Here is a 922,746-nt window from a genome sequence, read left to right on the forward strand (position 1 = left end):
TGCCGGGCCTGGATTAAAAGAAAAACATTAAAGGACCCCAAAGCATTCAAATCATGGATTATTCGAATTCTAATTTATGTCTGTATAGATGAACAAAGACGAAGAAAACGTTCCATGCCGCTGGTAGATGAAAGAATAGGAGAACAGGTCACACATATTGGCCATCATCGGATGGAAATGTTGTGGGCACTTGAGCAGGTTAAGCCCAAGTATCGCCATGTGCTGCTGCTAAAATACTACAACGATATGACCTTGACTGAGATCGCTAACATTATGAATAAACCCGAGGGAACGGTTAAGACTTGGCAGCATAAAGGGCTCAAGCAGTTGCGAACCATCATAAAGAATCGGGGTGAATGGAACAATGAGTAGTCAAGAGGAGCTTGCCATGTTAAGCGATGCCGAACGTATCCCACAAGAACAAAAAATAGAGAATGCAGCCGCTCAAATCTATGCGATCCAAGCAGGCTTGGAATTAGGCAAGAAACGTGGCAGAAGGTTAATGTTCACAAAAAGCGCGATGTCTGTGCTGGCGGCTGCAGTGATGATAGCGGGCCTGCTGTTCTTCAATCCAACCCAGCTGATGCCACAGCAAGGGACTTCGAGTGTTGAAACGTTCGATTGGGGCGTATTGGAGCCTTTTAAAGCATTGGCTGCAGCTGATATTGATGCTCTTACTTTAGAGTCTGCAATCCGGAATGATTATGTACAAATCGTTAATAAGAGTGCTGAATCAAATGGATATAAAATTACTCTGAATGCTGTGCTTGCTGATGAAAACAAAATCATGCTGCTGTATACAGGGACAACAAGTGATGGTCAGGAAGTGTACAGTGTAAATAGTGTGAAGCTGACAGATGCTGAAACTGGACGAGATGTAATGGAGGAGAATGGGAATAGAGGCGGAATGGGAGCACACGCAGAGGGAACCATATATACTTGGCTCGGCAAAACTGTATTTTCACTGGACCGAAATAAACCAAGGCCAACAGACGTAGTGGCGGATTTTCAGATTGCCTCTGTAGACCCGGGAATGTTAAGTAAACCGAAAACAGGAACGGTTTTATCTGACATGCGGTATTCTGATCGTTTAAAAGTAAACTTCTCTATTGATCCTAAGTTTTGGGAGCTGAAGACGGAGACGTTAGTTGTGGACCACCCTTTCAAAATTGACGGACAGGAAGTAAAACTAGCCGAAGTCGAGCTTTCTCCGTTAAGCATAGCGCTCAAATTTACGATAAATGAGGAATTGCAAACGGATTGGATCGTCCGAAATGAACTGTTTCAAAAGCTCCCCTATGAATTAACTGCGCAGGTTGGGAAGCACGACATTAAAATTAATCCGAATTCTGGTAGTGGAGCTGATGATGGATTTATAAGTTACTTCAGCAGCAATGTGTTGGACCACCCGAAGTCACTGCGTTTGAAGCTTAGTGCGGGGGAAGATCGAGAGAAAGAAGAGTATATTGATATTCTGAAAAAATGAGCGGTAAGCGATATTAGTGAATATGCGTTGGAAGTCGTAATATAGAAAAAGGCCGCTGGTTGCGGCCTTTTTGTTATTGTTGGGACAATATACTAACTTTGTGAGTTACCATTAACACCAAACGCATCACTTGTTAATGAGAACAAACTCCTAATGCTCCTATCGGGACTGTATGTGCATAATGCTCCTCACGGGCTACAGGCTCTTAATGTTCCTCAGGCTTCTCACGTTTCACAGGCTCCTCATGTTTCACAGGCTCCTCACGTTTCTCACTTTTCTCATGTTCCTCATGTTTCTCACGCGCGTAACACTCCTAACGGACTGTATTGCAACTATTTTGGCTTTTTTGACCATTTTGCTGAGTTTTCGGACTGCATAGCTCTTATTGGTCTAAATCCACACCAAAATTAAGCATATTGGGTTGAATAGCTGCATCTGAGTCCGATAGCACTGCGAAATGCCCGGATTCTTCGAAATAAGGGCTCCTGAGTCCGAACCATCTGGCCTCGTAAATACTGCACTGTTAACTGTAAAATCGTCGTCTGACCTCGTAAATACTGCACAGTAAACAGTAAATCACCGTCTGAGCGTCTTAGCTATTTCGGCAGAACAAAAGTGGCGTTAGTGCGGCGTTAGTGCGGTACAAAAGTTTGCTAATCTGGTGTTAATATGGCGCTAATTTGGTGCAAAGGTGGCGCTAATGTGGCAACTAAGTTAGTAACTTTTCTCGGTGTAGTTATGGGAGTATGTGTTCAGTGATTAGTTAGTCGCATTTGTCGCATTAGTCGAATTAGTTACTGTAACTTGTTTTCAGCCATTCCTCGTTTGACCAGGACAATTTGCCAGCCCCTGAACCGTCAACAGCGGTAAGTCTAGATTTTAGACTAACTGGGTCATCTGAAGTGTAGCTATAAGGTAGTGTTGTGAATCCGTTCCATGCAAATGCTTTAACGGCAGCGGGTGCAGGGGAGAGAGGGCTGTTCTTAGATGTACTGTCTCCTCTGAATGTTGCTCCATCTAGTGAATAGATCGTATCTAAAGCTGCGATTGCACCCGTATATTTGCTATTACTCGCATCCGCTTGATTGTTGCGAAGTGGATTCACTACATCAATGATTACAGAACTTTCAAGTAATACAGCTCCTCCTTCTGTCGAGATTGCTCCGTTACTTGTAACCCCGAAATGATACCCCTTGCTTGAGATCGCTTTTTCCATAGCGGAGGTTAGACGTTTTTTAGCCAATCTGGTATCTTCGTTGTCCATTACAATGTTATAGGCATGCGCATTACCACTACGAAGGCGGGGCATGCGGTCTTGTATATCTTTATAGTAGTTGTGATGGAGCGTCACAGAAAGAAGCGCATTATCAGCTGCAAATTCTGTTGCGCCTATTAAATGGCCCTTTTTTTGACTAGCGGCAATCGCAATGATGTCGTCTTTACTTAGGCCAACTGAGCTGCTTCTTAAATAAGCGTACATGGGATAAGCAGCCTTGTTGGCTTCCATAGCATTAATTTGCTGAGTAACCCAGCTGTTTGCGTTTCTATCATCCCCTAAGAAGGAAGACCATGAAATGGTGACGCCGTTGCTGCCTTTTTTAACATCGACAACTCCGTCATAAGATTTATTGAAGGTGCAGTGGTCGATCCATACGTTGTTGCTATTCTCAATGGTGATGTAGTCCCAGTCGTTTTTATCGTAATTTCCTTTGGTTGCTTCATCCCATTCCCACAGCTCATCAAATTCAAGGTTGCGGATGATGACGTTAGAGCTTCTTTTAAAAGTAAAAGCGGCATGTTTAATGGTTGCACCCTTAGCAGAGAAAATGGTCAAACCGTCGAAGTTGTCTATAGACACTTTGCTGACACCAGTCTCTATTAATACGGGATGTGTTAAAGCACTGTTATGAGCGCTAAATGGGGAGATCTTTGTCGCATCAGAAATTTCATTCCATCCCAGATCCAAGTCGTTCATAATTTCAATAACCTTTATTTTGGATCCTTTTCTCAGTGCAGTGGCAAGATCTTCTGCGCTATAAACCTTTTTATAGAGTGGACTGGTTTCTTGGATATTTCCACCACCTGTTGTTCCTGTGGCAAACCCAGCCAAATCATATTCACTAACCTGTACCGGTGTAGGCGTTGGTGAAACAGTTGGTATCGGCGTAGCAGTAGGTGTTGGTGTAGCAGTCGGAGTCGGTATTGCAGTCGGTATCGGCGTAGCAGTAGGTGTTGGTGTAGCAGTAGGTGTCGGTGAGGCAGTTGGTGTCTGTGAAGCAGTCGGAGTCGGTATTGCAGTTGGTGTCGTCGTAGCAGTAGGCGTTGGTGTAGCAGTAGGTGTCGGTGAAGCAGTCGGAGTCGGTATTGCAGTTGGTGTCGTCGTAGCAGTAGGCGTTGGTGCAGCAGTCGGTGTCGGTGTAGTGCCATTGGTGTCAGAAACGGTCACGTTGTCGAACATCGTAATTGTCTTAAAGGTAACGAGCCCTGCTGTACCTTTTTTTAATTTGGAATCGGAAGCTGAGAGCTCCAGCGTATCATTTACATACATGTTGATGGTATTTCCGCTCATTTCAAGTTTTACATTATACCAAACTCCTGTTTGCAGAGTGTAGGGTTTGCTGGTCAAAGTTGTAGTAGATCCAGAAACCTTTTTTCTGATTTCCAGCATGCCATCATTATTATTATACAAAGAAGCTGCATAAAAATTATTTCCATCTATGTATCTGCCTGCAACATAAGTTCTGTTTGAGCCATTAAAATCAACTACTTTTACATCCGCTTCCACAGTGTAATCGCTCCAGGCTGAATCACCTGCAGAAGTACGTCCTTCTTTTGTGGCAGACTGGTAATATACGCTGTTGCCTTCGTCCTCAACAATAGTCCAATTCCCACTAGTGGATGTCCATAGATTATCGCCCTCTTCAAAGCGGTCTTGGAAGAAGGTAGAAGCACTTGCCGGATACACAATAAAAAGAGAAAATAGCAGGGTAATGCACATAATAACACTCACATTTTTCTTGAATGATTTTAGCAAACTCATTGTAATCCTCCTTATGTATTTATGTATTTATATTAATATAAATACATATATCGGAAATAAATATAAGTAATAATATGATTATAAAGTCCTTTTTTTAATTAGTGCTATAATAGCTTTTTGGGTATTCAACGATGAATTCTGATCTATACGAACTAGGAGTGATAGACTTGAGCGTAATCCGAATGGAGAACGTAACTAAGAAATATGAGAATACATTGATCTTTCGAGATATTTATTTTCGTGTGAGCAAGGGTGAACGTATTGGCTTAATCGGACGAAATGGAGCAGGTAAATCTACTGTTTTTAAGCTAATAATGGGAAAAGAGGAGCCAACGGCAGGAAAAGTAGAATTAGATCCCAATGTGAAGATCAGCTACTTCTCTCAATTTTCGGAGCTTTCCGGGTCTTTGTCTGTACAACAAGAGTTAGAACTTTGCTTCGAAGAGGTAGCACGCATTGAACAGGAGCTTAACCAAATAGGAGAACAGCTTGGGCAGGTGTCGGATGATGTCCAGATGAATGTACTTTTAGAGCGCCAAGCTGAGCTTTTTGGACAAATGGAGCATTTGGATGGCTGGAATGTATCTGTGGAAATCAATACGGTGCTGACTAAATTAGGATTCGATGAGAGATCGCGGCATCAACCTGTAGAGGAGTTATCCGGAGGCTGGAGGAACCGCGCGGCACTGGCTAAAGTCTTAATTGAAGGACCTGATGTTGTATTGCTCGATGAGCCTACTAACTTTTTGGATATGGAAGGGATCGTATGGTTGGAGCAGTGGCTGCACCGTTTCAATGGGGCGATGCTTCTGGTCTCTCATGATCGGCAATTTATTGACAGAGTGGTCACGCGGACGATAGAAATCGAGAACTATCATTTCCAGGAATATGAAGGGAATTATACCGATTACGTTCGTAAAAAGAAGATGCGCAAAAAAGTGCTCGATCGGCAATTTGAGTGGGAAGAAGAACTTCTCCTTATGGAGTCTGAGGCCATTGAAAACCGCGGTAGTAAGAAGTCCTCTAAGGATCGTCTTTCGCGTAAGCTAACGGATATGAAAAAACGAGTGGAACCTCATCCAGTTAACGTATTAATCACTGATATCTATAGCAATTTACGTTTTCCTGACAAGCTGGGGGAAGTGAAGCGGGTTGGACAAAGTTATGATGGCCGCTCCATCTTCCAGAACATTAGCTTCGATATTCAAAAGGAAGACCGGATAGCAATCGTGGGTCCGAACGGCAGCGGAAAGTCGACACTCATCAAAGTACTGACTGGACAAGAAGCACCGGAATCGGGGGAAGTGACTTGGGAACGCGGGGTCAGCTATGCGTACTTTAATCAGATGTGGGATGAGCTGGATCATAAAGATACTGTCAGCCATGCCGTAAATGTTTATGGACTGGGACTGGACGCACCGCGGAAAAAGGTGAATAAATTTCTATCGATGCTGCAATTCTCGGAAATGGATCTGAGTAAAACGATTGGCAGCCTTTCAGGTGGACAGCAGGCCAGAGTGGCTTTAGCGAAATGCCTTCTCTCCGGAGCTGCTGTCATTATTTTAGATGAGCCCACTAACCATTTGGATTTAACTAGTATTCAGGTGATGGAGCAGGCGTTGATTCATTTTCCTGGCGCTGTAGTAACAGTTAGTCATGATCGGTTTTTTATTGATAAAATAGCGACGAAAATGCTCACCTTTGATCCTGAATTAGGCATTACTGAGCAAAATGTCTAGGATTACGCGGGAAGACGGATGATCACTGTCGTTCCTTCCCCTACGTGACTGGAAATTTCAATTCCATATTTTTCGCCAAAATGAAATTGAATACGATCATGAACATTTTTAATGCCAATATGTTCCTCATCTAAGGTATCTGAGGGTTGAGAGAGACGGAAACGAAGCTGTTTAAGTTTCTCTTCCTCGATGCCAATGCCGTTATCTTTAACGATAATCAGCATATCATCCCCCGATATCACCGAGGATACCTCAAGCAGACCTGGTTCACTGCGACTTTCTAGGCCGTGTACGATAGCATTCTCTACGATGGGCTGCAAGGAGAAGTGCATGACCTTAACGATCTCGCATTGCGGATCTAGCTGTTCCATATACTGTAATTTATCCCCAAAACGTAACTGCTGAATTTTCACATATAGCCGGACATGCTCAAGTTCTTCGCGCAGGGTAACGGTGATTTTCCCAGTCTGAATATGAATCCGAAACAATCTGCCCACGATTCCCACCATCTCGCCAATCTCTCTTTGCCCATTGATGATGGCTTTCATTTGAATTGATTCAAGGACATTTGCCAGAAAATGAGGATTGATTTGGCTTTTTAGCGCACCATACTGGGCTACCTTTTGTTGTGCCTTGGCCATCGATGATCGCTCAATATAGTTTTGCAAATCTTTTACCATTTTACGAATTCCATTATATAGAACCCCAAATTCATCTTGGCGGTTACTGTACAAATCCACATCGAAATTACCCATCCCCACCAGCTTCACCTTCCGGCTTAACAGAATAATAGGTTTGGTTACGCGTTCCGAGAGGATATACATAAATAAGAGTGCAGTGACAAGCGATAAGAGCGCTAAGGTTAAAATGATTTTGCCAAGAAAAGAAGCCTGCTTAGTCATCTCTTTTTCATCAATATATTGAATGACCTTCCAGTTGGAGTAAGGAGAAGTAACAAAATTAATATACGAATCCTTGTCATCAAAAGTACCATATAAGCTTCCGGCGTCGTTTTTCATAAAAGTATTAAGCGCCTGTTTGTCGATGGGGATAGGCTCTAAAGGACTCGTCTCCAATGAATCTGAGCTATAAACGTTGCCTCCTTTATCGTCTAAAATAATGAATTTCCGCTTGCTATTCTCGGACAGCTTTAAGATTTCACGTAATGAATCCAGCCGGATATCAATTAACATGACACCTAAGGGCTGCTTGCTTCCTTTTTTATTAATGACTCTGGCGATGGAGATGACGGATTGTTTAGAATTGGTGCGATAGAATGGGAGATGACTTCCAAATAGGATTACACCACCCTTTTTTTGTTGCGTCTGTAAATACCAATCCTCTTGGGTGTAGTCCTTCACATCATAATCCGCACGATTGAAATTGGCGGAGTAGAATACACGTGACCCCGCGAAAATCTGCACACTGTCGACATTTTTAATCGTCATTTCAATCCCGCTGATGAACTGTTCAATCGTGTTTCCATACTGAATACTTAGATCATTCCCGATATTATCTTTGTTGATAGTCCAATGCTCGAGGGCGGTTTGTAATTGACTATCTACTTGGGCATTAAGGGTCCCTTTTTCAATGCTTTGCAGATACTGGTCGATGTTGAAAGAAAGATTATTAAGGATGAGATTAGAGCTGCTTTGATATTCATTTTTGACGGCTTGATTTGAAGAAATATAGATAATCGCGGATATAATCAGCAAAGGAATGGTAATGGTCAGGATCATCAGCACAAAAATCTGCCGATTGACATGCCGCATCCGATAACGTTTTTTTGGCTGGTTAATTTGCATCATTTTGCTTACCACCCCGATTGTTTTCTATAGTCTGATGGGGTCATGTTGGTAAAAATCCGGAACGTTTTAACGAAATGCTTATAGCTTTTGTAACCACACATTGTGCAGACATCGGTCACCAGAATCTCCGGTTTTTTTAAGCATTCCTGCGCGTATTCCATACGGATTTCGGTTACAAATCGCATATAGTTCTTATCGAGTTTTCTTTTGAACAGACGACTTAAATAAGAAGGGTTATAGAAGAATCGATCCGCTACCATTTGTAGAGTAATATCTTGATCAATATTAGCTCTAATGAAGGATTTAATATGTTCAAAGATAATCACATCCTGCTGATGGTTATCCGTCAGACCTTCGGTATAAATGTTTCCCAAATGAACCATCCAATTCCCCAGCCACTCGAACATGACCTCAAGGGAGTGGAAATCCTCTACAAAAGTGAGGTTTAAGAGTTTATCGCTGTACACACCATCCATATGAATCTGATTTTTATTAGCGAAGCGGATAATGACACTTATAATTTCTTGTAAATACGCAAGCCATAGATCAGTAGAAGAGCCATCTGTTTTATGCAAAATATCTTGTGCCAATCGTTGCGTTAATTGCAATATCTCTTGTTTATTGGCGTTTTCGATGCAGGAGATTATTCGTTTCTTATCGTTGTCATCTAGTTGAATAAGTGTTGGTTTAGTAGCTGTGGCGCCAGCCTTTATGGATGAGATATGGAATATATTGCGCTCTTTCTGATAGAAGCGCTGATATAACAGCTTTTCAGACTCGTGAAGTAATGAAGTGATTTGAGATAGTTCGTTCGTTACTGTGCCTATAGCAAGATAAAGGGCAAAATGATGTTCTAGTGTAAGCTTGTTCAAATGCTGATCGAGTTCAGTAAGTACTTGTGTCTCAAAAGGGATAGTGCTCGTTGCAGTCTGTGATCCCATGACTATTAGCCCGTATAGTTTGGATTTAGCAGAATATGTAAAAATAGATCTTGGCAGATCTGCCGGGAGATAGGCCTCCGTAGCAAGATGTATAAACTTAGTAGCCTGTTCTCTCATCCACAAGGTGGATTGTGAAGGAGTTTCTCTGATAAGGAAACCTGCCAAAACAAAAGGGAGATACAAATAATGTTTACTTTTGAAACTACATAATTCAGCGATTAAATTAGTGTCCATTGCAGGTTGTTCTTCTTCCAGTAGTAGCTTTATAAGTTGTGAGCCTTCCAGAGTAGAACGTTTTCTTTGTTCTTGTTGTTTAAGTTGCAGCTTGTTCATGCATTCTTGAATCACGGTTAGACTTTCTTCATATTCCAAAGGTTTGAGCAAAAAAGCATGTACACTCCCAAGTTTGATGGCTCGTTGAGCGTATTCGAAATCATTAAATCCCGTCAAAATGATAAACAAAGTATCAGGAAGGAATTGGCGAAGCTCTTCGATCATCTGAAGACCATCCATTTCGGGCATGCGAATATCAGTGATCACTAAATCTGGCTGCTCACGCAGTGCGGTAACGAAGCCTTCTTTTCCATTCTCCGCTTCAACAATACTCTGAACACCAAGCTCCTGCCACGAAAAGTAATGTTTTAATCCCGTCCGTATTAACGGTTCATCCTCTACAATCATAAGCTTGTACATGAAATCCCTCCGGAAGACTAGATTTATAGTGGATTATTCAACATCGATACCATCAAATGTAAGTTATAAGCTAAAAATTAAAATAATTATAGGTGAAATATGTAATGTATTATAACATTGAAGAGGGACTGAAAGAAGGTATAGGTCAGAATACGACCCTAAATGTAAAAGGAGTGGGATTCTCCTAAATTTATAATTGATTTATGATTAGCGCAAGGAATGATAAAGCATTTTATTCCACAAAAATAATAGGGGGTAGCACATGAGAGCAATGAAAAAAGGGCTAATGAGCATTGTTGGTGTCGCACTTTTAGGTACACAGTTAGTTGCATGCGGAAATACGAATACAGCGAATTCCGCCAATGAACCAAGTAAAAATACTGATAAGAGTGAGCCCGCGGCCACTGAGACTGCTGCTAAACCAGTAGAAATAACATGGTGGAATTTTCCGAGCTTTCAAGCTTTAGATGGTGAAGTTGGCAAATATGAGAAGGAAATCATTGCAGCTTTTAATGAGAAGAATCCGGAAATTAAAGTCAACCTTGAGATGATCACCTTTGAAGGCGGCCCTGAAAAACTGAATGTGGCGATTGCTTCGAATACCGCACCTGATGTAATTTATGATGCTCCTGGACGGATTATTGACTGGGGTAAAAAGGACTTATTAGCACCTCTTAATGATATGGTGACCGATGAAGTGAAAAATGATATTTCGGAAGCCTTTTGGAAGCAGTCTAGTGTTGGCGATGAGATCTTTATGTACCCGATCAATACAGCTCCTTTTATGATGGCGGTAAACAAGACCGTTTTTGAGAAGATTGGCGCGTTAGATTTGCTTCCTCTGGATAAGGAAGATCGAACTTGGACGTTTGAAGAATATAAGAAAGCGCTGGAAGCTGTTAAAGAAAAAGCACCTGATGTTATCCCTACCGGATTCTTCGCGAAGAGCCAAGCTGGAGATCAAGGAACTCGCGCATATCTTGCTAACTTAGGTGTATCCAGATTTCTAAATGAAGATAATTCCGCAGTCGCGATCAATACTGATAATGCTGCGAAAGCGTTGGATTGGATCGTTCAAGCTACAAAAGATAAACTTAGCGTTTCTGGTGCGGCTTCCCTTGCGGCTGCTGACGTGAACGACTTATTTTTGCAAGGAAAATTAGCCTTTACACTTAACTATTCTGCAGTACTTAAAGCTCAGAACGTATCTAAAAAAATGGTTGAATTCGAAGATGTTCTGCTTCCTTTCCCTACTTTAGATGGATCGGAACCTAAGCTTGAACCTTACCTCGGTGGTATGGCTGTATTCAATAATGGTGATGATGCCAAGATTGCAGCTTCTAAGAAGCTGATTGATTTTATCGCTAATGACCCTGTATGGGGTAAGAAAAACTTGATTCAAACAGGTGGTCTGTCTGTTCGTAATTCGATTACAGGCCTCTATGATGATGCAGAGTACAAATACGCTGAGTATGCTCGTAAATTCACAACAGATGCACCTACCATTGCCGATGGATATGCTGATATTCGTACTTTCTGGTTCCCTGAATTACAACGTGCTTTAACTGGAGGCGCAACCGGTAAAGAAGCTTTGGACAGCTTTGCTGCAAAAGCAAACGAAGCGATTACAAAAGCAAAGGCTGCAATGAAATAAAAAAAGTGAATGGTGTCCAAAAGAATAGAGTGCGGGAAGCACTCTTTTCTTTTTAAATCATCGAAGAAATGGGGAAGGACTGTGGGGACAACGGTTCGCAAAATAAAAGGTTATGTGATTCGCGACTGGATGATGAGTTATCTCTTTTTAGTGCCGGCATTTGGGTTTTTCCTGCTTTTTGTAGCTTATCCGATGGTGAAAGGGGTCTATATTAGTTTCTTCGATTATTCGTTGAGAGATTTCAGCTTTATTGGCCTCGATAATTATATCTCCTTAATAAAAGATGATAATTTCAGGAAGTCGATGGGAAATACATTATTGCTTGTACTCATAACCGTACCTATCGTTATTATTTTCTCGTTATTTATCTCTATGAATATTTATAAGAAAAAAGAGTTTGCCAGATCGTTTTTCCGCGGAGTGTTCTATTTGCCGGCTGTATCCTCGGTCGTAAGTATCACAGTCGTTTGGGGCTGGATCTATCATCCGAACTATGGGATTCTAAATTATTTAACCAGCTTTTTGGGAATGGAGCCTATATCCTGGTTAGGAGATACGAGGACTGCACTGCTTGCAATTATCGTGGTTCTGATAACGACCTCTGTAGGGCAGCCGATCATTTTATATGTGGCATCTATTGGGAACATTCCTACTTCTTACATAGAAGCAGCTGAGATTGATCGAGCGACGCCTTGGCAGATTTTCCGAAAAATATTATGGCCAATGCTAATGCCAACGAACTTATATATTATCGTGATTACCACGATCAACACCTTTCAATGTTTTGCGCTAATTCAGCTGCTCACCTCGGGTGGACCTGTGTATAGCACATCGACTGTAATGTATGGCGTTTACGAACAAGCCTTTATGCTCGGTCATTTTGGATATGCCTCGGCGATGGGTGTCATCCTTGCGATTGTGATCGGGATCATTTCTATCATTCAATTCAAATACTTTGGCAGTGATGTTGAGTATTAAGGAGGGGACATCATGAATTCTACGAATCCGTTAGAACTGAGAGCACCTATTGGCCAATCTAAGAAAGTAAACAGATGGAAAAAAGAATTGACGATTCCAAAAATATTAGCCACCATCCTGTTGATTCTGGCAACGTTGTTTTTTATCTTCCCTTTTTATTGGGTGGTTTCAGGGGCATTTAAGCTTCAGACTGTAGCAACAACGATCCCCCCGGAATGGTTTCCGGCTAAGCCGACTCTGCAGAACTGGACCGAGTTATTTAAGAATCCCGTTGAGCGCTGGATGTTTAACAGTTTCATCATTGCTTTTTGTGAAATGGCAGCGATTTGTATCGTTTCTTCCTGTGCTGGATATGTGCTTGCCAAAAAGTCTTTTCCTGGCCGAGGGATTATTTTTACGATGTTTGTTGCCGCAATGGCATTGCCTAAGCAAGTTATTCTTGTCCCGCTGTTTACGATGCTTGCAGATTTTGGTTGGGTCAATACGTATAAAGGGCTTATTTTACCGGCGATTGGCTGGCCATTTGGAGTCTTCCTAATGAAGCAGTTCGCGCAGACCATTCCAGGAGAATTGATTGAAGCAGCCAAAATAGATGGCAGCTCTGAGATTCGTTTGTTCGGCACCATCATTTTACCTTTGTTAAAACCTGCAATAGGGGCACTGGCAATCTTTACTTTCATCACTTCTTGGAATGATTATTTCAGTCAGCTGATCATGACCAGATCGACTTCAATGATGACATTGCCACTTGGGGTAGCGACTCTTCGGGGTGAATTCACAACAAACTATGGACTGCTTATGGCGGGTGCTGCGTTAGCCTCTATTCCTATGATTGCAATTTTTCTAATGTTCCAAAAAGCCTTTACCCAAGGGATTACTATGGGGGCTGTAAAAGGCTAATTATTCTTATAACAACGAAAATTAATACAATGAATTAAACGACGGAGGCTATAATTTATGAAATCATATGATCTTCAATCCTTTAAAGGCATTATTATTGCTATGTACTCCAGTTATGATGCTGAGGGGGAAATCGATAAAGAAGCAGCCCGGAAATTAGCTCGTTATTATGCTTCTACAGGAGTTAAAGGTCTTTATGTTGGCGGAAGCTCTGGCGAAGGTATGCTGCAATCTGTAGAAGAACGCAAACAAATGCTCGAGGCAGTTATAGCAGAGGTTGGAAAAGAGCTTACAATCATTGCTCACGCGGGTGCTCCATCTACAAGAGACAGTGTTGAACTAGCTATCCATGCTGAGAAAGTTGGCGCACATGCCGTATCGGCTGTTCCTGCGATTTATTATCGTCTGTCTCCGGACAGTGTTGAAAGTCATTGGCAGGCGATTATTGATAGTACGGCGCTTCCATTTATTATCTATCACATCCCGCAAACTACAGGCTTTCAATTATCGAAAAGCTTGCTGATTAAGATGGCAGCTCAGGATAAAGTGATCGGGGTGAAAATTTCGGCGGAGAGCACGTTTGAGCTTCAGCAATTTAAAGCCGTAGGCGGGAAGGATTTTCTAGTCTTAAATGGACCTGATGAGCAGTATTTGGCGGGCCGCAGTATTGGGGCAGATGGCGGGATTGGTGGAACTTATGGGGTGATGCCCGAGTTATTCCTAAAAGTGGAACAATGTTATGTGCAAGGAGAGATGGCTGAGGCACAGAAATGGCAGTTCATCATCAATGAGCTCATTGTTGAATTGCTATCCTTTCCTTCATTATATGGTGCGTGTAAAGCGATCCTTAGTGTGCGCGGATTTGAAACAGGTCAGCCAAGAATGCCACTTTTGCCGATTAAGGATTCCGATCAGGAGCGGGTAGAAGCTCTGAACAATAGAATATTAGACTATATTCTTGAAGCGAAGGGATAGGGTTAATAATGACTCGAATAAGTGATATCTTTCCGGTGAAAGGTCTGATTGTTTCCTGTCAGGCACTTGAGCATGAGCCGCTTCATGGTGGGGATACAATGGCTAAAATGGCAAGAGCAGCGGTTCAATCAGGAGCTATAGGAATCCGGACAAATGGTGTTCCAGATATTGTAGCTATCAAAAAAGAAGTAAATGTACCGGTCATTGGACTTATTAAACGGGAGATTCCCGGATCAGCCATATTTATAACACCAACCTTAGATGAAGTGAAGGCGATTGTTTCTGCAAAAGCAGAGATTATTGCGCTTGATGTAACGAATCGGGAAGAACGCTTAGAGTCAGTAAAGCCATTAATAGAATATGCACATCTGAGAGGTGTGCTTGTTATGGCGGATATTTCTACATTTGAGGAAGGGCTTGCCGCTGAGAAATTAGGTGTGGATTTTATCGGTACCACGCTTTCAGGCTACACCCCATACAGTACACAGCAGGAAGGACCGGACCTTGTCTTAATTCAACAATTAAGCAAATCAGTGAACATTCCTGTTGTTGCGGAAGGACGTATATGGACACCGGAAGACGCAGCAAAAGCTAAGAATGCCGGGGCATCATATGTTGTTGTAGGAAGTGCAATTACTAGGCCACAATTAATCACTTCGAGATATGTTAAGGCCGTGAGCAATGTCAATGACTGACGGAGGTGAGTCCGTGATGGAAGGGTATGATCCTCATATAGAATATGCGATCGGAGTAGATATTGGCGGCACGAAAATTAATGCCGGACTCGTCTCTTCACATGGGGACGTTTTACATACTGTAAGCTTAAGCACATTGGCTGGACAGAGGAAAACAATGGATCGCATTATACTAGCAATTCGGACATTAATGGATGAAATAACAGCACAACAAGCGGGAATTCAGCTCCAAGGAATTGGCGTAGGATCGGCAGGGCAAATGGATTGGGAGGCGGGGCGTGTCCGCTCCGCTTCGGAGCTTATCCCTGGCTATGCTGGCACAGCTTTGAAGGATTTACTTCAGACACAGTTTCAACTTCCGGTAATCGTTGATAATGACGTGAATGTATTAGCATTAACAGAGAAATATTTAGGCTCAGGCAAAGAGGTAAAAGACTTTATCTGTCTTGCCCTTGGTACGGGCGTGGGTGGAGCGATAGTCGTAGACGGCCATCTTGTCCATGGTTCTTGGGGTGGGGCTGGAGAGTTAGGCCATATGTCCGTAGATTTCAAAGGACCAGCATGCGTTTGTGGTGGAACAGGCTGTTTGGAGCAGTATGCTTCAGGCACAAGCATCGCACGTCGCATGCGCGACAAGCTTTTATTACATAACCAGTCCCCAGAGAACGTAGACTCACGGGAAGTGATAGCGAGATGGAGGGCGGGTGACTCTCTGGCTACAGAGTTAATGGTAGACACGATTGCTGCGCTCGGATCTGCGATCGCTTCATTAATCCATATTTTTAACCCTAAAGTCATCGTCATTGGCGGTGGAGTGGCTGAAGCAGGCGAACTTTTATTTGAAGGCATTAGAAGAGAAGTAAGGAGCAGAGTAATGCCATCGATGCTGGAAAATGTTCGTATTGAAGCGGCCTATCATGGTAATTTATGTGGAATGATCGGAGCGGGGCTGCAGGTGTGGGAGTATAGCCCCAATAAAGTAAAGAGAGCAGAGCTATAAGGATCTATGCACAATCTATCTGTATAGAAAGTCATGGGGAGCAATATGTAGAAGCATTTAATTGTAATTCGTACAACTATATTTCTCGAATCCCTCAAGCCGATGGATATAAGTGTATTTTGTACAGCTATTTTCTTGATTTACAGCCTTAGTGGTGGCTTCTCGTGTTTTTAGTTGTATAAAATGCAACTAAAGTCAAAATGATTGCATTTGCCTACGAAATAACTGTATAGAATACATTTATTCTATTCCTCAGATTCCCCTGAGATCCGGTGTAATTGAGCCATTGAAGATTGATTAGTGTTTTGGGATTGATTAATTTTTTAAATAATTAAGTTAGAACCACATGTGAATAATACTCCATGTGGTTTCTTTTATTAGTTAAAGCCCACCCCAGTACCCAATGCCGAATGAACCCTTCGTTCAACCATCAACACAACTAACCTATGTTATAGAGAGCAGTTTTTCGCTTTTTACGTTGAATTTATGATGGTGATTCATTAATGTGAGTATATCACACGATATCGCTACGACGAATTCAATGTGTCCAAAGACTCGGGGAAATTCGACCTTAACTGGTCCGGCTCGGATAAACTTGTTTGACCAAACCAGCCTAGCTAAGATTTTAATTAGGCTTAAGAAATACAAGATATCCAATTTGTATCCCTTAACTTATATAACAAAGGATGGGCAAACTATGGTCGATTATAATAACAACGAAGGAATAGGCGGTTTTCAACAAGGTAGCTATCGTCCATTAGCCATTCATCCCATTGATGCGAATTGGACCAGACAATCCCGATTCAGAGCTCCAACATCGCTTTCAGTTTTGAAGCGAGTTGTTGACTCGGGGCGGCCGGATTTTTCATATGGATTAAGCTCGTTTACAGTGGATGAACAAGGGAGAGCCATTTTAGCTGTGGGGCAGGGTGATTTCGAGCTTAATCATCAATACGGCAAACCATATTTACCTGTGTACATATGAAGATGAGTCACAAATTATTGGGAGACTCTATGCTTTTGACGCGGATGGAACCATAAGATGGGTTTACAAGTGCTCGTCCATATTTTGGTGCGATCCGGTTATTTCCCGTGAAGGAATCATATATGTTGGTCAAAATGTGAATTCCAAACTTTATGCTTTTAGTCCTGATGGAGAGTTGTTGTGGGAGAAACGGATGGGTCAAGGAGAAGGGCACCGTCCCCCTGTCATAGATCAGGATGGGGTTATGTATTGGTGTCTTTCTAGCCAGTTATATGCCATTGCTCCGGATGGCGAAGTGAAATGGATATACCAACCGGAGGAAAGTTACGTTGACACCAGCCCTTCCCTGGGCGCAGACGGTAATTTATACGTAAATTTGACCGGCGGGGAATTCATTTGTTAGGTGGTTGAATAATGGGAACTTCATTTGCTAATCTCCACGTGTTTACAAACGATAAGGAAGCCGTGCTGAAGAGCTTGAAACGGCTAAGACCTAAAGGAAGCTACTACATCGGGCAGTCCCAAGGCTGGACAACAGTACTGGGGGAGAAGTTCAACTGGGAAACGATTGGTGAAAGCGCCAGATCTTTGTCTAACTTGATCTCTTCCCTTGTACTTGCTATAGGATACTTTGATGATGAAGTGTTGGAAATATTCATTTATCAGAATGGGGAAATACTGGACAGATATGCTGGAGGTGATGTTCTAGAAGAATATGAAATGGAGCCGGAGACTTTTGACTACGCTGCAGTTGTCGAACGTTTGAGGTTGACCGTTTCGCCCGATTCTTTGGGTGTCATGTTCCAGAATGATGATGTCCGGGAGATTGTAGAGCAACTGGAGACTGTTGTGCCTGCTCCGCTTATTCTGAAATATGACTGGGTAGAGGACGATGAGTCGCTTGGTGGGGAATTTGTTCACGTCCGCAGAGACCTTCAAACTATCAAAGCCTAAGAGGATTTGCTCCGGCACAGTGAATTATATAGTCCTAATTAGAAAAGTGTTTTTTTATAAAATGCTATAGATATGATAGGGAAAGCCAAATGAAAGGGAGTTTTTCTTTTATAGTTCGTGATGAAAATATAGATTTTGAGGAAATAAGTAAAAGGTTAGATCTATCACCAACTTCAATTATTAAAAAGGGGCAATACATTAGAGATGGTGGGAGAACAAAAGCGCTGTAGCTCAAATCATAATTCAATTTTGATGGAAGGAGCATTAATATTAAGAAAACCACCATGTTATCCATAATTCTTGCTGTAGTAATGTGTGCTGTAACAGCTTGTGAAAACAAGGAGTCGACACTTGAAAACCACATAAACGAAACTAAGCTAATCGAAAATCAACACAGCATTTCTTATGAATTATCTCCGGAGTTATATACTTACAATGAACAAATTAATATTAACTATCCGCAAATATCTATTTTTGGAAAACCGAATGAACAAGAGAAGTTAAATGAAATGATCAAGGAACGTGCTTATAGTTATTTGGATAATTACTCTCCGGAGGAAAAAGAGACCTTTAGTTTAGATATGGATTATTCTGTATCATTAGAAAATGAGGGCTTACTAAGTATTCAGTTTTCAGGATACAGTTATGTTGAAGGTGCTGCTCATCCTGTAGATATTTTTGATACTATAAATATTGATATGAAGAAATTTGAACCCCTACAATTAACTGATATCGTGACCATCGATGCGGAATTTTTGAAGGAGCTGAAGGAAAGTGAACTTCAATCCGATATTATTGAGCAAAAGAATATTCTTACTGAAAGATCAGATGAGGAATGGCTGACTTCACTTCAGCACGCAGATACTAGTGAAGCGGATATAAGATGGTACTTGACGGAGAATACGCTGGGGATAAGTGTGCAGATTTCTCATGCTATCGGAGATCATGCTGAGTTTGAAATCAAGTATGACAAACTGAAGCCTAAGCTGAATACTTTTTTCTTCCAGAAATAATAGAGCCTATTAAATTCCCTTGATTTAATAGAATAATTTACCGATAATGTAAATGGGGAACCCAGAATCAAATCCGTCATGAAGCAGGAGGCACTATCGGACAATGATGACTTTAATGAACATGGTGCGGGGAACGGAGAACGATCTTCCTGCTAAAGAAATGATTAAGTATTGGAATCATGAGCCTGGAACTTTAAAGATGGTAAGGGCCAGTAGCAATTTTATTTATACCTTTCAGTGGAATGGTAAACGCTTTTATTTAAGGTTTACTCATGAAGAGGATAATTCTGCAGACAATATCCAGGCAGAGCTGGATTTTATGATGTATTTATTAGAGCAAGGTTATGAGACCGTCGCTCCTGTGCGTTCTAAGTCTGGCAATTGGATTGAAACGTTGTTAACGAATCACGGGCGATACCACGGGGTAGTTTTTGAACAGGCCCAGGGTGAATATGTTTCACTTGATGAGATGAAGGAACCTCATTTTTATCAATGGGGCCAATCGCTTGCACGTCTGCATAATTTTTCTGAAACCTATGCACCGAGCACGCCTTATCGCAAAAGCTGGGTCGATTCATTGAATTTTATTTATTCCGTATTGAGCAGGCATCCTGAGGAGCATAAGGCGCTTAAGGAATATGAGCGGATTGAAGCTTGGTTATCAGAGCTCCCTTTTGGAGTGGGGCATACTGGGCTCGTACATTATGATTTTGAGATGGATAATATCTTTTATATGCAAGAAGAATCCCGCTACAGTGCCATCGACTTTGATGACTCTATGTATCACTGGTTTGCGATGGATATTACATCGGCGTTAAGAGACCTGACGGAATCGGATGATGATAAAAGTAGAAGAAACATTGACCATTTTATTAGTGGATATAGATCGGTTAAGCAGCTAGATGATGAGTATATTAAGTTGATACCTGAATTTCAAAGATTTGCAGACTTATACAGTTTTGCTAGATTACTTCGGTGTATGGAGAATTCGGATGATTCTATTTTCCCGGATTGGGCGCAACAGCTTAAACTGAAATTAGAAAGAATTTGTGACCGATTACGAACCGGCTTTCAAGCACATATAGTGCTGAAGGATATCACGGAAAAAAATTGGTACGCTTGTACTCAATTAGAAGTATCGGATGCGCAAAAGTCTATTTTCCCCGTACCGGTGGTCTATTGGTTAGCAGAAGCAGCTTATTGTGGTATGACCCCGCTCGCTTTATATGCAGATGAGGAATTGGTAGGTTTCTCTGTGTATAGCGTAGATCCTGAGGATGGAAGTTATTGGATTATGGCTTTTATGATTGACCAGAAGTACCAAAACAGAGGTTTAGGCAGAACGGGTATGGATACCTTAATTCGTTATATTAAAGCAGAACATCATTGCGACAAAATCGTTATTGGCCATCGGATCGAGAACGAACGTGCTTCGAATTTATATACATCACTCGGGTTCGTTGAAGTCAGTAGGGACGAGGTTGAAGTTATACGAGGGTTGGTAGTGTAGAAAGGGAGAAGCCGCCAAAGGTTTGGCGGCTCTTTTTTTATATAAGGAAATAAAATTAATCTACAGAGCCGGTAGTCAGCAGCTGATCAAAAGAGACAGGGAATAGTGGCTCAATTAGCGATAAAATTGCTTTTGCATACTCCTGAATTTCTTTCTGAGCGTCATGCTCCAGTCTTTGATTTAAAAAATGAGCTACAGATTGAACTGAAGCTGTCCAGTACCAACGAACGAATAATCCATAAGCAGGTAGAAACAGTCTTGCTTGTTCAGCACATATGCCATCTGCTAAAGCTGCTTCATACTTAGATAATCCTAACTCGGTGTATTCTTGAAGCTCGCGGGTGTATTTTTCACCAAGCTCCCATGCAATGATGTCGCCACTGCCTTGTTTGGAATTCTCTGGTTTGGATCTCCATTCTCCCGCAGCAGGTTGATAAAAGACGGGTTCTTCTGTAATGTATCTTCTGCTGGATTCGTTCCAGGCTTCCAAGCTATCCCCAGTACCTTCGTAATGAGCAGAACCGACTACGTATTTCCACCACTGTCTCGCAACCATTAATGGGGCATAAACCTCAAATTGAGTGATGGCATGGCGGAAAGGAGAGGTATGTCCTTCACGGGCAAGGAATTTTATTAGTTTAATATCCCGATCACTAAGCTCAAAAGATTGTTTAGCATAAGATACACGCGCAGCGTTAGCAACCGTTAAATCTGAGCCCATATGATCTACTAATCTTACATAACCTTCATTTAAAACTTTGATTGTTGTCAATTTAATGTAGCCTCCTTTTCCAAAGCAGAGTAAATGAACTCGTCACACCATTGTTGATTGCAAAATCTAGTCTCTCTGAGGATTCCATCCCTAATCATTCCTGCTCTAATCATAACTTTTTCAGATTGAAGATTCTCTGCATTGGCATATGCAACGACTCTATGGGCATTAAGAGAGCTAAAGGCGTAACCTATCAGTGTTTTGACGGCATCTGTCGCATAGCCCATTTTCCAGTATTCCGGCAGTAGGACCCAGCCAATCTCCCACTCTCTGATCTCTTCCCAATTTAACTTTATACTTACGTTACCTATGGGTGTTCTATTTTGCTTAGTACATACTGCTAAATCATAATGCTCACGGGGATCGCTGGTAGTATGAGTCAGAATCGAAAGGAAGTTCTCTCTAATTTGTTTTGCATCTGGTGCGGTATTTTCATATTTGTGAGACAAAGGATTAAGTTCCAGTTCTTCATAAAAAGAAAAATCATCGCTTGTATAATCTCTTAATATCAATCTGTCGGCTATTATCTCCACGGGCTAACACCTCCTAATCCATGATTATAATGGAAGACTCTGTAATTATCACGGAGTAAATTCACTAGAAATACAAAAAAATATTTCTGTAAATTTTTCTCTAGTAAAATTGTGGAATTGTGATACAGTAATTAAGGTTTATATATTTAGAGGGGGATGTAAGGAAAATGAAAGCTATTAAATGGAGCATCACTGCAGCGTTAGCAGTATCTATGTTGGGTCCAATACATACAGTGAAGGCGGCAGATACGCGTAACGTCGATTACGATCAAGGTAGTATTTTACGGAGTGCCAGTTCAGTTTCTTCATCATACAATGAAGGCAATCAGCAGGTTGAAGATTTGATATTTCAGATGGATGCTACGGAAATCACTGTTGGGGATAATGTTCCGGTACAAATCTATGCTAAAGATGCCGATGGCATATCCGAACGCGTCCCGTTAGCTCAAGCAAATGTCGTAATTGAAAAACCTTATTTGCTGCAAAAGCAAGCCGATGGCACAATGAAAGCCTTAGCGGTAGGAGAAACGAACGTAACGGTCATTTCAGGATCAGATACCAAAACAATAAAAGTTTCGATCAGTGCGGACCATGATATTGATCAAGGTGCCTTTGTTAATGGAACAATGTATTTGCCGGTTCAATCGGTTTTTCAAACGTTGGGAGCAACAGTCCAAGTTAATACAGCAACTAAAACCTTTAGCATTCGTCTAGGTGATTTGCCAATACAGCTTCAACTCGGAAGCGATATTGCAATGGTGAATGGTGCGAAGGTCAAAATGAGTGGTAAAGTGCAAAAGATCGACGGATCTACAGTTTTTCCTGCCACGCTTTTAAAGACTGCACTGTCAGCAGAGTTAATTTGGGATGGAAATTATCAGACGATGGAGATCTACTTCGGCAAAGCAGAGTTGTTCGCCTATACGAAACAAACCGCGCAGATTTTTAAGAAGGAAGAACAAGGAAACCTCGTTAAGTTCATTGGAAAAACATATTGGCTCAATCAATTCGACTCCGATTATAAGTTCCAAAAAGTCACTATTGTAGATATTCTACCTGATTATGAAGGTGAATTCGCCATTTCATTTAAGGTTTTATCGACGGGGCAAATTCTTAACTCTTATAAAATGTCGGGAGATGAGTTGATCCGTACATTAGGAAATAAAGAATATTTCTTAACAACGGATCCATTTAAGACCTATAAGTGGTCGGATGCGATTTGGACTAAGATTAAAAAGAGCATAGTTGCTACTGGGATGACCAAGCAGCAAGTGGAGTTTAGTTGGGGTAAGCCAATAAGTAAATCTACACTATCAGGTAGTGGCATTCAAGTGGAGACCTGGCAGTATGGTAATTATAACTATGTTACCTTTACGAACGGTGTTGTCTCCATGATCTATACGAATTAATTCTTCCTTATTTCTGCGTTACTTTAGTCATAGAGCCTGTCTTTGCGACATATCATTTTGGAGAAGCACTTTCAGAATTAAAGTGTTGACTATTGTTGTTCGAAATGAGGGGTTTATTCATGGCAAAGTCAAAACGTGGACATGCACTTTGGAATTTACCATCAAGGGGCAGAGGGACTTGTCCAATCTGTCAGAACACCCGTATTAAGCTGCTTTATCCCAAGAAAAAAACGGATGGAGCAGTCGTTAAGGTCTGTAAACGCTGTGATAAGGCTCCGCAGACAAAAGTAGATGCCGTGTTGATTTAAAAAGAGTACACAAAAAAGAGGCTGTCTCAAAAGTGGATTTTTCTACGTATGAGGCAGCCCTTCTCATGAATAAAACAAAGAAGCGCTTCTCTAATAAGAGAGGCGCTTCTTTTAAATTCTACAGAGATTTAGTACGTATATGATTATTTCGTTATCCGATTAATGACCTGTTCGCGTCTAGGACCCACGGAAATCGTAGTAATACGCGTGCCAATAGAGGTTTCAATAAAATCAATGTAAAGCTTAGCTTGTTCTGGCAGATCTTCGAAGTCGGTGATCTGAGAGATATCGCTGTTCCAGCCAGATAAATGCGTGAATATCGGTTTTGCAGAGTTCAGTTTATTCGTAGCCGGGAACTTGTCGGTGATCTCTCCATTTTCAAGCTCATAAGCCACACAAACCGGAATCTCATCCAAATAACCAAGCACGTCAAGATTAGTCAACACGACTTCAGTGGCACCCTGCATTTGGCAACCGTAACGAGTAGCTACAGCATCAAACCAGCCCATACGTCTAGGACGGCCAGTCGTAGCCCCGAATTCCCCGGCATCGCCACCTCTTGTACGAAGTTCATCCGCTACGGGTCCTTCTAATTCCGTAACAAAAGGTCCAGCGCCGACACAACTGGAATAGGCCTTGGTTACAGCGATGACATTCGTGATAGCTGCTGCAGGAAGACCAGCACCGACAGGTGCAAACCCGGCAAGTGTTGAAGAGGAGGTGGAGTAAGGATAAATACCGTGATCAGGATCACGCAGAGCCCCAAGCTGACCTTCAAGTAAAATAGTCTCTCCCTTGGCATAAGCCTCTTGCAGTAAGTCTGTTGTATTGGCTACATAAGGCGCTAGCTGTGCAGCTTCTTCTTGCAGCTGAGCCATTAATTCCGAGATTTGGATAGGCGTTTTCTTATATAAATGCTCAAGTAATATATTTTTGGAAGCGAGTAATTGTTCAAGACGTTTCTCAAGTCGAGCAGGATCAAATAAATCCGCTACCTGTATGCCTAGCTTTGCATATTTATCTGCGTAAAATGGTGCGATTCCTCGTTTTGTTGAACCGAATCCTTGAGATCCCAGACGTTCCTCTTCTAGTTCATCAAACAAACGATGGATTGGAAGCACGATTTGCGCCCGTTCGGATACGAATAATCTAGGTTTTGGCACGCCTCTATCCGTTAAAGCTTTCAGTTCTTTTATTAATACTTCTGTATCAAGTGCTGTTCCTGGTCCGATAATGTTTGTAACGGAAGGATAAAATACCCCAGATGGCAGCATATGCAATGAAAATTTTCCATATTGGTTTATGATGGTATGCCCAGCATTACTACCACCTTGAAAACGAACGACAAAGGAAGATTGTGCAGCTAGCACATCCGTCATTTTTCCTTTTCCTTCGTCGCCCCAGTTTGCTCCTACAATTGCAATTACGGTCACGCGTTTTCGCCTCCCAAGCTTGTTTTTGGCTACAGGACTAAGTATAATGCTAGTTAAATCATTAGAAAAATTGATATAAGTTATATCTATTATAAGGTGGAGTAATGACGTGGGGATGGACATTAATTTGGAGTGGTATCGCTCTTTTTATTGGGTAGCGAATACAGGGAGCTTAACTGCTGCGGCAGAACGACTCAATATTACACAACCGGCAGTAAGTCACACGATTAAACAATTGGAAGAGAAAATGGGCGGCCCGTTATTTTTTCGCACTTCTCGCGGGGTTGATCTAACAACAGAAGGAAAAGTACTGCTTAGCTTTATTGAACAAGCCTTTCATCATGTAGACATGGGCGAAAGAGCGATCGCAGATATGAACAATCTGAACAGCGGCGAGATTCATATCGGAGCAAGTGACACCTTATGCAAATATTATCTGTTGCCTTTTTTGGAGCAATTTCACGAACAATTTCCCAATATCCGCATTCATATTACGAATCGTACGACACCAGAAACACTTACGCTTTTAAAAGAAGGAAAAATTGATTTTGGTATCGTCAGCTTGCCGACATCTGATAAACAGATTGATTTTCGCAAAAGTACTCAGCTTCAAGATTGCCTTGTAGGAGGCAAAGGTTTTCGTCATTTGGCGGACAAGACCATGCCGCTTGCAGACATTCAGCAGTATCCGTTGTTATGCTTAGAAGCGGGTGGGAGCACCAGAAAGTATATGGATCAGTTTTTAGCTTCTAATCATTTGACGATTACACCTGAATTTGAACTGGGCAGTGTGGATTTGCTTGTTCAGTTTGCGAAACGTGGTTTTGGCCTTGCTTTTGTTATTCGTGATTACGTAACCGAAGAATTGAAGAAAGGTGAGCTTGTCGAGATTCCTCTGGACCCACCTTTGCCAGAACGTAACATAGGAATTGCTACCCTGCGTGGAGTTCCTCTTACAGCTGCTTCAAAGTCTTTTCTAACATTATTAGAGTAGAATCAGGATAAAGAGCTATTTGAGCATACATAGTGAAGAGGAGGAAAGGTAATGAATTCTTTACTGGCTCGACTGCGCAAGGGATACGGGAAAAAGCTTCGGGCGCTTCATACCTGGAATGGCTGGCTGATTGTGTTGCTCACACTCACAGGACTTGTACTTGTAGGTGGCTTCTGGCGTGGCTTCTTAGGGGAAGGCAGAGTATGGATCAAAGGGCTTCATATCGTGGTCGGTGTTGTTTCGATTATTCCGGTTATTTATTATTTGCTGCTGGCAGGGAAACATTGGAAACAATTGAAGGAGCGGCCTTGGCAACGTTTTAATGTAATCGTTGTACTTTCATTGCTGCTAGGCTGGTTCGTTTCAGGAGTGCTACTTTGGCAATTCCGCGTGGTGGGTCCACATGTATCGAACGTTGCTCTGGTCGTCCATGACTTATTGACCTGGATAGGCCTTCCTTATATTATTTATCATTCTTTGACTCGGGTAAAATGGCTTAAAGAACCGAATCGGCGGGTAGTGAAAAGCGGCATTGAGACAGGTAGCCCTTCGAATCATCGGGAAACCCCGCAGCCGGTTTATACACGTAGAGCTTTCATACGCGGATCGATTGGTGTTGGGCTTGCGGTAACTATAGGCCCATCGTTTATAAAATGGCTCGGCAGTTCAATTGGAAATATCGGGGGCAGCGAAACGATTGATAAGCTGATCGAAAGTGATCGCAATCAGTTGTTGCCTGCACCCCAGCCACTGGCGGCATCCTCACCCCCTCTCGGAGGAGGGGCGCAAGGACAATTCCGTGTTTACACAGTCACTCCGATTCCGGAGTTTACGAACAACAATTGGTCTTTTACGATAGATGGGCTTGTGGAGCAGAATTTCAAGTGGAACTGGGAACAGTTCGTAAAGCTGAAGCGGACCGTTCAGGTGAGTGATTTTCACTGTGTGACAGGCTGGTCAGTCTATAAGAATACCTGGGAAGGCATCAAGCTAAAAGATCTTTTGAGTCAGGCCGGTGTGAAGCCCACAGCTAAGACTGTGAAATTCTATTCGGGTGATGGTGTATACACGGATACACTCACATTGGAACAAGCTGACATGGATGATGTGCTGGTCGCAGTAATGCATGATGGAAAGCCGATTCCTAGCGATCTCGGCGGTCCTGTACGGTTAATCGTTCCGAAGATGTTCGCATACAAGTCTGTGAAGTGGCTGAACCGGATTGAGCTGATCGAAGGCGATCATACGGGATATTGGGAGCAACGCGGGTATTCAAATGATGCGTGGGTATAAAATAGTGATCGTTAACCTTAATGGGCTTATTGCCTGTTAAGGTTTTTTTTGTTGATTAATTCCTTATTTTTTTAACATATAGCAAATGAAGAGACGTAATAACAGAAATTGCTCCATACAATAGAAGTGACTGGATGCAGGAGGTGGTTGTGATGAACGGGGTTAGAGCCATAAAGCTGTTGGGACTTATTCTCGGTGTGGTACTACTGAACATTATCGTGTTGTCACCAGGTTTATTAGGGGTGGAAATCGGAGGAACCAGTGTATTTGAAACCGCTTTGGGTGTGACATTGTTGTTTGTTAGTCTACTTGTTGTTCTTTATGGAAGTTATATTTTATTGTTTAAACCTTCATCTATCCCTGCTGTGAAAACACTGAAATCTTATGAGGATTATATAGCCGCGCTTACTCAATACAAAAATGTCAAAGTACTGAAAAAAGACATTGCGCTTGCTCTAGATCAGATATCCCGGATGGAAAAGAAGAGAAGTACCTTGTTAGATGTTTTAGGTCAGAGATTCGAATCCACTGAACTTAGCTTCAAAAAATTTAATGCAGTCAGTTATGAAGTAGCGAAGCTTTTTTACCTGAACATTCGAGGGATTCTGAATAAACTCAGTGTATTTGATGCCTCAGAGTTCACCCTTTTCTCCAGCCGGCATAGACCCTCACAGTTCTCAGATAAATTGGTGCAGAAAAAGACAGCTTTGTACAATGAATATTTGGCCTACGTAACAGGGTATCTTGGGGCAAATGAAGAGATTCTGCTGAAGCTGGATAAGCTGCTGCTGGAAATATCGCTACTCGACAGTACAGATTATACAGATGTTGAAGAGATGCCTTGTATGAAGGAAATCGATGAGTTGATCAAGCAGACGAAATTTTATAAGCAATGAAGGGGAGATGTGTATGGCTAATAAAGGAAAAACAGTAGCAGTTTTAGGGACCATTACGGTGGTAGTTTTTGCTCTCGTGTATTTTGGAATCACCTTAACCTCTAATATAGGAAAAACCGAAACCCAGATTTCTTCCGAAGATGCGGGGAAGCAGCTAGAGAAGCTATACAAGAACATAAACGTGACTACGGCTGAGCAAATCAAAGGCCAGATTGACCTGGATCCTGTTGCGATTGGGGATTCATTACCAGATATCTCAAAGTTTCCTGTATCCGTAGACAATACAACAGATAGCTTTGTAGAGATATTCTCTTCTACTGAAAAATCAGGAACAGGTAATGACGGGTGGCTGAATGAAGTTGCTACAGATTTTAACAACTCTAATATTGAGGTGAACGGGAGTCACGTTTCTGTGAAAATCCGTAATATTGCTTCAGGTACAGCGACAGATTACATAAGATCTGGGAAGTATGTGCCAGATGCCTTTACCCCTTCAAATGAGTTGTGGGGCGAAATGGTAAAAGCAAACGGGATGAACACGCAGCTAATCACTAAACGCCTTGTAGGTAATGTAGCTGGTATTGTTACCAGTAAGGCGAAATATGATGAACTAATAGAGAAATACGGTTCTTTAAACGTAAAGACGGTTACAGACGCTATAGCAAATAATGAATTATCAATGGGTTATACCGATCCTTTTGCCAGTTCTACGGGTTTGAATTTTCTGGTAACAGCGCTTGGGACGTTTGGCGGTGCAGATTTACTTGGAGAGCAAGCGGTGCAGGGCTTTGAGAAATTCCAAGCAAATGTACCCTTTATCGCCTCAACCACTTTACAGATGCGAGAGGCTGCAAAAACCGGTAAGCTTGATGCTTTTGTCTTAGAATACCAGATCTTTGTGAATGCAACAGATTTGAAGGGGGGGTATGTATTCACTCCTTTTGGTGTAAGACATGACAGCCCGCTTTACGCTTTGGGTGATCTTCCTCAGGAAAAACTCGATATTATTAAGAAGTTTGCTGAGTTTGTTGAACAGGATAAATACCAGGATCTGGGGGAGAAAAAAGGCTTCAATGGTCTTAATGATTACCAATCAGAGCTTAGTACAGTGGATGGCAGTCTCATATCCTCAGCTCAGAAGCTGTGGAAAGAGAAGAAAAATGGCAATAAACCTATCGCCGCAGTATTTGTAGCAGATGTCTCAGGAAGTATGAACGGGGAACCCTTGAACCGTTTAAAGCAATCTTTATTAACAGGCCAGAAGTACTTGGGCAAGGATAACAGCATTGGTTTTGTCTCTTACTCTGATAACGTTACAATCAATCTTCCGATTGGAAAATATGACACGAACCAGCAGTCCATGTTTGTTGGTGCGATTGACAGCCTCCAAGCAAATGGGGGGACGGCTACTTTTGACGGAATCGCGGTAGCCATTCATATGCTTCAAACGGAATTACAGCTAAATCCGGATCTGAAGCCGTTGATCTTTGTATTAAGTGATGGGGAGACCAATGCAGGGCATTCCTTGAATGATATCAGAGGTCTGATTGAAACCTACAAAATCCCGATTTACACGATTGGCTACAATGCGAATATCAAGGCGCTTGAGAGTATTTCGAGTATAAATGAAGCGGCCAACATCAATGCAGATACAGAGGATGTAGTCTATAAAATCGGCAACCTGCTCAATGTTCAAATGTAAGCTATATTTTATAGGAGGGGTTCTATGTCGTTTACTATGGAAGTCGTAAGTCAGGAAAAGCTGAAATCAGTAATTGAGGAGCAGGTCAAACCTGAGCCCGAGGAAGTATCACAACTCAAAGCACTGGCAGTAAACAATGTCTCCGCCATTCTGGATCTGAATTTAGAGTCACTGGATAAGCGAAAAGGGGTGCTGCAATCCATTGATAGCTTCGGTATGGAAACGATGAGATCCTCTTCGGACAAAAACTCCCTGTTGCAGATTTCTGTGGGGAATTTATCAAAAACAGGAGATGAAGGCGGCCAAGTAGCAAAAGGTTTGACGGAGCTTAATCTCCAGCTGAAGGATTTGGATCCCAGTGCAGTAGATTTTGCCAAGACGGGTTTTCTAGGTAAGTTCTTTAATCCATTACGTAGTTATTTTGCTAAATATCAAAAGGCGGATGCTGTGATTTCAGATATTATAATTTCTTTAGATAAGGGTAAGACCGTTTTGAAGAACGACAATACTACGCTGGAATTCGAGCAACAGGCCCTTCGGGAACTCACAAAAAAGCTACAAAAAGAGATTCAGCTCGGCATGTTGATGGATCAGGAGATAGAGACGCAACTGGAAGCGGCTAAGCTGCGTGATGAGGATGAGGAGAAAGTTCGGTTCATTACAGAAGAAGTGCTGTTTCCGTTGAGGCAGCGTGTTATGGATTTGCAACAGATGCTTGTAGTGAATCAACAAGGAATTATGGCCATAGAAGTAGTTATTCGAAATAATAAAGAGCTGATCAGAGGGGTGGACAGAGCTAGAAATGTTACCGTGTCTGCCTTGAAAATATCGGTTACGGTAGCTAGTGCGCTGTATAATCAAAGAATTGTTTTGAAAAAGATCGAACTTCTAAATCAAACCACCGATAGCCTGATCAGCGGTACCTCAAAAATGTTGAAAAACCAAGGGGCGGAAATCCATAAACAGTCGTTAGAATCAAGTATTTCAGTGGATACATTAAAGCAAGCTTTTACAGATGTGCTATCCGCTCTCGATTCCATCAGTACTTATAAGCAGGAAGCTCTCCCCAAAATGCGTGAAACTATTAATCAGTTCAGAGAGCTGGCAGATAATGGCGAACAGCAGATTGTACGGCTGGAAAAGGGAAATAACTTGGGATTGTAGCCTAGCAAAATCATAAAACCGATCAATTATGCGCCTTGAAGGAATAAATCCTAGCCTTTAGTCTGGTATGACTCCAGCCCCAAGACTGTTTTGAGCCTTCTCTTTCCCACGTATAATGAGATTAATTGAAAAACGTGAGAGGAAGGACAATAGAAATGAATGATAAGTTATACTCTATGCCGATGGGAGCTCTTGATTCCATGCATATTCCAGCAGAATCCCAACCCCAATCTAAAACGCGCAAACGTGGAGCAAGTCCAAAGACATATCGGAGTATTTTATACTTCTTAATCTCTTTGCCGCTTACGATTGTATATTTCGTGTTTATGGTGACAGGGCTGACGTTATCCATTGCGTTAACCCCAATATTCATCGGAATTCCTTTGTTTTTTGCAGTAGCTAAGGGATTGGATTACATCGTACAATTTGAGCAAGAGCTGGTCAGATCATTGTTAGATATTCCTAGACCTAGTGAAGAGGCCAGATCGGAAATGCAGCTGGAGGGAGCGGGCTTTCTGCAACGAATGAAGTTAGGTTTTCATGGAGCGAAGTTTGCCCGTAACGTTATGCTGATTATGGGTCGATTCGTATCCAGCATTATATTCTTTTCAATAACAGTAACTGTAGTAGCGGCTGCACTGGGCCTGATTACACTACCTGTGCTGCACCAGATTTTCTTGCAAACCATGGATTTGAACATTTTAGAGAATAGTGTGTTTGCTTTGTTCCAGATCGACTGGACATTATCTCAACAATATATCTCCTATGTAGTAGCTGGATTTGTTGTTGCCTTGTTAGCAAGTTGGGTGATTCGTATGCTTATGGATGTGCAACGTAGAATGCTGTTTGTATCCTACGAGGAAAGACAACAGTACTAATTGGAAAGAAGAGATTATCTCAAAACAACAACCCTTTCTGAATCTGAATAAAACACCAGACAGTGATCCTTCAGTTCGTGGAGAATCACTGTCTGGTGTTTTTGGTCTGCGGGGAGGTTTGCTTTTGCAAATGATGAGCTAGTGGAGGTTGTCTGATTGCTTCTTTGATTTTTTTGCGTCGGAAGTTGAAGGAATCTGCGAAATAGCTGTACTTTGTGCAGTTATTTCGAGTGCCAAAAGAATAATCCTGACTTTAACTGCACTTTATACAACTAAAAACTAGAGAATCCACTTATAAGGGAGTAATTTCAGAAAATAGCTGCACGAAATACACTTATATCCAGTGATCGAGCGTTCTGTTTGATTATAGTTGTATGAAATACAATTAAACTCGAACGCTTTTACACATTGCCCCCCCGTCAACTCAACTCTCCATGCATCACTTGTCGCTGGAGTGTAATCGCACAAATTATATAGATTTATATGTTCATTCATAGGCGCGTGTATCAGGTTAGAGATCAGTTAGTCTTCAACAATCATCTCTTTGGGAACTCCAAGCAGGCTTTTCCTATTCCTTTATGCCTTTGAATGATGTTATAAAAATATGCCCTATTCCTGCCTGCTATGGCAATGCTACAAATTGTAGCCCTCACGGAGCGATCCGTAAACCGTTCTTCGGGTTGTTTGGACGTTGTCGGAGTTGGTTTGTATGTCCCAGGATGTACTTGGTTTAGAGCTTACTATAATGCTCCTCCAACTTGTGAAAAAATGTTCATAATCCTATATAAATCCTGTATAATAAGAGTTGTGAAAACGTTTGAACAAAAATCAGGAGGGGTTCTATGCATTCAAATGGATTATTTAGATGGAGGTTTTGGGGATTTGCAGTATTAGTTTTGTTAGCGCTTTCGGGATGTTCCAGTAACGGAAATGTAAATGAAAAAGTTGCTACATCACCAACCCCCAATCCAACGATAAGCAATACTTCTAATGCATCGGAGAACCCAACCAATGTGGGGGCGGCAAAAGGTACTGTGCACATAGAGAATCTAGGTGAGCGGAGAATATTTGTTTATTTACCTGCAGGGTATGAAGCTGACAGTGGGCGTTATCCTGTTGTGTATATGCACGATGGGCAGAATGTTTTTAATACAAATACCAGCTCTTTAGGCAAAGAATGGAGAGTTGAGGAGATCATTGATCAGCTTGTTGCTGATGGAACCATGGAGAAGGTTATCGTGATAGGAGTCGCTTCAAGTGATGGATCAGAACGGGGAATGGAGTATGTTCCATTTCCGGAGGAGTCTATTCCAACGGATGGAACGAGTGCAGCCGAATTTACCCAATATTTTATCAATACAGTTATTCCCTATGTGGATGGTGCTTACCGGACCATTCCCGATCGGGATCACCGGATGATCATGGGATCGTCTTTCGGTGCTGTTCAGGCATTATGGATGGGATATCAACATCCGGAGACTTTTTCGTCGATAGGAGCTTTATCCCCTGCTACTTGGGTAGGCAATGGGCGCATGTTGGAGGAGTTGGCGAAAGAGTCGGGGAAGCCTGCATTGAAGATTTGGCTCGACATGGGTGTAACCGAAGGAATGCCAATTGATCCGCTTGTGAATGTGTTAAAGTCGAAGGGATTTGTATCAGGTAAGGACCTATTCTTTCAGATGGACCCTTTGGGTACACATGAAGAGAAGTCATGGAATAGACGTGTACATAGTCCATTGATAATGTTTGCCGGGAAAGAGGCTGGACAAAAGATCAAGCTAGCAGTAAGCGACTATCTGACATTAATCGGACCAGAAGCTATCGATGTGCGTCTTAATTTACTAGTTACTATGGATAATGGGATGGATTTTACAATCCTTGACGGAGTTGAATATCAAGTGTTGAATCCTGAAGTAGGGCAGGTAGACAATGCAGGTAACGTGAGCTTCCTGAAGCCGGAATCCTTGAAAGTAAATGTTTCATTTCAAGGTGTTACTGAAGAACATTTGGTTAACTATGAGCATTATGTAAAGGTATTTAAAGTTTATGTGAAATCTCTTGATGTTGACGAGCATGGGGAGGAGTTCTCCATTAACCTGGAGCCCTCTGCTCGGAAATTAAATTCAACTCCTGAGTATATCTCAGCGCTAGTGAGTGCCGCTGAAAAAATCGGTATATATACAATTAAGGAGACTCAGGAGGATGTAATTCGTATAATCTTTACTACGAAGTAGTCATTGGAGTTCATAATCAAATGAGGTTATGCTCCTTATTTGAATTTACTATGATCTTAACTAAGGGAAACGGATCCCCTGGCTGATAATCAAGGAATTCTTCCCTAATTCTTTAAACTAAAAGAAGCTGACTCAATAAGTAGAAATTCTTACTTATTGAGCCAGCTGTTTTTTATCGCAAAATATATCCCCCATCCGGAAATAAAGTACTTCCTGTTGTATAGCTATTGGTCATCAAATAAATCGTTGTATGTGCTGCTTCGTCGGCATGGCCAACCCTGCCAAGGAGATTGATATTCGTATATTCGTCGTAAGCCTTGTCTCTAGTTTCCTGTTCTGCACCTTCCCAATTAAAGTTGGTATGAATGGTTCCGGGGGAAATAACATTTACCCGAATCGGAGCCAATTCTACTGCTAATGCTTTACCCAGACTTTCAATTGCGCCGTTACAAGCTGCATAGGAGGCACCGTCTGCAAGTGGACGTTGGCTGAATGCGCCGGACATAAGAACAATGGAGCCTGTAGGGTTGATAAAAGGGATAGCATGCTTTACAGCATTATATTGCGGCCAGAACTTTGCATTAAAGCAATTGTGAGCAACCTCTAAGCTCGAAGTAATCGGTCCTCTAACATAGGAGGCGCCCGGAGTGAATAAATGGTCAAATGCGCCGATTTTTTCAAAGAAAGCTTTCAAGTCCTGTTCATTTTGATTATCTAGTGAATATATTTCAACAGAATCGAATCCTAAAAGCTGTTGAGCTTTCTCTAATTTATCATGTGAACGTCCAGCGATTATGACAGCTGCGCCTTGTTCAACCGCTTGTTTGGCAGTCGCAAGCCCTATTCCGGAGCTTCCTCCGATAATGACGATACGCTGGTTTTTTAATGAAATAGTGGACATATTTATCTTCTCCGTTCATAGTTAATTGGACTTATTAAGTTCTGTTTTTTATTATTAGCTATAAAATATAACCTGCACAGTACGCACTTTTTTCGTACTAGGTACGATTTTTCGTACTAGCTGGTTCGAACATATAGTTATATAACTATCGAAAGAGGGGATCACATGGATTTGCTGGAGCCGAGATTGACTGGGGTTCTTACAACACTTGAAAAGATCGGTGGAAAGTGGAAGCCGCTCATTTTATTTATTTTATTGATAGATGGCACAAAAAGATTTGGGGAACTTAGACGGATCATCCCTGATGTTTCCCAAGGTACGTTAGCTAAACAATTACGGGAGCTTGAAGAGGATCAGCTTATCGACCGGGTGAGTTATCATGAGCTTCCTTTGAGGGTAGAATATAGTATTTCAGAACATGGAAAATCGCTAATTACAGTGTTGGATAGCATGTGTGGCTGGGGTAGGATGCATAAAGAATATTTGAATAATACAAATAAGTAGAGGGGGGACATTATTATTCATACTATTTTGCAGGAACCAACGGGTCAGACCTACAAGACGCTGGTACAGGTAGCTATGGAAGTATGTGATGAATTTATTCTAGTAAAACGTGATCAGATGGAGTTGGAGCCAGAAGGATTTGAACTGCTTGAACAGCTGCAACCATTTCTCAAAAAGGTCATAAAAGATGACTATTGGCCGGGGACTCGGCTTATGGGGCATTATGCAGATGTTTATTTTTTTAATTGTTCACCTGAAGCGGTCGATATTCTTTTATCCTATTCCACCAGCTTGTACTCGTGGGTACAGACCAGGCTGCCTGATGATCTTTGTTTTCTAAAACAAGGACAACCGTGGCTAATCAATACAGCCCATGAGAGAGAAAGCAATTTGATCACTGATGTGAATGAGGAACTTAATAGACTAGAGGAGTGCGGATTGTTGTTCCGTGACTTATCTGAGTTTTATAACGTTCATTAAAAATTTAACTCATATTTAGTGCAGAAGAACCCGCATTTGGTGCGGGTTCTTCTGCATGCTCATTAATATTTCTACGCATCTGTTAAACTACAAGATTTCATATATTCAAAGAAAAGTATTGATAATTATTCTCATATGATTTAATATGATAACGATTCTCATTATCATCACTTTGGTTTGAAGAATGATAAATAAAATATAGATGGGGAGATTGAATATGAATCAGAAAAAATATTTATTAGCTGGGGTATCAGCAGTTTTAGCTTTGAGTTTGGCAGCTTGCGGTAACAATGAGAAGGATAAGACAGCTTCAGAAAAAAGCACAAATAATGCTGCAGTAGCAGCAGAAGGAACAGCAAATAACAAAGGAAATGCGGCTCAGGAGGCAGTTGCCACTGAACAAACCGTTACATATTTGGGCAAGGATTATGTCGTGCCTGCAGAGATTAATAATATTGTAGCAGCAAGTCTCGAATCTATGGAAGATGCTGCCATACTGGGAGTGAAACCTGTAGGTGTACTTGCGATAGCTGATGCTATTCCAGGTTATCTGTCAACAGAGCTAGCGGGTGCATCCTTAGTGGGGGATAAATTTGCTCCAAGTAATGAAGCGATCCTGCAGCTGGATCCAGATGTTATCTTAGGGTCTTCCAAGTTTGGAGAAGATGTGGCCGGCGCACTTAATAAAATTCAAACGATGATTCCTTATTCACATATTTCAACGAACTGGAAAGATAACTTGCTCTTATTAGGTCAATTATCCGGTAAGACGGCAGATGCGGAAAAGATTATTAGCGATTATGAATCTAAAGCCGCTGATGCTAAGGCTGAAATCGGAGAAAAGCTGAAAGATCAATCCATTCTAGTCATTCGTATTCGTCAAGGCAGTATGTGTGTATATCCTGCTGGCGTTTATTTGAATCCGGTTATTTATGAAGATCTGGGCGCTGCCATTCCTGAGGTGATCTCCTCTACAGAGGCACAAGCAGAGCTTTCATTAGAAGCTTTGGCGGATATTAATCCGGACTATATTTTCTTGCAGTTTGAGACTAGTGAGAATACTGATAATGCAACAGCACTTGATGATTTGCTCAAGAATCCGATCTTCAAAAGCGTTACTGCTGTCAAAAATAATCATGTGTTTGTAAATGCAATTGATCCGTTGGCACAAGGTGGAACGGCTTGGTCTAAAGTAAGATTCCTGGATTCAGCAATTGAAAACCTGTTGAAGTAAAACCAAAGGTGCGATGAATAAAATGAATACAAAAAATTGGAAAGTTATATTGATCCTATCAACTTCTCCATTATTCATCGTATTAGCAATTGTTGTATCCGTCTTATATGGTGTTAAAGATATTGGAATATTGACAATATGGCAGGCGATTACACACTTCGATGCTAATAATGTGGACCACAACATTATTATGACATCTAGATTTCCGCGTGTAATCGCCGCTTTATTAGTTGGAGCGGCTCTGGCTGTTTCAGGGGCGTTAATGCAGGGGGTTACACGTAACTATCTTGCATCACCATCGATTATGGGAGTAAATGACGGATCGGCATTTGTTATTACGTTGGCTATGGTGTTTTATCCGGGATTATCAAATGTTCAGATGATTATTTTATCCATGGTGGGTTCAGCCATCGGAGCGGGTTTGGTTTTCGGATTTGGTTCATTGGTCAAAAACGGTTTATCACCAGTCAGGTTAGCAATTATTGGGACTGTAATTGGTACTTTTTTAAGTAGTATCGCCTCAGCAGTAGCGATGTTTTTTCAAGTCTCACAAAATGTTAGCGTCTGGTATAGCTCGAAAATACATACCGTTAATCCAGATATGCTAATATTATCAATTCCTTTTATAATCGTTGGACTGCTCTTGGCGGTTAGTATTTCTAAATCAGTAATGGTTGCTTCCCTGGGGGATGAAACGGCGATTAGCTTGGGTCAACGAACAAAATGGGTGAAAATTGTCAGTATTATATCTGTTGTATGTCTGACCGGGACAGCAGTAGCTTTAGTTGGCAAGATAGCCTTTGTGGGCCTAATCATTCCTCATATTACACGTTTTATCGTAGGTATAGACTATCGCTTTATCATTCCTTGCTCAGCGGTGATTGGAGCTGTTTTTTTAGCGTTATGCGATGTCTTAAGCCGTTATATTAACTTTCCGTTTGAGACGCCAATCGGTGTTGTAACAGCCTTTATTGGAATCCCGTTCTTCCTTTATTTAATTCGGGTTAAAGGGGGAGAGCAGCGTGGATAGAAGTAAAATACAGTTTAGCCGCTATATGCTGACACTATTAGTTTTTATCCTGTTAACCCTTGTGGCGGGGTATTTTCATCTTACGAATGGCGTGTTTGATATGTCTGTAATGGATGTGATAAAAACGCTGCTGCGAATAGATCCTAACCCTAAATTTGATCTGGTTATTTTTCAGTTTCGGTTACCACGGATCATTATTGCTTCTTTAGTAGGAATAGGTCTGGGGATGGCGGGAACTGTCATTCAAGGAATTACCCGTAACGGGCTGGCTGATCCAGGGATCCTTGGGATTAATGCAGGCGCTGGAGCTGCCATCGTCGCGTTTATGTTTTTCTTTCAGATGTCGGGAGTTACTTTTTTCAAAGAAAGCTGGTTCTCGATACTAGCCATGCCGCTGTTTGGTTTTGTAGGTGGGCTTGCCGCAGTTGTGATTATCTTTATTTTCTCTTGGCGGAATGGTGCACTCGATATGCAACGCTTGATTTTGACAGGGATCGCGATTAGTAGTGGTTTTGGTGCGTTGTCGTTGTATATTTCTCTGAAAATGAATGCAAGTGATTATGAAATGGCCGCGGTTTGGAGTGTCGGAAGTATTTATAGCGCGAACTGGACTTATATCATTATGATCGCACCTTGGGTGCTTATTTTAGGATTTGTAATGTATCGAAAAAGCTATTTACTCAATTATTTTCAATTGGAGGATTCCAGTACAAAAAGCTTGGGGATCTCGGTAGAAAAAGAAAAGCTGATCTTTCTGTTATGCAGTGTGGGGATTGTAAGTGTTTGTGTATCTGTATCCGGTTCTATAAGTTTTATAGGCTTGATGGCTCCTCATATCGCCAGACGATTAGTAGGAATTAATCACCGCTATATTATGTTATCCAGTGCAGTGGTTGGGATGTTTTTGCTGGTGATCTCAGATTATTTTGCCAAAACAATATTTCAGCCGGCAGAGTTACCCGTGGGTATAGTCGTTTCGATTATTGGTATTCCATATTTCTTATATTTATTAGCCAAGTCAAGAGTGTAGGGGAGAGAGTACAGAAAAAATGACAACACAAGTAGAGCTCGAACACACAGAATCATGGAAACTTGAATCTCAGTATATGGGTTACACGTACGATATAAAGGTTTCTCTTCCCAGAGAAGCAGCACCAGAAAAGGGCTTTCCAGTATATTACATGCTCGATGGTAATTCATATTTTCAATTAGGTCGGGATGTCGTAAAACTGCAGTCAAGAAATGCCCCAAAAACTTTTATTGCACCAGCAATTGTGATTGGAATTGGACATTATGGTACAGATGAAGAGGTCTCTAAAAGAAGATTTTATGATTTCACACCTCCTGCGAGGCAGTATGTATATCCGGATCGATTGAAAAATGCTGACATAGGACCACATGGTGGGGCTGAGAAGTTTTTAGCTTTTTTAGAATTAGAGTTAATGCCAGCAATCAACAAGAAATATAATGTGGATCAGCATAAACAAGCCTTGTTTGGTCACTCTCTCAGCGGTTTATTTGTCCTCTGGACGTTATTCACTCGTGCGAAGCTATTCCAGTATTATTTGGCCTCTAGTCCATCCATTTGGTGGAATGATCATGAAATCCTGACGTATGCGGAGCGGTTTAATAACAATGGTCAAGTGAAGATGACCGATAAACAAAAGTTATTGATTACCGTAGGGAGTGAAGAGTCGTTTATGGTCGATGACGCAGCATTATTATTTTCAAAAATGAATGAATATGCTCTGCCTAATTTAGAGGTTGAGCACTATGTCGCACCCAATGAAAATCACGCTTCTGTAGTGCCAACGATTATGAGTAGAGCGTTTCGAGTGCTGAACTGTTAAGGAGTGGGGATATGACGCAAATTAGGGCAGGCGAGCTTGTGCTTTTTGAACATATAGATCGTCAGATTACCGTGTATTTACCGAAAGAATATCATCTATTTCCGGAGCGGATATTTCCAGCGGTTTTCTTACAGGATGGAGATTTTTTGTTCAAAGAGGCGATTATAGCTATAGAGAAAGATGTGGAAGAGGGAGTAACAGAGCCGGTTATTTTTATCGGGATTGATTCTCAACTGCGGAATGATGAATATACACCTTGGGAAATGCCTGCTCTTTTTAAGGATTGGTCCTTTGGGGGCAAGGGCGATGATTATTTGAATTACGTCTATCAGGATCTTGTACCCTATATCAAAAGCTCCTATCGCATCTCTAACGAGCCGAAGAAATTGGCTTTGGGTGGTGTTTCACTAGGTGGATTAATAAGTCTGTACGCAATGTACAAGACTGAAGCTATTTTTGGAAATTTTATATTCATATCTGCGTCTGTATGGTTTAAAGATTTCATTCATTACATGGAAGCTTCAAGACTAGATAGGGAATGCAGAATTTATATGTATGTTGGTGAACAGGAAGGTATCCACAAGACAAATGTCCAGAAGGACATGGTGCCTAACAGCAAACGTGCTTATGATATTTTAAAAGAGAAGATTGATGAAGCTGATCAGCGTGTGAAGTTTGAGACGGATCCGCTGGGCACGCATAATGACATGTTTTTCCTGCAATATTTTCCGAATAGTATCAGGTTCTTATTTCCTGCAAAATAAACATAATAGGACGAGCGGGAGAGAGTAGCCTTGCTTCGTCCTATTTATCGATGAAAAGGGTCATGGCTAGCACATAGCTGCTCTAGTTATTCTTCTGTAAATTCTCGAGATGGGCATCCAAATTGTCGAAGGTTTGGGAAATCCCCTCTAACATCCCCATATCAATAACTTGTTGCAAGGCTTCCGGAGAAGAGTATTTACCGGTATTCACCAGCTTCGTTTGACCATCCAGGACGATAAAATCTAGTTGGACAAGCGTCTCAGGCAAATCTTTTGAAATATTACCCTCTGCATCTGAGAACCCATCTGTATAAATGACTTGTTCTGGGACTGTAATTTCCTTATACAATGCCTTGCCCCAAGACTCCATACCGTAGAAATCACCTTGATTCTTATCCTCGCACTTCATGCAATAATGCCAAGTACCCCCTGGACGGAAATCGACATTACATACGGGAAGCGTCCAACCTTTTGGACCCCACCAGTGCTTCAAATGCTCAGCCTCAGAAAAAGCTTTGAATACAAGTTCACGTGGAGCTTGGAATACGCGCTCTAATACTAACGTGTTGCCATCAACAATTTTGGATACCACTTGGTTGGACGGGTTAGAATTTGTCATGGGATAGATCCTCCTCAAATTTGTATGCTTCCTGCCAATTTCAGCCTGAGACTATGATTTTTTATTGTTTTCATTGCTCTGTAGCTTTTGCAAATAATCATCCAGTCGATCATATCGTTCTTCCCATATATGGCGGTAGGAGTCTAACCAATCGTCTATTTCCTTAAATGGATCAGGACGTAGCTTGCAAATGCGCTTGTTAGCAACAGCTTGAACTTCAATTAAGCCCGCTTCACTAAGGACGCGCAAATGCTTGGACGCTTGAGGCTGCCGTAGCTGAAGACTTTCTGCAATCTCCCCAACGGTTAAGGGATTAACCCGTAATAGTTCAACGATCTGCATGCGGTGGGGCTCAGCTAAGGCACTCATAACGTTAGTATTCATAAACGAGGATCACTTCGATTCATTAAATTCATTCGCTCTATTATGACGCACCATGGTTAAACGGCTCTATAGCGCCTCCTTTTTGTTATTTCCTGTTTGTAATATTAATTTTAATATACCATGACAGGAATATTCCTGTAAAGGAATGTATAAAATGCATTGAATGACACCTGCAAAAGAAGGGCATGATACAAGCATTAAAAAGAAATATGTTCCATGATAACCATCAAACTTTACAAAAAACATAGGAATAGATATAATTAAGTATAACTTATCGGGTTTTAGTAATACGCAAGGGGCCTAACGCCAGTGGGCTCCTTTTGTATTTCTTGGCCATGTTACAGGAGGGTGAAGGTCATACACAATGAAAAGATTATGGTTTGTGTTCATTATGGTCCGCATGGGGAGCGTTTAATCCGGCGTGGTGTCCAACTATCTGAAATTATAGGGGCGCCATTGTTTGTATTAAATGTCGATAGTTCGGATATTGATGAATATAATCAGAGCAAAGAAATGTATATGACGGTCTGGAAACGTCTTGCCGATGAAGCTGGCGCAGAGTTTATCATTCGGAAACGTGAAGGCCGAAAAACAACAGATATTATTGTAGAAGTTGCTGAAGAGAATGAGGTTACACAGATCGTCATTGGACAATCTGCTCAAACTCGGTGGCAGGAGCTTACCAAACGTAATTTCATCAATGAACTCATTGGTAAAATGAAAATGATGGATCTGCATGTCGTGGCTGTGCAGCGGATGCGCGCCGGGTTGGAAGAAACCCATGAGGAAGGCGTTATCGCCTACCTGGTCAAAAACGGGGCTGAATATCAGCTCAGTGATGAACCTCAGGGAGAGTATTCGCTTAAGGGAAAGTTCTTTCACGAACTACACACAGAATTTGAGAACGGTTTATTCAGAATTGAGCAGGAAGATGGAAAGGCTAGATATCTGCATATTTGTGATGGCACATTGACCGATTCTTTATAATCGGGCTTGCCCTTATCAACATTGGGGCCTTGTATATAAGGCCCTACCAATCATATGATCTTTGGCTTTTGGTAAAAAAGTAAGTACTAAAGTTCACAACTTGATAAGCTCAAGTGGAAAAGGAGGACTGCCTTTGCTGCATGTAATCATACTTGTTCCGTTTCTAATGGCCTTAGTAATCGCACTTTTGTCCAAGAGAGCACCCAACCTTCATAGAGGATGGCTTGTTTTCCCTGGTTCACTCGTTTTGTTTGTTTATTTCTTAACCCGGATTCCCGTTATTAAGGGTGGGGATTTGGGATATGAAACCATTTCATGGATTCCTTCACTAGGAATTGATTTGGTTTTCCATCTGGATGGATTAAGTTTGTTGTTTGCTTTGCTAATCACTGGGATGGGTAGTCTTGTAATTATCTATTCAATTTATTATCTTGACCGGCGAAAAGAAGCGTTAACCCCTTTTTATATTTATCTGATGTTGTTTATGGGGGCGATGCTTGGCGTTGTGCTCTCGGATAACTTGATGGTGTTATACGGCTTTTGGGAATTAACAAGTGTTTCGTCATTTCTGTTAATTGCCTTTTGGCATCGGCGGCAAAAATCGCGGTATGGTGCTCTCAAATCTATGTTGATTACCGTATTTGGTGGTTTAGCGATGTTTGCCGGCTTTTTAATGCTTTATGTAATGACAGGCACCTTTAGTATCCGGGAAATTTGGAGTGAGGTTGGCGATATTAGCGGGCATGCTTTATTTATTCCGGCGATGCTACTAATTCTTTTAGGCGCCTTCACCAAATCAGCACAGTTCCCGTTTCATATCTGGCTGCCAGATGCCATGGAGGCACCTACACCCGTTAGCGCCTATCTTCACTCGGCAACGATGGTTAAAGCTGGATTGTATCTTGTCGCCCGTTTCAGCCCTGTTTTTGCGGGGCAATATGAGTGGTTCTGGGTTGTGTCAGGCGTCGGTTTGATCACCTTGATTTATGGCTCTATCCAGGCGATGAAGCAGACGGACCTGAAGGCTCTATTAGCCTATTCAACGATTAGTCAACTTGGACTGATTATGGGATTGCTGGGAATGGGATCGGCAGCGGCATTTTATGTAGGGGGAGATTCAGTCTTTTACACTGCTGCAACAACAGCGGCTATCTTTCACCTTATTAACCATGCCATCTTTAAAGGCTCTTTGTTTATGATGGTCGGTATAGTTGACCATGAGACGGGTACCCGCGACCTGCGGAAGCTGGGCGGACTGATTTCCATTATGCCGGTTACCTTTACGGTAGCGATGATCGGCAGTTTCTCGATGGCTGGTTTGCCGCCATTTTCCGGGTTTTTAAGTAAAGAAATGTTTTTTACAGCTGTTCTGAATATCCGAAACCTGGATATATTGTCTGTTCCCTCGTTGTTTACGCTCTTCCCGGTTTTGGCCTGGATTGCCAGCGTGTTTACTTTTGCATACAGTATGATTTTGGTTTTTCACACCTTTTTCGGAAAATATCAGCCTGAGAAGCTGGACAAAAAACCGCATGAAGCCCCATTTGGACTTCTGCTTGCCCCGTGCCTGCTAGCAGTGCTGTCTATATTTATCGGTTTTTTCCCGAATATATTATCCAATACACTTATTATCCCTGCAATGAATGCTATTCACCCAATCTTGCAGACCGGAGAACCCTTTGTTGTGAATATTCATTTCTGGCACGGCTTTACACCAGAAATATGGATGACACTTGGTGTTGTGATTCTTGGTATTATTGTATACCGAATCTATGGCCGCTGGAGTCTGGTCGATAAAGAATGGGGCAGTGGCTACACTTTAAATCAAGTCTATGACGGAGTAATCCGGCTGGTCGAGAAATCGTCTAGGGCGTTGACTGGCACCTATATGACAGGTTCCATGCGCCATTACTTGATGTATATCTTCGCTTTCCTGATCGTAGCCATTGGTGGAGCCGTGTGGTATACCGATGGAATTACGCTTGGGACAACTGAATATGCTCCGTTTTCGTTGTTTGAAGTTATTGTTGTTATGGTTATGCTTGTGGGCGCTTTGGCTATCCCATTTGTACGTTCCAGAATCACAGCCATTTTGTTAACAGGAATGGTTGGTTATATGGTTACTTTACTCTTTGTTCTGTTCCGGGCACCTGATCTGGCGCTTACGCAGATGATTGTCGAAGTAGTATCCGTTACATTGTTCCTGCTATGTTTTCGGCATTTGCCTAAGCTGGAGAAAGAACCGTTCAAACTTCGGTCCCGCTTGCCTAAGCTAATTATTTCCATCGGGATGGGAATAACCATGACATTGGTTGCACTTGCTGCTTTAGGCAGTAGTCCGTTCGAATCCATCTCGAAATATTATGTGGAGAATAGCTATACCTTGGGTGGCGGTAAAAATATTGTTAATGTTCTGCTCGTTGATTTCCGCGGCTTTGATACCATGTTTGAAATTACAGTGCTTGGCCTTGCCTCACTTGCTATTTATTCCATGATCAAACTGCAGTTGGATACGGATGGAACTATTGCCCCACTGAAGCGGGCTGTGAAGGATAATAAACCACGTTCTTCTGTAAGTGATGATGTGTTACTACAAGCGGTAGCTAAAGTAGCCTTCGTTATGATACTAATATTTTCACTTTATCTGTTTTTCGCCGGACATAATAATCCGGGAGGCGGATTTATTGGAGCATTGATGGCATCAGCCGCATTGGTACTGCTCGCCATTACTTTTGGGATTGATATGGTTGAGAAGGTATTGCCTATCGACTACCGTAAGTTAATCGCGATAGGGGTATCTGTAGCTTTTCTTACAGGAATAGGTTCGTTTTTATTCGATGTACCTTTTCTGAGCCAAGCGTTTGGCTATTTCCAACTGCCACTTATGGGCAAAACAGAACTGACCACAGCAATGTTCTTTGATCTCGGTGTTTTCTTAGCTGTTATTGGTGTCACTATGAATATCATATTTACGATCGGGAGGGATAGCTAATGGAGCTTATTATTGCCCTGGCGATCGGTGTACTGTTTTCCGTAGGTGTTTATCTAGTTCTTTCCAAAAGCTTGCTGCGTATCCTTCTGGGAACCACTTTAATAACGCACGGCGTTCATTTGTTGTTACTGACAATGTCTGGCCTCAAGACAGGTGCTGCACCATTGCTGGGTGAGGAAGCGGAAGCTTATGTCGATCCTTTGCCGCAGGCGCTCATTTTGACCTCTATTGTAATTAGCTTTGGAGTAACAGCATTTTTTATTGTTTTGGCATACCGGACTTACCGCTCGACGGGTACCGATGATGTGGAAGGAACCAAGGAGGAGAGACGATGAACAACTTGTTAGTGCTGCCTCTGCTGATTCCGGCCATTACGGCAGTTATACTCATTTTTCTGAAAGAACGAGTACGTCTGCAACGAATCATAAGTGCCGCCAGTGTGTTTTTAAATATCTTTGTTGCAGGATTCATTGTGTATCAGGTAAATACAAACGGTATCCAGACCTTATATATGGGGGGATGGCGTCCACCTTATGGCATTGTGTTTGTTGCCGATATGTTTTCGGCATTGCTCGTGTTGACAGCGGCCATTGTTGGTGCGGCTTGTCTGTTTTTTTCCTTCGCTAGCATTGGGGAAGACAGAGAACGGTTTTATTACTACCCGTTTTTCCATTTTTTATTAACCGGGGTTTTTGGCTCTTTCCTCACCGGGGACCTGTTTAACTTGTTTGTCTGCTTTGAGGTGCTGTTAGTTGCTTCTTACGCTTTGATCGTACTTGGTGGGTCCAAGGGTCAACTGCGAGAGACATTAAAGTATGTATTAATTAATGTGATTTCCTCTTCCTTGTTTGTGGCGACGATTGCTTATTTATATGCTGCGACAGGCACACTGAATATGGCGCATTTATCTATGCGTGTAGCAGAGGCGGGACAAGGCGGTGTAATGAACGTCATTGCGGTCCTGCTGCTAATTGTATTTTCGATTAAGGCAGGTTTGCTGCTCTTTTTCTGGCTTCCCGATTCCTATAGTGCACCGCCATTGGCTGTTAGAGCCCTGTTTGGGGCTTTGTTAACCAAGGTAGGATTGTATGCAATTACACGTACCTTTACTTTGATTTTTATTCAAGAACCGGGACTCACCCATACATTGATTGCCTGGATGGCGGGGGCGACAATGATACTTGGGGCAATCGGGGCATTGGCTTACAACGATCTGGGCCGAATATTTAATTATAATATCATCATCAGTGTAGGATTTATTGCTTTTGGGATCTCTGTCGCAACTCAGGATTCGTTAAATGGTGTAGTGTTTTATTTAATGCATGACATGGTTGCCAAAGCATTATTATTTTTCCTAGGTGGGATGATTATCTCAGCTTCGGGCACCGACCGATTAAAAGAAATGGGTGGTTTGATCCGACGTTATCCGTGGACCGGCTGGATGTTTTTTGTACTGACTTTGGCATTGGTTGGTGTTCCACCCCTTAGTGGTTTCGCTGGAAAAGTGATGATGGTGCGTAGTGGGTTTGGAGAGAATCACGTGGCTCTGGCGCTGATTGCACTTGCATCCAGCTTTGTAGTGTTATATTCCTTGATCAAGGTATTCCAGCAAGTATTCTGGGGTGGCGAGAAAAGGGAAGAACAAGTCAAACCGCTTCATTATAAAGCCATGATGGCACCGGCGGCTGTTCTGTTCGTGATTGTAATTCTGATGGGTGTAGGTGCGGAGACGGTAAACGGTTTTGTGAGTCAAGCCGGAGCCGTACTGGCTGATCCAGCACTATACATTAACGCTGTCATGAAGGAGTGATACTATGGCTTTTCAACTATTATTGAATTTCATGATAGCATTCCTGTGGATGTTCCTGCACAATGACTGGACTGGGCCACGTTTCGTCATTGGTTTCTTGATCGGTATCCTCATTCTGCTCGGAATGCGACGTTTTTGGCCCAGATTATATCTAGGAAAAGTGTGGGCAATTATTAAGCTAATCCTTTTGCTGCTGCGGGAACTGGTCGTTTCAAGTTATGTAGTGGTAAAAGCCGTTCTGAGACCGGAGCTTAATATACGTCCAGCAATCTTGAAATATACTACAGAGCTGAAATCGGATTGGGAAGTGGCTACTTTGATCACATTGCTCTGCCTTACTCCCGGATCTGTGGTACTTGAAGTATCGGATGATAACCGGACTTTGTATATTCATGCCATGGATGTTGATGATCCCGCACAGTTCAGAGCGAATATCCGTGACACCTTTGAGCGCGCGATATTGGAGGTGACCCGTTAATGATCCATTTTATTCTTATGCTCTCGCTTACGATTATGGCGCTGGCGATTGGTGTATGTGCCTGGCGTTTGTTGAAGGGACCTTCTTTGCCTGACCGGGTAGCAGCATTGGATACGATTGGAATTAATCTGTTAGCCATGGTAGCCGTTCTTTCTGTTTTACTCCGAACGCAGGCTTTTATCGAAATTATTTTGTTAATAGGCATTCTTTCCTTTATCGGCACGACGGCATTTGCCAGATACATCGAAAGGGGAGTGGTGCTAGAACATGGAAACGATCAAGACAGTCGGTGAATTGCTGTTTGCTTTGTTAATTCTGATGGGGGCATTGCTTAGTGCTGTAAGTGCTTATGGACTGATTCGGCTGCCTGATGTTTATCTGAGATCGCATGCCGCTGCTAAAAGTGCCACCCTTGGTGTTTTATGTGTTCTGAGCGGGGCCTTTCTATATTTTGCATTTTTTCTAGATCATATAAGTGCTAAGCTGCTACTGGGGATTGTCTTTGTATTTATGACCTCACCTTTATCTGCGCATTTGACAGGTAGAGCTGCTTATCGCTCAGGGGTTCCCTTATGGAATCGCAGAATTCAGGATGATTTAAGAGAGGTACTGGAGAAAGAAAAAGCTGTAGCAGCATCCTCTGAACGGGATGTGCCTCAAGAATAAAATTCAGGAAATGTTAGTCTGTAATTTCGGATTACAACAATAAGTTTGGATCGCAATAGCTAAAAAGCAACAACCCTGCATGAAAACGCGGGGTTGTTGCTTTTTTAGATTAAAACTACTCTTTTTTTGTTATCTTAACGAACTAATATTTTGCCTTCTCCAGCAAGTATGCGAAGTACCCTTGGGAGTCGTTCACCGTCATTCTCAGGGATGTCCAACTGAATGCCGTAGTGGAAACTGCCTTGTTGTTCTTTGTTCCATTTCAATATTCCTTCTATGTACATAGATTCATCCGTAAGATTCATTTCCATGCCAATGCGTACTAGGTTATTTTCTGGGTTGATATTGAGGGGTAACGATAAGTGGCAACCCGATCGACTGATGTCGAACAATACAGCCCTTACAGGCTTGGAAGGAACCTGGATGCCGTTAATAGTAAGAATATGAAGATCAAATGTTACAGGTTCTTTAAGGGTATATCGAAAAGGTTCGGTTCTGCGATTAGTGTTCATATGCTCCTCCATACTTTTCCATGTAATATAAATTATCGACATAAAAGTAGGATTAGTGAAGAGTTGATTCTATTTTTGATTTATTTCACTACTTGAGCAGTCTCGTAGGTAAGGCAGCGCAGACTTTGATCAGGATAACGCATTTCTGCCGTGTAGCTGCTGCCATCTTCCAGCATCATCTGAACAGCGACCATGCCGCGTTTATCATTGGTTTCAGTGTTGATTAGTGTTGCTGCAACAATTTTTCGGCTTTCTTTTTGTTTATCTGTAAGGATAGTAATGGCCGTATTGATCCAACTAGCATCTTTATAGATGGCGCTGGCAGCAGAAGCGCTAATTGGTGTTCTTTTCAGAGAATTATTAATCGCGGTCGTATTCACTACCATACCGTTTATGGGATCAATTAGTACATCGTATTCCCAGAATTCCTTACCTTGCCCTTCTAGGGTCTTGGCGTTATATGGACTGAAATGTACAGCCCATGTCCACGGCAGCGAGGTTCGGGTATCACTCAGAATAACCCGCATCTGCAGCTTGGCAATGTCCACATCGAATAATTTGCGAACGCTTGAAGCAGCCAGAGCAACGGTATCGCTTTGACTCAAATGCCCTACAGCAGGCGGTGTAACAGTGTTCCGTTTGGATACAGAAGTCTCATTACCAGCCATGTCTATGAAATTGTTAATTTGTTGTATTTCTTTAGGGCTCGTCTGCTGTTGTAGATCGTCATTCTCTGTGGACACCTGCGTGGGTGCTTCCAACTTCACCCCTGGGGTTTTGATGCTGGTTAAAGCTAAATGGGTGGTGTTTTGAATGACTGCACTGACGATTAGCAGACTCCCTGAGAACAGGAGTACAGCTAAAGCAGTGGGGAATTTTTTGTTATTCACTTGAATAACCTCCATTTGCTTCGGATGATGCTGAATCTTCCTAACCTTAAACTATAGATGTTATAGAGTAGGTAAACAGATGTTATGGAGTTGTAAAAAGATGCGGATACTTGTTCCTTGACCTAAAGTAGAATTCAGTGAAATTCTGGCTTGATGTGCATCTGCGATTTGCTTGCATAAAGATAAACCAAGACCCGCACCCCCGTATTCGCGTGTGCGCGATTTTTCACCTCGATAAAAGGGTTCAAAAACACGCGCGCTCTGTTCCGGGGTCATCCCAAATCCCGAATCACATACTTCCAATATGGCTTCATTTTGCAATGCATAGGCAAGCAAGCGGATGGTGCTCCCTTGCGGAGATGCATGAATGGAATTTTCGACAAGGTTAACCAAGAAGGAAGTTAGCAGATCATGATCACCCCAAACCGCAGGGATCGAATAATCCATTTCTAGTTTGATGCCTGCTTCGTCCAATTTAAGCTGCACAATCTGTTTAACCGATTTGAACAAATCTGATATGTCTACTTGTTTCAGAGTCAGAGGATGATGCCGTAGGACGGACAAATCCAGCAGTTTGAAGGCTAAATTCTTCAGGCGTAAGGTTTCACTAAGGATATATTGACCAGCCATCTGCTGTTCTTCCTGGCCTATATTCGCGGAAGTCAGAAATTCAGCAAATCCCTGCATACTGGTTAAAGGTGTGCGCAGTTCGTGGGCGAGGTTATCTACCATTCTCTGCTTTTCATCGGCCATATTAGACAGTTCGATCACGTGCTGTTCCACTGCGTTTGCCATTCGGTTAAAGTTCAGGGCTAACTCACCAAATTCATCTTTACTGCGCAACTGCACACGCTCGGTATATTTGCCTTCAGCGATCGTTTTTGTAGTCTTTGAAAGCTGTTTAAGTGGTTTGGTCAACTGCCGGATCAGCAAGTAGAGTAATAGGAGCAGAATTGGACCGATAATCCAGTTAATCATTACAAAAAAACGGTTCAGCTCATGCTGCTTAGCATACAGGTCACTGATATCACGTTGATAAACGATCGTCAAAGCTTGATAGGGAGCAGGGAGCTCAGTAGAGAGTTGAATAGAATGTGATTCCGGTGTTGAGACTGATGGGACTCCGGCATTCGGATAAACCAGCTGGTCATTCTCCCAGAGCTGTAGTCCGATTCCCTGCTTATGATAAAATTCACCATAGGATTGAGCCACGCTGGAGATTAAAGTAGAGGTAAGTGTGGCCCCACGGGTCTGAATTGATTCAAGATTTTCATAAATGTTGTTTGCAATTAATAGCTGTTCGCTTGAAGCACGCTGCATTTCGCTGTCCATGTTCAGCTGCCAGCTTTTTTTCATAATCATTATTACACTCACATCTAGGGCGACGATGAAGAAGGCGAGGACTGACAGCAGAATTTTATGCCAGAATCTCATACTAGACCTGAACTTCCAAGCGGTAACCAAGCTTAAATACGGTTTTAATTCGTTCTTCCCAGCCTAGTTTTTTGCGCAGCTGCCTGATGTGTACATCTACGGTACGGGTATCTCCTTCAAAATCATAGCCCCAAGCTAATTCCAGCAACTTTTCCCTTGATAAAGCAATGTTTCTGTTGCGGATAAGGACTTCAAGAAGCTCAAATTCCCTAGCGGTTAAATCTACGGGTAGTTGATCCACCATGACAAGCCTCTCAAGATAACGTACCTCAACGTTTTCACAAAGAAAATTGGAAGTGCCTTTTTCACTCCTGCGTAACACCACATTGATTCTTGCCAACAATTCAAGGATTTCAAAAGGTTTAATAATATAATCATCGGCGCCCAGCTCAAAGCCCTTGATGCGATCAGCCAGTGAATCTTTAGCGGTGATTAGAATCACCGGAATTTGTAAGTGAGCAATCCGCTGCATGATCTCAAAACCATCCAGTTCGGGCAGCATTATATCGAGCAGAATTAAATCGGCCTTTTCACGTTCCAGCAGTTCAATAACCTCCAGCCCGCGATAAGCCTTGCTATAGGTATGTCCTACTAATTTTAGATTCATAGTTATTAAGTCACTGATTGCACGTTCATCTTCTACGACTATGATATGGCCCATAGTTCATTGTTCCCTCCTAAGCTAGCAAATCACTTCCTAATGCTAATAAACTATAAACAACTTATTACAGAATTGTCCAGTGAAGGTATGAAAAAGCATCTAGTTCTTCATAATTTTGATTGTGAATAGAGCTCAAAAAGGACTGAAAGAGAACGAAAGCAGTCTCTTAATCAATCCTAAAACACATCATTATAAGCCTTTGCAACTCTTTATTAATTGGAAATTCCATCCGTTGTTGACTTAGGCAAGGGGGTATCGGGGGCAATAAAATCGTGAACGATTTGACGGAAATATTCGTGATTATCATAGCTGTTGTACATACGCCAGGCCACCGTTTGGGAGTTGCCGAAAAATAACCGCTCGAACTGGGTTTGACGACCTCCGAATGCACCCGCTCCTAGTTCCCACGCCAGCCGGAATAAGGCATTTCGATACCATGCATCCGAGACATTCCCCTTCAAATATTCATAAAGATAAGAACCAGCGCTTGATGTAAAGTCGGCTTCAGAGGGGATCATGATGAGACCGCTTGAACTGAGGTTTTGAACCATTTCAACCATTTCTGGATAAAACTCTGAAAAGTGAATGGTTGAAGCCAATAGTGGTCCCTTGTCTGGAACGAGATATCCAAATTTGTCGAGCGAAGCCCCTATTTCCGCTGCAAGTCTTAAGGCTTTGAATGTTTCTAAATAGGTTAATATTCTGGAAATAGGCAAAATCGTGTAGGACTCAAGGACAGCGTTTTGTTCTTCAGCCAAAGACTCTAGCATACCAAGAAAAAACTCGGTTTTTGCAATATAGCGGGTGACAATTTGGTGGGCCATATGCGTATGAAAGTTACTCTCGCCGAATAATCGGGAACAATATATCTCATCGCCATAATAAAATATACGATCATGAGGGATAAGTACACGGTCAAAGATAACAAGGGTATCCATTTCTTCATATCTTGAACTTAACGGATGGTCGTAAGTAGATGAGGCAGCGTAGCTTTCACGGCAAAAAAAGTCATTCCAGGCAGATCATTAGGCACCGCAAAGGCAAACGCAAAGGGATTATCATCATCCACAAGTGAGGGTGAGGGAGTCGGGAATACAAGCATTTCATCGCAGGTAGCTCCCTGTGTTGCCATCATAAAAGCACCGGTAACAATCATCCCCTCATCATTGATTTCTACGACTTTAGCAGCGATAGAATCCTCTGTAGCATCAATCTGGCCGGATATTTTGCTGGCTTGAGGCTGGATGAAGGCATGGGATAAGGTAATGTCATAATCACGACAGTAGGCATAGTATTTTCTGAGGTTCTCAGCATATTTCGGATTAAGGTCCTCAAGGATATCAGCAGCTGTGAAGAGAGACATAATGGCTGTATTCATATAATCGGGGGAGCGTCCTAAAAATCCATGATGTCTATTGGACCAGAGTTCAATCATTTTTCTCCGGCGTTCTAAATCTTCAGCATTTTTGGGTGGAAGAAAAGATAAACCAACAGGATCTCCAGTATCAGGTGAAGGATAGGTCATCTGCGCCAAATAACGTTCATCACACTGCATGTTATACATTTCAGCTTGTGTTTGTATGAGACCCTGAAAGGCAGGGTGTTTGGATAAAGGACCTTCAATACGTGTTCCTCTGTACCAGATATTGATCTTTTGCCGGTCGATTCGTTCGATGTATTGATTACCTGTTTTTATAGGCATAGGTTCCACCTCATTGAAGTCATCTTTGACTAATAAGCCGTATTATTGCTATTAATGTACGTGACCATGAATCTACGTGTACATTGTCCATATACCGTGTGAACAGGGAGTTTGGGGTTGACATAAACGAAGCTGACTTGTATATTTTGGATATTGGATTACAAATGTAGTCATGCCAGGAAAGAATGGTGGATAGTATTATGTCTAAGGAAACTCCAAGGATTTCGGATGCCGAGTGGGAAGTGATGAAGGTGCTGTGGGCAAGTGCCCCGCGCACTGCAGGTGAGATTGTTGAAGCACTAGAAGGCAGCAGGGACTGGAACCCAAAGACGGTACGGACGTTGATTAAGCGTCTGACAGAGAAGCGGGCTATTGGTTATAACCAGACAGGTAGGTTGTATTCATATTATCCGCTGGTGAGGGAAGAGGAATGTGTCCAATCGGAGACACGATCCTTTCTGAAGCGGATCTACGGTGGAACTCTACGCCCGATGTTGGTCAATTTTTTGCAGGATGAAAAGTTGTCCCGGGAAGATATTGAAGAATTGAAGAGAATTTTGGATGAACGAAAGGACTGAGCCGCTTGCTGGAAGCTGCATACAATCTGTTCGTCAAGGTATTGTCGCTGTCTGCCATGGCGAGCGTGCTGGCTCTGCTGATCTTATTGACCCGGTTCCTGTTCAAGGATCGTCTAAAACCTACCTGGACGTATCTTCTGTGGATACCACTGATCCTGAGGCTGGCAATACCTTGGGCACCAGAAAGCACATTTAGTATTTTTAATCTGTTGCCGCTGGAGAAAGAAGCGGCGCAGAGTACCATTTTTCCGTCAGTACAGTCGGAAGTCGGCTTTACTTATATGCCCGGGTTGACCGGAGAGGAAGAGGAAGCAGCGTCAGTTACTGGAATTGCAGAAACTGGACCTTTGCCGGGAGCATCGGCATCGGATGATGTGGCACAAGTCAATCCGCAAATAGACAGTTCTACCAGGGCGACCGATTCAGGGTGGGAGCCTCTACATTTACTGGTTTTGGCGTGGCTTGGCGGAGCCGCGGTGGTACTGGGCTTGTCGGTTCGAGCACAACTGCGATTTACCGCACGGGTTCGAAGGGAACCAGAGATTCATTCCTTAGAAATCCAACGGTTGTTCCGAACCTGTCAGCAGGAGATGCAGGTACGGCGCCCAGTCAAGCTGATCGAGACGAAGCAGATTGCCGTACCGACACTACTTGGCGTTATACGGCCCAAGTTGCTGCTGCCCACCTCTACTTTACACACTCTGGAGACGAACGGGCTCCGTCATATATTCCTTCATGAGCTGGCGCATGTGAAGCGCCGTGATATTTTGCTAAATCTGCTGACAGGTCTGCTGCTGGCCATGCATTGGTTTAATCCTCTGTTGTGGTATGCCGTACGCCAAATGAAAGAGGATCAAGAGGTTGCCTGTGATGCTCTGGCCTTGAAGCATCTTGAACCAGCGTGCCACAGAAGTTATGCCCTGACACTTCTCAAATTGTTAGAAACCTTACCCGACCCGATCCGGTTGGCAGGTACAGCTGGCATTTCGAGCAGTAAAAAGGAAATGGAAAGAAGGATTATCATGATTACCAGACACAAAAAATTTACGGCAAAAAACTCACTGCTGGGCCTAGCTGTAATTATGGTCTTAAGTGGCTGTACCCTGACAGGGGCAAAGCTGAATTCTGCATCAGCCCCGGCAAAGAGCGCTCCTGCTACTTTTCGGGCAGAAGCGCAGGATAAAGAGAGCACGGCTTCCAGCGTTAAAGGCACTCTATTGGCGGAAAAAAACGGAATCACGGTATCTGCTAATCCCACTGGGGAGAATGCACTTTTGCATAAAGTCACGGTAGATGTGCGTGGTGAAGTAAGCCGTACGTTCTTGTGGAATGCCGGGGAAGATGAAACTCGGCCTCCATTGATTGAAGAAGCAGATGTGAACGGGGATGGGACTAAAGAAATCTTCATACGCATTACGACCGGCACAGGTACCGGACTTTCTATGAGTGAGATTCATGTGCTCCAGCCTGTTACCTTGGAAGAGCTTGTGGTCGAAGATCCGATCGAAACGTTGAATCAGAGGCTGAAATCCTCCATTACACACCGAAATAACCATACCTATGTATCTGCTGAACTGGACGGAAAGCATTTGACCAAAGTATATGATTACACTGAGGGAGCTTGGGGAGAGAAGGTCGGATTTGGCTCAATAGTTTCATACGAGCTGATAGATGACCAAATTATAGCCCACTTGGCTGGTGCAGCCTCTATGTCTGAGTTTCCGCTCGAAGTTATTGCCGTTTACGGGAAGAATCTGACCATTGAGAGCGCACAGATGTACTATGGTTCGTTTATATCTCCACCGCTCAGTGAACAGGACATCAAGTCCATGATGAAAAAACAGCTTCCGGCAAGCGGTTGGACCTTTAGCAAAGACGGAGATCAATATAGGGTGGATATAGATCCACTGAATGGCGAAGGGGAAGGCAACAGCTACAAAATTAATCCGCTTACCGGAACGGTTCATGACGTAACTTCTGGCAGTCCACTGAGAAGTCTTGTAAACCGAGAAGCGATAGATCTGTGGGATATCTCTAACGGTACAGAATACCAGAAGGAACTGTATAAGTTACTCCAACCTATCTTTGATACAGAGGGTTTCAAGCCAACAGGTACGGACTGGATTTCAGGGTTTATCGGGGATGGTTATTTGTTCAGTGATGTTAGGCAAGGAAGCAGGGAATTCACGATTAAAGTAGATGTCTTTACTGGTCAGTGGGAGGAAATTCCTGACCCGTATAAATAGTTAATTATCATAGGTCTGTACCGTACGATTGAAGAGACCATTACTAGCGAATTGAAACTAAAAGCAGCCAGTGCGCGCCGATGGATTATCGGCATGCACTGGCTGCTTAATTTTTCTAGAAGGGAGGATAGTCTCATGACTGCGTAACTTACGGATGACTAGAGGGCTATTCGACCTGGAACTGGTTTAATTCGTCCTGAAGCTTTTTGGACAACTGGTTGAGCTGCTGGGATAGCTCGGCAACCTGTTCAATGCTGTCCAATTGTTCCTGCGTGCTTGCGCTAACTTCTTCCGTCGAAGCGGAATTCTCTTCTGTAGTTGAAGAAATGATTTCGAGTGCCTGTAGGATTTCATCTTTGTGCTTATGGACTTTGGAGGTGTTGCTGCTGATTTGAATCATACGTAATCTCAAAGCCTCCAAATCGCTGTTGATGCTAAAGAATACCTGTTTCGTAGCCTCCACGGATTTTGCATTTTCTTCGGCAATTTCAAGTCCTTGGGCTGTGTATTCCACGGATGCTCTAGTTTTTTCCTCGATTTCATGAACCTTTCTGCCAATCTCCTGTGTGGCCTGTGCGGTCTGCTCCGCCAACTTGCGAACCTCTCCGGCAACAACGGCAAATCCGCGCCCCTGTTCTCCCGCACGTGCTGCTTCAATGGAAGCATTTAGCGCCAGCAGATTGGTTTGCGTAGCGATTTGATGTACCGTGTCCACGATACTTGAAATTTCATGACGGCTTTGATCAATATCATGAATGGCAGACGATATCGAATGAGTGGAGTTGTGATTTTCTTCTGCCCATTTCGATAACTGATTCAATACACCTAACCCCAGTTCGCTCTGGTCGGCAGAAGCCTGCACCATCGTCTCTATGGCTATGGCATCATTTGCGATTTCGTCAATTTGACCAGATAATGATCCGGTTTTTTGCAAAATCGTATCCGTTTCAATCGACTGGTAGTTGGTCGCATTCGCAATCTCATTAATGGCCGTTGCTGTATCGTTCATCGTTATAGCTGTACGGGAAGAAATGGATTGCAGATCTTTTGAGGACTGGTTTAATACCTGAGCGGAGGTACCCACTATTTGAAGCATCCCTTGAATTTTCTGGACCATGTTGAATATTCCGTTGGAGATTTGTCCAATTTCGTTGTTGGAATAGGCATCAAATTGAACAGTCAAATCCCCATTTTCCACCCGTTTGATTTTGGTGAGCAGCTTCGGTATGGATCTGAGCAGATAACGGAGTGTGATATACGAAAATAGAACGAGCAGAATCGCCGCTGCCACAAACCCGCCAATAGTAATCCAGGTGAACTTTTTTAATTCGGAGAGCACTTCACGCTCTGAAATAGTTAAACCTACGGACCAGCCGGTATCTTTACTTGTAGCATAGCCGATGTAACGGCGTTCTCCGTTGTCATTAATCAGATGTACGCCGGATTCACCAGCGATCATTTTCTTGCCGATCCCCCCAAGATCACCTGGCAGCTCATTAATCTTTTCCTTTGTGACCTTAGACTGGTCTGGGTGATACAGAATATCACCTGTTTTGGAGGCGAGAATGGAATAACCAGTGCTGCCTAGCTTATAGCTTTCCATTATCTCAGGGATATTTTTAGACGCTATATCAACCGCGACAAAACCGATTAATGTATTGTTGTCATTTTTTATCGGATAAAAAATACCCATCAGCATATCGCCTGTAGTGATGTCAATATAAGGATCGGAGTAGTATAGGCCGTCTGCTTCGATTGCTGGCTTATAATACGGCCGTTCTTTAATGTTAAAAGCAGCATCTGATGTCGTACCATTGTTGAGGATGTAAAAACCTTTGCCGGCAGTACTAGCAATCCATGCATCTGCAAAAGTGGGTTCCACCTTTACAATGGCAGCTAGTGTCTTTGCTACTTCAGCGGCATGCGGTGAAGTCTTGGCCATTTCAGGAGCTTCGGTGGTTTCGATGTATTGTTTGAATAAGTTATTCGTTGACATTTGCTTGACCAGTGAACCCTTTTCCTTAAATAGTGCATCAAATTGACTGACAAGTGCCTGTGTTTTGGTCTGAAGCATAGATTCTTGTTGTTTCACAAGTATGCTGCGAGTGCTGGAAAACATAAAGGTTCCCAAGATTGAGAAGACGACAACAATAATAACTAAAAGTACAATGGACAAAGTATTTGCTATGCTTGATGAACCGAACCGCCTTTTTTTTAGTTGTTTTAACATGCTACCATCTCCCCCAAGTTGTCTCTGAGCAAATAGCTCATAAGAACATATCGGAAGATAGTGAGATTTTCGAAATAGTAATTTTGAGAATAAAAAAATTAAATTAAAATGGATAACGCACAGGATAAACCCTTGACTGGTGCGGGATTTCAAGATGGTGGGGGGCGAGGGAGATCTTAACAATTAGTCTGTTCACTTGGGGATTTACTGATGGTTAGAAATACAAAAATGTCAATGGGAGCAGCGATGCTGTTATGTCTTGTTTTAATGCTTAGTGCTTGCTCTTCAGGGAACAGTCCTGTTAATTCTGCGAATGCTGGCCCTAGTCCGGTATCCTCTGTGCAAACAGAGACAAGTCCACCGGACTCAGCCACCAATTCAAAATCTACAAGAGTATATAAAGACAGTCAGGGGCATGAGGTTGATATTCCAGAGCGTCCACAGCGGATTGTGCTGCAGGGTAATTCGATCGGAGACCTGCTGGCACTCGGGATTCAGCCGGTCGGTGTCGACCGCCGGTTTATTGAAGAATCAGTCTATTTGGACAAGGAGACAACCCCGGCACAGGATATCGGATTTCCTACAAATCTGGAACTTGTTTTGGATCTGGAACCGGATTTAACAATGCTAGGTTATGTGATGGACAAACAATATGAAGAAGTGTCCAAAATATCACCTACTGTTGTATTTGACCAGAGTAAACCCTTGTCTGAGCGTCTGCCTGTCATTGGTGAGATAGTGGGTAAAAAGGCTGAAGCAGAGCAACTGTTGTCCGAATATAATCGCAAGGCCGAGAATATGTGGAGCGGATTGCGTCAGGAAGGCAAACTTGCCGAAGGAGAAACAGCGGTAGTGCTGATTTATTATTGGAACAAGACAATGTATTTGATGAAAACTGGTGGCATTCCTGCACTGCTGTATCAGCCGCAGGGCTACAAAATGTCAGAAGCAGTGAAGGAAATCGAGCCGGCAGAAGGCGCGCCCTATATTGAGGTCTCCCCTGAGCTAATGCATAAGATGCTTATTGGTGACCATTTGTTTGTCATTTATCCGGCCAATGCTGATGCGGAAAATTCCTTTAATGAGTTAATGAAAACTGCGTTGTGGAGCTCGCTCCCTGCTGTAAAGAGCGGAAAAGTTACTTTTGTGGAGACCAAATGGAATTATGACGATATGCTGACCAGCAGCATGCTGCTGGATGAGTTCCCTAAACTGCTGGCTAAATAAATGAGATCTCAGGTTAACCCTTGACGTGAAGTCTAATGACCGTTTTGAATGAGAGAAGTAAGATTCAACAAAGAAGCAGTGAAGTAACTCGCTGCTTCTTTGTTTTGCTTATAAAGTAGAGGGTGTTGAATATAGGAAAGTAATCGGCTCATTGATTTTTGTTGATTAGCTAGACGCTAAGAGTAGCATCGATTAATCTGAAGAAGTGGAATGCGGGTTATGATTGAATCGTCGACACAGATAAACGGAGGCTGACTATGACTTACTCACAGATTTGGAACAACTCAGGAAATGAAGCCGATATTCTCTATTTGGAACAGCAGATTGAAACCGTTAAAAAAGAAATAAAACGAGCAGAAGCTGCAGAGCTTCAGGAAATATTGGATCAAGCGAATCGTAAGCTGGCTGAACTGGAAGCGAAGCTGGACGAGCTAGAGGATTAGGGGCAAGACGTCCATCGTACCACCCATAGAGTGGCTTTTCTGCGCTAGTTTAGGAACAAAACAGCTTGGGGGCTGACTTGACTTAAGTATTTCCTTCTGACCCCTGGCTCGTGTGCTATGTAGAAGTTAAAATAAGCAGATTTGCACCGATGTCTTTATAGTTTTATAATTGTAGCTTACAGAATCGTATTACTGGGAGGAATGGGAAATGGATAAAAATAGAAAATACATGCTTGTCGGTGCGCTTCTGACAGGGGTAGGTGTCTCTTTGATGGCCTATACAGCAAGCCGCTATACTTCGTTTAAACGAATCGTAGCCAATACCATCCGATTGGAAGAAATCGCCTCTCTAGAAATCTCGCGATTGTCTTCAGTTCCCGGTGAAAAGAAAGACATCATTATTACTGATCCTGCTGTTATTGAGCGGATCTTTACTGATTTCTCTCATGTTCAATTAATGAAATCGGTCCGAAATGTCAGTTCTGACAAAAATTTCAGCTATTATATTACGATAGTTCAGGCTGATCGCAAGCAACGATTTGATATTATTCTAAAAAGCAGACAGCATATGATCATCTATGACAATGATTTAAGCAATCCTCACTTGAATGCATATAAAATTATCAGTCCTTATAATCCGCAAGCACTGGAACAGGTTTTTGACTGATTATATAGAAGTGCGCAATGAAGTAATATCGTAGCCCATTTCCTGCATAGCATCCAATCCATATATGATCTCTATTGTCCGGGTGCCGTCCCAGCCTTTAGCCGTTCCATATTCGATCCATTCGCGGATACGCTGTGGATGGTTTAGATTATAGACAACATCAAACCCTTTTTTATGGTTTTGCAGCAGATAGCCTGTATTCAGCGGACATCCGGCAATCGGATCATCCCATGTTAGGATTTGGATGCGTAGCGGATGGAGCTTTACATTTTTATGATAAACCTTTAATTCAAGCAGACTCCGTTTGTCATGGATTCGCATGCCCAGTATGTAGCTGTATTCCAGTCCCCTGAGCGTGATAGAACGCAGCTTTTTTTTCATAATAATCGCCTCTCATCCCAATAATTTTGTTATCATAGCAAGCATAGGGATATTTTTCAAGCAATCAACAGGGAGGATGTTCATATGAAGTATGAATTTGGGATCATGGCATCCATTACAGAATTGGTGGAGTACCCGGATGAGCAGAATGATGCCTACATTGCGCACCCGAATTTTCAGATCATCATGGATCAATTGGGCATTACAGTACCCGTTGCGGAGATTTATGAACATTTTTTTGCCAACCCTGTTCACAACGGACATGTGCTTGTTTACAGTAATCCAGTGCAGCCAAACGCTTGTATTGTCCTCGACACTTACCGTGATCCGCTGGACCAGCTAGATATGATTTATTTCGGATGGCGCTGTTCGTCCGAGATAGACTTGATCCGCGAGCTGTCCCGGCGTTTTTATGATGAATGTGAATTTGCGGCCCGTTATGAAGAAGGTCAATCCGTACTTTACAAGTTGTTGAAGGAGGATGCCTATCCGCGAAAATTTTACTACAATACTGTGTTTGAGCAGCAGTTGAAGCGATACCCGGCAAAATAGGCGATAGAAATACATAACCGAATAACTTAGCAAAAAAGCGCGAGTTCAGGGCAGTGCTACCCGGGCTCGCGTTTTCTATACATTTGATTTTAAAATGTTCTGCTTCATTCAGGCAATTACTGCGCCGTCAGCAGCTGCTCCAGAATTTCGGAGGGAGCAGCGGATTTGGGTGAACTTTCATTTTTTTGTTGCGAACAGGCACTTAACACAAAAGATAAAGTTAACAGCAAACTGAGGCACAAGGCATAAACAGATTTAGCTTTCATCGTGAGTTCCTTTCAAGCGGTTATTTTGACTTCCAGACGGTAATATTGATGAATCTTATTGATAATAATTCTCAATGTCAGTGGAAATAAAAACCTATCATAAGACATGATAGGCCTGCGCACAACTATTGTTTGCTGCTGCAAACGGCAATATAATTCAGATCTTTACCCGTCGTATTAAAAAAGGTATACATCTTTTTGAACTGTTCCCGGTTCTCTTTCTTGAGCCCGTTTTTCACAATACGCAGCGCCCCGATAACCCCTTCATCACGAATGAGTCCATTGATACTCATCAAGGACATGGGACCGGTAGCATTGTCTACTTGCTTAAAGCCTGCGGAGTGGAACAATCCCGCCCAATGCCCAACAGACAGTGGTTCGACATTGATGTGAATGGTGCGGCGCAGCTCGGCCAGACGTTCTTCCATATTTTCCTTGGCAAAGGTAATATCATGGGTAAGCAGAATGCCGCCAGGTTTCAGTACCCGATAGTATTCGGCGACTGCCTTTTCCTTCGCAGGCTGGTTAAGCATCGTGAGCATGGCTTCATTAATGACAACGTCAAAGCTCTCATTCTCAAAAGGTAGCTTCAGTGCATTTCCTTGCCGGACACGGATATAGTTTTCCAAGTTGGCATTTTTGATATTTCGGTTTGCTTTTTCCAGCGCCCGCGGGTCCATATCAATACCGGTAATTTGACAGTGATATTTACCGGCCAGTTGAATGGAGGTGGTGCACATATTGCAGGCTACCTCCAATACCTGGTTGTCCGTACTCAGATTGGCTTGCTGGATCAGCCAGTTGGTTGCTGCAACGCCGCCGGGCCGCAAACGTTTTTTTCCCAGCCGCGCCAAAAAATTATGGCCTACTTCCTTTTTCATCGCATTCACCCCATTACTTATCCGGCTTGACTACAACCAGAAGCATCTGAAACGCCTCTGTTGCGTGTAGGGCATGCGGAATATTGGCCGGCATAACGAGGGTCTCCCCGGCATGAACAGTGTACTTGTCTTCTCCAATTGTAATTTCCGCTTGCCCGGACAAAATGTTGACCATGGCATCTCCCGGGGAAGAATGTCCCCCAATCGACGAGCCTTTGTCCAGCGAAAGAAGGGTCATTGCCAGATTTGGCCGCTGTACAAGGGTCAGACTGGAAACCTGCTGTTCCTCTATTGTGATGATGTCCTTCAAATCAATGACTGCGGATTGCGGCAGTTTTTTAATGAATAAACCTGTTTCCATTTTGAATACCTCCGTTTTATATACTAATTTGCAGAAATTTGCAGCTGCTGCGGGCGGAATAATCATGCCAAGTGCCCGCTGGGACGATAACGGATGCGCCGGCTGTCAATTGATAGGGCTCTTCCGCCACCAGCAGATGAAGCTCGCCTTCCAGCACATGGATGATTTTAGATTTGGGGGAGGTCTCTGAACTGATGGTCTCCTCCTGATCCATGGCATACAATACCCATTCCGGTTGTGCCGCTGTTTCGGCTGCAGATACGGGCAATGCCAGCACTCGGCTCGCAATCCGGTGTGGCTTAACGCTGATCATATCTGTTAAAAAAAATACCTTGCCTGCTGTAATTCCACTCATACGATCCCCCCTGTTCAAAGTACAGCATTTTGTTTATTTCCAAATTGCTTGATTGAATGATTCCTGCAATTTGATATAATGAGAATGACCAATGAGAATTATTCTCATTTATTTTATTGTAGCAGAGTATTTATCATGACTCTGTTGCCATGGCAACAGGAGGCTGAGAAAATTGCAGAAATATCTGAGCAGGATACAGAGCACTATTTTGTTTAAGGGGTTCGCGGAGCGGGAGGTGCAGCAAGCGCTGAGCTGTTTGCAGGGCACAATCAAGGATTTTGCGCGGAAGGAGGTTATTTTTAGAAAAGACGATATTCTGGATTCGGCGGGCATTATTATCCATGGCAATGTTCTGCTGTGCAAAGATAATATCTCAGGCATGAGATTTATTTTCTCGGAGCTCGGGGATGGGGAAATCTTTGGCGAAACGGCGCTTCGCCTTGTCCAAGAACACAGCGGCTATGAAGCGGTGGCGGGTTCGGAATGCCGGATTCTGTTTATCAAAATAAATAAAATTGTCCGGCCCGGGCAGGACACTTGCCATTTAAGGGGCCGGATCATTGAGAATATGCTGGCCCTGCTGCTTGAGAACAACCGGTCCATCTATCAAAAGCTGGATCTGGTCTCCCACAAATCGCTGCGGGACCGTATTCTGCATTATTTAGCCCTCCAGACCAAAAAAAACAATTCCGCCTGTTTTGAAATTCCGTTTACCCGCAGCGACCTGGCTGATTATTTGACTGTTGACCGCAGCGCCTTGTCCAGAGAGCTGCAGCGGATGGCGCAGGACGGGCTGATCCGGTTTAATCGAAATCAATTTGAGCTGTTGGACGCGGAGAATCAGCTGCGGATCAGCGATTTTTAGAATAATTCCTCCAAACCTTGAAAAGAGTACGCAGCTAGAAAATGCACTAGAAAAGTATTTGACCGATCTAAACAGCATAAAAGAGGTAGTTGAAGTTAGTTAACTGTTGACTTGAGTTTTGATTTGTTGATTTTAGCTATCTATCGGAGTTACTCATAAATACAAGAGCCCGCGTCGGACGCGGGCTTTTGTATGTTACTCTCCTCCAGTAGCCACCGGGTTCTCCTCATATGAAATCCAATTACTCCGACTACCCGCATACAACTTCCTTTATAGTCTTCCAATTGCCACGATCAACGCCAGAACTACAAAAAAGATATTTACGCCGAGCTCCCGGTACTCTTTTCGCCCAATATGAAACAGCATCCCGAGCAGTGCAACCGCAGCCAAAGCGATCGCGGCGATCAGCGTTAGCAACGGAGCTATGTTCAGTGCCCACGGCAAAACAAGGCCCAGCGCTCCGAGTAGCTCCGCGATTCCGATCAGAACAACTAGTCTTTTCGGCACATCATTTACCCAGGCCCATGTCTTTTTTGACGACTCAATACGAACGGTTTTCATCCATCCCGAATATACGAAGCCTGCCGCCAATACGATATGTACGATGCTGTACGGTGAAGAAGACGAAGCAGAGGCAAACGTATCCGACCTTCGGAAAATCGATTTCTTGCCGTAAACGTTTCGGTATATAGCGCAAGCTAAAAAAGCCCGCAAAGATTGCGGGCTTTTCCTTTTCTTAAATATACAAATAAAAACGAACGCTTAACCCTCTCCCGTAGCCACCGGATTCTCCTCATATGAAATCCAATCACTCCAGCTTCCCGCATACAGCTTAACATTCTTGTACCCGGCTTTGCCTAGCGCGAGCACATTAGGGCAGGCACTTACACCTGAACCGCAGTACACAATAATCTCTTGCTCAGGATCAATTCCTTCATAATGCTCTTTCAGCACCTCAGTTGACTTCCAGCGCCCTTGCTCATCGAGAACATCCTTCCAGAACTTATTGATCGCCCCGGGAATATGACCTGCCTTCGGATCAATCGGTTCTTCCAAACCTTCATAGCGACGGGACTCGCGGGAATCAATCAATAGTGCGCCACCGGCGTTAACTACATTTTGCACATCTTCCATGCTAGTAAGCATCTTCTTCTGAACATCTGCTTCATACTGGCTAGGAATCCGAACCGCTTGATGATCACTGACGGGGAAGGATGCTTTTTTCCAAGCAGAGTAGCCTTCATCCATTACAAACACACGTTCATGCCCCAAATATTTAAGCATCCACCACAGACGGGAAGCGTAGGCACCACCTTGATCATCATAAGCAACGACAATACTATCTCTGTTAATGCCAACCTTACTAAGTGCGGCAGTTAGCTTTGAAATTTCTGGCAGTGGGTGGCGTCCCCCGTGTGAGCTTACAGGAGCGGAGAGTTGTTCTTCCAGATGTAGATAAACTGCGCCGTGAATATGATCTTCTGTATAGGCTTTACGTCCAGCTTCCGGGTCAGTAAGTAAAAAACGGCAATCAACTATAACAAGTTCAGGCTCGTATAACCGAGCAAGCAGCCATCGAGTAGAAACGATCGGTTCCATAAAGTAGCCTTCTTTCCTGTTTAATATGTATGGAGTCATTATAACGGAAAATAAAAGAGGGCGCACCTTAAGCTTATGGCTTAAACTGCGTCCTCTAAAAATTAGATCAAACGATATCCCGAAGGCAAGTTACCGCTGCTGCGGATATTACGGATTTGTTCGAGGGTTAAGCGTTGGTTAGTAGAAATAATGGACTCCACGTCATTACCTGAAATGAAATCATCCAGATCCCTAATGTTGCGGTTCCCGCGAAGTACACGGAAATTCCCTCTAAACCGTGTTCTAGTGAAAAGTACCAGTGTAGCATTGCTGCTAGTAGAGAAGAACCGAAGGCTCTCAATACCATCGAGGATGTTGTCCGTATTACGAATACCCAGGTTGCCAGTATATATTCTACGGCGTCCATTGAAGTTTTCTTCATCGTACACGGTCAAGCGAGGGTAAGTCTGCGATACATGAACTTCTTTTTTCATTTGTAATTCCTCCTTTGTTATCTAATCTATGTTCATATAAATTTTTTGCTTGGCTAATAGTCTAATAGAAAGCCCTTATTTGCATTAACTTATCATTTTGGGCTTTACTTCAATAACATATTAGTGTACTATATAACTATGACACTGACACAATAAAACGAATGAACAATACATTAGTTGGCAGGGAGGATTCGCATGAAACAGGGGAGTGGTGTAGAAATGCAAGATTCAATTGTTCTGCAAATGAATGAGGTAAGTAAGATCATCAAAGGAAGACCGATTGTGGATAAGCTGACATTTGATATCCGTAAGGGTGAAATTGTGGGATTGTTAGGTCCAAACGGTGCAGGAAAGACCACAACGATTCGAATGATGACGGGTTTAATACGGATGAGCGAAGGCGATGTGATTATCCAAGGCCACAGTGTGAAAAAGGATTTTAAGCAGGCGATTGGCCATATCGGTGCGATAATTGAAAATCCAGAGTTTTATCCCTATATGACTGGACTTGATAATCTGAAGCAGTACCAAAGAATGACGGATAACATTGAGGCTGGCAGAATAGATGAGGTTGTAGAACTGGTAGGACTTCAAGAAGCGATGAATAAAAAAGTAAAGGCTTATTCGCTGGGGATGCGCCAACGTCTTGGGATTGCTCAAGCGCTTCTCAATCGGCCGAAGTTATTGATTTTAGATGAGCCTACGAACGGACTTGATCCGGCTGGAATACGGGAAATGCGTGATTATATGCGTACCATCGCCGAAGTGGAAGGTATTTCTATTCTGATTTCCAGCCATTTACTTACTGAAATTGAACAAATATGCCATCGGGCTATTGTGATCCAGAATGGTAAGCTGGTGACCGTAACTACGATTGGTGAGGCGCAGGAAGCAACCGCACAAGTGAAGCTCACAATCCGTGTAGGATCAATCGAATCGGCGATAAATATCTTGGAGCGCTTGGATTATGCGGAATTGACCTCTATGGATAGCGCGCGATCAGAAGTGACAGTAAGTCTCCTTGACAGCAGAGTACCTGAGCTTGTATCTACTTTTAGTGATGAAGGTGTAGGGATTTTCCGGATTACGGAGAATAAACAAAGTCTTGAGGAAGATTTCTTGAAATGGACAGGAGGAAACCGCATTGCGTAACTTTAATAATCTGATTGTGAATGAATGGCTCAAACTCTCAAAAAAACGCACATTTTTTATGCCATATCTGATATTAATTCTATTATCCCTGCTGTTAGGTTATATAGTTCATTCTGTCTCCCCTGACATGTTTGAATCAGCTTATGATTTTTCAGCTATGATGCTGCTTTCCCAAGGGATTGGGCAAGTGATTACAATTCTTGCGATCATCGGAACAGCAGGTATTGTCTCAAAAGAGTATAGTCAAGGAACCATTAAGTTCCTGCTTATCCGTGCCAGAAGCCGTACAGCAATCCTCGCATCCAAATATGTGGTTGTACTGTTGTATGCTTTGACTTTGACTGTCATCGGAGGTATTGCCGTTTTTGGAACGGGGGCTTTGTGGTTTGGACTAAGTGGTGGAGAAGCGGGTATGAGTGAGATGCTTACAAACCTATTGTATAATCTCGTGAGTACAGTTGTGTATGGAACACTTGCTTTTATGCTGGGGATATTGACCACTTCAACGGGGGTAACGATTGGGGCTACTATGTTTGCGTTAATGATAGACAAATTGATTATCTCTCGTGATTTTTACAAATATGTTCTGTTTCCAAACTTAAATTTATCTGCTTATGAAGGTGGAGGAGCACCTATGCCTGGAATGACACTGACCTTTTCCATCGTGATGCTTGTCTTATACACAGTTGTCTTTCTTCTCATAGGTTTCTCCGTCTTTAGACGAAGGGATGTTGCTTAATCATGACAATCGAATTCGATAACAACCTGCCGATTTATATACAGATCATGAATTACATCAAAGGGGAAATCGTCACAGGTAAGCTGAAACCGGGGGATAAAATACTCTCGGTACGAGAACTTGCCAGTGAACTGCAGATTAATCCGAATACGGTGCAAAGAACTTTTCAGGAACTGGAGCGTGAAGAAATCGTGGAAACCCGGCGTGGAATGGGAAGATACGTCACAAGTAATGAAGGTACTATCCTGACCATCAAAAAAGAAATGGCCAAAGATGTGCTAGATCGGTTCATTCGTGGTATGCAGGATCTTGGCTTTCAAGGCGAAGATATTTTAGCGGCGGTGGCGGAGAATATCCGTGACAAGGATAAAGAATAGGGGGATAAACAAGTTGGGAAATATACTTGAGGTTCATGAAGTTACAAAAAAATATAGTTCCAAGCATGCCCTCCGCGAGGTATCTTTTAATCTGAGTGCGGGTAAGATCACGGGACTGTTAGGCAGTAACGGCAGCGGCAAAAGTACACTTATGAAAATCATCGCCGGGCTGTCACAGCCTACGACCGGTCGTGTATCGGTCATTGGGGGTTCTGTAGGAACAGAGAGTAAAGCGGTGGTATCGTTTATGCCTGATAAGCCGCTTACAGAATCTTGGATGAGTGTTTCTGATGCTCTAAAGTTCCAAACTGACTTCTATCCTGATTTTGATCTGACTAAAGCCTCGCGAATGCTGGAGTTTATGAAACTAAGAGCGCAAGATAAGGTAAAGGACCTGTCCAAAGGGATGAACGAACGTTTACAGCTTACACTTGCCCTATCACGCCGAGCTAGCCTTTATTTGCTGGATGAACCCATTGGTGGTGTAGATCCGGTAGCTAGAACAAAAATTCTTAACGCGTTAGTAGAGTTTTATGAAGAGGACAGTACCATTCTCTTATCAACCCATTTAGTATCGGATATTGAGCGGATCTTTGATGATGTGATTTTTATAAAAGAGGGAGAAATTGTGATGCATACGGCGGTAGAGGATATCCGGCTTCGCCAAGGCAAAAGCATAGATGAACTGTTCAGAGAGGTGTACGCAGAATGCTAAAGCTAGTGAAGTACGATTTTAGACGAGATAGGGATAAGTTCCTTGCTGTTTTTGTAATCATAATTCTGGCGCAGATCGGGTTGGGGTTCACCAAATTGCATGACTATGAAAGGTTTATTTTAAACGGATTAATTTATGTCATCGCGGGGCTGATCTTTCTCGTCATGGCAGCACGAACCTTTTTTAACAATGTAAATTCCTATAATCGTCGCCTAGTGCCCGTAAGAACCCTGAACACTGTCCTTTCTCCGTTAGTGCTCTATTTAGCTCTACTGCTGGGTATTATTTTAATAGCTTTGATCCATTTTGGCGTGTATCTTTCAATGTATTCCTCATCATTTCTTCCGGAGAATTTCTGGAAAGTGGGATTATTAGTTCTCTTGCAGGCGTATTGGTTTGCCGGTTATATTATGCTTACCTTGATGGTCTCCATTACGGTTGCGCGAAGTATGAAATTTAAGGGGCGAGTATGGATTGGGCTGGCCACAGCGTATTTGTTACAGAATGGAATATTCTATTTGGAATATTTGATTTTCAAAAGTAACTTCACTGCTTGGGAAAGTGTATTCCAGTTCGAGGTCATAGCTGAGACGGATACCCGAAGTGGGATACAGCTTACACAGGGTCACTTGAATCTAGCTCCTCTTTTGTTTGAAGGGGTGATAGCAGTTCTTCTTATAGCGGTCATCATCAAGCTCGTTAATAAAAGAGTGGACGTCTAGCCACAACTTGGCGGAATAGTTTTTAGAACGGAGACAGAGCGATTTAGCTTTGTCTTCGTTTTTGTGCAAAAAAAAGACGTCCTTCTAAGTGAAGGGCATCTGTTAAGGTAAGTTCTACAGACCTTCAACCCGAAGGGTGGCGGTCCATGTTTCAAGCTCTCTTATTAGGCGTTCTTCCTCGTTTTCGTCCAAGCGGAATTTAACTCCATATTGATATTGGCCAAGCCCAAACATCCAACCCCACCGGACGCTGCATAAGAGCTGAAGCTTCTCTTCATTTAATTGAAGATGAATAATAAGCCTAGTATCTCTTGCAGTGAATCGAAGATTCAAAGGAGTGCGTACTTTACAACCCGAACGGCTAAGATCGAGTAATACAGCCTCTGTTAACTTTCCAGCACCTGGACCGGAATTGTTAAGCGGAACTTCAATCCAGCATTCAAGCGGATGGTTCATAACATAACGGAATGGTTCTTTCCTGCTGGACACATCCATAATTTTCCTCCCCATTGTTTATTTGCTATTATATCGAAAGGGAATGTTGAGAACAATCTACTAAAGTGCTATTTTTAATTAAGAATTAATTTTTTTAATACTAATGAAGGTGATGAGATTTATATGTACCAATACCTTAATGAAACGTTCCGTAATCACAATTTTGACCAAGGAAGCTTGCAGGATGGTGAGTTAAATAACTGCACATTCGAGCAATGCTCCTTCAAAGGCACTTCTATGGAAGAGATGAACTCTATTGGCTGTCGATTTATTGATTGTGATTTTACAGGAGCCATGCTTAATGCGTCTCACCATAAAGGTTCAGCTTTTACCAATTGTAAATTTACGGGAGCGAACCTGTTTGTATCTAAATTTGAAGATTGCAAGATGGTAGGATCGGATTTCTCAAACGCTTATTTGGACGGAATCTCGCTGCTTGGAGGGGACTGGTCGTACACGAACCTTAGACATACCAATCTAAGCAGACAGGATCTGCGGGGGATTCGATTTACAGAAGCGGATTTAATGGGCTGTAATTTGCAAAAAAGTGACTTGCGTGGAGCGGATTTGAGCCGTGTACAATTGTCTCAATGCAAGCTTAAGGGAGCGGATATGCGGGAAGCGATTGTTGAAGGCATTGATTTAAAGAGTCTGGATCTACAGGGAGTGCGGATGGATATGGAACAGGCGGTACTCTTGGCACGTTCATTTGGGGCAAAAGTAGGGAATTAGTAAATAGGGGCATCAGTTGCTAGTACTTTAGCGATGGGTGCTCTTTTTAATTGAATTTGAAGGATTTCATCAGGAAAGATGCCTAAAGACCTCCGCTAGCAAACCAATGCTTAGAGCGGAGGTGGTGGCAAACGCAGATTATTATAATTAACTCACTGCTGAACCTATGTATTATTGCATATGAAATATTATGCGTTAACGTAACCGTTTTCTGGGTTTTGCCCACCATTTGATCCATAAGAATCCATCATCATCACGAAAAAACTTTATACCTACCCAGCGTAAGGGTGTCCATACTTCTTTAAAATAATATGAAGGCATAGTCTGTTAGACCCTCCTATATAGTAAATTATTACTATATATTACGCTAATTCTACGGGATTCACAAGCTAGATTTACTAATAATTACATATTGTCCGGGTAAAATGAGGTGAAAATGCATTATGCAGGACCTAAGGCACCGCTTGTGCTACCGAGAAGTGCACCCCTCCATTTCACATATACGCTCCAAGCTTCACCATTATCCAATAAGCTTTTGCAGGTATACAGCCCTTCCTCGATAGAGTTGACCTTTCCAGCTAGATGTAATCTTGCTGCACCGTTCAGCAGAGTTTGATTATAGAAAGCCATGTGACCGCCGCCCTGTAGAACTGCCTCAGCTGTCATTAGCTGTTGATGTGGTGTCCAATGGACTTCAGGAACAATTGTATCCAAACCAAATCCTTCCGGATCAATAATATCAAGAGCCGCCACACCGTTCTCGACAGTGTAAACGCGGGTAGGTCGGTCGATGAAAAGATCCTCGGAGCCTTCCACCCCTTGGACAATTAACGCCTTTTGATAACCAAGCTTTATGAGTAATCTAGATAATCGGTCAAAGACTGTATTATGGTATATCCCGAAGATAATAAAAGGAGAGCAGGCGTAGTCAATCAGCTTCTCGGCGGTGTTGAATAAGGTTCTCATACCAATTTCCTCACGGATGCTGCGAAGGTCGCCTAGAGGAGGGCACCATTCTTCAGCATCGGCAAATAGTACATTACTCTTGTTAGCAGCTGCAATGGCTTTTGTACGTTCTAGCGCAGTTTTCTCAATCCCAGATTGATAGATGATATCTTGTAAAGTGATTCCCCATTTAGGAGGCAGAGAAGCAGTACCGTGTAGTGTGACTGGCAGTCCGGCCGCGGACAATAGAAATGCAGTGGGAAAAGTTGCGATGAATGAGGATTTTCTACCATCATAGGGTCCGGCGCAATCAAGACCTTCCGCAAAAAGGGGTTCGCGATGCGCATATTTACGTAAAACGTAGACGAAAGCTTCAAGTTCTTCTACGCTTTCTAGCTTAATCCGCTCAGCAGCCAGAAAGGCTCCAATCTGAGCAGGAGATGCTGTTCGTCCGAGTATAGATTCTGCGGCATATGTAGACTCTTCATAATTTAAATCTCGGGCGCCTCTTTTGCCTCGGGCGACTTCTTTTAAAATGTTGATCATAGGTATATTCCCCCCTTAGGTTTGATCTTGCAGTAATTGATAGACTCTAACGATTGAAGTAGCTACATCAACCATACGTTTACGTTCATTCATTGCTTGTTTACGGAGAAGATCATAAGCTTCAGATTCGGAAATATTCTTGACCTTGGACAGGATACCTTTAGCCATATCAATCCATTTCCGTTCTTCGATTCGAGCATGCAGCTGTTCTCGCTCTTTACGCCATTGTTGTCTTTCGAAACATTGCTTGGCACTGAAATGAAGGATCCAATGGATCTCCTGTGAGAGCATGGAAGGCGATAATACACCATCCACCATGATATTATCTTCACATGCAGCAAGTGAAAGTGTGGCTGTTTCGTCAGTACACCACCAAAGGATTGGTGCAATCTTATGACTCATTAGTAAAGTACCCCAGCTATTGATCTCTGTGATGGGTAAATGGAGTATGGAAGCATCAGCGTCTTTGATCCGTGCCACAGCTTCTTCTTGTGTAACGGCTACTGTGACAATATATCCGGAGGAACGGAGAATGGCATCCGTTTTACTATTTGAGCGCTCGGCTGTGTCCTTCTCTGTCGTGCTATTCTGAATAATCAACAGGGAATGCATAGTTCGACGCCCTTTCTTAATCGTTATGTTATTTTATATAACACAGAAACGATGGGTTGTCGACGAATTTAAGATTTTTAAATTTTATATGTCATAATTGTTGACGTTCTCTGATTCCTGTTGTATAGTCGGTTTAACAAATTAATCATTCACGAATACAACGGTGTATTCGACTGAAGCGGCAATGGTGCCTGCTTTCACTTATCGCAATGGAAATGTAAGTTTCCGTGTGGAGTGGAGCGGGCTTTTTGGGTTTTCCAAACGGAGAGGAGAGATATAGATGATAGCTGCGCGTAAGAAACTGGTGTTAGTCGGCAATGGAATGGCGGGGGTTCGTACGATTGAACATTTGCTCAAATTAAATCCTGAGGGGTATGAGATTACCATCTTTGGTTCGGAACCTTATCCTAACTATAACCGGATCATGTTATCTTCCGTTCTTGCTGGTGGAGCGAATATGAGTGAGATCATCATCAATGATCTGGAGTGGTATCACAGCCAAGGTATTAAGTTGTATATGGGACATACGGTGACTTCAATAGACAGTGAGAGTCGAAAGGTATATTCCGATAAGGGGATCACTGCCGAATACGATGAGTTAATCCTAGCTACAGGATCGAATCCCTTTATGTTGCCGATACCGGGTGCGGATAAAGAAGGGGTCATTGCTTTTCGTGATATTAAGGATTGCCAGATCATGCAGGAGACTGCAGGATCTTATAAAAAGGCGATTGTCATCGGTGCAGGCCTGCTAGGGCTGGAAGCGGCTAGAGGTCTGTTACATCTGGGAATGGAAGTCACTGTAGTGCATATCCACGATTATATTATGGAGCGCCAGCTGGACGAAGCTGCATCAGTAATGCTCAGAAGAGAGCTGGAAGCTCAAGGAATGAGATTTCTGCTCCATAAGCAGTCCGAGGCGATTTTAGGTAAGAAGAGAGTAAGAGGTTTACTATTCACAGATGGTAGCACAGCCGATGCGGATCTTATTGTCATGGCAGTTGGGATTAAACCAAATGTTGAATTGGCAAAGAAAAGTGGTGTGCAGATCAACCGCGGAATTATCGTAAATGATTATATGGAGACGAATATCCCCGGTATCTTTGCTCTGGGGGAATGTGCCGAGCACCGAGGAATCGCTTATGGTCTGGTAGCTCCTTTATATGAACAAGGTGCCGTATTAGCAAAAAGGCTGGCTGGAGTTAAGGTTGAAGGATACATGGGTTCTGTGACTTCTACCAAGCTGAAAGTATCTGGTGTTGATGTATTCTCAGCAGGACAATTCACCGAGCCGGACGGATCCAGAGCGCTGCGATATCAGGATGAAATAGCAGGAGTCTACAAAAAGCTAGTTATACAAGATGACATGTTAATCGGGGCAGTACTATTTGGTGATACCAGCGACGGTGCTCACTTGTTCTCGATAATTAAGAATAAAGAAAATATTAGTGGAAGAGAAAAGGAACTGTTATTAGGAATCTCAGCGGATGTGTTCTCATCGACGCAAGGGAATCGGTTGGAAGTTATGCCGGAAGATGAAATCATTTGTGGATGTAATGGTGTTTCGAAGGGGACTATTGCTGAAGCGATTGAGTCTGGAGGCTGTACCAGTGTAGGGCAAATTAAGGCGTGCACCAAAGCATCCGCTTCCTGTGGGGGCTGTAAACCACTTGTAGAAGGGTTATTGCAACTCTATGCAGGTGATGCGGTCACCGTAGTTAAAGAAGGAATATGTGGCTGTACAACGCTGAACCGTGATGAAATTGTTTCTGAGATAAAAAGAATGAAGCTAATGACAGTTAAAGAAGTGATGAATGTTCTGGAGTGGAGTCAGGAGGAAGGTTGTGCGAAATGCCGCCCGTCGCTGAACTATTATCTGGGCATGTTGTGGCCTGAGGAATATATAGACGAGAAAGAGTCTCGTTATACAAACGAGCGATATCACGCGAACATTCAGAAGGACGGGACTTACTCTGTGGTTCCGCGAATCTATGGGGGGGTAACTTCACCTGCAGAATTGAAGAAGATTGCAGAGGTTGCCGAGAAATTTGCTGTTCCTATGGTGAAGTTTACTGGAGGACAAAGACTAGATTTGCTTGGCGTTAAGAAGGAAGACTTGCCTAAGATGTGGGAGGAGCTGGATATGCCTTCCGGGCATGCTTATGGCAAAACGTTACGTACAGTGAAGACCTGTGTGGGGTCTACCTTCTGCCGATTTGGCACTCAGGATGCGATCAGTATGGGGATTACACTGGAAAAACAATTCGAACGCCTGAATGCGCCGGGTAAAGTGAAACTTGCGGTTTCCGGATGTCCTCGTAATTGTGCGGAAGCGACGATTAAAGATTTTGGTGTTGTGGCGATAGATGGTGGATGGGAACTGCATATTGGTGGGAATGGAGGGGTACATGTGCGGGCCACGGATCTTCTATGTGTGGTGAAGACTGAAGAAGAGGTAGTCGAATGGGCAAGTGCGTTCTTACAATATTACCGTGAGCAGGCCGGCTGGAATGAGAGAACTGCACACTGGGTTGAACGAGTAGGGGTAGACAATATAAAGAAAGCTCTTGAAAGTCAGGAGGAGCGCTTGGCGCTCAAAGAACGAATTGAGACAGTGCTGGGGCTCACTACTGATCCTTGGAAACAAATTGTGAATGAGCCAGAACTACGTAAGAATTTCGAAGCTATTACACAAATAGAGAGTGTTTAAAGGGGGGCTAATGATGACTATAACCAAAATGCTCGTTGGTAAAGTAACTGATATTGATACAAGGGGTTCACGAACTTTTAGGGTCAATGACATGGAGATCGCGTTATTTCGACTTTCAGATGGTGAGGTTCTTGCGGTAGAGAATAAATGTCCTCATAAAGGTGGCGCATTATCCGAAGGGATGGTATGTGGTACGAAGGTTCACTGTCCTCTGCACGACTGGAAGATTGACCTGCATAGTGGAGTTGCTATGGAGCCAGATAAAGGCTGTGTTGTTACATTTGATGTAGAAATTGATCCTAATAGTGGTTCGATCTATGTAACCATTTAAAGAAAAGACCGTTGAAGGGGGATTAATCATGGATTATATCAAACCACGTGAAGTGCTGAACGCTATGATTGAAAGCGGCAAGAACAAAGCAGAGTTATCTATCCTGCAGTTATTGGTGAGAGGTAGTCTGGGTGGAGCGATTCTGGCTTGTGCTACTACACTTGCATTTACAGCTGCGGCGCAGACCGGGATTCCTATGGTAGGAGCTATTATTTTTCCGGTAGGGTTCGTAATGATTATTCTACTTGGTCTAGAGCTAGTGACAGGCAGTTTTGCGCTGATCCCTCTGGCGGTTCTGGAAAAGAAGACAACAACGAAGCGGATGTTGAACAACTATTTATGGGTTATATTCGGACATCTGCTCGGTTGTGCGGTATACGCTGTTCTTTATGGCCTTACGATTACAAAAATGGGCACAGATATGAGTCATCCAATGATTCAAACCCTCATTAATACAAGTGAGGCCAAGACCATTGCCTATAAAAATATGGGTGGAGACGGAATGCTGTTAGTTATTATTAAAGCCATGCTCTGTAACTGGATGGTTACCTTAGGGGCTGTTATGGCTATGACTTCGAGCTCTACCTCCGGTAAAATCATTGCCATGTGGCTGCCAATCCTAACTTTTTTTGGACAGGGGTTTGAGCACACCGTCGTAAATATGTTCGTGATCCCTGCAGGGATGATGCTGGGAGCGAGTGTTAGCTTTGGTGACTGGTGGTTATGGAACGGCATTCCTGTTCTCCTTGGAAATTTTATTGGAGGTGTTATGTTTACTGGAATTCTATTCTATCTCTCTCAAAAAAGTTTCAAGGGCAGTCGCTTAACTCCTGCGTCTGATGTATCGACGGGTCGCGGAGATTCTGTTGTGCTGGAACAGGTTGTGTTGGAGAAAACGATATGAAGCCGGGATGCGTAGCTATAGTTGGAGCGGGACCGGGAGATCCAGAACTTATAACGATAAAAGCAATGCGGCGAATCCAAGAAGCAGACGTTATTTTATATGATCGCTTGGTAAATGAAGAATTGATTAACTATGCCAAAGCCGGAGTAGTAGTAATCTATTGTGGTAAATCTCCAGGCCAGCATTCAATGTCACAGGAGAAAATTAACGGGCTGCTCATTCAATATGCTAGCGAAGGCCATAGAGTGGTCCGACTCAAGGGTGGAGACCCCTTCGTATTCGGCAGAGGCGGGGAAGAAGCACTGGCTGTCGTGCAAGCTGGTATTCCTTATGAAGTCATTCCGGGTATAACTTCCGCAATCGGTATAGCCGCTTCCGCTGGAATTCCCCTGACACATCGTGGTATTGCAGCGTCTTTTGCCGTCGTCACGGGTAGTCGCTGCCCTGAGCATGTTGCCCCTATACAATGGAACCGGTTAGCACATAGTGTAGATACTCTTGTTATTTATATGGGAGTTAGTCAATTAAGCCATATTCGTGAACAACTCTTAATACATGGAAAAGATGCCCAAACACCGATTGCGTTGATTGAGAATGGTACATTTGCTTGCCAACGAACAGTGACAGGCACGCTGGAGAATATCGATAAGCTGGCAGTGGCCACAAAGATTAAAAATCCTGCTCTTATTATAGTAGGGGAAGTTGTGAAGGTGAGAGAGCAGCTGATACATTTACAAGGATTAGTGAGATCGGAAATTAGCTAAACACGGGAAAAGTGCTTGATCACAGTGGATAGCAGATGTCGATGTCATGAAAAGATAAAGGAGCAGCGGTTCTCCAATAATAGGAGAACCGCTGCTCCTTTTTCAGAGCGTTGTTTGGCTGCTTTTACACCGCCGAGTCATATTCAGTCTGCTTAAGCTTAAGGACCCGGATGACGTTATTAGCATGTTTTTAACCATTGAGCATGTTTTCGGACCCCAGTGACACTATTCCATATGAAGAGCTTGATATTGGGTGATTTTGGTGGCAATTGCGGCTATGGAGTCCGTTAACATTCCAAATGTGAGCTAATGCTGCGTATAAGGTCCGCTGAGTCCTATAGCGGAAACGAATCTAGTAAAAACACAATGTTAGTAGGGGATAAGCACAGTCATTTTATGATGCCTCGCATTTAATAAATGGAGAGGATGTGATGAGATGACAGAAGGCGAGTTTATAGCGAAGATTGCAAATTTTGCTGTAAAGGACATGCAGCTCACTAAGGTTCCCGCTTCGTTAACCATTGCTCAAGCGGCTCTGGAGTCAGGCTGGGGCAGCAGTGGATTGACTGTGAAAGCGAATAATTTGTTTGGGATCAAAGGAAGTGGACCTGCTGGCAGCATTACTGTACAAACTACTGAATATATTAACGGTAAAGCTGTTAAAGTTAATGCCCCTTTTCGAGCCTACAACAACTGGGGAGAATCTATCGCGGATCACTCCGAATTGATTGTGAATGGAGTCTCATGGAATCGCAACCTTTACAGCAAGGTTCTCGGTGCGAGTGGCAAGGCGGCCGCACAAGAGATTGCCGCAGCTGGCTACGCTACTGATCCGAACTATGCAGCTAAGCTGATTCAAATTATGAATACCTATAATCTGTATCAATATGACGACAAATCCATGGGAGGAGATGATGAGATGTCCCCAGAGGATAAGCAAAAGCTTGTTAGTCTAGAATCGGAAGTAAAGGAACTGCGTGCCCTTATTGCAGTTCTTACAGCTAGCAGGGATACGCTGAAAACAGGTGTGCAAGAACAGGGGCAGTCGATCACTAAGCTTAGAGATCGGGTGGCATTAATTGAAAATCGAGCAGTCATGAATGTCCCTGCATGGGCTGAGGCGGCTGTGAAAACAGCGACTGCGGCAGGACTTCTCGATACTCCATCGGGTGGCAGTTACGATTTCTATCGCATATTAACGGTTCTGAACCGTGCAGGTTTACTTGTAACAGAAAGTAAAAAATGAAATAAGGAGGATTAAAAAACATGTATAACGATGCTCTCAACAGTGTGCTTGCCTTTGCTTCAGTCCTAGCTGTTTTTGTAATGGCACTAGTACAACTTGTGAAGAATAGCATTGAACTTCCGCGGAACATTGTGCCAGTTGTGGGGTTGGGTATTGGCTTGCTGGTTGGAGCAGTTGCCTATCCGTTCACTGATATGAATCTGATTCTGCGACTCTGGGCGGGGGGGCTTGCGGGACTATCAGCGACCGGGTTGTTTGAACTGGCGTTTAATAAAAGGGATGGGACGAAAAAAGATGATAAATAGATTTTGCCTATGAGTTTTATAAAACAATCGTTTTACACTGGTAATGTGGCTATGCATTCTATCGAGAACACTAATATATTATGGTATGCCAATATATAAAGGGGGTGCAACGATGGGAACTTACCTTGATGCAAGAACATCTCAAAATGCCAGCCTCGCCAACTCTATATCTATTCCTATTACGGTACTTAACACGCCGCAGCTCTTTGGACAGATTGGGTTGTTAACGGCTGGAGTGACTACCAATCCACGCGTTCTTCTTAAAGGAACGATATCTGTAACGCTTCCGTTAGCTTTAGTAGGTATCACAATTACGATTGTAAGAGGAACCTTGGCTACTGATCCAAAAGTGTATTCTGCTACTTCTACTTTTTCTCTTAGTCTTCTGGCTCCGCAAGTAATAACCTTTTCAGCAGCGGATTTCTTACCAGCCATTACACCTCAGCTCACTTATACAGCATTTGTATCTTCTAATCTTCTCGGTACAGTACGTGTGGGTCCGGAAAGCTTTGATGGTATTTTAGTTTCTGATTAGATGTTGAGCTCATAACCTCGCTGGTAGCCCAGTGGAGGTCTTTTTTTTTAACCGTACGCCCAATCTTCTAGGGGGATAAATACATATTATATATTGTATTCTAAATACGGAGGAGGTCTTCTCATGGGTGCTGAATATGGTCAGGTTGGTGGCGCTTTTACTTCTACAGGCGCAATCTTAGTATTGTTCATCTTATTAGTAATTATTACAAGTGCATGTATGTTCTAAATTTCTAAAATAGCAGGGCTCCATGTTGGCATTTTGCCGACTTGGGGCTTTTTTTTGTAAATGTTGTGTCCATTAAAGCTATATAAATTAATGAATTAAAAGAATACTAATCACGTAGTGAATAACATGAGTTTACAATACTGTGATTTTGAATATTCAAATATACATGGTATCTTAGTCTGATAACATAGATTAATACTGTTAAATTTTATTTAGGAGAGAGCTAGTTTGAAGAAAAAAATGATGATCGGAATTTCTTCTGTTATTGTACTTTTAATCATTGTTGTGACTGTGGGAAGTTTTTATTTCTATCATGTTGCTATTGCACGTGCTTCAAAGGATTTCTTAAATGAAAGCCCTGACCTGCAGTCCAGTCCAGAGGTAGAACAATCTAAAGATACCTCGAAGGCAGACCAAGAGTGGTGGGATACCCAGAGCTTTGATAGATGGGAGATAGATTCTGATGACGGAATACAGCTTAAAGCGTACTATTTAGCTGCCCCTGAACATTCCGATAAGACAGTGATTGTTGCTCATGGGTATGCTGGAAATGCAACTCAAATGAGTGGATATGCCAGAATGTATTATGAGAGACTTGGATATAATATTTTGCTGCCGGATGCCAGAGGACATGGTGAAAGTGGCGGTGACTATATCGGATTTGGATGGCCTGAACGTAAGGATTACCTGAAGTGGATTCAGAGTGCCCTAAAAGCAAATGGTGAGGATACACAGATCATCCTGCACGGTGTTTCCATGGGGGGAGCTACCGTTATGATGACAAGCGGAGAGGATTTACCAGCTAATGTTAAAGCAATTGTGGAAGATTGCGGTTATACCTCAGTGAAGGACGAGCTTACCTTTCAATTAAAAAGAATGTACCATCTCCCCGCCTTTCCAATTGTAGATACGACCAGTATGCTAACAAAGATTCGGGCAGGTTATTCCTTTAGTGAAGCCTCGGCTTTAGAACAGGTGAAGAAATCTAAAACGCCAACCCTGTTTATTCATGGCGATAATGATACTTTTGTTCCTACGGAAATGGTTCATACCGTATATGAAAATAGTCCGGTCGAGAAGGGGCTTTACATCGTTCCTAATGCGGGCCACGGAGAAGCTTTCCGCATGGACCCGGTTAAGTATGAGAGCGTAGTTACTGAGTTTATCGGAAGATTTGTGAAATAGTTGCTGCTGAAAAGGCTGCCGAAAGGGTAGTCTTTTTGTGTTTATAAAACCGTTAAACATAAATTCGGGGCCCTATCTCTAGGGCCCCTTTCATGGGAGAGGAGAAACCGGACGAAGAGCTTATGGGGAAACGTAAGCCTGCTCCGCGGTTGTCTACGACATTTGTGGTGTCGATAATTACATGATGTCCCTGGAAGTCCAATCTTATACATTAAGATGACTTATTTCTCTGAATAAGCTGTTTCGCCTTCTTATTTCATATCTAGACAAATTTTTTATTTCATCGCGCAAATGTGTTACGATAGGCGTGGACTTATGCCCTTTTGGGCATAACAAACAGAGATATAGAGCGGGTGAATAACAGTGAGAGTGGTATCGGGAAGTGCAAAAGGAAGGCCACTGAAGAGTGTTCCGGGAAGTGGGACAAGGCCTACGACCGATAAGGTGAAGGAAGCTGTATTTAGCATGGTAGGCCCATATTTCGAAGGTGGAGCGGTGCTGGATTTATTCGCCGGTACTGGTGGTTTGGGGATCGAAGCCTTAAGCAGAGGGATGGAAAGCGGTGTATTTGTTGATATGGATCCTAAAAGTATCGACACGATCCGCGCCAATCTGAAGGCTACCAAGCTGGAAGAACAAGCGCAGGTGTACCGTAATGAAGCTGGAAGGGCGCTAGGTGCGCTGGAGAAGCGGGGAAAAGTTTTTGATTTGGTCTTTTTGGACCCTCCCTATCGCTTGAAACACGGGGATGAACTTATGCTTATGATGGTCGAAAAAGGAATGCTGCAAGAGGACGCGATTATTGTTCTGGAGCATGAATCAAGTTATGCCTATCCTGAAGATATTCCAGGATTTTATAGGCTGCGTCAGGCCGTATACGGAGAAACGACAATTTCTATTTACCAGTATGAAGCTAATCCTACAGAGGAAAGTGAAGCTGGTGAGGAGGTAGAGAATGAGTCAGCAAATTAGAAAAGAACGTGTTGCCATTTATCCAGGTACCTTTGATCCCGTGACTATGGGACATATGGATATTATTCGGCGCGCATCCAAGCAATTCGACCGTTTGATTGTAACGGTGCTTAATAATTTGAGTAAAAACCCGCTGTTTACTGTAGATGAACGGACAGAGCTATTAAGACAGGCGACCGCTGATATTCCCAATGTGGAAATTGACAGCTTCCGTGATCTGTTAGTGAATTATGTTCGTCAAAAAGATGCTCAGGTCATAGTTCGGGGTATCCGTACCGTTACTGACTTTGAATATGAGCTGCAAAACGCATCGATCAACCATAGCCTGGATCCCGATGCGGAAACGATTTTTATGATGACTAATCCGAAATATTCCTACTTAAGTTCCAGTGTTGTTAAAGAGATCGCCCATTTCGGCGGGAATGTGACTGATTTTGTGACGCCTGAGGTTGAACAAGCGATGAAGCGTAAATTTAACCGAGTCGATGGCGAATAGTACTTACCAGATAAGTTCCAGCAGATAATCCCAACAGTATGATGAGCAGAAGTGCTTGCAGACTTAGCAGCTGTGGAAAAGAGCTCCATATGTCCGTAACATTCATGGTGCCGGTTGGAGTCGGGCGTGAGTCTGCGAGTGCTGGTAAAGCAGCTTTACGGATAGCCAGCAATGGTTTCCAGAGCAATAAAGTTAACAGAAAAGCATAAAGTCCATGCATCAGACGAACCGTAGCGTAGGGTAGAAATCTGACTCTGGCTTGTTTGAGCATGGTCAGCACCTGTAGTTGCGCACATAGTCCGCTCCAGCCCAGTGCAGCAGACAGCAAAGCTATCCCGAGCATACTAGAGGGACCTGTTCCAATGCTTTCCAGCCCTTTGCTGATTGCGTCGGCGCCTAAATGAATTTCCAGTAGGCTTGCTGGCAGAGCAGCTGGCAATGCGGGAAGTACAGTAGTGATGATATTGATGACTACAGCGAACATAATCATGTAACCGCCCACGACCATCAGACTTTGCACGGCATTAGCTACGGACTCACCGAGAAGCTTGCCGAAGCTGCGACCGTCTTTTGCTCTGGCATCTGTTGCTGCAAGCTGAACACGACTATATAAAGAAGGACGTTTGGTGTCCGCAGAAATCTTATCAACTGGTTTCGTGTTCGCTGACCGTCCCTTTAACAGAGCATCGGTATAGCTGGCTAGAAGTCCAGAGATCCAATGGATGGCCAGCAGGAAATAACCTGCTGAATTACTATGTAGAAAAGCTATGCCAATTACTATAAGCATGGTTACTGGGCTGGCGAAGTGTGTAAGTGCTGCAAGTCGAGCGGCTTCCTTGTCAGAGATGCTGTTCTGCTTGTGTAGCTGCATGACCCCTCCAGCTCCACCGGGGAATCCGGCTGTGATTCCGAGTGCCAAGGTCCAGCCGCTGGCACCGGGCAGACGAAAGACCTTTTTCATCAATGGCTCCAGAAGCACTCCAAAACCATGCACGAAACCCGAAGCGGTAAGCATCTCTGACAGCATCAGGAAGGGGAGCAGGGCAGGGAATACGAGTGTCCACCAAAGCTTCAATCCTTGGAGTGAAGCCTCAAAGGAGCTCTCTGGTGAGATAATAATTGCAATGGCTATCAGGATTGCCATAATCCCGGGTATAAATGGTGTGGAGCGTGTAGCTAGTCGGCGTATTTGAATATTTTTCATTTCTCAGATCACCTCTTCATAACTTAAGGCATGGACGATGTGTTATCAATTTATGCAGAGTAGACAACCATCATGCCAAACCACTAGTCGAAGCGGTAATGAAGTTCAATCATTCATATCCTAAATGTGCCGCGGGAAAGAAGGGAAGAGCAGTGAAGCAACTGAAGCATCGGCCGGGTTTCCGCGCCACAGCTTATCTGTTTACGTTTGTAGTTATCGTGTATGTATTTGTTTTTATGAACACCCCGTACATCGTATATCAGCCAGGCAGTGCATCTGAAGTTGCCCCTATGATTAAGGTGGAGAATGCCGATCCGGCTGAAGAAGGAACGTTTATGATGACTACGGTGTCTGCTAGTTATGCTAATGTGGCCTTATTGGTCGCCTCTGCTTTTAATTCCAATTCAGAGGTTGTGCGAAAAGAAACCCGGCTAGGGGATAAGTCAGAAGACGAATATGCTGCGGAGCAGGTTTTTTATATGAATAGCTCACAGTCTTATTCTGTTCAGGCCGCTTATCATGCAGCGGGAATTCCATATGAGGATGTAGTGGATTATCTCTACGTCTTTTCGGTTCCTGTAGAAAGTAATAAAGGACAATTTCTGCCGGGTGATAAAATCATTAGCGTAGAAGGACAAAAAGTGCCCGATCCTGAAGCACTGTCTAAACTGCTCTCCTCTAAAAAAATCGGAGATCAAGTGGCTGTTGTTTTGCAAAGAAATGGCAAGGAAGTAAAAGAACAAGTGACGCTGGTGGAAATAAAGGATAAAGAGGGCGTTGCCGTTCGGCCTGGATTTGGAGTCACTATTGCCGCCGTTCAAAAAGTAAAACCAAAAGAAGCAGGGAAAGCTGTCAGTTTTGTAGATACAAATGTTGGCGGACCTTCGGCAGGGCTAATGTTCACTATGGAAATTTACAATCGCCTTACTTCTGGTGATTTAACTAAAGGACATAGGGTTGCAGGGACGGGTACGATTAACGCTGAGGGTGTGGTAGGTGCTATCGGTGGAGTGAAACACAAGATCGTGGCTGCGGACCGAGAAGGGGCGGAGATTTTTTTCGTGCCTGTTAAGAATTATGACGAAGCCAAAGCAAAAGCTGATAAAATCGGCACATCTATGAAGCTGGTGCCTGTATCTACGCTGGATGAGGCGCTGAAGTATATGGAGGAACTGCCGGTCAAACCATGACCGGAGGTTCCAAATAATCGCGGTACATATCAATTCTGCGGGGTTCCTTAAAAGCTCCCGCGAAAGCGGAAGCGGCTTGAAGATCTCGCTCAAGTTGCGGATGGGAACAAAGGGACGGGCGCATGACGATGGGCAACGTAGCTTTTTGTTTCATCTCTTTAAGCAGTGCTCGTCCGCTTTCTCTAAAACCAAGAATGCGAATATATCCGGGCCCCTCTGCTAGTATGGAAGGGGTCATTTCTTTTTTAGAATGATTTAACAGAACATGTAGCAGCAGCCGTTGGAGCCGTGTATGCGTGTAGCGCTTGCTCTTAAGGGTGTGAAGCAGGCCTGAAAGTGAGAATTGCTCCAACTCAGGTAAAAGCCGCAGTATCCGGTTCTCCAAGCCTTCATTCATATCGTGGATTGCTTGTAACTCGGCAGCGGTATGGGTAGACAGCAGATGGCGGAGCGGGATATTGAAGCTCTCTAAGCTCAGAGGACCCCTTCCGGCTGCATGCTCTCTTTCCAAAATGGACACGCTATAATCCGGCATATAAGCAGCAGGAGAGCCACCTTCTTGCAGCAGCTTGCGGATGGCCGTCGCACTTGCGATAGAAGAGTCGGCTTGTAATGGATCATGGAAGCCTGCTGCCGTGCGCGGAACGGTTAGTGGCATTATCTTGCTGTGCAGCCGCTGCAAGGCGATAAGATAATGCAGGCCAAGGCTGTTATTCGGCTGGCGTAGCAGCTCGCCTGCATCTCCGGGACTCTCCGTTTCCGGGAGAGTCCCTTCAAAGGCCACCGCCGCCGCTGCGCTGTAGGCGGCGGGAAAGCTTGCTCCGAGCGCCATGCGGCGGCGGATCTCGCTCTGAAGCTCGCTACTTTCCTCAGCCAGATATCTGGCCAGCGGGAGCAGCGAGCCCAAAGTGCCGGCTTCGGAGCCGAAGCACAAGCTGTCCACGACCCCGGTCGCTTCCAGCAGTGCAACTGCTCCGAACGCGAACCACTCAGCTGGCTGGACGGCATAGGCCACCGGCAGCTCAATGACGAGGTCGGCGCCCATATGCAGCGCCATCTCTGTCCGGGCCTGCTTGCTAACCGCCGCCGGCTCGCCGCGCTGGGTAAATGGACCACTCATGACGACGATGGTGCGCTCTGCGCCGGAGAGTCTTTTGGCTTCCGTGAAGTGATGCACGTGTCCGTTATGTAAGGGATTGTATTCTGCGATGATTCCAACCGTTGTCACTGTGGCTTCCCTCCGATAAGTAAGGTATATTTATTGAGTTTAGTAGGGTAGATTTCTAGAGATACTGTTAGCACAAGCTGATCTTTTGATTTACACTAATAGTTATATCATAATTCACCGCATTTTCTGAAACAATATAAAGGGAAAATGGTTGACAAAGGTATAGAATACTAGGTATAATAAATTTTGTTTGTTTGGGAGTGATAAGTATGCAGATTCACTTTCGCAAATTAGCGAATGCCGACGAACCGTTACATATTCACGATGTTGTGGATGTCAGCGAGGTAGTCAAAGGGCGCAAGGATATTCTAACTGTTGCTCCGCTCTCAGTAGACCTTAAAGCGCTGCCCGCGGGAACCGATTGTGTGAACGTGGTGGGGAAACTGAGTGGAGATGTGGACATGTTATGTTCACGTTGTCTCACGGAGGTCAAAAGTGATTTGAACATTCCTTTTGCTGAGACTTTCAAGTGGCTTAAGCAGCCAGTTCTTCCAGATGATGACGAAGATGAGGATCTCATTTACGTCAAGGATGAGGTTGTGGATCTTATCCCGTATGTGGAAGAAAATTTCGTACTGCACTTACCGGATTCGGTATTGTGCAAGGCAGACTGTCTTGGTCTTTGTCAGAAATGCGGACAGAACTTGAACGAAGGCACCTGCAGTTGCGACAACACAGTGATCGATCCTCGACTCGCTGGGTTGAAAGACTTTTTCAAATGAAACATTACAACAAAACACATCCTGCTCTGAGGAGCAGGCTGACAGAAATATCACGAGGAGGTGGAACACATGGCAGTACCACAACGTAGAACGTCTAAAACACGCCGTGACAAACGTCGCACCCACTTTAAGTTGGTTGTGCCGGGCATGGTGAAATGTGAACAATGCGGAGAGTTGAAACTAGCTCACCACGTATGCAAAGTTTGCGGAACTTACAAAGCAAGAGAAATCATCAAACAATAGTTTCAGAATAAGTAGTACTTCACTTCGGTGAGGTACTATTTTTTTGCTTAAATATAATAAAGATAGGGTTTGCACCTGTACTTTATGTTCCGCTCAGAAGTCAATGCTTTATTTTTGGTGCGGCATGCTTTATACTACATATTAGTACCTGGTTCTAAATAATATTTATGATTGTTTGACCTAATATAACAGCGGCCATTCAAGAGGCCGGATGCTTTCTTTAAAATATAAGGAAGTATAAGTTATGCACCTATACTTTATGTCTTATATTTCTCGCTTAAACGCTTACCGTCCTTATTAGGACGCCGAAGGCGTTTACGCTTGGCATGTGCCAGGAGGTGAGCCGCTATCGAGCGGATGTCCAAGAAAGAACGTCAGCAACAGCTGCTACATATAATTGCAGGCAATCCTTTTGTGACTGATCGGGAGTTGACTCGTCAGCTGAAGGTGAGCATTCAGACGATTCGGTTAGACCGGATGGAGCTGGGAATACCAGAACTGCGTGAAAGAATGAAACAAATGGCAGAGCATTCCTATGATCAGGTGCGCTCTTTGCCTGCGGATGAAGTGATCGGGGATATTGTGGATTTACAGCTCGATAAGAGCGGGATTTCGATCTTTGAAATTCGTGAGGATCATGTCTTTTCCAGAAATGGGATCGCCCGTGGCCACTACGTGTTTGCTCAAGCCAACTCGCTTGCGGTTGCTGTGATTAACGATGAAATTGCCTTGACTGCTTCAGCCGACATACGCTTTGTTCGTATGGTTCTGCTTGGTGAGAAGTGCATTGCTAAAGCTCAAGTGCGGTCACTTGCAGGCAGAGGCGGCAAAGCAGAGGTGGACGTATTCACCTATGTCGGAGAAGAATTGGTATTTCAAGGCCACTTTATAGTGTATCGTTCCGCTAATGAAGAGTATAGTGAAGGGGGTAACCGTAGTGCTGATCGCCATTGATGCCATGGGCGGGGACAACGCTCCTGAATGTAATGTCGAGGGGGCGTTGTCCGCGGCCGCGGAATGGAAAGATACGCAGATTGTGCTCGTAGGTGACGAAGCCAGACTAGAGCCGCTGCTGAAGGACAAGCCGTCCAACCTTAGTGTGCGGCATGCAGGAGATGTTATTGGTTCTGATGAAGAGCCGGTTAAGGCGGTTCGCCGCAAAAAAGATTCATCCATGGTTGTAGCTGGACGTATGGTGCGTGAGGGCGAAGCAGATGCTATGATTTCATCAGGTAACACAGGGGCGCTTATGACTACAGGGTTACTCGTAGTGGGCCGTATGCAGGGGATCGAACGTCCTGCGCTGGCACCTTTGATTCCGACACTTGATGATGTTGGCGTGCTTGCGCTTGATCTTGGTGCTAACATGGATGCGAAACCTGAACATCTGGTGCAATATGCGCTGATGGGCAGCATTTATCGGAATAAAGTGCACGGTATTGCTAAGCCGCGGGTTGGACTTCTAAATGTAGGAACGGAGCCTGGAAAAGGCAACGAGCTGACCAAAGAAGCCTATCCACTGCTGGAGAACTTGCCAGGCATTCATTTTATCGGTAATGTTGAGGCACGCGACGTACTGACAGGAAACTGCGATGTGCTTGTCTGCGATGGATTTGCTGGTAATATCCTATTGAAGTCGCTTGAGGGTACAGCAGGTGCATTGTTCTCTTTGCTGAAGGAGCAATTCAGTCGTTCTCTGAAAACTAAGCTTGGAGCGGCTATGCTGATGCCGGAGCTTAGAGCCCTGAAGGGCAAGATGGATTACAAAGAGCATGGTGGTGCACCGCTGCTTGGTCTTAGCGGATTGGTAGTTAAGGGGCACGGATCTTCAGACGGAAATGCGGTTAAAAATGCGGTAAGACAAGCGCGGATTGCTCTGCAAGCCGATCTTGTGCCAAGTATATCCAAGGAAATTAGCGGGAAGTGAGTGACGAAATGAAACAGTTGCGGCCGGTTGGGATTATCGGTACGGGTAAATATGTACCTGAGAAAATTTTAACAAACAGTGATCTAGAAAAAATAGTGGAGACTAACGATGAATGGATCGTCAGTCGGACAGGGATCCGTGAAAGACATATCGCTGCACCACATGAGGCAACTTCTGATTTAGCCTATGAAGCTGCACTTAAAGCTTTGGATTCTGCAGGCATGAAAGCTGAAGATCTGGATCTTATTATTATTGCAACGGTAACCCCTGATAGCTCCTTTCCTTCCACAGCCTGCATTTTGCAGGATAAACTTGGAGCTAAAGGTGCTGCGGCATTTGACTTGTCAGCAGCCTGCTCTGGTTTTGTATACAGCCTAGCTACTGCGGTTGGCTTTATTCAGAACGGAATGTACAATAATGCACTCATAATTGGTGCGGACACTTTATCCCGCATCACTGATTATACGGATCGTAACACCTGTGTACTGTTTGGCGATGGTGCAGGAGCAGTAATCATCGGTGAGGTTCCAGAGGGACGCGGTTTCCAATCCTTCGATCTGGGTGCTGAAGGTTCTGGAGGAAACTTGCTTAAGCTGGAAGCTGGGGGCTCGCGCTTGCCTGCATCTCAGCAGACGGTTGAAGACAAGAAACATTTCATCTATATGAATGGCCGTGAAGTGTTTAAGTTTGCCGTTCGTGTTATGGGCTCAGCTACAGAACGTGTGCTTACCAAAGCAGGATTAGGTAAAGAAGATATTGATTTGTTCGTGCCGCATCAAGCGAATATTCGTATCATTCAATCCGCTATGCAGCGGCTTGACCTGCCACCGGAGAAATGTGTAATCAATGTTGATAAATATGCTAATACATCAGCAGCTTCTATTCCTCTAGCTCTAGTGGAAGCGGCGGAAGAAGGACGCATGAAGGAAGGCGACACGGTTCTGATGGTTGGATTCGGCGGTGGCTTGACTTGGGGCGCGTCCGTATTGATCTGGTAATAGAGGAAGGAGTTCTTACTTATGAGTAAAATCGCATTTGTCTTTCCCGGTCAGGGTGCACAGGCAGTTGGAATGGGTAGAGATGTATATGAAGCTCTTCCGCACAGCCGCGCGGTATTCGAAAAAGGTGATGAGATGCTCGGATTTTCACTGAGCCAGCTGATTTTTGAAGGACCTGACAGTGATTTGAAACAGACCGTAAATACGCAACCAGCTCTGCTAACAGCAAGTGTAGCTTATCTGGAAGCATTACGTGATCAAGGGATGAAGCCGGATTATGTAGCTGGTCATAGCCTAGGAGAATACAGCGCACTGGTTGCGGCAGGCGTATTGTCCTATGAAGATGCTGTAAGACTTGTGCGTTTACGCGGTCGTTTTATGGAGGAAGCTGTTCCAGGTGGACAGGGAGCTATGGCTGCAGTGCTTGGTGCGGAGCGGGATGCTCTGGCAGAATTATGCCGGAGCGTATCCGAGGAGAGCGGCGTGGTAGAACTGGCGAATGTGAACTGCCCGGGACAGATTGTTGTTTCTGGTTCACAAGCCGGGGTTAACGGTGTTGTGCAGCGTGTTAAGGAAGCAGGCGGAAAGCGGGCTATTCCGCTGGAAGTAAGTGGACCTTTTCACTCTTCGATGATGAAGGCTGCGGCAGACCGCTTGGCAGACGAGCTGAAGAGTGTTACTTTTAATGCTCCGGCTGTACCTGTTATTGTCAATGTTACCGCAGCACCTGTAACGGATCCTGAAGAAATCCGTGAACTGCTTGTCCGCCAGGTGTACTCCCCTGTGCTCTGGCAAGACAGTATTGAATGGCTGATTGCTGATGGTGTGGATACTTTTGTGGAAATTGGTTCTGGCAGTGTTCTGGCAGGTCTGATCCGCAAAATAGATAAAACGGTCAAAGTAATCAACATTAACACGCTAGAAAGTGTGCAAGCTGTCTTGTAAGATACGTTCAAACATTGTTTATCAATAGCAATATGATCGAAGGGGGAATAAATGATGTTCTCAGCATTGCGGGGTCAAACGGCCCTTGTAACTGGTGGCTCTCGCGGCATCGGCCGCAGTATTGCACTTGTTCTCGCGGAACATGGCGTGAAGGTGGCCGTGAACTATGCGGGCAGTGAAGCAGCCGCACAAGAGACCGTAGCTCGGATTGTCGAGCTTGGCTCGGAGGGTATTGCCCTTCGTGGCGATGTCGGCAATAGTGAACAGGCCGAGAACCTTGTCAAAGAGGTTCTGAATACCTGGGGACGTATTGACATTGTTGTCAATAATGCCGGCATTACCAGAGACAACCTGATTATGCGCATGAAAGAAGAAGAGTTCGATCAAGTGATCGAAACGAACCTAAAAGGGGTGTTTAACTGCCTAAAGGCAGCTACACGCCCTATGATGAAGCAACGCTACGGGCGAATTATCAATATTTCTTCCGTAGTAGGTGTAACAGGAAATCCTGGACAAGCTAATTACTCCGCAGCTAAGGCAGGTGTCATCGGTTTAACGAAGGCATCGGCTCGTGAGCTTTCCTCACGGGGGATCACGGTGAACTGTATCGCTCCTGGCTTCATTGATACAGATATGACGCGTGAGCTCTCTGAGGAAGTGCGCAGTGAGCTTGAGAAGGGCATTCCACTTGCTCGTCTGGGGCGCCCTGAAGAGATTGCTATGGCTGTAGTCTTCCTGGCCTCTGAAGGCGCTGCGTATATGACCGGCCAGACACTACACGTGGATGGCGGGATGTATATGTAACTCTCCGTCAAGGAGAAATTACACTGTTTTAATGCTGAAATGTGAGGGATAAAGAAAGCGTTTTTGACGCTCTATGGTATTTTGAACTCATATCTCGTATAATACCAAAAGAGGAGGTGAACCGGATGTCCGATGTATTAGAGCGTGTAAAACGCATTGTCATCGACCGCTTAGGTGCCGATGAAGCTGAGGTAACATTAGAAGCGTCTTTCAAAGATGATTTAGGTGCTGATTCTCTTGATGTAGTAGAATTGGTTATGGAATTGGAAGATGAATTCGATATGGAAATCTCTGATGAAGATGCAGAGACGATTACGACCGTGGGTGAAGTTGTGAAGTACATACAATCTCATACCTAGAGTCATATGATTGAGAGTCCCGTTCCTGCTAGGGCGGGACTTCTCCTCATTTATAGAGCATTAAAGAGGAATCAAAGGTTGCCTTGAGCAACTATATAAGGGATATAACAGAACCGCAGGATGGTTATTGATGCGGTTATCGCTGTTCATATAGTAGCAACAGAAAGTATATAAGTTCTGAATATAATGTATACAACCTATAGATGGGGTGATTGTGTTTGAGTCATAGAGTGGTTGTTACCGGGATGGGCGTAGTTACATCATTGGGCAAAGATTTGGAGACGTTCTGGGATAATCTTATGAGCGGCAAATCCGGTGTATCAAAGGTTGAGACCTTTGATGTCAGTGAGTATACTACGCAAATAGCATCCTCTGTTAAAGATTTTGATCCAGAGGCACTTTTTGGTCGTAAGGAAGCCCGCAAAATGGACCGTTTTGTACAATTTGCAGTGGCTGCCGGTGAGGACGCGTTGCGAGATAGCGGACTTAAGATCGGTGAAGATATTGATGCCGAAAGAATAGGTGTATCTGTAGGATCAGGTATTGGTGGTCTTGGAACTTGGGAAGACAATCATAACTTGTTGCTTGAAAAAGGACCGAAGCGGGTTAGTCCGTTCTTCATTCCGATGATGATCGCTAACATGGGTTCTGGACAGTTGTCCATTAACCTTGGTGCAAAGGGTCCTAATACGACGACAGTAACTGCTTGTGCTACAGGAAGTCACTCCATTGGGGAATCCTTCCGCTTGATTCAACGTGGAGACGCAGATGCAATGATCTGCGGTGGTTCCGAAGCGACCATTCGTCCAACAGGTATGGCTGGTTTTTGTGCAATGAGAGCAATGTCCACTCGCAATGATGAGCCTGAGAAGGCAAGTCGTCCGTTTGATGTGGATCGCGATGGTTTTGTTATGGGTGAAGGCGCCGGGATTCTTATTCTGGAATCACTCGAACATGCTGAGAAACGCGGAGCGAAGATCTATGCTGAGGTTATCGGTTATGGTCTAAGCGCAGATGCTCATCATATGACTGAGCCTGATCCAGATGGTGCAGCTCGCTGCATGAAGATGGCAATCCGGGATGCTGGTATCTCTCCTGAAGATATTGATTATATCAATGCTCATGGTACTTCAACGCCTGTAGGAGATAGATCAGAAACTGCTGCTGTTAAGAAAGCATTGGGTGATCATGCATATAAAGTGGCAATCAGTTCAACGAAATCCATGACAGGTCACCTTCTGGGTGCGGCTGGTGGAGTAGAAGCTATTATTTGTGGCCTTTCCTTGCAAAAAGGGATGATTGCGCCAACGATTAATTTGGACAACCAAGACCCGGAATGTGATCTGGATTATGTACCAAATGTGCCACGTAAAGCTGATCTTGATATTGTAATGTCGAATTCGTTCGGCTTCGGGGGACATAACGCAACAGTTATTCTAAAAAAATATAATTAGTAAGGGGACAGTGCGGTGAAAGGAGAACTGAAGCAGTTACAACAGCAACTTCAAATCCAATTTCACGATTCTGTGCTTCTGAAGCAGGCCTTTACCCATGCATCCTATGTGAATGAACACCGTTTCAATCAGCATCAGGACAATGAGCGTCTCGAATTTCTTGGGGATGCAGTTCTGGAGTTAACGGTTTCTGAATATTTGTACAATCTATTGCCAGACCGACCTGAGGGAGAGTTGACCAAGCTGCGGGCCGCTATTGTATGCGAGCCTTCACTGGTCAAATTTGCGGAGAGTTTAGGTTTTGGCCGTTATGTACTGTTGGGCAAAGGGGAAGAACTTACGGGCGGACGTACTCGCCCGGCCCTGCTGGCTGATGTATTCGAATCCTTCGTGGGAGCGCTTTATCTCGACCAAGGACTGGAAACGGTGCGAAGTTTTCTTGATAATCACGTATTTCCTCTGGTGGAGACGGATGGGAAATTGCAAATGCAGATGACCGATTATAAGACGGAACTGCAAGAGCTAATTCAGCAGCACAATATGGGTACATTGGAATATCGAATTATAGAAGAACGGGGACCCGCACATGAGCGTGAATTCGTCTCAGAGGTGTATATGGCTAACCGTTCACTTGGTAAAGGAAGCGGCCGGTCCAAGAAGGAAGCAGAGCAGCAGGCAGCGGCAGCTGCACTCTTGCATCTGAAAGAGGACGGTGCCTGAGTTTTGCATCAAGGGGACAAGCGGAGGAGAGCAGCAAAGGTCTGAATACCGGCGTTTAGGCGGAGCTCAGACCGTTGCTGCTCTTTTTCGACAATATAAGAACTTATATGTCCACGTTATAAAGTAGCCTTCTATTTCTCGCTTAGACACTTGCCGTCCTTATAGGGAAGTTAAGCGAAAGCGTTTATGCTTGAAGGATAGAATAAGCTGCATCTTAATGGTTTTTTAGGGTACAAACGCTATGGTATAATGGGTCAGAGGTGATTGGCAAGTATGTTTTTGAAACGGATAGAATTAGCTGGTTTTAAATCATTTGCCGACAAAACAGAAATGGAGTTTGTGCGCGGTATAACGGCTGTAGTTGGCCCGAACGGAAGCGGCAAAAGCAATATTTCTGACGGCATACGCTGGGTACTCGGCGAACAGAGTGCTAAATCACTGCGTGGCGGCAAGATGGAGGATATCATTTTTGCTGGAAGTGATGCGCGTAAAGCCGTGAATTATGGCGAAGTATCACTTACGCTTGATAATGAAGATCACACACTTCCGCTGGATTTTAGCGAAGTTACAGTGACTCGGAGAGTTCATCGCAGTGGAGATAGTGAATATTTAATTAATAAGCAATCCTGCCGTCTGAAGGATATCACAGAGCTGTTTATGGATACCGGTATCGGACGTGAAGCCTATTCGATTATCGGGCAGGGTAGGATTGAAGAAATTCTAAGTACTCGTTCCGAAGATCGGCGAGGCATCTTTGAAGAAGCATCAGGTATTGTAAAATATAAATCGCGCAAGAAAGACGCAAGTCGAAAGCTGGATGATACAGAGCAGAACCTGCTTCGTATTCATGATTTGATCAGTGAGCTTGAGGATCAGATTGGGCCACTTAAGGATCAGTCCGAGAAAGCTATCCGCTTTAAGGAACTTCGCGAACAATTAAAACATCAGGAAATTTCAGTATACGTACACCAGATTGAAGGCATTCATACCGCTTGGCAGGAAGGTAACGCAAAGCTTGAAACGTTGAAGGACGAGCAGCTGGAGCTGTCTACCGTTGTTTCGGCTCATGATGCCAAGCTGGAGAGCGGACGCTCTGAACTGCGCACACTCGAAGCACAGATCGAGAAGCAGCAAGAGCAATTGCTGCGTTATAGCGAAGCATTTGAGAAGAGCGAAGGTTACGGTGAAGTGCTGAGGGAACGCAAGCGAAATCTGGAAAGCAATCGTGAGCAGTTAATGCTCACGTTAGGTTCGGTTGGCGAGCGTTCTGCAGATCGTCAGCGTGAAGTCGTGGATCTGGAGCTTAAGCTTGAACAATCGCGGCTTAAGCTTGTGGATCTTCGGAAACAGATCGAAGATGAAGAGACAAGGCTTGAAGGTGTGGCAGACGGGATTAGCCAGAGCCAGGAAGAAAAGCTCAAAAGTGCTCTTTTGGAGTTAATGAACCTTATGGCGAATGCACGTAACGAAATTCGTTACGCGGATCAACAGAAGGAGAATCTGGAACGTCGTATGAGCCGCAGTGAAGAAGAAAGCGGCAAATGGACAGCCCGGCATGAAGAGTTGTCTGCCAACCAGAAAGGGCTGAAGGACAAGATTGCCCAGCTAGGGAAGGAACTTAGCAATCTTCGCGGGGCTTACATCACTGAAAGTGAACAGCTCAGTAAACGTCAGAAGCTGATTGAAGAAACACAGTCCGGTCTTCGGAAGTGGGAACAGAAGCGGGAAGCGCAAGTCTCTCGTCATGAGACCATGAAAGAGATGCAGGATGATTTCGATGGCTTCATGCTTGGGGTTAAAGAAGTGCTCAAGGGCGCCCGCAAAGGACAGCTCAACGGAGTGCATGGTGCGGTTGCAGAGCTGATCTCCGTTCCGGAGAAGCTGGAAATGGCGATTGAGACTGCTCTAGGTGCATCACTTCAGCATGTGGTCATGGATAATGAGACTGTGTCCCGCCAAGCGATATCATTTCTAAAGCAGCGTCAGCTGGGACGAGCTACCTTTCTTCCGCTAGATGTTATCCGGCCGCGCCAGATTTCTGGCAGTGACCGTGGTATGGTGGGTGATGCTGACGGATTTGTTGGAATTGGTTCCGAACTCGTTGGTTACGATGATAAATATACTAGCATTATCGGCAGTTTGCTCGGCAATGTGGTTATTGCGGAGAGCTTGGAGCAAGCGAACCGCATTGCCGCTAGATGCCAATATCGTTATCGGGTAGTTACACTGGAAGGCGATGTAGTTAATGCCGGCGGTTCGATGACCGGGGGTAGCCAGCATAAGAAGAACAATAGCTTGCTTAGCCGCAAACGTCAGCTGGATCAATTAAGCAGTGAAATTGAAGAAAGCGAACGTCAAATAGTGAAGCTGAAGCAAGGCATTGCCAGACTTCGTGAGGAGCAGGAGAACGCTAGCGTGAAGCTGGAGGACCTGCGCCGTGATGGTGACGAGAAAAGACTGGAAGAGCAAAGAGTCTCCGGTGATTTGAAGCAGCTCGAGCATGAGCTTCGGCATGTGCAGGAGCAAGTGGAGAGCACAGGTGCGGAACGCAGCGGCTTTGAGAGTGAAGTACGTGCGCTTGAAGAGACGCGGAAACAAGCCACTGCTGAGCTTGAACGCCTTGAAAAGGAAGAAAAGGAAGCCCATGAGGGTATCCGTAACGCTGAATCTGCGCGTAAAGCGAATGAATCAGCTAAGGAAGAGCTGCAAGGCAAGTTGACCAGTATGAAAGTCTCGGAAGGCAAGCTTGATCAGGAGATATTCTCCTTGGAGGAGCAGTTACGTCGCCTTAGACAAGATGTGGGTTCACAGGACAAGGAGCTGCGCCAGAATCGAAATCTGTTACATACGATAGAACAAGATCTGGCTAACAATGCTTTGGAAGCTGTGAAGCAGAAGGAAGATTTGAACAGTTACCGGTTGAAGAAGGAAGAGACGACTGGAACTTTGGATTTTGCCCGGGCTGAGCGTACAGCGTTAACCCGTAAGCTGGAACTTGAGGAAGGCAAGACTAAAGACCAACGTCAGGCCCTTAAAGTAGTGGAGGACAAGCTGCGTGCCACTGAAGTTTCTGTTGGTCGACTCGATGTGGAGCTGGATAATATTCTACGCAAGCTGAGTGATGACTACGAGCTAAGTTATGAATTAGCGAAACAGAGATATCCGGTGCCTGAAGATGTACCTGCCGCACAAGCCGATGTACAGCGTTTGAAACGCAGTATTTCTGCGCTAGGTGAGGTTAACTTAGGGGCGATCGAAGAATATCAGCGGGTCCATGAACGGTATACGTTCCTCAGTGGACAAAAAGATGATCTAGTCGAAGCTAAGACTACTCTGTATCAGGTAATCCGTGAGATGGAAGATGAAATGTCCAAGCGTTTCAAACAGACCTTTGATGCGATCCGTAAACAGTTCGGGACCGTGTTCTCAAAGCTGTTCGGAGGCGGGCGAGCTGATCTTATGCTGCTGGATCCGGAACATATGCTGGAAACAGGTATAGATATCGTAGCCCAACCACCGGGTAAAAAATTGCAAAATCTGCAGCTCTTATCCGGCGGCGAACGCGCTCTAACTGCGATGGCGTTATTGTTTGCTATCCTGCAAGTGAAGCCAGTTCCGTTCTGCGTATTGGATGAGGTTGAGGCTGCACTCGACGAAGCAAACGTTGTTCGTTTTGCACAGTACTTACGCGAGTTCTCTGAACAAACTCAGTTCATCGTCGTTACCCACCGCAAAGGAACGATGGAAGAGGCGGACGTGTTATACGGAGTAACGATGGAAGAGGGCGGCGTCTCCAAGCTCGTCTCAGTACGTTTAGAGGATGAAGAAGCTGAGATTGCTTAAATTCATCAAAGAAGAGAAACTTTTAGGAGGAACCAAATGAGCTTTTTTAGAAAATTAAAAGAAAGCATTTCCGGCAAAACGGAAAGTGTAACGAAACAATTCCGCGACGGATTAGAGAAAACCCGTAAAGGTTTTGTAGAGAAGGTCTCCGACCTTATCATCCGCCGCAAAAAGATAGATGAAGAGTTCTACGAAGAGCTGGAAGAGATTTTAATTGGTGCAGACGTGGGTGTAAACACTGTTATGACCCTTGTCGAGGATTTGCGTGCCGAAGTGAAGCAAAATCGGATTGAAGATGCTGCCGAGCTGAAGCCGATTTTGTCCCGTAAGCTTATGGAGCTGCTGCGCGGAGATGATGATAACAGCCTGAAGGAAAATCCGAATGGAATTACAGTTATTTTGTTCGTTGGGGTTAATGGCGTGGGCAAGACGACTACCATCGGCAAGCTGGCTCATCGTTACAAACAAGAAGGTAAAAAAGTTCTTTTGGCTGCAGGGGATACGTTCCGTGCCGGAGCGATTGAGCAGCTTGAGGTTTGGGGCCAACGCGCAGGCGTAGATGTCATTAAACAACAAGCAGGCTCTGACCCGGCGGCTGTAATGTACGATGCGGTGCAAGCGGCTAAACAGCGCAACGTGGATATCTTAATCTGCGATACTGCTGGCAGACTGCAGAATAAAAGCAATCTGATGGAAGAGCTCAACAAAATCTTCCGCGTCATTCAAAGAGAAATTCCAAGTGCTCCACATGAGGTACTGATGGTGTTAGATGCTACGACGGGTCAAAATGCACTTACACAAGCCAAGTTATTTGGTGAAAAGAGTGGCGTCACCGGCTTGGTTTTGACGAAGCTGGACGGTACGGCTAAAGGCGGAATCGTTGTAGCGATTCGTCAGGAAATGAATTTACCGGTGAAGTTTGTAGGTCTTGGAGAAAAAATGGAAGACTTGCAGCCATTTGATTCGCAGCAGTTCGTACATGCTCTTTTTGCCGGATTAATTGCCGAGGAAGAAGAGTCAGAAGAATCGGAAGAGCAAGTGTAATCAACGGCACAATATAATCATAAAGAAGTCATATTTACAAGGAATGTCCTCGAAGCTATATTTAGTTTAGGAGGGCATTCCTTTTCTTTTTTATAAAGGGTTTGTCCGTCATTTTGTAGCAACTGCTAAGCGACTCTTAGAAAGTATAAATGCATCGCGTAAGGGATCCCTTTAAATAACAGCTTTCCCTCACTAACTAGCCTCCAGAAGCGATATTCTATGAATGAGGTACTGATATACAAATTCCATTGCCCTATAATTGCGCCTACAATCAGACCTGCATTTACGTAGCCTTCTCTTTCCTCACACTGTTGAAGTTGCAGAATTAAAGAAAGAATTTCTTCGTCATAGTAACTCTCGGGAACATTCATAAGCTGGCCATCAACCCAAACTCTAAGCATATCCTCGGTGTTGCTTATTTTTTGCCACTCTAGTTCATACTGTTTTCTTTGAGCGGAGGTAATAGGGGGTGTGTTTTCGGTAATTTTTATAATTTTTTGCACAGCTTCGTTTGGGAGCTGACTAAGTGCTCTGGGATATAAGCCGATTTCAAATGGAGCGGCAACCTCCCTATAAGCCTTGACGGGATCAATAACATGAATAGGTTGCGTCCTCTCATTAAGAATAGAAAGCGCAAATCGTAAACCTGTCTGATCATGGGAGTTGTCTCCGCACCAAATAGTGATTTTTTTGTCCTCGGGAATTTCTTTTAAGGTCTGTATCACGGCTTCCAGTTTGTGCTGGGGATTGAGATGATAACCATGATCCGGAAATCGTTCCTGAAACCATAACTCACGGGTATGATATCCTTCATTATTATGTAATTCACGCAACGGTCCAGCAGAGAATGTCTCATTAAATGAAAGTACTCGTATTAAATGGCGATAACCTAAATGACTAAGGGCTACCTTCATTGACCCCGCTTCCGATAGACCAAATAACAGATAAATGTGATTCCGCCTAAGCTCTTCCTGCTCAATTGACATAGTATATTTGTGCTCCATAGGTCACTCTCCCATCGCAACAAATTATACCATACTCAATGAATCCACATCCACAGGCAACTATATAAAAAATACATTATATGAAAAATTCATAATAGTAATGCTTGTCACACTTCCTGCATACAATTCAATGATGAATGTACATTTCATCTCCGGCAACCTATATAAGAGAGAAAGGAAGCGATTCCAAAAAATACAAATACCTCTGGAATCACATTTCTCTGTTATATATGTTGACATGAACAAGTAGATTTACGTATTATGAGAATATAAACCAATATTTTCATGGATGTTTTCTGAAATGAAAGTATAAGTTGTTAACAAAGATTACATCTATCGAAAGGAGTCGGGCTCATGTCCAAATTAGATCCTCTGCCAGGTCTGTCTCCGTATCCATTACAGCATTTTTTCGATGAAATGTATGCTGATAAGAGGAATGTCCGGCCGCACTACAGACATGTGAACCGCATGTTTTCCGGAATGAGCTCCGAAGAGCTGCAAGGGAAGCAAAATTTAATGCAGCGTAGGATGATGGAAGAAGGAATTACCTTTACGCTTTACAATCCAGCTCAAGATCATCCTATGGAGCGAACGATCCCCTTCGATATGATTCCACGTATAATCCCTAAGAATGAGTGGGAGAGGCTAGAAGCTGGAATAATTCAGCGTATCACAGCTTTGAATTTGTTCATTCATGACATCTACCATGAGCAATACATTGTTAAAGATGGCATCGTCCCTAGGCGTATGATTATTTCCAACTGTTACTTCCGGCCAGAAATGTCAGGTCTGCGAGTGCCCGGTGGAGCTTACATCACCACCTCAGGAATCGATCTGATCCGCCATCACGATGGGCATTATTATGTACTTGAAGACAACCTGCGAACACCCTCCGGCTTTTCCTATCTTTTTAAAGGCAGAACACTTATGAATCAATTGTTTCCTGAATTGTCCTTTGCCAGCTCCATCCGAGATGTAGATCATAGCTTAAATCGCTTCTTATCCGTGCTTCGTAGTCTATCTCCATCAAGGAGGTCAGATCCGGTTATAGCACTCCTAACGCCTGGAGAATACAATTCTGCATATTATGAACATGCTTTTTTGGCACAGCAGATGGGTATACATTTGGTCGAAGGACGAGATTTGGTAACAAAGGATCACAAAATATATCTGAAAGAAATGAACGGACTACGTAGAGTGGATGTGCTGTATCGTCGGTTGGACGATGATTACATTGACCCGCTAGCCTTTCAACCTGATTCTTTACTGGGTGTAGCAGGACTTATGAATGCTTATAGGGCAGGCAACATAGCGATTGCTAATGCTCCGGGAACCGGTGTTGCAGATGATAAAGCGATGTATGTCTATGTACCGGATATGATTCGTTATTATCTGAATGAAGAGCCGATCCTTGGCAATGTGCCGACGTATTTGTTGTCCAGACCCGATGAACGCCTGTATGTTCTTGAGAACCTATCCGAAATGGTTGTTAAGGAAACCTCATTATCCGGAGGATATGGGATGTTGATCGGAAGCGAGGCAACCAAAGAAGAATTAGCCGAGTTCCGAATGAAAATTATTGCCGATCCGGACCGTTATGTGGCACAGCCAATTATGTCCTTGTCCAGAGCACCCGTATTGTCGGGAGGCACTATGGCACCCCGGCATATCGACCTTCGGGCTTTTGTATTAATGGGCGCAGACCGGAAGCCACATGTCATACCTGGCGGATTAACACGAGTGGCTATGAAAGAAGGTTCATTGGTTGTGAATTCCTCGCAAGGTGGTGGCGTAAAGGATACTTGGGTTATGGCGTGATCTATTATCTTGTAAGCCTTGATTGTGAATCAAAAATATGCAGCATCAATTTGGAGGATAAAGGAGTGGCTAAAGATGCTGAATCGAAATGCGGAGGCTTTATTCTGGATCGGCCGATATATTGAAAGGGCAGAGAATCATGCGCGGCTAATCAATGTACATTATCATATCCAGCAGGAAGAGGATTTTCAGGAAGAAGGACATAAATGGTCGAGGCTTATCGATGCATTAGGGGTTCGAAGTGAATATTTACAGCAGTTCGAAACCTTTTCTGAACAGGACGTGTTATCCTTTATTACACTTGATTTAGGCAATTCGAATTCATTATTCTCTTGCGTACATCATGCCAGAAATAATCTTCGCACACTGCGCCAGCATCTTCCAAGTGAGCTATGGGATGTCGTCAACAGCTTTAATCTATGGCTTGGTGAGCGGTCAGTTGCTGATATTATGAGTGGTCCACATCATTTCTACCAGCAGGTGAAGGAACGTGCAGCTATGTTTCTAGGAGCAGAACAATCCGTAATGCTTAGAGGGAATGAATGGCACTTTATAGAGAGCGGCCGTTTTTTGGAACGGGCCGAGAATACGACGCGTATTTTGCAGGCAGTTATAGCCTCTTGCCGTTTCAAAGAGCTTAATGCAATCTATATTCAGTTACAGGCTGTGCTGAAATCCGTAAGTGGGTATCAGGCGTTTCGCCGTTATTATGCAGATGCCATGTCACCGGAGAGCATTTTAGATTTTTTGATCGCGAATCCCAAATTCCCACGTTCGATCCGCTTTTCTTTTCACCAGCTGGAAGAACATTTAGCTAGGCTTGAACTGGATTCCTCAGAAAAAGGCTCAGGTCATGAGAAGGTCATCCGTCAAGCAGGAAAGCTGAAGGCAGAGCTGGATTATATGGAGAAAGAAGAAATGTCCGGTGAGCTGGTGGAAGATGTACTGCAATCACTCGTAATATCTTGCCAGAGACTGGGCAAAACGATGGAGGGCGCCTTTTTTCGGCGAGAAGGAGTATCTGTATGAAGATTCAAATCAATCACACCACCACATACAGTTATCCAGAGCCGGTTACGGACAGTGTCAATGAAATCAGACTCACCCCTCGCACCAACTATCGGCAATCCTGTTATCACCACGAGGTTGAAGTATATCCGGCAGCTAATCTATTAACGTATGAGGATTTCTTTGGTAATCGGGTGCATGCCTATTCAGTTAATAAGCCACATACGGAAATGGTAATCCATACGAAAGCTACTGTAGTAACACTGGATAAATCTCAAGGTACCGATCTTCCGCGAACCAGCCTTGAAGAGCAAGTTAAACTGCTAAATGATGAGAAGTTTCAGAACCGGTACATTGAGTTTATTTTGCCGACCCGTTATACCGAGGTGACTCCTGAATTGGTAGAGTTCGCCTCACAGTACCCTTTTAGTGAAGCTGAAGATATGTATCAATGGATTCTGAGGTTATCTTCGACGATTTATGAACAGTTCACCTATGATCCTGAGGCAACAAGCGTAAATACAACGGTAAAAAAAGCCCTGAAGCTCAAGCGGGGTGTCTGTCAGGATTATGCTCATCTTATGATCGCTGTCTGCCGCAGTGTGGGTCTGCCTTCAAGATATGTTAGTGGATATCATTTTGTCGGTGATCTACAGAGCAGCAATGCCAATTTCGAGCAGGCTTCACATGCTTGGGTGGAGACCCATATTCCGGGTACGGGCTGGCTTGGTTTTGATCCGACGAATAATGTTGAAGTGAACTGGCGTTATATCAAGCTGGGTCATGGAAGGGATTATAAAGATATAGTACCTGTAAAAGGGGTATATCGCGGCGGAGCAGGCACACTGACTGTAAAAGTGGACGTACGCAAGCTGGACAATTGAATTGAAATAATCGAAACATCGAAACAATCAAAAAAATCAAAATATTCGAAACAAACTCTCCGCTCATCTTATTGAATGGGGAGATTTTTTTGTGCGGCGTGCCTAAATTCTGAAGATTTATGAACGAGATGATTCCATTACAGGTTTATTTGGGTAATCTTGATCCATAGTGCTTATCTTACAGACATTAGAGGAGAGATTACATATGAGCCCAAACATATCTAAGAAACAAAGATTTATTGGAAAAACAGCGATTATAACCGGAGCGGGCTCGGGAATTGGCCGTGCTACCGCTATTAAGCTGGCGCGGGAAGGTGCAAATGTAGCATTGTTTGATTTAAATCTTGAAAGAACCTCTTCCTTGGCAGAAAAGCTTAATAAGCTTCGAAAAGATTGCGCGCTGGCCATAGAGGTAGATACTTCGGATGAGAAAAAGATGGAGGAAGCCGTACGTTGTACGGTGGAACAATTCGGAGGCGTGGATGTAGTATTCGCTAATGCGGGAATTAATGGTGCTGTGGGCCCGATAGAAGAACTAAGCTTGAGCGACTGGGAGCGTACGATGTCGGTGAATTTGACGGGGACTTTTTTGACCCTGAAATATACCATTCCTCATCTGAAAGATAAAGGGAAAGGCAGTATTATTATTACTAGTTCCATTAATGGGAACACTAGATTTGCCAGCTTTGGGTGGTCTACTTATAGCACTACCAAAGCTGGACAGGTGGCTTTTGCCAAAATGGCAGCTCTCGAGCTTGCTAAGTTTAAGATTCGTGTAAATGTGATCTGCCCTGGGGCTATTGCTACGAATATAGATGAAACCACTGAAATGAGCGAAGATGTGGAAGCAATCGTCATTCCAATTGAATTCCCTGATGGAGCGCAACCCTTGGCTGATGGACCGGGCAAGCCGGATAATGTCGCTGATCTCGTTGCTTTTCTGGCTTCGGATGAATCTATCCATATTACAGGTGCGCAAATCGTGATTGACGGCGCGGAGTCCTTGTTATCCTAATTTCGAGATGGCTTCACGGTAATGCTCGTACCATTTGTTCCATTCGTCTTTCCGTGACTCCAGCGTCGTGCCTTCCAAAAGATGCTGGATCACTTCTAGACAAACATGCCAGCCAGCGAGATTTCGTGGTGTATGCGAGGTGAGCGTCTGTAGTGTTTCATTCAAGATGAGTAAACAGCCTTCTGAATTAGGGTATAACTCAAAACGAACAAGATCCTCAGCCCATGTAAACTCAAAAGTAGATTGATGCTGTAGCTCAGTAATTTTCATATCCACAAACGTTCCGTTTTGCATATCAAACTTTATAAGTCCGCCTTCACGCAGGTCCTCGATTTTTAATTCAGAGAACCATAAGGCAAGCTTCTCATTTTCGGTCAAATAGGACCAAATCTCAGTTGCGGAATGCTTTAACTGGCGTTCGAAACGAGCGACATAATGTTGATCTTCTTTTTGGATGTTAGCTAACATTTATATTTCTCCTTTGGACTACTGCGGTAGTCCTTTTTTTATTGAGTTGAGGCTCATTAGAAAGAGTATAGCAATCGCCTGTGTTAATTGCACGATGGGGCTGTGAGTTAGAAGACTATCTTATAGGGAATAGAGGGCAATAAAATAGCGGGAGAGATAAGGTCACAAGCAAGTCCACGAGCTCGATTTGCGTACGGCGCGGAGTTAGTGTTGGCGGAGATAAGGGAGTGATGAAGGTGATAAGTGTGTAAGACGGGGGAAAGGGAGTGAAGACAGGGATAAGTGAGTGATGAAGGTGATAAGTGAGTGATGAATGGCGGAAGTAAATAGTAGCATCTATGGTGGCGAGGATGCATCGGCGTTGCGGACTGTATTGCAGCTATTTGGCGTTTTTCGTGTGTTTATTAGCAGTATCGGACTGTATGGACCTCTGTCAAGAAAGTGGACAGTTACGCAACAGACATTCTAGTCAATTGCTCAGCAAAACGAACTGGAGAAAGATACCCCAGCGCGCCATGCATTCGCTTGCGGTTATAATAAAACTCAATATATTGAAAAAGTGTCTGGTAGGCTTGCTCCTTAGTTTTGAATCGTGGATTACAATAAATGAGCTCCTTTTTCAAAATGCTGTGCCACGACTCGATACAGGCGTTATCATAACAGTTACCTCTGCGGCTCATGCTGGACTCCATGCCATACGCTTTCAACTGCTGCCTGTATTCATGAGAAGTATATTGAGAACCTCTATCGGAGTGATGTAATAGACCCTTTTCCGGTTGTTTAGCTTCGTAAGCATCTTGTAAGGCGCCCGAAATTAAGCTAGTTTCCATATGGTTCTCCAAGCGCCACCCCACGATTTCGCGCGTGCAAAGGTCCATTACACTAGCCAGGTACAAGCGCCCTCCCCGGCAAGGAATGTACGTAATGTCGGTAACCCATACTGAATTGGGTTTGAGTATTTTAAATTGCTGGTTCAGCGTATTCGGGGCAATCGGATGGTCATGATTGGAGTCAGTGGTCTGTACGCGATACGTTTTGGAGACAATGGAGCGAAGCTTCATATGTCGCATGTACACACTCACCGTGCGTTCGGTAACGGTATAACCTTCTTGATGTAACAGGCGGGTGATCTTCGGACTCCCATACCGCTTTTGATGGTCTGCAAAATGATACTGAATTCGCTTCATTATCGCAGCCTTACGAAGCATATGCGTACTGGTTTTTTCTGTCCGCCACTTGTAGTACCCGCTCCGTGACACATGTAGGGTCATGCACATCTTCTCCAAGAGAAACTCGGAGCGATGTTTTTCAATAAACTGGAATCTCAGTTCCTTGGTTTGCTGAAGATGTGCACTGCTTTTTTTACGATCGCTAATTCCTCTTCCACATCAGCAATCTTGTTATCTTTTTCTTGAAGTTGTCGGCTCATTTCTTTCAACTGTGCCTCGAGTTCCCGTACTCGATCCACGCTAGCTGCCGGTTCATTCTTTAGTTCTCGATACTGGCTCATCCATTGATGCAGGGTACTTTTTGGGATGTTGAGCTCTTCCGCCAAGTCGCCCACTGTCTTTGTTTGCTCTTGAATGAACTGCACTGTCTGTTTTTTAAATTCTTCGTTATACCGTTGTCGATGTTCTCCCATGTGAACACACCTCCGTGGACTCATTATCGCCAGTCTGTTAACTACTGTCCACTTTTTATTCTAGCTTCAGTATAGCTCTTATCGCCGCGACTTTGAACAAAAGTAGGGTGTGTTAGAGCGAATAGCTGCATCTGAGTCCGAAAGTAGAGCAAAAAGGCATGAATTTGCGAAATAAGGGCTTCTGGGTCCGAACGATCAATGGAGACGAAGATGTAATGAATGTATAATAAAGGATGTAGTATACGAGCAAGAGCTCCAGGGTCCGAACGTTTTACGGTGGCGAGTGTGCGCTAATGTATCGGACTGTATTGCAGCTATTTGGTGTTTTTCGTGTGTTTATTAGCAGTATCGGACTACATAGCTCTTATCGCTGTGATTTTGATTAAAAGTAGGGCACATATGAGCGAATAGCTGCAACTAGGTCCGATAGTACAGCGAAATGGACTGAATTTGTGAAATAAGGTCATCTGAGTCCGAACGATTCACGGTGGCGAGTGTGTGCTAATGAATGGGACTGTATTGCAGCTATTTGGTGTATTTCGTGTGTTTATTAGCAGTATCGGACTGCATAGCTCTTATCGCCGCGACTTTGAACAAAAGTAGGGTGTATTTGAGCGAATAGCTGAATCTGAGTCCGATAGCAGAGCAAAAAGGCATGAATTTGCAAAATAAGGGCTACTGGGTCCGAACGCTGCGACGAGGATGTAACGAAGGCGTAAAGGATGTAGTATACGAGCAAGAGCTGCTGAGTCCGATCGATTTGTAGAGGAGAGTTTGCGCTGACGTTGCGGACTGTATTGCAGCTATTTGGTGTTTTTCGTGTGTTTATTAGCAGTATCGGACTGCATAGCTCTTATCGCTGTGATTTTGATTAAAAGTAGGGCACATATGAGCGAATAGCTGCAACTAGGTCCGATAGTACAGCGAAATGGACTGAATTTGTGAAATAAGGTCATCTGAGTCCGAACGTTTCCCTGAGGCGAGTGTGCTCTAACGTTACGGTTATGGACTTAGAATATACTTAGCATACGATAGTTACAGAGTCCGAGCTGCTCAACTGTGCGACGAGGGGCAAGGAGCATTTGAGTGAATAGCTCGCCACACCTATAGTTAACGTATAGGCAAAATCTGAGAAAGCATTCCGGTAGCTTGATGCAAATCCTAAGTCTTTTATGCTAAAATTAACGCAATTCCGTAAAATATACTTTTGATTAGGCAGGGTTGATAATAGTGTGGCATTGGTGAAGGAGGCTGCGTATATGGGGATGATGTCTTGGTTAGCTGAGCAGCGGATTCAGGAGTCTATGCGTAACGGGGAATTTCGAGATTTACCTGGGCATGGCAAGCCGCTGGAGCTTGAGGATTTATCAGGTGTGCCAGAAGAATTACGGATGTCTTTTAAAATCATGAAGAACTCCGGACTTGTGCCTGAGGAAATCTCTCTGCGAGCTGAATGTGTTACGTTGGAAGGATTGCTAGCGGCGTGTCATAATAGCGGAGGTGCAGAAACCAGTGAGGGCAAGGCTCTGCGGTCAAAACTGTCTATGAAAAGACTGCGTCTACAGGAGCTATTACGTGAACGCGGCTTGGATAGTAACCCTGCTTTTATGCAATACAGTGCTCAAATACACGGACAGATGATAAAGGAAGAGGATTAATGCTGGTTAGGTTACTGCCTAAATACCTACGGTCATTTGGACATCAGAATAAATAGTGTAAAATAAAAAGGCATCTCTTGGTCGTTTTAGACAGAAGAGCTGCCTTTTTGCTTGTTGTGTGTAACTAATCATGTATGCTCATCTAATTTGTTTGAAATAAACCCATTCCGGGTCGCCATCATCTAAATTCTCAATGACTCCGCTTTTAACAAACCCTTGAGAAAGACATAGTTGCTGCATGATCGTATTGGATTCATTGGTAGAGGTGAAAAGCTTGGGGGTTGGGCATTGTTCCTCGATGTAGCTAAGGAGTGTTTTGGCTATGCCTAGGCGTCTGAACTCAGGATCCACAATGACCAGCTGAATAAAACAACATTCGAAAAAGGTGGTATCGTAGCAAGCAAATCCTACAAGCGTTCCATTATGCGATGCTACGTAACACTGCTCATGATTGATATATTTTTCAATCTTCGATTTGCGGCTTTCATTGCCAATGATCTTGCTGTCTACTTTGGTTAGCATGGGTAGATCTGAAATTGTAGCTTTTGTTACGAATATCATAGTAAGTCTCCTTATTAATATTATAGAGGGTATGAATGGTAAGTCTTGATCTTTAAGGTTTTTTCACACATGATGAAGATGATCTAAGATAACTTCTAGGAAAATTATAACATATGATTATAGACGATGGAGAGATAGAATGAAACAACTTCCGATTATACAGGTGCTTCCTGACCTGAAAAACATACTTAACACTGCGCAGGCAGCAGTACTTATCGCTGAACCGGGTGCAGGCAAAACAACTGGAACGCCTCCGGCGTTTTTGGACGAACCCTGGATGGCGGGTAAAAGCATTTTAATGTTAGAGCCTAGAAGGCTTGCTGCTAGATCTGCCGCCACTTACATGGCATCCTGCCTTGGAGAAAGTGTTGGACAGACGGTAGGTTATCGGATGCGGAATGACACTAAAGTAGGCAAAAATACGCGGATTGTTGTAGTCACTGAAGGAGTATTAACGAGAATGCTGCAAAGCGATCCTTCTTTGGGTGATGTGGGTTTAGTTATTTTTGATGAGTTCCATGAGCGCAGTCTTCATGCGGATTTGGGACTTGCCCTTGCACTGGAAGCACAGGCTGTGTTGCGGGAGGATCTAAGGATTCTTATCATGTCAGCTACCTTGGACAGTGAGCGGGTGTCTGCTTTACTAGGGGATGCGCCTGTAGTAAATTGTCCGGGCAGAACCTATCCTGTAGAAACAATCTATGTGCCAACTACTGGGAATCTTCCACTGGAAAAAACTGCTGCAGCTGCTGTGAGACATGCGCTTGCTGAACAACCCGGAGATATTCTCGTCTTTTTACCGGGGGAAAGAGAAATACGCAGAACTCAAAGTGAGTTGGAAAATGGGAGCTTGCCAGTTCCGGCAATTATTCGCCCTTTATATGGTCAGCTGCCACAAAATATCCAAGATGCAGCCGTGGCTGCATCTGTTCAAGGTGAACGAAAAGTAGTGCTTGCGACTTCTATAGCTGAGACAAGTCTAACGATTGAAGGCGTGCGAACGGTGATTGATACAGGGCAACGCCGTACACAGGTATTCTCACCACGCACAGGAATGCCGAGTCTTACGACGGTCCCGGTATCAAAAGCCTCCGCGGATCAACGGCGGGGACGTGCCGGACGGACAGCCCCAGGCGTGTGCTACAGGCTGTGGAGTCAGGAGGAGCATAATCGACTTCCGGATGACAATGTGCCGGAGATTATGCAGACGGACCTTGCGCAGCTTGCTTTGGAGCTGGCGCTGTGGGGCGTGCGCGATCCTGCCGCGCTATCTTGGCTTGACGCGCCGCCCGCTGCGCCTTATGCGCAGGGCACCGCGTTGCTGCGCCAGCTCGGCGCGCTGGACGCCGGCGGCGCCATTACGCCGCACGGCCACAGCATGGCCGCGCTTGGCGCGCACCCGCGAGCCGCGCATATGCTGCTGCGCGCGGCAGAGCTTGGCGCAGCACCGCTCGCCTGCCGGCTGGCGGCGCTGCTGCAAGAGCGGGACCTTTTCAAGGGTCCCGCGGCCCTAGATTGCGACCTCACGCTCCGCGTTGAGGCGCTGCTCCGGTTCGAGCGCTCCGCTGATAGCGGCGGAGCGGACCAGGCAGCTCTGCGCGCTGTGCAGCGCGAGAGCCGCCTTTTCCTGGCGCAGCTGCAAGCCGCGCCGGGCGAGAACGTGAACGACATCAGCCGCTGCGGGCTGCTTCTGTCGTTCGCCTATCCCGACCGGATCGGGCAGAAACGCGGCGATGGCGCGTTTCTGCTCTCCTCCGGTCGGGGGGCGGCCATGCGGGAAGGACAACCGCTGGCCCGGTCATCTTTTATCGTAGCTGCTTCGATCGATGATCGCGCTACACAGGGCGCAATTATGCTGGCAGCTGAGATAGAAGAAAGACAACTGCTTACCTATCATGCAGACCGCATCACAGAAGAAGCGGATGTGTATTGGGATAAAGAAAGTGGGAGTGTGAAGAAACGTCGTCGCACAATGCTCAGCGCGTTGGTCTTAAAAGAAACTTCACATGAAAGACCCTCCGCGGAAGAAACGGCAAACGTACTGTTAAGTGTCATCGCTACAGATGGCATTGAAATCCTACCGTGGGAGAAGGGAACCTTACAGCTTCGCGAACGTTTGATGTTTATGCATACCTTACGTTCAGATTGGCCGGATGTCTCAGATGTTGCTTTAATTGCTACGTTGGATGAATGGCTTTTGCCATATCTTCAGGGTATGAGGAACCTCCGCGACCTTCAGCGTGTACCGTTAGCACGGGTGCTTGAGGGGATGTTGGACTGGAATCAGAGGCAGATGCTGGAAAAGGAAGCACCTACACATATATCTGTTCCTAGTGGCTCGCGTGTGCCCGTAGATTATACTAATCCTGCTGCCCCGGTATTGGCAGTAAGATTGCAAGAGATGTTTGGACAGCTGGACACACCTCGAATTGGAGGGGGAAAGGTGCCGGTATTGCTGCATCTTTTGTCACCAGCTAGACGACCTGTGCAGGTAACCTCTGATCTAGCAAGTTTTTGGCGGGGGACCTATTTTGAGGTCAAAAAAGATCTGAAAGGACGGTATCCGAAGCACTATTGGCCAGATGACCCATTACAGGCCATTCCGACTAATCGTACACGTCCCGTAAAATAATTTATGGTACATATGCTCTTGAATTTCCCTTAGATGTTTGGTCTCCCGTTTAAAGGGTAATTACTAGCGAAGACAATTACTAAGGAGGGCTTCAAGTGACTAAAAAAATCGTAGGTATTTTCGACACAGAACAAGAAGCAACCAGAGCAATTGAAGGACTTCACAATCAAGGATTTAGTAATGATGAAATATCAGTAATCACACGTGATCGTGATGAGCTTAGAAACATCTCAGAGGATACAGGCACAAAAGCTCCAGAAGGAGTGGCGACAGGCGCTGCTACAGGTGGTGTAGTTGGCGGCGTTGCCGGATTATTAGCAGGGATCGGAGCATTGGCGATTCCGGGGATTGGACCGATCCTGGCGGCAGGGCCTATAGTTGCTACCCTTACAGGTGCAGCAGTTGGTGCAGGCGCAGGTGGATTAGTCGGCGGCTTGATCGGACTCGGTATTCCTGAGGATGAGGCTAAAGAGTACGAAGGGTATGTGGAAAGCGGCAAAATCCTTGTACTAGTCGATGATAATGGACGCGGCTATCAAGCGCATGATGTGTTCCGCGGCAACCGTTCGCTGAATACTCAGCGTTACGAAGGCGTCTATAACGAAGACACTAGACTAGGAAATTCGATGGCTAACAGAGCGGATCGGACGGCTGAAGTCTACAACCGCGATAAAATATAAACATTATAATAACCTGCTTTAAAAGCGGTAAAAGGTTACAAGGAGCGATTCTCCGATTAATGGAGAATCGCTCCTTTGCGTTATTAGTCCATCGCGCCACCCGGAATCCCCCATAACTCATCCACTTTTGAGGCATAGGGACCCAGAGGACGCTATTGGCTAATTTTTAGCCTTTGCAGCAGGATTTCGGACTCCATGGACGCTATTCTATAGAATGAGGCTCATATTTGCTGTTTTTTATGCCAATAGCTGCAATGGGGTCCGATAGGGCTCCAAATATTGAATAATATTGCGTTTAAGGTCCCCTGTGTCCTTTGCTACTACGTACCTGCATCGTTTCGGAGTGTCCCTATGCTGCTCCGCCACGTGCTGTCTTTGTACTGCTACGTACACGCCCGATCACTGTGTCCTTTCCCACTACGTACCTGCATCGTTTCGGAGTGTCCCTATGCTGCTCCGCCACGTGCTGTCTTTGTACTGCTACGTACACGCCCGATCACTGTGTCCTTTCCCACTACGTACCTGCATCGTTTCGGAGTGTCCTTATGCTGCTACGCGCGTGCTGTCCTTGTATTGCTACGTAAGCGCCCGATCACAGTGTCCTTATGCTACAGAGTATTCGCATCGGATTGCAACTCCGAACGTGCCCCATTTCGCAGTGTCCTTAATACTGCTACGCACGTGCTGTCATTGTACTGCTATGTATGCGTACCCGATCACTGTGTCCTTATGCTGGATGTGCATCGTTCCGCTGTGTCCTAATGCTGTTACGTACATGCAGGGTTCCCTAGAGTCCTTATGCAGCTACGAAATCCCCCGTTCCGCAGCGTCCTTATGGTTGCTAAGCATATGCCCCGTTCCGCAGTGTCCGTATGTGCTGCTACGTGCACGATCTTAATCAAGGATACGAAGCATGCGGACGAAAGAATCAGCTGCTACGGATAACCTCATATCGCGACGGATTGCGAATCCTATATTCCGGGGTGGAGGCGGATCATCTAATTGCAGCTCGAAAAGTTCTTCTTTTTGAATCTCCTCATTTACAAAAGAACGGCTAATAAACGCTACCCCGTAACCAAGTCTTGCGAATTCAGAGAGTAAATCGATGCTGCCCAGCTCTATATCTGGTTTAACGGACAAACCCTTACCAGCAAACCAATGATCAACAAACAGTCTGGTGCTGCTTTCTGGGGATAATAAAATAAAAGGTAACTCTGCAAGTTCTTTCGCCGTAAGCGAACGGTTTGCCAGTTGCTGAAAGGCTCGTCCCACTACAAAACAATCTTCAAGGGTGGCAAGCGTCTGAATATTTAATTGTGGATCGTCAATAGGCATATGGACGAGCGCACAGTCTATTTCGCCTTCTTTCAAACGTTTGGTGATCTCATGCGTTTTTCCGTGTGATAGCCGAATTCGTATACCGGGATATTGTTTGTGGAATGCGTTCAATTGCGGAAGCAAAAGATTTTTAATAAGGGAATCACTCGCTCCAATCCGAACTTCTCCTTCGTTTAACTGCTTTAGATTGTGAAGATGCTTTTGTGCAGAATCCAGCATGACTAAAGAGGGCTCAACATATTCCAATAACGCCAGTCCTTCCTCAGTTAGCTCTACACCTTTAGATAAACGATGAAATAATTTGAGTCCTAAAGAATCCTCCATTTGTTTAATGGCATAACTTACGGATGGCTGTGTAATATGCAATTCATTTGCAGCCTTTGTTAGATTTTTGTAACGAGCCGTATATAAAAAAATGCGATACCATTCAAGATTAAAGAATTTGATATAGATCACCTCTATGACAGTCTATTGAAAATGTGATTTCATTAATTGCAACAATCTTATTATAATTTGGATAGATAAATAATAAAAGAGTCGGCAATGGAGGTTTGAATATTATGGCAGGTAACACATTTGGGGAAGTATTTAAGATTACTACCTTTGGAGAGTCACATGGTGCAGCGGTTGGGGTCATAGTGGATGGAGTTACACCTAATGTTGAAATTGATGAAGCATATATCCAGAAACAGATGGATAGAAGGAAACCAGGCCAGTCCTCAGTAACTTCACCGCGTAAGGAATATGATGTTGTGCAAATACAATCAGGAGTATTCGAAGGGAAAACAACCGGAACTCCACTCTTTGTGGTCCTGTACAACAAAGATATGAAACCGGAGGCCTATAACGATATTCAGCATTCATTTAGACCCGGCCATGCGGATTATACTTTTTTGCAGAAATACGGAATTCGCGATCATAGAGGCAGTGGGCGGGCATCAGGCAGGGAAACAGCGGCAAGAGTAGCTGGCGGAGCGATCGCTCGGAAACTGCTTGAAAGAAGAGGAGTTGAGGTACTGGCCTACACGCAAGAGGTCGGAGGGATTAAGTGCCAAACCTTTGATGAAGATGTCATTGAACAAAATGCAGTCCGCGCCTGTGATGCTAAGGCAGGAGCTGAAATGATTAAAAAAATTGAACACTTAGCTTCGATTGGAGACAGCTGTGGAGGTATCGTGGAGTGTCGGATTAGAGGGGTTATTCCGGGTCTTGGAGAACCCGTATTTGATAAATTGGATGCAGAGTTAGCTAAAGCGATGTTATCTATCGGTGCTGTAAAGGGAATAGAGTTTGGAGCAGGATTCGAAGCGGCCTCTATGCTTGGAAGTGAACATAATGACGCGATGAATAAGGATGGATTTCTTAGTAACCATTCCGGTGGGATTATAGGCGGAATTAGCACAGGAGAAGAAATTATTTTTCGAATAAGTGTAAAACCTACATCATCGATTTCTGTTACTCAACAGACCATAAACACGAATGGTGAAGAAGTAGAGATTAAAACGGAGGGCAGACATGATCCATGTATCTGTCCGAGAATCGTGCCGGTTGTTGAAGCAATGGCTTGCTTGGTATTGGAAGATCTTTATAAAAGACAAGCTGCTATTTTTGGATAAAAACACTTTATGATAATGATTCAACTCAAAGATTGCACCTCTTAGCATGCTGTGAGGTGCAGTCTTTTTTGCATATGTGGTATCATATGGATAATCATTCAAATTATGCTTTAACTCTAGCTATGCCATAAGATACGGTACAGCAAAAAGGAGGGAATAGATGAAAATCTTTGTTGCAGGTGCTGCAGGTGTGATTGGACGGCTATTGCTTCCTAAGTTACTTCAAGCGGGGCATGAGGTTATCGGTCTGACCCATAAAGAAGAAAACAAAACAATCCTTGAGAGCATTGGGGCACAAGCGGTAATCGCGGATGTGTATGAGCGTGAGTCTATATTTGCGGCTATTCGCGCAGCTCAACCTGAAGTGGTGATTCATCAGCTGACTTCACTAAGTCAGCGGAATTTTGCAGATAATTCAAGGATAAGAATAGAAGGAACACGAAATATTGTCGATGCTTCATTGGCATCCGGGGTTGAACAGATCATTGCCCAAAGTATCTCTTGGGCATATGAAGCTGGTGAGGGACCTGCCACGGAGAATACTCCATTAGATACTAATGCTTCTGAATCACGGATGAGAACCATTGAGGGTATCCGCTCCCTTGAAAAAGCAGTCGCTGAGATTCCTAATCATGTGATTTTGCGGTACGGAATGTTGTACGGCCAAGGGACTTGGTATGATTCTGCAGGATTAATGACAGAAGAAATTCGGCATGGAAGACTGACAGCAACAGAAGCAGTTACGTCATTCCTTCATGTGGAGGATGCAGCTAACGCGGCGGCGCTTGCTCTGAACTGGCCTTCTGGTCCAGTCAATATTGTGGACAATGAACCTGCGCGAGGAATAGATTGGATGCCTGTTTTTTCAGAACTCTTGGGAGCTCCTGGACCTGCTTCGCAAATGGGCAGAGAAGGCTGGGAACGGGGGGCGTCCAATACAAAAGCTCGAATGGATTACGGATGGAGCCCATCTTACCCGTCATGGAGGTCAGGTTTTGCTCAGAGCTTGAAGGGTTAGAGAGATGAATCCTTACATGTAGAAGGAGAGATGACATGAGTAAATTAAAGAATTTTTCTTTAGTAGTCGTGAATTTAATTGCTGATCTATGGTTTGGAATTGTTCGAAAACCAGAGTTTTATGATAAGCACGCCGTTACTAGAACAAAGAAAGGGTATGTCCTGTTTGTAACTATGGCAGGCATTCTCGCAGTGGGTTCTGCTTTTTGGTTATGCTCGAGAATATATTAGAAAAAAGACTGCCAATTGGCGGTCTTTTTTTTAGATATTGGACGTCAGAAAGCTACAATGTTATGTTAGTACTTAATAGATGGTTAAAAATTGAATTTTTTAAAAAGAGGAAGGTTCCAATGAATTCTCCTACACCGAACCAACGTGCGCTCACTTATTCTCAACAATCTATAATTGCCTCACGAGTCACCATTCCAAAGCAGGCTCCTTATTATGTTCAGCGCATAAGATTAATGTCCAAACTCATGGATGAAAACCGTGCTAAAGTAACGCTTATTGCCGCCTCAGCTGGATTTGGAAAAACGACACTTGCGGCTGAATGGGCTCGCACTCATTCCGATGAGGTTGCATGGTTGTCACTGGAACTTGCAGATAACCATCTTGTACGGTTCTGGTTAAATTTGCATGCTGCAATTGAGAGAATCTTTCACCCCTATGCTAATCGTTGAGGTTAAAAACCGGGTACAAGCCGTTTCTATGATAAAAGAAAAGCATTTGCTTTAAATCGGCAAAAGATTAATATAACAGTTTATTACCAAACATTTACTTTAAGAAGTGATACTATGGAATACAGAAGGTGATAGGACTAGCGAGGAGGAAATGTAAATGCAATTAATGGCATGGTCTGAATACGAGATTTCATATGACTTAAATAATGATTATTCTATTCGTATGGCAGACTCGGAAGAATGGGGACTGTACTGTTCCATTTATTATAATATGCAATATAATGGTTTTTTTAAAGAAGAAGGGTTCAATTCTGCCCAAAGAAACGCTTTTTGGATCTATAGAGGTGAGTCAAAAATAGGTGGAGTAAGGATGTCGCCTAATCGGATATATCATTTATTTGTTATTCCACCTTTTAACGATACATTTGTGGTGCTGAAGCTATTAAAAAAGCTTTTGATTTATTGGTCAGATAGCACAAAACCTATAAAAACCTTCGAGGTTCTGCCAGACCAGGTTCAATTATTTGCGCGGGCAGGGTTTTGGCCTGATGAGTTCAGATGCCGTTGGATGCACCGTCCTACAGATCATTTTGAGGTCGAATGGAACGAAGAGTTAAGGATTGAAAGTCCTCAGATCGAAGATAATGGTATGGGCGCTAAACGATTTATTCTTGAAGAGCAGATCGCCGAATGTAACTATGCGAGCTTTGATGGAAGTCTTGAGGCAACAAGAAGAAAGAAATTCTCTTATGAAGATTTTATCCCAAGTGAAGAACCTAATTATACAAATGAAGTATTACTTACAGCGTCCACGCTTGTGTATGATAAGAAATCGGGACAGCTAATTGCGAATTGTCTCTTGGGTTTACAAGATGATTACGCAGCAGTTTACAGTATTGGTGTAATACCTGCTTACAGAGGAAAAGGGATTGCTACACGGATGTTGAAAAGAGGACTTAATCTCCTGAAAGATAGGTATCCGATCCTAAGGTTATATGTCATGGAAGGTAATGACGCGGAGTCTGTTTATTTAAATTTGGGATTTGTCCCTGGAGTACAAGAGATACAGAGTATGTATATTCCTATGCACGATTAAGAAAGGCTGCCATGTGGCAGCCTTTCTTTTCGTTAACTAGGCATGAGAGGTAATAGGAAACATGAAATGTTGAGGGAGTTCTTTTAATAGCGGACGTATAAATAAGGTATCTTCACTCTGGGGAATTAATTCTGCCTTAACTTGATCGATTGGATAATCTGGTGTGAAATAAAAATGTATAACCTCAGTTTCCGGAGAAATAATGCTTTTCAATACTGTGTTGATATCAAAACTTGTTGTACTGATAATATCAAAAATATGAAGCTGATGATCCTCATGTTTAAAGATCACAATAACGTCAGCCTCTTCAATATAATAAAAGGAATCATGAAAAGGAAGAATAAAATAAAACAGCAGCTGATGTTCATTATTTATCACACTTAGCGCGGAGGATACCGGTGTTCTTTTGACTGCAAAATTTTTGATCATGCTAAAATCAACGGGGTTACCTATAGATAAAGGCCGCACAGAGTAGGTTGTAGTTGGCTGATTGCTAAGATGAGCAACGTTAAGTGAAAAGCTGCTTTCTTGCATGCGTTCAAACCCGAATTTAGGATAAAAATCCAAAGCGCGCTCATTAGCAAATAAGTAGAGGAAGTCGTATTCATGTTCGTACTTAGCGATAATGTGGTCTATTAATTTTCTGGATAAACCTTGCATACGATAATCAGGATGTGTCATCACCGTCCCAATTTGGATGGCGTTGTATTCTTTTTTGTTGATGAGAATAGTCATTTTATTAATAGATGCATTCGCAATGACGTGATCTTCATCGATAAAGGAATAACAAATATATTTGTCATTCCAGCCCCCTTGTTCATACCAAGGTTTAAAATCAATACCAAAGATCGATTGGGCTAAAGAATTGAAGCTAAGCTTATATTTATCGATGTGTTTATAATCGCTAATCAATTGATATTCATTCATAGTATATACCTCTATTTCAGATGATTTCGGGAATCGCGTTTTATGAATATATAATACTATGCTTTTAAACCGTAAAGTTGATTTTAAAAATACTATACCAATATAATCCTGTAGATGTGTTATCATAATCTCTAAATTATTAAACTCGGAGGTACAAGATGAGAGAGGTAGATTACACTCATTATTTTTGGCAGGATGAGAAAATAAGACTAAGATCCGTTCAGGAAGAGGATTGGGAAGGTCATTACATCAACCGTTTCGATACACCAGCGCGGCGACTTTTAGAGTGTACTGTTGAACTACCACCTACCATAGCTGAATCCCGAAAATTTGTAGATACATTTGCAGAATTCTCATCACAGCGGCTGATGTTTACGATCGAGAATCTAAATGGCGAATATGTGGGTGGAGTAAATCTTAATAGCATAGACGAGAAAAATGGTACGTTCAGTATAGGCGTGCAAGTGGATAGAGATCATCGAGGTAAGGGGTATGGGACAAGAGCTATCAACATCCTGTTGAAGTATGCTTTTTTGGAGCTAAGACTCAACAAGTTTAACGAATGTGCGCTCGAAGGTAACGAACCCTCAGCAGCTATGCTCAGAAAAGTGGGCTGTGTCCAAGAAGGCGTGCGCCGGAAAGTAATTTATACAAATGGACAGTATTTAGACTTACTTTTGTTTGGATTGACGAAGGATGAATTTATGGAGAAAAACGCTATGAAATAGTGATTAGGAGAGGCTACTTGGAATGCGATTCTTCAATAACTGGAGGATCGCTTTTTTGCGTTTCGTTTTGTGGATCGATGTTCTATTGAAGCTTGAGGACTCAGAAGACGCTATTTGCAAATATTTAGCTATTTGAGAGTAGTATCGGACTCCAGTGCAGCTATTCCTCTAGTTCAGCTGTATATATGTTACTTTTTATGCCAATAGTGCCCATGGGGTCCGATAGGACAGCAAAAGTGGGTAAAAGCAGCGAATAGAGTCAATGGGGTCCGATAGTAGCTCGAACGAGCAAAACTGACCAAATCAAACATTGAATGGGAGGGGAACGTGCTGAAGCATGTGGATTCAGATAGAGTTTGGTTCTCGCTGAAGCTTTCGGACCCAGAAGACGCTATTTGCAAATATTAAGCTTTTACAGAGTAGTATCGGACTCCAGTGCAGCTATTCCCCAAGAATAGCTGTATAAATGTTACTTTTTATGCCAATAGAGCCCATGAGGTCCGATAGCACACCAAAAGTGGGGAAAAGCGGCGAATAGAGTCAATGGGGTCCGATAGTAGCTCCAACAAGCAAAAACAGTAGCTCGAACGAGCAAAACTGATCAAACCAACAAAGAATGGGAGGGGGGGCGTGCTGAAGTATGCGGACCTACTTCTTCGAGGAATCATTCAACGCAATCAACGATGTACAGCCATTTATTCCGTACTTTCATCATATGAAAAATTCACAATAGAAAACCACAAAAAACTAAACTCTCCCTACTCACATCCATATAAATCATCCTGTATCCCACCAAATCTCTATAAACAACGGAATAAGTGAACCCTCTATCAAATTTCAGGTTGTGAAAGTTGGAAAATAGTGCTTATACTAGAGTATTAGAAGGAAAGATTAGCCAACAACATTTACAACATGAGGAGGGTTTATATGGCGTTTATGATTGCTCAACGAGCGTTTATCAAGGTGTATCTTATAACAATGGTAGAACAACACCGCGGTTACGGATATCAAATGCTGGAGGATTTACGTCGGGATTTCAAAGCCCATGGTTATTCCCCTCCACAGAGTGAAATCTATCGCGCCCTGCATGAGCTGGTGCAGCAAGGGATTTTATATCGTACCAAGCAGCTGAAAGGCAATGACCCTAAAGTGGATTTTCAAGAAATCGTACTTTACCATTTCACTTCAGATGGAGAAGAGAAAGCAAAGTTATATAAAAAGCAGGTAAAGACAGATCTTGACCGCTGCTTAGGCATTTTGAATAAAGCTGTTGTGGACAACTATTAGAACTGCAACTATAGTAATATTTTCAGGATGCTCTCACCCTGTTATAATGGTTACTGCCGGATGATTGCAGTATATACTTGGAGGTAGCAAAAGATGGATGAACATATGAAACGTCGGTTAGACAAACAGCGGAAGCTGTTCAGTCAACTCGGCATCACATTAGACGCTCTAACCATACATGAAAAAGAATTCAGCATGAAGCTGCGTGGCTACGATGCGGAGGAAGTAGATACATTTCTGGACAGCGTAATCAAGGATTACGAACGTTTCTATGCGACGATCGCTGATCTGATGGATAAATGGCAAGAGCAGCAGCTGGAAATGCGGGAATTAAAGGCAGAAACCAAAACAGAGGTAATCCAGGTACCTGTTTCCCGAGGCATTGATCCAAAAGAATTGGAAGAGGTTATTCTGAGGCTTGAGACTAACGTCCGCCAGCTTAAAGATAAGCTTCCTCGCGTGGAAGAGTTTTTATAAGGAGTTGTTTGGTGTAAAGGGAGCTCCGCTTGACATTTCTAAATTTACCATTGACGAGTTAGCAGTTCATGAATTATGATATGTTCATAAATGATCATTTATATTTTAGTGGCGTGTTACCGTTAAGGGCATGAGCCAAGAATTGTCTTTATTTCCATTAGACAATTCTTGGCTTTTTTTGTTCCAATTTGACGATAATTAGGGAGAGGAGTGATGAGCTTGTCGCGAGAGATCGAGCAATTTCAAGTACAGCGTGTAATAGGGAATAACGTTGTAATGGTTCAGGGAAGCAAAAACGGGAAGGAATATGTCATCATTGGCAAAGGTATTGGATTTGCAGTGAAGGGTTCTGGTGTGATCGAAGGAAATGATGCTCGGATTGAGAAATTGTTTCGTCTAGAAGATCGCGAAGCCTGGAGCCAATATCAAGTTTTGCTGGAAGACATAGATCCCAAGGTTATGAAAATAACTGATGAGATAATTGCAGATATCCAAAGTCAATTTCCTGACAAGTTAAACGACAAGATTTATCTGGCACTCCCGAGCCACATACAGTTCACCATCTACCGTCTGCGCAACGGGATGGATATTATTAATCCGTTTTTGCAAGAAACCAAAATGTCATTTCCGAAGGAATTTGAGATCGCTTACAAGGCATCGGAGAAAATCAATGCTGAATTTCAAGTACAAATCCCCGAAGATGAGATTGGATTTCTTACTTATCATGTGTATTCGGCAGTTAATAATGTATCGGTTGGTCAGTTAGTCAAGGCCTCTAATATTGTCAATGAGCTTCTAGACATGATTCAGCAAGAACGAAAGATAACTTTTGAGCATGGCAGTATGAATCATATCCGATTAATGATCCACTTGCGTTTTTCGCTGGAACGTATTTTAAAAGGATCACTAATAGATAATCCCTTTGTGAAACATATTAAGAAAGAATACAAAGAGGAATACAAGCTGGCTCAAAAGCTCGGTAAAGTAATGCAAAGGTCGCTTGAAGTCGAAATCCCGGAAGAAGAACTATGTTTTCTAGCCATGCATTTGCACCGGTTATTTCAGACCTTAGTGAAATCAAATTAATATCTTAAGAGGAGTGGAGCATATGTTTTCCAAATGGAAATCAAAAAAAGAAGAGAAACATACTGAACATACCATCGAAATCATGGCACCAATCAGCGGGGAGTCAGTTCCACTAGCACAGGTTCCGGATGAAACCTTTGCTGGCGGTCATATGGGTAACGGAATTGCAATAAAACCATCTGAGGGAATTTTGAAAGCGCCTTTTGACGGTAAGGTTGCTCATATCGTGAAATCGAGTCATGCAGTCATTCTGGAACATTCCTCCGGTATGCAATTGCTATTACATATCGGAATCGATACTGTCAGCCTCAAGGGCAACGGTTTTGTCAGTCATATAACCTCTGGAGATCAAGTAAAAGCAGGTCAAACCCTAATCGAATTTGATCTGGACGTAATTCGCGCGGCAGGTTGTGACACAATTTCGCCTGTAATCGTGACCAGCACAGAGGAGAATCCACCTCAAGTAAGCGGACATTATGGTCAGGTTACAGCAGGACAGGATCTGATTCTTACCGTGGCTTCAAAGTAAATGGTTTATAGAGCACTACTACTATTGAACCGAAAGGATGATTTTTAATGTTGGCTTTTCTACAAAAACTAGGTAAGTCGTTAATGCTTCCTGTTGCAACCATGCCGGCGGCAGCTATTCTTCAAGGGTTTGGTTTGCTTAACTACGAAAAAGATATTCCGCTAGGAGCGACCATTGGTGGATTTCTGAATCAATACTTTGCTCCATTTCTAAACGCCGGAGCGAATGCGATCTTCGGTAACCTAGCCTTAATCTTCGCGGTAGGGGTTGCCATTGGATTTGCCGGTGACGCCGTAGCAGCTTTGTCAGCAGTAATTTCTTACATGGTACTGACTAAGATTCTGCTTATCGTACCGCTTCAATTCTCTTTCATCAATGATGATGTTGTATTGAACATGGGTGTGCTTGGTGGTATTTTTGCCGGTGCTTGGGCAGCGTTCTTATACAAGAGATATCACAATATAAAAATGCCTGATTGGCTCGGATTTTTTGCAGGTAAACGTTTTGTCCCAATCATTACGGCAGCTTCTATGATGGTTCTTGCTGTATTTGTGGGTATGATCTGGAGTCCGATACAAGATGTTATTAGTGACTTCGGGAACTGGGTTGTGTCACTGGGGGCTGTTGGAGCATTCATCTTCGGTACAGCTAACCGCTTGCTGATTCCGTTCGGTCTTCACCACGTGCTTAATACGATTGCTTGGTTCCAAATTGGTGATTTTACGAATGCAGCTGGTGAACTGGTGCATGGTGACTTGTACCGCTTCTTCGCTGGAGATAAAACTGCTGGGATGTTTATGACTGGATTCTTCCCAATTATGATGTTTGCGCTTCCAGGTGCAGCACTTGCATTTATTCATACAGCTAAACCGGAAAAACGTAAAATGGTTGCTTCCATCTTCATCGGTTCTGCCATTGCTTCTTTCTTAACAGGGATCACTGAACCACTTGAGTTCTCCTTTATGTTCGTAGCACCACTCTTGTACGGAGTTCATGCTTTATTAACAGGATTCTCCATGGCCTTGATGTACATTTTAGATGTTAAGCTTGGTTTTGGTTTCTCCGCAGGTTTGATCGATTATCTTGTAAACCTGAAACTGTCTACTAATGCATGGATACTTATTCCTGTGGGTCTTGGATTCTTCGTCTTGTATTATGTACTATTCCGCTTTATTATCTCATTGTTCAAGCTAAAAACACCTGGACGTGAAGATGATGATGAAGAAAGTCTGTTAGCACCACCTGGAGGTAATGGAACGCCTTCATCGTCTTCTAAAGCTGCTCAAATTCTTGAGAACATCGGCGGTCCATCGAACATCCGCAATATCGATGCATGTATCACACGCCTTCGTCTGATTGTTAATGACGAAAAAGCCGTTAAAGATTCCGCATTGAAACAGCTCGGAGCTTCCGGTGTCATGAGACTGGGTCAAGGAGCTGTGCAGATCGTATTTGGTCCAAAATCAGAGCAAATTAAAGATGATATTCAAAAGCTGTTATAACTAAATTGATCATGTTAAATTCATTAAACAGGGCTGGTTCTTATACCAGACCTGTTTTTTTGCTGTGTCCAGAGATAAAGGGTTGCTTTATAGATAATGCCTAGTATAATACTTGGTATAAGTAGGCAAAGGAGTCGGTACACATGTCAGTCGATGATTATTTGGATCTTTTAAATTACGCCAAGGCGATTAAAGATGGACAGTGGCAGGCTGACATCATTGAGCGCTTAAAGAATCTTAGTGCAGCAGAGGAAAGTCCTCAGATTCAAGAAGAAAGTGTAATAGAATTATGGTCAAGATTTGATGCCATTAACATAATGATCATGAAGCTGTTTGAGAAGCTACGTGAGAATGAACATTCAGAGCAACAGTTTCAGTGGAAAGAGCAGCTCTGGGAGCTTAGGCTGGAACGAAGTATTTTATCAAAAAAGATTCTTAATCGTTACATTCGAATTAGGTAAACACTAAAAGACAGTTTCCTTATTAATTTAGGGGCTGTCTTTTTTTACGTAATCTTGATACAAAAATGCATTGATAGTCGTCTTACTTATAGCTGCAGCTGATAAGGAGGATTTACAAGATGGAAATTCCGGAATCTGAAATTTTTAAAGCAATATTCTATGAACATTATCCTATTGTCAGACGTAAGCTGACCGCTTTGGTTCGTGATGAGTCGGCAGCAGATGATTTGGCACAAGAAGTTTTTCTGAGATTGTATCGTAACCCCCCAGATGATCCAGCAGCGCTGGGTGCCTGGCTTCATAGAGTCCTTACTCGTATTGGATATGATTATCTAGACAAAAAAGCAAGGGAACGGCGGCTGCAAAATAAACAAGAACAGTTATACGAAGTGGGGGAATCACCTCCTTCAGGAGAGGAAGTCTTAATCAGTAAGCTGGATCAGGAGGATGTTCATGAATGGTTGAACGAGCTGCCTGACAGGGATAGACAAGCGCTTCTGCTTAGATACTCTGGTTACAGTTATGCGGAAATAGCAGGCGAGCTTGGTCTAAGACCTCCCGTAGTAGGGACATTACTGCACCGTGCGACCCTGAGGTTAAGACAAAATGCAGCAAAATCACTATCTCAGTCAGATTAACAAACCGAGATAAACGAAGCTCCAAATTATTTAGGAGGGTTTACTAATGACTAAACAACCGCTAAATCAAGATCATAATAAACAATATACAGATGAAGCCTGGGCCAAATTGCAAAACAAGTTAGCGTCTGAGCATGCAAGTCCTAAATGGGCTGTGTGGAGTCAGCAGTTGGCAGTGGATGTTATGAAAGATGATGATAAACCACACCCAGAAATGGGCCAGCCTCAATCTACAGATGACAATCCGATAACTAATCGCCGATCCAAGCGACCTCGCATGAATCGTCGGCGTAAGTGGGGAGTAGCAGTGGCAGGTGCCGCGATCTTTGCGGTTATACTTGGAACTCCAGTAGGAAATACGGCTATGGCATCGCTGCTGAATCAGTTTCGGATGGAAGAAGTTACAGTTGTGAATGAAAATGATATTCGGGATATTTTTTATCAGGTAAATGAAAGTCAATCCATGAATGAAGCTATGAACAAATTTGGTGTGTTTACAAGTACCTTTGGTTCAAATAAAGGGATTATTCCGTTAGATCAGGTGGAAGAGACTCTAGGTTTTACACTTCCAAGCGGAACTTTGCTCGAGAATGTGAAGAGCGCATATATAACCAATTCACAAGAAATAACCTTGAAGCTTAATATTGAAGCGGTTAATAAAGCAATGAAAAGATTGGGTGCAAAACAGCTTCTTCCAGAGGCCATAGATGGGAAAGAAATTAAATTAGATCTTTCGGAGATCGTGAATTATGATCTTTCGATGGATAATGATAAATGGGCTAATCTTACACAGACGAAGACTCCTTTAATTACTGTAGATCCAACTATAAAGGTTGATGAAGCCTTGGAAGCTATAATCGATTTTCCATTGCTGCCAGATTATCTGAAATCCAGCTTAAAGCAGAGCCGCATTTTATCAGGTGAAATTCCTCTGCCACTGGTAAAAGGCCTGAATACCGATCAAATAAAGATTAAAGATACTACGGTTCTACTGAATCAGAATGAATATAGTCAAGGGATTGTATACTCGGCCATTTGGGTACAGAACGGGCAATTGTTCGATTTCAACGGGGGAAGCGTGTATACAGATAAAGCTGTATTCTTAGAGAAGCTAGAGGAGTTGATTGAATAATGACGGTTGCTGCAATAGAAGCGAAGTCTTTGACCAAAGAATATGATAACGGACGTGGTTGCCGTGATGTAACGATTACTGTTGGGAAAGGGGAAGCCTTTGGCTTCCTCGGCCCTAATGGTGCGGGGAAAAGTACCTTTGTCAAAATGTTGGTAGGTCTCATTCGTCCATCGAGTGGTAGTGCTACTCTATTAGGCCATAAGATCGGTTCACTTGAAGCCAAGTCCCAAATCGGATATTTACCGGAATTATATCGCTATCAAGAATGGCTTACCGGGGAAGAAGTAGTAAGACTGCATGCCAAGCTGTGCCGTGTAGAGCGATCTGTAGCCGATAAAAGAATTCCAGAGCTTCTAGCGGAAGTTGGAATTGGAAACCGTGGACGGGATCGTGTGAAACATTATTCCAAAGGGATGCAGCAGAGATTAGGGCTTGCTTGTGCTCTTGTAAACAATCCGGCCATCGTTTTTCTGGATGAGCCCTCATCGGCGCTAGACCCGATTGGACGTCAGGAAGTTCGGAATATTTTGCAGAGGCTAAAAGAGAAGGGAGTTACGATATTTCTTAACTCTCATCTACTGGAGGATGTTGAACTCATCTGCGACCGTATGGCACTGCTGAATAACGGAGTTATACTGCGGCATGGGAAAGTATCTGAGATCTTAAATAAGCGAACAAGCTGGCATTTTAAAGTGGGCGGTTTTACGCCTATTTTGTTGTCTTGGCTACAGGATAGTACTGATCTTAAGATCAAAGTTTCAGCGGATATTGGATCTCAATCTGAAAAAGGAGCTTCAATCCCAGCTACATTGGAAAGTAGCACAGTTTGGCTGGAAGCGGAACTGGAGAATGAGGAGCAAGTAGGCTGGCTGAACACGTTAATTATTGAACAAGGAATGACCTTATATGAAGTCTCACGAAAGCAAGAACGTCTGGAAGACTGGTTTATGAGTGCTGTATCCGGCCTAAGTCACAGAGGTGAACACGAATGAGAATAATCATGGGAATGACCTGGAAGGAATTGCTGCGGAAACGAGTGATGATATTAACACTGCTTATGACCATTGTCTTTCTTATAGGATTTTGGTTTGTGGCAAATACGATTGGACAAAGTGGAATACCGAATAGAACAGATATTAGCAGTGGCGAGCATCTCTTAGCTAATTTTACAAATGGTGCTTTTATATTATCACTTGGATTCTTTTTTGGCGCTTTTGTAATCGCCTTTTTGGCGATCTTCAGTTCCTTCTCAGCTATTGCAGGTGAAGCGGAACAAGGGGTTATGCAGGCTTTACTGCCAAGACCGCTGCCGCGGTGGAAATGGTACATAGGTCGCTGGCTTGGATATGTGACGCTTGGGATTGGTTATGCCCTGATTTTATTTATTTCTATTTTATGGATTACTGAGATCCATGCAACTGTTCCTAGAGATGCCGTAGTCCTATTGAAATCATTTTTGTTATTCTCCTCTATAGTGCCTTTGCTAATTACGATTTCTATGCTGGGTTCTGGATTCTTCTCAGCAGTGGGGAATGGCGTCTTTATGACAATGTTATATGGAGCGGGCTGGTTAGGTGGGATGATTGATAAGATCGGAGGATCGCTGAGATTAGAACCCGATGTTCTTGACACATTAAATAATCTGTCAGGAATGATGGCACTGCTTATGCCAGTGGATGGTTTACAGCGGAAAATGACCGCCGTCCTGTTCAGCGCTAATGAAATGAGTGGAATGATGGGATTGTTCGGCAGCATGAATGGATTGCTGGATTTTAATACGGTTCCGTCAAACATGTTTATTATTTATGCGCTAGGATATACCCTGTTGGCTTTTGTTATAGGTCTACTTCGCTTCGAGCGAAAAGACTTATAAAGGGGATGTTAATCCAAAAAGAGCCCTCTTGTCTTATGATCGGGACAATTAGGGCTCTTTGTGTTGTGTAGCGGGAATCATTTCTTAATACCAAGCTCAATCCATTCGGTAGACCAGTTTCCAATTTCACCAAGTATAGGAGCAAGCGCTGTGCCTTTTGGAGTCAGAGAGTACTCAATACGTACTGGCATTTCAGGATATACAGTTCGCTCTATAATGCCTTCGGTTTCCATTTCCTTCAATCGGTCAGATAACACCTTGCCACTGAGATTGGACAGACAGCTCTCAATTTCACCAAAACGGCGTGGCCCTGGCATAAGCACGAAAACGATCAGCGCGACCCAACGTTTACTTAGCAAGTCTACCGCTTTTTCAAAGCGAGGACACATGTTGAAATCATTCATAATATCACCTCGACATTCATTATATCATAAACTTACATAAAGTAATTATAAATATTTAAAGATATATTATAACTTGACGAAGTTATATTACAATGATAAACTTACTTACAAATAGTTACTTATAATTTAACTAATATTTTATCCTTATGCTTAGCTCTATCAAAGCATTGATGAACAATGAGGAAGGTGTAATTATGATTAAACCAGAAATCACTTCTATTTTACAGAATAAAATCACGCGAATTCCTTTAGCAAATTCCACAAATATATTGGTTGGACCCATCACGTTACCGGTGAATTTAGACGGCGAGACCGTTGTTTTTAAATGGTACAACTGGCTGAATACAACGGATGCAGAGCTTCTTCAAGAGGATAGCAGTAAAGCAACGGCAGCTTTAATTTCACGTTTGCCATCCATGAACTTAGCAGAAGGACAACAATCCAGTGTGTTGGTATATGGCGATTTCGAAGGGTCTGAGGATGCATTGATCCGGATGCATAGCATCTGCCATACTGGCGATATTTTTGGCAGTAAACGTTGCGATTGCGGATTCCAGCTGCATCAATCCATGAAAATGATTGTTGAGCATGGCTCTGGGGCATTATTTTATCTCGCGAATCATGAAGGAAGAGGCATTGGCCTGTTCAGCAAATCTTTAGCGTATCTTTTACAGGAAGAAGGATACGATACAGTTGAGGCTAATTTAGAGTTGGGATTTGCTGATGATTCAAGAAACTACGAAGAAGCAATCAGTGTTCTGCAAACTTTACGTCACAAACCAGTGACGCTGATTACGAATAATCCGAAGAAATTGGATGCGCTCAAGGCTGCAGGGATGAATGCCGTAAAAAGAGTAGCGTTATGGGGAGATGTATCTTCTTTTAACGAGAAATATTTGCGGACTAAAGTCGCTCGCTCAGGGCATTTAGAAGCTGTGAAGGACACCCATTCGCTAAATGAAAGACTGGCTAAGTAAAGATTGAAGTAGTGCTTTTGCGCTTCTTCTATTATAATGGGGTACTGGGAACCAACTCTAAGCTTAGTGAGGTACAATATGACTGCTATTCAAGTACAAGACTTACGCAAAACATTTAAAGTACAAAAAAACCGCGAGGGTCTCAAAGGGGCCTTCGCTGATTTGTTTAAAAGGGAATATACGGAAGTGACTGCAGTGAAGGACATTTCCTTTTCCATTCCTGAAGGGGAGATCTGTGGTTATATCGGCGAGAACGGTGCTGGGAAATCGACCACGATCAAAATGCTCACAGGTATTCTCGTGCCGACTTCCGGAAACCTGACAGTAGGTGGGTATGTTCCGTATTTGGAGCGCGAGAAATTCGTGAAAAATATCGGTGTGGTATTCGGGCAACGCAGTCAGCTATGGTGGGACATTGGCGTGATTGAGTCGTTCCAGCTCCTGCGCAAGGTTTACCGGGTGTCTGAACAAGATTTCAAGAAACGGCTGGATGAATTGGTCGAACGACTGCAGCTGCAAGAACTGCTGAATCGTCCGGTTCGTAAGCTTAGTCTAGGTCAGCGGATGCGTTGTGAATTAGTGGCAGCATTGCTTCATAATCCGTCGATTGTATTTCTGGATGAACCGACCATTGGCTTAGATATTGTGGTGAAGTCAGAGATCCGTGAATTCCTAAAAGATATGAACCGCGAGCATGGGACAACCATACTGCTGACTACACATGACCTGCAAGATATTGAGGCGCTTTGCTCCCGAGTGATAATGCTTGATGATGGCCGTATCATTTATGACGGAGGACTGGAAGACCTGAAGCAGCGTTGGGGAACCGGACGTGAGGTTCAATTTCAATTTGGAAATGCAACGAAACGTCAGCAACTTGAGTTATGGACTGAGGGGTTGCCTGTTACTTGGTCTGCGGAGAACGATCTAGGGGCATCTGTCTGGATACCGCTAGATATAAATGTATCGGATGTATTAAGCAGAGTAGTGGGAAAAGCAGACATTACTGATATCAAAATCATAGAGACCAATACGGACGATATTGTTCGCAGTATTTATCAATCCGGGTCTGCAGACAAGCCTGATGAAATGGCTGCCGCTCTGAAGGATGAAAGAGAGGCTTTACATGTCTGATAAGCTTAATCCTGCAACGGCTATGTCTTCCTCCTCAGGAGGCGCGTCTTCTGGTGGTCCTCAGGAGAATAGCCGTAAATTACTATTCGGGGCTTACTTAGATTTTATACGCATCCGTTTCCTTACCATGCTTGCTTATCGGATTAACTACTACTCAGGTATTCTTATCTATTCACTGAATATTGGGGTTAACTATTTCACTTGGATGGCCATCTATGGTAATGGGGATTCATTGGGTGGATTTACTGCAACGCAAATGACATCATATGTTGCTGTGTCGTGGATGGCTCGAGCCTTTTATTTTAATAACCTAGACCGCGAGATTTCTACGGATATCCGTGATGGAAGTATCGCTATTCAGTTTATAAGGCCCTATAACTATGTCTTAGTCAAAATGATGCAAGGTCTTGGAGAGGGAATGTTCCGCTTCCTCTTATTTATGATTCCCGGCATGGCCATAGCGATGCTGCTGTTCCCAGTACAATTGCCAACAGCGCCATCTGCTTGGGCGGGGTTCCTGGTGATGCTCTTTTTCAGCTTTTTAATTAATTCACAGATCAATATCATTACAGGGCTCTCGGCTTTTTTCGTGGAAAATAATGAAGGCATGATGCGAATGAAGCGGGTAATTGTAGACTTATTCTCCGGCTTAATCGTACCGATCAGTCTGTTTCCTAACTGGTTATCTTCCGTACTTGAGGTGCTGCCGTTTCAGGCGATTACCTACTTGCCCGGTTCAGTGTTTACGGGACGGGTGCAAGGGGTTGGAATATGGAATGTATTAGGGATACAAATTATTTGGTTCCTGGTATTGCTGATTCCAATTGTCTGGTTATATCATGCGGCGCGGCAGCGTCTCTTCGTGCAGGGAGGTTGAGGAAACATGTATTACCTGGGATTATTAATTGAATATATCAAAAACTATATGAAGAGCCGGCTCACCTATCGCGCTGACTTTTGGGTAGAGGTCATTTCAGACTTGCTTTTTCAAGCTACCAACTTTATCTTTATTCTCGTAATTTTTATGCATACGGATAGCCTGGGCGGCTGGAATCAGAATGAAGTAGTGTTCGTTTATGGATTCTTTATGGTGCCTTTTGGGGTGTTTAGTTGTTTTGTGAATCTATGGGGATTTAGTGAACGTTACATCGTTAAAGGTGAGATGGACCGTATTTTGACACGCCCAGCTCATAATTTGTTCCAGATCTTTTTGGAAAATGTTGATCCACCAGCACTTATGGGCTCATTCATAGGTATTATTATTATGGCCATCAGTGGCAGCAATCTGGGTCTTCCCTTTGAATGGTGGACGATACCAGCTCTGATCATTCTGACGTTAAGTGCGGTCGCCATCTATACGGGGATTTATACAACGTTGACTTCATTGTCTTTCTATTCGGATGCTCCTACTGGGATTCTTCCGTTAATGTACAACATTCAGACTTATGGCCGTTACCCGGTAACGATTTACAATCGCGCTATACAGGTATTGCTTACTTGGATCATTCCATTTGCATTCGTCGGAGTGTATCCAGCCGCGCTTTTTCTGCAGCGGGAGGAGATGACCAGCCTTGCTCTGATGACACCTGTAGTAGGTGCTATATTTCTGGGGATTGGTTTGTTAGCCTGGAGTTATGGCGTTCGCAGATACAAAGGTGCGGGGTCTTAAGTTAAGCTAGTGTCTTGTTATGTTGGAAAGGCTACCTTCGGGTAGTCTTTTTTTTACCCGGAATTCATGAATATGCTAAAATCATTAATATCTACATTGGGGAGGAATCATAGATGAATGTGTTAGATATTTTACCAGCACCCGACAACTTAAAAAAACTTATGAAAATACTTGCTTCTCTAAATATTGTCCTATGTCCTGAGGAATGGCTTCGCTATCATAATTTTGATTCTAAATTTGATAAGAATGTTTCTCTAGCATCGATCGATAATGGCTCAGGTGATAATTTGTTTATTATTTTTACACCTCAAGGAACGATAATTAAAGGTTTTGATCATGAGTCCGAAGTAAGTCCATATGCGCGCGACGAACATGAAGTTTGGCCGGGAATCTATGAAGAAGTCCCAATCTCACTATTGTCTTTTATTGAAGATGAGGCGATAGCTAAGGATGATGTTACTTTTTGTTTTTGGCGTGAAAATAACGACTTGACGTGGCAGAAGGGGAAGGTAGAAATTCCAGCGGAGGTAGAAGATGGTTCGGACTTTTTGCTAGGGACTATTTTCCGCACAGCTGAGGATTTTGTGGAATTTGCCGAAGGTTATTTTGAACTCACACTCCCTTTAGAGGTCGTTGCACAAGTTTATGAGGGTGCAGTCATTACCAAAGAGATGATCAAAGCGTTAAATCCTGATGGTGATGTAGAGACAATTCTTCAGGAGTTAGCAAAGCTAGACTCTTAGGGAGTTATCGATTTTGAAAACAAAGGGGGATGCGAAATGGAACTTTACGTGGAAAAGCTGAATGCTGATGCTGCTAGGGATATTTTAAGCTGGCAATATGATCCACCCTATGATTTTTACAATAATGAAACAACTCCTGAAGCTATAAGTGAAATGCTAGAGGAAGCATTTTTTTCTGTACTTGATGCAAATAAACAATTGATCGGATTCTTCTGTGTAGGAAGTCCGGCACAGGTTCCAAATGATAAATATACATATTCTCAGGATTTTATAGATGTGGGTTTAGGAATGAAGCCAGAGTTAACCGGACAGGGGAATGGGACTCTATTTTTCACAACAGTCCTTAACTATATTAATGAGAGATTCGAGGAAAAACCAAAGCGGCTGACAGTGGCGAAGTTCAACGATAGAGCGATACGCTTGTATGAAAAACTAGGATTTAGCCGGGAAGCTGAAATCGTTAAAGGAACTACAGAATTTATTATTATGATTTGTAATGAAAATGATAATCTTACTCCCATGTATGAGCGGGCAAAACCCGGCGAAATAATTACTTTTGGCTCTTATCCGCAAATGGCGGACGGAGCAGAAAAAATGCCGATAAAGTGGCGGGTGCTGCAAAATTCAGGTAGAGAGCTGTTCATTTTAAGCGAGTACATTTTGGACTGCAGGCGGTATCACGGTGAATATGTTGATGTTACATGGCATGACTCCGATTTGCGAAAGTGGTTGAACGATGATTTTTATAATGCCGCTTTTAATGACTCCGAGCACAGGCTCATCAAGACTACACAATGCACAGATAACGGAGAGGGAAGTATAAACACGGAAGATAAGATTTTTCTGCTCAGTGTTTCGGAGGCGAATGAATTGACCTTTAAACTTGGTGAAGATACTTTACGTGCGAAGCGTAGGGCGATAGGAACGGGATTCTCCAAAGTGAAAAAGAACGATGGATGTAAATTGTATGTGTATGATAAAAAAGTCAAAGCTGATTATATCCTTGAGAAGGATGAAGAGTTTGGCTGCTCATGGTGGTGGCTGAGAACTCAACCTGCGATTTCTTCACGTGCGTATTTTGTAGGTACCCGTAGCAGTATTCGCAGTTACGGACATGTAAACTTAGCTTGTTACGGTGTGCGCCCCGCTATAATCCTTAATTATTAAGCTCTTTCTCCAACATCGTTTCATGGGAAGCGAATCTTACCACAGAAACAAAACAGCCTGAACCCCTAGGAATACAGGGCTCAGGCTGTTTATTATTGTTTCTATTTCATGGAATTAGATTTGTCTTTAGCATTGAGTGTAGCAATCAGTTTCTCGCCTTCGACATCCAGGTTTGGCAGAATACGGTCGAGCCATTTTGGAAGTGCCCAAGCTTTGTTGCCGAAAATAGACATTACAGCAGGAACTAATCCCATTCGAATAATGAAAGCATCGATTAAGATCCCTACGGCCAGTGTAAAGCCGATTTGTTTAATCATGACATCATCCGTAAAAATAAACCCTGCAAAAACGGAGATCATAATTATAGCAGCGCCTACTACGACACGACTCACCTGGTTGTATCCATGAACAACGGACTCTGATCCCTCATGACCATGAACGTACGATTCACGCATGGAACTGACAAGGAAAACCTGATAGTCCATCGCGAGCCCATATAGGATACCCGTAACGATGATTGGCATAAAGCTTAGCAATGGGCCACCGGTGTCGAAACCGAAGAGAGTATGGAGCCAGCCCCATTGGAACACGGCTGTGGTGATCCCGAATGTAGCGAGAATGCTAAGCAGAAAACCGATCGTAGCTTTGATAGGAACGATAATCGAACGAAATACCAACAGAAGAATAATGAGCGATAGGAGAATGATGATTCCTACATAAATGGGAAATACATCTGCCAGCTTGGCCGACATATCGATGTTAACGGCGGTAAAGCCGGTAACCCCGAGTTTAACATCATTACTTTGAGCGATACTAGATTCCGTAGCCCGTAAATCATTCACCAGATTTTTGGTTGTTATATCGCTAGGACCCGTTTCTGGAATCAGACTGAAGATAGCTAAATCCTTAGTCATGCCCAGAGGAGTGACCTGCGCGACATTCTTTTGAGCTTGGAGCTCTTGCACAAGATTTCCTAGGAGCTCCGGAGTGACTGGAGTGGAAGAGTTCTTTGGTTCTGCAACCAGAATAAGCGGTCCGTTAAATCCCTCTCCAAAACCCTCGGATATAGCATCATAACTTTGTCTTGCTACCGTGTCCAAGTTCGCCGAGGCAGCTCCGGGAATGCCCATTTCCATTTTCGCTATAGGGGTTGCTGCTACGCCAAGTATCACGACGATGGCAACAATAGTGACCCAACGATACTTGATGACGAATTTAACCCATCTATCAGCTATACCGCGGTTACCCGTTTTATGATGATCCTTGTTTTTCTTGCGAGCTTTAGGCGAACAGATGCGTTCACCCACCAATCCGAGCAATGCCGGCAATAGGGTTAAGGCAACAAATACGTTGATGAGGACGGTAGCTGCTGCTACTAACGCCATCGTAGATAAGAAAGTAAGCCCGATTACAAGCATACCGCAGAGAGCGATAATAACCGTCAAACCGGCGAAAAATACGGCGCTGCCGGATGTGCCAATTGCTCTAGCCGCAGCTTCTTGTGCGCTTAATCCTTGATCAATAATCATTCGGCGTTGGCGATTTACAATGAAAAGAGCATAATCGATTCCGACGGCTAATCCAATCATAAGCGCCAAGACGGAAGTGACACTAGGCATTTCAATGAATTTGGAAATAGAAAATGCTCCACCCACACCGATGCCGACTCCAAGCAGTGCAGTTATAAGGGGCAGCCCTGCTGCAACGACAGAGCCAAGCGTCACCAGCAAAACAATTGCAGCAATGACAAGTCCGACAATCTCAGCTGATCCTACACCGATAGATACTGATTTGAGTGTCTCACCCGGCAGTACAGTAATGTTGGTATCTTTCTCGACATTCATGACGGTATCAATTACAGAATCAAAAATATCTTGAGAGATAGCTGATTGCTCAATGGTAAACTGGAATTGGAACAATGCAATTCTACCGTCTGCGGAAAGAATAACACCAGGCACCGGAACACCATCTGCCATCAGAGGACCATAGGAAGGGGGTGCTGTGGCTGTTGCAGACTGATCCATACTGGCAGCCTGAGTTGCTTCAGTAGTTGAACTACTTGCTTCCGCTGCATAATCCGCAGGATTAATCACTTCGTTTAAACCGTAAACCTCATTAATACCCTTAGTGATCGCTGCCAAACGTTCTGGCGTATCCAATCGCTCGCTTTGAGGTGCTTTGAACACGACACTTCCTTGTCCACCAGATGCAGCCGGAAGTTCTGTTGCTAATTGATCCAAAATCTTTTGCGATTCCGTGCCTTCAATCTTCATTTCCGAACTGATATGAACACCATTCATACTGATCATAGAGATGACAAATCCCAAAATTAAAATCCAACCTAAAATGAAGTACCCAGGTTTGCGATAAGCGGTTTTTCCCACTCTGTATAATAATGTTGACATGTATCTATTTTACACTCCCTCTATGATGAAAACTGATTATTAGCCTATTAGAATCCGTTGCGTAAATATCCGTAAATAGTTTCCAAAAATTGATCGAACGTAAGAGTTTCAGGACTTGGATCGTCGCTCGTCGTTTGTCCCGGAAGCAGCACATTAAGTTTTCCGTCAATTAAGGGAAGTACAGTTCCGTAAACCGAATTTATAAGCAGATAAGTATAGACCTCGTCATACTTACCATTTGACAAGTGCAACAATGTTTTTTGTGCTCCAGTTTGCGTAAGGTGTATTGCTCTTAGATAATGGGGCTCGAGCGCTGGGAATTTTCGGGAAAGTAATGAAAGCTCACGTAACCTCCCTATAAGCTCAGCTGTAAGTTGCATCTTTATTAGCTGATATAGGGTGTCAAGCAAGGAGGCATTTTCAGGGATTTTGGTGAGCAATTCCTCATACTCATTCGTGTTCCGTACGGTAACTGCTCCCATCGCAACTGCCTCTTCCTTGCATGTGAAATAGTTTGCGAAAGTTCTTCTGGAGTAGCCGGCTTTTTGCACGATATCTTCAACAACAAAACCGTCCAACCCATGTTCAAGTGCAAGTTCGAATGCCGCTTCAGCTAGCGCTTTTTCAGTGGCTTCTTTTTTGAAATCTCTCAAAGTTTGTTTAATCATAACTTTATGTATACACCTCCCATATGGCTGTTATTGTGGTGAAGATTAGGATTAATGACTATATACTAATGTAAACTTGCCCAAAGTGCAAACTTTCTCATTGGGCAAGTTTATGCTTTGGGATCTGCTTATAGAAAACTCTCAGCTGTTACACAGCAGAAAACAGGAAATAAAAATAGAATAATTTCTCTTTATCAACAGATGAAAAGAGTACATAATTACAGACGACCTCATTAACTCTAGAAATATTTTGTGAGTATTATAAATGATCTTTTCCAAAGAGGGGAGTTCGTTGTATGTATGGAATTCTGGCTGTTTCCGGCCTGTCTTTTCTTCTGGTGGCGGTATTTACACCTCTATTAATCTGGACGCTGCATAGACTGAGGTTAACGCAGCCGATTCGTGCCGAGCTTCCAGCAGATCATCAGGCCAAACGGGGTACACCACTAATGGCAGGGTTGATCCTGCTTATCGGGATAGCGATTTCGCTGCAGTTTCAACCCGGGCCTCTAATGTTACTCTTATGCGTTACGTTTTTGTTGTTTAGTTCAGTCGGATTTTTGGATGATTTCAAAAAGGCTTTTTGGCAAAATCCATCCGGCATCAGCGGCCGCTCAAAACTAGTGCTTCAATTTCTTTTTACTGGAATTATATTATATGTGTTGTTCCATTCGTTCGGCCTGACGAGTGATATCGAGTTATTTAAAGGGCAAAATCTGCATTTGCCTGTGTACCTTTATGTGGCCATCATTTTGCTGTTTGTGGTCGGCTCCGCGAATGCCATCAATTTTACAGATGGTCTCGATGGGCTACTGATCAATGTTGCCATACCGTCGTATTTTTTCTTTTTTATGATTTCGGACAAACCTGAAGTGCAGACATTTTCACTTGTTATGATCGGTTGTCTGCTAGGGCTTTTGCTTTACAATATTTATCCAGCAAGAGCGTTTATGGGCGATACTGGATCACTGGCGATCGGGGGCTCCCTTTCCGTTCTGGCTGTCATTGAGAAGGTTGAGCTTTTACTTCCAATTTTGTTTTTCGTTTATTTTGCGGAGCAGTTGTCGGTCATTTTACAAGTTTGGTACTACAAACGGACGAAGCTGCGGCTATTCCGGATGGCTCCGATTCATTACCACTTCAGCTTAAAATACGGATGGAGTGAGAACAAAATCGTGATGATTTTCGGTTTCATTTCGTGGGTATCCGTACTGCTTTGCTGGTTGATTTGGAAATATTTAATTCACTAAACGAACAATTCGATACGAAACATGAATCTACATAGTGTTATTGCAACAACGAGACATCGGCATCTTTTGTATTTACAAATCTATAAAAATAGATATAATGGAACACATGGAACCTTTAATGATATTCAAAGCGTTGTCTAACGAGACTCGTAGTCAAATTATGATGTGGCTAAAAACTCCCGAGGAGTTTTTTGATGAAAAGCCTTATTTACAACAAGGCCTAAATTTTCAAATCGGGATTTGCGTGGGCGATATTCAAGCTAAAGCGGGGCTTGCACAGTCGGTTATTTCGAGCTATCTATTGACCATGCAAAAAGCTGGTTTGCTGGAATCTGAGCGAATTGGGAAGTGGACGTATTATCGTCGAAACGAAAAGATAATTCAAGAATTTTCCGATTATATTAAAGAGAAACTATAGGAGAGAGGAGGAAGGGCTTTTTTTGATAATACATATCTACAAATCTAAATATGTAAATATAAATGGAGGATTATTTTAAAATGAAAAAGGTTAACCCTTTACTTATTATTATTTTGGCTTTAGGCGTATTTGGCATTATTACAACGGAAATGGGGATTATAGGTGTTCTGCCACAGGTAACTCAAAAATTTAATATATCAACTTCTCAGTCTGGATGGCTTGTAAGTATATTTGCTTTAGTTGTTGCTATTTCAGGTCCATTTCTGACCTTATTGGCTTCTGGAATTAATCGTAAAGTAATTCTATTAACTGCCGTACTTATTTTTGCAATTTCAAATATTGTTTATGCGTATACGACCATGTTTGAAGTAATGCTGATTTTTCGTATTATCCCTGCTATTTTTCATCCCGTATTTTTTTCAGTTGCACTTGTTACCGCTGCCCAACTTGTCCCTCCGGAAAAGAGCACCAAAGCAGTTACAAAGGTTTTCGCCGGAATAACGGTCGGGTTTGCTTTTGGTGTGCCTTTGACTTCTTATCTCGCGGACAAAATTTCTTTAGAAGTCGCTTTTCTCTTTGGAGCTGTCGTAAGTATAATTGCCTTTTTAGGAATACTAGCTTGGCTTCCTTCCATGCCAGTTAAAGAAAAAATGTCATATGGTAAACAACTTGGTATTTTACGCAAACCCCTATTGTGGTTAAATATTGTGGCAGTTATTTTTATCTTTGCAGCTATGTTTTCTGTGTACAGTTACTTTGCTGAATATCTTGGGCAGGTAACACATATGAACGGGTCATGGATTAGTATCATGTTGATGGCCTTTGGGATAATCATGATTTTTGGGAATTTTTTATTTGGAAGCCTTTTGCATAAAGGCATTACAAAGACCGTTATCATGTTTCCATTGTTATATGCGGTAACTTACTTATTCGTATATTATCTAGGTTCTTATTTCCTTCCGATGGTTGTTATCATAATCATTTGGGGGGCAGTGCATTCCGGCGGACTGATTGTCAGTCAAGCATGGTTAACGACCGAAGCGAAAGAAGCTCCCGAATTCGGTAACAGCTTGTTTATCTCATTTTCTAACCTTGGAATTACTATAGGGACTGCTATCGGTGGTTGGTTTATTTCTCATGCAGGAATACATCAACTCATCTGGATCGGAATTATGTTTTCCCTGCTTGCTTTCTTATCGATCATAATCAAAATAAAGATTTCCAAATTAAACGTGGTGGAAGTAGAGTAAAGGCGAAACAGCGATAACCAAGTATCTTTTTTCTGGTACATGGCTGTCGCTGTTTTCTATGATTAGTATTACAGTCTTGTGTTTTTAAGTGTTTTAATTTATTTTTATTAGACCCCATGAAATTACATACGTGTATAAGAAAGAGGTTATCAATGAATAAGATTTATCTATTAAAAAGCTTTCTAGCTATCACACTCTTACTTGGAACAACAACTGCCTGCAACTTAGCCGAGCAGATTACTTTAGAACCAGTTCCAACGATTACGGCCGATTCCAGTTCTGGATTAGATTCTACGCCAGACAATACAACAGAGGACAACAAACGTTTAATAGATGCAAAGGTAACACGAGTAGTCGATGGTGACACCATGAAGCTGACTATAGGCGGCAAAAAGGAAACCATTCGTTTATTGCTGGTCGATACTCCAGAGTCAGTGAATCCGAATATCCCCGAACCACAGCCATTTTCGCTAGAAGCTTCTGATTTCGCCAAAAAGATGCTTACGGATAAAGATGTACAAATTGAACTAGATGTATCGGAGCGGGACAAATATGGCCGCCTACTTTGTTACCTCTATATAGATGGGAAAATGTTCAATGAGATTCTGCTAGAGCAGGGTTATGCACGTGTAGCCTATGTATTTGCACCTAACACAAAATATGTTGATCAATTTAGAGCGATTCAGGATAAGGCGCGAGAGCGGGGAATAGGTATTTGGAGCATTGAAAATTACGCGCAAGACAAAGGTTTTCATGTGCAGAAAAAGAAATGAACTTCTATTAACGTAGGGTATTTGAGCCTATTAGAAGACAGGGGATAGTTTATTGAGCGATTATATTATGGAGTTAAGAAAGCTGGTAGGTACCAGACCGCTTATAATGGCAGGAGCCTGTGTTTTATTGTGCAGCAATCATCAATTATTATTGCAACGTAGAACGGACAACGGGTGCTGGGGTTTGCCAGGTGGTTCAATGGAGCTTGGGGAGACTTTAGAAGAGGTCGCTAAGAGGGAGCTTTTTGAGGAAACAGGCTTAACAGCCAAAGTTCTTGATTTGTTCGACATGTTCTCTGGAAAAGATCTTTATTATAAATACCCGCACGGTGATGAAGTATATAATGTTGTGGCTGCGTATCTATGCACGGACTTTGATGGGGCGCTAAAAGTAGATGGAATTGAGGTGCAAGAATTGCGTTTTTTTAGTTATGAAGAATTGCCAAGCGAGCTGTCTCCTCCAGATGTTCCCGTCATTAAGAGGTTTATGGATCGTTTTGTTTGTAACTGAACCGGCTAACGAAACCACATCTCACTCAAAGCGTCACCTTTCCCTGGGTACATTAATAAGATGAACAATGAAACATGACATCAGCCCGGAAAGGTGTGCGATTATGGACGGAACAATCCTGAATTTCTTTGCTGGCGGCAACACAGCTCACGGCTTCTCTAACCTCTATGAGTCGTCATTGCAAGATTTAACGCGTTTGTTTGTTTTAAAAGGAGGCCCCGGTACGGGGAAAACTAGAATCATTCGAGAAATCGGAGATCTTCTGGCTCAACAAGGTTATGAGATCTGGTTAATTCACGCAGCGTCAGATAATGATTCACTCGACGGAGTGGTTATTCCTGAATTAAAAGTAGGAATTATAGATGGTACGGCTCCACGGGTCATTAAGCCAGAATTGCCTGAAGAGGCCATCGTACATGTGAATTTGGAGCAGGCCGTCGATACGCTCCAGTTAAGCCAGCGTTGTGTTGAGATCGACAGCTTAGTTGATCAGTACACGGAAGAGCATGAACTCGCTTATTCAGGCTTTGCTGAAGCACTCCGCATTCATGACGAGTGGGAAGCGATTTATATTGCGACAATGAATTTCCAAGCCGCTGATGAGCTGACTCAGGAGTATATTCAACTTCTGTATGGTGATCAGAACTTCGAAAAAGTAAGCCGGGTGGATCACCGTTTTTTAGGTGCAGCTACGCCTAAGGGTGCAGTGGATTTTGTACCTAATTTAACCGCAGGACTAAAAAGATATCTTGTAAAAGGTCGCGCGGGATCCGGTAAATCTACACTTTTAAAAAAATTGGCAGCTGAAGGAATAAAACGTGGTGTCAATGTTGAGATTTACCACTGTGGTTTCGATCCGAACAGTCTTGATATGATTATCGTACGCGAGCTTGGGTTTGCTATTTTTGACAGCACAGCTCCGCATGAGTATTTCCCTGACCGTGCCACCGACGAGATTGTTGATATGTATTCACGGTGCATACAGTCAGGTACGGATGAAGCTTTTGCCGAAGCCATCGCAGGTATTAAAGAGCGATATTCCAGCACCATGAAACGATCCATTCAACATCTGACAGATGCCAAAGTATTTTTGGATGAGTTAAAGACAATCTATGCCGCCGCTACAGATTTTGACCATGTAGATCAGATTAAATCCCAAATTCAACAAGAAATCAGCGGGATTGTGGAAAGTCCTCAGGAGGTTTAACCTTCATTAAAGATCGCTCTCTTAGCGGGCGGTCTTTTTTCTATGTCAAGAAATTGGTATGGTACATACGCACCCATGCGGTTATTTCCACAAGAATTGTATCCAAGTATGCTCTCTCTAGGGACAACGATAAGGGAGAGAGAAACTTATGAGTGATCAGAAAGTGATGTTTAGAACGGGTCTTAAGGATTCTGTAGCTATTGTTGCAGGATTTATTCCTGCTTGTTTTACGTTTGGATTGGTCGGTAAGGGATTAGGCCTGGGGAGTCTGGAAGTGTTCTTATTGTCAGCGCTCGTATTTGCGGGAGCCAGCCAATTTATTGGCGTGAAAATGCTTGCCGCTGGTGCCGCCGCTCCAATGATCCTGCTGCTTACGTTGATCATTAATTTAAGATATTTGTTTATCAGCCTATCTTTTGGGGGTCAGCTTGACCGTACAATCAATCCTCTGGCCAAAGTCTGGATTGGGTTCAGTTTAACAGAAGAAGTGTACGCTGTTAGTATGATCCCCCGCAATCATTCAAAAGAAAATATAACTCTTCCATATTTGCTGGGTCTACAAATTCCTCCGTATATAGCAAATTTGCTGGCAACAGCTGCAGGAATATCGCTGGCATCCTACATTCCGGCTATATACTTACCTGCTTTGAACACCTCATTATATGCCTTACTGATAGCACTAATAGTGCCACAACTAAAGGGAAGCATTCGGAATTTGGCCATATGTTTAGCAGCGGCGGGTTCTTCATGGCTTCTACATCCCGTACTTGGAAACTCCTCGATACTTGCAGCTATGTTAATTGGTATGGCAGTAGGCTCCTTATTTCCAGAGCAAGCTGAAGTAGAAAAGGAGGTATCCGTATGACTATTCTGATCATTATCGGGATGGCAATCCTTACATTTTCATTTCGTTTTGTACCTTTGCTGCTGACAAAGCATACGAATGGCTCTTCCAAAGTCCAAGCTTTTTTGGAATATTTGCCTATCGCGGTTCTTAGTGCTTTAACGGTTCCTGGGATATTTCAGGTGGACGCAGATGACAATCTTGTAGGTATCGCTTCGGGTATAGTCGCTGTTATACTGGTATTAATTAGGAAAATCCCGCTGTTACTCGTGATCTTAGGTGCTGTTTCTGCAGCAATAATTGTAAAAATCCTTACTATGAACCATTAAGAAAACCCGGATTAGAAGGGTAGGAAATCTTATGAAGCATGAATTGCTGATTACTCTCGATAAACAAAGACCCATTCCATTAAGCCATCAAATTTATGAGCAGGTTCGTAATGCTATCCATTCAGGAGCTTTAAGTGGGGGGGATTCACTACCTCCATCAAGGACTTTGGCTAATCAACTGGAAGTATCCAGAAGTGTAATTCTTCAATCCTACGAGCTACTTCAAGCAGAGGGTTATCTGGAGATGAGAAAAGGGGCAGGAACCTATATAGCGGGGCTGCCGGTGGAGGAGAAGAACCTCCAGGATTCTGAGAACCCTTACAATTTTATAACGAAAGGTCCTGATTTCCTTACACTCAATCCTTCTTCTATTATAGAAAACGACTTGAACACAGTATTATGTAATTTTCGGCACGGTGTACCTGCATGGGACGCATTTCCAATGGATCAGTGGCAAAAAGCATTAATGAATGCCTGTCGTCGTGCATCTCCTGATACTTTGGGTTACGGCCCGGTCGAGGGCTCTTTGGGACTACGCCAAGAGATTGCACGTTTATTACGGTCCACACGTTCGATGCCCGTGGTTCCGGAGCAAATTGTGATTACATCCGGGGCAACGCAGGTATTGGATATATTATCGAGAATTTTTGTTTCAAAAGGTGATCATGTTGTTGTTGAAGATCCATCACATAACGTTGTGCGGGAGATTTTTTCGTTCGCTGGAGCGGTGGTTACACCCATCAGAGTTGACCTAGAGGGTATCTCCGTAGATGAGCTCCAAGCAAGCTGTGATCACATCAAAGAAGGTCCTCATAAAAAACCAAAACTAGCTTATGTCACTCCTTCGCATCAGTTTCCTTTCGGGGTGACCCTGTCGATGAAACGAAGAGTGCAGTTACTGGAATGGGCCAAAGCCAATCAAGCTTTTATTATTGAAGATGATTATGATAGTGAATACAGGTACGAGGGTCCGAAGCTATCATCACTTGCTGGACTAGATGTTGACGGTAGAGTAATTTATGTAGGCAGTTTTAGTAAAGTGTTATTTCCTTCTCTGCGCATAGGTTATGTAGTATTGCCTCCGACTCTGATTCAACCTTTTTTGGCGGTCAAATGGATAACAGATCGTATGTCTTCTGCTCTGGATCAGGAAGCGTTGGCGGAATTTATTCAGAATGGACATTATGCAAGGCATGTTACGCAGATGGGGAAACTTTATGCTGCCCGCAGGGCTTGTCTAGTAAAAAGTTTGGATGCTGAATTTGGCAGTCGTGTCCGCTATTATGGGGAAGAGGCGGGTCTTCATTTATTAATTGAGCTGGAATCTGGTGCCGATGAGCATCGTATAGCTGAATTGGCGTTACGATATGGAGTTCGGGTCTATCCTGCGTCTTCTTATTTTGTGGGCAGTAAACCTCAAGGTCCTGTCTTTCTACTTGGTTATTCTAATCTCACCGAGAATCAGATTAAGATGGGTGTGAACCGCTTGATGTTAGCTGAAACGGAAGCGGCAGTTAGTACTAGAACTTAATCGAAAGCGATAGAATATCTAATTCTGGAGGTTTTTATGAAACGGTATATGATAGGGATTGATCTTGGCGGAACCAATATTAAAGCAGGGATTTACGATACTGATTTTATAGCTGTTAAAGAAAGATCTATACCAACAGAGGCTGCTAAGGGCCCAGCCCATGTGTTGGGACGGATTAGAGAAGCCGTACGTTTAATCACGGATGAAGCGAATATTCCATTAGATTTGGTAGAAGGAATGGGAATCGGAGTGCCAGGATTACTTGATCCGGTAGCGGGAATTTCTTTTTTTTCACCGAATTTTCCGGATTGGGAGCATGTGCATGTTGTAGATGAGATGAAAAAATTCTATGACTTTCCTACTTTTATTGATAATGATGTTAGGGTTAATCTTTATGGTGAATGGCAACAAGGTGCAGGAAGAGGGTATAACAATCTGGTTCTGATTACATTGGGAACGGGATTAGGGTCAGGTATCGTGAATGACGGAAAAGTGATCTACGGTACGTCTTATAGCGCTGGTGAAATTGGGCATATGAATATGTACAGGAACGGACGTCCCTGCAAATGTGGAAGCTCCGGTTGTTTGGGGCGATATGTGTCCGCTATTGGCATGGTGAATACTTTTAAAGAGAAGCTGAAAGAAGGTCGAACAAGTATTATTCAGACTTGGACTAAGGATCAAGATGAGCAAATTACCGCGTTAATGATATCTGAGGCTTACGAACTTGGAGACGCTCTCTCTGTGGAAGTAATGCAGGAGACTGGAGCTATACTTGGATTTGGATTAGCGAATGTTGTGAATATCCTCAACCCGGATCTTATTATTGTAGGTGGGGGAATGGCAGCGGCGGGAGATAAATTGCTCCAACCCGTAAGAGAGACTGTGCATCAGCATGCGTTGAAGCTATCAAGCAGGAAGTGTGAAATTGTTCAAGCAGAGCTTGGGAGTCGGGCAGGAACTATAGGTGCGGCCTCTTATGCGTATAGTAAGCTGCAAGATGCAGGGAAATTAAACTTTGCTTAGTGTTATTTGTTTTTTTACATGAAATGGAACCAGATCGAGCCGCCCGGAATACAACTGTATAAAATCCGTGGAGGTGCTCTTATGTTTGCAATCATGCAATTAATAGGTGGAGTGATTCTTTCTTTGGGATGGATCCCGCAGATTGTTCAAATCCTCAAATCAAAATCCGTAGCCGATTTAAATCTAAAATCGTATTTACTTATGCTGCTCGGGATTAGTCTAATGGAAGCTTATGCGATCAGTTTGGCGGTTACGGGGGTTGGATTAGCTTTTTTGATTACGAATACGATGTCTTTATGTGTTGTATTGCTGGTTATTATTCTAGTGATTAAATATCGAACAAGACAATGAATGAAGCTTATAAATTTAATCTAGATAGTGAATGCAGGAGGTTAATTTGCGCGAAAAAAATTATACATATGAAATCGATGCGGTAACTTTTCAATTGCAGGAAGCCTGTGATTTTGTTTGGTTAACTAAGCTGGGAAAAGTGTTTAAAGTGTTCGATCAGCAAGACTCCGGAAATCTTTCTTTTGGTGTGGAGCAGGATGGAAAGAAGTTTTTTGTGAAATTTGCTGGAGCGAGACCTTTGACTTATGCCGGCAATCCTCAGGATGCTGTTAACCGTTTAATTGAAGCTATTCCGTTATATAACGAACTTAGATCTGATGCACTGATCACGCTACTGTCGCATTATGAGGTTGAGTCAGGGTATGTAGCAGTCTTTGATTGGTTTGCAGGTGAATGTTTACATTCGCATTGGCTATTTGCGGGAGAAGCGAAGCTGAGTCATCCGGAGTCGCCTTTTTTTCGTTATAAGCAATTATCCGTTGAAAAACGTCTGTCTTCATTAGATGTAATCTTTTCGTTTCATGAACATGTTGAGTGTCGAGGGTATGCAGCTGTGGATTTTTATGACGGAAGTATTTTATATGATTTTGTAAACGATGAAACTAAAATTTGTGATATTGATTATTATAGACTAAAGCCTACTGTAAATGATCTGGGAGAGAACTTCTGGGGTTCATCCAGATTCAAGTCACCGGAAGAGTTTAGCTTGGATGCGCCGATTGATGAAGTTACGAATGTATTTAATATGGGCGCCACAGCATTTGTTTTATTAGGAGGAGCATCCGATCGATCGTTTGTAAAATGGGAATCCAGTCAAGCCCTCTACGAGGTAGCTTTACGGGCCGTCAGTGCGGTGAGGGAGCAGCGGTATCGGAATGTAGCAGAATTTAAATTGGCTTGGGATGCGGCAAGGACTGTTTGAGGCTGGTGGGAAGGCGAGGGATATAAATGCAGGTAAACTTTTTTGAGTTGGATAAGGAAGAAGAAGTTGAGCTGAAGTACGTTGTTATTATGGTTAAACATGGTGAAGAATGGATCTTAGCGAGACATCAGGACCGTTCGACGTGGGAGTTTGCCGGAGGGCATATAGAGGTTGGCGAAATCCCGGAGCAGGCTGCTGCCAGAGAATTATATGAAGAAACGGGTGCGGAACAATTCTCACTTTTTCCAATAGCTATTTATAGGGTCACTAGTATCGACGCTCCAGAAAATTATGGTAAGTTATATTTTGCAAATGTGGAACAGTTCTCAGAACTTCCTCCTTATGAGATGGCAGAAATCAGAAGATTTACTGAGATACCAAAAGAGCTGACGTATCCCTTGATTTACCCAGCTTTGATATCAAAAGTTCAGGATTTCATTAACCATTCATCTTCAGCTGAAAGATAAGAATGATAGCCCTGCTGTTGTCACATGATATGATTAATAAATAGAACAAGCAGGAGGGATTTCATTGAAAAGAGACATTCAGCATGTACCCTATGGCTATGAGCCACCAGTTGAGCAACGTAAAGGGACTTTAGTGTTTTACGATTCTTTTGAACATATAACAGATCAAGAGCTTGAAGTGGCGGCAAAAACTGCAGCAGACCGGCGTTTCACTAAACTGGTGTTATATCCACTTCATGAGGAAACGGTGCGACGGATGACCAAAGAGCCGGTGAGCGCTTATTATAAGCGAGAGGACCGGCTGCATGAATGGAAAAGAGAGCAAGGACGTAGCTTTATCACGGTAGAGAGTTTGGAAGGGAAGCGAAAAAAGTATACTCCGCTTGATTCTGTGCTGCGGCATCTTTTGGAGATCTATCCTTCGCCGATTTTTCTGTATTTAACGCCTGAGGTGGCGAATCAGTTTGCGTCTTATTCTTCTTTTGAAGAGTGGATTGTAAAGATTCGGTTATTGTTGCCAGCTGCACCTTCATCACTGCATCCACGGTTACTAAAATTTCGCCATCGCTGGGATGTTGTTGGAGAAGAGAGAGATTAAGATTAACAAATTTAATTTGTGCTGCTTTGTTTACGTCTGTAATTGTACATTCTCCATTGATAATGGATAAAACATCCGATACAAAAACCTAGGATTGCCACAGTGGCGGCCACCGCTACGAGCGCTGTGAAAATGTAAGCTGCGATCGTCCAGCCAACGATGAAGCTGATCAGACCCCCTGCGAGGCAGAAGACAGCTATGCTTTGATTAAACTGTTGTTGTGACCAGTCTTCGAGTACATAGTGGGAACGCTCTTTTGTCAGAAACCTGGCAGCCAGCTTAATGATGGGATTATAACCGAACAAAAGACCGAGCAATCCGGCAAACAAGGGCAGCGCTAGTATCCAGTGTTGTCCTGTTAGCCATGTTAATATTACAGAAATGACGATAAACGCCTGATTAGTTTTTACTAATGGCCGGGCGATTCCTTTGGGCACATTTTGCATTTTATTCACACCTTTCTCATTGGAATAATTATAGTATACGCTGGGATTGGGGGAATGGGAAGTAGATAATTTCGTGCGAGAGTGGATTAGTGAGGGATGGAGAAGGTATGGAGATGGCTGGAAGCGGATGGGGAAGATGGGGCGGATGGAGGTAGGTGGAGCAGATGGAGCGAATGGGGGCAGATGGAGCAGATGGAGCAGATGGAGCAGATGGAGCAGATGGAGCAGATGGAGCAGATGGAGCAGATGGGCTGGATGGAGGCAGTTGGTAATTTATTGAGAAAATACAGATGGACATTAATAGCATCCCACCCACCTAGCATGTTACGTCCTCATCTCCTCTCGACAGCACATTGGGCCTTCTCTCCTTTACCGCATCTGGTTCACTCCATTTCCTTCAGTCCAACTGATCCACTCTATCTCCTTCACTCCATCGGACTCCAGAGTCCTTATTTGCTCGAAAAGTAACCTTTTGAAAGATTAACGGACCCCAATGCAGCTATGAGCACAAAAAGGGATGAAAACAGCCCGGTTTGAGTGGAATAGCGACGGTGAGGTCCGAAAATGTGTCCAAAAGCCTGATTTAGCGCAAATAGCTGCATCTGAGTCCGATAGAAATGTTAGCTTGAGAGCAAAGTGTAGTACATGGAAAACAAAAGTGTGGGAGTAAGTGCGAAGCAAGGGAGTACACGGACAAATGCATGCGCGGAAATAGTGTGGGACAAGTGTAAGAACTAACGAAGCTAATAGCTCGATGGGAAGTAAATGTGATGTAGAAGGATGCTCGAAGTTAGGAGCGATCGGACCCCAGAGTTCTTATTTGATCGAAAAGTAACCTTTTGAAAGATTAACGGACCCCAATGCAGCTATGAGCACAAAAAGGGATGAAAACAGCCCGGTTTGAGCGGAATAGCGTCGCTCAGGTCCGGAAATGTGTCCAAAAGCCCGTTTTAGCACAAATAGCTGCATCTGAGTCCAATAGGGAGGATGGAGCTAAACCAACCCAACCCAACCCAACCCAACCCAACCCAACCCAACCCAACCCAACCTCCACGATCTTCCACCAAAATTACTTTGAATTTAAGTAATTTATGTGTTGACATATCTCTTTAAAATATGGTTTTATTATGTAGACCAATTGTTATAATGCAAAGGAAGTGTCAGCTTGTCGAACAAGCCGAATACGCGTGAGGCGATTTTGGACACAGCTTCGAAATTGTTTTTTTCTCAGGGATATCATGCAACAGGACTGAATCAGATTATTAAAGACAGCGACTCGCCGAAGGGATCTCTTTATTACTACTTTCCCCACGGCAAAGAAGAACTGGCTTTAACATGTATTAACCGGACTAGTGAAGTTGTCGCTCAGAAGCTTAGACATCATATGGAGAACAGCAAGAGTGCGTCTGAGGCAATGGAGGATTTCATTCTAGGAATGGCTAAAGATGCAGTGGAATCCTCATACGAGGGGATAGTTCCGTTTAGTTTTTGGTTGGCGGCGGAAACATCCTGTATTAGTGAAGAGCTGCGGACAGCATGTAAATCTGTGTTTATGGACTTGCAGGATGTGATCAAGAAACGTCTTTTGTATGAAGGCGTAGAGAACAAGCCCGCGGCCGATAAGGCTTCAGTGGTAATCTCTTTATTTGAAGGGGCGCTTCTCCAGACGCTGACTTTTCGGGATGAACAACCGCTTCTCGCGGCGGCAAAGATTATCCCAGCAATACTTGGTTAGATACAGACAAATAGACAAGATTATCAGGAGGATTAAGGGTGGAAGCAACTATGCAAGGGAATCAACAAAAAGAGGTCAAGAAGTTTAAGACTATTCCGATTCTTGTCTCTTTATTACTAGCAGGTTTTATCGGAATGTTCAGTGAAACGGCATTAAATGTTGCTTTAAGCGATCTAATGAATGTCCTACAAATTACCCCAGCAACAGCACAATGGTTGACAACAGCTTATCTGCTTACACTGGGTATATTAGTACCAATTTCGGGGATGCTGCTTCAATGGTTCTCGACGAGACAGCTGTTTATAGCGGCTTTATGTTTTTCAATTCTAGGAACATTCCTAGCAGCAGTCTCACCTAACTTTGAGTTCTTACTTACAGCAAGAGTGGTTCAAGCTATGGGAACAGCGCTTCTGTTGCCACTGATGTTTAATACAATCCTTATCATCATTGCTCCTGAAAAACGGGGGGCTGCAATGGGGATGATCGGACTGGTTATCATGGTTGCTCCGGCGATTGGACCTACCATTGCTGGACTTCTTATTGAAAGCCTCAGCTGGCACTGGATTTTCTGGTTGTCATTGCCATTCTTGGTGATTGCATTGATATTCGGGATTCTGTTCATGCAGAATGTAACAAAGGTGACGAAACCAAAAATTGATATCCTCTCCATTGTGTTATCTTCACTCGGGTTTGGCGGTATCGTGTTTGGTTTCAGCAGCGCGGGTGAAGAAGCGGGCTGGGGAAGTCCGAAAGTGATCATTGCGATCATCGTAGGTGTAGTAGCATTGTTATTGTTTGGACTTCGTCAAATGAAGATGAAGGAGCCAATGATTAATCTGCGTGCTTTTAAATATCCAATGTTCGCTATTGGTGTAGCTATGGTATTTATCTGTATGATGGTTATTCTGTCCTCTATGCTGATTCTTCCGATGTACCTTCAACAAGGACAAGGTTATACAGCTTTCAAAGCGGGTCTGTTGCTGCTTCCAGGCGGAATTATAAACGGATTGATGTCCCCAATTATGGGTCGTATGTTTGATAAATACGGTCCGAAATGGCTCGTTATTCCAGGTCTGATTATTGCAGCGGTAGCCTTGTGGTTCTTCTCCAGTATTAGTGTAGCTTCTACGGTTGTGTTCGTAATCGTACTTCACAGTACGCTTATGATTGGTATTTCGATGGTATTTATGCCGGCACAAACAAATGGTATTAACCAGTTACCACTAGAGCTATATCCAGATGGTACAGCTATCATGAATACACTGCAGCAGGTTGCTGGTGCAATTGGTACTGCATTAGCAGTCAGCATTATGTCCGCGGGTTCAAAAAGCTATATGAAAACTGTAGAGAACCCAGCAGATCCAGCTAATATGTTACCTGCGTTTACGAACGGTGTACAAAATGCTTTTATTTTCGGAATGAGTATGGCGATTGTAGGACTAATTCTTGCTTTCTTCATAAAAAGAGTAGTTGTTAATCATAAAATGAATACTCCAATGCATTAATAATTAGAGGAATTCGATTAAAAGGAGTGCTAACTGGCAACAGTTCTAGCACTCCTTTTTTGTCGTCAATCATTGTGTCCATTCCATCATATATACTCGTTTTAATTTCACGTTAAGGATCACGATACAGTAGCTATCATCATCTTTTTCTTATAGTAATATAATCCACTTTCTTCGAGTTCTATAAGGTTCGCCCAAAATAATTTTTCGTATTTGGCTTTTTCATTTGGATAAATGGCCATCACGGAATCTTTGAAGCTTGATATTCTCTCTTTTAAGGGGTCAATGGATTCAACATTGAGGGGATGCCAAAATGCTGCGTCTTTGATTTCTATGAATTGCTTTTCGTTGTAATTTAATACGTAATAGCTTTCGCCATCCCCATGGAAACTGGGTGGACTTTCAAATATCACTTTTGACTCTGTAGGTTTAGAGATCGCTATTCCCCAATTTATCTTCTACGCCTCATAATAGGTCAAAGAACTGTTATGGAGCATATATCCAACGAAAATAACTATGAAAAGAACGAAAAACTCCAGATGGCTATTATTGTTTTTTGCATGGTAGATCTCCTCAAAATGTCGCTTGTATTACCATTATTATACATGTAAGAGTGGGGAATAGGGAGGGAGTAAGGGGGGGGGGGATAAGAGGAACTTTACATACATAGATTTACGATGTATAGTTGTCCTAGGTATAAAAGGATAAATAATATTCATGTATACAGATATTAGTCATTGGACGAAGAAGCAAATCAACGGTATAAATCCCGTAGAATGAGCCGAATCCGGACGGAGGAAGCAAATCAACGGTATAAATCCCGTAGAATGAGCCGAATCCGGACCGAGGAAGCAAATCAACGGTATAAATCCCGTAGAATGAGCCGAATCCGGACCGAGGAGGCAAATCAACGGTATAAATCCCGTAGAATGAGCCGAATCCGGACCGAGGAAGCAAATCAACGGTATAAATCCCGTAGAATGAGCCCACGCCGGCCCGGGGGTGCAAATCAACGGTATAAATCCCGTAGATTAAGCCCACGCCGGCCCGGGGGTGCAAATCAACGGTATAAATCCCGTAGAATGAGCCGAATCCGGTCCGAGGAGGCAAATCAACGGTATAAATCCCGTAGATTAAGCCCACGCCGGCCCGGGGGTGCAAATCAACGGTATAAATCCCGTAGAATGAGCCGAATCCGGACCGAGGAAGCAAATCAACGGTATAAATCCCGTAGATTAAGCCCACGCCGGCCCAGGGGTGCAAATCAACGGTATAAATCCCGTAGAATGAGCCGAATCCGGACCAAGGAAGCAAATCAACGGTATAAATCCCGTAGAATGAGCCGAATCCGGTCCAAGGATGCAGATCAACTACTATGATGAGTGAAATTTGTTTAGTGGATCAGATACATCCACGCCAATTGTAAAGTTTAGAATTTAGGAGGTGTTAGCCGTTGAAAGTAAGTAAAGAGATGCTGAAGGGCAGTACGGGTACTTTGATTCTGACTCTTTTACTGGAGAAGCCATTATATGGTTATGAGTTGATCAAAGCGCTGGAGCTGAGATCTCAGGGTGTTTTTTCATTAAAAGAAGGAACCTTGTATCCGATTCTGCATGCGATGGAAAGTGAGCGCTGGGTAGAGGCTTACTGGATGGAGGTAGAGGGACGGAAGCGTAAGTACTATAGAATTCTGGAGGAAGGTAAAGAGAAACTCAAGGAGAAAAAAGCAGAATGGGTTATGTTTAAAGGTGCAGTTGACTCCGTTCTGGGAGAGGGTGGTGTATGATGAAAGAGAGGCAGCAGCAATTTTTGGATGTAGTGTGTGCAGAGATTAAAGCGAAAAAAACTCACCCAGAGATACGTCAAGAATTAGCTAGTCATCTAGAAGATTTAATTTGTGAAAAAGAAGCCGACGGTGTATCACGGGAAGAAGCCATTGCTTGGGCGATCGAACAAATGGGGAGCCCGCAAACGTTAGGGAAGGAACTTCATCTAATACATAAACCACATGTACCTTGGGGATTGTTTGGAGTTGTAGCTTTGTTATCCGCGATCAGTCTGATCGGAATGAGTTCTGTGGATGTAGGCTACAGTGATATCGTTAAGGGTTCTTTTTTGGATAATGCGTTTAGACGCCAAGCGATAAATATACTCATTGGAATTGTATTGATGTTTGGATTGTATTTTATCGATTTCAGAAAGCTGAAAAGTTTCTCGTGGGTATTATACGGAACATCAATAGCCGGAATTCTGTCGAGTATATTCTGGGGGATAACAATAAATGGAGTGAATTATGGTCCTAGGATTTTTTTGATCTTACCTGATATGACATCCTATCGTCCTTATGTATTGATAGTCGCGTTAGCAGGGATTTTAGTGAATCGCAAGGAATCGGCTAAAAAGAAAACTTGGCGGAGTGGTTTGTTCAACATAAGCATTCTGTTAGCACCTGCCTTGCTTCTTATCTCTTTAAACTCTCTTCCAGAGCTTGTGGTGTATCTAATTTCTTCATTAGTATTATATGTATGGATTACTCGCGATTGGATTAAGAGTGTAGTATTATTAGGATTCTTTGTAATAGTTGGACTAATGTTCATCTTCAATAGCGACTACCTGATGGTCAGAATCATTAGTGCTATAAATCCCTCTTTAGATCCAGACGGTTATGGATATATATACCAAGTAATGCGTGAAGTTATTAGTTCAGCGGGTTGGTGGGGGCACGGATTCGGAGCAGTAGAACAAAAGCTGCCGTATGTCTACTCAGATATGTTGCCTGTCTATCTTATTCATTGTTTTGGTTGGGCGGGGGCACTGCTTTTGCTGGCAGTTATCTCCTGGTTCTTCATCAAGCTTCTATCTACGATACGAGCGATTCGTGAGACCTATGGACAAGCTCTAGTGTTGGGTTTGGCATTTTTGCTAGCGATAAGACTAACCTATGGTCTTGCTATTTTGAGCGGTGGAATGATGCTGACTTCTATCCCGTTCCCTTTCCTGAGCTATGGGAGTCATGTGTGGTTTGAATATGCGGCTATTGGACTTCTGATGGGTATTTATCGTAGGAAGGACATTGGAGGCGTCCAGAATAATACTGTACTAAGTTAGATTCAGGATCCTCTCGTATGTCTAATTATTAAGTATGAATACTTAAGGGAGGTCTTTTAATGGGATGGAAAAAAACAGGCTTGTTAAGTGTTGCCTTTGCCCTAGGCTCTATGGGAGGGTTTGGGAGTATACATACAACAGATACTGTAGCTGCCGCAACTGTGAAAGAATCTGCAAAAGTCTATAATCAATTCCAGCAATATGTACAGAAGCCGGCATCTCTGGCTAACGCACGGAATTATTTGATTAACCATATCAAAGAAGTGGATACCTGGACAGCAACTCAGATGACACTCCAGCTCGAAAATGCACAGAAGGCATATTTACCTGTGTACTCTGAGAAGGTTTTTCCGGAGAATGTTCAGAAAGAGATAAATAATGCTTTATCCAAAAGCAAAAATCTAACCTACAGCACACTCCTTAATTCGATCAAAGATGCCAATGTACGCAATATGTTAATTGAAGGACGGGATAAGGGATATAAGCTGCAGACTAGTGAGGGCATGTACTATCCAGTGATGCATTATGAGGGCTTCAAAAGCTTTAAGCCGTATGTCACGAAGGACATCGCAGCTTACATTGACATCATGGCCACTGAATCGAATCAACCAAGTGTATTTGATGCAGCTATTGTGATTAGTTGGACAGAGTTAACGAACAGGGCGCTAGCACTGGAGGATTTTGTGACGAAATATCCAGCTTCCAATCGGTCAACCGTTCTTCAAAAAGAGCTGCTTAATGCAACTTCACGCTTATTATATGGGTCAAGCAACACACCAGCTTATGACTATGATGAGCAAATAATCAAACCTGAAGTGAAAAAGGCGTATGAGAATGCATTAAAAGGAAACAAAGGCGACACCAGAATCCTAATGATTTTAGAAAAATTACTGCAGTTACTTGATTCCACGAATAATAAACTCACACCTGAAGTGGAAAAATTTCTGAATCAAACGGTTAATTCGAAATGAAGAGGCGGGATCTATTGAGAACCGGATTTAGAGGAACAAAAATCATAGTTTTCGCATTTGTGCTGTTGTTATGGACAAACACTATTGTTATGGGCAGCGCAGATGCAGCTTACGTTGGATCATCTACAGACAATGTACTGCAGCAAATGCAGCTGGAGAAGAAACACCGTCTGCCGCAAGGATTTGTCTATTTGGATGAAGTGATTCCTACTGCCCATTTTGAAATTCGTTATTACGGAGACAATAATTTTGTAGGGGAGCGGATTGATGGATATAAAGCGCCTTTAGCGATCTTTTCACAGACTGCAGCTACAGCCTTGAAGGCAGTAAGTGAGGATTTAGCCAAAAAAGGATATATCCTAAAAATCTATGATGCTTATCGTCCGCAGACCGCGGTGAATCATTTTGTAAGATGGTCACAGAATTCCGCGGATACTAAGATGAAGCAGCAATATTACCCGCTACTGGATAAACGTAATTTATTCAAACTCGGATTTATAGCGAAAAAATCAGGACATTCCCGTGGCAGTACCATCGATTTAACGATCGTCAATAAAGAGACCGGTGTAGATGTAGATATGGGCAGCCCGTTTGATTTTTTCGGAGATATCTCTTTTTATGATACATCGTTAATCACCAAGACTCAGAAAGCAAATCGTGCAATTCTCAAAGAGGTTATGGTGAAGCAAGGCTTTAAACCTTATAGTAAGGAATGGTGGCATTTTACGCTGATAAAAGAACCTTTTCCTAAGCAGTATTTTGACTTCAAAGTGGAATAGTTATTTAAAAGAAGCGGCCCAACATAATGTTGAACGGCTTCTTTTTTTTGCTTGTCTTGATTATCATTAGGATTAGCACATGCTGGAAACGCACATAATACTTGTAATAGATAAAAGGGAGGTTTCGAACGGATGATCAAAATGGCAGCGGTTGTTGTGTTAGGTGTTCTATTTTTAACTAATGGATTTGGTGGATTTGCCGCTCCAACAGTATGGGCAGACTCCGGCCAGGTTAGCGTAATTTTGAATGGTAAAGTACTGGATACTGATCCCCATTCAGCCTTCAACAAGGGTTCCACAGTCATGATTCCGCTCAGAGAGGCTTCTAATGCATTGAAATATAAAACAACATATCAAAAAAGTTCAGAAACTATAACACTAACAAGGATAAATGAAATAATTAAATGGAAGCTTAACGAACATTTGGTTAGCATCAATGATACACAAGAGTTGTTTTTTAAAGATGATATCGAATTCAGAGAGGATCATATCTACGTTCCAATCTCTTTTTTTAAGACTATTGGTTTAGTAACCATATATGATGGTGATTCCAATCAAGTTGAAGTGTATACCCCTGAAGTGACAGCGAGCGTTATAGCGGGGTTACTGGTCGGCGGTAAATATAATGAATTATCGGAGCGATATCATTATGATGTGGTCGTAAATAAGCAGAGCTTAAATGGATTACTGGAAGACTGGAAGCAAATTACGGTAAAAGCCGGGAATTATCATGGGATTAAATCTACAAAAAGTAGCTATAACGAGGATCAATTTTCTATTCGCTGTGTATTGGATTTTGCAGAGACAGAGATTCCACTTGAAATTATATTGAACACATCGGGCAAAATTATAGAATTAAGAGAGACGCTCTAATCGGAAAATGATTCCATGATGACTATGCACATTTCCCAAGCGAGAAGATTTAAGGGGATTATGCATAGTCTTTTTGCTGTTCTAATATACATTTCAAGATAATTTCTGAAGGGTATCGTAAACTCGATGTGTTTTTAATGGGAAAAATGGTTTTATTTGTTGACTTCGAGATTCATCGAATGTAAATTAAAATTTGAAATAATCAATAAAGCATTTAATTAAATTAGAGAAATGAGTGGAGTACTGGATGACAAAAACTATGACTGGAATGAGTACTGCAGAAGATCAACCCTTTTCGTTAAAAGCAATCATCCCCCCGCTTCTTGCTATTATTGTCGGTATGATTATGGTTATTCTGGATGGTACTGTTGTGAATGTGGCCGTTCCCAAGCTGGTTAATTATTTTGCTTCCGATCTCAAAACGATTCAGTGGGCGATTACGGGTTATACTTTAGCTTTAGCGGCTGTAATCCCACTCGCGGGCTGGATGACCGATCGTTTTGGATCGAAACAAGTTTTTCTGGCAACTCTTACGATGTTTATTCTTGGCTCTATGTTATGTTCGGTTGCACAAAGCTCATCTCAGCTCATTATTTTTCGAGTCATTCAAGGTCTTGGCGGGGGGATGGTTGCTCCCATTGGGATGGCGATGGTTTTTTAATTAGCTCCAGTAGAACGTCGAGGTTCTATTATGGGGATGCTTGGTATTCCAATGCTCTTAGCTCCGGCACTCGGTCCAGTCTTATCCGGTTGGCTGGTGGAGTACGTAAGCTGGCACTGGATCTTTCTGATTAATGTACCTATTGGAATCGTTGGCATTATTCTTGGTGTTAAATATTTGCCGAAGTCTGAAAAAAAGAGCAAAGGCAAACTCGATATCCTAGGCATTATCCTTGCCCCAATTGCCTTCTCTATGTTGGCTTATGGGGTGAATGAAGGCGGTGGAACAAGCTGGTCGTCTACTCCCGCTATCGTTGGCTTATCTGTTGGAGGGGTTGCATTGATCCTTCTTGTCATTGTGGAGCTGCTTCACAAAAATCCGCTTTTACAACTGCGAGTTTTCCGTTCGTCGGATTTCACTAGGGGTATTATTTTAACTTGGGTTATGCAAGCTGCTTTGTTTGGGTCCATGTTATTTGTGCCCCTTTACCTGCAGCAGATTCGAAGCTATACCCCGCTGGAAACCGGTCTGATTCTACTTCCGCAGGCTTTAGCTTCAGCAATCGGAATGCCGATTGGCGGTAGGTTGTTTGATAAGATCGGGGCTCGTCCGCTGGCGTTTGTTGGACTTAGTATCATTACGGTCACCTTGTTCCTGTTATCCGGAATTAGTGTTACAACAAATTTATCGTTAATTATGACATACCTGGGTTTCTTAGGTTTTGGTATGGGTCTAACGATGATGCCTTTGAATACTCATGTCTTGAATGCTGCTCCACGTGAATGGGTGGGAAGTGTAACTTCACTTACTGCTGCTGCTCAACAAGTCGTTGTTTCATTTGCTATAGCTGGAATGACAGGTTACCTGACTAGTCAGATCGCTGTTCATATGGGAGCACTGAAAGCGGGAAGTAATCCTTTGACAGCCGCAGTTAGTGGTTTTGATGATGTGTTCTTCCTGTCTGGCTGCATAGGTGTGGTAGGTGTATTAATGAGTATTATTTTGCGCAAGCCTAAGCTTTCCGCTGGCGATCCTTCCTCTGGAGAGGGACAGAAGGCAGATGCGGCGATGATGATGGGGCATTAATTGAACCAATAAACATAGAAAAGGCGTCGTTCAGCTTGTATAGTTGAACGACGCCTTTATTGTTATAAATGCTCTGGTTTCTTCTGAGCCCACGATGCGGGGAGTGTTGCTTTACCAAGCAATTCAGAAGCCACGATTCCGAGCAGAACAAGCGCTGCGCCAGCATAACCCTGCATCGATAACTTCTCAGCAGCGAACCAATAACCAAACATCGCAGCGAAGACCGGCTCAAGGGAGAAGATTAGTCCGGTGCGGGTCGGTGAAGTATATTTTTGAGCAATAGGTTGCAGGATGAAGCCACAGGCACTGCATAAGATACCAAGCGCAAGAATTGCAGTCCAACCTGGCAAAGTAGACGGTAGCGCAGGTGTCTCGAAGAGTGCGGACAACACTAAGGCCAACCCTCCAGCAAATCCTAACTGCAAGATTCCGATATTCAGGGAATCACATTCTTTTACCGCCTTGCCTGTAAATAAGATCTGTACCGCATAGAACACTGCCGAAAGGATACACAGGAAATCACCCGGCTGAATAGTTAAGGTTGCATTTAAGGTAAGGAGTCCAATCCCGGCTATGGCGAGGATGGAGCCGAACACTTGTGGAGGTGCAACTCTTTTTTTGAAAATAACTCGATCCAAGATCGGTACAAAAATAACCGTCAACGCAACTAGAAATCCTGCGTTTGAGGTGGTGGTTGTTTGAAGTCCGAAGGTTATACATGTGAATACGCCGAGCAGGAGGAATCCGAGTAGGGCGCCATATTTTAAAGTTCTCATGTCTACTCGTCTTAATCGTTTGTGGAATATCATAGCGGCTAATATAAAAGCAAGTCCGAAGCGCAGTGCAATCAGATTGAATTCGCCTAACGTACCTAACCCCATTTTCATAAATATGTAGGAGGAGCCCCAAAATAATGTTACAACTAACAGCAGCAGCTCAGCTTTGAGCGGTTTCATCTCTTCATCCATCCTTCTTCATTTTCAACTCAATATAGTATAATACGGCTCTATACATAAGGTAACTGAATGTTTATCATAGAATACATGAGTAAAACTTATGCAATTTATAAGGGTGGGAACAGAGGTTGAGCATTAATAAATATGAGATTTTTCTGAAAGTTGTGGAGCTAGGCAGCTTAACAAAAGCAGCAGATGTACTGGGTTTTACGCAATCCGGAATTAGTCACACCATTAGCAGCTTGGAGATGGAGTTTGGGTTCGCGTTATTAATTAGAAATAGATCCGGTGTGAAATTGACGGTAAACGGAGAACAAGTTCTGCAGCCTATCCGTGAAATCTTGAAGTGGAACGAGAAATTGAAGCAGGAGGTAGCGGACATCCACGGGCTAGAGATTGGCACGATTACCATCGGTACGTTCACCAGTGTGTCTGTGCATTGGCTGCCAGGGATGATTAAGCAATTTCGCAGTGAATACCCTTATATAGAAATCAAGCTGATGGAAGGCGGTTATTTGGAGGTTGAGCAATGGATAGAGGCTGGAGTCGTAGACTGCGGTTTTATTTCACTGCCTACACGTGAGAAGTTTGATGTAATTCCTTTAAAAAAAGACCGGATGTTAGGGATTGTATCTAAAGAGAATCCGCTAAGCACGGAGCCCTTTCTTTCCTTATCGCAAATTGCTAAGGAGGATTTCATTATCCCGAAAGCAGGTTCGGATTATGATGTTAGACGTGTGCTGGATAAGGCGGGGATTAAACCAAATGTTAAATTCTCTGCGGGTGATGACTATGCCATTATGTCTATGGTGGAGAAGGGGCTTGGGATTAGTATTTTGCCAGAGCTTGTCTTAACCCGGCAAAATTATAATGTAGCCATGTTAGAATTAGAGGAACGAAGTTTCAGATCGTTAGGAATTGCTGTCCACTCTATGAAATACGCTTCTCCCGTCACCAAAAAATTTCTAAAGCATGTGCAAGTGTGGCTGAAAGATAACGCCTAAATAAACACGTCAAAAAATAAGAAACTGATACCTCTTCAACGTTAGGGGAATCAGTTTTTTTTAGATACTTAGTTGTTTTTTAGAAAAAGGGTAATACATACGGGCCTCTGTAATCGATTTTAAGGGGTTTTCGTTAAATATATGTATATCTCCATTATTGTGTAGTTATAACGGCAATGTGATGGATTCTAGGGATGTTAAAATGCGCGTTTGTTCTATATCGATGTCTGTTTTTTAGCGAATGATATGTTATAATTAGAAGAGTGGGAAAAAGAAATGTATTCCAGATGATCTGTCTATGTGATGATTTTATACACAATTACGGATGGATGAGATTAGGAGGGGGATAAACGATTGTCCGTTACAATTATTACACTAGTCGTATTAGCAGTATTTATAGGTGCCTTGATGAGAACCATGTTTGGTTTTGGTGAAGCGATTGTGAGCATGCCACTGCTTGCACTGCTCCCGATTCCTATACATACCTCAGTTTCTTTGATTGGATTGGCAGGCCTCACGGTTGCCTCACTTACAGTTGTGAGTGGGTGGCGGCATATAGAACGACCTATTCTGATTCGATTAGCACTCTCAACTGTGATAGGAATTCCTGTAGGACTAGTCATGCTTTATTTAGCACCTGCAAGTGTAATTATGACTGGACTTGGTATATTTTTGATTGTTTATGGAGTTTATTCAGTGATTAAGAAGAGAATAGTTAAGACGATCGATCATCCCTTGCTTAAGGCAAAAGGCTGGGTGTATCCCTTCGGATTCGCTTCGGGTGTACTTGGCGGTGCTTATAACTTTAATGGTGTCCCGGTCGTGATCTATGGTACTTTACGACAGTGGAATCCTGATCGCTTTCGGGGTACGTTGCAAGCTCATTTTCTTATTTCTGGTGTACTCGTTGTAACTGGTCATGCTATCGGGGGATTGTGGACTGCGGATGCTCTTGTTCTTTATGGATATTCTATTCCAGCAATTATCTTAGCTACAGTGCTTGGTGTATATGTGAATAAACGTATTCCTGCTAAGAAATTTGAGAGTTACTTATTTCTGATTATCATTTTACTTGGTGTCCTATTGCTAGTACCTCGCGGATAGTTGAAAAGAAATAGAAAGACGTTCTTCTCCTTAGTGTATATGAACGTCTTTTAAATTTATCCAATCTTAGGGTTGACGAAGAGCCTTGTTCATGAGAAAATGTACGCGCGTACATTAAATGAATGCGTTTTCGAATAGTGTATTGAACGAGGCTAAATGTCACTGTTCATAACCTATGAGAAGGAGGAATTTATATCGCCAGCCGTAAAGAGGTTGCCGAGCTTGCAGGTGTGTCAGAAGCCACAGTATCTCGCGTGTTAAATAACGTTGGTCCGATTAAGGAAGAAACGAAGGAACGTGTGTTGGCAGCTGCTCTGAAGCTAGGCTATACCCCTAGTTCACTCGCTCAGAGCTTTGCACGTAGACGGAGCGGGAACTTGGGTGTAGTGATGCCTTATTTGCCGAAAGCCCGCTTGTTCTCCACTTATTATTTTTCGGAAATATTAAGTGGAATAGGGAGCAAGGCGCGAGAAGAGGGTTATGATCTGTTAATGCTGTTTCGGAATGCCGAAGAGCCAATGGATTATAGCGGGTTGTTTAAGATGCGGAAGATCGATGCTTGCATTGTGCTTGGCGCTAAAGAAGAGCCAGGTGAGCTAGCCTCACTCCGCCGTTTGAAGGAAGAAAACCATCCTTTTTGTCTGATTAATCAGCATTTTGCAGGGGAAGCTTTTCACGAGGTGGATGCCGATCATGTCGAAGGAAGCTGGCAAGCGGCTAAACACTTACTGGAACAAGGTTTTACGAGGATTGCTTTTCTAAATGGGCCTGAATCTTATTCCAACAGCCGAGATCGTCTAACGGGGTATGCCCGCGCTTTGGCAGAGGTGAATCTTTCTGTAGATTCTTCACTTTTGTTCGAAGGTAACTTCAGCCGGAAAAGCGGGATTATAGCTGCCCAAGAAATGTTGCCTCTGCTGGATGAGATTGATGCGATTATGGTCGCCAATGATCGGATGGCCATTGGTTTGCAGCAAGGGCTGCAGGAGCTAGGAATACCAAGGGATCGCCTGCCAGCTATTGTGGGTTATGATGATTCGGAAGCTGCGGAGCTTACCACACCTGCATTAAGCAGTGTGCGGGTTCCCTTTTACGAACTAGGTGAACTTGCCGCAGCCCAAATCATTGAATTGCTGGGGAACAATCTGGCAGATATACCCGCACCAGCCGTACAGATCAAATTACCGACAGAACTAGTTATACGAGCTTCATCTAAATCTATCAACACTTAGGAGGAATAAGATGAAACAGCTTCGCATTGGAATGATCGGTTATAAATTTATGGGTAAAGCCCACAGTAATGCTTATCGCAGTTTGCCTATGTTTTTCCCGAAGGCGCTTAAACCGGAAATGTCTGTAATCTGTGGACGTAATAGTGAAGCGCTTGAAGAAGCTGCATCGCAGTTAGGCTGGGCGGATTGTGTTACGGATTGGAAGGATCTGATCGCTCGAGAGGATATTGATCTTATAGATATTAATGCTCCCAGCAACGCGCACAAGGAGATAGCTTTGGCAGCAGCCAAAGCAGGTAAACATATTTTTTGTGAAAAACCACTTGCGCTGACCTTGGCAGATTCCCGTGAAATGCTGCAAGCTGCTGAAGACGCGGGAGTTACACATATGGTTGGTTTTAATTATCGCTTTTCTCCGGCAGTTCGACTGGCTAAGAAGCTCATAGAGAGTGGGCGTCTGGGAAAGATTTATCATTTTCGGGCTTGGTTTCTACAAGATTGGATAATAGATCCGGATTTCCCTTTAGTATGGAGACTGCAGAAGGATATCGCCGGTTCAGGTTCGCATGGAGATTTGGGGGCGCATCTTATAGATTTGGCTCATTTCTTAGTAGGCGATATGAAGGAAGTAATCGGCATGAGCGAGACCTTCATAAAAGAGCGTCCGCTTGCCGCTGAAATGACTGGTTTAAGCGCTAAAGGAGATAAAGATGCACCCAAGGGTAAGGTTACCGTTGACGATGCCACCTTGTTTTTAGCCCGTTTTGATAATGGTGCCCTGGGCAGCTTTGAAGCTACAAGATTCGCAGCGGGTCATCGCTCTACCAATTCTTTTGAGATCAATGGGAGTCTTGGTAGTGTGAAATTCGACTTCGAACGTATGAATGAATTAGAAGTTTATTTGACCTCGGATGCCGAGGATGTACAAGGTTTTCGTCGTGTGCTGGCGACCGATCCTGCTCATGAGTATGCAGAGGCTTGGTGGCCGCCTGGTCATACGATTGGTTTTGAACATACGTTTATTCACGAAATGCTGGAGCTTTCTAACGCAATTGAAGAAGGTCGTCAGCCAGAACCAAATTTCAATGATGGAGTGAAATGCCAAGCGGTGTTAGAGGCTGTAGAACGTTCTATTGATGAACGCCGTTGGGTCGATTTATCCGAAATGTAATCTAACCTTAGAAGGAGTGCTGAAAATGAGAAAAGCATTGATTGTTTGGGGCGGTTGGGATGGTCATGAGCCTGAGCAGGTAGCTGATATAATCGCTAAAATGTTGCAAGAGGAACAGTTTGAAGTTGAAGTATCAAATACTCTGGAGGCTTTTGCTGATGCAGATAAGCTTCTTGGACTAGATTTGATCGTGCCGGTATGGACAATGGGCACAATCGAGCAGGAACTTGTGAATAATGTCTCCGCAGCTGTACAACATGGAACAGGTCTTGCCGGTTGCCATGGCGGGATGTGTGATTCTTTTCGTAATAATGTAGATTGGCAGTTTATGACGGGTGGACAATGGGTAGCTCATCCTGGTAATGACGGCGTTAACTATACCGTAGAGATTTGTCAAAGCTCAAGTCCTCTGGTAGAAGGATTAGAAGATTTCAGCATTTGCTCAGAGCAATATTATCTGCATGTAGATCCAGCTGTTGAAGTTCTTGCTACGACTCGTTTTCCAGTAGTTGAAGGGCCTCATTCGTATAATAAGGCTGTTGATATGCCAGTAGCTTGGACAAAACGTTGGGGCTTGGGCAGAGTTTATTATAATTCACTCGGGCATCATGCGGACATTGTAGATCAGCCGCAAGTGCGTGAAATGATGCGCAGAGGATTAATATGGGCAGCTGAAGGTAAAGCGCAAGCATTATCCAATGTTTCGGGGGTTAGTAATAGCTATAGTGGAATGGCAGACAGTCAATAAATTCTGGGAGCGATCAGCGAATGGATAAAGTCAAAGTTGGTATTATTGGATGCGGTAAAATCAGTAGTATCTATATGGAGAACTGTCAAAAGTTCGAGATCCTTGATCTAGTTGCATGTGCGGATTTAGATTTGGTGAGAGCACACGAACAAGCGGATAAATACAATATTCCAAACGTCTATACCACAGAACAATTACTGAATGATCCAGAGATAGAAATCGTAATCAACTTAACGATACCAGCTGTTCATGCGGAAGTATGCCTGAAAGCTATTGAAGCGGGTAAACATGTATACGTTGAGAAACCTCTAGCTGTGACGAGAGAAGAAGGACGCAAAGTTCTGACTGCGGCGCGGGAAAAGGGAGTACTTGTGGGCAGTGCACCGGAGACGTTCTTTGGAGCGGGAATTCAAACGGTTTTGAAGCTGATAGATGAAGGAGTAATTGGCGAACCTGTTGCAGCTACTTCGTTTATGCTGGGCCGTGGACATGAGCATTGGCATCCAGATCCGGAATTTTATTATGCCGCTGGTGGAGGTCCAATGTTCGATATGGGTCCTTACTATTTGACGGCTTTGGTGCAGCTGCTAGGTCCTATTCATACGGTTAGCGGAATGACTGGGAAAGCGCTGGAAGAACGTACGATTACAAGCGAGAAGAAATTTGGGAAAAAAATTCCTGTTCAAATTCCAACTCACGTAGCCGGAACCTTACGATTTGAAAATGGTGCCATTGCAACGTTGATTACAAGCTTTGATATCTTTGGCGGGAGCAACCTGCCGCATATAGAAATCTACGGAACGCTAGGAACGATTCAAGTTCCAGACCCGAATAACTTTGGGGGTCCCGTGAAACTCCGGCTTATGGGTGAGAATGAGTGGACGGAACAGCTGTTGTTGTCAGGGTATGATCAGAATACCCGCGGGATTGGACCAGCAGATATGGCTTACGCCATTCGAACGGGTAGAGGGCATCGTGCCAGTGGAGAACTGGCTTATCACGTATTAGAAGCAATGTGGGCTTTCCATGATTCTTCTGATGCTCATTCATTCTACGAAATGGAAAGCACCTGCACTCGTCCTGCGGCACTTCCAATCGGTCTTGCTCCTTACACTTTGGATTAGAGAATTCTTCCTGAATCTGCAACCTATCACTTCCGGTCTTCGTTTGAGAAGATGAAGAGTGGAGGTGTTAATAGGATGCGTAAGATAATTATTGGTTGGATATGGATTCCCGTTGTTATTTTGTTAATCAGTGGCTGTTCAGAGGCTCAACAAGCGAATAAGGAGCCGGTTCCTACTCCTGTAATTAGTTCAGAACCACAAATTCTAGCTTCTAAGAACCCTGCAATGGATGATCCAGGCGAGGTTAAGACTTTCTTATCTGCTCAGAAGATTCCTAACGGAGATATTTATCTGCAAGATAACAAGGTTCATATTAATATTGTAGGTTTGAACTCGGAGATTGAGCAGAGCTTTGCTCAGGCTTTCACTGCAGGTACTTATGAGCTTCATGATGTGAAATATACAATGCAAGAGTTATTAGCTGCTCAAGAATTGTTGCATGAACAAGAACTCTACCAGAAGCTGAATCTCTACGGCTCTGGTGTAGATACGATTGGTAATAAAGTAACTATTACCATTCCGTCTGATGATGCGGAAGCAGCCAAGCTTGAAATTGAAAAGTGGATCGATCCAGAAATGTTGACCTATGATATTTCAGAAATAGGTGATCCACATGTAGTGGGTACAATCGTTGAGATCGACACTAAACAGGCGAAGCGGATTCTAATCCTTGAACCTGGAAACGAAGATCCATCTTACTGGTTCACATTCAATGCGAAATCTGAAATGTTTAATGACGCTGGAGAGTCCATCAGCTTTAAGGATTTGCAGGTTGGACAGCAGGTTAAGTTATGGAATACAGGGATGGTGCTGGAATCTTTTCCCGCGCTTGCGAGTGTGCGGAGAATGGAGCTAGCAGTTACTGAATAATCTAATAGACCCGTCAACAGGTAGCAAGTGCTCCACGCATTTGAACAGTAGATGGAAAGTGAGGGTGCTCTAACCCTCACTTTTTCTTAATTAGGAATAGTATACTTTTTCTACTTTGTATAATGTATGCTCGATTGTTGGACAGAGATTGGCATCTACTTTGTAATATTTAACTCGAAAATATAAACTTTTCAAAAAATTCTTTATATTATTTTTTTGTTTAAAGGCAGGAAGAAATTCTGGAGTTTTCTCCACATCACCAAAACTTCGAATCCATTGCTCTACATAAGTCTGACTAAGCATTTTTCTATCTAAAACACTCATTAAGGATCTTACCATTCGCTCATCTTCCCCATCGGAGTATATTCGATCTGTTATGGTCATCTTTTCGTAAACCAAATCGAGGATAGTTATAAGGTCATTTTTATCCAGTTCGGAACATTGAGCCAATTCATCTAAAGTATCTGCTGCATGGGCTAGGGCATGAGCCCAGCCTTTTTCTTCGTCATACCCCCGGTAATCGCGCTCATTTTGCACACTGCAAAATACCTTCTCCTTTATCTGATGAATTTGCTCTCTTGAGAGAAATGGTGATTCTTTATGCCTCATGAAGAGGAGTGGGATGACTAGCATAGAGAAAGATCTGGTATAGACAGAGTCTGTATTGGTTTCACCAAGCTTAAAATGCAAATGGTTTTTATCCAAGATAACGGGTATAAGTTGCTCCAATTCGTTTGTAGTTAGAGCATTACCTGGGATCCAATTTGATAAGGTTGTATAAATTAGCTCATCCCGTAGTTGGGCATCTAAAGAACCAATGTTATTTATCATTTCTTGTACCAACTGGAAGGTATCGGGAGGTGCTAGGTAATCATTTTCTTTTATGCATATCAGCGTTTCTTTTAAATTCATTTTACATGCTCCTATTTTCCAGTGTGAATTATTTTCTAATACCGGATGGTGTAGTTCCTTTATATTGCTTAAACAGCTTGGTAAAATAATTAGGATTGTCGCAGCCCACTCGTCCAGCAATCTCCGTTACAGTAAAATCTGTCTCCAGCAGCAGTCGTTCTGCTTCATTTACGCGGCAAAGATTAACATAATCGATGAAGGTTCGGCCGGTGAGCTTCTTAAAGGTTTTGCAGAAATGGTATGGATTTAGATTAACGGATCTCGCGGCGCTTTCAATAGTCATTTTCTCATCAAAGTGGTTCTCCATGTACTCCAGCAGTGGCTTAAAACGCTCACGATTGAAGGAATGACGTTCATTTGTTCTGCCAGAAACCCGCTCAGGCAAAAAGGTACGGGAGAGCAATACAAAAAGCAGATGAAGTTGATTTTTGATGATTAGCTGAAATGCAGGACCTTTCTGATGCACTTCATCCACGATAGTGTCTAGAAGAGAGTAATAAGTAGAACAGGTTGGAACTAGTGCTGCTGGTTTAACTGGTAGCTGATATCGATTTTCCAAATAGGGAGCTACGAACTGCTCATGTTGAGGATCTTGCTTCCAATCTTTAAATAAAGAACTATGAAATACGACGGATATAAATCGGACATGATCATCCCGCAGACTATATCCAACGTGCAAACCTCCAGAAGGAACAAACAAAACCTCTCCGGGATGCAGTTCGTAGGGCTTGCTGTCAATGTGGAAAATGGCGTTGCCTGCTTGCATGATAATGATTTCGAAATGCTCATGCCAGTGTAGAAAAAGGATGTTCTGGCCGATTTTCGCATGTCTGCATTCATTAAAAAACAATCGAAACGGATAGGTGCTTCCTTCTAATTGAGGGTATTCTTTAAGATCATTAGGATAGCTCAATATTTATTCAACTCCCACAATATACGACTATATAAACACAATATAATAAGAGTTTTAAGCTTAAATGCAGTATATACTCGGGTTATAGAACTTACTATAAACCAATATTGGAGTGGTACACAAGATGAAGGATACAATGCGTATAGGCACATTAGTTGGTGGCGGAGATGCTGTTAGAGTGATTCCGCAAATCGTAGGTCATGGCTTCGAATCTTTTAGCTTAACCTTCTGGCAGACTACAGGTGAAACAGATCTTGTGGAAACTGGTAAGCGTGTGCAAGAACTTGCGGCAAAACATGATTTTGTGATTTCATCGGTTGGCATCTTTGGCAATCCTTTGACGAATACTGGTGACAATTCCGATGCATTAGCGAGCTGGGAACGGCTTATTGATCATGCTCATGTATTTGGTACTGATATGGTATCAGGGTTCACGGGACGACTACCAGGAGTGTCCATTGATGAATCGATTCCGAAGTTTACCGAGGTATTTGGTGAGCTGACAAAAAGAGCAGCAGATCGCGGGGTACGAATTGCCTTCGAGAACTGTTCCATGGATGGCAATTGGACTTCAGGGGACTGGAATATCGCTCATCATCCAATAGCCTGGGAAAAGATGTTTAACGCTGTACCTGCTGACAATATGGGACTTGAATGGGAGCCCTGCCATCAGATGGTGCAACTGATTGATCCGATTCCACAGCTGCGCAAATGGACAGATAAGATCTTCCATGTACACGGCAAGGATGCCACCATCGCTTGGGATATTGTAAAAGAATATGGAATCCACGGCCCAAAACCTTATGTATGGCACCGTACTCCGGGTTTTGGTGATACGAACTGGACGGATGTTATTTCCATTTTGCGTCAGGCTGGTTATAAAGGTACCATTGATATTGAAGGTTGGCATGATCCTGTCTATCGGGATGAGCTGGAAATGATGGGTCAAGTACATGCCTTGAATTATTTAAAACAATGCCGCGGGGGCAGCTTTGTGCCTAATCCGCTTTAATAAGTCAGGGGGAGAAATATGACAGCACAGTACCGTGTAGCGGTTGCAGGTTGCGGAGGAATGGCTAACGCATGGATTGAATACGCTTTATTGCGTCCAGATACTAAGATCGTTGCTCTAGTAGATATAAGGTTGGAGTCGGCTGAGGCGATGGCTGCGAAGCATGGGATTTCATGTCTGACGTTTACGGATATTAAGCAGGCAATTCAGGAGACCGCAGCAAATCTCGTCTTTGACGTTACCGTTCCCGGAAGTCATTTCAATATTTCTAGTACTGCATTGGAACTTGGGTGTAATGTGTTTAGTGAGAAACCGTTAGCTGAGACTATGGAGGAATGTAATAAGATTGTTGAGATCTCGGAACGGACTGGAAATGCTCATGCTGTGATGCAGAACCGCCGTTATGATCCTCGAATTCGTTCTTTAAGAAAAATCATAGAATCAGGAACCATAGGAAGAACAGGATTTATCGGTGCAAGCTTTTTCCTTGGGGCTCATTTCGGGGGATTCCGTGATGTTATGAAAAGTCCGCTGCTGTTGGATATGGCAATTCATACCTTCGACCAGGCCCGGTTTATTAGTGGCGCGAACCCTGTGTCCGTATACTGTCAGGAGTTTAATCCTCCCGGTTCATGGTATGAGGGGAATGCGTCGGCAGTGTGCATTTTCGAGATGTCCGACGGTTCAATATTTACCTATCAGGGATCTTGGTGTGCAGAAGGTGCATCCACGTCATGGGAAGCTTCTTGGCGGGTTAACGGGGAGAAAGGAACAGCAATCTGGGATGGTCATGAGCTGCCATATGCTGAGGTAGTTACTGCAGGAGATCAGAGCGATAAGTTCATTCGTGACGTAAAGCGTATAAATGGAGATAATGTTGAGATGAATAAAACATTCCATCACGGGTGTTTGGATGAGATGTTCTTGTCATTGGCAGAGCAACGTCCTGCAGAGACGAATTGTAGAGATAATCGGTATAGTATGGCAATGGTGTTCGGAGCGCTGGAAAGTGCTGAATCTGGCCGGAAAATCGATCTAGTGGAGTTCTGAGATTGACTTCTGTTACTACAATCGCCAGCAAGGAGATCAAAATGGATATTAGAGCTTACCGAGAATCGGATATTAGTCAAATTGTCTCATTGTTCTACGAAACAGTTCATTCCGTAAACAAACAAGACTATTCACAGGAACAGCTAGATGCTTGGGCACCTAAAGAGGAAGAGGTACTTAAGCATAATACTTGGAGAGCTTCTTTGCGTCAAAATATCACTTATGTAGCCGAAATTGATAATATTATTGTGGGCTTTTCTGATATGACAGCAGAGGGACATTTGGATCGATTATATGTTCACAAAGATTACCAAGGACTAGGTATAGCCTCTGCATTGGTGAGTAAGCTTGAATTGAAAGCGAAAGAACTGGGTCTTTATGAAATGGATGCCGAAGCAAGCATCACTGCTAAACCTTTTTTTGAACGACGGGGATACCAGCTTATTGCGAAACAAAGTGTAGAACGAAAAGGTGTTCTGTTGGTCAATTATAGGATGAGTAAAAAAATAATGTAATTCAAAAAAGCAGGTTGCTCATTAGAGCAGTCTGCTTTTTGTGATAAGAAGGATATTCAAATTCACCCATCAATCAAGTTCATTAATGCTACAGTATCAAATCGATCCCCTTGCACTAACCATTTACCGTCCACATCAAAGAGAGTCAATATACCTTCCAAAGGCACACGTTTACTTTCTTTGTCATCCTTATCCAATAAGACAAGATCCACCGTATATTTTAACTCGATAATATCTTTTTTTTGTTCGGAAAGGTTAAATTTTAGGTTTTCCGGTTTTAAAGAAAGCTTTTGTTTATCAGCGATTTTAATTGGGATAGTTGTAATTCGGCTCGCTATAGCCTTTTCAGTAAAGTATTCTGTAAAATACGGTTTCATCTCTTCATTTCGCGCAAGAATGGATTCATCAGACATTAAATCCTCAGAAGCCTTGACGGTATATTCTACATTTTTATATTTCTCTGCGGCTTTAGTGGCATCATCTACCTCTGAACTACATCCGATAATTAACGCAAGAGATAATAATATCATACTCAATATCAACGGTGATTTACGCATTAGTACACCCCCAATGTATTTGATCTTGCATTATTATACTTATATTACCATGTTGTGGTTTCATAATTTCAAGAAGAAAATGATTCAACTCCCTAAATATGGTATGGTGTAAATATGATCGTAAATTTGCGGTGATTAAACTAAAAAGTAGAATCGAAAGGATTATTAAAATGAACACATCCTTAAAATTCACACACGGGAATAAAGTAGGACTGATTGCTTGTTCAGATGGTGTGAGAGTAGAGAACTTACCTAAAGTAGAGGAATTAAAAAAAGTTTTGCATTCATTTGGACTCCATGTAGAGGTGGCTAATACTTTGTTTAGAAAAGATGGTTATTCCAGTGGAAATCCAAAGGAAAGGGCAGCGGAGCTGAATCAACTATTTAAAAATACTGAAATTAGCGCAATATTCGATATTTCAGGTGGGGATTCTGCCAACCAAATCTTAGAGTACATAGACTACGAAAGTATCCGTATGAACCCCAAACCCTTTTTTGGAATGAGTGATTTGTCAGTTATTTTGAACGCTTTATTTACGCAAAATAATTCGAAATCCTATCATTATCAGTTGATGAATTTAGTGTCTTCTGATGGGGCAGAGCAGCAGAGGGCTTTTTATCGAACATTCTTCGAGGGGCAAAACGATCTTTACGATTTCCGGTATCATTGGGTCCGTGGTAACCAGATGAGCGGGATAGTAATCGGAGGGAATATTCGCTGCTTTTTGAAGCTGGCAGGGACAAGCTATTTTCCGGATCCTTCGGACAAAATATTATTGTTGGAGAGTTTAAGTGGCAGAGCTAACAAAATAGTCTCCTTTTTTGCTCAGCTCCAGCAATTGAAATATTTTGATGCTTGTGCTGGATTGATTCTAGGGTCATTTTCGAAACTAGAGAACTTTAATGAATTTCCGATAGTAGAAGAGTATGTGAAGGAAATTAGCCATTCCACCTCCACTCCTATCATAAAGACAGCTGAGATTGGGCATGGCAGTAACAGTAAGTGTATTGTTGTGGGCGATAAAATCACTTTGTAAAAAAGGTGGAGTGTGCGATGGGCAAAATTCTTTGCTTCATATCTGATGATTTTGCGGATTTTGAGATTACCTTGGCACTACATAATATTAGAAATGTTGGAAAAAAAGAAGTGTTATCCGTAGGATACAGTTATGAATCTGTAGTTAGCGAATCTGGTCTGACTTATCAACCTAATTTGGTCCTCAAAGAAGCAGTTAAGCTTAATGATATTGAAGGGCTAATTATTCCCGGAGGTCCGATTGTAAATCAAAAACAGGATTTAACTGATCTGATAAACCATCTTGATCGAGAAGAGAAGATGCTGGCAGCCATATGTCATGGACCACAGTATTTAGGACGAGCGGGCATTTTAGACCATTGTAAATTCACTACTTCGTGTTCAGTGGAAAGAATCAGTAAACTTAATGTAGAGGATCCATTTCCAAGAGACAATTATGTTGATAAGAGAGTAGTTAGAGATGAACATATCATTACTGCTAAAGGCCGTGCATTTGTTGATTTTTCATTTGAAATCTTTGATTATTTAGGGATTTATCAGGATCTAGATGAAGAAAAAGAACAATTGTTTAGGGATATTATGGATAAATAGCAGTGATAGATGATAAACAGGGAGAGTTGACGTGGAAACTAATTTAAACGAAAAGAAAAATGATTATAAACCATTAGGGATATCAGGACTTGGGGGATGGTTGATTCTTGTACAAATCGGTCTTTATGGGACGATTATCATTCAGTTGATGCAGCTTTTTCAGGATTCTTTTACAGCATTTGATGCCGATATCTGGACTGCTTTTACTTCTAAAGGTTCGGATTTCTATCATCCCTTGTGGGGATTTATAATTGTTTTTGAAACCACTTTCAATATAGCTATATTAGCGTTTAGTGTATATATTCTAATTAATTTCTACAGAAAAAAAGCATTTTTACCACGGTTATTGATTATTTTCTATATTGCAATCCCTGTAGTAGGAATCATTGATGTTGTACTTCTTTATCAAATTCCTCTTGCCAGAGAACTTGGAAATGGAGATTCACTCAAAAGGATCATTAGGTCAGCGTTTACTTGTGCAATTTGGACTGCATATTTATTGAAATCAGAGCGAGTACATAATACATTTGTAAAGTAATTTAATAAAGTGATTTAAAGGAGGGGTATGATGTCAACCGATTATCTATCAAAAGAAGAATTGAAAGATGCGATTCATATTGCCTATCAGTCTCTTGATCAAGAATTTGATGGCATTGAGAACTCCCAAAGAGACAATCGTATGGAAGGGGTTGATCGAACCCCAGCAGAAATCATTGCTTATCAATTGGGCTGGTTGAATCTTGTTATGAAATGGGATAAGGATGAAAAAGCAGGGTTAACCGTTATTACACCTTCACCGGATTATAAATGGAATCAACTTGGCGGATTATATCAATCGTTTTATCATACATATGCTGCCTACTCATTAGACGAGTTAAGATCTTTATTTCAAGAGACAGAACATCAGTGGCAGAACTGGATTGATTCTTTAAGTGATGAAGAACTTTTTACGCAAGGCGTGCGGAAATGGACAGGAAACAATCCAAGATGGCCTATGGTCAAATGGATTCATATTAATTCAGTAGCACCGTTTAAGACTTTTCGTTCTAAGATTCGCAAATGGAAAAAGCTTAATGTAACTAAGGAAGTATAAAAGGACGGATTATTTTTGAAGAAAATATCTATTATTGTAAGTACATTTATATTTTTGATTGCATTAAGCTCGATTATATTTGTCGTGGTAAACAACTCTGCAAAACCCATTAAAAGTCCTGAGAACATTGAACTAAAAGAGTTGGCGAATGGAAACAAAATACAAGTGGACTTCTCGAAGAAACCCACTGTATTCGTATTTTTCACCTCATGGTGTCCATATTGTAATGACGACGCTCCTAAGATTGTCTCATTGTATGAGAACTATAAAAATAGAGTGAACATATACGGAATCAATTTGCTTTATCAAGATGATCTTTCTGATGTAGAACAATACGTGGCGAATTACAACATTAAGTATCCCGTTCTCCTAGATGAAACAGGTGATCTCCATAAACAATTTGGTGAACAAGCTTTTCCTGCGTTGTTTTTTATAAACTCTGATGGCAAGGTTATGGATCAAATTATTGGCTCGACTGATTTTGACGCTATTGAAAGCTCGTTTAAGATTTTCATTAAAAACTATGATTAAGGAGGTTGAAATGAATACGACCCAGTTAGAGATTTTTGTAGCAAAAGATCAATCGGATGTGGATATATTTTGGGGACTCTTTAATAGTTACATAAATGAATTATCTCTCCATGTATCTATGGGCGATGATTTTGACCTGGGTTACTTTTATTCAGACGAGTATAGAGAGATCATTGAAGAGCTAAGAACAAGAGAAATAAATCCTTTGAATTTGTTTCTTATACATAAGGACGGTACTATGCTTGGATTTTTAATGTATGTTACTTATTTTAATGAGGGTGGAAAGTGTTTTTTAATGGAGTATTATATTGAACCTATGTATCGGAATTTAGGGTATGGTGAATTTGCCTATTCAATAGTCGAAAAACATGTTTATGCAGACGGTGCAAAGTATATCGAGTTAACCCCGACTAATGATGCAAATGAAAGGTTTTGGCGCAGTGTGGGATATATGAAATCATCGGATATGGATGAGGATCATAAATATATTTATCGGAAATCTCTTTGTATCTAAACCGTAAGGAGTTAATCCCTATGATCAAAAGAAGAAAGAAACTCATAATCATCTCTGCATTTCTTTCATTTTTACTTCTGATGCTGATTGTAGTCTATATGATAAATCCTCAACCTGTTAATGCAATGATGGTAGACTTTTCTAGTATGGAGAAGCAAGGTAAGCATATTTATGTAGAACCAGATATTTCAGAGGTCACAACAACGATACTTTTGAACGATTTCGAACAATCGAGGGAGAGAGTTTCTGGGTTCTTCGAAGATTTACAAGACAATCCAACCCTTCTTTTTGTTCAATCTCCACACGCTCTTGAGAAGTATGCTCAGAAGAATCGAACGGGCCAGACTTATTATACTTATTGGGGAAATTACATTGTTATTGGTCCAGACGGATTTAACGCGGATGTAATCGCCCATGAATTGATGCATAGTGAGTTAAGAAAGAGGTTGAAGAATAAGGATGAGGTTCCTGTGTGGTTTGATGAAGGTTTGGCTACCTTAGTTGACTATAGATATAACAGCGATAAGTTTATAAGTTTTGACAAGATAAATGAGCTAAGTAGTAGAGATGTCTTTTATGAACCCTCACATGTAAAAAAAAATTATGAGATCGCCCATTCAGAAATTAATAGATGGTTTGGAATCGTTGGAAAGTCAGGTTTAGTGGAGCTTATTGATGGATTAAATAATGGAAAAGAGTTCAAAACAATCTATAAATCAATCGAATCCCAAAGCTAGGAGGTTGAGATGAAGAAATTCATTATTGTAATTCTAGCTATAATTGCTTTATCGCCATTACATGCGGTCTCCGCGGATTGGGCCGGTTAGTTTGTTGTTTATTCAGGTGACATCTACGAAATATCAGACGATGAACTCATCCCCTCGGAAGAAATCGATAAGAAGATAGGGCATGTAACTAAATATTCCGATGAGGAAGGAACGTACAGGGGGAATTTCTCGAATATTTATCCTAAAGGTACGCCCTACTATTCAATTATCAATACCGATCCAAAAGATTTTATTGCTATTAAGACCCAAGAGGGTATCTTTGTAAAAGCTTATAATAAAGGCCATTATCCCAATGATGAATTGGTTAAAAAAACGATTTGGATGTATTTCTTATTGGGAACATCGGTTATCGTCTTATTAATTAATTGGATAATGAAGCGGAGGAAAGGATGATCTATGACAACTAATACATCACAAAAGATAGAACAAGCCTTCAAAAAAACGATAAGCTCACGTCACATTCACGAAGGCGTCCTATACATTGAGAATACAGATGGCGACTACTCCTATAATATTGGATATGGGGAGAAGAATATAGACTCACCTTTGCTAATGGCCAGCATCACCAAGCTGTTTACCACCACCTGTATTTTGGCCCTACAAGAGCGAGGTAAACTGTCGTTGGATGACAAGGTTACACAGTATTTTGATAACGCTGTGTTAAGTGGTCTTCATGTCTTTGGTGGTAATGATTATTCGTTTGACCTGACAATATCCGATTTATTGTTTCAGGTTAGTGGCTTGCCAGATGTATTTGAAGAAGGAAAAGAGAATGACAAGCGTCGTGCGATTAAGGAGGATTATTATATTACCTTCGAGGAACAGATTGCATTAATTAAAAAATTGAAGCCTCATTTTATGCCTCGTACCAAACGAAAAGCATATTATGCGGATATAAATTTTGATTTACTAGGTGAAATCATTGAGAAGGTAGAGCAGTCAACATTAGCAGAAGTCTATAAGCGGTTCATATTTGATCCCCTGTCACTCGTAAGTACATATCTCCCTGAAGGTGACAACGATTTTGTACCGAATATCTTTTATCAAAATAAATCAATTAACCGTTCCAAATTTATTAGGAGTTGTCGTGCGAGTGGAGGATGTATCACCACAGCTCGTGAATTAATGATATTTATCAAAGCTTTCTTTGGTGGGATGCTATTTAAAAATGAGTTGTTTAAGATGCTATCGGCTTCTAATAAACTTCAATTATCGATGGGACCTATTTACTATAGCAGCGGCTATATGAGAATTCCTTTGGATGGCTTGTCCACGCTTTACATGGGGAAAGGTGAGTTACTAGGGCACTCCGGTTCAACAGGTTCGTTTGCCTTTTTTTATCCTATTAAAAATTTATTCATTGTGGGGGATCTAAACCAGATGAGTAATCCTGCACTCCCCATTAGGCTATCAATGAAACTTGCTATGATGATGAAATAAAAAATAGTGAACGCCAAGAGTTAGGATATTCACTGCTGAATTATTATACTCAGTCATCCAACCTTCATAAATCTTTAATAAAGGAGACGTACCAGTGAACAACATCAAAGTGCTTCATTATGATGCGTTTTCTCCTTATCCGAACAAAGGAAATCCAGCTGGTGTAGTATTAGATGCGGCTCATTTGAGCGAAAGTGACATGCAATCGATAGCTCATAAGGTCGGTTTTAATGAAACAGTTTTTGTAGTCTCATCGGTTGTAGCTGATTTAAGGCTTAAGTATTTTACGCCAGGCCATGAGATCAATCTTTGTGGGCATGCAACTATGGCTTCTTTATTTGCTTTAAAAACAAAGGGTATCCTTGGAGAGGCAAGCTCGGTAAAGATCGAAACAAACGTGGGTGTGCTCCCGATTCAATTCAGTATGGACAACAATGATCATTTACTTATAAAAATGAAGCAAGATCATCCCGAGTTTATTGAATTTGACGGTGATAGAGCTAAGCTTGCCCATGCTTTAGGCTTAACAGTTGACGAATTTGATGAGGATATGCCGATTGTTTATGGCTGTACTGGCGCATGGACTCTATTAGTTCCAATTAAGAGTATAGATAGCTTTAATAAAATGAAACCGATAAACGAGTTGTTTCCGGAGATTTTAACGCAGCTTCCAAAAGCATCGATACACCCATTTTCACTCCACACGCTTGATCCGCACGCTTTAATGCACGCCAGACATTTCTCATCGCCTTTTTCGGGAACCGTTGAAGATCCAGTAACAGGTACAGCATCGGGAGTTATGGGGGCTTATTATTTAAAATATATTAATCCGCACATGGACTCAATCCAATTTGATGTAGAACAAGGACAAGAAATCGGTAGAGACGGGAAAGTAAATGTAGAAGTGTACCGACTAGATTCTGATAGAATGGATGTGTTTATTTCTGGAACTGCGGTGTTTGTGGGGGAGGTAGATTTAGGGAAATGATAAAATATTCTCAGCTTGGAGTGTACGGAGTCTTAGTGATACCCAGTTAGAAGAGTTACATCAACTCCTTTTGTGAAGAAAATAATGCTGGGTCATTATTAGAACTTTAATGATCTATGGAATGGAGGTAACCTCATGATTGAAATTGATTGTCTGGGAGAAATCTGCCCAGTACCAGTAATGATGTTAAAAAAACATCAAAAAGCCATTCAAAATGGCGAAAAAGTGATGCTGGTTACTGATCATAGCTGCGCGAAAGTTTCTATCACGGATTACTGTCGTGGTTCAAATCTAAAATGTTCCATTCAAGAAGTCATTAATGGGGTATGGGAGATTACGATTGAGCTATAAGTTCAACATAATGTATCAATCAATGTCTTTTCTATATAACGAATTAATTGTTTCGTATCATTGTCACAACGCTGATTGTGTTTTTTTACCATGTAGACATCGTTATTTACCTGGAACTGATCAATATGAATGATCTTGAGTTGTTTACTATACAACTCTTTTTTTATGGACATATAAGGGAGAAAGGCGACACCATGTCCTCTAATGGCAGCAAGCTTTACCGCCTCAATGGAGTCCAGATTAAACAGTATATTTAATTTAAGCTCCCCTGCAGATATGTTGTTCAAAGCCCTTTGCACACAATGAAGCTGTGAGGACCAGATTAAAGGATATTTAGGGAGCTCATTCAGTGTGATTTTATCAGGACATACAGTCGTACTGCTTGCCACTAACATAACTTGATCAGAAAACACCATATTGGAGCATAATTCAGATTTCGGGGAAGGCCCGGAAATAAAGCCAACATCACCTTCTTCAAGAAGTAAACGTTCCTCTACTAGTGACGATGCCCCTTCGTTTAGAGTGATATGGCAATTGGGAAAATGTTTTTTTACCTCATATAAGGTACAGGGCAGGGCATAATTACAGACTTCTGGAATCGCATAAATAGACAGCTCATGTTGTGTTGGCTGTAAATGATTGATTTCTGTGACCATATCATCATATAATTTACAGATTTGCTCCGCATACTTCTCCGCTATAATCCCTGCTTCTGTAAGGCTGGCCCCTTTATTACTTCTCACAAAAAGCTCAGAACCCAGGGTATTCTCCCAGGATTTCAACTGCTGACTAAGTGCGGATTGGGTGATATGAGATTTCTGAGCGGCTTTAGATATACTTTTTAACGAAGCAATATCTAAAAATAATTTAAGCGTTTCCATATTCATACTTATTCCTCCTGTTGCCCGCTGTTAGTGCACACTATAGCATACTTGATTACGCTCCATCTGTGCCATTAGTAACACTTATACAGCATAAAGAAAGCAGATAACCACAGCTCAAATAAGTATGTTACTATTTTCACATAGTCAATTACATAAAACGATGGAGGTGTTAGACTATGGGGCAAACCGTAAGTCCCGAAACGAAATCAACCCGAACCAGAGCTCCTAGAAAACCTAAAAAGAGTCAGTTGCCCATCGCGTTGCTGGTTACAGTTCTCATTATTGGGTTTGGTTTTTTCCTAGACCATTCCCACGATAAAATGGTTGTCTACCTGCTTTTCGGTATTTCGTTTGGCGTTATTTTGCAAAGATCACGATTCTGCTTTACTGCATCACTTAGAGATCCATGTATTACAGGCAGCACATCGGTAACAAGAGCTGTACTGATAGCATTTTCTCTCGCTACGATCGGATTTACAGCCATTAAGTATCCAGCGTTCCTGGAAGGTAAACCGATTCCTGGGATGGACAATGTGGGTCAAATCAGTTTTGCTTTGATAATTGGCGCTGTATTATTTGGAATTGGCATGGTTATTGCAGGTGGTTGCGCTTCGGGTACATTGATGCGTGTAGGTGAAGGGTTCACAATGCAGATGCTGTCGCTTGTATTTTTTATCATTGGTTCACTTTGGGGATCACATGATATGGGTTGGTGGAGAGCTAACGTTATAAAGGATGCACCAACAGTATTTTTACCAGACGTCTTTGGTTGGCTTGGAGCACTAGTTGTTCAGTTCCTGATCATTCTTCTGTTGTACATCGCTGCAGTTAAATGGCAAGAGAAAAAGATGGGAAGCGCAGATTAGTATAAGTTATTACGTGAATATTTTCACTATTGGTATTTCAAAAAAATATAAAGGTGGTTTTTAAGATGGCTGAATTTACACTTGATTGCATGGGAGAAGCTTGTCCGGTACCGTTAATGAGAACAGAAAAGAAGATGACTGAACTAAATGTTGGAGACGTTTTAGTTGTTGCTATTGATCATAGTTGCGCAATGAAAAACGTACCAGAATGGGCGAGAAAACAGGGACATAATGTGGAAATCGAAGAGGTCGATGATGGCGAGTGGGAAGTTGTTATTGAGAAGGTAAAATAGGATCGCTGAGTAGGAAAGGACGGTGAATGAAACGGTGAACGAATTCTGGTTGAAGATATCGTCTAACCGCTTTTACAAGCAATTGCTCAAAGAACCGTTTACTTATGTAACTGGAGCTGTACTTCTGGCTGTGTTCGCTACAGCACATCTGGCTGTTTTCTCAAAAGGATGGGGAGTAACCAGCGCCTTCGCGGACTGGGGAGCTTGGGCGTATCGACTGGTAGGAGGAAATGTAGATAACTGGGCTTACTTTAGTACGGAGAAAGCTCAAAAAACATTATCTTCCGGATTTTTAAATGATGGTGGGTCCATTCGAAATGTAGGGATTATCTTAGGTGCATTAGCAGCGACATTGTTTGCTTCCGAGTTCAAGCTTAAGAAAATTAAGTCCAAAAAGCAGGTAGTGGCGGCTGTACTTGGTGGGTTGCTCATGGGGTACGGAGCTAGACTGGCTAATGGATGTAATATAGGTGCATTATTTACGGCTATAGCTTCTTTATCGCTTTCAGGCTGGATTTTTGGATTGTTCCTGCTGGTTGGTGCATTTATAGGCAGTAAATTATTAGCCAAATTCTTTATGTAAAAGTGAAATAGGCTGAGCTTATAGTGCTGACGAGAGTCAGCCTATTTTATTGAAATCAAAATCTACACAGGAGGGACAATTGAAATGGAAAAGAAGACAGAACAGTATGATGTCGTCATTATCGGTGGCGGAGCTGCTGGATTAACAGCAGGGATCTATTGTGGACGAGCAAAATTGAAGACACTCCTTTTGGAAAAATCGCTGGTAGGCGGTCTTGCGACTTATACTAATGAAATAGAAAATTATCCTGGTTTTCCTGAAGGAACGACCGGAACAGACCTTATGGGATTATTTCATAAACAAGCCAAAAAATTTGGTGTTGATTTCAAAATGACAGATGTCAAATCTGTCTCGGTAGCAGAAGACATTAAAGTAGTGGAGACCTTTCGGGTACGATATGAGTGTAAAGTCATTATCATAGCCAGTGGAGGAAAACCAAGAATTACAGGTGCAGCTAATGAAGATATGTTCTTATATGATAAAGGGATTTCCTTCTGTGCAACCTGTGACGCTGCGGCAAATACGGGGAAAACAGTTATGGTCGTTGGCAGTGGTGATGCAGCTATTGAGGAAGGGATGTTTCTGACTAAGTTTGCTGATAAAGTGATCGTATCTGTCATGCATGATCATGGGAAAATGGATTGCAATGAAATTGCCAAAACGCAGGCACTAGAAAACCCTAAAATGGAATTCATGTGGAATACGGTGGTGAATTCTTTCGAAGGTGAGGAACGTTTAAATTCCGTCGTCCTGAAAAATTTAAAATCTAATGAACTGCAAAACGTAAAGGTCGATTCATGTTTCTTATTTATTGGATACACCCCGAACACAGAAGTTTTATCAGGGGTAGTGGATTTGAATCGTAATGGATATATACTTATTAATGAGAAAATGGAAACGAATATCCCTGGGGTCTTTGCAGCAGGAGATGTGTGCGATAAGTTTCTAAAACAAGTTGCTACCGCTGTTGGCGATGGTGCCATTGCAGGGTATGGTGCAGAGAAGTATATATCTGAATGTGAGGTGTATGAGCATCAAATTCTGAATCAAGGCAAAGCATCTGTTGTTTATTTATGGAATGCCACAGATCCTTCCTGTCGGGAGTTATTGCCTCTAATTGAAGGATTTGAGCAATCCCATTCGGATGTCAGGGTCACAAAGGTAGATGTATATAAGTCACCCGGACTTGCCGCCAAGCTAGGAATAGATTCAGTTCCTTCTATTGTTTATCTGGATAATGGGAAGGTCCAAAAAGTAATTACTGAAAAGATAAATGAAGAAATACTGAGTACCCTTGCTAATTAAGGAGAAAGTCAAAGACACATGCAGATGTTATCTCTGTATGTGTCTTTTTTTATTCAAGCTTAAGGAATATGAGACGAGCTAATGCAAGAGAGTGTCAAAGTATCAATAATAGTTGTTTTGTCATATATTTTTGAAAGCGCTTAAACCTTATGATTATTTTATAAATGTTGCAACTATAGCGGAGGGAGAAAGGACATCAATTATCTGTACATATCTTCAAAATCATCACAAGGAGGATTCACCTATGGCGAACGCAAGCGTCGCACCAGACAAGAGATCCGGACCGAATCTCAACAAGCAACGAACTAGCGGGATCAGACGCTTTTTTAAGCAAATAGATCTACAGCTTATGGTATTACCAGCACTTGTTCTAGTTTTTATTTTTGCCTATATCCCCATGTACGGGATTCTAATTGCATTCCAGGATTACAAGTTAGGGAATAGTTTTATTAGCAGTGACTGGGTTGGCTTTAAGCACTTTATTTACTTTTTTAATGCACCTGAATTTGAAGTGGTTATGAAAAATACAATCATCATCAGCTTACTGAAATTTTGTTTTGGATTTCCTGCACCGATTATTTTGGCGTTAATGCTGAACGAAGTTCGTAAGATGTTCTTTAAACGGGTTATTCAGACCGTTACATATTTGCCTCACTTCTTATCTTGGGTAGTTATCGGCTCAATGGTTACCTCGATGTTATCTGTAGATAACGGCAGTATAAATATGCTGCTTGAGAAATTGAAATTTATTGATGAACCGATCAACTTCCTTTCCATGACAGAATATTTCTGGGGCATTCTAGTTACAACCAATGTATGGAAAGAAATTGGATTTGCTTCAATCGTCTATTTAGCTGCCATTGCTGGTATTGACCCGCATTTATATGAAGCGGCTTCGATGGATGGTGCAAGTCGGTTTAAACAGATATATTTGATTACGTTGCCTTCAATTATGCCAGTTGTAATCATCTTTATGATTTTGGCAATCGGAAATCTGGTGAATGCAGGATTCGAAGATATTTTGATCCTAGCTTCTAATCCAGCACTACGAGAAGTGTCAGATTCAGTTGATGTATATGTTGTACGTGTCGGTATAGACAATTTCAGGTACTCCTATGCGACTGCTATCGGATTGTTCAAGGCCGTGATCAGCGTGACATTACTTACTTTTGCCAACTTCATTGCCAGAAGAGCAGGGAACAGCTTGTGGTAATGAATTACTCAATATAGGGGGACCAAACTATGAAACGTATTAATATAGGAGATCGAATATTTATAGGATTCATATATGTATTCTTGACTTTACTGGCATTTTCCGCCTTTTATCCATTTTGGAATTCACTTGTTATTTCCTTTAATGAGGGGATGGATACTTCGAAAGGTGGAGTTACTTTCTGGGTCCGTGAGTTCACGCTTGAGAATTATAAGATCGTTTTTGAAGATTCTCGTCTAATGGGTGGATTCGTCATTGCTACATTGCGGACGGTAATCGGTACAGTAACAGCGATACTGGCCACTTCGATATTCGCTTATGGAATGTCGAAGCGTGAACTGATGGGTCGCAAATACTACATGATTATGTGTATCATTACTATGTATTTCGGTGGGGGACTGATTCCGTCATACATGCTTATCAGAAGTTTAGGTCTCTTCAACTCATTTTGGGTGTTTATTATTCCTGCACTGGTCAGCGTATGGAATATGATCATATTCCGGACCTTCTTTCAAGGTCTTCCACAAGGTTTAGAGGAGTCAGCAAAGATTGACGGTTGCGGGTATTGGGGGACTTTTGTCCGCATCGTACTTCCTTTGTCGGGGCCAGTTATAGCAACATTATCTTTATTCACAGCAGTAAATCACTGGAATGAGTGGTTCGTAGCGAGTATTTACATTACGAAAGAGGAGTTAATGCCGATTCAGACCATCTTAAGACAGATACTGTTCTCTAATATTGCTTCAGAACAGCTGTCTAATGTAGATGCAAGCTCCATTGCTCATATTAACTCGGCTAAGAAAATAACCTCGAAGTCATTAACGATGGCTACGATTATGGTTGCAACCATTCCGATTGTATGTGTGTATCCATTCCTACAAAGATTCTTCGTTAAAGGGGTCTTGGTCGGATCATTGAAAGAGTAGGATGATAGAATGAGATTGGGTTTAGAGCGTATTGCTTTGAACATAGATTACAAATTGAAAGGGGAAAATACATTGAAGACTAAGAGAAAGATGCTTCTCGGTATGATGTCTACCTTGCTATTAACGACTTTGGTGGCGGGTTGTGGTGGCAACAATTCAAGCGCTCCAGCGGCAACTGCTGAACCAGAGAAAGAAGGAGGAACAGCGGTCAACACAGCAACTGAAGCTCCTGCGGCTGATTTGTATGAATTAGGGAAAGAACCGCTTGAAGTCTCATTCTACGGAAATTACGGCTGGTATCAAATGCCGAAATGGGGCAAAGATGCTGCTTCTAAATGGATTTTAGATAATCTGAAGATTAATGTCACAGGAATTAGCTCTGGTGGTAATAACGCTCAAAAGCTGCAAACGATGATCGTTGGTAACGAGCTGCCGGATATTGTGTGGACCGAGAAAGGTGCTGACGTAGAACGTCTTCGCCAAGCGGATATGCTAGTTCCTTTAGATGAATATATTGATAAATATCCAAACTTTAAGAAATACCTAACATCTGGACATTTGGAATTACTTCGTTCCCCTGATGGGAAGATTTATCAGCTGCCGAATTATTATACAACTCAACCAAACGGAAATGCCGGTTATGCTATTAATAAGAAGATTTACAAAGAGCTTGGTTCTCCTAAGCTAGAAACGACAGATGATTTGTATGCATATTTAAATGCTGTTAAGGCGAAGTTCCCTGACGTTATTCCGTTCGAGACAGGCTTAGCGAGAGATGGTAACGGAATTGACCAGTTATTTTCCTCTTTTAAAGAGAATAATCTGTCGTATACTAGAATATACGCCGTACCTGATGGCGACAAAATGGGTTCGATATACAAGGATGAAGGATTCCGTGAGTCTGTTGTATTTGCTGCTAAATTAATGCGTGAGAAGCTAATGACGCAGGATGCGAATACACAAACAGAAGATCAAATTAGAGAGAAAGCAATGAATGGCAAGTTTGCTGTTATTGCGACTTTTGATCCAATGAAATTGCTCGCCACTGCTGATGAAGAGATGAAGAAGACGGATCCGGAAGCTGGTTATATGTTTATTAAACCGATTTACAAAGCTGGTTTGGATCAAAGTAAGATTACTCCAGGAACGTACAATCAGTTAGGTTGGAACGTTGCTACAATCACTAAAAACGCTAAAAATCCAGAGGCTGTATTCGCTATGCTTGACTGGATGACAGGACCAGAAGGTTCTATGGTTCTTAACTGGGGTCCTCCAGGACCAGATGGTTATTGGGATGGATTTGAAGCAGATGGACTTACTCCTAAATTTAATAAAGATAAGTATCTGAATGAGCCAGAAGCTCTGTCCGAAATTAGCGGAAAAGCCGGTGACTTGGTATGGGTAGGTAATACAGTTTTCTTGGATAATACAAAGAAAATGATGTTGCAAACCCTTCCAGCTGACAAGATTGACTTTAGTAACCGTTGGCAGATGGAAGTTACTTGGGCTTCACAAGGTGACTTTACGGAGTTCCTGAATTGGGATCCGGCTCCAGACAGTGAAGAAGGTATTATTAGACAAAGTGTCAGAGATATCTGGTTAACAGCAAGAGCAAAATCAATGTATGCGAAGACTGATGCAGAAGCATTAGCAATTCTTGATAAAGCACATGAAGATTCTATCAAGGTTGGCTATGAGAAATTCCTCGATTATGTAACAAAAGTATGGACAGAAAATAAGAAAGCTTTAGGTAAATAATAATTTGTAATACGAAGGTTTGCTATTTAGCGAGCCTTCGTTTTTACGTCCCATTTCTAGTGCTCATTGCTTTATAAGCTGTTAGGTAAGAGAATGAATGGTATACTGAAAAAGATTGGTTAGTAGAATTCAGCAGGTTGGTTTAAAAACATTTCAAAGGAGGATTGTGTTGATGTACAACGTATTATTAGTAGACGATGAGATGCTTGATCTTGAAGGCATGAGACAATTCATTCCTTGGAATGAACTGGGTATGCAGGTCGTGGAGGCAGCGAATAACGCGTTTACCGCATGCGATATTTTAGAACAGCATGTTATTGATATTATTGTTAGTGATGTGAATATGCCGAATATGTCGGGTCTAGAGCTGGCTCGGATTGCCATAGAGAAAAAAAACGATATACGTGTGATTTTTGTAAGCGGTTACCAGGATTTCAGTTATGTGAAACAGGCGCTTTCGCTAAAAGCGTATAGCTATGTCCTTAAACCAATGGATGACAAGGAACTTATTGCTGCACTTCAGAAAGTTAAGCAGGATTTAGATGATGAAAGTAAACGGCGTGACGTTGAAGAAGCTTATCAGCATATGATTCCTATGGCCAAAAATGATTTGTTGATCCGCTTGTTTGAAGGGGAATGGGAGGGGGATACTCAAGCTGGAATGTTGAAGCTTATGAAATCCTACGGTCTGGATAAGCTGGAATGGCCTATACGTGTGGCGGTCTTGGAGCTGGACTATTTCAACTGGTTTCAAGAACAGGATAATCTAACTAAACATCTAATGTCCAAGGACTTTCTATATGAAGTGAATACAATTGCTCAGAAGCACGGGATGCCTCATTGCTATAAGGTATCGTCTTATCGAATCGCGTTGTTGATTAACGAACAGGAGATGGAGAGGTTTATTGAAGAAATTTATGACTCGATTCGTACAAAATTTCCTGTCACTATGACCGTAGGTGTAGGGAAGCCTACATTTGCTATGGAACAGGTCCACACCTCCTATCGGCAAGCTATGGAAGCCGTTGACGGAAAGATGTTTCTTGGCAAAGGCAAACTTATTATGTATGAAACGGTTAGCAGCGAACCTGGAATGATTGATGCCCGTACGTTGGATACCCGTATGGATACGCTTTTTAAAGCGATGAAAGAATATGAGTTAGTCCTTATTTATGATGAGATCGATAAGCTGTTCAGATCCGTGAGTAGTCTAAGATCTAAATTTACGATTCATAATCTAGCCATGTATATTATATGGAAGCTGGATCAGCAGTTGAAGGAGGTTAGCGAGGATTTATTTGAAATCTTAGGTATGGAGTTACATAGTTTAGATATTTTGCTTCAATTCGATACGATCAGTGATATACGCTCTTGGCTTGTACTCAAAACGTTTGAAATATCCGAGTACCTACGAAGCAAAACAGAGTCAGTGAACAATAAACTGATTAGAGAAATTATGCAAATGATGAAGGATAAGATGAGCGAGAATTTTACGTTAAAGGATATTGCACAGCAGTTCTCTTTCTCACCCAACTATTTGGGATATCTATTTAAAGAGGAAACTGGGAAAACGTTCAGCGAAGTACTCATTCAGCTGCGAATGGAACAAGCAGGCAAGCTTTTGAAAGATCCGAAGTGTAAAATCTATGAAATCGCGAGCCAGGTAGGTTACCGTTATCTTCCTTACTTCAGCAGACAATTCAAAGAAGCCTATGGTATGACACCTATGGAGTATCGTAAGCGGGAGAAGTGATGGGGGATGATGTTGCATGAAACAACCAAGAAGAAAACATAAGTATGTGCCGATAGGGTATAAATTAATGCTGACCTATATTTTTTTCATTATTATCCCTGTATCCGTGATCGGTTTTGTCTCTCACTCTATGTACAATGATTCATTACGCGAGCATACAAGTTCGAATATTAAAGGTACGTTGTTGCAGATTCGCGATAATATTGATTATAAAATGGGGGAAGTTATTCGGATATCAACGCAATTATATAGTGATTATGATTTCTATCGGAATCTGCGAAGTTATGAAGAAGGCTGGGAAAACTATGATAGGATGTCTATGAAGGTACTTCCAAAGCTGGACGTAGCTATTCAATCAACGGGTATGAGGATTGGGATGTCGCTATTTTTAAAGAATGAATCCATTCCTGAGATCTATTCGAATTCACTTGAGGGCTATCTGGATAATAGTAGCTTCTATCATCTTTACCATATGAAACGGATTGAAGGGAAATCCTGGTATTATGATTTTCCAACCGAGAAATACGCGGAGACTATGAAATGGTGGCAGATCGAGCGCGATGTAGAAAATAATCGGATCTCGTTGCTCCGTAGATTAATAGATACATACGACCCTCTCGTGCCTAAGGAGATTGGCTTCTTGCGGATTAATGTAGGCATTCCAGATCTGTTCAATAGTGTGAATTATACGAAGATAGGAAAAGGAAGTATTCTAATTTTAAAAAACGAGTTCGGAAGAACGATGTACCAATCGGGAGAACTACCAGAGCACTATACCAATGAAGCCGAACTTAATAAGGATTACCTGACGATTAGTGAAACAGTTACGGTTTCTAACCAAGCTTGGCAATTAAACGCGCTAGTTCCAATTACAATACTTGAACAGGATGCAGTGAAGGTACGACTGTTTATTATTTTAATGTGTCTCATCTGTTGTGTTGTCTTTAGTTTTGTCGGCATATTTATATCCCGATATTTTTCAATTCGGATTAATAAGTTCGTGTACGTGCTGAATGCCTATCGGGAAGGTGATCTTCACAAGCGTATTTCCTATCGAGGCAAGGATGAATTCTCTCAGATTGCAACCGCGTTAAATGATATGGGCGAGAATATCGATATGTTGATTAAAGAAGTATATTTGACGCAGCTCCAGAAGAAGGAAGCAGAGCTTGAAATTCTACAATCACAAATCAATCCTCATTTCCTATATAATACGTTGTCATCTATTATTCAATTAGCCAAGTTTGGTCAAAATGAAAAGCTGCAGCAGATGGTGCTGGAATTAGCGAAGTTTTATCGCCTGACGCTTAATGAAGGACGTACCATGATTCCGGTCCCCACTGAAATTGAACAAGCAAACGCTTATTTAGAAATTCAGAAAATTAAATACGGTGATCGTCTGGAAGTTATGTTTGATTTTGATACAGAAATCTGGCCTTATGAGACCATAAAACTGATTCTACAACCATTTATCGAGAACGTGCTGAAGCACGCCTGGTGTGGTGACCACATTCATTTACGCATTGTTGGGCGTAAAGAGGGCAATGATATTCTGTTCCGCATCATTGATGATGGAATCGGCATGAGACAGGAACGTATTGATCAAATTTTTGATCCAAAGGGCCATACGAATACAGGTTATGGGGTCCGTAATGTGGATCAGCGGATTAAACTGCAATATGGATCTGAGTATGGCGTAACCATTTTTAGTCGTGTCGGAATTGGCACTTCTGTTCAGATACTTATTCCGGCTAATAAGGGCAAGCGTGGCATTCGTTCGAATGTTGTACATGATGAAAAGGGGTCTTAAAGCTAGTTTTTCTAGCCTAAGACCCCTTTAGCTTTAATTAGAACCCTTTATATTGAGGCTCTTCGGACTCTAATTCGGTTACCCGGTTCTCTACTTGAGTTACGATTTGTTGTGTTTGCTCAGCTGCGTTTGTGAACAAGGTTTTTGCACTCTCGTTTTGTGTTTCTAGTGCAAATTGTTCAAGACTGGCTTGAGCACCTTTTAAAGAAGATAAACATGTTTTTACTTGTGAGGCTACTGTCATTGAGTTTCTCTCCTCTGTGTTGGATTATTAGCAAGACGATTGCTATTGTCCTCAAATGCATCTATCGTTATGCAGGAAAAAAATTCATGTTTGTAGTAATAGAGGATTTTCCATAAATAAGTAGTGAAATTCCGGAGTGAATGCGGCTTTATTGACAAATAATGAGTGTTAGTAAACAAGCTTTGATTCAAAAAGGAGGGTATTTGTAATGCCGGAGTGGTTGGAGGTTATAGTTCGAACGCTCTTTGCTGTGGTTGTACTTTTCTTTTTAACAAAATTACTGGGAAAGAGACAAGTATCGCAGCTCTCGTTCTTCGAGTATATTACGGGGATAACTGTCGGCAGCTTAGCCGCTTACATTTCTTTGGATACGGATAAGTTATGGCATTTAGGGCTCATTGCACTGATTGTATGGGTAGCTTGTTCTTTAGGGATCGAATACCTTCAGATGAAGAGTAAAAAAGCAAGAGACTTTATTGATTTCAAGTCTACCGTACTAATTAAGGACGGAAAAATTCTCGAAGATCACATGAAAAAAGAACGTTTAACCACAGATGAATTGCTGGAGGAGTTACGCAAAAAAGACGTTTTCAATATATCGGAAGTGGAATTTGCGATTATGGAATCTGATGGAGCCATAAATGTTTTACTTAAGAGTGAAAATCAGCCGCTAACCCCTAAGCAATTGGGTATAAAGGTTGCTCCAGAGAAAGAGTCACAAGTTGTCATTATGGATGGTAAAGTGCTCGACAAACCATTAGATACTCTAAATCTAACGCGAAGCTGGCTTGATGGTGCCCTTGAAAAAATGGGTCTGACTGTTGAAAATGTGTTTCTTGGACAAGTTGATTCTTATGGTGAGCTGACAGTCGATTTGTATGCCGATAACTTTAAAGTCCCACAGCCGCAGGATAAGCCACAATTATATGCTTTGCTGAAAAAGTGTGAAGCTGATTTAGAGATGTTCAGTTTATCAACAGATAACGAAAAAGCTAAAAAAATGTATGAACAATGTTCGGAGCAATTGCAAGCTTCACTGAAGGTTTTGAAACCGTTAATTCAAAATTAAGGGTATAGATAAGGCACTCTCGAGTGAGATCGAGGGTGTTTTTTTATATTAATTTAAATAAATGTAATAATATGGGCACAAAGTAGCTGTACAACTTCAAAATATTAATTATAGTTGAGATTAGGCTGGAGTTATAGATGACACAGGATTGGAGGAATGTCCTCGCTTTTTATTTAAATCACAAAAACAAGGAGGAAGATGTTCACGTGAAACTAAAAGGACAATTTTCATTCGGAATTATGGTTACGCTTACAACTTCGCTGGTTCTAGGTAATTTGGTATGGAGTAACCCTACCGCACAGGCAGCAAATATTTTTAGCAATGATTTTGAGAATGGAAATGCCGACAATTGGACGAGTACAACAGGAACTTGGTCTGTAGTTGAAGAGAGTGGCAATCATATGTATTATCAATCCAGTCAAAACGAAGGACGTTCGTTCTCCGGTAGCAACACGTGGACAGATTATAGTGTTCAAGCCGATGTGAAGATTGATAATTTCAATGGAACTAATCGAACTTATGTGTGCGGGCGCTATGTTGACGGAAATAACTATTATGCTGCATCTCTGTCTAACAGTAATGGTGGGACGCTTGAAATACGAAAAAAGGTGAATGGTTCAAGTTCAACACTGGCTAGTAAAACTGATTTTCCTATAACCACTGGAACTGCCTATACAGTTAGGCTGGAGCTTAGTGGAGATTCGCTTAAAATGTATGTTAATGATGTTTTGCAGTTAAATGCACACGATAACAATTTGACGGCAGGTGGTATTGGACTTGTAGCTTATAAGACAGCAGCGAAGTTCGACAATATCAATGTCTCCGATATCACAACGGGCACTCCGACATCTACGCCTACCGTAGCACCAACAATTGCACCAACGGTAGCTCCTACGGCTACTCCAACAGCAAGCGCAACCCCCACTGCGACAGTAGCTCCAACCGCCACTCCAACTGCAACACCAATTGCAGGCTCGATTTATGTAGCCCCTAATGGTCTGGACAGCAACGCAGGAACAATTGGTAGTCCAACCACACTGGCCTCAGCGATTACGAAGGTAGCCCCCGGGGAAACCATCTATATGCGTGGAGGGGTTTACACGTATTCTTCAACAATAATTGTTGGACAAGATAATAGCGGAAGCTCTAACTTACGAAAGAACATCGCTGCATATGGGACTGAGAAGCCTATACTGGATTTTTACGCCCAGCCATTTGACCCAGCTCAACGTGGTTTGCAGATATACGGTAACTACTGGAAGGTAAAAGGATTAGAGATAAGAGGCTCAGGAGATAATGGGCTCTTTATTGGCGGGAACTATAACATTATTGAGAATGTTGAAACCCATCATAATCGGGATTCGGGACTGCAAATCAGCCGTTATGCTTCATCTCTGACCAGCATGAGTCAATGGCCGAGCTATAATCAGATCATTGGAGTGTATTCTCATGATAATTATGATCCGGATAACGGGGAAGACGCTGATGGTTTTGCTGCTAAGCTGACCATAGGTCCTGGTAACGTATTCGATAAATGTATAGCTGCATGGAATACAGATGACGGCTGGGATCTTTACAGTAAATCAGAAACAGGCCCCATCGGAGTGGTGACGATCAAGAATAGTATCTCCTATAAGAACGGACAGACCTCAGATGGAAATTCAACGGCAAACAGCGATGGGAATGGATTCAAACTAGGTGGTGAAAAGATTGCAGTAAACCACATTGTACTGAATAGCATCGCATTTCAAAATAAAAAACACGGATTCACTTACAACAGTAATCCAGGTTCCATCCAGTTAACAAATAATACTTCTTGGAGTAACGGACAGAGTAACTTTGCTTTTGATACCGGTACTCACCAATTTACGAACAACTTGTCTTTTGCAGGAGGATCGAGTGACAAAACAAGTGGAACCGATATTCTAAGTACTAATGTGTGGTGGAAGAGTAATGCAAGTACCAATGCCAAGGGTTTGGTAGCCAGTGCCGCTGATTTTGTAAGTCTTACGCCTTCAGTGGTGCGAAATGCTGATGGATCTTTTAGTCTGGGCAGTTTCCTCAAATTAACAGGGGGTAGCGACCTAATCGGATCTGGAACACCTAGCGGAACTAATATTGGTGCTACATTTCCTTGATTTGAAATCTAGGGGTTTGATGGGCATGAGTTCGGTACTATACCGGACTCATGCCTTTTTGCTCTGATATAAGAATAAACCTTCCATTTCATTGGCAAACTAAGCCAGATTAACAAGTCACAATCTTGGAGGTATGCCGCAGATGTCTGGAATTATTGAAACAATTAAAGAACAACTAGAGGGATCTAGTGATGCAGTTTTTCAATCCATTCGCCTTCACGGGCATTCCTGCCACTTGATCTATATCCCATTCATTGTGAATTCCCTGAGTCTTCATAAGGATATTGCATTGCCGCTAAGAAATGAAGCAAATTCAGAGCACAAATGGTCTGATTTTTTAGAACGACTGGATCGAGGAGCTGTTTTTCCCATCCCGTATCTTAAGGAGTTTGACATAAACAAGGCTGTGGATTTGATTGTCGCTGGAAAAGTAGTGCTCTGTTTTGAAGAGCTTCCTTATGTTTATTATTTTGAGATCACGCAATATCAGAAAAGATCGGTAACGGAATCACAAAATGAACTTGTGGTGATTGGACCACAAGAAGCATTTATTGAAGATATTGAAACAAATCTGTCCCTGCTCCGACACAAAATTAAACATCCGGATCTAAAGACTATTCAGTATACAATTGGTAAATATACCAAAACTGATGTGTATGTTGTATATATTGAAGGACTTTATAAAAAAGAAGTTCTTGCGGAAATTGAAAAGCAACTAAATGAAATAGATATTGATGGGATATTGGGCATTAGTTATATATCGGAGCAATTGCGGAAGGGGAACTTGACACCATTTCCTGTATTTCAATATACAGAACGCCCCGACTCGGTGGCAGCTTCTTTAATGGAAGGCCGGATCGGAATATTACAGGATGGCACACCCACTGCAATGATTGCACCTACATCTTTTTTTACAATGCTACAATCCTCTGAGGATTATTATCAAAGCTTCTATGCCGCAAGCTGGATTCGAATGGTTCGATTTGTGTTCTCCATCATATCGATGATTCTTCCATCGCTTTATGTTGCGATTACAACCTTTCATCCTCAGATCATTCCCTCAAACCTGTTAATTACGATAGCATCTGCCAGAGAGAACATTCCTTTCTCAGCATTGACTGAGGCTTTGATTATGGAGCTTACATTCGAAGCCCTTAGAGAAGCTGGAACCCGAATACCAAAGCCTGTGGGCCAGACCGTTTCTATTATTGGGGGTATAGTCATCGGTCAGGCTGCGGTACAAGCGGGAATTGTATCCGCTCCTATGGTTATTGTTGTTTCCATTACCGGAATTGCCACCTACATTATTCCCCATTATGAGCTCGGTCTGACTTTTCGCTTACTTCGTTTCCCTTTATTGATTATGGGGGGAACAATGGGATTGCTCGGGGTATATATTACAGCGTTTTTGATTTACGGACATTTAGCTAATCTTAGACCGTTAGGCTCACCGTATTTACAACCCGTTGCCCCTTTGGTGTTAGAAGATTGGAAGGACACTTTATCTCGCTTTCCCTCTAACTATATGAAGAAACGCAGCAAACTTTATAGCAACAGGAATCTAAGGAGACAGAATCAAAAATGAGAACTCTAAAGATAGGAGTGGTTATACTTCTACTCCTAAATTTAACAGGCTGTTGGTCGTCCAAGGTGGAACTGGACGAATTAACCTTTGTGTACGGCTTATTTATAGATGTAGGCAAAGAAGCAGGCACCGTTGAAATTACGATTAACTCTCCTTTGCCTAATCGTCTTAACTCGGGAAGCCAGCCCTCAAGTGGTGGCGGTGATGGGAATAGTTATTCTACAGTTTCTAAGACCGCAGATACGATCGCAGACGCCATGTTACTAGTTCAAAAAGATCTGACACGTCAGCTTAGTCTTTCCCAATTGAAAATAATTGTCTTAGGGAAAGCTTATGCAGAACAAGGGATCGCTGAACTCCTATTATGGATTAGAAGAGAGCCAAGTCTCCCCCTTGGAACCTATGTCATGGCTAGTCCCGGCAGTGCCAAAGAGATGAATACATTAACACCTATCTATGAACAATTGCCTTCTGATGTACTGAGGAGCTTTGGAACAGAAAAATATATGTTTTCGACTACAATTAAGGACTGCATATTCGCTGAGGCATCGGGCGTTGGATTTGCTATAAATAATCTTTCATTTGGTAAAAAAGAAGAAACTACAAAAGAAGGCAAACCACAATATTGGGCAGGCATTCAAGGCGCTATGTTGTTTCAGAATGAGAAAATGAAGGGAATACTAAAGCTTAAAGAGGGGAGGGCATTGGCATGGGCCGCAGGCAAGCTTAAGCTGTCGGTTTATTCTGTTACCTGGGATGGTGGAGAAAGTGCAGCAAGTGTTGTGTTTGTTAGCACCAAATCTTCAAAAAAAGTAAAAATAACGGATAAGGGTCCAGTTTTTACAGTGAAATTAAAGGGAAAAGCTAGTGTGATTTATTTAAGGGATCCTAAGAAAAGAAATCTAGAAGAGATCAGTAATATCATTACAGAGAAACTAAGCGATAAAGTTACTGCTAATCTGACCGAAGCTATACGTTTATCCCAACAAGCAGGTGCGGATGTACTACAGCTCGGCATGTTGCTGGAATGGAATGATCCGAAACTTTGGAAGCAATTAAGAGAACGTTGGGAAAATTACTACGCTCATGAGGCGGATATTAAGGTGAAGGCGGACTTTCGGATTGTAGATTTTGGAACAGCAAAATAAAGAACTGAGGAAGGAGAAGTTATGCGTACAACAAAGTGGCAGCTGTTCCGGTTTATCACTATTTTTTTTAGCTCACAAACCACCATTTTTTTGATACCAGCTATTATTGCTACTTCCTCTTATCAAGGCTGGATTGCATTAATCGTTGGCTCCTTATTAGGATTGATATTATTGTGGTTTACAATCTATGTTGGTAAGCTGCGACCTAATCAAGCTTGGGTTCACTTTGGAAAAGAGATCATTGGCAAATGGCCACATAAATTTATGATTCTGCTCCTACTATGCTGGTGTGTTTATTATGTTTCTTTCGATATAGAGAATTTCGTACTATTTTTCGGCTCGAATTATTTAAGAGGAACTCCACCTCTATTTATCCAGTGTGTCGTTGGTCTGGTGATCATGTACACGGCAAGTCTAGGATTTGCAACAATTACATATATGGCCGATGGATTATTTATTATTTTCTTTATTACCGTGATTATTTTATTTAATTTATTCCTTCCAAACGCGGACTTTAATATGGTACCTGCCTTCTTTCATTATCATGATCCTGGAATCGCCCTGAAAGATTCTATTGTGGTCATGTCATGGTTTGGAGAATGGATTGTCCTTTTGTTCATTGCACCTGATTTAAAAATTGAAGCGAAAATGATGAAAAGATTAGTATTTGCGCAGTTCTATGTTTCAATTACGGTCTTAATAGGATGGTTATTGACAATGATGAGTTTTGGTCCACATTTAGGCCAGCAACTCCAATATCCTTTTCTTGAGATGGTGCGTAGTTCAAAAGAAGATAATTTATTAGGTAATACTGACCCGCTTTTGATTGGAATCTGGTCGTCTTCGATGTTTATTCACAGTGCTTTCCTTATCTATGTAGCTTCAAAATGTGCAGCAAGTTTGTTTAATACTAATAGTAAAAAAATTTACGTTCCCCTTTTAACACTGGCTTCAGTGACAATAGCGTACTTATATTCACGCGACGTCGGCAGATATTACGAACACTACAAAAGCTTTGCCATTGTGATCATTTGGCTAATCGTTGAAAGCATACCCATATATTACGGGATTGTAGCCTTTTTTCGATATCGGCATAAGACTGCGAAATGAAAGTCGAATGGAAGACGGGTGCTGTCTAATTATGGGCAGTGCTTTTTTTTGTGAATTATAAATCGGGTACGCTTTCTGTTATGATTAAAGCACTTATTACATAATTATCCTCAGATTGGATGGTGTATTCACATGAATCTTCAAGAAGTAACTGAACTTATCAAATCTATTAGGGCCAATCTTGCCAAAGTCATTGTAGGAAAAGAGGAGGGAGTAGACCTGCTGCTGACCGCATTACTTGCGAATGGACATGTTCTGCTGGAAGATGTACCAGGAACGGGTAAAACCTTGCTCGCAAAGGTTCTTGCCAAATCATTAGATTGTTCATTTAAGCGCATTCAATTTACACCGGATTTATTGCCTTCTGATTTAAGCGGGATCAACTATTACAATCAGAAGACGGGAGAGTTTCAGTTCAGACCAGGTCCGGTATTTGCTAATATACTGCTGGCTGACGAAATTAATCGTGCAACACCTAGAACTCAATCCAGCCTATTAGAGTGTATGGAGGAACGGCAAATAACTATCGATGGCGTAACGCACGGATTAGAAGCACCATTTCTTGTCATTGCTACTCAGAATCCGATAGACAACCAAGGGACCTTCCCACTGCCTGAGGCTCAGTTAGATCGATTTTTGATGCGGATTACTACGGGTTATCCTACCTTCGATGAAGGGATACATATTTTACAGCGTTTTCGTGAGAATAATCCGCTCGAAGAGTCTTTTCCTGTAGCAACGGTACAAGATATTCAAGCCGCACAGCGCTTAGCCGCATCGGTAAGTATCAGTGATGATTTATTAGGTTATATCGTACGGATAACGGAAGCTACCCGCAAATCTACGGCAGTAAAACTGGGGGCGAGTCCACGTGCTAGTGGCGCGTTGCTTAGATCAGCTCAGGGATATGCACTTATTCAAGGCAGGTCCTATGTAACACCGGATGATATCAAAGCCGTAGCTGTTTCCGTGCTTGCACATCGTCTGCTGCTTCATCGGGGATTAGGCTCAAGAGAGGGACAAGCCGCGGATATTGTATTGCAAGTGCTACGTGAAGTTGAGGTGCCTGCTGAACCCGTGACGTCCTTAAGAGGCGGAAAGGTGGAATGACCTATGGCTTTGCCTTGGTTCATTTTCATTACTGTGGCGTTGGTGTTACTTCTTGCTGACATTTATAAACGGAATGGCCTGAAAGCGCTTAGTTATTCTCGCTATTTTTCACGCAAGACTGCTTATGAAGGAGAACGTATTGAGATGATCGAGGAGATCGTTAATGCGAAACTTCTTCCTTTGCCGTGGCTCCGATTGGAGTCTAGTATTGCGAGAGGTCTGGAATTTGGAAGTCAGGATAATCTTGGGATTAGTACAGGAGAAATCTCTCAGAATCATATTAGTTTATTCTATTTAAAATCTTATCGTCATATTAAAAGACGGCATCAGGTGACATGTGAGCGTCGTGGTTTATATCGTTTGGAATCCGTGACTATGACAACGGGAGATCCATTTGGTTTGACTCGAAAAAACAAAACGTATCCACTCGAGTTAGAGTTATTGATCTATCCCGTTCTGCTGAATCTAGACGAGCTTCCATTGCCCATTCATAGCTGGCTGGGTGAGCTTCCTGTGAAAAGATGGATCGTTGAAGACCCTTTTCTGACTGCTGGCATTCGTGAGTATAGCTCAGGAGATTCTATGGGATTGGTAAACTGGAAGGCTACAGCACGTACTGGTGTTATGCAGGTTCATAAAAAAGATTATACTGCTGACTCCCGGCTCGTCATCTGTCTGAATATAGAGGACAGTGATTCCATGTGGAGAACGGTGACTGATGTGGAACGAATCGAGCAAGGAATAAGATATGCAGCGACTATAGCTGAATACGCAATGCAGCATGGAATTGAGACCGGATTAATCTGTAATGGCAGATTGGACGATGCTGGCGAAAGAGATCCAATTGAAGCAGAGCCGATGGCTCAGCTCGAAGATATGTTAGAGCTGCTGGCAAGGCTGAAGCTGGATAGAACACTTCCTATGAGTCGACTATTGGAATTGCAGGTTGAGAGTGGAATTAGTGACACAGACTTTCTAATCATAAGCTGCCATAGAGGAGCAGAATTGCAAAAGGCGACGGATCTCCTAATGCAGCAAGGCAATGGTGTGGAATGGCTGGATATTCCGGAACAAGGGAGAGAGAGCGCATGAAGCTTACGTTGTCTGGCTATGTAAGGGAAACAGTCAAACTCTGGTTGTGGTCTGTTATTGAATTGTTGCTATTTCTACCGGTTTGGGTTCTATTTCAGATTTATTTGTTGCCCCAACAAGATGAACAAATATGGTTGATTGCGCTGCCTATACTAGCTTTAGCGGGCATTCTTTTGCGCAATTTTTGCAATGTAAGATGGAAGCAATTGCTTGCCGCCTTAATCCTCGGGGTATTATTAGGTGCGGTTTCAGGGAGTTTATCCATCGAAAGCCTTCCCTTAGGTGTGGCTGGATTTATATGTACATTTTTAGGGATGACGGTAGACTCTAGAAATAATAGATTCAGAATGTTTTGGATAGGTATAATAATCTATTTTGTAGCTACTATAGCGTTTCATAGAGTTCCTGAATTGGAGCCAAGTGTGCCGTTATTGACCTGGTGTGGCAGTCTGTATTTAATACTGACTTTACTTATTTCTAATAGCAGCTATATACGATACAGCGCACTTACTGAAGAGAATGAAACGCTGCCCAAAGGGATACAACGGAATAATCGTATATATGTCATTGTGATTGGAGTTATTGCAGCTGTACTAGCAGCAGGTGTCGGCAAAGCTATAGGAACACTGGTATGGAGACTCTTACGCTCATTTTTCAATTTTATTAATCAGTTATTTTCTGGCACAAAAGAACCAGAGCCTCCGCCAGCAGAATTGCCGCCAGCAACTCCGATGTTACCGCCTGTTGGCGAGCAAAAGCGGGGCTGGCTAGCTATTATACTAGAGTACGGATTCTATATTTTGGCAGCGGTATTATTGGGGTTTGTAGCCTATTATGCACTTCGCTGGTTGTACAGAAATGCTGGAGAAAAGTGGCGGAGAGCCATAGATGCATTGTTATCGATGTTACGTAGGGAACATGCCCCTAAGAATAATACAGCATATCTTGACGAAGAGAAAAGCGTCTTTACTTGGGAACAAACCGTTCGAGGGTTGAAGGATTTCTGGAGCTCACGTCTTCCTTCAAAACATCGAAAGGATCGCTGGGAACAGATGAATGGCGAGCAGGAACGTGTACGTTGGCTTTATCGGCGGTGGCTAAATATAAAGCGCGATAACGGTTATGAAATGAAAAGTTATCTTACGCCGCAGGAAACAAAAAGGGATGTTTTGCTATGGGGAGATCGTAACAAGCATAAACGTAAGGGAGATGAAGATTCTATAGCTGCGTCAGAACAATTGATTGAAATATATGAAAAAGTTAGATACGGAGAAGACCAGCCTGCGGCTTCTGATATTGCAGCCTTGAAAAATCAACTGAAATTATAGAATCGTTTTCAGAATATATGCAAATTGGAACAAATAGGTTACAAAAGGCCTGTAAGTGTTACAACATGGATACAATTGGATCTGCTCTAACCACTATAATAATTCTAGTAAAATACTCGTGGAGGGAAGTCAATGAGAAAGCATAGCAGTACATATGTTGTTTTACTCTTAAGCACCTTTGTCATAAGCCAGTTGACAGGGCATACCGCTTCGGCTGCATCAGTTAGTTCTGTTCAGCCAAAATCTGCGGTAGCTGCTGCAACTGTAGCAGCTCCTAGTAATCTGGGTTCCGTTTCTTTAGGAGCTAATATCAAAGCTACACTGGAAGATGTGAATATTTGGTCACAACCTGGAGGCAATATTTTAACTTATACAATTAACTATTCGAATGGCAGCAACAAAAGTGCTAGCCTATTGTATTATTTTTCGAGAGTTATGACCTCTGGCGGCTCTGTCATTCCAGGGAATCCACTAAGTGCTGACTCTACTAAGAAAAAAGTGGGTTCTAATGAAAGCTTGCGCGTTACATATTATGTTAATGTCGGCCAGGTAAATTCGTTAAAAGGTATCAAGATTCCAATGTACGTTTGGGATTCCAAAACCAAGGGGTATCTCAAGCAAGTAGGAACTTTTAATATACCCGCCAACTATTCGCCAACCGCTGTAAACGGTAAAACTGTAAGCACTACAATGAATGACATTCCGGTTGTTGCTAAAAGCGAATCCTTGGAGCTCTACAAATACAGCGGAAAGGTTTATGCCAAGGTGGGCATAAGCTTGACCAATAAAGGCAGCAAAGTATTAAGTGATCCTGGTTACGCAGCATATTTGGTCTCGGCAGGGGGAAGCTCGTATGAATTAGCCCTTGACCGTTCTCAGCTTAGTTATAAAATTCAGCCACAAGAGAAAAAGACCATTTATTATCTTACAGAAATTCCTTCGTATATGAAGACGGATAATATGAAACTGCAATTCACCCAAAAGGATGAGGCGCTGAAGCTGGAGATTGCCAAATCTTCGTACAAGCTGCCTGCGGCTACAACACCAAATTTGGTAGTTGGCAAAGGTGTAATCAAGAAAATTACCATCAATAACAATACGATTGAAACACAATTAAATAACGCAACCGTATACGCAGAGAACAATAAGGGATTCTGGTCTTTTCAGCTGCGAGTGAAGAATACAGGGAAGACAGCCGTTACGTTACCTTCTTATGAGCTTGCCGTCAAATCCTCAACTGGGACAACCTTTCCGATCAATTCTAAGGGCTTGAGCGGATTAACCATAAAACCTCTGGAGGAAAAAATCATCCCGCTTACCGCACAAGTCCCCCTTGAAGTAGAACAGAATTCACTGCAATTGCAGATGATTGAGGCTGTTTCTGCTCCAGATAATAGTGAGACGGGAACTACCGGAGACGGAGCAGGAACTGGAAGCACTGGTGGAACCAATGTCGTTACGGGCAACACAGCTAAACTAACTGTTCCGGTTGCTTACTTTACAATCTCCTATACCTTGCGTCCAGAGATACAGAAAGGGCTCGAATATAGAGCTACAAATGAATATGGGACGTTTACTTACAGTTTAGTTTCCTTACAGCGTTTTCCATGGAAAGACGACGATATCGTAGTTGCCAGATTAAATATTACGAATACCCAATCGGTTGCCTTGTCTCTGCCGGAATTAAAGGGAGCTGTTCAGGTAGACAATGAGGACATGTCATCTTCAACGGAACTGTTTATGGATAAGGAAACTTCAACGATTGGACCAGGTAAAAACGCTGAAATCTATGTGTTTGCCAAAATTCCTTATACACAAGAGTTCGATAAACTAAAATTAAATCTTTATTCTATGGTAAAAGAAGAGAAGAGCTCGTTCTTATCAGTTACTACTAACAGCATGATGAACGCTGTAGCTTCTATTGAAACTGGAGGAAGTTATGTTATCTCTGGTAAAGGTAAGAACGCTAAAGTGCAAGAGAACAAAACCATTATTTATGAAGGACTTAACTCCAATCTCGTATACACAGAGCTCCTTATGAGCAGTGAAGAGAAAAGACAAAGCAAAATGGCTCGCCTCCAAGCTTATTACAAAACGGGAGACGGTCAGCTATTCGAAGCTACAGCCAATCAACCAGATACTTCTGCTACTCCGGGCGGTAAGCAATTAATCACCTTCTGGGCGAAGGTTCCGAAGGCCGTTAATACTTCTGATGTTAGCCTGTTCCTAGGGCCAGGGATTACTGGGAATAAGCTGACGGAACCGGGTCAGGAATCCACTGGATTTATTAATATGGCTTCACTGTCATTAAATCCGGTTACCACTCCACCAGAGAAAAACTTGACGAAGGTGGCAATTTATCCGTATACCATGTCCGTTCTAAGTTCAGAAGGGCGCTCATTACAAGGCAGTGACTCTATAAATATAGTTATGAATTACAATCTTCTTCGTGATAGCAGCTATGATATGGGTACCTTCACGCATAAACTGGTCCTGAAAATGACGGACCCATATGGTCTTTCTCAGGAACGAAGCTTGAACATCGGTACTGATATTCTTGAAGGGACCAACAACTCGTATACAGCAAGCTTTAGCAATAATATGTATAAGAATTTGTCAGGAGGTACCTACCGGATCACGCTGTACGATGAATTCCAAGGCGAACGGATCGAGCTGGCTAGTCAAGCTTATAACATCAAGATTGATAGAGCAGTTGTAACTGAGAAATAGCATTTCATATCTATTATTGTACGAAGAGGAGCAGCTCCAATGTTGCGAGTGGAAAATGTAACGCATTCTTATAAAAACGGTAATGAAACTACAGCAGTGCTTCATCAAATTGACTTTTCTGTGAAAGAGGGGGAGATGGTAGCACTGCTGGGGAGCTCGGGTTCCGGTAAGTCAACGATGCTGAATCTGATGGCAGGACTAATGAAGCCTACTGAAGGCCATATTTATATTGCCGATCAAGATATCGTGAAGATGAGTGAGAATAAGTTATCGGAATTTCGCAGAAAAAATATCGGGTTTATCTTTCAAGCGTATGAGCTGATTACTAGCATGACAGTCCGTGAAAATGTAGAGCTGCCGCTGGTTTTTCAATCCGTTGCACCCTCTATACGTAAACAAAAAGCTTTAGAATTGTTGGAAGGGGTCGGCATTCCTGATAAAGCCGACTTGTTCCCTTCCCAGCTGTCTGGCGGACAGCAGCAGCGTGTCAGTATTGCGCGCTCCTTAATTACGGAACCGTCTGTTATTTTTGCAGATGAACCAACCGGAAACCTAGATTCGAAGACAGAAGAAGAAATTATCAATATCCTGCTTAACCTGAACAAGAAGATGAAGACCACCTTCATAGTTGTAACTCACGAGCTAAAAGTCGCGGAGCAAATGCAGCGGATATTCACGCTTCGGGACGGATATATGATTACTGAAAACCAAACTTCTTCGGATACTGAACTCGAAGGGGGTATACTCATTGAGGATTAGTGATATTTCCCGCTTGGCTTGGGAACAGGTCAAACGGCGGAAAGTTGTCACAGGTCTTTGTATGGCTGGCATATCCATTGGATGTGCTGCAATCATAGTTGCATTAAGTATAGGAGACTCCGCACAGAGCTACACGGAGCGGGAAATCAACCGCAATTTCAAAATGGATGAAATTACGGTGTCGCCCAACGGAGGTATACCCTCCCAAGGAGGAGGCAGCGGTGGCAGCGGATCGTCTGCGGCCAATGAAAAGCTTGATCCCGGCAGGCTGACGGCGCAAAAGCTGGAGATTATTAAAGGCTTGCGGCATGTAACTGCAGCAGCTCCCTTTCAAGAGCTAGGGTACATACAGATGTTGACTATCGATAATAAAATAACAGATGTACAGCTTATTGGAACCGATCTACGCCTGTTAACGAAATATGATAAGAAATTCAAACAAGGCGGGGCTTCTGATTTAGTGGGAATGGCTGTACTGAACTATGGTGCAACCGTTGGACTGATTGATAACGAAACTCGGCAGCGGCTTTTTGAACAACTGAGTACAGATCCATATAACAATAAGTTGATGGAACAGTACAACAGCTTAAGTATGCTTCCAACAGATATGTACAAGCAACAGGTTCAATTACAATCTTTTGATCCCGCCTCTCAAACCGGAGGGATGTTAGTTAGCTCACCGATTCAAGTGGTGGGGATCCTCGACAACCCGAGTGGAACGAACGAGAATATGGCTATGTACGACAAGAAGATCTATGTGTCACTAGAGACTGGCGAGCGGCTTGTAGAACAAATGAAGCTATCGAGTGGAACCGCTGGGCAAAAGGGTGTCTATAACTCAGCGATTGTAAAGGTAGACAGCACTGAGAATATCGTGGAACTAGAGAAGCTTATTCAGAAACTTACACTAACGACAAGCACGAATTTGTATCAAAAAGAGGCACTCGCTGATACCTTCAGCATGGTCAAGAAAGCGGCTCTCGGTGTAGGTGTATTTATTCTAATTATTGCTTCGATCTCCATTATCGTTGCGATGACTATGTCCACTCATCAACGACGGCGGCAGATCGGTATCATGAAAGTGCTGGGCGCCAATATGGGCCAGATCCGCAATATGTTCATTACAGAAGCGGCATTGCTCGGGATGTTGGGCGGATTGCTTGGTATAGTCTTTTCATACTTGATTGTATTAGGAATTAATAAGCTCATCGGTACCTCTTCAGGAATGGGTGGAGGCGAGCCTTTGGTGATTTATATTCCTCTGATGACTCTCCCGGTAGGGATCGCATTTGCGGTAATGACAGGGGTATTATCAGGTATTTATCCGGCGATCAGTGCATCCAGAACGAATGCACTCACGGCGATTAAACGGGATTAGCTATTTTTAAGTTGAAAGGAAGCCAAAGTGATGAAGAGGAGAATCAAGTGGATAGTATTGGTACTGATTATAATTGCAGCAGGTTATTTTCTATACAATAAGATGTATAAGCCTGAAGCGCAGTTAGAGCCTGTTGAACCCCCACAAGCAATAACTTTTGAGGTCACACAGGAGACCATTACCAATTCCATACAGGTTAAAGGTAATTCTAATTATGAGAAAGAAACGCTTGTTTATGCTCCATATGCTTCAAAGGTGACAAAGTGGAAGGTTGAGAACGGTGGACAAGTCAAAAAAGGCGATTTACTGTTTACTCTCGATCAGGAAGCCTTAAAGAATGAGATTGCTACACAAGAGGCGACTATCCGAAAAGCAAAGCTGGAAGCAGAGCTGAATGAATTTGTGAGCCAGCAAGATGAGGAGAATGCAGCCCTTGGTGCGACTGAAGCAGAACGGATTAAAGCACTCACAGCCCAAGAAGCAACACGGCTAGGGGACGAGCTTAATCAGGTCAATGCCGAAATACAGGCACGCGAATTAACAGAGAAAAAAGCCAAACTCAAAACAGCACTTTATTATGCTCCGGCATCCGGCATTTTCTTATTTGACAGTGCAAGCGAAATTCCGCAAACAGTGACAGATAATCAATATATCGGAAAAATAGTAGATATGAACAAGCTTGAATTCATTGCTCTTGTAGGTGAACAAGACGTCTTCCGTATAAAGACAGGCATGAAGGTCGACGTAAAAATGACAGCTATAAAAGATTTGAAGTTATCTGGAGAAGTTACGAAGGTAGCGAAATTTGCAAAGACTGCTTCAGGTCAGAATGCCACTACCAGTTCAGTTCCTCAATTCGAAGTGGTGATCACGCTGCAGCCTGACGAGCATTTGATCGGTGGCTTAAGCTTAAACGGAGAAATTGAAACAGTTCGCAAAGAAAATGCCACCGTTGTATCCAGCATAGCTGTAATGCATGAAGGAGACCTCTCCTACGTTATGCTGGATAAAGGGGACGGGCAATATGAACGAAAAGATATCGAAGTGGGTCTGGAAACAACGGACAAAACAGAGGTTCTCTCTGGGTTGAAGGTTGGAGATGTTGTTGTTCTTCAGTAAAAATGACTAACGCTTGATTTACTTCTCAATCGTTTGACGCCAAACGTTAATATCTTTATTAAGATCGGTAAGATCAGGAACCGGGATTTGCTCATCGGAAAGGTTATATTTGGCTTTTAAGGCTAAGATCCGATAGACGCTTTCATCAATCCGTGTTTCTTGAATCTTACCGTTTTTTACGTTTTGCAGGAGGGAGTCCATGACCCGTTTTTCATTATCATAGCCATGAGCGACAAGGAGAATATCACTACCTGCATTCACAGTATCTACAGCTGCAGCAGCCAGATCGTAGTTCTTCATGATGGCTCCCATGGTTAGATCATCTGTAATTACGATTCCTTGGTAGCCCATTTCATCTCGAAGCTGTTCACCAATAATGGTACGCGATAAGGATGCAGGTTTGTCTGGATCTAATTTTGGAAACAAAATATGAGCGACCATTACGGCGTCCGTCCCCTCTTTAATGGCTGCTTGGAAGGGGAGCCATTCTAATTCGGCTAGCTGACCGGCTGTTTTATTCACAATCGGCAGAGCCAGATGGGAGTCGACAGAGGTATCTCCGTGTCCTGGGAAATGTTTGACAACAGGAACGACGCCTTCACTCTCAATTCCCTTCATTTCGGAAATCCCTAGTTGAATGACTTGGCCAGCAGCATTACCGAACGAACGATCTCCGATGACTGGATTATCTGGATTGCTATTGATATCGAGAACGGGAGCAAAGTTCATATTAAATCCGGCTGAACGTACTTCTCTTGCGAGCAGCTTTCCCATTTTCTCGGCAGCAGCAGCGTCATTACTTGCACCCACTGTTCCGTTAGAAGGGAATGTAGCATATTCTTTAGGCATCCGGCTGACTTTTCCACCCTCTTGATCCACACTCATGAATAGTGGGGCAGGGTTGCCAGTGTTACTCTTTTTCATAGAATTGATAAGACTGATCATCCCTTTCAGGTTTTTAATATTGTCCTTATAGAGGATGATTCCACCGATTTTGTCTTCGGTAATCATCTTTTTAGCTTGCTCATCAAGGACAGTTCCATCAATTCCAACTAGGAGCATTTGTCCGATTTTTTCTTCCAAAGTCATCTCAGCAACCTGAAGAGCAATTGGATCGCTGATTGCTGAGGGGGGGGGAGCCAAGCTAGCGGTTGGTGAAGGTGTGGATTGGGAGGTCGGTGTAGCGGTAGCTTCAGATTGTGAATTATTGCTGCTATTGGAACAGCCAGCTATGAGGAACAGTGACACCATAGCTGCAATAATGAAGAGTGTACCGGAAATCTTAGGCTTTAGGCTGTGACGGGTCAATCTAATCATCTGAATAGTCGTCCTTTCGTTAGCTAAATTAGATATTGGGAGAGGAATCCTTGCTGACTTAGAAGCACGGTGATAAGATAAACTTAAATATTTACATATTAAATTTGAATAATGAGGTGACGGTCCAATGAAAGATGGATTAGTACAAGCACTTAATGAACAGATGAATTTCGAGTTTTATTCCGCTCATGTTTATCTAGCGATGGCTGCTTATTGTTCCGGCGAAAGTCTGGATGGATTTGCAAACTTTTTTCTAATTCAAGCCGAAGAAGAACGGTTCCATGCCATGAAGATTTATAAGTTCCTTAACGATCGGGATAACCGTGCTACGCTAGAAGCACTACCAGAGCCGAAGAACGAATATAACTCGATGTTAGATGCTTTTGAACATGCCTTCGCGCATGAACAACAGAACACTAAACGGTTCTATCATTTGGCTGATCTTGCTCTGGATGAGCGTGAACATGCGACGATTTATTTCTTGAAATGGTTTATAGACGAGCAAGTAGAAGAAGAAGCACTCTTTAGCAACATCATCAGTAAACTGAAACGAATTGATAAAGATAGCAACGCCTTCTACATGCTGGATGCCGAGTTTGCTGCACGTACTTTTACAGCTCCGGCTGAATAAGTTATTGAAGCCCAAAAGCCTGAGAAATCAGGCTTTTTTATTTTATATATGCAGGAAGTTTAATGGCGAGCAGCTTATTATCCGTCCGAATCATCAGCATCCCTCCAGTTTTGAGGGAAGGGGCGAAGTTACGAGAGCCTGTGTTCACAGTGAAAATAGGCTTCAGAGTTAACATGTCATAAGCATGAAATAGGCCATCAGATTGTCCACTATAAACCACGTTTCCGAACAGATCCGTCTGTACCACTGAATTCTCTCCAATATTGAGGTCGACAAGCTGTCCAGTTCCTAGCTTAAGTGCGGATAAAGTACCTTTATCTTGATTTTGAAATAACATTCTTTGTTGATAAACTTGGTTTAGTGGAGAGTCTTTTTCTTTAACCATCGAGGTCCAGGTTTGCACCGGTTTACCCTCTGCAGAATAATTCCAGAAATCATATTTCACAAACTTACTACCCTGAAAGATATAAAAGTCTTTTCCATCCAAAAACGCGTTTCCATTCATCCCATTATAAGTGTACACACCATCCTTATTCTCGGTATCTGTCCATTTATATAAACGTTCTCCTTTTAATTCTCCCGTCTTTATGTTGAACACGGATACTTTGACTTTACGATTTACCGGGTCATCATCCATCATAAATGTATTCGTAATGGAGTAGAGAAGTCCATCCTTCACTGCTAACGGCATCCATTGCCGGGTCTGGTCCCATAGTTTTTTTCCTGTCAGACTGTCATAGGCGGCTAGTCCAGCAGTTGTTAAGGCCCCTTGAGACAGATAGCTGCGAATAACGACCCCATCTGTTTCCATGAGATCTGATAAGCCTGTAAAGTTATTACTTTTTTCTACAGCCTTCCATTTGATCTTTCCGGTTACGGCGTCAACTGCTGCTAATTGTTCCTCTTGTGTAACATAAATAGTAGATCCTAAACGCTGTATATTTGTAGCTTTGGGGAGTGTTATGGAAGCCGACCATGCTTTTTTACCTGCCTCACTAACGGCATATATGGAGCCGCTTTGGGTCAGACCGTAGATAAATCCATTACTGTATGTGAATAGCGGCGCTAATCCACTTCCGAACTCCCATAATTTTTTGCCTGTTGCCACATTCATTGCGGTTAATTTTTCATTGCGCTGCAACGCAAAGATCTTCCCGTTTTCCGCGAGTGCTGTAATGTCCTGTCCGGTGATTCTGTCTTTTTTTAAAATGGCGAGTTGTGCTGACCAAACAGGTTTTAGGATCGGGGCTGTGACTTCACTGTAATAAGTGTTACTTAGGCTTACAACTGCTTTTTCTGCGGAAATGACTGACGTTGATCCACTGTTTGTTATTGGAATTAAAATACTCCCTATAGCTAAACATGTAACAATTTTCTTCGGCAAAGACTGAATCATCACTCCACGCTCCTTTAAATTTGTCATTACTATAATTAGACAATAAAAATAGCAAAAAGTTACTATTCCAGAAGAATGGAAGCAAAGTTGAACGGGGGCAAACTATGTTACGTTCTGCAAAACAGTTACGACCTTGCAACTCTATTTGACAGAGGGAACTATTACGCCCCGTAGCAACACTGTTTCTCTAGACCCACCCGAATCTCAAAGTGTAGTATAGAACAATACTATTCTTTGGGGGTTCTTTTTTTGGAAACTTATAACGACATTAAACAAGGCGAAAAAGGAGCTTGGCTAAGCATCGTTGCTTATATCTTTTTATCAGCTATCAAGCTGTTCATAGGTACAGTCTCAGGATCTCAAGCGTTGCTTGCAGATGGATTGAATAACAGTACCGATATTATTGCTTCTATCGCGGTACTAATTGGCCTGAAGATTTCCAGAAGACCGCCGGATTCGAACCACAGCTACGGGCATTTTAGAGCGGAGACCGTGGCTTCATTAATTGCTTCATTCATTATGATTGCGGTAGGGCTTCAAGTTTTGTATCAAGCTGTGAACAAGTTTATTCAACCAGCACTGGAAAGTCCTGATCTTATAGCGGCATGGACGGCAGTGGGCTGTGCTGTAGTTATGATGGCTGTCTATATGTATAATATTAGGCTGGCCCGCGCCATTAACAGTAACGCAATGCGGGCAGTAGCACTGGATAATCGATCAGATGCTATAGTTAGCGTGGGCGCTTTTATCGGAATTGTGGCTTCCTCCTTAGGCGTTCCTTGGCTTGACCCGCTTACAGCTATCATTGTCGGACTAATCATCTGTAAGACGGCATGGGATATCTTTAGCAAGGCTACGCATGATCTAACGGACGGATTTGATGCGGAAGAGCTTGAACAGATGAAAGAAACTGTGGCAGAAATTGATGGCGTACAATCCATAAAAGATATCAAAGCCCGTATCCATGGGAATAACGTATTAGTAGACACAACTGTACTAGTGGATTCTCAGCTAAGTGTGGTGCAGAGCCATGATATTACGGAAGAAATTGAAGAACAGTTAAAAGACCGGCACCAAGTTTCCAATGTACTTGTACATATCGAACCCGTGATGAAGTAGAGATTATTAAATAGGTACCAAATCAGTAGGTGATATATGTACAGCTAAAGGTTGAATATAGACGCCTGTGATGTTGTTAATAGTTCTTTTGTGGAGAAAGGTGGAAAATAAAATTGAAATGTAATTTTCAAGAAACGGAATGGTGATTTCATGATCGCTTGGAAAGATTCATATGATATCGGTGTAGAAAAAATTGACTGCCAGCACAGACAGTTGTTAGCGAAATTGAACGAGTTCTTTGAAGCATGCAGTAATCAGCAAGGAAAAGAAAAGATTGAGGAAACGCTGAAATTCTTGAAAGAATACACGATTGAACATTTCAGTAATGAAGAGCAGCTGATGGAGGAGATCAACTTCCCTGAACTAGCTGAACATCGTCAGACGCATGCTGATTTCGTGAAGGCAGTTCTCGAATTGGAAGAAACGGTCAAAACAAAGGGAGTGTCCGTACTCTCAACCATCAAGCTTAATCGAACGTTAACAGACTGGCTGATAAATCACATCAATAAATGCGATAAGCTGATTGGTCAATGTATGGCCACACGTGATAAAGCGATATAAGATAAACCTCCAAAGAAGATGCCGAAGGGCATTTTCTTTTTTTAGTTCCGATGTTTTCCGAACACCGCATTGCAGTTTATACTGGGTTAACGGTTTGTGTTATGATTTGAGATAAGAGGTAGAGAAGTAGTTAGGTAAAGGGGAGAGAAACGATGAAAACATTACGAATGTTAGCTTCAGGATTCGCTATGCTGCTCATTCTGGGTCTTGTTAATTTCTACATTGGCTATCACGGTTGGCTGCTTATTGATGAATGGTTTTCAGGTGTTTCGTCAGCAGTATTCTGGACATTATTTATACTCATCGCTTTTGCGTATGTCATTGGAATGATTCCATGGCCAAAATCGGTTAAACCGATCGCCAGATTCTTTAAAGTTATTGGATCGTATTATCTAGCCTGTATGGAATTTGCTATCATTACGTTACCTTTGGCAGACCTATTATACGTGATACTGGGATGGTCGGGAATCGATCGTACCTATTACATCGCAGAAGCGGGCGGGACAATTCTGATATTATTGGCAGTTTTTCTGGTCTGGGGTTCAATCAACGCCTGGAGTACCGTGATCCGCACACATTCCATTCCTATTGATAAATCCATTGGCACCAGTACGCCATTAACGATCGCGGTTGCTTCAGACCTGCACTTAGGGAATATCGTGGGCAATCGTCATCTCAAAAAAATGGTGTCACAAATGAACGCTATGCAACCCGATGTGATTTTGCTGGCTGGAGATGTCTTGGATGACAGCATTGAACCTTTTATACGCAATAGTATGAGTGAACAGATTAAACAGTTAAAAGCTCGTTATGGTGTCTACGCAGTACTGGGCAATCACGAATATTATGGTGGATCAATTAAGGAATATACCGATTTGATGAGTAGTATTGGGATCAAGGTCCTGCAAGATGAGGTTGAAGAAGTCGCAGGAACCTATATTGTAGGCCGAAAAGATAAGACAGCCGAGGCGATGGAAGCCGGTGGCAGACAAAGTGTAAGCTCCTTGCTCGAAGGACTTGATCTTACACGTCCTGTGATTATGATGGATCATCAGCCTACAGGCTTCGACGTAGCCGCTCAAGCTGGGGTAGACGTTCTACTCTCTGGTCATACACACCGAGGACAGATTGCTCCAAATCACTGGATCACTAAACGTTTGTTCGAGCTGGACTGGGGATATCTTCGTAAGGACAATTTGCATGTAGTCGTGTCGTCAGGTTATGGAACATGGGGACCCCCAATTCGTTTAGCAAGCCGGTCGGAGATCATTAAGCTGGAGGTTATGCTGGAGGGTTCTAAAAAATACAGTGAAGAGCCTGTTTCCACAAAAACGGTGTTAATCTAAGGTGAGTTTATATTTAGAGGCTGTTTCATCAGCAGATTTATTCTGCTAGGTGAGGCAGCTTCTTTTTTTTGACAACGCATGGGGATTGTAGTATGTTTGAAAAAAAGTTAAGGACTTAACTATATTGGAGCTGAATTATAGAATATGGATCATTTACAACAAGTTGTGCTGAATCAGCCATTGCATACCAAAGCATTTTTTACATTAGTTGAAGCTACTGCAAATTTGGTTTCTGTCTCTGAGAAATATTGGCAGTCGAAAGGATTGAACGGAGCAAGAATTCGTATCTTGGTGGAGATCTCTAAACAAGGAGGTGCGATTTTACCTTCTACATTGGCTCAAATTATTGGAGTTACCAAAGCTAATATAAGCATGCTGTTAATACCATTGGAACGTGATGGATTAATAACCCGTTCGAATGATACCAAGGATGGCAGAAAAAGCGTCATTTCGATTACAAGTGAAGGCAAGCAATTACTTTTAGAGCATCTTCCAGAGAATCGTCAGGCTGTTGCAGAGAGAATGCAGAATCTGAATGATCAGGAGCTGCACCAACTTATCTTTTTATTACAAAAACTGAGTACATTCGAATAACAGAAAGGGTGTTATGTATGTCGATTATGGTTACAGGAGCCACAGGCCAATTAGGCAGCTTAATTATGGAGAACCTTGAGAAGTATGTTCCGGCTAGTCAAGTTATTGCTTGTGTTCGTCAGCGAGAGAAAGCTGCTAATTATTTAGAAAAAGGGTTCGAAGTCCGTTTTGGCGATTATGACCAGTTAGATTCGCTGATTGAAGCTTTTACAGGGGTCACAACGTTACTTCTAATCTCCAGCTCTCATACCGATGATAAGATCAGATTAAATCAGCATGCTCAGGTCATTCATGCAGCAAAAAAAGCCGATGTGAAACATCTGCTTTATACTGGATTTGCATTTCCCCCCAAAGGTCCGATTCCTTCTTATCATGTTCATTTACTAACTGAGCAGATGATTCTTGAATCAGGGATAGATTATACGTTTCTGCGTAACGCTTTGTATATAGATTTTGTGGGTGTGCTTGGGTTGAAGGAAGCCATGGAAAGCGGCGAGTTAACCACTTACCCAGGGAACTGGCAGTTTAACTCAGTCACTCGTGAGGATCTCGCTTTAGCTACGGCAAAGGTTCTTACAACAAGTGGACATGAGAACCAAATCTACGAACTAGCCGCACCTAGCGTTTGGGACTTTAACGAATTAGTTGATGTATTATCAGAGTTATCAGGGAAAAGAATTACGTTTCGCGAGGATTCAAGCGTTCAACATTGGATATATTCGTTTCTTGCGAAGATAGACACTGCTTCTACATCAAAAGATCTGGAGAGACTGATGGAGCGGCCGGTTACCACACTTAGAGAGAGTATCAAGCCTTTTGTTTGATCTGACTTTAGTTGTTCTATCGTTATAAAGTTGTTACTATGAGTTCATCCATTATTCAGGGAGTGTAAATGATGAAGAAGATTTTAGTAGCAGATGACGATGTGAATATTCGAACATTATTAAAACATGTACTAACAAGGGAAGGATATCAGGTGATGGAGGCCAGTGATGGCCGAGATGCGATACATAAATTGCAGGACAGTATTGCGGATTTAGCGGTCGTAGATGTAATGATGCCACATGTAGATGGGTTAGAGCTATGTCAGCATATTAGAGAAACGTATGATATACCGATCATTTTATTGACAGCACGCCAGCAGCTGAGTGATAAAGAGCAAGGTTATTTGCGGGGGACGGATGATTATGTAACGAAGCCTTTTGAGCCTGAAGAGTTGCTATTTCGGATCAAAGCTTTATTCCGCCGCTATTCCATTGCTTCAGATGATCGGATTCGATTAAATTCTCTAGTTATTGATCGCAAAAATTATGAAATAACCGATGGTGATGAGGTTCTGCTGCTGCCGGTAAAAGAGTTTGAGCTTCTGGCTCAATTGGCGCAATATCCAGGCAGGTTATATACACGTAGTGAGTTAATTGAACTGGTATGGGGCATGGATTATGAAGGTGATGAGCGAACAGTCGATGTACATATCAAACGTTTGCGTCAGCGCTTCGTAGATTATCAGGAAGATTTTGTGATCCGAACAGTTCGAGGTATTGGCTATAAATTGGAGATGGTTAACGTATGAGATCCTTGTATGTCCGGATGTGTATTGTCTTCTGTTCAGTAATTGTGGTGAGTAGCCTTCTTGGATTTTTGGTGTCTAATATTTACTATCAAGCCCAGATTAAATCTCAGAACGATGCCAAACTTACCGGAATGGCTATCGAGGTTCAACAATTCGCAGAATCACATCCGGAAACGATGGAGGATTATTTGCGGAGTATAGCCAAGCTGGGTTATAAAATCTATTTAACTGATGCTGAAGGGGAATCAAGATTCTACGGTAAGCCCTTTAGAAAAGAAGATTTGGATGAGCAGCAACTAGAGAAGGTTCTGAATGGGCAAATTTATCATGGGGTCGCGGATTTCCCGGACAGTGCATTTATTACCGGATTTTTTGATAATCAACTGCGTAATTCAATTGGTGTTCCTGTAAAAGTAAACAATGAGACGTATGCTTTGTTTATGCGTCCGGATGCTGAAGTACAGTTCGGTGAGCTGCGCGTCTTTTTCGCTGTGATCATTGGGTTCACCGTGTTGTTTAGCTTAGGCTTTGTAATGATTAGCGTACTACATGTAGTTAGACCTATTACACGTTTGACGACGGCCACTAAACGGATCTCAAAAGGCAGATACGATATCAAATTGAATACGTGGCGGCGTGATGAGATTGGTCAGCTAGCTTCCCATTTTATGATTATGAGCCGGGAGCTGGAACGAACAAATCGGGCACGTCAGGAATTTGTCGCTAATGTATCGCATGAAATTGAGTCGCCATTAACATCTATTCAGGGATTTGCCCAAGCTTTAAAAGATTCTACCTTACCTGAGGATGAACGGTTACAGTATCTCAATATTATTGACCAAGAAAGCCATCGTCTTTCATTGCTTAGCAAACAGCTGCTTACCTTGTCTTCACTTGATTATGATCCTAATTCCATACAGAAAAAGTCGACAGACTTGCGTGCACAACTAAGACAGGTCGTACAAATCATGGAATGGAGATTAACGGAGAAACAACTGGCCGTGCGTTTGAATCTTGCTGACATCAGCGTTCTAGGTGATTCAAATCTATTGTTCCAGGTATGGATGAACCTGCTCTCCAACGCCATAAAATACACACCTGCTGAAGGTTCCATTATGATTTCCGCGAAGCTAGTGGAACAGAACTGTATTGTTTCTGTGTCGGATACTGGTGAAGGCATTTCAGCCGAGGAGTTACCGTTAATCTTTGATCGTTTCTATAAAGTAGATCGAGCACGAACGCATGAAACACATAGCAGCGGACTTGGACTTGCGATTTCTCAAAAAATCGTAGAAGCGCATAACGGAAACATTGAAGTAACCAGTACTTTGGGTGAAGGGACTACCTTTACAGTTACACTTCCGCTTTTGTAATTCATTATTCATACTCCGTTCATTTTCATCTTCTAAACTGTGACTATACAGATTAGAAGGAGTGGTAATATGTTTTTAGCCTTAAGGGAAATGCGACATTCTAAAGCCAGATACCTATTAATTATGGTTATCATGTTATTGGTTTCCTTTCTTGTACTTTTCGTCACGGGACTAGCCAGAGGATTAGCGTATGCAAATATCTCTGCAGTAGAGAACATGCCGGCGAATTATTTTGTAGTACAAGGTGATGCGGATCAGACCTTTAGACGTTCTCAGTTAACAGATACGGAGCTCCAGAATGTACGTGCAGTAGTTGGAGACAATAATGCGTCTTCACTTGCAATGCAGATGAGCACTGTCACTGCTAATGATGCAGACGTTAAAGCAGATATTACTTTTTTTGCAGTAGATATGAATGGGTTATTAGCCCCTAAAGTAGTTGAAGGTGACAAGATTACTAATGAGACAAACGGTAAAGTCCTTGTTGATCGTGACCTCGAACAGTCAGGAATCAAACTTGGCAGTATTATTCGTGATCAGGCAACCGGGATGGAATTTACTGTTGCAGGTTTTGTTGAGGATAGCTCATACAGCCATACCCCAGTAGTTTATATCAACAATCAGGATTGGCAAGCTATGAAGCAGGGGGTTAACCAAGGAGAAGAAACCTCTTCGTCGGTACCGTTTAATGTGATTGCCCTGAATGCGAATGCTGATCAAGTAGATAAGATTTCAACGAATGTAAAAGATGTAGAGGTCATTACGCAAAAAGTAGCTATATCCAATATTCCGGGCTACTCGGCAGAGCAGGGTTCACTGCTAATGATGATTGTTTTCCTGTTTGTGATCGCAGCGTTTGTTCTGGCGGTATTCTTCTATGTCATTACGATTCAGAAAACAAGTCAGTTTGGTATTCTGAAGGCGATGGGTACTAAAATGTCTTACTTGGCTTGGAGCGTGGTAGGGCAGGTCATGATTTTAGCTATATCAAGTCTTTGCATTAGCTTACTGCTTACCTTTGGGATGAATAAGGTCCTGCCAGATTCGATGCCATTCCAACTAGAGCCTTCCACCATTCTTTTAACCAGCTGTTTATTCGTTGGGATGTCTCTTTTAGGATCACTAATTTCTGTCGCTAAAGTGGCAAAAGTAGATGCATTAGAAGCTATTGGGAGGGCTGGAGCATGAGTGCAAAACTAATTATGAAGCAAGTAACCAAAAACTACGGTGATGGCGACACAACGGTGTCTGTGCTGAACAATTTGAATCTGATCGTTAATGAAGGGGAATTCGTTGCTGTCCTTGGACCTTCGGGAACAGGGAAAAGTACATTCCTTTCAGCGGCTGGTGCGCTTCTAACACCTACTAGCGGTGAGATTTTTATAGATGGAGAATCACTTACAGATAAAAGTAAAAGTGAGCTGACAGAGCTCCGTTTAGAGAAGATAGGCTTTATGTTCCAAAGCGCTCAACTATTGCCTTATTTGAAGGTAGAGGAGCAACTCCTTTTTGTAGCTAAGCAGGGGAAAATGAGTGCTAAGGAAGCGAAGGAACGGGCTGCCGATTTGATGAAACGATTGGATATCTGGAAACGGCGTAATCACTATCCGGAGCAGCTATCCGGTGGGGAGAAGCAGCGTGTAGCTATCGCTAGAGCATGGATGAATAAACCAGCGATTCTCTTTGCAGATGAACCGACAGCCAGTCTGGACTTCAAACGCGGAAGAGAAGTTGTACGCATGATCGCTGATGAGGTGAAGAGTGAGGGGAAAGCAGCGGTAATGGTCACTCATGATGAACGGATGCTCGAATGGTGTGACCGCGTTCTGCATCTGGAAGACGGGCATTTGGTTGAACATCAAGTATAATTTCATAGTGTGGAAGAAAAAAAGCTACTTGTCTTTTCTAAAGACAAGTAGCTTTTTTATAAAGACATCGGTAGCTAAGGAAGAAGAACATTCTTGATGTCGGATGATCGAGAATTGCCTTTCCAGATGATGTTGCCTGATTGGCAGCTCCTTGATCTCACCACTTTCCAGTTCCTTCCGTACAATCCATCTGGAGAGCATGGCGATTCCGAGACCGGAGGCCACAGCTTCTTTAACACCTTGAGAGCTGTTGAAGACATAGGATCTTTTAACAGAAATATCTTCCTCCTGTAGGAAATGATCGCTGAAAGCTCGTGTGCCCGAGCCATGCTCGCGAAGCACCCAAACCTGATCCTGCAACATGCTCTGCTCCACAGAAATCGCTTTTGACAGAGGGTGGGTAGCAGGGGCGACCATAATCATCTCGTCTTTCATATAAGGAGTGACGTTGAGATCATTCTCATGGACCTCGCCTTCAATAAACCCTATGTCCAGTTCGTTGGATTTAACGCCTCCAATAATCTCCTCAGTATTGCCTATCGTCACTTGCAGCTTGACCTGCGGATATTGATTGGCAAAATCAGCAAGTCTTGCCGGCAAAATATATTCACCAATAGTAAAACTAGCGCCGATATGTATACTCCCAGTGACTTCGTCCTGAAGCATATGGATTTCCTGACTTGCTTCATCGAAATGAGCCAATATTTGTTTGGCGTGTTTATAAAGAATACTACCGGCTTCTGTTAATCTAACCTGTTTAGAAGAACGATGCAGGAGTTTAGCACCGAGCTCATTCTCAAGATTCCGGATATGCAGACTGACACCGGGTTGAGATAAATTCAGCGCTTCTCCTGCTTTGGAAAAATGACTCAGTTCAGCTACAGTAACGAATACGCGTAATGGATCTACAATCATTTTAATCCCTCATTAGATTAGTCTATACTCCCGAATAAGCCAAGAATCCACCGTCAACGGGGATGGTAACTCCGGTCACAAAGCTGGACATTGCTTCATCTGCTAACCAGAGTAGTGTGCCAAGCAGATCCTCCGGCTGTCCAAAGCGGCGCATTGGAGTATGAGAGATGATTTTTTGGGAACGGTCTGTAAGCTCGCCATCTTCACGAACCAACAGCTTCTCATTTTGTTTAGTAAGGAAAAAGCCAGGGGCAATGGCATTCACACGTATACCAGACTCAGCGAAATGAACGGAGAGCCACTGGGTGAGATTATTAATTCCTGCTTTGGCAGCGCTGTAGGCAGGTACTTTGGTCATTGGAGAAGGTGCGCTCATGGATGAAATATTAATAACAGATGTGCCCGTTCTGCCGAGCATCTGCTTGGCAAAAACTTGGGTTGGGATCAATGTTCCAATCAGATTAAGGTCCATCACGTTGCGAAATCCATCTACACTAAGGTCAAAAAAAGTGAATATGTCCGGGTTCTCCAGGTCATCATTTTTGAAAATCTCTTGGGTCGTATTTGCTGAGGAATCATTTCCGCCAGCACCGTTAATTAATAGATCGCAAGGACCCCAGTGATTCTTAACAGCTTCTGCGGCTTTCATAACACTCTGTTGATCTGTAACATCACAGGAAAGTGAAATTGCTTGACCGCCTGCGGCAGTAATTTCAGCGGCAACCAAATCTCCCTTAGCTGCGGTACGATTTAGAATCGCGACTTTAGCTCCTTGTCGACCTAACTCTAGCGCCATAACCCGGCATAATACACCGGCTCCTCCGGTAATCACAGCGATTTTTCTTTCTAATGTTGGATGCAAAGTTAATTCTAGCATAACCATTGAGCCTCCCTAAAAGTCCTGAGTGTGATTAAAGTTCCTTATCAAGTACGAACTAATCCCTGTTTGGATTGCCCATCGTTCACAGGTTTCTACAAGCTGTCTGCCAATTCCTTCTCCGCGGCAAGTCTGATCAACAACAAGACCTCCGATTTCAACAAATGAAGGAGACTCAAGCAAAATTCGAACGGTCGCATGTATCCATCCTACCAATCGGTGATCTGATTCAGCTACATATACAGCATGATCTCTATGGGTTCCGATTTCTTGTAGTCGTTCTCCTAATTGTTCCAACACATAGATCCGGACATTCCCTAATAAATTTACTTAGTGCTGTTACGATAGGCAGAAGGGGAGATTCCTATTGTCTTTTTGAAATATTTAGAGAAATGGGCTAATTCCATACTTACTTGCTCCGCGATATCTGAAATGCTGAAATTGCTATAAGAAAGCTGTCTTTTAGCATGCTCCATTCTTTTCAATTGTACATAATGCATGGGGGGAACCCCTATAAATTTCTTGAAGTAGGGGATGAAATAGTTCGGATGTAAGTGGACAATTTCTGCTAACTCTTCTATTTCTATGGGTTTATCCAGCCGCTCATCAATATATTGAAGAACATAGGCGAGCTTTCCTTGATCCCCCGTATGTATAAATTCTTGCATAAAGTCTGTTTTGATATTCTCGTTCGATTCAAGGCAAGTAGCGATTAGATTGAGGACGTTCGCCTGAGTACGCAGAATGGACAATACATCATCTTTTTGAAACTGTTCGATCATTTCTGTGAAAATAACCCGTACGGAATCTGGGTTGGGCGCATCACAGATAAACAGTTTGTTTGCCGAATGGAATAAGGGCCACTCCCCAATATCAGCATCAAAATGGCAGAAATAGCGTGTATAGGGATCATTCATTGACGTTTCTGTAGTTTGAGTGCTTCCTGCGGGCATGATCATTAGCTGACCTGCTCTCGGATAATAAGTAACACCGTTAATGATAACTTTTCCCTCACCGCGGTCAATAAAATACAGCCGATTAAATGTTGGGGTTTCCAGCGTACGATTCCACCCGCTATATCCGCTTCTAAGTTGGGCATGGGTCACTTTTACGGTAAGATTCTGGAGGAATCTGCCGGTAAGGTTACCTGGATTATTCATCATCTAGCTCCTCTATGACTTGATTATCCTTATTATAACGAATTTATTTAACTAAATCATCTTATTATTATGCAAATAATGCTTAGTTTCGATCATGTTCATGTCTATTAATTAAGTATATTCTCATAACATAACCTCAAATAGGGAAGTGATCTGATTGAATAAAGTACGGTATGGCATTATTGGAATTGGGAATATGGGGAGTGCACATGCACAAAGTCTGTTGAATCTTATTAAAGATGCTGAGCTTGCAGCTGTATGTGATGTAAGGGAAGAACGTTTGAAATGGGCAGAAGAGCATTTACCGGAAAGTGTACAGAAATTTGCAACACCCCAAGAGTTATATGAGTCTCATCTCATAGATGCAGTATTAATCTGTACTCCACATTATGATCATCCAACTTTAGCTATCGAGGCTTTTCAATATGGTTATCATGTATTGGTAGAGAAACCGGCTGGGGTCTATACCAAAGCTGTTAAGCAGATGAACGAAGCTGCAGCAAAGTCTGATCGCAAATTCGGAATCATGTATAACCAGCGGACGAATCCTTTATATCAAAAGCTTAGGGATCTCATAAAGTCTGGTGAACTAGGCGAAATCCGCCGCACAAATTGGATCATCACCAACTGGTACAGATCACAAAGTTACTATAATTCCGGTGGTTGGCGGGCTACATGGGCAGGCGAAGGTGGTGGGGTGCTGCTGAATCAAGATCCTCATCAACTAGATTTATGGCAGTGGACGACAGGTATGATGCCTAAGCGGATCAGAGCGTTTTGTCATTTTGGTAAATACCGCAATATTGAGGTTGAAGATGATGTAACCGCTTATGTGGAATATGAAAATGGTGCGACAGGGCTTTTTATCACCACAACAGGTGAAGCACCGGGAACTAACCGTTTCGAAATTACTGGTGATCATGGAAAAATCGTAGTGGAAGACGGGAAGCTAACCTTTTGGCGTCTACGCACGCCGGAGCCGCAATTCAATGCAGAGTTTACGGGAGGATTCGGCAGCCCAGAGTGTTGGAAATGTGAGATTCCTGTAGAAGAAGGTGGCGGTGAACAGCATAAAGGAATTTTGCGGAACTTTACGAATGCCATTCTACACGATGAGAAATTGTTAGCTCCGGGTGAGGAAGGTATTCACGGTCTAACGTTATCTAATGGAATGTATTTATCGGCTTGGACCGACGATTGGGTGGAGTTACCGATTGATGAAGATTTATTTTATGAGAAGCTCATGGAAAAGGTAGAGAATTCTAACTTCAACAAAGAAACCACAGTCGCCCAAACCTTTGATGTTAAGGGAACTCATTAAATTCTAATCAGAGAGGAAAGATCCTATGAATCGTTCAACCATTGCTGCTCAAATGTACACATTACGTGATTTTACTAAAACTGCGGAGGATTTAAGATCCACTTTTCAAAAGGTCTCTGCTATGGGTTATGAAGCTATTCAGATTTCAGGCATCGGGCCAATCGATCCGAAACTCGTAAAAGAGTATGCGGATGAATCAGGTCTGGCAATATGTGCAACCCATGTGTCATGGGATCGCCTAACGAACGATTTGGATGCTTTAGCCGCTGAACATAAGCTGTGGAACTGCAAAAATATTGGACTAGGAAGTTTACCGGAAAAATTCCGTACGGGACAAGATGGTTACCGTGAATTCGCAAAGCTGATGTCGGACATTGCAGTTACTTTAAAAGATCAACATGATCTGCAATTTGTTTATCATAATCACGATTTTGAATTTGAGCGCTTTGATGGAATGACTGGCATGGAAATTCTGCTCACTGAGTCTGATCCTGCCGTTGGTTTTGAGCTGGATTTATATTGGGTTCAAGCAGGCGGAGGGAGTCCGGCTGAATGGATACGCAAAGTTGCAGGCAGAATGCAGGTAGTGCATTTAAAAGATATGGCGATTGTTAATAGAAAACAGATCTTTGCTGAAATCGGTGAAGGGAATATGAACTATAAAGAAATTATCAATGTTTGTCGCGAAACAGGTGTTGAATGGTTCGTAGTGGAGCAGGATGTTTGCCGTCGTGATCCTTTTGAAAGCTTGGAGATCAGTCTGCGTTATCTTCTTAATACGTTATAGAATGGAGTAATACTGATTAGGAGGGGTTTTATGAATCGGAAAAATGGGATGACCTATGCACCAACATATGAATCCAAACCAGTAGTGAAGCCGGGTGAATTCATCATTGCCGCTATTGCCCTAGATCACGGTCATATTTACGGGATGTGTAACGGACTGGTTGAAGCAGGGGCAGAGCTGAAATGGGTATATGATCCGGATGAGGAAAAGGTCAGAAATTTTATTAGTAAATATCCCGGTGTCAAAGCTGCTGGATCTGTGGAAGAAGTTCTGGAAGATCCCGAAGTGCGATTAATAGCAGCGGCAGCAATTCCATCTGAACGCGGACCTTTAGGCAATCGAGTAATGGCTCACGGGAAGGACTATTTTACGGATAAAGCACCCTTTACAACCCTGGAACAGCTTGAATCCGCTAGAGCAGTGGCAGCAGCAACTAATAAGAAATATATGGTCTACTACAGTGAACGCCTTCACGTTGAAAGCGCTATCTATACTGGGCGGCTGATTCAGCAAGGAGCTATCGGCCGTGTCCTGCAAGTCATTGGATTAGGGCCACATCGTCTAAATGCTCCTAACCGGCCGGAATGGTTTTTCCAAAGGGAGAAATATGGTGGGATTTTGTGTGACATAGGCAGTCATCAAATAGAACAATTTTTGTATTATGCAGATTGTCAGGATGCTTCGGTTATTCATAGTAAAGTGGCCAATTACAACCATCCGACTTATCCCGAATTAGAGGATTTTGGTGATGCTACTCTTGTAGGTGACAATGGGGCAACACAATATTTTCGCGTGGATTGGTTTACGCCTGATGGGCTGGGCACATGGGGAGACGGGCGCACGATGATTATGGGTACTGAAGGATATATTGAACTGCGTAAATATACTGATATGGGTCGTTCAAATACACCGGATCATGTGTACTGGGTCAATGGGGAAGGGGAACATTATGAGCATGTAGCTGGGAAGGTTGGTTTTCCTTTCTTTGGTGAGCTAATCCTTGACTGTCTGAATCGGACAGAGCTGGCGATGACACAGAGCCATGTGTTCAAAGCTGCCGAGCTATGTCTGAAGGCTCAAGAACAAGCGATCAATCTAACCCCGGCAATACTCAGATAACGATTGAATGATGAACGGAGGGTAATATAGATGAAAGAACTTGGAGCAGCCATTATTGGATGCGGAGCCATTTTCCCTCTACATGCAAAAACATTAACAGGCATCGATGGTGTGAGCCTACTTGCAGTTGCAGATATTGATGCTGACAAAGCATTACATGCGGCTAAAGAATATGACTGCCAAGCTACTAATGATTATAGAGAAATTTTAAAGGATGACCGTATTCATGTTGTACATCTCTGTACGCCTCATTATTTACATGCAGAAATGGCTACGGAGTTGTTACAAGCAGGAAAACATGTCCTTACCGAAAAGCCTATGGCGGCAGATCTTCCTTCAGCCAGACGAATACTTGAAGCCGCACAGCAAAGCACAGGTCAGCTTGGTGTGGTGTTTCAGAACCGTTATAATGATGCCTCCATATATATTAAGCAGGTCATTGATTCAGGAATATATGGGAAGCTGCACTGCATGAAAGGAATCGTGACCTGGCACCGCAGCGAAAGTTATTATAGCGATAGTGACTGGAGAGGACGCTGGTCTACGGAAGGTGGAGGTCTGCTAATTAACCAAACCATTCATACACTGGATTTACTTCAGTGGTTTGGTGGAGAGGTGGCATCGGTGAAAGGCAGTATTACCACGGATGTGCTAAATGGGGTCATAGAGGTAGAAGATACCGCCCATGCCTGCATCGATTTCACTAGTAATGTCAGAGGGCTCTTTTATGGTACAAATACCTATCTGGAGAATTCTCCAGTGGAGCTGGAGCTAGTTTTTGAAGAAGGTACTATCAACCTCCGCAGAGATCATTTATATCTTTGGAAGGATGGAAAGGAAACCTTGCTGTGTGAGCCTAGATTTAGTGCTACGGAAGGTAAATCCTATTGGGGTACCGGGCATAAGAGACTGATTGAGGACTTCTATGAGCATGTCGCCAGGGGTCAAAAGTTTTGGTTGGATGGTTCTGAAGGGATAAAAGCGCTGGAGTTGGTGGCGGGGATTTATAGTTCATCGCAAAAGGCTGAATAAATAATAAATAAGCTGTATCAAAAGTAGATTACTCTACGAATGATACAGCTTATTGTATTTTTAATGTGAATCAATTATTCTCAATCCTCATAAATCAACGGAACTCTAAATATTCTATAACCTACCTTTTTAGCTTGTCCATGGGGTTGATTTATGTAATTATGTTCTTGGGTAAGTAATTCGTAGATTTACAATAAATATAAAATGATGATTAACGGCAGGTAGGAGGGGTTAGGAATGAGTGTTACATGGAAAAGAAGGATTCTGATCAATGATCCTATTTCACTAGATCCAGTTCAGATTCAGCAAGACTTGTACAGCGGCAACCAAGTGATTGTTCAGTTCTCTGATCCATCGACCTATGGCTCGATTCTGGATGAAGTAAATGAGCTTTGCGCGCGTTTTGATGAAAATTTTGGAGTGCGTTTTTATGGCCATTATTCTGTATCCTTTGATTGTGAGACACTCCTGCAGATTCCAAATGTTAAAATGCTGCTGCTGAATTGTCTTCGACAGTCACATAACACGAACGTATTGGCTAAGCTGAATAACCTGTATAGTCTGAGCGTGGGTATTTATGAGCTTGAGAATTCGGAGATACTGAGTATAGATACGTTGCGGTCTTTAAGCATTTTAAATATTAGTTCGGAGAAAAAGACGCTTAATCTGGAATACCTAAAAGAATTCTCTCGTCTAGAACAGTTGCATGTAATAGGAAAGGTTAAAAACCTTGATGCTATTGGAGATCTGGAGGATCTTACCTATCTCGCGCTGCACTCCATCAGCAACAAACCCTTACATTTTATTAATCGGCTAAAGAAATTGAAAGAACTTCGCATTTTACTTGGAGGCAGAGAACATATTCAGGACATCGAAGAGAATGAGATCGAGAGCCTGGAAATTTGTAGAGTCCGTGGCTTTCATGATCTGAGTAATATTTCGGTTTTTCGTGCGTTAAAAAAGCTTGTGATTGAAGATCAAATCCAGCTACGTGAGATTAACTTTGATCAGCAGATGAAGACATTGGAAGAGCTAACGATTATGAATTGTAAAACATTGGCTCATTTGACGGGAATGGAGCATTTACCTTTTCTGCACAAGCTTCGTATTTTCAAAACGGCGATCGATTTTGATTCATTTATAGAACAAGAGCTTCCAATTGGCTTAACTACATTAGAGTTTGCAACTTTTAAAAGAAAAGTAGATCAGGAAATTCAAAAAACAATAGTAGGGTTGGGATATCAAAACGGAATTGTCTACAATGAGAACAGGGGATGATACAGCTTTTTTATTCCATAAATCTTGAGGACTTATTTCTATCTTTTTTACAAGCTTTTAAATATTTTATTTTTTTCATATAATAGTAGATATTAAATTTATAAATAATTGTAATACACCATGATAAGGTTATAATTGATACAGAAAAGGTGTGACGCCTAAGAAGGAGCGCCCACATCCTTTCTGCAAAATTCAGGGGATAAGGATGGTAATAATGGGCAAAAGTGCAACTGATACAGACGTCATTTTAATTGGTGCCGGAATCATGAGTGCGACTTTAGGAACACTTTTGAAGGAATTAGTACCGGAATGGAAAATTAAAGTATTTGAAAAGCTTGAAAAAGCAGGGGAAGAAAGCTCTAATGAATGGAATAATGCAGGAACCGGGCATGCGGCGCTCTGTGAGCTTAATTATACTGTTGAAAAGCCAGACGGATCTTTAGATATTAGCAAAGCTATTCAGATTAATGAACAGTTTCAGCTTTCGATGCAGTTTTGGTCTTATCTTGTAAATCGTAAGCTGATACATAATCCCCAGGACTTTATTATGCCGTTACCTCATATGAGTTTGGTGCAAGGGGAGAAGGATATAGCTTTTTTAAAGAAAAGATTTGAAGCGCTCTCAAAAAATCCATTATTCCAAGGTATGGAATTTTCTGCTGACTCTAAAAAACTGATGGAATGGATTCCGCTTATTATACAAAATCGTCCAGCGAACGAATCCATTGCGGCTACAAAAATTGACTCTGGAACGGATGTTAACTTTGGTGCTTTAACGCGTATCTTATTTGAGCATTTAAAGAGTAAAAACGTCGATCTCCACTACAAGCATAGTGTCAATAGTATGAAGCGTAACAGTGCTGGCTCATGGGATCTAAAAATCAGAAATGCCAGCGGTAACATTGAACAACATACAGCGAAATTTGTGTTTATTGGTGGCGGGGGAGGAAGCCTGCACTTACTGCAGAAATCAGGTATTCCTGAAGGAAAACATATAGGTGGATTCCCAGTAAGCGGTATTTTTATGGTGTGTAATAATCCGGAAGTTATTGCGCAGCATCATGCCAAAGTATACGGCAAAGCTAAAGTTGGAGCCCCTCCAATGTCCGTACCGCACTTAGACACAAGATTTATCGACAATAAAAAATCACTGTTATTTGGGCCATTTGCCGGCTTCTCACCTAAATTCTTAAAAACGGGCTCAATGTTTGATTTAATAACTTCTGTGAAACCGGATAACCTCATAACAATGCTGTCGGCAGGTGCTAAAAACATGTCATTAACAAAATACCTGATCGAACAAGTGCTGTTATCGAAAGAAAAACGTCTGGAAGAACTGAAAGAGTTTATCCCCAATGCCAAAATTGAAGATTGGGATCTTGTTGTAGCTGGTCAGCGTGTGCAAGTTATCAAAGATACAGAAGCTGGCAAAGGCACACTTCAATTTGGTACCGAGGTTATTAGTGCCGCTGATGGTTCGGTCGCAGCACTGTTAGGGGCTTCCCCTGGAGCTTCTACGGCTGTTCACGTGATGCTTGAAGTGCTTAACAAATGTTTCCCTCAATATATAAAAGAATGGGAACCCAAAATAAAAGAAATGATTCCTTCTTATGGCTTGTCACTTATGGATAATCCCGTGCTTCTGCAGAAAATTCACACTACAACAGCAGCTGCACTGGGTTTAGGTGGAAAAGAACATGTTTTTAATCAAAAGGTGTTTTAGTAATAAAAGGGCTGCCGAGAGGCAGCTTTTTTTTCTGCTCAAACCTGAACTATTGACACAAAAGTGTATTACACGTATAGTACATAAATAAGATGTATGAACCACTTAGTACACACACTTAGTATATGGAGTTGGTTGTATGACAGAAGAACAGAAATCAGGCGTCAGCTTTAATATTCGTGAGCCGGTATATATTCAAGTTGTGCGTCATTTCAAGGAACAGATCGCCACAGGGCAAATCGGAGCGGGAGACAAAATTCCTTCACGGCGTGAACTTGCATCAGTAATGAAGATTAATGCGAACACGGCGCAGAAGGCATATAAGGAAATGGAGGAACAGGGTTTGATCGTAACAGAAGGGAATTCCCCGAGCCGAATTACACAGGATCAGCAAATACTTAACTCGATTCGAGCTGAATTAATCGAAAGTGCAGTGGATATATTCATCAGCTCCATTCAGAATATTCAAATTCCAGTTGAAGAACTGGTAGATATCATAAAGACAAAATATACATCCGAGCGAAAGTTATCTCCAGAGGATGGTGACACAAGATGATCCAAGTGAATCAGATGGTGAAGAATTATGGATTCAAGAAGGTACTTAATGGCGTTAGCTTCACTGCTGCCAAAGGAGAGATTACCTGCCTGATCGGAATCAATGGTGCCGGGAAGTCAACGGTGCTGAAGTCCATCATGGGACTGACACCATACAAAGGTGAAGTCTTAATCGATAATGTATCACTAACACCTGTGATGTATGAGAAAATCACTTTTATTCCAGATTCGTTAACGATGCCCTCCAATATGCGAATTGCTGATTGCTTGATCTTTATGGCTGACTTTTATCGGAATTGGAACGCTGAACGTGCAAAGGAATTGCTTAAGTTCTTCCAACTGAGCTCTTCGGATCGCGTATCCTCATTGTCGAAGGGGATGGCTGCGAAGGTAAATTTGTTGCTGGGACTAGCCTTGGATTGTGATTACATCCTATTGGACGAACCGTTCTCGGGGATTGATATGTTCAGTCGCGAGCAAATTACTGATGTGTTCACGAGTGAATTGATCGAGGACCGTGGTGTGATTATTACAACTCATGAAATTAACGATATTGAGCATTTAATTGATAAAGCGGTCTTGCTACAGCACGGGAAGGTAGAGCGTGAATTCTACTGTGAAGAAGTTCGCGAGCAGGAAGGTAAGTCCATTACGGACGTAATGAGAGAGGTGTACATGAAATGAGAGCTTTTGTGAAGCTATTGAATTTTGAAATGAACCGATTTGCCAAAATATATATTGGACTCATGGTGCTGACAGTTGCCTTGCAGCTTGCAGCAGTCACCATCGGTGCTAATCATTGGCTGGATTCTGCGAATGAGGCAATGAGAGTGAATCAATGGACGCTTGAGCAATATCACAATGTGACTGGATATATTCAGCTAAACAGTATGATGTATGCTCGCTATAATGGACTTCTATATTTCGGACCCATATTCTTGAGCATAACAGTGTTACTAATATATAGCTGCTTCATCTGGTACCGTGACTGGAGAGGTAAAAATACGATAGTATATCGCCTGCTCACCTTGCCATCCAATCGGGCGAATTTGTATTTTGCCAAGCTGGTTACGATCTTGCTATTCGCATTTGGACTTGTTGCCCTGCAAATTGTGCTTGTGCCACTGGAGCGTTTGATAGCACAGTCGATTCTTCCTGCTGAACTATATCGGAACATCTCGGTATTTGATTATTTGAAGTATCCTACTGTGCTTAGAGTACTGGTTCCGCCCTACTTTTCTGAGTTTGTTCTATATTATGGACTGGGCATTACGGGCTTGATCGTCTTGTTCACAGCGATTCTAATGGAGCGGAGCTACAGACTGAAAGGGATCGGCTTTATCGTATTATACTTAGCGGTTCTAGCTGGATTAGCCTCAATACCCTATCTTATGGGTTATAGCAGATACGATAGCTACTTCTATCCCGGAGAAATCTTAGGTGCTTGTCTCGGATTAATAGTGATTATTGCTGGAGGTTCGCTTTGGTACAGCTTGTATCTATTGCGTAAGAAAATATCGGTATAATTGAAGGGGAATGGAGGTTAAGGAATGAGAAAATATATGGTTACCGCCGTTCTTGTAGTGTTCGCGGTTGTTACAATCGGGACGTATTATGTACAGGCTTCACAAGAGACACCACCTAATTATAAGCTGACGATGGTTCAAGGGGATGCTTCTCTCGTTGAAGATATAGCTTTATACGGAAATTATCTGACTAAGGATAGTGTTTTTGGCATCAAACGAGCTAATATCACTACAAATGGTACAGATTATCCAGATGAAAAGTTAACGATCAGCCAAAGCTTAAACCGAAGACCAGTGAACACACAATTGGATAAATGGAGGGATCAGCATCGTCAGTTCATGCGTGGAAAGAAGAACTTAGCTGGGTTTTATGAAAATCAGGATATGCTTGCTTACGTGAATTGGACCGTAGATAAGCAGCAATCCAATGATCCTTCAGCGAAGAAAAATGCTAAGCTCAGTATTTCTGTGCTTAACAAGCAGAAGAACAATACGCTGGAAATCACATCCGATATCAATGTAGATCATGATGTTTCAGATATGTATGTACAAAATGTACAGCTTGTTGATCAAGAGCTTGTTGCAATGGTGTTTTTGAATCACAGCGCCAAAGGTTATGTATCTGAACCGCAGATTATCCGTGTTAATCTAACAACAAAGGAGATTACAAATGAGCCGCTCGTGTTACCAGGAGCTAAATCTGAAGCAGCAAATGGGGATAATCAATTCGTTAGGTTAGCCAATCAAAATCTGGATCACACGGATCAATGGATTTTAACGGTTAGTAAAGATAATCATAAAAAGGCATATCAAGTAGATGTTGCAACAGGACAAATCTCGCCGCTCGCGTTCCAAGGGCATGAAATGTTATTGAATAATATTATGAATGCGTATGGACAGAAAATTTATTTCCTGCAAAAAGCTGTATCGGGTAAGGAGAATATAGGATTTACTGTTATTTCTTACGATCTCGTGAGTAAAGAATATGAGACTACTTTGAAGAATACAAATATAGATTTAAGTGAAAACATTACCTATGATTTTAAACAAAACTATCTCTATATTGTGGGTTATAAGAATTTCAAAGGTAATCGTCTATATGTATTCAATTTGACAAGCGGTAACCTTGAATACGAAGGAAAAGTAGTATCAACGGAGGCTGCAAATCAGGCTGAAGATGAAACTAACATGGATTTGAATTTTATCGATCTCGGTCAGTATTAGAATTACTTGTAGAATAGAAAAATAGAGATAAAGAGATATGAAAAGGTACCAAGGCCGAGCTAATGACTTCTAATAGTCAATTAGCTCGGCCTTTTAGTCGAAAATTATAAAACAGCCAATAATAACTGTATTTCGATTAAAATATATTGTAATACGATAAATAATGTGATAAATTCAATTCACAATAAATCTGTGAGGTGTGTTTTTTATGGAAAGAGGATCAACACTTTTTTTAAGGGCAGCGGTTATTCTTATAGGTATCCCGGTGCTTGCTTTGTGCATATTTGTGGTGCCGGAGATAGCGAGTTTCGCAGCAGAACTGTATCCGGATTATAGTTTATTGAAATATCTCCTTGCCATTGATTTGTATGCCTCGGCGATACCTTTTTACTTTGCACTGTATCAAGCTTTTAAACTGTTAGGCTATATTGACAAGAACAATGCTTTCTCGGAAATGTCTGTACAGGTTTTAAAGAAAATAAAATATTGTGCAATCATCATCAGTTGCTTGTATGTAGTTGGTATGCCACTCTTTTACCTCATGGCGGAGAAAGATGATGCCCCCGGGATTATAGTCATCGGTTTGATTATCATTTTTGCCTCCATGGTGATTGCCGTTTTTGCTGCAGTTCTACAAAGGCTTTTAAAAGAAGCTATTGATATAAAATCAGAAAATGACTTAACTGTCTGAGGTGAAAACAATGGCGATTATAATTAATATCGACGTGATGCTGGCTAAAAGAAAAATGAGTGTTACTGAGCTTTCGGAGAGAGTTGGAATAACAATGGCTAACCTTTCTATATTGAAAAATGGAAAAGCAAAAGCGGTGCGATTATCAACGTTAGAGGCAATTTGTAAGGCTTTGGAATGTCAGCCTGGAGATCTATTAGAATACAAAAATGATGAGGAAAGTTAAGAATGAAGTCAATAACACAATTGCTGCATTTTGGATATCATCAGGCGATGAGTTGCATATTTCCTATTGCGATTTTTGGGACTTTAGCTCTTTCTAACATAATAGAAATGCCTTTTCTTTACCGTTATGATGCCATTCTTCTAATACTGCTTACAGTGCAGTACCTCATGTACCGTACTGGATTAGAAACACTGGATGAAATAAAAGTAATCTGTGTGTTCCACGTTATTGGTTTATTGCTGGAAATCTATAAGGTAAAGATGGGTTCATGGGCATACCCTGAGCCAGGGTTTACGAAGGTGTTTGGTGTACCCCTCTATAGTGGATTTATGTATGCAAGTGTCGCAAGCTTTATGTGCCAGATATGGCGAAGATTGAAAATGGATATGACCGGTTGGCCGGGGCTTGCTTCAGCGGGATTGTTGGGAGGAGCCATCTATTTAAATTTTTTCACACATCATTTCATTCCTGATTTTCGCTGGTGGCTGACAGCGCTTGTGGTTGTTGTCTTCTGGAAAACATGGATCATTTATAGGGTACGGACGGTTACCTATCGAATGCCCTTGACACTGGCCTTTTTTATTGTAGGATTTTTTATCTGGTTAGCTGAAAATATCGCTACATTTTTTAATGCATGGAAATATCCTGATCAATATCAAACGTGGCAACTGGTTAGTTTCAGTAAGATCAGTTCGTGGTTCCTTCTAGTGATCATTAGCGTCATTATAGTTGCCCAGCTTAAACATGTTAAGGCTAGCCGTAATCCGATAAATTCATAATTGAGCTGAGTTCGGACAATACGGTTGATTTGACGAATAAATCAATCGTTTGTTACAATGACGGCATCAATTAGGAAAAGGATGAGGACGATGGTTCGTCGTTTGAAACGGTTTAAGAATGTCGCTACTGCATCAAGCTTCTAAGTATAAATGAATTACATTACTTAGAAGCGAGGGAAAGAAAATGAAACAACATCAGTTTAGCCATTGGTCTGAAATTAAGTATTTGAAGGATGTTGTCACCAACCCAATGATTGAGGTAGGAGATTACTCTTACTACTCTGGTTATTACGATAATCTTGATTTTGAAGATGGGTGTGTTAGATACCTTTGGGGTGATGAACAATCAAGAAAGTTGTTTAATCCCAGCGAAGATTATGGTTGGCATTTAGATAAATTGATTATAGGAAATTATGTTTGTATTGCTAGTGGTGTAATTATTCTCATGGGTGGGAATCACAATCATCATCCTGAATGGATCACCGTATATCCTTTTGTAGATCAGATTGCAAACTCTTACGAATCCAAAGGGGATACAATCATTGCTAGTGATGCCTGGATTGGGATGAATGCAATGATTATGCCCGGTGTGAAAATAGGCGAAGGTGCTATTGTGGCGGCAGGATCGGTTGTTGTAAAGGATGTCCCACCGTATACGATAGTAGGCGGCAATCCTGCTAAAGTGATCAAGCAACGGTTTACAGATCTAGAAATCGAAAAGTTAAAGGAAATGCGCTGGTTCGATTGGAAACGTGAGAAAATTGAGCAAGCCACGTCTATCTTTTCAAGTTCATCTGTTGATCAATTATATGAATTTTACCTTAAAGAAATAAAAAAATAACAAATCAGAACAGGCTGCCAGTATATTCTGCAGCCTGTTTTTTTAACTGATGGGTAGTTTAACAATAATTGTTTTTTACCAGATTAATCCTAATTAGTATGTTAATATAGGAATGGACTCATTTAATAAGTTAGGAGGAAATTATATTATGGCCTTACCTTTACAAATCCGTCGAATGACACAAAATGATATTGATATTATACATACGGGGTTATCTGAGCATGATGTAAGCCAACCTCTTGACTATGTGCAACGTTGTTGGGAAGAAAATCAAAATGAAAAGCGAGTTACACTTTTAGCTTTTTGTGAAAATGAGTTTGTTGGATGGGGACATGTGGTATACAAGTCGGAATACCCTTATTTTGCAAAAAATAATATACCTGAAATTCAAAACTTTGACGTCATCCCGCCATTTAGGAAACGTGGGGTAGGAAGTGTATTAATTGAGGCTCTTGAAAAAGATGCTTTTACTATTTCTAATACTATTGGTATTGGTTTTGGATTATACGCTGACTATGGAACTGCACAACGGCTGTATATAAAGCGTGGTTTTATCCCTGATGGGCGGGGAATCATGTACGATAATAAGCCTGTTGAGCCTGGGGCACATGTTTGTGTGGACGATGATCTCTGCCTTTATCTTATAAAAACTATTGAGCAATAGAAGCAGCTCTTGTACGGGGGAGATAGATTCTGAAGTATATCGAATTGGGTCTCGGTAATACGTGGCTTATTAGAACTGAAACGGAGTTAGAGGATGGAACGGAATATGAAGAAAAAGGCATAGTGAAACCGGTAAAGTTCCGCTCGTTATATTTCAGGATTTGGATTGGCAAAACCGTAATCATTCTAGACTTAAAACAAGGCTTGAAAATAAGTAAGAAGAGTCGTAAAAAGTTGAAGATTATTTTTGGTATAACAAGTCTTTAGGTTTAGCATGACAAGGTTGCCGTCTAAATGAACAAATGGAGGAGACCTGACACGAGACTTAGCAGTCCACCTGAGAATTATTAAAAAACTCAAAAATATAACGACAAGCGAGGTTTAAATGGATAATCCAGAGATTTTAACCCAAGCGCTGTCTAAATTTTATGAAGAACTTGAACGAACTAATTTACCGGTTAATACTTTTATGCTATTGCGAAAGGGAGAAGTTATTACTGACTTTTACCGTCAACCGTACCGCAAAAACGTTCCCCAGGTTTTATTTTCTCTAAGTAAGAGCTTTACATCTATTGCAGCAGGCATAGCATGGGATAACGGTTATTTTGAATTAACGGATAAAGTAGTTTCTTTTTTCCCGGATCAGCTTCCTAGCTCAATTTCACCTAATTTGGCTAAGATGACGATACATCATCTTCTTTCCATGAATACGGGACATAACAATAATATATATGGTGCGATAGCCAAGCAAAATGATTGGGTTCGTGCCTTTTTAGCTTTGGACGTAGAAGATGAACCGGGAAGTTATTACAATTACAATACACACGCCACTTATATGGTTTCGGCTATTATCGAAAAGACGACTGGAGAAAATCTTGTTGATTTTCTAATGCCAAGATTATTTGCCCCATTGGACATAGGAAGACCAGATTGGGAGACTTGCCCGTTAGGAATGGTTGCTGGTGGAATGGGACTAAGCATACCAACAGATGGAATTGCGAAATTTGGCCAGATGCTCCTCAATCAAGGGGTTTATAATAGCCGTAGAATTGTTTCTGAAGATTATTTAAAGCTGGCGCTAAATGAACAAAGCGATAATCGTTGGGGACAAAATAAGGCTGACTGGTCAAACGGATATGGTTATCAGTTCTTTATGTGCAGGAATGGATGTAAGATGGGGAATGGAGCTTTTGGTCAATTGTGTTTCATTGATCCGAGTCAAGAGATTGTGATTGCTGCAACTTCAAGTTTTACCGAGATGAAGAAGTTACAGGATTTTTTAGATATCATATATGCAAATTTACTGAACCTTGATTGGCCAACGGTTGCATCTAACATTATTAAATCTCCTACCTTTACCTCCTTAGTAGAAAGGATAGTTAAAGTAGATTATAGATCTTACAGTGGAATTTATATCTTTGAAGTAAATAAGCATAAAATCAAAGAATTAACAATGAAGTTTGAAGAGGAGCACCTTAGTTTTTCTTTACTTTACGACGATCATTTAGATGAATTTCCGTTCGATTTTTCAAGGCCTACCCATGCAAAGAGTTTATTTATTAAAGACTTATCCCTTAGTGAGCAGGAAGTTTGTACATCTGCAAGCTGGCAATATGCTGATTCTAAATTAATCCTCACGGTATATTACATTGAAACCCCTTACGTAGTTGATTATACCTTGAGCTTTAGCGGTAAAAAAATTGAACTGTATATGCATAAGAATCTTTCCTTGGAGGTTAGAGAAGACATAACTGTTATTGGTTTGGAGGGATGAAATGACCAAGGGTAAAGGTTGGATGGCTGTTTTATTTTTGCTGTTTTCTTTAGTTTTTGTGGGAATCACACATCAGGGAACTATGTTTGGGGATGACCTCTTCAGAACCATTGGAATTCCGCCTTGGAGCGAGCCTGCGACAAACCATGGTTTACATTACTCAGCAATATTCGGGATTATTATGTTAATCGCCAGTGGGAGTTTAACTATAAAGCACTTTAGACAGCGTTATAAAAAATATGTAGGCAGAACCGTTTTACTTGCTATCATCATTTTCATTACATTATATCCATTTCTAACAGAACGATTGTATTATCTTGTGAATATGAACAATGAAGGAATTGAAGTTGTGGATTTTCTGAAAAAAGATTCGCACTGTATGTACGGTACTCAAGAGGATATTGTGCAGGTTCAATGTACAATCAGGCTAATCAACTATGGCGGGCAAAATGAACCCGTTATGATCCGTCCAATCTTTCGAGAGTACGGTAATCCTCAAGGGATCTGGTCATTCGCAGAGGTTCAGCCGCAAGAGATTACCTTGTTACCAAGATCTAATATTAAACATAACATTCACTTTGAGAGTAAGCCTGACGCTCGGATTGCTGAATTCAGGGCGAACGGTAATACCGATTATTTTGGTGTGGAGTTCGTCAAGGATGGACATAAAAAGGAAGTCATTAGGGACTGAATTAATAAAAAGATTCATGTCAGTATTAGCTTTGATATTATTACAGCTGAGTAGTAACGGAAGGGAAGGTTTCCAGTGACTCAACGACTGATAACAAAAGTGAACCAGCGCCTCGATAGTGTGCGTGTGCTGGTTCAAGAAATGATCATGTCTATAGGTAGCGAACAACGGAAACAGGAAGCGTGTGTTCTTTTGTACGGAGTGTCTAGCTTCGCTTCATTCCTTGCCATGAAAAGAGAACAAAATCAGGAATTGGCAGCCATTATAGGACTGCTTCATAATTATTATTTCTTCAAAACCGGAGTCAAGGAATTTCCAGGTCCCAACAGTGCAGATACCGTAAGGCCTTTATTAAGAGACTTGAATATGTTTACCAAAGAAGAGCTGATTCAAATTCTAAAGGCGATCTTCCATCAAGGGGACAGGAATAAAGTTCAGGGTCCCTATGAAGAGATTCTAAAGGATGCTCAAGTTCTACAATTACACTTGCAGAATAGGGGATGTAATGTAACACAGCAGGACACGAATAGGCTTCGGAATGTACTTCGTCAAATGACGATTCCAGAGGACTTTTTGGCAGAGGTAGATTACAGTAGCGGGGCTGAAGTTCACCAGCCTACAGATAAACGAGGTAAGTTAGCTAATATTGCTGAAGCATTTGGAAAAGAAAACATTGTTGGAATACCAGGAAATGAACGATATCGAGAAATCTGTAAATATTGGCCTGACCAAGGGATTTATAAAGTATTACAAAACAATTGGTGCGCAGCATTTGTATATTACTGCTGTATGCAAGCTGGATTTCTGCTGCCGATTCGATATCCGAATGCTGATTTTCGATTAGCTGGCGTAGGGGCTTGGTTAGAGTGGGCGCAACTACCTGAGACCCAAATTTTTTATTTTGACGGGCAAGAGGGGTTTACTCCTCAACGTGGTGATATTGTGATTTATGAAAAATTGCTAACTAATGACCCTCACGATCATACAGGTATTGTTTTAGCATGTGATGACAAAGAGATCTTAGTTGCTGAAGGAAATAGGGATAATCAGAATTATTCCAGTGTTTTTTACAGAGATCGCTGGCATTGCGTATATGGCTATATCCGTATCGCTAATGACTATGAATTTGAGTATAATGGAGAGTATACTCCATTATAGTTGAGGATGAAGAAGATTGCTTAATGGGCGAGTGTAGGAATTATATACTTGCCTTTTAAAAATGTTAGAGTTATCATAGATTTCTAAAGTCGTTAATGGAGGTGCTGAATGAAATATTCCCAAGCGACAGATTATGCACTTCATGCAATGCTCTATATGGTAACAGTGGCGTCTGATAAACCGGTGGGTGTTCAAATGCTTGCTGAGAAGTTAGGTGTTTCCCAAACCTATCTGTCCAAAATGATGACTAAGCTAGTGAAGGCTGGATTGATTCAATCTGCACCTGGTGCTAATGGTGGTTATCGTCTCAGACGCAAGTCGGAAGAAATCTCTTTTTTGGATATTATCCATGCAATCGAAGGAACGGCTTCCTTTTTTGAATGCAGTCTAGATCACGGAAGTGAATGTCTGATTCAACAGGTTGTGATTGACGCTGAGCGACAGATGGAGCAGTACTTAGAGAACACGAAAATTGCAGATTTGGCAAAAACGATGAAGACGGAGTAAAGATCCGTTCTTTTTTCGGGATTAATAGAGATAATGTGAATCCGTAATGACTTTAATAGGGGTTTTGATACTAAAATGTGAAATTTAAAACAATGGAGGATGATTACAATGACTGAAGAGCAAAAATTAAATGCCAAGAGGGCGACCTATGAAAAAACCACTCATATTTCGATTCCCTCTTATGATTCATTATTTTCCATGATCCAATCTTATTTTCGTTTCGAATTAGGTGACATCCCTGTATCTATGCTCGTGGTCGGTGCGGGGGGAGGAAATGAATTTTCGGCATGGGGGCCTTCTAACCCAAACTGGACATTTACGGGAGTGGATCCTTCGGAAGATATGCTTAAGATCGCGAAATTAAAGATAGATGAACTGGGCTTAGAGAGCCGTGTCAGTCTGATTCCTGGGACAATCGATGATCTTCCTCAGCAGGACTCAAAGTTCGATGTGGCAAGTTGTATTTTGGTCCTTCATTTCATCCATGATGTTCAAGAAAAATTGAAATTGCTTCGCTCCATAAAGGATAATCTGAAACCGGGTGCTCCATTTGTTCTCGTAAGTGCATATGGAGATTTGGATGATCCTGAACTCCACCACAGAATAAACGTATGGAAAAGCTTTTGGGTTGCAGGGTATGAATCTCCCGAAGCGTTTAATAATGTAAGTAACAATATTACGAAAATTTCTTTCCTTCCCGAAAAACAAATTGAAGAGTTATTGAAAGAATCAGGCTTCACGAGAATCACTCGATTTTATTCTACTGGAATTATGGCAGGCTGGATGTGTCACGCGGAGTGACTTGAATACCTTCGGACCCAGATGACGTTATTTGCATATATTTAGTCTTTGGAGCATGATTTCGAACTTCAGTGCTGCTATTCCTTAAATAGAGGATGATATATGGTGATTATCAAGCTCATAGCGGCTATGGAGTCCGCGAGCACCCTTAATATAGGAAAAAGTAGCGCATAAGGTCAACTGTGTCCTATAGCGGCTTCGTTCGTGTAAAAAATATCAAATCAAACCAAGTTCAAGGATTAGATCAGAGATCAGTTAGGCACAAGAAGTAAGGGTGCCCAACAGCCATTATATGGCTATGGACACCCCATTGTTTTAAACGAAAGGGACTACTCTATACATGAAGCTTGTAACGATTTGCTTTGCTCATCCGCTGAATGTCTGCAAGTTCCTGCGAAGTGAGTGGAGCTACATCAGCAGCCATTACATTGCTTTTTAATTGCTCCAGACTGCTTGCCCCAGGAATAATAACGGCTACAGATGGATTAGCTAGTGGATAATGAAGCGCTGTTTGTGCAAGATTGCGAGAGTCACTAGTTTCCTGCGAAAGCTGATCATGTAAATTCAGAAGTTCCTCAATACTGTAATCTAAGTAATTCTTCTCCGCCTTGCTGCGACCACGCTCTGATAGAATGCCCCCTGCTAAAGGTCCGCGTGCGATCATGCTAATTCCCTGCTTAGCTAGCAGAGGAAGGATTTCTTCCTCAGGACGTCGATCTAAAATGCTATATTGGCTCATAACACTTACGATATTTGATTTTTTCACATATTCTCTAATTACATTAGGACGAATAGAAGAGATCCCATAATAGCGGATAAGACCCTCTTGCTTAAGTTCTTCAAAAGCTTCAATCGTTTCGTCAATTCGATCTTCAATAGTGCCGCCATGCAGCTGGTATAGATCGATGTAATCCGTTTGCAGCCGTTTGAGACTATCTTTGACTGCATTTTTAATATAGGCTTTTGAAGGGTCCCAGCTCCAGCCTTCTTGACCGGGAATTCTGCGGTTGCCAACTTTTGTGGTCAGGATTACATCCTGTCGACGTTGACGAATGGCTTTGCCAATAATCTCTTCATTACGGCCCTCATCATAAAGATCTGCTGTATCAACAAAATTGATTCCTTGATCGAGTGCTTCATGAACAATGGAAATGGCTTTCGCCTCATCCGTACCCAAAGACATACAGCCAAGTCCTATTTCACTTACATACAAATCGGATTGTCCTAAACGATTTTTTCTCATAGCGCATTCCTTTCTACTTCTGTTGTTGTTATATTATAACGTTTTGGAGATTTGAATTCTAATGGTGCTGCTGACTTCCATTGACTTTATGATCTTTTGGCTTTATCGTCATAGCATATATTATTTATTAGATGAAGATAGATAGGGAGAGATTTGATCATATGGAACAAGCGATGTTTGCAGGCGGATGTTTTTGGTGCATGGTGACACCGTTTGAGGAATTACCAGGCATTCATGGAATTGTATCGGGATATGCGGGAGGGTTAACTGAGAATCCAACCTACGAAGAAGTCAAAACCGGAACAACGGGGCATTACGAGGTTGTGCAGATTACGTTTGATCCAGCGCTTTTTTCATACGAGAAGCTGCTTGAATTATATTGGCCTCAGATTGACCCTACCGATGATGGTGGGCAATTCCAGGATCGAGGAACTCAGTACCGGACAGCGATCTTCTATTATAATGAAGAACAGCGGTTAGCGGCTCTTGCCTCGAAAGAACAGGTTGCGGGCAGCGGCAGATTCTCCGGTCCAGTCGTTACGGAAATTCTTCCGGCGCCAACTTTTTATCGTGCAGAAGAGTATCATCAGGATTATCATCATAAGAATCCTAAGCACTACAAAGAAGATCGGGAGCAATCCGGTCGGGATACTTTTATCGCAAAACACTGGTAAGCATTGAAAAATCTAGACCAAGAGCATCCTGAGTCATACATGGCTTACGGGATGCTCTTTTTGCATTATATACAAATTTTTTTTATTTTAAATTCTACATACTTTCCACACATTTGTAGACTAAACTACTCTAAATCAAGCGAGAACATCACACAGGAGGGTTTAGGATGAAAAAAATCATACCATTTGTTGCCGTTAGTTTGCTTTTGAGTACAGTGATAACAAGCTGCCAATCAGGCAATAATGTTCCATCTAAGGTTAATTCGCATGCTAGTTCTGCAACGGTGGAGCCACCTTGGATAGCTACGAAGAATACTACTCGCATTAACACTTCAGATCCGATTCAAGCCGCAGTGTTAGTTTCTCAGACTTTATGGACTGCGCAAACAAAGAATAATAGACCCTCAAGTGTAGTTTTGACGGATGTGAGTAATTGGCAGATTTCCGCAGTTAGTGCAGATTTGATTCATCATCCCAGTAACGGCCCCGTCCTGTATACCGCAAAAGATGGGGTTCCTGAGGTTACCCTCGCAGAACTTAAGCGACTGAATCCAATAGGTGCTGATGGCAATAATGGGGTTCAGGTAGTGCTTGTTGGGCCTATGGCATCTAATGTAGAACAACAATTAAAGGCCATTGATTTAAAAGTAGACCGGATAGAAGGGGATGAGGCAGCGGCTGTAGCTCAGGCTATAGATACTTATTACGCTAAAGCAGCCGGCGAACTTCCAAAGTCGGTCATAATTGGTTCTATGGATAGCCCTGAGTACACGCTGCCAGCAGTGAATTGGATCGCACATATGCCGGAACCTCTACTCTATGTAACCAAAGACGAAATTCCTAACTCAACGGTCGAGGCTTTAAAAGAACGTGGAGGTAGCGCAACTATTTATATCCTAGGACCAGAAGACATTGTCTCAGCAGATGTAGAAAAGCAATTAAAAGAATACGGAACAGTTACCCGTATAGCTGGACAAGATGTTTTTAAGAACGCTATAGCTTTTGCAAGTTTTAAGGATGCCAATAACGGATTCGGCTGGGGAATCACTACACCCGGTCATAACCTGTCTTTGTTAACCACGGATTCAACGATGCTCGCTATCGCCGCTGCGCCGTTTTCCCATTTGGGGAAACATGCGCCGCTTATTTTTACAGAAAAAGACGGGCTGCCAGATTCAGTAATGGAGTATATGATGGAGCTTCAACCTAAATTTCAAGATTCACCAGCGGAAGGTCCTTACAATCATGCTTGGATAACTGGAGATAACCTTGCAATAAATGAGCGAGCACAAAGTGAAATTGATGATATGCTAGAAATCTCACCTACTGCAGGAGGCAATCCGCATTCCGGCCACTAACCATAATCACAGGCTGGCATCATTTAGGGATGATGTCGGCTTGTTCTGTATTTTTTTGTATAATGAGAAGAACTAGGTCATAAAGAGGGTGAACGGCTTGAATAAGCTACAGATACTGATCGTAGATGATGAATGGAACATGCGGAATTTATTGCGGATTTATTTAAGTAAAGAAGGGATGTCTACAAAAGAGGCGTCAACGGGTCATGAAGCACTCCAACTGTTGAAACAACACAGCTTTGACCTAATCTTGCTGGATGTGATGATGCCGGATATGGATGGCTGGCAGGTCTGCAAGCTGGTGAGGGAGACAAGCTCTATCCCAATTCTAATGCTAACCGCACGTTCTGAAACCAAGGATAAGGTACGTGGTCTCGGTATAGGAGCAGATGATTATCTTACTAAACCGTTTGAGCCGGAAGAATTAGTGGCTAGGATTTATTCTCTGCTGCGGCGTTCAACACTTACATTTGCCCACCAACCTCAGGATAAGGTGCTCACATACCCTGATTTTAAAATATACCCAGAAGCTAGGGAGGTACATATTCAGGATACATCCATTGAATTCACTCTCAAGGAGTTTGATTTACTGGCTACTTTGGCGCAAAACACTACCCGGGTTTTTACGAGAGAAGAACTGGTGGAACGATTATGGGGGAATAATTATGAGGGGGAGAATCGTGTTATCGACACCCATATTAAGAATATCCGTGAGAAATTGCATAAGGCAGGCCTCTCCTATAATCCGGTTCAAACAGTGTGGGGGTTAGGTTATAAATTTCACGCTCCAGGTAATCTGGTATGAAAAATAACATCATCGGACTTAAGCTTGGTTATATTATAATGTCTGTTTTTTTAGTAGTTTTGCTTGTTCTTGGAATTACTATAGACCGGATGTTTACAAGCTTCTATTACAACGAGATGCAAAAAGAGACGGAGGAACTCACCTCACATTTTATCGGAATGGCGGAATCGCAGGATAGTTCAAATGAGCAGATGATGAGTACCTTTGCAGAATTTTCGGATGTCAGTATCTTTAATATCTCGAAGGATGGCAATGTGATACTCCACTCGGGTGTACATGATCGTTCGGATCGTTCATTCATCCAAGCTTCGGATGTTAGCCGGATTTTCGCTGGGAAAAGTGTTGATTTTGAGTATAAAGATCCTGCTGGACATTCCTATTATATCATTGGAAAACCAATAATGGAGGGGGATACAACTCAGTCTGCACTTTATGTAATGTCCTCTACAGAGAGTATGAAGCAATCTTTGGCTTCCATCCGGAACCTGCTGCTGATTGCAGGAATAGGGGCTTTTATATTGGCTATAGGGATCACTGGTGTGATCGCCATGATTTTGTCCAGACCTCTGATCAAGATGCAAAAGGCAACCCGGAAAATCGCGGCTGGCGAGCTGGAAACGAGACTTTCTATACGTAGCAACGATGAGATTGGTTTTTTGGCAGAGGCTATAAATGATCTGGCTGTCGATCTGCAACGATACAGGGATACACGTCAGGAATTTCTGGCAAATATCTCACATGAGCTGAGAACGCCCATTACATATTTGGAGGGGTATACCAAGGTAATAAAAGATGGACTTTACGAGACCGAAGGGGAAAGAGATCTATACTTGGATATCATTCATCAGGAAGCACATCGGCTCCAGCATCTTGTGGATGATTTATTTGAACTGGCAAAGATGGAGGAAGGAAAGGTTACTCTTACCCAAGAGTGGATCGATCTCAGTCAGCTAGCGGAACAAGCCGTGCGCAGAGTTGAACTGAAAGCAAAGGAGAAGGGGTTACTGCTGAAGCTTCAGCTTAGCGGAGATGCGTATATGATCCGTGGAGATCAAAAACGTATGGAACAGATTATTATGAACCTTCTGGAAAATGCAATTCGTTATACGGATGAAGGTGAGATTATTGTTCATATGGAATTTGCAGCGGATGCTGCAACTCTAATTGTTGAAGATACAGGAATAGGTATTCCTGAGGAAGAGCTTCCCTATATCTTCGAGCGTTTCTACCGGGTAGAGAAATCACGTTCAAGACAATACGGCGGTTCAGGTCTGGGACTTTCCATTGTTAAAAAGCTGGTGGAATTGCATGGAGGCAAGATTCGAATGATAAGTCAGCCTGGAGCGGGTACTCGTTGCGAGGTGCAACTATTGAATCTATCTAAATCCGAATAAATGTAAGTGAAAAGAGACTTCATCATATACAAAATGAGGTCTCTTTTTTTGCTTGTTTATAATGTTATTTATTCGACTCAAGCTCTTCAAGTGCCCATTCACAAAATTGTATAGAGCTCTCCATATCAAGCACACGTTTGCGGATCAGTAAATAACGTCCAAAAGTTGTGGCTTTTAACTCACGAGTCTCACCGCGTTCATCACGCAACACTTCGTTTGCTTTGAGCAAAACCTTGTATCGCTCCAACTCACTCTTACAAAACTCTGCACGTTTTAGTAATAGGTCCTTGGCTTCTGCCGGGTTGGATAGCCATAAGCTATACAGCTTAAAATGCAGTTCATCCCGCAGCACCGGAGGCTCAGCAGGAGTTTCCACCCATTGCCGCAATTGCTTCAGTCCTGCTTCCGTAATGGAGTATTCTTTTTTATCCGGTTTGTCGGTCTGTTCAATGAGCTTAAAGGTGATATAACCTTGCTGCTCCATGCTCATTAATAGAGGGTAGATTTGACTATGTCCAGCACGCCAGAGCGGCTTGATATTCTGAGTTAATTCATATCCAGACAATGAGTTAGCGCTAAGTAAAGCTAGAAGTCCATAAGACAGTGTATTCATTACTATAAAGCCCTCCAGTTATTATAAATCCGTTTTCATTGAATTTTTCGGGGATATGTCATCATTGACATATTGATCATACGATTATAACATTATTCAAGTCACTTTATATATGTAAAAGTAGACATATAAAAAATAATGAGGAGGGGAAGCATGGAAGAAAATCAAGCAAGCAAAATACATTTTTGGCCGATCATGATTGCCATATTCTTCGGAAATTTCGTCTCTGTCTTAAGTACAACGACGATCAACATTGCTGTTCCTCTTTTAATGGATCATTTCAATACGAGTCTGAACACCATGCAATGGATGGTCACGGGCTTTATGCTGGCGACAGGAGTAACCGCACCACTCGCCGGATATCTCGGAGGAAGATTCAGCTACAAAAGGCTTTATCTTTTCGCCTTGATGGGATTCACCATGTTCTCTTTGCTTTGTTCTTTGGCATGGGATCCAACATCATTAATTGTATTTCGGATGCTTCAGGGTTCGTGCAGCGGTCTCATTATGGCTTGTACGATGACCATCATATTTCAAGTAATTCCGGGAGAACGCAGACCTTTTGCTGTAAGCCTCTGGTCGCTATCCGCGATGGTCGCGCCAGCCATAGGTCCGACGTTTAGCGGTTGGCTGCTCCAATATGCCAGCTGGCATTGGTTATTCTTAATTAACATTCCTATTGGAATTATAGCTGTTATTCTAACCCTAACGTTAATCCCATATTATCGAATGAATATTCCGAAGTCATTTGATATTCCTGGTTTCCTCACCGTTGTCCTCGGTAGTTTATCGTTATTAACCGCATTTAGCCAAGGCAACAGCTGGGGATGGACTTCATGGAAAACTTTATCGTTAATCCTTTTGGGGGTTGTGTTGTTAATTTTGTTTGTTTTGCGCGAGCTGAAGGCGGAGGTGCCTCTGCTGAATTTGCGTGTATTCCGTAATCGCCGTTTTACCGCCATGCTTAGTATCTATAGTTTGGTTACGATTGCGATGTATGCCGGAACCTATTTAACCCCTTTGTTCTTACAAACGGTAGAAGGGGCTACAACGCTTAAAACAGGGCTGATTTTATTGCCGTCCTCGATCCTCCTTGCCTTACTGAGTCCAATCGTAGGTAAGCTGTATCCAAAGTTCGGACCTGTGAAGTTGATTTCTGCGGGTATTTTATTTATATTCATCGGTTTATTCATGCTTAGTCGGCTGCAAACGAACATATCTTATAGCTTTATTATGTGGGCGATGGTCGTTCGTAATCTCGGCATTGGACTAGCCAATGTTCCAAGCAGTACAGCCTCAATGGAGGAAATTCCCGTCGAATGGTCTGGGCATGCTACGTCGATCAACAACTGGGTCCGCAATGTGTTAAGCTCACTTGGGATTGCAGTATTCACTTCCCTGTTGTCGAGTAGATCTTTACTCCACTCTAAAGAGTTGATCAGCTCCGGTGCAAGTAATACAGATTCGATACGTTTACTATCGTTCACGATGGGTGTGAATGATGTTTTTGTGGTAGGTTCCATTATCGTGTTGTTTGGATTTCCGCTGATGTTTTTATTACGCAAGAAGCGTACTGTGGTAACTGTACAAAGCGCGGGATAACCGGTACGAGACAAAAAGCAGATCAAGGTTTTATCCTTGATCTGCTTTTTGACTTAGATTACGTTATGTTAATAAACTTTAATGCATCATATCGCCCATTCCACCCATACTGCCCACAATTTCCGGATTAATCATCCCAAATATCATCGCTATATGCGCCACGACCAAGAAGCCACTAATTAGCAGAAAATGCAGCTTCATCTTGTGCTCTTCCGATCGTTTACGGGCAATCAGATCAAGATCTAACAAAGCCAGTGGCAATAAGAAGAGTACTCCGCTTAAATAGAAGCCCACGGCTACGATATCAACCCATGTGTGCCATTCCCCATTCACAGACAAAGGAATAAACGCAGTTGGGAACAAGTAAAGGAATACCCCTGTGAAATATAACCCTGCGAGTATGCTGCAGACTTTGTTGAAGGATCGTAGCGGGCCTGTTAGATTCTTGGTGAACAAAATAATAAACTCTGTAATGGTAATCGTCTCAGCGAAAATCACGGGGATTGCCATGAATATAATCAAGTTCCAAGGCTGGTTGTCCGCTAGCAAAGACATGTAATGCGTCATGTTCATAAGATACTCCTCCGATAATATGTAATAGCTTCGGTTACTTATCGTATTCGAGAAGTATGTGGAAAGTATGTGGAAACGAAGGTATGATAAATATATGCAATAATAACAGTCGAGGGGAGCAAGACAACCGTGGGAAGAGGATTACACAACATTTTATTTGATTTAGATGGTACTTTAACAGACCCCAAAGAAGGCATCACCAAAAGCGTAGAATACGCTTTGAACAAATTTGATATACAGATCGAACATTTGGATGAGCTTCTTCCTTACATAGGTCCTCCGTTATATGATTCATTTATCGAGCTGCACCATTTCACTGAGGAACAAGCGCTTGAAGCGGTTGCTTTTTACCGGGAGCGTTACAGTGCCACGGGATTATTTGAGAATATGGTGATTGAAGGTATACCCCAATTGCTGGAGGGACTTAAGACGAATGGATACTCATTGTATGTAGCAACCTCCAAACCGACTGTTTTTGCAGCACAGATTCTTGAGCATTATAAGCTCGATCATTATTTCAAACATATCGGAGGAAGTAATCTGGACGGTACCCGTTCTAAGAAGCAAGAGGTTATTCAGTACGTGCTTGATGAGAATGACATACATCCAGAGGAAGCGGTAATGATAGGAGATCGTAAGCATGATATGATCGGTGCTATTGGCTGTGGTGTCGAATCTATTGGAGTGACTTTTGGTTATGGTCCCAAGGAAGAGCTTGAACAAGCCGGAGCAGACCATATCGCCTTTCGTGTGGAAGAAATTGCAGATATCATTCAGCATATTTCATTGAGAGAACGGTGCACCAAATGAGTGTTATGAATACTGAACTACTTGACGGGAAAACAATTAAGCTGGTTCCAATAGATGAAAGTCATGCAGAAGGATTGGCGAGAATGTTAAGAAATCCAGACATCTGGGAATTTACCTGGCGAAAAATAACGTCGGACGAGCAGGTGCAAGGATTAATCTCAACAGCTTTAGCAAATCAAAAAAACGGTTCACAAATTACCTTTACTATTATTGAGAAAGCAACAGGTCAAATTATCGGAACCACAAGGATTATGCATCCGGATTTGGTTCATCGCAATGCGGAAATCGGATGTACCTGGATCTCGCCTGATTATTGGAGAACTAGTGTGAACACAGAGGGCAAGTCGCTGCTGCTACACTATTGTTTTGAAGAACTAAAGCTGATCCGCGTAGAATTTACAGTGGTCACGAACAACTTGAGGTCACAAAGAGCAGTAGAACGAATAGGGGCGGTTAAAGAAGGGGTTCTGCGCAAGCATAGAATCAAGTCTGACGGATCGATTCATGATAATGTGGTCTTTAGCATATTGGATACCGAATGGCCTGCTGTAAAAGAGAATCTGCATTATTTGATAAATGACAAATACGCATAAATATAGATAGAAGCAAACAAACGGGCTAGGGGTTGTTCCATAGGGAGCTAGACTTCATCTAGAATAGATGAATCAGAGTGGCGATGGAAGCAATTTGTTGAAGCAGAGCGAGCGTTTAATTGTATTTTGTACAACTATAATTCCTTAATTGGTTGGGTCATAGATATAACTGTATTTAGTACATCTATTTTCCTCATTTACTTCCGTATAGGTAGATTTTTAGGTTTTTAATTGTACAGAATACAATTAAAACAAGTATAGTTGCTTTTTCATCCGGAATAAGTGCACAGAATGCAGTTATTTCACATTTACCCTATATCACTCCCCATTATCTCATTCGAATCCTTTAAATTAGGTGCTAGAAGTATACTAAGAGGGGATACAACGGAAGCTACGGACGGTCCGAAAGGATCCCTCAAGAGCATCAGACTTGGCAACTCCTGCATAGTGTGTGGACAATTATACTTTGGTGGATCAGCGGATGTTTAAGCGGGTTAAATCAGAGTGTATAAGGATTTGCCCATAAATTTGCTTAAGACCCGCCACAGATCAAAAACACCAGGCAGCGATACTCCAATTCCCGGAGTATCGCTGCCTGGTTGTTTTTTAATAACAGAGACCGCTACAAATTCTAGAAAGAGCTGCTTGGGGCAGCGCCTTCTTTTATGATTCAGCCAATAGGCTGCTTATGGTTATTGTTTAGGACTTACAAGGATTTTCACTTGATTTTTTTCTTTCAAAAGTGCCTCAAACCCGTGATCAATCACTTCATTCAGTTTAATTCTCTTAGTAACAAGCTTCTCAGCAGGGAAGTACCCTTGTTCCATCAAGCTAATTACAGCTGGGAAAACATCACGGTATCCGATGATACCAGTTAAGTTGCGTTCTTTAAGTACGATATTGTTTGGAGTAATCGTAGCATCTTTTTCGAAAATACTAACGATCATGATTTGTCCACTCAATTTAGTGGAATTAATGGCTTGGGTTAGAACGGGAGGGACGCCAGTGACTTCAAAAGCAACATCTACGCCACCATCGGTACGTTTTTGAATTTCTTCGACCACATCATATTGTTTAGGATCGATTACAATACCACCGAGTTCTTCAGCTTTACTCTTACGTTCTTCAGAAAGTTCTACAACATAGATTTCCGCTGCACCGGATGCTTTCAAAGCTTCAATGACCAGCAAACCGATTGGGCCAGCACCGAATACTACAGCTTTATCTCCAACCTTTAGTTGACTGGAACGAACAGCGTGTAGAGCAACGGCAGAAGGTTCCACGAGAGCACCTTGTTCATAGGATAAGCTGTCTGGAATTTTGTGCACCATATGTTGGTCTGCTGCGACGTATTCTGAGAATCCACCGCCACCACCAGCCAAACCTAGGAAGCCCATTTTTTCACAAAGATTATATTTACCTTGTCGACAAGCCACACATTCACCACATGCAAAAACAGGCTCGACGACGACGCGATCACCAACATTAAACTTGCTAACGCCTTTACCTACTTCTACGATTTGTCCAGAAAATTCATGTCCCATTACGACTGGAGCTTTTTCACCAGTAAGGGGATGAACAGTACCTTGGGGGATGAAAATAGGGCCGGCTACATATTCATGAAGATCGCTGCCACAAATTCCGCACCATTCGATTTTGATTTTCACTTTTCCTTCAAGGGCTGCTGGTTCTTCAATCGTTTCTAACCGTAGATCTTTGACGTTATGCCATCTTAATGCTTGCATATCATTCATCTCCTAGATTAATAATTGATAATAAATAGTGTTTTATTTCTGGAAAAGAGGAAACGTTTCCGAGAACAAATATGTCACATAATTTTCATATTGTCAAATTTAAATAATGAAAATATTAATATCGAAAATTAGTGAAATATTTCACTAAAACAGAGGTATATCAAGACTTTAGGTTCGCATTAGCAGCTGAGATAAGTATTCTTCTATGTACTATTATGTTATAATCTATACATTGAAATTTTGACTTTAGATGAGCGGAATAAAGATAAATACGAAAACGATTCCGGAAATAAGGGGACTATCAGAGTGGCTAATAAAAACAAAGTAACCATAGAGGATGTAGCGAAACGGGCGGGGGTAGGTATTGCTACTGTCTCAAGAGCCATTAATAATTCAGAGGGAATTAGTTCCAAGACCAAGGCGCTGGTACTTCAAGTGATTGAGGAGATGGGTTTCACTCCGAACACCTCTGCGCAAAGCCTTAAAATCCGCCAAACGAAGCAAATTGCTCTGGCCGTTCCTGACATCCGCAACGCAATTATTCCGGATATCGCCTGGTCCGTAGAGCAAGCCGCTAAACAACATAGCTATCGGGTAATTCAAATTAATACTTCTGGCAACCCGCGCACTGAGCTCGAAACGATTCGTGAGGTCAAAAAATTACATGTAGATGGACTCATTATCATGCCTCTTGCTTATCCAAAGACCATGGTAGAGTTAATTAATAAATCGAGTGTTCCGGTCTCCATCATTAACTACGGGAAAAGAATCACAGAAAATGTGAAAGCAGACATCGTCAGCTTGTCACGTTTTGAAGGTCAATTAGTGATGGAGCATTTAATCAATATCGGTCGAACTAGAATTGCATATGCAGGAGCTCAAAAAGATCTTATTGAAGATCGTTATCTTGCCTATCAGCAAGCTTTAAAACAAGTGGATATTTCGCTTGTTTATTTTGGCGAAGACTTTTCCTTGCAAACGGGGTTACAAGCTGCTGATTATTTCTACAGCCTGACACATATGCCAGACGCTATTTATGCAGTGAATGACATGGTGGCGATAGGTATTGTAAATCGTTTTAAAGAATTAGGCGTTCGTGTTCCGGAAGATGTGGCGGTGGTTGGGGTGGATAATAACTCATGGACAACTATTACAACGCCTCAGATTAGTTCGGTTTCCATCATGGGGAATGAAGTGGCGCGTTTAGCCACACAGCTTCTTTTACAACGTATTCAGGATAATATTACCGGGGAGTATCAAAGGGTGCAGCTTGATCCACGATTAATCGTGCGAGAGTCGAGTGTTTCGGTTAGACGTAGTACGAATTAACGGCCTCAATTTGCGACTAATAAGAATCAATAGCTTGTAAATCCTTTAAATCCTGCTAGACTTAATACAGAGTAATTTGATTGGAAATTAAGAAATGAGGTGCGGATCATTATGGCTAATATTTACATGAGCTTAACCGATCTGATCGGAAATACACCGTTATTAGAGATTTCAAAGTATAGTAAAACCCAAAACGTAGAAGCATGGGTTCTTGCCAAGTTGGAATCTTTTAATCCTGCAGGTAGTGTTAAGGATCGTATTGGGTATGCATTGATCAAAGATGCGGAAGAGAGAGGTCTCATCAATAAAGATTCTGTCATTATTGAGCCTACCAGTGGAAACACTGGGATTGGACTTGCTTTTGCAGCTGCTAGCTTGGGGTATTCACTGATCATCGTCCTACCAGATACATTTAGTATTGAACGCCGTAAATTAATGCTGGCACTAGGTGCTGAGCTTGTGTTAACACCGGGAACTGAAGGGATGAGCGGAGCTGTAAGAAAGGCAGAACAATTAGCTGCGGAAATTCCAAATTCATTTATTCCCCAACAATTCAGCAATCCTGCGAACCCGGAAATACACAGAACGACTACAGCTGAGGAAATTTGGCGGGATACCGATGGAGATGTAGATATTTTTATAGCGGGTGTTGGTTCTGGAGGCACTATCTCGGGTGTTGGAAAAGCGTTGAAAGAAAAGAACCCCGCAGTCCAAATCGTTGCCATCGAGCCGTTTGACTCCCCTGTTTTATCAGGAGGCCGTCCTAAGGGACATGGGATTCAGGGCATTGGAGCTAACTTTATTCCGGAGAATTACGATAATGAGGTAGTGGATGAGATTTTTCAGGTGAGAAATGATGATGCCTATAGCGTATCACGTGCACTTGCGAGAACAGAGGGTTTGCTGGTGGGTATCTCCTCCGGAGCAGCTGTTTACGCAGCTACACAAATCGCTAAGCGTCCTGAGAATAAAGACAAGACCATCGTGGTAATTCTGCCGGATTCCGGTGAGCGTTACTTAACAACTACTCTGTTTGATTTTTAACGGAACATGAGCTCGAGATCCAACTAATTGGCTTTAAAATCATGAGGCTCAGCAATATGCTGAGTCTTTTTGTTGTTGGAGTATTGGCTGGGTATCTCAAGATTCCGGGTATCTCAAGTAACTAAGAAGTTTAAGAGGGATTCCAAAACTTCCATTATTACAAGTAGCTAAGAGAGTTTAGTGTGTTACGGACCGTATAGCATCTATTTCGCCTTTTAAGCTCATTTTGCCGAGGTATCGGACTGCATAGCACTTATAGGCCAACATTTGCGGATAAGTGGTGTGGTTTTGAGTAAATAGCTGCAACTGAGTCCGTTAGCCTGCCGCAAACCCGCAAATGAACAAAATAACGTCTCCTGAGTCCGATCCATCGGCGAAAAGTATGTTATCCAGTAGGAGGATTCCAAAACTCCAATGTTCTTGAGTTTGATCCCTCAACACAACACGATGATTGCCCCTAAAGCGACTCGCACGCCTTAAATCACCCGCCTCACAAATTCTAACCGTTTTTCCTGTTGTGTAATTTCCAGTTTAGAATAAAATGGAACTATTCCGCTAACCGCGCGTAACCGATAAATAAGAGAGATAATGATAGATCAGGAGGTACATATGAACACGAGAACTCTAAAAATACTGCTACGTACCACACTTGCTGCCTTATTGTTAAGTGTATTGCTTTTGCCGGCTGTAAGTTTAGCCAAAACTGCTGTACCTAAGCATACCGGTTCATTTTATGTGAATGATTTTGCGAATGTGATTGACGAGAAAGCAGAGAATTACATGGTGAACTACGGTATTCGATTACATCAGGCTACTGGAGCTCAAGTGGTGCTTGTAACTGTCGACTCTACTGAAGGGGTTTCGATGGAAGAGTATGCAAAATCGCTTTTCAATAGCTGGGGTGTGGGGGCTGCAGATAAAAATAACGGTCTGCTGCTGCTCCTTTCTATAAAAGATGATGATTATTGGGCGGTACAAGGTAAAGGTATAGAGGAATCATTGCCTAACAGTAAGATTAAAGAGATTCTTTCACAATATCTTGAGCCGGATTTCGCAGCTAAAACATACAGTAATGGTGCTAGGAAGACGTATGGAGCTTTTATTCAAGCTATGGGCGGTACTTGGGCAGAAAATGTTGGCACCAAAAATTACGTATCCGATAATGCGGGTGTGCTCAAAAAAGTAACTAAAGACTATCTGAACGATTCCAGCAACAGATATAAAACAACAACCGGAAGTGGAATTTATGTAGTTACCGTAAAAAATGCTGGAGATAAAACATTGCAGGACTATACCTATATGAAGTTTGCTTCGGTAGGTGCTGGTCCTAAGGATGTTATGCTTGTATTGGACATAGGCGGAGACAACTATCATGTTCTACAAGGCAAGGATATCGACAAGGTTTTAACTAATGAGGCTATTAGTAATATTTTAAATACCGTGCTTGAACCCCAATTTGTGAAAAAAGATTACGGAACGGGAGCTACAACGACAGTTAATTCGTTCTACAGTTTCTTGTTAGCGAGAGCGGATCATCCGCAAGGAGTCACTGGAAACAACGGAAACAATGTTAATCCTGGAACTACAACGAACTCTGGTACTTCCTCTACTACTGCTATAAGTGGAGGTGAGGCGGTTAGTAAAAGCAAGGCTTTTCTAATCTTCTCAGCAATTTTTGGTTCGCTCATCTTATTTGGATTTACTGCTTCACGACGCAATAGATATATAGAAATGTATGGTTTGCCATTTAATCCATATAGCCAAAGGAATATACGCCGTTATGGTCCTTGGCATGGTCAAGCCGATTACGGTTATGGCAGACGCTGGCATAGACGTTATTATCATCACCATCATAATCATCATAGAAATACACCATCCAATAACTCACAGTCAAGCTTCTGGGGAAACAGTGGTGGCGGAGGCTCTACTAACGGTGGCGGTGCAGGAAGGTATTCCTCAAGCAACGAGAACCATGGTGGTGGAGGTTCCAGCAGTGGTGGAGGAGCAGGAAGACATTCTTCCAGCTCTTCAAGCAGCAGCAGATCTAACAATGATAGTGGCTCTTCCGGTGGAGGAGGTTATTCCGGCGGTGGTGGCTCATCAGGTGGCGGCGGTAGCGCTAGCAGCGGCGGTGGAGTAGGAAGACATTAGAATTTGATTAGCTATATGTGAGCAGGTAGCCAAAACTTTGGAAACCTGCTCTTTTTTGTTTTTGAAATGATGACTATTACTCAAACAGAAACTTTTAACGAAAATCATCGTCTATGATAAGGACGAGTTGTACATATTATCAAATTAGTAATAGTTAGGGAGGAATACTCAGAAGTGAGCACTTCATCATTACCTCAACGTTCCAATGCACGCAATAAGAAACCTGTTAAGAAACCAATAAAAAAGCGTAAGAAACGGAGTTTTTTTCGCACCTTATCCAAAGTTTTTTTATTCTGCTTATTCTTAATGATCGCTGCTGGTGGATGGCTTTATTTTGCACCCTCGGCTCAGAACTTACGTTATACGATCGCAGATACGCTAATTACAACACAACATCGCTATATGGCTAAATATATTATAGGTGAAGATCAACTGAAGGAACGGGTAACCGAGTATACCGCCCGCTTTGAAGAGATGGGGGACGAAATAGATACACATACGATCGCTCCCGAACCTGAGGTGGTAGAGAAGCCACTTGTCGAGATTGAGAATGTCTCAGGCAGTGGTTATACCGGATATGTAATGATTGTTAATGATCCAACCAAAGTCCGGCTAGGAATACCTAATAAGATTGGTTCAGGTGAAAAAGTAACCAGTATGGTGAAGCGTACAGGCGCTATCGCCGGAGTTAACGGTGGTGGGTTCGCTGATCCGAACTGGAAAGGTAACGGTTTTAAACCTATAGGAATTGTAGTCTCTCAAGGTAAATTATATTACAACGGTCTAGGCGGTAAAAAATCTACACAGATTGTTGGTCTTGATAAACAAGGAAAAATGGTTGCCGGGAATTATACACTAGATGAGATTAGTAAAATGGGGGTTCAGGAGGCAGTTACTTTTAGCCCGCGGCTAATCGTCAATGGCAAAGGATTGATTAAGAATGCAGCGGAAGGTTGGGGGATTGCACCTAGAACAGCAATGGGTCAGCGGGCAGATGGCGCTATTATTTTTGTGGTAATTGACGGTCGACAGCCTACTTATAGTATTGGAGCAAATCTCTATGATGTGCAGCAAATTTTGCTTAAGCATGGAGCCGTGATAGCGGCTAATCTTGATGGTGGATCTTCTACGGTACTTGTAAAAGACAATGAGATTATGAATAAACCTTCATCCCAATATGGTGAGCGGTATTTGCCTACAGCCTTTTTAGTTTTTGAGCATCCAGAACAGGTTGATATGCCAAATATTTGGAAAGGACTAGATCCTGCCAAGATTGATGCTGGGAAAAAGAGAACACAATAAGTACGCGTTATTGGGCACCTGAAAAGGATTATCTTGGAATGAGAGATGTATTTATGCTACGATATCAGCTAGTATGAAACAGAATGCAGTACGAATAGGTCTGGAACAGGGGGAATAGGAGTGACGTTGCAGCAGCTCCGCTACGCTATCGAAATTGCAAATAGTGGCTCCATGAATGAGGCGGCAAAGAAGCTCTTTGTTTCTCAACCGAGCCTGTCCAACGCTATTAAAGAGCTTGAAAATGAACTTGGGATTACCATCTTTGAGCGGACGAACCGTGGAATAAGCATTTCTGTAGAAGGAATGGAATTTCTCGGATATGCCCGTCAAATCATTGAACAAACAGAGCTTATGGAGAATCGTTATACTGGGAAAAAGCGTAGCCCAATCTATTTTTCCATTTCGACTCAGCATTATGCTTTTGTGGTAGATGCTTTTGTGAGTCTCATGAAGCAAAGTGATGTCTCAGAGTACAACTTCAGCTTGAGAGAGACGCAAACCTACGACATCATCGAAGATGTGCGTACCCTCCGTAGCGATTTAGGGATTCTTTATATTAACGAGAGCAACTATAAGCATATGAATAAGCTGTTCAGTGATGGTAATCTGAAATTCACGCCACTCTTTAATACCGACCCACATCTTTATGTCAGAACTGAACATCCGCTTGCCCAGAAGGAAAGGATTTCGCAGGACGATATTTTACCTTTTCCGTATATTACTTTTGAACAAGGTGAGAACAATTCACTTCACTTCTCGGAGGAAATGTTAAGTTTTTCTCAGATTGAGAAGAATATTAAAGTGAATGACCGGGCAACCTTGACCAATTTATTAATGGGCACGGACGGTTATACGGTGGGTACAGGAATCATGGCATCCGATCTGAACGGTAATGGACTGAAGACGATTCCATTTGAGAGTAATGAAGTATTCACGGTTGGTTGGATTGCACATAAAGATCGCAGACCTAGTGTGATGGCATCCAAGTATATAGAAATCTTAAATGACTTGGTTTCCGGAAGTTATTTTGATCTAAATCATTTTTTACTATAGCTGTAGGAGGATCGGTATGATTAGACCCGTAACTGGCACCCAGAGAAATGCTCCACCCTTTCGCTATGATATCGTCGGCAGCTTCTTGCGTACGGAAGAAATTAAAGCAGCCCGCCTCCAATATGAGAATGGTGAAATCACAGGAAGTGAGCTTTATGAAATAGAGAATATTGAGATTGCTAAACTACTGGAACTAGAAAAGGAAGTAGGATTATTAGCAGTTACAGATGGTGAATTTCGCCGTTCCTGGTGGCATCTTGATTTCTTTGTTGGAATTAAAGGAACTGAAAAAATTAACTTAAACCAAGGGAGTGGAAGAGCGGAAACGGTTCAGCGCGCGGAATCATTCCGAATTGTTGACCGAATTTCCTTTGAAGATCATCCGATGCTCCAGCAATTTATCAAGCTCAAGCAAATGGCGGGAGACCGAATACCCAAAATGACGATTCCTTCACCTGCATTATTTCACTTTGTGGAGGAGTTTAATGGAAATGAAGTTTACCCTGATAAGGAAACTTTATTTCAAGATATCATAGCGGTTTACCAAACTGCGATTCAAGCATTTTACGATGCAGGCTGCCGTTACCTCCAGTTAGACGATACAACTTGGGGAACGCTGAGCAGTGGTAGACATCGCGCACATTTACGCAGTAGAGGTACAGATCCAGATCAGTTAGCAAAGGATTATGTTAGGCTGATTAATGAGAGTATTGCGAAGCGTCCGCATGATATGACCATCGCTCTGCACGTATGCCGAGGTAATTTTCGCTCCACTTGGTTCGCTGCTGGTGGTTATGAGCCTGTTGCCGAGGTGCTTTTTTCCAATACAAAAGTTGATGCCTTTTTCTTGGAATATGATAATGAACGAGCTGGTGATTTCGAGCCTTTACGATTTATTAAAGACCAATTTGTAGTGTTGGGATTAGTGACAACCAAACATGGGGGTCTGGAGAGTAAAGAGCAGCTTAAGGCAAGGATCGAAGAAGCCGCGCAATATGTAGATATTGAGAAGCTGTGCCTAAGTCCCCAGTGTGGATTTGCTTCTACGGAGGAAGGAAATATTCTAACCGAAGAAGAGCAGTGGGATAAAGTACGCCTTGTGATCGAAACCGCCCGAGAGGTCTGGTTATAATTAAATAAGCTAATTTGGTGGCCTGCTATAGCGTAAGCTTATGGTAGGCCATAGTTTTTAGGAGTTACCCTGTCCTGATTGTACAGTGCTATAGTGAATTCAACAGAAAAGCACAGACAATGAAGGAGGACGAACCCCTATGAGTACCATCCAAAAAGGAAATCAAAGAACTGAAGTGCCATTCAGAGTAGATATCGTTGGCAGCTTCTTACGTCCGGAAACGATTAAGAGAGCTCGTGTCCAATATCAAAATAATGAAATCTCCGCTGATGAATTGCGCAAGGTTGAAGATACAGAGATTACCAGAGTCGTGAAAAGACAAAAAGCGGTCGGATTAAAAGGTGTAACGGATGGAGAGTTCCGCCGCTCTTGGTGGCATTTAGATTTTATGTGGGGCATTGAAGGGGTAACAAAGAAAGTCAGCCCAGTGGGCTACCTGTTTAATGGTGTAGAGACTAGAGCGGAAACTGCAGAATTATCCGGAAAAATCCGTGGGACTAACCATCCGATGATCGCTGACTACAGACAATTGGTTAGCATAGCGGGAAATGATGTAGTAGCTCGCCAAACGATTCCTTCGCCAGCGCAGTTCCTTGCTGAACTTCAGCGCAATCAAAAGACAACTGTAGCGGTTTACAACAACCAGGATGAACTAGTGGCTGATATTGCTGCAGCTTATCGTGAAGTTATTCGCGACTTCTATGAGGCAGGTTGCCGTAATCTGCAATTGGACGACTGCACATGGGGGATGCTCTGTGATAAAGGATATTGGGAAGCTCGTCAAAAAGAGGGTGTAGATGTTAACGAAATCGCTAAGCTATACGCATTTGTAAATAACGAAGCGATAAAAGATCATCCAGCAGATATGGTAATTACGATGCATGTATGCCGTGGGAACTATGCGTCCACTTGGGCAGCATCCGGCGGATACGAGCCTATCGCAGAAGTGTTATTCGGAGCGGTGGATGTAGATGGTTTCTATCTGGAGTTCGATACGGATCGGGCCGGAGATTTTGCACCCCTTAGATTTATTAAAGATCAACAAGTGGTTTTAGGTTTGTTCAGTTCGAAGTCAGGTGAGCTTGAGAATAAAGAAGAAATCATAGGACGGATTAAAGAAGCTTCGCAATATGTGGATATCAATCAGTTGTGCCTGAGCCCACAATGTGGTTTTGCCTCTACGGAAGAAGGAAACCATCTGACAGATCAACAACAATGGGACAAACTGCAGTTTATTAAAGAGATTGCAGATGAAATATGGCAGTAATCTATAAAAAATTAGCAGGCTCCTGATTGAATCAGAAGCCTTTTTCTATGCGTATTGTGACAGCTTAGAGGATTAACCTACTACTGCACTTTACTAGAGCTATCGAAGAAGGGTATAATAAGTAACAATTGTTTTTAATTCATGTTGAAAGAGAGCGGGAACAATATGGGTCGTAAGTGGAATAATATTAAAGAAAAGAAAGCTTCCAAAGACGCAAACACAAGTCGTGTTTATGCAAAGTTTGGCGTTGAGATTTATGTAGCAGCAAAGAAGGGTGAACCCGATCCAGAAGCGAACCGGGCTCTGAAAGTTGTATTAGAACGTGCAAAAACTTACAATGTACCAAAAGCGATCATTGACCGTGCGCTTGATAAAGCTAAAGGCAGCGCTGAAGAAAATTATGAAGAGCTTCGTTATGAAGGATTTGGACCTAGCGGTTCAATGATCATCGTTGATGCGCTCACAAATAACGTTAATCGGACAGCTCCATTGATCCGTTCAACCTTCAGTAAGAATGGCGGAAATATGGGTGTCAGCGGATCAGTAGCTTACATGTTTGACTCTACGGCCGTTATAGGTGTGGAAGGTAAAACTGCTGATGAAGTAATTGAAATGATGTTTGATGCAGAACTTGATGTACGCGATGTGCTGGAAGAGGATGATGCAGTAATTGTTTATGCAGAGCCTGATCAGTTCAATGCAGTGCAAGAAGTATTCAAAAATGCAGGCATCACTGAATTTACTGTTGCTGAGTTAAACATGCTTCCACAAAACTATGTGGCACTCCCAGAAGATGCTCAAGCTCAATTCGAGAAATTGATTGATGCTTTGGAAGACCTGGAAGATGTTCAACAAGTGTATCATAACGTAGATTCAGAAGAAGAATAATTTAAGTTTTATAAAGGGCGATGGAGTTCGCCATAACTGTCTCTCTGAGACTAATGACTCCTACCAGTGTGAGCTTCCCTGGTAGGGGTCTGTTTTATTGTTGTGACTAATTTATTTTGTCCTTAGGAGCTGTCGAGATGAATCCATGGTCTACCCGATGGTTTGAAATCACTAAGAAGCGAAGTTATTTTGCACTTTGGAGTACTTTTATCAAATGGATTGTGCTTGGTAGTGTGGTTGGCATTTTATCCGGCACCGCCTCTGCTTTTTTTCTGAAAAGCTTGGATTACGTTACAGATGTACGTTTAGAGCATCCGTGGCTACTTTATTTGTTGCCTCTTGGGGGAGTACTTGTTAGTTTCTTATATATGCGATATGGCAAGAACAGTTCTAAAGGCAATAACCTCATTCTAGAACAAATTCAGGACGGACAAGAAACCATACCTTTGCGAATGGCTCCATTGGTGTTGTTCGGAACATTAGTAACCCACTTATTCGGTGGATCCGCTGGGCGTGAAGGGACAGCTGTTCAAATGGGCGGAAGCCTTGCGGAATGGTTCGGAAAGCTGATTAAAATCAGTCCTATTGATCGCAAAATATTGTTAATGTGCGGAATTAGCGGTGGTTTTGGATCTATATTCGGCACTCCACTAGCAGGAACTTTGTTTGGTCTAGAGGTAGTAACCATTGGACTTATTAGTCAACAGGCATTACTTCCATGTTTTGTGGCTAGCTTTGTTGGTGATCTGGTCACCACTCGATTGTGGGGCGTTCATCATACACACTATGTAGTGAATGAATTTCCAGCCTTAAGTTTAATGATTATTCTAAAAGTGGTATTGGCCTCTGTAATTTTTGGTCTCGTGAGTATGCTTTTCAGTGAACTGACTCATTTTCTAAAAAGAATCTTCACCGCCATGATAAGCAATCCAATGATAAAAGGTGCAGTAGGTGGATTAATTATCATTGCCTTAGTATTCCTTGTAGGGTCTCGTGATTACTTAGGCCTCGGAATTCCATTAATCAAGGATTCTTTTGAGGGAGATATCTCACCGTTCGCTTTTTTATGGAAGCTGATCTTTACTGCCTTTACCTTAGGAACAGGATTTCAGGGTGGTGAGGTTACTCCGTTATTTGTGATTGGTGCCACACTAGGCAATGCTTTGGCTGAAATATTACATGTGTATGGACCCTTTTTAGCTGCCCTCGGTTTTATTGCTGTCTTCTGTGGAGCTACTAGCACGCCTATCGCTTGCTTTTTAATGGGGATCGAGCTGTTTGGTTCGGAAGGAGCCATATACATGTTTATCGCTTGTGTGGTGAGTTATTTATTCTCCGGACATAGTAGTATTTATACTTCACAGCTTATCGGTGTATCGAAGAGCCAGTTCATTACAATTCCTCAAGGAACTAGGATCGGTACGGTCAAACGCACCCGCAAAAAATAAGAGGACCTCTCGGATGATGGTTGACAAGTAACGGCATGCGTTTTAAACTGTTACCAAACGAAGGGATGGTTCAACATGATTCATGTGGAAACTGAAAAATTATATACCAGAAGCTGCTCCGAACAATCGGATACAAACGATGAAACGTTGTCCGGAGCTTAATCAAAAAGCGAATCGCTTTTTATATCATCGAAAGATAGCTAGGTCATTTTAGTGTGATTATTCATGCTTATTTGATTACGCCATCTTCCGATGTTAATGATTAAGAGGCTGTAGACAATTTTCGTCTACAGCCTTTTGTGTTTGTAATGTTCAGTTTCCAAACTGACAATTATCTATTTGTGCCGTCTATTCGTGCACGGATAAGCAGAAGGCTTGCGCCCAAGGGCGCGGTGTCTTCTGCTTTTTTTGTGCTTAAAAACAATTATAGAAAAGAGGAAAGTAAATGAGTTTACTTGAGGTTTCTAATTTATCACATGCTTTTGGAGATAAAGTGCTGTATAAACAGGTTTCTTTGGAAGTCTACAAAGGGGAGCATGTAGGTGTGGTGGGTCAGAATGGAACAGGGAAAAGCACATTAATTGGTATTCTGACGGGCGAGGTGATCCCTGATGGTGGAACGATTAAATGGCAGCCCAATATCAAAATAGGCCATCTTGATCAATACGCGGTTATTGATGGGTCAAGTACAGTTCAAAGTTATTTAAGGCGAGCGTTCACTGAATTATACAAAATGGAAGAAAAGATGAATGCACTTTATGCGGAATGTGCAGTTACTGGCAATGAAGTGCTTTTGCAGAAGGCAGCAGACCTTCAGGAACGACTCGAGGCGCTCAACTATTATTCTATCGAGAGCAATATCAGTAAAGTGGTTACGGGGCTAGGATTAAACGCAATGGGGATGGACCGTCCTATTGATCAGCTTAGTGGGGGGCAGCGAACCAAAGTTATATTGGCAAAGCTGTTGCTTGAACAACCTGATGTGTTATTACTCGACGAGCCCACCAATTATCTCGACACCACGCATATTAACTGGCTTGCTGAATATCTGATAGCGTTCGATCAAGCCTTCATTGTGGTCTCTCATAACTATGCTTTTCTCGATAAAATATCAACAAGCATTTGCGATATTGAAGGGGAAACGATTAAGAAATATCATGGCAAATATGCTGATTTTTTGAGACAGAAGGAGCATTTTCGCGAGAGCCATATCCGGCAGTACCATGCACAGCAGAAAAAAATTGAAGCCACTGAGCAATATATCCGGAAAAATGTTGCTGGTGTTAATTCTAGAATTGCCCGTGGCCGTCAGAAGCAGCTGGATCGTATGGAGAGAGTCGCTGCACCGACGTTTGTCACTAAAGCATCTATCCGTTTTCAAGAGCTTCCTGTTAATGCACAAGTTGCGCTTAGAGTAGACCATCTGGTGGTTGGTTACGTCAAACCGCTGCTGCCCAAATTAACATTTTCGATTCGAGGAGGACAAAAGATAGTCATTACAGGCTTTAACGGCATCGGAAAATCAACATTGCTGAAAACATTAGTTGGTCAAATCTCCTGTGTTGCCGGGGCTTTCCGCTTTGCCGAACAAGTCTCTATTGGTTACTACGAGCAAGATTTAATTTGGGAAAACGATAACATGACACCTATTGAAATCGTCTCATCGTTTTATCCAAAATTGACTATTAAGGAAATACGTCGTCATCTAGCATTATGTGTTGTAAAAGATAGTCACGTTACACAGCCTATCCGTACACTCAGCGGTGGCGAACAATCTAAAGTTAAGCTGTGTCTTTTATTGCTTACAGCATGTAATTTCTTAATCTTAGATGAGCCCACCAATCACTTAGATGCCGAAACAAAAGATGCTTTACAGAATGCTTTAATCCAATTTAAAGGTACAGTGATTCTGGTTTCTCATGAGGAGCAATTTTATCAAGGGTGGGTGGATCGTGTAATCAATATTGTGGATGAAAATAGAAATAGAGAACTAAAGTATAGCCATAGATAAGGTTAACTAGTAACATGAAGCTGTTCCAAATTAATACAATCGTCTTCAAATGGCTTCCTGGTTTAAGTGGTTTAAGTGAATATTAAGGAGGGTTCCAATCAGACATGTACATTAATAAATCTTCGTTAGCTCAGTTTGCTCAGGGCAATAAGATCTCAGATGTAACCATGGATAGATATCTTACACAATATTTAGATCTTTACGATAAGGTAGAACCACACGTGCGTGCTTTCGTGCCAGAGGAGAACCGAGCAGATAGAATAAAAAATGAAGTGGCTGGGGTAAGAGAGAAGTATTCAGAAATTCCTAAACCATCGCTATATGGAATACCTGCTGGAATCAAAGATTTAATTCACTTAGATGGGTTGCCTACCCGTGCAGGGTCGAACCTCCCCTCACAAGCTTTGACGAAGTCTGAAGGCAGTTTTATTCAAAAGCTTCGGCAAAAAGGGGTTTGGTTCACCGGCAAAACAGTGACGGAGGAATTTGCTTATGCCGGACCTATCACAACCCGCAATCCTCATCAGCTGGATCATACGCCTGGCGGTTCTAGTGCAGGCTCTGCTGCTGCGGTTGCCGCGGGCATCTGTCCATTTGCGATAGGTACACAAACTTTGCGTTCTGTTATGGCACCTGCTTCATTTTGCGGAGTGGTCGGCTTTAAACCTAGTTATGCGCGTATCCCTATAGATGGTGTCCAATTGATGTCGCCATCTTTTGATACGTTTGGATTTTTCACTCAGGATATGGAGGGTATGGACTTTCTCGCCGCTGAGCTTGTAACGGGATGGAGACCTTTTAAAGAAGCTCGTAAACCTGTACTGGGGATACCCGAAGGTGTGTACATGACATTATTGGAGGATGACACCAAGATAACCTTTCAGAAGCAGCTTAAGAAGCTTGAGGAAGCAGGGTTCAGCATAAAAACAGTTGCGATGCCGTGGGAAGATAGCTTTATCTACGGAGATGCCATGGTGAGGTTTGTACATGGAGAAATGGCGCAAGTCCATGATCCACTATTTGATGTTTATAAAGATCTTTATGATGATACCGTACGGCAGGCTATTTTATCTGGACGAACCATTACTGAGGAAGAACTGGAAGGATATCGTAGCGGACAACTCAAGCTCAGAAATGATCTATTAGATGTGCAGAAGTCACAGGGGATTGATCTGTGGGTTTCGCCGGCTCAGGCAGGAACAGCTCCGCTGTGGGGAACACGAACCGGATGGACCGGAATGACGGCCATTTGGTCATATGCTGGAGCGCCTGCGGTGAGTATTCCAGCTGCCACTATAAATAACATGCCATTAGGGTTTCAATGTATCGGGGCATATGGTAGGGATGAAGAGTTAATTTATTGGAGTAAAGTGGTTTCTTTAGCGCTTCAGTGATTCTATGGCTTTAGAAATGGAAGGTGTTAAGTTGAACGATCAAAGTATTGTGTTTCCTGCGTTGCATACAGAAAGAATTGAATTGCGGATTTTAAATCTAGAGGATGCAAATGTAGTCTTTAGACATTTTTCTGATGAAGAAGTAACTAGATATATGGACATTGAGCCCTGCAAAGATCTAAAAGAAGCTGAAGAGATCATTCAGTATCATTTGGACGATTCGGGTTGTAGATGGGGAATGTTCGAAAAAGCGAATAATGAGTTTATCGGCACCTGCGGATATCATTATTTAAGAAGAGTAGGCAATGAATTTACAGCAGAGGTAGGCTATGATTTATCCAGAGCGTTCTGGGGCAAAGGCTACATGTACGAAGTGATGAAAGAGATTATTGATTTGGGATTCTTGAAATTGGGGTTTACTAGTATTGACGCTACAGTTGAGCCAGAGAATGTTAGATCCTTAATGCTGCTAGAGCGATTAGCGTTTGAGCAGGACGCTGAACTTCGTGATCAATTGTTGTATTTTGTTCTAAAACGTAATCGGTAGATTACACAGTAGGTCTTCGTTTTATTTGAAGATCTACTTTTTTTTGTATAAAGTGAGAGTTTTTTAAATAGGGATCGTCTATACAGTATCGTGCTTCAAGGAGGCTTCAAGGTGAAGGGACATGTACCGAAAGTTGAAAAAGAGGATGAGAGGCTATGGATCCAAAATATTCTCGATGGACATAAAGAAGACTATTCGTATCTTGTAAATCGATATAAGAATAAAATTTATGGGCTTATGCGAGGAATGGGAGCCAATCATCAAGATGCACAAGACATAACGCAGGAGACTTTTATTAAAGCTTACCGCAAGCTGGCCTCACATGATTTGGATAAGAATTTTGCGGCGTGGCTATATGCTATCGCGACTAATTTACTGAAGGATTTGTGGAAAAAAGACCGACCAACAGCGAGCTTGCCGGACAACAATGCCGAACATTCTCTTTCAGATAATCCAGAAGAAGAATTAATGCGATCGGAGCATCGCACAGAGCTGCTTCACCTGATGCAGAAGCTCCCGTCTAATTATCGTACGGCTTTACTGCTTCGTTATACCAATGATTTAAGCTACGAAGAAATGTGTATGGTTCTAGATGTTCCATTAAGCAAGATTCAAAATGATTTATACCGGGCTAAACAGCGTTTGAAGCAGCTAATTACACTCCAGGAGGTGAAGACCGATGAGGTGCTTAAATTCCTATGAGATCGAAGAATATATTTTAAGCAAATCTATCTTACGAGATCAAGCCGTAGCTGAACATATGGCAACTTGTACGCATTGTAATATGATCTACGAAGCAGAGCTTGAAGAACAAGCTGAATGGTCGCAGGCTATGTATGAAGAGCGCTTACCAGATTCATTTACTGCTCAAGTAATGGCTTCTTTGGAACAAGTTGAGCTTGAGGAATTTACTCCAACACAAAGGAATCGCAAGCATCCGAAGCGCAATAAGTTGCTGAGATTATTTATGGGCGCGGCGTTGTTACTGGTTGTACTAAGTGCCGTGATCTTATATTCCGTTCCTACACTGGCAGAGACTTTACGTTCTCTTTTTGTAAAAAACAACATGGACATTGGCCTTCTACGAGCACAAGAATTTGGGTTAGTAGAACATCCTAATATTAAGGTGAAGGATAAGGGCTACACTATCAAAATAGATGAAGCGGTGGCAGATCCTACACGGGTAATTGTTGCGTTACAGTTGTTTGGACCGGATGGAAAGCATGATAAAAAACGCTTGGCCCTTAATGATGGGAACAGTATTGCGATTAAGGATGATCAAGGGAAGGTTGTTGGGGAGTTATACGATATAGGATTTACCAGTGACTTTTACTATTTGATCGCTAATTTCACTGAACCTCTGCAAACTGATCGAATTACGGTCGAAGGTCATATTACTGAATTGGGAAGTGAACGCAAGAACATCCCTACTCTTAAAGGCGATTGGAATTTCAATTTTTCGATGGATATGACGGAAGCGAATAAACAAACGACCTCCATGCCACTAACGGGTAGCTACACCTCCCCGGACGGTTTAACTGTGACCTTGAATAAATTAACTCATATGGTGCAAGGTGTTCGTTTTGAGTTCGATACTCAATTGAGTGAAGAGGCGTTGACCCGTTCTCCAGGCGAACTATGGAAGCAACAAGGTTTGAAATTCCATTTTGAGGATACAGTAGGAGAAGAGATTCACAGTGTTAATGCTAGAAAGTTTCCTAATAAGAACAGCGTTATGTCCTACTCTAACATTCCCGGGGCAACAAAGGGACTTATGCACTGGAGCTATACGTTTAAATATTTACCACAGGATACGCCTTATACTTTCGTATTGGATGGATATTTTATCCCAGAGAAGGATGGTTCTAGTGTGCAATTTGAGCCAGCCAAGTTGAAAGAACATCCGATTCCCTTTGCTTTTGACGGGGATGAGCTGATGTTAAATGATTTTATAGTGGAATCGTCTCCCGATAACAATGTATCAGCGAAGGAAGGTGTATTACATTTTAGCGGAAGATTGAAAAATGAATTTATGAATGATGAATGGATGTTCAAGACAATGGATGGCAAGGAATACAAACTCACTAAACAAGGAGCGCATTCTATCAAAGGGGAAGGATGGAAGGATGGATATATTATAATTGTTCAATCTCAGTCAAATAATCAAAAGAAATATTTCCAATTCCGTGCCGAAGGCCTTACACAAATTCCCGAGCAGCTTCAATTAATACGCACGATAAACAATCGAATGTATACTAATGTAGACTGGTCCGTTCCTATCATGGAAGCTAGCAAAAAAGAGTAAATATAGTTATTTGGTTTCCGGATTGTACAAGCAAATAAGGGGGAATAAGCATCTCATATACTATCACAATCGAAAAGAGGTGGTAGTTTATGACTGCTGCAGAGAAGAGAAAAATTCAAAGAGCTTTGAACGCATTGCGTAAGCAAAGAGTGATTCTGAAAGAAAGTCTTAAAAGAATTGAAGCCATTCTTTGCAGGTTGCCTATTGGCAGTCGTGAAAGATTTGAATTGTTAGCAGTAAGAGACTCAATAGTAGAAGCGCTTCGACTAAATGCAATTGCCATTAGAAATTTAAAAGATGCTACTTGTTCTTGTTAATTACCCTAATACCAGTTCTACGCAGCTTTTGCGTGGAGCTGGTTTTTTTGAAATAATAAGATTCACACTATCCGTTATGATACTATAAACTTAATATGTCGATAACGTAAAAAAGAGAGGAAACCATTTATGACCAACAAATTATACTACAATTCAACATACCTGACTGATTGGCAAACCCGTGTGACTGAAACCATAGAACGAGAAGATGGTCTTTATGTTCTTTTGGAGGAGACGGCTTTTTATCCGCATGGTGGTGGACAACCCTGTGATCTAGGATCTATTCAGGGAATTCCTGTGCTTGATGTAATCAGTGAGGAAGAGCTTGTACTACATAAGCTGGAACGTTTACCTAATGATGAATCGGTAGCTTGCCAGCTCGATTGGAATAGAAGATTTGACCATATGCAGCAGCATAGTGGCCAGCATTTGCTCTCAGCGGTTTGTCTAGAAAAACATAACTTTATGACCTTAAGCTTTCATTTAGGTGAGGATTATTGCACCATTGATATAGAAGTGCCAGAACTGAATGCTGGTCAACTGTCCTCGATAGAGAGAGAAGTTAATCGGCAGATTTACTTAAATCACAATATTCTCAGCTATTTCGTAACAGGGGAAGAGGCTTCACAGCTTAAATTGGTTAAACAGCCAAAAGTGACAGAGAACATCAGGATTGTTGAGATCAAAGATGTTGAATACAACGCTTGTGGGGGGACACATGTGTCCTCAACAGGTGAAATTGGAATGATTAAGCTTCTGAAAGCTGAAAAAATAAAAGGGAATACGCGGATTTATTTTAAATGTGGATACCGGGCTTTAGAGGAATTTAATACCAGTCAGCAAATCCTTGGTACACTATCTTCCAAATTCAATACAGGCAAAGATGAAATTATCGATCGAATTGAAAAATGGGAAAATGAACAAAAGCTTCTGCAAGCTGAAATTAACCTGCTTAAAGAAAAAAATGACGACTATGTCGTGCAAGAGCTTTTAAATGAGCAAGCGGGAAAGATAATCGCACAAGTATTTGAGGATAAATCGCTAAAAGATCTACAGAGCTTAGCTAATAAGCTGACTTCGAAATGTGATCTTCCTGTATTATTAGCTACTTCTGCGGAGAATAAGGTTGTGTTTGCGCAGAATGGGAGCCTGGAGATTTCCTGTGGAGCTTTTTTCAAAGCTCATCTAGGCAGCTACAACGGTAAAGGCGGGGGCAGCGATAAACTGGCGCAAGCAGGATTCCCAACTCGGGAGGATGCTTTGGCTTTTTATGAGTTTGCTAGAGGGTGAAATGAAACTTTTTCCATTATCTTCCGTCTAATTACATATGATTATAATGTCGAAGGAGACGGATAGAAATGAATAAATGGAAAGTAACGCTAGGGATCTTTGCTGTTTTGATTTTAAGTACTGGGTATGGATCGGCATCTGCGCAAGCAGACAAGCAAATTCAATTCAACTATAAAGAAATTGGAATCAGCAGTAAACAAGTCATCGCGGAGAATACAACTTTTGTACCTTTGAAATCACTTGCAGATGCTATGGGTTATACGTTATCGTGGGATCAAAAATTAAAAACGGCCAAGCTGGTACGTCCAGAGCGTGAAGTCATCTTCACTGCGGGTGCTACAACGTCAAAAGTGAACGGGGGAGCGATGGGATTAACAAAATCTCCACGTATCATAAAAGGTTCGTTGTACGTGCCATTGGTCTCTGCGGTCAGTGTACTTGGGGGTAAAGCGGGGCTAAATAAAACGGATGGAATTATCCACATCGTTGATGAACCTAGATTTGTTGCCGCTTCTGTAGAAGGAAGATCCTATTGGATATCTCAAAAAAACGGTGATTTATATTACCGGGCTACAGCAGCTGGGAAACCAGTAATTATTGGCCAACTACCGCTCAAGGGATCCGCTTACAATCATGGATTTGAGATCAAGAAATTTGGAAATGGCAAGTACTTGCTCCAGTTAACAGACAATCACTATGCTATGTTTAATGATTTCAGCAACAGCTATCAGGTACTAGTTCAAGCAGGTACAATAATTCAGCAAATGGATTATCATTATATGATCTCTGCTTATCCTCATGCGCCTCAAGTGCCCTCCACTCAGGTGTATATGACCGATGGGAAGAACGTTCAGTATATTACTAAGGATGGCGGTTTGGGCAAGTTGTTTGAGATGGAGAAATTAACCGGGGCAACCGGTGATTTCATAGTGGAGTACGCCGCGGAGGATGTGGCACTCGTTCGCTTATTAGATACAACACAATTATATATTGTCTACAGCAGTACAGGAGAAATCGTCAATCTCAGTGAACAACTGATTACTAGTGAGGATCGTAAAGAATGGGATAAAGTAAATGATGGCAGAGATCAATACATTCTGAGCAGAATGTTAGGGATGAAAAGCCGTAAGGGGAATGTACTGACCTTCACCTACACGCCAATCCTTGAGGAAAAAGCAAAAACAGTGACATATACACTTCAAGCGAAATAATTCGGAATCACATCAATATAATTAGTACAAAAAAAGAGCGATGTTGAACATCGCTCTTTTTTATGTATTTATGATTATTTCGTCGTCATCATACTTCCACCCTTAATCTGAACGGGTTGATCATTTATAGATACCCAAACATCTATGGCAGAATTGTTGCGGATAATCGTTTTGTCGGCACTTAATTTCAGTGAATACAGGGCAGTGACATAATCATAAATCTCAATATTAGTAGCGTACCAAATATCTGTATGTCCACCTGCTTGTTGGCAAAAGGTTTCGATTAGCTCCCAATTGTTCTGCTGTGCGAACTCATAGCTATGGCCCCAAACATAACAGAGTCTTAGTTTCTGGGAGGGTCCTTCCATTGTGAATCGCTCCCAAACCTGATGCAGATCTTCAATATGGTGGCAGGTTGGATGCCATTCCATGAAATTAAGAGGCATATCAAATTGTTTAGTAGAGTGAACAGTGCGGCTGTATTCAATTCCTACGGACTGAAGTGGTGCAATTATCTCCTGAGAGTATGTACCGTAGGGGTAGGACATGCCTCGCACTGGATAATCCACCAGCTTTTCCAATCGTTTACGGTCTTCGAACAGCTCTTCAATTACCATCGGTAAAGGAAGACGCTCTAGATGTGGGTGAGTAACGGAATGGGCGGACACTTCATGATTCCTGAGCGAATGCTTAACATCAGCGGGCGATAAGAACCCAGGTGCATTGATCATTGCACTATTTAAATGGAAGGTCCCTTTGATTCCATATTGATCAAAAATACCAGCCAAGCGGATATCGTGTTTCTGGCCGTCATCATAGCTCATAGTGAGCGCCTTAGATAATCCGCCTGGGAATAAGTTGAATTGAAGTTTCATGAATTCACACTCCTATAATTTGGTAATCTCGAAATTACTTCTTCCAATTATAAACAATTAACGTTATAATCAGATTCCACGTTTAAAAAGGAAAGAGTTTTCAGTGAAAAATATACACTTAAGGAGAGATGCTATCTGCCTGACTTTCTCTACGTTGTAAAACTGCTCTATGTAAAAGACAAAAGAAACTCACTTTTATATTTTATCACTAACCTGCTGAGCCCACCAATTCTATTTGCAGAGCTGTTCATAACGAAATATGTGGTTGACCTCATTCAGAACTTCACGACTAACGCCTACCTACATATCTTACTATTGGTAAGTTCACTGATGTTAATTTTATATCTGGCTGGCATCAATGGTTCTCTTCGAGCCATTTCTGTAACCAATTTAACGGCAACCAGTATTTATGAACTGGAACATAGTATTTTGGCTAAGACCTCTAAATTATCGACGGCTTAATTGGAAGACCCCGCAACAAAAACGATTAGAGAAAAAGCAAAACGGCTTTCCCTGATCGATTTATTAGATCAATGGACCGGAGTGACAATCCACTTTATAACATTAATCGCACTAATCGTAGTTCTATCCTGTTATGGCTTTTATATCCTGGCAGTGTTCATTTTAGTTGTACAAATTCTGCAGCTTTACCTCATGAGATGGATGTCTCGGAAAGTAGAGGCCATTTCAGCGAATCAAACCTCCTCTGTACGAATGATTAATTATATCGTTGATTTGCTGGTTAGTAGAAATACCCTCCCGGAAGTAAGAATGTACGGAATGTCCTCCTACTTGGTTACCACAATGAAAGAAATCTTCAATGGAAATTTCAAACAAATGCACCGAAAAGTTATTTTATCTGAGACCTTAAGCTTCTCCCAAAGTATAATAATGACTTTATTAAACGGGCTTACGATTGCTATTTTAGCAATTACGCTTGGAGGTAGCGGGCAGAGCGCCGGACTTTTCGTATTATTACTTCAGATATCTAGTCAATTATTTATTGTCATTCCTGCACTAACAAGGATGTATTCTGATCTGACCAAAAGTCGCTTGCGCTTCAATGAGTATAGTGCGTATTTGGAACTTGAAGAGCAAGTTCAAAGAGATCCGGAAGATTCCATAAGGAATACCGATGCGATGCAGATCACAATTCAGCAGTTGAATTATCGTTATGCAACCAATGCAGAGGACACGCTTAAAAATATAAACATGATCCTCAAACCTGGTGAACGAGTTGCTTTTGTAGGTGAGAATGGTTCAGGAAAATCCACGCTCATCAAGCTGATAGCAGGGTTATATCATCCAACAGCGGGAAACATCCAGTGGTTTAATGGAGAGCAGGAAGTTCTGGCTCATAACGTCACAAAGGGTGTGAGAGTTGTATTTCAGGATTTCACTAAATTACATAGACCAATTCGAGAAAACATAGCCATGGGGAATATTGCTGCCATGTATGACGATTCAAGATTATTAGCTGCGATGAGAAAAGCAGAAGCTGATTCCTATGGTGTTGCGTTGGACACTTTAGTAGGTCCACAGTTTGGGGGGATCGATCTGTCTGGTGGACAATGGCAAAGACTTGCGATTGCACGTGCTTATCTCAACAACGGCTCGCTTACGATTTTTGATGAACCTACTGCAGCCCTCGATCCTTACGCGGAACAGCAGGCGTTTGAAACCTTTATGAAATTAGGAGAGCAGCAGACCTCCATTATTGTGACACATCGGCTATATATGTCCAAATTTGTTGATAGAATTTTTCTGTTTGAGCATGGACAAATCGTTGAAAGTGGAACACATGAAGAATTAATGATTTTGGATGGTAAGTACAGGGGAATGTTTAACCGCCAGTCCTCTTTATATGGCTGAGAAAGGAGAGATTCTGCTGAGAAGAGACCTTAAGAATATTTTAACGATACTGGCACGGATGATTGGAATAAGTCCAGTAATCTCAACAATAACGATCATAGTTCCTATAATCAGTGGATTATTAACTTTTTACTCGTATTCTGTTCAAGTTCATATCATTAATGCAGTAGCTGCTGGTGCGATAACCTTTATTCCGATTCTATGGTTTGTTTTAATTCATGGAGTACAAGCCTGTTCATTGAGTATAACCAACATAATGAAAAGTCGAATGAATGCGGAACTAACTCTCGCTTTCCAATCCGAGCTGATAGATATTGCAAACCAAGTTGACTTTGAGGATTTTGATGATGAAGAGTTTGGGAACAAGCTGCAAAGAGCTAAAACAATAGTTGGAGAAGATTTAGAGGGAATTACTGGTTTTTTGGTGTCCAGTGTAGGAAATATCTCAGGACTTATAAGTATCATCTGGTTATCGGCTACAAGTGGATATTTTTTAGTCACACTGGTGGTGGGTTTAATGATCGTATCTACTTTATCTTTTCGAATGTTTACTGAGATTAAAGTTAGAAGAACAGGGCGAGAGCTTACTTTTGACGGAAGAATGGGGGATTATCTAGCTGTAACTTTGGAAGATCCTAATGCGATTAGGGAAATGCGAATCTATAACTCTATCTCCTATTTTACGGATCTCTGGGCAAAGCTTATGAAGAAGCAGCATGATAAAAGGTATAGTGCGAGGAAATTCGAAATCAAAACAGGGATGATTGTGGCTATGGTTCAGACGAGTGCTATTTTTATCGTATTGGTCTATCTGTTAAGTAAAATGGGGGAGTCAAATACAGTTATTGTGGGGACAATCTCAGTATTATTTCTGGCTTTGTTAACTTGTGGTGGTAAAATCATGAGTTTGACCTGGCCGCTAAGCAAGCTTTACATCAGCAGCAGTAAATTATATGACTTAAATGAAGTGCTTACCTATAAAAATAGAGATTTTCGAAAAAATAATATCAATAACAGCTCTGAAGCTATGCTTCCTATTACCGTTTCAAATGTCTATTTTAAATACGCCAAATCCAGTAAGTATGTTTTATCTAACATCAATATGGTCATAAAGCCCGGTGAGAAAATAGCCATCGTTGGAGAAAATGGAGCAGGAAAGTCTACCTTGATCAAATTGTTATTAGGGCAGTACACTGCTAGTTCTGGATCTATTTACTGGAAAGACAGTCCAGAACCTCAAGGTAAAGTATCCGTCGTGTACCAGCATTCTATTAAATTCGAACTGACACTAAGAGAAAACATCCTGTTGGGTGATGCCAAATCTTCGCCGGACGATGTGAAAATACTAAGTATTCTGGAAAAATGTGAGCTGATGGATTTGTTTTACGAATTAGGGGGACTAGATGTAAGGTTAGGTCAAATGCTTGAAGGAAGCAGGCAGCTATCAGGCGGACAGTGGCAAAAGCTGGCGATAGCGCGTGCGTTATATAATGATGCGGATCTTATAGTGTTTGACGAACCTACTTCTGCGATTGATCCGAATGCTGAGATGCAGATCTATACACAATTATTAGATATCTGCCAAGATAAAGCTGCGATCTTCATTTCACATAGACTGGGCTGGGCGAAAAATGTGGATACGATCTATGTTATTGATAATGGAAGTATAGCTGAAGTGGGGCAGCATCAAGACTTAATAAATAATAAAGGGATTTATGCAGATATGTACGCTTTACAATCATCTTGGTATAACTAAAAATGCTTAGCATAGTAGTTTTCACCTTAATTATATTCATGAGGTTTACTAAAAAAATCCACAGCAAATTTATTTTTAATTGAACAATTTCGGTATTTTGACTTCTTCTGCCTAAGGAGAGAGGGAGGGTGAAGGTGATTCCTAGTCCCATTTCTACTAGGGTTTGAATGGCGCTTACTTCTTCAAGCTCGAACGTAATTTGAGGTTCAAATCCAGCTTGTCGGCAAAATTCATCTGAAATTTCACGGAAATTATATCTAGAAGATAAAGAAATGAAATTCTCACCTGCAGCTTCTATCAAAGAAATACTCTTTCGATTAGCAAAGTGATGGTTCTTGGGCACAGTTAAACATAATTCTTCTTCTGCTAAGGTATGCCACTCGATATCTGGTCCGGTAACAGGTGTAGATGATATGCAAAAATCAATCGCTGCACTCTCTAAATCATTTCTCATTTCTAACGCAGAGCCAAGCTGGCGTTGGATGATCCGTACATGCGGATGAAGGGTAAGAAATTCTTTTAGTAAAGTGGGCAATACATACGGGAGTGTGGCCGCAATAGAAATTACACCATGTTCAAGTCCAGCCATATCTGTGAGCTCACGCTGTCCTTCTTCAAGTTCCATAAAAGCTTGCTCGACACGTTGCAGATAGGTTTTGCCGAATTCGTTCAATTTTATATTTCTGCCTTGTCGCTCGAATAAGGGAACACCTAAGTTTTTCTCTAAACGCTGTATGGAATTACTAAGGGAGGGCTGAGATACATTTAATTCTTTTGCGGCCTTAGTCATGTGTTCATGGCGTGCAACTGCCTGGAAATATTGAAGCTGAAGGAATTCCATAACAAAAACCTCACTTTACTTATAACTCTAATGTGATCTATCGATCATATAATATGTATTTTACTTAATTAATTTTCAGTCCTATACTATTGTAACATATAAAAAGTTATAGGTAGGATGGAGAGAGTCTGTTGTGATTAGAGAGAGAATATGGACCCGGAATTTTATTGTTGTTTGCTTAAGTAGTTTTTTTATGTTCCTGACCTTTTACATTCTGGCAACTGCATTCCCGTTATACGTTAAGGAAAGCTTACACGGGAATCAGGCAGCAAATGGGGTTAGCGATTACTATCTATGTAATAGGGGGAGTATTGATCCGTCCTTTTTCGGGACAATGGGTCGATAAATTCGGCAAAAAGAAAATGGCGGTTATTGGGCTAACCATATTTCTAATCGCCTGTATTGGTTACTTCGAATCTAATGGAATTGTATTATTCCTGGTAATTCGTTTCCTTCACGGAATGAGTTATGCTATTGCCTCGACAGCTACTAGTACAATAGCCTCGACGCTAATTCCTTATTCACGTCAAGGAGAAGGCATCGGTTATTTTAGCATGTTTATGAGCATTGCTATGGTCATTGGACCCGCATTGGGTCTTTTTCTCTGGAAAGATGAGAATATTAATGTACTACTGTTAGGCGTGTGTGTGATTGCCGCTCTTTCGCTGTTATTCACGTTAGGTGTTCGGATGCCAAAAGAAGATAAGGCTAACGTTATTGAAGCTGTTAAGGAACCTGCTAAGACGCGAAAAGGGCTTCGCTGGAGAGACGTAATCGAGCCGAAAGCCTTGCCGATATCACTTGTCGGATTTACGCTTGCTTTTTCCTACAGCTCCTTGTCTGGATTTATAGCTTCTTTTACGAAAGAAATTCATCAATCACAGCTTACTGGTTATTTTTTTGTGGCTTTTGCAATTATGATTGTATTGTTTCGCCCGGTTATAGGTAAAGTATTCGATAAATATAATGAGCATATTCTCATCTATCCCGGAATTCTAATCTTCGCCGTTGGATTGCTTAGTTTAAGTCAAGCTCGGTCTGGTTTGATGTTAATGATGTCTGGTGTCATTATGGGAATTGGATATGGTGCACTTATGCCATGTTTCCAGACTCTTGCGCTTAAATTAGCGGCTAAAGATCGTAGAGGTAGTGCGAATGGGACCTTTTTCTTGTTATTTGATTTGGGTTATGGAGCGGGCTCGTATTTCATGGGTTTAATTGCTTCTTATACGGATTACCGAATGATGTATGAGGTTGCGGGGGGAGTAACACTTCTTTCTCTTGCTGCGTACTATTTGCTTCATCATGTACCTCAGGCCAAAGCTAAGCTGCACATACAAAAATCAAATATAGACGTTGTATAAATAGATGGTCTTGGCTGTATGATATAATTATTAGAAAAAAATATGGGGAGAACTGTATGACTACAATCATTGATAAAATTGCATGGATTCATATTCAGAATGGACAAGTTTTGTGTGCGCGTTCCAAAGGGAAAGATACCTATTATTTGCCTGGAGGAAAAAGAGAAGCTGGAGAAACAGACGAGGAGACGCTCGTGCGCGAAATCGAGGAAGAGATCTCTGTTCGTATTAAAACAGAAACCATCTCCTATTTTGGAACCTTTGAAGCGGAAGCTCACGGTAAAGCTGAAGGCGTCATAGTTAAAATGACATGTTATATCGCCGATTTTGAAGGTACACTTAGTCCTGCGTCGGAAATTGAAGAGTTATCCTGGTTATCTTATAAGGATCGAAATGGTGTTTCAGTCGTTACACAGATCATTTTTGATCAATTGCATGAGCATAAATTACTTTCCTAATCCACAATTTAAAGTTCTGAAAGCCCGTTTTAAGCCTAAGAGATGGCTTGAGGCGGTCTTTTTTTTGAAAATATATGAAAGGCTTATAGGGGCAACAACATCGTTTATTTTGGTTTAGGACAGATGTCCTTTTTTAAAGGCCTGAATTGCTTTTTAATATGTAAGAGATCGAAGTTGAGGAGAGAGAGAAATGAGAGGAATTATATTTGCGTTTTTAGCGGGGGCTTGTATCACTCTGCAAGGAGTATCTAATGCTCGAATTAGTCAAGATATTGGGACTTGGCAAGCTGCGACAATTACACAGCTAACTGGGTTTATAATGTCCTTATTAATCCTGCTATTCGTCCGAGATGGCAAATCACAGGGCTTTAAACAGGTAAAACCTTTATATTTGATTGGCGGCGCCTTTGCCGCAGTCATTATTTTCAGTGAGGTAACAGCTATTCAGCAGATTGGTGTAACGTTTACGATATCCACATTGCTGATTGCTCAGCTATGCTTGACCTTCATCATCGATATTAAAGGCTGGTTCGGGATGGAAAAACGAAAGATGAGACTGCCACAATTTATCGGTATCGCGTTAATGATTGCTGGCGTCGTGATCCTGAAATTCTAAATGATCCTGATGGACAATCGATAAATGGAGGAATGAAGTTATGATTATAGGTTTGATATTAGCGCTTATCGCGGGCTCACTAGTGAGCCTGCAAAATATATTTAATACGAAGGTTAATGAGAAGGTTGGATCTTGGGCTACAACGACATTAGTGTTAGGCATGGGATTTCTGGCTTCTTTTATCATGAGTCTTATCTTTGAAGGCAACCGTATATTTACTTTGCGAAACATGGAGCCCTGGTATTGGATCAGCGGATTGATCGGAGTGGGAGTTGTAATCTGTCTCGTGCAAGGGACCAAGCGGCTTGGACCAACCTATGCGATCTCTATCGTGTTAATCTCTCAGCTTGGATTCGCTTTATTGTGGGATTCCCTCGGCTGGTTAGGGCTTGAGAAGGTTCCTTTCACTTGGAAGCAGTTGGTCGGAGTACTTGTGATTGTTGGCGGTATTCTAGTGTTTAAGCTAGGCGGTGCCCGGGAGACTCAAAAGTCGGCTTAAATCAATCCTCTAAATAGAGCTAATAAATTTGTAAGCGTGGACCCATAAGGGTTCATGCTTTTTTTTGTTATGAATAACCTATTCTCGGACGCATGACTGTCAAATTAGAAGTGATGGCAGTCACACGAGAGGAGAAGAAAATCGATTTATACTTTGCCAAAGCAGTAAATCTGGAGCATAGAAGGAAAGGAGAAATTATCTAATGTCGGGAGCGGAATTGTTAGTAGACTTGTTATTGAGGAAAGGTGTTTCAACGATTTTTGGTTACCCCGGTGGGGCCGTACTGCCTGTATATGATGCATTGTTCGATTGTGAAGGATTAGAGCATATTTTAGTACGGCATGAACAGGCTGCAGTACATGCCGCAGATGGTTACGCGAGAGCGACAGGAAGTGTAGGCGTTACACTCGTAACTAGTGGTCCTGGAGCCACCAATGCTATAACTGGAATAGCGACAGCTTTTATGGACTCCATTCCACTGATCGTACTAACTGGTCAGGTCCCCACGGATATGATTGGATTAGACAGCTTTCAGGAGGTTGATATTTATGGCATGACCATGTCCATCACGAAGCATAATTACATAGTAATGAATAAGAGTGATCTCCCACGCATCATTGATGAAGCTTTTTATTTGGCAACTACAGGACGTCCTGGCCCTGTTCTTATTGATCTGCCTAAAAATGTTATGATGGACACAACTCCAATAATATACGAAATTTCCGAACAACAATCATTTGTTTCTATTCGTGGATATTCAGTTGCTAATCAGTCTAATGGGAATGACTTGGATACGATGGCGGAGAAACTTCGGAATGCTGCCAGACCCTTACTATTGATCGGCGGGGGATGTGTAGCAGGTGAAACCCCTTCCTTATTGCTTAATTTGGCAGAACGTCTCGATCTTCCAGTTGCTTCTACTCTGATGGGTATAGGGGCGTTTCCATCTGATCATCCATTGCACTTAGGAATGGTAGGTATGCATGGAACGGTGGCCGCGAACCGCGCTATACAAGCAGCTGATGTTCTAGTTTGTCTAGGCGTCAGATTTAGTGATCGTGTAACAGGAAAACGCAGAGCGTTCTCTCCTCATTCGTATAAAATCCAAGTGGACATAGATGAAGCTGAATTTGATAAAAATATAGAGATGGATCTAGCTCTTTGTGATTCTATAACAAACGTATTACAGGAAATGCTTAATCGCTTATCAGATAGAAAGATTCCTGAATGGCATGACCAGATCAATGAATGGAGCAGATGTCCAATTCAACCATTTAGAGATCATCATGAATCGAGATTGACACCTCAAGACGTTATTCGGTACGTTGATCATGCAACTGTCTCCGATGCTATTATTTCCACGGATGTAGGACAACATCAAATCTGGACAGCACATCACTATAATTTTAAAAAGCCGCGTACCTTTCTAACCTCTGGAGGATTGGGTACTATGGGTTACGGGTTTCCTGCAGCTATTGGAGCAGCAGTTGCTTTTCCGGAACGGCAGGTTGTATGTATAAGTGGGGATGGAAGCTTTCAAATGAATATGCAGGAAATCATGACAGCTGTAGATTTGCAGCTCAATGTAAAAGTAGTTATTTTGAAAAATGGTTATTTAGGAATGGTGCGTCAGTGGCAGGAACTATTCTTGAACAAAAGATACTCAGCCGTACAGATTAGTTCACCTGACTTTGCCGCACTCGCTAAATCCTTTGGTGCACAAGGTTATCAAGTCAGCACTAAAGAAGAGGCTAAAGCCATAATCCAACATGCTATGAATACCGAAGGTCCTGCTATTATGGAATTTGATGTCATCGAAGAAACAAATGTCTATCCAATTGTCCCGCCTGGGGCAAGCAACGATGAATCGATTGAAGGGTAGTCTAAATTACAAAATAAGGAGTAGAGTATCTTATGCACATAGAACTAAACGCACTAACAGTAGATAAGTTAAAAGAGAACCTTGGGGAACGGCCAGGTGATTTTAAATTGTTCTTCGATACAGAGGGTTGTGGTTGTAATGGCGTGATCGTAATTCAGATCATTAGTGAACCCTATGCTACAGATATTGAAGTTCAGAAAGAGCCTTTTACATTTTTTGTTGATCGTCAACAGGAATCTTTATTTGATGAACAGATGCGACTTGAAGCAGATGCAAATTACCCTACATTTAAATTAAGTAGTGATGCCAGTCTGTTAGGAAATAATATTCGAGTAAAAGATATTCGCTGAGTAGAGCACTGCTACACTAAAAAACCAGAGCATTTGAGATCATCTCTCAATGCTCTGGTTTCTTGAATTTTTGTTTCCGTATTAGCTGCTTGCGTTTCGTTTCTTATCCATTTGATTTTTTCATAAACGCTATATGGTCTATTTTGCTGTTAACCAGTGTAATTAACTGTTCTGCCATATAGCTCGCCGAATATTTGAAATTGACTTCAGCCCAGTGCATAATGACACCTACTGTAGCAGACATTTGGTAACTCAACATAATTTCATAATCCACGGGAGCAGCATCAGCTTCTATCTCAATCCGCATATCCTCACGCATGGATTCCCGTAAACGGTCGAACAGTTCAACAGTCATTTTCCCTCGTTCCACAGCGGATAAGGCCAAAAACTCAGCTTTATGCCCCTCAATATATTCGAACAATTGCAAAATGGAAGGGAAAACCTCTGTTGCCTCAATACGATCCAATCCCTCATAAGGGTCTATTAGCGCTTCACCTATGCCCTGTAGAAATTCATCATGTATTTCGTTAAGCAAAGCCTCTTTACTCTCAAAATGCTTATAAAAAGTCCCTCGATTGTAATCCGCTCGATTAGTCACGTCCAATATCGTAACTGAATCATAACTATTTTCCAATATTAGTTCAATGAATGCAGATTTCAGAGCTTGGCGTGTTCTTCTGGTTCTTCTGTCTTCATGCTCTTCCTGTATCAAAAAAACTACCCCCAGCTATGATCTTTTTATCGTTCATTTATAATTCCTACTTTAAAAGTAACAAAAGATCAGCCAATGTTCAAGATTTAGACATAAGTAAACACAGAGATCAGTTCTGTTGGTTAGGCGACATTGATTAAAATTCTGATTATTGAACAGATTAACTAATGGGGTGTACTCTAGTAATAGAGATAGGTTATCCCATCTCCTAAGACTATAATATATAGCCAATTCATAACAAAGGATGCGAATATACAATGAGTGAATCATATGTAAAAACTGCTGTAATTACTGGAGCTGCAGGAGGAATCGGTAAGGAGCTTGCCCGTCGATTGTCTGATCGTAAACTGAATCTTGTACTTGTCGATCTGAATGAAGAAGCGATAAAAAATGTTATCCAAGATTTAGGCTTAAATGAATCTAACTCTTTAGCTGTAGCTGCGGATGTCTCTAATGAAGAAGACGTTCAGAATTATGTTAATAAAGCGGTAGAAAAATTTGGTGCCATTGATTATTTTGCAAACAATGCCGGAATTGAAGGTCCAGCAGGTCAAATCGAAGAGCTTAACGTCAAAGCACTTGATCTTGTATACAACGTCAATGTACGTGGTGTATTTCTTGGACTACACTATGTAATTCCTGTGATGAAAAAACAAAACTCAGGTGCTATTCTGAACACTTCTTCTCTGGCAGGACTCATGGGCGCACCAGGCATGGCCCCTTACATTATGTCTAAGCATGCTGTAATTGGTCTGACTCGCGTAGCTGCAAATGAGCTTGCACCACTTGGCATTCGTGTTAATGCGGTACTGCCAGGAACGATCAATACACAAATGATGCGTAAAATTGAGAATAATTTCGGAAGTGCAGAAGAATACAAGGCAGCTAACGAAGCTGCAACACCAATGGGTCGCTACGGTGAACCGCAAGAAGTTGCCGCTGTGATGAACTTCCTTCTGTCGGATGAGGCTTCATTCGTAACGGGTTCTCTATATACAGTCGACGGTGGTATGATAGGTCAATAATGCAAGCTGATTTCGGTCATTATGGATACTCCAAATAAAGGATTGGGCCTGTGCGTTAAGCATTGGGTTCAATTCTTTTTTATTTAGGATACCCGGATCGGATTTAATAATAAGCAATCTGTTGAATTATCTTATAGAATATACAAAGGGGAATTATTCTTTTAAGTATTGCTCAGTTATTTAGATAAATTGTTGGCGAGGAGTGTTCATATGCTTGAATTATCTCAACAGGATTTTATTGAAGTGAAACCGTTACTTACAGGTGCTCTTATTCATCCTGAAATTCTCTCCATCATCGAGGGAAATAATCCGGGCTGGATTTTTGTAGATCAACTTGTAACACCGAAAAGCGCGTTGGTATGGAGTAAGGGGATGCAAGGATTTTATATTATAGGCGATCACACCAATGGGATATTTATCAAAAGCTTAGATAGTTATGTATCCAGTCATATTGCACCGAGGATGAAAAAGCTTGGGCTGGAGTATTTTGAAGTCTCAGGTCAACACGATGAATGGGATCTGGCATTGATGTTTCCTTCTAGGAAGCTATATCCTTTTGAACAAATGGTGTTCAAGTTATTCCACAAGCCCGCTGAGTCCCTTAATAATGGGATTAGAACTATAAATCTTAAAATACAGGATTGGGAGAACTTAGATTTAAAGCACATGGAATTTGTACATGAGAATATTGATTTATTCTGGTCATCGAAAAAAGGCTTTAAGGCAACAGGCTATGGATATGCTGCTATTGAGGGAGCTGAGATCATTGGTGTATGTTATTCTAGTTTCGTTACTGTGGATACTCATGCTATCGGAATTGAAACCCTCTCCAAGTATCAGAATAGAGGAGTGGGGACCCATTTAGCGGCTTTAGTAGCGGGAGATATACTTGCAAATGGTTTTACACCTTATTGGGACTGTTCATTAGATAATGAAGCTTCCCAAAAGCTAGCTCTTCGTTTAGGATTTCAGCAAATTCATCAATATAAGTGTAGCGCTTTTTCAATATGACGGTTTCGCAAATTATTAGGTTAGGATGAACATATATGAAAATATTGCTCGTAGAGGACGATAGAACCATTGCGTCAGGACTTGAATATTCCTTGCAGCAGGATCATTTTGAAACTATTTTATGTTATGATGCAACCTCTGCTAGGAGGGTGTTGGCGGAGCAGATATCTGAAGTAACACTTTGCATTTTTGATCTCTCTCTACCGGATGGCAGCGGATATGATCTGTGTAAGATCGTGAAGGAACGGAGCGATATTCCGGTCATCTTTTTAACTGCGATTGATGATGAGGTCAATGTAGTGATGGGACTTGATATGGGAGCAGACGATTACATAACTAAGCCATTTCGGATTCGTGAGCTGTTATCACGCATTAAATCGGTGTTAAGGAGATATAACAAGCAGGCTCAGACCCCGTCTAATTTTGAACTAGAGAATGTACGGATTAATACGCTAGAAGGAAAAGTGTATAAGAACGGCAATGAAGTTCTGCTAACAGCATTAGAATATCGTCTGCTTCTGATATTTGCTAATCATGTGGGACAAGTCCTTTCCAGAAATCAATTGTTAGAGCGGATTTGGGATGTCGCCGGAGAATTTGTAAATGATAATACATTGTCTGTGTATATTAAACGCTTACGGGAAAAGTTAGAGGATAACCCGCAAGAGCCCACCTTAATCAAAACAGTACGCGGTTTAGGGTATAAGGTTGGTGATTAGGATGTTACGTAACAAAGAATTTAGATGGTTATTACTAACGATGTCTACGATCAGCCTTCTGGCGATTATAGTAACGGCATTTATTTCATCAGGGGCGATGGGGATCACGGCGGTAACTTCAGTTCTGCTTATAGGTTGTTGTTTATTATTTACCCGCTGGAGATACCGCGAAATTGAGAAGCTTTCAGGGTATCTACGTCAAATTAGCAGCGGTAATTATTCGCTCGATGTTCGTGATAATCAGGAAGGCGAGCTTAGCATTCTGAAAAATGATATTTATAAGGTGACGTTGATGTTATCGGAGCAGCGTTTGCTGTTGCAAGAGGATAAAATAAAGCTTACCAATGCGATCTCCGACATCTCCCATCAGCTCAAAACACCACTTACCTCCATGACCGTGATGGCAGATTTATTAAGCGACCCTGAACTGAACGTTGAGAAAAGAATGGAATTTACGCGGAAAATCAGTCTTCAGCTCGATCGGATTGGCTGGCTGGTTTCTTCATTATTAAAGTTCTCAAAGATCGATGCCGGAACCATTCAATTTAAAAAAGATTCAATAAAAGTAAAGAGGCTTGTTCAGAAATCTATGGAGCCCATACTGATTCCAATGGATATTAAGGAGCAACGGATCCAAATCGAAGGAGAAGACGCTACCTCATTCATAGGCGATTACAATTGGACAACTGAGGCGATGATTAATATTCTGAAAAACTGTGTAGAGCATACACCTGCTGGGGGAGTGATCACGATTTCTTTTGCAGAAAACACGCTGTTCACGGAAATTGTCATTACTGATAATGGCAAAGGAATTCCTAAGGCAGAGATCCCCTATATTTTCAAACGATTCTACAAGGGGACAAATGCAAACGAAGACAGCGTTGGAATTGGACTTGCCTTGGCGCAAAGTATTATCACTGAACAAAACGGAACGATTGATGTGATGAGTGAAGTAGGGAAGGGTACACAATTTCAGATCAAATTTTACAAGCAAGTGATTTAACACTTATAGCTTAGTGACTAGAATGTCACTTAAGAGTCACTGGAGAGTCATTGTAGACAGATATACTGATCTCATCAACAAATGGAGGTCTAACAATGGATATTTTAAAGATTGAACATCTGTCTAAAACATATGGTAAAGGCGAGACTGCAGTAAAGGCTCTGGATGACGTATCGTTTTCAATTAAAAAAGGTGAATTCGTAGCGATTATCGGACCATCCGGCTCAGGAAAATCAACCATTTTGCATTTATTAGGTGGAGTGGATAGACCGACAAGCGGCAAAGTATTTGTAGATAACACGGATATTTACGATTTGAATGAAACACAACTGGCGATCTTTAGACGCAGACAAATTGGTCTGATTTATCAGTTCTATAATCTCATACCGGTGTTGACGGTCGAAGAGAATATCACACTACCGTTACTGCTCGATCAGCATAAGGTGGATAAGAAACAGTTTGCGGATACCGTGAAGGCGTTGAATCTGGACAATCGTTTAAAACATCTGCCGAATCAGCTATCAGGCGGACAGCAGCAGCGGGTATCCATAGGCAGAGCGTTAATTAGTAATCCTGCAATTATGCTGGCAGATGAGCCAACTGGTAATCTAGATAGCAAGAATAGTAGTGAAATTATTGAATTATTAAAAATGTTTAATAAAACGTATAATCAAACACTTATTGTTATTACTCACGATGAACGTATTGCCTTGCAAGCAGATCGGGTCATTACTATTGAAGATGGAAGGATCGCTAAAGATGAGGTGATTCGTCCGTGAATATCGTAAACAAATTAACTATAAGACATTTGAAACAGAATAAGCGAAGAACATTGGTTACTATCATTGGAGTCATTATTTCTGTAGCTATGGTAACGGCTGTCGCGACCTTAGGTTTTTCTTTTATGGAATTAATGAAGAAGCAAAGTATCTCGACAAATGGAGAATGGCATGTCCAATATAGAAATGTTACTAAAGCTCAGCTCAAAGCGATAGAAACAGATGATGCGACAAAAGCACTAGTGATCTCCAACGATCGTGGTTACGCCCCTTTAGAGGGTGGGAAGAATGAGAATAAACCTTATTGGTATATCAAGGAATATAATGCAGCTGGTTTTAAACAATTTCCGATTGAACTGCTGGAAGGTAGACTCCCGAAGACAAACCACGAAGTAGTCATTTCTGAGGAGATTGCAAAGAATGCAAAAGTCACTTACAAGATGGGGGAAACTTTAACGCTTGATGTTGGTGAACGTGTCACTAGCGATGGTGAAAATAGTGGCCAACCCCTATCTCAGAATGAACGATTACGGACTGAAGAGGACACCCTGCTTGAAAAGATTATTCATAAAAAACCAATGAACTATACGATTGTGGGAGTGATAAAGCGTCCTACTTGGGAACCAACATGGTCTCCGGGCTATACTGCCTTAAGTTATGTGGATGAAAGCTTGATTGGAGCAGCCGAAAAAACCACAGCGACGGTAGTATTAAACAAGGTGGATAGCTCCATATACAAGCATGCAGAGGAATTGGCAAAAGAAAACAATATCGAGTCGATCTCTTATAATAATAGTCTGCTCCGCTACTATGGTGTGACGAATAACGATGGCTTACGTAACACACTTCTTTCATTGTCAGTGATCATTATGGTTGTGATTATCATTGGTTCCGTTTCATTAATCTATAATGCTTTTGCGATCTCTGTCTCGGAGCGTGCACGTCATTTAGGGATGCTCTCCAGCGTAGGGGCTACAAAGTGGCAGAAGCAGAATTCAGTGTTTTTTGAAGGAATGATTATCGGTTTAATTAGTATCCCCATTGGGATCATTTGCGGAATAGCAGGCATCGGGATCACTTTTATGTTTATCAATTCAATGATTCAAGATGTATTAGGCATAACAGAAAAATTAACGTTAGTTGTTACACCTCTGTCTCTACTAACCGCTTGTTTAGTTTCAATACTGACAATTTTTATATCCACTTATCTTCCAGCCAGAAAGGCTTCAAAGATCTCGGCTATTGATGCGATCAGACAAACAACCGATGTTAGGCTCTCTGGTAAAGCTGTGAAAACATCCAAGTTCGTGCGCAGATTGTTTGGTATTGAAGCAGAAATTGGTTTGAAGAATTTAAAGAGAAATAAACGCAGGTACCAAGCAACCGTGTTCTCACTTGTCATTAGTATCGTTTTGTTTTTATCTGTATCAGCGTTCACTTCTAATATGACAAGGTCGGTAGAACTCTCACAGGATGGGTTGAACTATGATATCCAAGTATATATGGGGACTGAGGACGCTCAAAAAGTGGATCGGTTGACGAAATCGATATCCAAATTACCTAATATAACGGAATATAATGTGACTAGGGAACTTAGTGTGAGTTCATGGATTGATGAAAAAAATATGGCGAAAGAATTGCAAGAGATTGTGCAGGCGGATAAGAGTGTTCTAAAGAACGGGAAATATCCTTACTACATTCAGATTTATGCACTAAATGAACAGAGTTTGAAAACCTATGCAGAAACGGTCGGCACAAATTATGAACAACTAACGAAGCTTGATCAGATGACTGCTATTGTGAATGATACGGTTACTTTTGAGGATGAGAAAGCCAAAAAAATTGTCGAGACCAAAGCTTTTCACTCTGAAGTCGGCCAAAAGCTTGATCTTTTTTATACGGATTGGGATACAAAAAAAGCGACGGATTTATTACCCGTAAAAATTGCCGCTCTAACTGATAAACGTCCCATGGGTGTACATTCAGCAATGGTTGGTGGAATAAACATCATCGTCTCTGAACAAGTCTTCGATAAACTAACAAATGATACGATGAGTAAAGATATTCAAAGTCGGCTTAACTTGAACAGCACAGACCCATTAGCGACACAGCAAGCCATAGAGGAAATGAAAGAGCGTAATATCTATGTTCAAAATGTGTATCAAAATAGACAAAATAGTGAGCAGATGATCATGTTAATGTCTATTTTCACCTATGGTTTTATTGCTTTGATTACTTTAATATCAATTGCGAATATTTTTAATACGATATCAACCAGCATATCCCTTCGTAAAAGAGAGTTCGCAATGCTGAAGTCTGTGGGGATGACACCAAATGGTTTTAATAAAATGATTAATTACGAAAGTGTTTTTTATGGAATAAAGTCACTACTATACGGGCTTCCGATTAGTATCGTTATTATGTACTTGATCTATAGATCAATGATGAGCAGCTTCTCTTATGGATTCACACTTCCGTGGATGAGTATCTTGTGCGTCATTTTGGCAGTGTTTATCATCGTTAGCGTAGCCATGTTATATTCAAGCTCAAAAGTGAAAAAAGAGAACATTATCGATGCATTGAAACAGGAAAATATATAACTATTATCCATCATTGCCGCGTTTAACGCGGCTTTTTTGTGTCATATCTGACACGTTGGTATGTAAATTCTTATAAAATCCTATGATATAATGTACACAATTGAATTGATACAGATTATAACCACGAGGTAGGTGTCAACGAATTGAGAACAATTGTCGTGATTGGCGGGGGAATTACTGGATTGTCCACCGCTTACTATTTACAGAAATCTATAGAGCATAATAAGCTAGATGTAAAAATTATTTTGGTTGAAGCCAGCGATAGACTGGGCGGCAAAATCAGAACACTAAAACAAGAAGACTTCATTATGGAGTCTGGGGCAGATTCTATGGTCACCCGCAAAACGAATGTTGCACCTCTGATTGAAGAGTTGGGTATACAAAATGAGGTTGTATATAACGCGACAGGAATATCCTTTATTTATACAGAAGGTAAACTGAAGCAAATTCCTAAAGATGCAGTCTTTGGCATTCCGCTCAGTATGGAGTCGCTTGCTACTACAGAACTGATCTCAGCTGAAGGAAAGGTTGAAGCACTCAAAGATTTCTACACACCCAATAATAAGTTTACGAAAAACGATTCCGTGGGTGATTTTCTAGAAGCTTTTTTAGGAAAGGAACTTGTCGAGAAGCAAATTTCACCTGTTCTTTCAGGTGTATATTCCGGGAAGTTGAGTGAACTTACAATTGCCTCGACACTGCCTTATTTGATTGATTATAAGAATGAATACGGCAGTATTATTCAGGGTTTATCCGCTAATAAAGCCAAATTTCTAGGAAATGGCGATAAGAAGTTCATGTCATTCAAGGGTGGTGTGTCTGCCTTGATCGATTCTATGGAAGAACATCTTTCTAATTCGGAGATCATCAAAGGGATTCGTGCCGAGAGAATTGAGAAACGTGGAGAGCAGTACCGGGTAACTTTGGCAGATGGACGAATCATAGACTCCGATGTTGTCGTACTTGGAACGATGCATTCTACTGCACAAGCGCTACTTCAAGACGAAGAACTAAATGAAGATTTCAATCAGTTATATAATAGTTCAATGATTAGTGTATATTTAGGATTTAATATCCCTGATAGTCAGTTGCCTGCGAATGGCACAGGGTTCATCACTGCCAACAGCGATGATGTTCTATGTAATGCGTGTACGTGGACAAGTCGCAAGTGGGAGCATACGTCAGGACAACAGCGTCTGCTTGTCAGACTCTTTTATAAGAGCTCAAACCCTCATTATGATTCGTTGATCAAGCTATCTGAAGAGGAACTATTGAAGGTGGCTTTGAAAGATATACAGACCAGTCTCGGGATAACAGGACAGCCAGCTACCTATGATGTGACCAAATGGCATGATGTAATGCCAAATTACCATAAACTTCATCATCAAATTGTAGTATCCTTAGAGAAGAAGATGACAGATAGGTATCCTAATGTTATCCTTGCCGGATGCTCTTATTATGGAGTTGGTATTCCGGATTGTATTGCGAATGGAGAAAAGACAGCTGAGCGTATTTTGGAACAAGTAACTACACAATAAAAAGGAGGGTGTACAATCGTGAGAAGATTAGCGATCAGCTCTATGCAAAGTCTAGACTTATAAACAACGGCGGTTGTTTGTATAGAGCGAAAAATTGAGTTTACCGCTAGTGCAGTGTGCATGGGTTGTTTACAGAATAGACTTTGCTACCTTCAAACTCATTAAAAAGTTTAAGGAGCAGAGCGATTATGAAATATGTAAATGCAGATACGATTTTCCCAAAAGAATTATTAGAGGAAATTCAGAAATATATCAACGGTGGTATGGTTTATATCCCTAAGCCAGAAGAATCACATGTAAAATGGGGCGAAAAATCAGGGAGCAGAAAATACTTAAGATCTAGAAATATCGAAATCTGTCTAAGATTTGCTGTTGGTGCAACGGTTGACCAGCTTTCAGATGAATATTGCCTTTCTAGAGATAGTATCAAGAAAATTGTTTATTCAAAAAAATAGCTTATCATCCAAAAAAACCACGTTAGAGGAAACTCTGACGTGGTTTTTGGAATTTAATTATAATTTAATCTTAAATACCATATTTTTTCCGATATTTATTGATCCCATCTACAAACTGTCCTTCATACTTCACGCCTTCATCCATCTTTTTATTTGCGGCATTAATAGCTGTACTAGAAACCTTTGTTTTGTATAGTGCTTCTTTCATCATTGTCATTGCTTCTAATTGCAACTTAATCGCTTTTAAATAGATTTCATGTAACGCCTGCAATTCTGTATTGGGTGCTTTGATCTTTTTCGCCTCTATTACCAACTTAGTGTAATTGGGAATGATCACATTATTAAACGCTGTATAGCGTTGTTTTCTATTGTTACCTGTATCTATTCTGTTCTTTACATATGCCTCAGAGGCAATTTCGTCAAATTTAAAAATCGCTGCTATTTGATTAGAATAGGTTGTGAAATCTATTACTTCTTGTGGCGTTTTCATCTTTTCTTCATAATCTGCCTCAGATAGAACGGTAATAGGGAATCTTTCTTCAGACCAACCAGGAATGTTGAAGACTACTTCTGCAGAACCTTCTTGAACTCCTGTAATAATATAATCTGAGTAACCATCCAATTCAATGGTAAGTATAGATTCATCAGAAACTTCAGGTGTCAATTTTGCATATGTAAGACTGGTCATTTCGGCTAGTAAGCGAACTTTTATTTTTGTGGTTCCACCCACGGGAATAACATCACTAGACAAAGTAATACTCGCTTCGTTAAGCAATTTCTTATCAGCAGCAAACACAGTGGATGGCATTAATAGAGCAATAACCATAGTGCATAGTATCAAATATCGACCAAACCTTTTCATTTTCAATCATCCTTATCTATTGATTTTGTATTTACTGGTAGCAATCCCGTATTCCATAAACTTACTATTCCTCCCTGAGTTTTACTATAAAGTGTTTTTTCTCAAATACCAACTACTTTTTGTGCTTTAAATCTCTATACATCGATTGGGAATGGATTACTGAATTAATGAAGTCAAATATAAAGATAGATAGGGCGACAACCTGTATTTTTTGATACAAGTTGTCGCCCTATCCATTAAATATGTAATGCTATACGATTTGTTTATTCATATTCAAAGAGGCTTCAAATGCATCAATTATATACAGGAATCGTTCTGCTTCTCGGAATACATGATCCGCAAGCAATGGATGGATGATGCTCTTTATTCGACATTCCTCAATAAGATCTCGTGCCGTTTTCTTAAAGTCACGGAGAGATTTAACTGAGACTTTATTCTCGTCAAGTTGCTGACTGAGCAGGGGTTTGGTTTGGGATTGAGGACGCATGGAGCTAAGATCAATAGCTTGATACAGCAAAACATCAAAGTCATGGCTGAAATTTCTTGCTTGTTCAACAAGTTGACGTTCAGAGGGGTCCAATAAATGACCAATGAATTTAGCATGGTCTGCCATTATACGTAGGAAGAATACATTTTCATTAATAATTGCGTCTGGTAAAGGATCTAACCTACCCTGATTCAGTTCTTCCAGTCGATTTCGAAAATAGTTGGCTTCCCTACTGACATGATCCACTAATAAGGGGAAGTTCGTTCCGCCTGGAAGCTTACATTGTAGAATTAGACCTAGTATTTTTCTTTTGAACGCCCAGATATGTGAAGCTGCACTATGAACTTCCTCATTAAACTTCCGTATTACTGCTGGATCAGAATCCACAGTAAATCCGAGTGATCTATTCTCTATGGCTTCGAATGTGGCATAGAAATGGTTTGCTTCATTAATTAGTTGCGTGTCTTCACAACGAAACCCTAATTTAAGAAAAAAAGAGTGTTCTTTCATGATTCGTGACCAGAATCGTATTTCATCTAGAGATCTCGAAACAAAAGGATCCGGCATATCTGAGCACACCTCCCATTTTTATACAATTATAATATGCTAGAGGTTTGTACTATATCCGCAGAAGTTAAGGCGAGTCGAGTATATAGAAGTACAGGTACGCTTAACTTAATTATCAAATATAAATGGTGACATTATATAAAAATTAATTCTAATCGAATATGGCATATAACTAGAGCGAGGTCGTAATTATACTGAGAAAAGAAGTAATTATTGAGAAGAAATTGTGGGGGATGATGGAGATTAAGTTTGTTCCTGAACCGTTGAAGATAAAAAGTTATTCTGCCATAATATTTTAACGGAAAGTACTTACAGAGTATACAAAAGATAATTATACAGAATGTTATTTGAGTGATCTCCATTAATATATTCGAAAATTCGATAGAAGGTAGGAAGGTAACGATATGAATATCACAATCACCTTAACTGATAGTGCCTCGAAGTTTATTATTAACAACCTCTACCCACTATACTTACACGATCTATCAGAAATATGGGGGACGATTCCTAATCAATACGGGGTATTCGCGGAGGACGAGACACAGACACTGAAGGAACAGAATAAAGTCTTCGACATTTGGTGGGAGAAAGCTGGCGTTTTGTATCCTTATTTAATAAAAGAAAATGATATTCCAGTAGGGTTTGCATTAGTTGCTACACCGCCTTACACACCGTCTGCTTGTGAATTCTATTTGAATGAATTTTTTATTCTACGGCCCTTCCGTGGTAAGGGAATTGCTGAATATGCAGCTAAGGAAGTCTTTAAGCTTCATTTGGGTAACTGGGAGTTGCAAACAAATCCCACGGGCACAAATGGGAGAGCACAGCATTTTTGGAGGAAAACTTTAAAAGAATACACTGGTGATAGTTATTTAGAGGAATGCGGGAAGTCATATGATGATGAATTAAAGATGATTTTTACATTTAGTAACCAATCAAAATTATCGAATCCATAAAAGGGGATTATTTCGAAGTTATGTTTAAGAATTCATTCCTAAAAGCGAAAGCTTATAAGTACAGTTCTTTGCAATATTTGGATGTTGAAGAGCTGGAACTACAGGCGCCTGAGGATATTCTTATTGATGAACCTGGTGTGTTTATATTATGTAAATCGGTTGATGAGGGTCATAATATTCACTGGGCTGCCGAGTCTACAGAATTATTTAGGACTGCACTAATAGATCTGACCAGTAAGTTTATTCAATTACCTGTGGGTGGAACTCATAGAATGTATATCGAATTTATACATCCAGATCTCATGCCAGTTATGGAGTCTTTGGGGTTCAAGATAGTTAGTCAGTTTATTGATTTCTGGAATGAGGATATCTCAAAGAAGATCACCGATCAAGCAGAATCACCATTCATAAGAAACATTGAGCCTAAAGACTATTTACAGGTTAGTATGATCACCAAAGCATGTATAAATCTTTCAAGAGGTTTCTATGGTGAAGAGTTGGATTTCATACAAACATGGAATGAATCGGATCATTCTTGTATTCTTGTAGCAGAATTGAATAAAAGCATTGTTGGAGTATGTTTATTGAACATCTACGGATTTGAAAATGAAAAGGGACCTGTGTTATGGCTTAGAGAATTAGCTGTAGATCCGAAATATCATAACCAAGGTATCGGACATAAGTTAGCTGTTGAAGGTATACGCTGGGGGAATAACAACGGCGCTAAGCGGAGTTTTCTAGCAGCAGATAAAGAAAATCGAAATGCGATCAGAATCTATAATAAATTGGGGTATAACCATAAGGACGAAGTAGGGCAGATTAATATGGCTTTAGTGCTTGGAATTGAAGAGCCGATCTAACTATCATAGTTAGATCGGCTTTTGTTGATCTTAGCTATTTGATGCGTTTAACTCGCAAATATATGCTTACCAATTTTCAAGTTTTGCGGACGTGACCAGATCCATGCACTTGTTGCTGTATCCGGATTGAAATAATAGATTGAATGGTTTGTGGGGTCCCAACCCCGAACAGCATCAAGAGCAGCTAAATAAGCTGTCTGATTTGGTGTAAGCCAATACTGGCCGTCAGATACGGCTGTGAAAGCTCCTTTTTGGAATACAACTTCTTTAATATTATTAGGAAATTGACTTGATTGTATACGATTCATGACTACTGCACCCACTGCAACTTGTCCTACATAAGGCTCACCGCGAGACTCACTGTAGATAACTTTAGCCAAAATATCCATTTCATTAATATTAAGCGTGTGTTTTTTTAAAATATTCCAAGTTTTTGTCCCCGAAATTCCATCAGCGCTTATTCCATAGGCCTTTTGAAAACTAGTAACCGCTGCTTTCGTTTGTGATCCGTATACCCCATCTAAGGGCTCAGTATAGAAATCAAGGGTTTTTAATCTATATTGTAGATCCCATACATCTCCTGAAGAACTTCCTATGGTTAATACCGGAGCTGCATTAGCAGAACCGATCATAGTAGCCATGCTCACCAGACCCAAAAGAAGCAACAAAGTGAATATTTTAGTCTTCATTATAGTAGCCTCCTTTCAGAAAACATTATAAATATAGTTTAATCATTGAGACAACACTCATTTAATGGAAAATAAATTACTGTTTTACAAACTGTGAACTCTTAGTTCCGTTTGTGATTTTCTGAAATGGGTAAAATAATACTTATAGGCAGATAAAATTTCGGAGGTCTTTTATATGAAAAAGCAATTATTTCTACTAGTCGTTGCAGCTGCTTTCAGCTTAAGTGCTTGTAGTAATGACAATAGCTATGGCAATCAAATGTCTTCTAACGATACACAAATGGAACATAACTCACATTCAAGTTCAGGTGAAGTTCCAAAAGATCTGCGGGTAGCGGAGAACCCTACTTACAAAGTAGGAAGTGAAGCTGTGATCCAAACTGACCATATGGAAGGGATGAAGGGAGCCATTGCGACAATTGTGGGAGCTTATGAGACGACAGCATATAATGTTTCCTATAGACCTACTACAGGAGGTCAGCCGGTCACAAATCATAAGTGGATTATTCATGAAGAAATAAAAGAAGCAGATGATATATCCTATCAACCAGGCTCAGAGGTTATTATGGAATCTGATCATATGAAGGATATGAAGGGTGCAACGGCTCAGATTAACTCAGCAGAAAAAACCACTGTCTATATGATTAATTACAAACCTACTACGGGTGGAGATGAAGTGAAAAATCATAAGTGGGTAACAGAAGATGAGCTTTCACCTGTAAAATAATAGATCAACACAAAAACTGCAACTTACTCAGTTACGCATGAGTACGTTGCAGTTTTTGTTGTTTTATAGTCAGCTTCAAAGTAATTTGCGGTTAGGCTTTATCCACTGCAAGTTTTGAAGATTTCATGTTTGACGGGTCCTGTTCAGCTTCTTCAGGAACTGGCATTTGGTTAGAAGTACGAAGTGGAAGCTCCTTCAGGAAGAAGACAAGCACGAAAGCTACAACAAGCACAATGGTCCCGGTTAAGAACACGGATGACAATGTCTGTCCTAAAGCGTCACGGATACCCTCAATCATTTGTAAGAAGATAGGCTGTACATCGGTTGGCAGACTAGCTTGAGTCTGTTCAAGCAATGGTTTGTTCATTAATGCCTGTGGATTAGCGAAGGAGAGCATTTGCTCAGCAAGTTTTGGATCTATCTGTGTGAAATCCGGTGCTGATGACGATTGCAGAGCTTCCTTCAAGTTTTTGGTAAGACTATTTGACATAACGGTACCCATGACTGCGATACCGATCGTACCGCCTAAATTACGGAATAATTGTGAGGAGGCCGTTACTACACCCAGTTCTGTGTGTGAAACCGCATTTTGAGTAGCTAGTGAGAATACTGGCATTCCCAATCCTAACCCAAGACCAAACACAATCATACTTAGGACAGCCATCGGTACATTATTCATAAATACCATAATTGTCATACCAGCAATCATAATGGGTATTCCAATTAATGCGTAACGTTTATACTTCCCTTTTTTCGCCATCTTTTGTCCGGTAAGGGCACTGGCTACAACCATAACGATCGACATTGGCATAGTAACATACCCTGCATATGTCGCGGAGATCCCCAGAACACCTTGTACGAAGAAGGAAAGATAGATCATAGCTCCCATCATACCGAAGTTCATAATAAAACCAATAATATTAGATATGGTAACTACGCTATTCTTAAATAGATGAAGCGGAAGAATTGGATTTTTAGCTTTGGATTCGACCAAAATAAAGAGAAGTGCCGAAACGACCGTTCCCGCCAACAGGCCGAGAATTTGCGAAGAACCCCAATCATATTCTGTACCTGCCCAGGTGAAGGCAAGCAGTAGAGGCACGATGGTAGTTGTCATTAGCAAGGAACCTAAATAGTCTATGCTTGTTGACTCCCCGCGTTTGCCTTTAGGAAATAAGGTAAGAATCATCACGAAGGCTACTACACCAAGCGGTAGGAAGATCCAGAACAGCCAATGCCAATCCATATTGTCAATCAAAAAGCCTCCAAGCGTTGGTCCAAGCACACTGGAGAAGCCGAATACTGCCATCATCAACCCCATCCATTTACCACGTTCACGCGGAGGGAATAAGTCACCTACGGCAGTAAATGCGGTGGATTGAATAATACCTGCACCTACCCCTTGAATCCCACGGTAAATGATAAATTGATAAACATCGGAAGATGTACCTGTCAGAAAAGCCCCAACCATAAATAAGAGAATACCTGCTAATAGAAAGGGTTTACGTCCGAACATATCAGATAACTTACCGACAAGAACGGTTGCTATTGTTGATGTTAATAAGTAAATGTTAATAGTCCAAGTATAGTAATCCATGCCATCAAGAATTGCGATTATACGCGGCATAGCAGTACTTGTAATTGTCTGATTAATCGCTGCGAACAGCATTGCAGCCATTATTGCTATCATAATACTAAGTTTTCGTTTGCTGGATAAATGTTCCATTTGATTGTTTCCCCGCCACTTTTTAAATTTTATCTCTTGTCTAAATCAGAAATTATTACTGCGAAAATTCTTCTTAAATGCTCAATATCCTCATCGGGCAGTATCTTAAAGTAAGATTCCATAAGTTCTTGATGGCGTTCCTGCACCTCTTTAATCGTTGCTTCTCCTTTCTGCGTAATGGTGATGTGTACAACCCTTCGATCATCTTTGGCGCGTTCCTTATTTACGTAATCTTCAGCGATTAATTGGTCTGTTACGCCTGTAATTGCTGCTGAGGTAATACCCAGAGCTGCAGCAATCTGTGATACGTTTTGTGGACCGTTCTTAGATAAAGTCCTGAGGGTTTTGAACTGTGTAATATTTAAGGGGTAGTCTTGTTTGTTCCAATCTTGGGAGATTCCTTTTAAAAAGGATTTGAACATAGTAGAAATCTGAAGAAAATCTTCATTATTAGCCAAATCACGCCTCCTAAAGTTATGAAATAGGGCGGAATAAGTAATTCCATTAAATTTTAGATAACAACTAAATGATTAACTACTTAATTATTAAAGCGTGAAACAATATATCATCCTTTTTTATATCTCGTCAAGAAAAGGTTTGTTTTTTTCGAATGAAATAGAGTGTTGTTGTTGAAGTTCGTTCCTGAGCTAATGAATTATTTGTTATACTGTGTATAGTTATCTTTATTATTATTTCATTAAAAAGGAGCATTTATTTGAATCTAGCAACTCCTGTAACACCTATTCAACTTATGCAAGTACTTCTAAACGTTTCTGTGATTCGCCCTGTTTTTATCTGGGGGGCGCCTGGTATTGGGAAATCTTCGCTAGTAGAAGCTTTTGCTGATCAGGTGGGTCTTCCTTGTGTGTCACTATTAGGTTCTCAATTAGCACCTGAAGACATCATTGGAGTCCCGCAAATCGTTAACGGTAAGAGCCAATTCTGTCCTCCAAAAATGATTGCTCGGGATGAACCATATTGTTTGTTCCTAGACGAGCTTAATGCCTGTTCTCAAGAGGTGCAAAAAGCTTTTTATAGTCTCATCCACGAACGCCGCATCGGCGATTATCACCTACCTGAGGGCTCTATAGTAATAGGAGCTGGTAACCGTGCACAAGATAGTGCAATTGTTAAACCTATGTCCTCCGCGCTTATCAATCGGATGTTCCATATACAGTTAAATGTATCGTTTCAGAATTGGATCTCTTGGGCATATGAGCATAGCATTCATCCTATGGTTATTGAATATCTGGAATTGCGTCCCGATCATTTGTGGAGTGCACCTCCAAAGACTGAAGAGCCTTTCTCCACGCCACGCTCTTGGCATATGCTTAGTGATGCACTACATGAGTTTGGCGATGATGTAAATGTGGATACCGTGGGGATTTTAGCGAATGGCTCACTGACACCTTCTCACGCCACACAATTCAGGGCTTTTTATAAAAATCTAACTGGAAAATATGAACTTAATCAAATTATAGATGGTAAATCCTCATTTCCAACGGCTCCAGAAGATCGGGATCTCCTGTATTTTCTGGCGCAATCCTTGCGTGCCCAGATTATCAAAGAACTCCCTCCGATTAAAGATAACGTACGAGATGGACATCGCCAATTTGCACATACGGTTAAAAAGCTGATTAAAGACCTGTCCGTCATTAGCTTTGAAATTGCACAGCTAGTAGTTGCTAAGCAGGAGCAAAGTGATAATATTCCAGATTGGTTAATGGTTGAAATTGTACGTGATTTACCACGTCTTGCAATAAAAGAGCGGGGGTAAATATGGCTAAAAAAACAACTCCAGATAATCCCGCTTTGAAAAATTTTAACGAAGCATGTTCGTTAATCGCGGATCATCCTATTTTTGCGCCGTTATCTGTTCGAGCTTCGATTATTCATAATGAAAATAGTCCCTATCCTGAAGACGGCTGGGCAATTGTCACTAATAACGGTTATATTTACACTCATCCTAAACGGCGTGGCGAGGTTGCTGAATGGATGTACGTTTTGGCACATTGTTTTCTTCATTTAGGTCTTGGACATTTAAAGATTAAAGAGAATCAAGTGGCGTGGAACGTTGCATGTGATGTGTACATAGCAAAGTTTTTAAATGACTTGAAGTTTGGGAAAATACCCGCAGATATGGAGTCGCGAATTGATCTTACAATTAAAGATGAACAACAGCTTTACGAGCAGTTTATGATAAAAGGAATTCCGGACAACTCCAGATATTTTGGGACTGCGGGTGTTTCAAAACTGGATATGAATGTTAGAGATGCCACCAAAAGATACTGGGGAAAAGCACCGGATTGGGAAGCCTATTTTGCTTATGGGTTATCTAATGCTGTGACGAATGCAGTAAGTGTTGCTGGAGGACATGCTAATACTATTAGTGACCCTGCACTTTCTTTAACAGCTCCACAACGGGCAAAACGATGGTTTATGGACAGATATCCTTTATTAGGAGCGCTTGCCGCCGGCTTTGAGATTATAGAAGATCCAGCGATATGTCGGCGATTAGATATTTCCATAGCTGCCATTGACGTTATTGATCGCAAAATATTCATGAACCCTGCAGCTGGACTAAACGATGAGGAGTGTATTTTCGTGATGGCGCATGAGCTTCTGCATGCGGGGCTTCAGCATCACGAGCGATGTCTTGGTCGAGATCATTATCTTTGGAATGTGGCTTGTGACTACGTTATAAATTTATGGCTAGTGGAAATGAGTGTAGGGGAGTATCCGCGAATTGGACTCTTATTAGATCCTGAGCTTAAAGGTTTATCTGCTGAAACGATTTATGATCGTATGGTCGGAGATATCCGCACTTATAAGAAACTGGCAACCTTGAGAGGGAATGGACTTGGTGACATTTTAGATAACGGTTCATCAAGTTTTTGGGATGCGAGAGAAGGACAAACGTTAGATGATTTCTGTAAAAATGCTATGCAACAGGGACTTATGTATCATGAAGAGCAAAGTCGCGGTCTTTTGCCATCAGGCCTAGTTGAAGAGATTAGAGCGCTGGGCCAGCCACCTATTAAATGGGATGTAGAGCTTGCACGGTGGTTTGATCATTATTTTTCACCGCTTGAGAAGACCAGATCTTATTCACGAATTAGCAGACGTCAATCTTCTACGCCTGATATCCCTCGACCACAGTGGGTTCATAGCGGTGCTGCAGATGATGGCCGTACTTTTGGAGTTATTTTAGATACCTCAGGCTCAATGGATAAAAAACTTCTGGCCAAAGCATTAGGGGCTATTTCAAGTTATGCGCAGGCTCGTGATGTTCCTTTTGCACGGATTATCTTTTGTGATGCTTGTCCTTATGATGCAGGTTACATGCCCCCCGAGGCTATCGCGGATCGGGTACAAGTGAAGGGAAGAGGGGGAACGATCTTACAACCAGCTATTGATTTGATTCAACAAGCTGAGGATTTCCCGAAAAAAGGACCGCTTCTAATTATTACAGATGGTTATTGTGACAAGCTGATCCTTAAAAGAGACCATGCTTATATTTTGCCCAAGGGTAATGACTTGCCTTTCTCACCCAAAGGACCTGTATTCAGAATTAATTAGGGCTTAGAATAAATTTAGAGCGAGGTAACAATGGATATGAATCCCCCCAAACATATTCTTTCAGCAGCTACAGTTGTATTCAATGATCAAGAAGAAATCTTATTAATAAAAGGTCCACGTAGAGGCTGGGAGATGCCAGGCGGACAGGTTGAAGAGGAGGAGTCCCTTATAGAAGCAGCAATCAGGGAAGCCAAAGAAGAATCGGGCATTGATATAGAGATTAATAAGTTCTGCGGAGTTTTTCAAAATGTTGATCGATCTATTTGTACTAACCTATTTCTAGGGAATGCCATCGGCGGCGAACCTGCTACTAGTTCCGAGAGCTTAGAAGTTGGGTTTTTCTCGATAGAACAAGCATTAGAAATGGTCACATGGAAAAACCTCAGACTGCGGCTGGAGTATTGTCTAAATGATGAGGTACAGCCTTTTTACGTAGAGTTACGGGGTACAGAAGTTGAAGAAATTATATTTAAATTAGAAAACCAGCAAACTTTTTAGAGGTCCTCCTGCGTCCTAGCTAATGAGTGTCATCGGAAGGCACTTATAAATAGAGATGGAGGATGACGAGATATGAACAAAAGAACAAAAAATCTATTTAAAATGAGTGCAGTGGGATGTGTAGCCATTATGGGAGTGAGTGCAGCTTCTTTACCGGTTCATGCTATGGTTTCCACACAAGTAACAGCTAATGTTTCTGCGGCTTTACCGTCCAAGATACCAGCCCTTGCTGGCATTAAAGTACAAGAAAAAGTACTTAACACAACAAGTAAATACCTGATTGCAGATTTAAAAGTACCTCAGCTAACAGGAATGCTGGATACTCATTATCAAGATGAACTGAACGATATTATCCTCTCTCATGCTGAAAAGGATCTGGCACAGTGGGAGAAAGACGCTGCAGAAATGGGCAAAAAAGCACAGGCTGATCAAATGGAATTTCATCCTTATACTCTTTACATTACTTATGATCTGAAATCAGATGGAACAGGTTCTCCAGCAGGCGTTATCTCCTTGACTGTTACTACTGAAGGTTCTGAAGGTGGAACAAGCATGCCGCGGATCGATACTTATAATGTGAAAAATATAGCTGAGGCAGAACCTGTTACACTAACGGATCTACTGGGCGCTAACTACAAAGAGAAGCTCGATGCAGACATTCTGGCAGAAATTAAAAAGGATTCAGATAAGTATTTCTTAGAAGAGTACACAGGAACTTCAACTGAGCAGTCGTTCTATATCGATAAAGGTAACTTAGTAATCGTATTCCCTAAATACAGCATTGCGCCAGGTTATGTAGGTTCACCAGAGTTTCGGTTCAGCTTAAATCATAGTTCAACGGATACAACTAAGCTAGATTTGAAAAAAGTAGCTACTTTCACGAATAAGAAAGGCGTGCGCATGGTATCGCTTCGTGATGTGGCCAGTCAACTAAACTATGAATTGAAATGGAATCAGTCTACCAAAACCGCTGAATTGATGAAAGGTGCACAGTGGACAAGTGTTACGCTTAACAAAGATTCATACTTCTTCGCAAAAATGACTCCTAAAGCTTTAGGTGTTGCCCCTGTTCTGCAAGATAACAAAACCTATGTACCTGTTCAATTCGTATCAGAAATTCTACAGGTTGTAGTTCAGAAATAACCTTTTAGAAGTTTGTGAAAGTAGTTAGATTTTTTAAAAACATCCCGCAGGGTAATTCTTGCGCGGGTGTTTTTTTTACTTTTGATAACAGAATAACCAGTTAAAAGAACTTTTTGTGCTACTCCTGCGTCCTGACTATGAACAACAAATTAAGGGTAAGGACTGAAACAGAATGAATGACAACAAGCGTTATATGCCTGGAATTGATGGACTAAGAGCTTTTTCTGTACTCGCTGTCATAGCCTATCATTTGAATTTGAAATGGGCTGGGGGTGGACTGCTGGGAGTGGGAATCTTTTTTGTGATCTCGGGTTATCTCATCACAGACCAAATCATTAACCAATGGGAGCGTCATCGAAGATTGGACCTTCTGGACTTTTGGATACGTAGAGCACGGAGGTTGCTGCCGGCGACGATAGTCATGCTGATCGTTGTCACCTTATGGCTCTTAATCATAGATCCCACGAGATTAAATGGGCTGACAGGAGATTTCATGTCATCACTATTTTACGTTAATAACTGGTGGTTAATATTTCATGATGTTTCGTACTTCGAAAGCTTTGGTCCTCCTTCACCGATCGGACATTTATGGTCACTTTCTATTGAAGAACAGTTTTATATTCTATGGCCGCTGCTGCTCGTATTAGGACTAAAGATCATACCTCGTCGAGGTAAACTTATTGCCTGGATTCTGGCTTGTGCTGCTGTCTCAGCTTTAGCCATGGCTATGTTCTATGTACCGGGCACAGATCCAAGCAGGGTCTATTATGGAACAGATACTCGCATATTTGCACTTCTAGTTGGAGCGGCGCTTGCCGTTGCATGGCCTAGTCAGAAACTTAAAAATACAGTCACAGAAAGATCTCGTTATATGTTTGATATCATTGGTGCTCTGGGACTGCTGGTATTAATGGTGCTAGTTTACCGGATTAACGAATTTGATGAATCACTATATCGTGGTGGATTTTTGATCATCTCTATCATTACTGCAGTAGTGATTGCCGTGCTTGCTCATCCTGCCAGTTCTCTTGGCCGGAAAATGGGCTGCAAACCTTTGCGATGGATAGGTGTACGTTCATATAGCTTATACCTTTGGCATTATCCCGTAATTATTCTTACCAGCCCTAATGGGAATCCAGATGAGAGCGGCGTACTTCGTATTATCCTTCAGTTAGCAGGAAGTTTTCTACTGGCAGCCTTATCATACAAATATGTGGAGGAGCCGCTCCGTCGGAGATCATTAAGAGATATTTGGAACAATTGGAGTGCAAAGCAACGCCGCAGCTACCGCCCAGTCTTTCTTATGACCATGATCTTTTTGGTTCTTATTCCGATTGCCTGCAATGGATATTTATCCAATGCTGAATCTGACACGCCTACAATCGAAGTTGCAGATAAGCAGAATGTACAGCAAGAGGGAACAGCGCAAGATCCAATAGCTCACAACTCATTGGCACCACCCGTAGAAAAAGATACGACTGATGATGAAAAGCAAAAACCTGACACTGAAGAGAAACAAGTTGAACCAGAAGGAAACATTGCGGTAACCGGGAAAAATCAAACCGGAAAGAATATTACGGCCATTGGTGATTCTGTCATTTTGGATGCAGCACCATTTTTGGTAGAAAGTCTCCCTGGTATTGTCATCGATGGAAAGGTCGGCAGACAGATGCTGCAGGCACAGGAGGTGGTTGATCAGCTTAGAGCACAAGGGCGGTTAGGGAAGCGGATGATCATTGAGCTGGGGACGAATGGAGCTTTTAACTCCAAGCAATTACGTAAACTACTAAATTCGTTAAGCGATGCGGAGCAGATTATTTTGGTCAATACACGTGTGCCGAGAAAGTGGGAGCAGACTGTGAATTCCACCCTTTCAAAAGTTTCCAGTGAATTCAGGAATACGACCATAGTAGACTGGTACTCAGCTAGTGAAGGAAAAGACGACTACTTCTACAAAGATGGTGTTCATTTGAAACGTGAGGGTGCCAAGTATTATGCATCAATTCTAATTAAAGCTTTGGAAAAAGAAAATAAATAATTTATTTGGAATCTCCAAACTTTTTTATACTCACCAAACGTCTTACTCCTGTTACAACACCAGATCACAAACAGAGAAGGATAATCGACCATGTTGAATAGGAAAACCGAGAAAATATTGACGCGATGTATCAAAGAAAACAAAGAAAATGTATACCGGCTTGCTTACAGTTATGTGAAAAACAAAGAGGATGCCCTCGACATTGTGCAGGATTCTATTTATAAAGCGATGACACGAATGGATTTGCTAAAGGATCACGATGCCGTGAAAAGTTGGTTTTACAGGATTGTCGTGAATACTTCTTTAGACTTTTTGCGCAGAAACAAGAAGGTTCAGACGATGGAGCCAGAGATAATAGAAACCTATAGTCCGGCTGTTGAGGATAACTATACAGATATGGATTTGAAAAGAACACTGGAAGAGCTGCCGGCGAAATACCGAAGTGTGATCGTGCTTAGATATTTTGAGGATATGAAGATTAATGAAGTGGCTGAAGTTCTTAATGAGAACACCAATACAATAAAGACAAGGCTGTATCAGGCCCTTCAGTTATTGCGAGTGAAGCTGAATGATGAAGCCTTAAAGGAGATAAAGTAAGATGGACGAAAGAATACAAGAATTACATAAAGAGTATACCGATATTCCCATTCCGGATGAACTTGATTTGATTGTAAACCGCTCTATAAAGCAGTCACTTAAAGCCAATAGAAAAAAACACACAACAACTAAGTGGGTGGCTAGTGTTGGCGCGGCCGCAGTTATTTTTCTAGTAGCCATAAACACCAGTACAACCGTAGCTAGTGCATTATCTTCCATCCCAGGCGTTGATCGGATAATAAAAGTGCTAACTATTAAAGAATACGTTGTAGAAGAAGAGAACTACGATGCTAATATCAAAGTTCCAGCCGTAACGGATATGGAAAACAAAGAACTGGAGCTTGGATTGAACAGCAAATATTTAAGTGAGAATAAAGCACTATACGAAAAGTTCCAAGCGGAGATCGAAGCGTTGAAGGAACAAGGTGGGGGCCATTTGGGGCTGGATGTTGGTTATGAAGTGAAAACGGATAATGAGCATATTTTCTCCATTGGCAGATATGTTGAGGAAACCGCTGGTTCATCTTCAATGGAAGTTACTTTTGATACGATAGACAAAGAAAATCAGATCCTTATTACATTACCAATGTTATTTAAAGATGATCAATACATTGAGCGCATCAGCGAAAATATTAAAGAACAGATGATTGCTCAAATGAAAGCAGACTCTGAAAAAGTTTACTGGATCCCTGAGTATGGCGATGATGTGCCAACGGATCAGTTTACATCCATTACGAAGGATCAAAGCTTTTATATCAATACCGAAGGTAAGCTTGTGATTGTGTTTAATAAATACGATGTCGCACCGGGTTATATGGGCTCCGTTGAATTTATGATACCAACCGCGGTGCTTGCTGATGATTTGGTCAGTCAGAAGTATATTCAATAAAAGAATTCTGGGAATAACGTCATCTGCGTTCCGAAACTCTGCGCAAAAGTTGATAAATGTGGAACTAGCGTCATCTGAGTCCGAAAGTTTAGCCAAAACTCTTTGTCAAAGCCTTAAACATCGTTTGATGTCATTATTTTACGGGGGACGCAGCAGCTATCGGACTCAGCTGACCCTAAACGCAGCATTATCGCACTTTTGCAATCCTAACGGACCACATCGTCGCTATTGGCACGAAAAACACTCCTCAAGCACTCTTTTCTAACGAATAGCTGCACTGGGGTCCGAAGCTCTGCGCAAAAGCTGATAAAAGCGGAAATAACGTCATCTGGGTCCGAAAGTTTAGACGTAAATAAATCGCTCTACTGCCGCAACGGTAGCATTAATATCCGGGTTAGAATTATCGATCAACGCAATATTTTCAGCCGGGAGCGGCCATGCTACCGTACGGTTGCCAAGAGAAGTGCGGAATTCATTCCAATGCTGGAACTTCCATTCATCTAGTGGTGATTGTCTGTCTTGAATTCGTTCCCGGTACAATTCCTCGTTGGCTAAACCTACCAAGACAACCTTGACTTCAACATCAAGGAGGGAACGTCCGATCCGAACTAACTCATTGCTGATCCAGTCAGGATTGGCCGCCTCTTTGGTGAAGGGACCAACCACAAAAGCATCGACGTCCAAGCCTATATTATCCAGCGCAGCATCCATAGTGATTCGATAACCTAAATCGCGGCATAACCTTTTGTACTCTGCTGAGTCTCTATCTGCCGGATCCAGTCCGTGTAAAGTCATTATGGCGTCGGCAGCAGGCCGTAGCAGAATATCCATATCGAAAAATGGTATTTTGCGCCGCGAAGCAATCGCTTTAGCTAACGTTGTTTTGCCTGCTCCAGCTGGACCAAGAAAAAATACAAGTTTATTCATTTCTAATTCTCCTTAGTTCTCAAGTCAACTCCAAAGTGTATCTATGCATACTATCATATAAAAGATGACGAGCGATCGCCAGCGCAAACCTAATCTCGGCAAGTGACGGTCCACAAAAACTAAAATTGTTCGCAAATTAGCCTGAAAAATGATAATTTTTTGCTTCTCCATTGAGTTTTTAGTTAATCCTGCTTATAATATAGCGAGAAAAATAAGAAAAAGGTGTCCATAAATGAGCATATTAAATGTTGAAGGATTAAGTCATGGCTTTGGGGATCGTGCGATTTTTAAGGATGTTTCATTCCGTCTCCTAAAAGGCGAGCATATCGGATTATTCGGCGCTAACGGCGAAGGAAAATCCACTTTTATGAATATTGTTACAGGCAAACTGCAACCTGATGAGGGTAAAGTCGAATGGTCCAAGCGGGTGCGTGTTGGCTACCTCGATCAGCATGCTGTGTTAACCAAAGGAATGACGATTCAAGACGTACTCAGAAGTGCCTTTCAATACCTGTTTGATCTGGAGCAAGAGATGAATGATATGTACGGCAGAATGGGTGACGTTTCACCTGAAGAGCTGGAAAAGCTGCTTGAAGAAGTAGGTACCATCCAAGATACACTTACAAATCAAGATTTTTACATGATTGATGCGAAAGTACAAGAAACTGCGCGTGGACTAGGGATCACTGACATTGGATTGGATCGTGATGTAGCCGATCTTAGTGGTGGTCAACGTACCAAAATCTTGCTTGCGAAGCTATTGCTTGAAAAACCAGATATTTTGCTCCTCGATGAGCCTACCAACTATCTGGATGAGCAGCATATTGAGTGGCTGAGACGTTATCTTCAAGAGTATGATAATGCCTTTATTCTGATCTCTCACGATATGCCATTCTTGAATAGCGTTATCAACCTGATCTACCATATGGAAAATCAAAAGCTGACCCGTTATGTGGGTGATTATGAGCAATTCCAACAAGTCTACGAAATGAGAAAACAACAGCTTGAATCTGCTTATAATCGTCAAAAGCAAGAAATAGCAGAGCTGAAGGATTTCGTAGCTCGTAATAAAGCCAGCGTGGCAACCCGTAATATGGCGATGTCCAGACAGAAGAAGCTCGACAAGATGGAGATCATCGAGATTGCCAAGGAGAAACCGAAACCACAGTTTAACTTTAAAGAAGGTAAAACTGCGGGCAAGATGATTTTCGAAGCAAAAGAATTGGTTATCGGCTACGATTCTCCATTGTCCAGACCGCTTAATTTGCTGATGGAGCGTGGACAGAAGATCGCGTTGGTTGGGGCAAACGGAATTGGTAAAACAACTTTGCTGCGCAGCATTTTAGGTGAAATCTCTGCATTGTCCGGTTCGGTAGAACGTGGATACCATCAGGAGATTGGCTATTTTGAGCAAGAGATGAAGGAAGGCAATTACAAGACTTGTATTGAGGAAATCTGGGACACGTTCCCGTCTCTGTCACAATTCGAAGTACGTGCTGCCCTTGCTAAATGCGGATTAACTACGAAGCATATTGAGAGTAAGATTGCTGTTCTAAGTGGTGGGGAAAAAGCCAAAGTGCGTCTATGTAAGCTCATTAATAGCGAAACCAATATTCTCGTATTAGATGAGCCGACAAACCACTTGGATATCGATGCCAAAGATGAACTGAAACGCGCTCTAAAAGCATACAAAGGAAGCATTCTTATGATTTCTCACGAACCCGATTTTTATCAGGACATCGTAACAGATATCTGGAATTGCGAAGATTGGACGACGAAAGTATTCTAAGTATACGAGTTCAATTAACGAATCTTAAACAGGATACCTTACTTCGATTCTCCGAAGGGTATCCTGTTTTTTTATCCCGAGGCACCATCTGCATTAACTGTGACGATTAAAATTGGCGTCTGAGGCAATGATTCCATCTCTCTGAGAAATCTTGAACAGTAACGCAAAAACACCACTGAGGATGGATAATGTAACTACACAAGGTTACTAGGATACCGATGATCCAGCCTGCAAGATGGGAGACACTTTCAATGCAGATGCCTTTTATAAAATCGACTGATTTATACTTCATCCGTACCTCAAGATAGGCGTAGATGATTACAAATAGCATAAATAGACCACACCAGAGGTAAAAGTATTTTGGCAGATTCCCAGATAACAAATCCGTCAAAAATTGAATGGTCGTCTTCATGATTTCCATAATTAACACAAACAATAGATCACTCCTCAAAACTTTCCGCCGGTAAGCAAACTTTAGGCTTCAAACTTCAGATTCTGCGGTTCCGTCGGAAATTCTTCTGTCCGTGCACGGGAATCAGTGACGGGAACGTCCAGGCCTACTTCTTCAAAGGTGCAGTCATCCAGCCAAATCTTTCCGGATCCGGATAGGAGAATACCTATGTTGATACAATCCGCCTCTGCCGGGATATCCAGCACACAAGCGTAAAAATTCCAGGAAGCAGTTCCTTTAATACTTCTGTACTGCATGTTGTCAAAACCCAGCATATTCTGGAGCTTGTCATCAATACGCATCCATAAGCCGCACCTGTCGCTTACTTCTTCGGTCCGGATAAAGCCGGCAAACCGCATCCGTTTCCCAAGATAATTTTTTGCGTCAAACTGCTGCATTAGAGTACCGAATTCGTTCCCTTCGAGTGGTTCAGTTTCTGCGCATTCCAGTGATACAGAGTTCCTTCCCTTATGGTAAATCTGCATATCTAATGATGCCTTATATTTGCTGGGAGATGTTCCGGTGATGAACCAACCTTTAATTTCGGACATGGTAAATTCCTCTCTTTCCTGAATCAATAGTTTTATCTGTGACCTGTATTGGGCTGGGGGGAGAGCATAAAGTCCTTTAAAAGCTCTTGTAAAAGCCTCTTGACTATCAAAACCATAAAGAAGTGCAATATCTAGAATGCGTTCTTCGGAATAGAGCAGCAGTTGGGCAGCAGAACTCAACCTGCGGGAACGAATGTATTCAGCTACACTTTTGCCGACATATTTCTGAAAGAGCCGGTGGAAATGATATTTGGAGAATCCAGCCTCTTTCGCAATTCTGTCCAGATTCAATTCTTCTTCTTCCAAATGGTTCTCAATAAATTCAATACTATTGTGAATCATCTTGTAATACAGCCTGATCACCTCCTTGTTCTGGTCTTAATATACCTCATCTATTTAAAGGGATTTTGATAATTCTTGCTTAGTTGTACTTCAGTATGTAGAAATTTGCACCTGAATCTAATACTATCAGCAGAATATATAAAAGAAGAGTATTAAAACTATAAAACACAAAAAGGCGAATTCTTACTCATAATGGAGTGAGAATCCGCCAATATCTATTTGGATGCATTCCTACATTAAACCTCAATGATGATTGGAAGGATCATTGGACGCCGTTTCGTTTTCTCGTATAGGAACTTACTTAATGATTCTTTGATGGTCTGCTTGATGATATTCCATTGGCCGAGATCAGTTTCGTTCATCTTTTTAAGGGTCGATGTTACATGCTGGTTGATCTCGTCCATTAAATTATCGGAGTTACGGACATAAACGAATCCCCTGGAAATGGTGTCCGGCTCATTTAATAGACGTCCATCGGTTTGGCTCAGTGTAATCACCGTAATCAGTATGCCGTCTGCTGACAGCTGGCGACGATCGCGAAGCACAACATTTCCAATATCACCGATCCCAAGGCCATCCACTAGAATTTGCCCAGCAGTCACTCGACCGGATTGGCGGACAACACCAGACGATGACTCGACGATGTCCCCATTTTTTAGAATAAAGATATTTTCTGGTTTGACGCCTACCGCCTCCGCTAACAAGCTGTGATGATGCAGCATGCGGTATTCACCATGGATCGGAATAAAGTATTCAGGTTTCATTAGAGTCAGCATTAGCTTAAGTTCCTCTTGGCTACCATGCCCTGAGACGTGAAGCTCACTGCGTGAACCATAGATGACTTTAGCACCCAGCATATATAAATTATCGACAATCCTTGAAACATTTCTTTCATTTCCTGGGATGGGATTGGCTGCGAGCAGAACCGTGTCCCCAGCCTGGATCTCCATCAATCGATGGCTTGAGTTCGCTAAGCGGGAGAGGGCGGCCATGGGCTCTCCTTGACTGCCTGTACATAAAACAGTTACCTGAGCCGGAGGAAGCTTAGCAGCTTCTGCAGGTTCGATCAGCATATTGTCCGGAATGTTTAAGTAACCGAGCTCTTGGGCTACTCCGACTACATTAACCATACTTCTGCCTAGTAAGGTCAATTTACGTTCAGTTAAATGAGAAGCATCAATGATCTGCTGTAGACGATGTACATTTGAGGCGAAGGTAGAAATAAAAATTCTACGTTCTGCTTTTAAAAAGGCTTCTTCTATGTGAGCGCCAACAAGCTTCTCAGAAGGGGTGAAGCCAGGGCGCTCAGCATTGGTGCTTTCTGACAGCAGGATCTTTACACCCTTTTTACCGATATCGGCCATTTTATGTATATCTGGATACTGCTTGTTGACGGGCGTCATGTCAAATTTGAAGTCTCCCGTATGAACTACGGTACCTTCAGGTGTATCGAATACTACGCCAAGGCAATCTGGAATGCTATGATTTGTATTAAAAAATGTTGTAGTAATGGCACCCAGGGTTAAAGTAGATTCTGAATCAATACAATGGAGTTTCGTTTGTCGTAAAATCCCATGTTCCCTAAGTTTATTTTCGATTAATCCTAGGGTTAAACGGGAAGCATATATCGGGATATTCAACTGTTTAAGCAGGTAAGGAATCCCACCGATATGATCCTCATGTCCATGAGTAACCACCAATGCTTGTACCTTATCAATATTATTTAATAAATACGAAACATCAGGAATAATTAGGTCAATTCCTAAAAGACTTTCATCTGGAAATTTAGAGCCGCAATCAATAACGACAATGTCATCTGCGTATTGCAGGATATACATATTTTTACCGATTTCATGAACCCCGCCTAATGCTGCAATCGAGAGCTGCTTAGCTGCCATTTTCATTGAAGCCCCTCCTAAATAAATTTCTCTATATTATGTTTGATTCCCATTATAATTATCCATTCTGAAGGCTGATACAATATAATAACTGAAGAAAGCTAATCGAAAGATAGGAGAACGTTACTCATGAATATCCGACTATTACAAATGAAAGATAATAGCTCCATTGAAAAGGTCATCAGGGACTGCCTAATTGAGTTTGGCGGGAATCGCGCGGGTCTCGTCTGGGAGGATGACAGCCTGCATCATTTATCTGATTATTATAATCATAGTGAGAATCGGGCTTATTGGGTTGTTGAAGAGGGAGGGGAAGTATTGGGAGGTTGTGGAATTGCTCCTTTCGGGAATGATGACAAGATATGTGAGTTGCAAAAAATGTATTTATCTCAGTCGATTAGAGGTAACGGGATAGCCAACGAACTTTTAAATACAGCGCTGGACTTTGCCAAGCTTCATTACAACCAATGTTATTTGGAGACACTGCAAAACATGCACGCAGCCAACCGTTTCTACACAAAAAATGGATTTGAGCTATTAGAAAAACCACTTGCTGGGTCGGAGCATTTTGCTTGTGATGCTTGGTATATTAAAAATTTAATGTAATTGATTTAAAAATGTTGGAGGCCTGGATTACCAGGCTTTTTTTGCTCTAAGATAATGATTTTTTATTTGACAATAAAACCGTCCAGACGGTATAGTAAATAACAGAGGTGATTATCGTGAACAGTAATTCAAAACGAAGTAGTATTTTATTAGCAGCTTCTATTGTTGTTAAAAATAATGGGGTGGAGAAGCTTACGCTTGAAGCCGTTGCCAAAGAAGCCGGGGTCAGTAAAGGTGGACTGCTGCACCATTTTCCGAATAAGGAAGCTTTAATAAAAAGTATGGTGGAAGAGTTAACAAGCGATTTTTTCAGTAATGTTCAAGAAAGAGTAGCGAATGCATCTAGAGAAACGGGGAAGTGGGGACGAGCGTTTGTTCAGGCGATTGACGACGATCTTAAGGAAGAGCAGGAGATTAGCACAGCGCTTTCGGCTGCTCTTTTTACGAATCCGGATATCCTTAAGAAATTTCAAGATCAATACTCAGTATGGCAAAACAATATAGAGAACGATGGAATAGATCCTGTACGTTCAACGATTGTCAGGCTGGCAGCGGACGGTTTATGGTATTCAGAAATGTTCGGATTAGGAGTTTTAGATAAGGAGTTACGCAGTAAAGTGATTCAAGAATTAATAAACATGACGGAGTAAGGAGGGGCTATTGTTGAATTCATATCTGTTACTGGCAACAGCGATTATCTGCGAGGTATTTGGTAGCTCCATGCTTAAAGTTTCTAACGGGTTTAAAAAGATTTTACCTTCAATAGGAGTCGTACTCGGCATGGGTTCAGCCTTTTATTGTCTTTCTTTAGCGCTTTCAACGATTCCTCTAGGGACGGCTTATGCTATTTGGTCGGGGGTAGGTACGGCTTTAACTGCGTTAATAGGAGTAATCATTTATAAAGAAAAATTCAATCTGAAGAAATTACTCGGTCTGATTCTTATCATTGGTGGAGTAGTCATTATGAAACTTTCTGGTGGATCTCATTAGAGCTTGGAGGAAATGTTATGAACAAGAATAAGGGTTTTTGGGTACTAGGGGTAGCTATTATAAGCGAAGTAATAGGTACAACTATGCTGAAAATGTCAGAAGGGTTCACACAAATATTGCCTACTATAGGTGTTATTATTGGTTTTATAATCGCATTTTATAGTTTGTCTATAAGTCTCAGAGTTTTACCTTTAAGCTTAGCTTATGCGATTTGGGCAGGTGTAGGTACAGTTCTAACCGCTATCGTTGGCATAGTAATATGGGGGGATCCATTTAGTGTGCTTACACTTGCAGGCATAGTATTAATAGTTGGAGGTGTAGTTTTATTAAACTCTCCAGATTCAGCTAATGAAAAAGAACTTAAAACCACAAGCTAATCTTTATAAAAAACAAGGGCCTGAGAAATCAGGCCTATATTTGATTGGCGTGATGTTGATAGATTCCATATTTAGGGTAGTTTGGCGATATTGGTATCACATATCTTTTCCGTAGAATTACATCTTATAGCTTGAACTGTTCTTTCTCTATAATGAAAGTGTCTCACATTGAAAGGAGGATCGGTTGTTATTTAATGTGCTCTGAGATGAATTTAAATGTAAACGCTATCATTTGAGCACTCAGATAGGGCGACACATTAGTGATAATCTACTTTAAGAGGAGGATTATAATGCGCAACAAGTATGTCGTATGGTCGCTTGTAGTAACCCTGTTGATTTCAAGTTTATACCTGGCAGCGGGTCCGTTCACATTTGTTAGTGCCTCTGGTGGCGCGAGTTTGACGCTGGGCAAAACTGTAACGGCTAGCGGTCAATCACAAACGTATAGTCCAAACAATGTGAAAGACAGCAATCAAGAGACGTATTGGGAAAGCAGCAATAATGCATTTCCGCAATGGATCCAAGTTGATCTCGGTACAGAGACAAGTATTGACCAAATCGTATTGAAGCTGCCAACGGGCTGGGAGACGCGTACGCAAACACTCGCCGTTCAAGGCAGCACAAATGGATCTACATTCACTGACATTGTTGGTTCAGCTGATTATGTGTTCAATCCTTCAGCAGGAGGGAACACCGTTAAGATTGATTTTTCAGCAACCAGCACTCGTTATGTACGCCTGAATGTAACAGGCAATACGGGTTGGCCGGCAGCGCAAGTATCTGAATTCGAAATTTATGGAGCTAGCACACCAACACCGACGCCAACAGCCACACCGACAGCCACACCAATTCCAACAGCCACACCGACAGCCACACCAACGCCAACAGCCACACCAACGCCAACAGCCACACCAACGCCAACAGCCACACCGACAGTCATACCAACGCCAACAGCCACACCAACTGTCACACCAACACCTGTTACGGGCAGTAATATCGCGGTTGGCAAATCGATTACCGCATCCTCTAATACGCAATCATTTGTGGCAGCAAATGCTAATGACAACAACACCAACACATACTGGGAAGGTGGCAGTAATCCTAGTTCATTGATACTTGACCTGGGGTCAAACTACAATGTTTCCTCAATCGTTCTAAAGTTAAATCCAGCCGCTGCATGGGGAGCACGTACCCAGACGATTCAAGTGCTCGGTCACAATCAAAACACAACGACATTTGGGAATCTGGTGTCAGCACAATCGTATTCGTTTAATCCAGCTTCAGGAAATACAGTAACCATTCCTGTTACCGCAACTGTCAAACGTCTACAGCTTAATATTACTGCCAACTCGGGTGCTCCAGCTGGACAGATCGCCGAATTTGAAGTATACGGTACTCCAGCTCCGAATCCGGATTTGGTGATTACTGGCATGTCCTGGTCACCAACGAATCCGGTCGAGTCTAATGCGATTACGCTGAACGCAATCGTAAAGAATATCGGCAATGCCAGCTCTCCAGCTACTACTGTTAATTTCTATTTAAATAATGAGCTTGTAGGCTCAGCTCCGGTAGGTGTACTAGCAACTGGAGCATCGACAACAGCATCGATGACACTTACCGCAGGAGTTAAGCCTGCCGCAACGTATTCAGTTAGTGCCAAAGTTGATGAAGACAACCTAGTTATCGAACAAAATGAAGCGAATAACAGCTACACGAACCCAGCGTCACTTATTATCGCTCCAGTGTCCAGCTCTGACTTAGTGGGAACTGTTACATGGACACCAAGTAATCCTGTTGCTAATAACAATGTAGCGTTCAATGTAAATCTTAAGAATCAAGGAACCATTGCCTCTGCAAGTGGTTCACATGGTATAAGCGTTGTTCTAAAAAACTCTGCGGGTTCCACTGTTCAAACCTATAATGGATCTTATAACGGTGCCTTAGCAGCGGGGGCATCAGTTAATGTTGCGATTCCAGGGACTTGGACAGCGATTAATGGTAACTACACAGTCACCACTACTGTTGAAGTGGATGCTAATGAGATAGCTGCCAAGCAAGCGAATAATGTAAGTGTTTCTAATCTCGTTGTCTATGCTGCGCGTGGTGCAAGCATGCCGTATAGTCGATATGATACCGAGGATGCTACTCTCGGGGGTGGCGCGACCTTGAAATCGGCGCCAACCTTTGATCAGGCATTACTCGCTTCTGAAGCTTCTGGCCAGCGTTATATAGCTCTTCCTTCGAATGGTTCGAACTTAGAGTGGACGGTCAGACAGGGTCAAGGCGGCGCAGGTGTAACGATGAGATTTACAATGCCTGACTCTGCAGATGGGATGGGATTGAATGGTTCACTGGATGTGTATGTGAATGGAGCGAAAGTAAAAACAGTTTCTTTAACCTCATACTACAGCTGGCAGTATTTCTCAGGTGATATGCCTGGCGATACACCTAGTGCAGGACGTCCACTATTCCGTTTTGATGAAGTTCACTGGAAGATGGATACACCCCTCCAACCTGGGGACAAGATTCGAATCCAGAAGAACAATGGAGATAACTTGGAATATGGTGTGGATTTCATTGAAATTGAATCTGTTCCATCAGCAATTGCCCGCCCAGCTAACTCCGTATCTGTAACAGATTACGGTGCTGTGGCAAACGACGGACAAGATGATCTGGCAGCTTTTAAAGCTACTGTAAATGCAGCCGTGGCAAGCGGAAAGTCTATTTATATTCCAGCAGGAACCTTTAATCTTAGCAGTATGTGGGAGATTGGTTCTGCTAGCAATATGATCAATAACCTCACTATTACTGGTGCTGGTCTCTGGCACACCAATATTCAGTTCACCAATCCTAATGCTGCGGGCGGGGGTATTTCACTCCGTATTTCAGGTAAGCTAGATTTCAGCAATGTTTATATGAATTCTAATTTGCGCTCACGTTATGGACAAAATGCAATTTACAAAGGTTTTATGGATAACTTTGGAACCAACTCTATTATCCATGATGTCTGGGTAGAGCATTTTGAATGCGGAATGTGGGTAGGCGACTACGCTCATACACCTGCGATTTATGCTACCGGGCTGGTAGTTGAAAACAGTCGGATTCGGAACAATCTTGCAGACGGCATCAACTTCTCGCAAGGAACTAGCAATTCAATTGTACGCAATAGCAGTGTGCGAAATAATGGTGACGATGGTCTTGCAGTATGGACCAGTAACACCAATGGTGCACCTGCTGGTGTGAATAATACCTTCTCGTATAACACCATTGAGAATAACTGGCGTGCGGCAGCGATTGCTTTCTTTGGAGGAAGTGGTCATAAGGCTGATCATAACTATATCATTGATACAGTTGGTGGTTCCGGCATACGTATGAATACCGTTTTTCCAGGTTATCATTTCCAGAATAATACGGGTGTAGTTTTCTCAGACACAACCATTATTAACAGTGGCACGAGTAAAGATCTTTATGGGGGTGAACGTGGCGCAATTGATCTTGAAGCATCAAATGATGCTATCAAGAACGTTACATTTAACAACATAGACATCATTAATACCCAGCGTGATGCGATTCAATTTGGATATGGTGGTGGATTCGAGAACATCGTGTTCAACAACATCAACATTAACGGTACAGGACTTGATGAAATAACAACTTCACGGTTCTCAGGTCCACATAAAGGTGCAGCTATTTACACCTATACGGGCAATGGTGCGGCAACCTTTAATAACCTGACAACTTCCAACATTGCTTATCCGAATCTGAATTATATTCAGAGCGGTTTTAATCTAACGATTCATTAATTTTATGTACGAGGTTAAGGGAGAAGCTCTTAGGAGCTTTTCCCTTTTAGCTTGTAACGAGCTGGATATCTCTAATTTTCCAGAAGGATAATGACTACATGACCAAGAAATTAATATATGGGGGATTTAAACTATTAAATTTTGAAAATCTTTTGCAAATGTGTTGATTTCATCATCTTAAGTTCGTCATAGCAGATGCGTCGGATCTCAAAGGACCTCCTGATTTTGTTAAAACAACTTACTGCGCTTATTCAGGCAAACCATTTAATTACTTAAAGGGAGAGATGAAAAATGAATCAGGAAGTAATCGATTTTATTGAAGCGCTAAAAGAATCATGGCAGGTGGAGTTGTCCACCTCACTACGTGAGGTTGTTCATCAGGCTATACCGGATGTGCAGGAACGTATTCAGTATAAGAAACCTCATTTTTTGAAAAATGGAAAATACGCTGCGGCCATCTCGATATCAAAAGACGCAGTCAGCTTTGTAATCTTTAATACAACCGAGCTAACGCTTCCAGAGGGAGCATTTGAGGGACCACCTGAAAGGAAAACCCTGAAGCTTCGAAAAGGAGACACATTTGATTCTGCACAGTTGGTCTCTTTAGTTGCTCAAGCTTCAGCTTCTCTTTGATCCATACTTATATTAAAAGGACGATATCTCAAAGTCATTTGACTTCATGGGATATCGTCCTTTTTGACGATTATACAGTTTTAGTTACTCGTTGTAGTGCTGAGATAGTGAATCTGCTCTTCCAGGATGGTACTTGCTTTGCCTAAAAATGTTGTTATCAACTCAAGCTCCTGTTCAGTAAAGGAAGACGCCAGTTTAACCATCTTAGTGTGCAAAGGAAGGTAGGCATTTCCAACCTCGCTATTCTCATATAAAGGAACAATGATCACCTTACGACGGTCTTTGGGGTCATGTTCTCTGCGAACAAAAGCATTTTTTTCAAGTCGATCAACTAATGTGGTAATGCTGCCTGTAGTAAGTCCAGTTAATTTGGATAGCTCGCCGGCGGTGATAGGACCTTTTTCATGAAGGATATCTATAGATAGAAAATCGTTATTGTATAACCCTAAAGAAGTTGCTACTTTTTGCTGATACAAAACCGTTCGGCTGCCTAGGCCCCGCATGCGTAAAGTTAAGTCTTCCTGCTGAATTGTAACTTGATTGTGCCGATCTCTTGACAAAAGAGGACCCTCCTTTTAAAATGTTTATATCTTGATAATCAAGATAATTAATAAACAAGATGCTTGATGAACATCTAATTAATTGTCTTGATTTTATCGAATTATTCACTAATTTGCAAAGGGTATAACATCACGTGGTTTGGAATGAAGCCTGTGCACAATCCTTTAACAATTAGAGTAGAACTAAACATTTGGGAAAAGTGGAGGAGAAAAAGGAGCATGGAAAAGAAAAATAAAGTTGGGGTTATTATAGTAGCTCTATTGTTGGCTACACTTATGGCATCAATGGATAATACTATACTTGCAACCGCAATGGGAACCATTGTAGGTGACCTTGGCGGCTTTGACAAATTGATGTGGGTTACGTCCGCTTATATGATAGCTGAGATGGCGGGAATGCCGATTTTCGGTAAATTATCGGATATGTATGGGCGTAAGCGATTTTTTATTTTCGGTATTATTGTCTTTATGATTGGTTCAGCTTTATGTGGTACGGCAAATTCTATTGTCCAGCTTAGTATTTATCGGGCGATTCAGGGTATTGGTGGAGGCGCACTCGTTCCTATTGCATTCACGATTATGTTCGATGTAGTGGCCCCAGAAAAACGGGGGAAAATCGGTGGGTTATTCGGTGCTGCCTATGGTATTTCCAGTATTTTTGGTCCCCTTATTGGCGCTTATATAGCGGATTATATTCATTGGTCTTGGGTCTTTTATATCAATTTACCCATTGGTGTTATTGCATTCTTTATGATCGCTTTCTTCTACAAAGAATCTGTTGAGCATTCCAAAGAGAAAATTGATTATCTTGGGGCTTTTACACTTGTAGCTTCAATCCTTTGTCTCATGTTTGCGATTGAGCTCGGGGGTAAGAAATATGCTTGGGACTCGACAATGATTCTGGGATTGTTTATGGCTTTTGTTGTGTTTTTAATTGGTTTTATTGTTATCGAACGTCGTGCAGAAGAGCCTATCATTACCTTTGGCATGTTCAAGAATCGTCTCTATTCTACGAGTAATGTTATGGCGATATTTAGCGGAGCGGCATTTATTACAGCCTCGGTGTACATTCCAATTTATATTCAAGGGGTTCTTGGCGGGTCTGCTACAAATTCGGGGCTTGTTCTACTTCCTATGATGATTGGTTCTGTTATCACTGCTGCTGGCGGAGGATTCTTGCTCTCTAAATTTAATTATCGCACGATCATGATTTCTACGTTAGTACTCCTTGTTGCAGGTATTGCTCTGCTTACCACACTAACACCAGACTCCTCCCGGTTCATGGTCACTATTTTTATGTTTCTGGTGGGTCTTGGCATAGGTTCATCATTTTCTGTTTTAAGCAATGCAGCGATTCATGGATTTACAGCAAGACAACGGGGTTCGGCAAGTTCGACACTTAGCTTCACACGGGAGCTGGGAATGACACTTGGTATTACGGTATTTGGTATTATTCAAAGTCACATTTTTTCGAATAAATTAACTTCCATGTTCAGTAAGGGAGGAGCGGCACCAGAAAGTGTTAATCTAAGTGATCCAAGTACAATTTTGACTCCCGACACACGGGACAAAATTCCCTCTGAGGTTCTTGATAAAATCACCGAAGGATTATCTTCCTCTCTTGTTCATACCTTTGCTTGGGCGATTATTCCATCAGTTATAGCTCTAATGGCAGCATTTGTGATGAGCAGGGAGAAGTTTGATCCTGCTTCTGAGCTGGAAGAATTTACGGCATCGCATTAAGGAAATAAAAGATAAAATAAAAGCCCAAGTCCTTTGTTAATAAGGGCTTGGGCTTTTTTGATAAGAAGCTCGGCGATCCTATTTCTCTGAAATGCTATATCGAGAATGTAAATGCCAGATAAGCTCTCTACGGCTGCTGACACCTGCTTTAGCGAAAATGGATTTTAAATGATCCTGAACCGTGTAAGCAGAAATATGTAGCTCAGCAGCCAATTCTTTAGTAGATAATCCGCGAATTACTCCTTCAAGTAAATGCTGTTCCCGTTTCGTCAGATCATACGCTTCTGCAATGATAGGAAGCATATCTGCTGGACGTGCAGGCTCGAATGAAATAGCAATTTGCGTCTGACCGTCGTATGCGTGAAGCCGGCTAGCCCGGATCACTAGATAAGGTCCGTCTGACATCCGGATACAGGACTTAGCCATCCCCGAAGATTCAAAGGGACCATTGATTGCTTGTGTGCTCACCGCCCGAATTGGTCGTGGCAGGATATGGTGATCAATTTTTTCTAATGAACGAAGTTTCTCTAACCAGCGGTCTGCTGTAGGATTGGAGGAGAGGAGCACTAGTTGATCAGAAAGGACGGCAATTCCTGAACCGTAATCTTCTTCCAGCCAAGTCTGATTTCTCTCAGGCAAGTCAAGACTGTAAGCCCGCATTCTTGCGGCAATCTCAGGAAGCATTAAGGTTATCCACTCACAATCTTCCCGTGAAAATACAGGCTGACCCGATTTTCTGTAAAGTGTCAGATACCCCCAACACGCATCTCCGTGAACAAGTACAGCGCGTAATTCATCCTCAAATCCCGACGGAGACAGTACTTTTTGATAGCGAGCACTTAAATCTGGCTGCCCTTCGGTTGCTTCATATAAAGTAGCTACGTGCACTTTACTATGAACCATTTGCTCATAGGGATTAATATCCTCTTCACCGTATTCGATCTGGAACAAGTGATGATGAATGGATTCCACGTTATCTTCTGTCACCGCACCTGTCGAGAGTAGTGTCTGTGGATCAACATGGGTACAGCAGGCAGCATCAAAGGGTACAACCTCGCGTAAAATCGACAGTAATGAAGTACGGTAGCTATGTGAAGAATCAGAAATAGCACCTAACCTTCTGATTTGTTGTTTAATATGATTAAGTTGTCTTATGGTTTTCATAGGTAAGCCCTCTAGTCTTGGAGTATAAAAATAGGTATCCCACATTTATGGGATAGTGAATATAAAGCATATCCGTATAATTGAGAATGGTTCTTAATTATTTCTATTATATAGGATGCGGTGATAAAATGCAGAGAAAAGAAGATATTGTAGTCGTCGGCGGATATGGCCATGTAGGGCGTACCATTTGTGAAATCTTAGAGAAAAAATATCCTGGAAAAGTATATGCTGCAGGGCGAAGCCTTGTAAAAGCAAAGCAATTCAGTCAAACAACTGATGGGAAAATTAAGCCGATGCAGTTGGATATTAATAAACCTTTACCTACTGATAAGTTAGAACGAGTGAAATTAATCATTATGTGCTTAGATCAAACGGATACGGATTTTATAAGAGCTGTGTTTCGAAGCGGTATTCATTATGTGGATGTATCTGCGAACGGTTTGTTTTTGAATGAAATTGAGAAATTCAAGAGAGAGGCTGAAGACAATGGGTCAAGTGCTGTCTTAAGTGTAGGACTTGCTCCCGGCATCACTAATCTCCTGGCCCTTGAAGCAGAGCGGCAGATGGATCAGATCGAGGAGATAGAAATTGCCATTATGCTCGGATTAGGTGATTCTCATGGCAAAGCGGCGCTAGAATGGACAGTCGACAGTTTAGCAGCTAAGTTCGAAGTGAAGCAGGATAATCAACAGGTTGAGGTGGAGAGCTTTACAGACAGAAGGTTGTATCATTTTGGTGATGAGATGGGTAACCGATATGCTTACCGTTTTCCATTCTCAGATCAACAGACACTTAGCAGAACACTGAAATCATCGTCTATCTCTACACGATTTTGTCTTGATTCAGCTGTAGTTACTAAAATACTGGCAATAACGAAAAGAACTGGAGCCGTTCGCTTACTGCAAATAGGCTGGCTGAAGAATTCAATTGTTCGTGTTATGGGGCGGCTGCATTTGGGGGATGATGGGTTCGCTATTAAGGTTGAGGCACGTGGAAGAAATTCAGAAGGTAAATTACTTCATGCGGATTTTTTATTACAAGGAAAGAATCAATCTATCATTACGGCAAAAGTAACAGCGGCAGTAGCAAAACATCTATATGATTCACCACCCCCAGGCGGAGTTTACCATATTGAGCAGATGACTGATATGACGTATATACAGAAGGAATTAGGATCAGCCATTTCTCTCAAGACTGCGGTAAACTAGTATAATATTAATCATATAGAAAGGGGCGTCTTAGAATGAATAGAAAAGATTGGGAGCTGTTGAACGGTCATAAAGCGGGCGTGTTTTGGTTCACAGGATTATCAGGTTCAGGAAAAAGTACACTAGCACAACAAGCTGAAAAAGAATTGTTTAAGCAAGGCATCCGATGTGCTGTGATCGACGGCGACCAGCTAAGAAAAGGTTTGAATATTGATTTAGGCTTTTCAGAAGAGGATCGTAAAGAAAATATGCGGCGCGCAGCCGAAGTAGCATCTATGTTTTTGGATCTAGGCTTTATAGTGCTTGTCCCGATGATTTCACCTTCTTCAGCTGCAAGAGAAGCGATTAGATATCGTTTTCAGTCTGGCGAGTTTGCAGAGATTTATGTGCAATGTTCATTAGAAACCTGCGAACAACGTGATCCTAAAGGGCTGTATAAGAAAGCTAGAAAAGGTGAAATTCGTGAGTTTACAGGTATTGATGCTATTTATGAAGCCCCTGAACTTGCCGAATTGACAGTTAACACAGAGATTTACGATATGGAGAGCAGTGTGAATCTGCTAGTTGATTTTGTTACACATAATTACGCTAAAAAGATATAGAGGGAAGTTAACAGAAGCCTGCTCAAGTAGGGCTTCTGTTTTTTTGCATTCTCAAATGGAATTTTATCGCATAAAAGGGATCAAGGTGCTACAATATGAATGAACAAAATATAATTCATTCATTTTTACAGGTATTAATCAAAATATGAATATATGGAGGGGTTCAAATGAAAAAAGTTACTGCATTTATTGGGAATCAACAAAAGCATGCGACCTTTGAAGCGGTTTGTGAATTTGGCAATAATTTAAAAGCATATGGTGATATTGAATTTGAGTATGTCTTTTTAAAAGATTATCGGCTTGAATATTGCCGGGGCTGTAAGATATGTTTCAATAAAGGTGAGGAGTATTGTCCACTAAAGGATGATCGTGATGTATTGATGGAGAAAATGATCCATTCTGACGGAATTATTTTCGCCACGCCTAATTATGCATTTCATGTATCGGCACCGATGAAGAACCTCTTGGATCGGCTTGCTTTTGTATTTCATAGACCTCGTTTCTTCGGGAAAACCTTCACGGCTATTGTCAATCAGGGGATCTTTGGAGGCAACAAAATTGTAAAATACCTTAGCAATATGGGCGAGAATTTCGGATTTCAAGTTACAAAAGGCTGTGTTTTGACTACTTTGGAGCCAAGAACAGAAGTTGCGCAGAAAAAAATGACGAGAGAAATAAAGAAAGCCTCCGAAAGATTCTATAAGGACCTTATGTCGCCCAAGATCCCAGTTCCTTCTTTTCTCAGATTAATGCTGTTTCGAATGTCACGTACAAGTATAAAAACAATGCTTGATGATCGTTCCAGGGATTATCGTTATTACAAAGAACAAGGCTGGTTTGAGTCGGGTTATTATTATCCTGTTTCATTGGGTCCTATAAAAAGGACAGCGGGTCTGATCTTTGACTTTATTGGGAAACGAATGGCTAAGAATTCGTAACCATAAAGACACTTCTCCGTATAAGATATGAACATGACCGACAATTAACCAAAAGAGAAGTTGAGGTAATCCACCTATGAATGTGAATGTAACCGATCATGCCGATTCAGCCTATTCGCTAGCCGAGCAGAGGGCGGCTCAGTATTTTGTTTCACTGCACATGCAGTTCAAAGAAAAAACTTATGTATCTACTCTGACTGAAGACATTCAATTATGGAAAAAACATCATATTCATCGCCGCTCATGGTTGTCATTTTTCTCTAGAGGGAAAAGGAAACCTGATTCTCAGGATTATCATAGGTATATAGGCTGGCTGAATCTTAACGGTAAATTGGATGATTATTTAGATCGCAGCGTGTCCTATTTATATATGAGGGATCTGGGCAAAGCCTTGGATTCTACTGATACACAAAAGAGGGTTAAGCGAATGGTTGCTGACATTAGATCTCAATTGATCCCAGACGATTCAACAACGATAAGAGATCAATCGGAACTTATGAGCTTGGCAGGAGTATATCGCTGGGCGCAGAACGAAGGCGTCGAGACCGCCACCATCTGGGTGATCGACAAGCTAAAGAACGTATCAACCCATATTCCGCAGGAAATGAATGCCGAACAAGCGCAGCGTAAGTTAATTAAGATCATTATCGGGGTCATTCTGCATGTAATGGAGGAAATGGGGGAGAGTACCCCACCTTTGGAACGTTCTAAGAAGCTTAGTGAAGCCATTAGACTTGGTTATTCTTATGGGCTGACTTACCCTTTTATTGATGATCTTCTCGATTCCAGTGTCTTAACGGTTCAAGAAAAAGAGCAATATTCCCTTATGATACGCGACGCTATCCTTACTAGATCTGTGCCTGAGCTTGGAGAATGGTCCGGAGATAACATGGAATTCATTCGATACGTACATTCGGAGCTTAGTGAAGCTTTCGAATATATTAAAAGCTATCAACGTCCAGAAATGCAGAACATATTTTTCGAGCAATCCTTTGTGTTTTTTCAATCTCAGGAGCTGGACCGTGTTAAGGAACTTTCCAACGCTAAATACACCAATGAAGAGCTTTATATCCCCATTATCTTAAAATCCTCTTCTTCCCGTTTAATTGTCCGATCCGTCATTAGTGCACCTACAGATGATGGATTTGATCAACGTACTTTTTATTATGGTCTTTACAATCAACTGGCTGATGATTTTGCAGATATGTTTGACGATATGAAAGAGGGAGCGGTAACGCCGTATACCTATTTTCTGAAATACCGTGATCAACGTTCAGATTTGATAAACCCTTTTGAATTATACTGGACCGTCATCTCTCACCTAATCCATACCGTATATCAATCCGATGCCAAAACCCGTGAAGTGATTCTAGATCGAGCAATTAACGGTTTGAAGCGTTGTAAAGAACGTCTGGGTACTGAAAAGTATAAAGAGATTATGGAGATCTTTGCTACGGGTCAACCCGAATTTAATCGTCTCGTGCAGCAAATGGTGTTGAAAGCTGATGATGTGGATTTTTTTGACAAACTACTAAGAGATCAGATGCTTACGAATTTAAAAAACAACAAGCAGGAAAAGGTGGATTTTCACAATACGATTCAAAAGGTTCGTGGTGAAATCAACAATCAATTGCCAATTAATAAACCTGTTGGGACACCAACTATGAAAGAAATGTTAATTGATGCAGCCAATTATAGTTTAGAGGGTGATGGCAAGCGAATACGACCTATCCTGACTTGGGTTATGGGTGTGAACGAATACGGATTAGACAGCGCGGCAATTGTGCCGCTTTTGAGGTCTCTGGAATATATGCATACTGCATCCTTAATTTTCGATGATTTGCCCTCTCAGGATAATGCTCCCACTCGAAGAGGCCGTTCAACTCTACATGAGGTGTATAATAGCGCAACGGCGGAATTGACAGGCCTCTTTCTAATTCAGAAGTCGATTGAGGAACAGGCATCCCTTCATACATTCGATGCTACATCCGTAATTGCTTTAATGCAATATTCAGCTCAAAAGGCGGAAGATACCTGCATGGGGCAAGCGATGGATTTGAATTCTAAAGGAAAAGCATTGACGCTAGAGCAATTAAATATGATTTGTTTCTATAAGACGGGCATTGCGTTCGAAGCTTCACTAGTTATGCCAGCGATTCTTGCACAGGTTAAGGAGACAGAAATTGAAGCATTGAAGAAATTCGCTTATCATGCGGGGATTGCTTTTCAGATTAAAGATGATTTACTCGACTTGGAAGGGGATTTACAATTACTGGGTAAGCCCACAGGTCAGGATGTTGAGAATAACAATGCAACGTTTGTCTCCATTCTGGGTTCAGAAGGCGCTAGAAAAGAGATGTGGGAGCACTATTGTCTTGCCATGGAGGCGCTAAAAGAGATCCCCCGCAATATCAATTTTTTAAAACATCTATTGAATTATATGATTAATCGTGATCGATAAATATGAAAATGGAGTGTTGGCATCTTTGCCAGCACTTTTTTATGAAAAAAATCAATCGTTTTTACGTTCAACTCCGTCTTACTTATAAGAACATCAGAACGATGACTTTATCCTAATACCGACACTGACAAAAAAAGAGGGGGTGTGGTGAGTGGTGGATAGGACGATGGACGAGGTCAGAATGGTTGATTTTGCCCGAATGGATGAGGAAGTTTTCTTTAAACGCCTGTATGTGGAGCATCGGAAAATGTACACCGTCGCTTATAGTTATCTACGGACAGAAGCGGACGCGTTAGAAGTTGTACAAGAGGCTTCATGTCGAGCTTGGATGAAACGTAAGAAGCTTAAAGATGAACAGTCATTTACACCTTGGTTGATTCGAATTACGATCAATTGCTGTATGGATGAACTACGACGAAAAAAACGAGTGATTCCTACGGAGAAGCTGGCAGAGGTTGCAACTCAGGAAATGAAAAGCAACGACCGGATTGATCTGGAACGTGCTATGAACCGGCTAAAGCCCAAATATCGGCATGTGGTACTTCTTAAATATTACAATGACATGACTACAATCGAAATTGCAAAAGTGCTAAAAAAACCTGAAGGTACAATCAAAACCTGGTTACGTGAGGGACTTAAACAGCTTCGTAATGTGCTTAAGTGATATGGGAGGTGAACGGAGTGACAGATAAAGAAGATCGTATTTTGCAGAAAAATGTTGATGAAATGAATCAGAATACTGAAACTTTACAGGAAATGAAAATATATAACGCGATGCGAAAGGGAATTATGGAAGGAAAAAAACGTGAGAAACGCCGCTTTTATACCGCAGGTATGGGAGTGATCGCAGCTGCAGCCGTAGCCCTATTATTTACATACTCTTCAATCGGATTAACTGCCAAGGAAGTGGCTCAACCTTCAGTTCAAACCGCCAGCCCTAAAAATACAGATGATTTTGCAGCTTATCGTTCATTTTCAAGGTTAGAACCAGCGCTTGCTAGTGCTCTGGAACAGAATCTCGTGATGCCGGTGGGTCAGAGCGCGGAAAACAAGGGGTACCGTGTGGATGTAACTGGTGCAGTAACAGATGGAAGGAAGGTTTATATTCTATATAGTGTTCAGAACAATACAGACAAAGAAGTTATACATGCGGATTTTGCGCTTCAATATGAAGGCATACAGGAGTCGAATCTACATAAAGGTGCTGCACTAAGTATGCTTGCCAGCGATAACCGAATTCAACCAGGCGAGTCTAAGGATTTTATATACACCACTAGTCTTTCACCAACGGTTAAATATCCAAAGGAAGTAAACTATAATGTCATTCTCACTGAAACTTCAGATAAGGCGCTACAATCCAGTAGTAATAAATACCGGACTAATCTGGATGTTGCGTTCGAACTTAATCCTGATATGCTCAAAGCACAGGAAAAAATTCTAAAAACGGATAAAATGCTGACAGTTGACGGGCAAAAGATTAAAGTGAATCTAGTGCAATATACACCGCTTAGTACCTATGTAGATTTGGAGTATGATCTGAACAATGTTAAACAAATTTTCCAATTGATTAATCCAGTTCTGATTAGTACAAATGGGGGAGCTACCGAGAAATTATTTTACCCCGACATCGTCAACTCTGACAATTCTGAAGTCTATTCGGACAACTCCAAGTTCACGCTGGTGTTCAGGAACAGTCAGAGCGGCCTAAACCGTCAGCTAGACACTGTTTCATTAAAAACCTTTGGTATCTCGGCAGTGGAAAAGAATAAAATGAAAATTGTTGTCGATCTCAATAAGCAGCAAATCATTGAAGCACCGGGAAGTGGCCTTGAGCTTGTTGCTCCAACGCAAGAGAATTATGCAGATGAAGGAGAGATCTTGTTGCGGCATACAATTACTGATGCCGAATATTTAAAATACTACACTAGACTTGCTGATACTTTTACTGATGCGGAAGGAAATGTGCATAAAAGAGCAATCAAAACAACTTCGGCAGGAAACTTCGGTGGCTACATGACTTCAAAGGAGGGTACAGCCGTGGATGAAATGCGTTATACTTTTGGAAAGGGAGCGAAAGATTATCCTCAACCCCTAACGATTACGCTAGAGAAATATATCCATCCGATTATGGATACGCAAGCCGTAGAGTTATTTTGTAAGTCATAGATTAAGCTTAACGATTAATAATCTTGTATTTGTTGTAATCCTATAGGAGGTAGTTATGCGTAAATATAACACTGTAATCTTTGATGTGGATGGAACCTTAATTGATACAGAAATTGCTGTTTTAAGTTCTCTGCAAAAGATGTTAAAGGTGGATCACAACAAAGAGTATGAATTGTCAGAGCTCTATTTTGTGTTAGGTATTCCCGGTTCAGCTTCATTACCACAACTTGGGATTGAAGATATCAATGAGGGCAATGAGAGATGGAATGTTTTCATGAAAGATTTCTATGATACTATTAACATTTTTGACGGAATTGTAGATGTAATGAGTTCATTACAGTCAAAAGAGATCGTTCAAGGAATTGTGACTTCCAAGACAAGAGATGAGCTAAATGACGATTTCGCTCCATTTGGCTTAACTAAATATTTATCATATACCGTTATCGCAGAAGATACAGCAAAGCATAAGCCATATCCAGACCCCTTGCTAGAATTTATTAGAGTATCAAAAGCAAACCCTGAATCATCTATTTACATAGGGGACACGATTTATGATTATGAATGTGCACGAGATGCTGGTGTCGATTTTGGATTAGCTTTATGGGGATGTAAGCAGCATGAGCATATTCCCGCGAAATATAAATTTGAAACTCCGCAGGATATTTTAAAGCTGCAATTGTAAAGTGAATAGGATGAATATAAAGCAGAGCGGCATTTTGCCCTCTGTTTTTTTAATGGAAAAACCTTCATTGTATGTTCTTAACATTGACTCTTCTCTATCTTATCGTTAATATTACCTCTGTGCTTCATTGCCCAAAAGCCTAAAAGCTTAAAAGCTTAAAAGTAAGGAAGCGCCGCAATCTCCGAATTTTATCCCAATCACAATGTTAAGGAGCACTATCGTTATGGACCGTCAGCTTAGTTTTTCAAAAAGTATGATTATCATCGCTTTTATTTTTGCACTTCTTTTTGTATCTATTTTCCTATTAAAAGCAGAACCTCATATCCCCCTTCTCGCAACCACAGCTGGCACAGCAGTCTTATTGGGTTTATTTGGCGTGTCATGGAAAGATATTGAGGCAGCTATCATTAAAGGCATCCAAACAGCTATAATGCCCATTCTTATCCTCATGCTGATCGGAATATTGATCGCTGTATGGATGATGAGTGGAACGGTGCCTACACTTTTATTTTATGGTATGGATTATATTAATCCGAACTACTTTGCAGTAAGCGCGTTATATGTCACAATTGTCGTCTCTATGTTTACTGGAAGCTCGTTCACCACCGTTAGCACGATCGGTGTAGCTTTGATGGGTATTGCTTTGACGACAGGGATTTCGCCAACACTTGCTGCTGGAGCAATCATTTGCGGAGCTTGTTTTGGTGATAAAATGTCACCTTTATCTGATACTACAAATTTCGCACCTGCTGTGGTAGGTATATCCTTGTTCACACATATTCGTAATATGATGTACACAACGATTCCGGCGCTTATAATAACTACTGTCTTTTTCTTGTTCGCACCAAAAGCTGATGCGATTGATTTATCGTCGATTCAGGGGATTAAGTTTGCTCTACAAGATGGATTTCATATTCACTGGTTAACGTTGATCTCACCACTTGCCGTTATTATTTGCTCAATCAAACGAATTCCAATTCTCCCTACACTGATGGTTGGTATTGTCACTGGTCTTCTAGTGACCGCTATTATTCAGCAGCAGGCAGAAATCGGTGTCTGGTTCAGTGTGATGCAGAATGGATACGAAAGTACTATTGCCAATGAATCCGTTGCTTCTATCGTTAACCGAGGTGGAATGCAATCAATGATGAGTTCCGTTTCACTTATCTTGATTGCTTTATCATTAGGCGGACTAATCCAACATTGTGGTGTCATAGAGGCTTTTTTTCGCAAAATCATTCAACCGCTCAAACGTAAAAGCAGTATCGTGCTTATGAGCGGCGCATCATCCATTGCGGTTAATGGGATGACTGGTGAACAGTATCTTTCTATTCTGTTGCCCGGTCAAATGTTCAAAGATGAATATAATCGCCGAGGCATTCCAGCAAAGACACTATCCCGTACGTTAGAGGATTGTGGAACCCTTGTTAATCCTTTAATTCCTTGGGGAGTTAGCGGTGCTTTTTTCGCTGCTACACTAGGTGTACCGGTAATTGAATATATACCTTATGCCACCCTTCTGTGGTTAAGCCCATTCATCACGTTTGCGTATGCTTTGATCCCGAAGCTGCAAAAGAACTCGTTAGGCTAACCTTCTCTGAAAGAATGTATTTATTGAACGGATATAAAGAATAATAAGAGTGATTTCTGATTTATATCTGGGTAATTCAGCGGGGGTATTGATAGTGAGTCGCAATAAGTTGCAGGATAGAATCAGGTTAGCAAATGTCGAGACTAAACATGCAGAGCAATTTAATAATTTATTACGTTATGTATTTCAAGTGACGAATCGTGATTTACAAATCTTTGGTTGGGAAAATCGTGAAATCACCCAAGCGAAGCTGCCAGTTCTAAAGTATGCTGATGTAGTCGGTTGGTTTGATGGTGATAAATTGATTTCACAGTTAGCAGTATACCCATTTCAAGTAAATATTTTTGGGCGAATTTATGAGATGGGTGGCCTGACGGGTGTTGGAACCTATCCCGAATATGCTAATTTAGGTTTAATGAATAAGCTGATGCTGCATGCATTAACTAAAATGCGGGGCCGCAAGCAATCAATTTCTTATCTATTTCCGTATTCCATTCCATATTATAGGCGGAAAGGCTGGGAGATCATTACCGATAAAATCTCATTTGAAGTTCCGGATACCCAGCTGCCGAAAACTAAAAAAGTTCCTGGGAACGTGGAGCGGGTAACTATTGAACATCCGGATATCAAGGAGATATATGATCAGTTCTCCATGCAGCATCATGGAGCTATGCTTCGAAATAAGTTGGCTTGGGAAGAATATTTACGCTGGGATCTGGATGAAATGACGGTAGGCATCTATTATAACAATGATGATTTGCCCACAGGGTATCTGTTGTATTGGGTTGCTGAGGAGATCTTTTATATCAAAGAAATGGTTTATATCAACGAAGAAGCTCGGGTGGGATTATGGAACTTTATAAGTGCACATTTTTCGATGATTACTCTTGTCAAAGGGGATATTTATAAAGGGGAGCCGCTTTCCTTCGTTTTAGATGATGGTGACATCAAGGAAACCATTGCTCCTTATTTTATGGCCCGGATAGTGGATGTGCAATTATTTATCGAACAGTATCCGTTTAAAAAACAGGATAAAGAGGGTTGCCTTATCTTCACCTTGAGTGATCCGATGCTGGAATGGAACCGGGGTACATTTACACTTAATGTGGATAAAGATGGAACAGGTGTTTTGCACGCAGGAGGGACTAACCCTTCCTTGTTGATTGACATTCCTACTTTAACCACGATGTTAATGGGCTATAAGCGACCTACCTATTTGGCTAGGATCGGTCGGATCCAGGCAGATGAAGCAACAGTTCAGTTCTTGGAAGGGTTAATCAGGCCAGAACATCCTTATTTCTCTGATTATTTTTAAAAAGCATACTCTAATGAGTGTGCTTTTTTGTTCTTTTATAGTAGAATTGATTCTCGGCAACACTAAATGATATGGGGTGTAAGAATGGCGATTAATTTCACCAAACCAATGATCCAAAGGTTAGAACAAGAAATCATAGAGGTAGAGAGCAAGCTCAAAAACGTGAAGAACAAAAAGGAAAAATCCAAATTCAAAATTAATCAATTAGAACAGGATATGAAATTTAGCAAGTCTCACACAGATTTGAGCAGTAAAATGACGCGAATCAAAAAGCTTAACGATGAAATTAAAAACATGAATCGCCTGCAAGCTGATCTTTCCAAAGAATTAACAGCAAAGAAAAACTCGTTAAAAAAACTCCAGGTAAATGGAACCGCGCCTACTACAATTGATTCCACAAAAGGATAATCGATGATGGTTGCACAGATAAAAAACCGCGTAACTGGCGGTTTTTATTTTTTTACCAGCTCATCTGTATCTCCCCTTAACAAGGAAATCTCATGCTTATAGGGTGCGTTTACATATTTCTTTTCACCGATGGAGGGAGTCTCTAAGAGTTTGGGAATATCTGGAAGTTATTCAAAAGAGACTCCACATTCACTACCTTTTCCAGCCATAGTTTCTAATGAAACCTGAACATTTCGTTTATCTGTTAGCACTTCGTTTAAGCCTTCCACGATCCGAGAGATTCCGGCTTGAGAGCCAGCACCAACATGGGAGCCAGGATGTAGGACGATTTGGGTTGAACCCAAAGCTTCTGTTCTTATGATTTCTGATTGAAGAAACTCTATACTATGCTCAAAGACCTGTGCCGAAAGTGTATTTCCTAAGTTAACAATAAATGGAGCGTGTACAATAATATTAGAAATACCGTAATCTCTCATATGAGCATGTCCCGCTTCAATATTCAAAGCTTCAATGGGTTTGCGGCGTGTATTTTGTGGGGCTCCGGTATAAAAAAGGAAGGTGGTCGCTCCATAAGAAGCTGCCTCTTCACTAGCTCGAAGGAGCATTTTTGTTCCGGTCATAGACACATGAGAGCCTAGGAGTAAAGACATCGGGGTTGACACTTCCTTTCCTCAGAATACAGGAAGTTTTTTAGGGAAGATCAAGGTTGTCTCATCTGATCTATTATTTATGAGAGACAACCTTAGCGACCCGGAATTTAGCGCTAATTAGCGGCGAAAATAGTCTCGCCTTGAATTGGTTTTAAATCTTGCTCCCATTTAACTCTGATTGCCCGGGAAGTGAATAGATCAGCTCCATCTGAGATTTGGAAGTGTAGATGGGCCTCGCTCGTATTACCAGAATTACCTGTTAAGCCAATAACCTCCCCTTTTTCGACTTTATCCCCCGGTTTTACAGTAACTGACCCTTGTTTGAGATGCGCCAAATGACTATATTCCCCGCCATGATCAATGACAACGATATTTCCGGTTGCTTGATTCGGATTCATGACCCCAACTGGCTCATTGTCTTTAATGTCATTCACAACCGATACAACGGTGCCGTCCGCTGGAGCGAGAATGTTTTTGCCAAAAGCATAATAGCTTTCATTTCTTAGTGGGTCTCCTTTATAGGAATAGTTATCTTTGGTTTGGATAAAATCGTAAGCGTAACGCTGGATTTCTAACTCATAATGATAATTCACAAGCACATTCTCGCCACCCCAAAACACATACCAATCCCCCTCAAACGGCAGCGCGTATTCATGTTTACTTAGTACATTGTCGGTTTCAGGAGAAGGGGTAAGCTCTTGAACTTGAATTAATGTAATCATCCCATCCGGATCAAACATCCCGACGAGCCCCTTATTGCCAGCATCACTAACCCATGTGCGTCGATCAAATCCATTAAGCTGCATGGTCGATGCCTTTTCCAATGTATGGATACCCTTTGTGAATTCTTTTCCTGTCTCTGTTAATTCTGTTTCACTTATTTCATCTTTTAAAGGCTGGTTAAAGCGGGCATACAACTCCTTGTACTTCCCGTCCAGTAGAATCTTTGATAGTTCATCTGGAGCAAATCCACTCAGAATGGCAGCTGTGGCCGGGTTTGTTGTCTGCTCCGCCTTTTCAGTAGTCGGCACATCAGCATTCTCTCCTCCACAGGCAGCCATTAATAAAGACAATGACCCTACAGCCAAGACAGTTCTTGTATTCAAAATAACTTTATGAATGATTTTTTCAGGTTTTTTGTTCATATATATCGCCTCCCAGTATTACGATTGTAGCAGTCTAGCCTTAGCTCTTCTGAAATTCTATATTAACACTTACATAATTTACTAGCTATTTAATGAATACGAATTAAGCTTCCGTTAAGATTAGTAAGATTGCTAGCCAAAAAAATCATGCTATGATGATAAAAACGTCTATTGTGAAAGGGAAAATTTATATGAATGAGGCTTCAATTTTATTGGTTGATGATGAGGTATCACTTTTAGACATTATGGAGACAGTGCTGCGTAAGGAAGGCTACGTCAATATAGATACAGTGCAAACAGGTGAAGAAGCAGTAAGTGCCTGTGAATCCAAAAAATATGATTTAATTGTGCTGGATGTAATGCTGCCCGGACGAAGTGGCGTCGAAATCTGCCCTTTTATCCGGCAGACGACGGATGCTCCTATTCTTTTTCTGACTGCTCGGACGTCTGATTTCGATAAATTAACGGGCTTTGCTATAGGTGGAGATGATTATATCACTAAGCCCTTTAACCCGCTTGAAGTGGTGGCTCGTATAAGAGCACAGCTGCGGAGATATTTTGCTTCTGCTAACCAACAGGCTACTGGCAAGAGTGTAGAAATAGTCCCCCATAAATCTGCAAATGTATATGATTACGGAAGGTTTAAGCTAGATGAGACAGCGGGAGAACTCCTGGTAGAGGGTCAGTCTGTTGCTTGTCCGGCACTTGTATTTCAACTGCTGGTCTTCCTATGCAAACATCCCAATCAGATTTTCAGCAAAAGTGAGTTATATGAGAAAGTATGGGGCGATGAAGCACTGAGTGATGATAATACGGTCATGGTTCATATTCATCGAATTAGAGAACGTATCGAAGCAGACCCGTCCGATCCAAAATTTATTGTTAACGTTAGGGGCCTTGGTTATAAGCTGGTGAAGGTAGACCGCCAGGAGTTGTCCATGCCATGAATATCAAACGCCGGTTAACGTTAAGGTTCGTTCTACAGCTAGCTATTACGGGAATGGTTGTTCTCGCTATTGCAGCAGTAACGTTTACTTGGATGCTGTTGCGTTTTCTCGATATCAGTATTACGCGTGATTTTGCTAATGTTGGCTTAGAGCAACTGGTTGAATCCTCCAAAATTGATGAGAAGGGCATTCAATTTTCCCCGAGCTTGCTGGAGCAAGTGAAGAAGAATAAGGGCTGGCTGCAAAACATCGATGAAAATGGAAAAGTTGAAAGTGCCTACAACACTCCAAAAGATGTCCCAATTCAATATGGACCGGGTGAAGTAGTCGCCTATTGGACAGGGACTCAGCCTTTTCCGTATACTCTGGCTGTATGGATTCAAGAGAAAAATGGGAGACAATTCACGCTTCTTTATGGCGCGCCAAATATACTAGATCCTCTGTTAAAAAAAATGAGCGAAGGTACATTTGATGCAGTAGATGGAGATCTGGTTCTGCCTGATTCGATTGAAAGAGAAATTAAATCATCACAGGCTTTTGTTCAACTCATTGATTCATCGGGTACGGAGCTGCTCTCCTATAATAGGCCAAAGATGATTCCCACCAAGTACTCAGTGCCAGAGCTAGCACTACGCACTCTCTACAGTGAACGTTACGGCTATCATGTCCGATCTTCTTTTGATAAACAAACCGGCCAAACATGGATCGTTGGACAACCAAACGTAAAGGGAGCAGATATAGGCCAAAAGGTATGGGTACCTGAAGAGGTTAAAATTGTTATTAAAGGCTCATTAGCAATGCTCGCGGCTTTATTGCTTGCATTTATATTGCTTTCTTTATGGCAAGCTCATAGGTTTGGAGCGCCAATGCTGCATATGCTTGTATGGCTCGATTCCATTGGAAATGCCATATATACAGAGCCTATGGACCGTAAAGGAAATCGTCGTAGTCGAACACACGTAGGTAAATGGAGACGGAGATACCGGGTTTTTTCTGATGTTATGGTATCCATAGAGAAATTATCTGCTAATTTGCAGAGAGATCAAGCGTTGCGGCAACAAACAGAGAATTTGAGGGAAGAATGGATCGCAGGTGTTACACATGATTTAAAAACTCCTTTATCTTCTATAACTGGTTATGCCCATTTACTGGCGGAGCCTTCGTATGATTGGTCGAAAGAGGAAGTTCGCAAGTTTACAAGGACTATGCTGGATAAATCAGCCCATATGGACATGCTTATTAGTGATCTTGCCATGACCTATCGGCTAAAAACAGGGATCAAGCCACCAGAGCTGATGGAGGTGGAATTGAACTTTTGGCTACATCAAGCCCTTGATCAAGCTGCTGCAAATCCCGAATACGGGAAGCAACGAATTATATTTGTGCCGGCACCAAACGAAGTGAGAGCTCGATTGTATACTCCATGGCTAGAGCGGGTGGTCAACAATTTGACTGCGAATGCTTTACTTCATAACCCCTCAGATACGATTTTAACGGTTTCGCTTACTATGAATGATGAGGACAGTGGATTTACTATTCAATTTTCCGATGATGGCGATGGAATGGATGAAGTCACACTTAACCGTCTATTTGAACGTTATTATCGAGGAACGGACACCGTATCTAGCTCCAACGGATCCGGCCTTGGCATGGCGATCTCCAAGGGATTAATCGAATGTATGGAGGGCAGGATTGCTGTTGAGAGTAGCCCTGGACAAGGGACCATTATTAAGTTGATATGGAGCTGATCATAGAACCAGCGTTTTTCCTAACGGAAATGACGGTGGTTTTTTTGTTGTGAATATAGTTTTTTAATTCTTCTGTTTATTATCCAGCCAGAGTTGGGATCATAAATAAGTTGACATCTAAACTGATTGTAACTACAATAGTTACAGGTAGTGATTAAAAATAAATTTATCATCCTAATTTGAGGAGGAAGTAAAAATGAAAATAGCAATAACAGGAGCAACAGGTCAATTCGGATCATTGGTGATAGAAGCTTTACTTAAAACTGTACCCGCAGGTGATCTTGTAGTTAGTGTGCGGAACCCAGAAAAAGCAAGTGATCTTCAGGCGCGTGGAGTAGAAGTCCGTCATGGTGATTTTGATCAACCTGAGACGCTGGAATCAGCATTTGCCGGTGTGGATCGACTATTAATTGTATCCGCAGATGGTGATAATGAAACCCGGATTCGTCAACATAAAGCAGCTGTTGTTGCTGCGGAAAAAGCAGGCGTTGGCTTCATTGCCTACACAAGTGTAGGACAAGCAGACAAGAGTGAACTATTTCTTGCTGAAGTTCACCGCATCACCGAAGAAGCTATTCGCGCAACAGGCATTCCTTACAGCTTCCTCCGTAATAACTGGTATTTGGAGAATGAGATCGGCTCCATTCAAGGCGCTCTAGCAGGTGCCCCATGGGTGACTTCAGCAGGGAACGGTAAAGTTGGCTGGGCTACACGCGGAGATTATGCAGAAGCTGCAGCTAATGTACTGACAGGTGACGGACATGAGAACACAGTGTATGAATTGTCTGGCAAACCTTTAACACAAGAGGAATTGACTGAGATCATAGGCACTGTAATCGGTAAAGAAATCAAAGTAATCCAGGTTGACGACGAGGCTTATGCCAAGACCATGTCGGAGGTGGGTGTCCCAGAAGCTGCGCTTCCAATAGTTGTAGCTATACAACGTGGTATTCGTGAAGGTTGGCTTAATATTGAAAGTAGCGAATTAGAGAAACTGCTGAAACGTTCAGCTACTCCTCTTGCGGATGTCATTCGTGTTATGGTCGGTAATTTACAAGCATAATAATATAAAAGATAAAAGGCTTCCTCGAGGTTGAAAAACCAGTGAGGAGGCCTTTTTTTGTGTTGATAGAGGATGAATCAAATACATAACTTTTCACTATTTTGCCTTGTTCATAATTGTGTTAGTTTAGTTTAACTAGTTATACTAAAAGAAATGGAAGATACTCTGAGAGAGTACATAATCTGGCGAATAAGCGAAGGAGATGATTACAAATGAAAAGAAATATCTTGCTGGTATCTGGAGCGGCGGTTGTTGCATTAGGTGCGTATTTGTTATTGGGAGGTATCGACAAGGATACGCCCTCAGCACAAGATACAACCGACATTAAGCAATTAGTGCAAGAATATAGTTCAAGCAGTATGGAAAACCTGTCCGCTTCTATCACTTCTGAGCAACTTATTGTAACCGATAGTAACAATAAAGAGAAAACTTACGACTTGCCTAAAGATGAGTTTTTTGTTTCTATAGCTCCATATGTGGAGAATACGCATCCTTGCGCTACACATAGCTTGACCGGCTGCCAAGGGGAATTAACGGATGATGAGTTTAAAGTATATATCGAAGACAGCGAAGGCAATGTGATTGTGGATAAAGAAATGAAATCGCTATCTAACGGATTTATTGATCTTTGGTTGCCCCGGGACAAAAAATATAACGTAACCATTGAGCAGGACGGAAAAGCAGCAAAATCTGAACTTTCCACTTTTAAGAGTGATAATACATGTGTTACCACTATGCAATTGGCAGAAAGTATCTAAAAAGTTGTAGAGAGAAGACTTGGAAAGCGAATGCTCAGGAGGATGTTTCTTAAGCGATGTCGAATTCGTTATTCATAGTCCAATCTGATCTTCCTTCTGATGTATTCTGTGTCGGACTTTCGCCAAATGTCCATCGTATCGGACTCCATTGCAGCTATTTTAGATTTTCGCAGCATTTTTCAAGCTTATCGGACTGCATAGCTCTTATTGGGTTGTAATGGCACAGAATCGGAGTGTTTTTAGGGAAATAGCTGCATCTGGGTCCGATAACCTGGTGAAATGCCATAAATCTTCGAAATAAGAGCCTCACGGTCCGATCCAGCGGAGAGTTAGAAACTGTTTGGGAAAAGGAACAAAAGTATCACACGAATGATCAAAAGAAATTGCTTTACAGAAGAGAGGAGAGAGATGAATGGTTAAAGAGCTGATCATTGGGGATGTTTTGCAGGAGTTGGCTGGTACGCGTCGGATACTGGAGAAGCTGCCTCAGGAGCATATGACATGGAAACCACACTCTAAGTCAATGAGCCTGGGTGGGCTGGCCACACATCTCGTTAACCTTCTGAGCTGGCAATCCGCAATTCTTCTTTACTCGGAGTTTGATTTGGCATCCGTGGCATACCGACGAGAAGCACTGGAGAGTCCCGATGCGGTTCTACAAGAGTTCGACCTGAAAGCTCGTGAAATTGAGGAATTAATTACTGCAAGCAATGTGGAGATGCTCGGCGCCGAGTGGACCTTGCGGAACGGGGAGCAGATCATCCGTCGTCAGACCCGGGCTGCTGCGCTTCGTACCATCGGATTGAATCACATGGTTCACCACCGGGCACAGCTTGGAGTATATTTGCGGCTGCTTGACGTGCCGGTACCTGGTCTTTATGGCCCCTCGGCTGATGAATTAGAATTAGCAAACGGGGAAGTTTGATTAGTGAGGAAGCCCTACACTGCCAAGTAAGTTCAAGATATAGCTCTTACCTTATATATTGGAGTATTAAGTTACTTCCAAACATACGGTAATGGGCTTATTTGCTTTTTTCTAGCACTACACTAAATAAAACTCATGGAGGATCGGGAGGTTTGGGTTGACACTTTAGTTAATTTGGAGATATTATAGATTCATTAAATCTATGATGTAACAGATATTTTTTTGATTTAATAATAGATAAAAAGAGTCTTTAATATCTGCATATAGGAGATGATTCATATGATTTACGATTGCATTATTGTTGGTGGTGGACCCGCAGGCTTGAACGCAGCCCTTGTTCTTGGTAGGGCAAGACGAAAAGTAGCTTTAATTGATAATAATCAGCCAAGAAATGCTGTTACCCATGCGTCACATGGTTTTATTACAAGAGACGGGGTTACACCAGCCGAGTTTCGTCGTATTGCGTATGAGGAGGTACTACGTTATCCGTCAGTTGAGCATATCCAGACTGAGATTATTTCGATTAACAAAAATGATTCTGGATTTGCAGTACTTGATTCGTTTGGTCGTCACATTGAAGCTCGCAGATTGATTTTGGCGACTGGGTTAAAGGAGGTCCTTCCTGAGATAGAGGGCCTACGTCCATTATACGGAAAAAGTCTGTTTAATTGCCCGTATTGTGACGGCTGGGAATTACGAGATCAACCCCTTGTCGTTGTTTCCGAAAATCCACATGTTTTTCATATGGCAAAAATGCTGCTCAATTGGAGTAAAGATTTGGTTATCTGCACGAACGGCCAGACATTCCTTTCAGATGAACAGAAAAAAAGTCTTGAGGCCAAGGGGGTTGTAGTCAAAGAATCATTAGTTTCCTCTTTTATGGGTCATGACGGGCAACTTCAGGCGGTTCGTTTTGCGGATGGTACTGAGATCATAAGAACGGGAGGGTTTATTGCTCCGAATTTGATCCAAACGGCATCAATCGTAGATCATTTGGCTGTAGAGCGGAATGATTCTGGTGGGTTTAGCACAGATGGTGCGGGGAGAACCTCGATTCCAGGATTATATTCGGCTGGAGATGTTTCTTATTTTATGCCTTCTCAGTTAGTGTTTGCCGCGGCTGACGGGAGTCGGACAGCTATGAGTGTAAATATGGATCTTACAGAAGAAGAATTTGAACTTTTTTAACGAATTATGGGTAGGAAGTTGAAAATAATAAGTATGCATGATAACATAATTACAAATTAATGATCGGAGTTGAAAAGTATAGTGTAGTAATTATTCTTGCGTCCTATGATGAATAAAACAACAACAATGGTTTATTTCGTTTGTTTTATTCTTTGTATGCAAGAAAGTTACTACTTCTTTTCACTCGAAAATATATCCATATCTAACTCCATTTGGGGCTGGATTTGCTGTATTTATTTGAGTCACAAGAAAGTAACTTTCTTGTGGCTTTTATTTTTTAAAATACAGGAGGATTATTTTATGTCATTAATAAATGTCACAAATCTAACCTTTGCCTATGAAGGCAGCTACGATAACATATTTGAGAACGTAAACTTTCAAATCGATACCGATTGGAAATTAGGTTTCACAGGGAGAAATGGTCGAGGAAAGACTACATTTCTTAGCTTATTGCTTGGAAAGCATGAATACAGCGGTAATATTTCTGCTCATGTCAGCTTTGAATATTTCCCTTTTCAGGTGAATAACAAGGAGCTTAACACCATAGATGTGATCAGCGAGATTTTTCCGGATTATATTCATTGGAAGTTAATGCGTGAGCTTTCTTTGCTAAAGGTTTCTGAGGATGTGTTATATCGTCCCTTTGATTCATTGTCTAACGGAGAGCAGACGAAAGTGCTGTTAGCCACATTATTCATTAAGGAAAATAGCTTCCTGTTGATTGATGAACCTACAAATCATTTGGATATGACGGCAAGAAAGCTTGTCAGTGATTACCTCAATTCAAAAAGTGGATATATTCTGGTTTCTCACGACAGATCCTTTCTTGATAATTGTGTGGACCACATCTTGTCAATCAACAAAACCAATATAGAGATTCAAAAGGGCAATTTTTCTAGCTGGTGGGAGAATAAAGTCAGACAAGATAACTTTGAGTTAGCAGAAGACGAAAAACTTAGAAGAGATATCAAACGCTTGTCAGCATCATCTAAACGGACAGGTAACTGGTCACATGAGGTGGAAAAAACTAAAAACGGAACTAGAAATTCTGGATCTAAGTTAGATAAAGGTTATGTTGGGCACAAGGCCGCTAAAATGATGAAACGCTCTAAAGCCATCGAGCAAAGACAGCAATCTGCCATCAACGAAAAGTCTAAGCTTCTTAAAAATATTGAAAATTCTGAGAACTTAGAGATTACGCAGCTTGCTTATCATAAACGTCATCTTGCGGAGCTGGACAATGTTTCGGTTTTTTACGGAGAGAAAAGGGTATGTTCAGAAGTAAGCTTTACCATTGAGCAGGGGGAGAGAATAGCACTCTCGGGTAAAAATGGTTCCGGGAAATCAAGTATCATCAAATTGATCTGCGGCGAGGATATAGATTATACCGGCACCTTCACTAAGGATAGCCAGCTTATCATTTCCTACGTATCGCAAGACACTTCTGATCTACGGGGCGATTTAACAGATTATGCTAGAGAGAATGGGATAGATGAAAGTCTTTTTAAATCTATTCTGCGAAAGCTTGATTTCTCCAGAATTCAATTTGATAAGGATATTTCCACATACAGTGGCGGCCAAAAGAAAAAAGTCCTGATCGCCAAAAGTCTTAGTGAAAAAGCTCATTTGTATATTTGGGATGAACCGCTTAATTTTATTGATGTTATTTCACGTATGCAAATTGAAGAGCTATTGCTTGAATATACACCAACACTCGTTTTTGTGGAGCATGATCGCGAATTTTGCCATAATGTTGCCACGAAGATCATTGAACTTAGCTGATATTTTTAACATCGATTGAAAATTTCCAACTCTAACAGACCAATATTATTATATTAATAAAGATAATTATTATATATATTACAGTTATCCAATGTACTATAATGGTATAGTTAAACTTTATGATATGTAATTGATGCCTAAAGAAACAACCTATAGAATTGAACAACAGGAGGAAACAAGTTGAGTACACAGAGTGTGGGAATTCCATTAGAAGGTTTTGCAGAATTTAGCCGAACGGTAGCCGCTGAAGGTGCGGTACTGTTGAAGAATGATCATCAGGTGCTTCCGCTTGGTGAAAATGATAATGTTGCTGTATTTGGCAGAACTCAAGTGAATTATTATCGCAGTGGTACTGGTTCGGGCGGTAGTGTTCATGTTACTTATACGACCAACCTGCTAGGCGGTCTTCGCAGTAAAAAGAACCTTACGGTCAACGAAGATTTGGCAGCAGTATATGAGAAGTGGATTGCGCAAAATCCATTTGATAATGGTGGCGGCGTTTGGGCTGCAGAGCCATGGAACCAGAAGGAAATGCTTTTATCCGACGAATTGGTAGCAGAGGCTAGAAGAAAATCGAACAAAGCAATCATTGTAATCGGACGTACAGCAGGAGAAGATCAGGATAATGTCGATGGTTCAGGGAGCTACCAACTAACAGCTGATGAAAAGGCGATGCTGAAGCAGGTAACTACATATTTTGAGCAAACGATTGTTGTACTGAACGTCTCTAATATTATTGATATGAGCTGGCTGAACGATGAAAGTTATAAAAATCCGATTTCGTCTGTCATCTACTCTTGGCAGGGGGGAATGGAAGGTGGTAATGCAATTGCGGACGTGCTGGCTGGAGAAGTGACTCCAAGCGGTAAATTAACAGACACGATCGCATATTCCATCAACGATTACCCGTCAACACATAACTACGGCAATGAATTTACAAACCTTTATCAGGAAGATATCTATGTTGGTTATCGCTATTTCGAGACATTTTGCCCAGAAAAGGTTCAATATGAGTTTGGTTATGGAATATCGTATACCAAGTTTAAGCTCGAGCCAGAAGAAGCAAAACTTATTAACAAAGCTGGCGAACTTAATGTTGAAGTCGGCGTAACCGTAACCAATACAGGAACTACCTTTGCTGGAAAAGAGGTCGTTCAGGTCTATTATGAAGCTCCACAAGGAAAATTGGGACAGCCTGCTAAAGCTTTGGCAGCATTCGCAAAAACAAAAGTCCTTCAGCCAGGCGAAGCACAACGTCTTACTGTGAGTTTTCCTGTTCATTCTATGGCTTCCTATGATGACGCTGGTGTGACAGGGCATGCTTCTGCTTATGTGCTAGAAGAAGGCACGTACCGCGTGTTTGCGGGAACGAGTGTTAAAAAAGTGGAGGAAGTCAAGGTTGAAGGGAATAGCGGCTATGTCGTGGAAACTCTTCAAGTTGTGGAACAGTTACAAGAAGCTCTTGCACCAACGCAAAGCTTTACAAGAATGCAACCTGGCGTTCAAAATGCAGACGGTTCGTATGAACTTCTGTATGTAGAGGTTCCAACACGCAAGATTTCGTTAGCAGAACGGATCGAGAGCAATCTACCAATAACGATCTCCCAGACAGGCAATCAAGGGCATAAATTAAGAGATGTATTTGAACAAAAAGTTAGTATGGAAGCTTTTATTGCCCAGCTTAGTGACGATGACTTGGCTGCCATTGTCCGGGGTGAAGGCATGAGCAGTCCTTTAGTTACACCGGGTACAGCTTCTGCATTTGGAGGAGTAAGTGATAGTCTATATAACTTAGGAATCCCTGTTGCATGTACGGCAGATGGTCCTTCAGGAATTCGTATGGATAGTGGAGCAAAAGCGACTCAGGTTGCGATCGGAACGCTTCTTGCAGCTACTTGGAATGCCGAATTAGTCGAAGAGCTGTATGTGTTAGAAGGACAAGAGTTGGTAAGAAACAACATAGACACCTTGCTTGGACCAGGTCTGAATATTCGTCGCAGCCCGCTTAATGGCCGCAACTTTGAATATTTTTCTGAAGATCCTTTGATCTCTGGGGTGTTTGCCGCTGCATGTACACGTGGGATTATGAAAGGTGGCTCTAATGCCACACTGAAGCATTTTGCCTGCAATAATCAGGAGAAACATCGCAGTAAGGTTGACGCTGTTGTGTCGGAACGTGCGCTTCGCGAGATTTATTTGAAAGGTTTCGAAATTGCTGTGAAGCAGGGTGGGGCAAATTCAATTATGACCTCTTATAACCCTGTTAATGGACATTGGGCCGCTTCAAATTACGATTTGAACACTACAATTCTCCGCGGAGAATGGGGCTTCAAAGGTATTGTCATGACAGACTGGTGGGCCATCATGAATGATGTCGTTAATGGTGGAGCTGCAGACCGGAAATTTACAAATTGGATGGTCCGTGCACAAAATGACCTGTACATGGTTGTAGCTAACTATGGCGCCGAAATTAATGGATGGAATGACAACACCATTGAATCCTTGGAAAATGGATCTTTGACTAGAGGAGAGCTGCAACGTTCTGCAATGAATATTTGTGAGTTCATCATGCATGCTCCAGTATTCTCGAGAAAACAGCAAATTGTTGAAACGGTTGAGTCGTTTAAGGCTAATCCTTCACTTACTGCAGAACAAGTACAATCCTTATCTCAAAATCCACAGGTTAAGCCAGCCGTTGAAGGATCGACTTTCTTTGAAGTTGGCCAAGCTGGTCAATATCGGATCCTCGTGCATATCATGTCAACAGAGCCTGAGCTGGCTCAAAGTGCATGCAATGTTAATTTGAATGATCAATTGATGACAACCATTCAAACCAACGGGACAGAAGGTCAATGGATTAGACAAAAGCTTGTGAAAGTAGAACTAGAAGCAGGTCTTTATGAAATGAAACTGGAGTTCATTAAACCAGGTTTACAGATCGACTGGATCGAATTTAATAAAGTTGACTAAGTAGCTCTAAATATAAGTTAAAGGAAAAACCCTGTGCTAATGCGCAGGGTTTTCTTTTGGTAAGCGATTAGTTTAAAGTTGAAACTACCTTATTCTGCTTGGAACTGGAACCACTTAAAGTCAAACTGGCTCCCCGGTAGAAATATAAAGGTGACGGTTTGTGGACCGGTTACGCGCTCCAACACAAATTCTCTTTCGCAATAATCACTTGACTGTGTAAACTCCACAAGCTGTCTCTTTTCACCCTCTGGTCCGCTAAATAGAATATGCAGAGTATTTTTATCGATAGGCGAATGCCCGCATAAGGTTAGTTTAGTGCTTCCAGTATCACCGAAGTCCATATCTTTAAAGATGAGAGAGACGTTGTTACCAATATTTTTGATTTGTCCATCTGCCAGTGTAAAGGAATCTCCATAAATCTGATTGTATTCCAGAACGTTAAGTTGTTCGTACGCTTTTAAAGGTTTGTTAAACTGAAAGCCCTTGAGATGAATCTTTTTATGAAGAACAAAACAAAGGGTGGTGACACCTTTTATTCGCTCAGGTAATGAGTAGGTTTCCTCTTGATATACATTCCATATAGAAGGTTTTTGATAGGTTACCTGTGTCAGCAGAGCTGCGTTTGGAGCATCCGGAGTACCTTTCCATATATCAATCGTATATTTATCGTTATCTAGCGCGAAGATAGGAAGGGTAAGTTCAGTAGCTCCATAATCACCGAAATCGATGTTGTCGAAACAGATCCAGCTTTCTCCTTCTCTTGCAGTAGCCACTCCGCGTTCATTCCCATTTGTTAAGTTCCGGCTCGTATTGCTATGATAACCAGCGGAAACAAACTCATAAGGATTCAAAAAGGCAGCTCCCATATCTCGAATATGGAATTCCATAAGCGAGTACAGGCGCACTTGATCTGCACCGTTTTTCGTTGCACACCGTACATAGACGTCTCCGTCTCCCAAAGCCGATATTACTGCTTCATGCCCATTTCCCTCAAGAACGGTTATATTGGCGTCAATGCCGGCAGCATTCGTAACTCGCCATTCAATTTCCTGATAGGTTGCGTTCTCTGGATGAATTTGCACACGAACCGGAAGTGCTCGGGTGTCCTTCGTTAGTTGATTTCCTTGTGGGCATATGATTTCCAGCTTGCGAACGGGAATTTCATCTGATAAATAGTCTTGGGATAACTCGCTCACATCCGATAGTGATTGTGACGAATGCTGATAAAGTACAAGCTCTTCGTCCTTAGAATGATCTAGCTCTCGTGCTTCGGCAGTCAGTGTAAGCTCAGCGGACTGTAAGGCTTGGGAAGATGCACGTACAACGATTTTACCTGGCTCCAATGAAGAGGCAATGACTGCAAGCAATTTTCCACTGAACATCCGGCGACTTGTTCCTTTATATGAATCGTAGTCAGTGCTGTCACCATTATCCAAACCAACAAGACGCCCCGGTCCTTCTACAGAGATTTGGATACGATTATTGGCGTTCTCCACGGGACGTCCTTCTTGATCGAGGGTCGAGATCTCAACAAATACCAAGTCCGATCCGTCAGCAGTGATCTGAGTTTTATCAGGCTTCATGACCACAGTAGTTGAATCTCCGAAAGAAGTTACCGTATCTTCAGCGATCTGTACTCCGTGTTCATCATAAGCGACTGCTCGTAGAGTACCTTCGCTAAATGGGAGCTGCCATTCCCCAAGCAGCTTTTTACCATGTTTATGGTCAATGTTAAAAGTGCCCATGGATTGATCATTAAAGAACAATTCGATTTGTGGTGCGTTGGAGCATACTCGCACATCAATAAGCTGCCCTTCAGAGAAATCCCAGTATGGAAAAATATGAATCATCGGGGCGACCTTGTAATCCGTCCATTCTGCTTGATAAATATAATAGGAATCCTTTTTGAATCCCGCGGTATCCAGTTGACCGAAATACGAGTTTTTAGTGAAGTATGGGGTCGGCTCCCCGATATAGTCAAATCCAGTCCAAATAAATTGTCCCGGTGAGTAGGTCGCATCACGATCTGCAATGATGCAAGCTTCTGTGTTCTTGGCACCCCAGCTAGTGGAGCTATTTCCTAAAGCTGAGCATTGTTCATCATCGTCAGACAATACAGACTGAGCAAAAGGGAAGTGATAGATGCCTCTGCTCTGTACAGTAGACGATGTTTCACTGCCATAAATAATCCAGTCTGGATGTTCCTCATGATGCTGATCATAGTATTTTTCGGCATAGTTATACCCTGCGAACTTCACTAGATCTGCGCATTTCTGTGCATTCTCCCAAGGCATATAGTTGGAACCGATAGTAACCACTGCATTTCCTTTAGGGTCATGAACCTGCACCAGATCACGTAATTCTATGGTTAACTCTTGGCCGCGTTCATCGGCATGGGTGTCGTATATTTCATTTCCGATACTCCACATGAGCATGGAGGGGCGATTTCTATCCCGGCGTACCCAGCTGGCAATATCTTGTTTCCACCAATCCGGATAAAATCTGGCGTAGTCAAAAGGAGTTTTACTGCGTTCCCACATATCGAATGCTTCGGAAACTATGAGCACGCCCATCTCATCGGCTAGTTCCATCAATTCAACGGCTGGCATATTGTGGGCCGTACGAATAGCGTTTACGCCCATCTCCTGCAGGAGGATAATCTGTCTTTTTAGAGCTACCTTATTCACCGCAGCCCCCAAACATCCCAAATCATGATGTTGGCATACGCCATGAATCTTCACCTTTCGGCCATTCAAAAAGAAACCTTGTTGGCTGTCAAACTCCATCGTACGGAATCCGAAGGTTTGGACTTCTTCCTCGATCACTTGTTCGTTCTCTAACAGCTCCGTTTTTAGGTTATAACAGTAAGGCTGGTTAATATCCCAGAGCATTGGATTATTGATGGATAAGAGGGCAGAGCTGGATACAGCAGACCCGACTTGTACTGGAATTTCATTTTCTACATGAGAGATACAAGTTCCTGAAGCATCTAGTATACTGTGACGAATTATGTAGTGCTTTGCGCTTTGCAATAGATCATTGCACAATACTTCGGTATCTACCTCAACATTCCAGGCATCCTCTTTTTTGTGAGTAGAGATATAAATACCATCAGGCACAATATGTGTCCCTGGATACGTCTTCAGCCATACACTCCGATAGATGCCCGCACCGGAATACCAGCGTGAGTTAGGAGACTCATGAACCACTTGAACATAGATTTCGTTGATACCTTCAATAATGTATGGCGTGATATCTAATTCAAAAGTGGAGTATCCATTTTTCCAGACGCCTGCGATATGGCCGTTCACATAGAGAGTGGAGTCCATGTATACGCCTTCAAAACGAAGCGACACACGGCTATTTGGCACGTGCTCATCTATAACTATGCTTTTACGGTACCAGCCTTCTCCGCTTTCATATAGATTATGTGTATCAAAAATTAGCCAGTCATGGGGTAAGGTTACGTCGATCCACTCCGAATCAGCTGCTATCACCGATTCTAAAGTAGACTTAAGCGGCTGTTTGCTGAATAACCAGTCATTATTTAATCTTGTTTTCTGACTCATGAATGAAGTTCTCCTTTATCTTTGAAAAATTTAGAAGTGGTTATTATCGATGTGAATGATTTCCGTAAAGCCTTTTCTATTCTTTTTTATCATATCAAAGATTTTGCAAAAAGACATTCACGAAGAAGAGTAAAAAAAACCGTTATAACAAAGCTATTGAAATCGCATTCAAAATGATAACATGCCATTGGTAAATTATCTATTTATTTCTTAATATATCTTTTATTGCGGAGGATGAAATTTATACAAAAACAGTACTAATGAGCGATACAGAGGAGTATCTCTGGTCTATGAAAAATGTTTTTGCTACAGAAGATAATGAAAGTGAGGGAAATTGCCTGGTATACCAATCAAGATGTGGCGGCTTATTGCTGATTAAATACTTTACAAATACTTGTCTGCATGTACTTGTGTTTGTTCGAATAAGTTAGAAAGAAGGACAGGACAAACCATAGGTGGAGATGCGTATAAATGGGGATGCGTAAACAAAGTTTTATTCGTGGCACGTTCATATTAACCGTGTCGTCATTTTTCACAAAAGGGCTTGGTTTTTTGAACGGAGTCTTGCTGGCACGTTTTTTGGGAGCAGAGGGAGTAGGGCTGCTTATGATTGCTCATCCACTGCTTCCCTTATTTATTACGCTGACAGAGCTGGGGCTTCCTGTTGCGATTTCAAAGCTTGTATCGGAAGCTGAGGTTAAGCAGGATGAAGCGCGAGTAAAGCGTATTCTCACTGTATCCTTAAGCATTACGGGTACGTTGAGTATTATATTAACTTTAGTGGCTCTATTTGGCTCCAAATGGATCGCATCGATTTTTTTGGCCGATCAGCGGGCGTATTATGCTATGGTTGCTATTACGCCGATCATTCCAATTATTGCGATGTCTGCTGTACTGAAAGGTTATTTTCGTGGAAAACAGAACATGAACCCACTTGCCTTTTCCGATATTATTGAGAATCTGGCGCAAATCATTGTCATTATCGGTGTTGTCAACGTTTTGCTGCCCTACGGTATTGCCTATGCGGCTGCTGGCGCGATGGCTGCCTCCGTTGTTGGAGAAGGTTTTGGTTTGCTCTATTTGTTCGCTGTCTTCAAATGGGCAAATCGAGGTAAGATCAAAACCTCTCCACCACATACGTCAAGAATTTCACTTAAAGGAGACAGTACGTTAAGAGATTTGCTGCGCATCGGCTTACCGATGACAGGCAGCGGTTTTATTCATTCTCTCTATCATGCCTTTTTACCACTGCTGATTACGAAAAGTCTAGTACTGTTTGGTGTAGGTGTTGAGATGGCAACCAAGCAATTCGGACTTCTGGCGGGTTATGCTCTTCCCATGTTGTTTCTCCCCAGCTTCTTCACACAATCGTTGTCGACTGCATTAATTCCGGCGATCAGCGAAGCAAGTGTGAGCAACAATAGCAAGCTTATGCATAGTCGGATGGATATGGCTATGCGATCCGCGCTTATAGTAGGTTTTCCATGTACAATCATCCTGTACTTATGGGCTGTACCCTTAACGACTATGATCTACCATTCGCCAGAAGCGGGCGAGCTGCTAAGGTTAATTGCACCCTTATTTTTTCTTTATTATTTTGGAGCGCCACTGCAAGCAATTTTGCTTGGTTTGGGGAAAGCATCAACCGTTATGTGGAACCATATTCTTACGAATATTTTCGAAGTGATTGCGATCTTTGTTCTAGGTTCTAATATTGGAATCGAAGGGGTGGCCATGGGTTTCGGACTGGGGCTCTTGCTGCTGACACTGTTGAATTTTTTATCTGTGGCAGGAACGATCGGGTTTTATTTTGACTTTCGTATTGTATTCAAGGTGGGAGCAGGAGGAATTGTCATGGTGCTTAGCGGGTTGGCGGCTCACGGAATTCTGGAACGATTGCACCTGGGGCAGATCATTGAACTGTTCGGAGCGTTGCTCGTTTCGTTAATTACCTATGCAGCAACATTGCAGGTAACCCGTGCTTGGGAAAGAGCACCGAAACCACCAACGATTACGCCTGTTTCTTGAATGGTGATCTTTCGGTACCGTGCTCCAAAAAGTAAACTTAGTAATGATGCAACCCTCTGTGTACCCGTATGGAGGCGGATGAAGGAAATGGGAAGCAGCAATGTGTTTAACTGTATTTTGTACAGCTATAATCGTTCAAAACAGTTGCGCATTGAAAATAGCTGTATTTCTTACATCTATTCTCATGAATTTAAGCCTATTAGGTGATTTCTCTTGATTTTAATTGTATAGAATGCAGTTAAAGTCGAAGTTATTCCCTAGCAATATGGATTAAGTGTATAAAATGCAGTTATTTCATTAAATTGCGTGAAAATCTTGCGCTACAAATATACGGAGTGGGGATATCAGACGTTACAGTCTTAATTGCTCAGGCAAACCGCGAGTGATCCAAAATATCAGGCAGCGATCCTTGATTATCGGAGATCGCTGCCTGATTCTAATTAGCTTTATGCTAACTATGCTCGATTGACTCACATGCAAAAATGGAGTCTATCTCATAAGTAATTTAAGTAATTTCTATAGGGTTGCTCCAAATGGCAAGTTGGCTTGATAGGTAACATTTTGCGCACACGTATTTGCTATCGGACTCAGCTGACCTTAAGAGCAGATTTAGCTTACAATTGGAATTTTAACGGACACTATCGCAGTTATTACTATGAAAAACACCCGAAATGACTCTCTTTTTAAGGAATAGTTTCACTGGAGTCCGTAACTTAACTCAAAAGCCTAAAAACAAGCAAATAGCGTCTTCTGAGTCCGAAAAGCTCTAAGCTTGATCAAGACTGGGTGATTTAGGTAGGTGCAACGGACAAAAGCATTCATCTCTCGATTCATAACATCAGAGCAACGGGATTCTCCAGTAACGGACGATTGCTGCTCTGGCGATCCAAGCTTTTTCGAGACAGTTAAGAAGTGGAGCAGGACAACGCTAGTTATTACCGAGTATTACCGAGTATTATCCTTGACCGTATTTTTTTCTGTAATGACTCAATGTGAGTAGTGGCCAGATATAGCGGTAACTATGATAATTGGAATAGAAATTACCGGGGAGTCCAGCGCCAGTGGGATAAGAAGTTTTCCAATCCTCTTCATGAATAGACGTGATTAGTCTTTGAATCCCTTTTTCCACCGCAGCTGTTGGCTCTGGCTGAACGGCAATAATCGCATCAAGTGCCCAGGCGGTTTGTGAAGGTGTGCTTTCTCCTAAAGGAACATATTGTAGAAGCCGGTCGCTGTGACAAGACTCCCCCCAACCGCCGTCCGAGTTCTGAATGCTTAGAAGCCACTTCACTCCTTTTTGCAAAGTATCATGATTTATAGGGAGCCTAACAGCCTGCAGGCCTGTTAATGATGCCCAAGTGCCATAAATATAACAAACACCCCATCTTCCATACCACGAACCATCCTTCTCCTGATGTTGAATCAGCCATTTCGTACCCCGTTTAATGAACTCGTGTTGTGTATTTAAACCAGCGAAGTTTCCGAGAAACTCCAAAGTTCGTCCGGTAAGATCTGCTTCCGAAGGATCAATGGCTGCAGATTTAGCACCATCGATAGCGAGCCATGTGAGCATTTCTTTATTGGTGTTTTTTTCGAATGCCGGCCAGCCGCCGTCGTTATTTTGCATCGATAGGACCCAATTCAGACCGCGATTCCATGATTTCAGATATGAAGGGTGAATTGTTGATAAGCTTCGGATGGCTCGCAAGGCTGCCGTTGTATCATCTACGTCCGGATTGATTGTATTGGACTCAGAGAATCCCCACCCACCGGGAACTGTATCCGGATTATGGATGCTCCAATCAGCAGTTTGATGATGCTGTTTATCCAGAAGATAAGTTGCAGCGTGTTTTATTCCTTTGTGATCAACCGGAATTTGAGCCTCTTGTAAAGCATAGGAGATTAACGCTGTATCCCATATTGTAGATGGAGAGTTTTGAATTGTAGTTTTATGATTTGATTGGCATTGCAGCGCGGTGAGACCTTGAATGGCCTTTGTAATTATTGGATGCTGCCGATCATAATCGAGAGCAAGCAGGGCAAAAACCATAAGAATTGTACTGCTGGCATAGCTGTAAAAGGTACCGTCGGATTCGATTCGCTGGAGCATATATTGCTCTGCTTTGTTTTTGGCAGCTTCATGTATGTAGTGTGGACTCCCGAGTAATCTGCTCAAACCCATTTGAATAACATCCTGCAGCTCCTGATATCCACGGGTAGGCGATTCATCTGCATCCAACCGTGTCTCCATAAGATCTGACAGATCAGGAGCATGGGCTGTAGTGATCGAAAATCGCCGATCGGCCATAATGAGCATAGGAGTGAGGTGTACCCTAGAGTAGCCAGAGAATTCGAAATAGTTAATAGGGAAGTAAGACGGAAACAAAAGCACCTCCAGTGGAATCGAAGAAATTGCTAAAGGCCACTTGCTTTGACCCGTTGCGGCGAGAATGACTCTAGTTAAGATACTTGTGACTTTGCCTAATCCACCTTTAGACAGTATATAACGCTTAGCACGCTGTATTGGCTCGTCTGTTATCTTACTGTACCCAGAGTAGAGCAGGGCATAATAAGCTTCGACCGATGTGGATAAGTTCCCAGCTTCTTCGTCCTTATATAACTGCCAAAAACCCTCTCGCTGTTGTGCGTCAAGAATGCGGTCATGTAGCTGCCGAATGAGGGTTTCATTCTGTAGGTTCAACACCCTAAAGAGAATGATCATATAAGCATCGATCACAATCCCGTTCTCAAAACAAAAATGCCATGAGCCGTCATCCTTCTGCTGTTGTAGCAAAAACGTTGTAGAACGTTCGATTTCTTCATCTACTTTTCTTAGTATATCCGTCATTTTTTGGGTTCCTCCGAAGGCATCATTTTTAACATTATATGAAGTCGGAGAACAGGTCATGAAAAAGAGCTGCTTAGTCGCTTTAACGCAACTTTGCAGCTCTCTTAGCTTTATAAAACGGTTAATTTTCAATCACAATACGATTTAGCTTGAGATTAACCGGAGCAGCAATGGTGTCACCTACAGGGCATTTGCTCTCCAGAAATTGTACGAACTGTTCGACCTTCTCAGCAGGGGATGGAGTCTTTATGTAGAATGTATACCGAATATCGGAATAGCCAGGACGTACTTCAGAGCGGTTGAAGAATCCATCGAGATCCAAGTCACCTTCCACATCTACTCTGAAATCTTCAAGCTCCACCTCAAATTTAGAGGCGTAGACCCGAGCTACAATGGATTGGCAGGCACCCAAAGAAGCGAGCAAAGCTTCAACAGGATTCATTCCTGTATCCGTACCCCCTAGACTTGTCGGTTCGTCGATGACCAGCTCGAATTGTCTTACATTAGTAACGACCCTAACGCCGTCTTGCAAATGAGCAGTTGCTTTGAAAGTTTGAACATTTGGCATGTGTTTACACTCCTTCTTCTGGATAAACCAAGTATGATTTAATGTTTCTTATTGTTTGTAATCCTGAGTAATTAACTAGGAAATGTATAGATTATAGTTCTATTCTGTATACCCGTCAATACATGATTAAAATAATAGATAGGAGGCAGCTAGAGTGTCAATCGAAATTGAGAGCTATTTGGACTATCCTATGGTTGCAATTCCAGGGGGAGAAATAGAATTAAGAGACGATCGGATAAAGCGTAGATGGAAAGCAGAAATCAAACCGTTTCTTCTTGCACCTTATCCTGTAACTGTGGATCTATACAATGCTATAATTAATAACTCATCTCATGGAGATCTAAAACCGGTTGTGAATATTTCATGGTTTGAAGCCATCTCTTTTTGCAATCTGCTTTCCCAGAAAGCTGGATTTATAGAAGCTTATACTATAGGTGAAGATGGTAAACTCATTACTTGGGATAAGGAAACAAACGGATATCGACTTTCAACAGAAGCAGAGTGGCAATATGCATGTAAAGCAGGAACTTCCGGTTATCAATATGGAGAACTGGATAAAATTGCTTGGTATAATGAAAATTCAGGTGGCGAACTCCACGAAATAGGACAAAAGGAACCCAATGCTTGGGGACTTTATGATATGTTAGGAAATGTATGGGAATGGTGCTGGGATTTATATGATGAACAAGTGTATGGCTCCTATCGAATTTTTCGGGGAGGCAGCTGGGCAGAAGAGGACAGAGGATGTGGAGCCACATGCCGCCGTCGTAGTCATCCAACATTTAGCGTAGATGATCTTGGCTTCCGTCTTGCCCGGTCTTATTAATGGGCCATACATTTGTAATCAGAGTTAGAGGAGGAAATAACATGCGCGAAGGACACATAGAAAAGCACAGTTATAACGAGCATCGAGAATACGGAGAGCATGGAGAAATGAATATAAATGGAGTCAAGGAGGGTTCGGAGCATCCTCACAAAAGCGCTCAGACCTTTCGTCGTGCTAGGGCTATCGCATTTTTGGACAAGCTAATGATTAATCGTTCGGCGTTGCAGCAGCAGCTAAAAGAGTCAGAGATTGAAACGACAAAACAAGTCATTAGTGGTGAACTAAAAGCTACGGAAGCGATCATCGATGAGTTCATACATATGTTTCAGATTCATGAGATAACTTCTGATAAAAGAGAAAACTTTAATTTGGATAGAACCTAAGCCACTCAGCTATATAGAGGTGTTCATGCCCTAGGTTTTGATATGAATGAAAAAAGAAGACTTCTGAAGAAATCAGAGGTCTTCTTTATGTGTAGTTAATAAAGAAAAATGTCTAATGTAAAGAGAATACATCATAAAGTAAAACGCTTTCATGTTCACTTGATAAATTGATTTATATAATTAGTCCTGTAAGCAATATAAAAATGGGGGGCGAAAAAGAATGAAAAAAGTCAACAAAAAAAGGATGAACCTAACTCTAACAGTGTTGATGGCTATGTCCATGCTTATCACTGCTTGTGGTGGGAACAACGGGAATAACGTGAATTCCGAGGCTAATGCAAACGCAGGCAATACGGGAAAAACAACTGCGGCGGAAGAGAAGCTCAAGATTACCATGTGGTCTCAATTCGCGGATCCAAATTCTAAAGATGGTGGGTTTGTTGGTTTTTATAAAGCACTTGAGGCAACCAAGGCTAAATTCCCTAATGTAGAAATCGAGCATGTAGGTGTTGGGGGCGAATCTTATAAAACAAAAGTGAAAGCGGCTTCAGCAGCCAATGAACTGCCCGACATTTTTTACACCTGGGGTGGCGGATTCTCTGAGCCATTTATAGCGGGGAACCGGATTCTGTCCATTGATGATCTCGCAAAAGATGGAACGCTGGACCAAATCGTACCAGGTACGACAGACAATTTCGTCTTCGATAGCAAGCTTTACGGTCTGCCGATCAATATAGCTACTGCTCAAATGTACGTTAATAAAGAACTATTTGAGCAAGCAGGAGCAAAAATTCCGGAAACATGGGATGAGCTTGTTGCTGCGATTGAAGCACTAAAAGCAAAAGGTATTCAGCCGATTGCACTTGGGGCTAAAGACAGATGGCCAGCCATGCAATGGAACGCGATTCTAGCCATCCGGATGGCAGGCGTGGATGCTGTAAATGCCGCTTTAACGAAAACAGGATCATTCGACACACCTGAATTCACAGAAGCTGCTGCGAAATACAAACAATTGATTGATGCGGACTCCTTCGGCAAACATTTTGTTGGAACTTCTTATGATGACGCGACAAATATGTTCCTATCAGGCAAAGCAGCTATGATGTTCATGGGTGCTTGGGTCAACGGACAGATTGAAGATGATAACTCTCTGGTCAAAGGTAAAGTGGTACCGATTAAATTCCCAACCATTCCAGGGGGGAAAGGAAATGCTGACGAGTGGTTCGGAGGTTCGGGTGAAACATTCGTGCTCAATGCCGATCTGAAAAACAAGGAAAGAATATGGGAAGTATACAAGTTCTTTATTGAGACCATGTCTAAAGAAGTATTTCTGGCTGGTTCAGGCTCCTCAGCATGGAAAGTTGATGTAGGTGACACTTCTCAAATGAATCCACTGGCTCTGCAAATTGGTGAATTGTCTTCTTCAGCAACAGGTTTCTCCTACTGGTGGGATCAAATGCTGAATGGTAATGACACTGAATCTATGTTCGGCTCGCTGATGAAATTCGTTGCCGGAAAAACAACACCTGAAGACTACACGAAAGAATTACAGAGCAAGGTCAATCAAGGACAATAATCTGCGTCAGGCGGCGAGAATTGTTCGCCGCCTGATCGATTTAAAGGTGGAGTGAAGCATGCATCAAGTATTCGGAAACAAAAAGGCTATCGCCGTATTTGTTGTTCCTGCTTTGATTTTATACATTCTTGTTGGTTTTTTCCCGATCCTTCAGTCCATGTATTACAGTCTGCTGGACTGGGATGGGATTCAACCGGCTAAATTTATCGGTTTAGCTTCTTATAAGGATTTATTTTTTACAGATACGTACGGCATGGATTTTAATCATTCGATACTTAATACGTTGTATCTGGCAGTTCTTTCTGTTTTCATGCAACTTCCGATAGCTCTGGTGCTCGCTCTGGTTCTTGCCAGAGGGGTGTGGGGTGAAAAGCTGTATCGTACTTTGTATTTCATTCCAGTCTTGGTATCCTCCTCTGTCATCGGCGTTATGTTTCTGAAAATCTATCAGCCTGAATATGGCTTGCTGAATACGATACTCAATCAACTAGGCTTGTCCTCCTGGACACATGATTGGTTAACGGAAAGCGGAACAGCACTAATAAGTGTTATGATTCCAATCGTTTGGCAATATATCGGCTACCATATGCTTCTAATGTACGCTGCCATCAAAGGGATACCTGAAGATTTGTACGAGGCTGCAAAAATTGACGGAGCATCAAGTATAAGAACCGCCTTCTCTATTACCATTCCACTTATCTCACCGATCCTGAAGGTATGCGTCATATTTGCTGTTTTGGGATCATTAAAGTTTTTCGATTTAGTCTTCATTATGACCAATGGCTACCCTACACCGGAAACTAGTGTTCCAAGTACATTGATGTATTCATCGATTTTTAATCGCAATATGTATGGGTACGGCAGCGCGATGGCCGTGTTTATGGTTGTGGAATGTCTCTTTTTCTACTTAATTCTACAAAAACTGATCAGAACCTACGATGATAAGGAGGAGAGCTAATGACAACAACACATAACCGCCGCTGGCCAAAGGTTGTTTTGCAGCTTGCGTTTCTAATCTTCGCCGTTATTCAATTGTATCCGCTCGTGTGGCTTGTATTTTCATCCTTTAAAACAAACATAGAAATTACAGGCTCAAATGTGATGGGCTTGCCTAATGAGTGGCGGTGGGCGAATTACGACTACGCACTTTTTAAGGCGAATATCGCACGTAACTTTTTGAACAGCCTTATGTATACAACGGTAACTGTCATTATTTCTGCTCTGTTATCGGCAATGGTTTCTTTTGCTGTCGCAAGAATGAAGTGGAAGCTTAATAATGTGGTGCTTACTTTCTTTATGCTGGGATTGATGATCCCCGTACATGCTACGCTGCTACCTGTCTTTCAGATGTTAAAAATGACAAGTTTGCTGAATACACCGTGGGCTTTAATCATTCCTTATACCGTTAGTGCACTTCCTACTACAATCTTTATCATGATTGGTTTTTTTAGAGCGCTGCCAGGGGAGTTGGAAGAAGCCAGCGTTGTAGACGGCTGCAATATTTATCAGGTTTTTTTCCGTATTATGCTTCCGCTTGTAAAGCCGGCTATCGTAACCACTTCCATCTTTACTTTTTTATCCGCTTGGAACGAACTGATGTTTGCTAATACGTTCATTAATGATCCTGACTTAGCAACAATTACCGTCGCCATCAATTCGTTTAAAAGTGCCTATGCCACAGAATTCGGACCTATGTTCGCTGGAATGGTTGTGGCTACACTACCCATGATCATTATCTACTTGTTCCTAAGTAACCAAGTCCAAAAAAGCATTATTGCCGGGGCAGTTAAGGGCTAAAGCAATGGGATAGGAATCCTTCGAAAAATGCTATACTAGTATCGTATTGAAGTAGCTATAAATAAAGGTCCGTATTCGCTTAATTGTCGGCCAGGAGGTTACCGATGAGGTTTGCACGTATCCGATCACAAATCGTTTTTTACTACTTGGCCTTACTAGTGGTTTCCATGATTGCAAGCGGTATTATGTACCAACGAATCAATGAGAAATTCACCGAGGAAAAGGTAGGTGAGGTATCGCTTCAAACCTTAAACGCCATGAATTCCGGAATCGAATCACTTCTTGACAGCACGAATAATTATTCCAAGATGATCGTGTCGAACAATACAGTTCAGGAAGTTCTGGGCAGTGATCTGGCGGGTAACGACATCGGAATTTTAACTTACAAGCTAGAGGTGGCTCTGTCAGATTTTATGCTCGCAGAGCCCTCTATCTCTTCTGTCTATCTATTCGATAATGCAGGACGTAAGTTTGCGATTGATTTGCAGTCTGCAAAACCGATCAGAACGGATGGGATCGAGTCAGCGGAATGGTATTCCGAGGCGGTCGCCTTGGACGGAAAAGCAATTTGGAGGAAAAATGCCGGAGGTATCTTCAATTTTGAGACGAAGGAACCCCAGCAGGATCCACAATATATTTCTCTGATTCGTATCGTAAACGACATGAACACTTCCAAGAAAATAGGAGTATTAGTCGTGAACATTACGGTTCAGGAGCTGAAAAAAAGCTATGAACGTTCGATCAACGATAATAAACCTGATTTAATGATCGAAACTGGATATGAGACACTCCTTGATTTTACAAAACCTGAATTATCGACTTATACAAACTCTTCTATGCTTGATGTGCCGCTCGGCAGTAGCAAAATCGTAAAGATCAAAGATCATAATTATCTGATCTCTTCTCTGGTTTCAATGGATCGTGGTTGGAAGTTTACTAGCGCTCAGCCTCTGGGGGAATGGGAAAGCCCCTATCGTCAATTTAATCTAATGCTGTTAATGATTATGCTGTTTAATTTCATTTCTATATTTTTAGGTTCCGTCTGGATTTCTAGATTCATTACAACACCTATTTTACATATGCTGCGATCCATGAAAAAAGTGGAGATTGGAGAGTTTAGTTTGGTTCGGTACGAGGCGAGAACTGATGAGCTGAACCAGTTGAAAGATAGGTATAACAATATGATTGTGACCATTGAGCAAGCGCTGAAGCGGGAGAAAGAAGAACAGAAATTGATTCGGAAACTCGAATTGGATATTTTGCAGCAGCAAATTAAACCACATTTTTTATATAACACGTTAGAATCAGCTGGCTATTTAACTTTGTCAGGAAATAATAATGAGGCGTACCAGATTATTTCTGAGCTTGCAGCCTTCTATCGTCAGAGTCTTAGTAAGGGCAGTGATGTAGTAACGTTAAGAGAAGAAGTAGAGATCACTAAAAGTTATTTGAGTATACAAAATATTCGCTATCCAGAAATTTTCACCAGTGAAATTGAGGTGCCGGAAGAAGCTGAGTATGTTCGGATACCCAAATTGACGCTTCAGCCGCTTGTAGAAAATGCGCTTTATCATGGTATTCGCCCTTTAGGGGAGTGTGGTAAGATTCGCATCCTTGCCCGAATTCAGGGGAATCGACTGAAGCTAGTCGTGGAAGATGATGGTGTGGGGATGAATGAAGACAAACGTCGGGAAATGCAAGCTGAGCCCTATGGGCAAAATGAGTCCAGTTTTGGGTTGCGCGGTACTTTGATGCGTCTGAAGCTGTACTATGGGGCGGACATGAATTGTAGTTTGGTCAGTGCACCGGGAGAAGGAACTCGGATTGAATTGGAACTACCGCTTGAGGAGGGGAATAGTCATGGAGCTTGAACTGCTCAGAGCCATTATTGTGGATGATGAAATTAATGCGAGAAAAATTGTTCCCATCATTATAGATTGGAAAGCGGTTGGTTACAGATTCGTAGGTGAGGCCTCGAATGGAAGCGAAGCGTTAGATCTGATCGAAACGATGAAACCGGATGTAGTATTTACAGATATCAGTATGCCTTTTATGGATGGACTGGAATTAAGCCGGTTGATAAAAGAAAGGTATCCGCTAGTCAAAATTGTGATCATCACTGCACATCCCGAATTCGAATATGCAAAAAGAAGCCTGGACATTGGAGTACAAAATTTTATCTTGAAGCCGCTTCAATCCGAGGAAGTACGAAGAGTTGCGGTAGATCTTCATGGGAAAATCCGGGAAGAGACAGAGCGGTGGAACGAATATCAGGAACTGAATCGACAGTTAAAAGAAAACGCCGTTCAACTAAAAGAAAAATTTCTAAATGATTTGCTATCAGGCCTCTGGGACCCCGATCAGCTGGACAGCCGGTTCCATTACTTTTTTCCTGACTCAGCGAACAGCCTGTTTTCAATCATGCTCATTGAACTTCAAATCTCCTTAGAAGAAGGGGAGGAACAACGAATCCTGCAGTCTTTGCGTTGTAAGAGGTTTATTGATTACGCGCTTGAAGAGTATGAGGGAATCGAAGTTTTTTTTGATAACAGTCAACGCATTGTCCTTCTTAATAGAAAAGATAATCAGAATCTTACGAAGATTGGAGAGTGGCTTGCCCAATCGCTCCATGAAAAGCTTGAATGCAAAGCTTGCATTGGCGTAGGCAGTACCTGCAAGGATTTCAATAGGATCAAAGAATCCTATAAAGAGGCGCTGGAGGCAGTTAGATATGGTAAGTTAAAGGGCAGTAACGCCATCTATTTTTTTAATGATGAAATTCATTTCGGGGGCCGATCCTGGGAAGTTAAGACGAATGAAATTGAGGAAATTTTGTTTTTTGTAAAAGCTGGTGTCTTAGACAAGGCTATGCAATCCATCGAGAAAATGTTTCAGGATTTGGAGAAGTCCAAGGCTTTTTCTGTGGAACGAGCTAGGTTGGTTTCCGCCCAATTTGTCTCCACATTAATCAATTCACTCGCTGAAATGGGAGTTATAATAGATAATAATCTTTCTTTCGATATTTCGCCATATAAAAGGATTTTTGAGCTCGATAGCCTGCCAGACATGCAACAGACATTACTTGAACTCACAGAGAAGGTAACCTCTCAAGTAACCCGGGCACGTAGCAAAAAAACCAATAATATTATCCATGAAGTTAAAGAATTTATTCAACAGGAGATGCACATTCCGGAGATGTCTTTATCCTATGTATCGAATAAATTCCACATGAATTCCAGTTACTTTAGCCGGATCTTTAAGCAGGACATAGGGACTAGCTTTACGGATTATCTTCTCAAGTGCAGAATGGAAAAAGCGGTGAAGCTTCTGAATGAAACGGATTGGAAAGCTTATCAAATTGCTGAAAAGGTAGGCATTAAAGATCCATTTTACTTCAGTAACTGTTTTAAAAAAGTAATGGGAGTATCCGTTCAGGAGTATAAGAAAAATAGTTTTTCCCTATAAATCACTCCGTTGAATTTGATGATTTTTCTCTTTAAGCCCGCACTTTATGCGGGTTTTTATTGTTTTTTCAGATATAAAATGAGCAATTATGATGTTACAAAATGGAAAAATGATCTTGACAGAAATGGTTTCTATCGTATACATTTGTATACATGAAGAACGCGTATACAATTGTATACACTACTGCAAAAGGAGGAAATAAAATGCGTGAAGGACATATCGGCAAACGTGGCGGTCATAGGGAGCACGGAGAACACAGAGATCGTGGCTTTATGAAACATGGGATGACAGAACCGATGGATCAACATCCTAAAAGTGCTCAAACTTTTCGCCGTGGCAGAGCCATCGCTTTTTTAGATAAGCTTATGGTTAACCGGGCTACATTACAGCGGCAGTTAAATCAGCCTGAGCTTGAATCGATTAAACAAGTGGTTAGCGGTGAATTAAAAGCAACGGAAGCGATCATTGAAGAGTTTAAACAAATCTTTCAGATTCATGAGATCGCTCCAGAAGATACAACATCAAATGTTAAAAAAGAGGAGAGTAAAGAAAAAGATGAAAATAACTGAGCTCATTAAAACCCGTAGAAGTATAAAACAATTCAAACAGACTCCAATAGGTGAAGAGGAGTTACATTCATGGCTGGAGGCTGCAAGTTACGCTCCTAATCATCGTATGACCGAACCTTGGGAGCTTCTTTTCATCGGATCCAATACTAGAGCGAAATTAAAACATAAGACGGATTTTGGCAACGCACCTGTTGTTTTTGCAGTTCTGTCTAAGCCTGCCGCAACTGCGTTTGAACGCGATGAGAATGTTATGGCTGCTGCTTGTTTCGTACAAAATTTCCTATTAGCTGCACATGAAGCAGGTGTAGGTACGTATTGGGCTTCGCTGGGGGCTTTGCCTCATAATCGTGAGATTCTTAATGTTCAAGAAAATTACGATGTTATTGGGATATTTGGAATGGGTTATCCGGAGGAAATGCCGAATGCGAAACCCAGAACACCGATTAGTTCTAAAATCACGTATTTATCTTAAACAATTGAAGGTGGCGGAATGTGGAAGCTTAAGCATTATTTGAGGCCATATTGGGTGTGGTGTGTGTTGGCACCATTGCTGATGCTGGTCGAAGTGACTATGGATTTACTGCAGCCCACGCTCATGGCGAGCATTGTGGATAAGGGTGTTATGACAAAAGATTTGTCTCATATTTTCTCGACCGGACTGATTATGCTTGGTGTAGCGTTTATCGGTCTAATTGGTGGGGTGGGCTGCACTATTTTTTCGAGTATTGCTTCTCAAAACTTCGGTAATGATTTGCGGATTAGCTTGTTTGAACATATTCAGAAATTTTCTAACAAGAACCTGGATCAATTGAAGACGGGCTCACTGATTACGCGATTAACAAATGATGTGGTGCAGCTGCAAACCTTTGTGCAAATGATTTTGCGGAGTATTCGATCTCCATTGCTATTAGTCGGAAGCTTGGTGATGGCCATCCGGATTAGTCCTATGCTGACCCTCATCCTAGCCGTTGCCGTGCCACTCTTGAGTTTAATATTGTATGGGTTAATCCGACTTTCTTTTCCTTTGTTTCAAAAAATGCAGGTCAAATTAGACGGTGTGAACACAGTGTTGCAGGAAAATTTATCCGGCATCCGTGTAGTCAAAGCATTCGTCCGCGCTAATCATGAACAGAAACGCTTTAATACAGCTAACAAGGATTATACAGAAATTGCGATAAAAGCGGTACGGTTAATGTCATTAAATATGCCGCTAATGATGCTTGTACTCAATGCCAGTATTGTTGCTGTACTATGGTTTGGGGGAGTGCAAAGCTGGAACGGTGGGCTGCCAGTTGGTCAGCTGATCGCTTTTATTAACTATATAACCCAATTGTTGATGTCAATGCTGATGTTAAGCAATATGTTGACCTTCTTCTCACGAGCCAAGGTTTCTGCCGATCGGGAGAATGAAGTATTTTCCACCATTAGTGAGATTACAGAAGTTGCCAACGCTAAAAAAGATGCCATACACAACGGTCGGATCGTATTTGACAATGTATCTTTTGCTTATGATCCTACGGATGAAAATCTAGTGTTAGACGGTATTAATTTCACTGCGGAGCCAGGAGAAACAGTGGCCATTCTTGGTGCCACCGGTACTGGTAAATCATCATTGGTCAGCCTTATTCCCCGGTTTTACGAAGTGTCCTCTGGCGCAATCACAATTGACGGCTCCGACACTCGTATGATTGCTCTGGAAGATTTGCGCAGCAGAATCGGATATGTTATGCAGCAGGCTATTCTGTTCAGCGGTACTATCCGCGATAATATCCGATATGGCAGACCGGATGCCACAGATGAGGATGTGGAAGAAGCAGCAATAGCCGCTGAAGCTCACAATTTCATTTTAGAACTTCCACAGGGTTACGATACAGAGCTCGGCCAGCGTGGCATTAACCTGTCCGGTGGGCAAAAGCAGCGGCTTTCGATTGCACGGGCACTTTTAATTCAGCCAACAATCCTCATTATGGATGACAGCACTAGTGCGCTCGATGCAGCGACAGAGTCACGAATCTGGCAGATGTTAAAAACACGGCTGCGCAGCAGCACGAATATTTTGATAGCTCAGCGTGTCACCTCTGTAATTGACGCTGATCGTATTCTGGTATTAGAAAACGGCCGAATTGCTGTACAAGGTACACATGATGGTCTTATGAATAGCAGTGAAATATACAGAGATATTTGGAGATCACAGATGAAGGGAGAGGAGGTACCTTATGTCAAAGCTTAATAACGGCATGAACACCACTCCTTTTAATCGATCAGGAGGATTCGGACCTGGACAGGGATCTGGTCCCGGACGCGGCGGAGCTGTGCCGATCGTACGTGCTAAGAATCAAGCGGGCACACTCAAACGCATTTGGACGTATTTGAACCGCCAGCGGTTCGGGCTAATCATTGTATATGTATTTACAGTGTTGAATGCAATCCTTTCGTTGATTGGGCCTTATCTAATCGGTAAAGCGATTGATACTGCCGTAATTCCTCACGATTATCAGGGTCTTATTCGCTTTTGTCTACTCCTAATAGGTATTTATGGGCTAAGCAGTGTAGTTGCTTGGGTGCAAGCCTATGTTATGACCTCCGTTTCACAGAATACCGTGTTTGAGCTGCGTCGTGATCTGTTCAGCAAATATCAACAGCTACCGATTAAGTTTTTTGACACGCAAGCTAACGGAGAACTAATGAGCCGGGCAACCAACGATATAGAGAGCGTATCCAGTACACTTAATCAGAGTGTGACCCAGTTATTAAACAGTTTGATCACACTAAGCGGTTCACTAGTGATCATGTTAATGATGAACGTTCCGTTGACCGTAGTTTCACTGATAACGATCCCTCTTGTGTTATTGTCCAGCCGTAAAATCATAGGTTTAAGTCGAACTTATTTTAAAAATCAGCAACGCCATTTAGGTGAATTGGGTGGATTTATCGAAGAAACCATCAGCGGACAAAAAGTGGTTAAACAATACAGCAGGGAAGAGACAGAAGTGAAACGGTTCCGCAAAATCAGCGGAGAGCTGAATAAAGTCGGCATTAAGGCACAAATTGTATCCGGATTAGTGGGACCGGTTATGAACATGATTAATAACTTTGGATTTGCGATCATTGCCGGGGTGGGTGGCTGGATGGCTTTTCATAACATGGCTACGGTTGGCGTAATCGTTAGCTTCCTTACGTATTCCAAACAGTTCGGACGACCGATCTCCGATCTTGCTAACCAGTACAATCTAATTCAGTCGGCAATTGCTGGTGCGGAGCGTGTGTTTGAAGTCATGGATATGCCCTCCGAATACGGTGACGGTGATGAACAAAGTGACGATCTGCCGAGGTTAAAAGGGAATGTTGTTTTCAAAGACGTTTCATTTGCTTACAAGCCGGATTCACCAATTCTGAGTGAGGTTACGTTTGAAGCAAAACCCGGAGAGAAAATTGCGCTTGTTGGCCCAACGGGTGCTGGAAAAACGACCATTGTCAACTTGCTGATCAGATTCTACGATTTGAGCGGCGGCTCCATATTCATTGATGGACGCGAGATTGGAGAGCTGGATAAAAACGCACTTCGTAGTCAATTGGGAATGGTATTGCAAGACGCGCATGTATTTTCGGGAACGATTCGGGAAAATATTCGTTTTGGCCGCCTTGATGCGACAGACCAAGAGGTAGAGGAAGCGGCAAGATTGGCCAATGCAGATGCCTTTATCAATAGACTGCCACATGGATATGAGACTATTCTCCATTCGGAAGGCAGTAATTTGAGCCACGGCCAGCGTCAGCTTTTAACGATTGCCCGCGCTGTTCTAGCTGATCCAGCTATTTTGATCCTAGATGAGGCAACCAGCAGTGTGGATACGCGTACGGAAATGCATATTCAACAGGCGATGGAAAAGCTAATGAAGGAACGAACAAGCTTTGTGATCGCCCATAGGCTTAGTACCATCCAGGATGCTGATCGTATACTCGTTATTCAGGGTGGCGGAATTGCCGAGCAAGGCAGTCATAAAGAGCTTCTTGCGCTGCAAGGTGTTTATTACGAGCTGTACAATACCCAGTTCAAACGAGCGATTTAAAAGAATCTTTACTTGAACCGATAACATTTGTAAGTAGATGCTTTTATCGGACTCATCTGACCTTAAAGGCGAGATTTTCTGATTTTCAGAATGTTAAAGGACCCCACTGCAGCTATTGGGGTGAAGGAATAGCATCCCAGGGTCCGAAGTCCTTAAAAAGATGTGTAATCTATTGCGTAATTAATGCCCGATAAAAAAGAGCGACGATTCACCTATTATAGGAGAATCGCCGCTCTTTTTATAAATTCCTCTCTAATAACGTTCCGAGTTGTTCAGCCAAGACTTGATGTGGTACAGGTCTTTCATTCTTGAACCACCATTCCACTACCCCTGCATAAGCCGATGCAACAAAACTAATAATAACCTCTTCATTTAACCCTTGGTTTATTCCTGCGGTGACATTTACTTCATGCCGAAACTCATCGAGAAGAAAGCTTAAGAAACGATTTCGAAAATAAGGAGCACCTTTACTCGCTAACATCATAGAGAAGAAAGAATAATTTTTATCGAAGTATTCCGTCCAGATCAACGTTGCCTCGATAAAATCCAATTCAGACGCCGATTCACAAAGTGCTCTTAGGACCTCTATATGTTCTTCGATAAGTTTATCTAACAAATCATATTTATCCAGATAATGAAGGTAGATCGTTCCCCGGCTTACATTTGCTGTGTCGGAGAGATCCTGTATGGTAATGTCGTCAAAATTTTTCTTAGTCATCAGTTCAATGACGGCCTTTTTAAGCGCATCTTGAGATTTGAGTATTCTTCTATCCACTTTAGACATTCGGGGCTCACCTTACTTTCTAAAAATAATAAACACATTTATAGGATCTGTTTAGTATTGAACAAAACAGACTCATCGTACAATTGAATGTATTCTGTAACTGTTTATAATAATAGATTATAGTCTATTAATAAATCAATATACAATATCGAAAGGGTGTTTTTTCACATGCCAAATATCAAAGATAAAGTCGTAATTATTACAGGTGCTTCTAGTGGGATTGGGGAAGCCGCCGCGAAAGAACTAGCCTCTAAAGGTGCTAAGCTTGTCCTAGCCGCTCGTCGTGAGGAACGTCTTCAAAAGCTTCAAGGAGAAATTGAACAAAGTGGTGGAACAGCCATCTACAAAGTGACAGATGTGACTTCCCAAGCACAAATGGAAGAACTGGCTGCTTATGCACTTAAAGAGTTTGGCAAAATTGATGTATTAGTTAATAATGCGGGAATCATGCCACAAGCTTTTCTTTTTAAGAAAAAGGTGGATGAATGGGATCAAATGATTGACGTAAATATCAAAGGGGTTTTATATGCGATTGCAGCTGTTCTCCCATCAATGAGAGAGCAAAAATCTGGTCATATTATTAACTTATCATCGGTTGCTGGCCATAACATTTACCCAGGGGGTACAGTATATTGTGGCACCAAGCATGCGGTTAGAGCAATTTCTGAAGGGCTTCGTCAAGAAGAAGCGATGAGTGGAACCAATATTCGTGTTACCAATGTTTCTCCAGGAGCCGTCAGCAGCGAATTGTTAGATACTACCTCAGATGCAGAGTCAAAAGCTGGCTTGAATGAATTTTACAAAATAGCCATTGATGCAGACAGCATCGCTCGTGCCATCACATTTGCCATTGAGCAACCTTCAGATTTGGCTATCAATGAAATGATTATTCGCCCAACAGTTCAAGTAGGTTAAAAGGGGATCGTTATGGACAGGCCCTATATTATTTGCCATATGCTTATCTCATTGGATGGTAAAACCATCGGAGATTACTTGGATGAAGAACGGACTGCCTATTTTATTGATGAGTACGAAAACATTCATGATCGGTATGGATGTAAAGCTTGGATATGTGGCAGGATTACCATGGAGGAAAATTTTACGTTAGGCAATAAATTAGAATTAGAGCAGAGTAACACTTCAAGCATTCCTAGAACAGAATTTATCGCTCAAAATGATGCCTCAACATATGCAGTAGCTGTAGATCCCTCGGGAAAACTGGGCTGGACCAAAAACTACATTTCAGAAGGAAGTCACAATAGAACAGAGCATCATATCATTGAAGTGCTTACAGAACAGGTATCTGATGCTTATCTAGCTTATCTGAAAAATCTAGGAATCTCATATATATTCGGTGGAAAAGAACGATTGAATTTTTCTGTAGTCGTGAGAAAGCTGAAACAATTATTCTCAATCGATGAATTGATGCTGGAGGGTGGGGGCGTTTTAAACGGCTCTTTCCTGAACGAAAACTTAATTGATGAGTTAAGCTTGGTTATTGTTCCCATCGTAGATGGTGCCTCTAATTCTGTGACCATATTTGAAATGGATGCATCTATGAAACAACAGACCCCAGCAAATTTCAGCTTAAAAAGTGTAGAAAAACTTGCGGATGATGGGCTATGGTTGAAGTATGTAACACGGCGTGATTAAATCTATGTTTCTTAAAAAGCGCAAAGCAAAATATGCTTTGCGCTTTTTGAATTCGAGAAAGTAGTAAGCAAGCTTCTCATTCGAAGCCTGCCAGATGCATCGTTTGTTTCAGACGATCTACGTTCACATAGATGTCCTCCAGTCCTGGAAAACGAATCGCAGGATCTGCTACACCTTGCCCGTACACCATATAATATTCGAGATTATTATGGTTGCTGATCATCCAATAGGTTGGAACAACATGCTGGGCATGGAAAATTTCAATGACCTGTGTTCCAGGCTGGCAAAAAGCCAAATTAGCGAGTCCAGCACCATGTGGACCTACAATTACTTTTGCTGAGGCGAATAATTGGATTTGCTGGGCAACCGTCCAGTCCTCTAGACAAATCGGTACGATATTAAATTTCTCTAGGCAGCGGATGACATCATCTTCATTAACCAACCTTCTTGAGCTTGCTTTTTTTCGTGAGATATAAATTCGTTCTGGAGTGACTAGTGTTGTTTCTCTATGCGGTAACAAAAATCTCCGCAGTGTATCCGTGGTCCAAGGAGGATAATGTGAATTCATCATTAAGGAAGGGACAAGTAGCTGGTCAGCCTGAACATATGCTTCTGAATTCGTCCGGATCACCAATGACTCGGATATCCCAAGCATGGCCCACGTTTGTTCCACAAAGGGTCCATACGGATTTGGATTCATGATAATAGTGGAGTAAGTGATTCCGCTCGATTGAAGCATCGCTAATCTAGGAAGCACATCATACATCCAATGAAAATAGTTATGGGCTCCGCAAAATGTTAACACCGCCGCGGTCCCGGCAAAATGTTGAAGCTGAGGATCGTTCCACCGGTGAAACACAGGGTGCTCATCTGCTTCAAGCATCCTGTATTGTTCGGCATCATATTCTTGGGAAAGATCAAAGATCAATTTCCCTTCTGGTGTTAGAAGGGCACCAGATTCTCCCCATACCTTCCCTCTGGAAATGGTGGCTACGTATCCGCCAAAGGGCTCTAAACAATAAGGTGTTAGTGCTGGAGCAATACTCGTTTCAATGCTTTTGGGCGCTCTGAACTCAGCCGCCCGTCCGAAGTCAAAAGGAACGACATTCCCAGCTTCCTTTGTACTGTTTTCGTTGTGGGAAGTAAAGTCCCAGATGCTTTGGTAATATCCTTGGGGTGGTACCCCTTGTGCAGAAAATAACATCATGTCACCTCATATTCCCAAGTAGAAGCGCAGAAACCTTATTAAGCTATTTTATGAAATGAAGATTCTTTGGACACAGGCTTACTCGGAAAGAGGCGTATGAACAAGAAGACTTACGTGAGACTGAGCAGAAACAACTCATCGCACAGAAACAGATCAGATCCAAAAATCTAAATATATGCGTTAACCTATGAAGAAATTGCGTTTCTGGAAAAGACATATGTTCCATTGTTGGTATGAATTAACTTATTAACTAATAAGCGACGAGCACGCTAACGCTGAATAGATAGCCGATGGATGCGATGTGTACCAACGTTTAACTGCATTTCGTACAACTATATTCCTTCAAATCACTCAGCTCGGGGATATAAGTGTACTTCGTACATCTATTTCCTTGATTTTCTACCCAATAGGTGGATTTGATCGTTTTTAGTTGTATAGAATGCAGTTAAAGTATGAAGGTTCTTTTTGCGTACGGAATAAGTGTATAGAATGCAGTTATCTCCCAGATTCGAATAAGACACAGAACTAAGAGAATACGGAGAGGGCATTCCGATCGGTTACATTCCAAGGTTTGCTATAAGCGATATGCGGACCATTAGTTTGTTTATATTCACTTGCCCATAATCTGATCAGGTAAGCTGGTTAATCCAAAAACACCAGACAGTAATTTTCCAACAATAGGAGAATCGCTGCCTGGTGTTCTTTTTTTACCCTCAAAGCTTGTTCCTATAGACCTTAGGTGACATCCCATAGATTTTGGTGAATTGGCGGGTAAAATAATTGCTATCACTAAACCCGCATTCATGTGAGATTTGGGTGATACTGAGGTTAGAATGCTTTAATAGTCCGCAAGCCCGTTCCAGACGTAAACGATGAAGATAAGCGATCGGGGTTGTCTGATAGTAGGAGCGAAAGATCCGGTTTAAGTGTCTGACTGAAATGTCCGAATGTTTGGCGATCTGATCCAGTGTTAAGGGCTCAAGATAACGATCTTCCATATATGAGAGTGCATTCGCCAAATGCATCAGATGGTTCCCTTGAATCCCTTTTTCCTGTTGGTCATAATGTCTGGACAAATAGACAACCAGTTCCATAAACTTGGAGCCCAGCATGGTCTGATAACCCTGTAGCTTGTTGTGATATTCTTCAATCATGCCCGCTATGAGAAAAGAGACATACTCCAGGTTAGGAATCGGCAAGCTGAGTTTGCTTGTGTAGGAATGTTTATGACGATACAGGGGTTCCAACACAAATAATGCTTGAAAGCCGTTGGATGTCCGCAAATCTGGCCCAGCTGTCGATAGCATTTCAGGCTGAAACATAATATTGCAGATCTTGAAATCCTGAGGATCTTTAAAAGCATGCGGGGTCGAACCATTAATTACAAACACATTTCCCTTTTTGATAAAAGACTCCTCAGTATTAACAATATGTGTAGCTGTACCACTCAATACAATTACGAGCTCTGAAAAGTCCGCATGTCTATGTAGATCGGTGTCTTCGTCGTGATAGCCGTATTGAATAAAAAATGGAAATTGACGATCAGATGTAAACCATTTTAAATAAAATTCACTCAACTCGTTACCCTCCAAAAGCTTGTCTAGATGAATGTCTATATCATGCTATTTTAGGACCGAATAATCAAGGCTTTCTATCCAGCTGAAGCAGTATAATCCTTGACATAGGTTTCAGTGATTAAGATAGAGAAGGAGAATACTACATGAAATATAACAATCCGATTATCCCGGGGTTTTATCCAGATCCAAGCATTTGCAGAGTAGACGAGGATTATTATCTGGTAAACAGTTCATTTGCCTATTCTCCGGGAATACCTATTTGGCACAGCAAGGATTTGGTGCATTGGAAGCAGCTTGGGTATTGTTTGACTCGTGAGAATCAGCTTCAATTTGATGAATCAGTGGTTTCCGGAGGTGTGTGGGCGCCGACTCTTCGTTATTATAACGGACGTTTTTATATGGTTACGACAAATCAGGATAGCGGAGGTCATTTCTACGTTTGGGCGGATGACCCTACAGGCGAATGGTCGGATCCACTTTATGTGGAGCAGGAAGGTATTGATCCCTCCTTGTTTTTTGATGATGGAAAGGTTTATTTCACAAGCACAGGCTCCGAGCAAGGAATGGGGATCTACCAATGTGAGATTGATATTGAAACGGGTCAAAAGCTTAGCGATACACGCTTGATCTGGACTGGTAGCGGAGGGAAATTCCCGGAGGGTCCACATCTTTACAAAATAAACGATTACTATTATTTGATGTGTGCAGAAGGTGGGACAGAATATGGACATATGGAGACTATTGCAAGAAGTAAATCGCCATATGGGCCTTATGAATCGTCTCCTCACAATCCGATTTTGACTCATCGAAGTTCAGATTACCCCATTCAAGCTACAGGACATGCCGATTTAGTTGAAGCACAGGATGGTAGCTGGTGGGCGGTATTTCTGGGGATTCGACCAGTAGGTTATCCTTACCGTCATCATCTTGGCAGAGAGACATATTTGGCTCCGGTTCAGTGGACGGAGGAGGGTTGGCCAATGATTGGGGATAACGGAGTGGTTGGATTAGAAATGGAAGCTGACCTGCCTTCACCAATGCCGTGGGAAGAAGAGCCTGAAACCGACGATTTTAATCAATCTGACCTAAGAATGAGCTGGAATTTCATTCGTAATGCTAATAAGGTAGATTGGTCATTGCAGGAACGGGGAGGGTGGCTAGCTTTACGTGGATCAGATGTGAGATTAAATGAGAAGGGAACGCCTGCTTTTATTGGTTGTAGACAGCGGCATTTGAATTGTGAAATTACCACCAAAATGGAATTTAGCCCTCTTGATGGTGACGAAGCTGGTCTTGTAGTTTTTATGGATCAGAAGTATCACTACGCAATTGGACTAACGCAAATGGAAGGTGAAAATGTTATTACACTACGCAGACAGGTAGGGAGCATAAGCGATGTGGCATACTCTTCGCCTTTCGAAGGCACGGCGGTAGAATTTAGAATCCAGGCATTACCTGAAAAATATATGTTTTACTATCGAGGTGTGGATCAAATATGGCATCTGCTTGGCGAAGCCGAGACACACTTGATATCTACTGAAGTCGCAGGCGGATTTACTGGAGTATTTTTCGGTATGTATAGCTACTCTCCTAATCAAACAACTGCTTATTATGATTGGTTTAGCTATCAAAAGAAATAAAAAGCGGTCGGCTATGTGTTCGTCAGAAAAAGCAGTGTTAGCTTGTGGAAAACACAAAGCAGCGATTCTCCAAGTATGGATGAATCGCTGCTTTGTGTTTTTTGGTTGTCGTTGTTTTTTTGTCGTCGTTGGTTGTTTGCCTCAGCTTGTATTTATAAACCTCTTGGGCTTAAGGACTCAGAGGACGTTATTTGCGTATTTATCCCTTTTTGAGCTTAGTTTCGGACCCCATTGCAGCTATTACTTCGAAAGCGATTCAGATTGAGCGTTTTTTGAGCCAATAGCAGCTATGCGGTCCTTTAGCATCCCAAATGTGAGATATTACTGCGTTTAAGGTCCTCTGGGTCCGATAGTAATAAGCTCATTAGCGATAAACCCGATAGAATCAGCGTGTGCGCAAAGGTTACCTATACATGTTGGTGTTTAGCGGATAGTTCCATATTGTGAATGAAGCACGCTTTTATCCAATGAGCATATCTTCCTTCAAACGCTTGATGTCTGCTCTAGGTGGTGAACCGAACATCCGTGAATATTCGCGGCTGAATTGTGATGCACTTTCATAGCCAACGCGAAACGCGACATCCGCTGCATCCGCTGATTCAGATAATAAAAGGCGGCGAGCTTCCTGTAAGCGCAGATGCTTTTGAAACTGTATAGGACTCATGGCAGTTACCTCTTTGAAGTGTCTATGGAACGAAGAAATGCTCATACTGGCTGTTTCAGCAAGCTCTTCAATGCGCAAAGGTTTATCACAGTTCTCGATAATCTGTTCGATGGCCTCCCGAATGCGGTAGGTGCTGCTTCCTTCCATCGCAATCTGTGCGAGTGTAACTCCATATGGTCCCTGCAGAAGCCGGTATAGAATTTCATCAGTATAAATCGGAGCCAAAAACGGAATGTCCTTGGCATCATCCAGCAAACGTACCAATCTCAGGATCGCATCCAATAGTGATAACTCTATCTGCCCGACATACATAGCTCGCTTAGCATTTTCTTTCGGAGCGAGTTTAAATTCGGAATCATTTAGTACCTTCAATATCTGACTCTGCGTAAATTCTAGCTTAAAGCTTAAATAGGGTGCATTGGGAGAAGCTTTTATAATCTGACCGATAACCGGTAAATTCATTGATGATATTAGATAATTTGCGGGACCATACTCAAAACGGTCCTTGGCCAGTATGATCTCCTTTGTTCCTTGCGCAATGAAACATAAAGAAGGTTTGTATACTCTGTATACTGGCTCGGTCACGTTGGAGTTACGAATCACAAACAATGAGGGGATAGCGGTCTCATATACTCCATCCTGGCACGAATGATGTTCAATCAATCTGGCGAGTTCTTCTTTCCGCTCTAGTAATTCTTCAGACATGTGCTCCTCCTAATGTTTTATTCTTACTCAATTATAAAGTAAAAGCATCTTTTGTGTTAGTGCTAGTGAGAGGAATAGGCAATCATTTAAGATAATTGAGATAACGGTGTCAACTTCATACATCGCATAATTAGAACTAAGAAAGGGGTTTTGAAATTGAGCAATGTTTTGATCTTAGGCGCTAACGGTGGAATTGCTCGTCATGCGATTGATTTATTCTTGAACGAAACCGATGCTCAGTTAACTCTATATCTTCGCAACTCGGACAGATTAAGCTATATAACATCCAGCCGTGCTCGAGTAGTTGAAGGGGACGTTATGGATAGTGAGCAATTAAAAGAAGCGATGATCGGGCAAGATGTTGTTTATGCCAATCTGGCTGGTAATTTGGAAGGAATGTCTAGATCTATCGTAGAGGCAATGAATACAACTGGTCTTAAACGTTTGATTTTTATAAGCTCAATGGGCATTTACGATGAAGTTCCCGGAGAGAAGTACAGCAGTATATTGGATCCATATCGAAAATCAGTAGAAATCATTTGACTACGAAACAACTCAGAAAGGTGAACCTTTTAAAGGGAGAGAAGTGTCGCGAAAAAGTGTGGCTGCGTTAGTTGTTAAATTGGCTGAATCACCAGATATGGAAATTTGCCGCAGTTTAGGAGTTAACAAACCCAAAATCTAAAGGAGGCACAAGCTAATGGAATATATAAAACTTGGACGTACTGGTTTGGACGTATCTAGAATTTGTCTTGGCTGTATGAGTTACGGAGTACCTGAACGTGGAATGGCTCCGTGGTCGCTGAATGAGGAGCAGAGCAGACCTTTTATTAAAAGAGCACTGGAGCTTGGGATCAACTTCTTTGATACGGCTAATGTATACTCTGACGGAACTAGCGAAGAAATTGTCGGACGTGCCTTAAAAGAATTCTCTCGCCGGGATGAGGTAGTCATTGCGACAAAGGTGTTTTTCCGGATGCATCAGGGACCAAATGGGGCAGGACTTTCACGCAAAGCGATTATGACCGAAATAGACAACAGTCTAAGACGGCTGGGCACGGATTATGTGGACCTATACCAGATTCATCGTTGGGATAATGACACTCCCATCGAAGAGACCATGGAGGCACTTCATGGCGTAGTAAAGGCAGGGAAAGTTAGATATATAGGAGCGTCCTCTATGTATGCATGGCAGTTCTTGCAGGCGCAGCATGTTGCTGAGCGAAATGGTTGGACTAAATTTGTCTCTATGCAAAATTACTTGAATCTACTCTACAGGGAAGAAGAACGGGAAATGTTGCCTCTTTGCCGGGAAGAAGGAATCGGTGTGATCCCATGGAGTCCGCTTGCTAAAGGCCGACTAACCCGTGATTGGAATGAACAAACAGCTCGTTCAGAGATAGACGAAGTCGGAAAGGCATTTTATGCAAAAATGGCTGAAGCTGACCGCAAGGTTGTTGAGGTAGTTACCGAAATTGCGGCTAAACGCGGGATTCCACGTGCACAAGTAGCGCTTGCTTGGGTTCTGCAAAAAGAGTCAGTAACATCGCCTATTATTGGTGCTACCAAACCTAATCATCTGGAGGACGCCGTTGCAGCATTATCAGTGAAACTGGAGTCAAGTGAAATAGCGAGACTAGAAGAGCCTTATGTGCCACACCCAGTTATAGGAAATCTATGCTAGATAAAAAAGCGTGATGCCCTTTGGGATCGCGCCTTTTTTTATCTAAGTTAACTTTCATCCCTTATTTAGTGCCTTTAGAATCTTATCTTTAGTTTGGCTTAATCGTTGCTCAGCACCATGCGGGTGCAAGGGTTTGCTTAAATAGGTGAATAAGAAAACACATTCCAATCAATAAAAATGACATGTTAATTCTTCTTTTGCCAAGGTAATATGTATCCGACATGTGAGAGTGAATATAGAAAAGGAGGTGAACTCTTTATTATTAATTCCACGTTAAAGCATACGCACATGACTACTGAAATTGGTCAACCAGCTATCCTCAAGCCTAGGGAGGTTTATCCGACGGTTTCCTTCACATCGTGTGTTGACGGAAGGGTTGCCGGTGAATTGATTTTTGATAGAACGAAGCTGGTTGATAGTTTGCCTGAGACTCCTATGGTCAAAGACTCATTAATGGAATGGACACCGTTAGGCACGGCAGAACAACTGGGTACTTATGAACTGCGAATGACCCTCAAACAGGACGGAAAATCTCCTCAGTATGACTCATATTATTTTACCGTGCTGGATCCAAAGAGCATCCCCGCGGGACAGAGCCCAATTGCTTTCCTTGGTAACGATGGAATGATGATGTATATCGGTGATTATCGAGGTAATCGGATCTTGGATTTTTCCAATGCGGGTTATAGGGGTGGCGGTGTTGAAATCCCGAATATCCCCGTTAAGTCGACCGTTCTACCCTTGGACGGAGACGCGACGGAACGTATTCAAAGAGCAATTGACCAGTTGGCCAAGCTCCCGCTCGATAAGAACGGATTCCGCGGAGCGATCCTGTTGAAAAAAGGCAGATATGAAATCGGAGGCACGTTATTCATTAAAGCAAGCGGGATCGTCCTTCGCGGCGAAGGTCAGGACAAAGAGGGCACAATTATCTATGGTACCGGAGCGAAACCACGAAATTTAATTGAAATTGGTGAAAATGCAGATCTTATGCTGGACAGCAACTCGAAACGGATGATTTCAGATTTGTATGTACCCTCAGGCTCGCGCACTTTCCATGTAGAAGACGGGAATGCTTATCGTGTAGGCGATCAGATCATAGTCCGCAGAATAGGTGATAAAAACTGGATTCACGAAATTGGCATGGATAACATATATAAGCGCCCGGGTGGAACCGTAACCCAATGGTCACCGTTCAATCTGGATTTTGACCGAGTCATCACTGCTATTGTAGGTAATGCGATTACGGTCGATGCCCCACTAGCGAATGCTATCGAACTTCAGTGGGGCGGCGGAGAGATCTATAAATATACAGACCATGCCCGCATTCAGCAGGTGGGGGTAGAGAATATGAGGGTAGAGTCCGATTTTGACCCGAGCATTATAGATATTAAGATGGATAACGATACAACGGATCCTTATTATGCGGACGAAAAGCATGCTGAACGCTTCGTCGTGTTCAACAGTGTGAAGAATGGCTGGGTTCGAGATGTGACGGGTTACCATCTGTCCTATTCTCTCGTTCAAATGAAGCGTTATTCCAAATGGATTACGGTTCAGGATTGTCAAATGTACGATATGATCAGTGTGGTTACTGGGGGTCGCCGTTATGTCATACATCAGATGGGTCAGCTAAATCTCGCTCAACGTATTTATACAGAAACGGCGCGGCATGCGTTCACCGTCGATAGCTGGGTACCGGGGCCAAATGTATTTCTGGATGGGGTAGCTGTTAACAATTATAACACCAGTGAGCCTCATCATCGCTGGTCAGTCGGAGGCCTGTTCGATAATATCAAAGCTCCCATCTCTATTCGGGATAGGGCGTGGTTAGGCAGCGGACATGGCTGGGCAGGCGCGAATTATGTAACCTGGAATACGCAAGGAGAACTCACTTTACAGCGGCCACCAACCGCTCAAAACTACGCCATTGGCCATGTTGGTAACAAGGTACCTGGACTGGTTCCTAACGATTATGATCCCCGGCCCCGTGAAGATGGATATTGGTGCAGTTGCGGTCAACATGTCGTCATTAATAGTCTCTACAAGCAGCAGCTGATGGAACGTTTAGGTCGAAATGCGCTCAGTAATATAAAAAAATAATTTACAGTAGGGTGCGGAATCTTCCGCATCCTTTTTAGTTTGGATCATAAAAAAACACAACCCCTAACAATCTATGCCATGGAGAGACATCAGGATCAAGAGTAGCATAGGAAGTGGAGTTACTGACGAATGATATGACCTGAAAATAGGAAAGGCCAGGTGAACAAGAGTTGAGTGAAAGAAGACGAGCGAAACAAGAGGTGGCATTACCGGCAACCATGCGAGAATCAGAACGTCTTCGATTATGGTATACAAGCCCGGCGTCAAATTGGAATGAGGCTCTTCCCATAGGAAATGGGCGCCTCGGGGCAATGGTGTCCGGTATGATCGGCCAAGATAAAATCCAGCTTAACGAAGATTCAATCTGGTACGGAGGCCCTGGACGCGCAGCTAATCCTGCAGCTCAGCCATATTTGACGGTGATTCGGCAAATGCTGAAAGACGGCAGGCAGGCGGAGGCAGAACATTTGGCACGAATGGCTATGACTGCTTCACCAAAATATGAACAGCCGTACCAGCCACTTGGCGATTTGATTTTAAAGTTTCTGGATTCCAGTGAGATTATTGAAGAATACGAGCGGGAGCTCGACTTGGAGCAAGCGGTCGTTACGGTATCGTACCGTTGTGGCGGGGTTCGCTATTACAGGCAATATTTTGTAAGTGAACCGGACGGTGTATTAGTAGTCCGATTGACAGCTGACAGACTTGGCAAGATCACGTTGGCTGCGAATCTTATGCGTCGTCCGTTCGATACCGGCTGTAGCACTGGCCTTGCTAACACAGTTCTAATGAATGGGGAATGCGGAGCGGATGGTGTTCGCTTTTGCACAGCACTAAGGGCAGTTCAACAAGGAGGCCGCCAGAGGCTCATCGGGGATTTCATCTCTATTGAGGGGGCAGACTCTGTCACCCTTATGCTGGCAGCGCAGAGTACCTTTCGTGTGGATCAACCTGAAAAAGCCTGTCTAGAGCAATTGGATCAAGCCATGGCTCAGTCTTTTGCAACTCTAATAAAGCAGCATAAGGAGGAATACAAGTCTCGGTTTGCTCGATTTTCAATCGATTTAACAAGGGATGGCGACCCGTACGCCGAGCTTCCTACCGATAAGCGATTACTGCGGTTACAGCAAGCAAAAGATGAAAGAAGCAATTCCAATGAGTTTGGTGATCCGGGACTAGTTGCACTATATGTACAGTATGGGCGCTACTTACTGCTTTCCAGTTCTCGACCAGGTACGTTGCCTGCTAATCTGCAAGGCATATGGAATGATAGCTTTACCCCGCCATGGGAATCAAAATATACAATTAATATTAACCTCCAAATGAATTACTGGCCTGCAGAAGTCCTAAATATGGCTGAATGTCATGAACCGCTGTTTGATCTGATCGAACGGATGCAGTTGAACGGTCAAGAAACGGCGAAAAAAATGTACGGCTGTCGCGGTTTTGTTGCTCATCATAACACTAACTTATGGGCGGAAACCCGACCTGAAGGCATCCTAATTACCTGCACGGTCTGGCCAATGGGTGCTGCTTGGTTATGCCTTCATTTGTGGGAACACTACCGGTTTGGACTGAACCTTTCTTTTCTCAAGGAAAGGGCCTATCCAGTGATGAAGGAAGCAGCGCTTTTTCTGCTTGATTACATGGTAGAGGAAGGTGGTGTACGGATTACTGGGCCTTCGGTCTCCCCTGAAAACCGCTTCCTTCTTTCGGACGGAAGCAGCGGCAGCCTCTGTATGGGACCATCTATGGATTTGCAAATCGCATATACATTGCTATCCGCCTGTTCGGAAGCGGCATTAATTCTCGGAGAAGAAGATACAATGTTTCTCTTTGAACTACATGAGACGCTTGAACACATTCCACAGCCGAGTGTGGGCAGTCATGGACAGATTAAGGAATGGCTGTTTGACTACGAAGAGCAAGACGCAGGTCACCGGCATATTTCTCAGTTGTTCGCTTTACATCCGGGTGAACAGATTGACATGAGGCACACCCCTGAGCTTGCCGCAGCAGCCCGGCGAACGCTTGAACGCCGCCTTGACGGAGGTGGAGGTTATACCGGCTGGAGCAGGGCATGGATCGTCAACTTTTATGCCCGTCTCGGTATGGGTGCGGAAGCCTACGAGCATTTACTTAATCTCTTAGCCTCCTCCACGTATTCGAATCTTTTAGACTGCCATCCACCCTTTCAAATAGACGGAAACTTTGGTGGAGCAGCAGGCGTAGCAGAAATGCTGCTGCAATCCCACCGAGGAGAACTTCGACTATTACCTGCCCTTCCTAAGGAGTGGGCTTCAGGCAGCATAAGGGGAATGAGAGCAAGAGGTGGTTTTACCGTTGATCTTTCTTGGAGCCAAGGAAAGCTTGATGAAGCGACGATTCACTCTACGTTAACCGCTGAATATCAAATTTGGTCTGCCGTTCCGCTTGATCTGCCAGAACAATCTCTTATTAGCGATGGTCAGGGATTTGAATATAATTTTTCTTCAGTTGCAGGGAAGTCCCGCAAGATTTGTGCACAATAGTCAATCGTAATAAAACACAGGCAAGCCGAAAAATCTCCATTTTGAAGACCTGGATATTGGATTAACATTAGCCATACAACAAAATCCAAACTGCAACCAAAGGAGCGATATTTATGCCACAACAAGTGCCAGCCGCATTGCCAGCGAGCAGGCCAGATCTTTCCCCATTCCAAAGACGAATGACCAATTTGCGCAAATATAAGGCGCTATATCTCATTTCACTGCCGGGCATTATTTTTTTTATCGTATTTAAATACTTACCCTTGGCGGGTTCCATCATGGCCTTTCAAAACTACAACATATTCAAAGGTTTTACAGGCAGTCCTTGGGTTGGCCTTGATCAGTTCCGGCGGATGTTCACCTATCCAGAGTTTTTGAGAATTCTTGAAAATACTATCCTGATTGGCCTATATGATATGGTCTTTGCGTTTCCGGTTCCCATAATATTCGCCCTCCTTCTTAATGAAGTGAGAAAAGCTTTCTATAAACGGATTTTGCAGACCGTCGTTTATTTGCCCCATTTTCTCTCATGGGTCATTATTGGGGGGATTATGATCGGCATTTTGTCCCCAACGACAGGTATCGTGAACCAGATCTTAAATGCTTTTGGGCTCGACTCCGTTTATTTTCTGGGCGAGGACTCGTATATTCGTACCATCCTGGTTGGAACAGGCATATGGAAAGACAGTGGATGGGGAACTATTGTTTATTTAGCCGCACTCGCTGCTGTGAATCCTGAGCTGTACGAGGCGGCCCGGATTGACGGAGCAAATCGGTGGAAACAAACCTTATCTATAACGATCCCGACGATCTTGCCCACCATCATGATTATGTTCCTGCTTCATATCGGTAACTTCCTTGATTTTGGCTTCGAGCGAGTGTTTGTATTTATCAATTCGCTTAATGAGACCAATGGAGATATTCTCGATACGTATATATACCGAGTGGGTCTTATTGATCAGCAATACAGCTATACAACAGCTATAGGCCTCTTTAAATCGGTCGTCGGACTGTTGCTAGTCATGATCGGGAATACGCTTAGCAAAAAAGCATCAGGGGATGGACTTTACTAGAAAGGAGTCGAAGAGTAAATGAAAAATAAAGGTCGCCTGTTTGACGTTTTTAACTATATATTTCTGATGCTGGTCGGGTGCTTGATGATCTTCCCTCTGCTGCATGTGCTCGCCAAATCATTTAGCAGCACTCATGCCATTAATGCAGGCGAGGTTAAGCTATTCCCTGTAGATTGGACGCTTATGAATTATCAAGTTATTCTTGGGGATACCTCCATCTGGAGAGCTTTCATGGTAAGTATATTTATTACAGTTGTCGGAACAGTTATTAATCTGATTTTAACTGCATCACTGGCCTATCCTTTATCCAGATCCGAATATTCGATGCGCAAAGGAGTTCTGATTTTAATCCTAATTACGATGATATTTCACGCTCCGCTCATACCGAACTATATGGTCATCAAAAACTTGCACTTGATCGACTCTTTATGGGTATTAATCATCCCATCGGCCATCAGTGCATATAACCTGTTCATCATGCGTTCTTTTTTCTCAGCCCTGCCTACTGAGCTGATAGACAGCGCGCGAATGGATGGAGCGGGAGAGCTGCGCACGATGTGGAGCGTCATCCTTCCTTTGTCCAAACCTGTTATGGCAACTATGGGCTTGTTCTACGCGGTATCCCATTGGAATTCTTATTCATCGGCGTTGTATTTTATCAATACACGAGCGCTTTATCCACTTCAGCTGCGGCTTCGGGAAATCGTACTGAGTAACGACCTTGGGCAAGCGGGCAGCTTATTAGAAAACGTAAATGAAGTATCTCCGGCAGGTGTGCAAATGGCAGTTATTGTCGTCTCCGTCATACCGATTATTATCGTGTATCCGTTTCTGCAAAAGTATTTTATCAAAGGGATGTTAATCGGATCTATTAAGTCTTAAATCAACCAGCTTGCATCATCCTTTAAAAGAAACAGCCATCTGCTTATCAAAATATGGTAAGATATAATCCAAACTCAAAAATGGAAGCGTTGCCAATGATCGCAACTTCAAATCAATTTCATACCACAAGACAACTGATTCTGATTCCATTCCGGAAGGGATTTGATACAAGTGCGAGTATTGATTGTAGAAGATGAGCCTGTCATTCAAAAAGGATTGGTGAAGATGGTCCAGCGTTATCCGGTCTCATTCACCGCGATTTATACAGCCGACGATGGCGAAGCAGCCTTAGAAACTATCCAAAAGCTAGAACCGCATTTAGTGCTGACAGATTTGCGCATGAAGCGGATGGATGGCCTTGATTTATGTGAACGAATTCACCGTGATTACAGTCATGTCCAGGTGGCAGTCATTTCCGGGTACAATGACTTTCAATATGCTCAACGAGCAATGGCATACGGCGTTAAGCGATATTTGTTAAAGCCGGTTCTCCAGCAGGATGTGCATGATATGCTGAGAGAACTTATATCCGGAATGACAGGCAACATTATTCCTGTTCATAAATACGTGGATTGGGCCGAACAGCTGGAACAACATATCTGGCTGCTGCAACGTGATGAGACAAACCGTCTGCTTGATGACAGAGAAACATCCGGTTTATTTGAAGGGTTGAACGTCTTTAGCATGGATGCAGTCCTAAATGATTGTCTACAAATGATCGTAGATCGCTTGGAACGCCGAGGCTGGAAGCCTCAGTCCCGGTGCTGTGGAGATGTGAAAGCCGCCAATACGAAAAAAGAAACGATGTTAGCATTTGTCGCGATAATAAACGGTATACTTGCGGAGCTGCAACTTACTCGCAAAGGCAACTATAAGGACCCGGTTGAAGAAGCAAAAGCTTTCATTGATAAACATTTGGCTGAGGATGTGTCGTTAGAAGAAGTAGCCAAACGGGTGGGACTTGCCCGCACCTACTTCAGCGCATTATTCAAAAAAATGACGGGGGAAACCTTCGTACACTACCGGATCCGAAGAAGAATGGAGGAAGCGCGCAGACTTCTTGCCGTACCTACCATGACAATCAGTGATATCTCGATTCATGTAGGTTACGAGGATTATCCCCATTTTACGAAGACGTTTAAAAATCTCGTGGGTGTGTCACCTTCGGAATACCGTGCTTCGTTTGGCATTGAATAATGAGAGCAACCCTCAGCCGGAAGCTGCTATTTTATTTTACCATTGTCATCTTACTTTCCCTGTCAGCGCTGGGGATTTCCTTCTACAGCATTTCTGCCAAGCAATTGCAGGCAAGTACTGAAAACCAGATGATACAAATCGTAAATAATGCAGTTCATCATACCAATCTCTATATTTCATCCTATCAACGGTCGACCGTGGCGCTACTAACGGATTTGAGAGTTAAAAGATATATTGACCTATCATCAGACCGTGAGGAATATGAAAATTACCGCTACACGACCGATATTCGCGATGCAATTGTCGAACCAGTATGGATTCGCAATCCCGAGATTGAAGCCTTATATATTATCGGGTATTCCGGAAATGCGCTTTATTATTATAATGGCGGTTCAGCGCCATCTTTTACACAGGAAGACACCGCTAGACAGATTAGGTATTTCAAAGAACATACAGATGTCAGTGGACAGTTGAATGTAATCAATTACAGTATCCGTGGGGATCAAACGCCGATGTTGACCTTAATCCGCAGCATTCGTGGCCTTCAGTCACCAGAGATGAAAGGATTTGTAGGCATCGAAGTCAAAGCGGAGGAGCTCTCCACGTTATGGAAAGGGATCGATCTTGGTCCCGAAAGCTATTTTTTTATTGTAGATGGCGAAGGCAGGATTCAATATCATAACGATCAAAACAAAGTAGGGACGTTGATTCCCGATAGTCTTGGCAAGCAAATTGAGCTAGCAGGAGATGCGATGTTCCGCAGCTCGGCAGAGGGAGTGGAAAAATCTTATATCAGCCGTAATGCGGAATATTCCGGTTGGCATCTGGTTGTATCCATTCCAGACACTCAGCTGCAAAAGCCGCTAATTACCATCCGGAATTATATTATTGCTGTCGCGATTTTGACATTTATGATAGCGCTGTTTCTGGCAAGCCGATTTGGTAAGTCTGTTACTACACCAATCCGTATACTGATGAAAGGAATGAGCCAGACCGAAAAAGGAAATTGGGAATTAATCTCCCTTCCGAAAAGCCAGGATGAGGTCACTGGGCTTATCGTTCGTTACAATCTGATGGTAACGCGCCTGTCAGAGCTTGTGGACACCGTGTATCAATCAGAACTGAAGAACAAGGAAGTGGAAGCCGAGCGGCAGAAGGCCGAATTCCAATCCTTACAGTTACAGATCAACCCCCATTTTTTATATAATACGCTCGAAACGGTGGTCTGCTATGCAGTAATTCAGGATTCAGATAAAATATCAGAAATTGTCGGAGCCCTGTCCTACATGCTGCATTATTCGGTGCGCACCAATCTTGAAGAGATAACCGTGGCCAATGAGCTGAAGCATGTCATCCATTATATGGTCATTATCAATCACCGGATCGGAAGGCCGTTTGAAATCGATGTGCGGATAAAGCCTGAAATGCTTCTGCGCAAAATGGTCCGCCTGACCTTACAGCCACTTGTGGAAAATGTGTTCCAGCACGCTTTTCGTTATGGTGTTGAAGATCATCACACGATTACGATTGATGCTGGAGAGGATGGCGATATCTTCTGGGTCAGCATTACGGATAATGGCAGCGGGATGACCCCGGAGCGGCTTGAAGAACTTCGCCTCAAACTGAGCGAAAATCGACTCGCCGATGTGGATGAAGGTAAAGGAAGCCCAGGTGGCATCGGTGTGCAAAATGTTCACCGCCGGATACAACTTGTCTTCGGGGAAGAATGCGGTGTTGACGTAGAAAGCAGTCCAGAATGGGGAACACGCATGATCATGAGAATGCCGATTTCCGGAAGGAAGGAACATCAAGTGCTTAACGCATAGGCGCTACTCGCCGAAGAGAACGAGGATCAAAAGGCTGTCCTGAGGTCCGAGCCGCGGACTTTTTGGGATGGCCTTTTTTTATAACGGCAACCGATCACAAAAAAACACATCCCATAATAATCCACCCCATGGGAGTGCTGATGATACAGCTTTATGATGGGTACAGGTAAACCAAATACCTTTTTATACTAATAAGGGGGATTATCCAGATGAAAAAATGGGTTAGTCTGATCCTATCCACGGCGCTTGTATCAAGTCTCGTCGCAGGATGCGGAAGCAATGAAACATCGGACGGTAACGCCGATGCAGCAGGCGAATCAAAACCGCTTAAATTTAGTATTTCGTTAAACACAAGCGGAAACGCTTACACGGAAAGTTCTAAAGACATTAACACCGATAAGTGGGTCAAGGAGTTGGAAAAACGGGCGAATGTCGATTTAGACATTAAGTTAATTCCTTTGAAGGACTTTGATTCCAAAATGGCTGTTATGTTCGCAGGCGGTGATATTCCGGATGTGGTTCAAAATGTCGGAGGGGCTACAGATAAATCGATGGCTGGATCGGTTCAGGCTGGTGTTTTTATGCCGCTAGATGATCTGCTGAAGGAGAATGCGCCTAACTTGATGAAGGTTGTCCCGCAGGAAGCATGGGATGAAGTCAGCTACGACGGAAAAATATATGGCATTCCGACTTGGCTCAGCAATCCGTCTCGACGTGCCACCTTTATCCGAACAGATTTATTGGAGAAAACCGGTCTCCCGGTACCTGTAACGATTGAAGATTTCTTGAATGTGCTACGCGCTTTTAAGAAACTCGGTGTGAGCGCGCCTTATCAGATGCGTGAGAACTTCAAATATGCAGATATCGCATTCGGTGCATATGACGCGCTTGGCTATCAGTTTACAGAGGATAATGGAGAGATCGTACCCAAATTTTATAATTCCGAGAATATGGAAAAAGCACTGAACGTATACAAAACGATGTATGACGAAGGCCTCATTCAAAAGGATTTTGCAACAATTCAGACGGCGCAGTATGGCGAAAATATTGCTGCAGGCAATGCAGGAATCTGGACAGCTAACGCGCAGAATCTACTGGATTTCCGGACCCAAATCGCCGCATCCAATCCGGAAGCGAAAGTGGATATTATCTCGTCGCCAACCGGTGACAATGGACAAAAAGGATATGGCTTGTATAGTTCGGTCAATACCTCACTGTATATCAACAATAAGGTCAGTAAAGAAAAGGCTGCCCGGATTATTCAAATGTTTGAATGGATGCAGACCCCGGAAGCAAGTAATTTCTATAGCTTTGGGATTGAAGGCGAAAATTACACGGTAAAAGACGGAAAAGTTGATTATAAGCTGCCAGAGAACAAGGCTGCCCAAGATGAAGAGAAATTCCGCACACAGCTGCGCTGGGTAGGGGACGGAACGATCAACCGCGAACGAACTGAGCTGCTTTCGGGTGGTAAAGATGTCTTGAAAGCATTGGATGAAACGCTGAGCAAAGAAGGCTTAGGGGGCATCGGATTTGTACCTGATCTGGAGTCTTTCAGCAAGTTCCCTGATCTTGCCTCTAAACGTCCCGATCAGGCACCAAAATTGATCATAGACCATATGGTCAAAATGATTTATGGCAAAGAACCGATTAGCGATTTCCCAAAAGTCATCGAGGAATATAAGCAAAAAGGCGGCGTAGAAATCTTAAAAGAAGCAACAGAACGCTACAAAAATAATGAGGGAATCCTTAATCAGCAAAGTCGTAAATAGATAGATTCTCAGGAAGCCTCTTCATTCGAAGGGCTTCCTGCCAGTTAGGAGGGAGAACGATGAGTCAAACTTCATTGTGTGATGAAATCATGCGTCTGCCTGTAATCGATACACATACCCATCTCGTCGGCGATAAGCTAAACGCGGCTGACTTCTGGGAAATAGCCGATTATTTCTGGTTGAACCAAGAGCTTCAGTCAGCAGGATATCCGGCGAATGCGGACCAACTTTCGAAAGGGAAACGGGCTGACTCTTTTGTTAGCGCCTACCACGCTTCCCGTAATACGATGATGAATCGTGCTTTTACAGCAATCATGAAAGATCTGTACGGTATCTCCATCACAGATTCAGAGTCGGTGTTCAAAGCGGATATAACGATTAAACAGCAAAGTCACGATCCCGGCTGGGCGCAGAACGTAGCTGACCGTCTGCATGTGCAGCGGTTTATTGTAAACCGTCCGGAACATGCCAACTTTGCACACATGAGGGAAAATGCTCTACTGATTCCTCGAATTGACTCTTGGCTGCCTGAGCTGGCAAAGAATATTGCAGATTCCTATGATCCCAGCCGGGAGGCTGCTTATGCTCAAGCGAAAAAATTTATTAGCGAGCAGCTGCAGTCTTATCAGACTATGGGCTGTCCAGGAATCATGACTACGTTGCCAGCTTTTGAAGCCAAAGCTCATGATGTTTACAATCTTAGCAACGTAACTGGACCGGATGAAATCATGATGCTGCTCTTTCATCATATTTGTTCGGAACTGCAAGCAAGAGGAATGTTCTTGCAGCTGTTTCTCGGCGTCGAACGCAGATGGTGTAATACATCAGCTGCGCCAGTTAACGATTCGCTACGGATTGTTAAACTGTACGGTTTATTCGAACGGTATTCCATTCCGTTTGAGCTGGTGGTGGCTTCGGAATTAAATAACCTGGATGTTGTGCAGGCTGCATGGAATTTCCCTAACGTTCATGTAGGCGGGATGTGGTGGTATAACTTCAGACCCAGTACCTATTTGCAGAGCATGCAGTATCGGTTGGAGGCACTCGCCCCGCTCAAGTGTTCGCTCATTGTCTCGGATGCGCGCTGTATCGAATGGACATATGGCAAGCTGCTGATCGTTAAAAAAATACTTGCGCGCTTTTTGGAAAGTCAAATAGCGGAAGGCTGGATCAGCCGGGATGAGGCGCTGGATATTGCTGCGGAATGGCTGCATGGCAGTGCTGCTAAACGTTATAGACTAACGGATGTTAAGCAATAAGCCATGGAGGGAGAAAATGACTTTTTCATTAATGGACCGAATGTTGCCTGCTCCTTTGAACGGAGGATTCCGTATGGAGGACTGGTGGGTGTGGTGCGGATCAGCTGTGCGTGGCGAGGATGGGCGTTTTCATTTATTCGCATCCCGTTGGCCGAAGTGGCTGCCGATGCATCCGGGATGGTTACTTCGCTCAGAAATTGTCCGCGCATCTGCCGATAACGCGGAAGGACCCTATACGTACGAAGAAACCGTACTACCCGCAAGGGGAGCGGAATACTGGGACGGACGAAGCACCCATAATCCGCATATCCTTCGTTATGGCGATAAGTTTCTGTTGTATTATATGGGCTCAACTCATCCATTCGCTGAGCCGCAGCCTAATGAAACAGTGGAACTTGACGACTATCGGGTGATTGCCGCTCGTGCCAACAAACGTGTTGGCCTAGCTGTAGCCGACAGTGTATTCGGACCATGGACAAGGATGGATGCACCTATTCTGCCTACACGTCCGGGCAGGTTCGACAGCTTCCTCACATCCAATCCGGCTCCTTGTATCCGCGAAGATGGCTCCTTGCTATTGGTATATAAAGCCCGCAAATACGAAGGCAATTCCTATGGACAGATGACGCTTGGCATTGCCGGTTCATCTAAGGACGAAGGGCCATATAGAGTAATTAACAACGCACCGCTGTTTCCACCAGAGCGGTCTCATATTGAAGATCCATTTATCTGGCGGACGGCGGACGGGTACCAAATGATCGCCAAGGATATGGATGGCCGGATATGTGGAGAAAAGCACGGTGGGATATTTGCATCTTCTAAGAATGGAACCGACTGGCAACTGGCTGATTCAACGCAATCGTATTCCCGACGAGTTCTCTGGGAGGACGGCACTGAGCAGTGGATGGGCAGCTTTGAACGGCCGTTCCTATTATTTCAGGAAGGGGTTCCTACCCATTTATTCGCTGCGGTAGCAGATGGACCGGGAGGGTTCCGAAATGCGAAGCACACTTGGAATATGGTCATTCCACTAAGGACAACGCTTTAAGAGGTTGAATTTCATAAATATCATCAATGTTAACAGGAGGTACTAAAATGGGAGATGTAATACCAACTCAACAAAATCGCGAACTGGTAATTTCGGAGTCAACTCTGGAATGGGCGGATAGCGCATGGCAACAAATTATAAATAAAGTGGAAAAGACTAGTAAGCGAATTGGCGTTAGTTTTCCGCATGCTTCCGTGAGCGGAGTATACGATAACATGCGTCCATCGTGGTGGACAGCAGGGTTCTGGCCGGGTATTTTGTGGCAGATTGCCGCAGAGGGGAATTATCCGGCGCTGCAAGAAATCGCCGAGCAAATTGAAGAGAAACTGGATGAACCTCTTTATGCTCTTTCCGTTCATCATGATGCCGGTTTTATATGGACACTCTCAGCTTTGGCCAATTACCGCGTGACTGGTAATGAACGCTCCAAGCAGCGCGGGTTGATGGCTGCCGCTCAACTGGCCAGCCGCTTTAACCTGAAAGGGTCATTTATCAGAGCCTGGCATGACACGGAGAAGATAAACCGGGCGGGATGGTCCATCATTGATACTGTAATGAATCTGCCCTTATTATACTGGGCATCGGAAGTTACAGAGGATCCGCGTTTCCGGCATATCGCCGCTGCGCATGCGGAAACGGTAGTGGAGCATTTTTTACGTCCGGATGGATCAAGTTATCATATTCTGCAGTTCAACCCGGAATCAGGAGAAAAAATAGGCGCTATGTCCGGCCAAGGTTATGCGGAAGAATCCGCTTGGGCACGGGGCAGCGCATGGATGATTTACGGTCTTACTTTGTCTTATCACTATACCGGAGAGAACAAGTTTCTATCGGGAGCTAAAAGAGCTGCGCACTTCTTCTTGGCTAATCTTCCGGAGGATCATGTACCTCACTGGGATTTCAGGGCACCTGATGCAGGCGAAAAGCCGCGTGATACCTCTGCTGGTGCATGTGCGGCATGTGGCTTGATCGAGCTGGCAAAGATCGTACCACAGACGGAAGCCTCTTTTTACCTGCGAGCCGCAGAACAAATCGTTCGCTCACTTTATGAGAATTATGGGACTTGGGACATTCCGGAAGAGGAAGGATTGATTCTTTCTGGAACATCCAATCTCCCAGGGGGTGTGCACATTGATACGCCACTGATCTATGGCGATTATTTCTTTGTCGAGGCTGTATCTAAACTCCGCGGAGCCGTTCTTCAGTTATGGTAAGAAACGGAAAAACAACAGAAAACCTTCTCGATGATCCGTATAGTATACAGTCCGTCGAAACTCCGATAGACAATGAACAGGCTCGGCGTATGGAATGGTGGCAGGAAGCCAGGCTCGGCTTGTTTATTCACTGGGGACCTTATGCCCTGCCTGCGGGTGAATGGAAGGGAAAAGAAATACAAGCTTCTTACAGTGAGCATATTATGCTACGCGCGAAGATCCCAGTTGCTGAATATGAGGAAATGGCCGCAGCGTTCAGTCCATCAGCTTTTGATGCAATGAAGTGGGTGCGGACTGCCAAGCGTGCTGGCCTAAAATATATCATCTTTACAGCTAAACATCACGACGGCTTCGCGATGTATAACTCGAGTGTATCCGAATATTCGATCAGTAAGCACACTTCATTGGGCCGTGATCCCCTTCGGGAACTAATGGAGGCATGTCGTGCGGAAAAAATGGTACTCGGAATTTACTACTCTCATGCGATGGATTGGCATGATCCAGACTCTCAAGGGAATACCTGGGATTATCCACTGAATATCGGCGCTTATGATGACGTTCAAACGTGGATAAATGATACCGATAAACGCACCCGTTTTGAACGATATTTGCACAGCAAATCAATCCCTCAAGTCCGTGAGCTGCTGACAGACTACGGAAAAGTTGGTTTAATGTGGTTTGATTGCGGAGGCAAACTGACCCGTGAGCAAGGAGAAGCGTTTTTGGCGGCGGTTTATGCACTTCAGCCAGATTGTTTGGTCAATAGCAGAGTATGGAAAGCACCACTTGGAGATTATTCAAATACATCTGATAATCAACTTACGACTCGTAACCTTGGTAAGTACTGGGAGAATATTATTACGTTAAATGACTCATGGGGGTATAAGAGGTCCGATCATCACTGGAAATCCCCTGTAACTATCATCCGCCAGATCATCGATGTTGTTAGCAAAAATGGGAATCTGGTTATCAATATCGGTCCAACAGCAACAGGGGAATGGGATCCGGTATCCGAATCGATTTTGCTTCAAGTAGGAGATTGGTTAAATACCAATGGGGATAGCATTTACGGTGCTGGAGAATCGCCCACAGCCAAACCGTCTTGGGGCAGATGCACTCTGAAAGGAAATACATTATATCTACATGTTTTCGATCTTAAGAAGGGAAATAAGCTAATCGTCCCCGGTCTGAAGACCGCTGTTCAAAAGGTATTTGCTTTAGATGGAGGGGAGGAGCTGATTTTCACAAAGCTATCTGAGCAGGATCTGGAAGTCGAACTCCCCAGTTTACCGAACTTTGCCGAAAATTCTAATAACATGCCGCTGGTCATTGCAATTGTCTGTGCAGAACCTGTAGAAGGTAATCCAATCCGATTATTGGACTTTGGAGAAGATACCTTACTAGAATTAGGGGTATTTGAAAGTGAGATCTTTGGTCCAACCCTTCGTTACGATACAGGAAAAAAAGACCATGATAATCTGTTGGACTGGAAGGATAGAGAGGATACCGCAGTTTGGCATGTCCGGACATTAGGTCCGGTAAGATTTCAGGTTAGTATCGAATATCGCAGCGAAGAAGGAGAGAATGGCGGTGGAGGAGTCTACCTCATCAAGGCTGCGGATCAAATTTTGCAAGCGAAAGTTATTTCTACCGATGGGGTTAGCAATTTTCAAAGCTTTCAAGTAGGTGAGCTGTATTTCCCCACGGCAGGAGAATATATGATTCGATTGCAGGCAGAGCATATTTCAGGGGGATATCTGATGCAGCCTAGATGTTTAAAACTACTGCAACTATGAGATTTTTATATTGAAATAATGCAAAAGAACTCCAATCACTTGGGTTCTTTTTTTTGTTGATTTAAGGAATGTTGTTGACATATTGCCCTCGGGTAAATATATTGTATATAAGAATAAAAGTTTACCTAGGGAAACAAATTGGACCAAAGGAATCATTGTTTCTATTAGGAAATAAATTAACAGGGTGAACAGAACAGTGCTACATATGAACTTAACAGAGATAAGGAGTTTTTTTATGATTGAAATCAGAAACCTAAACGTAGATTATTTCGGTAATTCTGCACTAGAAAATGTAAATATTGATATTCCCTTTGGGTATGCAATCGGAATTATCGGACCAAACGGTGCCGGGAAATCTACATTTATCAAGTCATTGTTAGAGGTGATAAAGAAGAGAACAGGATCAGTTATGGTGGAGGGAAAAGATATTTCTGAGTACAAACGGAAGATCGCATATGTGCCGCAAAAGAATGACATTGATCTTTCTTTTCCAATTACGGTAAGGGATACAGTGCTGACTGGAACTTACCCTAATTTGCGAATCTTCCAGCGTCCCGGAAAAACAGAGCGGCAAAGAGTCGAGGAATGTATGGCGATGGTGGATATAAGTGATCTTGCGAATAAACAAATCAGCAATCTGTCCGGGGGACAACTCCAAAGAGTTTTTATCGCCAGGGCACTTGCACAACAAGCAAATGTATTTTTTTTAGATGAACCTTTTGTAGGCATAGATTTAGTCAGTGAGAAAATCATTGTAAAGCTGCTAAAACAACTTCGCGAAGAAGGAAAAACCATACTCATCGTTCATCACGATTTGCATGAGGTCGAAGAATATTTTGACAAAGTCATCATTCTCAATAAGAAATTAATTGCTTTTGGTGATGTTAAAGACACCTTTACGCCAGAGAATATCCTCAGCGCCTATGGTGCCTCCTTAGGTAATCTGGTGATCAAAGGGATGGGGGCGACAGATCATGATTGATTATTTCTCAGGGGTATTAAACATTCCGATATATGCACTTAACGCGGGATTATCTGCTATCATTCTTGGAATTGTATCAGGGGTTTTAGGAAGCTTTATTGTACTTAGAAAGATGTCATTAATGGGAGATGCGTTATCACATGCGGTGTTACCCGGGGTGGCGTTATCTTATATCTTAGGCATCAACATTCTTCTTGGAGCCTCACTATTTGGACTATTAGCAGCAGTTCTCATTCAATTTATTACAAGTCGTAGCAATATTAAAAGTGACACCTCTATCGGCATTATTCTCAGCTCATTTTTTGCGTTAGGTATCGTCCTAATTACTTTTGCCAAAAGCGGGCTTGATCTAACTCACATTCTGTTTGGTAATATTCTTGCCGTCCCACAGTCGGAGTTAATGCAATCCTTTATTATTATGATTGTTGTTATTGCCATCATTTCATTGCTGTATAAAGAGCTTTTAATGAGTTCGTTTGATCCGGTTGTTTCCAAAGCCTATGGGTTAAAAACAGGGTTCTATCATTATTTATTGATGATGCTCCTATCTGTGGTTACCGTATCTTCGTTATCTCAAGTAGGAATTGTGCTTGTGATTGCAATGCTGGTTATTCCGGCTGCTACATCCTATCTCTGGACGAATAAGCTGTTCCACATGATTATCCTGGCTTCTACAATCGGCGCTGTATCCGGGATTATAGGTGTAATTGTAAGCTTTAAATTCAATTTACCTACAAGTGCCACGATTGTTCTGGTCGGCGTAAGCATGTTCGGAATTTCATTTATAATCTCACCCAAAAATAATTTTTTCAGGAAAGGGTTGAAACAAGGATGAAGACCATAAAAATACTCTCTTTGACAATGTTTATCGTACTTCTTACCGCATGCTCAAAGGTTAGTGAAGGAGAAGCAGACCATGATAAGCTGCAGATTGTTGCAACATACTCCATTATCGCTGATATGACCGAAAACATTGTAGGGGAGAAAGCTGAAGTTTACAGTATGGTACCCATCGGAACAGATCCGCATATGTACGATCCATTACCCAAGGATACTAGTAAGGTTTCTAGCGCAGATTTAGTGTTTTATAACGGTTTGAACCTAGAAACAGGTAAGGGGTGGTTTCAAGATCTTCTAGATGTGACTAATAAAAAGGATGTTGCTTTTGCAGTCTCAGATGAAGTATCTCCAATGTATCTAACAGAAAAAGGAAAAGAAACTCAGGTAGATCCTCATGCCTGGCTGGATATTCAGAATTCAATAAAATATGTAGATATCATCACAAAACGTGTAATCGAAAAAGATCCCGACAACAAAGAATTTTATCTTAATAATCAATCGGAATATGTTAAGAAACTGAATGAATTGGATCAATATGCAAAAGAAGCAGTCGAAAAAATTCCACAAGAGAAACGTATCCTTGTTACCAGCGAAGGAGCATTCAAATATTTTTCTAAAGCTTACGGATTTGAATCGGCTTTTATCTGGGAGATCAATACGGATAGTCAAGGAACGCCAGAGCAAATGAAAAACATAATTAAGATCATTGATGAAAATCAAGTGCCTGCATTATTTCTGGAAACTAGCGTAAATCCAAAAACAATGGAGACCATCGCAAATGAAACGGGAGTACCGATACACTCTAAGATTTTCACCGATTCTTTAGCTAAGAAAGGCGAAGAGGGCGACACATACATTAAGATGATCAAATGGAATATTGATAAAGTTATAGAAGGTTTATCTCAATCCTAAATGCCTGGCTCCAAGCTTATATCAACCGACAGAAGGTTCAGTTTACAGCTGATTCCTATGTCGGTTTTTTATTGAATAAAATCTATATTCGAGCCTCGAAATATTACGTTTACGCCTTGGGATAACCTGCTACAGGAAATATCTTCTTGTCTACTTTTCAAAAAAATCTTGGTAAGGTAGAGGCTAACACTTAATAAGAGGTGAAGAGTTGTCATGATTAAGAAACACTGTTTGTTCTGTGATGAGATTGTTTCCATTGAACCAGAAGGCGATAACGATAGATATATAGGCTGTTCTTGTTCACCAGGCGGGTTTTATAGTCTACGTAGAGACAGCTACGAACCCATTAATTCGCTCCCGCATCAAAAGAAACGCGACATGCTGCATGTAGTATCGGCTTACATACGTGAGCTGACTGATTGTGATGAAAAGATCACTATATCTGCTGAAGATTTAGAGTCCATTGTAAATTCACCAAAAATACCTGTGAGCATTGAAGATAAAGGAAACCGTCTACTGCAATATTTATATAGACATTCTGAAGGCCCGGGGGAAGCGGTTGTCATTCAACCCCTCTCAAGCAGCTATAACTTGACGTATTCTCCCAATCTGCAAGAGCTGGTATACATCATAGACAAGTTGATAAGTGATCAGCTTCTGATCAGGGAAGGCATGACCTTTAAGCTTACTGAAACCGGCTGGAATGAAGCTGCGGAAAGCGCTGGAGGTAAGAAACTAAAACCTTGCTTCGTGCTCGTGTCGGATGAAGAGAATTTGTCTACAACATGGCTGGAGAAGTTATTGCCCAAAATAGAGCAGTGTGGTTTCCTGCCGCGCTTATTAACACATACGAAAACTCAGAACGGTGAAAAATACGAGTTGGATCAAATCGCAGAAAGCAAACTGATTATCGCAGATTTAACGGGGCAATCCCCAGAGGTGTATTTTTCGGCGGGATATGCACTTGGTTTAAACATACCCGTATTATGGACCGTAAACAGTATTGAGGCGGATAAACTTTTTGTACAGCTTAAGGATATTCGTCCTATTGTGTGGGATTCAGCAGAAGAACTAGCAATTATACTGCAGCAGAAGTTGAGTTAACCCGCATATTTCTTGCCCATAACTCGTCAAACGAAGCTGAAGTTCAAACAGGTGTCTTCTTAAATGAGGACGCCTGTTTCGTTTGGTACTGTAAGAACACTATCAAATTTTCTTAGGAAGTGATATTGTAACCGATATAAAAAAATGAGCAAATGTATGTAAATGTATGCTTCAGTTAATATTAGCTCATATTCATACTCTGGATAAGAAAGAGGGATAGAATTGTTTTCAAAACGGCAAAAAGAAATACTTTTATACTTAATTAATTCTAATCAACCTGTCACAGCTGCATGGATTTCTAAGGAACTGAATGTTAGCGATCGAACGATCCGTAATGATTTAAAGGAACTACAAAATATATCTTCCGTATTAGGCCTGAAAATAGAATTGATTCGTGGGAAAGGCTTCGCAGCAAAAATTACTGATATAAATCTATTTCATCAGGAATTTGGTGATTTAACAAGTGATAAGATCAGTTATACTACGATTGACTTTTCTGAACAAGACAATAGGGTCTTTTATTTGTTGAACCGTTTTTTGTTGAAAAATAACTATATCAAATTAGCGACGATTGAAGATGAGATGTTTGTTTCTAAATCCACAATACAAAATGATTTAAAAGAAGTGCGTAAAATACTGGAAAATTACAACCTGAGTATAGTAAACCGCCCCCATTACGGCTTGTATATAGAGGGGGATGAATTTATGAAACGAATATGTTTGTCCAATTATTTATACAAAAGAGAAGAAGAACTCGATCCAACTCACGTGAGCTCTAGTTTATTTGATAAAGATACATACAAAAAAGTAAAGGAAATAATCGTTGATAAAGTAAACAACTACAAAATCGAAATATCTGATATTTCTTTAGATAACCTTGCCATCCATTTAATTATAGCTTGCAAGAGAATTGAAGAGGGCTTTCTAATTGATAATCCTTCAGTACATCTAAAAGAAGATTATCCTTTTGAAAAAATAGTGAGCCAAGAAATTGTTAAAGAAATAGAAGACTTTACCGGACTAGAGTTTCCTGATTCGGAGATCAACTATGTTATTATCCATTTGGTGGGTACGAAGTTGCTTCCAAAAGAAAGTTTGTCAGAGTACAGTAAGCTGGATGAAGTGGGAACCATTGTAAGATGTATACTGAATAGATTAAAAAACGAATCTAATTGGGATTTTAATGGTGACGTTGAATTTATTCAAGCTCTGACCCTTCATATCAGGCCTGCGATGAACAGAATCAGGTATAAAATGAATATTCGAAATCCTTTGTTAAAAGAAATTAAAATAAATTTTCCGGCGGCTTTTGAAGGAGCTCTTATAGCCAGCAAGTGTATTAACAACTTTTTAGATTTAGAAGTTGGGGAACATGAGGTGGCTTTTATTGCTTTACACATTGGTGCTGCTTTAGAAAGAATGAAAAGTAAAAATAAAAAGGTCAAAAGAGTTATTCTTGTATGTGCCTCAGGTGTCGGAAGTGCAAAATTACTCTATTACCGTTTAATCAATCTATTCGAAAACAAGATTCATGTTGTAAATACAATTAGCTATTATAAATTAGCAGAAACCGATCTATCCTCGATAGATTTAGTCATCAGTACAATCCCTATCAAGGAAAATATAGGAATACCTGTCCATGTAGTAAAAACCTTTCTAGACGATACGGATCTGGATCAGATCAGGAATCTCTTATCTTCTTCAGAACAGCCGGGAGAAGCTCATTTTTATCTTGATCCTTACCGGATATTCGTGAAAAAAGAATTAACAACAAAGGAAAGTGTTATTCATTTTTTAAGTAGTGAGCTGATTAAGCAAGGTCTTGTTCCCGACCATTATGAATCTTTAGTATTAGAAAGGGAGGAACTGGCTCCAACAAGCTTTGGTAATCTGGTGGCCATTCCTCATCCAACTACTCCCGTAACGAAAGAAACCTTTTGGACGTTATGTACGTTAAAGCGGCCTATTCGTTGGAATGATAAGCAGATGGTGCAGTTAATATGTCTGTTAAATATAAAAGAAGGAAATAGTGGCGATCTAGATAGCATGTATAAGAAACTTGGTTCGCTTATTGAAGATAAAGAGATCGTTGAGCAAATTCTTGTTAAAGATTCTGCGGAAGAAATCTTAGAGTTACTGAAATGAATCTGCGTTTTTACACTGCAAACGTTTCCTATTGTTTTTGGAAAAAGGTTCGCTTAAAAAGAAAGCTGTTTAGCGATAAACTGAGGTTGTTAGTAAATACAACAGTATTTAAGGGGGAGAACAATAATGAATACAATTATGTTAGCGTGTAATGCAGGGATGAGTACAAGTTTATTAGTAACTAAAATGCAAAAGACCGCTGAGGAAAAAGGAATACAAGCTAATATTTTCGCGAAACCAGTTACTGAAATTGAACTTACGTTACAAGAAAAAAACGTAGACGTCATCCTATTAGGTCCTCAAGTGAAATTTATGAAAAAACAATTAGAAGCTAAACTGGTCGGTAAAAATATTCCGATTGAAGCGATTGATATGCTGCATTACGGTATGATGAACGGCGAAAAAGTACTAGAACAAGCATTAAAGATAATTGAGAGCAAATAAGCAATTAAGCAAATAGAGAGAGACGAAGGGAGCGGTAAGTAATGGTAGATGAAGTGAAAGAGGAATACTATACTGTAGCATTTAACATCATAAGCAACGTTGGCGCAGCTAAAAGCTCAGTAATGGAGGCGCTTTATGCAGCAAAAGAGGGGGATTTTAAAGGAGCGGAAGAAAAGTTAGAAGAATCAAAGCAATTTTTTAGAGAAGGCCATAAAATGCATAAATCATTAATCAAAAGAGAAGCAAATGGAGAACAACTTCAATTCTCACTGATTCTTGTTCATGCTGAAGATCAACTAATGAGTGTAGAAACCATTTCTCTGCTTGTTACAGAAATGATTGAACTATATAAGCGTGCGAAATAAATAAATTAACGCTGCAAAATACCCCTTTCAAGAAAGGAAAGTGTAGCACATATGAAAATAACGGACTTCTTAGAAGAAAAGGTAATGCCTGTTGCGGGGAAAATAGCTGCACAAAGGCACTTATCTGCACTCCGTGATGCGATGGTCTTGACTATCCCATTTATAATTATTGGTTCAGTATTCTTAATACTAGCTTATCTGCCCATTCCAGCCTATTTAGATTATTTAACTGCTCATCCAGGAATCAAAACTGCCTTGTTGTATCCCTACGGTGGCACATTTAACCTAATTGCTTTAATTGCTACTATTGGCGTGGCATACCGATTAGCAGAGAGTTATAAAGTCGATCCGCTATCGTCTGGGATAGTAGCCTTATGTTCGTTCTTTATTATCACACCTAATTCAACCTTTACGGTAGATAATGTGACTACCACAGCGGTGAATGTTGTTTATTTCACTAGCCAAGGATTGTTCGTAGGATTGATCATTGCCGTTTTGACAACAGAAATATTCCGCAAGATTGTCCAAAAGGATATTGTTATCAAAATGCCGGACGGAGTTCCGCCAACAGTTGCGAGATCTTTTACAGCCCTAATTCCGGGGTTTGTAGCAGTCATGAGCGTTGTCGCGATTCGTTTGCTCGTTGAGAACTTCACCTCTTTTGAGAGCGTTCACAAAATTGTGGCACAACTTCTCCAAGAACCTTTAACTGCTGTTGGGACAAGCTTAGTAGGAACTATTATTGTTTTCTTACTTGCCAATTTATTGTGGGCTGTAGGTCTGCACGGTTCTTCTATTATCGGCAGCACCATTATGTTGCCCGTCTGGCTTCAGCTGTCAGCAGCCAATGCCTCTGCACTCTCTGCAGGCATGCCTCTTGAGAATATCGCTACTGCAGAATTCAAATTCTTTATCTGGATAGGTGGCGCAGGTACCACGCTAAGTCTAGTTGTTTTAATGTTCCTGTTCTCCAAAAGTAAGCAGATGAAGCAAATAGGACGAATAGGTATTGGACCAAGCTTATTCAACATTAATGAACCCGTTCTATTCGGACTACCGATTGTATTGAATCCGATTATGTTAGTTCCGTTTCTCATCACTCCAATCGTTACTGTTCTGCTCGCATATCTATCCATGTCTTTAGGAATCGTGGCCAAACCAATCGGAGCATTGCCACCTCCAACAACGCCGATATTTATTTCAGGATATTTAGTAACGCAAAGTATCTCGGGAATTGTCTTGCAGCTGGTTAATTTCGTGGTAGCGATTCTTATCTACTTCCCGTTCTTCAAAGTTTTAGATAACCAGAAATATAAAGAAGAACAGGATAGCCGTAGTAATGAAACTGAAAGCGTTTTAGCGTAGTAGCAAAAAAATAGATTGAGTAAAAAGAAGGAGGTAACAGCATGGGATTTCCACAGGGATTTTTATGGGGTGGTGCAACTGCAGCTAATCAATATGAAGGTGGTTACAATGAAGGAGGTCGAGGATTAGCCGTTTCTGATCTGATGACTGATGGCACAAAAGATTCTCCGCGCAAAATATTTTATCAATTTCCCGATGGCCGCGAAGGAGTAATTGGACAAGGTGCCTGCATACCAATCGGAGCTAAAGGCATTTTAAAAGAAGGATATTATTACCCAAGTCATAATGCGACGGATTTCTACCATCATTACAAGGAAGATATTGCTTTATTTGCGGAGATGGGATTTAAAGTTTATCGATTATCCATTTCTTGGACGAGAATTTTTCCAAATGGTGATGATGAAATAGCTAATGAAAAGGGACTGGAGTTTTATGACAATGTTATAGATGAATTGCTGAAATACGGCATTGAACCTCTGGTAACATTATTGCATTTTGATATGCCTCTTAATCTGGCTGATAAGTATGGGGGCTGGACCAACCGTAAGCTAATTGATTTCTATTTAAGATTCGCCGAAACTATATTTGTGCGTTGGAAAAACAAAGTGAAATATTGGGTCACTATTAATGAAGTGAATGTGCTTGGAGGCTATTGGACTTTGGGGTTAGCTTCAAATAATATCAAGGAAGGAACCCATTCTAATCAAGGCGAAACTCCCCTCGCTGATGCAGGTGACAAATTACAATCTATCCATCATCTTATGGTTGCTTCGGCTTTAGCTAATAAACTGGCACGAACGATTAATCCTGACTTTAAGATGGGAGCTATGTTGGCATTATCAGGGATCTATCCAGCAACATGTCATCCAGATGATGTATTTGGAGCCTATGAATTCAGAAGAAAAGCGTTAATTTTCTCAGATGTAATTTTACGAGGCTATTATCCAAATTATGCCCAAGCCATTTTTGATGAATATAATTTCGAGTTAAAAACAGAGTTTGGTGATGAAGAGATCCTAAGGCAGTATACTTCCGATTTTCTAGCGTTTTCTTATTACCGTACAACTGTATTTGATCGTTTTTCACCTAACACAACAACAACTGGTGGACAACAAGGTTCGCCTAACCCGTATCTTAAAGCAACACCGTGGGGTTGGCCAATCGATGCAAAAGGTCTGCGTTTTGTATTAAATGAGCTATATGATCGCTATCAAAAACCTCTGTTTATTGTTGAAAATGGAATGGGCAACATAGATAAGGTTGAAGAAGATGGTAGTATCAATGATGATGAACGTATCGACTACTTAAAAAATCATATCAAAGAAATAAAAAACGCTATCGAAATTGATCATGTGGATCTGATAGGTTACACACCTTGGGGCTGCATAGACATTGTTTCTGCTGGAACGGGTGAAATGAAAAAGCGTTATGGCTTTATTCACGTTGATCTGGATGATAAAGGAAACGGGTCGTTTAAACGTTCGAAGAAAAAATCATTTTATTGGTATAAAAATGTTATCGCTACTAATGGAGAACAATTAGATTAATTATTAAATCGTAAAACGAAATGATTCATCTGGAGGCATTATCAGGAGCAGTCCTAAGCTGGACTTGCTTTTGGTAATGCTTTTTTACTGGATTGTTGACATGTGACCATTTGGTGTCTTATAATCAATTAGACACCGAATGGTGTCCTATTAGGTAATAATGATGGATACTAGGTGACATTACAGGAAATATTACGGAAAAGGTGGGGGTGGTTGTGAGCGACAATAGTCAAGTGAGGGATGTTTATAACGCTGTTGCGGATCCAACAAGACGAAAACTTCTTCAAATTCTGGCTGATGTTGATGAATTACCTCTGTATGAGATAACGATTCATTTTGAAATGGGTCGTACAGCCGTTTCGAAGCATTTAAATATACTTAAAGATGCTGGTCTTGTAATTGCTCGAAAGGTTGGCAGAGAGACGAGGTATCGGTTGAATGCCAATCCTTTGAAAGAAATTCAAGATTGGGTATCTTTTTATGAAGGATTCTGGAAGCAAAGAATTGATAAATTAAAACTTATATTGGAGGAATAACTATGAAACCAGATGTATCATTAGATTTTCAATTTACAAGTTCGATCGAGAAGGTATGGAATGCTTTAACGGATTCGGATACGCTTGCGAAATGGATCTGGAGTAATGATTTTAAACCCGTCGTTGGTCATAAATTTCAATTCCGTGCTGAGCCAAATGAATGGTGGGATGGAATTGTAGATAGCGAAGTACTCGTCGTGGATGAGCCTCATACGTTATCTTATACTTGGAATAGTGCGGGAGAAAGTACTACTGTTACTTGGACTGTGAGTCAAGATTCAGAGGGGAAGGTTAATCTCCATCTAGATCAATCAGGATTTAGTGAAGAGACGAAAGCCCGCCAAGGAGCCATCGAAGGTGCTAAATATGCTTGGACAAATATGGGTGGTCAGCTCGAAAAGGTATTAGCAGAATTGTAATTCAAGAATAGGGCGCTTTTCTGGAACAGGGAAAGTGCCCTTTTTAATGGAATAAATCATGGCAATACTAGATGAAGAGAATGGAGATGAGATGAGCTTACTATGAAAATAAATCAATTAATTGCGAACAATATTAACAGATTGGAAACGGTACTGCCAGTAGATGAGTCGTTAGGAATTGCTGGTTTGTCTGGATCTGGTAAAACAACTTTTTGTCAAACGATTGGGGAAGAATCAAAAAAACGTCTCGTTTCCTTATTGCCAAAAGCTGAATACCAGTATTTATTCCCCAATATTATGGAGACTAATTTCAGTGCGATCAAAATGGAAGCAATGCCCCTTGTTCTTTTTCTTGGTAGGTCATCCATATCTTCAAATCCTCGGTCAACCATTGGCACACATACAGGTGTGTTTACTGAAATCCGTGTCACTCTTGCTGAACAATATAATCTCTCTCCAGAGGTTTTTTCATTTAATAATGAATTAGGTTGGTGTCCTGATTGTAAGGGGCGTGGAACTACAAAAAATATCGAGTGTAAAAAGTGTCAAGGAAAACGCTACAATCAAGCAGCTGAACAATATAAAATTGAATTATTGGATCAAGCACAGAGTATTTCCGATCTAAACGACTTTAGCATCGAAACCATTTTTAAACTAGCAGAAAAGCTTAAGATAAGTGAGGGTAAACAACAAATCCTGAAAAATATAATCAATATGAATATTGGTTATTTAACATTAAATCGTATTATGGGTACATTGTCAGGCGGAGAATTAACACGACTTTACTTGGCAGAATTCATGGCAACAAGTGAAAATACCGTGATTATCATTGATGAAATCTCCGTGGGTCTCGATCACCAAACCCTATTGAAGATTTTAGCGGAGATTAAACAATTGGGATATAAAAATCAAATTTGGCTCATTGACCATTCTGACACGGTGCTGGACACAGCGGATAAACACTTGTTTTTTGGACCTGGCAGTGGCAAATATGGCGGGAAAATTGTTGAGGAATCACCACGTCCTGAGCCCATCAATAAAGAACTAAATCAGGCAGCACCTGCAGAATATTATCAATTTCATGATCTTTATTGTCGTAATATTCAAATGGCCGAGATTCAGATTCCCCAAAATAGGCTGGTAACTTTTACAGGTGAGTCCGGATGTGGTAAATCTACGCTGGTTAATGAATGTATGGTCAAAGATTTTCTAAAGCGTTATTCCAAAGATAAGCTGGTGATCGTAGGGCAAGATCGAAATCAGTCGATTACCAGTCGCTCGACCGTTGCCACTTTTCTTGATATTAAAAGGAAACTGACAAAATACAGTGAGGATATTGATGATATTTTTGAGCGCTCGATTGAAGATATTATTGTTGAACTGCCAAATGAGGACATTGCTCATAAAAGACTAAGCTTATTGATCAAGCTTGGACTTGGTTATTTGACGTTGGAGCGAAAAACACAGTCCTTATCCACGGGTGAATTTCAATGTGTCCATTTAGTTTCTGAGCTGTTTGCGGGCTCAAGAAATCCACATACACTTTTTATTTTTGACGAGCCTTCCAAAGGTTTATCACAAAATATTTTAAATCAATTCATTGACAGCATTAGGGACATTTTGCAGGATGAATCTGTCTCCATAATCATGATTGAACATAATTCTTATATGTTAGATAACTCTGATTTTATCGTTGATTTTGGCAAAAGACAGCTTGCACCTGTGGAGCATCTTGATGTTCTCAGTCATGATGATTATTATCGTCAACAAAACAGTGCAGATAGCGTGGCGCCTGCGCACATTTCTTCAACACTCCAGCAACAAAATGGAATTGCCTATTTAAAAGAAGATCAGATCGCCTATTTTAAAAATGCAGAGAACATCTATAAAGGTGGCATATTAAAAAGCTTATCCTCCATGGCCCGCCTGATTTATGGTGAATATGAATCGGATACGATTGCACCTGTCATCGCCATTGATCTGGAACGACACTTGTATAGTCAGTTTACTTTCCTTTATGAAATGGGTGGCTTGATCAACCATATTGTGGCAGCGCATCCCACTAATAAGGATACAAAAAGCTTTGATTTCTATCAATCAGACAATCATTGTCCAAGCTGTAAGGGCCGCCGTGTGATTGAAGAATTTGATTTTGATATTGTACTTCAGGACAAGAACGTCCCCTTTTGGGACGGCTCATTACATCCAGATGCGATGGAGATTCTGAAATTCTATCAATTACCAAAAATAAAATTCATCTTTGATGAGTTAAAGAATGAGCTCGGACAAGATATTAGCAAAAGTTATAATGAGATGACAGAAGCTGAAAAACACACCTTTTTATACGGGTATTGGGAAAAGTCTTTCTATGATAAAGCAGCTAAAGCCTCGAGAACTTGGGAAGGCTTTAATACCATTATCGGGAACTATATGGTCATTTCGAAATCAATTATTAAAGAGCATATTAAAGCGTCCAAAAAAATGATTACTTGTCCAATCTGTCAAGGAACGGTGTTAAATCATCATAAAAAGCTTAAATTCGGCGACACTGATATTCGCGAGATTATTGGGATGCCCCTTGATCAAGTCATTAGCACCGTTGGTGAATTACAGGTACTAGAAAAAATGAAAGCCATCGTGGGCGGAGATATGGTTTTGACAGAAGAGGTCTCTCTATTACCCAGGGAATCACAAGTCGCTCTAAAAATGCTTGAACTAGAGTTAGGAAGTTTTGCGCAATATGAAATGGTGTTACAAAATGCCTTGCCATTCTGGGACAGCATTAGCAGCAGTATCGAATCCATCAGCAGGAAAAACCGGATTACGATCTGTGATTTTGCCAATATCCACGAAACAAGAGAAAATATCATAGATAAGTATTTCACTAATGGAAAATATAAAAAGCTGACTTATGTCTATGAAGCGTTTGGTTACAAAAAAATCGTCACCTTAATTAATAAGATTAAAGCAAGCCATCCATGTCCATTCTGTAAAGGGAAAAAAGTTATTTCGGAAGATGGACTTCATGATGGCGTATATAAATTAACGATTCCTTGTGTAAGTTGTTATGCGAGTGGCATCAATGATGAAGGGCGTAAGGAAGTCGTTGAAGGTATAGATGTGCAAACTTGGCTAACGGGTAAAATAAGTGACGTTGTTTCTAAAAGCTTAAACATTGAGGCTGTAGCTGATATTCCAATTTTCAATCGTATTCGTGAGTTGAATAAACAAGAGATGATGGCAGTTTACCAATTTCTTGAGCAATAGAGTTTAGTTTTCTCAAAAAGACGATATAGAAAAGTAACGCATCGAGTCCATAGACCCGATGCGTTTTTTTACAATTGATTATAAAGCTTACCATCAACAGGTTCTAACCATTCTGTTTCTCCGGGTGAAATGGCTAAGTGGACAAACCAGCTGTCTTTTGTAGCACCATGCCAATGTTTTACGTTCGCTGGAATATTCACAACATCCCCGGTTTGGAGGAATTGAGCTGGTTTGCCTTCTTCTTGATACCAACCCTCACCACCGGTAACTAATAATACTTGTCCGATTTTATGGGAGTGCCAGTTATTGCGAGCTCCCGGGGCAAAGGTTACGTTCCCAATAGGCGCATTCAAAGGTGTCGCGTCAGTATAAATCATCTGCAAGTATGCATCACCTATAAAATTAGCTTCAACCTTTTGTCCGAGTGGAAAGATAGTACTGTTGCTTAGTTGCTCATTAGCCATAATAAAAACCCTCTTTCGTTTAATTTTTATAAATTTCTTTGGCAATATTAAATGCCGACCAAGCTTTAGGCCACCCTACATAAAACGAAATTAACTGCTTCAAAATGAAGTATAGACCTTAAAGTACACTTTAAGGCAAGCCATAAAAATGGATTCATACTCCGACATTTGGTTTTTTATTAGTTTAAGTATATCCTTTGGATAGAAACAAAATTAGAAATGGAGGTGGGGATCATGCCTTATTCCATTGGAGAATTTGCAGAAATCGTCGGTGTTAACAAGAGCACGCTCAGATATTACGAAATGGAAGGATTACTTACTCCACATCGAAGTGACAATAATTTACGCGAATATACAGATCAGGATATAGGTTGGGTTCAATTTTTACTTCATTTAAAAGATTCAGGAATGACGATGGCAGAATTGAAGCAATATACCGAGTGGCGGGCTATGGGGGACGAGACAATTCCTGAACGGAAAAATTTACTTGAACAGCGTAAGCAACAAGTGGAACAAGAAATTAAGGCATTGCAACAAAACTTAGATATACTGAACCGTAAAATTGTATTTTATAATGATCAACTAACGGGGAATAAATACGAATTCGTCCTTTATCACAATGAAAAGATATCACATCAAGAAGAAAAGTAGATTCCTAACAAGTTAAGAGGCAGATGAACAACCTTTGATAATCAAAAGTTGTTCATCTGCCTCTTGTTCATGATTTTGTCCATTTAGCTGGATTCGTGTCATCCGGGATTACCTGATTGATAATATCTAGATAATGATCAGCTTTGTCTTCCATATATTTGACTTTAAGTTTGGCCTCTTCCAACTGAACTGCAGCAGCGGCTTTATACTCCATTATGATTTGATAACGATCGTGGATGGTAGAATCGCCTAGTAAACACAAGTCTACATAGCTTTGAATGTCTTCTACTGACATCCCACATTGTTTGAGATATTTTACACCTGTTAGCCAATTAATGGAGTCATCATCAAAAAGACGAATGTTATTTTTGTCCCGTTGTATCGTTGGAACTAAACCCTTATCCGTATAATAACGGATGGTATGTTCAGTCAAACCCAGTAGTTTGGCAACTTCCTTCACAGTATACATTGTAATTCCTCCTTGAAAATGGATGCGAAAAGAACTCAGCATCGCTTGACTTCGTGTTACTCGAACCTGTTAGGCTAATTATTGTAATCTTAATCACAGAACATGTAAATAGGAGGATTTCATATGCAAACAGTAACTCTGAACAATGGTGTAGTGATGCCTATCCTTGGTTTTGGTGTCTATCAAATGAATGATGCTAGCGAATGCGAGCAGAGCGTTTATGAAGCTATTATGGCAGGCTATCGCCTGATTGATACTGCAGCAGCTTACCAAAATGAAGAAGCCGTCGGTAGAGCCATCAAACGCAGTGGTGTACCAAGAGAAGAAATATTTATTACTACTAAACTTTGGATTCAGGATGCCGGTTATGAGCGTACTAAGAAAGCATTTGCCAAATCGCTCGATCGATTACAAGTGGATTATTTAGATTTATATTTAATTCATCAGCCATTTGGTGATGTATATGGTTCCTGGCGTGCTATGGAGGAATTGTACCATGAGGGTAAGATCAAGGCGATTGGAGTCAGCAATTTTCAAATGGATCGTCTAATTGATTTGATTAGCCACAATGAAATTACACCTGCAATCAACCAGATTGAAACACATCCTTTTCAGCAGCAAATCGAAAGTGCGAATTATATGAAAGAGAAGAATGTGCAGATCGAGTCATGGGGACCTTTTGCGGAAGGACGAAACAACCTTTTCAATAATGAAGTATTAGTTTCTATCGCTGAAAAATATCAGAAATCCGTTGCTCAGGTAGTCTTACGTTGGTTAACTCAAAGAGGCGTGATTGCTATTCCAAAGTCTACGCATAAAGATCGGATCATCGAAAATTTTAATATTTTTGACTTCGAATTAAACCAAGAAGATTTAGAGACAATAGCTAAATTAGATACGAAACAGAGTGTTTTCTTCTCGCATAATGATCCCCAAATCGTAGAAGGACTCGCCAAACATAAATTTGACATTTAACATTTGTATAGCACATCCAAGGGGTGCCCTAAAAGCCATGAAAAGGCTAAGGGGCACCCTTATTTTATAAACCAGATCTAACTCCAAAACTTTATTGAGGGGATGATAATTGAGTAATCATATTGCATGATCCGGTCGAGATATTACATTCTCATTTATCCGTTTATTAATTATATTGAAGCTGTATACGTTTAAAAAATCCCAGAGTAAAGGAGAAATTACTTTTGAGAAGAGAACTGAGAAAGGTTTTGACTTTTTTGTTGGTTTTAGTGACAGTGGTTGGCACAGGGATTAGCTTTGATGGTAATATTGTAAACGCTTTCGGACCTAACGTCTTATATGTACCACCAGCAGATTCACCATCCTATGGGGCTTTATCACCTAGGGCAATCCAGCTTAAATATAGTGGCATCAACAATAATAAAATGTATGCTACATTTGAACAAACCTCTAATACCACACCTGTTTTCCCTATTTATGAAAGCGTTGACAATGGTGTCACTTGGAATCAGGTTGGAGAAGTGGAGGATACTCAAAACGGTTGGGGAATGTTAAATTGCCCTGAATTGTTTGAACTCCCCCAATCTATAGGTAACATGCCTGCGGGTACTATGCTTCTTGCAGGAAATTCTGTGCCAAGCAACAAAGCAGCTACCAAGTTGGAATTATATAAAAGCAATGATTTAGGTAGAACATGGACATATGTAAGCACCATTGCTGAAGGTGGACGAAACGATATTGGTTACGATCCCATTTGGGAGCCTTTCTTTTTGGTTCACAACAACAAACTCATTGTTTATTATTCAGATGAACGTGATCCTGCTCATGCCCAGAAGTTAGTTCATCAGACTACGTTGGAGGGCACGAACTGGGGACCTGTGGTAGCTGATGTGGCATTTGCAGACAGTAAATTACGTCCAGGAATGCCTACAATCGCTAAGCTGGGCAATGGTAGTTACGCAATGACCTATGAGATGGTCGGATACCCGGGCGTGCCCAATTATTTGAAAATTTCAGCAGATCCTGAGAGCTGGAATCCAACTGAAGTAGGAACTCTTGTAGGGTACGGAGGAAGTCCCTATATTTCTGCTTTGGGAGATGGGAGACTCGTATTAAACGTTGCAGGAAAAAAAGAAGTGCTGATCAACTCTTCTAGAGTGGATGCATCCGGCAGCTGGGTTCCATATAATCCACCCGTAGACGCAGGGTATAACCGCCAACTACTGCCGCTTAGCAATGGCCGCTTATTTATCCCACAAGCCGGATTTTTTAGTGGGAAAAACACGGTGAAATACGGTGATATGTCCGTAGGTTACTACAAATTAATTAATGTGAAGAGTGGGAAGGCTTTAGGTGTATTGGAAGGCGGAACTGCGAATGGCAATCCGCTCGTGCAATGGAGCAGTGGGACTAATTCCTTGGATCAATATTGGCTCATTTCCACTGCGGAAAGTGGTTATGCTCCTAACGGTTACAAATCCATTGTGAATGCAAAGAGTGGTAAGGTCGCTGGAATATTAGAAGGATCAACAACTGATGGAGCTAAAGCCGTATTATGGACTGAAAACAATTCCAATGACCAGCAGTGGACTTTACAAGCCTCTGGTAACTACTACAAGATTGTTAATCGTAACAGTGGTCAGACGTTAGGTATAGCGCAGGGTTCTACTGAAGAGGGTGCCCAAGTTATACAGCAGGCTGATGCAGGCAGCACTGATCAGCTGTGGGAGTTGGTTCCAGATGAAGGACATATTATGGTGGACAGTTATCGATTGGTTAATGAGAACAGTGGTAAAGTGTTGGGTATCTATCAGGGTTCGATGGCAGATGGAGGGAAGGCGGTTCAGTGGACCAGCGGAATTTCATCATATGACCAAAATTGGTTTGTAGTCAGCACAGCTGATGGTTATACGAAACTGGTCAATACTAATAGTCGTAAAAACCTGGGCATTTTAGGAGGTTCATTAGCTAACGGTGCTCAAAGTGTTCAATGGAATGATAACGGATCGAATGACCAGCAGTGGACTTTGGAGTCCTCAGGTGAGTTTTACAATATTATTAATCGTAACAGTGGAAAAGTTCTGGCAGTAGATCAGGGTTCAACGACAGAGGGTGGAAATATTATTCAAGCAAATAATACAGGTTCTGCTAGCCAGCACTGGAAACTAGTCACGAATAGATAAAATATCATGTATCAAAAAGTCATCGGCCTTAAACTAAGGGTGATGGCTTTTTTATCGAAATAAGCCTTGAATGACTAAATCGTCACCTTCAGTGTCACTGGAATGTCACCTTGGAGAGATATACTATTTCCATCGACATATGGAGGGAATTGTGAAGTTATTATGGGAGTGAAATTACGGAAGATCCTTATTATAGGAACTATTTTGTATACACTGTTGATCTTATATTTTTTGTTTTTTGCTTTCAATAGAGTAGAGCATGCAACAAGCCAGTATGAATACACGTTTATGTTGATTCCTGAAAGTGTTCCGCTTCTTTTTCCTGATCTCTTTGACCTATCCTTTTCTTGGGTTTATGACTTTGGGAACATCGCTGCTTTTATTCCTTTTGGCGTATTATTCCCTTTGCTGTATCGTACACATTTTAAGAAGTTTATTTGTTTGTTTATCTTAACAATTTTTGGGCTGGAAACTCTTCAAGCTTTAACTTTTTTAGGTTCCTTTGATGTAGCCGATGTCATCTCCAATACGTTAGGGGCAATGATCGGATTTTGTGCATATAAGATTGGATTTTCCCCGGAAATCACCAGGAGATCGCTTTTTACTTCGACATTATCTGTTGTTGTGCTATTGGTTGGAATCATGGGAATCTCTGAGATCATTGATTTAACTCTGAAGAAAAGTGAAAGACCTGTGCAGGGATTACAAACGTTGGAAAAGCTTACGGGAAGCATGCCTATCACGCATAATCTTCCCAGTTTCACTATCGCTGGTGAAAATATAATACCAAAAATGAATTTATACAGCAGTGAAGGTGAAGAAATTAAAAAATACACCTATACTTTGGGTGATAAAAAAGAGGTATCGTTATATTTCAGCTTTGGATTCCCGGAAAATGAAAATTCTAGCAGTGAACTAATGATTATAGCTGATGGCAACGTGATCCTTCAATCCAGTGAACAATATAGTTCCCAAGCTGAACTCAACAATACGGCATTAGTTACCGTAAAAGAAATAACCTTTATCCTTAAAGGGAATGTGAAGATATGGGATGTAGGATTTAGTGAAATGAAGCATTGGTGGGAATGAGGAACTAACCCTTCGCTAATTTTATTAACGGAGGGTTTCTTTTGCTGATCGCCTCATATACATATTCCGATATACAGCCGGGGTGAGGTTCTCGTATTTTTTGAAGGTTTTAATGAAATAGCCCGTGTCGCAAAAGCCCAAATCATCACTGACTTGATTGATCGGGGAATCCGTGGATTCCAGCAGTTGCTTAGCCCATTCAATCTTGAGTCTGGCAATGAAGGCGGAGAAATTCTCTCCAGTTTCTTTAGTGAAAATACGGCTGAAATAACTGGGGCTGATATGACAAAGCTTAGCCATTTCTTTGAGGCTGAAATTCTCATTTTTATGTGTATAAATGTAATTAAAAGCAGGCTGAAGCACAGAATTCGCTGAGACGAACTTTTGAACACCATTCTTTAATTTGGTCTCAATCAAAGCCCCGGATAACTCCTGTTGTATGGATTGGATTTTTCGGTACGTACGGTCTGATTCGTCCATAGCTTCGGCAGAAGCGGGTTCTTCTATATTGGTAGTCAGAACCTTTTTGTACAAATCCACGGTAGTATGCTTTTGAATGGCTTCCTCCACGATATAGGTACTTAACTGCAGCAGCAGCTCAACACACTTTGTTACTTCATCGTAGGATAAAACAGGCAGTGCCTGGTAATGCTCTTTGAGTGTTTGAAATTTCATGTTCGTCTCCACATTCGGCGGCCGAGAGACAATCTGCTCCAGTTGTGGCACGTCAGGTTCACGAAGCTTGAGCTGTCCGGCCATAATTGCACCTAGATATTGATTATCTATAATGATGGGAATCGCGATATCTATAATATTGAAATGACATAAATAAATAAACGGTTTGTTCTGGCGAACCGCTTCAATCCCAGCGCGGGCATCACATTTTTGACAATATTGAGAGAGATGGGAGTCCTGGCGCACACCTTGACAGAAAGGCTGACAATAGCTGTGCTTGGTCACGGGAACACCCTTGTAATCAACAGTAAGAATAGCCATTTTGGTTACAAGAGATAAGGAATCCTGGAGCTTTTCCCATTTCTTCAAATCAATAATTTCTTCTAGATTGAACCGGGATTTTGACATCACAAAATTCTCCTAAGTAAGTTATAGAATCTTAATGAATATTATACAGAATAATTCAACACAATGACAAGAAAGTTCGATTTTTCACGATTATGACAAATAAATACGATAAGAAAACGCTTTAATAAGCTTTTATTGTTTCATGTTTCTTAAATTAGAGCAATCTATAATGATAACTATAAACAACTGAGGAGGAACGAAAAATGAGAAGAGCATTTATCAGTCCGACGAAATATGTACAAGGTGAGAATGAATTATTGAACTTAGGTTACTTCGTAAAAACCTTTGGTGATTCTGCTTTGTTAATTGCCCATCCAGATGATGTAACACGTGTGAAAGACAAACTGGAGTCAACTAAACAGAAATTTAATATAACTCTTGTTGAAAGCGGCTTCCACGGGGAATGCTCAAGACAAGAAGTCGCCAGATTACAAGCGCTAGCCAAGGAGCATCAATGTGCATGTACGATTGGCTTGGGTGGAGGTAAGGCGATTGATACGGCAAAATGTGTAGCTGAAGGAGAAGCACTGATTATCGTTCCAACGATAGCAGCAACTGATGCTCCGACAAGCCACTCAGCGGTGCTCTATACTCCGGAAGGTGAATTTGACGATTATGCTTATTTCAAGCAAAGCCCGAGTGTAGTCATGATTGATACAACAGTTATTGCCAATGCACCTACAAGATTTCTTGTGGCAGGCATGGGAGATGCACTTTCAACCTATTTTGAAGCAAGAGCTACTGCAAATTCGTATTCCAACGTGAATGCAGGTTTACCTTGCGGAGTTCGTGAAGGGGTTTGCGGTGAAGCTAAAGGGACAGTAACAGCGTTGGGACTTGCGAAGCTCTGCTATGAGACATTGCTTGAGAATGGATTCAAGGCGAAGCAAGCTTGCGATCTGAATATCGTAACCCCAGCTTTGGAGAATATAATTGAGACGAATATTCTTTTATCGGGTCTTGGCTTTGAAAGTGGTGGTTTGGCAGCGATTCATGCGATTCATAATGGTTTAACTGCTTTGGAAGGAACTCATCATTATTATCATGGTGAAAAGGTAGCCTTCAGCACGATTGCTCAACTGGTTCTTGAAAACGCAGACCGGACTGAATTAAAAGAAGTGTTGGACTTCTGTCTTTCGATTGGTCTCCCAGTATGCTTAGCGGATATTGGTGTTGAGCATGTAACCTATGAGGAACTGCTTGAGGTTGCTAAAAAAGCTTGTATTGCTGAGGAATCTATCCATTCGATGCCGTTCCCAATTACGGAGGATGCGGTTGCATCAGCAATTATGGCAGCCGATCAATTAGGCCGTCAATATAAATCAAGTAAGGAGCTTTAAAATGAAAAAAATCATAAACAAGCCGGAGACTCTGGTTAGAGAAATGTGTAACGGGCTTGTCTTGGCGCATCCCGAGCTGGATTTCGATCCTAAATTCAAAGTGATTTCTAAGAAAGAGATTAATCAAGATAAAGTTACCCTGATCAGTGGTGGCGGAAGCGGGCATGAGCCGGCTCATGCCGGGTTTGTAGGAACCGGGATGCTGGATGCAGCTGTATGCGGTGATGTGTTTGCTTCTCCATCCCAAATTCAGGTTTATCAAGCGATTCGCCGCACAGCCAGCACCAAAGGTTCGCTGCTTATTATCAAGAATTATAGCGGTGACATCATGAACTTTAAAAATGCGGCCCATCTAGCAACTGAAGACGGCATCGAAGTGGATTATGTCAAAGTAGACGACGACATTGCCGTTGAAGACAGCCTTTATACAGTAGGGAGAAGAGGCGTAGCCGGAACAGTGCTTGTTCATAAGGTAGCCGGAGCAGCAGCAGAAGCTGGATTGTCCTTAGCGGAAGTGAAAGAAGCGGCGCAACATACAATTGATCATGTGCGCAGCATAGGCTTCGCCTATACCTCTTGCACCGTGCCTGCCAAAGGTACTCCGACATTTCATATTGAAGAGAACGAGATGGAATACGGGGTTGGCATCCATGGAGAACCTGGAATACGCAGGGAGAAAATTGTACCCGCAGATGAATTAGCACAGCGAATGGTTACCTCTTTGCTAGACAACTTCCAAATGAATGATCAGAAGCAGGAGGAAGTAGCCGTATTAATTAATGGATTTGGCGGCACCCCGCTGCAAGAGTTATATTTGCTGAACAATTCTGTCATCCGCGAATTAACCGCTAAGAATAAACAAGTGTTTAAAGTGTTTGTTGGTAACTACATGACCAGCATTGACATGGCAGGTGCATCGGTGACGATAATGAAGCTGGATGAGACGCTAAAGAAATGGTTATCTGCGCCTTGTGATACACCAGCCTTGTCGATTAAAGGCCCTTTTGAGCCTGTGAACTATACTGAAGTAATCCAAGAAGAGAAAGCAGACAGCAATGTATCCTTTAAGAATAATACGGATGCTGCTGCAGCGGTGATTAAGAACAATCGGTTTACTTTGCAAAATATCGTCTATCTGCTCGATCAAATGAGCCAGGTCATTATTGAGAATGAAGTTCCGTTCTGTGAGCTTGACTCCCACGCTGGAGACGGTGATTTCGGGATGAGTGTAGCTAAGGGCTTTAAACAGCTGAAAGTCGAGTGGGAGGATATTTTAGCTCATCATCTCACTAATATCGGTGAGTTCCTTGACGCCTGTTCCATGGTCATTATGGAATATTGCGGTGGAGCATCCGGACCGATCTGGGGATCAGGCTTCCGCGCAGCGAGCAAAAATGTTCAGCAGAAGGAAGAGCTGACCATTCAGGAGTTTGCTGATATGATGCAAGCTGTTGTCAAAGGGATTCAAGATACGGGTGAAAGATCTTTTGGCAGAGGGGCTGTCGTCGGAGACAAGACATTGATTGATGCGCTTGTACCGTTTGCAGATGCCTGGACCCAAAGTGCAGAGCAAGGCGATGATATTAAAGTGGCGGCAAGTAAAGCAGCGGAAGCAGCTGTCCAAGGGTCAAAAAATACTATAGAAATCGTTGCCCGTATGGGAAGAGCCGGCACAGTAGGGGAACGCAGCATCGGTTATCCAGATGCGGGTGCTCATGCGCTTGGGGTTATTTTCACAGAGCTGGCAAAAGCAATGAAATAAGAACTACACATAAACCTGAATCCGAGGGATATCTACTCATGGGGTCTACTAATGAATTTTTCGGATTCAGGTTATTTTTTTTGCCCATTTTGTGTTACACATTTTGATTTGATACTTTTTTTGGGGGGAGACCAGATGAAAAAGTTTCTGTCTACGAGATTAGCATTGAAATTTTTATGTGTCGCTTTATCCATGGTTTTGATCAGCTGTGTGGGAGCTTCTTTCTTGCAAACAGATTTCGGCGAGGTCCAGATTAGTAAGTTTAAGATTCCGTCCGATAATGGTACTTGGATAGAGGGAAACCTGTTCAGGCCTGTCTCAGCAAATGCAGAGCATAAAGTTCCACTCGTCATTACTAGTCACGGTTTTTTAAATAATAAAGAGATGCAGGATAGTACCGCAATCGAACTTTCCCGTCGGGGAATTGCTGTGATTGCAATGGATTTCTTATGGCACGGAGGCTCGAGCTCTCCTGATATGCCATTTTTCCCAACGATAATGTCAGAGAATAATGGGATGATTCCTCTAGTGGAATATGCATCATCCAGTCTTGATTATGTAGACTATACAAAAATTGGCATTAGTGGTCATTCTATGGGTGGAATGATTACCTGGAGTACACTCCAGTATTATGGCCAACTTTATTTGGCGGAGCTCGAAGCGGCGAAAGATCCCTCTTCGGAAGACGGCGCAGTTATTACGGTAAGTGAACAAGCCAAGGCTGATGCTTCGAATAAAGTTGCATCCGCTTTCATTGTTTCTCAGGTCGAACAGTCTACCGATGAGACTTTTCAAAACATCCATGCCAATGTAGGCATCAATGTAGGCAAATATGATGAAGGCGGATCCGGATTTGCGAGAGGGAATGCTGATCTTTCGGGCGATGCCCCAGAATCACTAGCTGCTATAAATTCAGTAATGCCGGAGAATCAAAAGATAAACGCTGTGGAAATCGGCAAATATTACGGTAATGCAGCTGATCAAACCTTGCGCGTCGTGTACAATCCAGCGGAGATCCACCCTTGGCAACACTTTTCGGTGGCGAGCACTGGTTATTTAGCAGACTTTTTTACGAAAGCGTTTCAAATCAATAATCCGTTATCTTCCGGCAACCAATTATGGTTATGGAAAGAGATCTTTAACTTTATCGGCTTGTTAGGATCCTTTTTATTTATTGTCCCCTTTGCGGTATTGCTCCTCAAGCTTCCTTGTTTCAATAGTCTAATTCAACCTACTCCTGCCAAGTTACCGGAGCCTAAGACCAGAAAAAGCAAAATTCTTTTTTGGGGTTCTTGGATAATGAGCTGGGTAATTTCCGCAATATCATACCTTCCGATCAGTCGCTGGAGTATTATAGCTGGACAGAATATCCTTCAGCCTCGTAGTTTGTTTCCACAAACCGCCATGAACTTTATTTTAATCTGGGCGATCTTTAACGGCCTTGTGGGTCTATTGTTATTTTGGTTAACCACTCGTTTATCAGGAAAAAATTATAATGAGCACTCTGAAAGCTGGGGAATAAAAACAAATTTGAAAGAACTGCTGAAGACTTTTGCACTAGCTGTATGTATATTCACTGGATTCTATGCTTTGGTTGCATTTGCAGATTACTTCTTTCAGACAGACTTCCGCTTATGGGTACTGGCAATTAAAGTATTCACTCCGAATCAATTATTAATTGGCTTACGTTATATGCTTTTCTTCTTTATATTTTATGTTGCACAGTCAATTGCCGTGAACTCTACCACCCCAGTTGAAGGGCAGAAAGAATGGAAGGATCTGCTCATTAGCGGGACAGGCGGTGTACTCGGAATTCTAGTGCTCATTGGGGTACAATACGGAACGTTATTTTCAACAGGTGTAACTTTTTGGCAAAATCAAGATTGGCTCAGAATACTAGTCCTTTTCCCTCTCGTTTTCCAGCTTTTTATTGCAGCTTATATTTCGCGTTACCTCTTTAAGTGCACAGGAAAAATATGGCTGGGAGCCATGGTGAATTGTATGATTATTGTGATGATGGGCGCAGCCAATACATTTACATTTTGAGAGATGCTGTAATCTATTCTTCTACGAAGAATATGCCTACGGCGTAAGAGGTTTAGATAGAAAAAACGTACTGCAGCTTATGCAGTACGTTTTTTGATTAAATAATAAATTCAACGATGTATTGTTGGCAAATGAGTTCATATCCCAGCGATTGATATAGAGAAATGGTTCCTACATTCTCCTCAAAAACATTCAAATATACGTTAGCTGAAATGGCATGTCCTTGGCGTGTTAGCTCTGCACAGACTTTTTTTCCATAACCATTTCTTCTCCAGGCCACATCTGTTCCGATATTTCCTAGTTCAACGTAATCCTCACTATATATGTGGTATCCTCCTACAGCAATCAGCTCGTCTTGTGCCATCACACCATAGAACGGATTCTGTAATTCTTCTTTTGAAAAAGCCATGGTTTGCAGCTCGTTCATCTTTGCTTCAATTCGCTGGAAATGAGCAGGTCCTAAGTGCATAACATGCTTGTCCGCTGTTGGTAGAACATCTTCATGAATATGTTTCATTAGAAGCAATTTTTTGGGAGGGCTGTAGAACTGAAGCTGAGAAGCAAAGACCTGCAGCTCTTGTTCGTTAATAATAAAGCTACCCACCGCATGGTTATGTAGATGTAATTCATCTTTCATGAACGCCAACATTGAGCTGAGACAAAAGGATTGCTGAACTGGATATACAGAAAAAGCATTAAACGGAAGGCCACTTAAAAAGGCTAATACTCCAAGCAACTCGCCCTGGTCAGAATACTGACCGTAATGCACTGTGTTTTGTCTGCGAAAAGTAAGGTATGAATAATATAAAAAATGCTGTTCCTTATTAATCGAGCTTAAAATAACATCCAACTCTGCTGCTGTTAATTTTCTATACATATACGACCTGCCTCCATTAACAATTGGTGTTGCTATTTCCTCTTGCCGAATTAGCACAACCTTTTCTAATATATCATAAATCAGAACTTTAATTGCTTTATTGCTGGGTTGAGCCAAGTATGATACTATTGTCCCCTTAGAAACATAAAATGAGATATGAACGTTTTCTTGAAAGGATGATATATATTAAGGCAATCTTAGTTCGGTACTTCGGAAATCCGCAAGATCGAACCGCCATGTTCAACGCTGCTTCCCTAGTCATCAATGCTTTTATTGGTATAGGCAAGTTAATTCTTGGGTTATATCTATTGTCCGGATGGTTCATCACAAATGCACTTTATTATCTGATCCTTTGTATAGCCAAAGGACAGGTGCTTCATAAATATACATTAGCTAAAAAAGTCAGTTCACCACAGCAAAGGTATTCCATGGAGCTTTATGTTTATAAGCGTGGCGGTGTTTTTCTTTGTCTTCTAGGTGTTTCATATCTGTTGGTCTGCCTACGGATTTATCTAGTCGGGGACGCTTTGGTTTATGAAGGTTACATTGTATATCTGGTAGCACTGATCGCTTTTACAAAACTTGGTTTTGCCATTCATGGAAACATTGTTAACCGTCATCTCAACAATCCCATTATATCAACATTAAAAATGATTAGCTTTACTGATGCCGTAGTCTCCATTGTTGTTACTCAAATGGCTGTGCTTACGATGAAAGGCTCACCTCAGGCATTAAACGCCAGCGCGTTGTTTGGCATGGGGTGTAGTGTTTTATTTTGTCTGGGGGGGATCTGGATGATGCTCCGTAAGACAAAGGCTCCAATGAAGGAAGTAGAATTAATTAAAAATTAGAAGATATTATAACTTCCCCTTATCCCATAGGATGAGGGGTTATTTGTATTTTTTATGTCATATTATCAGCATTGAATGCCGAAACTTATAGAAAATTATATTTTAATGCAACCTAAACACTTCTTTTCCTACTTTATAAGTGAATGCTTAATCAAATCGAACGGAAGTGATGGAGTGGAAGATAGTGAAATCATACAATTGTATTTTGCACGTAATGAAAGAGCAGTAGAAGAAACATCGAAAAAATATAGAAATTATTGTACTCGGATCGCTCATAACATTTTGTCTAATGCTGAAGATTCGGAAGAATGTGTTAACGATACCTTTCTTGGTGCATGGGAAGCAATACCGCCGAAGTCTCCTGCAAAGCTCTCCTCTTTTCTGGGGAGAATCACACGAAATATTGCCTTGAACAAATACGATTATTATATGGCTAAAAAACGGAATAAAAAATTCGATACGATTCTTGATGAATTAAACGATTGTTTATCCTCTTCAGACAACGTTGAAACCCAATACGAGGAAGCACAAATAGCCGAATCTATAAGCAAATTTCTACACAACATTAAGGAAGATCAGCGGAATATTTTTTTGAGGCGTTACTGGTATTCTGATTCTTTGGCCGATATTGCCGCACGCTTCTCAATCAGTGAAAGCAAAACCAAATCAATTCTTTTCAGAACACGCAAAAAACTCCAAATATATCTTCAGAAAGAGGGTTATTTCCTTTGAATAATAAAGAGCTCTTCAAAACAATCGGTTACATAGACGAAAATTTGATAGAAAAAGCCAACTCCGCGAGACGCACTAATAAAAAAGCTTATGTAAAGTGGGGCTCATTCGCAGCTTGTGCTGCATTGGTGTTAGGTGTGGCCGTTTATAAATTTCCACAGACGCCGTTGCCTAATTCACCACAAATATCGCAGCAGACAGCAGTCTCGTCTCCCACAGGGGTTCGCAAAATTCTGAATTACAATGGATACCGTTATGCATTCGTAGCAGATGGCGCTCAGTTTAAGTTCACAGGTATGGAGCCTGACAAATCGCTTGGTGCATTAGAGTTTGATCTCAACCAAGAGCCCGGAAAGAAAGACGGGGATAAGAATGCGGAAAAGGATTATGCCGCTACGTTCGCAATTGGTGGAAAGCTGTATGAAATCCCAACATACCCATCCCATTTTCGTATTGCAGTTAAGGATGAGCAATATTTTTATCTAGCTGAAATTGTGGCGAAGGTAGACGATTCTGCAATGAGCGCGAAGGAGTATTTAGATCTGGCTAATCTGAAGGAGCATGCAAAAGATATCTATATTCTGAATCATGTGGGGAATGACGTGCAAAAGACTATCACTGATCATCCTATTGTTGAGTCCATTATCGAAGGTTTGTACAGCGCAAAAAAAACAGAGCTAAGCAATAAGGAATATGAAGCTCTTGCAGCGGCGCAATCCCAAGGGAAATCATATCAATTACAGTTCAACCTAAAAGACGGGACTTATATCGCCATGTATATCATTCCCGAATTAAAGGTGGTGTCTATGGGTGATGCTTATTATTATTTGCCTGATGCCTTTTTTGTTCAAACCAGCGACCTCTTTTCAGGGCTGACCCAAGAGGTGCTACCGCTTTACTGAGGAGGCGGAGATAAGTGATCCTTACAAACTGTACATTGCAGGTTATCCAATATCTCGCATATAATGATCTAAATGATAATCGTTATCATTTAATAGAAGAGAAAAGGTGATCTGCTCATGATAAAACATAATATTGGGATTACGGAGTGCAGCTTACCTGCTGAGTGTATAACAGAATGACAAGTTCATCTATTCATAACATCTATAACGGGTATTTCGATGCTTTGTTTGAGGCTCCGTCTATGAGGGACACTACAGAGAGGAAACATTTTGCACAATCCAGTACCCAAGGATACGTCGATAGAGTGATCACACCCTCCGGGATCGAAATTGTTGATAGTGATTACCGTTTTGCTGATGATCGCCTAGTTCAGGTTCAATCCGAAGCAGCAATGATTGAGTTAAGCTTTTGTCTGCAGGGGAGCGGGGAAGTTCATGTTACAGATACTAGCCATGAGTTAATGCCCGATAGTTGTTCATTGCAGTTCATGCAGGATTTCCAAGCGGAATTTCACTATCGCAGTGCTGAACCTATCCGTTTATTGTCCATAGGTGTACCAGTTACACTATTTGATTCATGGATGGCGGATCAAGGCTCTTCACATGTTCGCAGCTTATCCGGACTGTTAGATTCACGTGCTTTTCGAATGTTCCGTATGCCTATTCTTCCAGAAACCACCCGATTATTGGTGCAATTGAGAGACTGTCCATATCATACCTCCATGCGCCGGTTGTACTTAGAGGGGAAGGCATTAGAACTCTTATCTGTATATTTTGACGTTTTTCTTTTTGAGCAGAAGCATATTAAACGCAGTTTGCATTTATCACGTAGTGACCGAGAAAACATTCGGAAAGCCAGGGATATCATCCTTGACCACATGGCAAACCCACCTTCGCTAATCGAATTGTCCAAGCTGGCAGGCATTAACGAATACAAATTAAAAGTTGGATTTAAGGAAGAGTACGGAACAACTGTATTTGCATATTTACGGAACAAACGTTTAGAAAAAGCATGGGAAATCATAAGTACCGGGGATATTAGTGTCAGCCAAACAGCGACGATGGTAGGTTACAACAACTTTAGTCATTTTGCCGAAGCTTTTCGGAAGCAATATGGAATTAATCCTTCAGAAGTAATTAAAAAACGATAAAAATTAAATAAATATCCGCCAAACCGTTATTCAATCCCTCTGCCGGTAGTTCTGTCCTATCAGCAGAGTGTATGATCGGACTTGCTAGAAGTGAGAATGATTATCAATAGATTGGAGAGGGTTGGAAAAAATGTTCAGTTTAAAACGGATCTCTTTTGCCGGAATCGCCTTAATCATGATGGTGATGCTGTACGGGTGTGGGAAATCAGGTCAGGAGGCTAATGGAGATGTTGAATTACCGGTGAATCCGGTTAGAATTGCCGATGTATCCGGCTCAACGGAAGAACTTCTGGTGCTTGGATATAAACCTGTTATTACTGGGAATACAGATATGGCTAATTCATTAGAAATCACTCCTATTCTCAAAAAAGAACTGCCTGATGTAACTCCCGCTGGATGGTTTCAGACGGAAGTCAACTTAGAAGCGATCATTGCAGCAAGCCCTGATTTGATACTGGCAGGACCTACCCAAGAAAAAATCTATGATCAACTAAATATGATTGCTCCAACAGTGAGGGTGCCTTATGGCTTTAACGCTTTTAGAGAGCGATTTGCATTTGTTGCGGAGGTGCTTGATAAGAAAGCGGAAATGGAAGCGTGGTTGAAGGTCTATGATCAACGTGCTCTACTACTACATGATCAAATCACTGAGATAACCAAGGAAGAGACGTTTGCGGTAATCGAAGCTACAGAGAAAGAAATACGCATCTATTCCCGCACAGGTATTGCGGATATGATTTTTAATGATCTAGGATTACCCATCGCGCCAGGTACACCGGAGCCAGATCCATGGGGAGGGAAAGTGACAAGTCTAGAAGCACTGTCCACCTTTAATCCAGACCATATCATTTTATTATCCGATAATGACCAGAATGTTCTTGACCAAAGCAAGGTCTGGAGCAATCTGAAAGCTGTAAAATCGAATAATATATATCGTATGACAAGCAGACAAAATTATAATGAGGCTTTCTTTGCTTTAGGAAAAGAAGCATTGTTGGAGCAAATAGCCGAACAAATCAAGGAACATATCAAACAGTAAAGGATAATTTAATCTTTTCTCGAATAATCTCTGAGTTGCAATGATTATTATTTGAAGGGATGATTAAATTGAAGCAAGGGATATTAGTTTTTCTAAATGGAACTTCAAGTTCCGGAAAGACCTCCATATCGACTGAACTGATAAAACAGAAAGAGATTCCTTTTTATCATTTATCAATTGATGATTTTTTTAATAATTACAATGATTTTATTAATAATAAATTTCCAGATGAACCTACAAGAGAAATAGATCATCAAGTCGTTTCCCAAATATTGGATGATTCCATATTCTCAGTGTACCATTCGACAATTAAATTGTTATCAGAATTTGGTTTTAATGTAATAGTAGATACCGTAATCGACAATGATAAGAGGTTTAATGTGTTTCTTGATCAATTTTTCGATCACCCTACGTTATTTATAGGTGTAATATGCTCGAAAGAAGAACTCATAAGAAGAGAGCAAACAAGAGGAGATAGAATGATTGGACTAGCAGCTTCACAGTTTAGCAAAGTATATTGCTTTGAAGAATATGACCTCGAAGTAAATACGGAAGAGATGAATTCATTAGAATGTGCTGAAAAGATATTAAGTTTTATTAAGTCCAATAAGGAATACTCGGTATTTAAGAAATTAAGTAAAAGAAATGTTAGTGTTTGGGGCTATCACCCCTCGGGCTGCCGAGGGATTTCGGGATAAATACGGGATAAATCCCGGCAAGCTTGTGAAACAGTTTGCTTCTACTGTACTGTTGACTTCAAACCAAGAATCGAACCTTTAAAGAATACGGAGATAACAGTTGCAAATAACCCACCAGTCACGACTGGTGGGTTATTACATTTACATATGAAGATAAACACAAATCCCTCAGAATTTATTCTATCTCTCGACTACTGTTTCTCCTTCAATTAACACAGGTTGATAATAAGTATTGTTGGGAAGATCCTTTTTTCCTTGTAATTTTTTAATGACCCAATCCGCTGCATCACGGCCCATAGTTTCTTGGGGATGCGTTAAAGTGGTCAGTTTGATGTTCGCATTTTGGGCAATATAGGAGTTGTCCTGGCCAATAATTGATAATTCCTCTGGTATAGAAATGTTCAGCTGTCTGCAAGCATTGACCACTTCTAAACCAACCTCGTCGTTGTAGCAGACAATCGCAGAGAGGGTATCTCTATTTTTATTTAGGAAATCCTTCAAGTTCGTAGCTAAGGTTTGTTTGGTCTCGGTGTTGAACGAAAATATTTGCTCTGGATAAAACCGCAATTTAGCTTCTTCGAGGGCTTTGATATAACCCTTCATTCGATATTTGCCTTGTAAATCATCCATTTTTGCGATAAGTCCAATTTGAGAGTGGCCTTTGGAAATCAATTCTTTTGTTGCCAGATAACTGGACTGCACATCGTCAAGACAAAGGAAGGGGAGCTCTATTTCCTCATAAAAAGCATTAATCATAATGAGTGGAATATCTTGCTCCTTAAACGACAGATAATACGCAATATTGGGATTATACAGATTACTTTTCGTAGGTTCAATAATTAAACCATCTACGCCGTAGGACAACATCATTTCGAGAGCTTTTTTTTCTTGCGCAACATCGTTATTGGTACTAGCCAATAATAGAGAATAGTTATCCTCATTCATTCGGCTTTCAATCCCCCGGATAATAGAAGGGAAGATGTAGTCAGAGATATACGTCGTAATTACACCGATCGTCTTCTTATGTGAACTCCCGCCGGTCTTTGTGCGATATTGGTTGCTGACATACGTGCCAGAACCTTTTTCGCTGCGGAGGAATCCTTCGTTGGATAGCTCTAAAATGGCTTTTCTAACAGTCTGTCTGCTAACCTCGTACAAGGACTGCAAGGCAGACTCCGTAGGAATTTGTTCGCCTACATTGTAATCTCCTGAAAGGATCTTGCTTTTTATATCCTCTATAATCACTTGATACTTTGGTTTCATGTAATTCCTCTTTCCATACTTGTTCGCTTTTTGATTCGTTCATTTCGTTAAGTTGTATGTACAAATTATAGCATGACTACGAATTAAATATAAAGGGGCTCTTTTTTTATGAAAAAATGTAAATATTTCGTACCTTTAGATCATCATAAACAAACTAAGTACGGAGTTAAATTATTATCATCTCCATATTTGTATGTATATATAACTATTTTATTGACAAATGTACGTACAAAAATTTATACTAAAGCTGTTAATTAAGAAAGCGAATTCTTTTATATTAAAAAAGCGCTGTCAGAGAGGTGACTAACGTGATATCGAATCGATTAAGCATCGAAGAAGCAATCAATAAGGGAGAAACTTCGCTAGGGATTGAATTTGGATCCACGCGTATTAAAGCAGTACTTATTGATCATAGTTTTCAAACGATCGCTTCTGGAAGTTATGAATGGGAAAATCAATTGAAAGACGGCTTTTGGACGTACAGCCTAGAAGATATTATCAAAGGTCTACAAGATGCTTATCGTGAGATGAAGCAAGAAGTTCAACAAAATTACGGAATCACCCTCCAAACCGTTGGTTCAATCGGGTTTTCTGCAATGATGCATGGATATATGGCTTTTGACGAACAGGATCAATTGCTCGTTCCGTTCCGGACTTGGCGTAATGCAACAACTGGTAAGGCAGCCAAAGAATTGACGGATGTATTTAAATTCAATATCCCGGAACGTTGGAGTATTGCTCATCTTTATCAGGCGATCTTAAACAAAGAAGAACATGTACCGGAGATTCGGTTTGTTACGACGTTGGCAGGATACATTCATTGGTTATTGACCGGCAACAAAGCACTTGGTGTTGGGGATGCTTCAGGTATGTTCCCGATTGATGAATCCATAGGGAATTATAATGAATCCATGATACAACAGTTTGATGAGCTTATTGCTGGCAAAGGTTATTCGCTGAAGACCAGCGATCTTCTTCCTAAGGTGTATGTTGCCGGTGAGCAAGCGGGTCTATTAACCGAAGCAGGAGCCAAAATTCTGGATCCATCATTGCAATTACAAGCTGGGATTCCGCTTAGCCCTCCAGAAGGGGATGCGGGAACCGGTATGGTTGCTACCAATAGTGTAAGAAAACGTACCGGGAATGTCTCCGTAGGAACCTCTGTTTTTGCCATGATCGTATTGGAACAAGAACTTTCTAAGGTTTATCCGGAAATTGATATGGTGACTACACCAGACGGAAGTCCGGTAGGTATGGTTCATGCTAATAACTGTTCAAGTGACCTTAACGCCTGGCTCGGATTATTCCGTGAGTTCTATGAAGCAATGGGGAAAAAGGTAGAAGCTGATAAATTGTACAGCGTATTGCTGAATAAGGCTTTGGAAGCAGACGCAGATGCGGGTGGATTGCTCAGTTACGGTTATTTCTCGGGTGAGAACATTACGGGGTTAGAAGAAGGCCGTCCGCTATTTGTACGTTCGCCTGAGAGCAAATTTAATCTGGCTAACTTTATGCGTGCACATTTGTTCAGCGCCTTTGGTGCTTTGAAAATTGGAATGGACATTTTGACGAAAGAAGAGAATGTAGCCATAGATAGTATTTTAGGACACGGCGGTATATTTAAGACTCCGGTTGTTGGCCAAAAAATGATGGCAGCTTCACTGAATGTTCCTGTTTCCGTAATGTCAACTGCTGGAGAAGGCGGCGCATGGGGAATGGCTATTCTTGCCTCCTACATGATGAACAAAAATCAGGAAGAAAGCTTGGAAGACTTCCTCGATCAAAAAGTGTTCAAAGATGTAAAGGGAGAAGAAATTCATCCCGATGCAACCGACATTAAAGGCTTTGAAACCTTTATCGAACGTTATAAAAAAGGTTTGGCGATTGAGCAATCCGCTGTTGATAATTTAGTCTGAAAATGGAGGGACCAAGATGTTAGAACAACTTAAAGAAGAGGTTTTTCAAGCCAATCTGGAATTGCCGAAACATGGACTTATCAAGTATACATGGGGAAATGTGAGTGCAATTGATCGCGAAAGTGGATTATTCGTAATCAAACCTAGTGGTGTAGATTATGAAACAATGAAAGCCAGCGATATGGTAGTTGTTGATCTGGATGGCAATGTGGTTGAAGGGGAGATGAGACCTTCCTCCGATACACCTACTCACGCAGTACTTTATAAACATTACTCCGAAATTGGCGGAATCGTGCATACACATTCCACTTGGGCAACTATTTGGGCACAAGCAGGACTTGACGTTCCTGTAATGGGAACTACGCACGCTGATACATTCTATGGCTCCATTCCTTGTGCGCGTTTCTTGACGCAAGAGGAAATCGATCGGGGTTACGAAGCGGAAACAGGTAATGTAATCATCGAAACCTTTGAACAACGCGGGATAGATATTATGGCGGTTCCCGGTGTTTTGCTTAAAGGCCACGGACCCTTTACTTGGGGGAAAAATGCAAAATCCGCTGTAATGAACAGCGTAGTGTTGGATGAAGTATCAAAAATGAATTTATTTGCTAGAGAGTTAAACCATTTTGCGGAAGAATTGCCACAACGTATTCTAGATAAACATTACTTGCGCAAACATGGGAAAGACGCTTATTACGGTCAAAAATAATCAAACTACAAAATGATGAAAAGAGGATGAATATGTCAACAGCAGTAGCAAAAGAATTTTGGTTTGTCGTAGGTTCGCAACATCTTTATGGGGAAGAAGCATTGGCTGAAGTTAAAGCGCACGCACAGACGATGACAGATGCTTTGAATAAAAGCGGAGTTTTGCCTTACCCACTAGTATTGCAGGATTTGGCTGTCAGCGCAGATAAAATCACCAACATTATGAAAGAAGTTAACTACCGTGACGAAGTTGCCGGTGTCATCACTTGGATGCATACTTTCTCACCTGCAAAAATGTGGATCCGCGGAACAAAAATGCTGCAAAAACCTTTGCTTCATCTAGCTACGCAATATAATGAAAGTATTCCATGGGCAACAATAGATATGGACTTCATGAATCTAAACCAAGCAGCTCATGGTGACCGTGAATATGGTTTTATTAACGCCCGTTTGAACAAACAAAACAAAGTGGTTGTAGGCTATTGGGAACGCCCTGAAGTTCAAAAGCAAATTGCAGAATGGATGGACGTAGCTGTTGCTTATAACGAAAGCTTCAATATCAAAGTTGCTCGTTTTGGTGACAACATGCGTAACGTTGGTGTAACTGAAGGAGATAAAGTTGAAGCCCAAATTCAATTTGGCTGGACGGTTGACTACTTTGGTATTGGTGACCTGGTTCAAGTCATTAATGAAGTTAAAGAAGAAGAAATCGATGGTTTGTTTGCTGAATATGCAGAGCTGTATGAATTCGACTATGGCACTAACAGCAAAGAAGCATGGGAAGCTAGTGTAAGAGTTCAAGCAAGCTATGAAATTGCTATCAAACGTTTCCTTGATCAAGGTGGCTACAATGCCTTCACCTCAAACTTCGAAGATTTACATGGAATGAAACAACTTCCAGGACTTGCTGTTCAACGTTTGATGGCACAAGGATATGGTTTTGCTGGAGAAGGAGACTGGAAGACTGCAGCTCTCGACCGCTTACTTAAAGTGATGAGCCATAACCAATCCACTGGCTTTATGGAAGATTACACTTATGAATTGACGGTTGGACAAGAATCTATTCTTCAATCCCATATGCTTGAAGTAGATCCAACTTTGGCAAGCAACAAACCAAAAATCATCGTGTCTCCACTAGGTATTGGTGGCAAAGACGATCCAGCCCGTTTAGTATTTGACGGTAAAGCAGGAGACGGTGTAGTGGTTTCCATGGCTGACTTCGGTACGCATTACAAACTTTTGATCAATGAAGTGACTGCTTTTGAACCAACTGTTCCAGCTCCAAACCTTCCAGTAGCTCGTGTGCTTTGGAATGTTAAACCAAACTTCCAAGACGGGGTAAAAGCTTGGATCGAAAATGGTGGCGGTCACCACACCGTTGTTTCTTTAACTCTTACAACAGACCAAATTATTGCTTACGCAAAACTTGTTAACTTGGAATATGTAGTAATTAAATAATAGCAAAGCTTTATTACGATTAATAGGACTCCATTCCTCGACCTTTTCGAGGAATGGAGTCCTATTGTTTTGTTCGATATACTTCAATAAATGCGATAGTTTCCACTTAGGGCTAGTAAACTAAAGAAGTACAGACAGTTATCATAATAACGACGTTGTCCAGTTCGCAAAGGTGTATCCCAAAACAAACGGACAAAATGCTCTGCCTCCGGGCCATCCGAAGCAAGCGAAGCCATGGCATTGGTCGCCAAAAGGCCTACTGGATGCAGCGCCGGTTCGTCGAATGCCTGTCCCTCAATGGTGTACCGCCGGTAATTGGAAACTTCGATATTCCTAAAAAAAGCTTGAATTCGGTTACATTGATTGACCTGCCAGCTGTCCTTTTGGAACCATACCCAGTCCAGACCGATATTAGCCGCAACCCGGTAAGCATCACTGAAAAAATGGCTGAAATCACCATGAGGCTGGGGTTCTGCCGGGGTGCCGTTAAAATTGGCATATTCGGGAGCGAGACCAGTTATAGGATGGCATGTAGTGTGTAGATATGTGCGGCTGGCTTCCGCCGCTTCTCGCCAAAATATATGGTCACCTTCATCAGCCCACAAAGCGAACAAATCATAGAAATGGGGGAGATGGTAAGATGGATCACTGAAGGTGGATTCCGGTACGAATTTAATCAGTTTCGTTTCCGCGTCCCACATTGAGTCACCAGCGCCTGTTTCAGTTTTATGTACACAAGCACGCAATATTATTCGAGCCTGCTCGGAATAATTATAAGGTGCCGGACCGTTCCCCCAACGTTTTGAGGCAAAAAACAAAGCCATGGCGAAAAACTCTTCCCCGTCCGGTGCGGGTCCTGGTGAAATTCTTGTACCGTCAGGCTTGCAGTGCCAAGCAAAGTAATCGGCATAACGGCCTTCTTTGTGCTGCATAAACGTCTTAGAGAAGTTCCATAAACGATCAAACTCATCTTTTTTATTCATTTGAACAGCCATCATCATCCCGTAGGACATTCCTTCAGACCTAACATCCAGATTACCTGTATCCAGAATATAGCTTTTATCCTCGTCCAGCGGATAGTAGATTCGTACGTTCGGATCTCCGTAAAACAAATCACTCCAAGTTTCTTCGAGTTTAGCGTTGATTTCATCTTCAGAAAAGCCAAACTCCTTAAATAAATTGCGATATTTCCCCGTATAAAAAGCACCTTGTTGTGTCATTGGCATGATATTTCCCCTCCTGTGCACTCCAGCATGCACTCCATTTCAATAAAAACTAAGGATGGATGGTTTGAATGGTGCCATCATCGTTGTATTTCAGCTCCGTATATTTTACAGATCGCTTGTTGTCAGCACCACCAGATAAAGAACTATCATGATAAAATAAATACCACTTCTCTTTAAACTGAACAATAGAATGGTGTGTTGTCCAGCCCAGGACGGGTGTAAGTATTTTTCCTTGATATACAAAAGGCCCAAGCGGATCTTTACTGATAGCGTATACAATATTATGGGTAGTTCCCGTGGAATAAGAAAGATAATAATAACCGTTATATTTATGAACCCATGGACCTTCAAAATATCTTCTCTCTTCATCTCCAGCAAGAATCGCATTTCCGTTCGTATCGATGATGGATATTTCTCTAGGCGCACCTTCAAAGCTCAGCATGTCCTCGCTCAGCTCCGCTACGATAGGTCCAAGAGCTGGTGCCGTTTCAGCCGGTCCCTCGGCATTCGCAACAAATGAGCCGGTTTGCCATTTTTCAAGTTGACCGCCCCAAAGACCCCCAAAGTATATATATGATTTGCCATTATCATCAACGAAAACAGCGGGATCAATGCTATAACTGCCGGGAATGTAGTTCGGTTCAGGTGTAAAGGGTCCGGAAGGTGAAGTTGAGGTGGCAACCCCGATTCGGAAAATATCATCATGGTCTCGGGCTGGGAAAAACAAATAGTAGGTATTGTTTTTGTATGCTGCATCCGGAGCCCACATTTGCTGTTTAGCCCATGAAACATCCTTCACATGAAGTACTTCACCGTGGTCGATACAAGGGGAGCCATCTCCATCAATAGACAGAACATGGTAATCCTCCATATTATATTGGTCACCGTTGTCATTAGAGATCATATCGTGATCCAGGTCATGAGAGGGATAAATATAAATCTTGCCTTCAAATACATGAGCAGAAGGATCCGCAGTATAAATATGAGTTACGAGAGGTTCATTGGGTTGCACTGGCGTTGTCAAGTCATTTCCTCCTATAAAGTTAATCGCTTACAAAGTTAATGGTATAAGAACTTTAGGACTCTGTATATATAGCAACTATAGTTTATACCCCACAAAGTTTAGATGTTGCTTCTTGACCTTGCAGACCCTTTCTCATTTATGCTGCCTCGCAATATTTTCTCTAGATAATCTGGTACAATAGAAATCTCCAAACTTTGACCTTACAAATACATTGAGGTGGGATTAACATAAGGGAATATAAATCATAATTTTACACAAGAATGAATGTTAGAGCGAAAGTCACCAAGTATTCCACATTATATTTTTTAAAAGATGAGGTTAGCTTAATGCAAAAAATTCAAAATTCTAGAATCTACTTTATAGGTATACATGTGCTTTTGTTAATCTTATTGTTCACCTCTTTGTATGCTTATTCCCCCTGGATTCGCATTAAAGTAAAGGAAATTATCATGCCTGCGGATAAAGTATATACAATCGCTCACCGTGGTGCTTCAGGATATGCTCCTGAGAATACAATACCTGCATTCGAACTAGCTATTGATATGAAGACCGATTATATCGAGTTAGACATTCAGTTAACAAAAGATCATGTTCCTGTTGTTATTCATGATGGGACCGTAAATCGCACCACGAATGCTAAAGGGTATGTAAAGGATTTTACTTTAGAGCAGATCTCAAAATTAGACGCGGGTTCATGGTTTAATGAACAATATCCCATGTTCGCTAGAGATAAATATGTAGATTTACGTATTCCGACACTAAAAGAGGTATTTGAAAGGTTCGGAAAAGAAGTGGACTATATGATTGAGATTAAAGATCCCACGTCGAATTCGAACATCGAGGGATTGTTAAATGAAGAAATCTTAAATTATGATCTGTCGGCTCATGTTGCTATACATTCATTTAGTGAAGCGAGTTTACGTAGATTCCATTCCATAAATCCAGCAGTCCCTCTTTATCAAATTGTATGGTATGATTTTCCTGTTTATAAAATATCAGAATCCTATGTGAATAGATTAAAAACTTATGCGGTAGGCATAAGTCCTAACTTTCAAAAAATAAATGCGGCATATGTCGCGCAGGCAAAAAATTCAGGGCTAAAGGTGTTTCCATATACTGTGAATTATCAAGTGAATATGGATAAAGCCGTAATTTGGGGTGTAGATGGTGTACATACAAATTTCCCTGACCGCTTTAGCGAAGTAATTAAGAATAATAAAAGGTAAAGGGATTTTCTGGACATAAATAAAGCTGTCGAGACTTTCTCGACAGCCGAAGAACCTTTATCCGAAGGTTCTTTTTTTACGGAAAAATAAAATATTTTTGATTCTTCGTATTACTGAAGAAGTCTTTTCTCGTGAAATTGTAGATGAAGCTCCCGTACTTGTTCTGCAAGATCCGGTACAGGGCCATCTACGAACGCATCGTGAATAACCTCTTGAATCCTTAAATTACGGACGGGTGATGCTGCAATTCCCATATCATTTAACCACGCCGATAATTGCTTCGAGGAACTGGCATATACAATTCGTCCTAAACGAACCCAACCGTGTGCCGCTGCACACATAGGGCAATGTTCTCCGGAGGTATACACTGTTGCCTGCTTACGTTCTTCCAGTGTCATATTCTGAGCTGCCCAGCGGGCTAAAGCGAATTCGGGATGCTGAGTATGGTCACCGCTACCTACATGGTTGCGGTCTTCCGCCAGCACTTCTCCACTTGCTGATACAAGGACTGAACCAAAGGGTTCGTCCCCAGCTTCTAGTGCAATTCGGGCAAGTTCAATACAACGCTTGAGATGTTTTATATCCGTGTCGTTTATCATGATAGTAGAACCTCCTGGATTTTAATTTATAGATAAGTTTCATGAATAGTAGGCCTGAGCCTGTTTGTTCACCACATTCTTCTATGTTAGCATGTAAAGTATTCGATGAAAAATATATCATGCAATATCAAGCTAGGGAGGATATATAAAAATGAAGCACCCATTTGTATTGAACGCCGTATGGAACGGTGGCCGTAACAGTGACGGAACTATTGAAGCTGGACAGCTTAAGACTCAAATCTCCATTCCGAAGGAAATGGGAGGACCCGGAGTAGGAACGAATCCGGATGAGATGCTTTTGGGAGCAGCAGCAACCTGTTATCTCATTACACTTGCAGCAATGCTGGAGCGGGCAGGGCTTACGACTTCAGAGCTGACGTTAACCTCAGAGGCGACGGTCGATGTAACGAATAACATTTTTACATATGAAGCCATCAAACATTCACCCCTAATCACCCTTACCAAAGATGCGTCACAGGACGATATCGATAAAACCATCCGTATTGCCCATAAAGCAGAAGGCTCCTGCATGATCTCCAGAGCCGTTGCAGGAAATGTAGAAATCACGACAGAGCCAACGGTGCTGACTGCAAGCCTATAAAATTGAGTCCTAGGTAATCAGAGAGGAGACGTTAACTTTGAATGTTGAGTTATATAAGGATTTGATCAAGGATGATCGCGGAAATTATTACGTAGCTGTACAAAAAGAGGGCAATGAGCTGACTTTGGTAAACGCAATGCTAGAGCGGTCTTACCAAGAGCTGTGGGAGTTTAATGAAGCTTTCAAAAAGAAGTACGCGGAATACGAGCATCAGTTCATCGGCAAAATGATTATGGATAAGCTGCGGCACGATGTTGTTTTTGCCTCCAAAGAAGACGGCCATGGCCGAATGTATGATCTGGCCGCGGTTGCAGTTGATTACAAGCTTATTTTTATCGATATGATCGAATTTTACCGAAACCCTCGAGTAGGACTTAATCATGACAAGAACATCCATTAAGCTTAGTGTATTAGATCTCGTACCTGTTTTTAATACGGTGGATGCTATTACCGCATTGGGACAAGCAGTGAAGCTGGCTCAGACAGCAGAAAGACTGGGATATTCTCGTTATTGGGTTGCTGAACATCATGATATGCCGGGATTAGCATGTACCTCTACGGAGGTGCTTTTATCGCATATTGGAGCGAAAACAGCACACATTCGCCTTGGCTCAGGGGCTTTATTGCTGCCACATTATAAGCCGCTAAAGGTGGTGGAAGCATTTCATTTGCTGGCCAGTTTGTACCCGGGACGCATCGACCTTGGATTAGGCAGAGCTCCCGGCGGTACTGCTGAAGTAAGTTTAGCACTGAGTGGAAATTTTCTCGAAAATGTTTGGAAAATGCCAGAACTGCTTAAAGGAGTCACTGAATTATTACAGGGCAACTATTCCTATGAAGGACGTTCAATAACCGCCCGGCCGGTCCCACCCGTATCTCCAGAGCTATGGCTGCTGGGTACAAACAAGAAAAGCGCGGCATATGCTGCCGAGTTTGGAGCAGGTTATGTGTTCGGCCAGTTCATGAGCGATGTAGCAGGGGAGGAGGTTTTGCAAGCTTACCGTGAAACATTTACTCCTTCTTCACTTTCTCCTGAACCGCGGGCCATGGTTGCTGTTGGCGTCATTTGCGCCGAGACTGAGGAAGAGGCAGAGCGATTGGCCTCATCTGGTACGGCATTATTCCAACAAGAAGGTTCTGCCGAAGCGAAGTCTGAGCCCTTGGAACACAAGCTGCTGGTAGGTACTCCGGAAAGTGTTAAAGGTAAGTTGGAACGGTTATCTCTTTTGTATGGAGTTAATGAATTCATTATCGTTACCATGATTCCAGATTATGAGAAACGATTGCATTCGTTCGAACTGCTTGCCCAAGCGTGCTGGAGTTCTTAATAAAGGAGGTCCATATGTATGAAGTCTCATACCTCTGATCAAATTAAAATCCCACCAGGATTTTGGGCTGGATTAAGTCAATTAGGGATAACTGCACAAGATGTAGCCAGCAAAGCAAATCTTCCACTTAGCCATCTCAGAGAGTCAGAAGTCACCACTGCTCAATATTTCGCAGTCTGGCAGGCATATAACGATCTCATTGGGGATACTGCCGAAGGAATCATTAAGCTTGCAACCGTCTTTGAAACCACACAATATCCGCCGACGGTTTTAGCAACATACCATGCTAAGGACTATCGCGATGCTCTTAACCGAATGGTACGATACAAACAAATGTGCCCTCCTGAAAGCTTGCGTATTACCGAGGAAGGCGAGCTATGTACAATCGAATTGGAATGGCAGCATCCCGGGCATTCTGGTCCACCGCTGCTGCTCGGCCTCACTTTGGCATTTCTTCTAGAACTCGGACGGCGAGGCACAGGTCTACCTTTGACAGCACAGCTTGTCGAGTTTTCACAGCCTATAGGAAATGTAAAGATTCTTGAAGCTTATTTCGGCTGCCGAATTCAGATAGATGCTCAATATAATCGTTTGACGTTGCGTCGAAATGATTTGAATCATCCTTTTATCTCGTACAACGAAGAGTTGCTGGAGATTCTGACTCCCGTTTTGGACCGGACGCTTGCTGAACAGAAGGGCACACGCTCTATAACCGAGAGGGTCAAATGGATCATGAAACGCAGCTTCAGCGGAGGACGCCCTGACATTCAAGCTGTTGCGAAGGTATTAAGTATGAGTGACCGTACCTTGCAACGCAGGCTTACTGAAGAAAACACAAGCTTCAAGCAATTGCTGACACAAGCTAGACATGAGCAAGCACGAGAGTATCTGGCAGATCCTTCGCTTGATATTAAAGAAGTGGCTTTCTTGATTGGATATGAAGACCAGAACTCGTTCTACCGTGCCTTTCGTCTTTGGGAAGGTGATACTCCTTCAAATTGGCGTAATGAACATTTAGGTTTAAACACGATACCCTCTTCATAAAGACAGTATTTTCAGAGTTTTATCATTGGCGTGTTAAACAAGAACTTTGGCGCAATCCGCTAGTTACTGAACAACCCCGGTACGATAATACAATCCTAGCCGGCACACAGGACTGTTCTTAAAATGACAACTACTCAGCACGCCGGGATAAAAGGAGAAATGTAATATGGATATGGGATTAAATAATAAAACAGCTTTAATTACAGGATCAACAAAAGGTATTGGTAAAGCAATCGCCATTGAACTCGCTAAAGAAGGAGTTAATGTACTAATTAATGGACGGAATTATGATCAGGTAGAACAGACTGTAAATGAAATAAAGTCGAATTTCCCGGCTACCTCTCCACAAAATGCTACAGCGGATATTGTGGATATTGCGCAAAGAGAAGCCTTATTCGAAAAATACCCTAATATAGATGTTTTAGTTAATAATATGGGTATCTATGAAATTATGAAATATGAGGACGTTGACGACGAAATATTTGAAAAATACATCCGTACTAATGTCCTTGCTGCGAATGGATTAACAAAATTCTATTTACCTAAAATGTTACAAAAAGATTATGGCCGAATTCTCTTTATTGCTAGTGAAGAAGCCATTATGCCTTCAGGCCAAATGCCTCAATATGCAATGACCAAATCAATGTTATTATCATTGTCAAAAAGCTTATCTAAGTTAACGATAGGAACTGAAGTTACAGTCAATACGATCATGCCAGGACCAACACTATCTGAAAATGTGCATCAAATTATTGATGGGATATACTCCAATGAGGATATGACTTTTTCAGAAAAAGAAAGAAAATTCATGACTACAAATCTTCCTCAATCTGAAATACAACGATTTATTAAACCTTTTGAAATAGGCAGACTAGCAGCATTTGTATGCAGTCCTTATGCCTCTGCATTTAAAGGTTCTCCAATTCGCATGGATGGGGGAATGGTGCCGACTATTTTTTAAGCGTACTCTAAAAGGATATAGATAACGATACAAAAAAGCCACTCCTTATGGAGCGGCTTTTTTGCTTGAAAAGTTATCACTGTCCTCTGGTACAACAAAGGATACCAAGGTGCCTTCTCCAGGCTTACTCTGGATCGAGAGACCTTGACCATATAATTGACTTAACCTCCGATGGGTGTTGGCCAGCCCGATGCCACCTTTGCCTTCCATCAATGGCTTCAGCAGTAAAGAGAGTGTTCCGGAATCCATGCCTTGCCCATCATCCTCCACTTCAATCTTTACAGCCTTGTGCAGACGGATAATACGTATTTGAACAGTTCCACCCTGTTGGCGCTTAAGTATACCGTGCTTAACAGCATTTTCTACCAACGGTTGGATGGATAGAGGAGGGAGTAGGATATCAATATTCGGATCTATCTTCCAGACAACAGATATCCTTTCTGCAAATCGAGTCTGTTCAATATACAGATAAGATTCTACCAATTCCAGTTCATGGGAGAGGTTCACGAGCTCTCCGACATTTAAAAAGTCAAAACTGATTCTTAAGAAAGAAGTAAACGCCCCAATGAGCTCCTGCATTTTTTTAGTATCCAAATCACTGAGTGCGGCAATAGAGTTCAACGTATTGAATAAAAAATGTGGTTGTATCTGTGCTTGTAGATATGCTGCTTCTATCCGTACCCGTTCATTGAAGGATAACTTCATTGCAGTTAAAGCCCGAATACGATATTTAAGCTCCACTGCGTCCACAGGTTTTGTGACATAATCATTGGCACCGGACAAAAATCCAGTATAAATATCCTCAGGCTGGCTACGGGCAGTAAGCAATAGAATCGGAAGCTCATATAAGGAGTAGCGAGTACGAACCTTCTGTGTTAATTCGTATCCCGACATCTGTGGCATCATAACATCGCCAATAAGTAAGTCCCAGTTCCTTTTATCCAACAATTCCAATGCTTCATGGGCTGAGTTCACGGTAGTTATGATATAAGGTTCGGTTTCAAGAATACCCTTTAGTACATTCAGATTGACAGGATCATCATCTACCACCAGAATATTTACCTTAATCTCTGTAAAAAGCGGTGGAATTTTTTCAGAGTGATTACTTGGCTGATGTTCGGAAATTCCCCACTCAGTCATCTGTCTATGAATCTCATCTGCCATATACGAAACTGTAGGTTCCGTCTGTCTTATTATCTGTTCGCTGTAAGAATCGGCAAGAGAGAGTGTGAAACTAAAAGTTGAACCTTTACCAAGCTCTGATTGAATGCGTAGGCTGCTTCCATGCAGTTCTACCAGCTGCCGGCATATGCTTAATCCCAGCCCAATTCCACGCCCGTCATTTATTCCGTGAGGGCCTTGCTCATAGGGTAGAAATATCCTTGCCATAGTCTCTTCAGTCATGCCCACTCCGGTATCTGTCACATAGATAAGAACCTGTCCGTCCTGTTCCTCAGCCTTAACAGCTACAAGTCCTGCTTCGGTGTATTTGAGCGCGTTGTGCACCAGATTTAATAAAACCTGCACCAGTCTTTTCTCGTCCGCAAGAACTGGCGGCATAGCTTCCGGGATATCCATAGATAGCTGTACTGGCTTACCTTCAATCATATATTGAAGCATACTAATCACACCGGGAACTACCGATTGAACCGAAATAGGTTCCTGTTGTAAAATAACACGATGCTCCTGAAGACGGACCACATCCAGTAGATCACCAAGCATATGAGACATACGGCGGCTGATTGTAATCAGCAGCTCCATATCTTGACGGCTACTTTCGTAAAGTCTGTCCTTTTCCTTTGTGACAATATTTTGCGCGATATTCATGATTCCGTGAAGCGGTGTGCGCAGCTCATGTGAGGTATTAGCCAGAAACTGGTCCTTAAGTTTGTCTGCTTTTTTCAGCTGCTCATTCAGTTCCATGTTCTCTTTAGCATTTTGAAAATACTTTTTAAACCAATAAGCTGAGAAGCCCACGATGGCTGCGATAATATCTAAAGGATAATAGACAATTGAATAGTGTCCGTTACTATCCCACAAATTCCATAACAAATTAGAAACGATCGCCGCACCTGATAACAGCAGAAAAACAACATCTTTATCATCTTGCTTTTTGAACAATAAGCGCCCTAAGCTATAGAGCAACCAAATGAAGGGAATATACTGGAATACTTGAATGATTCCCAAATGAATGGATGTGCTGACCCAATAAGCTGGGACGGTAAGTATAAAAACAGAATAAAGACCAAGACTCACTACGTATGCACGTAACCCCTTATTGATTTTGGCAACTGAGGTGAATTTTCTAAAAACAAGAAGAATAAAAAGATTTTGCCACAAAAAAGCAAGCAAACGGATCTTTAATGACCAGGTATAATTAATCGGCACTATTGCAAGAAGTAAGTTGTCATTACGGGCTAAAATGATAACAGCTACGGATAATGTCATTAACCCTACAAGAAACAAAGCACGTTCTTTAGGATTAAATAAATAAAGAATGCAGGCATAGAGCCCATGCAATAACAGGATGATTGCTGTTAACATTTGAAAACCTACGGTATAAAAGTATGTACGGTCAACTTTTTCCTGAGAACCAAAATAAACAGGCCCTGCAATCCCCCCCTTATAAGGTAGATCAAAGTTTGCTACACGAATAAGCACATCAATTACTGTTGTGTTTTTTGTGAAATAGGATACTTTATATGAGGTGGTTTTGGGCACATAAGTATCGGCATCAAGAGATATTGTCCCATTATTGAGCAATAGGCTACCGTTAATTTCTACGCTGGATGCAGTATAGATTTGTTTGATCCACAATGCTACAGGCTGCTGAAGGGGTTCTACCAAAATTCGCAGACGGTAAGTACCAAAACCGTACGAAGAAGGGTCATCCGTTCCTATCGCGCGGCTCCAGTCTCCGGGAACTTGAAGCGGGAGGGAAGGTTCTGGTAAAGTTGAAATATCCTTGGACGTTACGAATTGCGAAGGATAGAAGCTCCATTCACCATCCAGCCTGAATAAGTTAGACTGCTCCAGATCCTGGCCGCGTAAATCCAGTACACCATTGTTAATCACAGGTACAGTGTTGGAAACCTTAAATATACTCAACCAAATGCAGCGTAGGCCAAAGAGAATGCTTATAAAAAGTAGAATGATAGCTAATTTGTTTAGAATAGTTTTATTTTTCATGAGAACATTATAGCAAATAATTCTAATCTAGAATCTAAAATGAAGATTATTTACATAAGAAGGAGAAGTAATGAGCAACGGACACTGCGTGGGGTTAGGAGGAATGATCTCCCCATGGAAGAAGCACGATGTATCTCCTTGAACACTTGAAACACTGGAATACACGAATACACGAATACTTCAATACTTGATTGGTGCTTTGCTGTTGGGCGCCTGGATTACCGAATGTGCTATTTTGCTGTTTGTTTGACGTCTGTGATACCGGATGTGCGACTATGCTGCTTGCTGCTTGTTGTAAGTTTTGCATTCCCACACTCTCTCTTCACGATGAGCGATCGGACTCAGTTGCAGCTATTTGGCTGAATTTTGTCTTTTAAGAAGTGTTTCGGACCCCAGAGGCGTTATTCGTTCCAAATATGCGCGATATGAGGGATTTTCGAGCCAATAGCGACTATAGAGTCCGATAGGTTCTCAAATGAGCCGAATTATGGCTAATAGCGACTATAGGGTCCGATAGACTTCACTCCTGTTTCCAATATCATTTGTCATAAGCTTGGCTTCTCGTTTATTGTGAATGTGATATTGAATCCCCCGTTGGCACTAACCTTCGATGTAATGACTGGAAGTTAACGGTGGATTCTCCTTAATCCTAAAGGGTACATTATTAGAAAATTCAATGCAGACAGGAGTGTAGATACGATGATTAAAGGTTTCGGAGGAATATTCTGGAGAACTAAGAATCTTGAAGCTACAAAAAAGTGGTACAGTGAGGTGTTGAAGCTTGACATAGAGAATTGGAATGGGACTGTGATAAAACCTCAAGTGGGAAATGAGACTATCTTTTCTTTCTTTACCGAGGATGACAGCTATTTTCCAACAGAACAACAAGTGATGTTAAATTTCCAAGTGCATGATCTAAACGAGACGATTAAGCATTTTGAACAGATTGGTGTACCTCTTGCAAAGAAAATAGAGATTAGTGAATTTGGAAAGTTTATTTGGATTGAAGACCCAGAAGGTCGACTGATCGAGCTTTGGGAGAAGTAAGGAGTTGCACATCTTTGCTATTGAGCTAACAGGTGCGTTAGTTTAATAAAAACTCAGTTCAACATCTAACTGTAAATGAATTAGGGATTAAAGTTGAATTAACTCCTTGGGTAATACTTCTTCAAAGCTTTCAGCTCCTTGGAAGAATTCATTAGCTTCTATCACCTGAGGTGCGGCGCTTGCGCTACATGTATGGCTAACAGAATACTATTGTTAACCCAAATAGGGAGCATACCATCTAGGTGTACTCCCTATTGCATTGAAGGAACTGGAAAATTAGTGCAACATTTCACCTATTAATAAAGTCAATAAAGATGTTATGAAATAAAATCATAAGAGCAGGTGGTAAATTGAATCTTCGTTTAATCACGTTAATATGTTTATTCACATTCGCGTTCTTTATTGCAAATGGACAAGATGCTAAAGCTTTATCCTGTGTCGAGATAGGAAGTCCCCAAGAAGCCCTAGAGGTCTACGGTGGAGCTATTTATGGTGAAGTAAAACAAATAAAGGTTGATTTGAAACAAGAAGGATTTGCGGGGCCAAAAGAGAAAATCAGATATATATTAGTGGATGTTGAACGAAGTTGGAATACTGAAGTTGACTCTCAAATTATTGTGGGAACAGACTACACTTGGGGTTTTGATTTTAAGAAAGGTAATAAATACTTAATATACATAAGCGAAGTGGATGGCGTAACAAGCAGTAGTCCATGCAGTTCAACCATTGAAATGAATAACCTTAACCAAGCAACAGAACTATTCGGTGAAGGACTTCGACCCAAACAGCAAGTACACATAGAATACAAGATGTGGTTAATGTTTGAGCAGGATACTGATTTGTATATCGTAATTGCAATAGTACTAGTAGTGATTTCAGTCATTTACCTGAGAGCAAGAAAGAAAAAGAGCTAAGTGTAATCTTATTGCACTAACGGTTAGGATAGTTCAAATAAAATTAAGAAAAAGATAGCTGAACTAATTACTATTTCATTCATAACATGTGAGGTGCGAGTTGAACTTAGTAGAAACGATCATAAAAAGATTTAACCTTAATGTATTAAGTATAGATAATGTTCCTGAGTCCTTTAGTTCACAAGTATACAAGCTGAATCTTACTAATGGAGAAACGGTGTATGCGAAGATCCCTTATAACAGGGATAAGCTATATCGCGAATATCGTATGCTTGAAATGTTGAGAGAGGTATTACCGGTTCCAAAAGTGTTAGACTTCTGGAGTGGGGATGACTTAATCTCTGGTGCATTACTTTTATCTGAGATTAAAGGTATACCATGTACAGGTGCTATTAACGATGAATTAGCATTTCAAATTGGGTTACTTCACGCAAACCTGCATGAAGTTAAAATGCCGGGATATGGTGTGGAAGGATTAGACGGTTTTCAATTTTCTAATCAGAACAATTGGAGACTTTATATAAGAAATAGCTTTGAAAAATTTATAGAACCTTGCAAGGAAGTCCTTGAGAGAGGACTTTTCGAAAAATGTATTAATTACTTTGAGGGTTCTTTCTCAGTTTTACCTCCTCCTGATGGCCCGTGTGTTGTTCATATGGATTTTCGACAAGGTAATATACTAACAAATAATAATATGGTTGTTGGAATTATTGATTTTGAGAGTGCACGGGGTGGATCCTCTGAAATTGATTTCACAAAAATTAACCGATATGTTTGGGAAGTGAATCCTCAAAGTAGAATTTCGTATAAAAAGGGATATTCAACAATTCGTCCTCTAATGGATTTGGAAACAATACTACCCTTTTATAATTTTTACGATGCTTTTAGTGCTGTTGTCTGGTGTAAAAATAGAGGGATTGAAAAGAACAGGGCGTTCCTAAAGGAAAGTATTTCTGTATTGCAGAAATCCGTAGGTTGTTGAAATTACGGGACACGTTAGTTTGCGAAGGATATTCCTTGTTTTACGGAGGAGATGATAATCTGAAACTATTTATTGATTGGCTAAACCGCAATCGAATACGTCGATGCGAAGCCTGTAACACTGAGCTTAATATTTATTCATATTTCTCCGATGAATCGCAGATTTTGTACTGTGTTGCATGCAATAGGTATTATATTAGGGCGGACAAAAGCTCTCCCATATTTAAGTATGAAGTTTCCGAGGGGCTTTTAAAGATATGGGAAATGGACCCTTATCATTGTTATTATACAGGGATTCCAATTAGCGAAGCATACGAGCCGAAGTGGATTAAATTTCTCCGTAAAATATTAAGATAACAGGAAACGATAGTTAAATAACGAGTTAAGACGACGAGCTACCTGCATTATGGGTAACTTTGTTACGTTAGCGGACATGATAGTGAATAAAGGATAGAATGATAGAGAAGGGCGAAGATTAGATTGGTAGTAGCTGTCGAATTGTAATGTTGCAACGATGAATATAATAGCCCAAGAAGATTTTCGTCCAGCTGGTTGAACTTACTCCAGCTGGTGCAGAAATATTGGGTGCTATCTACGAACAATATCCTGAGTGGAACCAGCATCTAATAACTAAACTTGTACTTGTACCAGAGCAATGGGATAAGATAGCAGACTCTATTGACAATTTCATGCTAACTTTTGAAAAAAACAGAAAATCGAAATGGGGAGTGTGTTTATGGAAAATATATACAACAAATTACATACCGCAGAAATACTGAGCCGTATCGAGAATTTAAGTCCAAATTCTAAACCGCAATGGGGAAAAATGAATGTTGCTCAAATGTTGGCTCACTGTTCTGCATTTCAAGACATCGCAATTGGAAACTCCTTTCCCCCTAGAAATTGGCTAGGAATGCTAATAGGAAGTTTTATAAAATCTATTTTTTATAATGACAAGCCGGTACCACACAATATGTCAACAATTCCGACCATACTTATTTTAGATGACAGAGATTTTGGGAAAGAAAAAGAAATACTGAAACAAAAGATTTTAATTTTTCAAAGTAACGGTCCGGAAAAATGTTCATCCCATCCACATCCTTTTTTCGGAAAATTCACTCCGGAGCAATGGGGTAAAGGGATTTATAAACATCTAGACCATCATTTAAGACAATTTGGTGGTTAGTATTTTTTCGCAATGAACAATAATATATTATTGACATAAAATCCCTATTACTTTATATTGTATCTAATTACATTGCAATCAAATGCGACGAAGAGGACAAGTAAATCCGGATATGTCGATCAGAGAACTGCCGGTTGGTGCGAGGCAGTGGACACCCGAATCGAACAATCGCCTCAGAGCTGGCTCCCGAAATCATAGTAGGCGGGCCCGGGATTCTGCCGTTACAAAGAAGTATCGTTGTTGGACGATGGCAGAGAGGGTGTATTCACGAATACACTAATCAGGGTGGTAACGCGGAATCTACTCCGTCCCTAATGGGACGGAGTTTTTTGCGTTCATATAAATAAATAAGGAGGAGTAACGATGTTCCAAACAATCAATGTTTCCGATCGCATACTAAGCCAGGATATGTTTATTGCTGATGAGGTTCAATACAACCTGATTCACCTTATTTGCGAGTCGAAGAGTTCTAGATGCTTAAAAGATTCTGGTGAAACAATGATCTATGCCCAGTCAACGGGACATAACGCATGGCTTTGGAGTTCTAAGGAGATTGCCGAGGATAAGAAGATCGTTCTCTACGAAGAACTTATAGAATTCCTTAAAGGGACAACATTATCGGGAGTATCTGGAGAACCAAAAACAACAGAACGTTTTGCGCAGCTGTATTCTCAGGCAAATAATCTTCAATATGAGTCCACGATGACTATAGAATCTTATTTCTGTACAGATCCAAAGAAACCTTTGAACGTAAAGGGAATAATGCAACAAGCAACGAGAAAAAATGTGGCCATTGTAGCAGAATTTTTGGCGGGTTTCTCAGAGGGGGCTTATGGGATTACGGTGAACCCAGAAACTAAAATTCTAGATGCCAAGAGGATGATTGAGACAGGTGACTTGTATTTATGGTTTGTAGACGATAAACCTGTATCGATGGCGTACATTGCACATCGGTCGGCAAGATATTCCAGATTAAATGCGGTATACACACCTCCGTCTTGCAGGAAAAAAGGTTATGCAAGTGCACTAGTAGCAGAGTTATGTTCTGTTCTTTTATCGGAGGATTTAGTGCCCATGCTTTATGCTGATTTAAAGAATCCTGACTCCAATAAGGTTTATCGAAATATTGGTTTTGTGGAAAGCGGAAAGATTGTTGACATCAAGTTCAAATAGGCACGAAAGGGCTACCGCAAGGTAGTCCTTTTTCTATGATCAATATGTTACTTGGCATTACTTTTATACAATTTAACATAGTTTGTAAGTTCAGCTATCGCGAAAAATTGCTTCGTTAATTGAGAATTCAATTTTTGTAAGGCAAGCTGAAAGGATACCTCCACTTTTTTGTAGTTATGTGTTTCTATTTCATTCAAAAGCTGTTTCATATTCTCGATATAATAAACGGTTTTCCTTAAACTGCTGATAAGAATAATTTTTCTTAATTCCGTTAAAGTGAAGACTCTGTAGCTATTATCTTTGTTCCTATTCGAAGAGATTAGCCCTTCTTGTTCCCAATGCCGAATAGCTGATGGATTAACTCCTGCCATTTGTGCAACTTCACCAATCGTCATTGAATCTGTTACAGTTAAATCTTTGTATTTTGATAAATCAACATCCCGAAACATGCGTAAAACTTCCTCTAACCTTTCTTTTTCCACTTGGGTCTTATGTTGCTCTTGATTGATTGCCCAAAGAGCAGACTCCATCTGCTGGCCTTTAATCTTCCTCATCACATCGTACACAACCGGAATTTCATATCCCTGCAATAATGCGCGAATGGTAATAAAAGCTTGTACATGGATGGAAGTGTAACATCTGCGGTTGCTGGCGGTCCTTGATACATCTGGAATTAAGTCTTGATCTTCGTATCTCCTTAAAGTAGTGGTACTCACATTTAATTGCTTAGCTATCAGTGTAGGTGTATATATCTCTTCCATAATCATCATCGCCCCGAAACATTAAAGTTGAACCTTCAAGTGCTACAACAATATTAAATCGAATTTAGGCAGATATATCAAGGGAGGTAAAGGGATAAACCGAAAGATTGCATGAATGTTATATGATACTTTTATAGAACACAAAGGAGTGAGTTCATTGAAAAAGATAATACAATTAGCAAACCAATCAGAAATAGAAGTAGGTATGGCAGGGCTTCCAGATCGTCCAACCATCATGTTACCCATCGCTAAAAAATCTGTGTACAATCAAGAAGCAGAAAACTTAAAGCTATGGGGAGTAGATCCCGAATTAGGTAAACATTTTGTTGAAGGATTAGCGGACACTTTTCAAGTGCTTTATTTCGATTATGAAGGTCATCTATTTCAACATCCAGTGGAAAATCTAACAGCAGATCATATTGTGAAGGATCTTCTCCACATTGCGGATGAAATGAATGTTACAAGCTTTAGTTACTACGGTTATTCCTGGCTTGCGTTGATTGGATTGCAAATGGCTATAAGAACAGATCGCTTGGAGAGTTTGGTAATGGGAGGTTTTCCACCCTATAATGGCCCCTATCAAGAAATGAGGGTTGTGACCCATAAAACACATACACAAGCTTTGAGTAACCAAAATGAATCTGTGGAAAGCCCTGCTGGACCGGATAATCCAAACGAAATGGATTGGGACAATATAAAGGTTACCATAGATACCCGTGTTACAGCACAATTTGTCTCCCTATACCAGAGCCTCACAGCCTTTGATGATCGCAGAATTCAACATTTGCCTAGTCTCCCTAAACTAGCTTTTGCAGGTGGAAATGATACGATCGTATACGGTGAAAATTTCGGGAGCGTTACCGTTGACATCGTCGGGTTGTTAAAAAAGAATAAGGAGCAGTTGGCGGATTTAGGCTGGGATGTTGAAATCCTTTCGGGAGCCCAGATGGACCATACAAAAGCTATGCAGCCAGCAGTAGTTGTACCACTGATTAAGCCATGGTATATGAACGTGTTACTAAAAAATACTGGATTGTAATTGTGGCAGATACAAAAATCCAGTGAATTAGGTATCCCAAAAGAACAATACTTTTTAGGGTAAAATCTTTAATTTGAAGAGATTAAATAGTAAACGATCTATGATAAGATTCCATATGTAATCGCTTACATTAATATATATGGAAGGAAGTGATGTTGCGAATCTGCCCCAACAAGAAATTGCTCGACTACTAGAAATACAGACAAGCAGTATGTAGGTATGTAGTGACAAAAAAATTTCAGGAGGTAGATTATGTTTAAATTTAACAAGAAAATCGTGACTGTAATTATGGCCGCTTCAATGAGTTTCAGCTTGTTTGCAGCAACCTCAAGTGCAGCGACAGACTATTGGCAAAATTGGACCGATGGTGGCGGGACAGTAAATGCTACTAATGGATCTGGTGGGAATTACAGTGTTACATGGTCAAATACTGGTAACTTTGTTGTTGGTAAAGGTTGGAATACTGGATCCCCATCTAGAACAATAAACTACAATGCAGGCGTCTGGGCACCATCCGGCAATGGGTATTTAACTCTTTATGGGTGGACGAGAAACTCCCTCATAGAATATTACGTCGTTGATAGTTGGGGCACTTATAGACCTACTGGAACCTATAAAGGTACCGTGACTAGTGATGGAGGCACATATGATATATATACGACTACGAGAACGAACGCCCCTTCTATTGATGGTACGGCAACCTTCACACAGTTTTGGAGTGTAAGACAATCCAAGCGAGCAACGGGAGGCAATGTCGCGATCACTTTTGCCAACCACGTTAATGCTTGGAAAAGTTACGGAATGAATCTGGGCAGCAGTTGGTCTTACCAGGTATTAGCGACAGAAGGATATCAAAGTAGCGGAAGCTCAAACGTAACAGTGTGGTAATAACAGGTTATCTATAAGTAATCACTATCATTGCTAAGGTTGTCGGTCCACAACCGGCAGCCTTAGATCATTCTAGATCATTCAGCAAATGATACTTAACTACATACCAGTGGTTGGAAAGGAGATATATCCATGAGAAAACTATTAATTTCTCTTTTAATAGTTGTTGCTATCAGCGCTTGTTCGCAAGAAAAGCCTGAACAGAAGGATACTTATGTATTGGTCAAAGGTGGAAATTTCATTAACACAAATTCCAACTACAAAAGTACAACTATATCAAATTTCTATATCGGCCAATATGAAGTTACTCAGAAAGAGTGGGTTGAAATAATGGGAAGCAACCCTTCAGCATTCAAAGACGACAACTTGCCAGTAGAAATGGTTAACTGGTATGACGTAATAGATTACTGTAATAAAAGAAGTATAAAAGAGGGGCTCAAACCCTATTACAATATAGATAAAAATAAAAAAGATCCGAATAATAAAAGTGATAACGATACTTTAAAATGGACAGTAACACTCAATGCAGGAGCTAATGGTTACCGATTGCCTACAGAAGCAGAGTGGGAATATGCTGCGGGTGGAGGACAGTTGAGCAAAAGTTACACCTACAGTGGAAGCAATAAAGCAGATGAAGTAGCATGGTATTGGCAAAACGCTGGAGACAAATTCTTATCAGGAGATTGGAACTGGCCGATCATAGAAAACAACCATAACAAAACAAAATCTATTGGTGGCAAAAAACCTAATGAGCTAGGTCTTTACGATATGTCAGGGAATGTTAGGGAATGGTGTTGGAACTGGTACGGAGATATAGATAGTAAGAGCGGTTCTTTCCGGGTTGTAAAGGGTGGCGGGTGGATCGGCGGCATTAACAACAACGAGATTTCATTTCGGGGAAAGTTCGAAGCGAATGGTATGGGTCCTGATCAAGGTTTTCGAGTGATTCGTGGTGAGTAGACGGGAACAAGACATACCAAGTATAATCGGAAAAAGCTGAAAAGGGTTTGATTAATATACAAGCTTTGCGCTCGAATATAATCAAACCCCAATATGTATGTTGCTATATTTCTTCGATCATTTGGATTAATTTTGACAACGCACTAGTAAAAACCGCGTTCCGGCGATACACAAACCATACCTGCAAATCTCGATATCCTTCAGGCAGACGGTGGGAAGTAATTACTCCCGCCTCTTCGGCCTTAGAGATCGAAGATTGGGGCAGCATAGACACGCCGAGTCCAGCGGAAACCCCACTTAGAATTACATCTAACGTTCCGTATTCCATAATCTTATAAGAGCTCATCCCGCTTTCATTTAGGAAACTCTCAGCTTTGGCACGATGTGTACATCCGACGTCGAAAAACAACATTGGCTTTGTAAGCAATTCGCGCATATCGCTCTTACCTGGTTGTGAGATAAGCACCAGCTCCTCTTCGAAAGCAACTACATGTTCTATATCAGGCTGGTCAATGGGTCCATAAACAAAGGCTCCATCTAGTTGGTAATCAAGCACTTTTTGTAAGAGTTTATGCGTTTCTCCCGTTATAAGCGATAGATTAACATCGGGATATCGTAAGTGATATTCGGTTAGCAGAGGCGTTAGATGAGTAGCCGCTGTTGTTTCGATGGAACCTAAACGGAGCGGACCAGTAGGGTGCTCAGAGTATTGTGTGGTTATTACAGCCTCGTCCATTAGTAATAATATTTTGTCTGTATATGCCAGTAAGTTCTCACCTGCCGGCGTTAACGTCATCCCTCGATTGGATCGGCGAAATAGGGGGATTTTCAGCTGAGCTTCTAGATACTGAATCCGGTTTGTCACATTTGACTGGACATAATTTAAGACTTGAGCAGCCTTCGTTATGCTACCCTCGCGAGCAACCGCTTGAAATATTCTCAAATCTCCACTTTCCATTTCCTTTGCACCTTCTTGGTATGATGATTTATGATAGTCACCTTCAGTTTTGATCATTTTACTGGATTACACCCACTATGTAAAATTTATTATAGATTCATTAATAACAACTTGAGGAAGGGGCTTGGATGATGAAAGCCATTGTACATGCTGGAGAAGGTGGCCTGAAGGGCTTGAACTATAAAGAGATTATGGATAAAAGACCGGGGATTGGAGAAGTGAAGGTTAGGTTAAAGGCTGCAGGGCTGAACCACAGGGACTTGTTTATCATGGATGACAGAACAAAACAGGATACTCCTTTGATTATCGGCTCTGATGGCGCGGGGAGAATTGAAGCAATAGGTGAAGGTGTACTTGATCATAATGTTGGTGAAGATGTCATCATTAATCCGTGCATCGGATGGGAATATGCCGACAATGTTCCTAACGTTCCAGCCATTATAGGGGGACCTTCAGAGGGTACATTCGCTGAGTCAATCATCATTCCAGCGCAAAATGCCGTCAGCAAGCCAGCTTACCTGTCATGGGAAGAAGCCGGCGTGCTGCCCTTATCAGCCTTAACAGCCTATCGGGCGCTGTTTACTAGAGGCTGCTTAAAGAAAGGTGAACGCGTTCTTATACCTGGCATTGGTGGTGGGGTTGCGACTTATGCCATGATGATGGCTTCAGCGGTGGGTGCACGTATCAGTGTCACTTCACGCAGTGAATCGAAAAGACTAGCTGCACTCGCTCATGGAGCTGACCATGCTTTTGACAGTCATAGCAATTGGAAGGAAAGCATGAATGGAGACACCGTTCATCTCATCCTCGACAGCATTGGGCCTGCGACGTTCCCACATTACTTTGATATTATTAAACCCAATGGACGTATTGTCACGTTAGGTGCAAGCTCAGGAGATCGAATGGAAATCCCGACGCGAGCCATATTTTTCCCGCAAATTAGTATCATAGGTAGCTCAATGGGAAGTAGTGAAGAGTTTGCGGATATGCTTCAGTTTATGGAACATCATTCGATTCGACCTATCATTGATCGAGTGTATCCTTTACAAGACACAGTTCAGGCATTTCACCGAATGCAGCAGGGAGAACAATTTGGTAATATTGCGATAAGAATAGAATGAGCTGAGTCCCTTATAACTGGAATTCAAATGCCAAATATATCGATTTCGGAGACAGGAAACCACTTCTTCGAAGCCACATCTTTAAAAAACACTTGAATAGTGTAGGTGCCCTTTGTATTAAAGGAATATGTATACTCGTTGGTTTTGAACCAAAAGTTTTCTTCGCTGTTCTTAATTTGTTGAGCATCAATGGTTTCTGTTTTGTCCGCAGGATCGGTGATCACAACCTTAATATCTGAAATTTCTGCTTTTAAATGATCCACCTGTAATAGAGTAGAAAATGCAAAACGTGACGGGCTTTTTACTTTACCAAAAATCTCTCCATTATTATCGAGCATAACCATGTTTATATTAGGCTTGTAGATTCGAACCGTTTTACCTGATTCATCCAAGGCGAATAGTGCAAATAAATCTTTAGACAACTGTTCAGTCGTCAAGGAAATCGAACCTTCGGATAATATTGCGGGCTGTTTTTGAAGCACATTATTCAAATATAATGATACTTCAGATGAGCCAGCTGCAGCATAAATCACGGTTCCCGGTAAAATCATGATGCAAAATCCTAAAAGAATCAGCTTCCTTAATTTTCTCAATGATTTTCCCTCCTATAGAGCCTTATGTTAATTATACCCATAAGATGGAAGATAGTTTCTTTTACACAATTAATAAAATAAAAGAAGGTCAGTAGAGGGAACTACCCTAACCTGATCTTCTTGGTGTTAAATGAAAGAGTTATTTTTTCTCAGGAGCCAGGATAAGAATGTAACAAAACATTGTGGCATAAAAATAGCATTGGGACTAGATTTCATTTGACAGAGGAGATGTGTTTGGTAAAATTATACATAGGTTTTATTAATAGGAGGTTAGCAATGGATATCGCCATTGAGTTAATTGAAAGTATGTTAGTCAAATTTAGATCGGAAAAGAAATGGACGCTCCAAGCAATCGAGCAATGTACCCAAGAGGATATTACATGGTCCCCAACCGTGGAAAGTAACAGTATTGCAAATTTGGTTGCTCATATTAGCGGGGCAGTACACTCACGAATTGAAACCATCCTTTTAGATATTCCGGATACTAGAGATAGGGAGAGGGAGTTTGAAAGAGGCCTAGAAATGACAAAAGAACAAGCCATAACCATGACCAGGGATGCTTTTGATATTATCATCCAATATCTTGAACGGCTCCAATCTAACCCGGAGTTATTGATGTCACAACCCTTTCTTAATTTACCACCACTTACATATAGCCAAGTAAATAACGAGACTACTGCTCTTAATCTCATGATAGCGATGGTGAGAGAAGTCCATTATCATACAGGCCAAATCATTTATGCAGCAAAAATAAGAAAGGGACAGCTTGTATGGCAATGATAGTTTAACTAGAGGAACGATACATACAATAACAAAGGACTGCCGAGAGGCAGTCCTTTGTTCACTCTAACTAGAATCCCCTTACACTGCTAGGTGTTACTTTTTTATGCTTTTTGAAGGTTCGGCTGAAATAGTAGATATCGCTGAAGCCAGTAGTGGTAGCGATTTCAGAAATCGTTAGCTGGGTATGGCGGAGCAAATAATCTGCACGGTCTAAACGGACAGCATTTACATATTCCGATATCGTATGCCCAGTTAGTTCCTTAAAGAGACGACTGAAATGGAAGCGGCTTAGACCCGTTAGCGACGCAAGTTCGTCAACTTGAATCGGCTCCTGGTAATGGGTATCGATATAACGCAAAACAGGTGCGAAGCGTTCAACGGTCTGAATACGCCTCTCTTGCTCAGCCTGTGAGAGTACGGTGACGATATGTCTGCGCAACAACAGCGTTAGCAGGCGGTATAACTCGGATTTGACAGCCAGCTCGTAACCAAATTCGCGACGTTCCAGTTCCCGGATAATCGCCAACACACAGTCTGTAATATGTTGATCCCCCCGGATATGGTTACGTAACAGCAGCTGGTTCCGCTGAATCGGGGCGATGAACTTGGTTTCGGCAGCATCGCTTACCGCACTATGCAGCAAAGAAGTATCTGCAATAATCGCATAATACAATAAATCAGAAGAAGCGCTTACCCCATAATGCAGCTCGTTGCTGTTCACAGCAACTAAATCGCCAGTTCGAACGTTGATCGGTGTTCGTCCGCACTCAAAAACAGCCTCACCACTTTCAATAAATATAAACTCAAGATGCTCATGCCAGTGATGTGGGAACAACATAACTCCTTCTTGGTTGAAACGCTGGGTATGTACTTTAATCGGAAACTCGGGATCCGGCATGTCCATGGGTTCCTGTAGATGTTTATCATAGTCCAACATTTATAGACTGCACCTCCTATAGCACAATTGTACAAATGAAACCGCAAGGCTCTGCATGGTGTTTAGGGTTGAAATCATTATAATACGAATCATAACCTATGCAAAATAAAGGAGCGAGTGTTAATGGATAAGATCAAAATTGGCGTGATAGGTACGGGCTCTATCTCCGGCATGCACTTAAGTGCTTATCGGAATAATCCGCAGACAACCATATATGCGGTATGTGATCTGAATGAAGAGCGTGCACGCGAAGTTGCTACAGAATATAACGTCGAGAAGGTATACACGGATTATCGTGAACTACTGGCCAATTCCGAAATAGATGCAGTCAGCATCTGCACATGGAACAACTCTCATGCCGAGATCAGCATTGCGGCGCTTGAGGCAGGCAAGCATGTGCTTGTGGAAAAGCCGCTTTGCCGTACGGTTGAAGAAGCGCTTCAGGTACAGCAAGCAGTGGAAAAGAGCGGCAAGATTTTGCAAGTAGGCTTTGTACGACGTTATGACTCCAATGCCCAGCTCCTTCAGACATTGGTGGAACAAGGAGAATTCGGCGAAATCTACTATGCAAAGGCAACGACGTTCCGTAGACTAGGCAATCCCGGCGGCTGGTTCAGTGATATTGAACGCTCAGGCGGCGGACCGCTGATCGATATTGGCGTCCATGTGATCGATCTTTGCTGGTATTTGATGGGCCGTCCGAATCCAGTATCGGTAAGTGCCAATACCTACCGGAAGCTCGGCAATCGTTCTAATATTAAGAATCTCTCTTTCTATAAAGCCGCGGATTACGACGCAGCGAACAATACGGTGGAAGATTTAGCAAATGCACTAATTCGCTTTGAGAATGGAGCTTCGCTGATGGTCGATGTCAGCTTTACACTGCATGCCAAAGAAGACGAGCGCTCAGTACGCCTGTACGGGGACAAGGGTGGTTTTGAAATCGATCCTGAGATAGTCATCGTTAAAGAACAGGCGGATACGATCGTCAATACCTATCCGCAGACTGATAATAAAGGATTTGAGTTCAACAGTGCATTCCAGAATGAAATTAATCATTTTGCGAGCAACATCAGTACCGGCTCTACACCGATTAGTCCTGTGCAAGACGGCGTTACAATCATGAAGGTACTCGGCGCGATCTATGAATCCGCAGCCAAAGGTGAAGAGGTGAAACTATGAAGTTAGGAATCAGCACTTACAGTCTGCATTCAGCTTTTTCGACGGGTGAGCTCACGCTTGAAGGAGTCATTGAGACGATCGCCGATCTGGGCGCAGAACATGCGGAGATTGTACCCTTGGGTATCAATTTGGTTGAAAATCCTGAGCTAATTGATCAGATTGTACGAACAGCAGCGGGTCGTGGACTAGAGTTATCCAATTATGCTATCGGGGCGAACTTTGCCGGGCTAGAGACAGCGGAAATGCAGCGGGAAGTCGAGCGGGTAAAGCGGGAAGTAGACGTGTGCGCGGCATTAGGCATTCAGCGGATGCGGCATGATGTAGCCTCCTCAAACGATCTATCCATCACGCATTTTTTGGAAGAGCTTCCACGTTTGGCTGAAGCCTGCCGAGAAATTGCCGATTATGCTTCAGGTTTGGGCATTACGACCAGTGTGGAGAATCATGGATACTTTATTCAGCACAGCGATCGTGTACAGGCGCTGGTTCATGCCGTAGGAAGAGACAACTTCCGTACAACACTCGACATTGGGAATTTCCTGTGCACAGATGAGAACCCGCTAATAGCTGTACCTAACAACATCAAGCTTGCTTCGATGGTGCATTTCAAAGATTTCTATATTCGTCCACAAGACCGCCAGCCTGGCGAAGGTTGGTTCCAATCCTCCGGTGGGAACTGGTTGAGAGGTGCCATCGTTGGTCAAGGAGACATCGACATGCCAAGTGTAATTCGAATCGTTAAAGAAAGCGGTTACGACGGATATATCTCTGTAGAATTTGAGGGAATGGAAGAGTGCCGTAAGGGAACAAGACTGGGGCTGGAATACATCAAGCGGGTTTGGAACCAAATCTAATTCATTATACTGGAGGATTATTGCCATGGTTAAGCCAATTATCACTAATAAAATCGGTGTTATCGTAGACAGCTTTCAGGTTGGAGTGAAAGAGGGATTGCGTAAGGCAAAAGAAGCTGGGGCAGATGGAGTTCAGATTTATGCGGTGCAAGGCGAATTTGATCCCGCTACTCTCTCTCAGTCAGCACGCCGTGAATGGAAGGATTACATTGCTTCGCTGGGTTTAGAAATCTCTGCCCTCGTTGGAGATTTAGGCGGACATGGCTTTCAGGATCCTGCCCAGAACCGTGCCAAAATTGAAAAGTCCAAGCGCATTATGGAGCTGGCTAAGGAGCTAGGTACAGATATCGTAACTACACATATCGGTATTGTTCCCTCTAACCCAGCCAGTAAAATTTATGAAACCATGCACATTGCCTGTGAGGAACTTAGCAGATATGCACATGAGATGAATTCTTATTTTGCGATTGAGACTGGGCCAGAACCCGCTGCACGTCTGAAGACTTTCCTCGACGGTCTGGGTTCCAGAGGGGTTTCCGTTAATTTTGATCCGGCCAATATGGTCATGGTGACTGGTGATGATCCGGTGCAAGGTGTTCATACTCTAAAAGATTACATTGTACACACCCATGCTAAAGATGGTCTCAAGCTTGCCGATATCGATCCGCGCGATGTTTACGGTCAATATGGTTATGAAGCACCAGCATTAGACCATGAGAAGATCGCTGAAATGGCCGAGACCGGCTCGGCATTCCGTGAAGTTCCGCTCGGAGCAGGTTCTGTTGATTGGAACAACTATCTGCAAGCGCTGAACGACATCGGTTATACAGGATTCCTGACCATAGAACGGGAGGTTGGCACTAATCCGGAGGAAGATATCCGCCAGGCTGTGAATTTTTTGAAGGGTTTTCGGGTCTGAACACGGTAGTAATAAAGATTAAATAGTTCATCCAAACAGTCCCTGTGAAAAAAGATCTTACATCCATTGGGACTGTTTGTGTTATAGAGTGTGCGGGAAAGACCTAGGACGGTAATGTTCTGAATTTGGAAAGAAGGTGTGACGATGACAGCAGAACGTTTACTCCTCCGCCGGGCGAAAGTCCTGAATGGAACGGAAATGGACATTGTCATAGCTGATGGCAACATAGTCCAGATAGTTCCCGGTGGCACCGCCGAAGAGCATGGGTTCAAGGTCGTGGAAGCCAATGGGGCGTATGTTTCTAGCGGCTGGATCGACTTACATGTACATGCGTTTGCAGAACTGAATCCGTATGGTGACGAGATCGATGAGATTGGAATCAGATGCGGCGTGACTACGCTCGTGGACGCAGGTAGCTGCGGAGCGGAGCGGATGGGTGAGCTGGCGGAGGCGGGGAAAAAGTCAGCAACGCAACTGCTAGCTTTTCTTAACATTTCAAAGATTGGCCTAATGCGAATTGACGAGTTGTCCCAACTAGAGTGGATTGATCATGAAAAGGTGCTTCAGGCGGTAGTTGCTTATCCAGAATTTATCGTAGGCTTGAAGGCCAGAATCAGCAAAAGCGTAGTGGGTGACAATGGCATTCAACCGCTTCATCATGCGCTGGAGCTCTCGGAGAAGACCGGGCTGCCGCTGATGGTACATATAGGCTCCGCACCGCCGGATATCCGTGAGGTTCTACCGCTACTTCAACGCAACGACGTGATAACCCATTATCTAAATGGTAAAAGCAACAATTTATTCGATAAGGAGAATCGACCGCTCCAGGTGCTAAAAGATGCTATTGAGCGTGGAGTTCACTTGGATGTGGGACATGGTACGGCTAGCTTCTCGTTCGCTGTGGCCGAGGCGGCCAAACAAAACGGTATTGATCCGGATACGATCAGCACGGACATATACAGAGGCAACCGTATGAATGGTCCCGTCTACTCCATGGCGAATCTGTTGAACAAATTCCTTGCACTGGGATATTCCCTTGAAGAAACAATTGCGCGGGTGACGAGCAGAGCAGCCCAGTGGCTGGGACGCCCGGAACTTGGGGAGATTCGGATCAATAACAAGGCGAATCTGACCCTTTTTCGTGTGACGGATGAGAAGATTGAGCTGGTAGATTCTGAGGGGGAACGCCGGGTAGCGCAGCAAACCATTCAAGCAATAGGGGTGATCATAGGTGACAAATACATGGAATGCGAAATACGGCCTGAAAAGAGTTATTAATGCAAGCGGCCGGATGAGCATCCTCGGGGTATCGGCACCGACCGATACGGTGATGGAAGCTATGCGTCAAGGCGGACAGAGTTATGTGGAAATCGCCGATTTGGTGGATAAAGCGGGAGATTATGTTGCACGTCATACAGGTTCTGAAGCAGCGGTGATCGTGAACTCGGCTTCCAGTGGAATTGCTTTATCCGTGGCGGCGCTGGTAACCCGCGGTAATATTCGTACAAGTCTGCGGCTCCATCAGGATAGCATTTTTAGAAATGAAATTGTAATGCTAAAAGGTCATAACGTACAATACGGTGCACCAGTGGAAACCATGGTTTATCTCGGTGGCGGTAAAGTGGTGGAAGCAGGTTATGCCAATGAAGGATGGGCGGAGCATTTGGCCGCTGCGATCTCGGATCAGACTGCAGCTATTTTGTACGTCAAATCTCATCATGCCGTTCAGAAGAATATGATCTCTGTAGAGGAAGCTTGGGCTGTGGCCCAAACTCATAACGTACCGCTTATAGTAGATGCTGCAGCGGAAGAGGATCTGCAAAAATATGTGCAAATATCCGATCTGGTCATTTACAGTGGCTCCAAAGCCATAGAAGGTCCAACATCCGGACTTGTGGCGGGAAAACGTCTTTATATTGAATGGCTGAAAGTGCAGCTTCACGGCATTGGACGCAGCATGAAGGTTGGTAAGGAAACATCCTTCGGCCTGATGCAGGCGTTGGATGAATATGCTCACAAGCAGGATACAAGCGAAAAGGAAAAAGCTACGCTCCAATTGCTGATGCCGCTCGACGGGCTTCCCGGAATTCGGGTAACTATCGTGCAGGATGAAGCAGGCCGGGCAATTTACCGTGGACGCATCCATGTGGACCCGAATCAGTGCGCAATAACAGCACTTGAGTTATCCCAGCAGCTTCAACAAGGTGAAGTGGCTATTTACACTAGAGACTATGGGGTAAGGCAAGGTTATTTTGATATTGATCCGCGTCCGCTAATGGGTGATGACATAGAAATGATTATAGCGAGGATAAGGGAATTGACAGGAGGGGTAAGCAATGTCTGAAATTAACAAGCGGTTCTATAAAGGTCGGGTGGCCTTAAACGTATTGGCTAAGGATATAGAAAATGCCAAAGAGGTGTTTACTGCCGCCGAAGGTTATGTACTGGTCGGTGTATTGTCCAAAGACTATGCAACGGTAGAGGAAGCCGTGCAGGCGATGGAGGCATATGGGCGGGAAATTGACGGTGCGGTATCGATAGGACTAGGCGCGGGTGATAATCGGCAAGCTGCTGTTGTTGCAGAGATTGTCAAATCCTATGCTGGCAGCCATATTAATCAGGTGTTCCCGGCAGTTGGTGCGACCCGTGCCAACCTTGGAGCGAAAGATAGTTGGATTAACAGCATGATCGCACCAACGGGACAACCTGGTTTTGTAAATATCTCCACCGGTCCGGCCAGTGCGGCACAATCTGTCCCAGCTGTAATTCCCGTAAACGCGGCGATTGCATTGGTTCGGGATATGGGCGGAAATGCTTTAAAGTATTTTCCGATGCAGGGGCTGAGCCGTAAAGCGGAGCTAATCGCTGTGGCCAAAGCCTGTGCGGAAGAGGGTTTTGCGCTGGAGCCGACCGGCGGTATCGATCTGGACAACTTTGAAGAGATCTTGTCCATTATATTGGAAGCAGGAGTGCCGCAGGTGATTCCCCATGTCTATACATCGATCATCGATCCGCAGAGCGGAGCAACGAGAGTGGCGGATATACAACAGCTGTATCGGACGATGAAAAAGCTGGCGGATCAATATGCCTAAACATATCGCCGCTTTTGGTGAAATAATGATGCGGCTACAGGTCCCAGGCTTTGAACTTTTATCTCAGGGTAACCTGCTGAAGTATTCCTTTTCCGGCACCGGCGTCAATGTACTGTCTGCATTGTCCCGATACGGACATAAAGGAAGCTTGGTGTCGAGGCTGCCTGCGAATCCTATTGGTGATGCAGCAACAGCCTATCTTCGGCGACTGGGCATCCAGCCCGAGCATATCCAGCGCGGGGGCTCAAGTATAGGGATGTACTTTCTTGAAAACGGATTCGGGGCTCGCCCCTCCCGAGTGACTTATTCCGGTCGCCCGGAGAGCAGCTTCAATACTGCTCCTCCGGGCACTTATCCATTCGCAGAGCTGGCAGACCTCGCGGATGCTGTTCATTTCTGTGGGATAACGCTGGCAATGAACGACGGTGTGCGAAAAGCGATGAAAACTTATGCAGAAACGGTTAAGCAGCGCGGTGGTCTAGTCGTTTTTGACTGCAATTACCGCCCATCGCTTTGGGGAGAGAGAGGCTATGAGCTGGCGCGTTTCCATTACGAAGACATGCTGCATTTGGCCGACATCGTGCTGATGAATGAAAAAGACGCAATGCTAATCCTTGGTATGAAGCCCGAGGGAACTTCAAGGGAAGAACAACTTCAGGAGCTAATTCCCGCAGTAGCTTCACGCTACAGTCTATGTACGATAGCAGGAACGCATCGGTCCATCCATGAAGATAACCGCCATTCGTTGCGCGGTTATATCTTCAAATCCGGTCGCTTCGCATATTCCGAGACCTTAAGCTTTCCGGTGCTTGATAGAGTCGGGGCTGGAGATGCATATGCCAGTGGTATAATTCACGGAGAGCTGGAAGGTTTTGATCCTCAGCATACTGTAGCCTTTGCGGCCACGGCCGGTATGCTAGCCCACACAGTAGAAGGAGATTCTCCGCTGGCCACCGAGCAAGAAGTTATTGGTGTGCTGACAGGTGCTGTAAGAGATATATTGAGATAAAGAAGAAGCTGCCTTACAGGAGAACAGGCCTGTGCGGTGGCTTTTTTTATCGCTACAGACACTGTAACTTTGCTCAGATCAAGAATCTGATCCAATGGCTACAGGCTAGATTTGGCTTATTTAGGTCTTTTTAAATAGGTGTAAAATCTCATTTTTTGCAACTTTATCCTCTAACCGGCGTCAAAGAAGAGAGAATAAGAAGGGGGAGGCTATATGAAAAAGTTAAATCTACTAGCCCTTTTAGCAGTTATTTCAATAATCTTTGTTGGATGTGTCAATACAGGGGATAAAGATAAAGCGAATCAAACGCTAATCGATCTGAGTTCTGTGGACTCCATTACAATCCATGATGATAGCGGCGGATTAATAACCATAACGGACCAAAAGCTAATAGAACGTTTCAATAAAGCTATACATACTGCTGAGTATGACAACGCGAAGCTTGATATTGCAGCACCTGAATATGAGGCTACTGTTGAATTGAAGAATAAAGAAAACGAAAAGTTCTCATTCTGGATTATGGGCAAGAATAATGGTCTTTTCACCAAATCAGGACAAAATGGGCATTACAAGTTATCTGAAACGGATAAGGCTGCTTTGCTTAACTTATTTGAATCAAATGATCAGCATGTAGAATCCGATAATCTAAAGATCGATGAGACCATCAAGCGAATCACATTAGCAAACTCTCTAGCACATGGTTCAGTGAATGCTAACATAAAGGATGAATACACAGATCATGAAACCATAGATATTTTCGTCCGAGCCATCCGTACCGCTGTACAAATACCAGGGAATTTAAATACCGCAACGCCTAACTACGATATCGTTCTAATTTCAGATAATAATAAATATGCCTTTCATTTATGGATTACCGAGACAAGCGAGCAAGGCATGTTAATGAATGTGAACGAAACGGATACAGGCTACACACTTACTAAGGAATCAACTGCTGAGTTAAAAAAGATTCTGTTCTCGGAAGCAAAATTTAATGGTTTGGAGTTTAATACAGAACGGAACTCTATTGGAGATCTGGTGGCCAAACCGATGGGCCTATCCGAAAATAACTATCTATTAAATGGTGGAGCAGTAGTTGAACTGCAAGGGATCTCTTATCATACCATTCATCTTTTCTATGGCGACCACAATGCTGTCAACGCTTTGTTAGCCCATGATCCTGCTACGGATGAGGTGAAGGTGAAATGGAGCGACGAACTCAACGATTCCAATAATCGATGGAATAACGCTTTTATGAGCAACTATAATATGCTAATCCCGCTGGATGAGGATCATCTATTATTTCTGGAATCGGATGTGACGAAAAAAGCCGGGCAATATCATTTGTCCTCATATAATGTTGTTACAGGAAAGATTGAACGACTTCGGGAAAACTTCTGGCCTCTTTCTGATGATTATGATTACATTTATAAATTTCAATGGAAAGCTGATGAGCAAAAATTGTTTATGCAGAGTTATCTCGGCAATGTATGGATCTTTGATCTGAAAACAGGAAAGGACGATGTCCATCTTCTGAAATATCGCGTAATCCCACATTCGACGACCGGGGCGCCATCCCTGTTCCTCTCACCAACTTTTAAGAGATTTGTACATGATGATGAGAGCGGCGAATTAACCTTTTACGATAATAAAGGAGTTTCGCTACGTACTGTACCGTTACCACAAGAGCAATATGTACCTTCTGAGAAAATAAAGTGGAACCCGGCGGGCACGATTGCCTGGATGGATACAGCAGAAATCAACGAAAACCGAATTCTTGACATCGATATCGATTATCTGAAAATAGCTGTACAAAAAATTAATTTTTATAATCAGGATGGTCTTTCCATCGGATCCATTAAGACTGAAGGCAATCATGAAGATACGGCTATTGAAGTTGTGGGGTGGATGGACGCTAATGTAGCCGTGATAAAGTCATATACTGTAGAACTTATGCACAAGGATAATATAGGGCTTAATGTTAAGGATGTTTCTTATTATCTCTATGATGTAAAAAAGAAGCAGAAGGGGGCAAGCTTTTCGTCCATCCCTTCCCGTGCTACCGTTTCTACAGATCTTCGAATGGGCGATGCCGATAATACGGGGGAAATCACTGTGAGTTTTAAAGAAATTACTTATAAAAAAGAAAAATAAATAAGCCTCGGGAGTTCACCGCAACGATCACACAAGATCATTGGGGAAGCTTTCCGAGGCTTCTTTTTATATTTAAAAGACAAATATTTAAGAATTCTCGAATTCTATATTTGTCCCGCTGTAGAACGGACGGAGGACAGCAGGTCTAGCCGGAAGCCTTGTACTAGAGTGTCACCGTTCATAAGATCGGTCTCATACGCACGATTAAAGCCTAAGCGCTGGTACAGTTTGATGGCTGAAGACATCATTTCCGAGGTGTGCAGGTTCAAGGTGGTGGCACCCAACTGTAGTGATCTCCGTGCAGCATCGCGAATCAGAAGGGTTGCAACGCCAAGACCACGAGCGGATGGAGATACGGCTAGCAGACGTAGGATAGGGGAGTGAATCCCGAGCTCCGGTTTCCCGTAAGCCGTTTCCGAGGAACTGAACAAGAGTGCGCTACCAACGATTTTCTTGTCGATTTCAGCGATGATCCGAACGAGCGGGGTATCACCATGAACGGAATCAAGAAGCGATTTCCGATACTCCAGCCACAACGGCTCAGGCATGATCTCCGAATATTGGTGGTATGCATCTAACAGCAAATCGGCGATAGCATTTCGATCTTTATTCTCCGCTTCACGGATAATGATCTTTTGTGACATGTTTTCGCTATCCCCTTTCAGACAAATGTAATGTTCATTCGAATGAAATTATTATACATGATAATTCCCAGTGGAATAAGAGGAGTTTCATAATTCTGATATAGGAATAGAAAAGTTCTATATGAAATAAACATAACGTTTGATCCGAAATCCGATTGATTTACACGGAATTAATTGTTGACAAAAAATAGGGCGATGACTAAGATATAAACAAAATCTATAGGAAAGCATCGCTATAATTCATTGTTCTTTCATCGGAATAGTAAAATTAATAAAGCTTAGGGGGATTACGGATGAACATTGAAAATATTGAGGCCTTTGTCTACATCAATCATTATGGAAGCTTCAATAAAGCGGCCGAAGTCCTATATATCTCACAGCCGACAGTAACGGCCCGGATTCAATCGCTAGAAAGGGAACTGGATTGCAAAGTATTTGATCGGTTGGGGAAGCAGATTAACCTGACGGATAAAGGTAAACAGTTTCTTCCCTATGCCCAGCAGATTCTCCAGATCTATCAGAACGGTAAATATCAGGTTCAGGCTAAGGGACACATTCCAAATGAACTGAGAATCGGCAGTACGGTCTCGGTTTCCAATTATTTAATGCCCCATCTGATGCTCCATTTAAAGCGCAGATATCCTCATATCACAATCAAGCTGATGACAGCTTCTACGGAAGTATTGACTGAAAAGTTGAAATCGAAGGAGCTTGATTTGGCTTTTATCCGTAAGATCGTAAATCCGGCAATTCAAACCTTTCCTTTCTGCGAGGACCCCATCTCACTGTATGTACATGAGGGACATCGCTTTGCTAGAGCACAGCGGGCTTCACTGGAGGATATCCGCCAGGAGACGTTGGTTTTTTTTGAATGTGGCTCTTTAGATTGGATGCGGCTGCATCGTGTATTTGAGAGCATGGAACAGCCGCCGAAGATTGAATATCAGGTAGATAACCTGGAGACAGCCAAAAAGCTGGTATTGAAAAAAGCAGGCATCTGTTTCCTTCCCGCCCTCAGTGTGCAAGAGGAAGTGGCGACGGGGTCGCTGATCCGGGTGGATATTGCGGAGACGGAAGGCATCTCCTTGCGAACCAGCCTGATTTCGCTAAATGGAGAGAACGCAGAATTCATCGAAACCCTGCTTGAACTGGGGATTGGTAAAGTGGGAGATCGACTAATTGTATAGATGTATTAAAAAACTCTATTAGCGCATGGACACATGCAGTGATAAAGTTAATTGCATATAATCACGACTATTTCGATAGGGATTATAAAGTTAATTTTCGAAAGGCTGGAGGGCATGTGATGAGTGAGGTATACAGGCTGGCAGAACTGAAGGATGCGGAGCAATTGCTGGATGTTACATATCGTGCCTATCAGCTGATTCGTGAACTCGGGCTGCATTGGCCGGCGGCCACAGCCGACTTGGCGCTTATTGAAGACAATATAGCTACGAATGAGTGTTATGTGCTTGAAGTTGACGGAACGATAGTTGCGACCATAACCCTTTCAAAGGAAGAAGAGATTAAGAAGATTAGCCCACTGCCTTTTATTAAATGGTTTGCTGCTCATCCAGATTACAGTAACAGAGGTTATGGTGGAAAACTTTTGGAATGGGTGGAAGAGAACATTATTGCTGGACAGTTAGGTTCGGCTGCGGTCACGCTGGCAACGGCGAAGAAACATCCGTGGTTGGTTCAAATGTATGAACGCCGGGGGTACGAACGGTTTCTAGAACTGGATCAGCAGAATGGTGACGGCATTATGTATCTGCTGAAAAAAACACTTACAGACAAACCACAGTTCATTCAAAGGGGATAAAACAATGAAAAAGTCCATTTCACTAGTATTTGCATCGATATTGACACTGGCGATTGCCGGCTGCGGAAACAACAGTAACAGCGCTAGCAGCAATCAGAAGGGAAATACAGCAGAAGCTGCGGCACCGGCAAAGGATTCGGCTAAGGTAACTAAGATCATTGTGGGCACGGGTACTGCTTTTCCGAAAGTCTGCTTCATTGATGAGAACGGCAAACTCACCGGATTTGATGTGGAACTGCTCAAAGAAATCGATAAGCAGCTTCCAGAATATGAATTCGAATTTCAAACCATGGATTTCAGCAATCTGCTGCTGAGCCTGGAAACCAAAAAAATCGATTTGGTCGCCCATGTCATGGAGAAAAATCCGGAACGGGAGCTGAAATACTCTTTTAACAAAGAAGCCTATGCCCACTGGAGAAACCGCATTGTAGTGGCAAAGGATAATAATTCAATCCAATCGCTTGATGATCTCAAAGGGAAAAAGGTGCTTGTAGGTGCAACGAGTGCACAAGCACAAATACTCGAGAACTACAATAAAGAGAATGACAATGCGATTGATATCGTGTATCAGAATGGTGCAGCGAATGATACCGTCGCACAGATTAGTACTGGTCGTGTGGACGCAACGCTGGCTGCAGATTTTGTCCTGCCGATCATTGATCCGCAGAATCAGCTAAAAGCAACGGGCGACGAGCTGTCCTCCGCGGACATTCTCTATGTTTTCCGTAAGGATGATGCCGATTCACAAAAGCTGTCAGATGCGATTGACAGTGCGATTAAAGAGCTGAAGACAGACGGCACACTAGGCAAGCTTAGTACGGAATGGTTGGGTGCGGATGTTACAGCGGATTCGGTTAAATGATTGAGCCGGTGAGCACGGGAAGGGAGGGAATATATGGGCGCACAGTTTGATATCAGCTTTGTATTTTCGTTTTTGCCTAAGTTACTAGAGACTTTAAGCACCACGCTTCTGATTGTCGCCTGTTCTCTACTGACAGGAATTCTTGTCGGCTTTCTCGTAGCTCTGCCAAGACTTTATAAAGTGCCTGTGTTAAAAACCATCTCCGAAATCTATATTTCTTTTTTTCGGGGAACTCCGATTCTTATCCAGCTCTTCTTGTTTTATTATGGTCTGCCCGAAATTATGAAGCTGGTTCATGTCGATATGACCCGGACTCCCGTGCTTGTTTTTGTGATACTTACTTACGGGCTGCATACGGGGGCATACATGTCCGAAATGATCCGGGCTTCTGTAATGGCGGTGGATAAGGGGCAGGTAGAGGCTGCTTATGCTACAGGAATGACGGGGGTTCAAGCCTTTACGCGAATCGTGCTGCCGCAGGCGCTCGGAATCGCAGTTCCGGTATTCTCCAATCTGGTGATTGCTCTACTGAAAGATACGTCATTGGCCTTTACTCTTGGGGTGATGGAAATGTCAGGTAAAGCACAGACGCTAGGCAGCTTAACTCAGCATTTTATTGAAACGTATATCGCGCTTGCGCTAATCTATCTGGTCATCAGCTTTACAATCGAGAAACTGCTGCTTATAGCAGAACGCCGGCTGCTGCGGCATGAGAAACGGAATACACCGGAGAAAAAATCGTTCAAAATCAACAAAAGCTGGTCCTACCGCCGCATCATTGCTGAACTTGGACCGGGTAAAGGAGGTAGCGGATTATGAAGCTGGACCCATCTTTTATCTGGACTGCTCTGGTGCAAATTTTAAGTGCAATTCCTGTGACCTTATCTATTACTGTTGTCTCAGTACTCATTGGATTTGTGATTGGTGTGGCTGTAGCGTTGATCCGGATATACAGAATTCCGCTGCTGTATCCGCTGGCTGTCGGTTATGTTACGTTCATCCGCGGGACACCGATGCTGACGCATCTTTTGCTCATCTATTTTGGGCTTCCCGTATTAATCGATGGTCTGGCGGTACAGTTCGGCTGGAGCTTCAGGTCAGTATCGATTCCGATGATCGGTTTTGCCTATATTTCGTTCTCGATTACAGCGGGAGCCTATATGTCCGAAGTCGTCCGTTCCGGTCTGCTTGCGGTGGATCGCGGTCAGTTGGAAGCGGCACATTCTATCGGCATGACCACGCCCCAGGCACTGCGGCGGATTGTTTTTCCTCAGGCGCTGGCGGCGAGTCTGCCCAATCTCTCAAATTCGGTAATTGGTATGCTGCATGGATCTACCCTTGCTTTTACCGTTTCGGTGGTGGATATCAATGCTAAGGCGCAAATTGTTGCTTCAACGAACTGGAAGTTTTTTGAGGCTTATCTGGCGGCAGCACTGATTTTCTGGGGACTTACGTTCCTGATCGAACGCGTGACGTCGCTGATTGAAAAAAGAATTAATCTGTACAATCGAGGTGGAGTAGCATGATCAAGCTTGCGCAAATTTCGAAGTCATTCGGTCGGAATCAGGTGCTCAACAATATAGATTTAACGGTGACGAAAGGTGAAGTTGTCGTCATTCTCGGTCCCAGCGGCTCAGGCAAAACGACACTTTTACGCTGTGTGAATTATCTGGAGAAGCCAAGCAGCGGAGAGATCGCCATCGGCGATTTCAAAGTGAACTGCAAGCACGCCCGTAAAAAGGAGATTCATCTGCTCCGGCAAAAAACGGCAATGGTGTTCCAGCAGTACAATTTATTCCGCCATAAAACCGCGCTGGAGAACGTGATGGAGGGACTGCTGATTGTCAAAAAGCTTCCGAAGGAAGAAGCGAAAAAGCGGAGTATTGCTCTACTTGAAAAGGTTGGTCTTGGCAGCAAGCTGGACGCCTATCCAAGTCAGCTGTCCGGAGGCCAGCAGCAGCGGGTTGGCATTGCCCGTGCCTTGGCACTCGAGCCGGAGGTTATATTGTTCGACGAACCCACATCGGCGTTGGACCCAGAGTTAGTGGGTGAGGTGCTGGCCGTCATCCGTAAAATTGCTAAGGAAGGCATCACAATGATTGTGGTGACTCATGAAATGGGCTTTGCTCGTGATGTGGCGAATCATGTGGTTTTTATGGACGGAGGCGTCATTGTTGAAGAAGGGACCCCGGCAGAGCTGTTTAACCATCCGCGCGAAGAAAGAACGAAGCAGTTCCTGAAGCGGATCACACCTGAATTTAACTATTCCATATAGGAGGAAAAACAATGGCTATTACAATCAGCGTACTTGATCAAAGTCCGATCTATCCGGGAGAAACGCCGGAGGAAGCATTCCAGCATACGATCAAGCTGGCACAATTGTCCGAAGAGCTTGGATTCCACCGGTTCTGGGTTTCAGAGCATCATGACTCCGAGCAGGTAGCCGGCTCTTCCCCGGAAGTACTTATCTCACATCTTCTGGCTAAAACAGAGCGAATCCGCATTGGCTCCGGTGGAATCATGCTCCAGCATTACAGCCCGTATAAGGTAGCGGAGAACTTCAATGTGCTGTCTACACTGGCTCATGGACGAGTGGATCTCGGTGTGGGACGTGCTCCCGGTGGACTCCCGCGCAGCACACAGGCACTGCAGCAGGGAAAAGCTGAAACCCCAGACCTGACGGGCAAAATCATCGAGCTGGAAAAGTATGTACATAACCGCCTCGAAGAAAACCATCCGCTGGCAGGGTTGAAGGCAGGTCCCCTTCCTGGTATTCCTCCCGAGTTGTATGTCCTTGGTGCGAGTGTAAGTAGCGCGGAAATTGCCGCTGAACTGGGGTTACCGTACGTATTCTCCCTGTTTATTAACAGCGATAAGGCGGTAGCGCTGGATGCCATTCGTGCTTACCGCAGCGGTTTTGCTTCTTCACAGGGCAGACAACCGCAAGCGATTATCGCTTTATCGTTAGTGGTGGCTGAGACTGAGGAGGGAGCGAAAGAACTGGCAGGTGCGCATAAGCTGATCCGGATTCAACTGGCGAGCGGGAAGAAGCTGACAGTAGGGACCTTGGAACAGGCGGAAGAATTTGCCCGCCAGAGCAATGAAGCCTACACGATTGAAGAGCTGGAACCGGAGATTACCAAAGGAACTAAATCATCTGTCCGTGAACAGTTGTTGGAACTTTCAGAGGCATCCGGTGTCGAGGAGTTCATCATAACGACGAATGTACAGCCCTTTGACAAACGGCTCCGATCCTTTGAGCTATTGAGCGAAGCAATCGCTGAAGTGGCGGCAGAGGCATAAAGCGGGCGGGCTCGGTATCACACAGGAAATCGTGTAAAGGAGGGTGACTGTATATGACAAGTAAAGTTAAAGAGTTAAGTGCGGAAGCGCTTGAAGAAGAATTAATCGGGATACGCCGTCATCTGCACCGGCACCCGGAACTGTCCAATGAAGAATATGGCACAACAGAATATATCATTTCCCTGCTGGAGCGGGCAGGAGTCAGGATCGTAGAATACGGTCTGTCTACCGGCGTGATCGCAGAGATTGGCGGCAAAAAGCCTGGTTCGGTCATCGCACTGCGCGCAGATATTGATGCCTTGCCAATCCAGGAGGAAAGCGGAGTATCCTTTGCTTCATTATATCCCGGCAAAATGCATGCCTGCGGGCATGATTTCCATACGGCTGCCTTGATTGGTGCCGCCTTTCAATTGAAACAGCGAGAGCAGCAATTACAGGGAACGGTGCGCCTGTTATTCCAACCAGCGGAGGAGAAGGCGCAGGGTGCACAGCGAATCATTGCTAGCGGGGCACTAGAAGACGTCCGGGCAGTGATCGGGCTGCATAACAAGCCAGACTTGCCAGTCGGAACCATCGGTATTAAGGGTGGTCCTTTAATGGCAGCAGCTGACGGGTTTGTGATTGAAGTGCAGGGTGGCAGTTCTCATGCTGCCGTTCCGGAAGCTGGCATAGACCCGATTGTAGCGGCTTCGCATATTGTGACGGCATTCCAGTCCATTGTAAGTCGCAATGTCAGTCCATTGCAGAGTGCGGTGGTCAGTGTGACGCAGATTCACAGCGGCAATTCATGGAACATTATCCCCGAAAAAGCCGTGCTTGAAGGGACGATCCGCACCTTTGATGAAACGGTGCGCAGCAAAGTGCTGAACCGGTTTCAGGAAGTGGCGGTCGGTGTAGCAGCGGCTCTTGGAGCAGAAGCTACCGTTCGCTGGATAGAAGGGCCACCTCCGGTTATCAACGACCCCTCCCTAGCGGCGCTTGGAGTTGAATCGGTCGAAGCTCTTGGTTACCGAGAGATTCAGCCAGAGCTTTCTCTGGCTGGAGAGGATTTCGCCTTCTATCAGCGCGTGGTACCCGGACTGTTCGTTTTTGTAGGCACTGAAGGAAGCCAGGAATGGCATCATCCGGCCTTCAATCTGGATGAACGTGCACTCCCTGTGGCAGCACGTTTCCTTGCGGATGTAGCTGTTCGTTCCCTAGTGCAGTACAGTCCCGATGGAGGTGCAGAATTATAGCTGAACATAACAGTTACGATGTAATTATCGTCGGCGCAGGCTCGATGGGCATGAGCGCCGGTTACTATCTTGCGAGGCGCGGAGTGAAGACGCTGCTAATTGATGCCTTTGATCCTCCACATACACAGGGAAGCCATCACGGGGAAACCCGGCTGATCCGGCACGCTTACAGTGGTGATCCCGCTTACATTGATTTGGCTCTGCGGGCAGATCGTTTATGGAAAGAAGCCGAGCAGTTGAGCGGAATAGAACTGCTTGTCCGCTCGGGCGTATTGAATCTAGCAGATAGTGCAGTGTATTCCTTCAGCGGTCGTCTCGCGGAAGCGAAGAAACGGAAGGTGCAGGTTCAGCATCTGGATGCCGGAGAGGTCCGGCGGCGCTGGCCGGGATTGAACATTCCAGAAACATTCGCAGCAATATATGAACCAGATGCCGGGTATTTGTACAGCGAGCGCTGTATCTCCGCCTACCGCCAGCTTGCCCTTGGACAGGGTGCGGAGCTGTTGACGAACACTTCGGTAGTAAACATCACCGCCCGCGAAGGCAGTGTGACAGTTCATACAACAAACGGCGATTATCACGGAGCGTCAGCTATCCTTAGTGCCGGAGCCTGGTTTGGTGCGTTGGCGCCTTTTGTGCATTTGCCAATCAAGGCGATCCGCAAAGTTGTGGGCTGGTTTGAGAGCTCACCTGCTTTTGCAGCCGGTAACTTCCCTGGCTTCACGCTAGGGGCTGAGGAAGGTGGCTATTATGGCTTTCCCAGCATTGATGGAACCGGTCTGAAGATCGGCCGGCACGATACGGGGCTGGAATGGAAACCAGGCACACTACTTGCTCCCTTTGGCAGTGAAGCCAGCGATGAGCAAGACCTTCGTAGAGTACTGGAGTCTTATATGCCGGGTGCAGCTGGCCGATTACTTAAAGGTTCTGTATGCAAATATGAGCATACGCCTGATGAAGATTTCATTATTGACCGCCATCCGCTCCACTCCAATGTGCTGGTAGCCGGAGGGTTCTCAGGGCATGGTTTTAAATTTTCTAGTGTTGTAGGTGAAATACTTGCTGATATGGCGACAAGTGGAGCTACCAACCACAACATCCAACCTTTTTCGTTATCACGTTTTGCACCTGATCATTCGCAAGCAGGCCTTATATTGGAGGGGATTTAATGAGCAAAGTTCAAATCAGTAATTTTTTAAGTACTTACAACCAGCTGGTGCATGCAACTGCAGGGTTAACAGAGGAACAGCTGAAATGGAAGGCGGAACCAACAAGTTGGAGTGTCACTGAGGTGCTGGCTCATCTAGCTGATCACAGCATTGTGGTTTCGTTCCGCATCCGTGATATTCTCGCTGCTACAACTGCGCAGCTGCCAGTCTTCAATCAGGACGCTTGGGTCAGCGGCCAGTACGCCAACAGTGGTTATGCTTCCGATAGCCTGGAGTTGTTCCGCAGCTTGCTTTATTATAACAGTCTATTGTTTGAACGGCTCAGCGCAGAGGATTGGGAGAAAAGCGGGATTAACTTCAAGGGGGAGATCGTGAAAATTTCCGATATCGTCCATAGCTTCCCCGCACATGTGGAAAGGCATCTTGGCCAGATCGAGCGAATCAAGCAGGGCGCTGCCAATGCATCGTTCGTGCAATAAATGCTTATAAAGTGAGTTTTGCACGAAGTAAAACCTGGGAATCGTATGCTCACAAAACTTTTAGGAGGAATGAACATGACCAAACCAAAACAACTGAAGCTAGGCGCACTGCTGCATGGAGTAGGAGGCAGCACGTCGATGTGGCGCCATCCTGATGCTAAGCCGGATGCAAGTGTAAACTTTGAATTATACAAAGCGTGGGTACAGAAGGCAGAAGAAGGCAAGCTGGATCTGATCTTCATCGCAGACGGTTTGTACATTAATGAAAAGTCCATTCCGCATTTCCTTAACCGGTTTGAGCCGCTGACCATCCTTAGCGCACTCGCCGCCGTGAGCACCAACATTGGTCTGGTTGGTACCCTGTCCACCTCCTACAGTGAACCGTTTACTGTCGCGCGTCAATTCGGCTCACTGGATGTAATCAGCGGAGGCCGGGCCGGCTGGAATGTGGTGACTTCACCGCTGGAAGGCTCTGCCTCTAATTACAGCAAAACAGAGCATCCTGACCATGGCAAGCGCTACCGCATTGCTACCGAATATTTGCAGGTGACGCGCGGATTATGGGATTCCTGGGAAGATGATGCGTTTGTCCGAGACAAGGAATCAGGTGTATTCTTTGATCCGCAAAAAATGCATACCCTGGACCATCAAGGCGAGTTCTTCTCCGTGAAGGGACCGCTCAATATTGCTCGTTCGAAGCAGGGGCAGCCAGTCGTGTTTCAGGCAGGTTCCTCAGAAGTTGGTAAAAATTACGCCTCAAAGGAAGCGGATGCTATCTTCACTGGCCACGAAACGCTAGAAGATGCCCAGGCATTCTATAGCGATGTTAAGACACGGGTAGCTTCATTTGACCGGGATCCGAATGAGGTGCTGATCTTTCCTGGCATTGCACCAATCATTGGCGACACACCAGAGGAAGCAGAGCGCAAATATCAGGAGGTTGCTGGTCTCGTGACGATTGAGAATGCACTGAACTATTTGGGCAGATTCTTCGAACATCATGATTTCTCGCAATATCCGCTGGATGCACCGTTCCCTGAGCTTGGCGAGTTGGGGCGCAATAGTTTTCAGAGCGGCACGGATAAAATCAAAAAGGACGCGAAGGAGAGAGGCTTAACACTAAGACAGGTCGCCTTACAATCCGCTACCCCGCGCAGCAGCTTTATTGGCACACCTGAGCAAGTGGCGGATCAGATTCAAACCTGGTTTGAGGGTGGAGGAGCAGACGGATTTATGATCGCAGCTGCTGTTCCTAACGGACTGGAGGAATTCGTCGATCGGGTAGTGCCGATTCTGCAAGAGCGGGGTCTGTTCCGCACTGAATACGAAAGTAGCACCCTGCGTGGAAATCTCGGTATTCCATTGCCTGAGAACCGCTATTCCAAGGCATCTCAACCGGCAGGGCATAAAGCCATACATTAACAATAATATTAATTTGAATTTCAATATTTAGCTTTCGTCATAAAAAATGTAACGCAGCCGTTTAAGGCTGCGTTTATTTGCGTGCGCGCGGAGCTTGTCTATCAACGTAAGCGCTTTAAATATCCAATCAGAGCAATAGATAACCAATCACTGTTATATAGGCAGGGTTCCCGCTGCACCTTATGATAGAAATATCAAGGAGGGATGTAAATTGTACGCTAAGTTCTACAAGTACCGATGGCAATATTTAATGATTCTTCCGGGAGTTCTGTTGCTATTTCTGTTCAGCTATATTCCGATGGCAGGGATTCAGGTCGCCTTCCGCGACTTTCAGATTGGCACCTCGATCTGGAACAGCGCATGGGTGGGATTAGACAACTTTTCTTTCCTGCAAGATCCCCAGTTTTTAACTGTTGTCAAAAACACGTTATATATATCCGTGCTTAAGTTCATCTTCGGATTCCCGGCACCGATTCTGCTGGCGCTGGTGATTAACGAGGTAACCCGGCCTGTATTTAAACGATTCGTGCAATCGGTCAGCTATTTGCCACATTTTTTCTCATGGATTGTAGTCGCTTACATCCTGCAGTCTTTTCTGACTTTGGATGGTGGGCTGGTCAATCAGTTCATCGAGAAAGCAGGTGGTGATCCCGTATTTTTTCTAGGTTCCACGGAGTGGTTCCGGCCCATGGTTATATTAAGCGGCTTGTGGAAAGAGACCGGCTGGAACACGATTCTCTATCTGGCTGCGATCACAACGATTGATCCGCAATTGTATGAGTCCGCCAAAGTAGAGGGTGCAGGAAAGCTAGCCCAGATTCGGCATATCACCTTCCCGGGTATTCTACCGACAATATCGATTGTGCTAATTCTGAGTATCCCTAGCCTGATTTCAGTAGGGATGGATCAGATTTATCCGCTGATGAATTCTGCTAATCAAGGGGTCGCGGATGTACTGGATACGTATATCATCCGCAACGGATTGCAGCAGGGATATTTTGGGATGGCGACCGCAGTGGGATTGTTATCCTCAGTGATCAGTTTGATATTGGTTGTTTCGACTAATCAGTTATCCAGAAAAATAAATGGTGAAGGATTATGGTGATGGCATATGAAGCTCAGCAGAGGTGAAAAAATAGCTCAATACGTCATCGTCATAGTACTGGCCGGTCTGTGCTTGTCTGTACTATATCCATTCCTGTACATGCTGGCAATCTCACTGAATGACGGTGCAAGTGCGGCCAAAGGTGGCGTGTATCTATGGCCCAAGAATTTCACATTAATTAATTATGAGATTGTATTAGGAAATGAGATTATCCGCCAGTCTTATCTAATTACAATCGCTAGGACAGTCATTGGCACATTCGCAGGACTTATCGTCACACTTCTGGTGGCATTTGGCTTGTCCTACCGCGGTCTTCCATTAAGAAGCACGATACTAGGCTATATTCTTTTAACCATGTTATTCAGTGGAGGACTGGTTCCTTTCTATATTCAGCTTAATAATCTCGGGCTTATCAACACGTTCTGGGTGTATATTTTCCCCGGGCTGTTCTCGGTCTGGAACATGTTTGTCATGCTGAAGTTTATACAGGGAATCCCTGAAGCTCTGGTAGAATCCGCTGAACTAGATGGAGCCGGTCCTGTTCGTACTCTGATTCAGATTATTATTCCACTCTCTCAACCTATGCTTGCAGCGCTGGGACTGTTTACCGCAGTGGGACACTGGAATGATTGGTTCGCCGGTGCTTTCTTCGTCACGAAGCAGAATCTGATTCCGGTGCAGACCTTCCTGCAGCAATTGCTCGCTGCTCAGGATTTATCCGCTGTCCTTGGCTCAAATACCAACCAGGAAGCTTTGGCGAGAAGCTCACAAATGCAGAATATTACGCTGATGTCGATTAAGATGGCAGTCGTTATGGTGAGTGCAATCCCCATCCTGTGCGTGTATCCGTTCCTGCAGAAATATTTTGTGAAAGGAGTTCTTGTAGGGTCAGTAAAAGGTTGATCTACAATAATAGAACAGGGGGAATTAAACAATGATGATCAAAAAAACGGGTCTAGTCGCCTTGGCTGCAGCAACCTTACTGATGTCTATTGCCGGATGCTCCGGATCAGGTGGGAATACTGCGAACAAGCCTGGAAGTGACAATGAAACGTCAAATAACCAGCCCGCCAGTGGCTCGACTTCCTTTAATCTCTGGCTCGGATGGACGGCAACCATCAATAATGATAGTTTGGTCCAGAAATATTGGCGTGAACAGGAGCCTGGAGTAAATGTGAAGCTGGAAACCACTCAAGGCGACGCGATGACTGCACTTAATTTGAAGATAAACACTGGCGGCTTTGAGGATGCAGCTATCTTCAGCCGAAACGAAACGGTCAAAAGCGCGATGAACCGGTCGAAGCAGCTTATGCCGCTAGAGCAGTATTTCGACATGCCTGACAAATATCCAGGACTTGCGTCTATTCCAAAGCAGTATCTGGAACTTATGAAGGATAATGAGGGCCATATCTGGTCCATCCCTACCTGGTTTGACCAAAACCCGGAAGATCCGTGGCCAGGTTGGGCATCTCAAGCCTGGATTGTCAGAAGTGATGTGCTGGAGAAAACAGGTATGACCAAAGAGGACTTAGCAACGTTAGAAGGAGTTGAGACCTTCCTTCGGAAAGCTGCAGAAGAGAAGGATGCTTCCGGCAAATCGCTGATTCCTCTATCATTCCTGATGGACACTAGTGATAATCTGGGCTGGAGCGATGAAAACGCAATTTTGACAGCATTTGGGGTGACTACAGCAGGTAATGGCGTTGACAAACGCGGCGATGATTTTGTATTCGCTTACGACGATCCCAATTATAAAGCAGCTTATCAATGGATGAACAAGATGTACCAGGAGAAGTTGATCGATCCAGAGGTCGTTACCAGCAAAAAAGAACAGTATACAGAAAAGAACAAATCAGGTCGTATTGCCTTCAATGTCGGCAGCTTCTGGAACATTCCTGCCTCTGCCTGGGAGACATTGGACGGCCCAACAGAGCCGGGGTGGTTTTACGAAGCGATCCCTTTTCCTAAAGTGGATGGTGTAGAGAAAGTCGGGATTAATCAGGTTACCAATCCGAATCCAGGCTATGATGTCTATGTTAGTGAAAAAACTAAAAATCTGGAAGCTATTCTGAAATTCTTCGATTATACCTTGCAGCCGAAACCTGAACAGCAGCAGGTCATTAATGAAGGACCGGCGGGATTATACTGGGATTGGATTGATCAACCGTTGGGCAAATGGAAATTCACAGACGAAACCTACAAGACGAGCCGCAATTCCGGAGACACCGCACAAAAAGCTAAAGTCACCCCGGAGCTTTACATGACTGCCTCTTACAGCAATGAATGGTACCCATGGTGGAACACAGAGGATGCAGGAAAAGCCGGAGCTGCTAAGACAATTAAGTTCACAGAAGCTATCGGCAAAATGGGAACGATCCGCGTGGCAGAGTCTTATGATCTATTCCAGATGAAACAGGGCGGCGCATGGGAGAAATATTCACCGGAGATCGAAAATATCCGCAAGGAATATCGAGCCAAGCTTTTAATGGCCAAAGACGAGGGGCAATTCGAGAAGAATTGGAGCGATTTCCAAGCAGCACTAGAGAAGCGTGGGCACTGGAGTGAAGTCAAGCAGGAGTGGCTGGATACGTACAAGGAGGAAGTAACCGCCTTGCAATAGACAACCGTGATGCTCTTTCAGTCGCGGATCTTAAACGATAAAAAATTAATGGAGCACCTCTCACTTGGAGGGGGCTCCCTTTGCACTTCATGGGGGAAATCTATGATTAAACAACAAATAGAGAAATGGATCATCCGTATGACCCGTTCTATGAACCTGAGGAGTAAGATTGTATTATTCTACGGACTAATTGTATTTCTCCCCACCGTACTGCTGGCTGCAGGTGCAGGGTACATGATGCTTCATACGGTGCGGGCCAATTATATGCTTACGATCAGGGAAGCCGTTCGGCAAAGTGCGCAGAGTATTGAATTCAGGAAGCAAAGCTATGATCTGCTGGCTACCCGGACGGCTACGGATGGTGAGCTGATCTCTAGATTAGCCAGGGACTATGCGGATATCGATGAACAATTGGGTACGGTCAATTATGTGGACCGTTCCTTTCTGCTCACCAGTAAATACTTGCCAGGTATTGAGAATTTCCGGATCTATCATACCAACGATACACTAGTGCAAGATGGAGGGCTTCTGTGGAAGCCGGAAGAACGGAGCCTTTCGGGAATTCGAGAGCGGGAATGGTATACGAAAATGCTTCGCACAACAGACAATCTGGTATGGACTAATGCAGCTGACGACAGGACTAAGCTAGTGGTATCCCATAAAATTCTGAACGCATATGGAGATGTTTACGGGATTGTGTACCTGTTACTGAACTATAACGGTGTCTTCATGGAATCGTTCGAGCATCCTTTTGAAGGGGCCGGAGAATTGTATATTGTTGACGACAACGAACGCATTATTGCATCCTCGGAGCCCTCTGAAATTGGCAGCCGGTTATCCTCATCCTCCTTAGGTCAGTACTGGAATAACTCGTTGGAAACATCGGCGACAAAAAGCGGGATGATGCTGATCACTCAGGAGATTAAGTCTGGCTGGACGGTTGCCGCGCTTGTGCATCTTGACCGACTGGAGGAGCAGTCTACGCGGATTATGTACTATATCGGAGCAGGTATTGCATTTTTCCTGCTGTTGTCCATCTTTCTAATCATGATTGTACTTAAAAATGTGATTTGGCGGATCCGCAAGCTGGGCATCCGAATGACAGATATCTCACAGGGCTATTTCGAAGTTACAGTGAGAAACCGTGACAACGATGAGCTGGGTGAACTTGAGATATTGTTCAATTCCATGTCTGGCCGTTTGAGAAAACTGGTCGCAGAACATACAGAGGCCATGCTCAAAGAGCGGGAGCAATCATTTAGGGCGTTGCAGGCACAGATTAACCCTCATTTCATCTATAATTCGCTAAGTCTGATCCGTTGGCGGGCATTAGATCAGCAGGACGAATTGCAAATCCGAACCATAGATGCGCTGACGACATTCTATCGGCTGGCACTCAATAACCGGGTTAATGTGACGCTGATCCGTGACGAAATTGAGCATCTTAAGGCGTATATCGAAATTCAGCAGCTGCGTTATCCCGGTCAGGTATCCGTAGAGTGGCTGGTAGAGCCTGACGTTCTTGACCTGTACAGCATTAAGCTGATTCTACAGCCAACGGTCGAGAACTGTTATCTGCACGGGGGCATCACAACTAGAACTCATGCTTTTATACAAATTACGATCAAACGAGTGGAGAATACGGTGCAGTTTCAGATTTTTGATAATGGAAAAGGGATTGGCAGTGAGAAGCTGGAACAGATCCGTACCGGCAGCCACACGGGGACGCAAAACGGATTCGGGATGAACAATATCCGTGAACGTCTTGCATTGTATTTTGGCACAGAGGGCGGCTTTGAGATTGACAGTGTAGAAGACGAATGGACTTGTGTAACCATTGATATCCCTGTTTGCAAGGAAAGTCCTGAGATAAAAAAGGGGGATGGAGCTTAATGCGGGCATTAATTGTCGACGACGAGCCTATGCAGATTCAAGGGCTTCTTCGTCATATTGGCTGGAAAGCTCTGGGGTATGAGGAACCGTTAACTGCATTATCTGGTGAAGAAGCACTAACAATCCTAGGAGAAACTCCTGTGGATGTGCTGATCGCTGACGTCTCGATGCCCGGTATGACAGGGATCGAACTGCTCGCCAGATGCAGAGCGGATTATCCGTTACTCCAGTCTTTACAGACTGTGATGATCAGTGGATATGACGAGTTTGAATTTGTGCAGGAGGCTATACATCTGGGAGCTAAAGCTTACGTTCTGAAGCCCATCAAGACGGAAGAACTCGAAATGAAACTGGCTGCGTTCAGAGAAGTAGTTGAGAAGAAAAAACAGATTGAACAGGAAACCACTGTACTTAGGGAGAAAGTTACAGAGAGCTATGAGGTGCTGCAGGAACGTTTCGTCAAAGATATGGTCGAAGGCTGGATCCACAGTGATGAGCTGCTCGAATCCTGGCGGCGTCTGCTGGATCTGCCTAATGGGGAATGGCAGGCAACTTTATTCCTGTTCGGATATGACCGCAGGTTCCTAGATAATCCGCATGATGCCAAGGATCGGATCCTGCTTAGCGAAGGGCTATTGAACTGCGTTAAGACTGGTCTATCTGGCTTCTCCGGTACCTATATAGGGAAGACAGGAGCGGATGAACTGGCCGTCATTGTGCTGAACGCAACGCCATTGGTGCGGGCAAGACTTGAGAAGCAGCTTGCGTTTATCCAAGATATCCTAAGAGAGCAGTATAAAGCCTCCGTCTCGGTCGGAATTAGCAGAGAGTGCTTGTTCTGGACGGAAATACCGTTGCTGTATAAGGAAGTAAGGCATATGATGACCGGTGCCAGGCTGGCCGGCTACGGACAAATCCTCTATTTCGACCGGAACTTGATGAATGAATATCATGATTTCCGGTTGCGTGAAGAATACATTCCGGAAATCGTTAAGCTACTGGACAGAGGAGAGAGCGATAAAGCTTCCGCTTATTTCAATCATGCTTTCGAAGTGTTACTTGCGCGAGAGCCTGTATCCTTTTCCTATGTGCAGGCTTTCGGAATGGGTTTGCTTAGCGAACTAGCCAGAAAACTGAAGCGTATACATGAGAAGGATACAGAGTTGAACATCCTCATGTGGCAGCGGTTGATCGACTGTACAGGCGTAGATGAAGTCAGGAAGGTCGTACTGGAATATTTGGCGCAATATGCTAAGCTTAATCAAAGAGAGCAGGTCGCTCAGCAGCATAACCTTATCCAGCGGGTCGCCTGCCAATTGGAGGAGCATCTGCATGAGAACATGACTGTAAAGCAGCTTGCTGAGCAGTTTCACTTGAATCACAGCTATTTAAGTGTTCTCTTCAAGAAAGAAATGGGCCGGACGATTTCCGATTTCGTGCAGGAAGCGCGTATGAACAAAGCCAAGGAACTACTTCGTGACCCCAATATTAAGGTTTACGAGGTTGCCGAGCAGGTGGGCTTTCAAACCGCGGCTTATTTTGCCTTCCTTTTTAAGAAAACAACCGGCACCACACCTCAGGAGTTCAGAGATTATCATTATTAGGAGTGATATTTTGCAGACAAAGATCAGCCTGGAAGGCGAATGGAAGTTGCAATTGGATGAGGGAAATCAAGGACTGGCATTGCCTTTTACAGATGTTATCACACTGCCGGGAACAACGTCCTACGCACGCAAAGGTTCGAAGAACGAGGATGTTTTAGTAAGCGCATTAACGGATGAGTATTTGTTTGAAGGGCAAGTCTGGTATTCAAAAGAGGTCGTCATTCCGGAAGAACTAGCCGGCAAAGTCTGCTTCCTATATTTGGAACGCACGAGGCTGACGACTCTATGGCTGGACAATCAGGAAATAGGCAGCCGTAACAGTCTGAACACCCCACATATATACGAGTTGCCGCAGCTTCAACCTGGGAATCATACGCTCACCATCCGTGTGGACAATACGGGTTACCCAACCAAAGGTGGACATTTAACGTCGCAGGATACCCAGACTAACTGGAATGGGATTACCGGACGTATGGAGCTTCAGTTCTACGGTGAGTCACGGCTCAGCGGCATCCGGCTCGATCCGGATCTCTCAGCCCGCTCAGTCCGAATCACGGCAACCTTGGACAGCAGGAACGAATCTATACTTACAGTGTCTGCGCAGAGCTTCAACAGCGACAATGCACATGCTGTGGACCAGCGGGAGTACCCAGTCTCACCGGGTAGTTTTTCCGTCAACTATGAGCTTTGTCAAGACGCGCTGCTCTGGAGTGAAGGCGCTCCCAATCTTTATAACATAAACCTTGTTTTGAAAGACAGTGATGGATATATAATGGACCAACAGGAGCTCGTTTTTGGATTGAAGGAATTCCGGGCAGAGGGCGATAAGTTTACAATTAACGGAGAAAAAACCTTCCTCCGCGGCAAACATGACGGCCTGATCTTCCCGCTTACCGGTTATGCCCCGACTGACGTCGAGGAATGGGTAAGAATCCTTGGCATCTCCAAGTCTTACGGCATCAATCATTATCGCTTTCATACCTGCTGTCCGCCGGAAGCTGCTTTCACCGCAGCGGATATGCTAGGTATCTACATGCAACCAGAGCTTCCATTCTGGGGAACAATCACAGAAGAAACCGACGAGGGACATAATCAAGCGGAGCAGAACTATCTGATCAGCGAAGGCTATGCCATACTTCAGGCTTTTGGCAATCACCCCTCCTTCGTGATGATGTCGCTTGGCAACGAGCTATGGGGCAGCAAAGCCAAGATTGATTCCTTCCTAAAGGACTATAAAGCATTTGATAACCGGATTCTCTATACACAGGGGTCCAATAACCACCAATGGGTGCCAGAAATTCTGGAACATGACGATTTCTTCAGCGGCGTGCGCTTCTCCAGAGATCGGCTGTTCAGAGGTTCCTATGCGATGTGTGATGCTCCATTAGGTCATGTCCAGATCGATCTGCCAGGCACGATGAAAGACTATGACGATCAGATCGTCCCTCAGGATTTCTTCAACGGAGAGGGGATGGAAGCTGCCGCTGGCGGAGAGATTCAGATCCAGTATGGTACGGAAGCCAAGACGGTGAAGGCTGGAGACGCTTCCGCAGAATGGATACCGCACATTCCGGTAATCTCGCATGAGATCGGACAGTATGCTACCTATCCTAATTATGAGGAAATCGATAAATACAACGGTCCGCTCAAAGCTGAGAATTTCAAAATTTTCCGTGAACGACTGGAAAGTAAAGGGTTGGGTCATTTGGCCGCCAAATATTTTGAATCCTCGGGGCAACTGGCAGTAGCTTGCTACAAAGAGGAACTTGAGGCGGCATTCCGCTCCCGGCGGCTTGCGGGCTTCCAACTGCTTGATTTGCAGGATTTCAGTGGCCAGGGAACGGCGCTGGTGGGTGTCCTCGACGCCTTTATGGATCCAAAGGAATGATAAGTCCGGAGGACTGGCGAACTTTTTGTAATGATGCCGTTCTGTTGGCAAGATTCCCTAAGTATAACTATGTCTCTGGTGAATCGTTCGATGCCCATGTTGAACTGAGCTGTTTCCGCAGTGGTATGCCGAGTGCATTTGAACTGCATTGGGAGCTTACCGCGGATAATGGTATACTCGCCGCAGGTTCAACCGAGGTGGACGTACCTGCAGGAACGAATTATATCGATATCTGCGATCTGGCAATAAAACTACCTGAAGTTGACCGTATGAGTACTATCGTATTGTCCCTCTCCATACAGGGAACAGATATCCGTAAGAGTTACGACCTGTGGATTTATCCAGTGAAGAGTGGCAACATGCTGGAAGGTGTCCATGTCTTCGACAAGCTGTCTGATGATGCGCTTGCATTGCTGGAGCAAGGTGAGAATGTGCTGCTTATGCCGAAACCGGAATCTCTCCAAAATGCCGTTGAAGGTTATTACTGCACAGATTTCTGGTGTTATCCAATGTTCCGCTCGATCTCAGAGAGCATGAACCGGCCAGTACCCATTGGTACTATGGGGCTGTTGATTGATAACAAGCACCCGGTGCTTCGTGAGTTCCCGAGCGAGGAATATTCTACCTATCCCTGGTGGAGTATTGTTGAGAATTCGAAATCGCTCATCATGGATGCAGCTGACCGCGATTGGAATCCCGTTGTGCAGACTATCGATAATTTTGAACGCAATCATAAGCTGAGTTTCCTAGTGGAATGCAGTGTAGGAGCAGGCAACCTGCTGATATGCGCATTGGATGCTGATAAGGTTAGCGATACGCCGGAAGGCAGACAGTTCTTATTCAGTCTTGCGGGTTATATGAAATCAGATGATTTCAAGCCACAGTACAAGGCGAATGTTGCAGAACTTCTTGAGCTGATCCAATAGGCAGAGGCAGGCGAATGCTAAGGTTACCTGTCAAATTTCATGTGGATGAACAGTCCAATGGGGCTACAGTGAAAACTACGTTCTCCACTTGAGTAAAACAGACTGTCTCATCGTGAAAAACTCTAGAGCAGCGATTCTCATAATGAAGAGAGATTCGCTGCTCTTAGTTTTTTGCTGCTTTTAGTTTATTGGTAGCCGCCAGCTTCAACAGTGTCATCGTTATCTGAGCCTCTAAGGGTTTCGGACTCAGATGACACTATTTGCTAATTTCCAGCCTTTTGAACAACATTTCGGACTCCAGTGACGCTATTGCTTATAAAGAGGTTCATATGTGGTGTATTTTATGCAAATAGTGGCTATGGAGACTTTTAGCCTACCAAAAGTGCAATAATACTGCATTTAGCGTCATCTATGTCCGATAGGTGGTGCTAGTTTGAAAGATACAACAATGCGAAGAAGGTTTCAATTAGGCAGCATTTCGAAGTTGAAAAATTAAAAGATATTCCTTTAATTACTATACTTTTTCAAAGCATCTGCCATATCCAATTTATATTGATCTACTTTTTTGAAATTATCGATAGTTGTTACAACCATTTGGAAAAGATACTCCGATGTTCCTCCTAATTTTAGATTGTTACGTATTAAATTCATTACAATGTCCAAAACGATTGATGACGGAATGAGGACATCTGTAAGTCTAAACGTATAAGATAAGGATTGTGACCCTAAAGGCCATGGTAAGTCAATCGAAAAAGAAACGGGCACTTTAATATCCAATTTGAAATTTTTCATATTTAAACCTTTTTCAAGTTGATTCTGGATCTCCCCAAAAATATAATCGTTAAAAATCTCAGAAAATTTAGTAAAAGTAAAGTCGGAAACGTCTCGGCAAAGATCCACGAGCTTACGAGGATTGAACTTGATTTCTTTCACTGTCATAACAACAGGAGGGATGATTGCTTCTTGAATTATAGCTTCGACTGCTCCTCTTAACCCTTTGAAAAATTCATCTTTTACTTTACCGGCACCGATTAGAGAAAAAATGTTAAACGTTAATACGTCAGCGGCTTTTTCAGCGATTTCCATTACAGGTTCAATCAGTTCTTTCATTAATTTTTCTTGCATTAACTTAGTTATGAAATCGGTAATAGTATTTAATATCTTGGCTATTACATTTAGCCAGTGTTCGATTATGGCCAGGAGCTCATCGATCAAGGCTTGAAACAACGCTGGAATCAGTTTTAGAGCGAATTGAATCATATGATCAGTTAAATGATTTATCAAAATTTTGGCTATTGCTTCTATTTCAGCCATTTGAGGCATCCACATCGGATCGCTTTGCAAATGGTTGGCGAAGTCCACGGCGTTACCTTTTATTGGAGTAAATATGTTTAGAGCATTCTCAAAAAGTTGTTCTTGTGCTTCAGGTGTCAAAGGCGCTACCATTTCCGCAATAATTTTAACAGCTGCCTCCAACGGTTTCTTTAAAATATCTTGAGCTCCAAGTGGTCCAAGAACATTTGCAGCCTGACCAGCAGCTTCGCGAAGAAGACCCTCGATTTGTTTATTAACTGAAGTCTGAATTCCGTCCATGACATGAATAACGCTTCTTCCAAGCATTGTGAGTAATACGCTGGATAATGCTTCTTGCATAGTTTTTATGTCAAAATTTTGAAATCCATTAACGATCTCTGGAATTAGAACATCAGAAGTCAGTTGTATGCAGGGAATCAGGGCTTGCTCAAATAGAATCTTAATCTCTTCCTCGCCAGCCAAAGTGTTCGAGATTGCAGTTTTTCTAGCACTTATTTCCGTATCCACGTAATGATCGAAAGCTTGATTTATGGCTCCAAGTGTTGATCTAAAAGAGTTTTCCCCTGTAGTCGAAGGAAATGAGGGACTAAATAAGAACTTCATTGCATCTTGGGCCGTTCCTGAAACGGCAGGTTTGAGAATTGCTGCTATCTCCCGAACGCTATCTACATGTTGTATGGTAAGCGTCAAAGGTTTATCAAGTAGAAATGATAGAAGATCCCCCTGGTTCAAATTTGTGTCAGACGGACGGTTCAAATCTGTATTAATTGCACTTTTGACAGCGGGAGGAGGTTGGTAAGACAATTGTGCCGTAAAAGTAGGCATGGTTGCTTTATCTGCCGCTTGCACTGCAAGGGGGAGCAACAAAGCTGATACCCACAAAGCAGAAATACTTCTGACAAACTCCTTCTTAAGCTGCTCGTTTTGAATTAATGCTGATAATGAGTCTAAACGAACAAAAATTTCATGGTTATCCGGCACTAACTGAAAAGAATTAAAACCTTTCAGGGTTTGAATGACTTCTGAGGTTTGTTCAGCTGGTAAAGAAGCAAGGCCAATTAAACGAAGGATCTCTTCCTTAAAGAACACATTCATAGTCAAGAAGAACAACGATTGGAACTGTCCGCCAATAAATGTAAGAACGGTTTGCGCTAGTTTTTCGTTATTGCTCCCGGTACCTTCATTTAATTGTCTACTGACCTCATAGGCTGATTTCACTCCTATCCTTAGCATAGTACCGAGCATTAATGCTTGTTCCTGCTGTGTGTCAATAGCTTTATTAACAATGCCCTCAATTAAGCGGTCCCCATAACGATTGACCAGTTATGCAGGATCGGGGAATTTAAAATTGATGCCACCTCTATAGCCACCCCCCGCAATAAATCCCATTCCCGCCTCATAGACAAATTGGAATCCAGATTCCCCTAGAGTAGCTGTCTTATGTAAATTACCAAGCATAACAAAATTGGCATACGCCATAAAACCAACCGCAAATTGGGCGTACAAATAACCTTCGAGCTTTGATTCTTCTAACAATAGCTCAATCAATTCACCGGATAAACCATTTCCTGACGGTTTATTCTTCAGGATTTTCAATAACTCTTTAACTGTCATATTCATGCTTAATCCAGCCGCTACCGCCGCTTTAAGAACGGCTTGAAGTCGACCAGCTAGCCCGGCTTCGTCGAATAGATCCAGGGGCGTTTGTATCTGTACTTGGAGAAGAAGCGAAACTTCGGCACTCCCCAATATTTTTAATTCAGCCCATTTATTTAATAAATTATTGATTTGTGCCATAGCCTGAGCGCCTAACTTATAGTTCATTCCTCTTCTCAAGCTACCCTGGCCTGCAACTAAGGTCTGTCCCTGGATATTTCCCCAGCTTTGAGTTGTTGTGCTTTGTTGAAAGATCTGCTGATCTTGATTCAGTGGCAATCTAACACCTCCATATTACATTGTTTTAGTATTAAGTAATATGGGGTATGAACTCATTTGATAACTTTTATGGAAAAAATTTGCTTGGATTAAATCGAAAACTTCTCATGAAACATTTCATCCAATAATATTATTTCTGCTTTTCTGCTGACAGCTTGGTTTCCAAACTTAACATCAATGATAAACTCATCACTCAGCATCTGCCGATACCGGGATATAATCTCTTCTTCCATCAGTTCTCCCATTGACTTCGTTTCAGTCGGGATTACAGAGATTCCAGCTTGCTCTACCAAGTAAAGATTTTGTTTGATATCTGTAGCTACTTTGCTAAGAATGCTTTCGCTTATTGCTGTCTCAATATCTACCATTCCTTCATTCGTATAAAAATGCTTGTTGACTGCAGCGAGTGCAGCATGGGAAACATGAAATGCTTGAATATCTTTTTGTATTTCATACTGCATTTCAGCTGTTTCGAATATCAAAGCAAGCTCCTTAACTCTTTCGGTCGTTTGTCCATTTATTTCACCAAAATAAGTTTTGGAACCAAATTGAGCGTATAAAATATCCTCTTTAATGTCTCCACCTGCACCAGGGAATCCTGGAAGTAACCGATCACCCACGATTTCAAGCCAGGAATTATAACCAATAGTGTTGGTCAGTGTAATTATTGTTTTGCTCTGATTATTTTTGATCGCAGACAGGGCAGATTCTGCCTGATCATATCGTACAGGAACAAAGATAAAATCATAGATGTCATCATCTGCAAGCTTTTCGACCGTCTTAATGGATAGTTGCTTTATCGTACCGTTGTCGTTGTATCTCAAACCCTTCCGCTTAAGTTCATCCAGCCTTTTTCCTCGAGCCAGTAAAGTGACGTCAAACCCCGATTGTGCAAATCTAAGAGCGTATAAACTGCCAATTACGCCAGCGCCAAATATTAGAAGTCTATTTTGTTTTATGTTCACTATTATCATTCCTTCCGACTAACTAGTCACTGATTGTTTAAGCAACATCTGTTTGATAAGATAATAGTATGACAAGATTATGCTTACAACCGTCATTGTAAGAAAAGAGTTGCATAGACAACACATTCCGATAATTGATGTTTTAGAAAGGGGAGACTCAGATGGTACATCAAGAAGATCCGAGAGTAATACGGACTCGCCTGTTAATAAGAGAAGCTTTCAGAAATCTTTTACAGACTAAAGGATTTGATTCAATGACAATAAAAGATATCTCACAGAAAGCTACGATAAACCGGGCTACTTTTTATGCCCATTATGAAGATAAATATGCTTTACTCGATGAATTTACAGAACATTCTTTTCATCAGATGATTCCTGAACAAGTAATGAATGCACGGGAGTTTTCAGATGAAATATGTAACCAGTTGATCTTGTTGACTCATCAGTACATCGTTGATTTTTATCAGAAATGCAGAATGGATTCCAAATCTATTGCTAAGCTGGTGGATGAGAAAGTAAAAAATATGCTGCAGCAAATCATTGAAAACATATTTTTGAAAGGGATTAATTATGATATCGCAGACCGCCAACATACAAAGATCATTTCAGCAATGACAGGTTCAGCGATCTATGGCGCTGCATTTACTTGGTTAATTGAGGGGGAGGCTGATCAGACCGATTTACTTGTGGACATTGTTCGTCCTTATGTAATGAGTGGCCTGGGACTCTTGATAAGATAGAATAGGAACGCTTACAAGCATAACACTCGGGACAAGTCCCACGAACAGGAAGGTTTAATCACTTCGCCAAGATTATCAGAAAGGTGGAACCTATGGTTGATTTTGACTGGTCATTTTGGGAGACGATATTACTTTATTTCATGCTCATTTTTTTCGAATCACCAGTAGGTATAATTATCGTAATTATTGTTGTTATTATTTTAATTATGTTTATAGTTGATAAACTAGTCATCAAATCCTAAATTGCAAATATCCACAAAAACTAACGCTTCGGACCATTCCGAAGCGTTAGTTTTTGTATGCACAAGTTATGTTTAGTCATCTAACGCATGCCTAAATCCAGAAAATAATAATTCTCAAATTAGCTATTTTAAATTTGATGAAAATGATATAAGATAATGTAACAAATGAAACGATACGTATCGTTCTATAATTGCATACTTTTAATAAATAACATCTAGGAGGTGAAATGAATATGAAAGGGAAAAACAAAGAACCTCGAAGTAAAAAGGAGATTCTTACTGCAACCATTGAAATGTTAGAATCCAACAGTTATTCATCATTAACGATTGAGGCGATTGCAGCACAAGCTGGAGTAGGTAAAACAACCATCTATAGATGGTGGGAAAATAAAGCACGTCTTGTATTGGACGTTTTTCTAATGACCGTAGAATCAGAGTTTGAATTTGATAGCAATAAATCCATTGAGGTTAACTTTAAACAACAGCTTGAAGCTTTAGCTCGTATCCTCAATAGCAAAATCGGGAAATCCACTTTAACTATAGTTACAGAGAGCGAAGAAATCGCAAAAGATTTTTACGTATTGTTTTTAATGACTAAAAGAAATGATGCCAAACAATTACTCCAAGCAGCCATAGATAAGGGAGAATTGAAGTCAACAATTAACCTGGATATAACTTTAGATCTGCTTTATGGTCCCATTTACTTTCAAATTCTCATCTATAAAAAAATTCCGGATGCGGATTACATAAAGGATTTGTTGATCCATGTCTTGGAAGGCATCACTGTTGCAAATTAATAGTAAACCGGGGGATATTCACTTTATGAATCAGACGATAGACGTTCAGAATTACAATAAGAACTATTCATTAATGACGATTATTTTATTTTGGTGTGGATTAGTTATTTTAACTAGCATGTATATTACAATTCCATTATCCGAAGTATTTTCACATGCCTTTCAAATTAGCACGAGTGAGGCGGCTTGGATTGGGAGTTCATTTTCTCTTTGTTATGCTCTGGGCTGTCTTTTGTATGGACCTTTCTCAGACAGATATGGACGTAAAGTATTTTTAGTAGCCAGCATTATTGGGTTAACCGTAGTTACGCTTGCGCTAGGATTTGTGGATAGTTTTTACGGGCTTATTATGCTCAGAGGAGTGCAAGGCCTAGTGGCTGCTGCTTTTGCACCTATTGCGCTAGTGTATGCAGGGGAAATGTTCCCGCCTCATAAAAGATTAACAGCCGTTGGATTTATAAGCTCAGGACTGTTAATGGCAGGCATAGTAGGCCAGGTTTTTAGTGGGATTGTTAACGAAGCTCTTGGCTGGCGTGCTATTTTCTTTATTTTGGGGATTGTGTATGGTATTACTTCAGTGATTGTAATAAGGTTCCTTCCTAAAGATGAAATGCTAAGACCGAAAGAAAATGTTCTGCGGAAGTTTAAACAAATGACAATTCTGCTAAAACAATCACAATTGCTTTTGGCTTTTGCGATAACCTTTATGCTCCTATTAACTTTAGTTGGCATGTACACCGTTTTGGGAAGTTATTTAAGCTCAGCTAAGTTTGGACTTTCCTCACAGGATATCCTTTATATTCGTGCATTTGGAATCGCGGGGATGCTTTTAGCACCCTTTTCCGGAAGAATTGCTCAAAAACTTGGAATGGCTGCTGTTCTAAGGGGAGGCTTAGCTTTAGCTGCAATTGGGTTGCTTGCTCTAGGTTTTAGCACGAACCTGCCACTTCTTGTCCTAATGAGCGTTGTATTTGTGGCTGGTATCGCGCTGGTAACTCCCGTTATCATCTCAATTGTCAGTCAATTAGGGGGAAATGCAAGAGGGTCTGCTATTTCATTCAATGCATTTATTCTATTCCTAGGCGCTAGCACAGGCCCGATATTAGCTTTGAAATTATTAAAAACAGAAAATTATTCGTTATCCTTTACTATATTAGGTTCTATTCTTTTATTAGGTTTTTTAATCTCTCTTTTTCTTAGATTATCGGCTAGGGAACCCGCAGTAAAAAATGAACGGGCTGCTTCTTTACCCACAGAGTGATAGGAATGATTAAAGAAACGGAGATTTGCATTGTTGGTGGTGGACCTTCTGGCCTCTTTCTAGGGCTGCTGTTAGCCAAAAACGGAATTAGAGTTACCGTACTGGAAAGTCAAACAAGCTTTAATCGCAAGTTTAGAGGAGAAGTTCTCCAGCCTCGATTTGTAAGGCTCATGAAAGAGCTGAACCTGGAACAGTGTCTTGAAAAGTATGAGCATATAAAATTATTTAATGCCGAAATATGGAATAATAAGAAATATATCACTCAAATTGATTATGAAAAAGAAATGCCGGAGGCACCTTACGCAATTAAAATAAAACAATCCGTCCTGTTAACTTTTCTTTACGATCTAGCAAAGGATTATACTAATTTTGAGCTCATTTTTAACGCTAAGGTCACTTCAACTATTAAAAGTACAAATCGAACAGTCGGGGTAAACGCCTTAGTAGATGGACAAATGACTGAGATCCATGCTTCTTTAGTAGTCGGAGCGGATGGACGGATGTCCACGGTTAGGAAGACTAGCGATTTTTCTTTTAAGTATAAAAAAGAAGATTTTGATTTAATCTGGTGCAAAATATCGACTAATGAGTTCAAGCTAAATCAAAAACTCCTTTTCAGATTGTCTGATTTTAGTAACTTCATAGGGCTTCCTTATTCCTCTGATTGTGTGCAAATAGGTTTTACAATGAAGAAAGACCAATGGAATACCATAAAAAGAAAAGGCATCGAACCATTAAAGCTTGAATTCATAAAGGCCTTTCCTGAGCTTGAAGAAGACATTGAAAAAATCAGTGATTTCAAATCGTTCGTTTCTATCCAATCAGAGACTTTTATGGTGGACAATTGGCATGATAAGGGTTGTATTCTAATCGGTGATGCTGCACATTGTTCTTCTCCACTCGGAGCTATCGGATTGTCCTTGGCTTTTGAAACAGCGCTGGTCACAGCTGAACTTATTGTTGCATCAAAATTAGAGCCAAATCATGAATACAAGCGTTTAGATCGTTTGCAGCCCATTCGTAATCGGGAAATTCGTTTTGTGCATTTTGCTCAACAGTTGATAATCAGCATGATCGTTAAATCCCCTAAAGGGATTAAAAACTTCTCGCTAGCGTGCATGAAACTGATGGGAAATAGCAGGATCGCTAGATATTTAATGCGGAGATTCTTTTTGGGGAGTCCTAAAATAACGGTTGATAATGCCTTTAAATTTTAACGAAGCCTCATTCCTAAGTAGAGTTCATTGGGAATGAGGTTATTTTAATTTGTTGAAACGCAAAGAATTTGTATAGAAAACGCTTTCTATCCATTGTAAAATACAGGTTGAGGTGTAATTACAAAACAAGGATGGAAATCCCATGCGGATCAAATTTAATATTTTTCAGAAAATGTTAGTGTTATTGCTGATTTTGCTAACTCCGGTTGTGGCGCTGTACTATTATTCTACCTCTAAGAGCATCAACGTCATACAGGAGGAGCTTATCAAAGCCAGCCTGAACCGGATGGAGCTTTTCGTGGCACAACTGGATGCCAGCATTGAGAAGTTCGACTTAGTCTCCGCACCTATGCTCGTTGACACGAACGTGCTGGAGTACCTTTACAACCTCAACGTGAGCGATTATTCCCTAATGAAAACAAGGCTGCTGATCCAAGAGAAGCTGTCGCTGGCCAGCGCATCGGGCAACTGGCGCAATGACGTGACCGTCTATTTCCCGCAACGAGACGATAGTATTTCTTCTTCCCCCTCCTATGAATATGACCTTCAAGAGTTTGAAAGCCGATTTTCGCTAGGGTGGAGCTACAGCGAAGATTTGGAGATTGGCTCCGGGTTTACTCGAACTTATGTCACTACGGGTTACAAACCAGCCCGTACGGACGATCTGGATGTTGCCGTTCGCATTAACCTCTACAAGTGGAGCTTCGAAAATTTGCTTGATACCTACAAATCTGGTCACTCTGACAACCCGTTTTTTTACAAAGAAGGACATGCCATCATCGCCAGCCGATCCGCAGATGGGCCCAAGATGGACCAAATTATCGCGGAATTAGGCGACAGGATCAATATCCGGGATTCAAGTTTTTTAATTCATTCCTTCGACGGCAGGCCTTATCTGATTACCTATTATTATTCCAATATTCTTGAGTGGCATCTCGTCGATTCTGTTCCACTTAACCAGATTATCGGACCTATCAAGCAACAGCGGTTATTGTTTGGAGCTTCTTCGATTATTTTGCTCCTATCCTGTATTACCGCCGCGTCTGCCTTGTACTGGAACGTACATCGGCCTATCTTTCAACTTGTGCGTGCGGTGCAGCGGATTAAGGAAGGCGATTACGCCTACCGCCTGCCGAAGAAATCAAACAATGAATTCACGTTCCTGATGCAGAACTTTAACGAGATGGCGACGCAGATCCAAGATCTCATCGAGAATGTCCTACAATCGCGTATCCTTGCGCGCGATGCTACGCTAAAACAGCTACAAGCACAGATTCATCCTCATTTTCTGTACAATTGTTTAGGTTTCATCATTAATATGACCAAGATGGGAAAGAATCGGGCTGTCATAGACATGGCGTATCATCTGGCCGACTATTACCGGTATACGACGCGAATGGATAATCAAGGAGTCAGCCTGGGGGAAGAACTGGCGTTCGTGCGCATTCACCTCGAGATTCTTCGGCTTCGCAATGAGACGCTGTCCTACAGCATCGAACTGCCTGAAGAGTTGGCGGAGCTGCGAATTCCCCGGCTTCTTATCCAACCGATCGTGGAGAATGCGATCGTGCATGGACTTGAGAACGTCGAATATCCAGGCCGGGTTGAAATTAGAGTTTACGTCAATGAAGATCAATTGCACTTGGAATTGGAGGATAACGGAAAAGGATTAAATAAAGAACGGATGGACCAACTGCAAATGGAGCTTCATATTCCGGCCAGTGAATATGCAGGCTGCGGTCTTTGGAACGTATATCAAAGACTGCAAGGCAACTTCGGTTCAGACGCTCAAATTGAGTTTTGCCCGTCCAGACTGGGGGGGCTAAACGTGAGGCTGATTTGGAGACTTGGGATGAAAGACGAAACGAAGGAGGAAGAGCAATGAATAGCCTGCTTGTAGTTGATGACGAGAAACATTATGCGGACAGTCTGGCAGATACAATTCCATGGGCGACACTTGGTATCTCCCGCGTTTGGAAGGCTTACAGCGCGAGCGAGGCACTTGCTCTGATAGACACCTTCCCCATTGACATCCTTATGACGGATATCCGTATGCCCCGCATGAACGGCCTGGAACTGATCGAACAGGCCAGGCTTCGTATTCCAGGGCTGAAGTGCCTGCTGCTCACAGGTTATGCGGACTTCGATTACGCCCGAAAAGCGATTGAGCTGCAAGCGCTCGATTACCTGATGAAGCCCGCGAAGGACGAGCAGCTACTTAAGGCAATGGGCCGGATCATTAAGCAGCTTGAGCAGGAGCGATCAATCGAACAGGGCTTCCGTATCTACCGAGACAATAGTGCAGAACTGAAAGCAGGGTTGTTGCTCAAAGTGCTCAGCGGAAATCTGAATAGCAAGGCGCTTGCAGAGAAGTTAAAGCTGTTTGACCTCCCTCTTCCGATACCAGGTCATGTCTCGATGTGCCTGGTCCGATTGGGTTCCCCCTTCGATGGACAAGACCTCTATTCGCAGTCACTGATCCGGTTCGCGGTAACAAACATGCTGGAAGAATTGCTGATGGACCGCTATGACTGCTGGTCGGCGGCGGATGATGAAGGAAACCTGCTCGCTCTGGTATACGACCTGTCAGGAGCACCACCCGATCCGGAATGGGTGCTTGAGCGGATAGAGCGATTAAAGCAAGAAGTACAGAGTTTGCTTAAAGGTAAAATTTCTGTAGGGGAAACCGACTGTCTATTCCCGGAAGGACTGCAAGCTAGTTATATGACAGCTAAATCGCGATTAGATAGTGACGGTTTTTCGGGTGGGCAGGTGCCCGAGCAGAATGAAGAGGAAGCGCGTCTTATGCGCAAGCTCTATGAAACGCCTCTGCTGACACATCTTTTGGAAACGGAGCAATGGGAAGCGGCGGAAGCTAAGATCCGAGCGTTTGTATCACCGCTAATGCATACGGGTTCGCCTTACCTCATGCGCGATGTCTTTTTCTTTCTCTCCAATGCCTTCCAGTATATCGCGAATCGCAGCGGCAGGACGCTGGCCCAAATGCTCACTCCTGAGCAATCGGCTTTCGTTAAAGGAAAAGCGATGCTGCACGCGTCGCAGCTGGAAAGCTGGGCGCTCGACTTACTACGCACACTTCGCGATAAGCTAGGGGAGGAGACCGAGGACCACAGCCAGGTGATCGTCCGGAAGACGCAACTCTACATCCAGAAAGAGCTGGACAAGGACTTGTCACTTACTTTGCTGGCCAAACGCGTCTTCGTACATCCTAACCATCTGTCAAAAATCTTTAAGCAGTGTACAGGCACTACCGTATCCCAATATATTTACGAGCAGCGTATGCTCAAAGCCTGCGAGGTGCTCAAGCATACAAATAATAAAATCTACCATATTGGTGAAAGTATTGGCTATCCCAATACCAACTGGTTTATTCGGAAATTCCGTGACTATTATCAGGTGACGCCGCAGGAATTCAGGGATAGATACCGATCGGGAATGGAGTGATTGGGCCGGTGAAGAAGCAAAAAAGAAAGGCCAGATTTCTATGGGCAGTTCTGAGCGGAGTACTGCTAGTTTCCGGCTGTTTAAGTAACACAGGGAAAACGGCACAGAACAGTACATCCAATGGGGAAACGAAGCCGGTATGGGACTTTAAATACGATCCGCCTATAACGATCACAACAGGAATCGTGGACGAGAATCGGCCTAACGCATTCAAGCCAGATGAGAGCCTTACAGACAACGTGCACACCCGCTGGATGGAAGATAATCTGGGAATCGTCACGAAGTTTGATTGGATTGTCAGCAAGTTCGAGGATGCAGATACCAAAATTCGGCTGGCGCTGGCTGTGAATGGCAAGCTGCCGGACACCCTTAGCGCTGAAGGAGACATCCTGAAGTATCTGCTGAAAGCCGACAAGCTGCTTCCGCTGGATGATGCCATCGAGAAGTATGCGCATCCTAAGCTAAAAGAAGCGCTCGAGAAGTACGCTTATACTATGGCAGAAGTGACCAAAGACGGCAAGATATATGGACTTCCCCGTTTTAGTGCAGGAGATGAGGGAACGGTCATGTGGATCCGTAAGGATTGGCTTGAGAAACTGTCGCTGAACCCGCCTACGACGATAAGTGAGTTGGAGAACGTGCTGAAGGCATTTTCTGAACAAGATCCTAATGGGAATGGTGAAGATGACGAAGTTGGTCTGGCGGTTCCGCTAAAGGAAGGTCCCTGGAGCTGGATGGGGCAGACAGATGCGATCGCCGGAGCTTTTTCAAGGCAGATGATTAGCACGTCTGACATCAAACTGTTCTGGAATGAGGACGAGAAGGGCAGCTTGATGTTTGGCGCCGTACATCCGGATGCTAAGAAATACCTGGAAACGATGGCGTCCTGGATGGCGAAGGGCTACATGGACAGGGATGCAGGCATGCAGGACCCGAGCCAAGCGTCCGAACTGGCGGTTAACGGAATGGCTGGTGTCATGTTCGGCCCGTTTTGGATGGGAGCCTGGCCGCTCGGCGATACAGTGAAGGTCGACCCGGAAGCGGATTGGGAGGCTTATTCCCTTCCTGCCGGACCGGATGGGTTAAAGGGCAAGGCACAAAAGCCGTTGTACGGTATCTATACGGTGTTCAGCAAGGATTTCACGAATATGGAAGCCTGGTTCGCTTATTATAACAAGTTGCTTGCCAAAAATTTCGGACCGGATGATCCGTACTTCGATCCCCGATTCGCACAAGGGTTTCACGAAGGTTACGATTATGTGATCATGAACGACAAGGTCATTACTGTCAATTTTGCGACTGAAGGCGTGCCGAATGATAAGTGGCCGCTTGCGGACGGGTCTTCAATGGATATGCGCTGGATGCTCTATCCGCTAACAGGTGGCGCTCCAGCCTTGCCTTATATGAATGCGGATGCAATCAGAAAATTATCTGAAAATTCGGAAGCCATAGTGACGACGCCGATCGAACAAGCCATTAAAGGTTTGAACTCGGCTCAACTTACGGCGGCTGGGGTGGCGATTGCTGAGCAGGGACTCGAAATCCCGAACCGGTACCACGGACCTTTAACGGACGGGATGGAGAAACACGGAGTGTTCCTGCAGAAACTCGCAACGGAGAGTTATCTGAGCATCATTTATAGCGAGAAGCCGCTCTCCTACTTTGATGAGTTCGTAGCCCAATTTTACAAGAATGGCGGCGACGTAATCACGAGAGAAGTAAATAACTGGTACATGGAAAACAAGCCATAATATTGTGGCTTGTTTTCTTCTATGTTCCTTTATTTCTTCTATATAACAGGATTAACTTATTGAATTAAAATGATTTTATTAGAAAGCGTTTTCAATAAAAAGAGGTGATGGTATACGAAGCTAATCATAGAGTAACTCTCACAACTAAGTGTAAACTTTCGAACTGAGTTTTGTTTGAAGCGGAGCGAAGCAGTTTATGCTCACAAAACTTTTTAGGAGGAGAGGTAATGAGGAAAAAAGTAAGCGTGTTTCTGGCATTAACTATGTTTGTGACTATCTTTTTTTCAAATCCGATCAAGACTAATGCGGCAACCCCCGAAGCGCCTGCAGGATGGAGAGACTTACTAGATTACCAAATATTCAGTAATATATCCGATGGCTGGGCAGGAGATAGCGGGTTTGGATTGGAGACGGAGAACAGCAAGCTGCCCATAGATTCTACAGCAATGTACAATGGATTGCCTTCATTATTGTTGAATGCGAAGACGCCTACCAGTCCTTCCTGGTACAACGCTTTAATTACGGTTGCCGGCTGGAAAGCGTATGACTTTACCTCTTATCATCCAAATGGATTCCTTGAGTTTAATATCAAAGGAAATGCGGGTGGAGAGTCCTTTTTACTGGGCTTCAAAGACCGGGTATTCGAAAGAGCTGCCGGCAATGAAATTACCACTACAGTAAACATTAACAACTACGTCAGCATTACTACAGGTTGGACCCATGTGAAGATCCCGTTAAAGGATCTAATTCAGGTCTCCCAAGGAATTGATGTATCTTCCATAGATGCATTATCCATCAAGAATAATGGTTTTCAACCTTTAAAAGTCTGGCTTAATGACATTAGGGTTACGTCTCCCGATAAGGAAAAAGAGTACGCACCCATCAAGGTCAATCAATTAGGTTATCCCGTAGATGGAGTAAAGCAAGCGCTCGTAACCGGTTTTGAGGATGTGCTCACGGTCGATGCAGGTACTCCGTTTAACGTTATTAACGCCACAAATAATTCCACAGCTTACTCCGGAACGCTTGTACTCACCAAGAATTATGATGCTATTGACAGCGGGGAGCGTATTTTTACCGCCGATTTCACAAATTTAACGATTCCGGGAAAATATTATGTTTCAGTTCAGGGTCTTCAGAATTCGCCCAAGTTCACTATCAGCGAAGCTAACGAAATCTATGAACCCTTTTTAAATGACGTAACGAGATACTTCTATTACCAGAGAACCGGGATTAATATTACCAGCCCATACACTCAAAATTATCAAAGAACAGATTTTACTCCTGACACCGCAGTGCCTTTAATGTCCAATCCTTCCATCAAAAAAGATGTTTCCAAGGGATGGTACGATGCGGGCGATAAAGGCAAGTACGTTAACGCAGGAGCCAAAGCCTTGTCGGATCTCTTCTGGGCCTATGAAATGATGCCGGAGAAATTTACGGACAATCAATTTAATATTCCTGAGAGCGGAAACGGCATTCCCGACATCCTGGATGAGGCAAGATGGGAACTGGAATGGATGCTCAAAATGCAGGATGCTGCAACTGGCGGTTTCTATGCTCGAGTGACCTTTCAGGATGACGACAATATGGTAGACAGAGAAATTATCGATAAGGATACGGTAAGCTCGCGTACTGATATCAAAACGACCGCCGATACAGCTACCGCAGCCGGTGTATTGGCACATGCCTACTTAATGTATCAGAATATTGATCCGGCTTTTGCCCAAAGTTGCTTGGATGCGGCAATAGACGCATGGGGGTACCTGGAAGCACATCCGGAAAATATTCGGACGCCTAACACGGGCAGATGGCCTTACGATGTGACGGATGACGCTTCGAATCGTCTGTGGGCTGCAGGCTCCCTGTACCGATCAACCGGCGATGCCGAATACAACGATTATTTCCTGGCGAATTACACTGATATGGGAATATTTTTTGACGATACCCTTGATTTCGCCAGTGGTTGGGCAAACACCTGGAATACAGGCTTCTTCAGCTATCTGAAAGCCGCTAATCCGGACTCTGGAGTCTTAAGCTGGTATTCGGATAAATTCCAGCAATGGTTCAATGATAAAGTGAGCAGATACAACGACAGCCCTTGGAAAAGCATCATAAAAGATGGTAACTACTATTGGGGAATCACCATGCAGGTTGCGGACACACCGATGGAAATGATCATCGGTACGAAATTGCTGGGAACTTTTGAGAGCAACCGCGCTATCATTAATGAGATTAACAATAGCCAGTTAGACTGGATTCTGGGGCAGAACCCGGTAGGCGTATCTTTTGTATCAGGTTACGGCGATAACAGCGTGAAATATCCGTTCAGCATCATGTATAGAACGGATGGTTTACCTGGTGTACCTAAGGGATATCTGGTCGGAGGACCGAATAAATACTCCAATGACATAACTGTAGGAAACCAGATATCAAGATTTGCAGCCAAAAACTATACCGATAACTTCCAAGAATGGACTACAAATGAACATACCGTTTATTGGAATTCAGGGTTGGTATTCATCGCCGCATTCGCAACCGGAAATAGCAGCAACTCGACCATTAATCCAACGACTGCTGCCTTTGATAAGAAAACCGCAAATCAAGCTGATATTCCGGTGACCCTAACGTTGAACGGCAACACGCTCACCGACATTAAGAACGGTACGACATCTCTGGTTGTGGACACGGACTATACCGTTTCGGGTAACACGGTCACTCTACACAAGAGCTATCTCGCGCAGCAGCCAATCGGCACGGCGAACCTCACTTTCCAGTTTAACGCCGGTTCATCTGCTACGCTATCCGTTGCTGTGAACGATTCGTCGGTTATTAACTCGACGATCAGTCCGACGACCGCTACCTTTGACAAGCAAACCGCGAATCAGACCGACATTCCGGTGACCTTGACGCTGAACGATAACACACTCATCGGCATTAATAATGGCACGACTGCCCTAGTTGCTGGTACGGACTACACCGTATCAGGCACGACAGTGACGATCCAGAAGGCTTATCTGGCTGCCCAACCGGTGGGAACAACGACACTGACTTTCAACTTTAGCACAGGAGCAAGTGCGAATCTTGCGGTCTCCGTGGTCGATACCCCCTCTACCGGAAGTGGTTCTATCACAGTGCAGCAGTACAATTCTCCTGTTACGGCAACGAGCAATTCGTTGAGCCCACGGATAAAGCTGAAGAACACCAGTACAACTGCCATCAATCTGTCCGACGTGAAGCTTCATTATTATTACACGATCGATGGGGAGAAGGACCAGAATTTCTGGTGCGATTGGTCCACTGTCGGCAGTAGCAACGTAACTGGCGCCTTCGTCAAGTTGCCGGCTCCTTTGACAGGAGCTGATCATTATCTGGAAATCGGCTTTACGAGCGGAGCTGGAAGTTTGGCTGATGGAGACAGCATTGAGCTTCAGATCCGCATGAACAAGACCGATTGGACGAACTACACGCAGACGGGCGATTACTCCTTCGATCCGACCGATTCGACTTACACCGATTGGAGTCATACAACTGGCTATGTCGCAGGCGCTCTTCAGTGGGGAACAGAACCTCAATAAGTAACGTCACAATTGCCATTACGGCTCAATAGCGAAAACCTGAACTCCCCATTACCGCCTAAACAACGGTGTGGGGAGTGTGTAAGACAGTGAAAGGAGTGCAACAACTCTATTGAAAGCTATGCCACTTCCTACAAATAGGAAACCGATACGTACTGTACGTAATTTTTCCATCGTGAAGAATCTTCGTACTTACTGGATGTTCTACGCAATGATGCTGCCGGGAATCGTTCTGCTTGTAATAAATAACTACATCCCTTTGTTCGGGATCGTTATTGCCTTTAAGACAATCAATTACCAGGACGGAATCCTGGGAAGCCCCTGGACAGGGATGAAAAATTTCGAATACCTGTTTGCCTCGAAGGATTCGTACATCATCATTCGCAACACATTACTTTATAATTCGCTGTTTATTGTATTGAACATGGCGCTTCCACTAGGGTTCGCCTTGATGCTTAACGAGATGAAGAACCGCTTCCTCTCGAAGCTACACCAAACGATCATGTTCCTGCCATACTTCCTGTCGATGATCGTCATCTCGTACTTGGTGTATGGGTTCATGAGCGACGAGCGAGGATACTTCAACGGCACATTGCTGCCGGCGCTTGGTCTTGATTCCGTACGCTGGTACTTCACGAAAGAAGTGTGGCCGATCGTCTTGCCGATCATTAACACGTGGAAAAACATGGGGTACTACACGGTTGTGTACATGGCAGCAATCATTGGTATCGACGAGGAGTACTACGAAGCCGCGACGATAGACGGGGCGAACAAGTGGCAACAGATCAAGAAAATCACGATTCCCTTGATCATGCCTGTCCTCACGATTATGACTTTGCTGCAGGTTGGCCGGATCTTCAATGCTGACTTTGGCCTATTCTTCCAAGTGCCGCGTGAATCGGGGGCATTGTTCCCTGTGACAAACGTTATCGATACCTATGTCTACCGCACCTTCCTGACCGTTGGGGATATCGGACTTTCCTCAGCAGCAGGCCTGTTCCAATCAGTAGTTGGTTTCATCTTGGTTTTTGTATCTAATTGGGTCGTTCGCCGCTTTAATCGCGAGAACGCGCTGTTCTAAGAGAGGAGCCCTTATGACCAATACAAAGAGTAAATCCTTATCTGGGTCCAATCCAAAGAATCAGCTGTCGGGATGGGCGTCAACCCTCATCAACATCTTCTTCGTCATCTATTCGGCGCTCTGTATCCTACCGCTTTTGCTGATTCTTTCGGTATCGTTCTCCGATGAGCAGTCCGTTATGACACACGGATATCGATTTATGCCCGAAAATTTCAATCTGGCAGCCTATCGATTCCTAATGAAAGATATCAGTCAAATCGTTCATTCCTATGGAATCTCACTAACTGTCACGGTGATCGGCACGATACTAAGCGTCATCATAATAGCACTGTATGCGTACCCCATTTCCCGAAATAATTTCCCACAGGCTAAGTATTTTACATTTTTTGTTTTTCTAACGATGCTGATTTCCGGCGGCTTAGTCCCTTGGTACTTGGTATACGTACAGATGCTGGAATTAAAAGATACACTTTGGGCACTGATCATGCCGCTGATCATGTCCGCATTCTGGGTACTGATCATGCGCACTTTCTTTAAGGAGACCGTACCTGAAGCTGTGCTGGAGTCAGCCAAAATAGATGGGGCAGGGGAGCTACGGATATTTATCCGAATTGTCTTGCCCTTATCTCTGCCGGTTCTGGCAACCGTAGCACTGTTCCAAACACTGACATACTGGAACGACTGGTTCCTAAGCCTAATGTTTATTACAGACAACCACAATATATCCGTGCAGTACTTTCTTTACAAGATGATGGTCAACATCCAGTACTTATCCAGTAACCCGAACGCGATGGCTGAAATTACCCGAGCTGGCGGAATGATTAACTTCCCAAGTGAAACCGTGCGTATGGCGATGGTGGTTGTAGGTGTTGGACCTATTGTATTTGCTTACCCGTTCTTCCAGAAATACTTTATCAGAGGCCTGACAGTAGGCTCCGTTAAAGGCTAAGATTGCCGATCACTTACGTGGGCACGGAAACGGCTAAAACCAGTATATGGTTTAGCATATCATTCTATTTTATGGGGGGATTACTTGAAAATGAAGGATACGAAAAGCAAGGCTTCACTGCTTCTCACACTAATGCTTATTTCAGCATTAGCCACTACGGCTTGCGGCAATTCAAACAACTCGAATAACGCTACACCGGATAATGCCGGAAAAGAAAGCGCCGCACCGAGCTCATCAGCGAATTCAACCACCGATAACACATCCAATGAGCCCTCGAAGCTGGAACCCTACAAGCTAAAGCTGGTCTACGAAGGAGCTCCACAGGCGGACGAGGCTATCGTCGAGGAAGCGCTGAACAAGATCTTGACCGAAAAAATCAACGCGACGGTAGATATCGCACCAATCGATTGGGGAGCATGGGATGATAAGACTAACCTCATCATCGCTTCTCGAGAGCCCGTAGACATTCTATTTACAGCCTCATGGAACGGGTATGCAAAGAACGTTGCCAAAGGTGCTTACTTAGATCTCGGTCCCTTGCTCGATCAGTATGGCCAGGGCATTAAGGATAGCTTGGATCCAGCTTTTCTCGATGGTTCCAAAATCGGCGGCAAAAACTATGCAGTCCCTACTAATAAAGAATTGGCATCGTCAGGGGGCATTGTGTACCGGAAGGACATTGCCGATGAACTCGGCATCGACATGAGTAAAGTGCAAAAAATCGAAGATTTAGATGCCGTTTATAAGATCGTTAAAGAGAAGAAGCCAACCATGTATCCGCTTTATACAACGGGTGGCACGTTCGCCTCTCACTCTTTTGTGGAATTGGATTTTTTAGGTGATACGACGATACCTGGCGCTATCGATAAGAATGGCACGGAAGCGACAGTCAAACCGGCCGAAGAGTATCCCCAATACTTAAATGCATTAAAAGTAACCCGTGATTTCTTCCAGAAGGGGTATCTAAACAAAGATGCGGCCACTTCCCAAACGTCATCCCTTGATGCTTATAAGACGGGCAACGTATTCTCCACCGTAGAGCCTCTCAAGCCAGGCAAAGCAGAGGAAATCGCATCCGCGACAGGACTTGATGGCAAGCTTGCACAAATTACTTTGACAGGTAAAACGGTCGCCACATCGGAGACTACCGGCGCCATGTTAGCCATCTCATCAACGTCTAAGAACCCGGAACGCGCCATGATGCTGATTAACCTGCTTCATACAGATCAAGAGATTATTAATCTGCTTAACTTCGGTATTGAAGGTACGCATTTTACACTTAATGGTAATGTTATGACGCAGACGGAGAAGTCAGGACAGTACGCACCGGGCGTCGCTTGGGAGCTGGGAAATCAGTTCCTCAACTATGTCTGGAGCTCGGAAGCTCCGGACAAGTGGGAGCAGTTCAAAAAGTTCAACGAAGGGGCCAAATCGTCACCAGCGCTGGGCTTCACCTTTGACAGTGAGCCAGTCAAATCAGAAGTTGGAGCACTAGCAAACGTCCTAAGAGAATATCAGAAGATGCTTGAGACCGGCTCGGTTGATCTGGACAAAGAATTACCGAAATTTATCGCCGCCCAAAAATCGGCCGGCCTAGATAAAGTCATTGCTGAAAAGCAGAAACAGCTTGATGAATTCCTTGCCAGTAGGTAATATGCGTTCATAGCGAACAAAGGACCTGCTTATTGTTCTTATACTGAACAATAAGCAGGTCCTTTCGCTATATAATTCACAGTTCAACTAGGATTTAAGAGGCTTGATCAAATTGGCTATTATAAAGCTCCGCATAGAAACCATTTTTGGCAAGTAGTTCTTCGTGGCTGCCGCTTTCCAGAATATCGCCTTCCTTCAGAACCAGAATCACATCGGCGTTCTTAATGGTTGAGAGTCTATGCGCAATCACAAAGGAGGTTCTTCCTTCCATAAGCTTATCCATTGCCTGCTGAATCAAAAGCTCTGTTCTTGTATCGACTGAGCTTGTAGCTTCATCCAGGATGAGCATTGGAGCATTCTTGAGCATCGCGCGGGCGATGGTAAGCTGTTGCTTTTGGCCCGTGGATAAATTAACCTTGTCATTTAGTATGGTATTGTAACCGGCACTTAAGGTCTGAATGAAATGATGCAAGCCTACCGACTTACAAGCATCTTCAACTTCTTTATCGGTTACATTTGTTTTGTTGTAAACTAGATTCTCCCTGATAGTGCCCTCAAAAAGCCAGGTGTCCTGCAGGACCATACAGAATAGATCATGGATGTTTTCTCTTGTTAAGCTGCTGATGGGGGTATCATCAATATAAATCTCTCCGCCCTTTAATTCATTAAACCGTATTAGAAGATTTATCAGTGTAGTTTTACCTGCGCCGGTAGGACCGACTATAGCAATTTTTTGCCCAGGCTTAATCCCTGCAGAAAAATCTTTAATCACAAGTTTATCTGAATTTTCATAAGCAAATTGCACATGTTCAAAATCCACTTTGCCCGCTGCAGTTTTAAGATGTCTTTCTTTATGACTTTCATTGTCCATTTCATCAGCATCGAGGAACTCAAAGACACGTTTGCTTGCTGCGGAAGCCGATTGCAGACTTTGTGCGGCTTGAGCAATCTGAGAGAGCGGTTGTGTAAAGTAACGGACATACAGTATAAAGGCTACAATGACCCCAAAGGATATCGTTCCGTTCATAGCAAGTACAGCACCAACTACACAAACGGCCACAAAACCTAGATTGCCTATAAACATCATAATCGGCATCATAAGACCGGAGAGGAACTGCGCTTTAAATGCACTATCTTTAAGATTCATATTCAGGGATTCAAATGTATTGCGCATTTGTGATTCACCATTGTAGGCTTTCACTACAGTATGTCCTGTATATACTTCCTCCACATGGCCATTGATTTTCCCTAAGTATTCTTGCTGACTTTGAAAGTATTTTTGGGATTTTTTCATAATTGCCGCTATGAGGCCAAAGCCAATGATAGTTGCAACAACCGCCGTAATAGTCATGATCACATTTGTTTTGAACATCATGATAATGGATCCCGTAAAGAGGGCAAGGGCAGTTACCAGTGTGCCGACGCTTTGATTTAAAGCTTGCCCGATCGTATCCACATCGTTGGTAACCCGGGACAGAATGTCACCGGTTGTAGAATTATTATAATAAGAAATCGGAAGTTTGTTCATTTTGCGTGAGAGATCGGCTCTTAAGTTTTTGGAGACCTTTTGCGTAACTGCGGACATAATTAATCCTTGTACCAAAGATAACACAGCGCTAAGGATATAGATAAATACAAGGAAAAGGCCGATAGAAGTTACTGCTTCCATATCAATTCCGGTGACGAGGCCCGCCGTGATCAAGTCTGTCATCTCCGAAAGCTTATCCGGTCCAAGCAAAGTCAGAACCGTACCGATTGCTGCACTAATAATAGCTATAAGGACTACAGGGATATATTTTCTGCAATAGTGGAGAAGTTTGCTCCACGTGTTGAGTTGCTCTTTGCTTTTGTTCATTAAGCTAGCTCCTCCTTTGAAAGTTGTGAGTAAGCAATCTCTTGGTAGACATCACAGGTCTGCATCAATTCATCATGTGTTCCCATGCCTGCCATTCGTCCGGCTTCCAGTACAATGATTTTATCTGCGTCTTTGATTGTACCGATCCGCTGCGCAACGATTAGTATCGTCGTACCGCTGGATTTCTTCTTCAATTCACTACGCAATTTGCGATCCGTCTTATAATCAAGTGCTGAGAAGGAATCGTCGAAGATCAATATTTCAGGACGACGGGCAATGGCTCGGGCAATGGAAAGACGTTGCTTTTGACCGCCAGACAAGTTCGTACCGCCTTGAGAGACATGAGCCTCGTAGCTTCCTTCCATCTTTTCAACAAAATCTGAAGCTTGAGAGGTGTAAATGGCATCTACAACATCAGAGGACAGATCACTGCCATTGTCGCCGAAAGCAACATTAGAGCTCACCGTGCCGCCAAACAAAATCGCTTTCTGAGATACATATCCCATTTTATTGCGCAGTGCAGTTTGCTCATATTGGTTAACATTAATACCATCCACCAACACTTCACCTGCTGTAGCATCATAAAAGCGAGGGATCAGGTTCACTACGGTACTTTTTCCGCATCCGGTTGAACCGATGAAGGCCACAGTTTCTCCTTTTTTCACCGTAAAGCTGATATCCTCAATAACGTATTCTTCTGCATCCGGATATTTAAAGCTGACTTTTTTGAATTCGACTTCACCCAACCGATTTGTCTTAGAGGAAGTAAGTGATCCGTTCTCTAAGCTTGGCTTAGTATCCAGCACTTCATTGATTCTTTTAGCGGATACATGGGCACGAGGCATCAAGATAAAAATCATGATCAGCATCATGAATGCCATAACCACCTGCATCGCATAGGATGAGAAGACAATCATATCTGAAAATAAGCCCATCTTCGCCGTACCATTGGCATTTTGAATCAAAATAGCACCAATCCAATATATTGCGAGACTTAAACCGCTCATAATGAGAGAAATACTTGGCATCATCATGGACAGTACATTGTTGGCAAATAAATTCGTTCGGGTAAGCTCGCTGTTGGCTACGCTAAATTTATCTTCCTGGTAACTTTCCGCATTATAAGCACGAATGACACGAAGGCCTGTAAGATTTTCTCTTGCAACACGATTAAGATTATCAGTCAGTTGCTGCAATTTTTGGAATTTCGGAAGCACAAGCACGATCACTATGCTGACAATAAGAATCAATACCCCAATTGCGACACCGGTAGCAAGCGACCACTGCCAACTCTTGCCTGTAATTTTGAGCATTGCCCAAACGGCAAGGATGGGAGCCTTCACCAGCAGTTGCAGACCAATGACAATTAGCATTTGCACTTGTGTAATGTCATTCGTTGAACGGGTAATTAAACTAGCTGTAGAGAAGTTGTTGATTTCTTCCATAGAAAAAGACTGTACCTTATCAAACAATTTGGAGCGTAATCTTGAAGAGAAGTTAGCGGCAATTTTAGCGGCGATCCCTGCCACTATGATTGATGTGGCTAAACTGCCGAGGGCACAGAGCAACATCCAGCCTCCGGCTGCAATGATTTCGCTCATTTCACTTCCTGGTATCTGTACAAGACGAGTAATCTCGCTCATATAACCGGGCAATTCCAGATCCAGCCATACCTGTGTGACAATGAACAGGATGCTGATACCGATTAGGGTCCATTCCTTCGGTTTTAAGTACTTAAGTATAGTTACCATACATCTGACTCCTTTATGTGGCGTTGCTTAAATGATAACGAAAGAAGATAAACTGAAAGTTAACTTTTCTGAAAAATGAAAAAACCCTGAAAGAACGATGAGGTTCTCCAGGGCTCGTACTACATTCCAATCGGAATCGTAACTGTAAATGTGGCTCCTTGTAATGGAATGCTTTCGCAAGAAATGGTTCCATTGTGTAGATGAATGATTTTTTTAACAATTGCTAATCCAAGTCCATTGCCCGCAGTCGAATGGGAAGTATCCTGCTGATAAAATTTATCGAATATCTTGGGAAGAGCCTCAGGATGAATACCGCTTCCGCAGTCACGAACTAGAATCACCACGTTATCTTCGTTTCTCTTCATGTTAACTTCAATTTCGCCATGTTCAGGAGTGAATTTGATCGCGTTATCCAATAAATTTAACCAAACTTGATTTAAAAGCTCTTTATTGCCGGAGAGTTCATAATCCTGAATATTAACGTTCAGCTTCAGGTGCTTCTTCTCAAATTTAGCAGCTAGCAAAAGCACAGATTGGCGAATTTGTTCCCCAACATTAAACCTCATTTTGTTTGTCAGAATCTTTTGCGTCTCAACTTGTGTCAGCTCCAGTACATTCGAAGCAAGGGAGGCAAGTCTGGTCGATTCCTCAATGACAATATCTAGATATTCATTCCGTTCTTCTTTGGTAAGATCATCGTTCTTTAAGACTTCGGCAAATCCCTTGATAGATACAATCGGTGTTTTGAATTCATGGGAAAAATTATTCACAAAATCGGTTCGCAGAATTTCAATACCCCCAAGCTCTTCAGCCATCCGGTTAAAGTTCTCTGATAGAATTTCAAACTCCGGCGGGTTTTTGAGCTGAAGCCGCATGGAGAAGTCACCGCTGGCAAGACGCTCTGTGGCCTCAATAAATAACCGGATGGATTTTACCATTTTCCGGCTTGTGATGGCTGATATCGTGGTACCGATAATTGTACAAGCGATTAATACCATTATGGGTAGTACGAATCCATCCTGGGCAAGCTCTTCGTTCAACAAACCAAAAACCTGTGCGAGAAAGAAGAGTAGTCCTGTAATCACAACGGTAATAAGAAAGATGAAAAATATGATAAGAGAAAAATAGATGGGAAGGCTGATTCTGTTGCTGAGCTTGTTACTTATTTTGCTCACTGGCTTCGCACCGCCTTGTATCCAAGACCTCTGACGGAAACCAGTTCAAACTCTGGATAAGCGTCAAACCGTTTCCGCAGGCGATTGATATGTACATTAACGGTTGTATCCGTACTTTCACTTTCCATGCCCCATATTTCGTCCATAAGCTGGATACGGGTGAATATCCGTTCCGGATAAGATAATAGCTTATACAACAAATAGAACTCTTTTTGCGGAAGCGTTTGTTTCTCGTCCTCCCGGGTTACTGTCAATGCGTCATAATCAAGGATCACTTTACCCACTACTAATTTACGGGCACTTGCGATTTGCGAACGGCGAAGCAGCGCTTGGATTCTGAGCAGCATTTCTTCGGTATCAATCGGTTTGGTCATATAATCATCGGTTCCAATCCGGAACCCCTTTTTCTTATCTTCAGGCAGCTGTTTTGCTGTAGCCATGAGAATAGGGATTAAGCTATCAGCAGCTCTTACTTCCTTGGCGAATTCATAACCATCCATATTAGGCATCATGATATCCAGAATGATTAGATCAATATGCTGTGAATCAAGGACCTCCAAAGCTTTAACTCCATCTTCGGCAGTTACAACATCATATCCTTCGCGTTTCAGAACAGCTTCAAGAAGTCTTCTTACATGCTTATCATCTTCAACTACGAGTATGTTAATCATTACTGTTCACTCCAATAGTAGGTTTGTATCCATTATTACCTGTGGGGAATTTGTTTTAAAGGGAGCAGAATCAATATTTATCTAATCTTAAGATTCGGTTTGAAATCCTTGTAGTCGCTATAAAGTGACTCATATATCTGTCTATTCGTTAAAATGAGAGGAATAGGCAATGATTTAATACTATTATGATATCTGTTTTGTGAAAAATTGTTGCATACTAAAATAGTACCCAAACTAATTTAGCTGGATTAACGTGCTGAAAATAATGCAGACTACGTCGAACGTTGAACTTTGACTGAACTTCATGCGAAAGGAAGATCACAGATGCAAATGCGTAAATTAGGAAATAGTGGCTTGGAAGTTTCGGCAATAGGGCTTGGCTGTATGGGAATGGATCATGCCTATGGAAAGCCAGCAGATCGTAATGAAATGGTTAAATTAATTCGCAGAGCAGTTGAACTAGGATGTAATTTCTTTGATACTGCTGCTTTTTATGGACAATCCAATGAGGAATTAGTAGGCGAGGCCCTTGCACCACTAAGAGATCAAGTTGTGATTGCAACTAAATTTGGAATTTTAGGACAAGAAGCTGTAGACGGTCAACCTCAACTTATTTTAAATAGCACACCAGATTCTATTCGTGAACAAATAGAAGATTCATTAAAAAGGTTGAAGGTTAATTGCATTGATTTATATTATCAGCACCGAGTGGATCCGAATGTCGAACCTGAAGCTGTCGCAGAAACAATGAAAGATTTAATAGCTGAAGGGAAGATTAAAACATGGGGAGTCTCAAATGCACCGGTTGATTATATTAAACGAGCATATGCGGTATGCTCTATTTCTGCAACCCAAAATCAATACTCTATGATGTGGCGTGAACCAGAAAAAGAGTTGTTTGAACTATGTGAAGAGTTAGGAATTGCTTTTGTTGCTTACAGCCCATTAGGAAATGGTTTCTTAAGTGGTAAATATACTAAGGAAACCAAATATGATGAAGATGACTATCGAAGTTTCATGGGAAGATTCAAACCTGATGTGATTGATCATAACCAAGTGTTATTAGATTTAATTACTCAAGTTGCAAAAAGTAAAAATTCAACACCGGCTCAAGTCGTATTAGCGTGGGAATTAGCTCAAAAACCATATATCATTCCAATTCCAGGCACTACAAAATTAAACAGATTAGAAGAAAACCTATATGGAGCTGATCTGAAATTAACAAAGGAAGATGTAGATAGACTAAATGAAGCTTTGTCTAAAATGGAAATTGATAGTACACACTTCTAACTAGAGGTGTATCATCAACTAATAGGAGGATTTTTTATGCAAAAAGTTATTTTGAACAATGGTGTTGAAATGCCGATACTTGGTTTTGGAGTTTTTCAAATTCAAGATGAAGCTGAATGTGAACAAGCTGTTTACGATGCGATCATGTCAGGTTATCGACTGATAGATACCGCAGCCTCTTACCTAAACGAAGAAGCGGTGGGAAGAGCCATCAAACGGAGTGGAGTACCAAGAGAGGATCTATTTATTACTACGAAATTATGGGTTCAAGATACCGGATACGAACGTACAAAGGAAGCATTTGAAAAATCCCTTTCAAGATTGCAACTTGATTATTTGGATTTGTATTTAATTCATCAGCCCTTTGGCGACGTGCATGGTTCTTGGCGGGCGCTGGAGGAATTGTACCGTGAAGGAAAAATCAGAGCGATTGGCGTAAGTAACTTCCAGAACGATCGTCTGATTGATTTGATTATTCATAATGAAGTAACGCCTGCCGTTAATCAAGTTGAAACACATCCATTCTGCCAACAAATTGAAAGTGCTGCATTCATGAAAGAAAACAATGTTCAGATCGAATCATGGGGTCCATTTGCTGAAGGTAAAAACAACATGTTCCAGAACGAAGTTTTAGTATCAATAGCTCGAAAATATAATAAATCTGTTGCCCAAGTGGTTTTACGCTGGTTGACGCAAAGAGGAGTTGTTGTGATTCCAAAGTCTGTCCGGAAAGAAAGAATAATTGAAAACTTTAATATCTTTGATTTTGAATTAAATTCAGAGGATATAGAACAAATTGCGCTGTTAGACACAAAAGAGAGTTTGTTCTTTTCACATAGAGATCCTGTAATGGTAAAAGCGTTAAGTACTAGGAAGCTGGATATCTAATTTTTCTTAGGATCTTATTGGTTTTGATAAAAGATGGGTTAACCATAATTAAGGGGTTAACCCATCTTTTATTTATAAGAACACCCTTAGCCTTGTACAGTTCATTCTAATTTGGAGGTTTAAGAATAAAGGCAGCTAAAATTTGTGAATATCGCATTATAATCTTGGTCTTCTCCAGTGGCGTACAAACCAATAAGCACACCTGTGAATCCTCCGGCTATTTCAGAGGATAAATATTTGGTTTGCGCAGCTCCGAGTAAGATCTCAGTACCGTCTACCTGGATATAAAAGTGATAATGCGTTGGACTGCTTTTGACAACTAATGAAGCATGGTTACATTGACCTATATGTTTTGTTTTTTCAATGGATTTGATATCTCCGATATTCAGCCGTTCGATAATCTCATAACCCTCTGGATGTTTACGCAAGGCCAAGTCATAATGGTGATTTTCGTCCATGTAAAGCGTAATTCCGGCTTCACCATTCGTAAGGCTGACTTCGCATGAAATAATCGCGTTAAAGTCTTTTTGACGAATACCAATAAATGTCGGGGTAGCCGGGATATCTAACGTTATTGGAGTTCCTTTAAGCTTTATTTTATCAGCTTCTAACCGATAATTTTCTGTAACCGGGTGACGCAGGTAACACCAGTCCAAATTCCAATCTGTGTTCTCGAACGTATAGACTTCTTTCTCCTGCTGAATGACTGTGTCCGCAATACGATCAGTCTCGAAACTTATTAGAGTGGTACCTTCATGACCTGCTGTAAACCATCCATCCTCGCCAAAGGTAATCGGAGTTAGAAAAACCTCACGCCCCAAATGGTGATAGGTAAGATACTGGCCAGTCTGCCGGAATCCAAGATGTAACAGCCACCAATCCCCCTCATGATCTTGTACCAAATCTCCGTGACCAACACCCTGAAGCTCGTAACCGCCTAAATTTCGATTAGTCAATACGGGGTTATGCGGATAGGCTTCGAATGGGCCAGCAGGAGAATTGCCCCTTGCATAAGTGACCATATGCCCATATTCGGTTCCGCCCTCAGCTGCTAGCAGATAGTATTGTTCATTAATTTTGTATAAATGAGGACTCTCCAAATAACGCCCACCGGATCCTTGCCAGATTGAACGGCTTGGCGACAGCTTCTGCCCAGTTTCAATTTCAATTTCACATTGGACAATACCATTAACTCCGTAATCGTCTGTCCCATTACTCATGAAATACGTTTTGCCGTCTTCAAAATACAAATCCGGATCAATACCGCCTTGATCTACATTAATCGGATCAGACCATTCGCCGTAAATATTGTCAGTCCAGACATAGAAGTTCTGGCGCAAAGTGTCATTAGTGGTCGTCATGTAGAATCGTCCATTATTGTACCGCAGGGTGGGGGCGAATACACCACCGGAGCTGTCCACAGTATCCAGTTGAATCTGGTTTTTTCGGGTTAAGCAATGACCGATTTGGGTCCAATTAATTAAATCTTTGCTTTCAAAAATCGGAACACCGGGAAAATACTGAAAGGAACTGCAGACCAAATAATAAGTGTCTTCAACTTTACATGCGCTGGGATCAGGATAAAACCCTTTGATGACCGGATTATTGTATTTCATTTCTCCACCTCATTAATAAATTCATATAAATAAGAATTCAATATATTTAACTACTAAGAAAATTAAACACTATTGCTTATAGGTTTTCAATGAATCGGGGTTGAAGATATACGTTATATTTATTAAATTAATATATATGTAATTTCAATAAGCACAGGTCAGGTGATTATGATGATGATCAAAGCAAACGGCGAAGCAAAATTCATGGCGTTGTATGAAGCGCTGGCAAGCGAAGTCAGATGGAGGATTATGAGCCTCATTGCAGATAATGAAATGAATGTGAAGGAGATCGCGGCTAAGTTAGAGCTTAGCCCTTCCATAGTTACTATGCATATCCGAAAGCTCGAACAAGCTGGACTTACAGGAAGCCACAGGGTACGCCTAAACGGAGGAACGCACAAAATGTGCTTCCTTAAACAAAAAAGAGTTGAGATCGAACTCCCCACTGCCACTCAAACCCCGAGGATCAGAGAGCAGACCATTTCAGTCGGTCATTATACCTCGTTTGATGTCCATCCTACATGTGGTCTTGGGACACAAGAGAAAGAAATTGGGGTTTGGGACGATCCCCGCTATTTTCTGGATCCCGAGCGGGTCAACGCCGGCATTTTGTGGTTTGGGAGAGGTTACGTAGAGTACAAAACGCCTAACTACTTACTTCCCGGTCAAATGCCCGACGCCATCGAGATTTCAATGGAAATTGCTTCTGAAGCCCCGGGCTTGAGAGATCATTGGCCTTCGGATATTGAGTTCTTTTTTAACGGTGTGAAGCTTGGAACCTGGACCAGTCCGGCAGACTTTGGAAGAGCGGCACGAGGCATATATACTCCGGATTGGTGGCATCGGAATGTAAATCAATACGGGTTATTGAAGACGATCCGCATTGATACTTCGGGCACATTTATTGATGAAGAAAGGATGTCGGACATTACTGTCGCAGATATTTTGCTACGGGAACAGTTCTGGACGCTTCGGTTCGCAGTTGACGAGAAGGCTGTTAATGTTGGTGGTTTGACACTTTATGGGGCTGGATTCGGTAACCATGACCAAGATATTTTAATTCGTGTGTACCTAGGAACGATGACCTAATGAAGCAGGATATTTCAGTTATAGTTGTTTTCTCCATCCAGTTTATCAGCTGGAACTGGTAAACTATCCATATATTGAAGAAGTGGAGAGGAGAGATATTCTGAATTATAACGAGGTTATTAAAATTGCTGATACACACATACTTCCATTAGTGATGGAATTGTACGGATTGGAAGGTTATGAAATCAGGCTTATCAATGCACATGAAGGAGGACGGAATGTTGCATATAACTGTGATAAAGCTGATTCTGAAGCAAAAATAATCAGAATTGCCTTCTTAAGTGACAGAAGCCGAGAAGATATTCTGGGTGAAGTGGAATATATCAGGTATTTGTACGAGCATGGCGGCAGTGTTTCGAATGTGGTCAACTCCCAGAAGGGGAATCTACTGGAAACGATAACCCTTAATAATCATACCTTTTTTGTCTGCTTGTTTGAAAAGGCCAAGGGGGGTATGCTCGTGGAAAATAATTATCAGTATCGGGAAGGCGTTCCTATTACGGAATACTATTATAACTGTGGCAAAGTTCTTGGGAAAATGCATCAATTATCGAAGGGATATACGCCTGTCCATTCTCGGTATGATTTTTTTGATAAATACAATGCCGATTATATAGATAAGCTAATACCTGACTCGTTATCTCTGCTGAAGGAGAAGCTGGTAGATCTCCTTACAACGTTAGAAGGGATGGACAGGGATCACGAGTCTTTTGGGATGGTCCATTTTGATTACTGCGATGGGAATTATATGATCGATTTTAATACAGGGCAAATAACTGTGTTTGATTTCGATAACTCCTGCTTTTGTTGGTATATGTATGACCTGGCAAATCTCTGGACACTTGGAGTGGGCTGGATACAATTTGAACAAGATACTGATAAACGCAAAAAGTTTATGGATGATTATTTTAAAACAGTCCTTGATGGCTACAGATCCGAGACCAGGATCGAAGATTCGATGTTAGGTACATTGCCATTATTTATCCAAGTAACCCTCATGGAAAACATCGTTGATGCATTCGAGGTAATGCGGAACAATGGTGAAGAGCCGGAATGCGATGAAGAGCTGTCATATCGTATAAAATGTCTAGAAGACGATATCCCATATGTAGGATTTTTCCATGAAATTTACTCATGTGATGAACCCTTTGAGTATGAGGAACGAGATATTTAGGATGATGGTGTTTATGATATGCTGCGGATAAATTCATAGTAGACTCAAATAAGCAGGAGTTGGAGTAAAAATGGCTTACGAAAAACCGGAATTGACCATGAGTGAAATTGAAAAAGTACTGTGGAATCATCTTGGACAGGGAGCGGCTGAGATTACACCGATGTCTGGCGGCAATATTAGCAACGTGTTTTCTTTTATTCTCGAAGGAAAAGACTATGTTGTGAAATTCAGCGATTTGGAACGAGCATATGAGACCGAACAATTTGTATCCAATTTGCTACTCGACCAAGGTATCCCTTTCCCGAAATGTTTGGGGTTAGGGAGGACTAATCAGTTAACCTATTTGATCATGGAGCGAATGGAAGGTCGCAATCTTTCCGATTGTACAGCAGAGGAACAAACCCGGCTGATGCCGGAAATTCTCGGCATTTTAACAAGAATGGCCGAAACGGATATTGGGGGAACTAACGGTTATGGTTGGATCGGACCTGACGGCAATGGTTCCTATTCATCTTGGAAAGACTTCGTCATTGCCGTAAATGCGGAAGATCAGACGGGGACATTCTGGGAGAATTGGCATGAACTCTTCCGCACGTCTTGCTTGGAAAGAGACGTATACGAAGAAATCTATAGTCGTTTGATGACCTACGTACCCTATAATGAATCTAATAGAAGCTTTATACACGGAGATTTTCAACAGTGGAATATTTTGTCCAACGGAACACGGATAACCGGCATTATTGATGGTAATTGCATGTATGGCGATTCTCTCATAGACCTTGCGATTCTCGACAAGCATATGCCTTGGTGTGATGTCATTAACACGTATCAAAATTATCAAAAGAAAACTAGAATAGTGACCCCGAATTTTGAGGAGCGGCTAATCGGTGCCTATTATTTTAAGGGACTCGATGGACTTCGATTCTATGCTAAGATGGGCTGGACAGATGCTTATCAGGACACACGGCATTTTCTTTTAAACCTAAAAGCGTAATAACTATACACTTTACCTTATCCTATACATTTACATTTACTAGCCGCATAATTGCGGCTTTTTGTATATAAATATCAAATTTATAGGAGCAAATTCCCCACTGAGATTATTGACCTTAGACTTACGACCTGTAATAATTGCACCTGAACTTGCCATTAATCCACTATCTATAGCTTTGTTCAACTTGATAAAATGTAAGCGCAATCATTTAATCTATCGATTGGAGGAGTATGGCATGAAAAAGATTGGGGCAGGTTTTATATTCTTACTTGTGATGTGCGCAGCCTTATCCACAACTGCGTTCGCGAAACAGCCTTATTCATCCTATTGGTTTCCGGAGCAATTGCTTCAGTGGAGTCCGGCATCCGACCCGGATGCGGCATTTAACCGGAGCACAGTCCCGCTGCAGGACCGTTTTGTAGCAGATGGAGTCAACGCTCATGCAACCAAAGCGCCAAAAGTCATGGCTTTATCAGCACTGAACCCGGGAACAAGCGGAGTTCCATCGCAGGGTTCAAGCAAATTCGAAGCTAACACATTTACCTATTGGCAATATGTTGACAAGCTGGTCTATTGGGGTGGTTCCGCGGGCGAAGGGATCATCGTACCTCCAAGCGCTGATACGATCGACGCGGCCCATAAAAATGGCGTGCCGATTATCGGAACGGTGTTCTTCCCACCAACCGTATATGGCGGGAAGTATGAATGGGTCAAGCAGATGCTTCAGCAGAATAGTGACGGCTCCTTTCCCGCTGCTGACAAGTTGATCCAGGTTGCGAGCCATTACGGATTTGACGGCTGGTTTATTAACCAGGAGACTGAGGGCGGAACGCCGGCCGACGCACAGCAAATGAAAGCTTTCCTAAGTTATCTGGAATCACACAAGTTAAATTCTATGCACATCGTATGGTATGATTCCATGACCAATGAGGGCAGTATCAGTTGGCAAAATGCACTTAACGACAAGAATTCGATGTTCCTGCAAGACAATAAAAAGCAAATAACGGACAGTATGTTTCTGAACTTCTGGTGGAAGGATCTTAAAAGCTCGGCAGAGAAGGCTAGAAGCTTGGGCAGAAGTCCATATGACTTGTATGCAGGCATCGATGTCGAAGCCAAGGGTTACGATACAAAGGTGAACTGGAATCTGTTGTTTCCGGATAAAGATCCTGCCGTTACTTCCCTTGGTATTTACCGTCCGGATTGGGCTTTTAACAGCGCAGAGAGTATGGAAGATTTCTTTGTACGCGAGAACAAATTCTGGGTGGGTCCAAACGGGAATCCGAGTAACACCTCGAGCGATCAAGCCTGGAAAGGTATCGCAAACGATGTGATCGAATCATCACCAGTAAATGAGCTGCCTTTCACCACTAACTTCAACACGGGAAGCGGACAGAAATATTTTGTACGAGGGAAGCAGGTGCGGGATAAGGGCTGGAACAACCGGAGTCTGCAGGATATTCTTCCATCCTGGCGCTGGATCGCAGACAGCAAAGGTACCCCACTTACACCAGTGCTCGACTGGTCCAATGCATATTACGGTGGCAGTTCGCTGAAGGTATCAGGCGTGCTGAACCCTAACAATGCGACACATCTGAAACTCTACAAGACCGACCTTAAGATCGAAGCAAGTACAAAGCTGTCTATTACGTACAAAACACAAAATAAGCCAAGCCTGAAGGTTGGTCTCGCTTTCGCAGACCATCCCAACCAATATGTCTTCCTTAACGTGAAGGATAAGACATCGCCAGACTGGACTACTGAAACATTGAATTTGACCCCATACAAAGGGAAACGGATCGTAGAGTTGTCACTGTATTTTGACTCTAAGGATGCAATTAATAATTACAACATTCAAATTGGCCAGCTCTCTATTCAAAATGCTAATGACTCGATCAAACCATTGCCCGCGGTTCGCGATCTTAAGGTCACTCAATCCGATTTCCGCAATGGTATTTATGGAGACGCCCGATTACAGTGGAAACAGCTTGACCAGCAGGTCAAACAATACGAAATCTATCGTGTACTGCCAGATGGTAGTGAAATGTTCATAGGTGCAACACCAAATCATGTGTTTTACGTTCCTGAGATGCGAAGAATAGACAAAGAAACGATCACAATATTGAAGGTTGTTGCCGTGAATGGAAGATACGAGCAAGGTCAAACCACTAGCGTGAAGATCAGCTGGCCAGCTTATCCTAAGCCGATTGCGGAGTTCAAGGCTGATCGTACCCTAGTGGCTCCAGGCGAGAGCGTTAACTTCACTGATCTGTCGACTGAAGTGACAGAAGGATGGTCATGGACCTTCGAAAGCGGAAGCCCGGCGGTCAGCACATCGAAGAACCCAGTTGTGACGTTCGCTCAGGAAGGCGTTTATAGCGTGACGCTGACTGCAACCAACAGCTCGGGCCAAGACACAATTACGAAAAAAGCACTCATCACAGTGAGCAAGGAAGCTAGCGCAGTGAAAAATCTGGCACTTGGTAAAACTGCAACAGCCGATCATGCCTGCGGGGAAAAGGAAGGGGCACCTAACGCCGTAGATGGTAAAGTGACGGATAACAGTAAATGGTGCGCAATTGGCAATCTGCCCCATTGGCTTCAGGTTGACCTCGGCGCCGAACATCAACTCAGCACTTTTGTCATCAAGCATGCTGAGAGCGGAGGAGAGTGGTCCGGTTTTAATACCAGTGATTATACGATTCAGATCAGCAGCGACGGAACGAACTGGACGGATGTTGTCAACGTCCAAGGAAACTCGGCTGCCGAGTCGACTGATTCAATTGCGTTAGTAAAAGCCCGCTATGTAAAATTATTGATTCTCAAACCTACGCAGGGAGCCGATACAGCAGCGCGGATCTATGAGTTTGAAGTGAAGGGATTATAATATACCCTATTACGACATTCTAATATTAAAGCAAATAAACCGTAGGCCACTTGAGGGGCTGCGGTTTATTTGCTTTAACACTAATGATAGCTGAAATCAAAAAAAGAACCTGATTTATCTCATCAGATTCTTATATATTGCATATGAAAAGACACGATGATATAATCAACTCACGACTGATATCCAAAGGTTAGGCATAATAATTGAATCTTATATATTTATATTATCATGCCGTTAAATTCTTGTCAATTTTTTTCTCAATTTAATAGTTAGGAGCGATAATAAATGCGTTCTTTAGTTCTCGGTTTTCAGGAAGTGGACAATACACAGCTTTTGCTCGTTGGCGGAAAAGGGTTAAATTTAGGGAGATTATCAAAAATAGAAGGAATACAAGTACCAGAAGGATTCTGTATTACAACAGTAGGATATCACCAAGCCCTCGAACAGAACCAAACGTATCATGCTTTGTTGGATCAACTAACTATGCTAAAAGTAGAAGATCGGGATCAAATCGGTGAAATCAGTAGGAAGATTCGGCAAATCATTATGGAAGCAGAAATTCCTTCCGATGTTGTGAAGGCAGTTTCTCACTATCTCACCCAGCTTGGTGATGAACATGCTTATGCAGTGCGTTCTAGTGCCACCGCTGAAGATTTACCACATGCCTCTTTTGCAGGTCAACAAGATACCTATTTAAATATCATCGGCATAGAAGCAATCCTTCAGCATATCAGCAAATGTTGGGCTTCTCTATTTACGGATCGTGCCGTAATCTACCGTATGCAAAATGGATTTGACCACAGTCAAGTTTATTTATCCGTTATCGTTCAAAGGATGGTTTTTCCACAGGCTTCAGGGATTTTATTTACCGCTGATCCGATTACTTCTAACCGGAAACTGCTATCCATCGATGCTAGTTTTGGACTTGGCGAAGCACTGGTCTCTGGCTTGGTATCTGCCGATTGTTATAAAGTACAGCAAGAGAAAATTGTCGATAAGAGAATAGCAACCAAAAAATTGGCTATCTACGGACTAAAAGAAGGCGGAACAGAGACCCGGCAGATCGACCTCGAACAGCAAAAGACTCAAACACTTACTGAACAACAAATTTTACAAATAGCAAGGATAGGCAGACAGATTGAAGCCTATTTTGGTTGCCCACAAGATATCGAATGGTGTTTGGACGAGGATACATTTTATATCGTCCAGAGTCGGCCAATCACGACTTTATTCCCCATCCCTGAAGCGAATGATCAAGAAAACCACGTTTATGTATCTGTTGGTCATCAACAAATGATGACAGATCCCATGAAACCGCTGGGATTGGCTTTTTACCTGTTAACGACTCCTGCACCTATGCGTACAGCTGGCGGAAGATTGTTTGTTGATGTCACATCAAGTCTTGCTTCACCTGGCAGCAGAGAAATGATCATAGAAGCCTTAGGTAAATCTGATCCCCTCATAAAAGACGCACTCATAACCCTCGTAGAGCGAGAAGATTTTATAAAATTTTCGGCAGATAATGAAAAAGCTTCTACTCCGAGTAAAAGCAATACAAGCCTGCCACCTAGTGATTCTCAAGTACAACTCGAAAATGATCCGACAATCGTTTCTGACCTCATTAAGAGCAACCAAGCATCGATAGAAGAGCTGCAACAAAACATTCAAACCAAATCAGGGGCGGAGTTGTTTGATTTTATTCTGGAAGATATGCAGCAATTAAAGAAGATTCTATTCAACCCACAAAGTATGCGTGTGATTATGGCTGCTATGGATGCTTCAGCATGGATCAATGAAAAAATAAATGAGTGGTTAGGTGAAAAAAACGTAGCAGATACGCTTTCTCAATCTGTACAGGGCAATATTACTTCGGAAATGGGTCTGGCGTTACTCAATCTCGCTGATGTGATTCGGCCTTATCCGGAAGTCATTGATTATTTACAGCAGGTTAAAGACGATAATTTCTTAGATGAACTGGTTAGTTTTGAGGGTGGGCAGGAAACCCAAGAGGCTTTCTATGACTATCTCAGCAAATACGGAATGCGATGTACCGGAGAAATCGATCTTACAAGAACTCGTTGGAGCGAAAAACCAACTACACTTGTCCCCATGATTCTTAGTAATATCAAAAACTTTGAACCTAATGCTGGCCATCGGAAATTTGAGCAAGGTCGACAGGAAGCTTTGAAAAAAGAACAAGAGCTATTAGATCGATTGAAGCAATTACCCGATGGTGAACAAAAAGCTAAAGAAACAAAACGAATGATTGATCTCATCCGGAATTTCAGCGGGTTTAGGGAATACCCCAAATACGGTATGGTTAATCGCTACTTCGTTTATAAGCAAGCTTTATTAAAAGAAGCCGAACAACTCGTACAAGCAGGAGTTATTCCTGAAAAAGAAGATATATACTATATAACGTTTGAAGAACTTCGCGAAGTCGTAAGTAGATGCAAACTGGATTACCAGATCATCAGCAAACGAAAAGAAGAGTACAAATTATATGAAAAACTAACTCCACCACGTGTTCTCACGTCTGATGGTGAAATTATTGCGGGTAAGTACAACCGAGAAAACCTCCCAACAGAAGCTATTGTAGGTCTAGCGGTTTCTTCCGGTGTTATAGAGGGACGAGCGCGTGTCATCTTAAACATGGAGGATGCTGATCTAGAAGATGGTGATATATTAGTTACCTTATTTACTGACCCTAGCTGGACTCCATTGTTTGTATCTGTAAAAGGTCTAGTTACTGAAGTTGGTGGACTAATGACCCATGGGGCAGTTATTGCGCGTGAATATGGCTTACCAGCAGTTGTCGGAGTGGAGAATGCTACCAAATTGATAAAAGATGGGCAACGAATTCGTGTGCATGGTACAGAAGGCTATATCGAAATATTGTAATGGTTGAATCACGAATGTAGTTTGACAAATCGAATCTTTTGAATTATTTTTAATAGTGAATTATAAATTCATTATTAAAGGTGAGGGGCAATATGCAGTCTAAAAAAGAAGAAGTAAAACAGGAAATTGAATCCGCCGCTTTAAAGGTATTTTTCCGAAAAGGCTTCTCTGATGCCAAAATGAATGATATTGCCGATGAAATTCAAATTTCTGTTGGCAATATTTATACTTATTTTAAAAATAAAAAAGAGTTGTTCTATTCGGTTGTTCCGCCGTCTTTAGTGGACTATTTGAAGAATGTGCTAGTGGAAAATATTCGTATCGATAACCAGACTTTTTTTGATGATGTTAATAATGAGAAAAAATCAGCTATCGTTCAAGAGCAAATAAATATATTAACCCAGTACAGCAGGCAGATTGTCATTATTTTTGAAAAGAATAAAGGGACCGTATATAGCAATGCCAAAAACGAGCTGATCGATCTGATGATCGAAACTAAAAGACCCTATATAAAAGATCATTATAAAAGATACGAAATCGGAACCGAAGAAAATATGATTCTGCTGAAGATCATCGCGAACAATGTCATCAATATGATTCTGGATTTATTAAAGCACGAGATGAGCGCCGATAGCCGGAGAAGGATTTTTGAGGCATTAAGCTTATACTGGCTACATGGACTAAAAAGCTTAAGCGAATAACATCAATGCACCGAATTTAGGTGTGGGGTAGAACTGGGGCGCAACGCAGCAATGAGGGACAACCAAGTGGATATGCACATTTAGCATCTACGAGGGTCCCTATTTTTTTAATCCAATAATGAATTAATTATTCATTTTTGGGCGGTGTAATCAAGAAACGGGGGAAGTTACGATGAAGACAGGTTATGCGTTTATGGACTGTAATGTTATTTATGGAGATGCGAAAAAAGGGACTGATTCCCATATGACGATTTTGATTGATGAAAACGGCTTGATTCAGGAGATCGGGAAAGCAAGCGCTGTAACTGTCCCCACCCATTTCCAAACGATCGATTGTTCGGGGAAATATGTGATGCCCGGTCTCATCAACGCGCATGTCCATCTTTTTGCCGATGGTAAGCCGTTTACGCTGTCTGCCAGTGAAGGGCTGCTGAATTTTGCGTTTCATCATATTTTGGATACGAGACTGGGCAGAAACATGTTGAAGAGACGGATGAAAAAAAATGCCCTAACCGCTCTGCATTCCGGAGTAACAACGATGCGTAGCGTAGGTGAATTTTTTTATACTGATGTTCAGTTGAGGGATGAGATTAAGGCAAATCAATCTATTGGACCTAATCTTTTGGTATCTGGGTATTTCCTGAGCGTAACGGATGGCCACGGTGCACCTTATTTGGCTTTGGTCGGTGATTCACCATGGGAAGGGAGAAGAAATGTAAGAATCAATGTAAAAAACGGAGTGGACCTAATCAAAATATGTGTAACTGGCGGGGTCACCGATGCCAAAAGGATCGGAGAAGCAGGCCGCTTGCAAATGACGGAAGAAGAGGTGGCTGCCATTTGCGAGGAAGCTCACAAAATTGGGATGCGTGTGGCGGCACATGCAGAAAGTACCGAAGGTGTAAGAGTTGCGTTAAAGGGTGGAGTGGATACTATTGAACACGGCGCGGAGATGGATGAGGATATGATCAGGCTGTACAAAAATAATCCCAGAGCCTTAAAGGGCTACACCGCTGTGATTCCTACTTTACAAGCAGCTTATCCCAGTGCGAAATTAGATCCGATCCTGACAAAGTTGAATACAACCATTAAGGAAAATGCCCGGCTTGTGTATGACTCTATGTTAACAGGGCTACAGCAGGCTATAGAACATGATATCAAAATCGGTGTGGGAACGGACGCTGCTATGTCCTATGTAACCCACTATGATCTTTGGCGTGAGCTTGATCATTTCATGCGACAAACAAAGCTAAACGCAAGTGAGGTTATTGAACTAGTAACCAAATCAAATGCAGATATTTTGGGAATCGATCACCTGACAGGTTCTATAGATGTGGGCAAATATGCGGATTTAATCATGATGGAGCAAAACCCATTGGAGAACATAAAAGCTTTGTCTGATGTAGCTATGGTTATGGTCAGAGGGAATTTAATACAAACACCATCTGTGACCAGAATTCAAGCAGTGGACGAGCTGCTGGATACGGTTTGGATTTAGGAGTTACTCAGCTATTCCAAAACAAAAGAAAAACCCCCTCTTTACTATGGAGTAACTCCATACCTTATGATACCCTTTGTCAGGACAGATGACCTATGTAAGCCTGCAAATCATCAATCACTCAAAGGAGACAAGGATATGGATCAACAATTGAAGCAAAAGAATCAGTTAAAACAAATTAGCGAGATAATAATGAATTGGGTCGAACGTGATGAGGAGAAGATTGTTCAGTTCTTCTCAAGTCTAGTTAAATGTGAAACCCCTAGCCCTCCAGGTGATACGCGTGAGGCAATGGCGATGGTTCAGAGTTACCTCGACATCGAGGGACTTCCGTACAGGCAAGTCAACGCCAAAGATACCATGCCAAATATCATTTCTTCGGTGCAAATGCCAAGCGAGGGTAGGCATCTGATGTTCAACGGACATCTCGATGTACTGCCTGCTGGAGATGAACCCGGGTGGACTGACGATCCATGGAGCGGAAAGATTGTGAACGGTCGGGTATGGGGACGCGGGACGTCAGATATGAAGGCAGGCGTAACGGCGATGCTTTTCGCCTACACGTATCTATCACAATTACGCGATCAACTGAAGGGCAAACTATCGCTTACCATCGTCTCCGATGAAGAGACTGGATATGGACGGGGCACCGGCTTTATGTTCGAGCAGATCGAAAGCGAAATGGAAGCCGACTGCGTCCACAGCGCCGAACCCTCTGGAACGGATGCGATTTCGTTCGCCTCGAAGGGTTACATGCAGTTTTCTGTACGAGTGGCGACACGGGGAGCTATATCCGGGTATCCTAACGAAAGCAAAAGCTCGATCCGTATCGCCACCGATATCATCCTCGACCTTGACGAGTTGGAAGGTATCGAGGTAGACGTTCCCTCCTCGATTACGGATATACTCTCTAATCCGCAGCGGCGTGAACAGTACAACGAGTCCAGAGGAGAAGGTGCGGCTGAGATTCTGCCATTAATCACGGTTAATGTTGGTACGATCGAGGGCGGCAATTCACCTAGTGTCATTTCACCTGATTGTATATTCTCGGTATCCGTTGTTCTTCCAGTCGGAGCTGATCCGTATACGATTTTCTCGAAAGCCAGAGATATTGTTGCTCGCTATCCCGAAGCAGAAATCAAATTGGAAGGCGTCGATTCGGCGGATGTATCGGATCCAGACAGTGAGATGGCTAGGATCTTGCAGGAGACGGTAGAAGATTTGGGGTGGAACAAACCGGTGCTGGTTCCTGATGTTGCAATTTCCGATTGTCGGTACTGGCGTTATCGTGGTACGCCTGCTTTCTGGTATGGTCCGGACGGAAGCAATTGCAGCGCGGCCAATGAGTCGGTATCGATCAAGGAATTGCTGCATCTGGTTCGCACCCATGCCTTAGCGGCAACGCAGTACCTCATGAATAATTATATAGAAGAAGACACAGAAGAAAAAAGTGTTGAAGGATCAGCAGTGTCTGAAGAAAAACCTAAGATCGCTGCACACAAACCAGAGATCAAATCGCTGCCGGCTCTGCGCGTCGCCCGCATCATGGCAAAAGCGAAGAGCTTTAATCACATCAACCCTATCATTGGTCCAATGTTTAATCAGCTCTACCTCAGCCTTACCCAGGCAGGTGTGATTGTTGGTGCGGTATCGCTAGCCACCTTTGAGGAAGACGTGGACGGTAACGGGTTAATTGTGACTGCCGCATTCCCTGTCGGACCAGAGGTTGTCTCCGGAGACGGATTCGAGGTCGTAGTACTCTCTGGTGTTGAAGCGGCTGTAACGACGGTCCACCGTGGCTCAGAAAGCACTGCTGCCACCTGGAATAATCTCCGACGTTGGATTAGTAGAGAGGGGTATCGGCCTCAGGAAGTATACCGCGAGTTCTACATCGTGGCTCAACCGAATCCGCAAGAGCTCTGGGCTACCGAGTTGCAGCAACTCGTCACACGACGCTAAGCTATAAATTAAATTTTCTACTTTATAGCAAGACTGATTTTCGTGACAAAGTCTTCTTCTCTATTGGTTGACAATGCATTGACCAAATATTCTTCATAAGCATTACCGGATACATGAAACCCTCTATCCCTAATTTCATTTAACAGGAACGGATAAACTTCCGTTATGCTCTCATAGCTGCCTTTATGATAAAGGATTGCATAAAGACCTGCGGATTTTAATTCGGCATTCGGAGTTTCAGTGTGAACAAACAAACGTTCAACTCGGTTAAACCGACCATGCAAGATATCCTCTTTGCTAGTCACAGAACCAATGAAAGCTGGACCTTTCATTCCTGTTTGCTCTAAAAAAACTTCATAATCGTAATTCCATTCTTCGTTAGAGGTATCACCGGTACGTGGATTCGGGGCACTATATATCACGTGTTCCTCCGGTAATTCAACGATTGTAACTTCACCTAGTGTGGTATTTATTAATTCTTCTGATATGGATGTCAACTTCGAAAGGAACCAATAAATTTCTTGTAGCTTTTTAATTTCTTCTTCCACCTTTATGAGTTGTTCTTCAGCAAGCTTGGTCAATTTCTCCGAGGAAGGTGAACTGAAATAGCTCTTCAGATCTTTAATAGGAAAGTTCAACGATCGGAGTGATTGTATAGCCCAAAAGGTATCGAGCTGCTGTATAGTGTAATATCGATATCCGTTATCGCTTATTCCTGCTGGTTGAAATAGCTTTATTTTGTCATAGTAGAACAATGTATCTTTTTTGATTCCGAATAGCTTAGCAAATTCACCAGTATAAAAATTCGTTAGATTTTTTCTAATCATGAGTAAATTATCCTTTACTATAGAGTAAGTCCATACCCAATAGTACCATTTGTACGGAAAGATATCATTTATACGGTGGTTTAGATTTAGTTACGATTGCCATTCCACAGATCACAGAACAAGAAACTTCCGTAAACATGCGAATCGATACAACGATTCCTACCACAAAAAAGCCATACTGATTAACCAGTCTTTTCTTCTTTATTGCATACTACCCGGTATGAATAACTATAAGCCTGTCAGCCTTTCTGGTCGGGAAGCTTATTTATTATGATTCCTGTAAATAACGGACCCGCCTGAAGGGAATTCTAGAGATGAGAGATATCTCAAATTCTAATCAGGATGAGGACGGAATTCATGAAGCAACCTTCCAGTAAAACTGAAGAAGACGATAAACTGAAATGGTGGCAACTAAGCTTGTTAGGCATAGCAGGCACTATAGGAACCGGGTACTTTCTTGGCTCAGGTCTAGCAATTTCTATGGGAGGGCCAGCAGTGCTGCTAGCCTACATTTTAGCTGCTATTGGAACATATGTCGTATTTGATGCACTGGCTCAGATGACAGCGGAAGATCCGGAGCAGGGTTCATTTCGATCCTATGCAAAAAAAGCATTTGGAAATTGGGCAGGGTTCGGGAGCGGCTGGGTATATTGGTTTTCGGAACTGTTGATTATGGGAAGTCAGCTCACAGCATTGTCCATATTCTCGCGTTTTTGGTTCCCGGCCGTACCGATGTGGGTGTTTGCTGCCAGCTTTGCGGCCGTGAGCCTATTGATTGTGTTTTTTGGTAATAAGGGCTTTGACAGGGTTGAAAATATACTGGCCATCATTAAAGTGGCGGCTATACTAATGTTCCTTGTTATTGCTGCCGTACTTCTGACGGGTTGGATCGGCGGTTCTAAGTTCTCACCGAAAGTTCCACTTGGGTTTAAAGCGTTGTTTCCATCTGGAGGTATTGGGTTGTGGTCTGCCTTTATTTTTGCTTTTTATGCCTATGGTGGCATTGAGGTGCTGGGAATTATGTCCTACAGGCTAAAGAAACCTGAGGAAGCTCCAAAAGCAGGAAAGGTGATGTTGCTGGGACTGGCTACAGTATACGTTCTCTCAATCGGGCTTGCAGTAATCATGGTGCCGCTTAGTGCTTTTAATCCAAAAGAAAGTCCTTTTGTGCTCGCGCTCAGTAGCGACCATCTGACCTTTATACCGCATTTGTTTAACGGGGTGTTGATCATAGCTGGGTTCTCCACGATGACAGCTTCGCTTTATGCCATTACCTCGATGATGATCACTCTTTCACAGGAAGGGGATGCACCCAAGGTTTTTTCGAAGAAATGGAAGGATAAATATCCGTTTTTTGCCCTTTGTTTAATAGCTGGAGGTTTAGGGGGTGCCATTATGATGTCATTGTGGTTGCCAGGAAAAGTATACGAATACATTACAACAGCTGCCGGACTGATGATCCTCTATAACTGGTCCTTTATATTGCTCTCCTCCCGCAAGCTGCTTAAGCCCAGTCTTCTAAACGGGGTGAAACGCTGGCTAGGCTTAGTGCTGATCGCTACTGCTGTAGCAGGTACGCTATTTCATGCGCTCAGTCGTCCAGGCTTCTACATCAGCCTGCTAATTGTTTCGCTGATTGCCTTGAGTGATTGGATCGTTCAACACATCCGTAATAAGAAGGACAGTTCTGTTATGGGGCATGGGGCGGACGAACAGACCCATGAATATCATTCTTTACCGGGCGGTCCTGAATTTCGGATTAAGGGCATAAGGATGCGAAAAAACAAGGTTTAATGAAAAAAGAGAAGTCGGGCAGCCTGTACACCAAAATAAAAACCAAATCCAATCAGCGACAGACCTGACAGAACGGAGATCGCCTTCAATACCCGAACGGTTAGAAATTTACGAAAGAGACTGGAGGCGGCAGCCATGGTTACATCCCAGAAAAGAATCCCTAGTACGATTGCTCCGCTATAGATCAATAATTGCTGCATCGGATACTCGCTGACCGCCTTGGCTAATATTGAGCCGTAAATACCCAACCAAAAAAGGATCGAGAGGGGATTGAACAAGGACATGAGAAATCCCGACAGATAAGATTTGGATAGTGAGGTATCGTTGCCCCTCAGCCCGTCAGCTGAAATGTCACCTGTATTTTTAATGCTGTCTACACCTGAATAGACGAGGACAAAGAATCCGAACAACCATAAAAACACTTTAACAAACGGAGCATCCAGCAGATGAATGAGGCCAAAATAAACAAGCAGCATGTAGATGATATCGGCACTAACCGCCCCTAAACCGACTATCCAGGCAGGCATAAATCCTCCGCGGAGTCCCTTGTCCAGCTGTGCTGCATTAATGGGTCCGAGAGGTGCCGAGAGGGATAATCCTATAATCATATAACCTATAAATACGTTAATGTTGTCCTCCTCCTTTATATAGATAGCTTATTCTGATAAAGGCAGTGGTAGGACAACCAAAAAAAGGCCCGCGGAAGATCGCGGGCCTTCTTTTATAAGAAACTAAAGAGTGAGTAGAATTACGCCTTCACGGATTCAGGTCTTTTAACAAGAAGAGGTGGAGGAATCAACCAGCCCTTTTTCTTAGTCAAATGTAGAATTTTAAGGCCGATGGCTGCTTTGGTAAGGTGATATTTAGCAAACAAAGCCCCTATATCTTCTCTGATCGATTGTCCCATTGCCTGACTACATGCCACAAGTCCAACAGCATTATCAGCTGCAAGTTTGGCTGCAATTTCAGGATCTGTGAAACGTGCCCCTACAGGAATATCTTCAAGTTTAGCATCGGGCCGATTTGGCATTACTGGTGCAGATGCAATACCTTGCTCTGAGAGCAGTGTATCACACTCACTGATTTCAAGCTCCGCTTGATCAATTAAAGCTCCTAATATTTTTTTCAGGTCATTGTCGCCCGCGTGGTACATATAAGCTCTGTAACAAGAGAGGGCTCCCTTTGCGACCATTGAGGCTTGCCAAACCGTAAAAATCTCTCCATAATGCATCGGTTCTTCTTTGGGGTTACCGCCTAGAATCCCTGTCATAAATAGTCTCCTTTATTGTTGGATTTGAACAAACATTAGCATGCCCACAACAACAAGAAAATTGCAGCTTTTCACATAAAATAGGTATGTCAATTTGAGGCTTCGACATCCGTGCATGTTTAAGGATAAATAGCACTAATTTTCTCATAATAGGATAAATGTGAAAATAAGGAACGATAAAATTGAACACGAGTTGTGGAGGAATCAAATGTTTTTCATCGTGATGATTGGATAGATACTTCCATGGACGATGGCAGATACTATTTTAGAGAGGACTTATCAGTAATCGTTCTAACGGACCGCTTGCAAGTATAATTGCCTTTGCATTCAATGAAGTTGGTTATCACTGGAGAGAGTCGAGTGTATCTCCATCGAGGCAGGGATGGAATGGGAGTCATTGCTTCCAACACCTTTGGTAAAATGTTAAGCCCTGTCCTCGGCGCTTATTTAGGTACATTGTTATAGTTTGCACCCTTGAAGGAATTGAAAAAGAAATCGAGGCACGATCACTTCTTTATATAGCAGCCGTAGGGGCGGAACGTGACTGCTATCCTTATTCGCTGTTACTCCAAGCGAGGGAAAGACAGGAGTGAAGAACAATCAGAAGCAAAGCTATTCCTCAAAATTCTCGGATAGGAAGGATTAAATAGGGGAAAATAGCAATGGGTGCTGCCTGCCCAATATTGTTCTGGAGGGAAAAAAATGAAGAAGATTGCTACTTTTGCATCAGTTGCATGTCTTAGTTTACTTTTAAGTATTCCAGCATTTGCGAACCAAGATGAAGCAAACCTAGGGATACAAACACATTACTCGGCTAATCAAACAAATGATAACCTGAATGCAAGGAATGTTAATGCAACGGGTAATCATAATTCAACAGCGGTCGAGAATGGAAATTACCGAGCACAGGCAGTCGGGGATGAGAATCGAGGCACTAATTGGAGCTGGTTGGGTCTCTTAGGGTTGCTTGGACTTACAGGCTTGCGGAATAGAAGCCGAGAAAAAAGCTAAACTTTTTAGAGTTAAAGGGAACTATAGGGGCCATTTTTATGATTAGAACTGAGGACTGCATTTACAGACTCGGCAAAAAATTTATACCTTTAATTTGTTCTAAATAAAAAGCCGGTTTCAGGATGATCCTGAATAACCGGCTTTACATTTTTTTAGCAAACCATTTTTAGGAGAGATTTAAAGATAATCGCACTTGAATTTGCCATTCACCAGCCACAGGTTCCAGAAGTCGTCCGTAACCCGCACATATTGGCATGCTCAGTGAGGAATTCAGGAATTCCGCGTATTCCACCAAAACAGGACTTCGTAATGATAATTTTATTCCATGTTTTACGAAAATTGGGGAACCGGACAAAAGTGGGAGAGCAACGGCAGTACTTCAGAAGACAGAAGCTTCTGGACCATGTTTATGATTGAAGAATAATTTTTTTAAAAACTAGAGGATTTGAATTCATAGGCCCTGTTTGATTAAACTCCAGATGCGTTCAAACCTGTCTTGGTAGTCAGGTAAATTCCAGGATTCTTTGAAGGATGGGAGGCTAAATACTGCAAACGCAGAGAGAATCGCCTCAGCCCGTTCCAAGTGGGGATCGTGATAGTCCATGAAGCCGTCAATAATTTGGTAGGAATCCCAGAGAACATCGCGTAATACCAGTGGATTGCTATCCACGTATTGAGTATTCAAGGCAAACATCTTGGGATTCTCGTTATAAGCCCGTTTTTTTGCGTTAACAAATGCCCATAACCAATCGTGAAGCAATTCTTGCGGTTTAGTTAAACTAGTCATATCTAATTTAATTTGTTCTGAAATCATCCGGTTGAACCAGCTCTTAGATACGGCTGCCCAGAGCTCTTGCTTATTTTTAAAGTGCTTATAGAGCGCTGCATGGGTGATACTTAATTCATCCGCAATTTGTGAGAGTGTCACTTCGGATTTTTCCGTGCGTTTAATTAATGCCTCAGCTGTTTCAATAATGAGCTCTTGTGTGATTTTAGCCACAGTACTGCCAACCCTTCTTTCTTCAATAAATTCCTTTTTATCGTTAATACACTTGCGAATATTTTAACATATAAAATAATCAGTAACAATTGTTGATTTTTGTAACTTATTGCTTTATGCTTATTGTATAAGTTACAAAAATAAATAAATGTTACTTTTTTTAACGCATAGGGGGTTATAAATTATGAAAGCAGCACAGATCACCAAATATTCAAAAAAGTTCATAGTAAAAGTGAACGATATTCCAATCCCAGAAATAAGTGATAACGAAGTCTTGGTCCAGGTGAAAGCAGCAGCAGTTAATCATTTGGAATTGCTCATTGGTACCGGAAGCGTAAAGCTGATTCAGGATTATGAATTCCCATTGGTACTTGGTAACGAGCTGACGGGTGTTATTGAAAAAGTAGGTAAGAAGGTGCAAGGCTTCAAAGTTGGCGATGCAATATATTCACGTCTGCCACTACAAAAAATCGGTGCCTTTGCGGAATACGCGGCAATTAATGCAAATGCCATCGGGCACCTACCCGCTAATTTGAATTTTGTGACTGGTGCAGCTGCGCCATTAACAGGATTGACAGCCTATCAAGGATTAAATGAAGAATTAGATGCTAAAGCTGGCGAAATCGTGTTTATCCCTGGAGGTTCTGGTTCATTTGGCCAAATGGCCATTCCTATCGCCAAAAGTATGGGGCTCAAGGTCATCATCAGTGGAAATCCAGAAGCACGTGAACGGACAATGGCCGCTGGTGCAGACCAATATATTGATTATACGACTGAGAACTATTGGGAACAGCTTGGTGATGTAGATTATGTGATTGATACCTTGGGACCAAGCGAATTTGATCATGAGCTTTCAATTATTAAAGCAGGAGGCCGCCTTCTTTCTCTGCGGACCGGTCCTAACGAACGTTTTGCAGAAGATCTGGGCTTCTCTGGCTGGAAAAAAAAGCTCTTCACCATCGCTGGGGCTAAGTATGATCATAAAGCGAAGAAAAAGAAGATTCAATATCATTTCATTTTTGTTCGCAGTGATGGCGAACAATTAAAGAAAATCACGAAGATTATTGAAGATAATGGGATTGTACCAGCAGTGGACCCAACAGAATTCCACATAGAAGAGATTAACGAAGCACTGAATTTTGTTGCTGAAGGTCATCCTAAAGGGAAAGTTATTATCAGATTTTAAGGAGTATATCTAAATTGGTTGTCGAAAAATTCTTTACTGATCATTCTAGAATTGATATACTGATTTAAATTAGAGTTAATAGTGTAGTTTTTTTGCCGTAACTAGAATGATCGTTCTTGAATATTTCGAAGAAATTTATTAAGGGAGGGATGAACGAGATACAAGTTTAATCGTGAACAAAACTCTATCGAAATGTTGTTAAATGATCAAAAAACTTAAAAGGGAGAGAATAATATGAAATATACAGTGATTACAGGAGCAAGCTCAGGAATTGGGTATGAAACAGCATTGGCGTTTGCTGCACGCGGTAAAAATTTAATTTTGGTAGCTAGAAGATTAGATAAATTAGAAGAACTTAAATCAACAATTCAGAATATTGATCCTAATGTAAATGTTCTTGTTCGTTCAAGTGATCTGTCTGTTACAGAGCAGGCTTACACACTGTATAACACTTTGAAGGAATACCAAATAGAAACCTGGATTAATAATGCAGGACTTGGTGAAGCTTCTTTTGTGGTAGAACAGAATTTAGATAAAGTTGAAACTATGTTACGTGTTAACATCGAATCCTTGACGATCCTTTCTACACTATTTGTGCGAGATTATGCTGATGTAGAAGGAACTCAGTTAATTAACGTATCATCCGCACTCGGATATGCCATTGCTGTTGGGAGCGTTGCTTATTCTGCATCTAAATATTATGTTAGTGCCTTCACCGAAGGGCTTGCAAAAGAACTAGAGCTTAAAGGCGCGAAATTAAAAGCAAAAGTTTTAGCTCCAGCAATAACTGAAACGGAATTTGTGAAGAAATCAATAGATGCTGAAGAATTTGATTACAAAGCAAACATGACTAAGTACCACACTGCCAAACAAATGGCGAGTTTCATGGTAGAACTTTATAATAGCAATGATATGATAGGGATTGTTGACCAGAATTATAACTTCAATCTGAGAGATCAAATCTATCCAATTATATCTGAGTTTTAAATCGAATTAGATATTAGTCACGAAAACGATCGTCGAAGAAACTGGAGCAAAAAGAACTGGCTTCCCTATTCTTAAACGTAGGGTACAACTTTTGCACACGCTGGAAAAAGATTGGACTCTGGATTGTTTAAAAACAGCCAAAGTAAGAATCCAATGGTAAGCATCAGTTCAGTTATCATGTTATGAATAAAATCAAGCATCTTGCTTGATTTTATTTACGTTTTATATATTAGTTTGCGGATCGTTTACTTAAATGTATAATGATTGCTTGAGGTGATTACAATGGCAAGAAGCAAAGAATTTGAAATTAATGAAGTACTAGATAAAGCGATACAACTATTTTGGATGCAAGGTTACGAGAAAACTTCAATGCAAGATTTGGTAGACTGTATGGGAATTCACAGAAGAAGTATCTATGATACATTTGGTGATAAGCACGCCTTATATTTGACGGCACTCCAACGGTACGAATCTACTCAAAACAAAAAAATGAGATTCTTGGTTGAGAAGCAAGAACCGGTAAAGGAGATCATTCGACAATTTCTAGAATCCTCGATGAGGAGCGAAGGAGAACCTCAAGGATGTTTCATAGTTAATTCGGGTGTGGAGCTGGGAGTACTGGATCCGGAGGTTGCATCCTTTGTTGAGAATAGCTATTCAAAAACGGAGAAGTTGTTATATGACCTCGTTCAGACTGGCCAGCAAAGAGGTGAACTTAGAATTTCACTGGAGCCCGAGGCCATTTCTCATTATTTAATGAATGCCTGGTTAGGACTGCGTACAATGGTAAAAACGGCAACGGATCATAAAAAATTAACAAGTATTATTCATACCATACTGATCACTCTAGATTAAAACTCCTTTATCTATCTGCAATGTAAGAGGAGAAGCACTTGTATCGAATGCCGAAAATAGACAATCAACTTACTGCTACCCGAGTACGCAAAGAATAGAACCGGCTTAATACGCCCAGCTTAACTATATATATACAGCATCCGACACCAGCTGTAAGGATCTAAGAATGAAGACACTAAAAAAAACCATGCTGACGATGGGCTTCTTAGTCAATGTGGATATTAATCTGTCCAAGATCGGTAGATACAGCGCACTTCACGAAAGGATTGTTTGGGTTTACGGTATTCATTAACCAGACCCTTATTGTTGAAGCCGCGGGCCCGGTCGCGGAAGTTCTTACTGCTGCTTTTCAGATCGCCGCGGATGTCTGCAAACTGCCAGATGTAGGTCCCGCCAATTTTCGAATCATTCTTGAAGATTTTCAGCGCTTCAGTCACAATATCTGCCTGATAATCCTCGCTGAACAATCTCGGCTCCCAGCCCACATCCCCGAATAGTCCAGCACCACCGAATTCGGTCATGAGCACAACCTTGTTACCGGCTCCCATCTGCTCCGCACGCACATGGAACTGTTCCAGCATGTCTTTGAAGCTGGCTGTATCGCTTTCGTACCAGCCGAAATATTTATTTATACCGATAACATCGAATAATGGAAGTAGAATATCTTCGAGTGGATGCATCGTAGCGTAGGTGACAAGCCTAGTGCTGTCGAGTTTCTTCACCAACCCGACTAGAGCTTGTGTGAAAGCATATGCTTCTTGAGTCCGGGTATCAATCTCATTATGAACGGACCAGAAGATCACACTTGGGTTATGAAAATGCAGGCCAATCATTTCTTCAATCATAGACAGTGCACGCTCCTGGAAGAGCGGCTCACTTACCGTTTCGTTCGGCAGAAAGGCTCCCCATATCGGAATTTCGCTCCAGTATACAATCCCTTGCTCATCGAGTAGATCAAGCCAATATGGGCTCTGGGGATAATGCGAGCCCCGGACGGAGTTGCAACCTAATTCCAAAATGATACTGAGCTCCTTGTGCATCAGCTTCGGTGGGAAGGCAAAACCCCACTCAGGATGCTCTTCATGTCGGTTCACCCCCTTAAGATATACGGGTGAACCGTTAATTAGAATCCGATGATCCTTTGTTTCAATACAGCGAAAACCGATCCGTTCAATCTTGTCGTCTTCCTCTGTCCGCAGTTGAAAGGTATACAGTTCTGGAAGACCTACGTTCCACAAACGTATTTCAGGCATAAGCAACTTGAACGTATGACTGAGGGTTTGGCCAGTCTCAATCTGTACTTCTTCCGAGTGCAATTCATGTCCGCTTTCGGAGAATGTGATCTTGGTAGTATGCTGCTCCTTATGGAAGGAATGGAGCTGCACCTGAACAGTAACATCTGCATCTGATCCATGCAGTGCATAATCAATCTTCAGCTGTTCGATGTAAATATCAGGCAAATATTGCAGCTCCACCGACCGTATGATACCCCCGTAATGATACCAATCCACCTGCTCTGTCGGAATCGTAAGTAGGTCCAAGGTGCTGTCCGTCCGGACGATAATCTCATGTTCTCCTGCCCCTAAGGAAGGAACAATAAATTCAAAAGGTGTAAATCCGCCATAGTGATACCCAAGGTGCCGCCCGTCCAAATAGACATCGGCATGGCCCAGCACGGCATGAAAGATGAGTCTGACATGCTGCGAATTCACAATCTGTATTTTTTTACGATACCAACCGACACCTTCATAATCGTACATTCCCAGTTCATTATTCCAGCACGAGGGCACATAAAGAGACTGCCTAGAATGTGGAAATCGCTCAAACCATTTTTCTTGAACACCCGTATTTAACGGATCCTTCATGAAATCCCAAGGCCCATCCAACAGCTCAGTTCTCCGAATTTGATACTCGCTAAAAGTCCTTAACAAGTGTGTTCCTCCTTTTTTTTCCTGTAATGTATTGAGAATTTCAGACATCTTGATAATATGGATAGTAACATTTGGAGTTTAAGCATTGAATAGAAAAAAACGTTACCGTCTTGTTTAAATCGCTCTTTTAGCAGCAGGAGGGGATATTAATTGGAAGAAAATGATTACAAGCTGAATGACCTCACCGTGCATATCCATTTTGTACTCGACAAAGCTACTTATCCCGGCTGGGAGGACATCCGTAACATGGTAAATGTGCACAGCTTGTACTGGATTCATGAAGGTAAAGGGGTTTTCCTGACCAATGTTGAGCACAAAGTAGAGGCTGGAATGCTAATCTATTTAAAACCAGGCCTTAAACTGTCCATGCGCTCGCAGATGGATGCTCCACTTCGTATAACGATGCTGCTCTTCGATTGTGCCGAGCTTGGTTATGATGCGGTATGGAAGGAAGTCAAGCCAATCGGAAAACTAAGACTTCCCTTCTTAAGCCAATATAATCAACAGGAAGCTGAGGAAATTAGCCGGTTGGTCTGGGGGATTCACCAGGAATGGCTGCCCGGACTAACCGATGGCATAGCTGTTTCCCGGGCTAAAATGCAGATCCTGCTGCATATGCTGCACCAGACCGTACAACCGGACTGGAATCTGATGGAGTCTGGAGCTTTCGCCGCCTTCGAGCAAATCAAGAAAACACTCGAGAACGACTATAAGGATCATCACCGGATCGAAAAATTGGCGGAGAAATACGGCATTTCGCCATCTTACTTGCGTAAGATGTTCCTAAAATTTACGGGGATGGGGCCTAAGGAATACCATATGCACATACAGAACCAGCAAGCTTGCCGTTATCTAGTCTTTACCGATTATCCAGTTAAGGAAATAGCCAAATTATGCGGGTACTACGAAGAATATCATTTCAGCAAGATTTTTAAACAGCTTAACGGGATCCCTCCGACAGTATACCGAAACAAACAGAGAATCAAAGATTAATTGTCCGTAGAACCACTGGTAAAAAAATCTTGAGGTTATGGTTTTTTTACGGGAAGGGCTGTACCATGATAGTATTGAACTCATTGAAGCATGTATAAGGAGGGAAAATTGGGCATGATTATATCACTCAAAAATGTATCATGGCAACGTGATACGACAATGATCTTACGCGATATGAATTGGGAAGTGAAGCAAGGACAACACTGGTGTATCGTCGGTCTGAACGGTTCAGGAAAAACGACGATGCTAAATGTAGTGAACGGCTATATCTGGCCGACAACAGGACAAGTTGAGGTGCTGGACCATCGCTTCGGCGATGTGGACTTGAGAGAGCTACGCAAACGAATCGGTTGGGTAAGCACCTCCTTGCAGCAGAAGCTGTACGGCCATCAGACTGCCCTGAACATCGTCCTAAGCGGGAAATTTGCGACCATTGGTCTGTATGATAAGACAAATGAAGAGGATCAAAAACAAGCCGAAGAGTTAATGGAATTTCTAGACTGCTCTTCCTTAGTTAGTCGTACATATGATACCTTGTCGCAAGGACAGCGGCAGAAAGTCCTCATAGCACGCGCACTAATGGCCAATCCAGATCTACTAATTCTTGATGAGCCATGCACGGGACTTGATATTTTTGCCCGAGAACAGCTGCTGCAGATGATCGAGAAGATAACAAAGCAACCCGGTGGACCAACCTTGCTGTATGTAACCCATCATATCGAAGAGATAACACCATGCTTTACGCACACGCTGCTGGTAAAGAGCGGCGAAATCTACAAAGGGGATGAGACAGTAAACTGCTTGCAGTCGGATGTCTTGAGCGATTTCTTCGATACCCCTGTTGAAGTACAGGAACATCATAACCGCAAGTGGCTTACACTTGCCGGTGATAAGTAGAATATCAAGGCACATCGAATAGGCGAGCAAACCGTTCTGAAGTGGTTTGAAGGATTGCTTGCAGATATAAAAAATGAAAACTGATCACAATATAATTTTAAAATAACCCGCGCGGGGCGCGGGTTTTGTATTTGTTTGCAAGCTTATAAGCCACCTCCCAGAAACATCGTAACAACATACTAACGGTACCTGCAAAAAAATTTTGACATATCTAACAGGTACCGTTATAATACAAATTAACAGGTACCGTCACAAAGAGCAACAGGTACCGTAAAAATTCAACGGAGGATTCATTATGGACATGAATGATGAGTTATACGAAAAACTCGCGAAACTGCAATGGCTGTTGCAAAGGCAACACTTGAAAACTCACGCCGCGGTTGGTCCGATGGCCGACGCATCACGTGGGCAAGGCAGGATATTAGCATTTCTTCGGATGAAAGACGGTATCAGCACCAAAGACTTATCCTATATGCTGGACATCCGTGTATCATCCCTCAATGAATTGCTTGGTAAACTGGAGAAAGCAGAATACATCACCCGTAAGCCCTCAGAAACAGACAAACGTATCATGTTGATTTACCTAACGCAAAAAGGGCAAGAGGAAGAGAAACAAGAGATAGACAACGGCAACATATTTTCTCGCTTATCGCCAGAAGAGCAGATAGCTTTCGGGGATTACCTAACTCGCGTCATTACAGCTGTGGAGGAAGAACTTGGAACGGACGGAGAACGTGATGTGATGGCTATGTGGATGGAAGCCGCAAAGGAGCGTATGGGAACAGAGGAATTTGAAAAACTGATGGCTATGCGCGGACAAATGCACAAAATGTGGGGAAATTCTAGGGACGAACGCTTTAGCGGCAGATTCCCTGGGTTTGGCGGAGAAGGGCATGGTGACATGCGCGGATTCAGCTGGCCTTCCAGAGATGACAGTAATTCGTCACCTGACAAGTCACATGGCCCGGACGATAAGTAATTAGAGTCTTTTTGCAAACAGTAGCTGAGGCGCTGCCTTTCCACCAGAGAAAGATGAACGGCAAAGGCAGCGTAATGTGAAACTGAAGAATAGTCAAATTTCGTACGCCAAATCTGAGACTCGACGTTAGGGTACAGGTTTGCTTGTTGCTGCGTCACGGTTCATATTGGACCGATAGTTAGAATTCTAAGTAATTTCAAAAAACAAAATAAAGAAAGATAGTGGTGAACCCTATGGATGCAGAAAACCTCCATTACTTTGAAAAAGCACCTGTCGCAAAAGCCGTAGCTCACTTCGCAGTACCGATGATGCTAGGCATGTCGATGAGTGTCATATACTCCATTTTGAACGCCTATTTCCTTGGTACACTGGGCAATACTGCGATGTTAACCGCACTCGCACTAACTTTACCGTTATTTGCCGCCATAATGGCGCTTGGTAACTTGATTGGCATCGGTAGCAGTGCATTTATCTCCCGTTTGTTGGGAGAGAAAAAATATGATGATGTAAAGCATGTGTCTTCATTCGCCTTTTACAGCAGTTTAGTTCTCGGTCTTATTTTGATGGCTGCCGGCATCCCATTAATCGATTCAATCGTTCATGGCTTGGGAGCGACGCCTGACTCCTTCGGATTCACGAAGGACTATGTCACGATTATGCTTATTGGTTCACCTTTCGTCGTTCTATTCTTCACGCTGGAGAATATCGTGCGCTCGGAGGGGGCAGCAATCACTTCGATGATCGGTATGCTTCTCAGTGTTGTTGTGAATATTATTCTCGATGCGCTAGTCATTTTCGTCTTCCATTGGGACGTGATCGGGGTTGCATCTGCTACAGTCATTTCTAACTTGGTTGCAAGTGCATTCTACGCCTTCCACATGGGATATAAGAGCCAATTCTTAACCATCTCCGTAAAATGGTTCAAAGCTTCCAAAGACATTCTCAGCAATGTATTTAAAATTGGAGTTCCAGTCTTTGTTATGAGTCTCTTCATGGGTGCAATGTCACTCATCTTTAACCGTTTTCTGGTCGAATATGGGGAGCAGGCCATTGCGGCCTTCGGGATTTCATCACGTTTATTACAATTTCCAGAGGTTATCCTGATGGGCTTATGTGAGGGAGTCGTGCCGCTGATTGCCTTCTCTTTTACAGCTAACAAATTACGCATGAAGCACACCATTACTTTTACAATCAAAGTGACTGTGGCATTAGCAGCCGTGTTCGGCATTATTGTATATCTGATTTCAGACCACTTAATCGGTTTATTTACGAATGACCCTCAATTAATTGAACTGGGCAGCTACATTCTTCATGTAACGTTCTTATCCCTGTTCATTTCAGGAACGACCGCTTTGTTTACAGGGATCTTCCAAGCGACAGCACAAGGAACCGCCGCCTTTATTATGTCAATTATTCAAGGTATTACTCTGATTCCAGTATTGTATATTGCTAATCGAATGAACGGTTTCCACGGAGTAGTCTGGTCGCTCGTCATTTCGGATGCTGTTGCGTTCCTTGTGGGGGCCATCATGCTGTATGTTCTGCGGAACAAATTGCAGCCTGATTTAGATACTTTAGTACAGTAAAATCCTAAGCTTTAAGTTGATACTTTAAGTTCATCTAAAAAAACCTTGGATCAGCAAGGTTTTTTTGGCTCGTATGATGACGCAGCCTGCCATGAGGCAGCACATAGCTGCTTTGGAGGCGAAGCTCCAGTTAAATTTTAATGCTGACTTCTCCACTTGAAAGATACTCCTCGTCACCATTCTCATATCTGACTTTCAGATGGCAATCGTCATCGATATCAATGGCTGTTGCTTTACGTTGTTCATTATCCTTTATCACGGTCACAGGTTCTCCAAGTGAAATTAACCTTTTTTTGTATTCGGAAAGAAACAATCTGTCCGTTAAATGCTCATAATATCTCATGAAATTGTTTAGTACTTCTGCAACGAGACGGTTGCGGAGATCACCATAAGGATTGTTTTCGGAAATTACAGTTGTTGCAATCTCGGTAAGATCAGTGGGAAAGCCTTCGGAAGGGAGGACTACATTGATACCGATGCCGAGAACAGCATAATCAAGCCAGCCGTTTTCCAGTGACACGGATGCTTCGGTAAGAATCCCGCACACTTTTTTCCCTTCCATGAAAACGTCATTTACCCATTTAATCTGCGTTTCTTTACTGGATACGCTCTCGATAGAAAGGGCTACAGCTACTGCGGCGCAAGTGGTCAATAAAGCTGAGTCTGTTGCGGACAGCTTGGGACGCAGCAGGATGCTCATATAGATACCCGTTCCAGGTGGAGAAAAGAACTTCCGGCCCATTCGCCCGCGACCAGCTGTTTGTTCTTCCGAAAGAATCACCTTACCTTCAGCTTCTCCATTTGAGGCAAGGTTCTTTACGGCTTCATTCGTGGAAGATATGGTCTTAAAGACTTCGACTCGTAACTTTTGCCCCCGAGTATCCAGGTACTTTGAAATTGCACTGGCTGATAAGATATCCGTTTGTGGTGACATGGAATATCCTTTATTGGTTACAGCTTGTATGGAATAACCGTCTGTCTGTAAAGATTTTATGGCTTTCCAGACCGCGCTGCGCGTCACGGATAACTGAACGGCTATTTCCTCGCCGGAAAAATATTCACCCTTATTACTGTCGAGTAAGGCAAGAATATGTTCTTTTACTGTCATGAACTTAAACCTCCAAAAGTATAACTCTCCGACCAAAACCCATTGAATAGATTAACATCCAACGATTGCGACTGAATACTCTAATTCTATATAACAATAGGAAAAACTCAAGCATGGTATTTTATTCTATTGTAAACCATATAAAATATTATGGTTTACAATAAAGAATATCTCCATTATAATTCAGCTTACTGGACGTATTTACTAACCAGAATACAATCATTGATATCCAATGGAGGTCATTTTTTTGAAGACAAAAGAACTTATTTATGCTGCATTATTCGCAGCACTTATCGCGGTGTTGGGGATGATACCGCCCATCCCACTCGGCTTCATCCCCGTTCCGATCACTGCCCAGACACTTGGCGTCATGTTGGCTGGATGTTTTCTGGGGAAACGGATGGGCGCTCTCAGTCTAATTATTTTCATCATACTAGTAGCCATTGGGCTGCCTGTACTGACCGGCGGTCGCGGCGGAATCTCGGTGCTAGTTGGACCTTCTGCAGGATACATATTTAGCTTTCCAATTGCGGCCGGCCTTATTGGCTGGTATTCCGAAAAAATCTGGCCGAAGGTTCGAACTTGGAAGCTGGTAGGTATCAACATAATCTTCGGTGTATTACTAGTGAGTCTGATTGGTGCCCCTGTCATGGCATTGATAACCAATACTTCGATCTGGGCTGGTCTTGTCGGAGCGTTGGCCTTTCTTCCGGGAGACATCATCAAAGCCGTTATTGCAGCCGTCATAACGATGCAGCTGAAAGCAATTAGCCCTATTGAAGAAAAAACACAAATATAATGTGATGTGAAACTCGGGTAAATAAAACCCGGGTTTTTTTATTGAAAAATAATAGGGTTATGGTTGCGAATTTGTTTATACTATAAAAATTAAAACGAAATTGAAGTGGGTGTAGAAAAATGGATAAGGGATTTAATTTAGCTAGTCAACTATTAACGCTGCTTGATACGGAACATAGATGGTTTACCTTAGCGGAAATTGAAAAAAGTTTAGGGATCTCTGATAAGACCATCCGGAAGATGGTGGAGGAAATCAGCAAGCAATTACCATCTACTGTAACCATTGAGGTTTCTAGAGGAAAGGGAATAGTTCTTCAACGTGATGGGCGAAGTACGATTAGTGAAGTGATTTCTTCTATGTTCAGACAAACCATCTTTTATCGGCTGATGGATTTTTTGTTTACGAATGTAGGGCGACTGTCTGTGGAGGAGCTCTCCGAAGCCATGTTTATGAGTACCTCGTCTTTGAAGAAATTGATTGTGCAATTAAATAATGATGATCTAAAAGCTTATAAGCTACGCATTAGTTTTTCTACCCCCATGATCAAAGGGAATGAAATGAATATTCGATATTTTTATTGGAAGTTATATTGTGATGCGTATGAGTTTACAGGCTGGCCCTTTGCGAATGTTGATTTTGCTTATATTAATCAGTTAATCACAAATATAGAAAATGAGAATAACATTGTATATTTTATCAATTCCAAAAGGAGATTATCGTTTTTGTTGGCCATTGTTATAGAAAGAGTGGCTAAAGGAAAATGTGTGAAAATCGACGAAAATGCTTACCCTTGGGAAAAGGGGATGTTTTATTTTCCAGTGAAAACTATTGCAAAACGTCTTGAGGACAAGCTGTCCCTTAAATTTCCAAACAGTGAAATATTCTTTATGCAATCCATGGTTAGTCTCAGCCAATATCATTATTATGAAGGGTCAGAGATCACTCCGATGAAAGAAGTAGAATTACATAAGGATAAAGAAGAATATCAAATGGGGAATCTGCTTCTAATGTTATTAGCAAAGGTATACCCGAACTTGCATATGCAAGAACGGTTTATTTTGGAGATTTACGGGTTCTTTGACAAGCTATTAATCGAAAATGCCATTCCTGAATGGATGATGATTTCAACAAGTCATTTAACAACATATGTTCAAAAGGAGTGCCAGCAGATTTATCAAGAATTGCAAACCTGTATGCAAACGTGGAATAAAACTTACCCTTCTGTTTTGTTTAATCACTTTCATTTAACAAAGCTAACCTTAATTGTCCGCTCGAGTTTACGTTACAAAAGTAAGAGGGCTTTTTTAGTGATCGGGGAAGAATTTTCAATTCGTCATTACATAGCAGATTTGATAAAAAAAGAAATTGGGGATCAGTTGATCCTTAATACTTCCATAATGAAAGGCCTGACCGACGAGATCATGCAGCAAAATAATATCGATCTTGTCATTAGTAATATCCCGGTTGCATTAAAGACAGTGCCTGTTGTTATTATTTCTACGATCCCCTCTAAAAGAGACTTAGACAACATTCGTAAAGAACTGCTTTTATAATTTGACCAATTATTTTCCGTAAGCTCCGTAAGTTTTTGGTCTAGTTTGTAATGTTAAAAAACCTTATGCTCAATCTAGTTTCGAAACTGATTTTACTTGAAGGCAAGTGGAAAGCGATTTCGGTAAACCTCAGTTTACTATTAAAAGTTGGAGGAAGAACTATGAGTAGGCATTTAGGTGCAAATAAGGGAGAAATAGCAGAGCTCGTTTTGCTCCCAGGAGATCCCTTGCGTGCAAAGTTTGTGGCAGAACACTTTTTAGAGGAGGCTTATTGTTATAACGAAGTAAGAGGGATGTATGGATACACTGGATTATACAAGGGTGTGCCTGTGTCGGTTCAGGGGACAGGGATGGGAAATCCATCGATGAGTATCTACGCGACAGAATTGATCGTCGATTATGAAGTTAAGAAATTGATTCGCATTGGTACATGTGGCGCGATGCAGGAAGAAATCAATATCCGCGATATTATATTAGCCCAAGCAGTATCTTCAGACAGTAATATGACGGAAAAGATCTTTCATGGCTGTAATTTTGCACCAACGGCAGATTTCTCATTGCTAATGAAAGCATATCAACAAGCACAAGCTAAAAATGCCAATGTGTTTGTTGGTAACATCTATAATTCTGATGAATTTTATCGTGAAAATTTAGATCGGCTTCACAAGTTTATGGATTTCGGTGTATTAGCTGTAGAAATGGAAAGTACCGCCCTATACACTTTAGCCGCTAAATATGGTGTAAAAGCTTTATCGATTTTGACCGTCGGCAGTCAATTGTTAAGACAGGAACACCTAACTCATAAAGAAAGTGAACAATCCTTTTATGAAATGGTCGAAGTAGCTCTTAACACAGTCATTGAAGGCTGATTTATTGATAAGAGTGTAGTGTTGTTAGAAAAGAGAGTGAGAAAGAAATGAAGGTAATACTGTCAGGATTGCAGTGGATGATTTTTATGATCGCTGGTGCAATTGCTGCACCCATTGCTATCGCAGATTTATATAACTTAACACCCATAGAGACTTCCGGACTCATTCAGAGCACCATGATTACTGTAGCAATAGCTGGATTTTTACAAGGCCTGATGGGTCATAAATTCCCTATTCATGAAGGTCCGGCAGGGTTATGGTGGAGCATTTTTACCATTTACGCGAGTTTAGTGGGGGGACTCTATTCCTCTAACAACGGCGCTTTACAGGCTTTAAGTGGAGCGATGATCATTAGCGGAGTGTTATTTATCCTAATTTCAGCATTTAAGCTAATGGATAAAATCGCTCGTCTATTTACTCCCACCATCACCTTTATTTATTTACTTTTATTGATCTTTCAATTAAGCGGATCTTTTATGAAAGGGATGATGGGGATTACCATATCCCACACCATGTTAGATGTTAAAGTATTCATCCTTAGTGTGATTGTGGTCTGCATTACCTTTTGGTTAGGCAACAGCCGCTTTGTATTACTCAGCCAGTTTTCAATAATTTTCAGTATAGTGATAGGCTGCCTATTATTTATAATCTGCGGTAGTATGCCGGCGGTTTCTCGTGCGGATACTCTATTTAAGCTGCCGGAAATATTCCCATTTGGAAAACCCCGATTCGATGCCGGGACAATTACTACTGCATTTTTACTAACCCTATTATTAATAACCAATGCAGTGGCATCCATCCGTTTGATGGAGACCGTTATGAAACCCAAGCAAGGGGATCATCGTCGTTATTTGCGCGCCGGGTTTACTTCTGGAATTACGCATCTTATTAGTGGTGGTTTAGGAGCGATCGGCTCAGTCCCTATTTCGGGAGCGGCGGGATATGTTGAGCAAACAGGGATGAGGGAGCGCAAATCATTTTTAATAGGCTGCAGCTTAGTGATCTCAATATCCTTGTTTCCGCCTATGATGAATTTCATATCTGCGATTCCAGCTCCCATAGGCTATTCTGTTACCTTCGTCATTTTTGTGAAGATGGTCGGACTAGCGCTAAAGGAATTGAAAAAGGTTATTCATGAAGAGCGAACATTTATTGTCAGTGGGCTTTCCCTTTTAGTGGGTGTAGGTTTAATGTTTATTCCTGCATCAGCTACGGCCCATTTATCTCCGATCGTGATAGCCATTTTAAATAATGGATTAATATGCGGAAGCCTGTTAGCGATTATTTTGGAACAAGGGTTAATGTGGAAAGATGCATTCCGATATGAGGATTCCAAGAAAATTAACCGATAATTTGGAGGGCTAAAAATGCATTATCTAATTTCTATTGCTGGTCTGGTTATTGTTCTATTACTGGCATGGCTAGGAAGTAACAATAAGAAAAAGATTAAATATCGTCCAATCATTGTAATGATTGCTATTCAGATAGGTTTGGGATTAATTATCCTAAAAACGAGCATTGGAGAATTTTTGATTAAAGGGTTTGCTGATAGTTTTGCAAAATTACTTGGATACGCCAATGAAGGTACTGACTTTGTGTTTGGCGGGATTGCAAATGAAGGGGCGCATACATTTTTCCTTTATGTTTTGATGCCCATTGTTTTTATGTCAGCATTGATAGGGATTTTGCAACATTACAAAATACTGCCATTCATTATAAAGTATATTGGACTGGTACTGAGTAAAATAAATGGCATGGGTAAATTGGAATCTTATAATGCAGTTGCAGCCGCAATTGTCGGACAAAATGAAGTGTTTATTTCAGTGAAAAACCAACTTGGACTATTGCCGAAACATCGCTTGTATACATTATGTGCGTCTGCAATGTCTACGGTTTCCATGTCAATCGTTGGTTCCTATATGACGATGCTAGAACCTCGGTATGTAGTAGCTGCATTGATATTAAACCTATTTGGCGGATTTATCATTTCATCCATCATTAATCCGTATGAAGTTACACCTGAAGAAGATATTGTTGAAGTTCAGGTAGAAGAAAAACAAACGTTTTTTGAAATGCTGGGCGAATATATTATGGATGGCTTTAAAGTAGCCATAGTAGTTGGGGTAATGTTAGTTGGTTTTGTGGGAATCATTGCTTTGATTAACGGGGTCTTCAGTGGCATATTCGGAATCTCGTTCCAAGGAGTGTTAGGCTACGTCTTTGCACCCATCGCCTTTCTTATCGGTGTGCCATGGCATGAAGCTGTTGAGGCCGGTAGTATTATGGCGACAAAGCTTGTTGCGAATGAATTCGTTGCTATGCTTGACTTTGTTAAGATTCAAGAAGGTTTAAGTGGCCGTACTACAGCCATTGTCTCCGTTTTTCTAATCTCATTTGCTAACTTTGGGTCGATTGGTACCATTGTGGGTGCAGTGAAGGGATTGAATGAAAAGCAAGGGAATATCGTCGCACGATTTGGATTAAAGCTGTTATTTGGCGCCACACTTGTAAGCGTTTTATCAGCTTTGATTATCGGTATCATATTCTAGTTGAAGCAAGGAGTATTAACATGAAACAAACACCCCGGTTTAAGCGGATTTTCGTCATCGTTATGGATTCTGTAGGCATTGGTGAAGCTCCAGATGCTGAAAAGTTTGGGGATGCAGGATCACATACATTACGGCATATTGCAGAAAAAATGAATGGGCTACATGTTCCTGCGTTATCCAAGCTAGGGTTAAGTCATATTGACCCAATACCCGGAGTTCCCAAAGTAGAGCGCCCTTTAGCTTATTGGACCAAAATGCAGGAAGCTTCTAATGGAAAGGATACGATGACAGGTCACTGGGAAATCATGGGCCTACGAATTGACGTTCCTTTCAAAGTGTTTCCTGAAGGATTTCCTTATGAATTAATTAATGAATTAGAAGAAAGAACAGGACGAAAGGTGATTGGGAATAAACCCGCTAGTGGCACAGCTATTCTCGATGAGCTTGGACAAGAGCATATGAACACAGGTGCACTCATTGTCTATACTTCAGCAGATTCCGTGATTCAGATTGCGGCTCATGAAGAGGTTATTCCTTTAGAAGAACTGTATCAAATCTGCGAGATTGCCAGAGAGATTACTTTACGTGAGGAGTACATGCTAGGCAGAGTGATTGCTAGACCATTCCTCGGGCAGCCCGGAAATTTCAAAAGAACATCGAACCGTCATGATTATGCCTTGAAGCCTTATGGAAGAACCGTGATGAATGAGCTCAAGGATGCCGGGTTCGATGTACTAGCGATTGGCAAGATCTCAGATATATACGATGGGGAGGGTGTCACCAAGTCTTTGCGTACAGTGTCTAATATGGATGGCATGGATAAACTCATGGAGACCCTTCATACTGATTTTACAGGACTTAGTTTCTTGAATCTTGTTGATTTTGATGCACTTTATGGCCATCGTAGAGATCCGATCGGGTATGGGAAAGCGCTAGAAGAATTTGACGATCGATTACATGAAGTTCTAGCGGAGCTATGTGAAGATGATCTTCTTATAATTACGGCAGACCATGGGAATGATCCCATTCATGCGGGCACGGATCACACCCGTGAATATGTTCCTTTACTCCTCTACAGTAAGAGTTTCAATCGACAAGGGGAGCTGCCTATATCGAAGACTTTTTCGGATATTGGAGCAACAGTTGCTGATAACTTTGTTGTGACCATGCCCCAATTTGGTCAGAGTCTCCTACAGGAGCTTAAATAAACTTAATTTGAATAGACACTTTGAATAGAAACAGGGTACCTAACTTGTATTAGTAAATGGTATCCTGTTTGTTTTTTTATCTACACATCTTCGTATCTAAAAAGCTGCCGAGTAAGCGGCTTTTTTTGTTATTACGGATCAATTATTAGGGTAATAATCAATTATTAAAGGGGTTAATTTTATAGCCACCTGTCGTTAATCCTTTTTTCGATGAATCGCATTCTAATACAACGTTATAAATAATCTAGTTTCTACTCATGCCACTCCTTCGATAGTAATAGTGTTGACAACCTGTATATACAGGTTTAAACTGTGTGAAGTGTTTGAACTTGTATATACAGGTTTAATGGTTGAAATAAAGAATTCTTTTTGGAGGTGTTCAACTTGAGTCAGTCCCAGTATTCGGAATGGTGGCGCCGCTCCACGGTGTATCAGGTGTACCCGAAGAGCTTTAAGGACACTACAGGCAACGGAACAGGAGATATTAAAGGACTTATTGAGAAATTAGATTATTTGCAGAAGCTTGGAATCGATATTGTCTGGTTACAGCCGGTTTATGTTTCGCCGCAACATGATAACGGTTACGATGTAGCAGATTATGAAAATATCAACCCGGATTTCGGTACGATGGAGGATTTTGACGAGCTAGTACAGGAATTGCATAGACGCGAAATGAAGCTAATGATCGATATCGTGGTTAACCATACTTCGACTGAACATGAGTGGTTCAAACAGTCCATTTCAAGCAGGAACAACCCTTACCGTGATTACTATATCTGGAAGGATCCGGCTCCGGACGGGGGCTTACCCAACAACTGGCAGTCGAAGTTCGGGGGTCCTGCCTGGCAGTTCGACGAAACTTCGGGACAATATTATCTTACTCTCTTCGATAAAACCCAGGCGGATCTGAATTGGGAGAATGAGAAGGTACGTAGAGCAGTGAATGATATGATGTTATTCTGGGCTAAAAAGGGTGTCGACGGCTTCCGCATGGATGTAATTAATTTAATCTCCAAAGATCAGCGCTTCCCTAACGATGACGGGAGTGTTCCACCGGGGGATGGACGTAAATTCTATACTGACGGTCCACAGGTCCATGAATACATCAAAGCAATGTATAAAGAGGTGTTTGGTCCGTTTGAGATGGTGACTGTAGGAGAGATGTCCTCAACTACACTGGAGCATTGTATCCGGTACTCAAGTCCCGAAGAGCGGGAATTTTCCATGACCTTCAATTTTCATCATTTAAAAGTCGACTATCCGAATGGACAGAAGTGGGAACTGATGCCTTATGATTTCGAGGCAATGAAACGGTTGTTCTCGCAGTGGCAGACTGGAATGCAGAAAGGCGGAGGCTGGAACGCACTATTTTTTAACAATCATGATCAACCACGTGCCCTTTCCAGATTCACTGATGATAAGGTTTACCGTGTGGAAAGCGCCAAGCTGCTCGCGACAACTCTGCATGGCCTTCAGGGAACACCTTATGTATATCAAGGGGAAGAAATCGGTATGCCGAATCCGGTATGGAAAAGCATCGATGAGTTCCGCGACATTGAGTCACTAAATATGTACCGCATTCTGTGTGAACAGGGGAAAAGCCCGGAGGTTGCTCTCAGCATTCTCCAAGAACGTTCGCGGGACAATTCACGTACGCCGATGCAGTGGGATGACAGCCGGAATGCCGGATTTACCACTGGTACTCCATGGTTGAAGGTAGATGAGCGGTATCCAAACATCAATGTGCAGAAGGAGCTGGAAAATCCTGGTTACATCTTCCACCATTACCGTAAACTGATTGCACTACGCAAGGAATATGAAATATTTATAGAAGGTATTTTCAAGAGACTCGATGAAGGTCATCCCGAAGTATTCGCATACGCCAGAACAGGCGATGAAGAGACACTTGTTGTGGTCTCGAACTTCAGTAGTAAAGAGATCTCTTTCCGCTTTGAAGATAATCACTGGTCTGAATTGTCGCCAAGTGGTAAGGACGAGCTTCTGATTGGGAATACAGCAGATGCACCTAAATTAACACAAAAGCTTCAGCTTAGTCCTTATGCTTCCTACATGTGGTTAGTCCGCTAACGAGGTGTACTTAAGAAGGAGCACACATCAATTTTGTAAGGAGTGAAGATATGGCTATAGACCGCAAAAATGTTGAAGATATTGTACGGGCGGTTGGGGGCAAGGAGAATATTGAAGTTGCGACGCATTGTGTAACCCGGCTGAGATTCTCGCTGTATGACGAGAACAAGGTGGATTCGGAAGCCCTGGACCGTAACGAACTCGTAAAAGGACAATTCTCTACGCAGGGGCAGTTCCAGATCGTTATCGGACCAGGAACTGTAGATAAAGTATACGATGAAATGATTCAGATCACTGGTGGTGCCCGCTCTTCCAAGGATGACGTGAAATCAGCGGCAGCACGGAAACAGAATCCACTGCAGCGGGCGATCAAAACACTGGCTGATATTTTTATTCCGATTCTTCCGGCCATCGTAACCGCAGGTTTGCTGCTTGGGATTAATAATATTTTGACCGGACCTGGTATCTTTTTTGATAGTAAGTCATTGGTAGATGTCTATCCTGCATGGAAAGACATTGCTGCGATTATTAACACGATTGCCAGCACAGCCTTCACCTTTTTACCAGCACTTATCGGTTGGGCAGCTGTTACACGTTTCGGGGGCAGTCCTCTGCTCGGGATCGTGCTAGGTCTCATTCTCGTACACCCGGATCTATTAAGTGCCTACAGTTATGCAAGTGCTTCAACTGAGGGAACCGTTCCGACCTGGAATTTGTTCGGCTGGCATTTGGAGAAGATCGGTTATCAGGGGCAAGTATTGCCTGTACTGGTTTCGGCCTATATTCTGGCTAGACTGGAGAAGTTCCTCAACCGTCGGGTGCTTGATTCCATTAAACTACTGGTCGTTGCTCCAGTGACCCTGCTGGTTACAGGTTTTCTGGCCTTCACCATTATCGGACCGGTTACGTTCGCCATTGCCAATGCTATCACCTCGGGTTTGATCTATGTATTTGATCATTTTGCGCTCCTTGGTGGTTTGATCTATGGTGGATTCTATGCACTTCTGGTCATCACTGGGATGCATCATACTTTCCTGGCAGTCGATGTACAGCTCATCGGCAGTGAGGGGGGCACCTTCCTCTGGCCGATGCTGGCGCTCTCCAATATTGCACAAGGCGCTGCGGCACTGGCGATGATGTTCGTTGTTAGAGAACAAAAGGCAAAAGGTTTGGCAGCTACGTCTTCCGTCTCTGCATTCCTCGGCGTGACTGAACCGGCAATCTTTGGGGTGAATATCCGCTATCGCTACCCTTTCATCTTCGGGATGATCGGCTCAGCAATTGCCGGTATGCTCCTTACCGTTAACCAGGTTCGCGCTTCATCCATTGGCGTAGGGGGAATTCCCGGTTTCCTTTCGATTTTCCCGAACCAGTGGGGCGTATTCTTTATAGGTATGGTTATTGTTCTCGTTGTGCCATTTGCCGCCACAGTATTGTACGGACGTTCTGTAGTGGGTCGTTCCGAAAAGAACACAGCTACAGAGGCTTCTAGTACTACGAGCGAACCAGAGGAATTGAGCAGCCGTCATTCAGTTCAAGGGTCACAGGAATCAGTTAATATTCTGGAGCTTGTCTCCCCGCTTAGTGGAACTGCAGTATCGCTAGAACAGGTACCCGATCCTGCCTTTGCTGAAAAGCAAATGGGTGAGGGAATTGCAATCGAACCTTCTGAGGGGAAAGTATATGCTCCCTTTGATGCTACAGTAGCTCATGTGATTAAGAGCAAACATGCGCTTATACTGGAGCATGCCAGCGGTGTTCAGGTATTAATCCACGTTGGAATTAACACGGTGGCGCTTAAAGGTAGCGGTTTTACCAGCCTGAAGAATATTGGTGATAAGGTGCAGGCAGGCGAGCTTCTACTAGAATTTGATATGGAAGCTATCCGCGCAGCAGGTTACCCGGTGATTACTCCAATCATCATTCCTGCAGGTCAGGAGATGGTCGAGAAGATTGAAGAGAAGACCGGACCAGCTACGGCCAAACAAACAAGCGTCTTGACTATTCATCTCAAGGGTTGATAAAGGCTATATTGGCAAAGACTTTATACTATAGAAAGACAGCCCCTTGGGGGCTGTTTTTCTATAAATATAAGAATTTATATGTTCAACGCTATGAATTCCCCTCCAATTGAATCGATGCTTCCAAAGGCATGACGTGATACAATAAAGGGCGGTGATCAAAATTGAGAGAAAATAAATATTTGCAAATTTATAATGAATACAGCAACCAAATCCATTCTGGACAACTGCTGCCGGGAACCAAGCTGCCTTCCGAAAGTGAACTCGCCGAAGCTTACGCCACTTCACGAGAGACCGTGCGCAAAGCGCTGAATCTACTTTTCCGAGAAGGATATATTCACAAAATTAAGGGAAGAGGCTCCTTTGTGCTTGACATGACCCGAATGGATTTCCCCGTTACCGGTTTGATTTCATTTAAAGAGATGGCCGATACACTGGGTACTGCCTCGCGGACACTGGTAGAGCGGACGATACAAGAGCCGGCAGGCTCCGCTCTCGCCAGACATCTGCAGATTCCACCTGAAACTCTGGTTTGGAAGGTTGTTCGTGCCAGAGAGATTGAAGGTGAACGGATCATTTTGGATAAGGATTATTTTCGTGCGGATATCGTTTCCTTCCTGAGTGAGGAAATCGCCGAGGGCTCAATCTATGAATATCTGGAGCTGGAATTGGGCCTTAAGATCAGTTATGCGAAGAAGCTGATATCTGTTGAACCTTCCACCGAGGAGGATCATAGACTGCTCGATTTGAAGAATTTTACGCATATTGTAGTAGTACGAAACTATGTTTATTTGGAGAACACGGTGCTTTACCAATATACCGAGTCTAGACACCGGCTGGATAAATTTCAGTTTGTGGATTTTGCTCGGAGGGTGAGACGATAAGCTAATCAGAGGGTGTCCCAGTTTGGGATACCCTTTTTTTTATGAAAGTTTCCTGAGAAAAAAATACAATCCGATTGTGAAATATGAAATCTCTATCCATTTCAATCATTATCAGGTGTGTTGGAGTTATATAGCCAATACTGTGCAAATTTTCGATTCAAGAGCGCTTTAGAGGTTCATTCTCACCGTTCGCAAAAACGATATATTAAGAAAAAAACTGCCCTCAGAGGCAGTTTTTTTCTGTAAGACGATCGAATGTTGAATCTCAATAGGAACAGATAAATGATTAACGACCCTATCTTTTCATGTAAAACCCATTAAATACCATATTGTCATATGACAAAAGTGATGACAACCCACACTATTTAAATGTTCTTTATACATATATATTGTTGGAATATGGAAACAGCGATACCTTCGTTGCCAGTCGCAACAAATACGGTATACGTTGCATGCCAGAATTAGTAGGTGGAAATTTCCTGCATTCTGTAAAAATTATTTATTGCATTAATAGAGCAGAGTTGCATACCCGGCTGTATTTTTAAGATTATCATTATTTGTGAAACTGGCTAATAGCAACTTTGGTTGTCTTGAATGCAACGCTAATAGAATGGTAGATTTAGGGAAAATGTCGAATATAGGAGGAAAAGCGATTGAATATTAGCATTATATTGTTGGCTCAGCACTTTAACCTGACCGTACAATGTCTGGATCGGATTAAGAAATATACGTCTATGTCCTATGAGCTGATTGTCGTCTCGGATAACGAATCTGCCGAAGTGTCGAATTACCTTGCGTATGAATACGGCGTTCATGTCATTCATAGCCGGAGCAAAGGGGTTGCAGCAGCATTCAATCTGGGCGCGGTGTCATCTTCGGGAGATCATCTTGTATTCATCCGCGATCAGATTATGGTTAACGAGGGATGGTTAGAACAGTTGTCGGGCTGTCTGGACCATCATTCCAATGCTGCAATCGTGGGTCCGAGGATGAATGATGTTAGCGGCGCTCAACGGATTCCGATTGTATATCAGAACATGGAGCAACTCTATCAGTCGTCATCGATGCTTTCCATCGGGAAATCAATGTCTTGGACCCGGGTTCCTAGACTTGTCAGTTTACTAATGATGATACCCCGTCGCTACTTTGAGCAGATCGGGTCCTTTGATGAGCGATTTGAGGTCGAATCTTACGAGGATGACGATCTGTGTTATCGCACGTTATCTATGAACCTGGATATTTACATAGCCGAAGGATGCGTAGTCTTCCGGAAGGAACCTCCTTCAGTAGATCCTAATGATCCTGATTGGTACAATAACCGATTAATCTTAAATCGTGCTATGGCCATAAGCAAGTGGGGATTCGATTTAACTTCTTCCTTGTATAGTGGCACAAAGAAAGTCACTGTCAGCCTATGCATGATTGTAAAAAACGAAGAGCACACCTTAGGACGTTGTTTATCCAGCGTGAGGGAGCTTGTCGATGAGATCATTATTGTTGATACAGGTTCGAGTGATGGGACCAAAGAGCTCGCGGCATCTTATGGAGCACGGGTTTATGATTTCGAATGGGTGAACGATTTCTCCAAGGCAAGAAATTATGCCTTCAGTCTCGCTACTCAAGAGTACCTGCTGTGGTTGGATGCGGACGATTATCTGCAGTTAGAGGATGCAAAGGCTTTCCAGTCCATCGTATCCGAACTACCATGGGATATCGATGCTGTATCGATGCATTATTATCTCGACTGTGACAAAGACGGAAGTGTAACTTCGAGCTTGAGACGTAATCGCCTTCTAAGACGAAATTGTGAATTCCGTTGGATTGGAGTCGTTCATGAGTACCTTGAGGTCGCAGGCAATGTGTTCTATGCCGAGTTAGGCATAACACATGATCGAAAGCATACGCAGTCCTCGCGTAATCTTCTCATCTATGAGGGGATGTTGAAAGCGCAAACGAGGTTCACTCCGCGGGATTTATTTTATTATGCCAACGAGCTATACGATCACGGCCAATGGCAGCGAGCGATAGAGCAGTACGATGCCTTCATTGTCATGCCGAATGGCTGGTTGGAGGACAAGCTACTTGCGAGTCGGCGTGCCGGAGATGCATTGTCACAATTAGGTCTCTTTCAAGAAGCCAAGCTTAAAGTACTTCAAGCTTTTGCCTTGTCGCCTCCCCGAGCCGAAGCCTGTTGTCAATTAGGGTCTTATGAGCTAATCGAACAACGGTTCGAGAATGCTGCTTTTTGGTACAAGCTAGCCACGGAAGTACCAAAGCCGACTGAGCTTAACGCTAGAGTAGACCTTCCGGCATGGACGTGGCTGCCGCATTTGCAATTATGCGTCTGTTACGATCGCTTAGGACAATACGAACAAGCGCATTATCACAATGAGATAGCTGGGGGCTATGTACCGGATTATCCGAGCGTCATGGTTAATCGCGATTATTTGAAGCAATACATAACTTTATAAATTTGAGGGGGATTTAGTAATGGCAAGATTAAAGAGGACGAAGGCAAGTGGCAAGAAAAGTGGCAAGCAGTTAGCTTACAAGAGCTCAATGGCATTTATTCTGATGAGTCAGTTGATTGCACCCTTGAGCCCTGCTTATAGCAGTATTCTACCCCGGGCAAGTGCAGCAGCTTACATTGATGTCGATTCTACCTCATGGGCATATCAGTATATCACTAAAGCTTCCACGCTTGGGGTAATCGAAGGAGACGGTACCGGCAACTTCAGTCCTAACCGTCCAGTCACGAATCAGGAAGCGGTTGTTATGGTGCTCAGGTTCATGGGATATGAACAGCCTAAGGTTACTAGTGGAAGTCTACCCTTCACCGTAGATTCTTGGGCTACTGCTTGGATACAACAAGCGATTGACATTGGCCTCGTGGTTCCAAGCGAGGAAGGGAGACCCAGCACCGTAATCTGGGGAAAAGAGCAAGCAAGTCGTGAGTGGATAACACGTTTAATTATTCGTGCCGCAGGCAAGGAATCCGAGGCTATCGAGTTTAGGGATAGCGACATAGGTTTCTCGGATGCATTAGACGCATCGGACTGGGCAGCAGGCTACATTAATGCCGCAGTTAACCGCAAGGTCATATCTGGCTTCCCTAATAATACTTTCAAGCCTAAGCAGACGGCTACTCGCGCCGAGTTTGCAGCTATCTTGTCTAAGACTGAAATATTTGCGAGCAAGGTATCCGATCGGATTATCCATGGCTCTGTCGTCTCGATGTCCAAAAATTCGATCGAACTCTTAAGCAGCAGCGGTCAGACAGAGAAGTTCGAAATCAATAGCAAATCTGTTCTGTTCGGGGACAATGGCAAGGGCGTGTTTCCTGCGGGGTCTTTGGTGACGCTTATTCATAATGGAGGAATGGCATCCTTCGTTGAAGTGTTGGGATTAGGGGCTGTAGGCCAGACTAGTTCGAAAGGGGAAAAAGGAGACACAGGTGCTACCGGTCCAGCGGGTCAAAATGGGGCATCTGGTTCAAGTGGACCGCAAGGTGTCACTGGTGCGACCGGAGCGACTGGTGCAACCGGAGCTGTCGGGGCAATTGGGGTTGTTGGAGCTACTGGCACAACCGGGGCTACTGGTGCTAATGGAGCGACTGGTGCAACCGGAGCTGTCGGGGCTACTGGCGCAACTGGAGCTACTGGAGCTACTGGTGCTGTCGGGGCTACTGGAGCTACTGGTGCAACCGGAGCAACTGGAGCTACTGGTGCTGTCGGGGCTACTGGAGCTACTGGTGCAACCGGAGCAACTGGTGCTGTCGGGGCTACTGGAGCAGCCGGAGCAAATGGGGCAACAGGTGCCACGGGTGCTAATGGAGCGATGGGGTCAACTGGCGTAACGGGTGCACAGGGTATTCAAGGGATAACCGGTGCTCCCGGATCGACTGGCGCAACTGGCATTGGTCTTGATAGCATTGCTCCGTTCAATTCAGCGACTTCCTATCATGCAGGACAAGTCGTTACTTATTTAGGAAGTATCTACATCGTTACTATAAACAACCCATCTGGAGTACCTTCTGATATAAATAACGACTTTACCCTCCTTGTCTCTAAAGGTGAAACCGGAGCTACCGGGGCACAAGGAGTTCAGGGAATTCAAGGCGTAACTGGTGATACAGGCGCACAAGGAGTTCAAGGGGTGACTGGAACTACCGGAGCTACAGGTGCAATAGGAGTTCAAGGAGTAACTGGCGCAACCGGAGCTACGGGAGTACAAGGAATTCAAGGGGTAACCGGAGCTACCGGGGCATCTGGCGCATCAACTATAATTCCATTCTCTTCCGGATCACCAATTACTGTAACAACAATCGTCGGGGGATTAAAAGGTACAGTTGCGATGCTTGGATTTGGCAGTTCGTACTCAGGAGCTAGTATAGTAGGTGGAAAAATAGATTTAACCAGAAGTAATGGTTCTGATCCTACAAAAGATCCGTACAACCAAGCGTTTATCGTTCCACGTAATGGTACGATCACTTCAATATATGCTTTTTTCAGCCCAACTTTAGCGTTTTCTTTAATAGGCACGACCATAAACGTTCAAGCAGAAATATATAAAGCGGATAGTAATAGCAACAGTTTTACACCTATTATTGGTTCAGCAGTATCCTTGGCGCCTAGTTTGACAGGAATAATTTCTATTGGATCTACTAGTGACGGATCAGTCAAAGGCATAAATACGGCTGTTCAGGCTGGCGATCGCTTAATGTTAGTGTTCTCTTCGACGGCTTCCGGTCTAAGCTTGATAAATACTGTAACAGGTTATGCCAGCGCCGGAATTGAGATTAAGTAATTCAAGATTTGAGGTAGGAACCATCCATTTTATTTGATAGGAAGTGATTAAAAATGGCAAGGAAGCTATTTCCGATAAAAAAAATGAGCTTAATGTTGGTGTTAGTTCTTATATTTCCATCCGTCATTCAATTCCCGTCTGTAGGAGATGCAAAAGGACGCTCTTTTGAACAAGTAAAGCTATTGGCTGCACCAGCGAATCTGGCAGTCAGCGATTCAACCTCCACAAGCATTCGCCTTACCTGGGATGCCGTAGAGGGAACCTCTAACACGGATGTGAGTTATAAGGTAAATCTAATGGAGTCTACCAATCCTAGCGTAACCGATGTGGTCTATACCTTCGATTCAGGCGAATTAACGGAGTATACGGTGAAGGGATTGGTTTCCGACCGGAGCTATACATTTACGGTCCAAGCCGTAAACATATCCGGACCCGTGTCAAAAACAAGTCCACCTTTAACCGCAAGTACGCTTCCAGCGGAAGCGTACCCACCAACAACGAAGGAAGAGAAACTCCCTCTAACCGATCAAGAATCACCGAGTACGCCCGAGCTAACTCTTTTCAGTCGCACATCAGATAGCATTAGCTTGGCATGGATTTCATCCGAGGATAATGTCGGAGTTGCGGAATATGTTCTATATAAGGACTCTGATCTGTTGGCAGAAGTAACAGTTAGCACAACGGTCTACACGGCCGTCGACTTGAAGGCTGGACAGGAGTATACCTTTGTAGTACAAGCTATAGACGAAGCAGGGAACAAATCAGCAATTAGTAACGAGTTGAAGGTTAGTACACTTGATGTTGTAAGTAATGTTGGTCCCATTATGAGCATGGGCAACGGGAATTCCTTTCATACATTGACTGTACAGCTGGATGGTACCGTATGGGCTTGGGGCAATAATAGGATGGGCCAGCTCGGTGATAGCACAACCATTGCTCGTAATAAGCCTGTGCGAATTGTTGGCTTGCCGGAGATAAGCGCCACATCCGTTGGACAAGACCATTCCATCGCGCTCGCGACGGACGGAACGATTTGGACATGGGGAAGCAATAGCGTGGGCCAGCTGGGTAATGGTACGTCGGCGCCCCAGCTTGTGCCGCAGCAAGTGACTGGATTAGTGAATGTCATAGCGGTTCAAGCAGGTGAGCAGCATTCGTTAGCGTTGTTGTCCGATGGAACGGTGTGGGCATGGGGACTTAACACATATGGGCAGCTTGGAGATGGAACCACCGAGGATAGTGCATTACCGGTGCAGGTTGCAGGTTTGGACTCAATCGCATCGATCTCAGCCGGAGCCTTTCATAATCTAGCGGTTAGCCACGATGGTCAGGTTTATGCATGGGGGTTCAATGCCTACGGTCAGCTCGGAGATAACACAAAAATCGACCACGTGACCCCAGTGCAGGTTGCTGAGTTAAGCAGCGTTACTTCCGTATCTGCCGGCTTTTATCACAGCATGGCAGTGAAAAAGGACGGAACCGTATGGAGCTGGGGAACGAACGTTAAGGGAATCTTGGGGGATGGGACAACCGAAGATCATTATACTCCCGTTCAAGCCTTGGATCTTGGTTCAGTTATCAGTGTATCCGCTGGCGCCTTGCATAGCATGGCTCTGAAAAGCGATGGAAACGTATGGTTATGGGGAGCGAACAATGAGGGCCAGCTCGGTGGTAGTGCTGAGTCGGAGCGTTCCCTCGCTTCTAAGCTCAACATTGGCAGTCGTATCGTCGCTATTAGTGCAGGTTATATGAGCGGCGGTGCGGTTAGTGAGGAGGGGACCTTGCTGACCTGGGGGTATAATGGGTTAGCCCAGCTTGGTGATGGCACTTATACTAATGTCATAGAACCTGTTGCAATTTCGCTTGTAGAAGAATCTTATTAGATTTGAAGAGTAGGGAATTTCATGCCTAAATGGCAATGAATTCCCTATTTTTATAGGTGAGTCAAAAAGAGAAAACTCTTTTCATATTCATTCTTTATCATTACAGCTATCCGTCTAGACTGTTAAAATGATGGAAGTATGGTAGACAAAGGAGATAAGCAATGAATAACGGCTTTCAGATCAATACTGAGGAGAATCGACTCCGAACTCTGAGACAAGTAAAGCAAGCGGCCTTTCATGCTTTGCAGGAATACGAAATAGACTGGAACTCCATTCACTTCATTCAAGTATCCGAACATGTCACCTTCCGCATTGTAAGCGAAGTGGGGGAACAGTTCTTGCTCCGTATTCACCCGAATAACAAACAACGCGAAGGAACCATTTCAGAAATAGAGTGGTTGTTCGCATTGAAGAGTAAGGGCCTCATCTTGCCCGAAGCTGTAATCAATCGTGAAGGGGCCTTTATTACGGAAACGTCGGTGTGTGACGGACAACGGTTTTATTCGAGCTTAATGAAATGGGTCGAGGGAAAGCATGTAGACAAAAGCGAACTAACGGAGGAAGGCATCCGTAAAACAGGATCATTGATGGCAAAGCTTCATGAGGCCAGCTCTGATTTTAGTCCTTCCAGCGGCTTTACTCGTCCTTCTTGGGGTGCACTGAGCTTTAAACGGGACTGGGATCACCTAAGTCTACATCGCAAACATTTCATATCGGATGAGGGTTTTAAGTTGTATTCCGTAGCTGCCACTAAAGTGGCAACATGTCTCGAAACGATCACAAGACATGAACAAAATTATGGGATGATCCACGCGGACTTACATAATGGAAATGTCATTTTTCAGGATAATGAACCGTACCCTATTGATTTTGGCAGGTGTGGCTTCGGCTACCATCTTTACGATATAGCTCAGGCTATTATGGGATTATACCCAACACAAAGAGCTTATTTCGTCGAAGGATATCAGAGAATCAGAAAGTTGGAAGATGAACATATAATGAAGCTAGAGTGCTTCTTAGTCATGGCAATAATCGAAGCCTATAGCTTTCATGCAGAGAATCCGCTAGAGACCGAGGGTTTGATTGAAGAGCAGCCATATGCTCAAGCGATTTTGAGAGCTTATGTGAACGGGACAACCTTTTTATTTAATTCTCTGGATACTTCAATATAAAAGATTAGAAAATGATGTGCGTTATATTCTTCAAATGGTATTATTAGGATGAACTGCTGAAAACTATTTAAATTGTATTTGGAATCTTAGCAATGAAAATGGTTGACAAAACTTTATAAAAAGTGAGGAGTAGAGCAATGAACTTTAATAAAGAACAGCTTTTTTGGATAAATCCAATCAATGATTATTCTATTACAGAAAACAGGATTGAATTTGTAACGATGCCGAATACAGATTTTTGGCAACGAACCTATTATGGTTTTAGAAATGATAATTCACCTGCACTGTTAATGAAAACTGCTGAGAAGTATTTTTCATTTATAGTAAGAACAGATTATGATAGTGCAAATAGATACGAGCAGTGTGGGATAGTCATCTATCAGGACAGTGACAATTGGTTCAAAGCATCGGTAGAATATGAAAATGAGGAATTCCAAAGACTTGGAAGTGTGGTTACAAATCACGGATATTCAGATTGGGCAACAACAGATATCGATGCAAATATTAAAACAATGTATTATAGACTAAGTCGACGTGAAAGTGATTTCTGTATTGAAAGCTCTTTGGATGGAACTACATTTGAACAGATGCGTATTTTTCATTTGTTTGAAGGGAATGAGGAAATAAATTTTGGCTTATATGCTTGTAGCCCAGAGAATTCTTCATTTAAAGGTGTCTTCACGGAAATGGAAATTACTGAGTGTAAGTGGTTGGAACATAAATAGTCGTTTACGCAGCTGAAAGTGAATATTACTCAATAATGGCCTTCCTATAAAGGAAAGGTCTTTTTTAGTGGAGCGGTTATAAAGTTGTCATCAGTTTCCGATTTCTACATTTACTCATGTGGTAAAATTAAGATAAGTGGATCTTGGGAGGAGAGGACATTGAGTCTTGTGATGATCATTTTGTTACTGTTCTTAAATATTCCAGTATATAGATTTTTGTTTCGCGTGTTCTTCGTGGATAATGATGATTATAACGAATCGATTAGGCATACTTTTACGCCTAACATCATTTCTTTATTCCGGGGAGAGTATTGGAAGGATAGAATGAATACGGCAAGACTTCAGTTTTTTATACTCATTTGCGGTGGGATTATTGTTTTGGAATACCTTGTTTTGCATAAAATAATTGATATTTTTCGTTAAATAGAACTTCATTTAGAAACTTCTGCTTATGGTGAGCAGGAGTTTTTTTATCTTGCATAAGCACCGCTCTATTATGGAAAACTTATGTAGTGCGAATAAACAGCATGAATCCATTTTGCGAGGTGATAATGATGACAAATCAAGATCCGCAGGAGCTTCTTAAAAGTAAACATAAGCTAGATGAGCAGAAGAGGCAGTTCACAAATTTTGCCCGAAGTGCTTCCGGTCATGGTGAAGTAGAAGCAGGCCAGGAATTCAGTAATGACCGAGTGCCAGATGATCAAAACCGTATGAAATCTGTTGAGAACAGACAAGATTGATCTTAAAAAAGCTATCAAATAAGCCGATCCTTTTCTGGATCGGCTTAGAATAATAATTATTACGTTGTAAGGTTGTTCAATAGGTATCGGATGCTAGAGTTTTCTTGCTTTAATTACAAAAGTTACAGGAAGCATCTTTGCTTTTTTTGCAAAATCGCTTCTATCGTCCCGCGACTGCATAAGTTCATCATCAGATTGCTCAATCATTTGCTCGATAACAAATCCAGCTTTAGAGAGCGCATTCACATAGGTTGATAATTTACGATCCGATAAGGTTAGCGTACTTTCTTCAAGAGATACTGAATACCAAGATTCATCGAAATAACATTTTTTGAAAACAAGCATATCATTTTCTGCAACAACACATTTGTGTATAGGGTGAGACCAGCTGAAAATAAATGATCCATCTTTTTTAAGGTAAGAAGCAATCCGGCTAAAAGTACCCTCAAGGTCTGTTGTCCAGCCTATGGCATAAACCGAATAAACAAAGTCAAAATAATCCTCTGGCAGGCCACATTCTTCTTCCATGGGAGAACAGATCAAATTTGCTGAAAGTCCGTGCGCCGTCAAAAGTTGCCTAGTCTTTTCGATTTGATTCTCTGATATATCCGTACCCCATAGTTCAGATGCATTGTGTTCCCCCAAATATTGCAAAGATTGGCCGCTTCCACAGCCTATCTCCAGCAACTTTTTCCCTGAGACATCACCAAAAAGTTGACATTGTTCTTCTGAGACAAATGCTCCATATAAAGGTAGTGCGGTAGCTCCTAAAACATCATTTCCTTTTGTATCCCAAAATAAGCTGTTTGTTTCATGAATAGCATTCGTATTCATATCGACCGAGATGGCGATGCCAACCTCACCCGCACCTATAACGTTTGTTCTATGACCAGAATTTTTGTCCATGCAGACACCCGCCCCAAATATAGATTATATAAGCCTAAACATATCTCCCGACTTGCGCGTAATCCTAATACATATATCGAACACGAACAAGCTGAGGTATCAACCATAGAATAATCTACCATTTTTCTATTAACATATCTACCCAAAATTTTCCACTAAAACTTCCATTTATAATAAAGCATGAATTTCTGTTTCACTCGCAGGGGGAGAAGAATACGTATGAATGGAACGATATATGAATTACGGTCAGGATCAATTTTTCTTGCTGCTCCATTCGCTAGAATGGCGATTCTATCATCAGGACCTATACGAGGTGATCTCAATAAATTATTTTGCCAATCTGGATGCCTATGGGTTTGTTCACTAAATAGCGCAATTATCCTGGTTGTCCGTTTGGCTGCAGATCAAGCGACGTTAAAGTTATTGGATGTACGCCATATTAAAAACTATAACAAACTCCGAATAATAGGAACCTATTCAAGTTGCTCCAATTGCATCGTTTATATCTGAATATGATTTTTCAGGAAAAACCATCGTACCTTTTATTACTCATGTGGATATGGATCTGGACAGAGCTTTGAAATGATCAGAGAGCTTGTCCCGGAGGCAAAACGTCTTAGAAGGCTTTGATATAGAGTGTAATGAAGTGACAACTGCACAAGAAGCTGTATCTGAATGGCTACGTGAAATTGGGATAATTCATCCTTGTTTAAGATACTGACTATACAATCCTCTCTATCAATATTCCCACTTGTTTGGCCATTTCACGAGGTGGATAAGGCATTTCATTCTTAAACCACCATTCCACTACCTCTACATAAGCCGCTGCAATAAATCGAAGAATTACCTCTTCATTGAACCCCTCATTTTTCCCTTCTTCTATAGTCACTTCATCCTTTAAACCTTCCATGACAAATTCAAGGAATCTATTACGAAAAGAGAGGGCGCCTTGACTGGCTAACATCGTCGAGAAGAATAAATAATTGCTTTCTAGGTATTCAAACCAAATCAAACCTCCATCTATAAAATCCATTTCAACTGATGCATTACGTAGTTCTTCTAGTTCATTAATATGTTCTTCAATAAGCTTATCCAGCAGATCAAATTTATCTAGATAATGAAGGTAAATCGTTCTACGACTTACGTTTGCTTTGTCGGAAATATCCTGTATCGTAATCTGAGTAAAGTTTTTTTCGGAAATAAGTTCAATAACCGCTTGTTTTATCGCTTCTTTAGATTTAAGTATTCTTCTATCTACTTTAGGCATATGAGGATCACTGCTTTCTATAAATATTAGCTATTTTGAATCAATCTGTGAACTAATGCACAAATATCGGTCAATTAGTAATTGTAGACCTTTAATATCTATATATAATAATACACAGATGTAACCTAACAGAGCAACTTTCAAGTTAATTTATACGGTACATCTAAAAAATATAACGAAATGAAAGTGAGGAACTATAGAATGGAATATGTAAAACTTGGAAATACAGGTTTGGATGTATCACGAATTTGTCTTGGAGGGATGAGTTTTGGTATAGGAGAACGAGGCGATTTTCCGTGGGCACTTAATGAAGAACGCAGTCGTCCTATGATTAGAAAAGCACTTGATGTAGGAATCAATTTTTTTGATACTGCGAACGTCTACTCGGGCGGAACGAGTGAAGAAATCATTGGACGGCTCCTAAAGGAGTATGGCAACCGGGATGAAATCGTCCTAGCATCTAAAGTTTTTTACCCAACGAGTGAAGGTCCAAATGGTAGTGGGCTTTCCCGCAAAGCTATTATCAGTGAAATTGATAAAACACTTAAGCGTCTAGGAACCGATTATGTCGATCTCTATTATACCCACCGTTGGGATTACAATACGCCTATAGAAGAGACTATGGAAGCTTTGCATGATGTCGTGAAGGCAGGTAAGGCTAGATATATTGGCGCTTCCACGATGTATGCTTGGCAGTTCTTAAAAGCACAACATGCTGCTGACCGTAATGGTTGGACCAAGTTTGTAGCTATGCAGGATCATTACAATCTCTTATACCGAGAAGAGGAGAGAGAGATGATGCCACTATGTAAGGAAGATAAAATCGCAGTAATGCCTTGGAGTCCGCTGGCTGCTGGAAGATTGGCAAGACCTTGGGGGGAAACGGACGAGCGTGCCAAAGTTGATGCAATCGCAACAGCGATATATTCCTCAACAGCTGATTCAGATCGACTAGTCGTTGAACATGTAGCCGAAGTTGCTGCAACAAGGGGGGTACCGATGTCACAAATCGCACTTGCTTGGTTGCTTCACAAGGAGCCCGTTACATCTACAATTGTTGGAACAACTGAAATCTCTCATATTGAAGACGCAGTAGCTGCACTTTCGATTAAGTTGACACCTGAAGAAATGGACTTATTGGAAGAATCTTATGTGCCACATCCAGTTCTGGGTATGACGTTCTAATCTAAGTTCGGGTATAAACGAGTCCTCAAAAGTAATGTTCGATACAGATTTGTTATTGATATGTCGAAGCTTTAACTTTTAAAGATGAAAGGGAGTATTAATTATGACCAAAGTATTGATTCTTGGAGCAAACGGAGGAATTGCTGGTTATGCTATCGATTTATTCCTCAAAGAAACGGATGCTGAGTTAACGCTTTTCCTACGGAATGCTGGCAACCTAAGAAAACTTGATCCGTATCGCACTCGTGTTATTGAAGGCGATGTTATGGATTTGGAAACATTAAAAAAAGCAATGGCAGGCCAAGACGTTGTCTATGCCAATCTAGCTGGCAACCTCGAAAAAATGGCTAAGAACATTGTAGAAGCTATGAATGCGAGCAGCGTAAAACGCCTAATTTTCATCAATTCTATGGGCATTTATGATGAAGTTCCAGGGGAGAAATATGGTAGCATTTTAAACCCATATCGAAAGTCAGCTCAAGTCATTGAGGCTTCAAATCTTGACTATACGATATTGCGACCCGCATGGTTTACCAATAAGAATGAAATCGACTATGAAACAACTCAGAAAGGCGAATTGTTTAAGGGGTCGGAAGTATCACGTAAGAGTGTTGCTGATTTAATTGTTAAATTAGCTGTAACGCCGGGATTGGAAGTCCGTAGTAGCTTGGGTGTGAATAAGCCTGAGTAAGTTTAGAATACGATGGGCTTCTGAATTCATCAGGAGAGTGGAGAGAGCAATGGGGAAGTCAATAAAATTAACTTTAGATGGAAAAGAATATACAGCAACATTAAACAGTAACCGTACAGTAGAAGATATACTAAATATGTTACCAATGGAATTAACCCTAGAACGATATGCAGGTCACGAATACTACAGTTCACTTCCTAACAAGCCATCAATTCAGGGAGTTCCTATGACTTCAGATGCACATGCAGGTGGCATATACTACTATGATGGCTGGAGTGCTTTTACAGTGCTTTTTGATGACGCACATATTGCTCCTTATGAGGTCGTGCATATCGGAGATGTAAATGAGGATGTCATCCTACCGTTATCCGTAGCGGGTGCTACTGTAAAGGCTAAAGTTGAGATAAACTAGTGAAAAATAAAATATTAAATATACTGTACGAAATTCGCGCCCAGCGCGGATTTTCTGTTTTATGGGTACAATCTTTGATTAAGCCAAGAACTTGCACCTATTACTCACAAATTCTATCCAACAAGGCCCCTAACTGTTCTGCTAATACTTGATGAGTTACAGGCCTTTTGTTCGTAAACCACCATTCAACTACGCCCACATACGAGGAAGCCACAAATCGTACGACAAGATCTTTATTTAGCCCTTCGTTTTTCCCCTTTGTGTTATCTACTTCATCTTTGAACTCTTCAATCAAAAATTCAAGGAACCGGTTGCGAAAGAAAGGCGCTCCTTTACTCGCTAACATCATGGAGAAAAAATCGTAATTACTTTCGAAGTATTCCGTCCAAATCAGAGACCCAGTTACAAAATCCAAATCAGCTGCCGCTTCGCATCTCTCCTGAAGCTCATTAATATGGTTTTCAATAAGTTTATCCAACAAATCGTATTTATCCATGTAGTGGAGGTAAATCGTCCCACGGCTGACATTTGCTTGATCCGAAAGATCTTGAATGGTTATATCATCAAAATTTTTCTCAGCCATTAGTTTAATTACTGCTGTTTTTAATGCTTCCTGGGTTTTAAGAATTCTTCTATCGACCTTAGTCATTTTGCCCACCGAACTTTCTTTATCATCATAAATATAGAGAAAATACATTTTTGTACTTGTTTTTAATTATTAACAAATGTTTATTATTTTTCAATATAAATCAGTAAATAATAAACAAATTCAATCATTCTATTTATTAATGCACAAATCACTTGAAATTGACAATAGACCTCAAATGCAAATCAATTATAATAATAGACATAAGTTCATTAAGATAATTATGAACATTAATTATGGAATTCATCTTTTATTAGAAAGGATTGTTGTAATATGTGTAACAATCATAACAACATTACTACTCGAGTACTATGTGTTCCAGCGGCAAAGACACCATTTGAACTAACAACCATAGAACGTAGAGATTTAAGGCCAGATGATGTTTTAATAGATATTAAATATTGTGGTATCTGCCATTCTGATATTCACAATGCTCATGATGATTTTGGCAGCGGAGTTTTCCCGATGGTTCCGGGTCATGAGATTGCAGGTGTTGTTACTGCTGTAGGTAGTAGTGTGACAAAATTCACTGCTGGCGATCGTGTTGGCGTAGGCTGCTTTGTTGACTCGTGCGGGGAATGTGACTTCTGTCTCAGAGGAGAAGAGCAGTTTTGTAAGAAAGGTGTCGTCGTCGTATTTAATTCTATAGATTACGACGGAAATCTAACATATGGTGGATATAGTCAGAAAATCGTTGTGAAAGATAAGTTTGTTGTACGTATTCCGGATGCCTTAGAACTGGATGTGGCAAGCCCACTGTTGTGTGCAGGCATTACCACTTACTCGCCTCTTAGACATTGGAACGCTGGACCAGGTAAGAAGGTTGCGATTGTGGGAATGGGAGGACTTGGTCATCTGGCAGTTCAGTTTGCCCATATGATGGGCACTGAAGTAACTGTCCTAAGTCATAATTTGAACAAAAAAGAAGAAGCCTTTGCATTTGGTGCAAATCACTATTATCGAACGAATGATCCCGCCACATTTACTGAGTTGGCAGGTCAATTTGATCTAATTTTAAACACAGTTTCTGCGAATATAGATGTCGATGCCTTTCTATCCATACTTAATGTGGACGGAGCATTAGTTAATTTGGGTCTGCCAAACAAACCAGATCAATACAATGTTTTTTCCTTATTTGCTGGGCGTCGGAGCATTACTGCATCAAACGTTGGTGGTATCAAAGAAACTCAAGAGATGCTCGACTTTTCGGCTGAGCACGGAATCGCTCCAATGATCGAAGTCATTCGTGCGGACCAAGTTGACGAGGCATATGAACATGTCCTTCGTGGTGATGTACGATATCGGTTTGTAATCGATATGTCTACATTGTAATTGTTTATTCTGATGAAGTATGGGTCAATCAAAGGATTGACTCATCTTTAGTTTATCTGTAACTTTCATACCGTTATTCGGGTAGATAAGTCGACTATGAAATAACCGAAAAAGATAAACTTTTAATAGGAATCGAGATCTCACGGAAAAGTATCTACAGAAAGCGATAAACCAGCTTTTATTAAATTAAGAGGAGGTTTGAATCATGAGAATAACGGAGGCAGCAAATAAGTACCATGAAAGAATGTTCCCGGGCTATGAATCCAAATTATTAACAACAGATCCAGAGTTTATTGAACGGTTCGATAACTTTGCTTTTGATGAAGTGGTAAATCAGGACGATTTGGATGATCGTACTCGTATGATGGTCATTCTGTCTGTTTTAATTGGGTGTCAAGGGATTGACGAGTTTAAAGCCATGCTTCCAGCAGCACTAAACTTTGGTGTTACTCCTGTGGAAGCGAAGGAAATTGTCTATCAGTCAGTGCCTTACCTTGGCATTGGAAGGGTATTTCCCTTTCTGCATGCGGTAAATGATATTTTGACTGCCGGAGGTGTGGAACTACCTTTACCTAGTCAGGCAACTACAACCACAGAGAATCGTTTAGAAGCAGGAATTCAAGCACAAGTAGAAATTTTTGGAGAAAGCATGGAACAATTCTGGAAATCCGGTCCGGAAGAGAGTCGACACATTAATCATTGGCTTGCTGCTAACTGCTTTGGCGATTACTATACCCGAAAAGGACTCGACTACAAACAAAGAGAGATGATTACATTCTGCTTTCTCTTTGCCCAGGGTGGATGTGAACCTCAGTTAACCAGCCATGCGGCCGCCAATATCAGGCTTGGAAATGATAAGTCATTCCTGATCAAAATTATATCTCAATGCCTACCTTTCATAGGTTACCCGCGCAGTCTGAATGCTCTACGATGTGTGAATGAAGCAGCAGCGAAATCTAATTAAAAAAGAACGAAATAAAATTTTGGAGGAATTAATTATGAGTACATGGCTTATTACTGGTGTTAGTAGTGGCTTTGGTTATGAGATGACAAAACAGCTTCTTGAGAAGGGTGACAAGGTTATCGGAACTGCCCGTAACAAAAACAAGGTCGCCGAATTCATCGAGAATTATCCCGATACCTTCACTTGCGAGACACTGGATGTAACCGATGTTCCTGCTATTCATAAACTTGTTGACGGCTCTTTTGAGAAGTTTGGACATATCGACGTTATCCTAAGCAATGCAGGTTATGGCCTTTTCGGTGCAGCCGAGGAACTCTCAGACGCCGAGATTGATCATATCATCGCGACTAACCTAACTGGATCCATCCAGCTAATTCGGTCATCTCTGCCGCATCTGCGTGTTCAGGGTGGCGGGCGAATTATTCAGATCTCCTCCTATGGTGGTCAGGTTGCCTTTCCAGGTAATTCAATGTACCATGCCACCAAATTTGGTATAGAGGGATTTTGCGAATCGGTCGCTCAAGAGGTTGCACCGTTTAACATTGGTATTACATTGGTTGAGCCAGGAGGCGCCCGTACCGAGTTTCGATATGGCAGTGCACAGGTAGCGAACCTGATGCCAGAATACGATGAAAATCCGGCGCACAGCTTCTTGAATATGCTCGACCCTTCCAATGGACTAGCTCCCGGTGATCCAGTGCTTATGGTTTCCCGAATCATTGAGAGCGTTGATCAAGAACCTGCGCCAATGAGAATGGTACTCGGTTCTCAAGCACTGGCAAACACCGTTTCGACCTTGAAAGCCCGTATTGCTGACTACGAGACGCAGACTGAACTGGCCGCTTCAACTGACTTTCCTGCGGGAGAATAAGAGGATAACAGTACCATTTTTCCGTTAGGGGAAAAAGTTAAAGCAAACTTTACGGGTGATGCTTATTTGCAAATGGTGTTTACAGATCCTACTCCTCTTAATACTGCAATTGGAAATGTAACCTTTGCTCCAGGTGCTCGCAATAATTGGCACGCTCATCACATTGGACAAGTTCTGTTAATTACTGGCGGCAACGGCTGGTATCAAGAAGAAGGAAAATCTGCCCAATTACTTAAAACAGGTGATGTGGTCAATATTCCACCTAACGTAAGACATTGGCATGGTGCGACAAAAGATAGCTGGTTCGTGCATCTGGCCATGACTCCAGGGGAAACAGAATGGTTTGAAGCTGTCGATGATGAATGGTTTGAACAACTGTAGAAATTAATCTATATAAATAGAAGGAGGTTTACATTGTGGAATATATTAAATTTGGAAATACAGGTATGGATGTCTCTCGGATTTGCCTAGGCTGTATGAGCTTTGGAGATGTGCAGCCAGAAGGGCATCAATGGGTGCTTAATGAGGAGAACAGCCGTCCTATTATAAAAAGAGCGCTGGACCTCGGCATCAACTTTTTTGATACAGCGAATATCTATGCAAGTGGAACCAGTGAAGAGATTATAGGACGAGCTCTAAAGGATTATGCAAATCGGGATGAAATTGTCCTCGCAACAAAGGTTTGGGGGCGCATGCATCAAGGTCCAAACGGTGCTGGGCTTTCCCGAAAAGCTATAATGAGCGAGATAGATAAAAGTCTAAAGAGACTAGGGAACGATTATGTGGATCTCTATATCACCCATCGTTGGGATTACAACACGCCAATTGAAGAAACCATGGAAGCTATGCATGATGTGGTGAAGTCTGGAAAGGCCAGATATATCGGTGCTTCTGCTATGTATGCATGGCAATTTCAAAAAGCATTACATGTGGCGGAGAAAAATGGATGGACTCGTTTTGTATCCATGCAAAATCACCTGAATCTCATCTACCGCGAAGAGGAAAGGGAGATGATGCCACTTTGTAAGGACCAAAAAATTGCGGTGACTCCCTATAGTCCATTAGCATCTGGAAGACTGATTCGCGACTGGTCGGAAACCACGCAAAGATCCGAAACAGATCTAATTCAAAAAGCAAAATATGATTCTACTATTGATGCAGATCGATTGATCATTGAGCGAGTGGCGTCAATTGCAGAGAAGCGCGGTGTACCCCGTATTCATATTGCGCTTGCATGGCTGCTGCAAAAAGAATCTGTAGCTGCTCCTATTGTAGGTGCTACGAAAATTTCTCAACTCGAAGATTCAGTAGAAGCTCTATCTGTGAAATTAACCTCTGAAGAAATTTCATCACTAGAAGAACTATATGTTCCGCATTCTATAGTGGGAGCTCAGTGAACCTATTTTTTCTGAATAAGGGATATCGTAGTTAAATTGAGGAAGAAATGAAATGGAATATGTAACATTAAATAACGGGGTAAAGTTAAACTAAAACAACCCACAGCCAAGATCATTTTTATTATAAATCTTGGCTGTGGGTTGTTATCTATTTGTAATGAATATTATGATAATGGTTCATATCGCTAGTCATTGGATGCTCATGTGTGACATGGCAGGCGTTTGGAAAGTGCCACAGCAATTGTCAGATTCTAACCGTATATACACAGTTTCTTCCTCCCGCTAATATGTACTCCCCCCGTTCAATATGAACATTATTACCTAGAACAGTTTTAAATAGATGTAACTCATTTTTGCATAACCCGGTACATACAACAGCAGCTTCACAGATCGGGCAATGTTTCTCAATGAATAAAAGACTGCCATCATCCTGCTCCTTAACCTCGGCCATATAGCCTTCATTTGTTCGAATCTCGGCCAGTTTCTCCAGCTTCCCTCTAACGTCTGCTGTATCACCAAGTTGCTGAAGATATTGTTCTTGCATATTTTTATTTCGAACAGCCAGCAGCTTGTCCAGCCCCTCGTTTCCGAAAGCTTCTTTCATGGAATGGATCAGACTGACGGATAAATCCGAATATCCGCTTGGAAAAAACCGATCGGCCGCGGGGGTTAAGATCCATAGCTTGGTGGGCCGCCCCATGGGACGGGCCTCTTCTTTATTAGTAACCAGCCCTTCTTCTTTCAGCGCATTCAAATGTTGACGAATAGCCATTCCAGATAGCGAAAACTGCGAGGAGAGTGCCATAACATCCATTCCCCCTTGCTGCTTTAACAGATCAATGATCGCTCTTCGGGTCTTGGTTGAGACATCCTTTTTGGTTTGATTTCGGCTCAAGGTGCACCTCCTTTTGAAGCAACTAAATCTACATCACAGACTACATTTTAAACAAAAATGTTGACAAAGTCAAAGCTGAACTGTAGCTTAGACATTATAAACAAAAATGTTTACTAAGTGTCCGGATACGATGTATACATACCAATTTTCTTGGAGGTCACATTTCATGTCGTCTAATCATCAAAGTATTTTCAGCCCACGTTATTTTGCACTATCCATAGGTATTATTCTGTCAGTGATGGCCGTTGGATTCGAAGGTCTGTCCGTAACCACCATTGCCCCTTCGATTGCTGGAGATTTGAACGGCCTTAGCCTGTTTGGCTGGATATTCAGCACGTATCTGCTTGCGCAGATTATCGGAACTCTGGTCGTCGGTCGAATCATAGATAGAAGAGGACCTGCAATACCGTTCACTATCGCACTACTTTTGTTTATCGTTGGGTTGATCGCTGCCGCAACATCAGGCGATATGTATACCATGATAGGATCACGGGCCATGCAGGGTTTGGGTGCCGGAGCTATGATGACTTGTGTGTACACAGCAATATCCTTAAGCTACCCGGATGAATTACGCGCCAAAATACTAGGAGCGTTTGGTACGGCCTATGTTCTTCCGTCCATGCTCGGTCCATACGTTGCAGGTCTTATCGCAGATCAGTGGTCCTGGCGGTTTGTTTTCTGAGGAATATTACCGATCCTGATAATTTCAGCGCTGCTTAGTTTACCTGCGTTCACGAAATTAAAAACACCGAAGACACAAGGGGATATCGGAGCTTCATCGACTTGGATGGCTTTACTGTTAACGATGGGTACAGGGATTTTCTTGGTTGGTCTAAGCATGCTTCCGAGTATTATGGGATTTGTTTTAGTCCTTATCGGCTTAGTACTGATGATATTTCCGCTCCGCAAACTGCTGCCGAAGGGAACTCTTACGCTTCGAAGAGGCATGCCAGCTATTCTGGCAACACGTGGGCTGTTCTTCGCTGCCTATACCAGCACACAGAATTTCTTGGTATTGGCTCTAATCGATGTGAAGGGAATAACGCCTTCTCAGGCCGGATTGATTGTAGCGAGTGCTGCGTTGAGTTGGTGCGTCATAGCGTATCTGCAAGGACGGTGGGATTCGGCAGATCAGGGGCGTGGACGGCATACGCGAATTATTCTGGGTGTATTGCTGCTTGCCATAGGGATTACTATCGTATTTTGGATACCCGTGGTGACCGTTACCGTTGCAGTTTTTGGACAGATCATCGCTGGAATCGGCATTGGATTGGCGCATCCGATTAGCGGTGTTGTGGCGTTTTCTCAGACAAGAGAAGGAGGTGTCGGCAACACCTCGGCAAATCTGCAATTTGCGGATTCTTTTACACCCGGTGTAGTTATCGGGATCGGCGGTTCCATTCTTGTGGTTTGTCAGGCTGGCGGAATGTCACTCCAATCCGGATTAATTGTAGCAATGGGTTTCCATCTCTTGTTGATTGTAATGAGTTTATTTGCGAGCACTCGGATCTCACCAGTAGCTGAACAGATAGGAACAGGTATTCAATCTTTAGGTTTGAAAAACAAATAAACACGAAGGAGGAGTTCACAATGATCATCGAGATCAGTGATAAGGCATCAGAAAAAATCGCCGAAATCTTATTAAGTGCGAATATCCTAAATCCATTCCTTAGAGTGGGTGTTGATGAAGGGGGATGCAGTGGATTATCCTATACCCTAGTCTTAGATGAACAGCAGGCAGAAGAGGATATTGTATTAAATAAAAAGGATTTTAGTATATTGGTTCACCCGAATAGTATTCCTTATATTGACGGTCTTGAAATTGACTATGAAGAGAGTGGAATGGTAGGCGGATTCACTATGAATAACCCTAATGCAAAAGCTTCATGTGGATGCGGAGCCAGTTTCAGAATGGCCAATTATCGTGGCGAAATAAAAAAATGTGATTGAACCGCAGAAAGGAGAGAAGAGGAATGATATCATTTGCAGTATCCGAAAAAGCATTGGATTCATTTAAGAATGAATGGGGTTTGGAAGAGGACCAATATGTAAGAATTTATGCAAAATATGCCGGTGGAGGCTCAGATGCCTTCACTGTTGGAATTAATGCAAGTGCTACACCGATCGATCCCGCATGGGTTCAATCCATTGGCGGATTTCATTTCTTTGTTGAAAAAACTGATGTTTGGATTTTACAGGATGAACTTCTTCAAATTGATTGTAATGAAAACGGCATATTTTCAACCAAAATCTCCTGAGCATCTTCTTGGGTACAATGTACATTTGAATATCTACTACACTTCTAGCAATTTCGCACACTATTGTCTATACTGTTTTAAATAAATATCAGAATTGGATCTGATTTTAAAAGAAGCATGGTGCTAGGAAGCAGGTGCAGAACATTGATAAATTTGGACAAATTAGCAAAGGCATTTACTAAAGGTGTCTATGAAATAGAAGATAGAAGCCGCTTAGTCATCCAGCCCAAAAGCTTATTAAGTGAATTCACCACCGTTAAGCATGGATTTTTATTTATCATTCGCGGGGGAGCCAGAATACGTGTGAACGGAACGGTATATGAATTACGGCCAGGATCAGTTTTTCATGCTGCTCCGGGCATGCAGATGGATTCGCAGGTTATAGGACAATCTGAGCTCGAGTATTACTCACTTTTTTATAAATTGGATATGCCGGAAGAAATGAATAGTACTCACGAATTTGACTCTCATTTCAAGCTGGAGCCGGGAGCGAATCTAAAGATTATTGAATTACTAATTATGCTCCATCAGAATGCCCATCCATCCGGAGAAATTGGGAAGCTGCGTATCAAGGAGTTGTTCTTAAGCCTGATGCATCAGGTTCTGATTGCGTGCAGTTACAGAGAGAACGATAGTTCTCCGAATCAAAAAATGGTAGACGAAGCTCTTGCGTATATTAAACTTCATTATATGAATTCACTTACACTCGGTGAGTTAGCGGAACAGCATGCAATGAGTGCCAACCGCTTCTCTTACCTCTTTCATAAATATACGGGACTACGACCAATCGACTATGTCGTTAATTATCGTTTGGAACGGGCCTGTGAATTACTCAAAGCAGGTAATTTTCCTATCCGCGAGATTGCTGACCGTGTTGGTTATGACAATCCACTATATTTCAGCCGATTATTCAAAAAGAAATTCGGTGTTTCTCCCTCTGCTTATAAATAATGTACATAATGAGCTTCTTTTACTTGAACTACGTCTGCAGCTACTGGTGATAAGCCAGAAGTGCAGACTTTTTTTATTTAGATTAAATAATGATGCATGCTGGATTTGAGATTTGTACATTTGAATTTATTTAAATTTTTGATAAACTCACCTTTGTAACTGAGAATCATTATCAGTAAATTGATTTATAAATGAAAGGCTGGTAGATATGACAGAAAAAAGACCAAGACAATTATGTATTGGCCTGTCCTTAAATGCAACCTGGATGAAAGGAGACGGCTGGCGGCACCCGGATAGCGGAGTAGAGAAGATGGAGTCTATTGATTACTATATTGATTTGGCAAAAATGGCTGAGAATTCAAAGCTCGATTTTCTTTTCAGGGCTGATTATCTGTATGTTAGCCCGCAGATGATAGGAGACTCCTCAAATTTCGGCAGCCCCGACCCTGCATTGTTTTTTGCAGCGATAGCTCGTGAAACCGAGCGGATCGGACTGGTAACGACGATTTCCACTACTTTTAATCCGCCGTATGTTGTTGCAAGGCAATTGCAGTCCTTACACTGGCTGAGCAATGGACGCGCCGGCTGGAATATTGTCACTTCGATTGAAGGTGCCGATAATTTCAGCGATTCACCTATGCCGTCACCGGAAGAAAGATATGCCAAGGCTATGGAATTCACGGATGTTGTACGCAAGCTTTGGAAGAGTTTTCCGAATGAAGCGATTGTTATCGACCGTCAGTCAGGTATGTTTTCGGATAAGGATAAAGTGACTGCTATTAATCATTCCGGGGAATTTTTCAGTGTAAAAGGGCCGCTTACTTTGCCTGCTCACAAATCAGGAACACCGCCGCTATTTCAAGCTGGTGCTTCAGACATTGGACGGAATTTCGCCTCATCTGTAGCTGATGCTATTTTTGCGGCAATGCCGGATATCGAATCGGGAGTGGAACTAAGGAATGATCTGAGAAGAAGAGCGGCTGAGCAGGGCCGTGATCCGGATGCTATCAAAGTTTTGCCGGGCTTATATTTTTTCCTGGCCGATACGCGCGAAGAAGCACTTGAATTACATAAGGCTGCACATGCGAATTTAAGCCTTGAACGCAGACATGCTTCGCTCAAATCGGTGATGGGTCTTGATTTAAGCGGTTATCCCTTAGATAAGCGAGTAACTGACGATATATTACCCGATTCCAGTCAGGCCGTCCGCAGCCGGACTCATGCCGAATTGTTACGGCGGTATATTATCAAAAACCAGCCTACAGTGAAAGAAATCTTGGACAGGCCGGAGGTTGTCGGATCTGCACATTGGGTATCTGTCGGGACAGTAGAGGATGTGCTGAACGATATTATTGAACGGTTTGATGCGGAGGCTATGGATGGCTTCATCGCCTTGCCAGGCGGCTCGGAACAATCTATGGAGTTGTTTTTTGAGAAGTTGGTACCGGAGCTGGTTGAAAGAGGTTTATTCCGGAGTGAATATACTGGAAGCACTTTCCGTGAGCATTTAGGGATTTAAAAAAGAGAAATGAGGCGATTGAACGATGCATGAAGAGGAATTGTTTGATGTTACGATTATTGGCGGCGGTCCGGCTGGATTATTTGCTGCATTTTATAGCGGACTCCGTGAAATGAAAACCAAAATTATAGAATTCCAACCTGTGCTTGGCGGTAAGGTGCATGTCTATCCGGAAAAGATGATCTGGGACGTAGGAGGCTTACAGCCTATTCTTGGCTCACAACTTATAGAACAAATGGTTGCTCAAGGGATGACTTTCCAACCGGAGGTTGCCTTTAATGAAAAGGTCACATCCATCTCGCAAGATGAAGCAGGTTACTTTATTTTACACACCGCCGCAAACCGGAAGCATTTCACTAAAACTGTGATATTGGCCATTGGAGGAGGCATTCTGAAGCCGGTCAAGCTCGAAATCGAGGGTGCCGAAAGATTCGAAATCACAAATTTGCATTATACGGTGAAGTCACTTGCCCGATTTAAAGAGAAGACTATCCTAATATCGGGAGGCGGCCATTCTGCTGTTGACTGGGCGAATGAACTGGCTCCGATTGCCAAAAAGGTGTTTCTGACGTACCGGAAAGAGAACTTAAAGGGGCATGAAGCCGATATTTCACGCTTGGCAAACAATGGCGTAGAGTGCTTGTTAAATACTTCAATCGAAAAGTTGATTGCCACACCGGATCACGAAAGAATAGGGACTGTACTGCTGAAAAGTAATGACAACGGAGAGGCATTTGAGCTGTCTGTCGATGAGGTCATCATTAATCACGGTTATGAGCGCGACAAAGAACTGCTGGTGAACAGTGAAATTAAAATGGATCTGTGGGAACACCAGATTTCAGGATCAGTAACGAGCGGGACATCCGTGCCGGGTATTTATGCGGCAGGTGATGTTCTACATCATGATGGGAAACTGCACCTGATCGCGGGGGCATTCCAGGATGCTGCCAATGCGGTAAACCAAGCCAAACAATACATCACACCGGAGGCAAATTCGTCCGGGATGGTGTCTTCACATAATGACCTGTTCACGCAGAAAAACCGTGATTTAATGAAGCATTTATACAGACAGTAATGATAACAACTCAAGGGGGAGCCAAATGAAAAGACTATATGGATGGATTGCATCCTTAATTATACTTGCAGGATTACTGGCTGGATGTTCCGAAACTTCAGTCACGCCTACACCGGAAGCCGGCAAGATCGATGAAGCGGGATGGCCTAGAACAATTGCGGATGCCAGCGACAATGGAGTGGTGCTTAAGACACGTCCTGAGCGTATAGCGGTTTTGCATCCCTTGTATTTAGATTACTTTTTTGCTCTAGATACTCCTCCAATCGCATCAACCAATGCAGCGGAAGCGATGAAGGATTTTGCTACTTTACAGCCTTATGCTGGAACTGCTGAAATTATTGATTTGGGCAGCAGCAATGCGAACCTGGAAATGATCATGGATGCAAAGCCAGATGTGATTGTAACCTTCAAGGGTTCTGTTGATAGCAATTATGAAGAGTTGAATAAGATTGCACCAGTCATCTTAATTGACTACACCGATACCTGGGAAAAAACGGCGATGCTGTGTGCTCAGATTGTTGGTAAAGAGACATTAGCGGAACAAGCCATTAAGGAAACCCAAGAAATGATTGCAAAAACAAAAGAACAGTTAAGTAGTCTTGAGAATAAAACATTTGCTTTACTACGGGTCGACGGAAAAGCCAATTTTAATGCTCAAGGCTCTAAAAACACGATGTACTACAATCAAACTGTAGGCTTTGGGTTGTTGCCACCAAAGGGATATCCTGAAGAGGGAGGGGCACTTTCTCTGGAGGGAATATACAGCATGAATCCAGATTTTATTATTATCCAGCATGATATGGATATCGCAAAGGCAGCCATCAAGGACAAGGAAACTTCGAACGTGTGGAACTCACTGGAAGCAGTGAAAAACAATCATGTACTTATCTTTGATAACTCACTCAATAGCGCAAGTATCCTGGCTGTCCGTTTGGCTGCAGATCATTTTCTGCAATTGGCGTCTGAACAATAAAATTATATTACAAAATCCGATTGCACCTTTTAGGGCAATCGGATTTTTGTTATTAAGTTAAATATCTTGACTGTTATTGATAATGGTTATCATTTATGATGAGTATTAGACAGATAACGGAGGGGTAGTCATTATGCACAAAAGCAATCAAATATTGCTTTGGGACCAAGCGACGGTCAAGTTATTGGATGTGCGCCGTATTGAAAGGATTCGGGGCGAAATTCTTCATAAATATAAGATTCCTGCCAGTATATTTTTACTTTCGGTACAAGGGAGCGCTCAAGTTCAATTAGATCAGTCTGAATTTTCTTTTACAGGATTTCAAGTCCTGCATAGCGGGAAAGGAGCGACCCTTAATATTGTTCCGACAAGCAAGAATTTTGTTTACTATATCATTTATTACCGTGCATGGATGCAAGAGGAGGATCTGTTCCAAACACAATATTGTTTTTCCCCAGATGCACCCATTTTACTTTATAACAAAATGCAATTGATGTATCAAAAATGGAACGAGCAAGAAGAGAGACTCAATGTAAAATCACTTTTTTATCAATTCATTCATCAGGTTTTAAAAGAATTACATAGAAAAGAGACTGAAGTGAAACAAACAAGTGTTGCAGTCCAGGTAATCACCTATATCCAGGAGTACTATGCGGAGCCAATTACATTAGATTCGCTTGCGGAAGTATTTAATTTCAGTGCTTATCATTTGTCATCCTTGTTTAAAGAGCACACAGGTATGAGTCCGATTGATTACTTAATTCGGTTTCGGCTTGAACTTGCAACGGAGCTTTTAATGACAACAGATGCTTCGGTCGGGGAAATATCAGCAAGTGTTGGTTATAAAGACGTATATTATTTCAGCCGAATTTTCAAGAAAAGAAAAGGTGTATCCCCTGCACATTTTAGAACAAGAGAGTTTCAGCGGCCTAAAGTTGCTGAAAGTCCATTAAACTTCCCCACATCCTCTATTTTTGAACCCATCGTTCAACAGTATATTAATAATGATAATCATTATCATAATACGGAAAAAGGGGAATTACCTATGTTTAAAATGACAAAATCTCAGACGACGGCAGCTTTACTGCTTTGCAGTTCTCTATTATTAGGTGCTTGCTCAAGCGGGACGGGTACTGCTACGAAGGAACAAAGTAATGGGAATGGAACCGTAAATCAAGCAACATCAGAAGAAAGTACGAACACTCGAATAGTATCAACGCCTAAGGGAGATGTGGAACTACCAGCAGAGCCGAAAAGAGTGGCGGCTGACCAATATATGGGGCATTTATTGAAATTAGGAATTATACCCATCGGAGCAAGAACGTTTATGCTGGATGAAGGGTGGATGGAAAAAGCGGACATACCCAAAGAAACGATCGAGAAAATTGAGGATTTAGGGGATTTTCCTTTAAATTTGGAAAAATTAACGATGCTAGATCCGGACTTAATTATCGGTTCGATCGATGAGAACATAGAACAATATGAGAAAATTGGGACCACTGTTTTTCTGCCTTATTGGGAGGGGTTAAAAACAGCAGGGCCGCTTGATAAATTTAGGAGTGTAAGCAAAATATTCGGAAAAGAAAAAGAAGCAGAAGAATGGATTACGGAATATGAACTGAAAGTAGCTGAAGCAAAGTCGAAACTTGCCGGGGTTATCAAGGAAGGGGAAACCGTTTCGATTGTTCAGTTTTCACAAAAGGCCGTGTACGTCTTAGCGGCAAAGGGAGGAAATTATGGTTCTTCCACTATATACAATATGCTGAAGCTACCTCCAACAGAAAGTGCCAAAAATATGGCGGAGGGGTTTGAATCCATTTCACTTGAAGTGCTTCCAGAATACTTAGGTGATTATGTTTTTGTATATAATGGCGATGCGGATGCAACCAATAAAGCAATGGAAAGTAACATATGGAAAGGCATCCCTGCAGTGAAAAATGGCAAAGTTTATTTGTATGGCGATAATTATCATGATGAATTCGTAATGGAGGACCCTTTTTCATTAGAGCTTCAGCTTGATACGATTGTGAATTTGTTACTTGGTTATCAGTAACTTAGGAGAGAGCGAAACGGAGCATTTATCCGTTTCGCTTTTTTTTGTACTAATATCCCGATAGCCCAATCCTTCATCATGAGCCTCAGCAACTGTGACTTTTTTCATAATACCCTTTCTATATTCGACCCGTTTTATAGGCCAAAAGTATAATTTTTACAGCAGTTTACATAAATCTATCTTTTTTTTAATTGTTTTGAGATAGGATAGTAGATGTCAAGCAGGTGGGTATTTATGGTAATTACTCACCGGACTATTTCTTGAGGAGGAAGGGTATGAAGGAGAAGAATTCAGTTTGGAAAAAGAGGCTGATGAACAGCACTCTAGCTGTGGCGGTGGCCGTACCACTTCAGCTGTTCACGTTCGGAGCCGGTTCGGCGGTATTCGCAGAAGGACCAAACGATCCTGCACCGTACATTGAGGCCAAAGTGGTCAATGAGCATGCAGGCCAGAAGATCCTGTTTGACAATACCCATGAGCAGACTGCGGGAGCAGCCGATTGGGTGATTGACGGCGCTTTTTCAGACTTTGGGAATGCCCTTGCCCAGGAAGGCTATTATGTCAAAGAACTCCGCAAGACGACTCCAATTACTTTGAGTGATCTTTCCGATTATGATGTCTACATCGTCGCCGAATCCAACGTGCCCTACAAAGCAAGCGAGCAGCTTGCGATGGCGGAATATGTGGAGGATGGCGGCAGTATCTTCTTCATCGGCGACCATTATAATGCCGACCGCAACAAAAATCGCTGGGATGGTTCTGAAGCTTTCAACGGCTACCGCCGTGGAGCGTGGGACAATCCAGCCAAAGGCATGAATGCCGATGAGGTCGCTTCTGCAGCCATGCAGGGTGTGGTTAGCTCTGACTGGCTGGCGGACGAGTTCGGTGTCCGTTTCCGCTACAATGCGCTTGGCGACATTAACACAACCAACATCGTGGCTCCCGATCAAGCCTTCGGCATTACAACGGGCGTATCGGCGGTAGCTATGCATGCCGGTTCCACGCTGGCCATTCTAGACCCAGCCCGTGCGAAAGGTATCGTCTACCTGCCGCAAACCAATGCTGTCTGGGCCAATGCCGTAGACCAGGGGGTCTATAACGGCGGCGGTGTGGCAGAAGGTCCTTATGTGGCAGTTGCGAAAAAAGGCTCCGGCAAGGCAGCCTTCATCGGTGACTCATCTCCTGTAGAAGATGCAACACCGAAATACCTGCGCGAAGATACCGGTGCCAAGAAAACAACTTACGATGGCTTCAAGGAAGTGGACGATGCCAAACTGCTGGTTAACACCGTCAACTGGCTCGCTGAGCAGGAGAGTTATACGGATTTCACCCAGGTGAATGGCCTGATGCTAGATCAGCCGACAGCACTGCTGCCATTCGAGGAGCCAGCGCTGTCCACTGAGCCGCAACCGGAGCCTTGGGCTCAACCAAATGCTGGCTACAAATGGTATGATCGCAGCACCTTCAAAGCAGGCTCCTACGGCGGACCAGCAGCCACTGCAAGTGCGGTTTATAACTTCACGCACCAGGCTGTGCTGCCAAATGCACAGAATTTTCAGATTCGGGTGAGTGCAGATAATCTTCCAGCAGGCACAAGCGTTTCCGGCTTCCAGGTAGGTGTCTACCAGGTAAGCAGCGGCGCCCAAATCGCCAAGATTCAGAACAGCGACGGCACCTGGCCAAGCAGCTACGGCTATAGCTCCTCATTCAATCTGACGGCTGATCTGAACGGTCATGCCTACAAGGACCTGACGATCCAGATCAAGCCGGGCACCACAGCTGCATCCAATCTGCGCCTCCGTCAGAACAGTACAAACCTCAAGACTGAATCGGTGACGCTGGGCAATGTTCCTGCTGAACCGCTTCCGGCTGAGGAAGATCCCATACCGGCTGCAATCTCTATCGGCGATTCCCGGGCTAAGGCAGCCGGATCACTGGTAACGGTGGAGGGGACCGTGACGACCGAGCCGGGTATCTTTGGCGGACAGTCCTTCTATCTCCAAGATGGAACCGGTGGGGTTTATGTCTTCCAGAGTCAGAGCGGCTTCCACGTGGGCGATAAGGTCAAGGTAACAGCGTCCACCGCACTGTACAACACAGAGCTGGAGCTGACCGAAGCAGTACAAATTGCGAAGACGGGCACGGCGGCACTGCCGCAGCCGATTGCGGCGAACATGGTGAATGATGCCAACCAAGGCCAATTGGTTCAACTGAACGGTGTGACAGTGGCGAACATTATCAACGCTACGCCAAGCGGCTCCTTTGAATTCGACGCAGTCAACGCCGACGGGACAAGCAATCATGTGCGCGTGGATGCCCGGACAGGCATTACTAAGGATATCTTCCCTTATACTGAGGGACAAAAACTTAATATCACAGGTGTTGCCGCAATTTTTAAAGGCATCTACCAGCTCAAGCCGAGAAGCCTCGATGACTTCGCCGCAGCAGAAGAAGAGGGGGCTCCGGTGACAACGGCGACGCTGTCTGCCGAGCCTAATGCTTCCGGCTGGTTTAACCAGCCGGTCACCGTTACCCTGAAGGCGAATACAGATACAGCTAATGTTTATTACTCGCTTAACGGCAACAAGGAAGCTGAGTACAGTACACCTGTGGACCTGAAGGAAGACGGGCGGCATACATTGACATACCATGCTGTGCCGGGAAAAGGCAAATCGGAAGATCCCAAGACGTTGAACCTCAATATTGATACGGCTCCACCGGTTGCCGAACTGAAGGAATCCGGCCATGAGGTGAGAGATGTAGAAGAAGGAGCGCAGCTTTACTTTGAATTGACTGCTGACGATGTATTGTCAGGTGTCACCTCGAAACAGCTTCTATTAGATGGGAAAACGATTGCCGAGGGCCAGACCCTGAGCGCCGCCGATTTAGGCGCCGGCTCCCACACCGTGAAATACACCGTGCAGGATGCGGCCAGCAATACGACTGAAAAGAGCTATACTTTCCAGGTTATTGGCGGCCAGGTGATTGCGACTGGTAAGCCAGGACAGGCTGATCTTTCCTCCAACAGCAGCTATGCTAATGGACTTAGTGATGGTAACTATACGGTCACCATGAACCTATGGTGGGGTAATAACGGCACGAGCTACAAACTCTATGAGAACGGCACACTGATTGATTCTAAGACACTGAAGGATGTATCGCCGGCTGCCCAGACGGCAAGCACAGAGCTTCATGGCAAGGTGAACGGCACTTATGTATACACTGCAGAGTTAACCAACAAATATGGCACGACCAAGATCGATTCGCTTACGGTCACCATAAGTGACTCTGCGCCGGGCAAGCCGATTCTGTCCGAAGATAACTGGGACGGAGATGGCACCTATAAGGTGTCGATGAATCTTTGGTGGGGAACTAACGCTACAGAGTACCGCCTATATGAGAACGGGGAGCTTATCGACTCACAGCCGCTGAATGCCCATACACCTTCGGCGCAAAGTGCAGCAACCACCATCAGCGGACGCACTGCCGGTGTGTACGAATATCGGGCGGAGCTGGTCAACGCGGCGGGAGTAACTGCCAGTGATACGATCAAGGTAACGGTCATCCGCTAAACTGAATGGCAGTAACAATAACAGTAAAAAACGAAGAGCGCCGGATTCCAGGCCGCTCTTCGTTTTTTACATTACCATTAGTTCATTGTGCCTCGCAAAAAGCTCTGGTTCGCACCAGGGCTGCAAATCATATGGATTATAGGCCGCTATCATCGGTAGTTTCGTAACCATAGTCGAAGGTCTCGATAGTACCATCATCATATTGAAGTGTGAGCTGGTCAATAATAATCGTATGTATTGTATTCTGATATGTAAAATCACTGAAAATAAATAAAGTATCATTGGGCTCAACCGGCCCCACATATTTAAGCGAAAAGCTGCTCTTGCCGTTCAGCTGATCATTGGAAGGATCGCCTACTGGATTAAACGTGCTGATGTGGGCTGTGTAATAATTGATCCTTTTACCGGTTAAGTTGTCAGCTTCCCAGGTCAGCTTAACAGCATCGGCAGAGTTCGTACTATACTTGAATTCTAATGGCGCACCAATCCCTTGCCCGGATGGGGTATCTGCTGCTGGCAGATCTTCAGCTTCATCACCGGCGGGTCCGGTATCATCGTCCGAAGGCATATCTTCCAAGACAACGGCTTCCGGGGAAGGTGAAGATTCAGTAGGATCTGATTCAGTAGGATCTGATTCAGTAGGATCTGATTCAATAGAATTGGACCCAGTAGTGTTGGATTCAGCAGCAATAGCAGCTTTATCTGCGGTACTAGGTGGTATTTCTTCGATAACGGGATTACTTGCCACATTCTGCCCATTCAAGCGTGTTTCAACGCTAGGGGCCACGTAAATTCCTAAAAGAAAAGCTATCATGATGGATAAAACATAGATGAGGACTAAATTGAACCGATTCAAATACACACTTCCTTTATTGTTATTTTTAATATGAACCTACTTATAATGACATGATTATTAAGGATTTGACAATATTATTGCAAAAAAAAGTTGCGACTGTGCAGAGGCCAAATGTTTAAAGATCAACTCATTTAATATGGGTTGATTTTTTTATGTCCTACATGAAATAAATCAAATTAAGACTATTAATTTAAAAAGATTATGCTATAATCGTAATTATTACGATTAAGATCTTGGAGTTGAATGCCATCAATCGATACTTGTTGCAACGCTTATTGCAGCTCATCCCCGTGCTGCTCGGTATCTCTTGCATTACCTTTGCGCTGATGCACTTAACGCCAGGTGATCCAGCGGAGATCATGCTGCGTGCTGACGGCATTAAACCCACGCAGGAAGCTATTGAGGTGACCAGACATGCACTTGGTCTGGATGGTCCTGTACATAAGCAATATTTTCATTGGTTGAACCGGGTGTCCCATCTCGATTTAGGCCTATCTTACAGCAGCGGTCGTCCAGTATTCACAGAGCTAATGAGTCGCTTTCCGGCAACTATACTGCTCAGTGCCTGTTCCGTATTGTCCGCTATTCTTATTGCCTTGCCTATAGGAGTGGGATCTGCACTATATCCGGGTAAATTGCTTGATCGACTGGGAAGAGTATGTGCACTGCTCAGTGTTTCAATGCCGGGATACTGGCTAAGTCTGCTCCTAATTTATTATGGTGCGGTGAAGTTTAAGCTATTTCCTGTGATGGGAATGGATGGGGTATCCAGTGTCATTCTACCTGCCCTCACACTAGGATTTGGAATGGCAGGAGTCTACATCCGCTTGATTCGTTCCAGTCTTCTAGACGTTTTGGGCAAGCGGTACATCACAGCAGCTAGAGCTAAGGGGCTGCAGGAATGGAGAATAATCATTCGGCATGCACTTCGTAATGCGCTTCTTCCGAGTCTTACCCTCCTTGGAGTTAACATAGCGGGGCTATTGGGCGGTTCCGTTATTGTTGAAACTATATTTTCTTGGCCGGGAATCGGTAAGTATGCCATTGAGGCGATTTTTGCGAAAGACTATATTGTCATTCAGGGTTACGTATTATGGATGGCTGTTGTCGTTGTCCTGATTAACTTGACAGTGGATTTATTACATCTGCTGCTGGATCCGCGAATCAGGCTGCGGTGACGATTTAGAAGGAGCGGATTGTCATATTTCGTATTAGCTTAATTAAGAATGAGGGAGCAAGGTTAGGAGCGGGCATAGTACTTTTGTTCATATGCGTTGGACTCTTTGCCCCATGGCTTTCACCTTCCGATCCGCTGCAGATTCACATGGAACACAAACTGGCTATGCCTTCCTGGCAATACCCGCTCGGTACGGATCATCTGGGACGCTGTGTCTTATCCCGATTAATCTATGGGACCCGAACCTCCCTGAATTATTCGTTTATGGTGTTGATCGTTGTTTTTGCGATTAGCATCCCTGTTGGTTTACTGGCGGGTTACGCTGGCGGCAAGATCGATCATTTGATTATGCGGATCATAGATATATTGCTTGCCTTTCCCAGCTTAATCCTATCCCTTGCGATTACAGCCATGCTAGGTCCCAGTATGAAGAATCTGCTAATCGCATTTGCTGCTGTCTGGTGGACGGGGTATGCCAGAGTGATACGCAGCATGGTCCTTCAAATCAAGGAAAGTGAATATATTACAGCGGCCAAAGCGTCAGGCACTTCTCATTTACAAATTATTTTCAGGCATATTCTGCTGAACGCAGCCCGGCCTATTCTGGTTCTTGCTTCTATGGAAGTGGGTACGATTATGCTCTCCATTGCGGGTTTGTCCTTTCTGGGTTTGGGAGCTCAGCCGCCTACACCGGAATGGGGAGTAATGCTGAACGACAGCCGTGCCTATATTCAAACGGAGCCACGGTTGATGCTATTTCCGGGAATGATGATCATGCTGGCGGTTCTGGGCTTTAATCTGTTGGGAGATGGCTTGCGACAACCAGAGCGTGTTTTCGATTCTGCAGTGAAGTGGGGGGCCAGAACATGATGGCAGAGTCTCCACTGCTGAAGGTCAGTCATTTACGCACCTGCTTTCACACAGGCAGTTATAAAGTTACGGCAGTTGATGATGTCAGTATCGAGGTGAAATCCCGGCAGATTGTCGCACTTGTAGGTGAGAGCGGCAGCGGTAAAAGTGTTACGGCAATGTCCATATTAGGATTATTAGATTCTCCAGGCTTAGTTGAGAGTGGAGAAATCTGGCTTAAGGGTAACAATCTTCGTGAGTGCTCCAGCCGTCAGTTACGGAAACTTCGGGGAACAGAAATGGCCGTAATCTTTCAAGATCCTATGAACGCGCTGAATCCGGTACTTACTATTGGCAGGCAGATCACGGAGACGATTAAACTGCATAAGCGGGTGTCGGGAAAAGAAGCAAGATTACTTGCCATGAAGCAGATGGAGCAAGCAGGGCTCAGCGATCCTGATTTACTTTTCAATAAATATCCTTTTCAAATTAGCGGTGGTATGTGTCAAAGAGTAATGATTGCCATCGCACTGGTATCCGGTGCAAAATTATTAATTGCAGATGAGCCTACAACGGCATTGGATGTAACCATTCAAGCCCAGATTCTTAAAGAGCTGGACCGAATCAGATGGACGAACAATGTCGGCATCCTATTAATTACCCATGATCTAGGCGTTGTTGCGGAGCTTGCAGATTATGTATATGTGATGAAGTCCGGGAAGATCGTGGAATCAGGCAATGTGTTTGAACTCTTTTCTAATCCCGTGCATCCCTATACTAAATACTTAATGGAGTGCAGATAACAACGGTAATATTACATTTTTCAGGGACGTGGTGATCTTGAAGTTATTGGAAGCGGTAAGCCTGAACAAGAAATATGGGATGGAAAGGGGGTGGTTCACACGTAATGCCAGAAGTGTTCATGCCGTCAACAACCTGTCTCTCAGTCTGGAGAGCGGCGAAACCCTTGGATTAGTGGGGGAAAGTGGCTGTGGTAAGAGCACTTTGGCCAGACTTCTGCTGGGACTGGAGAAACCATCCTCCGGAAGAGTTATGTACCGGAACGAGGATTATACGGACTGGAGCTTCAGCGAAATGCGCATGATCCGCAGGAAGATGCAGATGGTGTTTCAGAACAGTCTGGCTTCATTTAATCCGTTGTTTACGGTAGAGCAGATTATCGGGGAGCCTCTTCGAAACTATGGAGAGAGGAAGGCTGGAGCCCGCAGGGCCACGGTAGCAGACACACTTGAGCTTGTGGGACTTGAACGGCGGCATATTCACCGCTATCCGCATGAACTCAGCGGCGGACAGCAGCAAAGGGTCGGAATTGCACGAGCGATCTCCTTGCGGCCGGAGCTGATTATCTGTGATGAACCTTTCTCGAGTCTCGATGTCACCCTGCGAAAGCAAATGATGGGTCTGCTGCAGGAGTTGAAGCATGAGCTGGGATTATCCTATGTATTCATTACACATGACTTGTCAGTTGTAAATCGTTTTTGCGACAGTGTGGCAGTGATGTGTCAAGGGGAAATAGTAGAGAAGCAATCAGGTGCAACTATGTTGCAGCAAGCAGACCACCCTTATACAAGAACATTACTCTCTTCGGTACCCGTGCAGGACCCCCGCTTAAGGAAGAAGAGACTGGGCACAGAGTGGCAACCCAGCCATTCCTATGATGTTAAGTAGAGAAAGGATGTACCAAGAATGAGAACGAACCTTAAGACAAAAAGCCTATTATCAAAATCGTTATTCTTTATGCTTCTTGTGGTAGTTATGGTGATATCAGGTTGCGGTAACAGTAATAACAGCAATTCTACGGCTAGAGCCAATAATACCGCCAATAATGAAGCTGCACAAGGATCTGAAGCTCAGGACAAGACAGTCACTGTTGCTATATCGTCCGATGCCGGTATAGACCGATTGGATGCCGGTGCCTATGATGGTTCGATGAATGTGCACGCGATGATATATGAGGGGTTAGTGGAGTATGGTGAAAAAGGCGAAATACTGCCGTCGCTTGCGGAGTCTTGGGATATTTCAGAAGATGGGAAAGTATATACGTTCCATCTTCGCCATGACGTCAAATTCTCTGACGGTACGGAGTTCAATGCCGACGCGGTTAAATTCTCCTTCGAACGATGGATTAAGGATCCAGCCAATTCGTTAAATGTGGCAACTGCGATGCAATCCCTTGTTGTTGTGGACGAACATACGATTACAATGACATTCAACAAAGCGTATTATCCCTTCTTAACCGAGTTATCCTTTGCAAGACCGGTCCGAATTATCAGCCCTTCCGCTGTGGAACCCGCAGGAGATATTACGGGTAAATTCATCAAAGCGATTGGAACTGGCGCATGGATGGCTGAGAGCTACAAAACAGATCAGGAAGCCGTACTCGTCAGAAATCCGAATTATTGGGGAGAAATGCCGAAGCTGTCGAAAATTATTTTAAAGGTAATCCCTGATCCACAGTCCAGAGTACTAGCGCTGCAAGCTGGAGATGTTGACATTGCCGGGGGACAAATGGGAAAGATTCCAGTCGAAAGCGTGCCAGTGATTGAAGCGGATTCTTCACTGACCTTGCAAAAATCACAAGGAACAAACTCTCATTTCTTGATCTTTAACTACAAAACGCCCGCACTTCAAGATCTGAATGTGCGCAAAGCTATCAATTTGGCAATTAATAAAAAAAGCATTGTCGATGATCTTATGGACGGTATCGGCAGTGAAGCCCAAGGTCTGTTCCCGTTGACGGTTCCTTATGTGACGGAATCCAATAATACCTGGTACGGCTTCGATCCGCTGGAAGCGAAGCAGCTGCTAGCAACTGCCGGTTACACGGATTCGGACGGAGATGGAATGGTACAGAAGGACGGAGCGCAGCTTGAGCTTAATTTCGTGCTGCAGCAGGCTGAATATCCCGAATGGAAGTCCATCAGTGAACTGGTTCAGTCTGAGTTAAAGGAGATTGGCATTAGAGTGAATCTTCAGGTTCTTGAGCCGAATGCCTATTACGATGCCTTATGGACAAGCAAAGCCTCTGATCTAATTATGTACCGGACTTATGACGATGCCTATAATCCGCATGCATTCTTGCTCTCCTTATTTCATAAAACAGCTGATGCATCTGCTGTGGTATGGTCTGATCCTGCACTAGAATCTCAAATTGACACAGCAGTAGGAACAACCGATATTCAGGAACGTCAGACCGCATATGACTCCATTTTTTCCAAATTGTATCAGGAGGCTATGTTTGCAGCTATTTATTTCCCTGACGATATCTTGGCAGTTAATAATAGAGTGACTGGATTTAAACCGGGGTACTCCACCTTTATGCCGGTCTTCTGGAATCTACTCGACATAGGAGAAAAATGATGTTAAAAGAGATTTCGAAATACTGGACATCAAGCTCGGAGAGTTATGACAAAGTCATACAGACTCAATTCCGCAGTAAAAAAACTATAAACCTCTGGAAACAGCTGCTTATTAAAGGGTTGGGAACAACTCCCCAGCAAAAGGTGCTGGATGTGGGAACAGGACCTGGCTTTTTCTCCATACTCTTATCACAGATGGGTCATCTGCCTACAGCGGTGGATGCCTCTCAGGGAATGATAGATAGAGCTTCACGAAATTTTGAGAGTTATGGATACAAAGTTCCAGCTTATGTCGCTGATGCTGCCGACTTGCATATGGAGCTAGAGAATAGCTTTGATGCAGTGGTCTGCAGGGATGTAGTATGGACGCTGCCTGATCCACAGAGGGCTTATGCTGAATGGCATCGGATTCTAAAACCGGGCGGGACTCTGATTATTTTTGACGGCAACTATTTATATAAAGAGAGCAAGACTGTATTCCATAGACTTTGGTATGCCTTGTCCTGGACACTGATTCTTCTCACAGAACAAAGAATCCGCCAGCGAAGCAGTCAAGATAAAAACCTGCTAAGCGAGTTGCCATTTGTTAATGTACAACGGCCTGAAGCTGACGGGAAAGCGCTGAAACAGGCCGGGTTCCGCAGCATAGATGTTCACCGGAACTTTATCTCTGCCCGTGAGATGCCGCTCGATTTTTTGAAATACGGTTACCAGAATGTAAACCGGTTCATGATACTTGCCAAGAAGGGTGAATGATAAATGGGTACACAACAAGAGGTGGAAATGTATTGGGAAGGCGAAGCCTAGCTGTACAGCGAAGGCATTCAGAAGGAACTGAACGGATTCCAGCGGGAGGCCTGGCTGAAGCTTATCCTCGCTAACGCACCACAGAAGGAAAGATTGCAGGTTCTAGATATTGGCTGCGGGCCTGGCTTCTTCTCTGTGATTCTCTCAAGTGCCGGGCATCTGGTTACTGCGATCGATTGTACCGACAATATGCTGGAAGAAGCACGTTCCCACTCCAGTCGGGAAGGTGTCACCGTTACTTTCCGCAAGATGGATTCGCACAAGCTTGACTTTGCTGCGGAGAATTTCGATCTGATCGTGTGCCGCAATGTTACCTGGAGCCTTACCGATCCGCAGTCAGCTTACAAAGAGTGGAAAAGAGTACTTAAGCCTGGGGGACGGCTACTGGTTTTTGATGCCAACTGGAATCGCCATCTCTGGGACGAAGAGATGCAGCAAAAGCGAGTAGAGGATCAGAAAGTCTATGTAGATAAGGGCTTTGGTGAGCTCCCGCATCATAAGGACATAGAGGAGACAGACCGTCTGAGTCTTGTATTGCCACTGACCAGAGAGTGGCGTCCCGAATGGGATATACGGACTCTCAAGGAAGAAGGATTCACCACTATTTTTGCTGAAGAGAATTTGAACGCCAAAGTACTGGATGAGAAACAGCAAGTCTTAAACCGGTCAACACCGATGTTCATGATTTGTGCTGAAAAATAATATAATAGTGAGAACCTACACATAATTAAATGAAGTAACAATAAAAAGCAGCGATCCTCTAAATGAGAGGCGCTGCTTTTTGAGTAAAGGACAAGAACATTATTTCATTTCCGATTTGATGTTGATCTAAAACCTCTTTTTTGGCTTGTTCATATTCCGTTCATATTGTCGTCACGAAGAGTACATCTTGATTGATTACACTTTGAATATGTCGTCAAGGCGGCACTTCAGATACAGGGACAAGGAAGGGAAGAGATCAACGTGGCAAATAAGGTGGAAATAAAAACAACTGGGACTAAGAGCCACAAGAAACGGAACCTATGGTTAAAAATAATCGGAGGTATTGTAGGGGCGCTAGTGTTGTTCATGGGCATCGTTTTTATCGTTGATGCAATCAGCGACGGGGTAGAGAAAAAGAAAATCGAATCGTATGGCCAGTATGTCAATGTGGATGGGAAAAAGATGAATGTGCTTATTCAAGGCAGCGGAGAACAAACGGTTGTACTCCTACCAGGACAAGGAACCCCGACACCTGCACTTGATTTCAAATTGCTGATCGATGAGATTACCCCTAATTACAAAGTCGTGGTGGTCGAGCCTTTCGGTTATGGTTTGAGCGATGAAACCGAGAAGGAAAGAACGACTGAGAATATAGTAAGTGAGGTTCACGAAGCTTTGCAGCAACTGGGTGTAGACCGTTACATTCTAATGGGACATTCCATCGCGGGACTATACGGAGCGACCTATGTGAATACTTATCCGGATGAAGTTCTTGCTTTTGTCGGCATCGATAGCAGCGTTCCCAATCAACCCGGAATGGATGTCAAACTACCTTTGAAAGCCATGCAGTTTCTTCAAAAATCAGGGCTAATGAGATTGGTCCAAAAAGTGAGCGGAGATCCGTATGAATCGCTTGCATTCGATGAGCATACCAAAGAACAGATGCGTTTGATATCAAATCAAGTCGCGACCAACCCAACATTGATGAATGAACTGAGCCACCTCGGTTCCAATTTCAAAAATGGAGAAAAAATCACAATGCCAAATGACTTGCCGTTGCTTCTCTTCGTTCAATCGAATAACGAGCACAATAAACAGTGGATTCCACTGCATGAGGAGCAAGTCAAACAATCCGCACAGGGCAAAATGATCCCAATGGAAGGTTCACATTATCTGCATCATACAAAATATAAAGAAATCGCTGAGGCATTCAAAGAGTATATGAAACAAATTCAAATTCAATAGTAGGGTTGATAATTAAACTGCGGAGCCGAACTTGGTTCCGTGGTTTCTTTGTTTTTTCATTTATAAACACGATTTTTAAACCTTATTCCTGGGACATTGGAGTATGGTATACCTCAAGACAAATTTTGGTCATTTCGTCAATGGATTTTGCAAAGTCTGATTGTATCCATTTAAGGAGAACATTATAGAGGGCTCCCGCTTTAAAGTATATTCGGTACACATTCTCATCGCTTTTGTCATGAGCAGTAGAAAGCATCATTTCATTCAAGCAATCCAGAATTACATCATCAAACTTTGCGCTTTGCAGTGCTTTGTAGATGTTCCGCTGCTGAAAAATAACTTCGAAAAGCACTTTGATAAATTTTTGAGGTTCTTTAGCTTTGCCTGTTAATTCATTGGTGTAAGGTAAGAGTTTTTGATTAATTTCGAAAATAAGCGAATCGACCAAATCCACCAGGATCTCTTGCTTGGAGGAATAGTTGTTGTAATAGGCCGTTCGAGAAACCCCTGCGCGCTTCACAATATCGGTGATGGTGATTTTACTAAAAGACTGTTCCTGGATCAAGAAGACTAATGCCGTGCAGATGGCTTCTCTTGTCAAACGGTTAGTTTCTTTATTGGAACGATGCTGAGAGGTATTTGGACTGTATAATTCATGATTTGAGATGACATTTCCCCTCCGTTTGTACATTCTGATGTTCGTTTCATTGTTTTTCATGAGTCTTTTCAATATGCTAAAACCATAAGGCATTACAAATGTAATGTCAAAATAATCGTTAGTTAAAATGGGAGGGCGTCATGTTAGAAATCTTATATAGACGATTGTCAGCGGTCCTGCTTTTGATCCTAGCACTCTGTGCTACGGTATTCATTGGCAAAGAAACGGTAATCTCGATCGTGACCATTATCTTTTTGTTAGCAGAATTAGGCATCTCTTTTTTACTTTTAAAGAAACGTGAGAAGGTACATGTGGTTTTTATTAGTGTGATGGTGGCAGAAGGGCTATTCTTACTAACAAGAGAATTTTGGCTGCTTGCGCTTTCTATCCTGCTGCTGATCGTAGCGGGCATATGTAGAGGACTCTTTGGGCAATCGGGGAGCAGAAGAGTCACTCCGTTTCTAGCCGTTCGTAAAGTGTTATTCAGCATTACTGCACTTATCGTTACTGCACTTTGGGGGATTGGAATCTATGCAAAACCTATTACAACACCTGTGGCATTATCAGCTGATGCGGCTATGACGATCGATGAACGTAAATTGGATTCTGCAGCAATGATGCTGAAAGATATTGAAGTAATGAATTCTTTTGGAAGCCGTACAACCGGCTCTGAGGGTCACAATCAGTTTATTGCTTGGCTGGAGCAGCAGGTAACGGATATGGGGCTGCAAGTATATCGTGATCGCTATACTTTTGACCGATGGGAAGAAAAGAACAGTGCTTTAATGATTGATCACCAGGCAATTCATGTCTCTTCAGCTTTTCCCTATTCCGGGGAAACTGACGAAAAAGGTGTGACAGGGGAGCTGGTGTGTGTATACGAAGCGTGGTGAATATGGCCAGGCCAGTGGAAAAATTGCTGTCATTGAAATTGAGAATTTTAGAAATTTTCCAAGTGGGATCGTTATGAATATGCGGGCTTCATCTCCAATGGACAACCAAATTGCCCCAAATGAAGGCGATCTGGTCCTCACTACAGCTTTAAAAGAAGCTAAATTGGAGCAAGCGACGGAAATGGGCGTAAAAGCTGTTGTTTTAGTCTGGAAAGGGGTATCTGACGATAAGGTTGAAGAGCAATATGTGCCTTTTACCACCGATTATGCAGGAATCCCTGCAATCTGGGTTAATGAAACGGAAGGGAAAAAGGTGATCAGCGCAGCTCAGGAGCATAAAGAAGGTACGGTTATTTTAGAAGCGGAAATTCAAAAAGATGCCCCAACAGAATCCTTTTATGTGAAAATTGACGGTAAGAATAAAGACGAAGCGATTATCGTAAATACCCATACGGATGGGATAAATGTAGTGGAGGAGAATGGCGCTGTGGGCATGCTGTCTATGATTCGTTACTTACAGCAGGAGCAGCCGGAACGTACGATGATTTTCGCTTTTGTGACAGGACATTTTAGATTACCGGAGTTCAAAGGGTCCTCTCAGGCAACTTCCACCTGGATGGAGGGGCATCGAGAGCTGTGGGATGGCAAGAATGGTCATTTAAAAGCTGTAGCTGGAATTACGGTTGAGCATTTAGGCAGCATGGAGTGGAAGGACGATGATACGGGTCATTATGGTCCAACTGGACAAATAAGTACAGAATATACGTATGCAGGCAATGAAATGATGGCAGCCATTTGGCTGAAGGCTATTGAAAAGACAGATAGCACACGTACTGTATTATTGCGTGGACATAACAAGTTTGAGTTTGGAGAGAGTCAGCCCTTATTTGAAGCAGGGATACCGGTGATTGGATTCATTCCAATGCCCGACTATCTGCTCGTGGATAGTGACAACAGAGAGATGGACAAATTTGATGCAAAGCTAATGCATACGCAAATTGTATCGTTGCTGAAAGCGGTCAAGCTAGTGGACGGAACGGAGACGACTAAACTCGGGAAGTCAGATGGGTATTCTTTTTTCTACGGTCGTACTAAATGATGGTGGCAGTTCAAGATTTGTCATGACGAAGATGAAATTAGCTTGAATTCAAAAACACTGATGATTTAAGTCAGTGTTTTTTTGTTGCAAAAAGGGGGTATATTACGGCTTAAAATGAGAAAATTTCGTTTTTTTGTTAGCATCGAAGTAGGAGGAAACTTGTGACATCACATATACGCTAATCAATCAATAGCTCCTTCGGGTGCTTTTTGTGTTATTCACTGAGTTGTTAGAAAGATTTGTCCCTTTCTTGAACGTTTAGGGATTAAGAGATGTCGATGATTGAAATACTTAAAATTTAAGATAAGATAACTTTAATTATTAGGCCACGTTATTAATTTGACTGCTCAGTAACAGGTAAATCAGGTTCGCCAACTCTTGCTTTGTGAAATATTTCTCTTTTTACATAGCAAAGAACGAGGAATGTCATACTAAAAAGAACAGGAAACGATGTCGCTGAGCCTTGCTAAACCTGATATTGAATGCAGCCTACAGTTAGCGGGCCTAATCATAAGTATCAACTTAAGACGAAAAATGAACAGAGTTTTGAAGGGAGCAGTAAAGAATGGCAATTGATACGGTGCTATGGAGCAGGCTAGTGACAGGCTTGACTCTCGGGTTCCACGTTATTTTTGCGACGATTGGCGTCGGTATACCGCTAATGATCGCTATAGCAGAGTTCATCGGGATCCGGAAGAAAGACCCCCATTATACACTTATGGCAAAGAGGTGGTCTCGAGGATTTGTCATTTCTGTGGCGGTTGGTGTTGTGACCGGTACAGCGATTTCACTACAGCTGGCCCTGGTATGGCCGAATTTTATGAAACTGGCTGGGAATGTCATTGCACTTCCGTTATTCATGGAGGTGTTCGCGTTCTTTTTCGAGGCTATCTTCCTGGGCATTTATTTGTATACGTGGGATCGGTTCAAAAATCCATATACCCATTGGCTGCTGACGATACCGATTGTCGCCGGGGCAGGCATGTCTGCCGTTTTTATTACGACGGTGAACGGATTCATGAACCAGCCTGAAGGCTTTGTCATGGAAGCAGGCCAATTCACAGCGATTAACCCGGTGCAAGCGATGCTGAATACGGCGACGTTCTCCAAAGTGTTCCATGTATTAAGCTCGGCCTATTTAACAGGAGCTGCCTTGTTAGCCGGGATTGCAGCCTTCGCGATGCTGAGAAAAGGTGTGTCCGCATACCACAAAAAATCTTTAAATCTCATGATGGCGGTCGTTTTACTATTCGGTTTGCTGAACACGTTAGCCGGTGATGTGTCCGCCAAGTTTTTGGCCGAGCATCAACCAGAGAAGCTTGCAGCGGCAGAGTGGCATTTTGAGACGAGTAGCAGGGTGGATTTGGTTCTATTGGGATGGCTGAATACAGAGCATGAAGTTCTAGGGGCTCTTCATCTTCCGAAGCTGCTCAGCTTCCTGGCCTTTGGAAACTTTAATGCAGAGGTGACGGGGCTCGAGGAATTCCCCAAGGAAGAATGGCCACCACTTCTCGTTCATTATCTGTTTGATTTAATGGTCGGAATCGGATTTACTTTGCTCGCGATTTCGTTCCTATATTTTCTGTTTGTGTTCTGGAAAAAGCGTAATGAGCTTAACAAGTGGATGCTTCGCATCATCGCACTGAGCGCCCCCCTCGCTTTTCTGGCTGTTGAGCTGGGCTGGTTTTATGCAGAGGTTGGCCGACAGCCGTGGATTATCCGTGGATATATGCGTGTTGAGGAGGCGGCCACGTCTTCACCGAATGTAAGAATTATATTCTTCGCCTTATTGCTCTTGTACATCGTTCTCGGCAGTATGTGTGTAATCGTGCTAAGACGTTTGTTCAACAATAATCCGGCAGAAGCTGAGATGGAGAAATGGATGAAGGATCATCCTAATCAATCTACGGAAAAGGGGGGCACTGAATGATGAGTTACGAATTGATTGGCATCTCGGTGCTCTGGCTGTTTTTGTACGGCTATTTAATTATAGCTTCCATTGATTTCGGAGCGGGCTTCTTCGCCTTTTATGCCCGTTTAACGAAGCAGGATCACCTCATTAATCGTCTGATTTCGCGTTATTTATCACCCGTTTGGGAAATTACAAATGTATTTTTTATCTTTTTCTACATTGGCATCGTCGGTTTTTTTCCGGACACAGCCTATTATTATGGCTCTGCGTTACTTGTTCCGGGAAGCATTGCAGTGATTCTTCTTGCGATTCGCGGTTCATTCTATGCTTTTGAAAATTACGGTTCCAAGAAAAACATAGTATATCTTTTTTTGTACGGAGCTACAGGTTTGCTTATTCCAGCATCGTTGTCAGTGGCGCTAACTTTGTCTGAAGGCGGCTTTATCGTGAAGCAGGGGGAGACGGTTTCTCTGGATTACTGGGCGCTGTTTACCAATCCGTTATCGTGGAGTATCGTTGGACTGGCAATTGTGTCCGTTTTGTTCATTAGCGGCTCATTTCTGACATTTTACGCTTCTCGGGCAGAGGATCATTCCGCGTTGAAGCTGATGCGCAACTACGCCCTGTTTTGGAGCACACCGACGATAATCCTCGCACTTACAGCATTTATCTATTTGGGTCAACACAATGAGCGGCATTTTCAAAATATGATGGATTTATGGTGGTTGCTGGCACTTTCCGTTGCTTTCTTCATGATCGCGATGTGGCTGTTATATAACGGACGCCGTTACGGATTAGCTTTTATATGCGTCATGTTGCAATTTTTCTGTGCCTTTTTCGCTTATGGGATTGGGCAATACCCTTATATTCTTGATCCGTATATCACGATTCAGAGCAGTGCAACTTCACCAGCAATGGGCTTAGCGTTAGTTATTGTGTTTATCGGCGGTCTATGCCTGTTGATCCCATCCCTTATTCTGGTCTTCAGACTCTTCCTGTTTGATGCGGATTATGTAAAAGGGAAAAAATAAAGCTGATTAATCCATTACGGCATGTTTGAGGTTTCCCTACAAGCCTATATATAAAGGAGGTGTGATCTGTGAAGAGGAAATCCAGTCTGATTTCTCAACAAATGTCTTCACAAAGGAAAAACATGGCTCTCCTCGCAATCATTTCGCTCGGGCTTGGTATAGCTATTGTGAGTCAGGCTGGACTGCTTGCTGAAGCAGTCCAACGGATTTTTGTGGAGAGAGCTTCATTTTCATCGGTTATCCTGTTGCTCGGTATACTTCTGGCTATTATGGCTGTACGCACACTATTGTCCTATGGAAACGGTATAGTTGGCTTGCACATGGCAGCTGCTGCCAAGACAAATATGCGCGCAGCCGTGCTGCAAAACTTGACCCATGCTTCCATGCCTTCAACCCTTAGTGGACAGACGGGAGGGAAGGTCAGTATTGCTCTGGATGCTGTGGATGAGGCTGATAGTTATTTCAGTCAATACATGCCGCGTATGATGGAAGCTGCTATCATCCCGGTTCTGATTTTGGTCGTTACATTTATCCAACATGCCAACACGGGGTTCATTCTATTGTTTACTGCTCCGTTCATCCCGCTGTTCATGATTTTGGTAGGGCTGAAAACGAAGAACAAATCCCAAGAAAAATATGCGCAACTCGCTGAGTTTTCAGGGACGTTTCTGGACTCTCTTCAAGGACTGGTGACATTGAAAATATTCGGACGGGCTCACCGTCAGCAACAGGAGATTGAACGCAGTAGCTTGGGTTATCGTGATGCCACGATGGGTATTCTGAAGATTGCGTTTACGAATACCTTCATGCTGGAATCAATCGTGATGCTAAGCATTGGTATTGTGGCTCTCGAACTGGCCATCCAGTTGCTTGTTTTCAAAGCTATGACGTTCCACACTGCCTTTTTCGTTTTGCTGCTCGTTCCCGAGTTTTACAACCTGTTAAAGAATACGGGAACAGCCTTTCACAGCGGCCGGACAAGTATGGGTGCGGTTCGTAAGGTGGAACAGATGCTTGAGGAAACGGCAGGGGAGAGCAGGGACGCTAATGGCATTGAAGGAGCATTAACAACCGATGGAATCGACGAGATCGACAGCATAGATAAGGTCGGGGATAGGACCGACAGAATAAGCAAACTGGAACTTGCCCATTCCGGAGACCTTTTAATACCACCGTCTATCGTAATTGACCAACTTCGGTTTCAGTATGCTCCAGATTCTTTCGAGCTTAAGACGGGGCGGATCAAGCTTAGTCCAGGAGAACACATTGCGATTGTTGGCAAAAGCGGTTCCGGCAAAACGACTTTGCTACATCTCATTGCCGGTCTGCTGAAACCAGAATCGGGTACGCTTCTGGTGAATGGAAGTCCACTCTCGCAATACGATGAAACCGAATGGTTCGAACATGTTAGCTACATTACACAGCATCCGTATATTTTTGCAGGCACATTTTCTGAAAATATTGCGATTGGTGCTGGTGGAAACATCTCCAGAGCTGAAATTGAGCGGGCGGGGGAGGAAGCCGGACTCGCTGCGCTTACAGCCCAATTAGAGCATGGATTTGATACCTTTGTTGGTGAAGGAGGCCGGGGACTGTCTGGTGGGGAAAAGCAGCGGCTTGCCTTAGCACGCGCTTTTTTGAAGCGTCCTGCTATCATTTTGTTTGATGAACCCACAGTTGGACTGGATTTGCACACCGAGCGGGTACTGCAACGCTCCATAGCCAAACTGGCAAAAACGGCTACGATGATTACGGTGGCTCACCGATTATATACGATTCAACAAGCCGACAAGATTTTGTTTATGGACAATGGAGTGTTGGTGGACTCGGGACGACATGACGAGCTTCTGGAGCGCCTGCCTCAGTATGCCGAGATGATTGATGTAGAGCGGAAAGGGGGGATATCCTCATGAATGAACTGGCTGTTCTGTCAAAGGCGATGATTCAGGAGCGCAAGGATATCATTCTTTCGATTTTGGGTGGATTTATTGCCGGCATAGCCGGTGTGGCACTCTTTTCTGCGAGCGGGTATCTGATTTCACAAACGGTATTTGCGCCACCGCTTTATACTTTAATTGTACTCACCTCCATGGTCAAACTGCTGGGTCTGCTTCGGGCGGCGAGTCGTTATGGAGAACGCTTGTATTCTCACCGGGCGACTTTCTCCATGCTTAGCCGTTTACGTACATCCTTTTTCGCCAAGCTTATTCCTTTAACGCCTGGTATATTGAACAAAAATCGAAGCGGGGATCTGCTTGCGCGGATCGTTGGGGATGTGGAAAGTTTGCAAAATTATTTTTTGCGAGTCGCTTATCCTCCGATCATGGTCGTCATGGTATTTTTGGCTACGGTGCTGTTTACTTCTACCTTTTCGATCTGGATTGCCGTTTTGTTTGTAATAGGTATGCTGGTAACGGCATTCGTTGTACCGGGAATTGTGTTACTCGGGCAGCGGAGAACACATGGACGCGTTCGTGAGCAGAGGGCGCAGCTGTCCACGGAAGTTACCGAAGTGTTGTACGGTTTCCGGGATTTGAAAGTATATGGTCAATTGGCACAGCGGGAGGAGCAGCTTCAGCATGCTTCCGCTGTATTGGCAACTGAACAGCAACGAGCAGCCGGGCACTTGCTGCGCGGGCAATCGATGCATACTTTTGTTACATTTCTCGTTTCCTGGGGAGTGCTGACGCTCGGCGCCTATTTAATTATGGAAGGAGCGCTTGCAGGCGTATTTCTTGCCATGTTGGTTATGGCATCACAAACTGTATTTGAAGAAGCGGCGGCTATGGCCACATTACCCGCGTATAAAGAGGATAGCGAACACGCAGCCAAACGACTGACGGAAACAGTTCAGACTTTTGATGAGCAGTCTTCGCAACCAAGTGGCACATTGCCTGTTAATCATGCTGTTACGATGGAACTATCCAATGTTACATTTCAATATGAAGGGGAGTGGAGACCGGCACTCAGGGATATGTCCCTGCACATTTTACCTGGCTCCAAAACGGCAATAGTCGGGCCGAGTGGGTCAGGAAAATCAACAATTATCGAATTGCTGCTCAAACTGCGAACATCAACGGCTGGCGAGATACGATTAAACGGTATTTCGGTGAAGGAACTGGACGAGACGAGCATTTGGCAAACGGCTAATGTGGTATTTCAGCAAAATCATTTCTTCCGGGGAACGATTCGGGACAACCTGCTGCTAAATGGAGAAGAACACGCTGACGAACAATTGTTGGATGTGCTAGCTAAAATGCAGCTGCCCGATACATCGTTGACCGATATGGTGTATGAAAAAGGGGAGAATCTGTCAGACGGCGAGAAGCAGAGGTTGGCTATGGCGCGAGCGATGCTCCGCAAAGGACGGGTATGGCTTCTGGACGAACCAACTTCATCGCTGGATTATGTGACAGAGCATCACGTATTGAAGCATCTCTACGCACAGGCGGCTAATGATACGCTTCTCCTGATTTGTCATCGGCTAACCGGATTAGAAGAGATGGACCAGATTGTGGTCATGGACCAAGGCAGGGTAGTCGAAACGGGGTCCTATTCGGAGTTGATGGGGCAAAAAGGCTATTTTTATGAGATGAAACAAATCGAACAGCAAATGATCGGAGAAGTTGAAGTGTAAATATAGACCAAACACATCAACTTGTTGCAAATGCCACTTCTCAGATTCCGATGGTTTATACACGATTGATTCAAAAAATGGTTAAGATAAAAACTAAAGGTTGATCTTGTTTGGTATTATCCCCTTCAAGTAGACACTCGAAAAAACCTGCATGTTATCATGGAGGTTCGAGTGACACTTGGAGGGGATATTTTCATGGCGAAAAAAGGACAAACATTCCAACGGAAAAGGGCCACACAAGCTCCTTGCGAAGCTCGATTTAGATTGTAATGATCTTTATTGCTGTCACATTTTGGGTCGAGCTCTTCGTTGTATAGAGCGTAAAAACAGAATCGAAAGATGAGGCAGATCGTTTCAAGGCATTTTTTGAACTTAAGGAAAAGGTGCTAAAGAACGGGGAAGCAGGGCTGTTTTATATGGTTGCCAATAACCCGAATCATCAAACAGATCTTGGAACGAAGTTGACTATCTTCTACAATCCATCTCAATTGCGCGATAAGATTACGGATAAATCCATTAAGATCGCAGACAACATCAATGGAAATTATACTTTCCAAAAGGCGGACGTAATCTTTAAAAATGCTCAGGAAGTGAATCCTCCTTCTTCGGAAGAAAAGAAGAAAATGGCAGAAAAGCTGAGAAAACAGGCGGAAGAGTCCAATAAGGGCTATGCAATGATGTCTGTTGAAATGACAGATCAGTTTTCTCTTCTCAATGTTACGTATCAAAATGGCGAAGATAAAATCGGGGTTATGATCAATAATCTGAGCGGGAAAAGCGACCCAACATCGTATATTGACGAGAAAGTTGAATTTAAGCAGGAGAAGGTTCAAGTGAAGGGTGTAGAAATGCTGCATACAGAATTTGGTCCTTCGCAGTGGCACGAGCTGAAATGGGTATACGAGAGCCCAGACAAAAAGGTGAAATACGCCTATACTATACAAGGAGACTTGAATAAGGTAAGCAAAGAAACCTTGATGAAACTTGCCGAAGGTTATTTGGAATAATAAGTCCAACAACAACGGGAATCTTCTCCAATCCAAATGAGGGGATACCCTCTAGTAAGTCATAGTCCTTCTCCATTTTTTATCATAATCGTTTCTAAGCACCGTTTTTAATTTCGTGGAACAATTCAAAAGAACGGCCGCTGTTCGCATCATTTGCGACAGGGCGGTTCTTTTGTTTTCATAGGTTAGCTGTAAATTGCTATTCTTGCCAAACACTCATAGGGTCCCATGGCTTGATCTGATTGTCATATTTTCCAGCCAAAAAAGCTTTCATGTCTTCCAGCTTAGCAGGCACCTCGTTCCAAATTGGAAGGGGTGGTAACCCTCGTTTGCTTTTCAATAGGATATCCACTGTAACATACAAGCGTTCTGGCTGAATCCAATGAAGGAAGAGGGAAATATCCATTTGCTTGGTCAGGGACAAGGAATCGATTTCGTCATTGTAATGCTTGTTGAACTCGCTGATCAGGTTCAAGAGGTAGTCTCGCTGTTCCTTCACGAAATCCAAGCCGCAAATGGCGCCATGCCCTGGAACAACGATTTCGGGTTTAATTTCATCAATAATGCGATCAAGCACTTTAACCCAATTGAGAGTTCCCTCTTCGCTGTATGCCGTACAACCATTAAACACGACATCGCCAGCGAACAGCACTTTTTCTTTTGGCATCCACAACAGTAAGTCACTATCAGAATGGGCTGGAGCTACGTTGTGAATCATAACTTCTGTATCGCCAAGACGGATGTTGATATCGTCCTTTATCTCAATACTCGGGAGCACCCATTCTACGCCTTCCAGGTCGAATCCTTCAAATTCCGCTGCAAAAAACCGCTCACCCGGAGTCGATTCCGGAGAATTCTTTCCTCTTCTGATGACGCTGTCCATCCAAGCGATATTTTCGGTGAGACGCTCTCTGGAGGCTTCCTTGTGCATAATAATACAAGCATCTTCAAACACTTTGTTTCCCCAGGCGTGGTCGCTGTTATAGTGCGAGTTCACCACATATGCGGGAGAGCTGCCGTTGCTTACTTCCATAAAAACCTCCCGCATTTCCCGCGCATGGAACAAATCGAAGAATGTGTCATACACCAACCCATCACCCTTGTTGATAAATCCGGCATTGGCCCAACTGATCCCACGATACGGCGAAATACCAGCAAAGACGCCATCTGCGACTTCAAAAAATTTAACGCGAGGTTTTTGGATAATACGTCCATACTTCATAAAAATTCTCCTTTACGTATATGTTTTTAGGATAAGGCATACTGACTAAGTCATTATTATAGAGAATGAAAAGAATAAATGCAAGCGAGTACTTGCTTTCATTTATTCTATGCGATATGATAGTAAAAGAGCATGCTCACGCAAGTGGTACCTGACTGCAAAACTTGTAGTAGAATAGGATTAACATATGCAAAAGGAGAACTACAATGCAAACTTCAGACAGAATCATTGAAGCCGCGACACGTCTCATCAAAAAGAATGGCTATCGGGGTGTAAGCACCAAAGCCATTGCAACGGAAGCTAAAGTAAATGAATCTACGATTTTCCGGCAATTCGGAAGTAAGCAAGGGATATTGGAAGCCATCATTCAAAGACATTCGGATATTCCGCAATTTGAGAAGCTGTTAAAAGAGGAAGCGACCGATAATCCGGAAGTCGATCTGCTGAATGTAAGTCAGCAGTACCGTTTGTTCTTCCATAAAAATGCGGACATCATTTTGATTGGTATCCGCGACAAAGGAATGCTTCCCGAATTAGACAGAGTGCTGGCCGATCCGCCGGCGAAACTTCACTCCTTGCTGGTTGAATATTTTGAACGCTTGCAGAAGAAAAAAGTTATCGCCAGGCAGGATGAGCGTCTTGTCGCAATGTCTTTTCTCTCGATGTGTTACGGATTTCAGATGAGCGAGCTGATTCATCGGCAATATCAATCCCAATTCGTCACCGAGGAAGAGTTCTACAAGCATAGTGTCTCATTGTTTGTTAAAGGAATTTTGGTCTAGTCATAAGCATTATTGATTTATATATTGAGAAGTCTAAACTTACGTGAACAGGGATGGAGGATGCCTTTTTTGCTCATGAATGTAGTTTTTAGTAATGGAAAATAAAATACGTGGATGCATTATATAAAAACAGACTCATTAAATTAAGCCCATTTTTTTCTAGGGCTTTTTTTGTTTGGGACCTCAGGATTGTATTTGGTCTATACTCAAACTTTCGTGTCAGAGTTATTGTACGAGCTTTAATGCAAGACAATCATGCCTATTGTATTCGAATTATCCGAGGCTGTACTTACTTAATATCTTATAAGAAATTCTTGAAATTACAGAAATTTATCCAATAACGAGATGCTATTATACAAATACAAATAAAGACGAGGTGATGATATGCAAGCAAAATTGGCAGCGGACGCCATTCCCCTCCCCAAAAAGCGGAACTCATGGATAAGGACGATAAAAAAGTATAAAGTGATGTACGCTCTCTTGTTCCCGGCATTAGTTTACTTTGCCGTATTCAAATACATTCCTATGGCGGGAATCATTATTGCCTTTAAAAACTATAACCTAGCTTTGGGACTATGGGATAGCCCATGGGTGGGATTTAGAAATTTCACAGATTTTATGAACGGCGTTTATTTCTGGGACATCATGAGAAATACGATTATCATATCCCTGTATAAGCTGTTGTTCGGTTTCTCAGCTCCTATCATACTTGCTTTGCTGCTCAATGAAGTTTATACCCAATGGTTTAAGAAAATCGTACAAACGATCACTTATTTACCCCACTTTCTATCATGGGTCATTGTTTATGGAATGATGGTGGCATTACTAGCCCCAGGGGATGGTCTTTTTAACATGATTTTGAAGGAAACTGGAGTTGAACCCATCTCATTCCTAACGGAACCTGCCTGGGGCAGACTGCTGATCATCTTATCTGAAATATGGAAGGATATTGGATGGGGAGCGATATTGTACCTTGCAGCATTAGCAGGAATCGATCCAAGCTTATATGAAGCGGCTAGAATTGATGGCGCTTCCAAGTGGAGACAGCTATGGCATGTAACACTTCCCGGCATTCGAGGCGTTATGATTCTGATGCTGATCCTTAAACTAAGCCATATTCTGGATGCTGGTTTTGACCAAATATTCATGTTTGCCAACAGCTTTAATCAGGAGAAAATCGACATTATCGACACATGGGTATACCGTGAAGGGCTCGAGCGACTTAAGATTGGCTTGGCTACTGCTGTGGGATTATTTAAAGCGGTCATCGGATTTGTTTTAGTGTTGGCAGCGAATAAGCTCGCCAAAAAATTCGATGGGCAAATTTGGTGAGGTGGTTATCAAAATGATCAATTTGACAATCGGAGAAAAGGTCTGGCAAGCATTCGTTTATTTTATTCTTATTTTGCTAGCTCTACTTTGCTTACTACCCTTTCTATATGTTGTTGCTGTTTCAGTAACGCCAGAATCGGAAGTGCTAAGAAGAGGAATTGTTATTATACCAGAAACCTTTACCTTTCTAGCCTATAAAGAAGTATTTATTTCTCATGGTATTGGGCAGGCGTATAAAATCACATTGTTTCGAACGATTGTGGGCACTGCTCTCAATGTGTTCTTTACGGTAATCGCGGCATATCCGTTATCCAAAAAATATTTGCCGGGTCGCAGCCCATTTTTACTATTCATTGTCTTTACGATGATGTTTGGGGGAGGATTAATTCCGACTTATTTACTAGTCCGCTCTCTGGGATTGCTAAACAGCCCGTGGGTATTGATTATTCCAAATCTCATTAGTGCATTTAATCTGGTGATCATTAAAGGCTTTTTCGAGCAATTGCCTGCTGAAATCGAGGAATCAGCGAGGGTAGACGGTGCAAGTGAACTTCAGTCGCTATGGCGGATCATCTTACCTCTGTCCTTGCCCGTCCTATCCACAATTTCTTTATTTTACGCAGTCGGGCATTGGAACAGTTACTTCGATGCTATTGTTTATATCAATGATTCCAACTTAATGCCGCTTCAAGTGATCTTGCGCAACATCCTGCTTAACGTCGCAACACAAAGTGCTGATTCGCTTGCCAATACCGGAGCTGTTAGTACGTTCGCTATACAAATGGCAGCAGTTGTCGTGACTACAGTTCCGATTTTGATCGTTTACCCATTTATGCAAAAGCATTTTACCAAAGGTGTGCTCTTGGGATCGGTTAAAGGTTAAAAAGATATTCCAACCTGAGTTGTTACGGGGAAACCGTGATAATATAGAAGCAAAGGAGAGGTCATAATGCAACGTAAAGCGATTACATTTTCTATTCTGACAGCAATGGTCGGTGTGGGAACAGTATTGTCAGGCTGTGGGGAACAAAAAGAGGTTACATCGACAGCTTCGGGTAATTCACAAGGCCAGTCTAGTCCCTTTGAAACCAAATTGAAAATTTCGATGTTTAACCAAGGAACTTTCAATGCTGCTGCTCCGATTCCTCCCCGTGAAGAAGATATCCAACGCCAAATGTTGGAGAAAGCAGTAAATATCGACTTGGAAATGATGATTCCTCAATCAGGGCAAGCAACGACTAAATTAAATACGCTCATTGCTGGCGGAGATATTCCAGATTTGATCTTCTTAAAGAGCCGGGCTGATCTTGCACAATATTATGACCAGGGCGTTCTTGCGGATTTGACACCGTATCTGGATCAATTTCCTGAATTGCAGAAACGTTTTAGCAACGACTCCTGGGAGGCGATGTCCTATCAGGGAAAAACCATTGGGGTTCCAGGTTATGATAACGTAAACGGTATTAGTCGAAGCTTCTTTATCCGTAATGATTGGCTGAAAAAGCTGAATATGGAAGTGCCAACAACACCCGACGAGCTATTTGAAGTTATGAAAGCCTTTACAGAAAAAGACCCGGACGGCAATGGCAAAAATGATACGTACGGATTCATAGGCGGTATGAATAAAGAAGGTAATCTGCAAACCTACGGCTTCGATAGTTTGATGTGGATGTTTGGTGTCAATCCTCCCTCAGCCATTGATGTGAAAGACAATGAACCGGTGTTCCTGTTTACCGACCCAAAAATGAAAGAAGCACTCGCTTATATCAATAAAATGATGGAAGCTAAAGTTGTAGATCCAGACTGGGTGACGATGAATACTCCCGATTTATTGGACCAAAAGTTATTTAAGGGTAAAGTTGGCTTCATGATAAGAGATGCCCGCAGGTTGGAACCAGATTATCAGCAAAAAATGAAAGAAATCAGTGGAGAGGTGCCGGAATGGATCGTCATTCCTCCAATGACAGGTCCTTATGGTGATCAAATTGTAGAGAGAAAATCGTTCCAAGGCAATTCATGGGCCATATCCAAGAAAGCGGATAAGGACAAAATCATTCGGATCTTGTCCATGCTAAATTATCTCTTTACGGACAAAGAAGCATATCCGAATTTTGCATACGGAATTAAAGGGATTCATTGGGATTTGGTAGACGGCAAGATCAAAAATAAAACCTCCGAATTATCAAAGGAGATGAAAGAAAAGTACTTATGGGTCGATCATTATAGAATGCCGCGTCGTGGTGATGATGCTGAGTACTTCAGCTTCCAGAATCCTAAGACGGCAGAAGCTTTTGAGAACAACCAGAAATACGTGGCGGCTACGTTGCCCGGGAATTTATTGACTGAAGACCCGAACGATTCATTGGCAGCTGACCGCCAACGTTACATTAATGAAAGCTTGGTCAAATTTATGACTGGCAAAGAACCTCTTTCGAACTGGGACAATTTCCTCAATACATTGGAAACTAAGTTTGACATGCAGAAGTATAAAGACTCAGTAATCAAGCAATTTAAAGAAGCAGGCTTAATCAAGTAAATCAAGTAGAAACGGCGCCGTCCTTTTAAAGGACGGTACCGTTTCAGCGAGAAAGATAAGGAACATTTATGCGCGAAGCATATAAATGTTCCTTATCTTTTAAACGAAGAGAGCGGCCATAATTAGCCCCTCTCTTTATTGAAATATAAGAAGGTTAAGTTTTACTTTTTACTTTATACTTTATTTTTCTATTTTTCGAAGAAACGCTTATCGTCCTTAAAAAGGACGCCGAAGGCGTTTCTTCTTATCATATGCTATTATTTGTTTATTACAGATTTAAAAGGAAGATGATCGATGCGAAGAAGAATCAGCTTGCCTTTAAAACTATTTTTTATCGTGTTTGCATTTGTATTAAGCTGCATAATCTTGATAAGCCAATTGTCTTATCGCTATGTCCAAAAGGAAATAAGAACCTCTGACATTTATTACACCAACCAAATACTTGATAAGATTGATCAGTATTTCACAGTTAATTTTTCCTCCTTCCAGACGATGCTGTTCTCGGTCGAGTCATCGGTGAAAGCCAACATTGACAATCCGGACGTGATTAAAAAGCAATTAAGAGAGCTGTATGAACTCAACAGTAATTACGTCAGTAATATTTATTTGATCAAAAGCGATTTATCTATTCTAGGCGGAAGTACACCTACCCGAATATTTGATGAACCTTTAGCTGAAAGAGAACCATTGTTTGATGCAGCTGACAAGAATAGAAGGATTACATTTGTCAGTGATCCTTACAAATCTAAATATTCCGGCTGGACAGTTACGATGGTCCGATATCTGAACAGCGCTCCGTTTCCTATGGCCATTGCGGTAGATTTAGATCTAAATGCCATTGAAGAAACCTTGTTCAAGATTAATAAAAAAGAACAAATGAATTTGGCTCTAATCACCGCATCGGGAAAAATCATTGCCGGATTTTCGGAAAATAAAGGCCCCCTGAATGTTCAAGATCATACTTTTTCAATCGGTGAAACGTCAGCGGAACAAATTCTGGATACTACAGAAACAAACCTTCAACTGCACACCAAGGAGGGGATTCAGGTCTCCCTTCTGAAAAAACCGACTGAAAAATTTAACTGGACCATCATCTCAATCAACGATGAATCACGCTTGAAAGCTGCTTTATCCAGATTGGAAACCTATTATATAGAGCTTCTAGCTGCAGGTTTTCTCTTAAGTCTGTTCGTTTCCTTCTTTATTGCCAAATATATAAGGACTCCGCTCTATGCACTCAAAACAAAAATGAAGCGGGTGGAGCAAGGCTCCCTCACAACTACAATATCGATTAACCGAAACGATGAGTTTGGAGATCTTTCCCGAGCATTCGATCGTATGCTGCAGCAAATTGTGGAACTGATTCGGGGAGCAGAGCTTCATAATGAACTTGAACGCAAGCTGGAAATTCAAGTACTGCAGTCTCAAATAAACCCTCATTTTCTGTATAACACGCTTGGTTCTATCAGCAATGTCATACGACTCGGACAAATAGAGAAAGTAGATGTGGTGATTGAGTCTCTTATTTCAATATTGGAATATGGGATAGCCGACGCTTCGGAGAAGGTATCACTGCGTCAGGAATTGCAAAATGTATCGGACTATATCGCGATCCAGAACATCCGCTATAACAGAAACTTCCACTTAATCGAAAATATCGAAGCAGGGCTAATAGATTTTCCGGTTTTTAGAATGCTGCTGCAGCCCCTTGTGGAGAATAGTATCTTCCATGGTTATAACGGTGGGGGGATCGAAGGCCCTATTACTATTCATGCGTACAGGGAGGGCGGCAATGTCATCATAGAAGTAGTTGATCAGGGCGAGGGAATTCCAACTGATAAAATAAAGCATATTTTAATTTCAGAACCGGGGGATGTGGAATTGAAAAGAAAAAGAATCGGGTTAAACAATATTCATGACCGAATCAGACTTCACTACGGAGAACAATTCGGGCTCCAAATCATAAGCATACCTAAGGAAATAACCCGGGTTCGCGCCTTATTCCCAGCAGGCTTGTTTAAAGGAGATGCATGATGATGAGAGACTACACCTGCTTCATTGTTGACGATGAAGATCTAATCATTCAGAGATTGGAATTGTTTTTTCACGAGCTCTCCCTTAGGGATAGGCGATTTCATTTAGTGGGAAAAGCGAATAATGGGCTGAAGGGGTTAGAGGAGATCGTAAAGCTTAAGCCGGATATCGTAATATCTGATATCGTCATGCCGCGAATGGATGGGATTTCCATGATTGAGCAGCTAAAGCCAAAGCTTCCCCATACCCAATTCATTCTTTTGACCGCTTATTCATCCTTTGAATACGCCCAGAGAGCTATTCAAGCCAACGTATTGGAGTACATTGTTAAGGTTCCGCTCAGGGATGCGGATTTGGATCGAGCTTTAGATAAGGCAGCCGGGATTTTAAATGAGGTAAAGAAAAAAGAAGCGGAATTTCAATCGTTAAACGTATCCGTGCTTGAAAATAAATATAGAGTCCGCAAGCAATTTTTTAACGAGCTTATCAGAGGCGAAATTCCTTCTCATCGGGCATCGGATTTTGCCAATCGCATGCAGTTCCATTTTTTTCAAGCCAACTATCGCTGCTTCATTGTCGAAATGAATATGTATGAAAGTTTCCGAAACGATTATTCAGCGTCTGATCAAAACATCTTGCGGTATGCGATTACAAATATAATCGAAGAAACGGTGATGAATGGCGGCAGTGGTGTAGCTGCGGATCTATCCGATAATCGTTTTATTGGCTTTCTTTCCTGGGAAAATAATCGTAGTGATCTGGAAACGGAATATGATTGCCAGACACTGGGGGGGCAGATCGTCTCCCATTTGCATCAATATTTGAATCAAAGGGTATCTGTCGCTTTTGGAGGTCAGCACCGAGGCTGGGAATCCATCAAACAAGCTTACACGGAAGCACAAAATGTGAGTGATGATTTCTATTATCATACAGAGAAAGTAGTAAAAACACCCATGCATCGGTTCCATTACCATAATGACAGAAAAGAAGAATTTCAGCAGAAACTGGCTGATTTTCTTGCTGGGGTGAAAAGAAAGGTTTCCAAGGAAGAGCTGGAGAAAGCATTTGCTGATCTGAACCAATTTGTTACGGACCATAAAATCCATAAGTCCATCATGGCGCCTATGCTACGAGACTTGTACAGAGACATTATTGTGAAGTTTAAATCGGGGAACAAGTTGGCCACGGAAGTAGCAGAGTTTCCCATAGAATTTTTAGCTTTTCGGGAGCAGCTTGCCTATATTGGCGACTTTACCTTCGAATATGTACACGCTGGCCAACTTTTACATCGTATAGAAATTATGAGTGCTATGCGGTTTATAGAGAAAAACCTGAAACAGCGATTAACGCTCGAGGCGATTGCCGAGGAAGTGAATTTAGCTCCATCGTATTTTAGCAGCTTATTCAAAAAAACAATGAACGAGGGCGTTATCAGCTACATCAATCGTAAAAAAATCCAATTAGCTCTCGAGCTGTTAAATGTTCAGGATTATTCTATATTGGAATTGTGCGAGGAAGTAGGAATTGTGAATGAAGGTTATTTTTGCAAATTATTTAAAGAATATACGGGTGATACTCCTAAGCAATATCGGATAAAAATGACACGGTATGAATCCAATTAAGGTTGCAAAAAATGTGTGATTTTTTCGCGAAATCATGTAAAAAAAAAGGGAGCAAAAGGATTACCATGATAGAAGGATCTAATCATGGAGGTTATCAAAATGGAGCTTATTAAAGCAGATGTAACCGTCGTCGGCGGAGGTATTGCTGGGATATGCGCTGCCATTGCTGCCGCACGCCAAGGGCTGCAAGTGTCACTTATTAATGATCGACCGGTTCTTGGGGGAAATGCGAGCAGCGAGGTCAGGGTTCATATCAACGGGTCGGCATATCTCGGAAACAGTCCATCCTATTATGCACGCGAAGGAGGGTTGGTGGAAGAACTCAAGTTGAAGATTTTCCACTATAATCCGTTATACAACAAGAAGCTGATGCTTTCGCTTTCGGATACGGTCTTGTTGGATATGGTCTATGCTGAGCCTAACATTTCTCTATTTCTGAATACATGCGTGCATGAAACGGGCATGGAGAACGGCAGAATTAAATGGGTGGAGGGCCTTCAATTGGCTTCCGAAAGGAAATTTCGTTTTGAAAGCCGAACCTATATCGATTGCTCCGGAGATGGAGTTGTCGGATATCAGGCAGGTGCTCTCTTCCGATGGGGGAGAGAAGCGAAACATGAATACAAGGAAGAATTGGCTCCTGAAGTGGCGGACCATTACACCATGGGCGATACGATCCTGTTTCAAGCCCGTGACGTAGGATATTCCGTTCCATACAAAAGACCTGGCTTTGCGTATGATATTACGAAGTTGGCCTTTTTCGATAGTATCAGAAAAGGCTTGAACCATCGGGCTTTTCCAAGAAAAATCAACGGGCTTGGCGGATTGTGGTGGCTGGAATACGGCGGACATATGGATATTATCAAAAATAATGAAGATATCGCGTTGGAACTGCGGAAATTGGTGTACGGGATTTGGGATTATCTCAAAAATAGCGGTGAATTTGATGATGTAGACAATCTCATCTTGGATTATGTATGCCCGATCCCGGGAAAGCGGGAGTCGAGGAGGTTTATTGGGGATCACATGTTGTCTCAGAACGATCTCACAGCAAAGCCGCATTTCGAAGATGCTGTATCCGTCGGTGGATGGTATATGGATTTACATGCTAATAAGGGCATCTACGATGAGGGGCCGGCTACAGCTTGGAATTTCGTGCCCGGATTGTACAATATCCCTTTCCGCAGTTTATATTCACGAAATATTCCTAATCTCTTGTTCGCTGGTCGCAATATAAGTGCTACCCATGTGGCTTTCGGATCTACAAGGGTTATGGCAACCTGCGGTTGTATGGGGCAGGCGGTTGGAACAGCTGCTTCTTTGTGCTCGAAATATGAGGTAGACCCCGCGGCCATAGTCGAAGCTCATATGGGGGAGCTGCAGGCGCTACTGCTTCGAGACGGGCAAACCATTGTAGGCCTTCAAGAAAAATTGGATCCTTACTTCGCTGACGGATTAACTATTCGTGCCTCGTCTCAGCGCAGTTATGACAATCTTCATCCAACCGAAGAGATTTCCTTGGAGAAAGGGTTATGTTTGGTCTTGCCGATTCAGACATCCGTGGCTGAAAGCGTACGGATCAAAATTAAAAATAGGTCCAAGCATTCGGAAACTCTACATGTGAAGCTGTTTGGCGGGGAACGGAAGGAAAACTACATTCCAACCAGCGAGTTGAGAGACTACCACTTGGTTATTACAGCCGGTCATGACGACTGGATTACGCTAGACTTGGACTGCAAGAAACCGGCTGACGACAAAATCTACATCATATTGGAGGGCACGGCGAGCCTTGCCATATACGGTAATGAAGAGAAATTGACAGGTGCGGTCAGCTTCCATTATAGGCCGGAAGAGCCGTCCAGGCTGAAGAAATTCAATAAGAGCATTTGCTTTAAGGACCTGATGCCAGCTCAGAATATGTATAGTCCTGAGAATGTTGTCAATGGCTACTCCAGACCTTATGGCCAACCGAACGGTTGGATTTCTGAACATTCGAAAGGACAGGAATGGTTGGAATTCTGTTTTACAAGCCCCAAAAATCTGGACGAAATCCATCTTGTTTTTAATTCGCAGCTGGATTTGGAGCATTTCAACGATCCGATCGAGTCCCTTATTCAAGATTATGATATGACCTTGACCTTAGAAGACGGAACCGATAGGACAATCATAACTCGTGGGAATTATCTCACCTTGAATAAACATAAGGTGGATGAGAAACGTGTATCCCGAATCCGGATTAATTTCTGCGCAACTTATGGTTCGCCTTATTTCGAAGTGTTTGCTGTGAAATTGTTTGCTCCTAAAATCGATAAATGAGGTCAGGTGAAGTCACGATGAAGGAATTATTCCCTCGTAAAGGGCTCCCCAATATAATTCAAAAATTGGAAAATGGGGATACCGTAACAATCGTCTATTTCGGCGGCAGTAATACACGTTCTGAAGGCTACAGGGTCATGACGGCGGATTGGCTTCGTAAGCAATATCCTAAGGCGGATATCCGCTCTGTGAATGCAGGCATTGATGGGACAGGATCGGATTTGGGCTGTGCCCGTTTGGAGACAGATGTACTGCGTCATCGGCCTGATCTAGTATTTGTTGAATTTGTCGGTAACGATGGCGGAGATCCCGAATCCAAGGCGCGTATCGAAGGGATTGTCCGTCAGATCCGCAAGCGGAACCGGTTTACCGATATCCTGTTCGTTTATACGCTGAAGGAGCGGGATGTGGCCTTATTTCAGTCTGGGGAATACCAGAAGGGGGCTATAATGCAAGAGGAAGTGGCCGACTATTACGGCATTCCTTCGATTCATCTAGGCGTAGAGGTCAGTCACTTGGTGTCGGAGGGAAAACTCGTTTTTACCTCAAGGGAAGACGTGTCCATTTCCGGAGCCGTTGTTTTTACGCATGATTCGATCCATCCGACTATTCCCGAAGGACACCAGATTTACACGGATACGATCACCCGGTCATTTGAGAAAATTAGAGAACTTCAAGATCATCCGGGAAGGTCAGTACATCACTTACCTCAGAATCCGTTGGTTCCGGCTAATCCTTGGGAGTATGCGACCATGCTGTCACTGGATAGTCTTACCGATTTTTCCGCAGGATGGTCTTACATGACTCCGGATGATTGTGCTTTAGTGCGCGAGTACAATTGGTTGTTCCCCGGCCTATGGCGAGCAGTCGATCCTGGAGAGGCTATCACGGTGCAGTTCGAGGGAACCCATATCGGATTATTCGATATCGGGGGGCCTGATTCTGGCAGATTGAAGGTGTCGGTGGATGGTGGAGAACCCTTTATTGTCGATCGATTCACACTACACAACGATCATAATCGTAATCAGTATGTATTCTTGCCAGAGCTCCCGAATGGGAAACATACAGTTCGCTTCGAAGTCGATACCGAAAAGACAGACAAAGCGGCTGTGTTTGAGGCATCTGGAAATGAACGAAGTATTGAGCATGTTCGGCAGCATCCAGATTGGTATGATCAAACGGTGATCCAGCTTGGGAAGTTGTTATTGGTGCAGCCGCCATTATAATTAATCTAAAGGTTTTATCCAATTGAAAGACCTATTTCATACTGACTGCAGTTGAGCGGCCAGTTATGATGTAGGTCTCTTTTTTAAAGGAAGACAAAGTCGTTTCTTCTTGCTTAAAATCTTATAAGAAATTCTTGAAATCAAAGAAATTTCACAGTTCTGTGACATGCTATGATAAAAACGACGGAGCGGGATTAGCCAGAAGGATACGGTTGATCGCTTCTTTATGATCTTCGAACAAAGGAGGGTTTTATTATTTTGAAAGCGTTATCAACTTAAGGGAGGCTGTGAGTTGTATGATAAAAAGGAAGCTGTTTTTCTTAATCGTTTTCATCGTGACGATATTAGTTCCTTTCAGCCTAGATGGAATAAGGACCGCTTATGCAGAGACCTTACCGTATAAGACGATTATCATCGATGACGGGAGCATCACGATCAATGATGTTGTGACACCTGATGTGGGTAACGAGAACAACGGATATTTGGCTCCGAATTGGACCACAAGTACAGGGGTGAAGGGGTATGATAACTCCAGTTCCAAATATACGAGTACAGCAGGCAGAACGATATCATGGAATCCACGATTGGAAGCGGGAACGGCGAGAATTTCGTTATACAAGCTTAACTGGGAAGATAAAGCAGATAGCAATGTAAAAATTGAAATCGTCCACAATGGAACGACGGATGTTCTTTTTATGGATTTGAGACCTTCATTTGGCGCTTCTGTGGGATGGGTTGATTTGGGAGAGTACTATTTTTCCGGAGTGGGTAACGAATTCGTTAGATTAACTCGGTCTACCAGCACAACCAGCACGATACTTACTCGTGCAGATGCGGTCAAGTTCGAAGGTAATATTCAGCAAAAAGAACCTCATAAGACGATCATCATTGATGATGGAAGCATCACGATTGATGATGTCGTCACCACTGATGTAAATAACGCAAATAACGGATTCTCCGCTCCTGATTGGACTACAAGTACGGGAGTGAAGGGATATAATAATTCCAGTTCCAAATTTACCGATGCAGTAGGAAGAAGCATCACATGGAATCCGCGATTAGAAGCAGGGACGGCGAAAATTTCATTCAACAAGCTTGATTGGGCGGACAAAGCAGACAGTAATGTTAAAATCGAAATTGTTCACAATGGGATTACGGATGTCATGTTTATGGATCTGAGACCCTCGTCGGGACCATCGGCCGGATGGGTTGATTTGGGGTCATATTATTTCAGTGGTGATGATAGCGAATTTGTCAGACTGACTCGAACACAACCTACGACCGGAAAGATCATTACGCGGGCCGATGCGGTCAAATTTGAAGGGAATATCCGGCAGCAGGCTCCCCCGTTGCCTCCGCTGCGCAGCCGTACATTGGCGAATCTCAGTTACACGGAAAAAGGCAGCATCGAGAATGCCGGCTATAAAGCAACCTTCTATGAAGCAGCTTGGGATGGTGGCAAATCCATCGTTCGTGATTTGTTCTACAAGGACACGGATACGGAGAACTGGGTACCTGTCAATAATGTGTCTGAAAGACTTGAAGAACAATGGGTCTTATTGGATGGGAATGCGGGGAGTCGTACCAATTACTACGATACGATGAACAAACACTGGATTACATTCGACGAGATCGACTTCCCCGACAGCCACACGGCGATATTAACCGATTCATCACATGAAAGCGATTACGATTTACAAGTGAACTGGTCTATGTCAGGGGACAAACCTGATGTTTCCTTCGCCTTTACACCTCGCAGGGATGGCAATTATGTAATCGGTTATCAGTCCTTCACAACAGAGCAAATCTCAGGTGTCAATGAAGTGTTAAATGGTTTCAGATCACACGCCAAAATGGTAGGTTCAGTGGAATCAACAAGCTTAAGGGAACTGAGCGCTCCGATGAGTCTGGTTGAGAAGAATGACGGTTCGGGGAATCCATTGACGTATGGGGTATTTGTACCGTCGGATGAGCTTCCGGTTGAATTTGAACCGACGGGAGGTGTTACGAAGCAAAGGCTCGGCATGAGCCTTGTCAACAACGAAGGCAGCGTGCAGCCAATCTTGTATGCTCCTCAATTAGGGACCTATTCGCAAATGAACGCAGAAAGCACTTATCAATTTCATATGGGACTAATCGCTCAAAAAAGCAATTTGTATGAGTCCTACGCGGATATTCTTCGCAAAGAGTACGGTTATTCTGCATACCGTGAGAATGTATCAGATCAGTCGCTTACTGACGCGATGTTCAATATGATCGATTTACTTAAGATAGAGCCGCAAGGAGATGACTCTGTTGATTATGTCCCGTCACCCAGCGGGTGGTGGAGCCGTGCCAAGGGCTTCATTGACATCGAAAACGAGGATAGCGTTCGAACAAGCTCGAATGCGGTTCTTTTGGGGGCTTACTATTTGACTGGGGATGACCAGCTTTACGATACGAGAGCATTGCCGTCCGTCCAGTATGGCTTATCGCGAAATGGCATAGGTTGGTCGCCGACGCAGAAGCCAGTATACGGTGTGCCGTCGTTATGGAAAATGGCAACCTTGCCGTTTGATTTTTCAAGCGTAGCCGCTGTCAATCAGATGATGGGTACTTCGGCAGGAATTGGGGCGCTAGCACAGGAAGAGTACCTCGTGCGTGATCCTGACCAGAAAGACCGCGGTCCTGTCATTCAGCCCCTGATGATGTATCGTATGACGGGAGATGCGCATTATTTACAGGCTGCCAAGGATGCAGCCGACAGCTATATCATGCAGCATATTGATACGCCTGCATCTGTTAATGTGAGTAAAAATGAGTTCATTTATTATTATAGCAAGCTGTGGATGGAGATCTTGGAGCTTTACGAGGAAACTCAGGATCCCAAATACTTAAATGCTGCTTATAAGGAAGCCAAACGGTATGCAACAATGTTCGTTGCTCGTCCGGTTCCTGAAGGTGCCGTTACGATTCCGCAGCCTGAGACGTATAATTACGCGGAGTCGTTCCACTGGCCGGAAAGTGGTAAATATCAATATCCTCGGATCAAGCTCCCAGAAGATGTAGCCGGAGGCGTACAAGCGGATAGTGAGCTTGTATCTCCCAATGGATTGACGTTTGAAGCGGGAAGTACAACTGGCTATTATCGGATGAATGCTCAGGAAGCTCCATTTATGCTGAGATTGTCGCTCTATACAGGTGATAAACTGCTGCAGGATATTGCTCATAATGCGGTTATTGGTCGATATTCCAGTTATCCAGGTTATTACTATAAGGGCTTCGCCGTTAGCCAACTTGAACCAGAGTTTCCTCTGGAAGGCCCAAGCGGGGCTACATCTATATATTATCACCATATCCCGGGACAACTCGGGCAAACGATGGATTATTTGATCAGCGAACAATCGTTGAAATCGAATGGTAGTATTACATTCCCTACTGTATTTGAAACTAATTTTTTATGGTTCAAATATCACCTCTATGGAAACAAACCAGGTCATTTTTACGGTAATTCCGACGTTTGGCTCTGGATGCCCAAGGGGATTATTAAGACCAACCATCCTCAATTGAACTGGATAACGGGAGAGAGCGGGAATAAATTCTACATCGGGTTAAGCAACGAATCGTCAGCTGAAGTCCAGACTCCTATCGAATTGAATGCGCAAATCATTGGGTTCAACCCGGCACAAGATTATACCGTAACCATCATCCGCGACAATGGAACACCAGAGCAAACGGTTATGAGTGGCGGAATCATTCAAGCCACGGTTTCAAGCAAGGGAATAACCGCTATCATTGTAGAAGGACTCAACATTGATGTGCCGCTGCACCAGGTCAGAACTGCTGATACATCGGAGGCAAGCTATTTCTTCGATATCCACAGCCCTATAGATGCGGTTAAAGGTATGCTGATCGTCAAGCCCGACGAAACGGCCTATGATGCTTATGTGCAGGCAAAAACGACAAAACCAGCGACGATCCATTATTCCTTGGATGGCGGGGCGACGTATACGACGATTCCAGATACGATTTATCCGATGGAATGGTCGATACGGGTAAACGATTTATCCCAAACCTTCACTTATTATGTGGAATCGGACGGGAAACAGACTCGCAAGCGGACACTCTATTTGCCTGATCAGGTACAAGAAACTCCGGTTCAACCGGATTGGCAGAAGGGTTCATCGATCATTGTGGATAATACGGAGGCGGAGACAGAAGGCGTCTGGATACGGGATACAACCGCTAACGACTATTACTATGATAACTATGTGTACGCCAAATCGGCTGCCGGCACAGCGACAAGCAGAATTAAATGGCAGCCTGAGCTGCCGGAAAGTGTTACTTACAGTGTGTATTACAAGCTTCCGCAAATAACCGCTACAAGTGAAAATTGGGCAACGAATGCCTCATTTACGGTTTATTATAGTGGAGGCTCCGAGACGGTTACCGTTGATGAGACAACGGCCAATGGGACTTGGGTGCACCTGGGAGATTATCCTTTTGCAGCAGGCTATAGCGGATATGTCGAGTTAACCAATAAGGCCAACAAGTCACGGGTAGTTGCCGATGCGATGATGTGGGTCGATCCAAACAGTATGCCGCAATTGGAGTCTGTGGTGATCCTGTCGGATCGGAGTGAACTGCAAATGACTCAAACCGTACAACTAAGCGTGACCGGCTATTTGGATAACGGTCTGATTGGTGATCTATCACAGGCAAATGTGCAATATTTCGTTGATCGAACCGATCTGGCTGAAGTGGACAGTAGCGGTATGTTGACCCTTCTAAGTCTCGACGGAGAAACGGATCATATTGATGTATGGGCCACTGTAACGATTGACGGGGTGACCTTAACAACGCCGTCTTTGACAATTGCGATCAGGGACTTAACGGTTATTGTCGACAGCACGAATACGACTGGGTTATACACGACAGAAGGATCTTGGAGCCAAAGCAATTTAGCCGGATACAAAATTGGGGTTAAGTCCCGTTACTCTACCGTGCAAGGATCATCAGCGACGTGGAAAGGCCAGTTCCCAGAGGGGAAATATACGGTCTCCATCTACAAGCTCGTCCATACGACGGCAAACGATAATTATGTCAAAGTAGAAGTGAAGCATCAGTCGGTTACCGAGGTCACGTATATTGATGCAACCGTCGGCTCCTCAGGTTGGGTTAATCTAGGAACGTTCGACTTTACTGGAGACGGCAGCGAGTATGTTCGTCTAACCAGGGTTACTCCGACAACGGTAGATCCGCCAACTCTACCTGCCGATATGATTTATACGAGGGCTGATGCAGTCAAGTTCGAACGGCATTCCGTTAGCCCGGAATTGCTTGCAAATGGGGTGCCAGGTAAACCGGCACTTTCGAATAATAGCGGTGTTGCCACAGGCATAAATGATGGCAATTACGAAGTTACGATGAATATGTGGTGGGGAAACAATGGCTCACTGTATAAGTTGTACGAGAATGGCCAATTGATCCAAACGAAGTCACTGGCCGATGTTTCGCCTGCTGCCCAGACTTCCATTATTCCTATTCAAGGAAAGCCGAATGGAACCTATGTGTATACATGTGAGTTATCGAATTTGTATGGAACGACTTCATGTGATCCACACACCGTCACCGTGACTGAGGCGAATCCCGGCAAACCTGTGTTGTCTAGTGACAACTGGGATCAAGATGGGGACTATAACATTACTGCTAATATGTGGTGGGGCACGAACGCAGCACAATATCGATTATATGAAAATGGCGAACTCATTGAAACGCAATCTTTATCTTCACAAACACCAAGTGCTCAATCGGCCATTACACAAATCTCAGGGAAAACTCCTGGCATTTATCAATATCACTGTGAGTTTATGAATGGAAGTGGAACTACGGAAAGTGATACTATACAGATTATTGTAAAATAAACCTATGAGCTGAGTGGATGAGAACGATCCATTCGGCTTTTTATTTCTAGGAATTTAGTATTGAATTATGCAAATCACTTGTAAAACGATGATGTAAGAAGACGGTACATTTTTGGAACATATGCCGGAGCATCCGATCGTATTTAATCTAATCTTTCAAAGCTCACAACTGGGTGATATTTACACGATACTGCTCATGCTAGATCAGCAGGGCGATTTCAGCCAACCGTATTATTTTGAACGTGAGATGTGCCAGATTAAAAAATATAACTATGTGCATCCTTGAAAAATCAATTACGGCTTTGATCGGCCCCTCCGGTTGCTAGAAATCAACCTTGTTGCGAACGATAAATCGAATAAATGATCAAGATCAGGATATGAGAGTGGAGGGAGGCATCCAGATTTCGGGATATTTAATCTTTAATAAAGAGATACGAGCAAATGTCGCAATGGAAATGGTTCTTATTCTCCTATAATCGAAATGAAGTCCATATAGCTGCACATCCAGTGATAATACGGTTTATAGAACCGTCGCTGCCCTAAGCAAAAGTAACAAAGCCTGACGGATTCATATCCGCCAGGCTTTGTTCAATTAAGAGCCGTAAACCTCGAAATCGAATATTGAATAACCGTATACGGTCCCTCTAGCAGTACACAGCACTCTGACGTAACGTCCGCTATTTGCGGTAAATGTAATATCGTCAATAGAACCATTACCGGTCGTTGTTACGTAAGTATCCGTCCATGTTGTTGCGTCGTTAGACACCTGAACTTTGTAGCCTTTAGCGTAAGCATCTTCCCAATTCAACTTGATGCGGTTCACACTTTGGGTTGCACCCAGATCGACGTAAATCCATTCATTGTTGCTTCCTTCCATGCTCGCCCAACGGGTAGTGGAGTTGCCGTCTGTTGCCTTGGAAGCTTCAAATCCTGCACCTTCGATAGAGCTGGCTACCGCTGTCTTACCTAGCGCAAGGTTGGTGTTGTCAGGAGAAGTTGCACTTGTAGTTGCTGTTGCGGTATTGCTGTTAGCAGACAGGTTGCCTGCGGCATCGACAGCTTTCACCGTAAAGCTGTAAGCTGTCGATGCGGTAAGTCCGGTATCGCTGAAGGATGTGTCTGTAGGTGCGCCTACTTCCACGCCGCCACGGAAAACCCGATAGCCTGTTACACCGACATTATCTGTGGAAGCAGTCCAACTCAGATTAATTTGGCTGCTTGAAGCTGCTGTTGCGGTCAGATTCGTTGGATCCGAGGGAGCTTGTGCATCCGCTGCACTGTAGGTAGGCTTCCACCAGTTCCCCGAGATGAACAGTAGGTTCAGCATGTTAAAGGAGTCGCTAAAGTAACTTTCCTTTTTGTTCTTCATCCAGTCCCAACCGGCATTGACCCAAGCTTGATGCGTGCTGGTAGTCGTCGCTGCGGAGATGAAAGGCGCTACGAATACCGCTGTTGCATAAGTACCGCGATTCGAACCGTTCAGTTGGTAACCGTCCTTCACATTGTTCGGATTGTTGCCTGTTTTTCCTTTGATCCATACCACCATTTTATTAGCGATATCCTTACCGCGGGTATCTCCGTACAAGGCGTAATCCATTACGATCCGAAGTGGTACACGGCTTGCATTGTAGTTGTATTCATTTGTTTCAGGGAACTCTTCCAAATAGTTTGGGGGAGCCGGCTTAGGCGGGTTGCCTACCACGAAGTCCGATATCAGACCTGTGCTAGACGAATAAGCTGCTGTAAATTGGCTGTATACGTTATACAGATTGTTGATGACACTTAGCCAAGTTGAATCTCCAGTTACTTCATTGAAAGCCCGTAGATGGCTGAGCATCCAGTCGGAGGGACGGGTATTCAAGGCGCTCTTCGTATCCCAGTCACCAAGGTTCAGCCTGTTGTTAGTTGTCACATTGCTAAGCTTAATAGCGCCAATCATCTTTTTGGCTTCAGCCAAATAATTGATCGTTCCGGTCGAGCCCCATTGGCGATCAGCTAGAATAAGGGAGTAAGCGATATCGAGGTCCCCGTCTGTTGCCGAACCGAAGTGCCCTTGAGCCCCAGTACTATCTGCTACTACCCATCCCATCAGGTTCGGGTTGTTAGAGCTCTTGAACGCTCTAGCCGTTTTGAACAAACCGTCATAGATTGTTCTGGAATTCGTATCGTAACCGGCCATAAGCACGGTAATGACCATACCATATCCTTGGCCTTCCGATGTGCCTAGCGGATCGAAGCCGTCCGCTTCGCCAGTAATGTCACCTTTTACATAGTATCCTCCAGGCAGCGAGGACAGGTTGTTTTTAAGATAAGTAGCCTTCCAGTAGTCATAGTAGGAAGCTACTGAACTGTTCAATGAGGATTGACTGACGTGGTTTGGTTTAATGATACCCGGATAGCTGACTTGTTGAGGAAACGGTTTCAATTCACCCGCTCCATGAGCTTTTGGTTGAAGCGGTGCAGGTGCGGCTAATGTCGATAGAAGCATAACCGCCGAAAGCATAACAAGTAACATCACTTTCATTGTGCCTGAGGTCGATTTCAATGAGTACATAAAAATTCCTCCTTAAGTGATGGTTAGTTTAATTAACGTCAATGAATTCTCCTTCCCTTTAGACTGATCTCCAAAGTAACACGCTTAGCAATAAGTGATATTTATGTCTATAAAGTTTAAGCGCTTTAACTTTAGGGCGGAAGTGACATTTACTTATATGCTGAAAAAGATTTGGAGATACGTGCTTCATTAGGGAATCATCGCATCCTCAACGTTACTATTGACACTTTCATTGTGCCTGAGGTCGATTTCAATGAGTGCACAAAAATTTCTCCTTAAGTGACGGTTTTTAATTAACGTCAATGAATCCTCCTTCCCTATAGTCTGATCTCCAAAGTAACACGCTTAACAATAGATGTTATTTAAGCCTATAAAATTTAAGCGCTTTAACTTTAGGGCGGAAGTGACATTTGACTTATATGCTGAAGAGATTTGAAGATACGTGCTTCTATAGGAAATCATCGCATCCTCAACGTCACTTTTCACCTATAGGTAGAAATTGCTAACCCAGCAGCATTACTTATGCTCAAATGTATCACAACTATTTTCGCCGTGTCTAGGTGTTTGTGAATAAAATTTAAAAATTAATATCCATAAATAAAAGCGTTTACACCAAACGACAGTTCCTTTTTAAGATATTGATCCCCTAGTACACACAAAGTTGCGAACTAGGACTGTTTTTTTATAAGTCAAATTTGTTCTAATTCAGTCTAAATAAGCGCTTACATTAGGGGGTGGCTAAACTTACAATAATGTCTAACCATTTAAATTTGGGAACTTCTCCTGCAACGGGGAAGAATTTCACTGTCATGGCTTTCATGCAAAGCTAGGTTGAATATTGGAAAGGGGGCTGTCATGGGGATTACAAGACGAAAACCAACAGTGATTATCTTGTTTACCGCTCTGATTGTTCTTGCTTTACTCATGTTGGGCTTAACTAACAAAAAGGCGGAGCTGCCTGAAAACTGGATATTTACCGTAGATGGATATGCCGTAACAGAGGAAGAATTTCATTTCTATGTAACAGAGCAAAGAGCTGTAACAGCAGACTATTTCTTCAGAACTTATGGGGCTCAAGTAGATGAGGGCTTCTGGACACGTAAATACGGCAAAAATCATGAAACCCCCTCTGAATACGCCAAAAATTCTGCGATGACTGCATTGCTAAAAACCAAGCAGGAGCAATTTATTGCAGATGAGCGGGGGATCGCCCCTTATAAAAGCTTTGATGAGCTAGAATCCGACATGGATGATGAAAATGTTAAGCGAGCTAAGATGGATGATTCAGGAGAGACATACTATGGGCTGCCTCAGTTTGATTTATATCAATACATGCAATATTTAAGTGGCGCCCGTTGGCCGGATTTGGTAGAAACCCAGGTTAAGAAAACGAAAATGAGCAACGCGGAGTTACAAGTTGAGTATGCATCAAAAAGTGCGGAATATACTCGTGTTGCTGATAAATTAACGGCTGCGTTAGCGACAACGGGGCAGGCCAAGGAAGAGAAAGTGCTAAATCGTTTGGATATATCCAAAGAAGATACCGAGTCTCTTAAGTTCTGGGAGTCATTAGCTGCTGCTTCTGTAGGTGAGACAGTAATCGGTAAATATATGGACGAGGATGTCATTGCCACATTAATCACAAAACCGGAAATCACCAAGCTTAAACTGGAAGAAGTGAAAGATTCCATTATATACGAATGGGCGGAATCTGACTTGCGAGCGTTAATTACAAATACGAATAAATTGAAGATCGTGTATAACGGTAATCGATTCAGTGAATTAGTAGTGAACTAGAATAGTTAGTTTTTAAGTTTATAAAAATCTATGTCTATTGAGATTTCCATAGATACAGATTTTTTATAAAGTATAAATTTATTAATTTCAAAGGGAGGAAATTTTGGAATGATACGATCGAAATGGATGCAAAAAGCTTTGTCGATAGTTACGGCAACAACGTTGGCATTCCCTGGTCTGTTCGGCTTGGCGCCTTCATCTGAAGTATCAGCTGCGGGAGGGGGCGAATCTTTTGACTCCGTTGTACTAGAATTGACACAAGCCGCAGGTCAGGCAGGCAGGGTAAATCTTTCCTATAAAGGTTCGCCTTTAAGCAGTCTGGTTAAAGGACCGGTTATTGACGAGGTAAGTTATGATTCCAGCAATTCGCATCTTTTAACTGTTAATAATCAGGGTAACATTACTTTATCTAACGGTTATACATTTGCGTCGCCAGGTGCCCCGGGCGTCCCGGTGACAATCACGGCCACGGCAGGTTATTACCCTGACTCAGAAGTGTTATTCATGGAGGACTTCGAGAACAACAATGGTCCGATGACATCTATGAGCAAATTAGGCTCGTCCTTCACGCTGTCCGATGCACAGTCCCGCTCTGGATTGAAAGCGATTACACCATCGGATGATACGAATAATGAAAAGGTAGCCCAAGACGTGGCATTGCCGGCTGGCAGCAATTATAAGATGACGGCATGGTATTTTGACCCGTATCCTAATGAGGAGAAGACTGCGACGGATAGAACGCAATTTGCTATTGTAGATGGCAAAAATGCCACCTTTGCCGGGACATTCTATCAAAGTTCAGAGGCTGATGTTATTCATAACCCGACGAAATATACTTGGGCTTATGAACCATCATCAGCGGGTACAGCAGGCAACCGTTGGAAAGATAGCGGGGCTTTACGTTCCACAGGCTGGCATAAATTCGAGTGGCTTATTACACCGAATGGTGCGACGTTACAAATAGACGGAACATTAATATCCGATTCAGCGCAAAGTGATATTTACAAAGCTATGAAGAGCGGTACAACCATTCAGCCTAAAATAGCTGGAGGATGGAATAGCCAGTCAGGGAACAAAGCTTATATTAAAAATAAACATCTAATTGACGATTTTTATGTTGTAAAAGATGTGGCTACAACAACAGGTACCAGAACATTAACAGTGAATTTGGTACCTCCCGGCGGATTGCCAAATTTAGAAATAATCACTCAGCCAACAAGGGCAGAAGTGAAACAAAGTGAGACAGCAACATTTAGCATTACGGCATCAGCCGCTGCTACTGCTTATCAATGGTATGTATCTGATGACGAGACTGGCTTGAGCGGGACAAAAGTCAGCGGAGCTGATAAGGCAGTATTAACACTTTCCAATGTGGACGCAGCTTCACAACAAGGCAATTTTTATTATTGCGAAGTCTCCTCGGCAGAGGGAGTTGTGGTGAAATCCCATGCTGTACCGTTGTTGATAACCACCAATACGCAGGTGAATGCACCAATTAATCCAACGCTTGACTCGGATACGGGTATTTATAATGGCGCTTCCAATTACGGCGATACCCTTGTAACACTGTTCAAAGACGGTGGACCTGTTGGTTATTATTTATCGAAAAATGGGGGTCCCGACCAGCCTAACAATCATGAAAGGCATCATGTTCTGCCCTATGCAAGGGCACTGGGAGTGGGCAACTACACTGTTACAGCTATTGTCATAAATAATGCGGGAGATATCAGTGAAGAAGTTGCAGCATCCGGAATATTGAAAATCGAGAAATTGCCTACACCGGCAAATGCCAGATGGAACGGCACATACGCTACATGGGATCGCGTCGCTAACGCATCTGCCTATTCGGTTCAACTCTTCAGTAATGGAGTGGTTAATGGAAGCCCGATTGCAGCGACAAGCAATGATACGGCTTTGTCTCCGACTTTAAACGATACATTTAAAGTAAAGGCAAACGGCAACGCAACGTCACGATTCTTGGACTCTGATGAATCAGGGGAGAGTGCACAATATTCAGCGAACATTGCGCTAATTCGCCAGAACGATACATTACGGGCAGGAGATAGAACGCGGTTAATGGTTGACACAGCTGATGTGTTCGTTGCTGATAACATCAGCTTCAGTCCGGCGGATCAAGACAAGAATAAGATTGAAGTTGATGATGCCGGATTCGTGACGGTTAAGAAAGGTTATATTCCGACAGGGAACGAAGAAGTTACTGTACATGTGAGCGTTGATTACTTCAATAAGGCTGACACTAAATTTTACGATGGATTTGAAGGGGAGAAGAAATTTTCAAATGGTGCGAACGGATATATTCACAGCGATGTGATGTCCCGTACCGGAGGAAAGGCCGCGACATCAAGCGGCGCCGGTCAGGTGGCGACTGTTCCAGGTACCTATAATTACGCCCCTGCAACCGGTAAGACAACAATCGTTACTGCTTGGTACTATGATGATGGCAGAGCGGCTTCCAATGACCACGCTGTCTTTGGCTTAACCCCATCGTCCAATGAACATATCGCAATAAATTATGGCAATGGAGATGGTGACTGGACGGCAAATCTGACCAATTACGCAGTCAGACCCGGTTCATCCGGGAGATTCTATCCTGTAGATGTCAAGCGAAGTGAAGGCTGGCATAAATTTCAATGGTTCGTTACATCAACAGGAACAACCTATAAAATTGACGGACAAGACATTCAAAGGCAATCAACAGATGGCGGAAATTTTGATACCCTAGTTAAGAACAATATTTCCAAGATCGATGCATTGCAGCTTGCTACGAACTGGGGCAACAAGGCTGGAACGGTTAAGGATATACAGAACAGGCACTTTATCGATGACGTATATGTTATCGATAGTGGAATAACAGCCCAAACCGGAACATCTTCTATTACGCTAAAGCTTTTGTCCAAAGAGTATAGCCACTTGGAAGACAGCACATATGTTATGGGTCTGGACGACTATAATATCACCGTAAATCCTGATTTAGCAGATCTAGCTGGAGTGGAGATCGGCGCTGTAACACTGCAGCGGGATGTGGATTATACGGTTAGCGGTAATGTATTGAAAATTAACAAAGAATCATTCGCAAGAAATAATATCGTGCCGGGGAAATATACCGTTAGACTTGATCTGTATCCTGCCGAAATCACATTCGAGTTGAACATTGTACCCCTTGAAGTCCGTGATTATTATTTCTCCAATAACGGTGACGATCATGCAGATGGACGCACACCGGCTACAGCATGGAAATCAATCTCCAAAATTAATGAATATGTATTTATGCCAGGTTCAACCATTTATCTGGATGCGAATAGCGTATGGAATGAACAAATCAGACTGCGTGGCAATGGTGAGGAAGGAAATCCGATTACGCTTACAAAATATAATACGACCGACCCTAACCAACGCCCGGTAATTAATGGTGGAGGAACAGCGTCGAGCCCATCTGGCATTTCCTTAAACGGTACCATTGAGTTATATGACGTTAACTATTGGATTGTCAGTGGAATTGAAGTAACGAACATCGGCAATGCGGCAGGTGACGGCCGTTCCGGTATCGCTGTAATGTCACGGATTTCCAAGCTGGGACAAGGACAGTTTAATATTCAAGATTATGCTGATGCTCGTATGCAAGGAATCGTCATTCGAGATAACTATGTTCATGATGTTAATGGGCTGCACCAAGCAAATGGAGCAAGTAAGGTATCCGGCGGCATCATTATTAATGGTTATGTAGATATATTGGTTGAAGGCAACAAAACCCTTCGTTGTGATAACGAAGGTATTCGCAATAATGCCTACGGGCCAAGCAATCCAGGGACTAATAACACAGGCATTACTTGGAGTAACTCAAGCTATCCTTGGGCATCCAACGCTGTGTTTAGAAACAACTGGGTTTCTAGTTCGGTTGGAGATGGCATTGTCATGTCCGGCGGGAACAACTCCCTTGTGGAACGAAATGTGGTCACAGACAACGGTTATAGCTATTTAAGCGATAAGAGCGGCAATCTGGTTACGAACTGGGGTCCAAATAATACAACACCAACATATCTAGGTTCGCAAAACTATGCAGCAGCGTGGATTATGGCAAGTAAAGGCACCATCTTCCGCTATAATGAAGCTGTGGATAACCCTTATCATGCAAGTAATGACGGTATGGCTTGGGACATTGACAACTATTGTCAGGACAATGTGTATGAATACAATTACAGCCGAAATAACTATGGTGGTTGGTACTTACAGATGAACGCTGCCAAGGGCAATATCGTTCGCTATAATATTAGCGTGAACGACGGCCGCAGCCCGGATTTTAACAAGAGTTTTAACAGTCTAATATTGCTTGCAGGAGGTTCTTCAACGAGCGAGGAATTAAGTGGCTTATACTATAACAATGTTATCGTCACACCATTGAAGAATAGCAGTTCGTTAGTATTTGACCCGACAGCCTCCAACTTGCACATTTATTTCCAAAATAATATATTTGCCTACACTGGGGCAAACAACCAGGTTGGTCTGAAAGGCGGGGGAACATCAGCTCCATTTGCAACCGGACGGTTTACAAACAACATTGTATATCCGGCTAATCTTTTTGGCAGCATGAACGCAGGTGGAGGCGGATATCTAGGTGCAGGCGTAACAGCAACAGACAACCGCTATGTAACGGAAGAGGAACTAAATTCTATATTAAATGATTATAAATCTGCGCCGGAACATTGGATTACCAACAGCGGAACAGTGGATGCCAAGCTTGATTACAGTGCGATGAACGGGTTCCGTCTTGCTGATGGTAATAACCTGGCCTATGGTGCAGGTGCCGAGATTGTAAGCCCATATGTGGATCGGGCGAACGCTCTGCCTCATATGACGGAGAGAACAGACTTCTTCGGCAATCCACTTAGCGGAAGAACGCCTTCCATCGGCGCGCACAGCCCTTACGCGGTAACTTTTGATTCCAATGGTGGCAGCGAAGTTGCGATGAAGTTCGCTGATATGGGCGGGACAATTACCGAGCCAACAGCGCCGACAAAAGAAAAGACTGTTTTCGGCGGATGGTATCAAGATACAGGATTAAACGATGCCTGGAATTTCGTTGCTGATCCTGTTACAAGGGATATTGGATTATATGCGAAATGGGTTGAAGACGCAGGTACGGCACCAACGATTACGACGAATTCGCTTGCGGATGGCAAGGTCGGACAACCTTATTCGGCAGTTCTTACGACTGAAGGCGATAAGCCGATCAAATGGGCCGTTGTAGAGGGTCAATTACCATCAGGATTGAGCTTGGATGAAGATGCAGGTGTTATCTCTGGTACACCGGATCAGTGGGGTCAATTTACGTTCAAAGTTCAAGCAAATAATGACGCAGGCAGTGACACAAAACCGTTCAATATAGTGATCACTGAAGATGTCTCAGTTGACACAGCTCCGGGGATTATCACTAAGAATTTGCCAAACGGCAAAGTTGGACAACCGTATACGGTAACACTAGCGGTATATGGCAGCGAACCGATTACTTGGAAGGTCCAGGGAGGTGATTTGCCAGTAGATTTGAACCTAGATGAAGCAACAGGCGTTATCTCGGGTACGCCTCAAGAGACAGGATATTACGAATTCACGGTTGCAGCAACGAATGACTTTGGTATAGATGAGCGAGTATTGAGCATCGAGATTAAAGAGGATAAGCCAGTTGTTACAGCTCCGGAGATTATCACTAAAAATTTGCCAAACGGCAAAGTTGGACAACCGTATACGGTAACATTAGCGGTTTACGGCGACAAACCGATTACCTGGACAGTGAGTGATAATAATTTACCTGCTGGGCTGAATCTAGAAGGAGCTACGGGTGTTATTTCAGGCGTGCCTACTGAAGCGGGAACTTACAAATTCAATATTACGGCTTCCAATTATGCAGCTATGGATACGATAGAGTTAACTATTGTAATTACTACAAATGACAGTGGTGGCAATAATGGCAATAACAATGGCGGCAATTCAAATGGCCACAGCAGTACGCCGACTCCTTCGCCAGAGTTATCAGTAGCGGAGCGTATTGATGCTACAATCAAAGAGCAGCTGAAGAAGGGTAATTCCATTGAATTGACGATGTCAGCCGGAAAAGATGAGCTTGAGATTCAAAGCGATACGATCGGTGCGATTATTAAAGCTGACAAACCGCTAATCGTTACGAATGACACCTTATCTGTGGAATTGTCCGCTGAATTGTTGAAGCAATTGAATACAGGAAAGCGGATGAAGGTTGTTATTAAACCTGTAGATGAAAGAGACGGAGCTATAGGGCGGGGATATGAATTGAAGATCTTCGCGGATGGCCGGGAAGTAACGGATTATACAGGGCTTATACCCGTAATCTTCGATCTGTCAAAAGAGAAGTTGTCGACAAACGATCTTAGCATGTTATGCGGTGTCATGCTTCGATTGAACGGTAATATGGAACGTTTAGGCGGCAACTATGACCATGAGACAGGTAAATTTACCTTCAAGGCAAAAGGACTAGGCTATATCTTCGTTACAACCAAGCCTGAACCTGTGAAATTGGAATTCACTTTAGGGAAGACAGGGTATAAATTAAACGGAATCGAAATGAGTATGGATGTTGCTTCGATGGTAGTTAAAGGCAGAACGTTAGTGCCACTGCGCTTCGTTGCTGAGAGCTTAGGAGCAAATGTAAGCTGGGATAACGTTACGAAAACCGTAATGATTACCTTGAAAGGTCAGACTTTGTCGATTAAGATCGGTGAACTTGCATCAGGAATGGATGTAGCAGCTGAACTTGTAAACGGACGTACTATGCTCCCATTACGCTTCGTTGCTGAGTATTTTGGTGCAGATGTATTCTTCGATAATACTACGAAATCCATTAGTATCATGAAGTAGTATTCACTAACATTAGCAGCTACGCACGAAACCCTCTAACATGTACTGTATGTTAGAGGGTTTTCTAGTGTGCGCCTTGCATGGACGATAACTTGGCAGTGAAAGTCCGCACGAACTATATAATTGTCTTAACTGGAAACAATTCTTTAGATTGTGTTAATCTGTCTAATAGTGAACTCGATTTAGAGAGAGGGAAGTTACTTGAAAAGAAACGTGTTATATATTGAAGATAATGAGAAGATAGGCAGTTGGGTAAAGGAAGAATTGGAACAACGAGGATTTTCAGTACAATGGCTCCTTTCTGGTGAAGGAGCTGAAAAAGAAGTGAATCAGCATGAAATCGTTATTTTGGATATCATGTTACCCGGTTTAGATGGATTTACTGTGGGAAAACGATTAAAAAAGGCAGCTCCTGCTGTTCCTATTTTGCTGTTAACTGCTCGCACATCGATAGATGATAAGGTAGAAGGGTTACAATTTGCTGATGACTATTTAACGAAACCATTCCATACGGATGAATTAGTTGCTAGATTAGAAGTATTAATCCGTCGAAAGGGCGGAACACATTCCGAACGTATTTCATTAGGGAAATATATTGAAGTAGATCCAGAAGTTCAAATGGTATTTGACAAACACACAGGAGAAGAAATTATATTGACAGGGAAACAACATCATATTTTGATGTACTTCTTACGCCACCCTAATCAAGTTTTACCAAAAGAACAAATTTATGAAGCCATTTGGGAAGAAGCTTATATCACAGGTGATAAAACATTAATGGTACATATCCATCGACTGCGTCAAAAGCTGGAACGTCATCCAGACTCCCCAGAGATTATTGAAACGTTGAAGGGAATAGGCTATCGGGTGAAACTATGAAACAGACTAAATCATTATTTCGTCGTTTTCTAAAAGGACATTTTCTATTTATCTTTTTACCTCCGATCATACTTATTTTCTTATCTGCGTTCATTGAGTCTCCTTTTAATGAAGAAGAGCTGAATAAGTTAAATTATTTTTACGTTGTACTTCTTTTGTTTGGTTTTATTATTGTCGCATTTGTGGTAATCTCTTGGATTTTCTTCTTGAGACTTCGTAAACGTCTTAACCGCTTACAGGATGTCATGTCATTTTCAGCTAATCATAATTCATTTCCTAAATCAATAGTTGTTCAAAGTGATCGTATGGATGAAATAGACCAGTTAGGCAGTTCTTTTAATTGGATGATTCAACAGCTTGAAGACAGTCGCAAGCGAGAACATGAAGAGGAATTGTTACGACATCGACTCATCGCGAATTTATCTCACGACTTACGAACACCGCTTACCATTTTGAGAGGACATGTCACCCGATTAAATAAAGAATCATTGAGTCTAGAAGGACAAAACTCATTATCAGAGATGAACCATACGATTACTAGAGTCGGAGAACTAATGGATGATTTACTTTCCTATACATTGCTTACATCAGGAAAACATCCTTTTGAGCCCACTTCAACAGATATTGGACGTTTAGTAAGAGCATCTGTTGCTGCGTGGTATCCTGTATTTGAAGAAAAAGAAATCCAGATCGAGGTTGATTTACCGACAGAGGCGACTTTTTATTGGGAAGCAGATCCTAAATGGATGACACGGGTTCTTGATAATTTATTTCAGAATATTCTTCGACATGCAGCAGAGGGGAAATTTGTAAGCATTGGGGTTGATGTAGAAAAAGAACAGATCATTGTTGCAGACAGAGGTCCAGGTATGGATAACTCATCCTATGAGCGTGGGGCGGGGATTGGTTTATCGACTTCAAATTATATGTTAAAAAAAATGAAACTGAAAGCTGACTTTACATCAAATGAAGATGGCACAAGAGTAGCTATTGGTAGAGAGAGCTTAACCTAAAGTTAACCCAGAAGTAAATAGCAGGATAACCGAGATGTAACTTTGCTTCTTTATAATTAGAACCATAACAGAAGGGAAGTGTTATGGTTGCTTACAATTAATAACTTAGTCAAACATCGCGGAACTGTGGAAATCTTATCAGGTATCAGTTTTAAAGCTAGACCTGGTAGAGTAACTGGTTTTTTAGGTCCAAATGGGGCAGGTAAAAGCTCTACGCTTCGTATCCTGCTTGGGTTAGATCGTGCCACCTCAGGGAGTGCGCTAATCAATGGAAAGCCATTCGCAGAACTACATAATCCTATAGCAACAGTAGGTGCCGCACTTGATGGATTTGGAGCTCATCGTATGCGAACAGGACGGGCACACTTGCGTTGGATTGCTCGTGCCGCAGGATTGTCTAACTCACGTGTCGAGGAAGTTTTGGAAATAGTAGGTCTTACTAATGCCGCTGGAAAAAGAGTTGGGAAGTATTCTCTTGGTATGGGGAGAAGACTTGGAATTGCAGCTGCGCTGCTTGGTGATCCAAAAATATTGATTTTAGATGAGCCCGTAAACGGGCTCGACCCAGAAGGAATTCGTTGGATTCGGACATTTTTACGTGAACGTGCTAAGTCTGGAAATACGGTGTTATTATCCAGTCATCTAATGGGAGAGCTTGCAGAGACCGTTGATGATGTGGTGATTATTAAGCATGGAACCATCGTTGCAGATGGAACTTTGGAAGAAGTAATAGGTAACTATTCCACGCTGGAGGAAGCCTTTTTTGCCCTGACATCTGAAAATGCAGGTGATGTTGTATGAGGGCATTCAACGCGGAACTATCTAAATTGATCTCCCTGCCAGGCATTTGGCTAGCCTTACTTATTGGAGCATTTGCTCCGGCAGCCATTGCTGCTTTGGACAGCATAGCACAAAAAGAGGAGATTATAGCTGGAGTTAGCACACGGCTATCGGAAGTTGGCTATATCGGGTTAGCTCTTGGTGTGCAAGGTGTTATTATTCTTGGTGTGCTTGCTGTCAGCAGTGAGTATTTGACAGAGAGCAGTGAATCAGGTGGAGGACAACAGATTACAACGAGTTTAACAGTTGTTTCATCCCGTCTTCATTTTTTGCTGGCAAAAGCAGGCGCTGTGACTGTGATCAGCATACTGCTTTGTATTGTTGCTATTATGACAACTGTGTCTGTAACGCATCTTATTCTTGGTGAATATGCCCCTGCATTTGAATGGTCCAGACTTATCGGTGCCATTTGTTACTGGACATTCACTGCTCTTTTAGCACTTGGAATTACTTTGCTAACTAAGAATGGCATCATCCCGCTTGCAGTGCTCATAATAAATTCATCCGTTGTATCATTTAGTGTCCTGTTATATAGGGTTACAAAGTTGGCGTTTTACTTACCAGATAGGGCTGGCGCTGAAATGTTTATGTTTACGGACAACACGTCAACAGGCAGTTTATTCGACAGGTTTCACACCCCCTTCACAGGCGGTTTAGTCATGTTTGCCTGGGTAGTCGTTGTTTTCATTGTTGCAGCTATTGTATTCCATAGGAGGGACGTTGCAGCATGAGTGTCTCATCTAGTAGAAAGATAACACAAATCCTTGGTGCTGAACTGGATAAATTAGTTACATTACCATTGATAGGGCTCACTCTTATGGTTACATTCATACTTAATTTAGGTTTAGCCGCAGCTTTTACTTCTGTTGATCTACAAGAGGCAGCAGGAACGCAAAATATACTGAATACAGGACTTTCTTCTATGGGATATCTTCAAGCAGGGTTTATTATTCTTGGTATATTAACTACTTGTTCGGAGTATACAGGGGGACAGATTCGAACTACTTTAACTACGATACCTTGGCGAGGGTTTCAATTATCCACGAAGTATTTGGCCTTGGCCATTATAACCATTCCTGCGGCGTCTATTACTACTGCATCAGGTGTGCTATATACCTTTATCATGATGAAAGACACAGCAGTAGTGATTGAAATAGACGAAATGATAAAATCATTAGCAGGTGCAACAGGCTATCTAACTTTAACCACACTTCTCAGTGCAGCTATAGGTGCTTTATTAAGACGAACTACTCCTGCTTTAGTGGTACTGCTTGGCTATTACTTCATTGTCAGTCCATTGTCGAAAGATTTTCTACACAATACTAAATATTTTTTTCCAGATACAGCAGGTTATTATATGTTTATGCCGCCTTCCTCCGATGAAATAAATGTCCTTACACCAATGGAAGGGACAGGTATTTCCATGTTATGGACACTGGTCTTTATTACAGCAGCCATTGTACTTTACCGTAAACGAGATGCCTAACTCTGACTAGCTGATATGATCATTTAACTAGATCAATATACAACAAACATTAATGTTTGAATAAAAGATGTTTTTGAGCAATTCAATGAATAAGTATTTCATCTAAGAACGGACACCAATATGAGTGTCCGTTTATTTTATAAATCAAAAGAATAGTCTGGATTAATGACATAGTCTAGGATTTTAATAATAGAAAATAAATGTACAAATATCGCAAAGAATCATGAGCGAAAGTTCTGCTCACTTTTTTCTGGACTGATCAGTTCAGATATGTTATATTTCAATGACGGGAGGTGTTACTTATCGCTAGGACAAAAGAATTTAACAAAGATCAAGCGCTGCATCAAGCCATGCTATTGTTTTGGAAAAAAGGATACGAAGCGGCTAGCATACCAGATTTACTAGAAGTGATGGGCATTAGCAGATCCAGCCTTTACGATACGTTTTCCGACAAGCAAACCTTGTATACAGATGCCCTTGAGCATTATAAAAAGGGGAATTTCAATAAGCAGGCTATTCTTGAACAGGCATCAAGCGTTAGAGATGGAATTCTTCAATTTTTTGAGTATCACATTGCTTCAGCATACGATACCAGCCTGCCGGGCGGATGTTTTGTTACGAATGTAGCTACAACATTGGAGTCGCCAGATGAAAAAATTAATGAGTTGATAAAGACTAGTTTTTTGGAATTAGAGCAAGCTTTTTGTGACCTTTTAGAAAAGGGCCAGCAACGGGGAGAAATTGATAAAACGACTGATATCAAAGTGTTATCTTATTTATTGCTGAATTTACATCAAAGCATAAATATTATGGCCAAAGCAGATCAGCACCCGGAACGTGCAAAAGAGATGATTAGCTTTGTAATTGCAGGAATCTAATTTTTTTTAATTATTTTGGAACGATCGTTCCGTTATCATGTTTCCCATATTATGAAGGTGATAATTGAAGAGTATATGTTAGACTATATTTTTTTTGATTATTTTGGAACGATCATTCCGTTATTGAGAAGTCCATCAAAATAAGGAGAGGTGTCTAATGAAAGTATCGTTTATTGGGCTTGGAAATATGGGGCTACCAATGGCCCAAAATCTATTGAAAGCGGGTTATGAATTAGTCATCTTTAATCGGACCCCTGAAAAAGTTGAACCCTTAATGAAACAGGGAGCACGATATGCCAAAACACCGCTAGAGGCAGTGAAAGAAGGCAATCTTGTAATTACCATGCTTTCTGATGATGCTGCTTTGAAGGAGGTCGTCGAGGGACCGAATGGTGTTCTGAATGGATTATCGGAAAATGGAATTCACATCTCTGCCAGTACAATCAGCGTAGATCTGGCTCGAAAATTATCCGTCTCGCATGCGGAGCGAAAGCAACACTTTGTGTCTGCCACGGTGATGGGGCGCCCAGATGCCGCTAAAGAAGCTAAATTGCGTATTATTTTAGCTGGTCCGGAACAAGCAAGACAACGGGTACTTCCCGTTTTAACAGCAATGAGTCAAGAGATAGTAGAGATTGGGGATCACGGCGAAGAAGGGAACGTTGTAAAAATTGGCGTTAACTTTCTAATTGCTTCAATGCTGGAAGCTTTGTCGGAAGTGCAGCTAATGGTAGAAAAGCACGGTATTGATTCGTCCCAATTTATGAATGTTGTAAATGCTCTTTTTCAGTCTCCAATATATCAGAACTATGGAGCGATCATGAGCGAACAGCGCTTTGAACCGGCCGGTTTTAAAATGAAGCTTGGGTTAAAAGATGTTGCATTGGCTATTGAGGCAGCGAAGTCCGTTCAAACTCCTCTACCTTTAGGTCAGCTTATCCACCATCACTTGTCTGAGGGAATTGCCAATGGTTATGGTGAGTTGGATTGGACGGCTTTAATCCGTTGTCTTGAGCATTCTTCTTAAGAAATTGGGTTGTCACCGATGATGTCGGACAAATCGCAAGAGAAAATATAAGGAGAGATTAACTATGGAAATAGGTGTTACTTCGTTCATAGAAACAAAGCCAGATACTGAGACCGGAGTTGTGATGAGTCACGCACAACGATTACGTGAAGTCGTCGAAGAAATCGTCCTTGCGGATCAGGTAGGACTAGATGTGTTTGGCATAGGTGAACATCATCGTGAAGATTATGCAGCTTCATCACCAGCAGTGGTGTTATCTGCTGCGGCCCCCCTAACAAAGCGGATTCGATTGACGAGTGCTGTGACGGTCCTTTCATCAGCTGATCCTGTCCGTGTGTTTCAGGATTTTGCCACGCTGGACGGCTTATCCAATGGACGTGCCGAGATTATAGCAGGCCGGGGTTCCTTTGTTGAATCCTTTCCGCTTTTTGGTTATGACCTGCATGACTATGAGGATTTATTTAATGAAAACATTGAGCTGCTTCTGAAAATACGGGAATCTGAGAAAGTAACATGGAGTGGAGGACATCGATCAGCGATAAATAATCTGGGTGTATACCCGCGCCCTGTTCAGCACTCTTTACCCGTATGGATTGGTAGCGGCGGTACTCAGGAGTCTGCCGTACGTGCAGGACTTCTGGGTCTGCCATTAGTCCTGGCGATTATCGGTGGAAACCCAACCAATTTTGCGCCGCTTGTACAACTGTATAAAAAGGCGGCAGCTCATGCCGGACATGATGTTTCGCGGCTTCAGGTAGGTTCACATTCCATTGGATTTGTTGCAGAAGATACGGAACAGGCGGCAGAACTCTTTTTTCCGTCTACCCAGTACGGTATGAATAAGCTCGGTAAAGAACGGGGGTGGGCGTACTATGATCGTTCCAGCTATGATGCTGCCCGACGCTTTGATGGTGCGCTGTATGTAGGGGATCCGGAAACAGTCGCCCAAAAAATTATCCATCTGCGTAAGCATGTAGGGATTACACGATTCATGATGTATGTTCCCTTAAGTACGATGCCGCATGAGTTGGTTATGCGGGCTATAGAACTGCTCGGTACAGAGGTTGCGCCGCGAGTACGAGAGGAAATTGCCAAGTGGGAAGCTCAAATGGGATAAGGATTATCTATGAATAAAACGTAAACGAACGAATTCATTATTTTATTTGGAGGGATTATTATGAGTATTGAACCACGTATACTACCAGAATTAAGAGAGGTTTATTCACAATTTCCAGGGTTTGAATTGGAGAAGAATTTAGAGTGGAGCAGGAGCTTAGTGTCAGCTGCATCCGTGGAAGGATCAGAGCATGTAAACACAACAGTCGCAAAATCCCGAGGGATGGAGGCGAGATGCTGGTGAAAATTTATGAACCTGCCGGGCGAACGAATGACTTGTTACCTGCCATGCTATGGATTCACGGGGGCGGATACGTGTTAGGACATCCGGATATGGACGACGAATTATGCGAACGTTTTGTTCAGACAGCTGAATGTATTGTCGTATCGGTTGATTATAGGCTTGCTCCCGAGCATCCTTATCCGGCGGCGATCGAAGATTGTTATGCTGGATTGGTATGGATGACGGAGGAGGCAGCCTTGCTTGGCATTGATGTGAATCGGGTTGCAATTGCCGGTGCTAGCGGTGGCGGCGGACTGACAGCAGCGCTCGCGCTGATGGCGCGTGATAAAGGAGGACCCTCTCTTATTTTCCAAATGCCATTATATCCGATGCTTGACAACCGTAACATCACACCGTCCAGTCATGAGATCACAGAAGCAGGCGCAATCTGGAACCGAACAGACAACATAGCAGCTTGGAACATGTACCTGGGCGAGGAGAGCGTTGGCAGAGGAGAATCTACTTATGCAGTACCCTCGAGAGCGGAGAACTTGGCAGGTTTGCCGCCAGCCTATACTTGTATAGGTCAGCTCGATCTATTCCGAGACGAGACAATGGAGTATGTGGCACGACTTGCACAAGCAGGTGTAGATGTTGAATTCCACCTGTATCCCGGTTGTTTTCACCTTTTCGAAATTTTCGCTCCAGAAACAGAAGTGAGTCAGCGCGCTGTTCAGGGCTATATGGATGCGATGGCCCGGGCACTTCACCCTAACTAATTACTGGGACTAAAGTAAATTGCGAATACGCAGAAAAACTTGATTGGTTATTTAAGTAGAGACACGTAATTATTCGGGAAAGATTCATAAAAAAGATGAGGTTGTTGATTTTTAAAAACAGCCTCATCTTTTGTTATATATTATTGATTTTAAAAAAGGCTTAGATTACTATCGTATTGTTCATTGGAAGCTTATTTTTTCAATTTTTATTTAGATGATGCAAAACAGTTTAAATATTGATAGGGTAGGCTTATATATTTGTAGGCTACTTGATCCAAATTATATCTAGTGATAAGGAGAATACAACATGTGGGATAAAATTAAGGGTGGGCTTTACGGCTTATTGATTGGAGATGCTCTTGGTGTCCCCTATGAATTCAGATCAGCGGAGCAGCTCCCACCTCTGAAGCATATTGAGTTTACTCCTCCTGTGGGCTTTCAGCCCACCTACCGAGATGTCCCTGCAGGCACCTGGTCGGATGATGGTGCGCAGGCACTATGTCTGCTGGAGAGTCTGATCGATAAAGGTACACTGGAGCTAACTGATTTTGCAGACAAATTGGTCGATTGGTATCACGAAGGTAGATGGGCAGTAGCCCAACAAGTTTTTGATATTGGGATACAAACCAGTCGTACGCTGACTACTTATTACCATGGAATGTCCCCTTACGAGAGTGGCAATACGGTTCCTGATGGGAAAGGGAATGGAGCGCTGATGCGCGTGCTACCACTTGCCTTGTGGCATAAAGGAACAGACGAGCAGCTCGTTCAAAACGCACATACTCAATGCCTTGTAACTCATGGACATATTTGTAATCAGGTATGTTGTGCCTTGTATGTGTTAATTGCACGTGAACTGTTGCAAAAGCAAGACTTCAATCTGTGCTACCGAACTGCTCTTAGCAAGCTTCGAAAGATCTACCAGCAGATGCCTGAGCATGAACGGGAGCTTGAAGAGAACATTCAGCCTGATAAAGTATTCTATGGCGAAGGATCTGGTTATGTCGTGGATTCCTTGTTCAGTGCATGTATGATCCTCCAAACCTGCACTTCCTACGAAAATGCCGTCAAACGAGCAGTTGCCTTAGGCAACGACACGGATACAACGGCCTGTATCACAGGCGGTCTTGCGGGAATCCGATATGGCTATGAGCATATCCCTCAGCGCTGGATCAACCAGCTGCGAGAGACAGATCTGGTTGATCAACTGCTGCTCCGTCTTCAATCTGCATGAGGAGTACTAAGTTCTATTAGCATTAACTATGAGGAGGAGTGGGAATGAACGCAGCAGTACAGAGGTTTTTAAACGATGTGTGGAGCGAGATGATGACCATATATAACAAAGAGACTATAAGAATAAATGAATTCATAGGCAATCGTCCGCTTCAGGCTGGGATAAAGGATTATCTCCAAGTAGCTTGGCGTGAAGGAAAAATACATATTGATGTTGAAGAACCGCTTGATTGGACGGACAGCTCTTATGAAATCGAAGCAGGTCCTTATATCGCCGAGCTCACGGATGAATTAATTAGATCTGAACTTTACCCGGCATTATGCAAGAGAGTGGAGGAGCTTTTTTTATCAGATAAACTAGGTCCTCGTTTTTTTGATTACCGATTCCAGATCGTACTTTCCTTTGAAATGGAGGACGAAGACTTAACGCTTTGCGTGCATCTGGTAAACGAAGAGAAGCTGAACGAACTCCGCCAATCATTACAGAAGTTTATAACATCCAAAATCATGTCTGATCTTCCGGTATTGCCGAGTGTTGATGACCAGTTTTTCTTTTCTCATCACTTGATGAATCCTGATCTTTTGAAGCAGGAAGAGAATGCGGTTGGCCCATTAATAGAGCGTTTGTCCGACAAGCTCAGAAGTAATAGGGGACGCTTAGACGAATGGACTGGCCAGTATACTTCGGCTATGGATGATTGGATTCAGAATGTTTTTCTTCCTCGCCATTTTGTGCGTACAGGCAGCTTTAGAATGGATTGGATACCTAAAGAGAATATGGCGCTTATGGATCCGAATGCAGATCAACTTTCCTTTTTTGTATATGCCGCTCTGCAAATTGGAAAAACGAAACCGGACATCCGGGAACAATATTTGAAACTTGCTGTCCAGCTTGGTTCAAAACGCGCAGCGGAGTATATTCAGGGGGGAAGCGGGAAATTCACTCCAGTATATAAAGGAACCCGTGTTGAAGTTGATAATAATGATGTAACCCAGAGCATTGAAATCCGGATTTTGACCGAGGAGGAAAGAGCTTATGGAGAAGCATTAGATCACATTAACGAATTGCTGCAGCAAGGATTTCCGAAGGAATATTACCTGAAGCTTAAAAGCAAACAAAAGAACTATCTTCCTCTAAAAAAAATGGCTAAATCAGGTCTTCATCAGTTTTTTGCTGGTGCACTCGCATATCCGGCTCTATATCCTAAGCTAGCTGCGTATGCGAATATCGCTATGGAGCCCTATGCGTGGTACAAGGACACAAATCCGGGTGAAAAGTCGGTCATGCCTGGTACCTATGCTGTACTCGGATTAGGATTGTATAGCAAGGAATATTTTTCACTCGTCTCTCGTTATATGGAGATGGTAGATACGGAGCACCAAATGATACAAGATGGTTATGCGGAGGCCTTTATTGATGCGCACGGTGTAGAGGCTGAGCTTATACCAGTCCTAGTAGACATTCTGCTAGCAGGAAATGAGGAAGCAAGATCTGTCAAAAACTTCGTGATCGATCGGGCCGAGCTAGCAGAAGTGCTGCTTCAAGAGGTGTCGCCTAAAGAAATATATGAACGGGAGCAGGTTCTATACCGGATATTCGGAAGTCGAGCAAAGCTGGAAAAAGCCGTGAAGTCAGAGCAGACGGAGCATGAGCTTAGAGTTATTCTATCAGAGCTGCTGACTCTTATAAGTTGCTGATGCTATATAGAGATAAGTGAAGCTAGGATCTGAAATAGATCTTGGCTAAAGGAGGGACACAAATGAGTAACCTAACCTCTCAAAATTGCAATCTAAATATATGGTATTACCTATCAGATGAAGTCTGGGATAAAGTAACTAATATATATGAGAGTATGCCAGGTTGGATAGGATATAAAAATGGAATTCCCTATTGGTTCGGGCAGGAAGATGATGATATTTTTATTGTGGCCTCAGTAGAGCCAAGTGGATTATCATTTTATGCACAGATGAGTAATGGTGACTGGAATTCTTGGATAGAGAGATTTAAATTGGAAGCGACAAAAGTATTAGGATTTGATGTTGGTAAACCCGAAGACGGGTTTATCTGATGTAGTGCACAATTTAATTGTGGAGATGATTTCGTGTTTCAATATAATGTGTGTTTTTTAAAGAGTGACGACCGTATCTTAATGTTGAATCGTGAAAAACCACCAATTATGGGCGTGTGGAACGGTGTTGGCGGTAAAAATGAAGTAGGCGAAAATGCTGATGATGGTGCAAAACGTGAAGTATTAGAAGAAACGGGTATTAAAGTAAGCAAATACTATTCAAAAGGTATCATTACCTGGGATAAAAATGGCGAGGAAAAAGATGGATTGTATCTGTACTTATTCGAAGTAGATAAGAATTTAGGAAATCAGCCCATACAAATAACGAGAGAAGGTATTCTCGATTGGAAACAAATTGATTGGATATTGAACCCAAGTAATTTAGGAATTGCTGAAATGGTAGCTCAATATTTACCTGTTCTCTTAGAAAAAGAGGGTGATTATTTATTTAAGTATAAAGACGGAATAGTAAACCTTATAGAGTGAGAATTATAAAATACATACCTAAAAAAACAGTTCACCTATTGGTACGTTAGTTGAACAAGATTGGAGGAAACCCCTTTTATTAGGGGTTTTCTTTTATTTTCACACAATTAAAGTTAGTTCTGTTGAGAAGCCTTCTGGACTTCCAAACGCATACCTTACTGGCGAGGAGTTCAATTATCCCTAGAGCAAAGGGCTTATGCTTGATCCTATAACGAACCATTACAAATGAATAAGTACCTGTCTGTAGAAATAGGAAGAATTTACTTGCCCTTCGCAGGATTTTCTGTTATTTTTGATAGTAACAATATGTTATTAACAAAATGATACTAAGTAAAACTTATGTTTTTCACTCTATGAATGAGTCGAAAAAGCGGAGGGATGCAAGATGAAAAAGGTGGCGGGTAGCTGGAATCTGTTCGAAATTACGTGGTTGGTACTGTTTACCTCAATCGCTGTCGGGTTTACGGTGATAACAAAGGACTCTTTATTCGGATTTACGGTTTTTATTACTGGGGTGTTATGCGTGGTGCTTGCGGCGAAGGGCAACCTGATGAGCTATGTTTTCGGCATGTACAATACAGTCGGTTACGCTTATTTGGCCTATATTAACGGTTTGTTTGGAGAGGTTATGCTCAATCTGCTATTCTTCGTTCCAATGAATGTCATTGGCTTCTACATGTGGAAAAGTAATCGGCAAGAAGATGGTAGGCTGACCATGAGGCAGATGGATCTTAGAAGACTGCTCCTCGTTGGGATGGTCTGTGTAATCGGCTGCTTGCTCCTCGGATTTGGTCTTTCGTTCATTCCGGGACAGAACTCGCCTTACATCGATGCTACTACGACGGTGCTGTCTGTTGGGGCGACCTTCTTAATGGTTAGAAGATTCAAGGAACAATGGCTGGTCTATATCGTGCTAAATCTCTTTACGGTGCTATTGTGGGTGATTCGTATGCTGGAGGGTAGCGGAGAAGGCCTGCTGATGATCGTGATGTGGAGCGCGTATCTGGTCAACGCAGTATACGGGTACTATATTTGGAATAAAGGGGCTAAGGAGGTGGCGGCATGAAAACGCTTGGACTAACACTGGGGAAGTTTGCCCCGCTGCATAAAGGCCATCAGTTCATGATCGAGACGGCACTACAAGAAGTCGATGAATTGATCTTGGTCATTTACGAAACGACGGTCACCCCGATCCCGCTTCATGTCCGGGCAAATTGGATTCGCAGGCTCTATCCGGAAGTCCGGGTAATCGAGGCTTGGGACGGTCCGGACGGGTATTCGGATGACAGGGAGCATGAGATTCGGGAAGAACAGTATATACTCGGTTTGCTGAACGGAGAGCAAGTAACGCATTTTTACTCGAGCGAGTTCTACGGCAAACATATGAGTCTCTCTTTGGGTGCAATAGACCGGCGGGTGGATGAAGCCCGAGAGCGGGTTCCGATCTCAGCGACGATGGTCCGTTCCAATCCATATAAGTACAGGGAGTTCGTAAGTGATATCGTGTACCGGGATTTGATCACGAAAGTGGTGTTCGTTGGAGCGATGTCGACGGGGAAGTCGACGATCACCGAAGCGCTGGCACGGCGATATTGCACGACGTTCGCAAACGAATACGGACGCGATTATTGGACCGAACATCAGGTGGACCGCCGAATCGGTTTGGAAGCGTTCGATGAAATCGCGGTGGGTCATATCGAGCGCGAAGAACAGGCAATACTTGAGGCGAACCGGGTTCTGTTCGTCGATACCAATGCGATCACGACGTATATGTTCGCCCTGGATTACCACGGCCGGGCCCCAGAGCTGTTAACCCGGATCGCTCTTGAGAACGCGCAACGTTATGATCTGTTCTTCCTATGCGCTGACGATATTCCTTACGACGATACTTGGGACCGCAGTGGGGATCAGAAGCGGCATGTGTTTCATAAACAGATTATCGCGGAATTGAAGGAGCGGCGGATCCCCTATATTACGCTGCGGGGGAGCCTGGAGGAACGTATTCGCAAGGTTGATGAAGTGTTGGCAAAGTTCGAGCCCTACGGAAACTATTTCGGAGAGCTGAACGGTTAAATCAAATATAAAGGAGGCGTACCCACTTGGATTTGTTGGATAAGGATGGTCTTATGGAACGCGAATTTTTGGAGCAATACAGAGCAGGGGATTACGAGCGGCCTTCAGTGACAACGGATATGGTTATTTTCACTGTGACGGAAGAGGATGCTGACAGTTATCGCAAACTGCCGGAAAAAGAGCTACGCGTCCTCCTTATTCGCCGGGGGGCTCACCCCTTCTTGGGCAAATGGGCTCTGCCTGGCGGTTTTGTCCGGCCGAATGAGACGACTGAGCAGGCAGCAGTAAGGGAACTATGCGAGGAAACCGGTGTGGAAGACATTTATCTGGAACAGCTGTATACGTTCAGTGATATCGGGCGCGACCCACGAACCTGGGTGATAAGCTGCAGCTATATGGCTCTGATCAACAGCGACAAGTTGGAGCTTAAGGCAGGAGATGATGCAGCAGACGCCGCCTGGTTCAAGGTATCCTATCGGCCGCTGCGGGAGCAAAAAGAGCTGATTGAGGACGGATACATCAAGACGCTGGAGTACGAACTCAAACTAAGCAGTGAAGAAGAAGAACTTTCGGCGGTCGTGGCAAGGACTATGACAGCGAAGACTACATCGACTGGCACGGATTATGAGATCGTATCGAATGACGGATTAGCCTTCGACCATGCGAAGATCATAGCATGCGCGATTGATCGGTTGCGGGGAAAAGTGAATTATACCGATATTGCACTGCACTTGATGCCGATGCTTTTTACCTTGACGGAACTGCAGCAGGTGTATGAGGTAATTATGGATAAAGAGCTGTTGAAGGCGGCCTTCCGGCGTAAAGTTGCAGATCTTGTAGTGGAGACCGATCATTATACCGAAAATGCGGGGCATAGGCCATCCCGCTTATATCGGAGAAATTTGGAGGGTTAACGATGATTTACAATATCGATGAGTTAAGAAAAGTATATAACGAAGGAAAAAAGTTCAAATTCGTATTTTTTTGGGGACATACACCGCCTAAGGACGGGAGCGTCGATAAAAGCTGCTTCAGCCAATGGTGGATGTGCCCGTTCACGGTAGAGGGAACGCAGTACTCCTGCGCCGAGCAGTTTATGATGGCCGAAAAGGCAAGGGTGTTCGGCGATGACGAAATGCTGGAGTCCATCCTTAAAGCTAAGCACCCAAAAGAGATGAAGGCTTTTGGACGTGCGGTCCAAAACTTTGACAAAGATATTTGGGATAAGGAATGTTACGGTATCGTCAAAAGAGCCAGCTTGGCCAAATTTTCGCAGAATCCGAAGCTTAACGATTATCTTAACTCGACGAAGAACCGCATCCTTGTGGAGGCTAGCCCGCGGGACCGTATTTGGGGGATCGGCATGGGCCAGTCCAATCCAGATGCGGAGAATCCCGTGAAATGGCGGGGTAGAAATCTGCTGGGGTTCGCACTGACGGAAGCGCGGGACGAGTTGCTGCGGAGTTAGATTTATACAAGATTAAGAAAATAGACATGATGAAATCAATGAAAGGATGAGGGAAGACCGTGAGATATACCGATTATATCCGCCTGAAAACAGGTAGATACCAATCTGTAGGAAAGTTTGGTGACAATATTTATGCATATGAGGTCCTAACGGGGGTAACCGACTCCCCGGAGTACCATCAAATATCAATGGCGGAATTCGATTCGTTTGAAACTTGGAGCCAAGAGTACATTTCCGATCTTAAAAAAATGTATGAAATCATTAACCGCCCCGTTATCTGCAGCGGCTACTTGGGGAGAGCGGAGCTTAATACTTCACTGCTTCGTGATATTTAGCTGTAAACTATATCTTCTGCTGAGATTGAGAAACGATTCTCCGATCAGAGGACAAGAACATAGTCTCACTGGAATCCGCGCTGGGCGCGGTTTTTTTATTGGAACAAGTTCTTGTCTTTTGTTCAGGGCAAGAACTTGTGATTGCCGATTCGATGTTCTTCTAAATTTCTCGAAGCGGAAGCCCGCTGAAACGTTCATTTTTACGATATCTGTGTTTAAAGGTGGGGTTGATGCAACGATGACCGTTCATGAAAGCATCCTAGATAAGGATTCTATACATTTATTCGGCCCCTGTCCCCAATGTCACTTAATGATGATATACTTACCTCATGAATTATGATATTGATAATCAATATCAATTGATAGGTGATATATAAAATGGAAAAAGTGAGATGAGGGAGCGCAGATAGATGCAAGACGAAGCAGCAGCAAGCCAGGTATTTACACCGGAGATGATCGATACGATGGCCCATATTTGGACACGTTCGATCATTACATTAATAGACGTGCGTTTTCAGAATGTAGCGTCCCAATACCCGTTGGAGCAGTATAAAATGCCTAGTAGCATGTTTATCTATGCATGTGGAGGAGAAGCACAAATTCAACTGAATGAAACCACATTTGGAATGGAACGCTTTGGTTTAGTTCACGGAGGGAAGGGGAGCCTGCTCAGTATTTCACCTATAGGGGAGAATGTGAAGACCTTTATGGTGTTTTATAAAGCAGAATTACCTCTTTTTTTCAAGAGGCACCTGCAGCAATTACTGGAGGAAGTGAACCCATTTGTTCAACAGTTTGGTTATACACCAAGTAATCCTATCTTGCTACTCGATTGGTTTCAACAGATGATGAATGGCTGGAACCGCGGCAAGGCGATGGATCAGCTGCAGGCCAAAAGTTTTCTATATCAATTGATTCATGGGGTCTACAGAGATTTTGAGAGTGGTGAGATTCGGTATCTCCAGCCAGATCCGGCTTGTTCTGCCAAGATATACCTCGATAAACATTACATGCAGCCGATTATGTTTCAAGAAATTGCCGATATGTTTGGGATCAGTGGCGGGCAATTGACGCGGCTGTTCAAAAAGAAGGAAGGCATGAGCTTACAGGAGTACCTCATTCAGAGAAGGATTGAAGCTGCCTGCCATGACTTGAAGCATACAGAAGCAACCATTAAAGAGATCGCAACAGGATCTGGTTTTGCAGATGAGAAAAATCTGTTTCGGATGTTTAAGAAGTATTACAAGATGACACCAAGTGATTATCGGAAAATAAACGCACTATCCATGCAGGTTGATGGTATTGATAATGATTCTCATTTTCTTTACTATGAGAGGGAACTAGCAGGTCTAGTCCAGTCTTATAGAGAAGGGGAATCAACCATGTTTGGAAAAGTAAGAAGTAAAGAAATGATCTTGGCGGCGGCGATGAGCTTGATGCTGTTATTGTCGGCATGTGCGTCGGGAACGCCATCGAATAACGGGGGAATGGTAAATCCAAACCCTGCACAGACACAACCGGAAGTATCAGAGACGACTGCTTCAGAAGCAGTCTCGCAGACGAGAACGATATCCACAGTAAAGGGTGACGTTAAGGTGCCTAACAACCCTCAGCGTGTTGTAGTCGATTACTTAGTGGGTGATGTGGTAGCCCTGGGTGTAACTCCTCTAGGTGTGGCGAGAGCAGCAAGGGACGGGAAAGAGGCTGTTTTTGCTAACCAGATTACAGACTCCATTAAAATAGCTATGGAGCCGGAAGATGTCATGACTCTTGAGCCTGATCTGATCATTTTAGCATGGGGTGATGAAAATTATGAAGATTTATCCAAAATTGCCCCAACAATTTATGTCCCTTATGGTGATATGACTACAGAAGAGCGTATACATTTTATTGGCGATGTTTTGAACAAGCAGGAAGAGGCTAAGGCTGTTTTGAGTGCTTATGCCGGAAAAATCGAAGAAGCGAAGTTAGCCCTTCAGAATGCAGGTCTTTCAGACGTGACGATTACTATGGGGGAATTCAGTGATAAAAGTAACTACATCGCTGGAGCCAAACATGCGGTTGGCGAGCTTGTTTATAATGAACTTAAAATGAAGGCACCATCAAAAGTTCAAACTGATATTATTGACGCAGATAAATATTGGGGAGATATCTCTATGGAGGTATTGGCTGCTTACATAGGGGATTATCTAATCGCTATAGGAGATACGGAAGTTCCTACTAATAATGCGGTCTGGAAATCACTACCTGCTGTGCAACATAATCGGATCATAACGGTGGGTACATCGCTATCTTGGTCCACGGATATAATGACTTCCAGTGCATTGATTGATCATATTATCAAACAATTGCTGGCAATGCCTCAATAAGGGTTTTGACAAGGTATTAAGAAGTACTCCAATTTACAAATATGACTGTCAGTAGGTAAGGAAAGGAAAACGTAATGAAAAACAAGCCTGAACAAAAACGCCGTGGGGCGGTGAACTTCACCATGTACATGGTGGTAGGGCTTGGATTAACGGTTCTCATGTCGGCGGCGTCGATTAGCTTCGGTGCCGCCGACATGAGGTTAGCGACTGCATGGGAGGCTATTTTCCGATTTGATCCAACGCTCACTGAGCATCAAATTATTCAAACCCTACGTCTTCCGCGTACCGTAGCCGATCTGATCGTCGGGTGCAGCCTTGCGGTATGTGGGGCTATTATGCAGGGAACGACGCGCAATCCGCTGGCCGACTCCGGGCTGATGGGGATCAGCTCTGGGGCAGCATTCGCGATTGCTCTTTGCCTGGCCTTTCTGCCGGGTTATTCGTATGGGCAGATGATGCTGTTTGCTTGTCTGGGAGCAGCGCTCGCGACCGGGATCACTTATTTCATCGCGTCACTCGGCAAGCGCGGGATGACGCCTCAGCGGCTGGTACTGGCAGGACTGTCCATCTCCATGCTATTTGGCGCACTCAGTCAGTATTTAGCGATCAATTATAACCTGGGTCGAGCATTGGCATTTTGGACGGCAGGCAGTACAGCGGGGGTCAAGTGGGGGGAATTGCTAATTATCTCACCGCTATTTGTTGGAGGTGTGCTGCTGGCGCTGATGCTATCTCCTTCTGTTACACTGCTCAGTTTGGGGGATGATGTGGCAAGTGGACTCGGTATTCGTAGCGGACTTGTCAAGGGGTTATCGACGATTATCGTGCTCGTGCTGACTGGATTGGCTGTTGTCTTAGTTGGCCCCATCGGTTTTGTTGGTCTGATTACCCCACATATTGTGCGATACATGATCGGTGTCGACTATCGTTACATTATTCCGGCAGCTGCGCTATATGGTGCGTTGCTGACCGTGTCGGCCGATCTGGCTGGACGCTTGATCAATAAGCCGTTCGAAACACCGATTGGCATTATATTTTCTATCATTGGTGTGCCGTACTTTCTCTTCCTGGCTCGCAAGCAAAGGAGGGAAGCTGAATGATCAAGCAGCGTTATACGGTGCAAAGGGGCATAATCGTCAATATAGTGCTTATGGTGCTCATCCTTATGTTTGCTGTCATTAGCATGAATTCTGGCAAAATGAATCTTTCACCGCTAGAAGTTCTGAATGTTCTCCTGGGAAACGGTACAGACAAGCAAAATCTGATCGTGTTCGATTTTCGCCTGCCACGAATCACACTGTCCATCTTGGTAGGCCTGGGAATGGGAGCGGCTGGGGTCGTGATGCAGAGTTTGCTGCGTAATGACATGGCTAGTCCGGGGACGCTGGGGATTAGTTCGGGATCGGGTTTGTTTGTCCTGTTCTTCGTCGTATTCATCGCATCGACAGGAAAGGGCTCCTTTATAGCCCTGCCACTACTGGCCTTTGTTGGCGGATTGTTGGCGGCGGGATTAATCTTCTTATTATCGTATCGCCGTGGGCGAGATATCTCACCAATCGGTTTGATCTTAACCGGGGTCGCACTCGGAAGCGGGTATGAAGCGCTGACCACCTTCCTGACACTCAAGCTGAATGATTCGCAGATGGATTTCATGCTGCACTGGCTGGCAGGAAGCTTATGGGGCGCTGATTGGCGCTATATCTCCGTACTGGGACCATGGATCTTGATTTTACTCGGCTATATTTTCTACAATTCTCGCATACTCAACACCCTCCATCTGGGCAATCAGACGGCAGAAGGGCTGGGTCTTGCCGTGAAGCGGCAGTTTTTGGGGTTGTCGATCGCTGCGGTTGCTTTATCCTCTGGCAGTGTGGCCGTGGGTGGAAGCTTCTTTTTCGTTGGCTTGATCGCTCCGCATATGGCAAGAAAACTGGTCGGGCCCGATCACAAATTGCTCGTTCCCGCTGCCAGCCTGACCGGGGGATTAGTCGTGGTACTTGCTGACACGATTACGCGCACGGTTAGCCTGGGGGGAGATGTGCCGACGGGAATTGTCATTACGGTCATCAGTGTTCCGTACTTTCTTTATTTACTATCGAAGGCCAATTAGGAGGACGTCATGGAAAGTATTACAGCGCAACAAATCGATATTGTCTATAATGACACGCTTATCGTACAAGAACTGGACTTGCAGATTCCGCGTGGACAGATTACCTCGATTATTGGACCCAATGGATGCGGTAAATCAACCGTACTAAAGGCAGTTGGTCGGCTGCTTAAGACGAATAATGGTACGGTTTATCTGAATGGTTCAGATATCCGCACGCTGTCCACCAAGGAAGTGGCCAAGCAGATGGCGATTCTGCCGCAGACGCCGACCGCACCAAGCGGTTTGACGGTCGCTCAATTAGTCGCCTATGGGCGTTTTCCACATCAACGGGGCTTCGGCAAGCTCTCCAAAGAGGATAAGCAAGTAGTAGCCTGGGCCCTATCGGTTACACAGCTTACAGCGTTTGAGCATCGTGAGGTCGATACGCTATCTGGCGGTCAGCGTCAGCGCGTATGGATTGCGATGGCGCTCGCCCAGCAAACCGATCTGATCCTGCTGGATGAACCCACCACCTATCTGGACCTGGCGCATCAGCTTGAAGTGCTGGAACTGCTCTATGAACTGAATCGCAGTCAACAGGTGACGATTGTGATGGTGTTGCATGACCTGAATCTGGCAGCACGCTTCTCCGACTATATGGTGGCGATTCGTGAGGGCCAGGTGGTGGAGCATGGTTCGCCAGAGCGTGTAATGACGGTACGGACGCTGAATGAGGTGTTTGCCATTGATGCCGAGATTATGCTGGAACCACGAACAGGGCGACCGGTTTATGTGACGTACGAGCTCTTGCGTGATAGTCGTAGAGAACAAGGAGTAGATCAAGGATTCCCAAAAGCTAAGGAACAGAAAGAGGCGATTGCCACTTGAAAATCGCATAGCGTGTCCTCCTAGGAGCACGGAAATACTGGTGCAGTTAGGCATTGGATTTGCTGGGGTCGTGATAGCCACGATTCAACGCGTATAGCCTTTGCTGTAGCTTCCACAAGCAACTCCATAAAAGGGGGCTATGGCTTTGTTGGGGAGGGAGAGATAATAATAAATTACAACATATCCTAAATAAAATTCAAAGCCGCAGGTACCTAGCTTGCGGGCTTTTTTTATTATTCGGAGCACTAGATTACGTGATTAATTTGAGAAAACCAGTATATATAACTCTAAATGAAGCAAGGAGGACTATTGAAGGTATCAGAGGAATGCGCAACAAGCAGATTGCCCGGAAACTGCAGATGGGGACCGCAACACAGCAGTTGAGAAGATCAGCTGGTTCAGACTCAGGGCGCACAATCACAATAGAATCTAAACGTGGCTGAAAGCTTGGAACAGATGTATCCCGCGGTGAGGACAAATCGGGCTGAACCGTATCATAAATGACGTCTACTAAATAAATTAACTACTCCTTAGCCTACATATAGTGTTGTTGTGTGATTTAAACCACATCTCGAAGCCAAAGCAAGCACCAATAAATCGATTTGTGAGCCTCATGGAGCCGATTTTTTAAGAGTTACGAAAATCTCGAGAATAACAAGCTCAGGATAAAGTTCCTTACTGTCAATTTTCTTATCCCTACTCGATGAGTATTCTACACGAAAACATGCTTAATAATCTATTTGAAATCTTGTCACCCAGTTTGTCAAAGATAATTTGAAGTCCATCATGAAGGCGGAAATCCAGCAGTTCATGACCAGTGAGGAAGCTGGAAGAGGCTGTTATCCAGATGTACAAAAGTGGAATGGGAACGCGTGACGTAGCTCGATTTATTGAAAGTATGTTTGGCAGCCATTACTCTCCAACCACTACGATATCCCGTTTCGCCATGCTAGAAGAGTAATGCTGCTCTAGCTTCGTTGGGGTGGGGGCTCCCCCAATCCAACGAACACCCATACCACTCAGGCAATCCAAAGAATTACTTTCCCTAGCTTACACAAACTTCTTGACGCTACCTCACATCAACCGCTCCATTAATTAAAGGATGTACTTTGATGTCGTAGTCAACATTAATTTTCATATTTCCCCAATATTTCAACCATTGATCTTCCGTTATTTGTTTAGAAAACGGCTTAAGCGAATGGGTTCCGACCTCTAAGGGATCCACTTTCCACCGTTGCATTCTTTTTAATAAATCTGACGTTTGTTCCTCAAGGTAGACCTCAATTTCATGAATTAAATGTTCCGATTGTTCTTCACTTTGAATATTCATTTCTCCCTGGTATTCCTCTATTCTTCCGTTCAATCCCACATGTAAAGACAAGGATGAATAGTCCCTCGATAGTTTCATGCGAACATTGGATCGAATACGTCCTAAACTGATAGATAACTTTGGAATGGCCAAGACTTTTAGGAAATGATCGTTATCCAGAAGTTGAAAAATATCATCGTCCACGTCTTGAATGACCATTACTTCTTTATCCTTTTGGAATAAGGCTGTCCCTACGTAATTGAAATTGTTCTTATCCGAATGAAAAACCGGCAGGATCGGATCCTTAAGAGGGGAATATAACATCTTCATAAATTGATGAATATTGACGATGCTCATTTCACCTTGGTTATGCTCCTCGTAATGCTTTAACATCCGATAAAGAAAATAATCTTGGTTTTCTTGCTTCGTCAATTGATTTTTTATGTATTCATCAAAATCGCCTCTGACAATCAACAAATAGACACGCATTGAAATATCGGGATCAACCAATATCGTATTGATCAGCCTTTCAATTCCTCCTTTTTTTGCCAGCTCCTCATTGATTAATAACATTCGCAGCTGCCCCTGCTTTAATTCCCGATAATAAATTAAATTAAACTCCCTGCCTCCCTGCTTTAACAGATCGACTTCCTTGGAGAGAAGACGTTTTTTTTCTTGGATGAGCGGTGGTACTAAAGTGCTGATTTTCAACTTTCCTTCCGTCCCCTCGTCAACCGACCAGAAAACTACCGGAGCGATCTCTTCGACCAAATTGTTCTCGACATATGGAGAAGAACAGCCGGCCATCCACATAAGGCATACACTCGCTAATAAACCATAGTGCTTGTATGATACCATGCCTACTTACTCTCCTTTCGTTTAACTGCAGTGAAAAGGATCGTAGGAACAAGTAAATAAATGAATGCGCTGAGCCAGATTTGAATGTTCAGTAACATCTTTTGACCCGGAACCGTTTGCCATAACCATTGATCCATTAAGATGATGCTTATCAAAATGACGAACCAACTCGACAATAATCTGATCCGAGTCGTGCGTTCGTTCATTTTTCTCATAAAGACTCTTCCGGCTCCATAAAAACACAACAGAAGAATTGAAATGTCAAACACATAATTAAACATATGGAAAGAGATAAGGATGTAATCGATTCGTTCTAAACCGCTCGTTTGAATGTAGCTTCCCATATATCCTATCGGGAAATTGATCTTGCTTAAGAAGTTCGAACCGTAAAATAATACCGAAGCAATGAACAATAATGAATATTCCAGGATCGTCAGCATGTTTCCAATGACCAGATATTTCGATATTTTTTTATTGGAGCTTAACCATGGAACCATAAAGACCAAATATACTGGACCGGAAAATGCCGACCAAATAAACAACAAACCTTGCCATGATTGTCCTGACCATTCGGTGGGTATGAGAGGATACAAATCGCGGTAATTTGCAATCGGCGGAAAGAAAAAAGGAATAAACACGATTACGATCCAAGCCCCGCAAAGAAAGGCGATGACGACAAAACGCAATGTGTTCTCCATTCCATGTGAAGCCACAAATAAGCTGATCAAAAGAATCATTAGGATCAGCCATTTTTTATTCATTGATGGATAAATAAAACTATGGAGCATTTCAACGTATCCCAGTGTGATGACTGAAATTTTTAACAATATTATCAAAAAACCAAGTATTGCGAAAACTTGAACCGCCCGTTTCCCGAAAAGCTGTAAAAATCCTTGATAGCCTTTCGCTGCATAACTTGAAGTAAACCATTTGGACATCATCATCAAATTAAGTTGGGACAGTAGCCCCATCACGACAATTCCCCAAACCATATACGAATGAACCAAATAAGCCGGCATGATTAAAATGAAATAATGCATTTGCATGCGATTCACTAAGAGAAGGAAATAGATACCGCCAAGGGTGGAAGTTCGATTATATAAGGATAAACTCTTCACTTCTTCATCTCCTGTCGCCATTTCCGTAGTGGTTTTAGATATTTTGGACGCGTTTTCATCCAAATTAAAGGGCCGCGGATAAAGAGGTCATTCCAATCCTTCCCATAAAAAGGAGCGATCGGTGCTAAATAAGGTTGACCTAATGACGTTAATGCATGGAGATGTGCAAGAATCCCGATTAGCCCGATCACGATTCCCGGCAACCCAAGAAACGATGCAAGGACAAGAAAAAGAATTTGTATCAGCACCATGGATTTTGTCACTTGATAATTGGGAACTAAAAAGAAAGCAATAGCGGATATACCCATCAGCACTATCAGTACTTTACTTGCAAAGCCTGCTTCTACTGCAGCTTGTCCAATGACGATACCACCGATAACCCCTAAAGTTTGACTGGTTTTGGTCGGCATTCGCAAACTTGCTTCTTTGATGATTTCCAGCGTTATGATCATGAAAAATCCTTCCGCAAACGGAGTAAAGGGCAATTTGCTTCTCGATTCCAACAATACGTAAAGAAGCGGCAGCGGAACCATTTGGTAATGAAATGTCGTTAACGCAACATAAAAAGGAATCATCGTCAAAGAAACAATAAAACTTACATACCGGATTATACGTAAAAAACTGGCTACCGGCCAACGAAGGAAGTAGTCTTCCGGCGATTGCATTAGATGGAAAAAAGTAATGGGAGCAATTAAGGCAAACGGTGAATTGGAAACCAATATCGTCAGCTTTCCCTCACCTAAGGCGTAGGCGCAGGCATCCGGCCGATCCGTTTGTAGAAACTGCGGAAAGACCGTATGGTTATGATCTTCAATAAAAGCTGCAAGCTGAGAGGAGTCTAAAAATTGATCGAAATCCACACTGTTAATTTTCTTTCTTGCAAGGGATACAAATTCTGGATTAATTAATCCGTCTATGTACAGTAACACAACTTTCGTTTTACTTAGTGAACCGATAGTAAAGCTTTCCGTTTTTAATGTAGTTATAGGCAAACGTCTGCGCAACATTGTAATATTTTTATCGATTTGTTCACTGAAGCTGTCTTTCGCTCCATATATAACCGTTTCCGTTTGGGAAGGTTCAACTGCCCGACCCAAAGAACTTTCCAACTGGACGCCTAACCATTGATTGTTGACTGAATCGTTTAGAAGAATAAATCCTTGCATTATTTTTTGCTCAGCATCTTCGATCGATAGAACTTCCGAAACTTTGGCATTGGTTATGCATGAAGAAAGTGAATTGCCGACAGATCGATAAAGTGGCTGAATAATCGCCTCGTTTAAACGCTCTTGATCGATTAACGTTTTTATGTATAAAAGATGGACTGAAGCACTGGTACCCATTCTGTGCTCAACGACTTCGGCATCATCCATATGGTTCAATTTCTGTTTTAATTCATCAAGCCATGTAGACATTTGATGATTCTTCATTTGAGGGTCTTTTTTAACCATAGTCTTCTCCTCCATGATTAAAGTGATTATCTGGTATTATCTTGCTCTGTAATCGAAAAATTATACAACCGGCAATTTGTATTTCAAACCGTCCTGGGTGCATAATTCGTTTGCCGGTCGTCTTATCCTCGCAAGGCCGCCTGCAGGTAACGGACGCGATCATTGAACGGACGAGGGTTTATTTCACGCCCCGATTTTTGCAGAACTTCTGGACGGCATCCCACAATTCTATACTGATGATCAGTTCGTGCTCACCGTCAACGACGATGGGGTCCTTTTTTGATAGATTCGTTACCCGGAGCAGCTAGAAAGAGTATTCAAAGGAAGATCTAGTCTCTCACTGGGTGAAATCATTTACGTAAACTCAAGAGGTGGATGGTACCTTGAAAGAAGTATTGAATGTGATGGTGAAATGGGTTCTACAGCATTTTGGCAACTGTTACAGACCAGCATGATTTACCACCAACGGAACAGTATTGGAACTTGAACAAAAGCTCAAACTATATTCCACCTTTGGAGGCACTTGCGTATATACTTTTCGGTGGATGATGCCATCATCTTCAAGTTCCCTTAATTGTTGAGTCAACACCTTTTGTGTGATGCCTGGCATATCGCGGCGAAGCTCTCCGAATCTTTTGGCTCCCTCGGTAAGGTGGCAAAGAATAACCGGCTTCCACTTGCCGCCGATTACTTTCAGTGTCATTTACATGGAGGATTTAAATTGTTGGTCCCCCAAGTCTTAGCCCTGGAACAGGGAAGGGAATCGGGAAAGCCGCTGCTATTGCGCTTGCGAAAGAAGGCGTACATCTTGGTATCATGGCTAGAAGCGCTGCCGATTTGGAGAGCCTTCAGAATTTTTAGGGAAGTCGTATGCAGTCAAGGTGTTTCAGGTTACCGCCGATATTTTCAATAAAGAATAAGCTGAACTAGCAATAAATACGCTGGCAGAAAAGCTTGGAACCATTGATATTCTCATCAATAATGCGAGTGTAGCGAAGTTTGGGACCGTACTTGAGATGGAAACGGAGGCTTGGGAGCGCATCATTCAAACGAACCTCATGGGGACGTACTATGTTACCCGGGCGGCATTGCCAACGGTTCTGCCTATTGTGCTTCCAAATTCGCAGTGTTGGGATTCACAGAATCTCTCATGCATGAAGTGAGGAAATCCAATATTCTCGTAACTGCTTTGACCCCAAGCACGGTTAATACGGAATTGGCGGCGAATGTTGGTCTGAAAATAGGTGACGAAGACAGGATGATGCAGCCTGAAGATGTGGCTGAACTTATTGTAGCGACTCTGCAATTACCACAACGAGTCTTTATAAAGACTGCTGGAATTTTGACAACAAATCCGCAATAAAAGAGGGCAAGCTATACTTAGATTTACAATAAAAATGTGTTGAGGTGTTGAGCACATTTGGATGTTGTCGGCCGCTGCACCAAAGTCAACTTAGTAAAGAGTCTATTCTGGGATATCGATTTTCTCGATATCCCTTTTTAAATTGTGAAAGAAATTTAGCCGTTATAGCGTATAAGGAGAACCGTACCATAAATAGGGTGAAAAATTAGTTGTGAATGAAGTTTATATAGAGATAAAATTAACCCCTAAGATGACTCTTAGGTTTTTGTATATGACTTAATACAACAATATTTACAAATTCATGATACGATATTGCTAAATTGGGAAATAGATGCTCCATATGTAAGATAGAATTAATTATTGATAGAACTGTTGAAGATGAATCATAACAAAATGATTGATGATCAACCAAGGATGTTTACTGAAACTATTATGACTCTGTAGAATGGGGGCCACTATATGTCATTAGCTAATAAAAAAGAAGAGTGTTTACTTATTGAGACATTAAAATCGCATATACCAAATGTAGAGGAATTACTGAATCCAGCAGTTGAGGAATCAGAAATAGATCTTTTCGAGAGCATGATGAACTGCAAATTTCCAGAAGATTTCAGAAAGTTATACATGAATTTTAATGGAGAAGGAGAGCAGATTTTTGGTGTTATGGCTGGTCTTGGTTGGATGAACATTGAATCGATAGTAAGCAACTGGAAGTCCCTTTTGGAATCAGCATACGATATTATATCCAGCAAATCAGATGTAATAAAAGATGGGAACTACAGAGAAGGCTGGATTCCTTTTGCTGAAGATGGTGGTGGCTCATTTTTGGCAATAGATTTAGACCCCGGAGAAAAGGGCATTTATGGGCAAATTATTACTATAGATCACAATTCTAATTTTTCCTATGTTATTGCGGAAAGTTTGGGGCATTTCTTTGAATTTATCAATTCGAGCCTCAGAAATAGTAGTATTGGTATTCGTGAAGAAGATGATGTAATCATATTATCTCGTGAAAATGGAAGTTTGTTAGATGATATTTTGGCTTTGACTAATTGGAATATCGAAGAGAAAAGCCTTATCCCTGTAAGCGGATTTTGGGAAGAGTATTTTAAAGACGATGTTGAGAGTGGTTTTGTATCTTCAAAAACATTGAAAAAAAAGAGAATGGTATTTATTAGAGCTGATCAAGCTCAAAAATACGGAGCAATATCTTTGGATATTTTAACCCATATGGTTAATCTTAAAGAACTTATTATACATGCGGATGAAATTACTAATTTTGATGTACTTCAACGGTTGACTTCTTTAGCAGAACTTGTGATAGGATCAGAAGCTTTTATTAATAGGACTTCCATTAAAAAATATACATAAACTGAAAGATATAAAGAAATTAAAGAGTTTGAGATTATGTAGAATGAACTCAATTGAAATGGAATTAATAGGAACTATAAAAAATTTGAAGGAACTAAGTTTAGAAGAAATGGAGGTTGGCGACCTGCTTTATATTTCAAACCTTAGTAAGTTAATAAAACTAGAGCTCAAACAAGTGACAATACCACATTTATCATTCTTAAAAGCTTTAAAGAATCTAACGGTTTTTGAGACAGTTAGCTGTGCAATAGATGAATCACACATAGAGGTTATAGGAGAATTGAAGAAATTAAAGCAGTTCACTTATCCGGTTGGAGATTTAACAATACTCAAAAATTGTATGAGTCTAAAGCAGATTGGAGTAGATGCATCAAGACTTAAAGGTTTGGAGGAAATTTCAGACTGTAATATAGTCGATATAACTATATTTCATGCAACATCGAAAGAGAATGCGAAGTCCGTAGTCGCGGAGTTTAGTAAATACTTTAAACTTCAGTCATATGGATGGCAGGTAACATGGAAAGATTAATGAAACTTGCCTACGCTGAGCTTTATCATAATAGGGTGGAATTTTTATAAAAGAAAGGAGACCTTTCCGGTAAGCAATCAGAGGGGTCTTTTTTGCGAAACAAGAAATAATATACATGGGTCTGTGAAGTTTACAATTGTAATCTAATTATTGAACGTCTAGCATTAAGTAAAATGGAACGATACATTAGGTGGATAAGGCGTACTACGGGTTGTTTATATTATCCTCGCATAATTTTTTCGATATGGAGAGTTTATGAAAAAGACTATTGTTTGTGTGATAACGATACTTATATTAATCTCAGGATTCGCAACACAAAGTTATGCGTCGTTGTCAGATACGCAATCTGCGGCAATACACGCGTTGCTGGATGATGCGCGTCGTATATCAGGTGTGCCGGGAATGTCAATCTCGATACTTGCTGATGATGAAATGTTCTACTTTTCTTCCGGGTATGCAGACCATGAAAGTGGGTTGTCTGCAAGTGAAAATACACTATATGAGTTGGCCTCGGTCAGTAAAGCTTTTACCGGCATGGGCATTCTGCTGTTGGAGGAGCAAGGGCTGCTGTCAATGACTGACACTGTCCAAAAATATTTACCTTGGTTTACGTTAAAGTATCAAGGGAAACCTGTTGATATGACAAGCCTTACACTCAATAACTTTCTTCACCATACTAGCGGCCTAACAAATGGTAGGCATTCTCAAAATATTCCACAAGGCAATACACCAGATTTGTTGCAAAAGACTGTGGAAATGCTGGTAGATGCTGAGTTGGCGTTCCCTCCCGGTGAACAGTATAGCTATGGAACCGTTAATTATGACGTATTGGGTTTGGTTATTGAGATTGTGTCGGGACAAAGCTATGAAGACTTTATGAGGGAACAGGTATTTCAGCCGTTAGGTCTTCACCAGACGTATGTTTATAAAGAAGATGCTCAAGCCACCGGACAGTTGGCACAGGGCTACCGTTCTTCCTTTTTTATGACAACTCCATATAACGCACCGGATTATTCCGGGAATAAACCCGCAGGCTACATCATTTCTTGTACAAAAGATATGGCGCGTTGGATGGGCATACAGATGGGTATTGTGAAGGACATACCCGAAATATTCCATACGGTTATCGAAAAATCACATCATGGTGATATGTCTGTTCCGGCTGTCAACGAAATGTATTATGCGGCGGGCTGGACGGTAAACGCCAACCAAACGATTATAGAGCACCCCGGGGGAAATCCGAATTTTGGAACCGAAGTGATTATACTGCCCAATGAACGAACAGCCGTCTGCTTGCTGACCAACGGCGCAAATATCAATAGAAGCATTGTACTAAGAGTTAAAGATATATTAGACGGCAATCTAACGCAGTCATATGAAATAAGCAGCACACAGCTTTTGGACATCATTTTATCGTCTACCACAATTATTTTTTGCCTATTGGCCGTTCTGTTCTTTCTACTAGGATTACGCAGAAGGAAAACGAATGAGCGGCAGTCAATGACAAAAAAGCGAATAATCGTAACAGCTATTTTGCTGATTGCTACGATTGCCCTGTGTATAATGTGCTGTGTATTAGATTGGTCAACGATACTTATTTGGCAAACATATAGTGTTCTTACAGCCTTGATTTCGTCAGCATTATTAACAGCAAGCATTACATGGTTTGTATACACTCACCGATATAATAGTCTCATAAGAGGCGGGGCAGAGCGAGGTTTTTTTGATTTATGAATACATGTTCTTGTCGCGATCAAAGGACAAGAACATGTAACCATTGCCGCTAGAAGCAGAGGGGGGAAGGAACATAAAAGGATATTTTTGATTTTAGCAATTTATTTTACAACCCGATTGCACCTATTGAACTTCCATATCACTTAGTTAGCATATTTATCAACATTGTCTAATCCCCATCCTTAGCTGGCCCTCGCTCTGCGACCCTTCCTTACGACAAATCCTTTTTATACTGGATGGCCATGTAAATTCCACCAGCTAAAAATGCTAGCGCATATTTGAACAAGAAAAAGATGTTCCACATATACTCTTTAGGAAAAATCATGTCACATAGAATAATTGTCAACAGCATAAAGTAACTGCTTTTCAAAAAGATTTTATTTGTCCGTTCATCGTCTTGCCCAATCTTCTTATAAAATACATAGGTAAAAATCGCACTACCCATGAGCAGTAAAAAACCAACTCCAATGAGAATATTCCAATTTCCCGTAGATTGCTCAGCCCAGGACTTTAAAGGATGAAAAATTGCGTTATGGATATCAGAAATAGACTTAATTTTCATTTTGATCATTTCCTTTCAAATAAGTAAAAACATCGTTTACATCAACATTAAAAAAATCGGCAATTCGAAAAGCCAATAGCAGAGTCGGAACATAATTCCCTTTTTCCATTACGAAAATGGTTTGTTTGGAAACCCCGACTTTCTCTGCTAATTCTTGCTGAGACATTCTGGCAAGTACACGATATTCATAAACCTTATTGGATATTGAATCACCAAAATCTTTCTTCATGACCATCACCTCTTGAAGCAAATTATAAACTTATTTTTAACAAAAGTAAAGTGTACTTATACTAAGTAATATAAAACCTTTATGTTTACTTAGATTGCTTTGATTTACAAGACTAGACTACAAAAAGAACCTGACGAAATTCATGATTCCGTCAGGTTCACATATCGATCTAATGTAATTTATGGTTTTTGTTTTTGGTGGTGCATTTTATGATTTTCAGTGGTGCAAATCGATGAATGATTGCCACGATCGTGCAAGAACAATTCACAGTCAATAGCAGACGGATGGCAATCGGATTACTTAACGGATCTGGGATGGACGAAACCCATGCCTTTTAGCACGCCAGGCAACAAACAGAGCAAGAAACAAGAGAATCAGGAGTGCCCAAGGAAAGGAGAGATATAGGTGTACAAAATATTATGAGCCAGCATCCAGGCAAGAACCACAACCAAGATAGGAATCACCCCAGGTGTGAGTAAACTTTGAATACTGAAATGCGTTTATCAGCTGACTGTCCCGGATAATAAAGCAGCGACAGAAAAAGACTTGATAAATAAAGTCTTAGACTGCCGCTGTTGTTGTTCAATTATCGTTTCCCGTTAGTTTAGTCAAGGATGTTACGAAAAAACTATATATTTCGATTTTCATATTTAGATTAACCCCAATTGAAGGATTTAATGAAAATAAATTAAAAATCACCATACTATTTTAACAAAAAATTACTGAACATGTATTTCCGATTTGATATCATTTTGACTTAAAAATTTCATTAAATCATTACTCAGCTGCACAATCTCATTGTTAGCATTATTCGCATAATCCGGCAACATCATATCCCTAACCATTTTAGTTCTTAGCCATGTCATAAAGAAAAGATCCAAAAATAAGTTTGGAAATTTCAGCACCATTTTAAGCATTGATGGATCAATTGAAACGCCAGCTTTTTGTATTGCCCTTAGATACGCTTTTAAAGTGACTGTTATTTTGCGTGCCGTCTTTCTGGTTCTGGCTGTTTTTTTGTCAATAATCTTATTCTCAGAATGCAAAAAACTCAACATGGCAATGTCTGATACGGAATGTGTGATTAGATACGCTTGCATATCTTTTTTAATAACGTAGGGAAGCTTTGCAGTTTTAAATAATTTTGCAAGGTTTTCTATGCGTTCTGTCGCTACACCACTAATTTCTCCAAATGCAGTTGCCGCTATAAACTTTGGTAGAAATCGAGTATGCAATACTCCATCTTTAATCTGTCCGCCGAAGCCAGGAAAAGCTGGTAAAAGTCTATCCCCTATGATATCCAGCCACGAAGAAAATCCAATTGAATTACTAATCATCGTAACTATATTTTTGCTTTGATTATCTTTTAGCGCTAACAACGCTGATTCGGACCGATCATAACGAACGGTAACGAAAATAAAATCGTATACATCGTCATTTTCGAGCGTATCAATGACATTCACTTGTATCGATCTAACTGTACCTTTTTCTATATACTGCAGGCCATTTTCTCTTAATGATGTATATCTATTCGAATGTGCAAACAGGCTAACGTCAAACCCTGCTTCAATAAGCTTTATTGCGTACATGCTCCCGATGACACCTGCACCAAAAATTAAAATTCTATCTTGTTTTGCCGACATATAAACCACCCCTACTTATTAATATTCCTTTTGATTATCCGACAACATGTTGTATGATGTGATTATAAATCTTCATTATTCCTTGATCAACCATCAGTTTTTTATGATTTGTCGGATGATATTCTTATTCACTAGTAGGAGGGTAACATGAAAAAGCAACCCCAAATAACGGAGAAAACAAGACAAAAGTTTGTAGAAGTTTTTTGTGAGTTATATAGCCAAAAGCCGATTGAAAAAATTTCGATTCAGGAAATTTCGAATAAGTCAGGATATAACCGCAGCACCTTTTATCAATACTTTACTGACATTTACGAATTGTTAGACTCTGTTGAAAATGACTTATTGAATGACATAAAAAAAGAATTGGCGAATAAAGAGCTATCGAAGGATACGGTTCAAGATACGCTCAATTGTCTGGATAAAAAAGAACATCTCCTGGTTCTTAATGCCCTTTTGGGTGATTATGGAAGTGCCCGTTTTTTAAAACGCTTAAAGAAAGAAATCACTTTGGATCAATTAGAATTAAACGTTCCGCAAAACCAATCCTTAACGCCATACTTCATTGAGTTTTACCTGACAACTGCTCTTTCTTTGTTTCGTCTTTGGCTCCAGCGTCAAAAGGATTTGTCGTCTGAAGAATTTTTCAAGTTAGTGGAGAACCTATATTCAAAAGGGATTACGCCCTATTTTAACGAATGAGTCTGTCATTCAAACCAAATCCATATGTTCTATAACAATAAAAAAGCGCGCATAAGCTTGTTTACACAATATACTCCATAAAAACTGACCTAACTTACTCTTAAGGTGGACGATGTTATAGAGCACGAGATAGGGCGTTATTGCTTATATATGTACGGAGCGACATTCCATACGATCAGTTTCTGTTATATTGAAATATCAATGAAATTGTTTGTAACCTTTTGCAAATTCGTATCTAACAATTGATTCAACGGTGTAATCATAATTATTAGGGCAAAGGAGAATCATCTGGGAAGAAACTTATATAACTGGCGATAAAAGTACCTAATTATCAGTATTTGATCCAAATTACTTGACTATGACGTTAGGTCATAGTGCATAATTCTCACTATAGACGACTAGGAGTGAGAGATATAAACATAAAAACATTGCGTTCAGACCACATTTATCAAAAAGTTGCCCAAGCTTCGCCCGAGGAAAAACTTGAATTATTCAGAAATGAAATGATGGCTCCCTTTATGAAACAATGGCAAATTCAACAGATCCCTTTTAGAGCTGAAGAGGGGAATGGTTTTGACGTTGTTACGTTTAATAGTATAATGCATCGATCCCCTGATCAGATTACCCAGCAGATTTCATCTGAGGTAGAGTTGATTTCATCAGATTCTTTTTGGTTAGAGTGTGAGCACGCGGTAAGGAAAAGCCTCCGTCTATTTATAGAGCATGAAATAAGTCTCCCCGTATCCGAATATTTGTTTACCATTCAACTAGGGAATCCTGAAAGCAGTGCCTTAACAATAAACGAAGGATATAGTGGCTTTGGGGGCATTCCCGGGTTTATCTGGGGTACACTCTTGCCAAATGAGTACACGATTTCTCGAATGAAGGCTGCGCTGGCGCACGAGTGCAACCATAATGTACGATATCAATTTATTCAGTGGGATCACACCGTTAATTTGGGCGAGCTCATTGTAAGTGAAGGATTAGCTGAAAACTATGCTATGTTCATGTTTGGCGAAGAATTGCTCGGCCCTTGGGTAACGAAAACAAACGCAGACACACTTAACAGGCGCATAAAGCCTGTCCTTAGAGAGCAATTGCAATTAACAGGGTTTGATAAATTTGCTCCGTATCTTTACGGTGACGAGATCGCCAAACTTCAAAACTTTGAACCGGTCAATATGCCTTATAGTGCTGGCTACGCTTGCGGATATTATTTAATCCAATATTATTTAAGAAAAACAGGAAGAACAATCTTTGAGGCCACAATAACACCTGCTGCTCAAATACTAGACGAAGTAAAAGGATTTTGGGATGAAGAAACCATTATTAGCTGTTAAAGATATTGTTCAGATTACAGGCATTACAAGCCGGACCTTGCATTATTACGATAGGATTGATTTATTTAAACCGACACATCTGACGGAAAAAGGGTATCGCTTATATGATCGAAGCAGTTTGGAAAAACTTCAAACTATTTTGTTCTTAAAGGAATTGGATTTTTCCTTGAAAGAAATTGCGGACATTTTAAAGCTGACCAGGCAAGAACAGAATCAAATATTAAAGAAGCAGAGACAAACCTTATTTTCGAGAAAACAAAGACTAGAAACCATCATGGTTGCTCTCGAAGAATACGTTTCGGGGAATGATATTAGTAATTTGCAAATTTTCAACAATTCTTCCGTTTTGCCATTAAAAGAACAATATGCAAATGAGGCGAGATTCATCTATGGTGAAACAGAAGCGTATAATGTGTTTAATGAAACGTTGGATAAACTATCACAAGATGAAATAGATGAACGTTTTCAATCGATGGAGGAAGTATTCACGCAAATTGCGTCTTGTGTCGATCAGCATCCTTCCTCCGATGAAGTTCAGCGATTAATCAAGGATTGGAAAAAAAATCTAATGCAATTCATGCCATGTGATAAAGAGCTACTGGCTTGCATTGCCGATACTTATAAATTCGATGTACGATTCAATAACTACTTTAATCAATATAGCAATGAGGATTTTGCAGATTTTCTACACAGTGCTATTATGCATCATATATCTCAATCGTGAACAGGAAAATTCGTTTGAAACTTCGGTTGATAAGCGGAGTGTGCAGATAGAAGAGAGGAACAATATAGAAAAGACAGCCAAGATAAATAATTTGAAAGCCACAGATAATGCAGTTTTTATAATAAAAAATGAGGAACAGATAGAGAACGCCATACCATATAAATCGAAAACATTTTGGTATGAGTCTTGGCTGAAGATAAAAGAGTTCTTCGGAGTCTAACACGGTTGAACTAACGGGAAACGAAGGCCCGCGATGGAACTCGCCCAACAATTGGGCAGACGCATGGGGAATTTCATCGTTATAGGACTCTTTATGAAGTATATTCATGCTGGCAATGGACAACGCTTAAGGTTAAGTATTATCTTATACGGGAGGTCATCGCTTCTTGAAATTTGAACTAGGACGTTGCTTACTGAATGAACGATTGATGGAATCCGGAAAGTCAGCAGAATGGCTGGCAAAAGACTTGTTTTTTAAACCGGAACGAGTTTACGACTTTATTGAAAACAAAAGAGTGATGCCACTCAAAATTGCCATATCGATCGCCGATTCCATCGGTTGTGATGTTCGTGCCTTGTATGAATTAATTCCGAACGATAATGAAGTAAAGGGAGATTAAGGGAATAAGTGGTAGGTTGCATTAAAACTACAAATGTGATCCATTAAGCTAGTTAATGATAAACGATAGCTCAATCAAAATGAAAAGGCAGCCGGTCAAATGATCGGCTGCCTTTTCATTAGCTAATAAGCAGTTTACAGTAACGAAACTGATACATTTTGGATTGAGAAACCGTCTTTATACTGAAGCAGCAAAAGGAGGGGAGGTTAGGCTAGCTAGGCAGGAATGATTTGAACAAATGAAAATGAAATTTTTTTTAAAGGAGACTTGAGATGAGATTGTTTGAATTATTGCTATATTTGTCAAACATCAGTTTGTTTGTATTAACAGTTGTATTAAAAAAAGGTCAGCGTATAATTCCAGTATTCGTTGCAAGCGGGATCGCCGCAGTTTTACTGGTCATTCATTGGACGGTGGAAGGATACAGAGTGCAGCTGTTTTTATCATATTGCATAACGGTCTTTTTTTTAGCCATTTCAAGTTATAGTTATTTTAAAAAAAGCAGTTTCCAAAAAATCCCTCGATTCCTGTTGGGTTCAGCTTATACCGCTATAGCGATCATGCTGGTCGGAACAGCGGTCCTCATGTATACTTTTCCTGTGTTTAAACTCCCTGAACTGACAGGCATATTTAAGGTAGGAACGCAAACGTTTCATTTTGTGGATACCAATAGGGAAGAGATTTTTGATAAAGCAAGAGAGGGTAAAAGAGAATTGATGGTTCAGGTATGGTATCCGACTCAAGCTGGTAGTGGCAAGCGAACTGCTTTTATTCCCGATACGCGGATTTTAAGTTATATGGCCGCGAACTATGGTCTTCCCGGGTTTACTTTTCAACACCTGAAGTACGTATCCAGTCATGCATATTCGGAAGCGGAAATCTCTACGGCAAAGACTTCATACCCACTGATCCTTGGGAATCCCGGCAACGGCTCTTCTAGGTTCCTCCACACGTCGCAAGCCGAATATCTCGCGAGTCACGGATATATCGTGGCAATGATCGACCACACCTACAACACATCTGCAACCGAGTTTCCGGACGGTCGAATCACGACCAGCACAACCAACGACTTATTCTCGCCTGACCATGATTATCGGACGGAAAGCGGAAATCGCGACAAGTTAGGGAAAGTTTTAACCGACGATGTGGTGTTTGTGCTGGACCAATTCGAACTTATCCAATCGGGGCAGATTCCAAGTCATCTAAAAGGCTGGATTGATCTCGACCATGTCGGGGTGTTCGGTCATTCTATCGGTGGAGCAACGGCTTATGACGCTTCTTACGATCCGCGAATCGCGGTTGGCATAGACCTAGATGGAGGGCTTTATCGTTTGCGTGAAAGAGAGGGACTGCAAAAACCGTTTTTATTCCTCAACTCGGAAAGCTATTTTGAAAAATTAAAAATGGTGATGGATAACCGGGTCTACACGGATGCAGAAATTAACCGTATAGGCTCAACCAGAGAGTGGGAGGATCAAGTAACGGAAGATAAAAAGTTAGAGCTAGAACGGATGCGCAAAGCGGTCGACGAAGGGGGACAAGTCCTCTATATCGAAAATACGGAGCATTTGAATTTTACCGACGTACAGTTCATTTCTCCGATTTTCAAAATGCTGGGCATTACAGGAAAGATTGAGCCCGATAGAGCGGACTCCGTTACCAATACCTATATGCTGAATTTCTTCGATATGTATCTGAAAAATCAAGACGGAATCTTAATGAAAGGACCGGATAGCCGTTTTCCGGAGGAGAAGTTCGTAACCTCGCTATAAATTACGGAGCAGGTTAATATGATTGCAGTTATTTTAGACTGAAGCAACATCATTACGCTTACGGGGAATGATCGATCAATCCATACACGATAGCAGCCGTCTAGATGATCGGCTGTCTTTTTATTAAGCTAACGGCCACCCGTTAACTTTACCCTTTTAAGTACCGTAGCCGAAGTAGAATATTGTTACGCCATCCCGATCATACGATCGAGGAAGAAAGTGCTCCAATTTCAGCCATTCTGAAAGAAACCAAAAGAATGAGCAACATGGTAGACGGCCTACTTCTTCTGGCAAGAGGCGATTCACATGAGGAAGTTATCTCATGCACACCTGTTCGTATTGACGGGATCATTAAAGAGATCGCCAAAAAAATGGAGCCAATAATGGATTACAGGCAGTTGCGGGTACAGCTTCATGTCGAAGGCTCGGAATTGCTCATGAATGGAGATGAGAATCGTCTCATACAGTTGTTCATGATTTTGTTGGACAATGCCATTAAATTTACGCAGGCGGATGGGCAAATCGATCTTGAGTGTCTTAGGCAGGGGAAATCAGTTCTTGTAACCGTCAAGGATAACGGAGTGGGTATTTCGGAACATGAATTACCACTCGTATTTAATCGCTTTTATAAGGGAGATTCCTCTAGAAGTAGAGGGGATCATGGAGCAGGTCTAGGGCTATCGATCGCACGTTGGATCGTCGATCAACATCAAGGTACTGTCCACATTAGCAGCGGGGTAGGGTGTGGTACGACAGTTATGATTCGGTTTCCGGTAATTAGTTAAATAATAATAGTACTCTTCAAAAGAGACTTACAATTGTTGTCGGGACTTTTGGGGATATCTATAGAACGCAGCAAAGTTCTTTATTATCTAATCTTTTCAAAAAAGAAGAAATTAGTACATACTGTGCAATAAGCGAAGAAGATTATATGGCTTCGCTACCGGTTATTAGCGCATATAAACAAAGGGTGATTATCGCTCAATGTTTAACTTGGATGTGATGCCTTGTAGGAATTTCAAAAAACCGTTGAATCAGCTCAACAGTTTTTTGAATGCATTTGTGTGTCGTCCTATAAGTGGTTGATGAACTCTGAGCAATTGATATGGCCAGTCGAAATCGCAAGGCTCTAATTAATGATGTGGTTATTGCTCGGAACTCGAAAGAGGAAGTGATAAATAGATCAAATAATATAAACCCCTAGATTGTGACACAATCCATATAGATCTATGTATAGTCTAAGTAGAATGCATCTTAGTGACATATGTACAAAATACGGGTTTTGTGAGGAAGTAGTGTGTAAATTAAAGGAACCAACCAATTTGATGCAAATTATTGCCAATTTACTGTCTATTAATGATTATCTAATCAATGTTCAAACCTGTTCAAAATAGCTGCCCTTTCATAAGCAATTGATTCTTATTTAGTAATCGATTTATCTTAAACGAGTATTAAGCTTTAAAGCTCATCAAGTCTCGCATAAAACTTTAAGTGCTGATAATGTTTTTATTGTTGCATTAGATTACATAACTCTTGATTATATAAATTGACTATTACCATTATTTAACTTTTATAATCTTCCTCATACATGTTCATCTTTAAAGCTTTAATTTCAAAGCAACTCTTCAGCTATCCTTAATTGTCTTTCCCGTTCTTTAGTAGCTGCCTCTGCAACTGAAGAATGATCTGATATGTAATTCACCAGTTTTACTGCATAGTCACTGCAAACCATAGCGTGTCCTCGCATATGTCCAGTTGCTATGGCTTGTGCAAAAGAACGGGCAGCATACTTACTAGCCTCGGTTGTGGACTCTTTGGCCAATTCATTGACTATAAATCCAACTTTTCTTAAATCAAAGGCTCTAATCTCACCTGTTATACGCTTTTCTAGCGTTTCTATACCTAAATCAATCCGCGGGTCATTTACAAGCTGCTGGTCCAGATGATCCAGGTGCTCAGCTGCTACTTTCAAAGCCCATTTGGCCAGAAACTTCTGCGGCAGCTCTTCAAGCGTTTCTTCAAGCCAATTTCTTAATTCATGGTTATCTACAATCTTTATCTTTGGACTACTATAAGTAAACATGTTAGTTTCTCTTAATTGCTGTTCATGTTTATTCCATGCATATTCCTCAATATTCAACGAATCACTCCCCCATTACAAAACGGCACTATTTAATTGCTTCAGATCTTCTTTTATAAAAAGAGTGTACCATACTGAAAAAATGTAAATTAGCCATATTCTACGCGAATAGTCGCCTTTATTACTCCGATGCTGGGTAAACATCTCTTCGATGATATTCATATTGAATATTTCTTCAATGCCACTATATCGTATTTGTTCGAACATTATATCTGAAATTGGAGTTTTGAGCCAATCACGAATGGGTACGGGAAATCCTAGTTTCGGGCGATTCACAATAGCTTCCGGAACGATTCCTTCCATAGCTTTACGCAAAGCAAGTTTTGTTGTTTTTTGCCCAATCCGATTGGACACAGGTATTTTACTAGCCGTTTCGAAAACCTCTTTATCTAAAAATGGGACTCTTAATTCTAATGAATGAGCCATGGATAGCTTATCTGCTTTTGATAAAATGTCTCCAGGTAACCAAAAATTCATATCAATAAACTGCATTCTTGTCGCAGGGTCTAGGTGAGCTGTCTTATCATAAAAAGGCTTAACGATATCCGCGGGATGTAAAAAGCTATGCTGAGCGTGTACCGATTCGTGGAGCAAATTCATCTTACCGGTTTTGTTGAAGATGTTCGCATTACCGAAAAAACGTTCTTCTAAAGGTGTCAGACCCCGAAGCAAATAATTTTTTCCATAAAAATGATAGGGATATACGGATAATGATTTTCGTAACGAATCCTTTATAAAGTTAGGCATCCAGGTTATCGGTCTTAAAGCATTTGGCTCTCTATAGATTCTGTATCCTCCGAATAATTCGTCAGCACCTTCCCCTGATAAGACAACCGTAACATGTTCTTTGGCAAGCTGGTTTAGATGATAGAGTGCAATGGCAGAAGGATCCGCTACAGGTTCATCTAGATGCCAGACCGTTTTCGGGATACTTTCAAAAAAGTCTTTTTGCGATAAGATGTGAAAATAATGATCTGTCCCCAGTTTGGCTGCTGTTTGATTTGCAATGATTGTTTCATTGTTCAACCCTTCAAATCCAATTGAAAAGGTTTTGGTGGATTCTTCTGTTCTCATCATTGCAGCTATAGCTGTAGAGTCAATTCCACTGGACAAAAAACATCCTCTATTCACATCACTTTGTAAATGAAGGTTTACAGACTCTTTCAATTTCCACTGAATTTCTTCTGCGTAGTCTGCTAAAGATCGTACTACCGGTTGAAAATGGGGTTCCCAATATTTCTCGATCTTCATTTCACCTTCCGAGTTAACAAATACTCGCTCTGCAGGTCCTAATTTATGAATGTGTTCAAACATCGTATCAGGATGCGGGACATACTGAAAAGTTAAGTAGCTGAATAAACTTTGATACTGAAGCTTTCTGGGTACCCCTTGCACTGCAAGTATGCTTTTAATTTCCGAAGCAAATAAAAGATTATTTTCGTCTTTGTAATAATAAAAAGGCTTGATCCCGAAATGATCTCTAGCAGCAAAAAGAGATTGTTCCTTAAGATCCCAAATCGCAAAACTAAACATTCCACGTAAATGATGGACACAATCCTTGCCGTATTCCTCAAATAAATGCACAATGACCTCTGTATCGGATTGCGTCTGAAAGTGATGTCCCTTTAGCTTAAGTTGATCTCGTAGTGTTTTATAATTATAGATTTCACCATTAAAAATAATCCAAAGAGTACGATCTTCATTCGTCATCGGTTGATTGCCATCACGTAAATCAATTACAGACAATCTGCGAAAACCAAGTCCAATGCGAGAATCGAGCCATACTCCCTCATGATTGGGACCTCGGTGATTCATAACCCCTGTCATTTGTTTTAAGGTTCCTTCATGTGGTGGCTGTCCATTATATTTTAATATTCCTGCTATTCCGCACATACTCTGGCAGTCCTTCCTATTATAAAGATTAGGATATAGAGTGCCCATAATTGCTTTGATAAATTTATCATTTTTTTCTAAAGGATTCACTTATTTGAAAATATAAAAAAAGAAAAGCCTGTATTAGCAGGCTTTTCTCATTCATTTTTACTTTATCTCTCCCAGAAAGCTTCTAAAGTTCTCGACAATGTCTTTAGATCGGGTATGGTGCAAATAATGCTCCCCATCAAGCAACATCAATTTCCCGTGTAAGGAGTCGTTAATCTGTTCTTTATGCAGGGATTCCCAGCCTGGAACATCCGTATTGTCTTTCACTAGGAAGAAAATAACAGGAAGATCTTTAGGGAAATTTAATGTTTCCGTGGCTTTGAAATTGCTTTTAAAATGCTCTGCTTCGCTGATGATATTAGGATTCATCATGTTTTTAAGTGAAATCATTCTATTTTGTTCTTTAGTTTCCTCATCATCACTTGGTGTAACGATTTGGGCCGGGTTGAGTTTTACCAGCAATCGCATAAATCCTGATTTTTTAAGCAGCTTATAGGTTCCTGATGGAAATTCTTCATCGTTGCCCCCTTGTGTGGGTACGCTGCTGTCGATGCCTACGAATGCACTAACTTCGTTTTCGTATTTGTTCACATAGTCCAGTCCGTAAATTCCTGCTATAGAGTGTCCCATCAGAATATAACGATCTATCTTTAATTCTTGTAAAGCTTCATGAAGCTCACTCACTATATTGTCGACCGTTCGTTCTTTTGTGGTGACATCACTTAGTCCATAACCAAACGGCTCAACTACTACAACTTTATAGAAAGGAGTCAGTTCATCTACAAGTGGTTTGAAATCAATTACGGGTGATGCGGTTCCAAACCCTGGGAGTAACACGACCGTTTCCTTGCCTTGCCCTTGTATGGTTACATTCATTTTTTTCCCGTCGACAGGTACAAGCTGACCATAGGGTTCTATTTTTCCTTTCTCCACTTTATTGCTGATCACATTGACTGTAAAAACGATGACCAGAAAAAGTGCTAGGAGGATGACTATAGCGACTATTACTTTAAGTAAAATTAATAATGTTTTCTTCATACTTTCATTTCCTTCCTTGATGTTTCTTTTAGTTTCTCCAACTTCTGCACCCCTTCTTGTTATCCCTTATCTTTTGTCTATTCCATTCTATCAATCCAGTCTTAGATCCTGTGTAACGCAAGTTTAATTGATTCTTAACTTTCAACAGCCCCTAATGATAACGATTTAAGCTTCTGTTAAGATTGGAATAACAAAAAAACACCTTTAGTTATCCGTCGATTAACCATAGGCCAATTCAACGTTTTCTAAAGGTGTAGTTTCCACTTATTAGTTCATTGATTATTTACGCGCTGCACGAAGCTTCTCAGGAGTTACATCATTTCCATCCGGATCTAAAATTGTCACTCCAGAAAGACTGTTACGAACTTGTCCACGAATTTCACGCAGGTAGTCTTCACGCAATGCGATCTGTTCAACCCATTCGCCTTGTGTCAGACCTACTTCACGTTCTTTCTTAGCTAATTCATTGATGCGAGTCAAACTTGTAATCATCTATGTTCCTCTTTTCTTAGTTTTAATTAGCTTACTAACGGTTATGGCGATTAGTTCCAGATTCAAGCTAAATTATCAGCCATTTGTTTCATAAGTCTTCTTAATAATAAACGTTCTTCAGGTATAATTCCGGCTAGTAATTTATCCAGCTGTTTGTTCCAGATCTGTTCCACAGGTTCGCAGAGATTACGTCCGGCTGGGGTTAGATACACTCGGCTAACTCTGCCATCTTCAGGATCTCTTTTTCGAACAACAAACCCATGATTTTCAAGAGATTTCACCATATTTGTTATGGTTGGAGGCTCACAATTCAAGCGTTCACTTAGCTGTATCTGTGTCATTCCATCTGTTCTCCATAACCGGCATAATAACTGTTCTTGACCCACATGAAGATTAAGTTCTCTAAGCAGCTCTGCATAATCTCTACGCATTTCCGCTGATATTCTATCTAGTAGTTCCCTTATCTCATCTTCTATCACAGATATTTCCTCCGTACTGCCTTACAAATTACTTAGCAAGCTAATAATATCACGATTTATTAAAAATTTCAAATAAATGTCCGTAACGTTCATCCTGTTTGCTGACCAAACCATTAAAAAAGGAGTAAAACCACAAGATCACGTAGATCTTATTTTTTTACTCCTGCCCAGTCAACACTTGACTTCGTTCTCAATTATTTTGTGGAAGCCGCACTTCAAACATCGTCCGAACTACACTGCTTTGTGCAGAAACTGTTCCAGCATGTTGTTCCACAATGTTTTTAGTGATAAATAAGCCCAGTCCCGTACTCCCTGTGGGATGCGTTCGCGCTCGATCCCCGGTGTAGAACATATCAAAAATACGCGGCAGCTCTTCCGGATCAATACAATCTCCATAGTTAATAATCTCAATAACGACTTCGTTTTCTTCTAAATACCCATGAATATCAATAAATTGACCGTCGCTTCCGTATCGCGCTGCGTTAGTGAGAAGATTCTCAAATACACGTGCCAGCAGCTCACCGTCACCCTCTATCTTCAGAGGCTGGGTTACATCCAAGCGGGAAGTAAGACCATTTTTCTCAAAAACGGGATATAACTCTTCATTTAATTGTAAAAGAAGCTCACTAAGGTCGATCGAGGTTTTCTCAAGCGTAAGCTTACCGTAGTTCATTCTTGTAATTTCAAATAGCTCATCAATTAATTTTTCCAAACGTTGAGATTTAGTATAAGCAATCGTTGTGTAATGTCTGGTCTGTTCTGGCGTTAATTCATTGTCCTTAAGGATAAAATCCAAATAACCTATAACTGAGGTAAGTGGAGTACGCAGATCATGTGCCAGATTTAACACAAGTTGATCTTTACTGCTCTCCGCAAAGTCTCCCCGCTCAATAGCTTCCTGAAGATGATCAATAGCCAGATTGATATCATGGCCAATAAGGCCGAATTCATCTTTAGAAGGGATATCCACCCGCTCCGAGAAATCACCCGACGCCAGCTGATGGATCCCTTTCGAGATTTCCTTGAAATAATTTGCATATGGTTTAGTAAATATAAAAAAGAATAAGATGGCCAAAGGAATGAAGATAATCAAAAACGCATTAACATCACCGATATCCCGCATCAAGTAGCGAACTTTAGTCAATGGATTTTCTAATAAGACCTCTGATCGATAATATCTCTGCAGAATTTTATAGATTGAAAAGGTAATTCCACCGGATACAAGCATACTGGCCATCAGCAGCATAATCATTTTTGTACGAAAGCTATAAATCATTTTAGGCATTGGTTGTATACCCTTCCCCTACTATTTATCTTTGTAGTGACAATGGTATATGAATTCATTCAAAATCTCAAATCCTTCGAATCAAAGATCTTTCCGCACAAAAATCCGCAGAGAAATGATATATGAACAGCTAAGCAAGAATACATAAGCCAGCCCTAGAATTATAAAGGGAATGACCGTACCTTTCACTCCAAAACTTAGCCATCTGTTCACATCAGGTATCCACTGGATCAAAAAGCTAAACACGTTCGGGCCAAACATAACAATCATCATAAAAACAAGATTAACCACTTGTGCCCCCTTTGCCCCTAACCAGTAATGAATCGGTAAATAAAGCATCGCAAGGAGAGGGAAAATGGATATCGTAATACCAACCTCTTGCCAAAAATGAGGGGTTACGGCTTTACCTGTCACAACAATCAGGAGATAGGTAAAGGCCGTTGCTGCCAGCCCGACAAGAGCAAACGGAAGGATCGAAAAATATTTGGCACGGACAAGCTCTTGTCTCCTTACAGGGAGATTAACGAGAAACCGTTGTGTCATCTGCTGAGTATCCATTGAGCAGGAGCTTATCAATAACAGCATGGGTGGCATTACCGTAAATAAACTGAAGCTATGATAGTTCGAGTACGCTATAAAAATAAAGAAAGGGATTAGCAGCATCAGAAATTTACGCAGAAGAATGAAGTCTTTTTGAATTAAAAAAAATGATTTATACACTTTACGTCCTCCTTAGCTTATAACTCTTCCTTACTAAACAATCGTAGTGAAATTCTATACGAGCAGTACAATATAGATAGATAAACAATCCCTGTCAAACCAACCGGCACCAGATGATCTTGCAGCTTTAAATGGGTAATCGTTAAGAAAAAGGATGAATTTGAGAGTGAAGATCCAGTGTTTAGGGTGGTTATCGTTATTACTACATTAAAAAGGATATTGAAGTAATAGTTTTTGGAACCAAGCCAATAATGAATCGGCAGATAAATAGACGCAGTCAAAGGAATCATCAGTAATGTTAAAGATACCCCTATCCAATAAAACGGGCTTATGGAATATCCAAATGAAAAGGAAATTAGTAACAAAGCTAAAGAGCAAACCAAACCGATGAAACAATAAGGAACAAGTGATAAGTATTTAGCCAAGATAATCTCTTGCCGTCTTACTGGCAACCCTATAACAAACTTTGTGTTGTTATTCAATGCATCCATAGAACAGGAGTATACGAGCAACAGTAAAGATTGAAATGTAGCAAACATGCTGGAGTTATCCAGTTGAACATATGCAATAAACAAGATACTCAAGAGAAATATAGGGATAAAATTCCGCAGGAGAATAAAGTCTTTTCGAATCAGCAAAAAGAGATTAAACATACAAAGTGTTTCCCTTTACCGTAAAATACATGATTTCTTCCAGAGTAGGTGTTTCGCATATGGCATGACCTTTAAAGAAGTGTTCCCCCTCAGAGCGATTGTTCAGAAGACCCTCGAAACCAACTTCCGTCTCTCTAAGCCCGATGAACCATTTTCGTACATCCCGATCAAGCAACTCTTTATTGCCTTTTACCAGCATGTATTTGTTGGCTAGAGATTCTTTCATTTCATTAAATACTAGGCGCCCTTCATTCACAAAAACAATATAGTCTGCGATCCGGTCCAAATCAGTCGTATTATGCGTTGAAAAAAGAATAGACTTCTTCTCATCCTGGATATGCTCACTAAGCAAATCAAGCAACTCTCTTCGGAATATAGGATCAAGTCCTGCAGTAGGTTCATCCATAATGAGCAGATCTGCACCATGTGATAAGGCAATAGCGAGCGAATACTTCATTTTCATTCCTTTGGAGAGCTCCTTAATCTTTTTCCGCGGGGAAAGCTTGAACATCTCTATGTATTTCCTATACGTTTCTTGATCCCAACAACTATAAAAAGGAGCAATAATCTTACTCATCTGATCGATGGTTAATTGATCGTAAAAGTAATTCTCATCGGAGACATAGCCAATCCGATCCTTATTCTCTGCTTCATAGATAGACATCTCTTGATCAAAAATCTTGACGCTGCCGTGATCAGGAAACACCATCCCCATCATCATTTTAATTAATGTTGTTTTCCCTGCCCCATTCGGTCCAATTAGCCCCGTGATATACCCTTCTTTGATTCCGAACGTAAGTTCGCATAGGCTAAAATGGCCATATTTTTTAGAAATTTGGTCCAATTGAATGACTTCTTTCATTCTGTCTCCTCCTCATAAAGCAATTTCAACATCTCACTAAACTCAGCAAAATCAATCCCCAGCATTTTACTCTCGTCGATAATCCCCTTCATTTTGTTCTCCATAATCCGTAGCCGTTGTTCCCGAATAAACTCCTGATCTGCACCAGAAACAAAGGAACCTTTCCCCACAATTGAATTGATAAGCCCTTCTCTCTCCAGTTCTTCATAGGCTCGTTTCGTTGTAATTACGCTAATCTGCAGCTCTTTGGCTAATAGCCGGATAGAAGGTAATGGGGTGCCAGACACTAACTCTCCTTGCAGAATCATCTGGCGGATCTGGCTGACAATCTGTGCATAGATGGGTTCACCGGAAGTGTTGGATATCAATATGTTCATGGAATCGTGCCCTCACTCCTAGTTTATGTGTTATCAATGTATATATGTAATATATACACTATACTCATTGTTGTCAATTACCTTTCTTGTACAAGCAAAAAAGCTGATTCCTAGGATCTAAGAACCAGCTTGCACAGTTATCAGATATTTTCTCCATCACAATATTCCAGCACTTTTTAAAAAACGGCTAACAATATCTATCTGATAGCGAATCCGTAGGTCACGATCAAGGCTCCAGCAGGTTTCCACAGTAAATGCTTTAGCTCCTAATATACGGGTAACGGCTGCCCTTGAGGAGCCGGGGCGCTCCCGTAAACGGATATTAAAATGATAAGCGGTTTTGGGAATCGTTCGATTAATGCCTTTGACGATACGTTTTGCTGTACCTATTCCTCGGCTTCCCGGAGTGACGATGATCGACTGGCCAAGTCGCTTCGGATTTTTTTGTGACAACCCATTTGCTTCATGAAGGTCCAGAAACCAGGTGGGACGATATCTTAGTACTAGCTGTAGCAAAGCTGAAGCTAATGGATGTTTTGCCGCTGTTTTGTTAGAACGTGGAAAGGTGCGATTTAAATCGGGTACACCTCTGATCCGTTTGCGGTAAGCTTTTTGATTCAATAGAGGAACTACAATGATCGTGCCCCGGTGTATATACAACCTTCTCTGGTTAAAACCTTCTACAATGATCTGTGCGGCACGAATACTTCCTGTCTCATTCCCATGTATCCCCGACACCACCATAAAGACAGGACCAGGAAGCTCACCTCTAATCACATAATAAGGGGTAGCATAAGCTGTGGACGATGCTAAGGTATAGCTTTCAACGATCATAAAGGATCACCTCCACATTTAGATAATCCATATATGTGTATTCCGATATACCCCAGTTGTCCTAGACAGATAAGCAAGAAGAAACGACGTTGTCTTTTTTTAAAGATAACAATCGTTTCTCGTAGAAATACAATCAAAAAAGCCTGATTTCTCAGGCTTCCTTAGTCCTAACTAGTTAATTTATTTATACGCCGGGAGCCAGTCTCCATGGGCTGTGATCAGCTCGTCGCACATATTTGTAATGTCATCCATCGACAATTCAGCTGCTGTATGTGGATCAAGCATTGCGGCGTGATAGATATGCTCCTTCTTATGGGTAATGGCCGCTTCGATCGTTAACAGTTGTGTATTGATGTTTGTACGATTTAGTGCGGCGCACTGCGGAGGCAGATCTCCCACGTAGGTCGGAGTTACTCCGCTTCTATCTACTAAACAAGGGACCTCTACACATGCTTCTTTTGGCAAATTGGTGATAAGACCTGTATTCATAACATTGCCACCTATTTTGAAAGGCACATTAGTTTCGATGGCTTCCATGATATAAGACGCATATTCATGCGAACGTTCATGTTTAAGTTCTTTGTTATTAACCAATTCTTCACGCATTTGTTGCCAACGTTCAATTTGATCTACACAGCGGCGTGGATACTCGTCGAGTGGAATTTGAAACCGTTCGATAAGCTCAGGGTAATTACGTTTGATAAAATAAGGATGGTATTCTGCGTTATGTTCCGAAGATTCCGTAATGTAGTAACCGAATTTAAGCATCATTTCATAACGGACCATGTCTCCGTGATGTTCTTTTTGCTTCTCAGCTGCACGGCGTTTAATTTCCGGATACAAATCCTCGCCGTCTTTAGTAACCTCCAATAGCCAAGCCATATGGTTAATCCCAGCGATCTTAGCCTGAACACCTGTCTGATCCATACCCAGATGCTCGAACAAGCCCGGAATACAATGCTGCACACTATGACATAATCCCACCGTCTTTACACCGCCATAGGTATTCATCACATTGGTCAGAACTGCCATAGGATTAGTATAATTCATAAAGAGTGCGTCCGGACAAACCTCCCGTACATCCGCAGCAAAGCCCAGCATCACTGGAATAGTACGCAGGTTACGGAAAATCCCGCCTATGCCAACCGTATCCGCAATCGTTTGCCGCAAGCCATATTTCTTCGGAATTTCAAAATCTGTGATGGTGCAAGGATCGTAACCTCCCACTTGGATTGCATTAATGACATATTTAGCTCCACGCAAAGCTTCTTTACGATCCGTATAGGATTTCACAACACAAGTGCTGCCGCTGCTCTCTTTTATATTATTTAGCATATTCTCGGAATCTTTAAGGCGTTGTAGATCAATATCATACAGGGCAAGTTCAAACCCTTGCAGGGCTGGCGTTCTCATACAATCTCCCAACACGTTTTTGGCGAATACGGTGCTACCCGCTCCGATAAATGTAATTTTAGACATGTGAAATATTCCTCCTTATAGGTGAGGTGAACGGTGTTAACATCGCAGTTTTATGGAGTAGAGTAAACTATAATTCCCTTATAAACACTAGGATGTCAGATCATAACCGTCTGCTCTCTTCACTAATCACTATAAATGAGAGCGGTCCCAATGAGTATGGAGAAATACAAGAGATATATGGACGTTTGTTGCATTTGTATATTCAATCCTATAATCTAAATGTATTGTAAAAGCAATCTTGTGGAGGTTCTAAGTGAATGGCTTCAGAGCATTATCATTTTACAGCAGGATTTAATCTGGCTCCCGATGATCATGACCTATCTGTATTATTCAGCGGAGAAGGCAAACCCGTTCCTGGACATAAAATGGGTCCCTCTGTTCATGATTACTATCTCATTCATACAGTAATTGATGGTGAAGGTGTTTTTCAAAGTGGCAGTAATTCGCAGGGATGTGGTAAGGGGGATACCTTTGTTATTTTTCCGGGGGCGTTATTTAGCTATCAGGCAGACATGGAACATCCGTGGACATATGTATGGGTGGCCTTACAAGGGGAAGCAGTTGAACAGCTACTACAGGAAGTTGGAATTACAAGGGACAATCCAATAGTCCACTTAGATAACTTAATAGAGATACATAAGATTTATGAACATATTCGTTTATCCTTTCAGCAATCTGCTTATCCTCGACTGGAGAGCTTAGAAGCTTCTGGTTGGCTGCGGCTGCTAGTGCACAAATTCGGCGTCGCGAACATAAGTTCGCTTCCCTCTCAATCGATAGAATTACCGGATGTTATCGACCGTCAGATCGATCAAGCGATCCGTTGGATTTCTCTGCAGTTTCATCAACAGATCAGTATCGACCATATGGCATCCTCCCTTGGCTATCATAGAGCACACCTCTCTAAAGTCTTTAAACAAAAGATCGGCATGTCTCCCAAACAATATTTATTAAAGGTTCGGATGGATAAAGCAAAAAAACTGCTAGGAGGAACGCTGACCATCGACCAGATCTCTTCCTCGGTCGGTTTCAATGACGCGTTATACTTCTCCAAGCAGTTTCGTAAGTGGAGCGGCATGTCTCCCAGTGAATTTCGAAATCATCTTCGAACGGGCAAGTGATTGATATTACTTACGTTTCTTTCATGGCTTTAGATAAAATAGAGGTAACAAACGTTGTCTTTCCTTCACAATAAGCATCAATGTCATAACGATGTTGTTCTGCCAAGCGTTGTTTAACCTCTGCATACGCTTGACGCGCTGCTGTATTCGATCGCAGATAGTCTCTGAAAGCGATATGCTCCAAGTAGCCTTTTCCATCCTTAGGGCAAACATACAGATGATATTTCATAAACCCGTCATCCTGAAGTCTTTGAAACGCTTCTCTGCCCTCTATTCCCAAGTTCCCTTGGTGTTCATAACCACGCTGTTGTAAACGTTCGATGATTTGTGGGAGTACATCGTAGCTTTCCATCACAAGATCTAGGTCGATGATAGGTTTAGCAGCCAGCCCTTCAATGGAAGTACTGCCCACATGCTCGATAGAAATAATAAGATCTCCGACATAAGATAAGAGCTGTTCTTTTAATCTATTGAATTCTGCCTTCCACTCTGGGTTATACGGGACAACCTCTATAACTTTCGTCTTCTCAGCGATGATCAAACACCTCCGGGTATAATAAAAGGTAATATAATACGTTTCTAGCTAATCTCCGGTATATCCTCTTTCTCTATCACTCTATAGACTATCCATATGCATAGAGCGGCTACAACAAGCGTTCCCCCCATTAAGCAGACGCCACTCCAGCCCCAATGCTGCCATGCAAAACTTCCCAGCGTGGATCCAATCGCTCCACCTGTAAAAGTGCTGACCATAAAAACAGTATTTATACGACTTCGAGCCGCTGGTTCAAGTGCATATATCCGTGTTTGGTTACTGACCTGTGATCCCTGTACCCCAAGATCCAGAATAATAACTCCTGCAATCAAACTCCAGATTGTAAATCCGGCTAAACCAAAAAATCCGTAAGCAATCAATGTAATTAACAGTAGGATCCCTACAATCTTTTTGGGAGCAATTCTGTCTGCTAACCTCCCGATAAATGGAGCACCAGCAGCACCTGCTACACCAATAAGACCAAACAATCCTGTGATTGAGCTACTGTAGTGATAAGGTTCTCCTTCCAGAAAGAAAGCTAGAGAAGTCCAGAACACACTGAAGCCGCCAAACATGCAAGCCCCAATTAAAGATGACTCACGAAGCGTCGAATATCTGCGAATCAGTTGCCCCATTGATTTCAGCAGATCGGAGTACGAAGAATTATTGTCTGGTTTCGTTGCCGGGATTAGCCGATAAAGAATAAGGGATAGCAATAACATAACTACTGCGGCAATCCAGTACATCGCTCTCCAGCCGAACATATCCCCTATAATTCCGGATATTGTTCTTGCTAGCAGAATACCAAAAAACAATCCGCTCATTACTGTACCTATAACCTTCCCCCGCTCCTCCGGTAAAGCTAACTCAGCCGAGAGAGGAATGATGACCTGCGGCACCACCGTAGTTATGCCGATAGCAAAGCTGGCGATATACATCCAAGTGAGGTTTTGTGCGGTAGCGAAACCAATTAGGGACAGTGATACAGCAATAAGAAGTCCGGATATCAGTGTTCTGCGTTCACGAATGTCACCTAGTGGAACAAAAAATAACATTCCCAGCGCGTAGCCGATTTGAGTAAGCATCGATACATATCCCACTGCGTTAGAGGAAGCATTAAATGTGCGTCCTATCTCAGCCAGGAGCGGCTGATTATAATACATATTTGCCACGCTTAGTCCTGATGCAATGGCTAGAATTAGGATGAATTGCTTAGATAGACCTTCTCCTACACGAACAGCAGCGCCTGTGATAGATTGTGTCATGAAATTATGTGCCTCCGTTCACGTATGCTGCTTCAAACAGCGAGCTTTATTTTCCCTAATATATTATAGCAGTCACTGTCAACCTTCTTTTTTCAATAGATTAATGATTAGTAAAGGAAAAATATAAATATCTGCATAAGTACAATTTATAGTAAAATATATAAATCTGAGCTAGGAGTGGATGGGTGTGCACCAGAACGAACAAATCATAAACAAACTACAAAAGAACCCCTTAAAGAATGTTAGCTTGTTAAAAATGTTAACCTCCTTCCACGAAGTCATGGAAACACATCTAGTAGAGCAAGGTGAGCAGTGGGGTGTTGTTTTACTTCTTCCAGCCACAGCATACGCATATGATCATAGGGTATATCCTCAAGCGGATTACATCGTATTTTTGGATTACAGCTGCCCCGATATATTTCCAGCATTACTAACGCTGCTCCCCACAGAGGCGAAGCTTGTTTTTAAACTGCAGGATGTGAAGTACCAAGAGGCACTGTCTGCGCATTTTTCTTTAGAAAAAGTTCGGGGGTTTTTCTCTTACAGCACAACTGAGGGGTTAAGGTATGTTAAGGACAAAGAAGTAACAATCAATCATTCATTTGACGACAGACTACTTCCACTTTGGGCTGCTAACCATTACAATAAGGAAGAAATTGAGGAATATTTCCAAAAAGGAGCGTTTTCCGTTTCAATCTTTCAGGGCGACAATCCGGTTAGTACCTGCCTAGCGTTCCGCAATGAAGAGCAGATTTGGGAAATCGGCGCTGTACATACTTTAGAAGCATTTCAAAGATACGGATACGCGAAAATGGTAGTTCGCACAGCCATACAAGAAACGTTAGAACGAGGCTTTATTCCACGCTATCACGTCCTTGAAAGAAATCAAGCGTCCATTCGTCTAGCTGAATCTATTGGACTTGTCCCTTGTGTGCAGCTAGAGCACTGGATTAACTACATTCAATAACAATTTCTATTGGAGGTGATTTTAATGAGCTATCCACCAAACGACAATTTGAACTATTATCAGCCTCCACCCCCTCCGGCACCAACGAATGGCAAATCAATCGCTGGTTTTGTCTTGGGAATCCTCTCCATTGTTGTGCCTTATATTGGTTTTCTGTTAGGAATTATTGCGATTATTCTATCCGCCTTATCGCTGAAGGAAATCCGTAATCGTTATGAACAAGGCAAAGGCTTAGCGATTGCAGGTCTGGTATGTGGAATTGTGGGCACGCTGATGTACGCAATTATTATATTATTCGTCGTTGTGTTTGTTTTTGCAGCTTCTACTTACTAACCACGAAAAGGATCTCAATAGCCATCATCGGCTGCTGAGATCCTTTTTGAGTTAACACGTTTATCAAGTGAACCCTTCATTCAGTCGTGGAACCAAAATCGGTGATTTTAAGCTTTACATCAAAGGTTAATGGCATCCGAATAAATTCCTCGTCCCAATGATCCTTGACCTTTTTCCAAACCTGCGGTTTTTCTATGCTGAACCAATTTCCGAACCCTGCCACATCTACTTTATAGGTGGAATGCATTTTGTGAATAAGAGCATTAATTTTTTCGGTCAATCTCTCCTCGAATATCTTCTCCAATTCTTTGAAATAGGCAACTTCCGCGGAATGCTCATTATCATCCCAATGCTCAATAAGACGTCCATCAGACTCAATCGCAACATGAAAGGAAAACTTCTCATCAGCAGTCTCCTTCAGTGTAATCTTGCTCTTGACTGATTTAATCTCATAAGTAATTGCTTCGTTTGACTGATCATATGTTTTGATGCTCCCGCCTTTAACATCGCCTTTGATCCAGGCAATACTCTCCACATCCTGTTGGTTCAGATTGCCGATCCAATATCCTGTGTCTCCCTTGATAATACCGGCGCCGGAAAACTCCACCTCACCATTTGCCTCAATAACGTTCTGCAAAACAAAGCTTTGCTTCGAATACATCAATGCATCTAGATTCGACAATGTTATGCCCTTCATAACTTTACTAGTCCTGAAGTGGTTATGGACCATGTCCTCCAGACGAAAAGAAGGAACCTCCTCTGCTGTCGTGTTTAGCGTATCAGACGCACGTCCTTGGCTAAGAAAGATGAGGCAGCTAGGGCGAATATCGTTATCACGCAACAGAAAGTCCATTAGCCGTCGGATTTTCTCCTGTTGTATCAATTTCTCGGATATGACAACAACCTTGAGGTGATGGCCTATAATCGGACGGTTCTTGCGGATCGAAATCTGGCGGAATACTTCAAGCAGGGAATCTCCAGACTCTGAAATATTATGGAAATGAGTTTTGGGTGTTTCACCTTCTTTGCCGGAGTTTCCAATTACATTTTCAGGCACAATTTGTACCGTAGCCGTCAATTTATTATGCTTAAGGTAACTTCCTCCGAGTTCCTCAAATTTCTTTTCGACTGTTTGGGGTTCCCCCTTGTCAAGCGCCAATCCCGTATAAACACTCAAGTCTTCAATTTCCTTACTGCTCCAGCAGCCGGACTGCGTAAGCAGAATCATAAATACCAATAGTAAGCGAATAACCTGCTGTCTAAACATTCTGCTTGAGTCCTTTCTTCCTAATGATTAATACAATCGACAATAACAGTGGCAGCAATATAAAGATCAGCACACCCATATAGCCAATCGCATCACCAAGACTGAAGACATCATTGATGCGTTGAGGGATCATCGTACAGATGAAGATGATGGGCATTAAAGCGAACATAACCGGATGGATCTTTAGGTGAAACACCTGGGAGATTCCGAGTGACGCATTAAAGAAAAAGCTGCAAAAATTGCAGAACATCTGCATCAGCCAGATAACCAGCAACGGAAATTCAAATCGTTCAAAAAAGAACCCTGAAATTTCAAAGCTCCGCACCAAATCTATCGTCGGCCAGGTGCTGGAGATTACAGAATTAATAGATAAGCCGCCGATAACCATTACAACAGTAACCAAATATAATACAAATGGTATGCTTAAACCAACCAACATTCCCTTGACTGCTTGCTGTGGATGCTCCATAAAGGCCGTCATTGTCATCACAACCTCACAACCGGTAAAGATCAGGATGCTCGACTTCATGCCTCGGATCACCGGGATCATACCTTCACTCAGAAAAGGACGCAAATGCTGGATATCAAATATTCTGGTACTTAAGATATAACAAATTATCAGGATAAAAATACTGATCGGAAATACAATCTGAAACACGCGGGCCATGGAATTAATCCCACCATACACCAAATAAGTGCCCACCCAGATGAACGGCATCACAATCGCCCAGATCGGTGTCCCTTCCAGAAGAAAAAACAATGTTACTTCCGCCAAAACGCGGATTTCGAAACCCGCTATCACAATAAAGTACAGAATCAATATTGTACTCATTACACTGCCTGGAATATTCCCAACAATTCTTTTAGAATACTGAAAGACAGTCTCCCCTGGAAATTGCTGGCTAAGCTTCACCATAACCAATATCACCAAAGATACGGTGATACCTCCCAGCACTACTGAAATCCAGGCATCGGGAGTCTGTACAGCCTTAACAACATTTCTGGGCAAAGTCAAAATTCCCGCACCTAGCATTGAATTGGTCAAGATTATGGAAGCCTGCGAGGTTGTGATCTTGTCATCAGTTCGTTTGAACACTGTGGTCTCCCCTCTGCTCCTGCTAAGAATACATTCTCTAGGACCTGCGCTTTTTCTTCTGGGTCTTCAGCATCTCCGGTCTTCGCTTCATGATTGATAACGGTGCACGGACGAACAAATCCTTCCAGTCACTTAACCGGAAAGGGGAAATAGGAGTGACGTAAGGAACTCCAAAGCTTGAAAGCCGAGTCAGATGACTGCAAATAAGCAGGAAGAAAAGGATGGTTCCGAACATGCCCAGGACCGCCGCAAATAACATGCCTGCGAATCGTAAGATCCGGAGAGTAATCCCCGCACTGTACATCGGTATGGAAAACGAAGAGATCGCTGTCACGGCTACAACAATTACCAGAAACGGACTCACAATACCAGCCTGTACCGCGGCATCTCCAATGATCAGACCTCCGACAATCCCCATTGCCGGACCTATGGGCTTCGGCAGCCGGATTCCAGCTTCACGCAAGATTTCAATGGAAATTTCCAGAATCAACACTTCAATTAATGCAGGAAAGGGTACACCTTGGCGTGTTTCGATAATGGAGATCGCCAGTTGTGTAGGAATCAGTCCCGGATGAAAGGAGATAAAGGAAATATACAGCGCCGGAGCCAACAGAGCCAGAAATGATGCGCAAAACCGGAGTATCCGCAAAAGTGTACCCGGAATCCAGCGCTCATAATAATCCTCAGGAGACTGCAAAAGCATACTGAACGTCACTGGAACAACGAGTGCAAACGGTGTGCCATCCAGCAAAATAGCGACTCTTCCCTCTAACAAGGAAGCAATTACCCGATCGGGTCTTTCCGTATTCTGTGTCTGCTGAAACGGGCTTAAATAATCATCCTCGATCAACTGTTCCACATAGCCGGATTCCAGAATAAAGTCCATATCAATTTTGGAGATACGTTCCTTCACTTCCTGGAGCAGATCAGGATTTACAATGTTTTTCATATAAGCGATAACCAGGTTCTTCTTGATTTCGCTGCCTACTTCAACCATTTTCATTTCCAGATTCTTATTAAGCCCTTGGCGCCGCAGCATAGAGGTATTCTCACTGAGCACCTCGGTAAAGCCAATCCGAGGCCCCCGCAGCAAAGCCTCTGAGGTCGGCTCAGTAATCGAGCGCACTGCTCCATGCGGAGAACCCACCAGCAACATCTCACACATGCCTTCGACAATCAGCGCAGTGTATCCGAATAGGACAAACTCCTGCAACTGGTCTAAATCCTTGGCTTCACTGAGCTGAGCTAGCGGGAGCATATTCTGTTTCAAGTAGTTGTATATTCCTTCTGAAGCCTGCGTTTCGCCGGCAAACATCAAATTCTGCAGCACCTGCTGATTGATCAGTTCTTCGTGCTGCATCCCCTCTACATAGACTAATGCGGCACGTGCCTGAATACCTTTAACTGAGAATTCACGAAAATGTACATCACTGTTCTCCCCCAATGCCGTTTTTATCGCTGTCAGATCGGCATCATAGTCCTGAGTAAAAGCAGTAGACACAGGAGGCTGCGGATTTACTTCCCGATTGTCATTCTTCTTCAGTTCCGCATCCTGTGATTTGGCCTCTGTTTCCTTAGAGCGTCCGCTTCCAACATAAAAATACAAATGCCTGTAAAGATAAAAAATCCCTACGGGAAAGAGCAGCGTAATCGCCGCCTGCATAAAAATTGTCCAGTCCGGAATATAAGAGACTATTTTAGGCCACATCGCAATCATCCTCTATAGGAATCTGTTAGTACTATTCTCCTTCCACCCTATTCTTATGCAACATTTGAAACTTAAGGAAAGTTCATATATCACCATGGGTCCGAACATAACAAAACGCCCGCTTATGCGGGCGTCTGCAATTTAGAGTATTTTCGATGTTTACTGCTCAAGGTTAATTAGGTTGCTGCCACTGCTTTAAAACTTCAATCAAACCCGGGACATCTAATCCATCCAAGGAAAAAGCTTTGCGCAGCAGCTCATGCGGGATGAACTCATCGTATTTTCCAAGGTAGGGTGCTTCATCTGGTGATAACAATGATAATGGATCTGTGGCAGCCATACTTTCGGCAATGATCTCTGCTTCCAGCGTTTCTGCATCAGTTTTACCCGCAACAACCATATAATAAGGTTCCATCGGAACGATAGAACGCAGTCCCAGAGGGCTCTTCAGATTGTTCTTCAGAAGGCGCTCCAGCGTGCGGAATTGCCGACTGCCCGCCCAGGGCAGAATGAACATAGAATCTCCACCCGCCGGCATAACGGATCGCACAAGCATTCCGCTTTCCTTCGCTAAACGACGAGCTCGTTCGAGCCGCGCAGCCGCACTCGGAGCTAAATACGGATACAATGAAGTGGCTCCTAAGATTTCACGGATCTTGTTCATGATGCGTGTATGTACATCCCCACCCGCACCAAGCCACAACGTATCTACTTTGCCGCGTGAGGTTTTCACATAAACGGCTTTATGGCGATTATCCACCTCTTCTACCTTCCAAAGCTTACCTGCCAGAGTAAAACAGTAGCCTGGTGGTGGAACCGTTGTGATCGATCCGATTTCCTCAGTTCCGTTATAGACCACATGCTCTTCATCATCTTTGAAGACCGCGTAGAAGCGGAAGTTATTCACGATCTTCTCTCCCGCCATCCCGATGATCAAGCTGCCTTCGTCCATCTTCTCAATTTGTCCCATGCCTAACATATAGGTCATGAAAATATCATAATCAGTAGGATCTATGGTTTTAAACGAAGGCAAACTCAGAACCGCTTCTTTTAAATCATCCGGTTCGGCCTCACCCATACTTTTCAAAATGCTCATCGTCTGATGGTATAGCAGTCCAACTGGCAGCTGACGCACGACCAGGGGTTCAACCCATTTCTCGCGCACATATAGCTCAATAACCGCTATCGCTCGAAGCAGTGTCCACGGCATCCGCGCCGGAAGCTGAGCTTCCTCGTCCTCTTCCTCGGGCGTGACAAAGATCATCTCGGATGCAGCGTCTCCACGCCTGCCCGAGCGGCCTAACCGCTGCACAAAGCTAGCACAGCTATAGGGAGCGCCAACCTGTAGCACTCGCTCCAGCTCGCCCAGATCAATACCCAGCTCCAACGTCAATGTCGCTGCGGCAACAGCCGGTCCGGTGCCTTGCCGCAGCGCGGCTTCCGTCTCTTCACGCAGCATCGCGGAGATGCTGCCGTGGTGAACGTGAAACACATCCCGTTCACCACGCTTCGCGGCCGTTCTCCGCATCTCTAGGGTCGCCGTCTCCGCATCTGAGCGGCTGTTGGTGAAGATCAACGCCTTCTTCAGATGCGTATGATCATAAATAAAATCGTAATAAGACTGCTTCGCACGTTCTAAATGCTCCGCCTGCACCTCATCCCGTGCATCCGGGAAAGAGAAATGCTCCACACTTAACCTGAGCTTACGCCCGCCTTGTGGAGCGGACACTTCAACGCTCTCCCGTGTGCCTGCCGCTAGCCACTCCGTGACAGAAGCGTAGTCGCTCAGCGTAGCAGATAGACCGATTCTGCGAGGATGGCATCCCGCCATTCGTGAAATTCTCGCCAGCTGGCTTAACACCTGGATCCCCCGGTCAGCTCCCATAAAGGCATGCACCTCGTCAATGACAATAAAACGTAAATCATGGAACAACGCTGGAATAGCATTCGGGCGGTTCATCAACAATCCTTCAAGCGATTCAGGGGTGATTTGCAGCACGCCTGAAGGATTCTGCACAAGTTTTGTTTTATCGGCTTGTGGTACATCTCCATGCCAGTGCCACACCGGAATGTTGCCTTCACGAAGCAAATCATTCAAACGTGTAAATTGATCGTTGATCAAAGCTTTCAAAGGGGCGATATACAAAATGCCAACCGAACCGGAAGGACGTTCATACAGCTCAGTAAGCGCAGGGAAAAAAGCTGCCTCTGTCTTACCTGAAGCGGTACCTGAGGCAATCAGCAGATGATGCGGGGTATCAAAAAGCACACGGCAAGCATCCACCTGTGCCTCACGCAAAGTCTCCCAGCGGTTCTTATAAATAAACTCTTTAATGAAGGGTGCCAGCCTATAGAACGGATTATCACTCATAATTCAAACTCCGCTAAGAACCCATCCAGTTCATTTTGCTCGGTCTCAGCTGGCTTAGCTGTTTTTTCGCCCACTAGCTGTTCAAAAGTAATCTCCGGATGCTGGTGGAGCGTATGCAGCAGATCCATGAAATCACGAACTACCTCCCGTGGAGTCAAGAGTTCCTCAGCCCCTAATCTTCCAACCGCTTCCTCCATAAAATGAACCAATTGTTCCTGTGATAAACGCGCTTCATAACCATAATGTAGGGCGTGAATCCCTTTAAGCTTTTGCAGCAGTACCAGAATTTCCTCGTGTGATAACATGTCCAGTGCAATGATAGGTCCAGTATAATTGTTCAGACCCGCCGCCCCGTATCGGCCAGCAACCAATCTCGATCGCAGTGCCTCATAACTAAATAATCCGCGCCGTCCATCTTCCACAAATTGCGGTGTTCCCCCTATAAAAATCCCAAGGTTCTCTGCCTTCCCCTGCATCGTATCATTGAACATGGTAAGCAGCTTTTCATAGTTGCTCTGGCGGGAAATACTGTTCGTAATTTTATAGAGATTGACACCTTCATCAATAAACAGCAGCAGACCTTTATAGCCAATTGCCGCGGTAAATTCCGCCCAAAGCTTCATATAGTCATACCAATTATCATCATCAATAATCACGCCAACCCCAAGCGCTTTGCGGGCTTCTGTCCGAGTTGCAAATTCTCCACGCAACCAGCGAAGCGAATCCTGTTTCTGGTCATCATCAGCCAGCTTGTGTGCATTCCAATAAGAGGCGAGTACTTTGGCAAAATCAAAACCATGTACCAAACCACGCATTTCAGAGGCTACAGCGTAAATTCGCTTCTCTACTTCTTCACCAAGCTGAGGGTGATCAGGTCCATATTCCTTCTCCTGCATCACGGACTGCTGTAGCGTAATAATCCATTTTTGCAGGATGATCTCCAACGCTCCACCATCTGGACGTGTGCGGGTCGATAAATGGCTCATTAGCTCCCGGTAAGTCGCTAGGCCTTGTCCTTTGGTTCCCACTAATCTGCGCTCAGGGGAGAGGTCAGCATCTGCTACTACAAAATCACGATCCATAGCGTAATTACGGATCATCTGAAGCAGAAAGCTTTTGCCGCTGCCGAATTTGCCTGTAATCAGCTTAAAAGCTGCCCCACCCTCTGCAATGTTCTCCATATCTCTTAATATGGCTTCAATCTCCGGCCGGCGGCCAACGGCTATATGCTCTAGTCCGATACGCGGAACAACACCAGCCGTCAACGAATTGACTAGCGCAGTTGTCATTCGTTTAGGTATTTTTAATTCACTCATCCAAAGTTCACCTCATTAAATATTGCGCAGCATAGAGATATATTCCTCAACAATGTCTTCACCCTCAATGATCAGATCACCGAGAATATCCATTGCGATTTCATTAATCTCATCAATTAAAAGCTCTGACATCGTGCCATTGGCAGCAGCCAGCTTCAGCATAGATTGACTTCCATCCTCATCCAAAAGAGCAAGCAGTGCTTCCCGTTGTAGTGGATTTAAAGCATTGGCAAACTGTTCTGCCTCCGACCCTATGTTAACCACTTGAGCTTCTTCAATCACATCTACAGGCAACAATTCTTCCTTGCTGTCTTTTATTGGACCGATTTCATCGATAGTTACATCGATCTCGCTATCCTCGTAATCTTCCTGCTCGTCCATATTCTCAACCGTAAGCATCGTCCGTACAATTTCAGAATCACTTTGCAGGCGTTCTAGCTTCTCCGGATCTATGACGACTGCCGGTCCCTTGTCTTCCTGCGTCTCTTTAAGGTACTCACGCTTTAGAAAACGAGTGATCAAATCGTCCATATCGGCATCCACATTAACACCTTTAAGTCGTCCGCGGTAGCCCATCAGTTCCCGTAGTTTATTCTCAGTCAGACGAAATAGCCTGGTAATCAGACTGCGAAGTGGTGGAGATTTACTAATACGTACAACCGGTATAAGAACAGAATAGCCATATAATGAAATGTCATATACGGCACTTCGGAATAAATAACGCTCCCGCATCACCGCTGGTCCAGGTGGAAACATTTCAACTAGATTGGAGCCGTGTTTCCGGGTGACATAAGCATTGATTAACGCCACGACCTGCGGAATGTATTGTTCAAGAGCTTCTTTGCCTTCTCCGATGTAGAACTTGGATTTACTAATATCATAGTCCGACATTGCCGTTAATACTGCAAAGGTTAGTTGCTCAGGCGCTGCGGTCAAGCCTCTCATTAATTCAAGTTCCGCCAGATCTCCTGCAAGACCACGTGAACGAGCCACAATGATAGAAAGCGGGACATCCAAGTGATGTACAAAAGAGAAGTCCGCGATCCAGCCGCCAAGATATTGATCCAAGCGTTTATAACTTTCCCGGTAAGCTTCCCAGATCTGATTTAGCTGCCTATAGCCATCATAAGGATCAGTCCACCCCACACCATTAATAAGCTCATATACATGCAGAAAAATATAAGAAAGATCTGTTTTCAGATATCTGCCTTGTCTAACTTCATTCCGCCAATAGAAATACCATCTGCTCTGCGTGCCTGTCATATGGCCATATGTAGGCCAGTAACTCTTAAAAGGAACAAATAGCGCTGAATCCTCAGTTTTATCAACCAATTCCTTCGCTCTTGTTACGAACTGCCCTTCGGTGGTAGTCACAGGCTCCGGTGTTTCCATCTCTGTATCCCAAAGCTGCAGCTGTAATGATGGTTCAGGGGATGAATTCGTTTTGCCTCTATTCGTTGAAGATGACTTAGACAACAGCGGTTCAGGGGAATTTCGCGGCGGAATCGGTACATTTTGTTCCGTACTTTCCCAGACTAATTCTGTGAAATGCGGCTGCTTCCTATCATTACTCATGTGCGATCGCTCCGTCCTTATAAATAAGGATTAATGTAAAAAAACGGTCCTGTTCACAACTGTGAAGGAACCGTTTTGTTCTTACGTAATAGTAGTGGTCATCCATACAGGACGACAACATCGTTTCTCCTTGATATTTTAGCATTGTTGATAGATTAACATCAAGTATGTAATGCAGAATCACACTTTAGAGAAGCTCGGTTCCCTTTGTTTCTTTGCCAAGGAACAATACCGCTAATGCACCGATAATAATCGTTACAAAAAATAACATAAAGATCGAGCCAATCGCCATAGATTTACCTACTAGAACCCCTACCAGCAAAGGTGCGATAATGCCCCCAATCCGGCCAAAGGACGTTGCTAAACCAGCACCTGTGGAACGAATAGCCGTTGGGTACAGCTCTGGCGTATAAGCGTACATGCCACCCCAAGCGCCAAGATTGAAGAAGGATAAACAAATTCCGGCAGCCATCAGCATTCCTTCAGTAGTCGCATTTCCGAACCATGCAGCGCTAACCGCAGTGAACAGCATATAGATGACTAGGACAAATTTACGTCCGAACTTTTCAATAAAGTAAGCGGCAGTAAAATATCCAGGCAGCTGAGCGAGCGTCATAATAAGCACATACTCGAAGCTTTTGACCAAGCTGAAGCCTTTAAGTACCATAATTGTAGGCAGCCATAGAAACATGCCATAATACGAGAACACCACCGTAAACCATAAAATCCACAACATAATTGTAGAACGGCGATATTCTGGCGACCATACGGTAGCGATTCGTTTCTTTAAGGAAACGGGTGCCTTTTTAATCTCAGCAAATTTCGGTGAATCATCAATCGCCCGTCTTAGATATAAAGCGTAGAGTGCAGGTACAGCCCCAATTCCGAAAGCTATACGCCAGCCATAATCAGGGATAATGAAGAACGCGATTAATGCAGATGCAATCCAACCGACTGCCCAAAAGCTCTCCAAAAGCACAACCGCACGGCCTCTCTCCTGAGCAGGCATGCTCTCTGAGACCAAGGTAGAAGCGACAGGCAGCTCTCCGCCAAGACCAAACCCAGCAATAAAACGAAGCACACAGAGGATCGCAAAGCCTGTTGCAAATGCAGATAATCCGCTTGCCGCCGAGAAAATAAGGAGTGTCCACAGCAATACCGGTTTACGACCAAAGCGGTCTGCTAATATCCCTGCCGCTGCAGCACCTACAGCCATACCGACGGAATTAATACTAGTCAATATACCGATCTGCTCCGGTCCCAGATTCCAATCCTTAGCTAAAGCTGCTACAACAAAAGAAATCATTCCGACGTCCATCGCATCGAACATCCAGCTCAAGCCAGCGCTGAAGAGTAATTTCCTTTGTTTCGGATTCCGCAGCAGTGTCATTTGATTCACTTCGAAGCCCCCTTATTTCAACCTGCTAACTAATAAAACTTACTTTTGATTGTTTCACTTATACATTTTAAAATTGAAGTGCTCAAAAATCAAGAAATAAAGCAGCATTAAAGTATTGCCTAGCCAGCGATTGAAAATAACAGGTCTGCACAGAAATTGTAGCGATAAGCAGCATATTACGAACGGATTCTCTCTGCGCTCTCGACAAATGTGTCAGCCGGTTAATTACACGATCTATAGAGCTTTTTAACGAGGTATCTTCTTTCCAAGAGAACTCCTTGTGCAACACTTGATCTACTTTACATTGCGTCTGAATCGATGGATTGCTTTTGATCTCCTCAAAAAGCCCTGCATATGCGTAATACAGCTTGGCCGGTTCAATTAGATCATCATCATCGCGATCCGGCTTTAGGAACATTAGCTGGAACAATTGGCGAATACTTTCAAAGTTAAGGGCTGATTTGAGATCATCAATAATAAACAAAAGCGCCGCCTGATTAACCGAATATTTCTTTCCTTCTTTAGGCGAACCGAGATATTCCTTGAAGTCGCGCTTGACCCAATTTTGCATAGCTGTGACGGTCAATGTGGAATACTCTATAAGATGGCCCAATGAAGCAATTTCACCAAGTGAAAAGCCTTTTACATGGCCGCCTTTAATGATCTTTTGTAATATGGGTGGAACATTGGTTGATAAAAAAGCGGGTAACGAAGTCCCCTTTTGTAATTCTTCACGGTGAAACTTTGCCCATGCCTCTTGGAGGATATTCAGCGGTTTCCGGTCTGACAATCCGGTCAATGAGAGCAGTAGACTGGACATCTCCACACGAGTCAATGCAAATGATTCCATATCTGTTTCCCTCCACCATTTGATATTTTACTGAAAAGTTCGTAGAATAGTTCATAAGAACTCATAATAATGAGTATAACCTATTTTAGGAACGAAAGGGATGGTAAAGATTATATGGGTATAGGACTTAGTTTGACGTTGGTGGTTATTTTGATTATTTTAACCGCTTTTTTTGTAGCAACAGAATTTGCATTGGTGAGACTTAGAGGTAGCCAGATCAGTCAAATGGTGCTTGACGGAAAGAAGAATGCCTTAGCAGTACAGAAGGTATCCGCTAATCTCGATGGCTATTTATCCGCTTGTCAGCTCGGGATTACTATCACTGCGCTGGGTATTGGTGCACTGGCAGAACCTGCATTCGAACAGTTATTGCTTCCTATTTTCGACTGGGCCAATATCAGTTCTAGTGTGAGTCACCCTCTTGCGTTTTTACTCGCATTCATCATTGCAACATTCTTACACGTCGTTGTCGGAGAACTTGCTCCGAAGACGGCAGCTATAAACATTCCGGAAAAAATCGGTCAAATTACTTCACCGCTGATTATTTGGTTCTACAGAATTTTGTACCCTCTCATTTGGTTCATGAACGGTTCCGCTAATATGCTTGTTCGACTTTTTGGGATGAAACCAGCTAGTGAGCATGGAGACGCGCATAGTGAAGATGAGATTCGTTTGATCTTGTCCGAGAGTTACGAAAGTGGGAAAATCAATAAAGCCGAATATGGCTATGTTAACCGAATCTTTACTTTTGATGAGATGCTCGCCAAAGAAATCATGGTTCCGCGAACCGATATGGTATGTCTTTTTACCAATCATTCGTTGAAAGAAAATTTCGAAATTATCCGCAAGGAGCAATATACTCGTTTCCCTGTGGCACAAGGCAGCAAGGATAATATTATCGGAATGATCAACACGAAACAGCTCTATTTGCAGTATGATAACAATCCTGATTTTGATTTCCACAGCTTAATTCAACCCGTACTGACAGTATCTGAGGTGACACCAGTCAAGAATCTTCTAACTCGTATGCAGTTGGAGCGTGTGCATATTGCCTTGCTGCTTGATGAATATGGTGGAACATCCGGTCTCATCACGATTGAAGATATTTTGGAAGAAATCGTTGGTGAAATCCGTGACGAGTTTGACGGTGATGAACGCAGAGAAGTCGAAAAAATAAGCGATACTAACTATCTATTCGATGGTAAGGTATCTCTGTTAGAGGTCAAGGATCTTACAGGGCTTGATTTCGAAGATGAAGAAGTGACCACAGTTGGAGGTTGGGTATACAGTCATATTACCGATCCAGCCATTGGCAAAAGTATTGTTCGTGACCATGTAACATTGACCATCCGCGAGATGAACAGATACCGTGTCCGCAAGGTTGAAGTTGTTATCGAACAATCAAGCAACACTGAATCATCATAAATTACGAAATCATAACCTTTATTCATAAAAAAAAGGATAGGGTCATCAGATTAAATCTGATCCTCTATCCTTTTTTCTTTTGGGAGAATTTTGCTCATATAATATTCGTCCACCCACTCACCATCGATAATAAGAGATTTCCGCTTCGTCCCTTCGATTTCAAACCTGTTCTTGATATATAGCGCCAAAGCAGCTTGATTATGGGTCATGACGGATAACTCAAGACGAACAATCCCATTGTTCATAGCCCAGATGTCCATCTCACGGAACAGGCCAGCTCCAATCCCATTCCCCTGATATTGTTTCTGAATCCCAATCACTATGTACGCGCTATGTCTATTACGTCTAACACTTCCACCTCTAACAGACAAGTAACCTGCCAAATGATTGTCAACCTCTGCCCCTATAAGAATTGAAGTTTCTGCTACCAGAAAGCTTTCGATCATTTCTTTGACCTGACAAAGACTAGCTTGTCTTTCATCCGGTTCCAATAACATAAATTTGGACTCCTGGTCTAACTGATGCTGAAGTCGAAGCAATTCACCTGCATCCTCCGGCACCAGTTCTCTAAGTGTAACCATCATATCATCACTTCCAATCGTAAATAACTATAAATACTTCTTGAACAACTTGCTGGAGCTGCCATCATAACCTAGATGCTCGTAAAAACGATGCGCTTCTTCTCTCTTTGCAGCACTTGCTAACATAATCTTAAGGGCTCCCTTGGAGATTGCTACATTCTCGGCATGTCTCATTAGCATTGCGCCATACCCTTTTCCTCGTACTTTTTCAGCCACAATAACTCTTTCTATAACAGCAAAGGGCCTATCGTCACACAAAGCATCCATACAAAAATGAAGATGTAACGACCCGACAATTATTCCTTGTTCTTCGTACACATAAAGAAAACTATCCGGATGATCTGCTATCTGCTTCAGTCGCTCAGGGGATACATAGATAGCTGGATGCTCAGGCAGCAAAATCCGGTATAGTTCTTCAATATTGATAGCGTCTTTGGGCACAGCTTCTCTTATCATTCGTCTACTCCCTTCTATATAACGCTTAACAACGACAGACCATAATCACATTTCCATCGGGATCTTTAAAATTAAACCAATGATCATGTTCGATATCCGTCAGAATCTCTCCTCCGTTGGCCTTTACATAATCATAAGCAGCATCAATGTCCTCGGTGTTTAGATGAAACGAAGGGATGTTTAGAACAGATTCAGCGGTGTAAATCTTACTGTCCAAAACGATGCCCGGTCCCTGCATAGGGACTACATATAAATGGCCGAATAATACCTCTCCATCTAGTGGCAGTCCAAGCAATTGGCAATACCATTGTTTAGATTTCTCAATATCCTTTACCGGAATAAAAACAGCACCAATCTGATTCAGAATCGGACTTATCATCATTAAGAAAGCCTCCTCTTTAAAGTTGACGGATAGGGTGTTATTCTAGAATAATTCGATAAAATATGTCAATTACCTCCCTCCATTTAGGGAAGGGCTGGTAAGTTGTGTTATAATTCTGTGAGCATTACTCCAATATCACGTACGTCAGGAGAATTACATTGGCTAACCTGAACTTCGGTGGTTTTAAAATGACCCCGCCCAAAGTTTTATCACTAGGATTCTTAATCCTTATCACTGCCGGGACCTTTCTGCTTAGTCTCCCGGTCTCCTCAACATCCGGACAAATATCCTTTATCGATGCCTTGTTTATGGCGACTTCAGCCACATGTGTTACAGGTCTTGCAGTCATTGATACGGGAACTCAGCTAACTACCTTCGGACAAGTTGTTCTACTCATTTTATTTCAAATCGGAGGATTAGGCTTTGTAACGATGGCTACTTTGATTACCTTGGTCCTTAATAAACGGATATCCTTGAAAGAGCGAATCCTTTTGCAAGAATCTATGAACCAAAATTCGATGCAGGGAATTGTACTCTTAATCCGTAGAGTCCTGATCTATTCTCTTGTTATTCAGCTGTCGGGTGCCGTGTTGTTTGCTGGAAGGTTTATGATGGATATGCCCTTTGGGAAAGCAGCATATTATGGGATTTTTCATAGTATATCTATCTTTAATAATGCAGGCTTTGATCTCTTCGGTGATATTCATGGACCCTTTAGCGGACTTACTCGTTTTGTAAATGATCCCATTGTTAACTTCACCTCAATGAGCCTCATATTTCTTGGAGGGATTGGTTTTATCGTTCTGTCTGATCTTATGGACTTTCCTAAACGCAGAAGACTCACTCTTCATTCAAAGGTTGTTCTTTGGACTTCTCTTATATTGATTATTATTGGTGCGGGGCTGTTTTTCTTACTGGAGTATAATTCTACGCTGAAGCCCTTGAGTGCAAGCGGAAAGTTTTGGGCGACCTTTTTACAAGCGGTAACTCCGCGATCTGGTGGTGTCACCACCATTGAAGTTCCACTTTTACGGCAATCCACACAATTTCTGATGATTCTATTGATGTTTATCGGAGCTGCACCTGGGTCGACGGGTGGAGGAATTAAGATCACTACATTCGCCGTACTGGTTACTGCGGTAGCTGCACGATTACGGGGGAAAGAAGATATTGTAATGTTTCGCCACCGGATCGCTAAAGAAAATGTATATAGAGCCCTTACCATCACATTAATGTCTCTTATGCTGCTTGTCATCGCTACGATGTTATTATCCTTGACCGAGAGCGCTGAATTTCTAACTGTACTTTTTGAAGCTGTATCTGCTTTTGGAACCTCAGGCTTATCTATGGGCCTTACTCCGGAACTGACTACGGCAGGAAAGGTTCTAGTGATTATCCTGATGTTTATGGGCCGGACCGGACCACTTACACTTGCTTATGCTTTGAAACCAAAAGGTAGTAAAGAACTGTATCGTTACCCAGAAGGTAAGATAACGATTGGATAGTCATGATATGGCCAGCGGCTACCAGATAATGCCGCTGGCGTCATATCAATAATAGTATTATTCTTCCACGATTTCTTGTTGATCAAGTGCCGCATCCAGCAACTGATTGTACACATCATCGTCATTCTCCAGCAATGCATCCGTTTCTAAGAACTGTTCCTCGCTCCCAGGCTCACCCGCAAAGCTTAGACTGTAATCCCATTCCGTTCCTCTTGTACTGAAGAAAGTAATTTCATATGGAGCCTTATGATTTTCGAGAGTGAATACAGTCCTCCCTACATAACTTTTATCTTCTTTACGGCTCATTTCAGCACTTACGATCTCTAAATTCATCCACTTATCTTCCTTCCTATCATCAAATCAGCTACCCTTTCAGTATATCATTGAAATGATTGTAATTCCTTCTCTTTGCTCTGTAAATTCCACGTAATTGACTTTTTTCATCCGGCGGTTAATAATTTAGTACAATGCTTGTAAAGTACTAAACTATTAGTAAATGGAGGAAATTACAATGACTGATTTTCAGGCTAAGCTTAGTAAATATGCAGATTTAGCTGTACAAATAGGTGTTAATGTTCAACCCGGGCAAATTCTAGTGGTGAATGCACCGATTCTTGCCGCTGATTTCGTACGTCTAATTACCGCTAAGGCATATACCATCGGAGCAAGTTTAGTTAAGGTGAACTGGAGTGATGCGAGCATTACACGCCAACAGTTTGAACACGCTGCGCCAGAGGTATTCACTCAGCCTCCTACTTGGTACGCAGGTGAAATGACTGAATTCGCCGAAAAAGGTGCGGCTATCCTTAACGTGATCGCTGAAGATCCTGATGCACTTAAAGGTATTGATCCAGTACGTATCTCCAATTTTCAAAAAGTACGTGGAGCTGCCCTCACCAAATATCGTGAAATGCAAATGTCCGACAAAGTTAGCTGGAGTATTGTAGCTGTTCCTTGTCAAGCTTGGGCGGATAAAGTGTTCCCTGAGGTTCCAGCCGAAGAACGTGTAGATAAACTCTGGGAAGCCATTTTCCACACCGTGCGTCTTGACCGTGAAGATCCAGTAGCTGCATGGCAGGAGCATCTCGACACCTTAGAACAAAAAGCAAATGTACTCAATGCAAAAAAATATAAAAAGCTGCATTACATAGCACCTGGCACTGACCTTAGCATCGAGCTTCCTGAAGGCCATATCTGGGCACAAGGAGACAGCATTAATGCAAAAGGTCATTCTTTTGTAGCCAATATGCCTACCGAAGAAGTCTTCACTGCACCACTAAAAACTGGTGTTAATGGCACTGTAAGAAGCACAAAGCCACTTAGTCATGGCGGCAACATCATCGATGGCTTCTCTATTAGCTTTGAGAACGGCCGTATTGTAAGTGTTACTGCTGAGCAAGGTCAAGAAGCGCTAGAGCACCTCATTAGTATGGATGAAGGAGCGAAATACTTAGGGGAAGTTGCCTTGGTTCCTCATAAATCCCCTATTTCTGAATCCAACATTCTTTATTACAACACATTGTTTGACGAAAATGCTTCTAATCACCTTGCTATAGGTATGGCTTATGCCTTCTGTTTAGAAGGCGGTAAAGATATGAATCCAGAGCAGTTAATTGAGCATGGCCTCAACAATAGTGTAACCCATGTGGATTTCATGATCGGGTCAGCTGAGATGAACATTTACGGGATAACTGCTGATGGAACTGAAGAACCTGTCTTCCTGAATGGAAACTGGGCGTTCTAATTTAAGCACACAAGAGATACAGGATATTGGGAGGAATAGAAACTATGTTGGATTTCAAGCAAAAGCTGGAGAATTACGCATTGCTGGCCGTGAAGATTGGCGTTAATATTCAACCGGGTCAGACACTCGTTGTGAATGCAGATATTGTATCCGCAGAGCTTGTGCGACTTGTGGTTCGTAAAGCCTATGAAGCCGGCGCGAGACTTGTAAAGGTGAATTATAGTGATGAAGTTGTATTACGTACACGATATGATCTTGCTCCATCCGATTCCTTCCTGGAGCCGCCGCAGTGGCAAGCCGATGAATTAGAGGATCTTGCTAAAAAGGGAGCGGCATTTCTAACCATTATCTCTGCTGACCCGGATCTTTTAAAAGGCGTTGAACCTGGAAGAATTGCCGATAATCAGCGTATCTCTGGGCAGACCCTAGCGCCATATCGTGAGTACTTAATGGGAAATCATGCGAGCTGGAGCGGTCTTGCCTTCCCATCAGCCTCTTGGGCTGCAAAAGTGTTCCCTGACGCTCCATCCGAGCAGCAGGTTGAACTGTTATGGGATGCCATCTTTAAAGCCACACGTGCGGATCAGGACGATCCTATTGAAGCATGGAGCCGCCATTTAGATGGACTCAAAACTCGTTGCTCTTCCTTGAATGAAAGTAAGTTTCGCAAGCTGCACTATACAGCACCTGGTACAGATTTAACTATTGAGTTGCCGGAAGGACACATCTGGTGTCAGGCTGGAGCTGTGAACGGTAAGGGCGTCCCTTTCTTAGCCAATATTCCTACGGAAGAAGTGTTTACTGCCCCTTTGAAGTCTGGTATTAATGGTAAAGTGAGCAGCACTAAGCCACTTAGCTACGGCGGCAATCTAATCAATAACTTCACGCTGACCTTTGAGAACGGTAAAGTGATTGATTTTACTGCTGAAGAAGGCGCTGAAACTTTAGCATCACTAATCGCGCTGGATGAAGGCTCTTCCTATCTTGGCGAAGTTGCTTTGGTACCTTTCCACTCTCCGATTTCTGAGAGCGGTATTCTTTATTACACTACGTTGTATGATGAGAATGCCTCCTGTCATTTGGCTTTAGGTGCAGCTTATGCCTTCACAATTCAAGAAGGAATTACGATGACTAAGGAACAGCTGTTGGAAAAAGGAATGAATCAAAGCCATACCCATGTTGACTTTATGATGGGCTCTCCTGAAATGAATATTGACGGAATTAACGATGATGGAACAACAGTACCTATCTTCCGTAATGGGGATTGGGCTTAAGGCTTAAACAACACCCGTTAGATCCTAGATAGAACCAACTTCAAACAACCCGCTTAGCTCTCTAATTAGAGAGTAAGCGGGTTGTTTTTGTTTTAACAACAACATTTCTGGTGGTAAAATGCCCAAATTTGAATAAATGTTCAATATTCGTTCACACTATTGTTGATTTCCGTTCACAAATATGTCACAATACAATTAAGGATTGAATTTCCAAGGAGGGGATTATCATGTTGAGAGACCCAGTATCCAAAGAAGTTGACAGCATCGAAGAAGAACAGCTAGAAATTCAACCACCGGTAGATTCAAGAATTGTTGCATCTAATGCTATTAAATACACTGCCTATGTTATGCTGCTTTTTGGATTCTTGTATTTCCTGATTGCTTACTTGGCGCCTATGTTGGAACCTTAATGTGATGGATATAACTTTATTGGAAAACGCTTACGGTTAATCACTCTCTATGGAGTAGTGATTAACCGTTTTTATTAATTCCATGAGAATGCTTTGTTTGTCCAAGCTATTGCTGTAGGCGACCATACCCCGTTCATCTTCGATTGTATCCAAGCTATGGCCTCTTCTCTATCCCCTTCAAAAGCGGATAAACCGTTATCTGACATCCAGTGACTGACCGTCTCGAACGAGGTACTGCTCCAACCATTTACTTCACCTTCATCATTCAGGCGTTGCTTGATGCCTGAGATCACCATATCTAAAGATCCTTGCAGCTCAGTAACCGCGTTATCGAAGGCTGTTTTCTTTTCTTTTGCCTTCATATCAGCCTCTGCCCGAAGTTTACGTGTATCAATACCTTCATGTTCACGAACAATCTGCAGCAAGGTCACAGCTTCTTTACTAGCCAACCCATCCTTATACCGCTCTTCAATAGATTTGGTACTGCCTGCTGCTGCTACAAATGCCGGGAACCACTCCCTTGAGACCAAAATAGCCTTTTTCTTAATAAACTTTCCGTATCCTGCAAGGCCCTCACCTGGAAACTGCGCACGCCATGACCACGGATCTAAATCTGTTCCAGTATGCCAATTCTCGGGCTTAGTTAAGCCGTTTAAAGACGGGTGCCCGGGGATGAGCGCAGCAAGCGGTAAAATCCCCAATTTCGCAATAACCTCTGCTGTTTCCCCATAAGTGGTGACACTACCTTGTTCATATTCCTGACCCATTTGTTCATCATCTCCTAGATCTAATTTAATCAGATTTCATATTTCCAATTCCGGTTATAAAAGTGCTAATCAAGCGGGTTAGACTCTCGTTAGTATCGAGCGCCATACCGAATCCACCCTTTTGCTCCAATGAGGCGAATCCATGCAGGATACTCCGTAATCCCCTTACGGCATGAAGTTCTCCTTCTTCGCCTAATTGATAACTCTTCATCACCTGAATTATAAACTGCAAAATATGCTCACCAGCCGCTTCAAGCTCCGTGTTCTCCTGCTCAGGCGCTCGTAGTGTAGTCTCATACAAACCTGGTCTACTCCTAGCAAAATCCACATATGCCCGGCCCATCGCGTGTACAGCAGCATCTCCATTTAATCCTTCAGCTGCGTTCGACATGCTTGTAAATAATAACTCTAATCCGTAAATGGCGAGCCCAATCCGCAAATCCTGCAGTCCATTTATATGATTGTATAATGACGGGGAACGAACACCTAGTTTACCTGCTAATGCAGCCAAGGTAACGGCTTCTATACCTTCATCATCGGCAATTTCTGCTGCTCTAATCACTAGTGTGTGACGATCTAATCCTGCTCTAGGTGACATTTAATTACTCCTATCCTGAATCATTTGTGCCTTACGTATGGCTTTCTCCATCTCCTGCTTTGGCGCTTTAAGTAAGTTGCCGTGACCAACAGCAAGTAAAGCTGGAGATAACTCTAGAAGCTTAATCGCACTATTCAGAGCTTGAGCTTTATTCCATGTAGCCATTGCTGGAAAAGGAAACAGGGGGATGATGGTTCCAGCCACCGCAGTTCCCCGGAAGGTCTGAAGAGCATCCCCAACGATTACAGCACCGCTGCGTGAATCAAGGAAAGACATAGAGCCGGGGGTATGTCCTGGAGTGTGAATCGCTGTTAATGATCCAATGGTATCCCCTTCGTGGAGAAGGACATCTGGCTTGGTAGCTATCTTCTTCGGAACGCCTCCCTTAATAGGGGTCTGAGGTTCTCCTTCCCGAAGTGAACGATCTCCACGTAGTAATGCCGAATCTCGCTCAGAGATGTACACCTGAGCCTCTGGACGTTGCTTTTTTAGTCCATCCAGTGCCCCAATATGATCATCATGCGCATGCGTTAAGATCATACGTGTAAGCTTCTTATTTAGCTTCGCTTCAGTATCCATAATTCCTTTTAGACTAAATGGCATAGCGGCATCTATTAAAGTCAATCCATCTTTTTCCTCAATAATGTAACAATTCACTGGAAAAAAATTTGGCATCCAAGTCAACTGCAATAAATGACCTTCACGTGTTACTCTCATCCTTACCCCTCCGATAAACTAATGATATTAGCTTAAATATAAACTAATGATATTAGTTTTACAAGAGATTGTTATCTTTAATCTTTAATCTTTAATATTTAATATTTAACTCTCAATGTTCTTGTCAGCATTTTTGTTGGATTTATTAATTATGTACCACATCGCCCAAGTGATCCCTATGAAAAAAACAACCGCCCCCACGAGAGTACTCGATATATTTTTTCTAATATCCACTTCACCCGCTTCTCTAAAATCAAGCAAAAATGTTAGCGTGGCCCAAATAATCGTGCTGATAACACCCGATATTAAATGAATCTTCTTAAACCGTCTGAGTTCTCCTTCCTTACTCGGCAGCAGGTATATCCCATCTTTGACACAACGAACGGTAACATACAAGCAACCTAACAGCATAATCCCAAAAGTATCTACCCAATATTTGATGTCCCATTCCAGGATAAATAATTTTACCAAAAGGCTGATCATAAATCCCACTAACACAATCAATAATCCGTGCGTACTAAACTTCTGAATTTCTGTGATAATTCGTTCGTCTTTAATCTTTGGCCCTTTCACAACTAATCCTCCCAAAAAATATCGTTTAATGACGTATCTAACGCCTTGCAGATGGCTATGCACAGCTTAATCGTCGGGTTATAGTTACCAGCTTCAATCAGGCCGATCGTCTGCCGTGTAACCCCTACAACTTCCGCTAACTGTTCTTGGGAAAGATTCTTTTGGATCCTTGCCAGCTTTAACTTGATGTTTTTGTTCTCTCCCACTCCATAACCTCCCTTTAATGTTTGTGATGCATTCCATTTTCCACCATTGTAATCTATATCGGTCATTATGCACATTATATATTACATTTGTTTAGTGGGATCAACATTTCACTTTAGGATCGACGTGTCATGTTAGGATCCAGACTTCATTTTCCATTCCCTCTCCGTCAGGAAATACTTTCTCCCCACCGTTGGATCAAATGGTGAAGAGTGATTGTAACTGAGTCCATAGCCAGTCAGCTGCGATGCATAACTCGCCGCCTTGGATAGTATGTAAGCACACTTTTGCCAATAGTTCGGACTCAGATGACCTTATAATGCAAATTCGAGTGTTTTCTGCGGGTTATCGGACTCAATTGCAGCTATTTACTCAAAACCACACCAATTCTGCGCCTTTACAAGGAAATAAGAGCTATGGGGTCCGATACTTCTACAAAATGACTCAAAAAGCTCAAATAGCTGCAATACAGTCCGCAACATGAGGTTCTTTAGTTAGTTTAGGTTAGTTTGGGGTTAGTTCGCTTATTCGCCGTTGCATCGGACTGAGGAGTCCTTATTTCGTATATTTGCAGCTAATTGACGTGCTATCGGACCCAGTTGCAGCTATTTACTCATAACCACACCAGTTCTGCACAGTTACATGGTTATAAGAGCTATGTGGTCCGATACTTCTGCAAAATGACTCCAAAAGCTCAAATAGTTGCAATACGGTCCGATGCGGAGATCAGTAGGAAGCCCATAGAAGGTCACTAGGAGATCTCTAGAAGGTCACTAGTAAGCCCCGCAAGAGGTCACTAGGATATCACTAGGAAGCCACTAGGAGGTCAATAGGATATTACTAAGAAGTAAGTAGAAGGTTGAGCCACATCAGCAGAGGAACCAGCAGCGAAACATGATCAGCACCTAGCACCCAGTAGCCATCACCCTACTATCGCTAGTCAAAGTAACAAAAAAAAGCATCCCTAAGGATACTTTTGATCTTTCGATGCTTTTGATCTTTCGATCTTTTTGATATTTCGATCTTTTTGATATTTCGACGCTTTTTCGATGTTTATGATCTTTCCGCTTTTAATATACGAATGCCTTCGACTTTCCTTATTCCACTACGCCATTCTCTGGATAGAAGTCTACGATCTTCAGCAGCTCCGAAGCGTCTGTGCGTGGACGGCTGTCAGGTACAGTCTCCGGATATCCGGCATGGATCATGGCTACAATTTTTTCGCCGGGCTTCACACCAATTTTAGTGCGGAATTCAGGGTTGTTGATGTATGGATCAGTCTTCCAAATCGTTCCTACACCTTGTTCCCAAGCTGCGAGCTGGAAGTTCTGTACAAGTGCGGACGCTGCTGCAAAATCCTCGTCCCACTCTCTTTGCCGAGGATCTTCAGGCATCACTACGATTACTGTTAATGGAATATTCGAGATATATTCTTTACGTTTAGCAGCCACTTCTGGATCAGCTATAGCACGTTTTACAAAAGCAAATGCAGATTCAGCTAGGAATTTCGAACCTTCCCCTTGAAAAGCAATAAATCTCCACGGCTCACGCACACCATGATTCGGTGCCCATACCGCTACATTTAATAATTCCTCTAAAAGGCCTTGTGGAAGTGGATCTTTTTTAAAAAGCTTAATCGAGCGTCGTTCTTTTATAATTTCGGCCACACTATTCTGTTGAGTCTGTTGAGATTGCGTCATAAGATCCACTCCCTAATATAGTAATAATGATAATCATTATCACAAATGATACAGCATCTTTCTGCCTTTTGCAAATAATAGGCAACCATTCGAATCACAACTCTTGAATTCACAAAAAAACACCGTTCCCGAAAGAACGATGTTCACAGCTTCAGCCGAATCGGCCCATGATATATTCTTGCGTCATTTGATTCTCTGGATTGGTAAAGACTTTATCCGTCTTATCATATTCGACAAGGGAGCCTAGATAAAAGTATGCGGTATAATCAGAGATCCGAGCTGCCTGCTGCATATTATGTGTCACAATAACGATGCGAAGCTCTTCTTTCAACTCCTTGATTAGCTCCTCTACTTTACCTGTGGAGACCGGGTCTAGAGCTGATGCTGGTTCGTCCAAGAGCAGAATTTGCGGGTTAACCGACAACGCTCTAGCAATACAAAGGCGCTGCTGTTGTCCACCGGAAAGTGCAAGTGCTGAATCTTTTAAACGATCCTTTACCTCATCCCACAATGCTGCTTTGCGAAGACTGCTCTCAACAATCTCATCAAGAGCCTTTTTGCCTTTAATGCCGTGATACTTAGGTCCAAAAGCGATGTTATCGTAAATCGATTTATAGAACGGATTTGGCTTTTGCCATACCATCCCGATCTTCTGACGCAGCTTAATCACATCCGTACCCGGAGCATTAATATCCACTCCATCAATCCAGATGCTTCCTTTTGTTTTTGAGCCAGAAATTTCGTCATTCATCCGGTTCAAAGAACGAAGAAAGGTTGATTTACCGCAGCCGGATGGGCCGATCAGTGCAGTAACTGTATTTTCAGCAAATGGAAGGCTTATCCCCTTTACTGCCTCATATGTTCCGTAAAAAATACTCAGGTCTTCGGTTTGAAAAGATTCACGCACTGCTGTTGCCGACGTTCCCATCGATTACTCCTCCTACATCTCTACTTTAATTTGTATGATTAGTTCATTCTTTTTGAAGCTGTAAGCTTACGATAAATAAATCTTCCGAAATAACGTGCTGCCAGATTGAAGATTAACACCATAATTACAAGCACCGCCGAAGCTCCCGCAGCAATCTGTGCAGCATCTGGAGCTAGACCTTCACTGTTGACCTTCCAAATGTGGACAGCCAGCGTTTCCGCTGGACGGAAGGGATTCAGTGGCGAATTCGCACTAAGTGGATTCCAGTTGGTGAAATCCAATCTAGGGCTACTCATTCCTGCTGTGAACATCAACGCAGCTGCTTCCCCAAAGACACGGCCAGCGGACAAGATAGTACCTGTAATAATTGTAGGTAATGCTACCGGAAACAACACCGAGGTAACAATTTTCCACTTGGATAATCCTAGTGCAAAACCGGCCTCTTTTTGTTGTTTTGGAACACTACGAAAAGCTTGCTCCGTAATCCGCACCATCAGCGGTAGATTAAAGACCGTCAATGCCAGCGCACCGGAGATTAAGGAGAAGCCTAGATTGAAATAGTTAACAATTAGCAATAGACCAAACAAGCCGACTACGATGGAAGGGAAAGATGACAATACTTCAACAATCAAGCGAATAAAGCCGGTAATCTTACCGGGACGAGCATATTCCGCCATATAAATACCGGCACCCAGTCCAAGCGGAACTGTAATAATAAGTGTCAATACTAACAGGAATAAGGAGTTAAATAGCTGTGGTCCGATCCCTCCACCTGCACGAATCTTTTGCGGTGCGGAGAAAAGAAAATCCCAACTGATATGGCTTAAGCCTCTAAAGAGGATATATCCCAAAAGTCCAAGTAGAATGGCAACGATGAGCATCGCGAAAAATACAATAAGACTGGTGGCAATTTTATTTACGGTTCTCGGCTTCAAATTTTATTTCTCCTTTCAAGCATTCTCACAAAGAAGACAAATACGAAAGTCATCAGCATGAGAACCAGTGCCATACTCCACAGTGCATTATTGTGAGGTGAGCCCATAGTCGTGTTCCCCATACCGAGTGTGATCACACTGGTCAAGGTAGAAGCTGACTCAAAGAGTGATTTTGGCACGAATGGCGCGTTCCCGATAACCATTTGTACAGCGAGTGCTTCACCGAAAGCACGAGCCATTCCCAATACAATCCCTGTCATTATGGCAGGAAAGGTTGTTGGAATAATCACCCGCGAAATCGTCTGCCACCGGGTGGCACCAAGCGCATAGGAAGATTCTTTTAAGTTTTGCGGCAATGAAGCCAGCGCGTCTGCAGCCACGCTTGTAATCGTCGGAAGAATCATTACCGAGAGCACAAGCGCGCCTGCAGCTACCCCGATGCCTTGGCCCGGCAGGTTGTTGCGTAAAAACGGTACAATTACACTTAATCCGATGAAACCATATACTACCGAAGGAATCCCTGCCAAAAGCTCAATAACAGGTTGAAGTAATTTTTTGCCCCACCCTGGAACAATCTCAGTCATAAATAACGCAGCGCATAAGCTAAGTGGACTAGCAATCAATGCGGCAAGCAAAGTAACCAGGAAGGACCCCGAGATAAATGGAAAAGCTCCGAAGGAAGGCGTATCCGCTTCTGGCGACCACTTTGTACCGAATAGAAATTCAGAAACTGTAGCATTGCCACTTGTGAAGGTTGAAATTCCTTTAGACGCTACAAAATATACCATCGATACAATGATTGTTATCAACAGTAATACACAGAAGGACATATAAGTACGTCCAACAAAATCTTCAATATGATGTTTTTCGAATCGTGAGTTCTTTAGTTTCACCCTCAATTGCTCCCTCTTTCTAAAGTGAAAAGAGAGGCAGATGTATCCGCCTCTAATCACTTGAGATTCTAATCAATAACATTGCCTAGAATTAAATTACTTAGCGGTAACAGTTCCTGCAACGTCGCGAACAACTTGCATTTTAACAGCTGGGATGTATCCAAGTTCAACAACTTCACCAGTTTGCACTTCGTCAGTTAAGAAAAAGTCGAGGAATGCTTTTACTGTTGCGTTAGGTTCACCATTTGTGTACATATGCTCGTAAGCCCACACTGGGTATTTACCAGAAACAACATTATCAACAGATGCTTCCACACCGTCAAGACTAAGTGTTTTAATGGAATCATCCAGGTAAGAAAGAGCAAGGTATCCGATTGCCCCTGGAGTTTCACCGATCATTTTCTTAACCGTACCGGAGGAATCTTCTTGAATCGAACCTGGGATATCTTCTGTTTTGGTTCCAAGTGCAAAGCTTTCAAAGGTTGCACGAGTACCGGAGCTGCCTGGACGGTTGATGATTTGGATTTTTTGATCCGCTCCGCCTACTTCAGACCAGTTAGTGATTTTACCAGTGAAAATGTCCACCAGTTGTTGTTTAGTCAAGCTATCCACACCAGCATCAGGATGAGATACTGCTGCGATCGCTACTACTGCTACTTGATGATCTACGAGTGCTGCTGCTTTTTCTGCATCTGCATCTTTTAATTTTTCTTCTGCGAATACGTCAGAGTTTCCGATATCTACTTGTTTCTCAGCTACTTGAGTAAGACCAGTACCACTGCCACCGCCTTGAACTTGAATGTCCACGCCAGTGTTTTTATCCATGAAATTCTCTGCTACCAGCTCAACCAAGGGTTGTAATGCTGTTGAACCTGAAGCCAGAATCGAACCACTTATTTCAGCGCCGCCGCTTCCTTCGTTAGTTGCTGCAGCGTTTCCTCCTGTGTTGTTTGCCCCGCCGTTACCGCAAGCCGATAGTGCCAGTACGCTTGTTAAAGCCAAAGTCATGATCCATGATTTTTTGAATTGCATTGTTTTGTCTCCTCCTAAATGGTTTGTTAGCATGGCTCCCTGATCAGTTCATACCAAACTGGCTTCGAAAGCTTTAACATGGTGTTGTGGAGCTTGGCCCCCATATGCATGGTTACTGTAAAAGTTCATCAAACGCATATGTTATATGTTGTCCGGGACTTCTTGGCCCCTCTGACTCTTCTTATTCTAGAGCTCGTTCGTTAGAGAAACTTCTTATCTTTGTAAAGTGAACGAAAAAAATACCAATATAAAGTGTATATCTGTATAGATATAATCTATAATGGAGATATAATTTGTAATCCAACTTAGCATTATGTGGAGGAAAGTCATGAATATTATGAAATTGAACATCGTAGTTCTGATTGAAAAATATAAAAAGGTAACCGATGTAGCCGCAGAATTAGGCCTTAAACAGCCTACTGTTTCTTTTCATATGAAGAATCTGGAGGCTGAGCTCGGAACTCCTCTATTTCTTTACCGCAGCGGAAGAGTGCTGCTTACGGATGCTGGGCGAGCCCTTTATCAATACGCCCTCAAAATCGTTTCCCTCACAGCAGAAGCTGAGCGTACAGTTAAACAATTTTCTTCCCCCTCAAAAGGAACATTAGAGCTGGAAGCCAGTTTTATTCCTGCAACTTATATTTTACCTAATGTGTTAATCCAATTCATGAAACTCTATCCGGGGATTAACAACTCCTTGACGGTTCAAAGCGATGCTTTGTTACGTGAACGTCTCCGTAGTCGGGATATTCAGATGGCCATTTTACATACTTCGGATTGGCAGGACGAATCTTTTGATTTTCAGCTTATTGTCCGTGATGAACCTGTCCTAATTTTTGCACCTGGTCATCCATTTGAAGACCTAAAGAAATTAACACCTGAACTAATTGCCAATGAGCCGTGGATTCAGCATGAGCAAGGATCTTGTTTACGGGGGTATGCCGATCAATGGGCACAATTCAATCAAATCCGTTTATGGAACCGATCCGAGTTGAATTCTCCAGAAGTGATTAAGCAGCTAGTTAGCGGGAGTGACTGTGTTGGCATATGTTCTAAAGCGGCTGTTAAAGCTGAGATTGAGCTAGGCAAGCTTAGCTATGCCAACCTACCAGGGATTTTGCCTGAAAGCGGCGGGTTTGTGCTCGGCTGGCGTAAAGATCATATTTTAACACCGTTGCAGCAATCCTTTGTTGAAATAGTAACGACTCTTGATCTTTAAAAAAACAAGGAAGCTTCTAAAGCCGCAAACGGTTTTAGAAGCTTCCTTGTTCATTTATTCTATAAAAGGAAACATTAATTTCTCATTTTCACTTAAATACATATTCTCCTTCGTGATGACCACGGAGCCTGTGTCTATTATCTGTTCCACTTTTTCACCCTCAACAGCTTCAATCGCCGTCTTCACAGCTAAGTACCCCATATTAAAGGGCTTCTGCATGACCGTGCCAAGCAAAATCCCTTTTTCGAGGAGCTTCACCTCATTGCTAGAATTGTCGAACCCAAACAATTTCACTTTGTCCTGAAATCCCATATCCATAATCGCCTCCCCAGCACCTAGTGTAGAAGGTTCATTAAGACCGATTATTCCCTTTAAATTTGGCTCGTCCTTTAGCAAATCAATAGTTAACTGATACGCTTTTCGCACGGAACCATCACTGTATAATGTAGGCTGCACATCATGAACTCCATTTTCTAAAAGGGCGTCACGAGCTCCTCTTTCCCTCTCTATTGCTGTCGCAGAGCCTTGTACAAAGTTAACGATGGCGACTTTATCCTCTGGATCGATATATTTTCTTAACTCCTGCCCTGCCTTACGTCCTGCTTCATAATTATCCGTAGCAATAAAACTCTCTGATACACCACCGCTCAAGCCCGAATCTACAGTAATAAGCGTAATGCCAGCTGATTTGATCTTTTCTGCGATTGGAATGAGGCGATAATAATCCGTAGCTGATAAAATAATGGCGTCAGGCTTCTCCTTAATTGCTTGCTCCAACAGTTCTATTTGTTGATCTACATCAAGCTCTGTATCCGTTCCAACCGTGCGAACCTCTGCACCGAACTCCTTAGCCGCTGTTGCCACACCTTGTTTCATCACTTCCCAGAATTCAATACTGCTGTCGATAGTCTTGGGCACATAAATAATGGTCCTAACCTTTGCGTCAAGCTCATTTGCAAACATACGATAGGCTAATGAACCCAAAGTAACAATGAAGAGCAGCAACAGAGTATACAGGCCAATTTTTGACCGTAATGCGCTCATTGACTCTCCTCCTCATAAATTACAGGTATTCGTAAAGTGGCCGTCGTTCCTTCCTCCATCTCGCTTGTAAAAGACAAACCGTATTTCACACCGAAATACAGCTGGACACGATGGTTCACATTTGCGACACCTACACCGCTGCCAGTCTTGAAATCTGATTTTTGCAGCAGTACCTTACCCATCTGCTCTTCATCCATCCCAATACCGTCATCAATGATCTGTACGATAATATCGTTCTGTTCTTGTCTTGCCCGGATCAGAATGTGCCCTTGCTCAGGATTATGTTTTATGCCGTGATAGATCGCATTTTCAACCAAAGGCTGAAGTACCATTTTTAAAATGCTGCAGGTTAGGATATCTTCTTGTACCTCTATGGAATAAGTGAATTTATTACGATAACGCATGTTCTGAATCGTTAAATAGTGCCGAATATGCTCTAATTCTTTGGCCAGCGGAATCAATTCCTCACCCTCACCAATTGTTGAACGGAGCAGCTTGGATAGAGATGAAGTCATCTCCACCACTTCCTCCATCTTTCCTGTCTCTGCCATCCAAATAATCGAATCAAGTGTATTGTACAAAAAGTGAGGTTTAATCTGCGCTTGCAGCGCCTTCAGTTCACTGACACGCTTCATCTCTTGCTCCAAGACGATCTGCCCCATTAACTCTTTAATCTTCATGATCATAAGATTAAACGTACGAGCAAGCTTGCCGATTTCATTCGTGCTCTCAATCTCTACGCGTATGTCGAACTCTCCACGTTCCGCTTTTTTCATATTCAGCTCCAAATTCTTCAGCGGTTTGGTCAGTGCGTACGAGAGAAATATCGATATAGCCATAGCAAAAATCAAACTAATTGCTCCCCATAAGGCGGCGGTTCCTTGCATACGTTGCTTGTTCGCGACCAAATCATCCGGATAAGTGACTCCAACTATTTTCCAGCCAAAGCTGGTAGTGTCCACAGTGTACAGTTTCTGGTCATTCCCCGTGTTAACCGTAACAGATCCACTCTTGATCCCAAGGACCGTCTCCAATTGTTCGAACTTGAGCTGGGAGTAGATCAACTGCTGTTGTGGATGATAGACAAGGCTGCCTGCGGGATCGACAATAAAAACATAACCGCGCTTTCCCAGTTCGATTTGTTTACATAGATTATTAATTACACTGTAATTGAGATCTACGAGCAGTACACCTTGTTGATCCGCTTCCGTCATAGCATTCGCATTCGTGAGTTTTCGGCTGATCGAGACTACCCACCGGTATTCATCTTGAAAGATGTGCTGCACATGTGAGGAAGAAACTGCAACGTCAAGTTGATTCATAGCTTTTTGATACCAATCTTGAGCTATTAGTTCAGGAAGCGGTTTCAAAACAGCATGCTGTCGATCCGAAACAGTCATGCCATCTGAGTCTGCATATAATATAGAGGAAATATCCGAGCGGGACTGAACGACTGACCGGAGATAATGACTGGCAAGCAGTTTATTCTTAAGCGCTTCTTCTTCATCTAATTTCGAGCCTTTTATATATTTCTCTAGATCACTGCTAGTTAACACCAGAGCAGCTATGCTCTCCATATTGCCAATGTAATTCTCGATATTCAGTTTTACTTGTTCTATTAATTGTGAAGTGTAGGCTACAGAATTGTCCTTGACCGCGGCTGAGGACAGGCGATAGGAAGTATAACTCAGGACAATAGTTGTGCAGAGGATAAGAAGTGAAAAGGAGACAGCAATATTAGTATGAATACTTCGGCTGCGGAAAAAGCGCTGTGATCTCATAGAGAGAGATTCTCCTTCTGCCGGTGTCGATATTCCTTCGGTGTGCTTCCTACATTACGTTTGAAAATAACACTAAAATACTGTGGATCAGCATAACCAACTCTGGCAGCGATATCATATGTCTTCAACTGTGTGACCGTAAGGAGTTCTTTTGCTTTTTCCAAACGGAGTCGAGTCAGATATTCTATAAATGTTTCTCCGGTATGCTGTTTAAAAGTTGCACTGAAATAACTGATGCTCATAAAAATATGGCTACACAGCTCATTGAGTGAAAAGCTGTCATTACAATAATTCTCGCGAATATAAGCTTCTGCGGCTTGCATCTGAGAAGTCCGAACCGTTGTTCTCTGTTCCGATAGTTTAAGTATCAGCTCATGGCAAGTCCTCTCCAGATAATTTCTAGCTTCATCTAAAGTCTTAAGCGCAGCAACCTCTGCAAACATATTATGCGAAACAACTACTGTATTTGGGAAGCCGATGTCGACCACATAATTCATCAAAGAAACCAGCAGCTGATAGATGCTGCTACGGCAGCCTTCTATAGAGGAGGTATTACTTTTAAGCTCCTGAAACCACTTCAATAGAATTTCCGATACAGCAGAAGCTTTACCTGTCTTTAAAGCGGATATGAATTGCTTTTCCCATGAGGTGAAATGCGCCTGATCCAATCCCTTGCCAAACTCAAGATCCTGTATGGAGATAACTTTATCTATGCCTAAAAGGTAACGATATTCTATGGAGGAGACCGCTTCTTGGAAGGATAGTGGAATTTGTTGCAAAGTATTATATTTTCTACCGATGCCTATGGTTGATGACAGCTTCAAATATTTATTTAAGCTACTCTGGACTTGCTCTGCAAGAAGCTGCGTTGCTACTTCTAACGTCTCTGAATTGCCGGATCTTATCGCAGCGATTTTTCCATCTCTCGTCTGGAATACCACTCCTTCTTGCTCTTTCTCAAGCTGCTCCTGAACAATGTTAAAGGCTCCGAAACGCAGTAGCTCTGCATCAAAAGCTAGGTCCTGGCTTCGTTTCTCAAGTTCTATATCTATAACGAGCCCAAGGTACACTTGACCCTGTAACTGAATATGAAAATAACTCAATTTATTCTCGATTTCTTCGCTTTTCATTCGAGTAGTTACCAGCTGCTCCAAGAATCGTTCCCGCAGCAATGGAAGACTCTGATTAAGTTGCATACGAAGCTTAACTAAATTCGCTTTTTGTAGATGCTCTTCATCTAAATCCTGCTTCATCTTACTTAGAAATTCAGCAAACTCACGTGCATTAATCGGTTTTAATAAGTACTCAGTCACCTTCAGTGTTATGGCCTGCTTCGCATATTCGAAGTCTTCATATCCAGTGACGATAATGACCTTCATATCCCGGTACCTATCCATCACAGCTCTGGCCAATCCCAGTCCATCCATAAAAGGCATACAAATATCAGTAATAATTACGTCAGGCCGATGCTGCTCGATTGCTTCCAGTGCATCTCTGCCATTATCGAAATCACCAACCAGCTCAAACCCATATTTACTCCATGTAATCTTCTGTTTGATCCCTTCGCGAACCTCATCTTCATCATCAACCAGAATTATCTTATACATCCAACACCTCCACAACTTTAAACTTATCAGCATAAGCATAATAGAGGCCGCCTGCGTGAGGCAACCTCTATTATTAAACTCTATTCGTATAGTAGAGGTTTGATCTCATCGGAATCCATATTGTTTTTATCATACCAGTGGAACCCCGTGTCGATGTTCTTTTCAACCGCTTCCCCTTTAATCGCTTGCACAGCTGCCTTCACAGCTTGATAGCCAATACCAATGGGGTCTTGTGTAACAGCGCCAGCCACAACACCACTGCGGATAGCATCCATCAACTGCTTGCCAGAGTCAAAGCCGACGACTACGATCTTACCATTCATTTGCAATTCATTTACTGCATTAGCCACACCTACAGCAGAACCTTCGTTAGAGCCATAGATTCCTTTCAGATCCGGATTTGCCTGCATCATCGCTTTCGCAAGGTCTGTGGACTTTAACTGATCTCCACCCCCATATTGCGGCTCTAACACTTGAATATCCGGATATTTTGCTTTCATTTGTTCCAAGAAGCCATCGCGACGCTGTTGCCCTGTGCTGCTCGTTTGGTCATGTATGACAAGGCCCACTTTACCTTTCTTGCCAATCAGTTCAGCCATTTTATCTGCGGCCAAAGCAGCTGCTGCTTTATTGTTAGTCGCTGCTGTTGCTACAGGGATATCACTGTCTACACCAGAGTCGAAGCCGATGATCGGAATCTTATTTTCCTTTGCCTTTTCTAGATAAGGAATCGCAGCCTTGCTGTCTAGTGCGGCTAGCGCAATTGCTGCTGGCTTCTTGTCGAGAGCTGTTTGCAGCATCTCAATTTGTTTATCCACCTGACTCTCATTTTCTGGACCTTCGAAGGTAATCTCAACATCAAATTCCTTAGCAGCTTTCTCCGCTCCTTGCTTCACCGCTTGCCAGAATTGATGCTGGAAACCTTTTGATATGACTGGAATGTACGGTTTGTCTGAACCGGATGCACTCTTGTTACTATCATTGTTGTTACATGCACTCAGCGATGTAGTGACTAATAACAGACAGGCAAGCATGATAAACCCTCTACGACGCAGTTTCATTTGAATCTTCCCCCTCGTCATTTGCTTTGTATATCACTCCGGATGGAGATCATACCAAGTTTATTGCTTACGGCGGCGTAGAATATCAGCGTAAACCGCAATGATGATTACAACACCGACAATGACCGTCCGCCATTCCTGAGCCACGGACATAATCTGCAAGCCATTCGTCAGCACACTCATAATCAGTGCGCCAATAATCGTGCCTAGAATAGAACCTACACCTCCACTTAAGGAAGTTCCGCCAATGACCACTGCCGCAATAGCCTCTAGTTCATAACCGGTGCCCAGTGATGGCTGTGCTGAATTCAAACGTGATGCCATCAGGATACCTGCGATTCCGCTAAAGATCCCTGTAATGGAATAGATAATAATCTTCCATTTGACTGTGTTCACACCTGATAAGCGAGTAGCTTCTTCATTACTGCCAAGCGCGAAGTTGTAACGCCCAATAATCGTCTTAGACAAGATTATGCTTGCGATCATACCGAGTAATAAGAAGATAACGATGGTATTGGGTATACCGGGGATCATTTTACCCATAGCGATCTTGGCGAAGATCGGATCATCGTTGAAATAAATGGGTTTGGCTCCTGTAATGACAAGCGACAAGCCTTTGGTGACCATCATAATCGCCAGAGTGGCGATGAAGGGTGGGATGTTCATCTTCGCCACCATCAAACCGCTGATGAAGCCGCACAGTGCTCCAGCCAGAATCCCACCTACAATGCCTAACGGGACGGGCAGACCCCAGAAGGTAATAATGACTCCAACCATAACAGATGAGAATGTCATTACAGTACCCAGAGCGAGGTCGATGCCACCCGTTATAATAACAAAGGTAGCTCCAAGCGCTAATACTCCGATTACAGCTGTAGAAACTAGAATTCCGACAAGATTTGAGAATTGAAAAAAGTTACTGGAGGATAAAGAGAATACGATGACCAATATGATCAGACTTGCAAATGCCAATAATTTTTGTTTGAATCCGGATTGCCCTCCCGTTTGCTTCATACCCGCTGGCTGACTAATCTCTTTATCCGCGATCTTCATAGTCCTGACACCTCCGGTTAACTCTTGAACAGTTATGAACGTTTCGTCGCATATTTCATAATCGCCTCCTGCGATGCTTCTTCTGCGGGGAGTTCTCCTGTTATACGCCCTTCACACATAATGATAATCCGATGGCTCATTCTTAGAATCTCAGGAAGATCTGAAGAAATGATAATGATCGCCTTCCCTTGACTCGCAAGCTGATCCAGCAGCTTATAAATTTCACTTTTCGCGCCTACATCAATACCTCTTGTGGGCTCATCGAAGATGAGTACATCACAGTCTCTCGTCAACCACTTGCCGATGACCACTTTCTGCTGATTACCCCCGGACAGAAACTTAACCTTTTGACCTACACTTGGAGTTTTGGTGGCTAGCGCTTCAACATGCTGCTCCGCTGAGCTTCGCATCTCCCGCTCCTTCATCCAGCCAAATGAATTACGGAATTTATAAAAGGAGGCAATCGCATTATTCATGCTGATATCCATATCCACAAGCAGTCCGAAACGTTTACGGTCTTCGGACAAATACCCAATACCATGCTGTACCGCTTGATGTGGCTGACGTATACGAACCGATTTTCCATGGAGCATAATTTCACCTTCATCGATGGGATCGGCACCAAATACGGCACGAACAACCTCGGTGCGTCCAGCTCCCATTAAACCAGCGAAGCCCAAAATCTCACCTTTATACAGATGAAAGCTGATATCCTTGAACGCATGCCCTCTAGAAAGATTCCGAACTTCTAAGACAACTTGCTGAGTCTGTTTCGCAATCGTTGGTTTCGACGTTTGATATAATTCACGTCCAACCATCATGCTGATGATCTGATCAATCGTTATTGAATCGGTACGAACGGTATCTACATAACAACCATCGCGCATAACTGTAATGCGGTCTGTAATTCGCTTCAATTCATCCATGCGGTGAGAGATATAAATAATTCCCACACCTTTATCTCGTAGCTGCTCAATCATTCGAAATAACTCGTTAATTTCTGTATCTGTTAACGCGGCGGTTGGTTCATCCATGATCAATACCTCGGCTTGGAAAGACAAGGCTTTAGCGATTTCAACCATTTGCTGATTAGCAACGGTCAGGTCTGATACCAAAACTCTGGGATCCAGCTTCAGATTCATTTGATCAAACAAAACCTGAACTTTTCGGTTTATCTCTAAATCATCAACGAACCATTTCAGAGCTTTTCGCGGCTCTCGTCCAATGTAAATGTTCTGGGCGACCGTAAGATGAGGCATTAAATTCAATTCCTGATGGATGATACTAATTCCAAGCTCCTGTGCTTCACGGGTATTAACAATCTCCACTTCATTTCCCTTGTACCACATTTGACCAGTATCCTTGGAATAGACACCTGTCGCAATCTTCATAAGGGTAGACTTGCCAGCGCCATTTTCTCCTACTAACGCATGAACTTCCCCACGCTTCAGCTCAAATTGACATTCATTCAAAGCATGAACACCTGGGAAAAACTTGTTGATTCCCTCCATACGAAGCAACACTTCGTTCATTTTGATATCCACCTCAAATTCTTTGAGAATGCATTAACCCTTAAAGTAATCGCTTTCAATCCGGAATGTAAAATCATTGTATTCCCTATAAGTTGCCATTGTAATGGAATAATCTCCGTAAAAAAGTTTAAAATTTTATGTTTTACACAAAAAAAAGCTGAACCGAGAGCACCTCAGTTCAGCACAAATGTTATACCCTAAAAATCACATGTCAGCGATCCCTCTTACAGGCTTGCGCCATTTCCAGCCACCAATGTGAAGGTCTTAGGAATTCCCTTATCATACACGTCGGAAGATAGATTAGGTTCTTCTACTAATTGGCGGATCACTAGTCCGCTATTAGCTGCAGCGGTTACAATTTCTCCGAGTGTCCAGCGGCGCCAATACACAACACTATGCTCTTGTTCACCTGCTGGTGTACCTGTGGAAGGCAAATACTTGGAATAGGATACCTTCTTCTCTTCCAATGATGAGTCAAAATAATCTCCGTTTACTTTGTGTTTGCGTACCTTCGCAGTAGATCCCTTTGAGGAAATAAGCTTGGTCGTTACCGGATGAAAATCGCGGAGTACAAATACGCCTCCAGGAGAAAGCAATCGGCGAGCTGTTTCCATGAATAGTGTAAGGTTAGTAAAGTAATGAACAATTCCTAACTCCGCGAAGACGATGTCATATGAACCGTCAAGGACGTCTTCTGGTAGCTTAAGAATATCTGAGACGATATAGGTTAGTGGTACCCCTGCTTCTTGGGCAAGATCAGCCGCATATCGCGCATTGGCTTCCGAGAAGTCAGCAACCGTTACTTCCGCACCTAGTAATGAGAGTGCCACGGCCTTCATTCCGTTTGAGCCCATTAAATTCATCATTTTCTTCCCCTTCACCTCTCCAAAAAAAGAAAGGAGCGGGTAAAGCTTTGCACTTGGTTCCTTTATTAATTTTGCAGCTGCTTCTGACGGTGTACCAAACCGAGTTACCCAAGCGGTATAAGTATCTTCGTTCCAAAGCTCTTCGCTTGTTGGCACAGCGTTTTTTTCTGCCTGATTATTTGAATATTGATTCTGCTCTTCCATCCATTACTACCCCTTTATGTGTAAAATATCTGTTATGAAGCATTCTGAATGGCATCAGCCATCCGGATAGTTTTCCTTCTTCCCGCGTACAAATATACTGCGAGTCCAATCATAACGAGCAGTCCACCTGCCCATTGTAAGGTTGTTAGCTGTTCACCCAAGAGTAAATACGCTAAGATACTGGCACCCACTGGTTCTCCTAAAATGTTCATTGAAACCGTAGTCGCAGATACATATTGTAGTAACCAATTAAACAAAATATGGCCAAACACCGTTGGCACCACTGCTAATAATACAAAGATTCCCCATTCCTTGGCCGGATAATTAAAAAAGGAAATCCCCATGAACAGATTGTATACGGCGAACACGCCAGCGGCTGACAAGAAGACAATCAAGCTATATAAATAAGAGGGCATGCGCACCACTAGCTTTTGACCGATCAGCATATGTATAGCTACCGCGACAGTGCCTCCGACCGATAATAGATCACCTTTAAGATTATCTGCAGAGATTCCAATATCACCCCAGCCGATAAACACGACACCTCCAATTGCAATGCCAAGCCCTAGAATAGCAGACAGAGCTGTCTTTTCCTTATACAAAAAATAAACACCCAGCATAATAAATACAGGCTCCAGTGCCATGATCATTGTTGAACTAGCTACCGAAGTATACTTTAATGATCCCATCCATAGCAAAAAATGCAGCGCAAGCATTGCGCCTGAGAGGATGAGCATTAGCCAGTCTTTTTTACGAAGAGCAAAAGCAGCTCCACTATAGGGTCTTGCAAAAGGCAGCATCAGCAGTGAGGTAAATAATAATCTGTACATGCCTTGTATAGATGCAGGTGCATCAGACCATTTAATAAAAATGGCGGAAAAAGAGATGGCCACAATCCCTATCAACATTAATAGTGGAATCGGAAGTGGCGGTTTTTTAAGTTTCACATGTTACGCGTCCTTTCAATATCTTAAGTCACTTATGTTAATTTAACGCAGACCGTAAAAAAATGCATCTATTTTCATAAGATTTCACTAAAAAAAGCACAAGCAATGTCATTTCTGACGAAAGCTCATGCTTCTTAAAAGGCTACGGCTTCAGAACAACCTTGATGCAATCTTCTTTTTTCTCACTAAAAACGTCATAGCCATGCTCCGCTTTACTAATTGGCAGGCGATGCGTAATGATATCTGTAGGATCAAATTTATTTTCTTTAATCATCTTATACAGCAACGGCATATAGTGAATCACCGGCGCTTGTCCCATCTTTAATGTGATGTTTCGTTCAAATAGCTGACCCAGCGGGAACATATTGTAATTAAGTCCATAGACCCCTACAAGCTGGATGGTTCCGAATTTACGTACGATATCCGCGGCCATTCTGAATGCACTGAGCGAGCCCCCTTGCAGCTTCAGAACCGTTTCCACTTTCTCCAAGGCAGATATTTTGGCATCTAGACCCACACAGTCAATAACTACATCTGCGCCCCCATGAGTGATCTCCTTCAAATGAGCCCCAATGTCCTTGATCTCTTCGAAGTTATAAACTTCAACATTATTGGTCAGCTTCGCATGTTGCAATCGGTAGCCGATATGGTCAACAGCAATGACTCTAGAGGCTCCTTTGATCCAGGCAAACTTTTGAGTTAGCAGTCCCACGGGCCCGCAGCCGAGAACAATGACCGTATCTCCCGGCTTCACTCCCCCGCTTTCTACTCCCCACCAAGCAGTAGGCACAATATCAGATAAGAAAAGAATTTTCTCATCTTCCATTTCTGCATCCTCCGGAACTACAAAAGGCCCAAAATTACCATAAGGTACCCGCAGCAATTCAGCTTGTCCGCCAGCAAAACCGCCATAAGTATCGGAATAACCAAGATAACCGCCTGTGTCCTTGGCGTCATTAGCATTGTCGCATTGGCTCTCCATCTCATGCTGGCAGAAAAAACACTGCCCACAGGCGACATTAAAGGGGACGATGACTCGGTCACCTTTTTTGACTCTAGTTACGTCAGGTCCCACTTCCTCAACAATCCCCATCGGCTCATGACCAATAACATAATCATCATGCATACCTGGAATTTCTCCGTTATAAATGTGCAGATCCGAGCCACAAATCGCCGTAGTGGTAATCCGAACAAGAATGTCATCTTTTTTCTCAAGCTTCGGATCAGCTACTTCTTTAACTTCCACTTTTTTCTTCCCTTGGTAGGTTAGTGCTTTCATGCTGTTAATCCGCTCCTTTGGAGATGGTCTAGAGATATAACGTTCATACCTTTCTATGTTATATCCCTAAGCCCTAACCTCTTATCCATGAAGAAGCGGAGAATACATCATCAGTGCGTAATTATCAGTTACAGCTTCATCTCCAATTAGATCTCCAGATCGGGTATATACTTTTCGACTGATCTTATTACTGCGTATATATCCGCCCCAAGGCTCTAGACTAATCCTATGATCACTTTCGTATACTTCATAATCATAAAGCGCCTGCTCATTGCATCTCCATTCCCCGTGTAAATGGCTATCGTCCAGCCAGAGCTTTAGTTGATACGTTTGAGCGGTGTTATTTTTCAATTGAAGATCCAAATAGTTATAAGAACAGGTCGCCCCGCTTCCAAAAGGTTGTGTACGTTGTTCATCTGGAAATACATCATAGCTGTGACGATGCCGTTCAATAACGGTAAGTGGTGTGTGCAGTGCCATCCAATAGATCAGATTAGACAACTGGCATAAGCCTCCTCCAACCCCGGAATGAAAACCACCATAATGCAGCACCATACCCTCCAGATACCCTTTTCGTTTAGTGGGCTTACCAATACTTCTCCAGTAGGAAAAAGTCTCCCCCGGCTGCACAACAAGTCCATCCAGCTTCGCAATTGCCAGCCGTAAGTTAGTAATTTTATTGTATTGAAGCACCATATCTACATTCCGAAGACTTCTTAATAACGGGGTAGCATGAGTCATAGCTGCATAAGATAATGTTTCATCCGTACGCTGCTTCGCTATTTTGCTTCGTCCAGTGTACCATTTCAAATATCTTTTCCAAATAAAATATCGTTTGCCAGCAAACAATCTAAGGCGAGAACGCTGAATAGGCTTCATGGCAGCCTGGGGTGTATTCATCTAGAACTGAACCTCGCTTTCAGCTCGTAACTGGGCGAATCTACCTCCAATTATCGCATTATGATGCTTAACGATCTCCCTACTACTCAGAACCCCATTATCAAAGGTGCTATGAGCATCTGAAACCAGTACACTTTTATATCCCATGCTGTATGCGCGTCTTATTGTCGTATCCAGACAGAATTCACTTTGCATCCCACAGATCACCAGATTCGTGATCCCGAGCTTTTGGAGTTCATCTTGCAATTCCGTTCGGTGAAAAGCATCCCAAGTAGGCTTCTCAACGATAACTTCGCCTTCCTGCGGTGTGATGCGGTGACTGATCTGCCAAGTGGGTGTACCTTTTGTGTACTCCTCATCTTCGGTATGTTGAATATACACAATAGGAGTACCTGCTAATCGAGCTTTTTGCTGAAGGGAGACAATCCTGTCCATCACACCCTCTTCATCGTACAGCTTTAGTTCATAGGAGAACATGGCTTCTTGAACATCGATAATTAATAATGCTGTTGATTGTTCCAAATGAATAACCTCCAAGAGCTTTTTTCAAAATCATACCAGAAACTGGGACAGACTATCTACCTACTAGAAGTTACAAATGTTAAAAATAAAAACCGAGCATCTGTAAGCAGATACCCGGACGATTTCATCAATCTTTTATTTGCCACGCTTATTATGCCAGATCAATGCATGCAGCTGTGGAAGTACACGAACCTTGTTCATATCCGAATCCACGATTACTTTATTAAACAACCACTCCAGCCTTCCCAGAAGTCGAGCAGAAATGTTGCCCTCTTCCGTGACATCATCATTACCAGGCTGCAGAAAGAGCTGCACATTCGGATATCGCTGGTGAACGTTTTTCGCATAATCAAAATCATTATCATCAAACACTACGACCTTCAAGCTATGCGTAGAACGACCCAGTTTCTCCATCTTACTCATGATGTTATCTAACATTTCCCAATTCGTTGTCATTCCTGAGCTTGGGGGTTTAGGGCTGATTGTCAGCACATCCACGTCATTGAACCAATCCTGCCATTTACTCCCCTGAGTTTCTATCGCTGCTTTTATTCCACGCTCATGAAGCAGACTGATGAAGGTACCCATTCCTTCACCAATCAAGGCAGGATTACCGCCTGAAATCGTAACACAGTCGAAATTATCTCCAGCTAACGCCAATAATTCATTTATGATTTCTTCTGCTTCCATCATGCGAACCTTATTCTTAGCCGTACCATCCCAAGTAAAAGCGGAGTCACACCAGCCGCAGCGATAATCGCAGCCATAGGTGCGGACAAACATCGTCTTCACTCCAATTACCGCACCTTCGCCTTGAATAGTTGGACCGAACATTTCAATTACAGGAATCTTACTCACAGTCACAGCCTCCATACAAACGGTAGGATGGCCCTTCATCCGGAACATCTTCAGCCAGCACCTCTGCCCAAGAGGTTGGAGTCTCCCATAGCTTTACCGAGTATAAAGGCAACCCTGCTTGCTTAAGCTTGTAGGCAATATATGAAGACATATTCTCCACTGTGGTGCGGAAAGACAATAAGGCTACTTTGGAGCCCGTATTCGTTAACGTCTCTAACACAGGTTCATTTCCCATAGCAAGAAAAGCGTGATCTAAACGATCTACAAGGCTTTGTTGTACTGTCATTTTGATATCGCTAAAATCAATGACGAAGCCTTCATCCGAGTGGCCTTCCGCGGCCATAGGTTTGCCCTTAAGCACTACTTCGAGCTTATAAGTATGTCCGTGCAGATTGCTGCATTTCCCTTTGTGTCCCACTAACTGGTGTGCCGCATCGAACGTAAATATTTTGCAGACTGAAACCTCGTTAAGCATTAAGAACCGGCCTCCATTCTCTCCGCCTCATATTGCTCAAGACCACGCTGACGCAATAGACAGGCTGGACAAGTACCGCAGCCACTGCCAATAATACCGTTGTAACAGGTCAGTGTGTGTTCGCGAACATAATCAAAATACCCCAGTTGATCGGCCATTTCCCACGTTTCTTTTTTATCCAGCCACATTAGGGGAGTGTGGATCGCAAACTCATAGTCCATAGATAAGTTCAGCGTAACATTCAATGATTTCACAAAAACATCACGGCAGTCCGGATAACCGCTAAAGTCCGTTTGGCAAACCCCAGTGACGATATGGGAGTACCCCAGTTGTTTAGCTAATATTGCGGCAAAAGATAAAAACAACAAATTCCGTCCATCGACGAAAGTACTTGGAAGCTCATCCCCTTCACCAGCCACGATATCTATATCCTGACGGGTAAGTGCATTGGGTGCCAGCTGATTAAGCAGCCCCAGATCAAGAATATGCTGTTTTACATTAAACTTAGCTGCTATCTCTGTTGCAACTTCGATTTCAGCCGCATGACGTTGATTATAGTTGAAGGTAACTACCTGCACTTCCTCATACTGCTGCAATGCCCAAACCAGGCAAGTGGTGCTATCTTGTCCGCCGCTGAATACGACGAGTGCTTTTTTGTTCATATGAATCTCTCCTTATCACAAGTTGGAATTTAGCGGTTGTCCACTTTTTCTGGATAGAGGTCGTGATTGATTAAGCGGTGTTCCGCCATCGCCTCATACTTCATACCCGGTCTTCCATAGTTGCAATAAGGATCAATTGAAATGCCTCCGCGCGGAGTGAACTTGCCCCATACCTCAATGTAACGCGGATCCATCAGTGAGATCAGATCATTCATAATAATGTTGACACAGTCCTCATGAAAGTCACCATGGTTGCGGAAGCTAAACAGATACAGCTTTAATGATTTGGATTCCACCATTTTTTGTTCAGGAATATACGAAATATACAGCGTGGCAAAATCCGGCTGACCCGTTACAGGACACAAGCTAGTGAACTCAGGGCAGTTGAATTTAACAAAATAATCACGTCCGGGATGTTTGTTATCAAACACCTCCAGAATGTCTGGATCATAACCAAACTTGTACTGTGTTCCCTGATTACCAAGCAAAGTAACTTCTTGCATTTCCTCTTTCAATCTTCCTTCTGACACGACAAAAAACCCCTCTCTTTTCCTTCGGCCTTGGCCGGTAATGGAAAGAAGAACGAGATTTCGAAAACTTGGCTCCACTAAGAAGAAACGGAAGCAACGTCCGGATAAAGGACAGCAACCGCTTGTACTGTTTAATATATTCTTAGTTTTTTATAGAGGGAGTTCGCGAACCTCTCCTGCACAACTTTAGTGCAGACTTCTTCTTAAAGCATAAAGCATATTGCGTCTTGAACTATACCATGGGTAGCCCGCTCCTGACAAGTTCTACTCTTTACTGTTACCTTATACAGATCAGCAAATAACTCCAGATTAACGTGGATAGACCTGCGTATGTAGAGATTAGGAAGCTCAAAACCAATGCCAATTTGATTGTGGATTTCTTTTTAATGACATGAATTATTCATATGGTTAATTAAGATGCGGCAAAAAAAAGGATTCAAATCCTAAGAAAAGGGTAACTTATTCATAATAATCTTCGAGCTAAGGGTGGGAGCATTTTATGGAACAAAGTATACAGCAGCTTATGGATTGGCTTAACAATCATTTGAATGAAACAATCGCAATTGAAAAGAAAGAACTTCGTGATTTGGATAAAGTTCATTTCAATTTAGAGTCCGTAGATTTCCGGAGTGCAGACGATGTTATTGATGAATATCTTGGAAGTGCACTGATATTAAGAGGTTTCGGCAGCACACTTAACGCCGATGGTGAACTGGTATCCCTGCCACAATCCACTTATGATTTAGCTGTTGAAGGTCTTCAAATCGTAGACTTAGCCGACCGCAAGGCAGAAATAACTACGGACAGAGCTAATTACACCCTTTCAGTAGATTAAACGAACATGATTATGATAAGCAAAAAGAGCCCACAGCGATTGCGGGCTCTTTTTGCTTATCATTTATTCTTCTCCAATGATCTCCACTTCAGTTTCCAGCTCTACACCGAATTTATCCTTCACAGTCGCTCTTACATGGTGGATTAGCCCGATGTAATCACTGGCTGTTGCATTATCTGCATTCACAATAAATCCCGCATGCTTCTTGGATACCTCAGCACCGCCGATTCTTGTACCCTGTAAGCCGCTCTCTTGAATTAACTGACCTGCAAAACGGCCTGGAGGCCGCTTAAATACACTCCCACAGGATGGATACTCAAGCGGTTGCTTCGATTCACGTAAATAAGTTAGTTCATCCATTTTTGCCTTGATCGTTAAAACATCACCGGAAGTCATAGCAAATTTGGCCTCAAGTACAATGTACTCACCGCTTGCGAACACGCTTTTTCTGTATCCCCATTGCAGCTCATCTCCTTGCAGAGTTACCAACTGCCCGTTCTTATTTATAGCTAGTGCACTATGCAGGACATCTTTGATCTCACCGCCATAAGCACCTGCGTTCATATAGAGCGCTCCACCGACTGTTCCTGGAATGCCACAGGCGAACTCAAGACCCGTAAGCTCCTTACCAAGCGCATATCTGGAAACATCAATTATTTTGGCACCACATTGCGCATATAAGAGATTGTCGCGAATCCCCATTTCGGTCAGTCCTGCCGTTTGCAGAACGATACCACGTACACCTCCATCACGGATAATCACATTGGAGCCATTCCCAAGTACCGTAAGGGTTATCCCATTTTGTTCTGCATATGTAACGATCTTTTGAATTTCATCATAAGTAGCTGGTGCAGCCAAAATATCAGCCTTGCCGCCCATTTTAGTGTACACGTGATCTTTTAAATTCTCATGACTTTTCACTATTCCTGCAGTCATTAGCTGCTCTAGGTCATCTTGAATTTTGTCAATATTCATGTTTTCATGCTCCTTTAACCATGTATAAATGATGGTCCTTGATCTATTTTAAAGAGTTATTATGAAATTGTAGGCAACCACAACTGTAACAACGAACAGGCTCCCTTGTCAATGACAGGAGCCTGTTCGTTGTATGATTTTAGATGATAATTACACAGCTTTATAGGCAGCAAGCTCGTAAGGAAGACACAGTGGCACACCCGTACGTGGATCCGGAACGATATCCGCTTCAATTCCAAACACTTCCCGCAATACATCTGGTGTCATAACCTCAGTAGGTGAGCCTTCGCTAACCACAGTACCGGACTTAATCGCTACCATATGCTGCGCATAACGAGTAGCATGATTCAAATCATGCACGACCATGATAATGGTACGGCCCTCTTCCTCATTCAGCTTTTGCAAAAGTTGAAGAACTTCGAGCTGATGCGCCATATCTAGGAACGTTGTAGGCTCGTCAAGGAATAAAATATCTGTTTCTTGAGCTAACGCCATAGCGATCCATGCGCGTTGACGTTGTCCACCTGAGAGACGGTCAATAGGGCGATCATGAAAAGATTCCATGCCCGTAACAGAGATGGCGTTGGAGATGATGTTGCGATCCTCAGCGGTCATCGTGCCAAATCCCTTTTGATGAGGGAAACGACCGTAGCTGACCAGCTCAGATACCGTCAGACCGTCAGGAGCCGTTGGGTTCTGCGGTAGAATCGCTAGCTGCCTAGCAACCTCTTTAGTTGAAAAGTTATGGATCGATTTGCCGTCCAGCATTACGGTGCCACTCTTCGGCTTCATAATCCGGGCCATCGTTTTGAGGATTGTAGATTTACCGGAGCCGTTAGCACCTACTAGTGCAGTGATTTTTCCCGTAGGGATAGACAAGTTCAATCCTTTAACTATAGTAGCCTCTGCATACCCAATACTTAATTCTTCTGTATTCAAACGTTCTGACATGATCTACAACTCCCTTAAAAGTTTTATGGAGCTATGCTCCTAAGTATGAACTAATTTACGCTTTAGACTTGGCGAGTAAATATAAAAAGTAAGGTGCGCCAATAATCGCAACCACAATGCCAGTCGGAACTTCCGCAGGTTGCAACACCCATCTGCCGATGGTATCAGCGGTAATCATAAGAAGCGCCCCTGTCAAAGCACTAGCAGGTAATAACACCTGATGACGGGGTCCCACGAGCCTGCGAGCCAGGTGTGGTGCTATCAGGCCGACGAAGCCAATACCTCCGCTTACTGCGACGCAGGAGCCGGCAAGCGCTACGGCTGTTACCAGAAGGAGAATACGTTCCTTCTCCACACGCATTCCTAGACCTAATGAAGTATGGTCCCCTAGATTCAATACATTTAGAACCCGGGCTTTATAGAAGGCGAACGGTAACAGAATCACGATCCAAGGCAGCAAAGCAAGGACGAATCTCCAATCCCCACCCCATATTTTCCCGGCGATCCAAGTAGCTACAAATTGATAATTATTAGGATCAAGCCTAAGTGCCAATACAAGCTGGCAAGCATTGATTCCTGCAGCGACCGCAATCCCGATAAGGATCAGCCTTGTAGGAGACAGACCATCTGCCTTCCGGTAGGCAAGAATATAGATTAAAGCTGCAGTCAGGCCAGCCCCACCAAGCGCTAGGAGAGGCAAGACAAATACCGGAGCTGCTGTTGTAGCCGGAAAGAACGAGATAAAAATGATTACAGCAAAACCTGCACCAGCACTTATCCCCAGCGTAGCCGGTTCAGCAAGTGCATTTCGCGCGAGACTTTGTAGAATACAGCCTGACACTGCAAAGCCCGCTCCAACTAACAATGAAATTACTATGCGGGGTAATCTGAAATCAAATAAAATAAGCTTTTGCTGATGTGTTCCATCACCCAGCAGTGTATGTAATACCTCCAGTGGGGATAGACGCATAAACCCTGTATTCATACTGACTATAAACACCACGACGATCAGTATAGCAAGGAGCGATAACACCGTTATGGTGCGTGTACGGCGTTCTTTTTCATCTGGAGTAAGGGTTATTTTGGGCATTACAGCTCCCCCTTCCGCTTACTCGCTAAATAAATAAAGAAAGGTACGCCGATGATGGCAATTAAGGCTCCTAGCGGTGTCTCATACGGTGCATTTATCATTCTTGCGGCAATATCTGCAAAGATAATCAATAAGCTCCCCAGAACAGCCGAGCAAGGTATAATCCAGCGGTAGTCCACTCCAACGAAATAACGTGTAACATGTGGAATAATTAGTCCTATAAAAGCAATCGGGCCAACCGTTGAAACCGCACTTCCAGCTAAGATAACCACAACAATCATACATGCCAACTGAACTAACCTTGTCCGCTGCCCCAGACCAACCGCAACTTCTCTTCCTAAGCTGAGTAATGTAACGGATCGTGATAACATCATCGCTGCAATTAAGGCTACGGCCACCCAAGGGAATATAATCTTGATCTGAGTCCAGCTAGCTCCCCCCATCCCACCGGCTAACCAGAAGGCTATATCCTGAGATAAGTTGAAAAGAATAGCTACTCCCTGACTAATAGCAACCAATAAAGCACTAACTGCCGAACCTGCTAGTGTCAATCGCAAGGGGGTCAGGCCATTAAAAGAAAGCGAACCGATTCCGAATACGATAAAAGAGGCCACAGCGGCACCGATAAAGCAATACAACATTAGTGAAGTGAATGAGAGTGAGGGTGCAAAAGCAAATACTATTGCCAACGCTACTCCTGCTCCTGCATTCAAGCCTAACAGCCCTGAATCCGCAAGCGGGTTTCTTGTCATCCCCTGCATGATAGCCCCTGCTACTGCGAAGCAAGCACCGACTAAGGCGCCAGCAATAGCACGTGGAAATCGCAGTTCTCTGATCACCTGATGTTTTTGTAAATCTGGATTGAAATGAAATATAGCTTCCCATACTGTAGCTAACTTGATATCTGCCGCACCCACTGAGACCGAAAGTGCCAATCCGAAGGCAATAGCAGCAAGTCCAAAAATAAGAATACCAATGGCAGCTGCCGGTCGGGTATGTAGAGCTTTTTTGGGTTCATTTTTATTAAGATTTGCGAAATCTGAGGGTGAAACCATGGGTTGTCTCCTTATTCAATAGTTACAATGGTTTATATGATAACAACAATCATTCTCATTATCGCAAAAATATTTATGTTGTACAATTGCAGGAACGATTTTTCCGTACTATGGGATTGGTTTATAAAAAAATGGTGCAGATCTTTGTATCCCGAGATACTTGATCTGCACGCCCTCCCCCAACGAAATGATCAGTCTCATTCATGGTGAATTACGACTTTTATTTCACAAGACTTTTTAGCACATCGTCAATGATTTTGCTGCCAGCGTTCGCACCACTGTAAAGCCAGCTGCTTGTTGAGCTCATTTCATGCACATTTCCAGCTTTTACAGCTGGGATACCCTTCCAGATTGCACTATCTAGGATCTCCGAACCCTCAGTCTTATCACTATTTACAAGGAAAATATGATCTGCGGTCAGCTCAGAAAGCTTCTCTAGCGAGATCGGATTCCAAGTTGCTCTTGTTCCTACTGGGATCTCTGTTACTAAGTTAGGCAGCTTTACGCCAAGGTCTGTATATAATACAGCACCACTGCTGCGGGTTTCGTCTACAATATAGAAGTTTTTTTGCACCAACCATAGAATAGCCGCGGACTCTTGTCCAATAGCTCCTGCAAGCTGTTCTTTCGCAGCCGCTGCTTTAACATCATAATCTTTAATGGCTTTTTCTGCTTCAGAGGTTTTGTTCAAAATCTCACCAATCTTGAGCAAAGATTTGCGCCAATCTTGATTTAGTTCATCCCCAATTACATAAGTGGGTGCAATCTTATTCAACTGATCGTAAATCCCGTTCTGAACAGAAGACTCCGATGGGATGATAATAAGATCCGGAGCAAAGCTGGTTACAGCCTCTAACGGAAGATCGTAACTAATTGTAGGAACATCCTTCAATTCAGTGGTCAGATAATCCTGAACGCCATTTGTAACTGACCATTGAGCTACTGGAGTTACACCCAGAGTTACCAATGAGTCTTCCAAATATGAACCCAGGACGCGCTGTGGATTAGCCGGAATCGTTACTTCATGGCCCATTGCATCTGTTAATGTCTTAGGAGCAGCAGGTGCCTCTGTAGATTCTGCTGTAGGAGCTGTTGTAGGCGCTGTTCCTGCATTTGATGAGCTTTCAGCATTATTATTACCACAAGCGGAAAGTAATAGCGTCATCACTATTAGTCCGCTCATTGTCACTTTCATGCTTCCTGATCTTTTTCTGTTAAGCCAAAACATTAAAAACCCTCCTATATGTAACTGCTTTGATATTCAAAGGTGACCTTTACCTCTGCTTCACTTTTAAATGATATTGATTCTCATTCTCTGTGTCAACATATAAATTTCAAATTCTGTGGATTTGCAACAATTTCCTTCATATAAAATACAAAAGAGGTTATATTCCGAACGTTCCGGATATAACCTCATCTTTAATCTTCTACTTATTTATTTAAATGATAAGGGACAGTCGCTACTACAACGTCCTTTTGATTCATTAGATACGAGCGGATTAAAAAGCTGGTCTGATTATGAAGCACGGCTTGCCACCAATGTTTGGTAATAAACTGTGGAATCAGAATCGTGATGTGATCCGTCGCAGCTGTCTTCCACTCAACCGTATCGATAAACTTCACTAACGGACGAATGATACTACGATATCTGGAGCGAAGTACAATCAGGCGTACGCCTGGATTCCATTCCTCCCACCGTTGCTCCATCTTATGAATGTCTTCTTCATCAAAGCCTACATACACAGCAACAACATTATCTGTTAGAGACTTCGCATAGCTGATGGAATGTAATACGGCACGTGTAACCCCTGCAACAGGAACAACTACAGTACTTCCTTTAATTATAGGTTTATCAGTAGCCGGACATATACGCAGTTGATCCGCAGTGTTCAAATAGTGCTTATGAATACGGTGGAACACGAACATTACAGCAGGTAAGAAAATGAATGCCATCCATACGCTCGAGAATTTAGTAATGATAAATATAAGCGTAATCGTCAATGTAGTCAGCATACCGATGGTATTTACAACAAATCTTTTCACCCATCCAGCAGGTCTTGTTTTGATCCAATGCACCATCATCCCCAGTTGGGATAAGGTAAAAGGAATGAACACGCCTACCGCATAAAGTGGAATCAAACCTTCCGTATTCCCATGGAATGCAGCCACAAGTATGATAGACATAACTCCTAGAAAAATAATGCCGTTTGAGAAGCCCAGGCGGTCACCACGGACCATAAATGCGTGTGGCAGATATTTATCTTTTGCAAACATAAAGGCAAGCAGCGGAAACGCTGAATATGCTGTATTAGCTGCCAAGAACAAAATCACTGCTGTAATCCCTTGAATGAAAAAGTACAATCCGCCACGGCCAAAGGTCGATTCAGCGATCTGAGAGACAACCGTAGCCTTTTCATCTGGCACAATACCATACCAATACGCCAGCACAGTGATTCCGGTAAACATAAAGCCAAGGATAAGTCCCATGATCATTAGCGTCTTGGCTGCATTCTTCTCAGCCGGTGCTTTAAAGTTTGGGATCGCATTAGATACGGCCTCAACCCCCGTTAGGGCTGAACAACCAGAGCTAAACGCTTTTAATAGTAGAAACAAACTTACATTAGATACGGCGCTGCCTATTTCAGGAACATTCGCATGCGCGCCACCCATTGCATATTTAACGATACCGGAGATAATCAGAACAACAATCGAAACCACAAACAAATACACTGGAATTGCGATGAACGAAGCCGATTCAGTCACTCCGCGAAGATTAATGATTGTTAATAGAACGATAACAGATACAGCGATGAGAACAGTATGATTATGAAGACTTGGAAAAGCCGATGTGATCGCATCCGTCCCTGCCGAGGCACTAACCGCTACGGTAAGAATGTAATCCACCAATAATGAACCCCCAGCGAGCAGCCCTGTCGGAATACCAAGATTGCTCTTGGCTACGATATAAGCTCCGCCTCCTTGCGGATAAGCAAAAATCGTCTGCCGATAGGATAAAATCAGGATGGCCAGCAGGCCCAATACGGCTAATGCAATTGGCAGGGAATACCAGATGGCAGTAAACCCGGCAGCCACCAGTACAATCAGTATTTGTTCCGTTCCGTAGGCTACAGACGAGAGCGCATCAGAAGACAGGACAGCCAGTGCTTTAACCTTGGATAACTTTTCATGATCGAGTTCATTCGACTTCATCGGACGTCCGATCAATAGTCGTTTTACCTTGCTTACCATGGTGGATACAGTTCCTTTCTTTGGGAGCTGAAACGGAATTTCCGTGCGCTGTTTTCATCGGTGGATTTCATAAATGCAGACACAAAAATAAGCATACGGAAATGATCCGCATGCTTATGCATGGTCATTTTCCCACCTTGCTTACGAGGTTAGCTGGCGGATTCGGGCTGTGGTTATAGCCCTACGGTACAGGTCTGTTCGACCCGGTTCCGATTCACCCCATTGGCATGAATGCCAAGTTTGGTTCCCCCGTTTTTCCTAAGAAAATTCAGCGCATATTCAACTTCTCACAAGGTCTAATATTAGTCTACAAAGTGCCTACAGTAAAGCGTTGAAAAAAATGAAAAAAGAATGAAAAAACATCCAATAAGCTCAAATATAGCGTCTTATTGGATGCTCTCTTTCATTATCTTCAATTATCCCTCTAGCCCGTGATTTTAATACCTTTTCAGCTTTTTTGTAACTTCCAAAGCGAAAACTAAAATCCTAAGCTCTCCTCTGCATCTACTTCAATCATTTCTTCTTCCTTACGTCCATACCAAAGAAGGAGACTAATTAGAGCAAAAGCGATTAAAGCTAACAAAGGAATCGTAATAAATCCGAAGTAGTTCAAGTAATCTTTATTACAAGGAACACCAATTGTACAAGGTAGAACTTTACTTAACGCTGGAATCTTCTGTTCCGCATAATGATAGATTGAGATACTGCCACCAATCAAACTTAATGGAAGCACATAAGGAATGATGCGCTTATCTCCACGGAAAGTGGCAATTCCCAACAAAAATAACTGCGGATACATAAAAATCCGCTGAAACCAGCAAAGCTTACAAGGTTCATATTTCAAGACTTCACTTAAATACAAGCTACCAGCTACAGCAACCAAAGAGACAAACCAGGCCAGATAGAGGCAGTTACGCTTGCAAAAAGATAGGAATTTTGTCACTTTGCCTCCACTGCTTTTGCGGCGGTGTTAATTTCAGATGTAATCGCTTCAATATCGAAAGGTTCAGCCGTTTTCACTCCATTAATGTAGAGCGAAGGCGTATTTGTCACGCCTGCGTCAGTTGCCAACTGAATGTCTTTCTTCAGCTCATCTGCATAAGTTTTCTCTTGGATGTCTTTACGCAAAAGATCGTAATCGATCGCTAATTTCTCTTTTTCAGCAAGGCTTATCAAGAAATCCTCAGTGGCCCATTCGTCGCTCTCATCCCCTTGCTGCGCATATACAGCATCATAGAACTTCCAGAATTCATCCTTATTCTGATGGTATACAGACAATGCAGCTAGTGAAGCTGTCTCAGAGTCAGGACCAACGAAAGCCATATTTACAAAGTAAAGAGCTGCTTTTCCCTCGTTGACAAAATCTTGAACAATTTTCGGTTTCATGGAGCCAGCAAACTGGGAACAAGCTGGACATTTGAAATCGCCAAATTCAACAAGCTTAACAGGTGCATCCTCATTACCAATCCTAGGTAGCTCACTGTAATTGAATTCTACCGGTTCTCCTGTAGAGACATTCTTTGCTGCATCTTTCGAAGCTAACATAAACAATCCAACAAAAATGATAACTACTACAGCTATTGAACTAATAACTAAAATTCTCGTTTTCTGCTTCTGTTGCTCCTGTTCTACCCGTCGTTTCTCTTGTTTGCTCAACTGGGGAACATTTGGACTTTTTTTAGGTTTACTCAAGGAGAATTCCTTTCTGTCCTCTAGGGACTAATGTAGTTTTTATCATATACATTTAAAATTATATAATTATTAATCTCTTTTTGGCAAACAGTATAGTCAAAAAAAACAGCGTGACTCCAAAAGGAGAAACGCTGCTCTTATTTTAAAAATATATAATTCCATCAAGCTCCAGCTTCTTCATTCAATAACTGTAACCGCAATAGCTTAATTCGAGAAATTCGCTTATTCTCAGTCTCTTCTACAATAAATAGATGATCATCAAATTCTACGGATTGCCCTTTTTGAGGTGGATTAACCTCCAATTTAGAATACAGCCAGCCGCCTATCGTATCGTAATCCTCAGTCTCCATATGAAGACCCAAAAGATCATTAATCTCTTCAATAAGCATCAAACCGTCAATGGAGTGTTCATCCTCGCCAAGCTTCTCAACACCGGGACGTTCCTCATCAAATTCATCCTGAATTTCTCCAACAATTTCCTCCATGATATCTTCCAATGTCACCATTCCTGAAGTTCCACCATATTCATCGATCAATATGGCGATTTGTGTCTTCGCACGCTGCATAACTTTCAGCAAAGCGCTAATCTGAATGGATTCCGGCACGGTTAATATTGGACGAATTAATTTCTGATAACTTTGCGGGCGATCCTTAATTAAGTCCTTTATATGGATGAAGCCTAAAATATGATCCTTATCACCATCACAGACGGGATAACGTGTCCTCATGCCATCATAGGCAATCTCAAGGTTCTCCTCAGCAGAAACATGATTATTCAGACAGATCATCTCTGTCCGCGGAATCATGATCTCCCGAGCCATGGTATCCACAAATTCAAAAATATTGTCAACCAACGCCATTTCAGTATTATCGATAAATCCGCTTTTGTTACTTTCCTGCATGATAATACGAATTTCTTCTTCCGTATGCGCCGTTCCCAGCTCTGAAGCCGGGGCTAATCGGAAAATTTGCAGTAAACCACGCGCCAGCCCATTAACGATCCATATCACTGGATACATGATTTTGTAAAATACATTCATCGGTCCTGCTGTTAGTAAAAGGACAGATTCAGCCTTGTTAACAGCAATGGTCTTAGGTGCAAGCTCACCTAATACGATATGCAAGATAGTAATGAACATAAGAGCAATAACCAAAGATACAACATTAACAGCAGTTTCTCCTAAACCTATGCTTCCTAATAAAGGCCCTATAAGATTAGCTATAGCTGGTTGACCCAGCCACCCTAATGCCAGAGAAGCCAATGTAATGCCGAGCTGACAGGCTGAGAGATAGCCATCCAGGTTGCTGACAATGCTTTTTGCATTAAAAGCTTTTTTACTACCTTCTTCAATCAGGGTATCAATTCTACCACTTCGTACTTTCACCATTGCATATTCGACTGAAACAAAAAATCCATTTAACAATACCAACAAAATAATAAGACCAACATGTAATATACCGGGTAAAGGGTCGCTCAATTTATACTCCTATCCACCATTTTCCGTACATGGATGGATAGGCCCACCTCCTTCGTTTTTTCAGAGTATTGGCAAAATGCTCGCCGTTTGTTCCTTTCAGTATCAATTTCCCAATGGTTTCATCTCCAGTCTAGAATCACGTTTTTGAATATATACTTTATTATATTAATATATTGGGGCAAACCGCAAGCATGCGTGTCCTTTCGAAAAAAAATGGGCAGTGATTATCAAGATTATTCCATAAATTAATCACAAATAAAAAGAACTCCTAACCGTTTGGCGTTGGAGTTCTTCTCATCGAAGATGGATTACATTTAGCGACAATTTCTCATCGTGGGAGGATTGCCAATTACACCTGGGTATTGATAAGTAAGGGGCTCATCGAAGGTAGCATAATCAAAATAAATCATAAGTAAGACGGTGCGTTGGCCAGTCGCAGGGTCACTGATAATAATGTGGTCACGGCCTGCCGCTTCCAGCACACCCTTGTAAACTTTGGCATTCCAGTCTTTGTTGTTCTCATAAGTAAAATAAAACGTACCTACTTTTCCTAAATTCAGGCGGAAAATATTTTCGATGTAGGATTGTTCGAACGTTTGTGGTGGATTCTGAACTACTACTCCCCCTGGCGTCATTGGACTGCCACTGCTTACTTGAGGTGGCATGCTGCCCATGCCTTGCATTCCTGATGACATCGGCATTCCGGAAGACATTGGCATACCTGAAGAAGAGACACTACCGATGGTATAAGTTACGGGGCGGTAAGGTTGAACGATCATTTAATGAAACCTCCTAAATGTTTATCGGAGCATAAACTCCTTTGGACACAATTGAAATCACTCTTACTTTCTGTGAGAATTACTCATTTTATTGAGTAATTCTCTTTGCACAGTTACCATACTAATTGCCGATAAATACAGTCGGGCAATCTTCTCCGGTCGGAGTAAAGAAGCAATGGGCTTTGAAGCGGCCTGTGTTTTGTTGGTTATACCAGGTTGCAGGACAATCACCTGCGGGTCTGAAGAACCACAAAGCATTGGTAGCTGGCCAGGTTCTTTCACCAGCAATTACACGTTTGGCTAGACGGATATCTGCTTCTCTGGCTCGCTGATAGAAGTATCCCTTCTGCGGCGCTTCGAAACCTCCTGGACTTTGATAGACCATGTCATTCACATTCCGAATGTTATTAAAGTCCAAGCAATTGCCAAGAATCCGGTTGACGCCAACATTGCCGACCATGAGCATACCGAGTTCTCCATCTTCCTCAGCTTCCGCTCTCATCAACCGCGCCAGCACCTTCACATCTTCCGAGTTCGTTTTGATGACGGCCACGCTGTCTCCTCCTTGGGGTCACTTCTTGTAGCAACCTCGTTCTTAACTGCATGCTGTATAGTATGTGCATTCGCCTAAGAGGTGACAGTTCCCGCCTATTTTTTAGAGTAGGGATTTTTCCTTTTAACCACTCAGCAAATCCCCTTTATCTACACTCTAAGCTGCGTTTGCCCAATTACATTCGCGTTACAGCGTAAGAGTCGGGGGCAGCTGCGGTGTTAGCGACAAAGTCAGCGTCAGCATCGATGTCCTCGTTAACGACAGCGTTAGCGTCTGAGTCGGGGGGCGGTGTCGGTGTTAGCGACAATGTCAGCAGCGTTAGCATCGATGTCCTTGTTAACGACAGCGTTAGCGTCTGAGTCGATGTTGGTGGCAGCATCAGGGTCGGCGTCGGTTTTAGCGTCGAATCGGTGCTGGAATCGTTGTCGGTTTTAGCCACAATGTACACGTCAGCGTCGATGTCCTTGTTAGCAACAGCAATAGCTTCAACGTCAGCAACAGCATCCACGTAAACGTCCGCTCAGAAGGCGCTATCGGACACAGCCGACCTTATTCGCGATATTAATCCACTTTTGGGATTCTATCGGACCCCAAAGCCCCTATTGGCCCGCAAAGCACCGATTATAAGCATCTTTCTAATGAATAGCTGCATTGGAGTCCGAAACTAGGCTCAAAAGGCTGTGAAATTACAAATAACGTCATCTGGGTCCGTAAGGTAAGAGGGTAATGAATATCTGACACTTAATAGATGATCGCACCTACAGTGAGCTTTGAGAGCTATAGTATCAGTGAGCTTTGAGAGCTATAGTATCAGTGAGCTTTGAGAGCTACAGTATCAGTGAGCTTTGAGAGCTACAGTATCAGTGAGCTTTGAGCGCTACGGGATCAGTGAGCTTTGAGAGCTACAGGGTCAATGAACTTGAATTGTACATAACCAAAACGCAAAGCAGCGATCCTCCATTAGCATGGGGATCGCTGCTTTGATTTTATATAACAAATGACTACTCCGCAGTTGAGTATTGTGGCTGTCGTTGGAATCCATGATATCTAGTTCCTTGATAAGTAAGCATTCCTCTATCGCCTTCTGCGCTCAAGCCATATTCATGGCCATCTACTTTAAATTCCATGCGACTGCCGCCTTCCAGCTCGTACGTTAAATAGTAAGTTGTACTCGTACGAGTTGAGCCATTCTCTTCCTGAAGCTGCTGCTGACGTACTTCAGTCCGTTTGCTAACGATATGTGCAGGGATTGTTAGTATGGGTGAGCCATTGTTCCTGCCCCATTGAAGCAAGCCCCTGCCTGCTGATATAGCAAGAATACCAATCATAACAACGATAAAGATCGGCATCACCGTTCCGGCAAAATCAAACATCCACGAAAGATCCGGGCCCATTCCCATGACAGTTTCCCCCTTCTTCCCCTTGTAATTCAGCCTAATTGCTGCGTTCTGGGTACTTCTGTACATGTATATGCCTCATCTAGTCCAGAAAGCATTAAATAAGTGAGACTAGATGCAAAAAGACCACTTCGTTTTCTTAAAAATCAAGAATTCGAGTGGTCTCTATACAGAGTTTTCAGTAATTAAATTAAGCATGAACTAGGTCTAGCAATTTCTTAGTTTCGTCTGTCTGATCATCTAACATTCCATTTTCAGCCCAGCAAGCTCTGCATTGTTCTTCAGTTTCACAAAGATGAGCGTCATCACAGTTGTAGCAAAGTTGCAAAAGGTTTCTTGTCATATAATCTGTTTCGAATGTTTTCATTGTAATCTCTCCTATTCGATGTCTGAGTTTGTGAAAATTTGAACTTGTTTTCTATGTGTTAAATATATCACAGGATTCTTTAAATGTCATGTGATTTTTTTCACATTTATAAAGAAAATTTTAAATAAGTTTTTTCCTTATATTCAATCATTCACAAACAACAATAAACCCCCACTCTGCTAACAACAAAAGAACCTACCAACAGGCAGGTTCTTTTTCCTTATTACATTACGCGCCAGCTGATACCACCATTCGTAGTCTGTAACAGTATCGAGCGCTTGTCCTCTTTTTTCTCAATCAAAAGCCACCCCACCTCAGTGGAAAAAAACTGCAGCTTTACAATCTCCGGATATTCCAGAAGCTTAGATCGCAGTACACTGCTCTCTTTAAGAGGTAACCACGTAGCTCCTTGATCCACCGTATGGTAAAGGGTGTCGCCAAGTATGGTCCAACCGATCTGTGAGTTCAAAAACGTCGGAGCAATTTGACGATTGACACCAGCTTGTGCGTTCAATCCAAAGGATGCAAATTTCCAGTTTGCTCCACCGTTAGCCGTAAAATATCCATGGTAGGCGATTGTTTTTTCTTTATCCTTTTGGCAGCCAACAGACATCCAACCAGTAGACTTACTGGCATCGAAGAACTCCGGTTTGCCCGTAATTACTCGGTCACAATCCTCTAAACGTTCGTTAACCAGAAAAGCTGGCCCGAGGCTCCAGCTCTTACCGCCATCTTTTGTCATAAAGATTTTGGGAAGAGCACCTGTCTGCATTGTCACAAATCCATGTGTACTATTGCGAAAAATCATTCCAGTGGTGACGCCGGCAAACGGTATCGAATCATTAGGGAAATTCGGATTGTATTGCTCATTCTGCATCACTTCTTCCCAAGTGGCCCCACCGTCTGTCGTTGAAAAAAGTGCCTTGTTCTCTTTATTGGAAGATGCGTTCCATGAGGTCATCAGCCAACCCCGTTTTGGTGAGTTGAAATATACAGAGGATACTGTATTAACATCTCCTAAAGATGAGATTTTCCAGCTTTGGCCACCATCTGTGGTTCGCAGCACAATCGTTTCTGTCGAGCCAAAAGCACTTCTTATAATCCAACCATGTGATGGATCCGTGAAGAAAATCCCCTTCCCATACACAGGGTTGGAGAGGAACTGCACATTTGGTGCTGGTGAAATATTAGCCCAAGTTGCTCCGTTATCCCGGGTTAAGTACAACCGGAGTTCGTTTTTGGTAACCCCCCAGGCCAGACCTTCACTTTCACTAAGCAGCTGAAAATCTGTAAGACGAGTCTGAATTTGATATTTCGGAGCGCTATCATTGTCAACATGATTGGCGTCTGGAGTAATCAGGGTTATCGTCTGTCCTTCTTCAGGTGCCTCTGTCGGCTGGGGCTGCTGAGTAGGTTCCGGGGGAGGAGATGAACAAGCCGTGACCACCCACGCTAACAAAATCAGCATCAATATTAATCTTATTCCCTTCAATCCAGCAATCTTAGATGCCAATAACCTCTCTCCTCTCGGATGGATTGAATCTTATTTATGATTCAAATTACTATTACGATAGCCGTATAGTGCATAGATTAGAAGTCCAACAACTGTCCAAATTAGAAAACCAATCCATGTCTCACTTCCTAGATTATACATCAAAATACCACAAGTTGCCGCACTTAACAGCGGAATGAAAGGTACCCATGGAACTCTGAACCCTCTTTTTAAATCCGGATGAATATATCTAAGCGCGATTACCCCTAAAGACACTACAAAAAAGGCAAACAATGTTCCTATGCTTGTCAGATTTGCCAACCGGTCCAGTGGGATGAAACCCGTTAACACGGCTATTAAGATGCCTACCATCCATGTGCTTCGTACGGGTACCTGTGTTTTAGCATTAATCTTAGATAAACTTATTGGCAGTAGGCCATCACGTGAGATGGCAAATAACAGCCGGGTTTGACCGAATAACATCACGAGGAGTACTGTAGTCATTCCCGCGATGGCTCCAACAGAGATCAGACCGGCAATCATATCCTGATTTACAAAGCGAAGCGCATAAGATACAGGATCACTAACATTGAGATCAGTATATGGAACAATACCTGTTAATACGAGTGAGACAAGAACGTACAAGACAGTGCAGATAGCAAGGGATGAAATAATTCCAATCGGCAAATCGCGTTGGGGTCTTTTCACCTCTTCTGCAGCGGTTGCTAGCGCATCAAAACCTATGTAGGCAAAAAACACTGTGGCCGCGCCATTGATCACGCCATGGTACCCAAAGGGGAGAAATGGAGTCCAATTCTCTGGCTTCACATAGAAAAATCCAGTTACGATAAATAGAAGCACCACTGCTATTTTGATAAAGACCATGATGGCGTTAAAACGTGCCGTTTCTTTCGTTCCCCGAGTCAGTAAATAGGAAATTAACAAAATGATGATTACTGCAGGCAGATTTATTATTGTACCCGCTTCCGGATTATAAGCCCCCGATAGTGCGGTTGGGAGATGTATCCCAAAGCCCTCTAATAACCCCTGAAAATACCCTGACCAGCCACTGCTTACAGCCGCTGCGGCAACTCCGTATTCCAAGACGAGATCCCAGCCTAAGATCCAAGCTAATAGTTCTCCAAAGGCTACATAACTATAAGCATAAGCACTCCCGGAAACAGGAATGGTCGAAGCAAATTCCGAATAACATAATGCCGAGAGCACACAGGCAAACGCCGCCAGTAAAAAAGAAATTATAAGACCAGGACCTGCATGTTCTGCTGCGGCAACTCCTGTCATTACAAAAATACCTGTGCCGATAATGGCTCCTACCCCAAGCATTGTTAGATCCAGGGCACCCAATGTCTTGTTTAACTGCGTCCCCTCAGAAACTGTGGGTATGTTTAGAGCCTTTTTACGAAATAAATCCATCCTTACATTCTCTCCTGTCTAGTCTTGCTAAGATAATGAAATAAAAATCACATTTTAGTATGGCCTTAATTAGGGTAATGCATTAAATAAGATCAGCTTGAAAACACTACCGTTAACGATTATGATGGACAAGATTGAAACCAAAAATTTGAAATATTAAGGAGATGGAGACATGGCCCCCCCAAAACCCAATCGGGTCGTAGTTATCGGTACTGGAGCAGTTGGTACAACTACAGCCTATACATTATTGTTACGTAGACGTATGCCCGAACTCGTACTTATTGACGTTAATCATCAGAAAGCACTTGGCGAAGCACTGGATATGAATCACGGCATGCCTTTTGTCGGTGGTGTGAAGTTATGGGCTGGTACTTATGAAGACTGCCGTGAAGCAGATATCATTATAGTAACTGCCGGTGCATCACAAAAACCGGGAGAAACCCGGATAGATCTGCTTCGTAAAAATATTTCAATTTTTAAAGATATCATTGAAAAAATTACAAAGTATAACCAACATGCCATTCTACTTATTGCGACTAACCCTGTAGATATTCTGTCTTACGCGACTTTGAAAATAAGCGGGTTTGACCGCAGACGTGTAATTGGTTCTGGTACGGTACTTGATAGTGCTCGTTTTCGCTATTTGATCGGTCTTCACAAAGAAATCGATCCTCGCAGTATTCACGGACAGATCATCGGTGAACATGGAGATTCAGAGCTTCCGGTTTGGAGTCTTGCGAATGTAGCTGGGATTGATCTTGGTTTTGACGAAGCAGAACGCGAAGAAATCTTCCAAGATACCAAGAATGCAGCCTATGAAATAATTGATGCCAAAGGCTCAACCTCATATGCAATAGCGCTTGCACTGGACCGAATTGTAGTCTCCATTCTTCATAATGAAGGCGCCGTGTTGAATGTTTCTACTTTATTAAATAACTATAACGGGGTTTCGGATGTCTATCTCGGTGCACCTTGCGTAGTAGATCGCTCGGGTGTTCGACAGGTACTGGACCTCCCACTCAATGAAACCGAACAGGCTTTATTCCAGAAATCCGCTGAGAAGCTAAAAGCAGAAATAGCTAAGCTAGAATTGTAAGCGAATCTGGCTGGAAACAGCCCTTTTTGACTACAAAAGACACAAGAAACCGTCCTTTTTATATGTGGAGCGTTGCCTCCACTATGAAAAGGACGGTTTTTAATATAACACGAATTAACTTAGCCTGCCAATGACAAAAAGATCCTTTAGCAGGCCAGGCTCACCTGAAATTCCGGATCTTTTTTATCAATTTATTTAGTGATAGTTTGCTTATAGTATTCTTTGAGAACTTGTTCGGCTTTTTTGCCATAAATATCAAAACCACGGTCAATGGAAGCCTCTTCTAAGTCATACAATTTCGTGCTCCAATCCCACCAGAAGTAACCGGCAAACCAAGGTTCATTCCAGAATGCTTCCAGCGCTGAGCGATAGAAGTTGGCCTGTTCATCTTCTGAATATGGTAAGTCTGTGTATGTAAAGTCCCATGGCATGGTGGCACACCCATGAGCACTTCGGCAGCCAATCTCGATGAATACGAGAGGCTTGCCAAATCGCTCAGAGAGTGACTTAAGCCGCGGTTTCTGCCGCTCCCAACCAGCCAGCATATTCTCATAAGAATCTCCCGGCACTGAAGCTACCGGATAATAAGCGCTGGTTCCGATAAAATCCACCTCATCCAGCCACTCGATTCCTTCTTCTTTGCCATGATTGGCATTATAAATGATCGGCCCTGTATAAAGATTGGTGACCTCTTGAATCAATTGTCTCCATTCCGCAGTTCTAGACTCTGTGCCGACCATTTCGCAGCCGATACAGAACATCTCACATTCAAGTTCTTCCGCCAACTCTGCGTAGTGTTTAATGAAATTAGTATAAGAACGGAACCATGCTGCCCAATAAACATCTCCCTCTTCCGGAAATCCAATCCTAGCTCTCCAAATGCCATCCCTCGAATTCACTACAGGTTTAAGACAAACTTTAAGACCAAGCTGTTTTGCCAGTTGTACCGCATGTGTGAGATCACGATCAGTCACCGTGTAACCGTAATCATAATGAATTTCTGTTGAATGCACAGTGTCTTGCCATGTCCAAAAAGATAAGGCAATCCATTCACTACCTGTCTCTGCCAGCTTTCTCATCGAATCTTCTGCATATTCTGTACGGTATTCACCTCGTTTTGATCCCCAGCCATAAGTCATCCCTTTTAGAAAAACATTCTTCACGATTAGGACCTCCTATAAAACTCTTAATAACTGTTAGAATAAATCAATACCGTTATAATAACAAGTTATTTTTTGTTATCGATTTTCTAAGGAGGTTGCTTTCTTTTCAATCACAGCTGGATTTGTAATTTAGACATGGCCTCTTCCTTCTCACGACTCGTGATATGTGTGTATACGGTTGTAGTCTGGATCGAGGAGTGACCTAGCAGTTCCTGTACGGTACGCAGATCTGCCCCTTTTCTCAGCAGCATGGTTGCAAAAGAATGTCGGAGCTTATGGCTTGAATACGGGCGTCGCTGTGCTGCTGGCACATCCCTTTGGAAACGATCGAAGGTATCTGCTGCGATTTGCTGAATGCCTCGGATAGACAACCTGCGTCCTTTTTGTGAAATGAACATCGCTTCCTCTTTACTGCGCCAAGGGTCTAACCTTTCTGCTAACGCGGAGTCGAGAAAAGGCACTACATCCTCGGGAACCGGCACATTACGCCATTTACGCCCCTTCCCAAACACACGGAGGGAATGTCTTTCTACATTATAATCACTCAAATTCAGCGTGTGGACTTCCCCCACCCGAAGCCCCATATAGGACATCAACAAAAAAACTGCTAAATTACGCTTTTTGTATTTACCATCTATAGAAGATAAAAACCGCCCCAGATCACTTTCATCTAAGTAAACCGGCTCACGATTGATCTCAGTTTTGGATTTCTTAATTCCGGCTGCCGGGTTGTTCTGTAGTAGTTCCAGCTCGATCAATGACTTGAAAAAACAGTTAATCGCAGCATGCTTCCGGTTACGAGTGGCATCACTCACTCCACGTTCGCGGACAGAGGTCAAAAAGGAAATGACATGCAGCTTCTTCACTGTCTCAAGCTTTTTACCATTCAGACTGTCTAAAAACTGTTTCACATCTACTAAATAGGATTTTTGCGTATAGGGAGTGTACCCGGCATCCTTCATCCAGATGAGAAAGGCCTCCAGCCCTTCTTCGTAGTCTTCACACCACTCATTCATGCCTTAGAGCCTCCTTGTTAATGTTGATCTATATTAGACTTCTCCATTGCTCAGCATGTTTTTTTATTGCAAGTAAGAACTCCGTAAGCACGGGCGATTTCCATTTTTTATGATGATAGGCGATCTGCGTCGCCACACGCTGTGATTCATCATTCCAATTTAATCTGGCAAGTTTGCCTTCAGCCAGTTCATTTTTTACAGTAATTAATGGAAGAAAGGCAATGCCAAGATCAGCCATTACACATTGCTTTATCGCCTCGATACTCCAAAACTCTAACGTGGGGTCAGGAAATACACCGTAACTGTTCAAATGCCGTTCAAATAAAGTCCGGTAGGAACAGCCAGTTTCGGTATGAAGTATGGTCACTCCTTTTAAATGAAGGGGTTCTACCTCAGCAAGGTTTAATAAGGGATGATCTGGCGCTGCGATCAGCGTCATCGGCTCATGTACTAATGTTTCTATATTTAAATCTTTATCTTCCGTCTCAGGTTGCAATAAGAACGCTAAATCCAGTTCACCCGAACGGACAAAATCTGATAGTTCCCAGCAAGCTCCAGGCTTCAGAATAATTTGCACCTGCGGATATTTAGCGCGAAACTCCTTAATAATGCCTGGTAAGCGAAAAGCAGCCAGAGATTCAGGAGCCCCAATCCGCAAAGAACCCGTTAGTTCACTATCCGAGCGTAACGCGTCCTGTGCTAAATTGTGCATTCTGGATATTTCCTGTGCGAACGGAAGCAAACGACGGCCTGCGTCGGTTAGAATAATCTTTTTACTGATCCGATCAAATAATGGCTGGCCAATTTCAGACTCTAGTGCTTGGATTTGTGCAGTAATACTGGACTGTGCATAATCAAGCTTCTGTGCTGCTCTAGTAAAACTGCCCGTCTCCACTACCACTAAAAAGGTAAAAAGATGACGTGACTCCATGAATTTCCCCCTAAATGAAAATGAACCATCGGAATATTGAATGGATACTATTCAAAAATTCTGTTTTTCCAATGGATCTATTATCTGCTACTCTAGAACAAAAGACAAGGAAAGCAGGATAAAAAAACATGAAGGAATCCGGTTCAAACACTTTACAAAAAAACATTGGCATGCCTCAGGCTATTGCCCTTTACATCGGGGCTGTGTTGGGTTCTGGGGTCTTAATTGTTCCTGGTTTAGCTGCAGAAATGGCGGGTCCCGCTTCATTACTGGCGTGGGGATTTATGTCGTTGCTGATTTTGCCGATGGCCTTATCAATGGGTCTGCTCTCTGCTAAATTCCCTAACGCCGGAGGTGTGTCCCATTTTGTAACGCTTGCTTTTGGTCCAAAAGCTGGCTCACTGGTGGGGTGGTTTTTTCTGATGTCCGTTCCGATTGGTGCACCTGTTGCTGCACTGACTGGAGCGGGTTATATGACAGCCGCTATGGGCTGGGACGAATCTGCGAGAATTACTATCGCCGCTATTATGCTGGTCATTGGTCTGATTACGAACTGGATTGGCATGCAGGTCGCTGGAAAGGTACAGATAGCGGTAGTAATAGCGATTGTTGCTGTGCTGGTCTTCTCCTTTGCTACTGCACTGCCTCGCATGGAAGTCGAACACTTCACTCCCTTTGTCCCACATGGATGGATGAGCATTGGCCAGGTTGCAGCAATCTTATTCTGGTGTTTTATTGGCTGGGAAGCTGTCTCACACCTATCTGAGGAGTTCAAGGACCCACAGCGTGCCGCCGTTAAAGGGGTCACCATCGCCGCTATTATAGTAGGGATTCTATATTTTCTCTCCGCACTAGCAACTGTTGGTACACAAAGCTACCTCAAAGGTGGAGCAAGCACATCACTCGTCTGGATTATTAGTCAGCCTCTTGGGCGCTGGGGAGGATTTATCGCCGGACTTACCGGTCTGTTCATCTGTACAGCCACAATTATTGCCTATGCAGGAGCTGCCTCACGTGTGGCTTATGCTTTATCGCGCCAAGGCTCCGCACCGAAATGGATGGGTAAAATATCCAAACTATACCATACCCCTATCGGTGGCATAGCTTTTCTTCTGCTCTGTTTTGTAACAGTGATGACACTGTATGGCAGCGGGTCCATCTCCATCACCACTCTGATCCAGTTTCCGAACGCTACTTTTATCCTAACCTATATCGGAGGTTGTGCCGCAGGGATACGCCTGCTCAAAGGAAGTCGCTTAGGCGTGACGATAAGCTGGATTTCTTTTTTAGCAACAGCTGCTGTGTTTCCTTTTACGGGTTGGGCGATAGGCTATCCGCTGCTCATCACTTTGGTGTTCGTTTGGATTATCCGTAATAAAAGTAAACAGAGGATAAGTGTCACTGAGGAAATTAGTCGTGGAATGCATGAGAAACAACAAAAGGTGTTGTAAGGCTCTAACTGCGTTTGAACCTCTCCCAAAGGAATAGTTACACTGGTTTCCGAAACCGTGCTCAATAGGCGATAAATGTGCAAATAGTGTCAAATCTCTAACTAGTCGTAAACTGGCATTCGTTTCAGCAGCTGCTTAGATGGTTATGGAATGAAGAGGGTATACTAGACTATGACCAGTCAAAGGAGACGATAAATCATGCCAAACAAAACTAAGATCATTCTTGAGCCAGCAGCTCAAAAATTTGCCGATGATAATGCGAAACCTCCCTTTCTACCTGACCTTGGGCCAGAAAAAGGTCGTGAAACGGTAGATAGCGTACAATCCAGTGATATATATAAACCGGAAGTTGATATTGAAGATCTAATGGTGCCAGGTGGACCTAACGGTGATGTTTCCATAAGAATCGTTCGTCCCCCAAGCTCCTCATCAGCATCGTTGCCTGTTATCCTGTACATTCATGGCGCAGGCTGGGTGTTTGGGAATGCCCATACCCATGATCGCTTGATCCGTGAACTAGCTGTCGGAGCGGAGGCCGCTATTGTTTTCCCAAATTACAGCCTCTCCCCAGAAGCTAAATATCCTACAGCTATTGAAGAAATCTACGCAGTTCTCCAGTGGACAGCTGAAAAAGGAAGCGAGCACGGATTTGATACTAGCAAGCTTTCTATAGCCGGAGACAGCGTCGGTGGGAATATGGCAGCTGCTATTACTCTCATGGCGAAAGAACGGAGTGGACCGAAGATAGCGAAACAACTACTATTCTATCCGGTAACGGATGCCTCGTTTGATACTGAATCCTATCATGAGTTCGCCGAAGGTTATTTCTTGCAGCGGGACGGCATGAAATGGTTCTGGGATCAGTATACCACTGACCCTGAGGAACGAAATCAAATCACTGCCTCTCCTCTTCGGGCTAACCTAGAGCAGCTACGGGATTTACCAGATGCACTGGTTATTACTGGTGAAGCAGATGTGCTAAGGGATGAAGGTGAAGCTTATGCCGCCAAATTGCGGGAAGCTGGCGTGAATGTTACGGCTGTCCGCTTCCAAGGCATCATTCATGATTTTGTCATGCTGAATCCTTTAGCCGAGACTCATGCTAAAAAGGGAGCTATCAAGTTAGCGACTACATGGCTTCGTGAAGGTTTCTAAACAAATCAACTGTTGACATATTCTTTTACTAGGCGAATTGGTTCTCACAAGAATTTTGTGCGAAACTGATTCGTCTTTTCTTGTTAACATAATATTTATTATGTTAACAAGTGTATTTTTACAATTGAGAAACAAATATCTATTCCCTGCGTCAATATATTATAAATGATCTATAAGGAGCTAAAATCGTGAAATATGTACCGTTTATCCTAAAGACCGTTATAGCATCCTCCTTGCTCGTATCTGGAGCTGGTGTATATTTGCCTGGTGCTCAAGCAGCAGTAACAACCCCTGCCTCCTCTTCAACAACCGTCGACTCTATCACCACAATTAAACCCTTATGGCACGACAAGGCAGATGGTCAAGGAATTTATAGCCAACAGGCCCCTATTGCAAATGGATTATTCTATTATTCATCAGGCGGGACACTAAAGGCCGCCGATCTCAGTACAGGCAAAGTTAAATGGTCCTACAAAAACGGAACAAATCCTGAGATTATAACGAATAACTCGGTTTTCTTTATCACTTATGAGGGTTATCTTGTAAAAGTTAATGCCCAAACGGGGAAATTGCTTTGGAAGGTTAAGGCTGCCAAAGATCCGATTGAAATCGGTGCTTTCGCGGAGTTAGTTAACGGAGTGTTGTACTTCCGGAACGAGCATGGTGGAATTGCAGCTTATCACCCGGTTACTGGTAAAAAAATCTGGGAGAATAAAGACATCCCTATGTATGTAGGAAGTATCGACGGCCTATATAACGGGGTATTGGTAGTATCCAGTACTGTTGATAATAGGCGTACACAGTTTTTCGGGCTCGATCCGGCTACAGGCAAGAGGTTATGGAGAATTCAGGGATTTTATAGCTTTGTTGCTTACCGGGATGGTGAATTATTACTCCGCGAACAAGCAAATGCTGCAAATGATGCCTCTAACGAGCCTCTTAAAGGCTATCAGTTGACCTTGGTACATGTTGATGTTAAAACTGGAAAAGCGAAGACCAAAAAGAACTATAAACTGCTCGAAGATGTCAGTAGACTCGGTAATTATTTCACATCACTTCAAGGCTCGTATCTATATACAGTCGATGGAGGTTTAGACCAATGGGGGGGTCATCCACTATACCGCTTTACCTTAGGTCAAGAAACAGCGAGTGAACCCAAAAGTTATGAGGAGTACGGAAATTGGGTGGCTGGTCCAGTAAATAACATGGCTTTTTTCCAAAAGGATGCACAGATCACTGCCGTTCAAATGAACGATAATCGCATTATTAACTTCAACGGGCCGGACAGTCCTGCGTTAAGCGTTCAATCTATGGGTAAGGGGCTATACGCTGGCTATGAGAATGGCTACTTCTATATCATAAATGCAGAAACAGGAAAAACACTTGGCAAAGTAAAAACTGGAGCACAACAATACGGTAAACTATTCAGTGCGAATGGTATTCTCTACATCCAGACGGAGCACAATATATTCGCGATTTCTCTGCCAAAAGAATTAAAATAGTTGTTGTTACTCCTTATCTTTTGCAGCCATTTCTCGTTTAAACTCAATGGTTCGACTCTCCAGATGAACTGACCCGCTGTTTCCAATCTGGAAGGTCGTGCCAGACCCAATCGACAGAATTTTGATATATTGTATATTAATTGTTGATTCCGCGGAATCCTTTAATATCACAAATTCATCCACTTCATTCCCTTGGTTTGTCCATACAGGGATAGGAATGTCTATAAGTGTAGTATCTTTCGTGCGATTATTAATCTCCTTTATGTTAAAAAGGTAATTCTCCTTGCTTCCCAGGAATTTAGATTGAACCCGGCCTACAGATCCACATATAAAAATAGAACTGTCAGACAGATTGTTGATATAGACATCTTGTATGCGTGAGGTGTGCATAGGTTAACTGCCTTTTTTGACTTGATCTGGAGCGCTCTGAGTATATTCTATTACGCTGTCAAACGCCGAGGAGCAATGAATGGATTGAGTATCCCCTACTAAAAATACTGATGAACCCGAGATCGAAACGACTTTCACTGCATTGACACTAATATCTCTATTGATCACCGTTATCTTCATTCGTCTCCCGCCTTCCGGTTATATTTATTTCCAAATGCCGCTCTACTGCCATAACGATATCTCGTTTGATTTGCTCTACAATAGAAGCGCATTCCTCATCAGTGTATCCACGCCCTTCTTCTGTGGCAGGGAGTTGGCTTACATACTCGTTAATCCGTCCATCCATCTGATTCAGCAGATCCTGAGTCACCATTTGGATATATTGCTCATCAATGCTTAAATTCTTCTCTTTTTCTAAACGTGAAAATTGCGAGGGAACCTCTTCTTGCACATACTTCAGAATCTGTGGGCGAATCTGATCCGATAAGGCAGTTGTACCTACCTCCTGCTCTCCAATAGATTTACCGTTGATCATCGCTTCATCCAGATTGTTCCCCTCATTCGGTGTAATGCCTATATTTAAAGTGCCTTCCAGCTTTTCGATTTTTAATTGTTCAAAATGATAATTGATAGGTCCTATACTTGCAGATTTATTGTTCTTTATGCTGTCTACATCGCCTTGCAAATCTCGAAGTTGCTTCTCTAGCTGTTGGATCTTCTCCGCTTGCAATCTTAGTGTATTAAAAACCTGCTGAGCATAATACGGATGCATACAACCCCCTCCTATGGTTTATTGTATGCGGGGACAAAGAGCCTAATTCAGTTGTGCATATAGTTCTGCCGCTGGCGGCAAGGACACAAGGGGTGAATCCATTTTTTCCGCTGGAGGTGTTGAAGGCGATGATGGAGCTCCAGAGGTCTCATAATTATGAGACAAAGTATTGATTCGTCCCGATGTACCAATCTGAAGAACCGAGGAATTAGAGATAGTACCGATTTTTAGATTATAGATCGATATGCATTGATATACCGTAATGTTCATTTAAACCCCACCCTTAAGGAGGTGATACTTGATCCACCACATCTGAATCCATCGTATTTGTACTGCTGGCCGCATTATTCGTTATATTCGTACCTATGGAGTCACCTATGGAGAAGGAGTTGGCACCGGCATAAATTTTAGAGTTGCTGCTCAGGATAACGGATGCCGTATTTCCTACTAAGACTGTGGAGCTGGGGCCTACGCTATTGATTTTAATATTGCCGATGATTGAAACCACCAAACCACTCCTCCTTTCGGAATGATAAGCTATTCTATGTAGATATTCGCCCAGATGTCACTGAATAAGTCAAACGCCCATACAATGGATAAAAACCGTAGGAGGCGCAGAGCTATGAGTCCCAATAAGACGAACCCTTTAGATTGGATGAATGAAGATCCTTTTTTTAAGAAAAAGTTATCCTTGAAAGCTCTTGAAGAGCAGTGGAAGTTGGATCCTAACCAAATTGACGGGTATGTCGAAAAAGTCATCCGAGAAGCAACTGCAGCGACCTCCTCTTCATTTATGAACGAAACCTCAAGTTTAAGCTTTGAGCATATCGACACTCATAATCACCTGATTACCAAAATTCGTATTCCGAGCGGAATCCACCCCGAAAGTATATGGGCACAAATCAATCGCACACAAATTAAATTAACAGGTTTAGGAAAAGATCATAGCGAGATTATTCAGCTGCCAGTTCCCGTCATTCCAGATCAGAGCAGAGGCACTTATAAGCAAGGTTCCCTGCAATTCAGAATGGCTAAAATGTCAGCGGGAAGATTCAAAGATATCGACATCCGTTATTTATAAAATATCCCTTTAAAATCCACCTGTTTTACTCGTCCAAGTGCCCCATCCCCCCTAAAAAACGCCTTAAAATCAAAACAGCGTATAATTTAAGTTATACGCTGTTTTTTAAAGGTGTTTTTTGGCCCTTTTTCTTCCGATTTTCTATTCTTTTCGCTCTTCGAACTTTAAGTTCCTCTTGGTCATAAGATGGAGTATTAAGAGTAAAGGTGGGGTCAAATCATGTCTAAAAACAAACGCGGCAAAGCACTTTGGCGCATTCCATCCCGGGCTAGAGGAACATGTCCGATCTGTGGCAGCACACGTATTAAGCTGTTGTACTTCGGGAAAGGCATTTCAGGTGAAAAGCTTAACGTATGTAAGAAATGTGATGGAAAGCAAAAGGTATGAAAGCATTTAGCAGTTGATTCACAGAACGGGTTACCAAATAAAGTGCGACCTTAACCTCGAACCTAGGCTCGACAAAAAAACTATCGCACTTTGCTTGGTAATCCTTCACTTACAAAAACTTTTATAGTTCAATCCGATATCGTCTTTCCTCATTCGTTAGAATGAAACCGACAGACTCATATAGCCGTAATGCAGAATCATTTTCCGTAAGCACCATCAGACATGCCTCTTCCAGTCCGTGGGTTCTAAAATAGCTCAATGCTTGAAAAAGCATGTACTTAGCAATTCCGGATCTTCTCCATGGTTCAAGAACAAATACATTTTCGATGTAGCCGCCCTTCTCTTCCTGCCAGACCATTAAGCTACCCGCTACCTTCTCCCCTTCTCGAACAACAAGTGATGACCAGAGCGGATTTTGTTTAAATTCAGCTAACCGTTCTTTCCCTAGCGGAGTTTCCGGCCAAATCTCAGCTTCTAATTCCAAATAATGCTCGTCATCTTCAGGCGTCTCCATATCCCAGGTTGCGAATTCAAGTTCCTTAGCCAGAGTGGGTTCGGACAAACCATCACTTAGATTGTGTTTCATCTTAAATAAGCTATTATAATGAGAGAAGCCCTTCACTTTTTCGAAAAATTGAGTATTCAAGACCTCTGCCGAATCGTTCCCTACACAAAGAGTGGTTTTGTAATCCTTTGATAAAGTTTCTTTTAATTCAAGGGCTCTTAATAAGAGTGACTGATACACTTTTTCTAATAAATCAAAATCACTTTCACGTTCTGGTATTGTTTTTAAGTTCAGGTAGATCGAATGTCTGCTATCCTTGGAACGGCCGGGCGGCACAATATTGATGATGCTCACTTGGCCTTTGGCCACCATTTTACCGTCCTCGAAAGCGCAATATACATTTTCCCAATTTTCCTCATTACCAACCCACCAAAAAACAACATTCCCCTTTATAGATACCGAGTTATAAAGTTCCCCAAGTAATGGCATGTCACCTTGTTCAAAATGACGAATAGTAGTCAATGCAAAACCCCTTTTCAAATCATTAATATGGAATATATTTATAATAACATGCATGTCCACGCTACATTTGGTAATGAATTGTTATAAATAACTTCTCCTTGATGTAACATTTTTTAAGTAAACCCTGTCTTACTTATATAGGGGGACTAAAAGATGAGAAAACGATTTTTTATAGGGATTACGATATTTCTGATTGCTTGTGGAGTTGTTCTTGGCGTAGGGACGATATCAAATCTTCTGAGTCCGTTTAAAAGCTTCTCAGTCATCGTAGATAATCAATCTGATGTTGATATTAGCTCTATCGAAGTAGGATTAATTCGTGCGGATTCAAAGAAATCGTATACAAGTCCAATAAAAGCAGGACAAAAGAAAAAATTCAAACCAAAATTGAGTCTAAATGGTGAAGGTGCTATATATCTTCGATACACCAACTCTAACGGACAGTCTAAAGAACAAACCGTGTGCGGTTATACCGAATATTTATCAGGTCATTCCAAAGTCACGATTACTAATGAACGCACAACCGTTGTTCAGCAATGTAATTAAATCCTTTCATCTGACCCTTCAATCCTGCTTCACTCTGATGAGAGATAAGTCTTCTAATAGATAAAAAGCCGCCATTAAGGCGACTTGCTTATCCAATAAGATTTAGTTTTTTAATTTGGAAAAAGGGTCGGGTCGAATCCTAGAGGGAATACTTCCTCAAAGTTATCTTGCTTTTCATATAAGCTATACCAAGTCTCTGCAATAACATCAGGATCACCAGCTGTTCCAGCTTGTATCATTGTCCCTATGGAAAGATGGCCGACAAATACTCCTTTTTCTATTAACTGATTGTATAAAGCAGTAGCATAATTTCGTATACCAGACATAACAATACCGCCATTTCCTACAAAAGGCAACGGGAACATAGCAGAAATACCAGTGGTAAAAAGAATGGCTCCTGATCCTCTATGGATCATATCGGGTAATACTTCATTAACTGAAAGAACGGCGGGCAGCAAGTAACTGTTTATTTGTTCCAACACACTTTGAGGTGTAGTTTCCAGCACATGAGTGAATTTATCCCACCCTGCATACGGACTGAACTCTAGTACATCGATTGAACCAAACTCTTTTATTATCGCTTGAAAGACTTGTTTTAGCGCTGCTAAATCTGTCACATCCGCTACAAAAGATTGTGTTTCAATATTAAGTTTCTTAAGTTCACTTATAATCATTGATAATTTCTCGGGATTGCGTGAAATGACAGCCACCCTAAATCCATTAACTCCGAATTTTTTAGCTAGAGACAATCCTAACCCAGGCCCTGCACCAACGATAACAATATTTTTCATTTTTGATGAACTCCTTTTCTATGATATATTAAAGTAACAGCTGTTGCTTTAATTGCTAATATACAGCTACTAATTTAATGTATCAATCAACAATCAACCTGCAAATGTTGCTATAGCAACAAGATTGCTAAATTGTTGGGTAGGAGTGAAGTAATGGCTACTAAAGTAAACAATATTCGGCTGACACAGACTAAACAGTCTTTAATTGACTCCTTTTTAAGGTTAGTTTCCCTGAAGGATTTTGAGAAAATAACAATCGTCGATATAACAAAGGGAGCTAAAGTTAATCGAGCCACGTTTTATGCACACTTTAATGATAAATATGAATTATTGGATTATATTATGGGTGATTCGGCATCCGCGGCTATTGTAAAACATACTGAAGGAGAAATTAAATTCGATCAAGAAGGCATCATTCAACTCGTATTATCGGTATTCGATTTCTATCAGCAACCGAACATACAATGCCGCAGCAGTTATATAGGGATGGTTGTCCCTCAATTGAAAGAGAAGATTGTAAATGAGCTGAAGGTTCACTTATCTAACGCTTTAGGAGATAACATGAAAAGCTTTTATGTACCGATCATCGCACAAATGATCCATGAAGGTGTCTATCAATGGGTAACAGGAAATAATACTATAAATCAACAAGAAGTCGCCGAGAGAATTTCATCATTAGTCATAAGCGGGCTGCAATCGTGAGTTAAAATCAGAAGAGTCTTCAGACCTTTCCGCTGCCTGACACTAAGGGGCCGAGTTCGTCATTTTATAAACGACCTCGGCCCCTTGTGATACAGCGTATTATCTGTCTGTGCAACACATCAATCGTTTACACATTCCCCAGAAAATTTAATTGCCAAGACACGCCAAATTGATCCGCCACCCAGCCAAATTTCGAACTGAATGGATATTCACCTAGTGGCATGAGCACCTGTCCACCCTGGGATAATGCTGCATAAACGCGGTCAATTTCAGCTTCACTTTCACAATTCACATATAAGGATACCGCTGGAGTAAAGGTGAATCCATGCTTCACATAGCTATCTATACACATAAAAACTTGTCCATGTAATGAAAAAGTAGCCTGCATGACACTCCCTTCAGGTCCTGCTTCGTCCGCTCCATAACGCTTAATACTGATGATTTCGGAGTGATCAAATAAAGAAGTATAGAAATTCATAGCTTCTTCAGCCTTTCCTTCGAACATTAGAAAAGTCATTATCTTTTGATTCAGTTCCTTCATAATCGTCCAGCTCCTTACAGTCATTTTATACAGATCATCTCATATCATTAACGCTTTCGTATACTTTCAAACGGGCATATACGGTTTCAAGAATGGGATACGCAACTTGACCAGGTACAGCCATCGCCAAAAGTGCACCATGCAGATGCTCAGCTTCCACTGGCAGATGTTTTAGCATATCCCTATGCATAGAGGAGGTAAATTCGGGCAGGACCGAATCCATCTTTTGCATCGTGACCGACACCATATCTGGTCCAACAGGCATACCTGCACTTTGCGCTATGCTCACGATCTCATTCAGAAGCTGCTCATAAATAGCACGAGCTGTAGGTGAGGCTAAAATAGGTCCAACCGAGCTATCCATTAAAGTTGTAATCCCGCTTAAACTAGCTACGAATATATATTTCTGCCACACTTCGCGTTGAATATCAGAACTTAATATCACAGTGAATCCTGCTTTATCCAAATGGCTGAGAAGTTTCTGCATCCGTTCTGACTCCCCACCCGCCCATTCACCAAACACAATACTATGAAAAGAACTACTTTGTATGATAGCTCCATTAGAATCTAACGTTGTTTCAATATAACAAAGACCACCCAGTACCTTTTCTGCTCCAAAATGCTGCTGCAAAATACCAAAATGTTTATACCCATTAAGGAGCGGGAGAATCATAGTATGTTCACCGACGAAAGGGGTTAGATCCATCATCACCTGAGGCAAATGATAGGCCTTCACTGCAATAATAATACAGTCAAAAGGCTCTGCCTTCTCCCCGTATGTAATCGTCCGAACGGGAGTCTGAAAGTCACCATGCACACTTTTTATTGCCAGACCCTCATCTTCTAACTGCTTTTGTTTAGTAGAACGGACTAGAAAAGTTACATCTTCCCCTTTTTGAACTAGACGCCCTCCAAAATAACCACCAATAGCTCCTGCACCCACGAATAGAAAACGCATGTAAGTCTCCCCTTTTTTCACCTTATTTTAAACAAATAAAAAGACCGCTTAGCTTATCCGCTAAACAGGTCCGAATGGCAAAAAAAGAGTCAAGTATCGACCGTTCTTTTGTCTCGGTCCATACGGATCTGAGCAAAATCCAACGAGTTCACCTCCATGGCTACAATTCATAAATCTGATCCAACTAGAGCACCATTCGATTCTATCGATACAGCCTCTCTGGAAAGTATAACAAAAGAAAACCTTAAAGCCTAGTTTTAATCCATAACTTGGAGATGTCCAAAAACCCGAAGGAACCGGTGTGCAGACCAAACAGGCTTTGATTTAGCTGAGCTTTTTTATTCATATGACAGCCATGCAGCACCCAATAATTGTCTCGTAAAATTCCCTCCGCTTGATTCAGCAGCTTCACCCGTTCATCCTTTGGAGATTCTGTGAAAGGACCTAACACCTTTGAAAACAATGAAATCTGGTCCTCTCTAAGCAAAGAAAATAAATAATTAGATTTATTATTAAAGTAGTTAATCATTCCCCATTGCCAATCGTCTTCTAAAACCTCTTCAGCAAGCTGGATCTCGGCTGTTGTCTGTATATGATCTGCTTTAAACTCATTGAAAAAGTATAATTTAATTTGCAAACCAACGGAGGCAGCGCGTGTTTGGAGCCATAACGCTTCTTCTCGTTCTTCTTTTTTATCCTTAGTTGCTAAAGTAATGACTTCTCCCTGATACCCATTTTCCGCTAAAAGCGCTCGGGCATGTTCCAAAGTTGGATCTACAAGCTCTCTCTTACTGCTCTCCCATGGCAAAAAGCTATCTGCTGGAGTGATACGATTGCCACCCAACTCTTTTATTAAAGCCGTTCGACTGTAAAGGATACGGATCACTTGACGAAACCATAGCTGCTGATGAATTCCCTCTCTATGAAAATTAAACAGAATATATCTACAGCCTAAGGCCGGGTAATCTATACTGTGATTGCTGATGATATCAGGTAAAAGTTCTCCATGTTCAGGATCTGGCAGCTGGTATTGGCGTTCATTAGAAGCCTCTTTTGGCAAATACCAAATCTCAACACGATCCAGGAGCGGCCGAATTCCGAAATAAAAATCAAAAGCTGCGAGCACCAATACATCCTCATTCAGATCCATTAAACGGTAAGGACCTGTACCGATCACTTCACTAGTGATGTCTATATCGTATGGGAGTATGGACATGTGAATGCAACTAAACAGATGCAGAAAAAAGAGATTTGGACGAGACAGATCAAACCGGATTCGATGATCTCCTTCAACCTCTACTCGTTCGATATCCTTATAAAGGTTCACCGCAGGGCTATTCAAGTCAATAAGCCGTTGTAGCGTCTCTTTTACATCTCTCGAGGTCATAATTCTTCCGTGATGAAAGCGTACCCCCTTGCGGAGGTAAAAAATATAACTTGTATGCTCCTCATTAGCTTCCCACATATGGGCCAAACCAGGAAGAAAGGCATCGGTCGTTGCGTCATAAGTAACTAGTGTGCTATAGATCTGACCCAGCAAATAGGATTCAAAAGCGGTGTATACATAAGCAGGGTCCAGTACTTCCTTATGCCGGTTACGGGTAATCCGCAGGACGTCCAGCCCTGAGGTTGACTCTGCTTCACTACGAAAACCCATCTGTTTATTTAACATCGTTAACAATCGTTCCTTTAAGGGTCCGGTCACCTGATCGCTGCTCATCAATTCGATAGCTTCTTTTATCTTGCCTTTACTGACTAACTCCTGAAAGCTATCCTCGAACACCTCATCAATACTTTTTAAAAAAGTAAGTTGAGAGATATGCCCCCTGCCTCTCCCCGGCTGCCATAGAATATATTCCTGCTCTTCCAGTTTCCGCAGAACGAATTTAACATTGCGTGGAGTGCAAATTAGGATCGAAGCCAATAAATCTATCGTCACAGGAACAGGTTCATTCACTTTGAACGAACTAGTAACGCTTGCTGCTAAACATAAAAAATGATTACTTATCTGGTCCAAATGGTTCACTCCTTTAAAGGTGAAACGGTCAATGTATTTCTTACACTTTTCCTTCCCCCTTTTATCATTATAATTATACATAAATCAACAATGAATATGCAGCAACAATATTAGAGCAATAAGACTAGGAGATCGTAATCATTATGAAACAGCATCTAAGGCACATTCACCCTCTAGCCTGGACAATTATCATCGGCACTATGTTCGGACGTCTGGTGACCTCGATGAGCATCCCATTCTTATCCATCTATCTGACCCAAGTTCTCGGAGCTTCCCCGACACAAACAGGGATTACGGTCGCGGTTAGCTCGCTGGCAGGCGTATTGGCTAGTTTCTATGGCGGTTATATTTCTGATATTGTTGGCCGCAAAATTGTGATGTTAATCTCGGTATTTGGCTGGGCAGCCGTCTTCTTCGGATTCTCAGTGGCTCAGCATCTATGGGTATTTTTCTTGGTAAACACCCTAAATGGCTTATGTCGATCAGTATTCGAGCCTACTTCACGGGCACTTTTGTCCGATATTACACCACCCGAGAGCAAGCTGCTTGTCTTTAATCTTAGATATGCAGCAATTAATCTTGGTGTAGTATTTGGTCCGATCATTGGGCTACAGCTCGGCTCTGCGGAATCAACTTTTCCTTTTCTAATCGCCGGAATCGTATATGTTGCATACGGAATTGTATTATTCATGCAATTTAAGGCACATCGTTCAAGCATGCCCGCCCGTACACAAGCTCAAGCACCACGTTTACTCGAAGCTTTGACAATCACAGGAAAAGACCGTGTGTTCCTGCCAGTATTGCTGGGTACAATCTTTTGTGTGTTAGGATACGGTCACTTCGGCTCAACAATGGCTCAATATTTAGCGATGAACACGCATTTCACCAATGGGGGGCAATTGTTCTCCTATATGCTTTCACTGAATGCTATAACCGTGTTAGTAGTGCAGTATCCCATTGTACGTACGGCAAGTAAATTTCCACCGATTGTCCCTTTAATACTTGGGAATATCTGCGTTGCACTTAGTCTTCTCTTAGTGGGGCTTGCTGGTGGTGTGGCTCTACTAATGATCAGTGTAGTTCTGTTCACTATAGGGGAAGTCTTACTCTTTACGATGATGGATATGTTAATCGATCGGATTGCCAAACCTGAAATGAAAGGGACGTACTTTGGTACGATTGGCTTTAATAATTTAGGGAGTGTTATGGCACCTATCTTCGGTGGGGTGTTGTTAGACCATTATGGCGCTCAGAATGGCCTTGCGATCTTTGTGCCGTTGGCTTTAACAACAGCTTTTGGTCTTCCTTTTCTTCTCGTAGCGCACAAAAGACTTGTTGCCAGAGAGAAATTAACACTTGGTATTAAAAATAGAGCAATAAAAGGATGATTTTCCAATTCAATACGTTGTTTATTGGATCATCCTTATCTCGGTTAACATAATCATTATTATGTAAACCAATTATGTGAATTAATTCTTTTAATCAGAAAAGAGGGACCGTATCTTTGCAGAATATGCAATAGCTACGGTCTCTTTTACATAGAAAAAACGGTTAATCATATATTCCCTGAAGAAAACTCAGCTGGCCTTTTACATATTGCCTTAGCTCTAAGGGCTCCATGATTTCGGAATGACCTATTATGCACCAGACATTAGCACATGCACTTTCATAACCAAACATATTCACCTTTAAAATGAATGCATCCCCTTCTTCTCTCATTTCCATGATCTCTAGCTGAGATAAAGAAGACATTGTTCTCTTATCAGCTCTGATCACAACAGGATAGACCTCTTCTTCTTTACACGCTTGCTTAAAAACCTGTCCCTGCTGCTTCCAGTGCTCTTCTAATGAAAAATCCATAGGTATAGAGTACTCTTCTTCCACAAGCTGCGTAGAGACAATTCGCTCACATTTAAACGTTCGGATTTGATTAGCTTCTTCACAGTAGGCTATAAGATACCATTCCTCTTTTTTCACCACAAGACCATAGGGCTGTAATTTCCTGCACGATACTTCTCCGTTAACCTTTTGGTACTTAACCTGTAGTTTCTGAGATCGCCAAACGGCTGTCCGGATAGATTCCAGACAGGGGATTTCTATTCGTTCTGCCCACCAAGGTGTGTCATCGAAATAAAAGCGCTTTTGCGCTTTCTGAATGTCAGGTTGATAGGATGCGGGCAATGTTTTTTCTAATTTCAACAGCGTCGTCTTCAGCTTAAGACCAGATTCAGAATGTCCTCCAGAATAGATGCCCATACCTGTTAAATATAGATTGATTACATCTTCACCATGTAACTGCTTCAGGTTAACTGTATATCCCTCCATTAAGGAGATACCACCATTCGGCCCCGACATAGACAACAAAGGAATTCCAGCTTCAGCTAGTACATCAATATCTCTATAGATTGAACGTACAGAAGTCTCCAAGGCTTGAGCTAGTTCATTGGCCTTCATTTTCCCTCTCGACTCCACTAATAATAAAATAGCAATCAAACGATGCAAGCGCATGGGAACCTCCGAGCTTTTCTTTTTTATCAAGTATACTTCAAAATTCTTGCCATGATGTTGTCAACAATAAGAGGTTATGATTAGTTCATTACATAAAGGGAGCTGAAACATATGAAAATTGCCGTTTTAGGAACAGGGTTCGGAGCTTATCATGCAGAATTATTGACGAAAAATGAGCGTGTAGACAAAGTTATTGTTTATGGTAGAAATGAAGCTAAGCTGCAAAATTTAAAACAAGCGTTAGGCGTTGAGATTACCACAAATATAGAGGATATCATGCTTGATACCAAAATTGATGTGATCGATATCTGTCTGCCCGTAACTTTACATAGACAGTTTGCCGTTGAGGCGCTTAAGCATGGGAAACATGTATTCTGTGAAACACCTGTATGCTTTAACAATGAAGATGCCCTTGCGATGAAGGAAGCAGAACAACAGTATGGCAGACGAATCCTCGTGAACCAATTTATTAAATTTGATCCTGCGTACAAATATTTATACGAAACCACTCATCAAGAGAAATATGGAAAGCTCTTAGCTTTCACCTTAAAAAGAGAAACGGCACCTCTGTGGGGTGATCTCGGACTTCATTCTATCTCCACAAATCTGATGATTCACGAACTTGATTTTGTTACCTGGCTGCTTGGATCTTTAGAAGAATACTCTGTGTGGGGAACCGATGGTGGACGAAATGAACAAGCGTTAGTACGTACCCATTTTCAGAAAACGAATGTCTCCGCAGAAATCGTTGTATCCTCACAAATGCCAGCTGGTTATCCTTTTTCCGTAGGGTATGAAGCTTATTTTGAACAAGGAAAGCTTGTCTATCAAGAAAGTGACGACATGAACGGAAAGGTTGAAGGATCATTAATTGAATATACCTCTGCAGGTAAACAGCAACTATTGATAGAACAAGCTAATCCTTTTGAAAAGAGTATTACGCATGCTCTCCAATGCTTAGAGGAGGGTACTTCATCCATAATCGAGTTAGACCATGCCCTACAAGCTATGGAACTAGCAATAAAAATAGAAAAAAAGCTTGTGTAAACATAGAGGTTGGTGTTGGGTATCCTTTTTCATGGGTTTTGTTTGTGGGGGCGTAGAACTTATTGAATTAGTGAATTGTAGCTAGGGAGAGGAATAGGTTTTGATTTTTCTATTGTGAATTTTTCATATGTTGAAATTATAGAACAAAGTAGTAATTTTAGTCCTTTTTGGTAAGCTGTCCTTAGTTCTAGTTTATAAAATGCTGTTATTTCACAGCATTTTGCAGGGATTTCATCCTGGGATTAAGATAGTTCAATTAGAGGTTAAACTAGTCATACGATGGAAATTCTCAAAGATCGTGGTCCCTGCTGATATTGTGGAGGTAATGTCCGAGGAAAATAGGGTTTTTAGAATGGCGCCTTATAAAACCAGCGGCAGTCTTGGACTGGAAAATAAAGTCCTATCTTTAATCCACCTCTATTACTCTTCTCATTTAAAGTACACACCTACATCACGTTATTCTGCCCGTTAGCTGAACAGGCTGCCTATGATCTCGGCAGCCTGTTGTCATTGTGCTATCGTGCCCCATTAGCGTAAATAGCGAGATTTATTAAATCTAACGATTAGTTTCAGAAAACTGAATCGATTGGATTGTATCAGTTGATGGGTCAAATTGGATTGATACAAAAACCCCAAACTCGTTACCTGCTTTGCTTCTAATCCATAGTTTGAATTTCTCTTCAGACTTTTTAGGTGTTAGTTCAGTACGACCAATGTGCTTATAATCAATTATGACTGCATTGTATCGTTTTTGTGTTTCCTCTTCTGCAATTTTGCCCCATTTTGCGTATTCAGGCGCAGCCTCTACTGTAACAGTGGAAAAAATAAGTATCGCCAAAAATGATATCAGTAATTTTTTCATAATAACCGCCCATCTGGAGAAGTTTTCAGTAATATCTCCCACTTTATCCAAATGTATTCTTAAACAACTTAATGCCAGCGTGCAGTCTACAACTTTATTTTTTCAATTAATCAAGATCTAGATTTAGGAAAGTCAGATATAATAAAGGGTTCCACATATTATACATGACTAATATGTGGAACCCTTTATGCTTAACTATCGTACTCCATTAGGATTCCTATGGAAGGAATATTTTAAGTCGCATTGTTACTCATGTGGCATCTTGTCCATATCCATATATACAACACACTTTCACTTTTCCTTAAATGCTGATACCTTCATTGTATTGAATTCATCAACTCATAGTAATATTTAGAATCATTAGTCTTATTAAGGCTATACCAGGCGTCTAATGTTTTTGGAGAAAACACATCCAAAGCTTTCAAGATGTGTGCAGAAAATTCCAACGGAGCTATTCCAGATGCTGTGATCAGTTTTCCATCCGTTACAGCAGACTCCATTTTGTAATACTTTTCTCCTGTATAAGTGGGACAGATCATTTTAAGGTATTCCAGATCATTGCTTGTATGCCCACGTGAATTCAGCAATCCTGTCTGGGCAAGTCCCATTGTAGCACCACAAATCGCTGCAACCCATATACCTTCCCTTAAACATCTTTCAGCGATTTTTAAGAGGGGGTGGTGAATGGTTTCTGTCCATGTATCTCCACCGGGTAAAATCAATAGATCTGATCTTTCAATGCTGCACTCATCCAATTTGATGTCAGGCAGTATTTTCAATCCGCCCATTGTAGTTACTGGAGTCTTATCAATTCCCACGGTAACTATTTTTGACGGGACCAGCCCCTTTTTATAATATCTTCCCGATTTCAGTTCGGCAGTTACGTAGCCTATTTCCCAGTCTGCCATTGTGTCAAACACATAAAGATATACCGTATTATTCATTTGCAAGTTCTCCTTATTTTACAATTCATCTAGTGATACCAACCATCGGTAATCAATGATTATCGTCATTATAAAATGACTTCACTGACATCCGCTGTCAGTGAAGTTATTAAAGTTGATAATATTCCAATAACTCCGACACCACACCAACAAGTTTTTCCTTCAAACTCTGTGGTTCGATTACTTGAATGGATTTCCCGTAGGATAAGAGAAAATTAGGAACATAGGTATGAATTGATTTTTCCTCAAGTAAAAAGATTGCTTGATTTGATGTACGCTCTTTCAGATGATGCCCCAAAAACCAATGCAGGCATAAGTCATCCAACGCCTCTGACCTACCTTCGATAACTAAAGCAATTAACCCGTCCTTGCCGACTAAATCAGGTAATAGATTTCGCAAAAAAAATTCCCGAGCCAAAAAAGCTTCGGAACGTTTAAATATGTTTTGAGTCCGCTTGATTTGTAAAATCCGTTCTACCCGAAAGCTGCGAATCTCATTTCTCAGGTGGCAAAATGCAACAATATACCATTTATTGTTCCAGTACACCATACCATAGGGATCTATCACCCTAGTCTTGGGTTGATCATCACGGCGTGTGTGATAATCAATTTCTACAGAGAACTCGTTTGCTACAGCTTGCTCCAATTCCGCTAATACTGGCTGAATAGAAGGATCTCCCCTACGGTTTATAACTTCAAATCCGGCTAAATGACGGCTGAGAACACTTTCCTGTTCCTCATTCGAATACATTTTCAATTTGGATGTCGCATTACCTAATGCCTCACTCAAAGGGTATCCGGCTTCTTTTGCAAAAACAGCAGCATGAAGAAGTGCTTTTTTTTCTTCAATATCAAATAGCAGTGGTGCTCTGATAAAATTATTCAGTAGGCTATACCCGCCATTATGACCAGTGTCGGATATTATAGGCACTCCACTGGCACTTAGCGCATCAATATACCGATAGACTGTCCTTATATTTATTTCTAACTTTTCGGATATTTGTTTTGCGGTCATTTTAACACCCGAATTCAGCATCCATAGGATTGCCAGCATATTATCGTTTTTTGGCATCACATATACCTCATCTTTTATTAGGATCGCTCAAAATTATTAGCTTTGCGAATCGCCTGCATCCCTTTATTCATCGATCTTCCAGCCTTTCGATCCTCACTTAGCAATCTATAAACAACAATCTGCAATTTTTAACATTGCTGCTCTTAGCTCAACCCAACAATCTACTTTACCACAACTTGTGATACAGTTCACCGCGCTGTTTTTAACGGTGAGTTTTTGGGTCATCCTTTGCAGGATGCTCTTTCTTTGATCCGCTAGGTTCCAATTGCCCTAACCGCCGTTCAGGGGACTAAAGAATATACTCAGCATATACATCACCTCGAAGAATGGATATTTCCAGTTCAATAAACTTGAGTGATGCGTATAGACTTTACCAAGTAGACAGTAATAACGCCTTTACACAAAAACAAACTTACCATGCGTCTGCTCATGAGCAGTAACGCACGGTAAGTTCCATCAATAATAACTCTTTATTTGGTAATATGTTGTATTTTTACGAAAATATCTTCCTTCTTCATTTATTTATGCCGTCATCAGTATTTAAGCTCAATATTCTTCCACATGGTATTCCCATCCTTGTCGAAGCCTGTCATCTCGGTAGCGCTCATCAATTCGCCTGTTTTGACATCAAAGAAAGCGCTCATTCTCAAACTGTCATTCTCACGATTAGGAGAATTCGGCGAGATACCCATAACTCTTAGCAGCAGACGTGTTTTGGAGGAGTTAGGATCAGTATTATACCTGCTGATAGTAAAATGATACCCCTTGATCCAGTCATCTGCTATAGCAGGATTTCCTGGTTTCATCCCCAGTCTCTCAACAGCTTGTTTAACTGCATCGGAAGAATCGATTTGAATATCAGATATCGCATACTGTCCTTTTACAAGTAAATTCTTATCGTGCTTTTTCACATCAGTCTTAATGGCCATTCCATTATCGATCTTGATATAAATAAAAACATTCCCTTTCTTGCTGCCAAATTCGAGATTCCAAGCATCTCTTGTTCCATCCGAACCATCGGTTCGTTCCTGGGAAACAGAAGTGTCATCCGTGCTTGTTATGTTAATAAGTAATGGCTCTTCTTCCGTAAGCTTATTCGCCTCTGAGTACCCAAGGCGCAGTGCCTCCATCGCGGTTACGCTCTTCTTTTCATTGGTTCCCTTATTCGTTATTGTGGCAGCTGGTTTCTCTGTCTCGTTAATCATCTCACTGGTTGTTGTGACGGCCTGTTCCTCTGATTTGTTAGAAGAGCCGTCGAAAAGAACATTTTTCATACTGAAGAATAGAACGACCATAATCACAATCAATGTAATTGAGGCTATGCTAACATATTTCTTCTTACGCAAGGCTGCTTCTCCTTAGTTAATAAGTATAAGAAACTTTGGTTACTGCTGAAGTAGTATCCGTACTGTCCACACAATGACGATTAAATTTTCCAATTTTTAACACAACAAAATCATACAATAATATTTCTTCAAATGCAATTTTTGTCGCATATTTAAAAATAATGGATATTATTCACATTAACTCGAAACGAAATTGATCCTAGCTCACTGGTTTCAAGGGTTAAACTTGCCCCTATTTATGATACAGTTCACCGAGTATGATCTTAAATTAAGCTGCCCGTAAGCTGGATAAGCTAACAGTCATTCCCTCAAATCCATTGATAGACCTCTGCATAGGAAAACTTAAGTTGTTCTCGCAACTTTTTATTTTCTTCTTCGAGCTTCTTCATCTTTCGTTTTAACGACGCAATGATGGCGTCCTTGTTGTTTTCATCCATCTCCCGCTTAATTTGTTTCGGTGTCGGCTCTTGAACTTGCTGCTGACGAAGCGATTCAATGCGAATTCGTATCTCAGGATTGTCTTACCCGGTAAGCACTTTATTATTCAGTCTAATACTTGTTTTCATCGAACGCCAACGGATAATTGCATTTCTCCGCCTCATGCGTTACACTCTTTATATTGACAAATTTGCAGGTCTATATAAAAAAAGGAGGTTAACGCGCCCATGTGCCCCCGTACCAAAGAACAAAATGAGCTCATACGCATGCAGCGCAGAGAACAGATCCTGGACTTCGCCGCGCATACCTACTTCCGTACGGGCGGAAGCTTTGATATTCGCGACGTCGCCCGCGAGGCTGGTCTCGGTTATGGCACGGTATACCATTATTACCCCAACCGGCATTTACTAATAGAAGATGTGCTGAGCAGCGGCTTCGAGCGATGTGAGCAAACCCTGACTCAATGGGCGAACATCAGCCGGGACAACCCTGACGACAGGCAGTTGTTAACGTATTGCAAGACGCTACTCCAGTTGTGGCAGTCAGATGCCCGCGCATATCTCGTCTACAAAATGGCAGCGGAACATTTTACAGGCTTGCCAGAGAAAGATCGGCACCCTGCCAAGAGACGATTCATGGAAAGGCTGTATGTTCCACTCCAATCGACTATGCAGCGTGAAGACGACAGCATCAACCTTATGCTTGCCGTGTTGGTCGGCTGCTGCGGGCTGCACTACTATGCGAGCAATTCCGAGCTGGACATCGATCGAATCGCCCAGCTCGCGATACAAGCCATTACAAAGGAGTCCTGAAACAAACATGGTTATCTTAAAAAGCAAGTATGAAATCGAAGCCATCCGCAAGGCATGCCAGGTTGTGGCCGAATGCCATCGCACAATTGCCCCGCTCATCAAACCGGGCATCACAACGAACGAGATTGAGCGCATATTCGAGGATATTATTTTGAAGCACGGCGCCAAACCATATACGAAGGGCTACAATGGTTATCAATATGCGACCTGTGCCTCCGTCAATGACGTAATTGCACATGGCTTCCCTACAAATAAGCCACTTGAGGAAGGCGATATCGTGACGATCGACACGGTAGCGGAGCTCGACGGCTGGCTCGGCGATTCAGCCTGGAGCTATGCGGTCGGGAAGATCTCACCGGCGGCTGAGAAGCTGATGCGCGTCACGAAGGAGTGCCTTGACCTCGGCATCGCGCAGGCACAGCCCGGCAATCGGCTAGGAGACGTGACGAGCGCAATCCAGCAGCATGCCGAATCGAACAACTTTGGCGTCGTGCGCGACCTTCTCGCTCATGGCATCGGTCGTGACCTGCATGAGGAGCCTACCTATATGCATGTCGGCAAGCCCGGCAAAGGCCCCCGCATCAAGGAAGGCATGGTATTCACGATCGAGCCCATGATCACTGAAGGCACCTACAACATGACAATTGATCAGGACGGCTGGACCGCCCGGACACTGGACCGCAAGCTCGCCGCCCAATACGAGCATACGATCGCCATCACCGCTGAAGGTCCACAAATCCTGACCGCGCAATAGAACAATTAGAAGCCGACCAACGAGAGGGTCGACTTCTTTTTTATTTATTGAGCAGAACTTCTTTCTTCATCCGATACATGTGTGATCTTCTCACATAGGTGGAGAAAAAGAATGTCCCGCGGACCGATTGAATTCTTAATGCGAAAAGTATGCTAAACTTAGGAACAACAAAATCCCCCTCAATCTGAGGGGGGGTTCTATTGCAATGCATTACGTTTCTCCTAACATTTCCTACAAACGCTAATGATAGATGAAGATGACGGAGAAAACGGCGTTTTATTCCAGTCAGCATATTGATGTTCGACGCGAAAGCCGTGACGGGTTAATAAAGAATGAAGCGTATTCGGATCCGTGAACCGACAAGCAATCCGGGAAGTCGTTCGCTTATACCCCCAATCACGCATCGTGACCCAATGCATGATATGCTGGCCAGCATCGTAACATTGTGTGCCTGATACCTTGACGTTATTTCCATCCTTATCAATAAATGATCCCCATTCTGTCTCCTCTTGATCGGATAAATCCGTTCCCTCCGGATTACGGGTCTCAAATGCAAAGATTCCATGAGGTTGTAAATGTTTGTGAACGGTCGTGAGCAAATCGCTTTGATCTTGATCACTTAAAAGTGCCTGAAATGCATTACCAGTCAAATAAATCATCGAAAATCGCTTATCCGATTCGAAGGTACGGGCATCACCTTCCATAAAAGTAACAGTCAGCCCTTTCGCCTTCAACCGCGCATATGCAATCATTGCTGAAGAGATATCTACACCGGTCATTGTTATACCGGCTTTCGAGAGGGGGATCGTTGTTAAGCCTGTACCACAAGCAAGTTCTAACACTTCCCCAGGACTCGATCTAGCAAGCTCAAGATAGAACTGATATTTGTCCATTTCACCGTCAAATTCAAGATCGTAATTTACCGGATCTTGAAATTCTTCAAGATTGCTATGTTCAATCAACACCATTCCCCCTTTCATTCCTTGTTATAATATAATCGAAATAAATGCTCATCGACAGCCATCGCGCTTAACAGTATTATTTTACTATTTTTTTTGATAACACGTTTGGTGACAAACGGTTATAATCAATTTTTATCAAACCTACCACTCCTCGTTAGTTCAACCATGAACATTCCATTTCATATTTTATAAAATATACTTTCACCATTGAGGAAGGGGCGACAATACTCAGCGCATAATTTGGGCATTCTTTCACGCATCCAGGCATGAACATGTACATTCTCCATCTGGAAGACGTAATATCCAATAATAGCGACCAACATTAAACCTTCCAACTGAAGTAGATCATTCGCTGTATTTTCGTACTCTCTGTAGTAACCCTTTAGGAAAGTATCTCTTCGATCGGATGGCAGCATCATAGCTCCCATGGCTACATCAAGTAAGGCATAACCGTTACCGAAAAAGCCAAAATCGATGAAGCGCACCTCTCCTTCGGTTGTGATGATGATATTACCCATACACAAATCCCCATGAATAAGGTCAGGGCCAGCCTCCCCGCCACGGTCATCTAACCGGGAGTTGATCAATTGCAGCGTTTGTTCAATGACATTAGCATCAGAAGGCGTAAATAAATTCTTTTTCACACCCGAATGAATCACACGGATCATCCGTTCATTATAAGCTTTACCTTGACTCGGTCGAATCTCCATACCTGTATGTTCGTACTGCCGAAAAAAAGTATGCAGTTCTGCTATTTGCGATCCCAGTTCTTTTACCAGTTCAAGATTGTTAACATCATTCATATTCATGTCTCTTCCATCCAGCCAGGTGAGGACGGAGCAGTTTAGCAGTTCACCTTCGTATTCAATGATCGTAATAAGTTCACCCTCATTGTTTCTTACGGGAGTCTGTATTTCGTTGCTGCTCCAGCTTCCCAGCTTCTCAAGCATTTGCAATTCTCCAAGAATGCCGCCGTATGTATGTTGCAGACCTTTCATGTCATCTATAAAAGGGTCATGAATGCGGAGTAAATATGATTTTCCCGTTCTGTCATTAACACGATAGGTTCTGTTCTCGTTATGCCTTAAGAAAATAATCTCAGGCTGTTGGATATCGTAACTGCCTAGTAAGTCCAAAAGCTTCTCGTTCGTCATAAGGACTCCTTTAAAATAGAAGGATTCATTGATTCAATCTTCGTCTGAATCATAAAAATTGAAATCTACTACATTCCAAAAATCATTCGACTCACCAATTGTACTTCTACAACATTTTCGAAATATCCTGCCTATAGCTTGACGAAGCTGCCGGAATGTTTTTCGCGGCAGCTTCGTAGTGAAAGGATATTCAGCTCTCAGTCTCATTAATCCAACCAAACTCTTTTATTTCTTAGTGATAGGCACCCATATTTCGCTTTTAAAATTTGGCGATGTGATATCTTTGTGCTCATTCCAAAGAATTTCAGGCCCTTTAATTAGCTCATATCCCGATGACGGAGCCCATTCCGAATATATTCGCCCCCAGATCTCTTGTAGCGCACTCGGAAAAGAGCCGACGACTGTGAATACAGCCCACATGGAGGCCGCCACTTCCAGCTGATCCAAGCCATTCCATGCGTCTTTCGTAGTGGCAACGCCAATATAATGATCGAACTCTCCTTTTTCCTCCATACGCTCCTCAGAGAAATTTGTAGAGGCGCTTATAAACCCTGAGGGCTCAACATCGGAAAATCTCTTCATCTCATCAATCATTTCCGGCGTCAACCCTTCATACATCGACGCAATCTCCGGATTGACCCCTTGGAAAATGATTGGTACCCGTTTTTTTATGCCCACGATGTGAAAAGATTCTTTGATTTCAATACGGTAATTCATTTCATTTCCTCCTTTGATAGTCAGCTGAAACGACATCCGAGGGAACGCCTTAAGGGATTGTCCATGGACCCGAGCTTCCGAAGGATTTACCCCATGCATGCTATGGAAAGCCCTAGAAAAGGAATCAGGCGAATTATAACCATATTTCAGAGCGGTATCGATAATTTTGATATTACTTTGTGATAGCTCGAGTGCTGCCAAGGTTAGACGTCGACGCCGGATGTATTCCGACAGAGTAATGCCTGCTAGGAATGAGAACATGCGAGTAAAATGATATTCCGAACAGCAGGCTATTTTCACAACCTCCTGATAATCAATTTGATTTGTTAGGTTCTCCTCAATATAGTTTATTGCTTTGTTCAGTTGTATCAGCGTATCCATGACGTTGCCTCCCCTCGTTAATTATAGGTTATCAGAGAAGGTTTTTACCTTCCCGACTTTTTCTGCACGATTCTGTAGGGTTTTCATGTTTCGATGAACAGACACTGGATATAAGGAAGTAAAACTCTTCTCACAAGAAGGACCACTTTTTTTGAATGTCAAGATTATAGTTAACATAATAATAATTATGTTAACTATAATCTGAAGTGCGTTCAGATGCTCGCTCGTCCACTCACTTTCACAACCTTTTCATAGCAAGCGCAAAACGCTCTATCGTCTCTTTTGACAACCCATTTACGTTCTTATTTTTTCCTTTTACCATCCGCAATACAAACCGATCTAGCAAAGTTAGCTTCTCTTCATAGATCTCATCTCCAAAAACTTCTTTCGTCACCGATTGGTTATATAACACTTCTGGAAACGCAGATTTCAATTCTTGTGAGGCCTCCTCACCTTTTGCTCCTGCACAAATAAACAATCCTACTCGTTTTTTCCCTAGTTCATGTTGATATTTTGCTGTAAAATCAGTCATTTGTTTTTGGATTTTCCCATAATAAATAGATCCTCCCAAGATGACCGTATCATATCGTTCCAGTGTCGGCTCTTTAGCATGCATCAAATTAACTACTTCGGTTTCTTCGCCCAGTTGAGATTTTAATAAATAAGCCGCTTTCTCCGCACACCCATATTTCGAGGTAAACATAATTATTGTCTTCATTCTAATCGCTCCCTTCCGCTCGCTGGTCACTTATTATCTTAAGGGTTCACGTACATGCTTTAACAAAATAACCATACAAGCAGCAATAGCTAAAGCCATCGTCGGAAAAATTACACACTCGGCTATAGACACAGCCACACCGCTATAGATCATTGCCGCCAGCATTGCCGTAATTGCTAGCAGTAATGTAACTCCTTTGAAAACAACGACAGTTGCCAGTAGGTACCCAAAAGGTTGTCTACGAATGACCATAATCCCCGTAACAATTGCTAATGGGACCAAGATCGCAAGATCCAAAACTTGAATTACCAACGTACTATAGTGCTCTAGCCCTTGTGGCGGTATTCCCCCCAGTAGTGAATTCAGTATTTTCCCTAGCCAGAGAAATAAAATCATAAAAGCAATAACCATTAGTGAAAAGCCGATTCCTTTAGAAGGTAAACTGTTTTTAAAGTAAGTATGTATGGATTCTTTATCGAAGGAAAATAAGGCTAGGATGAATGCGAAAAAACTTAAAGAAAACAACAGCACATAAACTAAAAACAATGAATTGTACATCGTCAGAAAGCTGTAGGATGCGTAAGTATATAAAAAGTACCCCAGAGTGCCCGTAAGGAGCATCCTCCCCTTTATCGAGCCTTTAATTGTCATGATGAGCGAACTGAGCAGTAAAGGTATGGCAAGAAATAATGTAACTCCATCCTGTGCTTTAGCTTGTGCCGCCGCAGAGACAGAATCATGGCTGTACACTCCTGACCCCTGAAGCTTTACATCCTCGCCCCATATTGACGTAAAAGTATATTTTGTTCCATCACTTATCCCATCTGAAAACAACCCAACCGCTGTTGCAAACACTGCAATAACCGAAATCAACACCGACAGCACTACGACTTTCCTTATATGTTTTATAACAACCTCCCCCTCCCTTCATGAAAATATTTAGATTTTACCTGGAGGCAATAGCAACCATTGAATCCAAATGACATGAAATCAGAGCTTCGACCTGATCATCAGGCAGATCTTTTTCGACAAGCAAACGCATAATTAAACCGAACGCTGCACTCCATATCACCTGAGCAGTGAGTTCTACGAAAGCTTCCTCACGGTTTTTCTGTGCTTCAAATCTGAACAGGCCCTGGCAGAGCATCCCAATCGCTTTACGCTCCTGGGCTGCTCCTCTAAATAGAACAGCTGTGTAACTAAGAACAGCCGGCGTATCGTTTAGCATGACATTCCGGTATTCTACACCCGTGGAAAGAGACATCCTGATGAACTTCTCCAATGATCGTTTTAAAAGTGTATCTGGAGGTAATTCCTGCTGTACCTCTTGTTGCACAGACTGAAGCTCAGTAAGCATATCCGTATATTTTTGTTGCAAATAGTTCTCGATAATCTCTTCTTTGCCTTTAAAATAATGATAAATAATTCCCGGTGAATATTCGATTTTCTCAGCGATTTTTCGGATAGAGAGCTTCTCTATTCCCTCTTCAGCAATCAATAAAGCTGCATTTTGCAGGATCAGATTTCTCATTTCTTCACGCTCACGTACTTTTCGTTGTTCTTTAGTCATAAATTTGTCTCCTCATGTGTTGAACATTGTTTAATCTTTGAACACTGTTTAATATATGTTTTGGATTAGTATTATGTCAATATCCTTAGTCACATGTATTCCCCTCCTCCAATCTACATATCTGGACATAAAAAATCCGCCAGTCATTTAGACTGACGGAACCTTTAATTTGTGAAGTTAAAGGATTACAGACAGAGGGTTTTAGTAATGATAACCAACAGGATAAACAGAACCAGAATAGCTCCTGTGGAAGTGAAACCACCGTATCCTCCTGCAAATTCGCCCATTGTTGACTCCTCCTTTGTAATTGAGTACATCATAAGATATGCAATATTGCCCTCACTGACTGGGTATTTTGAACACAAAAAATAAACCAACGACCCTTTTTATGGTGAATGGTTTAATTGGTTTACATAAATAATGTTATGTTAACTAAAGTAGAGAGCATTAGATGCTCATTACTTTACAATTCGTATATGTTCTTAATAGCTAGCCAGTTTTATAAAAAATACAGTTTCCTGGCCGTCCTTCTTGACGCTCTCTTGGTCATCCTCCACTGTCTAGCGCTCACTCGCTTAGCACCACTTTTCCATTCCATTTGCTGTTAATAGTAAACTCCTTCTTTAAGAAAAACCCGAAAACACACGGATTTTCATTTCTTAATTCGATTAATAGTTAATGTGTTGAAGTATTGGCTGGGGTTGCCTTGTTGTGGATTAAAGCGCTCTTGAAACTCTCCATGGGTATAGTCCCCGATCACTTTATGCCAGAAATCACGAGCGGGCGTATTCGCACGGACTTGTGAAACCTTCCATTCACCAGAGTACATATCAAATAGCTTATGCGCAGCCCATGTACCTACACCACTTCGGCGGTATTTTTGCATCACAAAAAACTCAGTCATATAAAACTGGCCTTCAGGATTACGCAATAACCTGTCCACCAAAGCAAAACCAGCAATATGCCCGTCCACCTTAAACAAATATGCGAATTTATTATTCCCGCTACTCCAATAAGCTTCTAGTCCCGGATAGGCCGGAAATACCCCGTCTTGATTGACTTCAAATTCCAAATAACGGGTGAAATCATATAGGTAGAACTGCATTAATCTGCTTATAGTATGCTTACGTTCTTTGGGAACCAGCTCAATTTCAAGTTTCATTATGTGCACCTCTGACATTTATGTTTACTTCACATCATAAAGCTTACCGGCATCAGGAGCAAGGCTCGTACCTAGTTTCCCCTTCATTCAAAGTCCAATATGGGACAAAACATGTTAAGATAGAAAGGAGAAATTTTATGCAATCTATGGAAAAAGGTGAATCACATGAGCGTTCAAAAGAACGATGACCGTAAAAAACTTGATCAAAAGCTACCCCTCATGCCCTGGTTCGTTCAGCAGTTTATTGACTATAAACGGCCTGATCTCTCCCCCTCCACACTGCTGGAGTATATCCGGGATTATGAATCTTTTTTCGGCTGGTTGCGGGCAGAGGGCTTATCCCAAGCCGGCTCAAATACCGAGATCACGCTTCTAGAATTGGAAACCCTACATATGGACAGTATTGTCGGATATCGGTTGCATCTAACTACCCGAGCCGAAGGTACGAACACTCGTGTTACTGTATCCCGTAAACTATCTGCATTACGCTCCTTATTTCATTATTTAAGTCAAATCGCTGAGGACGAGAACTTTTATCCATTGCTTAAGCGAAACATTATGGCTAAGGTTGAGGTCAAACGAACACATAAGCCAAAGGATACTGCTGCTAAATTAAAAGGTAAGATTTTGGAAGATGAGGAATTACTGGAGTTTGTGGGGTACATTTATGAAGGGTATGGACGGGATGTGGAAGGCAACAAACAGGCTTATTATTCGTTTCAATTGAATCACGAGCGTGATGCCTGTATTGCCAGCTTGATTCTGAACTCTGGCCTGCGTGTATCTGAGGTAGTCAATCTAAACGTAGACGATTTGGATATTAACAACAAGCTGCTCTATGTCACCCGCAAAGGGAATAATGACGAAACGTTTAAGACACCCGTCTATTTTAGAGAGCAAGCTAAAGATGATCTAGCTCTTTATCTTAGTCTGCGCCAATCTCGCTACAAAACACCCAAGAGAGAAAAGGCCTTATTTATCTCTCTCCCTAACGGGCGTCAAGAAGGCAAACGTATGACCAAACGTGCGATTCAAGAAATGATTATTAAGTACGCTAAACGCTTTGGTAAACCGTATCTTACGGTTCATAAGCTGCGTCATTCTTTTGCAACAGATTATTATCTGCAAAATGATATTTATAAAACGAAGGAACAGCTCGGGCACGCATCCACCGAAACAACTGAGATCTACGCTCATTTAACGGATAAAACGATGTCTGAGGCGATCGAGCGGCGTGTCGATAATTAATGATCACAAAGGGAGCTCATACTTCGGATGAGTAGCCGCTCTTCGCTAGTGCAGAGATGTTATCGGTCTCAGCGGACCTTAAACACAGGATTATCTCATATTTGGGTGGCTAACGGACCTCAAGGTCGCTATTGGCCTGAAATACGCAAATATGAGCTCCATGCTATGAAATAGCGACGCTGAGGTCCGAAACCCCGCTTAAAAGGTGATAAATATGCAAATAAGATCATCTGGGTCCGTAAGCGTCCGCGGGTGATTAATCTCGGCAGTGGCGCAGCCAATAACTCAAAACAATAGAGCAGTAACTCTTCCGATAGGAGATTTACTGCGATTTGTGTCGCCTACCCGGAAACTTTACTTTCGCTTTTCTTCAAATTTGAATTACATTCGGCGGGCACCCCTAACCCGATTATTGTTGCACTAAAAACCCACTTACGGTACGTAAGTGGGTTTTCTTATTCTAATTTCTGGGGTAACCCTCCCTTTAAAACCGGTTGTTAGCGACTATTGGGTTAGCAGGAACGCTGTTTTTTGCTTATCTATTGTGAATTTTTCATATGTTGAAATATTGGAAATAATACCGTTGACCTAGCAATTCTATGACGATTTCTGTGCGTGCGTGGATATCAAATACCTTTAATTACTCCAATACCTGCGGTGAAATTTTGTTCATCATCGATGGGCAGAGTACCATCCACATCTAGCCCCGAATCTCTCCTGGCAGCTTGATCACCGTTACCTTATCTCCGGCAGATAGCCCCTTTTCTTCTGGGGGTACAACTATCAAACAGTCGCTATCCTTGATCGTGACCGTTACGGAAGATTCATCAATGAGTGCCGGATAAGCAAACAAGCTGCCGTCTTTTATTTCTAAGCGAGCTCGCACAAATCTAGTAAAATTATTCACTCTTTTATAATCTGTACCGAGTGTAACGTTCCATTCCGGTAAAAAGGGCTGAGAAGCACTTTGCATCAGAGAAATCACAGGCCGTGCAAACAGTTGGAACCCAACGAAACAAGCCCCCGGATTCCCGGATAAAGCTAACAGCAGCTTACCCTCTCTAACCGCAGCAGTAGTTACGCTTCCTGGACGCATCGTCACTTTGTTGAACAACATATTACCACTTTGTTCGCGAACCAAGTCGCCCATGATATCATAATCCCCCACAGAAACGCCACCCGTTGTGATCACAAAATCATAAGTTTCCAGCGCCATCTGTACTTTACTTCTAGCCAGCTCCAGATCATCCACAATAGCGCCTAACATTACTGGAACACCCCCTGTCTCTTTGACTAGAGCTTCGAGCATAGGGGAGTTACTATTGCGGATTTTGCCAGGCTCCAGCGGCTCATGCACTTCCAGCAGCTCTGTTCCTGTGGCAAAGATGGCTACCTTAGGACGACGATAGACTTTCACGGTATGTAATCCAAACGCTGCAAGAACAGCTATATCCCCCGCAGAGATTAACCTTCCTATAGGCAATACAAGATCTCCTTGGCTTAATTCGAAACCTTGAGGTGTGATATTAATGTTTGCCTCTAGTTTTTTTCGAATACCAACGTAAGTCTTTCCTTCCTCTTCACGTCTCTCCGTGACCTCCAGCATCACCACAGCATCTGCCCCAACCGGTACTTGTGCACCAGTCATAATTCTTGCGGCTGTTCCCGGAGTTATATCTACCGCAGGCACTGCACCACACGGAATATTATCCACAATTTCTAACCATACAACTTGTCCATTAACACAGTTATGGGTGTCCGACGCTATAATCGCATATCCATCCATACTCGAACGATTAAACGCAGGAAATGTGTGTGGGGCAATCACTTTTTCAGCCAAATAACGTCCACAACACTCATCTAGCGATACGTTTTCTGATTCTAGCGGATTGGCATATTTGATTATTTTGGCCTGAGCTTCTTTGACTTGCAGCGCTTCCCGCTGAAATTTATTATCCTTCATAAAGACCTCCGCTCTGAAACGTCGATTTTTGCTGTAATAGGTATTATTTTAACATGAGACCTCTTGAAGTAAAATTATAAACACAAAAGGCCACCATCCATGTTTATGGGCAGCAGCCTTTTCTACAAAAATTTTTTCCCGGTATAGTGATCCATTACTTCTCTACTAGGCTAGGATGCTCTAATTACCTTTACATCCCCAGGGATTATTTTCTCCCCTTCATAAAGCATAAACCGTCCATGTTGCCACTCTACACGCAGTAGACGTGAATCATCTGATTGATATTGCCACACATGCTGCTCTCCACCATTCATAAATGGCGTCTGACCTGCAACAGCAACAAAACCTTCATATTCTTCCTCCAGGAAAAATGTATAGCCATCGAGCTCAAGAGTTGCTGGAACCTCAGCAGGATTATCTAACCGCCCATCGATAGGTCTGTACAATCCATATTGCAGCTGTTCCCGCTCTTCTATATGAAGATAAGATATCTGGCTTCCATCTCTAAGGGTCAGAACTACAGCATTACGGCCCCGATTATGTGTCCGGCCAGTAACTTCATAGGTGACAAGCGATACTTCACAAATGTCTCCGGGAGACAAATTAAGCATACTTTTTTGAACTTCCTGAGGCGCTGGCTTAGAGAAAAGGTTACCTATACGTTTCCACATACTCAACTTGATCGTTCCTCCTACATAAAGGCAGTAATAATTAAAGCACCCGTAATTTGCAGTGAACCTGATAGCAGGCCATATCCGATTTTACCAAGCTGTGTACCATGATCCAGATCCAGCTTCCCCCAATTTGCTAGTAGAAGCCGGACCGTTCTTTCTAAAATTAACAAAAGCAAAAATGATACCAACGAAATCAGCAACGCATCTAACAAACTATTGGAAGCCGCTATCGATGAAGATAAAATGAAGGCCTGAGCTAAAAGCTTCATTACAAACCGTGTAGTCACCGCCATATTTCCAGCCTTTAACTCTTCAATATCGTTATAACGAGTAAAAAGTGAATCTATATACATCAGTACAAACAGCAACACAGCGCCGCTCACCGTCCACACGACCATGGACACCAGAATATGGAGATCCATTCTATAGCCCCCGCTTAATCATTTTGCATGCCTTTCATAAGCATAGATAAAGCGAAGAAGAAACGAATTTCTGTCTCCCCTTCGCCTGTGAACACCAGCCGTGAACCGGCTAAAGATCAAATGTTATTGCTTCTCGTATTGTTTCATCAGAGCCGCCAGTTCATCTTCAACCGCTTGATCTTTGTTCAGCTTCTCGAATTCATCATCCAGAGATTTATTGCCTGAACTCATCTCATTGCTGGCTTCAGCCTGAGCTTCTGCTTGCAGCATTTTATCTTCCATACGTTTGAGACCTGCAGACGCTGAATCGGAGCTAAATCCGCTCATTGCTTTGTTGATCTCGGTTTGAGCTTTGGCAGCGTTATAACGCGCAACCAATGTCTCACGTTTGTTCTTCATTTGGGTAAGCTGTTTGCGCATCTCTTCAAGCTTGCCACGAAGGTTATCCGCAGAGGCTTTGTTCTGATCAAAGCTGGCTTTGTATTCTACCAGTTTAGCTTCAGCAGCATTTTTCTCTTCCAGAGCGCGGCGAGCAAGGTCAACATTACCCGCTTGAGCTGCTGCATGAGCCTGTTGGGTACGTTTGTTAACAAGCGCTTCTTGTTCTTCATACAGCTGTTTGAATTTCTTCTCAATGGCGATTTGCGCCGCTACAGCTTTTTCTGCATCTTCTAAATCTTCGGTCATATCACGAATGTATTGATCTGTCATTTTAATCGGGTCTTCTGCTTTGTCAATAATCGCGTTCACATTAGACATGGTTAAATCGCGCAATCTTTTAAATATAGACATGGTTTCATTCCTCCAAAAGATAATTTAATTCCTCACATGCTATCTTTTACGTAGAATTGCCACTACCGTTTCATATTTGTTGCGCTAAATATTGATTTACTTTTAAATTCACAATTTCCACGACTTCCATAATACCTTCTTTCGTGAGATTGTCGTAATGAATCCCCATCACTACTGTGACCGTCTTGTTCAGCGCTTCAGCTACTTTGATCGCAATGGGCTCGCTTATCGTGTGCTCTTTATGATGAGGAACCGCTGAAGTCAGTACTTTAACCTGCTCCCCCTCCAGATAAGCAGTACTCGTGGCACCAATATGCCGAACACCTCCACTAATTAAGAGCAAGAGATCACGTCCGACAGCCGTCGCCTTCAGCTCAATATCCTCAGGATCAATCTGGTTAGTAGTCAATAGTATTCCCCTCACTACTTCACTTTATATAATGCCCCGTATTTCCTCTAGTGATTGAATATTTTCTTCAACCATAAATTGCTCAAGCTCTGCAACTAGCTGACTACCTGCACGCAAGTTCATGAAATTATAAGTTCCCACTTGGATAACTGCAGCACCTGCCATAATAAACTCGATGATATCCGTTGCTGAAGTGATGCCACCCATTCCGATCACGGGAATCGTTACGTTTTGTGCAACTTGATGCACCATACGAAGAGCGACAGGCTTAATCGCAGGTCCAGACAATCCAGCATATAAGTTATTGAATACACTGCTTCTGCGGCGGACATCAATCTTCATTCCTGAGATCGTGTTGATGAGTGAGACAGCGTCTGCTCCCTCCTCCTGACACATTTGTGCCATTTCAACGATATTTTCGGCTCCCGGCGACAGCTTTACAGCGAGGGGCAGTTTAGTTGCGCGTCTAACAGCCTGTACTACTTTTTGAGCTTCTGAAGTTTGGATCCCAAACGCAATGCCGCCCTCTTTAACATTTGGACAAGAAATATTCAATTCAATCATGTCCACTGCTGTCTTACCTGCACTCGCACGAGCATCTGCATCCCGCTGAATCATCTCAGCACCAAGAACATAATCTTCAAGTGTGCCTCCACCCAGGTTGACCAAACGAGCAGTATCGAGTGTTTCCCAATAAGGGCATTCTTTATCTATAAATGCAGCTACACCCGGATTCTCGAGTCCCACACTATTCAGCATACCAGAAGCTGTCTCATATACACGAGTGCCGGGATTTCCCGCTTTCGGATTGAGGGTTAATCCCTTGCCAGAGATTCCGCCCAGCAGAGACACATCATACAGCTTGCCATATTCACGGCCAAAACCAAACGTTCCAGAGGCCATTATAATTGGATTTTTAAAATGAACGCCAGCAATTGTTGTGTTCAACTTAGTCATGGAAAATCACCTCCTCAGAAAGAAACACAGGTCCGTCTGCACAGGCCTTCTTTTGGCCATCACGGCAGGATACACTGCAGACCAGACAGGCTCCAATCCCACAAGCCATTCGGTTCTCTAGAGAAAGGTATACTTTCGTTCTACTGCCTGCTTCTTCAGCAGCAATGCCTTTACGTTGAGCAGCTTTAAGCATAGGGTGTGGGCCGCAGACAAAGACATGATCATATTGGCTGAAATCCACACTATCCAAAATTAAACCGCCAACATCGACTACAAGCTCACTTGCAAGTGGGCGAAACGCTTCTGTCCGGTAAGCTTCACGGCTAAAGCCCAAAAAGATATCACTCCCCGGAAGCTGCTTCGCACAATAATATAGCGGTGCAATTCCGATCCCACCGCCGATGAGCGCAACCTTCCCTTCAACCTGTGGAAATCCATTTCCAAAAGGGCCCTCAAGCTCTACCGAATCACCTGAACCCAGCCGTGAGAATATCTCCGTACCTTCCCCAACTACGTGATACAGAAATTCAACACTATCCTCGTGTACTTCATGTATACTTAAGGGTCTGGATAGGATGGGGTAAGCTCCCCATGCCCGTAACATGTAGAATTGACCCATTGCTCCGCCACTATTCGTCTCTACCTTAAGGTGATACACACCATCTGTCAGCCGTTCGTTACTTAGAACCGTCCCCACGTTATCAAGCTCCTTCAAATTTTATCTTTATTAAGATTGCCTTAGAAGGAGCATAAAATCTGTGACAAACTTCACATCGAAAACGGTCTAGCCTCTTTTCCAAATCCCACGTTCATAAGGTTTAGGTACATCATGTACGCCACCAAGCGCTTCTTCAGCATGTAAAGCCCAATAAGGATCACTTAACATCCCACGGCCAATAGCTACAAGCTCCGCCCTTTTTTCTGCAATGATGGACTGTGCCTCAGAATAGGCTTCAAGCCGTCCTACCGCAATTACTGGCACTTGTAATCCACTGCGAATATATTCTGCCAGATCTGCTTGGTAGGCTGGGCCCGCATTAGGTCCACCATTAGAGCCAATGGGCCCTTCACCACCTGAAGACACATGGAACATATCCACTCCAGCATCCTTATATCGGCGGCAAAACTCCAGGGCATAGGCAGCATCGTATCCACCATCAACATATTCTTTCGCGGATACCCTCATGATCAAGGGCATATCTACTGGCACTACTTCTCGGATTGCTGCAACTACTTGTTCTCCAAAAAGTGCAGGATCTTGTCCATATTCATCCTCTCTGAGGTTGGACAGAGGTGAATGAAACTGGTGAATTAAGTAACCATGCGCACCATGAATCTCCACAGTATCAAATCCTGCCTCCACAGCTCGACGAGCGGCATCACGAAAGGCTTCTATCATCTCAAGGATGCCTTCCTTAGAAAGCACCTGTGGCTGCTTAGAACGAGCATCAAAAGGAATTGCAGAAGGGGCAACCGGCGGCTCAGCATCGACCGCTTTACGTCCGGCATGCCCTAGTTGAATGGCTATTTTTGCTCCATAGGCATGTACACTATCTGTGAGCTTACGATACGCCTCTATATGCGTATCACTCCAAATCCCTGTATCCCGGTTCGTTATTCTACCGTCCGGATGTACTCCAGTCATCTCGACAATGATTAGACCAGTACCTCCAATAGCACGGCTTACATAATGAACAAAATGCCAATCATTGGGGATGCCATCCTCTTTATCCACCGAATACTGGCACATAGGTGGCATAACAATACGATTTTTCAGCGTTAAACCCTTCAATTCATAAGGTGCAAACAATTCTGACATCCTTGTCCCCATCCTTCCACCTGTCTATAATTGGCCCGGGAATATCCCGTTCTATTTAGTATACACGCATTAGTGTGTGCAAGAAATCTTTACCAGAGACCTTGAAGAAACGGCATAAATTCATCCTTCAATGGAGATAACAATGAAGAATATGGTGATGATCAGGTAGTAAAGGAGGCATTTGGGGATGTATGATCAACGGAGAGTCCAGAAACTGCTGGTAGTATTAGGATCAATCATTGTCCTGCTATTTCCAACCTCTTCAGCAGAGGTTGCTTCAGCTCCAGCTCAGAATCAGAAGTCCTCACAGGATCAAATTAAAAGTACGCAGACCACTGACGAAGACAAGGCGATATCTGCGGGAACTTCTACTACAAATAATTCAACGAGCAGCAACAATAAGAACACTAAGGGCTTGTCTCTGAGTCAGCTATTACACAAATATCCCGAGACCTTTAAGACCAGCGGTCCTCGGAATAAAGTCATCGCCTTAACTTTTGACGATGTGCCTGACCCAAGGTTTACACCCCAATTGCTAGATGTTCTTAAAAAATATCATGTCAAAGCAACCTTCTTCGTGGTAGGAAGCCGAGCTGAGAAACATCCTGCTCTAGTGAAGCGGATGATTAGAGAAGGACATGCTATTGGAAATCACTCTTATGACCATCCTCAGTTTGTGAAGCTGAAGATGCATGATTTCAGATCACAGATCATTGAGACCGAGAACATTATTCAAACCTTGGCCGGATATAAACCTCGCCTGATTCGTCCACCCTATGGAGATATCTCTGAGCAACAATTGAGATGGGCAAAAAATCATGGTTATAAGCTCGTAAATTGGAATGTGGATTCGTTGGACTGGAAGGGACTTTCCAAAACTCAAGTTAGAAATAACATCTTAGCTAATGCAGGAAAAGGAGCAATTATCCTTCAGCATGGTGGAGGTGGGCCGGGTAGTGATCTTAGTGGAACGATTCAGGCTTTACCTGAGGTAATCACGATTATGCGTAAACGCGGCTATTCTTTCGTTACCGTGCCTCAATTGCTGCAGGTCTCTAAAAATAAATAAATAAATAAGAAACGGAGGCAGCCGCTAAGGACTCCCTCCGTTTCTTATTTAACCTATTTAAAACCATTCCATATCTCTGTATAAATCTCTATATTTTTATCTAGCTATTTAACAATGTATAATTGTACATATTGATAACCAAAATCCGCTACAAAGCTTTGGCTGCCTGGAATAAAGATATCGATGCGGTTTCCTTTAATGGCACTTCCCATATCGGTTGCAGTAGCCAGAAAAGCTTCTTTAGGCAATCCTGAGTGTGAATGGCCGGTAACCAACACTTTTGTTCCAAGAGGAATTACACTTGGATCAACCGCAATGGTTCCTAGCTTAAGTGGGTTTCCAAAATAATCAACCGCACCCCAGCCTCCATTCTCACTAGCCGCTGAGGAATAAGCAGAAGCCTTAACTTGTATCGTTTTCTCATAGTTAAATGACTTGCCCCATGCTTCAACTGTTTTTGATTCTGGAGTAACATTCAGGCTTGGGGTAAGCACTGGAGTTTCTGTCGTAGCTACAGACTCTGCTTGCATTTTACTAGGGATCGTTATTTTAAGTCCATCGTAAATATTAAGAGCTGCAACGTTTGGATTAGCTTTCATTAGATCATTAACACCGACATTGTATTGTTGAGAAAGAGTATAGAAAGTATTGCCTTCCTTTGCAATATGAACGCTGTCTGCAAAAGCAGGAGCGGTGTGCAGCAATGCACTAATTCCCATAACTGCAGCAAGGGTTTTAATGGTTCTGAACTTGTTCTTCATAAATGCCTCCTCTTTAGATGGGCGTAAGCGGTATGACTTCCGTATACGCTCGTGTACATTTCCTGTACTTATGTACATCTTGTGTGATGTCCTGATGTATTGTTGTCTTTTGTAAAACTGACAGGACTTAATATATCACAATTTTGTAACCTATGCGTATGTAATTGTTACCATTCTGAAATAACATGTTTAATTATTGTCTTTGATCCGCTGATTAGTTAACATAATTTTCATTATGTTAACTAATCAGCGACAATCATATCCTATTATATAAGATAATTAAATAATATTCTTTGAGATTTTACATAGATTTAACATTTCGTGCCTCATCCAATAGTAAAATGATAGAATATGATAAATAGATTTGAGATACAGACATCGAAGCATATTTGGAGGTCCCATGAATACAGAAGAGATTAAAAACAACCAAAGCAGTCCAGCCACTGCTTACCTCAATAGGGATTTGAGCTGGATCGAATTTAACCGCCGTGTACTCAAGGAGGCGCAGGACCCTGATAACCCTTTAATGGAACGTGCCAGATTTCTGGCAATCGTCTCGAGCAATCTGGATGAATTCATAAGCGTTCGCGTAGCGGGAATTCAAGATCAGATCCGGGCGGGTTATACTAAAAAAGATTTCACAGGCTACACCCCTTCCGGTCTGTATAAACGCCTCATCAAACGCGTAACCAAAATCATTGCCGATCAATACCGGACATTCCGTGATATTTCGCGGAGTTTGCATAAAGAAGGCATCGTATTTGTGGATTATAAGGATCTTACCCATGCCCAAGAGCAGTCCATAGAACAGTATTACCGGGATATCATCTATCCTGTACTTACGCCAATGGCTGTTGATCAGAGCCGGCCGTTTCCACTCGTGCACAGCCAGTTTATCTACCTAGCTGTTGTTCTTACTCGTAAGAATGGCCTTGAAGAGGAGCCTTATTTTGCTATCCTGCAAATTCCTTCGAATCTGCCAAGATGTATCCCTCTTCCACACCGCTCTAATAGTAAGAAAAGACAATTTGTATTTATTGAAGATGTGATCCGCCATCACATTCAAACCTTATTCAGCGGTTACGAACCTGTTGCGGTTAGTGAGTTTCGTTTGACTCGTAACTCAGATCTTACAATCGATGAGGAAGGTGCCGAGGATCTGCTGGAAGAGATCGAAAAAGAGCTGCGCAAGCGTCGTCGCGGGGTGCCTGCTCGTCTGGAGGTACAAAAAGGTATCCATCCCTATGCTCTTGAGCAGCTACAAGCTGAATTTGAGCTGGAGGACTTCGTATTTGAAATAGAAGGTCCGCTCGATCTGGGCTTTCTTCGTAATTTTGCCGGAAGCTTAAAAGGTTTTAGTTACTTGAACTATCCACCTATTGAGCCGGTCTACCCTGCTGAATTTCAAGAAAACGAGGATTTCTTCGAGGTGCTGCGTGAACGGGATGTATTAGTCTACCACCCTTACGAGTCTTTTGATGCGATGACAGACTTTATCATTCAAGCTTCAGAAGATGAGCAAGTGATGGCTATTAAAATGACCTTATACCGCGTCAGCGGAAATTCTCCACTTATCACTGCACTAGCCAATGCTGCGGAGTCTGGCAAGCAAGTTACAGTGGTTGTAGAGTTAAAAGCCCGATTTGATGAGGAACGGAACATCGCTTGGGCACGCCAGCTTGAAAAATCAGGCTGTCATGTCGTTTATGGTCTGATCGGACTCAAAACGCATGCCAAAGTGACCTTGATTGTCCGCCAGGAAGGCCCTGAACTGCGTCGTTACGTGCATGTAGGCACAGGAAACTATAATGACAGTACAGCCAAGGCTTACACGGATCTCAGTCTATTCACCGCCCAAAGCGATATCGGACTGGATGCTTCCGAGCTGTTTAATCAAATGACTGGATATTCGGCTAATTTTGACTGGCATTCCTTCATTGTAGCGCCAACGAATATGAGCTTATCCCTGCAAAAGCTAATGATGCGTGAAGCTGAACATGCGCGGGCAGGCAGACCCGCACGCATAATCGCCAAGATGAACTCACTCTCTAATCAGCAAGTGATCGACGATTTATATGGCGCAGCCCAAGCCGGTGTCTCCATTGACTTAATCGTGCGAGGGGTTTGCTGCCTACGTCCGGGAATAGAGGGCTTAAGTGAAAACATTACAGTACGCAGTATCGTAGACCGTTTTCTGGAGCACTCCCGGATCTATTATTTCGAAAATGGCGGCAAACCTGAGGTGTATTTATCCAGTGCCGACTGGATGACTAGAAACCTAACCCGCCGGATTGAGCTGATGTGTCCTGTCAGAGACAGCGGCATCCGTAAACAGATCGTCAAGATTCTAGAGTTGTCTCTACAAGATAATGTTAAAGCCAGCTTCTTGCAGGCTAATGGATATTACGAACAACCAGACGACAAAAAGGCCCCTTTCCGGAGCCAGTTTGCTGCAATGGATGTTACACGTTGGAAGGGAAGCCGAGTTTTACCTTCACCGCCCAAGCATTCTTAAATGCTTTTATCGCGTTCTCAATGTCCTCTAGGCCAATTAGCAGTGACGATGCGCCCTCTAAGTCTAGATGAAGCGTATTGCCGTGCAGATTGGCCTTCAGGCCGCTTACAATTCCAATCTCCGTGCTGTCCAGCGCAATGCTAAGCTGGACAAGCGATCCGAGCTTATGAATCCACTCTTCGTCGGATGGCAGCAAAATGTCCTTATGTTGTTGGGACAATTTCTGCTTCCGGCTTTTTGTGCTGTATGAGGCAATCATAGCGCAAAGAATAAGCTGACGGTGGGTAAGTCCACGAATCGGTGAATTCATCAACCAATACAAAGTATGTCGTTTGGATTGGTAATAGTTAATATTCGTTCCCGTACGATGCAGCATGATGGACACATAGATTAACATCTCGTGCTCTGCTCTATTCGATTCATCTTTAAATGCGTCAAACAGGCTGAGCGCTAGCTTGTTGATATGATCTAAATACCGTTTAGAGGTATGAATATCAAAGCGAATAATCGTGTTTAAGCTATATTCTAAAGCACTATCACGCACTGGCTGCTCCGGCTCCAACAGATCATGCAGCAAACCTTCTCTGAGTCCCTCCCCGCTGATTATCGCCTCACTCGCCCCAATATACTGATACACCGTATGGAAAATAATCAACCCGGATACAATGATATCCGCCCGACTCTTAGATAATCCATCTAAATCCTTACGTTTTTCGTAAGGCATTGAAGGTAGGGTGTTCATAAAGTGCTCGATTGTCTCACTGGTCATCGTATAACCGTGGGAGTTAGGCAATGAGTATGCTCGTGTCTTCTGATCCAGCTTCCCCAAAGAACGAACCGTCCCTCCTAAACCGAATAAAGGAAGCCCAGCTTTGGCATTTAGCCAATCATGCTCAACCAGCCTGCCCAGAACAAAGGTCTGCAGCTTGTGAATCTGCTCATCGCTCCAATTCCCACCTTGGCCAAACATTAGGTTGGTATTTACTGCCCCAAACGGGAAAGAAATGCTGTGTTGATAACGCCGCTGACAAAAAAGAGTGATTTCAGTACTCCCGCCACCAATATCAATGACATAACCATCCTCAACATTAAAGGCATTAATAACACCCAAGAAGCCATAATATGCCTCCTGGTGGCCACTGATCACCTCAATCGGAATGGAAGAAGATTGTGACAAAAAGCTTATTATTTCGCTTGAGTTAGCTGCATTACGAATAGCTGCCGTTGCACCCGCCCGAATGGTTTCCACTGCAAAAGCATTGCAGATTTCCTTAAACTGCCGCAAGACCGGAACAATCGTTTCCATGTCCTTTTGTTCCAGACTATTCTCCTTCGTAATCTTCTCACTAAGGCGAGCGGAGTACTTACACTCCTTGATGATCTTATAGCCTCCTTCGCGCGTTGTATCATAAATTACAAGACGAATGGAGTTCGAACCAATATCAATAATGCCTATCCGGCGTAGATCATCTCTCATTATGTATGTACTCCTTTTCCTGTTGATTGACTGACCATCTATTATACATGGTTTACATAAATAAATGAACTCAGTCCCAGCGATATATCCCCACATTACCCTCAGGACCCTATAACAAAACGGCCACCGGATACTTGTCCAGGGCCGTTTTGACGAATTCTTTATAATACTTTACTTAAAAAATCCTTAGTCCGAGCATGTGTAGGATTACCAAATACTTGTTCAGGAGTACCCTGTTCAACGATTACCCCGCCATCCATAAACAGAATGCGGTCACCCACTTCACGGGCAAAGCCCATCTCATGTGTAACAATAACCATTGTCATTCCGTCTTCGGCAAGCTTTTTCATAACCTCAAGTACCTCTCCTACCATTTCCGGATCAAGCGCTGAGGTAGGCTCATCAAAAAGCATCACATGCGGCTGCATGGCTAATGCACGAGCAATCGCAATCCGCTGCTTCTGTCCACCGGACAATTGAGCTGGATAAACATCCTTTTTATCTTCAAGCCCTACAGTCTTGAGGAGCTCCATTGCGAATTTATCGGCCACAGCCTGTTGCTGTTTTCTTACTTTAATCGGTGCGAGTGTAATGTTTTGCAGAACGGTTTTGTGCGGAAAAAGGTTGAACTGTTGAAAAACCATCCCCATCTTCTCACGCGTTGCATTGATATCATGCTTCTTTGAGGTGATCGATTCCCCTTCAAAAGTGATCTCTCCACCTGTAGGCTGCTCCAATAGATTCAAGCAACGCAGAAAGGTACTTTTTCCCGAACCACTGGGCCCGATTACAACGACAACCTCACCCTTTTTAATCTCCAAATCGATTCCCTTGAGAATCTCCAGCTTTCCATAATGCTTCTGCAGGTTCTTAACGGCGATCATCGGTATTCAGCCTCCTTTCGAGTCTACCTAGGATCTTGGAAAGCGTAAATGTTAGAACAAAATACATAAAGGCAGCAATCACGAGTGGTGTCATACCATCATACGAAATCGTTGTAACCGTACGAGCTTGAAACATCAAATCCGTTACTCCGATAAATGAAATAATTGATGATTCCTTGATAATGGTAATGAATTCATTACCGATTGCCGGAAGTACACTTTTAAGTGCCTGAGGAAGTACAATATGACGCATTGTCATCCCTTGTTTCATTCCAAGTGAACGTGCGGCCTCCGTTTGTCCACGATCGACACCCTGAATCCCGGCGCGAAATATTTCTGCCAGATAAGCAGAACTGTTAATGGAGAGTGTAATCGCCCCGGACTGAATCGGAGTAAACTCAATCCCAAACGTCGCCAGCCCGTAATGGATGAGAAACAGTTGCACAAGCATTGGAGTGCCCCGCAAAAATTCAACCCAAGCAGTGGCTAAGAAACGTAACACTCTCCATTTTGACATCCGTAGTAGAGAGACGATAATCCCAAGAATGAAGCCAAAAAAGACACCAAGAACAGCAAGAAGCAAGGTATATTGTAATCCAGTCAAGAAAAGATCACGATAATCATAAGCCATTCTAAATAAAGTAATATCCAATATCTTATCCCCCTATCTCCAAAAAAATAGAAAATAGCAAAGTTCCGCTATTTTCTGTAATACACATACAATTTACTTCAGCAGACCTAAAACAATCTCCATTCCTTACTTCGTGCTTTCAGCAAGCTCACTGGCTGCCGCTACATATTCATCAATCTTACCTTCTGATTCTAGACGTTTAAGTGTTGCATTTACTTTATCTAGAAGCTCTGTATTGCCTTTTTTAATACCAATTGCGTATCCATCATCTTCTACTTCAGGCTTAGCATCGGTAATTACAAGACCCGCTAAATTCTTAACAAAAGATTTGGCTACAGGTCCTTCAATAATTGCTGTATCGATACGGTTAGATTGCAATTGCAGAACGATCTCGGAGATTTTACCAAGAGAAGTGATCTTTGCGCCTTCAATCTCTTTGGCGATTTCTTCTTGAATAGAGCCTGTCTGTACACCAATTTTGGTGCCCTTCACCGCGTCCATAGTAGCGTATTTATCTTTATCTGCTTCGCGCACTACAATAGCTTGCTCTGCTTTGTAATAAATATCTGAGAGTTCAACCGCTTTTTTGCGTTCTTCAGTCGGGCTAAGACCGGAAATCACCATATCTACACGTCCACTGGACAATTCGTTAAGCAGTGAATCAAAAGGCAGATCCTTAACTTCAAGCTCAGCGCCCATGTCAGCAGCAATTTCTTTAGCGATGTCGATATCGAAACCTACGATGGTATCTTTTCCGTCCACTACTTTATGGAATTCGTACGGAGGAAAATCTGCACTTGTTCCCATAATCAGCTTTTTAGTAACTGCACCGGAATTTGCATTACCACTAGCAGCGGTATCATTATCATTTTTATTTTGACCGCAGCCTGAGAGCAGACCTACCGCTAATACCATTCCTAAACTAAGTTTACCCCATTTGTTCATTTCTATATCTCCCCTATTCATATGAAAAAATCTAAGTTGACCCAATGACTGACTTATTATAAATCAGAACGCATGAATATGCAAAGGCATAATTGTGACAATAACTTCCTTTTAATGGATTTCTATGAGGGTAATTCTATAATACACAACTAAAAAACCGCTTTTATTCACGATGAAGCAAGATTTATACATTTTTACTATCCCCTATACTAGCTAAATCATTCGATTGTTCATCCCCTTATGTCATAAAAAAAGGACTGCTCCCAGAGTATTTACCATACTCCCGGGTGCAATCCCTTATTAACCCATCACAGAATTTGTTAAACTTTATCTTGTTATATCATCATAGATATCCATGTACTGCTGAGCGGATACATTCCAGCTATAATCTCCCGCGAATGCATTTTTTGTGATCTTTTTCCAATGTTCAGGCTGCTTGTAAAAAGAAAGTGCCCGGCGCAGCGTAAACATCATATCGTGAGCATTATAATTGCTGAACGTAAAGCCATTGCCTTCACCGGTTTCTTCATTATAAGCGTGCACAGTATCATTGAGGCCACCTGTCTCACGTACAACGGGTATACTACCATAGCGCAAAGCGAGCAGCTGACTGATGCCACATGGCTCAAACTTGGACGGCATAAGGAAGATATCGCTGGCAGCATATATTTTACGTGAGAGTGCATCATTAAATAGGATCTGTGAAGACAGCTTTGTCGGATAACGCCATGCTGCTTCCTTGAACCAACGCTCGTAGGATTCATCACCAGTTCCAAGCAGCACAAATTGAATATCATCGTGATATAGCAGCTCATCCAGCACTCGGGTAAGCAGATCTAAGCCTTTGGAGTCCACAAGACGCGTGACCATAGCTACCATTGGGATATTAGCATCTACTGGTAATCCCAGCTCTTCCTGCAAGGCTACTTTGTTCTCCGTCTTCTTGGTTAAATTGGAACGATAACGGGTGACAAGGCTGGAATCTGTCGCTGGATTATAACTTTTAGTATCAATGCCATTCACAATACCACTTAAAACATCTGACCGTGCGTTCAATAAACCATCCAAGCCGTAACCATAATAAGGTGTGCGAATTTCTTCTGAATAGGTCGGACTAACGGTCGTGACCCGATCACTGAATACAATCCCGCCTTTTAAGAAATTCACATTACCATAGTACTCCACACTACCAAAATAACTGCTGTCCAGACCTAACAGCTCTCCAAGTACCTCATAAGGAAACACTCCCTGATACAACAGGTTATGTATTGTAAATACACTCCGCATTTCACTGTAAAATGGATTGTGACGATAATGCCCCTGTAGGAGCATTGGAATTACGGCCGCGTGCCAATCATGGCAATGCAGAACATCAGGCTGGAAATCAATGGCCGGCAGACACTCCAGTACTGCACGATTATAGAACGCAAACCGTTCACCATCGTCCATATAACCATAAATTCCATCACGCCCAAAATAATACTCATTGTCGATAAAATAAACGGGGATACCCTCATAGATAATGCGTTCAATTCCACAGTATTGTTTTCGCCAGCCAATTGGGACATACACTTCCGTTAAATGCTCCATTTGAGCGGTGAACTTGTCAGGAATCCCACGATATTTAGGCAAAATCACTCGTACATCTACCCCGGCAGCCTTCAGCGCTTTTGGTAGTGCTCCAATGACATCGGCCAAACCACCCGTTTTGACAAAAGGATGGGCTTCAGCTGCGGCAAATAAAACCTTCATGATTATTTCCCCCTTAAACTGTACGGATTCTCTATTCGTACTTAGATCTATAACTCTTTTGCCTCTTTATTCTTACCCATTCGTGACGTTTTTTTAAACACCAGGAAGCTAAGGGGCGGAAGAGTCAGCTCTATACTGTTCACCTGATTGTGCCATTCCAGCTTAACGCTCTTTTGAGGGACATTGTGCAATCCGGAACCGCCGTACTCTACATTTTCGGAGCTAAAGAGCTCTTCATATGTCCCAGCCCGTGGCACGCCTATACGATAATTGTGCCGTTCTACCGGTTGGAAATTGATGACAATAAACAGCGTATCTCCTGGTTTCTTCCCTCGGCGTATATACGAAATCACACTTTGATCATTGTCATCTGCATCAATCCACTGATAACCTTCTTGAGCATGATCCAGCTCCCACAGCGCTTTTTCGGAGCGGTACAGTTTATTAAGTGCAGCCGTGTAGGCAAGCATCCGACGATGGCTCTCATAATCCAACAGCAGCCAGTCCAGCTGCTCCTGATCCTTCCATTCGATAAACTGACCGAACTCTCCACCCATAAACAGAAGCTTTTTACCGGGATGTGAGATCTGATATCCCAGCAGCTGTCTGAGCCCTGCAAACTTCTGTTCATAAGCACCCGGCATTTTGTCTAACAAAGACTTCTTGCCGTGGACAACCTCGTCATGCGATAGCGGCAATGCGTAATTTTCGGCATAAGCATAACATATTGGGAACGTAAGTAAATTATGATGATAAGGGCGCCCACCAAAATCATGTTCTATGTAGCCTAGCGTATCATTCATCCAACCCATATTCCATTTGTAATTGAAGCCAAGGCCTCCTTCATGCACTGGTGCAGTAACCCCCGGCCAAGCACTGGATTCCTCCGCCATCATCAATGCTTTTGGGAAATAATGAAAGATAGCCTTGTTCAGATTCTGGATAAATTTGATGGCTTCCAGATTCTCCAATCCACCGTTAACATTCCGCCGATATTGATGATCCCGCTTTTCGAAATCTAATCGAAGCATACTGGTAACCGCATCTACACGCATTCCGTCGATATGATAATACTCAAACCAAAACAGCGCATTTGAAATAAGAAAAGAAGAAATCTCCGGCTTACTGAAATCAAACGAAAGTGTCCCCCAGCCTGGTTTTTCAGCTAACATTGGATCGGCATATTCATAAAGTGGCGCCCCATCAAACATACGTAATCCGTGTGCGTCTTTGGCAAAGTGAGCTGGAACCCAATCTAAAATCACACCGATACCTGCCTGATGCAGCTGATCGATCAAATACATCAACTCATGGGGTTCGCCATAACGGCTGGTTGCCGCAAAATACCCCGTCCCTTGATAACCCCAGGATAGATCGTATGGATGTTCTGCCAGCGGCATAAATTCCACGTGTGTATAGTTCATCTCCACCAAATAAGGAATTAAAAGCTCGCTCATTTCCCGATAGGTGTAGAACTCTCCATCTTCTTTTTGACGCCAGGTACCGAAGTGCATTTCATAAATGTTCATTGGTTGTTGATAAGGCGCTTTGCTTTTCCGACGCCATGCTGCATCTCCCCATCGGTAGCCATCCAGTTCTGCTACTACCGAAGCCGTTGCCGGTCGAACCTCGGCTTTGAAAGCAAAAGGATCCGCTTTTAGGAAACTTGATCCATCTGAGGCAAGAATCCTGTATTTGTAAAAAGTTCCCGGCTGTATTCCCGGAAAAAAACGACTCCAAAATCCTGAATCGGGTATCTTATATAACGAGTCCACGCCCTGTGTTCCGTCCCAATCATTATGATCACCAGCTAGTCCTACATATGTCGCATGAGGAGCCCACACGGTAAAGCGCACACCGCTAACGCCTTCTTCAGCGGCAGTGTGTGCACCCAGCATAGAATAGCTGCGATAATTGGTGCCCTCATGGAACAGATAGATATCAGCAGCTGACGGAAGGGTCTCGATTTTTGCTTTTTCAGCCAATTCTACACCACCTTTTTCAATGTGCTTGTACCTATTACCTTACCCGAATATTACCATTTTGAAAATGTTTTGATGTTAAAAGAAAAGATTTTCTGATAAAGAAATATTAATTGTAATTTTTCTGTTTACAAAGCAATATATTTCACCTATGTCGTTTCAAGCGCTTGTCGTAAGTTTATATTACAAGCATTGACAAAATAATGGGAGGGATAACAAATGAACAACAAAAAAGATTGTATCGCCATGTTATTGGCAGGAGGGGAAGGCCGCAGATTGGCTCCCTTGACTTCCAGTATGGCTAAGCCTGCAGTCCCTTTCGGTGGACAGTATAAAATTATTGATTTCCCGCTAAGTAACTGTGTAAATTCGAACATTGATACAGTAGGTGTTCTGACACAATACGAAGCTGACTCTTTGCATAATCATATCGGTGAAGGTGAGCCTTGGGGCTTAGTTAGTCAAAAGGATAAAGGTGTCACATTGCTTCCTTCAGGTGTTGAAGGCAGAGACAGTTATACAGGAACTGCTGATGCGATTTATAAAAACATTGACTTTATTGATAGCCGCAACCCAGAACATGTGCTCATTCTATCCGGTGATCATATTTACCATATGAATTACCGTAAGATGCTGAATTATCATATTGAAAAAGGAGCAAAAGCAACTATCTCCGTAATGGAGGTTCCTTGGGATGAGGCTAGTCGTTTTGGAGTAATGAACGTAAACGATGATCTGAAAATTTCCGAATTTGCGGAAAAACCTAAAGTACCAAAAAGTAATCTTGCTTCAATGGGTATCTACCTGTTCGAGTGGGCTTATCTGAAGGAGCACTTGTTGCGGGATGCAGCTAATCCTAATTCCAGCCATGACTTTGGTAAAGACGTTATTCCTACCATGCTGGATCAGAATGATGATTTATTCGCTTACCGTTTCAAGGGTTACTGGAGAGATGTAGGTACAGTCGGCAGTCTCTGGGAAGCACATATGGACCTTCTGCAAAAAGACAATGGCATGAAGTTAGACAAGACTCATTGGCCTATGTATAGTCGGGTTCGCCGGACTAAGCTTGCAGTTCATAAACCACGTGTACAGATCCCGTCAACGGACTCTCTCGTGAATGAATCCTGCTCCCAAGAAGGTAGTCTACAACGTTCTGTAGTCTTTAATGGGGTAGAAATCGGTAAGATGAGCCAGATCAAACAAAGTGTTATTATGCCTGGAGCTCGCATTGGTCGTGGAGTATTGATTGAGAATGCCATTATTGGTGAAGGGGCAATCATTAAGGATGGCGCAGTCATCAAGGGAAGCATAAATAATATCGTTGTCGTTGGACCACATGAGACTGTGGCTGCCAAGCCGGCGGTCCGAAACCAACCTTCCCGTCTGTTTCAGGATGTGTATGAGAAGACAGGACGTTTGCGTGAAGTTCTTCCTTCATAACAACCATTATATAGAAAAATACTTTATATAAAAAGGGGCTGTTGTCCTGGTCGATCATGACCAGAGCAACAGCCTCTTCGGTTGTAAAGAATTAATGATCTTATGAATTACGGCTAGCCGTCCATTCTCTGTCTAATATGCTCATTTCCACACAATCTACATAATGCTCTCCGAATAAAGCGGACTCACGTTGAACACCCTCCCGCTTAAAGCCAACAGCTTCATAAGCTTTCAGGGCAGCTGTATTGAAATCGAAAGCGCCTAGAGACAGACGATGCAGGTCCAGACCTTCAAATCCAATTCGAAGCATTTCTTGCATCACCCGTTTACCAATGCCTCTACCTTGAAACTCAGGGTCCACTACTACCCTCCCGATACGTGCAGAACGATTAACCCGGTCAATGGCAGAAAAGCTAATATGGCCCACTACCTGCTGCGTAGCTTCCTGAATTGCACAGAAGATAAGGCGATCGGATAAGCCTGGATGATTAGCATCCGTTAAGTATTTAACAAGCTGCTCATCGTCTAAAGGATAAGTAAGCGAAGGTCCTGCCCACTGCTTCAGATACTCTGGAGAAACACTCCAGCGCTTTAAGTGTTCAAAATCAGATTCTGATATAAACCTGAGGATCAGACGGTCTGACTCAGCACTCTCCTCAAAATGTTCATATAAGTTCACTAAACGACCATTTCCCATATCGTTAGTGCCCATGTAGTGAAAACCCATGCTCTGATAATAACGATTGAGCTTAATGTTATGTGCCACAGTGTCAAACCTAAGACTCTTACAGCCTAGATCTTTGGCTAGCACTACTGCATATTTAAGCATTTGCTGTCCAAGTCCTCGGCCGCGGTGGGAGTCTTTCACAGCCAATCGGTGCAAATAAGCGTAGGACTCATCATTTTTACTGCCCCAGTACTGTGGATCACTGAATTGCAACGTGAACATGCCAACTACAGCCCCATCGTCAAGGGCTAAATAAACATGTCTGTCAGCGAAATATCCTGCAATATCGGTCTCATTAAATTGTCCGGGTGTCCATTGGTTAATCCCGTTACGCTCCATCCATCCTGCCGCTTCTTGCAACAGCCTCAAGATGTCGTTAACCCGATCAGGCTCTCCACGAACTATACGGATCGAATTCTTCGTTATCCCCATCTCAGGTCACGTCTCCCAATCATCTAATTCAGGAAAGGTAGCTGTAATTTGAGTTACCTCATCTGAGTTAACTTCCGGCTGTGGTTCAGTAAGAGGCAAGATGACGGTTACTTCCGTTCCCTTTCCAAGCTCACTTGCCATATCAAGTGTCCCATTATGAAGTTCTACAATCTGCTGTGAGATCGCTAACCCCAAGCCTGTTCCTCCATTAAGTGCATCCACTTGAAAGAAACGGTCCTTAACTCTGGATATATGCGCTTCACTAATCCCTATCCCGCTATCTCGTACCATAATCGCTGTTTCTGTAGCAGACAGCCTCTTTGCTGACAATTCAATACTGGAATCTTCATGTGAGAATTTCACTGCATTGTCTACCAAGTTCAAGAATACCTGTTTTAATCGATTGGCATCCCCTTTAACAAAGATCGCGTCTTCACATTCCAGCAGCAGATGAATTCGTTTCTTTTCCGCTTTAGCCCAAACATTCAGTATCGTCTCTTGTAGCAGTACCTTTACATCTACAACCCCAATCGACAGCTTCATTTGGTTCTGCTGCAGCTTAGAAAAGTCGAGAATTTCCTCCACCAGCCCAATCAGACGTTCACTTTCTTTGGAGATGATGCTGACTCCAAGTTTTGTCTCCTCCGGATCATACCCGCCGGAAACCAAGGTTTCGCTCCAGCCCTTGATACTTGTAAGAGGTGTCCGCAGCTCGTGAGAAATGGACGAGATAAAATCATCCTTAATCTGATTGCTGCGCACAATTTCCTGAGCCATATAATTCAGCGTTGAAGCCAAATCACCAATCTCAAATTTATAGTCTCCCTTAATCCGTACGTTGAATCTCCCCTTGGCCATCTGCGCTGAAACTGCCGTAATATTATTCAGCGGCTTCACAATCGAATTGGCCAGTCCGAAGCTAAACCCAACAACTACAGCCATAACAGCTGCAGCAATAGCAGTAGACAATAAGGTAAGATTAAGCAAATCATTATTGATTTCTTCTAGTGAAGTAATATACCTTAGGACATACTTATCCTGTCCATGAATCTGCAGCATTTTGGAAACCGCCATTACGCTCTCATTCGTGCCTGCCTGACGCCCTACCCAGCGTCCAACGCTGCCGCCAACGGCTTCTGGTACATCACTGGTCGTAATGGTCCGATCCGGCTGAAAGCCAGTGGAACTAGTGATGATATCCCCATTTAGCGATAAGATTTCCAGCTCCGTCTTGCTCAATGAGAACCTCTCCAGTACTTCTTGTAGCAGATAGATGCTATTATCGCTTGGTATCATGTTCTTTTGAAAAAACGACTCTGAAACAGAAATGTGATTCTTAATCTTGCTGTATACACTGTCATAATAATATGTTCTGATGGCCAGCAGGAAGATAACTTCTACGAGGAGAAGCGCCAAAAAAACTACAAGAATGTAGTGCAGAACAATCTGTCTGCGCATCCCCTTCTTAATCATTGTCCTTGGCCTTTCCATCTATATCCGTGCCCCCATACAGTCTGCAAAAATTCCGGTTCCGAAGGATTGTTCTCAATCTTCTGGCGTAAGCGCCGGATATTTACATCTACAATTTTGGGATCACCCATATACTCCTTGCCCCACACATGATCCAACAGAAGATCGCGGCTAAGTGGAGTGTTTTCTTTTTCAAGAAAGAATTGAATCAGAGAGAACTCCGTAGGCGTCAGTTCAATGGCTACATTATCACGTTTGAATTGTTTGGTAATAAGATCCAAGCTGAAAGGCCCCGAATGAAAAGAAACCTTGGCCGACTGTTCACGATGCACATTTACACGGCGCAGCAAAGATTGAATACGCGCAATTAGCTCCGTTGGGCTAAATGGCTTACTAACATGATCATCTGCACCTACGGACAAAGCGTAAACTTTATCCTGCTCCTGAACCTTGGCGGTAAGAAAAATAATTCCCAAGCGTTCATTAGTCTCCCTAATCCGTCTACAAACTTCAAATCCATCAATGCCGGGAACCATAACATCCAATAACGCAATATCAATATCAGGTATAGTGGTTAATTTATGCAATGCTTCATTTCCGTCAGCAGCCTCCAGCACTTCGAACCCATTACGCTTCAAATTAATGACTATGAAACTGCGAATGGACTCTTCATCTTCCAATATCAGAACTTTACTCATCTATTCCCTTCCTTTCAATAGGGGAGGCAATCTTATTGCTTCCTTCTTTTGTTGTACTTTGTTCTAGCTCACCACGGTAGCCGATGACTTTATCTGAATCCCGCCCAAGCAGCTCCCAGCCTTCATTCTTAGCCTTATCCCATTCCGAAGGAGAAAAGAAGGAAACCTCAGCAAACGTCTCTCCGGTGTCGGTCATGATGAACTTAAGGTTTTTATCCAGAACAGATTTCGTGTCAATACTTACCTTTCCATGCAGCTCTGGATCAAAATTAATAGTAAAGCGATCCGATGGATCACGATATAGCTGGACTGCAAAGGTTAGGCCATCTTTTCCATCCCATTTATAATAGGAGGTGAAATAAGGAATATCTGCGGGGTCGAAATACTCCCATCCTTTTGGTGCTTCAAGCAATCCAACTTCAATAATGCCATCATGATCAATATCTTCGCTTGCAATCAGACGATCTTTGTAAGTCCTCGTATCACCTGGCAAAACCACGCGCAGCTTGTTATGCTCCATAAGAACAATTAAACTGTAGGCGGATTGGAAATCCACCGAAGCGTCCAATACGATTCCTTCTTTATCTTTGGCAATCTTTCCTGCGACAATATTGTAATAATTAAAAAAATACGGATCGATATCCTCGATCTTATCGAGCACCTTAAAGCCATCATTGTACTGATAGATCGAAATGGTTGCAAATTCATTTCTTTTAAAATAAACAACGGTGATGTCTTCAATTCCATCCTTGTTAAGATCATCAATCATATATTTGGTGTAAGGAAGTGAAAGCACTTCTTCTAATGATCCACTGGAATAGCTATACACGACGAGGCCTTTTTCTTCCCCACGTGAATAACCTGTAATGATATTCAGCTTCCCGTCACCTGTCATATCTTTCAGATCGACGGACTCCAGCATAGTTCCATCCCCATCAAAAACAAGCTTTTTGACCCAGGCATCTCCTTGCTTCTCTAAGATCATCCCGTGAATCTCTACAGCTTCGCTTGGCGTTCTATAGAACACCAACGACTCCATAATTCCATCGTTATTGAGATCCTCTGTGAAAATTGAGCTCTCATCATTAACCGGACGGATCAACTCCGTACCCGCTGGAATATGTGAATTAATAGCAGCCATAAGTGTTGCTTTGTCAGCAGACAGCTGCGGAGCTTTCATCTTCGAAACGGGATCACTGATGAAAGTACAACCCGAAAGTACGGATAACGACAGTGTTGCAGCTGCCAGGCACCTAAGACTTTTTATACTCAACCTCATCACTCTTTTCCTTATCCGTGTCCGAACTTTACAAATTCGCGCGTTCCTGAGACGTTAATCTACGTCCCTTTATATCATGCTTAATTCGTCCATCTTCTAGTACCCATATACGTGAAGCGAAACGTTCAGCCAGTTCAATAGGCAGCACCGTCACTACGGTAAGCCCCGTCTCTTTACATAGTCTGCGCAAAGTTTCCAATACACTCTCTGCCGATTTGGGATCAAGACCCGTAACCGGTTCATCCGCTAGAATTACTTTGGCACCATGAGTTAATGCTCTAGCAATCGCTACACGCTGACGTTCACCACCGCTTAGCTGGCTAGTCTTCATCTTCGCTTTATCTAGAAGTCCAAGGGCATCTAATTCATCCATCGCACCCATATAATCATCTGAACGAACCATCCCTGTAACCATACGCCACATTGGCGTCTGTGCGGACTGGCCGATCAGCACGTTTTTCAGCGCTGTGCGGTTAGGATTGAGCTCTGCATTCTGCTCCAGATAAGCCCACTCCCGGCGGATTTTTCTTTTTCCGGAAAAGGCACTCGCCATAATATCCGTACCGTCCACTCTAAAATTCCCTCTGTCCCACTTCTCTCGCAGCGCTAAACAGCGTAATAAAGTGGTCTTACCGCTCCCACTCGCTCCAAGTATGGCTACGAGCTCACCCGGCTCTAATTGAAATCCTATATCCTGCAGGACCGGATTTTTATCTTCCCCAACTGCCTTGGCTAAGTGTTCAACTGTGATCATAGTTCAGCCTCTCCCTGTCTTCATCTATAATCTATAGTGTACTCTGAATGTGAGTTCAATTTCCATGCGAGCACTCGTTCTTATCTTACCTCAATTTCTAGGTTGTGGCGAGAATAATAACCCAAGCAAGCCGAACACGATATATAAACCACCCATCAGGGCAAAAATACCGCCGCTTAAGCCCACTTGCAGCAACAAACCACCAATGCCGGGCCCAATAATACTGCCAATACTAAAATGGAAAGAAGCAACCACATTGGCAGCAGGCAGTAGATGTCGTGGCAAAATATCCGCGGCCAGACTTAGCCCTAATGAGAAAAAGGAGCCCACTAGTCCTCCTGCGATCATCAGAAGCACCATTGTCAACGTAAAATGGTCACCTGCCAGCGGCAACATAGTGAAGGCGATCCCGCCTCCGATCCCGGCAATAATCAGTACCAGCTTGCGGCCAAACCGGTCGCTCCACAGACCTAATGGAAACTGCAAAAGCAGTCCTCCGATCCCCGCAAAAGGCAATAACGCTGCAATTTGATCTGTGCTGTAACCGATACGCAGACCATATACCGGAAAGCTGCTATTTAAGCTGGCTTCCATAAAGCCATATAAAAGGGCTGGAATTAAAGCGAACCAGGCTAAGCTGTAACAACGACCGAAACGGCGAACCTGACTTTCACCACTCTCCGCTTTATCTGGCCGGGAATCCGGCAGAATTGTAGTCACAAGAATTAAGACTAACAAAAATAGAAATGCGAGAACAATAAAAGGCACGGCCTGTCCATAACGCAGCAGACTTATCCCAAGTGGACCCAAGCTGAAACCCAGACCATAGGACATGCCATATAGTGAAAGATTACGTCCGCGATGCTCGGCAGGTGTCATGAGCAGAACCCAAAGCTGGGCCCCGTAATTAATCGCAGCATCGCCCACACCCACAAGCAGACGCAATACAAACCATACCTTGATCCCTGTAAAAAAGGGAAACATGAGCAAGCTTACTAAGACTAAACTAATCCCACCAGCTATCAATTTTTTAAATCCAACCGCTCCAAGAACACGTTCAGCAATCAAGGTCATCCCAAATGATCCTATGTATAGTGCAGCAGCATTCAGTCCGTTCAGTGACGAGGAGACTCCTTTTTGCTCCAAAAGAATGGATAGAATGGGCAGCAACAGCCCTTGGCTAAGCCCCGCGGCTATAGTAGCTGTAATAAGAATCATGAAAGTCATTTTGCTATTACTTCGTATAGATACTTTAAGCCGGTCTGACACGGATGATATCCCCCTATAATAAAAACAATGATGTGATCGAACGCCAATTGGCAAACACCGAACATTATAGTGGACAACCCTCTTCAAAACAAGAGATAATATGTAGAAGTTACGGATTTCTGGGGGTGCATGTTACATGGATTACGAATTAAAAATCGACGTATCGCCGGTTTATGAACTGCTGGACAGTTTTATGATATATGTAACCAGAAAATGGATCTCCAATTTAGACCTCGGTCCCCACTGGGTAAGTGATGTGGAAGATCGCATTACTCCTCATAAAGTAACAGCTCTCATGCAAGCTGCGGAGTGGCCATTTACGGATTATGATGTGTTATATGCTTGGGTTTACAGCCGAGGGCCCGCAACGTCAGTGCTGCATTTTCTGGATGATCTGGATTCAGCTTCTATAAAAGAGTGTTATCAGCAGATCGCACCGTTAATTCATGATTTCACCATAGATGAAGCTTCCCGGATCAAGAGCAGCTATAGTCCGCTTCTAAGACTCTGGTATGAGCAATATTTTCGTCATGTAGAACACAAGATTTTACCGTTATTAATTGAAGATGCCTCCGAGAAAAAAATGCTGGAAAGCAAAATGGACCCTATTTCTTTAATTGAATATGCATCTGGTGGTGTAGTTTTCGAGGATATACGGGATCTTAAGACTATAGTATTATTGCCTACCGTTCATAATCGACCAATTAACACCTACTGCTTCTACAAAACTATGGTGATTGTACAGTATCCTGTAGATGTGCCATTGGAAGATGAAAATGAGCCACCGATGGTGCTATTGCGCATGACCAAGGCGCTGTCGGATCCAACCAGACTCCGATTGCTTCGGTATGTCGCCCATGAACCCAAATCTTTATGGGAGATGCAGTCCGATTTAAATCAATCCAGAGAAATGCTTATGCATCACCTAATGATCCTACGCGTAGCTGGTTTACTCCGTATCCATCTTCGTGGGGAACAAGATGAGCGCTTCAGTATCCGTCCAGACGGCGCTTCTGAGCTTCAAATGTTCTTAGAATCTTATATTCACCTATAGAACACTATACAGATACAGATCCAAGGAGTGAGAGATATGAAATACATGACTCAACAAGTAATTTTCGATCTAGATGATACGCTGGTTCACTGCAACAAATATTTCGATCTAATTTTAGGGCAATATTTCGAGCTCATGACTGATTGGTTTAATGAATTTGGCCCAAGCACCAGTGAATTACGCAGCAAGCAAATAGAAATTGATGTTGATACCGTCAACACGAGTGGCCTGGCCAGCGACAACTTTCCCAAATCCTTAATCGCCACCTACCGTTATTTCTGCGGCAAATATAACCGTCCGACAGATCGCTTTCATGAGCAACAATTACACAAGCTCGGTCTAAGCGTCTATGACCAAGAAATTGAAGCTTACCCTGGCATGGTTGAAACACTCGATACACTGAAGCAAGAGGGTCACCATTTATTCTTGTATACTGGCGGGGACGACACGATTCAGCAACGTAAAATTGAACAAATGAAGCTGGATGCTTATTTTGACGATCGTATCTATATTCGGAAGCATAAAAATGTTGAGGCGCTCGAAAATATTTTGGCTACCCAAAGCTTTGACCGCAAACGTACCTGGATGATTGGCAACTCGTTACGTACAGATGTACTTCCCGCAGTTACCGCAGGCATTAACAGTATCTACCTGAAGCAACAAAATGAATGGAGCTATAACCTTATCGAGCTGGAGCAAGAGATGCAGCAAGCCGTAATGACTATTTCGTCCATCCACGAGGTGCCTCCTGTCATTCGCTCAGCCGCTATATACAAAAACTAATAATCTAGCTGCAACGTTACGTAGCATTGTTACAAATGACATATCTACACTACCTACTGGATGATTATACTATCTTTATAGTATTCCTATATTGTCTAGGAGGTGAGATATGAATAAGAAAGTGTCAGCTAAACAATCTCAGACCAAAAGACCTTTGCTTCCCATGATATTAGGTGTCGTTGTTGTAATCCTTCTCGCTGTAATTGTTTTCATCTTAAGCAATAAGACTGATGATACAGCAGATCTACCCAACTACACCGACGTAAAGGGAAGCATTGTTGTTGATGGGCTGAAATATGAGAAGCAACCTCATCTTGGAAGTCCTGATGCCAAAGTTAAAGTTATCGAATTCGCAGATTTCAAATGTCCCGCCTGCAAAATGTGGACTGAAAAGTATCTGGATACTTTTATTAAAGACTACGTGGATACCGGAAAAGTGGAACTTTTCTTCATGAACTTTGCATTTTTGGACCGGGACTCTTATCTTGCAGCTAGCGCCGGCGAAGCCATCTACAAGCAAAGCAACGAGAAGTTCTGGGAATACCTTCATAAGCTGTACGCTAATCAAGGCGATGAGAGCGAAATTTGGGCCACTCAGAAATTCATTCTAAAATTCGTTAAGAATAACATCGAGGGCATTGATTACGCTCAATTTGAAACAGATCTCAAGAATCATACCTACATGTTCGATGTAAAAGAAGACTTTAAGATCGCTGGTTCCTACGGAGTGAACGGTACTCCTAAATTTATGGTGAACGGAGTGCTGCTTCAGGATTCTTCCTATGAAGGGTTAGCAGCAGCGATTGACAAGCAGTAAGCAGCCTTTAACTTGTGCCCTATAAGCTGTTCACTTTGAAAAAAGCGACCTTCTTACAGGGCTTTTTTGTGTCTATGAATTAAAAAAGATGACTTCTGTGATATACAGAAGTCATCTGCTGATTACTTAATTAAGCCACTGCTTATTCTACCAAATGACACACGGCACTATGGCCTTCTGACACGATTTTCCGTTCAGGCTTGACAGCCATACATACATCCGAGGCAAAAGAACACCGCGGATGAAAAGTGCAGCCACTTGGTGGATTGAGCGGTGATGGCACCTCGCCTTGAATCGATACCATCTGCTGCTTCTGCTCCACACTATCCGGAATCTTCAAAATCGAATTTAGCAAAACCTGCGTGTAAGGATGCGTAGGTTTCTTGAACAATTCATCCGCCGGAGCCTGCTCAACCACCTCTCCTAAATAAAGAACCGCGATATCATCACTCAAATACTCCACTACTGCCAAATTATGCGAAATAAAGATATAAGTCAGGTTAAATTCCTTCTGCAAATCCTTTAGTAGTTGAATGACTTGAACCTGAATAGATACATCCAATGCGGACACCGGTTCATCACAAATAAGCAATTTGGGATTCAGTGACAACGCTCTGGCAATTCCAACCCGCTGCAACTGTCCACCTGACAGTTCATGCGGATAAGCGTATTGGACTTCAGAAGGCAAACCGACCCGCTCAAGAAGTTCGAGCACACGCTCATGCCGGCTTACTTTAGTTCCAATTTTGTGGATAGCCATTGCATCTTCAATAGCGTCTCCTACCGTCATTCTCGGGCTAAGGCTCGCCTTGGGATCCTGGAAAATAATTTGCATATCACGGCGCATCGCCCGCAGCTTCTCTTTATTTGCCTTTGATAGTTCAACGTCCTCAAAAAATATTTTTCCTTTGTCAGATTCGAGTAGACGCAAAACCATTCTCCCCAAGGTTGATTTTCCTGAGCCACTTTCCCCAACAAGCCCCAATGTTTTCCCTGCTTCCAGAGTAAAAGAAACATTCTCGATGGCATGCAGCTTTTTTCCTTGTACCCGAAAAGTTTTTGAGACATTCTCTACGCGCAAGAGCGGATTATTGGGCATAGGAAGCGACCTCCTCAGCATGATGGCAGGCGATCTGATGATCGGTGCTAAAATCTCGAAGCTTGGGAACCTCATTCTGACACCGCTCAGTTGTATAGAAGCAACGATCGGCAAATGGGCAGCCGGTCAATGTCTGTGTAAGTGTCTTTGCCGTCTTTGGAATAGGCATTATTTCTTTTCCCTTGTGGCCCACTTCGATAATGGAGCGTTTCAATCCAAGTGAATAGGGATGCGCCGCCTCACTTATGAACTTGTCCGTAGTGGCTTTCTCCATGATTTGGCCCCCGTACATCACGATGATTTTGTCACAAAAGTTGGTCGCAAGGCCAAAATCATGCGTTACCATCACTACGCTCATCCCATGTTTTCTGCGCAATTCCTGCAATAGTGCAAGAATCTGCATCTGCACAGTGACATCAAGCGCGGTTGTTGGCTCATCGGCAATCAATAATTGCGGTTCACATGCCAAAGCAATAGCAATCATGATACGTTGGCGCATACCCCCGGAAAATTCGTGAGGATAACTTTTAAACCGTGATTTGGGATCCGGAATCCCCATTTCATGCAAGAGCTGAATGGTTCGGTCAAAAGCTTCCTTCCGGTTTGCATATTGATGCGTCAGCATGGCTTCCATTATTTGATCCCCGATACGCATGATCGGGTTCAAGCTGGTCATCGGATCTTGAAAAACAACGCCGATGTCACGTCCACGAATATCTTCTAATTGTTTGGGACGCATTTTAAGTAAGTCCTTACCATTAAACTGAGCTGTCCCCGATGTTATTTTTCCATTTTCGCGAATGAGCCCAATTGATGACATCAATGTAACGGACTTGCCGGAGCCACTTTCACCAACAATCCCCAAGGATTCATTTTCATTGATTGAAAAACTAACGCCGTTTACGGCATAAACTTCATCTTCACTGCGGGAGAACTTCACATGAAGGTCATCAATAGAAAGTAGCGGTTCACCCATATTAATTGCCTCCTTTCGGACTGAATGCTTCCTGGAGACCGTCTGCTACAAACAGAAACGAAAGCAAGGTTATTGCAAAGATACCTGCCGGAAAATACAGCAGCCACGGAAAGCCGAGAATATTCTCACTGGCTTGAGCAATCATACTCCCAAATGAAGGGATTGGCGGCCGAAGCCCCATGCCAAAAATACTTAAGCCTGCAATCTGGATGAGATCACCGGGAATCCCGAAGGCAAGAGAGACACCCATACTGCCGATAACATTCGGCAACATATACCTTCTAGCAATATGCGCCTGAGATGCGCCTAACGCTCTTGCCGCTTCCACCATCTCCCCGTCCCGCATACTCAGGACCAGACTTCGGATCAAGCGCGCATACCCCGCCCAGCCCGGAATTCCAATCGCTAGAATCAAAGATAAATACCCACGTCCCAGCATAATGACTAATATCAAGGCGAACAAAAATCCCGGCAAGGTCATCATGAAATCCACAGCACGCATAATAATCATATCGGCAATTCCGCCGCGCAATCCGGCCCATAAGCCCAATATGATCCCGATGATGAAGCTGACCAAAGTCGCGCCAAAGGCAATAATCAAAGCGCTTCGAACACTGAACAAGATCTGGCTGAACATGTCATGCCCCACATTATCCGTGCCAAAAATATGCTGCCATGTCGGCCCTTGATTGATGGCCAAAAAATCTCCCGTGCGATAATCATACGGAGCCACCCAAGGTCCGATAATCCCCGCGATCAAAAAAAGGACAACCCAGACCAAACCAATAACGGCAAGACGATGTCTTTTAAATCGCTTCCAACCTTGATAAAACTGGGATCTCTGAAGATTCTTTTTTCTCTTCAAAGCTACATCCGATTGAGTTGCTGCAACTGTGCCAGCCAATTGCTCCCCCTCCTAGGTTCGTATAGTCTGTGCCGCTTATAATCTGACACGCGGATCAATAAAGGCATAAATAATGTCAACAAGTAAATTCATAATCATAATCATGGATCCCAGCAGAAATACAGATGTGATGGCGAGCGGATAGTCGAAACTGGTAAATGCCGTCTGCATCACCTGACCAAGCGCTGGAATGGCGAAAATTTGCTCCACCCAGATCGTGCCCATCACTGTAAAAGCAAATTGAGGTCCGATGACGGTTATCATCGCTGTCAGCGAATTTTTGACACCATGCTTAAAAATCATCGGCCAATATTTGACGCCCTTAGCTTTTGCGGTCCGCATAAAATCCGACCTCATGGTTTCGATCAGACTGCCCCGCATATATCTGGCCACAACACCGACATTTGCCGCAGATAAACAAATAATCGGCAAAATTGCTTGCCTCCAGTGACCCCATCCCGTTACAGGCAGAATCCCTTGAAACACAACACCAAATAACAAAACCATAATCACCGCGAGAACAAATGCCGGAATGGCCTGACCCGTCAATGAGATGGTGCTTACAACATAATCGATCCAAGTGTTACGTTTGAGTGCTGCAATAATGCCAAGCGGAACCCCGATAATTACCGAAAGAACAACAGAACCAAATGCCAAAAGTGTACTGATCGGCAAAGCCTGCTTCAGTTGAGTCGCAATTTGCAAAGACGGATTCTGCATCGAATTACCGAAATCGAAGGTTAATTGATGCCATATATACTTCATGATTTGCTGCCACAGCGGTAAATTTAAACCATACCGGCTTTGAAATTGGTCCATGACTTGCTGATAGAGAACAGGGTTTTGCCCTTGCAGCGGAGCCAGTGCCGTAGCCATGGTATTCGTATTCATGAAACCGCCAGGTGAATAATACATCATGGTATAGCTGACTGAAATGACCAAAATTAAAGTGATAATGATTTGTAAAATGCGCTTTGAAATAAATTTCAATATGGTCAAATTCGACCCTCCTTTACCGATTCACGGGCACCATAATTGGCGCCCGCGATTGGTAATTATTCAACCCATTTAGGATTATTCTACAGATAAAAGATGCAGCCCATAGAAGTTGCCCCATGCCCAAGGATTTGATTGCACTCCTGTAATGCCGGGTTTTACCAAGAAGTATTGCTGTTGATAATACAACGGAATAGCATAAGCTTCTTCTAGCAGGTTATTAACTACCTTAGCCGCGATAGGAGCAGCGTCTTCGACGGTCAGCGCATTTACGAATTGCGCTTGCCACATTCTCAAATCTCTTAAGGTATCGGATTGATAACCGTTGTAGTATACCTGTACATCAAGTGCATTTTGATTCAACTTGCCACCTGGCGCGTTTGGTGCTACGAAGGTCCAAGCGGTTACAAAGGCGGCATGTTTTTCATCGTTATTTTTAGCATTTTTCCAAAGATCTACAATCTGTTGCCATTGTTCAGCGGCCGTTGGAAGCCCCGGTTGTTTCAGATAAGGCTGCCAATCCGCCGGTTGCTCTGCTGTCCATTTATCCAAAAAGGCGATATCCTCTTTGGCAGCTTTTTCTAATGCTGCCCAGTCGCTCCATTCCACACCGGCGTTCTTATTGTCCGGATCTCCATATTTTTTAATGGCCGGTTTATAATAAGTTTCCTTGGTCCAATCCACGAATTGTTTCGTAGCTTCTAATGGAGCATCCAGCGTTCCTATGGAATATAGTTGCTGCGTTGCACCCATGTCCAAACTTCCTGGTTCACTCCAGTTTGTTGCGCCCGACGCCAGAATAAAGCCTGGTTTTGCATCGCCCTGAGGTCCGCTGTACTGATAAGCGTTAAACTGCGCCTCATTGAGCTGAACTAGCTCTGTTTTGATACCAAGATTTTGTTGCAGTAATTGACCTAACGCCAAAGCGATTTGCTCACCCTGAGCATCTACTTGCTTGACCCCAACATACAGCGATAAGGTTGGCAGACCTTTACCGCCTTCATAACCGGCATCCTTCAATAATTGTTTGGCTGCCTCGAGATCTTCCGGAAGTCCTTGCTCCAGTTTTTCCGTTGGCCAACCTGGTGAAGCAAAGATATTGGTCGCCCCGCCCATGCCGTTCAGCACCGATTCTACGATCGGTTTACGTTGGATCGCTTTGGCGATAGCCTGGCGCACCTCTTTTTTGTCATATGGAGATTCCGTTGTCGGGTTGCTCCAGAGCAAATATTTGATCGCATAAGTCGCTGCAGTATACAACTGGGACTTTAGCTCATCCGTTTTCTTCACGTATTGTAAATCAGACGCGCTTTGGATTAGAACAACATCCGCATGGCCGGACATATAATCCTCCACCGGCACGGTTGTTGCCGGAAGAACATGGATGGTCTCTACATTGCCGTGATTAAGCTGGCCAGCTGCACCTACATAATTCGGATTACTCACCATGACGAGTTCACCGTTTGGTGTAAAAGATTTAACCATGTAAGGGCCATTGCTCACAAAATTCCCCGGTTCAAACCACTTACCAGGGTTCGCTTCGACCGCTTTAGGATTCATAGGCATCGACCCGGAAAGAACCATATCACCCAGAATCGCGTGAGGCAGCGTGGTCGTAATTTCCAGCGTGTAATCATCAACTACTTTTAGACCAACTTCTTCTTTACTTACAGATCCGGCATGGTATGCATATCCGTTCTTCACAAAATTAAGCACGCTTAGCCAAAGTTGTGCGGTTGTGTTAGCTGGATCCAATTGATACATATAAGAAAAATAAAAATCATGGGCGGTCACAGGATCGCCGTTAGACCATTTGGCATCTTTACGGAGGGTAAATGTCCAAGTTTTTTTGTCGTCGGAGACGGTATAACCTGTCGCAATTTTCGGAACGATTTCATTATCCTGATTGTAGCCATAAAGCCCTTCGAGCAAAGTTCCTTGCCCTACCAGAATTTGTCCTTGCCATTGTGTAGGATCAAGCGTCGGGATCTTTGGATTGAAAACGGTTACCGAACTTCCCGCCTTAATTTCAAGATCAGCAGCACCTTCATTCTTAACTGCCGTTTGACCCACATCACTGGTTGCTTTTACCGAAGTATTGCTATTGCCTGCAGCATTTTTACCGTTCTCATTGGCACTATTAGAGGAATTACTGCAAGCAGTCACAGATAACAAAGAAAATGACAGAAGTAGAGCTAAGAACGCGTTCTTTTTTTTCATCCTCAAGTGAACCCCCTCGTACATAGTCATGAATCTAAAAAAATAACATTTTATTTTTTGTTATCTATGATGTTATCCTTCACCTTCTCATGTTTTGCCCCCCTAAATTTAAACTCAGATGTTTTTTTGTGAACTTTCGAATGTCTTCTTTTGAATTTCACCTAGAAAACTAAGAGTAATCGCTTACATTCTAAAATTTTCCACAAAGATTGTCAAGAAAAAATGTTACGTTAGTTAGCATAACTCGTTATTATTAATATAACTTATTTGTTGAGTATGAATTTTTCGTTAATATTTTATTAGCTTTTTTAGTGTTATTTCGTAAATAACACTAACTTATTGACGAATTTTAGCTTTTTTCTTGTAATGCTGTTATAAACGCTATAGAAGAACAAGTTCTATGAGTTCCATAGAACATAATAAAAAGAGTGTATCCCAGCAGTCATTTTATGACCTTTGGGATACACTCTGAACCATTGAGATATGGGAATCGGAATAAAATACTGCTATCGATACAAAATCAGAATAGGTGGACTCCGCCTCTACCGGAAATTATCTACACACTCATGTAGAAAGGCGTCTAGTGTGCGTGGATCTCTGCCGAGCAAACGCTTCACAGTGTCATTTGGACTTTCTGGCACCATCCTAGACATGGTTTGAATTTCCACAACGTGGTTCGCGAGCCAAGGAGGCAGATTCCCATGCTCAATAAGATTACGGAGTAGTACTTGAGGTTCCATGTTGATGTAACTTATCGGCCGATTAAGCAGGGCAGATAGTCGACTCGCGATCTGGGGATAACTGAAAATCTCCGAACCAGTAAGCGTATATATATGGCCTGATACCTTGTCGTTGGTCAGAGCTTCTGCGGCAACGTCTGCAATATCGCGACAGTCAATAAAGTTACACGGTGAAACGCCCATAGAGCCGAAGAAAACATTTTGGGTTGTGATCGTTGGTGCAAAGCGCATTAAATTTTGCATGAACGCATAAGGGCGCAATACGGTATGGGTGATACCCGATTCCCTCAACGTGTTCTCAATTACTTGATGCCAGCCCGCCACTGCCACTGGAGAGCTCTGCTCAAAGGCTGGACTGGATATTTTTACGATGTGTTTGATTCCAGATTCGGTGGCAATCTGAATGATTGAGGTTTCCAATTCGATTTGTCTTGGACTGTTGGACATGGCAAGGAAGAGCTGGCTAGCACCTGTAAACACGCGTCGCAGCGATTCAGGATCGGAAGCATCTACCCTTGCGACCTCAGTAGTCGATCGGCCTTTCTCTCCGATTTGATCACGCAACTTCTCTGGCTCTCTGCTCAGCGCCCTGATAGGTACACCAAGATCAACCAAACGTTCCAAAAGCGCACTTCCAATCGTACCTGTTGCTCCCATAATAACTATCATTTTTATCTTCTCCTTTTGGATGAAAAATTAGTTGTGACAGCAAGTCGCCACCGCCATGTCACTATCGTGCTCGCTATGAATCCAGACAACGGGAAATCGATCCAGACACGATTTACCCAGGCCAAGTGATTACTCGGATACATAATTTCTACTACAACAGATGTCATCCATGCAGCGTATAGCCCAAATGAGGACCCGGCCATTGCGAATAATCCTACCACAATCAAGTGAGGTGCACCGATGACCCATCGCAAACGGCCCACTCGGCTGTGCAACAAAAGTCCAATCATCAAGGCCATCAAGGCCGATGCACCGCCAATAGTAGTCAACGCCGCTATTTGAAGCCCCCTATCTACAGTAACCAATCCCCCGATACCTGCCATAATGGCAGGAGCAGCATAGGCCATTACAACTTCACGCCATAGTACAAAAGTCTTTTTCTTGGAACCAACAGCCTTGATGCTGTAAACATCTTCTGTCTGATTCGGGTATTTCATCTGGTTCATTTAGTTGCTCCCTTCTTTGAAATAGTTCAACGATTGATTTCAGTAAATTATAATTAGGCACCTAACTATATAAGAGTAAAAAAAGGCTAGCTTCACTAGCCCAATTCTACTCATTACTGATGTTTCCCTTTGGTTTCGAGCCTAATTCGCCCGTAAGTGCTGAAATGCCCTGTGTAACTCGACCCAGCAAGTCGAGAAATACGCTGCGTTCTTCGATGTTGAGCAACCCCACCATCGCTTCCAACCGAGCGAAATGCTCAGGAGCCATTTCACGGAGCTTCTTCGCTCCTTCTTCCGTTAAAACGACTGATTTCTGACGGCCATCGTCTGAGCATAATCGCCGAGATACTAGCCCATCTCGTTCAAGAATGTCGATAAGACCAGTCACTGTAGCACGTGTAACGCCTAGATGCTCCGCTAATTGCGAAGGCAACTCTTCTCCTTCGTTATCTTCAAGATCTGCCAATAAACGATAACGCCCTGTTGATAAACCGAATCTAGAGAAATGAATCTCAGAGGCGTGTCCAAGCATGGCTCCCGCTGCCATTAGCCTAGACGCGACGAGTATAGCCTGTGCGTCTATGTCTAGGTTATAACGATCAATCTGACGCTTGGATTGTACAAGCGAGGGAATAGCCTCAATGTCGTTTATTTTTTTATTATTGTTGTTCATATATGTAGTATGGTCCCTAACTACTTTTGTGTCAACTCATTTTTTTATAACTCGTCAACCCTGGAGTTATACAGTTGGATTTGGTTGTAACTCTATATTTCTCCCAAAGCTCGATCAATCGACCTTCAAGCTCTTCAATTCAAGAGGTCCTTTGCAACAAAATCTGTTGATGCTAGCTCATACCATGTGTGACGATAATTTTCCAGAGACTGCTTACTCCATCCTGTCTCTACGAGAATTCTTTTGGCACCTACAGCTGCAGCTGCAAGCACATCTGTTGAACCTACATCACCAAAACGCGCCGTCGTATAGTGAATATTGTGCTCTTATTTTCTAAAGTAGTAGAAGTTCTGTCCGCATCATTCTACTATTCAAATTTTAACTGAAGCGAATCACAAATTGGCATATAGCACCTGCTTAATCTGTTTCGATTAGCTTGGAGGTCAACTTCACTACTGGCCTGATATACTTCAAAAACCGCTCCGGATCGTGATAAACGTAATGGATTCTCCCAAGGGAAGTATCAAAGCAGTAACCAGTGTCTGCAAAATTAAAAGCTGCCATTGCCCTTTCCATCTTTTCCTCTACACTACGATTTTCCTGTTCATAATTGAATGGCCCATGTTCAAAAACAATATACTCGGCTTCGAGAACATCAATCATAAGCATTTGTGGAGGTACTTCACCTTTATAATCAAGAGGAAGACGTACACCAAAACACTCTGTACGTGGAATACCCCAATCGCAGAGTCTGCCATCCGGGTCATTAATGTAAGCCATAATCTGACCGCTGCCACCGTTAGATTCACTCCCACCATCGTCATCCAATTTGCCCTTGATACTATCGAGTAAGCCGCAAATAGTTTCGCAGTCCTGTCCTGTAATAAGGCTTTGCTTTTGCCAAAAATCCCAATACCCATTACTCTCATAGTTTTTAATGTGCAAAAATTTGTGAGTGGGGATGGTTACAAAATAAATGTTAAGATCATCTGTAGATTTCATCATACCAATCTCTCCAAATCCGAAAAAGTAGCGGTCGAAAGAGTTTATTTTTGTACGAAGGGCGACAGGCATAGGCTTTTTCCGGTATTCACTTGGAGTTACACCATATGTTCCCTTGAAAGCCCTGGTAAAAGCTTCATGTGATGAAAAACCATAATCAAAAGCAATATCCAAAATGCTCTTTTCACTATCCCGAACCTCTTTTAGTGCGAAGGCTAATTTTCTATGCCGTAGATAATCCCTAAATTGCATTCCCGATATTTCCTTAAATTTTCTCGTAGTATGAAATTCGGAATAACCTAACTTGTGAGAAAGAAATCGTAGCGTTATTGCTTCACTGTTACGATTCTTAATACACTCGTCAATTTCATTAACGATTATTTGGATTTGCTTGTGCCACTCGTACAATTGGTCTGTTCACCTCGTTTCAACCACTCTATAGTCATTGTAGAGTAATGGAATTTGCATTACTTGATTCTACTTGCGGAAAAGAGAGGAGAGGATATATTTGTACCTTAAATCGCCTTGGAAAATATCAACGTTATCATTCAATGACAAATCAAACGTTTTGGTCCTACTATTTCGGAATCTCATCAGATTTCCTCTTTGCACTTAGTGGTCGGTGTATAACCCTATCGTTCTGTCAAAGTATTTCCGCAAGCAGCTTAAGCGTGTCATGCATTCGCAGGATGGACAAGAAGCACGGAGTACCGGGAGGCATTAAATAAAAGGGCTCGGACCCGTTGAGACATGGGAGTGAAAATCACATGCCCTTACAGTTGTTCCAAGCCACCGCCTCCTCAATTTCCTTCTTATCTCACATTTAGCTAAAGGTAAAATCCTACGAATTCATGAGCCTGCGTGAGTAAACTAGATCATATCGGAGAAGTTCAATGCCCATCTCATTCCGGGTAATGGTGATGATTAGGCCCTGTTAGAGTCTCGCGAACGTGATGTAATCGACTTGGACAGGCTCTGCCAATTCGATCCGCAGTGCCCGGTTGATCTGTCCCCGGTGATATTGCCCATGTAAAATGACCTGCGACAGGATGTCACGGACGGACGTTCGGAACGGGACTCCGTTCTGGTTCGCGTAGTCGATCATCACGTCCAAATCAAATTCCTCCAGCCCTTCGATATACACACGATATTGCTCGGCGTTTTCTTCGAACATCGTTCGGATCGCCGTCAGGTCTTCCGCTTCCTCCCATAACGAATATTGCGCACTGCCCTTGCCCTGCAATCGGGACAGCCAGACTCGTTCCGCAACCGCGACATGCCGAACCAGCTTCAGAAGGTCATTGTTCTTCATCTCACTCTCCTCGAGCGCTTCCAAGATTCGTGCGTCCGCCCAGTACAGGTGGTCCATCATGCGCTTGATCGTCTTCATTTCCGTTTCCCCCTCTTCGTCTCATCGATTACTTGAACCTACTGTTTCCCGCATTGGTCATTTATTTCTCTAATCGTCATAATCTTCAGCAGTCCAAGGTTCTTTTTTTATCGCGCTCATTGGAATCAGGAGACGTGTATCGCCTTTTGGTCAGAATCAGAAAATATAAAAGATGAGACCTTTGCTCTCGGCTACAGTTTGGTTGTAAAAACGCCGAATTTCGTTAAAATGTTGAAGCATGTAGGCAAAGAACGCGTCCTCATCCTCGTCCGAAACAATATCAGGTTCAAGAGGATACACCTCTTCCTTCACCATGGCCGGGAAATTATACCGCAAGCGGAGCTGCGCTTCATCCAGCTCAGAAATAGCCTGAAGCGCTTCTGCAACTTGCTCAGCGCGTAAGGAAAACGCCCCGAATGAGCCAAAATCGATGCCTTTGTCTGACGTCAGCGGAACAACATAGCCAAGAGGGGCATCTCCATCGGAAATAGCTCCACAAAGCAAGTAGTGAATCGCCTCCCAGGATCTATCAATGTCCAGTCCGGGATAATCGTCTATTTTCAAGCTCTTCAATGCAATGTCGCCTGCAATAATTTGCTGCACTAGGTTGTCATCCATTGCGAAGTAATATCCACGCATTCCCATGATGTCATCCTTCCTTCCATTCTAGTAGTGACTATACTGCCCAATCAAAATGTAACATTGGATTTATCCCGCAGGATGAAAAAAGAGTGAAGATCAGCCCCCTACGTAATCATAATATCTTGTGCACACAAGTTACTACATCCCGTTTAAAATAGGTGCGTCCTACACTCTTTAACTAATTAATTTTATGTGTAAATGATATGGTCACCCACAGCCGACACTGAAACCATATCCTCTATACGGCGAGTCCGACTAATAGTCATGACTACGGACCCAGCTGAAGCTATTGGCGAATTTATAGCCGTTGGGGCAAGTTTGCGGACTCCAGTGCTGCTATTCTCCCGCAAGCGGTGCATATATACCCCTTTTCATGCCAATAACGACTATGCGGTCCGATAGCAGTCCAAAAAGGACGTATTCCCGCGTTTAGGGTCATCTATGTCCGATAGTGGCTTCGTACATACAAATGTGATGTAATCACCCATGATCCATACAAACTTCCAGTTAGACTATGACTCCACTGTTAATTGACCCGTATCCATATTATTAAGCACAAGTTTCCCTTCCAGCGGGGTGCCGTCTTCGCTCGTAAGCTTCAGCTTTCCCGTACGGCCTTTTTCTATCAATGCCTTTACTTGAGTATCTGTAAGGGTACGTCCGTGGTTTTCTTTCCAGATCACGAACTTGCAGCCTTCTTTGTAATGAGAGCAGCCGTAGCCTTTTTTACCCATAAAAATCATCCCGCCACAGCCAGGACGCGGGCAGTTTCCGATAATTTTCGGACCGGAATTTGCTGATTCCTCTTCATTAGCTGGTTTACGTTTTCTTGGCGCGGCAGGTTTATCGCTGGTTTTACGAGATGTACCTCCACCACTCCGACCTTTAGCCCCTGTATTCACAGAAGGAGTTTCCCCTTCAAAAGAAGTTTTGGACGCCCGAGACTGCACACGAACCTTGTCCACGATCATACAGGCGAATCTTTTTACATTCTCCATAAATTGTCCGTCCGACGCCGTTCCTCTGGATATCTCGTTCAAGCGACGTTCCCACTGGCCGGTCATTTCAGGTGAAGTCAACAGCTCGATGCCCGCTCCACGTATCAGTTCAATAGCCGTTCGTCCTTTTTGCGTGATGGCGATTTTTTTACCTTGCATTTCAATGTATCCGACATTCTTAAGCCGTTCAATAGTTGCAGCACGGGTGGCTGGAGTACCTAGACCTGAATCCTTCATAGCATCCCGAAGCTCTTCGTCCTCAATCTGCTTTCCGGCACTTTCCATTGCTCTAAGCAGCGTGCCTTCCGTATAGTGTTTTGGCGGCTGTGTATCTTTCTCTTTAACGATAGCGTCACTACAGATCACCTCGTCTGCCGGAGCGATTGCGAACGGTTCATTCACTTCAATCTCTTCGTCTTCCTCATCATCCTTGTTTTTTCCCTTGGACGACTTTGCTTTGTCTTTTTTCTGGTCCGCGTAAATGACCTTCCAGCCGAGACTTAATAATTCCTTAACAGTAGTTTTGAACTTTTCGTCCTCTACATCAGTCATAACCGTATGCACTTTATATTCCGCAGCCGGATAGAACTGTGATAAAAAGCGCCGCACAATCAAATCATACAGCTTTCCCTCATCCGCACTAAGCCCTGTTGCTTTTCGATATGTAGGCAAAATCGCATGGTGATCCTCGACCTTCGAGGGATTGCAGATAAATTTATTTCCTTTATGAACGAGATTACGATTCGCGCCTTTCACCCATTCATCATAAGCCGTCCCTTGGAGCGCAGATAAAGTCTTATGCATCTCCGGAATATTCTGTTCTGTAACATAGTTAGAATTTGTCCGCGGATAGGAAATCACCTTATGCTTTTCATATAACGCTTGTGCGATATCGAGTGTTTTTTTAGCGGAAAAAGCGTACTTCCCATTCGCCTCCCGCTGCAACAGCGTCAAATCATACAGTTTATTCGGATACTCTTTCGTTTCCTTAACCTCATAAGAGTCAATTCGTCCCGGTTTTCCTTTGACCTTGGCAGCCAGCGCCTCCGCCTTCTCACCATCAGTGAGCCGGTCACCCTGCCACATACCTTTATAAGTCATTTCATTTTGTGTAAAATGGCCCTCTACCTCAAAAAACTTAAGAGATGAGAACGCCTCAATCGTCTTCTGGCGATCATAAATAAGTGCAAGTACCGGGGTCTGAACTCTCCCCACCGACAGCAGCACATTATGTTTCGTAGTAAATGCACGTGATCCGTTCATACCGATTAGCCAATCGGCTTCACTGCGCGCTTTTGCCGCTTTTGTTAGATTCTCGTACTCCGCCCCATCCTTTAGCTCTTGAAATCCTTTGCGGATTGTCTCTGGTGTCAAATCGGAAATCCACAGCCGTTTCACAGGATGTTCAAGCTTCAAATGCCGCTGAATGAGCGAAAATATATGCTGGCCTTCCCGCCCGGCGTCACAAGAATTTACTAGCAGATCGCTTCGTTTAGCCAGCTCTCCGATTACCTTCAGCTGATCAATGGTCCGCGCATTAGGAACCAGCTTGAATTGGTCCGGAATAATGGGAAGATCATTAATATTCCATTTTTTGTATTTTACATCATATGCATCCGGCTCAGCCAATCCTATTAGATGCCCTATTGCCCATGTAATAATGTACTGCTCCCCTTCAAGATAGGAACGGTAATTTTTAGCCTTTGGTTCTATTGCGGCGGCGATATTCCGCCCCATGTCCGGTTTCTCCGCAATAATAAGTGTCTTCAAAAACATTCGCTCCTTACCTTCTCGTTCTTAAGTCCAAAATAGGTCCAGTACTCTATTATAACATTAACCTCGGTTTTTTTTAATCGACCGGACTTTTCATAGTCTTTCGTTTGATTTAAAATAAGTTGGTATAAGCGTATTCATGTATCGGAGGGAAACAAACCTTGTATGAGAATCACAGATTTACAGAACCTTTTTCTGATCGAAGCCTCTCTGCCCTGAAGGCGGATTGTGAGCAGTGCTTCGGCTTATGTTGTGCCGCATTACCTTTTGCTGCTTCCGTAGATTTCGCTAGAGACAAAGACGCTGGACAGCCGTGTCACAATCTACAGTCGGACTTTCGCTGTGGTGTACATACAGAGCTAAGAGAATTAGGCTACCGTGGTTGTACGGTCTATGACTGTTTTGGAGCTGGGCAAAAGATTTCTCAAGTCACTTATGCTGGAGAAGACTGGAGGAAAAAGCCGAAAACTGCGAAGCAGATGTTCGAGGTATTTCCGATTATGTGGCATTTGCACGAGCTGCTTTGGTATTTACATGAATCTTTGAACCTAGAAATAACCCGTACAATCCATACTGAGCTGCAAACAGCTCTCGATGAAACAGAACAGCTCACCTTACTCAATCCTGAAGCTCTTATAAAGGTGGATGTTTCCGCTCATCGAGCAAAAATCAATATGTTACTGTTGCAGGTCAGTGAAATTGTAAGAACTGACGCTCGTCGTAAACTAAAAAAATCCACGAAGAATTTCAGTCGAGGTGCCGACCTTATGGGAGCAAAGCTCAAAGGAGCTGATCTTAGAGGTGCCAACTTGAGAGGAGCCTATTTAATAGCCGCAGACCTTAGGGATGCTGATCTCAGAGGTGCAGACCTTATTGGAGCAGACTTTCGCGATACTGACCTCAGAGGTGCTAATTTAGCAGAAGCTCTCTTTCTCACCCAGGCACAGATCAATGCGGCAAAAGGCAATACTCTCACGAAATTACCAGCAGCACTCTTGTGCCCTGATCATTGGCACTCTCATTAGATTAAAAAGATCATTTATATCAGCGGTGAATAGAATTTTTTGATCCGAGACACAGCTTCCATAATTTCTAAGACTTCTTTCTCCGCTGTGTTTCGTTCCAGATACTCTACTCTTCCCTGAGATGCTTCCTTGCCCACAACTATTGATAAAGGTATCCCGATCAAGCTTGAATCTTTAAATTTCACGCCAGCGCGTTCATCCCTATCATCGATCAGCGTCTCAATGCCAAACTTGGTTAGTTGATCATAGAGACCTTCTGCAACCGTCCGCTGCTCACTATCCTTGACGGCCATTATCAAGATATGAACCTGATAAGGTGCCAATGCTGCTGGCCACATTAATCCATCCTCATCATGATGCTGTTCAGCAATAGCGGATAAAAGCCGTGAGATACCAATTCCGTAACAGCCCATAATCATAGGTTGACTTTTGCCTGAAGAATCTAAGTAAGAAGCGCCTAGCTTTTCACTGTATTTAGTACCTAATTTGAAAACATGACCCACTTCAATCCCTTGATGAAAATGCAAAACACCCTCCAAACAATGCGGACAAACTTCACCTTCTGCTACATTCCGTAGATCCCCCACATGCTCAAGCGCAAAATCTCTACCTGGTACTACGTTACGGAAGTGATAATCTTTTTCTCCCGCCCCTGTAATCCCTTGGGTCATATCTGCTACTGCTGCATCCACTAGGACAGTCAGCGTTAAACCCACAGGTCCTACAAATCCACTCTCTACACCGGCTAAGGATTTCACTGCCTCGTAGTCAGCAAGCTTAATCTCATTCATTCCTAAATATTTACTTACCTTAATTTCATTGACTTCATGATCTCCCCGGACCAGAACAGCAAAAATCTGTCCGTCACCTTCATAGATTAATGTTTTAATAATCTGCTCTGGCCGGATATCTAGCTCCTGCTCTAGTCGCTCAATTGTGCGCAAATCAGGAGTGAGGAACTTCTCTATCTCCGGTACTTGCATGACAACTTCATTTTTTGCAGGCCGCACGGACTCTGCCTGTTCCAGATTGGCCGCATAATCACAAACGGAGCATGCAGCAATCGTATCCTCCCCAATCTCAGCCAGCGCCATAAATTCATGACTGCCGCCCTCGCCTCCAATCGCACCGGAATCCGCATGGACAGCACGGAATTTCAATCCACATCGCTCAAATATCCGGTGATAAGCCTCGAACATTTGGATATATGATTTATCGAGACCTTCCATGTTTGTATCAAAAGAGTAAGCATCCTTCATCAAAAACTCTCTGCCTCTCAGCAGTCCAAAACGTGGTCGGCGTTCATCACGGAACTTGGTCTGAATCTGATATACGGTAATAGGAAGCTTACGATAAGAGCTGATCTCATTCCGTACGAGTGTGGTTACTACTTCCTCATGTGTAGGACCTAGTATGAATTCCCGCTCATGACGATCCCGAAGCGTCATCAACTCCTTACCGTATACCTCATATCGGCCTGATTCTTTCCAGAGCTCCGCAGGCTGCATAGATGGCATCAATACCTCCTGAGCCCCAGAGAAATCCATCTCATTCCGCACAATCGCTTCTATTTTCCGTAAAACACGTCTTCCAAGCGGTAAATAAGTGTACACACCCGCTGCTAATTGGCGAATATATCCCGCACGCAGCAGTAGCTGATGACTGCTTGTCTCCGCCTCTGTAGGTGCCTCACGCAGAGTTGTTAATAAAAGATTACTTTGACGCATATTTGTACCCTCCCTAAAAAATGAACGCTCTAAACGCAAAAAGACACATTCGTCAGGGACGAATGTGTCGTGATACCACCCTTATTTAACCGCCAACCCATACATAGTCTACATGGCGATCCTCGATCGAATAACGGCCGATTCCGGCAGCGGTTGTACGCTGCAGCTACCCAGGCAGGATACCATCCACACGTATTTGAGGAACCTTTCAGCCGGTGAGTTCCCTCTCTGTTCTAACGCTTCTAGGATCGTAAGTCCTTGGTCAATGCTTTTGTCATTTAAATATTGTATTAAATCTATATGAAAATAATATTTCCGTCAAGCGTCGGCTCCAAAAAAAAGCCGCTTCTCCAGCAGGTAAACTGCTTTTGAAACGGCTTCTTAAATTAAAGCCTAGACAAGAACGCTTGAGCCCATCAGATATTTATCCACTTCACGTGCAGCTTCGCGACCTTCGTTGATGGCCCAGACCACCAAACTTTGACCACGACGCATATCCCCAGCAGCAAACACCTTATCCACGTTCGTGTTGAACTTGCCGTAACGTGCTTTCACATTGGTACGACGATCGGTCTCCAGTTTAAGCTCCTCAACAATATCTTGCTCTGGTCCATCGAAACCAATAGCGATAAGAGCGAGTTGAGCAGGATATACAGCTTCTGTTCCAGGAACGGGCTGATAGATTTTACGACCTGTCTCATCCACGATCCGGCGGATCTGCACGGTATGAAGCTCCTTCAAGTTCCCCTCTTCATCCCCAACAAATTTAGTGGTCATGATTGAGAATTCACGCGGATCATCACCAAAAATAGCTTTCGCTTCTTCTTGCGCATAATCCAAGCTGTACACATTCGGAAATTGCGGCCAAGGATTAGCAATCGGATCCCGTTGCAGAGGCGCTTTTTCATGTGTACCAAATTGAGTGATACTGCCGCAGCCATGACGAAGTGCTGTGGCAACACAGTCAGAACCTGTATCCCCTCCACCCAAGACGATTACATCTTTACCTTCAGCGGATACATAGTTACCATCCTCCAGATTGGAATTCAAGTAACTCTTGATCGTTCCATTTAAATAATCCATGGCATACATAACGCCCTTAAGCTCACTACCTTCAATGTTGAAACGGCGTGCTTTAGTAGCTCCACCACACAGAACAACCGCATCATATTCATCAACAAGCTGCTGAGCCGGAATGTCTTTACCGATCTCAGTGTTCACCACGAAGTTAATTCCTTCAGCAGCCAGCAAATCTACACGACGTTGTACAACTTTTTTATCAAGCTTCATAGTAGGTATTCCATATGTCAGCAGTCCGCCAATGCGGTCACTGCGCTCAAATACAGTTACAGTGTGTCCAGCCTTGTTAAGCTGTGCTGCCGCGGCAAGTCCAGCAGGTCCAGAGCCTACAATTGCAATTTTTTTGCCAGTCCGTTTCTCAGGAGGATTAGGTACAACCCAGCCCTCTTCAAAACCCTTATCAACGATCGCAAGTTCAATTGTTTTGATGGTTACCGGCTGTCCGATCAGACCCACTGTGCAAGAGCCTTCACATGGGGCGGGACAAATACTGCCTGTGAATTCAGGAAAGTTGTTTGTCTTATGCAGACGTTCCAGTGCTTCTTTCCAGAGTCCACGATACACCAAGTTATTCCACTCCGGAATTAAATTGTGTACTGGACAACCTGAGGTCCCGCCAGCCATATCAATACCTGTATGGCAATAGGGGGTTCCGCAATCCATACAGCGTGCGCCCTGTGTCCGAAGCTCGTCCTCGGATAAATGATGGTGGAATTCTTCCCAGTCCTTTACCCGCTGCTCAGGATCCCGATCACCTGGGAGCTGCCGTTTATACTCCATAAAACCTGTAGGTGTAGACATGTTTACGTTTCCCCCATCCGTTCTCTTCGTGTTGAAGTATAGTACATTGTAGCATATCGCGGCTTCGTATGGTTGTCAGCAACGCAATGAAGTACCTGCACATTCTATTCTATACCTATACATAATCATTTCTAATTTTAATTATAGTAACATTCATCACTTTTGCACAGTAATGGATAAATCTACTGATTATTTGTACTATTTCACATGTTATGTCAGAGAAAACGTTTTATTGCTATTCCGTACGTTCATAAACAAGGAAACGGTAATCATACGGATTCTTCTCATCACGAATTCCCTTGATATTGGAGACCTCTTTCCACATCCTCCAGTCAATCTCAGGAAACCGGGTATCTCCTTCAAAATCCTGATCGATCTGCGTCAACATTAGCTTGTCAGCATACGGCAGCATCAAGCGATAAATTTCTGCACCACCGATCACCATCAGCTCATCTTCTTTTCTCCCCTCGCTGAGAGCCTCTTCAAGCGTGTGTAGAACCACTGCACCTTCAGCTGAATAATCAGTATCCCTAGTTAGAATTAGGCTCGTTCTGCCCTTCAAGGGCTTGCCTCCGAGCGAATCCCATGTTTTGCGGCCCATTAGCATTCTTTTGCCCAATGTTTCTGCTTTGAAATAAGCAAAATCCAGCGGTAAATGCCAAGGCATATCGTTATCTTTTCCTATGACATGATTGGCACCCATTGCCCATATTAAGCTAATACTCATGAAGTTCCCTCCTTCCTTCATACTAAATTAAAAAACTACGCTGCCAGAAATTATATTTGCGAATCTTAATTTTTAACAATTACGTTATACTGCGATCGGCGCTTTTATCGAAGGATGCGGATTGTACCCCTCAATGACCAGATCTTCCAGTTCAATATCAAAAATTGATTTCTTCTGTGAATTAATAACCAGTGTAGGCAATGCTCTTAATTCTCTTGATAATTGCTCTTTCACTTGCTCAACATGGTTTGAATAGATATGCGCATCACTAATGCTGTATACAAACTCACCTACTTCTAGACCACATTCATATGCAATTAAATGCGTAAGTAATGAGTAAGATGGAATATTGAAGTTTGCCCCGAGAAAGGAGTCAGCACTGCGTTGCAGCAAGTGGCAGCTTAGTTTACCATTTGCAACATAGAACTGGAACATAACGTGGCAGGGCGGTAACGCAGCTTTACTTCCTTTTGTTCCGGCATTTATAACATCTTCCGGGTTCCATGCGCTCACGATTAAACGCCGAGAATCAGGATTTGTTTTGATCTGATGAATAACGTCTTGTAATTGGTCAATTGATTCACCAGTAGAAGATGTCCAATTCCGCCATTGCTTACCGTAAACATTCCCTAGCTCACCATATTTCGCAGCAAACTCATCATCTTCTAAGACACGATCACAGAATGATTTCATCTCTGCTTGATACACTTGATTAAAATCTTCATCAACTAAACAACGATTCCCGAAGTCTGTCATATCTGGGCCAACATATTCGTCTGATTCAACCCATCTTTTAAAAGCCCATTCATCCCAAATATGATTATTATTTTTCAATAAATAACGAATGTTGGTATCGCCTTTAATAAACCACAATAACTCACTTGCAATTAAGCGAAACGGTGTACGTTTTGTTGTAAACAGCGGGAACCCTTTTGATAAATCAAATCGCATTTGATAACCAAAAACACTAATTGTACCAGTTCCTGTACGATCTTCTTTTTTTACACCATGATCTAAAATATATCGTAAAAAATTCAAATAGGTTTGTTCTAACTCATTCGTCAATGTACTGCACCTCCGTAATATTACACCTCATATATTATATCTGAAAAATCCGAATTTTGTAGAAGGTAAGATAATTTTTAAATATATTTAATAATCGGGTTACATATTCAATTATAAAGGATTGGTTCAGCAAGTGTATCTCTACTCCGCTACCCTAAGCTCCACTCTGGCCCCATAAGCACGAACGTTTGCTTGTCCACCCACAGGAAAGGTAATCATCGGCGATGTATGTCCAAAGTCCACGTCTGCGCTCACAGGAATATCAGATAATTCTTCTTTCGAGCGGATAATTGTAGTTAGCAGCTTCTTTGACATACGCGATTCTTTTTGGAATCTGCCGATCACCAACCCTTTGACCTCTTCAAACTCAGGCTGATGAATTAGGGATTGCAGATCTCGATCAAAGGTTGCAGGTGCTGACTCATAATCATCCTCGATGAACAAAATAGAATTCTTTAAACTAGGCATATACTCTGTTCCCTGCAAAAGATTTAAAGTGCATAAATTGCCACCAATAATCGTTCCTTTCGCTTCCCCATCATTGATAATGAACGGACCTTCATTTTTAATAAATATCCGGTTTTCCTGATCCAGATACCACTCATCATCACTCCAATGCCTGGAAGGCTGCACGAGAATTTCTTTATTGTCCATCATCAGCCTGCGGAAATATTCGATGGTATATTCATTATCGTGGAGCATCGCAAATGTGGAAAAATGCGGCCCGGAGTATGTAACTAATCCTGTTTGAGCATAAATCGCATTACTTAGTGCAGTAATATCCGAATAACCACATAAACGCTTTGGATTCCCCGCAATGATTGAATAATCTATATAACGCAGCAGCTGGTTACTATTGAAGCCTCCAATGGTCGTTAATATTCCTTTCACTTTGGGGTCTAAAAAGGCTTCGTGCAAATCCTCAATTCTCGAATCAATAGAAGAGGAAACAAAATCATCCGTCTCAAAAGAATTTGTTGAAATGGATATCCGAAAACCTAACCGTTCAAGCTGCTCTTTGGCAATTTTTCTTTGCTGAGCATCGATTAATGACAAACTTCTGGAAGGAGAGATAATCCGCAGCTCATCTCCAGGCTTTAATTTATCAGCTCTCATCATTGAACCTCCCTATATTCATGAATTACAGATTAGGTAATTACTCTTCCTTCCAGTATATCTCTTTTCAAAAAAGTGGAAAACACAAAAAAAGGCGGAACGCATTTGCGTCCGCCTTTCTGTTGCCTGCTAGAGCAATTTTGGAGAAAAATTATTTCATTACATGAATTGGGTGACCTTCAACCAATTCAGCAGCTTCCATGACGATTTCGCCAAGGGTTGGATGCGCGTGAATAGTCAAGGCGATATCTTCAAGCGTTGCGCCCATTTCGATTGCCAAACCAAGTTCAGCGATCAAATTGGATGCTTCGATACCAACGATTTGAGCTCCCAGTACCAAATTGTTCTCGGAGTTAGCAACAATTTTGATGAAGCCCTCTGGGCTGTTCAAAGATACTGCGCGACCATTTCCTGCGAATGGGAATTTGCCGCTTTTCACTTTGTAGCCTTTGTCTTTTGCTTCTTTCTCAGTCAAACCAACGCTTGAGCACTCAGGATCTGTAAATACAACAGCTGGGATGACTTTGTAGTCAACAACAGATGTAAGTCCTGCGATTGCTTCTGCAGCGATTTTACCTTCGTAAGAAGCCTTGTGAGCCAAAGCAAGACCTGGAACAACGTCGCCGATAGCGAAGATGGTAGGAATGCTTGTGCGTCCTTGGTGATCAACTTTGATCAATCCGCGCTCGTCGAGCTCAAGACCGATCAGGTCCAGACCAAGTTCACCGTCAGTGTTAGGACGACGACCTACAGTAACAAGCAAGTAATCTGCTGTAACTTCTTTGGACTCGCCACCAACAGAGTATTTCACGGTTACTTCTTTGTCGTTCTGAACAGCACTTTCAGCTTTAGCGTTAGTTACGATTTCGATGCCAGTTTTAGCCATGTTTTTCGCAACAAGACGAGTCATATCTTTATCGAAGCCTGGAAGTACAGTATCCAAACCTTCGATGATTGTTACTTTAGTGCCAAATTTAGAGTACATTTGACCAAGCTCGGCACCGATGTATCCACCACCGATTACGATCATGCTCTTCGGAATTTCTGGAAGTTCCAGAGCTTCAGTCGAAGACAGAATACGTCCGCCGAATGGGAAAGGTTTAAGTTCAATTGGACGGGAACCTGTAGCAATGATGCAGTGTTTGAAGCGGTAACGTGGAGATTCATGATCATTGAACACACGTGCTTCTGTGTCGCTGATAAACATGCACTCGCCGTTAAATACTTCAATTTTGTTGCCCTTCATCAAGCTAGTCACACCGCTAGTCATTTTTTTAACTACGCTGTTCTTGAACTCTTGAGTTTTGGCAAAATCCACTTTAACATTCTCAGCTGTAACGCCGAAAACTTCACCATGCTGTGCAGATTCAAATTGATGTGCAGCAGCGATCAAGGCTTTAGAAGGAATACATCCACGGTTCAAACATACACCGCCGAGTTCCGATTTATCCACGATGAGGACTTTTTGGCCGAGCTGGGCGGCACGAATTGCCGCCACATACCCACCAGGACCTGCACCAATGACCAATGTATCAATATCTAGTGAAGCGTCTCCTACTACCATAATTATACCTCCATAACCAGCAGCTCAGGATTATTGAGCAGCGATTTAATGTAGTTCATAAAGTTTTGAGCAGTCGCACCATCGATAATACGGTGGTCAAAGCTGAGTGACAACGCCATTACTGGAGCAACTACGATTTCACCATTTTTCACAACTGCTTTTTCACTGATACGGCCAGTTCCGAGGATAGCCACTTCAGGGAAGTTGATGATTGGAGTAAAGAACATACCGCCAGCAGAACCGATGTTACTGATGGAGATCGTGCTGCCCTTCATTTCGTTAGCAGACAATTTACCGTCACGGCCACGAACAGCCAAGTCAGTGATGCTGCTAGCGATCATCCAAATGCTCTTACGGTCAGCGTCTTTGATAACTGGAACGATCAAACCGTTTGGTGTATCAGTAGCGATACCGATATTGTAGTATTTCTTGTAAACAATTTCGCCTGCTTCTTCATCAATCATAGCATTAAGTGCTGGGAATTGACGGGAAGCTGCAACAAGAGCCTTAACGATGAATGGAAGGTAAGTAACCTTAACGCCTTTTTTCTCAGCAATAGGTTTCATACGCGTACGGAATGCTACCAGTTCAGTAACATCTACTTCATCCATGATGGTTACGTGCGGAGCAGTGTAAGCCGATTTAACCATTGCGTTGGAGATCGCCTTACGAATACCCTTGAATGGTACACGTTCTTCTTCAAGACTAACGTTACCGCTAGCTGCTGCAGGTGCTGCTTTAGCTTCGGTCTTAGCAGCCTTAGGAGCTTCAGACGCCGCTGCTGCTGCAGGAGCCGCAGGTGTAGAACCACCTTTCAAGAAGGCTTCTACGTCTTCACGAGTGATTTTGCCACCTTTTCCAGTTCCGTTCACTTTGGAAATATCCACTTTTTGCTCACGAGCAAATTTGCGAACGCTTGGTGTAGCCAATACATCGCGGTCAGGAGCTGGTGTTACACTTGCAGATCCGCCTTCTTTAGCATCAGCAGGGCTTGTTGCTGCAGGGGAAGAAGTAGTGTTTGCACTTCCTTTTGCTGCATCAGCTTCAGCAGATGCATGACCTTCTTGTTCAGGAACGTCGCCTTCAGCAGCGATAATAGCAACAACTTCGCCTACGCGGCAAACTTGGCCATCTTTAGTCAGAACTTCCAATACAGTACCATTCACTGGACATGGAACCTCAACTACCGCCTTGTCATTTTGAACTTCCATGATGATGTCATCATCCGTTACCTTGTCACCGGCTTTGATATGCATTTTGATGATTTCACCTTCATGCAGACCTTCACCCAACTCAGGGAAGCGATATTCAAAATTCGATGCTTTGTTAGATGCTGGAGCAGCTGGTGCAGCTGGCGCTTGAGCAGCAGGAGCTTCAGTAGCAGCACCCTCTTGATCAGGCACGTCACCTTCTGCTTCGATAATAGCCACTACTTCACCGACACGGCATACTTGACCGTCTTTAGTCAGAACTTCCAATACAGTACCGTTTACTGGGCAAGGCACCTCAACTACCGCCTTGTCATTTTGAACTTCCATTACGATATCATCATCCGTTACCTTGTCACCGGCTTTGATATGCATTTTGATGATTTCACCTTCATGCAGACCTTCACCTAGTTCAGGAAATCGGTATTCAAACTTTGCCACTTTGAAAACCTCCTCGTGAAATTGGGACTAACCTTATGATTTAAACTTTATAAGATGAAACAACGTTGTCATCCATATGGATGACAACTGTTTCTCGTAAAAATATTTAGAATTCCAAAACTTTCTTCACGCCTGCAATAATACGCGCTGGGTTTGGAAGCCATGTATCTTCAATTTGTGCAAATGGATATACAGTGTCAGGACCTGCGATACGAAGCACAGGAGCTTCTAAGTGCAGTAGAGCTTTTTCATTGATTTGTGCGATAACTTCAGCAGCTACACCCGCACTCTTTTGTGCTTCTTGCACCACGATAGCACGGTTAGTCTTCTTCACAGACGCTACAATAGTGTCGATGTCGATCGGACTTACAGTACGAAGGTCGATAATTTCAACATTAACGCCTTCTTTTTCGAGTTGCTCGGCTGCTTTGGTAGCTGTATGTACCATCAGCCCGTAAGTAATGATCGAAACGTCAGAACCTTCACGTACTACGTTCGCTTTACCAAGTTCAACTGTATATTCACCTTCTGGCACTTCAGCACGGAATGCATGATAAAGGTTCAAGTGCTCCATGAAGAATACAGGGTCATTGTCGCGGATAGACGCGATTAAAAGTCCCTTAGCATCATATGGGTTTGAAGGAATTACAACTTTAATCCCTGGGCTTTGTGCGATCAAACCTTCGAGTGAGTCAGTGTGAAGCTCAGCAGCCTTAACTCCGCCACCAAAAGGAGTACGGAATACTACTGGAGCATTATATTTACCGCCAGAACGCCAGCGCAGACGTGCCGCTTGAACAACGATCTGATCCAGAGCTTCAAAGATAAAACCTACGAATTGAATTTCTGCAATTGGGCGGAAGCCTTGTACACCAAGACCAAATGCCAGACCGCCGATAGCGGACTCAGCTAGTGGTGTATCAAAAATACGATCTTCGCCAAATTCCTTTTGCAGACCTTCTGTTACACGGAAAACGCCACCTACATTACCAACATCCTCTCCGAAGATAAGAACGTTAGGGTCACGATTCAGTTCAACGCGCATCGCGTCGCGGATCGCTTCTTTCATATTCATTTGTGCCATTGCCTGATATCCCCCTTATTCAAAATCGGCTTTTTGCTCTTCCAGATGTTTAGGTGTTACTTCGAACATGCTGTCGATCAAGCCAGGTATTGTCATTTTTTCGGTTTGTTCAGCTTTTTTGATCTGCTCGTTAACAGTAGCTTTCGCTTCATCTTTCACGCGCAGTGTATCTTCTTCAGTCCAAAGACCTTTCTTCTCCAAATACTTGGCAAGACGGGCGATTGGATCCTTTTCACTCCATTGTCCTTCTTCTTCTTTCGAACGATATTTACTTGCATCGTCAGAAAGGGAGTGTGGACGGAAACGGTAAGTTACAGCTTCGATCAATGTAGCACCTTCGCCGTTGCGTGCACGTTCAGCAGCATCGCGTACAGCACTGATTACTGCAAAGATGTCCATACCGTCAACCTTAATCCCTGGAATACCAGCTGCAACCGCTTTGTGAGCGATCGATTTGGAAGCCGTTTGTTTAGCGAACGGAGTCGTAATCGCGTAACCATTGTTTTGAACAAAGAAGATTACAGGCAGTTTAAAACGACCAGCAAAGTTCAAGCCTTCGTAGAAGTCACCTTCTGAAGAACCGCCATCACCAGTGTAAGTAATCGCAACACTCTTTTGTTTTTTCAATTTGAAGCCCATAGCAATACCAGTAGCGTGCAGGATTTGCGCACCAATGATAATTTGTGGCATCAATACATTAACACCATCAGGAATAGCTCCACCATGTTGGTGACCACGGGAATATAAGAAAGCTTGGTACAATGGAAGTCCGTGCCATACTAGCTGCGGAATATCACGGTAGCCTGGGCATAAGAAGTCTTCTTTCTCCAAAGCGAACTCACTACCAATCATGGTAGCTTCTTGACCGGATACCGGTGCGTAGAAACCAAGACGACCTTGACGGCCAAGGTTTACTGCACGATCATCCCAAGTACGGGTAAATACCATACGATACATAATTTCTTTCAGTTGATCGTCAGTTAAATCTGGCATCTTATCCTTATTGATAATTTCTCCATCCGGGGAAAGTACCGATAGAGCCTCGACGTCCTCTGTATACACTTCATAAGGAACTTTACTCATTATCTTCACCTCAATAAAAAAATTTGAATATCAGCTGCCTCTGTTATAATATTATTATACACCTGTTTAGTTACTTTCGTCAAAGAAATACTTATAAAATTTATATTCCTTTAAATTTTGTATGTATAACAGGTGAGATAATTTAATATAACAGTTTAACACTTTTCCAACAAGTAAATGATTAATAACACAGTTACACATTTAATAATTTTAGCGTAACCCTGTGTGTATTGCAAAATTCGACAAGAAAGGTGACGTGACAACGATGAGCGATTCTGTTTTTCTGAAACGCACAATTGTAAAAGAAACGCTTTGGAGTGAACATCTGCAGGAGGAACGTAAATTACGTATCTATCTGCCCCCAGGCTACAATGAAGTTCTCAGTTACCCCGTGGTGTACTGCCAAGACGGAGAAGAGTTTTTCAACTTTGGACGCATTGCTACACTTGCTGGACAACTTATTATAGAAGAAGATGTCGAGCCCTTCATTATCGTCGGTGTAGAAGTTAACGTCGCTGTTCGGACTCAAGAATACGCTCCGTTCGGCAGCCGATTCAAGCAGTACCTATCTTGCTTTTCCGAAGAGATTATTCCCTTCATTGAAAAAAATTATCCCGTACGCCGTACACCCGAAGAACGAATCTTAGCCGGCGATTCCCTTGGAGGCAGCGTCTCCCTCCATCTCGCACTTGCTTATCCAGCTATCTTCACACGTATCATCAGCCTATCCGGTGCATTCTATCCCGAATCACAAGCCATGCTGGCAAAAGAAGAAGATCTCGCCTGGCTTAACATTAATATGGTCGTTGGACTGCAGGAAACAGATTACCAGACTGATACAGGGACCTACGATTTTGTTCAGATGAACAGAGAAACAAAAGCGTTGCTTGAAGCACGTGGAGCTACCGTATCCTACCGTGAGAAAGACGGTCGTCATCTCTGGGGCTTTTGGCAAAAGGAACTCCCTGAATCTCTACTCTATTTTTTAAACACATAATGCCTTATTGATAGAAGCAAAAAATGAACATCTAAAGAACGTATGTAGATTTCAGCCGTGTTTGCGCTTACAGTTTAATCCAGCGAATTTCCTTAATTTACTTTAATACTAATCAGAGAGGGCTGGAACCCAACCGGGTTACAGCTTTTCTCTTATCACCATTTCAAGCAAAACGTCACAGCCTGCATTGATTAAATCATATACCTGCTCAAAATTCCCTGTAAAATAAGGGTCTGGCACTTCTCTCAATTCTTCCTCAGGCAATAAATCCATGAAGAACAAAAGCTTAGCCTCTTCCCCACCAGGAACCTTTCGAACATTCTCTCCATTAGACTTGTCCATACAAACGATATAATCAAACTTCTGAAAATCCTCGCTACTGACCAAACGCGCTGCCATATTTGCATAACTAATCATGTTTTGATCAAGTATACGTCTAGTCCCTTCATGCGGTTCCTTACCAATATGCCAATCTCCAGTTCCCGCACTGTCAACCAGAATCTTATGTGAAAGCTCTTGTTCATCAATCTTATGGCGCAGAACTGCCTCCGCCATTGGTGAGCGACAAATATTACCCAGACATACAAATAGCACGTTTACGATTTTATTCACCTCCCAATTGTTAAAACATAAGTAAATATGAATTTATGCACATAAAAAATCGCACACTATCATTTTAGCGTTGTCTTGGTCAATTGTGCAACTTTTCAATCTGCATTATACTGGGACAGGATAACCAACTAGAGTTTTAGAGGAGGAATGGATGTTATGCCATCCAAACGTGTCGTTATTTTTGCCGGTGGAGAACTATCTCCGGATTATTTCGCTCTATTAGATGAAGAAGATTTTATTATCGGTGCGGACCGGGGTGCATTATTCCTAATCTCACATGGATATATACCAGATATTGCAGTAGGTGATTTTGATTCTGTATCGCCTGAAGCTTTTCAGGATATTCAATCCAAAAGTAAAAAAACCATCACTTGTGATGCCGTAAACAAGGATTTAACCGACAGTGAGATGGCGCTCGATATTGCGATGAATCAGCAACCTGATTCTATTTTACTATTAGGAGTTACAGGCACTCGAATTGACCACTCCTTAGCCAGCATTCAAATGATGACAAGGGCTCTGCAACGTCAAATCAATTGCTACGTCATGGATTCTAATAACTATGTGACACTTACCGGATCCCAAACAGTTATTGAAGATTTGGGCTACACCTATGTATCTTTGCTTCCATTAACTCCTGAAGTAACAGGGATTACATTAGAAGGATTTCAATATCCTTTGAATGACGCCACTTTAAAGCTAGGCCAATCTCTAGGTGTAAGCAACAAACTGATTTCCTCCACTGGAACAGTTAGAATACGTAGTGGATTATTGCTGATTATCCAGAGCAAAGACTAAATACATAGTGATATAGAAACATCCTTGTAACTATTGTTTTAAAATCAAAAAGCCGATAAATCCTTTATATATCAAGGGGTTTACGGCTTATTTTATTGTCCAAAATATCAAGTTATTAATTTTTTGTAACTTTTAATGAATTTTTAATAAAACGTTTACAACCTAGGCCCAGCCTCACTTTATTGCTGCTCTACCAAATTTTATGACATAGATAACCTGCTATACTACGAATCAGGCAAGCAAGACAAGACACAGCAAGACAGATTGATATACTAACTTTGGAGGTACTTACAACATGAATAAACAACAATGGATAAAAAAAGCGATTGTCATAGGAATGGTTACTACGATGGGCTTAGGAACAATGATGGCAACAGGCGTAGGCGCAACTAAAGTCGAAGCCGCTACGGTGTCCAAAGGACAAAGCGTTGTCAATTTCGGGAAAAACTATATGGGAACTCCATACAAATTCGGAGCATCTACTTCTACTACTAAGGTTTTTGATTGCTCTTCATTTATGAAACATATCTTTAAAAAGTATAATGTATCATTACCCCGTACAGCTGCAGCTCAATCAAAAGTAGGAACTTCTGTTTCCAAAGCAAACCTTCGTGTGGGCGATCTTGTATTCTTCTCTAGCGGCAGCAGAGCAACTGGTAAAAATGTAACTCACGTAGCTGTTTACGCCGGAAACGGTAAAATTCTGCACACTTACGGTAAACCAGGTGTTACGGTTTCTGATCTTAATTCTGGTACATGGAAAAAGACTTATCTAAAGGCTCGCCGCGTACTGTAAACAACAGCTCTATAGTAGAGTCTTTTCTATAAAAGAGAATAAGTCTCAGGATGTGGTGCTGCCTTCGGGCACCCTCATTACATATCCTGTTCCGCGAACAGTGTGAATTAACTTGTTCCGGTACCCTTTATCAATCTTTAAGCGGATATGCCTGATGTATACATCTACAACATTGGTATCTGCATGGAATTGATATCCCCATACTTGTTTGAGTATTTCCTCGCGGGAACATATAATCCCTCGATTCGCAGCGAGATAATATAGAAGATCGAATTCTTTATGCGTCATCTTAAGCTCGATCCCTTCACGGGTGACCAGCCTGCGGCTGGGATCGAGCATTAAACCATCCACCTTTAACAGATGTTTTAAATTTCGACGCCGACCCGTGAGGGTTAATAAATTTAGAATTCTACATTTGAATTCACCGGTATGTAGTGGTTTTGACATAAAATCATTCCCCCCGGCTAAAAAGGCCGCAACCGCTCCGTTACCCGATAACTCTTCGGAAATCACCATGACCGGAAGAATCATTCCCTCATCTCTTACTGCGGAAATGATTTTCCATCCTTCCCATGTTCCCACCTCGCCTAAATCAGCAAGCAGCAATACCGGTTCTACTTCAGAAATGGATAAGCGAAGATCTTCGGGATCTTCGCTTTTTGTTATTTGCAGACCGATATCATTAAACACTTTTTCTATAGCGATTCGCTCTTCTACTCCTCTTTCGTTTCCCTCAGACATATACCATATCAGTTGCTCACTCACAAAGATCCCCCGTATCCATCAGACATGCATCAGCATCCCATTAATAGATATAGAATCCCCGGAAAGCAAAGAGACCATTCCTAGGAAATGGTCTGAAGATCAGTTTATCTTGCTTTTTAACCGAAATATCGATGATAAAAGCTACGGGCGGCGGCAATATCCTTCGTCCCATGAATCAATGCCCGGCCATCTGCGAAGATCACCATCCGGTAAGGACCTTCTTTAAAGGAAATTAGATAAGGATTGCTCTCTACCTCACCGTCTCCTAAACGAGACAAGCGGCTGGCTGTTTCCTGCAGGTTAAGGCTCTGCGGCCGGGCAGGGCGGATTTGTACGGTATCCCTACCACAAAGCACATCACTTCGTTCCGTATTCAAGGCTGTTAGATAAGGGTAGATCGGATGAGTCCCACAAGAAGGGCAATTCTCCTTTTTGGCACTTTTCACTCCAATTTCTTGATGTTCATTACGCCATACATCGAAAGTGAGCAGTTTATTTCTTAATTGGTCCTTACGGTTACCGAGAAGCTTTAACGCCTCAGCTGTAGCATTTGCAGTAACCAATTGCACGGCCTGTGGAAGAATACCCGCTGTATCACAGGTATCTCCCCCTAGTGGGACTGTACCTAAAAGACAATGAAGACATGGCGTTTCTCCAGGCAAAATCGTATATGTAATTCCATAGCTTCCTACACAAGCTCCATAAATCCAAGGGATATTATTCTTTTGGGCAATATCATTAATGATGAGACGTGTATCGAAATTATCGGTCCCATCCATAATCAGATCCACCCCTGAGATGAGTCCTTCCAGTTCTTCCTTCCGCACATCCATAACATGCGCTTCTATGACAACCTCAGAATTAATCTGCTGCAGTCTGTTCTGGGCTGCTATGGCTTTCGGAGCTCGCTCCTGTGCATCCATCTCGGTATACAGCTGTTGCCGCTGCAGGTTACTCCACTCTACATAATCGCGATCAACGATAAGGACATGCCCAACACCACAGCGGACCAATGTCTCTGCAATCCCTGTACCTAACGCACCCGCACCAACCACAAGCACTTTTGATTTTGCGAGCCCCTGCTGTCCTTCAGTACCAAATGGCGCGAAACGTATCTGTCGTGAGTATCGATCTTCTCGCCCGGCGTTATGAAACATACATTATCTCCTCCCCATATCCAAAAAGCGGAGAACAGCAGGATGTCTGCTATTCTCCGGATTTATGATTATTCTATACTTGTACAGCTGACCACTGCTCAACATCCCAAATTTTCGTAACCCAATCTTCATAGAAATCAGGTTCATGGGATACAAGCAGGACTGTGCCTTTATATTCTTGCAAAGCGCGCTTCAGCTCTGCTTTAGCAATAACGTCAAGGTGATTGGTAGGTTCATCGAACAGTACCCAGTTGCTTTCACGCATCAAAAGCTTACAAAGACGCACCTTCGCTTGCTCCCCACCGCTCAGCATACTAAGCGGACGTGTAATATGTTCATTTTTTAGACCACAGCGAGCCAGATGCCCACGAACTTCGTTCTGAGTTAAACTGGAGAATTCATTCCAGACATCCTCAATAGGCGTAAGACTAGCTGCTTTCACTTCTTGTTGGAAATATGCAGGGTTCAGATAATCCCCAAGATAGGTTTTGCCGCTGTATGTTGGGATCACTCCCAGAATAGTCTTCAGCAGTGTAGATTTACCTACACCATTGCAGCCAACAATAGCAATCTTCTCCCCACGTTCAATGACCATATTTAGCTGTGGCAGCAGCGGACGATCATAACCAATCTCGAAATCAATTCCTTCGAATACGGTTTTGCCGCTTGCCCGGCTCTCTTTAAACTTAAAGGTCGGCTTAGCAGCTTCTTCAGGACGATCAATTCGGTCCATACGATCAAGCTGCTTCTCACGGCTTTTTGCCCGGCCTGAGGTTGAAGCACGCGCTTTATTCCGTTGGATGAAGTCCTCTTGTTTTTTGATAAAATCTTGTTGTTTCTCATAGGCATCGATATGCTGGTTTTTGTTCATCTCCGCCATATCAAGGAATTTCTCATAGTTCGCCGTGTAACGGGTCAATTTACCAAACTCCAAGTGATAAACGACATTAACGACTTTATTCATGAACTCAGTGTCATGGGAAATCAATATAAATGCATATGGGTACTGTTTCAAATAGTTGGTCAGCCAATCGATATGCTCAACATCCAAATAGTTGGTAGGCTCATCAAGCAATAGTACATTGGGTTTCTCAAGCAAAAGCTTTGCCAGCAGTACTTTGGTTCTTTGACCACCGCTAAGAGAAGCTACATCACGATCAAGCCCAATCACGGACAGGCCTAAACCATTTGCCATTTCCTCCACTTTTACATCAATCAGATAGAAATCTCCGATGTCCAGTTGTTCCTGAATGTCCCCCATCTGCTCCAGTAGTACTTCTAGTTCCTCAGGCGAAGCATCACCCATCTGCTCTGTGATCTTCAGCATTTCCTGCTCTAACTCAAGCAGTGGCAGAAAAGCGTCCTTTAGAACATCGCGAATCGTTTTTCCTGGTGTAAGAATCGTATGTTGGTCCAAATAACCGTAACGCACCCGAGGGGTCCATTCTACTTTACCATTATCCTTCAAAAGCTTTCCTGTCAAAATATTCATTAGCGTCGATTTACCAACGCCATTTGCTCCAACAATTCCAACATGTTCTCCTGGTAACAACCGGAAAGACACGTTCTTGAACAACGTCCGATCCCCAAAATTGTGGGAAACGTCTTCTACAGTAAGTAAACTCATAAATTCTCCGCAAGCTCCTGTCTATACTTAAATAATGCGTAAATCAAATCACGTATAAATATATATTTTATCACACTTTAGCGGAACACTGAATTAAATGTTAGTCCCAATAGCCTATCTTAAGAAAAAACCACGGCGTTTTCCATCGTTTCGTTCGCCCTTAATGTCCCCTAATAGCTCAGCAATTACATCTGCCAACTTCCCTTTTTGTAAAAATGGATCTTGCTGACACGGTAAATTATAAACCCTATCTATACCTAAAGAATTTCGCAACAGTTCAACAGATTGCTGTTCAGCAAGTGGTAAACCCACTCTCCAATCCCGTTCAGGCTGCAGCCCCTTCCTCCTAATCCATAATAAAGTTTCCTCCAGTCGCCAATCTGCGCCAGAAGCAATTAGAATGGGAATATCGCTATGTTTGATTTCTTCCAGCGCTCCATCAAATCCACCCGTGCCCAGATCTAATACCACAAATTGATAAGCCCCTCTCATAAGCTCTGCTACATCCCCATGGTGAGGTCGCTTCCAGTAATGAACCTTCCTCCAGGAAAATACAGACTCAGAGCTCTCAGCAGGAACTGAAGCGCTCTGCACATCAAGCAAATTGTGCATGCGATCATAAACCGATGAATCCGGTGATAGATCAACCCAAGCTGTTGAACCAATCTGTGCCAGATAACTGCTAATCGCAAATGAAGTATGTGTTGTTCCAAGCCCCGGCCCTACTCCAAGTAAGGCAATCACTTTAGCTTTCCGTTTATCAACTGCTAGGGGTACAGACACTGCTGAATGATTACCTTCATCCATATCAGCCTCCACGTGAACCAGTGCTTGAATAACAGCTGTTGCCTCCTGATATCTTTCCTCCGGATGTGGCCGTAATAAACGTCTTATTATCGGAATAAAAGCTGCGGGAACTTGGTCACGCAACTTATTTTCCATTCCTGACTCCCAGTGGCTGCATAATCCTCCGGTAGCCATATATAAAAGCAACGCACCAAGACCATATAAGTCAGAAACCGGTTGACTCTGCCCATTCCCATACTGCTCAGGAGCTGCGAATCCTACTGTACCAAGCTTCACCGTATCTTCAGCGATGCCTTTTCTAAAATTTCGAGCGATTCCGAAGTCGATTAACATTAATTCTTTTTGCTTAGTTAACATAAGATTGGAGGGCTTTAAATCACGATAAACAATGGGCGGATGATGACCATGCAAATATTGCAGGACTTCTAAAAGCTGTTTAGCAATTTGTAGGATGAATTCACAAGGCAAAGGTCCGGGATTATCCCTCATCAGCTGACTTAAAGTTATCCCTTCAATATAATCCATGACTAAATAAGAATACCCTTCTTTATCCGAAAGATAGTAATCAACAATACGTGGAAGCCGCGGGTGATCCAGCCCCATTAGCATCTCCGCTTCCGCTTCAATGTCCGAATGCAGCGTTGCTGAGCTAACACTTTCTTTTACAGCCCAACGTTTCCCCTTTAAACGCAGATCCTCCGCAAGATAAACAATACTCATTCCACCTGTTCCAATCTGGTCAATAATTCTGTATCTGGCGTCCATTATCTGCCCTACCCCAAGCTTCGATGCAAAATTCACTGAACTTCCCCCTTTTTCACATAAAAAAAAAGAGAAAGCTTCCGCCATTAACGTTGTTACCGCAGATTACGATAACGTTAATAACGGGATGCTTTCCCTTAAGATTTTTAAATTAGGATCTTACCTAGTATTTAATCATATAAAGCGTGATCTCGTCACGATTATGAAACAGCTGCTTAGCCCGCTGAATCTGCATACGTTCGCCCTCAAACATTGCAATGATCTCTTTGATCATCGCTAGAGGTTTCTTATGCATCAGCTTTACGGTCACAATCGCTGTTCCGCCTGGTGACAGGCTGTGCAGCAGCCCGGTTACAAGCTTTGCCATCAGCTTAGGACTCCAGCTCATATCACATACAAGCAGATCAAATTCATTATCGCGGAATTTCACTTCTCCGGCATTTTTGCGCAGGATCTTCAGACCCGGGTAATTACGCAGCGATTCATGCATCAAAGCAGGGTCAACCGCTGTTACCTTCATTCCACGCTCCAGCAAGAAAGAAGTCCAGCCCCCTGGAGAGGCGCCAATATCAAGCGCATTACGGAAGCTGTAAAAAGGAATAGCGAACTCCTTCTCCGCTTCCATCAGCTTGAACTTAGCACGTGAGATTTGTCCGTCTTCTTTGCGGAAGCGGATTGCACCGCCATTCCAGCCGGATAGATTCTCTTCTGGTCTGGAAACTCCTGCATATAAGGCATTCCCGTCTGCGTAGACAGAAATGACCCATGCCGGATCTTGTACTGTAAATTCTGCACCCAAGCTTTGTAATTGCTCCTGCAGCCATTCACGAAGTTCGCCCGGACTTTCCTGCCAGAAGGAAGGATCCCCTTTACGAACATTTAGGGATACTTTCTCCCCCTCTAGCTCACTGCGGCGGCTTAAATACACAGCCAAACGCTGTAGTGCTTCCATGGTTCCTTCATCCTGAAACTGCACAGGCTGTATATGACGAAGGAAAATGGGCAGATTCTGTGTGAGCAATCGTGATACTTCCTCGGGTTCAGACTGCAAGGTGGCGAGAAAGATTTCTCCCGGCAACAGCAGCGTACTCTTCACTGCGCCGAACAAGCGCCGAAGCTCTTCCTGAGCATATGGCGCAAAGCCGTGATTAGCTGTACAAATATATCGGGAGTACACTATTTCTTCCGGAGCAGTGGTCTGCTCTTCGTTATCATGTCTTAATTCGTTCAAATCGTTTTGCCTCCAGGTCTAATTTTAATCCAGGGACGACCGCTATCCCATTCTACATCAACAGGAATATCATAGGTGGCCAAGATCATTTCTTTGGTTAATACTTCTTCTTTCGGTCCGGAACCAGCTAGCTTACCGTCGCGAATTAAAGCAACATGTGTAAAAAGCGGGACAATTTCTTCCACATGATGAGTTACATAAACAACGGAGACATTACGTTGTCTTAGCTTATCTACTTCAGCCAGCATTTTTTCTCTTTCGTACAGATCAAGACCTGCACAAGGCTCGTCCATAATCAGTAGTTTGGGGTCAGCCATAAGACATCTTGCCAGCATTGCTTTTTTTCGCTCTCCCTGTGACAAGGTTCCAAAAGGATGAAGTGCCATATTGCCCAGATTCATATCCTCTAGCAAGCGGATTGCCTTCTCCTTCACTTCGTGTGGAATGCTCTCGTAGAAACGCAAATAAGCGTAAGCTCCTGTAGCGACAACCTCCCACACCGGATCATTTAAAGACATCTTCTCCATTAAGGAAGGACCAATATAACCAATTTCTTTACGAACCTCGCGTAAATCACATTGACCATATTTATTCCCCAATACCTCAACAGTTCCTTTGCTAGGGAATAAATAACCTGTCATAATCTCCAAAATTGTTGTTTTGCCAGAACCATTCCGTCCCAAAATGACCCAGTTTTCGCCTTCCTTAACTTCTAAGGACACATCGTCCAAGATTAGGCTTTCTTCTCTGCGCAGAGATAAATGTTGTAATGAAATGATCATGATATAACACTCCTTATGTATTCCAGAATCCGCTCAACTGAAACCATTGAATAATAAATATGCGGATCCTCTATCCGGTCAGCAGAAGCCACTAGTAGAGCAGGAACACTGGTAATACGGTATTGTTGTACCAGATTAGGCAACATGTTCACATTTCCAGCAACCATTTGGAGTTCAGCAGGCAACAGATGTGCCGCCACTTCCAACATGCGTTCTGTTGCCTTACAGGTACCACACAGCGGAGTATGCAAAAACACTACCAGCGGTTCTCCCGGTCTCGTGAGTATCTCCAGTAAATCCGCTTCGTTCATTTCCTTCATTTTAGTCCCGTCTCCCCAGCGATATCATGAAGCTTATCAGAACTCAGGGGACCATTAAACAAGCGCATCCCCTCAGGTTTAGCCGCGTATAAGATTTCATACATTTCTTTTCTCCCTAAAACGCTGGAGGTGTGTAGATAGATTTCACAGGGGTACAGTCCTTCCAGAACAATCCGTCTAGCCACTTCCCCACCTGAATAATCATCCGGTCCCATATCATAATCTAACGATAAAATACCGACCTCACACTCACGCAGCATCAGAAGACATTCTTCTGTTGTCCGGGCTAAAGCAAATCCAAGCGGACCTTTACGGAGATCGTCCATATAGATATGAATCACTTTCTAGCCCCCGCTTCAAACCAACTGCGAACAGTAGCTATTTCATTCCGATGACTGCCATCTGGACCCTTTTCAGTTTCCAAAACAACAGATGTTTTACGTAATGGATCAGAAGTTATTAAGCTTTCAAGACCCTTTTCGCCGATAAAACCTTTTCCTATTCCAGCATGCCGGTCCCGTCTTGAACCAAAGGGAAACTTAGAATCATTAAGATGAACAGCTACAAGATGCGGCCAAAATCCAAGCTGGTTTCCTCGTTCAAGCAAGTCTTCCGTATGCTCAGGATTCCAAATTCCTGCTGCAAAAGCATGACAGGTATCCAGACAAAATCCAATCTTCTCGGGAAACTGGCTAAGCTCACGAACCTTCACCAATTCTTCAAGTGTAATCCCTTCGGTACCATGGTTGCCCGCTTGATTCTCAATTAGCAGCTTGGCGTTACCTTCCCAGGACTGCAGCGTCTCATTCATACATTGTATAATATTTTGATAGCCTTGTAACGGCTCCATTCCAGCAAAATGTCCAAAATGAACAACAATACCTAAGGAACCGCAGGCTTCAGCAATTTCCAGATCATTAAGAAGGGAGTCTACATACACCTTTCGAGGGGTTGCGTCATCCCTATTCGCAGCCATATTGATTGCATAAGGGGTGTGGGCGATAGAGGTGATTCCTTTTTCTTGGCAAAAGAGTGCACAATCCCTTGTATCTCGAATATCAACCGTCTTTAGCTTCAGACTGCGCGGATTTTTCGGAAAATATTGAAAACTTGTTGCACCGCTCTCCCAAGCCAATCGGGCAGCTCTCCCATATCCACCACGAATGCTGACATGAGCCCCTATTTTGGGTTTAGGCTTCATGCTGACAGTCTGGGCAATAAAATACTTTGCGTCCAGACAGCTCTGTTTTGATAATCGTTCCCCCATCGCGTAGGCAAGGCTCGCCCTCACGGTCATAGACTTTACATTGATCATTATAGGAACCCGTAACCATGTCACCTGTCATAAACGGCATTTCCATGTATCCGCCGATCTCTGTCGCATCAGTTAATACTTTTTGAATGCTTTGATACAGACGGGAAATGGCTTCAGGTGATAAATTTTGTACTAAAACTGAAGGCAGAAGCCCAGCGTCAAAAGCAATCTCATCCGCATAACAATTTCCAATACCCGCCATTACATGCTGATTCACTAACAGACTTTTTAACGCACCACGCCGCCCTTTTAATATTCCTGCAAAACGTTCCGGCGTCATCCGTCGATCCAGGAGCTCAGGTCCAAGCTTACCCATCGTTGCTTCGCTTTCCTTCACGGATACTAAATGTAAGAACCCTAACCGCAGGCCCATAAAATAAAGGATCTGATCACCAAATGCGATTTCTACTTGCGTATTACGATCCGGCCGCTCTTCTTCTGAACCATAAAAAAGCAATCCACCCAGCATTAAATGCAATAGTAATCTTCGTCCATCATGGAGATGAAACAAAATGTACTTGGCGCGCCGCTCTACAAAAACAACACGCGCACCGATCAAGGCATCAATGAAAGCTTCTGTTTCCATGTTAATTGTTTTTTCTCTGTTCACAATTACATTAGTTATCGGAACATTTATAATACGCTGGCTAAGCAGCTGTCTATAATTCTCCATTTCCGGCAATTCTGGCATACTCATCGTCCCCTCTAAGTTGGTGAAGTAATAAGACCCTAGCTATTATACACCGAGAAACATTTTAAGTTCAGCTAAATCGGCACATATTTCATCGGGAGTGATCCCTGTGATACTTTTATAGTGCTCCAGATTCTCTGTAGTGGTTAAACCGGTAAGAACAAGGATTGTACGACAGCCCGCATTAACACCGGCAGCGATATCCGTACGCATATTATCCCCAACAACAGCAGCATGTTCAGGTTGAATTTTCAGAAGATCTGTCGCATATTTGATCAGATGCGATTCAGGCTTACCGATCACTACTGGCTTCACACCACTGGCAGCCTCAATTGCTGCACCGATCGTACCCGCACCCGGCATAACCCCATCATCTGATGGTAACATTAAATCTGGATTGGTGAGCACAAACTTTGCCCCGCTCAAAATCCAACGCGAAGCTTGAGCTAGCGAAGCATAATTAAAAGAACGATCGATACCTTGCACCACATAATCAGGGGATTCTGTGACGATTTGGAGCCCTGCCTCAATGCAAGCCATACGCAGTCCCTCTTCTCCAAGTATCGCCACTGTAGCCCCAGGTGATTCCTCAGCTATGTAACGTGCGGCTGCCATAGAAGAGGTACATACCTCCTCAGCTTTCGCCTCAATTCCCATTCCACTTAAGTGGGCAGCAACGTTAGCTGCCGTACGCGATGAGTTATTGGTAACAAATAAAAAAGGGATATCCGCTTCACGAAGAGCTTTTATCAGCAGATCAGCACCGGGAATCATTTTATGCCCATGGTACAATGTACCGTCTAGATCAATCAATAATCCTTCAATTTGTTCCATCACTAACCCCTCAGTTTCCATAATAAATTTAATTAATATAATAAATAAATAATAGTATTAACAAACTCGCAGCCTTTGCCCTGCTTGGATTTACACGCATACTCAATCCCTTTAGGTGGAAGATATCACCTACTGATTTTCGGCAATATGTCCAGCCATTCGTTCGTCTTTTACTCCGTGATTACTTTAAATCTAACACACTTCGTCGAATGAAATCGAACAAGCGTCCCATCCAGCATTTTTTAGCATAGCACTGTCATTTCCTGCGCTTTCCCGGAAAATAATCATTCCCCCTATTGCCCATTTAGTCTGCGAGGTACCGGATATGCATTAAATTCCTCAGCTAATAATGTCTCAGGGAATATGAGTTCAGCTTCCTCAAGCAAAGGAATTAACTCTTCATGCGAGCTGTAACGAGAACTGAAATGAGTCAGCAACAGCTGACCTGCTTTGGCTTCTTTTGCTAACTCTGCAGCCTGACGCGCTGTACTGTGATGATATTGATACGCCATGTCAGCCAGATCATGGGCGAAGGTTGCTTCATGAACAACAAGGTCTGCATTAAGAGAGAGTTCTAAGGCTCCCGAACAAGGTCTTGTATCCCCAAGGATAGTAACAATACGTCCTCGTTTAGGTTCCCTAACAACATCAGCAGCACAGATTCGTACACCTTCATCCGTAACAACATCTTCACCTTTTTTTAATTTCCCATAAATCGGTCCCGGTTTTAAACCATAACTCTTAAGCAATTCCGTATTGAGGCTTCCGGGACTATCCTTTTCCTTTACCCGGTAGCCATAGCTGTCAATGCGGTGCTCAAGTAATGCAGCTTCAACTTTAAAGCCATCATCCTCGAATATAGTTCCTCCTGTATGCTCCACAATCTCAATCTTATAAGGAATTCGGGATTGGCTCACAGCTAAGGAGATCTCTAGGTATGCTTTTAAGCCAGGGGGGCCGTACACCGTTAACGGCGCTGTCCCTCCCTGATAACCACGACTTGATAATAGACCTGGAAGACCAAATAGGTGATCACCATGCAAGTGGGTAATGAATAGCTTTTCCAGCTTTCCTAGCCGAATCGGTGAACTAAGAACCTGATGTTGTGTACCTTCCCCACAATCGAACATCCAAATACTGCGACGTTCTTCCAGCAGTCTTAATGTAACGGACGTTACATTACGTTGTAGCGTTGGTACACCTGCATTAGTACCTAAAAAATATAAATCCATTCTTTTTCCTCCCTTCTACTTATTGGCTCAACCATCTCTTTTCAATTCTAAACGACCTTCTTCCAGCAAAAAACCCCCCAGTTACGGGAGGTTCCGCTGAAAGGGATACAATCCCCTACAGACCAGGTATATAAATGAAAGAATTACAGCTTCTCTACATTAAAATACTGCGCTTCTGGATGGGCAAATACCATAGCCGAAACGGAAGCTTCGGGCTCCATCATAAAGCCTTCTGTAAGGTGAACACCGATATCCTCCGGAGATAACAACTTAAACAGTGGACCTTGATCTTCTAAATCCGGGCATGCAGGATAACCAAATGAAACACGGATCCCTTGGTATCTTGCCCCATGTCTTTGCTTCATCGTCATATCCGCCGGATCTGGGAAACCCCAAGTATCGCGCATCATATGATGGACACGTTCTGCCAGTCCTTCTGCCACTTCAAGTGCAACCGACTGCAAGGCGTGTGAACGCAGATAATCTCCGCTTTCTTTCAGCTGAGTAGACAATTCACGTACACCGTGACCTGCTGTTACAAATAGGAATCCAACATAGTCCATAATACCACTGTCAACAGGTTTCAAGAAGTCCGCCAAGCACAGATGAGGCTCTACCCCTTGTCTTGGGAAAGTAAAGGTATGCAGGATCTCGGACGTATTCTGTGGATTATACACTATAATATCATTCCCTTGCGATTGTGCAGGGAAGAATTGATACATAGCATGTGGAGTAATGGTACCCTCTAGCATCGCTTGATGGAGAATATCGTCTACGGTACCCTTCAGTTCAACAGTCCGCTGATCTCCAGCAGCTAATTGGGCTTCTACAGAACCCCGTAACCCCAAATGATGACCCAGCAGCATTTGCATATTCACATAGGGGATAATATGCCCCAATGGATAGTTACGCAGTACGTGGCGTTCTAAATCCGGTGGAACAAAAACAGGTGCATCTGGAGATATTTTGGAACGCACTGCTCTGGTTAGTTTCGGCAGTTCTTGCTTAGGCGCAACGGCAACCGCTGCTTCTGCCTCCACACGAATTTCCTCGGCAATCTTCTCCCGTTCTTCAGGGTTCATAAGCCGATTGGCAATATCCAGCCCGTCCATAGCGTCCTTAGCATACAATACTAGGCCGTCATATTCTGGACGAATACGGGTCTTCGTAAATTTACGGGTCAAAGCTGCGCCGCCAACCATAATCGGAACATCGATCCCAGCTGTACGTAAATCCTGAGCGGTGAGCACCATCTGCTGAGCAGATTTTACAAGCAGCCCGGACAATCCTATCGCATCAGCTTTTTCTCGACGGAAGGCTTCGATAATGGTCTCTGGTGGTACTTTTATACCCAAATTAATGATCTGATAACCATTGTTGGAGAGGATGATCTCCACTAGATTCTTACCAATATCATGCACGTCCCCTTTTACGGTCGCCAGCATAATTTTTCCTTTAACCGCTGTCTCATCCTTCTGCATAAACTGCTCTAGGTGATTCACAGAAGCCTTCATCACTTCAGCGCTTTGCAGCACTTCAGCAACAATCAATTCATTATTATTAAATAACCGGCCGACTTCCGACATCCCTGCCATCAGCGGTCCATTGATGATCTCCAGCGGACCAGATTTAGTCAATGCTTCATTTAGATCAGGAATGAGTCCTTCCTTCGTACCTTCAACCACATAGGAGGCTAAACGTTCTTCAAGTGACAGGTTGGAAATCTTCTCTTTTTTCTCTACTTTTTTACCACGGAAAGCAGCTACAAAAGCAGAAAGCGTCTCATCATTCGTATTATAAATCAGTTCCTCAGCAAGATGACGTTCTTCGGCAGGAATGGAAGCATACCGCTCCACTTTCTCTGTATTTACGATCGCATAATCTAATCCAGCTTTTGTACATTCATAAAGGAATACTGAGTTCAACACTTCACGTCCCGCTTCCGGCAATCCAAAGGAGACGTTGCTGATGCCCAAGATCGTATGAACACCTGGAAGTGCTTCCTTGATCAAACGAATGCCGTCAATCGTTTCTTTTGCTGAACCGATATATTGTTCATCTCCGGTTCCTACAGGGAACACCAGCGTGTCAAAAATAAGATCTTCTCCTGCTAAACCATACTTGTTCACTAGCAAGTCATAGGAGCGTTTAGCCACTTCCAGTTTATCTGTCGCCTTAATTGCTTGTCCCGTCTCATCGATGGTACCCACAACAATAGCTGCGCCATATTTATGAATGATCGGCGTCACCAGCTCGAATTTCTCTTCACCATCTTCAAGGTTAATAGAGTTAATTATCGCCTTACCTTGGCAGTACTGCAAAGCTAAATCAATAACCTTAGGATCGGTAGTATCGATCATCAGAGGTACTTTAACCTTTTTTACAACCAGTTCTAAGAAAAGCTTAATATCTTCAATCTCATCGCGGTCAGGGTCTTGTACACACACGTCAATAACCTGTGCCCCACTCTTTACCTGAGCTCGGGCAATTTCTGAGGCTTCCTCATATTTACCTTCGACGATAAGACGTTTGAATTTACGAGAGCCAAGTACATTCGTACGTTCACCAACCATGTAAGGACGGTTGTCGTTCTCAATATAGATAGGCTCAATACCTGAAAGTGCAGGTGGATGATTACCTGCCAGCGGGCGTGGAGGATATTCGGAAAGTGCTTCCTTCATCGCACGGATATGCTCTGGTGTCGTTCCACAGCAGCCCCCCGCAATATTCAGCCAGCCTTTTTCAGCAAAGGCTGCAATCTTGCGAGCTAAAGAATCTGGAGATTCATGATAATGTCCATTCTCATCCGGCAATCCTGCGTTTGGATAACAGCTCACGGCTGCCGAGGAGATCTCCGAAAGCGAACGAATATGATCCCGCATGAACTCTGGACCAGTCGCACAGTTGAGGCCCATAGAGATAGGCTTCAGATGTTCTAATGAGATATAAAATGCTTCAATATTCTGACCCGCCAGTGTAGTACCCATTGGTTCAATTGTTCCTGAAATCATAACCGGTAATGTGATGCCAGTCTTTTCAAAAGCATTACGAATACCAATACTTCCAGCTTTAACGTTAAGTGTATCTTGAGAGGTCTCCAGCAGCAAAACATCTACTTTACCGTCGATCAATGCCACTGCTTGTTCCTCATAGCTATCAACTAGCTCTTGGAAAGTAACGCCTCCAGTTACTGAGAGCGTTTTTGTTGTTGGACCCATAGCCCCCACGACGTATCGCGGACGGTCAGGTGTGTCATATTTGTCTACTGCTCTGCGAGCCAACTCTGCTGCCGCTAGATTGATCTCACGTGCGCGCTGAGGAATATCATATTCAGCTAGTACAACAGAGGTTGCACCAAATGTGTTAGTCTCAATGAGATCAGCCCCTGCTTCGAGATACTGCTCATGAATCGTCTGAATGACTTCTGGACGTGTTAATACCAGCATTTCATTACAGCCATCCAGCTCATCGCCACCAAAATCTTCTCCAGTAAGAGGCACCTGTTGGATCATTGTGCCCATTGCGCCATCAAGGATCAAAATCCTTTGTTGTAAGCTTTCCTCAAGTGTATATTTAGCCAACTAATAGTCCCCCCAGTAAAACATTAGAGTAAGTTTAGCAGAATAAAGGAATTTCGAAAAGCCTTCCTTTCCACTCTGCTTTATCTGTTATTGCTCAGCAACCGTTGTGAACCTTTGAATCATGGTTTCACAGACAGCTCTTTGCTAGGCATAGAGTGCTGTGTCCGGGCTGTCACATGTGAAGTGACATTATATTGTCCTTCCTTTTCAAGGGTCCCTTCTGCTTGATAGACTCCTTTACCTATTAGCTTTCCCTTAAGCTCTATTTTCTGTCCCTCATCATTTTTATTCACAATTTCGAACAGAACCTCTTTTGCATCATCTACTGCCTCGTTATCTTGGGTCACCACAGCTTCAAAGGTTACCTTTTGATTTACGACAACTTCTTCAGGACTCCATTGTAGTTCGACTTTGATAGGTTCCATAGACATGTTCATATTCATGTTATGTATTTCTGAATGCTTGGTTCCATTTGAAGAACATCCACCTAGTACTAGAAGTGTTGCACCTAATAATACAGCGACTAATTTCTTCGATCTCATCATTTGGAGCCCTCCCAATCATTATCGAATAATAAAAATCTACCAATTCATGTTATACATCTCCATCTATTATACACATTATTATTGGTTTTTCAGTATTTTGCATCAATTCCGCATCAGACTTGTGACTTAAATCATTTACTTAAAAATCTAATGAAATCCTTATGTTAGTATGTATGTACAGAAAAGCAGCGAGTTTCTTAGGATCTCAGAAACTCGCTGCTTTTATAAAGTCTTTATGTTGGAGCTAATAGCTCTGTATATCTTACAAGGATTGAACTAGTGGAAGAAGCTCCTCAAGGTGATTGATTTCATGATCCGGATGAATATCAAGACTAGGTGCTCTACCTTTTCTATTAATCCAGACCGTGGTCAACCCTGCTGCCAGCCCCCCACGGATATCCGTTGTAAGCTTATCGCCGACCATAACCGCTTGCTCAGGAGTTACATCAAGAAGCTCTAAAGCATGCAGGAAAATTTCCTTATCCGGTTTGCCTTTACCAAAGCTTCCGGAAATCACAATATGATCAAAGAAAGGAATTAACTCTGGCACACCATCTAGTTTTTCTTGTTGCAGTGCAGGACAACCGTTCGTAAGTAGCAAAAGCTTCACTTGACCCCGTAACTGCTCCAGTACATGCATTGTTTCTTCATAGATGTATGGACGTTTTCTGCGCTCTGCTGCGAATTTAGTTGCCAAGGTCTCAGCTAGTGCTTCGTCTTCCACCCCTAAGGCTGCAAGTCCGCGACGCCAAGACTCTTTACGATAAACCGGTGCAAGCTGCTCCAATTGACGGAATTCTGGCTGTTCACCTGCCGTAAAGTTAGCCCAGAGTGCTTCATATGGATTAATTCCGATCATCTTTGTAAATGGGAACGTCTCATAAGATTCATACAAGCTACTTGCTTCCTTACGAACTGCAACTTCTAGTTCTTGTGGATCAATCGTATCCCCGGCGGCTTCACAAGCAGAACGAAATGCTTCTTCGACGCTCCGATCATCCCACAGCAATGTATCATCAAGGTCAAATAGTACAGCAGAAATTGGCATTACAGGTCTCCCTCTCCCTTTAACTGGTCTAGTTCTATTCGTGAACTACTTCAATGTTGTGAGCTTTAGCAAATGCTTCTAATCGTGTACTCATCGCATTAGTATCATAGCGATTCATAAGTCTTGTGAAAATCCATTTCGTACGTTTCCCTTTGTGCTTAATGACTACAGCTCCACGCGAAAGGGTGATTTTCTCAATATCTGCAGCTGGAAGCCCGCGTTCGCGATTGAATTTAATAGTAGACAGTCTTGCTTTTTCCACCTTCAAGTACGGACGACGGAAGAACAATAGCGCTGCCAGCAAATAGTACAGTACTACTCCCAACCAATTAGCCAGCATGCCATTTCCTTTGGCCTGATCAATAGAACCAACTACCCAAAACATAGTGCCAAGTATCACTAACACTACCGGAAATGCAATGTTGCGACCTTTAAAGACTTCGGCATTCTGGGTAGGAGATTTAGAGGCATAAATCGTATCCTTGCCTTGTTTCTTTCTTTGCTTGTTGATTTGCTGTGTGTTGCGTTGAACCATTCTTTCCCAAGAACGGGCCATGTGCGTTCCCCCTAGTCATCCTGAAATATCTATGAAAAGGAACAGCGAGCTAATGTTTAAGCCCCTTGTTACCTTGTTCATGCTCATCGTTATCTACTACTTCAATAGTATTTAATTGTGCTCGGAAGTTATTGCGGATATTCCCCAGGTAAATTTCACGAAGCTTGGCACGTTCCGCCACTTCCTCTTGATTAAGGCCTACGCTCTTCTGTTTGCGTGCCAATTCGTTAATTCGCGCGACCAACTCATCAATATTCAATACTTTCCCTCCCCCTATAAATTAATTCTAACTCTGCCATGAGAAAAAGAGCTTGTCAAGGTCTACTCCCTGCAAGCTCTACTGGTCATTCTATTATGTTCTCAGAAAATTAATAAATAGGTAAAGTAAGTATGTCTCCAGCGTTAATTTGACTACTCTTAATCCCACTTGAACGTTTAATTCCTTCTATATAAACAACTGTCTTCATATCAGCCGGTTTATTCTTAAGGGCAATACTCCATAGTGTATCTCCACGTTCAACCACAATCCGCTTCTCTTCCTTCATTATAGTCGTCGATCCTGCAAATACATTTCCCACTACTGTTAGGCCAGAAAATACTAGCACGATAATCAATATTAACTTAATAAAGAAGTCCTGACGGAACAACGAAATCATCCCTCCTAGCAAACGTTCCGTTATCTCTTTCACCTTAGCGGAATTACGGGCAACGTCATTATGTCCTAAAGATTCAACCACTGGGGCCTTATCGTAGATGCTGCGGTATGTACTGTATTTTAGCATAATTATCATCCTCCAAACACTTGTTCTTACTTTCGAATTCATAATAACACGAACATGTGTTTTGTTCAATACTATTTCAGAACAATTGTTCTCTTTTTTTCGAGAGACTCAAGTGGTTCATTTTATTATCATTTGTCTACCATTTTTTAACTCTAGCAGATTAATATTTATAATAGTTAGAACTTATGTTTGTGCGAACGGTAGTTCTATGTTATAATTTTCCCAAACATTACTATATGGGGTTGATTCCAATGTCAAAGATTTCAAGTCGCCAGCTGGCGATCCTGGAATTTATACGAAGCGAAGTCCGCAGCAAGGGTTATCCACCTTCCGTCCGGGAAATTGGAGAAGCTGTTGGCCTTGCTTCCAGCTCCACAGTTCACGGTCATTTGGACCGGCTTGAGAAGAAGGGACTTATTCGTCGAGATCCAACGAAGCCACGTGCAATAGAATTACTAGGCCAAGAGGATTCAGAGAATGTTCACCAATTCGCCCAGACCATCTCACGGATTCCTGTCGTAGGTAAAGTTACCGCCGGGGTACCTATCACTGCTACAGAGAATATCGAGGACTACTTCCCACTTCCTACTCACTATGTAGGTGACAACAAAGTATTTATGCTGTCAGTTATGGGTGATAGTATGGTGGATGCTGGCATTATGAATGGTGATTATGTAATTGTTCGCCAACAACAAACAGCGGACAACGGAGATATCGTTGTAGCCATGACTGAAGAAGATGAAGCAACCGTTAAGACCTTTTACAAGGAACGTGATCATATACGGCTTCAGCCGGAGAATCCAGCTTATGAGCCTCTTCGCCTTAATCGCGTAACTATTCTCGGAAGAGTCATCGGATTGTTTCGAGATATCCACTAAGTATGCACTCCTACCATAAAAGGCTGTTCCGCAAATGCGGAACAGCCTTTTTTCTGTGTATTTTGCTTTCTCAACCACTAACGAACATTTGTTCTCGTTCGCTAAAATGGGCATTTTCTATGAATAACCGTTTAGGCGTTCTGCTCATATCCTAATCAGAAAGGAGTGTTGTGCATAATGCCAAATTACCGAATTATTGTAGATCTGACCCAAAGAATGTTATATCTTCTGGACAATGATATTGTGATTAGAGGTTTCCATGTCGGCATTGGTAAGATGTTAACCCAATCCCCAGTGGGAGAATTCACGATTATTAACAAACAACCCAATCCAGGCGGTCCCTTTGGTGCCTTTTGGATGGGACTGTCTAAACCACACTACGGGATTCATGGAACGAATGATCCTTCCTCCATTGGGAAAGAGGTATCCCACGGCTGTATCCGGATGTACAACGAGGATGTGTTAACACTCGCAGCTATCGTCCCTATAGGAACACGAGTAACGATAAGGAATTGAATTCGCTGAGGACGTCACAACCCCCAAATCACCATATACAGAATGGGGGTCATTACATAAGTAAGTATTTTTTCATTAGCATACTAGGAGTTTGGTGATTATATGTCGAATATTGTTAACAGGATTGCAAATTGAAAAGGATGTGTTTAGTTTTGAATAACTCAAAAATTAGAACCCTCGTCGATTTTAAAGTCGATGCACTGGGTAAGCTGTCCGGTTTACTTTTAAATGATGAACAAGCTTGTGGAAAAAAAGTGAATTTGCTCACCTCTTTTGGCAGCATTCAGGGAATCGTCTCTCCAGCCGTCTCCAACAAAGAGGATGTATTTGATTTAAAATCTTTGATGGATGATGTAATAGTAGACGAATACATATCTTATTTGGGAGCAGAACACCCTGATAAAAATTTCAGCTATAACTTTGTTGTCCTCAATGACGTTACTGTAAGACCTTATGCTAGTTATGGGACTCCGATCGAATACAAACAGCTGATTGTTTATACCGATCATATCACTGCCTTCAATTTTCTATAGGTTACATACTTACCTTAAAAAGCACCCTTGCAGCAACCCCCAATTTTGCGCCATTTGCAGAATCGGCAGGTTTCTCCGGGTGCTTTTTTTGGGCTAATTCCGAAGCCGATCCTATAATTCCACGAATTTCCCTTTTAAAAGATACTAGTGGGGATCATTCAGGCATATCTTTCAATAAGCAACAATTTGAGTCTAATGAGATAACTGGGAGGTGATTATATGCTGATTATCTTAGTGTACTTATTTGCTATTTTAGGAGTTGTTTTAATTCTAAGTGCCGCCATTATAAAATTGAAAACGCTATCCACTTCATCTGATATTTCTATGCTAGTTAATGCGGCTGCATCCTTTAACATCATTTTCACCAAAACATTCATCCCCCCCAATCAATCTCACTTGATCGCACTTAACGAACCTAATAAAAAATTAGCAATAGGCACCAGAAATCCGAAGAACAACAAAAAAGCAGTAGCAAAGCTATACTCTTTCGATAATGTAATGGGATCCGAGATTGTGGTTAACGCACTTACCCTTTCAAAAGTCTCCAAAAGACAACAAAACAGCAAAACAACTGCAACTAGTGCAGATATTAACGTCCTTAAGGAAGCTGATGAAGAAGCTAATGTGATAGAAGAACTCACGCTTAAAATATATATGAACAGCAAAGAAACGCCTGTGTATTGTATTTCCTTCTTGCCGGGTTTATTGCCTATTCAACAATCCGACAACCAGTACAAGGAAGCTTACTCCCAAGTACAACAATTGCATGCACTCTTCAGGTCAATCGTATCTGAATAATTAAGTTGTTATCGCCATACCTCTCATTTGTTTTCGACATTGAAAGAACTAAAATTGCACACTGAACCCATCAAACTGGTGAATACCCGTACCATGTGCCACTACCTTTTACTCACGCAACTCACGAACTGCCTTTTTGACCCCTTGCAAAATAGATGGATCTAAACCCAGCGTATTATGAGAGCCGTATACTTGGGTAACCCCTGGAATTTCTGTAATCTTCTCTAAGGATGCCACTAAATCAGCCGGACTAGTCGAAGGGTAAAAAGCATAGATTGGCGTAACGTCATACAATAAATCACCTGTAAACAGATATCCGTTGGCATGATCAAATAGGCTGATATGACCTGGCGAATGACCTGGTGTGTGGTAAATTTCTATTTCGCGCCCACCTATGTCGAGCACATCCCCCTCTTGTAAAAGAGCCGTTGGTTTCCCTTGAAAAGGTATGTAGGTGTTAGGATCAAAGGTTTCAGGAACAGGGAGGGTGATGTCTCGACTCATATCCTTTCGAATCTGGGCAAGGGACAAGCCTTTTATTCCGTTAATTAGCCAATCCTCATCCTCTTTATGAACATAGATTGTCTCGAATTGTCCGTGACTGCCAATATGATCTGCATGCACATGTGTAGTTATGACAGCGATAGGTAAATCCGTTAACTGATCCGTTATTCTTTTTATATTATCAATACCTAATCCCGTATCAATTAACGCGGCTTGTTTTTGCCCCAAGAGTAAAAAAGAATGCACCTTTTCCCAATGTCCATATTCACTGATTGCATAGGTGGTCGGATCAATTTCCGTTACTGTAAACCAACGATCTTTAATCAATTACGCTCCCCCATTCCATTTTTCCCTTACATGCTCTTCACCCTTATAATAATCCGCCTGTTCATCCGCTTGATAGATTTCTTGATAAGGCAAAATGTTGATTTTGCCTGAGTCTGGATATTCGCAAACATCTATTCCCTGATTCGTTCGGAGATCCAGATACCTGCATGGTGCATCCGTATGATTATAAAGCTGGTGCGCCCCTTCCGGTCCCATTTCAAAAAATATTACATCCCCTTCCGTAACCTCCGTAAAACCCTCGGGTGTTCTTAACATCGCTTTTCCCGCTAAAATCACAAATATCTCTTCAGCATTTCTATGAAAATGATAAGGAAAAGAATATTTATCAGAATCTAAAGATCTGATATCAAAAACTAAATGCTTGGAGCCCACCATTTCAGCTAATCTTTCACTCGTATGCCAAGCAAACTCTGGGATCGGGGACTGTTTTTGGGTAAAAGAGACCGTATTTTCATTAAAAATCTTCACCATCTGCACACTCCTCCTCCTTATATTTTGCGTTCAATTACAACAAATAAAGAATCCCAGCTATAGCTAATGAAATAAGACCACCTAAAGCGGACCCATTCGCTACTTTGTTTTTAGTTTTACGGTCTTGCTTAGATTCCGAATAAAAGTTACCTCTTTGTTGTGTACCTGTCGTGAAGGCTCCAACACATATACCTGAAATTATAAAAAATCCCAAGCCTATGTAAATAAAAATTTGCATGAACTCACTCCTTCTATGGAAAAAATTAGTTATCTATATATAAGATATTTTAACATTAAATCCCTTTACTACACGCCATGACTTTCGGACCCATATGACGCTATTTGCTTATTTTCAGCCTTTGGAGCATGGTTTCGGACTCCAGTGACGTTATTCCTAAGAATGAGGCTCATATTGAGTGTTTTTAATGCCAATAGCGACTATGGGGTCCTTTAGTATCCAAAATGTGGGATAAAGCTTCATATAAGGTCTGCTGGGTCCTATACCGGGCTCATACGCGAAATTTGCAACCTCAGCAAATGGAAATTGGCGTTCAAATGAAGTAAGGTACCAAAAAGAAGAAGTGTGCCAACAACCATTTTTTGATTATGGTTATGGCACACTTCTTCTACTCCATACAACCCCTTCGGTTCTGTTTACACTTAATTCATTTCAAGTTCAAGTGTTGCCAGTGAAACCATCACCCAAGGTGCAAACTTATTCGACGAATCACCCTTAGGATTGTGTATCCGAAAAAGAAAAGCTTCCCCCGCCTGATTTTTCCAGACCATATAATCTTCTATCCCCTTATCACTGGTAGCCTGCAGATATAATTCTGCAAAACCTAGAGGATGTTCAATTAGTTCCCCGCTATGGTCGTTTACCTTTCCAATTGCAGAAAGCTCGGTTTGTCCCTGTTGCTTCAAAGCTGTGAGATCGTAACCGGCAGGCAAGTGTTCAATTTGGGCATAATAGGTTGGATCCTTAGTCAATAATAAACGATTAGACTGCGAGTCTAGTGTGAAATCCTGAAAGACATACAGGGAATATCCATCACCTTGCTCAAGTGTACCTTCTTGCCCTGAGACCCCTCCCTCCTGTTCACCAAATGCTTTGGTCTTTGGTCGATCGGATGCTAGAGGATCAGTGGCCTCCGGACTGGCGGACTCCTGCACCTCCATAGAAGGAGTAGCAGAAGGTTCAGGAGTGCTTGTAGCTTCAACAACTGGCATTGTCGCTGCACTTGACGCTGTAGGTTTTGCCTCGTCTGTTGTTTTATTGTTACTACATGCACCGAGAATTGAGGAAGACAGAAGAATACTAGTAACTGTAGTTAATAATATTTTTTTCATTACGCACCTCCTTATTACTATATTAGTTATTACCCACATGAGTGACGTGTCCTCTTATTATTCAAACCTTTTCTTCATTTTTATTGCTACGGATTGAAAAATTTCAAACAATCGACTCGTTCTTATTTACAGCTATGGAGTTGTGCTCGAAATTCAAATTGTTCCCGGACGATTCGGGCACCTGCTATCTTAATTAATGCCACCAGATTCCATAAAGTGACCCATGAGATCTTAGTTCTTCTCGGTTTCATAAGGTTAATTGGACTGAGCAAGAGCAAGGTAGACGATAAATCAATTAAAGTGAAAAAAATTTACAATCACTTTTACTTTAACACTTTTAGAATATACAAAAATAATAAAATAGCGACTCACAGCCAACCCGCGGGTGTTCTGTAAATCGCCATTCTTAATGATCTGTAACTCAGATTTGTGTCAACACTCTTTGATAAATCCTTTAAAAGTCAAAGCAATGCGAGAATATAAGCAATGTCTGTCATGACTATGTACACTCGTCTGAAGAGTTATTTTTTTGATTTATAACTTCTTACTAATAAACTTATACCTTTAAAAATCAAAACCACTAATATCCCGAAAATTATCAAAGTTAATATTAAGTTTGACCAAACTATATCCAAATTTACTCCTCCGCCTCTGTGTTTAATTCTTCTATATCCCATCATATCCCATCATATCCCATTATTTATGATAAATGAACAGCTTCTTACACGTTAAAATTGTTAATCAACAATATGCCAATTTTGATATTCACCTGTAAAACATCCTCGAATAACCTTAACCTCAGCTATTTGTGGGCATTTCGCGGGCATTTTTCGTAGACATATCATTGATGGTTACAAAACCACTATTTTGCCCAAACAAAAAAACCCTCAACACCAAAGGTGTCAAGGGTTTAAAGGTTCTAGTAAAGTGTCATGTATTGGTTTCTTTCCCACTCGTGAACCTGAGTACGATAGATATCCCATTCGATTTCTTTCAGCTCGTAGAAGTGAGCCAGCGCATGTTCGCCGAGAGCTTCGGTAATTACATGGCTGCGGATCATTTCGCTTAGCGCTTCTTTCAAATCGGATGGCAAGCTTGGGATGCCTTCTTCAATACGCTCTTCCTCAGACATCACATAGATGTTACGGTCAATTGGGGCTGGAAGATCAAGCTTACGCTTAATTCCGTCTAGCCCTGCTTTCAACATAACAGCAAGTGCGAGGTATGGGTTAGCTGCCGGGTCCGGATTACGAACTTCAACACGTGTGCTAAGCCCTCTCGAAGCCGGGATACGAATCATCGGGCTACGGTTACTTGCAGACCAAGCTACGTAACAAGGTGCTTCATAACCAGGAACAAGGCGTTTGTAAGAGTTCACTGTTGGGTTAGTAATCGCTGCAAAAGCACGAGCGTGCTTCAAAATACCAGCCATATAGTAACGTGCAGTTTTGCTCAGACCTAGCTTGTCACTTTCATCGTAGAACATGTTTTCTTTGCCATTAAACAAGGATTGGTGAGCGTGCATACCCGATCCGTTAATACCAAACAAAGGTTTAGGCATAAAAGTTGCATGCAAGCCGTGTTGACGGGCAACCGTCTTCACAACGAGCTTAAAGGTTTGAATTTGGTCAGCAGAAGTGATCGCGTCAGCATATTTGAAATCAATTTCATGCTGGCCGGAAGCCACTTCATGGTGGGATGCTTCGATTTCAAAGCCCATTTCTTCAAGGGTCAATACGATTTCACGACGGCAGTTTTCTCCTAAGTCCGTAGGAGCTAAGTCGAAATAACCACCTTGGTCGTTCAATTCTGTAGTTGGGTTACCTCTTTCGTCTGTTTTGAACAAGAAGAATTCAGGTTCAGGTCCAACATTCATCGCTGTAAAGCCCATTTCTTCGGCTTCCTTCAGACAACGCTTCAGGATACCACGTGGGTCTCCAGCAAATGGAGTACCATCAGGCATATACACGTCACAAATCAGACGTGCAACACGGCTATCAGTCACCCAAGGGAAGATTACCCAAGTATCAAGATCTGGGAAGAGATACATATCGGATTCTTCAATCCGTACATAACCCTCAATGGAGGAACCATCAAACATCATTTTGTTGTCGAGTGCTTTTTCCAATTGGCTAACCGGAATCTCTACATTCTTGATAGTACCTAACAGATCTGTAAATTGCAGACGAATGAAACGAACATTCTCTTCCTTGGCAATGCGTAAAATATCCTCTTTAGAAAAGCTCACGTGATCCTCTCCCTTTCAAAACTCTGTATATTATTATTTATTAAAAAACCGGGATAACTCACCTTGAATAAGCGATACCTGTCCCGGTCTTTTACCGGAAACTAGTTCTTGCTTCAGCAAACGGTGAAGCTGCGAATCTGATAGCTCTCTACGTCTAACCTCTGTGTCAGGGGTAATCACAGTAGCTTCTTCGGATTCCTTAGAGACTGGGTTCATTACTTGCTTGATGCCAGCAATGTTAACACCCTTTTCAATCAAGGCCTTAATTTCTAATAGGCGCTCAACATCATTAAAAGAGAACAAACGTTGATTCCCAGATGTACGTGCAGGTACGATTAGACTGTGCTGTTCATAATAACGAATTTGTCTTGCAGATAAATCAGTTAACTTCATTACAATTCCAATAGGAAATAATGCCATATTTCTGCGGATTTCATCACCCATGACTCATCCAACCTTCCAATGATCTTTTTCTGATCTCATTGTACATTTCCTAATACAGCGTGTCAATGGTGTGTAAGATTTTCTGACAGTAATTTTCGATCACGCATACTTTGGAGTGCCATCAAAACGCCATATTTGACATGGGAGTAGGTTAATCCCCCTTGCATATAGCCGATATAAGGCGCACGGATAGGCGCATCTGCCGATAACTCTAAGCTACCACCTTGTATAAACGTACCTGCCGCCATGATGACAGGATGTTCATATCCCGGCATATCCCATGGTTCTGGAACTACATGGCTGTCTACCGCCGCAGCACGTTGAATTCCCTGCACGAAGGCAATTAAGTGATCCGGTCCATCAAAGGAAACCGCCTGAATCAAATCTGTACGAGGTTCATTCCACGCTGGTTTCGTCTCAAACCCGCAGCGCTGAAATACAGCTGCCGCAAAAATACTGCCTTTAAGGGCTTGTCCAACTGTATGCGGAGCCATGAACAGTCCTTGGTATAACCCGCGGGTAGTTCCTAACATTGCACCTACTTCGCCGCCGATACCAGGAGCTGTAAGACGGTACGCTGTAAGCTCTACTAGATCTCTGCGCCCACAGATGTATCCACCCGTCTCAGCAATTCCACCACCAGGATTTTTAATTAATGAACCCGCTACTAGATCCACTCCAACCTGTGGAGGCTCAAGCTCTTCAGTAAACTCACCATAGCAATTATCAACGAACACAATAACATCCGGTTTCAATGACTTCACTCTCGCTGTCATGTCACCTATTTCGGCTACTGTGAAGGAAGCACGCCAATCATAACCACGCGATCTTTGAATTCCAATTACTTTAGTCTTCTCATTGATAGAGAGAGTTACCTCTTCCCAATCAATCTTACCCTCTGCGGTAAGGGCAACCTCCCGATATGTAATTCCGAAGTCTGCGAGTGAGCCTGTCCCATCTCCTGCTTGGCCAATCACCTTGTGTAAGGTATCGTACGGACGACCTGTGATGTATAAAAGCTCGTCTCCTGGTCGCAGCACACCAAAGAGGGCTGTTGAAATGGTATGTGTTCCTGAAGCAAAATGCGGACGCACCAAAGCTGATTCCGCACCAAAAACGTCAGCATAGACAAGATCCAGCACTTCGCGTCCACGGTCGTTGTAAGCATACCCCGTTGAACCCGCAAAATGATAATCACTGACCTGATGACGTTGAAACGCTTCTATAACCTTCCATTGATTCTTATCGACAATTCGATCAAGAGCTTTGACTGCACCTTCGATTTCAACTTCTGCGGACTCTGCCGCTCCTAAAATATCTTCTGCAAAAACTGCCATTAGTTCTTATTCGCTCCTTACATTTACTTGCCATCATAATGACAGAAAGCGACAGTTGCCTGACGCTTTTTGTCATTAGCTATTATTTTATACCTATACTACAAGCATTTCCACTTTAGGGGAACAAAGAAGATTACGGTTGGTCCACAAAATCAGCAAGCATGTAACCCCATTTATCATAATCCTCTTTATTAAGACGGACGTTATAGATAACATCGTTCTCGTCATAGGTGGTTTCCAGAACCTCACCTACTCTGTAAAGCAGGGAAGAAATATCGCCACGGTCTCCAGGAATTCGAAAATTCAGCGTATCTCCGGCCAATTCATCAGAGATAATTTCGATAATCCGGGTTAAATCCTCAGGGTTAAACGCACTGATCTTCAAAAACCCTGTGCCGGTTGGCAGCATTTCCAGTTGCTCAGGCTCACATAGATCGATTTTATTAAAAAGCACTATTTGCGGTTTGCTGGCTGCCCCTAAGTCCTGCAAAATAGTTTGCACAATCTCCATCTGCTCCTCACGCATTGGAGATGAGGCATCCACTACATGCAACACCAGATTGGCCTCATTGACTTCCTCCAGCGTTGCGCGGAAAGATGCCACAAGATCATGCGGAAGATTCTGAATGAAGCCTACAGTATCCGTAAGCACTACCTCTTTGCCACCCGTTAGCTGAAGCACACGTGAAGTAGGGTCAAGCGTAGCAAACAATTGATTTTCAATATAAACATCCGCATCCGTAAGCTGCTTAAGCAGCGTCGATTTACCAGCATTTGTGTAGCCGACTAGAGCAACCTGCACTGCCCCTGCCTTACGGCGGCGTTCACGGTGCAGCTCACGGGTCTTAACTACCTCATCCAACTGGCGTTTCAACTCCGTAATCCGATTGCGAATATGCCGGCGATCGGTCTCAAGCTTACTTTCACCTGGCCCTCTGGTTCCTATACCCCCGCCTAATCTGGATAAGTTTTTGCCTTGACCGGATAACCGCGGCAAAAGATAGGACAGCTGTGCCAGCTCTACTTGAATAATACCCTCTCTCGTTTTGGCCCGCCCAGCAAAAATATCCAAAATGAGTTGCGTCCGATCAATAATCTTCAGATCCAAAGACTCTTCAAGGTTCCGTACCTGCGCTCCAGATAATTCCTGATCAAAAATAGCCGTATTAGCTCCAAGACCATCAGCGGCCATGCGGAGCTCTTCTACCTTGCCTTTCCCGATAAACCATTTTGAATCCGGTGTTTCCTTATTCTGACGCAACACATCCAGGACTTCAACACCTGCTGTTTCTGCTAACTGTACTAATTCCTGCAGAGAAAGCTCTGGGTCAATACCGGTACGTTTAATTTTATCTGTGACGAGAGTGACCAATATCGCCCGATCTTGAATATCCGTTTCTGTATCATGCGTAGTTATTGCCATTTATTCATGCTCCTTATGACGGTAATAGAATCTTTGTGTACCATTTAATCAGTTTTTCACTTCTTGCTGATGTTATACAGATGAAACTGTTCATTCACAGCACTTCAAAACATTTTATCATAAGTTTCATTGGTAATATAGGCTGATAATGGAACGGCTCCCCATGCTGTCAGCATTTTCATTATAATAATCTTCAATCTTTTATAAAAGATAAACCGACTAAGCACGTATAAACTTAGCCGGTGTCAATTTATTTAAGAGATTATACTCTCCCCTTTTGAATAATCATCGACCGGAAGAACAAGGTCTCTCGGTAAGATCTCCATCAAAGATTGCTTGGATATTTTGACATGTCTGCTTATTAATCTAACCGCTTGATGGCGAATTGCCTGCTCGAGGATATTGCGTACATACCGCGCATTACTAAAATTTTCTTCAATAATTTTCTCATTAAGGATTAACTCTTTTAGTTTCCCATTTGTTTCAGGAGTAATTATATAGTCTCTTTCAGCTGCCATTTTATGTGCAATCAATATCAGTTCATCTGTTGTGTAGTCCTGAAAATCAAGTTGAATTGGAAATCGTGAGGGAAGTCCGGTGTTAGCCTCCATGAACATCTCCATTTCATTTGGATAACCCGCTAAGATAATGATGAGATCATCATTCCTGTCCTCCATAACCTTTACAAGACAGTCGATTGCCTCTTTCCCAAAATCTTTATCTCCGCCTCTAGCCAAGCTATAAGCCTCGTCAATGAATAATACGCCACCCATAGCCTTCTTAACAAGGTCTCTGGTCTTTTGAGCTGTATGCCCTATGTATTCCCCCACTAAATCCGCTCTCTCTACTTCGATTAATTGACCTTTACTTAATATGCCCATATTCTTTAACAGCTTGGCAACGATTCTTGCTACAGTTGTCTTTCCAGTCCCGGGGTTGCCTTTAAACAGCATATGATAAACCTGATTAACTACATTTAACCCCAGTTCTTGTCTCATTTTTTCCACTTGGATAAGCGCATGAATTTCATATATAAGATCCTTCACCTTTTCAAGACCGATAAGCTCATGAAGCTCTTGCAGGATTTCTTTTGTAGATTCTAAATGATTATTTTGAGCCAGCGCGCTCTCCAATGTTTCATTCGTAATATTTGTTGGGTCTTGATTTTTGAAAGTTATATTCATTCTGGAATCATTAATGGTTATCTTTCTTAAATTTTCTTCACCCATTGTAATCACCTCGTTAGAGCATTATATGCAATAACTGAATGACATCATGCACTTGTTTTAAAGAATGGGGTTTCGACATTGGATTCCCTGCTATCTCTCGCATCTTCTACGATGGTACACGAGGATAGAATGACCGAAATACATAAAAGCCATAAGCAAACGCTTATTTTTTTATCATTTTACACTCCCATTATTTTTGATATACAAATAACAAATAGCCCCCAGTTAGAGTTTAATCCATTTGGGGGCTGGCTTTTCTAATCAAGTCTCTTCCGGAATAGGAGGCGTTATTAGAAGATTCTGATATTCGGGAACAATTACAGGAACAACTGCTGGATTTTCCATTTCGTATAGGCTAGAATTTCGCGCGACTTATGCCTTGTCATCGACAGAACAGTGGATTCTGTAAGTCCCAGTTCAGGATTCACATAACCGAGCTCGTCCGCGATTTCGTGTGAACGCCATCCATGATATGTATGCGTAATAATAATTGCTGAAGACAATCCCTCACTTGTCATAATTGCTTTGCTATACAGAAGATTCTCGTAAGTGCTGGTAGCTTTATTTTCAACAGAAATGGCGCTATCCGGAACTCCATGAGCTACTAAATAATTACGCATGCCTTGACCTTCGGTATATTGAAGATCAGGTTTATCCAAACCTCCAGAAACTATGAAATGCGAGAACATCCCCTCTTGATAAAGCTTAAGCCCGTAATCCAATCGTTCCTTCAATCCCGGGCTAGGTTCATCTCCCCACATCGACATGCCAAGAATGATCCCTGTATCGGCTTTGAGCATAGGATCTGTCGTTGCGGCTTTATTGATATTCCTCAATGCGTACGCACACCACAACAATCCAACTACAACAATAAGCATTAAAGCAATAAGCAACGTTCGTTTAGACCAAATCCGGCGTTTTTTGGGAACAATCCGAATCGGGGAAGAGTCTCTTCCATAAACGTACCATTCCATCTTTATTTCCTCCTGAATTCTCCATGATGAAATAATTCGGCACGATGTTTCAAAGAGAGAGAGAAATAAGGGAAAGCATGAGCATCGATGCCACGTAAAATAGTATGGGCAGTCTCCCAGGCTAGCTTATAATCGCTTTCTGAGATATCTTGCCTCTCCAGTGCTTCCTCCAGTTCATCCTCATCGAGCAAAAACACCTCGCCGTTCCAAAGTACTACCACGTCCAGATACAAATCGTCAAACCAAGGCACACCTTGGTCAGTGACGCCTTGCACCTTACAGGTGTCTATGTACCATTGAACAATATTTTGTTTTTCGTCGAACATAGCCGTCACAATATAGTGACTGTCTTTCGGAAAATATTGCAGCCAGGAATAACCTTTATCTGCAATACGATATGTATGTCGTCCATAGCTCTTCCACAGTGGTTCTTTCAGCCCGTAGATGGTATAAAGCGTAATATATCCGCTGAATTCCCGGCTCTCCACATAGCGGCAGGCAAAATGGCGACGCGTAATCCGGCGCCAGTTGGCCCGGTCTCCGAATTTACGTTTCATAGAAATTACCCTCTCCAGTATGGTCTATTCAGCTTAACACATTTAGAGGATACACTCAAAACATCCCGCAAAATACAAGAAATTTTTCTTCTAAACCTAACAAAAACGGCAACCTAGCTTCGCTTTTTAAATAAAGCGAAGCTGGGCTGCCATGGATAAAGCTTATTATTTGAAATTCAAACTCGTTTATTGAGCGGAAGAATCTCCGTTCACAAACCCCGCCTCTGGATCAGGGTTTGTGGACACATTCCCGCTCTCATCGCCGGAACCTTCTCCACCGATAGTGGGTTCTGGAGTTGGAGTCGGCATTGGTGTTGGCGGTGGCGGGGTGATTTCAGGGATCGTCCCTGTACCTCCGTCATTTCCGCCACCCTCGTTGCCGCCTCCGTTATTGCCACCATTTCCATTCTCTCCGTTGTTGCCACCTTCCTCTGGGGTCGGGGTTGGAAGATTAGGATCTATGGTTGGTTCAGGGGTCGGCATTTCATCCTGCACGGATACACTAACCACATTGGATGGTTCGCTCTCCACTTTCAGCGCAGGGTCATAAGAGGTTACATAATACTCGTAAACCAAACCAGGCAGTGCACTAAAATCCCCTGCGCTGGTAGTCACTGTATTTAACAGTGAGCCAAACTCAGCTTCCGATGTCTCTCTACGATAAATACGATACTCAACTCCGGAAATAGGAACTGCCTCCCAATTGAGATTTACAGTCATCGTAGAAGGATCATATGCTGCTGATAGTCCAGTAACGGTCTGAGCTGTTTCTGGTGTTTCTGTAGGCTCAGGGGCAATCTCGTTATCGATCTGCGGGAAGGATTTCTTAGGAACATCCTTCAGCGCTTCCTCCATGACCTTACCCCAGAAAGCAGCGGCAAGCGGACTGCTGTTCTTAAGCAGATGCTTTTTACTTGGCTTGTCATAACCCATCCAGACTGCTGCTGTCCATTCCGGCGTGTAGCCTACAAACCACACATCACGGTTCGAGCTGATTCCAGAATATCCACTTTGCGTCGTACCGGTCTTACCGGCCACAGGACGGTCAATCCTAGCTTTTCTACCCGTACCGCTCTCCACGACCTTCTGCATCATCTCAGTCATTTGATAAGCCGTTTCCTTACTCATCACACGCTCAGGCGTTGTATTCGCTTTGTAGACCGTCTCACCACTGCTGTCAGAGATGGATTTAATGGAATAAGCCTCTCTTAGTTCGCCGCCATTTGCAAAAGCGCTGTAGGCTTGCGCCATTTCCAGCGTATTGGTTCCTTTGCTCATGCCTCCAAGAGCCAGCGAGAGGTTCTTATCCTCGTCTTCCAATCCAATGCCTAGTTTCTTGGCAAATTTAAATCCGGTATTCACACCAATTTCATTGAGCAGCCAAACAGCAGGAATATTCTCTGATTTCTGAATGGCATCACTCATGTTGATGCTCTTAGAATATCCGTGCAGGTTGGTTGGACAATAGTTCGCGAAACATTGCTTCTCATTGCTTAGCGTTGAATTCATGGTGAATTTCCCAGATTCCAGCGCTGGAGCATAAGAGACAATTGGTTTGAAAGCAGAACCTGGAGAACGACGGCTGCCAGTTACACGACTGTAGCCTTTTTTCTCATAATTCCGTCCGCCAAGGAGTGCGACAATGCTGCCATTCTCCTGATTCACAATCGTCATTGAGCCTTGTACCAGCTCTTCATCTACACTCTTTTCAAAATTATCACTATCTGCAAAAGCATCTTCAACCGTTTCTTGAGCATGCTTATCCATGGTAGTGTAAATTTTGTATCCGCCGATATTCAGATCATCTTCTGACAATCCAAATTTTTCTTCCGCCTCATCTACTGCAAAATCAATAAATGCTTGATAACGCTGTTTCTTTTCTGGCGGCTTATAGTTATAATCTACGGCTTTTGCTTCGTCTCTTTCCTGCTCCGTTATGTACCCTTGCTCATACATAAGCTGAAGCACTACTGCGCGCCGTTCCTTCGAAAGATCTGGGTTACGCAGCGGGTTGTAACGAGACGGGCCTTTTGGCATCGCCGCCAATGTCGCGATTTCCCAGACCTTAAGCTGACTCAAATCACTTTTACCAAAATATCTTACTGATGCTGCTTTAATTCCGTAAATTGTACCCCCGAAGTTAATCCGGTTCAGATACATCGTAATGATCTCTTCTTTAGATTTCTGATTCTCAAGGGCTACGGCAATAGACACTTCAGTTGCTTTACGGAAAAACGTCTTGTCCCGTGTCAGGAAGATGTTTTTGGCGAGCTGTTGAGTAATGGTACTACCGCCCTCTACCATACTTCGTGCGGCGATATCCTTTACTGCTGCCCGGCCAATCGACCATAAATCCACACCAGAATGTTCGAAGAAACGTTTATCCTCTGTGGCTACAAAAGCATTAACCAATAACGGTGGAATTTCTTCATACTCTACTGGATCACTTTTCTCCAGTGATAATTCGCCGATTAAATTAGCATTGCGGTCATATACCTTAGTAGTTTCATTCACTGTTAGCTTATCTTGGTTCTCAAGCAGAAGCTTTTGACCATTTAGCATAATGAACAGATATCCACCTAATGCACAAAAAATGGCTAATGCCGTAGCGAAGAACAAGCTCCACAGCACACGCTTCTTCGTCAAAAATTTCTTTTTCTTTTTTGGTTTTGATTTTGGTTTTGATTTGGAACTGGACGATCCTCTATCTCTATTGTGATTCGTCCTGGATGTATCGTCTCTAGACATAATGCCTCCTGACTCCCTTTCGGAAATAAACATAAATGGTCTGCCATGAATGAAAAGAACAACCTTCACAGGTTGCTCTCTCACACTCTATTCAAACGATTTATAAACAAGAAAGGTTTCAATTCATTTTTGATAAATATTATTCTTCACTACTGCTGTCTTGCATCAGTGATACACTACGCTGTGGTGTGAACGTGGAAATTGCGTGTTTATACACCATTTGCTGGCGTCCATCACTGTCAATGACGATTGTAAAATTGTCGAATGCTTTAATTATTCCCCGGATTTGAAAACCGTTGGTCAGATATACCGTAGCAGGGATATTTTCTTTGCGTAGTTGGTTCAAGAATGTATCTTGGATGTTAATGGACTTGTTCATATGACGTACCCCCAATGGTTCAATTAGATTGTTCAGAAGTATATTCAAGACCTGAGAGAAACTTTCCTGCTATTATACCACGTATTTTTGAGAAATTCTCAGAAAAGTTTTGTTCACCTTCGACATCGATCCACTCGATTTCCTTCATGTGGCGAAACCATGACAACTGTCTTTTGGCGAATCGGCGAGTATCGCGTTTAAGCAGTATCACAGCTTCTTCCAGCGTCAGTTCTCCCGCCAGGTAAGCGGCAATTTCCTTGTAACCCAATCCCTGCATGGACACAAGGCTTCTGCTGTAACCGTTATCCAGCAGTCCCTTCACCTCAGCAACGAGACCATCCGCCAGCATGCTATCAATTCGGTCCTCAATACGTTTATATAGTATTTTCCGGTCCATTGTCAAACCTATGAGACATAAGTCATAGGGTGATTCCTTCTTTTGAGCAGCATGAGAAGCGGAAAGTGTAGTGTTTGTCTGGTGTTGAATTTCCAGTGCACGGATAATTCTGCGACGGTCGTTAGGATGAAGTTTGGCTGCGCTGACTGGATCAACCGCCTCGAGTCTGGCATGCAGTGCAAGCGCTCCATATTCTTCCGCAAATTGATCCTGCTCTTTACGGAAAGCTTCATCAGCCACTGCTTCTGAGAACTGAAAGCCGTAACATAAAGACTCAATATACAGTCCAGTCCCCCCTACGATAAAGGGAAGCTTCCCTCTAGCGCTTATCTCCTCGATAAGTCTAGTGCCCTGCTCTTGAAATTCAGCGGCAGAATACGCATCCTGCGGATCATGAATATCGATCAGGTGATGGGGAATTCCCTTCATTTCAGCGGGTGTAATCTTAGCTGTACCAATATCCATACCACAATAAACCTGCATCGAATCGCCGGAAATAATCTCAGCGTTATAAGCTGCTGCCAGCTCCAGACTTAACCGGGTTTTGCCTACGGCAGTTGGTCCTAACAGCACTAGAACCTTATGCCTTTCTTTAGTTGTCAATGTGTATCACCCCGTACGATGTTTTGGAGTTGCTTCGGAGCAGCTCAGTAAACCCTAGGCGTTCAAATTCGCCACTCAAAGCCTTTTCTTTTAAAAGAACAGTCTTACGGGCGACCCTAACCGCCTCTGCTACACTCTCTGTCGATAAGGCTGCACGGTTAGCGAATTGCCGCAGCGGGGAAATCGAGGCAGAACCCGTCAGAGGCACGCGAAACATAGGATCGAAGTAGACAATATCCACACTTCGATCTGGTTGAGACCGTAAATAATCCAAATGTTCACTATGCACGACATTAACTCTGCGTAAAGCCTCATTGACCTTTACTTGCCCAGAGGTGTAATGAGACATCCCTTCACTGAGCAGTGCGTACAGCGGTAATGAGCTCTCCAAAGCGGTAACCTCCGAGGACTCACCACCATGCACAGCAAACAGTAAGGAGTCGGCTCCTAATCCGGCTGTACAATCCAATACGCTATCTCCGGGAAGCATTCGAGCAGCAACAAGCATCGGCTCGATCTCACCCTTTAGGATTCGTTTAGCGCGAACGAAGCCCATGCTTGGATGAAACTCCATAGGCTCCATTCCTAAGCGGTGTAGTCGAACAGCGTCCTGAGATAGAATCAGAATATCCTCATCTCCGTAATGTTCAACCATCCTTGTAATTGAGAGTTTCTCACGTGAAGCATAACTACAACCCGTTCTCTTCGCAAGGCTTTGCGCGCGTTCTACTATTTCCATTATCGGGCTATACCCCGTAGTTATAATCATGGTGCCTCCAGTCTTGCTCTCAACAAATTTCAAAAAAATGTATAATTACATAACCCGCTTGAACAATTTCTCTAAATCATAGGATGAAAAAGAGATCACAATCGGCCGTCCATGTGGGCAAGTATACGGTTGCTTGCACTCTGCAAGTCGGGATAACAGAGCTTCCACTTCCTGTTCTGTTAGTTTATGGTTGGCCTTAATCGAGGCTTTACATGAACACAGAATCGATGACTTTTCTCGTAGCTTCGCAAGATCAATCATACGCTCGCTTAAGACCCACTCCGCCATTTCTTCAACGACCGCCTTCTCCTCCCCTTCAGGAAACCAATAGGGCAAGGAACGAACAAGAAAGGTCTGTCCGCCAAAGTGTTCAAGGTATACCCCGGCCTGCTGAAACCAATGTAGACGTTCACTAAGCTGACGACTTTCAGAAGGCGTGAACTCCAGTGTAATCGGCAGTAGCAGCTCCTGTGAGGCATCCTCCGGCCGACCAAATTTCTCATAGAAGTATTCGTAATTAATACGTTCATGTGCCGCATGCTGATCGATTAAATAAAGTCCTCCATCATTCTGGGCAATAATATAGGTCCCATGATGCTGGCCTATATAATTAAGCTCAGGAAAGGCCGGAAGTCCAGGCTCTTCTTGTTGTGGTGGAGCCCATAGCTTCTCAACCGAAGGGAGCTGCTTCTGCGCCATTGACGCTTCTTGCGGGCGATAGCTATTGGAATAACTAGTATTCGCACTAGTTTGGCGCCCCTGCGAAGATGAAGACGGATAGCCTGACCCGTAAGCTGGAGCTACCTCGCGAGCCACCTGATGATCCGCCTGACCTTCCTTACTAAAATCACGGGAATTACGGTCAAGGTTCGATGACTGTAGTCCACTTAAGAAGCTGGCAGATCCCGTGGGGGCTGTATCCTTCTCATCCCCATTCGAAGATGACAGTGGAACAGCTCCTTTGGAAAAAGAAAATTGCTCCTGGATAAAGGAGCTGCTGCCCTTGGGTCCGATTGTTTCCTTGCTTGGACGTGGAATCAGACTTTGCCCCAGCAGTATTTTGCGGATCTCCTGCTCAACAAAGGTGTAAAGCTCATTCTCTTTACTGAATCTAACCTCGAGTTTTGCTGGATGTACATTGACATCTACCAAAGAGGGGTGCATATCCAGTTCAAGAACTAATAACGGATAACGGTTAATCGGAAGCAAGGTGTGATAAGCACGCATGATTGCTGCGTTCAGTCCATTACTGCGAATATAACGGCCACCGACAATAGTAGTGATTGCATTTCGATTGGAACGAGTCCATTCTGGACGACTTATATATCCGGAAATCCGGTAATCCAAGTCTTCTGCCGTAATCGGCAGCATTGCTTTGGCGGCATTGGTTCCGTAAACAGCTGCGATGACCTGCAGCAGATCACCATTTCCGAGCGTATGCAGCAGCTGATTGCCATTATGATGCAAGGTAAAAGAGATCCCCGGATGAGCCAGCGCCATGCGGTACATGGCATCTGAGATATGGCCCAGCTCCGTCTGAATACTCTTCATATATTTCAGCCTTGCCGGCGTATTAAAAAACAATTCACGAACGGCAAGATCACTTCCCCGGCCGGAAGGAGCGTCCTCATTTCGTATGAGATTGCCACCCTCAATGTCTACTAGGCGCCCTTTGCCGTCATCGGCAGTTGCAGTTAGAAGCGATACCTTGGATACCGCGGCAATACTGGGAAGTGCCTCTCCGCGGAAGCCTAAGCTTGTGATTTGAAATAGATCGCGGCCATTCAGAATTTTACTTGTAGCATGCCGGTAAAAGGCGGTCTCGCAATCTTCAGGATCAATCCCGGAGCCATTATCTTTAACGCGGATGCTCTGCAAGCCCCCCTCTTCTACCGATACCTCAATTCTTGTACTGCCAGCGTCAATCGCATTCTCGACTAGCTCCTTTACAACAGAAGCTGGCCGCTCTACTACTTCACCCGCAGCAATCTGGTTGGCAATATGCTCGTCCAATATATGAATTTTGGCCATTTCATTCACCTCTTATTTAGGCAATCAATTATTATAAAATCTTTATTGCAGATCCTTAACCTTCATCTTCAGCTCGTTCAAAAGACTCATCGCCTGCAGCGGCGTCATATTCATAAGATCAGCGTCACGCACAGAAGAAATGAACTCTTTTAGCGCGGGATTCTCATGGATCTCAGTTACCGCAACTTGAGGTGCACTACCTTTGCGATTCTTGCGTGGTTCTTCCTCACCAAAGATAGACAACTGAACAACCTCATTTTCTACGGGCGTCTCAGTGATGACACTTACGGCTTGCGCCATCGAGGATGTGCTAGCAACTTCTCTTACAGCCGCCTGTCTTTCGAGACTTCCCCCGTAATGAAGTTCAGAACCACCAGGATGGGCTGCCTGCTCAATGTTCTGTAAGAGACCATAAGCTCGGTCAATAATCCCTTCAGGAAGACCTGCAAGACGTGCACAATAGATCCCATAGCTGCTGTCAGCCGCTCCAGGAACTAGCTTGCGCAGGAAGTTTACTTTATCACCGCTCTCTTGAACAGCCATAGAGTAATTCCGCAGTCCTTTAAGACTCCCTTCCAAATGAGCCAATTCATGAAAATGCGTCGAAACTAGAGCTTTGCAAGAAATAACATCATGTACATATTCAATAACCGCCTGAGCGATGGCCATACCTTCACTGGTCGAGGTACCTCTTCCCAGCTCATCAATAATAATCAAGCTGCGAGCTGTTGCTTTTTCGGTCATAACTTGGATATCAGCCATTTCCACCATAAATGTACTTTGACCACCGATTAAATCATCGGCTGCTCCAATACGAGTAAAAATTCGGTCTATAAGCGGAACTTCAGCACTGTTTGCTGGTACAAAACATCCAATCTGAGCCATGATACAGATCAGCGCCACCTGACGCATGTAAGTACTTTTCCCCGCCATATTAGGACCTGTAATTAGAAGAATGTTACCTTCTTCCTTACTCAGCGTGCTTCCATTTGCAATAAAAGCGGAATCTTTAAGCACCGCCTCCACAACGGGATGACGGCCTCCTTCAAGCCGAAGATCATAACCATCCGAAAGAACTGGCTTGACAAAACGATGTTCGGCACTAACTGCCGCCAAGCATTGATATACATCAATCTCGGCAACCTTTTCTGCAAGATTTTGCAAGCGGGGGATTTGCCCGCTGATGCGATCACGCAGCTCGGTAAAGAGGCTGTATTCCAAATCCGTCATTTTATCCTGAGCTTCAAGGATGAGTGCTTCCTTCTCTTTAAGCTCAGGTGTGACAAAACGCTCTGCGTTGGCAAGCGTCTGCTTACGTTCATATCTTCCTTCCGGCAGTGCAGCCAGATTGGATTTGGTGATCTCTATGAAATAACCGAAGATTTTGTTATAGCCGATCTTCAGTGACTTAATGCCAGTGGCCTGTCTTTCCTTAGCTTCCAGTTCAGCGATCCAACGTTTACCGTTACTGCTAGCTTCTCTAAGCTCGTCCAAACGTTCATGATAACCGGAACGGATAATTCCACCGTCGCGCACAGACACCGGCGCATCCTCGACGATTGCGCGGTCAATATCCTCTCGCAGCTCAGCGCATTCATCCATACTTGCACCGATCTCTCTTAAAGTAGCTGAACCGGAGGTCATACATAATTCCTTCAATGCAGGAATTTGCGCCAGCGATATTTTCAGAGCATTCATATCACGTCCATTAGCGCTGCCAAAAGCAATACGACCCACCAAACGCTCCAAATCATAAATTTCTTTAAGCGCTAAACGCAGGTCCTCGCGAACGATAAACTGATTGTACAAATAATCGACAGCCTCTAGGCGCCGTTCGATCGGAGCTCGCTGCAATAGCGGCTTATCAATTCTGCGACGTAACAGACGGGCGCCCATTGACGTTTCCGTTCGATCCAGCAGCCAGAGCAGGGATCCTTTTTTGGAGCGTTCGCGAACCGTCTCGGTTAGTTCAAGATTCCGGCGTGTAAATGGATCTAGAATCATATAATTGCCTGGTTCATAAGGAGAAATCTGACTAAGCTGCCCTAACGAACGCCGCTGGGTCTCATTCAGATAAGAGATCAGAAGCGCCAGACATTGTCCACGTTCCTTCTCTAGACGTACCCATGCCGCTTCACCGAACTGACGACGTGCCAGCTCCTCCTCGCGTTTCTCCCAAGGGGTGTACACTACAGGTTTGGCTAACAGCGGCGTTTCGCTTCGCAGGATCTCCAAAAGTGCAGCGTCTCCGATGATCTCAGCCGGTTCATAAATGCCAATCTCATCACGCAGCCATTCGGCTCCAGATAATACCGAAGTAACATACAGCTCCCCAGTTGTTAAATCGCAGGCAGCTAATGCCATCATTCCGTCACTTTCGGTGACGCAAACGAGGTAGTTATTGCTCTTGTCAGCAATGATTTTTCCATCCATCACGGTTCCTGGTGTCACGACGCGTACAATATCCCGCTTCACCATGCCTTTAGTGACTGAAGCATCCTCTAACTGCTCACAAATGGCGACTTTATATCCTTTTTCTATCAGGCGTTGAATATATCCCTCGGCGGCGTGGTAAGGCACTCCACACATAGGGATTTTCTCCTCGCCCCCGCCTTCGCGGCCTGTCAACGTAATCTCAAGCTCCTTGGAAGCCAAAATGGCATCTTCAAAGAACATTTCATAGAAATCGCCCAGTCTAAAAAATAGGAAGGCATCCTTAGCCCCTTCCTTTACCTTTAAATATTGCTCTATCATCGGCGTATATTGTGCCATGGTCAACCTCCATGCCTATTTAATGCTGTCCCCCATTATAACAGAAAATTGGTGGACAAAGTTACCCTGAAACCTCACATTAGTACAACGAAAGACTAGAATACTTATCAGACAAACACTTACAGGAGGTATATTCTTCTGCTTTTAAATATTGTAAAATCTTAACACAGAGCGTCAGCCCATATAAAAATCAAAGGAGAATACAATATGATACGAAAGCTAACGAAGGATGATCAAAAGCTGCTGATGGCATTGCTACGGAAAGAACCGGCGCTTAATTTATTTATCATTGGCGATGTGGAGAATTTTGGGTTTGAGCAGGATTTCATGGATTTATGGGGAGAGTTTGATCCAGCCGACGGGCGGATAAAAGCCGTTCTGCTGCGCTTCTATAGAAGTTACCTTCCTTATGCAGATGGCCCTTTTGATGTCGAGGGGTTCGCTGAGATTATCCGAAAGGATAATGATATACATATGATCTCCGGAGCTTCAGAGGTGGTGAAGGCTTTTGATGGGCAAATTAATTTCAAACAAGTAAAACAGCTGTATTTTGCTGAATTAAAAGAAATGAACAATAAAATAAGTGAGTCCTTCTCTTCAGCTGAGCCTGTCAAAAAAGCTACGGTTCAGGATGTGGAAGCGATTTGCGCACTCACGGATACCATTGAAGAATTTGAAAGCAGCCGGAATGGTTCTAGAACCAGCCTGCGTAAAACGCTGGAAAGCAACACCGGCCGCACGTATTATATGGAACGGGAAGATAAGGTCATTGTCACCGCTTCAACTTCAGCGGAAAATTCCATGTCAGCGATGATTGTAGGGGTTGCCACACATCAAGCATTCAGAGAGCAAGGCCTTGCTTCGCGCGTAATGGCACAGCTTTGTGCAGACCTGCTCCATGAAGGAAAGTCATTGTGCCTCTTTTATGACAACCCGCATGCCGGAGTTATTTATAAACGACTTGGTTTTCAAGATATCGGTTCATGGACCCTCGTTAACATGTAGACCAAATGTAAAATCACACTTTTACTTTGCTGCACCATAACTCACGTATATCCCGTGATTCATCCCACGTCCGTTCAGCGGCAATATATTTGAATAAAGGCTCGATATAAGGGGCGGCAATCTCGTAGCCGCCTAGGGAACGCAGCTGCGCCAGCAATGGGGGGATTGCGGCGCGCAGCGGAGGTTTATCGCCGCTGTAGTAGGCGATATGCAGGTCTTCCCGGTCTAGCGGGCGTTGCGTCAGGTCCTCATAATGGCTCACGATCAGATGAGCCAGATAGACCGCGCCTTTAGCGATGACCGGGGATACCAGGAAGCTCGGCAAGGTCCGGTACTCGAAGCCGCCATGCGGCTGAGTCCGGAAATCGCCGAGCACGCCGTATCGGGGACGACGCGCCCCTGCGCGGACGTCTTCGAGCAGAAGCATGGGCAGCGCGAGATAGTTATCGAGCGCGCGCAGCAGCGGCGCCGTCAGCGTCACGCCGCTGAAGTGCAGATGGCCGCCGAGGGCCCAGCCCGTCAGCGGCATGCCTCCCGCCCGCCAGCGCAGCGAGCGGTCGGCGATGAGCCGGTCCGCCAGCGCCGCGGCGGACATCAGCTGCGCCAGCAGTGCGCGCGGTTCCCCGCGCGGCTGAGGGCGCAGCTCGGCGACCGGGAACGCGCCGCGCGTTCCCGGAGGTCCGGCGTCGCAGCCAGCGACGCCGTCCGTGGGCAGGTACCGCGACGCAGGCACGACGCGGCCGGTGGATTCCCGGAGGATGATGAACTCCGGGTCCATACCCATCAGCAAGCCGCTGCGGCCCGGCTGCTCCAGAGCCAGCTTTCGTTCCAGCGCTAACGCTGCGGAACGATAAGGCTCGGGCAATCGTTGCCCGGAGGTCTTTACTAGTGGAGTGACTCCCTCCACCACATACCTCCGGTTCCCCATTGCCCTCAGCAGTACCTCACCGCTATCCAGCCCCAAGCTGTACAGCGTGCGGACAGCAATCCGCTGGAGCAATTTCATCACCCCGCGAAGCTCTCCCCGCACTCGGCCTCCCGTGGTATTGCTCTCGGCATTAGCAAAGCTCACAGCTTCGCTGTAATTATCGGTGGCCGCACGCATTCCAAGACCCGCTCCAAGCAAAGAGATGTGGAGCACAGTCAAATGATAAACCAATATCTTATAACACTGCCTGTGCCCCTTCTCAGTAGCGTGTGAAGCATATGTATCGACAAAACGTTTTACAGATGGCGTCAGCGTTGCTTCAACTCCGCTTCTAAGCAATCTAGACTCTCTCTCTGCCACAGACAATTCTGAATACACCTTAAGACCTTCATTCATACTCTTTAGCGCCTCCATCCGAGCGTGAACCTTTTTTCATCCTAAAAATAAATAAAAAAAAGGAGGGCATTCGCCCTCTACGCCGCCGCACTCCCTACATATAATGGACCATAACCCATTGATACTCAGTTAACGGCGGCGTATCCTTCCTTACAGCTCATCATCCAGATTGTCAGGGTCCAGATCATCGTAATCGAAGCTATCACCTTCAAAATCATAATCCTTGTCTTCTGGATCATCACTTTGCTCAGTGACATACACACGGACTTTGGTCTCAGCCACCAACTCCACTTCGAATTCGCGCTCTACGCGAAGTGTCACACTGCCTCCGCCTGGCGATACGCCCGCTTCTACACAGTTGGGTTCCTGCGTTGCCTCCGCAGAGACCTCAACTGTTGAAGTGCGGTGTCTCGTGTCCAGGTAGGAAAGCGGGATGAGCTCCACATAAGAGACTGTTTCCTTTGCTACCTCGGTCTGCTTGTTCTTGTCGTACGAGTACCAGATGTTTACATCATAAGTACCAATTACTTCGATTCCGTTCCCGGCGGCAACCGCTTCGTATTGGTGGTTGATAATCCAAGCCCCCAAAATACTAGTCGGATGATGTGGCGGAGTCACGGTATGGGTTGCTGTAGAGAACTTACGACCTTTGCCGCAAATTGCCTTCGTAATGATCTCCCTTGTTTGACGTTTATGGCTTAATGACATCTTTGAACCTCCTCCATACAATCATTCACTATCAAGTGTATGCAGGTTCTAGGCATTTGTTGATTGTTAGACTATAAATAAATTTGAGTAAGCCCTCAAGAAGGCTTTTTCAGGAGACTCATAGTTCATTTTATTTCAAAATTTGTACATATATGAGTAGATTCCGAAAATGGTCCAACCTGTTCCAGAGCCATTCCTGACCCCTAAAAAAACCTTAAAACACCAGCTATTGCGGGATTACCCGCACAATTCCAAGCGATCTATGTTTGCTTAAGTCAATAAAATCCTCATCAATATTCACCAGTGGCCGCAAAGGGTCTGTAGCAAGAATCATAACAATTTTTCCTTTTCGCCCATCTGTCAATTCCACTTCGTTCCCTAGCATTGACTGCATTAACTTATTAATAAACACTCTGCAAATATAAGGGTCGAGCTTACCGAACACACTCTCCTCCATTTGCAGTAATACTTCGTATAAAGGAGCCGCTTTGCGATAAAAACGGTCGGAGGTCATCGCGTGAAACACATCAGCCACAGCAACGATTTTACTGAAATCAGTAATCCGGTTCCCAAGCACACCAAATGGATAACCACTGCCGTCCATTCTTTCATGATGCTGTAAGGCTACTAGCGCTTGGGTATGATTTGTGCCTACCGTATCCCTGATCATCTCATACCCAAAGGTCGTATGCTTTTTCATCAGCTGAAACTCTTCGTCGGATAATGGACCGGGCTTGGTTAATATGTCATCCGGGATTCTCATTTTGCCGATATCATGAAGAGTCGCTGCAATGGTCAACATGCTCAAATCCTCAGACTTTAGCTTCAGCCATTTGCCTAGCAAGGTAGATATTATGCCCACGGCTACATTATGTCTGTATGTATAATCATCTTTGGTCTGCAAAGCAGCCAATACTCCGTAGAAGTCATTCTTTTCGCTTACCTGCTGGATAAACGGAATCACTTCATTTCTAACTTCCAGCATAGGAATTCTTTTATTTTTGTTATGACGAATCTGTTCAAAAATATTCTCAATCGCAGCTGTACAATCATCAATTGCAAGCTGGAAAAATTCCGCGCTATCCAGCTGGACGACGTCATGAGATTCCAGAGTGATCTTATGTTGTCGAATTAATCTAATATGTTCAGCACTCAATAAAGTCAATGCGGGTAAAACAAATACTCCTTTGTCATTAAAGAGGTTAGCTACAAGTTGTTTTCCGATAAATGATTCCATATCTTTGTCCATACGCCTCACCTGCCAATGCGGAAAATTCGTATATGAATTTCCTGCTTGAATTTGAACTCACCCTATAATTGTTAATCCCTTTCGGAGATCAACTTTTAGTTCATACATATTTTATCGTGATTTCAGGGGCGAATGTTAATACTTCACTTTATTAAAGCCTAATTTTAAGCTTTTTTCCGGGTGAGCAAACGTTTCTCAGGCTTATAGCTGACCGGTATTTTATGGCGTTTCGCAATTTTCAAATAAAGTGCCAATTCTCTGCAAAGCTGCAGAATCGCTGATCGCACTTCGAATTCCTCACGTGTCTCCGGCAAATCCATGCTTTCAAATTCTTGTTCAAGCTCTTCCAGCAAATGTTCCGTGCGGCCTGTATATTCTTCAGCCAAAACATCTCCGCTAAGCTGGTCGAACAATTCAGCTACCATCTCTCCATGCGGTAAATGGCGATATACTTGAGAAATCAGCTGCATCATGCTTTGAATCGATTCCAGCTGCTCCTTACGCATATAGAAATAGACATTCCAAGCTTCATCAGGATGAATCACATGATTCTCCATCTCACGAGTAGCGGCAGTCAGTCCCCGCTGCACTGCATTATCCGCATCAATTAATTCTTTGCCATCCCACATATACGCAGGTTCACGCAAAGTACGGGCCATCTGAGTAAAAATAACTGAAAAGTATCGATCCACTTCCTTGCGGATTCCATAAATAACTCCCCCGGTCTGTGGCATGTAAATCAAGTTAACCACCCCCGCTGAACCGAGACCTATGGCCAGAAGCTCTACTTGCTGCAACAACACATGAAGCGATAACTCAGCTTGTCCAAAAACACGAAACACAATAACAGAGCTAGTGACAATCCCTTCCTTGTAGCCAGACTTCACAATCATCGGAAAGCCAACCAGAACGTATAGTCCAAGCACCCAGTAATGAAATCCTAATATCCAAAATAAAATACACCCAAAAAAGAGTCCCACGAGCGAGGCCAAAAAACGCGCCGTTATCGTCCGGAAACTCCTTTTCAAGGTAACCTCCACACCCAAAATGGCTAAAAGCCCTGCACTTTGTGCATTGGGTATGCCTACTGCAGACGCGAGAAGAACGGACATTAACGTCGCAGCAGCTGTTTTAATCACACGAAATCCCATAACCCTATCTCTCCTTAAAAGCACTAACCGTTAATAGGTAAAGATATAGACATGTTACAAGATTTTGTGTATGGACACAACGTTACATTAGACTTACCGCCGGTATAACAAGCGCTTCTCCAGATACACTACCAGTTGATACATTGCCGTTGCTACGGCTGCGATAATCAGCAGACTGGACATCACAAGCGTGAAATTAAACACCTGGAATCCATATATGATCAGGTACCCAAGACCGGATTTTGCTACTAGAAACTCTCCCACGATAACCCCGACCCATGACATACCCACATTCACCTTTAGGGTAGAGACAACCGTTGGAAAAGATGCCGGAAGAATCACTTTAAAAAACACCTGAACTTTAGAAGCTCCAAAAGAACGAACCACCTTCACCAGATTAGGATCCACACTACAAAAGCTATTGTAAACAACAAGTGTAGTAATGATCACCGTAATCGATAAGGTTGTTACAACGATAGCGGTGAAACCCGCCCCGAACATTACGATAAAAATCGGCCCCAAGGCCACCTTCGGCATACTGTTAAAGACAACCATAAACGGATCAAGCACCGCTGATAAAAACGGAGACCACCAAATAATCACTGCCAGCAGCGTTCCTAACAAGGTTCCCAGAACAAACCCTACCGCAGTCTCTCCTACCGTCATCCCCAAATGAGGCCACAAGCTTCCACTGATCATATCCTGCCAAATCTGCTTGAAGATTTTTGTCGGGTAGCTGAACAATAACTCATCAATCCAGCCCATTCTTGCTCCCGCTTCCCACAACACAAAGAACAGCAGCAACAGACTGCTTCTTACAGCAATTACCTGATTACGCCGGCGCTGCTTTCTTTTTTTGAAATCCACATGCATTTGCTGCAGCCACAGTTCACGGGAAGCTAAAACTCCCGCTTGCTCTGTTCGTTTCATTAGCTTTCCCTCCCTGCGATCTCCATCTCTGTCCATACTTCATGAAAAAGCTCCGCAAACCCTGGCTGATCACGCGCATACAGCGGTGGGGCTGAGCGGATTAGCTCCGGAACAGGAAAAACTTTACGAATCTTCCCTGGATTTCGCTGCAATAAAATAACCCTACTGCTGACCGCAATCGCTTCTGACAGATCATGCGTGACCAAAATAGCCGTGGTTCCCCGGCTGCGTAAGGTCTCTGAGACTAAATCCTCCAGCTGAAGTTTGATCTGATAATCAAGTGCCGAGAACGGCTCGTCTAGCAGCAGCAGTCCTGGATTGGTAGCTAATGTTCGTACAAGAGCCACCCGTTGCCGCATCCCTCCGGATAGCTGAGAAGGATAGGCCTGTTCTTTCCCTTCTAATCCCATCTCGCGCAGCAGCTCCAAAGTCCGTTTATGACTTTCCTCGTTTAAGCTTCCGGTCAGCTCCAGTCCAAGCACGGCATTGTCAAGAATACTCCGCCAAGGAAAAAGATAATCCTGCTGCAGCATATATCCAACCTCAGGTGAAGGGCCTAGAATGGGTTGGCCATTTACGAATACTTCACCCTCAGAGGGCTGCAGCAGTCCGGCAATAATCGACAGGAGAGTCGTCTTGCCACAGCCACTTGGACCTACTAAGCTGACGAACTCTCCCTGCTCGACATTAAGATTTAGATCCTCAACGGCCAGTGAAGCTTCCCGATCGCCGAGATAGGCATGCGTTACTCCCTTTAATTGCACTACTGGAAGCAAGGTCATCCCCTCCTTATAGTTAACAAAATCCATTTAGGATCTTATCTCTCTTATTTAGAGCCACTGCTCTTTATGGTCTTTTCAGCTTTTTCAGCAAAAGTATTGTTCACGATTTTTTCTGCTGGAACACGTTCTTTAAGTTCACCTGCGTTATCCATAACATCCAGCAGATTATTCCATTCTTCATTATCAACAATCGGATTAATGGCGTAGGTGTCCTGTTCCTTGTAGCGTTTTACAGCAGAAATCACAATGTCACGATCCGTTTTATCAAAATAAGTTATTATGGCATCCGTAATTTCTTCAGGACTATGTTCCTTCACCCAAAGCTGAGCACGCTGTATGGCATTAGTGAACTTTTGCACGGTGTCCCCATTTTTGCTTATATAGCTGTTCTTTGACATAAATACTGTGTAAGGTAAATAACCGCTCTCTACCCCAAACGATGCCACTACAGCTCCCCGGTCTTCTCGTTCGAAGATAGAGGCCTGCGGCTCAAACAGCTGCACATAATCACCAGTACCTGAAGCAAATGCACCGGCAATATTAGCAAAATCGATATTTTGGATCAAGGTAATATCCTTCGCAGGATCAATTCCTTTTTTAGATAAAGTAAACGCGCCTGCCATTTGTGGCATTCCGCCTTTTCTTTGACCAAGGAAGGTAGAGCCCTTCACTTTATCCCAATTAAAATCTCCATCAGCCTTCCGGGCGAACAGGAATGTTCCATCCCTTTGAGTCAGCTGTGCAAAATTAATGACCGGATCATCCGAGCCCTGCTGATACACGTAAATGGAGGTTTCTGAACCAACCAACGCCACATCAATAGCTCCTGAGAGCAATGCAGTCATCGTTTTATCACCACCGGGAATCGTCTGCAGCTCTACATCCAGCCCTTCATCTTTGAAGAAACCTTGAGTCAAGGCAACATACTCGGGTGCATAAAAGACAGAGCGGGTAACCTCCCCAATCTTCACCTTTACCGTCTCTGACTTTCCGCCGCAACCGGCAAGTACTGAAAAGCATAAAGTAATGATCATGAGCGACAATGACAGCTTTTTCCGAATCTTCATTCTTCATTCTCCTTTCTTACCGGGTCCTTCGCCCTTGCTTAAAGCATATGCACATGCCTACTGAAAGGTTAAAATCCCGAATATCGTGGGGAATTAAAAGAATATCCATGATATCAGCAGTTTTTATTGAATTTATGGATAAATATCACTGGATTTGCTGTTTTTATATCTGTGCAAACGTTTTACCTGAGGATTTGATTACAGTACTATAAGAATTAAAGCGCTTACCATTTCCTTTATAGGAAAATTGCAGCAGAAGGGGTTATTTTATATGGATAAACGAGCAACACCTATCACCAAAAAACACACAATAAACGGACTTTTGGGTCTTAGCTTAACTGCCTTTCTGCTCTCCGGGTGTTCAGGAAATAATAACAATATTTCTTCCTCTGCCTCCCCTTTTCCATCGCCAAAAGCAAATACTGTTCAGGATACTACAACACCTCCCGCTGCAAAAACGATAACTACTGACGAACAACCCTCAACGGTTTATTATGAGATTTTTGTTCGTTCATTCTATGACTCTGACGGGGATGGCATCGGTGACCTCAAAGGGATTACCAAAAAATTAGATTACTTAAATGACGGAAATCCTGACACCACAGACGATCTAGGGATCGGAGGGATTTGGCTTATGCCTATCAACCCTTCACCAAGCTATCATGGTTACGATGTGACTGATTATCGTGCAATCAATCCAGATTATGGGACGATTGAGGATTTACAGGAGCTCGTTATGGAGGCGCATAAACGTGGGATTAAAGTAATTATGGATTTGGTCGTGAATCACACCTCCAAAGAACATCCTTGGTTCGTAGATTCCGCTAAAAATAAGGACAGCAAATATCGCGACTGGTACATATGGGCTGAAGATCAAGGACGTCCTGCGAATGGAGCCAGTGCCGCTGGTAGTGGCAATGCATGGCACTCTTTACTGGGTAGTCATTATCTAGGTGGCTTTTGGGAAGGCATGCCTGATCTAAATTTTGATCATACGGAAGTTCATAATGAAATGAAGGATATCGGCAAGTTTTGGCTGGAACAAGGGGTTGATGGATTCCGTTTAGACGCTGCTAAACATATTTACGAAGACCTTCTAACCGACAAAAGCCAAGCCACAACCCATAAAAATGTATTTTGGTGGCAGGATTTCCGCAAAGCGATGAATGAAGTGAATCCTCAAGCTTATATTGTTGGTGAAGTATGGGAGAATTCTGCAGTCACCGTAGGGGCTTATTTGGATCAAGCCTTTGACTCCAGCTTTAACTTTGGTTTAGCAGAGACTCTTATTAATTCCGTGAAAACTGAAAAAGACAGCGGGACTGCCTTTACGCTGGAACGTACGTATAATCTGTACTCCAAAATATCTGAGAGCCATTTTACCGATGCGATTTTTTTGACAAATCATGATCAAAACAGAGTCATGAGTCAATTAGACGGCAATCTGGATCATGCAAAAATGGCAGCAGCCCTGCTGTTAACCTTGCCTGGAAATCCTTTTATTTATTATGGTGAAGAAATAGGAATGCTTGGTGTAAAACCAGATGAAGGAATTCGTGAGCCCATGAGATGGATGACAGCGGATCAGGGTGAGGGGCAGACTACTTGGGAGGTCGGCAGCAATAACGCTGATGATGTTAGCATTAATGTCGAAAGCCAGACTAACGACAGCAGCTCACTGCTTAAAAGATACCGCGAACTCATTGCGTTAAGAAACGAAGTCCCTGCGCTCCGTGATGGCGGAATTCGAGACTACACTTCTGGCAATGTAGGGGTAATGGCCTACGAACGTATAACAACAAAGGATCAAGTCCTCGTTGTTCATAACCTAACTGGAGATGAACAAATCATTACGCTTCATCCAAATGTCGAAGGTATCTCTTACACCAAGATCCAAAAGACAACTGCTGACAAAGTGACCTTAAATTCAGATCAGCTTACTCTTCCTCCCTATTCAACGGTTATTGTGAAGTAGGAAAAGAGGAGGAATCTAATACCCACTCTGCCACTGAACTACATAATTGTGCTTTCGATATAGGAAGAGCTACAATCCAGTCTTGGGAAGGATCGCTGCTCATTCGCAGCAACCAGCCACTTGAATGATCGCTTATGAAGCTAGCATACTGAAACTTCCAGCCATTATCACTAGAAATGCAAAGTCGTAATTCTCCCTCTGCGTCGAAGCATTTCATCACTCGTGCAAGATGGTTGGAATGGACGTCATCCCCTGTCTCTGCAGCTAAACACTCTGAGAGTCTGTGAACCGTAGAGGAATCCGAGCCTTTTTTCAGCTCCTCAAACCTTTTTTTTGACATTAGCAACGCCGGAATCCCGTGAGCAAAGGGCTCCATCGCTCTCTCACATTCGAACAACTCGAGACAAAAGCTCTCTGTTTCATCTCTGCTCTTCAGCACACACGGAGGAGAGTCCGGTGTATTATTGCAGTAGGCTAGTATTTTATCCTTATGTATTTGCAAACACAGATCTTTAGTTTTCTCCTTCTCTCTATATTTGAATCTACCTATCCTTTCTGCTGTAGGCGCAGTATTTAACAATTCATTTAATACTACTTGGTCGGTTACCCGATCTGGAAATAAAAATTCCGTTAAATCCGTTAAATCCGTTAAATCCGTTCGTTCTTTCTCATTCACATTATTGTATCCTTCCTGTATTACATATAAATGTATATTAAACTAGCAATCTTTATGTTATCATAAGCTAATTTTAAGGTAAAATTAAGAAACAAGGGGTATGATCATTAACATGAAATACTTGTAGCGAGGTGATTTCAAAATGAGAATGCTCATCACATTTCAGAACAAACTTGTACCTGTGTATTTCACAACAGAAAATAAACAGCCCACTCAAAAAGTACTTAGATTACTTAACAGTACGCTGGAGCTCAAAATTCAAAAGGGCAAAAGTGCCCTCCAGAAATGCCTCAATTCTCTGATTAGTATCGAAATTAAAGGCTCTGAAGCTATATTGCACAGTTACAGTGAAAATGATTCATTGGCGCTATCCCTCTATTAATGGAGGGGTAGTTTTTTTGTCACAACATTGCAGTCCTAAGCTTCTAATAAAGAGCGTCCTAAGCAACTAAGAATTGCAGCTTAGACTCGTTTTCTTTCTGAAGCTAAACTTGATCCAAAATGACACTCCGTTTGATTTAGATACCATTTGCGCATACATAGCTTCTACTATCAAAATCAGCGACCTTGGTTCTGCTTGGTGCTATTTTGTACTGCTTTGTGCTATTTCATAGCACATTTTAGATTGCTGCTTGCCGGCCATCCCCATAGCCGACTGCTATCGGACCCAGAAGACCTTAATCGCAGCTTTTTGACTCATTTGGAATCCTATTGGACCCCAGAGTCGCTATTGGTACGAAAAACACTAATTATCGACCTCAAAAAGCTGAATAGCTGCGCTGGAGTCCGAAACTCTGCTCTAATGCCCATAACTTCGCATATAACGTCATCTGAGTCCGTTGGCTGCGATGGATGTTTATTACTCGGTGGTGCAGATGTATGTATAGCGGGTTACATGACATTCCAGGGAGTTGTCACTTAACACTATAATAACCGCTGGGACTCTTGACCATTTTGGAGCTCCCTCTAGCATCTTGATCTAAATCCGAGCCATCATTTGTATTAGATACCATTTACACATACATAGCTTCTACTATTAAAGTATGCGACCTTAGTTCTGTCTGGTTCTGCTTGAGTTCTGCTTGAGTTCTGCATGGTTTGCTTTGGTTCGACTTGGGACTGCTATATAGCAAAATTGAATTGCTGTTTACTGACTAGTCACATAGCTGACTGCTATTGGACTCATTGTTGGATGCTTTCGGACTCAGTTGACCTTAATCGCAGCTTTTTGGCTCATTTGGAATCCTATCGGACCCCAGAGTCACTATTGGCACGAAAAACACTAATTAACGACCTCAAAAAGCTAAATAGCTGCGCTGGAGTCCGAAACTCTGCTCTAATGCCCATAATTTCGCATATAACGGCATCTGAGTCCGTTGGCCGCTGAGGATAACTTGGAAGGTCACTTAGTGTGTAACTCGACAAATGACTTTGCATTTGTCAGAAGATTAGAGGTAGCGGGTTACCTGACGCTACAATGTCACTTGCCAAAGTAACGTTTGTGGTCGGTCAGCTTCCTTTGCTGATTCTAAGCTGAAACAATCTGCCCAAGACTAAAAACGCAGAGCAGTGATCCCCCCTTAACGGGAGGATCACTGCTCTGCTATATTTACGGACTTTTTTAACCCAAGGACTCTGTCTCATTCAGCGAAAAATCTACTATTAGGAAGAGCTAAGCAATTATCAGCTGATCTTGTAATTCTTCTGCTCTGCTTTTTCAGCTTTTTGGATTCGAAGTCTAAATAGCTTCACTAAATTCTGACGCGTATGCTCTTCGTGACAGCTGTCCAATTTTTTAATGATAAACCGATCGATGGACATGTCAATCGCTCCTTTTAGATCATTCTGGAACTTATAGAGACAGGAAATTATTTCCTGTTTCTCTTGTATCACCTATTAACCTTGTTTTCATTTTTTCAAACTCCTTGAGCATAAACAAATTTCAATGACAAAAAAATAATTTACAAACAAAAGATTACATGCTATATTAAATATAGTTAATATTAAATACACACATGCAAGGGAGAAATCATAATGTCTAAAGTTCTATTTATTAAAGCAAACAACCGTCCAGCAGAACAATCCGTAAGTGTTAAGCTTTACAATGAATTCTTGGAGAGCTACAAGCTCAACAACCCAGAAGATGAAATCACTGAGCTTGATCTGTTCGCAGAGCAACTTCCATACTACGACAATACCCTGATCACTGGTATGTATAAAGCCGCTCAAGGATACGAAGCAACACCTGAAGAAGCAGCTGGTGCCGCTATCGTTAATAAATATCTTAACCAGTTCATCGCTGCAGATAAGGTAGTATTCGGTTTCCCACTGTGGAACATGACTGTACCTGCTGTATTGCACACTTATGTAGATTACCTTTGCCAAGCTGGTAAAACATTCTCTTACACTGCTGAAGGTCCAGTTGGTCTTTTGACAGGTAAAAAAGCAATCGTTCTGAATGCAAGAGGCGGTATCTACTCTGAAGGTCCTGCAGCAAGTGCTGAAATGGCAGTAAACTTCATCGTTGGTAACCTTAACCTGTGGGGAATTAAAGATATTACACAAGTAATCATCGAAGGCCACAACCAACTTCCAGCACAATCCGCTGAAATCATTGAAAACGGATTGCAACTGGCTAAGGAAACTGCTGCATCCTTCTAAACCATAACCGTTTAGATTCAATTCAATAATTAAGGGCGCCCCTTAGCTGTCAAAAGCTAAGGGGCGTCCTTTTCCAATGTCTATGCCGTTATATCAATTCTTTTTAATATTCATCCAGCTCTTTACGCCATCCGTATCCTCTGGTTCTGGATGAACTCACTTTAGTGGAAGCTGCGCTTTTTCTCTTAAGCTTGGCTTCTTTATTATTTTGGTACAATACTTCTCGTTGTGTTTTTCGGTAGTTGAATAGTCTCTTCTCTTCCAGTTCACCTGTTTGGACTGCTTCAAGTACAGCACAGCCCTCTTCGCGTTCATGACTACAGTTACTAAACCGGCACTTAGTAGCTAGGCCGCTGATATCACTAAAGGCTAGATCAAGACCACCTTCATCTTCCCAGAGCTGCAGCTCCCGCATCCCCGGTGTATCTACGATAATCCCCCCATCCGGCAAAACAAACAGTTCACGGTGGGTAGTAGTATGACGTCCGCGGCTATCCCCTTCTCTAACATCCTGAGTAATCTGAAGGTTCTTCCCGCATAGCCAGTTGACCATTGTCGACTTCCCACAACCGGAGGAGCCCGTTAGAGCTACTGTTTGACCCTCACCAATGTAAGGCAGCAGCTTCTCGCGCCCTTCATCTTGTATTGCACTAACAGCATGTACTGATACTCCGGGAGCCGCGCTCTCCATTTCAGCGATTTTACTGTCTGCATCCGGACAAAGATCCGCTTTAGTGAGTAGAATAACTGGATTTGCCCCACTATTCCAAGCCATGATCAGATATCTCTCCATCCGGCGAACATTAAAGTCATCATTCAACGCGCTGACCAGAAATAACGTGTCTACATTGGAGGCAACAATTTGCTCATCTTGTGTATTTCCTGCGACCTTGCGTGAGATCACACTCTGCCGGGGCAATACGCCATGTATAATTCCATGCTCGCCGCCATCTTGCATTGCTAATGCTACCCAGTCTCCAATGGCAGGAAAATCACCCGAGGCTACAAATGTGTGTCTCAGCTTCCCGGCAAGCTCTCCCCACGTCTCTCCTACATCAGTTAACACTTTGTACTTACTGCCGAAATCACCAACGATTCTCCCGGGTATAAATTGTTTATCCTCTGCATGACTCCACTTTTCATTCCATTTTGTACTCCAGTTTTCATTCCAACCATATTGCTTTATGCTATTCATTCATTTCCTCCTATAAGATATGTTTATGTTTTTTCTTGCCCCTTGGCGTTTTCCGAGAACACAAAAAGCCGCCGGAAATAAAGACTCCGGCGGCGGTATATAGACATGTGGATTTATTACAACAAATCCAATCTTTCTACACACGCAAAAAAGCCACCGGACCCTATACGGTTCCCGGCGGCTCTAATAAGCGTAATTGAGCTTACCTGCTAAACTGCACGAATCAATTATTCGGCAGCAGCTGTTCCCGGAAGACACGTATCCACAACAGTTGAGTTCATTACATTTAAAACTGTCATAAAACATCGTCTCCTTCCGAAATTTAAGATGCTGTTATCATAATTGGTGCAGCAGTAAAATGTCAACCCCAAATTTTCCAGATTACAAAATAGCCTTTAATTCTTTCAGCTCACGGATCATTTTCCAAGGTTGGATGTCCAGCTGATCGTCCCAAGGATGTTTCCTTTGCAGCCAAATTCCTTCAAGGCCAGCCTTACCTGCACCCCAGATATCATTTACCGGATGATCCCCTATAAACAAGGTTTGATCCGCAGAGGCACCCAGCTTGTCTAGTGCCAATTGATAAATCGCAGGATCAGGCTTCGCAATGCCAACTTCTCCAGATATAACTATAGCCTTGAAGTACTCTCGCAGGCCGAGAATATCGATTTTGGTGTTCTGGATTTCTTTTTTACCGTTGGTGACCAGCCCCAAAGTATATCCACGCTCCACGCAATACTCCAGAACCTCCAAAGCATGCTCCATGACTGCGCCATGATTGATGTAGCTCGCATCATAATACGCCCGGATATGTTCAGCCGTCACAGGCTTTTCCCAAGGCAGGATCTCACTAAGTTCTAAGAAAAATCCGTCTTTATCACGATAGCCATCAGCGTCTCTGTGGATCATATCCTCAATCACGGCCTGCGCTTCCGCAGGTTTCAGATGCCCAAGAAAATCCTGCACGAACTGAGTGCTAAAGCTGCGAAATGTATAGTCGCGATCCATTAAAGTATTGTCCAGATCAAATAAAATAGCTTGTACTTCCTTCATCAAGCGATTCCCCTTACATGCTGTTAATTTTCAAACCTAACCTACAGAATGTAATTGTACTATGCCTTAAGAGACAAAGAAAAGACTATTCAACAAAAAGGATTTATGGCTTCCCTTTTACTGAACAGTCTTTATGAAGATTCGTATCTGCGTCATTCCTTTACTCGAAATGCTCTGCCCGATGGGTCAGCATCATTTCTTCATCCGTAATATACAGCGGAAAAGGAGGTGTTTCTTTTAGATAACTTTCTGTAGATAACAATCGATAATGAACCTCTGGCAACCAGGTGTCTTCAAGCAACGGTAGCTTGCCTGTATCACTAATATAACTGTCTACAGCAGCCTGAACTAAATCCAGATAATACGGCACTAACTTGTCTTCTTCCTCGAAAATTTCATAGGTCTCTCGTGACATATAGAAATTCCGTTCGGGTATTCCACCCAAATAACGTTTCAGGCGACTCATATCGATTCTTTTGTCCTCTAAGATTAATGCTGTTCTATTAATAGGTCCAGGCATATCTTCTTCGAACTTTCGAATCGCCTGTTTCACTTGGGGTAATGTGACGGTTACATGATCTGATTTGGGTTGCTTTTTTGTGCGTTTAAATAACATAACGAAAGTCTCCTTTCTAAATATGTCTCAGATAACGCTTACAATTCCATTTTATTCGAAATTCGAATAATTAATCAGTACATTTCAAATCGACACAGAATGTTAATATTTAAAAGATCATTATTTGACATATTCCCACCGAGTCCATACTTCTCGAGGATTTAGTTCATACTTGTCCTTCTCACGATACATAAACTGATGCATGATGAATTCACGACGAATAGTGGCGAAATCTTCATGAAACTGCTTAATAAACTCATTGATTTCCTTTTCCGTATAAACAACTCCTGGCTCCAGCTTCTCAACCATGTATTGAAGCGCTATCAATTTCTTCTTGTATTGTGCTGGAATTTGCCGCAGCCGGCCATCTTTAGAGAAAAAATTACGAATTACAGTATCCTGAAGACTATTCTCAGGTAATTGCTCTTCCATATTCTCAGCTCCTTTCGAAAAAATAAACTGCAGTGAAGCCTCAGCACCATTATTGATAAACTCCGGATTCAACTTAAAATAAACTGTATTTTTGTCGCGTCTTTCTTTTATTAGAGCCGCTTCACGTAATTTAGCCGCATGATGAGTGACTGTAGGCTGCGATAAATTCAACTTCTCAGCCAGCGCTTGCCCGTGCATTTCTCCTTGGGACAGAAGCAACAATAAGCGAAGACGCGTTGGATCAGCTAAAGCTTTATGATAACTCACGATTTTCTCCAACTGCACTGGGTTCACGCTCCTAGAATTTCACAATAAATTGAAACATTAGATATATATCTAATTATATAATAATCAACGTTATTCTTGCAATGGTTATTATACTCAATCTGCTCTTATGGAAAAATTCATGAATTTAGGGTAGGATTTAAAGAAAAGATAGTAACAATCAGGAGGTAACCCGCTTTATGAAAGATGTCATTATTATCGGTGCAGGTCCTTGCGGCCTCTCGGCAGCTATCGAATGCCAACGCCAAGGCCTGTCCAGCCTTATCATTGAAAAAAGCTTTATTGTACACTCCATTTATTTGTATCCAACAAATATGCAATTTTTCAGTACGGCTCAGTTATTAGAAATCGGGGATGTTCCGTTCACTTCGACCAACGACAAACCTTACCGTCACGAAGCGCTTGTCTATTATCGCCGAGCCGCTGAGCAATATGGTCTAGAGATCGCCGCTTATGAAGAAGCTTTATCCATTGAGCCGCTTGAAGATGGAACCTTTGCCGTACATACGTCAAATATGCGTGGTGAGCATCAGAAACGTATCACTGCTAATGTAGTTATAGCAACAGGTTATTTTGATCAGCCGAATATGATTGGCATTCCAGGTGAAGAACTACCTAAAGTTACTCATTATTTCGGTGAAGCTCATCCTTACACGGGAATGAAGGTAACTGTAATTGGCGGCAGTAATTCCGCAGTAGATGCAGCGCTGGAGCTTATGCGTGTAGGAGCTACGGTAGATATGGTATATCGTGGTGAAAGCATCTCAGAGAATATTAAACCTTGGGTTCGGCCAATCTTTGAAGGCATGGTGCAAAAAGGGAAAATCACTCTGCACTTAGGCTCGCGTGTCACTGAAATTACTGCAAGCTCAGTAATTGTTACGGATCATAAGGGGGACAAGAAAGCATTGGATAATGATTTCGTTCTTGCCTTGACTGGCTTCCGTCCTAGCCGTACCCTCCTCACTTCAGCGGGTGTGATCATGGATGACGACATGGATAAGCCTGCTTTTAACACCTCTACCATGGAAAGTAATGTTCCAGGGTTGTATGTTGCTGGAGTAATCGCCTCCGGCCGCAATGCTAACGAAGTGTTTATTGAGACCGGAAGAGGGCATGGTAAGCTTATCGCAGATCACATTGTGTCAAAACAAAGTTCTAATCCTAAGGAGTTGAAACATTAAGATGGACATGACCTCTTTGCTTTTGCTTGGACTTGCAGCGCTGGGAATTATCAGCAGCAATTCCCCTGTAACAATAGCAATGGTCGTCCTATTACTGCTAAGAGTACTTGGCCTGCAGCAAACCTTTCCTTGGCTAGAAAAATACGGTTTAACCATCGGGATTATCATCCTGACCATCGGGGTCATGACCCCATTAGCCAGCGGCAAAATATCGTTGCAGACAGTCGGTCAATCCTTCTTACACTGGAAGTCCTTGCTTGCTATCGCTATCGGCATTCTCGTCGCTTTTCTTGGAGGCCGCGGTGCTACGCTCATGACCAACCAACCCACAGTTGTTGCGGGTCTGCTGATTGGCACAGTGATCGGGGTTGCATTATTTAAAGGCGTTCCGGTCGGTCCGCTGATCGCAGCCGGCATTTTATCACTTATGATCGGCAAAATGTAATAGAACAGCACAAAAAGACCGCTTTTGGCGGTCTTTTTTTATTGTGCCTTTTTTGAACCTTCTTCTTCATTATTCCTCCACCTGAGAAATGGACTGCGGAATTTGCTGTGCTGCTCTTTTTTCAACGACTAATAAATCTTCAACGCCATACTCTGTCTTAATTTTCTGCAACTGCTTCAAAGCCTCTTCTTCTGTATTAAAATATCCTGCTTCCACGAGATATAAGCCTTTCTGATCCTTTAACATCCGCATATCCTCTAACCCATATAACATTTCTTCAGCCATACCCAGCGCCTCACCAGAAGGCTGTGAGACCGTTCTTAAGGAATATACAGAGCCCCCTTTTGCTTCGTCTCCTTTCTCTTTTAACGTAATCACTACCTGTGCTGGCTCTTTATATTCTTTCACCTCATAAGCAACCGAGTCCGTAAGTGTGACATTGAACCGAATGGCCGAATCATCTAGTGTAATTAGTGGATAAGCATCCTGAACATATCGGCTTTGTTTTAATGTCTCCAGATCTTTGACTGCTGAGAATTTTCTGGCCCCACTTACTGTAATCGTCATTGTTGCCGGATTTTCCGTAAACTTTACGTTATATGAGCTTGCCATCTGTTGAGTTTCATCCGGATTTGCAAAATTCAAAATCAATTGATCACTATTCTTCAGTTGTTTGACCGAAATAAAATTCACATCTACTCCATCCTGAATGGTTCCCCCTCCTGCGCTTCCCTCCGTAAATTGCAGAACACTGACCAGCTTACCTAGAACCGGTATTTGATCCATACTACTCGCAAAAGCAGGAACCGTATTTACACCCACCGTAAAAGAAATCAATACAGCAGCAGCTACTGATCCTGTCCATTTCAAAGTACGTTTTGAAGAACTGTTTTTCTGTTTATAGATTTTCCCTCTTTCAATTCCTTTACGAGAAGCGAATGATAGTTCTTTAGGAATTTCAATCTCATTATAGGCTTCCTGTAGACGTTCTAGTTGCTTATCCAAAGTACTCACTCTCCTCCATACTTATTTTTAATTTTTCCAAACCTCTATAAATAACGGTTTTGACGCTGCTCAGGGGCATATCGAGAACCTCTGCAATTTCCTTTATGGGCAAGTCCTCCAAATATCTCATCACAATCACCATTCTTGATTTTTCATCAAGACCGCTGAGCGCTTCATGCAAATCCATAACCTCTTCCCTAGATTTCGGAGCATAACTGCCTCCTAGCTCTTGATCTATATACACGATTTTTTTAGATTTACGGATAAAGTCCAGCGCACAGTTGACAGCAATCTTGGTGAGCCAAGTTTTAAAATATTGCGGTTGCTTCAATTTATGAATGGAGATATAGGCTTTGAAGACGGTCTCCTGCACAATCTCCAGCGCATCCTCTTGATTCCGCACATAGGAGTAGGCCATTCGGTATAAACGCTCCTGCATGCCGTCAATAAGAACAGTAAAGCTGTCTTCATCACCAGCTATCGCCTTTTCCTCAAGCGTGGTTTTATTCACGTTCCTCACTTCCTTTCATGATGTTTATAAGCTTTAGACGCACATGATCTCCGAAAAGACTCAAGTCCCCCGTAGGATTTTTGCCATAGTATAAGTTACTGTGTGCCACAAGCCTGATTGGAATTCAAAAAAAGTGGCCTTCTCTTTCGAGAGGACCACTAAGGTGTTTAATTATTTTCCAAAACATATTAAGCGTCTAAATGCTGTACGTTAAATAATCGCGCATAACTACCCTCTATCGCCATCAGCTGTTCATGCGTACCCCGTTCAGTAATTTCACCATTCTCAAGTACGACAATCTGATCTGCATGTGTAATCGTTGACAGTCTATGCGCTACAATTAGTGTAGTACGTTCCGAAGAAAGGGACTGCAGCGCTTGTTGAATTAAATGCTCCGATTCCAGATCCAGCGCCGAAGTAGCTTCGTCTAATATAAGAACCTTCGGATCCTTGAGAAATACCCTTGCGATAGCAACCCGCTGCTTCTGTCCTCCGGATAGCTTAACACCACGTTCTCCCACTTCTGTCTCATAACCCAGTGGCAGCTGCTCAATAAAATCATGCGCATTGGCAGCTTTTGCTGCTGAAATGACCTCTTCTTCCGTGGCGTTAGGATTACCGAATAAAATATTCTCACGCACAGATCCGCTGAATAAGAAATTATCTTGTAAGACCATACCGACAGACCTGCGCAAGCTTTCCTGTGTTAATTCCTTTATATCATAACCATCCATTTGGAGGCTGCCTTTACTGATGTCATAGAATCTCGGGATCAAGCTTATAAGGGAGGACTTTCCTCCACCGCTCATTCCGACGAACGCAATGGTCTGTCCGGGCTGAATACTCAGATTAATATCTTTTAAGACCCAATCATTCTCTTCGTTATATTTAAACCATACATTCTGAAAAGCAATCTCACCACGTGCATCCTTTAGCACTTTTGCTCCCGGCTTGTCTACAATATCGTAAGGCTCATTCAGCAGCTCAAGCACCCGTTCAAGAGAAGCAGAGGCTTGTGTAAGCACCGTCGAGGAATTAATCAATCTTCGCAGCGGAGAATACATCCGGTCCAGATAGCCAAAGAAAGCTACAAAGGTACCTACTGTCAAATTGCCATGAATGACCTGATAACCACCATATCCGATGACCAAAAGAGGTGCTATATCCGTTAATGTATTAATAATTGCGAAGGTCATAGCGTTCCAGCGGGTTTGCGCCATCGCTTTTTTAAGAAAGTTACCGTTGATGTCTTCAAACTGCTTCTGATCCACTTTTTCCATCGTAAAGCTGCGGATGATTGATATCCCTTGAATCCGTTCATGGAGATAACCTTGAATGCCAGCCAGAGCCTGGGATCGATCTTTCGTTAAAAGCTTAAGCCGCTTATACAATTTGTTAACAGCAATTGCGTAAAAAGGCAATACCGAGATAGACACGAGCGCCAGCACCGGATTTAAATAAAACATAAATCCCAAAGCAAAAACTAGCGTAAACGTGTCGAGCCATACATTCATCATGCCGACTTCGACCAAATTTTTGGTCTGCTCAACATCGTTAATAAATCTGGAGATGGCTTCTCCCACCTTGGTATTCTGATAATACCGCAGTGACAGCCGCTGTAAATGACTGTAAAGCTTATTTCGCATATCGAACAACACTTTACTTGTGATAAGCTGAGCAAAGTATTGGCGATAATACTCCACGGGTCCTCTTACGATTACAAATAAAATTAAGGCACCACCCAGAATAAGCATCAAATGCGATACCCGTTCCTCAATACCCATGCTCGGGTTCATTAGGAGGTCATCGACCACGTATTTCAGAATCATTGGCAGCGTTAGCGGAATGCTGAATTTGATCATGCCGATAAACAGCGTAAACACAATCAATTTCATATAAGGTCGTACAAAAGTAAAATATGATTTCCATTGCTTCACAGGAATATTCTGTCCCTTCTCTTTAGTGAGTTGCTAAGTACAGTTGACTTTTGCTCTCTACAGTGT

General features: G+C 42.7%; 847 protein-coding genes, 9 pseudogenes, 3 riboswitches and 1 other annotated feature (1 of these 860 only partly in view). Of the genes and pseudogenes, 543 read left to right on the forward strand and 313 right to left on the reverse strand.

Annotation, left to right across the window (positions count from 1 at the left end; all coding sequences use genetic code 11):
- A protein-coding gene (locus tag NSS82_RS14590) for a sigma-70 family RNA polymerase sigma factor (RefSeq protein WP_036686352.1) crosses the window boundary here: on the forward strand, window positions 1-372 show its 3' portion. It extends 165 nt beyond the left edge of the window; the window shows 372 of its 537 coding nt (coding positions 166-537); its start codon lies beyond the left edge, outside the window; it ends in the stop codon at window positions 370-372.
- A complete protein-coding gene (locus NSS82_RS14595; RefSeq protein ID WP_076273858.1) occupies window positions 365-1,486 on the forward strand; it encodes a DUF4179 domain-containing protein in 1,122 nt (373 codons plus the stop codon). The genes NSS82_RS14590 and NSS82_RS14595 overlap by 8 nt, the downstream gene beginning before the upstream one ends.
- Window positions 1,487-2,276: 790 nt before the next feature.
- Here the strand turns inward: NSS82_RS14595 and NSS82_RS14600 are convergent.
- A complete protein-coding gene (locus tag NSS82_RS14600; RefSeq protein ID WP_256717700.1) occupies window positions 2,277-4,526 on the reverse strand; it encodes a pectate lyase family protein in 2,250 nt (749 codons plus the stop codon).
- A 167-nt stretch (window positions 4,527-4,693) separates the two neighbouring features.
- Between NSS82_RS14600 and NSS82_RS14605 the strand changes: the two genes are divergently transcribed.
- Window positions 4,694-6,265, forward strand: a complete 1,572-nt coding sequence (locus NSS82_RS14605) for an ABC-F family ATP-binding cassette domain-containing protein (protein WP_076104302.1) — start codon at window positions 4,694-4,696, stop codon at window positions 6,263-6,265.
- Between the two features lie 2 nt (window positions 6,266-6,267).
- On the opposite strand, the gene NSS82_RS14610 is transcribed toward NSS82_RS14605, so the two are convergent.
- Together NSS82_RS14610 and NSS82_RS14615 are read right to left on the reverse strand one after the other, a co-directional pair.
- Complete coding sequence (locus tag NSS82_RS14610; protein ID WP_076273857.1) at window positions 6,268-8,073, reverse strand: cache domain-containing sensor histidine kinase; 1,806 nt, start codon at window positions 8,071-8,073, stop codon at window positions 6,268-6,270.
- Window positions 8,074-8,078: 5 nt separating this feature from the next.
- Window positions 8,079-9,707, reverse strand: coding sequence for a response regulator transcription factor (locus NSS82_RS14615; RefSeq protein ID WP_076104300.1), 1,629 nt, complete (start codon window positions 9,705-9,707; stop codon window positions 8,079-8,081).
- Window positions 9,708-9,969: 262 nt separating this feature from the next.
- Between NSS82_RS14615 and NSS82_RS14620 the strand changes: the two genes are divergently transcribed.
- From NSS82_RS14620 to NSS82_RS14670, 11 genes are all read left to right on the forward strand, one after another.
- Window positions 9,970-11,361, forward strand: coding sequence for an ABC transporter substrate-binding protein (locus NSS82_RS14620; protein WP_076104299.1), 1,392 nt, complete (start codon window positions 9,970-9,972; stop codon window positions 11,359-11,361).
- Window positions 11,362-11,442: 81 nt separating this feature from the next.
- A complete protein-coding gene (locus tag NSS82_RS14625; RefSeq protein WP_428323518.1) occupies window positions 11,443-12,339 on the forward strand; it encodes a carbohydrate ABC transporter permease in 897 nt (298 codons plus the stop codon).
- 12 nt (window positions 12,340-12,351) lie between these two features.
- Complete coding sequence (locus NSS82_RS14630) at window positions 12,352-13,239, forward strand: carbohydrate ABC transporter permease (RefSeq protein ID WP_076273856.1); 888 nt, start codon at window positions 12,352-12,354, stop codon at window positions 13,237-13,239.
- 57 nt (window positions 13,240-13,296) lie between these two features.
- Window positions 13,297-14,214: a dihydrodipicolinate synthase family protein gene (locus tag NSS82_RS14635; protein WP_076273855.1), complete on the forward strand. Its 918-nt coding sequence runs from the start codon at window positions 13,297-13,299 to the stop codon at window positions 14,212-14,214.
- Between the two features lie 8 nt (window positions 14,215-14,222).
- Complete coding sequence (locus NSS82_RS14640; RefSeq protein WP_076273854.1) at window positions 14,223-14,909, forward strand: N-acetylmannosamine-6-phosphate 2-epimerase; 687 nt, start codon at window positions 14,223-14,225, stop codon at window positions 14,907-14,909.
- Window positions 14,910-14,925: 16 nt separating this feature from the next.
- On the forward strand, window positions 14,926-15,909 hold the full coding sequence (locus NSS82_RS14645) for an ROK family protein (RefSeq protein WP_076273853.1): 984 nt from the start codon (window positions 14,926-14,928) through the stop codon (window positions 15,907-15,909).
- A gap of 697 nt (window positions 15,910-16,606) precedes the next feature.
- Window positions 16,607-16,894 (forward strand): hypothetical protein, encoded by a 288-nt coding sequence (locus NSS82_RS14650; protein WP_038570504.1) that lies wholly within the window; start codon window positions 16,607-16,609, stop codon window positions 16,892-16,894.
- Entirely contained in the window at window positions 16,839-17,297 is a 459-nt protein-coding gene (locus tag NSS82_RS14655) for an outer membrane protein assembly factor BamB family protein (RefSeq protein ID WP_076179036.1), read from the forward strand. The genes NSS82_RS14650 and NSS82_RS14655 overlap by 56 nt, the downstream gene beginning before the upstream one ends.
- Window positions 17,298-17,308: 11 nt before the next feature.
- On the forward strand, window positions 17,309-17,848 hold the full coding sequence (locus tag NSS82_RS14660; RefSeq protein ID WP_076273852.1) for a hypothetical protein: 540 nt from the start codon (window positions 17,309-17,311) through the stop codon (window positions 17,846-17,848).
- 284 nt (window positions 17,849-18,132) lie between these two features.
- Window positions 18,133-18,861, forward strand: a complete 729-nt coding sequence (locus NSS82_RS14665) for a PdaC/SigV domain-containing protein (RefSeq protein ID WP_076273851.1) — start codon at window positions 18,133-18,135, stop codon at window positions 18,859-18,861.
- A 103-nt stretch (window positions 18,862-18,964) separates the two neighbouring features.
- The gene (locus tag NSS82_RS14670; RefSeq protein WP_081386758.1) at window positions 18,965-20,371 is read left to right on the forward strand and encodes a GNAT family N-acetyltransferase; all 1,407 of its coding nucleotides are present in this window, start codon (window positions 18,965-18,967) and stop codon (window positions 20,369-20,371) included.
- 55 nt (window positions 20,372-20,426) lie between these two features.
- Here NSS82_RS14670 and thyX read toward each other — a convergent pair whose 3' ends face one another.
- Both thyX and NSS82_RS14680 read right to left on the reverse strand, forming a co-directional pair.
- On the reverse strand, window positions 20,427-21,143 hold the full coding sequence (gene thyX / locus NSS82_RS14675; RefSeq protein ID WP_038570515.1) for an FAD-dependent thymidylate synthase: 717 nt from the start codon (window positions 21,141-21,143) through the stop codon (window positions 20,427-20,429).
- Window positions 21,140-21,676, reverse strand: coding sequence for a GNAT family N-acetyltransferase (locus NSS82_RS14680; protein ID WP_076273850.1), 537 nt, complete (start codon window positions 21,674-21,676; stop codon window positions 21,140-21,142). Before NSS82_RS14680 ends, thyX begins: the two co-directional genes overlap by 4 nt.
- Before the next feature lie 167 nt (window positions 21,677-21,843).
- Between NSS82_RS14680 and NSS82_RS14685 the strand changes: the two genes are divergently transcribed.
- Both NSS82_RS14685 and NSS82_RS14690 read left to right on the forward strand, forming a co-directional pair.
- Complete coding sequence (locus NSS82_RS14685) at window positions 21,844-23,085, forward strand: stalk domain-containing protein (RefSeq protein WP_036686374.1); 1,242 nt, start codon at window positions 21,844-21,846, stop codon at window positions 23,083-23,085.
- A 119-nt stretch (window positions 23,086-23,204) separates the two neighbouring features.
- Window positions 23,205-23,393 (forward strand): hypothetical protein, encoded by a 189-nt coding sequence (locus NSS82_RS14690; protein ID WP_036686376.1) that lies wholly within the window; start codon window positions 23,205-23,207, stop codon window positions 23,391-23,393.
- A 143-nt stretch (window positions 23,394-23,536) separates the two neighbouring features.
- Here the strand turns inward: NSS82_RS14690 and NSS82_RS14695 are convergent, their stop codons facing one another.
- The gene (locus tag NSS82_RS14695) at window positions 23,537-24,826 is read right to left on the reverse strand and encodes an adenylosuccinate synthase (RefSeq protein WP_076104291.1); all 1,290 of its coding nucleotides are present in this window, start codon (window positions 24,824-24,826) and stop codon (window positions 23,537-23,539) included.
- Between the two features lie 115 nt (window positions 24,827-24,941).
- On the opposite strand from NSS82_RS14695, the gene NSS82_RS14700 reads away from it, so the two are divergent.
- The 7 genes from NSS82_RS14700 (at window position 24,942) to NSS82_RS14730 (ending at window position 33,987) form a co-directional block, all read left to right on the forward strand.
- The gene (locus tag NSS82_RS14700; RefSeq protein ID WP_036686616.1) at window positions 24,942-25,820 is read left to right on the forward strand and encodes a LysR family transcriptional regulator; all 879 of its coding nucleotides are present in this window, start codon (window positions 24,942-24,944) and stop codon (window positions 25,818-25,820) included.
- Window positions 25,821-25,871: 51 nt separating this feature from the next.
- Entirely contained in the window at window positions 25,872-27,113 is a 1,242-nt protein-coding gene (locus NSS82_RS14705) for a molybdopterin-dependent oxidoreductase (protein WP_076273849.1), read from the forward strand.
- Window positions 27,114-27,265: 152 nt separating this feature from the next.
- Window positions 27,266-28,009 (forward strand): hypothetical protein, encoded by a 744-nt coding sequence (locus tag NSS82_RS14710; protein WP_038570529.1) that lies wholly within the window; start codon window positions 27,266-27,268, stop codon window positions 28,007-28,009.
- Between the two features lie 13 nt (window positions 28,010-28,022).
- Complete coding sequence (locus NSS82_RS14715; protein WP_076273848.1) at window positions 28,023-29,711, forward strand: VWA domain-containing protein; 1,689 nt, start codon at window positions 28,023-28,025, stop codon at window positions 29,709-29,711.
- Window positions 29,712-29,735: 24 nt separating this feature from the next.
- A complete protein-coding gene (locus NSS82_RS14720; protein ID WP_036686385.1) occupies window positions 29,736-30,875 on the forward strand; it encodes a toxic anion resistance protein in 1,140 nt (379 codons plus the stop codon).
- A gap of 155 nt (window positions 30,876-31,030) precedes the next feature.
- A complete protein-coding gene (locus tag NSS82_RS14725; RefSeq protein WP_051491455.1) occupies window positions 31,031-31,753 on the forward strand; it encodes a sensor domain-containing protein in 723 nt (240 codons plus the stop codon).
- 842 nt (window positions 31,754-32,595) lie between these two features.
- A complete protein-coding gene (locus NSS82_RS14730) occupies window positions 32,596-33,987 on the forward strand; it encodes an alpha/beta hydrolase (RefSeq protein ID WP_076273847.1) in 1,392 nt (463 codons plus the stop codon).
- A 172-nt stretch (window positions 33,988-34,159) separates the two neighbouring features.
- On the opposite strand, the gene NSS82_RS14735 is transcribed toward NSS82_RS14730, so the two are convergent.
- On the reverse strand, window positions 34,160-34,888 hold the full coding sequence (locus NSS82_RS14735) for an SDR family oxidoreductase (protein ID WP_076273846.1): 729 nt from the start codon (window positions 34,886-34,888) through the stop codon (window positions 34,160-34,162).
- A gap of 165 nt (window positions 34,889-35,053) precedes the next feature.
- Between NSS82_RS14735 and NSS82_RS14740 the strand changes: the two genes are divergently transcribed.
- The 7 genes from NSS82_RS14740 (at window position 35,054) to NSS82_RS14770 (ending at window position 40,750) form a co-directional block, all read left to right on the forward strand.
- Entirely contained in the window at window positions 35,054-35,392 is a 339-nt protein-coding gene (locus NSS82_RS14740) for a winged helix-turn-helix transcriptional regulator (protein WP_036686390.1), read from the forward strand.
- Window positions 35,393-35,419: 27 nt separating this feature from the next.
- Window positions 35,420-35,872, forward strand: coding sequence for a hypothetical protein (locus tag NSS82_RS14745; protein ID WP_081386757.1), 453 nt, complete (start codon window positions 35,420-35,422; stop codon window positions 35,870-35,872).
- 217 nt (window positions 35,873-36,089) lie between these two features.
- Window positions 36,090-37,106, forward strand: coding sequence for an ABC transporter substrate-binding protein (locus NSS82_RS14750; protein ID WP_036686393.1), 1,017 nt, complete (start codon window positions 36,090-36,092; stop codon window positions 37,104-37,106).
- 13 nt (window positions 37,107-37,119) lie between these two features.
- Window positions 37,120-38,136 carry a FecCD family ABC transporter permease gene (locus tag NSS82_RS14755; RefSeq protein WP_076273844.1) on the forward strand — a complete coding sequence of 339 codons (1,017 nt, stop codon included), beginning with the start codon at window positions 37,120-37,122 and terminating at the stop codon, window positions 38,134-38,136.
- Between the two features lie 25 nt (window positions 38,137-38,161).
- The gene (locus NSS82_RS14760; RefSeq protein WP_076104305.1) at window positions 38,162-39,166 is read left to right on the forward strand and encodes a FecCD family ABC transporter permease; all 1,005 of its coding nucleotides are present in this window, start codon (window positions 38,162-38,164) and stop codon (window positions 39,164-39,166) included.
- Window positions 39,167-39,185: 19 nt separating this feature from the next.
- A complete protein-coding gene (locus NSS82_RS14765) occupies window positions 39,186-39,986 on the forward strand; it encodes an alpha/beta hydrolase (RefSeq protein ID WP_076104284.1) in 801 nt (266 codons plus the stop codon).
- An 11-nt stretch (window positions 39,987-39,997) separates the two neighbouring features.
- A complete protein-coding gene (locus tag NSS82_RS14770; protein ID WP_076104283.1) occupies window positions 39,998-40,750 on the forward strand; it encodes an alpha/beta hydrolase in 753 nt (250 codons plus the stop codon).
- A gap of 82 nt (window positions 40,751-40,832) precedes the next feature.
- Here NSS82_RS14770 and NSS82_RS14775 read toward each other — a convergent pair whose 3' ends face one another.
- Both NSS82_RS14775 and NSS82_RS14780 read right to left on the reverse strand, forming a co-directional pair.
- Window positions 40,833-41,369 (reverse strand): SRPBCC domain-containing protein, encoded by a 537-nt coding sequence (locus NSS82_RS14775; protein WP_036686397.1) that lies wholly within the window; start codon window positions 41,367-41,369, stop codon window positions 40,833-40,835.
- Between the two features lie 51 nt (window positions 41,370-41,420).
- Window positions 41,421-41,753, reverse strand: coding sequence for an ArsR/SmtB family transcription factor (locus NSS82_RS14780; RefSeq protein ID WP_036686399.1), 333 nt, complete (start codon window positions 41,751-41,753; stop codon window positions 41,421-41,423).
- A 348-nt stretch (window positions 41,754-42,101) separates the two neighbouring features.
- On the opposite strand from NSS82_RS14780, the gene NSS82_RS14785 reads away from it, so the two are divergent.
- From NSS82_RS14785 to mnhG, 7 genes are all read left to right on the forward strand, one after another.
- Window positions 42,102-42,740 (forward strand): universal stress protein, encoded by a 639-nt coding sequence (locus NSS82_RS14785; RefSeq protein WP_232061321.1) that lies wholly within the window; start codon window positions 42,102-42,104, stop codon window positions 42,738-42,740.
- Between the two features lie 127 nt (window positions 42,741-42,867).
- A complete protein-coding gene (locus NSS82_RS14790) occupies window positions 42,868-45,732 on the forward strand; it encodes a Na+/H+ antiporter subunit A (protein ID WP_038574415.1) in 2,865 nt (954 codons plus the stop codon).
- The gene (locus tag NSS82_RS14795) at window positions 45,732-46,067 is read left to right on the forward strand and encodes a Na(+)/H(+) antiporter subunit C (RefSeq protein WP_036686402.1); all 336 of its coding nucleotides are present in this window, start codon (window positions 45,732-45,734) and stop codon (window positions 46,065-46,067) included. The genes NSS82_RS14790 and NSS82_RS14795 overlap by 1 nt, the downstream gene beginning before the upstream one ends.
- Entirely contained in the window at window positions 46,064-47,542 is a 1,479-nt protein-coding gene (locus tag NSS82_RS14800; RefSeq protein ID WP_076273843.1) for a Na+/H+ antiporter subunit D, read from the forward strand. The genes NSS82_RS14795 and NSS82_RS14800 overlap by 4 nt, the downstream gene beginning before the upstream one ends.
- Window positions 47,543-47,546: 4 nt before the next feature.
- Window positions 47,547-48,020, forward strand: a complete 474-nt coding sequence (locus NSS82_RS14805) for a Na+/H+ antiporter subunit E (RefSeq protein ID WP_076101747.1) — start codon at window positions 47,547-47,549, stop codon at window positions 48,018-48,020.
- Window positions 48,020-48,313: a Na(+)/H(+) antiporter subunit F1 gene (locus tag NSS82_RS14810; RefSeq protein WP_036686407.1), complete on the forward strand. Its 294-nt coding sequence runs from the start codon at window positions 48,020-48,022 to the stop codon at window positions 48,311-48,313. Before NSS82_RS14805 ends, NSS82_RS14810 begins: the two co-directional genes overlap by 1 nt.
- Window positions 48,288-48,686 (forward strand): monovalent cation/H(+) antiporter subunit G, encoded by a 399-nt coding sequence (gene mnhG, locus NSS82_RS14815; protein ID WP_076273842.1) that lies wholly within the window; start codon window positions 48,288-48,290, stop codon window positions 48,684-48,686. The genes NSS82_RS14810 and mnhG overlap by 26 nt, the downstream gene beginning before the upstream one ends.
- Before the next feature lie 134 nt (window positions 48,687-48,820).
- Here the strand turns inward: mnhG and NSS82_RS14820 are convergent, their stop codons facing one another.
- The 6 genes and pseudogenes from NSS82_RS14820 to NSS82_RS14845 all read right to left on the reverse strand — a co-directional run.
- Window positions 48,821-49,198, reverse strand: coding sequence for a PilZ domain-containing protein (locus tag NSS82_RS14820; protein WP_036686410.1), 378 nt, complete (start codon window positions 49,196-49,198; stop codon window positions 48,821-48,823).
- Window positions 49,199-49,278: 80 nt separating this feature from the next.
- Window positions 49,279-50,088, reverse strand: a complete 810-nt coding sequence (locus tag NSS82_RS14825; protein WP_076273841.1) for a hypothetical protein — start codon at window positions 50,086-50,088, stop codon at window positions 49,279-49,281.
- Window positions 50,089-50,148: 60 nt separating this feature from the next.
- Window positions 50,149-51,522, reverse strand: a complete 1,374-nt coding sequence (locus NSS82_RS14830) for a sensor histidine kinase (protein ID WP_076273840.1) — start codon at window positions 51,520-51,522, stop codon at window positions 50,149-50,151.
- Window position 51,523: 1 nt separating this feature from the next.
- A complete protein-coding gene (locus NSS82_RS14835; RefSeq protein WP_036686413.1) occupies window positions 51,524-52,183 on the reverse strand; it encodes a response regulator transcription factor in 660 nt (219 codons plus the stop codon).
- Between the two features lie 212 nt (window positions 52,184-52,395).
- Complete coding sequence (locus NSS82_RS14840; RefSeq protein WP_340960789.1) at window positions 52,396-53,007, reverse strand: 4-hydroxyphenylacetate 3-hydroxylase C-terminal domain-containing protein; 612 nt, start codon at window positions 53,005-53,007, stop codon at window positions 52,396-52,398.
- Between the two features lie 120 nt (window positions 53,008-53,127).
- Window positions 53,128-53,885 (reverse strand): annotated as a pseudogene (locus NSS82_RS14845) (4-hydroxyphenylacetate 3-hydroxylase N-terminal domain-containing protein); the annotation flags it as partial.
- A gap of 200 nt (window positions 53,886-54,085) precedes the next feature.
- On the opposite strand from NSS82_RS14845, the gene NSS82_RS14850 reads away from it, so the two are divergent.
- The gene (locus NSS82_RS14850; RefSeq protein WP_076213085.1) at window positions 54,086-54,463 is read left to right on the forward strand and encodes a BlaI/MecI/CopY family transcriptional regulator; all 378 of its coding nucleotides are present in this window, start codon (window positions 54,086-54,088) and stop codon (window positions 54,461-54,463) included.
- A gap of 5 nt (window positions 54,464-54,468) precedes the next feature.
- Window positions 54,469-56,709, forward strand: a complete 2,241-nt coding sequence (locus tag NSS82_RS14855; RefSeq protein ID WP_076273839.1) for a M56 family metallopeptidase — start codon at window positions 54,469-54,471, stop codon at window positions 56,707-56,709.
- Window positions 56,710-56,875: 166 nt separating this feature from the next.
- Here NSS82_RS14855 and NSS82_RS14860 read toward each other — a convergent pair whose 3' ends face one another.
- Window positions 56,876-58,939 (reverse strand): methyl-accepting chemotaxis protein, encoded by a 2,064-nt coding sequence (locus NSS82_RS14860; RefSeq protein ID WP_076273838.1) that lies wholly within the window; start codon window positions 58,937-58,939, stop codon window positions 56,876-56,878.
- Window positions 58,940-59,149: 210 nt separating this feature from the next.
- On the opposite strand from NSS82_RS14860, the gene NSS82_RS14865 reads away from it, so the two are divergent.
- From NSS82_RS14865 to NSS82_RS14875, 3 genes are all read left to right on the forward strand, one after another.
- Window positions 59,150-60,166: an ABC transporter substrate-binding protein gene (locus NSS82_RS14865; RefSeq protein ID WP_076273837.1), complete on the forward strand. Its 1,017-nt coding sequence runs from the start codon at window positions 59,150-59,152 to the stop codon at window positions 60,164-60,166.
- A 257-nt stretch (window positions 60,167-60,423) separates the two neighbouring features.
- Window positions 60,424-60,609, forward strand: a complete 186-nt coding sequence (locus tag NSS82_RS14870) for a hypothetical protein (RefSeq protein ID WP_076273836.1) — start codon at window positions 60,424-60,426, stop codon at window positions 60,607-60,609.
- Between the two features lie 208 nt (window positions 60,610-60,817).
- Window positions 60,818-61,276, forward strand: coding sequence for a hypothetical protein (locus tag NSS82_RS14875; RefSeq protein WP_076273835.1), 459 nt, complete (start codon window positions 60,818-60,820; stop codon window positions 61,274-61,276).
- On the opposite strand, the gene NSS82_RS14880 is transcribed toward NSS82_RS14875, so the two are convergent.
- A complete protein-coding gene (locus NSS82_RS14880) occupies window positions 61,277-61,657 on the reverse strand; it encodes a hypothetical protein (RefSeq protein WP_036686425.1) in 381 nt (126 codons plus the stop codon).
- Between the two features lie 84 nt (window positions 61,658-61,741).
- On the opposite strand from NSS82_RS14880, the gene NSS82_RS14885 reads away from it, so the two are divergent.
- Window positions 61,742-62,209 (forward strand): hypothetical protein, encoded by a 468-nt coding sequence (locus NSS82_RS14885; RefSeq protein WP_076273834.1) that lies wholly within the window; start codon window positions 61,742-61,744, stop codon window positions 62,207-62,209.
- Window positions 62,210-62,600: 391 nt separating this feature from the next.
- Here the strand turns inward: NSS82_RS14885 and NSS82_RS14890 are convergent, their stop codons facing one another.
- From NSS82_RS14890 to NSS82_RS14900, 3 genes are read right to left on the reverse strand one after another with little or no spacing between them, the layout of a single operon-like run.
- Entirely contained in the window at window positions 62,601-63,356 is a 756-nt protein-coding gene (locus NSS82_RS14890) for a class I SAM-dependent methyltransferase (RefSeq protein ID WP_036686429.1), read from the reverse strand.
- A 13-nt stretch (window positions 63,357-63,369) separates the two neighbouring features.
- Window positions 63,370-63,717 (reverse strand): cupin domain-containing protein, encoded by a 348-nt coding sequence (locus NSS82_RS14895; protein WP_036686430.1) that lies wholly within the window; start codon window positions 63,715-63,717, stop codon window positions 63,370-63,372.
- Between the two features lie 16 nt (window positions 63,718-63,733).
- Entirely contained in the window at window positions 63,734-64,072 is a 339-nt protein-coding gene (locus tag NSS82_RS14900) for a cupin domain-containing protein (RefSeq protein ID WP_036686432.1), read from the reverse strand.
- Between the two features lie 172 nt (window positions 64,073-64,244).
- Between NSS82_RS14900 and NSS82_RS14905 the strand changes: the two genes are divergently transcribed.
- Complete coding sequence (locus tag NSS82_RS14905) at window positions 64,245-64,937, forward strand: Crp/Fnr family transcriptional regulator (protein WP_076213100.1); 693 nt, start codon at window positions 64,245-64,247, stop codon at window positions 64,935-64,937.
- A gap of 270 nt (window positions 64,938-65,207) precedes the next feature.
- Here NSS82_RS14905 and NSS82_RS14910 read toward each other — a convergent pair whose 3' ends face one another.
- The 3 genes from NSS82_RS14910 to NSS82_RS14920 all read right to left on the reverse strand — a co-directional run bounded on the left by NSS82_RS14910 (window position 65,208) and on the right by NSS82_RS14920 (window position 67,009).
- Window positions 65,208-65,651 carry a DoxX family protein gene (locus tag NSS82_RS14910; RefSeq protein WP_235219534.1) on the reverse strand — a complete coding sequence of 148 codons (444 nt, stop codon included), beginning with the start codon at window positions 65,649-65,651 and terminating at the stop codon, window positions 65,208-65,210.
- Window positions 65,652-65,699: 48 nt separating this feature from the next.
- On the reverse strand, window positions 65,700-66,536 hold the full coding sequence (locus NSS82_RS14915; protein ID WP_076273833.1) for a sulfurtransferase: 837 nt from the start codon (window positions 66,534-66,536) through the stop codon (window positions 65,700-65,702).
- 101 nt (window positions 66,537-66,637) lie between these two features.
- A complete protein-coding gene (locus NSS82_RS14920) occupies window positions 66,638-67,009 on the reverse strand; it encodes a hypothetical protein (protein WP_036686439.1) in 372 nt (123 codons plus the stop codon).
- A gap of 195 nt (window positions 67,010-67,204) precedes the next feature.
- Between NSS82_RS14920 and NSS82_RS14925 the strand changes: the two genes are divergently transcribed.
- Genes NSS82_RS14925 through NSS82_RS14945 form a run of 5 tightly spaced genes read left to right on the forward strand, consistent with a single transcriptional unit; the run spans window position 67,205 to window position 70,714 of the window.
- Entirely contained in the window at window positions 67,205-68,161 is a 957-nt protein-coding gene (locus NSS82_RS14925) for an ABC transporter ATP-binding protein (RefSeq protein WP_076202765.1), read from the forward strand.
- Window positions 68,154-68,900 (forward strand): ABC transporter permease, encoded by a 747-nt coding sequence (locus tag NSS82_RS14930; protein WP_076135673.1) that lies wholly within the window; start codon window positions 68,154-68,156, stop codon window positions 68,898-68,900. The genes NSS82_RS14925 and NSS82_RS14930 overlap by 8 nt, the downstream gene beginning before the upstream one ends.
- 2 nt (window positions 68,901-68,902) lie before the next feature.
- The gene (locus tag NSS82_RS14935) at window positions 68,903-69,277 is read left to right on the forward strand and encodes a GntR family transcriptional regulator (protein WP_076135674.1); all 375 of its coding nucleotides are present in this window, start codon (window positions 68,903-68,905) and stop codon (window positions 69,275-69,277) included.
- A gap of 13 nt (window positions 69,278-69,290) precedes the next feature.
- Window positions 69,291-69,992 carry an ABC transporter ATP-binding protein gene (locus NSS82_RS14940; protein ID WP_076273832.1) on the forward strand — a complete coding sequence of 234 codons (702 nt, stop codon included), beginning with the start codon at window positions 69,291-69,293 and terminating at the stop codon, window positions 69,990-69,992.
- Window positions 69,986-70,714 carry a hypothetical protein gene (locus NSS82_RS14945; protein ID WP_076273831.1) on the forward strand — a complete coding sequence of 243 codons (729 nt, stop codon included), beginning with the start codon at window positions 69,986-69,988 and terminating at the stop codon, window positions 70,712-70,714. Before NSS82_RS14940 ends, NSS82_RS14945 begins: the two co-directional genes overlap by 7 nt.
- A 114-nt stretch (window positions 70,715-70,828) precedes the next feature.
- Here the strand turns inward: NSS82_RS14945 and NSS82_RS14950 are convergent, their stop codons facing one another.
- The gene (locus tag NSS82_RS14950) at window positions 70,829-71,209 is read right to left on the reverse strand and encodes a PilZ domain-containing protein (protein WP_076126099.1); all 381 of its coding nucleotides are present in this window, start codon (window positions 71,207-71,209) and stop codon (window positions 70,829-70,831) included.
- A 123-nt stretch (window positions 71,210-71,332) separates the two neighbouring features.
- Here NSS82_RS14950 and NSS82_RS14955 point away from each other — a divergent pair, with 123 nt between their 5' ends.
- Window positions 71,333-71,941: a pentapeptide repeat-containing protein gene (locus NSS82_RS14955; RefSeq protein ID WP_036686451.1), complete on the forward strand. Its 609-nt coding sequence runs from the start codon at window positions 71,333-71,335 to the stop codon at window positions 71,939-71,941.
- Window positions 71,942-72,382: 441 nt separating this feature from the next.
- On the opposite strand, the gene NSS82_RS14960 is transcribed toward NSS82_RS14955, so the two are convergent.
- Both NSS82_RS14960 and NSS82_RS14965 read right to left on the reverse strand, forming a co-directional pair.
- Entirely contained in the window at window positions 72,383-73,438 is a 1,056-nt protein-coding gene (locus tag NSS82_RS14960) for an anthranilate phosphoribosyltransferase (protein WP_038570583.1), read from the reverse strand.
- Between the two features lie 9 nt (window positions 73,439-73,447).
- Window positions 73,448-74,044, reverse strand: coding sequence for an ANTAR domain-containing response regulator (locus tag NSS82_RS14965; RefSeq protein ID WP_036686455.1), 597 nt, complete (start codon window positions 74,042-74,044; stop codon window positions 73,448-73,450).
- Window positions 74,045-74,324: 280 nt separating this feature from the next.
- On the opposite strand from NSS82_RS14965, the gene nirB reads away from it, so the two are divergent.
- From nirB to coaD, 11 genes are all read left to right on the forward strand, one after another.
- A complete protein-coding gene (gene nirB, locus NSS82_RS14970; protein ID WP_076273830.1) occupies window positions 74,325-76,754 on the forward strand; it encodes a nitrite reductase large subunit NirB in 2,430 nt (809 codons plus the stop codon).
- Between the two features lie 10 nt (window positions 76,755-76,764).
- A complete protein-coding gene (nirD, locus tag NSS82_RS14975; protein WP_036686460.1) occupies window positions 76,765-77,085 on the forward strand; it encodes a nitrite reductase small subunit NirD in 321 nt (106 codons plus the stop codon).
- 28 nt (window positions 77,086-77,113) lie between these two features.
- Window positions 77,114-77,989 carry a formate/nitrite transporter family protein gene (locus NSS82_RS14980; protein WP_038570586.1) on the forward strand — a complete coding sequence of 292 codons (876 nt, stop codon included), beginning with the start codon at window positions 77,114-77,116 and terminating at the stop codon, window positions 77,987-77,989.
- The gene (gene cobA, locus NSS82_RS14985) at window positions 77,986-78,753 is read left to right on the forward strand and encodes a uroporphyrinogen-III C-methyltransferase (RefSeq protein WP_076273829.1); all 768 of its coding nucleotides are present in this window, start codon (window positions 77,986-77,988) and stop codon (window positions 78,751-78,753) included. Before NSS82_RS14980 ends, cobA begins: the two co-directional genes overlap by 4 nt.
- A gap of 436 nt (window positions 78,754-79,189) precedes the next feature.
- Window positions 79,190-79,999, forward strand: coding sequence for a glycoside hydrolase family 73 protein (locus tag NSS82_RS14990; protein ID WP_076273828.1), 810 nt, complete (start codon window positions 79,190-79,192; stop codon window positions 79,997-79,999).
- Between the two features lie 20 nt (window positions 80,000-80,019).
- On the forward strand, window positions 80,020-80,304 hold the full coding sequence (locus NSS82_RS14995) for a holin (RefSeq protein WP_036686468.1): 285 nt from the start codon (window positions 80,020-80,022) through the stop codon (window positions 80,302-80,304).
- 112 nt (window positions 80,305-80,416) lie between these two features.
- A complete protein-coding gene (locus NSS82_RS15000) occupies window positions 80,417-80,839 on the forward strand; it encodes a hypothetical protein (RefSeq protein WP_036686469.1) in 423 nt (140 codons plus the stop codon).
- Window positions 80,840-80,962: 123 nt separating this feature from the next.
- On the forward strand, window positions 80,963-81,067 hold the full coding sequence (locus NSS82_RS15005) for a sporulation protein YjcZ (protein ID WP_080742482.1): 105 nt from the start codon (window positions 80,963-80,965) through the stop codon (window positions 81,065-81,067).
- A 228-nt stretch (window positions 81,068-81,295) separates the two neighbouring features.
- Entirely contained in the window at window positions 81,296-82,252 is a 957-nt protein-coding gene (locus NSS82_RS15010) for an alpha/beta hydrolase (protein ID WP_076273827.1), read from the forward strand.
- A 363-nt stretch (window positions 82,253-82,615) separates the two neighbouring features.
- Entirely contained in the window at window positions 82,616-83,224 is a 609-nt protein-coding gene (gene rsmD / locus NSS82_RS15015) for a 16S rRNA (guanine(966)-N(2))-methyltransferase RsmD (RefSeq protein WP_036686473.1), read from the forward strand.
- The gene (coaD, locus tag NSS82_RS15020; protein ID WP_036686476.1) at window positions 83,208-83,720 is read left to right on the forward strand and encodes a pantetheine-phosphate adenylyltransferase; all 513 of its coding nucleotides are present in this window, start codon (window positions 83,208-83,210) and stop codon (window positions 83,718-83,720) included. The genes rsmD and coaD overlap by 17 nt, the downstream gene beginning before the upstream one ends.
- Here coaD and NSS82_RS15025 read toward each other — a convergent pair.
- Window positions 83,698-84,924, reverse strand: coding sequence for a nucleoside recognition domain-containing protein (locus tag NSS82_RS15025; protein ID WP_051491461.1), 1,227 nt, complete (start codon window positions 84,922-84,924; stop codon window positions 83,698-83,700). The genes coaD and NSS82_RS15025 overlap by 23 nt on opposite strands.
- 152 nt (window positions 84,925-85,076) lie before the next feature.
- Here NSS82_RS15025 and NSS82_RS15030 point away from each other — a divergent pair, with 152 nt between their 5' ends.
- Entirely contained in the window at window positions 85,077-86,114 is a 1,038-nt protein-coding gene (locus tag NSS82_RS15030; RefSeq protein WP_076273826.1) for a SepM family pheromone-processing serine protease, read from the forward strand.
- On the opposite strand, the gene NSS82_RS15035 is transcribed toward NSS82_RS15030, so the two are convergent.
- The gene (locus NSS82_RS15035) at window positions 86,104-87,342 is read right to left on the reverse strand and encodes a nucleotidyltransferase (RefSeq protein WP_076273825.1); all 1,239 of its coding nucleotides are present in this window, start codon (window positions 87,340-87,342) and stop codon (window positions 86,104-86,106) included. The genes NSS82_RS15030 and NSS82_RS15035 overlap by 11 nt on opposite strands.
- A 209-nt stretch (window positions 87,343-87,551) precedes the next feature.
- Here NSS82_RS15035 and NSS82_RS15040 point away from each other — a divergent pair, with 209 nt between their 5' ends.
- The 12 genes from NSS82_RS15040 to ftsY all read left to right on the forward strand — a co-directional run bounded on the left by NSS82_RS15040 (window position 87,552) and on the right by ftsY (window position 100,401).
- Window positions 87,552-88,064, forward strand: coding sequence for a YceD family protein (locus tag NSS82_RS15040; RefSeq protein ID WP_036686482.1), 513 nt, complete (start codon window positions 87,552-87,554; stop codon window positions 88,062-88,064).
- Window positions 88,065-88,133: 69 nt separating this feature from the next.
- The gene (gene rpmF, locus NSS82_RS15045) at window positions 88,134-88,307 is read left to right on the forward strand and encodes a 50S ribosomal protein L32 (protein ID WP_019911234.1); all 174 of its coding nucleotides are present in this window, start codon (window positions 88,134-88,136) and stop codon (window positions 88,305-88,307) included.
- 357 nt (window positions 88,308-88,664) lie between these two features.
- On the forward strand, window positions 88,665-89,261 hold the full coding sequence (gene fapR, locus NSS82_RS15050; protein ID WP_036686484.1) for a transcription factor FapR: 597 nt from the start codon (window positions 88,665-88,667) through the stop codon (window positions 89,259-89,261).
- Window positions 89,245-90,234 carry a phosphate acyltransferase PlsX gene (gene plsX, locus NSS82_RS15055; protein WP_076273824.1) on the forward strand — a complete coding sequence of 330 codons (990 nt, stop codon included), beginning with the start codon at window positions 89,245-89,247 and terminating at the stop codon, window positions 90,232-90,234. The genes fapR and plsX overlap by 17 nt, the downstream gene beginning before the upstream one ends.
- An 8-nt stretch (window positions 90,235-90,242) precedes the next feature.
- Window positions 90,243-91,232: a beta-ketoacyl-ACP synthase III gene (locus NSS82_RS15060; protein WP_139329841.1), complete on the forward strand. Its 990-nt coding sequence runs from the start codon at window positions 90,243-90,245 to the stop codon at window positions 91,230-91,232.
- 21 nt (window positions 91,233-91,253) lie between these two features.
- The gene (gene fabD / locus NSS82_RS15065; protein WP_076273823.1) at window positions 91,254-92,177 is read left to right on the forward strand and encodes an ACP S-malonyltransferase; all 924 of its coding nucleotides are present in this window, start codon (window positions 91,254-91,256) and stop codon (window positions 92,175-92,177) included.
- 54 nt (window positions 92,178-92,231) lie between these two features.
- The gene (fabG, locus tag NSS82_RS15070) at window positions 92,232-92,981 is read left to right on the forward strand and encodes a 3-oxoacyl-[acyl-carrier-protein] reductase (protein ID WP_076273822.1); all 750 of its coding nucleotides are present in this window, start codon (window positions 92,232-92,234) and stop codon (window positions 92,979-92,981) included.
- Window positions 92,982-93,106: 125 nt separating this feature from the next.
- On the forward strand, window positions 93,107-93,340 hold the full coding sequence (locus tag NSS82_RS15075) for an acyl carrier protein (RefSeq protein ID WP_036686493.1): 234 nt from the start codon (window positions 93,107-93,109) through the stop codon (window positions 93,338-93,340).
- Between the two features lie 218 nt (window positions 93,341-93,558).
- Entirely contained in the window at window positions 93,559-94,794 is a 1,236-nt protein-coding gene (gene fabF, locus NSS82_RS15080) for a beta-ketoacyl-ACP synthase II (protein ID WP_076104264.1), read from the forward strand.
- A gap of 15 nt (window positions 94,795-94,809) precedes the next feature.
- The gene (gene rnc / locus NSS82_RS15085; protein ID WP_038570606.1) at window positions 94,810-95,514 is read left to right on the forward strand and encodes a ribonuclease III; all 705 of its coding nucleotides are present in this window, start codon (window positions 94,810-94,812) and stop codon (window positions 95,512-95,514) included.
- 273 nt (window positions 95,515-95,787) lie between these two features.
- Window positions 95,788-99,357 carry a chromosome segregation protein SMC gene (smc, locus tag NSS82_RS15090; RefSeq protein ID WP_036686496.1) on the forward strand — a complete coding sequence of 1,190 codons (3,570 nt, stop codon included), beginning with the start codon at window positions 95,788-95,790 and terminating at the stop codon, window positions 99,355-99,357.
- A gap of 36 nt (window positions 99,358-99,393) precedes the next feature.
- Window positions 99,394-100,401, forward strand: a complete 1,008-nt coding sequence (gene ftsY, locus NSS82_RS15095) for a signal recognition particle-docking protein FtsY (protein ID WP_036686498.1) — start codon at window positions 99,394-99,396, stop codon at window positions 100,399-100,401.
- A gap of 125 nt (window positions 100,402-100,526) precedes the next feature.
- On the opposite strand, the gene NSS82_RS15100 is transcribed toward ftsY, so the two are convergent.
- Complete coding sequence (locus tag NSS82_RS15100) at window positions 100,527-101,405, reverse strand: DUF1835 domain-containing protein (RefSeq protein ID WP_076143984.1); 879 nt, start codon at window positions 101,403-101,405, stop codon at window positions 100,527-100,529.
- Window positions 101,406-101,759: 354 nt separating this feature from the next.
- Between NSS82_RS15100 and NSS82_RS15105 the strand changes: the two genes are divergently transcribed.
- The 4 genes from NSS82_RS15105 to NSS82_RS15120 all read left to right on the forward strand — a co-directional run bounded on the left by NSS82_RS15105 (window position 101,760) and on the right by NSS82_RS15120 (window position 106,130).
- Window positions 101,760-103,223, forward strand: a complete 1,464-nt coding sequence (locus NSS82_RS15105) for a circularly permuted type 2 ATP-grasp protein (protein WP_036686502.1) — start codon at window positions 101,760-101,762, stop codon at window positions 103,221-103,223.
- Window positions 103,224-103,298: 75 nt separating this feature from the next.
- Window positions 103,299-104,252 (forward strand): alpha-E domain-containing protein, encoded by a 954-nt coding sequence (locus NSS82_RS15110; protein WP_036686637.1) that lies wholly within the window; start codon window positions 103,299-103,301, stop codon window positions 104,250-104,252.
- Window positions 104,249-105,115, forward strand: coding sequence for a transglutaminase family protein (locus NSS82_RS15115; protein ID WP_036686503.1), 867 nt, complete (start codon window positions 104,249-104,251; stop codon window positions 105,113-105,115). Before NSS82_RS15110 ends, NSS82_RS15115 begins: the two co-directional genes overlap by 4 nt.
- A gap of 205 nt (window positions 105,116-105,320) precedes the next feature.
- Window positions 105,321-106,130: an SDR family oxidoreductase gene (locus NSS82_RS15120; protein WP_036686506.1), complete on the forward strand. Its 810-nt coding sequence runs from the start codon at window positions 105,321-105,323 to the stop codon at window positions 106,128-106,130.
- On the opposite strand, the gene NSS82_RS15125 is transcribed toward NSS82_RS15120, so the two are convergent.
- Window positions 106,122-106,598 carry an SRPBCC family protein gene (locus tag NSS82_RS15125; RefSeq protein WP_076273821.1) on the reverse strand — a complete coding sequence of 159 codons (477 nt, stop codon included), beginning with the start codon at window positions 106,596-106,598 and terminating at the stop codon, window positions 106,122-106,124. The two genes, NSS82_RS15120 and NSS82_RS15125, sit on opposite strands and share 9 nt — an antisense overlap.
- Window positions 106,599-106,911: 313 nt before the next feature.
- On the opposite strand from NSS82_RS15125, the gene NSS82_RS15130 reads away from it, so the two are divergent.
- Window positions 106,912-107,067 carry a hypothetical protein gene (locus NSS82_RS15130; protein WP_341109828.1) on the forward strand — a complete coding sequence of 52 codons (156 nt, stop codon included), beginning with the start codon at window positions 106,912-106,914 and terminating at the stop codon, window positions 107,065-107,067.
- Here NSS82_RS15130 and NSS82_RS15135 read toward each other — a convergent pair.
- Window positions 107,048-107,974, reverse strand: coding sequence for an IS3 family transposase (locus tag NSS82_RS15135; RefSeq protein WP_143767984.1), 927 nt, complete (start codon window positions 107,972-107,974; stop codon window positions 107,048-107,050). The genes NSS82_RS15130 and NSS82_RS15135 overlap by 20 nt on opposite strands.
- Window positions 107,923-108,240, reverse strand: coding sequence for a transposase (locus NSS82_RS15140; protein ID WP_036683594.1), 318 nt, complete (start codon window positions 108,238-108,240; stop codon window positions 107,923-107,925). Before NSS82_RS15140 ends, NSS82_RS15135 begins: the two co-directional genes overlap by 52 nt.
- Before the next feature lie 1,259 nt (window positions 108,241-109,499).
- Here NSS82_RS15140 and NSS82_RS15145 point away from each other — a divergent pair.
- The gene (locus tag NSS82_RS15145; RefSeq protein ID WP_038570613.1) at window positions 109,500-109,898 is read left to right on the forward strand and encodes a DnaJ family domain-containing protein; all 399 of its coding nucleotides are present in this window, start codon (window positions 109,500-109,502) and stop codon (window positions 109,896-109,898) included.
- 138 nt (window positions 109,899-110,036) lie between these two features.
- On the opposite strand, the gene NSS82_RS15150 is transcribed toward NSS82_RS15145, so the two are convergent.
- On the reverse strand, window positions 110,037-110,459 hold the full coding sequence (locus NSS82_RS15150; protein ID WP_036686651.1) for a GNAT family N-acetyltransferase: 423 nt from the start codon (window positions 110,457-110,459) through the stop codon (window positions 110,037-110,039).
- A 139-nt stretch (window positions 110,460-110,598) separates the two neighbouring features.
- On the opposite strand from NSS82_RS15150, the gene hrpB reads away from it, so the two are divergent.
- Window positions 110,599-113,091 carry an ATP-dependent helicase HrpB gene (gene hrpB, locus NSS82_RS15155; RefSeq protein ID WP_076273396.1) on the forward strand — a complete coding sequence of 831 codons (2,493 nt, stop codon included), beginning with the start codon at window positions 110,599-110,601 and terminating at the stop codon, window positions 113,089-113,091.
- A 95-nt stretch (window positions 113,092-113,186) separates the two neighbouring features.
- On the forward strand, window positions 113,187-113,771 hold the full coding sequence (locus NSS82_RS15160) for a general stress protein (protein ID WP_051491471.1): 585 nt from the start codon (window positions 113,187-113,189) through the stop codon (window positions 113,769-113,771).
- Window positions 113,772-114,665: 894 nt separating this feature from the next.
- Here NSS82_RS15160 and NSS82_RS15165 read toward each other — a convergent pair.
- On the reverse strand, window positions 114,666-115,565 hold the full coding sequence (locus NSS82_RS15165) for a LysR family transcriptional regulator (RefSeq protein WP_256717296.1): 900 nt from the start codon (window positions 115,563-115,565) through the stop codon (window positions 114,666-114,668).
- A gap of 104 nt (window positions 115,566-115,669) precedes the next feature.
- Here NSS82_RS15165 and aroC point away from each other — a divergent pair, with 104 nt between their 5' ends.
- The 5 genes from aroC to NSS82_RS15190 all read left to right on the forward strand — a co-directional run bounded on the left by aroC (window position 115,670) and on the right by NSS82_RS15190 (window position 119,518).
- A complete protein-coding gene (gene aroC, locus NSS82_RS15170) occupies window positions 115,670-116,725 on the forward strand; it encodes a chorismate synthase (RefSeq protein ID WP_036686655.1) in 1,056 nt (351 codons plus the stop codon).
- A 160-nt stretch (window positions 116,726-116,885) separates the two neighbouring features.
- Entirely contained in the window at window positions 116,886-117,743 is an 858-nt protein-coding gene (locus NSS82_RS15175) for an NAD-dependent epimerase/dehydratase family protein (protein ID WP_038570616.1), read from the forward strand.
- A 35-nt stretch (window positions 117,744-117,778) separates the two neighbouring features.
- Window positions 117,779-117,973 (forward strand): hypothetical protein, encoded by a 195-nt coding sequence (locus NSS82_RS15180; protein ID WP_036686658.1) that lies wholly within the window; start codon window positions 117,779-117,781, stop codon window positions 117,971-117,973.
- 119 nt (window positions 117,974-118,092) lie between these two features.
- Entirely contained in the window at window positions 118,093-118,422 is a 330-nt protein-coding gene (locus NSS82_RS15185; protein WP_076273397.1) for a hypothetical protein, read from the forward strand.
- 157 nt (window positions 118,423-118,579) lie between these two features.
- A complete protein-coding gene (locus tag NSS82_RS15190) occupies window positions 118,580-119,518 on the forward strand; it encodes a GNAT family N-acetyltransferase (protein ID WP_076273398.1) in 939 nt (312 codons plus the stop codon).
- 36 nt (window positions 119,519-119,554) lie between these two features.
- Here the strand turns inward: NSS82_RS15190 and NSS82_RS15195 are convergent, their stop codons facing one another.
- Complete coding sequence (locus NSS82_RS15195; RefSeq protein WP_340960296.1) at window positions 119,555-120,445, reverse strand: GNAT family N-acetyltransferase; 891 nt, start codon at window positions 120,443-120,445, stop codon at window positions 119,555-119,557.
- A 158-nt stretch (window positions 120,446-120,603) separates the two neighbouring features.
- Here NSS82_RS15195 and NSS82_RS15200 point away from each other — a divergent pair, with 158 nt between their 5' ends.
- The 11 genes from NSS82_RS15200 to NSS82_RS15250 all read left to right on the forward strand — a co-directional run bounded on the left by NSS82_RS15200 (window position 120,604) and on the right by NSS82_RS15250 (window position 130,158).
- Complete coding sequence (locus NSS82_RS15200; protein WP_076273400.1) at window positions 120,604-121,173, forward strand: GNAT family N-acetyltransferase; 570 nt, start codon at window positions 120,604-120,606, stop codon at window positions 121,171-121,173.
- A 927-nt stretch (window positions 121,174-122,100) separates the two neighbouring features.
- Window positions 122,101-122,460, forward strand: coding sequence for a helix-turn-helix transcriptional regulator (locus NSS82_RS15205; protein WP_036686667.1), 360 nt, complete (start codon window positions 122,101-122,103; stop codon window positions 122,458-122,460).
- A 93-nt stretch (window positions 122,461-122,553) separates the two neighbouring features.
- Window positions 122,554-122,937, forward strand: a complete 384-nt coding sequence (locus tag NSS82_RS15210; RefSeq protein ID WP_036686669.1) for a DivIVA domain-containing protein — start codon at window positions 122,554-122,556, stop codon at window positions 122,935-122,937.
- Between the two features lie 213 nt (window positions 122,938-123,150).
- Window positions 123,151-124,023 carry a PRD domain-containing protein gene (locus NSS82_RS15215; RefSeq protein WP_036686671.1) on the forward strand — a complete coding sequence of 291 codons (873 nt, stop codon included), beginning with the start codon at window positions 123,151-123,153 and terminating at the stop codon, window positions 124,021-124,023.
- 22 nt (window positions 124,024-124,045) lie between these two features.
- Window positions 124,046-124,552 (forward strand): PTS sugar transporter subunit IIA, encoded by a 507-nt coding sequence (locus NSS82_RS15220; RefSeq protein WP_036686673.1) that lies wholly within the window; start codon window positions 124,046-124,048, stop codon window positions 124,550-124,552.
- 47 nt (window positions 124,553-124,599) lie between these two features.
- On the forward strand, window positions 124,600-126,054 hold the full coding sequence (nagE, locus tag NSS82_RS15225) for an N-acetylglucosamine-specific PTS transporter subunit IIBC (protein ID WP_036686675.1): 1,455 nt from the start codon (window positions 124,600-124,602) through the stop codon (window positions 126,052-126,054).
- A 143-nt stretch (window positions 126,055-126,197) separates the two neighbouring features.
- Window positions 126,198-126,515: a hypothetical protein gene (locus tag NSS82_RS15230; RefSeq protein WP_076143974.1), complete on the forward strand. Its 318-nt coding sequence runs from the start codon at window positions 126,198-126,200 to the stop codon at window positions 126,513-126,515.
- Between the two features lie 119 nt (window positions 126,516-126,634).
- Window positions 126,635-127,153 (forward strand): sigma-70 family RNA polymerase sigma factor, encoded by a 519-nt coding sequence (locus NSS82_RS15235; RefSeq protein ID WP_036686680.1) that lies wholly within the window; start codon window positions 126,635-126,637, stop codon window positions 127,151-127,153.
- Window positions 127,154-127,199: 46 nt separating this feature from the next.
- Window positions 127,200-128,285: a DUF4179 domain-containing protein gene (locus tag NSS82_RS15240; RefSeq protein WP_076273401.1), complete on the forward strand. Its 1,086-nt coding sequence runs from the start codon at window positions 127,200-127,202 to the stop codon at window positions 128,283-128,285.
- Window positions 128,285-129,277, forward strand: a complete 993-nt coding sequence (locus NSS82_RS15245; protein WP_076273402.1) for an ABC transporter ATP-binding protein — start codon at window positions 128,285-128,287, stop codon at window positions 129,275-129,277. Before NSS82_RS15240 ends, NSS82_RS15245 begins: the two co-directional genes overlap by 1 nt.
- On the forward strand, window positions 129,274-130,158 hold the full coding sequence (locus NSS82_RS15250) for an ABC transporter permease subunit (RefSeq protein ID WP_076273403.1): 885 nt from the start codon (window positions 129,274-129,276) through the stop codon (window positions 130,156-130,158). The genes NSS82_RS15245 and NSS82_RS15250 overlap by 4 nt, the downstream gene beginning before the upstream one ends.
- 77 nt (window positions 130,159-130,235) lie before the next feature.
- Here the strand turns inward: NSS82_RS15250 and NSS82_RS15255 are convergent, their stop codons facing one another.
- Window positions 130,236-130,562: a winged helix-turn-helix transcriptional regulator gene (locus tag NSS82_RS15255; RefSeq protein ID WP_036686688.1), complete on the reverse strand. Its 327-nt coding sequence runs from the start codon at window positions 130,560-130,562 to the stop codon at window positions 130,236-130,238.
- A gap of 194 nt (window positions 130,563-130,756) precedes the next feature.
- Here NSS82_RS15255 and NSS82_RS15260 point away from each other — a divergent pair, with 194 nt between their 5' ends.
- The 6 genes from NSS82_RS15260 to NSS82_RS15285 all read left to right on the forward strand — a co-directional run bounded on the left by NSS82_RS15260 (window position 130,757) and on the right by NSS82_RS15285 (window position 136,252).
- Window positions 130,757-131,539: a GTP cyclohydrolase II gene (locus NSS82_RS15260; protein ID WP_036686690.1), complete on the forward strand. Its 783-nt coding sequence runs from the start codon at window positions 130,757-130,759 to the stop codon at window positions 131,537-131,539.
- A 78-nt stretch (window positions 131,540-131,617) separates the two neighbouring features.
- Entirely contained in the window at window positions 131,618-132,673 is a 1,056-nt protein-coding gene (locus NSS82_RS15265) for an ABC transporter ATP-binding protein (RefSeq protein WP_038570639.1), read from the forward strand.
- A gap of 127 nt (window positions 132,674-132,800) precedes the next feature.
- The gene (locus NSS82_RS15270; protein ID WP_051491475.1) at window positions 132,801-133,550 is read left to right on the forward strand and encodes an ABC transporter permease; all 750 of its coding nucleotides are present in this window, start codon (window positions 132,801-132,803) and stop codon (window positions 133,548-133,550) included.
- Window positions 133,551-133,556: 6 nt separating this feature from the next.
- The gene (locus NSS82_RS15275) at window positions 133,557-134,342 is read left to right on the forward strand and encodes an ABC transporter permease (RefSeq protein WP_036686696.1); all 786 of its coding nucleotides are present in this window, start codon (window positions 133,557-133,559) and stop codon (window positions 134,340-134,342) included.
- Between the two features lie 113 nt (window positions 134,343-134,455).
- On the forward strand, window positions 134,456-135,085 hold the full coding sequence (locus NSS82_RS15280; RefSeq protein WP_076273404.1) for a hypothetical protein: 630 nt from the start codon (window positions 134,456-134,458) through the stop codon (window positions 135,083-135,085).
- A 36-nt stretch (window positions 135,086-135,121) separates the two neighbouring features.
- Window positions 135,122-136,252: a GNAT family N-acetyltransferase gene (locus NSS82_RS15285; protein WP_081386692.1), complete on the forward strand. Its 1,131-nt coding sequence runs from the start codon at window positions 135,122-135,124 to the stop codon at window positions 136,250-136,252.
- 101 nt (window positions 136,253-136,353) lie between these two features.
- Here the strand turns inward: NSS82_RS15285 and NSS82_RS15290 are convergent, their stop codons facing one another.
- Both NSS82_RS15290 and NSS82_RS15295 read right to left on the reverse strand, forming a co-directional pair.
- Window positions 136,354-138,657, reverse strand: a complete 2,304-nt coding sequence (locus NSS82_RS15290; RefSeq protein ID WP_076273405.1) for an MMPL family transporter — start codon at window positions 138,655-138,657, stop codon at window positions 136,354-136,356.
- A 47-nt stretch (window positions 138,658-138,704) separates the two neighbouring features.
- Complete coding sequence (locus NSS82_RS15295) at window positions 138,705-139,325, reverse strand: TetR/AcrR family transcriptional regulator (RefSeq protein ID WP_036686703.1); 621 nt, start codon at window positions 139,323-139,325, stop codon at window positions 138,705-138,707.
- 296 nt (window positions 139,326-139,621) lie between these two features.
- Here NSS82_RS15295 and mraY point away from each other — a divergent pair, with 296 nt between their 5' ends.
- The 14 genes from mraY to NSS82_RS15365 all read left to right on the forward strand — a co-directional run bounded on the left by mraY (window position 139,622) and on the right by NSS82_RS15365 (window position 150,802).
- On the forward strand, window positions 139,622-140,575 hold the full coding sequence (mraY, locus tag NSS82_RS15300) for a phospho-N-acetylmuramoyl-pentapeptide-transferase (protein WP_076106509.1): 954 nt from the start codon (window positions 139,622-139,624) through the stop codon (window positions 140,573-140,575).
- A gap of 106 nt (window positions 140,576-140,681) precedes the next feature.
- A complete protein-coding gene (locus NSS82_RS15305) occupies window positions 140,682-140,993 on the forward strand; it encodes an ArsR/SmtB family transcription factor (protein WP_051491476.1) in 312 nt (103 codons plus the stop codon).
- An 80-nt stretch (window positions 140,994-141,073) separates the two neighbouring features.
- Complete coding sequence (locus NSS82_RS15310) at window positions 141,074-142,243, forward strand: MFS transporter (protein WP_036686708.1); 1,170 nt, start codon at window positions 141,074-141,076, stop codon at window positions 142,241-142,243.
- A 152-nt stretch (window positions 142,244-142,395) separates the two neighbouring features.
- The gene (locus NSS82_RS15315) at window positions 142,396-143,016 is read left to right on the forward strand and encodes a thermonuclease family protein (RefSeq protein ID WP_076100928.1); all 621 of its coding nucleotides are present in this window, start codon (window positions 142,396-142,398) and stop codon (window positions 143,014-143,016) included.
- A gap of 67 nt (window positions 143,017-143,083) precedes the next feature.
- Window positions 143,084-143,527 (forward strand): NUDIX hydrolase, encoded by a 444-nt coding sequence (locus NSS82_RS15320; protein WP_038574424.1) that lies wholly within the window; start codon window positions 143,084-143,086, stop codon window positions 143,525-143,527.
- A 103-nt stretch (window positions 143,528-143,630) separates the two neighbouring features.
- Window positions 143,631-144,734 carry a PRK06851 family protein gene (locus NSS82_RS15325; RefSeq protein ID WP_076100927.1) on the forward strand — a complete coding sequence of 368 codons (1,104 nt, stop codon included), beginning with the start codon at window positions 143,631-143,633 and terminating at the stop codon, window positions 144,732-144,734.
- Window positions 144,735-144,882: 148 nt separating this feature from the next.
- A complete protein-coding gene (locus NSS82_RS15330; protein WP_076100925.1) occupies window positions 144,883-145,599 on the forward strand; it encodes an AzlC family ABC transporter permease in 717 nt (238 codons plus the stop codon).
- Window positions 145,596-145,907, forward strand: coding sequence for an AzlD domain-containing protein (locus NSS82_RS15335; RefSeq protein WP_076273406.1), 312 nt, complete (start codon window positions 145,596-145,598; stop codon window positions 145,905-145,907). Before NSS82_RS15330 ends, NSS82_RS15335 begins: the two co-directional genes overlap by 4 nt.
- Window positions 145,908-145,938: 31 nt before the next feature.
- Window positions 145,939-147,438: a MocR-like pyridoxine biosynthesis transcription factor PdxR gene (pdxR, locus tag NSS82_RS15340; RefSeq protein ID WP_076273407.1), complete on the forward strand. Its 1,500-nt coding sequence runs from the start codon at window positions 145,939-145,941 to the stop codon at window positions 147,436-147,438.
- Between the two features lie 36 nt (window positions 147,439-147,474).
- Window positions 147,475-148,464, forward strand: coding sequence for an ROK family protein (locus NSS82_RS15345; RefSeq protein WP_076273408.1), 990 nt, complete (start codon window positions 147,475-147,477; stop codon window positions 148,462-148,464).
- Window positions 148,465-148,482: 18 nt separating this feature from the next.
- On the forward strand, window positions 148,483-148,815 hold the full coding sequence (locus NSS82_RS15350) for a PQ-loop domain-containing transporter (RefSeq protein WP_080742697.1): 333 nt from the start codon (window positions 148,483-148,485) through the stop codon (window positions 148,813-148,815).
- A 46-nt stretch (window positions 148,816-148,861) separates the two neighbouring features.
- Window positions 148,862-149,737 carry a serine/threonine protein kinase gene (locus tag NSS82_RS15355; protein ID WP_370511317.1) on the forward strand — a complete coding sequence of 292 codons (876 nt, stop codon included), beginning with the start codon at window positions 148,862-148,864 and terminating at the stop codon, window positions 149,735-149,737.
- Between the two features lie 47 nt (window positions 149,738-149,784).
- Window positions 149,785-150,204, forward strand: coding sequence for an NUDIX hydrolase (locus tag NSS82_RS15360; RefSeq protein ID WP_178944270.1), 420 nt, complete (start codon window positions 149,785-149,787; stop codon window positions 150,202-150,204).
- 64 nt (window positions 150,205-150,268) lie between these two features.
- On the forward strand, window positions 150,269-150,802 hold the full coding sequence (locus tag NSS82_RS15365) for a hypothetical protein (protein ID WP_076273410.1): 534 nt from the start codon (window positions 150,269-150,271) through the stop codon (window positions 150,800-150,802).
- An 11-nt stretch (window positions 150,803-150,813) separates the two neighbouring features.
- Here NSS82_RS15365 and NSS82_RS15370 read toward each other — a convergent pair whose 3' ends face one another.
- Complete coding sequence (locus tag NSS82_RS15370; RefSeq protein WP_076273411.1) at window positions 150,814-151,248, reverse strand: DUF4395 domain-containing protein; 435 nt, start codon at window positions 151,246-151,248, stop codon at window positions 150,814-150,816.
- Window positions 151,249-151,344: 96 nt separating this feature from the next.
- On the opposite strand from NSS82_RS15370, the gene NSS82_RS15375 reads away from it, so the two are divergent.
- The 3 genes from NSS82_RS15375 (at window position 151,345) to NSS82_RS15385 (ending at window position 154,488) form a co-directional block, all read left to right on the forward strand.
- The gene (locus NSS82_RS15375; protein ID WP_178944271.1) at window positions 151,345-151,716 is read left to right on the forward strand and encodes a hypothetical protein; all 372 of its coding nucleotides are present in this window, start codon (window positions 151,345-151,347) and stop codon (window positions 151,714-151,716) included.
- A 697-nt stretch (window positions 151,717-152,413) separates the two neighbouring features.
- Window positions 152,414-152,983, forward strand: coding sequence for a TetR/AcrR family transcriptional regulator (locus tag NSS82_RS15380; protein ID WP_036684998.1), 570 nt, complete (start codon window positions 152,414-152,416; stop codon window positions 152,981-152,983).
- A 50-nt stretch (window positions 152,984-153,033) separates the two neighbouring features.
- A complete protein-coding gene (locus NSS82_RS15385) occupies window positions 153,034-154,488 on the forward strand; it encodes a DHA2 family efflux MFS transporter permease subunit (RefSeq protein ID WP_036685000.1) in 1,455 nt (484 codons plus the stop codon).
- A 119-nt stretch (window positions 154,489-154,607) separates the two neighbouring features.
- Here the strand turns inward: NSS82_RS15385 and NSS82_RS15390 are convergent, their stop codons facing one another.
- Together NSS82_RS15390 and NSS82_RS15395 are read right to left on the reverse strand one after the other, a co-directional pair.
- Window positions 154,608-154,901: a hypothetical protein gene (locus NSS82_RS15390; protein ID WP_076274006.1), complete on the reverse strand. Its 294-nt coding sequence runs from the start codon at window positions 154,899-154,901 to the stop codon at window positions 154,608-154,610.
- Between the two features lie 277 nt (window positions 154,902-155,178).
- A complete protein-coding gene (locus NSS82_RS15395) occupies window positions 155,179-155,802 on the reverse strand; it encodes a hypothetical protein (protein ID WP_340960288.1) in 624 nt (207 codons plus the stop codon).
- A 139-nt stretch (window positions 155,803-155,941) separates the two neighbouring features.
- On the opposite strand from NSS82_RS15395, the gene NSS82_RS15400 reads away from it, so the two are divergent.
- The 6 genes and pseudogenes from NSS82_RS15400 (at window position 155,942) to NSS82_RS15425 (ending at window position 161,966) form a co-directional block, all read left to right on the forward strand.
- Complete coding sequence (locus NSS82_RS15400; protein WP_076099345.1) at window positions 155,942-156,274, forward strand: PadR family transcriptional regulator; 333 nt, start codon at window positions 155,942-155,944, stop codon at window positions 156,272-156,274.
- Entirely contained in the window at window positions 156,271-157,596 is a 1,326-nt protein-coding gene (locus NSS82_RS15405) for an FtsW/RodA/SpoVE family cell cycle protein (RefSeq protein WP_076222663.1), read from the forward strand. The genes NSS82_RS15400 and NSS82_RS15405 overlap by 4 nt, the downstream gene beginning before the upstream one ends.
- Before the next feature lie 59 nt (window positions 157,597-157,655).
- Window positions 157,656-158,567 carry a hypothetical protein gene (locus NSS82_RS15410; protein WP_076222661.1) on the forward strand — a complete coding sequence of 304 codons (912 nt, stop codon included), beginning with the start codon at window positions 157,656-157,658 and terminating at the stop codon, window positions 158,565-158,567.
- A 14-nt stretch (window positions 158,568-158,581) separates the two neighbouring features.
- Window positions 158,582-159,346, forward strand: a complete 765-nt coding sequence (locus NSS82_RS15415; protein ID WP_218641939.1) for a M15 family metallopeptidase — start codon at window positions 158,582-158,584, stop codon at window positions 159,344-159,346.
- Between the two features lie 132 nt (window positions 159,347-159,478).
- Window positions 159,479-160,219: a copper amine oxidase N-terminal domain-containing protein gene (locus NSS82_RS15420; protein WP_076099343.1), complete on the forward strand. Its 741-nt coding sequence runs from the start codon at window positions 159,479-159,481 to the stop codon at window positions 160,217-160,219.
- A 259-nt stretch (window positions 160,220-160,478) separates the two neighbouring features.
- A pseudogene (locus tag NSS82_RS15425) lies at window positions 160,479-161,966 on the forward strand (DHA2 family efflux MFS transporter permease subunit).
- A gap of 62 nt (window positions 161,967-162,028) precedes the next feature.
- Here NSS82_RS15425 and NSS82_RS15430 read toward each other — a convergent pair.
- Window positions 162,029-162,922, reverse strand: a complete 894-nt coding sequence (locus tag NSS82_RS15430) for a DMT family transporter (RefSeq protein ID WP_076272473.1) — start codon at window positions 162,920-162,922, stop codon at window positions 162,029-162,031.
- A 128-nt stretch (window positions 162,923-163,050) separates the two neighbouring features.
- On the opposite strand from NSS82_RS15430, the gene NSS82_RS15435 reads away from it, so the two are divergent.
- The 7 genes from NSS82_RS15435 to NSS82_RS15465 all read left to right on the forward strand — a co-directional run bounded on the left by NSS82_RS15435 (window position 163,051) and on the right by NSS82_RS15465 (window position 170,175).
- Window positions 163,051-163,926 (forward strand): LysR family transcriptional regulator, encoded by an 876-nt coding sequence (locus tag NSS82_RS15435; protein WP_038570683.1) that lies wholly within the window; start codon window positions 163,051-163,053, stop codon window positions 163,924-163,926.
- 354 nt (window positions 163,927-164,280) lie between these two features.
- Window positions 164,281-165,030 carry a sulfite exporter TauE/SafE family protein gene (locus NSS82_RS15440; RefSeq protein WP_076272474.1) on the forward strand — a complete coding sequence of 250 codons (750 nt, stop codon included), beginning with the start codon at window positions 164,281-164,283 and terminating at the stop codon, window positions 165,028-165,030.
- 188 nt (window positions 165,031-165,218) lie between these two features.
- Window positions 165,219-166,262, forward strand: coding sequence for a LacI family DNA-binding transcriptional regulator (locus NSS82_RS15445; RefSeq protein ID WP_038570689.1), 1,044 nt, complete (start codon window positions 165,219-165,221; stop codon window positions 166,260-166,262).
- Window positions 166,263-166,272: 10 nt separating this feature from the next.
- Window positions 166,273-167,433, forward strand: a complete 1,161-nt coding sequence (locus tag NSS82_RS15450) for a Gfo/Idh/MocA family protein (protein ID WP_038570692.1) — start codon at window positions 166,273-166,275, stop codon at window positions 167,431-167,433.
- A 25-nt stretch (window positions 167,434-167,458) separates the two neighbouring features.
- The gene (locus NSS82_RS15455; protein ID WP_076272475.1) at window positions 167,459-168,181 is read left to right on the forward strand and encodes a ThuA domain-containing protein; all 723 of its coding nucleotides are present in this window, start codon (window positions 167,459-167,461) and stop codon (window positions 168,179-168,181) included.
- Window positions 168,182-168,201: 20 nt separating this feature from the next.
- Window positions 168,202-169,305: a Gfo/Idh/MocA family protein gene (locus NSS82_RS15460; RefSeq protein ID WP_076272476.1), complete on the forward strand. Its 1,104-nt coding sequence runs from the start codon at window positions 168,202-168,204 to the stop codon at window positions 169,303-169,305.
- 75 nt (window positions 169,306-169,380) lie between these two features.
- Entirely contained in the window at window positions 169,381-170,175 is a 795-nt protein-coding gene (locus NSS82_RS15465) for a hypothetical protein (protein ID WP_076272477.1), read from the forward strand.
- Window positions 170,176-170,265: 90 nt separating this feature from the next.
- Here the strand turns inward: NSS82_RS15465 and NSS82_RS15470 are convergent, their stop codons facing one another.
- Window positions 170,266-171,087: a DUF2785 domain-containing protein gene (locus NSS82_RS15470; protein ID WP_076272478.1), complete on the reverse strand. Its 822-nt coding sequence runs from the start codon at window positions 171,085-171,087 to the stop codon at window positions 170,266-170,268.
- 28 nt (window positions 171,088-171,115) lie between these two features.
- Window positions 171,116-172,000 carry a helix-turn-helix domain-containing protein gene (locus NSS82_RS15475; protein ID WP_076272479.1) on the reverse strand — a complete coding sequence of 295 codons (885 nt, stop codon included), beginning with the start codon at window positions 171,998-172,000 and terminating at the stop codon, window positions 171,116-171,118.
- 124 nt (window positions 172,001-172,124) lie between these two features.
- Between NSS82_RS15475 and NSS82_RS15480 the strand changes: the two genes are divergently transcribed.
- The 3 genes from NSS82_RS15480 to NSS82_RS15490 are packed head-to-tail and all read left to right on the forward strand — an operon-like array spanning window position 172,125 to window position 174,577.
- On the forward strand, window positions 172,125-173,012 hold the full coding sequence (locus NSS82_RS15480; protein ID WP_038570709.1) for a sugar phosphate isomerase/epimerase family protein: 888 nt from the start codon (window positions 172,125-172,127) through the stop codon (window positions 173,010-173,012).
- A gap of 18 nt (window positions 173,013-173,030) precedes the next feature.
- The gene (locus NSS82_RS15485) at window positions 173,031-174,062 is read left to right on the forward strand and encodes a Gfo/Idh/MocA family protein (protein WP_036678288.1); all 1,032 of its coding nucleotides are present in this window, start codon (window positions 173,031-173,033) and stop codon (window positions 174,060-174,062) included.
- A gap of 41 nt (window positions 174,063-174,103) precedes the next feature.
- The gene (locus tag NSS82_RS15490) at window positions 174,104-174,577 is read left to right on the forward strand and encodes a GNAT family N-acetyltransferase (protein WP_036678422.1); all 474 of its coding nucleotides are present in this window, start codon (window positions 174,104-174,106) and stop codon (window positions 174,575-174,577) included.
- A 62-nt stretch (window positions 174,578-174,639) separates the two neighbouring features.
- Here NSS82_RS15490 and NSS82_RS15495 read toward each other — a convergent pair whose 3' ends face one another.
- A complete protein-coding gene (locus tag NSS82_RS15495) occupies window positions 174,640-175,134 on the reverse strand; it encodes a hypothetical protein (protein WP_076105582.1) in 495 nt (164 codons plus the stop codon).
- 170 nt (window positions 175,135-175,304) lie between these two features.
- Between NSS82_RS15495 and NSS82_RS15500 the strand changes: the two genes are divergently transcribed.
- The 10 genes from NSS82_RS15500 to NSS82_RS15545 all read left to right on the forward strand — a co-directional run bounded on the left by NSS82_RS15500 (window position 175,305) and on the right by NSS82_RS15545 (window position 182,466).
- Window positions 175,305-176,171 carry a S66 family peptidase gene (locus tag NSS82_RS15500; protein WP_076272607.1) on the forward strand — a complete coding sequence of 289 codons (867 nt, stop codon included), beginning with the start codon at window positions 175,305-175,307 and terminating at the stop codon, window positions 176,169-176,171.
- Window positions 176,172-176,188: 17 nt separating this feature from the next.
- Entirely contained in the window at window positions 176,189-176,761 is a 573-nt protein-coding gene (locus tag NSS82_RS15505) for a DJ-1/PfpI family protein (protein WP_076272480.1), read from the forward strand.
- Window positions 176,762-176,792: 31 nt separating this feature from the next.
- Entirely contained in the window at window positions 176,793-177,299 is a 507-nt protein-coding gene (locus NSS82_RS15510; protein WP_036678279.1) for a DUF2569 domain-containing protein, read from the forward strand.
- Window positions 177,300-177,326: 27 nt separating this feature from the next.
- Window positions 177,327-177,854 (forward strand): ClbS/DfsB family four-helix bundle protein, encoded by a 528-nt coding sequence (locus tag NSS82_RS15515; protein WP_076141689.1) that lies wholly within the window; start codon window positions 177,327-177,329, stop codon window positions 177,852-177,854.
- Between the two features lie 54 nt (window positions 177,855-177,908).
- Window positions 177,909-178,385: a TlpA family protein disulfide reductase gene (locus NSS82_RS15520; protein WP_218641940.1), complete on the forward strand. Its 477-nt coding sequence runs from the start codon at window positions 177,909-177,911 to the stop codon at window positions 178,383-178,385.
- Window positions 178,386-178,395: 10 nt separating this feature from the next.
- Complete coding sequence (locus NSS82_RS15525; RefSeq protein ID WP_076272482.1) at window positions 178,396-178,899, forward strand: GNAT family N-acetyltransferase; 504 nt, start codon at window positions 178,396-178,398, stop codon at window positions 178,897-178,899.
- A gap of 20 nt (window positions 178,900-178,919) precedes the next feature.
- Window positions 178,920-179,636 (forward strand): hypothetical protein, encoded by a 717-nt coding sequence (locus tag NSS82_RS15530; protein ID WP_076272483.1) that lies wholly within the window; start codon window positions 178,920-178,922, stop codon window positions 179,634-179,636.
- A 447-nt stretch (window positions 179,637-180,083) separates the two neighbouring features.
- Window positions 180,084-181,127, forward strand: coding sequence for a serine hydrolase domain-containing protein (locus tag NSS82_RS15535; protein ID WP_076272485.1), 1,044 nt, complete (start codon window positions 180,084-180,086; stop codon window positions 181,125-181,127).
- Between the two features lie 94 nt (window positions 181,128-181,221).
- On the forward strand, window positions 181,222-182,115 hold the full coding sequence (locus NSS82_RS15540) for a PhzF family phenazine biosynthesis isomerase (protein WP_076272486.1): 894 nt from the start codon (window positions 181,222-181,224) through the stop codon (window positions 182,113-182,115).
- 135 nt (window positions 182,116-182,250) lie between these two features.
- Window positions 182,251-182,466, forward strand: a complete 216-nt coding sequence (locus tag NSS82_RS15545) for a sulfurtransferase TusA family protein (protein ID WP_036678264.1) — start codon at window positions 182,251-182,253, stop codon at window positions 182,464-182,466.
- Between the two features lie 2 nt (window positions 182,467-182,468).
- Here NSS82_RS15545 and NSS82_RS15550 read toward each other — a convergent pair whose 3' ends face one another.
- Window positions 182,469-183,353 (reverse strand): LysR family transcriptional regulator, encoded by an 885-nt coding sequence (locus tag NSS82_RS15550; protein WP_036678261.1) that lies wholly within the window; start codon window positions 183,351-183,353, stop codon window positions 182,469-182,471.
- A 173-nt stretch (window positions 183,354-183,526) separates the two neighbouring features.
- On the opposite strand from NSS82_RS15550, the gene NSS82_RS15555 reads away from it, so the two are divergent.
- The 9 genes from NSS82_RS15555 (at window position 183,527) to NSS82_RS15595 (ending at window position 193,857) form a co-directional block, all read left to right on the forward strand.
- Entirely contained in the window at window positions 183,527-184,216 is a 690-nt protein-coding gene (locus tag NSS82_RS15555) for a YeeE/YedE thiosulfate transporter family protein (protein ID WP_036678259.1), read from the forward strand.
- A 65-nt stretch (window positions 184,217-184,281) separates the two neighbouring features.
- Window positions 184,282-184,509: a sulfurtransferase TusA family protein gene (locus tag NSS82_RS15560; RefSeq protein WP_036678256.1), complete on the forward strand. Its 228-nt coding sequence runs from the start codon at window positions 184,282-184,284 to the stop codon at window positions 184,507-184,509.
- A gap of 22 nt (window positions 184,510-184,531) precedes the next feature.
- The gene (locus NSS82_RS15565; protein ID WP_232061338.1) at window positions 184,532-185,092 is read left to right on the forward strand and encodes a YeeE/YedE thiosulfate transporter family protein; all 561 of its coding nucleotides are present in this window, start codon (window positions 184,532-184,534) and stop codon (window positions 185,090-185,092) included.
- Window positions 185,093-185,176: 84 nt separating this feature from the next.
- The gene (locus tag NSS82_RS15570) at window positions 185,177-186,397 is read left to right on the forward strand and encodes an FAD-dependent oxidoreductase (RefSeq protein ID WP_076105589.1); all 1,221 of its coding nucleotides are present in this window, start codon (window positions 185,177-185,179) and stop codon (window positions 186,395-186,397) included.
- Between the two features lie 244 nt (window positions 186,398-186,641).
- The gene (locus NSS82_RS15575; RefSeq protein WP_036678250.1) at window positions 186,642-187,610 is read left to right on the forward strand and encodes an ABC transporter permease; all 969 of its coding nucleotides are present in this window, start codon (window positions 186,642-186,644) and stop codon (window positions 187,608-187,610) included.
- Between the two features lie 29 nt (window positions 187,611-187,639).
- Window positions 187,640-188,536, forward strand: a complete 897-nt coding sequence (locus NSS82_RS15580; RefSeq protein ID WP_036678249.1) for a carbohydrate ABC transporter permease — start codon at window positions 187,640-187,642, stop codon at window positions 188,534-188,536.
- Window positions 188,537-188,608: 72 nt separating this feature from the next.
- Window positions 188,609-190,294: an extracellular solute-binding protein gene (locus tag NSS82_RS15585; RefSeq protein ID WP_178944203.1), complete on the forward strand. Its 1,686-nt coding sequence runs from the start codon at window positions 188,609-188,611 to the stop codon at window positions 190,292-190,294.
- A gap of 172 nt (window positions 190,295-190,466) precedes the next feature.
- Entirely contained in the window at window positions 190,467-192,047 is a 1,581-nt protein-coding gene (locus NSS82_RS15590) for a response regulator (protein ID WP_036678246.1), read from the forward strand.
- A gap of 16 nt (window positions 192,048-192,063) precedes the next feature.
- On the forward strand, window positions 192,064-193,857 hold the full coding sequence (locus NSS82_RS15595; protein WP_076105590.1) for a sensor histidine kinase: 1,794 nt from the start codon (window positions 192,064-192,066) through the stop codon (window positions 193,855-193,857).
- A gap of 37 nt (window positions 193,858-193,894) precedes the next feature.
- Here NSS82_RS15595 and NSS82_RS15600 read toward each other — a convergent pair whose 3' ends face one another.
- On the reverse strand, window positions 193,895-194,101 hold the full coding sequence (locus tag NSS82_RS15600; protein ID WP_036678243.1) for a DUF1657 domain-containing protein: 207 nt from the start codon (window positions 194,099-194,101) through the stop codon (window positions 193,895-193,897).
- 208 nt (window positions 194,102-194,309) lie between these two features.
- Here NSS82_RS15600 and NSS82_RS15605 point away from each other — a divergent pair, with 208 nt between their 5' ends.
- The 12 genes from NSS82_RS15605 to NSS82_RS15660 all read left to right on the forward strand — a co-directional run bounded on the left by NSS82_RS15605 (window position 194,310) and on the right by NSS82_RS15660 (window position 210,667).
- Window positions 194,310-195,170 carry a DUF421 domain-containing protein gene (locus NSS82_RS15605; RefSeq protein ID WP_036678238.1) on the forward strand — a complete coding sequence of 287 codons (861 nt, stop codon included), beginning with the start codon at window positions 194,310-194,312 and terminating at the stop codon, window positions 195,168-195,170.
- An 872-nt stretch (window positions 195,171-196,042) separates the two neighbouring features.
- Window positions 196,043-197,308, forward strand: a complete 1,266-nt coding sequence (locus NSS82_RS15610; RefSeq protein ID WP_370510602.1) for a right-handed parallel beta-helix repeat-containing protein — start codon at window positions 196,043-196,045, stop codon at window positions 197,306-197,308.
- A 133-nt stretch (window positions 197,309-197,441) separates the two neighbouring features.
- A complete protein-coding gene (locus NSS82_RS15615; protein ID WP_076272487.1) occupies window positions 197,442-198,893 on the forward strand; it encodes a spore germination protein in 1,452 nt (483 codons plus the stop codon).
- Complete coding sequence (locus NSS82_RS15620; protein ID WP_076272488.1) at window positions 198,890-200,041, forward strand: Ger(x)C family spore germination protein; 1,152 nt, start codon at window positions 198,890-198,892, stop codon at window positions 200,039-200,041. The genes NSS82_RS15615 and NSS82_RS15620 overlap by 4 nt, the downstream gene beginning before the upstream one ends.
- 21 nt (window positions 200,042-200,062) lie before the next feature.
- Complete coding sequence (locus NSS82_RS15625; RefSeq protein ID WP_094901362.1) at window positions 200,063-201,151, forward strand: GerAB/ArcD/ProY family transporter; 1,089 nt, start codon at window positions 200,063-200,065, stop codon at window positions 201,149-201,151.
- Window positions 201,152-201,283: 132 nt separating this feature from the next.
- Window positions 201,284-202,261 carry an AAA family ATPase gene (locus tag NSS82_RS15630; protein WP_076105594.1) on the forward strand — a complete coding sequence of 326 codons (978 nt, stop codon included), beginning with the start codon at window positions 201,284-201,286 and terminating at the stop codon, window positions 202,259-202,261.
- Window positions 202,262-202,264: 3 nt separating this feature from the next.
- A complete protein-coding gene (locus NSS82_RS15635; protein ID WP_036678226.1) occupies window positions 202,265-203,353 on the forward strand; it encodes a DUF58 domain-containing protein in 1,089 nt (362 codons plus the stop codon).
- Entirely contained in the window at window positions 203,350-204,681 is a 1,332-nt protein-coding gene (locus NSS82_RS15640; protein ID WP_036678223.1) for an FUSC family protein, read from the forward strand. The genes NSS82_RS15635 and NSS82_RS15640 overlap by 4 nt, the downstream gene beginning before the upstream one ends.
- A 132-nt stretch (window positions 204,682-204,813) precedes the next feature.
- Window positions 204,814-207,411, forward strand: coding sequence for a hypothetical protein (locus NSS82_RS15645; RefSeq protein ID WP_076105596.1), 2,598 nt, complete (start codon window positions 204,814-204,816; stop codon window positions 207,409-207,411).
- A 39-nt stretch (window positions 207,412-207,450) separates the two neighbouring features.
- Window positions 207,451-208,170, forward strand: a complete 720-nt coding sequence (locus NSS82_RS15650; protein WP_036678220.1) for an ABC transporter ATP-binding protein — start codon at window positions 207,451-207,453, stop codon at window positions 208,168-208,170.
- On the forward strand, window positions 208,160-209,548 hold the full coding sequence (locus NSS82_RS15655) for an ABC transporter permease (protein WP_170914247.1): 1,389 nt from the start codon (window positions 208,160-208,162) through the stop codon (window positions 209,546-209,548). Before NSS82_RS15650 ends, NSS82_RS15655 begins: the two co-directional genes overlap by 11 nt.
- A gap of 30 nt (window positions 209,549-209,578) precedes the next feature.
- Window positions 209,579-210,667, forward strand: coding sequence for an efflux RND transporter periplasmic adaptor subunit (locus NSS82_RS15660; protein WP_076141684.1), 1,089 nt, complete (start codon window positions 209,579-209,581; stop codon window positions 210,665-210,667).
- 18 nt (window positions 210,668-210,685) lie between these two features.
- Here NSS82_RS15660 and nagZ read toward each other — a convergent pair whose 3' ends face one another.
- Window positions 210,686-211,984, reverse strand: a complete 1,299-nt coding sequence (gene nagZ / locus NSS82_RS15665; protein WP_341109829.1) for a beta-N-acetylhexosaminidase — start codon at window positions 211,982-211,984, stop codon at window positions 210,686-210,688.
- A gap of 127 nt (window positions 211,985-212,111) precedes the next feature.
- Here nagZ and NSS82_RS15670 point away from each other — a divergent pair, with 127 nt between their 5' ends.
- Window positions 212,112-212,615 (forward strand): ferritin, encoded by a 504-nt coding sequence (locus NSS82_RS15670; protein ID WP_036678216.1) that lies wholly within the window; start codon window positions 212,112-212,114, stop codon window positions 212,613-212,615.
- A gap of 37 nt (window positions 212,616-212,652) precedes the next feature.
- Here NSS82_RS15670 and NSS82_RS15675 read toward each other — a convergent pair whose 3' ends face one another.
- Window positions 212,653-214,011, reverse strand: a complete 1,359-nt coding sequence (locus NSS82_RS15675; RefSeq protein ID WP_076272490.1) for a PQQ-binding-like beta-propeller repeat protein — start codon at window positions 214,009-214,011, stop codon at window positions 212,653-212,655.
- Window positions 214,012-214,260: 249 nt separating this feature from the next.
- Between NSS82_RS15675 and NSS82_RS15680 the strand changes: the two genes are divergently transcribed.
- The 9 genes from NSS82_RS15680 (at window position 214,261) to NSS82_RS15720 (ending at window position 222,445) form a co-directional block, all read left to right on the forward strand.
- Window positions 214,261-215,130, forward strand: coding sequence for a cation diffusion facilitator family transporter (locus NSS82_RS15680; RefSeq protein ID WP_036678210.1), 870 nt, complete (start codon window positions 214,261-214,263; stop codon window positions 215,128-215,130).
- A 150-nt stretch (window positions 215,131-215,280) separates the two neighbouring features.
- Window positions 215,281-215,691: a bacteriohemerythrin gene (locus NSS82_RS15685; RefSeq protein ID WP_051491008.1), complete on the forward strand. Its 411-nt coding sequence runs from the start codon at window positions 215,281-215,283 to the stop codon at window positions 215,689-215,691.
- 152 nt (window positions 215,692-215,843) lie between these two features.
- Entirely contained in the window at window positions 215,844-217,037 is a 1,194-nt protein-coding gene (locus tag NSS82_RS15690; protein ID WP_036678207.1) for a metallophosphoesterase, read from the forward strand.
- A 144-nt stretch (window positions 217,038-217,181) separates the two neighbouring features.
- Window positions 217,182-217,631: a MarR family winged helix-turn-helix transcriptional regulator gene (locus tag NSS82_RS15695; RefSeq protein ID WP_076099328.1), complete on the forward strand. Its 450-nt coding sequence runs from the start codon at window positions 217,182-217,184 to the stop codon at window positions 217,629-217,631.
- Window positions 217,632-217,648: 17 nt separating this feature from the next.
- Window positions 217,649-218,455, forward strand: a complete 807-nt coding sequence (locus NSS82_RS15700) for an NAD(P)H-binding protein (protein ID WP_076099327.1) — start codon at window positions 217,649-217,651, stop codon at window positions 218,453-218,455.
- Between the two features lie 71 nt (window positions 218,456-218,526).
- Window positions 218,527-219,204, forward strand: coding sequence for a response regulator transcription factor (locus tag NSS82_RS15705; protein ID WP_036678199.1), 678 nt, complete (start codon window positions 218,527-218,529; stop codon window positions 219,202-219,204).
- Window positions 219,201-220,577, forward strand: a complete 1,377-nt coding sequence (locus NSS82_RS15710) for a sensor histidine kinase (RefSeq protein ID WP_076272492.1) — start codon at window positions 219,201-219,203, stop codon at window positions 220,575-220,577. Before NSS82_RS15705 ends, NSS82_RS15710 begins: the two co-directional genes overlap by 4 nt.
- 123 nt (window positions 220,578-220,700) lie before the next feature.
- Window positions 220,701-221,765, forward strand: a complete 1,065-nt coding sequence (locus NSS82_RS15715) for an ABC transporter permease (protein ID WP_256718479.1) — start codon at window positions 220,701-220,703, stop codon at window positions 221,763-221,765.
- On the forward strand, window positions 221,762-222,445 hold the full coding sequence (locus NSS82_RS15720; protein ID WP_036678191.1) for an ABC transporter ATP-binding protein: 684 nt from the start codon (window positions 221,762-221,764) through the stop codon (window positions 222,443-222,445). The genes NSS82_RS15715 and NSS82_RS15720 overlap by 4 nt, the downstream gene beginning before the upstream one ends.
- Before the next feature lie 24 nt (window positions 222,446-222,469).
- On the opposite strand, the gene NSS82_RS15725 is transcribed toward NSS82_RS15720, so the two are convergent.
- Genes NSS82_RS15725 through NSS82_RS15740 form a run of 4 tightly spaced genes read right to left on the reverse strand, consistent with a single transcriptional unit; the run spans window position 222,470 to window position 225,400 of the window.
- Complete coding sequence (locus NSS82_RS15725) at window positions 222,470-223,360, reverse strand: LysR family transcriptional regulator (RefSeq protein WP_036678189.1); 891 nt, start codon at window positions 223,358-223,360, stop codon at window positions 222,470-222,472.
- A 22-nt stretch (window positions 223,361-223,382) separates the two neighbouring features.
- The gene (locus tag NSS82_RS15730; RefSeq protein ID WP_076272494.1) at window positions 223,383-224,237 is read right to left on the reverse strand and encodes an SDR family oxidoreductase; all 855 of its coding nucleotides are present in this window, start codon (window positions 224,235-224,237) and stop codon (window positions 223,383-223,385) included.
- A gap of 15 nt (window positions 224,238-224,252) precedes the next feature.
- The gene (locus NSS82_RS15735) at window positions 224,253-224,534 is read right to left on the reverse strand and encodes a GNAT family N-acetyltransferase (RefSeq protein ID WP_254924520.1); all 282 of its coding nucleotides are present in this window, start codon (window positions 224,532-224,534) and stop codon (window positions 224,253-224,255) included.
- A 29-nt stretch (window positions 224,535-224,563) separates the two neighbouring features.
- Complete coding sequence (locus NSS82_RS15740) at window positions 224,564-225,400, reverse strand: AraC family transcriptional regulator (RefSeq protein WP_305953559.1); 837 nt, start codon at window positions 225,398-225,400, stop codon at window positions 224,564-224,566.
- Between the two features lie 154 nt (window positions 225,401-225,554).
- Here NSS82_RS15740 and NSS82_RS15745 point away from each other — a divergent pair, with 154 nt between their 5' ends.
- The 21 genes from NSS82_RS15745 to NSS82_RS15845 all read left to right on the forward strand — a co-directional run bounded on the left by NSS82_RS15745 (window position 225,555) and on the right by NSS82_RS15845 (window position 244,093).
- On the forward strand, window positions 225,555-226,718 hold the full coding sequence (locus NSS82_RS15745) for a Gfo/Idh/MocA family protein (RefSeq protein WP_076272495.1): 1,164 nt from the start codon (window positions 225,555-225,557) through the stop codon (window positions 226,716-226,718).
- 25 nt (window positions 226,719-226,743) lie between these two features.
- Window positions 226,744-227,505, forward strand: a complete 762-nt coding sequence (locus NSS82_RS15750; RefSeq protein ID WP_076272496.1) for a sugar phosphate isomerase/epimerase family protein — start codon at window positions 226,744-226,746, stop codon at window positions 227,503-227,505.
- A gap of 30 nt (window positions 227,506-227,535) precedes the next feature.
- Complete coding sequence (locus NSS82_RS15755; RefSeq protein WP_076272497.1) at window positions 227,536-228,624, forward strand: Gfo/Idh/MocA family protein; 1,089 nt, start codon at window positions 227,536-227,538, stop codon at window positions 228,622-228,624.
- 30 nt (window positions 228,625-228,654) lie between these two features.
- Complete coding sequence (locus tag NSS82_RS15760) at window positions 228,655-229,656, forward strand: Gfo/Idh/MocA family protein (RefSeq protein ID WP_076272498.1); 1,002 nt, start codon at window positions 228,655-228,657, stop codon at window positions 229,654-229,656.
- A gap of 237 nt (window positions 229,657-229,893) precedes the next feature.
- A complete protein-coding gene (locus NSS82_RS15765) occupies window positions 229,894-230,934 on the forward strand; it encodes a hypothetical protein (protein WP_076272499.1) in 1,041 nt (346 codons plus the stop codon).
- A gap of 214 nt (window positions 230,935-231,148) precedes the next feature.
- The gene (locus NSS82_RS15770; RefSeq protein ID WP_076272500.1) at window positions 231,149-232,657 is read left to right on the forward strand and encodes a malate:quinone oxidoreductase; all 1,509 of its coding nucleotides are present in this window, start codon (window positions 231,149-231,151) and stop codon (window positions 232,655-232,657) included.
- A gap of 139 nt (window positions 232,658-232,796) precedes the next feature.
- Window positions 232,797-233,213, forward strand: a complete 417-nt coding sequence (locus NSS82_RS15775; protein WP_036678170.1) for a GntR family transcriptional regulator — start codon at window positions 232,797-232,799, stop codon at window positions 233,211-233,213.
- A complete protein-coding gene (locus tag NSS82_RS15780) occupies window positions 233,210-233,896 on the forward strand; it encodes an ATP-binding cassette domain-containing protein (RefSeq protein ID WP_076272501.1) in 687 nt (228 codons plus the stop codon). The genes NSS82_RS15775 and NSS82_RS15780 overlap by 4 nt, the downstream gene beginning before the upstream one ends.
- Window positions 233,893-234,738 carry a hypothetical protein gene (locus NSS82_RS15785; RefSeq protein WP_038570781.1) on the forward strand — a complete coding sequence of 282 codons (846 nt, stop codon included), beginning with the start codon at window positions 233,893-233,895 and terminating at the stop codon, window positions 234,736-234,738. Before NSS82_RS15780 ends, NSS82_RS15785 begins: the two co-directional genes overlap by 4 nt.
- 24 nt (window positions 234,739-234,762) lie before the next feature.
- Window positions 234,763-235,962 (forward strand): hypothetical protein, encoded by a 1,200-nt coding sequence (locus NSS82_RS15790; RefSeq protein WP_036678162.1) that lies wholly within the window; start codon window positions 234,763-234,765, stop codon window positions 235,960-235,962.
- A gap of 208 nt (window positions 235,963-236,170) precedes the next feature.
- Window positions 236,171-236,653, forward strand: coding sequence for a DUF2975 domain-containing protein (locus NSS82_RS15795; RefSeq protein WP_076272502.1), 483 nt, complete (start codon window positions 236,171-236,173; stop codon window positions 236,651-236,653).
- A 10-nt stretch (window positions 236,654-236,663) separates the two neighbouring features.
- Window positions 236,664-236,879, forward strand: coding sequence for a helix-turn-helix domain-containing protein (locus NSS82_RS15800; protein WP_036678155.1), 216 nt, complete (start codon window positions 236,664-236,666; stop codon window positions 236,877-236,879).
- 2 nt (window positions 236,880-236,881) lie between these two features.
- Entirely contained in the window at window positions 236,882-237,658 is a 777-nt protein-coding gene (locus tag NSS82_RS15805) for a DUF817 domain-containing protein (protein WP_038570784.1), read from the forward strand.
- 184 nt (window positions 237,659-237,842) lie between these two features.
- Window positions 237,843-238,499, forward strand: a complete 657-nt coding sequence (locus tag NSS82_RS15810; protein ID WP_076272503.1) for a CatB-related O-acetyltransferase — start codon at window positions 237,843-237,845, stop codon at window positions 238,497-238,499.
- Window positions 238,500-238,647: 148 nt separating this feature from the next.
- Window positions 238,648-239,163 carry a GNAT family N-acetyltransferase gene (locus NSS82_RS15815; RefSeq protein ID WP_076135037.1) on the forward strand — a complete coding sequence of 172 codons (516 nt, stop codon included), beginning with the start codon at window positions 238,648-238,650 and terminating at the stop codon, window positions 239,161-239,163.
- Between the two features lie 29 nt (window positions 239,164-239,192).
- Window positions 239,193-239,429, forward strand: a complete 237-nt coding sequence (locus NSS82_RS15820; protein WP_076272504.1) for a DUF3977 family protein — start codon at window positions 239,193-239,195, stop codon at window positions 239,427-239,429.
- A gap of 118 nt (window positions 239,430-239,547) precedes the next feature.
- Window positions 239,548-240,936: a serine hydrolase domain-containing protein gene (locus NSS82_RS15825; protein ID WP_076272505.1), complete on the forward strand. Its 1,389-nt coding sequence runs from the start codon at window positions 239,548-239,550 to the stop codon at window positions 240,934-240,936.
- A gap of 1 nt (window position 240,937) precedes the next feature.
- The gene (locus NSS82_RS15830; RefSeq protein ID WP_076272506.1) at window positions 240,938-241,627 is read left to right on the forward strand and encodes a hypothetical protein; all 690 of its coding nucleotides are present in this window, start codon (window positions 240,938-240,940) and stop codon (window positions 241,625-241,627) included.
- Between the two features lie 75 nt (window positions 241,628-241,702).
- Window positions 241,703-242,785: a CHAP domain-containing protein gene (locus NSS82_RS15835; protein ID WP_256718487.1), complete on the forward strand. Its 1,083-nt coding sequence runs from the start codon at window positions 241,703-241,705 to the stop codon at window positions 242,783-242,785.
- A gap of 108 nt (window positions 242,786-242,893) precedes the next feature.
- The gene (locus NSS82_RS15840; RefSeq protein WP_076135029.1) at window positions 242,894-243,292 is read left to right on the forward strand and encodes an RrF2 family transcriptional regulator; all 399 of its coding nucleotides are present in this window, start codon (window positions 242,894-242,896) and stop codon (window positions 243,290-243,292) included.
- 108 nt (window positions 243,293-243,400) lie between these two features.
- Window positions 243,401-244,093 carry a class I SAM-dependent methyltransferase gene (locus NSS82_RS15845; protein ID WP_076272507.1) on the forward strand — a complete coding sequence of 231 codons (693 nt, stop codon included), beginning with the start codon at window positions 243,401-243,403 and terminating at the stop codon, window positions 244,091-244,093.
- A gap of 334 nt (window positions 244,094-244,427) precedes the next feature.
- On the opposite strand, the gene NSS82_RS15850 is transcribed toward NSS82_RS15845, so the two are convergent.
- Window positions 244,428-245,336, reverse strand: a complete 909-nt coding sequence (locus NSS82_RS15850) for an aldo/keto reductase (protein ID WP_076272508.1) — start codon at window positions 245,334-245,336, stop codon at window positions 244,428-244,430.
- A gap of 161 nt (window positions 245,337-245,497) precedes the next feature.
- On the opposite strand from NSS82_RS15850, the gene msrA reads away from it, so the two are divergent.
- The 4 genes from msrA to NSS82_RS15870 all read left to right on the forward strand — a co-directional run bounded on the left by msrA (window position 245,498) and on the right by NSS82_RS15870 (window position 249,567).
- Window positions 245,498-246,010, forward strand: a complete 513-nt coding sequence (msrA, locus tag NSS82_RS15855) for a peptide-methionine (S)-S-oxide reductase MsrA (RefSeq protein ID WP_036678131.1) — start codon at window positions 245,498-245,500, stop codon at window positions 246,008-246,010.
- Between the two features lie 167 nt (window positions 246,011-246,177).
- Window positions 246,178-247,368, forward strand: coding sequence for an ArsR family transcriptional regulator (locus tag NSS82_RS15860; RefSeq protein WP_076272509.1), 1,191 nt, complete (start codon window positions 246,178-246,180; stop codon window positions 247,366-247,368).
- Between the two features lie 97 nt (window positions 247,369-247,465).
- Window positions 247,466-248,173, forward strand: a complete 708-nt coding sequence (locus tag NSS82_RS15865) for a response regulator transcription factor (protein ID WP_176462543.1) — start codon at window positions 247,466-247,468, stop codon at window positions 248,171-248,173.
- The gene (locus NSS82_RS15870; RefSeq protein WP_076272510.1) at window positions 248,170-249,567 is read left to right on the forward strand and encodes a sensor histidine kinase; all 1,398 of its coding nucleotides are present in this window, start codon (window positions 248,170-248,172) and stop codon (window positions 249,565-249,567) included. Before NSS82_RS15865 ends, NSS82_RS15870 begins: the two co-directional genes overlap by 4 nt.
- A gap of 64 nt (window positions 249,568-249,631) precedes the next feature.
- Here NSS82_RS15870 and NSS82_RS15875 read toward each other — a convergent pair whose 3' ends face one another.
- Window positions 249,632-250,180, reverse strand: coding sequence for a PadR family transcriptional regulator (locus NSS82_RS15875; RefSeq protein ID WP_076099308.1), 549 nt, complete (start codon window positions 250,178-250,180; stop codon window positions 249,632-249,634).
- A gap of 153 nt (window positions 250,181-250,333) precedes the next feature.
- Between NSS82_RS15875 and NSS82_RS15880 the strand changes: the two genes are divergently transcribed.
- Window positions 250,334-251,782: an MDR family MFS transporter gene (locus NSS82_RS15880; protein WP_076272511.1), complete on the forward strand. Its 1,449-nt coding sequence runs from the start codon at window positions 250,334-250,336 to the stop codon at window positions 251,780-251,782.
- Between the two features lie 78 nt (window positions 251,783-251,860).
- Here the strand turns inward: NSS82_RS15880 and NSS82_RS15885 are convergent, their stop codons facing one another.
- A complete protein-coding gene (locus tag NSS82_RS15885; RefSeq protein WP_076099307.1) occupies window positions 251,861-252,355 on the reverse strand; it encodes a DUF6803 family protein in 495 nt (164 codons plus the stop codon).
- A gap of 129 nt (window positions 252,356-252,484) precedes the next feature.
- Between NSS82_RS15885 and NSS82_RS15890 the strand changes: the two genes are divergently transcribed.
- Window positions 252,485-253,165 carry an HAD family hydrolase gene (locus tag NSS82_RS15890; RefSeq protein WP_076099306.1) on the forward strand — a complete coding sequence of 227 codons (681 nt, stop codon included), beginning with the start codon at window positions 252,485-252,487 and terminating at the stop codon, window positions 253,163-253,165.
- Window positions 253,166-253,170: 5 nt separating this feature from the next.
- Window positions 253,171-253,758 (forward strand): GNAT family N-acetyltransferase, encoded by a 588-nt coding sequence (locus NSS82_RS15895; RefSeq protein ID WP_256718492.1) that lies wholly within the window; start codon window positions 253,171-253,173, stop codon window positions 253,756-253,758.
- A gap of 692 nt (window positions 253,759-254,450) precedes the next feature.
- On the opposite strand, the gene NSS82_RS15900 is transcribed toward NSS82_RS15895, so the two are convergent.
- Entirely contained in the window at window positions 254,451-255,503 is a 1,053-nt protein-coding gene (locus NSS82_RS15900) for a 2,3-butanediol dehydrogenase (protein WP_038570804.1), read from the reverse strand.
- Between the two features lie 315 nt (window positions 255,504-255,818).
- Between NSS82_RS15900 and NSS82_RS15905 the strand changes: the two genes are divergently transcribed.
- From NSS82_RS15905 to NSS82_RS15985, 17 genes are all read left to right on the forward strand, one after another.
- Complete coding sequence (locus NSS82_RS15905; RefSeq protein ID WP_036678110.1) at window positions 255,819-256,841, forward strand: LacI family DNA-binding transcriptional regulator; 1,023 nt, start codon at window positions 255,819-255,821, stop codon at window positions 256,839-256,841.
- A 111-nt stretch (window positions 256,842-256,952) separates the two neighbouring features.
- Window positions 256,953-257,885 carry a cysteine synthase A gene (gene cysK, locus NSS82_RS15910; RefSeq protein ID WP_076272512.1) on the forward strand — a complete coding sequence of 311 codons (933 nt, stop codon included), beginning with the start codon at window positions 256,953-256,955 and terminating at the stop codon, window positions 257,883-257,885.
- 609 nt (window positions 257,886-258,494) lie between these two features.
- Window positions 258,495-260,036, forward strand: coding sequence for a TPM domain-containing protein (locus tag NSS82_RS15915; RefSeq protein WP_076105619.1), 1,542 nt, complete (start codon window positions 258,495-258,497; stop codon window positions 260,034-260,036).
- 174 nt (window positions 260,037-260,210) lie between these two features.
- Entirely contained in the window at window positions 260,211-261,338 is a 1,128-nt protein-coding gene (locus tag NSS82_RS15920) for a phosphodiester glycosidase family protein (protein WP_076184510.1), read from the forward strand.
- Between the two features lie 120 nt (window positions 261,339-261,458).
- Window positions 261,459-262,391, forward strand: coding sequence for a LysR family transcriptional regulator (locus NSS82_RS15925; RefSeq protein ID WP_036678100.1), 933 nt, complete (start codon window positions 261,459-261,461; stop codon window positions 262,389-262,391).
- Window positions 262,392-262,407: 16 nt separating this feature from the next.
- Entirely contained in the window at window positions 262,408-263,523 is a 1,116-nt protein-coding gene (locus NSS82_RS15930) for a 5-methyltetrahydropteroyltriglutamate--homocysteine S-methyltransferase (RefSeq protein ID WP_036678098.1), read from the forward strand.
- Between the two features lie 139 nt (window positions 263,524-263,662).
- Window positions 263,663-264,790: a 5-methyltetrahydropteroyltriglutamate--homocysteine S-methyltransferase gene (locus NSS82_RS15935; RefSeq protein WP_076272513.1), complete on the forward strand. Its 1,128-nt coding sequence runs from the start codon at window positions 263,663-263,665 to the stop codon at window positions 264,788-264,790.
- Window positions 264,791-264,955: 165 nt separating this feature from the next.
- The gene (locus NSS82_RS15940) at window positions 264,956-265,678 is read left to right on the forward strand and encodes a YebC/PmpR family DNA-binding transcriptional regulator (protein ID WP_036678376.1); all 723 of its coding nucleotides are present in this window, start codon (window positions 264,956-264,958) and stop codon (window positions 265,676-265,678) included.
- Between the two features lie 7 nt (window positions 265,679-265,685).
- A riboswitch (Fluoride riboswitch) is annotated at window positions 265,686-265,748 on the forward strand.
- Between the two features lie 67 nt (window positions 265,749-265,815).
- On the forward strand, window positions 265,816-267,126 hold the full coding sequence (locus tag NSS82_RS15945; RefSeq protein ID WP_076272514.1) for a voltage-gated chloride channel family protein: 1,311 nt from the start codon (window positions 265,816-265,818) through the stop codon (window positions 267,124-267,126).
- 445 nt (window positions 267,127-267,571) lie between these two features.
- Window positions 267,572-269,137: an ABC-F family ATP-binding cassette domain-containing protein gene (locus NSS82_RS15950; protein WP_076105624.1), complete on the forward strand. Its 1,566-nt coding sequence runs from the start codon at window positions 267,572-267,574 to the stop codon at window positions 269,135-269,137.
- Between the two features lie 104 nt (window positions 269,138-269,241).
- Window positions 269,242-270,531 (forward strand): amidase family protein, encoded by a 1,290-nt coding sequence (locus NSS82_RS15955; RefSeq protein WP_076105625.1) that lies wholly within the window; start codon window positions 269,242-269,244, stop codon window positions 270,529-270,531.
- Window positions 270,532-270,535: 4 nt separating this feature from the next.
- Entirely contained in the window at window positions 270,536-271,078 is a 543-nt protein-coding gene (locus tag NSS82_RS15960) for a GNAT family N-acetyltransferase (RefSeq protein ID WP_256718494.1), read from the forward strand.
- Between the two features lie 111 nt (window positions 271,079-271,189).
- Window positions 271,190-271,780: an RNA polymerase sigma factor gene (locus tag NSS82_RS15965; protein ID WP_076105626.1), complete on the forward strand. Its 591-nt coding sequence runs from the start codon at window positions 271,190-271,192 to the stop codon at window positions 271,778-271,780.
- Window positions 271,758-273,383 carry a DUF4179 domain-containing protein gene (locus tag NSS82_RS15970; RefSeq protein ID WP_052097022.1) on the forward strand — a complete coding sequence of 542 codons (1,626 nt, stop codon included), beginning with the start codon at window positions 271,758-271,760 and terminating at the stop codon, window positions 273,381-273,383. Before NSS82_RS15965 ends, NSS82_RS15970 begins: the two co-directional genes overlap by 23 nt.
- Window positions 273,384-273,472: 89 nt before the next feature.
- Entirely contained in the window at window positions 273,473-273,700 is a 228-nt protein-coding gene (locus NSS82_RS15975; RefSeq protein ID WP_036678084.1) for a hypothetical protein, read from the forward strand.
- Between the two features lie 129 nt (window positions 273,701-273,829).
- Complete coding sequence (locus tag NSS82_RS15980) at window positions 273,830-274,990, forward strand: alanyl-tRNA editing protein (protein ID WP_038570821.1); 1,161 nt, start codon at window positions 273,830-273,832, stop codon at window positions 274,988-274,990.
- 68 nt (window positions 274,991-275,058) lie between these two features.
- Window positions 275,059-276,201, forward strand: a complete 1,143-nt coding sequence (locus tag NSS82_RS15985; protein ID WP_038570823.1) for a copper amine oxidase N-terminal domain-containing protein — start codon at window positions 275,059-275,061, stop codon at window positions 276,199-276,201.
- 74 nt (window positions 276,202-276,275) lie between these two features.
- On the opposite strand, the gene NSS82_RS15990 is transcribed toward NSS82_RS15985, so the two are convergent.
- Window positions 276,276-277,076 (reverse strand): polysaccharide deacetylase family protein, encoded by an 801-nt coding sequence (locus NSS82_RS15990; RefSeq protein WP_076105627.1) that lies wholly within the window; start codon window positions 277,074-277,076, stop codon window positions 276,276-276,278.
- A 330-nt stretch (window positions 277,077-277,406) separates the two neighbouring features.
- Here NSS82_RS15990 and NSS82_RS15995 point away from each other — a divergent pair, with 330 nt between their 5' ends.
- The 3 genes from NSS82_RS15995 (at window position 277,407) to NSS82_RS16005 (ending at window position 280,704) form a co-directional block, all read left to right on the forward strand.
- Window positions 277,407-277,538 carry a hypothetical protein gene (locus NSS82_RS15995; protein WP_341109830.1) on the forward strand — a complete coding sequence of 44 codons (132 nt, stop codon included), beginning with the start codon at window positions 277,407-277,409 and terminating at the stop codon, window positions 277,536-277,538.
- Between the two features lie 342 nt (window positions 277,539-277,880).
- On the forward strand, window positions 277,881-278,948 hold the full coding sequence (locus tag NSS82_RS16000) for an ATP-binding cassette domain-containing protein (protein WP_341109831.1): 1,068 nt from the start codon (window positions 277,881-277,883) through the stop codon (window positions 278,946-278,948).
- Complete coding sequence (locus tag NSS82_RS16005; protein WP_076272517.1) at window positions 278,941-280,704, forward strand: ATP-binding cassette domain-containing protein; 1,764 nt, start codon at window positions 278,941-278,943, stop codon at window positions 280,702-280,704. Before NSS82_RS16000 ends, NSS82_RS16005 begins: the two co-directional genes overlap by 8 nt.
- On the opposite strand, the gene NSS82_RS16010 is transcribed toward NSS82_RS16005, so the two are convergent.
- Window positions 280,598-281,545, reverse strand: a complete 948-nt coding sequence (locus NSS82_RS16010) for a LysR family transcriptional regulator (protein ID WP_081386586.1) — start codon at window positions 281,543-281,545, stop codon at window positions 280,598-280,600. The two genes, NSS82_RS16005 and NSS82_RS16010, sit on opposite strands and share 107 nt — an antisense overlap.
- Window positions 281,546-281,766: 221 nt before the next feature.
- Between NSS82_RS16010 and NSS82_RS16015 the strand changes: the two genes are divergently transcribed.
- The 6 genes from NSS82_RS16015 (at window position 281,767) to NSS82_RS16040 (ending at window position 286,714) form a co-directional block, all read left to right on the forward strand.
- Entirely contained in the window at window positions 281,767-282,909 is a 1,143-nt protein-coding gene (locus tag NSS82_RS16015) for an MFS transporter (protein ID WP_256718517.1), read from the forward strand.
- Window positions 282,910-282,965: 56 nt separating this feature from the next.
- Window positions 282,966-283,367, forward strand: coding sequence for an NUDIX hydrolase (locus NSS82_RS16020; RefSeq protein WP_076105632.1), 402 nt, complete (start codon window positions 282,966-282,968; stop codon window positions 283,365-283,367).
- 190 nt (window positions 283,368-283,557) lie between these two features.
- Window positions 283,558-283,983, forward strand: a complete 426-nt coding sequence (locus NSS82_RS16025) for a DMT family transporter (protein WP_036678064.1) — start codon at window positions 283,558-283,560, stop codon at window positions 283,981-283,983.
- 40 nt (window positions 283,984-284,023) lie between these two features.
- Window positions 284,024-284,482, forward strand: a complete 459-nt coding sequence (locus NSS82_RS16030; protein WP_036678062.1) for a DMT family transporter — start codon at window positions 284,024-284,026, stop codon at window positions 284,480-284,482.
- 202 nt (window positions 284,483-284,684) lie between these two features.
- Entirely contained in the window at window positions 284,685-286,364 is a 1,680-nt protein-coding gene (ilvB, locus tag NSS82_RS16035) for a biosynthetic-type acetolactate synthase large subunit (RefSeq protein ID WP_076105633.1), read from the forward strand.
- Window positions 286,365-286,396: 32 nt separating this feature from the next.
- A complete protein-coding gene (locus NSS82_RS16040) occupies window positions 286,397-286,714 on the forward strand; it encodes an iron-sulfur cluster biosynthesis family protein (protein WP_038570840.1) in 318 nt (105 codons plus the stop codon).
- A gap of 103 nt (window positions 286,715-286,817) precedes the next feature.
- On the opposite strand, the gene NSS82_RS16045 is transcribed toward NSS82_RS16040, so the two are convergent.
- Complete coding sequence (locus tag NSS82_RS16045; RefSeq protein WP_076105634.1) at window positions 286,818-287,426, reverse strand: TetR/AcrR family transcriptional regulator; 609 nt, start codon at window positions 287,424-287,426, stop codon at window positions 286,818-286,820.
- Window positions 287,427-287,683: 257 nt separating this feature from the next.
- Here NSS82_RS16045 and NSS82_RS16050 point away from each other — a divergent pair, with 257 nt between their 5' ends.
- The 8 genes from NSS82_RS16050 to NSS82_RS16085 all read left to right on the forward strand — a co-directional run bounded on the left by NSS82_RS16050 (window position 287,684) and on the right by NSS82_RS16085 (window position 296,556).
- Window positions 287,684-288,451: an SDR family NAD(P)-dependent oxidoreductase gene (locus tag NSS82_RS16050; protein ID WP_036678050.1), complete on the forward strand. Its 768-nt coding sequence runs from the start codon at window positions 287,684-287,686 to the stop codon at window positions 288,449-288,451.
- Window positions 288,452-288,619: 168 nt separating this feature from the next.
- Window positions 288,620-289,462 carry a GNAT family N-acetyltransferase gene (locus tag NSS82_RS16055; RefSeq protein WP_339205315.1) on the forward strand — a complete coding sequence of 281 codons (843 nt, stop codon included), beginning with the start codon at window positions 288,620-288,622 and terminating at the stop codon, window positions 289,460-289,462.
- A 35-nt stretch (window positions 289,463-289,497) separates the two neighbouring features.
- Complete coding sequence (locus NSS82_RS16060) at window positions 289,498-290,181, forward strand: response regulator transcription factor (protein WP_036678046.1); 684 nt, start codon at window positions 289,498-289,500, stop codon at window positions 290,179-290,181.
- 1 nt (window position 290,182) lies between these two features.
- Window positions 290,183-291,184, forward strand: a complete 1,002-nt coding sequence (locus NSS82_RS16065; protein ID WP_076105636.1) for a sensor histidine kinase — start codon at window positions 290,183-290,185, stop codon at window positions 291,182-291,184.
- Window positions 291,185-291,279: 95 nt separating this feature from the next.
- Entirely contained in the window at window positions 291,280-291,963 is a 684-nt protein-coding gene (locus NSS82_RS16070) for an ABC transporter ATP-binding protein (RefSeq protein WP_036678042.1), read from the forward strand.
- Window positions 291,960-294,563 carry an ABC transporter permease gene (locus NSS82_RS16075; RefSeq protein ID WP_076105637.1) on the forward strand — a complete coding sequence of 868 codons (2,604 nt, stop codon included), beginning with the start codon at window positions 291,960-291,962 and terminating at the stop codon, window positions 294,561-294,563. The genes NSS82_RS16070 and NSS82_RS16075 overlap by 4 nt, the downstream gene beginning before the upstream one ends.
- A gap of 143 nt (window positions 294,564-294,706) precedes the next feature.
- Entirely contained in the window at window positions 294,707-296,101 is a 1,395-nt protein-coding gene (locus tag NSS82_RS16080) for a protoporphyrinogen oxidase (RefSeq protein ID WP_076105638.1), read from the forward strand.
- A gap of 188 nt (window positions 296,102-296,289) precedes the next feature.
- Entirely contained in the window at window positions 296,290-296,556 is a 267-nt protein-coding gene (locus tag NSS82_RS16085) for a CD3324 family protein (RefSeq protein WP_038570858.1), read from the forward strand.
- 70 nt (window positions 296,557-296,626) lie between these two features.
- On the opposite strand, the gene NSS82_RS16090 is transcribed toward NSS82_RS16085, so the two are convergent.
- Both NSS82_RS16090 and NSS82_RS16095 read right to left on the reverse strand, forming a co-directional pair.
- Window positions 296,627-297,418 (reverse strand): hypothetical protein, encoded by a 792-nt coding sequence (locus NSS82_RS16090; RefSeq protein WP_076105639.1) that lies wholly within the window; start codon window positions 297,416-297,418, stop codon window positions 296,627-296,629.
- 250 nt (window positions 297,419-297,668) lie between these two features.
- The gene (locus tag NSS82_RS16095; protein ID WP_036678028.1) at window positions 297,669-298,472 is read right to left on the reverse strand and encodes a DUF2935 domain-containing protein; all 804 of its coding nucleotides are present in this window, start codon (window positions 298,470-298,472) and stop codon (window positions 297,669-297,671) included.
- 404 nt (window positions 298,473-298,876) lie between these two features.
- Between NSS82_RS16095 and NSS82_RS16100 the strand changes: the two genes are divergently transcribed.
- Window positions 298,877-299,428 carry a GNAT family N-acetyltransferase gene (locus NSS82_RS16100; protein ID WP_076105640.1) on the forward strand — a complete coding sequence of 184 codons (552 nt, stop codon included), beginning with the start codon at window positions 298,877-298,879 and terminating at the stop codon, window positions 299,426-299,428.
- Window positions 299,429-299,448: 20 nt separating this feature from the next.
- Window positions 299,449-300,288, forward strand: a complete 840-nt coding sequence (locus NSS82_RS16105) for a GNAT family N-acetyltransferase (protein WP_076105641.1) — start codon at window positions 299,449-299,451, stop codon at window positions 300,286-300,288.
- A gap of 47 nt (window positions 300,289-300,335) precedes the next feature.
- On the opposite strand, the gene sleB is transcribed toward NSS82_RS16105, so the two are convergent.
- Entirely contained in the window at window positions 300,336-300,977 is a 642-nt protein-coding gene (gene sleB, locus NSS82_RS16110; RefSeq protein WP_076105642.1) for a spore cortex-lytic enzyme, read from the reverse strand.
- Window positions 300,978-301,152: 175 nt separating this feature from the next.
- Here sleB and NSS82_RS16115 point away from each other — a divergent pair, with 175 nt between their 5' ends.
- A complete protein-coding gene (locus tag NSS82_RS16115; protein WP_076105643.1) occupies window positions 301,153-301,704 on the forward strand; it encodes a YdhK family protein in 552 nt (183 codons plus the stop codon).
- Between the two features lie 91 nt (window positions 301,705-301,795).
- Here NSS82_RS16115 and NSS82_RS16120 read toward each other — a convergent pair whose 3' ends face one another.
- Both NSS82_RS16120 and NSS82_RS16125 read right to left on the reverse strand, forming a co-directional pair.
- Window positions 301,796-303,430, reverse strand: a complete 1,635-nt coding sequence (locus NSS82_RS16120; protein WP_076099291.1) for an MDR family MFS transporter — start codon at window positions 303,428-303,430, stop codon at window positions 301,796-301,798.
- Between the two features lie 29 nt (window positions 303,431-303,459).
- A complete protein-coding gene (locus tag NSS82_RS16125; protein ID WP_036678010.1) occupies window positions 303,460-303,888 on the reverse strand; it encodes a MarR family winged helix-turn-helix transcriptional regulator in 429 nt (142 codons plus the stop codon).
- A 257-nt stretch (window positions 303,889-304,145) separates the two neighbouring features.
- Here NSS82_RS16125 and NSS82_RS16130 point away from each other — a divergent pair, with 257 nt between their 5' ends.
- From NSS82_RS16130 to NSS82_RS16160, 7 genes are all read left to right on the forward strand, one after another.
- Window positions 304,146-305,207, forward strand: a complete 1,062-nt coding sequence (locus NSS82_RS16130; protein WP_076105644.1) for an AAA family ATPase — start codon at window positions 304,146-304,148, stop codon at window positions 305,205-305,207.
- A gap of 2 nt (window positions 305,208-305,209) precedes the next feature.
- Window positions 305,210-307,009, forward strand: coding sequence for a vWA domain-containing protein (locus NSS82_RS16135; protein WP_038570877.1), 1,800 nt, complete (start codon window positions 305,210-305,212; stop codon window positions 307,007-307,009).
- Window positions 307,010-307,045: 36 nt separating this feature from the next.
- Window positions 307,046-307,507 (forward strand): NUDIX hydrolase, encoded by a 462-nt coding sequence (locus tag NSS82_RS16140; RefSeq protein WP_052097483.1) that lies wholly within the window; start codon window positions 307,046-307,048, stop codon window positions 307,505-307,507.
- A gap of 72 nt (window positions 307,508-307,579) precedes the next feature.
- Window positions 307,580-308,650 (forward strand): stalk domain-containing protein, encoded by a 1,071-nt coding sequence (locus NSS82_RS16145; protein WP_076272519.1) that lies wholly within the window; start codon window positions 307,580-307,582, stop codon window positions 308,648-308,650.
- 172 nt (window positions 308,651-308,822) lie between these two features.
- Window positions 308,823-310,688 (forward strand): acyltransferase family protein, encoded by a 1,866-nt coding sequence (locus NSS82_RS16150; protein ID WP_076105646.1) that lies wholly within the window; start codon window positions 308,823-308,825, stop codon window positions 310,686-310,688.
- Between the two features lie 90 nt (window positions 310,689-310,778).
- Window positions 310,779-311,285, forward strand: coding sequence for an RNA polymerase sigma factor (locus NSS82_RS16155; RefSeq protein WP_038570883.1), 507 nt, complete (start codon window positions 310,779-310,781; stop codon window positions 311,283-311,285).
- A gap of 1 nt (window position 311,286) precedes the next feature.
- Entirely contained in the window at window positions 311,287-312,174 is an 888-nt protein-coding gene (locus NSS82_RS16160) for an RsiV family protein (RefSeq protein ID WP_076105647.1), read from the forward strand.
- 342 nt (window positions 312,175-312,516) lie between these two features.
- Here the strand turns inward: NSS82_RS16160 and NSS82_RS16165 are convergent, their stop codons facing one another.
- Window positions 312,517-313,101, reverse strand: coding sequence for an AAA family ATPase (locus NSS82_RS16165; RefSeq protein ID WP_076105648.1), 585 nt, complete (start codon window positions 313,099-313,101; stop codon window positions 312,517-312,519).
- A 232-nt stretch (window positions 313,102-313,333) separates the two neighbouring features.
- On the opposite strand from NSS82_RS16165, the gene NSS82_RS16170 reads away from it, so the two are divergent.
- A complete protein-coding gene (locus tag NSS82_RS16170) occupies window positions 313,334-314,890 on the forward strand; it encodes an ABC-F family ATP-binding cassette domain-containing protein (RefSeq protein WP_036677991.1) in 1,557 nt (518 codons plus the stop codon).
- 106 nt (window positions 314,891-314,996) lie between these two features.
- Here the strand turns inward: NSS82_RS16170 and NSS82_RS16175 are convergent, their stop codons facing one another.
- From NSS82_RS16175 to NSS82_RS16185, 3 genes are all read right to left on the reverse strand, one after another.
- Window positions 314,997-315,320, reverse strand: coding sequence for a DUF5823 family protein (locus tag NSS82_RS16175; protein ID WP_254924499.1), 324 nt, complete (start codon window positions 315,318-315,320; stop codon window positions 314,997-314,999).
- Between the two features lie 44 nt (window positions 315,321-315,364).
- Window positions 315,365-316,234: a helix-turn-helix transcriptional regulator gene (locus NSS82_RS16180; protein ID WP_076105650.1), complete on the reverse strand. Its 870-nt coding sequence runs from the start codon at window positions 316,232-316,234 to the stop codon at window positions 315,365-315,367.
- Window positions 316,235-316,470: 236 nt separating this feature from the next.
- Window positions 316,471-318,138: a ribonuclease J gene (locus tag NSS82_RS16185; RefSeq protein WP_235219401.1), complete on the reverse strand. Its 1,668-nt coding sequence runs from the start codon at window positions 318,136-318,138 to the stop codon at window positions 316,471-316,473.
- Window positions 318,139-318,261: 123 nt separating this feature from the next.
- Between NSS82_RS16185 and NSS82_RS16190 the strand changes: the two genes are divergently transcribed.
- The 6 genes from NSS82_RS16190 (at window position 318,262) to NSS82_RS16215 (ending at window position 324,541) form a co-directional block, all read left to right on the forward strand.
- Window positions 318,262-318,738 (forward strand): GNAT family N-acetyltransferase, encoded by a 477-nt coding sequence (locus tag NSS82_RS16190; RefSeq protein ID WP_076105651.1) that lies wholly within the window; start codon window positions 318,262-318,264, stop codon window positions 318,736-318,738.
- 116 nt (window positions 318,739-318,854) lie between these two features.
- Window positions 318,855-319,388: a TetR/AcrR family transcriptional regulator gene (locus NSS82_RS16195; RefSeq protein WP_036677976.1), complete on the forward strand. Its 534-nt coding sequence runs from the start codon at window positions 318,855-318,857 to the stop codon at window positions 319,386-319,388.
- 13 nt (window positions 319,389-319,401) lie between these two features.
- On the forward strand, window positions 319,402-319,728 hold the full coding sequence (locus NSS82_RS16200; protein ID WP_038570894.1) for a DMT family transporter: 327 nt from the start codon (window positions 319,402-319,404) through the stop codon (window positions 319,726-319,728).
- Between the two features lie 17 nt (window positions 319,729-319,745).
- Window positions 319,746-320,105 carry a DMT family transporter gene (locus tag NSS82_RS16205; RefSeq protein ID WP_076105652.1) on the forward strand — a complete coding sequence of 120 codons (360 nt, stop codon included), beginning with the start codon at window positions 319,746-319,748 and terminating at the stop codon, window positions 320,103-320,105.
- A gap of 290 nt (window positions 320,106-320,395) precedes the next feature.
- Window positions 320,396-323,908, forward strand: coding sequence for a discoidin domain-containing protein (locus NSS82_RS16210; RefSeq protein ID WP_076272521.1), 3,513 nt, complete (start codon window positions 320,396-320,398; stop codon window positions 323,906-323,908).
- Between the two features lie 291 nt (window positions 323,909-324,199).
- Complete coding sequence (locus tag NSS82_RS16215; protein ID WP_076134925.1) at window positions 324,200-324,541, forward strand: DUF1801 domain-containing protein; 342 nt, start codon at window positions 324,200-324,202, stop codon at window positions 324,539-324,541.
- Window positions 324,542-324,621: 80 nt separating this feature from the next.
- Here NSS82_RS16215 and NSS82_RS16220 read toward each other — a convergent pair whose 3' ends face one another.
- Window positions 324,622-325,044 (reverse strand): MarR family winged helix-turn-helix transcriptional regulator, encoded by a 423-nt coding sequence (locus NSS82_RS16220; RefSeq protein ID WP_370511170.1) that lies wholly within the window; start codon window positions 325,042-325,044, stop codon window positions 324,622-324,624.
- A 276-nt stretch (window positions 325,045-325,320) separates the two neighbouring features.
- Between NSS82_RS16220 and NSS82_RS16225 the strand changes: the two genes are divergently transcribed.
- Window positions 325,321-326,844, forward strand: coding sequence for an MDR family MFS transporter (locus NSS82_RS16225; RefSeq protein WP_076134921.1), 1,524 nt, complete (start codon window positions 325,321-325,323; stop codon window positions 326,842-326,844).
- Window positions 326,845-326,922: 78 nt separating this feature from the next.
- Here the strand turns inward: NSS82_RS16225 and NSS82_RS16230 are convergent, their stop codons facing one another.
- Window positions 326,923-328,008, reverse strand: coding sequence for a helix-turn-helix transcriptional regulator (locus NSS82_RS16230; RefSeq protein ID WP_076272522.1), 1,086 nt, complete (start codon window positions 328,006-328,008; stop codon window positions 326,923-326,925).
- A gap of 128 nt (window positions 328,009-328,136) precedes the next feature.
- Here NSS82_RS16230 and NSS82_RS16235 point away from each other — a divergent pair, with 128 nt between their 5' ends.
- The 10 genes from NSS82_RS16235 (at window position 328,137) to NSS82_RS16280 (ending at window position 339,379) form a co-directional block, all read left to right on the forward strand.
- On the forward strand, window positions 328,137-329,216 hold the full coding sequence (locus tag NSS82_RS16235; protein ID WP_076272523.1) for a saccharopine dehydrogenase family protein: 1,080 nt from the start codon (window positions 328,137-328,139) through the stop codon (window positions 329,214-329,216).
- 35 nt (window positions 329,217-329,251) lie between these two features.
- Window positions 329,252-329,818: an adenylyl-sulfate kinase gene (gene cysC, locus NSS82_RS16240; protein ID WP_076134916.1), complete on the forward strand. Its 567-nt coding sequence runs from the start codon at window positions 329,252-329,254 to the stop codon at window positions 329,816-329,818.
- A 167-nt stretch (window positions 329,819-329,985) separates the two neighbouring features.
- A complete protein-coding gene (locus NSS82_RS16245; protein WP_076272524.1) occupies window positions 329,986-330,756 on the forward strand; it encodes a flavodoxin family protein in 771 nt (256 codons plus the stop codon).
- A 76-nt stretch (window positions 330,757-330,832) separates the two neighbouring features.
- The gene (locus NSS82_RS16250; RefSeq protein ID WP_076272525.1) at window positions 330,833-333,217 is read left to right on the forward strand and encodes a polyprenyl synthetase family protein; all 2,385 of its coding nucleotides are present in this window, start codon (window positions 330,833-330,835) and stop codon (window positions 333,215-333,217) included.
- Between the two features lie 166 nt (window positions 333,218-333,383).
- Complete coding sequence (locus NSS82_RS16255; protein ID WP_036678355.1) at window positions 333,384-333,881, forward strand: RNA polymerase sigma factor; 498 nt, start codon at window positions 333,384-333,386, stop codon at window positions 333,879-333,881.
- Window positions 333,882-333,898: 17 nt separating this feature from the next.
- Entirely contained in the window at window positions 333,899-335,383 is a 1,485-nt protein-coding gene (locus tag NSS82_RS16260; RefSeq protein ID WP_076272526.1) for a DUF4179 domain-containing protein, read from the forward strand.
- A gap of 55 nt (window positions 335,384-335,438) precedes the next feature.
- Window positions 335,439-336,065 carry an HAD family hydrolase gene (locus tag NSS82_RS16265; RefSeq protein WP_076272527.1) on the forward strand — a complete coding sequence of 209 codons (627 nt, stop codon included), beginning with the start codon at window positions 335,439-335,441 and terminating at the stop codon, window positions 336,063-336,065.
- A gap of 223 nt (window positions 336,066-336,288) precedes the next feature.
- A complete protein-coding gene (gene nhaC, locus NSS82_RS16270) occupies window positions 336,289-337,656 on the forward strand; it encodes a Na+/H+ antiporter NhaC (RefSeq protein ID WP_076272528.1) in 1,368 nt (455 codons plus the stop codon).
- A 94-nt stretch (window positions 337,657-337,750) separates the two neighbouring features.
- A complete protein-coding gene (locus NSS82_RS16275; protein WP_036677937.1) occupies window positions 337,751-338,971 on the forward strand; it encodes a GNAT family N-acetyltransferase in 1,221 nt (406 codons plus the stop codon).
- A gap of 84 nt (window positions 338,972-339,055) precedes the next feature.
- Window positions 339,056-339,379: a hypothetical protein gene (locus NSS82_RS16280; RefSeq protein ID WP_036677934.1), complete on the forward strand. Its 324-nt coding sequence runs from the start codon at window positions 339,056-339,058 to the stop codon at window positions 339,377-339,379.
- A gap of 170 nt (window positions 339,380-339,549) precedes the next feature.
- On the opposite strand, the pseudogene NSS82_RS16285 reads toward NSS82_RS16280, so the two are convergent.
- Window positions 339,550-340,029 (reverse strand): annotated as a pseudogene (locus tag NSS82_RS16285) (deoxyribonuclease IV); the annotation flags it as partial.
- Window positions 340,030-340,142: 113 nt separating this feature from the next.
- Window positions 340,143-341,174 carry a M23 family metallopeptidase gene (locus tag NSS82_RS16290; protein WP_076272529.1) on the reverse strand — a complete coding sequence of 344 codons (1,032 nt, stop codon included), beginning with the start codon at window positions 341,172-341,174 and terminating at the stop codon, window positions 340,143-340,145.
- A gap of 191 nt (window positions 341,175-341,365) precedes the next feature.
- Between NSS82_RS16290 and NSS82_RS16295 the strand changes: the two genes are divergently transcribed.
- From NSS82_RS16295 to NSS82_RS16330, 8 genes are all read left to right on the forward strand, one after another.
- Window positions 341,366-342,121, forward strand: coding sequence for a response regulator transcription factor (locus NSS82_RS16295; RefSeq protein ID WP_076272530.1), 756 nt, complete (start codon window positions 341,366-341,368; stop codon window positions 342,119-342,121).
- Window positions 342,118-343,869 (forward strand): sensor histidine kinase, encoded by a 1,752-nt coding sequence (locus NSS82_RS16300; protein WP_036677927.1) that lies wholly within the window; start codon window positions 342,118-342,120, stop codon window positions 343,867-343,869. The genes NSS82_RS16295 and NSS82_RS16300 overlap by 4 nt, the downstream gene beginning before the upstream one ends.
- A 196-nt stretch (window positions 343,870-344,065) precedes the next feature.
- Complete coding sequence (locus tag NSS82_RS16305; RefSeq protein ID WP_038570928.1) at window positions 344,066-344,932, forward strand: SDR family oxidoreductase; 867 nt, start codon at window positions 344,066-344,068, stop codon at window positions 344,930-344,932.
- A gap of 212 nt (window positions 344,933-345,144) precedes the next feature.
- A complete protein-coding gene (locus NSS82_RS16310) occupies window positions 345,145-345,690 on the forward strand; it encodes a CueP family metal-binding protein (protein ID WP_036677924.1) in 546 nt (181 codons plus the stop codon).
- 412 nt (window positions 345,691-346,102) lie between these two features.
- Window positions 346,103-346,615: a DinB family protein gene (locus NSS82_RS16315; RefSeq protein ID WP_076099273.1), complete on the forward strand. Its 513-nt coding sequence runs from the start codon at window positions 346,103-346,105 to the stop codon at window positions 346,613-346,615.
- Window positions 346,616-346,894: 279 nt separating this feature from the next.
- A complete protein-coding gene (locus NSS82_RS16320; protein ID WP_076215312.1) occupies window positions 346,895-347,803 on the forward strand; it encodes an NAD(P)/FAD-dependent oxidoreductase in 909 nt (302 codons plus the stop codon).
- Window positions 347,804-348,103: 300 nt separating this feature from the next.
- Entirely contained in the window at window positions 348,104-349,585 is a 1,482-nt protein-coding gene (locus NSS82_RS16325; protein WP_076272531.1) for an Lsa family ABC-F type ribosomal protection protein, read from the forward strand.
- A 180-nt stretch (window positions 349,586-349,765) separates the two neighbouring features.
- Window positions 349,766-352,555, forward strand: coding sequence for a glycoside hydrolase family 3 C-terminal domain-containing protein (locus tag NSS82_RS16330; protein WP_076272532.1), 2,790 nt, complete (start codon window positions 349,766-349,768; stop codon window positions 352,553-352,555).
- An 89-nt stretch (window positions 352,556-352,644) separates the two neighbouring features.
- Here NSS82_RS16330 and NSS82_RS16335 read toward each other — a convergent pair whose 3' ends face one another.
- Window positions 352,645-356,124, reverse strand: coding sequence for a glycoside hydrolase family 2 (locus NSS82_RS16335; protein WP_076272533.1), 3,480 nt, complete (start codon window positions 356,122-356,124; stop codon window positions 352,645-352,647).
- A gap of 471 nt (window positions 356,125-356,595) precedes the next feature.
- Between NSS82_RS16335 and spoVB the strand changes: the two genes are divergently transcribed.
- On the forward strand, window positions 356,596-358,152 hold the full coding sequence (gene spoVB / locus NSS82_RS16340; protein ID WP_076272534.1) for a stage V sporulation protein B: 1,557 nt from the start codon (window positions 356,596-356,598) through the stop codon (window positions 358,150-358,152).
- 955 nt (window positions 358,153-359,107) lie between these two features.
- On the opposite strand, the gene shc is transcribed toward spoVB, so the two are convergent.
- Window positions 359,108-361,000 carry a squalene--hopene cyclase gene (shc, locus tag NSS82_RS16345; protein ID WP_076272535.1) on the reverse strand — a complete coding sequence of 631 codons (1,893 nt, stop codon included), beginning with the start codon at window positions 360,998-361,000 and terminating at the stop codon, window positions 359,108-359,110.
- Window positions 361,001-361,121: 121 nt separating this feature from the next.
- The gene (locus NSS82_RS16350) at window positions 361,122-361,568 is read right to left on the reverse strand and encodes an OsmC family protein (RefSeq protein WP_076272536.1); all 447 of its coding nucleotides are present in this window, start codon (window positions 361,566-361,568) and stop codon (window positions 361,122-361,124) included.
- A 190-nt stretch (window positions 361,569-361,758) separates the two neighbouring features.
- On the opposite strand from NSS82_RS16350, the gene NSS82_RS16355 reads away from it, so the two are divergent.
- From NSS82_RS16355 to NSS82_RS16405, 11 genes are all read left to right on the forward strand, one after another.
- The gene (locus tag NSS82_RS16355) at window positions 361,759-362,394 is read left to right on the forward strand and encodes a formylglycine-generating enzyme family protein (protein ID WP_174890055.1); all 636 of its coding nucleotides are present in this window, start codon (window positions 361,759-361,761) and stop codon (window positions 362,392-362,394) included.
- A gap of 41 nt (window positions 362,395-362,435) precedes the next feature.
- On the forward strand, window positions 362,436-362,777 hold the full coding sequence (locus NSS82_RS16360; protein WP_081386588.1) for a hypothetical protein: 342 nt from the start codon (window positions 362,436-362,438) through the stop codon (window positions 362,775-362,777).
- A gap of 220 nt (window positions 362,778-362,997) precedes the next feature.
- Window positions 362,998-364,353, forward strand: a complete 1,356-nt coding sequence (locus NSS82_RS16365) for an ABC transporter substrate-binding protein (RefSeq protein WP_038570948.1) — start codon at window positions 362,998-363,000, stop codon at window positions 364,351-364,353.
- A 58-nt stretch (window positions 364,354-364,411) separates the two neighbouring features.
- Window positions 364,412-365,311 carry a carbohydrate ABC transporter permease gene (locus NSS82_RS16370; protein ID WP_076272537.1) on the forward strand — a complete coding sequence of 300 codons (900 nt, stop codon included), beginning with the start codon at window positions 364,412-364,414 and terminating at the stop codon, window positions 365,309-365,311.
- Window positions 365,311-366,150: a carbohydrate ABC transporter permease gene (locus NSS82_RS16375; protein ID WP_076105666.1), complete on the forward strand. Its 840-nt coding sequence runs from the start codon at window positions 365,311-365,313 to the stop codon at window positions 366,148-366,150. The genes NSS82_RS16370 and NSS82_RS16375 overlap by 1 nt, the downstream gene beginning before the upstream one ends.
- Before the next feature lie 104 nt (window positions 366,151-366,254).
- Complete coding sequence (locus NSS82_RS16380) at window positions 366,255-368,021, forward strand: cache domain-containing sensor histidine kinase (protein WP_076272538.1); 1,767 nt, start codon at window positions 366,255-366,257, stop codon at window positions 368,019-368,021.
- Complete coding sequence (locus tag NSS82_RS16385; RefSeq protein ID WP_076272539.1) at window positions 368,011-369,615, forward strand: response regulator; 1,605 nt, start codon at window positions 368,011-368,013, stop codon at window positions 369,613-369,615. The genes NSS82_RS16380 and NSS82_RS16385 overlap by 11 nt, the downstream gene beginning before the upstream one ends.
- A gap of 203 nt (window positions 369,616-369,818) precedes the next feature.
- Window positions 369,819-370,184, forward strand: a complete 366-nt coding sequence (locus tag NSS82_RS16390; protein WP_052097030.1) for a hypothetical protein — start codon at window positions 369,819-369,821, stop codon at window positions 370,182-370,184.
- Window positions 370,171-370,656: a nitroreductase family protein gene (locus NSS82_RS16395; RefSeq protein WP_038570966.1), complete on the forward strand. Its 486-nt coding sequence runs from the start codon at window positions 370,171-370,173 to the stop codon at window positions 370,654-370,656. The genes NSS82_RS16390 and NSS82_RS16395 overlap by 14 nt, the downstream gene beginning before the upstream one ends.
- Before the next feature lie 18 nt (window positions 370,657-370,674).
- A complete protein-coding gene (locus NSS82_RS16400; protein WP_076272540.1) occupies window positions 370,675-372,414 on the forward strand; it encodes an ABC transporter ATP-binding protein in 1,740 nt (579 codons plus the stop codon).
- The gene (locus NSS82_RS16405; RefSeq protein ID WP_081386589.1) at window positions 372,401-374,254 is read left to right on the forward strand and encodes an ABC transporter ATP-binding protein; all 1,854 of its coding nucleotides are present in this window, start codon (window positions 372,401-372,403) and stop codon (window positions 374,252-374,254) included. Before NSS82_RS16400 ends, NSS82_RS16405 begins: the two co-directional genes overlap by 14 nt.
- 238 nt (window positions 374,255-374,492) lie before the next feature.
- Here NSS82_RS16405 and NSS82_RS16410 read toward each other — a convergent pair whose 3' ends face one another.
- Window positions 374,493-375,038: a TetR/AcrR family transcriptional regulator gene (locus NSS82_RS16410; RefSeq protein WP_076272541.1), complete on the reverse strand. Its 546-nt coding sequence runs from the start codon at window positions 375,036-375,038 to the stop codon at window positions 374,493-374,495.
- A 168-nt stretch (window positions 375,039-375,206) separates the two neighbouring features.
- Between NSS82_RS16410 and NSS82_RS16415 the strand changes: the two genes are divergently transcribed.
- Both NSS82_RS16415 and NSS82_RS16420 read left to right on the forward strand, forming a co-directional pair.
- Entirely contained in the window at window positions 375,207-375,953 is a 747-nt protein-coding gene (locus tag NSS82_RS16415) for an SDR family oxidoreductase (protein WP_038570975.1), read from the forward strand.
- Window positions 375,954-375,965: 12 nt separating this feature from the next.
- A complete protein-coding gene (locus NSS82_RS16420) occupies window positions 375,966-376,691 on the forward strand; it encodes a dihydrofolate reductase family protein (RefSeq protein WP_076272542.1) in 726 nt (241 codons plus the stop codon).
- A gap of 76 nt (window positions 376,692-376,767) precedes the next feature.
- Here the strand turns inward: NSS82_RS16420 and NSS82_RS16425 are convergent, their stop codons facing one another.
- Window positions 376,768-377,898: a glycosyltransferase 61 family protein gene (locus NSS82_RS16425; protein WP_081386590.1), complete on the reverse strand. Its 1,131-nt coding sequence runs from the start codon at window positions 377,896-377,898 to the stop codon at window positions 376,768-376,770.
- A gap of 713 nt (window positions 377,899-378,611) precedes the next feature.
- Window positions 378,612-379,475: a helix-turn-helix domain-containing protein gene (locus NSS82_RS16430; protein WP_038570981.1), complete on the reverse strand. Its 864-nt coding sequence runs from the start codon at window positions 379,473-379,475 to the stop codon at window positions 378,612-378,614.
- Between the two features lie 143 nt (window positions 379,476-379,618).
- Between NSS82_RS16430 and NSS82_RS16435 the strand changes: the two genes are divergently transcribed.
- Window positions 379,619-381,115 carry a glycoside hydrolase family 43 protein gene (locus NSS82_RS16435; RefSeq protein ID WP_076272544.1) on the forward strand — a complete coding sequence of 499 codons (1,497 nt, stop codon included), beginning with the start codon at window positions 379,619-379,621 and terminating at the stop codon, window positions 381,113-381,115.
- A 460-nt stretch (window positions 381,116-381,575) separates the two neighbouring features.
- On the opposite strand, the gene NSS82_RS16440 is transcribed toward NSS82_RS16435, so the two are convergent.
- Window positions 381,576-382,484 (reverse strand): AraC family transcriptional regulator, encoded by a 909-nt coding sequence (locus NSS82_RS16440; protein ID WP_076144149.1) that lies wholly within the window; start codon window positions 382,482-382,484, stop codon window positions 381,576-381,578.
- Between the two features lie 156 nt (window positions 382,485-382,640).
- Here NSS82_RS16440 and NSS82_RS16445 point away from each other — a divergent pair, with 156 nt between their 5' ends.
- From NSS82_RS16445 to NSS82_RS16565, 25 genes are all read left to right on the forward strand, one after another.
- Window positions 382,641-383,027 (forward strand): NAD(P)H-binding protein, encoded by a 387-nt coding sequence (locus tag NSS82_RS16445; RefSeq protein WP_244886485.1) that lies wholly within the window; start codon window positions 382,641-382,643, stop codon window positions 383,025-383,027.
- A 157-nt stretch (window positions 383,028-383,184) separates the two neighbouring features.
- Entirely contained in the window at window positions 383,185-384,168 is a 984-nt protein-coding gene (locus tag NSS82_RS16450; protein ID WP_076272545.1) for an aldo/keto reductase, read from the forward strand.
- Window positions 384,169-384,456: 288 nt separating this feature from the next.
- The gene (locus tag NSS82_RS16455; RefSeq protein WP_178944206.1) at window positions 384,457-386,271 is read left to right on the forward strand and encodes a hypothetical protein; all 1,815 of its coding nucleotides are present in this window, start codon (window positions 384,457-384,459) and stop codon (window positions 386,269-386,271) included.
- 170 nt (window positions 386,272-386,441) lie between these two features.
- Complete coding sequence (locus NSS82_RS16460) at window positions 386,442-388,802, forward strand: glycoside hydrolase family 95 protein (RefSeq protein ID WP_256715515.1); 2,361 nt, start codon at window positions 386,442-386,444, stop codon at window positions 388,800-388,802.
- A 179-nt stretch (window positions 388,803-388,981) separates the two neighbouring features.
- A complete protein-coding gene (locus tag NSS82_RS16465; RefSeq protein WP_051491014.1) occupies window positions 388,982-389,875 on the forward strand; it encodes an ABC transporter permease in 894 nt (297 codons plus the stop codon).
- An 18-nt stretch (window positions 389,876-389,893) separates the two neighbouring features.
- A complete protein-coding gene (locus tag NSS82_RS16470; RefSeq protein ID WP_038570993.1) occupies window positions 389,894-390,757 on the forward strand; it encodes a carbohydrate ABC transporter permease in 864 nt (287 codons plus the stop codon).
- A gap of 171 nt (window positions 390,758-390,928) precedes the next feature.
- Window positions 390,929-391,954: a response regulator transcription factor gene (locus NSS82_RS16475; RefSeq protein ID WP_076099254.1), complete on the forward strand. Its 1,026-nt coding sequence runs from the start codon at window positions 390,929-390,931 to the stop codon at window positions 391,952-391,954.
- The gene (locus tag NSS82_RS16480) at window positions 391,954-393,780 is read left to right on the forward strand and encodes a cache domain-containing sensor histidine kinase (protein WP_076272547.1); all 1,827 of its coding nucleotides are present in this window, start codon (window positions 391,954-391,956) and stop codon (window positions 393,778-393,780) included. Before NSS82_RS16475 ends, NSS82_RS16480 begins: the two co-directional genes overlap by 1 nt.
- A 209-nt stretch (window positions 393,781-393,989) precedes the next feature.
- Complete coding sequence (locus NSS82_RS16485) at window positions 393,990-395,552, forward strand: extracellular solute-binding protein (protein ID WP_036677873.1); 1,563 nt, start codon at window positions 393,990-393,992, stop codon at window positions 395,550-395,552.
- Between the two features lie 59 nt (window positions 395,553-395,611).
- Window positions 395,612-396,811: a glucuronate isomerase gene (locus tag NSS82_RS16490; protein ID WP_076272548.1), complete on the forward strand. Its 1,200-nt coding sequence runs from the start codon at window positions 395,612-395,614 to the stop codon at window positions 396,809-396,811.
- A gap of 16 nt (window positions 396,812-396,827) precedes the next feature.
- The gene (locus NSS82_RS16495; RefSeq protein ID WP_178420256.1) at window positions 396,828-397,859 is read left to right on the forward strand and encodes a glycoside hydrolase family protein; all 1,032 of its coding nucleotides are present in this window, start codon (window positions 396,828-396,830) and stop codon (window positions 397,857-397,859) included.
- 47 nt (window positions 397,860-397,906) lie between these two features.
- Window positions 397,907-399,073 carry a glycoside hydrolase family 88 protein gene (locus NSS82_RS16500; RefSeq protein ID WP_076272549.1) on the forward strand — a complete coding sequence of 389 codons (1,167 nt, stop codon included), beginning with the start codon at window positions 397,907-397,909 and terminating at the stop codon, window positions 399,071-399,073.
- Window positions 399,067-400,869, forward strand: a complete 1,803-nt coding sequence (locus tag NSS82_RS16505) for an alpha-L-fucosidase (RefSeq protein ID WP_076272550.1) — start codon at window positions 399,067-399,069, stop codon at window positions 400,867-400,869. Before NSS82_RS16500 ends, NSS82_RS16505 begins: the two co-directional genes overlap by 7 nt.
- A gap of 238 nt (window positions 400,870-401,107) precedes the next feature.
- The gene (locus NSS82_RS16510) at window positions 401,108-401,851 is read left to right on the forward strand and encodes a metal ABC transporter ATP-binding protein (RefSeq protein WP_283160366.1); all 744 of its coding nucleotides are present in this window, start codon (window positions 401,108-401,110) and stop codon (window positions 401,849-401,851) included.
- Complete coding sequence (locus tag NSS82_RS16515; RefSeq protein ID WP_036677866.1) at window positions 401,844-402,686, forward strand: metal ABC transporter permease; 843 nt, start codon at window positions 401,844-401,846, stop codon at window positions 402,684-402,686. The genes NSS82_RS16510 and NSS82_RS16515 overlap by 8 nt, the downstream gene beginning before the upstream one ends.
- The gene (locus tag NSS82_RS16520; protein ID WP_038571008.1) at window positions 402,683-403,603 is read left to right on the forward strand and encodes a metal ABC transporter substrate-binding protein; all 921 of its coding nucleotides are present in this window, start codon (window positions 402,683-402,685) and stop codon (window positions 403,601-403,603) included. The genes NSS82_RS16515 and NSS82_RS16520 overlap by 4 nt, the downstream gene beginning before the upstream one ends.
- 213 nt (window positions 403,604-403,816) lie before the next feature.
- On the forward strand, window positions 403,817-404,707 hold the full coding sequence (locus NSS82_RS16525) for a hypothetical protein (RefSeq protein WP_076272551.1): 891 nt from the start codon (window positions 403,817-403,819) through the stop codon (window positions 404,705-404,707).
- Between the two features lie 222 nt (window positions 404,708-404,929).
- Entirely contained in the window at window positions 404,930-406,852 is a 1,923-nt protein-coding gene (locus tag NSS82_RS16530) for a BglG family transcription antiterminator (RefSeq protein WP_256718502.1), read from the forward strand.
- 126 nt (window positions 406,853-406,978) lie between these two features.
- The gene (locus tag NSS82_RS16535; protein ID WP_076105684.1) at window positions 406,979-407,296 is read left to right on the forward strand and encodes a PTS sugar transporter subunit IIB; all 318 of its coding nucleotides are present in this window, start codon (window positions 406,979-406,981) and stop codon (window positions 407,294-407,296) included.
- Between the two features lie 41 nt (window positions 407,297-407,337).
- Complete coding sequence (locus NSS82_RS16540; protein WP_076105685.1) at window positions 407,338-407,661, forward strand: PTS lactose/cellobiose transporter subunit IIA; 324 nt, start codon at window positions 407,338-407,340, stop codon at window positions 407,659-407,661.
- Between the two features lie 51 nt (window positions 407,662-407,712).
- Entirely contained in the window at window positions 407,713-409,026 is a 1,314-nt protein-coding gene (gene celB, locus NSS82_RS16545) for a PTS cellobiose transporter subunit IIC (RefSeq protein WP_076105686.1), read from the forward strand.
- A 41-nt stretch (window positions 409,027-409,067) separates the two neighbouring features.
- Window positions 409,068-410,573: a glycoside hydrolase family 1 protein gene (locus tag NSS82_RS16550; protein WP_076105687.1), complete on the forward strand. Its 1,506-nt coding sequence runs from the start codon at window positions 409,068-409,070 to the stop codon at window positions 410,571-410,573.
- A 215-nt stretch (window positions 410,574-410,788) separates the two neighbouring features.
- On the forward strand, window positions 410,789-411,109 hold the full coding sequence (locus tag NSS82_RS16555) for an ArsR/SmtB family transcription factor (RefSeq protein WP_076105688.1): 321 nt from the start codon (window positions 410,789-410,791) through the stop codon (window positions 411,107-411,109).
- A 2-nt stretch (window positions 411,110-411,111) separates the two neighbouring features.
- Window positions 411,112-411,528, forward strand: coding sequence for an SRPBCC family protein (locus tag NSS82_RS16560; protein WP_036677852.1), 417 nt, complete (start codon window positions 411,112-411,114; stop codon window positions 411,526-411,528).
- 102 nt (window positions 411,529-411,630) lie between these two features.
- A complete protein-coding gene (locus NSS82_RS16565) occupies window positions 411,631-414,795 on the forward strand; it encodes an ATP-binding cassette domain-containing protein (RefSeq protein ID WP_076272554.1) in 3,165 nt (1,054 codons plus the stop codon).
- A 68-nt stretch (window positions 414,796-414,863) separates the two neighbouring features.
- Here the strand turns inward: NSS82_RS16565 and NSS82_RS16570 are convergent, their stop codons facing one another.
- Window positions 414,864-415,259, reverse strand: coding sequence for a cupin domain-containing protein (locus tag NSS82_RS16570; protein WP_036677849.1), 396 nt, complete (start codon window positions 415,257-415,259; stop codon window positions 414,864-414,866).
- Between the two features lie 234 nt (window positions 415,260-415,493).
- On the opposite strand from NSS82_RS16570, the gene NSS82_RS16575 reads away from it, so the two are divergent.
- Window positions 415,494-415,910 carry a MerR family transcriptional regulator gene (locus NSS82_RS16575; RefSeq protein WP_076105690.1) on the forward strand — a complete coding sequence of 139 codons (417 nt, stop codon included), beginning with the start codon at window positions 415,494-415,496 and terminating at the stop codon, window positions 415,908-415,910.
- A gap of 67 nt (window positions 415,911-415,977) precedes the next feature.
- Here NSS82_RS16575 and NSS82_RS16580 read toward each other — a convergent pair whose 3' ends face one another.
- A complete protein-coding gene (locus NSS82_RS16580; RefSeq protein WP_076105691.1) occupies window positions 415,978-416,379 on the reverse strand; it encodes a MerR family transcriptional regulator in 402 nt (133 codons plus the stop codon).
- A 123-nt stretch (window positions 416,380-416,502) separates the two neighbouring features.
- On the opposite strand from NSS82_RS16580, the gene NSS82_RS16585 reads away from it, so the two are divergent.
- The 3 genes from NSS82_RS16585 to NSS82_RS16595 all read left to right on the forward strand — a co-directional run bounded on the left by NSS82_RS16585 (window position 416,503) and on the right by NSS82_RS16595 (window position 420,626).
- Complete coding sequence (locus NSS82_RS16585) at window positions 416,503-417,354, forward strand: aldo/keto reductase (RefSeq protein WP_076272555.1); 852 nt, start codon at window positions 416,503-416,505, stop codon at window positions 417,352-417,354.
- A gap of 224 nt (window positions 417,355-417,578) precedes the next feature.
- Window positions 417,579-419,537 carry an RICIN domain-containing protein gene (locus NSS82_RS16590; protein WP_076272556.1) on the forward strand — a complete coding sequence of 653 codons (1,959 nt, stop codon included), beginning with the start codon at window positions 417,579-417,581 and terminating at the stop codon, window positions 419,535-419,537.
- A 162-nt stretch (window positions 419,538-419,699) separates the two neighbouring features.
- Window positions 419,700-420,626: a VanZ family protein gene (locus NSS82_RS16595; protein WP_076099239.1), complete on the forward strand. Its 927-nt coding sequence runs from the start codon at window positions 419,700-419,702 to the stop codon at window positions 420,624-420,626.
- Window positions 420,627-420,650: 24 nt separating this feature from the next.
- On the opposite strand, the gene NSS82_RS16600 is transcribed toward NSS82_RS16595, so the two are convergent.
- Window positions 420,651-421,709, reverse strand: coding sequence for a PocR ligand-binding domain-containing protein (locus NSS82_RS16600; protein ID WP_076099238.1), 1,059 nt, complete (start codon window positions 421,707-421,709; stop codon window positions 420,651-420,653).
- Between the two features lie 203 nt (window positions 421,710-421,912).
- Between NSS82_RS16600 and NSS82_RS16605 the strand changes: the two genes are divergently transcribed.
- From NSS82_RS16605 to NSS82_RS16615, 3 genes are all read left to right on the forward strand, one after another.
- Window positions 421,913-423,049, forward strand: coding sequence for a glycerol dehydrogenase (locus NSS82_RS16605; RefSeq protein WP_076099237.1), 1,137 nt, complete (start codon window positions 421,913-421,915; stop codon window positions 423,047-423,049).
- A gap of 1 nt (window position 423,050) precedes the next feature.
- Window positions 423,051-424,811, forward strand: a complete 1,761-nt coding sequence (gene dhaK / locus NSS82_RS16610) for a dihydroxyacetone kinase subunit DhaK (RefSeq protein ID WP_076099236.1) — start codon at window positions 423,051-423,053, stop codon at window positions 424,809-424,811.
- Window positions 424,812-424,946: 135 nt separating this feature from the next.
- On the forward strand, window positions 424,947-426,857 hold the full coding sequence (locus NSS82_RS16615; protein WP_081386591.1) for an alpha/beta fold hydrolase: 1,911 nt from the start codon (window positions 424,947-424,949) through the stop codon (window positions 426,855-426,857).
- A 97-nt stretch (window positions 426,858-426,954) separates the two neighbouring features.
- Here the strand turns inward: NSS82_RS16615 and NSS82_RS16620 are convergent, their stop codons facing one another.
- The gene (locus tag NSS82_RS16620) at window positions 426,955-427,734 is read right to left on the reverse strand and encodes a GNAT family N-acetyltransferase (RefSeq protein WP_076272613.1); all 780 of its coding nucleotides are present in this window, start codon (window positions 427,732-427,734) and stop codon (window positions 426,955-426,957) included.
- Between the two features lie 176 nt (window positions 427,735-427,910).
- Here NSS82_RS16620 and NSS82_RS16625 point away from each other — a divergent pair, with 176 nt between their 5' ends.
- The 6 genes from NSS82_RS16625 (at window position 427,911) to NSS82_RS16650 (ending at window position 433,107) form a co-directional block, all read left to right on the forward strand.
- Window positions 427,911-428,585 carry a hypothetical protein gene (locus NSS82_RS16625; protein WP_232061357.1) on the forward strand — a complete coding sequence of 225 codons (675 nt, stop codon included), beginning with the start codon at window positions 427,911-427,913 and terminating at the stop codon, window positions 428,583-428,585.
- Window positions 428,586-428,660: 75 nt separating this feature from the next.
- On the forward strand, window positions 428,661-429,317 hold the full coding sequence (locus NSS82_RS16630; RefSeq protein WP_256717834.1) for an RNA polymerase sigma factor: 657 nt from the start codon (window positions 428,661-428,663) through the stop codon (window positions 429,315-429,317).
- Window positions 429,314-430,219 carry a hypothetical protein gene (locus tag NSS82_RS16635; protein ID WP_244886491.1) on the forward strand — a complete coding sequence of 302 codons (906 nt, stop codon included), beginning with the start codon at window positions 429,314-429,316 and terminating at the stop codon, window positions 430,217-430,219. The genes NSS82_RS16630 and NSS82_RS16635 overlap by 4 nt, the downstream gene beginning before the upstream one ends.
- A gap of 164 nt (window positions 430,220-430,383) precedes the next feature.
- Complete coding sequence (locus tag NSS82_RS16640) at window positions 430,384-431,370, forward strand: helix-turn-helix transcriptional regulator (protein ID WP_341109832.1); 987 nt, start codon at window positions 430,384-430,386, stop codon at window positions 431,368-431,370.
- 130 nt (window positions 431,371-431,500) lie between these two features.
- Window positions 431,501-432,409, forward strand: coding sequence for an ABC transporter substrate-binding protein (locus NSS82_RS16645; protein ID WP_076272558.1), 909 nt, complete (start codon window positions 431,501-431,503; stop codon window positions 432,407-432,409).
- Between the two features lie 68 nt (window positions 432,410-432,477).
- Window positions 432,478-433,107, forward strand: a complete 630-nt coding sequence (locus NSS82_RS16650) for a chloramphenicol phosphotransferase CPT family protein (RefSeq protein WP_051490969.1) — start codon at window positions 432,478-432,480, stop codon at window positions 433,105-433,107.
- Window positions 433,108-433,287: 180 nt separating this feature from the next.
- On the opposite strand, the gene NSS82_RS16655 is transcribed toward NSS82_RS16650, so the two are convergent.
- Window positions 433,288-434,370, reverse strand: a complete 1,083-nt coding sequence (locus tag NSS82_RS16655) for a GntR family transcriptional regulator (RefSeq protein WP_036677364.1) — start codon at window positions 434,368-434,370, stop codon at window positions 433,288-433,290.
- A 308-nt stretch (window positions 434,371-434,678) separates the two neighbouring features.
- Here NSS82_RS16655 and NSS82_RS16660 point away from each other — a divergent pair, with 308 nt between their 5' ends.
- The 3 genes from NSS82_RS16660 to araA are packed head-to-tail and all read left to right on the forward strand — an operon-like array spanning window position 434,679 to window position 438,455.
- Window positions 434,679-436,286, forward strand: coding sequence for a xylulokinase (locus NSS82_RS16660; protein ID WP_076272559.1), 1,608 nt, complete (start codon window positions 434,679-434,681; stop codon window positions 436,284-436,286).
- A gap of 16 nt (window positions 436,287-436,302) precedes the next feature.
- Complete coding sequence (locus NSS82_RS16665; RefSeq protein ID WP_036677359.1) at window positions 436,303-436,998, forward strand: L-ribulose-5-phosphate 4-epimerase; 696 nt, start codon at window positions 436,303-436,305, stop codon at window positions 436,996-436,998.
- 32 nt (window positions 436,999-437,030) lie between these two features.
- Entirely contained in the window at window positions 437,031-438,455 is a 1,425-nt protein-coding gene (gene araA, locus NSS82_RS16670) for an L-arabinose isomerase (protein ID WP_038571054.1), read from the forward strand.
- Window positions 438,456-438,538: 83 nt separating this feature from the next.
- Here the strand turns inward: araA and NSS82_RS16675 are convergent, their stop codons facing one another.
- Together NSS82_RS16675 and NSS82_RS16680 are read right to left on the reverse strand one after the other, a co-directional pair.
- Window positions 438,539-439,681: a glycosyl hydrolase family 8 gene (locus tag NSS82_RS16675; RefSeq protein WP_038571057.1), complete on the reverse strand. Its 1,143-nt coding sequence runs from the start codon at window positions 439,679-439,681 to the stop codon at window positions 438,539-438,541.
- 49 nt (window positions 439,682-439,730) lie between these two features.
- The gene (locus NSS82_RS16680) at window positions 439,731-440,705 is read right to left on the reverse strand and encodes a glycoside hydrolase family 43 protein (RefSeq protein WP_076272560.1); all 975 of its coding nucleotides are present in this window, start codon (window positions 440,703-440,705) and stop codon (window positions 439,731-439,733) included.
- Between the two features lie 260 nt (window positions 440,706-440,965).
- Here NSS82_RS16680 and NSS82_RS16685 point away from each other — a divergent pair, with 260 nt between their 5' ends.
- The gene (locus NSS82_RS16685; protein ID WP_081386592.1) at window positions 440,966-441,931 is read left to right on the forward strand and encodes a glycerophosphodiester phosphodiesterase family protein; all 966 of its coding nucleotides are present in this window, start codon (window positions 440,966-440,968) and stop codon (window positions 441,929-441,931) included.
- Between the two features lie 110 nt (window positions 441,932-442,041).
- On the opposite strand, the gene NSS82_RS16690 is transcribed toward NSS82_RS16685, so the two are convergent.
- Window positions 442,042-442,530: a nucleoside deaminase gene (locus tag NSS82_RS16690; protein ID WP_076105706.1), complete on the reverse strand. Its 489-nt coding sequence runs from the start codon at window positions 442,528-442,530 to the stop codon at window positions 442,042-442,044.
- Window positions 442,531-442,681: 151 nt separating this feature from the next.
- Here NSS82_RS16690 and NSS82_RS16695 point away from each other — a divergent pair, with 151 nt between their 5' ends.
- The 5 genes from NSS82_RS16695 (at window position 442,682) to NSS82_RS16715 (ending at window position 446,464) form a co-directional block, all read left to right on the forward strand.
- A complete protein-coding gene (locus tag NSS82_RS16695; RefSeq protein ID WP_076105707.1) occupies window positions 442,682-443,131 on the forward strand; it encodes an OsmC family protein in 450 nt (149 codons plus the stop codon).
- A 37-nt stretch (window positions 443,132-443,168) separates the two neighbouring features.
- Window positions 443,169-443,531, forward strand: a complete 363-nt coding sequence (locus NSS82_RS16700; protein WP_076141221.1) for a hypothetical protein — start codon at window positions 443,169-443,171, stop codon at window positions 443,529-443,531.
- Complete coding sequence (locus NSS82_RS16705; RefSeq protein ID WP_076272561.1) at window positions 443,512-444,459, forward strand: LLM class flavin-dependent oxidoreductase; 948 nt, start codon at window positions 443,512-443,514, stop codon at window positions 444,457-444,459. The genes NSS82_RS16700 and NSS82_RS16705 overlap by 20 nt, the downstream gene beginning before the upstream one ends.
- 18 nt (window positions 444,460-444,477) lie before the next feature.
- Window positions 444,478-445,503, forward strand: coding sequence for an AraC family transcriptional regulator (locus NSS82_RS16710; RefSeq protein ID WP_038571075.1), 1,026 nt, complete (start codon window positions 444,478-444,480; stop codon window positions 445,501-445,503).
- A gap of 166 nt (window positions 445,504-445,669) precedes the next feature.
- Window positions 445,670-446,464, forward strand: coding sequence for an SDR family NAD(P)-dependent oxidoreductase (locus tag NSS82_RS16715; RefSeq protein WP_076105710.1), 795 nt, complete (start codon window positions 445,670-445,672; stop codon window positions 446,462-446,464).
- Window positions 446,465-446,509: 45 nt separating this feature from the next.
- On the opposite strand, the gene NSS82_RS16720 is transcribed toward NSS82_RS16715, so the two are convergent.
- A complete protein-coding gene (locus NSS82_RS16720; protein ID WP_341109833.1) occupies window positions 446,510-449,539 on the reverse strand; it encodes an ATP-binding response regulator in 3,030 nt (1,009 codons plus the stop codon).
- Between the two features lie 813 nt (window positions 449,540-450,352).
- On the opposite strand from NSS82_RS16720, the gene NSS82_RS16725 reads away from it, so the two are divergent.
- The 5 genes from NSS82_RS16725 (at window position 450,353) to NSS82_RS16745 (ending at window position 454,954) form a co-directional block, all read left to right on the forward strand.
- Window positions 450,353-450,700, forward strand: coding sequence for a VOC family protein (locus tag NSS82_RS16725; RefSeq protein ID WP_036677331.1), 348 nt, complete (start codon window positions 450,353-450,355; stop codon window positions 450,698-450,700).
- A gap of 350 nt (window positions 450,701-451,050) precedes the next feature.
- Complete coding sequence (locus tag NSS82_RS16730; protein WP_038571086.1) at window positions 451,051-451,614, forward strand: hypothetical protein; 564 nt, start codon at window positions 451,051-451,053, stop codon at window positions 451,612-451,614.
- A 100-nt stretch (window positions 451,615-451,714) separates the two neighbouring features.
- Window positions 451,715-452,596, forward strand: coding sequence for a phosphotransferase (locus NSS82_RS16735; protein WP_038571089.1), 882 nt, complete (start codon window positions 451,715-451,717; stop codon window positions 452,594-452,596).
- A 735-nt stretch (window positions 452,597-453,331) separates the two neighbouring features.
- On the forward strand, window positions 453,332-453,781 hold the full coding sequence (locus tag NSS82_RS16740; RefSeq protein ID WP_036677324.1) for a DUF1569 domain-containing protein: 450 nt from the start codon (window positions 453,332-453,334) through the stop codon (window positions 453,779-453,781).
- 78 nt (window positions 453,782-453,859) lie between these two features.
- Window positions 453,860-454,097: a binding site (T-box leader), on the forward strand.
- A gap of 47 nt (window positions 454,098-454,144) precedes the next feature.
- Window positions 454,145-454,954, forward strand: a complete 810-nt coding sequence (locus tag NSS82_RS16745) for a GNAT family N-acetyltransferase (protein WP_038571095.1) — start codon at window positions 454,145-454,147, stop codon at window positions 454,952-454,954.
- A gap of 47 nt (window positions 454,955-455,001) precedes the next feature.
- Here NSS82_RS16745 and NSS82_RS16750 read toward each other — a convergent pair whose 3' ends face one another.
- A complete protein-coding gene (locus NSS82_RS16750) occupies window positions 455,002-455,715 on the reverse strand; it encodes a MerR family DNA-binding transcriptional regulator (RefSeq protein ID WP_076099224.1) in 714 nt (237 codons plus the stop codon).
- Window positions 455,716-455,830: 115 nt separating this feature from the next.
- On the opposite strand from NSS82_RS16750, the gene NSS82_RS16755 reads away from it, so the two are divergent.
- The 3 genes from NSS82_RS16755 (at window position 455,831) to NSS82_RS16765 (ending at window position 458,602) form a co-directional block, all read left to right on the forward strand.
- Complete coding sequence (locus NSS82_RS16755) at window positions 455,831-456,754, forward strand: alpha/beta fold hydrolase (protein WP_340960237.1); 924 nt, start codon at window positions 455,831-455,833, stop codon at window positions 456,752-456,754.
- Between the two features lie 252 nt (window positions 456,755-457,006).
- Window positions 457,007-457,642 carry a glycoside hydrolase family 11 protein gene (locus NSS82_RS16760; RefSeq protein WP_076272564.1) on the forward strand — a complete coding sequence of 212 codons (636 nt, stop codon included), beginning with the start codon at window positions 457,007-457,009 and terminating at the stop codon, window positions 457,640-457,642.
- 132 nt (window positions 457,643-457,774) lie between these two features.
- Window positions 457,775-458,602 carry a formylglycine-generating enzyme family protein gene (locus NSS82_RS16765; protein WP_076272565.1) on the forward strand — a complete coding sequence of 276 codons (828 nt, stop codon included), beginning with the start codon at window positions 457,775-457,777 and terminating at the stop codon, window positions 458,600-458,602.
- Window positions 458,603-458,705: 103 nt separating this feature from the next.
- On the opposite strand, the gene NSS82_RS16770 is transcribed toward NSS82_RS16765, so the two are convergent.
- Window positions 458,706-459,560, reverse strand: a complete 855-nt coding sequence (locus NSS82_RS16770; RefSeq protein ID WP_038574483.1) for a LysR family transcriptional regulator — start codon at window positions 459,558-459,560, stop codon at window positions 458,706-458,708.
- 131 nt (window positions 459,561-459,691) lie between these two features.
- On the opposite strand from NSS82_RS16770, the gene NSS82_RS16775 reads away from it, so the two are divergent.
- Window positions 459,692-460,681, forward strand: a complete 990-nt coding sequence (locus tag NSS82_RS16775; protein ID WP_076099354.1) for a quinone oxidoreductase family protein — start codon at window positions 459,692-459,694, stop codon at window positions 460,679-460,681.
- Between the two features lie 23 nt (window positions 460,682-460,704).
- Here the strand turns inward: NSS82_RS16775 and NSS82_RS16780 are convergent, their stop codons facing one another.
- A complete protein-coding gene (locus tag NSS82_RS16780; RefSeq protein ID WP_076099221.1) occupies window positions 460,705-461,274 on the reverse strand; it encodes a hypothetical protein in 570 nt (189 codons plus the stop codon).
- A 276-nt stretch (window positions 461,275-461,550) separates the two neighbouring features.
- On the opposite strand from NSS82_RS16780, the gene NSS82_RS16785 reads away from it, so the two are divergent.
- A complete protein-coding gene (locus NSS82_RS16785) occupies window positions 461,551-462,054 on the forward strand; it encodes a DUF1572 family protein (protein ID WP_036677310.1) in 504 nt (167 codons plus the stop codon).
- A gap of 70 nt (window positions 462,055-462,124) precedes the next feature.
- Here NSS82_RS16785 and NSS82_RS16790 read toward each other — a convergent pair whose 3' ends face one another.
- Complete coding sequence (locus tag NSS82_RS16790) at window positions 462,125-462,994, reverse strand: AraC family transcriptional regulator (RefSeq protein ID WP_076272566.1); 870 nt, start codon at window positions 462,992-462,994, stop codon at window positions 462,125-462,127.
- Between the two features lie 123 nt (window positions 462,995-463,117).
- Here NSS82_RS16790 and NSS82_RS16795 point away from each other — a divergent pair, with 123 nt between their 5' ends.
- From NSS82_RS16795 to NSS82_RS16830, 8 genes are all read left to right on the forward strand, one after another.
- Window positions 463,118-464,176 (forward strand): Gfo/Idh/MocA family protein, encoded by a 1,059-nt coding sequence (locus NSS82_RS16795; protein ID WP_036677306.1) that lies wholly within the window; start codon window positions 463,118-463,120, stop codon window positions 464,174-464,176.
- Window positions 464,173-465,030, forward strand: coding sequence for a sugar phosphate isomerase/epimerase family protein (locus NSS82_RS16800; RefSeq protein WP_076099219.1), 858 nt, complete (start codon window positions 464,173-464,175; stop codon window positions 465,028-465,030). Before NSS82_RS16795 ends, NSS82_RS16800 begins: the two co-directional genes overlap by 4 nt.
- Before the next feature lie 25 nt (window positions 465,031-465,055).
- On the forward strand, window positions 465,056-465,949 hold the full coding sequence (locus tag NSS82_RS16805; RefSeq protein WP_036677301.1) for a sugar phosphate isomerase/epimerase family protein: 894 nt from the start codon (window positions 465,056-465,058) through the stop codon (window positions 465,947-465,949).
- A 144-nt stretch (window positions 465,950-466,093) separates the two neighbouring features.
- Window positions 466,094-467,227 (forward strand): amidohydrolase/deacetylase family metallohydrolase, encoded by a 1,134-nt coding sequence (locus NSS82_RS16810; protein ID WP_076272567.1) that lies wholly within the window; start codon window positions 466,094-466,096, stop codon window positions 467,225-467,227.
- A gap of 13 nt (window positions 467,228-467,240) precedes the next feature.
- Window positions 467,241-468,293: a DgaE family pyridoxal phosphate-dependent ammonia lyase gene (locus tag NSS82_RS16815; protein WP_370511305.1), complete on the forward strand. Its 1,053-nt coding sequence runs from the start codon at window positions 467,241-467,243 to the stop codon at window positions 468,291-468,293.
- Window positions 468,286-469,041, forward strand: coding sequence for a 2-dehydro-3-deoxy-phosphogluconate aldolase (dagF, locus tag NSS82_RS16820; protein ID WP_036677295.1), 756 nt, complete (start codon window positions 468,286-468,288; stop codon window positions 469,039-469,041). The genes NSS82_RS16815 and dagF overlap by 8 nt, the downstream gene beginning before the upstream one ends.
- Window positions 469,034-470,050 carry a sugar kinase gene (locus tag NSS82_RS16825; protein ID WP_076272569.1) on the forward strand — a complete coding sequence of 339 codons (1,017 nt, stop codon included), beginning with the start codon at window positions 469,034-469,036 and terminating at the stop codon, window positions 470,048-470,050. The genes dagF and NSS82_RS16825 overlap by 8 nt, the downstream gene beginning before the upstream one ends.
- Window positions 470,051-470,263: 213 nt before the next feature.
- Complete coding sequence (locus tag NSS82_RS16830) at window positions 470,264-472,201, forward strand: hypothetical protein (RefSeq protein ID WP_076272570.1); 1,938 nt, start codon at window positions 470,264-470,266, stop codon at window positions 472,199-472,201.
- Between the two features lie 104 nt (window positions 472,202-472,305).
- Here the strand turns inward: NSS82_RS16830 and NSS82_RS16835 are convergent, their stop codons facing one another.
- On the reverse strand, window positions 472,306-472,845 hold the full coding sequence (locus NSS82_RS16835) for a GNAT family N-acetyltransferase (RefSeq protein WP_036677290.1): 540 nt from the start codon (window positions 472,843-472,845) through the stop codon (window positions 472,306-472,308).
- Window positions 472,846-473,138: 293 nt separating this feature from the next.
- Between NSS82_RS16835 and NSS82_RS16840 the strand changes: the two genes are divergently transcribed.
- From NSS82_RS16840 to NSS82_RS16925, 18 genes are all read left to right on the forward strand, one after another.
- A complete protein-coding gene (locus NSS82_RS16840; protein ID WP_038571124.1) occupies window positions 473,139-474,032 on the forward strand; it encodes a LysR family transcriptional regulator in 894 nt (297 codons plus the stop codon).
- A 119-nt stretch (window positions 474,033-474,151) separates the two neighbouring features.
- On the forward strand, window positions 474,152-474,667 hold the full coding sequence (locus NSS82_RS16845; protein WP_076099212.1) for a GNAT family N-acetyltransferase: 516 nt from the start codon (window positions 474,152-474,154) through the stop codon (window positions 474,665-474,667).
- A 4-nt stretch (window positions 474,668-474,671) separates the two neighbouring features.
- Entirely contained in the window at window positions 474,672-475,529 is an 858-nt protein-coding gene (locus NSS82_RS16850) for a transporter substrate-binding domain-containing protein (RefSeq protein ID WP_076099211.1), read from the forward strand.
- Window positions 475,530-475,562: 33 nt separating this feature from the next.
- The gene (locus tag NSS82_RS16855) at window positions 475,563-476,348 is read left to right on the forward strand and encodes an amino acid ABC transporter permease (protein ID WP_038571132.1); all 786 of its coding nucleotides are present in this window, start codon (window positions 475,563-475,565) and stop codon (window positions 476,346-476,348) included.
- Complete coding sequence (locus tag NSS82_RS16860) at window positions 476,345-477,055, forward strand: amino acid ABC transporter permease (RefSeq protein WP_036677282.1); 711 nt, start codon at window positions 476,345-476,347, stop codon at window positions 477,053-477,055. The genes NSS82_RS16855 and NSS82_RS16860 overlap by 4 nt, the downstream gene beginning before the upstream one ends.
- Window positions 477,052-477,804, forward strand: a complete 753-nt coding sequence (locus NSS82_RS16865) for an amino acid ABC transporter ATP-binding protein (RefSeq protein ID WP_076099209.1) — start codon at window positions 477,052-477,054, stop codon at window positions 477,802-477,804. The genes NSS82_RS16860 and NSS82_RS16865 overlap by 4 nt, the downstream gene beginning before the upstream one ends.
- A gap of 11 nt (window positions 477,805-477,815) precedes the next feature.
- Complete coding sequence (locus NSS82_RS16870) at window positions 477,816-478,832, forward strand: LLM class flavin-dependent oxidoreductase (RefSeq protein ID WP_076105727.1); 1,017 nt, start codon at window positions 477,816-477,818, stop codon at window positions 478,830-478,832.
- Window positions 478,833-478,885: 53 nt separating this feature from the next.
- On the forward strand, window positions 478,886-480,067 hold the full coding sequence (locus tag NSS82_RS16875; protein WP_076272571.1) for an amidohydrolase: 1,182 nt from the start codon (window positions 478,886-478,888) through the stop codon (window positions 480,065-480,067).
- Window positions 480,064-481,236 (forward strand): N-methyl-L-tryptophan oxidase, encoded by a 1,173-nt coding sequence (gene solA / locus NSS82_RS16880; RefSeq protein WP_076272572.1) that lies wholly within the window; start codon window positions 480,064-480,066, stop codon window positions 481,234-481,236. The genes NSS82_RS16875 and solA overlap by 4 nt, the downstream gene beginning before the upstream one ends.
- Window positions 481,236-481,715 (forward strand): DinB family protein, encoded by a 480-nt coding sequence (locus NSS82_RS16885; RefSeq protein WP_076105730.1) that lies wholly within the window; start codon window positions 481,236-481,238, stop codon window positions 481,713-481,715. The genes solA and NSS82_RS16885 overlap by 1 nt, the downstream gene beginning before the upstream one ends.
- 75 nt (window positions 481,716-481,790) lie before the next feature.
- Window positions 481,791-483,137, forward strand: a complete 1,347-nt coding sequence (locus tag NSS82_RS16890) for an LLM class flavin-dependent oxidoreductase (RefSeq protein ID WP_076272573.1) — start codon at window positions 481,791-481,793, stop codon at window positions 483,135-483,137.
- 211 nt (window positions 483,138-483,348) lie between these two features.
- Window positions 483,349-484,242 carry an ABC transporter permease gene (locus tag NSS82_RS16895; protein ID WP_081386593.1) on the forward strand — a complete coding sequence of 298 codons (894 nt, stop codon included), beginning with the start codon at window positions 483,349-483,351 and terminating at the stop codon, window positions 484,240-484,242.
- A gap of 6 nt (window positions 484,243-484,248) precedes the next feature.
- Entirely contained in the window at window positions 484,249-485,145 is an 897-nt protein-coding gene (locus NSS82_RS16900) for a carbohydrate ABC transporter permease (RefSeq protein WP_036677267.1), read from the forward strand.
- Between the two features lie 31 nt (window positions 485,146-485,176).
- Complete coding sequence (locus NSS82_RS16905; RefSeq protein ID WP_076144084.1) at window positions 485,177-486,862, forward strand: hypothetical protein; 1,686 nt, start codon at window positions 485,177-485,179, stop codon at window positions 486,860-486,862.
- A 102-nt stretch (window positions 486,863-486,964) separates the two neighbouring features.
- Window positions 486,965-488,755 carry a cache domain-containing sensor histidine kinase gene (locus NSS82_RS16910; protein WP_076272574.1) on the forward strand — a complete coding sequence of 597 codons (1,791 nt, stop codon included), beginning with the start codon at window positions 486,965-486,967 and terminating at the stop codon, window positions 488,753-488,755.
- Entirely contained in the window at window positions 488,755-490,359 is a 1,605-nt protein-coding gene (locus NSS82_RS16915; protein WP_076272575.1) for a response regulator, read from the forward strand. The genes NSS82_RS16910 and NSS82_RS16915 overlap by 1 nt, the downstream gene beginning before the upstream one ends.
- A 10-nt stretch (window positions 490,360-490,369) precedes the next feature.
- Window positions 490,370-492,247: a glycoside hydrolase family 2 TIM barrel-domain containing protein gene (locus NSS82_RS16920; protein ID WP_341109834.1), complete on the forward strand. Its 1,878-nt coding sequence runs from the start codon at window positions 490,370-490,372 to the stop codon at window positions 492,245-492,247.
- On the forward strand, window positions 492,244-493,173 hold the full coding sequence (locus tag NSS82_RS16925; RefSeq protein WP_341109835.1) for a hypothetical protein: 930 nt from the start codon (window positions 492,244-492,246) through the stop codon (window positions 493,171-493,173). The genes NSS82_RS16920 and NSS82_RS16925 overlap by 4 nt, the downstream gene beginning before the upstream one ends.
- Before the next feature lie 507 nt (window positions 493,174-493,680).
- Here the strand turns inward: NSS82_RS16925 and NSS82_RS16930 are convergent.
- From NSS82_RS16930 to NSS82_RS16940, 3 genes are all read right to left on the reverse strand, one after another.
- Window positions 493,681-495,705, reverse strand: coding sequence for a hypothetical protein (locus NSS82_RS16930; protein ID WP_340960232.1), 2,025 nt, complete (start codon window positions 495,703-495,705; stop codon window positions 493,681-493,683).
- Between the two features lie 105 nt (window positions 495,706-495,810).
- Entirely contained in the window at window positions 495,811-496,422 is a 612-nt protein-coding gene (locus NSS82_RS16935; RefSeq protein ID WP_076272578.1) for a hypothetical protein, read from the reverse strand.
- An 89-nt stretch (window positions 496,423-496,511) separates the two neighbouring features.
- Window positions 496,512-497,387 carry a ketopantoate reductase family protein gene (locus NSS82_RS16940; protein ID WP_076105738.1) on the reverse strand — a complete coding sequence of 292 codons (876 nt, stop codon included), beginning with the start codon at window positions 497,385-497,387 and terminating at the stop codon, window positions 496,512-496,514.
- 161 nt (window positions 497,388-497,548) lie between these two features.
- Here NSS82_RS16940 and NSS82_RS16945 point away from each other — a divergent pair, with 161 nt between their 5' ends.
- The 11 genes from NSS82_RS16945 to NSS82_RS16995 all read left to right on the forward strand — a co-directional run bounded on the left by NSS82_RS16945 (window position 497,549) and on the right by NSS82_RS16995 (window position 514,121).
- Window positions 497,549-498,127, forward strand: a complete 579-nt coding sequence (locus NSS82_RS16945) for a TetR/AcrR family transcriptional regulator (RefSeq protein ID WP_038571167.1) — start codon at window positions 497,549-497,551, stop codon at window positions 498,125-498,127.
- Window positions 498,128-498,602: 475 nt separating this feature from the next.
- Window positions 498,603-499,166, forward strand: a complete 564-nt coding sequence (locus tag NSS82_RS16950) for a TetR/AcrR family transcriptional regulator (protein WP_076272579.1) — start codon at window positions 498,603-498,605, stop codon at window positions 499,164-499,166.
- The gene (locus NSS82_RS16955; protein WP_235219394.1) at window positions 499,156-500,427 is read left to right on the forward strand and encodes an MFS transporter; all 1,272 of its coding nucleotides are present in this window, start codon (window positions 499,156-499,158) and stop codon (window positions 500,425-500,427) included. The genes NSS82_RS16950 and NSS82_RS16955 overlap by 11 nt, the downstream gene beginning before the upstream one ends.
- 5 nt (window positions 500,428-500,432) lie before the next feature.
- Window positions 500,433-501,644 carry an FAD-dependent monooxygenase gene (locus NSS82_RS16960; protein WP_036677213.1) on the forward strand — a complete coding sequence of 404 codons (1,212 nt, stop codon included), beginning with the start codon at window positions 500,433-500,435 and terminating at the stop codon, window positions 501,642-501,644.
- 394 nt (window positions 501,645-502,038) lie between these two features.
- Entirely contained in the window at window positions 502,039-503,529 is a 1,491-nt protein-coding gene (locus NSS82_RS16965; protein ID WP_326058558.1) for a sensor histidine kinase, read from the forward strand.
- On the forward strand, window positions 503,526-505,109 hold the full coding sequence (locus tag NSS82_RS16970) for a response regulator (protein WP_076272581.1): 1,584 nt from the start codon (window positions 503,526-503,528) through the stop codon (window positions 505,107-505,109). The genes NSS82_RS16965 and NSS82_RS16970 overlap by 4 nt, the downstream gene beginning before the upstream one ends.
- Before the next feature lie 8 nt (window positions 505,110-505,117).
- The gene (locus NSS82_RS16975; protein ID WP_076105743.1) at window positions 505,118-506,860 is read left to right on the forward strand and encodes an extracellular solute-binding protein; all 1,743 of its coding nucleotides are present in this window, start codon (window positions 505,118-505,120) and stop codon (window positions 506,858-506,860) included.
- Between the two features lie 227 nt (window positions 506,861-507,087).
- A complete protein-coding gene (locus NSS82_RS16980; RefSeq protein WP_076272582.1) occupies window positions 507,088-510,438 on the forward strand; it encodes a glycoside hydrolase family 9 protein in 3,351 nt (1,116 codons plus the stop codon).
- Between the two features lie 121 nt (window positions 510,439-510,559).
- Window positions 510,560-511,519 (forward strand): ABC transporter permease, encoded by a 960-nt coding sequence (locus tag NSS82_RS16985; RefSeq protein ID WP_038574490.1) that lies wholly within the window; start codon window positions 510,560-510,562, stop codon window positions 511,517-511,519.
- A 13-nt stretch (window positions 511,520-511,532) separates the two neighbouring features.
- Window positions 511,533-512,468: a carbohydrate ABC transporter permease gene (locus NSS82_RS16990; protein ID WP_038571187.1), complete on the forward strand. Its 936-nt coding sequence runs from the start codon at window positions 511,533-511,535 to the stop codon at window positions 512,466-512,468.
- A 90-nt stretch (window positions 512,469-512,558) separates the two neighbouring features.
- On the forward strand, window positions 512,559-514,121 hold the full coding sequence (locus NSS82_RS16995) for an ABC transporter substrate-binding protein (protein ID WP_076219240.1): 1,563 nt from the start codon (window positions 512,559-512,561) through the stop codon (window positions 514,119-514,121).
- 94 nt (window positions 514,122-514,215) lie between these two features.
- On the opposite strand, the gene NSS82_RS17000 is transcribed toward NSS82_RS16995, so the two are convergent.
- The 4 genes from NSS82_RS17000 to NSS82_RS17015 form a co-directional block, all read right to left on the reverse strand.
- The gene (locus tag NSS82_RS17000; RefSeq protein WP_076099192.1) at window positions 514,216-515,976 is read right to left on the reverse strand and encodes an ABC transporter ATP-binding protein; all 1,761 of its coding nucleotides are present in this window, start codon (window positions 515,974-515,976) and stop codon (window positions 514,216-514,218) included.
- On the reverse strand, window positions 515,976-517,727 hold the full coding sequence (locus tag NSS82_RS17005) for an ABC transporter ATP-binding protein (RefSeq protein ID WP_038571195.1): 1,752 nt from the start codon (window positions 517,725-517,727) through the stop codon (window positions 515,976-515,978). The genes NSS82_RS17000 and NSS82_RS17005 overlap by 1 nt, the downstream gene beginning before the upstream one ends.
- Before the next feature lie 119 nt (window positions 517,728-517,846).
- The gene (locus NSS82_RS17010) at window positions 517,847-518,902 is read right to left on the reverse strand and encodes a HAMP domain-containing sensor histidine kinase (protein ID WP_081386595.1); all 1,056 of its coding nucleotides are present in this window, start codon (window positions 518,900-518,902) and stop codon (window positions 517,847-517,849) included.
- Complete coding sequence (locus tag NSS82_RS17015) at window positions 518,899-519,573, reverse strand: response regulator transcription factor (protein ID WP_076105748.1); 675 nt, start codon at window positions 519,571-519,573, stop codon at window positions 518,899-518,901. Before NSS82_RS17015 ends, NSS82_RS17010 begins: the two co-directional genes overlap by 4 nt.
- 324 nt (window positions 519,574-519,897) lie before the next feature.
- On the opposite strand from NSS82_RS17015, the gene NSS82_RS17020 reads away from it, so the two are divergent.
- Together NSS82_RS17020 and NSS82_RS17025 are read left to right on the forward strand one after the other, a co-directional pair.
- Window positions 519,898-520,863 carry an aldo/keto reductase gene (locus tag NSS82_RS17020; protein WP_076272583.1) on the forward strand — a complete coding sequence of 322 codons (966 nt, stop codon included), beginning with the start codon at window positions 519,898-519,900 and terminating at the stop codon, window positions 520,861-520,863.
- Window positions 520,864-520,899: 36 nt separating this feature from the next.
- Complete coding sequence (locus NSS82_RS17025) at window positions 520,900-521,751, forward strand: aldo/keto reductase (protein ID WP_036677189.1); 852 nt, start codon at window positions 520,900-520,902, stop codon at window positions 521,749-521,751.
- A gap of 119 nt (window positions 521,752-521,870) precedes the next feature.
- Here the strand turns inward: NSS82_RS17025 and NSS82_RS17030 are convergent, their stop codons facing one another.
- Window positions 521,871-523,367, reverse strand: a complete 1,497-nt coding sequence (locus tag NSS82_RS17030) for a glycoside hydrolase family 43 protein (RefSeq protein ID WP_076272584.1) — start codon at window positions 523,365-523,367, stop codon at window positions 521,871-521,873.
- A 174-nt stretch (window positions 523,368-523,541) separates the two neighbouring features.
- On the opposite strand from NSS82_RS17030, the gene NSS82_RS17035 reads away from it, so the two are divergent.
- From NSS82_RS17035 to NSS82_RS17070, 8 genes are all read left to right on the forward strand, one after another.
- Window positions 523,542-524,456, forward strand: a complete 915-nt coding sequence (locus NSS82_RS17035) for an ArsR/SmtB family transcription factor (RefSeq protein WP_076099187.1) — start codon at window positions 523,542-523,544, stop codon at window positions 524,454-524,456.
- A 154-nt stretch (window positions 524,457-524,610) separates the two neighbouring features.
- Window positions 524,611-525,630, forward strand: coding sequence for a phosphotransferase enzyme family protein (locus NSS82_RS17040; protein ID WP_178944207.1), 1,020 nt, complete (start codon window positions 524,611-524,613; stop codon window positions 525,628-525,630).
- 70 nt (window positions 525,631-525,700) lie between these two features.
- Window positions 525,701-526,624 (forward strand): phosphotransferase family protein, encoded by a 924-nt coding sequence (locus NSS82_RS17045; RefSeq protein WP_076272585.1) that lies wholly within the window; start codon window positions 525,701-525,703, stop codon window positions 526,622-526,624.
- A 235-nt stretch (window positions 526,625-526,859) separates the two neighbouring features.
- Window positions 526,860-529,511, forward strand: coding sequence for an endo-beta-N-acetylglucosaminidase (locus tag NSS82_RS17050; RefSeq protein ID WP_076272586.1), 2,652 nt, complete (start codon window positions 526,860-526,862; stop codon window positions 529,509-529,511).
- Window positions 529,512-529,796: 285 nt separating this feature from the next.
- Window positions 529,797-532,412, forward strand: coding sequence for a phosphoenolpyruvate synthase (gene ppsA / locus NSS82_RS17055; protein ID WP_076272587.1), 2,616 nt, complete (start codon window positions 529,797-529,799; stop codon window positions 532,410-532,412).
- Window positions 532,413-532,504: 92 nt separating this feature from the next.
- Window positions 532,505-533,113 carry a TetR/AcrR family transcriptional regulator gene (locus tag NSS82_RS17060; RefSeq protein WP_076272588.1) on the forward strand — a complete coding sequence of 203 codons (609 nt, stop codon included), beginning with the start codon at window positions 532,505-532,507 and terminating at the stop codon, window positions 533,111-533,113.
- Between the two features lie 172 nt (window positions 533,114-533,285).
- Window positions 533,286-534,611, forward strand: a complete 1,326-nt coding sequence (locus NSS82_RS17065; protein ID WP_076105761.1) for an amidohydrolase family protein — start codon at window positions 533,286-533,288, stop codon at window positions 534,609-534,611.
- Window positions 534,612-534,677: 66 nt separating this feature from the next.
- Window positions 534,678-536,570 carry a M20/M25/M40 family metallo-hydrolase gene (locus NSS82_RS17070; protein WP_081386596.1) on the forward strand — a complete coding sequence of 631 codons (1,893 nt, stop codon included), beginning with the start codon at window positions 534,678-534,680 and terminating at the stop codon, window positions 536,568-536,570.
- 17 nt (window positions 536,571-536,587) lie between these two features.
- Here the strand turns inward: NSS82_RS17070 and NSS82_RS17075 are convergent, their stop codons facing one another.
- Window positions 536,588-537,397 (reverse strand): MerR family transcriptional regulator, encoded by an 810-nt coding sequence (locus NSS82_RS17075; RefSeq protein WP_076099179.1) that lies wholly within the window; start codon window positions 537,395-537,397, stop codon window positions 536,588-536,590.
- A gap of 357 nt (window positions 537,398-537,754) precedes the next feature.
- Here NSS82_RS17075 and NSS82_RS17080 point away from each other — a divergent pair, with 357 nt between their 5' ends.
- On the forward strand, window positions 537,755-539,191 hold the full coding sequence (locus NSS82_RS17080) for an amino acid permease (protein ID WP_076099178.1): 1,437 nt from the start codon (window positions 537,755-537,757) through the stop codon (window positions 539,189-539,191).
- On the opposite strand, the gene NSS82_RS17085 is transcribed toward NSS82_RS17080, so the two are convergent.
- Window positions 539,188-539,820, reverse strand: a complete 633-nt coding sequence (locus tag NSS82_RS17085; protein WP_038571226.1) for a LysE family transporter — start codon at window positions 539,818-539,820, stop codon at window positions 539,188-539,190. The genes NSS82_RS17080 and NSS82_RS17085 overlap by 4 nt on opposite strands.
- Before the next feature lie 119 nt (window positions 539,821-539,939).
- Window positions 539,940-540,461, reverse strand: a complete 522-nt coding sequence (locus tag NSS82_RS17090; RefSeq protein ID WP_036677170.1) for a DUF3231 family protein — start codon at window positions 540,459-540,461, stop codon at window positions 539,940-539,942.
- 702 nt (window positions 540,462-541,163) lie between these two features.
- On the opposite strand from NSS82_RS17090, the gene NSS82_RS17095 reads away from it, so the two are divergent.
- Complete coding sequence (locus NSS82_RS17095; protein ID WP_038571232.1) at window positions 541,164-541,472, forward strand: WGxxGxxG family protein; 309 nt, start codon at window positions 541,164-541,166, stop codon at window positions 541,470-541,472.
- Between the two features lie 451 nt (window positions 541,473-541,923).
- On the opposite strand, the gene NSS82_RS17100 is transcribed toward NSS82_RS17095, so the two are convergent.
- Window positions 541,924-542,472 carry a TetR/AcrR family transcriptional regulator gene (locus NSS82_RS17100; protein ID WP_038571236.1) on the reverse strand — a complete coding sequence of 183 codons (549 nt, stop codon included), beginning with the start codon at window positions 542,470-542,472 and terminating at the stop codon, window positions 541,924-541,926.
- 184 nt (window positions 542,473-542,656) lie between these two features.
- Between NSS82_RS17100 and NSS82_RS17105 the strand changes: the two genes are divergently transcribed.
- From NSS82_RS17105 to NSS82_RS17115, 3 genes are all read left to right on the forward strand, one after another.
- The gene (locus NSS82_RS17105; protein ID WP_076099174.1) at window positions 542,657-543,658 is read left to right on the forward strand and encodes an NADP-dependent oxidoreductase; all 1,002 of its coding nucleotides are present in this window, start codon (window positions 542,657-542,659) and stop codon (window positions 543,656-543,658) included.
- A 234-nt stretch (window positions 543,659-543,892) separates the two neighbouring features.
- The gene (locus NSS82_RS17110) at window positions 543,893-544,645 is read left to right on the forward strand and encodes an SDR family NAD(P)-dependent oxidoreductase (protein WP_076272590.1); all 753 of its coding nucleotides are present in this window, start codon (window positions 543,893-543,895) and stop codon (window positions 544,643-544,645) included.
- 282 nt (window positions 544,646-544,927) lie between these two features.
- Entirely contained in the window at window positions 544,928-545,500 is a 573-nt protein-coding gene (locus NSS82_RS17115) for a TetR/AcrR family transcriptional regulator (protein WP_076099173.1), read from the forward strand.
- A gap of 221 nt (window positions 545,501-545,721) precedes the next feature.
- On the opposite strand, the gene NSS82_RS17120 is transcribed toward NSS82_RS17115, so the two are convergent.
- The gene (locus NSS82_RS17120) at window positions 545,722-547,431 is read right to left on the reverse strand and encodes a glycoside hydrolase family 2 TIM barrel-domain containing protein (protein WP_341109836.1); all 1,710 of its coding nucleotides are present in this window, start codon (window positions 547,429-547,431) and stop codon (window positions 545,722-545,724) included.
- Window positions 547,432-547,581: 150 nt separating this feature from the next.
- Here NSS82_RS17120 and NSS82_RS17125 point away from each other — a divergent pair, with 150 nt between their 5' ends.
- From NSS82_RS17125 to NSS82_RS17140, 4 genes are all read left to right on the forward strand, one after another.
- On the forward strand, window positions 547,582-548,424 hold the full coding sequence (locus NSS82_RS17125) for a helix-turn-helix transcriptional regulator (RefSeq protein WP_036677158.1): 843 nt from the start codon (window positions 547,582-547,584) through the stop codon (window positions 548,422-548,424).
- A 114-nt stretch (window positions 548,425-548,538) separates the two neighbouring features.
- The gene (locus NSS82_RS17130; protein WP_036677157.1) at window positions 548,539-549,321 is read left to right on the forward strand and encodes an ABC transporter ATP-binding protein; all 783 of its coding nucleotides are present in this window, start codon (window positions 548,539-548,541) and stop codon (window positions 549,319-549,321) included.
- A 295-nt stretch (window positions 549,322-549,616) separates the two neighbouring features.
- On the forward strand, window positions 549,617-550,300 hold the full coding sequence (locus NSS82_RS17135) for a MarR family winged helix-turn-helix transcriptional regulator (RefSeq protein ID WP_076272592.1): 684 nt from the start codon (window positions 549,617-549,619) through the stop codon (window positions 550,298-550,300).
- Between the two features lie 233 nt (window positions 550,301-550,533).
- Complete coding sequence (locus tag NSS82_RS17140) at window positions 550,534-551,886, forward strand: MATE family efflux transporter (RefSeq protein ID WP_038571252.1); 1,353 nt, start codon at window positions 550,534-550,536, stop codon at window positions 551,884-551,886.
- Between the two features lie 130 nt (window positions 551,887-552,016).
- Here the strand turns inward: NSS82_RS17140 and NSS82_RS17145 are convergent, their stop codons facing one another.
- On the reverse strand, window positions 552,017-552,994 hold the full coding sequence (locus tag NSS82_RS17145) for a biotin--[acetyl-CoA-carboxylase] ligase (RefSeq protein WP_038571255.1): 978 nt from the start codon (window positions 552,992-552,994) through the stop codon (window positions 552,017-552,019).
- A gap of 247 nt (window positions 552,995-553,241) precedes the next feature.
- Here NSS82_RS17145 and NSS82_RS17150 point away from each other — a divergent pair, with 247 nt between their 5' ends.
- From NSS82_RS17150 to NSS82_RS17225, 16 genes are all read left to right on the forward strand, one after another.
- Window positions 553,242-553,793 (forward strand): biotin transporter BioY, encoded by a 552-nt coding sequence (locus tag NSS82_RS17150; RefSeq protein ID WP_076272593.1) that lies wholly within the window; start codon window positions 553,242-553,244, stop codon window positions 553,791-553,793.
- Window positions 553,794-553,912: 119 nt separating this feature from the next.
- Window positions 553,913-555,346, forward strand: coding sequence for a helix-turn-helix domain-containing protein (locus NSS82_RS17155; protein ID WP_036677148.1), 1,434 nt, complete (start codon window positions 553,913-553,915; stop codon window positions 555,344-555,346).
- Window positions 555,347-555,507: 161 nt separating this feature from the next.
- The gene (gene deoD, locus NSS82_RS17160) at window positions 555,508-556,215 is read left to right on the forward strand and encodes a purine-nucleoside phosphorylase (protein WP_036677145.1); all 708 of its coding nucleotides are present in this window, start codon (window positions 555,508-555,510) and stop codon (window positions 556,213-556,215) included.
- Window positions 556,216-556,262: 47 nt separating this feature from the next.
- Window positions 556,263-557,567 (forward strand): purine/pyrimidine permease, encoded by a 1,305-nt coding sequence (locus NSS82_RS17165; RefSeq protein ID WP_076272594.1) that lies wholly within the window; start codon window positions 556,263-556,265, stop codon window positions 557,565-557,567.
- Window positions 557,568-557,582: 15 nt separating this feature from the next.
- Entirely contained in the window at window positions 557,583-558,764 is a 1,182-nt protein-coding gene (locus NSS82_RS17170; protein WP_036677141.1) for a NupC/NupG family nucleoside CNT transporter, read from the forward strand.
- Between the two features lie 20 nt (window positions 558,765-558,784).
- Entirely contained in the window at window positions 558,785-559,972 is a 1,188-nt protein-coding gene (deoB, locus tag NSS82_RS17175) for a phosphopentomutase (protein WP_076272595.1), read from the forward strand.
- Window positions 559,973-560,356: 384 nt separating this feature from the next.
- The gene (treC, locus tag NSS82_RS17180; RefSeq protein ID WP_341109837.1) at window positions 560,357-562,060 is read left to right on the forward strand and encodes an alpha,alpha-phosphotrehalase; all 1,704 of its coding nucleotides are present in this window, start codon (window positions 560,357-560,359) and stop codon (window positions 562,058-562,060) included.
- Window positions 562,061-562,110: 50 nt separating this feature from the next.
- Complete coding sequence (treP, locus tag NSS82_RS17185) at window positions 562,111-564,081, forward strand: PTS system trehalose-specific EIIBC component (RefSeq protein ID WP_076272597.1); 1,971 nt, start codon at window positions 562,111-562,113, stop codon at window positions 564,079-564,081.
- A gap of 164 nt (window positions 564,082-564,245) precedes the next feature.
- Window positions 564,246-564,965: a trehalose operon repressor gene (gene treR, locus NSS82_RS17190; protein WP_076272598.1), complete on the forward strand. Its 720-nt coding sequence runs from the start codon at window positions 564,246-564,248 to the stop codon at window positions 564,963-564,965.
- A gap of 653 nt (window positions 564,966-565,618) precedes the next feature.
- Window positions 565,619-567,436: a glycosyltransferase gene (locus tag NSS82_RS17195; RefSeq protein ID WP_081386598.1), complete on the forward strand. Its 1,818-nt coding sequence runs from the start codon at window positions 565,619-565,621 to the stop codon at window positions 567,434-567,436.
- Between the two features lie 19 nt (window positions 567,437-567,455).
- Window positions 567,456-569,771, forward strand: a complete 2,316-nt coding sequence (locus NSS82_RS17200) for an exosporium glycoprotein BclB-related protein (RefSeq protein WP_081386599.1) — start codon at window positions 567,456-567,458, stop codon at window positions 569,769-569,771.
- Window positions 569,772-569,854: 83 nt separating this feature from the next.
- Window positions 569,855-571,654, forward strand: coding sequence for an RCC1 domain-containing protein (locus tag NSS82_RS17205; protein WP_340960208.1), 1,800 nt, complete (start codon window positions 569,855-569,857; stop codon window positions 571,652-571,654).
- A 161-nt stretch (window positions 571,655-571,815) separates the two neighbouring features.
- Complete coding sequence (locus tag NSS82_RS17210) at window positions 571,816-572,826, forward strand: phosphotransferase enzyme family protein (RefSeq protein ID WP_076272600.1); 1,011 nt, start codon at window positions 571,816-571,818, stop codon at window positions 572,824-572,826.
- Window positions 572,827-572,963: 137 nt separating this feature from the next.
- Complete coding sequence (locus NSS82_RS17215; RefSeq protein WP_076099164.1) at window positions 572,964-573,551, forward strand: DUF1349 domain-containing protein; 588 nt, start codon at window positions 572,964-572,966, stop codon at window positions 573,549-573,551.
- A gap of 159 nt (window positions 573,552-573,710) precedes the next feature.
- Window positions 573,711-573,974 (forward strand): hypothetical protein, encoded by a 264-nt coding sequence (locus NSS82_RS17220; protein WP_081386600.1) that lies wholly within the window; start codon window positions 573,711-573,713, stop codon window positions 573,972-573,974.
- Between the two features lie 128 nt (window positions 573,975-574,102).
- Complete coding sequence (locus NSS82_RS17225; protein ID WP_036677120.1) at window positions 574,103-574,294, forward strand: hypothetical protein; 192 nt, start codon at window positions 574,103-574,105, stop codon at window positions 574,292-574,294.
- Window positions 574,295-574,387: 93 nt separating this feature from the next.
- Here the strand turns inward: NSS82_RS17225 and NSS82_RS17230 are convergent, their stop codons facing one another.
- Window positions 574,388-575,200, reverse strand: coding sequence for a class I SAM-dependent methyltransferase (locus tag NSS82_RS17230; protein ID WP_076272601.1), 813 nt, complete (start codon window positions 575,198-575,200; stop codon window positions 574,388-574,390).
- Between the two features lie 223 nt (window positions 575,201-575,423).
- Here NSS82_RS17230 and NSS82_RS17235 point away from each other — a divergent pair, with 223 nt between their 5' ends.
- Window positions 575,424-575,567, forward strand: coding sequence for a hypothetical protein (locus NSS82_RS17235; RefSeq protein ID WP_176462520.1), 144 nt, complete (start codon window positions 575,424-575,426; stop codon window positions 575,565-575,567).
- A gap of 354 nt (window positions 575,568-575,921) precedes the next feature.
- Here NSS82_RS17235 and NSS82_RS17240 read toward each other — a convergent pair whose 3' ends face one another.
- Complete coding sequence (locus NSS82_RS17240) at window positions 575,922-576,467, reverse strand: TetR/AcrR family transcriptional regulator (RefSeq protein ID WP_076272602.1); 546 nt, start codon at window positions 576,465-576,467, stop codon at window positions 575,922-575,924.
- A gap of 201 nt (window positions 576,468-576,668) precedes the next feature.
- Between NSS82_RS17240 and NSS82_RS17245 the strand changes: the two genes are divergently transcribed.
- The 3 genes from NSS82_RS17245 to NSS82_RS17255 all read left to right on the forward strand — a co-directional run bounded on the left by NSS82_RS17245 (window position 576,669) and on the right by NSS82_RS17255 (window position 578,755).
- A complete protein-coding gene (locus NSS82_RS17245; RefSeq protein ID WP_076272603.1) occupies window positions 576,669-577,652 on the forward strand; it encodes an aldo/keto reductase in 984 nt (327 codons plus the stop codon).
- 103 nt (window positions 577,653-577,755) lie between these two features.
- Entirely contained in the window at window positions 577,756-578,343 is a 588-nt protein-coding gene (locus NSS82_RS17250; RefSeq protein WP_076272604.1) for an SDR family oxidoreductase, read from the forward strand.
- Between the two features lie 49 nt (window positions 578,344-578,392).
- Window positions 578,393-578,755: a cyclophilin-like fold protein gene (locus NSS82_RS17255; protein ID WP_076272605.1), complete on the forward strand. Its 363-nt coding sequence runs from the start codon at window positions 578,393-578,395 to the stop codon at window positions 578,753-578,755.
- 100 nt (window positions 578,756-578,855) lie between these two features.
- Here NSS82_RS17255 and NSS82_RS17260 read toward each other — a convergent pair whose 3' ends face one another.
- The gene (locus NSS82_RS17260; protein WP_076099158.1) at window positions 578,856-579,404 is read right to left on the reverse strand and encodes a TetR/AcrR family transcriptional regulator; all 549 of its coding nucleotides are present in this window, start codon (window positions 579,402-579,404) and stop codon (window positions 578,856-578,858) included.
- Window positions 579,405-579,674: 270 nt separating this feature from the next.
- Here NSS82_RS17260 and NSS82_RS17265 point away from each other — a divergent pair, with 270 nt between their 5' ends.
- The 5 genes from NSS82_RS17265 (at window position 579,675) to NSS82_RS17285 (ending at window position 583,965) form a co-directional block, all read left to right on the forward strand.
- On the forward strand, window positions 579,675-580,733 hold the full coding sequence (locus tag NSS82_RS17265) for an NAD(P)-dependent alcohol dehydrogenase (protein WP_076106613.1): 1,059 nt from the start codon (window positions 579,675-579,677) through the stop codon (window positions 580,731-580,733).
- A gap of 205 nt (window positions 580,734-580,938) precedes the next feature.
- Complete coding sequence (locus tag NSS82_RS17270; protein WP_076273194.1) at window positions 580,939-581,697, forward strand: carboxymuconolactone decarboxylase family protein; 759 nt, start codon at window positions 580,939-580,941, stop codon at window positions 581,695-581,697.
- A 34-nt stretch (window positions 581,698-581,731) separates the two neighbouring features.
- Window positions 581,732-582,568, forward strand: a complete 837-nt coding sequence (locus tag NSS82_RS17275) for an SDR family oxidoreductase (protein WP_076273195.1) — start codon at window positions 581,732-581,734, stop codon at window positions 582,566-582,568.
- 66 nt (window positions 582,569-582,634) lie between these two features.
- Window positions 582,635-582,949, forward strand: coding sequence for a cupin domain-containing protein (locus NSS82_RS17280; RefSeq protein WP_254924485.1), 315 nt, complete (start codon window positions 582,635-582,637; stop codon window positions 582,947-582,949).
- A 35-nt stretch (window positions 582,950-582,984) separates the two neighbouring features.
- Window positions 582,985-583,965: an aldo/keto reductase gene (locus NSS82_RS17285; RefSeq protein WP_076273197.1), complete on the forward strand. Its 981-nt coding sequence runs from the start codon at window positions 582,985-582,987 to the stop codon at window positions 583,963-583,965.
- A 244-nt stretch (window positions 583,966-584,209) separates the two neighbouring features.
- Here NSS82_RS17285 and NSS82_RS17290 read toward each other — a convergent pair whose 3' ends face one another.
- Window positions 584,210-584,860: a helix-turn-helix transcriptional regulator gene (locus NSS82_RS17290; protein WP_076273198.1), complete on the reverse strand. Its 651-nt coding sequence runs from the start codon at window positions 584,858-584,860 to the stop codon at window positions 584,210-584,212.
- A 166-nt stretch (window positions 584,861-585,026) separates the two neighbouring features.
- Here NSS82_RS17290 and NSS82_RS17295 point away from each other — a divergent pair, with 166 nt between their 5' ends.
- The 10 genes from NSS82_RS17295 (at window position 585,027) to NSS82_RS17340 (ending at window position 597,261) form a co-directional block, all read left to right on the forward strand.
- A complete protein-coding gene (locus NSS82_RS17295; RefSeq protein WP_256718560.1) occupies window positions 585,027-585,542 on the forward strand; it encodes an MFS transporter in 516 nt (171 codons plus the stop codon).
- A 105-nt stretch (window positions 585,543-585,647) separates the two neighbouring features.
- Complete coding sequence (locus NSS82_RS17300; RefSeq protein ID WP_256718561.1) at window positions 585,648-586,430, forward strand: hypothetical protein; 783 nt, start codon at window positions 585,648-585,650, stop codon at window positions 586,428-586,430.
- A gap of 20 nt (window positions 586,431-586,450) precedes the next feature.
- On the forward strand, window positions 586,451-586,810 hold the full coding sequence (locus NSS82_RS17305; RefSeq protein ID WP_370511313.1) for a HesB/IscA family protein: 360 nt from the start codon (window positions 586,451-586,453) through the stop codon (window positions 586,808-586,810).
- Between the two features lie 23 nt (window positions 586,811-586,833).
- Entirely contained in the window at window positions 586,834-587,118 is a 285-nt protein-coding gene (locus tag NSS82_RS17310) for a hypothetical protein (RefSeq protein ID WP_076141255.1), read from the forward strand.
- A gap of 153 nt (window positions 587,119-587,271) precedes the next feature.
- On the forward strand, window positions 587,272-588,069 hold the full coding sequence (locus NSS82_RS17315; RefSeq protein WP_256718562.1) for an AraC family transcriptional regulator: 798 nt from the start codon (window positions 587,272-587,274) through the stop codon (window positions 588,067-588,069).
- 208 nt (window positions 588,070-588,277) lie between these two features.
- Window positions 588,278-589,588 carry an NtaA/DmoA family FMN-dependent monooxygenase gene (locus NSS82_RS17320; protein ID WP_076106626.1) on the forward strand — a complete coding sequence of 437 codons (1,311 nt, stop codon included), beginning with the start codon at window positions 588,278-588,280 and terminating at the stop codon, window positions 589,586-589,588.
- 25 nt (window positions 589,589-589,613) lie between these two features.
- On the forward strand, window positions 589,614-590,663 hold the full coding sequence (locus NSS82_RS17325; RefSeq protein WP_076106628.1) for an NAD(P)/FAD-dependent oxidoreductase: 1,050 nt from the start codon (window positions 589,614-589,616) through the stop codon (window positions 590,661-590,663).
- Between the two features lie 25 nt (window positions 590,664-590,688).
- Window positions 590,689-591,636 carry an ABC transporter substrate-binding protein gene (locus tag NSS82_RS17330; protein WP_076273199.1) on the forward strand — a complete coding sequence of 316 codons (948 nt, stop codon included), beginning with the start codon at window positions 590,689-590,691 and terminating at the stop codon, window positions 591,634-591,636.
- Window positions 591,637-591,769: 133 nt separating this feature from the next.
- Entirely contained in the window at window positions 591,770-593,689 is a 1,920-nt protein-coding gene (locus tag NSS82_RS17335; protein WP_076296634.1) for an AraC family transcriptional regulator, read from the forward strand.
- A 275-nt stretch (window positions 593,690-593,964) separates the two neighbouring features.
- A complete protein-coding gene (locus tag NSS82_RS17340; RefSeq protein WP_076273201.1) occupies window positions 593,965-597,261 on the forward strand; it encodes a chitinase N-terminal domain-containing protein in 3,297 nt (1,098 codons plus the stop codon).
- A 136-nt stretch (window positions 597,262-597,397) separates the two neighbouring features.
- Here NSS82_RS17340 and NSS82_RS17345 read toward each other — a convergent pair whose 3' ends face one another.
- A complete protein-coding gene (locus tag NSS82_RS17345) occupies window positions 597,398-598,117 on the reverse strand; it encodes a hypothetical protein (RefSeq protein WP_076273202.1) in 720 nt (239 codons plus the stop codon).
- A gap of 263 nt (window positions 598,118-598,380) precedes the next feature.
- Here NSS82_RS17345 and nikB point away from each other — a divergent pair, with 263 nt between their 5' ends.
- From nikB to NSS82_RS17385, 8 genes are all read left to right on the forward strand, one after another.
- The gene (gene nikB, locus NSS82_RS17350; RefSeq protein ID WP_341109838.1) at window positions 598,381-599,295 is read left to right on the forward strand and encodes a nickel ABC transporter permease; all 915 of its coding nucleotides are present in this window, start codon (window positions 598,381-598,383) and stop codon (window positions 599,293-599,295) included.
- A gap of 32 nt (window positions 599,296-599,327) precedes the next feature.
- A complete protein-coding gene (gene nikC, locus NSS82_RS17355; protein ID WP_370511314.1) occupies window positions 599,328-600,164 on the forward strand; it encodes a nickel transporter permease in 837 nt (278 codons plus the stop codon).
- Window positions 600,161-600,946, forward strand: coding sequence for an ABC transporter ATP-binding protein (locus NSS82_RS17360; protein ID WP_076273204.1), 786 nt, complete (start codon window positions 600,161-600,163; stop codon window positions 600,944-600,946). The genes nikC and NSS82_RS17360 overlap by 4 nt, the downstream gene beginning before the upstream one ends.
- A gap of 28 nt (window positions 600,947-600,974) precedes the next feature.
- The gene (locus NSS82_RS17365) at window positions 600,975-601,832 is read left to right on the forward strand and encodes an ATP-binding cassette domain-containing protein (RefSeq protein WP_341109839.1); all 858 of its coding nucleotides are present in this window, start codon (window positions 600,975-600,977) and stop codon (window positions 601,830-601,832) included.
- Between the two features lie 18 nt (window positions 601,833-601,850).
- Window positions 601,851-603,524: a nickel ABC transporter substrate-binding protein gene (locus NSS82_RS17370; protein ID WP_076273206.1), complete on the forward strand. Its 1,674-nt coding sequence runs from the start codon at window positions 601,851-601,853 to the stop codon at window positions 603,522-603,524.
- Window positions 603,524-604,279 carry a class I SAM-dependent methyltransferase gene (locus NSS82_RS17375; protein WP_076273207.1) on the forward strand — a complete coding sequence of 252 codons (756 nt, stop codon included), beginning with the start codon at window positions 603,524-603,526 and terminating at the stop codon, window positions 604,277-604,279. The genes NSS82_RS17370 and NSS82_RS17375 overlap by 1 nt, the downstream gene beginning before the upstream one ends.
- 78 nt (window positions 604,280-604,357) lie before the next feature.
- Entirely contained in the window at window positions 604,358-605,032 is a 675-nt protein-coding gene (locus NSS82_RS17380) for a class I SAM-dependent methyltransferase (protein WP_256718566.1), read from the forward strand.
- 261 nt (window positions 605,033-605,293) lie between these two features.
- On the forward strand, window positions 605,294-606,277 hold the full coding sequence (locus tag NSS82_RS17385) for an alpha/beta fold hydrolase (RefSeq protein WP_038571303.1): 984 nt from the start codon (window positions 605,294-605,296) through the stop codon (window positions 606,275-606,277).
- Between the two features lie 82 nt (window positions 606,278-606,359).
- On the opposite strand, the gene NSS82_RS17390 is transcribed toward NSS82_RS17385, so the two are convergent.
- Window positions 606,360-606,995: a TetR/AcrR family transcriptional regulator gene (locus tag NSS82_RS17390; protein ID WP_326047185.1), complete on the reverse strand. Its 636-nt coding sequence runs from the start codon at window positions 606,993-606,995 to the stop codon at window positions 606,360-606,362.
- An 80-nt stretch (window positions 606,996-607,075) separates the two neighbouring features.
- Here NSS82_RS17390 and NSS82_RS17395 point away from each other — a divergent pair, with 80 nt between their 5' ends.
- From NSS82_RS17395 to NSS82_RS17425, 7 genes are all read left to right on the forward strand, one after another.
- Window positions 607,076-607,828: a hypothetical protein gene (locus NSS82_RS17395; RefSeq protein WP_076273208.1), complete on the forward strand. Its 753-nt coding sequence runs from the start codon at window positions 607,076-607,078 to the stop codon at window positions 607,826-607,828.
- A complete protein-coding gene (locus tag NSS82_RS17400; RefSeq protein ID WP_076273209.1) occupies window positions 607,809-608,927 on the forward strand; it encodes a hypothetical protein in 1,119 nt (372 codons plus the stop codon). The genes NSS82_RS17395 and NSS82_RS17400 overlap by 20 nt, the downstream gene beginning before the upstream one ends.
- Window positions 608,928-609,492: 565 nt before the next feature.
- Window positions 609,493-610,857 carry a cytochrome ubiquinol oxidase subunit I gene (locus NSS82_RS17405; RefSeq protein WP_076273210.1) on the forward strand — a complete coding sequence of 455 codons (1,365 nt, stop codon included), beginning with the start codon at window positions 609,493-609,495 and terminating at the stop codon, window positions 610,855-610,857.
- Window positions 610,854-611,870 (forward strand): cytochrome d ubiquinol oxidase subunit II, encoded by a 1,017-nt coding sequence (locus NSS82_RS17410; protein ID WP_076143652.1) that lies wholly within the window; start codon window positions 610,854-610,856, stop codon window positions 611,868-611,870. Before NSS82_RS17405 ends, NSS82_RS17410 begins: the two co-directional genes overlap by 4 nt.
- Before the next feature lie 68 nt (window positions 611,871-611,938).
- A complete protein-coding gene (gene cydD, locus NSS82_RS17415; protein ID WP_076273211.1) occupies window positions 611,939-613,783 on the forward strand; it encodes a thiol reductant ABC exporter subunit CydD in 1,845 nt (614 codons plus the stop codon).
- Entirely contained in the window at window positions 613,780-615,507 is a 1,728-nt protein-coding gene (cydC, locus tag NSS82_RS17420; RefSeq protein ID WP_076273212.1) for a thiol reductant ABC exporter subunit CydC, read from the forward strand. The genes cydD and cydC overlap by 4 nt, the downstream gene beginning before the upstream one ends.
- 416 nt (window positions 615,508-615,923) lie before the next feature.
- The gene (locus NSS82_RS17425) at window positions 615,924-616,514 is read left to right on the forward strand and encodes a hypothetical protein (RefSeq protein ID WP_076223699.1); all 591 of its coding nucleotides are present in this window, start codon (window positions 615,924-615,926) and stop codon (window positions 616,512-616,514) included.
- 199 nt (window positions 616,515-616,713) lie between these two features.
- On the opposite strand, the gene NSS82_RS17430 is transcribed toward NSS82_RS17425, so the two are convergent.
- Window positions 616,714-617,736 (reverse strand): MBL fold metallo-hydrolase, encoded by a 1,023-nt coding sequence (locus tag NSS82_RS17430; protein ID WP_076273213.1) that lies wholly within the window; start codon window positions 617,734-617,736, stop codon window positions 616,714-616,716.
- Window positions 617,737-617,942: 206 nt separating this feature from the next.
- On the opposite strand from NSS82_RS17430, the gene NSS82_RS17435 reads away from it, so the two are divergent.
- From NSS82_RS17435 to NSS82_RS17480, 10 genes are all read left to right on the forward strand, one after another.
- The gene (locus tag NSS82_RS17435; protein WP_076273214.1) at window positions 617,943-618,518 is read left to right on the forward strand and encodes a TetR/AcrR family transcriptional regulator; all 576 of its coding nucleotides are present in this window, start codon (window positions 617,943-617,945) and stop codon (window positions 618,516-618,518) included.
- A 384-nt stretch (window positions 618,519-618,902) separates the two neighbouring features.
- Complete coding sequence (locus NSS82_RS17440; RefSeq protein ID WP_036677080.1) at window positions 618,903-619,850, forward strand: ABC transporter permease; 948 nt, start codon at window positions 618,903-618,905, stop codon at window positions 619,848-619,850.
- A 13-nt stretch (window positions 619,851-619,863) separates the two neighbouring features.
- Window positions 619,864-620,733 (forward strand): carbohydrate ABC transporter permease, encoded by an 870-nt coding sequence (locus tag NSS82_RS17445; protein ID WP_036677077.1) that lies wholly within the window; start codon window positions 619,864-619,866, stop codon window positions 620,731-620,733.
- 66 nt (window positions 620,734-620,799) lie between these two features.
- Window positions 620,800-622,386, forward strand: coding sequence for an extracellular solute-binding protein (locus tag NSS82_RS17450; protein ID WP_076273215.1), 1,587 nt, complete (start codon window positions 620,800-620,802; stop codon window positions 622,384-622,386).
- 294 nt (window positions 622,387-622,680) lie between these two features.
- Window positions 622,681-624,420, forward strand: coding sequence for a sensor histidine kinase (locus NSS82_RS17455; protein WP_076106660.1), 1,740 nt, complete (start codon window positions 622,681-622,683; stop codon window positions 624,418-624,420).
- Between the two features lie 2 nt (window positions 624,421-624,422).
- Window positions 624,423-626,042: a response regulator gene (locus NSS82_RS17460; protein ID WP_256715539.1), complete on the forward strand. Its 1,620-nt coding sequence runs from the start codon at window positions 624,423-624,425 to the stop codon at window positions 626,040-626,042.
- 84 nt (window positions 626,043-626,126) lie between these two features.
- A complete protein-coding gene (locus tag NSS82_RS17465) occupies window positions 626,127-628,358 on the forward strand; it encodes an FAD-dependent oxidoreductase (protein WP_076273216.1) in 2,232 nt (743 codons plus the stop codon).
- A 17-nt stretch (window positions 628,359-628,375) separates the two neighbouring features.
- Window positions 628,376-629,584 carry an SGNH/GDSL hydrolase family protein gene (locus tag NSS82_RS17470; protein WP_076273217.1) on the forward strand — a complete coding sequence of 403 codons (1,209 nt, stop codon included), beginning with the start codon at window positions 628,376-628,378 and terminating at the stop codon, window positions 629,582-629,584.
- Window positions 629,585-629,880: 296 nt separating this feature from the next.
- Complete coding sequence (locus tag NSS82_RS17475) at window positions 629,881-635,487, forward strand: golvesin C-terminal-like domain-containing protein (protein WP_076273218.1); 5,607 nt, start codon at window positions 629,881-629,883, stop codon at window positions 635,485-635,487.
- 112 nt (window positions 635,488-635,599) lie between these two features.
- Window positions 635,600-635,773 carry a hypothetical protein gene (locus tag NSS82_RS17480; protein WP_162164256.1) on the forward strand — a complete coding sequence of 58 codons (174 nt, stop codon included), beginning with the start codon at window positions 635,600-635,602 and terminating at the stop codon, window positions 635,771-635,773.
- A gap of 306 nt (window positions 635,774-636,079) precedes the next feature.
- On the opposite strand, the gene NSS82_RS17485 is transcribed toward NSS82_RS17480, so the two are convergent.
- A complete protein-coding gene (locus NSS82_RS17485; protein WP_256718567.1) occupies window positions 636,080-636,796 on the reverse strand; it encodes a galactose-binding domain-containing protein in 717 nt (238 codons plus the stop codon).
- Window positions 636,773-637,921, reverse strand: a pseudogene (locus NSS82_RS17490) (glycosyl hydrolase family 8); the annotation flags it as partial. The gene NSS82_RS17485 and the pseudogene NSS82_RS17490, both read right to left, overlap by 24 nt.
- A gap of 975 nt (window positions 637,922-638,896) precedes the next feature.
- Here NSS82_RS17490 and NSS82_RS17495 point away from each other — a divergent pair.
- From NSS82_RS17495 to NSS82_RS17615, 25 genes and pseudogenes are all read left to right on the forward strand, one after another.
- On the forward strand, window positions 638,897-639,838 hold the full coding sequence (locus tag NSS82_RS17495; protein WP_036677055.1) for a hypothetical protein: 942 nt from the start codon (window positions 638,897-638,899) through the stop codon (window positions 639,836-639,838).
- 108 nt (window positions 639,839-639,946) lie between these two features.
- Complete coding sequence (locus tag NSS82_RS17500) at window positions 639,947-646,744, forward strand: putative Ig domain-containing protein (protein ID WP_076273220.1); 6,798 nt, start codon at window positions 639,947-639,949, stop codon at window positions 646,742-646,744.
- Window positions 646,745-646,945: 201 nt separating this feature from the next.
- Entirely contained in the window at window positions 646,946-647,623 is a 678-nt protein-coding gene (locus tag NSS82_RS17505) for a response regulator transcription factor (protein ID WP_076143631.1), read from the forward strand.
- The gene (locus NSS82_RS17510; RefSeq protein WP_076273221.1) at window positions 647,620-648,636 is read left to right on the forward strand and encodes a sensor histidine kinase; all 1,017 of its coding nucleotides are present in this window, start codon (window positions 647,620-647,622) and stop codon (window positions 648,634-648,636) included. Before NSS82_RS17505 ends, NSS82_RS17510 begins: the two co-directional genes overlap by 4 nt.
- 78 nt (window positions 648,637-648,714) lie before the next feature.
- Complete coding sequence (locus tag NSS82_RS17515; RefSeq protein WP_440971520.1) at window positions 648,715-649,437, forward strand: ABC transporter ATP-binding protein; 723 nt, start codon at window positions 648,715-648,717, stop codon at window positions 649,435-649,437.
- Entirely contained in the window at window positions 649,434-650,207 is a 774-nt protein-coding gene (locus NSS82_RS17520; RefSeq protein ID WP_076106680.1) for an ABC transporter permease, read from the forward strand. The genes NSS82_RS17515 and NSS82_RS17520 overlap by 4 nt, the downstream gene beginning before the upstream one ends.
- A complete protein-coding gene (locus NSS82_RS17525; protein WP_076106682.1) occupies window positions 650,204-650,962 on the forward strand; it encodes an ABC transporter permease in 759 nt (252 codons plus the stop codon). Before NSS82_RS17520 ends, NSS82_RS17525 begins: the two co-directional genes overlap by 4 nt.
- Window positions 650,963-651,255: 293 nt before the next feature.
- Window positions 651,256-651,840: a TetR/AcrR family transcriptional regulator gene (locus tag NSS82_RS17530; RefSeq protein WP_232061372.1), complete on the forward strand. Its 585-nt coding sequence runs from the start codon at window positions 651,256-651,258 to the stop codon at window positions 651,838-651,840.
- A gap of 157 nt (window positions 651,841-651,997) precedes the next feature.
- Window positions 651,998-652,867 (forward strand): NAD(P)-dependent oxidoreductase, encoded by an 870-nt coding sequence (locus NSS82_RS17535; RefSeq protein ID WP_076106684.1) that lies wholly within the window; start codon window positions 651,998-652,000, stop codon window positions 652,865-652,867.
- A 64-nt stretch (window positions 652,868-652,931) separates the two neighbouring features.
- Window positions 652,932-653,984, forward strand: coding sequence for an LLM class flavin-dependent oxidoreductase (locus NSS82_RS17540; RefSeq protein ID WP_036677037.1), 1,053 nt, complete (start codon window positions 652,932-652,934; stop codon window positions 653,982-653,984).
- A gap of 60 nt (window positions 653,985-654,044) precedes the next feature.
- Window positions 654,045-654,985, forward strand: a pseudogene (locus NSS82_RS17545) (alpha/beta hydrolase).
- Window positions 654,986-655,292: 307 nt separating this feature from the next.
- Window positions 655,293-656,219 (forward strand): ADP-ribosylglycohydrolase family protein, encoded by a 927-nt coding sequence (locus NSS82_RS17550; protein ID WP_036677031.1) that lies wholly within the window; start codon window positions 655,293-655,295, stop codon window positions 656,217-656,219.
- A gap of 44 nt (window positions 656,220-656,263) precedes the next feature.
- Window positions 656,264-657,916 carry a DUF6138 family protein gene (locus tag NSS82_RS17555; protein WP_076273222.1) on the forward strand — a complete coding sequence of 551 codons (1,653 nt, stop codon included), beginning with the start codon at window positions 656,264-656,266 and terminating at the stop codon, window positions 657,914-657,916.
- 62 nt (window positions 657,917-657,978) lie between these two features.
- Window positions 657,979-658,287 (forward strand): hypothetical protein, encoded by a 309-nt coding sequence (locus tag NSS82_RS17560; RefSeq protein WP_076273223.1) that lies wholly within the window; start codon window positions 657,979-657,981, stop codon window positions 658,285-658,287.
- Window positions 658,288-658,320: 33 nt separating this feature from the next.
- Window positions 658,321-658,773, forward strand: coding sequence for an NUDIX hydrolase (locus NSS82_RS17565; RefSeq protein WP_036677025.1), 453 nt, complete (start codon window positions 658,321-658,323; stop codon window positions 658,771-658,773).
- A 385-nt stretch (window positions 658,774-659,158) separates the two neighbouring features.
- Window positions 659,159-659,839, forward strand: coding sequence for a nicotinamide riboside transporter PnuC (gene pnuC / locus NSS82_RS17570; protein ID WP_076213808.1), 681 nt, complete (start codon window positions 659,159-659,161; stop codon window positions 659,837-659,839).
- Complete coding sequence (locus NSS82_RS17575; protein WP_076273224.1) at window positions 659,836-660,846, forward strand: AAA family ATPase; 1,011 nt, start codon at window positions 659,836-659,838, stop codon at window positions 660,844-660,846. Before pnuC ends, NSS82_RS17575 begins: the two co-directional genes overlap by 4 nt.
- A gap of 26 nt (window positions 660,847-660,872) precedes the next feature.
- The gene (locus NSS82_RS17580) at window positions 660,873-661,760 is read left to right on the forward strand and encodes an NUDIX domain-containing protein (protein WP_076106699.1); all 888 of its coding nucleotides are present in this window, start codon (window positions 660,873-660,875) and stop codon (window positions 661,758-661,760) included.
- Window positions 661,761-661,762: 2 nt separating this feature from the next.
- Complete coding sequence (locus NSS82_RS17585) at window positions 661,763-662,314, forward strand: NADAR family protein (RefSeq protein ID WP_076099111.1); 552 nt, start codon at window positions 661,763-661,765, stop codon at window positions 662,312-662,314.
- 59 nt (window positions 662,315-662,373) lie between these two features.
- Entirely contained in the window at window positions 662,374-662,649 is a 276-nt protein-coding gene (locus NSS82_RS17590) for a hypothetical protein (RefSeq protein WP_036677015.1), read from the forward strand.
- A gap of 410 nt (window positions 662,650-663,059) precedes the next feature.
- Window positions 663,060-665,018 (forward strand): AraC family transcriptional regulator, encoded by a 1,959-nt coding sequence (locus NSS82_RS17595; RefSeq protein WP_076099110.1) that lies wholly within the window; start codon window positions 663,060-663,062, stop codon window positions 665,016-665,018.
- Window positions 665,019-665,092: 74 nt separating this feature from the next.
- A complete protein-coding gene (locus tag NSS82_RS17600) occupies window positions 665,093-666,118 on the forward strand; it encodes a FecCD family ABC transporter permease (RefSeq protein WP_052097066.1) in 1,026 nt (341 codons plus the stop codon).
- The gene (locus NSS82_RS17605) at window positions 666,115-667,128 is read left to right on the forward strand and encodes a FecCD family ABC transporter permease (RefSeq protein WP_076273225.1); all 1,014 of its coding nucleotides are present in this window, start codon (window positions 666,115-666,117) and stop codon (window positions 667,126-667,128) included. Before NSS82_RS17600 ends, NSS82_RS17605 begins: the two co-directional genes overlap by 4 nt.
- A gap of 9 nt (window positions 667,129-667,137) precedes the next feature.
- A complete protein-coding gene (locus tag NSS82_RS17610; protein ID WP_076273226.1) occupies window positions 667,138-667,995 on the forward strand; it encodes an ABC transporter ATP-binding protein in 858 nt (285 codons plus the stop codon).
- Between the two features lie 703 nt (window positions 667,996-668,698).
- A pseudogene (locus NSS82_RS17615) lies at window positions 668,699-668,956 on the forward strand (transposase).
- A 108-nt stretch (window positions 668,957-669,064) separates the two neighbouring features.
- Here the strand turns inward: NSS82_RS17615 and NSS82_RS17620 are convergent.
- The 4 genes and pseudogenes from NSS82_RS17620 to NSS82_RS17635 form a co-directional block, all read right to left on the reverse strand.
- Window positions 669,065-670,162, reverse strand: coding sequence for a Ger(x)C family spore germination protein (locus tag NSS82_RS17620; protein ID WP_076273227.1), 1,098 nt, complete (start codon window positions 670,160-670,162; stop codon window positions 669,065-669,067).
- 2 nt (window positions 670,163-670,164) lie between these two features.
- The gene (locus NSS82_RS17625; RefSeq protein ID WP_340960187.1) at window positions 670,165-671,301 is read right to left on the reverse strand and encodes a GerAB/ArcD/ProY family transporter; all 1,137 of its coding nucleotides are present in this window, start codon (window positions 671,299-671,301) and stop codon (window positions 670,165-670,167) included.
- Window positions 671,277-672,731 carry a spore germination protein gene (locus NSS82_RS17630; RefSeq protein WP_076106716.1) on the reverse strand — a complete coding sequence of 485 codons (1,455 nt, stop codon included), beginning with the start codon at window positions 672,729-672,731 and terminating at the stop codon, window positions 671,277-671,279. Before NSS82_RS17630 ends, NSS82_RS17625 begins: the two co-directional genes overlap by 25 nt.
- A 493-nt stretch (window positions 672,732-673,224) precedes the next feature.
- Window positions 673,225-673,434 (reverse strand): annotated as a pseudogene (locus tag NSS82_RS17635) (winged helix-turn-helix transcriptional regulator); the annotation flags it as partial.
- Window positions 673,435-673,451: 17 nt separating this feature from the next.
- Between NSS82_RS17635 and NSS82_RS17640 the strand changes: the two are divergent.
- The 4 genes and pseudogenes from NSS82_RS17640 to NSS82_RS17655 all read left to right on the forward strand — a co-directional run bounded on the left by NSS82_RS17640 (window position 673,452) and on the right by NSS82_RS17655 (window position 677,728).
- Window positions 673,452-674,094 (forward strand): annotated as a pseudogene (locus tag NSS82_RS17640) (SDR family NAD(P)-dependent oxidoreductase).
- Window positions 674,095-674,553: 459 nt separating this feature from the next.
- Complete coding sequence (locus tag NSS82_RS17645) at window positions 674,554-675,465, forward strand: SMI1/KNR4 family protein (protein ID WP_218641953.1); 912 nt, start codon at window positions 674,554-674,556, stop codon at window positions 675,463-675,465.
- 43 nt (window positions 675,466-675,508) lie between these two features.
- Window positions 675,509-675,994 carry a hypothetical protein gene (locus NSS82_RS17650; RefSeq protein WP_218641954.1) on the forward strand — a complete coding sequence of 162 codons (486 nt, stop codon included), beginning with the start codon at window positions 675,509-675,511 and terminating at the stop codon, window positions 675,992-675,994.
- A gap of 255 nt (window positions 675,995-676,249) precedes the next feature.
- Complete coding sequence (locus tag NSS82_RS17655; protein WP_076273229.1) at window positions 676,250-677,728, forward strand: serine hydrolase domain-containing protein; 1,479 nt, start codon at window positions 676,250-676,252, stop codon at window positions 677,726-677,728.
- Between the two features lie 211 nt (window positions 677,729-677,939).
- Here NSS82_RS17655 and NSS82_RS17660 read toward each other — a convergent pair whose 3' ends face one another.
- From NSS82_RS17660 to NSS82_RS17670, 3 genes are all read right to left on the reverse strand, one after another.
- Entirely contained in the window at window positions 677,940-678,290 is a 351-nt protein-coding gene (locus tag NSS82_RS17660) for a hypothetical protein (protein WP_036677002.1), read from the reverse strand.
- Window positions 678,280-678,519 carry a helix-turn-helix transcriptional regulator gene (locus tag NSS82_RS17665; protein WP_036677000.1) on the reverse strand — a complete coding sequence of 80 codons (240 nt, stop codon included), beginning with the start codon at window positions 678,517-678,519 and terminating at the stop codon, window positions 678,280-678,282. The genes NSS82_RS17660 and NSS82_RS17665 overlap by 11 nt, the downstream gene beginning before the upstream one ends.
- A gap of 719 nt (window positions 678,520-679,238) precedes the next feature.
- Window positions 679,239-680,162, reverse strand: a complete 924-nt coding sequence (locus NSS82_RS17670; protein ID WP_036676997.1) for a ketopantoate reductase family protein — start codon at window positions 680,160-680,162, stop codon at window positions 679,239-679,241.
- A 147-nt stretch (window positions 680,163-680,309) separates the two neighbouring features.
- On the opposite strand from NSS82_RS17670, the gene NSS82_RS17675 reads away from it, so the two are divergent.
- From NSS82_RS17675 to NSS82_RS17700, 6 genes are all read left to right on the forward strand, one after another.
- Window positions 680,310-680,861, forward strand: coding sequence for a TetR/AcrR family transcriptional regulator (locus NSS82_RS17675; RefSeq protein WP_036676995.1), 552 nt, complete (start codon window positions 680,310-680,312; stop codon window positions 680,859-680,861).
- A gap of 413 nt (window positions 680,862-681,274) precedes the next feature.
- Window positions 681,275-682,201 carry a DUF2268 domain-containing protein gene (locus tag NSS82_RS17680; protein WP_036676993.1) on the forward strand — a complete coding sequence of 309 codons (927 nt, stop codon included), beginning with the start codon at window positions 681,275-681,277 and terminating at the stop codon, window positions 682,199-682,201.
- Window positions 682,176-682,925 (forward strand): MerR family transcriptional regulator, encoded by a 750-nt coding sequence (locus tag NSS82_RS17685; protein ID WP_076273230.1) that lies wholly within the window; start codon window positions 682,176-682,178, stop codon window positions 682,923-682,925. The genes NSS82_RS17680 and NSS82_RS17685 overlap by 26 nt, the downstream gene beginning before the upstream one ends.
- A 386-nt stretch (window positions 682,926-683,311) precedes the next feature.
- Entirely contained in the window at window positions 683,312-683,545 is a 234-nt protein-coding gene (locus NSS82_RS17690) for a hypothetical protein (RefSeq protein WP_036676988.1), read from the forward strand.
- A gap of 272 nt (window positions 683,546-683,817) precedes the next feature.
- Window positions 683,818-685,317: an alpha/beta hydrolase family protein gene (locus NSS82_RS17695; protein WP_076273231.1), complete on the forward strand. Its 1,500-nt coding sequence runs from the start codon at window positions 683,818-683,820 to the stop codon at window positions 685,315-685,317.
- A 182-nt stretch (window positions 685,318-685,499) separates the two neighbouring features.
- Window positions 685,500-686,102, forward strand: coding sequence for a sensor histidine kinase (locus tag NSS82_RS17700; protein ID WP_076273232.1), 603 nt, complete (start codon window positions 685,500-685,502; stop codon window positions 686,100-686,102).
- A gap of 827 nt (window positions 686,103-686,929) precedes the next feature.
- Here NSS82_RS17700 and NSS82_RS17705 read toward each other — a convergent pair.
- The 12 genes from NSS82_RS17705 to NSS82_RS17760 all read right to left on the reverse strand — a co-directional run bounded on the left by NSS82_RS17705 (window position 686,930) and on the right by NSS82_RS17760 (window position 697,617).
- Window positions 686,930-687,457 (reverse strand): putative immunity protein, encoded by a 528-nt coding sequence (locus NSS82_RS17705; RefSeq protein ID WP_036676963.1) that lies wholly within the window; start codon window positions 687,455-687,457, stop codon window positions 686,930-686,932.
- Window positions 687,458-687,472: 15 nt separating this feature from the next.
- Entirely contained in the window at window positions 687,473-689,350 is a 1,878-nt protein-coding gene (gene asnB, locus NSS82_RS17710) for an asparagine synthase (glutamine-hydrolyzing) (protein ID WP_076273233.1), read from the reverse strand.
- A gap of 147 nt (window positions 689,351-689,497) precedes the next feature.
- Window positions 689,498-690,436, reverse strand: coding sequence for an alpha/beta fold hydrolase (locus NSS82_RS17715; RefSeq protein WP_076273234.1), 939 nt, complete (start codon window positions 690,434-690,436; stop codon window positions 689,498-689,500).
- Between the two features lie 279 nt (window positions 690,437-690,715).
- Window positions 690,716-690,928, reverse strand: a complete 213-nt coding sequence (locus tag NSS82_RS17720) for a DUF896 domain-containing protein (protein WP_036676956.1) — start codon at window positions 690,926-690,928, stop codon at window positions 690,716-690,718.
- A 62-nt stretch (window positions 690,929-690,990) separates the two neighbouring features.
- Window positions 690,991-691,407 (reverse strand): MarR family winged helix-turn-helix transcriptional regulator, encoded by a 417-nt coding sequence (locus NSS82_RS17725; RefSeq protein ID WP_254848917.1) that lies wholly within the window; start codon window positions 691,405-691,407, stop codon window positions 690,991-690,993.
- A gap of 190 nt (window positions 691,408-691,597) precedes the next feature.
- Complete coding sequence (locus tag NSS82_RS17730) at window positions 691,598-692,692, reverse strand: HAMP domain-containing sensor histidine kinase (RefSeq protein WP_036676951.1); 1,095 nt, start codon at window positions 692,690-692,692, stop codon at window positions 691,598-691,600.
- Between the two features lie 81 nt (window positions 692,693-692,773).
- Window positions 692,774-693,412, reverse strand: coding sequence for an ABC-2 transporter permease (locus tag NSS82_RS17735; protein ID WP_076273235.1), 639 nt, complete (start codon window positions 693,410-693,412; stop codon window positions 692,774-692,776).
- A gap of 17 nt (window positions 693,413-693,429) precedes the next feature.
- Window positions 693,430-694,065 carry an ABC-2 transporter permease gene (locus tag NSS82_RS17740; protein ID WP_038571380.1) on the reverse strand — a complete coding sequence of 212 codons (636 nt, stop codon included), beginning with the start codon at window positions 694,063-694,065 and terminating at the stop codon, window positions 693,430-693,432.
- Window positions 694,058-694,927 carry an ABC transporter ATP-binding protein gene (locus NSS82_RS17745; RefSeq protein ID WP_076273236.1) on the reverse strand — a complete coding sequence of 290 codons (870 nt, stop codon included), beginning with the start codon at window positions 694,925-694,927 and terminating at the stop codon, window positions 694,058-694,060. The genes NSS82_RS17740 and NSS82_RS17745 overlap by 8 nt, the downstream gene beginning before the upstream one ends.
- Window positions 694,924-695,304 (reverse strand): GntR family transcriptional regulator, encoded by a 381-nt coding sequence (locus NSS82_RS17750; RefSeq protein WP_076141282.1) that lies wholly within the window; start codon window positions 695,302-695,304, stop codon window positions 694,924-694,926. Before NSS82_RS17750 ends, NSS82_RS17745 begins: the two co-directional genes overlap by 4 nt.
- Window positions 695,305-695,460: 156 nt before the next feature.
- Window positions 695,461-696,138: a M99 family carboxypeptidase catalytic domain-containing protein gene (locus NSS82_RS17755; protein WP_076273237.1), complete on the reverse strand. Its 678-nt coding sequence runs from the start codon at window positions 696,136-696,138 to the stop codon at window positions 695,461-695,463.
- Window positions 696,139-696,318: 180 nt separating this feature from the next.
- Complete coding sequence (locus NSS82_RS17760) at window positions 696,319-697,617, reverse strand: alpha-glucosidase/alpha-galactosidase (RefSeq protein WP_076273238.1); 1,299 nt, start codon at window positions 697,615-697,617, stop codon at window positions 696,319-696,321.
- A 257-nt stretch (window positions 697,618-697,874) separates the two neighbouring features.
- Here NSS82_RS17760 and NSS82_RS17765 point away from each other — a divergent pair, with 257 nt between their 5' ends.
- The gene (locus NSS82_RS17765; RefSeq protein ID WP_076223760.1) at window positions 697,875-698,738 is read left to right on the forward strand and encodes an AraC family transcriptional regulator; all 864 of its coding nucleotides are present in this window, start codon (window positions 697,875-697,877) and stop codon (window positions 698,736-698,738) included.
- A gap of 10 nt (window positions 698,739-698,748) precedes the next feature.
- Here the strand turns inward: NSS82_RS17765 and NSS82_RS17770 are convergent, their stop codons facing one another.
- Window positions 698,749-699,279: a GrpB family protein gene (locus tag NSS82_RS17770; RefSeq protein WP_235219390.1), complete on the reverse strand. Its 531-nt coding sequence runs from the start codon at window positions 699,277-699,279 to the stop codon at window positions 698,749-698,751.
- Between the two features lie 38 nt (window positions 699,280-699,317).
- Complete coding sequence (locus tag NSS82_RS17775; RefSeq protein WP_076106745.1) at window positions 699,318-700,538, reverse strand: MFS transporter; 1,221 nt, start codon at window positions 700,536-700,538, stop codon at window positions 699,318-699,320.
- A 280-nt stretch (window positions 700,539-700,818) separates the two neighbouring features.
- On the opposite strand from NSS82_RS17775, the gene NSS82_RS17780 reads away from it, so the two are divergent.
- Together NSS82_RS17780 and NSS82_RS17785 are read left to right on the forward strand one after the other, a co-directional pair.
- Entirely contained in the window at window positions 700,819-701,505 is a 687-nt protein-coding gene (locus NSS82_RS17780; RefSeq protein WP_178944252.1) for a GNAT family N-acetyltransferase, read from the forward strand.
- A gap of 24 nt (window positions 701,506-701,529) precedes the next feature.
- Window positions 701,530-701,838 (forward strand): DUF4190 domain-containing protein, encoded by a 309-nt coding sequence (locus NSS82_RS17785; protein WP_036676925.1) that lies wholly within the window; start codon window positions 701,530-701,532, stop codon window positions 701,836-701,838.
- 76 nt (window positions 701,839-701,914) lie between these two features.
- Here the strand turns inward: NSS82_RS17785 and NSS82_RS17790 are convergent, their stop codons facing one another.
- The 8 genes from NSS82_RS17790 to NSS82_RS17825 all read right to left on the reverse strand — a co-directional run bounded on the left by NSS82_RS17790 (window position 701,915) and on the right by NSS82_RS17825 (window position 713,420).
- The gene (locus NSS82_RS17790) at window positions 701,915-703,105 is read right to left on the reverse strand and encodes a Ger(x)C family spore germination protein (RefSeq protein WP_076273240.1); all 1,191 of its coding nucleotides are present in this window, start codon (window positions 703,103-703,105) and stop codon (window positions 701,915-701,917) included.
- Window positions 703,098-704,201 carry a GerAB/ArcD/ProY family transporter gene (locus NSS82_RS17795; RefSeq protein ID WP_076273241.1) on the reverse strand — a complete coding sequence of 368 codons (1,104 nt, stop codon included), beginning with the start codon at window positions 704,199-704,201 and terminating at the stop codon, window positions 703,098-703,100. Before NSS82_RS17795 ends, NSS82_RS17790 begins: the two co-directional genes overlap by 8 nt.
- 37 nt (window positions 704,202-704,238) lie before the next feature.
- Complete coding sequence (locus NSS82_RS17800) at window positions 704,239-705,909, reverse strand: spore germination protein (protein ID WP_036677387.1); 1,671 nt, start codon at window positions 705,907-705,909, stop codon at window positions 704,239-704,241.
- Between the two features lie 172 nt (window positions 705,910-706,081).
- Window positions 706,082-708,280, reverse strand: coding sequence for a DEAD/DEAH box helicase (locus NSS82_RS17805; protein ID WP_076126645.1), 2,199 nt, complete (start codon window positions 708,278-708,280; stop codon window positions 706,082-706,084).
- Window positions 708,277-709,596, reverse strand: a complete 1,320-nt coding sequence (locus NSS82_RS17810) for an ATP-binding protein (protein ID WP_036676916.1) — start codon at window positions 709,594-709,596, stop codon at window positions 708,277-708,279. The genes NSS82_RS17805 and NSS82_RS17810 overlap by 4 nt, the downstream gene beginning before the upstream one ends.
- 15 nt (window positions 709,597-709,611) lie before the next feature.
- Window positions 709,612-711,171 carry a TerB N-terminal domain-containing protein gene (locus NSS82_RS17815; RefSeq protein ID WP_076273242.1) on the reverse strand — a complete coding sequence of 520 codons (1,560 nt, stop codon included), beginning with the start codon at window positions 711,169-711,171 and terminating at the stop codon, window positions 709,612-709,614.
- A 187-nt stretch (window positions 711,172-711,358) separates the two neighbouring features.
- Complete coding sequence (locus tag NSS82_RS17820; protein ID WP_076273312.1) at window positions 711,359-712,561, reverse strand: MFS transporter; 1,203 nt, start codon at window positions 712,559-712,561, stop codon at window positions 711,359-711,361.
- A 91-nt stretch (window positions 712,562-712,652) separates the two neighbouring features.
- Window positions 712,653-713,420 (reverse strand): DUF1836 domain-containing protein, encoded by a 768-nt coding sequence (locus tag NSS82_RS17825; protein WP_036676915.1) that lies wholly within the window; start codon window positions 713,418-713,420, stop codon window positions 712,653-712,655.
- Between the two features lie 114 nt (window positions 713,421-713,534).
- Here NSS82_RS17825 and NSS82_RS17830 point away from each other — a divergent pair, with 114 nt between their 5' ends.
- The gene (locus NSS82_RS17830; RefSeq protein WP_036676912.1) at window positions 713,535-714,845 is read left to right on the forward strand and encodes a hemolysin family protein; all 1,311 of its coding nucleotides are present in this window, start codon (window positions 713,535-713,537) and stop codon (window positions 714,843-714,845) included.
- A 50-nt stretch (window positions 714,846-714,895) separates the two neighbouring features.
- Here NSS82_RS17830 and NSS82_RS17835 read toward each other — a convergent pair whose 3' ends face one another.
- Genes NSS82_RS17835 through NSS82_RS17845 form a run of 3 tightly spaced genes read right to left on the reverse strand, consistent with a single transcriptional unit; the run spans window position 714,896 to window position 716,261 of the window.
- The gene (locus tag NSS82_RS17835; RefSeq protein ID WP_076273243.1) at window positions 714,896-715,429 is read right to left on the reverse strand and encodes a GNAT family N-acetyltransferase; all 534 of its coding nucleotides are present in this window, start codon (window positions 715,427-715,429) and stop codon (window positions 714,896-714,898) included.
- A 24-nt stretch (window positions 715,430-715,453) separates the two neighbouring features.
- Window positions 715,454-715,882 (reverse strand): GNAT family N-acetyltransferase, encoded by a 429-nt coding sequence (locus tag NSS82_RS17840; protein ID WP_076273244.1) that lies wholly within the window; start codon window positions 715,880-715,882, stop codon window positions 715,454-715,456.
- A 25-nt stretch (window positions 715,883-715,907) separates the two neighbouring features.
- On the reverse strand, window positions 715,908-716,261 hold the full coding sequence (locus NSS82_RS17845; RefSeq protein WP_036677380.1) for a VOC family protein: 354 nt from the start codon (window positions 716,259-716,261) through the stop codon (window positions 715,908-715,910).
- A 191-nt stretch (window positions 716,262-716,452) separates the two neighbouring features.
- Here NSS82_RS17845 and NSS82_RS17850 point away from each other — a divergent pair, with 191 nt between their 5' ends.
- Window positions 716,453-717,769, forward strand: a complete 1,317-nt coding sequence (locus tag NSS82_RS17850; protein ID WP_036677378.1) for a TrkH family potassium uptake protein — start codon at window positions 716,453-716,455, stop codon at window positions 717,767-717,769.
- A 57-nt stretch (window positions 717,770-717,826) separates the two neighbouring features.
- Here NSS82_RS17850 and NSS82_RS17855 read toward each other — a convergent pair whose 3' ends face one another.
- The gene (locus tag NSS82_RS17855; protein WP_038571400.1) at window positions 717,827-718,102 is read right to left on the reverse strand and encodes a hypothetical protein; all 276 of its coding nucleotides are present in this window, start codon (window positions 718,100-718,102) and stop codon (window positions 717,827-717,829) included.
- Window positions 718,103-718,280: 178 nt separating this feature from the next.
- Here NSS82_RS17855 and NSS82_RS17860 point away from each other — a divergent pair, with 178 nt between their 5' ends.
- The 3 genes from NSS82_RS17860 (at window position 718,281) to NSS82_RS17870 (ending at window position 721,197) form a co-directional block, all read left to right on the forward strand.
- Entirely contained in the window at window positions 718,281-719,513 is a 1,233-nt protein-coding gene (locus tag NSS82_RS17860; protein ID WP_076273245.1) for an aminopeptidase, read from the forward strand.
- A 44-nt stretch (window positions 719,514-719,557) separates the two neighbouring features.
- Window positions 719,558-720,787, forward strand: a complete 1,230-nt coding sequence (locus NSS82_RS17865) for an aminopeptidase (protein WP_076143602.1) — start codon at window positions 719,558-719,560, stop codon at window positions 720,785-720,787.
- Window positions 720,788-721,014: 227 nt separating this feature from the next.
- Complete coding sequence (locus tag NSS82_RS17870; protein WP_036676895.1) at window positions 721,015-721,197, forward strand: hypothetical protein; 183 nt, start codon at window positions 721,015-721,017, stop codon at window positions 721,195-721,197.
- A 74-nt stretch (window positions 721,198-721,271) separates the two neighbouring features.
- Here NSS82_RS17870 and NSS82_RS17875 read toward each other — a convergent pair whose 3' ends face one another.
- From NSS82_RS17875 to NSS82_RS17920, 10 genes are all read right to left on the reverse strand, one after another.
- A complete protein-coding gene (locus NSS82_RS17875; protein WP_036676892.1) occupies window positions 721,272-721,964 on the reverse strand; it encodes an AlkZ-related protein in 693 nt (230 codons plus the stop codon).
- A gap of 25 nt (window positions 721,965-721,989) precedes the next feature.
- Window positions 721,990-722,562, reverse strand: a complete 573-nt coding sequence (locus tag NSS82_RS17880; protein WP_076273246.1) for a TetR/AcrR family transcriptional regulator — start codon at window positions 722,560-722,562, stop codon at window positions 721,990-721,992.
- Window positions 722,563-723,279, reverse strand: coding sequence for an MBL fold metallo-hydrolase (locus tag NSS82_RS17885; RefSeq protein WP_036676887.1), 717 nt, complete (start codon window positions 723,277-723,279; stop codon window positions 722,563-722,565).
- A gap of 105 nt (window positions 723,280-723,384) precedes the next feature.
- Complete coding sequence (locus tag NSS82_RS17890) at window positions 723,385-723,852, reverse strand: DUF6773 family protein (protein ID WP_076273247.1); 468 nt, start codon at window positions 723,850-723,852, stop codon at window positions 723,385-723,387.
- 2 nt (window positions 723,853-723,854) lie between these two features.
- On the reverse strand, window positions 723,855-724,058 hold the full coding sequence (locus NSS82_RS17895; RefSeq protein WP_036676881.1) for a helix-turn-helix transcriptional regulator: 204 nt from the start codon (window positions 724,056-724,058) through the stop codon (window positions 723,855-723,857).
- A 1,095-nt stretch (window positions 724,059-725,153) separates the two neighbouring features.
- A complete protein-coding gene (locus NSS82_RS17900) occupies window positions 725,154-725,756 on the reverse strand; it encodes a nitroreductase family protein (RefSeq protein WP_076099095.1) in 603 nt (200 codons plus the stop codon).
- A 151-nt stretch (window positions 725,757-725,907) separates the two neighbouring features.
- Window positions 725,908-726,684 (reverse strand): phosphate ABC transporter ATP-binding protein PstB, encoded by a 777-nt coding sequence (gene pstB / locus NSS82_RS17905; protein WP_036687516.1) that lies wholly within the window; start codon window positions 726,682-726,684, stop codon window positions 725,908-725,910.
- A 38-nt stretch (window positions 726,685-726,722) separates the two neighbouring features.
- Complete coding sequence (gene pstA / locus NSS82_RS17910) at window positions 726,723-727,619, reverse strand: phosphate ABC transporter permease PstA (RefSeq protein ID WP_036687518.1); 897 nt, start codon at window positions 727,617-727,619, stop codon at window positions 726,723-726,725.
- Entirely contained in the window at window positions 727,616-728,518 is a 903-nt protein-coding gene (gene pstC, locus NSS82_RS17915; RefSeq protein WP_036687519.1) for a phosphate ABC transporter permease subunit PstC, read from the reverse strand. Before pstC ends, pstA begins: the two co-directional genes overlap by 4 nt.
- Window positions 728,519-728,608: 90 nt before the next feature.
- Complete coding sequence (locus NSS82_RS17920) at window positions 728,609-729,544, reverse strand: phosphate ABC transporter substrate-binding protein PstS family protein (RefSeq protein WP_076126671.1); 936 nt, start codon at window positions 729,542-729,544, stop codon at window positions 728,609-728,611.
- 328 nt (window positions 729,545-729,872) lie between these two features.
- Here NSS82_RS17920 and NSS82_RS17925 point away from each other — a divergent pair, with 328 nt between their 5' ends.
- Window positions 729,873-730,763 carry a LysR family transcriptional regulator gene (locus NSS82_RS17925; protein WP_036687523.1) on the forward strand — a complete coding sequence of 297 codons (891 nt, stop codon included), beginning with the start codon at window positions 729,873-729,875 and terminating at the stop codon, window positions 730,761-730,763.
- Between the two features lie 54 nt (window positions 730,764-730,817).
- Here the strand turns inward: NSS82_RS17925 and NSS82_RS17930 are convergent, their stop codons facing one another.
- The 15 genes from NSS82_RS17930 to queF all read right to left on the reverse strand — a co-directional run bounded on the left by NSS82_RS17930 (window position 730,818) and on the right by queF (window position 746,057).
- Entirely contained in the window at window positions 730,818-731,807 is a 990-nt protein-coding gene (locus tag NSS82_RS17930) for a substrate-binding domain-containing protein (protein ID WP_076273248.1), read from the reverse strand.
- A complete protein-coding gene (locus NSS82_RS17935; RefSeq protein ID WP_076273249.1) occupies window positions 731,804-733,588 on the reverse strand; it encodes a cache domain-containing sensor histidine kinase in 1,785 nt (594 codons plus the stop codon). The genes NSS82_RS17930 and NSS82_RS17935 overlap by 4 nt, the downstream gene beginning before the upstream one ends.
- Window positions 733,585-735,195 carry a response regulator gene (locus NSS82_RS17940; RefSeq protein WP_076273250.1) on the reverse strand — a complete coding sequence of 537 codons (1,611 nt, stop codon included), beginning with the start codon at window positions 735,193-735,195 and terminating at the stop codon, window positions 733,585-733,587. The genes NSS82_RS17935 and NSS82_RS17940 overlap by 4 nt, the downstream gene beginning before the upstream one ends.
- An 80-nt stretch (window positions 735,196-735,275) precedes the next feature.
- Complete coding sequence (locus NSS82_RS17945; protein ID WP_076273251.1) at window positions 735,276-736,256, reverse strand: ABC transporter substrate-binding protein; 981 nt, start codon at window positions 736,254-736,256, stop codon at window positions 735,276-735,278.
- A gap of 60 nt (window positions 736,257-736,316) precedes the next feature.
- Entirely contained in the window at window positions 736,317-737,309 is a 993-nt protein-coding gene (locus tag NSS82_RS17950; protein WP_051491519.1) for an ABC transporter permease, read from the reverse strand.
- A gap of 32 nt (window positions 737,310-737,341) precedes the next feature.
- Window positions 737,342-738,841: a sugar ABC transporter ATP-binding protein gene (locus NSS82_RS17955; RefSeq protein ID WP_076273252.1), complete on the reverse strand. Its 1,500-nt coding sequence runs from the start codon at window positions 738,839-738,841 to the stop codon at window positions 737,342-737,344.
- A 224-nt stretch (window positions 738,842-739,065) separates the two neighbouring features.
- Entirely contained in the window at window positions 739,066-739,911 is an 846-nt protein-coding gene (locus NSS82_RS17960; RefSeq protein ID WP_076099090.1) for a class I SAM-dependent methyltransferase, read from the reverse strand.
- Between the two features lie 32 nt (window positions 739,912-739,943).
- A complete protein-coding gene (locus NSS82_RS17965) occupies window positions 739,944-740,858 on the reverse strand; it encodes a DMT family transporter (protein ID WP_036687536.1) in 915 nt (304 codons plus the stop codon).
- A 142-nt stretch (window positions 740,859-741,000) separates the two neighbouring features.
- Entirely contained in the window at window positions 741,001-742,137 is a 1,137-nt protein-coding gene (locus tag NSS82_RS17970) for a zinc-dependent alcohol dehydrogenase (RefSeq protein WP_076273253.1), read from the reverse strand.
- 81 nt (window positions 742,138-742,218) lie between these two features.
- On the reverse strand, window positions 742,219-743,037 hold the full coding sequence (locus tag NSS82_RS17975; RefSeq protein WP_076106772.1) for a VanW family protein: 819 nt from the start codon (window positions 743,035-743,037) through the stop codon (window positions 742,219-742,221).
- Window positions 743,038-743,559: a cysteine hydrolase family protein gene (locus NSS82_RS17980; protein ID WP_036687540.1), complete on the reverse strand. Its 522-nt coding sequence runs from the start codon at window positions 743,557-743,559 to the stop codon at window positions 743,038-743,040.
- Window positions 743,560-743,694: 135 nt separating this feature from the next.
- Window positions 743,695-744,417: a 7-carboxy-7-deazaguanine synthase QueE gene (queE, locus tag NSS82_RS17985; protein WP_038571434.1), complete on the reverse strand. Its 723-nt coding sequence runs from the start codon at window positions 744,415-744,417 to the stop codon at window positions 743,695-743,697.
- Window positions 744,410-744,892, reverse strand: coding sequence for a 6-pyruvoyl trahydropterin synthase family protein (locus NSS82_RS17990; RefSeq protein WP_036687544.1), 483 nt, complete (start codon window positions 744,890-744,892; stop codon window positions 744,410-744,412). Before NSS82_RS17990 ends, queE begins: the two co-directional genes overlap by 8 nt.
- Window positions 744,892-745,554 carry a 7-cyano-7-deazaguanine synthase QueC gene (gene queC / locus NSS82_RS17995; RefSeq protein ID WP_076273254.1) on the reverse strand — a complete coding sequence of 221 codons (663 nt, stop codon included), beginning with the start codon at window positions 745,552-745,554 and terminating at the stop codon, window positions 744,892-744,894. The genes NSS82_RS17990 and queC overlap by 1 nt, the downstream gene beginning before the upstream one ends.
- A 29-nt stretch (window positions 745,555-745,583) precedes the next feature.
- Window positions 745,584-746,057: a preQ(1) synthase gene (queF, locus tag NSS82_RS18000; protein ID WP_218641955.1), complete on the reverse strand. Its 474-nt coding sequence runs from the start codon at window positions 746,055-746,057 to the stop codon at window positions 745,584-745,586.
- Window positions 746,058-746,220: 163 nt separating this feature from the next.
- A riboswitch (PreQ1 riboswitch) is annotated at window positions 746,221-746,264 on the reverse strand.
- 319 nt (window positions 746,265-746,583) lie between these two features.
- Here queF and NSS82_RS18005 point away from each other — a divergent pair.
- Complete coding sequence (locus NSS82_RS18005; RefSeq protein ID WP_036687547.1) at window positions 746,584-746,919, forward strand: hypothetical protein; 336 nt, start codon at window positions 746,584-746,586, stop codon at window positions 746,917-746,919.
- Between the two features lie 63 nt (window positions 746,920-746,982).
- Here the strand turns inward: NSS82_RS18005 and murB are convergent, their stop codons facing one another.
- From murB to NSS82_RS18085, 16 genes are all read right to left on the reverse strand, one after another.
- Window positions 746,983-747,894, reverse strand: coding sequence for a UDP-N-acetylmuramate dehydrogenase (gene murB, locus NSS82_RS18010; RefSeq protein ID WP_076273256.1), 912 nt, complete (start codon window positions 747,892-747,894; stop codon window positions 746,983-746,985).
- A gap of 150 nt (window positions 747,895-748,044) precedes the next feature.
- The gene (locus NSS82_RS18015) at window positions 748,045-748,845 is read right to left on the reverse strand and encodes an ABC transporter ATP-binding protein (protein ID WP_036687549.1); all 801 of its coding nucleotides are present in this window, start codon (window positions 748,843-748,845) and stop codon (window positions 748,045-748,047) included.
- Window positions 748,846-748,900: 55 nt separating this feature from the next.
- Window positions 748,901-749,935, reverse strand: coding sequence for a FecCD family ABC transporter permease (locus NSS82_RS18020; protein WP_076273257.1), 1,035 nt, complete (start codon window positions 749,933-749,935; stop codon window positions 748,901-748,903).
- Window positions 749,935-750,990, reverse strand: coding sequence for a FecCD family ABC transporter permease (locus NSS82_RS18025; RefSeq protein ID WP_076273258.1), 1,056 nt, complete (start codon window positions 750,988-750,990; stop codon window positions 749,935-749,937). Before NSS82_RS18025 ends, NSS82_RS18020 begins: the two co-directional genes overlap by 1 nt.
- Before the next feature lie 220 nt (window positions 750,991-751,210).
- A complete protein-coding gene (locus tag NSS82_RS18030) occupies window positions 751,211-752,218 on the reverse strand; it encodes an iron-hydroxamate ABC transporter substrate-binding protein (protein WP_081384357.1) in 1,008 nt (335 codons plus the stop codon).
- A gap of 203 nt (window positions 752,219-752,421) precedes the next feature.
- Window positions 752,422-754,239 (reverse strand): APC family permease, encoded by a 1,818-nt coding sequence (locus tag NSS82_RS18035; protein ID WP_036687552.1) that lies wholly within the window; start codon window positions 754,237-754,239, stop codon window positions 752,422-752,424.
- A 124-nt stretch (window positions 754,240-754,363) separates the two neighbouring features.
- A riboswitch (cyclic di-AMP (ydaO/yuaA leader) is annotated at window positions 754,364-754,523 on the reverse strand.
- Between the two features lie 194 nt (window positions 754,524-754,717).
- Window positions 754,718-755,182, reverse strand: coding sequence for a disulfide oxidoreductase (locus NSS82_RS18040; RefSeq protein ID WP_036687553.1), 465 nt, complete (start codon window positions 755,180-755,182; stop codon window positions 754,718-754,720).
- Window positions 755,179-755,895, reverse strand: a complete 717-nt coding sequence (locus tag NSS82_RS18045) for a DsbA family protein (RefSeq protein WP_076273314.1) — start codon at window positions 755,893-755,895, stop codon at window positions 755,179-755,181. Before NSS82_RS18045 ends, NSS82_RS18040 begins: the two co-directional genes overlap by 4 nt.
- 197 nt (window positions 755,896-756,092) lie before the next feature.
- Entirely contained in the window at window positions 756,093-757,409 is a 1,317-nt protein-coding gene (locus tag NSS82_RS18050; protein ID WP_036687555.1) for a hemolysin family protein, read from the reverse strand.
- A gap of 314 nt (window positions 757,410-757,723) precedes the next feature.
- Window positions 757,724-758,188, reverse strand: coding sequence for a spore coat protein GerQ (gene gerQ / locus NSS82_RS18055; protein WP_036687556.1), 465 nt, complete (start codon window positions 758,186-758,188; stop codon window positions 757,724-757,726).
- Between the two features lie 121 nt (window positions 758,189-758,309).
- Window positions 758,310-758,741 carry a cell wall hydrolase gene (locus tag NSS82_RS18060; protein WP_036687557.1) on the reverse strand — a complete coding sequence of 144 codons (432 nt, stop codon included), beginning with the start codon at window positions 758,739-758,741 and terminating at the stop codon, window positions 758,310-758,312.
- A 175-nt stretch (window positions 758,742-758,916) separates the two neighbouring features.
- Window positions 758,917-759,120, reverse strand: coding sequence for a hypothetical protein (locus NSS82_RS18065; RefSeq protein WP_178944253.1), 204 nt, complete (start codon window positions 759,118-759,120; stop codon window positions 758,917-758,919).
- A 622-nt stretch (window positions 759,121-759,742) separates the two neighbouring features.
- Window positions 759,743-760,135 carry a DUF2500 domain-containing protein gene (locus NSS82_RS18070; protein WP_036687780.1) on the reverse strand — a complete coding sequence of 131 codons (393 nt, stop codon included), beginning with the start codon at window positions 760,133-760,135 and terminating at the stop codon, window positions 759,743-759,745.
- Window positions 760,136-760,328: 193 nt separating this feature from the next.
- Window positions 760,329-760,505, reverse strand: a complete 177-nt coding sequence (locus tag NSS82_RS18075) for a hypothetical protein (RefSeq protein ID WP_169744776.1) — start codon at window positions 760,503-760,505, stop codon at window positions 760,329-760,331.
- A 223-nt stretch (window positions 760,506-760,728) separates the two neighbouring features.
- The gene (locus tag NSS82_RS18080) at window positions 760,729-762,018 is read right to left on the reverse strand and encodes a VPS10 domain-containing protein (RefSeq protein WP_081386671.1); all 1,290 of its coding nucleotides are present in this window, start codon (window positions 762,016-762,018) and stop codon (window positions 760,729-760,731) included.
- 30 nt (window positions 762,019-762,048) lie between these two features.
- On the reverse strand, window positions 762,049-763,431 hold the full coding sequence (locus tag NSS82_RS18085; protein WP_076273260.1) for an amino acid permease: 1,383 nt from the start codon (window positions 763,429-763,431) through the stop codon (window positions 762,049-762,051).
- 172 nt (window positions 763,432-763,603) lie between these two features.
- Between NSS82_RS18085 and NSS82_RS18090 the strand changes: the two genes are divergently transcribed.
- Window positions 763,604-764,527, forward strand: a complete 924-nt coding sequence (locus NSS82_RS18090) for an L-lactate dehydrogenase (protein ID WP_036687562.1) — start codon at window positions 763,604-763,606, stop codon at window positions 764,525-764,527.
- A gap of 191 nt (window positions 764,528-764,718) precedes the next feature.
- Here NSS82_RS18090 and NSS82_RS18095 read toward each other — a convergent pair whose 3' ends face one another.
- The 3 genes from NSS82_RS18095 to NSS82_RS18105 all read right to left on the reverse strand — a co-directional run bounded on the left by NSS82_RS18095 (window position 764,719) and on the right by NSS82_RS18105 (window position 767,637).
- Window positions 764,719-765,690: a glycoside hydrolase family 113 gene (locus NSS82_RS18095; RefSeq protein ID WP_249267770.1), complete on the reverse strand. Its 972-nt coding sequence runs from the start codon at window positions 765,688-765,690 to the stop codon at window positions 764,719-764,721.
- A gap of 110 nt (window positions 765,691-765,800) precedes the next feature.
- Complete coding sequence (locus NSS82_RS18100; protein ID WP_038571448.1) at window positions 765,801-766,706, reverse strand: tyrosine-type recombinase/integrase; 906 nt, start codon at window positions 766,704-766,706, stop codon at window positions 765,801-765,803.
- Window positions 766,707-766,734: 28 nt separating this feature from the next.
- Entirely contained in the window at window positions 766,735-767,637 is a 903-nt protein-coding gene (locus NSS82_RS18105) for a LysR family transcriptional regulator (RefSeq protein ID WP_076099085.1), read from the reverse strand.
- Window positions 767,638-767,765: 128 nt separating this feature from the next.
- On the opposite strand from NSS82_RS18105, the gene NSS82_RS18110 reads away from it, so the two are divergent.
- The 3 genes from NSS82_RS18110 to NSS82_RS18120 all read left to right on the forward strand — a co-directional run bounded on the left by NSS82_RS18110 (window position 767,766) and on the right by NSS82_RS18120 (window position 771,745).
- Complete coding sequence (locus NSS82_RS18110) at window positions 767,766-769,088, forward strand: APC family permease (RefSeq protein ID WP_076273261.1); 1,323 nt, start codon at window positions 767,766-767,768, stop codon at window positions 769,086-769,088.
- A gap of 198 nt (window positions 769,089-769,286) precedes the next feature.
- On the forward strand, window positions 769,287-770,243 hold the full coding sequence (locus NSS82_RS18115; RefSeq protein ID WP_076213518.1) for an alpha/beta hydrolase: 957 nt from the start codon (window positions 769,287-769,289) through the stop codon (window positions 770,241-770,243).
- Window positions 770,244-770,431: 188 nt separating this feature from the next.
- Window positions 770,432-771,745, forward strand: a complete 1,314-nt coding sequence (locus tag NSS82_RS18120; RefSeq protein WP_076142198.1) for an outer membrane protein assembly factor BamB family protein — start codon at window positions 770,432-770,434, stop codon at window positions 771,743-771,745.
- A gap of 6 nt (window positions 771,746-771,751) precedes the next feature.
- On the opposite strand, the gene NSS82_RS18125 is transcribed toward NSS82_RS18120, so the two are convergent.
- From NSS82_RS18125 to NSS82_RS18145, 5 genes are read right to left on the reverse strand one after another with little or no spacing between them, the layout of a single operon-like run.
- Complete coding sequence (locus NSS82_RS18125; protein WP_076142199.1) at window positions 771,752-772,135, reverse strand: spore germination protein GerPE; 384 nt, start codon at window positions 772,133-772,135, stop codon at window positions 771,752-771,754.
- 3 nt (window positions 772,136-772,138) lie between these two features.
- Window positions 772,139-772,315 carry a spore gernimation protein GerPD gene (locus tag NSS82_RS18130; protein WP_111504304.1) on the reverse strand — a complete coding sequence of 59 codons (177 nt, stop codon included), beginning with the start codon at window positions 772,313-772,315 and terminating at the stop codon, window positions 772,139-772,141.
- Window positions 772,293-772,907 (reverse strand): spore germination protein GerPC, encoded by a 615-nt coding sequence (gene gerPC / locus NSS82_RS18135; RefSeq protein WP_076142200.1) that lies wholly within the window; start codon window positions 772,905-772,907, stop codon window positions 772,293-772,295. The genes NSS82_RS18130 and gerPC overlap by 23 nt, the downstream gene beginning before the upstream one ends.
- A gap of 42 nt (window positions 772,908-772,949) precedes the next feature.
- Window positions 772,950-773,177, reverse strand: coding sequence for a spore germination protein GerPB (locus tag NSS82_RS18140; RefSeq protein WP_076142201.1), 228 nt, complete (start codon window positions 773,175-773,177; stop codon window positions 772,950-772,952).
- Between the two features lie 13 nt (window positions 773,178-773,190).
- Window positions 773,191-773,415 carry a spore germination protein gene (locus NSS82_RS18145; protein ID WP_036687577.1) on the reverse strand — a complete coding sequence of 75 codons (225 nt, stop codon included), beginning with the start codon at window positions 773,413-773,415 and terminating at the stop codon, window positions 773,191-773,193.
- A 114-nt stretch (window positions 773,416-773,529) separates the two neighbouring features.
- Between NSS82_RS18145 and NSS82_RS18150 the strand changes: the two genes are divergently transcribed.
- Together NSS82_RS18150 and NSS82_RS18155 are read left to right on the forward strand one after the other, a co-directional pair.
- A complete protein-coding gene (locus NSS82_RS18150) occupies window positions 773,530-773,988 on the forward strand; it encodes an Hsp20/alpha crystallin family protein (RefSeq protein WP_036687578.1) in 459 nt (152 codons plus the stop codon).
- A 219-nt stretch (window positions 773,989-774,207) separates the two neighbouring features.
- Window positions 774,208-774,375: a hypothetical protein gene (locus tag NSS82_RS18155; RefSeq protein ID WP_175618918.1), complete on the forward strand. Its 168-nt coding sequence runs from the start codon at window positions 774,208-774,210 to the stop codon at window positions 774,373-774,375.
- Window positions 774,376-774,496: 121 nt separating this feature from the next.
- Here NSS82_RS18155 and NSS82_RS18160 read toward each other — a convergent pair whose 3' ends face one another.
- Window positions 774,497-775,402 carry a GNAT family N-acetyltransferase gene (locus tag NSS82_RS18160; RefSeq protein WP_306031920.1) on the reverse strand — a complete coding sequence of 302 codons (906 nt, stop codon included), beginning with the start codon at window positions 775,400-775,402 and terminating at the stop codon, window positions 774,497-774,499.
- Between the two features lie 153 nt (window positions 775,403-775,555).
- On the opposite strand from NSS82_RS18160, the gene NSS82_RS18165 reads away from it, so the two are divergent.
- Window positions 775,556-775,948 (forward strand): hypothetical protein, encoded by a 393-nt coding sequence (locus tag NSS82_RS18165; RefSeq protein WP_076273263.1) that lies wholly within the window; start codon window positions 775,556-775,558, stop codon window positions 775,946-775,948.
- A 110-nt stretch (window positions 775,949-776,058) separates the two neighbouring features.
- Here NSS82_RS18165 and NSS82_RS18170 read toward each other — a convergent pair whose 3' ends face one another.
- On the reverse strand, window positions 776,059-776,739 hold the full coding sequence (locus NSS82_RS18170; protein ID WP_076273264.1) for an SDR family NAD(P)-dependent oxidoreductase: 681 nt from the start codon (window positions 776,737-776,739) through the stop codon (window positions 776,059-776,061).
- 153 nt (window positions 776,740-776,892) lie between these two features.
- Between NSS82_RS18170 and NSS82_RS18175 the strand changes: the two genes are divergently transcribed.
- Window positions 776,893-777,441: a TetR/AcrR family transcriptional regulator gene (locus NSS82_RS18175; RefSeq protein WP_076099076.1), complete on the forward strand. Its 549-nt coding sequence runs from the start codon at window positions 776,893-776,895 to the stop codon at window positions 777,439-777,441.
- 127 nt (window positions 777,442-777,568) lie between these two features.
- On the opposite strand, the gene NSS82_RS18180 is transcribed toward NSS82_RS18175, so the two are convergent.
- The 3 genes from NSS82_RS18180 to NSS82_RS18190 all read right to left on the reverse strand — a co-directional run bounded on the left by NSS82_RS18180 (window position 777,569) and on the right by NSS82_RS18190 (window position 780,957).
- Window positions 777,569-777,982: a VOC family protein gene (locus NSS82_RS18180; protein ID WP_076273265.1), complete on the reverse strand. Its 414-nt coding sequence runs from the start codon at window positions 777,980-777,982 to the stop codon at window positions 777,569-777,571.
- Between the two features lie 34 nt (window positions 777,983-778,016).
- Window positions 778,017-778,940, reverse strand: coding sequence for a ketopantoate reductase family protein (locus tag NSS82_RS18185; RefSeq protein ID WP_076273266.1), 924 nt, complete (start codon window positions 778,938-778,940; stop codon window positions 778,017-778,019).
- Between the two features lie 244 nt (window positions 778,941-779,184).
- Complete coding sequence (locus NSS82_RS18190; protein ID WP_076106794.1) at window positions 779,185-780,957, reverse strand: ABC transporter substrate-binding protein; 1,773 nt, start codon at window positions 780,955-780,957, stop codon at window positions 779,185-779,187.
- 143 nt (window positions 780,958-781,100) lie between these two features.
- Here NSS82_RS18190 and NSS82_RS18195 point away from each other — a divergent pair, with 143 nt between their 5' ends.
- Complete coding sequence (locus tag NSS82_RS18195) at window positions 781,101-782,345, forward strand: MDR family MFS transporter (RefSeq protein WP_036687590.1); 1,245 nt, start codon at window positions 781,101-781,103, stop codon at window positions 782,343-782,345.
- 163 nt (window positions 782,346-782,508) lie between these two features.
- Here the strand turns inward: NSS82_RS18195 and NSS82_RS18200 are convergent, their stop codons facing one another.
- A complete protein-coding gene (locus NSS82_RS18200) occupies window positions 782,509-783,465 on the reverse strand; it encodes a helix-turn-helix transcriptional regulator (RefSeq protein ID WP_076099073.1) in 957 nt (318 codons plus the stop codon).
- Window positions 783,466-783,576: 111 nt separating this feature from the next.
- Here NSS82_RS18200 and NSS82_RS18205 point away from each other — a divergent pair, with 111 nt between their 5' ends.
- The gene (locus NSS82_RS18205) at window positions 783,577-784,512 is read left to right on the forward strand and encodes a Gfo/Idh/MocA family protein (RefSeq protein WP_076273267.1); all 936 of its coding nucleotides are present in this window, start codon (window positions 783,577-783,579) and stop codon (window positions 784,510-784,512) included.
- Between the two features lie 556 nt (window positions 784,513-785,068).
- On the opposite strand, the gene NSS82_RS18210 is transcribed toward NSS82_RS18205, so the two are convergent.
- The 5 genes and pseudogenes from NSS82_RS18210 to NSS82_RS32700 all read right to left on the reverse strand — a co-directional run.
- Window positions 785,069-785,374: a DUF3889 domain-containing protein gene (locus tag NSS82_RS18210; protein ID WP_076273268.1), complete on the reverse strand. Its 306-nt coding sequence runs from the start codon at window positions 785,372-785,374 to the stop codon at window positions 785,069-785,071.
- Between the two features lie 317 nt (window positions 785,375-785,691).
- Entirely contained in the window at window positions 785,692-786,318 is a 627-nt protein-coding gene (locus NSS82_RS18215) for a type 1 glutamine amidotransferase family protein (protein ID WP_076099070.1), read from the reverse strand.
- 109 nt (window positions 786,319-786,427) lie between these two features.
- Window positions 786,428-787,390 (reverse strand): helix-turn-helix transcriptional regulator, encoded by a 963-nt coding sequence (locus NSS82_RS18220; protein WP_076099069.1) that lies wholly within the window; start codon window positions 787,388-787,390, stop codon window positions 786,428-786,430.
- Between the two features lie 536 nt (window positions 787,391-787,926).
- Entirely contained in the window at window positions 787,927-788,739 is an 813-nt protein-coding gene (locus tag NSS82_RS18225; RefSeq protein WP_036687600.1) for a hypothetical protein, read from the reverse strand.
- A gap of 308 nt (window positions 788,740-789,047) precedes the next feature.
- Window positions 789,048-789,260 (reverse strand): annotated as a pseudogene (locus NSS82_RS32700) (DUF6262 family protein); the annotation flags it as partial.
- 144 nt (window positions 789,261-789,404) lie between these two features.
- Here NSS82_RS32700 and NSS82_RS18230 point away from each other — a divergent pair.
- Together NSS82_RS18230 and map are read left to right on the forward strand one after the other, a co-directional pair.
- Window positions 789,405-789,989: a TetR/AcrR family transcriptional regulator gene (locus tag NSS82_RS18230; RefSeq protein ID WP_036687602.1), complete on the forward strand. Its 585-nt coding sequence runs from the start codon at window positions 789,405-789,407 to the stop codon at window positions 789,987-789,989.
- A gap of 7 nt (window positions 789,990-789,996) precedes the next feature.
- A complete protein-coding gene (map, locus tag NSS82_RS18235) occupies window positions 789,997-790,743 on the forward strand; it encodes a type I methionyl aminopeptidase (protein WP_036687603.1) in 747 nt (248 codons plus the stop codon).
- 221 nt (window positions 790,744-790,964) lie between these two features.
- Here map and NSS82_RS18240 read toward each other — a convergent pair whose 3' ends face one another.
- The 8 genes from NSS82_RS18240 to NSS82_RS18275 form a co-directional block, all read right to left on the reverse strand.
- Complete coding sequence (locus tag NSS82_RS18240) at window positions 790,965-791,705, reverse strand: class I SAM-dependent DNA methyltransferase (protein ID WP_081386672.1); 741 nt, start codon at window positions 791,703-791,705, stop codon at window positions 790,965-790,967.
- A gap of 179 nt (window positions 791,706-791,884) precedes the next feature.
- Window positions 791,885-792,859, reverse strand: a complete 975-nt coding sequence (locus NSS82_RS18245) for a phosphotransferase enzyme family protein (protein WP_076099066.1) — start codon at window positions 792,857-792,859, stop codon at window positions 791,885-791,887.
- A gap of 225 nt (window positions 792,860-793,084) precedes the next feature.
- Entirely contained in the window at window positions 793,085-793,957 is an 873-nt protein-coding gene (locus NSS82_RS18250) for an AraC family transcriptional regulator (RefSeq protein WP_076273270.1), read from the reverse strand.
- A gap of 238 nt (window positions 793,958-794,195) precedes the next feature.
- Window positions 794,196-794,675 (reverse strand): flavodoxin domain-containing protein, encoded by a 480-nt coding sequence (locus NSS82_RS18255; protein WP_076273271.1) that lies wholly within the window; start codon window positions 794,673-794,675, stop codon window positions 794,196-794,198.
- Window positions 794,676-794,708: 33 nt separating this feature from the next.
- Entirely contained in the window at window positions 794,709-795,560 is an 852-nt protein-coding gene (locus tag NSS82_RS18260) for a hypothetical protein (protein WP_081382429.1), read from the reverse strand.
- Window positions 795,561-795,621: 61 nt separating this feature from the next.
- The gene (locus NSS82_RS18265) at window positions 795,622-796,245 is read right to left on the reverse strand and encodes a TetR/AcrR family transcriptional regulator (RefSeq protein WP_038571504.1); all 624 of its coding nucleotides are present in this window, start codon (window positions 796,243-796,245) and stop codon (window positions 795,622-795,624) included.
- 185 nt (window positions 796,246-796,430) lie between these two features.
- A complete protein-coding gene (locus NSS82_RS18270; RefSeq protein ID WP_197069683.1) occupies window positions 796,431-796,532 on the reverse strand; it encodes a sporulation protein YjcZ in 102 nt (33 codons plus the stop codon).
- A gap of 365 nt (window positions 796,533-796,897) precedes the next feature.
- Complete coding sequence (locus NSS82_RS18275) at window positions 796,898-797,407, reverse strand: GNAT family N-acetyltransferase (protein ID WP_063829840.1); 510 nt, start codon at window positions 797,405-797,407, stop codon at window positions 796,898-796,900.
- A 165-nt stretch (window positions 797,408-797,572) separates the two neighbouring features.
- Here NSS82_RS18275 and xerS point away from each other — a divergent pair, with 165 nt between their 5' ends.
- Entirely contained in the window at window positions 797,573-798,655 is a 1,083-nt protein-coding gene (gene xerS, locus NSS82_RS18280; RefSeq protein ID WP_036687613.1) for a tyrosine recombinase XerS, read from the forward strand.
- Window positions 798,656-799,355: 700 nt separating this feature from the next.
- Here the strand turns inward: xerS and NSS82_RS18285 are convergent.
- From NSS82_RS18285 to NSS82_RS18320, 8 genes are all read right to left on the reverse strand, one after another.
- Complete coding sequence (locus NSS82_RS18285; RefSeq protein WP_076273272.1) at window positions 799,356-800,618, reverse strand: molybdopterin molybdotransferase MoeA; 1,263 nt, start codon at window positions 800,616-800,618, stop codon at window positions 799,356-799,358.
- 170 nt (window positions 800,619-800,788) lie between these two features.
- A complete protein-coding gene (locus NSS82_RS18290) occupies window positions 800,789-801,295 on the reverse strand; it encodes a DUF4178 domain-containing protein (protein WP_036687616.1) in 507 nt (168 codons plus the stop codon).
- 14 nt (window positions 801,296-801,309) lie between these two features.
- A complete protein-coding gene (locus tag NSS82_RS18295) occupies window positions 801,310-801,714 on the reverse strand; it encodes a DUF350 domain-containing protein (RefSeq protein ID WP_036687618.1) in 405 nt (134 codons plus the stop codon).
- A 123-nt stretch (window positions 801,715-801,837) separates the two neighbouring features.
- Entirely contained in the window at window positions 801,838-802,506 is a 669-nt protein-coding gene (locus NSS82_RS18300) for a PspA/IM30 family protein (protein WP_036687619.1), read from the reverse strand.
- Window positions 802,507-802,576: 70 nt separating this feature from the next.
- The gene (gene lpdD / locus NSS82_RS18305; protein WP_256717052.1) at window positions 802,577-802,915 is read right to left on the reverse strand and encodes a prenylated flavin chaperone LpdD; all 339 of its coding nucleotides are present in this window, start codon (window positions 802,913-802,915) and stop codon (window positions 802,577-802,579) included.
- Between the two features lie 24 nt (window positions 802,916-802,939).
- Window positions 802,940-803,872, reverse strand: coding sequence for a dihydroorotate dehydrogenase (locus NSS82_RS18310; RefSeq protein ID WP_038571513.1), 933 nt, complete (start codon window positions 803,870-803,872; stop codon window positions 802,940-802,942).
- Window positions 803,865-804,569 (reverse strand): dihydroorotate dehydrogenase electron transfer subunit, encoded by a 705-nt coding sequence (locus tag NSS82_RS18315; protein ID WP_038571515.1) that lies wholly within the window; start codon window positions 804,567-804,569, stop codon window positions 803,865-803,867. Before NSS82_RS18315 ends, NSS82_RS18310 begins: the two co-directional genes overlap by 8 nt.
- 87 nt (window positions 804,570-804,656) lie before the next feature.
- Complete coding sequence (locus tag NSS82_RS18320; RefSeq protein WP_076141996.1) at window positions 804,657-805,691, reverse strand: NADH:flavin oxidoreductase/NADH oxidase; 1,035 nt, start codon at window positions 805,689-805,691, stop codon at window positions 804,657-804,659.
- A gap of 187 nt (window positions 805,692-805,878) precedes the next feature.
- Here NSS82_RS18320 and NSS82_RS18325 point away from each other — a divergent pair, with 187 nt between their 5' ends.
- Window positions 805,879-806,760 (forward strand): polysaccharide deacetylase family protein, encoded by an 882-nt coding sequence (locus tag NSS82_RS18325; RefSeq protein ID WP_036687626.1) that lies wholly within the window; start codon window positions 805,879-805,881, stop codon window positions 806,758-806,760.
- Window positions 806,761-806,864: 104 nt separating this feature from the next.
- Here the strand turns inward: NSS82_RS18325 and NSS82_RS18330 are convergent, their stop codons facing one another.
- The gene (locus NSS82_RS18330; RefSeq protein ID WP_038571518.1) at window positions 806,865-807,521 is read right to left on the reverse strand and encodes a 3D domain-containing protein; all 657 of its coding nucleotides are present in this window, start codon (window positions 807,519-807,521) and stop codon (window positions 806,865-806,867) included.
- 400 nt (window positions 807,522-807,921) lie between these two features.
- Between NSS82_RS18330 and ppk1 the strand changes: the two genes are divergently transcribed.
- On the forward strand, window positions 807,922-810,036 hold the full coding sequence (ppk1, locus tag NSS82_RS18335) for a polyphosphate kinase 1 (protein ID WP_036687629.1): 2,115 nt from the start codon (window positions 807,922-807,924) through the stop codon (window positions 810,034-810,036).
- On the opposite strand, the gene NSS82_RS18340 is transcribed toward ppk1, so the two are convergent.
- From NSS82_RS18340 to glgB, 6 genes are all read right to left on the reverse strand, one after another.
- Window positions 809,984-811,513 carry a Ppx/GppA phosphatase family protein gene (locus NSS82_RS18340; RefSeq protein ID WP_076273273.1) on the reverse strand — a complete coding sequence of 510 codons (1,530 nt, stop codon included), beginning with the start codon at window positions 811,511-811,513 and terminating at the stop codon, window positions 809,984-809,986. The genes ppk1 and NSS82_RS18340 overlap by 53 nt on opposite strands.
- A 161-nt stretch (window positions 811,514-811,674) precedes the next feature.
- Entirely contained in the window at window positions 811,675-812,397 is a 723-nt protein-coding gene (locus NSS82_RS18345) for an amino acid ABC transporter ATP-binding protein (protein ID WP_036687633.1), read from the reverse strand.
- Window positions 812,384-813,049, reverse strand: a complete 666-nt coding sequence (locus NSS82_RS32705) for an amino acid ABC transporter permease (RefSeq protein WP_235219554.1) — start codon at window positions 813,047-813,049, stop codon at window positions 812,384-812,386. The genes NSS82_RS18345 and NSS82_RS32705 overlap by 14 nt, the downstream gene beginning before the upstream one ends.
- 105 nt (window positions 813,050-813,154) lie before the next feature.
- Window positions 813,155-813,973, reverse strand: coding sequence for a transporter substrate-binding domain-containing protein (locus NSS82_RS32710; RefSeq protein ID WP_036687634.1), 819 nt, complete (start codon window positions 813,971-813,973; stop codon window positions 813,155-813,157).
- 327 nt (window positions 813,974-814,300) lie between these two features.
- Complete coding sequence (gene glgA / locus NSS82_RS18355) at window positions 814,301-815,725, reverse strand: glycogen synthase GlgA (RefSeq protein WP_036687636.1); 1,425 nt, start codon at window positions 815,723-815,725, stop codon at window positions 814,301-814,303.
- Between the two features lie 47 nt (window positions 815,726-815,772).
- Entirely contained in the window at window positions 815,773-817,710 is a 1,938-nt protein-coding gene (glgB, locus tag NSS82_RS18360) for a 1,4-alpha-glucan branching protein GlgB (protein WP_036687638.1), read from the reverse strand.
- Window positions 817,711-817,926: 216 nt separating this feature from the next.
- Here glgB and NSS82_RS18365 point away from each other — a divergent pair, with 216 nt between their 5' ends.
- On the forward strand, window positions 817,927-819,150 hold the full coding sequence (locus NSS82_RS18365) for a glucose-1-phosphate adenylyltransferase (protein WP_036687640.1): 1,224 nt from the start codon (window positions 817,927-817,929) through the stop codon (window positions 819,148-819,150).
- Window positions 819,151-819,250: 100 nt separating this feature from the next.
- Here NSS82_RS18365 and NSS82_RS18370 read toward each other — a convergent pair whose 3' ends face one another.
- The 6 genes from NSS82_RS18370 to NSS82_RS18395 form a co-directional block, all read right to left on the reverse strand.
- The gene (locus NSS82_RS18370; RefSeq protein ID WP_051491525.1) at window positions 819,251-820,309 is read right to left on the reverse strand and encodes a GNAT family N-acetyltransferase; all 1,059 of its coding nucleotides are present in this window, start codon (window positions 820,307-820,309) and stop codon (window positions 819,251-819,253) included.
- A gap of 6 nt (window positions 820,310-820,315) precedes the next feature.
- Window positions 820,316-821,782: a HAMP domain-containing sensor histidine kinase gene (locus tag NSS82_RS18375; RefSeq protein WP_051491526.1), complete on the reverse strand. Its 1,467-nt coding sequence runs from the start codon at window positions 821,780-821,782 to the stop codon at window positions 820,316-820,318.
- Window positions 821,779-822,477 carry a response regulator transcription factor gene (locus NSS82_RS18380; RefSeq protein ID WP_036687642.1) on the reverse strand — a complete coding sequence of 233 codons (699 nt, stop codon included), beginning with the start codon at window positions 822,475-822,477 and terminating at the stop codon, window positions 821,779-821,781. Before NSS82_RS18380 ends, NSS82_RS18375 begins: the two co-directional genes overlap by 4 nt.
- Window positions 822,470-823,750 carry a hypothetical protein gene (locus NSS82_RS18385; protein ID WP_235219555.1) on the reverse strand — a complete coding sequence of 427 codons (1,281 nt, stop codon included), beginning with the start codon at window positions 823,748-823,750 and terminating at the stop codon, window positions 822,470-822,472. The genes NSS82_RS18380 and NSS82_RS18385 overlap by 8 nt, the downstream gene beginning before the upstream one ends.
- A 34-nt stretch (window positions 823,751-823,784) precedes the next feature.
- Window positions 823,785-824,510 (reverse strand): phosphonate ABC transporter ATP-binding protein, encoded by a 726-nt coding sequence (locus NSS82_RS18390; RefSeq protein WP_036687647.1) that lies wholly within the window; start codon window positions 824,508-824,510, stop codon window positions 823,785-823,787.
- 90 nt (window positions 824,511-824,600) lie between these two features.
- Window positions 824,601-825,737: an MFS transporter gene (locus NSS82_RS18395; RefSeq protein ID WP_370511315.1), complete on the reverse strand. Its 1,137-nt coding sequence runs from the start codon at window positions 825,735-825,737 to the stop codon at window positions 824,601-824,603.
- Between the two features lie 178 nt (window positions 825,738-825,915).
- Between NSS82_RS18395 and NSS82_RS18400 the strand changes: the two genes are divergently transcribed.
- The 3 genes from NSS82_RS18400 (at window position 825,916) to NSS82_RS18410 (ending at window position 828,433) form a co-directional block, all read left to right on the forward strand.
- On the forward strand, window positions 825,916-826,833 hold the full coding sequence (locus NSS82_RS18400) for an ArsR/SmtB family transcription factor (RefSeq protein WP_076213494.1): 918 nt from the start codon (window positions 825,916-825,918) through the stop codon (window positions 826,831-826,833).
- 36 nt (window positions 826,834-826,869) lie between these two features.
- A complete protein-coding gene (locus tag NSS82_RS18405; RefSeq protein ID WP_076273274.1) occupies window positions 826,870-827,616 on the forward strand; it encodes an HAD family hydrolase in 747 nt (248 codons plus the stop codon).
- A 109-nt stretch (window positions 827,617-827,725) separates the two neighbouring features.
- Complete coding sequence (locus NSS82_RS18410; protein WP_036687653.1) at window positions 827,726-828,433, forward strand: DsbA family protein; 708 nt, start codon at window positions 827,726-827,728, stop codon at window positions 828,431-828,433.
- 142 nt (window positions 828,434-828,575) lie between these two features.
- Here the strand turns inward: NSS82_RS18410 and NSS82_RS18415 are convergent, their stop codons facing one another.
- The 12 genes from NSS82_RS18415 to NSS82_RS18465 all read right to left on the reverse strand — a co-directional run bounded on the left by NSS82_RS18415 (window position 828,576) and on the right by NSS82_RS18465 (window position 840,253).
- Window positions 828,576-829,532, reverse strand: coding sequence for an ABC transporter ATP-binding protein (locus NSS82_RS18415; protein ID WP_076098781.1), 957 nt, complete (start codon window positions 829,530-829,532; stop codon window positions 828,576-828,578).
- Window positions 829,522-830,508 (reverse strand): ABC transporter ATP-binding protein, encoded by a 987-nt coding sequence (locus NSS82_RS18420; protein ID WP_036687658.1) that lies wholly within the window; start codon window positions 830,506-830,508, stop codon window positions 829,522-829,524. Before NSS82_RS18420 ends, NSS82_RS18415 begins: the two co-directional genes overlap by 11 nt.
- 1 nt (window position 830,509) lies before the next feature.
- Window positions 830,510-831,412, reverse strand: a complete 903-nt coding sequence (locus NSS82_RS18425) for an ABC transporter permease (RefSeq protein WP_080742512.1) — start codon at window positions 831,410-831,412, stop codon at window positions 830,510-830,512.
- A 36-nt stretch (window positions 831,413-831,448) separates the two neighbouring features.
- Window positions 831,449-832,411 carry an ABC transporter permease gene (locus NSS82_RS18430; RefSeq protein ID WP_036687660.1) on the reverse strand — a complete coding sequence of 321 codons (963 nt, stop codon included), beginning with the start codon at window positions 832,409-832,411 and terminating at the stop codon, window positions 831,449-831,451.
- 75 nt (window positions 832,412-832,486) lie between these two features.
- Entirely contained in the window at window positions 832,487-834,628 is a 2,142-nt protein-coding gene (locus NSS82_RS18435) for a peptide ABC transporter substrate-binding protein (protein ID WP_052097081.1), read from the reverse strand.
- Window positions 834,629-835,170: 542 nt separating this feature from the next.
- Window positions 835,171-836,037: an SDR family oxidoreductase gene (locus NSS82_RS18440; protein ID WP_076273275.1), complete on the reverse strand. Its 867-nt coding sequence runs from the start codon at window positions 836,035-836,037 to the stop codon at window positions 835,171-835,173.
- 2 nt (window positions 836,038-836,039) lie between these two features.
- Window positions 836,040-836,543, reverse strand: a complete 504-nt coding sequence (locus NSS82_RS18445) for a hypothetical protein (RefSeq protein ID WP_178420224.1) — start codon at window positions 836,541-836,543, stop codon at window positions 836,040-836,042.
- 106 nt (window positions 836,544-836,649) lie between these two features.
- Window positions 836,650-837,216, reverse strand: coding sequence for a MarR family winged helix-turn-helix transcriptional regulator (locus NSS82_RS18450; RefSeq protein ID WP_076098777.1), 567 nt, complete (start codon window positions 837,214-837,216; stop codon window positions 836,650-836,652).
- Between the two features lie 134 nt (window positions 837,217-837,350).
- Window positions 837,351-837,533 carry an HAD hydrolase-like protein gene (locus NSS82_RS32715; protein ID WP_081382391.1) on the reverse strand — a complete coding sequence of 61 codons (183 nt, stop codon included), beginning with the start codon at window positions 837,531-837,533 and terminating at the stop codon, window positions 837,351-837,353.
- Window positions 837,534-837,633: 100 nt separating this feature from the next.
- A complete protein-coding gene (locus NSS82_RS18455) occupies window positions 837,634-838,626 on the reverse strand; it encodes a helix-turn-helix transcriptional regulator (RefSeq protein WP_076273276.1) in 993 nt (330 codons plus the stop codon).
- 526 nt (window positions 838,627-839,152) lie between these two features.
- Window positions 839,153-839,608, reverse strand: coding sequence for a DinB family protein (locus NSS82_RS18460; RefSeq protein WP_036687671.1), 456 nt, complete (start codon window positions 839,606-839,608; stop codon window positions 839,153-839,155).
- A 156-nt stretch (window positions 839,609-839,764) separates the two neighbouring features.
- Window positions 839,765-840,253: a YfbM family protein gene (locus NSS82_RS18465; protein WP_076098775.1), complete on the reverse strand. Its 489-nt coding sequence runs from the start codon at window positions 840,251-840,253 to the stop codon at window positions 839,765-839,767.
- 261 nt (window positions 840,254-840,514) lie between these two features.
- Between NSS82_RS18465 and NSS82_RS18470 the strand changes: the two genes are divergently transcribed.
- Window positions 840,515-840,652, forward strand: a complete 138-nt coding sequence (locus NSS82_RS18470) for a hypothetical protein (protein ID WP_341109840.1) — start codon at window positions 840,515-840,517, stop codon at window positions 840,650-840,652.
- Between the two features lie 110 nt (window positions 840,653-840,762).
- Here NSS82_RS18470 and NSS82_RS18475 read toward each other — a convergent pair whose 3' ends face one another.
- Entirely contained in the window at window positions 840,763-843,018 is a 2,256-nt protein-coding gene (locus tag NSS82_RS18475) for a type IA DNA topoisomerase (protein ID WP_076273318.1), read from the reverse strand.
- Between the two features lie 164 nt (window positions 843,019-843,182).
- On the opposite strand from NSS82_RS18475, the gene NSS82_RS18480 reads away from it, so the two are divergent.
- Window positions 843,183-844,046, forward strand: coding sequence for a pentapeptide repeat-containing protein (locus NSS82_RS18480; protein ID WP_036687674.1), 864 nt, complete (start codon window positions 843,183-843,185; stop codon window positions 844,044-844,046).
- Window positions 844,047-844,060: 14 nt separating this feature from the next.
- On the opposite strand, the gene NSS82_RS18485 is transcribed toward NSS82_RS18480, so the two are convergent.
- The 9 genes from NSS82_RS18485 to pdhA all read right to left on the reverse strand — a co-directional run bounded on the left by NSS82_RS18485 (window position 844,061) and on the right by pdhA (window position 855,942).
- Entirely contained in the window at window positions 844,061-845,773 is a 1,713-nt protein-coding gene (locus NSS82_RS18485) for a proline--tRNA ligase (RefSeq protein ID WP_076273277.1), read from the reverse strand.
- Between the two features lie 393 nt (window positions 845,774-846,166).
- Window positions 846,167-847,654 (reverse strand): glutamate synthase subunit beta, encoded by a 1,488-nt coding sequence (locus NSS82_RS18490; protein ID WP_036687677.1) that lies wholly within the window; start codon window positions 847,652-847,654, stop codon window positions 846,167-846,169.
- A 235-nt stretch (window positions 847,655-847,889) separates the two neighbouring features.
- Complete coding sequence (locus NSS82_RS18495; protein WP_036687679.1) at window positions 847,890-848,381, reverse strand: dihydrofolate reductase; 492 nt, start codon at window positions 848,379-848,381, stop codon at window positions 847,890-847,892.
- An 84-nt stretch (window positions 848,382-848,465) separates the two neighbouring features.
- Window positions 848,466-849,446: a thymidylate synthase gene (locus NSS82_RS18500; RefSeq protein ID WP_036687680.1), complete on the reverse strand. Its 981-nt coding sequence runs from the start codon at window positions 849,444-849,446 to the stop codon at window positions 848,466-848,468.
- Between the two features lie 141 nt (window positions 849,447-849,587).
- Window positions 849,588-850,562: a S66 family peptidase gene (locus NSS82_RS18505; RefSeq protein ID WP_341109920.1), complete on the reverse strand. Its 975-nt coding sequence runs from the start codon at window positions 850,560-850,562 to the stop codon at window positions 849,588-849,590.
- A gap of 151 nt (window positions 850,563-850,713) precedes the next feature.
- Complete coding sequence (gene lpdA / locus NSS82_RS18510) at window positions 850,714-852,126, reverse strand: dihydrolipoyl dehydrogenase (protein WP_036687684.1); 1,413 nt, start codon at window positions 852,124-852,126, stop codon at window positions 850,714-850,716.
- A gap of 2 nt (window positions 852,127-852,128) precedes the next feature.
- Complete coding sequence (locus NSS82_RS18515) at window positions 852,129-853,775, reverse strand: 2-oxo acid dehydrogenase subunit E2 (RefSeq protein WP_076098770.1); 1,647 nt, start codon at window positions 853,773-853,775, stop codon at window positions 852,129-852,131.
- Between the two features lie 106 nt (window positions 853,776-853,881).
- Complete coding sequence (locus tag NSS82_RS18520) at window positions 853,882-854,859, reverse strand: alpha-ketoacid dehydrogenase subunit beta (protein WP_038571553.1); 978 nt, start codon at window positions 854,857-854,859, stop codon at window positions 853,882-853,884.
- Between the two features lie 15 nt (window positions 854,860-854,874).
- On the reverse strand, window positions 854,875-855,942 hold the full coding sequence (gene pdhA / locus NSS82_RS18525; protein WP_036687689.1) for a pyruvate dehydrogenase (acetyl-transferring) E1 component subunit alpha: 1,068 nt from the start codon (window positions 855,940-855,942) through the stop codon (window positions 854,875-854,877).
- Window positions 855,943-856,207: 265 nt separating this feature from the next.
- Between pdhA and NSS82_RS18530 the strand changes: the two genes are divergently transcribed.
- A complete protein-coding gene (locus tag NSS82_RS18530; protein ID WP_036687691.1) occupies window positions 856,208-856,939 on the forward strand; it encodes an alpha/beta hydrolase in 732 nt (243 codons plus the stop codon).
- Between the two features lie 138 nt (window positions 856,940-857,077).
- Here NSS82_RS18530 and NSS82_RS18535 read toward each other — a convergent pair whose 3' ends face one another.
- Window positions 857,078-857,542 (reverse strand): low molecular weight protein-tyrosine-phosphatase, encoded by a 465-nt coding sequence (locus NSS82_RS18535; protein ID WP_036687823.1) that lies wholly within the window; start codon window positions 857,540-857,542, stop codon window positions 857,078-857,080.
- Between the two features lie 165 nt (window positions 857,543-857,707).
- Here NSS82_RS18535 and NSS82_RS18540 point away from each other — a divergent pair, with 165 nt between their 5' ends.
- A complete protein-coding gene (locus NSS82_RS18540) occupies window positions 857,708-858,349 on the forward strand; it encodes a thiamine diphosphokinase (RefSeq protein WP_036687693.1) in 642 nt (213 codons plus the stop codon).
- 295 nt (window positions 858,350-858,644) lie between these two features.
- Window positions 858,645-859,145 carry a C40 family peptidase gene (locus NSS82_RS18545; protein WP_036687694.1) on the forward strand — a complete coding sequence of 167 codons (501 nt, stop codon included), beginning with the start codon at window positions 858,645-858,647 and terminating at the stop codon, window positions 859,143-859,145.
- A 45-nt stretch (window positions 859,146-859,190) separates the two neighbouring features.
- Here the strand turns inward: NSS82_RS18545 and NSS82_RS18550 are convergent, their stop codons facing one another.
- The 18 genes from NSS82_RS18550 to NSS82_RS18635 all read right to left on the reverse strand — a co-directional run bounded on the left by NSS82_RS18550 (window position 859,191) and on the right by NSS82_RS18635 (window position 877,180).
- Complete coding sequence (locus NSS82_RS18550) at window positions 859,191-859,910, reverse strand: response regulator transcription factor (RefSeq protein ID WP_076103939.1); 720 nt, start codon at window positions 859,908-859,910, stop codon at window positions 859,191-859,193.
- Window positions 859,911-860,026: 116 nt separating this feature from the next.
- The gene (locus tag NSS82_RS18555; protein WP_076103941.1) at window positions 860,027-861,067 is read right to left on the reverse strand and encodes a ThiF family adenylyltransferase; all 1,041 of its coding nucleotides are present in this window, start codon (window positions 861,065-861,067) and stop codon (window positions 860,027-860,029) included.
- Window positions 861,068-861,140: 73 nt separating this feature from the next.
- Entirely contained in the window at window positions 861,141-862,694 is a 1,554-nt protein-coding gene (locus tag NSS82_RS18560; protein WP_036687697.1) for an ABC-F family ATP-binding cassette domain-containing protein, read from the reverse strand.
- Window positions 862,695-862,808: 114 nt separating this feature from the next.
- Window positions 862,809-864,302: a serine/threonine-protein kinase gene (locus NSS82_RS18565; RefSeq protein WP_081386913.1), complete on the reverse strand. Its 1,494-nt coding sequence runs from the start codon at window positions 864,300-864,302 to the stop codon at window positions 862,809-862,811.
- A gap of 124 nt (window positions 864,303-864,426) precedes the next feature.
- Window positions 864,427-865,494: an SAM-dependent methyltransferase gene (locus NSS82_RS18570; RefSeq protein ID WP_036687700.1), complete on the reverse strand. Its 1,068-nt coding sequence runs from the start codon at window positions 865,492-865,494 to the stop codon at window positions 864,427-864,429.
- A complete protein-coding gene (locus NSS82_RS18575) occupies window positions 865,491-866,276 on the reverse strand; it encodes an ABC transporter ATP-binding protein (protein ID WP_282579836.1) in 786 nt (261 codons plus the stop codon). Before NSS82_RS18575 ends, NSS82_RS18570 begins: the two co-directional genes overlap by 4 nt.
- Window positions 866,273-866,596, reverse strand: coding sequence for a thioredoxin family protein (locus NSS82_RS18580; RefSeq protein WP_038571558.1), 324 nt, complete (start codon window positions 866,594-866,596; stop codon window positions 866,273-866,275). Before NSS82_RS18580 ends, NSS82_RS18575 begins: the two co-directional genes overlap by 4 nt.
- On the reverse strand, window positions 866,593-866,937 hold the full coding sequence (locus NSS82_RS18585) for a cyclic-phosphate processing receiver domain-containing protein (RefSeq protein WP_036687703.1): 345 nt from the start codon (window positions 866,935-866,937) through the stop codon (window positions 866,593-866,595). The genes NSS82_RS18580 and NSS82_RS18585 overlap by 4 nt, the downstream gene beginning before the upstream one ends.
- Complete coding sequence (locus NSS82_RS18590; RefSeq protein ID WP_036687705.1) at window positions 866,934-867,797, reverse strand: deoxyribonuclease IV; 864 nt, start codon at window positions 867,795-867,797, stop codon at window positions 866,934-866,936. The genes NSS82_RS18585 and NSS82_RS18590 overlap by 4 nt, the downstream gene beginning before the upstream one ends.
- Window positions 867,787-868,602: an Fpg/Nei family DNA glycosylase gene (locus NSS82_RS18595; protein WP_036687706.1), complete on the reverse strand. Its 816-nt coding sequence runs from the start codon at window positions 868,600-868,602 to the stop codon at window positions 867,787-867,789. The genes NSS82_RS18590 and NSS82_RS18595 overlap by 11 nt, the downstream gene beginning before the upstream one ends.
- 45 nt (window positions 868,603-868,647) lie before the next feature.
- A complete protein-coding gene (locus tag NSS82_RS18600; RefSeq protein ID WP_038571566.1) occupies window positions 868,648-869,436 on the reverse strand; it encodes a TIGR01457 family HAD-type hydrolase in 789 nt (262 codons plus the stop codon).
- Between the two features lie 293 nt (window positions 869,437-869,729).
- A complete protein-coding gene (gene rnz / locus NSS82_RS18605) occupies window positions 869,730-870,668 on the reverse strand; it encodes a ribonuclease Z (protein WP_076273281.1) in 939 nt (312 codons plus the stop codon).
- A 143-nt stretch (window positions 870,669-870,811) separates the two neighbouring features.
- The gene (metH, locus tag NSS82_RS18610; RefSeq protein WP_370511316.1) at window positions 870,812-874,189 is read right to left on the reverse strand and encodes a methionine synthase; all 3,378 of its coding nucleotides are present in this window, start codon (window positions 874,187-874,189) and stop codon (window positions 870,812-870,814) included.
- A 179-nt stretch (window positions 874,190-874,368) separates the two neighbouring features.
- Window positions 874,369-874,794, reverse strand: coding sequence for a FixH family protein (locus NSS82_RS18615; protein WP_038571571.1), 426 nt, complete (start codon window positions 874,792-874,794; stop codon window positions 874,369-874,371).
- 262 nt (window positions 874,795-875,056) lie between these two features.
- Window positions 875,057-875,842, reverse strand: a complete 786-nt coding sequence (locus NSS82_RS18620; RefSeq protein ID WP_036687714.1) for an HAD family hydrolase — start codon at window positions 875,840-875,842, stop codon at window positions 875,057-875,059.
- A 34-nt stretch (window positions 875,843-875,876) separates the two neighbouring features.
- Complete coding sequence (locus NSS82_RS18625) at window positions 875,877-876,398, reverse strand: hypothetical protein (protein ID WP_036687716.1); 522 nt, start codon at window positions 876,396-876,398, stop codon at window positions 875,877-875,879.
- 49 nt (window positions 876,399-876,447) lie between these two features.
- Entirely contained in the window at window positions 876,448-876,657 is a 210-nt protein-coding gene (locus NSS82_RS18630; protein ID WP_036687717.1) for a DUF896 domain-containing protein, read from the reverse strand.
- A 109-nt stretch (window positions 876,658-876,766) separates the two neighbouring features.
- Window positions 876,767-877,180, reverse strand: coding sequence for a LysM peptidoglycan-binding domain-containing protein (locus NSS82_RS18635; RefSeq protein WP_036687719.1), 414 nt, complete (start codon window positions 877,178-877,180; stop codon window positions 876,767-876,769).
- Between the two features lie 251 nt (window positions 877,181-877,431).
- Between NSS82_RS18635 and lexA the strand changes: the two genes are divergently transcribed.
- From lexA to NSS82_RS18655, 4 genes are all read left to right on the forward strand, one after another.
- Complete coding sequence (lexA, locus tag NSS82_RS18640; RefSeq protein ID WP_036687720.1) at window positions 877,432-878,058, forward strand: transcriptional repressor LexA; 627 nt, start codon at window positions 877,432-877,434, stop codon at window positions 878,056-878,058.
- Window positions 878,059-878,235: 177 nt separating this feature from the next.
- A complete protein-coding gene (locus tag NSS82_RS18645; RefSeq protein WP_076273283.1) occupies window positions 878,236-878,574 on the forward strand; it encodes a L,D-transpeptidase in 339 nt (112 codons plus the stop codon).
- Between the two features lie 152 nt (window positions 878,575-878,726).
- Window positions 878,727-879,107 (forward strand): hypothetical protein, encoded by a 381-nt coding sequence (locus NSS82_RS18650; protein ID WP_076273284.1) that lies wholly within the window; start codon window positions 878,727-878,729, stop codon window positions 879,105-879,107.
- Window positions 879,108-879,326: 219 nt separating this feature from the next.
- Window positions 879,327-879,905: a hypothetical protein gene (locus NSS82_RS18655; RefSeq protein WP_076273285.1), complete on the forward strand. Its 579-nt coding sequence runs from the start codon at window positions 879,327-879,329 to the stop codon at window positions 879,903-879,905.
- Window positions 879,906-880,013: 108 nt separating this feature from the next.
- On the opposite strand, the gene NSS82_RS18660 is transcribed toward NSS82_RS18655, so the two are convergent.
- The 17 genes from NSS82_RS18660 to mutS form a co-directional block, all read right to left on the reverse strand.
- On the reverse strand, window positions 880,014-880,736 hold the full coding sequence (locus NSS82_RS18660) for an MBL fold metallo-hydrolase (protein WP_076273286.1): 723 nt from the start codon (window positions 880,734-880,736) through the stop codon (window positions 880,014-880,016).
- Window positions 880,737-881,228: a cupin domain-containing protein gene (locus tag NSS82_RS18665; protein ID WP_076273287.1), complete on the reverse strand. Its 492-nt coding sequence runs from the start codon at window positions 881,226-881,228 to the stop codon at window positions 880,737-880,739.
- A gap of 34 nt (window positions 881,229-881,262) precedes the next feature.
- A complete protein-coding gene (locus tag NSS82_RS18670) occupies window positions 881,263-881,466 on the reverse strand; it encodes a DUF5316 domain-containing protein (RefSeq protein ID WP_076098761.1) in 204 nt (67 codons plus the stop codon).
- 422 nt (window positions 881,467-881,888) lie between these two features.
- Complete coding sequence (locus NSS82_RS18675) at window positions 881,889-882,578, reverse strand: hypothetical protein (protein ID WP_076273288.1); 690 nt, start codon at window positions 882,576-882,578, stop codon at window positions 881,889-881,891.
- Window positions 882,579-883,497: 919 nt separating this feature from the next.
- Window positions 883,498-884,826 (reverse strand): type I glutamate--ammonia ligase, encoded by a 1,329-nt coding sequence (glnA, locus tag NSS82_RS18680; protein WP_036687730.1) that lies wholly within the window; start codon window positions 884,824-884,826, stop codon window positions 883,498-883,500.
- A gap of 33 nt (window positions 884,827-884,859) precedes the next feature.
- Entirely contained in the window at window positions 884,860-885,270 is a 411-nt protein-coding gene (locus tag NSS82_RS18685; protein WP_019910684.1) for a MerR family transcriptional regulator, read from the reverse strand.
- 62 nt (window positions 885,271-885,332) lie between these two features.
- Entirely contained in the window at window positions 885,333-886,607 is a 1,275-nt protein-coding gene (locus NSS82_RS18690) for a methionine gamma-lyase family protein (protein ID WP_036687732.1), read from the reverse strand.
- Between the two features lie 133 nt (window positions 886,608-886,740).
- Entirely contained in the window at window positions 886,741-888,030 is a 1,290-nt protein-coding gene (hflX, locus tag NSS82_RS18695; RefSeq protein ID WP_036687733.1) for a GTPase HflX, read from the reverse strand.
- A gap of 254 nt (window positions 888,031-888,284) precedes the next feature.
- Window positions 888,285-889,259, reverse strand: coding sequence for an AAA family ATPase (locus tag NSS82_RS18700; protein WP_076098759.1), 975 nt, complete (start codon window positions 889,257-889,259; stop codon window positions 888,285-888,287).
- A 317-nt stretch (window positions 889,260-889,576) separates the two neighbouring features.
- Window positions 889,577-890,233 (reverse strand): YdcF family protein, encoded by a 657-nt coding sequence (locus NSS82_RS18705; protein ID WP_076273289.1) that lies wholly within the window; start codon window positions 890,231-890,233, stop codon window positions 889,577-889,579.
- A gap of 2 nt (window positions 890,234-890,235) precedes the next feature.
- Complete coding sequence (locus tag NSS82_RS18710) at window positions 890,236-890,790, reverse strand: DUF402 domain-containing protein (RefSeq protein WP_036687739.1); 555 nt, start codon at window positions 890,788-890,790, stop codon at window positions 890,236-890,238.
- Window positions 890,791-890,976: 186 nt separating this feature from the next.
- Window positions 890,977-893,538: a transglycosylase domain-containing protein gene (locus NSS82_RS18715; RefSeq protein WP_076273290.1), complete on the reverse strand. Its 2,562-nt coding sequence runs from the start codon at window positions 893,536-893,538 to the stop codon at window positions 890,977-890,979.
- A 139-nt stretch (window positions 893,539-893,677) separates the two neighbouring features.
- Complete coding sequence (gene hfq / locus NSS82_RS18720; protein WP_036687741.1) at window positions 893,678-893,917, reverse strand: RNA chaperone Hfq; 240 nt, start codon at window positions 893,915-893,917, stop codon at window positions 893,678-893,680.
- Between the two features lie 19 nt (window positions 893,918-893,936).
- Complete coding sequence (miaA, locus tag NSS82_RS18725) at window positions 893,937-894,917, reverse strand: tRNA (adenosine(37)-N6)-dimethylallyltransferase MiaA (protein WP_063829841.1); 981 nt, start codon at window positions 894,915-894,917, stop codon at window positions 893,937-893,939.
- Window positions 894,907-895,686, reverse strand: a complete 780-nt coding sequence (locus NSS82_RS18730) for a class I SAM-dependent methyltransferase (RefSeq protein WP_076142115.1) — start codon at window positions 895,684-895,686, stop codon at window positions 894,907-894,909. The genes miaA and NSS82_RS18730 overlap by 11 nt, the downstream gene beginning before the upstream one ends.
- 45 nt (window positions 895,687-895,731) lie before the next feature.
- Complete coding sequence (gene mutL / locus NSS82_RS18735; RefSeq protein ID WP_076273292.1) at window positions 895,732-897,717, reverse strand: DNA mismatch repair endonuclease MutL; 1,986 nt, start codon at window positions 897,715-897,717, stop codon at window positions 895,732-895,734.
- Window positions 897,718-897,759: 42 nt separating this feature from the next.
- On the reverse strand, window positions 897,760-900,489 hold the full coding sequence (gene mutS / locus NSS82_RS18740) for a DNA mismatch repair protein MutS (RefSeq protein WP_076273293.1): 2,730 nt from the start codon (window positions 900,487-900,489) through the stop codon (window positions 897,760-897,762).
- 207 nt (window positions 900,490-900,696) lie between these two features.
- Between mutS and NSS82_RS18745 the strand changes: the two genes are divergently transcribed.
- Window positions 900,697-901,494 carry a GNAT family N-acetyltransferase gene (locus NSS82_RS18745; protein WP_076273294.1) on the forward strand — a complete coding sequence of 266 codons (798 nt, stop codon included), beginning with the start codon at window positions 900,697-900,699 and terminating at the stop codon, window positions 901,492-901,494.
- A gap of 13 nt (window positions 901,495-901,507) precedes the next feature.
- Here the strand turns inward: NSS82_RS18745 and NSS82_RS18750 are convergent, their stop codons facing one another.
- From NSS82_RS18750 to NSS82_RS18780, 7 genes are all read right to left on the reverse strand, one after another.
- Window positions 901,508-902,818 carry a putative amidoligase domain-containing protein gene (locus NSS82_RS18750; RefSeq protein ID WP_178944254.1) on the reverse strand — a complete coding sequence of 437 codons (1,311 nt, stop codon included), beginning with the start codon at window positions 902,816-902,818 and terminating at the stop codon, window positions 901,508-901,510.
- A 150-nt stretch (window positions 902,819-902,968) separates the two neighbouring features.
- On the reverse strand, window positions 902,969-903,526 hold the full coding sequence (locus tag NSS82_RS18755; protein ID WP_036687755.1) for an outer spore coat protein CotE: 558 nt from the start codon (window positions 903,524-903,526) through the stop codon (window positions 902,969-902,971).
- A 226-nt stretch (window positions 903,527-903,752) separates the two neighbouring features.
- Window positions 903,753-904,775 (reverse strand): HD-GYP domain-containing protein, encoded by a 1,023-nt coding sequence (locus NSS82_RS18760; protein ID WP_051491532.1) that lies wholly within the window; start codon window positions 904,773-904,775, stop codon window positions 903,753-903,755.
- A 164-nt stretch (window positions 904,776-904,939) separates the two neighbouring features.
- Complete coding sequence (locus tag NSS82_RS18765) at window positions 904,940-905,926, reverse strand: aromatic acid exporter family protein (RefSeq protein WP_036687757.1); 987 nt, start codon at window positions 905,924-905,926, stop codon at window positions 904,940-904,942.
- Between the two features lie 93 nt (window positions 905,927-906,019).
- Window positions 906,020-906,856 carry an ABC transporter permease gene (locus NSS82_RS18770; protein WP_076273296.1) on the reverse strand — a complete coding sequence of 279 codons (837 nt, stop codon included), beginning with the start codon at window positions 906,854-906,856 and terminating at the stop codon, window positions 906,020-906,022.
- Window positions 906,856-907,632, reverse strand: a complete 777-nt coding sequence (locus NSS82_RS18775; RefSeq protein WP_076142119.1) for an ABC transporter ATP-binding protein — start codon at window positions 907,630-907,632, stop codon at window positions 906,856-906,858. The genes NSS82_RS18770 and NSS82_RS18775 overlap by 1 nt, the downstream gene beginning before the upstream one ends.
- A gap of 50 nt (window positions 907,633-907,682) precedes the next feature.
- Window positions 907,683-908,705: an ABC transporter substrate-binding protein gene (locus tag NSS82_RS18780; RefSeq protein WP_076213466.1), complete on the reverse strand. Its 1,023-nt coding sequence runs from the start codon at window positions 908,703-908,705 to the stop codon at window positions 907,683-907,685.
- 271 nt (window positions 908,706-908,976) lie between these two features.
- Between NSS82_RS18780 and NSS82_RS18785 the strand changes: the two genes are divergently transcribed.
- Entirely contained in the window at window positions 908,977-910,680 is a 1,704-nt protein-coding gene (locus NSS82_RS18785; protein ID WP_076273297.1) for an alpha-amylase family glycosyl hydrolase, read from the forward strand.
- Here the strand turns inward: NSS82_RS18785 and NSS82_RS18790 are convergent.
- The gene (locus NSS82_RS18790) at window positions 910,667-911,356 is read right to left on the reverse strand and encodes a hypothetical protein (protein ID WP_076273298.1); all 690 of its coding nucleotides are present in this window, start codon (window positions 911,354-911,356) and stop codon (window positions 910,667-910,669) included. The genes NSS82_RS18785 and NSS82_RS18790 overlap by 14 nt on opposite strands.
- A 142-nt stretch (window positions 911,357-911,498) precedes the next feature.
- Here NSS82_RS18790 and NSS82_RS18795 point away from each other — a divergent pair, with 142 nt between their 5' ends.
- Window positions 911,499-911,738 (forward strand): hypothetical protein, encoded by a 240-nt coding sequence (locus tag NSS82_RS18795; RefSeq protein ID WP_036687997.1) that lies wholly within the window; start codon window positions 911,499-911,501, stop codon window positions 911,736-911,738.
- A 1,301-nt stretch (window positions 911,739-913,039) separates the two neighbouring features.
- Here NSS82_RS18795 and NSS82_RS18800 read toward each other — a convergent pair.
- A complete protein-coding gene (locus NSS82_RS18800) occupies window positions 913,040-913,177 on the reverse strand; it encodes a hypothetical protein (protein WP_170914292.1) in 138 nt (45 codons plus the stop codon).
- Between the two features lie 213 nt (window positions 913,178-913,390).
- Here NSS82_RS18800 and NSS82_RS18805 point away from each other — a divergent pair, with 213 nt between their 5' ends.
- Entirely contained in the window at window positions 913,391-914,017 is a 627-nt protein-coding gene (locus NSS82_RS18805) for an FMN-dependent NADH-azoreductase (RefSeq protein WP_038571605.1), read from the forward strand.
- A gap of 103 nt (window positions 914,018-914,120) precedes the next feature.
- On the opposite strand, the gene rsgA is transcribed toward NSS82_RS18805, so the two are convergent.
- The 4 genes from rsgA to NSS82_RS18825 all read right to left on the reverse strand — a co-directional run bounded on the left by rsgA (window position 914,121) and on the right by NSS82_RS18825 (window position 917,598).
- Window positions 914,121-915,212, reverse strand: a complete 1,092-nt coding sequence (gene rsgA, locus NSS82_RS18810; RefSeq protein WP_076144727.1) for a ribosome small subunit-dependent GTPase A — start codon at window positions 915,210-915,212, stop codon at window positions 914,121-914,123.
- 381 nt (window positions 915,213-915,593) lie between these two features.
- Window positions 915,594-916,265, reverse strand: coding sequence for an HAD family hydrolase (locus NSS82_RS18815; protein WP_038571611.1), 672 nt, complete (start codon window positions 916,263-916,265; stop codon window positions 915,594-915,596).
- A 160-nt stretch (window positions 916,266-916,425) separates the two neighbouring features.
- Window positions 916,426-916,881 (reverse strand): DUF3939 domain-containing protein, encoded by a 456-nt coding sequence (locus tag NSS82_RS18820; protein ID WP_036688004.1) that lies wholly within the window; start codon window positions 916,879-916,881, stop codon window positions 916,426-916,428.
- A 120-nt stretch (window positions 916,882-917,001) separates the two neighbouring features.
- The gene (locus NSS82_RS18825; protein WP_036688006.1) at window positions 917,002-917,598 is read right to left on the reverse strand and encodes a DUF2087 domain-containing protein; all 597 of its coding nucleotides are present in this window, start codon (window positions 917,596-917,598) and stop codon (window positions 917,002-917,004) included.
- Between the two features lie 179 nt (window positions 917,599-917,777).
- On the opposite strand from NSS82_RS18825, the gene NSS82_RS18830 reads away from it, so the two are divergent.
- The gene (locus NSS82_RS18830) at window positions 917,778-918,782 is read left to right on the forward strand and encodes a YpdA family putative bacillithiol disulfide reductase (RefSeq protein ID WP_076273299.1); all 1,005 of its coding nucleotides are present in this window, start codon (window positions 917,778-917,780) and stop codon (window positions 918,780-918,782) included.
- Window position 918,783: 1 nt separating this feature from the next.
- Window positions 918,784-919,227 (forward strand): DUF441 domain-containing protein, encoded by a 444-nt coding sequence (locus NSS82_RS18835; RefSeq protein WP_036688009.1) that lies wholly within the window; start codon window positions 918,784-918,786, stop codon window positions 919,225-919,227.
- 69 nt (window positions 919,228-919,296) lie between these two features.
- Here NSS82_RS18835 and NSS82_RS18840 read toward each other — a convergent pair whose 3' ends face one another.
- From NSS82_RS18840 to NSS82_RS18850, 3 genes are all read right to left on the reverse strand, one after another.
- Window positions 919,297-920,232, reverse strand: coding sequence for a DUF4179 domain-containing protein (locus NSS82_RS18840; protein ID WP_076273300.1), 936 nt, complete (start codon window positions 920,230-920,232; stop codon window positions 919,297-919,299).
- A complete protein-coding gene (locus tag NSS82_RS18845; protein WP_076273301.1) occupies window positions 920,225-920,743 on the reverse strand; it encodes a sigma-70 family RNA polymerase sigma factor in 519 nt (172 codons plus the stop codon). Before NSS82_RS18845 ends, NSS82_RS18840 begins: the two co-directional genes overlap by 8 nt.
- Before the next feature lie 188 nt (window positions 920,744-920,931).
- Window positions 920,932-922,680, reverse strand: a complete 1,749-nt coding sequence (locus NSS82_RS18850; RefSeq protein ID WP_076273302.1) for an ABC transporter ATP-binding protein — start codon at window positions 922,678-922,680, stop codon at window positions 920,932-920,934.
- Between the last annotated feature and the right edge of the window lie 66 nt (window positions 922,681-922,746).

The sequence above is a fragment of the Paenibacillus sp. FSL H7-0735 genome, assembly GCF_038008505.1.
In the GTDB taxonomy this organism is placed as follows: domain Bacteria; phylum Bacillota; class Bacilli; order Paenibacillales; family Paenibacillaceae; genus Paenibacillus_AQ; species Paenibacillus_AQ odorifer.

Excerpts from the sequence above, each read along its gene's own strand:
- NSS82_RS18540 (WP_036687693.1), top strand. The coding sequence starts at position 857,708 with ATGCCATCCAAACGTGTCGTTATTTTTGCCGGTGGAGAACTATCTCCG.
- NSS82_RS18375 (WP_051491526.1), bottom strand. The coding sequence starts at position 821,782 with ATGATTAAGAAGGGGATGCGCAGACAGATTGTTCTGCACTACATTCTT.
- NSS82_RS15210 (WP_036686669.1), top strand. The coding sequence starts at position 122,554 with ATGGATGAACATATGAAACGTCGGTTAGACAAACAGCGGAAGCTGTTC.
- NSS82_RS18270 (WP_197069683.1), bottom strand. The coding sequence starts at position 796,532 with ATGGGCGAATTTGCAGGAGGATACGGTGGTTTCACTTCCACAGGAGCT.
- NSS82_RS16570 (WP_036677849.1), bottom strand. The coding sequence starts at position 415,259 with ATGGCTAATGAGCAACTAAGCAACAGTACTATCTTTCCACTCGGACAA.
- NSS82_RS16410 (WP_076272541.1), bottom strand. The coding sequence starts at position 375,038 with ATGTCTAAAGTGGATAGAAGAATACTCAAATCTCAAGATGCGCTTAAA.
- NSS82_RS16325 (WP_076272531.1), top strand. The coding sequence starts at position 348,104 with ATGTCATTAATAAATGTCACAAATCTAACCTTTGCCTATGAAGGCAGC.
- NSS82_RS14645 (WP_076273853.1), top strand. The coding sequence starts at position 14,926 with ATGGAAGGGTATGATCCTCATATAGAATATGCGATCGGAGTAGATATT.
- NSS82_RS15815 (WP_076135037.1), top strand. The coding sequence starts at position 238,648 with ATGGCCTTACCTTTACAAATCCGTCGAATGACACAAAATGATATTGAT.
- NSS82_RS17750 (WP_076141282.1), bottom strand. The coding sequence starts at position 695,304 with ATGAACATATTGATATCCAACACTTCCGGTGAACCCATCTATGCACAG.
- NSS82_RS15785 (WP_038570781.1), top strand. The coding sequence starts at position 233,893 with ATGAGAGCTTTTGTGAAGCTATTGAATTTTGAAATGAACCGATTTGCC.
- NSS82_RS16910 (WP_076272574.1), top strand. The coding sequence starts at position 486,965 with ATGATTAAACAACAAATAGAGAAATGGATCATCCGTATGACCCGTTCT.
- NSS82_RS15570 (WP_076105589.1), top strand. The coding sequence starts at position 185,177 with ATGGAAAAGAAGACAGAACAGTATGATGTCGTCATTATCGGTGGCGGA.
- murB (WP_076273256.1), bottom strand. The coding sequence starts at position 747,894 with ATGAATATTGACAAAATTCAAGATGACCTAGAGCAGCTAATGACTGCA.
- NSS82_RS17165 (WP_076272594.1), top strand. The coding sequence starts at position 556,263 with ATGAAGGTAATACTGTCAGGATTGCAGTGGATGATTTTTATGATCGCT.
- NSS82_RS15750 (WP_076272496.1), top strand. The coding sequence starts at position 226,744 with ATGAATCGTTCAACCATTGCTGCTCAAATGTACACATTACGTGATTTT.
- NSS82_RS17820 (WP_076273312.1), bottom strand. The coding sequence starts at position 712,561 with ATGACACTGCTGCGGAATCCGAAACAAAGGAAATTACTCTTCAGCGCT.
- NSS82_RS17865 (WP_076143602.1), top strand. The coding sequence starts at position 719,558 with ATGTTGGATTTCAAGCAAAAGCTGGAGAATTACGCATTGCTGGCCGTG.
- NSS82_RS15530 (WP_076272483.1), top strand. The coding sequence starts at position 178,920 with ATGATCAAAAGAAGAAAGAAACTCATAATCATCTCTGCATTTCTTTCA.
- nirD (WP_036686460.1), top strand. The coding sequence starts at position 76,765 with ATGATGACTATAACCAAAATGCTCGTTGGTAAAGTAACTGATATTGAT.
- NSS82_RS16600 (WP_076099238.1), bottom strand. The coding sequence starts at position 421,709 with ATGTCAAAATCCCGGTTCAATCTAGAAGAAATTATTGATTTGAAGAAA.
- NSS82_RS15315 (WP_076100928.1), top strand. The coding sequence starts at position 142,396 with ATGAATAAGATTTATCTATTAAAAAGCTTTCTAGCTATCACACTCTTA.
- NSS82_RS17870 (WP_036676895.1), top strand. The coding sequence starts at position 721,015 with ATGTTGAGAGACCCAGTATCCAAAGAAGTTGACAGCATCGAAGAAGAA.
- NSS82_RS15945 (WP_076272514.1), top strand. The coding sequence starts at position 265,816 with ATGAATCCATGGTCTACCCGATGGTTTGAAATCACTAAGAAGCGAAGT.
- NSS82_RS17855 (WP_038571400.1), bottom strand. The coding sequence starts at position 718,102 with ATGAATTTAGAGATCGTAAGTGCTGAAATGAGCCGTAAAGAAGATAAA.
- NSS82_RS18615 (WP_038571571.1), bottom strand. The coding sequence starts at position 874,794 with ATGATGAGATCGAAGAAATTAGTCGCTGTATTATTAGGTGCAACACTT.
- NSS82_RS18655 (WP_076273285.1), top strand. The coding sequence starts at position 879,327 with ATGCTGATTATCTTAGTGTACTTATTTGCTATTTTAGGAGTTGTTTTA.
- NSS82_RS15555 (WP_036678259.1), top strand. The coding sequence starts at position 183,527 with ATGGGGCAAACCGTAAGTCCCGAAACGAAATCAACCCGAACCAGAGCT.
- NSS82_RS16005 (WP_076272517.1), top strand. The coding sequence starts at position 278,941 with ATGGCTGAGAAAGGAGAGATTCTGCTGAGAAGAGACCTTAAGAATATT.
- NSS82_RS15500 (WP_076272607.1), top strand. The coding sequence starts at position 175,305 with ATGAACACATCCTTAAAATTCACACACGGGAATAAAGTAGGACTGATT.
- NSS82_RS16120 (WP_076099291.1), bottom strand. The coding sequence starts at position 303,430 with ATGGAACATTTATCCAGCAAACGAAAACTTAGTATTATGATAGCAATA.
- NSS82_RS17755 (WP_076273237.1), bottom strand. The coding sequence starts at position 696,138 with ATGATCGTTGAAAGCTATACCTTAGCATCGTCCACAGCTTATGCTACC.
- NSS82_RS15700 (WP_076099327.1), top strand. The coding sequence starts at position 217,649 with ATGTCGATTATGGTTACAGGAGCCACAGGCCAATTAGGCAGCTTAATT.
- NSS82_RS17920 (WP_076126671.1), bottom strand. The coding sequence starts at position 729,544 with ATGCAATTCAAAAAATCATGGATCATGACTTTGGCTTTAACAAGCGTA.
- NSS82_RS18495 (WP_036687679.1), bottom strand. The coding sequence starts at position 848,381 with ATGAGTATTAGCTTAATATGGGCAATGGGTGCCAATCATGTCATAGGA.
- NSS82_RS15810 (WP_076272503.1), top strand. The coding sequence starts at position 237,843 with ATGAAACAACATCAGTTTAGCCATTGGTCTGAAATTAAGTATTTGAAG.
- NSS82_RS18295 (WP_036687618.1), bottom strand. The coding sequence starts at position 801,714 with ATGGATCTCCATATTCTGGTGTCCATGGTCGTGTGGACGGTGAGCGGC.
- NSS82_RS15140 (WP_036683594.1), bottom strand. The coding sequence starts at position 108,240 with ATGGGAGAACATCGACAACGGTATAACGAAGAATTTAAAAAACAGACA.
- NSS82_RS17695 (WP_076273231.1), top strand. The coding sequence starts at position 683,818 with ATGAGATTGTTTGAATTATTGCTATATTTGTCAAACATCAGTTTGTTT.
- NSS82_RS17520 (WP_076106680.1), top strand. The coding sequence starts at position 649,434 with ATGAGGGCATTCAACGCGGAACTATCTAAATTGATCTCCCTGCCAGGC.
- NSS82_RS18625 (WP_036687716.1), bottom strand. The coding sequence starts at position 876,398 with ATGGCCCGTTCTTGGGAAAGAATGGTTCAACGCAACACACAGCAAATC.
- NSS82_RS17955 (WP_076273252.1), bottom strand. The coding sequence starts at position 738,841 with ATGAACGAAGTGTTGCTTCGTATGGAGGGAATCAACAAGTTTTTCCCA.
- NSS82_RS18025 (WP_076273258.1), bottom strand. The coding sequence starts at position 750,990 with ATGGTTTCACCCTCAGATTTCGCAAATCTTAATAAAAATGAACCCAAA.
- fabD (WP_076273823.1), top strand. The coding sequence starts at position 91,254 with ATGAGTAAAATCGCATTTGTCTTTCCCGGTCAGGGTGCACAGGCAGTT.
- NSS82_RS15255 (WP_036686688.1), bottom strand. The coding sequence starts at position 130,562 with ATGAATGATTTCAACATGTGTCCTCGCTTTGAAAAAGCGGTAGACTTG.
- NSS82_RS17390 (WP_326047185.1), bottom strand. The coding sequence starts at position 606,995 with ATGAAAAACAATGAAACGAACATCAGAATGTACAAACGGAGGGGAAAT.
- NSS82_RS16000 (WP_341109831.1), top strand. The coding sequence starts at position 277,881 with ATGAAAGAAATCTTCAATGGAAATTTCAAACAAATGCACCGAAAAGTT.
- NSS82_RS15930 (WP_036678098.1), top strand. The coding sequence starts at position 262,408 with ATGATTAGACCCGTAACTGGCACCCAGAGAAATGCTCCACCCTTTCGC.
- NSS82_RS17325 (WP_076106628.1), top strand. The coding sequence starts at position 589,614 with ATGCATGAAGAGGAATTGTTTGATGTTACGATTATTGGCGGCGGTCCG.
- NSS82_RS18445 (WP_178420224.1), bottom strand. The coding sequence starts at position 836,543 with ATGAACCAGATGAAATACCCGAATCAGACAGAAGATGTTTACAGCATC.
- coaD (WP_036686476.1), top strand. The coding sequence starts at position 83,208 with ATGAGTCAGCAAATTAGAAAAGAACGTGTTGCCATTTATCCAGGTACC.
- NSS82_RS16725 (WP_036677331.1), top strand. The coding sequence starts at position 450,353 with ATGATTAAAGGTTTCGGAGGAATATTCTGGAGAACTAAGAATCTTGAA.
- NSS82_RS17815 (WP_076273242.1), bottom strand. The coding sequence starts at position 711,171 with ATGAGTAATGATAGGAAGCAGCCGCATTTCACAGAATTAGTCTGGGAA.
- NSS82_RS14860 (WP_076273838.1), bottom strand. The coding sequence starts at position 58,939 with ATGTTAAAACAACTAAAAAAAAGGCGGTTCGGTTCATCAAGCATAGCA.
- NSS82_RS16800 (WP_076099219.1), top strand. The coding sequence starts at position 464,173 with ATGAAGTTAGGAATCAGCACTTACAGTCTGCATTCAGCTTTTTCGACG.
- NSS82_RS15110 (WP_036686637.1), top strand. The coding sequence starts at position 103,299 with ATGCTGAATCGAAATGCGGAGGCTTTATTCTGGATCGGCCGATATATT.
- NSS82_RS15950 (WP_076105624.1), top strand. The coding sequence starts at position 267,572 with ATGAGTTTACTTGAGGTTTCTAATTTATCACATGCTTTTGGAGATAAA.
- NSS82_RS14615 (WP_076104300.1), bottom strand. The coding sequence starts at position 9,707 with ATGTACAAGCTTATGATTGTAGAGGATGAACCGTTAATACGGACGGGA.
- NSS82_RS15840 (WP_076135029.1), top strand. The coding sequence starts at position 242,894 with ATGAAATATTCCCAAGCGACAGATTATGCACTTCATGCAATGCTCTAT.
- NSS82_RS16370 (WP_076272537.1), top strand. The coding sequence starts at position 364,412 with ATGCATCAAGTATTCGGAAACAAAAAGGCTATCGCCGTATTTGTTGTT.
- NSS82_RS15605 (WP_036678238.1), top strand. The coding sequence starts at position 194,310 with ATGCCGGAGTGGTTGGAGGTTATAGTTCGAACGCTCTTTGCTGTGGTT.
- NSS82_RS17840 (WP_076273244.1), bottom strand. The coding sequence starts at position 715,882 with ATGATAAGAGAAGCTGTGCCCAAAGACGCTATCAATATTGAAGAACTA.
- NSS82_RS15245 (WP_076273402.1), top strand. The coding sequence starts at position 128,285 with ATGACGGTTGCTGCAATAGAAGCGAAGTCTTTGACCAAAGAATATGAT.
- NSS82_RS14700 (WP_036686616.1), top strand. The coding sequence starts at position 24,942 with ATGGACATTAATTTGGAGTGGTATCGCTCTTTTTATTGGGTAGCGAAT.
- NSS82_RS14820 (WP_036686410.1), bottom strand. The coding sequence starts at position 49,198 with ATGAACACTAATCGCAGAACCGAACCTTTTCGATATACCCTTAAAGAA.
- NSS82_RS15375 (WP_178944271.1), top strand. The coding sequence starts at position 151,345 with ATGGAGAAGGTATGGAGATGGCTGGAAGCGGATGGGGAAGATGGGGCG.
- NSS82_RS16580 (WP_076105691.1), bottom strand. The coding sequence starts at position 416,379 with ATGTATACTGTGAAGGAAGTTGCCAAACTACTGGGTTTGACTGAACAT.
- NSS82_RS16960 (WP_036677213.1), top strand. The coding sequence starts at position 500,433 with ATGATTAAAGAAACGGAGATTTGCATTGTTGGTGGTGGACCTTCTGGC.
- NSS82_RS17335 (WP_076296634.1), top strand. The coding sequence starts at position 591,770 with ATGCACAAAAGCAATCAAATATTGCTTTGGGACCAAGCGACGGTCAAG.
- NSS82_RS17255 (WP_076272605.1), top strand. The coding sequence starts at position 578,393 with ATGGGGAAGTCAATAAAATTAACTTTAGATGGAAAAGAATATACAGCA.
- NSS82_RS18265 (WP_038571504.1), bottom strand. The coding sequence starts at position 796,245 with ATGACTAAAGAACAACGAAAAGTACGTGAGCGTGAAGAAATGAGAAAT.
- NSS82_RS18670 (WP_076098761.1), bottom strand. The coding sequence starts at position 881,466 with ATGCAAATTTTTATTTACATAGGCTTGGGATTTTTTATAATTTCAGGT.
- NSS82_RS17610 (WP_076273226.1), top strand. The coding sequence starts at position 667,138 with ATGGAAAGTATTACAGCGCAACAAATCGATATTGTCTATAATGACACG.
- deoD (WP_036677145.1), top strand. The coding sequence starts at position 555,508 with ATGAGTAGGCATTTAGGTGCAAATAAGGGAGAAATAGCAGAGCTCGTT.
- NSS82_RS15850 (WP_076272508.1), bottom strand. The coding sequence starts at position 245,336 with ATGAGAAAAAATCGTTTAGGACAATCCGATTTGTATGTAAGTGAAATA.
- NSS82_RS17665 (WP_036677000.1), bottom strand. The coding sequence starts at position 678,519 with ATGAAGAAAGATTTTGGTGATTCAATATCCAATAAGGTTTATGAATAT.
- NSS82_RS16165 (WP_076105648.1), bottom strand. The coding sequence starts at position 313,101 with ATGAATAAACTTGTATTTTTTCTTGGTCCAGCTGGAGCAGGCAAAACA.
- NSS82_RS16065 (WP_076105636.1), top strand. The coding sequence starts at position 290,183 with ATGTTACGTAACAAAGAATTTAGATGGTTATTACTAACGATGTCTACG.
- NSS82_RS16090 (WP_076105639.1), bottom strand. The coding sequence starts at position 297,418 with ATGAAAAGGTTTGGTCGATATTTGATACTATGCACTATGGTTATTGCT.
- fapR (WP_036686484.1), top strand. The coding sequence starts at position 88,665 with ATGTCCAAGAAAGAACGTCAGCAACAGCTGCTACATATAATTGCAGGC.
- NSS82_RS16710 (WP_038571075.1), top strand. The coding sequence starts at position 444,478 with ATGAAGTCTCATACCTCTGATCAAATTAAAATCCCACCAGGATTTTGG.
- NSS82_RS14690 (WP_036686376.1), top strand. The coding sequence starts at position 23,205 with ATGGCAAAGTCAAAACGTGGACATGCACTTTGGAATTTACCATCAAGG.
- NSS82_RS18195 (WP_036687590.1), top strand. The coding sequence starts at position 781,101 with ATGAAACAGCATCTAAGGCACATTCACCCTCTAGCCTGGACAATTATC.
- NSS82_RS16980 (WP_076272582.1), top strand. The coding sequence starts at position 507,088 with ATGAGGAAAAAAGTAAGCGTGTTTCTGGCATTAACTATGTTTGTGACT.
- NSS82_RS15100 (WP_076143984.1), bottom strand. The coding sequence starts at position 101,405 with ATGGAGCACAAATATACTATGTCAATTGAGCAGGAAGAGCTTAGGCGG.
- NSS82_RS18395 (WP_370511315.1), bottom strand. The coding sequence starts at position 825,737 with ATGACTTTCATGATTCTTATTACAGCTACTATAGCCGCGGGGCTTAGC.
- NSS82_RS16665 (WP_036677359.1), top strand. The coding sequence starts at position 436,303 with ATGTTAGAACAACTTAAAGAAGAGGTTTTTCAAGCCAATCTGGAATTG.
- NSS82_RS14810 (WP_036686407.1), top strand. The coding sequence starts at position 48,020 with ATGATCCATTTTATTCTTATGCTCTCGCTTACGATTATGGCGCTGGCG.
- mutL (WP_076273292.1), bottom strand. The coding sequence starts at position 897,717 with ATGGCCAAAATTCATATATTGGACGAGCATATTGCCAACCAGATTGCT.
- NSS82_RS15305 (WP_051491476.1), top strand. The coding sequence starts at position 140,682 with ATGGAACCTTTAATGATATTCAAAGCGTTGTCTAACGAGACTCGTAGT.
- NSS82_RS18230 (WP_036687602.1), top strand. The coding sequence starts at position 789,405 with ATGTGCCCCCGTACCAAAGAACAAAATGAGCTCATACGCATGCAGCGC.
- NSS82_RS16020 (WP_076105632.1), top strand. The coding sequence starts at position 282,966 with ATGACTACAATCATTGATAAAATTGCATGGATTCATATTCAGAATGGA.
- NSS82_RS18710 (WP_036687739.1), bottom strand. The coding sequence starts at position 890,790 with ATGAAACGTAAATTCGGAGACCGGGCCAACTGGCGCCGGATTACGCGT.
- NSS82_RS16060 (WP_036678046.1), top strand. The coding sequence starts at position 289,498 with ATGAAAATATTGCTCGTAGAGGACGATAGAACCATTGCGTCAGGACTT.
- NSS82_RS16575 (WP_076105690.1), top strand. The coding sequence starts at position 415,494 with ATGCCTTATTCCATTGGAGAATTTGCAGAAATCGTCGGTGTTAACAAG.
- NSS82_RS15005 (WP_080742482.1), top strand. The coding sequence starts at position 80,963 with ATGGGTGCTGAATATGGTCAGGTTGGTGGCGCTTTTACTTCTACAGGC.
- NSS82_RS15935 (WP_076272513.1), top strand. The coding sequence starts at position 263,663 with ATGAGTACCATCCAAAAAGGAAATCAAAGAACTGAAGTGCCATTCAGA.
- NSS82_RS14980 (WP_038570586.1), top strand. The coding sequence starts at position 77,114 with ATGGATTATATCAAACCACGTGAAGTGCTGAACGCTATGATTGAAAGC.
- NSS82_RS16945 (WP_038571167.1), top strand. The coding sequence starts at position 497,549 with ATGGTACATCAAGAAGATCCGAGAGTAATACGGACTCGCCTGTTAATA.
- NSS82_RS16315 (WP_076099273.1), top strand. The coding sequence starts at position 346,103 with ATGGTTAAAGAGCTGATCATTGGGGATGTTTTGCAGGAGTTGGCTGGT.
- NSS82_RS15040 (WP_036686482.1), top strand. The coding sequence starts at position 87,552 with ATGCAGATTCACTTTCGCAAATTAGCGAATGCCGACGAACCGTTACAT.
- NSS82_RS18440 (WP_076273275.1), bottom strand. The coding sequence starts at position 836,037 with ATGATAGTTATTATGGGAGCAACAGGTACGATTGGAAGTGCGCTTTTG.
- NSS82_RS18530 (WP_036687691.1), top strand. The coding sequence starts at position 856,208 with ATGAGCGATTCTGTTTTTCTGAAACGCACAATTGTAAAAGAAACGCTT.
- map (WP_036687603.1), top strand. The coding sequence starts at position 789,997 with ATGGTTATCTTAAAAAGCAAGTATGAAATCGAAGCCATCCGCAAGGCA.
- NSS82_RS18830 (WP_076273299.1), top strand. The coding sequence starts at position 917,778 with ATGAAAGATGTCATTATTATCGGTGCAGGTCCTTGCGGCCTCTCGGCA.
- NSS82_RS16010 (WP_081386586.1), bottom strand. The coding sequence starts at position 281,545 with ATGGAATTCCTTCAGCTTCAATATTTCCAGGCAGTTGCACGCCATGAA.
- NSS82_RS17320 (WP_076106626.1), top strand. The coding sequence starts at position 588,278 with ATGACAGAAAAAAGACCAAGACAATTATGTATTGGCCTGTCCTTAAAT.
- NSS82_RS18745 (WP_076273294.1), top strand. The coding sequence starts at position 900,697 with ATGATACGAAAGCTAACGAAGGATGATCAAAAGCTGCTGATGGCATTG.
- NSS82_RS15145 (WP_038570613.1), top strand. The coding sequence starts at position 109,500 with ATGGGGATGATGTCTTGGTTAGCTGAGCAGCGGATTCAGGAGTCTATG.
- NSS82_RS15975 (WP_036678084.1), top strand. The coding sequence starts at position 273,473 with ATGACTGCTGCAGAGAAGAGAAAAATTCAAAGAGCTTTGAACGCATTG.
- NSS82_RS16095 (WP_036678028.1), bottom strand. The coding sequence starts at position 298,472 with ATGCCGGATCCTTTTGTTTCGAGATCTCTAGATGAAATACGATTCTGG.
- NSS82_RS17300 (WP_256718561.1), top strand. The coding sequence starts at position 585,648 with ATGGCTTTACTGTTAACGATGGGTACAGGGATTTTCTTGGTTGGTCTA.
- queF (WP_218641955.1), bottom strand. The coding sequence starts at position 746,057 with ATGCAAGAAGTTACTTTGCTTGGTAATCAGGGAACACAGTACAAGTTT.
- NSS82_RS15215 (WP_036686671.1), top strand. The coding sequence starts at position 123,151 with ATGAGCTTGTCGCGAGAGATCGAGCAATTTCAAGTACAGCGTGTAATA.
- NSS82_RS14750 (WP_036686393.1), top strand. The coding sequence starts at position 36,090 with ATGAATCAGAAAAAATATTTATTAGCTGGGGTATCAGCAGTTTTAGCT.
- NSS82_RS16160 (WP_076105647.1), top strand. The coding sequence starts at position 311,287 with ATGGACGAAAGAATACAAGAATTACATAAAGAGTATACCGATATTCCC.
- NSS82_RS16890 (WP_076272573.1), top strand. The coding sequence starts at position 481,791 with ATGACCAAACCAAAACAACTGAAGCTAGGCGCACTGCTGCATGGAGTA.
- NSS82_RS16395 (WP_038570966.1), top strand. The coding sequence starts at position 370,171 with ATGAAAATAACTGAGCTCATTAAAACCCGTAGAAGTATAAAACAATTC.
- NSS82_RS15285 (WP_081386692.1), top strand. The coding sequence starts at position 135,122 with ATGGAACTTTACGTGGAAAAGCTGAATGCTGATGCTGCTAGGGATATT.
- NSS82_RS15720 (WP_036678191.1), top strand. The coding sequence starts at position 221,762 with ATGAGTGCAAAACTAATTATGAAGCAAGTAACCAAAAACTACGGTGAT.
- NSS82_RS15250 (WP_076273403.1), top strand. The coding sequence starts at position 129,274 with ATGAGAATAATCATGGGAATGACCTGGAAGGAATTGCTGCGGAAACGA.
- NSS82_RS14740 (WP_036686390.1), top strand. The coding sequence starts at position 35,054 with ATGGATTTGCTGGAGCCGAGATTGACTGGGGTTCTTACAACACTTGAA.
- NSS82_RS15450 (WP_038570692.1), top strand. The coding sequence starts at position 166,273 with ATGAAACAGCTTCGCATTGGAATGATCGGTTATAAATTTATGGGTAAA.
- NSS82_RS15580 (WP_036678249.1), top strand. The coding sequence starts at position 187,640 with ATGAAACGTATTAATATAGGAGATCGAATATTTATAGGATTCATATAT.
- NSS82_RS15805 (WP_038570784.1), top strand. The coding sequence starts at position 236,882 with ATGAAGTCAATAACACAATTGCTGCATTTTGGATATCATCAGGCGATG.
- NSS82_RS15280 (WP_076273404.1), top strand. The coding sequence starts at position 134,456 with ATGAATGTGTTAGATATTTTACCAGCACCCGACAACTTAAAAAAACTT.
- NSS82_RS15310 (WP_036686708.1), top strand. The coding sequence starts at position 141,074 with ATGAAAAAGGTTAACCCTTTACTTATTATTATTTTGGCTTTAGGCGTA.
- NSS82_RS18675 (WP_076273288.1), bottom strand. The coding sequence starts at position 882,578 with ATGAAAAAAATATTATTAACTACAGTTACTAGTATTCTTCTGTCTTCC.
- NSS82_RS18320 (WP_076141996.1), bottom strand. The coding sequence starts at position 805,691 with ATGTCAGAATTGTTTGCACCTTATGAATTGAAGGGTTTAACGCTGAAA.
- NSS82_RS16335 (WP_076272533.1), bottom strand. The coding sequence starts at position 356,124 with ATGAGTCAGAAAACAAGATTAAATAATGACTGGTTATTCAGCAAACAG.
- pdxR (WP_076273407.1), top strand. The coding sequence starts at position 145,939 with ATGAAGCATGAATTGCTGATTACTCTCGATAAACAAAGACCCATTCCA.
- NSS82_RS15790 (WP_036678162.1), top strand. The coding sequence starts at position 234,763 with ATGAGAAAATATATGGTTACCGCCGTTCTTGTAGTGTTCGCGGTTGTT.
- NSS82_RS14895 (WP_036686430.1), bottom strand. The coding sequence starts at position 63,717 with ATGGAAACAGGTTTATTCATTAAAAAACTGCCGCAATCCGCAGTCATT.
- NSS82_RS15895 (WP_256718492.1), top strand. The coding sequence starts at position 253,171 with ATGAATACTGAACTACTTGACGGGAAAACAATTAAGCTGGTTCCAATA.
- NSS82_RS18715 (WP_076273290.1), bottom strand. The coding sequence starts at position 893,538 with ATGTCTAGAGACGATACATCCAGGACGAATCACAATAGAGATAGAGGA.
- NSS82_RS17810 (WP_036676916.1), bottom strand. The coding sequence starts at position 709,596 with ATGAGTGAATTAAAAATACCTAAACGAATGACAACTGCGCTAGTCAAT.
- NSS82_RS16860 (WP_036677282.1), top strand. The coding sequence starts at position 476,345 with ATGAAGCTGGACCCATCTTTTATCTGGACTGCTCTGGTGCAAATTTTA.
- NSS82_RS16685 (WP_081386592.1), top strand. The coding sequence starts at position 440,966 with ATGAATGTTAGAGCGAAAGTCACCAAGTATTCCACATTATATTTTTTA.
- NSS82_RS16450 (WP_076272545.1), top strand. The coding sequence starts at position 383,185 with ATGGAATATATAAAACTTGGACGTACTGGTTTGGACGTATCTAGAATT.
- NSS82_RS14755 (WP_076273844.1), top strand. The coding sequence starts at position 37,120 with ATGAATAAAATGAATACAAAAAATTGGAAAGTTATATTGATCCTATCA.
- NSS82_RS14830 (WP_076273840.1), bottom strand. The coding sequence starts at position 51,522 with ATGAGATTCTGGCATAAAATTCTGCTGTCAGTCCTCGCCTTCTTCATC.
- NSS82_RS15715 (WP_256718479.1), top strand. The coding sequence starts at position 220,701 with ATGGTTATCATGTTATTGGTTTCCTTTCTTGTACTTTTCGTCACGGGA.
- NSS82_RS16220 (WP_370511170.1), bottom strand. The coding sequence starts at position 325,044 with ATGCGGGGCCTAGGCAGCCGAACGGTTTTGTATCAGCAAAAAGTAGCA.
- NSS82_RS16205 (WP_076105652.1), top strand. The coding sequence starts at position 319,746 with ATGAACAAGAATAAGGGTTTTTGGGTACTAGGGGTAGCTATTATAAGC.
- NSS82_RS14795 (WP_036686402.1), top strand. The coding sequence starts at position 45,732 with ATGGAGCTTATTATTGCCCTGGCGATCGGTGTACTGTTTTCCGTAGGT.
- NSS82_RS16855 (WP_038571132.1), top strand. The coding sequence starts at position 475,563 with ATGGGCGCACAGTTTGATATCAGCTTTGTATTTTCGTTTTTGCCTAAG.
- NSS82_RS17330 (WP_076273199.1), top strand. The coding sequence starts at position 590,689 with ATGAAAAGACTATATGGATGGATTGCATCCTTAATTATACTTGCAGGA.
- hrpB (WP_076273396.1), top strand. The coding sequence starts at position 110,599 with ATGAAACAACTTCCGATTATACAGGTGCTTCCTGACCTGAAAAACATA.
- NSS82_RS17245 (WP_076272603.1), top strand. The coding sequence starts at position 576,669 with ATGGAATATGTAAAACTTGGAAATACAGGTTTGGATGTATCACGAATT.
- NSS82_RS16535 (WP_076105684.1), top strand. The coding sequence starts at position 406,979 with ATGAATACAATTATGTTAGCGTGTAATGCAGGGATGAGTACAAGTTTA.
- NSS82_RS14670 (WP_081386758.1), top strand. The coding sequence starts at position 18,965 with ATGATGACTTTAATGAACATGGTGCGGGGAACGGAGAACGATCTTCCT.
- NSS82_RS16470 (WP_038570993.1), top strand. The coding sequence starts at position 389,894 with ATGAAAAATAAAGGTCGCCTGTTTGACGTTTTTAACTATATATTTCTG.
- NSS82_RS14945 (WP_076273831.1), top strand. The coding sequence starts at position 69,986 with ATGCTAAAGCTAGTGAAGTACGATTTTAGACGAGATAGGGATAAGTTC.
- NSS82_RS15775 (WP_036678170.1), top strand. The coding sequence starts at position 232,797 with ATGACAGAAGAACAGAAATCAGGCGTCAGCTTTAATATTCGTGAGCCG.
- NSS82_RS15230 (WP_076143974.1), top strand. The coding sequence starts at position 126,198 with ATGTCAGTCGATGATTATTTGGATCTTTTAAATTACGCCAAGGCGATT.
- metH (WP_370511316.1), bottom strand. The coding sequence starts at position 874,189 with ATGGGCACAATGATCCAACAGGTGCCTCTTACTGGAGAAGATTTTGGT.
- NSS82_RS18175 (WP_076099076.1), top strand. The coding sequence starts at position 776,893 with ATGGCTACTAAAGTAAACAATATTCGGCTGACACAGACTAAACAGTCT.
- NSS82_RS17495 (WP_036677055.1), top strand. The coding sequence starts at position 638,897 with ATGGGGATTACAAGACGAAAACCAACAGTGATTATCTTGTTTACCGCT.
- NSS82_RS15765 (WP_076272499.1), top strand. The coding sequence starts at position 229,894 with ATGAGTGTTACATGGAAAAGAAGGATTCTGATCAATGATCCTATTTCA.
- NSS82_RS18750 (WP_178944254.1), bottom strand. The coding sequence starts at position 902,818 with ATGAATGAAGGTCTTAAGGTGTATTCAGAATTGTCTGTGGCAGAGAGA.
- NSS82_RS18100 (WP_038571448.1), bottom strand. The coding sequence starts at position 766,706 with ATGAATGAGTGGTGTGAAGACTACGAAGAAGGGCTGGAGGCCTTTCTC.
- NSS82_RS14915 (WP_076273833.1), bottom strand. The coding sequence starts at position 66,536 with ATGGAACCGATCGTTTCTACTCGATGGCTGCTTGCTCGGTTATACGAG.
- NSS82_RS15495 (WP_076105582.1), bottom strand. The coding sequence starts at position 175,134 with ATGCGTAAATCACCGTTGATATTGAGTATGATATTATTATCTCTTGCG.
- NSS82_RS17060 (WP_076272588.1), top strand. The coding sequence starts at position 532,505 with ATGCAGTCTAAAAAAGAAGAAGTAAAACAGGAAATTGAATCCGCCGCT.
- NSS82_RS14850 (WP_076213085.1), top strand. The coding sequence starts at position 54,086 with ATGTCTAAGGAAACTCCAAGGATTTCGGATGCCGAGTGGGAAGTGATG.
- NSS82_RS17470 (WP_076273217.1), top strand. The coding sequence starts at position 628,376 with ATGAAGGAATTATTCCCTCGTAAAGGGCTCCCCAATATAATTCAAAAA.
- sleB (WP_076105642.1), bottom strand. The coding sequence starts at position 300,977 with ATGAAGACTAAAATATTCACTTTGTTGCTTCTTTTGGGTCTGGTGAGC.
- NSS82_RS16455 (WP_178944206.1), top strand. The coding sequence starts at position 384,457 with ATGACTACTGAAATTGGTCAACCAGCTATCCTCAAGCCTAGGGAGGTT.
- NSS82_RS16740 (WP_036677324.1), top strand. The coding sequence starts at position 453,332 with ATGGAAAATATATACAACAAATTACATACCGCAGAAATACTGAGCCGT.
- NSS82_RS16380 (WP_076272538.1), top strand. The coding sequence starts at position 366,255 with ATGAGGTTTGCACGTATCCGATCACAAATCGTTTTTTACTACTTGGCC.
- NSS82_RS17395 (WP_076273208.1), top strand. The coding sequence starts at position 607,076 with ATGTTAGAAATCTTATATAGACGATTGTCAGCGGTCCTGCTTTTGATC.
- NSS82_RS16550 (WP_076105687.1), top strand. The coding sequence starts at position 409,068 with ATGGGATTTCCACAGGGATTTTTATGGGGTGGTGCAACTGCAGCTAAT.
- NSS82_RS18220 (WP_076099069.1), bottom strand. The coding sequence starts at position 787,390 with ATGCCAAAAAACGATAATATGCTGGCAATCCTATGGATGCTGAATTCG.
- NSS82_RS18490 (WP_036687677.1), bottom strand. The coding sequence starts at position 847,654 with ATGTCTACACCTACAGGTTTTATGGAGTATAAACGGCAGCTCCCAGGT.
- NSS82_RS17885 (WP_036676887.1), bottom strand. The coding sequence starts at position 723,279 with ATGAGAGTAACACGTGAAGGTCATTTATTGCAGTTGACTTGGATGCCA.
- NSS82_RS14685 (WP_036686374.1), top strand. The coding sequence starts at position 21,844 with ATGAAAGCTATTAAATGGAGCATCACTGCAGCGTTAGCAGTATCTATG.
- NSS82_RS17465 (WP_076273216.1), top strand. The coding sequence starts at position 626,127 with ATGGAGGTTATCAAAATGGAGCTTATTAAAGCAGATGTAACCGTCGTC.
- NSS82_RS15640 (WP_036678223.1), top strand. The coding sequence starts at position 203,350 with ATGAAGCTTACGTTGTCTGGCTATGTAAGGGAAACAGTCAAACTCTGG.
- NSS82_RS16765 (WP_076272565.1), top strand. The coding sequence starts at position 457,775 with ATGAGAAAACTATTAATTTCTCTTTTAATAGTTGTTGCTATCAGCGCT.
- NSS82_RS16835 (WP_036677290.1), bottom strand. The coding sequence starts at position 472,845 with ATGTCACAAAAGATCATTATCCGTGAAGCGGAGAATAAAGATCGAAAT.
- NSS82_RS14715 (WP_076273848.1), top strand. The coding sequence starts at position 28,023 with ATGGCTAATAAAGGAAAAACAGTAGCAGTTTTAGGGACCATTACGGTG.
- lpdA (WP_036687684.1), bottom strand. The coding sequence starts at position 852,126 with ATGGTAGTAGGAGACGCTTCACTAGATATTGATACATTGGTCATTGGT.
- NSS82_RS16970 (WP_076272581.1), top strand. The coding sequence starts at position 503,526 with ATGAATAGCCTGCTTGTAGTTGATGACGAGAAACATTATGCGGACAGT.
- NSS82_RS18685 (WP_019910684.1), bottom strand. The coding sequence starts at position 885,270 with ATGGGTGATGAAATCCGCAGAAATATGGCATTATTTCCTATTGGAATT.
- NSS82_RS15025 (WP_051491461.1), bottom strand. The coding sequence starts at position 84,924 with ATGAAAAATATTCAAATACGCCGACTAGCTACACGCTCCACACCATTT.
- NSS82_RS17970 (WP_076273253.1), bottom strand. The coding sequence starts at position 742,137 with ATGAAAGCACTAACCTACCAAGGGAAGAAAAAAGTGGAAGTTAAAGAA.
- NSS82_RS17715 (WP_076273234.1), bottom strand. The coding sequence starts at position 690,436 with ATGAAGAAAACATTATTAATTTTACTTAAAGTAATAGTCGCTATAGTC.
- ppsA (WP_076272587.1), top strand. The coding sequence starts at position 529,797 with ATGCGTTCTTTAGTTCTCGGTTTTCAGGAAGTGGACAATACACAGCTT.
- NSS82_RS15270 (WP_051491475.1), top strand. The coding sequence starts at position 132,801 with ATGCTTGCTTATCGGATTAACTACTACTCAGGTATTCTTATCTATTCA.
- NSS82_RS16830 (WP_076272570.1), top strand. The coding sequence starts at position 470,264 with ATGAAAAAGTTAAATCTACTAGCCCTTTTAGCAGTTATTTCAATAATC.
- NSS82_RS18760 (WP_051491532.1), bottom strand. The coding sequence starts at position 904,775 with ATGGACAAAGATATGGAATCATTTATCGGAAAACAACTTGTAGCTAAC.
- NSS82_RS17830 (WP_036676912.1), top strand. The coding sequence starts at position 713,535 with ATGGGTATAGGACTTAGTTTGACGTTGGTGGTTATTTTGATTATTTTA.
- NSS82_RS18065 (WP_178944253.1), bottom strand. The coding sequence starts at position 759,120 with ATGCTGCCACCAACATCGACTCAGACGCTAACGCTGTCGTTAACAAGG.
- NSS82_RS16540 (WP_076105685.1), top strand. The coding sequence starts at position 407,338 with ATGGTAGATGAAGTGAAAGAGGAATACTATACTGTAGCATTTAACATC.
- ppk1 (WP_036687629.1), top strand. The coding sequence starts at position 807,922 with ATGAATACAGAAGAGATTAAAAACAACCAAAGCAGTCCAGCCACTGCT.
- NSS82_RS17460 (WP_256715539.1), top strand. The coding sequence starts at position 624,423 with ATGAGAGACTACACCTGCTTCATTGTTGACGATGAAGATCTAATCATT.
- NSS82_RS15330 (WP_076100925.1), top strand. The coding sequence starts at position 144,883 with ATGAGTGATCAGAAAGTGATGTTTAGAACGGGTCTTAAGGATTCTGTA.
- nagE (WP_036686675.1), top strand. The coding sequence starts at position 124,600 with ATGTTGGCTTTTCTACAAAAACTAGGTAAGTCGTTAATGCTTCCTGTT.
- NSS82_RS14880 (WP_036686425.1), bottom strand. The coding sequence starts at position 61,657 with ATGAAAAAAAAGCTGCGTTCTATCACGCTCAGGGGACTGGAATACAGC.
- NSS82_RS18310 (WP_038571513.1), bottom strand. The coding sequence starts at position 803,872 with ATGACTAAGTTGAACACAACAATTGCTGGCGTTCATTTTAAAAATCCA.
- NSS82_RS16030 (WP_036678062.1), top strand. The coding sequence starts at position 284,024 with ATGATTATAGGTTTGATATTAGCGCTTATCGCGGGCTCACTAGTGAGC.
- NSS82_RS14965 (WP_036686455.1), bottom strand. The coding sequence starts at position 74,044 with ATGCATTCCCTGTTGATTATTCAGAATAGCACGACAGAGAAGGACACA.
- NSS82_RS16245 (WP_076272524.1), top strand. The coding sequence starts at position 329,986 with ATGAAAAAAGTTACTGCATTTATTGGGAATCAACAAAAGCATGCGACC.
- NSS82_RS15770 (WP_076272500.1), top strand. The coding sequence starts at position 231,149 with ATGGGCAAAAGTGCAACTGATACAGACGTCATTTTAATTGGTGCCGGA.
- spoVB (WP_076272534.1), top strand. The coding sequence starts at position 356,596 with ATGGGGATGCGTAAACAAAGTTTTATTCGTGGCACGTTCATATTAACC.
- NSS82_RS14705 (WP_076273849.1), top strand. The coding sequence starts at position 25,872 with ATGAATTCTTTACTGGCTCGACTGCGCAAGGGATACGGGAAAAAGCTT.
- NSS82_RS16585 (WP_076272555.1), top strand. The coding sequence starts at position 416,503 with ATGCAAACAGTAACTCTGAACAATGGTGTAGTGATGCCTATCCTTGGT.
- NSS82_RS15885 (WP_076099307.1), bottom strand. The coding sequence starts at position 252,355 with ATGAACATGACGCATTACATGTCTTTGCTAGCGGACAACCAGCCTTGG.
- rnz (WP_076273281.1), bottom strand. The coding sequence starts at position 870,668 with ATGGATTTATATTTTTTAGGTACTAATGCAGGTGTACCAACGCTACAA.
- NSS82_RS17805 (WP_076126645.1), bottom strand. The coding sequence starts at position 708,280 with ATGAGTGATAATCCGTTCTATAGGCTGGCACCCTTCATTAAAGAGTTT.
- NSS82_RS17960 (WP_076099090.1), bottom strand. The coding sequence starts at position 739,911 with ATGGAAGAGCAGAATCAATATTCAAATAATCAGGCAGAAAAAAACGCT.
- NSS82_RS17435 (WP_076273214.1), top strand. The coding sequence starts at position 617,943 with ATGCAAACTTCAGACAGAATCATTGAAGCCGCGACACGTCTCATCAAA.
- NSS82_RS14890 (WP_036686429.1), bottom strand. The coding sequence starts at position 63,356 with ATGAAAAAGGAAGTAGGCCATAATTTTTTGGCGCGGCTGGGAAAAAAA.
- NSS82_RS17405 (WP_076273210.1), top strand. The coding sequence starts at position 609,493 with ATGGCAATTGATACGGTGCTATGGAGCAGGCTAGTGACAGGCTTGACT.
- NSS82_RS17075 (WP_076099179.1), bottom strand. The coding sequence starts at position 537,397 with ATGATTAGAAAAAATCTAACGAATTTTTATACTGGTGAATTTGCTAAG.
- NSS82_RS14935 (WP_076135674.1), top strand. The coding sequence starts at position 68,903 with ATGACAATCGAATTCGATAACAACCTGCCGATTTATATACAGATCATG.
- NSS82_RS15725 (WP_036678189.1), bottom strand. The coding sequence starts at position 223,360 with ATGATTGTAGATCCATTACGCGTATTCGTTACTGTAGCTGAACTGAGT.
- NSS82_RS15845 (WP_076272507.1), top strand. The coding sequence starts at position 243,401 with ATGACTGAAGAGCAAAAATTAAATGCCAAGAGGGCGACCTATGAAAAA.
- NSS82_RS15550 (WP_036678261.1), bottom strand. The coding sequence starts at position 183,353 with ATGAATATGGAAACGCTTAAATTATTTTTAGATATTGCTTCGTTAAAA.
- NSS82_RS14595 (WP_076273858.1), top strand. The coding sequence starts at position 365 with ATGAGTAGTCAAGAGGAGCTTGCCATGTTAAGCGATGCCGAACGTATC.
- NSS82_RS17860 (WP_076273245.1), top strand. The coding sequence starts at position 718,281 with ATGACTGATTTTCAGGCTAAGCTTAGTAAATATGCAGATTTAGCTGTA.
- cobA (WP_076273829.1), top strand. The coding sequence starts at position 77,986 with ATGAAGCCGGGATGCGTAGCTATAGTTGGAGCGGGACCGGGAGATCCA.
- NSS82_RS17675 (WP_036676995.1), top strand. The coding sequence starts at position 680,310 with ATGAAAAAGCAACCCCAAATAACGGAGAAAACAAGACAAAAGTTTGTA.
- NSS82_RS18600 (WP_038571566.1), bottom strand. The coding sequence starts at position 869,436 with ATGGAACAAATTGAAGGATTATTGATTGATCTAGACGGTACATTGTAC.
- NSS82_RS18690 (WP_036687732.1), bottom strand. The coding sequence starts at position 886,607 with ATGGCAGTTTTTGCAGAAGATATTTTAGGAGCGGCAGAGTCCGCAGAA.
- NSS82_RS17785 (WP_036676925.1), top strand. The coding sequence starts at position 701,530 with ATGAGCTATCCACCAAACGACAATTTGAACTATTATCAGCCTCCACCC.
- NSS82_RS17425 (WP_076223699.1), top strand. The coding sequence starts at position 615,924 with ATGGTTGCCAATAACCCGAATCATCAAACAGATCTTGGAACGAAGTTG.
- NSS82_RS16785 (WP_036677310.1), top strand. The coding sequence starts at position 461,551 with ATGGATATCGCCATTGAGTTAATTGAAAGTATGTTAGTCAAATTTAGA.
- NSS82_RS17845 (WP_036677380.1), bottom strand. The coding sequence starts at position 716,261 with ATGATAAGTCCGATTCTGAATCAGATTGGTGCTGTTTTTATTCCGGTA.
- NSS82_RS15900 (WP_038570804.1), bottom strand. The coding sequence starts at position 255,503 with ATGCAAGCATTAAGATGGCATAACGTCAAAGATCTACGGTTAGAAACG.
- NSS82_RS17065 (WP_076105761.1), top strand. The coding sequence starts at position 533,286 with ATGAAGACAGGTTATGCGTTTATGGACTGTAATGTTATTTATGGAGAT.
- NSS82_RS18505 (WP_341109920.1), bottom strand. The coding sequence starts at position 850,562 with ATGAGAGCTGATAAATTAAAGCCTGGAGATGAGCTGCGGATTATCTCT.
- NSS82_RS15260 (WP_036686690.1), top strand. The coding sequence starts at position 130,757 with ATGATTAAACCAGAAATCACTTCTATTTTACAGAATAAAATCACGCGA.
- NSS82_RS16105 (WP_076105641.1), top strand. The coding sequence starts at position 299,449 with ATGTTTAAGAATTCATTCCTAAAAGCGAAAGCTTATAAGTACAGTTCT.
- NSS82_RS16170 (WP_036677991.1), top strand. The coding sequence starts at position 313,334 with ATGAGCATATTAAATGTTGAAGGATTAAGTCATGGCTTTGGGGATCGT.
- NSS82_RS16795 (WP_036677306.1), top strand. The coding sequence starts at position 463,118 with ATGGATAAGATCAAAATTGGCGTGATAGGTACGGGCTCTATCTCCGGC.
- NSS82_RS15635 (WP_036678226.1), top strand. The coding sequence starts at position 202,265 with ATGGCTTTGCCTTGGTTCATTTTCATTACTGTGGCGTTGGTGTTACTT.
- NSS82_RS16775 (WP_076099354.1), top strand. The coding sequence starts at position 459,692 with ATGAAAGCCATTGTACATGCTGGAGAAGGTGGCCTGAAGGGCTTGAAC.
- NSS82_RS15615 (WP_076272487.1), top strand. The coding sequence starts at position 197,442 with ATGCCGCAGATGTCTGGAATTATTGAAACAATTAAAGAACAACTAGAG.
- NSS82_RS17070 (WP_081386596.1), top strand. The coding sequence starts at position 534,678 with ATGATACCCTTTGTCAGGACAGATGACCTATGTAAGCCTGCAAATCAT.
- NSS82_RS17745 (WP_076273236.1), bottom strand. The coding sequence starts at position 694,927 with ATGAAAGAAGTCATTCAATTGGACCAAATTTCTAAAAAATATGGCCAT.
- NSS82_RS17650 (WP_218641954.1), top strand. The coding sequence starts at position 675,509 with ATGAACTCAATTGAAATGGAATTAATAGGAACTATAAAAAATTTGAAG.
- NSS82_RS15515 (WP_076141689.1), top strand. The coding sequence starts at position 177,327 with ATGATGTCAACCGATTATCTATCAAAAGAAGAATTGAAAGATGCGATT.
- NSS82_RS18595 (WP_036687706.1), bottom strand. The coding sequence starts at position 868,602 with ATGCCAGAATTGCCGGAAATGGAGAATTATAGACAGCTGCTTAGCCAG.
- NSS82_RS17600 (WP_052097066.1), top strand. The coding sequence starts at position 665,093 with ATGAAAAACAAGCCTGAACAAAAACGCCGTGGGGCGGTGAACTTCACC.
- NSS82_RS16770 (WP_038574483.1), bottom strand. The coding sequence starts at position 459,560 with ATGGAAAGTGGAGATTTGAGAATATTTCAAGCGGTTGCTCGCGAGGGT.
- dagF (WP_036677295.1), top strand. The coding sequence starts at position 468,286 with ATGTCTGAAATTAACAAGCGGTTCTATAAAGGTCGGGTGGCCTTAAAC.
- NSS82_RS17660 (WP_036677002.1), bottom strand. The coding sequence starts at position 678,290 with ATGAAAATTAAGTCTATTTCTGATATCCATAACGCAATTTTTCATCCT.
- NSS82_RS16850 (WP_076099211.1), top strand. The coding sequence starts at position 474,672 with ATGAAAAAGTCCATTTCACTAGTATTTGCATCGATATTGACACTGGCG.
- NSS82_RS15705 (WP_036678199.1), top strand. The coding sequence starts at position 218,527 with ATGAAGAAGATTTTAGTAGCAGATGACGATGTGAATATTCGAACATTA.
- NSS82_RS18645 (WP_076273283.1), top strand. The coding sequence starts at position 878,236 with ATGCCAAATTACCGAATTATTGTAGATCTGACCCAAAGAATGTTATAT.
- NSS82_RS17780 (WP_178944252.1), top strand. The coding sequence starts at position 700,819 with ATGGAAACACATCTAGTAGAGCAAGGTGAGCAGTGGGGTGTTGTTTTA.
- NSS82_RS17800 (WP_036677387.1), bottom strand. The coding sequence starts at position 705,909 with ATGTGGCCTAAAATAGTCTCTTATATTCCGGACTGGACAATTTTTATG.
- NSS82_RS16070 (WP_036678042.1), top strand. The coding sequence starts at position 291,280 with ATGGATATTTTAAAGATTGAACATCTGTCTAAAACATATGGTAAAGGC.
- NSS82_RS15730 (WP_076272494.1), bottom strand. The coding sequence starts at position 224,237 with ATGCTAGAATTAACTTTGCATCCAACATTAGAAAGAAAAATCGCTGTG.
- NSS82_RS17305 (WP_370511313.1), top strand. The coding sequence starts at position 586,451 with ATGATCATCGAGATCAGTGATAAGGCATCAGAAAAAATCGCCGAAATC.
- NSS82_RS18200 (WP_076099073.1), bottom strand. The coding sequence starts at position 783,465 with ATGCGCTTGCATCGTTTGATTGCTATTTTATTATTAGTGGAGTCGAGA.
- NSS82_RS18705 (WP_076273289.1), bottom strand. The coding sequence starts at position 890,233 with ATGGAATGGTACGTTTATGGAAGAGACTCTTCCCCGATTCGGATTGTT.
- NSS82_RS16990 (WP_038571187.1), top strand. The coding sequence starts at position 511,533 with ATGACCAATACAAAGAGTAAATCCTTATCTGGGTCCAATCCAAAGAAT.
- NSS82_RS17440 (WP_036677080.1), top strand. The coding sequence starts at position 618,903 with ATGCAAGCAAAATTGGCAGCGGACGCCATTCCCCTCCCCAAAAAGCGG.
- gerPC (WP_076142200.1), bottom strand. The coding sequence starts at position 772,907 with ATGCATCCGTATTATGCTCAGCAGGTTTTTAATACACTAAGATTGCAA.
- NSS82_RS15590 (WP_036678246.1), top strand. The coding sequence starts at position 190,467 with ATGTACAACGTATTATTAGTAGACGATGAGATGCTTGATCTTGAAGGC.
- NSS82_RS16520 (WP_038571008.1), top strand. The coding sequence starts at position 402,683 with ATGAAGACCATAAAAATACTCTCTTTGACAATGTTTATCGTACTTCTT.
- fabG (WP_076273822.1), top strand. The coding sequence starts at position 92,232 with ATGTTCTCAGCATTGCGGGGTCAAACGGCCCTTGTAACTGGTGGCTCT.
- NSS82_RS18125 (WP_076142199.1), bottom strand. The coding sequence starts at position 772,135 with ATGCACACCTCACGCATACAAGATGTCTATATCAACAATCTGTCTGAC.
- NSS82_RS14840 (WP_340960789.1), bottom strand. The coding sequence starts at position 53,007 with ATGGCCCACCAAATTGTCACCCGCTATATTGCAAAAACCGAGTTTTTT.
- NSS82_RS18415 (WP_076098781.1), bottom strand. The coding sequence starts at position 829,532 with ATGCCCAATAATCCGCTCTTGCGCGTAGAGAATGTCTCAAAAACTTTT.
- NSS82_RS17575 (WP_076273224.1), top strand. The coding sequence starts at position 659,836 with ATGAAAACGCTTGGACTAACACTGGGGAAGTTTGCCCCGCTGCATAAA.
- NSS82_RS16625 (WP_232061357.1), top strand. The coding sequence starts at position 427,911 with ATGATATATATTAAGGCAATCTTAGTTCGGTACTTCGGAAATCCGCAA.
- NSS82_RS16875 (WP_076272571.1), top strand. The coding sequence starts at position 478,886 with ATGACAAGTAAAGTTAAAGAGTTAAGTGCGGAAGCGCTTGAAGAAGAA.
- NSS82_RS16360 (WP_081386588.1), top strand. The coding sequence starts at position 362,436 with ATGCGCGAAGGACACATAGAAAAGCACAGTTATAACGAGCATCGAGAA.
- NSS82_RS15430 (WP_076272473.1), bottom strand. The coding sequence starts at position 162,922 with ATGAAACCGCTCAAAGCTGAGCTGCTGCTGTTAGTTGTAACATTATTT.
- NSS82_RS17095 (WP_038571232.1), top strand. The coding sequence starts at position 541,164 with ATGAAGAAGATTGCTACTTTTGCATCAGTTGCATGTCTTAGTTTACTT.
- NSS82_RS18345 (WP_036687633.1), bottom strand. The coding sequence starts at position 812,397 with ATGATCGCCGTTAAGAACCTGCAGAAGCATTATGGAAAGCTGGAGATT.
- NSS82_RS18330 (WP_038571518.1), bottom strand. The coding sequence starts at position 807,521 with ATGAAGAACAAGTTCAGAACCATTAAAACCCTTGCTGCAGTTATGGGA.
- NSS82_RS14730 (WP_076273847.1), top strand. The coding sequence starts at position 32,596 with ATGCATTCAAATGGATTATTTAGATGGAGGTTTTGGGGATTTGCAGTA.
- NSS82_RS18805 (WP_038571605.1), top strand. The coding sequence starts at position 913,391 with ATGTCTAAAGTTCTATTTATTAAAGCAAACAACCGTCCAGCAGAACAA.
- NSS82_RS17835 (WP_076273243.1), bottom strand. The coding sequence starts at position 715,429 with ATGATGGTTACACTTAGAGAACTGGTGCCGGAGGATGCAGGTGAATTG.
- NSS82_RS14875 (WP_076273835.1), top strand. The coding sequence starts at position 60,818 with ATGGATAAAAATAGAAAATACATGCTTGTCGGTGCGCTTCTGACAGGG.
- NSS82_RS16655 (WP_036677364.1), bottom strand. The coding sequence starts at position 434,370 with ATGAAACCAAAGTATCAAGTGATTATAGAGGATATAAAAAGCAAGATC.
- NSS82_RS18560 (WP_036687697.1), bottom strand. The coding sequence starts at position 862,694 with ATGAGTTTACTTACTGTAGAAGACGTTTCCCACAATTTTGGGGATCGG.
- NSS82_RS18465 (WP_076098775.1), bottom strand. The coding sequence starts at position 840,253 with ATGGGAATGCGTGGATATTACTTCGCAATGGATGACAACCTAGTGCAG.
- NSS82_RS18410 (WP_036687653.1), top strand. The coding sequence starts at position 827,726 with ATGAATAAGAAAGTGTCAGCTAAACAATCTCAGACCAAAAGACCTTTG.
- NSS82_RS15465 (WP_076272477.1), top strand. The coding sequence starts at position 169,381 with ATGCGTAAGATAATTATTGGTTGGATATGGATTCCCGTTGTTATTTTG.
- NSS82_RS18580 (WP_038571558.1), bottom strand. The coding sequence starts at position 866,596 with ATGAAGGAAATGAACGAAGCGGATTTACTGGAGATACTCACGAGACCG.
- NSS82_RS18115 (WP_076213518.1), top strand. The coding sequence starts at position 769,287 with ATGCCAAACAAAACTAAGATCATTCTTGAGCCAGCAGCTCAAAAATTT.
- NSS82_RS15525 (WP_076272482.1), top strand. The coding sequence starts at position 178,396 with ATGAATACGACCCAGTTAGAGATTTTTGTAGCAAAAGATCAATCGGAT.
- NSS82_RS17655 (WP_076273229.1), top strand. The coding sequence starts at position 676,250 with ATGAAAAAGACTATTGTTTGTGTGATAACGATACTTATATTAATCTCA.
- NSS82_RS15915 (WP_076105619.1), top strand. The coding sequence starts at position 258,495 with ATGAACACGAGAACTCTAAAAATACTGCTACGTACCACACTTGCTGCC.
- NSS82_RS18400 (WP_076213494.1), top strand. The coding sequence starts at position 825,916 with ATGGATTACGAATTAAAAATCGACGTATCGCCGGTTTATGAACTGCTG.
- NSS82_RS14925 (WP_076202765.1), top strand. The coding sequence starts at position 67,205 with ATGAAACAGGGGAGTGGTGTAGAAATGCAAGATTCAATTGTTCTGCAA.
- NSS82_RS16750 (WP_076099224.1), bottom strand. The coding sequence starts at position 455,715 with ATGGAAGAGATATATACACCTACACTGATAGCTAAGCAATTAAATGTG.
- NSS82_RS17445 (WP_036677077.1), top strand. The coding sequence starts at position 619,864 with ATGATCAATTTGACAATCGGAGAAAAGGTCTGGCAAGCATTCGTTTAT.
- NSS82_RS17370 (WP_076273206.1), top strand. The coding sequence starts at position 601,851 with ATGAGAACGAACCTTAAGACAAAAAGCCTATTATCAAAATCGTTATTC.
- NSS82_RS17275 (WP_076273195.1), top strand. The coding sequence starts at position 581,732 with ATGAGTACATGGCTTATTACTGGTGTTAGTAGTGGCTTTGGTTATGAG.
- NSS82_RS16995 (WP_076219240.1), top strand. The coding sequence starts at position 512,559 with ATGAAGGATACGAAAAGCAAGGCTTCACTGCTTCTCACACTAATGCTT.
- NSS82_RS17625 (WP_340960187.1), bottom strand. The coding sequence starts at position 671,301 with ATGGCGACAGGAGATGAAGAAGTGAAGAGTTTATCCTTATATAATCGA.
- NSS82_RS18785 (WP_076273297.1), top strand. The coding sequence starts at position 908,977 with ATGGATAAACGAGCAACACCTATCACCAAAAAACACACAATAAACGGA.
- NSS82_RS16490 (WP_076272548.1), top strand. The coding sequence starts at position 395,612 with ATGAGTCAAACTTCATTGTGTGATGAAATCATGCGTCTGCCTGTAATC.
- NSS82_RS17630 (WP_076106716.1), bottom strand. The coding sequence starts at position 672,731 with ATGGTTAAAAAAGACCCTCAAATGAAGAATCATCAAATGTCTACATGG.
- NSS82_RS17080 (WP_076099178.1), top strand. The coding sequence starts at position 537,755 with ATGAAGCAACCTTCCAGTAAAACTGAAGAAGACGATAAACTGAAATGG.
- NSS82_RS17215 (WP_076099164.1), top strand. The coding sequence starts at position 572,964 with ATGAACTTTAATAAAGAACAGCTTTTTTGGATAAATCCAATCAATGAT.
- NSS82_RS14630 (WP_076273856.1), top strand. The coding sequence starts at position 12,352 with ATGAATTCTACGAATCCGTTAGAACTGAGAGCACCTATTGGCCAATCT.
- araA (WP_038571054.1), top strand. The coding sequence starts at position 437,031 with ATGTCAACAGCAGTAGCAAAAGAATTTTGGTTTGTCGTAGGTTCGCAA.
- NSS82_RS14870 (WP_076273836.1), top strand. The coding sequence starts at position 60,424 with ATGACTTACTCACAGATTTGGAACAACTCAGGAAATGAAGCCGATATT.
- NSS82_RS18780 (WP_076213466.1), bottom strand. The coding sequence starts at position 908,705 with ATGAAGATTCGGAAAAAGCTGTCATTGTCGCTCATGATCATTACTTTA.
- NSS82_RS17535 (WP_076106684.1), top strand. The coding sequence starts at position 651,998 with ATGAAAGTATCGTTTATTGGGCTTGGAAATATGGGGCTACCAATGGCC.
- NSS82_RS14920 (WP_036686439.1), bottom strand. The coding sequence starts at position 67,009 with ATGAAAAAAGAAGTTCATGTATCGCAGACTTACCCTCGCTTGACCGTG.
- gerQ (WP_036687556.1), bottom strand. The coding sequence starts at position 758,188 with ATGATCGTTCAACCTTACCGCCCCGTAACTTATACCATCGGTAGTGTC.
- NSS82_RS18405 (WP_076273274.1), top strand. The coding sequence starts at position 826,870 with ATGAAATACATGACTCAACAAGTAATTTTCGATCTAGATGATACGCTG.
- NSS82_RS15545 (WP_036678264.1), top strand. The coding sequence starts at position 182,251 with ATGATTGAAATTGATTGTCTGGGAGAAATCTGCCCAGTACCAGTAATG.
- NSS82_RS16870 (WP_076105727.1), top strand. The coding sequence starts at position 477,816 with ATGGCTATTACAATCAGCGTACTTGATCAAAGTCCGATCTATCCGGGA.
- NSS82_RS15675 (WP_076272490.1), bottom strand. The coding sequence starts at position 214,011 with ATGATTCAGTCTTTGCCGAAGAAAATTGTTACATGTTTAGCTATAGGG.
- NSS82_RS18250 (WP_076273270.1), bottom strand. The coding sequence starts at position 793,957 with ATGGATACGCTGATACAACTGAACAAAGCAATAAACTATATTGAGGAG.
- NSS82_RS16320 (WP_076215312.1), top strand. The coding sequence starts at position 346,895 with ATGATTTACGATTGCATTATTGTTGGTGGTGGACCCGCAGGCTTGAAC.
- NSS82_RS14805 (WP_076101747.1), top strand. The coding sequence starts at position 47,547 with ATGGCTTTTCAACTATTATTGAATTTCATGATAGCATTCCTGTGGATG.
- NSS82_RS15990 (WP_076105627.1), bottom strand. The coding sequence starts at position 277,076 with ATGAAACTTCAATTCAACTTATTCCCAGGCGGATTATCTAAGGCGCTC.
- NSS82_RS17265 (WP_076106613.1), top strand. The coding sequence starts at position 579,675 with ATGTGTAACAATCATAACAACATTACTACTCGAGTACTATGTGTTCCA.
- NSS82_RS15455 (WP_076272475.1), top strand. The coding sequence starts at position 167,459 with ATGAGAAAAGCATTGATTGTTTGGGGCGGTTGGGATGGTCATGAGCCT.
- NSS82_RS15685 (WP_051491008.1), top strand. The coding sequence starts at position 215,281 with ATGATCGCTTGGAAAGATTCATATGATATCGGTGTAGAAAAAATTGAC.
- mraY (WP_076106509.1), top strand. The coding sequence starts at position 139,622 with ATGTATGGAATTCTGGCTGTTTCCGGCCTGTCTTTTCTTCTGGTGGCG.
- NSS82_RS14720 (WP_036686385.1), top strand. The coding sequence starts at position 29,736 with ATGTCGTTTACTATGGAAGTCGTAAGTCAGGAAAAGCTGAAATCAGTA.
- NSS82_RS18765 (WP_036687757.1), bottom strand. The coding sequence starts at position 905,926 with ATGGGATTTCGTGTGATTAAAACAGCTGCTGCGACGTTAATGTCCGTT.
- NSS82_RS15970 (WP_052097022.1), top strand. The coding sequence starts at position 271,758 with ATGAGGTGCTTAAATTCCTATGAGATCGAAGAATATATTTTAAGCAAA.
- NSS82_RS17850 (WP_036677378.1), top strand. The coding sequence starts at position 716,453 with ATGACCCCGCCCAAAGTTTTATCACTAGGATTCTTAATCCTTATCACT.
- NSS82_RS16210 (WP_076272521.1), top strand. The coding sequence starts at position 320,396 with ATGCGCAACAAGTATGTCGTATGGTCGCTTGTAGTAACCCTGTTGATT.
- msrA (WP_036678131.1), top strand. The coding sequence starts at position 245,498 with ATGGAACAAGCGATGTTTGCAGGCGGATGTTTTTGGTGCATGGTGACA.
- NSS82_RS16155 (WP_038570883.1), top strand. The coding sequence starts at position 310,779 with ATGTTGAATAGGAAAACCGAGAAAATATTGACGCGATGTATCAAAGAA.
- NSS82_RS16180 (WP_076105650.1), bottom strand. The coding sequence starts at position 316,234 with ATGATTCACAATAGTATTGAATTTATTGAGAACCATTTGGAAGAAGAA.
- NSS82_RS18835 (WP_036688009.1), top strand. The coding sequence starts at position 918,784 with ATGGACATGACCTCTTTGCTTTTGCTTGGACTTGCAGCGCTGGGAATT.
- NSS82_RS16405 (WP_081386589.1), top strand. The coding sequence starts at position 372,401 with ATGTCAAAGCTTAATAACGGCATGAACACCACTCCTTTTAATCGATCA.
- NSS82_RS15460 (WP_076272476.1), top strand. The coding sequence starts at position 168,202 with ATGGATAAAGTCAAAGTTGGTATTATTGGATGCGGTAAAATCAGTAGT.
- NSS82_RS16755 (WP_340960237.1), top strand. The coding sequence starts at position 455,831 with ATGTTATATGATACTTTTATAGAACACAAAGGAGTGAGTTCATTGAAA.
- cydC (WP_076273212.1), top strand. The coding sequence starts at position 613,780 with ATGAATGAACTGGCTGTTCTGTCAAAGGCGATGATTCAGGAGCGCAAG.
- NSS82_RS16390 (WP_052097030.1), top strand. The coding sequence starts at position 369,819 with ATGCGTGAAGGACATATCGGCAAACGTGGCGGTCATAGGGAGCACGGA.
- NSS82_RS16715 (WP_076105710.1), top strand. The coding sequence starts at position 445,670 with ATGGATATGGGATTAAATAATAAAACAGCTTTAATTACAGGATCAACA.
- NSS82_RS17135 (WP_076272592.1), top strand. The coding sequence starts at position 549,617 with ATGGACATGAATGATGAGTTATACGAAAAACTCGCGAAACTGCAATGG.
- mnhG (WP_076273842.1), top strand. The coding sequence starts at position 48,288 with ATGGAAACGATCAAGACAGTCGGTGAATTGCTGTTTGCTTTGTTAATT.
- NSS82_RS18140 (WP_076142201.1), bottom strand. The coding sequence starts at position 773,177 with ATGAACATTACGGTATATCAATGCATATCGATCTATAATCTAAAAATC.
- NSS82_RS14620 (WP_076104299.1), top strand. The coding sequence starts at position 9,970 with ATGAGAGCAATGAAAAAAGGGCTAATGAGCATTGTTGGTGTCGCACTT.
- NSS82_RS18085 (WP_076273260.1), bottom strand. The coding sequence starts at position 763,431 with ATGGATTTATTTCGTAAAAAGGCTCTAAACATACCCACAGTTTCTGAG.
- NSS82_RS15240 (WP_076273401.1), top strand. The coding sequence starts at position 127,200 with ATGACTAAACAACCGCTAAATCAAGATCATAATAAACAATATACAGAT.
- NSS82_RS17765 (WP_076223760.1), top strand. The coding sequence starts at position 697,875 with ATGGCTTCAGAGCATTATCATTTTACAGCAGGATTTAATCTGGCTCCC.
- NSS82_RS18185 (WP_076273266.1), bottom strand. The coding sequence starts at position 778,940 with ATGCGTTTTCTATTCGTGGGTGCAGGAGCTATTGGTGGTTATTTTGGA.
- NSS82_RS16620 (WP_076272613.1), bottom strand. The coding sequence starts at position 427,734 with ATGTATAGAAAATTAACAGCAGCAGAGTTGGATGTTATTTTAAGCTCG.
- NSS82_RS16215 (WP_076134925.1), top strand. The coding sequence starts at position 324,200 with ATGAATCAGGAAGTAATCGATTTTATTGAAGCGCTAAAAGAATCATGG.
- NSS82_RS18365 (WP_036687640.1), top strand. The coding sequence starts at position 817,927 with ATGAACAACAAAAAAGATTGTATCGCCATGTTATTGGCAGGAGGGGAA.
- NSS82_RS15710 (WP_076272492.1), top strand. The coding sequence starts at position 219,201 with ATGAGATCCTTGTATGTCCGGATGTGTATTGTCTTCTGTTCAGTAATT.
- NSS82_RS16265 (WP_076272527.1), top strand. The coding sequence starts at position 335,439 with ATGCGTAAATATAACACTGTAATCTTTGATGTGGATGGAACCTTAATT.
- NSS82_RS14955 (WP_036686451.1), top strand. The coding sequence starts at position 71,333 with ATGTACCAATACCTTAATGAAACGTTCCGTAATCACAATTTTGACCAA.
- NSS82_RS15870 (WP_076272510.1), top strand. The coding sequence starts at position 248,170 with ATGAAAAATAACATCATCGGACTTAAGCTTGGTTATATTATAATGTCT.
- NSS82_RS17270 (WP_076273194.1), top strand. The coding sequence starts at position 580,939 with ATGAGAATAACGGAGGCAGCAAATAAGTACCATGAAAGAATGTTCCCG.
- NSS82_RS15320 (WP_038574424.1), top strand. The coding sequence starts at position 143,084 with ATGGAGTTAAGAAAGCTGGTAGGTACCAGACCGCTTATAATGGCAGGA.
- NSS82_RS18520 (WP_038571553.1), bottom strand. The coding sequence starts at position 854,859 with ATGGCACAAATGAATATGAAAGAAGCGATCCGCGACGCGATGCGCGTT.
- NSS82_RS15350 (WP_080742697.1), top strand. The coding sequence starts at position 148,483 with ATGAAATGGAACCAGATCGAGCCGCCCGGAATACAACTGTATAAAATC.
- NSS82_RS16760 (WP_076272564.1), top strand. The coding sequence starts at position 457,007 with ATGTTTAAATTTAACAAGAAAATCGTGACTGTAATTATGGCCGCTTCA.
- NSS82_RS15150 (WP_036686651.1), bottom strand. The coding sequence starts at position 110,459 with ATGATATTCGTAACAAAAGCTACAATTTCAGATCTACCCATGCTAACC.
- NSS82_RS18340 (WP_076273273.1), bottom strand. The coding sequence starts at position 811,513 with ATGAGAGATGATCTACGCCGGATAGGCATTATTGATATTGGTTCGAAC.
- NSS82_RS18300 (WP_036687619.1), bottom strand. The coding sequence starts at position 802,506 with ATGTCTATATTTAAAAGATTGCGCGATTTAACCATGTCTAATGTGAAC.
- NSS82_RS18420 (WP_036687658.1), bottom strand. The coding sequence starts at position 830,508 with ATGGGTGAACCGCTACTTTCTATTGATGACCTTCATGTGAAGTTCTCC.
- NSS82_RS18435 (WP_052097081.1), bottom strand. The coding sequence starts at position 834,628 with ATGAAAAAAAAGAACGCGTTCTTAGCTCTACTTCTGTCATTTTCTTTG.
- NSS82_RS15470 (WP_076272478.1), bottom strand. The coding sequence starts at position 171,087 with ATGAATTTAAAAGAAACGCTGATATGCATAAAAGAAAATGATTACCTA.
- NSS82_RS17210 (WP_076272600.1), top strand. The coding sequence starts at position 571,816 with ATGAATAACGGCTTTCAGATCAATACTGAGGAGAATCGACTCCGAACT.
- NSS82_RS15995 (WP_341109830.1), top strand. The coding sequence starts at position 277,407 with ATGTTAATTTTATATCTGGCTGGCATCAATGGTTCTCTTCGAGCCATT.
- NSS82_RS17450 (WP_076273215.1), top strand. The coding sequence starts at position 620,800 with ATGCAACGTAAAGCGATTACATTTTCTATTCTGACAGCAATGGTCGGT.
- NSS82_RS17005 (WP_038571195.1), bottom strand. The coding sequence starts at position 517,727 with ATGGTAACTATACTTAAGTACTTAAAACCGAAGGAATGGACCCTAATC.
- NSS82_RS17240 (WP_076272602.1), bottom strand. The coding sequence starts at position 576,467 with ATGCCTAAAGTAGATAGAAGAATACTTAAATCTAAAGAAGCGATAAAA.
- cysC (WP_076134916.1), top strand. The coding sequence starts at position 329,252 with ATGAATAGAAAAGATTGGGAGCTGTTGAACGGTCATAAAGCGGGCGTG.
- NSS82_RS14760 (WP_076104305.1), top strand. The coding sequence starts at position 38,162 with ATGCTGACACTATTAGTTTTTATCCTGTTAACCCTTGTGGCGGGGTAT.
- NSS82_RS18390 (WP_036687647.1), bottom strand. The coding sequence starts at position 824,510 with ATGATCACAGTTGAACACTTAGCCAAGGCAGTTGGGGAAGATAAAAAT.
- NSS82_RS16900 (WP_036677267.1), top strand. The coding sequence starts at position 484,249 with ATGAAGCTCAGCAGAGGTGAAAAAATAGCTCAATACGTCATCGTCATA.
- NSS82_RS15800 (WP_036678155.1), top strand. The coding sequence starts at position 236,664 with ATGGCGATTATAATTAATATCGACGTGATGCTGGCTAAAAGAAAAATG.
- NSS82_RS16480 (WP_076272547.1), top strand. The coding sequence starts at position 391,954 with ATGAGAGCAACCCTCAGCCGGAAGCTGCTATTTTATTTTACCATTGTC.
- NSS82_RS18030 (WP_081384357.1), bottom strand. The coding sequence starts at position 752,218 with ATGTTTTGGCTTAACAGAAAAAGATCAGGAAGCATGAAAGTGACAATG.
- NSS82_RS16255 (WP_036678355.1), top strand. The coding sequence starts at position 333,384 with ATGGACGAGGTCAGAATGGTTGATTTTGCCCGAATGGATGAGGAAGTT.
- NSS82_RS16560 (WP_036677852.1), top strand. The coding sequence starts at position 411,112 with ATGAAACCAGATGTATCATTAGATTTTCAATTTACAAGTTCGATCGAG.
- NSS82_RS16375 (WP_076105666.1), top strand. The coding sequence starts at position 365,311 with ATGACAACAACACATAACCGCCGCTGGCCAAAGGTTGTTTTGCAGCTT.
- rsgA (WP_076144727.1), bottom strand. The coding sequence starts at position 915,212 with ATGAATAGCATAAAGCAATATGGTTGGAATGAAAACTGGAGTACAAAA.
- NSS82_RS18075 (WP_169744776.1), bottom strand. The coding sequence starts at position 760,505 with ATGAAAACATTCGAAACAGATTATATGACAAGAAACCTTTTGCAACTT.
- NSS82_RS17720 (WP_036676956.1), bottom strand. The coding sequence starts at position 690,928 with ATGATTACAAGTTTGACTCGCATCAATGAATTAGCTAAGAAAGAACGT.
- NSS82_RS15200 (WP_076273400.1), top strand. The coding sequence starts at position 120,604 with ATGAGAGAGGTAGATTACACTCATTATTTTTGGCAGGATGAGAAAATA.
- NSS82_RS16135 (WP_038570877.1), top strand. The coding sequence starts at position 305,210 with ATGGCTAAAAAAACAACTCCAGATAATCCCGCTTTGAAAAATTTTAAC.
- NSS82_RS17250 (WP_076272604.1), top strand. The coding sequence starts at position 577,756 with ATGACCAAAGTATTGATTCTTGGAGCAAACGGAGGAATTGCTGGTTAT.
- NSS82_RS16225 (WP_076134921.1), top strand. The coding sequence starts at position 325,321 with ATGGAAAAGAAAAATAAAGTTGGGGTTATTATAGTAGCTCTATTGTTG.
- NSS82_RS15760 (WP_076272498.1), top strand. The coding sequence starts at position 228,655 with ATGAAAGAACTTGGAGCAGCCATTATTGGATGCGGAGCCATTTTCCCT.
- NSS82_RS17730 (WP_036676951.1), bottom strand. The coding sequence starts at position 692,692 with ATGCCTAAAATGATTTATAGCTTTCGTACAAAAATGATTATGCTGCTG.
- NSS82_RS16905 (WP_076144084.1), top strand. The coding sequence starts at position 485,177 with ATGATGATCAAAAAAACGGGTCTAGTCGCCTTGGCTGCAGCAACCTTA.
- ftsY (WP_036686498.1), top strand. The coding sequence starts at position 99,394 with ATGAGCTTTTTTAGAAAATTAAAAGAAAGCATTTCCGGCAAAACGGAA.
- NSS82_RS16140 (WP_052097483.1), top strand. The coding sequence starts at position 307,046 with ATGAATCCCCCCAAACATATTCTTTCAGCAGCTACAGTTGTATTCAAT.
- NSS82_RS14650 (WP_038570504.1), top strand. The coding sequence starts at position 16,607 with ATGGTCGATTATAATAACAACGAAGGAATAGGCGGTTTTCAACAAGGT.
- NSS82_RS15620 (WP_076272488.1), top strand. The coding sequence starts at position 198,890 with ATGAGAACTCTAAAGATAGGAGTGGTTATACTTCTACTCCTAAATTTA.
- treP (WP_076272597.1), top strand. The coding sequence starts at position 562,111 with ATGGCTATAGACCGCAAAAATGTTGAAGATATTGTACGGGCGGTTGGG.
- NSS82_RS17555 (WP_076273222.1), top strand. The coding sequence starts at position 656,264 with ATGAACGCAGCAGTACAGAGGTTTTTAAACGATGTGTGGAGCGAGATG.
- NSS82_RS14735 (WP_076273846.1), bottom strand. The coding sequence starts at position 34,888 with ATGTCCACTATTTCATTAAAAAACCAGCGTATCGTCATTATCGGAGGA.
- shc (WP_076272535.1), bottom strand. The coding sequence starts at position 361,000 with ATGACGGATATACTAAGAAAAGTAGATGAAGAAATCGAACGTTCTACA.
- NSS82_RS18150 (WP_036687578.1), top strand. The coding sequence starts at position 773,530 with ATGAGTCCCAATAAGACGAACCCTTTAGATTGGATGAATGAAGATCCT.
- dhaK (WP_076099236.1), top strand. The coding sequence starts at position 423,051 with ATGAAAAAAATCATAAACAAGCCGGAGACTCTGGTTAGAGAAATGTGT.
- NSS82_RS14725 (WP_051491455.1), top strand. The coding sequence starts at position 31,031 with ATGAATGATAAGTTATACTCTATGCCGATGGGAGCTCTTGATTCCATG.
- NSS82_RS16425 (WP_081386590.1), bottom strand. The coding sequence starts at position 377,898 with ATGATGTTATTTTCTGCACAAGGGGTACCACCCCAAGGATATTACCAA.
- NSS82_RS15105 (WP_036686502.1), top strand. The coding sequence starts at position 101,760 with ATGTCCAAATTAGATCCTCTGCCAGGTCTGTCTCCGTATCCATTACAG.
- NSS82_RS17145 (WP_038571255.1), bottom strand. The coding sequence starts at position 552,994 with ATGACAGTAAAAGAACATATTCTTGCCTTACTCGACAGTAATAAGGGT.
- NSS82_RS15940 (WP_036678376.1), top strand. The coding sequence starts at position 264,956 with ATGGGTCGTAAGTGGAATAATATTAAAGAAAAGAAAGCTTCCAAAGAC.
- NSS82_RS16150 (WP_076105646.1), top strand. The coding sequence starts at position 308,823 with ATGAATGACAACAAGCGTTATATGCCTGGAATTGATGGACTAAGAGCT.
- NSS82_RS16695 (WP_076105707.1), top strand. The coding sequence starts at position 442,682 with ATGAAGCACCCATTTGTATTGAACGCCGTATGGAACGGTGGCCGTAAC.
- cysK (WP_076272512.1), top strand. The coding sequence starts at position 256,953 with ATGGCTAATATTTACATGAGCTTAACCGATCTGATCGGAAATACACCG.
- NSS82_RS17455 (WP_076106660.1), top strand. The coding sequence starts at position 622,681 with ATGCGAAGAAGAATCAGCTTGCCTTTAAAACTATTTTTTATCGTGTTT.
- NSS82_RS16115 (WP_076105643.1), top strand. The coding sequence starts at position 301,153 with ATGAAAAAGCAATTATTTCTACTAGTCGTTGCAGCTGCTTTCAGCTTA.
- NSS82_RS15060 (WP_139329841.1), top strand. The coding sequence starts at position 90,243 with ATGAAACAGTTGCGGCCGGTTGGGATTATCGGTACGGGTAAATATGTA.
- NSS82_RS17225 (WP_036677120.1), top strand. The coding sequence starts at position 574,103 with ATGATGACAAATCAAGATCCGCAGGAGCTTCTTAAAAGTAAACATAAG.
- NSS82_RS16400 (WP_076272540.1), top strand. The coding sequence starts at position 370,675 with ATGTGGAAGCTTAAGCATTATTTGAGGCCATATTGGGTGTGGTGTGTG.
- NSS82_RS14995 (WP_036686468.1), top strand. The coding sequence starts at position 80,020 with ATGTATAACGATGCTCTCAACAGTGTGCTTGCCTTTGCTTCAGTCCTA.
- NSS82_RS15195 (WP_340960296.1), bottom strand. The coding sequence starts at position 120,445 with ATGAATGAATATCAATTGATTAGCGATTATAAACACATCGATAAATAT.
- NSS82_RS15690 (WP_036678207.1), top strand. The coding sequence starts at position 215,844 with ATGAAAACATTACGAATGTTAGCTTCAGGATTCGCTATGCTGCTCATT.
- NSS82_RS15600 (WP_036678243.1), bottom strand. The coding sequence starts at position 194,101 with ATGACAGTAGCCTCACAAGTAAAAACATGTTTATCTTCTTTAAAAGGT.
- glgA (WP_036687636.1), bottom strand. The coding sequence starts at position 815,725 with ATGAAGGTTTTATTTGCCGCAGCTGAAGCCCATCCTTTTGTCAAAACG.
- NSS82_RS16185 (WP_235219401.1), bottom strand. The coding sequence starts at position 318,138 with ATGAAAATGGCAGCTAAGCAGCTCTCGATTGCAGCATTAGGCGGGGTT.
- NSS82_RS17025 (WP_036677189.1), top strand. The coding sequence starts at position 520,900 with ATGCAAAAAGTTATTTTGAACAATGGTGTTGAAATGCCGATACTTGGT.
- NSS82_RS15370 (WP_076273411.1), bottom strand. The coding sequence starts at position 151,248 with ATGCAAAATGTGCCCAAAGGAATCGCCCGGCCATTAGTAAAAACTAAT.
- NSS82_RS14865 (WP_076273837.1), top strand. The coding sequence starts at position 59,150 with ATGGTTAGAAATACAAAAATGTCAATGGGAGCAGCGATGCTGTTATGT.
- asnB (WP_076273233.1), bottom strand. The coding sequence starts at position 689,350 with ATGTGCGGAATAGCAGGAATATTAAAATATAATGGACAGCCACCACAT.
- NSS82_RS15670 (WP_036678216.1), top strand. The coding sequence starts at position 212,112 with ATGAAAGATGGATTAGTACAAGCACTTAATGAACAGATGAATTTCGAG.
- NSS82_RS17050 (WP_076272586.1), top strand. The coding sequence starts at position 526,860 with ATGAAAAAGATTGGGGCAGGTTTTATATTCTTACTTGTGATGTGCGCA.
- NSS82_RS17035 (WP_076099187.1), top strand. The coding sequence starts at position 523,542 with ATGATCAAAGCAAACGGCGAAGCAAAATTCATGGCGTTGTATGAAGCG.
- NSS82_RS17090 (WP_036677170.1), bottom strand. The coding sequence starts at position 540,461 with ATGACAGGGATTCTAGGCGGTAACCCCAAAGAAGAACCGATGCATTAT.
- NSS82_RS18755 (WP_036687755.1), bottom strand. The coding sequence starts at position 903,526 with ATGTCATTAAGCCATAAACGTCAAACAAGGGAGATCATTACGAAGGCA.
- NSS82_RS18005 (WP_036687547.1), top strand. The coding sequence starts at position 746,584 with ATGGAACAAAGTATACAGCAGCTTATGGATTGGCTTAACAATCATTTG.
- NSS82_RS16465 (WP_051491014.1), top strand. The coding sequence starts at position 388,982 with ATGACCAATTTGCGCAAATATAAGGCGCTATATCTCATTTCACTGCCG.
- NSS82_RS16420 (WP_076272542.1), top strand. The coding sequence starts at position 375,966 with ATGGACAGGCCCTATATTATTTGCCATATGCTTATCTCATTGGATGGT.
- rpmF (WP_019911234.1), top strand. The coding sequence starts at position 88,134 with ATGGCAGTACCACAACGTAGAACGTCTAAAACACGCCGTGACAAACGT.
- NSS82_RS16485 (WP_036677873.1), top strand. The coding sequence starts at position 393,990 with ATGAAAAAATGGGTTAGTCTGATCCTATCCACGGCGCTTGTATCAAGT.
- NSS82_RS15000 (WP_036686469.1), top strand. The coding sequence starts at position 80,417 with ATGGGAACTTACCTTGATGCAAGAACATCTCAAAATGCCAGCCTCGCC.
- NSS82_RS17925 (WP_036687523.1), top strand. The coding sequence starts at position 729,873 with ATGAATATTATGAAATTGAACATCGTAGTTCTGATTGAAAAATATAAA.
- NSS82_RS15535 (WP_076272485.1), top strand. The coding sequence starts at position 180,084 with ATGACAACTAATACATCACAAAAGATAGAACAAGCCTTCAAAAAAACG.
- NSS82_RS15385 (WP_036685000.1), top strand. The coding sequence starts at position 153,034 with ATGCAAGGGAATCAACAAAAAGAGGTCAAGAAGTTTAAGACTATTCCG.
- NSS82_RS15625 (WP_094901362.1), top strand. The coding sequence starts at position 200,063 with ATGCGTACAACAAAGTGGCAGCTGTTCCGGTTTATCACTATTTTTTTT.
- NSS82_RS17105 (WP_076099174.1), top strand. The coding sequence starts at position 542,657 with ATGAAAGCAGCACAGATCACCAAATATTCAAAAAAGTTCATAGTAAAA.
- NSS82_RS18275 (WP_063829840.1), bottom strand. The coding sequence starts at position 797,407 with ATGAAACTTGAAATTGAGCTGGTTCCCAAAGAACGTAAGCATACTATA.
- NSS82_RS17935 (WP_076273249.1), bottom strand. The coding sequence starts at position 733,588 with ATGAGATCACAGCGCTTTTTCCGCAGCCGAAGTATTCATACTAATATT.
- NSS82_RS15880 (WP_076272511.1), top strand. The coding sequence starts at position 250,334 with ATGGAAGAAAATCAAGCAAGCAAAATACATTTTTGGCCGATCATGATT.
- deoB (WP_076272595.1), top strand. The coding sequence starts at position 558,785 with ATGAAACAAACACCCCGGTTTAAGCGGATTTTCGTCATCGTTATGGAT.
- NSS82_RS15130 (WP_341109828.1), top strand. The coding sequence starts at position 106,912 with ATGGCGGAAGTAAATAGTAGCATCTATGGTGGCGAGGATGCATCGGCG.
- NSS82_RS17945 (WP_076273251.1), bottom strand. The coding sequence starts at position 736,256 with ATGAAACTGCGTCGTAGAGGGTTTATCATGCTTGCCTGTCTGTTATTA.
- lexA (WP_036687720.1), top strand. The coding sequence starts at position 877,432 with ATGTCAAAGATTTCAAGTCGCCAGCTGGCGATCCTGGAATTTATACGA.
- NSS82_RS18090 (WP_036687562.1), top strand. The coding sequence starts at position 763,604 with ATGGCCCCCCCAAAACCCAATCGGGTCGTAGTTATCGGTACTGGAGCA.
- NSS82_RS18380 (WP_036687642.1), bottom strand. The coding sequence starts at position 822,477 with ATGAGTAAAGTTCTGATATTGGAAGATGAAGAGTCCATTCGCAGTTTC.
- NSS82_RS15295 (WP_036686703.1), bottom strand. The coding sequence starts at position 139,325 with ATGATTAAACAAACTTTGAGAGATTTCAAAAAAGAAGCCACTGAAAAA.
- ilvB (WP_076105633.1), top strand. The coding sequence starts at position 284,685 with ATGTCGGGAGCGGAATTGTTAGTAGACTTGTTATTGAGGAAAGGTGTT.
- NSS82_RS18130 (WP_111504304.1), bottom strand. The coding sequence starts at position 772,315 with ATGAAGATAACGGTGATCAATAGAGATATTAGTGTCAATGCAGTGAAA.
- NSS82_RS15205 (WP_036686667.1), top strand. The coding sequence starts at position 122,101 with ATGGCGTTTATGATTGCTCAACGAGCGTTTATCAAGGTGTATCTTATA.
- NSS82_RS17130 (WP_036677157.1), top strand. The coding sequence starts at position 548,539 with ATGATTATATCACTCAAAAATGTATCATGGCAACGTGATACGACAATG.
- NSS82_RS16950 (WP_076272579.1), top strand. The coding sequence starts at position 498,603 with ATGAAAGGGAAAAACAAAGAACCTCGAAGTAAAAAGGAGATTCTTACT.
- NSS82_RS17295 (WP_256718560.1), top strand. The coding sequence starts at position 585,027 with ATGTCGTCTAATCATCAAAGTATTTTCAGCCCACGTTATTTTGCACTA.
- NSS82_RS15825 (WP_076272505.1), top strand. The coding sequence starts at position 239,548 with ATGGATAATCCAGAGATTTTAACCCAAGCGCTGTCTAAATTTTATGAA.
- NSS82_RS14635 (WP_076273855.1), top strand. The coding sequence starts at position 13,297 with ATGAAATCATATGATCTTCAATCCTTTAAAGGCATTATTATTGCTATG.
- NSS82_RS17430 (WP_076273213.1), bottom strand. The coding sequence starts at position 617,736 with ATGAAGTATGGACGTATTATCCAAAAACCTCGCGTTAAATTTTTTGAA.
- NSS82_RS17110 (WP_076272590.1), top strand. The coding sequence starts at position 543,893 with ATGAAATATACAGTGATTACAGGAGCAAGCTCAGGAATTGGGTATGAA.
- NSS82_RS17540 (WP_036677037.1), top strand. The coding sequence starts at position 652,932 with ATGGAAATAGGTGTTACTTCGTTCATAGAAACAAAGCCAGATACTGAG.
- NSS82_RS18575 (WP_282579836.1), bottom strand. The coding sequence starts at position 866,276 with ATGATCATTTCATTACAACATTTATCTCTGCGCAGAGAAGAAAGCCTA.
- NSS82_RS15220 (WP_036686673.1), top strand. The coding sequence starts at position 124,046 with ATGTTTTCCAAATGGAAATCAAAAAAAGAAGAGAAACATACTGAACAT.
- NSS82_RS17500 (WP_076273220.1), top strand. The coding sequence starts at position 639,947 with ATGATACGATCGAAATGGATGCAAAAAGCTTTGTCGATAGTTACGGCA.
- NSS82_RS14640 (WP_076273854.1), top strand. The coding sequence starts at position 14,223 with ATGACTCGAATAAGTGATATCTTTCCGGTGAAAGGTCTGATTGTTTCC.
- NSS82_RS17140 (WP_038571252.1), top strand. The coding sequence starts at position 550,534 with ATGGATGCAGAAAACCTCCATTACTTTGAAAAAGCACCTGTCGCAAAA.
- NSS82_RS15650 (WP_036678220.1), top strand. The coding sequence starts at position 207,451 with ATGTTGCGAGTGGAAAATGTAACGCATTCTTATAAAAACGGTAATGAA.
- NSS82_RS16705 (WP_076272561.1), top strand. The coding sequence starts at position 443,512 with ATGACAAGAACATCCATTAAGCTTAGTGTATTAGATCTCGTACCTGTT.
- NSS82_RS16385 (WP_076272539.1), top strand. The coding sequence starts at position 368,011 with ATGGAGCTTGAACTGCTCAGAGCCATTATTGTGGATGATGAAATTAAT.
- NSS82_RS18635 (WP_036687719.1), bottom strand. The coding sequence starts at position 877,180 with ATGCTAAAATACAGTACATACCGCAGCATCTACGATAAGGCCCCAGTG.
- NSS82_RS18205 (WP_076273267.1), top strand. The coding sequence starts at position 783,577 with ATGAAAATTGCCGTTTTAGGAACAGGGTTCGGAGCTTATCATGCAGAA.
- NSS82_RS15490 (WP_036678422.1), top strand. The coding sequence starts at position 174,104 with ATGGATATTAGAGCTTACCGAGAATCGGATATTAGTCAAATTGTCTCA.
- NSS82_RS15985 (WP_038570823.1), top strand. The coding sequence starts at position 275,059 with ATGAATAAATGGAAAGTAACGCTAGGGATCTTTGCTGTTTTGATTTTA.
- NSS82_RS14770 (WP_076104283.1), top strand. The coding sequence starts at position 39,998 with ATGACGCAAATTAGGGCAGGCGAGCTTGTGCTTTTTGAACATATAGAT.
- NSS82_RS17550 (WP_036677031.1), top strand. The coding sequence starts at position 655,293 with ATGTGGGATAAAATTAAGGGTGGGCTTTACGGCTTATTGATTGGAGAT.
- NSS82_RS14710 (WP_038570529.1), top strand. The coding sequence starts at position 27,266 with ATGAACGGGGTTAGAGCCATAAAGCTGTTGGGACTTATTCTCGGTGTG.
- NSS82_RS16295 (WP_076272530.1), top strand. The coding sequence starts at position 341,366 with ATGAATGAGGCTTCAATTTTATTGGTTGATGATGAGGTATCACTTTTA.
- NSS82_RS17790 (WP_076273240.1), bottom strand. The coding sequence starts at position 703,105 with ATGTTTAGACAGCAGGTTATTCGCTTACTATTGGTATTTATGATTCTG.
- NSS82_RS16355 (WP_174890055.1), top strand. The coding sequence starts at position 361,759 with ATGGTTGCAATTCCAGGGGGAGAAATAGAATTAAGAGACGATCGGATA.
- NSS82_RS16040 (WP_038570840.1), top strand. The coding sequence starts at position 286,397 with ATGCACATAGAACTAAACGCACTAACAGTAGATAAGTTAAAAGAGAAC.
- pstB (WP_036687516.1), bottom strand. The coding sequence starts at position 726,684 with ATGGGAACGTCGGCAACAGCAGTGCGTGAATCTTTTCAAACCGAAGAC.
- NSS82_RS16100 (WP_076105640.1), top strand. The coding sequence starts at position 298,877 with ATGAATATCACAATCACCTTAACTGATAGTGCCTCGAAGTTTATTATT.
- NSS82_RS16435 (WP_076272544.1), top strand. The coding sequence starts at position 379,619 with ATGAAATATAACAATCCGATTATCCCGGGGTTTTATCCAGATCCAAGC.
- NSS82_RS15505 (WP_076272480.1), top strand. The coding sequence starts at position 176,189 with ATGGGCAAAATTCTTTGCTTCATATCTGATGATTTTGCGGATTTTGAG.
- NSS82_RS17595 (WP_076099110.1), top strand. The coding sequence starts at position 663,060 with ATGCAAGACGAAGCAGCAGCAAGCCAGGTATTTACACCGGAGATGATC.
- NSS82_RS17560 (WP_076273223.1), top strand. The coding sequence starts at position 657,979 with ATGAGTAACCTAACCTCTCAAAATTGCAATCTAAATATATGGTATTAC.
- NSS82_RS17740 (WP_038571380.1), bottom strand. The coding sequence starts at position 694,065 with ATGTTTAATCTCTTTTTGCTGATTCGAAAAGACTTTATTCTCCTGCGG.
- NSS82_RS17900 (WP_076099095.1), bottom strand. The coding sequence starts at position 725,756 with ATGACGCAATCTCAACAGACTCAACAGAATAGTGTGGCCGAAATTATA.
- pnuC (WP_076213808.1), top strand. The coding sequence starts at position 659,159 with ATGAAAAAGGTGGCGGGTAGCTGGAATCTGTTCGAAATTACGTGGTTG.
- nirB (WP_076273830.1), top strand. The coding sequence starts at position 74,325 with ATGATAGCTGCGCGTAAGAAACTGGTGTTAGTCGGCAATGGAATGGCG.
- NSS82_RS18285 (WP_076273272.1), bottom strand. The coding sequence starts at position 800,618 with ATGAAGGATAATAAATTTCAGCGGGAAGCGCTGCAAGTCAAAGAAGCT.
- NSS82_RS15630 (WP_076105594.1), top strand. The coding sequence starts at position 201,284 with ATGAATCTTCAAGAAGTAACTGAACTTATCAAATCTATTAGGGCCAAT.
- NSS82_RS15575 (WP_036678250.1), top strand. The coding sequence starts at position 186,642 with ATGGCGAACGCAAGCGTCGCACCAGACAAGAGATCCGGACCGAATCTC.
- NSS82_RS14885 (WP_076273834.1), top strand. The coding sequence starts at position 61,742 with ATGAAGTATGAATTTGGGATCATGGCATCCATTACAGAATTGGTGGAG.
- NSS82_RS18020 (WP_076273257.1), bottom strand. The coding sequence starts at position 749,935 with ATGCCCAAAATAACCCTTACTCCAGATGAAAAAGAACGCCGTACACGC.
- NSS82_RS18460 (WP_036687671.1), bottom strand. The coding sequence starts at position 839,608 with ATGAAGACGATCAAGCGCATGATGGACCACCTGTACTGGGCGGACGCA.
- NSS82_RS17685 (WP_076273230.1), top strand. The coding sequence starts at position 682,176 with ATGAAGAAACCATTATTAGCTGTTAAAGATATTGTTCAGATTACAGGC.
- NSS82_RS15980 (WP_038570821.1), top strand. The coding sequence starts at position 273,830 with ATGACCAACAAATTATACTACAATTCAACATACCTGACTGATTGGCAA.
- NSS82_RS16805 (WP_036677301.1), top strand. The coding sequence starts at position 465,056 with ATGGTTAAGCCAATTATCACTAATAAAATCGGTGTTATCGTAGACAGC.
- NSS82_RS16415 (WP_038570975.1), top strand. The coding sequence starts at position 375,207 with ATGCCAAATATCAAAGATAAAGTCGTAATTATTACAGGTGCTTCTAGT.
- NSS82_RS18035 (WP_036687552.1), bottom strand. The coding sequence starts at position 754,239 with ATGGTAAGCAAGGTAAAACGACTATTGATCGGACGTCCGATGAAGTCG.
- NSS82_RS17235 (WP_176462520.1), top strand. The coding sequence starts at position 575,424 with ATGGAACGATATATGAATTACGGTCAGGATCAATTTTTCTTGCTGCTC.
- NSS82_RS18110 (WP_076273261.1), top strand. The coding sequence starts at position 767,766 with ATGAAGGAATCCGGTTCAAACACTTTACAAAAAAACATTGGCATGCCT.
- NSS82_RS17875 (WP_036676892.1), bottom strand. The coding sequence starts at position 721,964 with ATGGGTCAGGAATATGAACAAGGTAGTGTCACCACTTATGGGGAAACA.
- NSS82_RS18800 (WP_170914292.1), bottom strand. The coding sequence starts at position 913,177 with ATGTCCATCGATCGGTTTATCATTAAAAAATTGGACAGCTGTCACGAA.
- NSS82_RS32710 (WP_036687634.1), bottom strand. The coding sequence starts at position 813,973 with ATGAACAAATGGGGTAAACTTAGTTTAGGAATGGTATTAGCGGTAGGT.
- NSS82_RS18210 (WP_076273268.1), bottom strand. The coding sequence starts at position 785,374 with ATGAAAAAATTACTGATATCATTTTTGGCGATACTTATTTTTTCCACT.
- NSS82_RS18815 (WP_038571611.1), bottom strand. The coding sequence starts at position 916,265 with ATGAAGGAAGTACAAGCTATTTTATTTGATCTGGACAATACTTTAATG.
- NSS82_RS16745 (WP_038571095.1), top strand. The coding sequence starts at position 454,145 with ATGTTCCAAACAATCAATGTTTCCGATCGCATACTAAGCCAGGATATG.
- NSS82_RS16365 (WP_038570948.1), top strand. The coding sequence starts at position 362,998 with ATGAAAAAAGTCAACAAAAAAAGGATGAACCTAACTCTAACAGTGTTG.
- NSS82_RS15275 (WP_036686696.1), top strand. The coding sequence starts at position 133,557 with ATGTATTACCTGGGATTATTAATTGAATATATCAAAAACTATATGAAG.
- hflX (WP_036687733.1), bottom strand. The coding sequence starts at position 888,030 with ATGGCAATAACTACGCATGATACAGAAACGGATATTCAAGATCGGGCG.
- NSS82_RS14950 (WP_076126099.1), bottom strand. The coding sequence starts at position 71,209 with ATGGATGTGTCCAGCAGGAAAGAACCATTCCGTTATGTTATGAACCAT.
- NSS82_RS17585 (WP_076099111.1), top strand. The coding sequence starts at position 661,763 with ATGATTTACAATATCGATGAGTTAAGAAAAGTATATAACGAAGGAAAA.
- NSS82_RS15115 (WP_036686503.1), top strand. The coding sequence starts at position 104,249 with ATGAAGATTCAAATCAATCACACCACCACATACAGTTATCCAGAGCCG.
- NSS82_RS15325 (WP_076100927.1), top strand. The coding sequence starts at position 143,631 with ATGGACGGAACAATCCTGAATTTCTTTGCTGGCGGCAACACAGCTCAC.
- NSS82_RS18730 (WP_076142115.1), bottom strand. The coding sequence starts at position 895,686 with ATGATTATAACTACGGGGTATAGCCCGATAATGGAAATAGTAGAACGC.
- NSS82_RS16840 (WP_038571124.1), top strand. The coding sequence starts at position 473,139 with ATGAACATTGAAAATATTGAGGCCTTTGTCTACATCAATCATTATGGA.
- NSS82_RS18255 (WP_076273271.1), bottom strand. The coding sequence starts at position 794,675 with ATGAAGACAATAATTATGTTTACCTCGAAATATGGGTGTGCGGAGAAA.
- NSS82_RS18015 (WP_036687549.1), bottom strand. The coding sequence starts at position 748,845 with ATGTCAGAACGTTTGAATACAGAAGAATTAAGTATTGGGTATGCAGAG.
- NSS82_RS15335 (WP_076273406.1), top strand. The coding sequence starts at position 145,596 with ATGACTATTCTGATCATTATCGGGATGGCAATCCTTACATTTTCATTT.
- NSS82_RS17475 (WP_076273218.1), top strand. The coding sequence starts at position 629,881 with ATGATAAAAAGGAAGCTGTTTTTCTTAATCGTTTTCATCGTGACGATA.
- NSS82_RS16845 (WP_076099212.1), top strand. The coding sequence starts at position 474,152 with ATGAGTGAGGTATACAGGCTGGCAGAACTGAAGGATGCGGAGCAATTG.
- NSS82_RS18820 (WP_036688004.1), bottom strand. The coding sequence starts at position 916,881 with ATGTTATTTAAACGCACAAAAAAGCAACCCAAATCAGATCATGTAACC.
- NSS82_RS17760 (WP_076273238.1), bottom strand. The coding sequence starts at position 697,617 with ATGTCTAAAATTACATTTATCGGAGCGGGTAGCACCGTATTCGCCAAA.
- NSS82_RS16440 (WP_076144149.1), bottom strand. The coding sequence starts at position 382,484 with ATGTCTGAAGAATTACTAGAGCGGAAAGAAGAACTCGCCAGATTGATT.
- NSS82_RS16615 (WP_081386591.1), top strand. The coding sequence starts at position 424,947 with ATGAAAAAGTTTCTGTCTACGAGATTAGCATTGAAATTTTTATGTGTC.
- NSS82_RS18665 (WP_076273287.1), bottom strand. The coding sequence starts at position 881,228 with ATGGTGAAGATTTTTAATGAAAATACGGTCTCTTTTACCCAAAAACAG.
- NSS82_RS15485 (WP_036678288.1), top strand. The coding sequence starts at position 173,031 with ATGACAGCACAGTACCGTGTAGCGGTTGCAGGTTGCGGAGGAATGGCT.
- NSS82_RS18325 (WP_036687626.1), top strand. The coding sequence starts at position 805,879 with ATGTATGATCAACGGAGAGTCCAGAAACTGCTGGTAGTATTAGGATCA.
- NSS82_RS15410 (WP_076222661.1), top strand. The coding sequence starts at position 157,656 with ATGGGATGGAAAAAAACAGGCTTGTTAAGTGTTGCCTTTGCCCTAGGC.
- NSS82_RS16790 (WP_076272566.1), bottom strand. The coding sequence starts at position 462,994 with ATGTTGGACTATGATAAACATCTACAGGAACCCATGGACATGCCGGAT.
- NSS82_RS18590 (WP_036687705.1), bottom strand. The coding sequence starts at position 867,797 with ATGAAGCCTAAACCCAAAATAGGGGCTCATGTCAGCATTCGTGGTGGA.
- NSS82_RS16810 (WP_076272567.1), top strand. The coding sequence starts at position 466,094 with ATGACAGCAGAACGTTTACTCCTCCGCCGGGCGAAAGTCCTGAATGGA.
- pdhA (WP_036687689.1), bottom strand. The coding sequence starts at position 855,942 with ATGAGTAAAGTTCCTTATGAAGTGTATACAGAGGACGTCGAGGCTCTA.
- NSS82_RS17620 (WP_076273227.1), bottom strand. The coding sequence starts at position 670,162 with ATGGTATCATACAAGCACTATGGTTTATTAGCGAGTGTATGCCTTATG.
- NSS82_RS17015 (WP_076105748.1), bottom strand. The coding sequence starts at position 519,573 with ATGATTAACATACTCGTAGTTGAAGATGATAAGCATGTAAGAAGACTT.
- NSS82_RS17115 (WP_076099173.1), top strand. The coding sequence starts at position 544,928 with ATGGCAAGAAGCAAAGAATTTGAAATTAATGAAGTACTAGATAAAGCG.
- NSS82_RS16825 (WP_076272569.1), top strand. The coding sequence starts at position 469,034 with ATGCCTAAACATATCGCCGCTTTTGGTGAAATAATGATGCGGCTACAG.
- NSS82_RS15075 (WP_036686493.1), top strand. The coding sequence starts at position 93,107 with ATGTCCGATGTATTAGAGCGTGTAAAACGCATTGTCATCGACCGCTTA.
- NSS82_RS15960 (WP_256718494.1), top strand. The coding sequence starts at position 270,536 with ATGGCTTTAGAAATGGAAGGTGTTAAGTTGAACGATCAAAGTATTGTG.
- NSS82_RS17155 (WP_036677148.1), top strand. The coding sequence starts at position 553,913 with ATGGATAAGGGATTTAATTTAGCTAGTCAACTATTAACGCTGCTTGAT.
- NSS82_RS17990 (WP_036687544.1), bottom strand. The coding sequence starts at position 744,892 with ATGCTTAACGAGGTTTCAGTCTGCAAAATATTTACGTTCGATGCGGCA.
- NSS82_RS17020 (WP_076272583.1), top strand. The coding sequence starts at position 519,898 with ATGCAAATGCGTAAATTAGGAAATAGTGGCTTGGAAGTTTCGGCAATA.
- NSS82_RS16250 (WP_076272525.1), top strand. The coding sequence starts at position 330,833 with ATGAATGTGAATGTAACCGATCATGCCGATTCAGCCTATTCGCTAGCC.
- NSS82_RS15755 (WP_076272497.1), top strand. The coding sequence starts at position 227,536 with ATGAATCGGAAAAATGGGATGACCTATGCACCAACATATGAATCCAAA.
- NSS82_RS15860 (WP_076272509.1), top strand. The coding sequence starts at position 246,178 with ATGAAAAAAATCATACCATTTGTTGCCGTTAGTTTGCTTTTGAGTACA.
- NSS82_RS18450 (WP_076098777.1), bottom strand. The coding sequence starts at position 837,216 with ATGAACAACAATAATAAAAAAATAAACGACATTGAGGCTATTCCCTCG.
- NSS82_RS18180 (WP_076273265.1), bottom strand. The coding sequence starts at position 777,982 with ATGAAGGAACTGAATCAAAAGATAATGACTTTTCTAATGTTCGAAGGA.
- NSS82_RS15405 (WP_076222663.1), top strand. The coding sequence starts at position 156,271 with ATGATGAAAGAGAGGCAGCAGCAATTTTTGGATGTAGTGTGTGCAGAG.
- NSS82_RS17645 (WP_218641953.1), top strand. The coding sequence starts at position 674,554 with ATGTCATTAGCTAATAAAAAAGAAGAGTGTTTACTTATTGAGACATTA.
- NSS82_RS18700 (WP_076098759.1), bottom strand. The coding sequence starts at position 889,259 with ATGGGTGAAGAAAATTTAAGAAAGATAACCATTAATGATTCCAGAATG.
- NSS82_RS16085 (WP_038570858.1), top strand. The coding sequence starts at position 296,290 with ATGAAATATGTAAATGCAGATACGATTTTCCCAAAAGAATTATTAGAG.
- NSS82_RS17230 (WP_076272601.1), bottom strand. The coding sequence starts at position 575,200 with ATGGACAAAAATTCTGGTCATAGAACAAACGTTATAGGTGCGGGTGAG.
- NSS82_RS15875 (WP_076099308.1), bottom strand. The coding sequence starts at position 250,180 with ATGAATACACTGTCTTATGGACTTCTAGCTTTACTTAGCGCTAACTCA.
- NSS82_RS14765 (WP_076104284.1), top strand. The coding sequence starts at position 39,186 with ATGACAACACAAGTAGAGCTCGAACACACAGAATCATGGAAACTTGAA.
- queC (WP_076273254.1), bottom strand. The coding sequence starts at position 745,554 with ATGAACAAAAAAGCACTCGTCGTATTCAGCGGCGGACAAGATAGCACC.
- NSS82_RS17040 (WP_178944207.1), top strand. The coding sequence starts at position 524,611 with ATGGAATTGTACGGATTGGAAGGTTATGAAATCAGGCTTATCAATGCA.
- NSS82_RS15180 (WP_036686658.1), top strand. The coding sequence starts at position 117,779 with ATGAGTAAATTAAAGAATTTTTCTTTAGTAGTCGTGAATTTAATTGCT.
- NSS82_RS16915 (WP_076272575.1), top strand. The coding sequence starts at position 488,755 with ATGCGGGCATTAATTGTCGACGACGAGCCTATGCAGATTCAAGGGCTT.
- NSS82_RS18770 (WP_076273296.1), bottom strand. The coding sequence starts at position 906,856 with ATGAAACGAACAGAGCAAGCGGGAGTTTTAGCTTCCCGTGAACTGTGG.
- NSS82_RS17170 (WP_036677141.1), top strand. The coding sequence starts at position 557,583 with ATGCATTATCTAATTTCTATTGCTGGTCTGGTTATTGTTCTATTACTG.
- NSS82_RS16505 (WP_076272550.1), top strand. The coding sequence starts at position 399,067 with ATGGTAAGAAACGGAAAAACAACAGAAAACCTTCTCGATGATCCGTAT.
- NSS82_RS18215 (WP_076099070.1), bottom strand. The coding sequence starts at position 786,318 with ATGAATAATACGGTATATCTTTATGTGTTTGACACAATGGCAGACTGG.
- NSS82_RS16495 (WP_178420256.1), top strand. The coding sequence starts at position 396,828 with ATGACTTTTTCATTAATGGACCGAATGTTGCCTGCTCCTTTGAACGGA.
- NSS82_RS14900 (WP_036686432.1), bottom strand. The coding sequence starts at position 64,072 with ATGAGTGGAATTACAGCAGGCAAGGTATTTTTTTTAACAGATATGATC.
- NSS82_RS16145 (WP_076272519.1), top strand. The coding sequence starts at position 307,580 with ATGAACAAAAGAACAAAAAATCTATTTAAAATGAGTGCAGTGGGATGT.
- NSS82_RS16865 (WP_076099209.1), top strand. The coding sequence starts at position 477,052 with ATGATCAAGCTTGCGCAAATTTCGAAGTCATTCGGTCGGAATCAGGTG.
- hfq (WP_036687741.1), bottom strand. The coding sequence starts at position 893,917 with ATGAACAAGTCCATTAACATCCAAGATACATTCTTGAACCAACTACGC.
- NSS82_RS16690 (WP_076105706.1), bottom strand. The coding sequence starts at position 442,530 with ATGATAAACGACACGGATATAAAACATCTCAAGCGTTGTATTGAACTT.
- NSS82_RS16305 (WP_038570928.1), top strand. The coding sequence starts at position 344,066 with ATGAAAATAGCAATAACAGGAGCAACAGGTCAATTCGGATCATTGGTG.
- mutS (WP_076273293.1), bottom strand. The coding sequence starts at position 900,489 with ATGGCACAATATACGCCGATGATAGAGCAATATTTAAAGGTAAAGGAA.
- NSS82_RS14780 (WP_036686399.1), bottom strand. The coding sequence starts at position 41,753 with ATGAATACTAACGTTATGAGTGCCTTAGCTGAGCCCCACCGCATGCAG.
- NSS82_RS17030 (WP_076272584.1), bottom strand. The coding sequence starts at position 523,367 with ATGAAATACAATAATCCGGTCATCAAAGGGTTTTATCCTGATCCCAGC.
- NSS82_RS17950 (WP_051491519.1), bottom strand. The coding sequence starts at position 737,309 with ATGAAGATCGCGGATAAAGAGATTAGTCAGCCAGCGGGTATGAAGCAA.
- NSS82_RS17045 (WP_076272585.1), top strand. The coding sequence starts at position 525,701 with ATGGCTTACGAAAAACCGGAATTGACCATGAGTGAAATTGAAAAAGTA.
- NSS82_RS15345 (WP_076273408.1), top strand. The coding sequence starts at position 147,475 with ATGAAACGGTATATGATAGGGATTGATCTTGGCGGAACCAATATTAAA.
- NSS82_RS16605 (WP_076099237.1), top strand. The coding sequence starts at position 421,913 with ATGAGAAGAGCATTTATCAGTCCGACGAAATATGTACAAGGTGAGAAT.
- NSS82_RS18485 (WP_076273277.1), bottom strand. The coding sequence starts at position 845,773 with ATGCGTCAAAGTAATCTTTTATTAACAACTCTGCGTGAGGCACCTACA.
- NSS82_RS18545 (WP_036687694.1), top strand. The coding sequence starts at position 858,645 with ATGAATAAACAACAATGGATAAAAAAAGCGATTGTCATAGGAATGGTT.
- NSS82_RS18370 (WP_051491525.1), bottom strand. The coding sequence starts at position 820,309 with ATGGGGATAACGAAGAATTCGATCCGTATAGTTCGTGGAGAGCCTGAT.
- aroC (WP_036686655.1), top strand. The coding sequence starts at position 115,670 with ATGGCAGGTAACACATTTGGGGAAGTATTTAAGATTACTACCTTTGGA.
- NSS82_RS17670 (WP_036676997.1), bottom strand. The coding sequence starts at position 680,162 with ATGTCGGCAAAACAAGATAGAATTTTAATTTTTGGTGCAGGTGTCATC.
- NSS82_RS17510 (WP_076273221.1), top strand. The coding sequence starts at position 647,620 with ATGAAACAGACTAAATCATTATTTCGTCGTTTTCTAAAAGGACATTTT.
- NSS82_RS14775 (WP_036686397.1), bottom strand. The coding sequence starts at position 41,369 with ATGACAAATTCTAACCCGTCCAACCAAGTGGTATCCAAAATTGTTGAT.
- NSS82_RS16675 (WP_038571057.1), bottom strand. The coding sequence starts at position 439,681 with ATGCCAATGACACAACAAGGTGCTTTTTATACGGGGAAATATCGCAAT.
- NSS82_RS17775 (WP_076106745.1), bottom strand. The coding sequence starts at position 700,538 with ATGACACAATCTATCACAGGCGCTGCTGTTCGTGTAGGAGAAGGTCTA.
- NSS82_RS16235 (WP_076272523.1), top strand. The coding sequence starts at position 328,137 with ATGCAGAGAAAAGAAGATATTGTAGTCGTCGGCGGATATGGCCATGTA.
- NSS82_RS17205 (WP_340960208.1), top strand. The coding sequence starts at position 569,855 with ATGAGCTTAATGTTGGTGTTAGTTCTTATATTTCCATCCGTCATTCAA.
- NSS82_RS16515 (WP_036677866.1), top strand. The coding sequence starts at position 401,844 with ATGATTGATTATTTCTCAGGGGTATTAAACATTCCGATATATGCACTT.
- NSS82_RS15125 (WP_076273821.1), bottom strand. The coding sequence starts at position 106,598 with ATGTTAGCTAACATCCAAAAAGAAGATCAACATTATGTCGCTCGTTTC.
- NSS82_RS15645 (WP_076105596.1), top strand. The coding sequence starts at position 204,814 with ATGAGAAAGCATAGCAGTACATATGTTGTTTTACTCTTAAGCACCTTT.
- NSS82_RS18105 (WP_076099085.1), bottom strand. The coding sequence starts at position 767,637 with ATGGAGTCACGTCATCTTTTTACCTTTTTAGTGGTAGTGGAGACGGGC.
- NSS82_RS15420 (WP_076099343.1), top strand. The coding sequence starts at position 159,479 with ATGATCAAAATGGCAGCGGTTGTTGTGTTAGGTGTTCTATTTTTAACT.
- NSS82_RS18555 (WP_076103941.1), bottom strand. The coding sequence starts at position 861,067 with ATGTTTCATAACGCCGGGCGAGAAGATCGATACTCACGACAGATACGT.
- NSS82_RS15660 (WP_076141684.1), top strand. The coding sequence starts at position 209,579 with ATGAAGAGGAGAATCAAGTGGATAGTATTGGTACTGATTATAATTGCA.
- NSS82_RS17975 (WP_076106772.1), bottom strand. The coding sequence starts at position 743,037 with ATGAATACACCCCAGGCTGCCATGAAGCCTATTCAGCGTTCTCGCCTT.
- NSS82_RS16645 (WP_076272558.1), top strand. The coding sequence starts at position 431,501 with ATGTTCAGTTTAAAACGGATCTCTTTTGCCGGAATCGCCTTAATCATG.
- NSS82_RS16190 (WP_076105651.1), top strand. The coding sequence starts at position 318,262 with ATGAATATCCGACTATTACAAATGAAAGATAATAGCTCCATTGAAAAG.
- NSS82_RS17880 (WP_076273246.1), bottom strand. The coding sequence starts at position 722,562 with ATGTCACCTAGAGCAGGATTAGATCGTCACACACTAGTGATTAGAGCA.
- NSS82_RS18070 (WP_036687780.1), bottom strand. The coding sequence starts at position 760,135 with ATGGGCCCGGATCTTTCGTGGATGTTTGATTTTGCCGGAACGGTGATG.
- xerS (WP_036687613.1), top strand. The coding sequence starts at position 797,573 with ATGAGCGTTCAAAAGAACGATGACCGTAAAAAACTTGATCAAAAGCTA.
- NSS82_RS15190 (WP_076273398.1), top strand. The coding sequence starts at position 118,580 with ATGCAATTAATGGCATGGTCTGAATACGAGATTTCATATGACTTAAAT.
- NSS82_RS18470 (WP_341109840.1), top strand. The coding sequence starts at position 840,515 with ATGACTACGGACCCAGCTGAAGCTATTGGCGAATTTATAGCCGTTGGG.
- NSS82_RS15560 (WP_036678256.1), top strand. The coding sequence starts at position 184,282 with ATGGCTGAATTTACACTTGATTGCATGGGAGAAGCTTGTCCGGTACCG.
- NSS82_RS17825 (WP_036676915.1), bottom strand. The coding sequence starts at position 713,420 with ATGGAATCATTTGCATTGACTCGTGTGGAGATGTCCAGTCTACTGCTC.
- smc (WP_036686496.1), top strand. The coding sequence starts at position 95,788 with ATGTTTTTGAAACGGATAGAATTAGCTGGTTTTAAATCATTTGCCGAC.
- NSS82_RS15480 (WP_038570709.1), top strand. The coding sequence starts at position 172,125 with ATGAAGGATACAATGCGTATAGGCACATTAGTTGGTGGCGGAGATGCT.
- NSS82_RS17410 (WP_076143652.1), top strand. The coding sequence starts at position 610,854 with ATGATGAGTTACGAATTGATTGGCATCTCGGTGCTCTGGCTGTTTTTG.
- NSS82_RS16815 (WP_370511305.1), top strand. The coding sequence starts at position 467,241 with ATGAGCATCCTCGGGGTATCGGCACCGACCGATACGGTGATGGAAGCT.
- NSS82_RS17200 (WP_081386599.1), top strand. The coding sequence starts at position 567,456 with ATGGCAAGATTAAAGAGGACGAAGGCAAGTGGCAAGAAAAGTGGCAAG.
- NSS82_RS17525 (WP_076106682.1), top strand. The coding sequence starts at position 650,204 with ATGAGTGTCTCATCTAGTAGAAAGATAACACAAATCCTTGGTGCTGAA.
- NSS82_RS16230 (WP_076272522.1), bottom strand. The coding sequence starts at position 328,008 with ATGAAAACCATAAGACAACTTAATCATATTAAACAACAAATCAGAAGG.
- NSS82_RS18170 (WP_076273264.1), bottom strand. The coding sequence starts at position 776,739 with ATGAAAAATATTGTTATCGTTGGTGCAGGGCCTGGGTTAGGATTGTCT.
- NSS82_RS18165 (WP_076273263.1), top strand. The coding sequence starts at position 775,556 with ATGAGAAAACGATTTTTTATAGGGATTACGATATTTCTGATTGCTTGT.
- NSS82_RS16630 (WP_256717834.1), top strand. The coding sequence starts at position 428,661 with ATGCCGAAACTTATAGAAAATTATATTTTAATGCAACCTAAACACTTC.
- NSS82_RS15185 (WP_076273397.1), top strand. The coding sequence starts at position 118,093 with ATGAATTCTCCTACACCGAACCAACGTGCGCTCACTTATTCTCAACAA.
- NSS82_RS14800 (WP_076273843.1), top strand. The coding sequence starts at position 46,064 with ATGAACAACTTGTTAGTGCTGCCTCTGCTGATTCCGGCCATTACGGCA.
- NSS82_RS16350 (WP_076272536.1), bottom strand. The coding sequence starts at position 361,568 with ATGCCAAATGTTCAAACTTTCAAAGCAACTGCTCATTTGCAAGACGGC.
- NSS82_RS17340 (WP_076273201.1), top strand. The coding sequence starts at position 593,965 with ATGAAGGAGAAGAATTCAGTTTGGAAAAAGAGGCTGATGAACAGCACT.
- NSS82_RS15955 (WP_076105625.1), top strand. The coding sequence starts at position 269,242 with ATGTACATTAATAAATCTTCGTTAGCTCAGTTTGCTCAGGGCAATAAG.
- NSS82_RS18245 (WP_076099066.1), bottom strand. The coding sequence starts at position 792,859 with ATGACGAACGAGAAGCTTTTGGACTTACTAGGCAGTTACGATATCCAA.
- NSS82_RS14665 (WP_076273851.1), top strand. The coding sequence starts at position 18,133 with ATGTTATCCATAATTCTTGCTGTAGTAATGTGTGCTGTAACAGCTTGT.
- NSS82_RS15740 (WP_305953559.1), bottom strand. The coding sequence starts at position 225,400 with ATGATGAATAATCCAGGTAACCTTACCGGCAGATTCCTCCAGAATCTT.
- nhaC (WP_076272528.1), top strand. The coding sequence starts at position 336,289 with ATGGACCGTCAGCTTAGTTTTTCAAAAAGTATGATTATCATCGCTTTT.
- NSS82_RS15120 (WP_036686506.1), top strand. The coding sequence starts at position 105,321 with ATGAGCCCAAACATATCTAAGAAACAAAGATTTATTGGAAAAACAGCG.
- NSS82_RS18795 (WP_036687997.1), top strand. The coding sequence starts at position 911,499 with ATGAGAATGCTCATCACATTTCAGAACAAACTTGTACCTGTGTATTTC.
- NSS82_RS17940 (WP_076273250.1), bottom strand. The coding sequence starts at position 735,195 with ATGTATAAGATAATTCTGGTTGATGATGAAGATGAGGTTCGCGAAGGG.
- NSS82_RS16300 (WP_036677927.1), top strand. The coding sequence starts at position 342,118 with ATGAATATCAAACGCCGGTTAACGTTAAGGTTCGTTCTACAGCTAGCT.
- NSS82_RS16310 (WP_036677924.1), top strand. The coding sequence starts at position 345,145 with ATGAAAAGAAATATCTTGCTGGTATCTGGAGCGGCGGTTGTTGCATTA.
- NSS82_RS17375 (WP_076273207.1), top strand. The coding sequence starts at position 603,524 with ATGTTAAAAGAGATTTCGAAATACTGGACATCAAGCTCGGAGAGTTAT.
- NSS82_RS16565 (WP_076272554.1), top strand. The coding sequence starts at position 411,631 with ATGAAAATAAATCAATTAATTGCGAACAATATTAACAGATTGGAAACG.
- NSS82_RS16050 (WP_036678050.1), top strand. The coding sequence starts at position 287,684 with ATGAGTGAATCATATGTAAAAACTGCTGTAATTACTGGAGCTGCAGGA.
- NSS82_RS17260 (WP_076099158.1), bottom strand. The coding sequence starts at position 579,404 with ATGACTAAGGTCGATAGAAGAATTCTTAAAACCCAGGAAGCATTAAAA.
- NSS82_RS14610 (WP_076273857.1), bottom strand. The coding sequence starts at position 8,073 with ATGATGCAAATTAACCAGCCAAAAAAACGTTATCGGATGCGGCATGTC.
- NSS82_RS16025 (WP_036678064.1), top strand. The coding sequence starts at position 283,558 with ATGAGAGGAATTATATTTGCGTTTTTAGCGGGGGCTTGTATCACTCTG.
- NSS82_RS16985 (WP_038574490.1), top strand. The coding sequence starts at position 510,560 with ATGCCACTTCCTACAAATAGGAAACCGATACGTACTGTACGTAATTTT.
- NSS82_RS15175 (WP_038570616.1), top strand. The coding sequence starts at position 116,886 with ATGAAAATCTTTGTTGCAGGTGCTGCAGGTGTGATTGGACGGCTATTG.
- NSS82_RS15265 (WP_038570639.1), top strand. The coding sequence starts at position 131,618 with ATGACTGCTATTCAAGTACAAGACTTACGCAAAACATTTAAAGTACAA.
- NSS82_RS16500 (WP_076272549.1), top strand. The coding sequence starts at position 397,907 with ATGGGAGATGTAATACCAACTCAACAAAATCGCGAACTGGTAATTTCG.
- NSS82_RS16280 (WP_036677934.1), top strand. The coding sequence starts at position 339,056 with ATGGCGATTAATTTCACCAAACCAATGATCCAAAGGTTAGAACAAGAA.
- NSS82_RS15595 (WP_076105590.1), top strand. The coding sequence starts at position 192,064 with ATGAAACAACCAAGAAGAAAACATAAGTATGTGCCGATAGGGTATAAA.
- nagZ (WP_341109829.1), bottom strand. The coding sequence starts at position 211,984 with ATGATTAGATTGACCCGTCACAGCCTAAAGCCTAAGATTTCCGGTACA.
- NSS82_RS14990 (WP_076273828.1), top strand. The coding sequence starts at position 79,190 with ATGACAGAAGGCGAGTTTATAGCGAAGATTGCAAATTTTGCTGTAAAG.
- NSS82_RS17360 (WP_076273204.1), top strand. The coding sequence starts at position 600,161 with ATGATGGCAGAGTCTCCACTGCTGAAGGTCAGTCATTTACGCACCTGC.
- celB (WP_076105686.1), top strand. The coding sequence starts at position 407,713 with ATGAAAATAACGGACTTCTTAGAAGAAAAGGTAATGCCTGTTGCGGGG.
- NSS82_RS18620 (WP_036687714.1), bottom strand. The coding sequence starts at position 875,842 with ATGCCAATTTCTGCTGTACTATTTGACCTTGATGATACATTGCTGTGG.
- NSS82_RS15780 (WP_076272501.1), top strand. The coding sequence starts at position 233,210 with ATGATCCAAGTGAATCAGATGGTGAAGAATTATGGATTCAAGAAGGTA.
- NSS82_RS16525 (WP_076272551.1), top strand. The coding sequence starts at position 403,817 with ATGATTAAGAAACACTGTTTGTTCTGTGATGAGATTGTTTCCATTGAA.
- NSS82_RS18155 (WP_175618918.1), top strand. The coding sequence starts at position 774,208 with ATGTCTAAAAACAAACGCGGCAAAGCACTTTGGCGCATTCCATCCCGG.
- NSS82_RS17310 (WP_076141255.1), top strand. The coding sequence starts at position 586,834 with ATGATATCATTTGCAGTATCCGAAAAAGCATTGGATTCATTTAAGAAT.
- NSS82_RS15795 (WP_076272502.1), top strand. The coding sequence starts at position 236,171 with ATGGAAAGAGGATCAACACTTTTTTTAAGGGCAGCGGTTATTCTTATA.
- NSS82_RS15290 (WP_076273405.1), bottom strand. The coding sequence starts at position 138,657 with ATGTCAACATTATTATACAGAGTGGGAAAAACCGCTTATCGCAAACCT.
- NSS82_RS14600 (WP_256717700.1), bottom strand. The coding sequence starts at position 4,526 with ATGAGTTTGCTAAAATCATTCAAGAAAAATGTGAGTGTTATTATGTGC.
- NSS82_RS16290 (WP_076272529.1), bottom strand. The coding sequence starts at position 341,174 with ATGAACAAAAAACCTGAAAAAATCATTCATAAAGTTATTTTGAATACA.
- NSS82_RS17930 (WP_076273248.1), bottom strand. The coding sequence starts at position 731,807 with ATGAGCGCATTACGGTCAAAAATTGGCCTGTATACTCTGTTGCTGCTC.
- NSS82_RS17605 (WP_076273225.1), top strand. The coding sequence starts at position 666,115 with ATGATCAAGCAGCGTTATACGGTGCAAAGGGGCATAATCGTCAATATA.
- NSS82_RS17000 (WP_076099192.1), bottom strand. The coding sequence starts at position 515,976 with ATGAACAAAAGCAAAGAGCAACTCAACACGTGGAGCAAACTTCTCCAC.
- NSS82_RS15830 (WP_076272506.1), top strand. The coding sequence starts at position 240,938 with ATGACCAAGGGTAAAGGTTGGATGGCTGTTTTATTTTTGCTGTTTTCT.
- NSS82_RS14660 (WP_076273852.1), top strand. The coding sequence starts at position 17,309 with ATGGGAACTTCATTTGCTAATCTCCACGTGTTTACAAACGATAAGGAA.
- NSS82_RS15695 (WP_076099328.1), top strand. The coding sequence starts at position 217,182 with ATGGATCATTTACAACAAGTTGTGCTGAATCAGCCATTGCATACCAAA.
- NSS82_RS16925 (WP_341109835.1), top strand. The coding sequence starts at position 492,244 with ATGATAAGTCCGGAGGACTGGCGAACTTTTTGTAATGATGCCGTTCTG.
- NSS82_RS15235 (WP_036686680.1), top strand. The coding sequence starts at position 126,635 with ATGGAAATTCCGGAATCTGAAATTTTTAAAGCAATATTCTATGAACAT.
- NSS82_RS16595 (WP_076099239.1), top strand. The coding sequence starts at position 419,700 with ATGGGAGTGAAATTACGGAAGATCCTTATTATAGGAACTATTTTGTAT.
- NSS82_RS16885 (WP_076105730.1), top strand. The coding sequence starts at position 481,236 with ATGAGCAAAGTTCAAATCAGTAATTTTTTAAGTACTTACAACCAGCTG.
- NSS82_RS14835 (WP_036686413.1), bottom strand. The coding sequence starts at position 52,183 with ATGGGCCATATCATAGTCGTAGAAGATGAACGTGCAATCAGTGACTTA.